Annotated in this window: 754 protein-coding genes, 13 tRNA genes, 2 pseudogenes and 1 riboswitch (1 of these 770 cut by a window edge); of the genes and pseudogenes, 359 read left to right on the top strand and 410 right to left on the bottom strand. The window is 66.1% G+C overall.

Annotated features, from left to right (window positions below):
• Nucleotides 1-87: 87 nt before the first annotated feature.
• Nucleotides 88-1,938 carry an ABC-F family ATP-binding cassette domain-containing protein gene (locus ACP156_RS08265; protein ID WP_425050795.1) on the bottom strand — a complete coding sequence of 617 codons (1,851 nt, stop codon included), beginning with the start codon at nucleotides 1,936-1,938 and terminating at the stop codon, nucleotides 88-90.
• Nucleotides 1,939-2,020: 82 nt separating this feature from the next.
• Here ACP156_RS08265 and ACP156_RS08260 point away from each other — a divergent pair, with 82 nt between their 5' ends.
• Both ACP156_RS08260 and ndk read left to right on the top strand, forming a co-directional pair.
• Nucleotides 2,021-2,434: a DUF6636 domain-containing protein gene (locus ACP156_RS08260; RefSeq protein WP_425050794.1), complete on the top strand. Its 414-nt coding sequence runs from the start codon at nucleotides 2,021-2,023 to the stop codon at nucleotides 2,432-2,434.
• Between the two features lie 160 nt (nucleotides 2,435-2,594).
• Entirely contained in the window at nucleotides 2,595-3,017 is a 423-nt protein-coding gene (gene ndk, locus ACP156_RS08255) for a nucleoside-diphosphate kinase (RefSeq protein ID WP_425050793.1), read from the top strand.
• A 331-nt stretch (nucleotides 3,018-3,348) separates the two neighbouring features.
• On the opposite strand, the gene ACP156_RS08250 is transcribed toward ndk, so the two are convergent.
• Genes ACP156_RS08250 through ACP156_RS08240 form a run of 3 tightly spaced genes read right to left on the bottom strand, consistent with a single transcriptional unit; the run spans nucleotide 3,349 to nucleotide 4,316 of the window.
• Complete coding sequence (locus ACP156_RS08250) at nucleotides 3,349-3,741, bottom strand: DUF4112 domain-containing protein (protein ID WP_425050792.1); 393 nt, start codon at nucleotides 3,739-3,741, stop codon at nucleotides 3,349-3,351.
• A 36-nt stretch (nucleotides 3,742-3,777) separates the two neighbouring features.
• A complete protein-coding gene (locus ACP156_RS08245; protein WP_425050791.1) occupies nucleotides 3,778-4,101 on the bottom strand; it encodes a TfoX/Sxy family protein in 324 nt (107 codons plus the stop codon).
• Nucleotides 4,102-4,157: 56 nt separating this feature from the next.
• On the bottom strand, nucleotides 4,158-4,316 hold the full coding sequence (locus tag ACP156_RS08240) for a hypothetical protein (protein ID WP_425050790.1): 159 nt from the start codon (nucleotides 4,314-4,316) through the stop codon (nucleotides 4,158-4,160).
• A 560-nt stretch (nucleotides 4,317-4,876) separates the two neighbouring features.
• On the opposite strand from ACP156_RS08240, the gene ACP156_RS08235 reads away from it, so the two are divergent.
• A complete protein-coding gene (locus ACP156_RS08235) occupies nucleotides 4,877-5,587 on the top strand; it encodes a type II CAAX prenyl endopeptidase Rce1 family protein (RefSeq protein ID WP_425050789.1) in 711 nt (236 codons plus the stop codon).
• A 127-nt stretch (nucleotides 5,588-5,714) separates the two neighbouring features.
• On the top strand, nucleotides 5,715-8,000 hold the full coding sequence (locus tag ACP156_RS08230; RefSeq protein WP_425050788.1) for an AfsR/SARP family transcriptional regulator: 2,286 nt from the start codon (nucleotides 5,715-5,717) through the stop codon (nucleotides 7,998-8,000).
• Here the strand turns inward: ACP156_RS08230 and ACP156_RS08225 are convergent.
• The 8 genes from ACP156_RS08225 to ACP156_RS08190 form a co-directional block, all read right to left on the bottom strand.
• Nucleotides 7,997-9,673 carry a cyclic peptide export ABC transporter gene (locus tag ACP156_RS08225; RefSeq protein WP_425050787.1) on the bottom strand — a complete coding sequence of 559 codons (1,677 nt, stop codon included), beginning with the start codon at nucleotides 9,671-9,673 and terminating at the stop codon, nucleotides 7,997-7,999. The genes ACP156_RS08230 and ACP156_RS08225 overlap by 4 nt on opposite strands.
• 109 nt (nucleotides 9,674-9,782) lie before the next feature.
• Nucleotides 9,783-12,380, bottom strand: a complete 2,598-nt coding sequence (locus tag ACP156_RS08220) for an AAA family ATPase (RefSeq protein ID WP_425050786.1) — start codon at nucleotides 12,378-12,380, stop codon at nucleotides 9,783-9,785.
• Nucleotides 12,377-13,489, bottom strand: a complete 1,113-nt coding sequence (locus ACP156_RS08215) for a metallophosphoesterase family protein (RefSeq protein WP_425050785.1) — start codon at nucleotides 13,487-13,489, stop codon at nucleotides 12,377-12,379. Before ACP156_RS08215 ends, ACP156_RS08220 begins: the two co-directional genes overlap by 4 nt.
• A gap of 77 nt (nucleotides 13,490-13,566) precedes the next feature.
• On the bottom strand, nucleotides 13,567-13,911 hold the full coding sequence (locus tag ACP156_RS08210; RefSeq protein ID WP_425050784.1) for a hypothetical protein: 345 nt from the start codon (nucleotides 13,909-13,911) through the stop codon (nucleotides 13,567-13,569).
• Between the two features lie 11 nt (nucleotides 13,912-13,922).
• On the bottom strand, nucleotides 13,923-14,759 hold the full coding sequence (locus tag ACP156_RS08205) for a CpsD/CapB family tyrosine-protein kinase (RefSeq protein ID WP_425050783.1): 837 nt from the start codon (nucleotides 14,757-14,759) through the stop codon (nucleotides 13,923-13,925).
• 57 nt (nucleotides 14,760-14,816) lie between these two features.
• On the bottom strand, nucleotides 14,817-15,650 hold the full coding sequence (locus ACP156_RS08200; RefSeq protein ID WP_425050782.1) for a sugar transferase: 834 nt from the start codon (nucleotides 15,648-15,650) through the stop codon (nucleotides 14,817-14,819).
• 420 nt (nucleotides 15,651-16,070) lie between these two features.
• Nucleotides 16,071-17,900 carry a peroxidase family protein gene (locus ACP156_RS08195; protein ID WP_425050781.1) on the bottom strand — a complete coding sequence of 610 codons (1,830 nt, stop codon included), beginning with the start codon at nucleotides 17,898-17,900 and terminating at the stop codon, nucleotides 16,071-16,073.
• 162 nt (nucleotides 17,901-18,062) lie between these two features.
• A complete protein-coding gene (locus ACP156_RS08190) occupies nucleotides 18,063-18,980 on the bottom strand; it encodes a LysR substrate-binding domain-containing protein (RefSeq protein WP_425050780.1) in 918 nt (305 codons plus the stop codon).
• 130 nt (nucleotides 18,981-19,110) lie between these two features.
• Here ACP156_RS08190 and ACP156_RS08185 point away from each other — a divergent pair, with 130 nt between their 5' ends.
• Nucleotides 19,111-20,604, top strand: coding sequence for an aldehyde dehydrogenase family protein (locus ACP156_RS08185; protein WP_425050779.1), 1,494 nt, complete (start codon nucleotides 19,111-19,113; stop codon nucleotides 20,602-20,604).
• Nucleotides 20,594-21,871, top strand: coding sequence for an NAD(P)/FAD-dependent oxidoreductase (locus ACP156_RS08180; RefSeq protein WP_425050778.1), 1,278 nt, complete (start codon nucleotides 20,594-20,596; stop codon nucleotides 21,869-21,871). The genes ACP156_RS08185 and ACP156_RS08180 overlap by 11 nt, the downstream gene beginning before the upstream one ends.
• Before the next feature lie 4 nt (nucleotides 21,872-21,875).
• Here the strand turns inward: ACP156_RS08180 and ACP156_RS08175 are convergent, their stop codons facing one another.
• The 4 genes from ACP156_RS08175 to ACP156_RS08160 form a co-directional block, all read right to left on the bottom strand.
• Nucleotides 21,876-22,835 carry a hypothetical protein gene (locus ACP156_RS08175; RefSeq protein ID WP_425050777.1) on the bottom strand — a complete coding sequence of 320 codons (960 nt, stop codon included), beginning with the start codon at nucleotides 22,833-22,835 and terminating at the stop codon, nucleotides 21,876-21,878.
• Between the two features lie 6 nt (nucleotides 22,836-22,841).
• A complete protein-coding gene (locus tag ACP156_RS08170) occupies nucleotides 22,842-23,375 on the bottom strand; it encodes a DUF2244 domain-containing protein (RefSeq protein ID WP_425050776.1) in 534 nt (177 codons plus the stop codon).
• Between the two features lie 59 nt (nucleotides 23,376-23,434).
• On the bottom strand, nucleotides 23,435-23,986 hold the full coding sequence (locus ACP156_RS08165; protein ID WP_425050775.1) for a hypothetical protein: 552 nt from the start codon (nucleotides 23,984-23,986) through the stop codon (nucleotides 23,435-23,437).
• 259 nt (nucleotides 23,987-24,245) lie between these two features.
• Nucleotides 24,246-25,919, bottom strand: coding sequence for a cytochrome c oxidase subunit I (locus ACP156_RS08160; RefSeq protein WP_425050774.1), 1,674 nt, complete (start codon nucleotides 25,917-25,919; stop codon nucleotides 24,246-24,248).
• Nucleotides 25,920-26,296: 377 nt separating this feature from the next.
• Here ACP156_RS08160 and ACP156_RS08155 point away from each other — a divergent pair, with 377 nt between their 5' ends.
• The gene (locus tag ACP156_RS08155) at nucleotides 26,297-26,863 is read left to right on the top strand and encodes a C-type lectin domain-containing protein (RefSeq protein ID WP_425050773.1); all 567 of its coding nucleotides are present in this window, start codon (nucleotides 26,297-26,299) and stop codon (nucleotides 26,861-26,863) included.
• 22 nt (nucleotides 26,864-26,885) lie between these two features.
• On the opposite strand, the gene ACP156_RS08150 is transcribed toward ACP156_RS08155, so the two are convergent.
• Complete coding sequence (locus ACP156_RS08150) at nucleotides 26,886-27,182, bottom strand: putative quinol monooxygenase (RefSeq protein WP_425050772.1); 297 nt, start codon at nucleotides 27,180-27,182, stop codon at nucleotides 26,886-26,888.
• A gap of 169 nt (nucleotides 27,183-27,351) precedes the next feature.
• On the opposite strand from ACP156_RS08150, the gene ACP156_RS08145 reads away from it, so the two are divergent.
• Nucleotides 27,352-28,155, top strand: coding sequence for a methyltransferase domain-containing protein (locus ACP156_RS08145; protein ID WP_425050771.1), 804 nt, complete (start codon nucleotides 27,352-27,354; stop codon nucleotides 28,153-28,155).
• A 314-nt stretch (nucleotides 28,156-28,469) separates the two neighbouring features.
• Here the strand turns inward: ACP156_RS08145 and lipB are convergent, their stop codons facing one another.
• Nucleotides 28,470-29,120, bottom strand: a complete 651-nt coding sequence (lipB, locus tag ACP156_RS08140) for a lipoyl(octanoyl) transferase LipB (protein WP_425050770.1) — start codon at nucleotides 29,118-29,120, stop codon at nucleotides 28,470-28,472.
• A gap of 136 nt (nucleotides 29,121-29,256) precedes the next feature.
• On the opposite strand from lipB, the gene ACP156_RS08135 reads away from it, so the two are divergent.
• From ACP156_RS08135 to ACP156_RS08125, 3 genes are all read left to right on the top strand, one after another.
• The gene (locus tag ACP156_RS08135) at nucleotides 29,257-30,561 is read left to right on the top strand and encodes a peptidoglycan-binding domain-containing protein (protein WP_425050769.1); all 1,305 of its coding nucleotides are present in this window, start codon (nucleotides 29,257-29,259) and stop codon (nucleotides 30,559-30,561) included.
• A 153-nt stretch (nucleotides 30,562-30,714) separates the two neighbouring features.
• Nucleotides 30,715-30,801 (top strand) — tRNA-Leu (locus tag ACP156_RS08130).
• 167 nt (nucleotides 30,802-30,968) lie between these two features.
• Nucleotides 30,969-31,760, top strand: coding sequence for an endonuclease/exonuclease/phosphatase family protein (locus ACP156_RS08125; RefSeq protein WP_425050834.1), 792 nt, complete (start codon nucleotides 30,969-30,971; stop codon nucleotides 31,758-31,760).
• A 13-nt stretch (nucleotides 31,761-31,773) separates the two neighbouring features.
• Here ACP156_RS08125 and ACP156_RS08120 read toward each other — a convergent pair whose 3' ends face one another.
• The 3 genes from ACP156_RS08120 to ACP156_RS08110 form a co-directional block, all read right to left on the bottom strand.
• Nucleotides 31,774-32,850, bottom strand: coding sequence for a 2Fe-2S iron-sulfur cluster-binding protein (locus ACP156_RS08120; RefSeq protein ID WP_425050768.1), 1,077 nt, complete (start codon nucleotides 32,848-32,850; stop codon nucleotides 31,774-31,776).
• A gap of 4 nt (nucleotides 32,851-32,854) precedes the next feature.
• A complete protein-coding gene (locus ACP156_RS08115; protein WP_425050767.1) occupies nucleotides 32,855-34,081 on the bottom strand; it encodes an aromatic ring-hydroxylating oxygenase subunit alpha in 1,227 nt (408 codons plus the stop codon).
• A gap of 234 nt (nucleotides 34,082-34,315) precedes the next feature.
• Entirely contained in the window at nucleotides 34,316-36,019 is a 1,704-nt protein-coding gene (locus tag ACP156_RS08110) for a GMC family oxidoreductase (protein ID WP_425050766.1), read from the bottom strand.
• A 193-nt stretch (nucleotides 36,020-36,212) separates the two neighbouring features.
• On the opposite strand from ACP156_RS08110, the gene ACP156_RS08105 reads away from it, so the two are divergent.
• Nucleotides 36,213-37,313, top strand: coding sequence for a mandelate racemase/muconate lactonizing enzyme family protein (locus tag ACP156_RS08105; RefSeq protein WP_425050765.1), 1,101 nt, complete (start codon nucleotides 36,213-36,215; stop codon nucleotides 37,311-37,313).
• Between the two features lie 15 nt (nucleotides 37,314-37,328).
• Here ACP156_RS08105 and grxB read toward each other — a convergent pair whose 3' ends face one another.
• Entirely contained in the window at nucleotides 37,329-37,967 is a 639-nt protein-coding gene (grxB, locus tag ACP156_RS08100) for a glutaredoxin 2 (RefSeq protein ID WP_425050764.1), read from the bottom strand.
• 345 nt (nucleotides 37,968-38,312) lie between these two features.
• Here grxB and ACP156_RS08095 point away from each other — a divergent pair, with 345 nt between their 5' ends.
• From ACP156_RS08095 to ACP156_RS08005, 19 genes are all read left to right on the top strand, one after another.
• Nucleotides 38,313-38,909 (top strand): HupE/UreJ family protein, encoded by a 597-nt coding sequence (locus tag ACP156_RS08095; protein WP_425050763.1) that lies wholly within the window; start codon nucleotides 38,313-38,315, stop codon nucleotides 38,907-38,909.
• On the top strand, nucleotides 38,906-39,517 hold the full coding sequence (locus ACP156_RS08090; RefSeq protein WP_425050762.1) for a HupE/UreJ family protein: 612 nt from the start codon (nucleotides 38,906-38,908) through the stop codon (nucleotides 39,515-39,517). Before ACP156_RS08095 ends, ACP156_RS08090 begins: the two co-directional genes overlap by 4 nt.
• A 216-nt stretch (nucleotides 39,518-39,733) precedes the next feature.
• Nucleotides 39,734-41,698 carry a DUF3604 domain-containing protein gene (locus ACP156_RS08085; protein WP_425050761.1) on the top strand — a complete coding sequence of 655 codons (1,965 nt, stop codon included), beginning with the start codon at nucleotides 39,734-39,736 and terminating at the stop codon, nucleotides 41,696-41,698.
• Nucleotides 41,699-41,902: 204 nt separating this feature from the next.
• Nucleotides 41,903-43,870: a DUF3604 domain-containing protein gene (locus ACP156_RS08080; RefSeq protein WP_425050760.1), complete on the top strand. Its 1,968-nt coding sequence runs from the start codon at nucleotides 41,903-41,905 to the stop codon at nucleotides 43,868-43,870.
• A gap of 104 nt (nucleotides 43,871-43,974) precedes the next feature.
• Nucleotides 43,975-45,027: a hypothetical protein gene (locus ACP156_RS08075; RefSeq protein ID WP_425050759.1), complete on the top strand. Its 1,053-nt coding sequence runs from the start codon at nucleotides 43,975-43,977 to the stop codon at nucleotides 45,025-45,027.
• 75 nt (nucleotides 45,028-45,102) lie between these two features.
• Nucleotides 45,103-45,939, top strand: coding sequence for a peptidyl-prolyl cis-trans isomerase (locus ACP156_RS08070; protein WP_425050758.1), 837 nt, complete (start codon nucleotides 45,103-45,105; stop codon nucleotides 45,937-45,939).
• Nucleotides 45,936-46,925, top strand: coding sequence for a HupE/UreJ family protein (locus ACP156_RS08065; protein ID WP_425050757.1), 990 nt, complete (start codon nucleotides 45,936-45,938; stop codon nucleotides 46,923-46,925). The genes ACP156_RS08070 and ACP156_RS08065 overlap by 4 nt, the downstream gene beginning before the upstream one ends.
• A 315-nt stretch (nucleotides 46,926-47,240) precedes the next feature.
• Complete coding sequence (locus ACP156_RS08060) at nucleotides 47,241-48,500, top strand: tyrosine-type recombinase/integrase (protein WP_425050756.1); 1,260 nt, start codon at nucleotides 47,241-47,243, stop codon at nucleotides 48,498-48,500.
• Nucleotides 48,493-48,837 carry a hypothetical protein gene (locus ACP156_RS08055; RefSeq protein WP_425050755.1) on the top strand — a complete coding sequence of 115 codons (345 nt, stop codon included), beginning with the start codon at nucleotides 48,493-48,495 and terminating at the stop codon, nucleotides 48,835-48,837. Before ACP156_RS08060 ends, ACP156_RS08055 begins: the two co-directional genes overlap by 8 nt.
• 80 nt (nucleotides 48,838-48,917) lie before the next feature.
• Entirely contained in the window at nucleotides 48,918-49,139 is a 222-nt protein-coding gene (locus ACP156_RS08050) for a helix-turn-helix transcriptional regulator (RefSeq protein ID WP_425050754.1), read from the top strand.
• Complete coding sequence (locus ACP156_RS08045; RefSeq protein ID WP_425050753.1) at nucleotides 49,136-49,846, top strand: bifunctional DNA primase/polymerase; 711 nt, start codon at nucleotides 49,136-49,138, stop codon at nucleotides 49,844-49,846. Before ACP156_RS08050 ends, ACP156_RS08045 begins: the two co-directional genes overlap by 4 nt.
• Nucleotides 49,833-51,314, top strand: a complete 1,482-nt coding sequence (locus tag ACP156_RS08040; RefSeq protein ID WP_425050752.1) for an AAA family ATPase — start codon at nucleotides 49,833-49,835, stop codon at nucleotides 51,312-51,314. The genes ACP156_RS08045 and ACP156_RS08040 overlap by 14 nt, the downstream gene beginning before the upstream one ends.
• 243 nt (nucleotides 51,315-51,557) lie before the next feature.
• Nucleotides 51,558-53,090, top strand: a complete 1,533-nt coding sequence (locus ACP156_RS08035) for a terminase large subunit domain-containing protein (protein WP_425050751.1) — start codon at nucleotides 51,558-51,560, stop codon at nucleotides 53,088-53,090.
• Nucleotides 53,081-53,404 carry an HNH endonuclease gene (locus ACP156_RS08030; protein WP_425050750.1) on the top strand — a complete coding sequence of 108 codons (324 nt, stop codon included), beginning with the start codon at nucleotides 53,081-53,083 and terminating at the stop codon, nucleotides 53,402-53,404. The genes ACP156_RS08035 and ACP156_RS08030 overlap by 10 nt, the downstream gene beginning before the upstream one ends.
• A 3-nt stretch (nucleotides 53,405-53,407) precedes the next feature.
• Nucleotides 53,408-54,670, top strand: coding sequence for a phage major capsid protein (locus ACP156_RS08025; RefSeq protein ID WP_425050749.1), 1,263 nt, complete (start codon nucleotides 53,408-53,410; stop codon nucleotides 54,668-54,670).
• Entirely contained in the window at nucleotides 54,670-55,218 is a 549-nt protein-coding gene (locus tag ACP156_RS08020; RefSeq protein ID WP_425050748.1) for an HK97 family phage prohead protease, read from the top strand. The genes ACP156_RS08025 and ACP156_RS08020 overlap by 1 nt, the downstream gene beginning before the upstream one ends.
• 1 nt (nucleotide 55,219) lies before the next feature.
• A complete protein-coding gene (locus tag ACP156_RS08015; protein WP_425050747.1) occupies nucleotides 55,220-55,756 on the top strand; it encodes a hypothetical protein in 537 nt (178 codons plus the stop codon).
• Nucleotides 55,757-55,758: 2 nt separating this feature from the next.
• Nucleotides 55,759-56,811 carry a phage portal protein gene (locus ACP156_RS08010; RefSeq protein WP_425050746.1) on the top strand — a complete coding sequence of 351 codons (1,053 nt, stop codon included), beginning with the start codon at nucleotides 55,759-55,761 and terminating at the stop codon, nucleotides 56,809-56,811.
• 96 nt (nucleotides 56,812-56,907) lie between these two features.
• Complete coding sequence (locus ACP156_RS08005) at nucleotides 56,908-57,927, top strand: hypothetical protein (RefSeq protein WP_425050745.1); 1,020 nt, start codon at nucleotides 56,908-56,910, stop codon at nucleotides 57,925-57,927.
• A gap of 110 nt (nucleotides 57,928-58,037) precedes the next feature.
• Here the strand turns inward: ACP156_RS08005 and ACP156_RS08000 are convergent.
• Nucleotides 58,038-58,112 (bottom strand) — tRNA-Asn (locus ACP156_RS08000).
• A 60-nt stretch (nucleotides 58,113-58,172) separates the two neighbouring features.
• A complete protein-coding gene (locus ACP156_RS07995; RefSeq protein ID WP_425050833.1) occupies nucleotides 58,173-59,081 on the bottom strand; it encodes an MBL fold metallo-hydrolase in 909 nt (302 codons plus the stop codon).
• 55 nt (nucleotides 59,082-59,136) lie between these two features.
• Here ACP156_RS07995 and ACP156_RS07990 point away from each other — a divergent pair, with 55 nt between their 5' ends.
• Nucleotides 59,137-60,462 (top strand): ATP-binding protein, encoded by a 1,326-nt coding sequence (locus tag ACP156_RS07990; protein WP_425050744.1) that lies wholly within the window; start codon nucleotides 59,137-59,139, stop codon nucleotides 60,460-60,462.
• On the opposite strand, the gene ACP156_RS07985 is transcribed toward ACP156_RS07990, so the two are convergent.
• The 5 genes from ACP156_RS07985 to ACP156_RS07965 form a co-directional block, all read right to left on the bottom strand.
• Nucleotides 60,459-61,310 carry an ATP-binding cassette domain-containing protein gene (locus ACP156_RS07985; RefSeq protein WP_425050743.1) on the bottom strand — a complete coding sequence of 284 codons (852 nt, stop codon included), beginning with the start codon at nucleotides 61,308-61,310 and terminating at the stop codon, nucleotides 60,459-60,461. The two genes, ACP156_RS07990 and ACP156_RS07985, sit on opposite strands and share 4 nt — an antisense overlap.
• The gene (locus ACP156_RS07980) at nucleotides 61,307-62,326 is read right to left on the bottom strand and encodes an ABC transporter ATP-binding protein (protein WP_425050741.1); all 1,020 of its coding nucleotides are present in this window, start codon (nucleotides 62,324-62,326) and stop codon (nucleotides 61,307-61,309) included. Before ACP156_RS07980 ends, ACP156_RS07985 begins: the two co-directional genes overlap by 4 nt.
• Complete coding sequence (locus ACP156_RS07975; protein WP_425050740.1) at nucleotides 62,323-63,516, bottom strand: ABC transporter permease; 1,194 nt, start codon at nucleotides 63,514-63,516, stop codon at nucleotides 62,323-62,325. Before ACP156_RS07975 ends, ACP156_RS07980 begins: the two co-directional genes overlap by 4 nt.
• Nucleotides 63,513-64,529, bottom strand: coding sequence for an ABC transporter permease (locus tag ACP156_RS07970; RefSeq protein ID WP_425050739.1), 1,017 nt, complete (start codon nucleotides 64,527-64,529; stop codon nucleotides 63,513-63,515). Before ACP156_RS07970 ends, ACP156_RS07975 begins: the two co-directional genes overlap by 4 nt.
• A 126-nt stretch (nucleotides 64,530-64,655) precedes the next feature.
• Nucleotides 64,656-66,695 (bottom strand): ABC transporter substrate-binding protein, encoded by a 2,040-nt coding sequence (locus ACP156_RS07965; protein WP_425050738.1) that lies wholly within the window; start codon nucleotides 66,693-66,695, stop codon nucleotides 64,656-64,658.
• A gap of 250 nt (nucleotides 66,696-66,945) precedes the next feature.
• Between ACP156_RS07965 and ACP156_RS07960 the strand changes: the two genes are divergently transcribed.
• The gene (locus ACP156_RS07960; RefSeq protein WP_425050737.1) at nucleotides 66,946-67,662 is read left to right on the top strand and encodes a YoaK family protein; all 717 of its coding nucleotides are present in this window, start codon (nucleotides 66,946-66,948) and stop codon (nucleotides 67,660-67,662) included.
• 91 nt (nucleotides 67,663-67,753) lie between these two features.
• Nucleotides 67,754-69,172 (top strand): TrkH family potassium uptake protein, encoded by a 1,419-nt coding sequence (locus tag ACP156_RS07955; RefSeq protein ID WP_425050736.1) that lies wholly within the window; start codon nucleotides 67,754-67,756, stop codon nucleotides 69,170-69,172.
• Between the two features lie 8 nt (nucleotides 69,173-69,180).
• Here ACP156_RS07955 and ACP156_RS07950 read toward each other — a convergent pair.
• From ACP156_RS07950 to guaA, 9 genes are all read right to left on the bottom strand, one after another.
• A tRNA-Ile gene (locus tag ACP156_RS07950) sits at nucleotides 69,181-69,257 on the bottom strand.
• 51 nt (nucleotides 69,258-69,308) lie between these two features.
• Nucleotides 69,309-70,229 (bottom strand): DMT family transporter, encoded by a 921-nt coding sequence (locus ACP156_RS07945; RefSeq protein ID WP_425050735.1) that lies wholly within the window; start codon nucleotides 70,227-70,229, stop codon nucleotides 69,309-69,311.
• Between the two features lie 66 nt (nucleotides 70,230-70,295).
• Nucleotides 70,296-70,646: a type II toxin-antitoxin system RelE/ParE family toxin gene (locus tag ACP156_RS07940; RefSeq protein WP_425050734.1), complete on the bottom strand. Its 351-nt coding sequence runs from the start codon at nucleotides 70,644-70,646 to the stop codon at nucleotides 70,296-70,298.
• On the bottom strand, nucleotides 70,636-70,893 hold the full coding sequence (locus tag ACP156_RS07935) for a type II toxin-antitoxin system ParD family antitoxin (RefSeq protein WP_425050733.1): 258 nt from the start codon (nucleotides 70,891-70,893) through the stop codon (nucleotides 70,636-70,638). Before ACP156_RS07935 ends, ACP156_RS07940 begins: the two co-directional genes overlap by 11 nt.
• Before the next feature lie 130 nt (nucleotides 70,894-71,023).
• A complete protein-coding gene (locus ACP156_RS07930; protein ID WP_425050731.1) occupies nucleotides 71,024-72,133 on the bottom strand; it encodes an OmpP1/FadL family transporter in 1,110 nt (369 codons plus the stop codon).
• A 140-nt stretch (nucleotides 72,134-72,273) separates the two neighbouring features.
• Nucleotides 72,274-73,206, bottom strand: a complete 933-nt coding sequence (locus ACP156_RS07925) for a DMT family transporter (RefSeq protein ID WP_425050730.1) — start codon at nucleotides 73,204-73,206, stop codon at nucleotides 72,274-72,276.
• Between the two features lie 66 nt (nucleotides 73,207-73,272).
• Complete coding sequence (locus ACP156_RS07920) at nucleotides 73,273-73,899, bottom strand: peptide-binding protein (protein WP_425050729.1); 627 nt, start codon at nucleotides 73,897-73,899, stop codon at nucleotides 73,273-73,275.
• A 66-nt stretch (nucleotides 73,900-73,965) separates the two neighbouring features.
• The gene (locus ACP156_RS07915; protein WP_425050728.1) at nucleotides 73,966-74,790 is read right to left on the bottom strand and encodes an FkbM family methyltransferase; all 825 of its coding nucleotides are present in this window, start codon (nucleotides 74,788-74,790) and stop codon (nucleotides 73,966-73,968) included.
• A gap of 10 nt (nucleotides 74,791-74,800) precedes the next feature.
• Nucleotides 74,801-76,363: a glutamine-hydrolyzing GMP synthase gene (guaA, locus tag ACP156_RS07910; RefSeq protein ID WP_425050727.1), complete on the bottom strand. Its 1,563-nt coding sequence runs from the start codon at nucleotides 76,361-76,363 to the stop codon at nucleotides 74,801-74,803.
• Between the two features lie 158 nt (nucleotides 76,364-76,521).
• On the opposite strand from guaA, the gene ACP156_RS07905 reads away from it, so the two are divergent.
• A complete protein-coding gene (locus tag ACP156_RS07905) occupies nucleotides 76,522-78,066 on the top strand; it encodes a trimethylamine methyltransferase family protein (protein ID WP_425050726.1) in 1,545 nt (514 codons plus the stop codon).
• Here the strand turns inward: ACP156_RS07905 and ACP156_RS07900 are convergent.
• Nucleotides 78,059-78,409 carry a DUF6477 family protein gene (locus ACP156_RS07900; RefSeq protein ID WP_425050725.1) on the bottom strand — a complete coding sequence of 117 codons (351 nt, stop codon included), beginning with the start codon at nucleotides 78,407-78,409 and terminating at the stop codon, nucleotides 78,059-78,061. The genes ACP156_RS07905 and ACP156_RS07900 overlap by 8 nt on opposite strands.
• Before the next feature lie 262 nt (nucleotides 78,410-78,671).
• On the opposite strand from ACP156_RS07900, the gene ACP156_RS07895 reads away from it, so the two are divergent.
• Nucleotides 78,672-79,808 carry a DUF6456 domain-containing protein gene (locus ACP156_RS07895; protein WP_425050724.1) on the top strand — a complete coding sequence of 379 codons (1,137 nt, stop codon included), beginning with the start codon at nucleotides 78,672-78,674 and terminating at the stop codon, nucleotides 79,806-79,808.
• Between the two features lie 87 nt (nucleotides 79,809-79,895).
• On the opposite strand, the gene ACP156_RS07890 is transcribed toward ACP156_RS07895, so the two are convergent.
• Complete coding sequence (locus ACP156_RS07890) at nucleotides 79,896-81,401, bottom strand: catalase (protein ID WP_425050723.1); 1,506 nt, start codon at nucleotides 81,399-81,401, stop codon at nucleotides 79,896-79,898.
• A 387-nt stretch (nucleotides 81,402-81,788) separates the two neighbouring features.
• The gene (locus ACP156_RS07885) at nucleotides 81,789-82,337 is read right to left on the bottom strand and encodes a peroxiredoxin (RefSeq protein WP_425050722.1); all 549 of its coding nucleotides are present in this window, start codon (nucleotides 82,335-82,337) and stop codon (nucleotides 81,789-81,791) included.
• Nucleotides 82,338-82,533: 196 nt separating this feature from the next.
• On the opposite strand from ACP156_RS07885, the gene lipA reads away from it, so the two are divergent.
• Nucleotides 82,534-83,487, top strand: coding sequence for a lipoyl synthase (gene lipA / locus ACP156_RS07880; RefSeq protein WP_425050721.1), 954 nt, complete (start codon nucleotides 82,534-82,536; stop codon nucleotides 83,485-83,487).
• 386 nt (nucleotides 83,488-83,873) lie between these two features.
• Here the strand turns inward: lipA and ACP156_RS07875 are convergent, their stop codons facing one another.
• Entirely contained in the window at nucleotides 83,874-84,752 is an 879-nt protein-coding gene (locus ACP156_RS07875) for a hypothetical protein (RefSeq protein WP_425050720.1), read from the bottom strand.
• A gap of 59 nt (nucleotides 84,753-84,811) precedes the next feature.
• Entirely contained in the window at nucleotides 84,812-85,777 is a 966-nt protein-coding gene (gene speB, locus ACP156_RS07870) for an agmatinase (protein ID WP_425050719.1), read from the bottom strand.
• An 84-nt stretch (nucleotides 85,778-85,861) separates the two neighbouring features.
• Between speB and ACP156_RS07865 the strand changes: the two genes are divergently transcribed.
• The 9 genes from ACP156_RS07865 (at nucleotide 85,862) to ACP156_RS07825 (ending at nucleotide 97,427) form a co-directional block, all read left to right on the top strand.
• Entirely contained in the window at nucleotides 85,862-86,857 is a 996-nt protein-coding gene (locus ACP156_RS07865; RefSeq protein ID WP_425050718.1) for a tellurium resistance protein, read from the top strand.
• An 80-nt stretch (nucleotides 86,858-86,937) separates the two neighbouring features.
• Complete coding sequence (gene guaB / locus ACP156_RS07860; RefSeq protein WP_425050717.1) at nucleotides 86,938-88,386, top strand: IMP dehydrogenase; 1,449 nt, start codon at nucleotides 86,938-86,940, stop codon at nucleotides 88,384-88,386.
• A 10-nt stretch (nucleotides 88,387-88,396) separates the two neighbouring features.
• Nucleotides 88,397-89,554: an RsmB/NOP family class I SAM-dependent RNA methyltransferase gene (locus ACP156_RS07855; RefSeq protein WP_425050716.1), complete on the top strand. Its 1,158-nt coding sequence runs from the start codon at nucleotides 88,397-88,399 to the stop codon at nucleotides 89,552-89,554.
• A 117-nt stretch (nucleotides 89,555-89,671) separates the two neighbouring features.
• A complete protein-coding gene (locus ACP156_RS07850) occupies nucleotides 89,672-91,915 on the top strand; it encodes an ATP-binding protein (protein WP_425050715.1) in 2,244 nt (747 codons plus the stop codon).
• A gap of 218 nt (nucleotides 91,916-92,133) precedes the next feature.
• Nucleotides 92,134-93,213 (top strand): recombinase RecA, encoded by a 1,080-nt coding sequence (gene recA / locus ACP156_RS07845; RefSeq protein WP_425050714.1) that lies wholly within the window; start codon nucleotides 92,134-92,136, stop codon nucleotides 93,211-93,213.
• A 112-nt stretch (nucleotides 93,214-93,325) separates the two neighbouring features.
• Nucleotides 93,326-93,550, top strand: a complete 225-nt coding sequence (locus tag ACP156_RS07840; protein WP_425050713.1) for a DUF1127 domain-containing protein — start codon at nucleotides 93,326-93,328, stop codon at nucleotides 93,548-93,550.
• Between the two features lie 123 nt (nucleotides 93,551-93,673).
• Nucleotides 93,674-96,346: an alanine--tRNA ligase gene (gene alaS, locus ACP156_RS07835; protein WP_425050712.1), complete on the top strand. Its 2,673-nt coding sequence runs from the start codon at nucleotides 93,674-93,676 to the stop codon at nucleotides 96,344-96,346.
• A gap of 3 nt (nucleotides 96,347-96,349) precedes the next feature.
• Nucleotides 96,350-96,634 carry a DUF1330 domain-containing protein gene (locus ACP156_RS07830; RefSeq protein WP_275631212.1) on the top strand — a complete coding sequence of 95 codons (285 nt, stop codon included), beginning with the start codon at nucleotides 96,350-96,352 and terminating at the stop codon, nucleotides 96,632-96,634.
• A gap of 508 nt (nucleotides 96,635-97,142) precedes the next feature.
• Nucleotides 97,143-97,427: a hypothetical protein gene (locus ACP156_RS07825; RefSeq protein WP_425050711.1), complete on the top strand. Its 285-nt coding sequence runs from the start codon at nucleotides 97,143-97,145 to the stop codon at nucleotides 97,425-97,427.
• Nucleotides 97,428-97,525: 98 nt separating this feature from the next.
• Here ACP156_RS07825 and ACP156_RS07820 read toward each other — a convergent pair whose 3' ends face one another.
• The 3 genes from ACP156_RS07820 to ACP156_RS07810 form a co-directional block, all read right to left on the bottom strand.
• A complete protein-coding gene (locus ACP156_RS07820; RefSeq protein ID WP_425050710.1) occupies nucleotides 97,526-98,209 on the bottom strand; it encodes a DUF6639 family protein in 684 nt (227 codons plus the stop codon).
• 51 nt (nucleotides 98,210-98,260) lie between these two features.
• On the bottom strand, nucleotides 98,261-100,075 hold the full coding sequence (gene typA / locus ACP156_RS07815) for a translational GTPase TypA (protein ID WP_425050709.1): 1,815 nt from the start codon (nucleotides 100,073-100,075) through the stop codon (nucleotides 98,261-98,263).
• 97 nt (nucleotides 100,076-100,172) lie between these two features.
• The gene (locus ACP156_RS07810; protein WP_425050832.1) at nucleotides 100,173-100,502 is read right to left on the bottom strand and encodes a DMT family transporter; all 330 of its coding nucleotides are present in this window, start codon (nucleotides 100,500-100,502) and stop codon (nucleotides 100,173-100,175) included.
• Nucleotides 100,503-100,615: 113 nt separating this feature from the next.
• Between ACP156_RS07810 and ACP156_RS07805 the strand changes: the two genes are divergently transcribed.
• The gene (locus ACP156_RS07805; protein WP_425050708.1) at nucleotides 100,616-101,632 is read left to right on the top strand and encodes an amidohydrolase family protein; all 1,017 of its coding nucleotides are present in this window, start codon (nucleotides 100,616-100,618) and stop codon (nucleotides 101,630-101,632) included.
• Here the strand turns inward: ACP156_RS07805 and ACP156_RS07800 are convergent.
• The 3 genes from ACP156_RS07800 to ACP156_RS07790 all read right to left on the bottom strand — a co-directional run bounded on the left by ACP156_RS07800 (nucleotide 101,617) and on the right by ACP156_RS07790 (nucleotide 104,683).
• Nucleotides 101,617-102,231: a YitT family protein gene (locus ACP156_RS07800; protein ID WP_425050707.1), complete on the bottom strand. Its 615-nt coding sequence runs from the start codon at nucleotides 102,229-102,231 to the stop codon at nucleotides 101,617-101,619. The two genes, ACP156_RS07805 and ACP156_RS07800, sit on opposite strands and share 16 nt — an antisense overlap.
• A 31-nt stretch (nucleotides 102,232-102,262) precedes the next feature.
• Nucleotides 102,263-103,387 carry a Hint domain-containing protein gene (locus ACP156_RS07795; protein ID WP_425050706.1) on the bottom strand — a complete coding sequence of 375 codons (1,125 nt, stop codon included), beginning with the start codon at nucleotides 103,385-103,387 and terminating at the stop codon, nucleotides 102,263-102,265.
• 81 nt (nucleotides 103,388-103,468) lie between these two features.
• Nucleotides 103,469-104,683 (bottom strand): NADP-dependent isocitrate dehydrogenase, encoded by a 1,215-nt coding sequence (locus ACP156_RS07790; RefSeq protein ID WP_425050705.1) that lies wholly within the window; start codon nucleotides 104,681-104,683, stop codon nucleotides 103,469-103,471.
• A 151-nt stretch (nucleotides 104,684-104,834) separates the two neighbouring features.
• Between ACP156_RS07790 and ACP156_RS07785 the strand changes: the two genes are divergently transcribed.
• Nucleotides 104,835-105,011: a YqaE/Pmp3 family membrane protein gene (locus ACP156_RS07785; RefSeq protein ID WP_425050704.1), complete on the top strand. Its 177-nt coding sequence runs from the start codon at nucleotides 104,835-104,837 to the stop codon at nucleotides 105,009-105,011.
• 100 nt (nucleotides 105,012-105,111) lie between these two features.
• Here the strand turns inward: ACP156_RS07785 and ACP156_RS07780 are convergent, their stop codons facing one another.
• From ACP156_RS07780 to ACP156_RS07765, 4 genes are all read right to left on the bottom strand, one after another.
• Nucleotides 105,112-105,786 carry a DUF1638 domain-containing protein gene (locus tag ACP156_RS07780; protein WP_425050703.1) on the bottom strand — a complete coding sequence of 225 codons (675 nt, stop codon included), beginning with the start codon at nucleotides 105,784-105,786 and terminating at the stop codon, nucleotides 105,112-105,114.
• On the bottom strand, nucleotides 105,783-106,100 hold the full coding sequence (locus tag ACP156_RS07775; protein ID WP_425050702.1) for a YbjQ family protein: 318 nt from the start codon (nucleotides 106,098-106,100) through the stop codon (nucleotides 105,783-105,785). The genes ACP156_RS07780 and ACP156_RS07775 overlap by 4 nt, the downstream gene beginning before the upstream one ends.
• A gap of 1 nt (nucleotide 106,101) precedes the next feature.
• Nucleotides 106,102-106,317, bottom strand: a complete 216-nt coding sequence (locus ACP156_RS07770) for a hypothetical protein (protein ID WP_425050701.1) — start codon at nucleotides 106,315-106,317, stop codon at nucleotides 106,102-106,104.
• A 75-nt stretch (nucleotides 106,318-106,392) separates the two neighbouring features.
• Entirely contained in the window at nucleotides 106,393-107,097 is a 705-nt protein-coding gene (locus ACP156_RS07765) for a corrinoid protein (RefSeq protein WP_425050700.1), read from the bottom strand.
• A 14-nt stretch (nucleotides 107,098-107,111) separates the two neighbouring features.
• Between ACP156_RS07765 and ACP156_RS07760 the strand changes: the two genes are divergently transcribed.
• Entirely contained in the window at nucleotides 107,112-107,273 is a 162-nt protein-coding gene (locus ACP156_RS07760) for a hypothetical protein (RefSeq protein ID WP_425050699.1), read from the top strand.
• Nucleotides 107,270-108,337, top strand: coding sequence for a PA0069 family radical SAM protein (locus ACP156_RS07755; protein WP_425050698.1), 1,068 nt, complete (start codon nucleotides 107,270-107,272; stop codon nucleotides 108,335-108,337). The genes ACP156_RS07760 and ACP156_RS07755 overlap by 4 nt, the downstream gene beginning before the upstream one ends.
• Nucleotides 108,338-108,371: 34 nt before the next feature.
• On the opposite strand, the gene bmt is transcribed toward ACP156_RS07755, so the two are convergent.
• The 3 genes from bmt to ACP156_RS07740 all read right to left on the bottom strand — a co-directional run bounded on the left by bmt (nucleotide 108,372) and on the right by ACP156_RS07740 (nucleotide 111,940).
• Nucleotides 108,372-109,388 (bottom strand): betaine--homocysteine S-methyltransferase, encoded by a 1,017-nt coding sequence (bmt, locus tag ACP156_RS07750; RefSeq protein WP_425050697.1) that lies wholly within the window; start codon nucleotides 109,386-109,388, stop codon nucleotides 108,372-108,374.
• A 133-nt stretch (nucleotides 109,389-109,521) separates the two neighbouring features.
• Nucleotides 109,522-111,420: a GNAT family N-acetyltransferase gene (locus ACP156_RS07745; RefSeq protein WP_425050696.1), complete on the bottom strand. Its 1,899-nt coding sequence runs from the start codon at nucleotides 111,418-111,420 to the stop codon at nucleotides 109,522-109,524.
• Between the two features lie 199 nt (nucleotides 111,421-111,619).
• Nucleotides 111,620-111,940, bottom strand: coding sequence for a DUF1476 domain-containing protein (locus tag ACP156_RS07740; protein ID WP_425050695.1), 321 nt, complete (start codon nucleotides 111,938-111,940; stop codon nucleotides 111,620-111,622).
• 150 nt (nucleotides 111,941-112,090) lie between these two features.
• Here ACP156_RS07740 and purC point away from each other — a divergent pair, with 150 nt between their 5' ends.
• The 11 genes from purC to ACP156_RS07685 all read left to right on the top strand — a co-directional run bounded on the left by purC (nucleotide 112,091) and on the right by ACP156_RS07685 (nucleotide 125,478).
• Nucleotides 112,091-112,852 carry a phosphoribosylaminoimidazolesuccinocarboxamide synthase gene (gene purC / locus ACP156_RS07735; protein WP_425050693.1) on the top strand — a complete coding sequence of 254 codons (762 nt, stop codon included), beginning with the start codon at nucleotides 112,091-112,093 and terminating at the stop codon, nucleotides 112,850-112,852.
• Nucleotides 112,853-112,919: 67 nt separating this feature from the next.
• The gene (purS, locus tag ACP156_RS07730) at nucleotides 112,920-113,159 is read left to right on the top strand and encodes a phosphoribosylformylglycinamidine synthase subunit PurS (protein ID WP_425050691.1); all 240 of its coding nucleotides are present in this window, start codon (nucleotides 112,920-112,922) and stop codon (nucleotides 113,157-113,159) included.
• A 1-nt stretch (nucleotide 113,160) separates the two neighbouring features.
• Nucleotides 113,161-113,670 (top strand): DUF3592 domain-containing protein, encoded by a 510-nt coding sequence (locus ACP156_RS07725; protein ID WP_425050690.1) that lies wholly within the window; start codon nucleotides 113,161-113,163, stop codon nucleotides 113,668-113,670.
• Nucleotides 113,667-114,710 (top strand): zinc-dependent alcohol dehydrogenase family protein, encoded by a 1,044-nt coding sequence (locus tag ACP156_RS07720; RefSeq protein WP_425050689.1) that lies wholly within the window; start codon nucleotides 113,667-113,669, stop codon nucleotides 114,708-114,710. Before ACP156_RS07725 ends, ACP156_RS07720 begins: the two co-directional genes overlap by 4 nt.
• 11 nt (nucleotides 114,711-114,721) lie before the next feature.
• Nucleotides 114,722-115,390, top strand: coding sequence for a phosphoribosylformylglycinamidine synthase subunit PurQ (gene purQ, locus ACP156_RS07715; protein WP_425050688.1), 669 nt, complete (start codon nucleotides 114,722-114,724; stop codon nucleotides 115,388-115,390).
• Between the two features lie 46 nt (nucleotides 115,391-115,436).
• Complete coding sequence (locus ACP156_RS07710) at nucleotides 115,437-117,197, top strand: sensor histidine kinase (protein ID WP_425050687.1); 1,761 nt, start codon at nucleotides 115,437-115,439, stop codon at nucleotides 117,195-117,197.
• 12 nt (nucleotides 117,198-117,209) lie between these two features.
• Complete coding sequence (locus ACP156_RS07705) at nucleotides 117,210-118,541, top strand: sigma-54-dependent transcriptional regulator (RefSeq protein ID WP_425050686.1); 1,332 nt, start codon at nucleotides 117,210-117,212, stop codon at nucleotides 118,539-118,541.
• A 577-nt stretch (nucleotides 118,542-119,118) separates the two neighbouring features.
• On the top strand, nucleotides 119,119-121,935 hold the full coding sequence (locus tag ACP156_RS07700) for an Rne/Rng family ribonuclease (protein WP_425050685.1): 2,817 nt from the start codon (nucleotides 119,119-119,121) through the stop codon (nucleotides 121,933-121,935).
• 220 nt (nucleotides 121,936-122,155) lie between these two features.
• A complete protein-coding gene (locus tag ACP156_RS07695) occupies nucleotides 122,156-122,803 on the top strand; it encodes a hypothetical protein (RefSeq protein WP_425050684.1) in 648 nt (215 codons plus the stop codon).
• 28 nt (nucleotides 122,804-122,831) lie between these two features.
• Complete coding sequence (locus ACP156_RS07690; protein ID WP_425050683.1) at nucleotides 122,832-124,895, top strand: glycosyltransferase family 2 protein; 2,064 nt, start codon at nucleotides 122,832-122,834, stop codon at nucleotides 124,893-124,895.
• The gene (locus tag ACP156_RS07685; RefSeq protein WP_425050682.1) at nucleotides 124,885-125,478 is read left to right on the top strand and encodes a hypothetical protein; all 594 of its coding nucleotides are present in this window, start codon (nucleotides 124,885-124,887) and stop codon (nucleotides 125,476-125,478) included. The genes ACP156_RS07690 and ACP156_RS07685 overlap by 11 nt, the downstream gene beginning before the upstream one ends.
• Nucleotides 125,479-125,496: 18 nt before the next feature.
• Here the strand turns inward: ACP156_RS07685 and ACP156_RS07680 are convergent, their stop codons facing one another.
• Nucleotides 125,497-127,182 (bottom strand): hypothetical protein, encoded by a 1,686-nt coding sequence (locus tag ACP156_RS07680; RefSeq protein WP_425050681.1) that lies wholly within the window; start codon nucleotides 127,180-127,182, stop codon nucleotides 125,497-125,499.
• A 625-nt stretch (nucleotides 127,183-127,807) separates the two neighbouring features.
• Entirely contained in the window at nucleotides 127,808-128,050 is a 243-nt protein-coding gene (locus ACP156_RS07675) for a sulfurtransferase TusA family protein (protein WP_425050680.1), read from the bottom strand.
• Between the two features lie 134 nt (nucleotides 128,051-128,184).
• On the opposite strand from ACP156_RS07675, the gene ACP156_RS07670 reads away from it, so the two are divergent.
• From ACP156_RS07670 to ACP156_RS07660, 3 genes are all read left to right on the top strand, one after another.
• Nucleotides 128,185-128,937, top strand: a complete 753-nt coding sequence (locus ACP156_RS07670; RefSeq protein ID WP_425050679.1) for a cytochrome c biogenesis CcdA family protein — start codon at nucleotides 128,185-128,187, stop codon at nucleotides 128,935-128,937.
• A gap of 133 nt (nucleotides 128,938-129,070) precedes the next feature.
• Nucleotides 129,071-130,366 (top strand): hypothetical protein, encoded by a 1,296-nt coding sequence (locus ACP156_RS07665; RefSeq protein WP_425050678.1) that lies wholly within the window; start codon nucleotides 129,071-129,073, stop codon nucleotides 130,364-130,366.
• The gene (locus tag ACP156_RS07660; protein ID WP_425050677.1) at nucleotides 130,363-131,718 is read left to right on the top strand and encodes a cytochrome P450; all 1,356 of its coding nucleotides are present in this window, start codon (nucleotides 130,363-130,365) and stop codon (nucleotides 131,716-131,718) included. The genes ACP156_RS07665 and ACP156_RS07660 overlap by 4 nt, the downstream gene beginning before the upstream one ends.
• Before the next feature lie 134 nt (nucleotides 131,719-131,852).
• Here the strand turns inward: ACP156_RS07660 and speE are convergent, their stop codons facing one another.
• Nucleotides 131,853-132,707, bottom strand: coding sequence for a polyamine aminopropyltransferase (speE, locus tag ACP156_RS07655; RefSeq protein ID WP_425050676.1), 855 nt, complete (start codon nucleotides 132,705-132,707; stop codon nucleotides 131,853-131,855).
• A 121-nt stretch (nucleotides 132,708-132,828) separates the two neighbouring features.
• On the opposite strand from speE, the gene ACP156_RS07650 reads away from it, so the two are divergent.
• Nucleotides 132,829-133,263 carry an NUDIX hydrolase gene (locus ACP156_RS07650; RefSeq protein ID WP_425050675.1) on the top strand — a complete coding sequence of 145 codons (435 nt, stop codon included), beginning with the start codon at nucleotides 132,829-132,831 and terminating at the stop codon, nucleotides 133,261-133,263.
• Nucleotides 133,264-133,610: 347 nt separating this feature from the next.
• Here ACP156_RS07650 and speD read toward each other — a convergent pair whose 3' ends face one another.
• Both speD and ACP156_RS07640 read right to left on the bottom strand, forming a co-directional pair.
• The gene (speD, locus tag ACP156_RS07645) at nucleotides 133,611-134,123 is read right to left on the bottom strand and encodes an adenosylmethionine decarboxylase (protein WP_425050674.1); all 513 of its coding nucleotides are present in this window, start codon (nucleotides 134,121-134,123) and stop codon (nucleotides 133,611-133,613) included.
• Between the two features lie 348 nt (nucleotides 134,124-134,471).
• The gene (locus ACP156_RS07640) at nucleotides 134,472-134,696 is read right to left on the bottom strand and encodes a DUF1127 domain-containing protein (RefSeq protein ID WP_425050673.1); all 225 of its coding nucleotides are present in this window, start codon (nucleotides 134,694-134,696) and stop codon (nucleotides 134,472-134,474) included.
• A 96-nt stretch (nucleotides 134,697-134,792) separates the two neighbouring features.
• Between ACP156_RS07640 and ACP156_RS07635 the strand changes: the two genes are divergently transcribed.
• The 3 genes from ACP156_RS07635 to rpsI all read left to right on the top strand — a co-directional run bounded on the left by ACP156_RS07635 (nucleotide 134,793) and on the right by rpsI (nucleotide 137,280).
• Nucleotides 134,793-136,163, top strand: coding sequence for a PLP-dependent aminotransferase family protein (locus ACP156_RS07635; protein WP_425050672.1), 1,371 nt, complete (start codon nucleotides 134,793-134,795; stop codon nucleotides 136,161-136,163).
• Between the two features lie 158 nt (nucleotides 136,164-136,321).
• Nucleotides 136,322-136,786, top strand: a complete 465-nt coding sequence (rplM, locus tag ACP156_RS07630; protein ID WP_425050671.1) for a 50S ribosomal protein L13 — start codon at nucleotides 136,322-136,324, stop codon at nucleotides 136,784-136,786.
• Nucleotides 136,786-137,280, top strand: coding sequence for a 30S ribosomal protein S9 (gene rpsI / locus ACP156_RS07625; protein WP_425050670.1), 495 nt, complete (start codon nucleotides 136,786-136,788; stop codon nucleotides 137,278-137,280). Before rplM ends, rpsI begins: the two co-directional genes overlap by 1 nt.
• Before the next feature lie 157 nt (nucleotides 137,281-137,437).
• Here rpsI and ACP156_RS07620 read toward each other — a convergent pair whose 3' ends face one another.
• Nucleotides 137,438-137,899, bottom strand: a complete 462-nt coding sequence (locus ACP156_RS07620) for a DUF3237 domain-containing protein (RefSeq protein ID WP_425050669.1) — start codon at nucleotides 137,897-137,899, stop codon at nucleotides 137,438-137,440.
• A gap of 169 nt (nucleotides 137,900-138,068) precedes the next feature.
• Between ACP156_RS07620 and ACP156_RS07615 the strand changes: the two genes are divergently transcribed.
• On the top strand, nucleotides 138,069-139,487 hold the full coding sequence (locus ACP156_RS07615) for a DUF2079 domain-containing protein (RefSeq protein WP_425050668.1): 1,419 nt from the start codon (nucleotides 138,069-138,071) through the stop codon (nucleotides 139,485-139,487).
• A 4-nt stretch (nucleotides 139,488-139,491) separates the two neighbouring features.
• Here ACP156_RS07615 and ACP156_RS07610 read toward each other — a convergent pair whose 3' ends face one another.
• The 5 genes from ACP156_RS07610 to ACP156_RS07590 are packed head-to-tail and all read right to left on the bottom strand — an operon-like array spanning nucleotide 139,492 to nucleotide 143,824.
• On the bottom strand, nucleotides 139,492-140,109 hold the full coding sequence (locus tag ACP156_RS07610; RefSeq protein WP_425050667.1) for a TetR/AcrR family transcriptional regulator: 618 nt from the start codon (nucleotides 140,107-140,109) through the stop codon (nucleotides 139,492-139,494).
• Nucleotides 140,102-140,971 carry a polyphosphate kinase 2 gene (gene ppk2, locus ACP156_RS07605; RefSeq protein ID WP_425050666.1) on the bottom strand — a complete coding sequence of 290 codons (870 nt, stop codon included), beginning with the start codon at nucleotides 140,969-140,971 and terminating at the stop codon, nucleotides 140,102-140,104. The genes ACP156_RS07610 and ppk2 overlap by 8 nt, the downstream gene beginning before the upstream one ends.
• A 46-nt stretch (nucleotides 140,972-141,017) precedes the next feature.
• Entirely contained in the window at nucleotides 141,018-142,007 is a 990-nt protein-coding gene (locus tag ACP156_RS07600; RefSeq protein ID WP_425050665.1) for an alpha/beta fold hydrolase, read from the bottom strand.
• Nucleotides 141,994-142,914, bottom strand: a complete 921-nt coding sequence (metA, locus tag ACP156_RS07595; protein ID WP_425050664.1) for a homoserine O-acetyltransferase MetA — start codon at nucleotides 142,912-142,914, stop codon at nucleotides 141,994-141,996. Before metA ends, ACP156_RS07600 begins: the two co-directional genes overlap by 14 nt.
• A gap of 49 nt (nucleotides 142,915-142,963) precedes the next feature.
• Nucleotides 142,964-143,824, bottom strand: a complete 861-nt coding sequence (locus tag ACP156_RS07590; protein ID WP_425050663.1) for an ATPase — start codon at nucleotides 143,822-143,824, stop codon at nucleotides 142,964-142,966.
• A 123-nt stretch (nucleotides 143,825-143,947) separates the two neighbouring features.
• Between ACP156_RS07590 and purM the strand changes: the two genes are divergently transcribed.
• The 3 genes from purM to rnd all read left to right on the top strand — a co-directional run bounded on the left by purM (nucleotide 143,948) and on the right by rnd (nucleotide 146,900).
• Nucleotides 143,948-144,988, top strand: coding sequence for a phosphoribosylformylglycinamidine cyclo-ligase (purM, locus tag ACP156_RS07585; protein ID WP_425050662.1), 1,041 nt, complete (start codon nucleotides 143,948-143,950; stop codon nucleotides 144,986-144,988).
• Nucleotides 144,985-145,572 carry a phosphoribosylglycinamide formyltransferase gene (purN, locus tag ACP156_RS07580; RefSeq protein ID WP_425050661.1) on the top strand — a complete coding sequence of 196 codons (588 nt, stop codon included), beginning with the start codon at nucleotides 144,985-144,987 and terminating at the stop codon, nucleotides 145,570-145,572. Before purM ends, purN begins: the two co-directional genes overlap by 4 nt.
• 170 nt (nucleotides 145,573-145,742) lie before the next feature.
• Nucleotides 145,743-146,900: a ribonuclease D gene (gene rnd, locus ACP156_RS07575; protein WP_425050660.1), complete on the top strand. Its 1,158-nt coding sequence runs from the start codon at nucleotides 145,743-145,745 to the stop codon at nucleotides 146,898-146,900.
• 58 nt (nucleotides 146,901-146,958) lie between these two features.
• Here rnd and ACP156_RS07570 read toward each other — a convergent pair whose 3' ends face one another.
• A complete protein-coding gene (locus tag ACP156_RS07570; protein ID WP_425050659.1) occupies nucleotides 146,959-147,420 on the bottom strand; it encodes a hypothetical protein in 462 nt (153 codons plus the stop codon).
• 124 nt (nucleotides 147,421-147,544) lie between these two features.
• On the opposite strand from ACP156_RS07570, the gene ACP156_RS07565 reads away from it, so the two are divergent.
• Nucleotides 147,545-147,970, top strand: a complete 426-nt coding sequence (locus ACP156_RS07565) for a SufE family protein (protein ID WP_425050658.1) — start codon at nucleotides 147,545-147,547, stop codon at nucleotides 147,968-147,970.
• Nucleotides 147,971-147,979: 9 nt separating this feature from the next.
• Here ACP156_RS07565 and mnmA read toward each other — a convergent pair whose 3' ends face one another.
• Nucleotides 147,980-149,119, bottom strand: a complete 1,140-nt coding sequence (mnmA, locus tag ACP156_RS07560; RefSeq protein ID WP_425050657.1) for a tRNA 2-thiouridine(34) synthase MnmA — start codon at nucleotides 149,117-149,119, stop codon at nucleotides 147,980-147,982.
• Between the two features lie 120 nt (nucleotides 149,120-149,239).
• Between mnmA and ACP156_RS07555 the strand changes: the two genes are divergently transcribed.
• The 5 genes from ACP156_RS07555 (at nucleotide 149,240) to ACP156_RS07535 (ending at nucleotide 155,142) form a co-directional block, all read left to right on the top strand.
• Nucleotides 149,240-149,512 (top strand): DUF1153 domain-containing protein, encoded by a 273-nt coding sequence (locus ACP156_RS07555; protein ID WP_425050656.1) that lies wholly within the window; start codon nucleotides 149,240-149,242, stop codon nucleotides 149,510-149,512.
• A 252-nt stretch (nucleotides 149,513-149,764) separates the two neighbouring features.
• Complete coding sequence (ctrA, locus tag ACP156_RS07550) at nucleotides 149,765-150,478, top strand: response regulator transcription factor CtrA (protein WP_425050655.1); 714 nt, start codon at nucleotides 149,765-149,767, stop codon at nucleotides 150,476-150,478.
• Between the two features lie 96 nt (nucleotides 150,479-150,574).
• The gene (gene ligA, locus ACP156_RS07545; RefSeq protein WP_425050654.1) at nucleotides 150,575-152,836 is read left to right on the top strand and encodes an NAD-dependent DNA ligase LigA; all 2,262 of its coding nucleotides are present in this window, start codon (nucleotides 150,575-150,577) and stop codon (nucleotides 152,834-152,836) included.
• The gene (gene recG, locus ACP156_RS07540; protein WP_425050653.1) at nucleotides 152,833-154,923 is read left to right on the top strand and encodes an ATP-dependent DNA helicase RecG; all 2,091 of its coding nucleotides are present in this window, start codon (nucleotides 152,833-152,835) and stop codon (nucleotides 154,921-154,923) included. The genes ligA and recG overlap by 4 nt, the downstream gene beginning before the upstream one ends.
• Before the next feature lie 96 nt (nucleotides 154,924-155,019).
• Complete coding sequence (locus ACP156_RS07535; RefSeq protein ID WP_425050652.1) at nucleotides 155,020-155,142, top strand: hypothetical protein; 123 nt, start codon at nucleotides 155,020-155,022, stop codon at nucleotides 155,140-155,142.
• A 310-nt stretch (nucleotides 155,143-155,452) separates the two neighbouring features.
• Here ACP156_RS07535 and ACP156_RS07530 read toward each other — a convergent pair whose 3' ends face one another.
• On the bottom strand, nucleotides 155,453-156,079 hold the full coding sequence (locus ACP156_RS07530) for a PAS domain-containing protein (RefSeq protein ID WP_425050651.1): 627 nt from the start codon (nucleotides 156,077-156,079) through the stop codon (nucleotides 155,453-155,455).
• A 200-nt stretch (nucleotides 156,080-156,279) separates the two neighbouring features.
• On the opposite strand from ACP156_RS07530, the gene ACP156_RS07525 reads away from it, so the two are divergent.
• The 12 genes from ACP156_RS07525 to ACP156_RS07470 all read left to right on the top strand — a co-directional run bounded on the left by ACP156_RS07525 (nucleotide 156,280) and on the right by ACP156_RS07470 (nucleotide 168,201).
• Nucleotides 156,280-157,170 (top strand): YicC/YloC family endoribonuclease, encoded by an 891-nt coding sequence (locus ACP156_RS07525; protein WP_425050650.1) that lies wholly within the window; start codon nucleotides 156,280-156,282, stop codon nucleotides 157,168-157,170.
• Between the two features lie 3 nt (nucleotides 157,171-157,173).
• Complete coding sequence (gene gmk / locus ACP156_RS07520) at nucleotides 157,174-157,818, top strand: guanylate kinase (protein WP_425050649.1); 645 nt, start codon at nucleotides 157,174-157,176, stop codon at nucleotides 157,816-157,818.
• On the top strand, nucleotides 157,815-158,342 hold the full coding sequence (locus ACP156_RS07515) for a gamma carbonic anhydrase family protein (protein WP_425050648.1): 528 nt from the start codon (nucleotides 157,815-157,817) through the stop codon (nucleotides 158,340-158,342). The genes gmk and ACP156_RS07515 overlap by 4 nt, the downstream gene beginning before the upstream one ends.
• A gap of 35 nt (nucleotides 158,343-158,377) precedes the next feature.
• Nucleotides 158,378-159,571, top strand: coding sequence for a trans-sulfuration enzyme family protein (locus ACP156_RS07510; protein WP_425050647.1), 1,194 nt, complete (start codon nucleotides 158,378-158,380; stop codon nucleotides 159,569-159,571).
• The gene (locus ACP156_RS07505) at nucleotides 159,568-160,587 is read left to right on the top strand and encodes a sensor histidine kinase (RefSeq protein WP_425050646.1); all 1,020 of its coding nucleotides are present in this window, start codon (nucleotides 159,568-159,570) and stop codon (nucleotides 160,585-160,587) included. The genes ACP156_RS07510 and ACP156_RS07505 overlap by 4 nt, the downstream gene beginning before the upstream one ends.
• Before the next feature lie 326 nt (nucleotides 160,588-160,913).
• Complete coding sequence (locus ACP156_RS07500) at nucleotides 160,914-161,954, top strand: substrate-binding domain-containing protein (RefSeq protein WP_425050645.1); 1,041 nt, start codon at nucleotides 160,914-160,916, stop codon at nucleotides 161,952-161,954.
• A 93-nt stretch (nucleotides 161,955-162,047) separates the two neighbouring features.
• Complete coding sequence (gene pstC / locus ACP156_RS07495) at nucleotides 162,048-163,511, top strand: phosphate ABC transporter permease subunit PstC (protein WP_425050644.1); 1,464 nt, start codon at nucleotides 162,048-162,050, stop codon at nucleotides 163,509-163,511.
• A complete protein-coding gene (gene pstA / locus ACP156_RS07490; RefSeq protein WP_425050643.1) occupies nucleotides 163,508-164,866 on the top strand; it encodes a phosphate ABC transporter permease PstA in 1,359 nt (452 codons plus the stop codon). The genes pstC and pstA overlap by 4 nt, the downstream gene beginning before the upstream one ends.
• Nucleotides 164,867-164,892: 26 nt before the next feature.
• On the top strand, nucleotides 164,893-165,687 hold the full coding sequence (gene pstB / locus ACP156_RS07485; RefSeq protein WP_425050831.1) for a phosphate ABC transporter ATP-binding protein PstB: 795 nt from the start codon (nucleotides 164,893-164,895) through the stop codon (nucleotides 165,685-165,687).
• 4 nt (nucleotides 165,688-165,691) lie between these two features.
• Nucleotides 165,692-166,408, top strand: a complete 717-nt coding sequence (gene phoU, locus ACP156_RS07480) for a phosphate signaling complex protein PhoU (protein ID WP_425050642.1) — start codon at nucleotides 165,692-165,694, stop codon at nucleotides 166,406-166,408.
• Nucleotides 166,408-167,097, top strand: coding sequence for a phosphate regulon transcriptional regulator PhoB (gene phoB, locus ACP156_RS07475; RefSeq protein WP_425050641.1), 690 nt, complete (start codon nucleotides 166,408-166,410; stop codon nucleotides 167,095-167,097). Before phoU ends, phoB begins: the two co-directional genes overlap by 1 nt.
• Before the next feature lie 330 nt (nucleotides 167,098-167,427).
• Nucleotides 167,428-168,201 (top strand): helix-turn-helix transcriptional regulator, encoded by a 774-nt coding sequence (locus ACP156_RS07470; protein ID WP_425050640.1) that lies wholly within the window; start codon nucleotides 167,428-167,430, stop codon nucleotides 168,199-168,201.
• Nucleotides 168,202-168,833: 632 nt separating this feature from the next.
• Here ACP156_RS07470 and tsf read toward each other — a convergent pair.
• Both tsf and rpsB read right to left on the bottom strand, forming a co-directional pair.
• A complete protein-coding gene (tsf, locus tag ACP156_RS07465; RefSeq protein ID WP_425050639.1) occupies nucleotides 168,834-169,709 on the bottom strand; it encodes a translation elongation factor Ts in 876 nt (291 codons plus the stop codon).
• 91 nt (nucleotides 169,710-169,800) lie between these two features.
• A complete protein-coding gene (gene rpsB / locus ACP156_RS07460) occupies nucleotides 169,801-170,598 on the bottom strand; it encodes a 30S ribosomal protein S2 (RefSeq protein WP_425050638.1) in 798 nt (265 codons plus the stop codon).
• 222 nt (nucleotides 170,599-170,820) lie between these two features.
• Here rpsB and ACP156_RS07455 point away from each other — a divergent pair, with 222 nt between their 5' ends.
• From ACP156_RS07455 to ACP156_RS07445, 3 genes are all read left to right on the top strand, one after another.
• Nucleotides 170,821-171,708 carry a PfkB family carbohydrate kinase gene (locus ACP156_RS07455; RefSeq protein WP_425050637.1) on the top strand — a complete coding sequence of 296 codons (888 nt, stop codon included), beginning with the start codon at nucleotides 170,821-170,823 and terminating at the stop codon, nucleotides 171,706-171,708.
• Complete coding sequence (locus tag ACP156_RS07450; protein WP_425050636.1) at nucleotides 171,705-172,619, top strand: pseudouridine-5'-phosphate glycosidase; 915 nt, start codon at nucleotides 171,705-171,707, stop codon at nucleotides 172,617-172,619. Before ACP156_RS07455 ends, ACP156_RS07450 begins: the two co-directional genes overlap by 4 nt.
• A 156-nt stretch (nucleotides 172,620-172,775) precedes the next feature.
• Nucleotides 172,776-173,471 carry a DUF502 domain-containing protein gene (locus tag ACP156_RS07445; RefSeq protein ID WP_425050635.1) on the top strand — a complete coding sequence of 232 codons (696 nt, stop codon included), beginning with the start codon at nucleotides 172,776-172,778 and terminating at the stop codon, nucleotides 173,469-173,471.
• Here ACP156_RS07445 and ACP156_RS07440 read toward each other — a convergent pair.
• Together ACP156_RS07440 and ACP156_RS07435 are read right to left on the bottom strand one after the other, a co-directional pair.
• Nucleotides 173,468-174,514 carry a patatin-like phospholipase family protein gene (locus tag ACP156_RS07440; RefSeq protein WP_425050634.1) on the bottom strand — a complete coding sequence of 349 codons (1,047 nt, stop codon included), beginning with the start codon at nucleotides 174,512-174,514 and terminating at the stop codon, nucleotides 173,468-173,470. The two genes, ACP156_RS07445 and ACP156_RS07440, sit on opposite strands and share 4 nt — an antisense overlap.
• Before the next feature lie 58 nt (nucleotides 174,515-174,572).
• Nucleotides 174,573-175,346: a 3-hydroxybutyrate dehydrogenase gene (locus tag ACP156_RS07435; RefSeq protein ID WP_425050633.1), complete on the bottom strand. Its 774-nt coding sequence runs from the start codon at nucleotides 175,344-175,346 to the stop codon at nucleotides 174,573-174,575.
• Nucleotides 175,347-175,822: 476 nt separating this feature from the next.
• Here ACP156_RS07435 and ACP156_RS07430 point away from each other — a divergent pair, with 476 nt between their 5' ends.
• From ACP156_RS07430 to ACP156_RS07405, 6 genes are all read left to right on the top strand, one after another.
• Entirely contained in the window at nucleotides 175,823-177,637 is a 1,815-nt protein-coding gene (locus tag ACP156_RS07430) for an extracellular solute-binding protein (RefSeq protein WP_425050632.1), read from the top strand.
• 216 nt (nucleotides 177,638-177,853) lie between these two features.
• Nucleotides 177,854-178,498, top strand: a complete 645-nt coding sequence (locus ACP156_RS07425) for a DsbA family oxidoreductase (protein WP_425050631.1) — start codon at nucleotides 177,854-177,856, stop codon at nucleotides 178,496-178,498.
• 105 nt (nucleotides 178,499-178,603) lie between these two features.
• Complete coding sequence (locus ACP156_RS07420; protein WP_425050630.1) at nucleotides 178,604-179,893, top strand: multidrug effflux MFS transporter; 1,290 nt, start codon at nucleotides 178,604-178,606, stop codon at nucleotides 179,891-179,893.
• 136 nt (nucleotides 179,894-180,029) lie between these two features.
• Nucleotides 180,030-180,362 carry a hypothetical protein gene (locus tag ACP156_RS07415; RefSeq protein WP_425050629.1) on the top strand — a complete coding sequence of 111 codons (333 nt, stop codon included), beginning with the start codon at nucleotides 180,030-180,032 and terminating at the stop codon, nucleotides 180,360-180,362.
• A gap of 89 nt (nucleotides 180,363-180,451) precedes the next feature.
• Nucleotides 180,452-180,697 carry a type II toxin-antitoxin system CcdA family antitoxin gene (locus ACP156_RS07410; RefSeq protein WP_425050628.1) on the top strand — a complete coding sequence of 82 codons (246 nt, stop codon included), beginning with the start codon at nucleotides 180,452-180,454 and terminating at the stop codon, nucleotides 180,695-180,697.
• The gene (locus ACP156_RS07405) at nucleotides 180,697-180,993 is read left to right on the top strand and encodes a CcdB family protein (RefSeq protein WP_425050627.1); all 297 of its coding nucleotides are present in this window, start codon (nucleotides 180,697-180,699) and stop codon (nucleotides 180,991-180,993) included. The genes ACP156_RS07410 and ACP156_RS07405 overlap by 1 nt, the downstream gene beginning before the upstream one ends.
• A 7-nt stretch (nucleotides 180,994-181,000) precedes the next feature.
• Here ACP156_RS07405 and mfd read toward each other — a convergent pair whose 3' ends face one another.
• A complete protein-coding gene (gene mfd, locus ACP156_RS07400) occupies nucleotides 181,001-184,456 on the bottom strand; it encodes a transcription-repair coupling factor (protein ID WP_425050626.1) in 3,456 nt (1,151 codons plus the stop codon).
• Between the two features lie 89 nt (nucleotides 184,457-184,545).
• Nucleotides 184,546-185,073, bottom strand: coding sequence for a component of SufBCD complex (locus ACP156_RS07395; protein WP_425050625.1), 528 nt, complete (start codon nucleotides 185,071-185,073; stop codon nucleotides 184,546-184,548).
• Nucleotides 185,074-185,196: 123 nt separating this feature from the next.
• Here ACP156_RS07395 and hemB point away from each other — a divergent pair, with 123 nt between their 5' ends.
• Entirely contained in the window at nucleotides 185,197-186,201 is a 1,005-nt protein-coding gene (gene hemB / locus ACP156_RS07390; protein WP_425050624.1) for a porphobilinogen synthase, read from the top strand.
• Between the two features lie 127 nt (nucleotides 186,202-186,328).
• Complete coding sequence (locus ACP156_RS07385) at nucleotides 186,329-186,886, top strand: YSC84-related protein (RefSeq protein ID WP_425050623.1); 558 nt, start codon at nucleotides 186,329-186,331, stop codon at nucleotides 186,884-186,886.
• A 42-nt stretch (nucleotides 186,887-186,928) separates the two neighbouring features.
• Here the strand turns inward: ACP156_RS07385 and ACP156_RS07380 are convergent, their stop codons facing one another.
• From ACP156_RS07380 to ACP156_RS07370, 3 genes are all read right to left on the bottom strand, one after another.
• Nucleotides 186,929-187,297, bottom strand: coding sequence for a hypothetical protein (locus ACP156_RS07380; RefSeq protein WP_425050622.1), 369 nt, complete (start codon nucleotides 187,295-187,297; stop codon nucleotides 186,929-186,931).
• Nucleotides 187,297-187,563: a hypothetical protein gene (locus ACP156_RS07375; protein ID WP_425050621.1), complete on the bottom strand. Its 267-nt coding sequence runs from the start codon at nucleotides 187,561-187,563 to the stop codon at nucleotides 187,297-187,299. The genes ACP156_RS07380 and ACP156_RS07375 overlap by 1 nt, the downstream gene beginning before the upstream one ends.
• Before the next feature lie 89 nt (nucleotides 187,564-187,652).
• Nucleotides 187,653-187,916 carry an usg protein gene (locus tag ACP156_RS07370; RefSeq protein WP_425050830.1) on the bottom strand — a complete coding sequence of 88 codons (264 nt, stop codon included), beginning with the start codon at nucleotides 187,914-187,916 and terminating at the stop codon, nucleotides 187,653-187,655.
• A gap of 196 nt (nucleotides 187,917-188,112) precedes the next feature.
• Between ACP156_RS07370 and gyrA the strand changes: the two genes are divergently transcribed.
• From gyrA to gluQRS, 6 genes are all read left to right on the top strand, one after another.
• Nucleotides 188,113-190,857, top strand: coding sequence for a DNA gyrase subunit A (gene gyrA / locus ACP156_RS07365; RefSeq protein WP_425050620.1), 2,745 nt, complete (start codon nucleotides 188,113-188,115; stop codon nucleotides 190,855-190,857).
• A 145-nt stretch (nucleotides 190,858-191,002) separates the two neighbouring features.
• The gene (locus ACP156_RS07360; protein WP_425050619.1) at nucleotides 191,003-191,899 is read left to right on the top strand and encodes a hypothetical protein; all 897 of its coding nucleotides are present in this window, start codon (nucleotides 191,003-191,005) and stop codon (nucleotides 191,897-191,899) included.
• A 160-nt stretch (nucleotides 191,900-192,059) separates the two neighbouring features.
• Complete coding sequence (locus ACP156_RS07355) at nucleotides 192,060-192,572, top strand: hypothetical protein (RefSeq protein ID WP_425050618.1); 513 nt, start codon at nucleotides 192,060-192,062, stop codon at nucleotides 192,570-192,572.
• Between the two features lie 69 nt (nucleotides 192,573-192,641).
• A complete protein-coding gene (gene trmFO / locus ACP156_RS07350) occupies nucleotides 192,642-193,991 on the top strand; it encodes a methylenetetrahydrofolate--tRNA-(uracil(54)-C(5))-methyltransferase (FADH(2)-oxidizing) TrmFO (protein WP_425050617.1) in 1,350 nt (449 codons plus the stop codon).
• A gap of 74 nt (nucleotides 193,992-194,065) precedes the next feature.
• Nucleotides 194,066-194,680: a class I SAM-dependent DNA methyltransferase gene (locus ACP156_RS07345; protein WP_425050616.1), complete on the top strand. Its 615-nt coding sequence runs from the start codon at nucleotides 194,066-194,068 to the stop codon at nucleotides 194,678-194,680.
• A complete protein-coding gene (gluQRS, locus tag ACP156_RS07340; RefSeq protein WP_425050615.1) occupies nucleotides 194,677-195,546 on the top strand; it encodes a tRNA glutamyl-Q(34) synthetase GluQRS in 870 nt (289 codons plus the stop codon). The genes ACP156_RS07345 and gluQRS overlap by 4 nt, the downstream gene beginning before the upstream one ends.
• Here gluQRS and hisI read toward each other — a convergent pair.
• Nucleotides 195,527-195,886, bottom strand: coding sequence for a phosphoribosyl-AMP cyclohydrolase (gene hisI / locus ACP156_RS07335; protein ID WP_425050614.1), 360 nt, complete (start codon nucleotides 195,884-195,886; stop codon nucleotides 195,527-195,529). The two genes, gluQRS and hisI, sit on opposite strands and share 20 nt — an antisense overlap.
• Before the next feature lie 66 nt (nucleotides 195,887-195,952).
• Between hisI and ACP156_RS07330 the strand changes: the two genes are divergently transcribed.
• Complete coding sequence (locus ACP156_RS07330; RefSeq protein WP_425050613.1) at nucleotides 195,953-196,402, top strand: iron-sulfur cluster assembly scaffold protein; 450 nt, start codon at nucleotides 195,953-195,955, stop codon at nucleotides 196,400-196,402.
• Nucleotides 196,403-196,481: 79 nt separating this feature from the next.
• Here ACP156_RS07330 and ACP156_RS07325 read toward each other — a convergent pair whose 3' ends face one another.
• Nucleotides 196,482-197,849 carry a class II 3-deoxy-7-phosphoheptulonate synthase gene (locus ACP156_RS07325; protein ID WP_425050612.1) on the bottom strand — a complete coding sequence of 456 codons (1,368 nt, stop codon included), beginning with the start codon at nucleotides 197,847-197,849 and terminating at the stop codon, nucleotides 196,482-196,484.
• A gap of 179 nt (nucleotides 197,850-198,028) precedes the next feature.
• On the opposite strand from ACP156_RS07325, the gene ACP156_RS07320 reads away from it, so the two are divergent.
• The 12 genes from ACP156_RS07320 to ACP156_RS07265 all read left to right on the top strand — a co-directional run bounded on the left by ACP156_RS07320 (nucleotide 198,029) and on the right by ACP156_RS07265 (nucleotide 207,908).
• A complete protein-coding gene (locus ACP156_RS07320) occupies nucleotides 198,029-199,033 on the top strand; it encodes a GlxA family transcriptional regulator (RefSeq protein WP_425050611.1) in 1,005 nt (334 codons plus the stop codon).
• Nucleotides 199,034-199,148: 115 nt separating this feature from the next.
• Entirely contained in the window at nucleotides 199,149-199,931 is a 783-nt protein-coding gene (locus tag ACP156_RS07315) for a class I SAM-dependent methyltransferase (protein WP_425050609.1), read from the top strand.
• A 108-nt stretch (nucleotides 199,932-200,039) separates the two neighbouring features.
• The gene (locus ACP156_RS07310) at nucleotides 200,040-201,239 is read left to right on the top strand and encodes an ABC transporter substrate-binding protein (protein WP_425050608.1); all 1,200 of its coding nucleotides are present in this window, start codon (nucleotides 200,040-200,042) and stop codon (nucleotides 201,237-201,239) included.
• A 55-nt stretch (nucleotides 201,240-201,294) separates the two neighbouring features.
• Nucleotides 201,295-202,083, top strand: a complete 789-nt coding sequence (locus ACP156_RS07305; RefSeq protein WP_425050607.1) for an ABC transporter ATP-binding protein — start codon at nucleotides 201,295-201,297, stop codon at nucleotides 202,081-202,083.
• Nucleotides 202,084-202,105: 22 nt separating this feature from the next.
• Nucleotides 202,106-202,645 (top strand): hypothetical protein, encoded by a 540-nt coding sequence (locus ACP156_RS07300; protein ID WP_425050606.1) that lies wholly within the window; start codon nucleotides 202,106-202,108, stop codon nucleotides 202,643-202,645.
• 76 nt (nucleotides 202,646-202,721) lie between these two features.
• Nucleotides 202,722-203,144, top strand: coding sequence for a hypothetical protein (locus tag ACP156_RS07295; RefSeq protein ID WP_425050605.1), 423 nt, complete (start codon nucleotides 202,722-202,724; stop codon nucleotides 203,142-203,144).
• Nucleotides 203,141-203,971, top strand: a complete 831-nt coding sequence (locus ACP156_RS07290) for an ABC transporter ATP-binding protein (protein ID WP_425050604.1) — start codon at nucleotides 203,141-203,143, stop codon at nucleotides 203,969-203,971. Before ACP156_RS07295 ends, ACP156_RS07290 begins: the two co-directional genes overlap by 4 nt.
• 22 nt (nucleotides 203,972-203,993) lie before the next feature.
• Nucleotides 203,994-204,383 (top strand): hypothetical protein, encoded by a 390-nt coding sequence (locus tag ACP156_RS07285; RefSeq protein ID WP_425050603.1) that lies wholly within the window; start codon nucleotides 203,994-203,996, stop codon nucleotides 204,381-204,383.
• Nucleotides 204,380-204,829: a hypothetical protein gene (locus tag ACP156_RS07280; RefSeq protein ID WP_425050602.1), complete on the top strand. Its 450-nt coding sequence runs from the start codon at nucleotides 204,380-204,382 to the stop codon at nucleotides 204,827-204,829. Before ACP156_RS07285 ends, ACP156_RS07280 begins: the two co-directional genes overlap by 4 nt.
• Before the next feature lie 177 nt (nucleotides 204,830-205,006).
• Nucleotides 205,007-206,017 (top strand): branched-chain amino acid ABC transporter permease, encoded by a 1,011-nt coding sequence (locus ACP156_RS07275; protein ID WP_425050601.1) that lies wholly within the window; start codon nucleotides 205,007-205,009, stop codon nucleotides 206,015-206,017.
• Nucleotides 206,014-207,318, top strand: coding sequence for a branched-chain amino acid ABC transporter permease (locus tag ACP156_RS07270; RefSeq protein WP_425050600.1), 1,305 nt, complete (start codon nucleotides 206,014-206,016; stop codon nucleotides 207,316-207,318). The genes ACP156_RS07275 and ACP156_RS07270 overlap by 4 nt, the downstream gene beginning before the upstream one ends.
• Nucleotides 207,315-207,908 (top strand): nucleotidyltransferase family protein, encoded by a 594-nt coding sequence (locus ACP156_RS07265; RefSeq protein ID WP_425050599.1) that lies wholly within the window; start codon nucleotides 207,315-207,317, stop codon nucleotides 207,906-207,908. The genes ACP156_RS07270 and ACP156_RS07265 overlap by 4 nt, the downstream gene beginning before the upstream one ends.
• 1 nt (nucleotide 207,909) lies before the next feature.
• Here the strand turns inward: ACP156_RS07265 and ACP156_RS07260 are convergent, their stop codons facing one another.
• The 11 genes from ACP156_RS07260 to ACP156_RS07210 all read right to left on the bottom strand — a co-directional run bounded on the left by ACP156_RS07260 (nucleotide 207,910) and on the right by ACP156_RS07210 (nucleotide 219,655).
• Nucleotides 207,910-208,329, bottom strand: coding sequence for a hypothetical protein (locus ACP156_RS07260; RefSeq protein ID WP_425050598.1), 420 nt, complete (start codon nucleotides 208,327-208,329; stop codon nucleotides 207,910-207,912).
• Between the two features lie 167 nt (nucleotides 208,330-208,496).
• Nucleotides 208,497-209,201 (bottom strand): Hint domain-containing protein, encoded by a 705-nt coding sequence (locus tag ACP156_RS07255; RefSeq protein ID WP_425050597.1) that lies wholly within the window; start codon nucleotides 209,199-209,201, stop codon nucleotides 208,497-208,499.
• 509 nt (nucleotides 209,202-209,710) lie between these two features.
• Nucleotides 209,711-210,982 (bottom strand): glycerate kinase type-2 family protein, encoded by a 1,272-nt coding sequence (locus ACP156_RS07250; protein ID WP_425050596.1) that lies wholly within the window; start codon nucleotides 210,980-210,982, stop codon nucleotides 209,711-209,713.
• Nucleotides 210,983-211,039: 57 nt separating this feature from the next.
• A complete protein-coding gene (locus ACP156_RS07245; protein ID WP_425050595.1) occupies nucleotides 211,040-212,335 on the bottom strand; it encodes a TRAP transporter large permease in 1,296 nt (431 codons plus the stop codon).
• A complete protein-coding gene (locus ACP156_RS07240) occupies nucleotides 212,332-212,823 on the bottom strand; it encodes a TRAP transporter small permease (RefSeq protein WP_425050594.1) in 492 nt (163 codons plus the stop codon). Before ACP156_RS07240 ends, ACP156_RS07245 begins: the two co-directional genes overlap by 4 nt.
• A gap of 68 nt (nucleotides 212,824-212,891) precedes the next feature.
• Complete coding sequence (locus ACP156_RS07235; RefSeq protein WP_425050593.1) at nucleotides 212,892-213,896, bottom strand: TRAP transporter substrate-binding protein; 1,005 nt, start codon at nucleotides 213,894-213,896, stop codon at nucleotides 212,892-212,894.
• 42 nt (nucleotides 213,897-213,938) lie between these two features.
• Nucleotides 213,939-215,123, bottom strand: a complete 1,185-nt coding sequence (locus ACP156_RS07230) for a CaiB/BaiF CoA transferase family protein (RefSeq protein WP_425050592.1) — start codon at nucleotides 215,121-215,123, stop codon at nucleotides 213,939-213,941.
• A complete protein-coding gene (locus ACP156_RS07225) occupies nucleotides 215,120-216,136 on the bottom strand; it encodes a CoA transferase (RefSeq protein ID WP_425050591.1) in 1,017 nt (338 codons plus the stop codon). The genes ACP156_RS07230 and ACP156_RS07225 overlap by 4 nt, the downstream gene beginning before the upstream one ends.
• A complete protein-coding gene (locus ACP156_RS07220; protein ID WP_425050590.1) occupies nucleotides 216,133-217,311 on the bottom strand; it encodes a CaiB/BaiF CoA transferase family protein in 1,179 nt (392 codons plus the stop codon). Before ACP156_RS07220 ends, ACP156_RS07225 begins: the two co-directional genes overlap by 4 nt.
• Nucleotides 217,311-218,564 (bottom strand): 2-hydroxyacyl-CoA dehydratase, encoded by a 1,254-nt coding sequence (locus ACP156_RS07215; protein ID WP_425050589.1) that lies wholly within the window; start codon nucleotides 218,562-218,564, stop codon nucleotides 217,311-217,313. The genes ACP156_RS07220 and ACP156_RS07215 overlap by 1 nt, the downstream gene beginning before the upstream one ends.
• Nucleotides 218,561-219,655 carry a hypothetical protein gene (locus ACP156_RS07210; protein ID WP_425050588.1) on the bottom strand — a complete coding sequence of 365 codons (1,095 nt, stop codon included), beginning with the start codon at nucleotides 219,653-219,655 and terminating at the stop codon, nucleotides 218,561-218,563. The genes ACP156_RS07215 and ACP156_RS07210 overlap by 4 nt, the downstream gene beginning before the upstream one ends.
• Before the next feature lie 101 nt (nucleotides 219,656-219,756).
• Here ACP156_RS07210 and ACP156_RS07205 point away from each other — a divergent pair, with 101 nt between their 5' ends.
• Nucleotides 219,757-220,239, top strand: a complete 483-nt coding sequence (locus tag ACP156_RS07205) for a MarR family winged helix-turn-helix transcriptional regulator (protein WP_425050587.1) — start codon at nucleotides 219,757-219,759, stop codon at nucleotides 220,237-220,239.
• A gap of 105 nt (nucleotides 220,240-220,344) precedes the next feature.
• Nucleotides 220,345-221,502 (top strand): CaiB/BaiF CoA transferase family protein, encoded by a 1,158-nt coding sequence (locus ACP156_RS07200; RefSeq protein ID WP_425050586.1) that lies wholly within the window; start codon nucleotides 220,345-220,347, stop codon nucleotides 221,500-221,502.
• 43 nt (nucleotides 221,503-221,545) lie between these two features.
• Here the strand turns inward: ACP156_RS07200 and ACP156_RS07195 are convergent.
• Nucleotides 221,546-221,622, bottom strand: a tRNA-Arg gene (locus ACP156_RS07195).
• Between the two features lie 116 nt (nucleotides 221,623-221,738).
• Between ACP156_RS07195 and ACP156_RS07190 the strand changes: the two genes are divergently transcribed.
• Complete coding sequence (locus ACP156_RS07190) at nucleotides 221,739-222,752, top strand: methyltransferase (protein WP_425050585.1); 1,014 nt, start codon at nucleotides 221,739-221,741, stop codon at nucleotides 222,750-222,752.
• Nucleotides 222,753-222,856: 104 nt separating this feature from the next.
• Here ACP156_RS07190 and ACP156_RS07185 read toward each other — a convergent pair whose 3' ends face one another.
• From ACP156_RS07185 to ACP156_RS07145, 9 genes are all read right to left on the bottom strand, one after another.
• Complete coding sequence (locus ACP156_RS07185; protein ID WP_425050584.1) at nucleotides 222,857-224,083, bottom strand: cysteine desulfurase; 1,227 nt, start codon at nucleotides 224,081-224,083, stop codon at nucleotides 222,857-222,859.
• A complete protein-coding gene (locus ACP156_RS07180) occupies nucleotides 224,076-224,675 on the bottom strand; it encodes a YIP1 family protein (protein WP_425050583.1) in 600 nt (199 codons plus the stop codon). The genes ACP156_RS07185 and ACP156_RS07180 overlap by 8 nt, the downstream gene beginning before the upstream one ends.
• Nucleotides 224,675-225,169, bottom strand: a complete 495-nt coding sequence (locus ACP156_RS07175) for a YIP1 family protein (RefSeq protein WP_425050582.1) — start codon at nucleotides 225,167-225,169, stop codon at nucleotides 224,675-224,677. Before ACP156_RS07175 ends, ACP156_RS07180 begins: the two co-directional genes overlap by 1 nt.
• Nucleotides 225,169-226,458 (bottom strand): Fe-S cluster assembly protein SufD, encoded by a 1,290-nt coding sequence (sufD, locus tag ACP156_RS07170; RefSeq protein WP_425050581.1) that lies wholly within the window; start codon nucleotides 226,456-226,458, stop codon nucleotides 225,169-225,171. Before sufD ends, ACP156_RS07175 begins: the two co-directional genes overlap by 1 nt.
• Entirely contained in the window at nucleotides 226,458-227,213 is a 756-nt protein-coding gene (sufC, locus tag ACP156_RS07165; RefSeq protein WP_425050580.1) for a Fe-S cluster assembly ATPase SufC, read from the bottom strand. Before sufC ends, sufD begins: the two co-directional genes overlap by 1 nt.
• An 88-nt stretch (nucleotides 227,214-227,301) precedes the next feature.
• A complete protein-coding gene (locus ACP156_RS07160; protein WP_425050579.1) occupies nucleotides 227,302-227,898 on the bottom strand; it encodes a hypothetical protein in 597 nt (198 codons plus the stop codon).
• Nucleotides 227,898-229,421, bottom strand: a complete 1,524-nt coding sequence (gene sufB, locus ACP156_RS07155) for a Fe-S cluster assembly protein SufB (RefSeq protein WP_425050578.1) — start codon at nucleotides 229,419-229,421, stop codon at nucleotides 227,898-227,900. The genes ACP156_RS07160 and sufB overlap by 1 nt, the downstream gene beginning before the upstream one ends.
• 19 nt (nucleotides 229,422-229,440) lie before the next feature.
• Nucleotides 229,441-230,487: a cysteine desulfurase family protein gene (locus ACP156_RS07150; RefSeq protein WP_425050577.1), complete on the bottom strand. Its 1,047-nt coding sequence runs from the start codon at nucleotides 230,485-230,487 to the stop codon at nucleotides 229,441-229,443.
• Between the two features lie 49 nt (nucleotides 230,488-230,536).
• A complete protein-coding gene (locus tag ACP156_RS07145; protein WP_425050576.1) occupies nucleotides 230,537-230,998 on the bottom strand; it encodes an Rrf2 family transcriptional regulator in 462 nt (153 codons plus the stop codon).
• Between the two features lie 166 nt (nucleotides 230,999-231,164).
• On the opposite strand from ACP156_RS07145, the gene ACP156_RS07140 reads away from it, so the two are divergent.
• The 5 genes from ACP156_RS07140 (at nucleotide 231,165) to phnX (ending at nucleotide 236,829) form a co-directional block, all read left to right on the top strand.
• Nucleotides 231,165-231,818 (top strand): alpha/beta hydrolase, encoded by a 654-nt coding sequence (locus ACP156_RS07140; RefSeq protein WP_425050575.1) that lies wholly within the window; start codon nucleotides 231,165-231,167, stop codon nucleotides 231,816-231,818.
• Nucleotides 231,819-231,902: 84 nt separating this feature from the next.
• Entirely contained in the window at nucleotides 231,903-232,502 is a 600-nt protein-coding gene (locus ACP156_RS07135) for an HD domain-containing protein (protein WP_425050574.1), read from the top strand.
• A gap of 259 nt (nucleotides 232,503-232,761) precedes the next feature.
• Entirely contained in the window at nucleotides 232,762-234,720 is a 1,959-nt protein-coding gene (locus ACP156_RS07130) for a TonB-dependent receptor domain-containing protein (protein WP_425050573.1), read from the top strand.
• A gap of 148 nt (nucleotides 234,721-234,868) precedes the next feature.
• On the top strand, nucleotides 234,869-236,050 hold the full coding sequence (locus ACP156_RS07125; protein ID WP_425050572.1) for a 2-aminoethylphosphonate--pyruvate transaminase: 1,182 nt from the start codon (nucleotides 234,869-234,871) through the stop codon (nucleotides 236,048-236,050).
• Nucleotides 236,047-236,829: a phosphonoacetaldehyde hydrolase gene (gene phnX / locus ACP156_RS07120; RefSeq protein WP_425050571.1), complete on the top strand. Its 783-nt coding sequence runs from the start codon at nucleotides 236,047-236,049 to the stop codon at nucleotides 236,827-236,829. Before ACP156_RS07125 ends, phnX begins: the two co-directional genes overlap by 4 nt.
• A gap of 79 nt (nucleotides 236,830-236,908) precedes the next feature.
• Here the strand turns inward: phnX and ACP156_RS07115 are convergent, their stop codons facing one another.
• From ACP156_RS07115 to pyrH, 15 genes are all read right to left on the bottom strand, one after another.
• Nucleotides 236,909-237,631, bottom strand: a complete 723-nt coding sequence (locus ACP156_RS07115) for a gamma-glutamyl-gamma-aminobutyrate hydrolase family protein (protein ID WP_425050570.1) — start codon at nucleotides 237,629-237,631, stop codon at nucleotides 236,909-236,911.
• Entirely contained in the window at nucleotides 237,628-238,662 is a 1,035-nt protein-coding gene (locus ACP156_RS07110) for an amidoligase family protein (RefSeq protein WP_425050569.1), read from the bottom strand. Before ACP156_RS07110 ends, ACP156_RS07115 begins: the two co-directional genes overlap by 4 nt.
• 54 nt (nucleotides 238,663-238,716) lie before the next feature.
• Complete coding sequence (gene lpxB / locus ACP156_RS07105) at nucleotides 238,717-239,880, bottom strand: lipid-A-disaccharide synthase (RefSeq protein WP_425050568.1); 1,164 nt, start codon at nucleotides 239,878-239,880, stop codon at nucleotides 238,717-238,719.
• A complete protein-coding gene (locus ACP156_RS07100) occupies nucleotides 239,880-240,686 on the bottom strand; it encodes an LpxI family protein (RefSeq protein WP_425050567.1) in 807 nt (268 codons plus the stop codon). The genes lpxB and ACP156_RS07100 overlap by 1 nt, the downstream gene beginning before the upstream one ends.
• Nucleotides 240,683-241,483 (bottom strand): acyl-ACP--UDP-N-acetylglucosamine O-acyltransferase, encoded by an 801-nt coding sequence (gene lpxA / locus ACP156_RS07095; protein ID WP_425050566.1) that lies wholly within the window; start codon nucleotides 241,481-241,483, stop codon nucleotides 240,683-240,685. Before lpxA ends, ACP156_RS07100 begins: the two co-directional genes overlap by 4 nt.
• Nucleotides 241,484-241,486: 3 nt before the next feature.
• Nucleotides 241,487-241,948: a 3-hydroxyacyl-ACP dehydratase FabZ gene (gene fabZ, locus ACP156_RS07090; protein WP_425050565.1), complete on the bottom strand. Its 462-nt coding sequence runs from the start codon at nucleotides 241,946-241,948 to the stop codon at nucleotides 241,487-241,489.
• A gap of 82 nt (nucleotides 241,949-242,030) precedes the next feature.
• On the bottom strand, nucleotides 242,031-242,702 hold the full coding sequence (locus ACP156_RS07085) for an OmpH family outer membrane protein (RefSeq protein WP_425050564.1): 672 nt from the start codon (nucleotides 242,700-242,702) through the stop codon (nucleotides 242,031-242,033).
• 58 nt (nucleotides 242,703-242,760) lie between these two features.
• Nucleotides 242,761-245,109 (bottom strand): outer membrane protein assembly factor BamA, encoded by a 2,349-nt coding sequence (bamA, locus tag ACP156_RS07080; protein ID WP_425050563.1) that lies wholly within the window; start codon nucleotides 245,107-245,109, stop codon nucleotides 242,761-242,763.
• A gap of 168 nt (nucleotides 245,110-245,277) precedes the next feature.
• The gene (locus ACP156_RS07075; RefSeq protein WP_425050562.1) at nucleotides 245,278-245,403 is read right to left on the bottom strand and encodes a hypothetical protein; all 126 of its coding nucleotides are present in this window, start codon (nucleotides 245,401-245,403) and stop codon (nucleotides 245,278-245,280) included.
• 155 nt (nucleotides 245,404-245,558) lie between these two features.
• Nucleotides 245,559-246,896 carry an RIP metalloprotease RseP gene (gene rseP, locus ACP156_RS07070; protein WP_425050561.1) on the bottom strand — a complete coding sequence of 446 codons (1,338 nt, stop codon included), beginning with the start codon at nucleotides 246,894-246,896 and terminating at the stop codon, nucleotides 245,559-245,561.
• 12 nt (nucleotides 246,897-246,908) lie between these two features.
• Complete coding sequence (gene dxr / locus ACP156_RS07065; RefSeq protein ID WP_425050560.1) at nucleotides 246,909-248,081, bottom strand: 1-deoxy-D-xylulose-5-phosphate reductoisomerase; 1,173 nt, start codon at nucleotides 248,079-248,081, stop codon at nucleotides 246,909-246,911.
• 1 nt (nucleotide 248,082) lies between these two features.
• Entirely contained in the window at nucleotides 248,083-248,847 is a 765-nt protein-coding gene (locus ACP156_RS07060; RefSeq protein ID WP_425050559.1) for a phosphatidate cytidylyltransferase, read from the bottom strand.
• Between the two features lie 26 nt (nucleotides 248,848-248,873).
• Entirely contained in the window at nucleotides 248,874-249,593 is a 720-nt protein-coding gene (uppS, locus tag ACP156_RS07055) for a polyprenyl diphosphate synthase (protein WP_425050558.1), read from the bottom strand.
• Between the two features lie 127 nt (nucleotides 249,594-249,720).
• Nucleotides 249,721-250,284: a ribosome recycling factor gene (gene frr, locus ACP156_RS07050; protein WP_425050557.1), complete on the bottom strand. Its 564-nt coding sequence runs from the start codon at nucleotides 250,282-250,284 to the stop codon at nucleotides 249,721-249,723.
• A gap of 204 nt (nucleotides 250,285-250,488) precedes the next feature.
• On the bottom strand, nucleotides 250,489-251,226 hold the full coding sequence (gene pyrH, locus ACP156_RS07045; RefSeq protein WP_425050556.1) for a UMP kinase: 738 nt from the start codon (nucleotides 251,224-251,226) through the stop codon (nucleotides 250,489-250,491).
• A gap of 79 nt (nucleotides 251,227-251,305) precedes the next feature.
• Between pyrH and miaA the strand changes: the two genes are divergently transcribed.
• The 8 genes from miaA (at nucleotide 251,306) to ACP156_RS07005 (ending at nucleotide 262,537) form a co-directional block, all read left to right on the top strand.
• Nucleotides 251,306-252,190 (top strand): tRNA (adenosine(37)-N6)-dimethylallyltransferase MiaA, encoded by an 885-nt coding sequence (gene miaA / locus ACP156_RS07040; RefSeq protein ID WP_425050555.1) that lies wholly within the window; start codon nucleotides 251,306-251,308, stop codon nucleotides 252,188-252,190.
• 130 nt (nucleotides 252,191-252,320) lie between these two features.
• Nucleotides 252,321-253,112: a helix-turn-helix domain-containing protein gene (locus ACP156_RS07035; protein ID WP_425050554.1), complete on the top strand. Its 792-nt coding sequence runs from the start codon at nucleotides 252,321-252,323 to the stop codon at nucleotides 253,110-253,112.
• A 334-nt stretch (nucleotides 253,113-253,446) separates the two neighbouring features.
• The gene (locus ACP156_RS07030) at nucleotides 253,447-255,105 is read left to right on the top strand and encodes an ABC transporter substrate-binding protein (RefSeq protein WP_425050553.1); all 1,659 of its coding nucleotides are present in this window, start codon (nucleotides 253,447-253,449) and stop codon (nucleotides 255,103-255,105) included.
• A gap of 128 nt (nucleotides 255,106-255,233) precedes the next feature.
• On the top strand, nucleotides 255,234-256,280 hold the full coding sequence (locus ACP156_RS07025; RefSeq protein ID WP_425050552.1) for an ABC transporter permease: 1,047 nt from the start codon (nucleotides 255,234-255,236) through the stop codon (nucleotides 256,278-256,280).
• 121 nt (nucleotides 256,281-256,401) lie between these two features.
• Nucleotides 256,402-257,820: an ABC transporter permease gene (locus ACP156_RS07020; protein WP_425050551.1), complete on the top strand. Its 1,419-nt coding sequence runs from the start codon at nucleotides 256,402-256,404 to the stop codon at nucleotides 257,818-257,820.
• A 151-nt stretch (nucleotides 257,821-257,971) separates the two neighbouring features.
• Nucleotides 257,972-260,056 carry a dipeptide ABC transporter ATP-binding protein gene (locus tag ACP156_RS07015; RefSeq protein WP_425050550.1) on the top strand — a complete coding sequence of 695 codons (2,085 nt, stop codon included), beginning with the start codon at nucleotides 257,972-257,974 and terminating at the stop codon, nucleotides 260,054-260,056.
• Nucleotides 260,053-260,832 (top strand): hypothetical protein, encoded by a 780-nt coding sequence (locus ACP156_RS07010; protein WP_425050549.1) that lies wholly within the window; start codon nucleotides 260,053-260,055, stop codon nucleotides 260,830-260,832. Before ACP156_RS07015 ends, ACP156_RS07010 begins: the two co-directional genes overlap by 4 nt.
• Nucleotides 260,833-260,905: 73 nt before the next feature.
• Nucleotides 260,906-262,537, top strand: coding sequence for a tetratricopeptide repeat protein (locus tag ACP156_RS07005; protein ID WP_425050548.1), 1,632 nt, complete (start codon nucleotides 260,906-260,908; stop codon nucleotides 262,535-262,537).
• A 10-nt stretch (nucleotides 262,538-262,547) separates the two neighbouring features.
• Here ACP156_RS07005 and ACP156_RS07000 read toward each other — a convergent pair whose 3' ends face one another.
• The 3 genes from ACP156_RS07000 to ACP156_RS06990 form a co-directional block, all read right to left on the bottom strand.
• A complete protein-coding gene (locus ACP156_RS07000; protein WP_425050547.1) occupies nucleotides 262,548-263,411 on the bottom strand; it encodes a DUF1206 domain-containing protein in 864 nt (287 codons plus the stop codon).
• A gap of 105 nt (nucleotides 263,412-263,516) precedes the next feature.
• On the bottom strand, nucleotides 263,517-264,545 hold the full coding sequence (locus ACP156_RS06995; protein WP_425050546.1) for a trans-3-hydroxy-L-proline dehydratase: 1,029 nt from the start codon (nucleotides 264,543-264,545) through the stop codon (nucleotides 263,517-263,519).
• A gap of 82 nt (nucleotides 264,546-264,627) precedes the next feature.
• Complete coding sequence (locus tag ACP156_RS06990; protein WP_425050545.1) at nucleotides 264,628-265,215, bottom strand: lytic transglycosylase domain-containing protein; 588 nt, start codon at nucleotides 265,213-265,215, stop codon at nucleotides 264,628-264,630.
• A gap of 201 nt (nucleotides 265,216-265,416) precedes the next feature.
• On the opposite strand from ACP156_RS06990, the gene ssb reads away from it, so the two are divergent.
• From ssb to ACP156_RS06975, 3 genes are all read left to right on the top strand, one after another.
• Complete coding sequence (ssb, locus tag ACP156_RS06985) at nucleotides 265,417-265,929, top strand: single-stranded DNA-binding protein (protein WP_425050544.1); 513 nt, start codon at nucleotides 265,417-265,419, stop codon at nucleotides 265,927-265,929.
• Nucleotides 265,930-266,189: 260 nt separating this feature from the next.
• Nucleotides 266,190-266,807 (top strand): hypothetical protein, encoded by a 618-nt coding sequence (locus tag ACP156_RS06980; protein WP_425050543.1) that lies wholly within the window; start codon nucleotides 266,190-266,192, stop codon nucleotides 266,805-266,807.
• A gap of 132 nt (nucleotides 266,808-266,939) precedes the next feature.
• Nucleotides 266,940-267,344 carry a DoxX family protein gene (locus ACP156_RS06975; protein ID WP_425050542.1) on the top strand — a complete coding sequence of 135 codons (405 nt, stop codon included), beginning with the start codon at nucleotides 266,940-266,942 and terminating at the stop codon, nucleotides 267,342-267,344.
• 19 nt (nucleotides 267,345-267,363) lie between these two features.
• Here ACP156_RS06975 and aroB read toward each other — a convergent pair whose 3' ends face one another.
• Together aroB and ACP156_RS06965 are read right to left on the bottom strand one after the other, a co-directional pair.
• A complete protein-coding gene (gene aroB, locus ACP156_RS06970; protein WP_425050541.1) occupies nucleotides 267,364-268,476 on the bottom strand; it encodes a 3-dehydroquinate synthase in 1,113 nt (370 codons plus the stop codon).
• On the bottom strand, nucleotides 268,473-269,021 hold the full coding sequence (locus ACP156_RS06965; protein WP_425050540.1) for a shikimate kinase: 549 nt from the start codon (nucleotides 269,019-269,021) through the stop codon (nucleotides 268,473-268,475). Before ACP156_RS06965 ends, aroB begins: the two co-directional genes overlap by 4 nt.
• A gap of 120 nt (nucleotides 269,022-269,141) precedes the next feature.
• Between ACP156_RS06965 and ACP156_RS06960 the strand changes: the two genes are divergently transcribed.
• The 3 genes from ACP156_RS06960 to ACP156_RS06950 all read left to right on the top strand — a co-directional run bounded on the left by ACP156_RS06960 (nucleotide 269,142) and on the right by ACP156_RS06950 (nucleotide 271,745).
• Entirely contained in the window at nucleotides 269,142-269,276 is a 135-nt protein-coding gene (locus ACP156_RS06960; RefSeq protein WP_425050539.1) for a hypothetical protein, read from the top strand.
• Nucleotides 269,277-269,364: 88 nt separating this feature from the next.
• Entirely contained in the window at nucleotides 269,365-270,822 is a 1,458-nt protein-coding gene (locus ACP156_RS06955; protein ID WP_425050538.1) for a hypothetical protein, read from the top strand.
• Nucleotides 270,819-271,745, top strand: a complete 927-nt coding sequence (locus ACP156_RS06950; protein WP_425050537.1) for a site-specific tyrosine recombinase XerD — start codon at nucleotides 270,819-270,821, stop codon at nucleotides 271,743-271,745. Before ACP156_RS06955 ends, ACP156_RS06950 begins: the two co-directional genes overlap by 4 nt.
• Nucleotides 271,746-271,751: 6 nt before the next feature.
• Here the strand turns inward: ACP156_RS06950 and ACP156_RS06945 are convergent, their stop codons facing one another.
• A complete protein-coding gene (locus ACP156_RS06945) occupies nucleotides 271,752-272,648 on the bottom strand; it encodes a hypothetical protein (protein WP_425050536.1) in 897 nt (298 codons plus the stop codon).
• Nucleotides 272,649-272,991: 343 nt separating this feature from the next.
• Here ACP156_RS06945 and ACP156_RS06940 point away from each other — a divergent pair, with 343 nt between their 5' ends.
• Nucleotides 272,992-273,807, top strand: coding sequence for a hypothetical protein (locus ACP156_RS06940; RefSeq protein ID WP_425050535.1), 816 nt, complete (start codon nucleotides 272,992-272,994; stop codon nucleotides 273,805-273,807).
• Here the strand turns inward: ACP156_RS06940 and ACP156_RS06935 are convergent.
• Both ACP156_RS06935 and ACP156_RS06930 read right to left on the bottom strand, forming a co-directional pair.
• The gene (locus tag ACP156_RS06935; protein WP_425050534.1) at nucleotides 273,804-274,613 is read right to left on the bottom strand and encodes a heme-dependent oxidative N-demethylase family protein; all 810 of its coding nucleotides are present in this window, start codon (nucleotides 274,611-274,613) and stop codon (nucleotides 273,804-273,806) included. The genes ACP156_RS06940 and ACP156_RS06935 overlap by 4 nt on opposite strands.
• A complete protein-coding gene (locus tag ACP156_RS06930) occupies nucleotides 274,610-275,830 on the bottom strand; it encodes a class I SAM-dependent methyltransferase (protein WP_425050533.1) in 1,221 nt (406 codons plus the stop codon). Before ACP156_RS06930 ends, ACP156_RS06935 begins: the two co-directional genes overlap by 4 nt.
• 212 nt (nucleotides 275,831-276,042) lie before the next feature.
• Here ACP156_RS06930 and ACP156_RS06925 point away from each other — a divergent pair, with 212 nt between their 5' ends.
• On the top strand, nucleotides 276,043-276,843 hold the full coding sequence (locus ACP156_RS06925; RefSeq protein ID WP_425050532.1) for a lytic murein transglycosylase: 801 nt from the start codon (nucleotides 276,043-276,045) through the stop codon (nucleotides 276,841-276,843).
• Here ACP156_RS06925 and ACP156_RS06920 read toward each other — a convergent pair.
• Nucleotides 276,840-277,733 (bottom strand): endonuclease/exonuclease/phosphatase family protein, encoded by an 894-nt coding sequence (locus tag ACP156_RS06920; RefSeq protein WP_425050531.1) that lies wholly within the window; start codon nucleotides 277,731-277,733, stop codon nucleotides 276,840-276,842. The genes ACP156_RS06925 and ACP156_RS06920 overlap by 4 nt on opposite strands.
• A 90-nt stretch (nucleotides 277,734-277,823) precedes the next feature.
• Nucleotides 277,824-278,243: a PaaI family thioesterase gene (locus ACP156_RS06915; protein ID WP_425050530.1), complete on the bottom strand. Its 420-nt coding sequence runs from the start codon at nucleotides 278,241-278,243 to the stop codon at nucleotides 277,824-277,826.
• Nucleotides 278,244-278,299: 56 nt separating this feature from the next.
• Between ACP156_RS06915 and ACP156_RS06910 the strand changes: the two genes are divergently transcribed.
• A complete protein-coding gene (locus ACP156_RS06910; RefSeq protein WP_425050529.1) occupies nucleotides 278,300-279,085 on the top strand; it encodes an enoyl-CoA hydratase in 786 nt (261 codons plus the stop codon).
• A gap of 139 nt (nucleotides 279,086-279,224) precedes the next feature.
• On the opposite strand, the gene ACP156_RS06905 is transcribed toward ACP156_RS06910, so the two are convergent.
• From ACP156_RS06905 to ACP156_RS06895, 3 genes are read right to left on the bottom strand one after another with little or no spacing between them, the layout of a single operon-like run.
• Nucleotides 279,225-280,703: a carboxypeptidase M32 gene (locus tag ACP156_RS06905; RefSeq protein WP_425050528.1), complete on the bottom strand. Its 1,479-nt coding sequence runs from the start codon at nucleotides 280,701-280,703 to the stop codon at nucleotides 279,225-279,227.
• Nucleotides 280,704-280,731: 28 nt separating this feature from the next.
• Nucleotides 280,732-281,874 (bottom strand): heme A synthase, encoded by a 1,143-nt coding sequence (gene ctaA, locus ACP156_RS06900; RefSeq protein ID WP_425050527.1) that lies wholly within the window; start codon nucleotides 281,872-281,874, stop codon nucleotides 280,732-280,734.
• A gap of 49 nt (nucleotides 281,875-281,923) precedes the next feature.
• Nucleotides 281,924-282,679, bottom strand: coding sequence for an RNA methyltransferase (locus tag ACP156_RS06895; protein ID WP_425050526.1), 756 nt, complete (start codon nucleotides 282,677-282,679; stop codon nucleotides 281,924-281,926).
• 153 nt (nucleotides 282,680-282,832) lie between these two features.
• On the opposite strand from ACP156_RS06895, the gene ACP156_RS06890 reads away from it, so the two are divergent.
• The gene (locus tag ACP156_RS06890; protein WP_425050525.1) at nucleotides 282,833-283,453 is read left to right on the top strand and encodes a thiamine phosphate synthase; all 621 of its coding nucleotides are present in this window, start codon (nucleotides 282,833-282,835) and stop codon (nucleotides 283,451-283,453) included.
• Nucleotides 283,454-283,456: 3 nt separating this feature from the next.
• Here ACP156_RS06890 and ACP156_RS06885 read toward each other — a convergent pair whose 3' ends face one another.
• The 3 genes from ACP156_RS06885 to ACP156_RS06875 form a co-directional block, all read right to left on the bottom strand.
• Nucleotides 283,457-284,299 (bottom strand): lysophospholipid acyltransferase family protein, encoded by an 843-nt coding sequence (locus ACP156_RS06885; protein ID WP_425050524.1) that lies wholly within the window; start codon nucleotides 284,297-284,299, stop codon nucleotides 283,457-283,459.
• Complete coding sequence (locus ACP156_RS06880; protein ID WP_425050523.1) at nucleotides 284,296-285,099, bottom strand: GNAT family N-acetyltransferase; 804 nt, start codon at nucleotides 285,097-285,099, stop codon at nucleotides 284,296-284,298. Before ACP156_RS06880 ends, ACP156_RS06885 begins: the two co-directional genes overlap by 4 nt.
• Nucleotides 285,100-285,204: 105 nt before the next feature.
• Nucleotides 285,205-285,387, bottom strand: a complete 183-nt coding sequence (locus ACP156_RS06875; protein ID WP_425050522.1) for a DUF3553 domain-containing protein — start codon at nucleotides 285,385-285,387, stop codon at nucleotides 285,205-285,207.
• Nucleotides 285,388-285,417: 30 nt separating this feature from the next.
• Between ACP156_RS06875 and ACP156_RS06870 the strand changes: the two genes are divergently transcribed.
• On the top strand, nucleotides 285,418-286,017 hold the full coding sequence (locus tag ACP156_RS06870) for a histidine phosphotransferase family protein (RefSeq protein ID WP_425050520.1): 600 nt from the start codon (nucleotides 285,418-285,420) through the stop codon (nucleotides 286,015-286,017).
• A 13-nt stretch (nucleotides 286,018-286,030) separates the two neighbouring features.
• On the opposite strand, the gene ACP156_RS06865 is transcribed toward ACP156_RS06870, so the two are convergent.
• The 8 genes from ACP156_RS06865 to ACP156_RS06830 all read right to left on the bottom strand — a co-directional run bounded on the left by ACP156_RS06865 (nucleotide 286,031) and on the right by ACP156_RS06830 (nucleotide 292,729).
• On the bottom strand, nucleotides 286,031-287,293 hold the full coding sequence (locus tag ACP156_RS06865) for a glutamate-5-semialdehyde dehydrogenase (protein WP_425050519.1): 1,263 nt from the start codon (nucleotides 287,291-287,293) through the stop codon (nucleotides 286,031-286,033).
• A 73-nt stretch (nucleotides 287,294-287,366) separates the two neighbouring features.
• Entirely contained in the window at nucleotides 287,367-288,470 is a 1,104-nt protein-coding gene (proB, locus tag ACP156_RS06860) for a glutamate 5-kinase (protein WP_425050518.1), read from the bottom strand.
• Entirely contained in the window at nucleotides 288,458-289,507 is a 1,050-nt protein-coding gene (gene obgE, locus ACP156_RS06855; RefSeq protein WP_425050517.1) for a GTPase ObgE, read from the bottom strand. The genes proB and obgE overlap by 13 nt, the downstream gene beginning before the upstream one ends.
• Nucleotides 289,508-289,556: 49 nt before the next feature.
• A complete protein-coding gene (locus tag ACP156_RS06850) occupies nucleotides 289,557-290,069 on the bottom strand; it encodes a GNAT family N-acetyltransferase (protein WP_425050516.1) in 513 nt (170 codons plus the stop codon).
• Nucleotides 290,066-290,608 (bottom strand): GNAT family N-acetyltransferase, encoded by a 543-nt coding sequence (locus ACP156_RS06845; RefSeq protein ID WP_425050515.1) that lies wholly within the window; start codon nucleotides 290,606-290,608, stop codon nucleotides 290,066-290,068. Before ACP156_RS06845 ends, ACP156_RS06850 begins: the two co-directional genes overlap by 4 nt.
• A gap of 129 nt (nucleotides 290,609-290,737) precedes the next feature.
• Nucleotides 290,738-291,007, bottom strand: coding sequence for a 50S ribosomal protein L27 (rpmA, locus tag ACP156_RS06840; protein WP_425050514.1), 270 nt, complete (start codon nucleotides 291,005-291,007; stop codon nucleotides 290,738-290,740).
• A gap of 13 nt (nucleotides 291,008-291,020) precedes the next feature.
• Nucleotides 291,021-291,674, bottom strand: coding sequence for a 50S ribosomal protein L21 (locus tag ACP156_RS06835; protein WP_425050513.1), 654 nt, complete (start codon nucleotides 291,672-291,674; stop codon nucleotides 291,021-291,023).
• 212 nt (nucleotides 291,675-291,886) lie between these two features.
• The gene (locus ACP156_RS06830; RefSeq protein WP_425050512.1) at nucleotides 291,887-292,729 is read right to left on the bottom strand and encodes a DUF2059 domain-containing protein; all 843 of its coding nucleotides are present in this window, start codon (nucleotides 292,727-292,729) and stop codon (nucleotides 291,887-291,889) included.
• 161 nt (nucleotides 292,730-292,890) lie between these two features.
• Between ACP156_RS06830 and ACP156_RS06825 the strand changes: the two genes are divergently transcribed.
• Together ACP156_RS06825 and ACP156_RS06820 are read left to right on the top strand one after the other, a co-directional pair.
• A tRNA-Ser gene (locus ACP156_RS06825) sits at nucleotides 292,891-292,980 on the top strand.
• Nucleotides 292,981-293,016: 36 nt separating this feature from the next.
• A complete protein-coding gene (locus ACP156_RS06820; RefSeq protein ID WP_034828152.1) occupies nucleotides 293,017-293,283 on the top strand; it encodes a hypothetical protein in 267 nt (88 codons plus the stop codon).
• A gap of 273 nt (nucleotides 293,284-293,556) precedes the next feature.
• Here the strand turns inward: ACP156_RS06820 and ACP156_RS06815 are convergent.
• The 4 genes and pseudogenes from ACP156_RS06815 to ACP156_RS06800 all read right to left on the bottom strand — a co-directional run.
• Nucleotides 293,557-294,600 (bottom strand): annotated as a pseudogene (locus tag ACP156_RS06815) (recombinase family protein); the annotation flags it as partial.
• The gene (locus ACP156_RS06810; protein WP_034828158.1) at nucleotides 294,597-294,983 is read right to left on the bottom strand and encodes a MarR family transcriptional regulator; all 387 of its coding nucleotides are present in this window, start codon (nucleotides 294,981-294,983) and stop codon (nucleotides 294,597-294,599) included. The gene ACP156_RS06810 and the pseudogene ACP156_RS06815, both read right to left, overlap by 4 nt.
• 19 nt (nucleotides 294,984-295,002) lie before the next feature.
• Nucleotides 295,003-295,317, bottom strand: a complete 315-nt coding sequence (locus ACP156_RS06805; RefSeq protein ID WP_034828160.1) for a hypothetical protein — start codon at nucleotides 295,315-295,317, stop codon at nucleotides 295,003-295,005.
• Between the two features lie 152 nt (nucleotides 295,318-295,469).
• Nucleotides 295,470-296,378 (bottom strand): LysR family transcriptional regulator, encoded by a 909-nt coding sequence (locus ACP156_RS06800; RefSeq protein WP_034828162.1) that lies wholly within the window; start codon nucleotides 296,376-296,378, stop codon nucleotides 295,470-295,472.
• 98 nt (nucleotides 296,379-296,476) lie between these two features.
• On the opposite strand from ACP156_RS06800, the pseudogene ACP156_RS06795 reads away from it, so the two are divergent.
• Nucleotides 296,477-297,298 (top strand): annotated as a pseudogene (locus ACP156_RS06795) (SDR family oxidoreductase).
• A gap of 27 nt (nucleotides 297,299-297,325) precedes the next feature.
• Here the strand turns inward: ACP156_RS06795 and ACP156_RS06790 are convergent.
• The 15 genes from ACP156_RS06790 to ACP156_RS06720 form a co-directional block, all read right to left on the bottom strand.
• Entirely contained in the window at nucleotides 297,326-297,571 is a 246-nt protein-coding gene (locus ACP156_RS06790) for a DUF2274 domain-containing protein (protein ID WP_036173413.1), read from the bottom strand.
• Between the two features lie 2 nt (nucleotides 297,572-297,573).
• Nucleotides 297,574-298,713: a TrbI/VirB10 family protein gene (locus tag ACP156_RS06785; protein ID WP_034828166.1), complete on the bottom strand. Its 1,140-nt coding sequence runs from the start codon at nucleotides 298,711-298,713 to the stop codon at nucleotides 297,574-297,576.
• A complete protein-coding gene (gene trbG, locus ACP156_RS06780; RefSeq protein WP_425050511.1) occupies nucleotides 298,710-299,732 on the bottom strand; it encodes a P-type conjugative transfer protein TrbG in 1,023 nt (340 codons plus the stop codon). The genes ACP156_RS06785 and trbG overlap by 4 nt, the downstream gene beginning before the upstream one ends.
• Nucleotides 299,729-300,418 carry a conjugal transfer protein TrbF gene (gene trbF / locus ACP156_RS06775; RefSeq protein ID WP_034828168.1) on the bottom strand — a complete coding sequence of 230 codons (690 nt, stop codon included), beginning with the start codon at nucleotides 300,416-300,418 and terminating at the stop codon, nucleotides 299,729-299,731. Before trbF ends, trbG begins: the two co-directional genes overlap by 4 nt.
• Nucleotides 300,415-301,791 (bottom strand): P-type conjugative transfer protein TrbL, encoded by a 1,377-nt coding sequence (trbL, locus tag ACP156_RS06770; RefSeq protein WP_085816616.1) that lies wholly within the window; start codon nucleotides 301,789-301,791, stop codon nucleotides 300,415-300,417. The genes trbF and trbL overlap by 4 nt, the downstream gene beginning before the upstream one ends.
• 3 nt (nucleotides 301,792-301,794) lie before the next feature.
• Nucleotides 301,795-302,082, bottom strand: coding sequence for a putative entry exclusion protein TrbK-alt (trbK-alt, locus tag ACP156_RS06765; RefSeq protein WP_034828601.1), 288 nt, complete (start codon nucleotides 302,080-302,082; stop codon nucleotides 301,795-301,797).
• An 18-nt stretch (nucleotides 302,083-302,100) separates the two neighbouring features.
• Nucleotides 302,101-302,862: a P-type conjugative transfer protein TrbJ gene (gene trbJ, locus ACP156_RS06760; RefSeq protein WP_034828600.1), complete on the bottom strand. Its 762-nt coding sequence runs from the start codon at nucleotides 302,860-302,862 to the stop codon at nucleotides 302,101-302,103.
• Nucleotides 302,859-305,345, bottom strand: a complete 2,487-nt coding sequence (gene trbE, locus ACP156_RS06755) for a conjugal transfer protein TrbE (protein WP_034828599.1) — start codon at nucleotides 305,343-305,345, stop codon at nucleotides 302,859-302,861. The genes trbJ and trbE overlap by 4 nt, the downstream gene beginning before the upstream one ends.
• Nucleotides 305,346-305,358: 13 nt before the next feature.
• On the bottom strand, nucleotides 305,359-305,640 hold the full coding sequence (locus tag ACP156_RS06750; protein WP_026782251.1) for a VirB3 family type IV secretion system protein: 282 nt from the start codon (nucleotides 305,638-305,640) through the stop codon (nucleotides 305,359-305,361).
• Nucleotides 305,640-305,972: a TrbC/VirB2 family protein gene (locus ACP156_RS06745; protein ID WP_034828598.1), complete on the bottom strand. Its 333-nt coding sequence runs from the start codon at nucleotides 305,970-305,972 to the stop codon at nucleotides 305,640-305,642. The genes ACP156_RS06750 and ACP156_RS06745 overlap by 1 nt, the downstream gene beginning before the upstream one ends.
• Nucleotides 305,969-306,964: a P-type conjugative transfer ATPase TrbB gene (gene trbB / locus ACP156_RS06740; RefSeq protein WP_034828597.1), complete on the bottom strand. Its 996-nt coding sequence runs from the start codon at nucleotides 306,962-306,964 to the stop codon at nucleotides 305,969-305,971. The genes ACP156_RS06745 and trbB overlap by 4 nt, the downstream gene beginning before the upstream one ends.
• 146 nt (nucleotides 306,965-307,110) lie before the next feature.
• Entirely contained in the window at nucleotides 307,111-307,572 is a 462-nt protein-coding gene (locus ACP156_RS06735; protein WP_034828596.1) for a CopG family transcriptional regulator, read from the bottom strand.
• 11 nt (nucleotides 307,573-307,583) lie between these two features.
• Complete coding sequence (locus ACP156_RS06730) at nucleotides 307,584-309,563, bottom strand: conjugal transfer protein TraG (RefSeq protein ID WP_036173421.1); 1,980 nt, start codon at nucleotides 309,561-309,563, stop codon at nucleotides 307,584-307,586.
• Between the two features lie 123 nt (nucleotides 309,564-309,686).
• A complete protein-coding gene (locus ACP156_RS06725) occupies nucleotides 309,687-310,676 on the bottom strand; it encodes a LysR family transcriptional regulator (RefSeq protein ID WP_233346795.1) in 990 nt (329 codons plus the stop codon).
• Nucleotides 310,677-310,807: 131 nt separating this feature from the next.
• Nucleotides 310,808-311,818, bottom strand: coding sequence for a permease (locus ACP156_RS06720; protein WP_424818578.1), 1,011 nt, complete (start codon nucleotides 311,816-311,818; stop codon nucleotides 310,808-310,810).
• A gap of 134 nt (nucleotides 311,819-311,952) precedes the next feature.
• Here ACP156_RS06720 and ACP156_RS06715 point away from each other — a divergent pair, with 134 nt between their 5' ends.
• Entirely contained in the window at nucleotides 311,953-312,261 is a 309-nt protein-coding gene (locus ACP156_RS06715) for an ArsR/SmtB family transcription factor (protein ID WP_297539479.1), read from the top strand.
• A gap of 256 nt (nucleotides 312,262-312,517) precedes the next feature.
• Nucleotides 312,518-313,627, top strand: a complete 1,110-nt coding sequence (locus ACP156_RS06710; protein WP_034827223.1) for an ArsO family NAD(P)H-dependent flavin-containing monooxygenase — start codon at nucleotides 312,518-312,520, stop codon at nucleotides 313,625-313,627.
• Between the two features lie 138 nt (nucleotides 313,628-313,765).
• On the opposite strand, the gene ACP156_RS06705 is transcribed toward ACP156_RS06710, so the two are convergent.
• The 10 genes from ACP156_RS06705 to ACP156_RS06660 form a co-directional block, all read right to left on the bottom strand.
• Nucleotides 313,766-314,215 carry a hypothetical protein gene (locus ACP156_RS06705; protein ID WP_146617194.1) on the bottom strand — a complete coding sequence of 150 codons (450 nt, stop codon included), beginning with the start codon at nucleotides 314,213-314,215 and terminating at the stop codon, nucleotides 313,766-313,768.
• A gap of 89 nt (nucleotides 314,216-314,304) precedes the next feature.
• Entirely contained in the window at nucleotides 314,305-315,537 is a 1,233-nt protein-coding gene (locus ACP156_RS06700) for a DUF3363 domain-containing protein (protein ID WP_081815013.1), read from the bottom strand.
• Between the two features lie 1,135 nt (nucleotides 315,538-316,672).
• Nucleotides 316,673-317,359 carry a lytic transglycosylase domain-containing protein gene (locus ACP156_RS06695; protein ID WP_200879666.1) on the bottom strand — a complete coding sequence of 229 codons (687 nt, stop codon included), beginning with the start codon at nucleotides 317,357-317,359 and terminating at the stop codon, nucleotides 316,673-316,675.
• A 229-nt stretch (nucleotides 317,360-317,588) separates the two neighbouring features.
• Nucleotides 317,589-317,936, bottom strand: a complete 348-nt coding sequence (locus tag ACP156_RS06690) for a DUF736 domain-containing protein (protein ID WP_036176833.1) — start codon at nucleotides 317,934-317,936, stop codon at nucleotides 317,589-317,591.
• Nucleotides 317,937-318,004: 68 nt separating this feature from the next.
• Nucleotides 318,005-318,550: a S26 family signal peptidase gene (locus ACP156_RS06685; RefSeq protein ID WP_036176830.1), complete on the bottom strand. Its 546-nt coding sequence runs from the start codon at nucleotides 318,548-318,550 to the stop codon at nucleotides 318,005-318,007.
• A complete protein-coding gene (locus ACP156_RS06680; protein WP_036176827.1) occupies nucleotides 318,547-319,065 on the bottom strand; it encodes a DUF2840 domain-containing protein in 519 nt (172 codons plus the stop codon). Before ACP156_RS06680 ends, ACP156_RS06685 begins: the two co-directional genes overlap by 4 nt.
• A complete protein-coding gene (locus tag ACP156_RS06675; protein ID WP_036176824.1) occupies nucleotides 319,062-319,316 on the bottom strand; it encodes a hypothetical protein in 255 nt (84 codons plus the stop codon). The genes ACP156_RS06680 and ACP156_RS06675 overlap by 4 nt, the downstream gene beginning before the upstream one ends.
• On the bottom strand, nucleotides 319,313-319,966 hold the full coding sequence (gene parA / locus ACP156_RS06670) for a ParA family partition ATPase (RefSeq protein WP_036176821.1): 654 nt from the start codon (nucleotides 319,964-319,966) through the stop codon (nucleotides 319,313-319,315). Before parA ends, ACP156_RS06675 begins: the two co-directional genes overlap by 4 nt.
• Nucleotides 319,963-320,991, bottom strand: coding sequence for a replication initiator protein A (locus ACP156_RS06665; RefSeq protein WP_036176818.1), 1,029 nt, complete (start codon nucleotides 320,989-320,991; stop codon nucleotides 319,963-319,965). The genes parA and ACP156_RS06665 overlap by 4 nt, the downstream gene beginning before the upstream one ends.
• On the bottom strand, nucleotides 320,992-321,264 hold the full coding sequence (locus ACP156_RS06660; RefSeq protein ID WP_036176815.1) for a helix-turn-helix transcriptional regulator: 273 nt from the start codon (nucleotides 321,262-321,264) through the stop codon (nucleotides 320,992-320,994).
• A 469-nt stretch (nucleotides 321,265-321,733) separates the two neighbouring features.
• On the opposite strand from ACP156_RS06660, the gene ACP156_RS06655 reads away from it, so the two are divergent.
• On the top strand, nucleotides 321,734-322,021 hold the full coding sequence (locus tag ACP156_RS06655; RefSeq protein ID WP_036176810.1) for a DNA -binding domain-containing protein: 288 nt from the start codon (nucleotides 321,734-321,736) through the stop codon (nucleotides 322,019-322,021).
• Nucleotides 322,022-322,176: 155 nt separating this feature from the next.
• Here ACP156_RS06655 and ACP156_RS06650 read toward each other — a convergent pair whose 3' ends face one another.
• The 5 genes from ACP156_RS06650 to ACP156_RS06630 form a co-directional block, all read right to left on the bottom strand.
• The gene (locus ACP156_RS06650) at nucleotides 322,177-324,183 is read right to left on the bottom strand and encodes an AAA family ATPase (RefSeq protein ID WP_036176798.1); all 2,007 of its coding nucleotides are present in this window, start codon (nucleotides 324,181-324,183) and stop codon (nucleotides 322,177-322,179) included.
• Nucleotides 324,184-324,345: 162 nt separating this feature from the next.
• The gene (locus ACP156_RS06645; protein WP_081904500.1) at nucleotides 324,346-324,987 is read right to left on the bottom strand and encodes a DUF2285 domain-containing protein; all 642 of its coding nucleotides are present in this window, start codon (nucleotides 324,985-324,987) and stop codon (nucleotides 324,346-324,348) included.
• The gene (locus tag ACP156_RS06640) at nucleotides 324,914-325,129 is read right to left on the bottom strand and encodes a transcriptional regulator domain-containing protein (protein ID WP_036176795.1); all 216 of its coding nucleotides are present in this window, start codon (nucleotides 325,127-325,129) and stop codon (nucleotides 324,914-324,916) included. The genes ACP156_RS06645 and ACP156_RS06640 overlap by 74 nt, the downstream gene beginning before the upstream one ends.
• 313 nt (nucleotides 325,130-325,442) lie before the next feature.
• The gene (locus ACP156_RS06635) at nucleotides 325,443-326,639 is read right to left on the bottom strand and encodes a hypothetical protein (RefSeq protein WP_036176793.1); all 1,197 of its coding nucleotides are present in this window, start codon (nucleotides 326,637-326,639) and stop codon (nucleotides 325,443-325,445) included.
• A 399-nt stretch (nucleotides 326,640-327,038) separates the two neighbouring features.
• Nucleotides 327,039-327,356: a DUF736 domain-containing protein gene (locus tag ACP156_RS06630; RefSeq protein ID WP_034827213.1), complete on the bottom strand. Its 318-nt coding sequence runs from the start codon at nucleotides 327,354-327,356 to the stop codon at nucleotides 327,039-327,041.
• Nucleotides 327,357-328,143: 787 nt separating this feature from the next.
• Between ACP156_RS06630 and ACP156_RS06625 the strand changes: the two genes are divergently transcribed.
• Genes ACP156_RS06625 through ACP156_RS06610 form a run of 4 tightly spaced genes read left to right on the top strand, consistent with a single transcriptional unit; the run spans nucleotide 328,144 to nucleotide 330,198 of the window.
• Nucleotides 328,144-328,485 (top strand): DUF1778 domain-containing protein, encoded by a 342-nt coding sequence (locus ACP156_RS06625; protein ID WP_036176790.1) that lies wholly within the window; start codon nucleotides 328,144-328,146, stop codon nucleotides 328,483-328,485.
• Nucleotides 328,473-329,003 carry a GNAT family N-acetyltransferase gene (locus ACP156_RS06620; RefSeq protein WP_036176787.1) on the top strand — a complete coding sequence of 177 codons (531 nt, stop codon included), beginning with the start codon at nucleotides 328,473-328,475 and terminating at the stop codon, nucleotides 329,001-329,003. The genes ACP156_RS06625 and ACP156_RS06620 overlap by 13 nt, the downstream gene beginning before the upstream one ends.
• 17 nt (nucleotides 329,004-329,020) lie before the next feature.
• On the top strand, nucleotides 329,021-329,977 hold the full coding sequence (locus tag ACP156_RS06615; RefSeq protein WP_085816617.1) for a hypothetical protein: 957 nt from the start codon (nucleotides 329,021-329,023) through the stop codon (nucleotides 329,975-329,977).
• Nucleotides 329,974-330,198: a hypothetical protein gene (locus ACP156_RS06610; protein WP_139837385.1), complete on the top strand. Its 225-nt coding sequence runs from the start codon at nucleotides 329,974-329,976 to the stop codon at nucleotides 330,196-330,198. Before ACP156_RS06615 ends, ACP156_RS06610 begins: the two co-directional genes overlap by 4 nt.
• A gap of 21 nt (nucleotides 330,199-330,219) precedes the next feature.
• Here the strand turns inward: ACP156_RS06610 and ACP156_RS06605 are convergent, their stop codons facing one another.
• From ACP156_RS06605 to ACP156_RS06595, 3 genes are all read right to left on the bottom strand, one after another.
• Nucleotides 330,220-330,636, bottom strand: a complete 417-nt coding sequence (locus ACP156_RS06605; RefSeq protein ID WP_036173047.1) for a hypothetical protein — start codon at nucleotides 330,634-330,636, stop codon at nucleotides 330,220-330,222.
• 183 nt (nucleotides 330,637-330,819) lie between these two features.
• Nucleotides 330,820-332,925, bottom strand: a complete 2,106-nt coding sequence (locus tag ACP156_RS06600; RefSeq protein WP_036173052.1) for a ParB/RepB/Spo0J family partition protein — start codon at nucleotides 332,923-332,925, stop codon at nucleotides 330,820-330,822.
• 460 nt (nucleotides 332,926-333,385) lie between these two features.
• Nucleotides 333,386-334,636, bottom strand: coding sequence for an IS110 family transposase (locus ACP156_RS06595; RefSeq protein WP_152512499.1), 1,251 nt, complete (start codon nucleotides 334,634-334,636; stop codon nucleotides 333,386-333,388).
• 598 nt (nucleotides 334,637-335,234) lie between these two features.
• Between ACP156_RS06595 and ACP156_RS06590 the strand changes: the two genes are divergently transcribed.
• Together ACP156_RS06590 and ACP156_RS06585 are read left to right on the top strand one after the other, a co-directional pair.
• Nucleotides 335,235-337,076, top strand: coding sequence for an ATP-dependent nuclease (locus tag ACP156_RS06590; RefSeq protein ID WP_425050510.1), 1,842 nt, complete (start codon nucleotides 335,235-335,237; stop codon nucleotides 337,074-337,076).
• Nucleotides 337,077-337,087: 11 nt separating this feature from the next.
• Nucleotides 337,088-338,911 (top strand): UvrD-helicase domain-containing protein, encoded by a 1,824-nt coding sequence (locus ACP156_RS06585; protein ID WP_425050509.1) that lies wholly within the window; start codon nucleotides 337,088-337,090, stop codon nucleotides 338,909-338,911.
• Between the two features lie 300 nt (nucleotides 338,912-339,211).
• Here ACP156_RS06585 and ACP156_RS06580 read toward each other — a convergent pair whose 3' ends face one another.
• From ACP156_RS06580 to ACP156_RS06570, 3 genes are all read right to left on the bottom strand, one after another.
• Nucleotides 339,212-340,294 carry a tyrosine-type recombinase/integrase gene (locus tag ACP156_RS06580; RefSeq protein ID WP_425050508.1) on the bottom strand — a complete coding sequence of 361 codons (1,083 nt, stop codon included), beginning with the start codon at nucleotides 340,292-340,294 and terminating at the stop codon, nucleotides 339,212-339,214.
• Nucleotides 340,295-340,742: 448 nt separating this feature from the next.
• Entirely contained in the window at nucleotides 340,743-341,105 is a 363-nt protein-coding gene (locus tag ACP156_RS06575) for a hypothetical protein (protein ID WP_425050507.1), read from the bottom strand.
• 269 nt (nucleotides 341,106-341,374) lie between these two features.
• Nucleotides 341,375-341,743, bottom strand: coding sequence for a hypothetical protein (locus tag ACP156_RS06570; RefSeq protein WP_425050506.1), 369 nt, complete (start codon nucleotides 341,741-341,743; stop codon nucleotides 341,375-341,377).
• Between the two features lie 381 nt (nucleotides 341,744-342,124).
• Here ACP156_RS06570 and ACP156_RS06565 point away from each other — a divergent pair, with 381 nt between their 5' ends.
• Together ACP156_RS06565 and ACP156_RS06560 are read left to right on the top strand one after the other, a co-directional pair.
• Complete coding sequence (locus tag ACP156_RS06565; RefSeq protein ID WP_425050505.1) at nucleotides 342,125-342,967, top strand: hypothetical protein; 843 nt, start codon at nucleotides 342,125-342,127, stop codon at nucleotides 342,965-342,967.
• 83 nt (nucleotides 342,968-343,050) lie between these two features.
• Complete coding sequence (locus ACP156_RS06560; RefSeq protein ID WP_425050504.1) at nucleotides 343,051-343,773, top strand: hypothetical protein; 723 nt, start codon at nucleotides 343,051-343,053, stop codon at nucleotides 343,771-343,773.
• A 36-nt stretch (nucleotides 343,774-343,809) separates the two neighbouring features.
• Here ACP156_RS06560 and ACP156_RS06555 read toward each other — a convergent pair whose 3' ends face one another.
• Nucleotides 343,810-345,006 (bottom strand): MobA/MobL family protein, encoded by a 1,197-nt coding sequence (locus ACP156_RS06555; protein WP_425050503.1) that lies wholly within the window; start codon nucleotides 345,004-345,006, stop codon nucleotides 343,810-343,812.
• Between ACP156_RS06555 and ACP156_RS06550 the strand changes: the two genes are divergently transcribed.
• From ACP156_RS06550 to ACP156_RS06535, 4 genes are all read left to right on the top strand, one after another.
• Entirely contained in the window at nucleotides 344,991-345,479 is a 489-nt protein-coding gene (locus tag ACP156_RS06550) for a hypothetical protein (protein ID WP_425050502.1), read from the top strand. The genes ACP156_RS06555 and ACP156_RS06550 overlap by 16 nt on opposite strands.
• A gap of 74 nt (nucleotides 345,480-345,553) precedes the next feature.
• Entirely contained in the window at nucleotides 345,554-346,501 is a 948-nt protein-coding gene (locus tag ACP156_RS06545; protein ID WP_425050501.1) for a toll/interleukin-1 receptor domain-containing protein, read from the top strand.
• 375 nt (nucleotides 346,502-346,876) lie between these two features.
• Complete coding sequence (locus ACP156_RS06540; RefSeq protein ID WP_425050500.1) at nucleotides 346,877-348,202, top strand: hypothetical protein; 1,326 nt, start codon at nucleotides 346,877-346,879, stop codon at nucleotides 348,200-348,202.
• A gap of 301 nt (nucleotides 348,203-348,503) precedes the next feature.
• Nucleotides 348,504-349,538 carry a hypothetical protein gene (locus tag ACP156_RS06535; RefSeq protein WP_425050499.1) on the top strand — a complete coding sequence of 345 codons (1,035 nt, stop codon included), beginning with the start codon at nucleotides 348,504-348,506 and terminating at the stop codon, nucleotides 349,536-349,538.
• Here the strand turns inward: ACP156_RS06535 and ACP156_RS06530 are convergent.
• Nucleotides 349,518-351,182 (bottom strand): Eco57I restriction-modification methylase domain-containing protein, encoded by a 1,665-nt coding sequence (locus ACP156_RS06530; RefSeq protein WP_425050498.1) that lies wholly within the window; start codon nucleotides 351,180-351,182, stop codon nucleotides 349,518-349,520. The two genes, ACP156_RS06535 and ACP156_RS06530, sit on opposite strands and share 21 nt — an antisense overlap.
• 688 nt (nucleotides 351,183-351,870) lie before the next feature.
• Here ACP156_RS06530 and ACP156_RS06525 point away from each other — a divergent pair.
• Together ACP156_RS06525 and ACP156_RS06520 are read left to right on the top strand one after the other, a co-directional pair.
• A complete protein-coding gene (locus ACP156_RS06525; protein ID WP_425050497.1) occupies nucleotides 351,871-352,194 on the top strand; it encodes a hypothetical protein in 324 nt (107 codons plus the stop codon).
• A gap of 60 nt (nucleotides 352,195-352,254) precedes the next feature.
• Entirely contained in the window at nucleotides 352,255-352,815 is a 561-nt protein-coding gene (locus tag ACP156_RS06520) for a hypothetical protein (RefSeq protein ID WP_425050496.1), read from the top strand.
• A 69-nt stretch (nucleotides 352,816-352,884) separates the two neighbouring features.
• On the opposite strand, the gene ACP156_RS06515 is transcribed toward ACP156_RS06520, so the two are convergent.
• The 5 genes from ACP156_RS06515 to ACP156_RS06495 all read right to left on the bottom strand — a co-directional run bounded on the left by ACP156_RS06515 (nucleotide 352,885) and on the right by ACP156_RS06495 (nucleotide 358,879).
• The gene (locus ACP156_RS06515) at nucleotides 352,885-354,165 is read right to left on the bottom strand and encodes a TRAP transporter large permease (RefSeq protein ID WP_425050495.1); all 1,281 of its coding nucleotides are present in this window, start codon (nucleotides 354,163-354,165) and stop codon (nucleotides 352,885-352,887) included.
• Between the two features lie 11 nt (nucleotides 354,166-354,176).
• Nucleotides 354,177-354,767 (bottom strand): TRAP transporter small permease, encoded by a 591-nt coding sequence (locus ACP156_RS06510; RefSeq protein ID WP_425050494.1) that lies wholly within the window; start codon nucleotides 354,765-354,767, stop codon nucleotides 354,177-354,179.
• Between the two features lie 72 nt (nucleotides 354,768-354,839).
• Nucleotides 354,840-355,835, bottom strand: coding sequence for a sialic acid TRAP transporter substrate-binding protein SiaP (locus ACP156_RS06505; RefSeq protein ID WP_425050493.1), 996 nt, complete (start codon nucleotides 355,833-355,835; stop codon nucleotides 354,840-354,842).
• Between the two features lie 30 nt (nucleotides 355,836-355,865).
• Nucleotides 355,866-357,629 (bottom strand): Ldh family oxidoreductase, encoded by a 1,764-nt coding sequence (locus ACP156_RS06500; protein ID WP_425050492.1) that lies wholly within the window; start codon nucleotides 357,627-357,629, stop codon nucleotides 355,866-355,868.
• A gap of 248 nt (nucleotides 357,630-357,877) precedes the next feature.
• Complete coding sequence (locus ACP156_RS06495; protein WP_425050491.1) at nucleotides 357,878-358,879, bottom strand: Fe(3+) ABC transporter substrate-binding protein; 1,002 nt, start codon at nucleotides 358,877-358,879, stop codon at nucleotides 357,878-357,880.
• Between the two features lie 236 nt (nucleotides 358,880-359,115).
• Between ACP156_RS06495 and ACP156_RS06490 the strand changes: the two genes are divergently transcribed.
• Entirely contained in the window at nucleotides 359,116-360,411 is a 1,296-nt protein-coding gene (locus ACP156_RS06490) for an HlyC/CorC family transporter (RefSeq protein ID WP_425050490.1), read from the top strand.
• 62 nt (nucleotides 360,412-360,473) lie between these two features.
• A complete protein-coding gene (locus tag ACP156_RS06485) occupies nucleotides 360,474-360,902 on the top strand; it encodes a hypothetical protein (protein WP_425050489.1) in 429 nt (142 codons plus the stop codon).
• Here ACP156_RS06485 and ACP156_RS06480 read toward each other — a convergent pair.
• Entirely contained in the window at nucleotides 360,899-362,458 is a 1,560-nt protein-coding gene (locus ACP156_RS06480) for a helicase HerA-like domain-containing protein (protein WP_425050488.1), read from the bottom strand. The two genes, ACP156_RS06485 and ACP156_RS06480, sit on opposite strands and share 4 nt — an antisense overlap.
• 443 nt (nucleotides 362,459-362,901) lie before the next feature.
• Here ACP156_RS06480 and ACP156_RS06475 point away from each other — a divergent pair, with 443 nt between their 5' ends.
• Nucleotides 362,902-363,519 carry an invasion associated locus B family protein gene (locus ACP156_RS06475; RefSeq protein ID WP_425050487.1) on the top strand — a complete coding sequence of 206 codons (618 nt, stop codon included), beginning with the start codon at nucleotides 362,902-362,904 and terminating at the stop codon, nucleotides 363,517-363,519.
• Between the two features lie 78 nt (nucleotides 363,520-363,597).
• Here ACP156_RS06475 and ACP156_RS06470 read toward each other — a convergent pair whose 3' ends face one another.
• The 4 genes from ACP156_RS06470 to ACP156_RS06455 all read right to left on the bottom strand — a co-directional run bounded on the left by ACP156_RS06470 (nucleotide 363,598) and on the right by ACP156_RS06455 (nucleotide 367,881).
• On the bottom strand, nucleotides 363,598-364,806 hold the full coding sequence (locus tag ACP156_RS06470) for a beta-ketoacyl-[acyl-carrier-protein] synthase family protein (RefSeq protein WP_425050486.1): 1,209 nt from the start codon (nucleotides 364,804-364,806) through the stop codon (nucleotides 363,598-363,600).
• A complete protein-coding gene (locus ACP156_RS06465; RefSeq protein ID WP_425050485.1) occupies nucleotides 364,803-365,069 on the bottom strand; it encodes an acyl carrier protein in 267 nt (88 codons plus the stop codon). The genes ACP156_RS06470 and ACP156_RS06465 overlap by 4 nt, the downstream gene beginning before the upstream one ends.
• Nucleotides 365,070-365,099: 30 nt before the next feature.
• The gene (locus ACP156_RS06460; protein WP_425050484.1) at nucleotides 365,100-366,194 is read right to left on the bottom strand and encodes a UDP-3-O-(3-hydroxymyristoyl)glucosamine N-acyltransferase; all 1,095 of its coding nucleotides are present in this window, start codon (nucleotides 366,192-366,194) and stop codon (nucleotides 365,100-365,102) included.
• Nucleotides 366,195-366,261: 67 nt separating this feature from the next.
• Entirely contained in the window at nucleotides 366,262-367,881 is a 1,620-nt protein-coding gene (locus ACP156_RS06455; protein ID WP_425050483.1) for a L,D-transpeptidase family protein, read from the bottom strand.
• 338 nt (nucleotides 367,882-368,219) lie between these two features.
• On the opposite strand from ACP156_RS06455, the gene ACP156_RS06450 reads away from it, so the two are divergent.
• Complete coding sequence (locus ACP156_RS06450) at nucleotides 368,220-368,786, top strand: YcbK family protein (RefSeq protein ID WP_425050482.1); 567 nt, start codon at nucleotides 368,220-368,222, stop codon at nucleotides 368,784-368,786.
• A gap of 94 nt (nucleotides 368,787-368,880) precedes the next feature.
• Here the strand turns inward: ACP156_RS06450 and glp are convergent, their stop codons facing one another.
• The 4 genes from glp to fdhD are packed head-to-tail and all read right to left on the bottom strand — an operon-like array spanning nucleotide 368,881 to nucleotide 372,137.
• Nucleotides 368,881-370,140, bottom strand: a complete 1,260-nt coding sequence (gene glp / locus ACP156_RS06445; protein ID WP_425050481.1) for a gephyrin-like molybdotransferase Glp — start codon at nucleotides 370,138-370,140, stop codon at nucleotides 368,881-368,883.
• Nucleotides 370,137-370,658, bottom strand: coding sequence for a molybdopterin-guanine dinucleotide biosynthesis protein B (gene mobB, locus ACP156_RS06440; protein ID WP_425050480.1), 522 nt, complete (start codon nucleotides 370,656-370,658; stop codon nucleotides 370,137-370,139). Before mobB ends, glp begins: the two co-directional genes overlap by 4 nt.
• Nucleotides 370,655-371,275, bottom strand: coding sequence for a molybdenum cofactor guanylyltransferase MobA (gene mobA / locus ACP156_RS06435; protein ID WP_425050479.1), 621 nt, complete (start codon nucleotides 371,273-371,275; stop codon nucleotides 370,655-370,657). The genes mobB and mobA overlap by 4 nt, the downstream gene beginning before the upstream one ends.
• Nucleotides 371,268-372,137, bottom strand: coding sequence for a formate dehydrogenase accessory sulfurtransferase FdhD (fdhD, locus tag ACP156_RS06430; RefSeq protein ID WP_425050478.1), 870 nt, complete (start codon nucleotides 372,135-372,137; stop codon nucleotides 371,268-371,270). Before fdhD ends, mobA begins: the two co-directional genes overlap by 8 nt.
• 142 nt (nucleotides 372,138-372,279) lie before the next feature.
• Between fdhD and ACP156_RS06425 the strand changes: the two genes are divergently transcribed.
• Both ACP156_RS06425 and ACP156_RS06420 read left to right on the top strand, forming a co-directional pair.
• On the top strand, nucleotides 372,280-373,254 hold the full coding sequence (locus ACP156_RS06425; protein WP_425050477.1) for a quinone oxidoreductase family protein: 975 nt from the start codon (nucleotides 372,280-372,282) through the stop codon (nucleotides 373,252-373,254).
• Between the two features lie 97 nt (nucleotides 373,255-373,351).
• Nucleotides 373,352-373,425, top strand: a tRNA-Cys gene (locus ACP156_RS06420).
• A 215-nt stretch (nucleotides 373,426-373,640) separates the two neighbouring features.
• Here the strand turns inward: ACP156_RS06420 and ACP156_RS06415 are convergent.
• Together ACP156_RS06415 and ACP156_RS06410 are read right to left on the bottom strand one after the other, a co-directional pair.
• The gene (locus ACP156_RS06415; protein WP_425050476.1) at nucleotides 373,641-374,648 is read right to left on the bottom strand and encodes a tyrosine-type recombinase/integrase; all 1,008 of its coding nucleotides are present in this window, start codon (nucleotides 374,646-374,648) and stop codon (nucleotides 373,641-373,643) included.
• Nucleotides 374,641-374,814, bottom strand: coding sequence for a hypothetical protein (locus tag ACP156_RS06410; protein WP_425050475.1), 174 nt, complete (start codon nucleotides 374,812-374,814; stop codon nucleotides 374,641-374,643). Before ACP156_RS06410 ends, ACP156_RS06415 begins: the two co-directional genes overlap by 8 nt.
• A gap of 809 nt (nucleotides 374,815-375,623) precedes the next feature.
• Here ACP156_RS06410 and ACP156_RS06405 point away from each other — a divergent pair.
• Entirely contained in the window at nucleotides 375,624-376,616 is a 993-nt protein-coding gene (locus ACP156_RS06405; protein WP_425050474.1) for a YaaC family protein, read from the top strand.
• A 197-nt stretch (nucleotides 376,617-376,813) separates the two neighbouring features.
• The gene (locus ACP156_RS06400; RefSeq protein ID WP_425050473.1) at nucleotides 376,814-378,079 is read left to right on the top strand and encodes a hypothetical protein; all 1,266 of its coding nucleotides are present in this window, start codon (nucleotides 376,814-376,816) and stop codon (nucleotides 378,077-378,079) included.
• Between the two features lie 333 nt (nucleotides 378,080-378,412).
• Here the strand turns inward: ACP156_RS06400 and ACP156_RS06395 are convergent, their stop codons facing one another.
• The 3 genes from ACP156_RS06395 to ypfJ all read right to left on the bottom strand — a co-directional run bounded on the left by ACP156_RS06395 (nucleotide 378,413) and on the right by ypfJ (nucleotide 380,658).
• Nucleotides 378,413-378,790 carry a hypothetical protein gene (locus ACP156_RS06395; protein WP_425050472.1) on the bottom strand — a complete coding sequence of 126 codons (378 nt, stop codon included), beginning with the start codon at nucleotides 378,788-378,790 and terminating at the stop codon, nucleotides 378,413-378,415.
• 866 nt (nucleotides 378,791-379,656) lie between these two features.
• Nucleotides 379,657-379,739, bottom strand: a tRNA-Leu gene (locus ACP156_RS06390).
• A gap of 64 nt (nucleotides 379,740-379,803) precedes the next feature.
• Nucleotides 379,804-380,658 (bottom strand): KPN_02809 family neutral zinc metallopeptidase, encoded by an 855-nt coding sequence (ypfJ, locus tag ACP156_RS06385; RefSeq protein WP_425050471.1) that lies wholly within the window; start codon nucleotides 380,656-380,658, stop codon nucleotides 379,804-379,806.
• A 113-nt stretch (nucleotides 380,659-380,771) separates the two neighbouring features.
• On the opposite strand from ypfJ, the gene ACP156_RS06380 reads away from it, so the two are divergent.
• Together ACP156_RS06380 and ACP156_RS06375 are read left to right on the top strand one after the other, a co-directional pair.
• On the top strand, nucleotides 380,772-381,350 hold the full coding sequence (locus ACP156_RS06380) for a YqaA family protein (RefSeq protein ID WP_425050470.1): 579 nt from the start codon (nucleotides 380,772-380,774) through the stop codon (nucleotides 381,348-381,350).
• Nucleotides 381,347-381,820, top strand: coding sequence for a disulfide bond formation protein B (locus ACP156_RS06375; RefSeq protein WP_425050469.1), 474 nt, complete (start codon nucleotides 381,347-381,349; stop codon nucleotides 381,818-381,820). The genes ACP156_RS06380 and ACP156_RS06375 overlap by 4 nt, the downstream gene beginning before the upstream one ends.
• 135 nt (nucleotides 381,821-381,955) lie before the next feature.
• On the opposite strand, the gene ACP156_RS06370 is transcribed toward ACP156_RS06375, so the two are convergent.
• Nucleotides 381,956-382,351: a RidA family protein gene (locus ACP156_RS06370; protein WP_425050468.1), complete on the bottom strand. Its 396-nt coding sequence runs from the start codon at nucleotides 382,349-382,351 to the stop codon at nucleotides 381,956-381,958.
• 87 nt (nucleotides 382,352-382,438) lie between these two features.
• On the opposite strand from ACP156_RS06370, the gene ACP156_RS06365 reads away from it, so the two are divergent.
• Nucleotides 382,439-383,158 (top strand): helix-turn-helix transcriptional regulator, encoded by a 720-nt coding sequence (locus ACP156_RS06365; RefSeq protein ID WP_425050467.1) that lies wholly within the window; start codon nucleotides 382,439-382,441, stop codon nucleotides 383,156-383,158.
• Between the two features lie 218 nt (nucleotides 383,159-383,376).
• On the opposite strand, the gene ACP156_RS06360 is transcribed toward ACP156_RS06365, so the two are convergent.
• On the bottom strand, nucleotides 383,377-384,252 hold the full coding sequence (locus ACP156_RS06360; protein ID WP_425050466.1) for an NAD(P)-dependent oxidoreductase: 876 nt from the start codon (nucleotides 384,250-384,252) through the stop codon (nucleotides 383,377-383,379).
• Between the two features lie 84 nt (nucleotides 384,253-384,336).
• Between ACP156_RS06360 and ACP156_RS06355 the strand changes: the two genes are divergently transcribed.
• Entirely contained in the window at nucleotides 384,337-386,796 is a 2,460-nt protein-coding gene (locus ACP156_RS06355) for a penicillin acylase family protein (RefSeq protein WP_425050465.1), read from the top strand.
• Between the two features lie 13 nt (nucleotides 386,797-386,809).
• Here ACP156_RS06355 and ACP156_RS06350 read toward each other — a convergent pair whose 3' ends face one another.
• From ACP156_RS06350 to dusB, 13 genes are all read right to left on the bottom strand, one after another.
• Entirely contained in the window at nucleotides 386,810-387,205 is a 396-nt protein-coding gene (locus ACP156_RS06350) for a DUF2177 family protein (RefSeq protein ID WP_425050464.1), read from the bottom strand.
• A gap of 64 nt (nucleotides 387,206-387,269) precedes the next feature.
• A complete protein-coding gene (locus tag ACP156_RS06345; RefSeq protein WP_425050463.1) occupies nucleotides 387,270-388,256 on the bottom strand; it encodes a magnesium transporter in 987 nt (328 codons plus the stop codon).
• Nucleotides 388,257-388,334: 78 nt separating this feature from the next.
• Nucleotides 388,335-389,603: a GTPase HflX gene (hflX, locus tag ACP156_RS06340; protein ID WP_425050462.1), complete on the bottom strand. Its 1,269-nt coding sequence runs from the start codon at nucleotides 389,601-389,603 to the stop codon at nucleotides 388,335-388,337.
• Nucleotides 389,604-389,606: 3 nt separating this feature from the next.
• Nucleotides 389,607-389,840 carry an RNA chaperone Hfq gene (hfq, locus tag ACP156_RS06335; protein ID WP_275568185.1) on the bottom strand — a complete coding sequence of 78 codons (234 nt, stop codon included), beginning with the start codon at nucleotides 389,838-389,840 and terminating at the stop codon, nucleotides 389,607-389,609.
• Between the two features lie 155 nt (nucleotides 389,841-389,995).
• Nucleotides 389,996-391,525: a TrkH family potassium uptake protein gene (locus tag ACP156_RS06330; RefSeq protein ID WP_425050461.1), complete on the bottom strand. Its 1,530-nt coding sequence runs from the start codon at nucleotides 391,523-391,525 to the stop codon at nucleotides 389,996-389,998.
• 12 nt (nucleotides 391,526-391,537) lie between these two features.
• Nucleotides 391,538-392,914 (bottom strand): Trk system potassium transporter TrkA, encoded by a 1,377-nt coding sequence (trkA, locus tag ACP156_RS06325; protein ID WP_425050460.1) that lies wholly within the window; start codon nucleotides 392,912-392,914, stop codon nucleotides 391,538-391,540.
• Between the two features lie 126 nt (nucleotides 392,915-393,040).
• Nucleotides 393,041-393,649 (bottom strand): hypothetical protein, encoded by a 609-nt coding sequence (locus ACP156_RS06320; RefSeq protein WP_425050459.1) that lies wholly within the window; start codon nucleotides 393,647-393,649, stop codon nucleotides 393,041-393,043.
• Between the two features lie 120 nt (nucleotides 393,650-393,769).
• Nucleotides 393,770-394,921 (bottom strand): Hint domain-containing protein, encoded by a 1,152-nt coding sequence (locus ACP156_RS06315; RefSeq protein WP_425050458.1) that lies wholly within the window; start codon nucleotides 394,919-394,921, stop codon nucleotides 393,770-393,772.
• A 208-nt stretch (nucleotides 394,922-395,129) separates the two neighbouring features.
• Nucleotides 395,130-396,542, bottom strand: coding sequence for a sigma-54-dependent transcriptional regulator (locus ACP156_RS06310; RefSeq protein WP_425050457.1), 1,413 nt, complete (start codon nucleotides 396,540-396,542; stop codon nucleotides 395,130-395,132).
• A gap of 10 nt (nucleotides 396,543-396,552) precedes the next feature.
• Nucleotides 396,553-398,808 (bottom strand): ATP-binding protein, encoded by a 2,256-nt coding sequence (locus tag ACP156_RS06305; RefSeq protein WP_425050456.1) that lies wholly within the window; start codon nucleotides 398,806-398,808, stop codon nucleotides 396,553-396,555.
• A 102-nt stretch (nucleotides 398,809-398,910) separates the two neighbouring features.
• Nucleotides 398,911-400,275: a response regulator gene (locus ACP156_RS06300; protein ID WP_425050455.1), complete on the bottom strand. Its 1,365-nt coding sequence runs from the start codon at nucleotides 400,273-400,275 to the stop codon at nucleotides 398,911-398,913.
• Nucleotides 400,276-400,300: 25 nt separating this feature from the next.
• Nucleotides 400,301-401,383: a two-component system sensor histidine kinase NtrB gene (locus ACP156_RS06295; RefSeq protein WP_425050454.1), complete on the bottom strand. Its 1,083-nt coding sequence runs from the start codon at nucleotides 401,381-401,383 to the stop codon at nucleotides 400,301-400,303.
• Nucleotides 401,380-402,372 carry a tRNA dihydrouridine synthase DusB gene (gene dusB / locus ACP156_RS06290; protein ID WP_425050829.1) on the bottom strand — a complete coding sequence of 331 codons (993 nt, stop codon included), beginning with the start codon at nucleotides 402,370-402,372 and terminating at the stop codon, nucleotides 401,380-401,382. Before dusB ends, ACP156_RS06295 begins: the two co-directional genes overlap by 4 nt.
• Nucleotides 402,373-402,565: 193 nt before the next feature.
• Here dusB and ACP156_RS06285 point away from each other — a divergent pair, with 193 nt between their 5' ends.
• Genes ACP156_RS06285 through ACP156_RS06275 form a run of 3 tightly spaced genes read left to right on the top strand, consistent with a single transcriptional unit; the run spans nucleotide 402,566 to nucleotide 404,680 of the window.
• The gene (locus ACP156_RS06285; RefSeq protein WP_425050453.1) at nucleotides 402,566-403,702 is read left to right on the top strand and encodes a bifunctional 2-C-methyl-D-erythritol 4-phosphate cytidylyltransferase/2-C-methyl-D-erythritol 2,4-cyclodiphosphate synthase; all 1,137 of its coding nucleotides are present in this window, start codon (nucleotides 402,566-402,568) and stop codon (nucleotides 403,700-403,702) included.
• Nucleotides 403,699-404,193 (top strand): phosphatidylglycerophosphatase A family protein, encoded by a 495-nt coding sequence (locus ACP156_RS06280; protein WP_425050452.1) that lies wholly within the window; start codon nucleotides 403,699-403,701, stop codon nucleotides 404,191-404,193. The genes ACP156_RS06285 and ACP156_RS06280 overlap by 4 nt, the downstream gene beginning before the upstream one ends.
• Before the next feature lies 1 nt (nucleotide 404,194).
• Nucleotides 404,195-404,680: a CinA family protein gene (locus tag ACP156_RS06275; protein ID WP_425050451.1), complete on the top strand. Its 486-nt coding sequence runs from the start codon at nucleotides 404,195-404,197 to the stop codon at nucleotides 404,678-404,680.
• A 193-nt stretch (nucleotides 404,681-404,873) separates the two neighbouring features.
• On the opposite strand, the gene ACP156_RS06270 is transcribed toward ACP156_RS06275, so the two are convergent.
• Entirely contained in the window at nucleotides 404,874-406,202 is a 1,329-nt protein-coding gene (locus ACP156_RS06270; RefSeq protein ID WP_425050450.1) for an MmgE/PrpD family protein, read from the bottom strand.
• A gap of 85 nt (nucleotides 406,203-406,287) precedes the next feature.
• A complete protein-coding gene (locus ACP156_RS06265) occupies nucleotides 406,288-406,734 on the bottom strand; it encodes a type II toxin-antitoxin system RatA family toxin (protein WP_425050449.1) in 447 nt (148 codons plus the stop codon).
• A 72-nt stretch (nucleotides 406,735-406,806) separates the two neighbouring features.
• Here ACP156_RS06265 and hpt point away from each other — a divergent pair, with 72 nt between their 5' ends.
• Nucleotides 406,807-407,358, top strand: coding sequence for a hypoxanthine phosphoribosyltransferase (gene hpt, locus ACP156_RS06260; RefSeq protein WP_425050448.1), 552 nt, complete (start codon nucleotides 406,807-406,809; stop codon nucleotides 407,356-407,358).
• On the opposite strand, the gene ACP156_RS06255 is transcribed toward hpt, so the two are convergent.
• Nucleotides 407,336-408,253: a tetratricopeptide repeat protein gene (locus ACP156_RS06255; RefSeq protein ID WP_425050447.1), complete on the bottom strand. Its 918-nt coding sequence runs from the start codon at nucleotides 408,251-408,253 to the stop codon at nucleotides 407,336-407,338. The genes hpt and ACP156_RS06255 overlap by 23 nt on opposite strands.
• Nucleotides 408,254-408,349: 96 nt before the next feature.
• On the opposite strand from ACP156_RS06255, the gene ACP156_RS06250 reads away from it, so the two are divergent.
• Nucleotides 408,350-408,526 (top strand): hypothetical protein, encoded by a 177-nt coding sequence (locus tag ACP156_RS06250; protein ID WP_425050446.1) that lies wholly within the window; start codon nucleotides 408,350-408,352, stop codon nucleotides 408,524-408,526.
• A 10-nt stretch (nucleotides 408,527-408,536) separates the two neighbouring features.
• Here ACP156_RS06250 and ACP156_RS06245 read toward each other — a convergent pair whose 3' ends face one another.
• Entirely contained in the window at nucleotides 408,537-409,379 is an 843-nt protein-coding gene (locus ACP156_RS06245; RefSeq protein ID WP_425050444.1) for a LysR family transcriptional regulator, read from the bottom strand.
• Between the two features lie 95 nt (nucleotides 409,380-409,474).
• Here ACP156_RS06245 and ACP156_RS06240 point away from each other — a divergent pair, with 95 nt between their 5' ends.
• The 5 genes from ACP156_RS06240 to ACP156_RS06220 all read left to right on the top strand — a co-directional run bounded on the left by ACP156_RS06240 (nucleotide 409,475) and on the right by ACP156_RS06220 (nucleotide 414,132).
• Nucleotides 409,475-409,942, top strand: coding sequence for a cytochrome c (locus tag ACP156_RS06240; RefSeq protein WP_425050443.1), 468 nt, complete (start codon nucleotides 409,475-409,477; stop codon nucleotides 409,940-409,942).
• Between the two features lie 22 nt (nucleotides 409,943-409,964).
• On the top strand, nucleotides 409,965-410,855 hold the full coding sequence (locus ACP156_RS06235) for a c-type cytochrome (protein WP_425050442.1): 891 nt from the start codon (nucleotides 409,965-409,967) through the stop codon (nucleotides 410,853-410,855).
• Nucleotides 410,856-411,007: 152 nt separating this feature from the next.
• Nucleotides 411,008-412,018: a C4-dicarboxylate TRAP transporter substrate-binding protein gene (locus ACP156_RS06230; RefSeq protein WP_425050441.1), complete on the top strand. Its 1,011-nt coding sequence runs from the start codon at nucleotides 411,008-411,010 to the stop codon at nucleotides 412,016-412,018.
• Between the two features lie 52 nt (nucleotides 412,019-412,070).
• Nucleotides 412,071-412,688, top strand: coding sequence for a TRAP transporter small permease subunit (locus ACP156_RS06225; RefSeq protein WP_425050440.1), 618 nt, complete (start codon nucleotides 412,071-412,073; stop codon nucleotides 412,686-412,688).
• A 67-nt stretch (nucleotides 412,689-412,755) separates the two neighbouring features.
• The gene (locus ACP156_RS06220) at nucleotides 412,756-414,132 is read left to right on the top strand and encodes a TRAP transporter large permease (RefSeq protein ID WP_425050828.1); all 1,377 of its coding nucleotides are present in this window, start codon (nucleotides 412,756-412,758) and stop codon (nucleotides 414,130-414,132) included.
• A 7-nt stretch (nucleotides 414,133-414,139) separates the two neighbouring features.
• Here the strand turns inward: ACP156_RS06220 and ACP156_RS06215 are convergent, their stop codons facing one another.
• A complete protein-coding gene (locus ACP156_RS06215) occupies nucleotides 414,140-414,634 on the bottom strand; it encodes a hypothetical protein (protein WP_425050439.1) in 495 nt (164 codons plus the stop codon).
• On the bottom strand, nucleotides 414,634-415,605 hold the full coding sequence (locus ACP156_RS06210; RefSeq protein WP_425050438.1) for a GNAT family N-acetyltransferase: 972 nt from the start codon (nucleotides 415,603-415,605) through the stop codon (nucleotides 414,634-414,636). Before ACP156_RS06210 ends, ACP156_RS06215 begins: the two co-directional genes overlap by 1 nt.
• 111 nt (nucleotides 415,606-415,716) lie before the next feature.
• Here ACP156_RS06210 and ACP156_RS06205 point away from each other — a divergent pair, with 111 nt between their 5' ends.
• A complete protein-coding gene (locus ACP156_RS06205) occupies nucleotides 415,717-415,842 on the top strand; it encodes a hypothetical protein (RefSeq protein WP_425050437.1) in 126 nt (41 codons plus the stop codon).
• On the opposite strand, the gene ACP156_RS06200 is transcribed toward ACP156_RS06205, so the two are convergent.
• From ACP156_RS06200 to ACP156_RS06180, 5 genes are all read right to left on the bottom strand, one after another.
• Nucleotides 415,839-416,930, bottom strand: a complete 1,092-nt coding sequence (locus ACP156_RS06200; protein ID WP_425050436.1) for an ABC transporter ATP-binding protein — start codon at nucleotides 416,928-416,930, stop codon at nucleotides 415,839-415,841. The genes ACP156_RS06205 and ACP156_RS06200 overlap by 4 nt on opposite strands.
• A gap of 14 nt (nucleotides 416,931-416,944) precedes the next feature.
• On the bottom strand, nucleotides 416,945-418,603 hold the full coding sequence (locus tag ACP156_RS06195) for an alpha-amylase family glycosyl hydrolase (RefSeq protein WP_425050435.1): 1,659 nt from the start codon (nucleotides 418,601-418,603) through the stop codon (nucleotides 416,945-416,947).
• 11 nt (nucleotides 418,604-418,614) lie between these two features.
• Nucleotides 418,615-419,946 carry a carbohydrate ABC transporter permease gene (locus tag ACP156_RS06190; protein ID WP_425050434.1) on the bottom strand — a complete coding sequence of 444 codons (1,332 nt, stop codon included), beginning with the start codon at nucleotides 419,944-419,946 and terminating at the stop codon, nucleotides 418,615-418,617.
• A gap of 18 nt (nucleotides 419,947-419,964) precedes the next feature.
• Nucleotides 419,965-420,966 (bottom strand): carbohydrate ABC transporter permease, encoded by a 1,002-nt coding sequence (locus tag ACP156_RS06185; protein ID WP_425050433.1) that lies wholly within the window; start codon nucleotides 420,964-420,966, stop codon nucleotides 419,965-419,967.
• An 82-nt stretch (nucleotides 420,967-421,048) separates the two neighbouring features.
• The gene (locus ACP156_RS06180; protein WP_425050432.1) at nucleotides 421,049-422,311 is read right to left on the bottom strand and encodes an ABC transporter substrate-binding protein; all 1,263 of its coding nucleotides are present in this window, start codon (nucleotides 422,309-422,311) and stop codon (nucleotides 421,049-421,051) included.
• 278 nt (nucleotides 422,312-422,589) lie between these two features.
• Between ACP156_RS06180 and ACP156_RS06175 the strand changes: the two genes are divergently transcribed.
• From ACP156_RS06175 to ACP156_RS06165, 3 genes are read left to right on the top strand one after another with little or no spacing between them, the layout of a single operon-like run.
• Complete coding sequence (locus ACP156_RS06175; protein WP_425050431.1) at nucleotides 422,590-423,633, top strand: LacI family DNA-binding transcriptional regulator; 1,044 nt, start codon at nucleotides 422,590-422,592, stop codon at nucleotides 423,631-423,633.
• A gap of 37 nt (nucleotides 423,634-423,670) precedes the next feature.
• Nucleotides 423,671-424,996 (top strand): GH1 family beta-glucosidase, encoded by a 1,326-nt coding sequence (locus ACP156_RS06170; protein ID WP_425050430.1) that lies wholly within the window; start codon nucleotides 423,671-423,673, stop codon nucleotides 424,994-424,996.
• 3 nt (nucleotides 424,997-424,999) lie between these two features.
• On the top strand, nucleotides 425,000-425,980 hold the full coding sequence (locus ACP156_RS06165; RefSeq protein WP_425050429.1) for a glucokinase: 981 nt from the start codon (nucleotides 425,000-425,002) through the stop codon (nucleotides 425,978-425,980).
• A 23-nt stretch (nucleotides 425,981-426,003) separates the two neighbouring features.
• Here ACP156_RS06165 and ACP156_RS06160 read toward each other — a convergent pair whose 3' ends face one another.
• Entirely contained in the window at nucleotides 426,004-426,753 is a 750-nt protein-coding gene (locus ACP156_RS06160) for a sulfite exporter TauE/SafE family protein (RefSeq protein WP_425050428.1), read from the bottom strand.
• A gap of 109 nt (nucleotides 426,754-426,862) precedes the next feature.
• On the opposite strand from ACP156_RS06160, the gene aepX reads away from it, so the two are divergent.
• The 10 genes from aepX (at nucleotide 426,863) to ACP156_RS06110 (ending at nucleotide 438,217) form a co-directional block, all read left to right on the top strand.
• Complete coding sequence (gene aepX, locus ACP156_RS06155) at nucleotides 426,863-428,473, top strand: phosphoenolpyruvate mutase (RefSeq protein WP_425050427.1); 1,611 nt, start codon at nucleotides 426,863-426,865, stop codon at nucleotides 428,471-428,473.
• 49 nt (nucleotides 428,474-428,522) lie between these two features.
• Entirely contained in the window at nucleotides 428,523-429,656 is a 1,134-nt protein-coding gene (gene aepY / locus ACP156_RS06150; RefSeq protein ID WP_425050426.1) for a phosphonopyruvate decarboxylase, read from the top strand.
• Nucleotides 429,653-430,756, top strand: a complete 1,104-nt coding sequence (locus ACP156_RS06145; RefSeq protein WP_425050425.1) for a 2-aminoethylphosphonate--pyruvate transaminase — start codon at nucleotides 429,653-429,655, stop codon at nucleotides 430,754-430,756. The genes aepY and ACP156_RS06145 overlap by 4 nt, the downstream gene beginning before the upstream one ends.
• A gap of 151 nt (nucleotides 430,757-430,907) precedes the next feature.
• Complete coding sequence (locus ACP156_RS06140; RefSeq protein ID WP_425050424.1) at nucleotides 430,908-432,140, top strand: aminotransferase class I/II-fold pyridoxal phosphate-dependent enzyme; 1,233 nt, start codon at nucleotides 430,908-430,910, stop codon at nucleotides 432,138-432,140.
• Between the two features lie 138 nt (nucleotides 432,141-432,278).
• The gene (locus tag ACP156_RS06135; RefSeq protein WP_425050423.1) at nucleotides 432,279-432,890 is read left to right on the top strand and encodes a DUF4833 domain-containing protein; all 612 of its coding nucleotides are present in this window, start codon (nucleotides 432,279-432,281) and stop codon (nucleotides 432,888-432,890) included.
• A 68-nt stretch (nucleotides 432,891-432,958) separates the two neighbouring features.
• Nucleotides 432,959-434,071: an inositol-3-phosphate synthase gene (locus ACP156_RS06130; protein WP_425050422.1), complete on the top strand. Its 1,113-nt coding sequence runs from the start codon at nucleotides 432,959-432,961 to the stop codon at nucleotides 434,069-434,071.
• Nucleotides 434,068-434,847: an SDR family oxidoreductase gene (locus ACP156_RS06125; RefSeq protein WP_425050421.1), complete on the top strand. Its 780-nt coding sequence runs from the start codon at nucleotides 434,068-434,070 to the stop codon at nucleotides 434,845-434,847. Before ACP156_RS06130 ends, ACP156_RS06125 begins: the two co-directional genes overlap by 4 nt.
• Nucleotides 434,775-435,764, top strand: a complete 990-nt coding sequence (locus ACP156_RS06120; RefSeq protein WP_425050420.1) for a phosphatidate cytidylyltransferase — start codon at nucleotides 434,775-434,777, stop codon at nucleotides 435,762-435,764. Before ACP156_RS06125 ends, ACP156_RS06120 begins: the two co-directional genes overlap by 73 nt.
• 87 nt (nucleotides 435,765-435,851) lie before the next feature.
• Nucleotides 435,852-437,051, top strand: coding sequence for an LptF/LptG family permease (locus ACP156_RS06115; RefSeq protein WP_425050419.1), 1,200 nt, complete (start codon nucleotides 435,852-435,854; stop codon nucleotides 437,049-437,051).
• Entirely contained in the window at nucleotides 437,048-438,217 is a 1,170-nt protein-coding gene (locus ACP156_RS06110) for an LptF/LptG family permease (protein WP_425050418.1), read from the top strand. Before ACP156_RS06115 ends, ACP156_RS06110 begins: the two co-directional genes overlap by 4 nt.
• Here the strand turns inward: ACP156_RS06110 and ACP156_RS06105 are convergent.
• Both ACP156_RS06105 and ACP156_RS06100 read right to left on the bottom strand, forming a co-directional pair.
• Nucleotides 438,214-439,269: a hypothetical protein gene (locus tag ACP156_RS06105; RefSeq protein WP_425050417.1), complete on the bottom strand. Its 1,056-nt coding sequence runs from the start codon at nucleotides 439,267-439,269 to the stop codon at nucleotides 438,214-438,216. The two genes, ACP156_RS06110 and ACP156_RS06105, sit on opposite strands and share 4 nt — an antisense overlap.
• On the bottom strand, nucleotides 439,266-440,024 hold the full coding sequence (locus tag ACP156_RS06100) for a phosphocholine cytidylyltransferase family protein (protein WP_425050416.1): 759 nt from the start codon (nucleotides 440,022-440,024) through the stop codon (nucleotides 439,266-439,268). The genes ACP156_RS06105 and ACP156_RS06100 overlap by 4 nt, the downstream gene beginning before the upstream one ends.
• Nucleotides 440,025-440,136: 112 nt before the next feature.
• Between ACP156_RS06100 and ACP156_RS06095 the strand changes: the two genes are divergently transcribed.
• Nucleotides 440,137-440,829, top strand: a complete 693-nt coding sequence (locus ACP156_RS06095) for a CDP-alcohol phosphatidyltransferase family protein (protein ID WP_425050415.1) — start codon at nucleotides 440,137-440,139, stop codon at nucleotides 440,827-440,829.
• Nucleotide 440,830: 1 nt separating this feature from the next.
• On the top strand, nucleotides 440,831-441,934 hold the full coding sequence (locus ACP156_RS06090) for a glycosyltransferase family 4 protein (RefSeq protein WP_425050414.1): 1,104 nt from the start codon (nucleotides 440,831-440,833) through the stop codon (nucleotides 441,932-441,934).
• Nucleotides 441,935-441,951: 17 nt separating this feature from the next.
• On the opposite strand, the gene ACP156_RS06085 is transcribed toward ACP156_RS06090, so the two are convergent.
• Nucleotides 441,952-443,055, bottom strand: coding sequence for a fatty acid desaturase (locus tag ACP156_RS06085; protein WP_425050412.1), 1,104 nt, complete (start codon nucleotides 443,053-443,055; stop codon nucleotides 441,952-441,954).
• 125 nt (nucleotides 443,056-443,180) lie between these two features.
• Nucleotides 443,181-444,119, bottom strand: a complete 939-nt coding sequence (locus tag ACP156_RS06080) for a hypothetical protein (RefSeq protein WP_425050411.1) — start codon at nucleotides 444,117-444,119, stop codon at nucleotides 443,181-443,183.
• A gap of 115 nt (nucleotides 444,120-444,234) precedes the next feature.
• On the opposite strand from ACP156_RS06080, the gene ACP156_RS06075 reads away from it, so the two are divergent.
• The 4 genes from ACP156_RS06075 to ACP156_RS06060 all read left to right on the top strand — a co-directional run bounded on the left by ACP156_RS06075 (nucleotide 444,235) and on the right by ACP156_RS06060 (nucleotide 450,567).
• Complete coding sequence (locus ACP156_RS06075; protein ID WP_425050410.1) at nucleotides 444,235-445,788, top strand: xylulokinase; 1,554 nt, start codon at nucleotides 444,235-444,237, stop codon at nucleotides 445,786-445,788.
• Entirely contained in the window at nucleotides 445,785-446,396 is a 612-nt protein-coding gene (locus ACP156_RS06070; protein WP_425050409.1) for a CDP-alcohol phosphatidyltransferase family protein, read from the top strand. Before ACP156_RS06075 ends, ACP156_RS06070 begins: the two co-directional genes overlap by 4 nt.
• Nucleotides 446,397-446,558: 162 nt before the next feature.
• Nucleotides 446,559-448,418 (top strand): extracellular solute-binding protein, encoded by a 1,860-nt coding sequence (locus tag ACP156_RS06065; protein ID WP_425050408.1) that lies wholly within the window; start codon nucleotides 446,559-446,561, stop codon nucleotides 448,416-448,418.
• A 106-nt stretch (nucleotides 448,419-448,524) separates the two neighbouring features.
• Nucleotides 448,525-450,567 (top strand): ASKHA domain-containing protein, encoded by a 2,043-nt coding sequence (locus ACP156_RS06060; RefSeq protein ID WP_425050407.1) that lies wholly within the window; start codon nucleotides 448,525-448,527, stop codon nucleotides 450,565-450,567.
• Here the strand turns inward: ACP156_RS06060 and ACP156_RS06055 are convergent.
• A complete protein-coding gene (locus ACP156_RS06055; protein WP_425050406.1) occupies nucleotides 450,564-451,562 on the bottom strand; it encodes a serine hydrolase domain-containing protein in 999 nt (332 codons plus the stop codon). The genes ACP156_RS06060 and ACP156_RS06055 overlap by 4 nt on opposite strands.
• A 152-nt stretch (nucleotides 451,563-451,714) precedes the next feature.
• Here ACP156_RS06055 and ACP156_RS06050 point away from each other — a divergent pair.
• A tRNA-Gly gene (locus ACP156_RS06050) sits at nucleotides 451,715-451,788 on the top strand.
• A 178-nt stretch (nucleotides 451,789-451,966) separates the two neighbouring features.
• On the opposite strand, the gene ACP156_RS06045 is transcribed toward ACP156_RS06050, so the two are convergent.
• The 4 genes from ACP156_RS06045 to zwf form a co-directional block, all read right to left on the bottom strand.
• Nucleotides 451,967-453,064 (bottom strand): histidine kinase dimerization/phosphoacceptor domain -containing protein, encoded by a 1,098-nt coding sequence (locus ACP156_RS06045; RefSeq protein WP_425050405.1) that lies wholly within the window; start codon nucleotides 453,062-453,064, stop codon nucleotides 451,967-451,969.
• A 315-nt stretch (nucleotides 453,065-453,379) separates the two neighbouring features.
• The gene (pgi, locus tag ACP156_RS06040; protein ID WP_425050404.1) at nucleotides 453,380-454,987 is read right to left on the bottom strand and encodes a glucose-6-phosphate isomerase; all 1,608 of its coding nucleotides are present in this window, start codon (nucleotides 454,985-454,987) and stop codon (nucleotides 453,380-453,382) included.
• 35 nt (nucleotides 454,988-455,022) lie between these two features.
• Nucleotides 455,023-455,697, bottom strand: coding sequence for a 6-phosphogluconolactonase (gene pgl / locus ACP156_RS06035; protein WP_425050403.1), 675 nt, complete (start codon nucleotides 455,695-455,697; stop codon nucleotides 455,023-455,025).
• Nucleotides 455,694-457,151 carry a glucose-6-phosphate dehydrogenase gene (gene zwf / locus ACP156_RS06030; protein ID WP_425050402.1) on the bottom strand — a complete coding sequence of 486 codons (1,458 nt, stop codon included), beginning with the start codon at nucleotides 457,149-457,151 and terminating at the stop codon, nucleotides 455,694-455,696. The genes pgl and zwf overlap by 4 nt, the downstream gene beginning before the upstream one ends.
• A gap of 173 nt (nucleotides 457,152-457,324) precedes the next feature.
• Here zwf and ACP156_RS06025 point away from each other — a divergent pair, with 173 nt between their 5' ends.
• Nucleotides 457,325-458,278: a radical SAM protein gene (locus ACP156_RS06025; protein ID WP_425050401.1), complete on the top strand. Its 954-nt coding sequence runs from the start codon at nucleotides 457,325-457,327 to the stop codon at nucleotides 458,276-458,278.
• Nucleotides 458,279-458,347: 69 nt separating this feature from the next.
• On the opposite strand, the gene ACP156_RS06020 is transcribed toward ACP156_RS06025, so the two are convergent.
• Nucleotides 458,348-459,199: an NAD(P)H-hydrate dehydratase gene (locus ACP156_RS06020; RefSeq protein ID WP_425050400.1), complete on the bottom strand. Its 852-nt coding sequence runs from the start codon at nucleotides 459,197-459,199 to the stop codon at nucleotides 458,348-458,350.
• Between the two features lie 46 nt (nucleotides 459,200-459,245).
• Nucleotides 459,246-459,932, bottom strand: a complete 687-nt coding sequence (locus ACP156_RS06015; RefSeq protein ID WP_425050399.1) for an NAD(P)H-hydrate epimerase — start codon at nucleotides 459,930-459,932, stop codon at nucleotides 459,246-459,248.
• Nucleotides 459,933-460,111: 179 nt separating this feature from the next.
• On the opposite strand from ACP156_RS06015, the gene ACP156_RS06010 reads away from it, so the two are divergent.
• The 3 genes from ACP156_RS06010 to eno all read left to right on the top strand — a co-directional run bounded on the left by ACP156_RS06010 (nucleotide 460,112) and on the right by eno (nucleotide 463,381).
• A complete protein-coding gene (locus ACP156_RS06010) occupies nucleotides 460,112-460,450 on the top strand; it encodes a P-II family nitrogen regulator (RefSeq protein ID WP_275630941.1) in 339 nt (112 codons plus the stop codon).
• A gap of 57 nt (nucleotides 460,451-460,507) precedes the next feature.
• A complete protein-coding gene (gene glnA / locus ACP156_RS06005; RefSeq protein ID WP_425050398.1) occupies nucleotides 460,508-461,914 on the top strand; it encodes a type I glutamate--ammonia ligase in 1,407 nt (468 codons plus the stop codon).
• A 189-nt stretch (nucleotides 461,915-462,103) separates the two neighbouring features.
• The gene (gene eno / locus ACP156_RS06000) at nucleotides 462,104-463,381 is read left to right on the top strand and encodes a phosphopyruvate hydratase (protein WP_425050397.1); all 1,278 of its coding nucleotides are present in this window, start codon (nucleotides 462,104-462,106) and stop codon (nucleotides 463,379-463,381) included.
• An 86-nt stretch (nucleotides 463,382-463,467) separates the two neighbouring features.
• On the opposite strand, the gene ACP156_RS05995 is transcribed toward eno, so the two are convergent.
• Entirely contained in the window at nucleotides 463,468-463,986 is a 519-nt protein-coding gene (locus ACP156_RS05995) for a PRC-barrel domain-containing protein (RefSeq protein ID WP_425050396.1), read from the bottom strand.
• Between the two features lie 124 nt (nucleotides 463,987-464,110).
• On the opposite strand from ACP156_RS05995, the gene ACP156_RS05990 reads away from it, so the two are divergent.
• Complete coding sequence (locus tag ACP156_RS05990; RefSeq protein WP_425050826.1) at nucleotides 464,111-464,542, top strand: cupin domain-containing protein; 432 nt, start codon at nucleotides 464,111-464,113, stop codon at nucleotides 464,540-464,542.
• Nucleotides 464,543-464,564: 22 nt separating this feature from the next.
• Here the strand turns inward: ACP156_RS05990 and ACP156_RS05985 are convergent, their stop codons facing one another.
• From ACP156_RS05985 to ACP156_RS05970, 4 genes are all read right to left on the bottom strand, one after another.
• The gene (locus tag ACP156_RS05985) at nucleotides 464,565-465,683 is read right to left on the bottom strand and encodes a cobalamin-independent methionine synthase II family protein (RefSeq protein ID WP_425050395.1); all 1,119 of its coding nucleotides are present in this window, start codon (nucleotides 465,681-465,683) and stop codon (nucleotides 464,565-464,567) included.
• Between the two features lie 145 nt (nucleotides 465,684-465,828).
• Nucleotides 465,829-466,758 carry a class I fructose-bisphosphate aldolase gene (locus tag ACP156_RS05980; RefSeq protein ID WP_425050394.1) on the bottom strand — a complete coding sequence of 310 codons (930 nt, stop codon included), beginning with the start codon at nucleotides 466,756-466,758 and terminating at the stop codon, nucleotides 465,829-465,831.
• A 166-nt stretch (nucleotides 466,759-466,924) separates the two neighbouring features.
• Nucleotides 466,925-468,499 (bottom strand): hypothetical protein, encoded by a 1,575-nt coding sequence (locus ACP156_RS05975; RefSeq protein WP_425050393.1) that lies wholly within the window; start codon nucleotides 468,497-468,499, stop codon nucleotides 466,925-466,927.
• A 59-nt stretch (nucleotides 468,500-468,558) separates the two neighbouring features.
• The gene (locus ACP156_RS05970; protein ID WP_425050391.1) at nucleotides 468,559-469,749 is read right to left on the bottom strand and encodes a phosphoglycerate kinase; all 1,191 of its coding nucleotides are present in this window, start codon (nucleotides 469,747-469,749) and stop codon (nucleotides 468,559-468,561) included.
• 129 nt (nucleotides 469,750-469,878) lie between these two features.
• Between ACP156_RS05970 and ACP156_RS05965 the strand changes: the two genes are divergently transcribed.
• From ACP156_RS05965 to ACP156_RS05955, 3 genes are all read left to right on the top strand, one after another.
• The gene (locus ACP156_RS05965; protein ID WP_425050390.1) at nucleotides 469,879-470,385 is read left to right on the top strand and encodes a peptidylprolyl isomerase; all 507 of its coding nucleotides are present in this window, start codon (nucleotides 469,879-469,881) and stop codon (nucleotides 470,383-470,385) included.
• Nucleotides 470,378-470,941, top strand: a complete 564-nt coding sequence (locus ACP156_RS05960) for a peptidylprolyl isomerase (RefSeq protein WP_425050389.1) — start codon at nucleotides 470,378-470,380, stop codon at nucleotides 470,939-470,941. The genes ACP156_RS05965 and ACP156_RS05960 overlap by 8 nt, the downstream gene beginning before the upstream one ends.
• 213 nt (nucleotides 470,942-471,154) lie before the next feature.
• On the top strand, nucleotides 471,155-472,042 hold the full coding sequence (locus ACP156_RS05955) for a Hint domain-containing protein (RefSeq protein WP_425050388.1): 888 nt from the start codon (nucleotides 471,155-471,157) through the stop codon (nucleotides 472,040-472,042).
• On the opposite strand, the gene ACP156_RS05950 is transcribed toward ACP156_RS05955, so the two are convergent.
• The gene (locus tag ACP156_RS05950; RefSeq protein ID WP_425050387.1) at nucleotides 472,039-472,737 is read right to left on the bottom strand and encodes a hypothetical protein; all 699 of its coding nucleotides are present in this window, start codon (nucleotides 472,735-472,737) and stop codon (nucleotides 472,039-472,041) included. The two genes, ACP156_RS05955 and ACP156_RS05950, sit on opposite strands and share 4 nt — an antisense overlap.
• A gap of 195 nt (nucleotides 472,738-472,932) precedes the next feature.
• Between ACP156_RS05950 and ACP156_RS05945 the strand changes: the two genes are divergently transcribed.
• The gene (locus ACP156_RS05945; protein ID WP_425050386.1) at nucleotides 472,933-473,913 is read left to right on the top strand and encodes a DUF3179 domain-containing protein; all 981 of its coding nucleotides are present in this window, start codon (nucleotides 472,933-472,935) and stop codon (nucleotides 473,911-473,913) included.
• 92 nt (nucleotides 473,914-474,005) lie between these two features.
• On the opposite strand, the gene ACP156_RS05940 is transcribed toward ACP156_RS05945, so the two are convergent.
• The gene (locus tag ACP156_RS05940) at nucleotides 474,006-475,613 is read right to left on the bottom strand and encodes an acyl-CoA dehydrogenase family protein (RefSeq protein ID WP_425050385.1); all 1,608 of its coding nucleotides are present in this window, start codon (nucleotides 475,611-475,613) and stop codon (nucleotides 474,006-474,008) included.
• Between the two features lie 122 nt (nucleotides 475,614-475,735).
• Here ACP156_RS05940 and ACP156_RS05935 point away from each other — a divergent pair, with 122 nt between their 5' ends.
• The 6 genes from ACP156_RS05935 to ACP156_RS05910 all read left to right on the top strand — a co-directional run bounded on the left by ACP156_RS05935 (nucleotide 475,736) and on the right by ACP156_RS05910 (nucleotide 480,751).
• The gene (locus tag ACP156_RS05935) at nucleotides 475,736-476,038 is read left to right on the top strand and encodes an FtsB family cell division protein (protein ID WP_425050384.1); all 303 of its coding nucleotides are present in this window, start codon (nucleotides 475,736-475,738) and stop codon (nucleotides 476,036-476,038) included.
• A 186-nt stretch (nucleotides 476,039-476,224) separates the two neighbouring features.
• A complete protein-coding gene (gene pdhA / locus ACP156_RS05930; protein ID WP_425050383.1) occupies nucleotides 476,225-477,241 on the top strand; it encodes a pyruvate dehydrogenase (acetyl-transferring) E1 component subunit alpha in 1,017 nt (338 codons plus the stop codon).
• A 33-nt stretch (nucleotides 477,242-477,274) separates the two neighbouring features.
• Nucleotides 477,275-478,645, top strand: a complete 1,371-nt coding sequence (locus ACP156_RS05925) for a pyruvate dehydrogenase complex E1 component subunit beta (protein ID WP_425050382.1) — start codon at nucleotides 477,275-477,277, stop codon at nucleotides 478,643-478,645.
• A 31-nt stretch (nucleotides 478,646-478,676) separates the two neighbouring features.
• The gene (locus tag ACP156_RS05920; protein ID WP_425050381.1) at nucleotides 478,677-478,919 is read left to right on the top strand and encodes a hypothetical protein; all 243 of its coding nucleotides are present in this window, start codon (nucleotides 478,677-478,679) and stop codon (nucleotides 478,917-478,919) included.
• Nucleotides 478,920-478,923: 4 nt separating this feature from the next.
• On the top strand, nucleotides 478,924-480,240 hold the full coding sequence (locus ACP156_RS05915) for a pyruvate dehydrogenase complex dihydrolipoamide acetyltransferase (protein ID WP_425050380.1): 1,317 nt from the start codon (nucleotides 478,924-478,926) through the stop codon (nucleotides 480,238-480,240).
• Between the two features lie 169 nt (nucleotides 480,241-480,409).
• Nucleotides 480,410-480,751 (top strand): carboxymuconolactone decarboxylase family protein, encoded by a 342-nt coding sequence (locus tag ACP156_RS05910; RefSeq protein WP_425050379.1) that lies wholly within the window; start codon nucleotides 480,410-480,412, stop codon nucleotides 480,749-480,751.
• Nucleotides 480,752-480,907: 156 nt separating this feature from the next.
• Here ACP156_RS05910 and cysE read toward each other — a convergent pair whose 3' ends face one another.
• The 5 genes from cysE to ACP156_RS05885 all read right to left on the bottom strand — a co-directional run bounded on the left by cysE (nucleotide 480,908) and on the right by ACP156_RS05885 (nucleotide 485,538).
• Nucleotides 480,908-481,729: a serine O-acetyltransferase gene (cysE, locus tag ACP156_RS05905; protein ID WP_425050378.1), complete on the bottom strand. Its 822-nt coding sequence runs from the start codon at nucleotides 481,727-481,729 to the stop codon at nucleotides 480,908-480,910.
• Nucleotides 481,730-481,818: 89 nt separating this feature from the next.
• Entirely contained in the window at nucleotides 481,819-482,118 is a 300-nt protein-coding gene (locus ACP156_RS05900) for a hypothetical protein (protein WP_425050377.1), read from the bottom strand.
• Between the two features lie 13 nt (nucleotides 482,119-482,131).
• A complete protein-coding gene (locus ACP156_RS05895; RefSeq protein WP_425050376.1) occupies nucleotides 482,132-482,842 on the bottom strand; it encodes a DUF2793 domain-containing protein in 711 nt (236 codons plus the stop codon).
• Nucleotides 482,835-485,180, bottom strand: a complete 2,346-nt coding sequence (locus tag ACP156_RS05890; RefSeq protein ID WP_425050375.1) for a phage tail protein — start codon at nucleotides 485,178-485,180, stop codon at nucleotides 482,835-482,837. Before ACP156_RS05890 ends, ACP156_RS05895 begins: the two co-directional genes overlap by 8 nt.
• A 34-nt stretch (nucleotides 485,181-485,214) precedes the next feature.
• Nucleotides 485,215-485,538, bottom strand: coding sequence for a hypothetical protein (locus ACP156_RS05885; RefSeq protein ID WP_425050374.1), 324 nt, complete (start codon nucleotides 485,536-485,538; stop codon nucleotides 485,215-485,217).
• Between the two features lie 274 nt (nucleotides 485,539-485,812).
• Between ACP156_RS05885 and ACP156_RS05880 the strand changes: the two genes are divergently transcribed.
• The gene (locus ACP156_RS05880; RefSeq protein ID WP_425050373.1) at nucleotides 485,813-486,004 is read left to right on the top strand and encodes a hypothetical protein; all 192 of its coding nucleotides are present in this window, start codon (nucleotides 485,813-485,815) and stop codon (nucleotides 486,002-486,004) included.
• Nucleotides 486,001-486,957: an NAD(P)-dependent alcohol dehydrogenase gene (locus tag ACP156_RS05875; RefSeq protein WP_425050372.1), complete on the top strand. Its 957-nt coding sequence runs from the start codon at nucleotides 486,001-486,003 to the stop codon at nucleotides 486,955-486,957. The genes ACP156_RS05880 and ACP156_RS05875 overlap by 4 nt, the downstream gene beginning before the upstream one ends.
• 77 nt (nucleotides 486,958-487,034) lie before the next feature.
• Here ACP156_RS05875 and mltG read toward each other — a convergent pair whose 3' ends face one another.
• From mltG to ACP156_RS05845, 6 genes are all read right to left on the bottom strand, one after another.
• Nucleotides 487,035-488,198 (bottom strand): endolytic transglycosylase MltG, encoded by a 1,164-nt coding sequence (gene mltG / locus ACP156_RS05870; RefSeq protein ID WP_425050371.1) that lies wholly within the window; start codon nucleotides 488,196-488,198, stop codon nucleotides 487,035-487,037.
• Nucleotides 488,198-489,457: a beta-ketoacyl-ACP synthase II gene (gene fabF, locus ACP156_RS05865; RefSeq protein ID WP_425050370.1), complete on the bottom strand. Its 1,260-nt coding sequence runs from the start codon at nucleotides 489,455-489,457 to the stop codon at nucleotides 488,198-488,200. Before fabF ends, mltG begins: the two co-directional genes overlap by 1 nt.
• Before the next feature lie 227 nt (nucleotides 489,458-489,684).
• A complete protein-coding gene (locus ACP156_RS05860) occupies nucleotides 489,685-489,921 on the bottom strand; it encodes an acyl carrier protein (RefSeq protein ID WP_425050369.1) in 237 nt (78 codons plus the stop codon).
• 186 nt (nucleotides 489,922-490,107) lie between these two features.
• Entirely contained in the window at nucleotides 490,108-490,845 is a 738-nt protein-coding gene (gene fabG / locus ACP156_RS05855; protein WP_425050368.1) for a 3-oxoacyl-[acyl-carrier-protein] reductase, read from the bottom strand.
• A gap of 176 nt (nucleotides 490,846-491,021) precedes the next feature.
• Complete coding sequence (gene fabD, locus ACP156_RS05850) at nucleotides 491,022-491,963, bottom strand: ACP S-malonyltransferase (protein ID WP_425050367.1); 942 nt, start codon at nucleotides 491,961-491,963, stop codon at nucleotides 491,022-491,024.
• 115 nt (nucleotides 491,964-492,078) lie between these two features.
• On the bottom strand, nucleotides 492,079-492,696 hold the full coding sequence (locus tag ACP156_RS05845; RefSeq protein ID WP_425050366.1) for a hypothetical protein: 618 nt from the start codon (nucleotides 492,694-492,696) through the stop codon (nucleotides 492,079-492,081).
• A gap of 238 nt (nucleotides 492,697-492,934) precedes the next feature.
• Here ACP156_RS05845 and rpsF point away from each other — a divergent pair, with 238 nt between their 5' ends.
• The 3 genes from rpsF to rplI are packed head-to-tail and all read left to right on the top strand — an operon-like array spanning nucleotide 492,935 to nucleotide 494,185.
• A complete protein-coding gene (gene rpsF / locus ACP156_RS05840; RefSeq protein WP_425050365.1) occupies nucleotides 492,935-493,288 on the top strand; it encodes a 30S ribosomal protein S6 in 354 nt (117 codons plus the stop codon).
• Between the two features lie 16 nt (nucleotides 493,289-493,304).
• Complete coding sequence (gene rpsR / locus ACP156_RS05835; protein ID WP_005608650.1) at nucleotides 493,305-493,532, top strand: 30S ribosomal protein S18; 228 nt, start codon at nucleotides 493,305-493,307, stop codon at nucleotides 493,530-493,532.
• An 11-nt stretch (nucleotides 493,533-493,543) separates the two neighbouring features.
• Entirely contained in the window at nucleotides 493,544-494,185 is a 642-nt protein-coding gene (gene rplI, locus ACP156_RS05830; RefSeq protein WP_425050363.1) for a 50S ribosomal protein L9, read from the top strand.
• Nucleotides 494,186-494,272: 87 nt separating this feature from the next.
• On the opposite strand, the gene ACP156_RS05825 is transcribed toward rplI, so the two are convergent.
• A complete protein-coding gene (locus ACP156_RS05825; protein ID WP_425050362.1) occupies nucleotides 494,273-494,695 on the bottom strand; it encodes a globin domain-containing protein in 423 nt (140 codons plus the stop codon).
• 141 nt (nucleotides 494,696-494,836) lie between these two features.
• Between ACP156_RS05825 and ACP156_RS05820 the strand changes: the two genes are divergently transcribed.
• On the top strand, nucleotides 494,837-495,832 hold the full coding sequence (locus ACP156_RS05820; RefSeq protein WP_425050361.1) for a Hint domain-containing protein: 996 nt from the start codon (nucleotides 494,837-494,839) through the stop codon (nucleotides 495,830-495,832).
• An 87-nt stretch (nucleotides 495,833-495,919) separates the two neighbouring features.
• Here ACP156_RS05820 and tig read toward each other — a convergent pair whose 3' ends face one another.
• The 3 genes from tig to ACP156_RS05805 form a co-directional block, all read right to left on the bottom strand.
• The gene (gene tig, locus ACP156_RS05815) at nucleotides 495,920-497,248 is read right to left on the bottom strand and encodes a trigger factor (protein ID WP_425050360.1); all 1,329 of its coding nucleotides are present in this window, start codon (nucleotides 497,246-497,248) and stop codon (nucleotides 495,920-495,922) included.
• 328 nt (nucleotides 497,249-497,576) lie between these two features.
• Nucleotides 497,577-498,431 carry a type IV pili methyl-accepting chemotaxis transducer N-terminal domain-containing protein gene (locus tag ACP156_RS05810; RefSeq protein WP_425050359.1) on the bottom strand — a complete coding sequence of 285 codons (855 nt, stop codon included), beginning with the start codon at nucleotides 498,429-498,431 and terminating at the stop codon, nucleotides 497,577-497,579.
• A gap of 58 nt (nucleotides 498,432-498,489) precedes the next feature.
• A complete protein-coding gene (locus ACP156_RS05805) occupies nucleotides 498,490-499,128 on the bottom strand; it encodes a PaaI family thioesterase (RefSeq protein ID WP_425050358.1) in 639 nt (212 codons plus the stop codon).
• Here ACP156_RS05805 and ACP156_RS05800 point away from each other — a divergent pair.
• Together ACP156_RS05800 and ACP156_RS05795 are read left to right on the top strand one after the other, a co-directional pair.
• Nucleotides 499,127-500,005 (top strand): diacylglycerol/lipid kinase family protein, encoded by an 879-nt coding sequence (locus tag ACP156_RS05800; protein WP_425050357.1) that lies wholly within the window; start codon nucleotides 499,127-499,129, stop codon nucleotides 500,003-500,005. The genes ACP156_RS05805 and ACP156_RS05800 overlap by 2 nt on opposite strands.
• 6 nt (nucleotides 500,006-500,011) lie before the next feature.
• Nucleotides 500,012-500,836: a metallophosphoesterase family protein gene (locus ACP156_RS05795; RefSeq protein WP_425050356.1), complete on the top strand. Its 825-nt coding sequence runs from the start codon at nucleotides 500,012-500,014 to the stop codon at nucleotides 500,834-500,836.
• Here the strand turns inward: ACP156_RS05795 and ACP156_RS05790 are convergent.
• The gene (locus ACP156_RS05790; RefSeq protein ID WP_425050355.1) at nucleotides 500,833-501,282 is read right to left on the bottom strand and encodes a GFA family protein; all 450 of its coding nucleotides are present in this window, start codon (nucleotides 501,280-501,282) and stop codon (nucleotides 500,833-500,835) included. The two genes, ACP156_RS05795 and ACP156_RS05790, sit on opposite strands and share 4 nt — an antisense overlap.
• Nucleotides 501,283-501,401: 119 nt before the next feature.
• On the opposite strand from ACP156_RS05790, the gene ACP156_RS05785 reads away from it, so the two are divergent.
• Both ACP156_RS05785 and ACP156_RS05780 read left to right on the top strand, forming a co-directional pair.
• The gene (locus tag ACP156_RS05785) at nucleotides 501,402-502,208 is read left to right on the top strand and encodes a helix-turn-helix domain-containing protein (protein WP_425050354.1); all 807 of its coding nucleotides are present in this window, start codon (nucleotides 501,402-501,404) and stop codon (nucleotides 502,206-502,208) included.
• A 60-nt stretch (nucleotides 502,209-502,268) separates the two neighbouring features.
• Nucleotides 502,269-503,183, top strand: coding sequence for a DMT family transporter (locus ACP156_RS05780; protein ID WP_425050353.1), 915 nt, complete (start codon nucleotides 502,269-502,271; stop codon nucleotides 503,181-503,183).
• On the opposite strand, the gene ACP156_RS05775 is transcribed toward ACP156_RS05780, so the two are convergent.
• Complete coding sequence (locus tag ACP156_RS05775) at nucleotides 503,149-503,820, bottom strand: thiamine diphosphokinase (RefSeq protein WP_425050352.1); 672 nt, start codon at nucleotides 503,818-503,820, stop codon at nucleotides 503,149-503,151. The genes ACP156_RS05780 and ACP156_RS05775 overlap by 35 nt on opposite strands.
• Nucleotides 503,821-503,959: 139 nt before the next feature.
• Between ACP156_RS05775 and ACP156_RS05770 the strand changes: the two genes are divergently transcribed.
• Nucleotides 503,960-506,716 carry a hypothetical protein gene (locus ACP156_RS05770; protein ID WP_425050351.1) on the top strand — a complete coding sequence of 919 codons (2,757 nt, stop codon included), beginning with the start codon at nucleotides 503,960-503,962 and terminating at the stop codon, nucleotides 506,714-506,716.
• Nucleotides 506,717-506,903: 187 nt separating this feature from the next.
• On the opposite strand, the gene ACP156_RS05765 is transcribed toward ACP156_RS05770, so the two are convergent.
• Complete coding sequence (locus ACP156_RS05765) at nucleotides 506,904-507,125, bottom strand: DUF2842 domain-containing protein (RefSeq protein WP_425050350.1); 222 nt, start codon at nucleotides 507,123-507,125, stop codon at nucleotides 506,904-506,906.
• Nucleotides 507,125-508,417 carry an adenylosuccinate synthase gene (locus ACP156_RS05760; RefSeq protein ID WP_425050349.1) on the bottom strand — a complete coding sequence of 431 codons (1,293 nt, stop codon included), beginning with the start codon at nucleotides 508,415-508,417 and terminating at the stop codon, nucleotides 507,125-507,127. The genes ACP156_RS05765 and ACP156_RS05760 overlap by 1 nt, the downstream gene beginning before the upstream one ends.
• Nucleotides 508,418-508,610: 193 nt before the next feature.
• Between ACP156_RS05760 and ACP156_RS05755 the strand changes: the two genes are divergently transcribed.
• The 3 genes from ACP156_RS05755 to ACP156_RS05745 all read left to right on the top strand — a co-directional run bounded on the left by ACP156_RS05755 (nucleotide 508,611) and on the right by ACP156_RS05745 (nucleotide 511,291).
• On the top strand, nucleotides 508,611-509,009 hold the full coding sequence (locus tag ACP156_RS05755) for a DUF6524 family protein (RefSeq protein ID WP_425050348.1): 399 nt from the start codon (nucleotides 508,611-508,613) through the stop codon (nucleotides 509,007-509,009).
• Nucleotides 509,010-509,111: 102 nt separating this feature from the next.
• A complete protein-coding gene (gene secG, locus ACP156_RS05750; RefSeq protein ID WP_425050347.1) occupies nucleotides 509,112-509,483 on the top strand; it encodes a preprotein translocase subunit SecG in 372 nt (123 codons plus the stop codon).
• A 164-nt stretch (nucleotides 509,484-509,647) separates the two neighbouring features.
• The gene (locus ACP156_RS05745; RefSeq protein ID WP_425050346.1) at nucleotides 509,648-511,291 is read left to right on the top strand and encodes a CTP synthase; all 1,644 of its coding nucleotides are present in this window, start codon (nucleotides 509,648-509,650) and stop codon (nucleotides 511,289-511,291) included.
• Between the two features lie 179 nt (nucleotides 511,292-511,470).
• Here the strand turns inward: ACP156_RS05745 and ACP156_RS05740 are convergent, their stop codons facing one another.
• Together ACP156_RS05740 and ACP156_RS05735 are read right to left on the bottom strand one after the other, a co-directional pair.
• Nucleotides 511,471-512,082: an acyl-homoserine-lactone synthase gene (locus ACP156_RS05740; protein WP_425050345.1), complete on the bottom strand. Its 612-nt coding sequence runs from the start codon at nucleotides 512,080-512,082 to the stop codon at nucleotides 511,471-511,473.
• 110 nt (nucleotides 512,083-512,192) lie between these two features.
• Entirely contained in the window at nucleotides 512,193-512,804 is a 612-nt protein-coding gene (locus tag ACP156_RS05735; protein ID WP_425050344.1) for a helix-turn-helix transcriptional regulator, read from the bottom strand.
• 134 nt (nucleotides 512,805-512,938) lie between these two features.
• Here ACP156_RS05735 and ACP156_RS05730 point away from each other — a divergent pair, with 134 nt between their 5' ends.
• The 9 genes from ACP156_RS05730 (at nucleotide 512,939) to ACP156_RS05690 (ending at nucleotide 519,601) form a co-directional block, all read left to right on the top strand.
• Nucleotides 512,939-513,424, top strand: a complete 486-nt coding sequence (locus ACP156_RS05730; protein WP_425050343.1) for an autoinducer binding domain-containing protein — start codon at nucleotides 512,939-512,941, stop codon at nucleotides 513,422-513,424.
• A gap of 135 nt (nucleotides 513,425-513,559) precedes the next feature.
• Nucleotides 513,560-514,003, top strand: a complete 444-nt coding sequence (locus tag ACP156_RS05725) for a TerB family tellurite resistance protein (RefSeq protein ID WP_425050342.1) — start codon at nucleotides 513,560-513,562, stop codon at nucleotides 514,001-514,003.
• On the top strand, nucleotides 514,000-514,794 hold the full coding sequence (locus ACP156_RS05720) for a phosphate/phosphite/phosphonate ABC transporter substrate-binding protein (protein ID WP_425050341.1): 795 nt from the start codon (nucleotides 514,000-514,002) through the stop codon (nucleotides 514,792-514,794). Before ACP156_RS05725 ends, ACP156_RS05720 begins: the two co-directional genes overlap by 4 nt.
• A gap of 109 nt (nucleotides 514,795-514,903) precedes the next feature.
• Nucleotides 514,904-515,680, top strand: coding sequence for an ABC transporter ATP-binding protein (locus tag ACP156_RS05715; RefSeq protein WP_425050340.1), 777 nt, complete (start codon nucleotides 514,904-514,906; stop codon nucleotides 515,678-515,680).
• 27 nt (nucleotides 515,681-515,707) lie between these two features.
• Nucleotides 515,708-516,424 (top strand): transporter substrate-binding domain-containing protein, encoded by a 717-nt coding sequence (locus tag ACP156_RS05710; protein ID WP_425050339.1) that lies wholly within the window; start codon nucleotides 515,708-515,710, stop codon nucleotides 516,422-516,424.
• Nucleotides 516,425-516,482: 58 nt separating this feature from the next.
• On the top strand, nucleotides 516,483-517,292 hold the full coding sequence (locus ACP156_RS05705; protein ID WP_425050338.1) for an alpha/beta fold hydrolase: 810 nt from the start codon (nucleotides 516,483-516,485) through the stop codon (nucleotides 517,290-517,292).
• Between the two features lie 9 nt (nucleotides 517,293-517,301).
• Nucleotides 517,302-518,183 (top strand): ABC transporter permease, encoded by an 882-nt coding sequence (locus tag ACP156_RS05700; protein WP_425050337.1) that lies wholly within the window; start codon nucleotides 517,302-517,304, stop codon nucleotides 518,181-518,183.
• Between the two features lie 85 nt (nucleotides 518,184-518,268).
• Nucleotides 518,269-519,075 carry an ABC transporter permease gene (locus ACP156_RS05695; RefSeq protein ID WP_425050336.1) on the top strand — a complete coding sequence of 269 codons (807 nt, stop codon included), beginning with the start codon at nucleotides 518,269-518,271 and terminating at the stop codon, nucleotides 519,073-519,075.
• A gap of 13 nt (nucleotides 519,076-519,088) precedes the next feature.
• On the top strand, nucleotides 519,089-519,601 hold the full coding sequence (locus ACP156_RS05690; protein WP_425050335.1) for an N-acetyltransferase family protein: 513 nt from the start codon (nucleotides 519,089-519,091) through the stop codon (nucleotides 519,599-519,601).
• 33 nt (nucleotides 519,602-519,634) lie between these two features.
• On the opposite strand, the gene metZ is transcribed toward ACP156_RS05690, so the two are convergent.
• The 3 genes from metZ to ACP156_RS05675 form a co-directional block, all read right to left on the bottom strand.
• Entirely contained in the window at nucleotides 519,635-520,816 is a 1,182-nt protein-coding gene (metZ, locus tag ACP156_RS05685) for an O-succinylhomoserine sulfhydrylase (RefSeq protein ID WP_425050334.1), read from the bottom strand.
• Between the two features lie 57 nt (nucleotides 520,817-520,873).
• Nucleotides 520,874-520,953, bottom strand: a riboswitch (SAM riboswitch).
• 105 nt (nucleotides 520,954-521,058) lie between these two features.
• The gene (locus tag ACP156_RS05680; protein WP_425050333.1) at nucleotides 521,059-521,667 is read right to left on the bottom strand and encodes an inner membrane-spanning protein YciB; all 609 of its coding nucleotides are present in this window, start codon (nucleotides 521,665-521,667) and stop codon (nucleotides 521,059-521,061) included.
• Nucleotides 521,668-521,693: 26 nt separating this feature from the next.
• Nucleotides 521,694-522,596: an EamA family transporter gene (locus tag ACP156_RS05675; protein ID WP_425050332.1), complete on the bottom strand. Its 903-nt coding sequence runs from the start codon at nucleotides 522,594-522,596 to the stop codon at nucleotides 521,694-521,696.
• 69 nt (nucleotides 522,597-522,665) lie between these two features.
• On the opposite strand from ACP156_RS05675, the gene ACP156_RS05670 reads away from it, so the two are divergent.
• On the top strand, nucleotides 522,666-523,160 hold the full coding sequence (locus tag ACP156_RS05670) for an MgtC/SapB family protein (RefSeq protein WP_425050331.1): 495 nt from the start codon (nucleotides 522,666-522,668) through the stop codon (nucleotides 523,158-523,160).
• A gap of 36 nt (nucleotides 523,161-523,196) precedes the next feature.
• Here ACP156_RS05670 and ftsY read toward each other — a convergent pair whose 3' ends face one another.
• Nucleotides 523,197-524,438: a signal recognition particle-docking protein FtsY gene (ftsY, locus tag ACP156_RS05665; RefSeq protein WP_425050330.1), complete on the bottom strand. Its 1,242-nt coding sequence runs from the start codon at nucleotides 524,436-524,438 to the stop codon at nucleotides 523,197-523,199.
• A gap of 162 nt (nucleotides 524,439-524,600) precedes the next feature.
• On the opposite strand from ftsY, the gene ACP156_RS05660 reads away from it, so the two are divergent.
• Together ACP156_RS05660 and ACP156_RS05655 are read left to right on the top strand one after the other, a co-directional pair.
• Nucleotides 524,601-525,761, top strand: coding sequence for an alkane 1-monooxygenase (locus ACP156_RS05660; RefSeq protein ID WP_425050329.1), 1,161 nt, complete (start codon nucleotides 524,601-524,603; stop codon nucleotides 525,759-525,761).
• Between the two features lie 27 nt (nucleotides 525,762-525,788).
• Nucleotides 525,789-526,199 carry a hypothetical protein gene (locus ACP156_RS05655; RefSeq protein WP_425050328.1) on the top strand — a complete coding sequence of 137 codons (411 nt, stop codon included), beginning with the start codon at nucleotides 525,789-525,791 and terminating at the stop codon, nucleotides 526,197-526,199.
• Nucleotides 526,200-526,205: 6 nt separating this feature from the next.
• Here ACP156_RS05655 and ACP156_RS05650 read toward each other — a convergent pair whose 3' ends face one another.
• The 3 genes from ACP156_RS05650 to ACP156_RS05640 all read right to left on the bottom strand — a co-directional run bounded on the left by ACP156_RS05650 (nucleotide 526,206) and on the right by ACP156_RS05640 (nucleotide 530,509).
• Entirely contained in the window at nucleotides 526,206-527,102 is an 897-nt protein-coding gene (locus tag ACP156_RS05650; protein WP_425050327.1) for a hypothetical protein, read from the bottom strand.
• Nucleotides 527,103-527,214: 112 nt separating this feature from the next.
• The gene (locus ACP156_RS05645) at nucleotides 527,215-529,488 is read right to left on the bottom strand and encodes a glycosyltransferase family 2 protein (protein WP_425050326.1); all 2,274 of its coding nucleotides are present in this window, start codon (nucleotides 529,486-529,488) and stop codon (nucleotides 527,215-527,217) included.
• Nucleotides 529,481-530,509 (bottom strand): glycosyltransferase family 2 protein, encoded by a 1,029-nt coding sequence (locus ACP156_RS05640; protein WP_425050325.1) that lies wholly within the window; start codon nucleotides 530,507-530,509, stop codon nucleotides 529,481-529,483. Before ACP156_RS05640 ends, ACP156_RS05645 begins: the two co-directional genes overlap by 8 nt.
• A 105-nt stretch (nucleotides 530,510-530,614) precedes the next feature.
• On the opposite strand from ACP156_RS05640, the gene ACP156_RS05635 reads away from it, so the two are divergent.
• Nucleotides 530,615-532,150: a hypothetical protein gene (locus ACP156_RS05635; protein WP_425050324.1), complete on the top strand. Its 1,536-nt coding sequence runs from the start codon at nucleotides 530,615-530,617 to the stop codon at nucleotides 532,148-532,150.
• A gap of 32 nt (nucleotides 532,151-532,182) precedes the next feature.
• Complete coding sequence (locus ACP156_RS05630) at nucleotides 532,183-533,121, top strand: phosphoadenosine phosphosulfate reductase (RefSeq protein WP_425050323.1); 939 nt, start codon at nucleotides 532,183-532,185, stop codon at nucleotides 533,119-533,121.
• 56 nt (nucleotides 533,122-533,177) lie between these two features.
• Here the strand turns inward: ACP156_RS05630 and ACP156_RS05625 are convergent, their stop codons facing one another.
• Together ACP156_RS05625 and ACP156_RS05620 are read right to left on the bottom strand one after the other, a co-directional pair.
• On the bottom strand, nucleotides 533,178-534,302 hold the full coding sequence (locus ACP156_RS05625) for a glycosyltransferase family 2 protein (RefSeq protein WP_425050322.1): 1,125 nt from the start codon (nucleotides 534,300-534,302) through the stop codon (nucleotides 533,178-533,180).
• Nucleotides 534,299-537,418, bottom strand: a complete 3,120-nt coding sequence (locus tag ACP156_RS05620; protein WP_425050321.1) for a glycosyltransferase family 2 protein — start codon at nucleotides 537,416-537,418, stop codon at nucleotides 534,299-534,301. The genes ACP156_RS05625 and ACP156_RS05620 overlap by 4 nt, the downstream gene beginning before the upstream one ends.
• A gap of 359 nt (nucleotides 537,419-537,777) precedes the next feature.
• Here ACP156_RS05620 and ACP156_RS05615 point away from each other — a divergent pair, with 359 nt between their 5' ends.
• The 4 genes from ACP156_RS05615 (at nucleotide 537,778) to ACP156_RS05600 (ending at nucleotide 540,350) form a co-directional block, all read left to right on the top strand.
• Nucleotides 537,778-537,900: a hypothetical protein gene (locus ACP156_RS05615; RefSeq protein WP_425050835.1), complete on the top strand. Its 123-nt coding sequence runs from the start codon at nucleotides 537,778-537,780 to the stop codon at nucleotides 537,898-537,900.
• Nucleotides 537,876-538,208, top strand: a complete 333-nt coding sequence (locus ACP156_RS05610; RefSeq protein WP_425050825.1) for a DoxX family protein — start codon at nucleotides 537,876-537,878, stop codon at nucleotides 538,206-538,208. The genes ACP156_RS05615 and ACP156_RS05610 overlap by 25 nt, the downstream gene beginning before the upstream one ends.
• Before the next feature lie 130 nt (nucleotides 538,209-538,338).
• A complete protein-coding gene (locus ACP156_RS05605) occupies nucleotides 538,339-539,703 on the top strand; it encodes a sensor histidine kinase (RefSeq protein WP_425050320.1) in 1,365 nt (454 codons plus the stop codon).
• Nucleotides 539,700-540,350, top strand: a complete 651-nt coding sequence (locus ACP156_RS05600; protein ID WP_425050319.1) for a response regulator — start codon at nucleotides 539,700-539,702, stop codon at nucleotides 540,348-540,350. The genes ACP156_RS05605 and ACP156_RS05600 overlap by 4 nt, the downstream gene beginning before the upstream one ends.
• 2 nt (nucleotides 540,351-540,352) lie before the next feature.
• On the opposite strand, the gene ACP156_RS05595 is transcribed toward ACP156_RS05600, so the two are convergent.
• Both ACP156_RS05595 and ACP156_RS05590 read right to left on the bottom strand, forming a co-directional pair.
• Nucleotides 540,353-540,934, bottom strand: coding sequence for a 2OG-Fe(II) oxygenase family protein (locus ACP156_RS05595; protein WP_425050318.1), 582 nt, complete (start codon nucleotides 540,932-540,934; stop codon nucleotides 540,353-540,355).
• A 118-nt stretch (nucleotides 540,935-541,052) separates the two neighbouring features.
• On the bottom strand, nucleotides 541,053-541,496 hold the full coding sequence (locus tag ACP156_RS05590) for a hypothetical protein (RefSeq protein ID WP_425050317.1): 444 nt from the start codon (nucleotides 541,494-541,496) through the stop codon (nucleotides 541,053-541,055).
• 276 nt (nucleotides 541,497-541,772) lie between these two features.
• On the opposite strand from ACP156_RS05590, the gene ACP156_RS05585 reads away from it, so the two are divergent.
• Entirely contained in the window at nucleotides 541,773-542,870 is a 1,098-nt protein-coding gene (locus ACP156_RS05585) for a tRNA-dihydrouridine synthase (protein ID WP_425050316.1), read from the top strand.
• Nucleotides 542,871-542,937: 67 nt separating this feature from the next.
• Here the strand turns inward: ACP156_RS05585 and ureG are convergent, their stop codons facing one another.
• From ureG to ureC, 7 genes are all read right to left on the bottom strand, one after another.
• Nucleotides 542,938-543,546: an urease accessory protein UreG gene (ureG, locus tag ACP156_RS05580; protein ID WP_425050315.1), complete on the bottom strand. Its 609-nt coding sequence runs from the start codon at nucleotides 543,544-543,546 to the stop codon at nucleotides 542,938-542,940.
• Nucleotides 543,543-544,139: an urease accessory protein UreF gene (locus tag ACP156_RS05575; protein WP_425050824.1), complete on the bottom strand. Its 597-nt coding sequence runs from the start codon at nucleotides 544,137-544,139 to the stop codon at nucleotides 543,543-543,545. Before ACP156_RS05575 ends, ureG begins: the two co-directional genes overlap by 4 nt.
• A gap of 26 nt (nucleotides 544,140-544,165) precedes the next feature.
• On the bottom strand, nucleotides 544,166-544,714 hold the full coding sequence (ureE, locus tag ACP156_RS05570; protein ID WP_425050314.1) for an urease accessory protein UreE: 549 nt from the start codon (nucleotides 544,712-544,714) through the stop codon (nucleotides 544,166-544,168).
• 64 nt (nucleotides 544,715-544,778) lie between these two features.
• Complete coding sequence (locus ACP156_RS05565; RefSeq protein ID WP_425050313.1) at nucleotides 544,779-544,961, bottom strand: hypothetical protein; 183 nt, start codon at nucleotides 544,959-544,961, stop codon at nucleotides 544,779-544,781.
• A gap of 120 nt (nucleotides 544,962-545,081) precedes the next feature.
• Nucleotides 545,082-545,759 carry a hypothetical protein gene (locus tag ACP156_RS05560; RefSeq protein ID WP_425050312.1) on the bottom strand — a complete coding sequence of 226 codons (678 nt, stop codon included), beginning with the start codon at nucleotides 545,757-545,759 and terminating at the stop codon, nucleotides 545,082-545,084.
• Between the two features lie 69 nt (nucleotides 545,760-545,828).
• Nucleotides 545,829-546,005 carry a hypothetical protein gene (locus ACP156_RS05555; RefSeq protein ID WP_425050311.1) on the bottom strand — a complete coding sequence of 59 codons (177 nt, stop codon included), beginning with the start codon at nucleotides 546,003-546,005 and terminating at the stop codon, nucleotides 545,829-545,831.
• Between the two features lie 863 nt (nucleotides 546,006-546,868).
• The gene (gene ureC, locus ACP156_RS05550) at nucleotides 546,869-548,578 is read right to left on the bottom strand and encodes an urease subunit alpha (RefSeq protein ID WP_425050310.1); all 1,710 of its coding nucleotides are present in this window, start codon (nucleotides 548,576-548,578) and stop codon (nucleotides 546,869-546,871) included.
• A gap of 613 nt (nucleotides 548,579-549,191) precedes the next feature.
• Between ureC and ACP156_RS05545 the strand changes: the two genes are divergently transcribed.
• From ACP156_RS05545 to ACP156_RS05520, 6 genes are all read left to right on the top strand, one after another.
• Nucleotides 549,192-550,034: a c-type cytochrome gene (locus ACP156_RS05545; protein WP_425050309.1), complete on the top strand. Its 843-nt coding sequence runs from the start codon at nucleotides 549,192-549,194 to the stop codon at nucleotides 550,032-550,034.
• A 150-nt stretch (nucleotides 550,035-550,184) separates the two neighbouring features.
• Nucleotides 550,185-551,003: a DUF1194 domain-containing protein gene (locus ACP156_RS05540; RefSeq protein ID WP_425050308.1), complete on the top strand. Its 819-nt coding sequence runs from the start codon at nucleotides 550,185-550,187 to the stop codon at nucleotides 551,001-551,003.
• A gap of 106 nt (nucleotides 551,004-551,109) precedes the next feature.
• Nucleotides 551,110-552,162, top strand: a complete 1,053-nt coding sequence (gene alr, locus ACP156_RS05535) for an alanine racemase (RefSeq protein ID WP_425050307.1) — start codon at nucleotides 551,110-551,112, stop codon at nucleotides 552,160-552,162.
• Nucleotides 552,159-552,941: an MlaE family ABC transporter permease gene (locus ACP156_RS05530; RefSeq protein ID WP_425050306.1), complete on the top strand. Its 783-nt coding sequence runs from the start codon at nucleotides 552,159-552,161 to the stop codon at nucleotides 552,939-552,941. The genes alr and ACP156_RS05530 overlap by 4 nt, the downstream gene beginning before the upstream one ends.
• On the top strand, nucleotides 552,938-553,696 hold the full coding sequence (locus ACP156_RS05525; protein WP_425050305.1) for an ABC transporter ATP-binding protein: 759 nt from the start codon (nucleotides 552,938-552,940) through the stop codon (nucleotides 553,694-553,696). The genes ACP156_RS05530 and ACP156_RS05525 overlap by 4 nt, the downstream gene beginning before the upstream one ends.
• Nucleotides 553,697-553,788: 92 nt before the next feature.
• Nucleotides 553,789-555,090 carry a homoserine dehydrogenase gene (locus ACP156_RS05520; RefSeq protein WP_425050304.1) on the top strand — a complete coding sequence of 434 codons (1,302 nt, stop codon included), beginning with the start codon at nucleotides 553,789-553,791 and terminating at the stop codon, nucleotides 555,088-555,090.
• Here the strand turns inward: ACP156_RS05520 and ACP156_RS05515 are convergent.
• Nucleotides 555,087-556,115: a hypothetical protein gene (locus tag ACP156_RS05515; protein WP_425050303.1), complete on the bottom strand. Its 1,029-nt coding sequence runs from the start codon at nucleotides 556,113-556,115 to the stop codon at nucleotides 555,087-555,089. The genes ACP156_RS05520 and ACP156_RS05515 overlap by 4 nt on opposite strands.
• Nucleotides 556,116-556,437: 322 nt before the next feature.
• On the opposite strand from ACP156_RS05515, the gene glpX reads away from it, so the two are divergent.
• Nucleotides 556,438-557,430 carry a class II fructose-bisphosphatase gene (gene glpX / locus ACP156_RS05510; protein ID WP_425050302.1) on the top strand — a complete coding sequence of 331 codons (993 nt, stop codon included), beginning with the start codon at nucleotides 556,438-556,440 and terminating at the stop codon, nucleotides 557,428-557,430.
• A gap of 150 nt (nucleotides 557,431-557,580) precedes the next feature.
• Here glpX and ACP156_RS05505 read toward each other — a convergent pair whose 3' ends face one another.
• The gene (locus tag ACP156_RS05505; protein ID WP_425050301.1) at nucleotides 557,581-558,474 is read right to left on the bottom strand and encodes a LysR family transcriptional regulator; all 894 of its coding nucleotides are present in this window, start codon (nucleotides 558,472-558,474) and stop codon (nucleotides 557,581-557,583) included.
• A 92-nt stretch (nucleotides 558,475-558,566) separates the two neighbouring features.
• On the opposite strand from ACP156_RS05505, the gene ACP156_RS05500 reads away from it, so the two are divergent.
• Nucleotides 558,567-559,562, top strand: a complete 996-nt coding sequence (locus ACP156_RS05500; RefSeq protein ID WP_425050300.1) for an NAD-dependent epimerase/dehydratase family protein — start codon at nucleotides 558,567-558,569, stop codon at nucleotides 559,560-559,562.
• Here ACP156_RS05500 and ACP156_RS05495 read toward each other — a convergent pair.
• A complete protein-coding gene (locus ACP156_RS05495; RefSeq protein ID WP_425050299.1) occupies nucleotides 559,537-560,670 on the bottom strand; it encodes a mandelate racemase/muconate lactonizing enzyme family protein in 1,134 nt (377 codons plus the stop codon). The two genes, ACP156_RS05500 and ACP156_RS05495, sit on opposite strands and share 26 nt — an antisense overlap.
• Before the next feature lie 95 nt (nucleotides 560,671-560,765).
• On the opposite strand from ACP156_RS05495, the gene recJ reads away from it, so the two are divergent.
• The 4 genes from recJ to ACP156_RS05475 all read left to right on the top strand — a co-directional run bounded on the left by recJ (nucleotide 560,766) and on the right by ACP156_RS05475 (nucleotide 565,754).
• A complete protein-coding gene (gene recJ / locus ACP156_RS05490) occupies nucleotides 560,766-562,511 on the top strand; it encodes a single-stranded-DNA-specific exonuclease RecJ (protein WP_425050298.1) in 1,746 nt (581 codons plus the stop codon).
• A gap of 77 nt (nucleotides 562,512-562,588) precedes the next feature.
• Nucleotides 562,589-562,663 (top strand) — tRNA-Glu (locus tag ACP156_RS05485).
• A gap of 347 nt (nucleotides 562,664-563,010) precedes the next feature.
• Nucleotides 563,011-564,522 carry a calcium-binding protein gene (locus ACP156_RS05480; protein WP_425050297.1) on the top strand — a complete coding sequence of 504 codons (1,512 nt, stop codon included), beginning with the start codon at nucleotides 563,011-563,013 and terminating at the stop codon, nucleotides 564,520-564,522.
• A 74-nt stretch (nucleotides 564,523-564,596) separates the two neighbouring features.
• A complete protein-coding gene (locus ACP156_RS05475; protein WP_425050296.1) occupies nucleotides 564,597-565,754 on the top strand; it encodes an acetyl-CoA C-acyltransferase in 1,158 nt (385 codons plus the stop codon).
• Between the two features lie 40 nt (nucleotides 565,755-565,794).
• On the opposite strand, the gene ACP156_RS05470 is transcribed toward ACP156_RS05475, so the two are convergent.
• The 5 genes from ACP156_RS05470 to ACP156_RS05450 form a co-directional block, all read right to left on the bottom strand.
• The gene (locus ACP156_RS05470; protein WP_425050295.1) at nucleotides 565,795-567,078 is read right to left on the bottom strand and encodes a TRAP transporter large permease; all 1,284 of its coding nucleotides are present in this window, start codon (nucleotides 567,076-567,078) and stop codon (nucleotides 565,795-565,797) included.
• A gap of 73 nt (nucleotides 567,079-567,151) precedes the next feature.
• Nucleotides 567,152-568,153 carry a TRAP transporter substrate-binding protein DctP gene (gene dctP / locus ACP156_RS05465; protein ID WP_425050294.1) on the bottom strand — a complete coding sequence of 334 codons (1,002 nt, stop codon included), beginning with the start codon at nucleotides 568,151-568,153 and terminating at the stop codon, nucleotides 567,152-567,154.
• A gap of 2 nt (nucleotides 568,154-568,155) precedes the next feature.
• The gene (locus tag ACP156_RS05460) at nucleotides 568,156-568,671 is read right to left on the bottom strand and encodes a TRAP transporter small permease (protein ID WP_425050293.1); all 516 of its coding nucleotides are present in this window, start codon (nucleotides 568,669-568,671) and stop codon (nucleotides 568,156-568,158) included.
• A gap of 26 nt (nucleotides 568,672-568,697) precedes the next feature.
• Entirely contained in the window at nucleotides 568,698-569,837 is a 1,140-nt protein-coding gene (locus ACP156_RS05455; protein ID WP_425050292.1) for an FAS1-like dehydratase domain-containing protein, read from the bottom strand.
• Nucleotides 569,838-569,869: 32 nt separating this feature from the next.
• Complete coding sequence (locus tag ACP156_RS05450; RefSeq protein ID WP_425050291.1) at nucleotides 569,870-571,480, bottom strand: acyl-CoA synthetase; 1,611 nt, start codon at nucleotides 571,478-571,480, stop codon at nucleotides 569,870-569,872.
• Nucleotides 571,481-571,554: 74 nt separating this feature from the next.
• Here ACP156_RS05450 and ACP156_RS05445 point away from each other — a divergent pair, with 74 nt between their 5' ends.
• The 9 genes from ACP156_RS05445 to ACP156_RS05405 are packed head-to-tail and all read left to right on the top strand — an operon-like array spanning nucleotide 571,555 to nucleotide 581,602.
• On the top strand, nucleotides 571,555-572,370 hold the full coding sequence (locus ACP156_RS05445; RefSeq protein ID WP_425050290.1) for an IclR family transcriptional regulator: 816 nt from the start codon (nucleotides 571,555-571,557) through the stop codon (nucleotides 572,368-572,370).
• Entirely contained in the window at nucleotides 572,367-572,777 is a 411-nt protein-coding gene (locus tag ACP156_RS05440) for a PaaI family thioesterase (RefSeq protein WP_425050289.1), read from the top strand. Before ACP156_RS05445 ends, ACP156_RS05440 begins: the two co-directional genes overlap by 4 nt.
• Nucleotides 572,774-574,024 (top strand): CaiB/BaiF CoA transferase family protein, encoded by a 1,251-nt coding sequence (locus ACP156_RS05435; protein WP_425050288.1) that lies wholly within the window; start codon nucleotides 572,774-572,776, stop codon nucleotides 574,022-574,024. Before ACP156_RS05440 ends, ACP156_RS05435 begins: the two co-directional genes overlap by 4 nt.
• An 8-nt stretch (nucleotides 574,025-574,032) precedes the next feature.
• Nucleotides 574,033-575,646: a carboxyl transferase domain-containing protein gene (locus ACP156_RS05430; RefSeq protein WP_425050287.1), complete on the top strand. Its 1,614-nt coding sequence runs from the start codon at nucleotides 574,033-574,035 to the stop codon at nucleotides 575,644-575,646.
• Nucleotides 575,647-575,653: 7 nt separating this feature from the next.
• Nucleotides 575,654-576,070: an ASCH domain-containing protein gene (locus tag ACP156_RS05425; protein ID WP_425050286.1), complete on the top strand. Its 417-nt coding sequence runs from the start codon at nucleotides 575,654-575,656 to the stop codon at nucleotides 576,068-576,070.
• A complete protein-coding gene (locus ACP156_RS05420) occupies nucleotides 576,063-578,000 on the top strand; it encodes an acetyl/propionyl/methylcrotonyl-CoA carboxylase subunit alpha (RefSeq protein WP_425050285.1) in 1,938 nt (645 codons plus the stop codon). The genes ACP156_RS05425 and ACP156_RS05420 overlap by 8 nt, the downstream gene beginning before the upstream one ends.
• Nucleotides 577,997-578,848, top strand: a complete 852-nt coding sequence (locus tag ACP156_RS05415) for a hydroxymethylglutaryl-CoA lyase (RefSeq protein ID WP_425050284.1) — start codon at nucleotides 577,997-577,999, stop codon at nucleotides 578,846-578,848. The genes ACP156_RS05420 and ACP156_RS05415 overlap by 4 nt, the downstream gene beginning before the upstream one ends.
• The gene (locus ACP156_RS05410) at nucleotides 578,845-579,630 is read left to right on the top strand and encodes a crotonase/enoyl-CoA hydratase family protein (protein WP_425050283.1); all 786 of its coding nucleotides are present in this window, start codon (nucleotides 578,845-578,847) and stop codon (nucleotides 579,628-579,630) included. The genes ACP156_RS05415 and ACP156_RS05410 overlap by 4 nt, the downstream gene beginning before the upstream one ends.
• Before the next feature lie 31 nt (nucleotides 579,631-579,661).
• Complete coding sequence (locus tag ACP156_RS05405; protein ID WP_425050282.1) at nucleotides 579,662-581,602, top strand: sensor histidine kinase; 1,941 nt, start codon at nucleotides 579,662-579,664, stop codon at nucleotides 581,600-581,602.
• 87 nt (nucleotides 581,603-581,689) lie between these two features.
• On the opposite strand, the gene ACP156_RS05400 is transcribed toward ACP156_RS05405, so the two are convergent.
• From ACP156_RS05400 to ACP156_RS05355, 10 genes are all read right to left on the bottom strand, one after another.
• Nucleotides 581,690-583,003, bottom strand: coding sequence for a sigma-54-dependent transcriptional regulator (locus ACP156_RS05400; RefSeq protein ID WP_425050823.1), 1,314 nt, complete (start codon nucleotides 583,001-583,003; stop codon nucleotides 581,690-581,692).
• A 37-nt stretch (nucleotides 583,004-583,040) separates the two neighbouring features.
• The gene (locus ACP156_RS05395; RefSeq protein WP_425050281.1) at nucleotides 583,041-583,166 is read right to left on the bottom strand and encodes a hypothetical protein; all 126 of its coding nucleotides are present in this window, start codon (nucleotides 583,164-583,166) and stop codon (nucleotides 583,041-583,043) included.
• Nucleotides 583,163-584,455 carry a c-type cytochrome gene (locus ACP156_RS05390; RefSeq protein WP_425050280.1) on the bottom strand — a complete coding sequence of 431 codons (1,293 nt, stop codon included), beginning with the start codon at nucleotides 584,453-584,455 and terminating at the stop codon, nucleotides 583,163-583,165. Before ACP156_RS05390 ends, ACP156_RS05395 begins: the two co-directional genes overlap by 4 nt.
• Nucleotides 584,455-585,690 (bottom strand): formate dehydrogenase subunit gamma, encoded by a 1,236-nt coding sequence (locus tag ACP156_RS05385; protein WP_425050279.1) that lies wholly within the window; start codon nucleotides 585,688-585,690, stop codon nucleotides 584,455-584,457. Before ACP156_RS05385 ends, ACP156_RS05390 begins: the two co-directional genes overlap by 1 nt.
• 89 nt (nucleotides 585,691-585,779) lie before the next feature.
• Entirely contained in the window at nucleotides 585,780-586,373 is a 594-nt protein-coding gene (fdh3B, locus tag ACP156_RS05380; RefSeq protein WP_425050278.1) for a formate dehydrogenase FDH3 subunit beta, read from the bottom strand.
• Nucleotides 586,374-586,385: 12 nt separating this feature from the next.
• Complete coding sequence (locus ACP156_RS05375; RefSeq protein ID WP_425050277.1) at nucleotides 586,386-589,358, bottom strand: formate dehydrogenase subunit alpha; 2,973 nt, start codon at nucleotides 589,356-589,358, stop codon at nucleotides 586,386-586,388.
• Between the two features lie 114 nt (nucleotides 589,359-589,472).
• Nucleotides 589,473-589,667, bottom strand: coding sequence for a twin-arginine translocation pathway signal protein (locus ACP156_RS05370; RefSeq protein ID WP_425050276.1), 195 nt, complete (start codon nucleotides 589,665-589,667; stop codon nucleotides 589,473-589,475).
• 61 nt (nucleotides 589,668-589,728) lie between these two features.
• Complete coding sequence (locus tag ACP156_RS05365) at nucleotides 589,729-590,337, bottom strand: TorD/DmsD family molecular chaperone (protein WP_425050275.1); 609 nt, start codon at nucleotides 590,335-590,337, stop codon at nucleotides 589,729-589,731.
• Nucleotides 590,334-590,951 (bottom strand): DUF3306 domain-containing protein, encoded by a 618-nt coding sequence (locus tag ACP156_RS05360; RefSeq protein ID WP_425050274.1) that lies wholly within the window; start codon nucleotides 590,949-590,951, stop codon nucleotides 590,334-590,336. The genes ACP156_RS05365 and ACP156_RS05360 overlap by 4 nt, the downstream gene beginning before the upstream one ends.
• A complete protein-coding gene (locus ACP156_RS05355) occupies nucleotides 590,948-591,514 on the bottom strand; it encodes a DUF3305 domain-containing protein (RefSeq protein WP_425050273.1) in 567 nt (188 codons plus the stop codon). Before ACP156_RS05355 ends, ACP156_RS05360 begins: the two co-directional genes overlap by 4 nt.
• 381 nt (nucleotides 591,515-591,895) lie before the next feature.
• On the opposite strand from ACP156_RS05355, the gene ACP156_RS05350 reads away from it, so the two are divergent.
• On the top strand, nucleotides 591,896-593,848 hold the full coding sequence (locus ACP156_RS05350; protein WP_425050272.1) for a 4Fe-4S binding protein: 1,953 nt from the start codon (nucleotides 591,896-591,898) through the stop codon (nucleotides 593,846-593,848).
• Here the strand turns inward: ACP156_RS05350 and ACP156_RS05345 are convergent.
• On the bottom strand, nucleotides 593,842-594,609 hold the full coding sequence (locus ACP156_RS05345) for a hypothetical protein (RefSeq protein WP_425050271.1): 768 nt from the start codon (nucleotides 594,607-594,609) through the stop codon (nucleotides 593,842-593,844). The two genes, ACP156_RS05350 and ACP156_RS05345, sit on opposite strands and share 7 nt — an antisense overlap.
• Before the next feature lie 65 nt (nucleotides 594,610-594,674).
• Between ACP156_RS05345 and ACP156_RS05340 the strand changes: the two genes are divergently transcribed.
• From ACP156_RS05340 to ACP156_RS05315, 6 genes are all read left to right on the top strand, one after another.
• A complete protein-coding gene (locus tag ACP156_RS05340; protein WP_425050270.1) occupies nucleotides 594,675-594,866 on the top strand; it encodes a DUF6494 family protein in 192 nt (63 codons plus the stop codon).
• Nucleotides 594,867-594,869: 3 nt separating this feature from the next.
• Nucleotides 594,870-595,940 carry a P-loop NTPase gene (locus ACP156_RS05335; protein ID WP_425050269.1) on the top strand — a complete coding sequence of 357 codons (1,071 nt, stop codon included), beginning with the start codon at nucleotides 594,870-594,872 and terminating at the stop codon, nucleotides 595,938-595,940.
• On the top strand, nucleotides 595,937-596,638 hold the full coding sequence (locus ACP156_RS05330) for a DUF4444 domain-containing protein (protein WP_425050268.1): 702 nt from the start codon (nucleotides 595,937-595,939) through the stop codon (nucleotides 596,636-596,638). Before ACP156_RS05335 ends, ACP156_RS05330 begins: the two co-directional genes overlap by 4 nt.
• Nucleotides 596,635-597,114, top strand: coding sequence for a DUF6505 family protein (locus ACP156_RS05325; RefSeq protein WP_425050267.1), 480 nt, complete (start codon nucleotides 596,635-596,637; stop codon nucleotides 597,112-597,114). The genes ACP156_RS05330 and ACP156_RS05325 overlap by 4 nt, the downstream gene beginning before the upstream one ends.
• A complete protein-coding gene (locus ACP156_RS05320) occupies nucleotides 597,111-598,481 on the top strand; it encodes a multicopper oxidase family protein (protein ID WP_425050266.1) in 1,371 nt (456 codons plus the stop codon). Before ACP156_RS05325 ends, ACP156_RS05320 begins: the two co-directional genes overlap by 4 nt.
• A gap of 121 nt (nucleotides 598,482-598,602) precedes the next feature.
• On the top strand, nucleotides 598,603-599,553 hold the full coding sequence (locus ACP156_RS05315) for a DUF4268 domain-containing protein (RefSeq protein ID WP_425050265.1): 951 nt from the start codon (nucleotides 598,603-598,605) through the stop codon (nucleotides 599,551-599,553).
• Nucleotides 599,554-599,598: 45 nt separating this feature from the next.
• Here the strand turns inward: ACP156_RS05315 and ACP156_RS05310 are convergent, their stop codons facing one another.
• The 11 genes from ACP156_RS05310 to ACP156_RS05260 form a co-directional block, all read right to left on the bottom strand.
• Nucleotides 599,599-600,351: an ABC transporter ATP-binding protein gene (locus ACP156_RS05310; protein WP_425050264.1), complete on the bottom strand. Its 753-nt coding sequence runs from the start codon at nucleotides 600,349-600,351 to the stop codon at nucleotides 599,599-599,601.
• The gene (locus ACP156_RS05305) at nucleotides 600,348-601,217 is read right to left on the bottom strand and encodes an ABC transporter ATP-binding protein (RefSeq protein ID WP_425050263.1); all 870 of its coding nucleotides are present in this window, start codon (nucleotides 601,215-601,217) and stop codon (nucleotides 600,348-600,350) included. Before ACP156_RS05305 ends, ACP156_RS05310 begins: the two co-directional genes overlap by 4 nt.
• Nucleotides 601,214-602,137 (bottom strand): nickel transporter permease, encoded by a 924-nt coding sequence (gene nikC / locus ACP156_RS05300; RefSeq protein WP_425050262.1) that lies wholly within the window; start codon nucleotides 602,135-602,137, stop codon nucleotides 601,214-601,216. Before nikC ends, ACP156_RS05305 begins: the two co-directional genes overlap by 4 nt.
• Nucleotides 602,134-603,174: an ABC transporter permease gene (locus tag ACP156_RS05295; protein WP_425050822.1), complete on the bottom strand. Its 1,041-nt coding sequence runs from the start codon at nucleotides 603,172-603,174 to the stop codon at nucleotides 602,134-602,136. Before ACP156_RS05295 ends, nikC begins: the two co-directional genes overlap by 4 nt.
• Nucleotides 603,175-603,202: 28 nt before the next feature.
• Complete coding sequence (locus tag ACP156_RS05290) at nucleotides 603,203-604,804, bottom strand: ABC transporter substrate-binding protein (RefSeq protein WP_425050261.1); 1,602 nt, start codon at nucleotides 604,802-604,804, stop codon at nucleotides 603,203-603,205.
• A gap of 63 nt (nucleotides 604,805-604,867) precedes the next feature.
• Nucleotides 604,868-605,929: a dipeptidase gene (locus ACP156_RS05285; protein WP_425050260.1), complete on the bottom strand. Its 1,062-nt coding sequence runs from the start codon at nucleotides 605,927-605,929 to the stop codon at nucleotides 604,868-604,870.
• Between the two features lie 118 nt (nucleotides 605,930-606,047).
• Nucleotides 606,048-606,185, bottom strand: a complete 138-nt coding sequence (gene cydX / locus ACP156_RS05280; RefSeq protein WP_425050258.1) for a cytochrome bd-I oxidase subunit CydX — start codon at nucleotides 606,183-606,185, stop codon at nucleotides 606,048-606,050.
• 13 nt (nucleotides 606,186-606,198) lie between these two features.
• The gene (gene cydB, locus ACP156_RS05275) at nucleotides 606,199-607,362 is read right to left on the bottom strand and encodes a cytochrome d ubiquinol oxidase subunit II (RefSeq protein WP_425050257.1); all 1,164 of its coding nucleotides are present in this window, start codon (nucleotides 607,360-607,362) and stop codon (nucleotides 606,199-606,201) included.
• A gap of 5 nt (nucleotides 607,363-607,367) precedes the next feature.
• Entirely contained in the window at nucleotides 607,368-608,963 is a 1,596-nt protein-coding gene (locus ACP156_RS05270; RefSeq protein ID WP_425050256.1) for a cytochrome ubiquinol oxidase subunit I, read from the bottom strand.
• A 90-nt stretch (nucleotides 608,964-609,053) separates the two neighbouring features.
• Entirely contained in the window at nucleotides 609,054-610,655 is a 1,602-nt protein-coding gene (locus tag ACP156_RS05265; protein WP_425050255.1) for an amino acid ABC transporter ATP-binding/permease protein, read from the bottom strand.
• Complete coding sequence (locus ACP156_RS05260) at nucleotides 610,652-612,304, bottom strand: ABC transporter ATP-binding protein/permease (RefSeq protein WP_425050254.1); 1,653 nt, start codon at nucleotides 612,302-612,304, stop codon at nucleotides 610,652-610,654. The genes ACP156_RS05265 and ACP156_RS05260 overlap by 4 nt, the downstream gene beginning before the upstream one ends.
• Before the next feature lie 159 nt (nucleotides 612,305-612,463).
• On the opposite strand from ACP156_RS05260, the gene ACP156_RS05255 reads away from it, so the two are divergent.
• The 4 genes from ACP156_RS05255 (at nucleotide 612,464) to ACP156_RS05240 (ending at nucleotide 622,999) form a co-directional block, all read left to right on the top strand.
• Entirely contained in the window at nucleotides 612,464-613,189 is a 726-nt protein-coding gene (locus tag ACP156_RS05255) for a VIT1/CCC1 transporter family protein (RefSeq protein ID WP_425050253.1), read from the top strand.
• Nucleotides 613,190-613,247: 58 nt separating this feature from the next.
• Complete coding sequence (locus ACP156_RS05250; RefSeq protein WP_425050252.1) at nucleotides 613,248-614,261, top strand: NAD-dependent epimerase/dehydratase family protein; 1,014 nt, start codon at nucleotides 613,248-613,250, stop codon at nucleotides 614,259-614,261.
• Nucleotides 614,262-614,405: 144 nt separating this feature from the next.
• Nucleotides 614,406-615,440 carry a Gfo/Idh/MocA family protein gene (locus tag ACP156_RS05245; RefSeq protein ID WP_425050251.1) on the top strand — a complete coding sequence of 345 codons (1,035 nt, stop codon included), beginning with the start codon at nucleotides 614,406-614,408 and terminating at the stop codon, nucleotides 615,438-615,440.
• Nucleotides 615,441-615,691: 251 nt separating this feature from the next.
• Entirely contained in the window at nucleotides 615,692-622,999 is a 7,308-nt protein-coding gene (locus tag ACP156_RS05240; protein WP_425050250.1) for a hypothetical protein, read from the top strand.
• Here the strand turns inward: ACP156_RS05240 and ACP156_RS05235 are convergent.
• The 3 genes from ACP156_RS05235 to ACP156_RS05225 all read right to left on the bottom strand — a co-directional run bounded on the left by ACP156_RS05235 (nucleotide 622,983) and on the right by ACP156_RS05225 (nucleotide 626,480).
• A complete protein-coding gene (locus ACP156_RS05235) occupies nucleotides 622,983-624,041 on the bottom strand; it encodes a diguanylate cyclase domain-containing protein (RefSeq protein ID WP_425050249.1) in 1,059 nt (352 codons plus the stop codon). The genes ACP156_RS05240 and ACP156_RS05235 overlap by 17 nt on opposite strands.
• Nucleotides 624,038-624,625: a heme NO-binding domain-containing protein gene (locus ACP156_RS05230; protein WP_425050248.1), complete on the bottom strand. Its 588-nt coding sequence runs from the start codon at nucleotides 624,623-624,625 to the stop codon at nucleotides 624,038-624,040. The genes ACP156_RS05235 and ACP156_RS05230 overlap by 4 nt, the downstream gene beginning before the upstream one ends.
• A gap of 82 nt (nucleotides 624,626-624,707) precedes the next feature.
• Nucleotides 624,708-626,480: a DUF4153 domain-containing protein gene (locus tag ACP156_RS05225; RefSeq protein WP_425050247.1), complete on the bottom strand. Its 1,773-nt coding sequence runs from the start codon at nucleotides 626,478-626,480 to the stop codon at nucleotides 624,708-624,710.
• Nucleotides 626,481-626,635: 155 nt separating this feature from the next.
• Here ACP156_RS05225 and ACP156_RS05220 point away from each other — a divergent pair, with 155 nt between their 5' ends.
• Nucleotides 626,636-629,782, top strand: coding sequence for a valine--tRNA ligase (locus ACP156_RS05220; protein ID WP_425050821.1), 3,147 nt, complete (start codon nucleotides 626,636-626,638; stop codon nucleotides 629,780-629,782).
• A gap of 115 nt (nucleotides 629,783-629,897) precedes the next feature.
• Complete coding sequence (locus tag ACP156_RS05215) at nucleotides 629,898-630,230, top strand: DUF1992 domain-containing protein (RefSeq protein WP_425050246.1); 333 nt, start codon at nucleotides 629,898-629,900, stop codon at nucleotides 630,228-630,230.
• A gap of 9 nt (nucleotides 630,231-630,239) precedes the next feature.
• Here the strand turns inward: ACP156_RS05215 and ispG are convergent, their stop codons facing one another.
• The 4 genes from ispG to ACP156_RS05195 form a co-directional block, all read right to left on the bottom strand.
• A complete protein-coding gene (ispG, locus tag ACP156_RS05210; protein ID WP_425050245.1) occupies nucleotides 630,240-631,373 on the bottom strand; it encodes a flavodoxin-dependent (E)-4-hydroxy-3-methylbut-2-enyl-diphosphate synthase in 1,134 nt (377 codons plus the stop codon).
• 118 nt (nucleotides 631,374-631,491) lie between these two features.
• Nucleotides 631,492-632,733, bottom strand: a complete 1,242-nt coding sequence (locus ACP156_RS05205; RefSeq protein WP_425050244.1) for a helix-turn-helix domain-containing protein — start codon at nucleotides 632,731-632,733, stop codon at nucleotides 631,492-631,494.
• A gap of 109 nt (nucleotides 632,734-632,842) precedes the next feature.
• Nucleotides 632,843-634,066 (bottom strand): 5-aminolevulinate synthase, encoded by a 1,224-nt coding sequence (gene hemA / locus ACP156_RS05200; RefSeq protein WP_425050242.1) that lies wholly within the window; start codon nucleotides 634,064-634,066, stop codon nucleotides 632,843-632,845.
• Nucleotides 634,067-634,171: 105 nt separating this feature from the next.
• Nucleotides 634,172-634,753 carry a 5-aminolevulic acid synthase gene (locus tag ACP156_RS05195; RefSeq protein WP_425050241.1) on the bottom strand — a complete coding sequence of 194 codons (582 nt, stop codon included), beginning with the start codon at nucleotides 634,751-634,753 and terminating at the stop codon, nucleotides 634,172-634,174.
• A 142-nt stretch (nucleotides 634,754-634,895) separates the two neighbouring features.
• Between ACP156_RS05195 and ACP156_RS05190 the strand changes: the two genes are divergently transcribed.
• Entirely contained in the window at nucleotides 634,896-636,269 is a 1,374-nt protein-coding gene (locus tag ACP156_RS05190; protein WP_425050240.1) for a M20/M25/M40 family metallo-hydrolase, read from the top strand.
• A 51-nt stretch (nucleotides 636,270-636,320) separates the two neighbouring features.
• Here the strand turns inward: ACP156_RS05190 and ACP156_RS05185 are convergent, their stop codons facing one another.
• The 3 genes from ACP156_RS05185 to ACP156_RS05175 form a co-directional block, all read right to left on the bottom strand.
• Nucleotides 636,321-636,854: a hypothetical protein gene (locus ACP156_RS05185; RefSeq protein WP_425050239.1), complete on the bottom strand. Its 534-nt coding sequence runs from the start codon at nucleotides 636,852-636,854 to the stop codon at nucleotides 636,321-636,323.
• Between the two features lie 115 nt (nucleotides 636,855-636,969).
• Nucleotides 636,970-637,046: transfer RNA gene (locus ACP156_RS05180), tRNA-Asp, on the bottom strand.
• Between the two features lie 73 nt (nucleotides 637,047-637,119).
• A complete protein-coding gene (locus tag ACP156_RS05175; protein ID WP_425050238.1) occupies nucleotides 637,120-637,683 on the bottom strand; it encodes an N-acetyltransferase family protein in 564 nt (187 codons plus the stop codon).
• Between the two features lie 237 nt (nucleotides 637,684-637,920).
• On the opposite strand from ACP156_RS05175, the gene ACP156_RS05170 reads away from it, so the two are divergent.
• The 9 genes from ACP156_RS05170 (at nucleotide 637,921) to ACP156_RS05130 (ending at nucleotide 644,188) form a co-directional block, all read left to right on the top strand.
• The gene (locus tag ACP156_RS05170) at nucleotides 637,921-638,469 is read left to right on the top strand and encodes a chemotaxis protein CheD (RefSeq protein WP_425050237.1); all 549 of its coding nucleotides are present in this window, start codon (nucleotides 637,921-637,923) and stop codon (nucleotides 638,467-638,469) included.
• Between the two features lie 139 nt (nucleotides 638,470-638,608).
• Nucleotides 638,609-638,905, top strand: coding sequence for an STAS domain-containing protein (locus ACP156_RS05165; RefSeq protein WP_425050236.1), 297 nt, complete (start codon nucleotides 638,609-638,611; stop codon nucleotides 638,903-638,905).
• Complete coding sequence (locus ACP156_RS05160) at nucleotides 638,902-639,270, top strand: response regulator (RefSeq protein ID WP_425050235.1); 369 nt, start codon at nucleotides 638,902-638,904, stop codon at nucleotides 639,268-639,270. Before ACP156_RS05165 ends, ACP156_RS05160 begins: the two co-directional genes overlap by 4 nt.
• 9 nt (nucleotides 639,271-639,279) lie before the next feature.
• Entirely contained in the window at nucleotides 639,280-641,442 is a 2,163-nt protein-coding gene (locus ACP156_RS05155; RefSeq protein WP_425050234.1) for a chemotaxis protein CheA, read from the top strand.
• Between the two features lie 4 nt (nucleotides 641,443-641,446).
• Nucleotides 641,447-641,911, top strand: coding sequence for a chemotaxis protein CheW (locus ACP156_RS05150; protein ID WP_425050233.1), 465 nt, complete (start codon nucleotides 641,447-641,449; stop codon nucleotides 641,909-641,911).
• Nucleotides 641,908-642,816: a CheR family methyltransferase gene (locus ACP156_RS05145; RefSeq protein WP_425050232.1), complete on the top strand. Its 909-nt coding sequence runs from the start codon at nucleotides 641,908-641,910 to the stop codon at nucleotides 642,814-642,816. The genes ACP156_RS05150 and ACP156_RS05145 overlap by 4 nt, the downstream gene beginning before the upstream one ends.
• Nucleotides 642,807-643,193 (top strand): response regulator, encoded by a 387-nt coding sequence (locus ACP156_RS05140; protein ID WP_275630757.1) that lies wholly within the window; start codon nucleotides 642,807-642,809, stop codon nucleotides 643,191-643,193. Before ACP156_RS05145 ends, ACP156_RS05140 begins: the two co-directional genes overlap by 10 nt.
• Nucleotides 643,193-643,564 carry a hypothetical protein gene (locus tag ACP156_RS05135; RefSeq protein WP_425050231.1) on the top strand — a complete coding sequence of 124 codons (372 nt, stop codon included), beginning with the start codon at nucleotides 643,193-643,195 and terminating at the stop codon, nucleotides 643,562-643,564. The genes ACP156_RS05140 and ACP156_RS05135 overlap by 1 nt, the downstream gene beginning before the upstream one ends.
• A gap of 54 nt (nucleotides 643,565-643,618) precedes the next feature.
• Nucleotides 643,619-644,188: a hypothetical protein gene (locus ACP156_RS05130; RefSeq protein WP_425050230.1), complete on the top strand. Its 570-nt coding sequence runs from the start codon at nucleotides 643,619-643,621 to the stop codon at nucleotides 644,186-644,188.
• A 512-nt stretch (nucleotides 644,189-644,700) separates the two neighbouring features.
• Here the strand turns inward: ACP156_RS05130 and ACP156_RS05125 are convergent.
• The 9 genes from ACP156_RS05125 to ACP156_RS05085 all read right to left on the bottom strand — a co-directional run bounded on the left by ACP156_RS05125 (nucleotide 644,701) and on the right by ACP156_RS05085 (nucleotide 653,102).
• Nucleotides 644,701-644,776 (bottom strand) — tRNA-Val (locus ACP156_RS05125).
• A gap of 399 nt (nucleotides 644,777-645,175) precedes the next feature.
• Nucleotides 645,176-645,637, bottom strand: coding sequence for a redox-sensitive transcriptional activator SoxR (gene soxR / locus ACP156_RS05120; RefSeq protein ID WP_425050229.1), 462 nt, complete (start codon nucleotides 645,635-645,637; stop codon nucleotides 645,176-645,178).
• 391 nt (nucleotides 645,638-646,028) lie between these two features.
• A tRNA-Val gene (locus tag ACP156_RS05115) sits at nucleotides 646,029-646,103 on the bottom strand.
• 20 nt (nucleotides 646,104-646,123) lie between these two features.
• Complete coding sequence (locus ACP156_RS05110) at nucleotides 646,124-646,501, bottom strand: HU family DNA-binding protein (protein ID WP_425050228.1); 378 nt, start codon at nucleotides 646,499-646,501, stop codon at nucleotides 646,124-646,126.
• Nucleotides 646,502-646,691: 190 nt separating this feature from the next.
• Nucleotides 646,692-649,103, bottom strand: coding sequence for an endopeptidase La (gene lon, locus ACP156_RS05105; protein ID WP_425050227.1), 2,412 nt, complete (start codon nucleotides 649,101-649,103; stop codon nucleotides 646,692-646,694).
• Nucleotides 649,104-649,314: 211 nt separating this feature from the next.
• Nucleotides 649,315-650,403, bottom strand: a complete 1,089-nt coding sequence (locus tag ACP156_RS05100) for an alkene reductase (RefSeq protein WP_425050226.1) — start codon at nucleotides 650,401-650,403, stop codon at nucleotides 649,315-649,317.
• 259 nt (nucleotides 650,404-650,662) lie between these two features.
• Entirely contained in the window at nucleotides 650,663-651,379 is a 717-nt protein-coding gene (locus tag ACP156_RS05095) for a VPLPA-CTERM sorting domain-containing protein (RefSeq protein ID WP_425050225.1), read from the bottom strand.
• A 154-nt stretch (nucleotides 651,380-651,533) separates the two neighbouring features.
• A complete protein-coding gene (tgt, locus tag ACP156_RS05090; RefSeq protein WP_425050224.1) occupies nucleotides 651,534-652,655 on the bottom strand; it encodes a tRNA guanosine(34) transglycosylase Tgt in 1,122 nt (373 codons plus the stop codon).
• Nucleotides 652,656-652,754: 99 nt separating this feature from the next.
• Entirely contained in the window at nucleotides 652,755-653,102 is a 348-nt protein-coding gene (locus tag ACP156_RS05085; RefSeq protein ID WP_425050223.1) for a DUF1428 domain-containing protein, read from the bottom strand.
• A 162-nt stretch (nucleotides 653,103-653,264) separates the two neighbouring features.
• On the opposite strand from ACP156_RS05085, the gene ACP156_RS05080 reads away from it, so the two are divergent.
• Nucleotides 653,265-653,624, top strand: coding sequence for an SUF system Fe-S cluster assembly protein (locus ACP156_RS05080; RefSeq protein ID WP_425050222.1), 360 nt, complete (start codon nucleotides 653,265-653,267; stop codon nucleotides 653,622-653,624).
• A 47-nt stretch (nucleotides 653,625-653,671) separates the two neighbouring features.
• Nucleotides 653,672-655,336, top strand: coding sequence for a mechanosensitive ion channel family protein (locus ACP156_RS05075; protein WP_425050221.1), 1,665 nt, complete (start codon nucleotides 653,672-653,674; stop codon nucleotides 655,334-655,336).
• A 13-nt stretch (nucleotides 655,337-655,349) separates the two neighbouring features.
• On the opposite strand, the gene ACP156_RS05070 is transcribed toward ACP156_RS05075, so the two are convergent.
• Both ACP156_RS05070 and ACP156_RS05065 read right to left on the bottom strand, forming a co-directional pair.
• Nucleotides 655,350-656,237, bottom strand: coding sequence for an alpha/beta fold hydrolase (locus ACP156_RS05070; protein WP_425050220.1), 888 nt, complete (start codon nucleotides 656,235-656,237; stop codon nucleotides 655,350-655,352).
• A 73-nt stretch (nucleotides 656,238-656,310) separates the two neighbouring features.
• Nucleotides 656,311-656,583 (bottom strand): hypothetical protein, encoded by a 273-nt coding sequence (locus ACP156_RS05065; RefSeq protein ID WP_425050219.1) that lies wholly within the window; start codon nucleotides 656,581-656,583, stop codon nucleotides 656,311-656,313.
• Between the two features lie 61 nt (nucleotides 656,584-656,644).
• Here ACP156_RS05065 and ACP156_RS05060 point away from each other — a divergent pair, with 61 nt between their 5' ends.
• The 6 genes from ACP156_RS05060 to tpiA all read left to right on the top strand — a co-directional run bounded on the left by ACP156_RS05060 (nucleotide 656,645) and on the right by tpiA (nucleotide 660,524).
• Nucleotides 656,645-657,481 (top strand): LysR family transcriptional regulator, encoded by an 837-nt coding sequence (locus ACP156_RS05060; protein ID WP_425050218.1) that lies wholly within the window; start codon nucleotides 656,645-656,647, stop codon nucleotides 657,479-657,481.
• Nucleotides 657,482-657,561: 80 nt separating this feature from the next.
• Entirely contained in the window at nucleotides 657,562-658,209 is a 648-nt protein-coding gene (locus ACP156_RS05055) for a hypothetical protein (protein ID WP_425050217.1), read from the top strand.
• The gene (locus ACP156_RS05050) at nucleotides 658,206-658,949 is read left to right on the top strand and encodes a DUF3307 domain-containing protein (RefSeq protein WP_425050216.1); all 744 of its coding nucleotides are present in this window, start codon (nucleotides 658,206-658,208) and stop codon (nucleotides 658,947-658,949) included. Before ACP156_RS05055 ends, ACP156_RS05050 begins: the two co-directional genes overlap by 4 nt.
• Before the next feature lie 34 nt (nucleotides 658,950-658,983).
• Nucleotides 658,984-659,364 (top strand): HesB/IscA family protein, encoded by a 381-nt coding sequence (locus ACP156_RS05045; protein WP_425050215.1) that lies wholly within the window; start codon nucleotides 658,984-658,986, stop codon nucleotides 659,362-659,364.
• A complete protein-coding gene (locus ACP156_RS05040) occupies nucleotides 659,361-659,684 on the top strand; it encodes a TfoX/Sxy family protein (RefSeq protein ID WP_425050214.1) in 324 nt (107 codons plus the stop codon). Before ACP156_RS05045 ends, ACP156_RS05040 begins: the two co-directional genes overlap by 4 nt.
• Nucleotides 659,685-659,771: 87 nt before the next feature.
• Nucleotides 659,772-660,524 (top strand): triose-phosphate isomerase, encoded by a 753-nt coding sequence (gene tpiA / locus ACP156_RS05035; RefSeq protein WP_425050213.1) that lies wholly within the window; start codon nucleotides 659,772-659,774, stop codon nucleotides 660,522-660,524.
• Nucleotides 660,525-660,774: 250 nt separating this feature from the next.
• Here the strand turns inward: tpiA and purF are convergent, their stop codons facing one another.
• Entirely contained in the window at nucleotides 660,775-662,226 is a 1,452-nt protein-coding gene (gene purF, locus ACP156_RS05030; protein WP_425050212.1) for an amidophosphoribosyltransferase, read from the bottom strand.
• 182 nt (nucleotides 662,227-662,408) lie between these two features.
• Nucleotides 662,409-662,627: a hypothetical protein gene (locus tag ACP156_RS05025; RefSeq protein ID WP_425050211.1), complete on the bottom strand. Its 219-nt coding sequence runs from the start codon at nucleotides 662,625-662,627 to the stop codon at nucleotides 662,409-662,411.
• A gap of 142 nt (nucleotides 662,628-662,769) precedes the next feature.
• Between ACP156_RS05025 and ACP156_RS05020 the strand changes: the two genes are divergently transcribed.
• The gene (locus ACP156_RS05020) at nucleotides 662,770-663,945 is read left to right on the top strand and encodes an alpha/beta fold hydrolase (RefSeq protein ID WP_425050210.1); all 1,176 of its coding nucleotides are present in this window, start codon (nucleotides 662,770-662,772) and stop codon (nucleotides 663,943-663,945) included.
• A gap of 206 nt (nucleotides 663,946-664,151) precedes the next feature.
• Here the strand turns inward: ACP156_RS05020 and ACP156_RS05015 are convergent, their stop codons facing one another.
• Nucleotides 664,152-664,706, bottom strand: a complete 555-nt coding sequence (locus tag ACP156_RS05015) for a CvpA family protein (RefSeq protein ID WP_425050208.1) — start codon at nucleotides 664,704-664,706, stop codon at nucleotides 664,152-664,154.
• Between the two features lie 29 nt (nucleotides 664,707-664,735).
• Nucleotides 664,736-666,097 (bottom strand): DNA repair protein RadA, encoded by a 1,362-nt coding sequence (radA, locus tag ACP156_RS05010; RefSeq protein ID WP_425050207.1) that lies wholly within the window; start codon nucleotides 666,095-666,097, stop codon nucleotides 664,736-664,738.
• Nucleotides 666,098-666,257: 160 nt separating this feature from the next.
• On the opposite strand from radA, the gene ACP156_RS05005 reads away from it, so the two are divergent.
• Nucleotides 666,258-666,551, top strand: a complete 294-nt coding sequence (locus ACP156_RS05005; RefSeq protein WP_425050206.1) for a hypothetical protein — start codon at nucleotides 666,258-666,260, stop codon at nucleotides 666,549-666,551.
• A gap of 88 nt (nucleotides 666,552-666,639) precedes the next feature.
• Here the strand turns inward: ACP156_RS05005 and ACP156_RS05000 are convergent, their stop codons facing one another.
• On the bottom strand, nucleotides 666,640-667,233 hold the full coding sequence (locus tag ACP156_RS05000; RefSeq protein WP_425050205.1) for a biotin transporter BioY: 594 nt from the start codon (nucleotides 667,231-667,233) through the stop codon (nucleotides 666,640-666,642).
• A 221-nt stretch (nucleotides 667,234-667,454) separates the two neighbouring features.
• Here ACP156_RS05000 and ACP156_RS04995 point away from each other — a divergent pair, with 221 nt between their 5' ends.
• The 3 genes from ACP156_RS04995 (at nucleotide 667,455) to ACP156_RS04985 (ending at nucleotide 671,534) form a co-directional block, all read left to right on the top strand.
• Nucleotides 667,455-668,108 carry an SDR family NAD(P)-dependent oxidoreductase gene (locus ACP156_RS04995; RefSeq protein WP_425050204.1) on the top strand — a complete coding sequence of 218 codons (654 nt, stop codon included), beginning with the start codon at nucleotides 667,455-667,457 and terminating at the stop codon, nucleotides 668,106-668,108.
• A 103-nt stretch (nucleotides 668,109-668,211) separates the two neighbouring features.
• A complete protein-coding gene (gene pepN, locus ACP156_RS04990; protein WP_425050203.1) occupies nucleotides 668,212-670,788 on the top strand; it encodes an aminopeptidase N in 2,577 nt (858 codons plus the stop codon).
• The gene (locus ACP156_RS04985) at nucleotides 670,785-671,534 is read left to right on the top strand and encodes an SDR family oxidoreductase (protein WP_425050202.1); all 750 of its coding nucleotides are present in this window, start codon (nucleotides 670,785-670,787) and stop codon (nucleotides 671,532-671,534) included. The genes pepN and ACP156_RS04985 overlap by 4 nt, the downstream gene beginning before the upstream one ends.
• A 107-nt stretch (nucleotides 671,535-671,641) precedes the next feature.
• Here the strand turns inward: ACP156_RS04985 and ACP156_RS04980 are convergent, their stop codons facing one another.
• The 3 genes from ACP156_RS04980 to ACP156_RS04970 all read right to left on the bottom strand — a co-directional run bounded on the left by ACP156_RS04980 (nucleotide 671,642) and on the right by ACP156_RS04970 (nucleotide 675,521).
• A complete protein-coding gene (locus ACP156_RS04980; protein ID WP_425050201.1) occupies nucleotides 671,642-672,430 on the bottom strand; it encodes an FAD binding domain-containing protein in 789 nt (262 codons plus the stop codon).
• A gap of 89 nt (nucleotides 672,431-672,519) precedes the next feature.
• On the bottom strand, nucleotides 672,520-674,883 hold the full coding sequence (locus ACP156_RS04975) for a xanthine dehydrogenase family protein molybdopterin-binding subunit (RefSeq protein ID WP_425050200.1): 2,364 nt from the start codon (nucleotides 674,881-674,883) through the stop codon (nucleotides 672,520-672,522).
• A gap of 152 nt (nucleotides 674,884-675,035) precedes the next feature.
• Nucleotides 675,036-675,521, bottom strand: coding sequence for a (2Fe-2S)-binding protein (locus ACP156_RS04970; RefSeq protein WP_425050199.1), 486 nt, complete (start codon nucleotides 675,519-675,521; stop codon nucleotides 675,036-675,038).
• Nucleotides 675,522-675,745: 224 nt separating this feature from the next.
• On the opposite strand from ACP156_RS04970, the gene ACP156_RS04965 reads away from it, so the two are divergent.
• The 3 genes from ACP156_RS04965 (at nucleotide 675,746) to ACP156_RS04955 (ending at nucleotide 683,824) form a co-directional block, all read left to right on the top strand.
• Complete coding sequence (locus ACP156_RS04965) at nucleotides 675,746-677,050, top strand: MFS transporter (RefSeq protein WP_425050198.1); 1,305 nt, start codon at nucleotides 675,746-675,748, stop codon at nucleotides 677,048-677,050.
• 127 nt (nucleotides 677,051-677,177) lie between these two features.
• The gene (locus tag ACP156_RS04960) at nucleotides 677,178-678,986 is read left to right on the top strand and encodes an autotransporter assembly complex protein TamA (protein ID WP_425050197.1); all 1,809 of its coding nucleotides are present in this window, start codon (nucleotides 677,178-677,180) and stop codon (nucleotides 678,984-678,986) included.
• Nucleotides 678,986-683,824, top strand: a complete 4,839-nt coding sequence (locus ACP156_RS04955; RefSeq protein WP_425050196.1) for a translocation/assembly module TamB domain-containing protein — start codon at nucleotides 678,986-678,988, stop codon at nucleotides 683,822-683,824. The genes ACP156_RS04960 and ACP156_RS04955 overlap by 1 nt, the downstream gene beginning before the upstream one ends.
• A 167-nt stretch (nucleotides 683,825-683,991) precedes the next feature.
• Here the strand turns inward: ACP156_RS04955 and urtE are convergent, their stop codons facing one another.
• The 5 genes from urtE to urtA all read right to left on the bottom strand — a co-directional run bounded on the left by urtE (nucleotide 683,992) and on the right by urtA (nucleotide 690,170).
• Entirely contained in the window at nucleotides 683,992-684,687 is a 696-nt protein-coding gene (urtE, locus tag ACP156_RS04950; protein ID WP_425050195.1) for an urea ABC transporter ATP-binding subunit UrtE, read from the bottom strand.
• Nucleotides 684,688-684,748: 61 nt separating this feature from the next.
• Complete coding sequence (gene urtD, locus ACP156_RS04945) at nucleotides 684,749-685,525, bottom strand: urea ABC transporter ATP-binding protein UrtD (protein ID WP_425050194.1); 777 nt, start codon at nucleotides 685,523-685,525, stop codon at nucleotides 684,749-684,751.
• Nucleotides 685,522-686,790, bottom strand: coding sequence for an urea ABC transporter permease subunit UrtC (urtC, locus tag ACP156_RS04940; RefSeq protein ID WP_425050193.1), 1,269 nt, complete (start codon nucleotides 686,788-686,790; stop codon nucleotides 685,522-685,524). The genes urtD and urtC overlap by 4 nt, the downstream gene beginning before the upstream one ends.
• 3 nt (nucleotides 686,791-686,793) lie before the next feature.
• Nucleotides 686,794-688,782 carry an urea ABC transporter permease subunit UrtB gene (gene urtB, locus ACP156_RS04935; protein WP_425050192.1) on the bottom strand — a complete coding sequence of 663 codons (1,989 nt, stop codon included), beginning with the start codon at nucleotides 688,780-688,782 and terminating at the stop codon, nucleotides 686,794-686,796.
• 98 nt (nucleotides 688,783-688,880) lie between these two features.
• Complete coding sequence (urtA, locus tag ACP156_RS04930; protein WP_425050191.1) at nucleotides 688,881-690,170, bottom strand: urea ABC transporter substrate-binding protein; 1,290 nt, start codon at nucleotides 690,168-690,170, stop codon at nucleotides 688,881-688,883.
• 453 nt (nucleotides 690,171-690,623) lie between these two features.
• Here urtA and ACP156_RS04925 point away from each other — a divergent pair, with 453 nt between their 5' ends.
• From ACP156_RS04925 to ACP156_RS04910, 4 genes are read left to right on the top strand one after another with little or no spacing between them, the layout of a single operon-like run.
• On the top strand, nucleotides 690,624-692,198 hold the full coding sequence (locus tag ACP156_RS04925) for a hypothetical protein (RefSeq protein ID WP_425050190.1): 1,575 nt from the start codon (nucleotides 690,624-690,626) through the stop codon (nucleotides 692,196-692,198).
• 2 nt (nucleotides 692,199-692,200) lie between these two features.
• On the top strand, nucleotides 692,201-692,932 hold the full coding sequence (locus ACP156_RS04920; protein WP_425050189.1) for an HAD family hydrolase: 732 nt from the start codon (nucleotides 692,201-692,203) through the stop codon (nucleotides 692,930-692,932).
• 20 nt (nucleotides 692,933-692,952) lie between these two features.
• Nucleotides 692,953-694,260, top strand: coding sequence for a glycosyltransferase (locus ACP156_RS04915; protein WP_425050188.1), 1,308 nt, complete (start codon nucleotides 692,953-692,955; stop codon nucleotides 694,258-694,260).
• Between the two features lie 50 nt (nucleotides 694,261-694,310).
• Complete coding sequence (locus ACP156_RS04910) at nucleotides 694,311-694,943, top strand: AAA family ATPase (RefSeq protein ID WP_425050187.1); 633 nt, start codon at nucleotides 694,311-694,313, stop codon at nucleotides 694,941-694,943.
• Here the strand turns inward: ACP156_RS04910 and ACP156_RS04905 are convergent.
• The 3 genes from ACP156_RS04905 to ACP156_RS04895 form a co-directional block, all read right to left on the bottom strand.
• Complete coding sequence (locus ACP156_RS04905; protein WP_425050186.1) at nucleotides 694,940-695,599, bottom strand: dienelactone hydrolase family protein; 660 nt, start codon at nucleotides 695,597-695,599, stop codon at nucleotides 694,940-694,942. The genes ACP156_RS04910 and ACP156_RS04905 overlap by 4 nt on opposite strands.
• A gap of 426 nt (nucleotides 695,600-696,025) precedes the next feature.
• A complete protein-coding gene (nhaC, locus tag ACP156_RS04900; RefSeq protein WP_425050185.1) occupies nucleotides 696,026-697,507 on the bottom strand; it encodes a Na+/H+ antiporter NhaC in 1,482 nt (493 codons plus the stop codon).
• A complete protein-coding gene (locus tag ACP156_RS04895; RefSeq protein WP_425050184.1) occupies nucleotides 697,504-697,869 on the bottom strand; it encodes a DUF1622 domain-containing protein in 366 nt (121 codons plus the stop codon). The genes nhaC and ACP156_RS04895 overlap by 4 nt, the downstream gene beginning before the upstream one ends.
• Nucleotides 697,870-698,107: 238 nt before the next feature.
• Between ACP156_RS04895 and ACP156_RS04890 the strand changes: the two genes are divergently transcribed.
• From ACP156_RS04890 to ACP156_RS04870, 5 genes are all read left to right on the top strand, one after another.
• Entirely contained in the window at nucleotides 698,108-699,550 is a 1,443-nt protein-coding gene (locus ACP156_RS04890; RefSeq protein ID WP_425050183.1) for a YfcC family protein, read from the top strand.
• A 92-nt stretch (nucleotides 699,551-699,642) separates the two neighbouring features.
• The gene (locus ACP156_RS04885; protein ID WP_425050182.1) at nucleotides 699,643-700,869 is read left to right on the top strand and encodes an arginine deiminase; all 1,227 of its coding nucleotides are present in this window, start codon (nucleotides 699,643-699,645) and stop codon (nucleotides 700,867-700,869) included.
• A 30-nt stretch (nucleotides 700,870-700,899) separates the two neighbouring features.
• Nucleotides 700,900-701,898: an ornithine carbamoyltransferase gene (locus tag ACP156_RS04880; protein WP_425050181.1), complete on the top strand. Its 999-nt coding sequence runs from the start codon at nucleotides 700,900-700,902 to the stop codon at nucleotides 701,896-701,898.
• Between the two features lie 3 nt (nucleotides 701,899-701,901).
• Nucleotides 701,902-702,837, top strand: coding sequence for a carbamate kinase (arcC, locus tag ACP156_RS04875; RefSeq protein ID WP_425050180.1), 936 nt, complete (start codon nucleotides 701,902-701,904; stop codon nucleotides 702,835-702,837).
• Nucleotides 702,838-702,895: 58 nt separating this feature from the next.
• Nucleotides 702,896-705,634, top strand: coding sequence for a cation-translocating P-type ATPase (locus ACP156_RS04870; RefSeq protein ID WP_425050179.1), 2,739 nt, complete (start codon nucleotides 702,896-702,898; stop codon nucleotides 705,632-705,634).
• Nucleotides 705,635-705,701: 67 nt separating this feature from the next.
• Here the strand turns inward: ACP156_RS04870 and ACP156_RS04865 are convergent.
• The 9 genes from ACP156_RS04865 to ACP156_RS04825 all read right to left on the bottom strand — a co-directional run bounded on the left by ACP156_RS04865 (nucleotide 705,702) and on the right by ACP156_RS04825 (nucleotide 712,643).
• Nucleotides 705,702-705,785, bottom strand: a tRNA-Leu gene (locus ACP156_RS04865).
• Between the two features lie 45 nt (nucleotides 705,786-705,830).
• Nucleotides 705,831-706,415, bottom strand: a complete 585-nt coding sequence (locus ACP156_RS04860; protein ID WP_425050178.1) for an HNH endonuclease — start codon at nucleotides 706,413-706,415, stop codon at nucleotides 705,831-705,833.
• 251 nt (nucleotides 706,416-706,666) lie between these two features.
• The gene (locus ACP156_RS04855; RefSeq protein ID WP_425050177.1) at nucleotides 706,667-707,353 is read right to left on the bottom strand and encodes a DUF2270 domain-containing protein; all 687 of its coding nucleotides are present in this window, start codon (nucleotides 707,351-707,353) and stop codon (nucleotides 706,667-706,669) included.
• A gap of 194 nt (nucleotides 707,354-707,547) precedes the next feature.
• Nucleotides 707,548-708,237, bottom strand: a complete 690-nt coding sequence (locus ACP156_RS04850; protein ID WP_425050176.1) for a DUF6639 family protein — start codon at nucleotides 708,235-708,237, stop codon at nucleotides 707,548-707,550.
• A gap of 38 nt (nucleotides 708,238-708,275) precedes the next feature.
• Nucleotides 708,276-708,545 (bottom strand): hypothetical protein, encoded by a 270-nt coding sequence (locus ACP156_RS04845; RefSeq protein WP_425050175.1) that lies wholly within the window; start codon nucleotides 708,543-708,545, stop codon nucleotides 708,276-708,278.
• Between the two features lie 322 nt (nucleotides 708,546-708,867).
• The gene (locus ACP156_RS04840; protein WP_425050174.1) at nucleotides 708,868-710,505 is read right to left on the bottom strand and encodes a hypothetical protein; all 1,638 of its coding nucleotides are present in this window, start codon (nucleotides 710,503-710,505) and stop codon (nucleotides 708,868-708,870) included.
• 118 nt (nucleotides 710,506-710,623) lie between these two features.
• Entirely contained in the window at nucleotides 710,624-711,283 is a 660-nt protein-coding gene (locus ACP156_RS04835) for an alpha/beta hydrolase (protein WP_425050173.1), read from the bottom strand.
• Nucleotides 711,283-711,912 (bottom strand): DNA-3-methyladenine glycosylase family protein, encoded by a 630-nt coding sequence (locus ACP156_RS04830; RefSeq protein WP_425050172.1) that lies wholly within the window; start codon nucleotides 711,910-711,912, stop codon nucleotides 711,283-711,285. Before ACP156_RS04830 ends, ACP156_RS04835 begins: the two co-directional genes overlap by 1 nt.
• Entirely contained in the window at nucleotides 711,909-712,643 is a 735-nt protein-coding gene (locus tag ACP156_RS04825; protein WP_425050171.1) for a cobalt-precorrin-6A reductase, read from the bottom strand. The genes ACP156_RS04830 and ACP156_RS04825 overlap by 4 nt, the downstream gene beginning before the upstream one ends.
• A 130-nt stretch (nucleotides 712,644-712,773) precedes the next feature.
• Here ACP156_RS04825 and cobA point away from each other — a divergent pair, with 130 nt between their 5' ends.
• From cobA to ACP156_RS04810, 3 genes are read left to right on the top strand one after another with little or no spacing between them, the layout of a single operon-like run.
• Complete coding sequence (cobA, locus tag ACP156_RS04820; RefSeq protein ID WP_425050170.1) at nucleotides 712,774-713,625, top strand: uroporphyrinogen-III C-methyltransferase; 852 nt, start codon at nucleotides 712,774-712,776, stop codon at nucleotides 713,623-713,625.
• Between the two features lie 38 nt (nucleotides 713,626-713,663).
• Nucleotides 713,664-714,926: a cobyrinate a,c-diamide synthase gene (locus ACP156_RS04815; protein WP_425050168.1), complete on the top strand. Its 1,263-nt coding sequence runs from the start codon at nucleotides 713,664-713,666 to the stop codon at nucleotides 714,924-714,926.
• 39 nt (nucleotides 714,927-714,965) lie between these two features.
• Entirely contained in the window at nucleotides 714,966-716,192 is a 1,227-nt protein-coding gene (locus tag ACP156_RS04810) for an MFS transporter (RefSeq protein ID WP_425050167.1), read from the top strand.
• A 3-nt stretch (nucleotides 716,193-716,195) separates the two neighbouring features.
• On the opposite strand, the gene ACP156_RS04805 is transcribed toward ACP156_RS04810, so the two are convergent.
• The 4 genes from ACP156_RS04805 to cysS form a co-directional block, all read right to left on the bottom strand.
• Nucleotides 716,196-716,942, bottom strand: coding sequence for a squalene/phytoene synthase family protein (locus ACP156_RS04805; RefSeq protein ID WP_425050165.1), 747 nt, complete (start codon nucleotides 716,940-716,942; stop codon nucleotides 716,196-716,198).
• Nucleotides 716,939-717,643, bottom strand: a complete 705-nt coding sequence (locus ACP156_RS04800; RefSeq protein ID WP_425050164.1) for a class I SAM-dependent methyltransferase — start codon at nucleotides 717,641-717,643, stop codon at nucleotides 716,939-716,941. Before ACP156_RS04800 ends, ACP156_RS04805 begins: the two co-directional genes overlap by 4 nt.
• Nucleotides 717,640-719,259, bottom strand: a complete 1,620-nt coding sequence (gene cimA / locus ACP156_RS04795) for a citramalate synthase (protein WP_425050163.1) — start codon at nucleotides 719,257-719,259, stop codon at nucleotides 717,640-717,642. Before cimA ends, ACP156_RS04800 begins: the two co-directional genes overlap by 4 nt.
• Before the next feature lie 214 nt (nucleotides 719,260-719,473).
• Nucleotides 719,474-720,946 (bottom strand): cysteine--tRNA ligase, encoded by a 1,473-nt coding sequence (gene cysS, locus ACP156_RS04790; RefSeq protein WP_425050162.1) that lies wholly within the window; start codon nucleotides 720,944-720,946, stop codon nucleotides 719,474-719,476.
• A gap of 325 nt (nucleotides 720,947-721,271) precedes the next feature.
• On the opposite strand from cysS, the gene ACP156_RS04785 reads away from it, so the two are divergent.
• The 4 genes from ACP156_RS04785 (at nucleotide 721,272) to ACP156_RS04770 (ending at nucleotide 725,231) form a co-directional block, all read left to right on the top strand.
• A complete protein-coding gene (locus tag ACP156_RS04785) occupies nucleotides 721,272-721,610 on the top strand; it encodes an MmcQ/YjbR family DNA-binding protein (protein WP_425050161.1) in 339 nt (112 codons plus the stop codon).
• A 145-nt stretch (nucleotides 721,611-721,755) separates the two neighbouring features.
• Nucleotides 721,756-722,937, top strand: a complete 1,182-nt coding sequence (locus ACP156_RS04780) for a pyridoxal phosphate-dependent aminotransferase (protein WP_425050160.1) — start codon at nucleotides 721,756-721,758, stop codon at nucleotides 722,935-722,937.
• Complete coding sequence (locus ACP156_RS04775; protein ID WP_425050159.1) at nucleotides 722,937-723,770, top strand: isocitrate lyase/PEP mutase family protein; 834 nt, start codon at nucleotides 722,937-722,939, stop codon at nucleotides 723,768-723,770. Before ACP156_RS04780 ends, ACP156_RS04775 begins: the two co-directional genes overlap by 1 nt.
• A 60-nt stretch (nucleotides 723,771-723,830) precedes the next feature.
• Nucleotides 723,831-725,231, top strand: a complete 1,401-nt coding sequence (locus tag ACP156_RS04770; protein WP_425050158.1) for a pyridoxal phosphate-dependent decarboxylase family protein — start codon at nucleotides 723,831-723,833, stop codon at nucleotides 725,229-725,231.
• A gap of 63 nt (nucleotides 725,232-725,294) precedes the next feature.
• Here the strand turns inward: ACP156_RS04770 and ACP156_RS04765 are convergent, their stop codons facing one another.
• The 5 genes from ACP156_RS04765 to ACP156_RS04745 form a co-directional block, all read right to left on the bottom strand.
• Nucleotides 725,295-725,903 carry an outer membrane protein gene (locus ACP156_RS04765; protein ID WP_425050157.1) on the bottom strand — a complete coding sequence of 203 codons (609 nt, stop codon included), beginning with the start codon at nucleotides 725,901-725,903 and terminating at the stop codon, nucleotides 725,295-725,297.
• A 243-nt stretch (nucleotides 725,904-726,146) separates the two neighbouring features.
• Nucleotides 726,147-726,863, bottom strand: coding sequence for a DNA helicase (locus ACP156_RS04760; RefSeq protein WP_425050156.1), 717 nt, complete (start codon nucleotides 726,861-726,863; stop codon nucleotides 726,147-726,149).
• 484 nt (nucleotides 726,864-727,347) lie between these two features.
• Nucleotides 727,348-729,702 (bottom strand): TRAP transporter large permease, encoded by a 2,355-nt coding sequence (locus ACP156_RS04755; RefSeq protein WP_425050155.1) that lies wholly within the window; start codon nucleotides 729,700-729,702, stop codon nucleotides 727,348-727,350.
• Nucleotides 729,703-729,714: 12 nt separating this feature from the next.
• Nucleotides 729,715-730,611, bottom strand: coding sequence for a TRAP transporter small permease subunit (locus tag ACP156_RS04750; RefSeq protein WP_425050154.1), 897 nt, complete (start codon nucleotides 730,609-730,611; stop codon nucleotides 729,715-729,717).
• A gap of 72 nt (nucleotides 730,612-730,683) precedes the next feature.
• Complete coding sequence (locus tag ACP156_RS04745; protein WP_425050153.1) at nucleotides 730,684-731,772, bottom strand: TRAP transporter substrate-binding protein; 1,089 nt, start codon at nucleotides 731,770-731,772, stop codon at nucleotides 730,684-730,686.
• 537 nt (nucleotides 731,773-732,309) lie between these two features.
• Between ACP156_RS04745 and ACP156_RS04740 the strand changes: the two genes are divergently transcribed.
• Nucleotides 732,310-734,070: an acetolactate synthase 3 large subunit gene (locus ACP156_RS04740; RefSeq protein WP_425050152.1), complete on the top strand. Its 1,761-nt coding sequence runs from the start codon at nucleotides 732,310-732,312 to the stop codon at nucleotides 734,068-734,070.
• Nucleotides 734,071-734,149: 79 nt separating this feature from the next.
• On the opposite strand, the gene ACP156_RS04735 is transcribed toward ACP156_RS04740, so the two are convergent.
• Entirely contained in the window at nucleotides 734,150-734,929 is a 780-nt protein-coding gene (locus ACP156_RS04735) for a transporter (protein WP_425050151.1), read from the bottom strand.
• A gap of 134 nt (nucleotides 734,930-735,063) precedes the next feature.
• Here ACP156_RS04735 and ilvN point away from each other — a divergent pair, with 134 nt between their 5' ends.
• The 9 genes from ilvN to ACP156_RS04690 all read left to right on the top strand — a co-directional run bounded on the left by ilvN (nucleotide 735,064) and on the right by ACP156_RS04690 (nucleotide 744,260).
• Nucleotides 735,064-735,627, top strand: coding sequence for an acetolactate synthase small subunit (ilvN, locus tag ACP156_RS04730; RefSeq protein WP_425050150.1), 564 nt, complete (start codon nucleotides 735,064-735,066; stop codon nucleotides 735,625-735,627).
• Nucleotides 735,624-736,748, top strand: a complete 1,125-nt coding sequence (locus ACP156_RS04725) for a THUMP domain-containing class I SAM-dependent RNA methyltransferase (protein ID WP_425050149.1) — start codon at nucleotides 735,624-735,626, stop codon at nucleotides 736,746-736,748. Before ilvN ends, ACP156_RS04725 begins: the two co-directional genes overlap by 4 nt.
• A gap of 31 nt (nucleotides 736,749-736,779) precedes the next feature.
• Nucleotides 736,780-737,148 carry a GFA family protein gene (locus tag ACP156_RS04720; RefSeq protein WP_425050148.1) on the top strand — a complete coding sequence of 123 codons (369 nt, stop codon included), beginning with the start codon at nucleotides 736,780-736,782 and terminating at the stop codon, nucleotides 737,146-737,148.
• A 111-nt stretch (nucleotides 737,149-737,259) separates the two neighbouring features.
• Nucleotides 737,260-737,733: an acetyl-CoA carboxylase biotin carboxyl carrier protein gene (gene accB / locus ACP156_RS04715; protein WP_425050147.1), complete on the top strand. Its 474-nt coding sequence runs from the start codon at nucleotides 737,260-737,262 to the stop codon at nucleotides 737,731-737,733.
• 1 nt (nucleotide 737,734) lies between these two features.
• Nucleotides 737,735-739,087, top strand: coding sequence for an acetyl-CoA carboxylase biotin carboxylase subunit (locus tag ACP156_RS04710; protein ID WP_425050146.1), 1,353 nt, complete (start codon nucleotides 737,735-737,737; stop codon nucleotides 739,085-739,087).
• Nucleotides 739,084-740,553, top strand: a complete 1,470-nt coding sequence (locus tag ACP156_RS04705) for a hypothetical protein (RefSeq protein WP_425050145.1) — start codon at nucleotides 739,084-739,086, stop codon at nucleotides 740,551-740,553. Before ACP156_RS04710 ends, ACP156_RS04705 begins: the two co-directional genes overlap by 4 nt.
• 91 nt (nucleotides 740,554-740,644) lie before the next feature.
• On the top strand, nucleotides 740,645-741,478 hold the full coding sequence (locus ACP156_RS04700) for an HAD-IIA family hydrolase (RefSeq protein WP_425050144.1): 834 nt from the start codon (nucleotides 740,645-740,647) through the stop codon (nucleotides 741,476-741,478).
• A complete protein-coding gene (locus ACP156_RS04695) occupies nucleotides 741,475-743,499 on the top strand; it encodes an acetoacetate--CoA ligase (RefSeq protein WP_425050143.1) in 2,025 nt (674 codons plus the stop codon). The genes ACP156_RS04700 and ACP156_RS04695 overlap by 4 nt, the downstream gene beginning before the upstream one ends.
• Nucleotides 743,496-744,260, top strand: a complete 765-nt coding sequence (locus ACP156_RS04690) for an SDR family NAD(P)-dependent oxidoreductase (RefSeq protein ID WP_425050142.1) — start codon at nucleotides 743,496-743,498, stop codon at nucleotides 744,258-744,260. The genes ACP156_RS04695 and ACP156_RS04690 overlap by 4 nt, the downstream gene beginning before the upstream one ends.
• 68 nt (nucleotides 744,261-744,328) lie before the next feature.
• On the opposite strand, the gene ACP156_RS04685 is transcribed toward ACP156_RS04690, so the two are convergent.
• From ACP156_RS04685 to ACP156_RS04645, 9 genes are all read right to left on the bottom strand, one after another.
• Nucleotides 744,329-744,649 carry a 2Fe-2S iron-sulfur cluster-binding protein gene (locus ACP156_RS04685; RefSeq protein ID WP_425050141.1) on the bottom strand — a complete coding sequence of 107 codons (321 nt, stop codon included), beginning with the start codon at nucleotides 744,647-744,649 and terminating at the stop codon, nucleotides 744,329-744,331.
• A 13-nt stretch (nucleotides 744,650-744,662) separates the two neighbouring features.
• On the bottom strand, nucleotides 744,663-745,394 hold the full coding sequence (locus ACP156_RS04680; protein WP_425050140.1) for an SDR family NAD(P)-dependent oxidoreductase: 732 nt from the start codon (nucleotides 745,392-745,394) through the stop codon (nucleotides 744,663-744,665).
• Complete coding sequence (locus tag ACP156_RS04675) at nucleotides 745,391-745,996, bottom strand: HD domain-containing protein (RefSeq protein ID WP_425050139.1); 606 nt, start codon at nucleotides 745,994-745,996, stop codon at nucleotides 745,391-745,393. The genes ACP156_RS04680 and ACP156_RS04675 overlap by 4 nt, the downstream gene beginning before the upstream one ends.
• Nucleotides 745,993-747,429 carry an aldehyde dehydrogenase family protein gene (locus ACP156_RS04670; RefSeq protein ID WP_425050138.1) on the bottom strand — a complete coding sequence of 479 codons (1,437 nt, stop codon included), beginning with the start codon at nucleotides 747,427-747,429 and terminating at the stop codon, nucleotides 745,993-745,995. The genes ACP156_RS04675 and ACP156_RS04670 overlap by 4 nt, the downstream gene beginning before the upstream one ends.
• A gap of 12 nt (nucleotides 747,430-747,441) precedes the next feature.
• Nucleotides 747,442-748,044 (bottom strand): HD domain-containing protein, encoded by a 603-nt coding sequence (locus ACP156_RS04665; protein WP_425050137.1) that lies wholly within the window; start codon nucleotides 748,042-748,044, stop codon nucleotides 747,442-747,444.
• Between the two features lie 112 nt (nucleotides 748,045-748,156).
• Nucleotides 748,157-749,968, bottom strand: a complete 1,812-nt coding sequence (locus ACP156_RS04660) for a PEP-utilizing enzyme (protein WP_425050136.1) — start codon at nucleotides 749,966-749,968, stop codon at nucleotides 748,157-748,159.
• A gap of 45 nt (nucleotides 749,969-750,013) precedes the next feature.
• Complete coding sequence (locus ACP156_RS04655) at nucleotides 750,014-751,081, bottom strand: PEP/pyruvate-binding domain-containing protein (RefSeq protein WP_425050135.1); 1,068 nt, start codon at nucleotides 751,079-751,081, stop codon at nucleotides 750,014-750,016.
• Nucleotides 751,078-752,328, bottom strand: a complete 1,251-nt coding sequence (locus ACP156_RS04650) for a cytochrome P450 (RefSeq protein WP_425050134.1) — start codon at nucleotides 752,326-752,328, stop codon at nucleotides 751,078-751,080. Before ACP156_RS04650 ends, ACP156_RS04655 begins: the two co-directional genes overlap by 4 nt.
• A gap of 42 nt (nucleotides 752,329-752,370) precedes the next feature.
• A complete protein-coding gene (locus tag ACP156_RS04645) occupies nucleotides 752,371-753,843 on the bottom strand; it encodes an AfsR/SARP family transcriptional regulator (RefSeq protein WP_425050133.1) in 1,473 nt (490 codons plus the stop codon).
• A gap of 231 nt (nucleotides 753,844-754,074) precedes the next feature.
• Here ACP156_RS04645 and ACP156_RS04640 point away from each other — a divergent pair, with 231 nt between their 5' ends.
• From ACP156_RS04640 to ACP156_RS04610, 7 genes are all read left to right on the top strand, one after another.
• Complete coding sequence (locus ACP156_RS04640; RefSeq protein ID WP_425050132.1) at nucleotides 754,075-755,700, top strand: GMC family oxidoreductase; 1,626 nt, start codon at nucleotides 754,075-754,077, stop codon at nucleotides 755,698-755,700.
• A 136-nt stretch (nucleotides 755,701-755,836) separates the two neighbouring features.
• The gene (locus ACP156_RS04635) at nucleotides 755,837-757,093 is read left to right on the top strand and encodes an ABC transporter substrate-binding protein (RefSeq protein WP_425050131.1); all 1,257 of its coding nucleotides are present in this window, start codon (nucleotides 755,837-755,839) and stop codon (nucleotides 757,091-757,093) included.
• A gap of 58 nt (nucleotides 757,094-757,151) precedes the next feature.
• On the top strand, nucleotides 757,152-758,108 hold the full coding sequence (locus ACP156_RS04630) for a branched-chain amino acid ABC transporter permease (protein ID WP_425050130.1): 957 nt from the start codon (nucleotides 757,152-757,154) through the stop codon (nucleotides 758,106-758,108).
• On the top strand, nucleotides 758,105-759,124 hold the full coding sequence (locus ACP156_RS04625; RefSeq protein WP_425050129.1) for a branched-chain amino acid ABC transporter permease: 1,020 nt from the start codon (nucleotides 758,105-758,107) through the stop codon (nucleotides 759,122-759,124). The genes ACP156_RS04630 and ACP156_RS04625 overlap by 4 nt, the downstream gene beginning before the upstream one ends.
• On the top strand, nucleotides 759,121-759,834 hold the full coding sequence (locus ACP156_RS04620) for an ABC transporter ATP-binding protein (RefSeq protein ID WP_425050128.1): 714 nt from the start codon (nucleotides 759,121-759,123) through the stop codon (nucleotides 759,832-759,834). The genes ACP156_RS04625 and ACP156_RS04620 overlap by 4 nt, the downstream gene beginning before the upstream one ends.
• A complete protein-coding gene (locus ACP156_RS04615) occupies nucleotides 759,831-760,568 on the top strand; it encodes an ABC transporter ATP-binding protein (protein WP_425050127.1) in 738 nt (245 codons plus the stop codon). Before ACP156_RS04620 ends, ACP156_RS04615 begins: the two co-directional genes overlap by 4 nt.
• Nucleotides 760,569-760,647: 79 nt before the next feature.
• A complete protein-coding gene (locus ACP156_RS04610) occupies nucleotides 760,648-761,529 on the top strand; it encodes a hypothetical protein (protein WP_425050126.1) in 882 nt (293 codons plus the stop codon).
• 12 nt (nucleotides 761,530-761,541) lie between these two features.
• Here ACP156_RS04610 and ACP156_RS04605 read toward each other — a convergent pair whose 3' ends face one another.
• The 7 genes from ACP156_RS04605 to ACP156_RS04575 all read right to left on the bottom strand — a co-directional run bounded on the left by ACP156_RS04605 (nucleotide 761,542) and on the right by ACP156_RS04575 (nucleotide 770,030).
• Nucleotides 761,542-762,291 (bottom strand): SDR family NAD(P)-dependent oxidoreductase, encoded by a 750-nt coding sequence (locus ACP156_RS04605; RefSeq protein WP_425050125.1) that lies wholly within the window; start codon nucleotides 762,289-762,291, stop codon nucleotides 761,542-761,544.
• Nucleotides 762,292-762,369: 78 nt separating this feature from the next.
• Nucleotides 762,370-764,106 carry a SulP family inorganic anion transporter gene (locus ACP156_RS04600; RefSeq protein ID WP_425050124.1) on the bottom strand — a complete coding sequence of 579 codons (1,737 nt, stop codon included), beginning with the start codon at nucleotides 764,104-764,106 and terminating at the stop codon, nucleotides 762,370-762,372.
• Between the two features lie 122 nt (nucleotides 764,107-764,228).
• Nucleotides 764,229-765,908: a TIGR01244 family sulfur transferase gene (locus tag ACP156_RS04595; protein WP_425050123.1), complete on the bottom strand. Its 1,680-nt coding sequence runs from the start codon at nucleotides 765,906-765,908 to the stop codon at nucleotides 764,229-764,231.
• A 27-nt stretch (nucleotides 765,909-765,935) separates the two neighbouring features.
• Nucleotides 765,936-766,820, bottom strand: coding sequence for an MBL fold metallo-hydrolase (locus tag ACP156_RS04590; RefSeq protein WP_425050122.1), 885 nt, complete (start codon nucleotides 766,818-766,820; stop codon nucleotides 765,936-765,938).
• 73 nt (nucleotides 766,821-766,893) lie between these two features.
• Entirely contained in the window at nucleotides 766,894-767,106 is a 213-nt protein-coding gene (locus ACP156_RS04585; RefSeq protein ID WP_425050121.1) for a YgaP family membrane protein, read from the bottom strand.
• 302 nt (nucleotides 767,107-767,408) lie between these two features.
• A complete protein-coding gene (adh, locus tag ACP156_RS04580; protein WP_425050120.1) occupies nucleotides 767,409-768,929 on the bottom strand; it encodes an aldehyde dehydrogenase in 1,521 nt (506 codons plus the stop codon).
• A gap of 135 nt (nucleotides 768,930-769,064) precedes the next feature.
• A complete protein-coding gene (locus tag ACP156_RS04575) occupies nucleotides 769,065-770,030 on the bottom strand; it encodes a helix-turn-helix domain-containing protein (protein ID WP_425050119.1) in 966 nt (321 codons plus the stop codon).
• 331 nt (nucleotides 770,031-770,361) lie between these two features.
• Here ACP156_RS04575 and ACP156_RS04570 point away from each other — a divergent pair, with 331 nt between their 5' ends.
• Both ACP156_RS04570 and ACP156_RS04565 read left to right on the top strand, forming a co-directional pair.
• Nucleotides 770,362-772,110, top strand: a complete 1,749-nt coding sequence (locus ACP156_RS04570; RefSeq protein WP_425050118.1) for an alpha-amylase family glycosyl hydrolase — start codon at nucleotides 770,362-770,364, stop codon at nucleotides 772,108-772,110.
• A 441-nt stretch (nucleotides 772,111-772,551) separates the two neighbouring features.
• Entirely contained in the window at nucleotides 772,552-773,229 is a 678-nt protein-coding gene (locus tag ACP156_RS04565) for a hypothetical protein (protein WP_425050117.1), read from the top strand.
• A gap of 94 nt (nucleotides 773,230-773,323) precedes the next feature.
• On the opposite strand, the gene ACP156_RS04560 is transcribed toward ACP156_RS04565, so the two are convergent.
• The 3 genes from ACP156_RS04560 to ACP156_RS04550 form a co-directional block, all read right to left on the bottom strand.
• Nucleotides 773,324-774,562 (bottom strand): glycosyl transferase, encoded by a 1,239-nt coding sequence (locus ACP156_RS04560; protein WP_425050116.1) that lies wholly within the window; start codon nucleotides 774,560-774,562, stop codon nucleotides 773,324-773,326.
• A gap of 18 nt (nucleotides 774,563-774,580) precedes the next feature.
• On the bottom strand, nucleotides 774,581-775,357 hold the full coding sequence (locus ACP156_RS04555; RefSeq protein WP_425050114.1) for an HAD-IIB family hydrolase: 777 nt from the start codon (nucleotides 775,355-775,357) through the stop codon (nucleotides 774,581-774,583).
• A 143-nt stretch (nucleotides 775,358-775,500) separates the two neighbouring features.
• On the bottom strand, nucleotides 775,501-777,579 hold the full coding sequence (locus tag ACP156_RS04550; RefSeq protein ID WP_425050113.1) for a S8 family serine peptidase: 2,079 nt from the start codon (nucleotides 777,577-777,579) through the stop codon (nucleotides 775,501-775,503).
• 226 nt (nucleotides 777,580-777,805) lie between these two features.
• On the opposite strand from ACP156_RS04550, the gene ACP156_RS04545 reads away from it, so the two are divergent.
• Nucleotides 777,806-778,024: a hypothetical protein gene (locus ACP156_RS04545; RefSeq protein ID WP_425050112.1), complete on the top strand. Its 219-nt coding sequence runs from the start codon at nucleotides 777,806-777,808 to the stop codon at nucleotides 778,022-778,024.
• Between the two features lie 28 nt (nucleotides 778,025-778,052).
• Here the strand turns inward: ACP156_RS04545 and ACP156_RS04540 are convergent, their stop codons facing one another.
• The 4 genes from ACP156_RS04540 to ACP156_RS04525 all read right to left on the bottom strand — a co-directional run bounded on the left by ACP156_RS04540 (nucleotide 778,053) and on the right by ACP156_RS04525 (nucleotide 781,241).
• Nucleotides 778,053-778,400 carry a hypothetical protein gene (locus ACP156_RS04540; RefSeq protein ID WP_425050111.1) on the bottom strand — a complete coding sequence of 116 codons (348 nt, stop codon included), beginning with the start codon at nucleotides 778,398-778,400 and terminating at the stop codon, nucleotides 778,053-778,055.
• 171 nt (nucleotides 778,401-778,571) lie between these two features.
• Nucleotides 778,572-780,155 (bottom strand): pyruvate kinase, encoded by a 1,584-nt coding sequence (locus ACP156_RS04535; RefSeq protein ID WP_425050110.1) that lies wholly within the window; start codon nucleotides 780,153-780,155, stop codon nucleotides 778,572-778,574.
• Between the two features lie 178 nt (nucleotides 780,156-780,333).
• Nucleotides 780,334-780,789: an Lrp/AsnC family transcriptional regulator gene (locus tag ACP156_RS04530; protein ID WP_425050109.1), complete on the bottom strand. Its 456-nt coding sequence runs from the start codon at nucleotides 780,787-780,789 to the stop codon at nucleotides 780,334-780,336.
• Nucleotides 780,786-781,241 carry an Lrp/AsnC family transcriptional regulator gene (locus tag ACP156_RS04525; RefSeq protein ID WP_425050108.1) on the bottom strand — a complete coding sequence of 152 codons (456 nt, stop codon included), beginning with the start codon at nucleotides 781,239-781,241 and terminating at the stop codon, nucleotides 780,786-780,788. The genes ACP156_RS04530 and ACP156_RS04525 overlap by 4 nt, the downstream gene beginning before the upstream one ends.
• A gap of 132 nt (nucleotides 781,242-781,373) precedes the next feature.
• Here ACP156_RS04525 and ilvC point away from each other — a divergent pair, with 132 nt between their 5' ends.
• Nucleotides 781,374-782,396, top strand: coding sequence for a ketol-acid reductoisomerase (gene ilvC, locus ACP156_RS04520; RefSeq protein ID WP_425050107.1), 1,023 nt, complete (start codon nucleotides 781,374-781,376; stop codon nucleotides 782,394-782,396).
• A 224-nt stretch (nucleotides 782,397-782,620) separates the two neighbouring features.
• Entirely contained in the window at nucleotides 782,621-783,916 is a 1,296-nt protein-coding gene (locus tag ACP156_RS04515; protein WP_425050106.1) for an MFS transporter, read from the top strand.
• A 54-nt stretch (nucleotides 783,917-783,970) separates the two neighbouring features.
• On the opposite strand, the gene ACP156_RS04510 is transcribed toward ACP156_RS04515, so the two are convergent.
• Nucleotides 783,971-784,165: a hypothetical protein gene (locus ACP156_RS04510; protein WP_425050105.1), complete on the bottom strand. Its 195-nt coding sequence runs from the start codon at nucleotides 784,163-784,165 to the stop codon at nucleotides 783,971-783,973.
• Between the two features lie 239 nt (nucleotides 784,166-784,404).
• On the opposite strand from ACP156_RS04510, the gene ACP156_RS04505 reads away from it, so the two are divergent.
• Complete coding sequence (locus ACP156_RS04505; RefSeq protein WP_425050104.1) at nucleotides 784,405-784,875, top strand: GyrI-like domain-containing protein; 471 nt, start codon at nucleotides 784,405-784,407, stop codon at nucleotides 784,873-784,875.
• Here the strand turns inward: ACP156_RS04505 and glmM are convergent.
• From glmM to ACP156_RS04470, 7 genes are all read right to left on the bottom strand, one after another.
• On the bottom strand, nucleotides 784,872-786,221 hold the full coding sequence (gene glmM / locus ACP156_RS04500; protein WP_425050103.1) for a phosphoglucosamine mutase: 1,350 nt from the start codon (nucleotides 786,219-786,221) through the stop codon (nucleotides 784,872-784,874). The genes ACP156_RS04505 and glmM overlap by 4 nt on opposite strands.
• A gap of 4 nt (nucleotides 786,222-786,225) precedes the next feature.
• Entirely contained in the window at nucleotides 786,226-787,233 is a 1,008-nt protein-coding gene (gene folP / locus ACP156_RS04495; RefSeq protein WP_425050102.1) for a dihydropteroate synthase, read from the bottom strand.
• A gap of 39 nt (nucleotides 787,234-787,272) precedes the next feature.
• A complete protein-coding gene (locus ACP156_RS04490) occupies nucleotides 787,273-788,181 on the bottom strand; it encodes a dihydroneopterin aldolase (protein ID WP_425050101.1) in 909 nt (302 codons plus the stop codon).
• A gap of 89 nt (nucleotides 788,182-788,270) precedes the next feature.
• Nucleotides 788,271-788,945: a cell wall hydrolase gene (locus ACP156_RS04485; protein ID WP_425050100.1), complete on the bottom strand. Its 675-nt coding sequence runs from the start codon at nucleotides 788,943-788,945 to the stop codon at nucleotides 788,271-788,273.
• Nucleotides 788,946-789,141: 196 nt separating this feature from the next.
• Entirely contained in the window at nucleotides 789,142-791,688 is a 2,547-nt protein-coding gene (locus ACP156_RS04480; RefSeq protein WP_425050099.1) for a putative PEP-binding protein, read from the bottom strand.
• Nucleotides 791,689-791,817: 129 nt separating this feature from the next.
• Nucleotides 791,818-793,878, bottom strand: coding sequence for a glycine--tRNA ligase subunit beta (gene glyS / locus ACP156_RS04475; protein WP_425050098.1), 2,061 nt, complete (start codon nucleotides 793,876-793,878; stop codon nucleotides 791,818-791,820).
• 1 nt (nucleotide 793,879) lies between these two features.
• A complete protein-coding gene (locus tag ACP156_RS04470; protein ID WP_425050097.1) occupies nucleotides 793,880-794,350 on the bottom strand; it encodes a DUF6446 family protein in 471 nt (156 codons plus the stop codon).
• Nucleotides 794,351-794,495: 145 nt separating this feature from the next.
• Between ACP156_RS04470 and ACP156_RS04465 the strand changes: the two genes are divergently transcribed.
• Nucleotides 794,496-795,329, top strand: coding sequence for a glycosyltransferase (locus ACP156_RS04465; protein ID WP_425050096.1), 834 nt, complete (start codon nucleotides 794,496-794,498; stop codon nucleotides 795,327-795,329).
• Nucleotides 795,330-795,333: 4 nt separating this feature from the next.
• On the opposite strand, the gene ACP156_RS04460 is transcribed toward ACP156_RS04465, so the two are convergent.
• Nucleotides 795,334-795,801 (bottom strand): hypothetical protein, encoded by a 468-nt coding sequence (locus ACP156_RS04460; RefSeq protein ID WP_425050095.1) that lies wholly within the window; start codon nucleotides 795,799-795,801, stop codon nucleotides 795,334-795,336.
• Nucleotides 795,791-796,723 carry a glycine--tRNA ligase subunit alpha gene (locus ACP156_RS04455; protein WP_425050094.1) on the bottom strand — a complete coding sequence of 311 codons (933 nt, stop codon included), beginning with the start codon at nucleotides 796,721-796,723 and terminating at the stop codon, nucleotides 795,791-795,793. The genes ACP156_RS04460 and ACP156_RS04455 overlap by 11 nt, the downstream gene beginning before the upstream one ends.
• A gap of 161 nt (nucleotides 796,724-796,884) precedes the next feature.
• Between ACP156_RS04455 and ACP156_RS04450 the strand changes: the two genes are divergently transcribed.
• Entirely contained in the window at nucleotides 796,885-798,744 is a 1,860-nt protein-coding gene (locus ACP156_RS04450) for a serine protease (protein WP_425050093.1), read from the top strand.
• Between the two features lie 63 nt (nucleotides 798,745-798,807).
• Here ACP156_RS04450 and ACP156_RS04445 read toward each other — a convergent pair whose 3' ends face one another.
• From ACP156_RS04445 to ACP156_RS04425, 5 genes are all read right to left on the bottom strand, one after another.
• Nucleotides 798,808-799,803 carry a molybdopterin-binding protein gene (locus ACP156_RS04445; protein WP_425050092.1) on the bottom strand — a complete coding sequence of 332 codons (996 nt, stop codon included), beginning with the start codon at nucleotides 799,801-799,803 and terminating at the stop codon, nucleotides 798,808-798,810.
• Nucleotides 799,800-800,780: an XdhC family protein gene (locus ACP156_RS04440; protein WP_425050091.1), complete on the bottom strand. Its 981-nt coding sequence runs from the start codon at nucleotides 800,778-800,780 to the stop codon at nucleotides 799,800-799,802. Before ACP156_RS04440 ends, ACP156_RS04445 begins: the two co-directional genes overlap by 4 nt.
• A gap of 167 nt (nucleotides 800,781-800,947) precedes the next feature.
• Nucleotides 800,948-802,855: an OmpA family protein gene (locus tag ACP156_RS04435; protein WP_425050090.1), complete on the bottom strand. Its 1,908-nt coding sequence runs from the start codon at nucleotides 802,853-802,855 to the stop codon at nucleotides 800,948-800,950.
• 114 nt (nucleotides 802,856-802,969) lie between these two features.
• Nucleotides 802,970-804,232: a vWA domain-containing protein gene (locus ACP156_RS04430; RefSeq protein ID WP_425050089.1), complete on the bottom strand. Its 1,263-nt coding sequence runs from the start codon at nucleotides 804,230-804,232 to the stop codon at nucleotides 802,970-802,972.
• A 35-nt stretch (nucleotides 804,233-804,267) separates the two neighbouring features.
• Nucleotides 804,268-804,401: the 3' portion of an AAA family ATPase gene (locus tag ACP156_RS04425; protein WP_425050088.1), read on the bottom strand. 778 nt of this gene lie beyond the right edge of the window; only the last 134 of its 912 coding nucleotides appear in the window; its start codon lies off the right edge, out of view; the stop codon is at nucleotides 804,268-804,270.

Here is an 804,401-nt window from a genome sequence, read left to right as displayed (position 1 = left end):
GGGGGGGGGGGGGGGGGGGGGGGCCCCCCCCCCCCCGCGCCTGCGACGCTCCCCCCGGGATATTTCCTGTCCGAAGAAGCGAAGGGGTCAGGCGCGGGTCTCGGCCGCCTCGAGACTTTCCTGCGCGGCGAGCCAGAGGCTTTCGGCGCGGTCGAGACCGTCCATCACCTCGGCGTATTTCTTCTGCCAGACCGCCATCTCGCCGACCTTCTCGGGCTCATACAGCCCCGGATCGGCCAGCTTGGTCGCCAGCTTGTCGCGCATCTCGTTCAGCTTCTCGAGCCGCGCTTCGCATTTGCGCACCTCGGACCGCAGTTCGAGGATCTTCTCGCGCGGCACCGCCTTGGGCTTGGCGGGCTTCGGCTTGTCCGAGGCGGGCTTGTCCGAGGACAGAAGCATCGCGCGGTAGGCTTCGAGGTCCTGCTCGAACGGCGCGACATGGCCGTCCTTCACCAGCCACAGCCGGTCGGCGACGAGGCTGAGAAGGTGCATGTCGTGGCTGACGAGGATCACCGCGCCGGTATAGGCGGTCAGCGCCTCGACCAGCGCCTCGCGGCTTTCGATGTCGAGGTGGTTGGTCGGTTCGTCGAGGATCAGCAGATGCGGCGCGTCAAGCGTCGCCAGCATCAGCGACAGCCGCGCCTTCTGGCCCCCCGACAGGCGGCCCACCTCGGTTTCGGCCTGCGGCGCGAGGCCGAAGCCGCCCAGACGGGCGCGGTGTTTCGTGGGCAACTCGTCCGGCAGCAGGCGGCGCAGATGTTCAAGCGGCGTTTCCTCGACGCGCAACTCGTCGACCTGATGCTGGGCGAAGAACCCGATGCGCAGCTTGCGCGCCTTGGTGATGCGGCCCGCCTGCGCCTCGAGCCGGTCGGACAGCAGCTTGGCCAGCGTCGACTTGCCCTGACCGTTGCGGCCCAGAAGCGCGATGCGGTCGTCCTGATCGATGCGCAGGGTCATGCGCGACAGCACGGTGCGCTCGCCATAGCCCACCGCGACGCCTTCGAGGTTGATGATCGGCGGCGACAGTTCCTCGGGCTCGGGGAAGGTGAACTTCTTGAGCGCCGCTTCCTGCGGGGTCGAGATCAGCTGGATCCGGTCGATCATCTTCAGACGGCTTTGCGCCTGCACCGCCTTCGACGCCTTGGCGCGGAACCGGTCCACGAAGCTTTGCAGATGCGCGATGCGGGCCTTGGCCTTGGCGTTCTCGGCCTCGGCCTGCGCGATCCTTGCGGCGCGCTGCTGGGCGAAGGCATCGTAGGGCACCGTGTAATAGGTAAGCTTCTTGTCCTCGAGGTGCAGGATGTTGTCGACCGCGCGGTTCAGCAGACCCCGGTCGTGGCTGATCACCAGCACCGTATGCGGATAGCGGGCCAGGTAGCTTTCCAGCCACAGCGCACCTTCGAGGTCGAGATAGTTGGTCGGTTCGTCCAGCAGCAGAAGGTCGGGGGCCGAGAACAGCACCGCCGCCAGCGCCACGCGCATCCGCCAGCCGCCCGAGAAGGCGGAGCACGGCATCTGCTGCTCGGCGTCGGTGAAGCCTAGGCCCTTCAGGATCGACGAGGCGCGTCCCTCGGCCGACCATGCGTCGATGTCCGCCAGCCGCGTCTGGATCTCGGCGATGCGGTGCGGATCGGTGGCGGTTTCTGCCTCGGCCATCAGCGCGGTGCGTTCCACGTCGGCTTCCAGCACCGTGTCGATCAGCGATACCTCCGAGCCCGGCACCTCTTGCGCGACGCCGCCGATGCGGGCGCGGGCGGGCAGCGAGATGTCGCCGCCTTCCAGCGCCAGTTCGCCGCGGATGATGCGGAACAGCGTGGTCTTGCCCGCGCCGTTGCGCCCCACAAGCCCGACCTTGTGGCCGGTGGGGATGGTGGCGGAGGCGCCCTCGAACAGCGGTTTACCTTCGATGGCGTAAGAGATGTCGTTGATCCTTAGCATGGGGCGGGGGATGCGGTGCGGCGCGGCGCTTGTCAATGGCGCGCGGGGGCCCTTAGGGTTCGGGCAAGTCCGGAGGTCCCCGATGCGCCTGTTTGCTGTTCTTCTACTCGCCGCCGCGACGCCTGCCACCGCGCAGGACGCCCCCTTGCCGGACCTGCCGTTCCAGTCGGGCGCGGGCGAGGTGTTCTGCGTCATCGTCACCGGCGAACGCAACCACGTGCGCTGCGATCTCTACGGCGGCGAACTGACTTTCGCCGACCCGCCACAGGATTGCGAGGCAGGCTGGGGCTATGCCTTCGAGGTGGGCATCACCGGCAGCGGGAAAGTGCTTTGCACCGACGATACGGTCATCGACGAGACGATCCAGGTGATGGAGCCCGGCTATAGCCATTCGCGCGGCGGGGTGGCCTGTTTCTCGGAAGATGGCGGCATGACCTGCCTGAATGCCGAGAACCTTGGGTTCACGCTGCGGCAGGACGAACAGGTGCTCTACTAGGGCCCGATGTCGTGAAATCGTCGCGTCGGGATGAAATGGACGCGGTGTGCGGAGACGGCGGCGGGGCTTTGCAAAGACGAATCTCCGTGCTAACCGGCCCGCAATGAAAGTTTCGGGGCCGGACAGCCGTTGTCCGGTCCTTGTAGCAAGGAGACACCAAATGGCCATCGAGCGCACGCTGTCGATCATCAAGCCCGACGCCACCAACCGCAACCTGACCGGCAAGATCAACGCCAAGTTCGAGGAAGCGGGTCTGCGTATCGTCGCGCAGAAGCGGATCCACCTCACGAAAGAGCAGGCCGGCAAGTTCTACGCCGTCCACGCCGAGCGTCCGTTCTACGACGAACTGTGCGAGTTCATGGCGTCCGCGCCGGTCGTCGCTCAGGTTCTGGAAGGCGAAGGCGCCATCGCGAAGAACCGCGAAGTCATGGGCGCGACCAACCCGGCCGACGCCGAAGCCGGCACCATCCGCGCCGAGTTCGCCGAGTCGGTCGGCGAGAACTCGGTCCACGGCTCGGACGCCCCCGAGACAGCGGCGGAAGAGATCAGCTTCTTCTTCGCCGGTGTCGAGATCGTCGGGTAAGAGATTTCCGCCATCGCGGAACAGGGGCCGTCCCGGTTGGGGCGGCCCTTTGCGTTTGCGGGGAGGTGGTGGGGGGCCGTTTGGCGGGGGCTTCTTGGCGGTCGGCTTGTTGGTGGGCGGTGATGGGGTGGAACCCCATCCTACATGGGGATCGTGGTCGGTTTGTGGGGGGTAATGATGGGGTGGAACCCCATCCTACATGGGGATCGCGGTCGGTTTGTGAGGTAACGATGGGGTGGAACCCCATCCTACCTGCAAGGCGGCGTAGGATGGGGTTTCACCCCATCTGCACCGGCCCCGCTTCATTATCCCGCAACCGACCCATCAACCGCTACGCCGCGAAATGCCGGCGCAGCATCGCGACGTTGCGGCGGTTCGCCTTGAACCCGATGTCGGCAAGGTCACCCACCAGCGGCACCAGACCGATCAGCCAGTCCAGACCGACGTTCACGCCCATTCGCGCCAGCATGTGCTTCGGCGCGCCCATCTCGTGCGCGCGGTAAAGGATGTAGGCCGCCGGGGCCAGCGCCGCCGTGTCGCCGATGCCGGGGATCAGGCCGAGGATCGAGTCCAGTCCGACCCGGACGCCCACCACGGGTACGCGGAACAGCGTGTCCATCCGGTGCGCGATGGCTTCCAGCCCATCGAGTTCGCGGGTCAGGTCGCGGGCCGGCATCGGGCCTGCGGCGGCGGCGGTGTGGATATTCGTGGTTTCTGTCGTCATGCCGTTTGAACGTCGCGGCAAGCGCAGAAGTTCCCGTCAGAGACGCACGCCCAGTTCGTCCAGCGCGGCGGCCAGCGCCGCGGACCCCTCGGCAGGGGTGCCGGCCTTCAGCGCGTCGAAACGGACGCGCAGCGCATCCTTCTCCGGTCCGGTGCAGTCGTTCCACGGGCGGCCCTGAAGCCCCATCACCAGCGCATAGTAGCCGATGAAATGCGGCTTGGAGCCGTTGGCCAGCAGGCGGCGATACGCCTCGTCGGCACCAAGGTCGCGGACCTCGTCGGCGCTCGACAGACCGGCGCGGGCAAAGGCGCGGTCCGACGCGGGGCCGAGGTTGCGGATGCTGGAAACGGGATCGGACATGCGGCCCAGTCTAGACCGCTGCCGCGACCCTGCCCAGCGGCAACGTCGGGATCAGCCTAGATGCTGGCCCAGTCGTTGTAGCGCACGGTCTCTTCCGCTTGATCGGCGGGGCGGAACACGCGCTTGTCCGGGTTCGGCTGTGCCTGGGTGTGGGTCGGCTGTTCGCTGCGGATGTCCGGGCCTTTGTCCGGCGCAGGGCTCTGCTTGGAAGTCATGGTTTCGCTCTCCTCACTTCGCGGTGGTGGATCCGACCGCGATGCTCCCTGCGGAAAAGCTTATGCCCACAGGGGGCTTTTCACCCAATCGAGCACCAGGATTGGGCGGGCCGGGGGCGGAAATGGGGCGAGAGTATGGCGATTGTGTCGAAGATCGTTCCAATAAGGCTTAAATCGATTGGAATAAGCCAGTGCGCGCGACGCAGGCACGATCTGACGCTGCGCCCTTGTAAATAACGCTTTCCGAGGTTTTCCGGCGGTCAGATCGACGGCGTTCGAAGGGCTGTAACGCCGGATTCGGGCGGTTGGGCCGGTATCGACTGTGGAAACGATTCGGTCAGATCCCGAAAACTTGCCCGCTCAGGTTGCATATTAACCCTTTCACGCAATCCTGTGGATAGGTTCGAATTTGTTTACCCGCCGTGATCAATTTTACCGGCCCTTGCCGCTGCGTTTCGGCGGACTACAACTGAAAATGGGTTGACCTTAAAACGATTTCAGTCTGGTATGGCAATTAAGACACTCCCGGGACGATCATGCCTCTAACGTTCGCTATATGCTTGTTTTTCGTCGCCGGGCTCGGCGAGCTGCTGCGGCGTGGCGACTTCGGCATGACCCCCCTCGCGTCGGTCTCGATCCTTGCGGTCGCCATGTGTCTCTTCGCCCTCGCCATCCTTCGCCGTGACGCGGCGCACTTGATTCGAGCGCCGGGACGCGCGCTGTACGGGGAAGAGAACCTTGGATGGTCATGGCAACGGACGCTCGCGCTTGCGTTGTTTGTGCCGTTTCTCTGGGGAATTTCAGCCGCTTGCGCGTCGATCTTCACATCCTATGTCGTCGTAATCCCCGCCATGCCCAAGCTGGCGGCGGCACTGGCGATCCAGGTCCTGATCTTCGCGCTGCCGCAGGATCTGTTCTTCCGCGAGGCGGTGCTGAAGGTGTTCCACCACAACCTGCCGCTGGCCTTCGCCGCTTCGGCCATCGCGGTGACTTTGTTCAATCTTCCTCATGGCATGCCGACCGCGGTCGTTGCCGCCGGGACTGCCACGGCCTTCATGGCGCTGCGCGTCGCGGGCATGAACATCTTCGTGGTTGCGCTTGCGCACGGAGCCACCAACGTCCTGTTCGGCCGGGTCCTGCTGGCCGAAATCAGCGCCGACGCGCTTTGGCTTTATGCAATTGTCTTCGCCGGGGCGCACCTGCTGTTCGCGGCGCTACTGATGGCGCTCAGACAACCTGTGCGGTCTCTCACCGCGCAGCGCGCGGGCTGACGCCCAACCGCAAAACCACCGCAAAAATTTTCTTTGAGCCCCGCGCCGCCGGGGCCATACTCGTCTGAGCCCCGGTCGCGCCGTCGACCGTGGCGCGACGCGCAGAATGGCGGAGGGCGGACAGGGCTTGCAGATCAGATTGTTGGGAGAGGTGCGGCTGACCGCGCCCGACGGATCCGAAGTGCGAATCCCGTCCCGCCGCAGCCAGGCGCTGCTGGCCTTCCTGGTGCTGTCCGGCGGCCGGTCGTTGCTACGGACCGCTGTGGCCGAGATCCTGTGGCCCGACAGCGCGGCGGAACAGGCGCGCGCCAGCCTGCGGCAGGAACTGGCCGTGCTGCGCAAGGCGTTGCGGCAGGCAGGGCTGGAACCGGTCGAGGCGGGCAAGGACCGCATCCGCTGGACCGGCGCCGCGCCGGTGGCCGACGTGACCGAACTGGAACGGCGCAGCGCGGCGGGCAGTCTGGGCGACCTTCGGCAAGCGGCGGCGATCTGCGGCGGGCTGTTCATGCAGGGCTTCTCGCTGCGATCCGAGGCATTCATGGACTGGCTCGAGGCAGAGCGGGCGCGTCTGAGGACCCTGTCGCTGACCGCGCTGGACGAACAGCTGCGCGCCAGCGAAGAGGCGGGCGACGCCGGGCGCATCGCGCTGGCCGCAGAACAGCTTCTGACCATCGACCCGATGCGCGAGGCCGCTCACCGCAGCCTGATCCGCGCCTATGCCGCCCTTGGCCGCCGCTCTGACGCGCTGCGCCAGTTCGAAACCTGCCGCGCCGTCCTCAGCCGCGAGACCGGCGCCGCGCCCTCTGCCGAGACCGAGGCGCTGGCGGCGCGCATCCGCGCTTCCGATCCGTTGCCAGAGCCGGTCCGAACGCCCTCGGCCCGCGACGGCGCGGCGGTTCTGGTGGTGCACCTTCCCGAGATCGCCGCGCTGCCGCCCGCGACCGACCCCGAGACGCTGGCGGGTGTTCAGGCGCAGTTCGCGGCGTTGGCGCAGCGCACGGTGACGGGGCTGGAGGGCCGGATGCTGCCGGGGGTGGGCGACCGGGTGGTGGCGCTGTTCACCGGCGGCCCAGAGGCCGAGATCCGCGCCGCGCTGGCGGGGCTTATGCTGACCGACGAGCCGCTGCCCATCGAGGGCGGGATGCTGCATCCGGCCGGCGGGCTGTCGTCAGGGCTGGTGGCGCTCGACGCCGCGTCGGGCCGGGTCGCGGGGCGGTCGCTGCAGGCGGCGGTGCAAGTGGCCCACCGCGCCGCGCCGGGCGAGTTGCGCGCCGATCTCGCCATGCGCGAGGTGCTGGCCGAGGATTACGCGCTGACCGAAGTGGCAGGGACGCTGCGCGTGGTGCCGCCCGATGTGCCGGTGACGATGCCCACGCCTACGCCGCCGGCCCCGCGCCGCGATGTCCCGCAAGGCCCGGCAGCCGAGGCCCAGTGGCAGGACTGGCGCGCGGCGATGCGGCGGGGAGACCTGCGCACGGCGGCCTCCATCGGGGACCGCACCGCCGCGCTTCCGGCAGAGGCCGGTGGCGTCGGGCAGGTCATGACCGGCATCACCCGGCTGTTCCGGGGCCGCGTTGGCGCGGCAGAGGCTGTGCTGACCCATGCCGAGGCGCTGTATACGCTGCCCGACCTGTTCGGCATCGACCCCGGCCTGTCGGGGCGCTGCCTGCATGCGTGGGTCCAGTGCCTGCGCGGCGCGCCGGGCCGGGCCGGAGAGGCGCTGCGCCGCGCGGTGTCCGAGGCGCAGGGCGCGGGCCATCCGGAAACGCTGATGGCGTGTCTCGTTGTCTCTGCGCTGATGCAGGACAGTCTTGGCGAAACCGTGGGGGCCGAGGCGGCGGCACGGGCCGCCCATGACGCGGCGGCCGATTGGCCGGACTGGCAGGCCTTCGCACTTGGTCTTCTTGGCCGCGCTCGCGACCGGCTGGGGGACGCCGCAGGCACGACGCAGATCGCCGAAGCGCTGTCGGCCTATCGCGCCAAGGGCGCGGCGCTGGCGGTGCCGTTCTTCCACGTCTGGCTGGCAGAGGCGCATCTGGAACTCGGCGACGCCGCCGAGGCGCTGGTGCAGGCGGACGAGGGCCTGTCGCATGGCGCGGCGACCGGCGTGCTGCTGGTCGAGCCGGATCTGCTGCGGCTTCAGGCTTTGGCGCTGGTCCGTCAGGGACGCGGCGGCGAGGGGCAGGCAGAGGCGGGTTTCATCGCGTCGATGGAATCCGCGCGCCGGGCGGGAAGCGGTCTGTACCGGCTGCGGGCGGCGGTCAGCTATGCGGGTCACCTGCGCCGCGAGGGGCGCGTACGCGATGCGATCCGGCGGTTGGAAGAAGGGCTGGCGGCGATAGAGCCGGGCGGCCCGCCGACAGCGGACCTGAAGGCGGCGCAGGCGCTGCGGCAACGGCTGGCGATGGACTAGGCCGTCGCGGCTGCGGGCTGGCGGTCGAGGACGATCTTGCCATCCTCCATCCGGATCAGCCGGTCGCATTTGTCGAAACAGTGCTCGTCATGGGTCACCGCGATCACGAGATGCCCGTTCTTCGCCAGACGCGGCACCAGCACATCGTAGAAGAACGCGCGGCGGACAGGGTCCTGATCGGCGGCGAACTCGTCCAGCACGATGATCGGCCGCTCTTCCGCCAGCGCGATGGACAACGCCAGCCTGCGCATCTGCCCGGTCGACAGCGACAGGGACGAAAACGCATCGCCCTCGATCGAGACGCCCTGAGACAGGCCCAATTCGTCGATGTGGTGCTGTAGCGAGGCGCGCTCCTCCTCGGTCAGGCCGTACAATTGACGGAACAGGTAGAACTCGGAAAACACGGCAGCGAACAGACCCCGGTAGTGCCCGACGCTGTCGCGTGTGACCGGTTCTCCGTCCAGCAGGATCTGGCCGCCGTCCGCGTGGCGCAGGCCCGTGAGGATCTGCATGAAGGTCGATTTTCCCATGCCGTTGCCGCCGGTGATGAACACCGACTGGCCGGGCTTCAGCACAAGGTCGATGGGGCCAAGCGTGAAACTGTCGTCCGCTTTGGTGCCATGCGCCTTCGACGGGCGGCGCAGGGTGGCGGTGATGCCCCGGAACTCCAGCGTGTCGAACTTCGGACGGCTGTCCTGCGCGGCGCGGACGGCTTCGGTCTCGGGGTTGGCGTCCAGCTCGGCCAGCACCTCGTTCATCTGCTCGAACGCGACCGAGGCGCGGGCAAAGCCGGGCAGGCCGGACACGACGGACTCGATGGGCCCGAAGGTGAACAGCACCACCGTCAGCACCTGCAGGATCACCACGCTGTCAGCGTCGGTCACCATCGGCAGCAGGGTCACGATGGACACCAGCAGGACAGCCAGCGAGGCCGAGGCCGCGATGCCCGAGTAGCTGAAGATCCGCTCGGCGGCGATGGTGCGGTCGCGCGTTTCGTCGACCACCCGGTCGACACGGTCCCACAGGTCGATCCGGCGGGCCTGCCGCAGCCGCAGTTCCTTGTAGCCGCGCAGCAGGTCGTTCATCGCGTCGTAGAACTCGGCCCGCGTGTCGTTGGCGCGTTTCAGCAGGGTGCGGGCCGGGCGCTCGGCCAGAAGGAACGCACCGACGCCCAGCGACAGCGAGACGATGCTGGCGACAACGGCGGGCCAGCTTTCCAGCGCCATGTAGCCAAAGCAGAAGATCAGCAGCAGCACCGCCTGCAGCATGTCGGCCAGCCGCGTCATGGTGTTCGACACCATCATCGTGTGGCCGGTCAGGGTCGAATAGACCTGACCCGGTTCACGCGACTGGAAAAAGCTGACATCGGCGTTCAGCACCGCATCGGCCACGCGGCGGCGCAACAGGTGGTTGATCGCCTCGACCAGCCGGATGCCGGTGACGCGGGCCCAGTGCGCGGTGATCAGCGAGGTCACGACCGCGAACAGCAAGAGCCCCAGCATCGGCAGGTCCGCCCCGCCGCGCGCCGCCGCCTGGTTCACCGCATAGATCATCAGCGTCCGGCTGCCCGAGGCAAGGAACGCGTACAGCACGATCGGGCTTTTCAGGAAACCGCCCTCGCGGACCAGAAATCCGATCAGGTCGTTGAGCTTGCCGAAGGCGGATTGGGACATCGGGGCTTTCGTCTGTGGCCGGGTCAGGGGACCGTGGGGTCAGGAACCATATCGGGCGGGTGGGGTCAACGTGGGGCGGCTTCGGCGGCGCGCAGGGGTCAGGCAGGGGTCATTCTGCGGGCGCCAGCGTCAGGGTGCGGCCGCCAAGGTCGCGGAAGGCGCGCTGACGGCAGGTGAGGACGATGATCTGCAAGTCGCCCGCCTGCCGGTGCAGCGCGTCGAACATCCGTTCGATCCGGTCGTCGTCGGTGAACACCAGCGCATCGTCAAGGATCACCGGCGCATGGCGTCCGCCCCGTGCCAGCATCCGGGCGAAGGCCAGCCGCACCAGTAGCGCGATCTGCTCCTGCGTTCCGCCGGACAGGATGTTCAGCTTCTCCTCCTGACCGTCGCGGGTCAAAGCCTCGGGCAGCAGGGTCTCGTCCGCCCATTGCAGTTCCGCCTCTGGCCACAGGATGTGAAGAAGCGGCTGCAACTCTTTGGCAATGGGCGCGAAATAGCGTTCCCGCGCCTCTGTCCGCGCGGTTTCCAGAACCTGTTTCAGCAGGGTCAGCACGGCCACTTCGCGCTCGATCCGGTCAAGCTGGGCGCGGGCGGCTTCGAGTTGCTCGGCAGTCTCGGCCAGACGTTCCTCGACCGCGTTGCCAGAGCCCGCGTTGATGCGTTCGTCGAAGGTGGCGATCTCGGGTTTCAGCCGGGCGATGTCGGCGCGGGCCTGCGCATCGACGGACTGCGCGCGGGCCAGCGTTGCGGCGGCGGCGTCAAGGTCCGGCGCCGCGCGCCGGCGCTCGTCCAGCGTGGCCTCGGCCTGTTCCAAATCGGTGGCAGCGGCGGCACGGGTGGCGGTCAGCGCCTCGTCGGTGGCGTCGCCGTGCTTCGCCAGGGCCTCCTTCGCACGGCGCAGCCGGTCGGCGGCGGCGGTGCGGGCGGTGTCGGTGCGGGTCGCCTCGGCGCGTGCGTCCGACAGCGCCTCGTTCGCCGCGTCACGGGCCGATTGCGCGGCGACGCGAGCCTCGGCGGCTTGCGCAAGCGCGGCATCGGCGGTGGCGGTGTCCGGCGTGTCGTCGTCCTCGGCGGCTTCGGGGATCGCGGCCAGCGCCGCCTGAAGCGCTTCAAGCCCGTCGGGAGCAAGCGAGGCGAAGACAGCCGCCGCCTCGCCATGGCGGCGGGTGGCCTCGGCGCGGGCTTCGGCGGCTTTGCGGGCCGCATCGAGGTCGGGCAGGGCGCGCGCATCAAGCGCCTGCTGCAGCGCGCGGCGAGCGGTCTCGACCGAGGCTTCGTCGCCCATCGCAGCACCCGGCTGAATATCGAGACTGCCAATGCCGTCGAGGGTCAGCGTGGTGGGCCCGACGATGGCAAGCGGGGTTGCGTTGTCCAGCGCGATGCCGTCGCGGCTGACGCGGCCTTCGGCACCGGGGTCATATGTCACTGTGACCTGCGGCGCCTGCGCGGCGCGCGCGGCTTCGGCCACCACGACGGCCTGCGCCTTCGCCTCGAGGTCGCGCAGCGCGGCGGCGTCCGGGCCGGTCTTCGCGGCGGCGCTTTCGGTTTCCATCTGGACCCGAAGGTCCTGCGCCTTGGCGATCCGCGAGGCCAGTTCCGTGCGCCGTGCCGCGCCGTCGCGGGCGGCCTGCTGCTGCCGCGCCTTGCGGGCGGTGGCGTCTGCCTGCGTTTCGGCGGCCTTCGCGGTTTCCAGCGCCGTCCCGGCCTCGACAGCGCGGGCGCGCGCCTTCTCGTAAGCGGCCTTTGCGGCAGTTGCGGCCTGATCCGCGGCGTCGAACTGGGTCTGCGCCTCGGCCCGGTCGGCAAGCGCCGCGCGGAAGCGGTCGAGCGTGTCCTGCGTGGCACTCAGCGTCAGCCGGGCGGCGTCGCGGGCGCGGGTCGCGTCGTCCACCTGCGCGCCATGCCGTTCAGCGGCGCGGTGGGCGGCGGTCGCGGCTTCCAGCCGGGCGGCGCGGGCGGCGACGGCCTCGGGGTCTTCCAGCTCGCGCAACGCGCGCTGTGCGCGGCGACGGCGGTCGAGCGCTTCGTGCAGCGCCTCGGCGGTGGCGGTCAGGTTGCGGTGGTCCTCCTGCAAACGCGCGACGTCGTCCTGTGCGTCCTTCCACGGGCCGTTCGCCTTGGGGCGCCCGGTGCTGGTGGCATAGACGTCCAGTTCGGCCTCGCAGCGCCGCAGCGCATTGTCCATCCGCTGCCCGCCGGTCATTGCCTCGACCTCGCCGGTGACCGAGGACAGCAGATCGCGCCGGGCTTCCAGCGCGCTTTCCTCTTCCTTCTTGCTGGCCAGGGTCAGCCCGGTCATGCCCTGCCGGACCCAGACCAGCCCAGAGGGATCGCCCGCGCCGCCACCCAGAAGGTCGGCAATCCACGCCTCTGCCTGATCGGCCTGCGCAACAAGGGTTCCGGTGCGCGTCACGGTTGCGGAAGGCTTCGACAGCCACTGCTTGCTGATTGCGAACACGCCGTCGCCGGTCTCGACCTCGACCGTCACGCAAGGCGCGCCGCCCGCGTGGGGGCGCAGGGCGGTGATGTCCCTGTCGCGCGAGCCGTGCGGTTTGAAGAACAGCGCCTGTATCGCGTCGAACAATGTGGATTTGCCGTGCTCGTTCGGCTCGGACAACACGTTCAGCCCGTCGCCGATGTCGGCGACGCGGACGGGCGTGGTGAAGCGGCGGACGTTCTCCAGCGTGATGGCGCGCAGTTTCATGCGGAGTCCTTCACGTAGGCGTAAAGGCGCGACAGCGCGGCGGCGGCGATGTCGCGGTCGTCCTGCGACAACGTCTCGGACTCGGCATCGGCGCGCAGGCGGTCGGCGGCAAGGCGCAGGGCGCCGCCGCGGTCGATCTCGTCAAGATCGGCGGTCTCGTAATGGGTGCCAAGCGCGGCCGTCACCAGCTCGAACACGGCGAAGTCGGGCGCTGCGTGCGCGGCGGCCGCGGTCAGCGCGGCTTGCTCGGGCAGTCCGGCCCAGCCGCTGGCCTTTACGCGGACCAGCGTGTCGCGGCGGCCGGAGGATGGCAGCAGCGCAGACAGCGCCGCCGCGGCGTCCTGACCGGCGTGAAGCGGCAGGTCGAGTTCGGTCCACAGGAAGTGCCCCGTTTCGACCTCTGTCACCTCAAGCGCGCCGCCGACCGTCACCGCAAGGCAAACGCCACGGCGGCCGTGCTTGAACCGGTCCTGCTCGGGCGTGCCGGGATAGTGGATGCGGTCGCCCACCGCCATCCGCCCGTGCCAGTCCCCCAGCGCAAGATAATCGAGCCGGGCAGAGCGGTCGCGGTCGGGCGGTATATGCGCGCCGCTTTCGGTGAAGTCGGTGACGCCGCCATGGGCAAGGCCGATGCGGCGCGCGCCCTCGGGCGAGGGCATCGCCACCAGCGCGGCGGAAAGATCGGTGCCGGGATTGCGGAACGTGACCGGCGCGGGCAACAGCGTCGCGTCATCGGCCAGCTGCACCGGCGCGGCCTCGGTCAGCGCGTGGACGTTGGCAGGGGCGTCGCGGACGATTTCCTGCCACAGCGGTTCGGCGTCGCGCAGGTTGTCGTGGTTGCCGGGCAGAAGCCACCACTGCACGGTCGGGTCGTCGCCCATCGCCGAAAGCGCCTGCCGGATCACCATCGAGGACGGAGTCGCGGTGTCGAACGTGTCGCCCGCCAACAGGACATGCTCCGCGCCATGGTCCCGCGCGGCGGCGGCAAGACGGCCAATGACGCCGTGCCGGGCTTCCATCAGGCGACCACGGGTGTTGGTGTCGGGCAGCTCGGGGATATTGGCGAAGCGCCGGCCGAGATGCAGGTCGGAGCTGTGGATGAAGCGCATGGGGCGGGTCGGTGGGTTGCGTCGCGGTGGCCGGCAGGGTCGCGGGAAAGCGGCGCGAAGTCAAACGCTTCCGCGCGTTACAGGAAGGGCAGCAGCCAGTCCGCGAAGAACACCAGCAGCGCGGTGATCGAGGCGACCCGCACGAAGCGGTGCAGCCGGTCGGTGCGCAGCTTCTCGGCGGGGCTCGCGAAATGCGGGATCGACACCACCGGGCGCAGGCCCAGTTCGCGGTCCATCTGTTCGGCCGTGTGGATCGTGGGCCGGTTCGGGTCGATCAGCAAAAGCGCGCAGGCGGCGAAGATCACCGCAAGCTTCGGGCCCTGCAGCACGAAAGCGGTCACGACTAGCGCAATCGCCACCAGCGCGAAGCGGCGGCGGCGAAGGGAGGTCAGAAGATGTCGGGCGGTGTGGAGGGCAGTCATGGTGGGTGAGGTCAGCCCGATGGTACATCTGCGGCGCGGTTGAGAACCACGCCCAGCAACGGGGCGCGGTCGCATAGCCTTCGTTCGCACTCGGCGATCTGTCGGCTGGTGGTGCGGGCGCCGTCCGCGACCAGCAGGACGCCATCCACCATCGGCAGAACTAGCCGGGTGGTGTCGTCGCGCAGTAGCGGCGGCAGGTCGATCAGGGTGATGTCGGGGGCCAGCGTGTTCTGGATGCCGTCCAGCACACCCCACATCTCGTCGCCCTGCATCAGGGCCGAGGCGTCCTTGACCGGTCGGTCGTTCAGGCCAAGCGCCAGCGTCTCGCCGATGCGGAACAGGTGACGCTCGGGCGCGCGCGCGCCGGTCAGCATCTCTTCCAGCGGGCCCGTGCCCTTGATGTCGAAGGCGCGGGCCAGCCCCGGATCGGGCAGGTTCAGGTCCAGCAGCAGGGTCCGGAACGCGCTGATCCGCGACAGGCTAAGCGCGAGGTTGGCGGCGGCGAAGGTGCTGCCGCAGTCCGGCGTCGGCGAGATCACCGCGATCCGCGCCATCCGGTTGCCGGGCAGCGACCGCAGCAGGTGGCCGCGCAGATGTTCGAAGGCCTTGGCGGCGGGGTCGGTCGGACGGCACGAGATCAGCCGCACCTTTGCCTTCGGGCCGTAGCTGGGGCTGCGGGCGACGCGGCGCAGACGCGCCCATGCGGGCGGCGGCGACGGGTCGGTCAGGGCGGGAAACGAGCCGGGCAGCGCCGTGTGTTCACGCGGCACGCCGCCGGGCGGACGGCTGCCGCCAGCCCCGGAGCGGTCGCCGCGAGGGTCGAGACGTGAAACGAGAGTCCGTATCATCCTGCCCTCAGGTCCCCGGCGTGGCCTGTCTGGCGAAAGCGTCTGCCGGGGCGGCGGTCAATAGCCGGTACCCTGAAGCACGACACCGACGGTGCGGAAAATCAGACGCAGGTCGGTGGCGGCCGAGCAGGTCATGTCGTATTCGCGGTCGGCCAGGGCGCGGCTGGTGAAGTCGCTTTCGTTGCGCTCCATTACCTGCCAGACGCCGGTCAGACCGGGGCGGTGGGCCATATAGGGGCCGGTATCGCCGTATTGCTCGACTTGATGCGGCATCATCGGGCGCGGGCCGACAATGCTCATGTCGCCGCGCAGGACGTTCAGCAGCTGCGGCAGCTCGTCCAGCGAAACGCGGCGCAGGAACTTGCCGTAGCGGGTGATGCGCGGGTCGTTCTTCAGTTTCTGGGTGCGGTCCCATTCGGCCCGCATCTCGGGGTCGGCTTCAAGGCAGGCTTCCAGCCGTTCGTCGGCATCGGCCACCATGGTGCGGAATTTCACCATGCGGAAAATCTTGCCGCCCTGACCGACGCGGTCCTGCACGTAGATGATACGGCCACCGCCGCGGGCGACCATCAGCGCGCCCATCATCAGCAGCGGTAGGGTGAAGGGCAGGGTCAGCAGCACGAAGGCGATGTCCAGCAGGCGCTTGCCGCGGGCACGGTAGAACGAGGTCGGACGAGAGGTCTTCGTCGGAGCGACCGGCGTGTTGGCAGACGCGCCGCGAGACGGCAGCGAAGTCGGAACGGAAGCGCCGGCGGCGCTGCCCTGCGAGCGGATGTAGCCGCCCGCCGTCGTGTCCGGACGCAGCCGCGGCTGGCCAAGACGGGGCTCTCCCATGCTCATGACAGCCGAATAGTCAGCCAGATCGGCTTCGACCCCGGTCAAATCCCTCATGTTAGTCCCCCAAGAACCCCGTAAACCCCATAGACCTGAAAGACACTCAATCCGGCGGCGCAATAACCCCCAGCAAGCAGCAGCACGCCGTGAAAATGCCTTGATGTTGCCAATATTAGGGCGAGACTTTGGCGGCGTTAATCGCCCAGTCGAGATTTGATCGCGTTTCATGACAACTTCCTGAAATATATACCTAATCATCTCGTACGACGGCAATGGCCTGTTGCAGCGTTTGAAACAGACTGCGCCGGTCATCCGGATTGATGCGGAAAGGGAACCTGCGGGGTGTTGCGGGCCATGATTCGTGGGGCCGAAATGGGCGTCACGATCCGGTGCGAAGCAGGGCACTCGAAGGAAGTACAAAAGGTGAGGGGCGCCGCAATGGGCGCCCCTCTTGCGCCTGTGCCGTGGAAGAGGACGCTACTCCAGCACCAGCGCGAATTTCATCCATTTCTCGATGCTGTCGATCTCAGAGCCGTCGGGCGCCTTGAGAGGGCTTTGCGACGGGCCGAACCCGATCGAAACGGCGCTTTCCGGATCATCCAGCAACGCACCAAGGAAGCAGCTTGCGGTGATCCAGCTTCCGACCTCGCCCAGATGGTTGCCGCCGGCGGCCTCGGCCTCGGCGAGGATGTAGAACCACAGCGGCGTCCGCTCGTGCAGCTTCGAGGCGCTGCCCTGAAGGAAGGCGGCGAGGTCGGGCTTGTTGTCCAACGCGGTGGTGATGTCGGCAATAGGGCCGCTAAGAACCGCGCCGATGTCCTGCAGGTGCTTGTGAAGCGCCTGTCCGGTCGGCAGCCGCAAGGCGAAGCCGCGCCGCAGGTTGCGCCGCGCCAGCTGCCGTTCCAGCGCCCGCATCGCGGCGTCGGTGGCCTTGTCGCCCTCGTTCACCAGATCGCCCAGCGGCGGCGCCAGAAGCGTGTCGATGCTGCGCGCGGTGCGGGCCGGGAAGCCGTCCGAGGTGTCGGGATCGGCGATGACATAGCGGGACCAGTCGACGATCATGTTCTGCGGCAGCCGCGCCTTGCCCTCGGCCTTGTCCTGGCTTGCGGTCTCGCGGAACCCGCCGCCGCCGGTGTTTAGGAAGATCCTCTCGAACTTGGCGTCGTGGGTGTGGGTGCCGGGCCGGCCGAAGTTCTTGTTCAGATCATAAGCGTTGCGCACCATGGTGTGCCCGAACCGATAGACCGCGGCCGAGAACTCCAGCGGGATCACGTCGCCCAGCGTGTCGGTGCCGTTGCGGGCGTTGTAGGCGTCGCGGAACTCGAAGAAGTGCTTCGCCTTGTCGTCCTTGATCCGCTGCACCACCGCCGGGTCGCAGACCGACATCAGGAACTGCTCGACCAGAAGCCACTGGTAATGCAGCGTCGTCAGCGCCTTGGCCGAGGAATAATCCGCCGGCCAGCCGGTGTCATGCGCGGCGAGGTAATCCACCGCGCGGTTGTGGAACCGCAGGAAGCTCAGGTGAAACTGCGCGATCAGCAGGTTCTCGTCGTTGCGCATGTCGCCGATGATGGCCCGCTTCGGCAGGCCTTCCTTGAAGTCCTCGAAATCGGCGGGCTCCATCTGGCTTTCCGCAAGCCGCAGGAACGCGTCGCGCACATGCGGTTCGACCTGCGAAAAGCGCGGAAGGTCGCGGTAGGGGTCAAGATTGTCGGGCAGGTGGCCGTGCGGCACAGTCGGACCCACGCGCATCTTGTTGCGGTAATGCGGGTGCCGCATCCCCGCGATGATCTTGGCGGTATCGCGCGCCTGGTCCGCGGTCATCGTGCTGCCCAGCGGCAGGCCGCCATAGACACTATCAAGGTCGAAGCGCGGCGAACGGGCGTTCTTCAATTGCTGCTCGATCTGTTCCGCCGTGTGGGTCGGCCCGGTGCCGTGCAGCTTCGAGAAGTCGGTGTCGCGGTCGGTGCGCGCGGTCAGTTCGTGATCGAGAAACTGACCCCAGTAGGTCATCACCGGCGGCAGCGTGCTGTCGGGCGTCGCCGTGATGTCGGCAGGGGCCGGGTCGTCCGGGTTCGGAGCCGCGGGCACCATGAGGTCGCCAAGTTCGTCGAGTTCTGCGAGGACGGTGTCGGGCAGGTAGTGATCGGGATTCCCGGATGGCGGGAAAAGATAGCCGAGATCGCCGCGCGCATCTGCCGCTACGTCACCCGCAGCTGGTATGGTCGCGTCAGAGGCAAGGACGCTGCGCTTCTCGGGCTGGTTCTGGCGACGGCCGCCGCCGTGTGACTGGAACTGTATCGACATCTGTCGATCCCCCATCATAAAATAAAGTCAAAGCCTTGCAGTCCCCGGCTAAAGTGCCGGGGTCAAAGGGCCGGTGAAATCAATGTGGGCAGACCTTCGCAGCGCCAGCACCGTTGACGCAAGGTTAAATCTAGGGGTGGTAATGTATTCCTGACCGGCCGGTCAATGACCTGTGAGCGGACGTAACGTTTCCGAAAGCTCGTCTTTGGGTTGTGTTTCAAGCCATTTAACAAGGGCTTGCAGGGCGGGGCGCGGCGTTCCCTGCGGCCACACGAGGTAATAGCGCCCCGCCGCCTCGGTTGCGCCATGGGCCGCGCGCATCAGGCGGGACCGGGTGATTTCCGCCTCGGCAAGGTAGTCCGGCAGCAGCGCCACGCCGAATCCCAGCGCCGCCGCTTCGGCCATCGTGGCGAACTGGTCGAACAGCATTCCCCGCAGCCCCTCGGCGCGGGTGTCGTGGGCGGCGAACCATTCCTCCCAGCCTGACGGGCGGCTTTCGAGGTGCAGAAGCGGCAGGTCCAGCAGCGCCTCGGGCGCGGCGGGGCCGGGCAGCAGCGAGGGGGCGCAGACCGGCACCACGCGTTCGCGCGAGAGTTCGAGGTACTGCACGCCCTGCCAGTCCTGCTGTCCGAAATGAATGGCGGCGTCGAACGGTTCGCGGTCGAACTCGAACGGGGCAAGCCGCGTCGACAGGTTCACCGTCACCTCGGGGTGGTCCTTTGCGAAGGCGTGCAGGCGCGGCGCCAGCCAATGCATTCCGAAGGCGGGCAGGATCGCAAGGTTCAGGCTGCCGCCGGAAGGGTTCGCGCGCAGCTTCAGCGAGGCACGGGACAGCCCGCGCAAACTGTCGCGCACCGCCTGAGCATAGTCGCGGCCTGCGGGCGTCACCGCCATCCCGTGCCGCTCGCGCCGGAACAGAGGCACGCCAAGCTGGCCTTCCAGCACCTTCAGCTGACGGCTCACGGCGGAATGGGTCAACGACAGTTCCTCGGCGGCGGCGGTGGCGCTGCCCAGCCGCTCGACGGCCTCGAAGGCCAGCAGGGAACTCATCGACGGCAGGAAACGGCGGGGCGCGATCATGTGAGTTTTTGTCCAGTCCGGTCGAGTTATTGTCGTTATGCACCCACCGCGCGTTTGGATAAAGATGGTTGGATGATGCATCCGCCCCACGCGCGCCGCGGACGTGGGGATAAGACTGGAGAGATACGACATGCACAGCCTCGATGACCTGAAAAAGGCCGGCCTGAGCGACGACGAGCTGAAAGGCGGCACCCTTACCGTGAAAAGCCCCATCGACGGGGCAGAGATCGCCAAGGTCCACCAGACGCCCGCCACCGTGATGCCCGCCGTCATCGCGCAGGCGCAAGAGGCGTTCTCCGCGTGGCGCAAGGTACCCGCGCCCGAACGGGGCGAACTGGTGCGGCTGTTCGGCGAAGAGTTGCGGAAGTCAAAGGACGAACTCGGCGCCATCGTGACGCTGGAGGCCGGCAAGATCGTGTCCGAGGGATTGGGCGAGGTGCAGGAGATGATCGACATCTGCGACTTCGCCGTGGGCCTGTCGCGGCAGTTGTACGGTCTGACCATCGCCTCCGAGCGTCCGGGGCACCGCATGGCCGAGACATGGCACCCGATGGGGCCGGTCGGCGTGATCACCGCGTTCAACTTCCCCGTCGCGCCATGGGCGTGGAACGCCGCACTGGCGCTGGTCTGTGGCGATCCGGTGATCTGGAAGCCGTCAGAAAAGACGCCGCTGACCGCTATGGCCTGCCTGAAGATCTTCGCCCGCGCCGCCGAACGCTTCGGCAAGGCGCCCGAGGGGCTGGTGCAGCTTGCCATCGGCGGCCCCGAGATCGGCGAGGCGCTGGTGAATGCGCGTGAAGTTCCGGTGATCTCGGCCACCGGCTCGACCCGGATGGGCGAGATCGTGGGCCCCAAGGTCGCCGCGCGGTTCGGGCGCTGTATCCTTGAGCTGGGCGGCAACAACGCGATGATCGTGGCGCCCACGGCGGACCTCGACATGGCGATCCGCGCCATCGTGTTTTCGGCTGTCGGCACCGCCGGCCAGCGCTGCACCTCGCTGCGCCGCCTGATCGTACACGAAAGCATCCGCGCCGAACTGGTCGAGAAGCTGGCGAAGGCCTATGCCTCGCTGCCGATCGGCGATCCCCGCGAAGCGTCGACGCTGGTCGGGCCGCTGATCGACAAGGGCGCGCAGGACGCGATGATGAAGGCGCTGGAGGCCGCAAAGGCCGAGGGCGGCACCGTTCGCGGCGGCGCGGTGGCCGAGGGTGTCGCCGGTGGCGCTTACGTGACACCGGCAATCGTCGAGATGCCCAAGCAGACCGACACCGTGCGCGCCGAGACCTTCGCGCCGATCCTTTACGTGCTGGGCTACAGTGACCTCGACGAGGCCATTGCGATTCAGAACGACGTGCCGCAGGGCCTGTCGTCGTGCATCTTCACCCTGAACGTTCGCGAGGCCGAGACCTTCGTTTCGGCGGTGGGATCCGACTGCGGCATCGCCAACGTGAACATCGGCCCGTCGGGCGCCGAGATCGGCGGGGCCTTCGGAGGAGAGAAAGCCACCGGCGGCGGGCGCGAAAGCGGCTCGGATGCGTGGAAGGGCTACATGCGGCGGCAGACCAGCACGGTGAACTACTCGGCGGAACTGCCGCTGGCACAGGGCGTCAAGTTTGACATCTGAGCCGGGCAACCTGTGGGAGGCGACCTGTGCCGAGACGGTACAGGCGCCGCCGCTGACAGGGGATGCGACGGTCGACCTTGCGGTGATCGGCGGCGGCTTCACTGGCTGTAGCGCGGCGTTGGAAGCGGCGCGCGCGGGTGCGTCGGTCTGCGTGCTGGAAGCCCGGCGGATCGGCTATGGCGGCTCGGGGCGCAACGTCGGGCTGGTTAACGCCGGGCTTTGGCTGCCGCCGGACGAAATCGTCGCGCTGATGGGCGAAGCGCCTTCCGCGCGCCTGATGGACGCGCTGGCGGCCGGACCGGCCACGGTGTTCGCCAAGGTCAAAGAGCACGGCATCGCCTGCGAGGCGGTGCAGGCCGGTACGCTGCATTGCGCGCATTCCGAAAAGGGGCTGGAGGATCTTCAGACCCGGTTTCGGCAAGGCAACCGCATCGGCGCGCCGGTGCGTCTGCTGGACGCCGCCGAGGCGCGGGCGCGGGTCGGGACCGAGGTGATCCATGGCGCGCTGCTGGACCCGCGCGCGGGCACGGTGCAGCCGCTGGGCTACTGCCGCGGACTGGCGCGGGCGGCGGTGGCTGCGGGCGCCAAGCTGCACGCGCAAAGCCCTGTGACGGCGCTGACCCGTGACGGCGAGACGTGGCGTCTGAGCGCAAACGGCCACACGGTCCGGGCGCGGAAGCTGCTGCTGGCGACCAACGCCTATCACCTTGGGATCGACGACCCGTTCCGACCGCAGGCCGCGATCGTCGGCTTCTCGCAATACGCCACCGCGCGGCTTGACGCGGACCTGCGGGACCAGATCCTGCCGGGGGGCGAGGGATGCTGGGACACCACGATGGTGATGAACTCGTTCCGGGTCGACGCCGCCGGGCGGCTGATCGTGGGGGCGATGGGCAACCGCCGTGCGCCGACTGGCCCGATCCACGATGCCTTTGCGAAGAAGCTGCTGGCGCGGCTGTTCCCGCAGGTGAAGGACCGCACGCTGACCTTCGAGCATGCGTGGCACGGGCGGATCGGCATGACCTCGGATCACATTCCCAAGGTGGTCGGGTTCGGGCCGGGGGCCTACGCGATATTCGGTTATTCGGGGCGCGGCATCGCTCCGGGCACGGTGTTCGGCACCGCCGCCGCGCAGGCGCTGTTGCGGGACGATCCCGACGCGCTGCCGCTGACCCCGGTCGACCGCTATGCCGAGCGGTTCACCCGCCTTCGGTCGGTCTATTACGAGACCGGAGCGGCGCTGGACCATGCGCGGCGTCTGGTCTGAGGCGTCAGCCCTTCGGTCCGCCCACCGTCCAACGGTCGGCGAAATGCTTCAGCGCGATGGTGTTGTTGCGGTTGTGACCTTCGCCCGGCACCCGGTTCACCAATCCCAGCCGCGTGCTTTGCAGCAGCTTGGCCTGCGCCTTCGGCACGAAACTCAGCGACGGCGCGGGCAGAACCCGGATCGGCACGTTGCACAGGGCCGAGGACCGCACGTCGTCGACATAGCGCGTCTCTGCCGGGTCTTGCGAGAAATCCGCCAGCCGCGCGGTGTCGAAGAACCGGGGACGGACGAGATAGCTCATCACGCCCTGAAAGATGTCGACCGGGCGTGGGCGGCGCAGGCGGCTGGCGCGGATCGGGGCCGGGGGCTGCATGAACAGGTTCGAGCGGATGGTGGTCATCCGGTCGGTGAGGTCAGCCGGGGCGATCCAGCCCGACATGGTATGGACGACCTCGGGGTCCTTTCTGACCGCGGTCTCGTACCGCGAGATCAGCCAGCGCGGGTAGATGCGATCATCGTCGACCACCAGCAACAGCGTCTCCGGTGGCTCGGCCAGCACCGAGGGGATCAGCTTGGTGCCGGGGCCAAGATCGGCGCAGCGGCGGATCTGAAGCGACTTCAGGCGCTCAAGCGCCTCGGGCACCACATAGGCCACCTGCTCGCGCGCGCTGAATTCGGGGACGTTCAGCACGATACGGGCGGGCGGGCGCGACTGGTCCAGCAGGCTTTTCAGCGTGGGTTCCAGCAGGCCGATGCGGCTGGGGGTGGTGGTCAGGGTCACCACGATGTCCGAGCGGTCCGCTTCGGCCCAGCGGTCGTCCAGCGCCGCAAGAGGGGTGCGCGACAGCTTCCACTCGCGCCACAGGTCGGCGGGCAGCCACTCGCCCTCGAACAGGTGATGCACCCAGATGCCGGCGGCGGCCATCAGGACAAGGACAAGGGGCAGGGCGATCCACAGGCTCATACGGCCCTATTGCGACGGCTGGCCCAGCCGTGCAAGCCGCTCGACCAATTCGTCGTGCAGCGTTGCCCGTTCCTCGGGGCTGAGGAAGGCGCCGAGTTCGACGGTTCGGCCCGCGCCGCTGAGTGTGACGTAGTTCTCGACCGGGCCGCCCTTCTTGTGGATCTCGACGCGGATCCAGTAGGGGTTCGCTTCCCACCGCCGCTCGGGCTTGCGGATGTCCTTGCGCACCAGCGTCATCCGGTCGGGCCAGATCAGCAGTTCCTCGGTCTTCTCGACCGCGTCGCGGGCGTTGTGGCGCATCATCTTCCATGTCAGCGCCAGCGCGCCCATCACGAAGGGCAACAGCCCCCACAGCACCGGCGAGCCGATGACCGAGAACAGCGGCACCAGCACCATCAGGAAGGTAATGCCGAAGAAGGCCACGAACCCCTCGGGCGACAGCGAGCGGTGCGGCCAAATGTCCAGCGTCCAGACCGGTGCAGGGTCCGGTGCCTGTTCCGCAAGGGGGGCCGAGTGTCCGTGTGTCCAGCGATAGGGCATGTGGCCGTGTCTAAGCCGTTAAGTTTCGTCCGACCAGTGGGCAGCGTGGCGCAGGTCGGTCAGGTGGGCGTGTCGGGCGGACCGTCCGGGCCGTCGCCGCGCAGCCGCACGATGATGCCCGCGAAGGCCAGGACGATAAAGGCCCCGGCGGCGATCAGCGCCAGCAGGATAGCGGACTCGGCCCACTCGTTCGCGCGGTCATAAGCGATGGTGTAATCCTCGTACCGGCGCGGCAGGGTCATCCCCGCCATCGTTGCGCTGATATAAAGAGGCACCAGCATCAGCCCGTGCGCCGCGTAAATAAGCAGCGCCGACAGGCCGGGACGGATCAGCGCGCCGAACCGCGACAGGGCAAGATAGATCGCCCCGGCTGCAAGGAACAGCAGCGCAAGGCTGATCACATAGTGGCCCTGGATCACGGCGTAATAGTTCATCGGCGCCATGCCGACCGCGCCGTGCTGCAGGCGCGGCAGCGCGATGAGCGTCGCCAGTGCGGTGCCAAGCCACAAAAGCGCTACGGCGAGCACCAGCCAGCCGGGCCAGCGCGCTCGGCCGGCCAGAAGCGCAGGCAGCGGCAGAAGTCCAAGAGCTATGGCGAGAGGGGCGCTCATTTTCAAATATGGGTCGTGTCTTCGCGCGCGGGTTCAATGCATCTGGACCGGCTTGCGATCCGTCGTTCGGCGCGAGGTAGCCCGGAACCCGCGCCGGTCCAGTCACGGTTTTGGGTGTCGCAACGCAAGTTGGGGCTTTCCCGTGCCGGTTGGCTGCCTTTGGCCGCAGCCGGCATGCGGGACCTCGGCCGCAAGCGTTGTCCCAAATGAAAAGGGCCCCGCTTTCGCGAGGCCCTTCCGGTTGGCCGATCTGGCCGGATCAGTGCGCGTGGCCCTTGTCCCATTCGGACTGCTTGGGCAGCGTTTCGAACGTGTGTTCCGGCGGCGGGCTGGGCAGGGTCCATTCCAGCGTATCCGCATGCTCGTTCCAGTAGTTCGCCTCGGAGACGCGCTTGCCGCGGTACAGGGTGTAGAACACGATTCCGATGAAGAACACGAACGAGGCGAAGGACAGGAAGGCGCCCAGCGACGAGATCTTGTTCCAGTAGGCAAACGCCTCCGGGTAGTCGATGTAACGGCGCGGCATGCCCTGACGGCCCAGGAAGTGCTGCGGGAAGAACGTCACGTTCGCGCCGATGAACATCAGCCAGAAGTGCAGCTTGCCCGCCCATTCCGGGTACTGACGGCCCGACATCTTGCCGATGTAGTAGTACACCCCGGCGAAGATCCCGAACACGGCGCCGATCGACATCACGTAGTGGAAGTGCGCAACCACGTAGTAGGTGTCGTGGTAGGCGCGGTCGACCGGGGCCTGCGACAGGACGATGCCGGTGACGCCACCCAGGGTGAACAGGAAGATGAAGCCGAAGGCGAAGAGCATCGGCGTCTTGAACTCGATCGAGCCGCCCCACATCGTCGCGATCCACGAGAAGATCTTGATGCCGGTGGGCACCGCGATGACCATCGTCGCCAGCATGAAGTAGGACTGCTGCGTCAGCGACATGCCCACCGTGTACATGTGGTGCGCCCAGACGACGAAGCCCAGCGCGCCGATCGCGATCATCGCCCAGACCATCGGCAGGTAGCCGAAGACGGGCTTGCGCGAGAAGGTGGCGACCACGTGGCTGATGATGCCGAAGGCGGGCACGATCACGATGTACACTTCCGGGTGGCCGAAGAACCACAGGATGTGCTGGTACAGAACCGGGTCACCGCCGCCCGCGGGCGAGAAGAAGGTGGTTCCGAAGTTCCGGTCGGTCAGCAGCATGGTGATGGCGCCGGCCAGAACCGGCAGGGCCAGCAGGATCAGCCACGCGGTGACGAAGATCGACCAGGCGAAAAGCGGCACCTTGAACAGGGTCATGCCGGGGGCGCGCATGTTCAGGAAGGTGGTGATCATGTTGATCGCGCCAAGGATCGACGAGGCGCCCGACAGGTGGACCGCGAAGATCGCGAGGTCGGTCGAATAGCCGCCTTCGGTGGTCGACAGCGGCGGATAGAGAACCCAGCCGATACCCGAACCCATCTGGTCGTTGCCGCCCGGCGACCACACCGACAGCACGGCCAGCGCCGCACCGGCGGTGAACAGCCAGTAGCTGAGGTTGTTCATCCGCGGGAACGCCATGTCCGGCGCGCCGATCTGCAGCGGCATGAAATAGTTGCCGAAACCGCCGAACAGGGCGGGAATGACCACGAAGAACATCATCAGGATGCCGTGGCCCGTGATCATCACGTTCCACAGGTGGCCGTTCGGCGTACAGGTCTCGGATGCGTTCGCGAAGATCCGCGCCCCTTCCATGCACATGTGCTGTACGCCCGGGTTCATCAGCTCGATACGCATGAACACGGTGAAGAGGACCGAGACGAAGCCGAGGGCCGCCGCGGTGAAGAGATAGAGGATGCCGATGTCCTTGTGGTTCGTCGACATGAACCAGCGGACGAAGAACGAGCGGTTGTCCTCGTGTCCGTGGCCTTGGATGGCGGCGTCGGCCATGCGTGCCTCCTGGGTTCCGATTGTTAGTTATTGCCAGCACGACCCGAGTCACCCCGGATCGCGTCGATTGAATGTGTTTCTAGTCGGCGGGCCCTCGCTCGGCAACGCCCGAAATTTGATCTGTGTCAATGTGACCGGGCCTGAATGTCGCACACTGGCGGCGAAGAGGCGCCGTTCTCACGATGCCGTTAGGGGAAGCGGGCCGGGCAAGGCCCGCGCAGTCCTGTTTTTCGGCGGCGAAGGGAATCACCGTGCGCCCGCTCCGGCGTCACGAAACGGGTCATCCCCCGCGCAGCGTCGGATATTTCACCTGAGGCACAGGGGTCTTCGCCGGGCGAGGGGGCGATCGGTGCGTTTTGATGAGGGGGGAATTCCTGATGAGACTGTTTACCAAACCGGCTGCAATCCTGGCGCTTGGTGCGGCGGCGCTGCTGGCCGGTCCGCGCGACGCAGAGGCGACCACGGTGACGTGGTCGGGCAACAAGCATCGCTACGATATCATCGAGGTGACGGGGATCACCTGGCACGACGCCTATCTCGCGGCCAGGGCCTTTTCGCCAAAATCGGCGCTTGCCAGCATCACCTCTGCCGCCGAGAACGCCTTTGTTCAGGGCCTGCTGCTGTCGACCGCGGCGGATGCGACATGGCTGGGCGGTATCCAGCACCCGCTTGCGCCCGCGCCGGACGCGGGCTGGAGTTGGGTCGACGGCGAAGCATGGGGCTACACGAACTGGGCGCTTGGCGAACCGAACGACATCGTTCCGGGTGGCGAGTTCTTCCTCGAAATGAACCGGGCGGGCAAATGGAACGACATTGGCCCGAGCTATGCCGAGAAACGCGCCTATGTCGTCGAGACGGTGCCGCTTCCCGCCGGAATGGGCCTGTTGCTGTCCGCGCTGGGTCTTTTCGGCCTTCTGCGCGGGGCCGGGACGCGGCGGGCCTGATCGAGGGTGGGCCTAAGGGCGGTCAGGCCTCGGCCAGTTCGTAGTGCCGGATCGTCCGTTTCTCGACCAGTTCGGCTTCTGCCGGGTCGATGTGCGGGCTGGCATAGTCCTCGCCCACGAAGGCCTTCAGCGCGTCGAGGTCGCGCCAGACCATAACGAAGCTGAACTCGCGCGGGGTTTCGGGTCGTGGCGCGCCGGGCAGAACCTCGACGATCCCGTCGGTGGCTTTCATCAGCGGGATGGCGGTGTCGTGGAAGAACGTGGCGAACTCTGCCTCTTTGCCGGGGCGGGTTCGGACCTGAAATTTGCGCATGATCATGGGACCGTCCTTTCGGATAAGCGGTCTCTGCCTGCGTCGCTGCCTTCGCACACTTAGGATAACACACCTTCACCCGGACAGGTGGTGTGGACGCCGGAATTTGTCACGGCGGGGGCTGCGATGATACCCAAGGGTCGATGCACCGAGTGCCCGAATGGAGCGTGCGAGAATGGCGGACCCTTTTCAGAACGTGGATGCCCACGGCAGCGACTTTGTCGAAACGGTCGTGTCGGTCCTCTACAACCGCGCCCACGAACCGGTCATGGCCGGAATCGTGGACGACTACCTTGCCGCGCTCGATTTCCCGGATGGCGGTGTGCATATCGAGATCGGGGCGGGGTCCGGTGACATCTCGCGCCAGATCGCGGCACGCGCGAAGGGAGGAGGGGTCATTGGCATCGATCCCTCCGAGGGGCTGATCGCCGCCGCGAAGAAGGGCGCCCCGGTCCCGGGCCTGTCGTTTGAAACAGGTGACGGCGCCGCGCTTCGGTTCGGCGACGGGTCCGTAGACAACGTGGTGATGCACACGGTCCTAAGCCACGTCCCCGATCCGGCGCGTCTGCTGTCCGAGGCGGCCCGCGTCCTGAAACCCGGCGGGCGTCTCGTTGTCTGCGACGCGGATTTCGAGAAGATGTCGCTGGGAAACGGATTTGCCGATCCGATGCAGGCTTGCGCCCAATACTTCGCCGAACACTTCGTGACCGACAAATATCTGACGGCGCGTCTCCGCCCGCTTGTGATGGCGGCTGGCTTGACGGTCGAGCGCTTCTCACTGACCAGCCGGACAATCACCTCGGGCACCGGAGCGCGGAATTGGGTCGCCATGGGCGGCCGCAAGATGGTCGAGACCGGACTGATCGGGCCCGGCCTGCTGGATGCGCTGCTGGCGGAGCACGACCGGCGCGCGGAAGAGGGCACCCTGTTCGGCCACCAGCCCTTCGTCACGCTGCATGCGATGAAACCGCGCGCCTGACAGCGCTTAGCAGCCCCCCCCAAAAAAAACGCCCGCGGCCAAAGGCCGGGGCGTCAGTCAAGGGACAGGGACAGGGGGCTAGGGCAGCCCCCGTTGGCATAAGTGGCGTTAGCCGGCCACCGCGGCGATCGGAACGATGAGAGCCATGCCAAGCCCGACCATCGTCAGAAAGAGCATTTGAGCGTTCATTGGAAATCTCTCCTGCTGTTCATCCTGACAACGTTATAAATCGCCTAAAGGTTTCATTAAAATTAACGGATTCCATACGGTCTGGAATTCCGGACCTGACGGGGGCTTCGGTGACGCTGGGGAAGTTACTCCCCAAACACCTCGTCGAACGTCATCTTCAGCGCGACGTCCAGGTCGTCCATCGTGACCGGCAGGCCGAGGTCGACGAGGCTGGTGACGCCGTGGCCGGTGATGCCGCAGGGGACGATGCCGTCGAAGTGGGACAGGTCCGGCTCGACGTTGATCGAGATGCCGTGGAAGCTGATCCATTTCCGCAGGCGGATGCCGATGGCGGCGATCTTGTCCTCGCGGGGGGCGCCGTCGGGCAGGGCGGGCTTTTCGGGCCGGGCGACCCAGACGCCGACGCGGCCCTCACGGATCTCGCCCTTCACGTTGAAGCGGTCGAGCGTGGCGATCACCCATTCCTCGAGTTGCTGCACGAAGCGGCGCACGTCGTGGCCGCGGCGGCCGACGTCGAGCATGACATACACGACCCGCTGTCCCGGCCCGTGATAGGTGTACTGGCCGCCACGGCGGGTGTCGTACACCGGAAACCGGTCGGGGTCGGTCAGGTCAGAGGGCTTGGCCGAGGTTCCGGCGGTGTAGAGCGGCGGATGTTCCACCAGCCAGATCAGCTCGTCCGCCTCGCCGGCGGCGATTGCGGCGGCACGTGTTTCCATAACGGAAACAGCGTCCTCGTACCCAATGGGACCGTCAGAGGTGATCCATTCTACCATGGCGCGCATTCACCTGAAAAAACGGACAAAGTCCAGAGGTCGGGTATTTCGGTATTGCACCGAAACGGCTGCTCCGGCGACAGTAATGTGGTACACGAGGGTATCCGAGTTGATTTAAGTCCCAGGAGGGGTCCGAATGTTGATAAGAAAACTGATTGCAGTGGCTGCCATTGCTGCAACGCTCGCCAGCCCGGCACAGCGTGCGGCAGCCGATGCCGGGGACGCGATCCTTGGCGCCATCGTGGGCGGTGTCATCACCGGCATCGCGGTGAACGAAGCCAACAAGAACAAACCGCCGAAGCGCACCACCGTGGTGGTTCGGCCCGACAGCCCGCAGCGCGCGGCGAATCGCGTCACCCAGAACGCGCTGAACTACTTCTCGTTCAACGCGGGTTACGCCGACGGCGTCTTCGGCGCCCGTACCGCGGCCGCCGTGCGCGCCTATCAGGCGTTCCTCAACTTCCCGCAGACCGGCAAGCTGACCGCGGTCGAGCATGACATCCTGATTTCGGCCTACAACCGTGGTCAGGCCGGCGGCTACGACGTCACCCAGCTGATCAGCACCGATCCGATGGGCAGCCGCGCCCTGCTGGTGTCGCAGCGCAACCTTGTGCTTGGCCCGCCTGCCGGGTCCGGGTCGACCTCCAGCACGCCCACGGTGGCGACGATGGACACCGACCTCGGGACCGTCACGGTGCCGGAAACCGCCACGCCGGAAGTGGCCAGCAACGACAAGCCGATGGGCCTGCCGCTGATCCCGGTGCCGACCGGCAAGGGCAACCTCGCCGACTTCTGCTCGGGCTCTGACGTCACCGGCCCGCGCATCACGCTGGCGGGGATGACCGATCCGGTTCCCGCGCTGAACCAGGCGTTCTGCGGCGCCCGCGCCGAAGCGATCGACGCCTCGGCCGCGCTGGCAAGCGGCGTCCAGGGTGTGACCATGGCCGACATCGAGGCACAGTGCGAGGCGCTGGGTCCGGTGGTGCAAAGCTATGTGTCGATGCTGCCCGGCAAGGACCGCGCCGACGTCGTCGCCGCGGTGGACCAGTTCATCACCGACAGCGGCACCGACCGCAGCCAGCTGGCCTCGACCGCGCAGATCTGCCTGGGCGTTGGCTATAAGAAGGATGACCTGACCGTCGCGCTCGGCTCGGCCCTGGTGCTGGTCGCGCTGGACGAGGCCGCCTATGGCGAGCTGATGGGTCACCACCTGTACCACGGCTTCGGCGTGTCCGAGAATCAGGACCGTGGCGTTGACTGGCTGGTCTGGACCACCGACGAGCTGGACGCGGGCGCGACCCCGGTGTTCGGCTCTGCCGACGGCGTGCGCGGCGCGCTGGTGAACGAGGCGGTCTATCGCCTGAACGGTGGCGCTCCGTCCTCGGCGGCGAAGAACACCTCGTCGAAAGGCAAACTGCCGGTGGTCAACACGGGCAACTGATCGTCTGATCGGTGACGGAATGGCCCGGACCGCCCCGCGCGGCCCGGGCTTTTTCATGCCTTTACGGCACGCGTCGCTTTTTGTCGTACGGGTGCAAAATCGCTCTTCACATCGCCCGAAGCCTCGGTTAAACCCCCGCCACCAATTCAGAGTGCGGTCGTGGCGGAATTGGTAGACGCGCAGCGTTGAGGTCGCTGTGGGGTAACTCCCGTGGAAGTTCGAGTCTTCTCGACCGCACCAAATTTTCCGGACAGGTGAATGGAATACCGCCCCTTCGGGGCCGGGGATCGGTGTTTGCCATGGGCTTGGCGCCGACACCGACCGGCGCGGCGGGGCGAGCTTGCCGTTCCGCTTGGAAGCTTCGATAGTCGGCCACGGGAAGGCGAGGGGGCATTGCCGTGAAGATCATGTGTCTGAACAGCTGGGGTGGAAAGCTGCACGAAGTGCTGTTGCCCTATCTTGCCGCGTCCGCCCCCGATGTTCTTTGCCTTCAGGAAGTCACGCACAGCCCCGCGTCGGACAAGGACTGGCTGACCTATCGCGACGGCGATCACGTCCTTCCGCAGCGGGCCAACCTGTTCCGCGATGTGTCGCGGGCGCTTCCCGATCACGTGGCGGTGTTCTGCCCGGCCGCGCAGGGCGAGTTGTGGGACGCGGACCGGTCGATCCCGTCGCAATGGGGACTGGCGACCTTCGTGCATCGCGCGCTGCCGGTGATCGGTCAGGCGCAGGGCTTCGTTCACAAGGATTACGCGCCCGATGGTTTCGGCGCGCACCCGCGTTCCCGCAGCGCACACGGGGTGAGGCTGTACGACCATGGCGCGGGCCGGACCGTCAGCGTGACGCATATGCACGGGCTGCGCGATCTGCGCGGCAAGATGGACACGCCGGAACGCGCGGTGCAGGCCCGCCGGCTGCTCGACCTGTCACGGCAGGTGTCCGGGCCCGAAGACACGGTTGTTGTCTGCGGCGACTTCAACGTCGAGCCGGGAAGCGAGACGCTGGCCATCCTTGCCGAAGCCGGTCTGTCCGAGCTGGTGACCGGGCGCGGCTTTGAGACGACCCGCACGTCGCACTACACGAAGCCGGGACGGTTCGCGGACTATATGCTTGTGAACCGCGAGCGGGACCTGCGCGGTTTCGACGTGATCCGCGACCCGGAGGTCTCGGATCACTGTCCGCTGGTGCTGGACCTGTAGGCCGGACGGCCCGTCAGATCTCCACCTCGACCTTCCCGATGGGATGCGAACAACAGGCGAGGATGTATCCCTCGGCGATGTCGTCCTCGGAGATGCCGCCGTTGTGGACCATGTGGACCTCGCCCGAGATCTTGCGGGTCTTGCAGGTGCCACAGATCCCGAAGGTGCAGCCCGACGGGATGTTGAGACCATTGGCGCGCGCGGCGCCCAGGATGGTCTCGGTCTCGGGGACCTGTGCGGTGACGCCGGACGCGGCGAAGACCACCTCGGCCATAGCGTCCTCTTCCGGCACGACGTCGTCGAAGGGCGCTTCCTGATCCGCTGTTTCGACCGGGGCCTGAAAGCTCTCTTGATGGTAGCGGTCCATGTCGAAGCCGAGGCCCGCCAGCGCGTCGCGGACGGCCTGCATGAATGGCTCGGGGCCGCAGCAGAACACCTCGCGATCCAGATAATCGGGGGCCATCAGGCCCAGCATCAGCTGGTTGAACATGCCCTGATAGCCGGTCCACGGACGATAGCGGTCGGGTTCCTCGATCACCCAGCGCAGGTCGATGCCGGGCAGACGGCTTGCCATGTGCTCCAGCCGCTCGCGGAAGATGATCTCGGACGGGCGCTTGGCGCAGTTGATGAACACGATGTCGGGCTCGGCGCCGGCGTCGTACAGGTAAGTCGTCATCGACATCAGCGGCGTGATGCCCGAACCGGCCGAGATGAACAGGTATTTCGGCGCCTCGTGGTTCATGTAGCTGAACAGGCCGGCCGGACCCATTGCCTTGATCCGCATGCCGGGTTCGAGGTGGTCGATCATCCAGCGAGCGCCGATGCTGCCGGGTTGCGCCTTCACCGTGACCGTCAGCGACATCGGCCGCGACGGCGAGGAGGAGATGGTGAATGTGCGCCAGACCGGGCCGCCCGGAACCGGCAGTTCCAGCGTCAGGAACTGGCCCGGCAGGAAGTCGAACAGCGCGCCCGAGGGCGACTGGAAGGTGAAGGTGCGGGTGTTGGGCACCTCGGGCAGGACCGAGGTGCATTCCAGCATCTCGCTGTCCTTCCAGATCGCGGCGGCGGAAACTCGGGCAAGCTGGTTCATCAGATCACTCCGCGGCCAGCGCGACGGGGTCAAGCCGCGCCGCCATGGTGGCGCAGTACCAGTCGACGAACTGGATCACGCCGGATTCCTGAATGGCAGAGTAGGGGCCGGGCTCGTAGGCGGGCGAATTGATGCCCTGCTGGTTGTCCTCGACCACCTGCCGGTCCTCGTCATTGGTGGCGACCCAGACCTCGGTCAGGCGCTTCAGGTCATAGTCACGGCCCTCGACCGCGTCCTTGTGGACCAGCCAAGTGGTGCGCACCTCGGTCTCGGTCGGCGACACCGGCGTCACGCGGAAGGTGATCGAGTGGTCGGGCAGGAAGTGGTTCCACGTCGTCGGATAGTGGAACTTCAGCAGGGTGCCCGCGTCGTCGAAGGGCACGCGGCCCAGCTTTTTCGCGACCGCCGTGCCGCCGTCCATGGTGTAGCTTTTCACGCCGGGCTTCAGGGGCATGCGGGCCACGCGGTACTGGCCGTCTTCGGCAAGGTGGAAGGACGCCGGGATGCCCGCGTCTTCCAGCTTCTTGAAGTGGGCGGCGATATGGGCGGGCGGCGGGCCGTCGCCGATGCCCGACACGTCCGGATCGTCCGGGTAGGTACGGCACAGGGCAGGGTGGTTGCCGCCGCAGTGATAGCACTCGCGGTTGTTCTCCCAGACCAGCTTCCAGTTGCCGTTCTCGATGATCGACGAGCTGTAGGCGACCTTCGCGTCCGTCAGGTCGTGCGGCGCAAGGTAGGGCTGCACCAGCGCGGCGAAGGCGTCGAAGTCGGGCGGGTTGTCGGACAGGCAGATGTAGACCAGCCCGGCCAGCACGCGGCAGGCGACCGGTTTCAGCCCATGGGCCGAGGCGTCGAACTCCGGTCCCATGTCACGCGCCCACAGCAGGCGGCCGTCAAGTTCATAGGTCCACTGGTGATAGGGGCAGACCAGCTTGGGCGAGTTGCCCTTCGCCGACTTGCACAGGACCGAGCCGCGGTGGCGGCAGGTGTTGTGGAACGCCCGGATCTCGCCATCCGCGCCACGCACGAGGATCACGCCGTAGGCGCCCACGCGGTGCGTGACATAGCTGCCGGACTTCTCCAGCTCGCAGGCCGGGATCGCGTACAGCCAGTCGCGGTAAAAGATCGTCTCCATGTCCGCCTGGAACAGGTTGGGGTCGGTGTAGAACGGCTGTTCCAGAGCGTGACCGGGCTTGCGCCGGGCCAGCAGGTCGCGAAGCGTGTCCTGCATTCTGCCAATCTCCGCGGCCGCGTGCCGTGCGGCCCTTGGTTCGGCGGGCGGGGGACGCGTGGTCGCACGCTCTGGCCAACGCCCGTGGTTGTGACTCCGGCAGGGCGGGCTGCGCCCTGACTCGGGTTCGTCCTAGCAGCGTCGTGTCGCGACATTTCGCTTGAAAACGACAGAACCGGATACGGAACGGACATGCGCCGGAAACGGCGCTACGGCAGGCGCTGAAAGCGCGGTTCAGGCGGTCTGGAACGGCGCGGAAACAGGCGTTTCGGGCACGGACTGACCGTCGGCGGAACGGGTCGGCCCTTTGTTCGACCCACCGGGGCGATGGTCGTCGAGAATCATTTGCGACGCCTTTTCGCCCACCATGATCGCGGGGGCGTTGGTGTTGCCCGAGGTGACTGTCGGGAAGATCGAGGCATCCGCCACGCGCAGCCCGTCGATCCCGTAGACCCTCAGCCGCGCATCGACCACGTCCCGCACCGGGTCCGGTCCCATCCGGCAGGTCGAGACCGGGTGAAACACGGTGCCGGCGCGGGCGCGGATGTCGGCGATCATCTCGTCGTCGCTTTGCACCTGCGGCCCGGGCAGCAGTTCCGCCTCGATCAGCCGCGACAGCGCGGGCGTTTCGGCAAGGCGGCGCATGATCTGCGAGGCCTCGAGCATCTCTTGCACGTCGAGATCGGTGCCAAGGTAGTTCGGATGGATCGCGGGGGGCGCCATCGGGTCGGGCGACCGGATCTCGAGATGTCCGCGGCTGGTGGGTCGGGTCGGCTGCGCGCCCATGAGAAAGCCGGGGAAGGGGTCCGGGCTCATCAGCGCCCGCTTGCCCGGCACCGCCTTGGTATAGCTGACCGGAGAGAAGAACAGTTGCATGTTGGGCTTCGACAGACCGGGCCGGCTGCGCACGAAGCCGCCCGCCTGATTGACACCCAGCGACAGGATTCCGCGCCGGGTCAGGACATAGTGCAGCCCGTGCCGCAGCTTGCCGTGCCACGGGCGAAGCTGCTGGTTCAGCGTCGGTACCTTCGAGCGGAACAGATAGTCGATCGCCAGATGGTCCTGAAGGTTCCGGCCTACACCCTCGGCGGCGTGGACCACCTCGATACCGTGCGACCGAAGCAATGCGCCCGGCCCGACACCGGACAGCTGCAACAACTGCGGCGAGTTGATTGCGCCCGCGGACAGGATCACCTCGCGCCGCGCGCGCACGTCGTGCTCTGCGCCCTTGCGGACATAGCGCACGCCGGTCGCGCGCGATCCGTCGAACAGGATCTTCGTGGTCATCGCGCGGGTGACGACCCTAAGGTTGGGACGCTTGCGGGCGGGCCGGACATAGGCGCGCGCCGCCGACATGCGCATGCCGTCCTTCGCGGTGTTCTGGTAGGTGCCGACGCCTTCCTGCGACGGACCGTTGAAATCCGGGTTGCGGGCAAACTGCAGTTCCTCGCCCGCGCGCAGAAAGTCCTCGCACATCGGGTGCAGATAGCGGTCCATCGTCGCCACGTGGACGGGCCCGTCGCCGCCCCGCACCTCGGTCGCGCCACGGTCGTTCGTCTCGGACTTGCGGAAGAACGGCAGCACGTCGTCCCAGCCCCAGCCGGGATTGCCCATCGCCTTCCAGTCCTCGAAATCCTCCTGCTGGCCACGAATGTAGACCATCGCGTTGATCGAGCTGGACCCGCCCATCACCTTGCCGCGCGGCCAATAGCTGATGCGGCCGTCAAGGTTCGGCTCGGGCTCGGTGTGGTACATCCAGTTGACCGACTTGCGGTAGAAGGTCTTGCCATAGCCGATGGGCATCCAGATCCAGAAATTCAGATCGCTTCCGCCCGCTTCCAGCAGAAGCACGGAATAGCGCCCGTCCTCTGATAGCCGGTTCGCCAGCACACACCCCGCCGAGCCGGCGCCCACGATGATGAAGTCGTACTCGGACATTGCCGCACCTGTCTGCCTGCGCGCCCGCCGAGGTGCGGGCTCTGACCGGCGACGCTAACCGGGGAATGGTCCGGTTGCGAGAGGCATTGTTGTGTCAGCGCTGAACAGGCCGGTCGGACGCCGGAAATGGATATACTCCCACGTCCAAGTTATCTACATCTTCGCGCAGACAGGAACGACGGGACGGGCGACGATGAAACTGACGCGGCTTGAGACTTTCACCAATGAATTCGTGTGCTTCGTCCGCGCCACCGCCGAGGACGGCGCGCAGGGCTGGGGGCAGGTCGCGCCGTATAACGCCGACATCACCGCGCAGGTGCTGCACCGTCAGGTCGCGCCCTTCGCGCTTGGGATGGACACGGGCGACATCGACGAGATGATGGACACCGTCCGCGACCGCGAGCACAAGTTCCCGGGCGCCTACCTGCGCCGAGCGATGGGCGGGGTGGACACCGCGCTTTGGGACATGCGCGGCAAGCGCGAGGGCAAGCCGGTCTGCGAACTGATCGGCGGTGCGCCGGGCCGGGTGCGGGCCTATGCCTCTTCGATGAAACGCGACATCACGCCCGCGGACGAGGCCGACCGCTTCGCCCGCCTGCGCGACGCCCATGGCTTCGACGCGTTCAAGTTCCGCGTCGGCATGGAGGTCGGACGCAACCGCGACGAGTGGCCGGGCCGCACCGAAGAGATCGTGCCGCTTGTCCGCAAGCGGCTGGGCGGTGACGTGGCGCTGCTGGTCGACGGCAACTCGTGCTACTCCCCCGACCGCGCCATCGAGGTGGGCAAGCTGCTGGCGGACAACGGCATTTCCCACTTTGAGGAACCGTGCCCTTATTGGGAGTTCGACCAGACCAAGCAGGTGACCGACGCGCTGGAAATCGACGTGGCGGGCGGCGAGCAGGACTGCATGATGGCGAACTGGCGACTGATGATCCGCGACCGGGTGGTCGACATCGTGCAGCCCGATATCTGCTATATCGGCGGCATTTCCCGCACGCTGCGGGTGACGCGGATGGCGGCCGAGGCGGGACTGCCGGTGACGCCCCACGCCGCGAACCTGTCGCTGGTGACGCTGTTCACCATGCACCTGCTGCGCGCGATCCCGAACGCGGGCAAGTACCTCGAATTCTCCATCGAGGGGCGCGACTACTATCCGTGGCAGGAGGGCCTGTTCACCACCGATCCCTACCGGATCGAAGACGGCTTCGCGACGGTCACCGACGCGCCCGGCTGGGGCGTCGAGGTCTCTCCGGACTGGCTGGCCCGCGCAAGCTATCAGGTCAGCGAGGTCTGACGCGGGCCCGCCGGGTCAGGCCGCCTTGCGCAGTTCCGCGACAAGCGGCAGGCCCGTCCGGTCCGCCATGCGGTGCGTGTAGGCCGCGACGGCGTCCGGCATGGTCAGACCGGGCACGATGGTCAGCCCGCGCAGGACCGGGAACAGAAGGATATCGTCGATCGACGCGCCTTCGGGGTCCGGCAGATGCGGCACAAGACGCTCCAGCGCGGCCTCGACCTCTGCGATGGTGGCCTCGGTCATTGCGCGCAGTTCATCGAAGTCGCCGAAGGTGGCTTCTTTCTTGGCGGTGAAATAGGCGACCGCCTCGGGGTCGCGGAACTCGGGGTAGACGGGGTCGGGCGTGCGCGGGATGACCAGCGTGTTGATCGCGCTGTTGGCCTGTCGCAGCCAGTCAGCGATGGCGGGGGTCGGGTCTTCGCCGAACAGGCGGGGGCCGGCCAGCCCATCGAGCTTGTGGACGATATCAAGGCTTTCGCCCATGTGGCCGTCGGCATCTTCGAGGATCGGCAACATCTTGGCCCCGATCATCGAGATCGGCGTTTCTTCGTCGTGGTTCGGCAGAAACACGGTTTCCGCGTCGATCCCCTTCAGGCCAAGCGGCATCCGGGCGCGGACGCAGAAGGGACAATGGTCGTAGACGTATAGCTTCATTGCGGTCTCCGGTGGGTTTGGCCCCACGGCTATCGCGGCGGCGTACGGGTTGGAACCCCGGCGGCGACTCGATTTGCCGGGACGGCGACCGATGCCGGGGGTAAGCTGATTTAGCGGGCATCGCGCTGTGTGGTCCGGCAATCCTTGGGCGGTTCGGGCGGAACCGGGCCATCCGACCGCTTCGCCGCACCTTCGCGCCTTTCGCTTGACCTCGGCCGGGTCGGACACGCAATACTCCGGCGAAGCACGTTCAGTTGCAGTGCCCGACCGGTTTGCCGGTCATGAAACAAATCATTGGCGGCGCGGGGTTTCTTCCGGCAGCAGTCGATACCGGAGGAGCCCCCGATGTATTCTCGCACCCTGATCGCCCTGTTCTCTGTGGCTGTGGTCCTGTCCTGCCTCGGCCTGCCTGCGCTGGCCCACACGGGCGAAGGCTATGGCGGCGGCTTCGTCAGCGGGTTCACGCACCCGATCCTTGGCTGGGACCACGTGGCCGCGATGGTGGCGGTCGGCCTGTGGGGCGCATTCCTCGGAGCGCCGGCGATCTGGTTGCTGCCGGTCGTCTTTCCCATCGTGATGGCCCTGGGTGCCGTGATGGGAATCCTTGGCATTCCGCTTCCGGCGATCGAGACCGGTATCGCGCTGTCGGCGGTCGTGCTGGGGCTGATGATCGTTCTTGCCGCGCGGCCGCCGCTTTGGGTCTCGGCCGTGCTGGTTGGCGCCTTCGCGATCTTCCACGGCTACGCACATGGCACAGAGCTTCCGGCCACGGCGAACGCCTTCGCCTTCGCGGTGGGCTTCGTGATCGCGACGGGCTTGCTGCACCTGATCGGGATCGCCTTCGGGTTGCTGGTGAAATGGCCCGCCGGGCGGGTCGCTGTGCGCGGCGCCGGAGCGCTGATCTCGCTGGCGGGCGTAGGTTTCCTGACCGGCGCCGTATGATCCTGTCCGCGCGGCGGGTCGGCGGGCTCGCGATTGCGATCCTGCCCGCGCCGGCCTGCGCGCATTCCCCCGTTCCGGGGATCGAGGGGTTCTACACCGGTCTGGTTCACCCCCTGTCCACCCCGGCGCAGGCGCTGGTGGTCATGGGGCTTGGTCTTCTGCTGGGCTGGCTGGACCCGAAACGCGCCCGCGTGGCTTTCGCCTTCTACGGAGCGGCGCTGATCGCCGGGCTGCTGTTCGGCGGCGGTCCGAAACCCTACGATCCGGTGCTGTTCGCCACAGCCTTCGCGGCGTGTGCGTTGGCGGCCCTGTTGCCGGGGCGGCTGTTGCCACTGATCTGCGTCGTCGCCGCGGCGGCAGGCTGGGGGCTGGGCGTGGTGTCGGTGCCCGATCCGGGCCCGACGCGGGACTGGATCATCACGCAGGCAGGTGCGTTTCTCGGGGCTGCACTGGGGCCGTTCTACCTGTTCGGGCTTAGCTTTTACCTGCGTCAGCGTTTCCCTGCCAAAGGGTTCGCCGTTGCGCTTCGTGTGGCCGCAGCGTGGCTTGCGGCAATCTCGCTGGTGATGTTTGCGCTGCTTGTTGCCGCCGCCCGTCTGCCGGCCTGACGGGCCGAAGCGAGGGCGATCCGCCGGGCTTTCTCCGCTTGGGCAAATGGTCGCACAACTTCAAAGGCGAACGCTGCGCCCCGACGCGACGCCTGCAATTCCTGCGTGTCTCGTGCTCGGAGCTCGCGAATGAGTCATTTCAAATGCATCTTTGGGGAGTAAGCTTAACGCGATACGTTTAAGCGAAATTCGACATTTCCAGCCAGGGGGATTGCCATGAAGAATTCAGGCTTTGCGTTAATCGGTCGGCGTCTGCTTGCCACCACGGCCACCGGACTTGTGCTGGGCATGGCCGTCGCCACCTCGGGTCAGGCCCAACTCAGACCCTCCGAAGAAGACGTGGCCGGCATCCAGAAAGACTATTCCCCCTATGCCGGGCGCAACACGCGAGGCGGCGGCTTTGCCGACAGCCTTCTGTGGGGCGATACGCATCTTCACACCACGTTCTCGATGGATGCCGGCATGTTCGGCACCGTGCTGGGACCGGAAGACGCCTATCGCTTCGCGCGCGGCGAACTGGTGACCAGCAACACCGGCCAGCGCGCGCAACTTGTCCGCCCGCTCGATTTCCTTGTGGTCGCCGACCATGCCGAGAACCTCGGGGTGCCGCTTCTGCTGGCCGAGGGCAATGCCGAGCTTCTGGAGAACGAGTACGGCCGCCGCTTCTACGACCTGATCCAGGAAGGCAACGGTTATGCCGCCTATGATCTGTGGGGCCGCGAGGGCATGACGCAGTTCATCGACGTGATCGATGACCCGCGCATCCAGCGCAACACGTGGGACCGCCAGATCGAGATCGCCGAGGAATACAACGAACCCGGCGTGTTTACCGCGATGCTGGGCTTCGAGTGGACGCTCAGCGGCACGCTCGTCGACCCCGGCAACCTGCACCGCGTCGTGATCTTCCGCGACGGCGCCGACCGCGTGTCGCAGGTGCTGCCGTTCTCGCTGTTCGACGGTCAGGACGTGGAACTGCTGTGGGACTACATGCAGAACTACGAGAACCTAACCGGCGGCGAGGTTCTGGCGATCCCGCACAATGGCAACGTGTCGAACGGCAAGATGTTCGCGCTGGAGCGGATGAACGGCGAACCGATCGACGCGGAGTATGCCGCGATGCGGATGCGGTGGGAGCCGCTGGTCGAGACCACCCAGATCAAGGGCGACAGCGAGGCGCACCCGTTCCTTTCGCCAAACGACGAATTCGCCGACTACGGCACGTGGGACAAGGCGGACATCGGCGGCATCATTCCGAAGACGCCCGAGATGCTGCCCTTCGAATACACCCGGACCGCGCTGCAAATCGGCCTTCAGCAGTTCATGAAGCTGGGGGTCAACCCGTTCAAGATGGGCATGATCGGATCGTCGGACAGCCACACCGCGCTGTCGACGACGCGGGACGAGAACTTCTTCGGCAAGATGGACACCGGCGAGCCCAGCCCGGACCGCTGGAAAAGCTACGTGATCCAGGCGTTCGGCGGGGACGAAGCCCTGTCGACGTTCGAATACGACGTGCTGGCCTCGGGCCTTGCCGGGGTATGGGCCACCGAGAACACGCGCGAGGCGATCTTCGACGCGATGAAGCGCAAAGAGGTCTATGCGACCACCGGCACCCGCATCGCGGTCCGGTTCTTCGGCGGCTGGGATTATGCCGAGGATGACGCCTATCGTCCCGACGTGATCGATATCGGCTATGCCAAGGGCGTGCCGATGGGCGGCGATCTCGAGCCCGCGCCCGAAGGTGCGACGGCGCCGGTCTTCATGGTCGGGGCGCTGAAGGACGCATGGTCCGGCAACCTCGACCGCATCCAGATCGTGAAGGGCTGGGTCGATGCGGAAGGCGAGCGCCACGAGCGGATCTTCGACGTCGCCGTGTCCGACGGCCGCGAGATCGGCGAGGACGGGCGTGCCACGACCGAAGTCGGCAACACGGTCGATGTTGAAAACGCGACATGGACGAACACCATCGGCGCGCCGGAACTGCGCACCGTCTGGACCGACCCGGACTTCGATCCGTCGGTGCCCGCCGTGTACTACGCCCGCGTGCTCGAAATCCCGACACCCACCTGGCAGGCTTATGACGAGGCGCGGCTGGGCGCGGACATGACCCCGGAAGGCATCCCGCGCTTCCATCAGGAACGCGCCTACACCTCGCCGATCTGGTACACGCCGCCAGAGTGACACAGGCCGGCTCGCCCGTCTGCGGGCGGTCGGTCAAAAGGTCGCAAGATCCGCCGGGCAGGCGTCGCCGTCTCACGGGACGCCTGTCTTGCTTGCCTCTGATGCCCGTCGGTATGCCAAATAGGCATCCAAGATGCATCTTTGGCGGGTAAGCTTAACGCGATACGCTTTACGGGCTCGACATTTCCAGACCGGAGGATTGCAATGAAACCTTCATCCATCGCTTTGCAACGCCGACATCTGCTTGCCACGACGACTCTTGGACTTGCCGCCGGCGCAATTCTCGCCACGGCGCTGCAGGCACAGGACGTCCCCGAGGGCGGCATGGTCGGCGAGATGTATCTCACCGAGGATGACTTCGACAGCAATCCCGCGCGCAACTATTCGCCCTATGCCGGTCTGTCCTATCCGATCCGGCCGCTTTGGGGCGACTCGCACATGCACACCGCGCTGTCCTATGATGCGCCGGCCTACAGTGCGACGCTCATGCCGCGCGACGCCTACCGGTTTGCCCGCGGCGAGGAAGTCATCGCGTCCCACGGCGTTCCGGCCAAGCTGTCGCGGCCGCTCGACTGGCTGGCGGTAACCGAGCATTCCGACGCGATGGGCAGCATGACCGAAATGCTTGCGGGCAATCCCGAGATGCTGGCCGACCCCCAGATCCTTGACTGGTACCACCGCGTGAAAGGCGGCGGGCCCGAGGCGGTCACGTCGGTGCTCGAAATCACCAACGCGATGTCGGACGGCACGATCCCGCCCGCCTTCGTCGACCCGAAGCTGGCCAAGTCGGTCTGGAACGAGGTCATCGAGATCGCCGAGGAATACAACGAACCCGGCGTGTTCACGGCGCTGATCGGGTATGAATGGACCTCGACCGAAGCCGGGAACAACCTGCACCGGAACGTCATCTTCCGCGACGACGGGACCTATGCGCGTCAGATGCTGCCGCTCGACACGCTGGGAAGCACCAATCCGGAAGACCTTTGGACGTGGATGGAAACCTACGAGGAAAAGACCGGCGGCGACGTTCTGGCGCTGGCGCATAACGGCAACCTGTCGAACGGCCTGATGTTCCCGGTCGAGACCAACCCCGCCACGGGCGAACCCTTGGGCGGCGACTATTTCGCACGGCGCTTCAAGTGGGAACCGCTGTACGAGGTCACCCAGATGAAGGGCGACGGCGAAACGCACCCCATGCTGTCGCCGGATGACGAATTCGCGGATTACGAGACATGGGATATCGGCAACATGGCCGGGATCCCGAAGCAGGAGTCGATGCTTCAGTACGAATACGCCCGCGAGGCGCTGAAGAACGGCCTTACGATCGCAGAAGAATTCGGCGTGAACCCCTACAAGTTCGGCATGGTGGGCTCGACGGACTCGCACACCGCCCTGTCGACGGGGGAAGAGGACAACTACTTCGGCAAGCACTCGGGTGTGGAGCCCGATGCCGAGCGCTGGAAACATGTCGTTGGCGCCATCGGTGAACTGGCCATCCTCGGCTGGGAAACCACCGCGTCGGGCTATGCCGCCGTTTGGGCGTCCGAGAACACGCGGGAAGCCATCTTCGATGCAATGGAGCGCAAGGAGGTCTACGGCACCACCGGGCCGCGGATCACGGTGCGCTTCTTCGGCGGCTGGGACTTCAACGAGGCGGACACCACGTCGCGTCAGCCGGCGGAAGCGGGCTATGCGCGCGGTGTGCCGATGGGGGGCGACCTGCGCCCCGCACCGGACGGCGCGACCGCTCCGACCTTCCTTGTCGGCGCGCTGAAGGACAGCATCGGCGCGAACCTCGACCGCATCCAGATCGTCAAAGGCTGGATGGACGACGCCGGTGAGACGCACGAAATGGTCTACGATGTCGTCTGGGCCGGAGATCGCGAGCCCGATGCCGACGGAAAGCTGCCGCCGATCGGGTCGACCGTCGATCTGGACGAAGCGACCTGGACCAACTCGATCGGGGCGGGCGAACTGATCACGGCCTGGACCGATCCCGACTTCGATCCGTCGCGGCCCGCGTTCTACTATGCCCGCGTGCTGGAAATCCCCACGCCGCGCTGGACGGCCTATGACGTGGTCCGGCTTGGCGCCCAGATGCCGGACGAGGTGCCGATGATCCATCAGGAACGCGCCTACACCTCGCCGATCTGGTACACGCCGGCCGAATGATCCCGTGTCATCCGGGCGGCGCGTCCGTCCGGATGAGACCGAAACCCGTAAGGACGATGATGTCGATCCCCGGCACAGCACTTGGTTCTCTGGCGCGACGGACATTGAGCACGGTCGCGGCTTGCGCGGTTCTGGCCGGGTCCGCGGGGGCCTGCGGGTTTCACATGTACGCGCCCGAGAAGACGGTGATCGACTGGCTGGTCGAGGGCGATCACGTGGTCGTCGCAAGAAACGCGCCCGGCAACCCCTTCGCCTATGTCCCGGTCGAGACGCTGGTCGACAACGGCGAACCGGTCTCCATCGGGGCTTTGGTCGACAGCGCCACGCGGCGCAGGCTGGCCCTGAACCCCGAAGACGGTGTCCTGTTCGTACAGGAGCCTTCGACCGGGCGGTGGGAACGGCTGGCCTACCTGACGCCAGACTACCGCGAACTGGTCGAGACGGTCCTGTCGCGAAGGGCAGGGTGGACCGGCGCCTATGACCCGGACCGCTTTGCGCTGTTCGAGGGGCTTCAGACCCATCCATCGCCCGCGATGCGCACGCTTGCCCTGCGCGAGATCGATCAGGCGCCCTACGAGATGCTGCGGGATATCGACCTGCGCATCCCGGTCGACGACCTGCTGGCCGGGGTGCGCGACCCGAACGGCTTCGCGCTGCGACCGATCCGGGTTCTGCTTCTGGGCCTGAGCGACGACCCAAGGGCCCGGTCGGCGCTGCGCGCTGCCATCGACAGCATGGGCCGTGTCGATACCGGCTCTTTCATTCTCGGCGCCTATGCGACCGCGCTGATCGAGATCGACGGCGCCGCCGGGATCGCGCGGCTGGAAGACGCGGTTCTGAACAACCCGCTTTTGGGCATCGACACGCTGGAACAGGTCGTCTCGGCTCTTGCCATTCACGGCGGGTCGGGATCGCCCGACCTGCAGGGCGAGATCCAGAAGACGCTGGTCCGCCTGATGGACGCGCGCCCGGTCGCTGCCGCGGCGATTGCGCGCCAGTATTTCACCCGCGAGGACTGGTCGCAGGCCGACATCCTCGAACCGGTCCTCAGATCGGGACGTCTTGCGGATGCCGCCGTGGTGATGCCGGTGGCGATGTATCTCGCGCAGGCGCGGGCCGTTGGCGGCTGGTCGCCGGACACGTCCTCGGACGGATAGCGCCTGCCCATGCAACCTCGACGCACCGCCCGTTTCGCGGCCCGCTTCCTTCAAAATCCCGCTAAGATGTAGCCTATGTCCCTTTCCACGATCCTCCGTTCGCCGCTGGTGCATTTCTTCGTTCTGGGCGGATGCATTTTCGCCCTGTTCGCCATGGTCGACGACACACCTCCGCCGCCGGAACCGGATGCGCTGACGCTGAGCGCGGACGAGGCGCGGCGGATCGCGCAGCGGTTCGAACAGACATGGAGCCGCCCGCCGACCGCCGACGAGTTGGACGCGCTGATGCAGTCCTGGGCGCTGGAAGAGGCCTTTGTGCGCGAAGCGACTGCGCTGGGTCTCGAGCGGGGCGACCCGGTGATCCGGCAGCGCCTGAACCTGAAGATGAAATTCCTCGCCGAGGGCGGGGCCGCCGCGCTGGACGCGGACGACGCGACGCTGCAGGCCTATCTGGACGCGCATCCCGACAAGTTCCGCCGCCCGGCGGAAGTGGCCTTCGACCAGCTTCAGCTGAGCGCGCAAGAGGCCTCTGACCCCGAAGCGATCCTTGCCGCGCTACGGGCCGGAACGGACCCGGCGACGCTCGCCGCGCCCAGTCTGCTGCCGATGCGCATCGGCATGATGGCCGCCCCGGTGATCGGCCGCAGCTTCGGTGCTGGCTTCGCCGCGTCGCTGTCCGAACTGCCTCAGGGCGAATGGGCGGGGCCGGTGCAAAGCGGCTATGGCATGCATCTGGTGCGGGTGACGGAACGGGTGCCGGGCGCCATGCCCGCGCTTGACGAGGTCCGCGCGCGGGTCGAAACCGCGTGGCGCGCCGAGAAGGCGAAAGAGGCCAGCGCGGCCTTCGGAGAGATGCTCTTGTCGCGCTACAATGTCTCGCTGCCGCCGGTGGACGAGGTACTGGCGGAATGAGACGGCTTGTCCTTGCCCTTATCGCGGTTGTCCTGCCCGCCATCGCCTCGGCCCACGCGCTGGATCCGGGCTATCTTGAACTGCGCGCGCTGGGGCAGGACAACTGGCGCGTGACATGGCGCGCGCCCGACATCGGCGGCAGGCCGATGCCGCTGAAAGTGCGGCTTCCCGAAAGCTGCGGTGACGCCTCGCCCACGGCGCCGGTCTTCGATGGCCGCGCGTGGGTTTCCGGTGGTATCGCCAACTGTCCCGGCGGTCTGGCGGGCGGCACCATCCACATCGAGGGGCTGGAGCGCAGCAGCACGGACACGCTGGTCCGCTACGAGCTGGAACCCGGCCGGGCGCAGGTCCACCGGCTGACCGCCACCGACCCGGCCTTTGTCGTCCCCGCCGAGGCGGGCGTCGCGGACGTGCTGCAAAGCTACGTTTCGCTTGGCTTCAGCCACATCCTCGGCGGGCTGGATCACCTGTTGTTCGTGCTCGCGTTGCTGATGCTGGTGTCGGACTACCGGCGGCTGTTCTGGGCGGTGACTGCCTTCACTCTGGCGCACAGCATCACGCTTGCAGCCGCGACGGCCGGCGTGCTGAACATACCCTCGCCGCCGGTCGAAGCCGTCATCGCGCTGTCCATCGTGTTCCTTGCCTATGAACTCACGCTGGCGCCGGATCGCCGCGACCCGCTGACAACCCGCGCGCCATGGCTGGTCTCCTTCGGCTTCGGGCTGATCCACGGGCTGGGCTTCGCCGGAGCGTTGACCGAGATCGGCCTTCCCGCCGGGGACATCCCGCTGGCCCTGTTCGCCTTCAACGTCGGGGTGGAACTTGGCCAACTGGCCTTCATCTTCGCGATCCTCGCCCTTGGCGCCATCGCCCGCCTGCTGCTGCCCGTCCTCGCCCGCCACGCCAACGGCCTGCGCCGCGGCGCCAGCTACGCCATCGGCAGCATCGCGGCCTTCTGGGTCATCGAACGGATATCGGGGTTCTAGGGAACGCGGGGCGCGCGAGGCCGAGTGCGCAAACGAGACGCTCCGCCACGCCTCTGGCCGGCCTGAGCCTTTTCAGTCTGATACGCGATCTTGGGAAGTGTTGGCTCCGGCGGTAGGGATCGAACCTACGACCAATTGATTAACAGTCAAAAAACGGGGCCAAACGGGGCATAACTTTGCAAAACTATCGACACTGAAAAATCGTATGCAGTACAGATAGTTGTGGCCTTGGTTCGGAGGTGTTAGTAACGGGGGGTAACGGCACAAATCACCCTGATCCGTTACCCCTGTGTTACCCCAGAGGACCATTTGACTATGCCACGAGCGCTGACCAGCAAGGCCGTCGAAGCCTTGAGACCGGACCCCGATCGGCGTCAGGAAATCCCCGATCCAGCCTTGGTTGGGCTGTATCTTGTGGTGCAGCCTAGCGGCGCGAAGTCGTGGGCGCTGCGGTATCGCTATGCGGGCAAGCCGAAGAAGCTGACGCTGGGTCGCTGGCCGCTCATGGGGCTAGCCGACGCGCGTGCTGCGGCAACCGACGCGATCGAAGCTGTTGAGCATGGCAATGATCCGAGCGCCGCGAAGAAGCGCACCAAGGCCGCAAGGCTGGAAGCTCAGCTATCGGAGCGCGACAAGATCAAGACCCTGATCGACCAATACGCCAAGCGGCATCTGGCCAGTCTGAAGAGCGGCGCGACCGTGAAGCGGGAGCTTGAGCGGCACGTTGTGAGTGAATGGGGCGAGCGGGACATTCACGACATTGCCAAGCGGGACGTGATCGACCTGCTGGACGGTATTGCCGACAGTGGGCGCGTCGTGACGGCCAACCGGGTCCGGGCCTACCTCAACAAGTTTCTGAACTGGTGCGTCGAACGCGACGTGATCGTGGCGTCGCCAGCGGTAGGCGTGAAGCCCGCGGCGAAGGAGACGAGCCGCGACCGCGTGTTGTCGGACGCGGAAGTCCGATGGTTCTGGCGGGCGTGCGAGGTCGAGGGTCAACCGTGGGGGACGCTGGGCAAGGTCTTGTTGCTAACAGGTCAGCGGCTGTCCGAGGTCGCTGGCATGAGCGACGCCGAGATTACCGGCGAGACGTGGCACCTTGCGGCGACGCGAACCAAGAATGGCCGCGCGCACGACGTGCCGTTGTCTGAAGCCGTCAGGGGCGTGCTGGCGGGCATGGAGCGGATGGACGGCACCGCGGGCCTCTATCACACTTCAACCGGCGCAACCCCCCTGAGCGGTTTTCACAAGGGCCGTGGACACCTTGCCGAACGCATGGTCGAGATTGCCCGGGAAGAGGTGGGCGAGCCAGTCGACATACCGCACTGGACCTTTCACGATCTGAGGCGGACGGCAGCGACCGGCATGGCGCGCTTGGGCATTCCCGTGCGCGTGACGGAAGCCGTGCTCAACCATATTAGCGGGACTGGCGGCGGGATCGTGGGCGTCTATCAGCGGCATGACTACGCGGACGAGAAGCGCAACGCGCTGGAAGCATGGGCGCGTTTCGCGGCTGAGACGATCGAGGGTCAGGAGAGCAACGTGGTGCGGATCGCGGAGGCCCAAATTGGTTGACCTGCGAGCATGGCAAATCCAGCGGCAAGACCCGGACGAGCCTTATCAGTCCGAACGGTATCGACGTGTTCAGTTGGCGGTCGAGGCTTTGCGATCGGATCGAGAGATCGACGCCGACACCCGAAACGCGATCGCCGATTTGCTTGAAGAGACGAAACCGAAGGGTCGCCCGGCCAAGCCGCCGATGAAATGGCATGATGTGGGAACTATTGCCGAAGAGGGTGGGAAGACAATTCAAGAAATCGCCGACGAACTTGGGGTCGAAAAAAGAACCGCCGAGCGCGGATTGCGCTATTTCCGCGAAGCTCGAAAGGCGCATCGGGAAGCCGACAAATAAAGCGTGTTTGTTGTCGTATTAAGGGGACGACCGCACCGACATGAATAGGGCCACCTAACGTTACCAAGCGAGGTGGCCCAATGAACCCCGAAGCGTCCCAAACAGCTTCGATCGACCCACATAGGCGGGTAAACGCCGCGCGCGTCTGCGAACTCTGCGGCGGCGTATCTGATATGTCTCTTTGGCGCTGGCTCAATGACCCGGCACTGAGTTTCCCCAAGCCGATCTACATCGCCCGGAGGCGCTATTGGCGCGAAGCTGAGGTGATCGCGTGGCTGGAAGCGCGCGAGGTGGCGGCATGACGCCCAGCGCGAAAAAAGAAAACGCCGCTGGGGAAGGCTCCCGCAGCGGCGTAGAGACATTCGAAAATGTCAGTCAACGTCAGTCGCAGAATAGCGCTAGTGAACCGCAATGTCATCCGAATAACGACGGTCATCGGAAATCCGACGGCTGGCCTTACATTGGCACCCCGGAAGAACGTGCGGCATTGTTCCGCAATGAGCTTCTGCGTGCGGCGCTGAATTACGCCGCAAAGGGCTATCCGATTTTCCCGGCCATGATGATCGACGGGCACAAAAAGCCCTTGGTCAAGTGGGGAAAGGGCAAAGACGGACACCCCGACCTGAGAATGCGGCGCGCTACAACCGATCCCGCCACGATCAAGGCATGGTGGGCGCGCTGGCCGCTCGCCATGATCGGAATGCCGACGGGCGAGCGCTCAGGCGTCGTGGTGCTGGACGTCGACCGAAAAGGTGGCGTCGACGGGCTCGCCAACCTCCGCGCAGCCGGGTTCGATCCCTACGCGCTCACGCCGATCATCGCCGCGACCCCGAGCGGCGGTCTGCACTTTTTCATGCGCTACAGCGGCCCGCTGAAGAACTCGGCGGGGCTTCTGGCGGCGGGCGTCGATATTCGGGGCGATGGCGGATACGTCGTCTTGCCTCCATCGCTGCCGTCGATCGAGCGCGATGAATACCAGTGGGAGCGGGGCAGCTATGGCTGTCTATGAATTCCCGACCTATCCCGAACGGCTCCGCGACTTGGAGGCAGAAAAGCGCGCGGAGAAGGATGCTTCGCGCAACGAACGGTGGGCGCGTGCCGCATTTGAAGACGAGGTGAAGAACGTCGCGAACGCGGAGAAAGGCACCCGCAACAACACGCTTAACACCGCCGCGCTCAAGCTCGGGCACAAGGTGGCCGCGGGATACCTTTACGAAGGTGACGTTCTGACAGCACTTTTCGGAGCGGCGATCGAATGCGGCTTGGCGCAAGAAGACAATGCCGAAGCCGTGTTCGCCACGATCCGCAGTGGGCTCAGCGCTGGGATGCGGGAACCGGAACACCCGCGCGATCGCACGGTGTTCCAGACCTCGCGTAAAGGCTCGACGATGGTTCAGCCGGACGCCACGCGCGATAGCCGGTTCTATTCCGCGGCGACGCTGAAAGGGAAATCTGTCCCGCCGCGGCAATGGCTTGTCGATGGACTGGTGCCAGACAAGACCGTCACGCTCTTCAGCGGCGACGGCGGCACGGGGAAGAGCTTGCTAGCACTGCAACTGGCCGTGGCAGTCGTCGCGGGCACCGGGTGGATCGGCAAGGCCGTTTCGAACGGCGGCGCGATCTTCCTCAGCGCGGAAGATGACGACGACGAACTGCACCGCCGCACAGACGATATTCTTCGCGCGGAGGGGCGGAGCTATGACGATCTGTCGGGTCTCACTCTTCGGTCGCTGGCGGGCGAGGACGCGTTGCTGGCGGTCGAGACCAAGATCGCTCTCACGAAGTCCGAATTGTTCGCCGAATTGGACGCTCGCGCGGCTGACGAAGCACCCGCGCTGATCGTAATCGACACGCTGGCGGACGTGTATCCCGCCAATGAAAACGACCGGGCCAAGGTCCGGCAGTTCGTGGGTATCCTACGTGGGCTGGCGATCAAGCGGCGCTGCGCGGTCGTGCTGCTGGGGCACCCATCGCTGACCGGCCTGAGCAGCGGCAGCGGGGCGTCTGGCAGCACGGCTTGGAACAACTCAGTTCGGTCGCGGCTCTATCTGTCGAGGATCGCGGATAGCGGCTTCGAGCCCGACCCGGATGCGCGCGTGCTGTCTACCAAGAAGGCGAACTACGGGCGCACGGGTGGCGAGATCAATCTCAAGTGGAAAGCGGGTGTCTTCGCCGCGGAGGCGCAGCCCGCCGGGCTTGATGCGCTGGCGGTAGGGGCTAAGAGCGAGCGCGTCTTCCTCAAGCTGCTGGACGCCTTCGAAGCGCAGGGACGCTACGTTTCCGCCAGCCCGGGGCCGACCTATGCGCCGACCCAATTCGCAAGCCATCCCGATGCTGAAGGCTGCACCAAGCGGGTGCTCAAGGGCGCGATGGACACGCTGTTCAATCGCGGGGTGATCTTCGTCGCCAGCCATGGCGCCGGCGCGAAGGCTCGATCGCATATCGCGAGAAAGGGGGCTGACGATGGTCAGGAATAAGGGTGCAACCCCCGGTGCAATACTCTGTGCAACCCCCGGTCCAACCCCCCGCCAACACCCCGCCAACGGGGGTGCGACACATACCCCCTATACCCCGGGCGTTGCACCCGCCCTGAGCGGCGGGGTGCACGCCGCTGAAGGGAGGCCGCATCTGGTCCCAATGACCGGCTCTTCGTTCGGGGGCGCTACCGTATGTCAGACTGTTCATTTCTCTCTCCCGAAAAAAATCCGGGGGGGCATCTGATGGCGCGCGCATCCAAAGAAGCGGCGGCGGCGTTGCGCTTCCTGCCAAAGCTCACGGTTCCCGAGGGCCGCACTGCTGGCAAGCGGCTGAAGCTCGCGAGCTACCAGAAGGACTTCGTGCGCGGCGCGTTCGCGAAGGGCGTCGCGGTCGGGCTGCTGTCGATCGGACGGGGCAACGCCAAGACGGCGCTGTCGGCTGGTATCGCGCTGGGGCATCTGATGGGCGAGATCGCCCCGCAGCCGAAGCGCGAAATCCTCTTCGCCGCCCGGAACCGCGACCAAGCGAAGATGGCGTTCGGCTTCCTTGTCGGTTTCATCGAAGGTCTGCCCCAAGAGGATCAGGCGCAGTTCACGATCCGGCGGGGCTCGAAGCTCGAAGTCGAGACCGCAGAGAACGGCGGCGGACTGGCGCGCGTCATTGCTGCGGATGGCAAGTCGATCCTTGGGGGTGCGCCGACACTCGCCATTCTCGATGAGCGGGCGGCATGGGAGCGCGAGAAAGGCGACAACCTTGAAAACGCGATCCTGTCCGGCCTTGGCAAGCGGGATGGCCGGGCGCTGATTATCAGCACGTCCGCACCGGACGACGCGAATACCTTCAGCCGGTGGCTCGATGAGCCTCCCCCCGGCACCTACGTGCAGGAGCATCGCCCCGAACCAAGCCTGCCGCCCGATGATCTGGCGAGCCTCTTGATCGCCAATCCCGGCGCGCGCGAGGGCATCGGCTCGACACCGGATTGGCTGCAGGCGCAAGCCCGGCGCGCGATCGCGCGCGGCGGTTCGGCGCTGTCGAGTTTCCGCAACCTGAACCGGAATGAGCGGGTCGCATCGGACGATCGGTCTGTTCTGGTCACGGTGGACGAATGGCTGGCGGCGGAAGTCGCCCCCGACGCTCTTCCCGACCGCGAAGGCCCCGTCGTGATGGGGGTCGACCTTGGCGGCTCCCGCAGCATGTCCGCAGCGGCGCTGTATTGGCCAGAGAGTGGCCGTCTCGAAACGCTAGGCGCGTTCCCCACGAAGCCCGGCCTGAGCGACCGTGGCGCGGCTGACGGCGTGTCCGGGCGGTATGTCGAGATGAGCGACCGCGGCGAGCTTGTTACGATGGGCGACACGACCGTGCCCGTCGATCGCTTCCTTGCTGACGTGGCGGCCCTTTTCGAAGGGCAAGCCCCGGCGGCGATCATCGGCGACCGCTTCCGTCATGCGGAGTTTGTCGAGGCGCTGCGCGGCGCCGGGCTTGAGCGCGTCCCGTGTGTCTGGCGCGGCATGGGGTGGCGGGACGGGTCCGAAGACGTCGAGCGGTTCCGGCGCGCGCTCTTCGAACAAAAGGTGCGAACCGCGCCGTCGCTGCTGCTGCGCTCCGCTTTCGCGGACGCGATCACGATCGTTGACCCGGCGGGTAATCACAAGCTGGCGAAGGGGCGCAGCACCGGGCGGATCGACGCCGCGGCGGCAACCGTCCTCGCGGTGGCACAAGGCGTGAGGATGACTGGCGCGCCCAAGAGCAAGGGCGGACGCATCGCATGGGGCTGAAGGATTACAAGCGGCACTCGCGGAATATCACCCGCGGCCCGCGCTGGAAGGCGCTTCGGATGCAGGCGCTTGAGCGCGACGGCTGGGCCTGTGTCAAATGCGGTGCCCGGCGGCGGCTCGAAATCGACCATATCGAACCCGTCCGCGATCGCCCGGACTTGGCTTGGTCGCTCGCCAATTTGCAGACGCTCTGCGCCGCGCATCACTCCGAAAAAACACGAATTGAGGTCGGCTTACCGCCGCTCAATCCCAAGCGTCAGGCTTGGGCTGAACTGGTCCGCCAGACGGGCCGCAACGTCGAGCAGAAAGGATAGATCATGCTCGCTTCCGTAACCATCGCCCGGCGGCAAAGCGAAATCCGCCAGACCCTTTCCGAGATCGTCGGAAAAGATCAGCCGACGGAGGACGAAACCCGCAAGATGGACGAACTCGATCGCGAGTATCGTTCGAACGAAACCCGGTATCGGGCGGCGCTGGTTGCCGAAGACGAGGAACGTCGGGACGCAGGGGCCGAACTGGAAGGCCGCTCCGCTCAGGAATGGGCTGAGGTCATGGCGGGCTTCGAAATGCGGCAGGTGGCGCTTGCCCTGGACGAAGGCCGCGCGCTCGATGGACGCACGGCGGAAATCGTCGCCGAACTTCGCAGCGCTGGGGGCTTCCGGGGTATTCCGGTGCCATGGGAAGCGCTTGAACTTCGTGCGGGCGAGACCGTCGCAAGCGGGACGCCCGACCCTATGCAGACCCGCCCGATCATCGACCGGCTGTTCCCGCAGTCCGTTGCGGCCCGCATGGGCGGCAGCATGATTAACGTCCCGCAGGGCGAGGTCGAATACCCCGTCGTGACAAGCGCGGTCACGGCATCGTGGCAGGCGTCCGAGACCGGCGCCGTCGCGAGCCCGTCGGCTTTCATCACGACCGACCGGCCCCTCGCGCCCGACCACACGCTCGGCATTCAGATGAAGCTGACGCGCAAGTCGCTGAAGCAATCGGGCCAAGCGCTGGAACAGGCGGTGCGGCGCGACATGAACGGTGCGATCGCGCAGGAGATGGACCGTGTTGCCTTCCTTGGCGCAGGCGCGTCTGGCGAGCCGGATGGCGTTATCGCTGACACGTCCGGCTATGGCATCACTGAAACGGTCATCGACGCGCCCGCAAGCTGGTCTGCGTTCCGTGCTGCCGTGACCCGTTTCATGCTCTCCAACGCGTCGGGTTCGCCGTCCGGTGTGCGGCTGCTGATCCGCCCCGAAGTCTGGGACGCGATGGACGATACCTACATCGACACTGGCACCGGCGTGACGGAATGGGACCGGCTGACCCGAAACATTCCGGCGGGCAACATCGCCATGAGCCCGAACGCGCTTGCGGCTCCGGCTGGCACGCCGCTTGCAACCAAGGCGCTTCTGACGACGAGTGCCCGCGGCGTATCGCCGTTCTTCCTCGCGACGTGGGGCGCGGTCGACCTGATCCGCGATCCCTACAGTGACGCCGCGTCGGGTGGCCTGCGGCTGACCGCGCTTGCAACGATGGACATAACTGTCGCGCGCCCGCAGCAACTCGAAGTCCTGACCGGGGTGCAGTGATGCTGTTTGGCGCTGAGCATGGCGCGCTGGAACTGCGGAGTGAGGGCGGGACAACTCGCCTTCACGCCCGGTTCCCCTATGGCGTGGAAACCGAGCTGGCCGAGGGGCGGGCGGAGGTTTTCGCACCCCGCGCCTTCGCGGATCGGATCGAGCGTGGCGAGGACGTGCACCTTCTTGCCGGGCACGACTACAATCGGCCTCTCGCGTCTCGGGCGGCGGGCACCCTGCAACTGCGGGACACCGATGCGGCGCTTGAGCTTGAAGCGACGATCGACGGCGGCACGACTTGGGCGCGCGACTTCCTCGCCGCTCATGCCGCCGGGCTGATCCGGGGCCTGTCGCCGGGCTTCCGGGCGGCGCGCAGTGGCGAGCGGATCGAGCGGCGCGGCAATGGACTTCTGCGGACGGTGACGAGTGCGGCTTTGTTCGAGGTCTCGGCGGTCACGCGGCCCGCCTACCACCAAGCGCAAATCGAGGCGCGGAATTGGCAGGCAGGGGGCAACGCTCCGCACGCCAACTTGTCCGCCCGGAAAAGATGGAGGGCCTGACATGGCAGTCACACTGAAGGAAACTGAAGCAACCCCTGCGGCATATCCAGCCGCGCCGGGCAATCTCTCCCCGGCGGCGGCGGCTTTGGACGCGGCACCGATCTGGCAACGGATCGAGGCATATTGCCGAATGCGCTGGACGCTTCGCGAAGTCGTCTGGACGGTCGAGGGGGGCGACGCATGGGAGCCCCCGCTATCGCCTGCCAACGTGACGGAGATCGAGGTCTGGGAAAACGGATCATGGGTCCGGTGCACGCCTGCGGCCTCGCCATGGGGCGACTATGAGCTTCCGGGCTTTGCCTACCGGGTGACTGCGGAAGTCGGGAGCGGTGACGTCCCTGCTGTAGTTTCCGAGGCATTTCGGCGCTTGGCTGAGTATCTGGCGGATGAGCCGGATCGCTCCGCCGCGTCAAGCTTTTCGCACGCGGTGCCGGGCGTCTTGGAAGAGACCTATGAGCGCAACCCGGCATGGATCGCCCGGGCAATGGAACTGAGCGGGGCGGCGGACCTTCTGCGCCCCTACAAGCGGAGGGCCTGAGCATGTGGCCATTCAAGAGAAAACCAGCCCAAGAGACGCGCGCCAGCGGCTCGGGCTTCACGGCGGAAATCATGTCAGCGCGCGAGAGCTATGTCGCAGGGCGACGCGGCATCGCCGAACTGACGTCGACCGCTCAGGGCGCTGTGACGCTCTGGGAAGGCGGGCTAGCGCTCGCTGACGTCGACGGCACGGACATGCTAGACCGGCGCTCACTAGCCCTTGCCGCGCGCTCTCTGGCGCTCAGGGGCGAGGCGCTTTTCCTGATCCGTAACCGGCTGGTGCCGGTGGCCGACTGGGACTTGCGTACCCGCGATGGCATTCCGACGGCATACCGGGTTTCCGTCTCCGAAGCCGGTGGCGGGCATTCATTTACGGTGCTTGCGGCTGAGGTTCTGCACTTCTGCATCGGGGTCGATCCCGTCGCGCCGTGGTGCGGCACCGCCCCGCTGCGCCGTGCGCAACTGACGGCAGGTCTGTTGCACGCTGTAGAAACAGCGCTCTCGGAAATCTTCGAGGATGCGCCGATCGGCACGTCGATCGTGCCGTTTCCTGAGACGCCGCAGACGGACCTTGAACAAATGGCGCGCGGCTTCCGGGGCAAGCGTGGGCGGATCATGCTGCGGGAAAGTGTGAACGTCGCGGCGGCTGGCGGACCCGGCCCCATGCAGGACTGGCGACCGCAGGACGTGAGCCCAGACCTGTCGAAGAGCATGACGCGGGAAACGCTGGCGGCGGCGCGAGACGGTATCAACATGGCGTTCGGCGTGTTGCCGGGCCTGACTGCGCCCGCCACGACTGGCCCTATGGTCCGCGAAGCGCAACGGCATCTCGCACAGTGGACGCTTCAACCGATCGCGGCTCAGATGGCTGATGAGGCGTCGAGCAAACTTGGGGCTCAGGTCCGGATCGACACGCTCCGCCCTCTGCAAGCATTCGATGCTGGCGGAAGGGCTAGGGCAATTACCGCGATCGTGGGGGCGTTGGCACAAGCAAAGGAAGCTGGCGTTGATCCAGCGAAAGCATTGGAACTTACTGGCTGGCAGGATCACCAATAGCACGTTCGGGCCAAAAGTTTGCTCAATGCTTGAAAATCGACCTAACGCTACATAACGTGGAGTAAGGCGAAGCGGACACAATATGAAGGGTTATCCATGGCGGCGTGGAAGAAGGGGTTTCGGAAGATACCCGCGAAAATACTGACCAAGCTGGAAGGGTTTGATGAACGAAACGTTCGTGTCATTGCTGGAAAGGTCATTAGCAGTGATGCCGTAGATGCTGGGGTGTATCAGCATCTCGGTCTTACACGGGACTCGCTGGAAGTCGGGAAGGTATGGACGATCATTCCCCCTGAGAGCAGTGGATCTACCTCGAAGAAGAACGCTGAGGGCTGGACCGTAGTTCGTAAAGACCTGCCAAAGTTCACGAAGTATTTCTATCAAGATGTGCCGATCTACGGGGATGCGGCTCGAAACGGTTGGACTACTGCCGCTATCCCCCGCGAAGTATACGTGAGGGATCAGATTCCGCCGTACCTTTTCGAGCTTTCAATCGAAGTGAAGGAAGAACAGCAGGATGGACGCTTCGGGATCGTATTCTCGATCACGGACGTCCTTGATAGGGAGACAACATCTTTCTCGGATGATTTGCTCTTTGCATTGAACTTGCTTCAAGAGTGCACCGGGGTAAGCGATGTTGCACCCGGAAGTAGCCAAAGCGTGGTGTTCACATCATCGCTGGACTGGGAACTCTTCCCGCCGGGCGATCTGGACGACTTGGTTGATCGCCTAACTAAAGGCAAGGACGGACGAGGTGGTGCTGCTCCAGATACGGTTCGCGAGAGACTTGAGCTGTTTGAGCAGTTCCAGCCCACGGAATATCTCAAGGGCATGGGCGGAAACGATCACTACATCGGCGCGAAGTTCGCCGATGATTTGGTGGCGTTTGAGAACCTGAAGTACGGCAATGCCCTCTATGTTCTCTACGGCGACTGGGAAGAGCTTTCGCAGCGTCCAAGAAGCGAGCTTCTTAAGCTGACGAACGCGCAGTTCGATAGGATCGTGCATCGCAAGGGCTGGGAGCTAGAGTTCGCAAAACTGATGCAAACCGAACTGCAGCAACGAGGCATCCGCATCCGGATTGGCCGCAACGTGCGCCGTAGGCAAGCACACTAGGTCGAAATCGCCGAACTCAGCGTGTTACCCCAGCCGTTACCCCAGTCGCTAACGGCGTTGCGCTGAAAAACAAAAAAGCCCTCTAAGTCTTTGACCTAGAGGGCTTTTTATGGCTCCGGCGGTAGGGATCGAACCTACGACCAATTGATTAACAGTCAACTGCTCTACCGCTGAGCTACGCCGGAACAACGCGGCTCCTATAACAAGGGGGATTCCGGGCGTCCAGAGGGATTTTCGTGGAATCGTCATTTACCTGCGGGCAGGGAAAAACGCGCATCGGTGGTAAGGGCGGGGTCGGCCTTTGTCTGCTTTCTCGTCGTCAGATCAATGAGATGGGCGAAGACGTTTCGCTGCGCCATCGGCAGCAGCGCCGGCGGGGTGTCGGTGTAGATCGCCCGGGTCAGCTCGGCGGGCGTCGCGGGGCCTTGGGAAAGGTGTTCGAGGATGGCCGCTTCGCGGGTGCGGCGGTGCTCGATCAGCCAGCGGCAGCGGGCGGCGGGGTCGGTGACGAGGGCGCCATGGGCGGGGTGGAACAGGCTGAAGGGCAGGGTGGCGAGACGTTCAGCGGTGGCCATGAAGGCGGTCAGGTCGCCGTCCGGGGGCGAGACCATGGTGCTGGCCCAGCCCATGACCACGTCGCCCGAGAACAGAATGTCGCCAAAGCCGAAGCTCAGGTGGTTGGCGGCATGGCCGGGGGTGTGGAACGCGGTCAGGGACCAGTCGCCGTCGGACACGGTGTCGCCATCCGCCAGTGTCGCATCGGGGCGGAAGGCAAGGTCCAGCCCTTCGCCGCCGCCGCCAAGCCCCTTTGCGGCCAGCGCCTGCATCACCGGGCTGCGCCCGGCCAGCGCGTCTCCGAACGCCAGCACGGGCGCGCCAGTAGCCTCGCGCATCGCGGGCACCAAGGCGGAATGGTCGCGGTGGGCATGGGTCAGAAAGATGTGTGTGATCCGTTCTCCGGGCGCCAGCGCGGCCAGCAGGGCGTCGCGGTGGGCGGGCAGGTCGGGGCCGGGGTCGATCAGCGCAACGCGGCCTTCGCCCACCAGAAAGCTGTTGGTCCCGCGAAAGGTCATCGGCGACGGGTTGGGGGCCAGCACGCGGCGCAGGCCGGGCGCCAGAACCTCGGACACGCCGGGGACGGGATCGAAATCCATCTCGGTCACGGAAAGTCGCTTTCTCCTGAGGGGCCTGCGGGGCTATTGCTAGCGCATGAGCTTGTTCCGGGGCAAATCCTACATGCCGCGCTCGTTGTACGGGCGGGCGGCGCTGATCCTGCTGGTGCCGATCATCACGCTGCAGCTGGTGGTGTCGGTCGTGTTCATCCAACGCCATTTCGAGGGCGTGACCGAGCAGATGACCCGCAACGTCGCGTTGGACCTGAGTTTCGTGCGCAGCGTGGTGGATGCGGCACCCGACCTTGCAGAGGCGCAGGCGCGGGCCAAGTCGCTTGGCGCGCCGCTGGCGCTGGAGTTTACGGTGCCCGCCACCGCGCCCGAGGGCGACGCGCGGCGGTTTTACGACTTCTCCGGTCTCGCGATGATCCGCACGCTCAGGTCCGAGATGGACGGCGTCGCGGCGGTGGACATGCAAAGCTCCAGCCGCCGGGCGGTGGCATGGCTGGACACTGTGCATGGCACGATGCGGGCCGAGTTCGACCGGCGGCGGGTGTCGGCCTCGAATCCGCACCAGTTGCTGGTGCTGATGCTGGTGACCGGCGCGCTGATGTCGGTCATCGCCTATGTCTTCCTGCGCAACCAGTTGCGCCCGATCGCGCGCCTTGCCGCCGCCGCTGCCGAGTTCGGGCGTGGACGGATGGTGCCCTATCGCCCCTCGGGCGCGAACGAGGTGCGCGCGGCGGGCAGCGCGTTCGTCGACATGCGGTCGCGGATCGAGCGCCAGATCGAGCAGCGGACGATGATGCTGTCGGGCGTCAGTCACGACATGCGCACCCCGCTGACCCGGCTGAAGCTGGGCCTGTCGATGCTGGAGGAAGAAGAAGAGGCCGAGGCGATGCTGCGCGATGTCGGCGACATGGAACGGCTGCTGGACGAGTTTCTTGCCTTCTCGCGCGAGGAATCGCTGGGCGAGCCGGTCGACAGCGACCCGGTGGCGCTGGTGCGCGAGGTGGCCGAGCGGGCGGGCGACAGCGTGACGCTGACCGAAGTGTCGGTAAGCGACGCGGTGGACGACCCCACGACCAAGCTGCGGCCCCACGCGATCACGCGGGCGCTGGAGAACCTCGTCGGCAACGCCCTGCGCTATGGCGAGACCTGCGAGATGCGGATCTCGGTCACCGAACGCGCGATCCGGATCTCGGTCGAGGATGACGGGCCGGGTATTCCCGAGGACCTGCGGGAAGAGGCGCTGAAGCCGTTCTCGCGGCTCGACAAGTCACGCAATCAGGACCGGGGGACCGGCGTGGGGCTAGGCCTTGCCATCGCGCAAGACATCGCGCGGCGCCACGGCGGCTCGTTGTTTCTTGGCGAAAGCGAGCGGCTGGGCGGGCTGAAGATCGACCTCGTGATGGCGCGCTAGGCGGTTTCTTCCGGGTTGTAGATCCGCGCCGGGCGGCGGTCGTCCGGGTCCAGCGACGGGATCGCGGACAGCAGACACTTGGTGTACTCGTGCTGCGGATCGGCGAAAAGCTGGCGGGTCGGGGCCTGTTCCATCATCTTGCCATGGTACATCACCGCGACGAAATCGCAGACATGGGCGACGACGCTCAGATCGTGGCTGATGAACAGGAACGTCAGATCAAGGTCGCGCTGCAACGATTTGAGAAGGTTCAGGATATCGGCCTGAATCGACACGTCCAGCGCCGCCACGGCCTCGTCCGCCACCACGAACTTCGGCCCCGTCACAAGCGCGCGGGCGATCGAGATACGCTGCCGCTGACCGCCCGAGAAGGCATGCGGATAGCGGCGCAGGTGTTCGAGGTTCAGGCGGCACTTGCCGGCGATCTCGCGGACGCGTTCATCGGTCTCGGCGCGGGACTTGGTCAGTCCCATCACCTCCAGCGGTTCGGCGATGATGTCGCGCACCGTCATCCGGGGCGACAGCGCGGCATATGGGTCCTGAAAGATCAGTTGCGCGCGGCGGCGGTACTCTTTCAGGTCGCGCGGCTTGATGTTGGCGACGTCGAAGGTGCGCTGGCCATCGTCATAGGTGATCGACCCGTGGGTGATCGGCGCGGCGCGCAGGATCGCGCGGCCCAGCGTGGTCTTGCCGGACCCGCTTTCGCCCACCAGCCCGACGAAGCTTCCCTTGGGGATATCGAGGTTGATGCCGTCGACTGCCTTCAGCACCGGAGGCTGGCCGATCAGGCGGCGGCCCAGCGGGAAGTGAATCGACAGGTCCTTGATGCGGATAAGGGGGCGGCTCATCGGACGGGCTCCTGAAGGGCGGGCACATCCTCGGGGAACAGCGCGGCGAAGTGACCGGGCGAGACCTCGGTCATCGGCGGCACCTCGCGTTCATAGCGCGACCCCGGCACGTGGTTCGGGTTGCGGGTGTGGAAGACACAGCCAGAGGGACGTTCCAGCGGGCTGGGAATGTCGCCCGGGATGGGTGTCAGCGGCGCGTCGAGATCGTCGAGTTTCGGCAGCGCGTTGATCAGGCCCTGCGTGTAGGGATGCGCCGGGCGGCGGATCACGTCGCGCACCGCGCCCGTCTCCATGATGCGGCCAAGGTACATCACCGCCACGCGGTCGGCGGTCTGGGCGATCACGCCAAGGTCGTGGGTGATGAACAGGATGCCCATGCCGAACTCGGACACGAGGTCTTTCATCAGGTCGATGATCTGCGCCTGAATGGTCACGTCCAGCGCCGTCGTGGGCTCGTCCGCGATCAGAAGCTTCGGCTTCGTGGACAGCGCCATCGCGATCATTGCCCGCTGCCGCATGCCGCCGGAGAACTCGAAGGCGTACTGGTCGAAGCGCTTGGCGGGTTCCTTGATCCCCACGCGGTCGAGCATCTCGATCGAGATCTCCTTCGCGCGCTTCTTGTTCATGTCGGTGTGCAGCAGAAGCTGTTCGACCATCTGGTCGCCGATGGTGATCGCGGGCGCGAAACTGGCCATCGGTTCCTGGAAGATCATCGAGATCGCGCCGCCGCGCACCGGCTTCATGTCGCGTTCGCGCTTGAGGCTGAGGATGTCCAGCGACGGCTCGCCGGGAACGTTCAGCGTGATGCGGCTGGCGTCGTCGTATTCGGCGTTGCCGCTGTTCAGGCGCATCAGCGACTTCGCGGTCACCGACTTGCCCGAGCCGCTTTCGCCGACCAGTCCCAGCACCTCGCCGGGGGCGATGTCGAAGGACACGTTCTCGACGGCGGTGATCAGGCCCTCGTCGGTGCGGAAGCGGATCGTCAGGTTGTCGACGTCGATCAGGGGCGCGCTCATTTCTTCTGCCCCGCGTACGGGTCCGCCGCGTCGCGCAGACCGTCTCCGACGAAGACGAAGGCCAGCACCAGCGCGATGAAGAAGAACACCGGAATGAAGTACCACTGATAGTTCAGCAGCACGTCCGCCGAGGTGGTGTTTTGCAGCATGACACCCAGCGAGTTGACGGGGTCCTTCAGGCCGAGGCCGATGAAGGACAGCGCGGTTTCGGAGAGCACGATGTAGGGAAAGGAAATCACGAGGTCGACGATGATGTAAGAGGTGAAGGACGGCAGCAGGTGCCGCCGGATGATGTGGCCCGCCGGTGCGCCGCACAGTTGCGAGGCCAGCACGTATTCCTGATTCCGCTCGACCAGCAGGTGCGTGCGGACGCGGCGGGCGAGGGTGGGCCAGTTGATGAACCCGATGATGATCGAGATGAAGAAGAACCGCATCTCTGATGACCATGTGTCGGGGATGAAGGCGGCGATGGCCATGAACAGCGGGATGATGGGAATGGTCCGGATCGCGTCGGTCACCATCTGGATGATACCGTCGGTCACCCCGCCGAAGTACCCCGCGACCCCGCCGATGATCAGTGCCAGCACGAACGAGATCAACACGCCCAGCGTGCCCACCGCCAGCGAGGTGTAGATCGCGTGCAGGGTTCGGCTGAAGATGTCCTTGCCGGTATCATCGGTGCCGAACAGGTGGATATAGCCCTCGTCGACGCCGAACAGATGCAGCGAGCCGGGGATGAAGCCGAACAGCTTGTAGTCATCGCCGGTCACGAAGAACTGCACATAGCGGCGGTCCTCGGTGTCGACCGTGGTGACAAGCCGCAGGTTCACCGGCGAGCGTTCCGTCTTGAAGCCATAGATGAAGGGCCGCGCCGAACATCCGTTGTGGTCGCAGAATTTCGGGATCTGCGGCGCGCCGTTCAGATAGTCCTTGTCGCGCCCCGCCACGGTCGGGTCGTAGGGCGACAGGAAGGGCGCGAACAGCCCCATGAGGATCAGCGCCACAAGGATCGTCGCGGCGACCATCGCGGTGCGGTTCTTCTTGAACCGCGCCCAGATCAGCTGGCGCTGGGTGGCGGTGAAATAGGCCTCTTTCGCGCGGCGCGCGACGGCGTCCTCGGTCTCGACGACGCTGACGGTGGGGCCCGTCGTTTCGGCGAGGTTCGGCTTGGTGGGGTCGATCTGGCTCATGCCGCGCCTCCCATCACCGATTTGCGGATGCGCGGGTCGATGAGCGCCAGCGCGATGTCGGTGATGAAGTTCACCGCGACGATGCTGGCGGTCAGCAGGAAGATGATCGCGCCGGCAAGCTGCTGGTCGTTCGACCGCGCCAGCGCCTCCAGCAGAAGCGCGCCCGCCTCGGTCAGCGTCAGGATCAGCGCGACGATGGGCAGTTCGTTGAAGATGCGGTTCAGGTCGAAGCCCAGCGAGTTGACGATCGGTCCCAGCGCGTGCCGGGCCGGATAGCGCCACAGCAGCCGCCGGCCGAAAAGGCCGCGCGCGCGCGCGGCGGTGACGTACAGCTTGGCCTGCTCGTCCAGCATAAGCGCCCGCACGGTCTGAAGCGCGAAGGCGGTGGCCGACCAGCCGAGGATGAACACCGGCAGCCACGCGCGGGACAGGAAGTCGCCGACACGGGCCCATGACCAGTCGGCATTGCGGTATTCGTTCGAGAACAGGCCGGTCATCGAGTCGCCGAAGACCACGGTCGAAACCAGCATGATGATCAGCGCCAGAAGGAAGTTCGGCATGGCGAGGCCGAGGTACGAGACAAAGCGCAGCGAGCCGTTCAGAAGCGCGCTGTTCGACGACGCCGATATGATGCCGACGGGTATCGCTATGAGATAGGCCAGGAACAGGGCGGTCAGACAGATGCCCAGCGATATCAGGAACTTGTCTCCGAGAAGGTCATTGATGTTCAGGCGCAGGATGCAGCTGTCGCCGAATTCGCCCTTGAGGAACACGTTGCCGACCCACGACCCCCAGCGCACGAGGAACGGGCGGTCGAGCCCAAGCCGGCGTTCCTCGGCCTCGATGTCGGCCACCGAGATGCCCGAGCCTTGGGTGTTCTTGAAGGCGAGATAGCGCTCGGCGCAGTTGCCTGGCACCAGTTCCATCAGCGTGAAGACGATCAGCGACACCATCAGCAGGGTGAAAAGCGCCATCGCCGCGCGCACTGTCGCGAATTGCAGGAATTGTAACATCCGTCCCCGTCGTGTTTTCCGACAATCCAACCCGGGAATCGTTCGGCCGGTCAAGAAGACGCCGGACAACTCTCGCTGCCCGGCGCCTTTTTTTCACTCAGGTGATGCGGATTGCATCACACCCGATCACTCGTCCAGCCACCACTGCGCGGGCAGGTACGGGAAGGTCCGGTAGTATTCGTAGGACTGGGTCTGGAACTCGGTGACGTTCTTCAGCGCGTTGCGGTGATAGATCACGTTCGGCGCCTGAACCGTGCCGATGAACAGCAGGTTCTTCGTCATCGTGTCCGCCATGCGCGCACCGATCTCGGCTTGCTCGTCCGTGCCCGGCTCGGCGCCCTGGAAGGCGGCGATGTCAGCCATCAGCGACTTCACGAACTCCGGCGGTTCCACGCCCGACGCGCCGTCGCTGTCGACCCACTCGGCCCACAGCATGCCGACGCGGTGCCCGAAGTAGTTCTCGAACGGCGGCACCCACAGTTCGTTGTTGCCCAGCACGATGGCGACCGGCTGGCCCTTTTCCCACATGCCGACATCCAGCGCGTTGGAGGACTGGGCCGAGCGGTACTCGTCCGGGGTGACTTCCTTCACGGTGGTCTGCACGCCCACGTCGGCCCAGTTCTGGGCGACCAGTTCGACGACTTCGCCGCCGATGCCCTGCGTGGCGAACTGCATGTTCAGCACGAAAGCGGACCCGTCGGGCAGTTCGCGGAAGCCGTCACCGTCGGTGTCGACCATGCCGATCTCGTCCAGCAGCGACTTGGCCATTTCGGGATCGTACTGCGCCATGTAAGAGGTCAGCTCCGGATCGACCCAGGCGGGGGTCGGCGAGAAGCCGATGTACTGCTTCGGCACACCCTGACCGAAGAAGGCGACCTCGTTCAGTTCGTCGCGGTTGATGGCGACGGACATCGCTTCGCGGAACTTGAGGTTGCCGAACAGCTCGCGCTTCGCCTCGTCGTCGCTGGTGACGTTGAACGAGAAGGCGGGCATCGCGATCGTCGGCTTCAGCTGGATCGTGTAGTCGCCCTTTTCGGCGCTATCCAGCAGCAGCGGGGCAGAGCCCAGCGTCAGCGACTGCGACTTGTAGTCCGCCTCGCCGTTGACCAGCTTCAGGATCCGAACCTCGTTGTCGTTGGCGTAAAGCTCGTCCTGACGCGAGATGTAGGGAAGCTGCTGGCCCGTGGTGTCGACCATGAAGAAGTACGGGTTCGCGACCAGCGTCCGGCCTTCGGTGGTGTCGCTGGTGTAGATATGGCTTTCCAGCGTCGGATAGGTCGCCTTGTCGAGGCAGGTCAGCTTGTCCGGGTTGTTCAGCATCGGGGTGGGCGTGTCCGTCCAGTCCGAGTTGCCGAAATACGCGGTGATGACTTCCAGCCCGGTCTCGAACCCGCATTCCTGCGCCAGCGCGTCTGCGTCGGCGTTGATGTCCGGGTGGTACTGGCCAAGGAAGTGCATCGGCAGGAAGCCCTGCGCGAAGCTGGTGGCGAAGTGCGCCAGAAGGCCGGGCTTCGGCGACGGCAGCTTGAAGACCACGGTCACGTCGTCCGGCGTCTCGACCGTCATCGGCTCGCCCGCGACGAGGACATAGTCCTTGGGCTGCTCGATGACTTTCGAGTCGAGCGAGATGTTGTCGTACCAGAACTTCACGTCCGCAGAGGTGAACGGCGCGCCGTCGGACCACTTGTGGCCCTCGCGCAGGGTGAAGGTCAGCTCGGTGAAGTCGTCGTTCCACGACCACGACTTCGCGACGTTCGGGACGATGGTGTTCAGGTCGTCGGAATAGCGCACGAGGTTGACGTGGCGCACGGACAGGAAGTCGGACGTGCCGGCCTCGGTCGCGTTCGACAGGGCGTGCAGCGTGCCGCCGTAGCTGCCGACGGTGTCGTAGGGCACGACGACCAGCGGATCGGCCGGCAGGCGCTCGGCCAGCGGCGGCAATTCGGGGTTGCCCTGGATCTCGCCGTTCAGCGCGTCGATCTCGGGGTTGGCGGACAATTCCATTTCGCAGCCGGCGGCCGCTTCGAATTCGGAAAGATCATATTGTTGCGGATAAGCGCCTGCGGCGACGCCCATCATGTCGCTCTGCGTCACGGCCGGGCAGGCGGCCCAGGCAGAGGTCGAGAGCAACAGCAAAGCTCCCGCGCTTAGCAGTCCCTGTTTCATAGTATTCCCCGTTGTTGGTTTTTTGGTATGCGGAGAAAGACTAGGCTTTGTTTCGCCCGTGTGACAACTGGCAACTTATCCACAGAGAATGCTGATAACGCTTGGAATTCCGAAACGTCCGGATGAATGCCGTTGGACGGCGCAGGGCTGCCCGAAAACTGGGCGGCATGCAGAAGCGGTATGACGGCCGAAGCGCCAGTTTCGCCGTGAACCCGGACACTTGGCGGGCGCGCAGAGGGGCGGGAACCGGATGCTGATCCATGTCGGAAAGAATCGCAGCGTCGCCATCGACCTGCGTCTGGCGGTCTGGCTGGCCCTTGTCGCGGGCGCGGTGAACGCGGCCGGGTTCCGCGCGCTCGGCTATTTTTCGGCCAACATGACCGGCAACGTATCGACTGCGTCGGACATGCTGGCGCTGGGTCGCTGGGGCTCGGCCCTGTGGTTCCTGTCACTTCTGGCCGCCTTCGTCGCGGGGGCGATGGTGTCTTCGATGCTGATCGACGCCGGGCGGGCGCGGCGGATCCACGGGGTCTATGCCTTCAGCATCGTGGCCGAAGCGGTCCTGCTGCTGATCCTCGCCGCGCTGGACCTAGCCTTTCCGGTCGCGGTCGGCGGACGGCTGATGATGGTCGGGCTGAGCTTTCTGATGGGACTGCAAAACGCGGCGACGACGCGGATCTCGGACGGCCGCGTCCGCACCAGTCACGTTTCGGGCATCGCGACCGACCTCGGGATCGAACTGGCCTCGGTGCTGCGCCGCAGCCGCTCGCCGGGCGCACGATCGGCCGCGATGCGGGCCCGCCTGACGCTGCATCTGGCCACGCTGGCCGCCTTCTTCGGAGGCGGCGTCGCCGGGGTGCTGGGCTACGAACGCATCGGTCCGTGGGTTTTCGTGCTGGTCGCCGGGGTGCTGCTGGCGCTGGCCGTGCCCGAATTGCGGCGCGCCTACGGGACCGAGACACGATGATCCCCCTTTCAACCGGCACCCGATTGCGGGATATCTCGCGGCCAAGGCGCCGAGTCGCGCCGCATCGGATGGGTCCAGGGCATTTGGCCGGATGGGTTTCGTTCTTTTCGTAAACGGGCTGGTGCTCGTCTTCTTCGCCTTCCTAATGCTGGTGGACGCGGTGCTGTTCGGGACCACGCGCGACGTGTTTCTCGAAGCCGCGACGCTGGCGGGCTTCGTGGGGGCCGGTCTGTGTCTGGCGAGCTGGAACCGGATCACCGGCCTGCGGCGGGTCCATGCCTTCATCATCACCTCAAGCGTCTGGATCATGGCCGCCGTCGCGGGCGCTTTGCCGCTGTATTTTTGGGACCTCACCGGTATCGACGCATTTTTCGAGTCGATGTCCGGGATCACCACCACCGGTTCGACCGTGATGTCCGGTCTCGACAGCACGCCGAGAGGGATCATCCTGTGGCGGGCCATGTTGCAGGCGGTGGGCGGCATCGGCTTCATCGTCACGGCGATCGCGATCCTGCCGATCCTGCGGGTCGGCGGAATGGAACTGTTTCGCACCGAAAGCTCGGAGAAGGGCGAGCGCGAGCTTCGGAACGCCACGCTGTTCGCAACCGCCACCCTGACCACGTACCTGGTGCTCATGGGCCTGTGCGCACTGGTCTACATCCTTGGTGGCATGGACCTTTTCGACGCCGTCACACATGCGATGACAACGCTGTCCACCGGCGGATACTCGGGCTACGACGCGTCCTTCGGACATTTCGACAGCGGGTTCCTGCAGTGGGCCGCGACGCTGTTCATGCTGCTCGGCGCCTTGCCCTTCGCGTGGTACATCCGCGTCGTCCACCGCGGCACCTTCCGCAGCGAGCAGGTGCAACTGATGATCGTCAGCCTTCTGCTGGTGATCCTGCCGCTGGCGCTGTGGGTCTCGACCGCCGACCACATCGCGCCGTGGGTTGCGCTGCGGCTGGTGGCGTTCAACGTCGTGTCGGTGGTGACGACGACGGGTTATGCGACCACGGACTATACGACGTGGGGGCCGGTCGCGGTTGCGGTGTTCTTCCTGCTGACGGCGGTCGGCGGCTGCACCGGCTCGACCGCGGGAGGCGCGAAGGCGATGCGCTGGATCCTTGTCGCGCGCTCGGTCCTTGTCCTGATCCGCCGCATCCATTTCCCGCATATCGTGGGTACCGTGCGCTACGAAGGCCGCCCGGTCGAGGACCGCGTCATCGGGTCCGTCGTGGCGTTCTTCATGTTCTTCGCGGTGACCTTCGGCGTTTTGTCCCTGGTCCTGGCCTACCTTGGTCTCGACCTCGCCACGGCCACCAGCGGCGCGCTCACGGCGCTTGCGAACGTCGGCCCCGGCGTCGGCCCGCTGATCGGCCCCGCCGGCAACTTCGCCAGCCTCAGCGACCCGGTGAAAGCGGTGCTGGCTGTGGGCATGTTCCTGGGCCGGCTGGAGATGATCACCGTCTTCGTCCTGCTGACGCCGCTGTTCTGGCGCGAGATGCTGTGACGGGTTTTTGGTAGGCCCGGAGGGACTTGAACCCCCAACCAAAGCGTTATGAGCGCTCTGCTCTAACCAATTGAGCTACAGGCCCGACCTGCATCGCTGATTAGCAGAGATCGGGCGGGGGTCAAGCTGGGCCGGGTCACGGGCGCGGGTGCTGCGGCCTTCGCGCCATGCGCAGGACGCGCCCGTCAAGGATCGCCAGCCCGGCGGCCAGCACGAGGAACCCGGCAAGCGCACGGCGCGGCAGGGTTTCGTCCAGCACCCACGCCCCCAGCAGGATGGCGACGGGCGGGATCAGCAGCGTCGTCAGCAGCAGGTTGCCGCTGCCCGCCATGGCGAGAACGCGGAAGTACAGAAGGTAGGCGAACGCGGTGCCGATCACCGCGGCATAGGCGAGCGCCGCGAAGGTTCTCGGGGCAAGGCTGGCCTGTGGCGCGCCGTCGAGCCAGAAGGCGGCGGGCACCGCGAACAGCGCGGCTCCGGTCAGCATCCCGGCCGCCGCGGTCAGGGGCGGAAGATGCGACAGGGTCTTGCGGCCCCAAGCGCCCGCCAGCGCGTAAGAGAACGCGCCGCCCAGCACCGCGATCTGGCCCAGCGAGCGCAGGTCGAACCGCAATAGCGCCTCGGGCCCGATCGCCAGCACAACGCCCGCGAAGCCGATGGCCACGCCTGCGACCCGGCGCGCGGTGAGCCGTTCATCGCGGAACACCGCCGCGGCGACCGCCACGCCGAACAGGGCGGTGGCGGCGTTCAGGATCGAGGTCAGTCCGCTTTCTATATGCAACTGCCCCCATGCCATCAGCGCATAGGGCAGGGCGTTGTTCAGGATGCCCATCATGAGGAACGCGCCCCACGTCCGCCAGCCTTTCGGGATCTCTAGTCCACGGACCAGAACGACGCCCCACAGGATCAAAGCCGCCCAGAACACGCGATGCGCCACGACGGTCGCGACCCCGATCTCGTCCAGCGCCACGCGCACCGACAGGAAAATGCCGCCCCAGATCAGGGCAAGAAGCGCCAGTTCGGCCCAGGCGCGCGGAGAGAGGGATTTCTGCGTCATACCCGCCACGTACCGCAGCGGGCAGGGGACGCGCGACCCGGATCGTGCGAATTGGGGATGGGGGCGTCAGAGGCGACCAAGCAGCCGCATCAGGATTCCCGCTTGATGGTCCTGACCTCCGAAGAAAACGGCCAGGATGCGTAGGACCTGTCGGGTGTCGTCGGTATCGAAGTAGAAGACGGCCCGGCCCTTGGTGACGTTGCGGATACCTGCTCCGAGATGCGGCAGCAAACTGCCTTGATGCGGCGCGTAGCCAAGCTCGCGCATTGCCTTCTGTATCTCGGTGATGCGGCGTACGGCGAGGTCGAATGCGTCCCCTTCGGACTCGCCGAAATCGCAAGCAGCCTCGAACAGGAAATCGAAGATCAGCTCGATATCTGCATCGACACCTTCGGCCAGAAGTACGTCATAGACCACGCTCGGCTCGTTTTCGGGCGATCATCTCCGCGGTGCGGGTTTCTGCTTCTGGTGCCGACGTGAACGCGCCCTGTCGCCGCTCGGCAAGAAGCTCGCGCAGCGCGTCCGTTGTCTGCGACTGGTCGCGCAGCAACTCGAGCCCCTGTTGAACGACGGCGCTCAGGCTTGAAAAACGGCCCTGCGCGACGAGTTCCCGCGCATAGGCGTCCTGTGCTTCAGTCAGAGATATCGATGCTTTGACGCTCATGGCGGGCCTCCGATGCTACTCAGTAGCATAATAAGCCGTGACACCCCCGGTCAACCGCCACAGCTTCCCGCTTGCAACGCAAAAGGGCCCCGCCAGCAGGCGGGGCCCCTTCCGCGATCCATCGGGTGGATCAGAAGCTGAAGCCGGCTTTCAGGCCGAAGGCGACGGCGGTGTTCTCGGTGAACTCGCCCGCGGGGGCGCCGCCCACCTGCGTGGTGCCGTCGCCGAACCAGACGTGCTGCAGACCGGCCTGAAGCTTGAAGTTGTCCTGGGTGTAGGTCACCGCCACGCCGACAGCGGTCCGGCCATCGGGCGGGAACAGGTTCGACTTGAAGCCGCCGGTGCCGGGCTCGTAGACACCGAAGCCGGACAGGGCCCAGTTCTCGGTCAGCTGACGTCCGACACCCAGCGTATAGGTGAAGGTATCGTCCTCGTAGGACACCAGCGACTGACCGCCGGTCAGGGTGCCGTAGTCGGCGGGCGAGATGTCGAACTCGGACCAGTCGACCCAGCGGACCTGGCCGAACACCAGCGTGCCGGGGGCGACACCGGTCTGGAAGTCGAGGTTGATCGCCTGCGGCGTGTTCACTTCCATGATTGACGTGTTGCCTGCGCCCAGCGGCGAGGTTTCGGTCGTCGGAAGATCGTGCGAGATGCTGGAGTGATAGGTCAGGGCCACACGCAGCGCGATCTCGGGCTTCTCGTAGGCGGCGCCGACAAGGTAGCCGAAGCTGTGATCGGTCTCGGTCGAGCCGGTCCAGCCTGCCACGAACGGGATGAATGCCTCGGCGTTCAGGCTTTGCTGGCGGATACCGGCGTAAGCGCTGATGTTGTCGGTGAACTTGTAGCGGCCGATGGCCGTCACCGCCGTCGAGCGCAGCGTCGCCATCGCACCGCCGGCGAAATAGCCGGTTCCGGTGGGATAGGCGATCTCGGCGCCATAGGGCCTGTCGAGGATAAGCGCGGTGTCGATCTTGTCGGTCAGCGCGAACTTCAGCGCGACGCCAACGTACTCCAACCCCTCGGCGAGATCGCCGGAAGAACTGCCCGTAAGTGCGGGCGGGATCGTCCCAACCTGCGTGCCGCTTACGCTGGGGTTAATCGAGCCAAAACTGAACTCGACATAGTTCCCCTGTTCAAACAGTGCGGCAATCGACTGGTTCGTCAGCTCGATGCCGCCCGCGTTCGCGACTGTACCGGCGGTCGCCAGAGTAATGGCGGTGCAGGTTAACTTGTTCATTTGATCCTCGTCCCTCGACCTTTTTCGGCTCGTCTAGTGAGTGAGGCTAGACGCGGCATTTTAGCGCGGTCAAATTGTGACGCCACGTCAGAGTGGTAACGCCCGTAAACTACTCGCCCAGCGTCACCGAAACGCCGCACTTAACGACGTTTGGCCGCCTCGCTGCGAATGTTCATCCAGTTCGCGGCAAGAATAAGGACGCCGCCGGCGATGACGCCCCAACTGAGGGGTTCGAGGTAAAAGATCATTCCCACCAGACCGATGATCGGCAGGCGGGCGAAGTCCATCGGCATCACGACCCCTGCCGGCGCGACCGACAGCGCCTTGGTAAGACAGAAATGCGCGGTCAGCCCGGCCATGCCCACCACCGCCAGCCACGGCAGCGATTGCGCCGTCGGCAGCGCCATCTCTCCGTCGATCCCGGCGCAGACAAGGCCGAAAACGCTTTGCATCACGGTCAGGTAGAACAGGATGCAGGTGATCGTTTCGGTCCGGGTCAGCAGGCGGGTGAACAGGGCCGAACCGGCAAAGCCGATGGCCGCCGCCGCCGCCATCGCCTGTCCGGCGCCAAGGGGCGGGCCCCCGAACGGCTGCGTGACGATCAGCACGCCTATGAACCCCAGCGCGGCGGCGATGACGCGAACGCGGGTCAGCATCTCGCCCAGCACCAGCGGCGCCAGCAGCGTGACCCAGAGCGGAGACGTGAATTCCAGCGCGATGACCTGAGCCAGCGGCGCCACGGTGATCGCGTAGAACCACAGGTTTTGCGCGGTGAAATGGCTGATGTTGCGAGCGAGGTGGACGTGCAGGCTGCGCCGGGTGACTTGCCGCAGGGTGCCGGCGATGCCGCCGACCGCAAGCACGATGAGCACGCCGAAGACCGACCGGTAGGCCATGATCTCGAACGTGTCGTGCTGTCCGGCGAGTTCGCGCCCGGCAATCGCCATAGACGTGAACGCGATGACCGCGCCGGTCATCCACGCCGCGGCGCGCAGCGGGTCGCTTTCGGGCACCGCGCGTACGGGCGCGACGGTGGCCGCCGCGGTTGCGGCGATGGTGGTGTTACGGGGCACGGACGTCCTCCCTCGCGCCGGGTGCCGGACAGGGGTAGGCCATCGCGCGGGGAAGGGAAAGGCCCGTCAGTTTGTTCCCGCATCAAGCGGAAGCCAGCAGCATCCCGACAGGAACCGCTGACCGCTTTCGGTCTGCAGCACCAGCGCGACGGTGTAGGGATAATCCCGGTCGCTCATCCCGTCGCTGCAGATTGCGGTCGACACGATGCTTAGCGTGCCAGAGCCCGCGCCCGCATGGCTGAGAGCAACCGGGAAGGTCGCGAACCCCTCGGCCACCGCCGCGCCGCCATATCCGAGGCTCAGCGCGGTGCCCATGACATCGGAATAGACCGCGCCGGTTTCGGCATAGCGGATCGACCAGAACGGCTCGGTCCCGCTGCATTGCAGGCCCGCGGGCAGGGCGGTGCCCGTCAGCGTAGGCAGGGCGGCTTCGGCAAGGAACCGGGTCGCGATCCAGCCGTTGCCCTCTTCCCAGACGATGCGGCCCCAATCGCCGCTGGCGTCGGTCGCGATCACCTCGATGCCCTTGGCGTCAAACGGCAGGTCGCCGATGTCGGCAGAGGCCGCGTCGGGCTCGGCGCGGACATTCAGCGTGTCATCCGAGGCGACGCCGGTGACGTCGTAGTAACCCGGATCGGCGAACGCGGCGGGGGCGAGGGCAAGCAGGGCGGCAATGGCGGCGACGGACTTCATGACGGGCTCCGTGGGGCTGGAAATATCGGTCCAGTCTAGCGGGCCGCAACCGTCCTGTCTTGGGGCTCAGCCGAAAACGCGGGTGTCGATGTAAAGGAAATCCGCCTTGCCGTCGGTGTGGATGCAGCGATAGCCGGCATCCGTAAGCCGCCCATGCGCCCGGTCGATCCGCGCGAAGGCGCGGCGGGTGGCGACGTTGAACTCGTCGTACTCGACGCACAGCTGGCGGGGCCGGATTCCATCGTACAGCATACGCTCGATCACCTCGACCTCGGCGCCCTCGATATCCAGCTTCAGCAGCGGCAAACCGTCTGCCGCGATGCCGTGGTCCGACAGGATGCGCGACAGCGGCACGGCGGGCACCTCGATATGGTCGGTGTCGTCGCGATAGGCATGCTGATAGTTCAGGATAGAGTGCGAGACGTTCGACGGATTGCGCGGACGGAAGAACCGCACGGTCGTCTCGTCATTCCACAGCGCGCGCTGGTCAAGTGTCAGCTGTTCGGCGGAAACCCCCGACAGATCGTAAGAGTCGACCGGCTGATCGCCGCCGCCGACATAGTCCGTGGTGCGGGGCTGGCCGATCCGACCCATGATCGCCCCGTGATGTGCGACCGCGCGCGGGGTCGGGTCGACGATGACCGAACGCGCGCCATAGCGGCGCACGAATTCCACGTCGAACGAGGCGTCCTCGCCCAGTCCGGCGCTGACGATGGTGGCGCCCTGAAGCGCCGGGTCGTTCACGAACGTCCAGCCGCCGTAGCCGGTGCCAAGGTGAACAAGGTCGTAGCCCTCGGCCGTCCCGATCTGTTGCAGCGGATGGGTCCGCTTGATCTGGGCGTCGAGCATGGTGGCCCATGCCCGCACTCGGTTCGCGATGCGCTGGATCATCGGCGGGACGTCATTCCCACTCGATGGTTCCCGGAGGTTTCGACGTGATGTCGTAGGTCACCCGGTTGATCCCGTTCACCTCGTTGATGATCCGGTTGGCGGTCTCGCCAAGGAACTCGTGGGTGAAGGGATAATAGTCGGCGGTCATCCCGTCGACCGAGGTGACGGCCCGCAGCGCGCAGGCATAGTCATAGGTGCGCCCGTCGCCCATCACGCCCACGGTCCGGACCGGCAGCAGCGCCACGAAGGCCTGCCAGATCTCGTCGTAAAGGCCGTGCTTGCGGATCTGGTCGATATAGACCGCGTCGGCCTTGCGCAGGATGTCCAGCTTGTCGCTGGTGATCTCGCCGGGGCAGCGGATTGCAAGGCCGGGGCCGGGGAAGGGATGTCGGCCGATGAACTTGTCGGGCAGGCCAAGCTCGCGGCCCAGCGCGCGGACCTCGTCCTTGAACAGGCCGCGCAGCGGTTCCACCAGCTTGAGGCCCATCTTTTCCGGCAATCCGCCGACGTTATGATGCGACTTGATGGTGACCGAGGGCCCGCCCGAGAAGGACACGCTTTCGATGACGTCCGGGTACAGCGTGCCCTGCGCCAGAAACTCGGCGCCGCCGATCTCGCTCGCGTGTTTCTGGAACACGTCGATGAACAGCCGGCCAATGGTTTTTCTTTTGACTTCCGGGTCGCTTACACCCTCAAGTTCACCCAGGAACAGGTCGGCCTCGTCGGCGTGGATCAGCGGGATGTTATAGTTGTCCCGGAACATACTGACGACTTCTTCGGCCTCGTCCTGGCGCATCAGGCCGTGGTCCACGAACACGCAGGTCAGCTGGTCGCCGATCGCCTCGTGGATCAGCACCGCCGCGACCGAGCTGTCGACGCCGCCGGACAGGCCGCAGATCACCTTGCCGTCGCCGACCTGGTGACGGATCTTGGCGATTGCTTCCGCCTTGTAGGCGCCCATCGTCCAGTCGCCCGAGAAGCCGGCGAGACGGGTGAAGTTCTGCAGGATCAGCCGCCCGTTCGGGGTGTGATGCACCTCGGGGTGGAACTGCACCGCGAAGAAGCGGCGCGCCTCGTCACAGACGATGGCATAGGGCGCGTTGGGCGAGGTGCCGATGACCTCGAAGCCCGGGGCCAGCGCCGTCACGCGGTCGCCGTGGCTCATCCAGACCTCTTCCTTGCCGTGGGTGAACAGCCCGCGGAAGATGCGATCAGAGGTGTGCGCGCCGGTCGGTCCGACATAGGCGCGGCCGAATTCGCGGTGGTGGCCCGATTCGACGCGGCCGCCCAGCTGCTGCATCATCGCCTGCTGGCCATAGCAGATCCCGAGCACGGGCACGCCCATCTCGTAGACCTTCATCGGCGGCAATGGCGCGTCCTCGTCCGTGACGCTGCACGGACCGCCGGACAGGATGATGGCGAGCGGGCTGAATTCCTCCAGAAAAGCCGCGTCGACGGTCTGGAAGGGGTGGATTTCGCAGTAGACATTCGCCTCGCGAAGGCGGCGCGCGATCAGCTGCGTCACCTGGCTGCCGAAGTCGATGATCAGAAGGCGTTCGTGGGAAGCTGTCATGGCATGCCAATAGGCATTGCCGGGAGCGGGCGCAAGAGTGTCCGACACGCCGTTTCGCGACCCCGTATGTCGCTTTCACGACTATTCCGACGCAAACCGCCATTGGCACCGCCGCAGGGGGCGGTATGACCGGACCAATTCGGTACAGGAGGACGACGATGTCAGAGGCAGGCACACGCCGCAGGGCGCGGGGAGGCGGCGGCGCCGCGCGGCGGGCAGAACGCACCAGCGTCCGCATCGAGGCCGCCCGCTTCATCGAGCGCAACATCCCCAACTTCGAGATCCTCAACGAAGAAGCGCTCCAGATCATCGAAACCAACGCCGAGACGGTGCTGGAAGAGATCGGTGTGAACTTCGTCGAGAACCCGGCCGCTCTGGACCTGTGGCGCGAGGCCGGGGCCGATGTTCAGGGCGAGCGGGTCCATATCCCGCGCGGGCTGGCGCGCCAGCTGTGCGCGACCGCGCCCGGCAGCTTCACCCAGCACGCGCGCAATCCCGACCGCAACGTCGAGATCGGCGGCAACAGCCTTGTGCTTGCGCCGGTCTACGGCCCGCCCTTCGTTCGCGACCTCGAAGGCAACCGCCGCTATGCCACGCTGTCGGATTTCCACGACCTCGTGAAACTGGGCTATATGTCGAAATGGCTGCACCACTCGGGCGGCACAGTGTGCGAGCCGACCGACGTCGCGGTGAACAAGCGCCACTTCGACATGCTGCTGGCGCACATGACGCTGTCGGACAAGCCCTTCATGGGGTCCGTCACCGAACCCAGCCGGGCGCAGGATTCGGTGGACATGTGCGAGATCCTGTTCGGCAAGGACTTCGTCCAGCAGAACACGGTGATGACCTCGCTGATCAACATCAACTCGCCGCTGACCTTCGACGCGACGATGATGGGTGCGCTGGAAGTCTATGCCGCCAACAACCAGGCCTGCATCGTCTCGCCCTTCATCGTGGGCGGCGCGATGGCGCCGGTCTCGGTCGCGGGCACGCTGACGCAGGTGCTGGCCGAGGGGCTGGCAGGCATCGCGTACTCGCAGCTGGTTCGCAAAGGCGCGCCGGTGATCATGGGCGCTTTCGTGACCTCGATCGACATGAACTCGGGCGCGCCGACCTTCGGCACCCCGGAAGCGTCGCAGATCACCTACGGCGTCGGTCAACTGGCGCGGCGCCTGGGGCTGCCGTATCGCTCGGCCGGGGGCTTTTGCGGCTCGAAACTGCCGGACGCGCAGGCGGCTTACGAATCCGCGAACTCGCTGAACGTGGGTCTGATGTCGGGCGTGAACTTCATGCTGCACGCCTGCGGCTGGCTGGAGGGCGGGCTGGTGTCCGACATCCGCAAGTTCGTGATGGATGCCGACCAGCTTGGCGTGCTGCACGGGCTGGCCAAGGGCGTGACGGTCGACGAGAACGCGCAGGCGATGGACGCGATCCGCGAAGTGGGGCCGGGCGGTCACTATCTTGGGTGCGCCCACACGCAGGCGAACTTCAAGACTGCCTTCTGGCGCAGCGAATTGCTGGACTACAAGCCGTTCGAGACCTGGGCCGAGGAAGGCGCGCGCGACACGCTGGCGCTGGCGACGGAACGGGCGCGGAAGCTGCTGAACGACTACCAGCAGCCGCAGATGGATCCCGCCGTGTCCGAGGCGCTGGCCGCCTATGTGGCCGAGCGCAAGGCGTCGATGCCCGACAGCTTTACCTGATCACGGCGGAACGGGGGATGTCCGGCACCGGACGCTCCCGTTCGTCGGCCGCGTCGCGCGCGGCCTCGGCGGTCAGCAGGCGCGTTTCGCCGATCAGCGCGGTCAGCGCCTCGATATGGCGGGGCGCGGAATAAGAGGCGTCGCCGGACCGCCGGGCGTCGTCCATCATCTCTTCCAGCGCCAACAGCGCGGGAACCGTCCGGCGGGGCAGCGGCGCGGCGATCGTTCCGATGACCCGGCGCAACACCCGCTCACGGTTGTATTCCCCCAGCGCGTACCGGACCGCCGAAAGCAGCAGCCGCGGTCGCCGCAGCCCGTTCACCACGTCCTGATAGCGTGTCATGGCCGTTCTCCACTGTTTCCATCGTGATGGCGGACAGCATGACCGACCCGCGTAAGGTGTTGCGTCTCTGGGTTTCGGTCCTCGGCGTTAGGTAAATGTTCACAAATTGGGGACAGTTTTTACGTCCTGTTGATAAAATTAACCAATTGGAAACTAATTCCACCACAAGTTGTTAGTGCTTTTGCGCTGGAGGGGTGCGCGGGGGACGCGCGGTTCTCTTTTGCAAGGCGTCAGGAAACCACCGTCAGGGGCATCGAACACGATGACCGGAAACAGAGGAACCGCATCCGGGAACCCGTTCCCGGACTGGCTGCCGATCCATGTGCGCCACTACCTCGTGCATACGGAATGCGGACAGTCGATCAGGGCGCTGGCGCGGCTTGCGGGCTGCCATGCGTCCACCGTGATGCGCCAGGTCAGGCGCAACGAAGGCCGACGCGACGACCCTGTGGTCGACAGGGCATTCACAAGGCTGGCGGCCGACGCCCGGTCGCAGCCCCACCTTTCATGCAAGGAAAGCCGGAAGATGAAGATGGACAGCCGCATCAGGAACGGGGCATGGCCCGACGAGGAGAAGGTCAACAGCGAAGCCCGGCGGATCCTGCGCCGCCTGTCGGAACCCGATGCGGTTCTGGCGCTGGCGCCGGGGATGGAGAAGGCGGTCGTGGTCCGCGAACTGTCGGACGGACGCAGCGTCCGGACCGCGGTGCTGGACACCGGCATCGCCGAGGCTTTCGTGCTGAAGGACTGGATCGAGGGCAAATCGAAGGGCCGCGTGTCCCGCTACCGGATCACGCCCGCGGGCCGCTCGGCGTTGAAGCGCCTGCTGGCGGAACACGAAGGCCAAGGCGGCTTTGCCGAGGCGCCCTCGGTCTTCGGAGAGCAACACCGGGACTATGCCGACGGAGCGAACGGGCAGGGAGAGCCCGAGGAGCAGGGCGCGCGCAAAAGCAGGCGCGTGCGGTACAACGCCAACGAAAGCCCGCTGGTGGCTCTGGCGCGGCGCCGGGACAAGGACGGCCAGCCGTTTTTGGAACCGGATCTGGTCACCGCCGGAGAACGGCTGCGCGAGGATTTCGAACTGGCGCAGCTTGGACCGCGTGTCGCGCAGAACTGGGAACGGTTCCTGACCGGCGCGGACCGGGGCGGCTTCGGGGCGGGTGGCTGCGGCAACGGTTCGGACCGCGCCCGAGACCGGGTGTCGGCGGCGCTGAAGGAACTTGGGCCGGGGCTGGGCGACGTGGCGCTGCGGTGCTGCTGTTTTCTCGAAGGGATGGAACAGGCCGAAAAGCGCATGGGCTGGTCGGCGCGGTCAGGGAAGATCGTCCTGAAGATCGCGCTGCAAAGGCTGAAGCGGCATTATGAAACGCTGGGCGCGGAGGCGCAGATGATCGGCTAGCCCGACCGTTTCGACGCTCGCAAAAAGGGCGCCCGTGGGGACGGGCGCCCTTTGCGTTTCACGAAGCCGCGCTGTGGCGGGCAGAGGTTACTCAGCCGCCTGCTGCGGCGTCTTCTCGGTCACCGGCACGGCGTTGGCGTCGTACTTGTCGGGGTCCGCCGCTTTCACCGCATCGCGCACGCCCCTGCCGTAGTCCGGGTGGACCTGATCGAACAGCTTGCATTGACGCTCGATGATCTCGGCCGGAACACCGCCCATGGCCGCGGCCACGTTCGAATAAAGACGCTGTTTCTCGCCATCGTCGAAGATGTTGAACAGCGCCGTCACCTGCGTGAAGTCGTCATGCCCGGTGCGGTGGTCGTAGCGGTCCGCGTCTCCCGAGATCTTCAGCGGCGGTTCCTTCGCCTCGGGAACCTCGACCGGCGCGCCGTCGACCGAGTTCGGCTCGTAATAGGCGTCGGGGGTGCCGGTCTGAAGACCTGCGTAGTTCATCGCACCATCCTTGTGATAGTGATGCGCCGGACAGCGCGGCTGGTTCACCGGCATCTGCTCGTAATGCGTCCCAAGGCGATAGCGGTGCGCGTCGGCGTAAGAGAAGATCCGCGCCTGCAGCATCTTGTCCGGCGACCACGAGATGCCGGGCACTACGTTCGACGGGCTGAAGGCGGCGTACTCGATTTCCTGGAAATAGTTCTCGGGGTTCCGGTTCAGCTCCAGCACACCGATGTCGATCGGCGGATAGTCCGCGTGCGGCCAGACCTTCGTCAGGTCGAACGGGTTGTAATCCGTCTTCTCGGCGTCGGTCTCGGGCATGATCTGGACCTGCACCTTCCAGCGCGGGAAATCGCCTTCGTCGATCGCGGTGTAAAGCCGCTCCTGATAGCCCTCGCGGGTCTTGCCCACGACCTTCTCGGCGTCCTCGTTGGTGTAGAAGTCGTGGCCCTGCTCGGTCTTAAAGTGGAACTTGACCCAGAAGCGTTCGCCTTCGGCGTTCCAGAACGAGAAAGTGTGCGAACCGTAGCCGTTCATGTGCATCGGCGACTGCGGCAGCCCGCGGTCCGACATCAGGATGGTGACCTGATGCAGCGATTCCGGCGATAGCGACCAGAAGTCCCACATCGCGGTGGGCGAGCGCAGGTTGGTCTTCGGGTGCCGCTTCTGCGTGTGGATGAAGTCGGGGAACTTGTAGGGATCGCGGACGAAGAACACGGGCGTGTTGTTGCCCACGAGGTCCCAGTTGCCGTCCTCGGTATAGAACTTCAGCGAGAAGCCCCGCACGTCGCGTTCATGGTCGGCGGCGCCGGCCTCGCCCGCAACCGTCGAGAAGCGGGCAAGCATCGGGGTCTCGGCGCCCGGCTGCAGCGCCTTGGCGATGGTGTATTTCGAGATGTCGCCGGTGATTTTCAGGACGCCGTGCGCGCCCCAGCCCTTGGCGTGGACGGTACGCTCGGGGATGCGCTCGCGGTTCTGGTGAGCGAGCTTTTCGATCAGTTGGTAGTCCTGCATCAGAACCGGGCCGCGCGGACCGGCGGTGATACTGTCCTGGTTGCTGGGAACCGGGGCGCCTGCGGTGGTGGTGAGTTTTCTGGACATGGGTGTCCTCCGAAGCTGGATAATGTCTGGCTTTCGGAGGAGGTAGCGCGGCGCATGGCGGCGTCGAGACAAAGTGCGATTTCAAAGGGTTATGAAAGGGATAGGGTGGGGTTATGGGTGGTTGATGGCAGAGCGCGATGTAGGCCCGTCCGGCGCGTTGGGGCGACTTTGTTGGGATGGGTTGGGATGGGGTAAAACCCCATCCTACAAGCTTGATCAGGGCTTGGCGTAGGATGGGGTTTCACCCCATCGACCCAAACCCGGCCCGGCATCACGTCGGACGGGGTTTCACCCCATCCGCCCAAAAACCCAACAAAAAACCCGGCAATCCCATCGGACTGCCGGGCCGGTATCTCATCTCTCGCGGGACGCGCGCCCCTCACCGGGTCACGCGGCCGCGGTGGCCTTCGCTTCTTCGAGGTATTTCATCACGGTCTCGGGGCTCGACTCGCCATACGGGTCTTCGCCGTGGTTGTCGCACAGGCCCGGCTCTTCGAACCACGCTTCGATCACGCCGTCATTCACGACGGCCGCGTAGCGCCACGAGCGCATGCCGAAGCCAAGGTTGTCCTTCGCGACCAGCATGCCCATGCGGCGGGTGAACTCGCCCGAGCCGTCCGGGATGACCTTCACGTTCTCGATGCCCTGGGCTTTGGCCCACTGGTTCATCACGAAGCTGTCGTTGACCGACATGCAGTAGATCTCGTCGATGCCGAGATCCTTGAAGGTGGCGAAGTTGTTCTCGAACCCCGGCAGCTGGTAGGTCGAGCAGGTCGGCGTGAAGGCACCCGGCAGCGAGAACAGCACGACGCGCTTGCCTTTGAAGTAGTCGTCGGTGGTCATGTCCTGCCAGCGGAACGGGTTCGGGCCGCCAACGGCCTCGTCGCGAACGCGGGTGCGGAAGGTGATCTTGGGAAGGGTCTGACCGGCTTTCATGCGCTGGGTCCTCGTCTGTCGTGATGCTGCATCTGCGAAATGTCTTATCGGTCGGGATTGTGCAGCTGCAACACGACCTTGGCGATTTGGCACGGTTCGATTTGCATAGCCGCCATGCGCCTGTCGGAAAGCGACGCATTGGCTGTTGGGATTTCCGTTGGAAATGCATTACATAGCTATCCAGCGAGGAGGTCCCATGCGTGATCTGAAGATTCCCGATCAGCGCCACCCGGAAAAGGCGCACCGCCCGGATAACGCCCAGCCGAAGAAACCCGACTGGATCCGCGTCAAGGCACCCGTCAGCGCGGGCTACAAGGAAACGCGCGACATCATGCGCGAGCACAAGCTGACGACCGTCTGCGAGGAAGCGGGCTGTCCGAACGTCGGCGAGTGCTGGAGCCAGGGCCACGCGACCATGATGATCATGGGCGAGGTCTGCACCCGCGCCTGTTCGTTCTGCAACATCGCCACGGGCAAACCGCCCGAGGCGCTGGACGTGTTCGAGCCGGGCCGCGTCGCCGACGCCGTGTCGAAGCTGGGGTTGAACCACGTCGTGATCACCTCGGTGGACCGCGACGACGTCGAGGACGGCGGGGCCGAGCATTTCGCGATGACCATCCGCGCCATCCGCAAGCGCGCGCCGGACACCACGATCGAGATCCTGACGCCGGACTTCCTGAAGTCGAAGCCGGGTTCGCTGGAAGTGGTGGTCGAGGCGCGGCCCGATGTGTTCAACCACAACCTCGAAACCGTGCCGGGCCTGTACCCCGAGGTGCGGCCGGGTGCGCGGTACTTCCACTCGCTGCGGCTGCTGCAGCGCGTGAAGGAACTCGACCCGTCGATGTTCACCAAGTCGGGTATCATGGTGGGTCTGGGCGAGGACCGTCAGGCGGTGCTTCAGGTCATGGACGACATGCGCGCCGCCGACATCGATTTCCTGACCATCGGCCAGTACCTGCAGCCGACGCCAAAGCACCACCGCGTCGACCGCTTCGTCACCCCCGAGGAATTCGCGGGCTACGAGAAGTCGGCCTATGGCAAGGGCTTCCTGATGGTTTCAGCCACGCCGCTGACCCGGTCGAGCTACCACGCCGGGGATGATTTCGCCCGCTTGCGCGATGCCCGGCAACGGAAGCTCGGGCTGGCGTGATGCGGGGCGGGGTGAGAACCCCGTCGTGCGGTCGGTTCGTGCGGTTAATTGCGGGTAAGGATGGGGTGAAACCCCATCGAACGGGCGGTTGGTGCGGTTAGTTGCGGGCAGATGGGGTGAAACCCCATCCTACGGTTCCGGCCCATCGATGCGATCGATCCAACGTAGGATGGGGTTCTACCCCATCACCCCAATCCATACCGACAAGCGTAGGATGGGGTTCTACCCCATCACCCCAATCCATACCGACAAGCGTGGGATGGGGTTCTACCCCATCAACCCAACCCATACCGACAAGCGTAGGATGGGGTTCCACCCCATCAAGCCAACCCATACCGACAAGCGTAGGATGGGGTTCCACCCCATCACACACCCCACACAACACCCTAAAACCGCCAATCGAGATACGCGCTGACCGCCGTGTCGTCGCCGTCCTCGAGCCCGGCGCCAAGGTTCACTCCGATGCCGTTCGCCAACTGGTACCGCCCCGAAACCGCCAGCGTCGACGCGGAGCCGTCCAGCGGCACCTGAACCACGCCGGACAGGCCGAAATCCGGCGTCACCGCGTAGCTTCCGGACACCTCGAACAGGTCGGGCAGGGTGGCCGAATCCGGGACGAAAACCGCAGCCCCCGCCGTCATCCGCGCGCCCGTCCACAACGCCGCCAGCTTGGCGTGGGTGCCGGTGTCGTGGTCCAGATCGCCATCGACCGCGCCCGAGAAGGTCCACGCGCCCTGCGACCAAGCTGCGCCGACCGCGACGATGGTGACCTTCCGGCTTTTCTCGCGATGGGCCGAGACCGCGAAATCGACCGGGCCAAGGCTCGCATCGAGCCGCGCGCCAAGCGGCAGGTAGCCGTCGAACATCGCGCCCCATGTCGCCTCGGACCGGGTCATGGTCGCACGCTCGGCGCCCAGCGTCGGCAGGATCTTGTCCAGCGCCGAGGGGGCGAAGCTGTCGTAGGCGGGCTTCACCACGCCAGCAGAGACTTTCGCGCCGGGGAAGGTCCACGCCAGCGCGCCGTAGGTCTCGTGCGGGGTGTCGGTCTTGTTGAGGTAACCGTAGGCGCCCAGTTCAAAGGACAGCGGCGTGCGCCCGACGCCCAGCGACAACAGCAGGTCGCCCGCCACGAACGGGGCCGAACCCGGTATCCGGTCGGTCGCGCCGAGCGCCACCCAGCCCTCTGCGCGGAACGGCCAAGCCCCGTCCGCCTGCGCCACGCCGCCCGTGGCCGCCAGAATGATTGCCAGACCCCAAGCCCGCATCGCCCACACCCTTTGTCAGACCGCCTAGGATAGACCTGCGGGCGGCAGAGGAAAGGGCATTAAACCGGCTGCGCCGGTTTCCGCGCGTGGAAGATGAAGCCGAGGAAGTTCAGAAGAACCTGCGCGGCAAGGATCGCGGTCGAGCCGGTGGGGTCGTAATCGGGCGCGACCTCGACTAGGTCGATGCCGATCACCTCGTTGCGCTGCGCCACGGCCTGCAAGAGTTCCAGCACCTCGTAATACAGAAAGCCGCCGTGGCTGGGCGTCCCGGTGCCCGGCGCGATCGACGGGCAGAAGGCGTCGATATCCAGCGTGACATAGACCTTCGCCCCCTTCGGAACGCTGTCGAGCGCCGCCAGCCCCGCCTTGCGCACCTGCCGCACCGACAGGATGGTCGAGCCCATCGCCCGCGCATCGGCATAGCCCTCTTTCGCGGTGGAAGAGACGTTGCGGATGCCAAGCTGGGTCAGGCCGGTGACATAGGGCTTCTCGGCGGCGCGGCGCATCGGGTTGCCGTGACCGTTGCGGACGCCATGCCGCTCGTCGACGAAATCCAGATGAGCGTCGATCTGCAACACGTGGAAATCGCCCGCGGTCTCGAAGGCCTCGATGCAGGGGATGTTGACCGAATGATCGCCGCCGATCACCACCGGCAGCGCGCCCGCCCGCAGGATCGCCGAGACGCCGTCGCGGATATTGGCATGGCTGCGCATGGTGTCGGTATGGACGATGTCGGCGTCTCCGATGTCGACGATCCGCACGTCCGCGCCCAGATAGGTCGCGTCGTCCTCGTGATCGTAGGCGCCGGCGTGGCCGAACGAGAACAGCGTCGACGCCTCGCGGACCGCGCGGGGACCGAACCGGGCGCCTGCGCGCCACTGGGTGCCCGCGTCAAAGGGCGCGCCGAGGATGGCGACATCCGCTTCGATGGCGTCCCAGTCCTCGACATAAGGCCGCTTGCCGAAGGTGGAGATGCCCACGAAGGGCAGGTTCAGGCGACCGCTGTCGTATCCATGTGTGCTCATGGCCCGAAGGCTCGCGCCAATCGCGGGTCCGTGCAAGAGGGTGCGACGGCTTGCGCCTTGGCAAGCGGCGCGCGGGGCGGTTAGGTGACCACATTCCGAAGCATGAATGCGACGCCGATGACCCCGTTCCAGAAAACTCCCGCATGGCGCAGCACTCCGCCCGCGCTGTTTCCGCCCGTGATGGGCCTGTTCGGGCTGGCGCTTGCATGGCGCAGGGCCTCGGCCTTCTCGGACGCGGCGGGGACGATCAGCGACCTTGTGTTCGGTGTCGTGACGATGCTGTTCCTGCTGTTGGCCGCAGCCTACGTGGCGAAGGTGATCAGCGCGCCGGAAGTGGTCGGGCGTGACCTGACGGTTCTGCCGGGGCGGCTGGGGCTGTCGGCGTTCTCGATGTCGGTGATGCTGCTGGGTGCGGGACTGGTGCCGTTCAGCACCGGGCTGGCCACGGTTCTGGTGTTCGGCGGGCTGGCCCTGCACGCGGCGCTGGCGGTGTGGATCGCGCGCCTGTTGTTGGCCGCTCCGCCCGAGGGACGCGCGGTGACGCCCGCGTGGCATCTGAGTTTCGTGGGCTTCATCGTGGCCCCGCTGGCCGCCGCGCCGTTGGGCTACGAGGGGCTGGCGCAACTGGTGCTTTACGCGACAGTCCCCGTCGCGGCTGTGATCTATGGCCTGAGCCTGCGCCAGTTCCTGACCCGCCGCGCGCCAGAGCCGCTGCGGCCTTTGCTTGCCATTCACCTTGCGCCGCTGGCGCTGTTCGGTACGGCGGCGGCGCTGACCGGGCAGGGCGCGCTGGCGCTTGGCTTCGCCACGGCGGCCTCGGGGCTGATCCTGCTTTTGCTGGCGTCGGCGCGCTGGCTGACGACGGTGGGTTTCTCGCCGCTCTGGGGCGCGTTCACCTTCCCGCTGGCCGCGTATGCCGGGCTTTGCCTGACGCTGGCGCCCGCGTACGAGGCCTTCCGCTGGCCCGGTTTCGCCGCGCTGATCGCCGCCTCGCTACTGATCCCGTGGATCGCGGCGAAGGTCGTTCGCATGTGGCTGCGCGGAAGCCTTGCGCCCAAGACAAACGCGGCAGTCGCCTGAGGTGCGGCTTTAGCCCTTTCCATTTTCCCGCTTGCGTGAAATAGCAAACTGCCAAAACGAAAACTCCAAAGGAGACCCTCATGGAGATTCGCGAGGCCCTTACTTTCGACGACGTTCTGCTGGTCCCTGCGGCCTCCAGCGTGCTGCCGTCCACGGCGGACACCCGGACGCATGTGACCCGGTCGATTGCCCTGAACATCCCGCTTCTGAGCTCTGCCATGGACACGGTGACCGAGTCCCGTATGGCGATCACGATGGCGCAGGCCGGCGGGATCGGGGTGATCCACAAGAACCTCGATGTCGAGACGCAGGCCCGTGAAGTCCGGCGGGTGAAACGCTTTGAAAGCGGTATCGTCTACAACCCGGTGACGCTGCGCGCGGATCAGACGCTGGCAGACGCCAAGGCCCTGATCGACCGCTACAATTTCACCGGCTTCCCGGTGGTGGACGAAAAGGGCCGGGTGGTCGGCATCGTCACCAACCGCGACATGCGCTTCGCCACCTCGGACGACACGCCGGTTCGGGTCATGATGACCTCGAAGGACCTTGCGATCCTGCAGGAACCTGCTGACCGGGACGAGGCGATCTCGCTGATGAAGGCGCGCCGGATCGAGAAGCTGCTGGTCACCGACGAGGCCGGCAAGCTGACCGGTCTGCTGACCCTGAAAGACACCGAGATGTCGGTGCTGAACCCCACCGCCTGCAAGGACCGGCTGGGCCGCCTGCGGGTCGCGGCGGCGACGTCGGTCGGCGACTCGGGGTTCGAACGGACCGAGGCCTTGGTGGACGCGGGCGTGGACATCGTGGTGGTCGACACGGCGCACGGCCATTCCAAGGGCGTGCTGGATGCGGTGACCCGCGCCAAGCTGCTGTCGAACGAGGTGCAGGTGATCGCGGGCAACGTCGCCACCGGCGACGCGGTACGGGCGCTGGTCGATGCCGGTGCGGACGCGGTGAAGGTCGGGATCGGGCCGGGCTCGATCTGCACCACGCGGATGGTCGCCGGTGTCGGCGTTCCGCAGCTGACCGCGATCATGGATTGCGCGGCGGCGGCGGGTGACGTTCCGGTCATCGCGGACGGCGGCATCAAGTTCTCGGGCGACTTCGCCAAGGCGATTGCGGCGGGCGCGTCCTGCGCCATGGTCGGCTCGATGATTGCGGGCACCGATGAAAGCCCGGGCGAGGTGATTTTGTATCAGGGCCGGTCGTTCAAGTCGTATCGCGGCATGGGCTCGCTGGGCGCGATGGCGCGCGGCTCGGCAGATCGGTATTTCCAGAAGGACGCGGCCAGCGACAAGCTGGTGCCGGAGGGGATCGAGGGGCAGGTGCCCTACAAGGGATCGGCCGGCGCGGTGATTCACCAACTGGTCGGCGGCCTTCGCGCCGCGATGGGCTATACCGGCTGCGCAACGGTCGAGGAAATGCGGAAGAACTGCCAGTTCGTGAAGATCACCGGTGCGGGGCTGAAGGAAAGCCACGTCCACGACGTGCAGATCACCCGCGAGTCGCCCAACTACCGCCTGATGTGACGACCCGGCGATGACTCCCGGAGCCCGCATCGCGGCGGCCATCGCCGTGCTGGACGACGTCCTGTCGGGCGAACCCGCCGAGAAGGTGCTGACCACATGGGCGCGCCGGAACCGCTATGCGGGCTCTGGCGACCGTGCGGCGATCCGCGACCACGTCTACGACGCGCTGCGCTGCCGCCGGTCCTTCGCCTGGATGGGCGGTGCCGAGACCGGTCGCGGCCTGATGCTGGGCGCGCTACGGGCCGAGGGGGTGGACCCCTCTGACCTTTTCAACGGCGAGGGCTATGCGCCCGCGCCGGTCGCGGCGGACGAAACCGGCAATGATCTGGCGGACGCGCCCAGGGCCGTGCGGCTGGATATGCCCGACTGGCTGATGGCGCCCCTGGCGGACAGCCTTGGCGATGGTCTGGAACCGGCACTTGCAACGCTTCGGACCCGCGCGCCGGTGTTCCTGCGGGTGAACCTGGCCCGCGGCGATCTGGCCGAGGCGCAGCGCGTGCTGGCCTCCGACGGCATCGAAACCCGCCCAAATCCGCTGGCCCAGACGGCGCTGGAAGTCACCGCCAACCCGCGCCGGGTGGCGCAGTCGCAGGCGTACCGGGACGGCCTGGTCGAGTTGCAGGACGCGTCCAGTCAGGCCGCCTGTGCGGCGGTCCCGGTGCAGCCCGGCGACCGGGTGCTGGACTACTGCGCCGGGGGCGGCGGCAAGGCGCTGGCGCTGGCCGCGCGGGGCGCGCGCGTTACCGCGCACGACACCGACCCCCGCCGGATGCGCGATATCCCCGTGCGGGCCGACCGAGCCGGCGTGGCCATCGTGACCGAGGCATCGGTGCCCGCGTCCGACCGGTTCGACCTTGTGCTGTGCGACGTGCCCTGTACCGGTTCCGGTACCTGGCGGCGGACGCCCGAGGCGAAATGGCTGCTGACGCCCGAACGGCTGGACGCGCTGTGCCAGATGCAGGCCGAGATCCTGACCACCGCATCGCGCCATGTGAAGCCGGGCGGGCATCTTGTCTACATGACCTGTTCGCTGCTGGACGCCGAGAATGCAGGGCAGATCGAAAAGTTCCTTGGCGATACCGAAGGTTGGACGCTGACCTTCTCGCAAAGGTTCAGCCCCGTCGACGGCGGGGACGGTTTCTTCGTCGCCGTGCTCTCGGCCTCCTGAGCCTTAGGCGCCACCGGATCTTAAGATTGCATTAACCATTTGCCGCCAAGCTTCCGCGCGTGAAGCGGGGGTAACTGAGTGTCCGATGTCGCAAGACCTCCCGGCGCGTTGACGCGCATGGCGCTGACGGTCGCGCCGCACTGGCGCCGCGTGCTGGCGCCGGCTGCGGGCTGTCTTGGGCTGGCGCTGTTGTTCTCTGGCGATTTCACCGGGCTGGCCTTTCTTGTGGTCGGAACGACGCTGGCCATGCTGGGCGGGCTGATCGGCGGTCTGGTGCTGCGGTATCGCGGGCGGCAGGCGCATGTGATGGCCGCGATCGCTACCCTTGTCGGTCGAGATGCGGTGCCGACCTTCCTGACCGACGAAGACGGCGGCATCGTCTATCGCAACACCGCCGCCGCGTCCCGCTATCAGGGCGGCGACGCCGAAACGCTGGCCGGCGCCATCGGCGATCACTTCGCCGCGCCGGCGCAGGTCATCTCGCGGCTTCGATCGCGCGCCGACGCGCAGGGCACTGCAGCCGAGGATGTGGCGACCGCCTATGGCGTCCTGCGCCTAAGCGTCACCAAGGCCGAGCCCGGCGGGCATATCTGGCGGCTCGACGAACACGCCAGCGCTTCGGCGGAAGATATCGAAATGCCGATGATGCGGCTGTCCCGCACCGACTCGATCGTCGCGATGAACCTTGCGATGGAGCGGTTGATCGGCGGGCGGCCCAAGACGCTGGACCGGCTGGTTACCGACCTGCCGCTGCGCAACGGGCAGATGCACACGCTGGACACCGCCAAGGGACAGGTCGCCGCGCATATCGTCACCATCGTCGAACCGGGCGGTTTGCGGCAGGCCTATGTCTGGCCCGGCGAATCCCCCGACACCGCGATGACCCATGCGGACGCGCTGCCGGTGCCGGTGATGAAACTGTCGGCGGAGGGACGCATCCTGATGGCGAACCGCCGGGCGCGGGCATTGCTGGCGCTGCCGGAGGAGGAAGAGATCGACTTCGCCGCCACGGTCGAAGGGCTGGGCCGCCCGGTCGAAGAGTGGCTGCGCGACGTGTCCGAGGGGCGCGGGGGAACGCAGGCCGAAGTGGTGCGCGCGACGCGGCCGGAAAAGGACGTGTACCTGCAGGTGGCGCTTGGCCGGATGGTCGATGGGGGCGCGGCGTCCTTGCTGGCGGTGCTGATCGACGCGACCGAGCTGAAGACGCTGGAGGCCCAGTTCGTCCAAAGCCAGAAAATGCAAGCGGTGGGCCAGCTTGCAGGCGGTGTTGCACATGACTTCAACAACCTCCTGACCGCGATTTCCGGCCATTGCGACCTGCTGTTGCTGCGCCATGAACCGGACGATCCGGAATACGGCGACCTCGTCCAGATCAACCAGAACGCCAACCGCGCGGCGGCGCTGGTGGGGCAGCTTCTGGCGTTCTCGCGCAAGCAGAACATGCAGCCGGAACTGCTGGACCTGCGCGATACGCTGGTCGACCTGACGCATCTGTTGAACCGTCTGGTGGGCGAGAAGATCAATCTCGACTGGACCCACGATCCCGACCTGCCGCAGATCCGGGCCGACAAGCGGCAGCTGGAACAGGTGCTGATGAACCTTGTCGTCAATGCGCGCGATGCCATGCAGGACGGCGGGCGCATCAAGATCGCCACCCGCGCCGTGCGCCTGTCAGAGCCCTTGGTGCGCGACAGGGCGAAAGTGCCGGCGGGCGACTACGTGGCCGTGACCGTGGAAGACGAAGGCACCGGCATCCCCGCAGACCGCATCGCCAAGATTTTCGAGCCGTTCTATTCCACCAAGCGCACGGGCGAGGGCACCGGGCTGGGCCTGTCGATGGCCTATGGCATCGTGAAACAGTCGGGCGGCTTCATCTTCGCGGACAGCGTCGTCGGGCAGGGCACGGTCTTCACGATGTATTTCCCCGCCCACCGTGGGGTCGGCCTGAAGGGAAGCGACCGCCGCGACCATCCCGCACGGCCCGCGACGCGACCAAATGGCGGCGTGGTGCTGCTGGTCGAGGACGAAGCCCCCGTCCGCGCCTTCGCCGGTCGTGCGTTGCGCCTGCGGGGGCACACCGTGCTGGAGGCCGAAAGCGCCGAGGACGCGCTGAAGACGCTGGAGGACGAAGACCTTGTCGTCGATGTGTTCGTGACCGACGTGATCATGCCCGGAATGGACGGCCCGACATGGGTTCAGCAGGCTCTGAAGGTCCGCCCGGATACCCGCGTCGTGTTCGTTTCGGGCTATGCCGAGGACAGCATCGCCCACAACCGGGCGAAGATTCCCAACTCTGTGTTCCTGCCAAAGCCGTTCTCGCTGGCGCAACTGACAGAGACGGTGCAGGAGCAGATCGGCTAGGCGCGTAAGATTGGTTAACGTTCTTCGTAACTTATAGCATTCCGCGCCACCCTCGGCATCCGTAAACCAATCGTTCACCAATCTGCGCGCATCATCGGTTCCACAAGATTTTGCTTGAAATGTGCTCTTTTTGTTCCCATACCATATCGGGAACAAGAGGCGAACATCGGCAGTCATTGCCGCAGGGCAGGCGCTGTGAAATAAGGGTGCGAACGACCATGGCTACGGCAGAACTTCTGAAGATGATGGACAAGAGCGACAGCGACAAGAAAAAGGCGCTCGACTCGGCGCTGGCACAGATCGAGCGGCAGTTCGGCAAGGGCTCGATCATGAAGCTCGGCGCGGACAACCCGCTGGGCGATATCGAAGCGACCTCGACCGGGTCGCTGGGTCTGGATATCGCGCTGGGGATCGGCGGCATCCCGAAAGGCCGGATCGTCGAGATCTACGGCCCGGAAAGCTCGGGCAAGACGACCCTGACCCTGCACTGCATCGCGGAAGAGCAGAAGAAGGGCGGCGTCTGTGCCTTCGTCGACGCCGAACACGCGCTTGACCCGCAATACGCCAAGAAGCTTGGCGTGAACCTTGACGAGCTGCTGATCTCGCAGCCCGACACCGGGGAACAGGCGCTGGAAATCACCGATACGCTGGTGCGTTCGGGCGCGGTGAACATGGTGGTGGTCGACTCGGTCGCCGCGCTGACGCCGAAGTCCGAGCTTGAAGGCGACATGGGCGACTCGTCCGTGGGTGTTCACGCCCGTCTGATGAGCCAGGCGATGCGCAAGCTCACCGGTTCGATCAGCCGCTCGAAATGCACCGTGATCTTCATCAACCAGATCCGCATGAAGATCGGCGTCATGTTCGGCTCGCCCGAAACCACGACCGGCGGCAACGCGCTAAAGTTCTACTCGTCGGTCCGTCTGGACATCCGCCGCATCGGCGCGATCAAGGACCGCGACGAGGTTGTGGGCAACCAGACCCGCGTGAAGATCGTCAAGAACAAGGTTGCGCCGCCGTTCAAGCAGGTCGAGTTCGACATCATGTACGGCGAGGGCATCTCGAAGACCGGCGAGCTTCTGGACCTTGGCGTCAAGGCAGGCGTGGTCGAGAAGTCGGGCGCGTGGTTCTCGTACGGGGACGAACGTATCGGTCAGGGCCGCGAGAACGCCAAGACCTTCCTGCGTGAAAACAAGGACATGGCCTTCGAGATCGAAGACAAGATCCGCGCGGCGCACGGTCTGGACTTCGACATGAGCGGCGGCGATCAGGAAGACGACGACGCGCTGATGGAAGACTGACGCGCACCGCATGGCGGAAATGTCGATGATGTATGGGGGCCGCGCTTGCGGCCCTCTGCTTTTGTATATACATACGATATCCCGAAGGAAGGCATTTTAAGAGGGATAGCACATGCAAGCACTTCTGGATTGGGCACGCGACGCAATTGAGAAACGCCGCGCCATCCGCGAACTTCAGGGGATGACCCGCGAGGGGCTTCAGGACCTCGGCATCGGCCGCGCGCAGATCCGCGATTGCGTTCACGGACGCGGTGCCTTCGCGCCGCGCCCGATGCGGCAGACGGCGGTCATCATCCCGTTTCCCGGCAACCACACGGCCCGCCGCCGCGCCGCCTGATCCGCCGCGCCGGTATCGCGCGCCCCCGGCGGGCGCCGCGAAGGGCAATGGCCGGTGGACAGTTTCCAGGTGCAAGGCTAAACGGAGCAGACCGTTTCCACTCACCCGGACCGTACGCACGACATGGCCAGCCTGAACGATATCCGATCGACTTTCCTCGACTATTTCCGCCGGCAGGGGCACGAGGTCGTTTCGTCCTCGCCGCTCGTTCCGCGCAACGACCCCACGCTGATGTTCGTGAACTCGGGCATGGTCCAGTTCAAGAACCTGTTCACCGGGGTCGAAAAGCGGGATTACGTGCGGGCGACCACGGCGCAGAAATGTGTGCGGGCAGGTGGCAAGCACAACGATCTGGACAACGTTGGTTACACCGCGCGGCACCATACGTTTTTCGAAATGCTGGGGAACTTCAGCTTCGGCGACTACTTCAAGACCGAGGCGATCCCCTTCGCGTGGGAACTGCTGACCAAGGACTTCGGCATCGACAAGTCGCGTCTGCTGACCACGGTCTATCACACCGACGACGAGGCTTTCGAGATCTGGAAGAAGGTCGGCGTGCCGGAAGACCGGATCATCCGCATCGCGACCTCCGACAACTTCTGGCAGATGGGCCCGACCGGCCCCTGCGGTCCCTGCACCGAGATCTTCTACGACCACGGCGACCACATCTGGGGCGGCCCTCCGGGTTCTGCCGATGAGGATGGCGACCGGTTCATCGAGATCTGGAACGTCGTGTTCATGCAGAACGAGCAGTTCGAGGACGGCTCGATGCGCGCGCTGGACATGCAGTCGATCGACACCGGCATGGGGCTGGAACGCATCGGCGCGCTGCTGCAGGGCAAGCACGACAACTACGACACCGACACCATGCGCGCGCTGATCGAGGCGTCTGCCCACGCATCCAGCACCGATCCGGACGGTGACGGCAACGTCCACCACCGGGTGATCGCGGACCACCTGCGTTCGACCTCGTTCCTGATCGCCGATGGCGTGATGCCGTCGAACGAGGGGCGCGGCTATGTCCTGCGCCGCATCATGCGCCGCGCCATGCGCCACGCGCACCTGCTGGGCACGCAGGATCCGGTGATGCACAAGCTGGTGCCGGCGCTGGTGCAGCAGATGGGGCAGGCCTATGGCGAACTTGGCCGCGCGCAGGCGCTGATCGAGGAAACGCTGCTGCTGGAAGAGACCCGGTTCAAGACCACGCTCGACCGTGGCCTGAAGCTGCTGGACGAGGAACTTGACCAGATCGCCGACGGCGCCGAGCTTCCGGGCGAGGCCGCGTTCCGCCTGTATGACACCTATGGCTTCCCGCTGGACCTGACGCAGGATGCCCTGCGGGAAAAGGGCCGCACCGTGGATGTCGCCGGCTTCGACGCCGCGATGGCCGAGCAGAAGGCCAAGGCCCGCGCCGCATGGTCCGGCTCTGGCGAGTCCAAGGACCTTGCGCTGTGGTATGAGCTGGCCGACGAAAAGGGCGGCACCGAGTTTCTGGGCTATGACACCGAGACCGCCGAGGGGCAGGTCACCGCGATCATCAATGATGGCAAGCTGACCGACAGCCTGCCCGAAGGGGAAAGCGGCTGGGTCGTGGTGAACCAGACGCCGTTTTACGGTGAATCCGGCGGGCAGGTCGGCGACACCGGCGTCATCCGCTCGTTGACCGACGGGTCCGTCGAGGCCGAGGTGACCGACACCCAACGCTTTGGCGGCGGACGGATTTTCGGCCATTTCGTCACCGCGAAGAAGGGCGCGCTGAAGACTGGCGAACCGGTGGCGCTGAAAGTCGACCATTCCCGCCGCGGCATGATCCGCGCCAACCACTCGGCCACGCACCTGCTGCACGAGTCCCTGCGCGAAGTGCTGGGCGATCACGTGGCCCAGCGTGGCTCGCTGAACGCGCCGGACCGTCTGCGGTTCGACTTCAGCCACTCCAAGGCGCTGTCTGCTGACGAGGTGGCGCAGGTCGAGCGCGACGTGAACGCCTATATCCGCCAGAATACGGCGGTCGAGACGCGCATCATGACCCCCGACGACGCCCGCGCCATCGGCGCGCAGGCGCTGTTCGGCGAGAAATACGGCGACGAAGTCCGCGTCGTGTCGATGGGCCGTGCGCCCACCGGCAAGGGGATGGACAAGGAAACCTACTCGATCGAACTGTGCGGCGGCACCCACGTCGCCCGCACCGGCGACATCGGGGCCTTCGTGCTGACCGCCGAGACCGCGTCGTCTTCGGGCGTGCGCCGGATTGAGGCGCTGACCGGGCAGGCGGCGATGGCCGAACTGCGCGGCCGCGACATGCGGCTGTCCGAGATCGAGGATCTGGTTAAGACCACCGGCGAGGATGCCGTGGCGCGCGTGAAGTCGCTTCTGGACGAGCGCAAGTCGCTGACCAACGAGCTGGCGCAGCTGCGCCGCGAGCTTGCGATGTCCGGCGGGGCCGGGCAGGGCGCGGGCCCCGAGGCGCAAGAGATCAATGGCCGCAAGTTCCTTGCGCAGGTGCTTCAGGGCGTCAGCGGCAAGGATCTTCCGGCGCTGATCGACGAGCATAAACAACGGCTTGGCTCTGGTGCGATCCTGCTGATCGCCGATGCCGGTGGCAAGGCTGCCGTGGCCGCGGGCGTGACCGAAGACCTGGTGTCCGACGTCAGCGCCGTGGATCTGGTCAAGGCCGCCGTGGCTGAACTGGGTGGCAAGGGCGGCGGTGGCCGTCCCGACATGGCACAGGGCGGCGGCAAGGATGTAACGAACGCGGACGCGGCCATCGCCGCCGCCGCAGAAGTCATGGGAGCTTGAGAGATGGGTGCACTTTGGATCGCGCATGTGACGGTCTCTGACGAAGAGGCCTATGGCAAGTACGCCGCCATCGCCACCGAGGCCATCGCGGCCCATGGCGGCGTATTCCTGGCCCGTGGCGGGCGCTATCACGTGCTGGAAGGCCGTGACCGCCCGCGCAACGTCGTGGCCCGCTTCCCAAGCCTCGAAGCGGCGGTGGAATGCTACAACTCGCCCCGCTACCAAGAGGCGCTGAGCTTCGCCAAAGGCGCAAGCGAACGCGACCTCGTGGTTGTCGAGGAAGTGTAGTCCCGGACCTTCAACCTCTGGCCGATTGACTTTTGCGATGGCTCGCGGCGCGAATCGTATTGCTGCCGCCAGCCCTCGGAAATCGCTGCGTTTTCGCTAAAATTGCTTGCCATGTGTCATGGACTGGTGCGGTTCCGGTGCAAATCACCGGGATTCCCTTTGGATTGATCTTTTTCGTCAACAGATTCGCAAGTTTTCCCCAGAACCGAAGCGCCTGATTTCCAATCAGTGATTCCAGTCATCCATAGGACAACTCGATTTTTGTTTGCATAAATCGAACAACATCAGGATGTTCCGGGCTTTGTTTCAAGCGCGGTGCCAATTGCAAAAAATGCCCCAACGGCACTTACTGGCGATGTGGTGCCATTTCGACACATAACAGCCCTAAAAGGTAGTATATGTACAATTTTCGCTTTCAATTGTCTTTGGCGCAACGGCTGCCCCTAGGTTAGCGAAAAACGAGCGTGGTAAATTTTCGTTACTTTTTTGGGTAATGGAGGTTTGCAAAATGAAATCGATCCTGACCGCCGCGGTTGCCGCTGTCGTCATCTCCTCGGGATCCGCGATGGCTTGGGAAGGCAAGACTGTCGGCTGCTTTGACAAGGTTTGGGTGCCCGCCACCTATTCCGTGCACAAAGAGCTGGTGAAGCCTGCCAAGGAGCAGTTCGAGCACAAGAATGGTCGCATCGAGCTGGTCCACTATGCGCCTGTCTATCGTGAGATCCGCACGCTTGCTTCGTCAGGCTACTGGGTGATGCGCGAAGTCAGCTGCGGCTGCCCGGTCTGCGACTGATCTGTCCGGTACGCTGGCGTCATCCCCGCCGGTAACCTTATTGAATTGATCCTAGAACAATGCGCGGGCCTTCGGGCCCGCGCATATTTCGTTCCGTCTCAGGGACGTTCGCTGTCCAGAAGGATGGCGCCCGACATGATCTGGCCGATATAGGCGCATCCGTCGGGCCGTTGCGTGAAATGCGCCCAAGCGGTCGCCGAGAAACGGTGCGGCGCCATGAACAGCATCATCAAGGTCAGATCGTCGCGGGACACGCGGCCCTCGATGCCGCCTCGTTCTTCGAAGGCGGCAATGGCGTCGGGCGTCAGGCTGCGGACCTGCATCGTATAGGCCACGTACTCGGCGGATACGATGCAGCTTTCCAGCGGGCAGGGGACCTGATCGTGCAGAGCGTGGGCAAGCTCGTGGACGATGACACTGTCATGAAAAGCCGCGTCATCCAGATCGCGCAGCGGACTGTCGGCAGAGCGGACGGCGGCGGTGTCGTCGAGCGACAGGATCTCGATCCGGTCTTCGCCACAGTGGTACATGCCCACACAGTCGCCCGGCAGGTCGTCTATCACTTCGATGGATAACGGGGCGGTCAGCGGAAGATTGCACGAGGCGAGTTCGGGCAAGGCGGCCCCGACGACATCGCAGACGTGCTGTTCCAACGCGGGCTCGCCCCCGGTAATGGACACGCGCCCGTCGGCGAAGCAATCAAGCGCAAGGGCGTCGCCGGATAGCGCGGCGAGCAGGCCCGGAAGGGCCGTCAGCGACCATATCGGACGATGGCTCGGCATGGGGCAAGGTTAGCAAACCCGCCCCATGCCGGGCAATTGTGTTTAGGATCGTTAAGCGCGGGCCTGGCGCTTGCGCTCGTGCGGGTCGAGATAGCGCTTGCGCAGACGGATCGCGTTCGGCGTCACCTCGACCAGTTCGTCGTCGTTGATATAGGCGATGGCCTCTTCCAGCGACAGCGTGACCGGCGTCGTCAGGCGCACCGCTTCGTCGGTGCCCGAGGCGCGGACGTTGGTCAGCTTCTTGCCCTTCAGCGGGTTCACTTCCAAGTCGTTCTCGCGCGAATGCTCGCCGATGATCATGCCGGTGTAGACCGGAGCCTGCGCGCCAAGGAACATCTTGCCGCGATCTTCCAGGTTCCACAGGGCATAGGCCACGGTTTCGCCGTTCTCCATCGAGATCAGCACGCCTGCGCGACGACCGGGGATGGTGCCCTTGTGGGGCGCCCAGCCGTGGAACACACGGTTCAGCACGCCGGTGCCGCGCGTGTCGGTCAGGAACTCGCCGTGATAGCCGATCAAGCCGCGCGAGGGCACATGGGCGATGATCCGGGTCTTGCCGGCGCCGGCGGGCCGCATTTCGACCAGATCGCCCTTGCGCGCGCCGGTCAGCTTTTCGATCACCGCACCCGAGTATTCGTCGTCGACGTCGATGGTGGCCTCTTCGATCGGCTCTTCAAGGCCGTTCTCGCCGTCACGCATGATCACCTGCGGGCGCGAGATCGACAGCTCGAACCCTTCGCGGCGCATGTTCTCGATCAGAACGCCCATCTGAAGTTCGCCACGGCCCGACACCTCGAAGGCGTCGCCGCCGGGGGTGTCCTTGATCTTGATCGCGACGTTGCCCTCGGCTTCCTTCAGCAGACGCTCGCGGATGACGCGCGACTGCACCTTCTTGCCGTCCCGGCCCGCCAGCGGCGAGTCGTTGATGCCGAAGGTCACGGTGATGGTCGGCGGGTCGATCGGCTGGGCGTCCAGCGGCTCGTCCACGGCCAGCGCACAGATCGTGTCGGCCACGGTCGCCTTGGTCATCCCGGCAAGGCTGACGATGTCGCCCGCCAGACCCTCTTCGATGTCGGCCTGCGCAAGGCCACGGAAGGCCTGCACGCGGGTGACGCGGAACTGTTCGATCTTCTGGCCGATGCGGGACAGAGCCTGCACCGTCTGGCCGACCTTGACGCGGCCGGTCTCGATCCGGCCGGTCAGCAGGCGGCCGACGAACGGGTCAGAGCCCAGCGTGGTGGCCAGCATGCGGAAGTCGTCGTCCTGATGCTTGACCTGCTTCGGCGCGGGCACGTGGTTGACGATCAGGTTGAACAGCGCCGACAGGTCCTTGCGCGGGCCATCCAGCTCTGCATCGGCCCAGCCATTGCGGCCCGAGGCGTACATATGCGGGAAGTCCAGCTGATCCTCGTTCGCGTCGAGGTTCGCGAACAGGTCGAAGCATTCGTCAAGCGCGCGGTCGGGCTCGGCGTCGGGCTTGTCGACCTTGTTCAGCACCACGATGGGACGCAGGCCAAGCGCCAGCGCCTTCGAGGTCACGAACTTGGTCTGCGGCATCGGGCCTTCGGCGGCGTCCACCAGCAGCACCACGCCGTCGACCATCGACAGGATCCGCTCGACCTCGCCGCCGAAATCGGCGTGGCCGGGGGTGTCCACGATGTTGATGCGGGTGTTCTTCCATTCCACCGAGGTCGGCTTGGCGAAGATGGTGATGCCGCGCTCGCGCTCGAGGTCGTTGGAATCCATCGCCCGTTCGGCGACCGCCTGGTTCTCGCGGAAGGCGCCGGATTGTTTCAGAAGTTCGTCGACAAGGGTGGTCTTGCCGTGGTCGACGTGAGCGATGATCGCGATGTTACGCAGGTCCATGGGTCGTGTCCGTAAGGGGAGTTGGCGCGCGGATACCGTGGGACGGGCGGAAAGGCCAGCCCTAGCGGCATGTTCTGGGCGCAAAGCCGTCGTAACGTCAGTGCGGTGCCGTTTTAGAGAACAGATGGATGACCAGAATGCCGGTCAGGATAAGCGCGATGCCAAGGATCGCGGGCAGGTCCAGCCGCTGGTTGAAGGCAAGAAAGCCGATCAGCGCGATAAACACGATCCCCAGCCCCGACCACAGAGCATAGGCCACGCCCACGGGCACCGTCTTCAGCACCATCGCCAGCAGGTAGAAGCTGACGCCATAGGCCACGAAGACCACCACCGTCGGGATCGGCCGGGTGAACTGCTGGCTGGCCTGCAGCGCGGTGGTCCCGATGGTCTCGCTGAGGATGGCGAGCACGAGGTAGACATAGGTCATCATGGGGAGGCTCCTTCCCCTGACCCCTAGCCCGGCGACGGGGGCGGGGGAAGCACGTTTCGCCAATGACGCGATGCGTGTAGGCTTGCCGCAGGGACAGGGAGGAGCTTCCCATGACAACGGCCAAGGACATGGGCGCGCTGCTGGCGCGGCTGGAAGGCGCGGGCGATCTGGTGATCGACGGCGACGTGCATATCACCGACCCCGACCGGCTGCCCGACTGGCAGCGGAAAAGGCGCGCGGCGAGCGACGACTATTACCATGGCCGCACGATCTCGGCCGAGGACGCGGTGGCCGAGATGGACGCGGCGGGGGTCGACATGGCGCTGGTCTGGCAGAACCCGGCGGCGACCGAATACGGCGATGACCCTGCGGCGAACTACCAGGCATTGCTGGCCGCCAATCGCTATATCGCCGACGCGGCGCAGCGGTTTCCCGGGCGCTTCATCCCGGCGGGATGGACCGACCCCAAGGCGCTGGGGCTGGAGGGTGCTCTGCGGCTGGTCGACCAGCTGACCGGCGAATTGGGCATGGCCATCGTCAAGATGAACCCGGCCCAGAACGCTTATCGCATGGCTTCAGAGCCGGTGATGACCACCGTCGCGCGGATCGTCGAGCGCGGGGCGGTGCCCGCGTTTCATTTTGGCGCGGACACACCCTATACCCCGGCCGAGGACCTGCGCGCGGTGGCCGGGGCTTTCCCGGACGTGCCGGTGATAGGGGTCCACATGGGCGGCGGCGGCGCTTCCTATCCGGACTCGGACGAGACCTACGCCAAGGCACGGGCCTACGGGCTGGAGGTGCCGAACATCTTTTACGTCCTGTCGGCCAAGCGCGACACGCATATCGAAAGCGACCTGATCGCCTATACCGCCGCTGGGCCCGAGGCGGCGGCCCGGATCGCCTGTGCGTCGGACGCGCCCTATGGCCGGATGACGTGGAACTTCGGCGGCTACCGCGCGATGTTCGGGGCCCTGGCCCAGGGGCAGGGCAACCCGGACCCGCGCCTGAAGCCGGGGATGTTCGGCGAAGAGGTGGTCGCGGGCTACATGGGCAACAACCTTGCGCGGCTGGCGGCAGCGGCGATCCGGCGCTGGCAGGAAGTCCACGCGGATCAGGTGGCGATGTAGCGGTCGCGGCGGTGGTTGAAGGCGATCGTCAGGTTCAGCACCACCGCGCCCAGCAGCGACCACAGGATCACCGTGGGCGGGAACAGGAGAAAGCCGATTGCGAAGATCACCGCATCGGCGATCAGCTGGACATAGCCCGCCTTGAAGCCGGTCGTGTCCTGCACCAGCAGCGCCACGACACCCAGCCCGCCCAGTGACCCGTTGTGCCGGAACATCGCCAGCAGGCCGATGCCGACGGTGGTGCCGAACACCACGGCGGCAACGCCCGGCGCCATATCTCCGACCGTCCAGCCCATCGGCAGGACCGAGGTGATGACCGACAGCAGGGTGACCGACAAAAGCGACTTGAAGGTGAACTCGGCCCCCAGCCGGCGATAGGCGAGCAGGTAGAAAGGCAGGTTCACGATGAAGAACACCACACCGAAGGACCAGCCCGACAGGTACGAGATGATCACCGCGATCCCGGCCGTTTGGCCGGTGATCAGGCCGGCGCTCGTCAGGATGTGAACGCCGATCCCGCACAGGAAGATACCGATACCAAGCCCCTGGACATCGTCCAGCGGCGTGTGTTCGACAGAGTTCGGCAGATCCTTTCGCATATGCGGCAATTAGGGCAGACAAGCTGACCCGTCAATGATCTTCGCGGCAGTCCGCCACCTGCCGCTGCTTCCGCGCCCAATCCGCAGCCTCGCGCCGCGACAAGGATGGGCAGGCGAGGTCGCCGTAGGTTTCCGGCGTCTGGCCATAGACCTGCAACGCCCGCCGAAGACCCGCGCGGGCCGAGGGCGACAGCGCGGCCAGCGCCATTGGGCCGGGGTACAGGCTTTCGGCGCGCATCCCGGCGCAGTCCAGGATTTCGTGCCGTGGCATCAGAATATGCACGTAGACCGTCGCGGCGCAGCCGTGGCGCACGCGAACCCCGCGCAGCGGCAGCAGACCGCAGGCGGGGGCGAAGGTCATCCCGCCCGCCGTGTCCGGCATCACCACGCGATGCTGTGGCGACAGGTCCACCGGCACCGACGGCGTGCCGGGGCCAAGGGCGCCGGGCTCGAACCGGATCGGCCTGCGCCCATCCTCGCGCCCGCGAAAGTCGGCGCGGCTGCGACCGGCCCACAGGATCGGCTGGGGCCCGTGGTCCAGCGTCGACACCCGGTCCCCGGTGCGCAGCTTTCCAGCCGGCACCGCGCCGAACGGTGTCGCGACGGGGCAGTCGACGGTGAAGCAGGCGACGTTGGCATACAGCTCGGAGCTCGAGGTGTTGTCGCTGCTGCCGGCGGGGTCGCCATCGCGCGACTCGACCGGGTGAAAGGTCGAACCCGGCGGGAAACTGGTCACCCATGACGGAACCGAGAACCCCACGTTCTCGCCGCCGATGCGGATGACCCAGACCTCGACCCCGGCGGCATCCACCAACGAGAATTCCGCCTGAACCACGTCGCCTGCGCTGTAGGTCTTGCCGTTCAGCACGACATCCTGGTTCAGGACCTGCGGCGCGCCGGTTTCCGTATAGCCGTCTTCGAAATACGGATCGTCATCGGTGATATGAAGCTGCGCCGGCGCCCCGCCCTGGTAGGTATAGGTATGTCCCGTCCACGTGGGCTGCTCCGGATCGTAATACTGCGCATTGGGGTGGTTGGCATCCATGTCGTACAGGATGTTGGACTGTGTCAGGTGCCCCGGCAGGTTGACCCGGTCCCATTCGTATATCGCGACAATCGGCATCGAGACCACGCAGCTTTTGCGTGGACACTGCACGAGTTCGGTTAAGGAACCGTAATTGTCCCCCGGACCTCGGTCGCGTCGCCCGCGCGGACAGCCGCGCGGGCAGGGCGTGGCCTATCCGACCAGCGCCTTGTTCAGGTTCTCGTCGATCTTCTCAAGGAAACCCATCGTCGTCAGCCAGCCCTGATCCGGGCCGACCAGCAGGGCGAGGTCCTTGGTCATGAACCCGTCCTCGACCGTCTGCACGACGACCTTCTCCAGCGTGGTGGCGAAGGACATCAGCGCGATGTTCTCGTCCAGCTTGGCGCGGTGCTTCAGACCGCCGGTCCACGCGTAGATCGACGCGATCGAGTTGGTCGAGGTCTGCTTGCCTTCCTGGTGCTGGCGATAGTGGCGGGTCACGGTGCCATGCGCCGCCTCGGCCTCGACGATCTTGCCGTCGGGCGTCATCAGCTGCGAGGTCATCAGGCCCAGCGAGCCATAGCCCTGCGCCACGGTGTCGGACTGCACGTCGCCATCGTAGTTCTTGCAGGCCCAGACATAGCCGCCCGACCATTTCAGCGAGGACGCCACCATGTCGTCGATCAGCCGGTGCTCGTACCACAGGCCCTTTTCCTTGAACTGGGCCTCGAACTCTTCCTCGAAGACCTGCTGGAACAGGTCCTTGAACCGGCCGTCATAGGCCTTGATGATCGTGTTCTTGGTCGACAGGTACACCGGCCAGCCAAGGTTCAGGCCGTAGTTGAACGAGGCGCGGGCGAAATCCATGATCGACTCGTCAAGGTTGTACATCGCCATCGTCACACCGGACGAGGGGGCGTCGTAGACCTCTTTCTCGATCACCGTGCCGTCCTCTCCCTCGAACTTGAGGGTGATCTTGCCCTTGCCGGGGAACCGGAAGTCGGTGGCCTTGTACTGGTCGCCAAACGCGTGGCGGCCAACGACGACGGGCTTGGTCCAGCCCGGCACAAGGCGCGGCACGTTGCGGCAGATGATCGGCTGACGGAACACCACGCCGCCAAGGATGTTGCGGATCGTCCCGTTGGGGCTGCGCCACATCTTCTTCAGGCCGAATTCCTCGACCCGGGCTTCGTCCGGGGTGATGGTGGCGCATTTCACGCCGACGCCGACCTCTTTGATCTTCTCGGCGGCGTCGATGGTGATCTGGTCGTCGGTCTCGTCGCGGACCTGAATCGACAGGTCGTAATACAGCAGGTCGATGTCCAGATAGGGCAGGATCAGCTTCTGCTTGATGAAGTCCCAGATGATGCGGGTCATCTCGTCGCCGTCGATGTCGACGACAGGGTTGTCCACCTTGATCTTGGTCATGGGGTCTCCGATGGCTGGAATCACGGGGCTATCGCGCTCTTAGCGGAAAAGGCATTGCGGGGGAAGATGGTATGCAATCGCATACCATTTCGGACGCGAGGGAACCAAATCGCAGGACGCCACGTTGAGGGGGCAACTAGGAGGCATGACAATGGACCTTATTCGTATCATCTGCGCAATCCTTCTGCCGCCCCTCGGCGTGTTCCTGCAGGTCGGGCTTGGCAAGCATTTCTGGCTGAACATCCTGCTGACGATCCTCGGCTACATCCCGGGCATTGTTCATGCGGTGTGGATCATCGCCCGCACGCCGGATCACCGGATGGCGTAAATTCTGCACGGGGCCTGCCAACCGGCCAGTCCTGGCAGACGGTGTAGACAAAAAGGCCCGCTCGGCACGACAGCCGGGCGGGCCTTTCCGTTTCACCCGTTCAGAGATTGCGGGTATCCGCCACGCTTTCACCTGCCCAGCCGGTCAGCGCCGTCGCCAGATCGCCGTAGCCGGTGAACCGACGTTCGTAGGCCAGCCCCATGCGGGCGGCGCAGTCACGCGCACGGGCGTCCAGCGCCGGGTCGTCCGTCTGCGCCTGATAGACCAGCTTTTCGTAATGACCGAAGTAGGTGGGCAGCAGCTCGGGATGGCGGTCAAGGCCAAGCGGCTTCCAAACGAAGGCGTCGAACTGGCGGACAAGGAAGTCGGTCAGGTAGAAGGCGGTGAATTCGTCCTCGGCCCGGGCAAGGAAGGTCTCATTGCCCTCGAAGAACGCATAGCAATGCGGACCCTCCAGCATCCCGACATCCAGTTCCGCGCATTTGCGGGCCAGCAAACCGCCGGTGCCGCAATCCGCATAGACCACGTGGATCGCATCATACCGGGGCCGGTGCTTCTTCACGGCGGCTTCCACCGCGTCGGGGATGCGGTCGGGGCGGTTGTGCAGGATCGCGGGCAGGCACATCAGGTCGAGATGGGTCCAGCCGTTCGCTTCGATCAGCGCGAGGATCTCGCGGGCCAAAGCGCCGCAGGCAATCAGCAGGGTGGTCGCGCCACCCCCGGCAGCCATGCCGGACGTCGTCAGCGTCGCGTCGTCCGGCGCTGGCGCGGTCATCGCTTCAAACGGACCGCCGTGCCATAGGCCAGCACCTCGGACGCGCCCTGCTGGATCATCGAGGTCTGAATACGCGCCGCGACCACGGCGTCGGCGCCAAGCTGGTGCGCCTCTTCGATCATCCGGTCGATCGCCTGTTCGCGCGAGCCCGCCAGAAGCGACGCGTATTCACGCACTTCCCCGCCCACGAGGTTGCGCAGGCCGGCAACGATGTCGGTGCCCAGATGCTTTGCCCGGACGGTCGAGCCGCGCACAAGGCCCAGAACCTCGGCGATCTCCTGTCCCGCCACCGTGTCGGTAGTCACGACCAGCATGTCACTTTTCGATATGGTCATAGTGGTCGTCCTCGGCGTTCCCGATCCGGTCGGCGATCACGCGCCAGACCACGTAACCCACCAGCGCGGCAGGGATGAAGGCAAGCCATGCACCCGGCACGGCGAAGGCCGTCAGCACAAGGCTGGCGACCCAGACAGTGATCCCCGCCGCAGCGACGACGATCACCAGTAGTAGAACGAATTTGTCCAGCGGCATCCCGTTACCTCCTGAGGGTAAATGTGGGGCCGGGGGCGAAAGGGCGCAAGCATTGCCTGCGCCCGGCTGTCATATTCAGCCCGCCGCCATCTGGTTGTGCTTGCGCGCCATCATCGCTTTCGCGGTCTCGACCGCCACGGCCGCGTCGCGGCAATAGGCGTCGGCGCCGATGGCCTTGCCGAACTCCTCGTTCAAAGGAGCGCCGCCCACCAGCACGATGTAATTGTCCCGCAGACCCTGTTCCACCAGCGCGTCGATCACGACCTTCATGTAGGGCATCGTGGTGGTCAGCAGGGCCGACATGCCAAGGATATCGGCGTCGAACTCGGCGCAGGCTTCGATGTAGCTTTCCACCGGGTTGTTGATGCCGATGTTCTTCACCTCGAACCCGGCGCCTTCCATCATCATCGTCACAAGGTTCTGGCCGATGTCGTGGATGTCGCCCTTGACGGTGCCGATCACCATTCGGCCGATGGTCGGCGCGCCGGTCTCGGCCAGCAGGGGCTTCAGGATCGCCATGCCGCCCTTCATCGCGTTGGCGGCCAGCAGCACCTCGGGGACGAACAGGATGCCATCGCGGAAGTCGACGCCAACGATGGTCATGCCGCCCACCAGCGCCTCGGTCAGGATCTTGTAGGGGGTCCACCCGCGTTCCAGCAGGATGTTCACGCCTTCTTCGATCTCTTCCTTGAGCCCGTCGTACAGGTCGTCGTGCATCTGCTGCACCAGTTCCTCGTCGTCGAGTTCGCTGAGGATGATGTCTTCTTCGTCGTCAGCCATGAACGCTCTCCGAAATGGCGCATCCGCGCCGGGGGTTTGATATTTTTTTGTGCGATTTCGCCGCGCTGCACTCGGCAGATTGCGACATCAAGGGTGCCGCGACCGACGCGGGCGTCAATCTGCACTGGCGGATGTTCTCTTTACGTTCTATTTTCGCGCCATGGACTCGCACATGATTTCCGCAGACCGGCGCAAAGGGCGCGCGGCGCTTGGCAACCCCGCCAACCGGTTCGACCGGCTGGCATCCGTGGCCGTCGACGACGGCTGGAACCGGGAGGAGGACCTGCCGCCGCTGCGCACCGAGGTCTCGGAAGAGCGGCCGCGCAAGGTCATCACGCGCAACACGTCGCCCGATATTTCCTTCGACCGGTCGATCAATCCCTACCGGGGCTGCGAGCATGGGTGCATTTACTGCTTCGCCCGCCCGACGCATGCCTATCTCGGGCTGTCGCCGGGTCTGGATTTCGAAACCCGGCTGATCGCCCGGCCCGACGCGCCAGAGGTGCTGGCGGCGGAACTGGCCGCGAAACGCTATCGCCCGCGCACCATCGCCATCGGCACCAACACCGACCCTTATCAGCCCATCGAGAAGGACTATGGGCTGATGCGCCGCATCCTCATGGTGCTGCGAGATTTCCGGCATCCGGTGGGGATTGTGACCAAGGGCACGCTGATCGAGCGGGACATAGACATCCTGTCCGAACTGGCGGCCGACAACCTTGTGCGGGTGGGAATCTCGGTCACCACGCTGGACCGCGACCTTGCCCGCCGGATGGAGCCGCGCGTGCCGTCGCCCGAACGTCGCCTGCGCGCGATCGAGAGGCTGGCGGCGGCGGGGGTGCAGGTGCGGGTCATGGCATCGCCGATGATCCCGGGGCTGACCGATCCCGAGCTTGAGAAGATCCTCGAAGCCGGGCGCGACGCCGGGGCGGTCGCCGCAAGCTGGATCATGCTGCGCCTGCCGCACGAGGTCAGCCCGATGTTTCGAGACTGGCTGGCCGAGACCTACCCGGACCGGCTGAACCGGGTGATGGACAAGGTGCGAGAGGCGCATGGCGGCAAGGACTATGACCCCGAGTGGGGCCGCAGGATGCGCGGGCAGGGCGGTTATGCCGAACTGATCGACCAGCGGTTCCGCCTTGCAGTCCGCCGTCTTGGACTGGCCACCGATCTGCCGCCGCTGGACACGACGCAGTTCCGCATCCCCCCGCGCAAGGGAGACCAGCTGGAGCTGTTCTGACCGCCTTTCAGTGTCCGGTCCGAGGCGCATCGTGTCACGCGCGGCGGCGGCGCCGGCGGCTGCGGTCCGGGGCAGGGGCGTCCGCCTCGGTCCCGTCACTGGCGGAGGAGAACCCGCCCAGCTTTGCCGCGATTTCCTCCAGCGAGGGGCGTTCGCCCTTCGGCGTCGTCTCCAGCGCCTCGCGCATCTTTTCCAGATGCTCGGGCATGGTGCCGCAGCAGCCGCCGATGATCGTGGCGCCCGAGTTGCGGGCCATGATCGCGTATTCCGCCATCAGGTCCGGGGTGCCGTCATAGTGGATGTGACCGTCGACGTATTTCGGGATACCGGCGTTGCCCTTGGCGACGATCGGGATGCTGCTGCCCTGGCTGGACAGACCCAGCACGGTGCGCAGCAGGTCCGACGCGCCCACGCCGCAGTTCGCGCCAAAGGCTTCGGGCACCTGCACCAGCTTCTCGGCCAGCGTCGCCCAGCCCTGCGAGGTCAGGCCCATCATGGTGCGGCCCGCGGTGTCAAAGCTCATCGTCGCGACGAAGGGCATGTCCGCCAGCTTCGCGGCCTCGGCGGCGGCTTTCATCTCTTCCGGGGCGCTGATCGTCTCGACCCACAGCACGTCGGCGCCGCCTTCCTTCAGACCCTCGGCCTGTTCGTGGAACATCTCGACCGCGATCTCGTGGGTCAGGCTGCCCATCGGCGCCATGATCTCTCCGGTCGGGCCCATCGAGCCCGCGACGATCACCGGGCGGCCCGCGGAATCGGCGATCTCGCGGCCCAGTTCAGCGGCAGCGCGCGAGAACTCGCGCACCCGGTCGGCGGCGTCGTGCAGTTTCAGCCGCGACGCATTCGAGCCGAACGAGTTGGTCAGGAACAAATCGCTGCCCGCGTCCACCGCGCCCTTGTACAGCGCGCGGATCTTGTCGGGCTCGTCGACGTTCCAGAACTCGGGCGCGTCGCCGGAAGACAGGCCCATGTTGAAGAGGTTGGTGCCGGTCGCACCGTCCGCGAGGATCCAGTCGCGGTCGGCAAGCATGCGGGACAGGGCGTCACTCATGGTACTGTTCCAATGCTGAAAGGGGCCGCGCAAAGCGCACGTCCCGATAGAGGCTGCTGATGCCACTCGTGGCTTCATGACGCAAATTGATAATCGTCATAATCCTGATGAGTTTGACCTCATGTTTATGGCATCAGCGTGGCGTCTTGGCCTCGCGCGGGCGGGTGATCCGGTCTGCCAGATCGACCGCCGCAAGCATCAGGTTCGCGGGCGTCGGGGCGGCGACATACAGCGTCTCCCACGAAGGGCCGAAGCTGGTCTTGAAGCGCCGCAGCCCGTCCGAGCCCGAGATGCTGCGGAACGTCTGCGCCAGCAGCCTGGGCAGCGGCCAGTCGCGCGGAACGGCGGCCAGCGACAGGCGGGTGCACCCCTCGGCCGCCGCCGCCTCGATCGCGCGGGTCACCAGAAGGTGCATGGTGCCCTGCGGCGCGTCGGCGCCATGCACGACAAGGTCCAGCGTTTGCTCGTCATGGCTTTCGTGGAAGGTCAGGAACGCCACCAGCCGGTCGCCGTCATAGGCGAGGTGACAGCGCTGCGCCGCCACGTAGAAGGCCGAGAACACGCCCATCGAGAAGCCCCGCGCCTTTGTCCGCGTCTCGGCCAGCGCCCGCATTTCCGCCAACGGCAGTGCCGCGCCCCAGTCCGACACCACTGTCAGCCCGGATTTCTCTGCCTTGCGGACCTGCCGACGCAATTGCCTGCGCGAGGATGTTTCAAGGTCGAACCGGCGCGGGTCCAGCCAGGCCTCGTGCGATACGGGCACCACCGACCATCCCAGCCGGCGCGCGGCGGCGGCGGTGCGCCCGCCGCATTTGTAGACGCAGGGCACCCGCAACCGATCCTCGGCCGCGCGGTCCAGCGCCTGCAGCGCAACGGCGGGGTCCTGTCCGGGCCGAAGCGGATCGGACAGCATGATCAGGCTTTGCCCGGTCAGCGCCACCATCGACAGGGGCAGGTGATGCGCGTTGCACAGCAGGTCGAACGCGCCCTGCCGGATCAGCCCCGCCTCGGCCCGGCGGGCGGTGTAGGCCAGCGCCTGCGCTTTGACCGGCGGCACATGGGCGGCGATCACCGGGTCCAGCCGGGGCCTGTCGATATCCTCGCGCCGCCGCAGCGCCGGGCCTGCCAGCAGGATCAGCAGCGAGACAGAGGCGGGCAGGGCGAAATACACCAGCCGGAACCCCATGATCGCGGCCAGCAACTCGGGCGCGGGCAGGTGGGGCAGGAAGGTCAGCGAGATATATTCGAACGGGCCGACGCCGCCGGGTGTGGTGCCGAACAGCCCGGCGAACAGCGCCAGCAGGAAAACGGCATAGAACAGGTCCGGCGCGGGCAGGGCGTCTTTCGGCAGCAAGGCGTACAGCGCCAGCGCGGCAAAGCCGGTGTCTGCGGCGGTGTAGATCATCAGCCGCACCTGCGCCCGGATGGGCGGCAGGGCCCGGCGCATGTGCAGCAGTTGCCTGGGCCGCCAAAGCGACATCGCGAACAGCGCCAGCGCCGCCAGCACCCCCGCCGCGGCAAGCGCGCGCCAGCCGCCGGGAAGGACCGGCGTCACCGTCAGCATCGCCGCGGCCAGCACCGCGAGGCACAGCATGAAGGCGACCGAGACGCCGACCGTCAGCCGCGTCGCCTGCCAGACCGTCATGTCCGGAAACATCCGCCACCGCGCCAGCGTGCCGGTCAGCAGGCCGAACCCCGTCAGTTGAGACGCGCCCACCGCGCCGATCCCGGCGATCTGGGCATAGCGTTCCGGCGCGCCGGTGGCGCCAAGCCGGTGCATGACCCATTCGAACCGCCCGAAGGCCCAGAAACTGCCGATGGTGGCAAGCACCGCCACCAGCCACTGTCCCGGACCGATGTCGCCCGCCGCCGCCAGCACCGACCGCAAATCCATCGCCGCCACCTGCCGTACCAGCACGTAGCCCACGACCACCAGCAGCCCCAGCGGCATAAGCTGCCGCGTCAGCAGCGCGCGCAGGCCATCCTCGTTCTCGGTATCGGTCGTCGTGTCCGCCGCCGCGCGGTGCGCCATCTAACCCTCCGGCCAGCCCCGCGAGTGCGATACGCCACAAGCCCTTCGCAAAGGCTTAAGACCCGTGAAAGACGGGCCGGGTGGTTAACAGGACGGTTTGGGGAAGGTGGTCCGGCGCGTTCCTTGACAGGGACGCAAGATCCGGAAGCGCGCCGCCGGTCGATGCCGCCGGCGCGTGTCGTTCATGGGGACGTCCGGATTATTCCGGCAGTTCCTGCATAAGCTGCGCCTTGGCGACGGTCATCAGCTCCGCCATCTTGCCGCGGATCGTGGCTTCGTCGGCCTTGCCTTGCAGATCGCCGGACACCTTGCGGTACACGTCCTCGTCACCGGCTTCCTCGAAATCGGCGCGGATCACTTCCTTGGCGTACTCGTCGGCTTCCGAGCCGGACTTGCCCAGCAGTTCGGCGGCCCAGAGGCCCAGAAGCTTGTTGCGCCGCGCCTCGGCCTTGAATTGCATCTCGGCATCGTGGGCGAACTTGTTCTCGAAGGCGTTCTCGCGATCGTCGAAGGTGGTCATCGGGTCCTCTCGGGCTCTCGTTCCGGTCGTTCCCCATATGCCCGCGGCACCCGCGTTAGGCAAGGCCCGGCTTGTCTTGCGATGTGCGGCCTTCTGGCCTATAGGGGCCGCTCAGGGAAGGGACACCTACCCCATCCGATCGGAGATTCCATGGCAAGGCGCAAGAAGCTTTACGAGGGCAAGGCGAAGATCCTGTACGAGGGCCCCGAGCCCGGCACGCTGGTGCAGTACTTCAAGGACGACGCCACCGCGTTCAACGCCGAGAAGAAAGACGTCATCGACGGCAAGGGGGTTCTGAACAACCGCCTGTCCGAATACTTCATGACGGGCCTCAACAACATCGGCGTGCCGACGCACTTCATCAAGCGCATCAACATGCGCGAGCAGCTGATCCGTCAGGTCGAGATCATTCCGCTTGAAGTGGTCGTCCGCAACGTAGCCGCCGGCTCGCTGTCGAAGCGGCTTGGCATCGCCGAAGGCACCGCGCTGCCGCGCCCGATCATCGAGTTCTATTACAAGGACGATGCGCTTGGGGACCCGCTGGTCACCGAAGAGCACATCATCGCCTTCGGCTGGGCCGCCCAGCAGGACCTTGACGACATGGTGGCGCTTGCGCTGCGCGTGAACGACTTCATGTCCGGCGTCATGCTGGCCGTCGGCATCCGTCTGGTGGATTTCAAGATCGAGATCGGCCGCGTCTGGGACAACGACTTCCAGCGCCTGATCGTCGCCGACGAAATCAGCCCGGATTCGTGCCGCCTGTGGGACATGGAGACCGGCCAGAAGCTGGACAAGGACGTGTTCCGCCGCGATCTGGGCAACCTCGCGGACGCCTACACCGAAGTCGCCCGGCGGCTTGGCGTGCTTCCGTCGAACGTCACCCACGCGACGAAGCCGCATCTGATCAATTGAAAGCGACACCGCTTGCATGCGGTTCGCTGACTGAAGAAAGACGGGCAGGGGCCCCGGGGGAATGCACATGAAGGCACGGGTTCAGGTGATGCTGAAGAACGGGGTCCTCGACCCGCAGGGCGAAGCGGTGCGGCACGCACTGGGCTCGCTCGGGTTCGACGGCGTCGAAGGCGTCCGGCAGGGCAAGCTGATCGAGCTGGACCTTGCCGAAACCGACGCCGAGACCGCCCGCGCGAATGTCACCGCCATGTGCGAGAAGCTGCTCGCGAACACGGTGATCGAAAGCTACGAGATCGAGATCGGCTGAGATGGTCGTCCCGACCTCCCGGACCTTCCTGTGGCGCACGACGCCGGATGGTCGCAGAGAGATCGGGTGGCGTCTGTGGGTGCTGGTCTGGGTCGCGCCGGTGCTGTTCATCCTTGCCGGCGTGATCCTGGTGGCTTGGGAAGGCTGGCGCCACATGACCTTCGTTCCGGCGGAGGGAGAGGTGGTGCGGGTCTACGAGTGGGAAGGCGACGGGATGTTCGGCAAGGGCTCGAAAACCTATGGCCCGGTGTTCCGCTATACCTGGACCGACGGCGCCGAGACCGAGGCGAGCACCGGCATGTCCTACACCGACGCCAGGTTTGCCGTGGGTGACCGCATGGAAATCCGCTATCACCCGAACCGCAAGACCGACGTCCTGCTGCCCGGGCTGGTGAATTTCGCCGCCGGGCTCATCGTCATGGCGATTGGCGCCGTGCTGTCGGTCGTCGCGCTGTTGGGCACCCTGCGCCTGCTGCGCTGGAAACGAGGCACGAAAGGTCAGACCGCATGAAAGCCGCCGTCCTTACAGAATATCGCAAAGCGCTGGACGTTCAGACGCTTGCCGACCCGGCCTGCCCGGAAGACGGCGTCGTTCTGGACGTGCTGGCCTGTGGCGTCTGCCGGTCCGACTGGCATGCGTGGACCGGCGCCGACCCCGACATCGTGCTGCCTCACGTGCCGGGTCACGAATACTGTGGCACCGTGGTCGAGACCGGCGCGCGCGTCACCCGCTGGAAACGCGGCGACCGCGTGATCGCGCCGTTCATCCTTGCCTGCGGCCAGTGTCCGGCCTGCCAGTCCGGCAACCAGACCACCTGTCCCACGCAGGTCGTCCCCGGCTTTACCGTGGCGGGTGCCTTTGCCGAGCGGATCGCGGTCGCCCATGCCGACGTGAACCTGACCCGGCTGCCCGACAGCATGGACCCGGCGCTTGCCGCGGCGCTTGGCTGCCGTGTGACGACCGCGTGGCACGCTCTGACCGGCCGCGCCGGGCTGCGGGCGGGCGAATGGCTTGCCGTCTGGGGCACCGGCGGTGTCGGGCTGTCCGCGATGCTGCTGGGCCGCGCCCTTGGCGCGCGGGTCGCGGTGGTGGACGTGGTGGGCGAAAAGCTGGACCACGCGCAGGACCTTGGCGCGGACGCCGCGATCGACGCCTCGAAGGGCGACCCGGTGGCGCACCTGCGCGAGATCACCGGCGGCGGCGCCCACGTCGCTGTCGAGGCGCTCGGCATCACCGAAACGACCCGCAATGCTTTGCTTTCGCTTCGCAAACTCGGCCGGATGGTGCAGGTGGGGATGCCCGCCGGAAGTCATGTCACGATGCCGTTGCCGATGGACGCCGTCTATTCCGGTCAGCTTGCGATCTATGGTACACGCGGCATGCCCGCCCACCGTTACCCAAGCCTTCTGTCGCTGATCGAAGGCGGGCAGGTGGACTTGACCCCGCTTATCGCCCGCCGCATCGGCCTGTCAGAGGCCAGCACCGAACTTGCCGCCTTCGACGCGCCCGCCCCGCCAGGCGTCGCCGTCATCACCGATTTCTCGTCCTGAGGAGACCGCACATGAAAGCCGCCGTCATCGTCTATCCCGGCTCCAACTGCGACCGCGACCTTGCGGTGGCCTTCGAGCGCGCTGGCGCCGAGGTCACGATGGTCTGGCACAAGGACACCACGCTTCCGGCCGGGCTGGACATCGTGGGCGTTCCCGGCGGCTTCTCGTACGGCGATTACCTGCGCTGCGGCGCCATCGCGGCCCAGTCGCCGATCACCCGCGCGCTGATCGATTTCGTCCATGCCGGCGGCCACGCCATCGGAATCTGCAACGGTTTTCAGGTGCTGACCGAGACCGGGCTGCTGCCGGGCGCGCTGATGCGGAACTCGGGGCTGAAGTTCATCTGCCGCAGCGTGGGCCTGCGTGTCGCCACCACCGACAGCGTGTTCACGCGCGAGTATTCGGACGGGCAGGTGATCCACCTGCCGGTGGCGCATCACGACGGCAACTATGTCTGCGATCCCGAGACGCTGAAGCAACTTCAGGGCGACGACCGCATCGCATTCACCTATGCCGACAACCCGAACGGCTCGGTTGCGGACATCGCGGGCGTGCTGTCCGAGAATCGCCGGGTGCTGGGCCTGATGCCGCACCCCGAGCGGGCTGTGGATGAAGCGCATGGTGGCACCGACGGAGCGGCGGTCTTCCGCGCAATCGCCGGTCTGGTGGAACCCGCCTGACCGCCCTGCGCTTGAGCGCGGTGCGCCGTGGCTCTAGATTGACGCAATGACCGAGACCAAAGACGTGCACAACGACCCCGTGCGCACCGCGCTGTCGTGGCGGGTGCGGGCGTTGCTTGTCGTCTTCATCGGCGCCGCCGTCGCCGTGGTCTGGTTCACCAACCAGTTCCTGACCGAACGCTACACCGTCTCGACCAAGAACCGCGCCGAGGTGCGGCAAACGCTGTACGCCGGCAACCTGCAAAGCGAACTGCAGCGGAACTCGATCGTGCCGCTGCTGCTGTCGCGCGACCCGGTGCTGATCGGCGCGCTGAACTCTGCCGACTTCAGTCAGACCTCGCTGCGCCTGATCTCGGTGAAGGACGAGATTGGCGCCGCCTCGATCATGATGCTCGACGCCAGCGGCCGGACCGTGGCCGCCACCGACCGCGGCCGGATCGGATCCGCGCATCGTCAGGCCCCCTATTTTATCGAGGCTTTGCGGTCGAACGAGACGGTCTTCAACGCGGTCCAGAATGACAGTGGCGCGATGCAGTTCTCGTATTCGCGCCGGATCGAGGCGGGCGGCGAACTGATCGGCGTGATCGTGGTCGAGGTCGATCTGCGCAAGTACGAGCAAAGCTGGTCGACGATTTCGGACGCCGTCATCGTGACCGACAGCGAGGGCACGATCATCCTGTCGACCGAACCGCGCTGGCGCGGACTGACCGAGGAAGAGGCGCTGAAGCTGCGCTCGGCCCCGTCGGCCATCGAACGCGCCATCCGCGCCACCGCCGACTGGGCCGCGCTTCCGACCGAGGCGTTCTATCGCGGCAGCGCCCTGATGCGGCTGGAAAATCGGATCCCGTTCCGTGGCTGGCGCATGATCACCTTCACCACCTACTCCAGCGTGCGCGAGCGGGTGAACGGGGTTCTGGCGCTGGAGATCATGTTCTTCGCCATCCTGCTGGCCGGGGCCTTCTACCTGTCCAGCCGCCGCGCGCTGGCCCGGTCGATCTTTTTCCAGAAGGAAACGGCGGAACTTCGCCAGCTGAACGAAGCGCTACAGCGGGAAATTGCCGAACGCGAGCGGGTCGAAAAGAACCTTGAAGTGGCCGAACAGACGCTTGCCCAAAGTTCTAAACTCGCGGCTCTTGGCGAGATGTCGGCAAGCGTCAGCCACGAGCTGAATCAGCCGCTTGCCGCGATGAAAACCTACCTTGCCGGGGCGAAGCTGCTGCTGCAACGCCGACGCCCCGAAGAGGCGCTGACCAGCTTCCAGCGTGTCGACGATCTGCTGGAACGGATGGGCGCGATCACCCGCCAGCTTAAAAGCTTCGCCCGAAAGGGCGGCACCGCGGTCGAGCCTTTGGACGCAAGAGCTTGTATTTCCTCGGCTTTGTCGATGATGGAGCCGCAGTTGAAGAACCGGAAGGTCCGCATCACCCGCTCGTTGCCGGACGAGCCCGTGATGATCCTCGCCGACCGGCTGCGTCTGGAACAGGTTCTGATCAACCTGATGCGCAACGCATTGGACGCAACGAAAGAGACGGAAGACCCGTCAATTGATATACTTCTGACCGTAGGCCAGATCGCGACCATCACCGTCCGCGACAACGGCCCCGGTATCGAGGATCTCGAGTCGCTGTTCGAGCCCTTCTACACGACGAAAGCCCCCGGCGACGGGGTCGGCCTTGGCCTTGCGATTTCGTCGGGCATCGTGAAGGACCTCGGCGGAAGACTATATGCAAGGAACGGACGGGTGGGCGGCGCCGTTTTCGAAGTGCGACTTCCGCTGATCGATGCGGACGTCAAGGCTGCCGAATGAGGTAAGAACTAAATGACACAGGCTATGAAGATCGCCATCATCGACGACGAACAGGATATGCGTCAGTCGATCAGTCAGTGGCTGGCTTTGTCCGGCTTCGACACCGAGACCTTCGCCAGCGCCGAGGACGCGCTGAAGAACCTCGGACCGGACTATCCCGGCGCGGTGGTGAGCGACATCAAGATGCCCGGCATGGACGGGATGCAGTTTCTCAAGAAGCTGATGAGCGTGGACAGCGCGCTTCCCGTCATCATGATCACCGGCCACGGTGACGTGCCGATGGCGGTCGAGGCCATGCGCGTCGGCGCGTTCGACTTCCTCGAGAAGCCGTTCAACCCCGACAAGATGACCGATCTGGCCAAGAAGGCCACCCAGCGCCGCCGCCTGATCCTCGACAGCCGCGCGCTGCGCAAGGAACTGTCGGACGGCTCGACGCTGATGAAGAAGCTGATCGGCGCGTCGCCGGTGATGGAGCGTCTGCGAGAGGACATCCTCGATCTGGGGCAGGCCGACGGTCACGTGCTGATCGACGGCGAGACCGGCACCGGCAAGACGCTGGTGGCGCACGCGCTGCATGCGGTGGGGGCGAAGGCGGGCAAGAAGTTCGTCCTGCTGTCCTGCGCCGCGCACGACAAGGACTCGCTGGCCGGCAAGCTGTTCGGCCCGGTCGAGGACGGCAGCGGCCTTCCGGCGCTGGAAGAGGCGCGGGGCGGGACGCTGGTTCTGGAAGACATCGAAGCGCTGCCGCAGGAGCTTCAGGCACGGCTGCTGTCGTGGATGAACGATCAGGGCACGCCGGCCGAAACCCGCATCGTCGCGATCTCGAACCTGCAAGAGCAGGGCAAAACCTGCGAGGACGTGCTGCGTCCCGACCTGTACTTCCGCCTTGCCGCGATGAAGATCACCCTGCCGCCGCTGCGCCAGCGCGGCGAAGACATCCTGATGCTGTTCACCCACTTCTCGGAACAGTTTGCCGACGAATACGGCTGCGACGCGCCGCAGGTGTCCGCTCAGGAGGCCGCGCAGCTTCTGCAAGCGCCGTGGCCGGGGAACATTCGCCAACTGATCAACGTGGCCGAGCGCGCGGTGCTGCAAAACCGTCGCGGCACCGGCACCATAGCCTCGTTGCTGATGGCCGAAAGCGACGAGCAACAGCCGGTGATGACCACCGAGGGCAAGCCGCTGAAGGAATATGTCGAGGCGTTCGAGCGGATGCTGATCGACAACACGATGCGGCGCCACAAGGGCTCGATCGTCGCGGTGATGGACGAATTGTGCCTGCCGCGCCGGACGCTGAACGAGAAGATGGCGAAGTACGGGCTACAGCGGTCCGACTATCTTTGACGAATTGAACTGGATCCGCGCGCCGGAATGGTGCGCGGGTCCGACAGGCTGACGGCGCAAAGCGCCGCGCCCATTCGGAACAAGTGTGTCGCGTAAGTCCACGCCGCACCAAGACGTGTCGGGCGACGCGATCTTCCGAACGGCATTCACCCGCAGCAAGTGTTTCCCGAACCATGCCGATCGGATCACATTCGTCATTGTAATGGCGATACATTCGCCCTTATGTTACATGTTAGAGCGATGCGAACGACAGTTTCGTGTTCGCCTACCGAATTGAATTTTCATGTTTTTCCAACCATCGGCCCCCCGCCGGGAAACTCATGAGATCAAAACCAGGCCCGCAGGGGCCGGGGAATCGCCCGCAAAGCCGACACCGGCCGGGCCTAGTTGGCGGCCAGCATAACGGTCGCCGGAGAAGAACCGCGATGAGGCGCGCAGGACGATACATGACAGGTGAGCTGGCCAACGGGCCGGTCATCGAGTCGCGTCGCGTGCCCGATTTCGCCCAGAAAACACCGATCCACAAACTGTCCGCGCCTCCGGGCGACGGGCCACGTGTGCGGTGCTCAAGGACTACATGGCAAAGAAGATGCTCATCGATGCCACCCACGCGGAAGAAACCCGCGTCGTGGTGGTCGACGGAAACAAGGTCGAGGAATTCGACTTTGAAACGGAGAACAAGCGCCAGCTAGCAGGCAATATCTACCTGGCCAAGGTCAGCAGGGTAGAACCCTCGCTGCAGGCGGCGTTCGTTGAATACGGCGGCAACCGGCACGGTTTCCTCGCGTTCTCCGAAATTCACCCCGATTACTACCAGATCCCCGTCGCCGACCGCGAAGCGCTGCTTGCGGAGGAACGCGCCTATGCGGCGCAGGAGGACGACGAAGAGGACGAGGCGCCCAAGAAGCGCCGGTCGCGCTCGCGCCGCAAGCCGAAGTCCGAAAAGGCCGAGGCCGTGAAGTCGGACGACGCCGTCGCCACCGGCGAGGTGTCGGAACCCCGCGACGTTTCCAGCGACGACATTCCCGGCATGGGCGTCGTCGATCTTGACGACGGCTCGGATGACGACGCCGAGACCGGCCCGGTCGACTTGGACGCCGAGGACACCGTCGCCGCCGAGGAGCCGACGGCCGAAGACGCGCCAGTCGCGGAAGCCGAAGAGGCCTCTGATGACGAGGACGACGGCGCCGATGATGACGGCGACGACGACGAGCAGAACGGCGACGACGATCAGCCCTATGCAGCGGTCGATCACGCGACCGAGCTCGATTCCGAAATCGAGTCCGTCGCCGAAGAAGACGTGGCCGAGGAAATTCGCCGCCCGCGCAAGCCGCGAGCCCGGAAGTATAAGATCCAGGAAGTCATCAAGGTCCGCCAGATCCTGCTGGTGCAGGTCGTCAAGGAAGAGCGCGGCAACAAGGGCGCCGCGCTGACCACCTACCTGTCGCTGGCTGGCCGCTATTGCGTCCTGATGCCGAACACCGCCCGTGGCGGCGGCATTTCTCGCAAGATCACCAACGCCGCCGACCGCAAGAAGCTGAAACAGATCGCCGCCGAGATCGACGTGCCGGACGGCGCGGGCCTGATCGTTCGGACCGCCGGTGCGAAACGCACCAAGTCCGAGATCAAGCGCGACTATGAATACCTTCAGCGCATGTGGGAACAGATCCGCGAGCTGACGCTGAAATCCATCGCGCCGGCCAAGATCTACGAGGAAGGCAACCTCATCAAGCGGTCGATCCGCGACCTGTATAACCGCGACATCGACGAAGTTCTCGTCGAGGGCGAGGGCGGCTACCGCGTGGCCAAGGACTTCATGAAAATGATCATGCCGTCCCACGCCAAGAACGTGAAGAACTACGCCGACCAGATGCCGCTGTTCGCGCGCTATCAGGTCGAGTCGTACCTGTCCTCGATGTTCAACCCGGTCGTGCAGCTGCGCTCTGGCGGCTACATCGTCATCGGCGTGACCGAGGCGCTGGTCGCCATTGACGTGAACTCGGGCCGCGCCACAAAGAAGGGCTCGATCGAGGAAACCGCGCTCGAGACCAACATGGAAGCGGCGGAAGAGATCGCGCGCCAGCTGCGCCTGCGTGACCTTGCCGGCCTGATCGTCATCGACTTCATCGACATGGAAGAGCGTAAGAACAACGCCTCGGTCGAAAAGCGGTTCAAGGACAAGCTCAAGACCGACCGCGCCCGCATTCAGGTGGGCCGCATCTCGGGCTTTGGCCTGCTGGAAATGTCGCGTCAGCGGCTCAGCCCTGGCATGCTTGAAGCGACGACGCAGCCTTGTCCGCACTGTCACGGCACCGGCCTGATCCGCTCGGACGACAACCTTGCGCTGTCGATACTGCGCCAGCTGGAAGAGGAAGGCACCCGCCGCAAGTCGCGCGAAGTGCTGCTGAAGGCGCCCATCGGGATCGTCAACTTCCTGATGAACCAGAAGCGGGAACACGTCGCCCAGATCGAGGCCCGCTATGGCATGTCGGTCCGGATCGAAGCCGACCCGCACCTGATCTCGCCTGACTTCAGCATCGAGAAGTTCAAGACCGCGACCCGCCCCGTGGCCGAAGCCGCCCCGGTGGTCTCGGGCACCGCCGCCCTTATGGCCGATATCGACGAGGCCGAGGAAGAGGACACCACCGAGGATCAGGCCGAAAGCCAGACCGAGGAGACCGGTGACGACAACGGCGACGACAAGCCGAAGAAGCGCCGTCGGCGTCGCCGCCGCCGTCGTGGCAGCGGCAATGGCGAGAACGGCGACTCCGGTGAGAACGGCAACGGTCAGGACTCGCAGGACAATGGCGACTCTGACGAGGCCGAGAAGCCTGCGAAGGAAGAGGCCGCCGGGGACGCCGAAGCCAAGCCCGAGGGCGAAGAGGCCGAAGCCGCCGAGGAGAAGCCCAAGAAGCGCCGCCGTTCGCGGTCCCGCTCGCGCAAATCTGCCGAGAAGACCGAGGAAACTGCCGAGGAAAACACCTCTGACGCCGACGCCCAGCCTGAAGCGGCAGAGGCGGTGGCCGAGGAAGCGCCCGCCGAGCCCGTGGCCGAGCCCGTGGTCGAGCCGGTGACCGAGGAAGCCGCCGAGGCGCCCGTGGAAGCCGAGCCCGTCGCGGAAGAGCCCGTGGCAGAGGACGTGGCGGAAGCCCCGGCCGAGCCCGAAGCGGTGACCGAAGAGCCGGTGTCGGAAGCCGAGCCGGAGCCGGTGGCGGAAGTGGCCCCGGAAGAAACTGTAGAAGAAACCGCTGAAGAGACCGACGAGGGCTCTGACGAAGGCGCCCCGGCTGTGGCCGAGGAAAAGACACCCGAGCCTGCAATGGCCGAAGACGCCGCCGATGCGGACGACTCGTCCAAGCCCAAGCGGCGCGGCTGGTGGTCGATGGGCCGCTGACGCCCGGATGACGGAACAACGAAGGGGCGGCCATCGGGCCGCCCTTTTTCTTTGTCCGGGGCGCACCCGTCCGTGCTTTTCGCCGCATGGTTGCCGCCGGAACCGCGCCGGTCGTCCCTGCAATGCGTTAACTTCGTTCAATACCTGCACGAAACGCGCGAGGCGGTTGATAATCGGATCAAAATCCCGCAATCATCGACGTAGGGTCAGGGGTGTTTGCATGTCCGATTTCAGGAAACTCAATACAACGCTTGCGTATGCGAGGCTGGGTCTCGTTTCGCTTACCGCCGCCATCGCGCCGATTACCGGCACCGCGCAGGAACTGTGCGGCGCGGATCTGTTCGAGGGCGAACCGGATGCCGACAGCCTGATGGCCAAGACGCTGGAATTCCTCGACCTGCTGGAAGCAAGCGGCGTCGTGGCCTTCACCGGGGTCGAGGGCAAACTGTCCGTCGCTTCGGCCCGGCAGGCGTTGCTGGACGGTGTGGCCAGCGCCACGCTTCTGACCTGCGTGGTCAATGCCGACTCGATCGAGTTCTCGGACGGGGCGGAGAACCTTGTGATCGCCTGCGGCGGTCTTGGAACGCCCACCATCGTCACCGCCCCGGCGCCCGCCGCCGATGACGTGGCCGAATTGGACCTTGGCACGCTGATCGAGGGCTCCGGCGATCAGGACGCCGGTGACCAGGAAGCAGCCGACGAAGCCGGTGACCAGACCGACGAGGTGGCCGAAGCCGGCGATGCAGAGGCCGAGGCCGAGGAAACGACCGAGGTGACCGCCGCCACCGAAGCCGGTCTGCCGACGGGACAATTGTTCTGTACCACCGAGATCGCGACCATCGAGCAGTACCTGAGTTCCGAGGCCTAGGCCCGAACCGACGTCCCGCGAGACGCCTATGATTTCAGCTTTCATTCCTTTTCGCGACTGGTCACTGGAACGGCTTCAGACCTGCATCGACTGCCTGAACGCGCTGCCCAGCATTACCGAGATCCTTCTTGTGGACTTCGGCTCTGCCGCGCCGCTTGGCCCGGTCGACGGCTGTCGCGTCGTGCGGGTGGAGGCAAGCCGCTGGTGCCTGTCGGAAGCCAACAACATCGGCATCGCCGAGGCCAGCAACGATGTCGTCCTGAAGATCGACGCGGACGTGCAGCTTTTGCTGCCGGACGAGACTTTGGCCGATCTTGCGGGCACAGTGGCCAGCGGCCGGACGGCATTCGTGAACCTGCAGGCGACCGATTTCCAGTACGAGGACGGCAAGCCCGCGCGGATGCGGCTGCGCCCAAGCTGGGGCGAGGGGTGCTGCAACCTGTTCAGCCGCGCGGCGCTGATCGAGATCGGTGGTTTCGATACCCGGTACTTCGACTACGGCGGCGAGGACAACGACCTGTGCCAGCGGTTGCGGCGCTATGGCCGCCGGGTGGATGTGTTCCGCTCGGACCGGGTGCTGCACGAACGGCATCCCTTTTCGGACGCGCGGGCACAGGGGCAGTTCACCGAAGAGCACAAGAAGACGCTGCTGGCGGATATGTCGATCTTCCGCCGCCAGCCGTTTCGCTATTCCGACTATCGAAACCCCGATGTCTTCGGCCCCGCGATCACCGTCGCCATCGCCACCATCGACCGCACCAACCGCAGCGATCACCTTGCCTATTGCCTGAACGGCCTTGCCGCGCAGACCGTGCAGGACTTCGAGGTGGTGATCTGCGAGAACGGCACGTCCCCCGAGGCGCGGCTTGACGAGGCCGGGCTGCGCGCGGCGTTTCCGATGCTGGATATCCGTCTGCTGTCGCTGGACGAGCCGTCGATCCCCACCGCGCGCAACCGGATCACTGATGCCGCGCGGGGCTTCTACATCGCGATCCACGACGACGACGATTTCTCGTTCCCGTCGCGGTTCGAGGATCAGCTGGACTGTCTTGCGACCAATGACGGCGCGCACGGATGTCATTCCAGCTGGATTGAGTTCGACGAGGGGACCGGCGGGTTGAAGTCCTTCGTCGGCCAGTCGCGCGACATCAACGATCTGCTGCGCAGGCGCGGCAAGGTGGCGCTGCATGGCACCGGCTTCTACCGCCGCGACGTGATGGAGCGGATGCGCTACGACGAAAGCCTCGTTCTCAGTTCCGACCACCACCTGCACACGCGGATGGCGCTGGCCGGGCTCAGCATCCCGCACACCCGCAAATTCCACGTCCTGCGACGGCTGCACGGCGCCAGCGTGTCCGCCACCGGCCCCGAGATACAGCGCGACGTGTCGGGGCGGACCAATGTGGCCTACAAATACTTCATGGGCGGGTCTTTCCTTGCGGCGGTGCGGGCGCGGAAGGAAAAGAAACTGTGGTCCGCCGGTTTCCCGACCATGCGCGAGATGCTGGCCTATCTTCCCGACGACTTCGGCGCGTTCCGCATCGACCTTGATGTCGAGGCGGCGTTGTCGCTGGGGCTGGACCCGGTCTTCGGCGCCCGTGGCGGCACGGCAGAGCAGGAAATCGGCGGCCTGGCCTTCATGCCCGCGTACCGGGGCTATGGCTATGACACGCGGCTTGTCCTGCGCTCGGTCCGGTCGATGACGGCGGGCGAGGCGATTGCCCGGCTGCCGGAATACCGCGACCTGCGCGGGGTGGATGTGGTCTCGGACGCAGAGCTCACCAGCCACCCGGCGCTGCGCGACCTTGACGCGCTGGTGGTAGAGCAGGGGCGGCGGCGGGTCATCTCGCGCCGCTACCCCGACATGCAGACCGCACTGGCGGCGCTGCCGCGCACGGTCCTCAGCTTCGGGCTGGGCCGGATCGACTTTTTCGCGGTCAACCACCCGGACGAGGGCGTTCACGTGCTGCTGGGCACCTACAAGACGGTCACCGATCTGGAACATGCGCTTAGCATGGCGAACGGCGGCACCACCGGGGATTTCATGCCGGTTTCGAACGGCGGCAAGCGGGGGAGCTTCAATGGAAATTAGCTTCCACTACGCGCGCGACCGTCAGTATTACGCGATACGCTTCGACGCGGGACCGTTTGAAACGGTGCCTTTCCTGCGCGAATTGCGCTTCTGGGGTGTCGACCGCTTTCCCTGTCCGCGCCTGAGTACCGTCGCCGCGCTGCTTGCGCTGCGCGATCACCCGATGGACTCGGCCACGCTGAGCAACGCGGAACTCAACGCCCCGGTCTGCGCCGCGATCTCTGAGCATTTCGGCATCGAGATCCACCCCTCGAAGTACAACACCGAACGGCGCGACCTTGCGGGCGGCGACCTGCTGATTGCGCCCTCCCGGTTCACCGCGCCGCGCGATCCGCGCACCTTCATCGACGGCGGCGAGGTGCTGACATGGATCAGCCTTGATGACATCGGCGGCCCGCTTGGCGGCCTTGTGCGCACCAACATCGACGCGTTCGACCTGGACACGATGACCAAGAACCTTGTCGTTGCGCTGTGCTGCGCGGGCAAGGAGGTGGGGCATATCGTGCTGGAGGGCGCGACACCCGAGCTTGGCCAACTGATGCACTGGATCGGTCTGGAACTGATCGACCCCGCAGACGTCTGACGCCGCGAGCCCTCCGGATCACTCGTCGCGCAGCTTGGACAGCAGGCTGTCGCGCAGCTTTTCCTCGACGGTTTCGGGAATGCCGGTCGACGCGCCGGTGCCACCCGCGCCACGGAACGGCGCATGTACCGCGTCCTCGTTCGCCAGGTAGATCTCCAGCACGCCGCCGTCGGGGTTGTAGCCCGAGCCGACGAAATCCCTCGGCGCCGCATGAAGCCCGTCCGCCAGCACGCCTGCGCCTTCCGCCGCCCACGTGTCGTAGAACCGCACCTGGTTCTCCGAGATCTGATAGTCGACACGGACGATCCGGCGGACCGGAAGCCCAAGCTGGGCAACGACCTGCCGGGTGGTATCGATCATGTCCTCGTCGACGCTTGGTTCGGCGAAGATCCAGACCATCAGGTCACCGCTGTTCGGGATGACGACGACCGGCTCGGGCGGGGTGGTGTCGGTCACGGGTGCGAGGCCGCTGGTCCCGGTGGCGCCCAGCAGGACAAGGGCGCTGCGGAACGGCGGATCGGCGGGGGCCGAGGCAAGCACGGGGGCAGGGCGCGCGCCCGGCGTTTCCAGCACCGGCGGCGTCGCCCATGCAAATACCTGCGCCGGCGGCGTCAGGCCGGCCAGGACCGGAAGCGCGCCGGTGTCGATGGCCGTCTCAAGGGTGTCAGGGCGGCCAAGGTCGCGCAGACGGTCCTCTGCGGCGCCGTCCGCCGTGAAGGGCCCGCGCTCGGCGCTCAGGGGCATCTCGCCCTCGGTTGGCCGTGGTGTGGGCAAAGTGGCCGAAGCCACCGCCTCGGGCCGCAGCGGCGCAGGGCCGACGACCGGGCGGGTGGGGCTCGCCGGAGCGACAAGATCGGTGGGGCGCGGCGGCGGCGGCGCATCCGCCGAGGCCGGAGCCGGGGGCGCGGGCGAAATGTCGGGGGAGGGCGATGCAGGCCCGGCGTCGAGTTCCGCCAAGGCGTCCGGGCTGTCCGTAACGGGTGTTTCCGCGATCGGAGCCTCGGCGACAGGCGCCTCCTCGGTCGCGCTTTCTTCTGCAAGCCCTTCGACAGTCGCCGTCTCGACCGGCGGCGCGTCGACCGGGGGAACGTCCGCTGCGGGATCCTCGGCTGGCGCGGCCTCCTCCGGTGGCGTGTCTGCGGTCACGCCGGTCGGCAGGCCGACGACCGGCTCTCCCGGAAGGTCTGGCTGCGCATCGGCGTCCGGGGCTTCTGACAGGGCCTCTGATAGGGCCGAAGTCGGCTGGATGTTGGTCAGCACGCTTTCCGCCGCCGCATCCGGTTCGCTTTCCGACGAAGGCGCGATCTCGGCAACGTCTTCGGTGACGGGCTCACCCGTTACGACGCTGTCGCTGACGGCGTCTTCGGCCACAACACCTGCACTTGCGACCTCGTCTGTCGCTACACCGTCGGGCACGACGTTCTCGGTGAAGATGCTGTCCGGTTCGGCGGTCTCGAGAACCTGGCCCTCGACCGCGGGCGGCGGGGTCTGGTCCATCGCGACAGGATCGCCCTGTGGGGCAGGCGACTTCAGCAGCATCGCCACGGCGCCAACGCCCAATCCGGCGAAGAACCCCAGACCCACGTTCACCATGCGCCGCCGGTTCGACCGTGGCGGTCTTTGCGGCGGATGTGCAGCGGGCGCGAGCTTCTGGATGCGCGTGTCGGCTTTCTTCCGGTCGAACGGCATCGCGGTGGAAGCCACCGCAGGCGCTGCGGTCGGCGGGACCGCAGGCGTCGGCGTCGGTGCGGACGGTGGGAACGATGGCGCTGCGGGCTTCGGTGCCGCAGCAGCAGCCCGCCTTCGGTCCAACAGCGGCTTGAGGGCCGACTCTCGCGCAGCCATCGCGCCGGGTTTCGCCGCCTGCGCCGCAGCGGGCTTGCCCGCGCCCTCGGGGCCCCGTTTGGAGGCCCGTTCGGAGGCAGGCTCGGACGGCCGTTCCGGCGGCCGCGTCGCGGCTGGATCGGCGGTGGTCCGGGCGGCCGGAGCCGTGGAAAATAGCGCTGTAGGAGAGTCCGGCGGCGCGTTTTCAGCCACAGGATCGGGCTTCAGTGACGGCCGTGGTTTGGGATTGTCCACAGGGGGTTTGACCGCGGACTCCCCGGCAGCCTTCGCCCGCAGCACTTCCTCGCGTTTGGCACGCGCTTTCTCAAGACGGGCCTCCCAGCTCATCTCGTTCAGTGCTTTCCGGTTTTCCGATGGAATCCCAGTCACTTATTGCGATCCCCCAAAAGATCGACATCGGCTATGACGCTGACCAAATCGCGTCGGCTTGGCCCATATAATGCCCTTGCAGCACCAGAGACGCAAATCGCCGGATCGGCGCTTTTCAGCCGGTTTTCCTAATGAAATAGACCTGTTCCACCCCGTCGACGGCGCTCTCCAGAAGCGTGTGTCCGGCCTCGGAACAAAAGTGCGGGATATCCACGACCGCGACCGGATCGTCGGCTATCACCCGCATCACCTGACCGGGCGTCAGCGCCTGAAGACGCTTGCGCAGTTTCAGGACGGGCAGGGGGCAGATCAGCCCGCGCGCGTCCAGTTCGGCGTCGAAAGAAATCTCGTTCTCCATAGCCCGCCTGATAGGGCCGTGCGGTCCGGCAGGCAACAGTCCACGGGGATGTGACTTTCGGAACAGGTGACGCCGGGCGGGACGCGGGCTATGCAGACGCGACACGCGGACACGCAGCAGCAACCGGGACGGCCATGTTCGGCATAGACATCTTCGACGCCAGCCTCATCCCCGCGATGATCGTCGCGCTATCGGCAGGCTTCATCTCGTTCCTGTCGCCCTGCGTCCTGCCGATCGTGCCGCCGTACCTCGCCTATATGGGCGGCATCAGCATGGGAGAGATGCAGGGCTCTATCGGCGACCGTCGCCGCGTCCTGCTGGCGGCGCTGTTCTTCGTGCTGGGGCTGTCGACGGTGTTCCTGTTTCTGGGGTTCACCGCCTCGGCCTTCGGAGCCTTCTTCCTGCAAAACCAGGAATGGTTCGTGGTCGGGGCCGGGATCGTGGTGATGGTCTTCGGCGCGCATTTCATCGGGGTCTACCGGATCGGCTTCATGGACCGCGAGTTGCGGGTAGAGGCCGGCGACAAGGGCGGCAGCGCTTTCGGGGCCTACGTGCTGGGCCTTGCCTTCGCCTTCGGCTGGACCCCCTGCATCGGCCCGCAACTGGGCGCGATCCTGTCACTGGCCGCCTCGGAAGCCAGCCTTGTGCGCGGCACGACGCTTCTGGGCGTCTACGCACTTGGGCTGGGCATCCCGTTCCTGCTGGTCGCGCTGTTCTTCCCGCGCCTTCAGGGCGTGATGAACTGGATGAAACGCCACATGGACCGGATCGAGAAGGTGATGGGGCTTTTGCTGTGGACCGTCGGCCTGATGATGCTGACCGGCCAGTTCACCGCCTTCTCGTTCTGGCTGCTCGAGAGGTTCCCGGCGCTCGCCACCATCGGTTGAAGCCCGGATCGGCGCCGCAACAATCCGGCGCATTTGCATCACTTTGTTGCTCGTTCATCGGGGGTAAACTTCCGGCGGCTTATGTTTCGCGGGCCTCTGCGCTAGGCTCGTCTGGAACCTGAAAGGCCGTTCCATGGCTCATGATCCGAGTGGCCCACAGCCTGCCTCCGTCAAATGCCGCCGGGTGTTCTACATCCCCGGCTACGACCCGATTCACCCCCGCCGCTACCGCGAACTGTACCGCACCGAATCCGCCGCCCAAGCCGGGATCAGCGGGTACGAGATCGGGATCAGCCCGCGCAGCGGCGAACGCTATGGCTGGGACGTTGCGGCGCGGATGGACGGCCACCCGGTGCAGGCGCAGGTCGAGGTGCTGGTCTGGTCCGACCTCGTGCGCGACTCGATGTCGAACGGGATCGGCGCGACCTACCTGCAACTGGCGCGAACCGCATGGACCTATATCGGCAGCGGCACGCTGCGGCGGCTGATGTGGATGCGGAAGGGCCCGGTGATCGCCGCGCTCTACCCGGTGGCGATGCTGCTGGGACAGGCGCTGCTGGCGTTCGTGATCGGCGCGCTGGCCGGAACCGTGGTGACCCGCGCGCTCGACTGGCTGGCCGGTCTGGCGCTTGGCCTGTTCGGGGCCACGGCGGGCGGCGCGGTCTGGTCGGTGGCCCTGTCGCTGATCTGGTGGGCCTGCCTGCTGGGCGCGGGCTATGCCGTTCTGCGGTGGTTCAAGGCGCGCGACGGCAAGCTGTTCGCCTATTACCTGATGCATGATTACGCCCATTCCTGCCAGCTGGACGGCGCCTATCCCGACGACCTCGAAGCCCGCCTTGCCGAATTCACGGACACCATCGCCCGCGCGCTGAACGACGACGTGGACGAGGTTCTGGTGGTCGGCCACAGCTCGGGCGCGCACCTTGGCGTGTCGATCCTCGCCGACCTGATCCGCCAGAACCGGGCGCCCGCCAACGGCCCCGCGCTGTCGTTCCTGTCACTGGGGCAGGTGGTGCCGATGGTGTCGTTCCTGCCGAAAGCCGACCGGCTGCGGGCGGACCTGCACTATCTCTGCCAGCGCGAGGAACTGACGTGGATCGACGTGACGGCGCCCGGCGACGGTTGCGCGTTCGCGCTGTGCGACCCGGTTGCCGTGTCCGGCGTCGCGCCGGAGCGCGGCAAACGCTGGCCGCTGGTCTTCTCGGCCGCCTTCACCCAGACCCTGTCCGAGGAGACGTGGAAAGCCCTGCGCTGGCGTTTCTTCCGGCTGCATTTCCAGTACCTCTGCGCCTTCGACCGTCCGCGCGACTATGACTACTTCCGCATCACCGCCGGGCCGATGACGCTGGGCGAACGCTATGCGGGCCGCGAGCCCTCGCGCTCGCGGATCGACGTGGCGGTCTCCGCGCACACCAGCATGGCCGCATGATCCCGCCGAAACCGCCGTCCCGGCCCGGGCGCGTGTCGCTCTGGCGCTACCTTCGTCTGTTCCGGCAGGACATCCTGTCGGCGCAGCCCGCGCGTCTGTACCGCGCGTGGATGGCCGAATTCCGCACGCCGTTCTTCCGGTCCTACCTTGTGAACCAGCCCGAACTGGTGCGCGAGGTGCTGAACGAACGGCCGATGGATTTCCCGAAATCGGACCGGGTGGGAGAGGGGCTGCGCCCGCTGCTGGGTCAGTCGGTGTTCCTGACCAACGGCGAAACATGGCTGCGCCAGCGCCGCATCATCGACCCCGCGTTCGAGGGCGGGCGCCTGCGCGATACTTTCCCCGCGATGCTGGACGCGGGGCGCGCGGCGGTGGCGCGGCTTGACGCGCGGGCGGGCGGCCCCGTCGAGATCGAGGAAGAGATGAGCCACGCCGCCGCCGACGTGATCTTCCGCACCCTGTTCTCGATCCCCATCGAACACGAACTGGCCTCGGAAGTGTTCCGCCGCTTCCGCGACTACCAGCGCACCCAGCCGATCCTGAACCTTGCGGCCTTCGTGCCGCTGCCGCGCAGGCTGCCGCGCTTTCACCGCCGCCGTACGGTGCGCGCCGCCGGCGCCATCCGTGCGCTGATCACGCGGCTGACGGACGACCGGATGTGCGAGATCAAGGGGGGAACGGCGCCCGACGATCTGGCAACCAAGATCATGACGACCGCCGACCCGCAGACCGGCGAACGCTTCTCCAGCGCCGAGATGGTCGATCAGGTCGCGATCTTCTTTCTCGCGGGCCACGAAACCAGCGCCTCGGCCCTTGGCTGGGCATTGTATCTTTTGGCGCTGCACCCCGAGGTGCAGGACCGCGTGGCGGCGGAACTGGCGGAACTGCCGCCCGCGCCCTCCTTCAGCGACATCGCCCAGCTTCGCCTGACCCGCGACGTGTTCCGCGAGGCGCTGCGCCTCTACCCGCCGGTGCCGATGATGGTGCGCGAAACCACGTGCCCCGAGCACTTCCGCGACCGGGACATCCCGCAAGGCTCGCAGATCGTCCTCAGCCCCTGGCACCTGCACCGGCACGAGCGCCTGTGGGACAACCCCGACGGCTTCGACCCCGACCGCTACGGCACCGAGAATGGCCGGCAATGCCTGCGCGATGCGTTCATCCCGTTCTCGTCGGGCAAACGGGTCTGTACCGGCGCCGGCTTCGCGATGGCCGAAGGACCGCTGCTGCTTGCGCTGCTGGTGAAAGCGTTCCGGTTCGAGCGGATCGAAGGCGACGATCCGATGCCGGTCGCGTTCCTGACGGTCCGGTCCAGACACGGAATCCGCCTGAACGTGTCGCGCCGCACCTAGGGGGCGCTGCCCCCGCCGCACCTGCGGTGCGACTCCCCCGAGGTATTTCGGAAGAGAAGAAGCAGCGCCGGCGTGCCTTCTTCTCTTTCAAAATACCTCGGGGAGCGCGAGGGGCTGGCCCCTCGCACCTTTGGTCAGGGCATCAGCCGCGCGATGTAGGGCGGCAGCGCGAAGGCGCCGCGGTGGACGTCGGGGGTGTAATAGTCGGTTTCGATCTCCGCGGCTTCGAAGCGTTCGCGCAGGGTATCGATGTCGGTGTGCCGCGCCTTGCCGTCGGTGCCCCAGCCAAAGGCCATCGGACCGCCGGCATAGGTGGGGACCGTCGCGGTGTAGCAGGTCCAGTCGCGGAACAGTTCCTTGAAGGCGCGCATCGTGTTGGTCAGTTCGCCGCCCTGCAGGAAGGGCACGCCGTTCTGGGTGACGAGGATTCCCTCGGGGCTCAGGGCGCGGTGGGCGTGGCCGTAGAAATGGTCGGTGAACAGCACTTCGCCCGGACCGACGGGATCGGTCGAGTCGATGATGATGACGTCGTAGCCGCCTTCCGTCTCGCGCATGAAGTCGGCGCCGTCGGTGATGACAAGCTCCAGCCGCGGGTCGTCGAACGCGCCGTCAGAGATGTTCGGCAGGTATTGCTTCGAGAACTCCACCACGCCCGCGTCGATCTCGACCATGGTCAGGTGTTGCACCGAATTGTGCTTCAGCACCGTCTTCGCCATGCCGCCATCGCCGCCGCCGATGATCAGGACCCGCCGGGCGTCGCCGTGGGCGAGGATCGGCACGTGGGACATCATCTCGTGGTAGATGAAATTGTCGCCCTCGGTGACCTGCACCACGCCGTCCAGCGTCAGGATGCGGCCGAAGGTCGGGTTCTCGAACACCCGCAGGCGCTGGTGGTCGGTTTCGTTGTCGTAAAGGACCTGCTCCTCGCGCAGGGCCTGGGCGTGGTCGGCGTGCAGACGCTCGACGCTCCATCCGGTCATGTCGGTCATAGGAACTCCCATGTGTTTTGCGGGTCTGTTGCGCCGGGCGGCGCGGAAGTCAACCGGCAAGGCCGGGTCGGGGGCGGAATCGGCGATTTCGCAGGGCGGCGCGGCGGGGTAAGCAGGGCGCATGGACAGACGACCGAAACTCGCCGCGCTCGCGGTCGTGCTGCGCGATGCAGAGGTGCTGCTGGTGCGCCGGCGCAATCCGCCGGATGCGGGGCTGTGGGGCTATCCCGGCGGTCACGTCGAGTGGGGCGAGACGGTGGCCGAGGCCGCGGTGCGCGAGTTGCACGAAGAGACCGGCGTTCGGGCTGAGGCCGTGGGCTGGCTGGACAACCTCGACACCATCGTGCGCGACGCGGACGGCGCGGTGCAGCACCATTACCTGCTGGTGGCGATCCTGTGCCAATGGCGCGGGGGAACGCCCGAGCCGCGCGACGACGTGTACGAGGCCGCATGGCAGCCCGTGGCCGAGGTGCTGGCAGGACGCCTCGAAGCGTCGGCGCGGGTGGACGATGTGCTGTCGCGCGCGCTGGCGTCCGTGGGTGGTAAAGAGGCCTGAAAAAGGAAAGGGCCGCCCGGCCACCCGGTCAGAACCGGTGGCCAGGCGACCCTGTGCCTGTCCCTTGCGCGGGTTTTCCCGTCTCTCAAGGTTGCGTCGGGCGCGTCATCCCCGCGCGCCCGTGTCGGCGCCTTGCTGGCGCTCTGTCCGTCGCCTTTCCGGCGCTCTGGTCGTTATGGCGCGATGGCAAGCAGCGCTCATCCCGCCCTTCGCGGCCCTCGGGCCGCGGCGGCCACGCGTCAAATCGCAACGCGTGGCCTGATCGGGGTAACCCCAGATACCCCGTGCTCCGTCCCGTGAGTGCGACAGGAGCGTCTCTGAATGGTCTTGCGTCGAAGCTTTGCGGCTCAGGCGGCGTCTTCGACCAGCCCGTCCCCGCGCAGCAGTTCCTTCACCCGGACGTCGGGCGTGTCGAACGCCTGTTTCAGCACGTCGACCGCCCGCCAGGGCTGGGCATCGCCGCACATGAACACATCGAACGCGCCATAGCCGATCTCCGGCCAGGTGTGGACCGAGATGTGGCTTTCGGCCAGCACCGCCACCCCACTCACGCCCTGCGGCGAGAACTTGTGAGTGTGGATGTGCAGCAGCGTCGCGCCGCATTCGTCCACGCAGTCGCGGAAGGCCTGCTGGATCCGGGCTTCGTCGTCCAGCCCGGTACCGTCGACCACCTCGATAATCAGGTGGGTCCCGGCGAACACCCGGCCATCACGGCGGATGAAGTGATCCTCGCGGTCTTCGTCGAAAACGTCGCGTTCAATGGTCGTTTCGGTTGCGCCCGCAATGCGGACACACGAATCTTCCTCGTGGGCGCCTGTCTCCAGACCGATCCCCAGTTGGAAGAGGTTGGCGCCGTCCATGGCACGTCCCCTTCTAGCCAGCAGATTGAATCCAGAGGTTCCTTAGCGCCCCCCCGTGGCAGCCTTCGCTGCCCGTAAGTTGGGATCGGTCCCTCGCTCGTGGCGGGCATCTAAGGGCATGCGTCGAGTCGATCAAGACATTTTTTGGGGTTTAATTTACGACGTCAGCGTGACGCTGCGTAACGAACGATAGCGCTAACCGAAAGCGCTTTGGAAATCGCTTTGCCCACCGGCTTCAGCAAGAAGCTCGGGCAACAAAAAAGGGGCGGGACGGGACCCGCCCCAAGTGGGGCCACCAGACAGGGGAGAGTAGAAAGCCGGCGGCCACCGTATCGTCGGCGCGGGCCGTCAGTCCTTCCAGAAGGGGCGCTCGGCCTCTGTCCGGGCCTCGCCACGGGTCACCCCGATATCATCCAGCAGATGCGGATCGAGTGTCCCGAGCGAGCGGCGGGTTCGGCGGCGCTCGTCCCATTTCACCAGCATCACCACGAAGCGCAGGGCCGCGGCCGAAAACGGCGGCAGGGGACGGCGGGAGAGATAGCCGAGGGCGTCGTTCGAGTGAGCTTGTGCCATGGGATGTCCTTTCGAATTGTATTGACACAATCGGGCGATGTTGCCACTGTGTATTGAGTACAATCGCGCGTGTACCAAGTCGAGGGAAAGATTGTAATGGATACAATTTGGCAGCCGAGCCTTGAGGGACGTGCCGGTCCGAAGTACGCGGCCGTCGCCGAGGCGATCCGTGACGGGGTGCACGCGGGCGCGCTGACGGCGGGGCAAAAGCTGCCTCCGGTCCGCGAATTGGCGTGGACGCTCGGGATCACGCCGGGGACCGTGGCGCGGGCCTATACCGAACTGACGGACGAGGGTCTTCTGCAGGCCGCCGTCGGACGCGGCACCTTCGTGGCAGAGCGCCGAAAGCCCGCGGCCGAGGCGATGCCCGACGGCCCGATGCGCCTGTACGGTCCCAGCCTGCCGGACGTGGGGCAGGTGGCCTTGATCCGCGAGTTGATGGTGAAGGTCGGACAAGAGGGCGGTGTGTCGGACATGCTGGACTATCCCAGCCGCGTCGCCACGCCGTTGCGGGATGCCGCGATCCGGTGGCTTGCTTCGGCCCATCTCGGCCCGCTGGACGCGCCGGACGTGGTGCCGGCGCATGGCGGCCAGCACGCGATCCTGCTGACGATGCAGGCGATCCTCAGCGGGCCCGAACCGGTGATCCTTGTGGAAGAGATGCTGTATCCCGGCTTCCGCCGGGCCGCCGACCTGCTGCGCGCGAAACCGGTCGCGGTGCCGATGGACGAGCACGGCATTATCCCGGGCGCGCTGGAGGAAGCGGTGCGCCGGCATGGGGCGCAACTGCTGTGCACCTCGCCCGAGGTCCACAACCCGACGACCCTGTGTACGCCGGAATGGCGGCGGCTGGAGATCGTCGATGTGGCCCGCCGCACCGGGCTGCAACTGGTCGAGGACGACTGCTATCGCCTTGGGACACCGGTCGGGCGACCGTATCGGGCGCTGCTGCCGGGGCAGGGGTGGTATGTCACCTCGCTGTCCAAACACCTGACGCCTGCGCTGCGGATCGGGTTCGCCGTCGCGCCTCCGGGCCGCGGGGCCGGGCTGCGCCGTGCGGCGGAACACGGGTTCTTCGGCATCTCGGCGCCGCTGGCGGATCTGACGGTGGAACTGCTGCATTCGCCAAAGCTGAACCGGCTGATCGACGAGGCGCGGCGGACCATGAACGACTATGTACGCGCCGCCGTCAACGTGCTGGGCGGTCACGACCTGACATGGCGCGAGGACGTGCCGTTCCTCTACCTCGGCCTGCCGTCCGGCTGGCGCGCGGGAGCGTTCTGCCAGAGAGCCGAAGCCGCGGGGGTGCAGGTGCGCGCCGCCGACGAGTTCGTCCTGCGCGACGGGCGGGCGCCCCATGCGGTGCGGATCTCGGTCAACGCCCGGCACGGGCTGGCGCGCTTCGAAGGCGCGATGCAGAAACTGCGCGAGCTTCTGGACAATCCGCCGGAGCAGATCAGCGTCTGATAGTGGGGTATAATAATACCATAATTGCAAGGCACTGTTTTACATAGGTTTTATCGGGCAAACTGCCGTTGACTGGGAAATCGGTGCGTGTATAACCGCGCAATCCGAATTCCGGGGCGGGCCATGGCCCGCTCCACATCCGTAACCGAGGTTCCGATATGAAGACCTATACCGCGACGCCTGCGGATATCGACAAGAAATGGATCCTGATCGACGCCGAGGGCGTGGTTCTGGGCCGTCTTGCTTCGATCGTGGCGATGCGCCTGCGCGGCAAGCACAAGGCGACCTTCACCCCGTCCATGGACATGGGCGACAACGTTATCATCATCAACGCCGACAAGGTGCAGATGACCGGGAAAAAACGCGCCGAGAAGACGTACTACCGTCACACCGGCCACCCCGGCGGCATCAAGTCCCGGACCGCTGAAGAGATCCTGGAAGGTGCGCACCCCGAGCGTGTCGTGACCGCCGCGATCAAGCGCATGCTGCCGGGCAACCGCCTGTCGCGCCAGCAGATGACCAACCTGCGTGTCTACGCCGGCGCCGAGCATCCGCACGAGGCTCAGAACCCCGAGGTTCTGGACGTCAAGTCGATGAACAAGAAGAACACGAGGACCGCGTAATGGCCGAGCAAGTCAACTCGCTGGAAGAGCTGGGCCAGGTTGCCGAAGGCACCGCGCCCGCCGTCGAGACCGAAGAGGTCATCAACCGCGACCCCGTCCGTGACGAACTGGGCCGCTCCTATGCCACCGGCAAGCGGAAGGACGCGGTTGCCCGTGTCTGGATCAAGCCGGGCTCCGGCAAGGTGACCGTCAACGGCAAAGAGATCAACGTCTACTTCGCGCGTCCGGTTCTTCAGATGATCCTGAAGCAGCCGTTCACCGTTGCGGGCGTCGACGGCCAGTTCGACGTGCAGGCGACCGTCAAGGGCGGTGGTCTTTCGGGTCAGGCCGGTGCGGTCAAGCACGGCATCTCGAAAGCGCTGCAGCTGTACGATCCGACGCTGCGCCCGGCGCTGAAAGCCGCGGGCTTCCTGACCCGCGACAGCCGCGTCGTCGAGCGGAAGAAATACGGCCGCGCGAAAGCCCGCCGCAGCTTCCAGTTCTCGAAGCGTTAAGCGTTTCACAGAATTTTCGCGAAGGGCCGTCCGGTTGGGCGGCCCTTTTGCTTTGGGGGCCTTTTGCTGTTGGGGTGCGGCAAGAGGGGGCTTTGCCCCCCGCGCCTGCGGCGCTCCCCCCAGGATATTTTGGACCGAAGACAATCAGGGCCCGCGCCTAGGCGACGGCGAAGAGATCCACCTGCACCGCGTCGGCCAGCCGCTTGCCGGTGCCCACGAACAGCGTGTTGTTGACCCAGGCGTGGCGCGGGTCGCCGGTTTCGAGCCGGGCGATGGTGCGCATGTAGTAATCCGCCGGATCGACCTCTTCGCCGCGGGCGAGTTTCGCGATCACGTCGGGGGGGCCGTGGCGGGTGCCGATATTGACGATCTCGATCAGCGCGCCGTCGTCGGTCTCGAACGCGTAGCGGGTGTCGAGATGCGCGGCGCCGTCGGCCTGTATCGTCTGCCAGTCGGCCCCGAGGTTCAGGATCCGGCCGTTCAGCTGCGGCCCGGTCACGGTGCCGCCGGTGATGGGAATGATGCGGCGCTGCCCGAAGCGCCCCGACCCCATTTCTCGGATCGGTGCGAGTTCGACCCTAAGCGTACAGGCGTACTCAAGCACTGGCGCTTCGGGCATGGCCTCCGTCCTCCTCCAACGGATCACACGACGTTGACGTGACCGTGAGGGAAGGTCAATGGCCGAAATGCATGACGGGTTTCCGCCGGGTTCGCCGCGGCTGGCGCGGGTCGCTGGACAGGCTCGGGCGGCGTTGCTATCGCGGAGGTTGACGGCGGCGAGGCTGTGCATGACGAAAGCGATTATCGGTGCCCTGCGGCGGCGTTGGCCGGAGCCCGGCAGCCTGCGGGAGCGGCGGCTGGCGCAGGGTCTGGCGGTGCTGCTGGTGCTGTTGTGCGTGAATGCCAAGGTGATCCAGTACTACACCTTCGATCTGGGCACTTACGACACCACGATCTACGCCAACCTCGTCTGGAACACGGTGTTCGGCGAGTTCTACCATTCCAGCGTGCTGAACCGGATGCACATGGGCGAGCATTTCTCGCCGGTCATGTTCCTGTTCGTGCCGCTGTACTGGATCCAGCCCACCGCGCTGTGGCTGGTGGCGGTGCAGGGGCTGGCGGTCGGGATCTACTACCTGCTTCTGATCCCGCTGGCGCGGCGCATCCTGTCGCCGGACCTTGCGGCGAACCGGGGCGTGCTGGCCTTCGTGATCCTGCTGGGGATCTTCAGCAAGCCGTTGAACAGCGCGCTGATGTTCGACTTTCACCCCTCGACCCTGACAGCGCCGTTGATCGTGCTGGCGCTGATCGCGCTGCATGACCGGCGCGACCTGACGTTCTGGGGCTGCTTCGCGGCGATTTGCCTGTGCAAGGAAAACGGTGCGCTGGCGGGGCTGTCGCTGGGGCTGTACGCGGGCTTCGTGCTGGGGCGCTGGCGGATGATGCTGCTGGTAGCGGGGGTGTCGGCGATTGCCGCCGCCGTGGTGTTCAAGGTGGTGATGCCGACGTTTCAGGACGAAAGCTGGGGCCATCTGGACCGGATCGGCCCGATGGACCTGCCGCTGAAGAAGCTTGAGTACCTTGGGCTGCTGCTGGTGGTGTCCGCCGGGCTGCCGCTGTTCGCGTGGCGCGCGCTGATCCCGGTGCTGCCGCTGATCGGACTGAACCTGTCGGTGAACTATTTCCGCCAGTTGAACATGGGGTACCACTATGACGACATGTCGGGCGTGTTCCTCATGGCGGCCGTGATCCACGGGCTGAACCGGGCGCTGCCGCTGGTGCGGTCGGAACTGCCAAGGGCGTGGCTTCCGGCGATGGCGATGACCGTCCTGATGCTGAACCTCGGGATGCTGAGCCACCGCTCGATCACCGGGATCATCATGGACTTCCCGAACCCGAAAGAGCTGGCGCTGTGGCACGAGTTGCAGCGCTATCGGCCCGACAGCAGGACCGGCATCCTTGCCTTCGACCCGATCACGCCATCGCTGATGAACCGGGCGCGGGTGCAGCGGCTGCCAAGCTACGTGGACGTCAACGACCTGCCGGACGAGGTCGCGCGGTTGCAGCCGGGCGATCTGGCGATGTCCTCGCAGATCTGGCAAAGCGACCGTCACGACCTGTTCGTGCGGCTGCTGGACGCGGACCCCCGGCTGAAGCGGGTGCGCGAGACGGACTTGCTGATCGTCTACGAGCGTCTGCCCGACTGACGCCCTAGCTGTCGGGCGGCACCAGACCGAGGCCGCGCAGGTAGATGCCGATGCCCGCTTCCAGCAGTTCCTCGGGCGGGAAGGGCGACCTTCGACCGGCGGCGCCCCGCGCGTATAGCTCGACGACCCCGTGGCTCATCGCCCAGATATGCGCCGAGAACATCGCCGCCGGCGGGCGGCGGTCGGGCGGGATATGTTCCGACAACACCGCCGCGGCGCGTTCCAGCACCGTATTGGCGCGGTTGGCGGCGTGGGCGAGTTCGGGGCTGCGGTTGATCGAGATGCCGCTTTCGAACATCGCGATGTAGTGGCCCGGGTATTTCTTCGCGAAGGCGAGATAGGCGCGGCCCGTCGCCTCGAACGAGGCCAGCGCCGAGGGCTGGCCGCTTTCGAACGCATAGTCCATCAGGTCCGAGAAGATCTCGAACCCCTGTAGCGCGGCCTCGGCGATCAGGTCCTCGCGGCCTTCGAAATGGCGGTAGACGGCGGCGGGGGTGACGCCCGCCTGCTTGGCGGCTTCGGACAGGGTGAACCCGCTTGGGCCTTTCTCCTCGATCAGCTTCAGCGCCGCATCCAGAAGGGCCCGGCGCAGGTCGCCGTGGTGATAGCCGCGTTTAGCCATTCCAGAGTTCGGGACCCCCGCAGATGGCCGGATCGGGGTCGCAGGCGACCTTTTCCTTCTTGCCCGCGTACATCGCCTTGGACAGCACCGCGCGGATCGCGGCGATGCGGGCGCGGCGCTTGTCGTCGGCGCGGATCACCGTCCACGGGCCCTGCACGGTATGGCTGCGCTTCAGCGTCTCGCCGATGGCGTCGGTATATTCGTCCCACTTCTTCAGACCCTCGACGTCGATGGTCGACAGCTTCCACTGTTTGAGCGGATCTTTCTCGCGGTCGAGGAACCGGCGCAGCTGTTCGGCGCGACCGACGTTCAGCCACAGCTTCACCAGTTGGATGCCTTCCTGCTGCAACATCGCCTCGAAAGCCGGAAGCTGCTGGAAAAAGCGTTCGCGTTCGGGGTCGGTGCAAAAGCCGAAGACCTTCTCGACCACGCCCCGGTTGTACCACGAGCGGTCGAACAGGACGATTTCGCCATCGGTGGGCAGCTGTTCGACGTAGCGCTGAAAGTACCACTGGCCGCGCTCGCGATCCGTGGGTTTCGGCAGCGCGACGACGCGGGCGACGCGGGGGTTCAGGTTCTCGCGGAAGCGCTTGATCGAGCCGCCCTTGCCGGCGGCGTCGCGCCCCTCGAACACGACGACGACACGCTTGCCGGTGGCTTTCACATCGGCCTGAAACTTGGCGAGTTCCAGTTGCAGCGCCTCGAGCGTGTCCTCGTATTCCTCGCGGTCCAACCGCTTGTCATACGGGTAGTCGTCGTCCAGCACCGTCTTTCCCTCGTGGGCGAGGATCTCGTCGCGGACGGCCTTGGGCGCCTCTTTCTCGAAGTAGCGGCTGATTGCGCCGTCGAAGGGAAGGGACATGTTCACCTCGTTCACATCTACACCCGCAGTATCGCGAATGCGGGCGTCAACGCAATCCGGCGCGCCGGGTCAGGCGGTCGAGGACGAAGATGACCTCGTCCTGCGCCACGTGATGCGGCATGTGGCCGACACCGGGCAGGCGCGTCAGAAGGGCGTCGGGAAGCTGTTCGACCAGCACCTCGGAATGGACGTCGATCGGGACGATGGTGTCGGCGGTGCCATGGATGATCTCGACCGGGATGTCGATGCCGCCATACCCTTCGGACATCACCTTAAGATGCGGCTTCAAGCTGTTGATCTGGCGCACATTGGCGCGCATCGTTTCGCGCCGCAAGGCCAGCCCGATGCCGATGTGCTCGGCATAGCCATCGGGGGCGGACTGGGGGGCGAAGATCGCCGACAGGGACAGCGCGGCGCGGTCGTTTGGCAAAAACGCGGCCAGCACCGGCGGGATCGAAGTGCCGCCGACCGAGGAGGCCACGATGGGGTATTGCGGCGCAAGCTGGCCCGGCCACGGCTCGGACGCGCCGGACACGATCACGAGACCAGAGACATTGTCGGGCCGCTCCAGCGCCCAGGCCAGCGCCACCGCGCCGCCATAGGACTGGCCCAGCACGATGGGCGTTTCGGCGCCCAGCGCCAAAGCGGCTGCCTGCAGCAGCCGGGCCTGTTCCGCCGGGCTTTCGGCGCGGGTGTTCGCGGCGCCGCCGAAGCTGTCCGATACGCGGTCGGTGTAGCCAAGGCCGGGGCGGTCGAAGACCAGCACGCGGTAGCGGTCTTTCACGGCATCGACGAAGCGGAAGGTGAAATCGCGCGCGTTGCCGCTGGCGCCGTGGATCAGCACGAGATCGGGGCCGGCGCCTTCCGGCAGGCCGTCGATCACAACGTGGACCTGCCGTCCGGCAACCTCGACGAACTGACCCTCGGGCGGATGGTTCGCTTCGGCCAGCACCTCCTTGCGGGCGGCGCGCCGGTCGATCCCGGCACAGGCCGCAAGGCCCAGCGCCGCGATCAGGGCAATGCTAGCGGCGGCCAATCTGCGCACTGTCGAACGGTGTGGTCTGGTAGATCTCGTTGATCCAGTTGCCGTACAGCAGGTGCGCGTGGCTGCGCCAGCGATTGGTCGGCTTCTGGCTTGGGTCGTCATCGGGGAAGTAGTTCAGGGGCAGGGTGATCTCGCCGCCCGCCGCGACATCCCGGTCGTACTCTTCCTTCAGCGTGCCACTGTCGTATTCGAGGTGGTTGAAGATATAGAGCCCGCGGTGCTTCTGATCCTGGATCAGGCAGGGCCCGGTCTGGTCGGACCCCAAGAGCGTCACCAGGTCGGGGTGTTCGTCGATCTCGTCCTGCCGGATCTCGGTCCAGCGGCTGACCGGCACCAGGAACGCGTCGGAAAAGCCGCGCAGATAGGGCGAGGCGGGCGTGATGTTGCGGTGCAGGAAGCAGCCGAACGCCTTGGCGTCCAGCATGTGTTTGCGCACCTTCCAGAAATGCCACAACAGCGCCATTCCGCCCCAGCAGACGCCGAAGGTGGAGTGTACGTTGGTCTGGGTCCAGTCCATCACCTCGACCAGTTCGTCCCAATAGGTGACGTCCTCGAAGGGCAGGTGCTCGATCGGCGCGCCGGTGATGATCAGGCCGTCGAACTTCTCGTCCTTCACCTCTTGGAAAGGGCGATAGAAGGTCTCCATGTGCTCGGCCGCGGTGTTCCGGGTCTGGTGCTCGGTCATGCGGATCAGTTGCAGGTCGATCTGCAACGGGGTCGAGCCGATCAGCCGCGAGAACTGGATCTCGGTCTGGATCTTCTTGGGCATCAGGTTCAGCAGCCCGATGCGCAGCGGGCGGATATCCTGCTTGGCGGCCGCGATATCGGACATGACCATGACGCCCTCACGGTTCAGAACCTCGAAGGCGGGCAGGTCTGACGGAAGGGTGATGGGCATTGCGGCTACCTGGATATGCGTATCAAAGGTGCGACAGATATAGGCGAATTCATCTGGTCTCAAGGGCGCGGGCAATCAGCGCGACAAAGCCGTCGGCATCGCGCACATTGGCCACGTCCTCGGCACTGACGGTCACGCCCCAGCCCTTCGCCATCGCCTCGTAGCGCGGCTGGCGGTGGGCCAGCGCACGGGCATAGGCCCAGCGCACGAAGGTGTCGGGATCGACCGCATCTTCCGCAAGGCCGGTCTCGCGGCCGTATTGCTCCCATGCGTCGTGCAGGAACTCGGGCTGGTAATACATCGGCTTCGGCGCGCGGTCGAAGCGGCGCACCAGTTCCTCGGTATGCGCCTCGGTGCCCTTGATCCAGACCATCAGCGTTTCCGACGCCAGCGTGTTCAGGATCTCGTCGTCAGGGTTCCACGGATCGACCACCTCGCAGATCGAGCCGCCGCTGTCGCAGACGAAATGCGGATAGCCGTAGATGTCGATGGACCGGTCGATGAAACGCGGCGTGTCCAGCAGAGCGCCGATCTCGGCCACGCGGTGCTGTTCCTGCCGCACCATGTATTCGTCGAAGGGCAGGCCGCCTTTCGCCGGATCGCCGGGCTTGCCGAGATAGGCGGACAGCGGCGCGAGGTTGTTGAAGGTGATGTTGGACCCGATGTAGATCGAGTCGGTCATCAGCAGGTCGCGCAGGAACGGCACCTGCATCGCATGGCGCTTGGCGTTGTCGGCGATGTGCTCGCCCATATAGCGGGTGCCGATGCGGTAATCGATCGAGTAGTGGAACCAGCTTCCGGCGTCGCGCAGAAGGTTGGACACGTGGGTCTTGCCAAGGCCCGACATCCCGAACAGCAGCACCCGCCGGTGGTCCGCCGCCTGCCAGTCCTGCGCGTTCTCGTAGATCATCGTCGCCCTTTCCGGTGCCTCAGCCCTCGGAATGCCGCGCGGAGGCGGCGAACGCAAGCACCGGGATGGACTTGCCCTTGCGGCTGGTCTATCGCGTGCGCCAACTAGCGACGGGGCCGAGACATGACCAAGAACGGGATCACCTACAGCCAGGCAGGCGTGGACATCGACGCGGGCAACGCTCTTGTCGATCGCATCAAACCGGCCGCGAAATCCACCGACCGCGCTGGCGTGATGGCGGGGCTGGGCGGCTTTGGCGGGCTGTTCGACCTGAAGGCGGCCGGGTACGACGATCCGGTGCTGGTGGCGGCCACCGACGGGGTGGGCACCAAGCTGCGGATCGCCATCGACACCGGCAATGTCGACACCATCGGCATCGACCTTGTCGCCATGTGCGTGAACGACCTTGTCTGCCAGGGCGCCGAGCCGCTGTTCTTCCTCGACTACTTCGCGACCGGCAAGCTGGACGTCGACAGCGCCGCGCGCATCGTCGAGGGCATCGCCGCGGGCTGCCGCGCCAGCGGCTGCGCGCTGATCGGCGGCGAGACCGCCGAAATGCCGGGCATGTACGCCAAGGACGATTTCGACCTTGCCGGTTTCTCGGTGGGCGCGATGGAGCGTGGCACCGAACTGCCCGCCGGTGTGGGCGAGGGCGACGTGCTGCTGGGCCTCGGCTCGGACGGGGTTCATTCCAACGGCTACTCGCTGGTGCGCAAGATCGTCGAACTGGCGGGTCTTGGCTGGGACGCCGCCTCGCCGTTCTCGGACGGCACACTTGGAGAGGCGCTGCTGGCGCCGACGCGCCTGTACGTGAAGCCCGCGCTCTCCGCGATCCGTGCGGGCGGCGTGCATGGCCTGGCGCACATCACAGGCGGCGGCCTGACCGAGAACCTGCCGCGCGTCCTGCCCGAGGGCATGGGCGCGACCATCGACCTGGCGTCGTGGCAGCTTCCCCCGGTGTTCCGCTGGCTGGCAGAGACGGGCGGCATGGAGCAGGCCGAACTGCTGAAGACCTTCAACGCCGGGATCGGCATGATCGTCGTCGTCGCCGCCGACCGGGCAGAGCCGCTGGCCGCACTGCTGGCCGAAGCGGGCGAGACCGTCAGTGTGCTGGGCTCGGTCGAGCCGGGCGAGGGGGTCCGCTACACCGGCGCGCTTCTGTGAAACGCGTCGCCATTCTTGTCTCGGGCGGCGGGTCCAACATGGTCCGCCTCGTCGAAAGCATGACAGGCGACCACCCGGCGCGCGCCGTGCTGGTGGGCTCGAATGACCCGCAGGCCGGCGGTCTCGTGAAGGCCGCCGAGATGGGGATCGAGACCTTTGCCGTCGATCACCGCCCGTTCAAGGGCGACCGCCCGGCTTTCGAGGCGGCCCTGCGCGAGAAGATCGACGCCGCCCAGCCCGACATCCTGTGCCTTGCGGGCTTCATGCGCATCCTCACCGCCGGGTTCATTCAGGCCTACGAGGGCCGGATGCTGAACATCCACCCGTCGCTGCTGCCCAAGTACAAGGGCCTGCACACCCACGCACGCGCGCTGGAGGCGGGCGATCAGTGGCACGGCTGCACGGTTCACGAGGTGACGGCGGAACTGGACGACGGTCCGATCCTTGGCCAGGCGCGGGTGCCGGTCGAACCGGGTGACACGCCGGAAACCCTGGCGGCGCGCGTCTTGACCATGGAACACCTGCTGTATCCGGCCGTTCTGCGCCGGTTCGCGGCGGGCGACCGAAGCCGTCTGGACCTCTGATCCGTTTCGCAACCGCCCCGTGATCGGGCGCGAAGCCCTTCGTTGTCGCGCGCCCTTGCGCGAAACGGTCCAAGTTTCCGCAAAGGCTTTTCATTGCCGCAAGACAGGCGTATCACGCGGGAGGTTGGGCGGAAAACATGGTAAAACACTAGGGAAAACAGCCTGCGAGCATGAAAACACTGACCACGACCGAGGCGCTTCAGGAATTCTGTGAACGCGCGGCGCGCGCGCCCTACGTGACGGTAGACACGGAATTTCTGCGCGAACGCACCTATTACTCGAAACTCTGCCTGGTCCAGCTGGCCATTCCCGGCGATGACGAAGACGACGCCGTTCTCGTCGATCCGCTGGTCGAGGGGCTCTCGCTGGCGCCGCTTTACGAACTGATGAAAGACGCGGGCGTCGTAAAGGTGTTCCACGCCGCGCGGCAGGATCTCGAGATATTCTACATCGACGGCGGGGTGATCCCCGAGCCGCTGTTCGACACGCAGGTCGCCGCGATGGTCTGCGGCTTCGGCGAACAGGTAGGCTACGAGACGCTGGTCCGCAAGATTGCCAAGCAGCCGCTGGACAAGACCTCGCGCTTTACCGACTGGTCGCGCCGTCCGCTGACCGACGCGCAGAAGAAATACGCGCTGGCCGACGTCACGCATCTGCGTCTGATTTACGAGTACCTGAACACCCAGCTGCAGAAGTCCGGCCGCAAGGCATGGGTCGAGGAAGAGCTTCAGGTGCTGACCGATCCCGCGACCTACGTGGTCCATCCCGAGGATGCGTGGAAACGGATCAAGACCCGCACCCAGTCCGGCAAGTTCCTTGCCGTGGTGCGCGAGCTGGCCCGGTTCCGCGAGGAATACGCCCAGTCCCGCAACATCCCGCGCAACCGCGTCTACAAGGACGATGCGCTGCTGGAACTGGCCTCGACCAAGCCGCAGTCGGCGCAGGATCTCAGCCGGTCACGGCTGCTGCTGCGCGAGGCGCGGAAGGGCGACATCGCCGACGGCATCCTTGCGGCGGTCAAAGCCGGCATGGAAGCTCCCCGCGACGATCATCCGGAACCCGACACCCGGCGCGACTCGCTTCAGGTGAACCCGGCGCTGGCGGACATGCTGCGCGTGCTGCTGAAGGCCAAGGCCGACGACGCCGGTGTGGCGCAGAAGCTGATCGCCACCGCCTCGGACCTCGACGCGCTGGCCGCCGGGCAGCGGGACGGGCTGTCGCTGAAGGGCTGGCGCCGCAAGGTGTTCGGCGAGGATGCGCTGCGCCTGTGCGACGGCAAGATCGGTCTTGCCGTGAAGGGCGAGAAGGTCGGCGTTATCGAACTGTAAAACCGGATCGCCGCCTGCGGATGCGGGCGGCGCCGGATGTCCGGCTCAGGTGCAAGTCCTAGCGGCGGCGCACGACCAGCGCGTTGGTGGCGCCGTTCACCTGAATGGTGCGGACCTGTGACAGGTCCTGATCCGACAGGAACTGCCCCACGATGATTTCGCGCGACCGCTCGGTCGAGACCCGCGTGGCGCTGACCGGCGGACTGACACGGAACTGGAACGCCAGCACCCCGTCGACCACGACGCCGCCGTTCCCCAGAACCAGTTCGCCGTCGTAATAGCCCTGCCGCGAGGCGATGCCCGTCGCCCGCACGATGGCGCCGCCGGGGATCTTCTCAAGCCGCAGCTCGGTGACCTCGTCGATCAGGGGGCGGGGGTCCCGATAGGGGTTGCTGGTGTCGGCTTCCACCGTTTCCGAGCCGCCGAACCAGTTCGCCGGGTTCAGCCGCGATTCAGACATCGAGCCGCATCCGGCAACCGAAAGTCCCAGAACCATGAAAATCACCAGTCTCGCCGGCATGTCGACCCCTGTATCTGCCCCATTCCCGGTTATCCCAATCAAGGCCCGTTGAAAAGCCTGCAGCACCTTTACCTTTGCACGATGGACCCTTACCTCGGCGCTAACGCTGGAAAGGACTTCACGCATGGCCACGCCGGAATTCGAGGACATCGCCGACACCTTCGACTTTCTCGACGACTGGGAAGACCGCTATCGCCACGTCATCGACATGGGCAAGGCGATGGACCCGCTGGAAGACGCCTTCCGCGTGCCCGCCACCAAGGTCGAGGGCTGCGCCAGCCAGGTTTGGATCGTGCCCGAGGTCGAGGGCGAGGGGCCGGACGCCGTGTTCCGCTTTCGCGGCGACAGCGACGCGATGATCGTGCGGGGGCTGATCGCGATCCTGAAGGCGCTTTATACCGGGCTGACGCTGCGCGAGGTGATGAAGGTCGACGCCGCCGCCGAACTGGGCCGGTTGGGGCTGAACGACCACCTGTCGGCGCAGCGCTCCAACGGCCTGCGGGCGATGATCGAGCGCATCCGCCTGATCGCGGCGCAGCAGGGCGCGTAAAAGCGGGGCCTAGTAGCCCCGCCAGATCCAGCCGCCGCCGAACACCCGGCTGCCCTCGTTCGCGTAGAAGACGCAGGCCTGTCCGGGAGACACGCCTTCCTCGGCCGCGACCAGTTCCACCTCGGCGGTGGTGTCCGACAGCGGGCGGATCACCGCCTCGCGCGGGGGGCGGGTGGAGCGAAGTTTCACCGACAGGCGCCATTCCGGACGGCTGGTGAAGGGTTCGTCACCCAGCCAGTTGATCTCGCGTACCGGGACGGTGCGGGTGGCAAGCATCTCTTTCGGACCGACGACGACGCGGTGAGCGTCGACATCGAGCTTTACCACGTACAGCGGTTCGTCCAGCCCGCCGATCCCCAGCCCCCGGCGCTGGCCGATGGTGTAGTGGATCACGCCCCGGTGCTCTCCCAGAACGCGGCCGTCGGCGTGGACGATCTCGCCCGGCTCGGCAGCACCCGGCCGCAGCTTCTCGATCACGCTGGCATAGTTGCCGTCGGGCACGAAGCAGATGTCCTGACTGTCGGGCTTGTCCGCCACCGCCAGCCCGTGCTTCGACGCAAGCGCCCGCGTTTCGGCCTTGGACACGAGGTGGCCCAGCGGGAAGCGCAGGAACGACAGCTGTTCCGGCGTGGTCGAGAACAGGAAATAGCTTTGATCCCGCGCCGGATCGGCGGCCATATGCAGTTCCGGCCCGTTGGCGCCCATCTTGCGCTGGATGTAATGGCCGGTCGCCATGCAGTCGGCGTCAAGATCCTTCGCCGTTTCCAGCAGGTCCTTGAACTTCACCCGCTCGTTGCAGCGGATGCAGGGGACCGGTGTGGCGCCCGCCAGATAGCTGTCGGCGAACTCGTCGATCACCGCGTCCTTGAAGATGTTCTCGTAGTCGAGGACGTAATGGGGAAACCCCATCTCTTCTGCCACGCGGCGGGCGTCGTGAATGTCGATACCCGCGCAGCACGCGCCCTTCTTCGCCAGCGCCGCGCCGTGGTCGTACAGCTGCAGCGTCACGCCAACCACGTCATAGCCTTCGCGCGCGAGTTCTGCGGCGACGACGGACGAATCCACGCCGCCCGACATCGCCACGACGACGCGGGTGTCTTCCGGTGCCTTCGCAAGGCCCAGCGAGTTCAGGTTGCCATCAAGTGCCATCGGGAATCCCTTTCGGTCCGCCGGAATATAGGAAAATGCGACTGACTAACAAGACCCGGCTTCACGCGGCATTAAGGCGGGTGGGTCAATCTCGGCATGTCAAATCTGAGGGGAACTGACATGTACCTGCGCAAAGTCGACGGTCCGCGTACCGTCACCTTGCCCGATGGCACCTCGATGAGCCGCGCCGACCTGCCGGACGCGAATACCCGGCGCTGGGTCGCAAGCCGCAAGGCCGCGGTGGTCAGGGGGGTGTCGTTCGGGCTGATCACGCGGGAAGAGGCGCTGAAGATGTACGGGCTCAGCGCGGACGAATTCGAATCCTGGGCCGCGATGGTGGACAAGCATGGCGAGGCCGCGCTGAAGGCGACCGCCTTGCAAAGATATCGCTGAACCGCGCGGCCGGAGAAAGAAAAATCACCCGGAAATACACGCCAAAGTGGAAAGGTGTTTCCAAGTTAGAGTTTAGGAACTTAATTGCTTAAGCGAATGAAGTTCAATTGCACCGCGTTAACCTCAAACCTTAAGAGAATTTGCGTAAATCATCCACCGAATGGCAATATTAAAGGACCAAAGTAACCTGTGGTTAACCTTTCCTGACCTATGACGGTTTCAGTGCAACTGGTTGAGAGTGGAGTGCCGAACATGCGTGTCCTTCTTGTGGAAGACGACCCAGCCACCTCGCGGAGCATCGAACTGATGTTGTCCCATGCCAACCTAAACGTCTACGCGACGGATCTGGGGGAGGAAGGGATCGATCTTGCGAAACTTTACGATTACGATCTCATACTTCTTGATTTGAACCTGCCAGACATGAACGGCCACGACGTGCTGCGGCAATTGCGGATCGCCCGCGTCGACACGCCGATCCTGATCCTTACCGGCGCGGACGACACCGAAAACAAGCTGAAGGGTTTCGGCTTTGGCGCCGACGACTACCTGACCAAACCCTTCCACCGGGAAGAACTCGTGGCGCGCATCCACGCGATCATCCGACGGTCCAAGGGGCATTCGCAGTCGGTGATCCGCACCGGTTCGATCGAGGTGAACCTTGACGCCAAGACGGTCGAGGTTGCGGGCAAGGCGGTCCACCTGACGGGCAAGGAATACCAGATGCTGGAACTGCTTTCGCTGCGCAAGGGCACCACGCTGACGAAAGAGATGTTCCTGAACCACCTTTACGGCGGCATGGATGAACCGGAACTGAAGATCATCGACGTGTTCATCTGCAAACTGCGCAAGAAGCTGTCGCAGGCCACCGGCGGCGACAACTTTATCGAGACGGTCTGGGGCCGGGGCTATGTATTGCGTGACCCGGAACCTGCGGAAATGAACGACCAGATCGCCATCGGCGCGTGACGCCGGGCGAGATCGGGCAGACGATCCAACTCACGGAATAGACTTCTCCCGGGTGCGCTCCTATCAAGTCGGAAAGCACTCGGGAGGGCCCTTAAGGTGGCGACTGAAAAAGCGGTAGCAGAGCTAAGCCAAACGGAAGCCGCAGAAGAGCTTGCTGTGCTGGCCGACAAGCTGGCGCGCGCCAACGCCGCCTACCATACCGAAGACGCGCCAGAGATATCGGACGCGGACTACGATTCGCTGAAACGGCGCAATGCCGCCATCGAAGAGCGGTTCCCCGACCTGAAACGCGCGGACAGCCCGACCGAACAGGTCGGCGCCCCGGTCAGCGAAAGCTTCGCCAAGGTCGAGCACTCGGTCCGGATGATGTCGCTGTCCAACGCCTTCGCGGACGAGGATGTGCGCGACTTCAACGACACCGTCCGCCGTTACCTTGGCTTGCGCGACAGCGACGGCGGGCTGGCCTATACCGCCGAGCCGAAGATCGACGGGCTTTCCCTGAGCATCCGCTACGAGAACGGCCGGATGGTCAGCGCCGCGACCCGGGGCGACGGCGCGGTGGGCGAGAACGTGACCGCGAACGCCAGGACCATCGGCGACATTCCCGAAACGCTGAAAGGCGCGCCCGAGGTGCTGGAGGTGCGCGGCGAGGTCTATATGAGCCACGCCGACTTCGAGGCGCTGAACGCCCGCCACGAGGAAACCGGCGGCAAGACCTTCGCCAACCCGCGCAACGCCGCCGCCGGCAGCCTGCGCCAGATCGACCCGAAGATCACCGCCGCGCGCCCGCTGAAATTCTTCGCCTACGCCTGGGGCGAACTGAGCGAACCGCTGGCGGACACCCAGATGGGCGCAATCGCACGCTTCGCGAAGCTTGGCTTCCAGACCAACCCGCTGACCCGCGTCTGTGACGGCATCGACGAAATGCTGGCCCATTACCGCGATATCGAAGAACAGCGTGCGACGCTGGGCTATGACATCGACGGCGTGGTCTACAAGGTCAACGATCTCGAGCTTCAGCGCCGCCTTGGCTTCCGCTCGACCACGCCCCGCTGGGCCATCGCACACAAGTTTCCCGCCGAGCTGGCGTGGACCCGGCTGGAGAAGATCGAAATCCAGGTGGGCCGCACCGGCGCGCTGTCGCCCGTTGCCCGCCTGACGCCCGTGACCGTGGGCGGCGTCGTGGTCTCGAACGCCACCCTTCACAACGAGGATTACATCGCCGGCCGCGACGCCAAGGGCGAACCGATCCGCGACGGCAAGGACATCCGCGAGGGCGACTGGGTCCAGGTCTATCGCGCGGGCGACGTCATACCCAAGGTGGCCGACGTCGATCTGTCGAAACGCCCCGACGACGCCGAGCCCTATGAATTCCCGCATGTCTGCCCGGAGTGCGGGTCGGAAGCGGTGCGCGAAGAGGGCGACGCGGTGCGCCGCTGCAGCGGCGGTCTGGTCTGTCCGGCGCAGGCGGTCGAGAAGCTGAAGCATTTCGTCAGCCGCGCCGCCTTCGACATCGACGGGTTGGGCGCGAAGCAGATCGAGATGTTCTATGCCGACGAGGGCCTGCCGATCCGCGAGCCCGCCGACATCTTCACGCTGGAACGGCGCGACACGAAGAACCTTGCCCGGCTGAAGAACCGCGACGGCTATGGCGAGACCAGCGCGAAGAAGCTGTTCAACGCGATTGACGAGAAACGGAAAATCCCGCTGAACCGGGTCATCTTCGCGCTTGGCATCCGCCACGTCGGCGAAGTCGCCGCCGCCGATCTTGCGCGCCACTACAACAGTTGGGACACCTTCACCAAGGCCATCGACGCCGCCGGTCCCGCCGCGCAGCGCCACCTGAAGGCCGAAGACGCGGTAACGCGCGAACGCCAGCACGCCGCGGATGAGGGGCGACGCGCCCAGATCAGCGCCACTCGTGAGAAGGTCTGGGCGGAAGATCCGGCGGTTCCGGCCGAAGCCAAGGCCGCGTGGGACGATCTTGTCGGCATCGACGGCATCGGCGCGACGGTGGCCGTGTCTCTGGTGACCACGTTCCACCAAGAGGCCGAGCGCGCCTCGATCGACCGGCTGGCGGCGGAACTGGATGTGCAGGACGTGGCGGCGCCTGCGACCTCGGACAGCCCGGTTGCGGGCAAGACGGTGGTGTTCACCGGCACGCTGGAGAAGATGACCCGCGCCGAGGCGAAAGCGCGGGCCGAGGCGCTTGGCGCCAAGGTCTCGGGCAGCGTCTCGGCCAAGACAGACCTGCTGGTGGCGGGGCCGGGCGCCGGGTCGAAGGCCACGAAAGCCGCCGATCTGGGGGTCGAGACCATCGACGAGGATGGCTGGCTGGCCCTGATCGGGGACGCATGAGCAGCCGGCCCGAACGCCTGTTTCCGCTGTTTGCGGACATCGAGACGCTGGAGGGCGTCGGGCCGAAGGTTGCGAAGGCGCTGGAGAAGATCGCCATCACCCGGCCGCGCGACGTGGTGTTCACGCTGCCCTATTCCGGCATCGACCGCCAGCGCCGCGCCACGGTGCAGGGTCTGGACCTGCCCGCCACCGTCACGGTCGAGGTCGAGGTGGGCCGTCACATGCCGGGCCGCACCCGCTCGGCCCCGACGCGGGTCGAGGTGACGGACGCGCAGACGACGTTCCAACTGGTGTTCTTCCACGCGCGCGGCGACTGGCTGATGAAACAGCTCCCGCCGGGCGAGCGGCGGCTGGTGTCCGGCAAGGTCGAGATGTTCGACGGAATGGCCCAGATGGTCCACCCCGACCACGTGCTGCCTCCCGACGAGGGCGAGGAGATCCCGCCGTTCGAGCCGGTCTATCCGCTGACTGCCGGCGTGACCCAGCGCACGATGATGAAGGCCGCGCAAAGCGCGCTGACGCGTGTGGCGGAACTGGACGAGTGGATCGACCCCGGTCTGCGCGCGCAAGAGGGCTGGCCCGCGTGGCACAAGGCCGTCGATACCGCGCATAATCCGCTGGGGCTTTCCGAGATTGCCGCGACTTCCCCGGCACGGCAGCGGCTGGCCTATGACGAGTTGCTGGCGCACCAGCTGACCCTCGCGCTTGCGCGGTCGGCGTTGAAGAAGGGCAAGGGCATCCCGACCGTGGGTGACGGCGCGCTGCGGCAGAAGGTGCTTGCGTCGCTGCCCTATGCGCCCACCGGCGCGCAGACCCGCGCGATTGCCGAGATCGCCGAGGACATGGGGCGGCCCCTGCGTATGAACAGGTTGCTGCAGGGCGACGTGGGCGCGGGCAAGACGCTGGTGGCGTTGCAGGCGCTGCTGGTCGCGGTCGAAGCGGGCGGGCAGGGCGTGATGATGGCTCCGACCGAGATCCTTGCGCGGCAGCATCTTGAGGGGCTGCAACCGCTGGCAGAGGCTGCGGGCGTGGTGCTGGAGATCCTGACCGGTCGCGACAAAGGGTCCGAGCGCAAGGCCAAGCTGGCGGCGCTGGAACGCGGCGACATCCAGATCCTCATCGGCACCCACGCCGTGTTCCAGCGTGATGTCGTGTTCCAGGACCTGCGGCTGGCCATCGTGGACGAACAGCACCGGTTCGGCGTGGCGCAGCGGATGGAACTGGGCGCCAAGGGCCGTGCGGTGGACGTTCTGGTGATGACCGCCACGCCGATCCCGCGCTCGCTCAGCCTTGCGCAATACGGCGACATGGATGTGTCGGTGCTGGACGAAAAGCCGCCGGGGCGGAAGCCGATCACAACGGTTCTGGTGTCGACCGGGCGGATGGATGAGGTCGTCGGACGCCTGCGTCACGCGATGGAAGAGGGGCGGCAGGCCTATTGGGTCTGCCCGCTGGTCGAGGAATCCGAAACCGTCGACATGACCGCCGCCGAGGACCGGTTCAAGGTTCTGCGCGCGGCGCTTGGCGAAGGGAACGTCGGACTTGTCCATGGCCAGATGCCGCCCCGCGACAAGGACGCCGCGATGGCGCGGTTCGTGGCGGGCGAGACCAAGGTGCTGGTCTCGACCACGGTGATCGAGGTGGGCGTGAACGTTCCCAACGCCTCGATCATGGTGATCGAGCGGGCCGAGAGCTTCGGACTGGCCCAGTTGCATCAGTTGCGCGGCCGGGTCGGACGGGGCGAGGCGGCGTCGACCTGCCTTCTGATGTACCAGCCGCCCCTGACCGAGACCGGGCGCAGGCGGCTGGAAACGCTGCGCGAGACCGAAGACGGCTTCCGCATCGCCGAGGAAGATCTGGCGATGCGCGGCGCGGGCGACCTGATCGGCACCGCGCAGTCCGGGCTGCCGAAATTCCGCATCGCCGATCTGGAACGCCAGTCGGCCTTGATGGCACTTGCGCAGTCGGATGCGCGCAAACTGCTGCATGACGATCCCACGCTGGAAACCTCGCGCGGGCAGGCGGCGCGTGTACTGCTTTGGCTGATGGAGCAGGAAAAAGCGATCCGTTTGATTTCAGTCGGTTAGCCCTTCGCTGCCAATTTGTTCGCGAATGTTCTCATAAAGTTCTTTACAAAAAGAACGTGGCATGAGAACAAAGGAGCAACAACAGGGAACATCGACATGATCAATGAAATGAAAAACGTAGTGACCCGTTCTTCTTCGACCCTTCTTCAGGATGCCGCCGGTGCTGCCGCTTTGGTCCTGATGCTGGTGGTCGGTCTCAATCTGCCCGGTATTCTTTAGGTTCTATTCACCAAGTTCTGCCTGCGTTCTGTCATCCTGCCGGTCCCCGCGCACTGTCCCAAACTCTCGCGCGTCGGCCAGTTCGCCTGATCCTGGCCTCAACGGGGTAAGCCTCACATCCCCCGCAACCGGCGCCCGATCGAACAGACGCTTTTTGCCGCCGCCTCCTTGTCCCGGGAGTGCGGCGGTTTTTTTGTGTGTGCGGGGCGTGCCCTTGATCCGCCGGTGTAAGAAAAGGCGCGGCACCCGGACCGGTACCGCGCCTTCCGTCGTTCGCGGGCCTGCCTTGCCGGCAGTTGCCGCGCCCGCCTCAATCTCTGTCGTCGTCGCTTTGCACCAGCCGCAGGTTCGGCCGCTGCGATCCGCCCCGGAAGGTCGCGCCGGGTTCGGAAAAGCCGGGTTGCACAGGCTGGGTCTCGCGCGCGTCTTCCGGTTCCGGCTGTGCCGTGGCCACGATCCGGCGCATCTGGACCTGATCGACCGAGAACCGGCGCGGCGCGCGCCCGATTTCACCGTGGCTTTCTAGGCAGGCAAGGATGCGCGGGGTGCCCCGGCCTTCGGTGTTGGTCAGCGGCGCAAGGAACAGGCGCGCGGGCAGGGCAGGGCGGCCGATGCCACGCTGGCCGGACAGCGAGATGTCGGCGACCTGCGGCGCGGTGACGACCGCCTCGACGGCCTTCTGGATACGCTCGCGTGCGTCGGGCAGGAAGAAAGCGGTCAGCGGCATGCCCCGGACCTCCATTCCCAGCAGGTCGCGCAGGTGCATCCCCGAAATCCGCACCCGCGCGATGCCGGGGGCCACGTGTTCCATCAGGAAGGCGTATTCCAGTGACGTGCCCAGCCCGCGCGGATCGACCTCGGCCCGGTCGGGCATGAGACGGCCCTGCCGCAGCCCTTCCCAATAGGCGTCGACCTGCGCGATGGCCGGATATTTCAACGGTACAGCCTTTCCGAACAGCGAAACGACATTCTCAAACCCCCGGTGCCGAAGCTCCATCACACTACCCCCAGGACCACGCGCGCATTGTCGCCCGCGACCCCTTTTGTTAACTGCTATTTCAGATTCCTTACTCTTTCCTTAATCTCTCACAAATTGCGGCGGAATGGAGGCAAGATCTTTCCAAATGGTTAATGGCCATGACTAAGTCGATGACCGGTTTCGCCGCAGCAAAGGGCGCGGGCGAAGGGTTTACCTGGACGTGGGACATGCGGTCCGTGAACGCGCGCGGCCTTGATGTGCGGATGCGGATGCCGGACTGGGTCGAGGGGCTGGAGCCTGCGGTGCGCGCGGCTGTCTCCGCCGTGGCGGCGCGGGGCAACATCACCGTGAACCTGAAGCTGTCGCGGGAAGAGGGCGCGTCGGACGAACGCATCGACCGCGCCACGCTGGACCGTGTTCTGGCACAGCTGGCCGAGGTCGGTTCCGCCGCAGCCGTTGCCGGGGTCCATCTGGGCAAGCCGACGACCGCCGAAGTGCTGGCCATGCGTGGGGTGCTGGTCAGCGAGGGGTCGGAAACCGAGATCGGAAAGCTCGCCAAGGCGATCACCGCCGACCTGCCGGACCTGACCAAGGCGTTCGACGAGATGCGGCAGACCGAAGGCGCGGCGCTGCAATCGGTGATCGAGGGGCAGCTTGATCTGATCGAGTCCCTGACCGTTGAAGCCGCGACGCTGGCCGAGGCCCGCAAGGAACAGATGGCCGAGAAGCTGCGCGAAAACCTCGCGCGGGTGATGGACAACACCGAGGGCGCGGACCCCGCGAGGGTGGCGCAGGAACTGGCGGTGATCGCGGTGAAGACCGACGTGACCGAAGAGATCGACCGCCTGACCGCCCACGTTGCCGCCGCCCGCGATCTGCTGGCCTCGGAGGGACCGGTGGGCCGCAAGCTCGACTTCCTCAGCCAGGAATTCAACCGCGAGGCCAACACCCTGTGTTCCAAGTCCCAGTCGACCGAGCTGACCCGCGTCGGCCTTGACCTCAAGGCCACCATCGATCAGATGCGCGAGCAGGTTCAGAACGTGGAGTAGGCCATGACCGCGCGGCGCGGGCTTCTCATCATCCTGTCCTCGCCCTCGGGCGCGGGCAAGTCGACCCTCGCCGGACGTTTGCGGGACTGGGATCCGACGATCCGTTTCTCCGTTTCGGCCACCACCCGCGCGCCGCGTCCCGGCGAGCAGGACGGGCGGGAATACCACTTCATCGACGAGACGCGCTTCAAGCGCATGGTGTCGGACGGCGACATGCTGGAACACGCGCATGTCTTCGGCAATTTCTACGGCTCGCCCAAGGGTCCGGTGGAAAAGGCGATCACCGAAGGCTGCGATGTGCTGTTCGACATCGACTGGCAGGGCGCGCAGCAGATCCGGAACTCGTCGTTGCAGGACAGCGTGTTGTCGATCTTCCTGCTGCCGCCGTCGATCAAGGAACTTCACCGCCGCCTGATCAGCCGCGCGCAGGATGACCCCGAGACGGTCGAGCGCCGGATGAAGCGCAGCTGGGACGAGATAAGCCACTGGGACAGCTACGATTATGTGCTGGTGAATGACGATCTCGACGCGACCGAGCGCCAGTTGCAGACCATCATCAACGCCGAGCGCATGCGCCGCCCGCGCCAGCCCGGGCTGACCGACGTGGTGCGCAGGCTGCAGATGGAATTCGAGGAGACCGCGTTGTGACGTTATACGCGTTGGGAGGGTTCGAGCCCGAGTTGCCCGAGGACGGCGATGTCTGGGTCGCGCCCGATGCGAACGTGATCGGCAAGGTCGTCCTGCGGTCCGGCGCGTCGGTCTGGTTCGGCTGTACCCTGCGCGGCGACAACGAGCCCATCGTGATCGGCGAGGGGTCGAACGTGCAGGAAAACACCGTGATGCACACCGACCCCGGCTGCCCGCTGACGGTCGGCGCCAACTGCACCATCGGCCACAAGGCGATGCTGCACGGCTGCACCATCGGCGACGGCACCCTGATCGGCATGGGCGCGACGGTTCTGAACCGCGCGGTGATCGGCGAGGGCTGCCTGATCGGCGCCGGGGCCCTGATCACCGAGGGCAAGGAGATCCCGCCGGGCTCGCTGGTGATGGGCGCGCCGGGCGAGGTCGTCCGCACGTTGGATGACGCCGCACGCGAGGGCCTGCTTGCATCCGCCGAGCGCTACCGCGACAACATGCGCAAGTTCAAAAGGGAACTTCGGGCTCTGTAACCGAAGTTTCGCAAACACCTGCCAGAAGCACTCCGATGACCGATACCCCCAAATCCATCGTGCGCCGCACCCCGTGGCCCGAAAGCTCCAGCCGCGCGGTGGTGACGCCGCTGCAACCCTCTGTGGTCTATGCCTCGCCCAGCCCGTCTGCGCTGGACGACCAGTACGAGGGGCGCGCCAAGGGCTTCACCTATGCGCGCGAAGGCCACCCCAACGCAGAGGTGCTGGCGCAGAAGATCGACAGCCTCGAAGCGGCAGAGGGCGGGCTGATCGTCGGGTCCGGCATGGCGGCGGTCACGGCGCTGTTCTACGGGCTGCTGAAACAGGGCGATCACGTGGTCGGCGGCAACCAGTTGTATGGCCGGTCGATGCGGATGATGCGCGAGGAACTGCCGCGCATGGGCATCACCAGCACGCTGGCCGACCCGACCGACGTGGCCGCGATCGAGGCGGCGCTGACGCCCGAGACCAAGCTGATCCTGCTAGAGGTCGTGTCCAACCCGACGCTGCGGGTGTCGGACGTGGACGGGATCGCGAAGCTGGCGAAGGATCGCGGTATCCTGCTGGCCATCGACAACACCTTCACCACGCCGCGCGGGCTGGTGGCCTATGACCACGGCGCCGACATCGTGATCCACTCGGTGACCAAGCTGCTGGCGGGCCATTCGGACGCCACGCTTGGCTATATCGCGGCCAAGGATCCGGTGCAGCGCAAGCGGATCTACGACACCGCCGTCACGCTGGGTCTGACGCCCAGCCCGTTCGACTGCTGGCTGGCCGAGCGGGGGCTTTACAGTTTCGAGCTGCGTTATGACCGGGCCGAGGCGAACGCGCGGGCGCTGGCCGACGCGCTGGCCGGGATGCCCGGTGTCAAGCGCGTGCTGTACCCGACGCGGCCCGACCATCCCGACCACAACCGCGCGGTTGCGCTGTTGGGCGAGCGGGGCGGCAACATGGTCAGCTTCGAGATCGCCGGCGACCGCGCCGCGACCGACGCGCTGGTGCAGGCCGCTCCGAACATCGCCTTCGCGCCGACGCTGGGCGACATCGGCACCACGCTCAGCCATCCGGCGAGTTCTTCGCACCGGGCGCTGACGGCCAAGGAGCGCGCGTCGCTTGGCATGTCCGAAGGCTTCTTCCGCGTGTCGGTTGGAGTCGAGGATGTCGGCATGCTGATCGCCGAGTTCCGCGCCGCCATCGAGGCCGCGATGGGCGCGTCTTCGGAATGATCGAACTGCCGGTCTCACCCATCCTCGCCGCAGTGCCGATGCCGCTTGTGCTGATCGGCCGGGACGAGCGGGTGATATCGGCCAACCCGTCCGCCGCGCAGCTTTTTGGCACCGCCGCCGAAGGCTGGCACTATATCACCATCCTGCGCCAGCCGGTGCTGCTGGATTGCGTCGAGGCCGCTCTGAAGACCGGCGAGCGGCGCGAGGCGCGGTATCTGACCCGCGACGGCGAACGGGACGTGACCTACAACGTCGTCGCCGCGCCCGCGGGGCAGGGGGTTCTGCTGTCGCTGGAGGATATCAGCCACGTCCAGGCGGCGGGCGAGATGCGGCGCGACTTCGTGGCCAACGTCAGCCACGAACTGCGCACGCCGCTGACCGCGCTGATCGGCTTTATCGAGACTTTGCAGGGCCCGGCGAAGAAGGACTTCGAGGCGCAGGCTCGGTTTCTGGGCATCATGGAACGCGAGGCCGGGCGGATGAGCCGTCTGATCGAGGACCTGCTGTCGCTGTCCCGAGTCGAAAGCCAGGAACGGGTGCGCCCGACGCAGAAGGTCGACGTGGCCAGCCTTGTGACCTCGGCGTCGATGACGCTTGGGCCGCAGGCGGCCGATGCGGACGTGACGCTGAAGGTCGTGGGCGCCGAGGAACCGGTGGAGGTTCTGGGCGACAGCGACCAGTTGCTTCAGGTTTTCACCAACCTGATGGAAAACGGGATCAAGTACGGCGACGGCCTCGTCACCGTCGAGATCGTGCCGCAGGAACGCGACCCGATGCTGCGCGGCCCGGCGGTTCGGATCGAGGTCAGCGACGACGGCGAGGGGATCGACGCCCTGCACATCCCGCGCCTGACAGAGCGGTTCTACCGCATCGACAGCCACCGCTCGCGCGAGATGGGGGGCACGGGTCTGGGCCTCGCCATCGTGAAGCACATCGTGAACCGCCACCGCGGCCGATTCCGAATCGAAAGCCAGAAAGGGCAGGGCAGCCGCTTTATCGTGGTGCTGCCCGCCTGAGAGGCCGAGAGACTCCCCCAACGCGCGACTCGTTCGGACGATTCTGTCGTAATCCGCCTTTCGCCCGGTGTCAGCCTTCCGGATTTCCGCCACGGAAGCCGGAAATCGGCAAAAAGCGCCCGATCGCCATGAAGTAAACAAAACAAGGGCTTGCGAACGCCATTCGGCCCGTGACGCGGCGTCCCGAGGGGCAGGGGCCTCGACTGTCATAAAACCGTTACGCAGGTGTCACAAAAGCTTCGGGCCGCGGTTGCTAGGGACCGCCGCACGAGGGGGGCAAAAGCCACCGAAGGGACCCCCCGGAAAAACTCAATCAGGAGCTTTAAATGTCCTTTGCGAAACTGACCGCCTCCACCCTGGCGATCGCTGCCGTTTCCGCCACCGCGGCTGCCGCGCGCGACAACGTTCAGGTTGCCGGCTCGTCGACCGTTCTGCCCTACGCCTCGATCGTTGCCGAAGCGTTCGGCGAGAACTTCGACTTCCCGACGCCGGTCGTGGAATCGGGCGGTTCGTCGGCCGGTCTGAAGCGCTTCTGCGAAGGCGTTGGTGAGAACACCATCGACATCGCGAACGCCTCGCGCGCCATCCGCGAAAAAGAAATCGAAGCTTGCGCCGCCAACGGCGTGACCGACATCATCGAAGTCCGCATCGGCTATGACGGCATCGTCTTCGCCAGCCAGATCAACGGCCCGGAATTCACCGCTTTCGAACCGGCTGACTGGTTCAACGCGCTGGCCGCCGAACTGCCCGTCGACGGCGAGATCGTCGCAAACCCGAACATGACCTGGGCCGACGCCAACGCCGACCTGCCGGCCGTTGAAATCGCCGCCTTCATCCCGGGCACCAAGCACGGCACCCGTGAAGTGTTCGAAGAGAAGGTCCTGCTGCAGGGCTGTGAAGACACCGGCGCCATGGAAGCCTTCATCGCTTCCGGCATGTCGGAAGACGACGCCGAAGGCGCCTGCATGGCGGTCCGCACCGACGGCAAGTCGGTCGACATCGACGGCGACTACACCGAGACCCTCGCTCGTATCGACACCAACCCGAACGGCCTTGGCGTCTTCGGCCTGGCGTTCTACGAGAACAACACCGACAAGCTCAAAGTCGCGACCATGTCCGGCGTCGAGCCGTCGACCGAGACCATCGCCTCGGGCGAGTACCCGGTTTCGCGTCCGCTGTTCTTCTACATCAAGAAGGCCCACATCGGCGTGATCCCCGGTCTGAAAGAGTACGCCGAGTTCTTCGTGTCCAACGACATCGCCGGTCCGTCGGGCCCGCTGGCCAACTACGGCCTCGTGTCGGACCCGGAACTGGCCGACACCCAGGCCACCGTGGCCGAAGAAAAGACCATGGGCGGCGCCATGTAATCAAGGCCTTGGCCTTGTCAGGAGGCGGCCCGCGTGGCCGCCTCTGCATTCTCTGCCTGAATTCAACGACGGAAAGCCTTGGGGGTTGCGTTAATGCCCGTCCTCTGGATCGTTCTGATCATCCTGGCCCTTGCTGTGGTCGGCTATATCATGGGCCGACAACGCGCACTGGCCAGCGCGGGCGGCGACAGCCGCAAGCTTCATTCCCTGCCAAGCTACTACGGGTCGAGCGTCGCCATCTTCACGGTGGTGTTTTCGCTTCTCGTGCTGGTCTGCTGGCTCATCATTCAGCCCATCGTCATCAACAACTCGGTCGCATCGACCATCCCCGACACCGCGATCCCGGAAGCCAGCTCGCTTGGGCTGGTGATGTCGGATGTGCGCCGGGTGGCCAACGGCCTTGACCTTGCCGTCGCCGGCGGAGCCATTCCGGCCAACGAGGTAAGCGAGATCAGCACCGAGGACACCGACCTGCGCGGCCTGCTCGCTTCGGTCGGCGTCGCACTTGGCTCGGATGTCAGCGAGCCGGTGCTGGACGCGGCCCAGGGCTACCGGAACCTAAGCAAGACCGGCAACATCCTGATGACGGTCGTCGTGCTTGCCATCGCGGTCGGCGGGTTTATCTTTGCCTTCCTGCGGTCGCACAAGGATTTCCGCGCCCGCAACGTCGTCGAGACCTCGATCCGCTACCTGCTGATCCTCGCGGCCTCTATCGCGATCCTGACGACGATCGGCATCGTGCTGTCGCTGATCTTCAACACGATCGACTTCTTCACCCTGTACCCGGCGTCGGACTTCTTCTTCGGCACCACGTGGTCGCCCAGCTTCGGCGGTGGCTCTCAGCTTGGGATCATCCCGCTGCTGTGGGGCACGATGTACATCTCGATCATCGCGCTGGCGGTGGCCGTGCCGATCGGTCTTTTCGCTGCCGTCTACCTGTCGGAATACGCGTCGCCGAAGATGCGGTCGTTCGCCAAGCCGCTGATCGAGGTGCTGGCCGGTATCCCGACCATCGTCTACGGTCTCTTCGCGCTTCTGACGGTCGGTCCGCTGCTGTTGCAGGTCTTCGGGCCGAACGGCACCGGATGGATGGGCGCGGCCTCGTCGGTGATGACCGCGGGGCTGGTGATGGGCATCATGCTGATCCCCTTCGTGTCCTCGCTGTCGGATGACATCATCAACGCGGTGCCGCAGGCGATGCGGGACGGGGCGCTTGGCCTTGGCGCGACCAAGTCCGAGACCGTCAAGCAGGTCGTGCTGCCCGCAGCGCTTCCGGGCATCGTGGGCGCCATCCTGCTGGCCGCATCGCGCGCCATCGGCGAGACGATGATCGTGGTGCTCGGGGCAGGGGCCGCCGCGCGGCTTTCGCTGAACCCTTTCGAGGCGATGACCACCGTCACCGCCAAGATCGTGTCGCAGCTGACCGGCGACGCCGACTTTTCGTCTCCCGAGGCGCTTGTCGCCTTCTCGCTGGGCATGACGCTGTTCGTCATCACCCTCGCCCTGAACGTTCTCGCCCTCTACATCGTGCGCAAATACCGGGAGCAGTACGAATGACCGACGCGACCTCGCAGAACTCCGTCGCCGGGAACGAGCGCCGCACCAGCTCTTTGTACACGCTGGACGCCCGCACCCGCCGCCGCAACGCCGCCGAGACCCGGTTCAAGATCTACGGCATGACCGCCGTCGGCATCGGGCTGGTGTTCCTTGTGATCCTGCTGGTGACCATCGTCCGCAACGGCATCCCGGCCTTCACGCAGACGTCTTTCGATATGCCCGTGGTCCTGGAGGCGGAAGCGCTGGACCCGAACGGCAACCGCGATCCCGCCGAGATTTCGAAAGTGTCGACCTTCGGGTACAACCCGCTGATCGAACAGGCGCTGGAGCGTCTGGTGGCCGAGCACGGGATCGAGACCGAGATGTCCGGCGCCGACCTGCGCAAGATGGTGTCCTCGGGCGCCGCCGCGCAGATCCGCAACACGGTGCTCGCCAACCCCGACCTGATTGGCGAGACAGTGACCTTCCGCGTGCTGGCATCCAGCCGGGTGGACGGCTACATGAAGGGTCGCGTCACCCGCGACGACCTTGCCCGCGACAAGAACCTTGACGCCGAGCACCTCAATATCGTCGACGTGCTGTCGGAAGAGGGCGGTCTGGAGCGTGCGTTCAACTGGGCCTTCATCACCGGCTCGGACGCCTCGGAAAGCCGCCCGGAACAGGCCGGTATCGGCGTTTCGATGCTGGGCTCGCTGTTCATGATGCTGGTGGTGCTTTTGCTGGCGCTGCCGATCGGTGTCGCCGCGTCGATCTATCTGGAAGAGTTCGCGCCCAAGAACCGCTGGACCGACCTGATCGAGGTGAACATCTCGAACCTGGCCGCCGTGCCGTCCATCGTGTTCGGTATCCTTGGCCTTGCCGTGTTCATCCAGCTAGTCGGCCTGCCGCAGTCGGCGCCGCTTGTCGGTGGCCTTGTGCTGACGCTGATGACCCTGCCGACCATCATCATCTCGACCCGCGCGTCGCTGAAGGCGGTGCCGCCGTCGATCCGCGATGCGGCGCTTGGGGTAGGGGCCTCGAAGACGCAGGCGGTGTTCCACCACGTGCTGCCGCTGGCGATGCCCGGCATCCTGACCGGCACCATCATCGGCCTTGCGCAGGCGCTTGGCGAGACCGCGCCGCTGCTGCTGATCGGCATGGTGGGCTTCATCGCCTCGAACTATCCCGATGGCATCACGGCGGGCTTCCTGTCGCCGAACTCGGCCATGCCGGCCCAGATCTACGAATGGGCCAAGCGGGCGGACCCGGCTTATTATGAACGTGCCTGGGGCGGCATCATCGTGCTGCTGCTCTTCCTCATGACGATGAACATCATCGCCATCCTTCTGCGCCGACGGTTCGAACGCCGCTGGTAAGGAGTATAAGAATGAACATGACCGAAATGCCGACGACGGCCCAGAACGTGAAGAACATGCCCCAGAACACCAAAATCTCCGCCCGCGACGTTCAGGTGTATTATGGCGAGAACCACGCCATCAAGGACGTGAACGTGGAAATCGAGGACCGCACCGTGACCGCCTTCATCGGTCCGTCGGGCTGCGGCAAGTCCACCTTCCTGCGTTGTCTGAACCGGATGAACGACACCATCGACGTCTGCCGGGTCGAGGGCACAATCGCGCTGGACGGAGAGGACATCTACGACAAGAAGGTCGACCCGGTGCAGCTTCGCGCCAAGGTGGGCATGGTGTTCCAGAAGCCGAACCCGTTCCCCAAGTCGATTTACGACAACATCGCCTACGGCCCCCGGATCCACGGTCTTGCCAAGAACAAGGCCGAACTGGATGAGATCGTCGAGAAATCCCTGCGCCGCGGCGCGATCTGGGACGAGGTGAAAGACCGCCTTCAGGCGCCGGGCACCGGCCTGTCGGGCGGCCAGCAGCAGCGTCTGTGCATCGCCCGCGCCGTCGCCACCGAGCCGGAAGTCCTGCTGATGGACGAACCCTGTTCGGCGCTGGACCCCATCGCGACCGATCAGGTCGAGGATCTCATCGACGAACTGCGCAACCAGTACTCGGTGGTCATCGTGACCCACTCGATGCAGCAGGCCGCGCGCGTCAGCCAGAAGACGGCGTTCTTCCACCTCGGCAACCTTGTCGAATACGGCGAGACCGACCAGATCTTCACCAACCCCAAGGACCCGCGGACCGAAAGCTATATCTCGGGACGGATTGGATAAGAGAATGCAGGACAAACACATCTCCACCGCCTTCGACCGCGATCTCGAAGGCCTTCAGGCGCTGATCATGAAGATGGGCGGTCTGGTCGAAGCCTCGATCCTCGAGGGTGTCCGGGCCTTCCTTGACCGTGATCAGGAACTGGCCGGCCAGATCCTTCAGAACGACAAGAAGATCGACGCGATCGAAGAGGAAGTGAACGAGGAATCGGCCCGCATCATCGCGATCCGGAACCCGATGGCGACCGACCTTCGCACGATCCTGTCGGTGATGAAGATCAGCGGCAACCTTGAACGGGTAGGGGACTACACCAAGAACCTCGCCAAGCGGACCACGGTTCTGGCCACCCTCGCCCCCGTCGACGAGGCCGTGCCGGCGATCCGCCGCATGGCGCGCGATGTGCAGGCCATGCTGAAGGACTCGCTGGACGCCTTTGCACAGCGCGACGCCGAACTGGCCCAGCAGGTCATCGAACGTGACGAGGAAGTCGACCAGCTGTACAACGCCGTGTTCCGCGAACTGCTGACGCATATGATGGAAGACCCGCGCAACATCACGGCCTGTATGCACCTGCATTTCATCGCCAAGAACATGGAGCGCATGGGCGATCATGTGACCGCGGTGGCTGAACAGGTCGTGTACCTTGTCACCGGCGAGATGCCGGAAGAGCGCCGCAACAAAAGCGACGAGACGCCCTTCATGTCCACGGACGGGGTCGTTTGATGGCCGCAGCGCAACCCAAGGTTCTTGTTGTCGAGGACGAGCCCTCGCAACGCGAGGTTCTGGCGTACAACCTTGAAGCGGAAGGTTTCGAGGTGGCGCGCGCCGGGACCGGCGACGACGCGCTTTTGCTGGTCGAGGAAGACATCCCGGACATCATCCTGCTGGACTGGATGCTTCCGGGCGTCTCGGGCATCGAGATCTGCCGCCGTCTGAAGACCCGGCCGCAGACGCGCACTGTGCCTGTCATCATGCTGTCCGCGCGGTCCGAGGAAGTCGACCGCGTGCGCGGGCTTGAGACCGGCGCCGACGATTACGTGGTCAAACCGTTCTCTGTGATCGAGCTGATGGCGCGCGTGCGGGCTCAGCTTCGCCGGACGCGTCCTGCGGCGGTGGGGCAGCAGCTTGAGTTCTCCGACATCCTGCTGGACGCCGAAACCCACAAGGTCTCGCGCGATGGCAAGGAGCTGAAGCTGGGGCCGACGGAATTCCGTCTGCTGACCACGTTCATGGAAAAGCCCGGCCGCGTCTGGAGCCGCGAGCAACTTCTGGACCGCGTGTGGGGCCGGGACATCTATGTCGACACGCGCACGGTCGATGTCCACATCGGACGGCTGCGCAAAGCGCTTGGCATCCATGGCGGGGAAGATCCGATCCGCACGGTGCGTGGCGCTGGTTACGCGCTAGGCTAAGTCCGATAATCGGTATTATGTAAATATCAGACATGCCGGGCCTATAAGGTCCGGCCGTCTTGTCCACACTGCAAGCGGTGGAAAAAATCCCTTACAGCGTTAGCATTTGCCGGACGGCGCGCATGTTCCCGCCTTTGCCGTTTTGCCGCATCAAATCCGCTTGATCACCTGATTACCTCCACGTAATTGAACGCGTGTACTACTTGCCGCCTGCGTCTGACACTCCGCCGCGGTGACGTCCACAGGGCGACCGGCGCCTCCTTGCGGGAAACCGGAACGTGCAGGAAAGCGGTTGACCGGATGGCAAAAGTCATAATGATACAGGGCCGGATGAGGACCCCGCTTAGAGTCGGGATGACGATGCTGGACTACGTCGAACGAGTAATCTCGTCCACGTCGATGGACGAGCTTTGGCAGATGCACTGTGACGCGATGGCCTCTTACGGCTTTACGCGTCTTATCTATGGGATGGCGTCCTCTCGGGTGCGCAGTTCTCTTGGTGCGCGCGACGATTTCCTGATCCTGACCAACATCGGCGCTGGCTATATGGACACCTTCATCAACGAAGGTCTGTACCAACACGCGCCAATGGTCCGCTGGGCCACCGAGAACAGCGGCGCGTGTTCCTGGGGTTGGATTGCCGAGCATGCCGAGGCGCTGACATCCAAGGAACAGGAAGTTGTCGCGTTCAATGTAAAACATGGTCTAACCGCCGGTTATTCCATCAGTTTTTCCGAAGTTGGCGCGCGCAATATCGCAGCTGTCGGGCTGATCCCGGCACCCGGCGTCGGACAGGACGAGACCGACGAGATCTGGGAACGGCACGGGCGCGAGCTGATCGCGATGAACAAGGTGCTGCACCTGAAGATCCTCAACCTGCCCTTCCCGCTTACCCGCAAGGCGCTGACCAAGCGCCAGCGCGAGGCGCTGGAATGGGTCGGCGAAGGCAAGACAACGCAGGATATCGGCGTGATCATGGGCCTGACGCCCGCGACGGTCGAAAAGCACCTGCGTCTGGCCCGCGAGGCGCTGGACGTCGAGACCACCGCGCAGGCGGTCGTCAAGGCGAGCATGCAGAACCAGATCTTCCGCATCGAGGCCTGACCGCTCACGCTTCGTGACGTGACGTTACGAAGCTGCGATTCACTATTTCCATTTCGAGAACCGGATAAACCTGAGGGTGTATGTCAGCTCGCTCGGGTCGTCCGGCACGTGCTGAAAACCATTGGAATCACTCGCAAAACAAGGGGTGCGCAAGGATGCTGCCGGAAAGGTAGGGAATCCCTTACTTTCATTAAGACACGCGAAAGGACAAATTACAGATGTTCCGTGAGTGGTGGCATTAGCCAAGGAACAGCTGGTGGGGAAAGCCTTGGGATTTCAAGGACTACCGATTGGCACCGGGAGACCGGAACGCCGGCCTGTCTGTGTATTTTCCACAGACAGGTTGGCACATTACATAAGGCGTCTTGTCCTCATCCCCATTTGTCTGGGCGCCTTCTGGAAAAAGACGATGCAGTCCACGCCCGGATTGCATCGTTTTTTCGTGTCTGGGCCGACGTCCTAAAGGCGCGTCGCCCGCGCGTCATGCAACGACACCTTCACGCTGGGTCCACAAGCGCGGGTCCGGCCACCCTGCCCCACGCGTACCTGTCCGCGGCTGCTTGGAACGTTGGGCAAAGAAAAACGCCCCCCGGATCTCTCCGGAGGGCGTTTCAATCGGTGTGTGACCGGGCTTAGCCCTGAGCGGCCTTGGCAACCTCGGCGGCGAAGTCTTCTTCGACCTTCTCGATGCCTTCGCCGACTTCCAGGCGGATAAAGCCGGTGATCTCGACGCCGGCTTCTTCAGCAGCCTTGGCGACGGTCAGGTCCGGGTTCACCACGAACTGCTGGCCCAGCAGGGTGATCTCGGCCAGGAACTTCTTCATCCGGCCTTCGATCATCTTTTCGATCACGGCTTCGGGCTTGCCCGATTCACGCGCGATATCCATCTGGACCTGCTTTTCCTTCTCGACCACGGACGGGTCGAGATCGGCTTCGGACAGCGAAGCCGGGTTCGCGGCGGCGATGTGCATCGCGACCTGCTTGCCGAAGGCTTCGTTCTCGCCCTTCAGAGCCACCAGAACGCCGATCTTGCCCATGTCGGTGCCGGCGGCGTTGTGGATGTAGGTCGCGATGGTGTCGCCGTGAACCTTCGCCATGCGGCGCAGGGTCATGTTCTCACCGATGGTGGCGATCTTGTCGGTCAGGGTGTCGGCAACGGACTTGCCGCCCAGATCGGCAGCGGCCAGCGCGTCAACGTCATCAACCGTCAGAGCGGCTTCGGCAATGCCTTTGACCATGGTCTGAAACTCGGCGTTCTTCGCAACGAAGTCGGTTTCCGAGTTCACTTCGACAGCCACACCGGTGCCACCCGACACGGCGACGGCCACAAGGCCCTCGGCGGCGGTACGGCCGGATTTCTTGGCGGCTTTCGCCAGACCCTTGGTGCGCAGCCAGTCGATCGCGGCTTCCATGTCGCCGTCGTTCTCGACCAGCGCCTTCTTGGCGTCCATCATGCCTGCGCCGGACAGTTCGCGCAGTTCTTTCACCTGTGCAGCGGTGATAGCCATATCGGCTCTCCTCAAATCGAACGGATCAAGTCCCGTGGGCGGCCATAGCCGCCCGCGGTGACGTTTCGGTGACGGTCCGGAGACCGGGAGATCAGGCTTCGGCCTGCTCTTCCGCGGCCGGAGCTTCCTCGGCGGTCTCTTCGTCGAGCATCTCTTCCGGCGACTCTTCCAGAGCGCCGACGTCAACACCGGCGGCGTCGAGCTGGGCCGACATGCCGTCCAGAGCCGCACGCGAAGCCAGGTCGCAGTACAGCGCGATGGCGCGGGCCGCGTCATCGTTGCCGGGGATGATATAGTCCACACCCTCGGGCGAGCAGTTGGTATCGACGACCGCAACGACCGGGATGCCAAGCTTCTTGGCTTCGGCGATGGCCAGGTCTTCCTTGTTCACGTCGATCACGAACAGCAGGTCCGGAACGCCGCCCATCTCGCGGATACCGCCCAGCGAGGCTTCCAGCTTTTCGCGGTCACGCTCGATGGTCAGACGCTCGCGCTTGGTCAGGCCTTCGGCGCCCTGCGCCATGCGCTCGTCGATGTCCTTCAGACGGGCGATCGACTGCGACACGGTTTTCCAGTTGGTGAGCGTGCCGCCCAGCCAGCGGTGGTTCATGTAGTACTGCGCGCAACGCTCGGCGGCTTCCGCGATCGGCTTCGCAGCCTGACGCTTGGTGCCGACGAACAGGATGCGGCCGCCCTTGGCGACGGTCTCGCGGATGACGTTCAGAGCAGCGTCCAGCATCGGGACGGTCTGCGTCAGGTCCATGATGTGGATACCGTTCCGCTCGCCATAGATGAACTCGCCCATGCGGGGGTTCCAGCGTTGGGTCTGGTGACCAAAGTGAACGCCAGCTTCCAGAAGCTGACGCAGGGAAAATTCAGGCAGCGCCATGTCCATTTCCTTTCCGGTTTGCGCCTCGGCGGGACTGTCTGAAGCAAATGCTCAACCGGCGGACCATGCGGGATTTCTCCCCGCAGGGCCCAAGCCCCGCCTGTGAAGTGGGCGTCCCTTAGGCGATCGCGGCAGGATGCGCAACCCCAAAGGCGCCAATGGGCCGTCAGGGGCGGGCGGAAGGGGCTTGCCCCCTGCCCCGCAGGTTGCCACAAGCGGCGCATGAGCGACACCATCCTTTGCATCGGCGCCGTCCTGTGGGACGTGATCGGCCGCAGCCCGCGGCACATGCAGCTTGGCAACGACGCGCCTGGCCGGATCACGCGCATTCCCGGCGGCGTGGCGATGAACATCGCGATGACCCTGCGCCGGTTCGGGCTTCAGGCCGAGCTGCTGACAGCCATCGGCCGCGACGCCGAGGGTGACGAGTTGATCGCAGCCTGCACCCGCATGGGGATGGGCACCGGCCACGTCTACCGCTCCGAGGACCTGCCGACCGACGTCTACATGGCGGTCGAGGGCGCGAATGGCCTGATCGCCGCAATCGCCGACGCGCATTCGCTGGAAGAGGCGGGCGAGAAGATCCTGCGCCCCCTGACCGACGGCACGCTTGGCAGCGCAGACGCGCCCTACCCCGGCCCGATCGCGCTGGACGGCAACCTGACCGAAGAACTGCTGGGCCAGATCGCGCAAAGCCCCGCCTTTGCCGCCGCCGACCTGCGCATCGCGCCCGCAAGCCCCGGCAAGGCCGAGCGCCTGCTGCCGCTTCTGCGCGCCCCCCGGGCGACGCTATACGTGAACCTGGAGGAAGCCGGCCTGATCTGCGCCGAGGCGTTCCCCGACAGCGCCACCGCCGCCCGCGCCATGCAGAAACGCGGCGCCGCCCGCGTGATGGTGACCGACGGCTTCCGCCCCGCCGCCGCCGCCGGACCCGATGGTCTGGTGACGGCCACGCCGCCCGAGGTGCTGGTGACGCGCGTCACCGGCGCGGGCGATACCTTCATGGCGGCCCATATCGCGGCAGAGCTGGACGGCGCCGACAGCGCCTCGGCCCTCGACCGCGCGCTGCAGGCCGCCGCTGCCCACGTTTCAGGAGGCGCCGCCGGATGACGGACCTGCACTATTCCCCCGAAGTCGCCGAGGCGAAAGCCGCCGGCAAACCCATCGTCGCGCTGGAAAGCACGATCATCACCCACGGGATGCCCTACCCCCAGAACGTCGAGACCGCGCGGCAGGTCGAGGATGACATCCGCGCCGAGGGTGCCGTGCCCGCCACCATCGCGGTGATCGAGGGGCGGCTGCACATCGGCCTGACCTCTGACCAACTGGATGCGCTGGCGCAGGCAACGGACGTGCTGAAGCTGTCGCGCGCCGATTTTGCGGTGGCACTGGCCACGGGCCGCACCGGCGCGACCACCGTGGCCGCCACGATGATCGCAGCGCATCTGGCGGGCATCCATGTCTTCGCGACGGGCGGCATCGGCGGCGTACACAAGGGCGCGGAACTGTCCTTCGACATCTCTGCCGACCTGCAGGAACTGGCGCTGACCCCGGTGACCGTGGTCGCCGCCGGCCCGAAGGCGATCCTCGACATTCCGAAGACGCTGGAAGTGCTTGAAACCAATGGCGTTCCAGTGATCGCCTATGGGCAGGACGAGATCCCGGCCTTCTGGTCGCGCAGCTCTGGCCTCAGCGCGCCCCTGCGGCTGGACAGCGCCGCCGAGATCGCCGCCGGGCAACTCGCCCGCACCGCGATGGGTCTCGCGGGTGGTCAGCTGATTGCCAATCCGATCCCCGCAGCCGACGAGATCCCCGCCGACGTCATGGCGAAGGCCATCGACCAGGCGAATGGCGAAGCCGAGGCGCAGGGTGTGAAGGGCAAGGCCGTCACGCCCTTCCTGCTGGACCGGATCTTCCACATCACCGAGGGCCGGTCGCTGGTCGCCAACATCGCGCTGGTGCGCAACAATGCGCGTCTGGCGGCGGCGATCGCCAAAGAAATCACCGCTCGCCAAGCCTGATCGCAAGATATTGTAGCAGCAGGGGCCCGAAGCCGTTGTTTGCGCCGGACAACGGACCTACATTCCGTCTGTAACACCGCTCTTGGCTGCGAGAGAATGACAAAAACGCCCCTCCCCCCGCCCGGGGAAACGCCGACCCAACGGCACAAGCGCACCATGCTTGGTGGGCTTCGGACTTCTTTCCTGACCGGCCTCGTCGTGATCGCCCCCATCGGGCTGACCCTGTGGCTGCTGTGGACCGTCATGGGCTGGGTCGACGGCTTCGTGCTGCCCTTCGTCCCGAACGCCTATCAGCCCGAGAACATCATCAAGACGATCTTCGGCGTCGATGTGACGGTCAACGTGCGCGGTCTGGGTGTGGTGGTGTTCTTTGTCTTCACCATCCTCGTCGGCTGGCTGGCCAAGGGGATCATCGGACGCTCGCTGATCAACTACGCCGAAAGCCTCGTTGACCGGATGCCGGTGGTAAGGTCGATCTACAACGGCCTGAAACAGATCGCGGAAACCGTGTTCAGCCAGGCCGAGACCTCGTTCGACACCGCATGTCTGGTGCAATACCCGCGCGAGGGGATCTGGGCCATCGCCTTCATCTCGACCACCGCCAAGGGCGAGGTGAAGCGGCGCATCCCGAACGAGGACGACCTGATGTCGGTGTTCCTGCCGACCACGCCGAACCCGACCTCGGGGTTCCTGCTGTTCGTCCCGCGCAGTCAGGTCATCGAACTGGATATGTCGGTCGAGGATGCGGCCAAGCTGGTGATCTCGGCGGGCCTTGTCTATCCGAACGGCAAGGTGCCCGAGATCGAACCGGCAGAGGTTCCGACCCGCGAGCGCGAGAAGATCTCGGCCTAGCCGAACATCGCCTGAATATCGACGCTCGCCTCGACCCCGATCTTGTCCCCGTGGGCCGAAAGAAAGCCGTCCGCCGCCCGTCGCCCCGCTTGTTTCAACTCCAGAAGCACCGAAGGCGCGGGCACGATCTTGGTCGCCTGCGACAGCTCGTTCATCGTCGCGTCGTCGGCGATCATGTGAACCCGGACAGCCTTCATCTTGCCCTCCGGCAGCCGCCCCTCGGCGATCAGTTCGCGCACGAAACTGATCGCCCGAAGTTCACGCAACAGCGAAGAATTGAAGCTTATCTCGTTGATGCGGTTCTGTATTTCCTGCGCGGTCACCGGGATCTCGTCGCGATACAGCGGGTTGATGTTCACGATCACCACGTCCGCCGGAAGGTCCGGTTCGTACATCGGGAACAGCGCCGGGTTGCCGGTATAGCCGCCGTCCCAATAGGCCTCGGTCCGGCCCGTCTCGGGGTCGTCGATCTCGACCGCCTTGAAGATGTTGGGCAGGCAGGCCGAGGCCAAAAGCGCGTCGCCTGTGATCTCCTGCCCCGAGAACACGCGGATCTTGCCGGTGCGGACATTGGTGGCGCAGACGAACAGCTTGGGCCCCGCGTCCGAACAGACCTCTTCAAACGCCAGATGCTCGACCACGCGCCGCAGCGGATTATCATAAAGCGGGCCATAGCTGTAGGGGCTGAACACCTTGCTGACGCTGTCGCGCCACGCGTACAGCGGGCTCATCTCGATCATCCGGGACACGGTGCCGGGCGCCGGGAAGAACACCCGCGCCCACTCCGGGAACTGGTCGCCGTCCAGCGCGCCCATCTGCTCCCAGAACCAGTCGAGCGTTTCGCGCGCCGCCGTGGCGCCGCCCCGCACCAGCCCCGATTTCAAAGCCGCGCCGTTCATCGCGCCCGCCGAGGTGCCGGAGATCGCGGCAATCTCAAGCTCCGGCTCTTCCAATAACCGGTCCAGCACGCCCCATGTGAACGCGCCATGCGCCCCACCGCCCTGAAGCGCGAGGTTGATCCGCTTTTTTGCCGGCTTTTTCATGCGCCTGCCTCCGGGGTTTCACCCGCCGCACGAAGGCGCGGCGGGGCCTTGGCCGGATCTATTGCGCGGTCCAGCCACCGTCTGCCGACAACGTCGTCGCGGTGATCTGCGCCGCCGCATCCGAACACAGGAATACCGCGAGCCCGCCCAGCTGGTCCACCGTCACGAACTCCTTCGACGGCTGTTTGGCAAGGATGACCTTCTCGATCGCCTCGTCCTCGGAGATGTCGTACTCCTTCGCCGTATCGGGGATCTGCGCCTCGACCAGTGGCGTCAGCACGTAGCCCGGGCAAATCGCGTTGACGGTGATCGGATCCTTCGCCGTTTCCAGCCCCGCCACCTTGGTCATGCCGACGACACCGTGCTTGGCGGCGACATAGGCCACCTTGTAGGGGCTCGCGCGCAGTCCATGAGCGGACGCGATGTTGATCACCCGGCCCCAGCCCGCCTTGCGCATCATCGGGATGGCGGCGGCGGTGGTGTGAAACACCGAACTCAGGTTGATCGCGATGATCGCGTCCCACTTCTCGGGCGGGAAATCCTCGATATTGGCGACGTGCTGGATGCCCGCGTTGTTCACGAGGATGTCGCAGGCGCCGGCCTTTTCGACCAGCGCGCGGCATTCGTCGCCCTTCGACATGTCGGCCTTGATATAGCGGGCGTTGACCCCGAATTCCTTGGCCACATCGGCGGCTAGCTGATGATCTTCATCACGGTCGGTAAAGGAGTTCAGAACAACGTCCGCCCCCGCCTGTGCCAGCGCCTTCGCGACCCCAAGACCGATCCCCGAGTTGGACCCCGTGACGACTGCCGTCTTGCCCTTGAGAGACATGCCTCTTCCTCCTGTGAAGTTTCTCGCACGGACCCTGCCATGCTGCATCTGCGAAGATAAGAGGCAATTGCGCGGACAGGTTCCGTGAAGACCCTTCACGAACCGCGGCGCTGACGCTGCGGCACTGGTCGACGGCCCGATCCGGACTGATAGCAGGTTCCGGCAAGCGTGCCGTCCGAAAGGGAAAATTGCGAATCGAACGCCCGATGGATTCGCGCCTGACGGGGACAGATTGCGCGGCCGGCACCGGGGCCTTGCGAATAAGGGGAAAAGCCGCACGGCGGCGAAAAAAAACGCCCGCACAAGGCGGGCGTTCAGTTATTGAGGCAGGTTTCATACAGGCAAGAAACCTATCGAGCAGTGCCCCCTTTATAGCCGCTTAATGTGCGTGGTCAAAGGTAAAAGTTTGAAATGACTCGGTTACGTCGGTAGATTTGCTCAAAAATTCCCGAGAGAGCAGAAGGAACACAGAGCACATGAACCGCCCCCGCCCCCTCAGCCGCGTTGCAGCATTCGCGACCGCGGTCCTCTGCCTCTCCGCCTCGCTGGCGGCGGCAGAGCCGAAGCATGGCATAGCTATGTATGGCGAGCCGGCCCTGCCACCGGATTTTGTGGCCTTCCCCTATGCCAATCCGGACGCGCCAACCGGCGGGCGGATCGTCACCGGCGAGGTCGGCAGCTTCGACAGCCTGAACCCGTACATCCGCAAGGGCTCGGTGCCGTGGCAGCTGCGGTTTCTGACAGCCGAAAGCCTGATGGCCCGGAACTGGGACGAACCCTTCTCGCTGTACGGCCTTCTGGCCGAATCGGTCGAAACCGACCCGGACCGCACATGGGTCGAATTCACCCTCCGCCCCGAGGCCGCGTTCTCTGACGGCAGCCCCGTCACGGTCGAGGATGTGATCTGGTCCTACGAGACCCTCGGCACCATCGGCCACCCCCGTTATCTTGGCGCGTGGGAGAAGATCGAGAGCATCGAGGCGGTGGGCGAGCGCACGGTGCGCCTGACCTTCAACACCGTCGACCGCGAGTTGCCCCTGATCATGGGCCTGCGCCCGATCCTCAAGAAGGCACAGTGGGACGACACCGATTTCACCAACTCGGGCCTGAACGACATTCCGATCCTCACCGGCCCCTACGTGATCGACCGGTTCGAGGCGGGCCGCTACGTCTCGCTCAAGCGCAACCCGGACTACTGGGGCAAGGACCTGCCGGTGACCGCGGGCCACGCCCGGCTCGACGAGATCCGAATGGAGTTCTACGCCGACGGCACCGCCCAGTTCGAAGCGTTCAAAGCGGGCGAGTTGAACTCGAACCGCGAGTTCAACGCGGCGAAATGGGACGAACAGTATAACTTCCCCGCCGTCCAGAACGGCGACGTGGTCAAATCGATCGTCCCGCATGGCCGTCCCTCGGGCATCACCGGCTTTGTGATGAACACCCGCAACCCCGAGTTCGGGGACTGGCGGGTACGTGACGCGCTGATCCACGCGTTCAACTTCGAGTTCATCAACCAGACGCAGACCGGCGGCGAAAACCCTCGGATCACGTCCTATTTCTCGAACTCGCTGCTGGCGATGGACCATGGCCCCGCCGAGGGTCTGGTGCGTGAACTGTTGGAACCCTACGCCGACGACCTGCTGCCGGGTACGCTGGAAGGCTACTCCCTGCCCGTCTCGGACGGTTCGGTCCGCAACCGCGCCAATATCTCGAAGGCGCTGGATCTGTTCCGCGAGGCGGGATGGACGGTGAAGGACGGCGTTCTGTCCGACGAGGCCGGCAATCCCTTCGAGTTCGAGATCCTGCTGGAGACCGGCGCCGCCGAGCCGCAAACCTTCATCGACATCTACGTCGAGTCCCTCAAGCGGATCGGCATCTTCCCGACGATCAACCCGGTCGACACCGCCCAGTACAACGAGCGCACGCAGGTCTATGACTTTGACATGACCTTCTACCGCGTGGCCCTGTCGCTGAGCCCCGGCAACGAGCAGTATTACTACTGGGGGCCCGAGGGGCTGACCGAGCCGGGCACGAAGAACTGGATGGGCATGGACAGCCCGCCGGCCGTCGCGATGATCGACACAATCCTGAATGCCCGGTCGAACGAGGAATTCGTCGCCGCGACCAAGGCGCTGGACCGCATCCTGACCGCCGGGCGCTACGTGATCCCGATCTACCAGTACAACACCAGCCGCCTTGCTCATGTGAAGGAACTGCACTTCCCCGAGCACATCCCGATCTACGGCGACTGGCTTGACTGGCAGCCGCTCGTCTGGTGGTGGGAGGAATGATCATGCGCATTACTCTCGCCCTGTTGGGCCTTCTGGCGCTGACCGCCTGCGGCGTACCTTTGGTGCCGCTGGTGTGATATCCGCCAGTTCCGCGCGCTGACAAAGGCTTGCGGACCGACATTGCACCCGCCCGGCGCTTCGCGTGCCGGGCGGGTTTGCGTCGGCCCCCTGCCTCCGCTACAACCTCCCCCCGACCCCCGCGACCGGAGGACCCTCATGGTCAAGCTCGACATCATCTCTGACCCGATCTGCCCGTGGTGCTATATCGGCAAGACGAACCTCGACCGCGCGCTCGAGAAGATCGGCGACCATCCGTTCGAGATCGAGTGGCATCCGTTCCAGCTGAACCCCGAGATGCCGGCGGGCGGCATGGACCGGACCGAGTACCTGGAGCACAAGTTCGGCGGACGTGACGGCGCGGTTAAGGCCTATGCTCCGGTGGTCGAGGCCGCCGAGAAGGCCGGGCTGAACATCGACTTCGCCGGGATCAAGCGGACCCCCAGCACGCTGGACGCGCACCGGCTGATCCACTGGGCCGGCTTGGAAGGTCGCCAGACGCCCATCGTCTCGGCCCTGTTCCGCGCGTATTTCAACGAGGGCCGCGACGTCGGCGATATCGACGTGCTGGCCGACATCGCCGACAGCAACGGGCTGGACGCTTCGATGATCCGGCAACTTTTGCAAGGCGACGCCGACCGCGACGAGATCCGGGGCCGCGACGCATGGGCGCGCGAACATGGCGTGACCGGTGTGCCGACCTTCGTGGTGGGCCAGCGTCACGCGGTTCCGGGCGCACAACCGCCCGAGCTGTGGGTGCAGGTGATCGAAGAGCTGATGGAACAGTCCGCCGCAAGCGACTGATTTCCTGCGGGCGCTGCGGAATGCCGATAAATATGCACAGAGCATTCATCTGCCCCGCACATGTTTTAGGCTTACAAAATCCGTAAAAGGTGCTAACTCGGCACCATGACCAGAAAAGCCCTGTCTCAGCCCGAGTTCGTCGCCCTGATGGCGATGATGATTGCATCGGTCGCCTTCGCGGTCGACTCGATGCTGCCGGCGCTGACCGAGATTTCCAACACGCTGACCCCGGACGACCCGAACAAGGCGCAGCTTATCATCACCAGTTTCGTGCTGGGCATGGGTATCGCGACGATGTTCACCGGCCCGCTCAGCGACCGGTTCGGGCGTAAGCCGATCATCATCGGGGGCTTCGCGCTGTATATCGTGGGCGCCCTGCTGTGCTATGTCGCCCCCACGCTGGAACTGCTGTTGGCCGCCCGTCTGGTGCAGGGCCTTGGTGCCGCCGGGCCGCGCGTCGCCGCGCTGGCGCTGGTCCGTGACGTCTATGAAGGCCGCCGCATGGCGCAGATCATGTCCTTCACCATGATGGTCTTCACGCTGGTCCCCGCCGTCGCCCCGCTGACCGGACAGTTCTTCATCGCCATCGCCGACTGGCGCGCGATCTTCCTTGGCTACGTCGGCTTCGCGGCCATCGTCGGCCTGTGGCTGATGACTCGTCAGCCCGAGACGCTGGCCCCCGAGAACCGCCGCCCCTTCAAGCCGTCGAGCCTTGCCTCGGGTGCGAAAGAGATCCTGTCGAACAAAACCGTCTCGCTGACCATCGCGTCGCAGGCTTTCGTCTTCGCGGCGATGTTCACCACGCTGTCGACCGCAGAGCCGGTGTTCAACCAGGTGTTCGACCGCGCGGACACGTTCCCCTACTGGTTCGGCGCCATCGCCCTGTTCTCGGCGGTGGGGAGTTTCCTGAACTCGCGCCTCGTCGTGCGCTTCGGGATGCGCCGCATCGCCCAGGTCGCGATGTCGGTTCAGATCGTGCTGTCCTCGGTGATGACCGTGCTCGTCTACACCGGCGCGCTGAGCGGCAACCTGTATTTCGCGGCCTTCCTGATCTGGTTGCAGTCGATCTTCCTGATGGCGGGCCTGTGCATCGGCAACCTGAACGCCATCGCGATGGAACCGCTGGGCCGTATGGCGGGCCTTGGGGCCTCGGTGATCGGCGCCATCGCCACTGTTGGCGCGGTGATCATCGCGGTGCCGATCGGCCTGAGTTTCGATGGCACGCCCCTTGCACTGACGCTGGGCGCGGCTATCTGTTACGTATTCGCGCTGTCCTTCCTGCTGCTTCAGATGAAGCTGGAAGGCCGCAGCGTGATCGCTTCTCCCGGCGCCGCCGCACATCCCTCGGCCCCTGCGCGTCCCGGCGCACGGTCCGCGGTCTCGCAGCGCAGCTGACCCCTATAACGCCCATCCGAACGTCCCGCCGCGCGGGGCGTTTCACCGACCGATTTCGAAAAATTCCTTTTCCCGAATCCGACATCGTCCCGGCGTCGCCCTTTATGCGCCGGGCAATCTCTACAGGAGTATCAACATGGCAGACGTACTGAAAAACATCGGGGGCGTTCCGGTCCTCGCCTGTGGCGAGACCGGCGTTCCCCTCGGCGGCGGCTCGGGCCTGCAGGTCGTGCTTGGTGAAGCCTCGACCCAGGGCGCCCGCGCCATCGCGGTTCCCGTGGCCCGGCTGAGCGCGGATTTCTTCGATCCGGCCACCGGCATCGCAGACACCGTGCAGCGCACGCTCGCCGCCCGCAAACTGCCGCTTGCCTTCCTTGGCGACCGGCCCGCAGGCGCGAACGACAACTACATGTTCTTCAAGGACATCGAGGCGCTGACCGCCCACGTACAGGCCGACAAGGCCGCGTAAGATCGAAGGGCCGGCCACATGGGCCGGCCCGTTTCATTGATATACACACGAACCGTGTGTACTCTGGTGTTGCCCTTGGGGATCACACCATGAACCGACAGAAATCCGGAAAACAGCGCACCAACATCTCTGTCGACGCCGAGACCCTTGACGCGGCGCGAGCGCTTGACCTGAACGTCTCGTCGATCAGCAACGCTGCGCTCGCGCAGGCCGTCCGCGAGGCGCGCGCCCGGAACTGGGCCGACGAGAATGCGGAGGCGTTGAAGGAACGGAAGGACTGGCTGACCGCCAACGGACTTCCCTTGGCAAGGCATCAGACCCTCAAGACCGAGTAATGGCGCAGTTCTGCGTCTACCGGCTGTCGGCAGGCCCCTTGGTTATGGACCTTCAGTCCGACTTGATCGAGACCGGCACGCGCGTGGTCGCCCCGCTGATCCCGCTTGCGGACGGTCCGCGCCCCTTCACCCGGCTGGAGCCCGTTTTCGACCTCTCCGGGCAACCACACGTCCTGCACACCGCAGAACTTGCCGCCGTGCCGCAGCACATGGTCCAAGGTCCGCCGCTTGCCGACATGACCGCGCGAGATTACGAGATCCGCGGCGCTCTGGACATGGTGTTCTCCGGGTTCTGAACACCTCTTACGCCTTCGTCTTCTCGACCTTCGCGTGCTTGGCCAGATCCTGCGCGATGTTGAACGCGCCCTGTATCCGGTCCTTGGTCTTGGTCCAGTCCCGCCGCACGACGATCTTGTTGTCCTTCACCTTGGCCTGATCCTTCTGGGCCTTGATGAAGTCCACAAGCCCCGCCGGGTTGGCGAACTTGTCCTGATGGAACTGGATCGTCGCGCCTTTCGGGCCGCCGTCCAGCTTGGCGATACCCGCGCGTTTGCACATGTCCTTGATGCGCACGATCAGCATCAGCATGTTCACCTCTTTCGGCAGCTTGCCGAAACGGTCGATCAATTCGGCGGCGAAGCCTTCCAGCTCGACCTTGGTGTGCAGCTCGGACAGGCGGCGGTAGAGCCCCAGACGCACGTCGAGATCGGGCACGTAATCCTCGGGGATCAACACCGGGACGCCAAGGTTGATCTGCGGCGCCCACTGGCCACTGCCGGTCTCGGTCAGCCCCTCCAACTCGCCCGCCTTGATCTTGGCGATCGCCTCTTCCAGCATCGATTGATAAAGTTCGTAGCCGACCTCGTTGATGTTGCCGGACTGCTCTTCGCCCAGAAGGTTCCCGGCGCCGCGAATGTCGAGATCCTGGCTGGCCAGCGTGAAGCCCGCACCCAGCGAGTCGAGCGAGCCCAGGACCCGAAGCCGCTTCTCGGCGGTCGGCGTCAGCGGGGTGCGCGGCTTGGTCGTCAGGTAGGCATAGGCGCGGGTCTTCGACCGGCCCACCCTGCCCCGGATCTGGTACAACTGCGCAAGACCGAACATATCGGCCCGGTGCACCACCATCGTGTTCGCGGTCGGGATATCCAGACCCGACTCCACGATCGTCGTCGCCAGCAGAACGTCGTACTTGCCGTCATAGAAGGCGTTCATCCGGTCATCCAGCTCGCCCGCCGCCATCTGGCCGTGGGCGGTGACATAACTCACCTCGGGCACCTGATCCTTCAGGAACGCTTCGACCTCGGGCAGATCGCTGATACGCGGCACCACGTAGAACGACTGCCCGCCGCGATAGTGTTCGCGCAGCAGCGCCTCGCGGATCGTCACCGCGTCGAACTCGGACACGTAGGTGCGGATCGCCAGACGGTCGACCGGCGGGGTGCCGATGATGGACAGGTCGCGCACGCCGGTCAGCGACAGTTGCAGCGTGCGGGGGATGGGCGTCGCGGTCAGGGTCAGCACATGGACGTCGGTGCGCAGTTCCTTCAGCCGCTCCTTGTGGCCGACACCGAAGTGCTGTTCCTCGTCGATCACCAGCAGGCCCAAGTCCTTGAACCGGATCCCCTTCGCCAGCAGCGCGTGGGTGCCGATGACGATGTCGCAGGTGCCCCGGCTGATCGCGTCGCGGGTGTCGGCGGCGTCCTTGGCGGTGACGAAGCGCGACAGTTGCCGCACCTCGACCGGGAAACCCCGGAAGCGTTCGGCGAAGCTTTTGTAGTGCTGCCGCGCCAGCAGCGTCGTCGGCGCGATCACCGCAACCTGCCGCCCGCTCATCGCGGCGACGAAGGCGGCCCGCATCGCCACCTCTGTCTTGCCAAAGCCGACGTCGCCACAGACCAGCCTGTCCATCGGAGTGCCGGATCCAAGGTCGCCCAGCACGTCGGCGATGGCGGACAGCTGATCGTCGGTTTCCTGATACGGGAAGCGGGCGCTGAAGGCGTCCCACATACCGCTGGGCGGTTCCATGATCGCGCCCTTGCGCAGATGGCGCTCGGCGGCCACGCGGATCAGCCGGTCGGCGATCTCGCGGATGCGCTCTTTCAGCCGCGCCTTCTTCGCCTGCCACGCGCCGCCGCCAAGCTTGTCGAGAAGTCCTTCCTCGTGGCCATAGCGCGACAGCAGTTCGATGTTCTCGACCGGCAGGAACAGCCGGTCGCCGCCCGCGTACTCCAGCCAGATGCATTCGTGCGGCGCGCCAAGGGCCGATACGACCTCCAGCCCCTTGTAGCGCCCGATGCCGTGGTCGACGTGAACCACCAGATCGCCGGGAGACAGCGATTGCGTCTCGGTCAGGAAGTTCTCGGCGCGGCGCTTTTTCTTGGGCTGCCGGATCAGGCGGTCGCCGAGGATGTCCTGCTCGGCGATAACCGTCATCGTGTCGGTGGTGAACCCGGTCTCCAGCGGCCAGACGGCCAGCGCCGGACCTTTCAGATCCACCAACTCGCCCGCGCGCGACACCCGTTCCACGCCGGTGATCTCGTGATCTTCAAGCAGGTGCCCCAACCGCTCGGCCGCGCCCTCGGAATAGGCGGCCAGCATCACCGGCCCCGCCTTCATCCGGGCGCGGACGTGATCGGCCACCGCGCCGAACAGGCTGACCGATTCCTGCTGCCGCTCGGGCGAGAAGTTGCGCCCGATCCGCCCGCCCGCATCGACCACGCCGGGTCCGCTGGCCTGCGGCAGCGGGCTGAATTGCAGCACCCGCCGCGCGCCCAAAGCCGCGTCCCACGCCGCCTCGTCAAGGTACAGAAGCCCCGGCGGGCACGGCTTGTAGACGGTGTCGATCCGGTTCTTCTGGGTCATCGCATGCTGGCGGGTCTCGTACTGATCGACGATCCCCTCCCACCGCGCGATCCGCGCCGGGGCGACCTGATCGTCAAGGCACAGGGACGCGCCGGGGAGATAGTCGAACAGCGTTTCCAGCTTCTCGTGGAAGAACGGCAGCCAGTGCTCGATCCCCTGATGCTTGCGCCCCGCGCTGACCGCCTCGTAAAGCGGGTCGTCGGTGCCTGCCGCGCCGAACTCGATGCGGTAGTTCTGGCGGAACCGGGTAATCGCGGCATCGTCAAGGATCACCTCGGACACCGGGGCCAGTTCCACCACGTCCAGCTTCTCGGTCGTGCGCTGGCTGACCGGATCGAAGCGGCGCGCGCCGTCCAGCACGTCGCCGAACAGATCCAGACGCACCGGCCCGGCCTCGCCCGGAGGATAGATGTCGATGATACCGCCGCGCACGGCATAGTCGCCAGGCTCCATCACGGTGGGCGCCTGCGTAAAGCCCATGCGGACAAGGAAATTCCTCAGGCCCGCCTCGTCGATCCGGTCGTCGACCCGCGCGGTGAACGACGCCTCGCGCAGCACCTCGCGGGCGGGGACGCGCTGGGTTGCGGCGTTCAGCGTCGTCAGCAGTACGAACTTCGCGGGCATGCCGCCCACCAGCCCCGCCAGCGCGGCCATCCGGGCAGCCGCAATGTCCGCATGCGGCGACACGCGGTCGTAGGGCAGACAATCCCAGCCCGGAAAGCTCAGCACCGGCATCTGCGGGTCGAAGAATTCCAGTGCGGCGCGCATCGCGGCCAGCCGCTTGTCGTCGCGCGCGACATGGATCACCGGGCCGCCGGAGCGCTCCAGTTCACGAAGGACGAGATGGGCGTCATACCCCTCGGGGGCGCCGCCAACGGTGATGAATTCGGTCGGGGACATGGCCTTGGTCAGGTAACGAGCCAGCGGTTCATGTCAACCGCCAAACAGGCAGGTTTGCGCCGGACGCAGGGCCGGCCCGCGCCGCACCGTCAGCCGCCCAGAACGCCCAGCGACATATTCTGCCACATGCCCCACATCGCGGTGACGAAAATGGACACAAGGCCGATGACCTGCGTGAACAGCCGCTGAAGCCGCAACCGCTTGCGCAGCGCCTCTCCGGTCAGTGCGCGCAGGGTGATGCTGCGGGCAGCGACCATCGACAGAACGCCCACGATGGCCAGCGGGAACAGGATCAGGAACACCGCCTGCGCGAACTCGATCCAATAGTAGAACCCGGTGACCGCCAGCCCCGACAGCAGCGCGCAGGACATCGCGATGATCCACATCCCCGACACCTCGCCGATATGCAGGATGCGGTTGCAGTTGATCCGCACGAGGTCTTCAAGGTCGATCTGCCGCTGCCCGCCATGGCGCGCGGCGCTGAGCACCAGATCATAGGGCACGCCAAGCACCCAGTGGCTGGCCGATGACCAGACCACGGCGAGTGCGATCCAATACCAGAGATTGGAAAACGACCGCATGTCTATCAGCTCGAAAACGGTGCTGTACCAGTCCACGTCGGGCCGTCCATTCTTGTCTTGCGCGGACCCTAGACCCGTCCTGCGGCAATTCCTAGACTTGAGGTGCCGCTAATTCCCTGCGAAGGCTCGATTTGTAATCGCAAGACGACAGGCTTCCCCATGGTCACCGCTCCCGCACCCTTCCCCGCCGCCCGTTTCCGCCGCATGCGCGCCAATGACTCGCGCCGCCGGCTGATGCGCGAGAACACCCTGACCGTCGACGATTTCATCTGGCCGGTGTTCATCCGCGACGGCGAGAACGACGAAACGCCCATCGCCTCGATGCCCGGCGTGTCACGCTTGACGGTGGACCGGGTGGTGCGCGCGGCAGAGGACGCGGCAAAGCTGGGCATCCCCGCGATCTGCCTGTTTCCCTACACCGCCGCCGAGGACCGGACCGAGGACTGCGCGATGGCGTGGAGCCCGGACAACCTGACCAACCGCGCGATCCGCGCGATCAAGGCCGAGGTCCCCGAAATCGCGGTGATGACCGACGTGGCGCTGGACCCCTACAACGCCAACGGCCACGACGGCTTTGTGGTGGATGGCGAGATCGTCAACGACGCCACGGTCGAAGCGCTTGTGAAGATGACGCTGGCGCAGGCCGAGGCCGGGGCCGACATCATCGGCCCGTCCGACATGATGGATGGCCGCATCGGCGCGATGCGGATGGCGCTGGAACAGGCCGGGTATCAGAACGTGACGATCCTGTCCTACGCGGCCAAATATGCTTCGGGCTTCTATGGCCCGTTCCGCGATGCGGTGGGCGCCTCGGCGGCGCTGAAGGGCGACAAGAAGACCTACCAGATGGACCCCGGCAATTCGGACGAGGCGCTGCGGCTGGTCGCCCGCGACCTGTCGGAAGGCGCCGACATGGTGATGGTGAAACCGGGAATGCCCTATCTCGACATCTGCCGCCGGGTGAAGTCCGAGCTTCAGGTGCCGACCTACGCCTATCAGGTGTCGGGCGAGTACGCGATGTTGAAGGGCGCGGCGCAGAACGGGTGGCTCGACGGGCCCAAGGTGATGCTGGAAAGCCTTTTGTGTTTCAAGCGCGCGGGTTGTGACGGCATCCTGACCTATTTCGCCCCCGAGGCCGCCCGCGCGCTGAAAGCGGGCGCCTGAGACACCGATTTGCCGCGTGGCACGGCATCTCGCGGGTGACAGGACGGAATCGTTGCGCTATTCTCACGGTCAAGCGCCGCATAACAACGGGCGCGACAGGCAGACCGGCAGTACAAGGGCAGCTATCATGACCATTCCATCCCGCCGCGGTTTCATCGCGGGTCTCGGCAGTGCAGGCCTTCTGGCCGCTTGCGGCAACGGCGTCGGCTCCAACGGGGGGCAGATGATCGACGCCCGCGTGGACCAGACGTTGAACTTCCTTTATTCCAACTACCCCCAAACCGTTGATCTTCGCGACAAGTCCGTCGGCATGCTGGTCATGCCGCTGGTGACGAAGGCCGGCTTCGGGCTGGGCGGTTCCTATGGCCGCGGCGCGCTGCGGGTGAACGGGGCCACCGTCGATTACTACTCGGCGGCCTCCGGCACCTTCGGGCTTCAGATCGGCGCGCAGCAGTACAGCCACGTGCTGTTCTTCATGACCACCGACGCGCTGGAGAACTTCCGCCGCTCGCCGGGCTGGTCCGCGGGCGCGGACGTGGAATACACGCTGAACCAGGAAGGCGAGAACCTCTCGGCCGACACCACCACGGCCTTGCTTCCGATCATCGCGGTGATCTTCGGTCAGGCCGGCCTGATCGCCGGTGCGACGCTGAAAGGTACCAAGTACACCCGCATCATTCCCTGATCCGGACATGACGGGCCGAGGCTGCCGGAAGCACCGGCGGCCTCAGTCCTTTTCCGGCTTGGGTTCGGGCGTTTCCTTGGGCTCTGGCGCGGGCGCACGCGCGGCCTGCATGCCTTGCAGGAACGCCGCCACCAATTCGGCCACCGGAAAGGCCGGCGGCGCGGGCGGCAGCGGGCGCGGACGCATCAGCAGGCCAACCGCCAGCACGACAAGCCCCAGCCCCATCAGCGCCCCGCCGGTGACCAGCGCCGCGAAGACCGCGCCATGCGCGTCGGCCAGCGCGATCCAAAGCGCCACCAGCAGGCACAACAGCCCCGCAACGATGAAGAAAACCGCGACCAGCGCGCTGATCAGCTGTGTCAGGCCCGAGCGGATCGCATGCTTGATGCGGTATTCCAAAGACGCGAACATCAGCGCCGCCGCAGCAGCCCGATAACGATCCCCATTCCCGTCGCCGCGGCGAGGGCGAGGAACGGCTTTTTCTGAACCGCCGAGCGCGTCATGTCCGAGCCTTCGTCGAAAGCACTGCGCGCGGCGCCCGCGAATTCGCGGCCACGGGCCTGCCCGAACCGACCGGCCTCGCGGGCAAAGCGCGACGCGGCCTCGCCCAGACGGCGCGCCTCGGCGCCAAGATCCTCGAAGGACGGATCCTTGCCGCCCTGCTTGTCATCCGACATCTGAAAACGTCCCCTGAAAATGCAAGTTGCCGCCAGCCTACTGGCAAATCGGGGAAATTCAATGACCGGGACCGGACGGTTAAGGGGCTTCAGTGATAGGTGAACTCGCCCACCACGTTGCGCCATTCGCCCGGCCGGATCATCTTGCGATGGGTGAACCGCACCGAATGCAGCGGCCCCTCGATGCTGTCCTGCCAGAACTCGATGAACTCGAACAGCTTCGGGTGGTCCGGGGCCAGGTCGTAATCCTGCCAGACGAACGTGTTCAGCACGTTCTTGAAGTCCGGCATCCGATAGAAAATCTCTGCCGTGGTCAGTCCGTATCCCTTCAGCATCAGTTCGGTTTCCGACATGCTCACTTGCGCCTCCATGTGACACCTGTATGAAAAGCATGCCGGAGATTCTTTAATAAGCAACAAAAACAGTGTGTTAGCACTCTGCTCCGGTGGCTGCTTGCTTAAATGAAAGTCAGTGTTGAACCCCATATCCTCGGCAGGGTATAGTGCGGGACAACAAGATATAGAGCCAAGGCGAAAGGTGCGTAGGCACGTGAGCGACACGCCAGAAACCCCTGAAAACGAAGACGGAATTCCCCCGGAACGGCCGGAACCCACAGGCCCGACGGTGACCATCGAGGCCGAGATGCGCAACGCGTATCTCGACTACGCGATGTCGGTAATTGTCAGTCGCGCGATCCCCGATCTGCGCGATGGCCTGAAACCTGTGCACCGCCGCATCCTGTTCGCGATGAACGAGGTCGGGAACACCTTCGACAAGCCCTACCGCAAATCGTCGCGCCCGGTGGCCGACACGATGGGTCAGTATCACCCGCACGGCGACGCCGCGATCTATGACGCGCTGGTGCGGATGACGCAGGACTTCTCGATGTCGCTGCCGCTGCTCGACGGTCAGGGCAACTTCGGCTCGATGGACGGCGACCCGCCCGCGGCCTTCCGGTACACCGAAGTCCGGATGGCGAAGGCGGCGAACTTCATCCTTGCCGATATCGACAAGGACACGGTCGATTTTCAGGACAACTACGACGGCAAGCAGACCGAACCGGTCGTGCTGCCTGCGCGGTTCCCGAACATGCTGGTCAACGGCGCCGGCGGCATCGCGGTCGGCATGGCCACGAACATCCCGCCCCACAACCTTGGCGAGGTGATCGACGCGACACAGGCGCTGATCGAGAACCCGGATCTCGATTCCATCCAGCTGATGGAATACGTGCCCGGCCCCGACTTCCCCACCGGCGGCGTGATGCTGGGCCGTGGCGGCGCGCGGAAGGCCTATACCGAAAGCCGCGGCTCGGTCGTGCTGCGCGCCAAGACCAAGGTCGAAGAGATCCGCAAGGACCGCTTCGCCATCATCGTCGAAGAGATCCCGTATCAGGTCAACAAGATGAAGATGGTCGAGCAGATCGCTGATCTTGCTCGGGACAAGAAGATCGACGGTATCGCCAACGTGCAGGACGAATCCGACCGCGTCGGCGTCCGCGTGGTGATCGAACTGAAGCGCGACGCGACGCCCGAAGTCGTGCTGAACCAGCTGTTCCGCTTCACCTCGCTGCAAACCTCGTTCGGCTGCAACATGCTGGCCCTGAACGGCGGACGGCCCGAACAGCTGACGCTGCGCGACTTCCTGACCCACTTCATCACGTTCCGCGAAGAAGTGGTCGCCCGGCGCACCGCCTACCTGCTGCGCAAGGCGCGCGAGCGCTCGCACATCCTGTGCGGTCTGGCCGTCGCGGTGTCGAACGTCGACGAGGTGGTCGCGACCATCCGCGCCTCTGCCGATGCGTCGGAAGCGCGCGAGAAGCTGATGACGCGCCGCTGGCCCGCCGGGGACATCGCCGAGTACATCCAGCTGATCGACGACCCCAGCCACAAGATGAACGAGGACGGCACCTACAACCTGTCGGAAACGCAGGCCCGCGCCATCCTCGATCTGCGACTTCAGCGCCTGACCCAGCTGGGCGTCAAGGAAATCACGGACGAACTGCAGGAACTGGCCGGCAAGATCCGCGATTACCTCGACATCCTGCGTTCGCGCGAGCGGATCATGCAGATCATCTCGGACGAACTGGCCGAGGTGAAAGAGCTGTTCGCGGTCCCGCGTCGCACCGAGATCGCCGACTGGTCCGGCGACATGATGGACGAGGACCTGATCGAGCGCGAGGACATGGTCGTGACCGTGACCCAGGGCGGCTATATCAAGCGCACCCCGCTGGTCGAGTTCCGCGAACAAAAGCGCGGCGGCAAGGGGCTGTCGGGTGGCGGGCTGAAGGAAGAGGACGTCGTGACGACCCTCTTCGTCGCCAACACCCACACGCAGTTGCTGTTCTTCACGACCGACGGCATGGCCTACAAGCTGAAGACGTGGCGCCTGCCCTCGGGCGGACGCACCGCGCGCGGAAAGGCCATCGTCAACATCCTGCCGATCCCGACCGGCGTTTCGATCGCGGCGATCATGCCGGTGGATCGCGACGAGAACGAATGGAACGACCTGCAAATCGTCTTCGCGACCAGCAAGGGATCGGTCCGGCGCAACCGGCTGTCCGATTTCACCAACGTGAAATCGAACGGCAAGATCGCGATGAAGTTCGAGGGCGAGGAAGAAGGCGTCCGGCTGATCAACGCCCGCATCTGCTCGGAAGACGACGACGTGATGCTGGTGACGAACTCGGGCCGCGCGATCCGCTTCCCGGTGCCAGAGGTCCGCGTGTTCAACTCGCGCGCCTCGACCGGTGTGCGCGGCGTCAAGCTGAACAACGGCGACGAGGTCGTTTCGATGTCGATCATCCGTCACTTCGACGCGGAATCGGATGAACGCGCGTCGTACCTCAAGATGCGCCGCGCGATGGCGGGTCTGGCGGATGATGCCGAGGCGTCCGAGGACGACGAGGGCAACGCCAACAGCCCGCTGCCGCCCGAGCGCTATGCAGAGATGTCGGCAGCCGAGAACCTGATCCTGACGATCACCGCCGGGGGTCTGGGCAAGCTGTCGTCCAGCCACGATTATCCGGTGCGCGGGCGTGGCGGTCTTGGCGTCACGGCGTGGGAAAAGCAGATGCGCGGCGGGGAAATCGTCGCAAGCTTCCCGGTCGAGATGGACGACCAGATCATGCTGGTCACCTCGACCGGCCAGTCGATCCGCTGCCCCGTCGACGGCATCAGCTTCCGCTCTCGCGCCGCAGGCGGCGTGAAGGTGTTCAACACCGCGCCGGGGGAAGAAGTCGTTTCGGTCGCGTGGATCGCGGAACAGTCCGAAGAGGACACCGAAGCCCCGGAATAAAGGGCCCAGAATAAGCGGACTGTCGCTTTTTCATCCACGACCGCGCCCCAACCAAGGGCGCGGCCATTTTTTTGTTCGGGTCCGATCTGTGTTGTGTTAACTTAACGCCATATTTTGACCCTCCCACCGTTTTGGGGACCACATCATGAAAGACGCACTTCTCTTGACTGCCAGCGCTCTGGCGCTGATCCCTGCTTCCGCCTCCGCCGTCGAATGGACCTACGCCAGTGCGGACCTGTCCTACCGCTCGCTGGAAGTGGATGGCGACACCAGCAGCCTGACGTCGCTGGGCGGCGAATTCGAAGCCCGCGAGGGCCGCTTCACCTTCGGCGGGTTCGTCGATGCGGTGTTGATCGACGACGGCTCTGACCTGTTCTACTACGGCGCGTCGATCGGCTATGACTTCACGCCCGCCTTCACCGCCTATTTCGATATCGAGGCCGTGTCGGTCACCGACGACCTGTTCGGCGACGACACCTTCGCCACCTACACGCTGGGCGGCGAGTACGAGACCGGGCCCTACACCTTCGGCGCCGCCGTCGGCTATGCGCCCGACTCGGAAGACGATGTCGCCTATGCCGTCTATGCCGGTTACGAGACCAGCCCGGACCTGTTGTTCTACGCCTCGATCGGCACCTACGTGGACGCCGAGGACGTGACCTATACGCTTGGCGTCGACTATGACGGCAGCACCTTCGACATCGACGGCGTGCTGTTCGCGGCGCCCGAGACCGACCTGACGCTGGTGGCCATGTCCGGCCAATACTATTTCAACGCCAGCGTTGACTTCCGCGTTGGCGGTCAGGTGGCTTACTTCGATATCGACGGCGACGACGTGGTGATCTACGGCGTGAGCGCGGGCGTCGAGGTCACGGACAACCTGTGGCTTGATGCGGGCGTGTCTTTCGGCGACAGCTCGACTATCGACGACACCGCCACGATCTACCGCATCGGGCTGGAATACGAGATCGGCAAGCGCGACAAGCTGAAGTCGCGTATCTCCGACGCGCAGCGCGCCGCGCTCATCGACTTCGGTTACTAAGCCTTTCCGGCCCTGCCCCAGCCAGAGGGGCGGGGCCGACCACGATTTTTCCACGACACGCCCCGGCCTTGCCGCAATCGCGCCCCCGCGCCGCCAAATCGCTGGTTAACGGTGCAGGGATCGGCGGATAGCTCCGCCCTTTGGGAACGGGAAAACGGTCATGCAGAACTCTACCCGCAACTTGCTTTCCGCCATCCTGGCCGGTGGCGCCACGCTGGTCCGCATTCTGATCGGCGCGTTCTTCCTTGCGACCGCCGCCGCGCTGCACATCACCGAAAGCGGCGCCGCGTTGCTGAACGGCGTCATCGCCGCGCCGCTGGCGATCACCCTGACCACCGTTTACCTTGCCGTCGGCGCCTTCGCCCTGCTGTTCCGCACCGCCGTCCGGCCCGCCGCCGTCCTGCTGGCGCTGTACGTCTTCGCGACCGGCGTGATCCGGCTCGCGCATTCCGGCGGCGACGTGATCCCCGTTCTCGCGCTCGACCTGACCCTGCTGGCCGCGCTGCTGGTCACCACGCTGGCCGAGCCGCGGCTGGTCAACGTGGTCGTCGCACCGCGCCGCGTGGCCACGCGCGACACTGCCGGGTCCGAACGGCCCGACCCCACCCGCCCGGCGGAAAACCCGCGCAGCATCTTCAACGGCGTCTGGGACAGCAAGAAGAACGCCGCCTGATCCCCTCCGCTTTCTGATTTCAGCGAATCCCGGTTTTCAAAGCCGGGATTGCGCCATATCTGGAAGCGCATGAGCGAGACACTCCACATCATCGGCGGCGGCATGGCAGGCTCGGAAGCCGCCTGGCAAGCCGCGAACGCCGGCGTCGACGTCGTCATCCACGAGATGCGGCCCAAGGTCGGCACCTTCGCGCACCACACCGGCAACCTTGCCGAGATGGTCTGTTCCAACTCTTTCCGGTCGGACGACGACGAACAGAACGCCGTGGGCCTTCTGCACTGGGAAATGCGCGCGGCGGACGGGCTGATCATGGCCACCGCCGACCGTCACGCCCTGCCCGCCGGCGGCGCGCTGGCCGTCGACCGCGAGCCCTTCGCCCAGTCCGTCACCGACACGCTGCGCGCCCATCCGCGCGTGACGGTCGAGGACGGCGAGATCACCGCCCTGCCCTCGGACGGCAAATGGATCATCGCGACCGGGCCGCTGACCTCGGGCAATCTGGCAGAATCGATCCGCGCCGAGACCGGCGCCGATGCGCTTGCCTTCTTCGACGCCATCGCCCCCATCGTCTATGCCGAGAGCATCGACATGGAGAAAGCGTGGTTCCAGTCCCGTTATGACAAGGGCGAGACCGAGGAAGAGCGCAAGGCCTACCTCAACTGCCCGATGGACAAGCCCACGTACGAGGCCTTCATCGACGCGCTGATCGAGGCTGACAAAACAGAGTTCCACGAAGGCGAGACCGCGAAATACTTCGACGGCTGCCTGCCGATCGAGGTGATGGCCGAGCGGGGCCGCGAGACGCTGCGCCACGGCCCGATGAAGCCCGTGGGCCTGACCAACCCGCACCAGCCGGACGTGAAGCCCTGGGCCATCGTGCAGCTGCGCCGCGACAACGCGCTGGGCACGCTGTTCAACATCGTGGGCTTCCAGACCAAGATGAAATACGGCGCGCAGGCCGACGTGTTCCGGATGATACCGGGGCTGGAGGATGCGAAGTTCGCCCGCCTTGGCGGTATTCACCGCAACACCTTCATCAACTCGCCGACGCTGCTGGACGACCAGATGCGCCTGCGCTCGCGGCCCAACATCCGCTTTGCCGGGCAGATCACCGGGGTCGAAGGCTATGTGGAATCCGCCGCGATGGGGCTGCTCGCAGGCCGCATGGCCGCCGCCGAGATCCTTGGCCGCCCGATCAAGGCCCCGCCGCCCGAGACCGCGATGGGCGCGCTGATCCATCACATCACCGGCGGCGCCGAGGCGAAGACCTTCCAGCCGATGAACGTGAATTTCGGGCTGTTCCCGCCGGTCGACCTGAAGGGCGGCCGCCGCAATCGCCCGGCGCGCTACAAGGCCTATACCGACCGAGCCAAGGCGCTGTGGACGGACTGGCTGGCCGCCGCGACCGAAGCGGCCTGACATCGGCGGACCCGGCGCCGGGTTTTCCGGCGCCGCCCTGTACCATTCGCCGCAAAACGCGCTAACTCGGGCGTATGAGCAAGACATACCTGGAAAAGGTCTATTCGGTGAAATCCACCGAGGAGGCGAAACAAATCTACGACGAATGGGCCGGCAGCTATGACAAAGAGCTGCTGGACCAAGGCTATGCCACCCCGATGCGGGTGGCGCGCGCGCTGGCCGCCCAGATTCAGAACATGGACAAGCCCGTTCTGGATTTCGGCTGCGGCACGGGATTGTCCGGCGCGGCGCTGATCCAGAACGGCTTTACCGTGATCGACGGCACCGACCTGTCGGCAGAGATGCTGGCGCAGGCCGCCGACAAGGGCGTGTACCGCGATCTGTGGCAGGCCCATCCCGGCGCCGAACTGCCCTTCGATTCTGGCAAGTACCACGCCATCACCGCCAGCGGCGTGATCGGCTCGGGCGCGGGTCCGGCCGAGCTGCTGGATATTCTGATGGAAGGTCTCTCGCCGCGCGGGTTGCTGGCCTTCAGCTTCAACGACCACACGCTGACCGATCCCGACTACATGGTGACCCTGCGCGACTGGACGACCAACGGCACGGCCAGCCTTCTGTTCGAGGAACACGGACCGCATATTCCCGGCATCGACCTTGGGTCGACGGTCTACGTGTTCGAGAAGGCGTGAGCTACGTCACCCGCTTCGCCCCGTCCCCGACAGGGCCGCTGCACATCGGTCACGCCTTCTCGGCCCTGACCGCCTATCGGTGCGCGCAGTCGCATGACGGGACCTTTCTGCTGCGGATCGAGGATATCGACCGCGCCCGGTCGCGGGACGAATACGAACAGCAGATCTACGACGACCTGCGCTGGCTTGGCCTCGACTGGCCTACGCCGGTGATGCGCCAGTCCGACCGGATGCCCGCCTATCGCGCGGCGCTGGACCGGCTGATCGAGATGGGCCTTTGCTACCCCTGCAACTGCTCGCGCGGCGACATCCGGGCGGCGTTGTCCGCCCCGCAGGAAGGCGCGCCCATCGAGGGGCCGGACGGCGTCATCTATCCGGGCACCTGCCGGGGCCGCCCGATGTCCGAGGCGGGACCGACCGACGCGATCCGGCTCGACATGACGCGGGCCACCGCCCACCTCGACGCCCTGCCCGCCTTCCGCGAGACCGGGCCGCTGTTCTCAGGCGTTCACCCGCTGGTGGCCAACGACATGATCGTGCAGATCGGCGACGTGATCCTTGCGCGGAAGGACATGGGCACCTCGTACCACCTGTCCGTGGTCGTCGATGACGCCGATCAGGGGATCACCGAGGTCGTGCGCGGCGCAGACCTGTTCGCCGCCACGTGGATTCACGTGCTGCTTCAGGCGCTGCTGGGGCTGCCGATCCTGCAATACCATCACCACGCCCTGATCCGGGACGACACCGGCAAGCGGCTGGCAAAGCGCGACGACGCCCGCGCCATCCGCGCCTACCGCGAGGACGGGCTGTCGCCGGACGATGTGCTGAAGATGATCGGCCTGACGGTCACACCATCGGCGACATGATCTCGGCTTCCTCGCCGTCGCGGATCGCGGTGTAGAAACAACTGCGCCGGTTCGTGTGGCAGGCCGGGCCCTCCTGCTCGACCAGCGCCAGCAGGCAATCGCGGTCGCAATCGACCCGCAGTTCCACCAGCTTCTGCACGTGGCCCGAGGTCTCGCCCTTGATCCAGTAACTCTGGCGAGAGCGGCTCCAATAGGTCACGCGCCCGGTCTCCAGCGTCTTCGCCACCGCGTCCGCGTTCATCCACGCGACCATCAGAACCTCGCCCGTGTCGTGCTGCTGGGCCACGACCGGGATCAGGCCCTTGTCGTCGAATTTCAACGTGGACGGATCGAACGCCATGACCGAACCCCTTTCCTCATGCATTGCGCCGCCCTATGTAGGGGGTTCAAGCCAGCAGGAAAAGCCATGAGCGACTCCGATCTCATCAAGCTGTATTCGGGCCAGATCCTTGAACTCGCAGCCGATATCCCGCACCTCGGGCGTCTCGACGCGCCGCAGGCGTCGGTCAAGAAGCGCTCTCCGCTGTGCGGATCGACGGTGACCGTCGACCTGACGACCGAGGATGGCCGGATCACCGACTATGCGCAGGACGTGAAAGCCTGTGCGCTGGGTCAGGCGGCGGCGTCGATCGTCGGGCGCAACATCATCGGCCGCACCCGCGCCGAGGTCGAGGTTGCCCGCAATCAGTTGAAGGCGATGCTGAAGTCCGAGGGCCCGGTGCCGGATGCGCCGTTCGACGGGCTCGAGGTGCTGTTGCCCGCTCGCGACTTCAAGAACCGGCACGCGTCGATCATGCTGACGCTTGATGCTGCGGCAGAGGCGTTCGCCGAGGCCGAGAAGGCCGCCTGCGCCTGACCCTTTTCCCCATTGGCCAACGAAAAAGGCGCGGCATCCGTCAGGACACCGCGCCTTTGTTCTTCCGAAGCCCGCGTGATTACTCGGCTGCAACCCGCTGCGGTTCGCGACGCTGGATGATTTCCTCGGCAACGAGGAAGGCCAGTTCCAGCGCCTGACTTGCGTTCAGGCGCGGGTCGCATGCGGTGTGGTAGCGGTCGGACAGGTTCTCATCCGACACGGCGGTCACGCCGCCGGTACACTCGGTCACGTCCTTGCCGGTCATCTCGAAGTGCACGCCGCCGGGGATCGTGCCCTCGGCGTTGTGGATGTCGAAGAATTCCTGCACTTCGCGCAGCACGCTGTCGAACGGACGGGTCTTGTAGCCCGAGGACGACTTGATCGTGTTGCCGTGCATCGGGTCGCAGGACCAGACGACATTCGCGCCCTCTTCCTGCACCGCTTTCACAAGGCGCGGCAGGTGGTCGCCGACCGAGCCGGCGCCGAAACGGGCGATCAGCGTCAGACGCCCGGCCTCGTTGTTCGGGTTCAGCTTGTCCATCAGCACCTTCAGGTCATCGACGGTGGTCGACGGGCCGCATTTCAGGCCGATGGGGTTCTGAACGCCACGGGCGAACTCGACATGCGCGCCGTCGGGCTGACGGGTGCGGTCGCCGATCCAGATCATGTGGCCCGAACCCGCGATCTGCGCGCCCGAGGTCGAATCCGTCCGGCACAGCGCTTCTTCGTACTCCAGAAGCAGCGCTTCGTGGCTAGTGTAGAAGTCGACGGTCGACATGTCCTTGTTGGTCGTGTCGTTGACACCGGCGGCCTTCATGAAGTCCAGCGCGTCCTGCAGACGGTTGGCGAGGTCACGATAGCGTTCCGCCTCGTCGCTTTCGGTGAAGCCCAGCGTCCACGCATGGACGCGGTGCACGTCGGCGAAACCACCGGTCGAGAAGGCGCGCAGCAGGTTCAGCGAGGCGGCGGCCTGCGTGTAGGCCTGCAGCATGCGGTTCGGATCGGGAATCCGCGCGTCCGGCGTGAAGTCGAACCCGTTGATGATGTCGCCGCGGTAGCTGGGCAGTTCGACGCCGCCGACGGTCTCGGTCGGGGCCGAGCGCGGTTTGGCGAACTGGCCGGCCATGCGGCCCACCTTCACCACCGGCACCTTGGCGCCGAAGGTCAGGATCATCGCCATCTGCAGAAGCACCTTGAAGGTGTCGCGGATGTTGTCGGCCGAGAACTCGTTAAAGCTTTCGGCGCAGTCCCCGCCCTGCAGGAGAAACGCCTCGCCGCGCGAGACCGCGGCAAGCTTCTCGCGCATACGACGGCATTCCCCGGCAAAGACGAGCGGCGGATACTTGGCCAGCTGCGCCTCAACGGCGTTCAGCGCGGCCTGATCCGTATACTCGGGCATCTGGACCCGAGGCTTGGCGCGCCATCCAGACTTGTCCCAATTGCTCATGTCTTCCTCCGAAGTGTGCCTAAAAAGGTGCCTCCGTATAAAGGCAGAAGGTTTACGTTGGAACCGGGAATGTGCGCCCATTTCCGACGCAGCGTGCCGTTTTTTGTGCATCGGCTCCCTTGCGCGGGTCCGGCAAAGCTGCTTCCGTCTCCCGATCCTAGCGCAAGGGTGCTGAAGACATGGAGCTGAGTCGCCACATTGTCGAGGTAGAGGACACCGGCAAGAAACCCAGCCGGTTCGTGTTCGTCCTGCTCGATAATTTCACCATGCTGTGTTTCTCGTGCGCGCTTGAATCGCTGCGCATCGCGAACCGCATGGCGGGCCGGACGCTGTACGAATGGACCCTCGTCGGCGAAGGTGGCGAGTTCGCCGCCTGCTCTGCCGGAACGCAGTTCAAGCTCGACAGCGATCTGGGCGAATTGCAGCGCGACGACACTATCCTTGTATGCGGCGGCATCGACGTGCAGGCGGCGTCCAGCCGGAAAGTGCTGAACTGGCTGCGGCGCGAGGCCCGGCGCGGCGCGACCGTGGGCGGGCTTTGCACCGCCGGTTACACGCTGGCCAAGGCCGGACTGCTCGACGGCAAGCGCGCCACGATCCATTGGGAAAACCAGGACAGCTTTGCCGAGGAGTTCGACGAGGTCGAACTGACCAAGTCCGTCTTTGTGATGGACGGCAACCGGTTCACGACGGCGGGCGGCACCTCGTCCATCGACCTGATGCTGAAAATCATCGCCCGCGATCACGGCGAGGAACTGGCGAACGCGGTCGCCGACCAGTTGATCTACACCACGATCCGCACGGATCAGGACACCCAGCGGCTTTCGGTCCCCACCCGTATCGGCGTGCGGCACCCGAAGCTGAGCCAGGTGATCCATATGATGGAACAGAACATCGAAGAGCCGATCAGCCCGGCGACGCTGGCCAAGGATGTCGGCATGTCGACCCGCCAGCTGGAACGGCTGTTCCGCCGCTACCTGAACCGCTCGCCCAAGCGCTATTACATGGAACTGCGGCTTCAGAAGGCCCGCAACCTGCTGATGCAGACCGACATGAGCGTCATCAACGTGGCGCTGGCCTGCGGCTTCGCGAGCCCCTCGCATTTCTCGAAATGCTACCGCGCGCATTACAGCACGACTCCCTACCGCGAACGCGGAAGCCAGGCCACACGCCTGTCGGTCTAGCCCCGATCGCCCCTAAACTGTCCCCGGATCGGCGCAAATCACCGTCTTTCCGCCCGATTCCGCTGCGACAACGGTGGAATTGAAGGACATTCCGATTTTCGGGGAGGGAAGGCCCATGACGCGTTTTGAACTTCTGTTGCGGCTTGCGGAAAACCAGTCGATCCGGTCGCTTGATCTGTCGATGTTCGACACGCGCGACATCGCGCAGGTCGCCTTGCACCGAACGGAGGTTCTGGGCGACGTCCCGGATTGGAAACGCGCCGTGCGCACATGGGTCCGGGGCGACGAGGCGCCGATGCTGGACATTGCAACGGCTTTTGGCCCCGCTCTGCTGCGCCGCGCCGCCGCCGCCGTCTTTCTGGAATACCGCGCCCTGCGCCCGCTGCTGAAGCAACTCTCACCCCGCACCATCGCGGATATCGGCTGTGGCTATGGCTTCTTCGGGCTGTTGGCGCAGGCCGACCTGGGCGCGTCGCTGACATTGATCGACACGGAACGGTCCGACGAACGGCGCATGCGCTTCAGCGAGACCGGCGCCGCCTGCGCCGACCTTGCGGTGGCGCGGCGTTTCCTGCTGGCGAACGGCTGCCCCGCCTCCCGACTGCGGACGCTGAACCCGCAAACAGCGGACATCACCGCGCTGCGGAACATCGACCTTGCGGTCAGCTTCCTTGCCTGCGGCTTCCTGTTCCCCATAGATGCCTATCGCGACTTCTTCGCCGCCTCGGTCCGGCCCGGCGGATCGGTTCTGCTCGACATCCGCTCGCGGCTTGTGACTTCCGTGGTCCGCCCCCTCGCCGGGCTTGGCGAGATGCAGCGCCTGTCCATGGCGGCGGATGGAAAAGCCATGCGGTTCCAGCTTGTTACGTCACCTTCCGCACTTTCCCAAGCGGCCTGAAACAGCGCGCGCCCGACGCAGCGCCACCCCTTAACTCCCGCCCTTTTCTTTTGCGCGGCGCCGTCCTACGCTGCCGCCCACAAGAGTTATACTCACAGGGAGAGTTCCATGAAAAAGCTGCTTATGGCTACGGCCGCAGTCGCTGCGATGACCGCCGGTGGCGCGCAGGCCGAAAGCCACGGGGGCGCCGTGAAAATCGGCATCATCCTCGGGTTCACCGGCCCGATTGAATCGCTGACCCCGCAGATGGCCGACAGCGCCGAACTGGCGCTGACCGAGATCAACGACGCCGGCGGCATCCTCGACGGCCTGATGCTGGAGCCGGTCCGCGCGGACTCGACCTGCATCGACAGCGCCGCCGCGACCGCCGCGGCCGAGCGTCTGGTGACCTCGGACGGCGTCGTCGCCATCATGGGCGCCGACTGCTCGGGCGTGACCGGTGCGGTTCTGGCCAACGTCGCGGTGCCGAACGGCATCCCGATGGTGTCGCCGTCGGCCACCTCGCCCGCCCTGTCCACCGCCGAGGACAACGACCTGTTCTTCCGCACCGCGCCGTCCGACGCGCGTCAGGGCGAAGTGCTGGCCGACATCCTCGAGTCCAAGGGCATCACCTCGGTCGCGGTGACCTACACCAACAACGACTACGGCAAGGGCCTGTCCGACAGCTTCATCGCCAACTTCGAAGCCAACGGCGGCACCGTAACCGCGAACGTCCCGCACGAAGACGGCAAGGCCGACTACTCGGCCGAAGTCGCGACGCTGGCCTCGGCTGGCGGCGACGTGTTGGTGGTGCTGGGCTACGCCGACCAAGGCGGCAAGGGCATCATCCAGTCGGCCGTCGACACCGGCGCGTTCGACACCTTCATGATGGGCGACGGCATGTATGCCGACGCGCTGCTCGCCGATCTGGGCGACATGATGGAAGGCTCGTTCGGCGCGGTGCCGTGGAGCCAGGGGGAAGGCGCTGACGCCTTCGCCGCGATCACCGAGGCCGCCGGCATCAACGGCGAAAGCTCGTTCACCCGCGAAAGCTATGACGCCGCCGCCCTGCTGGCGCTGGCGATGGCTGCCGGGGGCGAGGCCACCAGCGCCGCCGCCGCCGCCAACCTGCTGGACGTGGCGAACGCTCCGGGCGAGCCGATCCTGCCGGGTGAACTGGCCAAGGCGCTGGAGATCCTCGCCGAAGGTGGCGAGATCGACTATGTCGGCGCGACCAACGTCGAGCTGATCGGCCCGGGCGAGGCCGCAGGCACCTACCGCGAATACATGGTCGAAGGCAGCGCCTACTCGACCGTCGAATTCCGCTAAGACTGACAGCGCGGTCCGGCATGTTCCGGGCCGCGCACCAACCGGACGGACCCGCATGATCGTCGTCGAAGACCTGCACAAGCATTTCGGGGGCTTCCATGCCGTCGACGGAGCCTCGCTGGAGATCCGCGAGGGCTCGATCACCGGGCTCGTTGGACCCAACGGCGCCGGAAAGACAACCCTTTTCAACGTGATCGCTGGCGTTCTTGAACCCACGTCGGGCCGCGTCCTGATGGGGGGCGAGGATATCACCGGCCTGCCGCCGCACGAGCTGTTCGCCAAGGGCCTGCTGCGCACCTTCCAGATCGCGCACGAGTTCTCGTCGATGACGGTGCGCGAAAATCTTATGATGGTGCCCGCAAATCAGGCAGGCGAGACGCTTTGGAATGCATGGTTCCACCGTGGCACGGTGGCGCAGGAAGAGCGGGAATTGGCGAAGAAAGCCGACGAAGTTCTTGAATTTCTTACAATTGATCACCTTTCCGACGAGAAGGCAGGCAACCTGTCGGGTGGACAGAAAAAGTTGCTTGAGCTTGGCAGAACCATGATGGTGGACGCACGGATCGTGTTTCTCGACGAAGTCGGCGCCGGCGTGAACCGGACCCTTCTGAACACAATCGGTGACGCGATCCTGCGGCTCAACAAAGAGCGTGGCTACACGTTCTGCATGATCGAGCATGACATGGACTTCATCGGGAGGCTTTGCGACCCGGTGATCGTGATGGCCGAAGGCCGGGTGCTGGCCGAAGGCACGATCGACGAGATCAAGGCGAACGAGCAGGTGATCGAGGCGTACCTCGGCACCGGTCTCAAGAACAAGACGGCGGCCTCCGCGTCGCCGTAGCAGGCAACGAAGAGGGGCACGTATGACTTTCCGACTTATCCGCGCCGCGGCGCTTGGGCTTTTTGTATTCGCCGGGGCCGTTCAGGCTGGCGACGACGACTGCGCGCAGGTGCATTCCAAGCTGACCTTCTGCGGCGGCGAACAGGTCTGGTCACCGCTCGAAGCGGGCAAGGCCGAGGGCGTCGCGATGTTCCGCAACAGCGGCGAGAGCTTCGGCAAGGTCATCGTCGAGAAAGTGAACCCCGGACAGGTCTCGCGCGAGCAGATCGAGAACGCGATCCTGACCGACCTCGTGATCAAGCAGGGCGACGAGGACGGACGGTTCAAGGTCGACAGCCTTGAAGGCGGCGAGGTGGACGGCGAGATCGCCGGGAACCTGTCCTATTCCATCCCCGGACGGACGAAACCGCTCAACCTGCTGCATTCCTATCTCGTGCGCGGCGATTTGCTGATACAGTTCATCACGATCACCGGTAACAGCATCGAGGATGGAAATGCCCGCGACTTGCACAAGGACTTCCTCGGCGGCTTCCGCATCACGGCGGACGCGCCGCTTCTGTAATCTCGCCGCCGCCACGCTTCTGACCCTTGCCGCGGCGCCCGCCACCGCGGCGGAGTGCACCGACATCGCCGGCAGCGTGGCCTTCTGCCCGGACGGCACGCTGTGGGAAGGCCTGACCCCTGCCCGCCCCGACGGCCCCCGCACGCTGATCTGGGAGACCGACACGCTCGCCATGATCGTGGCCGAGGTGCCCACCGTCTTCGACACGGTCGAGGTGTCGCTGAGCGCGGGCGAACTGGCGGGCATGATCGACGACATGGCCCCGCCTCCCGAAGGATCCGAGGAACTGGGCCGCTTCGCACTGGCGGGCGACGACTTCCCCGCCTTCTCGCGCGCAACGCGGCAGGCCGAGGACGGGCTGGTCGAACTGGTCTCGCTGCATGCTCTTGGAACAACGATCGTTTCGGTTCGCACCGTCGCGCAGGCGGAGCGATTGACTCATGACCACGCCTTGCGGCACGAACAGGCGCTGAAGGCGATCGTGGAGACCGGATTGTGAACCAGAATTCCTGGCAGGAAGACCGAGGCAACCGGGACCGGTCCATCGCCAACCCGCAGCCCGAGGGCGAGATGCAGCCGGGCCATTACAGCGGCCACGCCAAACACGGCGCGACGGACGAGCCCTTCCTGATCGGCGACGCGATGACCGGCGGTTACGGCGGCGGGGCGAATATTCTGCACGACTGCACCATCGCCGTCGACAAAGGCCAGATCGCGGTGATCGTGGGCCCCAACGGCGCAGGCAAGTCGACCGCCATGAAGGCGGTGTTCGGCATGCTGGACCTGCGCGGCGGCGACGTGCGGCTGGACGGCGAAAGCATCGCGACGCTGACCCCGCAGGCGCGGGTCGCCAAGGGCATGGGTTTCGTGCCGCAGACCTCGAACGTGTTCACCTCGCTGACGGTGGAAGAGAACCTTGAGATGGGCGCGTTCCTGCGCCGCGACGATATCCGGGCCACGATGGAGCAGGTCTATGACCTGTTCCCGATCCTCAAGGACAAGCGCCGCCAGAACGCGGGCGAGTTGTCGGGCGGCCAGCGCCAGCAGGTCGCCGTCGGCCGCGCGCTGATGACCCAGCCCAAAGTGCTGATGCTGGACGAACCCACCGCCGGGGTGTCGCCCATCGTGATGGACGAACTGTTCGACCGCATCATCGAAGTGGCACGCACCGGGATCTCGATCCTGATGGTCGAGCAGAATGCCCGGCAGGCGCTGGAGATCGCCGACAAGGGCTATGTGCTGGTGCAGGGCGCAAACCGGTTCACCGACACGGGCGCAGCGCTGCTGGCAGACCCCGAAGTCCGGCGCAGCTTCCTTGGCGGGTAAGGCGTATTTCAGGAGAGCTTTCATGACCCCATCCGACCGCATCCCCCGCGGCGCCGCGCTGCTATGCGCCGCCACCTGCGCCCTGCACGGCTTGCCCGGTTTGGCGGTGGCCGAGGGCTCGGTCTACGAGGTGTCCTGCACCGCCGCGACCCTGTGCGACGCCGCCGGCGGCTGCTCGGGCGACGCATCGGCGCTGGAGTTCACCGTCGCGCCGCTGTCGCAGGACGGCGACCTGCGGACCTTCGAACTGGTGATGGACGGCAAAACCTACGAGGCGCAGCAGAACGGCGCGACCGGCCCGTTCGTCTGGGACAGCAAGGTGCTGGTCCCGATGGGCGGCGATGCCGCGCTGCTGATCCGGCAGGCGGGTGACGCCGAGGCGCTGTTCCTGACCTGCGAGGGCCTCGGATGAAGGCGCTGGGGGCCGCGCTGATCGCTGCAATCGCGGCGGTGGTCGTAACGGTCCTGCTGCTGCGCCCGGTCGGCGCGCCCGACGTGGCGCGGATCGAGTCGGTCTCCCGCTGCGAGTGGACGGAATACTGCCGCGCCGGGGACTGCACCGCGCAGCCCCTGCCCGCCTTCACCATCCTCCGCAACGGCGAGTTCGGACGGACCTACCTTGGCTTCGAGGGCGACCGTGGCATGCCGCAGGTCAGCGTGGTGCCCTCCGACGACGGCACCCGGCAGATGTCGCTGTCCGCCGGTCAGACCGCCGACGGCGTCGAGATCCTGCACGTCTGGACCCTGAAGCCCGACGGCGCGTTCGATTACCGCCGGACCGAGCAGCTGATCTCGAATCCGGCCATCGACACCGGCGCGGGCCAGTGTGGCGCGTTCGAGGACCGGGAGGCCGGATGACGGCGCGGGTTTCCATTTTTCTGGACGCCGAAGGCGCGGCATCCGAAACTGGCGGGAACACGGGTGCGGCGCGTCCGCAACAAAACGTGCAATTCGGGGCGCGGGAGGTGGCGGACACGCCGCGTTTCGGGCCTTGCAGGAAGACTGAGACAAGACTGGTGCGGAGAGCCCGCTGACATGGATCTGCTGAACGCGCTGGTGGCGCTGACCAACTTCGTGATCATCCCGGCGACGGCCTACGGCGCACAGCTTGCGCTGGGCGCGCTGGGGGTGACGCTGATCTACGGCATCCTGCGGTTCTCGAACTTCGCCCACGGCGACACCATGGCCTTCGGCGCGATGGTGACGATCCTCGCGACGTGGTGGCTTCAGGGCATGGGCGTCTCGCTTGGCCCGCTACCCACCGCGCTGCTGGCATTGCCCATCGGCATCGTCGTGACCGCGCTGCTGCTGCTGGGCACCGACCGGGTGATCTATTCTTTCTACCGCGAGCAGAAGGCGAAGCCCGTGGTCCTTGTGATCGTATCGATGGGCGTAATGTTCATGATGAACGGCCTTGTCCGCTTCATCATCGGCCCCGACGACCAGCGGTTCGACGACGGCGCGCGGTTCATCATCAACGCCCGCGATTTCCGCGAGATGACGGGGCTGGACGAGGGCCTTGTGTTCCGCACCAGCCAGGGCCTGACCATCGTCACGGCGGTGATCGTCTGCGCGCTGCTGTTCTGGTTCCTGAACCACACCCGCACCGGCAAGTCGATGCGCGCCTATTCCGACAACGAGGATCTCGCCCTGTTGTCGGGGATCAACCCCGAACGGGTGGTGGCGATCACGTGGATCATCGTGGCCGCGCTGGCGACGGTGGCGGGCGTGCTTTACGGCCTCGACAAGACGTTCAAGCCCTTCACCTATTTCCAGCTTTTGCTGCCGATCTTCGCCTCCGCCATCGTTGGCGGTCTCGGCTCGCCGCTTGGGGCCATCGTCGGCGGTTTCGTCATCGCCTTCTCGGAAGTCACCGTGACCTACGCGTGGAAGAAGGTGATCACCTATCTCTGGCCGGGAGACTGGGCGCCTGACGGGCTCGTGCAGCTTCTGTCCACTGACTACAAATTCGCGGTCAGCTTCGTGATCCTCGTGATCGTGCTGCTGTTCCGCCCGACCGGCATCTTCAAGGGGAAAGCGGTATGACCCCCAACATGCGCGCAATCCTTCTGTTCGCCCTCGTCTTCGGGCTGATCATCCTGTCGGGCTTCGAGCGCAGCTGGAACGTGGCGCTTGGCATCGTGAACATGGGCCTGATCAGCGCCATCATGGCGCTGGGCGTGAACATGCAGTGGGGCTATGCCGGCCTGTTCAACATCGGCGTCATGGGCTTCGTCGCGCTGGGCGGACTGGCGGCGGTGCTGGTGGGGATGCCCCCCGTCGCCGAGGCGTGGGCCGCAGGTGGTCTGGGCCTGCTGGCAGGTCTCGCGCTGGGCGCGGCGACCATCGCGGCGGCGATCATGACATGGAAGCGCATGGCCAAGGGCCGGGCCCGCGCCCTAGCCGTGGCCGCGATCCTCGTCGTCGGTTTCTTCGTCTTCCGCGCGGTATTCGACCCTGCCGTCGGCGCCGTCGAGGCCGTGAACCCCGCCGCCACCGGATACCTTGGCGGTCTGGGCCTGCCGATCCTCGTCGCATGGCCGGTGGGCGGCCTGCTTGCGGCGGGCGCGGCATGGGCCATCGGCAAGACCGCTCTTGGCCTGCGGTCCGATTATCTTGCCATCGCGACGCTGGGCATCGCCGAGATCATCATCGCCGTCCTGAAAAACGAGGACTGGCTGGGACGTGGCGTGAAGAACGTCATCGGCCTGCCGCGCCCCGTGCCCTACGAGGTCGATCTGCAGAACTCTGACGCCTTCGTCGCCCGGATGAGCGCATGGGGCATCGACCCGGTGGCCGCCTCGTCGATCACCGTGAAACTGGCCTACGCGGGCCTGTTCGTCGTGGTGCTCGCCATCCTGCTGTGGCTGTCGCAGAAGGCGCTGAACTCGCCGTGGGGCCGCATGATGCGCGCGATCCGCGACAACGAGGTCGCGGCCGAGGCGATGGGCAAGGACGTCACCCGCCGGCACCTGCAGATCTTCATCCTGGGTTCGGCGGTCTGCGGCATCGCGGGCGCGATGATGACGACGCTGGACGGCCAGCTGACCCCCGGCACCTACCAGCCGCTGCGGTTCACCTTCCTTGTCTGGGTGATGGTGATCGTCGGGGGCTCGGGCAACAACTTCGGCGCGGTGCTGGGCGGCTTCCTTGTCTGGTACCTGTGGGTCGAGGTCGAACCCCGTGGCCGCGAACTGATGGAGTTCGTCACCTCGGGCATGGCGGACGGCAGCTGGCTGAAAGCGCACCTGCTGGCCTCGGCAGCCCACATGCGGCTGTTCATCATGGGCCTGATCCTGGTGCTGGTCCTGCGGTTCAGCCCGCGCGGGTTGATCCCCGAAAGATGATCCCCCTCACCATCCTGCTCTTCGCGGCCGGGTCGTCGTCTCGGATGAAGGGACGCGACAAGCTGATGGAGCGGATCGGCGACGAGACGCTGCTGCAGCGCAGCGCGCGGCGGGCGGTGGCGACCGGCCTGCCAGTGATCGCCCTGCTCCCGCCCGAGCCGACACCGCGCGCGGCGGAACTGAATGGACTGGTCGAGACGCGGGTGACGGTGCCCGACGCGGGCGACGGCATGTCCCGGTCCATTGGCGCGGGGCTGGCGGCGCTGCCCGACACGGCGGCGGGCGCGATGATGGTGATGGCCGACATGCCGGACCTCGACACCGGTGACCTGCTGGTGCTGGCGGCACGGTTCGATGCGCTGGACGGCGACAGCGTGATCCGGGCCGCAGGGGCGGATGGCACCCCCGGCTCGCCGGCGGTGGTGCCACGCAGGCTGTTCGCGGCGCTGATGGCGCTTGACGGCGATACCGGAGGCCGTGACGTGCTGAAACGCGAGCGGCAGGAGATCGTGCCCCTGCCCGACCGCCACGCGCTGACCGATCTGGACACGCCCGAGGACTGGGCCGAGTGGCGCGCGCGAAACCGCTAGGTCAGTGGCGCAGGCGCGCGTGCATCCAGCGGGCGTAAAGGAAGAACAGGAAGGCCAGAACGATGGCCGCGCCGATCATCCACAGGCTGCGGTCGCCCATCACGTCCCACAGCGGCGGGTCGCGCAGCACCTGCAGCGCCACCAGAACCGCGCACCAGGCCAGAAACGACAGCGCGAAGAACGCCCCCGTCGCCATGCGCGACACCAGCAGGATCGACGCCAGAAGCCCGGTCGCCACGGCCAAGGCCCAGACGATCAGCACCCAGGACGGGGTCGCCGCGAACCACGCCGCCTGATCGGGCGTCAGCCACGACATATACAGCGGAGCCTTCAGTTGCAGCCCGAGGAAGTCGCCCAGCAACAGAAGGTTCCACAGAACCGCGATTGCCGAAACCGGAAGATGGTGCCACGCCCGTGCCATTGAAGCCCCTTGCCCTAACCACTCTGCGGGTGAATGTGGCGCGGTGACCCCCACCTGTCCAGTGCGGGCGCAAAAAGAGAGCCCCGCCGTGGCAGTCCACCGCAGCGGGGCTCGGGTCCGGTCGTCACGGTCTGGCGGAACACATGGGCGGCCGGATTAATTTCGCGTCACGAATGAAGCCGTCGGGCCTCGGTCGGGGTCAGCACGCGGCGCGCGGCCAGAAAGCCCGCCTGCCCGCTTGCGGCGCGAAGTTCGGGGAACAGCTGGAAGATCTCCTGCCGCTGCGCGGTGCCGATCCCCCGCAACGCGGTGTCGCCCGGCTGGAAGCTTTCCGACCACGCGCCATCGGACAGCACGACCTCGTGTCGGTCGAACATGAAATGGATGTAGGTGACCCGGTCCTGACGCGCCTGATGGACGCCCCGGTTGTTGATCAGGTGCTTCGCGGCGCACAGCACCTCGCGTTCCTCGAAATACAGCGCGGTCATCTCCGAGGCGACCAGAACGCGGTGGTTCGGGCTGAGGTACATATCGCGCGACGGCAGGTCGTTCCCCAGCGCGCCCTTGCGGATCAGCACCGGCTGAAGGTGCGGCTTGGCGGCCATGTCCTCGGGCCCCAGCGCGCGCGAGCCGATCCAGCGGATTTCCTGAAAGCCGTTGTCGCGCGTCATCACCCGGTCGCCGAGTTGCAGATCCTCGACCGCGACGGCGCCCCGTGTGGTTGCGATCATCGTGCCCGGCGTGAAGCACGGTGTTTCCGACATGCTGTCGTTTCCGGCGCGACGTGCCGGGTCGGCCGGCGCCCGAACGGCGCGGTCGGTGTCGCAATCATCGCAAGCCGCAAGCGGCATGTGAACGTCGTCGAACGTCATGAACGGATCCCTTTGCGCCTTATGTCCGGCAGCACCGGACGGCGCCCCTCTTCGAAGCAGCTAAGACCAAGCTAGCGGGCGGGAACGGTCTTACGGAAGGTGAATATGTCTGAAATGGGGCAAATTCCGGTCACCTTTGGGCGGGATTTTCCTTGGTTTTCAATGCGGGATTCATCCAATGGTTGCGCAATTGAGGCAGCAACCGATACGCGGAAAACCGTCCGTTCCGACCGAAAATGCGCTTTAACCAAGCGCAGGCCCCTGCAAGAACTGGAAAATCCACCTCGGCATCGGCAAACCGTGATTTTCGGCGCCCCGGACGCGGCGCGGGAACGGTTCGAGCTCGGGAGCCGGCGCCGTCGCCCGCCACGCCTTCGCCGCATTTGGCGGCGCCGGCAGCGCAATTGTTCGCAGGCCCGGCCTTATCCCGAATGCCGTTCGGGGATTGTGTCGACTTCAGTCGGCAAGGAATTGAAATACCGTCCGAATCAAAGCCCCGGAAGGGCCGGTCAGCGGATCAGGATCGCGCGGAAATCGTTGACGTTGGTGCCGGTCGGACCCGGCGCGAAGATATCGCCCGCCGCATCGAACGCGCCCCATGCATCGTGCGCGGCAAGCGCGTCGTCCGGTGCGATGCCCGCCGCCCGCATCCGCGCCGCGCTGCCACCGGTGGCGAAGGAGCCCGCGTTGTCTTCGGACCCGTCGATCCCGTCGGTGTCGGCGGCGAGCGCCGCCAGACCCTCCATCCCGTCGACCTCCAACAGCCACGACAGCAGGAACTCGGTATTCCGCCCGCCGCGTCCGCCCTTGGCGTTGCCCAGCGTGACGGTCGTCTCGCCGCCCGACAGCAGGACAACGGGCCGGGTAAAGGGCCGGTCACGCAGCAGAACCTCACGCGACAGGGCAGCGATCAGCTTGCCGACCTCGCGGGACTCGCCTTCGATGGCGTCCGACAGGATCGCGGCCTTCACCCCCTCGGCTTCCGCCACAGCCGCCGCCGCCTCCAGCGAGCGGGCGGCAGAGGCGATGACGTGGACCTCGTTGCGGGCAAAAACCGGATCGTCGGGCTTCGGGGCATCCTCGGCGGCGTCCTCGAGAAAGGCCGCGACCTTCGGCGGCAGGGTCATCCCGTAGGACTTCACCAGCCGCAACGCCGAGGCGCGGTCCTGTCCGCACGGCACCGTTGGCCCCGAGGCGACCTGCGCCGGGTCGTCGCCCGGCACGTCCGAGACGATCAGGCTGACCACCTTGGCCGGATGGGCCGCCGCCGCTAGACGTCCGCCCTTGATCCCGCTCACCTGCTTGCGGATCGCGTTCATCGCCGAAATCGGCGCGCCCGAGGCCAGCAACACCTGATTGAGCGCCGCCTCGTCTTCCAGCGTCAACGCGCCCGGCGGTGCAGGCAGCAGGGCCGAGCCGCCGCCGCAAACCAGCGCGACGACCAGATCGTCCTCGGTCAGCCCCTCGACCGCAGCCAGCAATGCACGCGCCGCCACTTGCCCGGCGGCGTCCGGCACGGGATGGGCGGCCTCAAGCACTTTCAGCGACTTGCACGGCGCGGCATAGCCGTAGCGCGTGACGATCACGCCCTCGACCGGGCCGTCCCACAGCTCTTCGAAGGCCGCCGCCATCTGCGCCGCGCCCTTGCCCGCGCCGATCACCACGGTGCGGCCCTTGGGCTTTGCGGGAAGCACGGCGGCCATAGCCTGTTTCGGGTCCGCCGCGGCAACGGCGGCGTCGAACATGCGGGTCAGAAGATCGCGGTCAGCATCGGAAATCATGCACCGAAATGAGCATGGTTCCGGCACGAGGTCACGCCGAAACTGGGGCTTTGGGGGTCACAGGCCGGGAAGCCACAACACCAGTGCCGGGAAAGCCAGCAACAGCACGACGTGGATCACGTCCGTCACCACGAAAGGCGCGGTGCCGCGGAAGATCTTCGACAAGGGAATATCCCTCGCCACGCCGGACAGCACGTAAACGTTCATTCCCACCGGCGGCGTGATCAGCGCGATCTCGGTCATCCGCACCACCAGCACGCCGAACAGCACCGCGTCATAGCCAAGCCCGGTCACCAGCGGGAAGAACAGCGGCACCGTCAGCGTCATCATCGCCGAGGCGTCAAGGATCATGCCAAGGAAGAAATACACCAGCAGGATCAGCACAAGGATCGCAAGCGGCGGCCAGTCCATCGAGGTGACCCAGCCCACGATGTTCAGCGGGATCGTCGTCACCGTGATGAAGGCGTTGAACACCAGAGCGCCAAGAAGGATGCCGAAGATCATGCCGGTGGTCTTCAGCGTCTCGTAGGCTGCCTTCCGCACCGCGCCGAAATCCAGCCGCCCCCGCACACCCGCGATCACCAGCGCGCCGAATGCCCCCATTGCGCCGGCCTCGGTCGGGGTGAAGAAGCCCCAGATGATGCCGCCCATCACGAAGCCGAACAGAAAGATCACGTCGCCGGTCTTGCGGAAGCCCCGCAGCCGCTCGGACCAGCCGAACCGCGGCCCGGCGGGACCGGCGGCGGGGTTCATCCGGCACTGGATGGCGATCGAGATCATGTAGAACACCGCCAGCAGCACGCCCGGAATGATCCCGGCCGCGAACATGTCGCCGATCGAGGTCTCGGTCAGGATGCCATAGATGATGAACATGCCGGAAGGCGGGATGAGACTGCCGATGGTGCCCCCCGCCGCGACGCTGCCCGAGGCAAGCGAGACCGAGTAGCCGTGCTTGCGCATCTCCGGCAGGGCGATAAGCCCCATCGTCGCCGTCGTCGCCAGCGACGAGGCGTTGACCGCCGAGAACCCGGCCGACGCCCCGACCGTCGCCATCGCCAGCCCGCCCTTGCGATGGCCAAGACAGCGGGCGGCGAAGTCATACAGGTCCTGCCCGATGCCCGAGGCGAACAGGATATGCGCCATGAACAGGAACAGCGGCACGGTTCCGATGGCGTAGTTGGTGGAAAGGTCGAACGCCACGACGCCCACCTTGATGAAGGCCGCGTGGAACGAGATCAGAAGCCCGAAGCCCAGGGCCCCGACCAGCCCCATGGCAAAGCCGATGGGCATTCCGAAGGCGAGCATCAAGAACAGCGCCCCGATGCCGACGAAACCGGCGGCGATAGGTGTCATTCGGTCACGTCCTTGCCGAGAAGGGATTGCACCGCGCGCAGCAGGATCACCGCGATCACCAGCACGATGCCGGCGAACATGATCCACCGGAACGGCGCGACGGGGATGTCGAGGATGGGCGAGGTCTCGCCCTGTGCGCTGCGGCGCAGGACTTCCTCGAGCGCAGCGTAGGCGACGATGCCCCAGAAGCCGAGGCTGAGCAGCAACACGATGCCATGCACGATCTGCGCCACGCGTTTCGGGAAGGTCTGGGTCAGCAACTCGACCCGCGTATGCGCCCCGGTCCACGCGGCATAGGCCAGCGCGCAGCAGACGGCGGGGATCAGCAGCAGTTCGGCCAGAACGTAGGTGCCCGGAAACGCGACCCGCACCGCGCGGAAGCCGACGGTCACCACCGTCAGCGCCATCAGCGCCACCAGCGACAGCACGCCGATGAACGCCGCCACGCGCACCAGCGCGCCCACTCCCCTGTCGATCCCGTTCAACACGCCCTGCCTCCGTTGCTTGTCGGTCCGGGGGCGGCGCCCGCCCCCGGTTCGGTCTCAGCCTGCGCGCGTCACTCGCCGTAGGCGGCGCGGATCTTCTCCAGCACCTCGGTGCCGGGCTTGCCCATGCCGTCGAGTTCGGCGGCCACCTCGGCGATCGCCGGGGCGAAGGCCTTGGCGTATTCGGCCACCACCGCCTCGTCGACCGGGTTGAACACGACGCCTTCTTCCTCTCCATAGGCGCGGCCGACCTCTTCGGCCTCCTGCGACAGTTCCAGCGTCCGCGCGCTTAGCCACGCGGTATTGTCGTCGAAGATCTTCTGGATGTCCTCTGGCAGTCCGTCCCACACCGCCTGATTGATGCCGCGCGACGGATAGGCGCCCCGGCTGTGCGGCAGTTCGGAGTAATAGCTGACCACCTCGGCGAAGCTCAGCGATTTCAGCGCCTCGTACGGAGCGATCACGCCATCCAGCACGCCCTTTTCAAGCGAGGGATAGGTCTCGGTCATCGGCATCGTCACGCCCTCGGCCCCGAAAGCGGCAAGCGGGCCAATGAAGTCCACCGCCGAACGGATACGCAGCCCCTTCAGATCGTCCAGCGTGTTGACCGGACCGCCGCGCAGCAACAGGTGCATCGGAGTCCCGACGTTGTAGCCGACCACGTGCACGCCCTCGAGTTCCTCGGAAAACACCGGGAATTCCTCGACAAGGTCCATATAGACGTCCAGCACCTTCTCGGGATCGGTGTAGCCGTAGAACATGCCCGGCACGAGGCGGTTCATGTCATAGCCCGAGCGCGCGTAAATAGGCGCGATATAGGCCGCGTCGGCGACGCCGGCGGCCAGTTCGTCGACCCCTTCGCGGCTGGTGATCAGCGCGCGGCCCCAGTAGGGCGTGATGTCGACGCGCCCGCCGGACTGTTCCTCGATCCGGGCGATCCATTCCGCGTCTGCGGCACCGTAGGGGTGCGTCTCGGTATAGGGCGAGGCGTAGGTCAGGTTGAATTCGGCCGCGAAAGCCGGAGCCGCGCCAAGGCACAGGGCCAGGACTGCGGATGTAAGCTTGAGGTTACCCATGTCGATCCTCCCTTAGGGTTCAAGCACCAATGGTTGCAGGCTTCACGCCCGCTCTTGTTGCGGCGTGGTCTCCTCCGGGGACAGCGCCGAAATCTCCTGTTCCGTCAGGCCGATGGCTTGCAGCACTTCGGCCGTATGCGTGCCGGGCATGACGGCGGCGGTCGCAGGCGCGGCCTCGCCCAGCCGGACCGGCGCGCCAAGCTGGCGCAGCGGCGGGCCGCCGGGGGCCTCGACCGTCACCACCATGCCACGTGCGTTCAGATGCGGGTCGTCCAGCGCCTCGGTCACCGAGTTGACCGGCGCGAACTGGGTGCCGGCCTGTCCCAGAACCGCCAGCCAGTAATCACGAGGCTTGGTGGCAAACACGGCCTGAAGCCCGTCGCGGATCTCGGCCCGGCGGGCGGGGTCCAGTTGCCACGGAATGAACTCGGGGTGTCCCATCGTCTTGCAGAACGTCGCCCAATAGCGCGGCTCCATGTCGGTGGTGCACAGCCACGCCCCGTCGGCGCATTCCCACAGGCCCAGATCCGCCCGCCGGGTGCCACGCGCGGGGGCGTCTTCGGGGTTCTCGAACCGCGCGATGATGTTGGACACCAGCGTCATCGCGCAGTCGGTCATCGACACGTCGACATGCCGCCCCTGCCCCGTGCGCTTCGCCTCGGTCAGCGCGGCAAGCGTCGCGAACGCCGCATGGCTGCCGGTGATGATGTCCGCCGAGGGCACGCCGGGCAGACCGGGTGCGTCCGGATCCTCGCCGGTGCGGCTGAGCACGCCGGACAGGGCCAGCGCCACCGGGTCATGGCCGGGCTTGTCGCGGTAGGGACCGGTCTGGCCGCACAGCGTCAGGCTGGTGAACACAAGCGCCGGGTTTTCCTTCCTAAGATCGTCGTAGCCCAGCCCCAGCGAGGCCAGAACGCCGGGGCGGTAATCCTCGACGACCACGTCCACCGTCGCGGCCAGCCTGCGCAGCGCGGATTGCGCCGCGGGGTCGCCAAGGTCCAGCTTCACCGACTTCTTGCCCCGCGCCAGCATATCCCGCGCGCGCTGGCGTTTGCGGCCCTCGTCGTCCAACCGGTCCCAGCCGAACACCTTCGCCTGCTTCGCCAGCTCACGCGGATGCTCGACGCGGATCACCTCGGCGCCCTGATCGGCCAAGAGCCACGTGCAATACGGCCCCGGCAGAAGCCGCGAGAAGTCCAGAACGCGGATACCGGCCAGAACGGTCATGACGCCACCGCGCCGGGCTGATGAACCGCGAACAGCGGCCCCGGCAAGCGGCGGCCCTCGGCGTCCTTGTGGAACATGCCGCGCGCCTGCATCTGCGGGCTGTCGGGCACCTCGGCCAGCTTGGTGATGGGCGACAGGCCCCAGCCGGCCTCTAGCGACATACGACCAAGGTCGGCGCGGGTGTGACGGGCGAAGAACGCGGCGATCAGGCCCTGCCAGCGTTCGATCACGTCCTGATCGGTGTCGGCCACAAGGATCGCGTCCCAGTCGACCTGCGCCAGTTCGCCCGCGCCGCCGTCGGCCTCCATCGCGCGGACCACGGCGCGCATCATGCCGGGATTGTCGATCATCGACCACGTCACGTGCCCGTCGGCGCAGGGCCAGACCTGCCGAACGCCAGACTTGCCGCGCACCAGCATGTTGCCACGGCGCGTACCGATGCGCCCGGTCCAGTCGTACATCACCGCCTCGCGGTAGTTCGCCAGCGCCGCCGATTGCAGCGCGGACAGCGTGATCCGCTGGCCCTTGCCGGTGGTCCGCCGCGCCCGAAGCCCCATCAGCGCCGCCGTCGCCGCCTGAATACCGGTCAGCGCGTAGGCCTGCTCGCCCGGCAGTCGCAAAGGCGGCTTGTGAGGTTCGCCCGTGACCGCCATCAGCCCCGAGGCCGCCATCAGCGTCAGATCGGTCACCGGACGCTGCGGCTGCCCTTCGGGCCAGCCGGTCACGACGACATGGATCAGCCGGTCATGCTGCGCAGCGAGAGCGTCTCGCTCGGGGTTCTCGGGCGCGCTGCGGCGGTCGTCGAGAAGAATGTCGGCCCAGCCCAGCAGCGTCGGAAGATCGTCGGTGCTTTCGCGCATCCCCTGATGCCACGCGGCGGCACGCCCACGCGTCATGTCGTCCGCCGAACGGAACAGCACCACATCCGCCCCGAGCCGCGCCAGAATCGAGCCGCCGAAATCCGCGAGTTTGTCGGCGATAACAACAACATTGTTGCCCTGAAGCATGGTCATGCCAGCACCTCTTCTTCCGCCAGACGGCGCACGTCGTCCTGACCTATGAGGCGCCCGAACACCGCATCGTTGTCGGCGCCCAGACACGGCGCGGGCCCGACGGCCCACGGGGTCAGCGACAGGTGATAGGGCGGCGCGGGCATCTTCGAGGGGCCAAGCACCGGGTGGTCGACGGTCACGAAATGCTGCGCAGCATTCAGCGCCGGATGCTGCGACAGCTCACGACCGTCCAGAACGCCGCCCGCAGCGACACCGGCAGCGACCAGCGCCGCCTCCAATTCCGTTTTATCCGCCACCTCAGTCACTTCCGAGATCGCCGCATCGATTGCTGCACCTTCGGCGCGGCGACCTTCAGCCGTTTCCCAGCCATGCTGCGGTGCAACATCCAGCACCGCGCACAACGCCTGCCACTGGCCGTCATCCTCGCAGGCGATGGCAATCCACTGATCGTCGCCCGCGCAGCGATAGACCCCATGCGGCGCCATCAGCGGATCGGAATTCGCGGGCTTCTTGGCGGGCGGGTCGGCGAAGAGGTCGGACGCGACATGCACCATCGCCTCGATCTGGCTGACATCAACGTGGCACCCCTGCCCCGTCCGGTCACGCTGTTCCAGCGCCGACAGGATCGCGACGGTCAGCATCATCGGCGCCACCACGTCGCCATAGGCATAGGGCGGCATGTGCGGGTCGCTTCCCGGCCAACCTGTCACGTCGGCGCTGCCCGAATAGGCCGCGGCCGAGTTGCCATAGCCCCGGAACCCGCCAAGCGGTCCGGTCTTTCCGGCGACCGACACGCTGGCAAGGATGATATCCGGCTTGATCGCCTGCAACTCGGGATAGCTCAGCCCGATCCGCTCCATGAAGCCCGGCCCGAAATTCTCGACCACCACGTCCGCCCATCCGACCAGCTTGCGCGCCACGTCGACGCCCCTCGGGTCGGACAGGTTGATGGTCACGCTTTGCTTCGAGGTGTTGGTCTGCGCGAAAAAGGCCGAGGCGTCGGGGTTGCGGCTTTCGCCCCTGGCGAAAGGCGGCGACTTGCGGCCAAGGTCCAGACGGCGGGCGGATTCGATCTTCACCACGGTCGCGCCATTGTCCGCCAGATCCTTGGTCGAACGCGGCCCCGCGCCCACCCAGCTGAAATCGGCGATCTTCAGACCGTCCAGCGCGCCCATCACGCGACCTCCCTTGCGTAGTCGTCCAGTTCCGCAGCCACCCGCGCGACCATCGCCTCGCGGTCCCATTGGCGCGGGTCGACCATATCGGACCACACCTCGATCACCCGGACGCCCGCCGCCTCCAGCGCACGTTTGGCGAACAGCGAGCCATAGCCCGAGAACCGGTCATGTTCGGGGATCAGCATCAGCGCCACGTCGATGCGGAATTTCCGAGCCTGCTCGACCATCCATGCGTTCACCCAAGGCGGTTGGTGCAGTTGTTCGTTCATCGAGCACACCCGCGCCGCAAGCGCCCGCAAAGGGTCGCCGTGATCGGTGCGGATATAGCCGTCAGCGGCGAACGGCAGGTACATCGACCATGCGAAGACCGCGCCGTGGCTGTCCTCGAACGCGCGGTAAAACGATGTATCGAACCACAGCCCCGCCCCGATCCACATCATCCGGATGCGCTCGTTCGGACACTCGGCATGCCCCTCTGCGACCCGCTCCGCCACCTCGTCACGGAACCGCGCCGCGTGGTCCAGCGCCCAGTCCGAGCCGCGGTGCCACTGGGGGATCATCACGTTCGGCATCTGCTCGGAGATGCGCATCGGCACCTTCGGCGCTTCGGCAATCAGCGTTGCGACCTCGTCGAAGATACGCTCTTGCGCATCGATCCGCGCCATGTAGCCGGCAAAGCCGTCTTCGTCGAAGCTGCCGCCCGTTCGGCTTTCGATCTCTGCGATCAGGTCGCGCATCTCGGCCACCAGCAGGTCCAGCCGGTCCGCGCCGTAGAACGCCTCCCACCCATCGCGGGCCTTCAGCCACCAGTCGGGATCCGGGTCCGGCACCGCGGGCGCCGACAGCAGATGCAGCGGCGCGCCGCTGAGTTCGGACCACAACTGGAATATCCGCCCATGCTCGTCCGAGCTTTGCCGCGCGCACAAAAGCGCCGGTGCAGGCAGTCCGCCCCACGGCTGGCGATCGGGGTCGCCTTCCAGCGCGGCCACCAGCGGCAGGCTGGAATAACGCGGCAAATGCGCGTGAAAGCCCATCTCTTCCATGCGGTCGAAATAGTAGGGCGCCTGCTGTTTGGCCGAGATCACCGCCGACCACCATTGGTTGGTGACCATCGGCATGTCCATGAAATGAAACAACTCGTGCGGCGTGTCGGCGTTCACGAAGGCAAAGGACGCACCGTCGAGGATCTGCTGGCGCAGCCCCTTCAGCCAGCCCTTCTGATAGTCGGTCGCCGCCGCTGCCGCCGTCATGCCAGCGCCTCCGCCAAGGTGGTCTCTGCCGCCGCGATCCAGTCCGCACCGGGGCGGAACGGGCGGAAGCCGAGGTTCACGAACACCCGCCCCGTCTTTGCCGCATGGGCGGCAAGCATCGGGATGTCCCAGCCGAAGCTGTCGTCGTTGCGGTCGACCGAGGCGACGATCACGTCGCAGCCCGCCACCGCCTCGCGCAGCGCCCGGCTGTAGCGGGCCGGAGGATTGGCGCGCACGTGCAGCGGATCGGCCGCGATGTCCGCCAGCAGCGCGGCGGCGTCCGGAGCGTCCTTGCCGGCGCGCTCCCATCCGTGGCCGTAGGGCTGAAGATCGGCGACGACATTGCCATGGCCGGCGCAGATCCGGTGCAACACCGGGATATCGCAGGCCGTCCCGACCAGCGCAATGTGCAGGGATGCGGGGGGCGCGGTCTCGGGAAGCTGGTTTAGCAGGTCCGCGTGTGCCTCTGGTGCCAGCCAGCGCCCGGCGTTGCGCCAGACAAAACCGTCGGGCCCCGCTGGCACCCGCGCCAACGCGGCTGCGCGCCGCGCTTCGGACGCCTGCGCGGCAGCGAAATCGCGGTCGGTCGATACAAGCGCATCCAGCACCGCATCCAGCCGCGCCAGTTCGGTCCGGTTGTACGCCGCCGCAGCGGCGCTGTCGGAATGCACCATGTTCCACAGGTGGAACCGTGGCCCCGTCGATTCGATCATCCCCAATCGCCGCATCTCTGTCGCGTATTGATAGGCCGCAAGCGCCGCCACGTCGCCGCGCGCGAAGACGACCAGCGAAAGCGCGTCGAACGCCCCCGCGGCAAGGCGATGCAGGAAACGCGCGGTGAAATCGTCAAGGAAGGGCTCGGCCACGCTGTCGACCGCCGTCACGCGCGGACCGTCCGTTGCGTCCGCCAGCGGCGGCGCCTTCACATCCACCACCATCGCCCCGGCCGAGCGGACCAGCGTCGCGGGCAGACCGGCGCCGAACAGCCCGACCACGGGCGCGCCGCCTGCCTCGAGTCCGTCCAGCCGCTCTGCGAAAGCGCGTTCCAGCTCTGTCACGGGGGTCACGGCGAGTCCTCCCAGCTCATCCATTGGTTCAATCTGGAAACTATTATCATCCCTGAGTCAACACCCTTTGTTTGACAGCCAGGGACCACCCCGCTACCGATCTGGAAAACGCGGGAAGGACCCAGATGACGGAAGCGGCCGCACCAGAGGCGCCAGAGGACGAGGTTTCTCTCGGCCATCTCGCGAAGGACATCTTCTTCGTCATGCGGGCGCTGCGCGCGCATCTGGCGCGGGAAAACGCCAGCCTGTTCGAACGGCACGACGTCGCCAGCGGCGAGATCGCCATCGTCAGCCTGATTGGCCTGAATCCCGGAATCAGCCAGAAACAACTGGCCGAAACCGTCGTGCTGAAGAAGTCCGCGCTGACCAAGGTGGTCAACCATCTGGAACAGACCGGCATCATCGAGCGCCGGAAGGAAGCGGACGACAAGCGGTTCAACGCCCTGCACCTGACCGAACGCGGCGAGGCTTTGCGTGCGGCGATGACCCCCGACATGCTGGCGCAGCAGGAACAGGTGCTTTCGGCCCTCAGCGCCGCCGAACGCGGCATGCTGTTCGAATTGCTGTGGCGTGTGATCGACGACAATCGGTCCGAAGCCCCCGGCTGACACGGCCCGAACAGCCCCGCCCCGCTGCGGCATGGGTTGACAAGCTCTCTCATTATGGTTTCCATTTGAAACTATAAGGCTCTCGAGCCGGAGGGAGGAGAAACCATGGCGCAACCGCTTGCCGGTGTCCGCATCGCGGATTTCAGCCACGTCATCGCCGGGCCGCTGGCCACGCAGTTCCTGCGGCTGCTGGGCGCCGAGGTGATCAAGGTCGAACCGGCGCAAGGTGACGCGATGCGGTTCTACACCCACACCCCGGGCCGCGCCGGAATGGCCGAACCCTTCGTGGGCGCGAACGCGGGCAAAAGGTCGGTGGTGCTGGACCTGAAAACCGCCGAGGGCCGCGCGCAGGCGCGCGCGCTGACCGGAACCTGCGATATCTTCGTCGAGAATTTCCGCCCCGGCGTCGCCGCACGGCTGGGCCTTGGCGCGGATGACCTGACCGCCGCATTCCCCTCGCTGATCTACTGCTCGGTCTCCGGCTTCGGTCAGACCGGACCGATGCGGGACTTCCCCGCCATCGACCAGGTGATCCAAAGCGTATCGGGCCTGATGAGCCTGTCGGGACACGAGGGCGACCCCGCCGAACGCATCGGCTTTCCCATCGTCGACACCTACAGCGCCCTGCTGACCGCCTTCGCGATCCTTGCCGCCTACACCCAGCGGCAGGCCGACCCCGAGCGGCGGGGACAGGTCATCGACGTGTCGATGCTGGATGCCACGCTGGTCATGATGAGCTCGGTCGTCGGGCCGCTGCTGATGTCGGGTCAGAAACCGGTCCGGGCGGGCAACCGGGGCTTTTCCGGCGCGCCCACCGCCGACACTTTCGCCACCGGCGACGGAGAGATCACCATCGGCGCAGTCCAGCAGGTGCAGGTCGAACGCCTGTTTCGCGCGATGGATCTTGCCGGTCTCATTGACGATCCCCGCTTTGCCGACCGCGACGCGCGGCTGGCCAATGACCCGGCGCTGCAAGAGATCCTGCGCGCCCGCTTTGCCGAGAAATCCGCCCTGGAGTGGGAAGAGATCCTGTCCGCCGCCGGTGTCCCCGCAGGCAAGGTCCGCGCGCTGGACGAGGCGCTGGCCTTCGACCAGATCCGCGACCGCGACCTGTTCCTTGACCTGCCCGGCGGCACGGACCGCGTGATGAACGCAGGCTTCCGCTTCGCCCATGACGGTCCCGGCCTGAACGCGCCGGCCCCGAAGCTGGGCGAACACACCGAGGACGTTCTTGCGGAGATCGCGCAAAAGCGCAGCGCCTGAGCCGATTGGCCCGAGGTCTGTCAGACTTCGACGGAATGGCAATTGGCGCACCCGATAGGATTCGAACCTATGGCCTCTGCCTTCGGAGGGCAGCGCTCTATCCAGCTGAGCTACGGGTGCCTTGGCTGCCCCTATATCGGGCAGTTGGAACCGGTGCAATGGGTATTGGCCCCCGAAACCTGTCATCTCGGGACCCGGGTTGTTAACGTCGCCACGTCACAACACAGGAGACAAGTATGACCTTGGCCACCGAAGCCCATGAAATCTCTGATATTGCTTTCGGATTCATGGGGTCGAAGGCGCTTTTCGCGGCGATCGAGTTCGGCTTTTTCGACCATCTCGCGGGCGGTCCGATGACCGCCGAGGAGCTGGGCGACAAATCCGGCATCCACCCTGAACGCACCCGCACCCTGCTGACCTCGCTTGCGGGGCTGGGCCTGGTCGGAGTGAAGGACGGCATCTACGAGAATTCCCCCGCCGCAGCCGCCTTTCTGGTCAAGGGCCAGAAGTACGATTTCAGCGATTACCTTGAACTGCAGGTCGGCAAGCAGATGTACGCGCTGATGGATCAGCTTGTGCCGGCCCTGAAGGATGAGCTGCCCGAGGGCGCGACGGGATCCTATGCCGAGTGGTTCTCGGACCCGGAAGAGGCGCGGGTCTATTCCGACAGCCAGCATGCGGGCTCGTTGGGTCCGGCGCGGGCGCTGACCAAGCGGCTGGACCTGTCCGGCGCGAAGCGGATGCTGGACGTGGGCGGCGGTACCGGCGCCTTCTCGATCACCTTCTGCAAGGCGTTCCCCGATCTGACCTCGACCATCGTGGACTTCCCGAACGTGGTCGCCGTGGGTCGCGAGAAACTGGCCGAGGCCGGGCTGACCGACCGGATCGACTATGTCGAGGCGGACGCCACCGGGTTCGACTGGCCGGGAGATCAGGACGTGGTGCTGATGTCTTACTTGCTGTCGGGCGTCCCGGCCGAGATGCACGCCCCGATGTTCGAGGCGGCGATGAAGGTCATGAAGCCCGGCGCGACGCTGCTGGTGCATGATTTCATCGTCGAGGCCGACCGCAGCGGACCGGCGCTGACCGCGCTCTGGCAGTTGCAGCATACGGCGTTCACGCCGCACGCGGCCTCGCTGGACGCGGGTAGCCTTGCGGCGGCGCTGGAACAGGCCGGGTTCGCGGATGTCTCGGTGGGCCCGATGATCCCCGAGATGACGATGCTGGCGACGGCGAAGAAACCCGCGTAAGCCTGACTGGAGTGGCAGAACTTTCTAGAAAGTTCTGCCTGTTCAATTTCTTCTAGAAGAAATTGCCGAACACGATCTTTCAGAAGATCGTGCTCTCCGCCGCCTCAGGCGAACAGCTCGTGGCACAGCTCCAGCGCGTCCACCAGCACGTCGATCTCGTCGGTGGTGTTGTACAGCCCCATCGAGGCGCGGCAGGTCGCGGTGACGCCAAGGTGATCCATCAGCGGACCGGCACAGTGATGCCCCGCGCGCACCGCGACGCCCTTCTTGTCGAGCACGGTCGAGATGTCATGCGCATGCGCTGCGCCTTCCAGCGTGAAGGAAAAGATCGCCGCCTTGTCCGCCGTCGTGCCCTGCAGGTTCAGCCAGTTCAGGCCGGCCAGCTTTTGCGCGGCGTAGTCGCGCAGGCTTGCCTCGTGGGCGGCGATGTTCTGCATGCCCAGCCCCATCATGTATTCCAGCGCAACGCCCAGACCGATCATCTGCACGATGCCCGGCGTCCCGGCCTCGAACTTCAGCGGCGGGTCGGCGTAAGTGATGACGTCCTTCGACACCTCGCGGATCATGTCGCCGCCGCCCATGAAGGGGCGCATCTCGGCCAGCCGCTCTTTCCTGACGTAGATCGCGCCGGACCCCGAGGGACCGTACAGCTTGTGGCCGGTGATCGCGTAGAAATCGCAGCCGATGTCCTGAACATCCACCGGCATGTGAACGGCGGCCTGGCTGCCGTCGACCAGCACCGGAACACCCTTGGCATGTGCCGCCTCGACGATGGCTTTCACGTCGACCACGGTGCCCAGCACGTTGGATACCTGCGTGATCGCGACCAGCTTCGTGTCGGGGCCAATGGCGTCGATCACCTTCTGCGGGTCCAGCGCGCCGGTGGCGTCGGTGTCCACCCATTTCAGCGTGGCGCCGTGACGCTCGCGCAGGAAATGCCAGGGCACGATGTTGGCGTGGTGCTCCATCACCGACAGCACGATCTCGCCGCCGCCCGCTTCCTTGATCTTCGGGCCCAGCCACGAATAGGCGATCATGTTGATCCCCTCGGTGGTGCCCGAGTTCATCACGATCTCGTCTTCCGAGGCCGCGTTCAGGAATTTCGCGATGGTGCCGCGCACCGCCTCGTATTTCTCGGTGGCGAGGTTCGACAGATAGTGCAGGCCACGGTGAACGTTGGCGTATTCCTGGCTGTAGGCCTGCGTGATCGCGTCGATCACGACCTGCGGCTTCTGCGCCGAAGCGCCGTTGTCGAGATACACCAGCGGCTTGCCGTTCACCTCGCGCGAGAGGATCGGAAAGTCGGCGCGGACAGTCTGGACATCATACATCGAAAGAGGCTCCGGGTACGGCGACCCCGAGCAGGGTCAGGATCAGGGACAGTGCGAAGATGATCGACAGAAGCGAGACGATGATCATCGCGAACACAAGGCCAAGCGAGCGGAAGCCATGCAGCTCGGCCACGAAATTGGACAGCAGCCAGAAGAACAGGACGAAGCCCGCGATTCCGATCAGCCCGGCGATGGGCGGCATCACGATCAGAAACAGCGTCTGAACGACCTGAAGGCACAGAAGGCAGAACTGCAGCCACGCGATCAGCAGGATCGCATCGGCCAGCGCGCCCTGCCCGCCCATCGCGCGACCAATCAGGTGAACGGCGAAGACGGCGGTCACAAGGACCGTCAGTTGCAGGACGCCGGTGGTCCACGGGTTCAGCACCAGCTCGCCCATCACGAAGGCGTCGGCCCGTGCGATATAGGCGATGCTGACATGCGCCGCGATGACGCTCAGCACCACGACCAGCAGCAACACTTCCCAGCGCAAGCGCACCGGCAGGTCGTAGGACATCACCCAGCGCGCCACGTCGCGCGGTTTCGCGATGCTGGACCACACGTTGCCCAGCAGGGTTTTCACGTCAGGCATCATGCGGCTTCGGCTGTCCGTTCCGTTTCCCAAAGGCTCACCCCCCAGAACAGCAGAAACACCGCAAGCGCAAGCCCGCCCGTCAGGCTGAGCGCCGGGCCGGGTCCGATGAAACCCGCGACCAGCCCGGTCAACAGCCACAGCGGCACCGCCGCCAGCAGCGACCAGAACAGCGCCAGCCGGGCCGAGTACCAAGACCCCTGCCCGCCCACGATCATCGCGATCAGATGGGTCAGCGCGGCGAGCGCGTAAAGCGCCAGCGGGGCAAGGAACATCCATGCCATCAGAGCACCGCCAAGCAGCGCCTGAAGCGGCACCTCGGGGTCAAGATAGGCTTCCCGCGACAGGCGCGGCCACTGCGACACGAAGATCAGCGCACAGGCGAGCATCAGGTAGAACAGCGCGCGGTCCTCGCGCTGCCCCGCCGCCAGATGGCGACGCACCACCGCCCGGGGGCGGCGGTACATCGCGACGATGTCGGTCGTCAGAGCCATCAGCCCTTGCGCCGCCGCTCCAGCCAGGCCGACAGGCGCACAAGCACGTCCTCGGCGATGGCCTTGTTGTCGATCTCTTCGATCGCCTCGGCGAGGAAGGCCAGCACCATCAGATCCTGCGCCTTCGGCTCGGGGATCCCGCGCGAGCGCAGGTAGAACAGCGCCGTCTCGTCGATGGCACCCGAGGTCGAGCCGTGCGAGCACTGCACGTCGTCGGCATAGATCTCGAGTTCCGGCTTGGCGTAGAAGTTGCTGTCGTCGTCCAGCAGCAGCGACTGGCTGATCTGGTAGCCGTCGGTCTTCTGGGCGTCGGGCTGTACCAGGATCTTGCCTTGGAACACGCCGGTCGCGCCGTTGCGCAGCACTTTCTTGAACACCTGCCGCGACTCGCAGTTCTGCGCGTCGTGGGTGATGAACACGGTGTCGTCGTGGTGGAAGTCACCGTCGCCAAGGCAGGCGCCCGCCACGTGGGCGATGGCGTCGTCGCCGGTCAGTTCGACGATGCACTCGTTCCGGGTCATGATCCCGTTCGAGGTCATGGTAAACGACTTGAACGTGCTTTCCGTCCCCAGGCGGGCGAAGATGTGGGTCACCGCCTGCCGTTCGTGGTCGCGGCCCTGCGCGCGCACGTGGTGGAACGCGGCGCCGTCGGCGACCTCGACTTCCATCACCTTGTTGAAGCGGGCTGCTGCGGGGCCGTTTTCCAGCACCGTCAGTTCCGCGCCGGGCTCGACCTTGATGCAATGGTGCAGGATCGCGTCCGAGGTTTCGCTTTGATGCAGGTAGACCAGCGACACGGGCAGCTTGGCCTTGCCGGTTGCGCGGATCATGACGCCATCGGTCGCGAAGGCGGTGTTCAGCGCGGCAAGCGGACGTTCGACCGGTTTCTGGCCACGGGCTTCCAGTACGCCATAGACGTCACGCGCCCAGTGAATGTCGGTCTGGGTCGCGTCGGCCAGACGGTCGATCTCGACCCCGGCCAGCGCCGGATCGTCGGACTGCGAGGGGTCGAACACGCCGTCGACGAACACCAGCCGCACCCGGTCGATCTCGCTGAACAGCGGCGTTTCGTCATTCGCGAAGATCGCCGCCGGTTTCGGCTCGACCGAGGTCAGCAGGTCCGGGCGGGTGAACTTCCAGTACTCGTCGCGACGGCCCGGAAGGCCCATGGCCTGCACCCGCGCCAGCGCATCCTCGCGCGCGGCGGTCGCCCAGCCCGAGCCTTCGGGCATCGTCAGCGCGGCCAGCCGCGCGTCGGTCGCGTCCTGTTTGACTTGCGGCAGAGCCATTACGCCACCTCGTTCAGGATGTCGGCATAGCCGTTTTCCTCGACCTCGAGGGCCAGTTCCTTGCCGCCGGTCTTGATGATCCGGCCATCGGCCATGATGTGCACCACGTCCGGAACGATGTGGTTCAGCAGACGCTGGTAGTGGGTGATGACAAGGAAAGAACGGCCCGCGTCGCGCAGCGCGTTCACGCCGTCCGACACCAGCTTCATCGCGTCGACGTCAAGGCCCGAGTCCGTTTCGTCCAGCACGCACATCTTCGGTTCCAGAACGGCCATCTGCAGGATCTCGTTGCGCTTTTTCTCGCCGCCCGAGAAGCCCATGTTCACGGGGCGCTTCAGCATGTCGCTGTCGATCTTCAGCGTCTTCGCCTTCTCGCGGATCATCTTGAGGAAGTCGGCGGCGCTCATTTCCTCTTCGCCGCGCGCCTTGCGCTGGGCGTTCAGGGCAGTGCGCAGGAAGGTCATGTTGCCGACGCCGGGGATCTCGACCGGGTACTGGAACGCAAGGAACAGGCCGGCGGCGGCGCGTTCCTCGGGCTCCATGTCCAGCAGTTCCTCGCCCAGAAGCGAAGCGCTGCCTTCTGTCACTTCATAGCCGTCACGGCCCGAAAGGACATAGGACAGGGTCGATTTGCCGGACCCGTTCGGGCCCATGATCGCATGAACCTCGCCCGCGCCGATCTTCAGATCGACGCCTTTCAGGATCTGCTTGTCCTCTTCTTCAAGTTTGACGTGCAGGTTTTTGATTTCCAGCATTTTTCTTCCTCGTATCGCGTGGGCCATCCGGCCCTGTTCCTGTGGGTGACGGCAGCGTTCCGCCTGTCACCCGGTTCCCTGAAGCCGCCTAAAGCGGCCTGTTGAATATCGTCAGCACCGCCGCCAGATCGCGCGGCGGTATGGTCCACGGTGCCGCCTCGAACACCGCCATCCGGCCGTGCATCGCGACGGGTCTGATCCAGCGTTCGACGGCGTGATAGCGGGCGCGTTCGGCATAGTCGTCGAACAGCACCGTCACCGCCTTCAGCGTCCGCATCATCACGGTCAGAAGGCAGGCCGCCCGAAAGCGGCCGTCGATCAGTACAAGGTCCGGCTGCCTGAAATCGTCACGATCCCAGACGCTTACCGGGTACTTGTGATAGCTGCGCCAGCCGCTTTCATCGACAGGCGTGCCCCACTTCCCGGTCTTCCCGACGTTGACGGGGTGTAGTCGCACATCGCCCTTCACCGGGTTGTCGGCGAACCAAGCCTCCATCGACGCGACCCAGTCGAGATCGCTTTCGACAGAGATCACCGTCTTTCCCAGCTCGCCCGCCAGAACCGTCGAGCCTCCACTGCCGTATTCGAGGATCATGCCCGCCGCGCGATAGTGATCGCGCAGGCAGGCAGCCTCGGCCTCGGGCAGCGTCAGCGTCGGACGCGCGCTGGCGGACGGCGCGCTCATCAGCCGACAGAGCCTTCCAGCGAGATCGCCACCAGCTGCTGCGCTTCCATCGCGAATTCCATCGGCAGCGCCTGAAGCACGTCCTTGCAGAACCCGTTGACGACCAGCGCCACGGCCTCTTCCTCGTCCATGCCGCGCTGGCGGCAATAGAACAGCTGGTCGTCGTCCACCTTGGACGTCGTCGCCTCGTGTTCCACCCGGCTCGAATTGTTGCGGACCTCGATATACGGCACCGTGTGGGCGCCGCATTCGCTGCCGATCAGAAGGCTGTCGCACTGGGTGTAGTTGCGCGCGTTCTTCGCCTTCGGGTGGACCGAGACCTGGCCGCGATAGGTGTTCTGCGCCTTGCCGGCGCTGATGCCCTTCGACACGATCCGCGACCGGGTGTCTTTCCCGAGGTGGATCATCTTGGTGCCGGTGTCGGCCTGCTGGTAGTTGTTGGTGATCGCGATCGAGTAGAACTCGCCCTGCGATTCATTGCCGCGCAGGATGCACGACGGGTACTTCCACGTGACGGCAGAGCCGGTTTCCACCTGCGTCCACATCACCTTGGCGCGGTCGCCACGGCAGTCCGCACGCTTGGTCACGAAATTGTAGATGCCGCCCTTGCCGTTCTCGTCGCCGGGGAACCAGTTCTGCACGGTGGAATACTTCACCTCGGCGTCTTCCTCGACGACGATCTCGACCACCGCCGCGTGAAGCTGCGTGGTGTCGCGCTGCGGCGCGGTGCAGCCTTCGAGGTAGGACACATAGCTGCCCTTGTCCGCGATGATCAGCGTGCGCTCGAACTGGCCGGTGTTCTCGGCGTTGATCCGGAAATAGGTCGACAGCTCCATCGGACAGCGGACGCCCGGCGGCACATAGACAAAGGACCCATCCGAGAAGACGGCGCTGTTGAGCGTGGCGAAGAAGTTGTCCGAGGCCGGAACCACCGAACCGAGGTATTTCTTCACCAGTTCCGGATGCTCGCGGATCGCTTCCGAGATCGAACAGAATATGACGCCAGCCTTCTTCAGTTCCGCCTGGAACGTGGTGCCGACCGAGACGCTGTCGAACACCGCGTCCACCGCGACCTTGCGGCCCTCGGCGGGCGCGTCCTCGGCGCCCTCGACACCGGCGAGGATCATCTGCTCCTTCAGCGGGATGCCGAGTTTCTCGTAGGTTTCCAGCAGCTTGGGGTCCACCTCGTCCAGCGACTTCGGCTTCTCCATCATGCTCTTGGGCTTGGCGTAGTAATACTGGTCCTGATAGTCGATGACCGGATAGTCGATCATCGCCCAGGTCGGTTCGGTCATCTCTTGCCAGCGGGCGAAGGCCTGAACGCGCCAGTCGGTCATCCACTCCGGTTCGCCGTTCTTGGCCGAGATCAGGCGCACGATGTCCTCGTTCAGCCCCTTGGGGGCATAGTCCATCTCGATCTCGGTTTCCCAGCCGTACTTGTACTTGCCGGCCATCGACCGGACGGCATCCACCGTCTCCTGGTCGACGCCTTCCTTGACCTGTGCTTCCATGCTCTCTGCCATGTCCTGGCCTTTCCTTCTGTCAGGCCGCGCGCTGCCGGAACTTCCGGTACTGCGCGGTCCAGGCGTCGATGAAACGCCCGATTTCCTCTTCGGTGGTGTCCGGCCCGAGCGAAACCCGGATCGCCGAGGACGCCACCTCGTCGTCGTATCCCATGGCCCGCAGCACCCGGCTGGCACGGACCTTGCCGCTGGAGCAGGCCGAGCCTGCCGAGATGGCAAATCCCGCAAGGTCCATCTGCATGACCTGCGTCTCGCCCTTCCAGCCCGGCACCGCGAAACACGCGGTATTCGGCAACCGGGATGAATCTTTTCCGGCTAAGATAACCTCTGGCGCGGCGGCCACAATGCCACTTTCTAGAATATTTCTAAATTTCTCGACCCGGTCCCATGCCCCAGCGTCAAGATCGCGCATCGCGGCCTCTGCGGCGGCGGCGAAACCGGCGATCCCGATGACGTTCTCGGTGCCCGAGCGGCGCCCCATCTCTTGCCCGCCGCCCTTGATCCGCGCGGCAAGGTCGGTGCCCCGCTTCAGGATCAGCGCGCCGATGCCCTTGGGGCCGCCCAGCTTGTGCGCCGAGGCCAGCGCCATCGTGCAGCCCATCCAGTTGAACGCGACCGGAAGCTTGCCCCAGGCCTGCGTCGCATCGCATACGGCAAGACCTTCGGGCAGCGTCTGAATAACGCCGGTCTCGGAATTCGCAAGCTGCAGCGTTGACGCAGCCGGGTCGGACACGGTCACCGCACCATCGGAGGCCACCGGCAGATCGGTCGTGACCCAGCTGGCCACGGCGTCATGCTCGACCTCGGCGCCATGCAGCCCGCGACCCTCCAGCGCCAGCGCCGCGCCCTCGGTCGAGCCGGAGGTGAACACGATATCGGCACCATCCGCCCCGAAGGCGGCCGCGATGCGGTTGCGCGCGTTCTCGATCAGCGCCTTCGCCTTGCGGCCCTCGGCATGGACGGAAGACGGATTGCCCGCGATCTCCATGGCGGCCACCATCGCCTCGCGCGCTTCCGGGCGCAGCGGGGTCGTGGCATTCCAATCGAGATAAGCGCGTGGCTTCACGGCGTTTTCCGTTTCCAGTTCAGTAAGTTGCAGCAGGCAGTCCGGCCCGTCAGTCCTCGTCCACGACGGCAAACAGGGTCGGGACAGCCGGACAGGGCGCCAGATCATTGGCGATCACGTCCGACAGGCGGGTCTGGTGCAGGAACACGTAGACATGCGCTGACAGCCCTTCCCACAGCCGGTTGGTCAGCGACTGCGCGCGGCTGCCCGACAGGCCGCCCGACGCGCCCGCGCCGGTGTGCATCGCGCTGACGGTCTCGTCCACGGCGCCCAGAACCTCGGACACGCGGATATCACTCGCGGGCTTTGCCAGACGATAGCCGCCGCCCGGGCCGCGCACCGACTCCACCAGCCCGGCGCGGCGCAGCTTGACGAAGAGTTGTTCCAGATAGGGCAGCGAGATGCTCTGGCGCTTCGACAATTCACCCAGCGAGGACAGCGATTCGGGAGGCTGCAGCGCAAGATCGGCAAGCGCGACCATGGCGTAACGACCCTTCGTAGACAGTTTCATGGCCTTCACAGCCCCCTTATTCCATTGACCTCACGCGACGCGATCATTAACTGCATTCTGACCCAAAGCGGCCTGCTGTCGCAACAGGTTTTAGAAGCGTTCTAAGATGCCCGACTAATTTCGTCAAGATTAGCCGCGGCATAATGCAAGGAGCAGAAGGAGGCAAATGCCCGAGGTTATCTTTCCCGGCCCGGAGGGCCGTCTTGAGGGGCGGTATCATCCCCAGAAGACCAAGGACTCTCCGATTGCCATCATCCTTCACCCGCACCCGCAATTCGGCGGGACGATGAACAACCGCGTCGTCTACAACCTGCACTACGCCTTTCACAACATGGGCTTCACCGTGCTGCGGTTCAATTTCCGCGGCGTCGGACGCAGCCAGGGCGAATACGATCAGGGCATCGGCGAACTGTCGGATGCCGCGTCGGCGCTCGATTACCTGCAGTCGATGAACCAGAATGCCAAGCATTGCTGGGTCGCCGGGTTCTCGTTCGGCGCGTGGATCGGCATGCAGCTTCTGATGCGGCGCCCCGAGATCACCGGCTTCATCTCGGTGTCTCCGCCCGCGAACATGTACGACTTCTCGTTCCTCGCCCCCTGCCCGTCCTCGGGCCTGATCATCAACGGCACCGCCGACCGCGTGGCGCCGCCGCGCGACACGCATGCGCTGGTCGACAAGCTGCACGAGCAGAAGGGCATCACGATCACCCACGAAGAAGTCGAAGGCGCTGGCCACTTCTTCGAGGATCCGCACATGGAGCAGATGATCGGCCACGTCGACAGCTACGTCCGCCGACGTCTGACCGAAAGCACACGCTAGGCGCATTCTGCGTTTCGCATGCAGAAAGGCCCGCCCTTCCCGGCGGGTCTTTTCTTTTGCGCCGCACCCCGCGTAGATGCCCGCATGACCGCCTCGGACACCTCCCCCCGCCTCGACGCGCAGGTCGCATTCCTCAAGGAAACCGACAAGCTCAAGTCCATCCTCCGCGCCACGCCGCTGATCGACGGCTCGCGCCGCGAGAATTCGGCAGAGCACTCGTGGCACGTGATGCTGTATGCGCTAGTGCTGGCCGATCAGGCCGGGCCCGAGGTGCGCATCGACCGCGTGATCCGGATGCTGCTGCTGCATGACATCGTCGAGATCGACGCGGGCGATCACCCGATCCACGGCAATGTCGACCACGCGGCGCAGGAGAAGGCCGAGAAAGCCGCCGCCGACCGCCTGTTCGGCCTGCTGCCCGACGACCAGCGCGACGACTTCCGCGCGCTCTGGGACGAGTTCGAAGCCGCCGAGACGCCGGACGCCGTCTTCGCCAAGGCCATCGACCGCTTCCAAAGCCCGGTGACCAACCTTGCGGGCAACGGCCTTGGCTGGCGCGGCTACGACGTGACGCTTGAGAAGCTCGACACCCGCATTGGCCGCCCCCTGTCGCGCGGCGCCCCCGGCCTGTGGGCGTGGCTAAGGCCGAAACTGGCGGCGTTTCTAGGGTCGAACCACGCGTAACGACCCTGCACGTTGTCGCGCGGAACACGTTCTTACGCTGCATTAATAACCCGCATTAAACCCCCGCCATATATCACAAATCGAAACCCACACCCGCGCGATTGTGACACCTTGGCAACAATGCTTTCGCAGCCACCGCGCGGTGCAATCTCCGCGTCTTCCCAATACCTGACAGGTTCACTAGGAAATCCACCAGCAGCCAGGCCAGCGTGCACAGACCGCCCCCAGCAAGAATACGGAAACTCCTGGGGGACAATCCATGACACGCTCCACGCTGGCGGGCCTTCTGGCCACGACCGCGCTTATCGCCGCTGGCACCGCCTCGGCGCAGAACTCCGAAGAAGACTACGCCTTCCTCGGCACCATCCGGATCGAGGCCGCCGACGCTCAGGCGAACCTCGGCAACGACGAGATCACCAGCGAAGAAATCGAGGGCCGCAACCCGGCGACGATCAAGGACGTGTTCGCGGGTGAATCCTCGGTCACCGTCAGCGGCGGCACCCCGATCGCGCAGAAGGTCTTCGTGAACGGCATCGAGGAAAGCCTTCTGTCGGTCACCATCGACGGCGCGCGTCAGAACAAGTCGGCCTTCCACCACACCGGCAACGTCCTGATCGACCCGTTCCTGCTGAAAGCCATCGAGGTCAGCAAGGGTCTCGCCCCCGCCGACGCCGGACCCGGCGCGCTGGCCGGCGCCATCGCCTATGAAACCGTGGACGCCCGCGACCTGCTGGAAGCCGGCGACACCTTCGGCGGCCTGTTCAAGGTCGGCGCCTACGACAACGGCCCCGGCTACCGCGCCAGCCTCGCGCTGTTCGGCCAGCTGGGCGGGTTCGAGTACCTGCTGAGCGCCACGCGTCAGGACGGCGACTCGTACGAAGACGGCGACGGCACCGTGATCGGCGGCACCGAGGCGGACTTCGACGACTACATGCTGAAACTGGCCTACACCACCGACAGCGGCCATCGCTTCGAGTTCTCGGCCTCCGACACCAAGGACAGCGGCGAACGCATGGCGCAGCCCGGTCCCGGCGGGATCTACTTCCTGCGCCCCGACTTCGCACTGGTGCCGGGCCGTGAGAACGTACTGGTCGACGGTCTGTCCGAGCGCCGCTCGTACATCCTGACCTACACCAACGAAGCGCCCACCGGCTGGTTCGCCCCGACGGTCCAGCTGACCTACAACGAGCAGGAAGTCGACGTCAGCGGCGTATACGGCATCAACACCAGCTTCTCGGGCACCTTCGAGAACGAGTTCACCATCGCGAACGGCACCGTCACCGCCGGTCTCGACTTTTACCACGACACCGCCGAGGGCGAGGGTCGCGGGCCGGGGCCGTTCGGCAGCTCGGGCAAGGAAAAGGTGACCAACGTCGGTGTTTTCGCGCAGGCCCGGCAGGATCTGAACGAGATCTTCTCGGTCAGCTACGGCGCCCGCTATGACTGGAACACCTTCACCGGCGCAGATGGCAGCGAATTCGAAGACGGCGATTTCAGCCTGAACGCCGCGGTCGACGTCATCCTGAGCGACCGCCTGACGCTGAACGCCGGTTGGGCCACCAGCTTCGGCGGCTACGAACTGGGCGAGGCCGCGCTGATCAACTTCGGCACCGACTGGGACTACACCGGCCTGAAGCCCTCGCGCGCGACAGCGGCCCGTGTCGGCCTGCGCTATGCCAGCGGTCCGTGGACCTGGAGCGCGGCGCTGTTCCAGACCGATATTGAGGATATCGCCGCCGTCCTGCCCACCGCGGGCGCGCGCGGCCAGACCTCGGACATGACCTCGCAGGGCTACGAAGCGGCGCTCCGCTATGGCTGGGACAGCGGCTTTGCGTCGATCAACTACACCTTCGCCGACGTCGAACTAGACGAGGAAACCATCGGCTCGACCGCGTACTACATTGGCCGTCCGATCGGGCATCTCTTCGCGCTGGAAGCCGGCTGGGCCATCAACGACCAGTGGGGCATCGGCGGGTCCGCCGAGATCGCGCTGGACAACGATGACGCGGCCATCCCGCTGCCCGGCTACGAGGTGCTGAACCTTTACGCGACCTACACGCCGCCGCAGATCGAGAACCTCGAGATCCGCTTCGACGTGCGCAACGTGTTCAACGAAACCTATTCGGCTCGTAGCTCGGACGGCATCGACGTCACCACCGTGACGCCGCTGACCGAACCCGGCCGCACCTTCGGTCTGACCGCGACGGTCAAGTTCTGACACCCGCCTGACGGTGGTTTGCAACAGCGCCCGGGCCCCTGCGGCCCGGGCGTTTCGCGTTGGGGCCAAGCGTCCGTTCACATGCTCTCGACACGCAGTCTTGTCTAGTTGTATAGATACGGCGACTCCGAAGACGCCGAGACCAGACATGCCCACATTCGAGCCCCCCCGCCTTGGAGAGCCCTACCTTCTCACCCCCGGGCCGCTGACGACCTCTTACGAGGTGAAGCAGGCGATGCTGCGCGACTGGGGCAGCTGGGACGGCGATTTCCGCGCCATGACGGCGGAACTGCGGGCGCGGCTGGTGGCGATGCTGGGCGACGGTTCGGACGCCTTCACCTGCGTGCCGATGCAGGGCTCTGGCTCGTTTTCGGTCGAGGCGATGCTGGGCACGCTGGTGCCGAAGGACGGCAAGGCGCTGGTGCTTGCCAACGGCGCCTACGGCCAGCGCGCGGCGGAAAGCCTGCGTTACGCGGGCCACGCGGTCGAGGTTCTGGACAAGGGCGATTACCTGCCGCCCCGCGGATCCGAGATCGCGGCGATCCTCGCCGCCGATCCCGCCATCACCCATGTCGTCGCGATCCACTGTGAAACCTCGTCGGGCATCCTGAACCCGATCCCCGAAATCGCGCAGGCGGTCGAAGCGGCGGGCCGCGACTTGCTGATCGACTCGATGTCCGCCTTCGGCGCCATCGCCCTGCCACCGACCGAGATCCGGTACCAGGCGCTTGTGTCCTCGGCCAACAAGTGCATCGAGGGCGTGCCGGGCTTCGGCTTCGTGCTGGTCCGCACCGAGGCGCTGGAGGCCGCGAAGGGCAACGCCCACTCGCTTGCGCTGGATCTCTACGCGCAATGGGCAACGATGGAGAAGACCGGCCAGTGGCGCTATACCCCGCCCACACACGCCGTCGCCGCCTTTCTCGAGGCGCTGCGCATCCACGAGGCCGAGGGCGGCGTCGCGGCGCGTGGCGCGCGCTACACGGCCAACCGCGATACGCTGGTCAAGGGCATGCGCGGGCTGGGCTTCGAGACGCTTCTGGAAGACCGCTGGCTGTCGCCGATCATCACCACCTTCTTCTGCCCCGCCGACCCGGCCTTTTCGTTCCAGCCGTTCTACGACGGCATGAAGGCGCGTGGCTTCATCATCTACCCCGGCAAGCTGACGCTGGTGGACGGCTTCCGCCTTGGCCACATCGGCCGGATGGACGCGGCCGTGATGGACAAGGTGGTGCAGGCGGTGGCGGAGACGCTGGCAGAAATGGGCGTCATCGACGCCGCGCCGCCCCCGGCGGCACTGGAAGAACGCAACAAACAGGCAGAGGCGGCATGAGCAAGTTCAAGGCAGCGGTGTTCGACTGGGCGGGCACGATGGTCGATTTCGGCTCGTTCGCACCGATGGGCGTTTTCGTAAAGGCGTTCGAGCAGTTCGGCATCCCGGTCACCATCGATCAGGCGCGCGGGCCCATGGGCTCGGCCAAGTGGGACCACATCCGCGCGATGATGGACATGCCCGAGATCGCCGCCGCATGGGAGGCCAAGTACGGCGCAGCACCGACCGACGCCGACGTCGACCGCGTCTACAAGGTCTTCGTGCCGATGAACGAGGAGGTCGCCGCCGACTATGCCGACCTCGTCCCCGGCGCGCTGGAAACCGTGGCCTACCTGCGCGGGCGCGGCATGAAGATCGGCTCGACCACCGGCTACACCCGCTCGATCATGGAGCGCGTCCTGCCCGTCGCCGCGGCGCAGGGCTACAGCCCCGACAACCTCGTCTGCTCGGACGATCTGTCCGAAGGCCGTCCCGGACCGCTGGGCATGTACAAGTGCTTCGTCGATCTCGGCGTCTACCCGGCCGACGCGGTGATCAAGGTCGACGACACCGCCCCCGGCATCGCCGAGGGCCGCGCGGCGGGCTGCGTCACCGTGGGTCTCGCCCTGTCCGGCAACTTCGTGGGCAAGACGCCCGAGGAACTGGCCGAGTGCTCCGAGGCGGAACTGAACACCTTCCGCGAAGGCGCGGCGCGCGTCCTGCGCGAGGCGGGCGCCGATTACATGATCGACACCGTCGCAGACCTTCCCGCGCTCATCGAGCGGCTGGAACGCGGCTGACCGCTTCTTTGGTCCACAAATATCCCCGCCGGAGGCCACGGCCCAAAGGGCCGTCCCTGCCACAACCCCAAACGGCCGTTCACCCCGTGACGGGCATCCCCCGGTCCACCGCCGCGAACTGGTCCCGCGTCTCGCGGTAAGCCCCGGCCGCGTGGACCAGCGCCCGGAAGATCGCCCGCTGGCGCTTGCGGTAGAACAGGTGCTCGGGGTGCCACTGGACGCCAAGCGCGAAGGGATCGCGCACCCGCTCGATCGCCTGGATCATCCCACCCTCGTCCCGCGCCGCGACTTCCAGCCCCCGGCCCAACCGCGCCACGGACTGCGAGTGCAGCGCGTTCACCTTCATCTCGCTCTTGCCCGCGATGCCTTCCAGCCGCGTGCCCTCGACCACCTGCACCCGCCGGCGCGGCAGGATCGTCTTATAGCGCCGCGAGTTCTCATAGACCGAGAACGCGTCCTGATGCAGATCGCCGCCAAGCGCGACGTTCAGCATCTGGCTGCCCCGGCAGATCCCAAGCACGGGGATGTTCTGTTCGAAGGCGGCGCAGCACAGCGCGCGTTCCAGCGTGTCGCGTGCGGGGTCCAGCCGGGCCGAGGCCATCAACTGCCCGCCATAGACATCCGGCGAGATGTCGTCGCCGCCGCCGATCACGATGCCATGCACTGCGTCCAGATCGGGCGCCCGGTTCACGCCCCAGCGCACCGCGCGCCCGCCCGCAAGGTGGATGTTCAGCGCCACCAGCGGGAAGATCCGCCAGCCCGACCGCTGCGAGGTGGTGACGCCGATGATCGGGCGGCTCATGCGTCGCCCCCCTCGGTCAGCCCCGCCTCGATCAGCCCCGCCTCGATCAGTCCGGCCTCGCGCAGCCGCTCGTCGACGGCCGACGCCCATCCGCCGCGCACGCGGTTCCGCAGCCAGCCCCGCCCGCGCCAATCCTCGCGCAGCGCGTCCAGAAGGCCGGGCATCCGCGCCACCTGTTCGACCAGCTGCCAGCGGTTCCACTCATAGGCCACGGCCCAATCGGGATCGCCCAGCCGGCAGTCCGGCAGGCGGTAGTGATAGGTCGGGCGCGCCGACACGCTGGAATCCTCGCCGTGCCGCGCCACGAAACGAGGCTCGTCCAGCCAGCGGATCGCCGGATAAAGGTCCAGCCCGTGGTTCCGGCTGTGTACGTGGTCAAGGTAGATCTCCATGAACCCGGAAAGCCCCGGCAGGTCGCCCGGCTCGGCCAGCGCGTCCAGCAATGACGGGCGGTAGCGGTCGGTGAAGGGCAGCAGGCGGCGGCTGATGTCGACCGGGTCGGTCTGGCGGAACCATTCCTCGAGAAACGCGAAGGCGGTGCCGGTCGCGGGCATGTCGGCACCGCTCTTGTCGGCCAGTTCCGGGTTCAGGTGCAGCCCGAAGCCCAGAAGCACCCCGCCCCGCGTGCCGATCGCGCCTTCCGCCTTCAGCGCATGCATCAGCGCGTCCAGCCGCCCAAGCTTGTCCTGTGCCAGCGGCGCGGTCACAAGTTCGACCGGGATGACCGCCCGCCCGGCATCCAGCCCTGCGCGGGCCCACTGGCCCTTGAATTTCTTGCGCAGCGCGGTGTCGAGGTAGATCTCCAGATCGCCCAGTTCGGACTCCTTGACCACGAAGGACTGCGGCGCCGGTTCCTCCAGCGTGCCGCCCAGTTCCTTCTGCGCCAGTTCCGCCGCCGCGCGTTCGGTCAGGCCGCCGAACTCGATCTCGATCCCGGCCTTTCGCGCGCTGCCGTCGCTGCCGTCCCATCCCGGCAGCGGGTTGAAACGATCACGGGCGAAGCGGGGTCTGTCGAGTGCGTCGGTGGTCATGGGGCAACAGATATGCCGCCCTGCCCGCCCGACAAGCGCAGCAAGCGCGGCGGATCAGCCCAGCCCGTCCAGCACCGCCCGCGCGGCGCGCAGGCCCGGAGGCTCGGCGCCGCGCCCGAGGGCGTCCATCGTCGCAGCCATCGCGCCGTGCTGCTCTGCCAGCGCCTCGGGCGACGACAGCAGGTGGTTCAGCGCGTCGGCAATCGGTTGCGGCCGGCAGTTGGGCCCCATGTATTCCGGAACCGCCTTGGTTCCGGCGACAAGGTTCACCAGCGTGTAGGTGTCGAGCTTCACCATCAGGCTGGCGATCTGCCACGTCAGCCAGTTCATGTCATAGGCCACGACCATCGGCGTGTCCGCTGCGGCAAGTTCCAGCGACACGGTGCCCGAGGCCGCCAGCGCAAGGTCGGCGGCGCGGAAGGCGGCGCGTTTGCGGGCCGTGGCGACATCACCGCGCATGCCGCGCGGGTCCAGCACGACCGGCGCACCGGGCCACGTCTTGACCATCTCCAGCACGTCGCTGGCCACGTGATCCGCAGCGGGCACGACCACGCGCAGGTCGGGGTGCTGCGTCATCACCGGGCGCAGCGCCTCGCCGAACACCGGCGCCAGACGCCCGACCTCGCCCTTGCGAGAGCCGGGCAGTACCAGCAGCGTGCGCGCGTCGCCCAGCCCCGCCTCGGCGCGGAAGGCGGCAACCTCGGCGTCGGTGGGCACCGTCTCGGCGGCGACGGGATGCCCCACGAAATCGCAGCGCAGCCCGACCTCTTCGAAATACGGCGGCTCGAACGGAAGCAGCGCAAGCAACTGGTCGAGATAGCGCGCCATCTTCGCCGCCCGCCCCGCGCGCCACGCCCAGACCGTCGGCGCGACGTAGTGAACACAGCGGATATCGCTTCGCTCTTTCACCTGCGACGCGACGCGCAGCGAGAAATCCGGTGCGTCGATGGTCAGCAGAACATCCGGCTTCGTTTCGATCACCCAGTCGACCGTCTGGTTCAGGCGGCGCTTGAGGTGGCGGTACTTCGGCAGCACCTCGGCGATGCCCATCACCGACAATTCGTCCATCGGAAAGCGCGAGGTCAGCCCCTCGGCGATCATGTTCGGGCCGCCGATGCCGTCGAACGCGACCCCCGGCACAAGCTGTTTCAGCCCCTGCATCAGCGCCCCGCCAAGGCGGTCGCCCGAGGGCTCGCCGGCAAGGACGAACACGCGCATCAGAACGCTCTCGACAGCAGGAACATGCCGCGCGCCGCGCAGGCTTCGGTCACGGTGGCGCGGTCCAGCAGCAACACGGTCCCCGCCGCGATGACGATGCCCGACAGTCCGGCGGCGGCGGCGGCCTCGATCGTGGCGGGGCCGACCGCCGGCATATCGACCCGCAGATCCTGACCGGGCTTCGGTGCCTTCACCAGCACCCCGCCGCCCCGACGCAGCTTGGCGGGGGTGCGGGCGACGAAATCGAGCATCGCGTCGGTCCCCTGCACCGTCTCGATCCCCAGACACAGCCCGCCATCCACCACAACGCCCTGCCCCACGTCCTCGGGGCCAAGCGCGGTCAGGATGCCCACCGCGCGGTCGATGTCCGCAAGGTCCTTGGCCGAGGGCTTCTTGCCCGCCAGCCGTCCTTCGGGGGTGGTCAGGTCGGGCAAAAGCTCGTAGGCGCCGCGCACCGCGAAACCGGCCTCTTCGAACACCGCAACGACGGTGCGCAGGATCTGGTCGTCGCCGCCCTGCATCGCCTTCAGAAAGCGCGGCGCCAGCATCATGGTCTTGGTGTCGAACCGCGCCGGGTTCAGCACCGGCCGCGCCACACCACCCGCCATCACCACGTCGGTCACATTGGCGGCGCGCAGCTTGCGAAACAGGTCGCCGAACTTCTCATAGGTGGCGTCCGCCGCCTCGACACCATCGGGCGGCGTCACCCCGGCGCCGTTGATGGCGACGAACAGCGCCTCGGGGTGGGCAGCCGCGATCTTGAGGGGCAGCGATCCGCCGCCCGCAATGATCGCCAGACGGCTCATTTCTTCGGGGTCAGGAAGTGACGGTCGCTGTCGGTGAGGATAAACTCGGCGACCTCGCGCACATAGGCGCTTTCGGTCTCTTCCATCAGACGGGCGGCGCGCTCGTGGAAGCTGCCTTCGCCCTCGCCCAGATCCTTGTAGGCCGCCCGCAGCGCCGAGATTTCGGCCCGGTCAATGCCCTTGCGGCGAAGTCCGACAAGGTTCAGTCCGCGAAGCTCGCCCGCCTCGGCGTCGACCATGCCGTAGGGGATCACGTCCTTGGCGACCTTGGTCACGCCGCCGATGATCGCGCCCTTGCCGATGCGCACCCACTGGTGCACGCCCGAGATGCCGCCGATGATCACGTCGTCGCCGATGGTGGCGTGGCCGGCGATGCCGGACTGGTTCACCACGATCACACGGCTGCCGATCCGCACGTCATGGGCGACGTGAACGCCCGCCATGAACAGGCAGTCGTCGCCGATGCTGGTCAGCCCGCCGCCGTGGGCGGTGCCGGGGTTCATCGTCACGTGCTCGCGGATCGTATTCCGCGCGCCGATCACAAGCCGGGTATCCTCGCCCGCGAACTTCAGGTCCTGCGGGATGTCGCCGATCGAGCAGAACGGAAAGACCTCGGTCTTTTCGCCGATCTCGGTGTCGCCGGTGATGACGTTGTGGCTTTTGACCCGCACGCCGGCGTGCAGCTTCACCTTCGGCCCGATCACCGAAAAGGCGCCGACCTCGACCTCCGGCCCGATCACGGCGCCGTCTTCGATGATGGCGCTGGGATGGATCCGCGCGGTGGCGTCGATGCTCATGGCTCAGGCTCCGGGCGTCAGGTCGACCATCGCGGCGAACTCGGCCTCGGCGGCCTTCTGGCCGTCCACCTCGGCAACGCCGAGGAACTTGAGAACCTTGCCGCCGGTGCGCAGGCCGGTGATGTGCAGCTTAAGCTGATCGCCCGGCACCACCTTGCGGCGGAACTTGGCCTTGTCGACGCTCATCAGGTAGATCAGCAGGTTCGTATCGGTGATGTCGTTCGCGACACCGATCATGATGCCTGCGGTCTGGGCCATCGCTTCGATGATCGTCACGCCGGGCATGATCGGCGTTCCGGGGAAGTGACCCTGAAAATGCGGCTCGTTGAAGGTGACGTTCTTGATGCCGGTGGCCGAGTTGGTGCCGTCGATATCCACCACCCGGTCAACGAGCAGGAACGGATAGCGGTGCGGCAGGATCCGCTGGATCATGTCCGTGTCGGCAGTCTTAAGGGCATCGGTCATGGACGCCGTCCTTCTACAGTTCTAAAGGCCCGCGTCCTCTATCAAGCAACCCGGGGTTAAACAAGATTTGCCGCGCAAAGCCTCAGTTGCCGTCCGCCGGGGTTTCGTCCTCGGGCGCAGCGGGGGCGTCCGGCGAAACGGTTTCGGGCTCGTCTTCTGGCTCGGTTTCTGGCTGGGGCGGGTTCAGCAGATCCGCCGGGCGCTCGACCGGAGACGCCGGAAGCGGCTCGGTCAGGTTGCCGTCCGCGTCCAGCAACACCGCGTCGATCCGGGCGATGGCGGCCTCGGTTATGTCGACGGTCTCGGCTGACAGCAGCACCGTGCGGCGGTCGAGGATCATCAGCGCGCCGCGTTCGCGCGCCACCTCGGCAAGGATGGGGGTGATCCGCCGCAGGAACAACTGGCGTTCTTCGTCCCGCATCGTCTGCAGGTCGCGTTCCTTGCCGTCCTGCTCGGCTCGGATGCGCTGAACCTTCTCGTCGAACGCGTCGGCGAGGCGGCGGAATTCCTCGGGCGCCAGTGTCTCTCGCTTCTCGGTCAGGTCCAGTTCCTCGGCGGTCAGCTCCGCTTCGATCGTGCGGTTCTCGGACGCCAGTTCCGACGCGCGCTGCTCGATCTCGTCGATAATGCGCGCGGCGGCCTCGGACTCGGCGTAAAGCCGTTCCTGGTCAAGGGTGAGGATGGGGAAGCCGACAAAGGGCGGCTGGCCGTCCTGCGCCGCCGCCGGAACACCGGCGGCGGCGAGGAATGTCATCAGAAGACCCGCAAGCAGGCCGTTCCGGCGCCTTGCGCGATGCAACCGCGCCATGGCGTCAGAACCGGGTCGAGATCGTCAGTTCGAACTCGCGCTCGCGGTCGTAGTCTTCTTTCTTGATCGCTTTCGAGTAGTTAAACCGCAGCGGACCAAGCGGCGTGTCCCAGAACAGCGAGATACCGGCGACAGAGCGGATGTTGAAGCTGTCATCGACAAGCCCCGTTCCGTTCACGTCATCCAGACCCCAGACCGAGCCTACGTCGACAAACACACCGCCGTGGATGCCGTATTCTTCCGGCAGGCCCAGCGGGAATTCCGCCTCGAACTTGGCGACCGCGAAGTAGTTGCCTCCAAGCGCGTCCTCGTTCACCGCCGCGTTGTCGCGCGGGCCAAGGCCGTAGTACTCGAAGCCACGGATCTTGCCGTTCAAGGTGAAGCGGTCGACGATCCGGCTGTCCGAGCTGTTGTTGAGCGAGTTCAGCGCGCCGCCCTCGAAGATCGCCCGCAGAGTCACTTCGTCGTTCAGCACCTTGGTCTCGGCCACCGCCAGCATCTCGGACTTCACATAGGACACGTCCCCGGCCACGCCGGCGAAATCCTGGCTCCAGCGCAGGACCAGACCGGAGTCCGGGTCGAGGCCGGTGCGCAGCGTCCGGAAGGTCAGGTCATAGCCCAGACCCAGCGTCCACTCGCCGCCCCGCGTCGCTTCGCGCTGCAGGATCTCGGACGAGTCGGTCGGCACGCTGTACAGGTCGGTGAAGCGCCCGAACGTGTTGACCCCCATCCGCGTGAACTCGTTCAGCGGGAAATCGAAGCCGGTGGTGATGTTCCCCACGGTCGTCGAATAGGTGGTGTCGTTCGCCGAGTCCGCCGTCGAATAGCTGACCGAGAAGAAGTAGGCCACGTTGCGGCCCAGGAACGCCGGTTCGCGGAAGTTGAACCCGTAGGTCCCGGTTCCGGCCCCCGCAGCGATGTCGAACCCAAGGGTCTGCCCACGGCCAAGGAAGTTGCGTTCCGAGAAGTTGAAGGTCAGGCCGAAGCCGGTCGACGACGAATAGGTCGCGCCAAAGCCCAGCGAGCCGGTCGGCTGTTCCTCGACATCGACGTCGACGATCACCTGATCCGGGCTGGACCCGGCGCGCGGCGTGACGTTGGCCGACGAGAAGAACCCAAGCGCCTCGATACGCGACGCCGCCTCGCGGATTTCACGCGGGTTGAACGGGTCGCCTTCGACGGCGGTGAACTGGCGCCGGATCACACGGTCAAGCGTCGTCGCGTTGCCCTCGATATCAATGCGTTCCACGAAGATACGCGGGCCACGGACCAGCGCGAACTCGATGTTCAGCAACAGGTTGCGGTCGTCCCGCGTGACGCGCGGGTCAACGCGGATGAAGTCGAGATCCTGCTGCACCGCAAGCCGTTCCAGACGCGCGATGGTCGTGTCGATGTCCACCGGGCTGTAGGTCTGGCCGGGCCGAAGCTTGATCGCCGCCTGATAGGCCGCGACGTCGATCTCGGGCAGATCGGACGAGGCCGAGATATTCCCGTAAGAGAACTTCTGCCCCTCCTGCACCGTAAAGGTGACGAAGAAGGCATTGCGTTCGCGGGAAAATTCCGACGCGACGGACAGGATCTGAAAGTCGACATACCCGCGCGAGCGGTAGAAGTCGGTCAGCACCTGACGGTCGAACTGGATGCGGTCGCCGATGAAGGTGTCGCGCTGAACCAGCGTACGGAACAGGCCCGCCTGCTTGGAATCCAGCACCCGGCGCAGACGACGGTCCGAGAAGTCGCGGTTGCCGACGAAGCTGATGCGCTCCACCTCGATCACGCGGCCCTCGTTGACCTCGAACACCAGATCGACGCGGTTGTTGGACCGCTTGATGATCACCGGGGTCACGGTCGCGGCCAGACGGCCCGCCTCTTCGTAGGCATCGACGATGGTCTGCGCATCGGCTTCGGCCACGTTGGGCGAATAGACCCGCCGAGGCTGCGACCGGATCAGCGGCAGCAGGATCTCGTCCTTCAGACGCTGGTTCCCCTCGATGCTGATCCGGTTGATCGACGGATACTCCTGCACCGAAATCAGAAGGGTTCCGCCGCGTGGCTCGATCGCCACCGATTCAAAAAGCCCCGAGCCCAGAATATTCTGGTACGCCGTATTCAACTGACCCGCGCTGACAGCGTCGCCCGGGTTGATTCCCGCGTAGGACAGGATCGTTCCAGTCTCGATACGCGTATTGCCTTCAACGTCGATCCGGCCAAAGCGGTAGGTCTGGGCCGAAGCCTCGTCCACCGAAACGGCAAAAATCACAGTAAAAGCGAGAAGAATGGCAGCAAATGCTCGGAGGATACCGCCTTGGGCGATCTGGCCGTTGCGCCGCGTGGCGAGGTGTGCCCGCTTCATCAGTCCCTATCCCACCGAATTAGTTGTTTTCAGTGTGCTATCGCGAAAGAGAGGCCGAGTCAAAAACGTAAAAGCACCCACCGATGCTTATCGATGGGTGCGCAAACTACCAGATATTGTGGATAAAATAGCGTTCGGGCCGTGCCCTTGTGCGCTATTCCCCCATGATCACAGCGAGATGATGAAGGCTGCCGCGTACAGCGCGCCGGCGGCGCCGCCAGCGAAAAGGATCCGATCCCAGTTCAGGTTGGCCAACAGCGTGAGACCACGGTAGCCGGACTGAAGGGTTTGCATGTCTGCCTCCGAGATAGCGTTTTGCTTTCAGGGATGTAACTAGGGAGCGTTTAGGGCGGAAATGCGGCACCGAGGGGCCGCTTTCACGACGTCTGCCAGAGGGTTCGGGGGGCCGCGAATCGGCCCCCTCCCCGCATGGCTTTAGGCGGCCCCGATCAGGGGCAGAACAGGTCGTTCGACAGGGCGAACACCATCAGCGTCAGCAAAAGCGCCAGACCGATCGTCATCAGGATGCGCAATGCGCGGTCGCTGGGCGGCTTTCCGGTCAGCGCTTCGTAGGCGTGGAACACCAGATGCCCGCCGTCCAGCACCGGGATCGGGAACAGGTTCAGAAGTCCGACGGCGGTCGACAGAACCGCGATGAACCAGATGAAGCTTTCCAGCCCCTGACTTGCCGCCGCGCCGCTGGTCTGGGCGATGCCGATCGGCCCGCGCAGGTTGCACGAGGAAATCGCACCCTTCGCCATGTGCCACAGGCCCGACAGCGAGGACCGCACGATAAAGATCGTCTGGTTCACGCCATACTGCGCCGCATCGACGAGACCGGGCGTTTCGGTCATCGGTTCGAACACCAGCCCGCCGGTGATGCCGATCAGCCAGCGCGTCTCGAACCCGCCGTCTTCCAGCGGCAGGTCCATGCGGCGCGGGGTCAGGCCCACATCGAAGGTCTCGCCGTCGCGCCAGACGGTGAAAGTCATTTCAGAGCCGTCGGACTCGCCCACCGCCACGCGCAGTTCTTCGAAGCTGACGATCGGCTGGCCGTCGATGGCGGTGATCACGTCGCCGCTTTCCAGCCCCGCCTCCATCGCCGCCGAGCCGGCGGTCAGACCGGAGACAAGCGCCGGGTACGGATAGGGCCCGGTCGTTTCCACCTCGGCCCCGTCGCGGCGCAGGCTGTAGGCAAGCGTCTCTGTTACCGGCAGCGTCTCGATGAAATCGCGGAACTCGGCGACTTCGGGCGTTTCCTGACCCTCGATCGCAAGGATCTCGTCGCCCGGCTGAAGGTGATCCTCAAGCCCCGGAACCTCGCGGATCTGGCCCACGGTCAGCGGGTCGCTGGCGACGCCGGTGAACAGGATCACGCCCGCGAAGACGATGATCGACAGGATGAAATTGAACACCGGACCGGCGGCGACCGTGAACATCCGCGCCCAAAGCGGCGCGCCGTGCATGGTGTGCCGCTTCTCGGCATCGCTCAGCGTGTCCATCACGTCGCTGGCCTTGTCGCTGGCCGCGCCGGCATCGCCAAGAAACTTGACGTAGCCGCCGAACGGAAGCGCCGCGACCTGCCATTGGGTGCCGTACTTGTCGGTGCGCTTGAACAGGACCGGGCCGAAACCCAGCGAGAACACCTCTGCCTTGATGCCGCACCAGCGGCCCACGATGTAGTGGCCGTATTCATGAACCGCGACGATCACCGACAGCGCGATGACGAAAGCGCCAACCGTGTAAAGCGTGTTACCGAAGGTCGGGATGAGATCCGTCAGTTCCAATACTGCTGCCTCTTATATGTTTTCTTGGATCGCCTCGGCGGCTCGAACCCGGGCCAGATGATCCATTTGCCGGACGTTATCAAGGTCGATTTGGGCCGAACTAAGGCCCGGATCGGATGACAATCGTGTCAAAACTGTATCGACTATCTCCGACATGGCAGTAAATCGAATTCGTTTTTCGATAAAGGCATCGAGTGCTTTTTCTTTCGCCGCGTTGAACGCAGCCCCCGCCAGACCGCCGGTTTCCATCACCTCGCGGGCCAGCCGCAGCGCGGGCCAGCGCGTCTCGCAGGGTGCGCGGAAGGTGAGCTTTGCGATGCTGGCAAGGTCCAGCCGTTCCACCGGCACGTCGCCCCGCTGCGGCCAGTGCAGCGCGTAGCCGATGGCATGGCGCATGTCGGGCGGCCCGAGATGCGCCATCAGCGCGCCGTCGCGGAAGCCCACAAGCGCGTGGATCAGGCTTTCGGGATGGACCACGACCTCGATCTGTGCGGGCTGGACGTCGAAGAATTCCTTGGTCTCGATCAGCTCCAGCGCCTTGTTGAACATGGTGGCGCTGTCGATGGTGATCCGCTGGCCCATGTCCCAGTTGGGATGGGTCGCGGCCTGCTCGGGCGTGGCATCCGACAGCCGCTCCAGCGGCCAATCGCGGAACGCGCCGCCCGAGGCGGTGATCACGATGCGCTCGACATCCTCGATGCCCTCGCCCACCAGCGCCTGAAACACGCCAGAGTGTTCGCTGTCGACCGGAAGGATGGTCGCGCCATGCTCTGCCGCCGTCCGCATCAAAAGCGGCCCTGCGGTCACAAGGCTTTCCTTGTTGGCCAGCGCCAGCGTCGTGCCGTGCTTCAGCGCGGTCAGGCCGGGCAAAAGCCCCGCCGCCCCGACGATGGCCGACATGATCCAGTCCGCGGGCCGCTCGGCGGCCTCGATCAAGGCGCCCTCGCCCGCCGCCACCTCGACCCCCGAGCCGGCCAGCGCATCGCGCAGTTCCGGCAACCGCTCCTCGTGCGCGGTCACGGCCACCTGCGCCTTCAGCCGCCGCGCATCGGCGGCCAGTTGGGCGATGTTGCCGCCACCGGTCAGGGCCACGACCTCGAACCCGTCGGGGTCGCGGTCGATCAGGTCTATGGTGTTCTGTCCGATGGACCCAGTGGCCCCGAAGATCGTTACGCGGCGGGTCATGTCACAGGATAAGGTCGGGAACGTCCACGAATTGCGCCACAAGCAGCATGAACAGTGCGCCGCCCATGAGGCCGTCGAAGCGGTCGAACAGGCCGCCGTGGCCCGGCAGCAGGGTCGAGCTGTCTTTCACGTCCATCTTCCGCTTCACCGCGCTTTCCGCGATGTCGCCAAGCTGCGACGCGAAACTGAGAAGGACCGAAATCCAGATCAGGTCCCGCCCGGCATCGGTGATCTGTAGAAACACAAGCGCCACCAGCGCCGCCGCGGCCCAGCCGCACAGAACGCCGGACCACGTCTTTTTGGGGCTGACCGCGGGCCAGAACTTTGGCCCGCCCAGCGAGCGGCCCCCGAAATAGCCCGCGACATCGGTCGCGACGACGGTGAAGATCAGCCACAGCAGCCAGACCAGCCCGTGCGTGTCGCGGGCCCAGACCATGCCATGCCCGAAGACGAGGATCGCGAAACCGAAGCCAAGGAAGATCGCCACGTGCTTTTTCAGAAGCCCCGCCCCGACCAGTGCGGGCGCGGCAAGCAGCGGGATGGTGAAGATCGGCGGCAGGAAACGGGCGATCAGCAGCGCGGCAGCGCCCAAAAGCGCCACTTGCAGCGCTTCGGACCCTTTCGAGGGCGCCAGCATCAGCGCCAGTTCCCACAGCATCACCGCGACAGCCACCGCAGCCGCGATGGCGAACAGCGTGCCACCCGCGTAGACGACCGTGACCCCGACAAGCGTCAGCACCCCACTGGTGATGACCCTCGGGCGCAAGTCCTCCCAACTGCGCCCATGCCATTTCATGTCAGAACGGCACCGAACCGGCGCTCGCGGCCTGCAAAGTTGCGAACGATTCCGCCGAAGATGTCGGGGGTGAAGTCCGGCCACAGCGTGTCGATGAATTCATACTCGGCATAGGCCGACTGCCACAGCAGGAAGTTCGAGATCCGGGCCTCGCCGCTGGTGCGGATAACCAGATCCGGGTCCGGAAGAACGCATGTATCCAGATACTTGGGCAGCGTTTCCTCATCCACCTTGGTCGGGTCGAGACGGCCATCGGCCACGTCCTGCGCCAGCCGCTTGGTGGCACGGGCCACCTCGTCGCGGCCGCCGTAGTTCAGCGCGATGGTCAGGTGGACCTTGTCGTTCCTCGAGGTCAGCAGTTCCAGCTCGTCCATCAGCTTCTGCAGCTTGCGGTCCAGCCGCAGGCGGTCACCGATAAAGCGGACGCGGACGCCCTCGGCCAGCAGGTCACGCGCCTCGCGCTGGATGTAGCGGCGGAACAGGCTCATCAGGCCGGTGACCTCGGACTGGGTGCGTTTCCAGTTCTCGGTCGAAAAAGCGAAGATGGTCAGGTACTTGACGCCGATGTCGGGACAGGCGCGCACGATCTCCTTGACGCGCTTCGCACCTGCATGGTGGCCATACAGCCGGGGCTTGCCACGGGCCTGCGCCCAGCGGCCGTTGCCGTCCATGATGATCGCGACATGTTCGGCGCCCGTCCTGCGTGCTTCCGCCATCTGCTTCGCTCCTAGCCTCGTTGGTCTATGTCGTTGGGGTCAAAAGTCTTGTACCGAACGACCTTAACCGGCCGCCTCGGGCGCGGGCCACCGAAAACAGGCCCGTCCCGGTGTCAGGGTGACGGTGTCACACCTGCATGATTTCTTCCTGCTTGGTCTCAAGAGCGGTGTCCACGGCCTTGATGTGCTTGTCCGTGAGTTCCTGAATCTCGTCATGCCAGAGCTTCTGCTCGTCCTCGGACATTCCTTCGTTCTTGCCCTTCTTAAGCTGTTCCATCCCGTCGCGGCGCACGTTGCGGATCGCCACGCGGGCGTTCTCGGCATACTGGCCGGCGACCTTGGTCAGCTCGCGGCGGCGTTCTTCGTTCAACTCGGGGATCGGCAGCATGATGATCGTGCCGTTCATCTGGGGGTTGATCCCCAGCCCGCTCTCACGGATCGCCTTTTCAACTTTGTTAACAAGCGACTTGTCCCAGACGTTGATCGTCACCATCCGCGGCTCGGGAACGTTGACGGTCCCCACCTGGTTGATCGGGGTCTGCGAGCCGTAGGCGTCCACCGTGATCGGTTCGACCATCGAGGCCGAGGCGCGCCCGGTCCGGAGCGAGGCGAATTCCTGCCGCAGCGAGGTCATGGCGCCGTCCATGCGGCGGTTCAGGTCGTCGATGTCGATCGTGAAGTCTTCGGACATGCTGCGAGTTCCGTTAAAGTCTGCCGTCGTTTTGCCGGGTCATATGCCATAGAGCCCCGGATGTATAGCTTTCATGCCAGTCATTTGCGCCACACCGCGCCTTGGGACGCGGCATGGAATTGTTTCCCATCCGGCGACAATCCGTCCGCGCTGGCCCCGGTGTTAACCCTGCCCCGCATGGCGGATCCGCCGACGGACACAGGCCTAGCCGTGCACCGTGGTATAGGTGCCCTGCCCCGCAAGGATGCCGCGGAAGCCGCCCGGCTCGTCCAGCGAGAACACGATGATCGGCAACGAGTTGTCGCGGGCCAGCGCAATGGCCGAGGCATCCATCACGCCAAGGTGCTTTTGCAGGACCTCGTCGTAGGTCACCTTTTCATAGCGCTTGGCGTCCGGGTTCTTCTTCGGGTCGCTGTCGTACACGCCGTCGACCTTGGTGCCTTTGAAGATCGCCTCGCAGGCCATCTCGTTGGCGCGCAGGGTCGCGGCGGTGTCGGTGGTGAAATACGGGTTACCGGTGCCGGCGGCGAAGATGCAGACCCGCTTCTTCTCGAGGTGCCGCACCGCGCGGCGCCGGATGTAGGGTTCGGCGACCTCGTCCATCCGGATCGCGCTGATCACCCGTGTGAAGACGCCGTGCCCTTCCAGCGCGGACTGCATCGCCAGCGCGTTCATCACGGTGGCCAGCATCCCCATGTAGTCGGCGGTGGTGCGCTCCATCCCCTGCGCCGAGCCCGCAAGGCCCCGGAAGATGTTGCCGCCGCCGATCACCATGCAGATCTCGACGCCAAGATCGTGGACCGATTTCACTTCCTTCGCGATGCGTTCGACCGTCGGCGGGTGCAGGCCATAGCCCTGGTCGCCCATCAGCGCCTCACCCGAAATCTTCAACAAAACACGATTGTACTTGGTGGCCGGCGTCATCGCTGCGGCTTCGGTCATGGCATCGCCCCTGGTCGCCCCTTAACTCCGCCGGCAAAATGTCGGAAAAGGCCCCCATGTTCAATCCGGAACCGACCCCATGCGCGACGGCTGGCTGAAGTCGCTCGACGCCGAGCGCCCCGTGCTGATCGCGGGCCCCACGGCCAGCGGCAAATCCGCACTGGCGCTGGAGGTGGTCAGCCGCCAGGGCGGCGTGGTGGTGAACGCCGATGCGTTACAGGTGTTCGAGAACTGGCGCATCCTGACCGCGCGGCCCGGACGCGACGAGGAATCGGTAGCGCCGCACCTGCTGTACGGCCACATCGCGGGCGACGCAGAATATTCGGTCGGACACTGGCTGCGCGAACTGCAAGCGATCCTTCAAGGTGAGGCGCGGCCGGTTATCGTGGGCGGGACGGGTCTGTATTTCACCGCGCTCACCTCGGGCCTCGCCCTTATCCCTCCGACCCCGCCAGACATCCGCGCCCGCGCCACTGCGATCGTGCAGCAGGACGGAGCAAAGGCGCTGCTGGCCGATCTCGATGCCGCGTCGGCCCAGCGGATCGACACCCGCAACCCGATGCGGGTCCAGCGCGCCTGGGAGGTGTTGCAGACGACCGGCCGGGGCATCGCGGCTTGGCACGACGACACCCCGCCGCCGCTGTTACCCATCGAAAAGGCGCAACCCGTGCTTCTGGACGCCGACCGCGACTGGCTGGGCGACCGGATCGACCGGCGGTTCGACGCGATGATGGCGGATGGCGCGCTGGACGAGGCGCAAAGGAACCTCGACTCGGGGTTCGATTCGTCCTGGCCCTCCGCGAAAGCCATCGGCGCACCGGAATTAATCGGTTATCTGAAAGGCGACCGGTGCCTGAAAGCCGCAGTTGCCGACGGAAAAATCGCAACAAGACAATTCGCCAAGAGACAACGGACATGGTTTCGGTCCAAGATGACTCAATGGACGACAGTCGTGCTGCCCTGACTGCCATTTCATCGGATCGATTCTGCCGTCGTTCCGGGCATTCTCGTGGGACAGTGCACTGTGACACCTGGGACAGTGACGATTATCGAATTCCATGAGGATTTTCAGCGAGACCCGACCCGATATTAACATGGCGCACAAGACGCGCCGGTTCCGTATCGAGAATCTGCCGCGCGTGACGCCCGAAACGCGCTGGCGTACCGAAGCCATGCGCTCTTACGCGCAGCCGCTTCTTCTGTGGTTCACCCGCGGACAGGGACGGATCACCGTCGCCGGCGTCACGCACGGCTTCGGCCCGCACCACGCGGTTTTCCTGCCTGCGAACACGATGCACGGCTACGAGATGACCGGACAGGTGTTCGGCACCGCCGTCTATCTGCCGCCGGACCGCAGCCTGAACCTGCCCGAGGAACCGCTGCACCTGCGTTTCCGCGACGTGCAGCAGCAGGCCGAACTCTCGAACATGATCGAGAACATCCAGAACGAGCTGAAGTCGGACCGCCCCGGCAAGGACCGTGCGATGCTGGCCCATGCCGGCCTGCTGTCGGTCTGGCTGGACCGCGAGGTCGACGGCGGTGACCGACAGGATCTGCATCCCGACGCCGCCCGCCGCCTTGCCGCCGCCTACTCGGCGATGGTCGAGCGCGATTTCAAGCACGGCCAGACGATCAACTACTTCGCCGCGCAGCTTGGCGTCACGCCGACGCACCTGACGCGCTGCTGCAAGATCGCCTGTGGCCGATCGGCCTCGGCCCTGCTGGCCGACCGCATTCACTTCGAGGCGCGCCGCCTGCTGACCGAGACGCGGCGCCCGGTGAAGGAAATCGCGGACGAACTGGGCTTCAACTCGGCGGCCTATTTCACCCGCGCGTTCCAGAAACAGACGGGTGTGACGCCGACCACGTTCCGCAAGCTCGGCTGACGCCGGGACGCGGACCGCCGCTGCGACAAACAAAAAGGACCGCCCGCGCCGCCGCCGGGCGGTCCTTTGCTTTGGACCCCGGCGCGAAAGCACACCCACAAGTCATTGTAATTTGGCTTGCAATGTCGGCACGTGTCGCTTTTCTTGTAGGCTGATGTCGCTTTTGGACCTTTTCACGCCGGAAGCGAACGTTGACGCGTTACGGAAAACCGTGCGCAATGATGCGATCAAGGAGGCAGCCGCTGGAACAACCGCGCGCGACCCGAACGACGCCTGCGGTGGACCGGACCGGCCGTCTTCCCAACGAAGACATGAGTCTCACAGGGAGAGAACGATGACGCTGCACAGCGACAAGGGGCGAATTCACCCCGCTGCCCGTATGTACGCGGACGAATACCGCGCCGGCCTGATGGACCGGCGCGAATTCCTGACACGCGCCACCTCGATGGGCGTGGGCGCCGCCGCGGCCTACGGGCTGATCGGCGCAGCGCAGCCCGCGCATGCGCAGGGCGACATGCCGATGGGCGGCACCATGCGCGTGCAGATGTCGGTGCGCGAACTGAAGGACACCCGCACGTGGGACTGGTCCGAGATCGCGAACCAGTGCCGCGGCACGCTGGAATACCTCGTCGAGTACAACAACGACGGCACGTTCCGCGGCATGCTGCTGGAAGGCTGGGAAATCAACGATGACGCCACCGAATACACGCTGATGGTCCGCCCGGGCGTCACGTGGAACAACGGCGACCCGTTCACCGCCGAGGATGTGGCCCGCAACATCACCCGCTGGTGCGAGAAGGACGTCGAGGCGAACTCGATGGCCGGCCGCATGGCGGCGCTGATCGACCCCGACACGGGCGTCGCCATCGAGGGCGCGATCGAGGTGGTCGACGACATGACCGTGGCGTTGCACCTGCCGGCTTCGGACATCTCGCTGATTGCGAACTTTACCGACTATCCTGCTGCAATCGTTCATGAATCCTTCGATCCCAACGACGTGATGAACGCGGTGGGCACCGGTCCTTATCTGATCACCGAACTCGAAGTCGGCGTGAAATGCGTTCTGACCAAGAACGAGGATCACGCGTGGTGGGGCACCGAGGTCTACGGCGGCCCGTATCTCGACAGCATCGAGTACATCGACTATGGCACCGACCCCGCCGCTTGGCTGGCGGCCATCGAGTCCGAAGAGGTCGATTTCCTCCATGAATCCGTGGGCGAGTTCATCGACGTGATGGACGGGCTTGGTCTTGTGAAGACCGAGGTGGTCACGATGGCGACCCTGGTGATCCGGCCGAACCAGCTGGCAGAGGTCGACGGTAAGATGCCCTATGCCGACGCCCGCGTCCGCAAGGCCATCGCGATGGCGGTCGACAACAACGTGCTGCTGGAACTGGGCTACGGCAACCGGGGCGAGGTCGCCCAGAACCACCACGCCGGTCCGAAGCACCCGGAATACGCCGACATCGGCGATCCGGCCTACGACCCGGAGGGCGCGATGGCGCTGCTGGAAGAGGCCGGCATGGCCGATTTCGAGCACGAGATCATCTCGATCGACGACGACTGGCGCCGCAACACCACCGACGCCGTCGCGGCCCAGCTGCGCGACGCCGGTTTCAACGTGAAACGCACCATCCTGCCCGGCTCGACCTTCTGGAACGACTGGACCAAGTACCCGTTCTCGTCGACCAACTGGAACCACCGACCGCTTGCGGTGCAGATCTGGGCCCTGGCCTATCGTTCGGGAGAGGCGTGGAACGAGTTCGGCTGGTCGAACGAAGAGTTCGACGGCCTGCTGGCGGATGCGCTGTCGGTGGCCGACGCCGGGAAGCGCGCCGAAGTCGCGGCCAAGTGCGAGGAACTGATCCAGTCCGAGGGCGTGACGATCCAGCCCTACTGGCGCTCGCTTTACCGCCATGCGGTCGAGGGTGTGATGGGGGCCGAACAGCACATCACCTTCGAACACCACCACTACAAATGGGCCAAGGCGTAAGCCTTCGCTGACAGACAGGCCGCGCCCGGCGACCGGGCGCGGCCGACCCAGCCAACGGATCGCGGCGGGCCCCCGCCCGCACCAGACGCCGCAAAGGCGCGTGCCGGTCCAGCCAGACAGGGGACGCCATGGCGTTATTCATCCTCCGCCGGGTCGGGATCATGATCCTGACGGCGATCTGCCTGACCTTCATCGTCTTCTTCCTGACGAACCTGTATCCGAACCTCGAAAAGCTCGCGAAGACCGAGGGCAACCAGCGCATGAGCGACGAACAGGTCGAACTGTGGCTGGCCAACCGCGGCTATGACCGCAACCTGTTCGTGAAATACGGCGAATGGCTGGGCGTGGTGCCCGGCTATGTCATCGAGGACGCCGACGGCACCGTGCGCGGACGCTGCTTCGGGACGGGCGAGGAGCCGGCCGGCGCACGCAGGTTCTGCGGCGTGCTGCAGGGCGACTGGGGCCAGTCCACCCGCTTCGGCGAGCCGGTGCAGGATATCGTGTTCAAGCGGCTGGGCCTGACCGGCTGGCTGATGCTGGCGGTGATGTGCGTCATGGTCCCCGGCGCGCTGATCATCGGCGTGCTGGCGGGGATGCGCGAGGGCTCGAAGCTGGACCGCTCGCTGTCGACGGTGTCGATCCTGACCACCGCGACGCCGGAATATGTCTCGGGGGTGATCTTCATCGCGGTCTTCGCCTCGTCGGCGGTCGGGCTGAAATGGTTCAAGGGCACCGCGACCAGCGCGATGGACGACATCACCTTCGCCAATTTCACCCTGCCGGTGCTGACCATCGCACTGTACGGCATGGGCTATATCGCCCGGATGACCCGCGCCTCGATGGCCGAGGTGATGACCGCCCAGTACATCCGCACCGCGCGGCTGAAGGGCGTATCGTTCCGCGCCATCGTGCTGAAACACGCCCTGCGCAACGCGCTGATCGCGCCGTTCACGGTGATCATGCTGCAGTTCCCGTGGCTGCTGAACGGCGTGGTGATCGTGGAGACGCTGTTCAACTACAAAGGCTTCGGCTGGACGCTGGTGGAAGCCGCCGGCAACAACGACATCGAGTTACTGCTGGGGGTCTCGGTGGTGTCGGTCTTCGTCGTGCTGATCACGCAGCTGATCTCGGACGTGGGCTATGTCTTCCTCAATCCACGGATCAGGGTGACGTGATGCGACAGGTGCGAACATCGGGCGTGGCGCCGGTCGCCGGAGGCCGAGGGGGCTCTGCCCCCGCCCTTCGGGCCCCCCGGGATATTTTCGGACCAAAGAAGCCGTCGGACGGGAGGTGCCCATGGAACCGTTGAGCTGGACCGGGGCGATGGGCCCGGTGCTGAACCCGCTGTTGCTGGCGGCGGTGGCGGTGTTCGTCGTGTCGCTGGCGGTGCAGGTGGTGCTGTCGCTGGTGACCACCCGCCCGGTACCGGACGGGCCGACGCTTTCCGCGCCGCGCGGCCTGTCGGACTATGCCGGGCTGGGCGTGACGGCGGGGTTCGGGCTGGCGGTGCTGGTCTGCCTTGCCTACCTGGTCGGCGGTCTGGTGATCCCGGGCTACAAGGCGAAGGGCATCCTTGGCTGCCTGTCGCAGCGCTTGTGGCCGGTGTGGCTGTCGCTTGTCGTGGTTTTCGTGCTGTCCTTCGGCTTCAAGCGGCGGCTGGGCCTGTACGGCAAGCTGTTCGACTCGACCATCGGGATGCTGGGCTTCGCGCTGGTGATGTTCTGGGTCTTCGCCGGGATCTATGGCGCGATGGACCTGATCCTGACACACGATCCGCTGAGCCAGGTGTCGGGGATGAAGAACAAGGTTCCGGGCACACCCCTGTCGGGGGCCGAGGACGGCGATTATCCCTATTACCTGCTGGGCGGGGACAACCTGGCCCGCGACGTGTTCAGCCGGATGATCGCGGGCGCGTGGGAGGTGATCAAGATCGCCCCCTTCGCCACGTTGTTCGCCTTCATGGTCGGCATCACGCTGGGGCTGCCCGCCGCCTATTACGGCGGCAAGCTGGACACCGTGCTGAGCTTCGCGGCGAACCTGATCCTCGCCTTCCCGGTGATCTTGCTGTTCTACCTGCTGGTGACACCCGAGATCGTGGCGACGGGCATTCCCGTCTACATGGCGGCGGTGCTGTTCGTCTTCCCGATCCTGTTCTTCGTGGTGCTGTTCAACTCGCGCTTCCACACCCAGCCGCAAAAGCGCGCGCTGTATATCGGCATCACGCTGGTGCTGGGGCTGTGGCTGTATCTCGGGATCGCGTGGAACGCCGACCCGCTGGGGATCATCTCGTTCCCGCCGAACCTGCTGGTGGTGTTCGTGTCGGTGGTGTTCGTGAACTCGCCGACCGTGTTCCGCATCGTTCGGGGGCTGGCGCTGGACATCAAGACCCGCGACTACGTCGCCGCCGCCCAGACCCGGGGCGAGGGTCCGTGGTACATCATGCTGTGGGAGATCCTGCCCAACGCGCGCGGCCCGCTGATCGTCGATTTCTGCCTGCGCATCGGCTACACGACCATCCTGTTGGGAACGCTGGGCTTCTTCGGGCTGGGCCTGTCGCCCGAGAGCCCGGACTGGGGGTCCACGATCAACGAGGGGCGCAAGTTGCTGTCGATCTACCTGCACCCGGCGATCACGCCCGCGCTGGCGTTGCTGTCGCTTGTGCTGGGGCTGAACCTGCTGGCCGACGGCCTGCGCGAAGAGAGCTTGCGGGATTGATGGGCGTGGGGCGTGGTGTTGGCGAACGCGGTGCGCACAGAGCGCACACCCTACGCTCCGTTATGGACCCGGGCGCGCACCCCCAAACCGCCACCCTTGCGTCCGCCCCGCGCGCACCTTCGACACCCCACCCGAAACGGGAAGGAACACGATGACGGATCCTGAGAACGCCGGCCCGATCCTAGAGATCGACAACCTGTCGATCAGCTTCTTCACCCGACTGCGCGAGATCCCGGCGGTGATGGATTTCTCCTGCTCCGTCCGACCGGGCGAGGCGATGGGGCTGGTGGGCGAAAGCGGCTGCGGCAAGTCCACCGTGGCGCTGGGCGTCATGCAGGACCTTGGCGTCAACGGGCGCATCGTCGGCGGGTCGATCCGGTTCAAAGGGCAGGACCTCGGCACGATGACCGATGCGGAACTGCGCAGGATCCGGGGCCGCGAGATCGCGATGATCTACCAGGAACCGATGGCCAGCCTGAACCCCGCGATGCGGATCGGCAAGCAGCTGATGGAAGTGCCGATGATCCATGAGGGGCTGTCCGAGAAGGACGCCCGCGCCCGCGCGATGGAGGTGGTGACCGACGTCAAGCTGCCCGACCCCGAGCGCATCCTGCGGTCCTTCCCGCACCAGCTGTCCGGCGGCCAGCAACAGCGCATCGTGATCGCGATGGCGCTGATGTCGAAGCCGTCGCTGCTGATCCTTGACGAGCCGACCACAGCGCTGGACGTGACGGTCGAGGCGGCGGTGGTGGAACTGGTGAAGGACCTTGGCAAGAAATACGGCACCTCGATGCTGTTCATCAGCCACAACCTTGGCCTTGTGCTGGAGACCTGCGACCGGATCTGCGTGATGTATTCCGGCGAGGCGGTGGAGACCGGCTCGATCACCGACGTGTTCGACAAGATGCGCCATCCCTATACGCAGGCGCTGTTCCGCTCGATCCCGCTGCCCGGCGCCGACAAGACCACCCGACCGCTGCGGGCGATCCCCGGCAACTTCCCCCTGCCCCACGAACGCCCGCCGGGCTGCAACTTCGGGCCGCGCTGCGACTACTTCGCAGAGGGCGTCTGCGACGCGGGCGACATCGCGATGCGGCAGGTGCCGGGCGACGACCGCCACGCCTCGCGCTGCTGCCGGATCGACGAGATCGACTGGCATGCCCCGGTCGAGGCCAGCACGGCGCAGGAAAAGACCGCGCCGGGCGATGTCGTCCTGAAGATGGACAACCTCAAGAAATACTACGAGGTCGCGGCCAACGCTCTGTTCGGCGGCGGGCACCGCAAGGTGGTGAAGGCCAACGAGTCGATCAGCTTCGAGGCCCGCGAGTCCGAAACCATGGCCATCGTCGGCGAATCCGGCTGCGGCAAGTCCACCTTCGCCAAGGTGCTGATGGGGCTGGAGACGGCGACGGACGGCAAGGTGCTGATCGACAACAAGGAAATTCAGGACACCGCGATCGAGGCGCGCGACACCCGCACGGTCTCGGATGTCCAGATGGTGTTCCAGAACCCGTTCGACACGCTGAACCCTTCGATGACCGTGGGCCGCCAGATCATGCGCGCGCTGGAAGTCTTCCGGATTGGCGCGAACGAGGCGGAGCGGCGGCAACGGATGCTTGAGCTTCTGGACCTCGTGAAGCTGCCGCGCGAGTTCGCTGACCGGATGCCACGCCAGTTGTCGGGTGGACAGAAACAGCGCGTGGGCATCGCGCGCGCTTTCGCGGGCGGCGCCCGGATCGTGGTGGCGGACGAGCCGGTGTCGGCGCTGGACGTCAGCGTGCAGGCCGCCGTGACCGATCTGCTGATGGAGATCCAGCGCACCGAGAAGACGACGCTGCTGTTCATCAGCCACGACCTGTCCATCGTCCGCTACCTCAGCGACCGGATCGTGGTCATGTACCTTGGCCACATCGTCGAAACGGGCACCACCGAACAGGTCTTCGCCCCGCCGTATCACCCCTATACCGAGGCGCTGCTGTCCGCCGTGCCCATCGCCGACACGAAGGTCGAGAAAAAGCACATCGTGCTGGAGGGCGAGATCCCGTCCGCGATGAACCCGCCGCCCGGCTGCCCGTTCCAGACCCGCTGCCGGTGGAAGGACAAGGTCGCGGGCAACAAGTGCGAAACCGAATTGCCGCCCTACCGCGAGCTTGACAGCGGGCACCGGGTTCTGTGCTGGCTGTCGGATGAAGAGCTTGCCGGAATGGAGCCCGTCATCACCATGGCCGCCGAATGAGACCCTTTTGCCTGCTGGCCCTCTGCGCCGCCAGTCCCGCCGCCGGTCCTGCCGTTGCGCAACAGCAGTTCGACATGGCCGGAACGTGGGAGATCGTGGCCGAGGCAGAAGGCGACGCCTTCAGCCACTGCGCCGCGCGGCGGGACGTGGACGGAACCGAGGTCCGGATGATCCTGCTGGATGACGCCTGGATCTTCGCGGCCTCCGTTCCCGGCACACCGGGGGCCGAGGTGACGCTGGACATCGACGAGGCGCTTTATCCGGTAGAGGCCGAGGTCACCGCCGACGGCACCCGGCTTGGCCTGACCACCGACGGGATGGAGGCCGTGCGCAACGGCACCCTTGCAACGCTGACGGTGGGTGACAGCGTGGCCGAGATCGCTTTGAACGGCACCGCCGCCGCTGCGCTGCGGGTTGAGGACTGCACCTACCGCGAGGGGCAGCCCCCCGAACCGGTCGACCTGCACACCCCTGCCCCCATGGCCGAGGCCGCGCCCGGGCCGGGCTGCCCCGCAGGTCGCGACGTCGCCTCGGCAGGCGATGGCGGCGAGACCGAGCTTGCCGTGACCTACGACGGGCCCGAAGCGCCGTTGCAGTTGTACTGGGTCGATCCCTACGGTCGCCTGCTGCCGATGCCGGCGGTGCTGGAGCCCGAGGCGCAGGTGAAGGTCCCGGCTTACGAGGGACAGAGCTTTCTCGTGAAAACCACGACCGACGGCGCGTGTCTGGGCGAAACGCTGAAGGCCGGTGCGCAGGCGGCCTATGTCATACGCTAACAGCTTGCGCCGGGACCGGGGTTCGCGGCACGATTAACCTTATGGCAATCGGCGGCCGATGCAGGGGGACAGCATGGATTATCCGTTCGATCTTGGGACCTATTCCCGGCCAGTGACCGACAACAGCGACGCCCAACGATGGTTCGACCGGGGGCTGGTCTGGCTGTTCGGCTACAACCACGAAGAAGCGATCACCTGTTTCGAGCATGCCATAGCCGCCGATCCCGGCTGCGGGTTGGCGCACTGGGGCATCGCCTATGCCATCGGCCCCAACTACAACAAGCCGTGGGAGGTCTTCTCCGAGGAAGAGAAGGGCCCCGCCCTCGCCCGCGCCCACGCCGCCCTTGCCTCGGCGCTGGCGCTGGACCTGCCGCAGGCCGAGCGCGCGCTTGTCGAGGCGCTGGCCGACCGCTATCCGCAAGACCCCGGCATCGAGGATTACCAGCCCTTCAACGATGGCTTCGCTGCTTCCATGCGACCGGTCTACACCGCGCATCCGGACGATTTGGACATCGCCTTCGTCTTCGCCGAGGCGCTGATGAACCGGACGCCGTGGCAACTGTGGGAGCTGAAGACCGGCGCGCCCGCCGAACAGGCCTCGACCGGCGAGGCGAAGGCGGTGCTGGAACGTGCGTTTCAAAGCCCCGAGGCATGGGATCACCCCGGCCTTCTGCACATGTACATTCACCTGATGGAGATGTCGCCGACCCCGGAACTCGCGCTGCCGCATGGCGACCGGCTGACGGGTCTGGTGCCGGATGCAGGTCACCTTGTCCACATGGCGACGCATATCGACGTGCTGTGCGGCGACTTTCAGAACGTGGTGGCCCGGAACTACGCCGCTTCGCTGGTGGACCAAAAGTACGTGGATCACGCGGGCAGCGCGAACTTCTACGCGCTCTACCGCATCCATAACCTGCATTTCGAACTCTACGGCGCGATGTTCCTTGCCCAGCCGACCCGCGCACTCGACGCCGCCCGCCGCCTGCGGGCCGAAGTGCCCGACGAGGTGGTGCGCGTCTACCCCGAACTGTTCGAGACCTTCGTCGCCTCGCGGCCCCACGTGCTGATCCGGTTCGGCATGTGGGCGGACATCCTTGAAGAGGAAATCCCCACAGACACAAAGCTTTACGCCGTGACGCAGGCGCTGGTGCTGTACGCACGCGCGGTGGCGCTGGCGAACCTCGGGCGGCATGACGAGGCGCTGGCGGAGGGGCGGAAATTCGACGCGGCGCTGGCGGCGATCCCCGAGGAACGGCTGCTGTTCCAGAACACCGCCCGCGACGTGCTGGGCGTGGCGCAGGCGATGATGAAGGGCGAGATCGACTTCAAGGCCGGGCGCACCGCCGAAGGGCTGGAGCATCTGCGCGAGGCGGTCCGCCGCGATGACGGGCTGATGTACGAAGAACCCTGGGCCTGGCCGCAGCCCTCGCGTCACGCGCTGGGCGCGCTGTTGCTGGAGGCCGGCGAGTGGGAGGAAGCCGAGGCCGTCTATCGCGCCGATCTGGGGCTGGACCCGACCCTGCCCCGGCCATTGCAGAACCCGCAGAACGTCTGGGCGCTTCACGGCCTGCATGAATGCCTGCAACGTCGGGGCGAGACGGTAGAGATCCTGCACATCCGGCAGGCGCTGAACCGGGCGCAGGCGCGGGCCGAGATCCCGATCCGCGCCTCGTGTTACTGCCGCAGCAAGCGGGCCGCCTGAGCGCGCCGGCTCAGGCGGTGACGCGGCGCTGGCCCTCGTCCTTGAGGGATTTCAGCTTGGCTCCAAGCGTCTCGATCCCGTCATCCGCGACGCGCGGGATGATGCGGTAACCGGCGTTGACGAAGCAGAACAGTGCGAAGCCCAGCAACCCGACGCAGACGGCGGCCACGATGATCTGGCCATAGACCTGCGCGCCAAGGAACTCGAACACCTGATCCATGCCGCCCGCCTGCTCGGGATCGCCGAACAGCGCGGCGCGGGTGAAGAACAGGCCGATCAGGCCAACGATCACGCCCTGTGCGATCAGTCCCGCTTTCAGTGCCCAGTTCATGTGAAGCGTCACGCTGTTGCCGCGCAGATGCTCGCGGTACTTCTCGGCAAACCCCTTGTAGGCATAGAAAATCCCGGCCGCTATGGTGATTAGCCCGATGGCCCCCACAAGGTAGCGGCCGTAGGGCATCGCCAGCGCCTGCCCGGTGTAAAAGGCGATCTTCGATCCGCCGCCCTCGCCGCCCGAGCCGAAGATCAACGACACGGCAGCGACGCCAAGCGCGCCGTGGATCAGGCCGGTAACAATCATCCCGGTCCGCGCGATGAAGCCCTTGCCGCCCGAGCCGTAGGCCTCGAGATCCCACCACGCATCGACAAGCCGCCACAGCAGGTACGCGAACAGCCCCAGCGCGATCAGCACCAGAACCACGGTGCCCGCGCCGCTGTCGTCAAGCTCGGCAAGGGACTCGCCAGTCCCCTGCGCCTCGCCACCATGAAAGATCGTCCAGAGCGAGACGCCCGCGACCGCAAGATAGGTCAGCCCCCGCCCGATGTACCCGGCGCGCATGACCGGGACGGACCACGAAAGATCGGAATTTGCCACGGAATGTCTCCCTTCCCATGGGGAACCCTTCGGGTGCGGGTTTGTTCCGTAGCGATGCGAGAACGGCGCGCGGACATGCCGGACAGACGTTGGGTGCAGGCGCCTTCAGCGCGCGCCCCAGGTGTCGGACAGCCGGTAGCCTTCGGGCCAGGGGTCGGACGGGTCGAGCATGTGCTGATGGATGCCGGTGATCCAGCCGCGTCCGGAAATCTCGGGAACGATCGCGGGCCGTCCTTCGACCGTGGTGTCTTCCAGAATGGTCCCGGTAAAAGTCGACCCGATCACCGACCGGGCGGTCAGGCGGTCGCCGACGCCCATCACGCCCCGGGCGCGCAGCAGCGCCATGCGGGCGGACAGCGCGGTTCCGGTCGGTGACCGGTCCACCTTGCCCGGCTGGATGGCGACGGCGGCCCCGGTTTCCAGACCGTCCGCGCCCTCGACCAGCGGGCCGGCGAACAGACAGAACGAGATGTGCCGCCAGTCCGGGTTCTCGGGATGGTCGAACCCGATCTGCGCATTCGCCGCGTTGGTGATCCTGACCCCCAGCGTCGCGATGTCATGCGCCTCGGCCTCGGTCAGCGAGAACCCCATCCTGGCGGCGTCCACGACGACGAAGCTGTCTCCGCCATAAGCGGTGTCCACGCTCAGGGTCCCGATCCCCTCGACCTCCAGGCTCCGGTCCAGTTCCGCCGCGAAGGACGGGACGTTCCGGACATGAATGCGCTGGGCCTTGCCATCGCGGCAATCCGCCCGCACCCGGACAAGGCCGCCCGGGGCTTCCAGAACCATGTGGGTCACGGGCTCTTCCATCGGGACCAGCCCGCCATCCAGCAGCACCGTGGCCACGCAGATCGAGTTCGAGCCGGACATCGGCGGCGTATCTTCCGGTTCCATGATGATCCACGCGGCCTGCGCCTCGGGGTGCTTTGGCGGCACCAGCAGGTTCACGTGCCGGAAAACGCCGCCGCGCGGTTCATTCAGCATGAAATTGCGAAGGGTTCCGTCGCGGGCGATCCACCGGCTTTGCTCCCAGACGGTGTCGCCCGGCGGCGGCAGCACGCCACCGACGATGACGTCGCCCACCTCGCCTTCGGCATGGGCAGAGATGACATGAATGGTTTTCGTCGAGCGCAAGAGCGGGCTCCGATGGGGTCCGGCCCCTGCCCGGCCGCCAAGACGGCGGTTTCCGGGTCAGGCGCAGCCGACCGCGCGCGGCCTAGTGGCCCCAGATGACCTTTACGTAGTTCGTCGTCTCGGCATAGGGCGGCACGCCGTCGTATTTCTCGACCGCCTCCGGACCGGCGTTATAGGCCGCAAGCGCAAGGCGCCACGACCCGAAGCGGTCGTACTGCATCTTGAGATAGCGCGCGCCACCGTCGAGGTTCTGCACCGGGTCGGTGTGATCCACGCCCAGCGTCCGCGCCGTGGCGGGCATCAGCTGTGCAAGACCGTAAGCGCCCTTGTGTGACTCGATCGACGGGTTCCAGCCCGATTCCTGCTGCACGAGCCGCAGGAACAGGTCTTCGGGCACGCCGTGCTTGCGGGCGGCAGCGCGCGCCATGTCGAGGTAAGGACCCGAGTACTTGCCGGTGAAGGCCGGAGCGCTCGACGTGTCTTCCTCGAAGGTCTTCGGCTGGAACCGGACCGAGTTCTTGTACTGCGTCGCCGCACGGTTATCGAGAACGCTGGTCTGCGAGCTGAACAGCCCCAAACGGTTCTTCGACGAGAAATTCAGGCCCTCGGCCGATGCAGCCCCTGCGCCGAACATGGCGGCGGCGCAGATGCTCCCCCAGAAAATTCGCATCTGACTGTCCCTTTAAATTCTGCCGCACAGTTTAGCGAATTCCCGCCGATCCGCCAGCCCCGCCAGCGTCCGCCCCCTTCCGGCGCGCAAGAGCCCGCCGACCCCTTGCGTCCCCGGGCCCGGATTAACAATTTGTTCACACTGGACGGGTGGTCTAACAAGGCTTCCGACGACATCGGATTCGACGAAAGGACGCTGTGCATGGCCGGTTCCGTGAACAAGGTAATCCTGATTGGCAACTTGGGGCGCGATCCCGAGGTCCGGAATTTCCAGAACGGCGGCAAGGTCTGCAACCTGCGCATCGCCACCTCGGAAACCTGGAAAGACCGCAACACCGGCGAACGCCGCGAACGGACCGAGTGGCACTCGGTCGCGATCTTCCAGGAAGGGCTGGTGCGGATCGCCGAGCAGTACCTGCGCAAGGGCTCGAAGGTTTATATCGAGGGCAAGCTTCAGACCCGGAAGTGGCAGGACCAGTCCGGTCAGGACCGCTATTCGACCGAGGTCGTGCTTCAGGGTTATGACGGTGTGCTGACCATGCTTGACGGTCGCGGCGAAGGCGGCGGTGGCGGCGGCGGTTACGACGACCGCGGCGGCTATGGCGGCGGCTCGTCCGGTGGCGGCTATGGCGGCGGCAGCCAGGGCGGCGGCGGTGGCGGCGGCTATGGCGGCCCGACCCCGGCGGGCGACATCGACGACGAGATCCCGTTCTAAGACACGCCCACCGCGCGGAAGCGCATCGGGCACCGCCCGCAAAACGATACGTTGAATGGCCAGATCGCAGTTCGCGCTCTGGCCATTTTCTTTGCGCAAGCGCGCAAATTTAGGACCCATCATGTAGGGGCATTCGATTTCCCTTTTGATAGGAGATTCAATGTGATGCACATCTATTATCATATTGATAACATTGAACTTGGGTCTTTTCTTGCCGCGTAGTGATGCTAGTGTACAAGTCGCGCCACGGAGACCCCCAAATGCCATTGAACGACCCCCTCGACGAATCCGAGGCAAACAGTGTTCGGTTCGGCTGGATAGCGCCGGCCTTGGCGGGCTGCCTGACGCTCGGCGCGGGTCTGATCTATGCATTCGGGTGGCTGGGTGACATTTGGCAGCTTGTACGTCCGACCCGCGAGGCCGCGTCGCTGGTTCCACTGACGGCATTCTCGTTTGTGATGCTGGGACTTGCGCTGATGATCCATCGCGCGGGAGGCCAGCGGGACCAAGTCGTTTCCAATGCGCTTGCGCTGACGACACTGGCCTTGGCCGTCGCGAACTATGCCGCGATCCTGTGGGGGCATGCGGACGGGCTGAGTTTTCTGATCCCTTCCGAAAGCCGCGTTGGCGACAGGATGTCGCCAGTCACCTCTTTCGGCATGATCCTCGCCGCGCTTGCGGTTCTGGCCGTGGTGCAGCGCCGCAGCCTGTTGTCACTGTCACTTGCCGTGTTCGGCATCTCTGCCGGGATTTGCCTGATCGTGCTGACCACGCCCGACATGACCGGCAATCCGCTGATCTCGGCGATGGCTGGGCTGTCGCTTTACACCGAGATCGGCTTCGTCCTGCTGTTCACCGCCATCGCGCTGGACAGTTGACCGCGCGACCGGGGTTCTGATCGCCTGCGCACGGCGACTGCGCGGTCACGTGCGTATTTCCACGAAACGAACTGCACTAGGTTTGCCGCAGGCCGCGCGATGCGGCACCGAGCAACGTGAAGAGACGACATCATGAACATCCTGAACGCACAGGCGCCCCGCGTCCTGTCCATCTTCCGCATCATCACCGGCCTGCTGTTCCTCCAGCACGGCACCCAGAAAATCCTTGGTTTCCCCGCCAGCGAAATGGGCCAGCCGCCGCTTGCCAGCCTGATGGGCGTCGGCGGCCTTCTCGAACTTGTCGGCGGGATCCTGATCATCCTCGGCCTGTTCACCCGGCCGGTGGCCTTCATCCTGTCGGGCATGATGGCCTATGCCTACTGGGGCTTTCACGCGCCCGCCGGCTTCATGCCGATCCTGAACGGCGGCGAACTGGCGATCATGTACTGCTTCGCGTTCCTGTACTTCGTCTTTGCGGGCGCCGGCGCATGGAGCCTCGACGCCTCGATGAAGTCGCGCAGCGCGGTTACCGCCTGATCCGACCGGCTGGTCGCCCTCAGCGGGCGGCCAGCGCCTCGGCCAGCACGCCTTTGACAAGGTCGCGGTCGACGTCCGAGGTCACGAAGGCCTCTCCGATGCCGCGCGCAAGGATGAAGCGCAGGCGGCCGTCGACCACCTTCTTGTCCTGCCCCATCAGGTCCAGAAGCCCGTCGGCATCCGGCAGATCGCCGGGAATGTCGGCTAGATCCACCTTCATGCCCATGTCCCGCAGATGCGCCCGCACCCGGCTGGGCGTCTCCTGCGAGCATAGCCCCATGCGGGCCGAGGTCTCGAAGGCCAGCGCGCATCCGATCGCGACGCCCTCACCGTGCAACAACCGGTCGGAATAGCCCGTCGCGGACTCCAGCGCATGACAGAACGTGTGGCCGAGGTTCAAAAGCGCCCGGTCGCCCTGTTCGGTCTCGTCGCGCGCGACGATCTCGGCCTTCATCTCGACCGAGCGCCGCACCGCCTTCGTCCGCAGCGCCACGTCTCCGGCGGCCAGCGCCGGGCCGTTGGATTCCAGCCAGTCGAAGAACGCGGCGTCCCCAAGCATCCCGTACTTCACCACCTCGCCGTAGCCCGCAAGGAAGTCGCGCGGCGTCAGCGTGCCCAGCACCCCGATGTCGGCCAGCACCAGCGCGGGCTGGTGGAAGGCGCCGATCAGGTTCTTGCCCTGCGGCGCGTTAATCCCGGTCTTTCCGCCAACCGAGCTGTCGACCTGCGCCAGAAGCGACGTCGGGATCTGCACAAAGCGCACGCCCCGCCGCAGCACCGCCGCCGCGAAGCCCGCAAGGTCGCCGATCACGCCGCCCCCAAGGGCGACCACGATGTCGCGGCGTTCGACCTTCTGCTCCAGCAGCCACTCGACGGTGCGGGTGAACTGCGGCCAGCCCTTCGTCGCCTCGCCCGCCGGAAGCTCCAGCGCCACGCTGTCGATGCCGCCGGCCTTCAACGCCTCTTGCAACGGCCCAAGGTGCAGACGCGCCACCGTTTCATCCGTCACGATGGCGACGCGGGGCCGCGCAAGCAGCGGCGCGATCTCGGCCGCCGCGCCGGCAATCAGCCCCTCGCCAATCCGCACGTCATAAGAGCGGTCGCCCAGTTCCACCCGAACCGTCTCGGTCATTCCTTCACCTCCAGCACGTCCGGGCGCGAGGCCAGCACCTCGGCCACCTTCTGCGCCATTTCCTCGATCGCGTAATCCGCCCGTGCGTCGGCCACGAGGTCGGCCTTCGAGTAATAGGGCTGCCGACGCTCGCACAGGTCGGCCAGCGTCCGGTAGGGATCGGCGGTACGCAGCAAGGGCCGCGTGTTCTTGTGGCGCACCCGGTTCCACAAAAGGTCGAGGTCCGCGCGCAGCCAGACCGCCACGCCACGGGCCGAGATCATTTCGCGATTGTCGCCGGACAGATACGCCCCGCCGCCGGTCGACAGGATCGCCGGGCCGCCTTCCAGTAGGCGCGAGATGACCTGACTTTCCTTCTGCCGGAAGAACGGCTCGCCGTAGCGTTCGAAGATTTCGGGAATCGTAAGGTTCGCGGCGACGGTGATCTCGTTGTCGGAATCAAGAAACGGCACCCCCAGAAGGCGCGCCAGCGCCTGTCCAACAGCGGTTTTCCCCGATCCCATCATCCCCACCAGCACGACGGTCTTCTTCAGCCGATACTTCAAAACGGCACACACCTGCCCAAATCACGTTTCGCAGGACTGAATGGCGTGTCATGCCGGGAAATGCCATATATAAATCCGGCGCGGCCGCGACCGAGAACGGCGAAACAAGGCAGAGACCCCATGAAGACACTGTTCAAACTCATCCTGATCCTCGTGGTGCTGGGTGCGATCGGACTGGCGGGGTATGCCTATCTCGGCGACATGAGCCCGACGCAGGAGGACATAAGTCAGCCGGTGATTCTGGATGGGGCATAGCACTTCGACCGCAACGGCCCTCGGGCTGGTGCTGATGTTGGCCGCCGGAAGCCCGGCCACGGCCCAGACCGCGCCCGGAGGCGGGCCGATGTCTGCGATCGACTGGCTGTCCGACAGCCTTGACGATTCGTCCCGTCTGGATCTGCCGCCCGAACCGTCGACCACCGACAACGCTGGGGTCGAGGCGATCTCGGTCACGCCGCTGGGCGCGGTGAAAACCGATGCCGTCGGGCTGTTGCCGGTTTCCGTCACCGGCCTGCCGCGCGATTTGTGGGGCAACAGCGCCTCTGCCGACCTCGCCGCCGGGTTCAAGGCATTGCAGGGCGGCCAGTTGCCCGCGCTTCAGGAACTGCTGTTGCGGCTGCTGCTGGCGGAACTCGACCCGCCCGCCGACAGCGATCCGTCCAACGCGCTGTTCCTTGCCCGCGTCGACACGCTGATCTCGATCGGTGCGGTGGAACAGGCGCTGGCGCTTCTGGAACGCGCCGGTCCGACCGACCCCGAGACGTTTTCCCGCTATTTCGACGCCAGTCTGCTGATCGGTACCGAGGACGCGGCCTGTCAGTTGATGGCCAATGCACCCGACCTGTCGCCCTCGCTGGCGGCGTCGGTGTTCTGCCTGGCCCGCAACGGCGACTGGCAGGCGGCCGCGGTGACGCTGGCGACCGGGCGCGCGCTGGGGGAACTGACGGGGGCCGAGGACGCGATCCTCGCCCGCTACCTTGACCCCGAGACCTTCGCCGACGCCCCAGAGCTTGCGCCGCCTGCCCGTCCGACCCCGCTGGTCTACCGCCTGTACGAAGCGGTGGGCGAGCCGATCCCGACCAATATCCTGCCCCTGCCCTTCGCCCGCGCCGACCTGCAACTGGCCAGCGGCTGGAAATCGCAGCTTGAGGCCGCCGAGCGCCTTGCCCGCTCGGGTGCCATCGACGTGAACCACCTGCTTGGCCTTTATACCGAGCGCAAGCCCGCCGCCTCGGGCGGTGTCTGGGACCGCGTGGCCGCCGTGCAGAAGCTGGACGCCGCATTGGACAGCGAAACCGGCGAGGGCGTAGCCGAGGCGCTGGTCGCGATGTGGACCACGCTGGAGGACGCCGCGCTGCGTCCGGTCTTCGCCCGGATCTACGCCGACGCGCTGGCGGAGCACGAGCTTGAAGGTCAGGCCGGCCATATCGCCTTCGAGATGGGGCTTCTGTCCGATGGCTACGAGGCGGTCGCGCAGGCCCGGCAGACGCAGGACCCGCGCGAGCAGTTCCTGAAGGCCGTCGCGCGCGGAGACCTGTCGGTGGTCGCGCCGCCCGACGCCACCGCCGCGGCCATCGCCGATGGCTTCCGCGCGACGCAGCCGCCCGAACGGCTGGTGCCGCTGGTGCAGCGCGGCAATCTTGGCGAGGCGATCCTGCGCGCGATCCGCATGGCCGCCGACGGCGCCGCCGGCGATCTCGAGAAGCTGTCTGAAGCCATCGCCCTGTTCCGCGCCGTGGGGCTGGAGGACACCGCCCGCCGCTTTGCGTTGCAGACGATGATCCTTGTCGAGGAAGCATGACGCGGTACTGGGTCCAGACCTTTCTCGAGGCGCAGGCCGCTGAACTGGATGCGGCCACCAACACCCAGCTGGCCTATGCCCGCGACCTGAAGGACTTCGGCGGCTGGCTTGAGACGCGCCAGTTGGAATATTCCACCGCCTCCCGCGCCGATATCGAGGATTACCTCGTGTTCTGCGACGCGCAGGGTCTGGCGCGATCGACCCGCGCCCGGCGGCTGTCGGCGATCCGCCAGTTGTACCGCTTCGCCTTCGAGGAAGGCTGGCGCACCGAGAACCCGGCGATCCAGATCAAGGGTCCGGGCCGCGACGCGAAGCTGCCCAAGACGCTGTCGGTGCCCGAGATCGACGCGCTGCTTGGCGCGGCGCAGGAACACGGACGGTCGAAATCCGACCGTCTGCGCAACACCTGCCTGCTGGAACTGCTCTACGCGACCGGGATGCGGGTGTCGGAACTGGTCACCCTGCCCGTCTCGGCGGCGCGCGGCGATCCGCGCATGCTGCTGGTGAAGGGCAAGGGCGGCAAAGAACGCATGGTGCCGCTGTCGCCGCCCGCCCGCGACGCGCTGCGGGCATGGCTGGGCCAGCGCGACGAACAGGAGGAAGAGGCACGCCTGAAGGGCGGCTCGGCCTCGGGGTTCCTGTTCCCGTCGCGCGGCAAGTCCGGCCACCTGACGCGGCACAGATTCTACATGCTGATCAAGGAACTGGCCGTTGCGGGCGGCGTGTCGCCCGACAAGGTCACGCCCCACACGCTGCGCCACGCCTTCGCGACGCATCTGCTGGCGAACGGGGCCGATCTGGTGTCGATCCAGACGCTTCTGGGCCACGCAGACGTGTCCACGACCGAGATTTACACGCACGTGCTGGACGAACGGCTGAAAGAGCTGGTGCTGGACCATCACCCGCTGGCGCGGGACGGCTGACCGGGCTTAGAAGAACCCGGTGAAGGTCGCCAGCGTCTGCGAGACCTGCGCTGTTTCCAGCGCCGATCCCAGTCCCGTCGCCGCCATCGCGTAGGCTGTCATCCGCACGCTGCCGCCCGACAAGGCGTTGTAGGACAACGCTGCCGCGCCCAGGGGCAGCGCGAACAGACCGATCGTCAGGCTCATCACGTACAGCGCGGACCGCCCGGCGGGCGTGTCGCACAGGTGATGGCGTCCCGGCGCCGGATCGTCATCGAGGAAGGCGCGCAGGGCGGCGCCGATGATCTCTTCCTCTTCCTCGTTCTCCTCGTCCTCGTGACGCAGCCAGGCCGACGCCTGGGCCGAGAGTTCCGGATCGTGCAGGAAGATTTCCTTGCGCCACTGGCGTTCGCTGTCACCGCCGAGATTGAACTGCGGCACGCGGTCGCCGATGTCGTTCAGCCAGCCCACCGCCTCTTCGCCGGTCATCAGCCGGTCAAGACCCGGACACAGGACAAGGTCCGCCGGGGCGAGCGACAGGATGTAGTCCACGATTTCCCAAGTCAGGCGCATCTTCAGCCCGGCCGCCGCGGGCTCGCGGCCCTTCCGGTCGACGATCACCACGCTGAGAATGCTTTCATGCGTCGCCAGACGCCGCAGCACCTCGCGCCGCTTGGCCTCGTCCTCGGGCGGGCGGGTCACGCCACGGAACCGGTTAAGCGCGAAGGGGCGTGGCGAGAATGAGATGTAGGCGCGCAGATCGGGCGCGGTCATGACAAGCTGGCTGTCCTCGACCTCGGCCATTTCCTCGACAGTGATTCCCAAGCGACGCTCGAGCGCGGCGAGCGCAACATGATCGACACGGGCAAGGACATTTTCCTTTCCCTTGTACATGATGCGGGCTTCTGTGTGCGTCTTTCTCATTTTGCTCTCAGTCCCCCCAAATCGGGTCCGTTGTTCACTGATACTCAACAAGTGTGGAATTAATGGGGCGAAGAACGTGGCTTTGTTTTGCGATCAAAGGTTAACGTGCTCAGAGAATCCGTTTCGGGACTGCCAAATACTGCTTTATCCCGTTCGTTTCGGCTTGGAGCGTCCGATGGACCGACTCGGGGCCTGTCTTCCGCATACCGAACGAAATCAGTGACCTGAAGGGTTTTTTCAACCCCCGATTGCGCGGAATTTCACGCTGCAACCAATCTGCTGCCGCAATCTGGGCACATTTCCCAACCTATACTTTTGGATAGGACGTCAAAGGAAACTCACCATGGACGCGAAACCTGTCACATTCGAATCCAGCCTGCTGTTCGGGGCCCCCGTCACCAATGACGCGACCCGGCTTGTCGAGGACCTGACGACAATCTTCGAAGCGCATGACCTGCCTTCGAAACGGATCGACACGCGCGACCCCTCCTATCTTCTGTTTGACTGCGGCGAAATTCAGGTTCTGCTGGCCGCCTGCGACCGCCCGCTGGAAGTTTCGCACTTCCTCGACGCGGCGCGCCCGCCGGCGGCGATGCTGCAGGAAACCCAGATCCTCGCCCGCCTCACCTCGCACACCCACTCGATCACCGTGCTGGTGGCAGAGCGTCCCGGACAGGACCTGCCGCAATGCGACGCCCGTGACGAGACCAAGGAAGCGCTGTGCTGGCAGGTCACCGAGTACCTGAACGAGGCCGAGGATGCCGCGCTGGTCTTCTGGTGCGAGGACGACACCCTTTACGCAGGCGAGGAATTCAAGCGGGCCGGCCTGTTCGGCGTCGCGCAGCTTCCCACCCTGGACGATGGCATCGACGCGATCCGCGCCGCCGAGCAGCGCGTGGACGAGAAGCACGGCATCGAAGCCCGCGCGATGACCTATATCCAGACCCAGATCGTGCAGGGCGCACACCGCACCTCTGAACGGGTGTCCGTGCTGGACCGCATGAGCGCCGAGATCGAGCGCATCGCGCCCCCGGCCCTCGCCGCGATCGAAATGGCAAAACGCAACGGGCAGAACATGATGCGCGGCGCGACGATGGCGTGCTCGACCGCGGCTGCGGGCATCTGCACGATGCCCCTTATTCTTCAGGCGATCACTTAGGACGCTTGCCGGGCCGCCAGATGGCGGTCCATATCGGCCCGTTCCGACGGGTCGAGCTCATCCGGGCGCACCATTGTGGTGTGGATGGCGAAAACGACGGCGCCCGAAACGGGGATGCGGCGAAGCGTCTGACGCTCCAGCCGGACAAAACGGGCGCCGTCGCCCTTTCGTTGGAAGCCGGACGGTTTCCGCCCTGACTGGAACAGCTCGAAATTGGTATCCGGCAGACAGTTGGAGCGCACCAAAGGCGCCTCGACCCGCAAGCCGTCGAACAGCCGCTGCACCCGGCGCGCGACCGTCTCGTCATAGGGTTCGATCCGTTGGTGAATCAGCACCATCGGCTGCCCCAGCTTCTCATGCAGGCTCCAGTGCGCCGGAAAACACAGCGCGGCGGCGGTCAGCACATGCTCGTCACCCTGTTTTTGCAGGATACAGAGGTCCGACTGCACCATTCGCGCCACCGCGTGCATCGGCTGGTCGTAGTCGATCTCGACCAACACCCCGTCGGGCCGTGTCACCGTATCCCTGCCCACGACATAGCCGGGCCGGTCGCGCAGCCAGCCAACCACCTCGTCCAGCAATTCGCCCGCCGCGTCTTCGGCTTCCGGCAGCATCGCGACCACATCCTGCGGACACTCCCGCAGCAACCGGTCGCGCAGCGCCATTTGCGGCGCCAGGGCCTCGTCCGCCCAAAGCCACAGCTCGGGCGGGCAGCGGTCGGTGCCGGGAAGCCGATGCCCCTGCGGGCTAAGCCACGGCGCATAGGACAGGCGGGACTGAAGGATCGGCTCGGGCTGGTAGGTCATGCACGGGGTCCGGACAGAAGTGTGGAATAGTGAAGCTGGCCGAAGCCGCTAAGCGCTTTCTCGACCGGGCCCCACAGCCCGGCAAAGCGGATCGGGTCAAGGCGGCAGCCTTGGGCAATGACGGACAGGGGACGGCGGCCATCGACGGCGGCGATCAGCGGCGCGGCCTGCCGGTTGATGCGCAACGCGTGCTTCTCGCCCCCCGCCGTGACCCGCAACTGCCCGTCCTGCGCCACGGCCCTTGCGATGCGCCGGGGATCGGCACCCCGGATATGCGGCACGGCAAAGGCCTTGCCCATCGGCGGCGCGACCCGCGCGCCCTGTTTCACGGCATAGACGACGTGGGTCTTGAACGTGCCGCGCAGGTCTTCGGCGATCTGCATCCGCTCGACCTCGGTCAGACCCTCGGGCAGCGTCTGGTCCTTCGGCAGCAGCCGCGCGGGATCATAAAGCGCGGGCTCGGGCACCCCGGCCAGGTCCAGCCGCGCGCGCTCAAGCGCGGCGGCGAAGTCGCTGATCGTGTAAGGCCGGTCCGTGCTGTGCAGCAGCAGGTCGTAAAACCCCGCATCGCTTTGTTCGTGGTCGACAAGATGCGGGTTGCGGCGGAACGGGTGGCCCTCGGGCAGCCGGGTGAACAGATCTTTCGCCATCGCCAGTTTTTGCTTTGGTGGCAGACCCTTGTACAGCGTATTGAATGCGGATTGCAGCGGATAGACCCCCGACCGCCCCAATGGCGCATAGACCATCAGCCCCATGCCGCCACCATCGGCCAGCGCCGCCGACAAAGCCGCGAAGCCTTCGTCCGGTTCCGGCAGATGATGCAGCACCCCGCAACTGTCGATATAGTCGAACCGGCCGAGGTCCGGCGCGTCCAACAGCGAGCCGGTCACGAACCGGATGCCCGTCAGCCCGCGCGCCTGCGCCCGCGCCTCGGCGATCTTCCGCGCCGCCGCGCTCAGGTCGACATAGGTGATCTCATAGGGCCGCCCGGCAGAGGTCAGAAGCTGCGCCAGCTGGATCAGCCCATCGCCGGTGCCGCCCCCCGCGACCAGTGCCTTCAGCGGTTTCGACCAGTCCCGCGCGCCGCCCCACAGCCAATGGTCCATCTCCTGCGGCCACGAGGGCGAGCCGGTAATCAGCCGCGACGCCTCGTCCGCCGGATCGCGGTCGGGATAGGGATAGACCTCGTACTGGGTTTTCACGTCGTCGCTGGGCACGCGGATCTCCGGCATCGGTTCCACAGCGGGTTAGCATTCCTGCCCGAAGGCTGAAACCCACCAGCCCGATGTTCCCGGCCAGGGCGCGCGCCCGGTCCGCCCCGACGCGATCACGAACTCGCAAGAACCCGCCTGAACCCGTTGACAGGGCTACCGAAAGCCATTCACCGCCGCTAGTGTCCCGGCAACGCCATTTCGAACCGGAGGCCCCCATGCGCCGTCTCGCCGCCCTTTTCCTTTGCGCCCTTCCCCTCGCCGCGCCCGCCGCCGCCCAATCCGTCGGCTGCGGCAATACCGCCGCGGGCTTCGACCAGTGGAAAGGCCAGTTCGCCCGCGTCGCGCAGCAGAACGGCGTCGGTCAGGCCGGCATCAACGCGCTGATGGGGGCCAGCTACAACACCGGCACCATCGCCGCCGACCGCAACCAGAAGAGCTTTACCTACACGCTCGAGAAATTCATGGAGATCCGCGGCGCCAGCGTCATCGTCCAGCGAGGCCGGTCGCTGAAGGCCCAGAACCCGCAGTTCTACGCCAGCCTCGAACGGATCTACGGCATCCCCGCCGGTGTCCTGATCGCGATTCACGGGATGGAGACCGCCTTCGGCAGCTTCATGGGCGACACCAACCTTGTCTCGGCCACCGCGACGCTGGCCTACGACTGCCGCCGCCCCGCCTTCTTCACCCCGCACCTGATCGCGGCGCTGAAGCTGGTGGATCAGGGCTCGATCACGACGGCCACCGTCGGCGCCAAGCACGGCGAGTTGGGCCACACCCAGTTCCTGCCCGGCAATGCGCTGAACTACGGGCGCGACGGCAACGGCGACGGGCGCGTGGATCTCTACAACCTGTCCGACGCGATGGCCTCGACCGCATGGTACCTGCGCCAGAAAGGCTGGCAGCCCGGCGGCGGCTATCAGGAGGGTCAGGTCAACTTCCCGGTCCTGAACGAATGGAACGCGGCGACGGTCTACCAGCGCGCCATCGCGATCATGGCGGCCCAGATCGACGGCTAAAGCGCGATCCGCGCCACCAGCCCAAGGTGATCCGACCCAAGGCGCGGCCGTGTCTCGGTCGTGCCGCTCCGGCCCGCGGGCGCAAGCACATGGTCGATGGGCAGCGGCACCAGCGGCTCGAACTCGCGATAGGTCGACCGCGCCGGCCCGATCCGCGCCGTGCCGGTGGCCTCGGCGATGCGCGCGACCGAGGTGCTCCATGGAACGCTGTTGAAGTCGCCACCGATGACCACCGGCCCGTCAAGCCCCTGAAGGATCGGCAACAGCCCCTCCATCTGTTCGGACTGGCTGTAGGGGAACGGCCAGTGCAGGTGCAGCGACACCACCCACAGCGGCCCCTGCGGCGCCTCGACCTGCATGCCGGTGACACCGCGCGCCTCGTCGCAGAAGCCGCTGCCGGGGACCTTCGCCCACCGCGAGGCAACCGCGACGCCGCCGATCCGGTCGAAATCGCAGACCTGCTGCGACGGCAGATCCGCGGCCAGCAGGTTCAGCACCGCGACGTTGCCGTCGGTCAGTTCCTGCACGGTCAGCACATCGGGCGACACGCTGCGGATGTCGGCGGCCAGCTTGGTCATGTCGCGCCGCACCCACAGCAGGTTCTTCTGGTAATGCACCAGCGTCGCGGCGGGCACCGCCTCGGCCGGGCGCACCCACATCCACGCGGTCGGCAGCACGGCGAACGCGCCGACGAAGGCCAGCGCCACCGCCGCGCGGCGGCCCATCGCGGCCCAAAGCGAGGCAAACACCACCACCCCGGCGGCAAAATGCAGACGAAAGACCGCCAGCGAGTCGCCCAAGGGGTGCAGCGCCCCCGCGAAGCTTCCGGCCAACAGCAGGGCGCAGACCACGGCCAATGCGCCAAGAAGGATGCGGGAACGTCGTTTCAACAGGATCTCCGGAACGCCTATGTCGTTCCATTACGCCATGCTGCGCTGCCGCGATAGCCACGCGCCGGGCAAAGATCCGTGATCGAGGCCTTACCGCTTCGGTGGGATCGAATAGGTCAGGCTGGCCCGCGCCACAGGAGACGGATCGCCTGCCGAGTGGATCAACACATCGCCCACCGCCAGCACCCGCCCCAGTTTCAGAAGCCGCGCCTCGGCCACAAGGTCCGTCGCCGCCGCGGGCTTGCGCATGAAATCGATCGAACAGTTGGTGGTCACCGCCAGCGCCTCGGGCCCGATCTCGGCCAGCAGCCCAAGGTAGATCGCCACGTCCGCCAGCGCAAAGATCGACGGGCCCGACACGGTGCCGCCGGGGCGCAGGTGCCGCTCTTCGATGTTCATCCGCACCCGGATGCGCAGGTCGCCCACCTCCTCGACGGTGAAATCCCCGCTGACCTGCGGAAACGCCTCCGCCATGAAGGCGTGCAACGCCTCGATCGTCATCTTCGTCATGCTTCCCCCTCGCGTCCTTCCGGCCTAGGGTCGGGGGAAACAGGGCGGAGGACAAGATGGCTTTGCTGGAACGCGAGGACCGTGGCGCCGTTGCGCGACTGGTGCTGAACTCACCGAAGAACCTGAACGCGCTCAGCGACGCGATGCTGGCCGAACTGAAGGCGGGCTTCGCGGCGCTGGCCAGCGATCGCACGATCCGCGTCGTCGTGCTGGCCGCCGAAGGCCGCGCCTTCTGCGCCGGCCACGACCTGAAGGAAATGACCGCCGCCCGCGCGGCCCCCGACGGCGGCGCCGCGGCCTTCGCCGATCTCTTCACCCGCTGCGCCGAGGTGATGCAGGCGATCCCCGCCCTGCCCCAGCCGGTAATCGCCGAGGTCCATGGCCTCGCCACCGCGGCCGGGTGCCAGCTGGTCGCGTCCTGCGACATGGCGGTGGCCGCCGAGGACGCCCGGTTCGGGGTCAACGGCGTGAACATCGGCCTGTTCTGCTCGACCCCGATGGTCGCGCTCAGCCGCAACGTGCCCCGCAAACAGGCCTTCGAGATGCTGGTGACCGGGGATTTCCTTGCAGCCGACCGCGCCCGCGACCTTGGCCTTGTGAACCGCGTGGTCCCGCCCGACAGGCTGGAAGCCGAGACGATGGCGCTTGCCGAACAGGTCGCCACGAAACTCGGCAGCGCCGTCCGGATCGGCAAGCGCGCCTTCTACGAACAGATCGAAATGCCCCTTGCCGCCGCATACGCCCACACCGGCGCGGTGATGGTCGAGAACATGCTGAACCGCGACACCGAGGAAGGCATCAGCGCCTTCATCGAAAAACGCCACCCCGACTGGGCCCAGTAACCCCGGCCCGCTTCTTCTCTTTCCAAATACCTCGGGGGAGGCGCACCTCTGGTGCGACGGGGGCAGAGCCCCCTTTTCGCACCTTTACCCGGCGCACCTCTGGTGCGACGGGGGCAGAGCCCCCACCACACCCAAAGCCTCAGATCCCGTAGATCCCCCGGAACTTCGCCTCGAGATATTCCAGCAGCGGCTCTTCCGACGGCTCGAATCCGCAAGCGTGGGCGATGGTGTCGCGCGGCTCGCGCAGGCCGCCGAAGCGTTGCAGGTTCTCCCGCAGCCAGCCGGTCGCCGCAGCGGTGTCGCCCTTGGCCAGCTGTGCGTCGAGATCCGGCAGCGCCGTCTGCATCGCTTTCAGCAGGCAGCCCGCATAGACGTTGCCCAGCGTGTAGGTCGGGAAATAGCCGAACAGCCCTACCGACCAGTGCACGTCCTGCAGGCAACCGTTGCTGGGCTTGTCCACGACGACGCCGAAGTCCTTCTCGAACCGCGCGTTCCACGCGTCCGGCAGGTCCGCGACCTCCAGATCGCCCGAGATCATCGCGCGTTCCAGATCGAACCGCATCAGGATGTGCAGGTTGTAGTGCACCTCGTCCGCCTCGGTCCGGATATAGCCCGGCGCGACGCGGTTGACGGTGCCGTAGAACGCATCCGCGCCCCCGATCCCCAGATCGCCGTACAGCGCCGTCATCCGTTCGTAGAGATACCCCGTGAACGCGCGCGAGCGGCCAAGCTGGTTCTCGAAGATCCGGCTTTGGCTTTCATGGACGCCCAGCGACACGCCCTGCCCCAGCGGCGTCAGCGCGAAATCGGGGTCGATCCCCTGTTCATAGCAGGCGTGGCCGGTCTCGTGGATCGTCGAGTAGACGCAGTTGAACGGGTCGGTCAGCGCGGTACGGGTGGTGATCCGCACGTCGGCGCCGTTGCCGGAACAGAACGGATGCACCGCCTTGTCGATCCGCCCGCGCGAGAAATCATAGCCGAAGGCCTGCGCCATCTCGCGCGCCAGCTGAAGCTGGGCGGCTTCCTCGAAGGTGCCTTCGATCTGCGCGGGCTGATGCTCTGCGCCCAGCACCGCTTCGCGCAACGCGACAAGCCGGGGGCGCAGCGACGAGAACAGCGTCTCGAGCCCCGCGCCGGTCGCACCGGGCTCGTAATCGTCCAGCATCGCGTCGTACAGGTCGCCGTTCCCGGCCAGCGCCGAGGCTTCCTCGCGCTTCAGGCCGACGACGCGTTCCAGCACCGGGGCGAAGGCCGCGAAATCCTCGGCGGCGCGGGCCTCGGCCCACTTGCCTTGCGAGACAGAGGTGACGCGCGCCAGTTCGGCGGCCAGCTTCGCCGGCACCTTGCTGTTGCGCTCGAAGTCGCGGCGGATGTGGCGCAGCTTGGCTTTCGCCACCTCGTCCAGCCCGCCCGCGTCGATCGCGTCCAGCCAGTCGCCCACGCGCGGGTCGGTGCGGCGCGCGTGCAGCACGCCTTCGATCGCGGCCATCTCCTCGCCCCGCTGCTCAGCGGCGCCGCGCGGCATCATCGTTTCCTGGTCCCAGCCCAGCCGGCCGGAGATGCCCGCCAGCGCCTCGGTGTCGCGCTGGTGGGCCATGAGGTCGTCGAATGCGGTCATGCTTGAAAGCGTCCTTGGTCTGGAGGGATCAGCCGCGCACGGATTGCGCGGAGGGATACAGGGTCTGGAACCGGGCGCGCAGGATCAGCACCCAGACGATCACCGCGCCCAGTTGGTGGATCAGCGCGATGTACAGCGGTGACGAGTGCATCACGGTCACGATGCCGATCACCGCCTGCCCGAACACGCCGACCGCGACCCAGTCGAAGGCGCGGCGGGTGGCCTGAAGCGCCGAGCGGCGGGAAATGAACCACGTCACCAGCGCCAGCACGAACAGTCCGTAGGCCACCAGCCGGTGGAAGAACTGCACCGTGCCGTCATTCTCGAACAGGTTGCGCCACGCGGGCGTGATGTCCCACATGCCCGGCGGCGTGAAGGCGCCCGCCATCAGCGGCCAGTCGGTATAGTTGCGGCCCGCGTCGATGCCCGCGACCAGCGCGCCCAGCAGGATCTGCAGGAAGGCCACGGCGATCAGCGCGACCGCCCAGCCCTGCATCAGCTGCTCGCGGCCCCGGCGGGCCTGCATCAGCTCGCGCTCGGGCCGTTTCAGGCGCATCCGGAACCACGCGATCAGGCCAAGGATCAGGAATGCCAGCCCAAGGTGCGTCGCCAGCCGGTAGCTCGCCACCGCCAGCATCGTGCCTTCAAGCCCCGAGGCCACCATCCACCAGCCGATCGCGCCCTGAAGCCCGCCCAGCAGGCCAAGGCCCAGCAGGCGCGGCGTCCATCCCGCCGGGATGCGGCGCAGGGCGAGGAAGCCGAAGAAGCCCACCGCCCAGACAAGGCCCACGAAGCGGCCAAGCTGACGATGCCCCCATTCCCACCAGTAGATCGCCTTGAACTCGGACAGGGTCATGCCCTTGTTCAGCAACTCGTACTGCGGGATCTGGCGGTATTTCTCGAACTCCGACTCCCAGTCGGCGGCGTTCATCGGCGGCAGCGCCCCCGATACGGGGTTCCATTCGGTGATCGACAGCCCGCTGTCGGTCAGCCGGGTCAGCCCGCCCACCGCGATCATCGCAAAGACCAGCACGAACAGGATCGCCAGCCAAACGCGGATCGCCCCGCGCGAGTCGCGGCGGCCTGCGTCGATCACGCCGGTTGTCCGGGTGGCCGGGGCCTCGGACTTCTCGGCACCCACGTCTTCGAAGATTGACCGTTTCTGGCTCATGACACCTCTGCCGTACTGGAAACCCGCCCCGTGCCGGGGCGCGGGCAGACTATTGCTGCCCCTCGTCACGTTCAAGCGCGTCGCGCCGCCGCAGGATCTGGCGCAGGACGCCATGCAGAAGCTGCACGTCGGCGCGGGTCAGGTCCAGCCGCCCCCACATGTTGCGCAGCGTGCGCTTCATCCCGGCGGCCTTGGTCTCGGGGAAGAAGAAGCCGACCTCGTCAAGCCGCTCTTCGTAATGGTCGCCCAGCTTCTGCACCTCGATGGCGGTGGCCGCCTCGGTGCCCGCGAATTCCATCCGCGCGGGCTCTGCCTCGACGGCGTGGCGGCGCCACTCGTAGGCGGTCAGCAGCACGCATTGGCCAAGGTTCAGCGAGGCGAACTCGGGGTTCACCGGGACCGAGACGATGGTGTTCGCCAGCGCGATGTCGTCGTTTTCAAGCCCCGCGCGTTCCGGGCCGAACAGCACCGCGACCTTTTCCCCGTTGGCGATCCGGCCCTTCGCCTCGGCCATCGCGGCCTCTGGCGTCAGGATGCGCTTGGTCAGATCGCGCGAGCGGGCGGTGGTGGCATAGACATGGGTGCAGTCGGCGACGGCCTCGGCGGTGGTCGGATGCATCACCGCGTTGTCCAGCACCCGGCCCGCCGCGCCGCTGGCCATCGCCACCGCGCGCTGGTTCGGCCAGCCGTCGCGCGGGTCGACAAGGCGCATGGTCGACAGGCCGAAGTTCAGCATCGCGCGGGCGGCGGCGCCGATGTTTTCGCCCATCTGGGGGCGGACGAGGACGAAGACGGGTTCTTGCACGGGACCTGCGAGCTTTGCGGAAAAGTCGCGGCGGTGATAGGCCCTGAAGGCCAGGAGAGCAAGGCGCGGCCGGTCCGCGCCGCATCAAGCCCCCTTGGCCAATCCCCGCGCGACAGGCTATAGCGGCGCGGACGAATACGGGAGCCTTCCTTCATGGCCGAGACCGAGCAGCCGCAGATCTACCTCATCACGCCGGGCGACGTGGAATTGTCGACCTTTCCCGGTCTCTTGGCGGGCGTCCTTGACGCCGTGCCCGTGGCCTGTCTGCGACTGGCGCTGACCTCGAACGACGAGGACCGGCTGCTGCGTGCGGGCGACGCCCTGCGCGAGGTGGCCCATGCCCGCGATGTGCCGATCGTGATCGACCGCCACTGGCAACTGGCCGAGCGGCTGGGCCTCGACGGGGTGCACCTGCTGGACGGCGCCCGCCAGATCCGCGCCGCGCGCAAGGTGCTGGGCGAGGACGCCATCGTCGGCGCCTTCTGCGGCACGTCGCGCCATGACGGCATGTCGGCGGGCGAGGCCGGGGCGGATTACGTGGGCTTCGGCCCCTGCGCGCCCACCGCGCTTGGCGACGGCAGCTTTGCCGAGCCCGAGCTGTTCGGCTGGTGGTCCGAGATGATCGAGGTGCCGGTGGTGGCCGAAGGTGGCCTGACCCCGGAACTGGTCACCGCTTTGGCGCCGCTCACCGACTTTTTCGGCATGGGCCCCGAGATCTGGGACGCCGAGGACCCGACCGCCGCACTGAAGGCGCTGGCGGCGGCGATCCTCTAGCCGCTATTTCGCGGGCAGTAGCGCAAGGCCGCGGCGCACGCGCCGCTCGCATTCCCGCGCCATAAGCTTGCGGTCCGGGTAGTCCCCCAGCGCCAGCGGCGCATGGTAGATCACAGTCGCCGCTCCGCCGCGTGCCGACGCCAGCAGCTTCAGCATGTGCGGGCCGAACTCCATATCGCCCCACCAGCCGTAATAGCGCGGATCCTCGCCACGCGGGGGTTCGTAGACCACGGTCACCGGCTGCACCGCCGCGTCGGATGGCAGACCGGACGTGAAGAACGCCGCAAAGAGCGTTGATTTAAAAGGAAGAACACGCTTTCCATCCGTCGAGGTGCCTTCCGGGAAGAACACCAGTTGACCGCCGCGCAGCAACTGGCGTTCAAGGATGTCGCGCTGCCGTCCCGCGTCGCGCGCGTTGCGGTCGATGAAGATCGTCCCCGTCGCGCGGGCGAGAAAGCCGATGCCGGGCCAGTTCGCGACCTCGGACTTCGACACGAAAGTCACCCGCGCCGGGGCGTTCAGCACGAAGATGTCCAGCCACGAGGCGTGGTTCGCCACCATGCCGCCCTGTCCCCGCATCGGCTGCCCCTGCACCCGCAGCCGGATGCCCAGCACCACCAGCGCCCCGCGCGAGACGGTTTGCACCACGTAGGGCGACCAGACCCGCGCGCCGCCGCGCAGGATCCACTCGGCCAGCCGCAACAGGCCCAGCACCACCAGCCCCGCAGCCAGCATGACGACCAGAACCGCGACCCGCGCGCCGACCCGCAGCCAGCCCGAGCGAGAGATCGGCGGCGTTTCCGGTTCGTCCTCTGACCGCCACGTGACGGTGACCGCCGGTCTCACCGGTCCCGCCCGCCCGTGTAGATCGCCCGGCGGGTGTCGTTCATCCGCGCGGTGTCCATGATCAGCAGGACGTCGGTGGTGTTGAAGTCATGGTCGATCCACGCGCCCTCGCCCACCATGCCACCCAGCCGCAGGTAGGCCTTGATCAGCGCCGGAACCGATTTCATCGCCGCAACGCGGTCGATCGCGTCCTCGGCCATCAGGTTCATCGACTGGAAATGTTCGGGCCGCGCACGGGCGCGCAGCTCGGGCGGCGCAAGGTGGCGGTGATGCAGCAGCGACAGCGCGGGCGCAAGCTGGCCCACGTCGGTGCCGTGGAACGAGGCGGTGCCGAACATCAGCTCGACCCGGTGCGCCTGGACGTACTCTGCCAGCCCGTTCCACATCTCGTACATGGCCGAGCCGCCGCGATACTCGGAATGCAGGCAGGACCGGCCCAGTTCCAGCAGACGCCTGCCGGACCGTTGCAGGACCGAGATGTCGTATTCGGTCTCGGAATAGAACCGCCCGATCCGCTCTGCCTGATCGTCGCGCAACAGGCGATACACCCCCACCACCGGAGACCCGGCGCGGGCGTGATCGAACAGCAGGAGGTGGTCGAAATGCGGGTCGAACTCGTCGCGCTCCAGCCGCGCCTCGTGGTCGACCATCGGGCCGCTGCCGCCCAGTTCCTCGACAAAGACGCTGTAGCGCAACGCCTGCGCGGCGCGCAGTTCGTCAGCGCCGCGCGCCAGCCGGACCTCGAAGGTCGGCGCGGTCGTCGGCCTTTGCCCGGCGCGGAAGGTCGTGTTCGCTGTCATCGGCGGGCTTTTACAGCCCGACCGCCGCAAAGCGCAAGATTTTGCCGTTCCGCGGGCAGCATTAGCGTTCCGTTAACCTTTTTGAGCCATAGCGGGCCCAATGGATCATTCATCGAAGACGGGCATCAGCTCTATCTGGCGCCCGTCTATCACGACCTTGCCCTGGTGCTGGAAATTGACAGTGATACGGCCACCGATATTGGACTGGACCTGTCCCAGTCCCCAATCCGGCTGCCCGGGATGGCGGACAAGCATTCCGGGTTCCAGCAGGCTGTTGATGTCGCTCATCGGGTCCTTTCCGGCCTGTGGGGCCATGACATGAGCCGCGCGGTCGCCGATGTCACCGCGCTGCTTGGGTCGCGGATCTGCCACGACCTGATCTCGCCCCTTGGCGCGATCTCCAACGGGGTCGAGCTTCTGGCGATGTCGGGGGCCGGGTCAATGCCCGAAATCGACCTGATCGCCCAAAGCGTCGAACATGCCAACGCACGCATCGGTTTTTTCCGCGTCGCGTTTGGCGCGGCCACCCCGGACCAGACCCTTGGCGCGTCCGAGGTGCAGCACATCCTGCGCGAACTGACCCGTGGCGGACGGATGCAGGTGGACTGGACCCCCACCGAAGACGCCCCGCGGGCCGAAGTGAAGCTTGCCTTCCTCGCCCTCAACTGCCTTGAAAGCGCGATGCCGCGCGGCGGCTCGGTCAGCGTTTCGCGGGACGCGGCGCGATGGCGGCTGACCGCCACCGCCGACCGGATGCGGATCGAACCCAACCTGTGGGAAGCCCTGTCGCGCCCCGCCGCCAGCCATGGGGCGACGGCGGCAGAGGTGCAGTTCTTGCTGGCCCCGCTCGTCGCGGCAGACCTTGGCCGCACCCTGACCGCCGAACTTAGCGAGACGGGCGCGACCGTCCGGTTCTAGCGGCGCGTCCCGGTCAGGCGCGGGTCGTGCCGTCGCCGGTGACAAGGTACTTGAACGAGGTCAACTGCGCCGCGCCCACCGGCCCGCGCGCATGCATCTTGCCGGTGGCGATGCCGATCTCGGCCCCCATCCCGAACTCGCCGCCATCGGCGAACTGGGTCGAGGCGTTGCGCATCAGGATCGCGGAATCGAGCTGTTGGAAGAACCGCGCAGCCGCGTCGTCATCCTCGGTCAGGATCGCGTCGGTGTGGCTGGAGCCAAAGCGCCGGATGTGATCCATCGCGGCGTCGATGTCGTCCACCACCTTCGCGGCGATGTCCATGTCCAGATACTCGCGGCCCCAGTCCTCGTCGGTGGCGGGCACGGTGCCCTCGACCGCCAGTTCCGGCGCCGCGTGGACCCGCACGCCGGCCTCGACCAGCATCCGCACCAGATCCGCGCCCAGCGTGTCGGCCACGTCGCGGTGGATCAGCAGGCACTCGGCCGCGCCGCAAATCCCCGTGCGCCGGGTCTTGGCGTTCAGCACCACATCCATCGCCTTGGCCGGGTCTGCGGCCTTGTCGACGTAGATGTGCACGATCCCTTCAAGATGTGCGAAGACCGGCACCCGCGCCTCGCGCTGGACCAGGCCCACCAGCCCCTTGCCGCCGCGCGGCACGATGACGTCGATGTAGTCGGTCATCGTCAGCATCTCAGAGACGGCGGCGCGGTCGCGCGTCGGCACCCGCTGGATCGCGTCCTCGGGCAGACCGGCGGCCTTCAACCCCTCGACCAGACAGGCATGGATCGCGCCCGACGAGTGGAAGCTTTCCGACCCGCCACGCAGGATCACCGCGTTGCCCGCCTTCAGGCACAGCGCGCCCGCATCGGCGGTCACGTTGGGGCGGCTTTCGTAGATCACGCCGATCACCCCAAGCGGCGTGCGGACACGCTGGATATGCAGGCCCGTGGGACGGTCCCACTCGGCCAGCACCTCGCCCACGGGATCGTCCTGCCCCGCCACCGCGCGCAGGCCGTCGACGATGCCCTGAATGCGTCCCTCGTCCAGCATCAGCCGGTCGAGCATCGCCTTCGTCAGGCCCTTGTCGGAGCCGAAGGCCATGTCCTTGGCGTTCGCCTCGATGATCTCGGCGCGGCGCGCCCAGACGGCATCGGCGGCGGCATTCAGCGCGGCGGTCTTGGTCTCGGCTGGGGCGAAGGCAAGCTCGGCAGCAGCGGCCCGGGCGCGCTGGCCCAGATCGGTCATCACCTGATGGATATCGTCGAGATCCTTCATCTTCGCCTCCGTTTGCTCACATGATCTTCTGGAAGATCATGACCTTCTGAATTCCCTAGAAAATTCCGCCATCTCAAGTGGCCATGTCGTCCCGGTGCACCAGCGCCGCGCGGCCCGGATAGCCCAGCACGCCCTCGATGTCACCAGATTGCCGCCCCGCGATCAGCGCCGCCTCTTCCGAGGTATAGCGCGTCAGACCGCGCGCCAGCGCGCCCTCGGGCCCGGCGATTTCCACCGCCTCGCCCCGTCCGAACTCGCCATCCACCGCGACGACCCCCGCCGGCAACAGCGACTTGCCGCGCGTCAGCGCCCGCGCCGCGCCCGCGTCCACGACGATGCGCCCGCGCGGTTTCATCGCCGCGATCCACCGCTTGCGGGCGGCCTGAGGGTCGCCTTCGGCAAGGAACCACGTGGCGGGCGCGCCGTTTTCCAGCGCCTGCAACGGCCGTACGGCAGAGCCCTCGGTGATCGCCATCGCGCAGCCAGCGTGGGTCGCGGTGCGCGCGGCCATGACCTTGGTTTTCATCCCGCCCTTGGACAGGCCCGAGCCAGCGTCGCCGGCCATCGCCTCGATCTCGGGGGTGATGTGTTCGATCACGTCGAACCGGGTGGCGTCCGGGTCCAGCTTGGGGTTTCCGGAATAGAAGCCATCCACATCGGACAGCAGCACCAGCACATCCGCGCCCACCGTGACCGCAATCTGCGCGGCAAGGCGGTCGTTGTCGCCATAGCGGATCTCGTCGGTGGCCACCGTGTCATTCTCGTTCACGATCGGCACCACGCCCAGCTTCACCAGCTGCGACAGGGTCGCGCGCGAGTTCAGGTAGCGGCGGCGGTCGGCGGTGTCTTCCAGCGTCAGAAGAACCTGCGCGGTGGTCAGGCCATGCGGCTGAAGCACTTCCTCGTAAGCGCGCGCCAGCCGGATCTGACCCACGGCGGCGGCGGCCTGCGACTGTTCCAGCGGCAGCGTGCCGGTCCCCAGCGACAGAACCGAACGGCCAAGCGCGATCGAGCCGGACGACACAAGGATCACGTCCGCGCCGCGCGCCTTCAGCATCGCGACATCCGCCGCAAGTCCTTCCAGCCAGTCGTGTTTCAGGGCACCGGTCGCGGAATCGACCAGCAGGGCCGACCCGATCTTGACGACGACGCGCGAGGCGCCGGTCAGGGTTGCCACGACCCGTCCTCCTCGTCGTCGGCTTCCTCGGCCTTCTTGTAGCGCAGGCGGTTCTCGTCGATCTGCGACTTCAGGGCGCGCAGCACCTCGGTCAGGCCCTCGCCGCTGACGCCGGACATCATCATGACCGGGCCGCCGACGGCCTCTTCCAGAGACTCGCGCTGCATCTGGCGCAGTTCATCGTCCAGCGAGTCGATCTTGTTCAACACGGTGATGCGCGGCTTGTCGGTCAGACCTTCGCCATAGGCTTCGATCTCGCCGATGATGGTCTCGTAATCCTCGGCCACCTCGTCGGCGGTGCCATCGACCAGGTGCAGCAGGACCGCGCAGCGCTCGATATGGCCAAGGAACAGGTCGCCGATGCCGCGGCCCTCGTGTGCGCCTTCGATCAGGCCCGGGATGTCGGCCACCACGAATTCCGCGTTGTCGACGCCCACGACCCCAAGGTTCGGATGCAGCGTGGTGAAGGGGTAATCCGCGATCTTCGGGCGCGCGTTCGAGGTCGCCGCAAGGAAGGTCGATTTGCCCGCATTGGGCAGGCCCAGCAGGCCCACGTCGGCAATCAGCTTCAGCCGCAGCCACAGCGTCCGCTCGACCCCCGGCTGACCGGGGTTGGCGTGGCGCGGGGCGCGGTTGGTCGACGAGGTGAAATGCAGGTTGCCGAAGCCGCCGTTGCCGCCCTTGGCAAGGCGGAACCGCTGGCCGACTTCGGTCAGGTCGGCGATGACCGTCTCTTCGTCCTCGTCTAGAATCTCGGTCCCCACGGGCACGCGCAGCACGATGTCGTCGCCGTCCTTGCCGGTGCGCTGCTTGCCCATGCCGCCCTGGCCGTTCTTGGCGAAGAAGTGCTGCTGGTAACGGAAGTCGATCAGGGTGTTCAGCCCGTCGACCGCCTCGGCCCAGACGTCGCCGCCCCGGCCGCCGTCACCGCCGTCGGGGCCGCCGTACTCGATGAACTTCTCGCGGCGGAACGAAATCGCGCCGTTCCCGCCCGCGCCGGAGCGGATATAGACCTTGGCTAGATCGAGAAACTTCATCGGTAGTAAGCGCCTTTCCCGCGCTGTGCGTCAGAGCCTTGCGGATACGTCAATCCGCAGCGCGCCTCAAGCGCTGCCAGCGGTCAGCCGTCAGCTTCATGCGTTGTATGTTTACGGTTCCAAGCGCCAGCGACTGCTTCGTCTCGGTGTGGGTGTCGGTGAAGCCCAGCTTCGTGAGGATCGCGCGCGAGCGAGCGTTGTCCGGGTGATGACCGGAAACCAGCACGTCGGCGCCCGCCTCGAAATGCGCGTCGGTCGCGGCGGCGGCAGCCTCGGACATGATGCCCCGGCCCTGCGCGTCGGTGCGCAGCCAGTAGCCCAGCTCGTCCGCGGTCGAGACGACGCCAAGCACGCGGCCGTTCTCGGTCACGGCGTAATGCGCCTTGTCCTCGGCGATCACCATGTCGACGAACTGCTCCGCGTCCTTGAGGGTATAGGGCCACGGCACGCGGGTCAGCCATTTGACGATGGCATACTCCGCGATGCCCTCGGCCAGCGCCGGGGCATCCGCCGGACGAAGCCGGCGCAGCAGCAGCCGGTCCGTCCGTATTTCAGGGATCATCGGTCCAGCTTCCGCAGGTATGTCCAGGTTGGCACGTTGGCGTTGCGCGCGACCGAGAACGCCTCGGCGTCGCCGATGTACTCGAACCCGGCGTGGGTCAGCACCTTGGCCGAGGCCGGGTTGTCCTGGAACATCGCGGCGAACATCGTGCGGTTGGCCTGCGGGTTCGCGGCCACCAGCGCTTCGACCGCCTCGGTCGCGACGCCGGTGTTCCAGAAGGCGGGCGCCACCCAGAAGCCGATTTCCGACTGATCGCGGTCCATCCGCTTGAGGCTAATAAGCCCCAGCAGTTCCGACAGGCCGGACGCGGTGCCGTCCATCGCCCAGACATCGGCGGGCCGGTCGTCGGCGAGGTTGCGCGCGACGAAGGCTTCCGACGTGCCGGGCGGCAGCGGGTGCGGAATGGAGGTGGTGTTGCGGGCGACACGCTGGTCGCCGGCGTACAGGTTCAGCAGGCCCACATCGGACCGCCGCAGCGGTCTCAGCAGGAACCGTTCCGCCTCGACGACGGGCTGATCAATCACTTTCTCTAACTTCATCTGCTCCTCCCCGGGATGCAGTGATGAAAACCGGCTTCTCTCGGCCCCTCCCCCTTGGGTCCTTGAAACGCCGCGGGGGACCGGCTTGTCGCCGATCCCCCTTAAGATTTTGTAAACCTGGGTGTCGGCTTATTCTGCGGCCTTGGCTTCCGGGAGCACCGAAATAAAGGTGCGGCCCTTGAGGCCCTTGTGGAAGGTCACCTTGCCTTCGGCGGTCGCAAAGATGGTGTGGTCGCGGCCGATGCCGACGCCCTCACCCGGCCACCACTTGGTGCCGCGCTGACGCACGATGATGTTGCCCGGAATGGCCGCCTGGCCACCGAACAGTTTCACGCCGAGGCGACGACCCGCAGAGTCGCGGCCGTTACGAGAGCTACCGCCTGCTTTTTTGTGTGCCATTGGTCAGTTCTCCTTACTTCGCGGCCAGTTCTTTGGCCTGTTCAACCCAGCCTTCACGCTCGATCCGGCCTTTGAACGACAGTTTTTCGTCGAACTCGGCAACATCGGCTTCGGTCCAGGCGGCGATCTGCGCGAACGAGGTCACACCCGCTTCGAGCAGCTTCTTCTCAAGCGCCGGGCCCACGCCCGACAGTTTCTTCAGGTCGTCAGCGCCCTCGGCCTTGGGGGCGGCTTCGGCCTTCTTGGCGGGCTTCGCAGCCTTCGCCGGCTTCTCGGCTTTCGGAGCCGGTGCGGCGGCGGCGACAGCGGCACCCGACACGGAGCCGGCGCCGATGGCAGCCTTGATGCCCGACTTGTCGGCGCCCGATTCGAGGATCTCGGTCACGCGCAGCAGGGTAAGCTGCTGGCGGTGGCCCTTGGTCCGCTTCGAGCTGTGCTTCCGGCGACGGCGCACGTAGTGGATGACTTTCTCACCCTTGATTTGTTCGATCACCTCGGCCTGGACGCCAGCGCCTTCCACGAAGGGAACGCCGATCTTGTCGCCGACCATGAGGATATCGTTGAATTGAACGGTTTCACCGGCAGTGGCGGCCAGTTTCTCGACCCGCAGGACATCGCCCGAGGTCACCTTGTACTGCTTGCCACCGGTCTTAAGGACCGCAAACATCGTCGTCTTCCTCTTCTAACCGCGTCCTGGGGCCCCCCGTGCGGGGCGTTCCGGGCCACTTGGGCCGCCATCGAACTGCGCGCCTTGTTGGCGAAATTGCATATTGGCTCGCGAAGCAGGCTCCGCAAGAGCCGCGCTTATGCGCAACAAAGCCCTTCGCGTCAAGACCTATCCGGGGTTGCGCGGCGGCGCGGCGGCCGCGCTGCGGCGGCTTACAGCTCTTCCCCAGCCATGTGCCCCGCCGCGGCCCGGCCAAGCGCAAGGCTCACGCTGACGAACATATCGTCGAAGGCGGTGAACAGCGCCTGGTTCAGAACCGCGCCCGGCTCGGTTTCCGAGAAGTCGATATAGGCCTGAAGGTCCGCATCGCTCAGCGGACGGTAGGCAAGCGCGAGGTAGGCGTAGACCCAATCGACCGTATCGTCGCGGATCGCGTCTTCCTGGCTCCAGACATCGGACAACATCTGGTCCTCGGTGAACTCGTCCTCGAAGGCGCCGCCGTCGGCAAGGCCGGTATAGAAGGCGAAGTTGGCGTTCATCGCGCCGACCACGTTGTTCTCGATCAGGTCGTTGATCTCGGTGAAGGTCTCAAGCAGGTCCAGCCGGGGGTCCTGCTTCTCGATCATTTCCAGCACCAGATCGCGGCTGGCGTCCTCGACGTCTTCCTCCAGCATGGCGCGGCGCGCGCTGACTTCCAGCCCGATGATCCGCTGGCCAAGGTCCGACTCGAAGAACGCCAGCATCGCGTCGGTATCGCTGCCCGCCAGTTCCTCGGCCAGCGTGGCGCGCACCGAAGCCTCCAGCCGGGGGATGCTGTAGATGTCGCCCACCGTCGCGGCCCAGCTTTTCGGCGTGTTGCCCGGTCCGGCGCCGCCGAACAGGTCGGCGGCAAGCTCGCCGCCGTAGGCGATACCTTCCTCGCGCATGATCTCAAGCACCTCGGGGATGCCCATCGCCTCCATCAGCGGATCGAGATCGTCGTCGTCCGCCGTCTGCCCGGATACGGACAGGGGCATCAGGGCGACGGTGGCGGAAACGAGGGCGGCGCGCAGCATGGGAGCGGTCCTTTCAAGGCTGACTTGGCGCGGACCCTACCCCTGCTCCGGAGACGTTGAAAGGACCTTACCAAGCGGCAGTCGCGGAGATGTCATCTTTCGGCGAAAATCGGGTTGCGCGCACTTCGGCCTTGTCCTATGTGCACCGCCAGACCCTTCGCGGAGAGGTGCCGGAGTGGTCGAACGGGGCGGTCTCGAAAACCGTTGACCCTGCAAGGGGTCCCAGGGTTCGAATCCCTGTCTCTCCGCCACTTCAGTCCGCCTCTGGGCACGCCAATCGCCGCCGATTGCCGCACCTGGCCGCCCGCAAGCGTCCTCAGCAGTTCCGTTTTCGATCCCATGATGCGGATTGCGTCGTCGGCGACCTCGACACGCTGCGCCAGGGCGCGCAGGTGATCCCGCCGATAGCCGCCCTCACGGTCCCGGATACGGTCGCGAGCGATCTGCGAGAATTGCCGGATCATCGCCGGGCTGACGGCGCTGTGACCGGGGCTGTCGAGCAGCGTCTGAGCGCGGTCGGCGTCCGCCCGCGCCTGATCGCGGATGACCTTTAGGCCGGCGATGCGTTCGGTCAGCGCCGGGTCGTCCAGATCGGCAACCCCGGCCTCGATGGCGTCATAGAGACGCTTGAGGCGTAGTTCCGATTCGGAAGCCCGGCGCTGCAATTCGGCGATGTGCTGGCGGCGGCGCTCGGCCTGATCTTCTCGGCGACCGAGGACGCTGCCAAGCAGCTTCTCCAGCCGGTCGGGATCAAGCAGGCGTTCCTCGATATGACCGGCAACCATGGTGTCGAGCTTGTCCATGGGGATCGCGCGCCCCTTGCAGCCGGTTTCGCCCTGCCGTGCCCGGATCGAGCAGGCATAGTAGCGATAGCGGCCGCTCTTGCCGGTGCGGATGGTCATCGCGCCCCCGCAATTGCCGCAATAGCAGATGCCGGTCAGAAGCGTGGGACCGATCACGACGCGCGCGGGCAGTTCGGTCTTGGGGTTGCGGGCCTGCAAGAGCTTCTGCACCGCCTCGAAGGTCTCGCGGTCGATGATCGGCGGTACCGGCACGATGACGATTTCATCGGCTTCCTTGTCCGCCTTGTTCTTCCGGTTCTTGCCCCATTGATGCTCGCCCATATAGGTGCGCCGGGTCAGGATGCGGTGAACCTGGCCGACGCCCCAACGGCCGCCGTCACGGGTGAAGATGCCTTTGCCGTTCAGATGCTTGACGATGGCCTTAACGCCCATCTGACCGGAATCGCCATCACCTTCCAGCGCCAGGCGATAGATCAGGCGGATCGTGTCGGCGTGCAGCGGGTCGACTTCCAGCTTCTTCTTGACCTTCGCGCCGCGCTGCTCGGCTGCGACGACGCGATAGCCGACCGGGGGCAGCGAGCCGTTCCAGAAGCCTTGCCGGGCGTTTTCCTTTAAGGCGCGCAGGACATGCTTGGCGTTCTCCTTGGACTGGTATTCGTCGAACAGCGCCATGATCTGCCGCATCATGACGTGCATGGGGTCGTCGCCCATCTCCTGCGTGATGGAGACGAGGCGAATACCATTCTTCGCCAGCTTCCTGACATAGAACTCAAGCTCGAAATGATCGCGGAAGAAGCGCGAGAAACTGTGAACCACGACAATATCGAAGGGCGCGGGCTTCGACGTTCCCGCCTCAATCATTCGTTGGAACTCGGGGCGGCGGTCGTTGGTGGCCGACGCGCCGGCCTCCACGAAGGTTTCGACAAGCTGATAGCCCCTCGCTTCGCACCATGCTTCGCCCTGCCTGCGCTGGTCGGGGATCGACACGTCATGTTCGGCCTGCCGGCTGGTGGAGACGCGCAGGTAGAGGGCAGCCCGCAGGGCGACATTGGGATTGTGGACGTTCATTTGCGGGTTCCTTTCCTGCGAGGCTCGACCAGAGGCAAGACCAGTTCCACACGGTCATGAACGAGCTTCGGGACCAGTCTCAGACCCCGGCCTTTTTCCATGCGCACAAGCCCGTATCCGACCATGGCCTTGAGGGTTCTGGACAGGTTGGACTTGGCGCGGCCGGTCATCTGCGCCAGCTCTTCCAACGAGGCTGGCTGCTGTTCGTAGATGATGCGCAGCATCTCGCAATTGCTCGCTGACATGAATTTGGCGAAGGATGTCGTGGAGATGAACCAGACCGTCGGCTCGCCGGGCTTCGGTTTTTCCTCGCCACGCGCGATCCGAAGGGTGCGGGCCTTCATTTCCTCGGGATCGGCGATCCCGACTTTCAATGTGGACATGGCAAGACTCGATTATCGTTCAGGGTTTTTCATTATCATAATACGATAACGATTTCAAGTCATCGGGCAGATCGACCGAGCCGAACAACTCGTCGAACACATCGGCGAACCAGCGCTCGAACACCTGAATCTCGGCCTCGGTGATCGGCACGTCCTCGGGCCAGTCGTCGATGACCGGCAGCCGCTCGACATCGAAGAGATGGAGCGGGCGTCCACGCGGCGGACTGACGCGCGGCGTCGGGTCGTCGTCGTAGTCGTAGAGATCGTCGGGGAGCGTTTTGGGGACCGGCTGCCGTGGGCGGCCCCTGCTGCCGTGGCGGTGTTTCGTGGACATGGAATCCTCCGTGGTTCGCGGGATTTTCCGGGGGCTGGAAGCCCGGAATAGGCGAAGCATGGAGGGGGATCGGCGGCCTGTAGCGTGCCGCATTTGCGTCGATGCGTTGACGGCACCCCTGTTACTAGTGTCGGCGCAGAGCCCGTTGCGCCTTACTTGCTGGTTGTCGCGCTGGTCTCCGCCCGCAAACTCTCCAGGAAGAGAGTGAAAGCACGGGTCGGATGGCGCCGGCTCGAATAGAAGGCGTGATAGCCCGGAAACGGCGGACACCAATCGGCAAGGACCTCGACGAGCAGCCCGTCGTTCAGAAAGGGCGCGGCGAGATCTTCGAGCATGTAGGCCAGACCCATCCCCGCGCTGGCAGCCCCTACGAGTGCGTCGCCGTCATTGACGATCAGGGACGGCGACACTTTTACCGTCTCCGCATGTCCGTCTTTCTCAAACGACCACGGCGACAGGGTGCCACCCGCGTTTCTGAAACCGATGCAGCGGTGGGCCGACACGTCACGCGGCGTGTGCGGAGGATCGCAGCTGTCGAGATACCGGGGCGCCCCCACAACGACAGCGCGCAAGTGGGGCCCAACGGGCACGGCGACCATGTCCATTTCCAAGTCTTCGCGCAGCCGTATCCCGACATCGAACCGCTCGGCAACGATGTCGACATGCCGGTTCTCCACGCTCAGCTCGCCGTCGATCTCGGGATGGGCAGCGATCAGTCGCGAGAAGGCCGGCCAGACGAGCGTATCGGCGGCATGTTTGCCGCAGGTCACCCGCAGACGTCCGCCCGGTTCCTCACGCAACTGTTCCAGATCGTCGATTTCCGCATCAATCTCCGCGATGACCGGCGCGAGTGTGGCCAGAAGCCGCTCGCCCGCCGCGGTGGGGGCAATGCTGCGTGTCGAGCGTGACAGCAACCTGATCCCCAGATCGGCCTCAAGGCGCTTTACGGTCTGGCTGACGGCGGACTGGGTCACGCCGAGGCTGCGTGCCGCCGCGGTGAAGCTGCGCTCTTCGGCAACGCGATTGAAGATGACGAGGTCCGAGAACTTACGCGGGTCCATTCAGTAGCTATACTACTTGGTCCGACAAATTTCGAGGTACTAATCTCCCACTGCATAGATGCGCTAATATCGCGTCGGCACGACAAGAGGAGCTGACAATGACAGAAAAGGTATGGTTCATCACCGGCGCTGGCAGGGGACTTGGGCATCTGCTCTCTCGCGATGCGCTGCGCGCTGGCGACAAGGTCGTGGCAACCAGCCGAAGCGTCGACGGGCTTGCAGAAAGCCTCTCCGCTCCGGACGACAGCCTGCTCGTGTTACCGCTCGATGTGACCGATGCCCGGGCGGCTTCGGCAGCACATGACGCAGCCATGGAGGTGTTTGGCCGGATCGACATCCTGGTCAACAACGCCGGCCGCGCCCAGCTTGGATGATGGTTCGAGACGATCCCGGAGGAGGACGTGCGCCGGCAGTTCGAGATCAACCTCTTCGGGGCGATGAACGTGGCGCGCGCGGTGCTGCCGACGATGCGCCGTCAGCGCTCGGGCCTCGTGGTCACGATCTCCTCGGTGAACGGCTTGGTCTCGAACCCCGGTGGATCGGTCTACTCGGCGTCCAAGTTCGCGCTCGAAGGCTGGATGGAGGGCCTCGCCGAAGAAATCGCGCCGCTTGGCGTCCGATCACTCATCGTGGAGCCGGGGATGATGCGCACAAACTTCCTTGATCCGTCCACTGCACGGCAGGGGGATATGGACATTGCCGACTATGCCGAGGCGGTGGCCGGTTTCCGAACCTTCATCGCAGAAGCGAACGGCGCGCAGCAGAACGATCCGGCGGCGCTTTCCGCCCTGATCGTCTCTGAAGCGTCCTCTCCCGACCCAGCGCGACGGCTCCTGTTCGGCGCCGATGCGCACGAATGGGCCAGCGCCAAGTGCCGGCAACTCACAGCCGAGATCGACGCTTCGAGCGCCCGTGCCTGAGTGCGGGCAATGTCGGCTTCGTGCCGCTCAGTTGCCATTTATCCCACTGGACCACTTCCCCCCCCGCCGCGCCTTTGCGAAGCCGCGGTCCGTGGCGATGAACCGCTCCAGCATGGGCACGATCAGCCTGACGGGATCGGCAACGGCTTGCCCCGTCTCGCGCCCCAGCACCTCGGCATAGGCGACCAGATCGCGGTGGAGCGGCGCGGGCAGCTCCAGGGTCACCTTTACGGGCTTGTCGTCGGGCAGCGGGCCGAGTTTCAGCTTGGTCATGGTCAACCTCCTGCCGGCTCGAATATCAAATCGCGGGTGACGATTATCCTGACCGGGAAGCCGGGCCGGATGGTCAGCGTGGGCGCGACCTGCAACTGGCGCTGGACGATCTGCTGGCCTGCCTGATTGACGGTATCTTGCGCCCCGTCGCGGATGGCGCGGATCAGCCGGTCCTCGTCGCTGGTCGCGAGCTCCGTGCCGACTGCGAGCAGCGTGGATAGTCCTGCGGCCTTCATCAGATCCCACCAATGATAATCGACGCCATCCTCAAGGCCGGCATAGCCCGATGCGTCCGCGCCCGGCAGGCGCTCAAGGACGATGGAGCGGCCGCCCGGCAGGATCAGGCGATTCCACACCAAGAGCACCCTGCGCTGGCCGAAGGTCACGCCGTCATCATATTGGCCGATGATGCGGGTGCCCTGCGGAATCAGGAGCAGCGAGCCGGTCGGGCTGTCATAGACGTTCTCCGTCACCTGCGCTGTGATCTGGCCCGGAAGGTCGGAACGGATGCCGGTGATGAGCGCGGCCGGGATCACGGCCCCGGCCTGCAGGATATAGGGCGAGGCCGGCGGCGTGACGCGATCCGGCGCGACGGTCTGGCGGTCCACCGGGCCGCCCAGGAAGGCGGCATGGCGGTTCTGACCGGCCGCTCCCTCCGGTTGCCCGCCGAGACCGGCCAGGCCGGGCATGGCCGTCCCGGCTGGTGTTCCTGTGCGCGGTCCGGTCTGGAAGAACACGCTGCTCAGGCGCGCGGCTTCTTCCTCGGCGCGGCGGCGTTCTTCCTCGGGATCGACCGCGGGCGCTGTGATCGCAGGCGTTGCGACCGGCTGGCCCCGCCTCTCGGCGTCGAGGATCGGACGGCCAAGGTCGCCGGGCAGCGCGGGGCCGAGGACCGGGCCGGTGTAGTCGGAGGGCAAGCCCGTGAGTCCGTCCGCCGTGGGCCGGTTTTCTGTCGAATAGAGTTCTTCGCCGCCCGGTCCGGCCTCGCGGGTCTGGAGCGCGTAGATCAGCGCGCCGCCGATGCCGAGAAGCGCGACCGCGCCAATGCCTGCCAGCATCTTGCGGGACAGGCGGGTGACGCGCGGCGGTTCTGCGCGCAGCCGCATGGGCGCTGTGGTGTCGGTGATCGGGTTGTCTGTCATGACGGCGAGTCTCCGGTGGCTGCGGGCTGAGCGGCGGCCTGTCGTTGCTCGATACGGACGATCCTGACGACCTGCTGGCGGTTGCCGCTGCCAAGGCGCAGTTCGGCCGCGCCAAACAGACGGTCCACGATCAGGACGTTCCGGTAGATGCGGGAATTGACGATCTGCGGCTCGCCGTCCGACCCGAGCACGAAGATCGGCGGCATTTCGCCCTGCACGATCCCGCGCGGGAAGACGACATAGACGCGCCGGCCATCGTCGAAGACGGAAACCGGCCGCCATGGCGGGCTGTCGCCCTGCACCTGCAATCCATAGCGATAGTTCCGCGCCGCCTCGGCAGGGATGACCGGCGCGGACGGGACGGCCCGGCGCTGGCCTGCCGGCGGCGCGGGATAGGCCCAGGCGACGGCGGGCATGTAGAGCGCTTCCCGCGCGCGCAGCTCCATCATGTAGGTTCGCCGGTCGGTGGTCACGACAAGGTTGGTCGAGATGTCGTCGCGGGTCGGTTTCACGAGGATATGGACGCGCCGGTTGGCGCCGCTGCCGCTCTCGGTATCGCCGATGATCCAGCGGGCGGTGTCGCCGGCCGCAATCGGTCCTGCGCCGGTCAGGTTTTCACCCGGCTCCAGCGCGATATTGGTGATTTGACCGGGGGCGGCATAGACCTGATAGAGCGCGCCTTCCGACCACGGGTATATCTGGATGGCGTTGTAGTAGCCTTCGCGGCGCGGCTCGACGCGGGCGGCGGCGTTGGCGTTCTCGACGCGGCCGGTCGGTGTGCCCGCCCTCTCGCCGCCGCGCGCGACGGTCCAGGCGGGCGGAACATGCAGCGGCCGGGGCGTGTCCTCTGCCGAAGCGGCAGGCGGCGTCGGCAGCGGCGGCACGGCGTCGTCATAGGAGAATTGCGGCGTCCGGTTGGTGGCGCAGCCGGCCAGCGCGGTCGCGGAAAGCAGCAACGCCGCCAGTGCGGGTTTGCGGAAAACCGGAAAGCCGGCTTTGCAGAAAGACGTGCGGGTCATTGGCTCATCTCCCGCGACCATGAAATCGCATTGACATAGATGCCGAGCGGATTGGCGCGCAGCCTCTCGGCGGTGCGCGGCGGCTGGATCACGATGGTCAGGATCGCGGTCCATCGCTCGGTGCCGGAAAGCTGGCCGTTTTCGTAGTGGCGCTCGGTCCAGGCGACCCGGAACGATCCGGGCGATGCCCGGATGACGCTGGACACATCGACGGCGATCTGTTGGCGGCCGACACGGGTGAACGGATCGTTGGCGCGGGCATAGTCGTTCAGAGCCGCAGCGCCCCGGTCGGTGGTGAACTCGTAGGCGCGAAGCCAGTTCTGGCGGACGATGATCGCATCGGCCGGGATCGCGCGGACCTGCTCGATGAAGCGGCCGAGATGGAAAGCGATCTGCGGATCGGTCGGGCGATAGTCGGCGTTCGCCGGTGCGACGGTCTGGGCTTCGCCGAGCGCATCGACCTGCACCACCCAGGGCACCACGGTCCCGCGCGCCGACTGCCACACCAGCGCCGAGGCGAAGCCCGCCGACAGGATCAGGGAACCGAACGCCATGTAGCGCCAGTTTCGCGCCTGCACGCGGGCCGAGCCGATGCGCTCATCCCAGACCTGCGCGGCCTTCTGATACGGGGTCTCGGGTTCCGGCGTCTTGCCGTAATGGGCTGCGGGTCGTTTGAAGATGCTCATGAGCAGTCACTTTCGGAAAGGTTGACGGAAGAACCGGGGCCATGGCTGTCGCCGGAGCGGACGGCGTGTGCGGCCATGGTCGTGCCGTGGTTCATGGCCTGCGAGCGGCGCATCCGCTGCGCCCAGGCAGGCGGTGCGCCTGTGGCCGAGGCGGACGCGGCCGGGGCGGATGCTTCCGCCGCGCCTCCGGCCGTGCCCATGGTGGACGCGCCGCCACTCGCACCGAAGCCAGCCTTCGCGCCTTCGGAGAAACTGGACTTGACGCTTTCGGACGCGCGGGAGGCAGCGCGTTTCAAGGGTGAGACGGCTGCCGATCCTGCCGCGCGAGCGACGCCGCCAAGGCCAGACGCGACACCGGCCGCGCCGGACTGGCCGAGCGAGCCGAGGCTGTAGGCTGCGGAAGCGGCTCCTGCGGCCGTCGCGCCGCCGCGAACGGCCGCGGCCCCGCCGGACAAAGCGGCAGCGCCGCCTTTTGCGCCGAGCATCGCCGCGCCACCCGCCGCCGCACCGCCCGCCAGCACCATGCCGCCGGCGGCGAGGCCGGTGCCCACGGCCGCGCCCGCGCCGAGCTGGGGGCCGCCCGAGACAAGGCCGGTGGCGATGCCGGGTCCGAAGATGCCGAGGCCGAGCAGCGACAGGGCCGCGAGCACAATCGCCATGGCATCGTCGATCGTGGGGGTGACGCCGCCGAAGCCGGCGGTGAACTGCGAAAACAAGGTTGAGCCGATGCCGATGATGACGGCCAACACCAGAACCTTGATGCCGGAAGAGATTACGTTGCCAAGCACACGCTCGGCCATGAAGGCGGTCTTGCCGAACAGGCCAAAGGGGATCAGCACGAAGCCGGCCAGCGTGGTCAGCTTGAACTCGATCAGCGTGACGAAGAGCTGCACGGCGAGGATGAAGAAGGCGAGGATCACCAGCGCCCAGGCGAACAGCAGGCAGGCGATCTGGATGAAGTTCTCGAAAAACGACCAGTAGCCCATCAGGTCGGAAATGGAATCGAGCAATGGTCGGCCGGCATCGAGGCCGGTCTGTGCCACCCGGCCTGGCCGCATGAGGTCGGCAGCGGAAAAGCCCGTGCCCGACGCCATGAGACCGAGACCGGCGAATGAGTCGAAGACGATGCGGGCGAGGTTGTTCCAGTTGCCGATGACGTAGGCGAAGACACCGACGAACAGGGTCTTCTTGACCAGCCTTGCGATAATGTCGTCATCCGCGCCCCAGGCCCAGAAGAGCGCCGCCAGCGTCACGTCGATGACGATCAGGGTGGTGGCGATAAACGCCACTTCCCCACCGAGCAGGCCGAAGCCGGAATCTATGTAGCTGGTGAAGACCCCAAGAAACGAGTCGATGACGCCGGTTCCGCCCATGGATCACTGTTCCTCGTTCTGTCGCGGAGCGGTCTGGGCGGGCGTCCGGCCAAGAAAGCGGTCGCGGCTCTCGGCCCATGCGGAAAGGCAGACCGGATCGCTCGTCGCCGCTTCCCCAAGCTGCTGGCACCGGCGAAGCGTCGCGCGGAGCGGATCGGCCGGCGGTTGCAGCGCCGGTGCGGTGCTGGCCGGCGCGGGATCGTCCTTGCGGGTCATCTCGATCACCGTGGCCGCGATGGCCATGGCGACGAATACGACGGCCCCGAGCCGGGCCAGCATCTTGCCGTCCATGGGCGGCCCCTCCCGTGGTCAGTTGTTGCCGTTGAACATCTGCGCGTTGCCCGGCTGGTAGCCGCTGCCGGGGGTCAGGAAGCGCTCGCGCTGGACACGGCCCTGTTCGGCGGCCGTCGCACGCTCGGCCTCGATCAGCGCTTCCGACCGGCCGTTGGCGGCGAGCATGGCGATCAGGTCGGAAAGCTGCTGCGACTGGAGGGCGAGGATCTGATTGCCGGCCTGCGTGGCCTGCAATGCGCCGGTCGCACCCTGGCTCCGGCCGACGAGCGCGGCCATCTCGGCGCGGTTGCTGTCGATATTGCCGACGACACCGGCTTGCACCTTCATGGCGTCCTGCAAGCCGCCGACCGTGTTTTGCCAACGGTCGCGCGCATCGGCGACAAGCTGGGCGTCGGTCGCCGACAGCGACACATTGCCGTATTGGCTCTGGAACGCCTGGTCGATGTTCTGCACGTCGAACGCGATGTTCTGCGCGTCGCTGAGAAGCTGCTGCGTGCGGCTGACGTTCTGTTGAATCTGCTGGAGCGAGGAATATGGCAAGCTCGCCAGATTGCGGGCCTGATTGATGAGCATCTGGGCCTCGTTCTGGAGCGAGGTGATCTGGTTGTTAATCTGCTCCAGCGTGCGCGCGGCCGTGAGCACGTTCTGCGCGTAGTTGGTCGGATCATAGACGATCCATTGCGCATGGGCCGGGCTTGCCAGCATGGGCGAAAGCGCGACCGGAATGGCGAGCGCCAGCGCAAGGGCCGAGGCCCCGACAAACTTGGAATAGGTCATGGAAGAATCTCCTGTGGGGTATCGAGTCGGGCCGGCGCGGCGGATTCCGGCCGGTCGGCAAGATTGGTGAGGTTGGGGATCAGCTCGACCGCCCACTCGACGCCGCGCTCGCGCAGCCATGCGGCGAGGAAACCATCGCGGCCGTGCTCCGCAACGATCTGCGCAATGAGGGTCTGGTCGGATTTGGCGGATGCGGCGCAGAGGGCGAGGCCGACTTCGGACAGGCCCAGCTCGAACAGGCGGTTGCCCCTGCGGCTTTGGCAGTAATAATCCCGCTTGGGCGTGGCCCTTGCGAGGATTTCGATCTGCCTGTCATTGAGGCCGAAGCGGCGATAGATGGCCGCGATCTGCGGCTCGATGGCGCGCTCGTTCGGCAGCAGGAGCCGCGTCGGGCAGCTCTCGATGATAGCGGGCGCGATGTTGCTGCCGTCGATGTCGGACAGGCTTTGCGTGGCGAAGATGACGCTGGCGTTCTTCTTGCGCAGCGTCTTCAGCCATTCGCGGAGCTGGCCGGCGAATCCCTCGTCGTCGAGCGCAAGCCAGCCTTCATCGATGATGAGCAGCGTGGGGCGGCCGTCGAGCCGGTCGCCGATGCGATGGAACAGGTAGGACAGAACGGCCGGGGCCGCGCCGGTGCCGACCAGCCCTTCGATCTCGAACGCCTGCACGTCCGCCGATCCCAAATGCTCTGTCTCGGCGTCGAGCAACCGGCCATAGGCACCGCCGACGCAGAACGGCCGGAGCGCCTGTTTCAGATCGTTGGATTGCAACAGCACCGCAAGGCCGGTGATCGTGCGTTCTTCGACCGGCGCGGAGGCGAGCGAAGTCAGCGCCGTCCAAAGATACTCTTTGACCTCGGGCGTGATGGCGATGCCTTCGCGCATGAGGATGGTGGCAATCCAGTCCGCCGCCCATGCGCGTTCATAGGTGTCGTGGATGCGGGCCAGCGGCTGGAGCGAGACGGACGCCTCGGCCCCTTCTGTCAGCCCGCCGCCAAGGTCATGCCAGTCGCCGCCCATGGCGAGCGACGCGGCGCGGATGCTGCCGCCGAAGTCGAAGGCGAAGACTTGGCTGGCCTCGTAGCGGCGGAACTGGAGCGCCATGAGGGCGAGCAGCACGCTCTTGCCCGCGCCCGTGGGGCCGACGACAAGGGTGTGCCCTACGTCGCCGACATGCAAAGACAACCGGAACGGGGTTGAGCCTTCGGTCTTTCCAAAGAGCAAAGGGGGCGCACCGAAATGCTCGTCCCGTTCCGGCCCCGCCCACACCGCCGAAAGCGGGATCATGTGGGCGAGATTCAAAGTGCTGATGGGCGATTGCCTGACATTCGCGTAGGCGTGTCCGGGCAGGCTGCCGAGCCATGCGTCAACCGCGTTGACGCTCTCGGGCATGGCGGTGAAGTCGCGGCCCTGAACGATCTTCTCGACCAGGCGCAGCTTCTCGTCGGCAAGGCGCGGGTCGGCATCCCATACGGTGACGGTCGCTGTGACGTAGGCCATGCCCGCCACGTCCGCCCCAAGCTCCTGCAACGCCATGTCGGCGTCGAGCGCCTTGTTCGCGGCGTCAGTGTCCACAAGGGCGGACGCCTCGTTGGTCATCACCTCTTTCAGAATCGCGGCGACGCTCTTGCGCTTGGCGAACCATTGGCGGCGGATGCGGGTCAGGAGCTTTGTGGCGTCCACTTTGTCCAGCAGGATCGCGCGCGTGCTCCACCTGTAGGGGAACGGCAGCCGGTTCATCTCGTCGAGCAGGCCAGGCGTCGTCGCGGTCGGGAAACCTACGATGGTCAGGACGCGCAGATGCGCGTCGCCAAGGCGCGGCTCCAGCCCGCCCGTCAAGGGCTGATCGGCCAGCAGCGCGTCGAGGTGCATGGGCACCTCGGGCACGCGCACACGGTGGCGATTGGTCGATATGGTCGAATGGAGGTAGGTCAGCGTCTCCCCGTCATCGAGCCAGCGGCACTCCGGCATGAATCCGTCGAGCAGCGCCAGCACGCGATCGGTGCGATCGATGAAGGCGCGCAGGACCTCCCACGGGTTCACGCCGGATTGCTCGCGACCCTCGTAGAGCCAGCTTTCCGCGCGGGCGGCTTCCTCGGCCGGGGGCAGCCAGAGGAAGGTCAGGAAATAGCCGGACACGAAATGCGTGCCGGCTTCTTCGAAACCCGCTTTGCGCTCTGCATCGACCAGCGCCGAGGCGGCGTCGGGAAAGGCGCTGTCGGGATAGGTCGCGGCCTCGCTGCGCTGCGCCTCAACGAAGATGCTCCAGCCGGAGCCGAGACGGCGCACGGCGTTGTTGATGCGACCGGCGACGGCGACTAGCTCGGCGGCGACGGCGGAATCCAGATCGGGACCGCGAAACTTCGCGGTGCGCTGGAACGATCCGTCTTTGTTGAGCACGACACCCTGACCGACCAGCGCCGCCCAGGGCAGATAGTCGGCGAGGCGCGCGGCGGTGCGGCGGTATTCGGCAAGGTTCATCATGGATGGGCTCCCCTCAGACCGCCAGAAAAGCCGGGATGCGCAGATGCCGCCGCCCGACTTCGACGAATTGGGGATCGCGCTTCGCCGCCCATACCGCCGCGAAATGCCCGATGGCCCATATGGCGATGCCGACCAGCCAGAGGCGCAGGCCGAGACCCACGGCCCCGGCAAGCGTCCCGTTCATGATGGCGATGCTTCTCGGAGCGCCGCCGAGCAGGATATGCTCGGTCAACGCCCGGTGGACCGGGATCGAGAATCCCGGCACCGCGTCCAGTTGTTCGAGACCGCCCGCCATCAGACGAGCGCCCCGCCGCCGAACGAGAAGAACGACAGGAAGAAGCTCGATGCGGCGAACGCGATGGACAGGCCGAACACGATCTGGATCAGGCGACGGAAACCGCCGCTGGTGTCGCCGAAGGCCAGCGTCAGGCCGGTCACGATGATGATGATGACGGCGATGATCTTGGCGACCGGCCCCTCGATGGATTCGAGGATGGATTGGAGCGGCGCTTCCCACGGCATCGACGATCCCGAGGCATGGGCGGCCGGAGCCATGAAGAGGCCGACATAGGTGAAGGTCGCGGCCGTGGCGACGTGGCGGCGGATGCGCATGGTATGACGGATCATTCGGGGTCTCCAGTTCTGGTGGGGGTTGCCAAGGGGCTGAGATGCGTGATGCGGTAGTCGCCGTCCGGCCCCAGCCCTTCGACGCGGGCGAGTTCGGCCAGCCGGCGCGCGGAACCGCGCCCGGAAAGGACGGCAACAAGGTCAATGGTTTCCGCGATCAGGGCGCGCGGGACGGTGACGACAGCCTCTTGAATGAGCTGTTCAAGCCGGCGCAGCGCGCCAATGCCGGTGCCTGCGTGGATGGTGCCAATCCCGCCCGGGTGGCCCGTGCCCCATGCTTTGAGCAGATCGAGGGCTTCCGATCCGCGCACCTCGCCGATGGGGATGCGGTCGGGGCGCAGGCGCAGCGAGGAACGGACCAGATCGGAAAGCGTCGCCACGCCGTCTTTCGTCCGCATAGCGACAAGGTTGGGCGCGGCGCATTGCAGCTCGCGAGTGTCCTCGATGATGACGACACGATCCGCGCCCTTGGCGACTTCGGCCAGAAGCGCGTTGGTCAGTGTGGTCTTGCCGGTGCTGGTGCCGCCCGCCACGAGGATGTTGGCGCGGGATGCGACGGCCGCGCGTAGCGTTTCCGCCTGATCGGCGGACATGATGCCGGCGGACACATAGTCGTCGAGCGTGAACACCGCGACGGCGGGCTTGCGGATGGCGAAGGCCGGCGAGGAAACCACCGGGGGAAGCAAGCCTTCAAAGCGTTCGCCGCTCTCGGGAAGCTCGGCCGAAACGCGGGGACTGCGGGCATGAACCTCGACGCCGACATGGTGTGCGACCAGGCGCACGATGCGCTCGCCATCGGCCGGCGGCATCGTTTCGCCCGTATCCGCCAATCCTTCGGACAGCCGGTCGATCCAGATGCGGCCATCCGGGTTCAGCATGACCTCGACCACGGCCGGGTCTTCCAGAAACCGGGCAATGGCCGGGCCGAGCGCCGTGCGCAGCATCCGCGCGCCGCGCTGGATCGCCTCCGGTCTGTGATGTGTGGCAGTCATGTCGGCCCCGCTTTCGACGGGGCGCACGACAGTCGGTCCCCGCATCGGGGTCGATTAAAAGAACCTGATTTTTGGCCGACTCAACAACTATTTACGCGCGTGCGGCCACCGGCGGTGATCGGCGGCAAATAGGACGGTTTGAAAATTCAGGGTCGGTCGCTATCGGGGTCGGACGGCCGCTGCGCGGGACTGTCCCCAAGCGAATCGACATCGCGCGACAGCTCCTTGAGGAACCTGTCTCCGGTGGCGAGGCGCTTGCCGAGGGTCTGAATGAAGCCCTCGAACCGTTCCACGCCTTTCGCGCGGGCGGACGATTGCCCGGTGTCGGAGATCGGCGGCGTGATCGTCAACCAGAACTGGACGAACAGCGAAAGCGTCTCGCCGAGCACGGCGAGATCTTCGTCGAGCCCGTCCATCTGTCGGCCGAGCCTGTCCAGGCGGCGCGTCATGGCCGCCTCCAGCCGATCCGCTGCGTCGCCGGACAGGAAGGAAGCGACGGACGCCTCCACGATGGCGGATTTGGAGACATTGCGGCGCAGCGCCAGCATCTCGACCTGTTGCAGCAATTCGGGATCGAAATAGACGTTCATGCGGGTTCGTGTGGCCATGGGAGGGTTCCTCAAAGCTCGATCCCGTCATCGGGGTTCATCGACGCCTGCCGGGCGACCGCGCGCATGCGCTGACGCAGGGCGCGGGCTTTGGCCGCGTCCAGGTCCGGTTCGTCGTCAAGGATGTCGAACTCCCGCGCCGGAGACGGCGGCGGAACGATTTCCTCATGCTCGGGCAATTCCGGTTCACGGCGGATGCCGGCATTGGCCGGATCGCCTTCCGTTCCGCTAGCCATGGACTGGGCATCGCCCTTCTGCGCGACCAACCGGCTCGACCAATCATCGGATGACGGGTTCGTGGCGGGACCGGCCGCCGGATCGGGTGGGGTCAGGAGGCGTTCAGTGAACCGCGAATCCTCGAAGTAGCGCGCCTTGGTGGCGCGGATCGGCGGCGTGCCCGCGACCATGACGATTTCATCGGTGGGCGGAAGCTGCATGATCTCGCCCGGCGTCATCAATGGCCGAGCCGTCTCCTGCCGGGACACCATGAGATGCCCGAGCCAGGGCGCGAGGCGATGGCCGGCATAGTTGGTGGAATCGCGCAACTCGGTCGCGGTGCCGAGAGCGTCGCTCACCCGCTTGGCCGTCCGTTCGTCATTGGTGGCGAAGCTGACGCGGACATGGCAGTTGTCGAGGATCGAATTGTTCTGGCCGTAGGCGCGCTCGATCTGGTTGAGGCTCTGCGCGATCAGGAAGGATTTGAGGCCGTAGCCGGCCATGAACGCCAGGGCGCTCTCAAAGAAGTCGAGCCGGCCGAGCGCCGGAAACTCGTCCAGCATCAACAGCAGGCGGTGGCGCTTGCCGGAGGTGTTCAAGTCCTCGGTCAGCCGGCGGCCGATCTGGTTGAGGATCAGGCGGATGAGCGGTTTGGTGCGGTTGATGTCGGATGGCGGCACAACGAGGTAGAGGCTGACCGGCTCCTTGCTTTCGACCAGATCGGCAATGCGCCAGTCGCAGCGCGCCGTCACACGCGCCACCACGGGATCGCGGTAGAGGCCGAGAAACGACATGGCGGTGGAGAGCACGCCCGACCGTTCGTTCTCGGATTTGTTCAACAGCTCCCGCGCCGACGATGCGATGACGGGATGAACGCCGCTCGGCCCAAGATGCGGCGTGTCCATCATCGCGCGCAAGGTCGCCTCGACCGGGCGGCGCGGATCGGACAGGAAGCTGGCGACGCCCGCCAACGTCTTGTCCTTCTCGGCATAGAGAACATGCAGGATCGCGCCGACAAGCAGGGAATGGGAGGTCTTTTCCCAATGGTTTCTTTTGTCGAGGCTGCCTTCGGGATCGACCAGAATATCCGCGATATTCTGCACGTCCCTGACTTCCCACTCGCCCTGTCGCACCTCCAGCAACGGATTGTAGGCCGACGACTTCGCGTTGGTCGGATCGAACAGCAGGACGCGGCCGTGCTTTGCGCGAAAGCCGGCTGTCAGCGTCCAGTTCTCCCCCTTTATGTCGTGGACGATGCAGCTTCCCGGCCAGGTCAGGAGCGTGGGCACCACGAGGCCGACGCCCTTGCCGCTGCGCGTCGGGGCGAAGCAAAGGACATGCTCGGGACCGTCGTGGCGCAGATAGTCGCGTTCGTAGCGGCCGAGCAGGACGCCATCGGGGCCGAGCAATCCGGCCGCGCGGATTTCCTTGTCCTCCGCCCATCGCGCTGATCCGTAGGTGGCGACGTTCTTCGCCTCCCGCGCGCGGATGATCGACATAAAGATGGCGGCGGCGATGGCAATGAAGCCGCCGGACGCGGCGATGATCGCACCTTCGACGAAGATCGCGGGCGCATAGGCGTCGAAGGAAAACCACCACCAGAAGAAGGCTGGCGGGTAATAGACCGGCAGACCCGCCAGCTCGAACCACGGTGCTCCAAGCTGCGGCTGGAAGCCGAGGCGAAAGGCGACCCATTGCGTCGCCGCCCAGGTCATCACCAGAACGATGGTGAAGACGATAGCAATCTGACCCCAAAGGATTCGGCCTCCGCGCATACGGGCTCCAGTCGGACAAAGAGACGGAGCCGATCAGAGAATAGGCAAATCCACTACAGGCAACAGGAAAACGGATACGGGAGGGCTGCCGGATACTATCGGCGGCAAATAGGACGGGTCACGTCATTGCGGGCGCTCGCGCGGCTCATTCTGGATGCCACCCGGAGCCGAATCGCAGATGCGTCCCAGCTTGCCCGCGAGGACCAGCATGTTGCGGATGGCCGGGCTTTGGTTGAACGGCGACCAGATGGCCGAGAACGAAACCGGCTCCGGCTCGTCGGCGAACGGCAGGAAGACGAGGCCGGTCGTCGGCAGCAACGCGGTGGCGGCCCCGACGATGGTGATGCCGAAACCCTGCTCGACCATGGACAGCAGCGTGCCGCGCCCCACACCGAAGCGCTGAATCGAGGGCGGCGGCAAGCGCCCGGCGAGGCGCAGGATGATATGGTCGTGGACCTGCGGGCCGGTGCTGTCATAGCGCACGAGAAAGGTCTCTCCCGCCAGATCAGGCCATGTGACGGTCGACTGCCCAGCGAGCGGATGCCGTTCCGGCAGCACCGCCACCAGCGGCTCGGTCCAAATGCGCCGGGAATGGAAATCGGGCAACTCGGCCGGGCCGGCGACGAACGCCAGGTCCAGAAGGTCGGAGCGAAGCTGGATCACCGCATCGCGGGCCGTGCTTTCGGTGATCTCGACTGCGATGCCCGGATGGGTCTCCCGATATTGTGCGATGAGTTCCGCGAGGAAGCTGCGCGGGATAAGGGCGTGGATGCCGAGACGCAGGCGACCGCACTCGCCCGAGGCGGCCAAGCCGGCGGTCTTCACCGCATGGTCGAGTTGATCGACGCCCGCTGATACTTGCTCGATAAAGCGATGACCTGCATCGGTTAGCCGGACGCCGCGTGCGTGACGCTCGAACAGAAGGATGCCTAGGTCTTCCTCTAAGGTTTTCACACGGGTGCTGACAGTCGAAACGCTGACACCCAGCGCGTTAGCAGCGTGACGGAAGTTCAGATATTCGGCAACGGCGAGTGTGTGGATGAGCGACACAAGGGGAATGCGTGATCCCAGCCGGGAAGGCATACCCGATCGACTATCTAAAGTCAGCGTCAAACGCCGTCTCCGTCGCATCGCTAACTGCCCCCTGTCATCCGGCGGCAGTCTTGGCCTTGGCCGGGAGAGAAAAGGCCAAGACTGCGAAAGGTATCCAAGTGGTTTGAGGACTTAATCATCTCTGATCTAAGTCAGAAAAACAGGTAGGTCGCGTAGCCTGCGATCATCGCCATGGCGAAGATGACCCCGACGAATGCCACGAGAAGCTTCATCGTGAAGAGGGAGCGCAGCAGGATGAGTTCGGTCAAACTGGCCCCGGCGCTTCCGATGATCAGTGCAAGGACGGTCCCTGCGCCCACTCCTTTCGCCATAAGAGCCCCGGCGAGCGGTATGACCGCCTCTGCGCGGATATACAGCGGCACGCCAATGACGGCGGCAACAGGAATAGCGAACGGATTGTCCGGACCGGCATACTGCTCAAGCAGAGCGGTCGGCATGAATCCGTAGATCAAGCTGCCGAGCGCAATGCCGACGAGCAGATAGGGTAACACGTCGACGAAGTCGATCCATGCATCCCGCCACACACCGCTGTATTTTCCCGTCTCCTTCGTTCGGACGGAAGACTGGCTGTCACAGCAGCTGCCGGACGCAGGAGTGATCTTGATTGCGGTGTCGCCGCAGGCGCTTTCCGACCGAGAGCCGCAGCTATCGGTTTTCGGACTTCCGCAATCCGGTACGGCCGGTGCAGCACCACACTGGCTTTGCGACGAGCCACATCCGCCGGTCTCTTTCGTTGCTGTGCGACGGATATACCGCTCGAAACCGAACGCATGCATCAGCCATCCGGCACCCAGCGATACTGCAAGGGCGGCAATCACGTAGGTGGATGTGAGAGTCAGTCCGAACGTGGCCGCCAGCAAAACGACAACAACCGGGTTCAGGAGCGGGGAGGAGAAGAGAAACACCATCATCGGACCGAACCCGGCGCGCGCTCGGATCAAACCCTTCAGCATCGGAATGGTCGAACAACTGCAGAAGGGCGTGATTGCCCCAAGACCTGCGGCGAGGAGATAGCCGCGAGTACCGGTGGAGCTGAGCAACGCTTCCACTTTGGCCGGGGGAATATGACGCTGGAGAACGCCAACCAGTGCACTGATCCCGATGAACAGAACCGAGAGTTCGACAGCGAGAAAGACGAACATGCCGAGGGTGTCTTGCAGTTGGGGTGACATTATGAAACCATCCTTCTAGATATGTCGAAATTTCCACTGATCTAGTTGCTTATCGCGCTCGGGTCAACCATATTTCTAGAGGTCTCGAATTAATGGAGGACGGTATGGATCACGAACAAGCCGCAGACAGCCTGACCGAGCTCGGCAACACGCATCGATTGGCGGTCTTCCGCTTCCTGGTGAGGGCTGGGCATGAGGGCGCATCGGTCGGGGAAATCCAGAAAGAACTCGGCATCCCGGCGTCTACCCTGTCACATCATCTCGCACGAATGACGAAGGTGCGACTCATCCGGCAGGAAAAACACAGCCGAACGACCATCTGCATTCCCGAGTTCCAGAACCTCGAACGGCTGATCGACTTCCTTACGGAAGAGTGTTGCGCCGGTGATGCGGAGGGGAAAGATGCCGCGTGATCGATTTTCGCAGATGCATGAAGGACAGGCAAAAATCGGAAACCGACCCGGAAAGACGGTGCTTGGCTCGAAACTGACGACGTATGCCAGGGCTGCCGCCCGGAGCATGGTTCCAATCTCTCCCGACACCGACGTTTCCGTCTGATTTGAGCTGAAACCTCCGATCGCCAACCGGGCCTTTTCTGTTGCCGTGAGTCGGCGACGGGGAAAGCGCCGGTCTGCAATCGCCTGTCAATCCATGAGTGGGGCCGAACACATGAACGATACAAACGAATTGGTGGTTGACGTCGTTGTCATTGGCGGCGGTCAGGCTGGCCTGTCCGCCAGCTACTATCTTCGCAAAAGCGATCTCGATTTTGTTATTCTCGATGCGCAGCGTAATCCCGGTGGCGCCTGGCAGCGAGGCTGGAATTCGTTGCGGCTTTTCTCTCCCGCTGAGTACAGTTCTCTGCCGGGACGGCAAATGCCACCTTCGAAAGGTGATGGGTTTCCAACACGCATCGAAGTGCTCAACTATCTGGAAGATTACGAAAACCGCTATCGACTGCCGATCGAAAGACCGGTTCGCGTGCAAAATATCGAGAAACAGCCCAACGCGCTGCGCGTTCAAACCGACAACGGTACGTGGCTCGCAAAGGCGGTGATCAGCGCGACCGGCACGTGGAGTAAGCCGTACATTCCGCACTATGACGGGGCTGAAACCTTCCGTGGGCAACAGCTGCATTCTGCCGAATACGTTTCGCCAGAAGGACTGACGGGCAAAAGTATCCTGATCATCGGCGGTGGAAACTCCGGTGCCCAGATCTACGCGGAACTTTCGAGGGTTGCCGGTACGATCTGGGCGACGCTCCACCCCCCGAAATTCCTGCCAGACGATGTGGACGGACGGGTTTTGTTCGACCGGGCTTCCGCGCGTTACGGTGAAGGGAGCCCTCAGGGCGGTGCTCCTCTATCCGATCTGGGAGATATCGTAATGGTCCCTTCGGTGCTCGAAGCCAGGGATCGCGGCATCCTTCGGAGCGTGCGCCCTCCTGTCCGCTTTACGGAAGACCGCGTTGTCTGGGAGGACGGAACAACGACCGCCGTCGACGCGGTTATCTGGTGCACGGGCTTTCATCCCGCTCTGGATCATCTCGATGGCCTGGGCATCAAGCAAACCGATGGCAAGATCGCGGTGACTGGAACGCGTTCGATCGATGAACCGCGTCTCTGGCTTCTGGGTTATGGAGACTGGACCGGATTTGCCTCGGCAACTCTTGTCGGTTCGGCACGCACCGCTCGAGATACTGTTCGTGAGATAGAGCGATGCGTTGAGAGCAACGAAACTGCCCACAAATCTGTAACTGGACAGCCAGACCACATATGAAAAGTGGATCAAATCGATGACAGAAAGAGCGAACTGAAACGGATTGAGAGAATTACTGTGCCTCCATTCTTCGGATCGGGCGCCCTTCAGAACCACAGGAAGCTTCATTTCGAGCTGGATAGTGGATTGGCTCGACGCTCATTCCGGAACGCGGACATAGCCCGTCGGACGATCGTGCCGCTCTTTGCTGCGCCAGTGTCGCCATGATGATGTCGAGCCATCCCGTTCCGGTGCCGAAAAAGCCGAACCCGGCCGCCATACAGCGAGATTGGCAATCACATCGTTGCCCGAGCAGATCCAGACAGAGCGCATGTTCGCATTTTCCTTCCCGTTAGGCGTAGAGGAGAGCAAGGCAAGCGGCATTGCAGCGAAGGCGATAAGGCCAACAACGCCCATGGTGCCCCACCCTGGAACAGTTCCGTTGAGAGCATCCCAGGTGACGCTTCCTGGTCCATCATCGTGAATCTCGACGGTATCGAAGCGACCATAGTCGCGGGGCAGGCGCCGCTTCGCCGGACCATCTCTCCGCTGTTGCCCTGGCTGCCGATAAGTCGTTGAACTTCGGATTGCCGTGAGCGCTCCGGTCAAAACAATTTTCCTCGCATCGAACAAAGGAGCGCTGTGTTATTCCCGAACCGCCACTACGTGTGCGACGTTCTCGTTGGAGTTTGATCCCGTCACAATCCGAGACCCCTCTGTCGCCCCAATTGCCACGACACCGATCCGCCCTGCACGACGCCCATAACTTCGCGACCGAGCTGGCGGTCGATGACCGGCCGCCAAGGGACAAGCGTGAACTCGTGCGCCTTCTCGACGATGGCGAACTTGCCGCTGGATAGCTGCACGGTTCCGGTGAATTTGCCGCTGACGTTCTCGCCGTCCGTGGTGGCGCGGAACGGCAGCGCCTTTCTTTCAGCCATCTCCACGCCGACGCGGGAAACCTCCCGCTCGCGCAGAATGGCGAGAAGGTTGCGCCGATAGAGCACGCGGCCGTCGCGTGCGCGGGTAGCATCGCCCTGTTCGACATGATGCTCGCGGCGGCGGTCGATGGCCTCGCGCACCTGCTGGCCGAAACCGGTCGGTGCAAGATCGGCCGTCTCGCCATGGATCAGTCGCCGGTCCAGCCAGGACGCGCCGTCCGATCCGATCTGCCTGTCCAGATTCACGGGAGAAAGGACGCGAACGCTGGCCTGTCTGTCGCGACCGGCGTCATAGGCGGCGGCGCGGTTCTCGAAGTCGGGGGGGATGCGCCATTGGTCAGCGTCGATCCGCTCGACGATCCGGGTGCGGCGTAGCGCCTCAAGTCGGCGCACATGGGCATCGACATAGCCTTCATAGTCTCCGCCCGGAACATGTCCCTCGAACTTCGCCTGCTCCAAATGACGGCTCGGGCGATAGATGCCGCCCTCGGCGATTGTCGCAATGGTGCGGTCGGACGGCCGGGCCGTCGCCTCGGTGCGACCGATCTCGATGACGCTGCCGATCCGGGCATCCTCCAACTGCATGGGGTCGATGTTGGCGATGTGGTGCATCCGTCCGTCGATCCCGTCCACGACGACGGTGAGATTGTCGCCCAGCTCGTTGGCGAGATATTTGTCGAGGACGCGGCCGGTGACGGGTGCAGCGGGTGCGCCCTCATGGATGCGGAAGGTCATGGGATCGCGCTCAAGCCCATCGGCGGCGAGCGATCTTTGCATGGTGCGGATGATGTCCCCGCGTTCGCCCAACTCGCGCAGGGTCGATTCAAGCCGCTCGTTCAATTCCCAGACGCCGGGCGCGTGTTCGGTGGCGAGGCCCATCCGCCCCAGCTTGGACAGCCGGCGCAGGCGAAGCGTGTGCTCGAACTGCCGCTTTGGCTCCCCCGGTTCGTGGCGCAGGTCGAGGAACCGTCGGTCGGCTTCCTCGACCATGGCCCTGTCGATGCGGGTAAAACGATCCTGGTCGATCTCGGCGGTGAGCTTGCGGGTCTGCTCGATCTCCCGAACGGGACCGAGTTCCAGCGTCGCCAACTCGCTGGCCCGTTCGCGGACACCATGAACGATGTAGTCGCCGTTGATGACCAGATCCTGCCCCAGATCGTCCTTGCCCCGGACGATGACATGCACATGGGGATGGCCGGTGTTGTAGTGATTGATCGCCACCCAATCGAGCTGGGTGCCGAGGTCGGCTTCCATCCGGCCCATGAGGTCGCGGGTATAGGCCGTAAGGTCCGACAGCTCCGCGCCGTCCTCGGGCGAGACGATGAACCGGAACTGGTGGCGGTCATCCTGGCCGCGTTCCAGGAAGGCGTCGCCATCCGCGCGGTCCTCGGTGCGCGAATAAAGCTGGCCGCGCTCGCCGTCGCGCGAGGTGCCGTCGCGCTGGATATAGCGCAGATGGGAGTGCGCCTTCCGGCCCTTTCCAGGGTGAAGGATGTAGCGCTGCTGAACCATGACGCGACGCGCGCCCGGCTGCCGATGATGCCAGCCGCCGCCGAGATTGCGGGTGCGGACGAAGACCGCGCCGCGCCCGCGCTTCACGCCCTTGCCGCTCGACAGGACCGTATGCGAACCGGCCGGGGTTGCGGATGTGAACGCCGCCGTTCCGAAACCGCCTCGGGGCGAGGTGCGGCGCTGCTGCCGGGCGATCTTCTTCGCCTGCGTGAGGAAGCTCTTGGTCTTGCCCGCGCGTGGGGTGTCCGAGCGGATGCGGCCGGGCCTTGGCCGGAAGCGGTTTTCGTCATCGGCGCTCATGGATGCGCCTCCGGCCGAAATCGCGGAAAATCGGGCAATCGGCGGCCATGGTGCCGAACAAAAGCCTGCAAGGCCAGGGCGTTGCACGGAATCGCGGCACTCCGCCGCTCAAGATCATGGTGCCGGAAACGGCGGCCTAACCAGTGTGCAGACAACAACAATTTCGGAAACCGGCCCGACATGGTGCCGGTTCCTTCAATCTTGCCCTCCCTTCTTATCGCCCTTTCCGTCCTTCCCACCGGGATTCCAGCCAGGCGCAAACCTGCCTGACTGGACACCGGAACGGGTCGCGCCGTGCGCCGGATCGCCGTCCTCATGGCGTTCCCTCGTCGTCGGCGCGGGCCACGAAAATGCTGCCGGTTTCCGGCTCCGCATCGGCAGGATCGCGCACCGGAATGGTTGCGCGGCCGTCGCCGGATTGCGCCCCGGATGGCGGCGCGGCGGCAGTCCGCGCGTCGGCCGGGCGCGTGACGAAGAGCGGGGCTTCGCGCCAGTCGGGCGGTGGCGGCGCTGCATCGGGAGAAGCCTCGCCGCCGAGGATCGGCGCGAGCGCGGCGACATAGGCGCGGGTCTCCGGTGGCAATGCGCGGCCGGTCGCAAGGTATTCGTCGTAGCGACCGGGACCGGCATTGTAGGCTGCCAGCATCGCCGCGACATTGCCGTAGCGGTCGAACATCTCGCGCAGATAGGCCGTGCCTGCGAGGATGTTATCGCGCGGGTCGTAGGGATCGCGGCCGAGCCGATGACGGATGCGCAGGCCCGCCCAGGTGTCGGGCATGACCTGCATCAACCCCATCGCGCCGGCCGATGACACCGCGCGCACGTCGCCCGCGCTTTCGGCGCGCAGCACGGCGACAATCCAGTGCTCGGGGATGCCGAAGCGCCGCGCCGCTTCGGCAATGTGGGCGGCGTTGGGATCGACGGCGGCGGGCCGGACCATCGGCGTCGATTGCGCAACGGCCATTGCCGATCCCGCGCCGAGTGACAGCATGGCGGTCATTATCAGAACGGCATAGCGCCATACAGCCCTGTCTCCGCTTTGAGCCCAGCCTGCCGGCGTGCTCGCTGCGGTCAAGGGCAAGGCGCAAGCGCCGGCCGATGGCCGCCCCTGACCTGCGCTGCGCGCGCCGGCCGTCTTGCGCCCGAGCGGGACGACGGGATGAGACGGCCTTTCCGCGAACAACGGGATGAGGGTCTTGAGTGCGGGAATGACGCGGGTTTGCATGGCCTTAGTCCCGCTCGTCGCGCGGTTTCGGGCGGCTCCAGTGCAGCGACCACGACGCGCCCGCGTCGTCGTCGCGGAACAGGTTGGCGCGGATCGGATGCGGGAACGTGGGATCGTCCAGCAGCACGGAAAGATATTCGCCGGCCTTCTCGCCGGTGCGTTTCCAGGCCGCGCCGATCTCCGGGCCGGTTTCGTTGCTCATGCCGTCGAACAGGTGAACGCGATAATCCGGTGCGTTCTCCGCGTCGGACGACTCAGCCGCGACGATGATGATGTCCTGATGCAGCAAGAGCGTCCCGAAGTGTCCGATGAAGCCGGCCTCGTCGCGCGCAAATTCACCAATCTGGGGCATGACAGTCTCCTTGGCGGTGAGGTTGGGAAAACCATCGGCGGGCACCGCTCCCGCCGATGGGGAAGCGGTCATTGGGTCGGCGCGCGCCATTCGTAGCGGCCGTCGCCTTCCTCATCGGTCCAGAGCGGGACCGCTCGGCCGATGACAGAACTTGCTGGGATGGGTCCGAAATAGCGGCCGTCCAGGCTGTCGCGGACCTCCCAATTCATGAGGAAGATTTCGCTGGAGGCGATGACGCGGCAGCCCTGCCAGACGGGTAGATCGCGGCCGATCCGGTCGCGGTCGAGCGCTTCGCCCATCTCGATCCCGTCCACCGTGATCGCGGATCGCAAACGGCAGACCCGCTGTCCCGGCAGTCCGAGGACGCGCTTCAGGAGCGGCACGCCGCGCCCGACATAGCCGCGTTCGACCATGAATCGCTCCAGCGGTTCGGGCGGCATGACGGCTACCAGCTCCGGCACGTCGAGCGCGTCGGCCGGCCTGACCGTGTAGAAGCCGATGGGCGCGCTGGCGGTCGCGTTCCAGATCAGTTTCGCAGGCCAATCGGCGACGCTGGCGGCTGCGATGCCCGTGACGGCCAACGCCGTTACCGTGAGGATACGGCGGCGCGTCATGGGTCGATCCTCTGGCGACCGAGCCAGGCGGCGTGTCGCTCCGGCGTATAGGCGTGCGGCTCCAGACCGGCAGTCAGACGATTGTGGACGTGCCGCCAGTGCTCCGGGGATATGTCGGCAGGATCGAGGCCGAGCGCTTCCACGGCGTCGATGGCCTGCAATGCGCGCTGCACCTTCGCCCAGCTATCGAGACGCAACAGGATGTCGCCGCCGGGACGGACGAAGGGCAGCGTCTGGAACGGCTCGCCGCGGCCGATGGCACGCAGGATGTCGATGCGGGAAACGATCGTGCCATGTGCGCCGGACGCCCATCGCACGAAGGCGAAGATGCTGCCGGGCGCGAAGCCGACGATGCTGCGGCGGCGGTCGAGTATCTGTTCGTAGCTCTTGCGGCCGAAGCGTATCCAGTGCTCGATCTTGCGTTTCTGGAAGGTCAGTTCGACCAAGGTGGTGAAAGGCGCGGGTTCGTCCGGCAGCGGACGGCCGTGCAAGCGGTGCGCCGCATTGCCGGTCATGGTTGATCTCCCTCGGAGGATGGAAATTCGCGCGCCAGCAGGTCGCGCAGCATGTCGGTGACGGTGATCCCACGCCGGAAGGCTGCGACCTTGATGCGGCCGCGCAGCTCGGGCGTGATGTCGATGGTCAGGCGGGCGGTGAACGCTTCGCCGGCGGCTTTGCCGTTCGGTGGCGTTTCGCCCGCCCTGATCCAGCTTTCGGGATTGCCCGGCCGGGATGCGAAACCGGGCTTGCGGATGCGCCCGGTCATGGCAAGGTTCTCCCGATGGGCAGCCGATCTATCTCGACGGCCAGCGCCGCGATCTCGCGGGCGGCGGGGCTGTCGACGTCGATCTCGGATGCAAGCCGGCCGGACTGCGCGGCGTCAGCAAAGACCACGCGCTGGCCGATGGTGGCGGTGAGCAAGGGCGGATCGTGATCGGCCAGCGTCTCGGCCGTCTCGCGGGCGATGATCGTGCGCGCGCCGCAACGGTTGAGGACGAAACGGGCGGCTAGTTCGGGCCGGTAGATGCGGGCTTCATTCAGAAGCGTCAGCATCTCGGCCGACGCCCAGCCATCAAAGGGGGATGGCTGCACCGGGATCAGCACGAGGTCGGCGGCGAGCAGCGCGGAGCGCATGAGGCCGGCGACACGCGGCGGCCCGTCGATGACGATCATGTCGGCGTCGCGGGCCAGCTCCGGGGCTTCCCGGTGCAGCGTGTCACGGGCCAGGCCGATGGTGCTAAACGACCTCGGCAGCCCCTCATGGCTGCGCCGCTCAGACCAGTCGAGCGCGGAGCCTTGCGGGTCGGCGTCGATCAGGATGACGCGCCGTCCTTCAGCCGCCCAGGCCCCGGCGAGATGCAGCGCCAGCGTGGTCTTGCCGACGCCGCCCTTCTGATTGAGGAACGCCACGATCATGGCGCACCGCGCCGCGCGGCACCGGCACCATGGGTCGCGTGCGCGCGCGTCAAAGAAGAAGAGTTAGTTTTATTGTTAGATTCTTCTATAGAGTACGGCGTGCGATTTGCGCCTAATGTCCCGATAGTCCGTGCGCCTAATGTCCCGATGGGATTCACATGGTTTCCCACAGGCACTGTGGATAGATTTTCGGGGACAAAGCGCAGCAGTTCACGCCCGTCTTCCCACTCGATCTGGAGGCTGTAACCGGGCAGCGACTGACGAACTGCGAGGCGGCGCAGGTCGAGCGCGAAATCGGACTGCCGCGCCGAACTGCCGGATTTCTGGTGAAGGTGGGCGATCTCGAAAGCCCAGCCCTCGGGCTGGCGCCCTGCGTGTTTGCGGGCGACGCGATAGAGCCAGCGCTCGATGCCGCCGGTCAGCCGGAAATAGGCCGGGTCGATGGTCAGCACCAGCGAACGGTCGATGACGCTGTTGTAGAACCATTCGGGCAGGACGAACTCCATGCCCTCGACGCGGCCGGCGCGCGTCGTCATTTCCTCCCACTCGTTGATCCATGAGAATTGCCGTCGCCGCCAATGCTTCCCGTTACGGATCGTCGTCGCGATGACGGTCGATTGCAGGCGGGCGAGCGCGGCCTTGAGCAACAGGTAATCCCGGTTGCCGGTGGCCCGCCCCACGGCGCGCAGGAGCTGGTAGGGCATGAAACGAAAGAAGCGCGACGTGGTGAAACCGTCATTCTCGGCCGCGACGATCTGGCTTGCGGCCCAGATCAGCACATCGGCATCCCAGATTGTCGCCATGCCGTGCTCGGGCATGGCGAACACCTGCACCTCGACATCGGCGGTTTGATAGAGGATCGGTTTTGTGCGGGGCCGCTTCGCCAGCGAGAAGAACGGCCGTTCCATCAGGTCGCGCTGGTCGCGCGGCGCGGCGTCGCCGGTCGCGACCACAAAGGGGTCGAGGCGGCTGCGCTCGCTGGTGTCGGTCGGCTGCGCGGGGCTGTCATCGTCGTCGCGCAACATTCAGCACTCGTCCCGCTCTTCGGGGGTGAGCGGGCGCGCGGCGAAGACGGTGCCGGCACTTGTGTCGCTGGTGGATTTGCGCGTGCCGATGGCGCTCCAAGCTTCCAGATCGCGCAGGGTATAGAGGACACGGCCGCCGATCTTTCGATAGAGCGGGCCGGTTCCGTAGGTGCGGTGCTTTTCAAGGGTGCGGATCGAAATGCCGAGGAAGCGTGCGGCTTCCTGTGTGCGCAGAAGGCGCGGCGGCAGGTCCGCATTGCGGCGGTTCGCCATGGATGACCTCCGGTTCGTCAGTGGATGGCGCTGCCGATGACGGCGGCGCGCTATGGCGAACCATGGCGAGGGACCGGCGGCCTGTAGCGTGCCGCATTTGCGCACGCGCGCTGGCGGCACCCCCCTCCGGGGCGGGATCAGACTGAAAAGATGGAGAGATTCAGCGTGTCAGTGGGGCGCGCGCCAATTCGCCGAAGACAATCCCGTGCGGGTCGGGTAAGACTGAACGCGGAGCAGACGCGCTGCTTTGGGGCTTAGTAACCCCTGACTAGCGGTAGGTGCCGACCGTGACGGCACCACCATCCTCGAACCTTATGGTCGGGGAGCCTATGGCGTATGTCCAGGGCTGCCCGCCTAAAGGTCATAGGGCCGTCTAGTCACGGTTACTAACTCCCCGATCACCAGGTCAGAGGGGCCAATTGCGGGGGCGCACCGCAAACCACGGCTCCCGGGTAGAAGGGGAACGACGATGCGAACGCCCGTCGAACTCGATCCCGATGTGGACGATGAAGCGCCAACGGGAAACGACATCACGCCTTATGACGAAGCGCATTTCGTGACCTATCTGCGGCTGCTCGACGCGAAGGCGGAAGGCGCGGACTGGAAGGAAGTGGCGCAAATCGTGCTGCACCGCGATCCGGTCGGCGACGAGTTCAGGACACGCCGATGCTGGCAAAGCCATCTCGAACGCGCGCAATGGCTTTCGCGTGAGGGTTACAAGCGGATACTGGAACAGGCTGCTGCCAATAAGACGTGAAAAGGCGAATTCTGACCACTATGTAGGCTAGAATTGCCCAACATGGCTGCTACAGTGGCGGCGTTGCGATTGGTCGGGCGGCTACGGACGTTCGCTGCGGCCTGTACGAACGTCTGCGTGCACCACTAGGCCAGCAAGAGCGGCAGTCGCGCGTGCTACTTCAGCGCAGAGTTCGCCTTTGCAAATAGCTTTTCCCAAGCTGATCGCTCTTCTGCCAGCAAGTCATTTAGGCTGTGGTTCCGGCACCACCGCACAAATGCTTTGGCAAGCTGATATTTGGACAGCTTCTCTGACTTGAGGATCGAGGCCATCGAGCGTGATGTTTGGCCCGTCACCGCCGGCAACTCATGACCGAGTTCATCCTTTGCAACGGAGGCCAAGGTGGTTCGGAGCAAATCCTCGATCTCCGGATTGGTCACTGTTCCATCCAGCACATCGGCCGTGCGTAAGATACCCTTATGCCCGACACTATGAATAAGCGTTTCTTGTTGGGCGGCGGAATCTCCTGCGCTGTCAGAATCTAGAAGTGCGGCCACCCTCAAATTGTGTGCATGGAGGATCGTCGCGAAATAAACGACCTTTCCCGCCGTTCCGGCCGGAATCACGGCTATGTTTTTCCGAAGACCGTCCTGGCCCGCCTCCTCGAATAGTTCCGAGACGGCACCGACATACCAAAAATCGGTCAACCCTTCGACGATGAAGTTGCGCTGCTGGGAGAAGAGACTTTGCGCAAGGTCGTAGCCGAGAGCTTCCTGTAGGGGCAGCAGGGCTGCGGGATCGTTCGATGTGACGCTGGTGTGGACTTTCGTCCCGACCTCCCGATCCGTCATTTCCACCACACGCACGCGATCGAGTTCGTCGGGTCCGACGAGAAACGGCGAATGCGTTGTGTAGAGCGTCTGGTTGCCCTCCGCGAGGCGAGAAAGGGTATCACGGAAGTCACGCTGTTTAAGTCCATGAAGGTGCAAGCCGGGCTCATCCAGTAGCAGGACGGCGTTCTCGTGCTTATCCTCAGCCTCGGCAAAGAAGACCACAAAGAACGAGACCAGCCACTGAAAGCCCTCTGACCGCTGATCGAGTTCAACTTCAACGCCCAGGTCGTCCACCACAACCACTTTGAGGTACTGGCCGTCCGAAGTGATGCGGAGGGTGTCGGCCTCGCCTCGATCGACTTTCGGCTTCCATGCCGAACGGATCTCTTTCGTTAGCCGGATGCTAGCCGCGTTGAGTTGATATTGCCGCGCGTCGAGTTCGTCCCGGATCGTATCGAGCTGTGCATTCTGCTGTCCATGCGCATCGACGCCGGACTTGCCCATCGCGGACAGCTTAGCTGCGTCGAGACCAAGCAACTTTAAAAGGCAAACATTCCCGTAGTCGTATTGATCGTCATCGAATGCCTGGCTTGCGATCCGCTGCGCGAGATGTCCGAGGTGGATGAGTGGGCGGACACGGAAGTAATTGCTGAACAACACGAAAACCGGAAGTCGCTTACGCAGGGTGGCGACAGCGGCGTCCCGGTCGATGGAGATAGACACGCGCTCCCGTATCTTTGCTAACCGGGTATTCTCGCGCTCGTCATCTTCATTCACAACGGCGAGCATGTCGCTGAGCCACTTCGACATAGTCTGCGCCTTGTCTCCCGTAACAACGGTATGCTTCTGCCAGCCCTCCGTGATCTGGGATAGCGACACACTTGGTTTTGGCTCTTCATCACCGGCTTGAGCGTCGAGGTGGCGTACGAGACGGACGAGATCGGCTTCCAAATCACCGTAGGATGGCCTGTCGGGCGCGCCCTCCAATTGGTTTGTAAACGTATCATCAAGGTAGCGAGTGAACCGATAAGTAATTTCGCTCGACTGAAGCGACGCTGGCAACTCAGCCACGTCGTCCTCATCAAGTGCGAACCAACCCGTCGCGACAGGAACATTCGTCGGCTTCACTTTACCTGTCGTGATGTCGTTGAGCAGCGCGCGCGGGTAATCACGAAGCTGATCGAATGGCTTCACCTCGTCGGGCCGAGATATCTGTTGTAGCGCCTGAAGAACGGCGGACTTACCGGCCTCGTTCGGCCCGACGAGAATCGTCTTGCCGTCCTCTACGTCGAATTCACCGGTATCCCGAACACTACGGTAGTTTTGAACGCGCGCTTTAACTAACTTCACTTTATTACCCCCCTGCCATTAGCACCCATCCGAGCCTATCACCGAACGAACGCGCTTCAATGTTTATACTCGCGAAGTACGCGATGCTTCATCCGCAGCACATCGCGCAAAGGTCGACAATTGATACGGCTACCGTCGAGACCACGCCGATAGCAAGATACCTTACCTTGGTTGAATCCTGATCGGATAGTGTAGCAGCAGACGATAGCCGCCGCGCATCATCCTGATGCCGTGGGCAACGAGGCGACGCGCCTTGTTCTTGCTCGGATCGCTCTCGAAGTCCTCCTTAGCGCCCCGAAAGCCAAGCAGGACTTCGGCAATGGTGCGATAGCTCTCGCCGCGCAGCCGGGCGTCGAGGGCGCGCAGGGACAGGATATGCCATTGCCGGAGCTGGGCGGGCATGTTGCGGAAGTCGGGGCCAGGCGTTCGGCCCTTGAGGGATCGCCAGAAGCGCCGCGCCGCATGGGCGCGAAGCTCCATGAAGTCGTCCAGAGGCAGTTCGACGGCGTAGAACGCCGCCGCATCCGGCACGGATTGGGACAGCCAGAATTGGTGCTCGACGCCATCCGCCTGCCAGATGCCGTGCCAGCCATCGGCGGCGCGGCGCAGGTCGAGGCCGTCGAGATGGGCGAGAACGACGGTCGGCTGGCTGGCCGTCTCATCCGGTTCGGCCGGCACCAGTTTGACGGCTTGCGGCTGAAACCGGGGCGACCAGAACAGCGGGTCGCGGTCAGGCGCGGCGTCGGGATCGTGCGGGAAATCGCAAGCCCCAGCGTCGGGCGAAGGCTTCCAGCTCGGTCGCATCCGGGCGCTTCGCGCGGACGAGAAGCCGGAAGTCCTCTCGGTAATCGTCGTTGCGACGCAGATACTCCCAGGCGAATCCGGCGGCGGGAATCTTGCGCGTGTGCCTGTAGGCCGCCGGCGCCCGCCAATTGATCTTCAGCATGGCGCACCCTCCCTTTACTCACGGGTGCTTGGGGAGACACCCGGACCAAGGAGTTTCGGGCACGACCTATGCGGGAGATAGTCTGTATGATCTGAAACGTTGTTCGTATATCCAGAACACTTATAGTTATTTTATTCTTAACAGTGTTTGCGTGATTTTGCGAGCCGGGCGCAGCCCGGCGAGCGCGGCCATGTGATCGGGCATGGCCGCAACGCCGATCCGCGTCGCCGGATCGGCGGAAAATTTTGGAACCCTGAAAGCCTGAAAAGCAGAAAGCCGCGCAACCGGGTTTCCGGCTGCGCGGCTCTGCTGATTAGGCGGCCTTCTCCAGCAAGGTCTTAGCCTTCGCCTCCAGTTCAAGGCGACTGTCCTGATGGACCTTGCTGCGGGCATGGGCCGTCATGCCCTGCACGAAATCGAAGATGCTCTCGGGCGGGCGGCCTTCCTCCTGCAACACGGTCTCGATGATCTTGCCGGTCTCGGCCTTGCTGAACCCGCGCTTGCGCAGGAAGCTCTCGCGGTCCTCATCGGTACGGGCGACGATCCGCTCGCGCGCCGCCCTGATCCCGGCCACGAATGGCGCGGGCGAGGAATTGGCGAAGCTGGTCAAAGCCGGAGCCGCTTCATGGGCGAAACGCTGCGCGGCAAACTTGCTGTGCCGGATGCTGATTTCCTCGAACCCTTCCACGCCCCAAAGGTTGCGGTTCATGCAAACCGCCCGGAGATAGAAAGAGGCGATGCCGAGGGTCTTCGATCCGACTTCGCTGTTCCAGCAATAAAATCCCCGGAAATAAAGATCGGGGTCGCCGTTCGGCAGGCGTCCGGCTTCGATGGGGTGCGTATCGTCCACCAGAAACAGGAACACGTCACGGTCGCTGGCATAAAGCGTGGTCGTGTCCTTGGTCACGTCCACGAACGGATTGTGCGTCATGGTCGCCCAATCCAGAACGCCCGGCACCTTCCACATGGTATCGCCGACGCCATCGCCCGCGATCTTCATGACGGCGGCGACAAGTTCATGGTCCCAGATGCGCCCGTAGTCCGGGCCGGTCACGGCGCGAAGCTCAACGCGCCCATCCTCGGTTTCCAGTGTCTTCACCAATTCGCCGCGATGACTGACAAGGCCATGTTGCAGATTGATGCCCGCCAGCGGTGCGGGAAGATCACGCAGGTAGCGGGCCGGTGCGCCGACAAGGCTGCAAAGCTGGCCGAAACTCCAATGCGTCGGGGCGACGGGCTGCTCCTGTCCGGGCACGATCAGCGAAAGCCACTCGGCATCGTCGCGGCTGGCTTCCACACGCACGGTGCGACTCTCCACGGTGCGGGCCTTGGCGCGATCCGCGCGGGACTTCACGGCTTCATAAAGCTCGGTCAGCGACAGATAGCGTTCGTCATCCGGGCGCGAGAACCATTCCGACGAAACGCGGCCGATATTTTCGCCGCGCGAAATGTCCACGCGGAAGCCCTTGGAAACGGGCTGCTGGTGATGGTTCAGGGTCATGGTGTTCATGGTCTTTCCTTTCATGGGCTTGGGTTGGAGCGCAGCGCTGCGCTCCAACCCTGCCCGTCGGCGAGACCGGGGGGTGCAAGGTGCAAGGGCGGCCGGGCGGTGGGGCATCACCCGGCCTGCACAAGCGGATCGACGTGATGACGAAAATGCGCAGCATGTATCCGCGCGGAAGGCTGGGGATACCGCCCGGCCGCCCTTGTGCCGCGCCAGGGGGCAGCGCCCCCAAGCAACCGGCCCGGCCAAAGCGAAGCGGCGGACTGGGGATAAGATTTGATCGGGATACGCAAAGCCTGAAAACCGGAAAGCCGTGTGTCCCGATCTCCTTATTCCTTGAGAGGCGGCGGCCATGAGCAAAAAGAAGCCCCGCTCGGATGAGCGGGGCGATCTCGGGTTTCGGCCTCAGTCGCCGTTGCGGCGGGACCAGATGAGATTGTGGGATTTTCCGTCCTCGGCTTCGACCAGGCTGGCGTAGATCGGTGCCGGGAAGCTCGGATCATCCAGCTTGACGGAGAGGTATTCGCGCTGTGTCTCGCGGGCGATCTTCTTCCAGGCCGCACCGAACTCGGTGGCTCCGGCGAAGATGCGGAAGTCGGGGCCGCGCTCGCTGTCGCTCTCGGTGGCGGTGAACTTGGCCTTGACGTTGAGCGTCAGGGTCTTGACCGCGCCGGTGAAGCCCGCGCCGTTCTCGTTCTGGGTGAAGGTGCCGATGGTTGCCATTGTCGTATTCCTTTTCCTGTCGGGCCGCACCATTGCGACCTCGATGGCGGTCGTGAGACCGGGGACGATCAGCCCCGCACCCCTTGGGGCTGGAACATCGTGGAAGGCGATCGGCGACGGCTTTTTTGTTTCGCGCTGCAAAGCCGAAGGCGGCGGAAAAAAGCTGGCGGCGGACGTTGTGGGAAGACGAGCGAGGCGAAGCCGGTCTTCGGTCAGACCTTGCCAGATCGAGGACGCGAATGGAGCGCTCATAACAGGAAATCGCGTGGAATAGGGCAATGGCGGCCGTCCTGTGCCTCGCCGGAATCGGGGACTCTACGCGGGTTTGTTGGCTGCGGTTTTCCCTGATCCGACCGGCAAGGCCAATTCGCGCTGTCGCCAGCGTGGGCCTGCGGGTGTGGTTTCGTCTGACCTTCGCCGATGCTGCCGTGTCCGGTTTGGCCGGAAGATCGCTTGCGGGGCGTTGCGCCATGCTCGGCCAAGCGGATGATTTGGCCTTTCCCGGTGCTGATCCGCCTGCCAATTGAAGTGAATGGAAAACCCAATCTCATGGGCCTGCCGCGGCGACCGGGATCGAGGCCCCGGAATTGCTCCCGTCTATCCGCGTGTAGCCTACCGCGAAATGGACGCCGCCGCCCCCTTGCGTTAGGGATTGAAGCCGAATGGCGGAAACGCGCCATGGGCGTGGTTCCGGCGCAGCCGAAAGCCCGGCCCGCAGGGCAACGCCCGAGTCTTCCCTTCCTCCCGTCGTATTGACATTGTGGATACGCGCACTCATATTGCGATCATGACCAAAGCTCGTATCGTCCCTTCGGAATCTGCCCGTTCTGCGACCACCGCGGTTGCAGGTCGTGCCTCTACGGCTGACACCAAGGGCAGCATCAATCTGCGGATCGAGACCGGCACGCGCCAGCTCATCGACGATGCGGCGGCTGTGCTCGGCAAGACACGCACCGAGTTCATGGTGGAAAGCGCCCGGCGGCAAGCGGTCGACGTGCTGCTCGACCAGCGCCTGTTCACGCTCGACCCCGAGCGCTACGACGCCTTCATGCAGGCGCTCGACAATCCGCCCGCGCCGGGGCCGAAGCTCAAGGCCCTGCTGCGCCGGACCCCGGCATGGCAGAAATAGACGACACGCCCGACCATCCCGAATTGCCACTGTCTGCTCCAGTTCCTCTGACGGCAGAGCATGACCTTTCGGCATTCGACTGCGGTGAGCCCGCGTTGAACGACTGGTTGCGCCATCGCGCCTTGAAGAACGAAAGCCGGTTTTCGCGCACCTATGTCGTGTGCGTGGGCAATCAGGTCGTCGGTTACTTTTGCATTTCGGCCGGGTCAGTCGAGCGCGGTGCGGCTCCCGGAAAGGTGCGGCGCAACGCGCCCGACCAGATTCCGGTCTCGGTCGTCGGCCGGCTGGCCGTTGACCTCGACCACGCCGGAAAGGGTCTCGGCGCGGACCTTTTGGCGGACGCGCTGCGCCGGATTGCGCTGGCTTCGCAAAGCATTGGTATCGGGGCCGTGATGGTCCAGGCGAAGGATGAAGCGGCCAAACACTTCTATCTGCGCTGTGCCGAGTTCGTCGAATACCCCGAAGACAGCCGGACGCTGTTCCTGCCTATCGAAACCGTGGTCGCGGCGTTTAGCTAGAGTTTGGGAGAAATACGATGGGTGAAGCCAAGCGAAAGAGGCAAGAACGGGCTTGGCTGGATTCTGATCGCTACAACGGCACGATAGATCTTCACGTTTTGCCCCCGGCGGCGGAGATTGACGGAGCACGCATTCGCGAACTGACAGGTGACGATACAATACCGGACACGACGCAGGTCATCTTGCGCGCGTTCAGAGCAGTCGTTGGTGAGCGGACCTTCCATGTCGGATTCTGCCTCGGTGACGGCGAATCCTTCAGCGCTGTTGGTATCGCCGTCATAGAAAGACTGTCGATGGAAGCGCCGGGAGCCGCGCTTCACATTGTGCCTATCGTTCACGACGACATCGCATGGGACATCGTGATGCGGCATCTGCGCAGCTTCACGGGGCAGGTATTGTTGTTCGCATTCCCGAATTCAGATGTTTACGATGCGGGCACCGCTGAAGTTTCGTACTCGAAACATATCCGTCAGTTCGATCCAAGCGGCGCCTTGCTTGGCCGATTGACCGAAGCGCAGCGGCGCAAGATACGCGAACAAAAAGCTTCGATGCTCAATCGACCGCCGCCGCCCAGATTCTATCCAGCATCCGGTGTCACGCAGGAAGACTCGCCATGGATATTCCGGGTTGGAACTCCTGCCGGAAAAGTCATCAGAACCGCCGTTTGGGATGGCCGTCGTAACTATGCGCATGAACTCCCTGAAGACATCGTGCGATGGGTAGGCGGCGACAGGATCGCCATCGTGCAGGTGGACAGTCCTGTTGGGGTCAATCGGCGGTCTTCACTCGACTTGACGCACAAGCTCGCCAAAGATTTCGATGGCGTCATTCACTGGGCGCGGGATACGGACACGTTTCAGTCGATTCTCAAGTCGTTTATCCGCCTCGATCTGGACTCGGTGAGTCCACCGGAGCTTTCTGCCGGTTGGGAGCCTGAAATCGTGATCTTCGCGGCGAACGGGGACCACGCGTGAAAAAAGCTGAATGCGAACAGGCTGTCCGGCATTTGTGCCATCAATGGCGGAAAGAATCTGGCTTTTCGTCCACTCCGGCAGACCAGTTGAGCTTCGGCAGCTTCCTGTCATGGGTCCAGCAGAATTATTCATCTTACCTTGATTTCCGCACCACCACCTCCGTCTCTTATGACGTGGAGATGTGGTTTGACGATGAATTCAAACAGAACTGGCGAAGGTAGGATCAGCATCGCGCGACACGGCTAACCCGAGAGCTGGCCGACGCCCGTCGCCAGGCGCATCCATGCCGCGATGCCGACGCATCCGCCGCCGACGATGCAGAAGATTTGCCGCCAGATTTCGGACGGCACGGCTTCCTTGGTGATGCCATGGACCAATGCATAACCGGCCACGGCGGCGGGCGCGGCGAAGACAAGCGCCACGATCAGGCGGATGATAGGTGTGCGGATCGTCTCGAACAGCACGGCCAGGATGCCGAAGGCGACGCCTGCGGAGAACAGCCCGACCAGCCCCGCGCCGATCAGGCCGGAGCCGGTCTGGTAGGCGAACTGCGCGGCGGCCAGCCCGACGAAGAAGGGTAGCGCGTAAATGGCGAGCGTGTAGGCGAGAAGGCAGAGAAGCGCGACCAGCGCAACGCTCATGAACATGACGGCGACCATGATTTTGTTCCTTTGACTTTGCAGCACCGCCTTTCGCGCAGTCGTCAACACCGTCGCTGCGCATCTTTATGGTGCCGTTATCGTTCCAAACTGTCGAGGTCATCCGGCCGCGCGGGGAAGCCGCGCGGCCGCGATTTTTGGGGGCGGAAGACCGGGACCGCTTGCGCGACCCCGGCCCACCTTTCATTCCGCCGCGACGGGGAAAGCCTCGTCCTCCGTGGCCTCGGCGCTCTCGGCGTCCGGCATGTCCTCGGCCAAGGCGGAAGCCTTCGGCTGCTCGTCGGCCAGCCATGCGGGCCGTTCAGTGCGCAGCACGGGCGGCAGCCAGCCGGTTCCGGCCAGAAGCCGCTCGGCGGCTTCCGCCATTTCCGGCTTCTTCCTGTCCGCTATCCGCTCCGCCGCCTCGTCGCCAAGGGCATCGCGCACGGCGGCGAGGATTTGCGCCTTGGTGACACGCCCGAGATAGGCCCGAACCGTGGGCGTCCAGTGCGCCGTCATGTCGAGCGCCACCGCCGTCGCCAGCCTGTCGGCGGTGGCGAGCGCATGGCGCTTGTGGGTTTCCCACGGCTGCTTGACGGCATTGACGGTCAGCGAAGCGCAATGCGCGAACAGGGCCATGACGCTGGCATGATCCAGTCCGGCGATGAAGCCCCAAAGGTCCGCCACGTCGCGCGGCATGTCTGCCGCCCATCCGGCATGGCGATCCTCCAATGCCTTCGCCGCCGCCGTGTCCTCGATCCCGTCCGCGTGGCTGGCGAGGTAGCTGCTCGTCGGGCGGATTTCGAGGCAATGGGCATCCCCGCCACCGCGATAGAAGGTCTGCGCGGCAAGCGCATGGGTGACGGCGATTAGCGCCATGTCCGGCTGCTCGCCAAGGGCGAGACGCAGGGCAAGGGTGCAATGCGCAGTCAGGTCGCGGATGAGCGAGTCCGACAGCGGCTTGCCGTCTTCCTCCGCATCCTCGTCCTCGGGCTCGAGCGCGGAAACATGGTTCCCGTCCTCGTCATGCTCGCCATCGTCCATGACTTCGCCATGGGCGTTGACGCGCACCCCGTCGATGACGGTGCTGCCGTCCTCCGCGTCGGGTTCCTCCGGTTCCGGGGCTTCGTCCTCGGGGCGGATGAACCCGCGCTCGATCCGGGCTTCTCCGTCATGGTTCAGAACCACGAACACGCCAGCGCGCGCGATCTCGTCGGCCTCATAGGCATGACGCTTGCCGTCGATCCGCTCGATTTCGGCTTCAAGCTCCGCGAAGCGCTGATCCACTTCCGGCGGCAGGTCCACGTCCGCGTCCTCCCATTCCGCCGACAGGCGTTCAAGTTCCTCCTGCGCGGCGTCGTAGGCGGCTTTGTCTTCTTCCGAAAGCTCCACCGGCTGCGGATAGGTGCGGCGCAGTCCATGGGCGTGGGGCCAGTCGATATGGGGCGAAACCCATTTCCATCCCTCGGCTTCCTGAACCTGCGCCGCGATGCCTTCCAGCTTGTCGAGGGCCAGTCGGTCGAGCAACGCGGCATCCTCGTAGAAGCCGCCGCGATCCTCGGTGAACAGGTCGCGGATGATGGTGCCGCCCGCCTCCGAATAGGCTTCCGCGCCGACAAGGATCGCGCGCCGGTCGGTTGCCGCCACGTTGCTGGCGGTCAGGTCGCGGCGAATGATCCACGGCTCGCGGTTGTAGGACAGGTTTTCGTAAACCTGTTCCTGCCGGGCATGGTCCTCGGTAATGGCGAAGGCCATCAACTGATCCAAGGTCAGATCGCCGTCACGATAGACCTGCATCAGCTTGGGGCTGATCGCGCCAAGGCGAAGCCGCTGTTTCACCACATGCGCGGTGAAGCCGAAGCGGGCCGCGATTTCCTCCGCGCCCCATCCGCGCGTTTCCGCAAGCTCGCGGAAGCGCTCGAACTGGTCGGCGGGGTGGAGGTCTTCGCGGGTCACGTTCTCGTCAAGGCTGATCTCGGCGGGATCGTTCGCCGTGTCGATGACGCAGCGGACGGGCTCGGTCCGCTTGATCTCCTTGCGCTTGGCGCGCAGCAACTGCGCCAGCCTGCGGCCTTCGCCGACACTCACCAGATAGCAGCCGGTCGGCTCGCCCTCCGCATCAGTTTCCGGCTCCACCACCAGATTTTGCAGGATGCCCTTGGCGGCGATGCTCGCCGCCTTCGCCTCGATGGACGCCTCGCTGTGCGGGGTCTTCCGGGCGTTCTGCGGGTGCTTCTTGAGCTTGTTGAGCGGGATGAAGACCGTTTCGCCATGTTCGGGAACGGTCGGGGTCTGTGTCTTCGTCGTCATGGTCTTTCCTTTCATGGGCTCGGGTTGGAGCGCAGCGCTGCGCTGCAACCCTGCCCGTCGGCGAGACCGGGGGGTGCAAGGTGCAAGGGCGGACGGGCGGAGGGGACTCCCCACCTATTTCAAGTGCTAATTTCACTTGTTTCGATCCTTGATTTCCCGGCTTCTCCCGCTGCCTTTCTGCGAGGGTTCGCAGCGCTGCGCTGCAACCCTTGCCTCGCGGCGAGCAGCGGGTGTGCAAGCGGAGAGGTCCTTCGCGGGGACCCTGCTGCACGAAGCGTGGAACGCGCGTAGGAAGCTGGGCGGAAGGCACCTTGAAGCGCGCCGAGGGCGGAGCCCTAAGCGTTTTCGAAGGAAGATGTGGAGCGTGCTTTGCACGCGATTCCATTGTTGGCGGCGCGTTGCGCCGCATCGCCGGCCGGGCTCTTCGCTATTTGGGGCTTCGCGCTCGTCCGGCAATCACCTATGCAGCCAGGACCTGTGGCTTTCTATCCTTGTCGAACAGCTCTCCGCTTTCCAGCATGGCGCAGGCGACGCCTATCAGACGACTACCGACCGAACGTAGAGCGCGAGCATGAGAATGCCCTCGTTTGCGCATGTCACTGTACCGGTTCCGGGAATGGAAATCGTGCAGCACAGCTATTCGTGCCCAATGGAATACAGCCGTTCGAAGCCTATGCGGGCAGGACTGGCGCATCGCGACAATATATTGTTTCCCGCTACGCCGGGTCACCGGCGCTACACCCGACAGGGCTCGAAGAACGTTGGCATCCCGTCGGCGAACAGCTTCAGGCGCTTCTGAAAGCAATGCCGCCAGGACGATTGGCCCGATGCCAGGCAGAGATCTCAATATCTCCGGATCACAACGCGTATCCGGGTCTGTTGGCTCGGTCGAGGGTAACTCGGCAACCGCGGCACACAGACGTTCAAGGTGCTTCATGCCGATCTTCATTTGCTGCATTACCAGCCGAAGACGGGCAAGGATGACTTCGCAATGGGCGACGCAGGCCTCCGTAACCCCAGGTGCGACGGAGATTGGTGTCGAACGAAGGTGAGCAAGCAGGGTATCCGCCGTCCATTTTCTGACCCGGCACCTTTTTAACAGTCGTGCGATCGTGGCCTGCCGAACGTTCCGCGCTTTCGCTGGCGTCGGCACAAGTTCCCACAAGTCCAAGACCCAACCTCGCGCCCAATCTTCCGACAACTCAATTACTTGCGGGTAGTAGCGCCAGAGTTGATGACGAAACCGGTTGGCCAGCCGGTTCCGCTCAGCCGAAAGATCCTCAACCATCCGAGACCATTCCCGAAGTTCAATGACCGTTGGATGAACAGGCCTCAGGAAGCGGTAAAACCGCGCGTCAGTTCGCAAAGAGTCAGCCAAAACGTAGGCATCCAAACGATCATCCTTGGCTCCTGCCACGGTGAAGCGGTCACGGAGCCGGTCGAGCTGTTTCGGATTGATGGCATGCACCAGGAAGCCAGCGTCCATAAGATGTTCAACGACCGGCCCATGGGGCACTTCTATACCGACGGCGACATTCTCCGGTTCCTGACCTGTGACCGATCTTATCCAGGAGGCAAGTTCCGCAAGCCCGTCACCACCGTGCGAGAATGCACGATGACCTAACTTCTCCCCGTCTACATCGAGGGCATAGGCATAGTGGGTCGCCGAAGCCCAATCCACGCCCACATACGCTGCAATCGTATTTTCCATGAATTCTCCTTCGTAGCTCGAACGGGCGGCCGCGAACCTCGCCGGACCTGTTCTGGCGCTCGAAGGCGCAACTCCCCACGGGGCGTCGATCGCGGCCAATCCAACGGGGCACTTGTCCCCTCTAGGCGCTCGCGGCGCAGTATCACCAGGTTACTCCCGAAGGACTGGCCCGCAGGTCGATCTATACCACCCCGCGAGGAGCGTTTTGATTGGAACAGGGATCACCCGGCCTGCACAAGCGGATCGAAGTCGTGACGAAGGTGCGATGCTGGCATCCGCGCGGAAGGTCGGGGATACCGCCCGGCCGCCCTTGTGCCGCGCCAGGGGGCAGCGCCCCCAAGCAACCGGCCCGGCCAGAGCAAAGCGGCGGCCGGGTGTATGAACAGGATCAGGATGTGGGAAACCGGAAAGCCGAAGGCCCTGACACACTGATCGCCGCATAATGCCGGGCGAGGTCTTCACGTGACCATGCGGAAGTGCCTCGTCCGCGCAGCAAGTCCGCTTCGCCTTGCAACTGAGATTTAGGCTCAGTCCTTTCTAAGCACCGTGAAATCGAATATCGAAATGATACGGCGGGTCGTGGGCAAACAAGGAAGAAATGCCTGAGTGGGGCGAGCGACTTTGCCATGTTTGGGGGCGAGCAATGAAAATCTACTCTGTGGCCATCGAGAACTTTCGTGGCATCCGCACGGCTACAATCGTGTTGCCCGATCATGCGGTGCTCATCGGTGACAACAATACGGGAAAGTCGTCGGTGATCGAGGCCATCGACCTAGTTCTGGGACCGGATCGCCTCAACCGTCGTCCACCCGTGGATGAGCATGATTTCTGGCAGGGTCGTTATGTCGCCGCCGTGCCGGAGGGCGAGAACGCCGTCGAGGGCGATGCTCCCAAGATCAGGATTAACGTCACTATCGTTCATCTCTCCATCGAACAGCAGGCGCGGTTCGGCGGACATATCGAGTGGCTGAACGTCGAGACCGGCGATCTTTATGCAGAGGCTAACCCAGCAGGTGTCGATGCCGCCGCAATCGTGGCAGCGTTGCGTGTAACATTCATTGGCGAATACAACTTCGATGAGGATGATTTCGACGGCAACACCTACTACACGCGCAGTCTCACGGAGGACGATCCCCCAGCGACCTTCTCAAAGAAGGACAAGCAGCATTGCGGGTTCCTCTATCTGCGCTCGCTCAGGACCGGATCACGCGCTCTCAGCCTCGAACATGGCAGCCTGCTCGACATTATCCTGCGCCTAAAGGAAATCCGGCCGCAGATGTGGGAAGCAACCATCGCGACGCTCGCGGGCTTTGACGTGGCGAGTGACCCGGAGCTGGGGATTTCCGGCGTCTTGGAAAGTATCAACACGTCTTTGAAAAAATATGTCCCGCAAGAATGGGGAGCGAAGCCGCACCTCAAAGTATCCAGCCTCACCCGTGAGCATCTGCGCAAGGTCGTGACCGCGTTCATAGCCACGGGCAACGGCGACCATGCGGCACCGTTCTACCGACAGGGCACGGGCACCATCAACATGCTGGTGCTGGCGATGCTTTCGCAAATTGCCGAGGACAAGCAGAACGTGATCTTCGCTATGGAGGAGGTCGAGACCGCGATCCCGCCCTATGCGCAGAAGCGCATCGTGCATGAGCTACGCAAGCTCTCCGCGCAGTCGATCATCACCTCCCACTCTCCCTATGTGCTGGAGGAGTTCGGGCTGGAGCAAACCGTAATTTTGGCGCGTTCCGACGGCGGCGACCTCAGCCAAGCGAAGATCGCGCTGCCTGACAGCGTGAAACACAAGCGCTATCGCCAGGAGTTCCGCACACGTTTCTGCGAAGGGCTGCTCGCCCGGCGGGTGCTGATCGCAGAGGGGGCGACCGAGGCGACCGCCTTTCCGGCAGCGGCGCGCCGGCTAGCGGAGTTGAACCCGGCAATCTATTCATCTCTGGAAGCGTTGGGGCTGTGCATCATCGACGCCGGTAGCGAAAGCCAGATTGCCGATCTGGCATTGCTTTACCGACGTCTTGGTAAGCGGACCTTCGCGGTTTGCGATAAGCAGACCGATGCCGCCAAAGGAGCTATCGAGGCGCAAGTTGAGCATCTTTTCATGCACGAGGAAAAGGGTATCGAGGATCTGGTGCTGAACAACACAACGGCGGCCGCGCTTGGGCGGTTCGCAGAGATGCTAGATTGGCCGCCGCATCTACTCGCGCAATATCCTGACCCCAAAGCTCAAGCTGTCGCCGCTCTTAAGGCATATTTTGGCTGGTCCAAGGGAAATTGGGGAATTGCGGAGTTTCTCGCCCAATGCACGGAGGCGGAGATTCCGCAATGGATACGCGATGCCTGCATCGAACTGCGCAAGCGATGCGATCCTCCGCCGGCGCCGCCGGCGGCGGGCGCTAATGGTGGCGACCTGTTCGCTGACATTTTTGGCTAGAGTGCTCTGCTATGGTCGAGTTGACGAAGGCCCAACAGGATGTGCTTGCCACGGACGGCTATCAACTCGTCACCGGCGGCCCCGGATCGGGCAAGACCACGGTTTCTATCCTCAAGGCAGCGAAAATCGCGCGTGAGGCATTGCGACCGGAGCAACGTATCCTTTTTCTCAGCTTCGCCCGTGCAACCGTATCCCGCGTCCTGGAGGCCATGGATGAGGAAAGCCGGATTTCACGAGACGAAAAGCGACGTATTGAGGTGGACACCTACCATGCGTTCTTCTGGCGCATCCTCAAGACGCACGGCTATCTCGTAGGCTTTCCGCGCCGGCTGGCGATCCTGACACCACCTAACGAGGCCATCGCCCTATCGGCGGTGCGGAGTGGCTACAAGGCCAACTCCAAGCTCAGTGACGCGGAGAAGGCCGAAAAGAAAGCGCGCGAAGAGGCTGAACGGAACCGTCTGGCGAAGGAGGAAGGCCGGGTCTGTTTCGATCTTTTCGCCGACCGGGTTGCGACGTTGCTGCATGGTTCGGCGAAGGTTCGGACACTGATCTCAACCATGTATCCATTTATCATCCTCGATGAGTTTCAGGACACTAGCGCGGATCAATGGCGCGTAGTCCAGGCGCTTGGCGCGAACAGCACACTAATCGCACTGGCTGATCCCGAGCAGCGGATATTCGACTTCATCGGTGCTGACCCCGAACGCTTGGATCATTTTCGCGCCGCGTTTCACCCCTCAGAACATGACCTAGCCGGAGACAACCACCGCAGCAAAGGCACCGAAATCGCCCTGTTCGGTAACGATGTCCTGAGCGGGAAATTCCGGCAAAGCGACTACAGTGGCATCGCTTTTCAGGGGTTTAAATCGAACCAGAACCAAGCCTTTGCTAGCTTGGTTGGTCATGTGCTCCAAGCACGCAAGCGTCTGATAGACAGCGGCAAACCTAATTGGTCGCTCGCGATCCTTGTGCCTACGAAGAAGATGACCCGGTTGGTGTCGGATGTGTTGCGCGAGCCCTTTGGGCAGGTGCCAGCAATCGGACATACGGCGGCCGTTGATATGGATGGGCCGATTCTCGCGGCGGAGATCGTAGCCTTCCTGCTTCAACAGGGGCGTCATGCCGGCCATTTCGACGAATTCTTGGACCTGCTCTGTAGTTACTACCATGGCCGGGGTGGCGCAGCGCCGACAGCGGGCGATCTGACGGAAGCGGCGCGTCTCAATGCAGCGCTCGGGAAATGGAATCAGTGCTTGGCAGTGGGGAAGGCACCTCCCAAAAACTCCGTGCTGAACGCGACTGCCGCGGTTTATGCGACCGCCCTAGATGTTGGCCTGACCGGCGATCCTGACCGCGATTGGGCTGCGATCCGCGCGGCGTTGGAGGCCGGCGGTTGTGCGAGATTGCGGGCGATAGCTGGAGACGTTCGCAACGTCCGCCTGCTCGAGCGCGGCACCCAGCTTCGGCAGGGCTTAACTCAAGATTGGCGAGATACCGGCGGCTATCTCAATGCTCTTGCCATCACGCGGCAATCCTTTGTGCAGGAGCATTTTGCCACGGCGCACAAGCCGGAAACCGGCGTGGTGGTGATGAATATGCACAAGGCCAAGGGGAAGCAATTCGATGAGGTCATCATCTTCGAGGGATGGCCAAGGCGTGCAAAAGGCAAGGTCGTGGCCAACTTCGACCGGATCGTGCGTGAGAATATTGCTGCCGGGCCGATGATGCAGGCTCGACAGAATTTCCGCGTCAGCGTTACACGCGCAAAGCTACGCACCACAATCCTCACGCCGGAGGATGATCCTTGTGTGTTGCTCACGGCATCTGGATAGGTCGCCGGGCTATTTTAGAGGGTCATGGAGGGCTATAGAGTAAACGTAGTTCTCATCGCTATCCCGCGTGCCCCGCCACTTTGGCCTTATTTTACTGGCTTCTGGTCTCACCCGCTCTCGCGGGTCCTTGAGCCGTGAAGCGCCAGAGGCGGCATAGTATGACGACTTTTCGCCGCGCCGGTTGCACCGACTATGCCGAGATGCCGCCGTCGGTGCCAAGCGAATTTCCCGGAAGATGTCCTGAAACGACGAAGCCCCGCCGTTTCGGGCGGGGCTGCTGCGGGCAGATGCCATGTTGGTTCAGAGACCGGCATTACCATCCGCGTTAGCGATCTCCTGCTGCTCCTGCGATAGGTAGCGGAAGTAATAGCGCTCGGTCGTGTTCACCGATCCGTGGCCGATGTAGCGCTGGACGCGATAGACCGACCACCCTTCCCTCAGCCGTTCGATCGCGAACTTGTGGCGGATGTCATGGAGCCGGGCCCCGAAACCCGTCTCCTGGGCATAGTCCCAGAAGAGGTTCGCTGGGCCGCGGTAGTAGCCCTCCTCGGTCTTGTTCCAGAACACAAAGGGAGAGCGGTTGGAGCGAGGAATCTTCACCAGGATGTCGATCGCCTGCTGGCGAAGCGTGATCGTCCGAACCTTGCGCCCCTTAGTGTGCCGCAAGGTCATCGTGACATGGCCTTCGACCGGTCGATCCATGCCCTGCACATCCGACCATTTGATCAGCGATATCTCAGTGACCCGCCCTCCGGTCGCGTCGAGAAAGGACGGAAAGAAGCTGAGCGTGCCTGGTGCGCGGCGACCCAGTTCGAGGATTGCCTCGTCGCTGGGCAGAACGATGTCCGGAAGGCTCTCCTTCATGCCCTGCTTCTCGAATTGCAGAACCGGGTTCATCTCGATCCAACCCTTGTTCTTGATATGGCGCATCAGATGGTTGAATGCCGTGAGGTCGCGATTGATCGTCGCGATCGAAACCCCCTCATCCTTGCGCATGGCAACGAATTCGGACACCGATTTAAGACCGACTTCCCAGGCCCCGGCGGCCTCGATATCCTCGCCCCGCTCCTCAAAGATGTCCGCGAGGGTCACACCGATCTGGCGCAGACTGGTCTGGTAGCGGGCGCGGGTGGTGTCCGACCAACCATGGTCGTCGTCTTCGTGATCGAGGCTGTCGTAGAAGCTCGTGAAGCCCGCGTGGAAGAGCCAGTCGGTTTCCCCACGCTCAGCCTTCCCCGTTAGCTCCTCGATCCTTTTGCGCGCTTTCTTTTCCGCGACCCGTTTAGAACTTGTCCGAAGCGACTCTCGGTATTCTTTCCCGTCGATGGAGACGCGGAGGTAGTAATTCTTGCTGTTTTTGGGCTTGTAGACGTTGCTTGCCATTCGTTCCCCTCGGTGAGCCAGACGGACAAAAGATCCTGATCGAAGGTCCAGACGCCGCCGTGTTTCGCGGCGCCCGGTATCTTTTTTTTCGATGCGAGATCGGTGATGTGGCGACGCTTCAGACCCGAGAGCCGCGCAACGGTCGAGACCCTGATCCTTGGCTGGATCGCGCCAAGTGTTGGGATTGGGTTCTCGAAAGCGCGGGGCGGTTCATGGGACATGTTGCGACCATCTTCTTCCCGGCGAAGAACGGAGCGTTCCGGCCGGTGGTTACTTCGATTGCTTGCCCGTGAGGGCATGCAAGAAGAATGGGATCGACTGTTTTGGCGGAGTCGTGGGAACCCGCAGATTTCTTCGAAATCCCCACGACAACCGCTATTACCCGATTGATTTCATGCGATATTTTTTTCACCTTCAGCCTCAGATATTCCCTTCCAGGAGTGGACGCTCAGCAGCGCCGCGCTGCCTTACCGAGATCATGCAGCCGAGCGGCATACCACCGGATCCCGGCGTCGACTTGGAGCCGCTGGCCGGCATCTACCGGAAGGGGGTGGCACTCCTCGCCAAGCAGCGAGAGCAGTGTGTCGACGGCTTCGTCGAGCGCCATCGCGAGTTCGGGAGCCGTTTCGGAGGGTGCGAAGCACTTCTCGATCGCGCCGCGAAAGGCCGGACCGTGCATCCCCGGGAAACGCCTCAGAAGGTCGTCGAGCCCACTGCCGTGTCGGAGAAGGAAATCCTGCGTCAGCCGGGTCGCGGTGCCCTGCGGAACGCCGGTGCCGCGATTCATCGTGATGGTCTGAAGTTTACCCATAGGGTCCTCCTTTGCCGGGGACCGGCGGCACCATGCCGCCGCGGAAAATCACCGGCCGTCGTGTCAAGAACCGCCGCGCAGGAGGACGCGGCGGCATGGATGTGTGACGGTAGGAAACCATCGCGCATCCGTTTCGACATGTTCGGGTGTTCCGGCCCTGTGTTGACATGTCGAATTCAGAGTTTTCTGTGTCTTGGCAGCTTTGCGCTGCTCTCGGGAACGACCTCATCAGAAAGGTCGCTCACGAGAGCAGCGCATGTTCAGGCCAGTTATCCGAGCCCAGCTGAGCCGCGGCACTGAAATTCGCGGATCGCCGCAAGCTTTGAATGAGAGGTAAGCGGGGCTTCGAAAACGATCGTGCCAGGCGAGGACCGCGACCATCCCCGCAGCGATGTTCCATACCCCAGGATTTCCAGAGCTGACGTGGCCGTTTGGAGGATGGGGCCCTCGTCGAATTCGACCTCTCGCTCGGCAAGACGGGGTTCGAGCACCACCGCTTGACCATCGACCAGGAAAGCCACCGCAACCAGAGTATATGCGGGCGCGCCGCGATGGATGAACCGGCTCCAAGCCGCAGTCCGCCCGAGATCGTCGGCAATCCGCGGCTTTTGCAAGATCAGCTTCGGTTCGTAATCCATCTATCGTGCTCCGGTATCGACGTCTCTCACATAGAGGGGACGTCGATACCGGAGCACGATAATTTGCCCTAAGGCAGACAACCCTATGAACATCCATCGCGAGTTGTGGGTATAGTAGAATTCCCCTGACAAAAAATTCCACCATGCCAGTGGCTTAGATGCACCCTAAAGCGGCAGGAACGGGTTTCTTTACGTCGCGATCATCCTCTCGACGTCAATCGTTCAGTGCTTCGGGTGCCGTCGTTCGGGTTCATCCGCCAGATGTCCGGGGCGACACCCACGGCGATGCGGGGCGATCCGTCATCTGGACGGGGCGACCTGCGTTTTGCGCGGGGTGCCTCGGGGACCAATTGCATCGGGCAACCTCACAACGGAGCCCCCATGCCGATCCCTATCAACGATAAATACGTCGTCCCCGAACACGTCGTGAATTTCCTGTGCGACGGAGAACGAAGCTTTCTCGCGCTACGGTTGGTCCACGGCCTGCTCAACGCCCTGGACACCGCCGTCAAAGGCAACATGAGCCTTGTGCCTTCTCTTTTCTCGAAAGAGCACAGCATTCGAACAAGCACACTGGCCGCCGCAGTTGGTCCGGAGAAGGCCAAAGACAACCGATGGATGCACTTAGCATGTGCAGAACTTGCCGCCCAAAACATCCTATCGAAGCCGAGGATCGAAAGGCGCGTCTTCCTTTTCAGCCTGGGCGCGAAGTTCTCGGAGGCTTTCTCCAATAAAACGCGCGCGTTCGCGGTCATGAACACCGAGCAAGTCCGGCAGTGCCGGACAATTCATGACCTCATGTTCCTCTCCCTCGCATGTCTCCACGGGGGGAAGGACCGCCCACGGTTCTTGCTTCCTCGAATTCCTGTTCGCCTCGAGCCGAAGGCGCCTTCACTCCCACTTCTACCGCAGAAGCCTCTCGAGCAGGACCCGTGGCGGTCGCCATGGTGCCAGTCAAGCCGGTCTTGGGTGAACGCTGCGATTAGGACGAGCGAGATCCTCGACCACGCTTATCTCCTCGCCCCGCGTCAGGACATGGTCGATGACTACGTCTCCGAGGTGGCGGTCAAGATCCAGACCACGAAGACGAAGTGGGAGCGCGGCACGCTCTACAAATTTCCACCAGGAACCCGGAGCGTTATCCAAATCCCCATGGGCGGTAATAAGACGACGCTGAACGCTGACGCCCTTCGGCACAAATGGCATCAGACAATCATTCAGTAGGCGCAGAAATCGACGCCGGCGCATTTCCGTGCGCCGGCGATCGACTCCAAATCCTTCCCAGACACCAACATCTGGAGAAGAAAATGATCGCCCCCGCACCTCACGTCCCCGGCAATCTCAAGCAGAAGCTGACTGCCGCTGTCCGTCCATGTCAACGCGAATACGACGCGATGTCGTTAGCCGAGGCACGTCGGCTTCTTGCACGTCACGACTTCAAGTTACCGGTGCTGTGTTCTCTCGTGTTCCATGGCAACGGCAACCTGAAACAGGTCAACATACGCGAAAACCTGAAACGCCAGGCGCCTTCCGCGAGGCAGTTTGCAGGCTCCGTGGGGATCTTCACCTCGCCCGAACAGGGCGAAAGGGATCTTCGATCCGAGTGCTTGCGGTGGATCGCCGAGAACGCTGCCAAGACGTTCCTTGCAGAGGGACGGCATCGAGTATTCCGCATGTCCGACGCGGACATCGAGGCATGTCTGCGAAGGACATCGGAGTATCCATCTTACCGCGCCGTGGATTTCCGCGACGTATCGCTTCTTGCAATCCGTCGGATCCTCGAGAAGGAGCGCGATCTCCGGCGTGGTGAGAGTGCCCATGAGCAACTCGCCCGTTGCGCCAAGGGACCCAATCCCGAAGGCTTTCTGAAGGATCTTGAGACGGAACGGACGGATGCTCTTGCTTGGCGCGATGAGCAGATCGCCAAGGGATACACTCCGCTTTGCTCATTCGAATATGAGTCTTGGCCGGAGGAGCAGAGAATGGTCCTCGCCTACCGAGAGCGTTCGTATCGGACTCTGTTTTCATGACGATCCTATCGACGAAGTCCAGGCGAGGGCCGATCTTCAGCGAGATCTTGTGCGCTGCCTGACCGGAGCGCGCCTCTTGACCTTGATGGCTTTCTGGAAAGGTGTGGTCGACCCTTCATACTGATAGGTCTCGGGGTCAATTTCGAGATCCTCACCAGGCAGCATCTCCATGGTCATGCCGCGCTGCGCCATGGCGATGATCTCCTCGTATCCACCCCTTGGGGATGTGAAATGGACCGCTTCCTGGGCGGCCTCCTGTGCCTCCCGCTCCGTCTTCGCCTCGGCGATCCTACGCTTCTCCGCCGCAGCCTCAGCCTTGCGCGCGGCCTCCCGCTGGGCAGCGATCCGTTCGGAGGCCTCGAGCCGCGCTCGCTCCCGTTCAAGAGCGCGGCGCTGCTCCCAGGTCATCCAGCGGTCAGCGTTATGCTGCTGGACCTCAATCCGGGCCTTCACCCGCCTTGGATAGAAAGGCGCAGCGCCGTTGCTGGCCACAGGCCCGACATGAGGCTGCGCAATCAAGCCTTCCGGCGCATCGCCTGCGGCTGCCATTTTTTGATTGGATCGAAGGTCGACCCGCGCATCCGAACCTGCACGTTGCAGCGCAGCATTCGTCCGAACCTCCCACTCGCCCCGCATGTCCCGAAACTCGGAAGAACGCCCAGGTCCGCGGTCAAGGCTGTGGATCTTCTCCCCGAAGCATCCGGTGTCCCGATCCTTCTCTCGGACGGACTTGAGGATGTGCGCGTGGAAGTTGAGGTTGGTTCGTTCAGGGTCTGCGAGGATTTTGAGGTATTCCTCCTGATCGATAGTCCCGGCCCTATACCGGCGCTCTATGTCCCGGCCGTCCGCCGTGTCGTGAAAGCGCGGTGCATGGATCGCCCATTGCACAGCCAGCCCGTAACGGTCCTTGAGGTTGCAGCAGAACCCGTGAACCAATCGGCGCATCTCGTCCAGCGGCAGCTCGGCCGGGATCGACACCTTGATCTCTCGCGCCACGCGCGCGTTGCTACGTGTCTCGGCGCGCTCAGATTCATTCCAGAGTCGCTCGATTCCGGTCACCCAATTCACGGTCCCTTCCACCAGAAGCCCACCGCGGCGGCTGTAAGAGAAGGTCTGGCCGGTCCGCTCATCGTGCAGGCGGCAGCGCCCGATGTAGGCGGCACGGGCAACGGCCCCTGCGGTCTTGCCGCGGGTCAACGCGGTGATGGAAAAATGACATGCAGCGTGTCTCATGCAACGGGAGATCAGGCCCCGGCGGGGATCTCGCTACGAAAAAAAGCCCGCTGCAGGCGCGCGGCAAACGAAGTTTGCGTAATTGCGCCTTCCGAGCCTTCAGCTCGTCAGGTTGGGAAACCAACGCAAACTGTCCTCGTCGCGAAAAACGTGGAGCGAAGCGCCCGACTGGGCACGATGTCCCTTTCGAGATCCAGGATGAAAGGAATAATCGGATGTCGAGAAACCAGAAAAAGATCGAGACGCTGACCCGCGAGATCGAACAGAAGAAAGCGCTGCTGTCTGACCTCTCGCAGAAGGCGAAGGAAGAGACTCGCCGCGCCGAAACACGCAAGAAGATCATCTATGGGGGCGCGTTCCTGGCATTTCTCGAGACTGTCCCTGCGGATAAAGCTCAGCAGATTAAGGACAGGATCAATGCCTTGATCACGAACAAGAAGGACCGAGAGTTCCTTTCACTACCGGACATGTAAGTTCGAACACGGGCGCCGTTGACGGCTGCCATGGCGAACCGTAGACTTGGAACAAATAACGAACAGGCGCCGTCATGAAAATCTTCGTTTCCTACTCCCACCGCGACGAGGGCACGCTGGAAAGGCTGAAGGCCCACCTTTCTCCCCTCCGACGCGATGGCCGTATCGAAACCTGGTATGACCGCGAGATTCGTGCCGGCGGCGAGATCGACGGAGAGATTTCGGCCGAGCTGGAAGCCTGCGATATCATCTTCCTGCTCATCAGCCCCGATTTCCTGAACTCCGACTACTGCATGGACACGGAGATGACCCGAGCCATGGGGCGCCACGAGGAAGGGTCTGCGCGGGTCATCCCGATCATCGTGGAAGACTGCTACTGGAAGTCGAGCCCGTTCAAGAAGCTCAAGGCGCTGCCGAAGGACGGGAAACCGATCAGCAACTGGACCAATGAGAACACCGCCTTCCTGAACATCGTCGAGGAAGTTGCCCGCGTCCTCGATGACATGGATCGGGCACCTGTTTCGGCGCAGCCGGAACCGGGCGGCGCAACCCGCCCGGAGGCGCAACCACGGAAGTATCGGGTCCAGCGGCACTTCGATGACATCGACAGGAGTGACTTTCGAGACCAGGCATTCGATGAGATCCGGAGTTATTTCCAGGAGGCGGCGGTCGAGCTGGACGCCCTTGAGGAGCTCCGCGGTCGGTTTACGGCGAGGTCCGACAAGAAATTCTCATGTACGGTGGTGAATCGCAGCCGGATGCAGGGCGGGACCGCGCACATCACTGTCCGTTGCTCAACGGGCGGCCATGGGTTCGGGGACATCTCATATGTCTTCGCGGAAGACTCTGCGGACAACACATCCAATGGGGGCTTCAACGTCGAGAATGACGAATACGAGATGTTTCTGACGGCCACCATGAACTTCATACGGGGCAACCAGGAAGATCGAATGACGCCGCACCAGGCGGCAGAGAGCCTCTGGACCGAATTCCTCGAGCAAGCGGGGGTGAGCCTTGCCTGAGACGATCCCATTCCGATGCAAAAACTGCGGTCATCGTTTTACGGCCGAGGCATTGACCGAAAACGAGAAGCGCGATGCCCGCGAGGAGCGCCGGCCCACGTCCAGCATCCATTGCCCGAAATGCAACCGGACAGATATTCGCCGCGGCTGGGAATGACCGCCACCTGATCGCTTTCCCCTGGAACCCTCATCCCCTATCCTGTCGGCCACAAGCCGGGCCGCGAAGATCCGGTGGCAAGAACGAGGGTCGGGCATGCCGCTTCTGCACTGGTTGACGAGGGATGAGGATCTGCCGGCGGCGGATAAAGTCTTCGGATCGTTGCCACACCAGCGCTACAGGCGTGAAGTGATCCGTCCTTGGAAGGAAACCATGCTATGAGCCAAGAGACATTTCGCGTTCGCCGCCTTGACGACGCTGCTTTATATTCTCTCTTTCATGATGCCGAGCAGGCCGCGCTCACAGCGTCAGAAGGTTCCGGGGTCGAGCTGGATTTGACGTTTGCCGGATTCTCCGTTCTGGGGCGATTAGATTTCAGCGAAAACGCCCCGGAGCCGGGCAATTACAATATTAAACGCGCCAACTTGAACTTGAGGGTCCGTATCAAAGACGGGCGCAACGAACAGCAGAGCAGTGTTTCTGTCACCGTCGATCGAGGCAGTGAAACCGAGCTTGATACGCTCTCCATCAATGCCAGCGGAAATAATCAGTCTCCCTGGCAGTCAGATCCCGGACGCGCCTCGATCGCTGCTGCGTTCAATGTCTTGAGCCAGGTCATCAAGCCGAATGACGCCGATCCGGGGACCGCGATCGGGCAATTGACTAATTTTGCAGACAATATTGACAGGTCTTTCCGCGGATTTACAAAAGGTGTTGAGGAGACACTGCAGAAACTTGCTGACCAGCGCACAGAGGAACAAGAGCGCCTCGCCGCGGATCGCGAGCGCATGCGGGCGGAATTATCTCAAGAACGAGATGCCATGCTCTCACAAGCGCGCGCGGAGATCGAAGAGGCTCGTCGCACACTCAAGGAAAGAGAAGATAGCCTTCAGGAGCGTGAGGCCGATCTTCTGATCAAGAGCCACAAGGATGCCCGTCGGCAACTCTTCGATCAACTTCAGGAAGACCTACAGGAAAGCGTGCGCATTCCTTCCCATGGAGCATCGGTCACTTGGTCGAGGTGGTTGATCTTCCTGGGATTGACCGGCGGCGGCATCGCAGCGACCTTGATGGCCCTTAACGCAACACCTTCCGATGCTCTTGTAGCGACCGTCGCAGGTCCAATTGACCTCTGGCCAATCTATCTAAAACAAACCATCTGGGGAATTGCCGCTCTCGGTGCATTCGCCGGTGGCATCCAATGGCTTCGTCACTTCTACACTCGCGATCTTCGCGTGGCCGAAGACTACGAACGATTCCGGCATGACATGGCCCGCGCATCTTGGGTGATCGAGGCAGCGCTTGAAATGCAGAAGGAGCACGAAATCGATGTTCCAGAGCGCTGGCTGACAAACGTAACCGAGGGCCTCTTTCAGAAAACCAGCGCGAGCTCAGCCGTGGACGACGGACAACAGGCACTTGCGGCACTACTGGCATTCTCCAGTTCTGTTAAAGCCGGTCCGAATGGTCTTGAGGTCGATCTCGGCAAAAGAGGTACACGCAAGATTGCGAGTGCGGCCTCCAACTCCGAGGAGACGTCCTAAAATCTGGGACTGCCACCAATCGAGAGTTCTGGCTGAATAGACAGTTTCTTCTGCGTCCAGGAGGCGACGAGCAGGTCAGAGCGAAGGCGCCAAACGGGTTGTCGCGTTGATAGATGAGACATTGGATGCACTCGAGGCGCTATTTAAGCGCATCAATGGGGGGCTGACCTGTTCGAGAGCAGACGGTGACATTCAATCGGTTGCGTCGACTCCGCTAACGCGTCGATCAACCACGAAAATCTGGCACCTTGACCGCCGCGCTGCTATTCATGCCAAAAAGCAGGGAACGCGGGGCAAAACAATGGCCAGGGATTTCACTCAGGCAATCGCTGCAAGTGGGCTCACGATCTACGACCCAATTGAAGTTGGCGACCTTGACCTGTGGGTTCCCACGCCCGAGCTTGAATCCCTGCTTGATGAGCGGCTGCGCGGCATCAGCCTTGCGGGGCTCGCGCTTCGGACGAGGTCAAAGGTGGTCAAGGAGCACGTCTGCCGCGCACTGGGCTATCCCGTGCCCCCGAGCTTCAAGAAGACACAGCCGCGCTTTGTGGGCCAGATGTTCGACACCTACGCCCAGAAGGCGAATAACCTCCAAGTCTGGAATGAGGAGCTGTCCCCGTCGCGCCGCTATGTAATCCTCCGCGTTGACGAGGCGGACCAGATTGCGCGCGTGAAGGTCGTCAACGGCGAAGAACTGGCGCAGCTCGACACAACCGGGACGCTGACGCAGAAGTATCAGGCGCGGCTTGTCCCCGGGAATGCATCGCACGAGCTGATTGCGGCGGAGGACACCGACACGCTCCTGCCGCACGTCCGCGCGGGGGCCAACCTCGCGGACAACGTCAGCCCCGTGGACCACCCTGCGCACGGCCTGATGCTGCCCATTGCCGAGGTGTTTGAGCGGCTGAGCGGCGCAGTGGGCCGTTCCTTCCCCGACGCAGGCTGGGATCAGGAGCGGAACCGTGGCGCGGCGCTTCACCGTATCGTCTGCGAGCTGCTGGGCTATGCCGACTACCGCGATGATGGGCGCTTCCCGGACGTGCGGAACCAGCTTCTTGAGGTCAAGCTACAGACCTCACCAACCATCGACCTCGGGCTGGTGCGCCCTGCCAGCGAGGAGCCTCTGGACGTCCCGCAGATCGTCGGAACGCAAGTCCGCCACTGCGATGTTCGGTATGCCCTCTTCTATGCCGAGACGGATGGGGCAGAGGTGACGCTGACCCACTTCTACCTGACAACGGGCGAGAGCTTCTTCACCCGCTTCCCGCAGTTTCAGGGCAAGGTCCTGAACAAGAAGTTGCAGATACCCCTGCCGTCAGACTTCTTCGACAGGTAGCCCAAACGCAGCCCAGACCATCTCGTCAACGCGGCGCTCTGCCTCGGGCTGCGGGCCTCCATCAAGTGCGGCATACAGGTCCCGACAGGCCGCGACGATCTGTTGCGCTACGCTGCTCTCCGGGTCCGGGAGTGGGAACTGCTCGACATACTGGGTGATGAAGCGCCTCCGCCCCGCGTAGAGCTTGTTGTTGAAACGGCGGTCGTAAAAGCGCTCGATGAACGTGGAGTTGGCAACGCCCAAGGCGAGCCACAACAGGGCTTTGTTGCCTGTCAGCCAGTAACAATCCCCGTTCACCACCGTCCCCTCAAGGTCCATCCAGAAGGTCGGTTGCTCAGATATGTCCCGGAACACGAGCTTGGGGGCGGGCCAGTCTGCCGGATTCTGCGGCACCCAAATCTCATACCATTGCCGCCCGGCCTCAATCACGTAGCTCCGGCCCTCAAGGGCCGCGCGGTGCTCTTCAAGGTAGGCGCGGCTGGCCGGGAACTGCTCTAAGTCAACGGCCTGCTTCTTGCCGTCGATCGTGTGATGGGGATACAGGACTTGTCTGTTGTGCGGTTCGGGACGGAAGCGCCGGGCAGTGTGGTGCGTGGTCAGAGGGCGGAGCAGCTCAAGCTCGCGGTCCCACTTCTTGGGCAGGAACACCTTGTCCGCGCACGTCTTGATGCCGACCCGGATCTTGCCGATGTCACGGAATGTACCCCAGGTATTTGCCTCAACCGTCGCAAGCCAGCTTTCAACCCCCTCGGAGGCCAGACGCCAGACGCCCGCCGGATCGCCGCCATTGTCGAGCGTCCCATGCTGCACGAGGAACGCCCGCCCATCGGGAAGCTCGGTAACTCCCTCGTGCCCAAGGGCCGTAAGCGGGTCGGCGGCCTTGTGCGTCGGTTCCGCTTTGGACTGATAGATCGACGCGAATGAGGTCGTGGTTTGCGTAGCCGCCTTGCCACAGGCAATGATGACTGCGGGCAGGACTGCCGCGTCAAACAACTTGGTGTCGCCCAAATCATAGACCTCACATAGCTGGAGACCATCCACCAATCCGGCCCGTGCCGACGCGCCGCCCTTGGTCGTCATGAAGCGGTTGGACACGATGAAGCCCGCCGCTCCGTCCGGCGCGAGGACTGTTGCCATGCCGAGGAGGAACGCGTGATAGAGGTCAACGCGCCCCGTCAGTCCGAACTGCTGGGCCAGCTGCCGGGCACGGTCTGCACCCATGATCTGCGTCCGAACATAAGGCGGGTTGGCGATTATCAGGTCGTAGGGCTCTGCCGCGCCGAACAGGCCCCCGGCGTAGTCATCAAGCACATGATCGAGGAAGCTGCCAAGGCGAAGGTTCAAGACAGCGCCCGGATGGGCAGCCGCAAGGCGCTGCCTCGCCTCGGCCAGAGCTTCGGGGTCCGTCTCATAGCCGTAGACCTCAACGGGGACTTCAAGCTGCGACAGGAGGGCAAGGAGCAACTCACCATGCCCAACGGCAGGATCAAGGACCCGGGCGGGACGACCAGACGGAAGGTTTGCGGCGGCAACGATACGGCCAGCGACGAAATCGGCAAGCGCCTGCGGCGTGTATGTCACCCCTTCAGCCTTCGTTTCGGCAACATCGCCATACCGTTTCGTGAATCTTACCGCCTCTGTCATCCGCTCGCCTCAGTTCTGTTGTTGTTGGCAATCATTTTATCTTCGCTGTTGATGCGCGTCCATTCAGATACTCGAAAACGGCCATCCGCTGGCGGACTCTGATTGCGCCCTCCCTCTACGCCGACCTGCTCCAGTCCAACCAGATCTCGGTAGCTTGGCCAAAGGCTCGCGCCGCAACTATGCCGTCGGACTATGACGTCCTGCTCCGCGCTACTACCCAGATCCGCTCATTTCGCTGGCGCAAAGCCCAAAGAAATAGGGCCCTTTGTTTGCGTTACTTGCCCGAAAAACGGTCTCGAAAACCGTTGACCCTTCACGGGGTCCCAGGGTTCGAATCCCTGTCTCTCCGCCACTTATCCCACAAGTTGGCAACTGCCGGACCGGGTGCGGCGACCCCTTCACGGGGCGCGGCCCGGCGGCGGTCGGCGGTCGCGTCCGGACCCGTTCCGGATGCGCGAAAAGCTGGATGTTCAATGAATAATTCGTTACATTAAAGCGAATGGACCCCGGCAGATTGGACTGCCGAGGTCAAAACTGCTGAAATGAAAGCTGGCTCACCACTCACGGAATGTCGCCTTCGATAAGGTTACTACGCCGTGTCATTAATGCCAAGAGATTATCACAATGATAAATTGTTTTCCGGCCCTTCTTTCGCGACTCGGCCACGTGGGCCAAGCTGATGCGTAGAATGGATAAACTGAACTCGATCTTCGAATTGCGCGAGATGCTTCTGCAGCTCGAAACGGACATGGGGCTTTCCACCCTCAGCCGGATCGAAAGAGACGTTCTGCTGGCCGCCCACAGCCTCAGCCCCGCCCCGGGCCATGTCGTGAGTTCAACGGAACTGCGCGATCACCAACTGGTCCAGCCGGTGCCGCAGGCCACGTTCTACCGCGCGGTGCGGACGCTCTTGGGGCTTGGCCTGCTGGAGCGGGCCGCCGACACCCGCGCGCGCGCCTACGTGGTGCGCAGCGACCGCGTCGGACCCGCCTCACCCAAGGCGCGTGCCTGACCGCCCCGACATGCCCATTGCCCAGTTTGCCTGTCTGAACGCATGGCGGCGTATTGCGCCATGATCGCCCGTTCCTTCCTTGTCGTGATCCTGGCCTATCTGCTGGCGCACGGGGTAACCGCCTGGCTGGTGACGCCGGTGCAGGCGGCCTACATGCCCGAGATAACGGTCTACGCCAGCCTCGTTTACCTGCCGCACGGCGTGCGGGTGCTGGCGGCTTGGCTGCTGGGCTGGATCGCCATTGTGCCACTGGCCATCGGCGCCTTCCTGTCCGAGTTTCTGTTCACGTCGCACGACCTTGCGCATGTCACCGACCCGGTGCTGCTGGTGTCCATCGCGGTCGGCGCGGTTTCGGCCCCGCTGGCCTTCGGCGTGATGCGTCTGGCGCGACCGGACAAACGGCCCGACGGACGCCCGAACGTCCATTGGACGTGGCTGCTTTTGGCGGGGGCGATTGCGTCCGTGCTGAACTCGGTCGGGCAGTCGATGGTGTTCTCGGGCAGCCTGCTGCCGGGATTGCCGCTGTCGGTCACCGTCGTCTACGGGGTCGGAGACCTGATCGGCCTGATCGTCACCACCCTGGCGCTGATGCTTCTGTTCCGCGCGATGCGCGAACGCTAAGACGCAGGGCGGCGGGCAAGACCCGCGACCCGAAGCGGGCGCCCTGCCCGTCCGGATCGCGGCGTTTCGTCAGCGGTAGATCAGCGTCGGCAGCCACAGCGTGATGGCCGGGACGTAGGTGATCAGCAGCAGGACCAGGACCAGCGGCACGAGGAACGGCGCGGTGCCGACCACGGCGCGCTCGAACGGGATCTTGGCGATCCGCGACAGCACGTACAGCACCATCCCTACCGGCGGGGTCAGAAGGCCCAGCATCAGGTTCAGCACCATGATGACACCGAAGTGAACCGGGTCCACGCCGATCGCCACCGCCACCGGCAGCAACACCGGTACCATGATGGTGATCGCGGCCACCGTTTCCATGAAGCAGCCGACAACCAGCAGGATCAGGTTGATCAGCAACAGGATCACCCATGGCCGGTCCGATGCGGTCAGCAGCAGCGCCGCCACCGTCTCGGGCACCCGGTTCGAGGTCAGGATCCACGCGAAGATCGCCGCCGCGCCCACCACCAGCAGGACGACGGCGGTCGTCTCGATGGTGTCGAAGCTGACCCGCAGGAACCGCTTCCAGTTCAGTGTCCGGTACACGATCAGGCCAAGGAACATCGCCCAGGCGCAGGCGGCCACCGCCGCCTCGGTCGGAGTGAACGCGCCGGTCAGGATGCCGCCCACGATGATCACCGGGGTCAGCAGCGACAGGAACGCACGGCGGAAGGTCGAGAACAGCAGCGAGAACACGAAGGCCTGATCGCGCGGATAGCCGCGACGGCGCGCCATGATCGCCACCATCACCATCAGCGACACCGCCATCACGAGGCCGGGGATGAACCCTGCCGCGAAAAGCTGCCCGATCGAGGCCGAGGCGACCACGCCGTAAATCACCATCGGCAGCGACGGCGGGATGATCGGCCCGATGGTCGACGACGCGGCGGTGATGCCCACCGCGAACTCGGGATCGTACTTGGCGTCGCGCATCGCCTTGATCTCGATGGCGCCAAGCCCGCCCGCGTCGGCCACGGCAGCGCCGGACATGCCCGCGAAGATGACGCTGGCGCCGACGTTCACATGGCCCAGACCGCCGCGCATCCAGCCGACCATCGACAGGGCGAAATTGAAGATCCGCTCGGTGATCCCGGCGGTGTTCATCAGGTTGCCGGCAAGGATGAAGAACGGGACGGCCAGCAGCGGAAAGCTGTCGACCCCGTTGATCATCCGGTGCGCCACGACCATCGGCGGCACCGAGCCGCTGACCAGCACGTACAGCGCCGACGAGCCTGCCAGCGCGATGGCCACCGGGACGCCGAAAATGAGAAGCCCGAACAGGGCGATGAAGAGAAGGGCGATTTCCAACTGAGGAACTCCTAGTCCATACGGGGCACGCCCTCGGCGTGAAGGTGGGGGTCGATGAGTTTGGAGGAACCGGTGCGCAGATGGCGGACCGCGTTGATCAGCGCATACAGCGTCATCACCGCGAAACAGACGGCGACGAACCAGTAGACATAGGACTTGGGCACGTCGATCGAGACCATCATCTGCCGGGTCCGCCCGGCCAGTTGCACGGTCAGCCACGTCAGAAGCCCGAAGAAGCCCACCGTGATCAGGTCGATGATCGCCTGCGCGACGATCCGGCCGGTGCGGGGGATCCAGCGGTACAGGAACTCGACCGCGATGTGGGACTGCTTGCGCACCGCCATGATCGCGCCGGTGAAGGTGACGCCGATCAGCAGAAAGCGCGCGATCTCTTCGGTCCAGCCCAGCGAGTCGTTCAGGACGTAGCGGGTGAAGAACTGAAGAAACACGACGAAGGCGAGCACCCAGAAGATCACGAAGACAAGGCTATCGTCCCAGCGCAGGTCGGACAGGTCGATCTCTTGTTCTTCGAAGTGGATCTCGGGCGGCTCGGCGGGATCGGCGCCCGGGTCGGCCATAGGGTCGGTCTTGTGGTCGGTCATGGAGAGTCCCGGTCTGAAGGGCGCAGGATGCGACCGGCGGACGCGTCTGCGCCCGCCGGTCCCGTCATTCGCTTACTGGCCGATGGCCTGCAGCTTGTCGTAGGTCTCCTGATCCCAGGTCGCCATGTCGCCGTTGTGCATGGCCTTCACCGCCTCGATGAACGGACCGCGGTCCACCTCGTTGACGGTGACGCCCTCGTCACGGAACCACTGGGCCAGTTCGGCCTCGGAGCTGCGGATCGCGTCGGTGGCGCAGACGGCGGTGTCCTGAAGCACGCCGGTCAGCGCCTCCTGGTCGGCGGCGTCCATGCTGTCCCAGGTCGGGCCGCCGACGATGGTCAGCAGCGCGTCGGTGATGTGGCCGGTCAGGTTGATGTTCGACTGCACCTCGTAGAACTTCTTGGCCTGGATCGTCGGCAACGGGTTCTCCTGCGCGTCAACCGTGCCCTGCTGCAGCGCAAGATACACTTCGGCGAAGGCGATGGGCGTCGGGTTGCCGCCGGTGGCCTCGGGGAACATCATGTACAGCGGCGCGTTCGGAACGCGGATCTTCAGGCCTTCCATATCGGCGGGCGAGGTGATCGGCTTGTTCGAGGTCACGTGACGGTTGCCGTAGTAGGTCATCGCCACGATGTGGTTGCCGGTCGCGTCGGTGTAGCCCTGCGACAGTTCACCGAACAGGTCGGACTTGGTGAAGGCCTCCCAGTGATCGTAGTCGCGGAACATGTACGGCGCGCCGCCGATGGCGATCGGGCCATAGGCGCGACCCGCGAACAGTTGGCCGGTGTAGATGATGTCGACGGTGCCAAGGCCAAGGCCCTCGTTGATGTCGACTTCCTTGCCCAGCGACGAGGCCGGGAAGACCTCGATGCCATAGCGGTTCTCGGTCGCTTCCATAAGCGCCGCGTTCGCGTCGACGGCGCAGGTGTGGTAGGGCTCGCTGGTCTCGTAGACGTGGGCGAACTTCAGGACGCGGTCGGCCTCCTGCGCCGTGGCCGGAACCACGGACATCACGGCAATCGCACCTGCGGCCGCCAGAATCGTCGTTTGTTTCAATCTATTCGTCATCGGATTTTCCTCCCTTTCCGACAGTTGGTTTCACTCCTCCGCGGACACTCTCCCCGGCGGAGCCACACCGAAGGCCCGGGCGAATGTCCCGAGGCTGTCCAGTGTCGTCTCGTCAATCTTCAGTCCGATCCTCCGGCGCTGTTCCGCCTCGCGCCACTCGCGGTCGCCCGGCGCCATCACCGAGGCGTCCGCCGCGGCGGACGAGCGGCGGATCGCGCCGAGATAGCGGGTAATCGTGGCGCGGAACGCAGGCGCGCCGCCGAAGGCGTCCGGGTCCAGCGCCATCACGAATGCCCCCAGCTTGCGCGGCGTCGTCATGTCGTCCGACATCATCGGCGCAAGCTCGGCGCTCAGCGGAGCGTCCGCGAAGGCGGTCGACAGGACCTCGGCCAACCCGGCCAGCCCCGCGCCCTTGTAGCCGAACAGCGACCCGCCCAGCGGCGCCAGCATCTCGACGACATGGGGATCGGTCACGTTCACCCCCTCACCATCGGACGCAACGCTGGCGGGCAGAGGCACGCCAAGGCTGCGGCTTAGAAGCACGCGGTTGTAGGGGATCGCGCTGGTCGCCATGTCCAGCAGCCACGGCGGGCCGTCCTCGGCCGGCGCGGCGGCGGCGATGGGGTTGGTGCCATGAAACCGCGCGGCGCCGCCGTGCAAGCGCACGAAAGCGTCCGAGTTGCAGAAGGCAAGGCCCATCATCCCCTGCCCCGCGATCTCGACCGCATAGGCGCCGGCAGCCCCGAAATGCGACGAGTTGCGGATCGCGACCGCGCCGATACCGTGCTGGCGCGCGCGCTCGACCGCGATGCGCACCGCTTCGTAGCTGGCAAGCGCGCCATGGGCGTCGTCGGCGTCCAACACGCAGGCGCCGCCAGTGCCGCCCGCGATCCGGGGCGCCGGTGTCTTGTTGATGCGACCGCCCTGAAAGCCCTTCAGGTAATGCGGCAACAGCCGGAACCCGTGGGTGTCCACCCCCAGAAGCGAGGCATGCATCAGCGCCTTGGTCACCGCCTCGGTGGTCGCCGCGTCCGCCCCGACCGCCGTCAAAGCGTCGCGCGAGAACCGCGCCATCTCGTCGGCGTCGATGCGGGCCGTCTTCTCGGTCGCCCCGCCCGGAGACGCCGGTTCGGCAATGCGGGACAGGTAGTTGGTCGTGGTGTCCGCGATGTGCCGCTTCATCACCTGCAGCGCCACGTCATAGCGCCCGTCGATCACCGCGTCGCGCATCTGGCGGTGTTCTTGCAGCGACCGCGTGTTCAGTTCGGGGTCTTGCGACAGCCGGTTGCGCAGCGCCTGCACACGGAACGACAGTTGCCGAAAGTTCGCCTCGACATAGCTGTTGCCGCAGTGCTCGAAGATCGCCCGGTGAAAATCGTAATCCAGCAGCTTGTAGGCGTCGGTGTCGTTGGCGCCTAGCGCCTTCTCCATCCGGGCAACGATTGTGCGCAGGCTGTCCGCCAGCCCGGCGGGGTCGCGCTCGCAGGCCAGCCGCAGCGCCTCGCTTTCAAGGATCTGGCGCAGTTCGCCCAGTTCCGCGATCTCGGACGCTCCCATCGTGAACACGCGCGTCGTGCGGTTCGGGGACAGGTCGATCAGACCTTCGCGTTCCAGCTGGATCAGCGCCTCGCGGATCGGACTCTTGCTGACGCCGAGCAGCCGGACGAGTTCGGCCTCGGGCAGCTTGCGGCCCATCGGAAACTGCCCCGAGATGATCCGGTCTCGGATCGCCTCGCGGGCGCGTTCCGACAGACTCTGCCGCTCGAGCGGCTTGTGAGTGACCGTCGATTCCACGCTGAAAATCTCCTCCCGAGGCGGATAGTATATGATATGCCAAACGGTGCAAGGGGCGGTTTCAGGGGATCTGAGCCCGCGCGGATTTCGGCCTCATCACATTGACGGAACGGGATTATCTTGAGGCGGTCCGCTGTTTCGGATCGCATGGCTTTCGCACGTCTTACGCGACCGGGGCGCTCTGGAATGGAAAAGGCCCGCCCCCACAGGGGGACGGGCCTGAACCGGGTTCGGCGCGGGCCGAAGCCTTAGCCGTCGAAGTTCACTTCTTCCATGATCCGCAGCGCGGCCGGGCGGTGATCGGCGATCTCGGTCAGGTCCATCACGTCCGGCGTGAAGGTGCCCCAGCTTGCCACGAGATCGGACACCTTGGCGCTGTCCAGCACCGGGTATTCGTTGTTCACCTCGGAATAGATCGCCTGCGCGTGGTCAGAGGCGAGATATTCCATCAGCTGTATCGCCTCGTCCTTGTTCGGCGCCGCCTTGGTCAGCGCGATGCCCGAGATGTTCAGGTGGGTGCCGCCATCCTCGAACTCGGGGAACACGATGCGGACCGAGTTGGCCCATTCCTGCTGTTCCTCGTCCGCCAGCATCTGCCCCATGTAATAGGTGTTGCCGAGGCTGATGTCGCATTCGCCCGCCCAGATCGCGCGAACCTGCGCGCGGTCGTTGCCCTGCGGCTTGCGCGCGAGGTTGTCGCGGACACCGGCGGCCCATTCCTTCGCGGCGTCCTCGCCGTGGTGCGCGATCACCGCCGACAGCAGCGCGAGGTTATAATTGTGGGTGCCCGAGCGGGTGCAGATGCGGCCTTCCCACTTGTCCGAGGCGAGATCTTCGTAAGTGGTCACCTCGCCATCGGCGACCCGGTCCTTCGAGGCATAGACGATGCGCGCGCGTGCGGTCAGCGCGAACCAGCGATCCTCGGTATCGCGCAGCGTCGAGGGGATGTTGGCCTTCAGGATCTCGCTGTCGACCGGTTGGATCACGTCGGCATCGACGATCTGCTTCAGGTTCGCGATGTCCACCGTCATCACAAGGTCGGCGGGAGAGCGGTCGCCTTCGGCCTTCAGGCGTTCCACGATGCCTTCGTTGATAAAGGCGAGGTTCACGGCGATGCCGGTTTCCTCGGTGAAAGCCTCCATCACGGGTTCGATCAACTCAGGCTGGCGGGTCGTGTAGATGTTGACGTCCGCAATGGCGGGGGCGGCAACGGCGATGGCCGTGGCGGCCAGAAAACAGGTGCGAAGCATGATGGTCTCTCCTCCTTGCTGCGCGACGTGTAAATCCGACTAAATGACTCGGGTCAATCCTCATCGCGACCACGGCGCCGCGTTCACGAAAACGTCAGAACGCCGCTGCCTGCCCCCGCCGTGGCAAGCGCCTGCGGGACGGCGCACACGGTCCACGGGCAACCCACGCCTCTGCACTTGCCACGCCCCCTGCCCGCACCCATAACAACCTGACACATCAACGAAGACACGGGACCATGACCCTCGACGCCGCCTTTTGGGGCACCTCTGCCGCCATCCTCGCCCTGCTTATCCTTTCGGCCTTCTTCTCGGGCAGCGAGACCGCGCTGACCGCGGCCTCGCGGGGCAAGCTGAACTCGCAGGCCGACAAGGGCTCGAAGGCCGCGCGCACCGCGCTGACCATCACCGAAGACAGCGAACGGCTGATCGGGTCGGTCCTGCTGGGCAACAACCTCGTCAACATCCTTGCCACCTCGCTGGCGACTGCGCTGTTCACCCGTCTGCTGGGGGAAAGCGGCGTGGCCATCGCGACGCTGGTGATGACGCTTCTGGTTCTGATCTTCGCCGAGGTGCTGCCCAAGACCTATGCCATCACCAACGCCGAGCGCGCCGCCGCCTTCGTGGCCCCGGCGATCCGCGTCGTGATCCTTGTGCTGAACCCGATCGTCAGCGCCGTCCGCGCGCTGGTCCGCGCCATTCTGCGGGTGTTCGGGGTCCGCGCCGATCCCGAGGGGCAGATCCTTGCCGTGCGCGAAGAGATCGTCGGCGCCATCACTCTTGGCCACACCGAGGGCGCGGTGGAAAAGGAAGACCGCGACCGGCTGCTGGGCGCGCTGGACCTTGCCGACCGCACCGTCGAAGAGATCATGCTGCACCGTTCTGGCATCGAGATGCTGAACGCCGACGCCCCGCCGCAAGAAGTGGTCGAACAGTGCCTGAACTCGGCCCACACCCGCCTGCCCGTCTATCGCGACGAGCCCGAAAACATCGTGGGCGTGGTCCACGCCAAGGACCTGCTGCGCGCGATCTATGCCCGCGCCACCCAGCCGCAAGGCAACGGCCACCCGCTGGAGAACTTCAACGTCATGGACGTGGCGATGAAGCCCTACTTCGTGCCCGAGACCACCACGCTGGACGACCAGATGCGCCAGTTCCTTGCCCAGCACACCCATTTCGCGCTGGTGGTGGACGAATACGGCTCGCTTGAAGGGCTGATCACGCTGGAGGACATCCTTGAAGAGATCGTGGGCGAGATCACCGACGAGTTCGACATGGACGAGGATTCGCCGCTGCGGCCCACCGACGAGGGCGACTATCTGATCGACGGGTCGATGACGATCCGCGACCTGAACCGCGCCGCCGACTGGTCGCTGCCGGACGAGGAAGCGAACACCATCGCGGGTCTGGTGATCCACGAGGCGCAGATGATCCCGAACCAGGGCCAGGTGTTCAACTTCCACGGCTTCCGTTTCGAAGTGCTAGAGCGCAAGGACAACCGGATCACCCGGCTGAAGATCCGCCCGCTGCTGTAGTCCGGGATTGACGCAAGCCGCCGCGGGGTCAGTTTGACGGGCAGGTCATACGGAGACCGCCCATGCGCCTTGCCGTCATTCTTGCCCTGCTTGCCGCCGCGCCCGCCACGGCGAACCCGCTGAGCGACCTGATCGTCGGCTCCAATCCGTGCCGCAACCTGTCTCCGATCGACCGGACGGACACCGCGCGGCTGTCGCGCGCGACCATCGACCTTGACGGGGACCGCGTGATGATTGCCGGAACCGGGCACCTGCGGTGCCGCACCTCTCCCGGCACGTGGATCGGGCTGGACGCCGCCGCCCGCATCACGCTGGCGGCAGAGGTCGATCTTGTCACCTGCGACGTACAAGGGCTGACAGTGGAGCTTGACGATTTCGGCGGCGCAGCCGCGCCGGTGCTGCGGCTGGCCGAAGCCGCGCTGGAGGACGCGCTGCGCGACGATGCGCAGCGCGAACTGGTACGTCTGTGCCAGGATCTTGTCGAGGACTAGCGCGCCTTGAACAGCCCGCCGAGGATGCCGCGCACGATGCGGCGGCCGGTGGTGCCGCGCAGCTCTTTCTTCAGCGCCTCCGAGATCGCACCGCCAAAGCTGTCGTCCTTCTCGATCCGTCTGCCCCGCGACTTCCCGGACGGCTCGTACCGGCGCGACGAGGCGCCGCCGCCGTAGCGCCGGGCGTGGTCGAACTCGCGCTCTGCCTCTGCCTCGGCCTCGGGCTCCGCTGCGGCCTCTGCCTCCTTCGCGGCGTCGGCGGCGCGTTTGGTCAGCTTCTCGTAGGCGCTGTCACGGTCGACTGCCGTATCGTACTTGCCCGCGAAGGGCGACGCGGCGATGGCCGCCGCGCGCTGGTCCTCGGTGATGGCGCCCAGTTGCGACGAGGGCGGCCGGATCAGGGTGCGTTCGACAATGCCGGGCGCGCCCTTGTCCTCGAGCATCGATGTCACCGCCTCGCCGGTGCCTACGTCGCGGATCGCCTCGGCGGTGTCGAAGCGCGGATTGGAACGGTAGGTCTCGGCGGCGCGCTTAAGCGCCTTCTGGTCCCGCGCGGTGAACGACCGCAGCGCGTGCTGGATGCGGTTGCCAAGCTGGCCCAGCACGTCCTCGGGCACATCGTCGGGGTTCTGGGTACAGAAATACACGCCGACGCCTTTCGACCGGATCAGCCGCGCCACCGTTTCCACCTTGTCGATCAGTGCCTTCGGGGCGTCGTCGAACAGCAGGTGCGCCTCGTCGAAGAAAAAGACCAGCTTCGGCTTGTCGGGGTCGCCCACCTCGGGCAGTTCCTCGAAAAGTTCGGACAGCAGCCACAGAAGGAAGGTGGCGTAAAGCTTGGGCGACGACATCAGCTGATCCGCCGCCAGAACCGAGATGCGCCCGCGCCCGTCCGGGTCGACCTGCATCAGGTCCGCAAGGTCCAACGCCGGCTCGCCGAAGATCCCGGCGCCGCCCTGGTTTTCCAGCACCAGAAGCTGCCGCTGGATCGCGCCGATGGACGCCGCCGAGATATGGCCATAGCGCAGCGACAGGTCGGGCGCGTTCTCGCCAACCCAGACGAGCAGCGCGCGAAGATCCTTCAGGTCCAGAAGCGGCAGGCCCTCTTCGTCGGACAGGCGGAAGGCGATGTTCAGAACGCCCTCCTGCGCTTCGGACAGGTCCAGCATCCGCGCCAGCAACAGCGGCCCCATCTCGGCGACGGTGGTGCGCACCGGGTGGCCCTTGCGGCCGAACAGGTCCCAGAAGGTGACCGGGAAGGCCTCGTAGGCGAAATCGTCGAAACCGATGGTGCCCGCGCGCTTCATGAACGGTTCGTGCAGCTTGCCCTCGGCGGATCCCGCCACCGCAAGCCCGGCAAGGTCGCTTTTCACGTCGGACAGGAAGACCGGGACGCCCGCTTTCGAAAAGCCTTCGGCAAGGATCTGCACCGTCACGGTCTTGCCGGTGCCGGTCGCTCCGGCGATCAGACCGTGCCGGTTGGCGTAGTCCAGTCGAAGCCCCTGCTTTACGCCGTAGTCGGCGCCGCCGCCGCCCAGAAACACCTTACCGTCCAATGTTTACCCTCCGACCCGAACTGCGTCCCACCCGAAAATACAATGTTAAGAAATGAGTGCCATAGTTAAGGTGTCCGGTCCCCAGTGGAACGGACAGACTTCCTCCCTGTCAGACTGGCCGCGCCCTTGGGCGCGGCCTTTTTTGCAGGCCGCAACTGCGGCATCTCCCGTGCAGACGCAGCATCCGAGGATTGTGAGGTTTTTGCCATTGACCGTTGCGCACAAAGCGCTTAGCGTCCGAACCACTAAACACGTCGGCCAGTCCGGCAGGGAGAGAAAAGTTGTGGAAAAAGGGCCGGTTACGGCCCTTTTTTCATGTGATGCACACGCAAACCGGTGGGATTTCGCGTGTCGCGTGGCGGTCTCGAAAACGGGGACTGACACTCTTTTCGCCCCGTGCTACACCCGCGCCGACAAATTCACACGAGAGCGATGGATACCCAATGAAGCATCCGATTCGAGCCCTCCCGCTCGCCCTGATCGTGGCCGCCGGCCCGGTGTTCGCGCAGGACACGACCGAAGAGACCCCGGTTCCCGACCCCATGGAATTGAACATGGGCGTCGACGCCGCGAACGAAGACGGTCCCGGCTCGGTCTACACCCATTCCGAACACGGCGACTGGCAGGTCCGCTGCATCCGCACCGAGGCCGGCAACGATCCGTGCCAGCTGTACCAGCTTCTTGAAGACGGGAACGGCAACCCGGTGTCCGAGATCAACGTCTTCCCGATCACCGACGACGCCGTCGAGGCCGCCGCGGGCGCCACCGTGGTTACCCCGCTTGAAACGCTGCTGACGGCGCAACTGTCGTTCCAGATCGACAGCGCCCAGCCCAAGCAATATCCGTTCGCCTGGTGCTCGCAGATCGGCTGCTTCGCCCGTCTCGGGTTTTCGGACGCGGACGTCGAGGGCCTGAAGGCCGGCAACGAGGCGAAGATCATGATCCGCCCGGTCGCCGCGCCGGACCAGATGGTGACCCTGCCCGTTTCGCTGACCGGCTTCACCGCCGCCTTCGACGAAACCGCCGAGATGAACGCTGCGGCGGCGACCGCCACCGAGTAAGCGGACGCATCACAGAAACGAAAAGGCGCCACGGAGCAATCCGCGGCGCCTTTTTCGTGGCGGTATCGCTGTGCGGACCTAGACCCTGCGCAGCGCCAGCACCGCGTTCAGCCCGCCGAAGGCGAAGGCGTTGGACAGGACCGCGTCGACCTGCGCCTCGCGCGCCTCGTTCGGAACCACGTCCAGCGCGCATTCCTGATCCGGTTCCTCATAGCCGATGGTCGGCGCGATGATCCCGTCGCGGACAGCCATGATGCAGGCCAGAAGCTCGACCGCGCCGGTGCCGCCGATCAGGTGGCCGTGCATCGACTTGGTGGACGAGATCATCACGCTGTCGGCCTTCGGACCCAGCGCATCGGCCACCGCCGCGCATTCGGTCTTGTCGTTCGCCGCCGTCCCGGTGCCGTGCGCGTTGATGTAACCGATTTCGTCGCGGTTCATCTTCGCGTCGGCCATCGCGCCGGTGATCGCCCGCGCCGCGCCCTGCTTCGAGGGCATCACGATGTCGCTGGCGTCCGAGGTCATCGCGAAGCCGCTGACTTCGGCAAGGATCTCAGCGCCGCGTTTCTTCGCGTGCTCGTATTCCTCGAACACGAAGATCCCCGCGCCCTCGCCCTGCACCATGCCCGACCGGTTGGCCGAGAACGGGCGGCAGGCATCCTTGGACATCACGCGCAGGCCTTCCCACGCCTTGACGCCACCAAAGCACAGCATCGCCTCGGCGCCGCCGGTGACCATCGCGTCGGCCATGCCGGACCGGATCATGTTGAACGCCTGACCCATCGCGTGGTTCGACGAGGCGCAGGCGGTCGCCACCGTGAAGGACGGACCCTTGAGGTTGTACTCCATCGACACGTGGCTGGTCGCGGCGTTGTTCATCAGCTTCGGCACGATGAAGGGGTGAACCCGGTTCTTCCCTTCTTCGTAGACCGCACGATAGTTGTCGTCCTGCGTTTGCAGCCCGCCGCCCGAAGTGCCCAGCACCACGCCCGACCGCGCCGCCAGATCGCCGATGAACTCGAGCCCCGACTGGCTGATCGCCTGCCGGGCGGCCAAAAGCGCGAACTGGGTGAAGCGGTCGTAAAGCGCGATTTGCTGACGGTTGAAATGCGCGTGCTCGTCGTAGCCCTTGATCTGGCCGCCGATACGGACGGACAGGCGTTCCACGTCACGGATATCCAGTTCGGAAATACCGCAGCGCCCCTCGCGCATCGCCTCAAGGGTCTCGGCCACGTTCTGCCCCAGCGCGTTGATGGTTCCCGCGCCGGTTATGACGACCCGTCTCATCCGTGCTGGTCTTTCACCAGACCTTCCACGGCCGCGATGATCGCGCTGACCGACGAGATGTCGAACTCGCTTTTCTCGGGCTCGTTGGCGTTGAACGGCACCTGAATGTCGAATTCTTCCTCGATGGCGAAGATCGACTCCACAAGCCCAAGGCTGTCGATGCCAAGATCCTCGAGCGTCTGCTCGCCCTTGACGTCCTCGACGTCCAGAACCGCCTGCTCGGCGATGATCTTTCTGACACGATCCCTGATTGTATCGGCCATGCGCGTCCTCTCACCCGGTTGGGCGCTGATCTAATCGCTCGCGTCCGGTTTTGAAACCGAATTCTTCAGCGCGGCGACCTCTGTTGCAAGGCGCGGAAGCCGGCGCAGCGCCTTGTACATCTCGACATGGGTGTCCATTTTCACCGCCGGATAGCCCATGACCACGCGGCCCTCGGGGACGTTGGACAGGATATTGGTGCCACCGCCCGCGACCACGCCGTTGCCCACGAAGATGTTGTCCACCACGCCAACCTTGCCACCGAAAATGACGTTGTCGCCGATGGTCACGGACCCGGCGATGCCGACCTGAGCCGCGAACAGACAATCGCGCCCGACGGTGCAGTTGTGGGCGATATGCACCTGGTTGTCGATCTTGGTGCCGCTGCCAATGGTGGTGGGCCGGATCGTGCCCGCGTCGATGCAGGCGTTCGCGCCCACCTCGATGTCGTCGCCCAGAACCACCGCGCCAAGGCTGTGGATGCGGATCCACGCCTGCGCGGCGGCGTCGTTCTCGCCGGCCATCGTCTCGCGCGCGGCTTCGGCGCGGGATTTCTCGGGGGTGACATAGCTGAAGCCGTCGGCGCCGACGACCGCGCCGGGCTGCGCGATGAACCGGTCGCCGATCCGCACCCGCGCGCCGATCCGGGCGCCGGCATGCAGCAGCGCGTCTTCGCCGATGATGGTGTCGGCCCCGACCGAGGCATGGCTGTCGATCCGCGCCCGCGCGCCGATCTTCGCGCCGCGTCCGATGACCACGAAAGGCCCGATGGCGGCGCCCTCGCCGACCGACGCGCCCTCGCCCACGATGGCGGTGGGGTGGATGCCCTCGGACAGGTCGGGCCCCGGATCCAGCATCCGCGTCAGACCCGACAGCGCCATCCGCGCCCGGCCGACGGTGATCGCCGCGTCCAGACCCCGAGCCTGCCAATCGGCGCCGGGCCACAGCAGCGCCGCGCGCGCCTGTCCGGCGGCCAGCCCGTCCGCGTATTTCGGGTCCATCGCCAGCGCCAGATCGTGCGGGCCCGCCGATTGCGGCTCGGCCGCTCCGGATACGGTCAGGTCCGTGGCCCCGTGGGCCTCGGCCCCGAGGGCGGCTGCGATCTCGGCGATGGTGTGGGCGGGCATGGATACCTCCGGCGCGCATGAAAACGGCGCGGGCCAGCGACCCGCGCCGTCCGTGATCCCTGAGGGTTTAGCTGCGCACGTCGTTCAGCGCCACCCCGGCACGCATCAGCGCGTTGAAGATCTTGGCGTCACGTCCGTACACATCGTGACGGAAGTTCAGCCGTCCCTTCGGCGAGGTGAAGGCCGTGCGGTACACAAGGTGGACCGGGATCGGCTGCTCCAGATCGACACGGGTGTTCTGACCGCTGTTCAGGATGCCCTGGAAGAAGTTCACCGGATCGTCGGTCTGGCGTTCCAGCAGGTGATAGGCAAAGTCGAACGGATCGGCCAGACGGATGCAGCCGTGGCTGAAGTCACGCCGGTCGCGGGCAAACAGCGACTTGGACGGCGTGTCGTGCAGGTAGATGTTGTAGCGGTTCGGGAACATGAACTTCACCAGCCCCAGCGCGTTGCCGCGCCCCGGCGCCTGCCGCAGGCTGAAGGGGAAGCTGCCCGGGCTGTAGGACGCCCAGTCGATCGCACCGCGCGAAATGACCTGACCGCCGCCGGCGACCACCTGCAGATGCCCCGCGGCAGCGCCGCCCGAGGCGATCATCGCCGGAAGGTATTCGCCCGTCGCGATCGAGCGCGGCACGTTCCAGTACGGGTTGATCTCCATGTATTCCATCACGTCCGAGAACTCGGGGCTGCGACGGCTGGGATCGTTGGCGCCGATCACCGAACGGGTGCTGAAGGTCACTTCGCCGTGGTCGACGACCGAGGCGGTGAAGTCGACGAGATTCACCCAGACGTGGCGCTCGCCGCGCGGGATGTTCATCCAGCGCTCGCGTTCCAGCGCCACAAGGATCGACGGCAGCCGGTCCTCGATCTGGACGTTGATCTCGGACATCGTGGTCGCGCCCGCGACGCCGTCCTGGTTCAGGCCCATGTCGTGCTGGAACAGCTGCACCGCTTCCTGAAGCGCCGCATCATAGACCATCGAGGCCGAGCGCTGCATGTAGCCCATGGCGATCATGCGGTTGCGCAGCTGCACCACAGCGTCGCCGCTGTCGCCCGGCTTCAGCGAGCCGGCGTTGACGCGCGGGCCCCAGCCGCCCTTCAGTAGCTGCTCCTGCATCTTCAGGCGCGCTTTCATCAGGCGGGTGTATTCCGGGAACTGCGGCGGCAGCGAACGCAGGAACGCCACCGGATTGCCGTCGACCATGCCCTTCAGCAACTCGGCGCCGTCGCGGCGCGGAAGTTCGCGCACGATGGTCTCGTCGATGGCCTTCGGTTCAAGGATGCCCGAGGACACGTCGTGCGCGTACTTCAGGAAGGTGCGGCTGAGCAGAACCTCGACGCGGCCCAGATCGCGCTGGGTCGAGATGTTCCGCATCGCGGCTTCAAGCTGCGGGATATTGTAGCTGTCGACCGGCAGCGCGTGGTCGCCCGCCTTCTGCAGCGCCATCAGCAGCGCGGTGCGGCGTGCCTCGCTTTCGGCGTCCTGCCCGACCCAGACGGGTTCATACCCGTTGCCCCGGTAGAAAGCCGCCAGTTCCTTGTCGAGCGCCGCGCTTTCGGCCACCGCCGACATGAAGGGCGTGATCTGACCCTGTGCCTGTGCGGGAGCCGACGAGAGGCTTGCAGCGGTTGCGAGCAGCACGGCGATTGCCGTGCGGCCAAGGGTCTTCCGGAACTGGGGCAGCATTCTTCGTCCTTTCGCCAATACGCGAGTCGCAGAGGTATCTATCTCACCAAGCTAACTTGTGGCGAAGAGAAGGAAATGATCACGTTTTGGTCAGGCTATATGACTGGTGCAATCACGCAACGGTCCAATCCTAATCCGCCAACTATCCGCGTTAGCGGGATTTTAACCTCGATTGCGCAGAATTCCGCCGATTCCGTGTATGTGACGGAACCACAGGCCAGCTGCATGTTGGAAAAGGTTCAGACCTGTGCCAAAACTGCAATGCGCCTGGGGATGAGGCAGCAATCACAGCCGCGGTAACAGCGGCGACAACGGCAAGCGACGGGACGCTTTATACCATGACGACGAGCTCGAAGGGCCTTTCGAGGCGTGCTCTGCTTGGCGCATTCGCGGCCACCACGGTCACCGCGGCGCCTACCTTCTCGAACGCAGCTGGGTTTCTTCGCGGAGCGGGCGACATTCGCCGCATCCGCATGTACTCCGGCCGCACCGGCGAGATGGTCGACAGCATCTACTGGATCGAAGGCCAGTACATCAACGAGGTGATGAAAGAGATCACCTATTTCATGCGCGACTGGCGCAGCGACGAACAGCACATGATCGACATGCGCACGATCGACATCATGTCGGCCTCGCACAATCTCATGGATGTTTCGGAACCCTACACCCTGTTCTCGGGCTACCGCTCGCCGGCGACCAACGCGATGCTTCGCGCCCGGTCCTCGGGTGTCGCGAAAAACTCGCTGCACATGCAGGGCCAGGCCGCAGACCTGCACCTCGACAGCCGCAGCGTCGACCAGATGGCCCGCGCAGCCGAAGCCTGCCGCGCCGGTGGCGTTGGCCGCTACACGGGTTCGAAGTTCGTGCACATGGATTGCGGCGTGGTGCGTAGCTGGGGCCGCTGAGCCCCCGTTTCACACAACAGACGGATCGGATGACGGGTCGCCTTTGGGCGGCCTTTTTTTAACGCGCGAAGGGATGGCCGGGGTCCGCGCGAAGTCAGGAAGACCCAAACGACGCGAAGGGAATATAGCGCACCGGATCGCCCGGCCCGATGTCTGCCGCGCCATCGGGCAGTTCCACCAGCCCGTCGGCCCACGCCAGCCCCGAAATCCGGCCCGACCCTTCCGAGCCGAACACTTCCGCCGCACCGGTATTGTCCAATCGGGCGCGCAGATACTCGCGCCGGCCCGGCTTTTTCTTCTTCGAGAAGGCCGCGGGCACCGTCAGCGCCACAGGCGTGCGCCAGCCGCCCCCCGCCAGCAGCCGAAGCGCCGGACCGCCGAAGACCAGCGTGCAGACGAAGGCCGCCACCGGGTTGCCCGGCAGACCTAAGACCGGCACGCCCTTCCACAGACCCAGCGCCAGCGGACGACCCGGCTTGATCGCAATGCGCCACAATTCCATCGTTCCGGTCTCGGACAACAGCCCGGACACGTGATCCTCGTCCCCCGCCGACGCCCCGCCCGAGGTCAGGATAACGTCAACTTCGCCGGCCCCGTCGTTCAGCCGCTCGGCCAGCGCGGCCCGGTCGTCGGACACGTGGCCCAGATCCACCGCGCGGCAGCCCCAGCTTGCCAGCAAGGACAACAGCATGGGGCGGTTCGCGTCCCAGATCTGGTGCGGCAGCGCGTCGTCACCCACCGCGCGGATCTCGTCACCGGTCGACAGCACACCGACGCGCAGCGGGGCGCGAACGGGCACGGAATGCACCCCGGTCGCCGCGAGGATGGCGATCTCGGCAGGCCGCAACCGCGCGCCCTGCCCCAGCACCACGTCACCCGCCGCCACATCCTCGCCCGCCTTGCGGGTGTTCGCGCGCGGCTTCACCGGCCCGCGAAACGCGATCCGGCCATCCTCGACCGTGACATCCTCTTGCAGAACCACCGTGTCCACGCCCTCGGGCAGCACCGCACCGGTCAGGATGCGCACCGCATGCCCTTCTGGCACCGCACCGGGCAAGGGCTCGCCCGCCGCCGAGCGTCCGGCGACCAGCGGCATGATCTGCACGCCCTCGCCCACCGACGCCGCCGCGAAGCCGTACCCGTCGACCGCCGAGTTCGGTGTCGGCGGGTTCGACCGCTGCGCAACGACATCCTCTGCCAGGTACCGTCCAGCGGCGTTCGCCAGCGGCACCGTCTCGACTGCGGTCACCGCATGCAGGCGGTCCCGCAACCGGGCAAGCGCATCGTCCACCGGCGTCCATGCGACGCCCGGCGGCAGCGCGAAACAGTCGTCTTTCAGTGGCGGCGGCTTCACGAGCCTGTCTCAAGCAGCCCGGTCAGCCCGGTCTGTTCCAGAACGAAATCGGCGATGGCGCGGGTGTCGTTCAGGTCGAACACCGGCCGGTCCATGCCCGGATGCGCGACGTTGCTGGCGATGGCCTTCACCGTCGGATCGCCCTCGGCGATCAGCGGCTGGCCGGTTTCGACCCGATGCGCCTCGACCTTCGGGTGGCTGTCGCGCTTGTAGCCCTCGATCAGAACCAGATCGACCGGCCCAAGATGGCGCAACATCTCTTCCAGCGGCGGCTCCGCCTCGGCCCGCAGTTCGTGCATCAGGGCCCAGCGACGCCCCGACACCAACAGCACCTCCTGCGCACCGGCCTGCCGATGGCGATGGCTGTCCTTGCCGGGCTGGTCCACGTCGAACGTGTGATGCGCATGCTTGACGGTCGAAACCCTCAGCCCGCGCCCGGTGATCTCGGTCACCAGCCGCTCCATCAGACCGGTCTTGCCGGAATTCTTCCAGCCGACGACGCCGAATACCGCGCTCATGCCTCCTCCCGCAGGATCGTTTCCGCCTCGACCATATCCTCGGCCGTATTGATGTTGAAGAACGGGTCGATCCGGCCCGGTTGAAACAGGGCCGAGGCCGCGCCATGGGTGTCGGTCCACGCCACGATCTTGCGCACCCCGTCCTCCAGCGCCGCGCGCAACTCGCCCCGAAGCGAGACCGGCCACAGCCCGAACGTCGGATGCCGCCAGACCTTGCCCCGGTCCCCCAGCGTCGCCGCCAGAGCGATCGGTTTCGCCTCGCGCTGCGCGGCGTCCGACAGCTTGCGCACCAGATCGACCGGGAAGAACGGCGTGTCCGCCGCCACCGTCACGATCTGCGATGCCCCCTGCGCCTGCGCCCAGTCGAGCCCCGCCAGCACGCCCGCCAGCGGCCCCGGATGATCCGGCAGCGTGTCGGGCAGCACCGGCAGCCCGAAGGCCTCGAACCGCTTGGGATCGCCGTTGGCGTTCAGCAGCATCGGCCCCACCTGCGGCCGCAGGCGTTCGATCACGTGGGTCAGCACCGACCGTCCGTTCAGCGGCAACAGGGTCTTGTCCCCGCCCCCCATCCGCCGCGACAGGCCACCGGCCAGGATCACTCCGGGAATGTCAGCCATGTGCGCTTTTCCTGCGATGTTTCTTGTCTTCCTCGACAACCAAGTCCGGGTCCGCGTCCCACTCCAGCCGCTCGGCCCCCGACAGGCAGACGAACCGCCGCCCGCGCATCCGCCCGATCAGCGTCAGCCCCACCTGCCGCGCGATCTCGACGCCCCACGCGGTGAAGCCCGACCGCGACGCCAGTACCGGAATGCCCATCTGCGCGGTCTTGATCACCATCTCCGAGGTCAGCCGCCCGGTTGTGTACAGGATCTTGTCCCCCGCCTCGGCGCCTTCGCGGAACATCCAGCCCGCGACCTTGTCGACCGCGTTGTGGCGGCCCACGTCCTCCATGTAGACCAGCGGCCGGTCCTGCTGGCACAGCACCGTGCCGTGGATCGCACCGGCCTCGAGATAGAGGCTGGGCGCGGTGTTGATCTCGTGCGCCAGCGCATACAGCCACGAGGTCCGCACGGGCGTCGCGGGCAGCCGCACGCCGTCGAGCCCCTCCATCATGTCGCCGAAAACGGTGCCCACCGCACAGCCAGAGGTGCGCGTCTTCTTCTTCAGCTTGTCCTCGTAATCCGTTTCGCGCGCGGTGCGGACCACGACAACGTCAAGTTCTTCGTCGAACTCGACGGCCGTCACATCATCATCTTGCCGCAACATCCCCTGGTTCAACAGAAATCCCAGCGCGAGGTACTCGGGGTAATCCCCGATCGTCATCGCGGTGACGATTTCCTGCCGGTTCAGGTAGATCGTCAGGGGCCGCTCCATCACCACGTTCAGCGTGGTGGCTTTGCCCTCGTGATCCACCCCCTCGACCGCCCGCGTCAGGCGCGGATCGGTCGGGTTCGGCGCAATGCTGAAACGCGCGGTCATGCGGTGTCGTCCTCCGGTGGCCCGTCGATTCCCGGGCCGGTTCACGCAAACCTAGTGCAGTTGCCGGGGCATGGCCACGGGGCCCTCTTGCCGACCCGCCGCGCCCCGCCTACCGTGCGCCGACCAGCGAAGGAGGATGACGATGGTACGTGCGATGGCGATCGAGGAAATTGGCGGTCCGGAAAAGATCAAGCTGATCGACGTTCCCGTCGGCGACCCCGGCCCCGGCGAGATCCGCATCCGTCACGAGGCCATCGGCCTGAACTATATCGACACCTACTTCCGCACCGGCCTATACAAGTCCGAGATGCCGCTGGTCCTTGGCATGGAAGCCGCCGGCGTGGTCGAGGCCGTGGGCGACGGCGTCGCCCACCTGAAGCCCGGCGACCGCGCGGCCTACGCCGCCCAGCCCCCCGGCGCCTATGCCGAGGCGCGCGTGATGCCCGCCGCCCAGGTGTGCCCGATGCCCGACGGCGTGTCCTTCGAGCAGGCCGCCGCCCTGATGCTGCAGGGCATGACGGTCGAATACCTGTTCCACCGCGTCGTTCCCATCGCCAAGGGCGACCGCGTGCTGTTTCACGCCGCGGCGGGCGGCGTCGGCCAAATCGCCTGCGCCTGGGCGAAGTCGGAAGGAATCGAGCTGATCGGCACCGCCAGCACAGACGAGAAATGCGCCATCGCCGCCAGGGCCGGCGCCGCGCACACGATCAACTATTCCACCGAGGATTTCGTCGCCCGCGTGCAGGAGATCACCGGCGGTGAAGGCGTCGGCGTGGTGATGGACGGCGTCGGAAAGGACACGTTCGACCGCTCGCTCGACTGCCTGCGGCCCGTCGGCATGATGATCTCGTTCGGCAATGCCTCGGGACCGGTGCCGCCTGTGAACCTGCTGGACCTCGCCTCGCGCGGGTCTCTGCAACTGACCCGCACCACGCTGTTCACCTTCCTCGCCGACCACGACCGCTGTCAGGCGATGGCAAAGCACCTGTTCGACAAGCTGCTGGCAGGCGAGATCGAGGCCACCATCGGCCAGCGCTACCCGCTGGAAGACGCCGCCGAAGCCCACCGCGCGCTGGAAGCCCGCGAAACCGTCGGCTCGACGGTGTTCACCCTCTAGGCCCAGCCGCGCACCCAACGCCACCACAAGAACCACGCGCAACCGAAACTATCGGCTTGACCTTCACAGCCGGAGAACCTAATCGGAACTCCACTCTGGCGAGTTGGCGGAGTGGTGACGCAGCGGATTGCAAATCCGTGTACACCGGTTCGATTCCGGTACTCGCCTCCATTACCTTTCAATGACTTAGACGAAACGCGACTACAACCGCGCAGCGCGTCTAAACATTTGTCTAAACATTCTGTTTTTGTTCCGTTCGCATTTGCAGGCGCAAAGCGACAAAACCGACGCCAGGTCAAGCCAGCGTGGATCTCGGTTCACTTAAGAGTTTTGATGGTGCGGCAGCAGCGCCGAGCGTGTTGCCTAAGCCGGGCCGCGTTGCCGCTTTAGGTGCGCTTCCTGTCGGTCCGCATGCTCTGCGCCTGTACGGCCCTGAGACGCTGGCGCACCTTCTTGGTGTAGTGCTGAACCATTGCCGGACTTTGCCCAGTCACGGAGGCGATCAGATCGTCACCACAGCCCGCCTCAAGCAGCTCACAAGCCGCATTGTAGCGCCAGCTGTGAATATCGTAGTCCAAGGCCCCAATGCGCTCCCTGACCTTCCTGACCGCCGCCGAGGCACCTCGATAGGACCAGGAGTTAACGCCCTGCTCGTTCGTCAGTATAAACACAGAGTGGCGGCTGGCCGCGTCCAGTGCGGTTTGTAGCTCGGGCAGGATGGGCACCCACAGCTCTTTCGACGTCTTGCTCTGGCGCACCCAGACAGCGCCGTCCTCAATGTTCGACCAGCGCATGTTGAGCACGTCACCGATCCGCTGCCCGGTGCCGACGCACAGCTCCATCACGAGACGCTCACGGGTGCCCAGACCACAGGTGTCGCGATAGGCGTCCAGCAACTCTTGGGGCCAAGGGTCACGCTCTTTCTTCTCGGTTTTAAGCTCTGAGACGCCGCGCACGGGGTTGGAGTCTCGCCAGCCCAAATCCACGCAGTGCTCCATTAGGATGCGCAGCACCCGCAGAGAGTAGTTCGCGAAGTACGCCTTTTCGGCGTTGGCATCACGCAAGCGGATGACATCCTTGCGCTGCATCTTGGCAGGGTTCGCCTCTCCCATAATCTCGCGGAAGAAGTCCAGGTGCTTGTCGTAGTCCAGCCCGGTCCGAGGCTTCAGGTTCCGGTATCGGGGTGACTTCCGGTAGTCGTCGATCAATGCGCCGAAATTGCGTGCCACAACCCGACGAGGGCCGTCCTTCTGCGAGAGAATGCCAGCATACTCCCTCCAGAATTCCGGCGTTCCAAACTCGCTTTGGAATTTCTGCGAAGGCCAACCACGCCGCTGAAAGTAGATACCGTTCCGCTGGCGGTAGACATGCTTGGGGAGTTCGCGCTTAGCCATGACGCATGTCTATCCGTTCGAACTCGTCAGCCTCTGCGGCGCCCCGCTGCTCCAACACCAGTTCAATTTTCCTACCATCAACCAGAACGCGGCTCACAGACTTCCCCGCCCGCTCAAAAGCATTCAGCAAGCCTAATGCTTTTTGTTCAATTCCCGTCACCGCCATCTCAGAACCCGCCGAACCTGAATCGTTTTCCCAGCAGTTTGCGCACCATGAAAGTGAATGACCCTCCGGCCCATGCAAACGTCTCACATGGAACAATAGCTTCTTGGCGGAGTCTGCGACAAGAATGCGGTGACAGTTAAGGATGCCTCGCTAATTTGGTGTCACTAAACGCATAGATAGATTTCGCAGCTTTCCCGTCACACAGCGCGAAAAATACCGACATCCCATCGGAATAATATGGGCATTCCTGCAATCAAGAAAATCAGCTCAGCATCTAAAATAGTGACACCGTTTGCCCCACGCCCCTCTCGCCACCTCACGGGCAAACGGTGTCACTAAACGCATATGTGTAACAAGAGTAGTGCAGGCATGTGGCCCGCCGCCTGCCCCCTCCGATAAATGGAATCTCCGGGGGCATGCGGCTCCTCTGGTGCAGGCGCACTTCGTGGAGGCGTCCGTGGGGCGGGAAGTTCGCTATGACGCGAATGCCATGTGAACTTGGCAAGGCGAAATTATGTGGCTACCCCTAGGGCTGAGGTCAGCCCAAACCGGTCACTCAGCACCAGCGAGTATACCGCGGTGCGGCAAGGAGATTGAAGACATCGCCGCATTGTCCCCTGCCGAAGTAGAGTTATTAAGAAAGCACCAAAAAAAGGGTCTCCAGCATGCCACCCCTTCCACGAGCCAGAGAAGGTGAGAGACTACAGACGAAGGGGAGGCCCACTGAGTTTTCGTTTTGGCCGACCAAAAGGCTGAGAGCGCACGCAAAGATTCAGCCCAAGCTGTTTGCGCTCGAGCCGTGGGGGATCTTGCACAATATCGTTGCCAAGCAATGCCCCCCAAACAAAAGAGAAGAAGCATCTGCCTGCCTGAGGCAGGCCCACGATTTCTATCTTGTAGGCACCGAAAAGGGAGTAGAAGCCGCTAGGCCGCTCGCTCTGTACTACTGTTATATGAATCTACTCAAGGTATATTGCCTAACGTGGGGAGCAAACGCATCATTTAATAATGCGCAGCATGGAATAACCGAGATATTCAATGCAAACTATGAAGACATTATATTACGAGGCTTTCCATCTCCAAATGGGCAAGGGAAATTACAGAATTTTTCGGAGTTGCTCTTGGTGCTACAGGGCGCCGGTTTGCCGCACAACACAGATCTGCGACTCGGAGATGTCTTTCCCCAGATCTTGCCCGGACACCGCCTTTGGTGTGATGCCGCAAATCGAACAGAAAGATTCGTTGCACTCGAAGACATCCAGTTTTGGAGAAACCGGGACACACGAGAAGTCTGGCTTCGACTGTATCTGTTCTCTGATGATCTTTCTCGATTGGGCGTTACCCACACTGAATTTCTCAATGAATCGGGATTCCATGCCGACTTTCATGAAGTCGCATGTGATCGCGAACAAACTGAACGCAAGGTTATTTGCTTTGAGCAAGTTGCCACGGTGACGTATCCTGACCGGCATCCCGCAGACCTACTAGAAACCTTGGTTTCTGGAGTTCGGCATCACTTATGGGCTACTGTGACTTCTATACCCCCATATAGGAGATACTATGCGTACTTGTGTCCGGCAGGTGAGCTTGCATCCCGGTTGCCGCAACTTCTTTCCATCTATGCAATAACGTACCACCTTGGTTCGGTGACGCGATATCGCCCACAGGACTACGACAACATGTTGGTCGGAAAGTTCGGATCGCGGATTCAAGATTTTGTCACGGGCCAGCCAGCCCAATTTCTTTATCTACTTTCTTCCGAGATTGCGCGCCAAGAAATCACTCAGCCCAGTATCATTTAGGTACGTCTCGGAAACCTCCGACCCAATGCGGTCATTTGCACTAGGTGCAGCGGATGGCCGGAGTCAGCCCTGACTGACGGTCCAAACGCTGCACGCGCCGGGGACCAGCGTGAGCTGAATGGAAGCACCCGACATAGCATGCACCTATCTCAGCGCTTCAATTCAACCGTTGTGTCGCAGATTGTTTTGAGCATCTAGTGCTTTCATCCGAGATCAAAGAGCTTTCGAAAATGATTCCTCCGACACCTGACTACGGAAACATCGACTTCAACATAAAAGCCGATCGAAAAGACCTCTTTCGAGACTTCAAACCACTTATGGGGTTGTCGAATGAGATAGAGAATATTTTGGATCCCTATAAGGCAGCTAACGAAGCCGCCAGGCTTGCAAAAAAATATAAGATTGGAAAGCACCTGGTTGAACTGGAGGCCGATGTTCAAGATCGCACTCTTAAAGATAAGCGTTTTCTTGGTCTTGAGCAAAAAATCGCAATTTCTGTCGAAAAGCCTGCCCCTGTCGACTTATCTTGCTGCACACCTGACTGCGGTAGGGCGGCGGTAAAGAACTCACATGCTCTTCAGAAGAACGGAATTTTAGCGACTCTCGCAGATGAGAACGGAAGAATCCTTCAAACTAAGATCACACCGTTTTCCAGTTTTGGAGGCATGAAAGAGCTGGGTGCTAGATATGCTTCTGTGTTCCCTGGCTACTGCAGGGACTGTGAGCAGTCCGTTTTCCGAAGGGCTGAAATTCAGAATGCAGAGATAGACATAGAAAATGCAACGGTACTTCTCTGGAGGGCACTCTGCTTTATTCGATATCGCAGGGCTCAAGAAGTCAAGGCCCGAGCAATGTTAATCTCCAAGCCAGAAATGTACAGTATCTCCAAGGAAAATGAAGATCCATTCACAGCCTTTTCCTCAGCCTTTAATCTAAAAAGCTCGATATATTCATACAAGATGTCTGATCGGTGGGTGAATTCTCTTGGCGATCATGTGTGGGGCTCCAAGAGCGAATTGACAATTGCCTCCATCGAACTCAAAGAGTTGCCTTTCGCTGGATGCGGCGTAATTCCCATCCCAATCGGCTTTGACAGAAATACTCACCCAAACGTTGGGAACTTTCACGCAATCCTTCCTAGCTTGATATTTACAACAATGCTTCGAGAAAGGCGCCCTCATATCATCTTCGCCTGCAAGCGCGCAGATCACTGGTCTCACGGATTCTTGAAAAAATTGTCGAGAATGGACCGCCATCTGTTGGCGGCCTACATCCCGCAAATCGTCTTAGGTGGATCCGATACTATCTATCTTTCGAAGCGCTATTGGGTTCGTGAATCGACGGAACGTGACCGTTGTATACTCATGCACTCACAGGCTATGAAATTTCCGCAGATGGTCTTCCCATTCTGGGGTGCCCCTGATGGAGTTGCTGTTCTGAGAACTTTTAGGGTAACAGAGTGAAGCGCCACTGACGTCTGACGTCGAGCGCGACGTTACTGTCTTGTGAAGATCTTCGACGCTTTGACTAGAGACGAATATGCTCTCCGCTGGGTCAAACGGGCTGCTCAAGCTACGTGCGCTGGCGGCGGCACTCAGCGGGGACCTGCCTTATTTGGACAACGCATCGACCGACCATTTCTTGCGCATCACGGCCGTTTGTCCACTCCGCAGCGAATGACGGCTCTCAGCCATTCATGTGATCTTTGGTGATCTGGCCGCGTCAAGCATTTGAAGGGTACGCCGTGAGCTGCCAGCAGACATCCACCATAAGTGGCTGCCTCCCTACGCCCCACCTCAGCCCAGCCGATGCCAAGCCTCCCTAAAATGCGGCTGGTCGTACGCCTTCGGTTGAAGCCAATAAGATTGCGCGCCAGTTTTGCTTTTTGAGGGGTCACTTTGGAAGCAAAGCTGCTTCACTTCATCAAGCGACAGAATGAAGCAAACTGGGGTGTCTCCCTTTGCACCAACCGTGACGATCCACCAATCAGATCGAAGGTTAGCCAAATCTCCGCCGAGGCCTACTGGTGCGCGCTTCGATAGCCCTTTGCTTTGCACGCCGAAGATAATCGACTCGTCGTCGTTTGCGCAGAACAGGTCGCTTCCCTTCGCGTTCCGGGATGTAGGCATCACATTCCAGCCTTTCCGCGAGAGTTGCCAGGCTGCATAGTGCATGGCTGCGTTTCCGGTAACTTGCGAAGATCGCACGTCCATTATCTAAACTCCACGCGTAAAGTTCTGTTGGGAGGCGAGCTCTCCTACCAATCGACGGACTCCGAGAAGTCGAAGTACACTGAACCGATCCTCTTGCCAGATCCATCGCTCACGTCGTGGTGGCCGTCTCCATACGATCCCCGCTCCAATTGATCTGCGATCGTTCTGAGCGCGTTTGCCGTCCACGTAACCGTGACTCTTTCTGTTGGTCCAGAGACGTTTAGCTCGACATCACATTGCACGTAGATTGTCGGAGTAGTCATGCGCCAAGCCTCCTAAGATGAGATAGTGGAGGCACGGTAACAGGCAGTGTGTGGCGGCAACAAGAAGCGGTGGCGAGCGTCTAAACATTCCCGGTCTGTTCCGCAAAGTTCTGAGCCACATCTAAGCAAAAAAATATTTATTTACAAACACATACCAACTCTTGCAAATCCGTGTACACCGGTTCGATTCCGGTACTCGCCTCCATTACCTTTCAATGACTTACTAGTCCGTTGTTATGCCCTTAAATGGGCATCTCGGTTTGCCAAACGTCTGGCAAACCAGCCAATCTGCAAAGAATTGGAAGTCTGGCACAGGGTATGGGAGCACGCATGTACTTTTCATGTCCGACCAGATTGCACTACGCGCGCCGTCATCTCGCACGCGCGTGGAGCGGGCAATGCATGCCGTTCCAAGCAGCCTACCTCTGGACGGCCTCCCCGCGACCCACGACGGCCAGCCACGCAAGCGCGCCTATCAATTGCGGCAAAGACGCCAACAGCGAAACGGCAGAGAAGCCGATGGTTTCGCCTGCCTTATACGACAGCTGTTTGCATTGATCCCGGTGCCCGAGGGGGGACTCGAACCCCCACGGTATTGCTACCGGCGGATTTTGAATCCGCTGCGTCTACCATTCCGCCACTCGGGCCACCGACGTTCCGATTACAGCCCGGCGTGCGGGGCGTAAACAGGTTTCTGGCGGCGGGACGGGATTACAGCGTGTCTGCCGCGAAGGTGTCGCACGATCCGATCTGGCCGGAGTCGAAGCCGGTCTGGAACCAGCGGCGCCGCTGTTCCGAGGTGCCGTGGGTGAAGGTGTGCGGCTGAGGCACACGGCCGGCGTTGCGCTGGAGCGTGTCGTCGCCGATCTGGCGCGCGGCGTTCAGCGCCTCGTCGAGGTCACCGTTCTGCATGATGTCGAACCGGCTGTCGGCATGCATCGCCCAGACCCCGGCAAGGCAGTCGGCCATCAACTCGATACGCACCGAGATCGCGTTGGACTCGGCCTCGCTGACCTGCGCCCGCAGCGCGTTGGCCTGCGACAGAACGCCGAGTTCGTCCTGCACGTGATGCGCGATCTCGTGCGCCACGACATAGGCCGCGGCAAAGTCGCCGCCGGCGCCAAGGCGCTGTTCCATCGTCGCGAAGAACGTGGTGTCGAGATAGGCCTTCTCGTCCGCCGGACAGTAGAACGGCCCCGTCGCGCCCGAGGCGCCACCGCACGGCGACTGGGTCACGGCGCTGAACAGCACCAGCGTCGCGGGATCGTACTCGGCGTTCAACTGGGTGCGGAACAGGTCGGCCCAGACTTCTTCGGTGTCGGCCAGCACGACCGAGACGAACTGCCCGGCCTCTTGCTCGGCGGCGCTGAGTTCGCGGGTTTCGCCGGTGGGCGCGGTCGAGACCGTTTCGTCCAGCAGCGGCGTGAGGTCGACGCCCAGGAAATAGCCGATCGCCACGATGGCCAGCACGCCCAGCCCCCCGGCTCCGCCGATCCGCACCCCCGAACCGCCGCGCCCGCGCCGGTCCTCGATATTGACGCTTCCGCGCCGCCCCTTCCACCGCATGGCCGTCTCCCTGACGTTACGCCCCTTAAGGATATGCCGCCGCGTCGCTCCGGCAAGGTTGACGTGTCCCACGGACCGTGGATTAAGGGCCCGGAACGGGAACAGGGTTGGACATGCTCAGACGGCTTTACGACTGGACGGTATCGCTGGCGTCCTCGAAATACGCGCTTTGGGCGCTTGCCTTCGTGGCTTTCATCGAAAGCTCGGTCTTTCCGATCCCGCCCGATCTGCTGATGATCCCGATGATCATCGCCACGCCGCGCCGCGCGTTCCTGATCGCCGGGGTCTGCACCGTGTCCTCGGTGCTGGGCGGCATGCTGGGCTATTACATCGGCTACGGTCTGTTCGAGACGGTGGGCCGCCCGGTGCTGGAGTTCTACGGCAAGGACGCCTATTTCGACGAGTTCCGCACCCGCTATAACGAATGGGGCGCGTGGGCGGTGCTGATCGCGGGCGTCACGCCCTTCCCCTACAAGGTGATCACCATCCTGTCGGGCACCACGGGCCTGAACCTTGCGGTGTTCACCGTGGCGTCGATCATCGCGCGCGGTCTGCGGTTCTTCGTGGTCGCGGCGCTTCTGTGGAAATTCGGCGCACCCATTCGTGACTTCATCGAGCGTCGTCTGGGCTTGATGTTCACGCTGTTCGTCGTGATCCTGCTTGGCGGATTCCTGGCGGTGAAATACCTATGACACAAAGCAAAACCCTTATCCTGCTGGCATCCGCGGGCTCTGTCGCGCTGCTGGGCGGCGCGCTGATCTCGCAGTATGTCTTCGGCCTCGCGCCGTGCGAGATGTGCATCTGGCAGCGCTGGCCGCACGCCATCGCCATCGCGATCGGAGTTCTGGCCCTGGCGGTGAAAGCGCGGGTCCTGGCGCTTTTGGGCGCGCTGGCCGCCTTCGCGACCGGCGCCATCGGCGTCTTTCACACCGGGGTCGAGCGCGACTGGTGGGAAGGGATCACCGAGTGCTCCGGCACCGACGGCATCACCAACACCTCGATCAACGACCTGCTGAACCCGGCCATCGACGCCGGCCCGCCGCTGGTGCGCTGCGACCAGGTGGCGTTCGAGTTCCTGTCGCTGTCGATGGCAAGCTGGAACGCGGTCCTCAGCTTCGCGCTGGTGCTGGTCTGGCTGGCGGCGTGGCGCGCGGCGAAGTGACGCCACGCCCGTGAAAGCGGGGGATTGGCGTTGGGGGCGATACTGAGGAGCCAGGGTGTTGGCTTTGGTGTTGGTCGGCTTTGCGGACTGAACGGCCATTTGGTTTTTTCAACCAAATGGCCGCTCTGATTGGCTTTACGCCATTGCCGTCGCTTCAATCTCGAACAGCAGACCGGGGATCGCGAGACGTGCAACACCCAGCAAGGTCATGGGCGGGGCCACTTGATGCGGACCAAAGCGCATTCCCATCAAGTCGAAGTTTTTCAAGGCCTCATCCACATCGGTGACATAGACGCCGAGCCTAACCACATTGCTCAGATTCATGCCCGCTCCTTCGAGGACAGCTTCGAGATTGTCTAAGGCCAGACTCATCTGCGCGCGCATGTCGCCGGGATGCTGAGGAGCGCCGTTCTCGTCCACGGCGGTTTGGCCTGCACAAATGACCTGACGCGTCGCGCCGCCAATCACTTCTGCCTGATTGTAACCCAGTTTGATTGACCAGTCCCACGGGTTCACAGCTGTCCGTTCCATTTCGCATTCTCCTTGTTTTGCGTTTCTGGAATCGGTGTAGATCTAAACAGTGCCAAAATTTGACACCTTTTATGATAGGGTGTCGACATGAACATTCGACTCAGACACGACGCCATCGTGCGCAGCCTTCGTCGCAACGGGACATCTACCATCGATGCCCTTGCCGATGAGGTCGGCGCATCCCGTAGGACCGTGCTGCGCGACATCAGTGCACTCCGGGATGAAGGCTATGTGATCCATTCCGATGTTGGTCGTGGAGGGGGGGTGCAACTTGACCCTCAATCGATGCAGGCGACGGCCAAACTGTCGGTACCAGAGGTTTTCGCGCTGCTCATCAGTGTTGCGGCCATGCGCGCTGCGGGGCACCTGCCATTCTCGGAATTGGCTGATGCAGGGCTCGCCAAGATCGAAAAAGCCCTGCCCAGAGAGAAGGTGCGCGATCTGCGCGCTTTCCTCGACTGCCTTCATATCGGCCAACTGTCGCCGCTGCAGGATCTGTCTGACATCGGCAGAATGGATCCCGAGCTCTTGCCCGCATTCGAAGCGGCATTTCTTGGGCGGCACCACATTCGATTTGGATATCGCGACGCTCAGGGGCGCAACACCACGCGCGAAGTCGAACCGCAAGCGATGCTGATCCTCCCGCCACTATGGTATCTCGTTGGATGGGACCCGATGCGCGGCGATTTCCGGCACTTCCGTATGGATAGGATCAGTAGCCCGGAAACCGTTCCTGACAGCAGCTTTCGGCGCAGACATGTGCCGTTTGAAGACGACGTTTGCCCATACAGCGAATTACAAATGTGACCGGTGAAGCGCCCATTCGATCACGGCGCAGCATTATTCAAAGTGGCCTCAGAGCCGACCTTCGCCGCGATTTGCCCAAATGGTCCTTCCTATCGGACATGATTGACCAAGACAGCTTCACGACACCCCAAAACAAAAGGCGACGCTCCTACCCAAGCGTCGCCTTCCGTTTCTCAACGAAACAATGACCGATCCAAACCGATCACTGTTTCCCAACCTCAACCATCCAACTTCCGCAGGCGCGAGATCAGGGACGAGGTGTCGCGCCGGCCGCCGCCCATGTTCTGGACGTCCTTGTAGAACTGGTCCACCAGCGCCGTGACCGGCAGCGAGGCGCCGGTTTCCTCGGCGGTGGCAAGGCAGATCGCAAGGTCCTTGCGCATCCAGTCCACCGCGAAGCCAAAGTCGAACTTGTCGTCCAGCATCGTCTCGTAGCGGTTCACCATCTGCCACGACCCGGCCGCGCCGCCGCCGATCACCTCGACCACGTCGCGCCCGTCCAGGCCCGCCTTCTGGGCAAAGTGCAGCCCCTCGGCCAGACCCTGCACCAAGCCCGCGATACAGATCTGGTTGACGGACTTGCACAGCTGGCCCGCGCCGCTGTCGCCCAGCCGCTTGCACAGCTTGGCATAGCTGTCCATCACCGGCTCGGCGCGGCCATAGGCCTCTTCGGTGCCGCCGCACATGATCACCAGCTGGCCGTTTTCGGCCCCGGCCTGCCCGCCCGACACCGGCGCATCGACGAAGGCGATGCCCGAAGCCTTGGCGACCTCGGCCAGTTCCCGCGTCACCGCCGCCGACACCGTGGTGTGGTCGACGAAGATCGTGCCCTCGGCCATCCCGGCGAAGGCGCCGTCGTCTCCGGTGCAGACGGCCCGCAGGTCGTCGTCGTTGCCGACGCAGGACATGACGAACTCTGCACCCTCGGCGGCCTCCTTCGGCGTCTTCGCGGCAGAGCCGCCATGCTCTTTCACCCAGGCCTCGGCCTTGGCGAAGGTGCGGTTATAGACGGTCACCTCGTGGCCCTTCGCGGCAAGATGCCCGGCCATCGGGTAGCCCATGACGCCCAGTCCCAGAAATGTCACCTTGGCCATGTCGCGCTTCTCCCCATTGTCATGTTATCCGGGTCCGACTAACTAACGGCCCCACCCCCGCGGTCAACCGAGGATTCCCTTCCCATGGCGACAGCCTTCCGATGGCTTCTGAGGCTATTCACCGTTGTCGCGGGCCTCGCCATCGCCGCGATGCTGCTTGCCTACTACATGGCGTCGCGGTCGCTGCCCGATTACGACGCCACGGTCGAAGTCGACGGCCTGACCGCCGCGGTCGAAATCGTGCGCGATCACGCCGATGTGCCGCATATTTTCGGGGCCAATGACGCCGATGTCTATTTCGGCCTCGGCTATGCCCATGCGCAGGACCGGCTTTGGCAGATGATGATGCTGCGCCGCACCGCGCAGGGCCGTTTGTCCGAGATTTTCGGCCGCCGGACCTTCCGCTTTGACGAGCTGATGCGGCGGCTGGACATCTACAACCTCGCCGTCCGGTCGGTCGAGGTGCAGGACGATGCCACGATGGAGGCGTTGCGCGCCTATTCCGCCGGGGTCAACGCAAGGCTGACCGAGGTGAACGAAAGCGCGCTGGGGCGCGGCGCGCCCGAGTTCTTCCTGTTCTCGCCCGAGATCGCGCCATGGGCGCCCGCCGACAGCATCGCGCTGGTCAAGCTGATGGGCCTGCGCCTGTCGTCCCACATCGCCGAAGAGGTCCTGCGCGCCCGGACCTCGCTTCTGCTGCCCGAGGACCGCCTGCGCGACATCCTTCCCGACAGCCCCGGTGCCGGCATCGCCGCGCTGCCGGAGTACGCAAGCCTCTTCCCCGGCGTCGAGACATTCGCGGACGTTGCCCCCGAAACCGACCCGCTGGCACCCTACCCCCCGCGCGGTCTGGCGGGCGCCTCGAACGCATGGGCCACCGCCCCCAGCCGCGCGGCCTCGGGCGGCACGCTTCTGGCGAATGATCCGCACCTTGGGTTCTCGGCGCCGTCGACGTGGTACCTCGCCCGGATGGAGTTCGGCGCGGGCGGCGTGATCGGAGGGTCCATCCCGGGCATTCCGGCGCTGATGGTGGGCCGGTCGCAACATTTCGGCTGGGGCATCACCTCGTCCTATCTCGACGATCAGGACCTGTACGTCGAAGAACTGAACCCCGACAATCCCAACGAGGTGCGCACCCCAGAGGGGTTTGCGCCGATGGAAACCCGAAACACGATCATCCGCGTGAAGGACGAGGCGCCGGTCACCATCAGCCTGCAATGGACCGACAACGGCCCGGTCATTCCCGGCCATCACTATGGCCTAGCCGCGATCACGCCCCCCGGCCACGTGATGTCGCTGGCATGGACCGCGCTGTCACCCGAGGACACGTCGATGACCGCCGCGATCCGGCTGATGCAGGCGCGCTCGGTCGAGGAAGGGCTGGAGGCCGGCGCCCTGTACATGGCGCCCAGCCAGAACCTTACACTGGCGGATGGCGACAGCATCGCGATGAAGACCGTGGGGGTAATGCCCCGCCGCGACGCCAACCACCAGACCTTCGGCCGCATCCCCTCGCCCGGCTGGGTGCCCGAGAACCGCTGGCAGGGCTGGATGAACTACGCCGCCAACCCCGAATTCATCGACCCGGCGGGCGGCATCCTTGGCAACACCAACAACAAGACGGTGAACCGTCCGTTCCCGAACCACGTCTCGTACCACTGGGGCGACACCCAGCGCATCCAGCGCTGGCGGCGGCTGATGCAGGCGCGCGAGGTCCACACCCGCGAAAGCTTCATCGAGGCGCAGCTTGATACCGTGTCCTACTCTGCCCGCTCGCTGCTGCCGCTGGTCGCCGCCGATCTGTGGTACTCGGACGAGGCGGCCCCCGCCGGCACGCCCGAACGCCGCCGTCAGGAGGCGCTGGAGCTTCTGGCGAACTGGAACGGCGAGATGAACGAGCACATGCCCGAGCCGCTGATCTACGCCGCGTGGATGCGCGCGCTGCAGGACCGGCTGATCCGCGACGAGATCGGCTCGCTCGCGCGGGAATACACCCATGTCGACCCGGTGTTCATCGAGCGCGTGTTCCGCGATGTGAACGGCGCGGGCGTGTGGTGCAACGTGATCCAGTCCACCTCGACCGAGACCTGCACCGAGATCGCCCGCCGCGCGCTGGACGATGCGCTGGTCTGGATCGCCGAGTCCTACGGCGGTTCGCTGGAATCGCTTCGCTGGGGCGACGCGCACGAGGCGACGCATGATCATACGGTGCTGGGCGATGTACCGCTGTTGTCGTGGATCGTGAACATCCGCCAGTCCACCTCGGGCGGGGACCAGACACTGATGCGCGGATTGACCTCGGGCACCGGGACGAACCCGTTCGAGAATGTCCACGGCGCGGGCTATCGCGGGGTCTACGACTTCGCCGACCCGGACAGTTCGGTCTTCATCATCGCCACCGGGCAGTCGGGCCACCCGCTTAGCCGCCACTACGACGATCTGGGCGAGTTGTGGCGGCGTGGCGAATACATCCCGATGTCGCTTGACCCCGAACTGGCCCGCGCGGCAGCGGTGGGCATAACCACCCTTCTGCCGCGCAACTAACCGAGAACCGGCGCTAGGCGAAGGCGCGGGTGACCGTGACCCCGCCGACCGCCGCGACCGTCGTCAGCAGCGTGCCCCAGGTCAGGTCTATCGCCACCATCGACCAATGCCACGGCTTCAGCGTCGCGAGGTTGGTGAACTCGTAGGTGCCGTAAGCCACCGCGCCGAACAGCGCCGCGTTCAGGACAAGCCGCGACAGCGGCACGTCGCCGGTCATCGCGGGCCATGTGACCAGCCAGACCAGCACGGCCACGTAGAACAGGTAAAAGATCGCGGCGGGCGCCAGCCGGAAGGCCAGCAGGTCACCCACGTGGCGCTCGAAAGCGGGGCGGATCATCAGCGTGAGCCCGACCGCGTCGAGAGCAAGGAAGATCACGCAGGTCGTCACGTAGAGAATGAGCAGGGTCATGGCGGGTCTGTCTTTGTTCTGTGTCATACCCGATACGCCCCCTGCCCCTGATCGGATCAGTCTTTCACATCACGAAAACCGAAACCGACAGGAAATAAATCGCGAGGCTCGCGGCGTCCTGAATGATGGTGCAGACCGGCCCCGATCCCAGCGCCGGGTCCGCGCCCAGCCGGTCGAAGGTCCACGGAAGCGCGAAACCCACCACCGCCGACACCGCACCGCCCCCAAGGATCGCCAGCCCCACGGCCAGCGACAGAAGCGCGTCGCCGAACACCAGTTGCACGCCCCCGGCAGCCAGCACTCCCAGCGACACGCCGATCCCAAGGCCGATGATCATCTCGTCCCGCAGCAGCTTGCCGATGGCGATTTTCTCTTCGGCCAAGGCGCGGACCGAGACCGAAACCGCCTGCGACCCGATGGCCCCCGCGATGTAGACCAGCGCAGGCACGAAGAACGCCACCGCGACATTCGCCGCCAGCGCCTCTTCAAAACCGACCATCACCATGGTCACCAGCGACGATGCCAGCAGCCCGAACACCAGCCACGGCAACCGCCGTCTCAGCCGGTCCAACAGCGGCGCGTGCAGCGAGGCGGCGGGGCCATCCTCGTGCGGGCTGATGCCTGCGCCGTGCTGAAGGTCCTCGAAATGCTCTTCGCGCAGGATGCGGAACAGTTCGCCCGGCGGCACCGCGCCCACGAAACGGCCCGCGTCGTCGACCACCGGGACCGAGATCATGTCGAGCCGCATCGCCAGTGCCGCGATGTCTTCCTGATCGGCCTCGGGCGTCACCGCCTCGGGCGCGGGCGCCATGATGTCGGCCAGCGTGCCGTCATGCCCCGCGATGATGTCGTTGATCCGGACATAGCCAAGCAGACGGTCGTCGGTGTCGGTGACGAACACCGTGGCCGCCGATTTGAACCGCTGGCCGCGGAGTCGCTCGAACAGCTCGGACACCGGCGTGTCCGGGCCAGCCGTCGGCACGCTGGTCTCCATGTGCGCGCCGGCTTCGTCATGTTCTGGCGGGTCGATGGTTTCGGGCAAGTCTCGCATCGGGCGCGCCTTTCCGGACCGTTCGGATCGGACCCGAGGCTAGACCAGCCCGCCCGGACTGTCCCGTGACAATTCCGCCTAGAGCTCGCGGAACCGTTTTTCCTGCCGGGCGGTCCAGCGGACCTTGAGGTCGAAGCCGTCGTCGGTCTGGCGCTCGTCTTCGATCACGCCTTCCTCGTGCAGCCATGCCCGGCGGCGTCCGTCCGAGAAGTCGAGATGCAACTCGCGCTCGGTCTTTTCTTCTTCCAAGGCCTCGGACACCGACTCGAACAGCCGCCGCAGTCCCGAGCCTGTCCAAGCCGACACCGGGAACACGTGGTCGTTGCGTTCGGCCAGCGCCAGCAGCGCCTCGCGCCGTTCGCCGGTCACAAGGTCCATCTTGTTCCAGACCTCGATCATCGGGGTCTCTTCCCCGACGCCCAGTTCCTGCAGGATCGCCTCGACGTCTTCGGCCTGCTCGTCGGTCTGCGCGTGGCTGATGTCGCGGACATGCAGGATCAGGTCCGCTTCCAGCACCTCTTCCAGCGTGGCGCGGAAGGCGGCGACCAGTTGCGTCGGCAGGTCGCTGATGAAACCCACCGTGTCCGATAGGATCACCTCGCGGCCCGAGGGCAGCGTCACGCCGCGCATCGTCGGGTCCAGCGTCGCGAACAGCATGTCTTTCGCCATCACGTCGGCGCCGGTCATGCGGTTGAAAAGCGTCGACTTTCCGGCGTTGGTGTAGCCCACCAAAGCCACCACCGGGAACGGCACCTTGCGGCGCGCGGCGCGGTGCAATTCGCGGGTCTTCACGACCTTTTCAAGCTGGCGGCGCAGGCGCACAAGCTGTTCGTCGATCGCGCGGCGGTCCGCCTCGATCTGGGTTTCGCCGGGACCGCCGACAAAGCCAAGCCCGCCGCGCTGGCGTTCAAGGTGGGTCCAAGCGCGCACCAGACGCGTCCGCTGATAGGACAGCGCCGCCATCTCGACCTGAAGCACACCCTCGCGGGTGCGCGCCCGGTCGCTGAAAATCTCAAGGATCAGGCCGGTCCGGTCGAGTATCTTGACCTTCCATTCCTTCTCGAGATTGCGCTGCTGCACCGGGCTGACGGGACCGTCGATCAGCACGAGGTCGATCTCGGCCTCTTCCAGCCGCTTGCCCAGTTCCTCGACCTTGCCGGATCCGAACAGCATCCCCGGATGCGCCTTCGGCAGGCGCACGACTTCAGAGCCGATCACCTTCAGATCGGGCAAGGCCGCGGCCAGGGCCACAGCCTCTTTCAGCGCGGGCTGAGCCTCGCGCGCGTCTCTGTCGGAGGTGATGTCCGGGTGCAGGACCCAGGCATACGTCAGATGCGGATCGCCCAAGCTTTAGTCGTCGCCATCATACAGGTTGATCGGCTGGCTCGGCATGATCGTCGAGATCGCGTGCTTGTACACCAATTGCGACTGTCCGTCGCGGCGGAGGAGCACGCAAAAATTGTCGAACCAGGTGATAACACCCTGAAGCTTCACGCCATTGATAAGAAAAATTGTCACCGAGACTTTCGTCTTCCGGACATGATTCAGAAATGCGTCCTGCAAATTCTGCTTGTCGGCAGCCATTGGTTTTTTACCCTTTTTCGTTCTGCCGCGGACTGTCCCGCTTATTGTCAGTGGTTTCGAGTATGTACGGGAACATAACGGGATTCCAGCCCAAAAAATCGCTCTCTACCGATTGAAAACGGGGCGTTTTGCCCAATGTTGGGCAGTCCGTCGCGTCAATTGCGCCAGAACTCGGGGTTGAGCAGCGCGATGATCACCAGCGTCTCCAGCCGGCCCAGCACCATGGACGCGGTCAGGATCCATTTGGCGGCGTCGCTCAGGGTGGCATAGCTGATCGGCACGGACTCGGCGATGCCTGCAAGCGGGCCGGTGTTCGACAGCGCGGCGATGGTCAGCACGGTGGTCTGGTCGAAATTCAGGCCCGTCAGCGACAGCGCCAGCATCACCACCGCGATGGACATCGCGAACAGCATGAAGAAGATCCACGCCACATAGGCGCCCCGCGTCCGCAGATGCCGCGCGAAGACACCCGAACCGCCCACCGAGCTGGGATGCACCAGCCGCTCCAGTTCGCGGATGCCGTGCTTGTACAGGGCGTAGACCCGCAACAGCTTCACCCCGCCCGCCGTCGTCGCCACGCCGCCGCCGATCAGCGCCAGCCCCATCAGCACCAGCCCCGGCGTCTCCAGCCCCGACCAGGCCTGCGCGGTATCCCAGTGCGTGCTTTCAAAGCCGGTGGTGGTCAGGAACGACAGCACCGTGAACACGCCACCCCACAGCGCCGCGAAGCCCTGCACGGCAAGGTTTTCCATGTCGCCGACGTTCTCGATCTCGATCGCGCCCCACCAGTGGCGCAGGAACAGGAACAGCGGCACCAGCAGAACCAGCCCCGCCGCCATCCGCAGTTCCGGATCGCGCCGCATCCGTTTGCGGCGGCGCACGTTGCCCTCGCGTTCGAAGGTACGGCGCGACAGGGCGAAGCCGAGGAAGAGGAAAATCATCAACTCGCCCACAAACCCCGATTGCGCACCGGTGGTGCCCCCGACCGGAGAAATACCGCTTGTGGCCAGCGTCGACATCGCGTGGCAGATCGCCACCAGCGGAACGTCACCCGCCACCAACAGTAGCACGAACAGCACCAGCGTCAGGATGAAATAGATCGGGAACAGCATGTAGGCATAGCGCCGAAGCCGCATCTGCGGGTCCGCGACGCGCTGGATCTGCGTCAGACCCGCGTCCGCCGCCTCGCCCCGGTCGCCCAGCACCTCGAAGCCGCCAAGGCTGAGCGGCGCCATGATCGCGATGGCCGTCACCCAGACAAGGAACCCGCCCATCCACCCCACCAGCGCGCGCCACAGGTGCACCGCCCCCGACAGCCGTCCCGGCTCTGGATAGACCGAGGCGCCGGTGGTCGTCAGCGAGGACACCATCTCGAAGTAGGCGTTGAAATACCGGGTGTCGCCCACCGCTTCGTACAGCGGCACCGCCAGCATCGCGGGCAGCACGGCGTAGGCCGCAAGCAGCGCCAGAAGATGACTGCGCGCCTGCCGCCGCACGGCGTAGTTCGAGACCGCGATGGCGATCATCGCCGACAGCGCGATAAAGATGATGCCCGAGAACAGGAAGGCCCGCGCGCTGTCCCAGTCCCGCACCGCGCCGGCATAGACGGCGGGCAGGAACATCGCCACGGCCCCGATCATCATCAGCAGGACGATCAGGGGAAGTCCGAGGATACGGCTAGGCATCGCCCCGGCGCCTCAGAAAAAGTCGATCGAGACCTGCAGCAGCCGCTCGACCTCCGGAACGTCCGCCGACAGCGAGAAGATGGCGATCACGTCGCCCTCGTCGATCCGCATGTTGCCTGCCGGACGGAACATCTCGCCGCCCTTCATCACCCCGCCGACCAGCACGCCTTCGGGAAAGTCGATGTCGCGCAGCAGTTGCCCCGCGATGGGCGAGGTCGACAGCACCTGCGCCTCGATCACCTCGGCCTCGGCGTCGCCGATGGAATAGACCTCGCGCACGCGCCCATGCCGGATGTGGCGCAGGATCGAGCTGACGGTGGTGGTGCGCGGGTTGATGATGGCGTCGATGTCCAGCGGGATCATCAGCGACGACAGCGACTGGTCGTTGATCAGGCAGATCGACAGCTTCGCCCCTGCGGCCTTGGCGCGCACGCAGGCAAGGATGTTGGTCTTGTCGTCGTCGGTCACCGCAAGAATGGCGTCGGCCTTGGCGACGTTCGCCTCTTCCAGCAGTTCCATGTTCAGGCCGTCGCCATGCAGAACGATGGTCCGTTCCAGCGCATCGGCGGCGCGTTCGGCGACGGGGCGGCTTTTCTCGATGACCTTCATCCGCACCCGGTCGGTCTGGCCTTCCAGCGCCTTGGCCACCGCAAGGCCCACGTTGCCGCCGCCCACGATGACGGCACGCTGGGTCTTCACGACTTCCTTGCCGAAGATTTCGAGCGCCCGGTCGGCGTCTTCGCGGTGGGCGAAAACGTAAATCTCGTCGTCGACGAACAGCTGGTCGTTCGGTTCCGGCGCGAACAGCCGGCCCGAGCGGCGCACGCCGACCACGATGGCCCGCAGGGTCGAAAACAGGTCCGACAGCTGCTTCAGCGGCGTGTTCACCACCGGGCAGTCCTCGTCCAGCACGATGCCCATCAGCTGCGCCTTGCCGCCAAGGAAGCTTTCGGTGTCGAAAGCGGCGGGGTGCTTCAGCCTCCGCAGGGCGGCGTCGGCCACCTCGCGCTCGGGGCTGATCACCACGTCGATCGGCATGTGCTCGCGCCGGTACAGGTCGCTGTAGATCGCGTTAAGATAAGACTGGCTGCGCAGGCGGGCGATTTTCTTCGGCACGCTGAACACCGAGTGCGCCACCTGACAGGTGACCATGTTCACCTCGTCCGAGTGGGTCGCGGCGATCACCATGTCGGCGTCGCGCGCGCCGGCGGCGTCCAGAATGTCCGGATACGAGGCAAAGCCCGCAATCCCCTGCACGTCCAGCGTATCGGTGGCGCGGCGCACGAGATCGGGGTTGTTGTCGACGACGGTGACGTCGTTGCGTTCGCCCGACAGGTGACGGGCGATCTGCCAGCCGACCTGACCCGCACCGCAGATGATGACTTTCATGCGCCTGTCGCCTTGCTTGCCGTCAAACTCATCCCAGTCGCCAACCGATGGCACGGGGCGCGGGCGGGGTCAATGCGCCCGCAGAAACGGTCGATTGCGTTAACCGTGCCATCGCAGGCCCGGACCTCAGCGCGGTTTGCTGGCGGCCCATTCCCGTTTCATCCGGAACACTTCCGACCGTTCGATCCACGTATAGTGATCATCCTGCAGCACGCGGGCCCAATACAGCACGCCCTGCCCCTCGCGCCACGGGTCCAGAACGATGCCCTGGTCCCACGCCGCACCCTTGGCGCTGACGATGACCGTGGAATGCTCGATCCGGATGTTGTCGGCGTTGGCGATGGCGCGGTGGAAGTCGACGGTCTGGAAGCCTTCCTGCCGCAGCCGCGCTTCAAGATCGTCGGCCCAGTCCTTGCACAGGCCACGGGGCTTGATGCCCATGTTGACCTTCACATTGTGGACCAGCGGCGGGTCGACCGCGCCATAGCGCGGCGCAAGCGTGAACAGCGGATACTCGACCGCGATCTTCGCGATCCGCGCGGCCTCTTCGGGGTCGATGGCGGGCGACAGGCCGATGATGCCCTGCGTCAGCGCCGAGATCTTGGTCAGTTCGGGCACCCCGCTGGTGCCGACGATCTCGCGCTGGCCGGCCGAGGTGACCTCGGCCACCGGCGGCGTCGAACCGCAGCCCGCGGCGGCCAGAAGTGTCAGCAAAAGTGCTGCTTTGCGGATCATGTTCACGTCCCTCGACCTCAACCCGATGCCTTGGGGTGCTACCCCGTTCGCCGGTCACTGTCGAGAGCCGCACAGCCGCCGGGCCGTCGAAGGACCGCCCGGCGTTGCAGCCGCGCCGCGTCAGCCCGAGGCCCGGTCCGTCCGCGCGCCGTTCTCGTCCAGCCGCTCTTTCAGCGCGACCGGCAACAGCCGTGCCGACGCGATGCGCGGCAGGTTCATCTCGGGGATCAGCAGTTCGGCCCCGTACATCGCCAAATAGTCGGCGTGGTTGTCGTAAAGGGCCCTGCCCGTCACGTCGGCGAAGCTTTCCGCCGGTACGCCCTCGGCCATAAGCACCTCGTGCGTGGCGGTTTCGATGTGCCAGTAGGTGATCCGCGCGGGCAGCGTCTTGTGCGGGGCAAAGGCGATCTCGGCGCCGTTGACCAGCGCGCCAGCGTTGACCAGCAGATCGTCAAGCACGATGCCGTGATCGGCGGTCACCACAAGGTCGCGCTTCGGCAAGTCGATGCCCAGCGACCCGGCGCGCAGGCGCACCGGTTCCAGCCGGGCGGCAAGCCGGCCCCGCAGACGGACCTCCTGCCGGAAGACGAAGCGCACCGGCACCGCGCGGCCGTCCGACGTCAGCACCATGTCGCCGGGGCCCAGATCCTCGACCGGGCGCTCGCCCTCGGGCGTGGCGATCAGCGTGCCGGTCAGGAAACAGTTCGCAGCGCCCGGCGTGATCGCCTGATCGGCCCATGTGTCGTCGCCATCCTCGACCCGGCTGGTCGAATTGCCCGGGGTGTCGTCCTCGCCCTGCTCGGTCGGACCGACCTGCGAAGCGGAGGGATGCGACACCAGCAGCGCGTTGACCGCAGCGGTCACGTCGGCGCCGTCCGCGTTGGAGCCCTGAAAGACGACATATTCGTCATCCGTCGCGTTGTAGAGGATCACGACGTCGCCATCCGAAAGCGTCAGTTCGCCATCCGAATACTGCGAATCTGCGCCGTTGACGCCCTGGATCGGGTTGGCGTTATCGACACCGTCGACCAGTACGAAATACTCGCCCGCCCCGATCGTCGTACCCGGATCGATCGTGGCCTTGAGGACATTGTCCTCCCAGACCTGCCAGCCGGAAATATCCACCGGCGACCCGCTGGTGTTGTAAAGCTCGATGAACTCGTCCTGCGCGTCGACGCTGCCGTCGCCGTTCAGGTCCTGTCCGGCCCCGAAGGGAATTCCGCCGATTTCGTTGATTACGACGCCATCAAGCGTTGCCGTGGTCTGTACCATGACCAGTGCCTCCGTCTCTCTCACCCGTCCGCCCGGTTCTCCGCAGCGGCTCCCTCAGCCCTTCCGTCCCGACGCCCAAACCGGCGGGACGGCCCCAGACGGCGCCGGGATCACCGGCGCGCGGGCATAGGTTAGAGACAGCGAAAGCGGCGCTTTGATGGCGCCGCTTCCAAACTTGTCTGGCAATTGAGTGACTTCGACAGGCGTATCAGCCGGTGCGCAGCGCCTCTTCCTCGACGGTCGCGATCCGGCTGCCCGCCTTGTTCGTGGTCACCACGCCCAGCGACTTCAGCTTGCGGTGCAGCGCCGAGCGCTCCATGCCGACGAAGCTGGCGGTGCGGCTGATGTTGCCGCCGAAACGGTTGATCTGGGTCAGCAGGTATTCCCGCTCGAACAGTTCGCGCGCCTCGCGCAGCGGCAGCGTGGCCAGCGAGCCCGACAGCACGACCTTGCCATCGTCCTGCCCCTGAGGCTCGGACTGCGGCAGTTCGGCGGCCGAGATCGGACCGCTGCCGTCGCCAAGGATCAGCACCCGTTCGATCACGTTCTTAAGCTGGCGCACGTTGCCCGGCCAGACCATCGTCTGAAGCAGCGCGACAGCTTCCTCGGACAGCTCGCGCTGCGGCAAGCCCTGGGTCTTATTGAAGCCGTCGATGAAATAGTCGGCCAGCGTCGGGATATCCTCGCGCCGGTCTTCCAGCGACGGCACGATGATCGGCACCACGTTCAGGCGATGGTACAGTTCCTGACGGAACCGGCCCGCGTCGATCTCGGTCTGAAGGTCGCGGTTGGTGGACGAGATCACCCGCAGGTCGACACGCACCTTGTCGGTGCCGCCGACACGCTGGAACGACTGCTCGACCAACACGCGTAGGATCTTCGACTGGGTGCCCGACGGCATGTCCGCGACCTCGTCGAAATACAGCACGCCGCCATGCGCCTGCTCCAGCAGGCCCGGCTCGACACCCCGGTCGGCGCCTTCGCGACCGAACAGGACCTCTTCCATCCGCTCGGGTTCGATCGAGGCGCAGTTGACGGTGATGAACGGCGCCTGCGCCCGGTTCGAGTTGGCGTGGATATAGCGCGCGGCCACTTCCTTGCCCGCACCCGCCGGACCGGTCAGCATCACGCGGCCGTTCGACTTGGTCACCTTGTCGAGGTTGTTCTTCAGCGTCTTGAAGGCCGAGCTGTTGCCGATCATCTCGGTCGGCCCTTCGTCGCGGCGCTTGAGCTCGCTGTTCTCGCGGCGCAGGCGCGACGTCTCCATCGCGCGGCCGATCACCACCATCAACTGGTCGATGTTGAACGGCTTCTCGATGAAGTCATAAGCGCCCTGCTTGATGGCGGCGACGGCGATCTCGATGTTGCCGTGACCGGAAATGATCACGATCGGGATGCCGGGGTTGTCGCGTTTCACCGTCTTCAGGATGTCGATCCCGTCCATCCGGCTGTCCTTCAGCCAGATATCGAGGATCATCAGCGCCGGCGGATCCGTGTTGATCGCCGCCATGCAATCGTCCGAGTTCGCGGCCAGCCGCGTGGCATAGCCTTCGTCCTCCAGAATATCGGAGATCAGTTCGCGAATATCGCGCTCGTCGTCGACTATAAGAATATCGCTCATAACTGCTTCCTCATACGGCAAGTTCGGTTTTTTGTGGGGCCACTTCCTGCGGCACAAGCGGCAGGCGTATTTCTGCCCGGGCGCCGTGGCGGGCGCCCGGGGTAAAGGGTTCCGCATCGACCAGAGCCAGCGTGCCGCCGTGCTCTTCGATGATCTTTTTCACGATGGACAGGCCAAGGCCGGTCCCTTTCTCGCGGGTGGTCACGTAGGGTTCGAACAGACGTGACCGGTCGGGCGGCAGGCCGATGCCGTTGTCGTCAATGGTGATCACAGCCCCATTGCGGCCCAGTTTCATCGCGACGCGCACCTCGCCGGCATAGTCGGCGTCGCCGGAACTTTCGCGATAGCTTTCAATCGCTTCGCCAGCATTCTTGATCAAGTTCGTTAGCGCCTGACTGATCATCGTGGCGTCGATATCGCTCATGACGGCGTCGGACGGCACGTCGGCGGTCACCGTCACGCCTTCCTGCTGCGCATCCTCCTGCAGCAGCACGGCGTCCCGCACCAGCCGGGCAAGGTCTTCCACCTTCCGCTCGGGTTCCGGCATGCGGGCGAATTTCGAGAACTCGTCGACGATGCGCCGAAGGTCGTTGGTCTGGCGGATGATGACCTCTGTCATCTGCTCCAGCCGGTCAGAGTCGCCGACCTCGCGCCCGAACTTGCGCTGGATGCGCTCGGCGGACAGCTGGATCGGGGTCAGCGGGTTCTTGATCTCGTGCGCGATGCGCCGCGCTACGTCGCCCCACGCCGCCATCCGCTGCGCGCTGACCAGATCGGTCACGTCGTCGAAGGCGATCACGTAGCCCTCCAGCGAGCCGTCGTCGTAAGTCCGTACCGCCATCCGGACCAGCAGGTTCTCCAGCTTGCCGCTCCGCATCATCTTGATCTCTTCCTGCACCGTCTCGCCCACGGCGGCGCGCAGGCGGCGGAACAGCGGCGTGAACTCGGGCACAAGGTCCGACAGGCTGCCGGAATGCAGGTCGGGGTCCAGCCCCAGAAGACGCGCGGCAGAGCGGTTGATGAACGTCACCTCGCCCTGCTCGTCCAGCCCCATGACGCCCGCCGTCACCGAACTCAGCACAGAGTCGAACAGACGCCGGCGCCGTTCGATCTGGGCGTTGTTTTCCAGCATGGTGTCGCGCTGCGCCTTCAGCTGCCGGGTCATCTGGTTGAAGATGCGGCCCAGCATGGCGATCTCGTCGTCGCCCTTCTCTTCGCGGATCTGCACGTCCATGTCGCCCGCGCCCACCCGCTGCGCCGCGCCGGTCAGTCGGCCCACGGGGCGCGACAGACGCTCGGCGAACCACAGGCCCAGCCAGATCGCGGCCAGAACGAGGATGACCGCAAAGCCAAGGTAGACCAGCCCGAACTCGAAGACGATCTTGCCCCGGTCGCTTTCAAGCTGGTTGTAAAGGTTCACCGTCTCGCGCGTGTCGTCCAGCAGGCGCAGGATCTCGCCGTCGACGTTGCGCGACACGTACAGGAACCGGTCGACGTATTCGTCCAGCGCCACGATGGCCCGGAACTCGTTGACGTCCCAGTCCTCGATAATGACCGTCTCGCCGGCCCGCGCCCGTTCCAGCAGGTCGGCGCCCGGTTCTTCGAAATCGAACAGATAGCTGCGCTCGCCCCGCGCCCGGATCTCTCCGCCGCCATTGATGATGAACGCCTCGCGCAGTCCGCGCTGGATCTGCGTCTGGCCCTGCGTGAGGATCTGCCGCAACTGCCCGTCCGATACGAACACGACCGTCCGCCGCGCCGCGTTCAGGTACTCGGCCAGCGCTTCGGCGTCCTGCGTCAGGTCCTGCCGGTGCTCTTCCTCGTAGGCCTGCGCCGCGCTCAGCGACGAGCCCAGCACGGTGCGCACCCGGTCCGAGAACCAGCCTTCGAGGCCGAAATTCACCGTGATCACCGCGAACACGGCCACCAGCACCGCCGGGGCCAGCGCCACGATCGCGAACACGCCCGTCAGCCGCAGGTGCAGCCGCGACCCCGCCGAGCGCGCCCGTCGCGCCGCGATCATCGCCGCCACGCGCTGAAGCACCAGCGCGGCGATCACCATCGCATAGACGAGGTCCGCAAGAAGGACGATCCGCAGGCCCAGCGACCCGTTGCCCTGGCCCAGAGGACCAAGAACAAGGAAGGTGGCCGCCGCCAGCACGGGCCCAAGGATCACCAGCCCGATCGTGGCGGCGTTCTGAACCCTGCGTTGTCGACGGAGCCTGCTCAGACGCTCCCAATTGAGACGTCGTACGGCTGTGCGCACGAGACTCACCTCACTATCCAGCCGCCCGAAAGCGGCGCTACCGCAACATTGAGTGGTCTTTGATACCGCCTGCGGCGGCAATGCCACTCTTATGTTGCGGTTTTACATCAACTTGCGGCGCCTTGTCACCTGAATATCGAGGTCCGTTATCTTTTTACGAAGCGTGTTCCGGTTGATGCCCAGCAGATCGGCACATTTGGCCTGGTTTCCGCCGGTCGCGTCGAGTGCGATTTCTATAAGCGGGAGTTCCACTTCGCGGAGGATCCTCGCGTAAAGTCCCGGCGGCGGCAGGACCCCGCCGTGCAGGTCGAAATACCGCCGAAGATGCTTGGCCACGCTGGACGAAAGCTTGTCGCCGTCGCTGCCGCCCTGCAGCGGCTCCATCGCGGGCTGGTTGCCAAGCACCTGTTCGGTCTCGGCGCGGGTGATCTCTTCCTCGGCCGAGGTGACCAGCAGGCGGCGGATTGTGTTCTCAAGCTGGCGCACGTTGCCGGGCCAGGAATAGGCGCGGATCAGGTCCAGCGCCTGCTCGGTGAACCGCCGGGCCGGCAGGCCGTCGCGTTCGGACCGGGCAAGGAAATGCTCGGCCAGAAGCGGGATGTCGTCCACCCGTTCGCGCAGGGACGGCACGTTCAGGGTGACGCCGGACAGGCGATAGAACAGGTCCTGCCGGAAGGCGCCGGATTCCATCTTGTTGCCCAGATCCGCCTGGCTGGTCGCCATGACGCGAGGCGCGTTGTCGGTGAAGCTGTCCAGCATCCGCACGATCCGCGCCTGCGCGTCGTCGTCCAGATCGCCCACCTCGTCGAACAGGATCGACCCGTTCTTGGCGCGGCTGATCAGCGTCGCGGGCCCGTCCATCGTTGCAAGATCCGACGCGCTGGCCACCACGAAGGGCAGCGTGCGGCGGTCAGAGAAGTCATGAATAGCGCGTGCGATCAAGGACTTGCCCGTGCCACTTTCACCGGTGATCAACACCGCGAGTTCGGTGTTCATCACCCGCGCGACAAGGCGGTACAGCGCCTGCATCGCGGGCGTGCGGCCCACCAGCGGCAGGTCGTCCTTGGTCTGTTCCTCGTTCGCGCGCTTCGGAGTCGCCCGGCGCTTGACCTCAAGCGCGCGGGCGGCGCGCTTCATCAGGTCCGGCAGGTCGAAGGGCTTGGGCAGGTAATCGTAGGCGTCCTTCTCGGCCGCCTGGATCGCCGTCATGATCGTGTTCTGCGCCGAGATCACGATGACCGGAAGGCCGGGCCGTTCCTCGGCAATCTTCGGCAGGGCCTCCAGCCCGTTGCCATCGGGCATGACCACGTCCGAAATGACGAGATCGCCCTTCCCTTCCTCGACCCAGCGCATCAGCGTCACCATCGAGGACGTGGCGTGAACCTTGCACCCGGCTCGGGTCAGGGCCTGCGTCAGCACCGTGCGGATCGTGCGGTCGTCGTCCGCGACCAGGACTGTACCGTCCATTAGTTGGCCTCCTTGCCAGTGATGGTCATTCGTCCCGCACCTCCTTGGGTGCGATCGGAAGTGAGATGCGGAACACGGTGCGTCCGGGCACCGAGTCCACCGAGATCCAGCCGTCGTGGTCGGATATGATCTTGCTTACCAGTGCCAGCCCAAGCCCGGTGCCGTTCTCGCGGCCGGACACGAAGGGCTCGAATATGTCGGCCTGCATATCCTCGGGGATTCCGGGGCCGTCGTCGATGATCTCGATCTGAAGCGGCAAGGCGCCGCCGGCTCCGTCCCGCCGGCGCAGCCGAAGCGACAGGTCATAGAAGGTGTGCAGCCGGATGGTGCCGCCCTGCTTGCCCGACGCCTCGCTGGCGTTCTTCAGCAGGTTCAGGAACACCTGAAGCATCTGGTCCGAGTCGACATAGGTCGGCGGCAGCGAGGGGTCGAAATCCTCGACGATCTTCATATGCGCGGCATAGCCGACCATCGCCGACTTGCGCGCCCGGTCCAGAAGATCGTGGATATTGACCACGCGGCGCGCGGGCGGGCGCAGGTTGCCGAACTGTTCGACCTGATCCAGCAACGCCACGATGCGGCGGCTTTCGGCGACGATCAGATCGGTCAGCTCAAGGTCGCCGTTCGACAGGTTCATCGACAAAAGCTGCGCCGCGCCGGTGATCCCGGCCAGAGGGTTCTTGATCTCGTGCGCCAGCATCTCGGCCATGCCGATGGCGGACTTGGCCGCCGAGGTCACGGAATACGCGCGGCCCAGCCGGTCGGCGATCTGGCGCGGCTCCATCACCACCAGCACATGCCCCGGCATCCCGATCAGCGGCGCGATCTGGATGTTGCACTGCACCGGCGCGGCATTGCCGCCGGACACATCGACCTTGTTGATGAACAGCGGCGACAGATCGGTGCGCACCCGCCCGAAGGCTTCTTCCAGCGGCGCGTCGATCGCCAGCTTGTCGAACACGGGCGACCCCAGCAGCGACCGCTGCGAGGTGTTCAGGAACTGCTCGGCGGGAGCGTTGACCTCGGAGATGCGGTCTTCGGGGTCGACCACGAAAGACGGAACGGGCAGCGAGGCCCAGATCGTGTCTCCAAGCGTGCGGACGGTCATGCTGCGGCGGCCTCCTCGCAGGCATCGAAAGCCATGGGCAGAAGCCGGCGCACCTGCGCCGCGTCGCTGGCGGTCAGCACCTCGCGGCGCAGCCCGGCGGGGGTACGTGCGGTGTCCATGTACCAGCCAAGGTGCTTGCGCACGACTTTCTGCCCCAGCGCCACGCCGTAGAACGACAGCGACGCCTCGAAATGTTCAGCCACGAGCTCGGCCAGCGCGGCCCCCTCGGGCACGTCCGGACGCGGGCCGCCGAACACGGCGGCGGCGACCTCTGCCAGAACCCACGGACGGCCCTGCGCGCCCCGGCCGATCATCACCCCGGCAGCGCCCGACAGCGACAGCGCACGGCGCGCATCGTCAGAGCCAAGAATATCCCCGTTGGCGATCACCGGGACCGAAACGGCATCGGCCACGCCCCGGATCGCAGCCCAGTCGGCAGAGCCCTTGTAGAACTGGCAGCGCGTGCGGCCGTGGATCGTGATCATCTGCACGCCCGCGGCTTCGGCGCGACGGGCCAGCTCGGCGGCATTTCGCATGTCGTCGTCCCAGCCCAGCCGCGTCTTCAGCGTCACCGGCACGTCGACCGCGTCCACCACCGCCTCGATCAGGGTCAGCGCGTGGTCGAGATCCTTCATCAGGGCCGAGCCGGACGCCCCTGCCCCCGAAGCGCTGGTCACCTTCTTGGCGGGGCAGCCCATGTTGATGTCGATGATGCGCGCGCCGTTGGCTTCGACCATGCGCGCGGCTTCGGCCATCCAGTGCGCCTCGCGCCCTGCAAGCTGCACCGCGGTGGCCTGCTCGCCGAGCCCAAGCTCTGCCTTCTCGCGCACGCCGGACTTCGCCTGCACCATCTCTTGGCTGGCGACCATCTCGGACACCACCAGCCCCGCACCGAATCCGGCCACGATCCGCCGGAACGGCAGATCGGTGATACCGGCCATCGGAGCCAGCAGGACCGGAGGGTCTATGGGCACTGTCGCCAATCGAATGGTCAATTGCCTATTCCTTGTGCGGTTGGTTTGGTAGCTATTCTGCAAGCGCTTCGATTACAATTCCTACGCGCGCATTGCTGCATTCAATTCACTATATGATTATTTTTTAATCACATCGGCCTGCAAAATGTCCTCCATTGTCACCCCGGCAGACTGGCAATAGACAGTTCGGGGCCGCATCGAGGAGCGCATGACAGTCACAGCCGCCATCATCGTCGCCGCCGGACGGGGCACCCGCGCCGGAGGGGACATTGCAAAGCAATGGCAATCACTTGCCGGGCGACGTGTCATCGACTGGACGCTCGACGCCTTCCGCGCCGCAGCGGGTGTTGACCGTGTCGTGCTGGTGCTGCACCCGCAGGAAATGCACCGCGCGCCCGAGTTCCCCGACGTTACCTCGGTCGCGGGCGGCGAGTCGCGCAGCGACTCGGTTCGCGCGGGGCTTCAGGCACTGTCGGACGCCGATTGCGCCACTGTGCTGATTCACGATGCCGCCCGCCCGCTGGTCAGCCAGCGCATCATCTCGGACGTGCTGACCGCCCTGAAGGACGCCCAAGGCGCCGCCCCAGCGCTTGAAGTCAGCGACGCGCTGTGGCGCGGGGCCGAGGGCGTGGTCACCGGCCTGCAGGACCGCAGCGGACTTTACCGCGCGCAGACGCCGCAGGGGTTTGCCTTTGACGCGATCCTCGCCGCGCATACCTCGTTCGGCGGGACCGCCGCCGATGACGTCGAGGTGGCCCGCGCCGCCGGGATCGAAGTCGTCATGGTCCCCGGCGAGGAACGAAACCTGAAATTGACCCGCGCGACGGATTTCCAGCGCGCGGAAGCCTTTCTTGGAGCAAACATGGACATCAGGGTCGGCAACGGGTTCGACGTTCACCGGTTCGGCAACGGCGACCGCGTGATCCTGTGCGGGATCGAGGTCCCGCATACCCACGAACTGAAGGGGCATTCCGACGCCGATGTCGGCATGCACGCGATCACGGACGCGATCTATGGCGCACTTGCGATGGGCGACATCGGCCAGCATTTCCCGCCCAGCGACAACCAGTGGAAAGGCGCCGACAGCGCCATTTTCCTGCGCCACGCGGGCGAACTGGCGACGGCGCATGGCTATGCGATCTCGAACATCGACCTGACGCTGATCTGCGAGCGCCCGAAGATCGGACCGCATGCCGCCGCGATGGCGCGCAAGATCGCCTCGATCCTCGGGATCGAGCCGGGGCGCGTGTCGATCAAGGCGACCACCAGCGAGCGGCTGGGCTTCACGGGCCGCGAGGAAGGCATCGCCGCCATGGCGACCACGTTGCTGACAGGTGGCGCATGAGCCGGGCGATCGCGACATTCTTCGGCGTTGGCCTTCTGCCGTGGGCGCCGGGCACGTGGGGCTCGGCGGCGGCGATCCCGGTGGCGTGGGTGCTGCACGGGCTGGGCGGCTTTCCCCTGTTCGCGGCCGCGACGGTGCTGGTCTTCGCGGTCGGCTGGTGGGCCACCGCCGAGGCGACGCGCGGCAGCGACGACCACGATCCCTCCGAGATCGTCATCGACGAGGTGGCGGGGATCTGGCTGGCGCTGTGGCCGCTGTCGGCCGGGCTGTGGCATGCGGACGTCGGCGCGTGGGTGTTCCCGTGGCCGGGCTGGGTCGGCGCTTTCATCATGTTCCGCCTGTTCGACATCTGGAAACCCGGCCCGGTGGGCTGGGCCGACCGGCGCGGCGACGCGCTGGGGGTGATGCTGGACGATGTCATCGCGGGCGTGTTCGCGGCGATCTGCGTCGCGGCCGCGGCGGGCATCTCGCACGGACTGCTGGGGATGTAGCATGGGCAGCCGCGCCGAAACCCTTCTTACCATGGCGCGCGAGGCGGGGGCGATCATCGCCACCGCCGAAAGCTGCACCGGCGGTCTGATCGCCGGCGCGATCACCGACATCGCCGGATCGTCCGACGTGTTCGACCGGGGCTATGTCACCTATTCCAATGCCGCCAAGCGCGGGATGCTGGGCGTGCAACAGGAAACCCTGACCGCCCACGGCGCGGTCAGCGAGGCGGTCGCCCGCGAGATGGCGCATGGCGCGCTTTGGCGGTCCGAGGCGACGCTGGCCGTTTCGGTCACCGGCATCGCCGGGCCCGGCGGGTCCGAGCACAAGCCAGAGGGGCGCGTCTGCTTCGGCCTCGCCCAGACCGGGCTGGCGGTTCAGACCCAGACAGTCGAGTTCGGAGCACTGGGCCGGTCGGCGGTGCGCGCGGCCAGCGTGGACTTCGCGCTGGACCTGATGATCGCGGCCCTGCGGGCCTCGGCGCGGTAGGAAGGCTTTGACGGAGGCACAGTCAACGTCAGCGCAGGGCTGGATAGGCTCCGGTCCGCTGCCCCGGCACGAACCGCGCCCAGCCGCGAACCGCGCCCCGCCCTGTCCCGGCACGCACCGCGCCAATCGCCACAACCAGCGGACAGCCGCGCCATGGGCAGCCACCGGATAGCGCCAGCCCCGGCCTGCGCCGCTACATCGGGGTCGCGGCGGGAGTCGGGAAGCGGCCGACCATGCAGCGGCAGAAGGCGCGCATCTCGGGGGCCTGACTGGTGGTGATCGCGGTCCAGAACGGTTGCAGGATCGCGTCGCCCAGCAGCGCCCGCGCCTTGCCACGCAGCTTGGTGGCGCGGTCCTGCATCGGGATCGCCTGATCCAGATCGCTGACCGCCTGTATCGTCCGCCCGCCCGACAGGCTGACGCTGATCTGCGCCGACGGCATCGCGATGGAGTCGTCGGGGCGGATCGTCACCAGCTTGCGCAGCTCTGCCACCGTCGCCGATGCGGAGGCCGCATCCGAAAAACTGTCCAGCTCGCGCGTGTCGACCCCGTCCAGCACCATCGCCGCGATATGCGGCAGGCTGTATTTGGCCTGAAGCCCGTCCTGCGGCGCGGCCAGCGCGTCGCGCAGTACCCAGCGGGGGTTCAGCGCGACTTCCACCGCCTCGATCGTTTCGCCAGCCAGCCGTGGGCCAAGGGTTTCCAGCGCTTCGATCATCGCCTGAGCGCCGTGGGCGCAGGCGTGGAACCGGTGCGACACGCCGTCGAAGAACCATTCCGTCCCAAAGCCCTTCCACGCCCCCTGGTCGTTGTCGCCGCCTAGCGTCGCGCAGAAGTCGCCGTCGCCCACCAGTGCGCTGGGCGCCGCGCTCATCCCCAGCCCGGCCAGCGTCGCGCATTCGACGCCCGCCGCAGCCGCCGCGCCAACCTGCATCGCCTTGGCCATCGTGCCGCTTTGGCAGCCCAGCCCGGCCGCGCGGCTGGCGGCAAGGTTCAGGGCCTGTCGGTATTTCTCGTCATCGAGGTTCATGATCCGCGCCGCCGCCGCCGCGCCGCCGATGCCGCCGGTGATCGCGGTCAGGTCGAAACCGGCCTCTGTCGGGCCGCGTCCCAGCCAGACGCCCAGCCGCACCGCCAGTTCGGTGCCCAGCAGGCAGGCGTCCAGAAAGGTGGCCCCGTCCGCGCCGCTGCGTTCCGACACAGCCAGCGCCGCCGGGATCACCGCGGCCGAGGGGTGCCCCTGATAGGCATAGTGCGCGTCGTCCAGTTCCAGCGCATGCGCCGCCGTGCCGTTGTAGAAGGCCGCCGACCGCGCCGGCAGCTGCCGCGAGCTGCCGAACAGGCTGGCCTGTGGCGCGCCGCCATCCGCCGCGACCATGTTGCCGACCAGTTGCGACACCATCGCCTCGCGCCCCGCGAACCCGCAGATCGCCCAGTCGAACAACGAAAGGCGCATCATCGCGCGGTCCCCGTCCAGCGGTTGCGCGTTTCTGACGAACTCCACCAGGTCGTCGGTATGCATCGGCAATCTCCTCGGCGCGTCGGTCGGGGAAGCTATTGCCGCAATTCGTAAAGATAGGGTTCCCGCCGCCGGGAAATCCGCGGCCTCAGCCGTAAAGCGCGCGCGCGCGGGTCTCGAAGGCGGCGACGATACGGGCCATCGCCTCGTTGAAGACCAGCCCGATGGCTTTCTGCAGGACGAAGTTCTTGAATTCGAAATCCACGAAGAACGACACTTCGCAGCCACCGTCTTCAAGGTCCCGAAAGCTCCAGGTCGATTTCAGATATTTGAAAGGCCCGTCAATGTATTCCGTGACGATCTTAAGGTCATTCTCGTGCAGTTCCACCCGGCTGCCGAACCGCTCGCGGAACACCTTGAACGAGATCACCAGATCCGCCTCCATCAGCTTGCCGTACTCGGCGGGCACCACCTTGCGCACCCGCGCGGCGGCGCACCAAGGCAGGAATTCGGGATATTTCTCTACATCCGCCACAAGGTCGTACATCTGGCGGGCGTCATAGGGCAGCGTGCGGGTATCGGAATGCGTGGTCATGTGGCCGTGTGTCTGCTTTCAGGTGTCAGGGTCTTGTCGTATGGTCGCGGCCGGGGAAATCAAGGGGGTTCCATGTCTCAGCCCGACTACGTGGTCGATACGATGATCTCGGCCAAGGCCATCGCCGCGCGCATCGAGACGCTCGCCCGCGAGATCCAGGAGCGGTTCAAGGACACGGAGAAGCTCGTGGTTGTGGGGCTGCTGCGCGGGTCGTTCGTGTTCATCGCCGACCTCGTGCGCGAGATCGACCTGCCGGTCGAAGTCGATTTCCTCGAAGCCTCGTCCTATGGCGACTCGATGGAATCCAGCCGCGAGGTGCGCATCCTGAAAGACCTGCGCGGCGAGATCGCGGGCCGCGACGTGCTTGTGGTCGAGGACATCGTGGACACCGGGTTTACCCTGTCGCACGTGTTGAAGCTGCTGCAAAGCCGCGAGCCGAAACGGCTTGAAACCATTGCCCTTCTCGACAAGCCCTCGCGTCGCGAGGTGGACATCAAGGCAAGTTGGACCGGCTTCGAGATCCCCGACGAGTTCGTCGTCGGCTACGGTATCGACTATGGCCAGCGCAACCGGAATCTGCCCTTCATCGGCAAGGTGCGGTTTACCGGAGAAGACCCGGCTTGATCTCTTCCGCCGCGGCCATCGCCGCCTCGTCTACGAAATCCGCCAGATACGCGCAATCGGCCTCGTAGCCCGCAAGATCGTCGGGTTCGGCCTGCTCGATCCCGATCTGGCACCACGCCCAGCCCTCGGCGGGGTTGGTCCAGCCAAAGTCCCATTCGATCAGCCAGTAGGCCAGATTGATCGCGGCCTGCGAATGTCCCTGCTCGGCCGCCATGCGGTAGAGCGCAATGGCCGCCATCGGGTCGTAGGTCACGCCGTAGCCGTTCGCGTACATGGCGCCAAGATTCGACAGCCCGCGCACGCTGCCCGCCTCGGCGGCGGAATAGAACAGGTCAAGCGCATAGGGATAGTCCTGCCCCAGCCCATCCTCGATCACGTAGAGCCGGCCGAGGTTGTTCATGGCAAGCGCGTTTCCAAGGTCGACCGCCTGTTCGTAAAGCTCCGCCGCACGCTCCAGATCCGGGCCCTCTCCAAGCTGGCCCTTCTCGTACAGCCGACCAAGGTTCACCATCGAATGATCATAGCCAAGGGCAACGGCGCGTTCATAGTAGGCCGCCGACTTGACCGGGTCTGACGACGCATAGTGCTGGCCGAGGTTGTGCAGCGCGCGCTCGAAATCCTGCGCTGCCGATTTCTCCCACCATTCCAAAGCCTTTTCGGTGTCCTGCGCCAATCCGTTGCCCTTGTCATAGGCATCGGCCACAATGTTCTGAGCGTTGGCGTCGCCCGCCTCGGCGGCGGGCATCAGGACCTCGAGCGCGGCGGGGTAATCGCCGTCGATATAGGTCAGCCGCGCGGCGGCGATCTCGTCCTCGGTGGGCTGGGCATGGGCCGCGAGACCGGCAAGGCAGATGGCGGCGCAGACGGCGGCGGGCAGGAAAACGGTACGAAGCATGATGAATGGCTCTGACAATGGATCGAATGAACTCGGTGGCAGCTTAGTGAACCGCGTTAAGGCGTCAATCCGCCTCGGGCCGGGACTGTAGCGCCGATGTGGTTTCTTCGCGCAAAACGATGGGCGCAGAACCCGCCCTCGTGGGGGCGGGTCAAGCTGGTCGCGGCGATCATCGTGATCTGCCTGTTGCTTTATGCATACGAGCGTGTCTTCGGCTGGCCCGACTGGCTGACGCTGGAGCGGGCGCGCGCACCCAACCGCGTGGTGCGTTAGAGCACAGCCATCAAAGACCAGCCGCCGCCAGCGCCTCGACCAGCCGGTCCCGCACCACGGCGATGCGGGGACTGGCGGTCAGGTCTGCGTGGGTCGCGACCCACAGGGGCACCGACATCTCGGGCATCACACCGTCCAGCCGTTCGAGCCGGGGATCGTCACGGCCCAGTACGTCCGGCAAGACCGTGCGCCCCATGCCCGTGGCGGCCATCTCGCGCAGCGTGACGAAACTGTCCGCCGTGCCCGCGATCATGCTTGCGGGCACATGCTCGGCCACCCATTCCGCCGGGGCAGAGCGGGCCAGCACACGGGCGGGCGCGACCCAGCGGTCGCCTCCTCCGGGCGCGGCGTATATCCCGAACGACAAATCACCCGCGCGGACGCCCGCAAGATCCTCGGGCAGGTTCAGCGCGGGCCGCACCGCGATGTCGGATTGCATGCGGCCAAGGTCGAGATGCGCGTTCGAGCATTGCAGTTCCAGCCGCAGCCCCACCGCCTGCGCAGAGATATCCGCCAGAACACGCGGCAGCAGCGTATTGCACAGCGTATCCGTCGAGGTGATCCGCACCACGCCGGACAGCGGCGCCTGCGCCCCCTCGATCAGCCGGTCGACAGCCAGCACCGCCGCCTCGACATCGCGCGCCGCCTCGATCAGCCGCATGCGCTCGGGCGGCACGGCATAGCCCCGCACGGTCCGCTCGAAGATTTCACCGCCATGCCGGCCCTCGAAGGCCGCGATCCGGCGCAGCACGGTGGCGTGGTTCACGCCCAGCACCCGCGCCGCCGCCGCGACAGAGCCGTTCTCGGCCACTGCCAGCACGAAGCGCAGGTCATCCCAGTTTGCCCTCTGCATTTCCTCACATTGACGCCGCGAAAACAGCGACTGTCATTTCATTTTTTCACAGGTACCCTTTCCTACAGCAAAACCTTTTTACGGGAGAGCCAGAAATGACATTCACGCGAGCCACCTTGCTGGGCGGGATTGCAGCAACACTCGCCGCGACCGCTGTTTTCGCGGCCAGCCACGCCAACGTCGAAGGCGCGATCAAGGCGCGGCAGTCCCACATGCAGCTTTACGCCTTCAACCTCGGCATCCTCGGGAACATGGCCAAGGGCGAGGTGGCGTTCGACGCCGACGCCGCGCAGGCCGCTGCGGACAACCTTGCCGCGCTGGCCGCGATCAGTCAGGCCGCCTATTGGCCGGAAGGTTCCGACGCGGACTCGGTCGAGGGCACCAAAGCTCTGCCCGCGATCTGGGAAAGCGGATCGGACATCGGCGCCAAGGTCGCCGCGATGACCGAGGCCGCCGACGCGATGGCCGCCGCCGCGGGCTCGCTTGAAGGCGTGCAGGGCGCGATGGGCGCGCTCGGAGGTGCTTGCGGCGGATGCCATCAGACCTATCGTCAGACCAACTGAGGTTTGAACACAGGGGCACCTTATGGGCCGCATATCTTCCATCCTGGCCGTCCTGATCGTCATCGGGGCGGCCGTCTTCTGGTACGTCACACGGCCCGTCATGGCGGACGCCGAGGTTCTGGCCGGGATCGAACCCGATCTCGACCGTGGCGAATGGGTATTCTACGCGGGCGGCTGCGCCTCGTGCCATGCTCCCGAAGAAGCATCGGGCGAGGACAAGCTTGTCCTGTCGGGCGGGCGTCCGCTGGAAAGCGATTTCGGTACGTTCTACGCGCCCAATATCTCGCCCGACCCCGAACAGGGCATCGGCGACTGGTCCGCGCTGGACCTCTACAACGCGATGCACAACGGCGTTTCGCCGGAAGGCAGCCATTACTACCCGGCCTTCCCCTACACCGCCTATGTCCACGCGACGCCCGAAGACATCGTCTCGTTGCATGCCTTCCTGCAAACGCTTCCGGCCAGCGGCACGCCAAGCCAGCCGCACGAAGTAGGCTTTCCGTTCAACATCCGCCGCGCGCTGGGCGGGTGGAAGTTCCTGTTCCAGAACGACGACTATGTCGTGACCGCCGGACTGGACGAGACGACCACTCAAGGCCGCTATATCGCCGAGGCCTTGGGACACTGCGCCGAGTGCCACACCTCGCGCAACATACTGGGCGGACTGAACAAATCCGAGTGGCTGGGCGGCGCGCCAAACCCCAGCGGCCGCGGCACCATCCCGAACATCACCCCCGGCGCGCTCGACTGGTCCGAGGCGGATCTGGTGGAGTACTTCACCTCGGGCTTCACCCCGATGTTCGACAGCGCCGGCGGCCACATGGCCGACGTGGTCAGCAATCTGTCCCAGCTTCCGGAAGAGGACCGCGCCGCGCTTGCGGCTTATCTGAAAGCCGTTCCGCCCATCGAATAGGCAGACACGCCCTGCCCCGGATCACGCAGGCTTCAAACCCGCGTGATCCGGCCATGGCGCAGTCAGGCAATTTTGGCTTGGAGAACCGCGCTTTCCCGGACTAGGCTGCCGGTCATGACGGGCGAATGCCCGCGCGAAACAGGGAGGAAACCATGACCCATCTGATGGGCAGGGTCGCGCTTGCGGCCCTTGCAACTGCATTCGCTGGCGAAGCGCTCGCCGTGGAATGGAATGTCTCGGTCTGGGGCCAGCGCCGCGCCTTTACGGAACACATCGAAAAGATCGCCGAACTCGTAGAGGAGAAGTCCGGCGGTGATTTCACGATGAACGTGTCCTATGGCGGCCTGTCGAAGAACACCGAGAACCTCGACGGCATCTCGATCGGCGCCTTCGAGATGGCGCAGTTCTGCGCCGGCTATCACCGCGACAAGAACCGCGCGATCACCGTGCTGGAACTGCCCTTCATGGGCGTGTCCAACCTCGAGGAAGAGGTCGCGGTGTCGAACGCGGTCTATGCTCACCCTGCGGTGCAGGACGAGATGGCGCAATGGAACGCGAAGCTTCTGATGACCTCGCCCATGCCGCAGTACAACATCGTCGGCACCGGCGATCCGCGCACCACGCTGGCCGATTTCGACGGCATGCGCGTTCGCGCCACCGGCGGCATCGGGGACGCGTTCAAGTCCGTGGGCGCCGTGCCCACCTCGATGACCGCGTCCGAGACCTACAACGCGATGGAATCCGGCGTCGTCGACACGGTCTCCTTCGCCCAGCACGCGCACCTGTCGTTCCGCACCATCGACATCGCCGACTGGTGGACCGAGAACCTGAACCCCGGAACGGTGAACTGCCCCGTCGTGGTGAACATCGACGCCTACAACGACCTGTCGGACGAGAACCGCGCGATCCTTGACGAGTCGGTCGACGAGGCGATCGCCTATTACCTCGACAACTACGGCGAGTTGCTGAACCGCTGGGAAGAGGTTCTGGCCGAGAAGGGAGTCGAGAAGGTGCAGATCTCGGAGGAGGTTCTGGCCGAGTTCCGTGACACCGCCGGCAAGCCGATCCACGACGCATGGATCGAAGAGATGAGCGCGCAGGGTCTGCCGGCGCAGGAACTCTACGACCTCGTTCTGGAAACGCTCGAGAAAGAGCGGATGTAACCCGATCCCGCCCCGGGCCGGTCCCGGGGCGGATTTGCAAGACCGTAAGCGCATGTCCTCATCTTCCGTCCTAACCGACGACACGGCCCTGTCGCGCGCCGACCGCGCGTGGTTGCGGCTGGAGGCCACGATGAACCTGATCGGGGGCATCGTGATCTTCATGCTCGTCCTTCTGGCCGTGTGGAACGTGCTGGGCCGCAAGTTCCTTGGGATGCCGGTGCCGGGCTACGTCGACTGGACACAGCAATTCATGGCCTGTTTCGCCTTCCTCGGCCTTGCCTACTGCCAGCGCGAGGGCGGCCACATCCGCATGGACATCGTCGTCAGCCGCCTGCACGGCCGCAGCCTGTGGTTCGCAGAGCTCTTGTCGGTGATCTTCATGCTGCTGCTGACCACCGCGCTGATCTATGGCACGTGGTTCCACTTCCAGCGCTCGTTCGACTGGTCCGCTCCGATGTGGTCGCGCGACAGCTCGATCGACATCGCCTTGCCGCTGTGGCCCGCGAAGCTGCTGGTGCCGGTGGCGCTGGCTGTGCTGTGGGTCCGGCTGGCGCTTCAGATCTGGGGCTTTGGCCGCGCGCTGGTGCGCAACGACCCTGCACCGGTGGCGGTGCCGCTGATCGAGGATCCGGCCACGCAAGCCGCACATGAAGCGGAGACCGTGGAATGACCACCCCCGCCAGACCGACGAGGCCCGCGTGGACGCATTGATAGACATGAAGGCGCTGCTGGCGGACATGGACGTGTTCCGCATGTCCCTGTGGCTGACCGGTGCGCTTGTGGTGCTGGTGATGATCGGCGTGCGGGTGGCCTTCGCAACCGCGTTCATCGGGTTTCTGGGCCTGTGCCTGTTCTTCATGTCGAAGCAGGGGTTCGACAAGGGTCTGATCACCGCGATGAAGCTGGCGGGCCAGATCCCGCATTCCAAGTCCACGACCTATTCGCTGTCGCTGATCCCGACCTTCATCCTGATCGGCTATCTGGCCTATTACGCCGGTCTGACCCGCTATCTGTTCGAAGCGGCGCGGCGCTGGGTCGGCTGGCTGCCCGGCGGGCTGGGCGTGGCCACCGTGTTCGCCACCGCGGGCTTCGCGGCGGTCAGCGGCGCATCGGTCGCGACCTCTGCGGTCTTCGCCCGCATCGCGATCCCCGAGATGCTGAAGATCGGCTACGACAAGCGCTTTGCGGCGGGTGTGGTGGCGGCGGGCGGCACGCTGGCGTCGCTGATCCCGCCGTCCGCGATCCTCGTGATCTACGCCATCATCGTCGAGCAGTCGGTCGGCAAGCTGCTGCTGGCGGGCTTCCTGCCCGGCGCGGTCTCGGCGCTGATCTATGCCGCGCTGATCATCGGGCTGGCGCGGATGCGGCCTTCGCTCGGACCGCCGGTCGGCGGCTTCACGTGGCGCGAACGGCTTGCGTCGCTGCCCGGCACCACGCCGATTCTGCTGGTGATCGCGATCATCGTCTACTCCATCTACTTCGGCTGGGCCACGCCGACCGAGGCAGGCGCCTTGGGGGCCTTCGTGGTGCTGGTGATGGCGCTGTGGCAGGGCATGCGCTGGGGCCAGTTGCGGGGCGCGCTGATGGAAGCCGCGAAGCTGACCGTGATGATCTTCACGATGATCTGGGGTGTGCTGATCTACGTCCGCTTTCTTGGCTTCGCCAAACTGCCCGAGGCCTTCGCGGACTGGATCGGTTCGCTGGACCAGCCGGCCTATCTGACGCTGCTGATGATCCTGCTGGCCTATGTCGTGCTAGGCATGTTCATGGACGCCATCGGCATGCTGATCCTGACTTTGCCGGTGACCTTCCCGGCGGTTCTGGCGCTGAACGGCGCGGTCGGCGGCGAACCCGGCGCGCTGGGCATGACGTCCGAGGAATGCGGCATCTGGTTCGGCATCATCGTGGTGAAGATGGCCGAGCTTTGCCTGATCACACCACCAATCGGCCTGAACTGTTTCGTGGTGGCGGGCGTGGCGCAGGACAACAAGCTGCCGATCTCGGTGCAGGACGTGTTCCGGGGCGCCTCGCCCTTCTTCATCGCGGACGTGGTGACGGTGGCGGTGCTGATCGCCTTCCCCGGCATCGTGCTGTGGCTGCCGAACCTACTGTGACCCGGTCCTAGCCGCCGGTGCAGGGCGTCAGGTCCAGCCGGATCACCGCCTTCTGGTTCCAGTCCGTTTCAAGCCCCGAGACGTTCACCCACAGCACGCCATCCTCGACCCGCAGGCGCTTGCCGCTGATCGGCAGCGTCGTCGCTTCGGGGTCGAGGCGCGCGCCGGTCAGCACCGGGCAGCCGTCGCCGAAGTCGATGACGTAGCCGTTGAAGCGGGCCTTGTAGAACTCTTGCGGGCCGGTCTGCGAGAAGTCGAGCGTCACCGAGTCCGCATCCGCGTCGACCATCAGCGGGATCAGGTCGAAACCCGCCTTGCGGCCCAGCGTCTCGACGTCCAGTTCGACGCGCGGCCCCACGGGCGCGGTCAGGACCGTCGTCTCGAACATCGGCTGATCCGGGTCGTCCCACGTTTCGATGTGAAAGCTAAGGGTCCGGCCATCCAAGCCATCGGCCAGCACCGAAGCCGGCAGAAACGCCAGCAACACCAGAAACATGCGCATCAACTGTCGTCCGTAATCGAATAGGGTTCGGCAAGCATTGCGGCGGTTTGGGCAGCCTTGCAAGAGGTTTCGCGCCGCCATGGCGGAACCAGCGCCGTCGGGCCGAGCCAGCGCGCCGTTGCTCCCGTTCCCAGCTTGAACCGCGCCAGCCCCGGCGCGTTCACCGTGTCGAGCGGACCAAGGTCCAGCCGCGCCCGCCCGTGCCGCGCGAAATGGCGCATCGCCTGCCACAGCAAAAGGTGGTGCGCCGAGACCGCCCTGCCCTCCGGCCCGTTCCAGCCAATGTGGTAGGTCGCGCCGGGGGCATGGTCGAGGAACAGCATCGCCGCGACCGTGTCGCCCTTCAGGCGGGCGGTAAACAGGCGCGGCGGCGGCCCCTTGCAGGCGGTCCATGCCGCAAGAAAGGCGGGAGGCAAGCCACGATAGCCGCGCGTCTTCGCCTGCGCCCGGTCGAGGGAAAGAAGCCAGTCGAGATCGGCGGCAGAAGGTGCGGTCACGGACACCTTGAGGCCCGCAGCTTCCGCTTTGACAAGCCGGTTGCGCCATTTCTGATGCAGGCGGCAGCGCATGATCGCGGGCTCGGGGGCCAGCGGAACCTCGGCCATGCAAACGGGCGTGACCAACGGCACCGTGCCCGGCACCCGGCCTTCCGCCACGCAAAGCAGCAATCGAGGACCGCCGCCGGGCAGCGCGCGGCGCAGGGCATGCAGCGCGGCGCAGGTGTCGCCCTGCGCCACATGCCAGACCGGCCCGCGCGACAGCCAGCCCAGCCGCAGCGGCCCGACACGGCGCACAACGACCTGCGCCAGTCCCAGAAAGCAGCCGCCGTGCCAAAGCTCTGCCCGACGCACGGTGCCGCCCATCGCCTGCACCGCCGCGCCGTACCGCCAGCTTTGCTGCAGCGCACCGGCGTTGGGTGACAGCGCAGCGGTCCACGCGCGTTCGGTCAGGCTGTCCCAGCGTATCTCCACCCGCTCAGGATGCGGGCCGAAGGTCTAACGGGCCGTTAACGGGGACGCTTAACCGGGTCGCAACGATTTCAGGGCAAGCTGGCGGATATGAAACGGAAACCGCACACCGTCATGGGCCGGTACATCCCGCCACCGCGTCCGACCGTCTGGACGGGCCTGCTGGTCGCGACCGCCGGGTCGGCGGTGTTCCTTGTCGGCCTGTCGCTGTTCAACCTGCTGTTCCGGGGCGCGCCCTAGCGGTACAGCAGCGACTTACCGTCCATGAAGACATGCACCTTCGACGGGTCCGCCGTCAGCCGCAGGTTCTGGCCGCGCTGGTCGGCGTGGATGCCGGGCAGCTTCGCGACCAGCGGGTCCTGACCGCGCTCGGACACGAAATACAGCAGCGTCACCTCGCCAAGCGCCTCGACGATATCCACCTGCCCGTCGACCGCGTACTGGTCGCCGGTGGCGATCGTCAGGTCCTCGGGGCGAATGCCCACGTTGACGGTCTTGCCCATGTCGGCCTCGGTCGTGGGGACGTGCGACACAGCCGTCCCCTCGCCATCAAGATCGACGGTGGTCTGCGGACCGGTGCCGACGATCTTCCCCGGCAGCAGGTTCATCGAGGGCGAGCCGATGAACTGCGCCACGAATTCGTTCTCGGGCTTCTCGTACAGCTCAAGCGGGGTGCCGACCTGGCTGATGCCCTTGTCGGCCAGCACCACGATCCGCGTCGCCAGCGTCATCGCCTCGACCTGATCGTGGGTGACGTAGATCATCGTGGACTCGGGCATCGACTCTTTCAGCTGCGCGATCTCGATCCGGGTCGCCACCCGCAGCGCGGCGTCGAGGTTGGAAAGCGGTTCGTCGAACAGATAGACCTTCGGGTCGCGCACGATGGCCCGGCCGATGGCGACCCGCTGCCGCTGACCGCCGGACAGCGCCTTGGGCAGGCGGTCGAGGTACGGCTCCAGCTGCAGGATCTTCGCCGCGCGCGTCACGGCGGCGTCGATCTCTTCCTTCGTCTTCTTCGCGATCTTCAGCGAGAAGCTCATGTTGTCCCGCACCGTCATGTGCGGGTACAGCGCGTAAGACTGGAACACCATGGCGATCCCGCGCTGGGCGGGCGGGACGTCATTCACCAGAATATCGTCGATCTCCAGTGTGCCCGCGCTGATCTTCTCCAGCCCCGCGATCATCCGCAGAAGCGTGGACTTGCCGCAGCCCGAGGGGCCGACGAACACGATCAGTTCGCCGGTTTCGATCTCGAGATTGATGCCCTTCAAAACCTCGACGGAACCGCCATAGGTCTTGCCGACATCCTTCAGCTTGAGGTCCGCCATGGTTCTTCTTCCTCCTAGCCGTTCTTGACGCCGAAGTAGGCCGCATGCGGGGCCAGCGTCACGGTCTTACCTTGTTCCGTGGTATCGTAGGGCGCATCCGCCGCGCGGGTCCAGTCGCCGTCCGGCAGATCGACCGTCGCTTCGGCGCCCGCGAAGTTGAACGCGCACACCAGCGTCTCGCCGTCATGGCTGCGCGACATGACCAGCGTTTCGGGCGTCGCCGAATGGACCGTCAAAGTGCCCTTCGCAAAGGCCGGGTGCTGCGCGCGGAACGCGATCATCGCGCGGTAGAACGCCAGCGTCGAGCCAGCGTCGTCGTCCTGCACCGACACGGCGCGGTTGACGTGTTCCATCGCCACCGGCAGCCACGGCTTGGCTTCCGAGAAGCCGCCGTTGTGGTTGTCGCGGCTCCAGACCATCGGCGTCCGGCAGCCGTCGCGGCCCTTGAACTTGGGCCAGAAGCGGATGCCATAGGGGTCTTGCAGATCCTCGAAGGCAACATAGGCCTCTGTCAGGCCCAATTCCTCGCCCTGATACAGGCAGACCGAGCCGCGCAGGGTCAGCAGCAGCGACGCCGCGAGACGCAGCCCCGCCTCGTCCATGTGCCAGCGCGACGGGTGCCGCACAACGTCGTGGTTCGAGAAGGCCCAGCAAGCCCAGCCGTCGCCGATGCCTTCCTCGTAATCGTTCAGCACCTGCGCCACGTGGTCGCCCGACAGCGGCTGGTTGGCGAGGAAGTCGAACCCGTAGGTCATGTGGACCTTGTCGCCGTCCGAGGTATAGGCCGCCTGAATCTCCATTCCGCGCTGCGCTTCGCCCACCTCGCCCACGGCGGTCGAGCCGGGGTACGCGTCCAGCACGGCGCGGAAGCGTTTCAGGAACTCGAGGTTCTCGGGCTGGTTCTTGGAATACAGGTGGTTTTGCCAGTTGTACGGGTTCACCGCCGGCGCGGTCTTGTCGTTCCGCTCGGACGGGTCCAGCGCCGGGTTGTCGCGCAACTCTTTGTCGTGGAAGTAGAAGTTGATCGTGTCCAGACGGAAACCATCGACGCCGCGTTCCAGCCAGAAGCGGGTGATATCCAGCAACTCGTCCTGCACATCCGGGTTGTGCAGGTTCAGGTCGGGCTGCGAGGTCAGGAAGTTGTGCAGGTAGTACTGCATCCGCTCGCCGTCCCATTCCCACGCCGAGCCGCCGAAGATCGACAGCCAGTTGTTGGGCGGCGATCCGTCCGGCTTGGCGTCGGCCCAGACGTACCAGTCCGACCGCGCGTTGTCCGCCGAGGCGCGGCTTTCCTTGAACCACGGATGGTCCTCGGACGAGTGCGAGATCACGAGGTCGATCAGCACCTTCAGCCCCAGCTCGTGCGCCCGCTCGATCAGCGCGTCGAAGTCGCCCAGCGTGCCGAACATCGGGTCGACGTCGCGGTAGTCCGAGACGTCATAGCCGAAGTCCAGCATCGGCGACTTCATGAAGGGCGAGATCCAGATCGCATCCACGCCCAGCGACGCGATGTGCGGCAGACGGTGGATGATCCCGGCAAGATCGCCGACGCCGTCGCCGTTCGAGTCCTGATAGCTGCGCGGATAGATCTGGTAGATCACCGCGCCGCGCCACCAGTCGGGGTCCGAGGCGGAGTTGTCGGGTTGCGGGATTTGGGGGTCGAGGAGGTTCACGATTTACTGCCTTACTTGACGGATCCGGCCAACAGGCCGCGGACCAGGTATTTCTGCATGAAGAAGAACACGACCAGCGGCACCGCGATCGACACGAACGCCGCCGAGGCGAGGATTTCCCAGTTGCCGCCCCGCGTCCCCAGAAGCTCGACGATCTGGTTGGTCATCACGGTCGTCTCGCCGGTGGCGTCGATCAGGAAGACCTTGGCGACCAGCAGGTCATTCCACGTCCACAGGAACTGGAAGATCGCGAAACTGGCCAGCGCCGGGAACGACAGCGGCAGGATGATGCGGGTGAAGATCTGGAAATCGGTGGCGCCGTCGACCTTGGCGTTTTCGATGATGTCGCGCGGCAGGCCGACCATGTAGTTGCGCAGCAGGTAGACCGCCAATGGCAGGCCGAAGCCCGTGTGCGCCAGCCAGACGCCCAGATAGCCCTTGCCGATGCCGATGTTCAGGTGAAGCTTAAGCAGCGGGATCAGCGCCAGCTGCAGCGGCACGACCAGCAGCGCCACGATATAGGCGATCAGCAGCGCGCGGCCGGGAAAGTCCATCCACGCCAGCGCATAGGCCGCGAAGGCCGCGATCACGATGGGAATGACCGTCGCCGGGATCGTCACCGTCAGCGTCGACATGAAGGCGCGGCTCATGTTGTCGGTGGTCTGCGCCCCCGCCGCCCGCCCCGAGGACAGGCCGAACAGCGCGATCAGCGCCGCGAACAGAAGGATGCCGCCGATATAGGGCAGCCACGGCCCGATGCCGCGTTCGGTATCGCGGAAGATGTACCACAGCACACCGCCGAAGATCAGCGACGCGATGGCGTAGATCACGATGTTCTGCGCCACGTCCTTGCCCAGCACCGTGTCGTAGTTCGACATGGTGAACTCGGGCGGCACCGTTGAAACCACGAAGATCCGCTGGCCGCGCCCCGAAGGTTCCTCGGCGCTTTCAAGGCGATAGCTGCCGTCATCCTGAACGGTGATGGTGCCGCCGCCGCGCAACTCGGCGGTCTCGCCCGCCTCGTAGGCGCTGAAATCGCGGGCCGAGGTGCCCCATGCCGACACCGTCAGCGCGCCACGGTCCGCCTGTTCGAACAGGTTGCCCTCGATCACGTAAAGGTCGCCCTCGCGCACCGCGCTGTCGGCGTCCCCGGTCCGCAGGGTCAAGTTCTGCTCTTGCGGGAAGACGGCCTTCCACCAGCCCGACGCGGCGATCTGGTCGGCGGTGCGGAAGGACGAGATGAACAGGCCCACGGTGGGCAGCATCCAGAGAAACACCAGCGCGGCGACCGAGATGTGGACCGCCCATGTCAGGCTGGATTTGGAACCGGCGATATTGTCCATTGCGTGTTCCCCCTGCCCTCAGCGCATTTCTTTGCGCGCGTTGCGCACGTTCCAGATCAGGATCGGCGTCACCAGCACCATGATGAACATGGCCGCCGCCGAGCCGACGCCCCAGTCAAGGGTGCGGAACAGCTTGTCGTACATGTAGTTCGCCAGAACCTGCGTCTGCCATTGCCCGTTGGTCATGGCGAAGACGATGTCGAAGACCTTCAGCACGACCAGCGTGATCGTCGTCCAGACCACCACGATGGTTCCCATGATCTGCGGCACCTTGATCTTGAAGAAGATCTGGAACGGGTTCGCGCCGTCGATGATCGCGGCCTCGATGGTCTCTTCCGGGATGCCGCGCAGCGCCGCCGACAGGATCACCATGGCAAAGCCGGTCTGGATCCAGATCAGCACGATCATCAGGAAGAAGTTGTTCCAGAAGGGAATGGTCAGCCACTGCTGCGGCTCTGCCCCGCCGAGACCAAGGTAGATGGCGTTCAGGATACCGATCTGTTCCTGCCCAAGCGGCTTGGCGTCGTAGACGAATTTCCAGATCACCGAGGCGCCGACGAAGCTGATCGCCATCGGCATGAACACCAGCGACTTGGCGATGCTGCCCCACTTGATCCGGTCGGTCAGTTGCGCGGCCAGCAGGCCGAAGGCGGTGGACAGGCCGGGGACGACCAGAAGCCACAGGAAGTTGTTGCGCACCGCCTCCCAGAACTTCGTCTCACCGAACATTTTCTGATGGTTTTCAAGCCCCACGAACGCGCCGCCTTGCGACCGGCTGGTCAGCGACAGGCGCAGCGTCTCGAACACCGGGTAGGTCAGGTACAGCGTCAGGGCGAACATCGCGGGAAACAGGAACAGCCACGGGCGCACCATGTTCGCGCGGTTGATATTGCGGCCGATATTGGCGCCGCGGGCCGGGAAGATCACCTTGTCGAGGATCAGGTTCGAGAAATAGAAATACCCGATACACCCTCCCACGCCGACGACGATTGTGACGAGCGCCTGCAACGCTGGGCTCATGGCGTGTCCTCCCCGATGGTCCGTTCCGGATCGTCCGGGCCATCAGCGGCCCGGACGGTTGTCTTGCAGCGGTGCGATCCGCTTACTTCAGCGCGTCCCAGCTGTTCTGGATCTCGGTCGCGACCGCTTCGGCGTCCTTGCCGCCCGCGTAGTCGACCATGCCGGTCCAGAAGCTGCCGGCGCCCACGCCGCCCGGCATCAGGTCCGATGCGTCGAAGCGGAAGGTGGTGGCCGAAAGCAGGATCTCGTTCATCTGGCGCTGGCTGTCGCTGGCGAAGGCGTCGAGGTTCACGCCGGTGTGCGGCGTCAGGAAGCCCGACAGGCCCATCCAAATCTCGTGCGCCTCGGGCGTTTGCAGGAACGCGATCAGCTCATGCGCCGCCTCGTTCTCGTTGGTGATCGCCCAAAGCGTACCGGCGCCCAGCACCGGGGTGCCAAGGTCCTTCTCGGCGTAGGCCGGGAAGTAGAAGAAGTCGGCGTCGACGCCCACTTCGGTGCCTTCCGGGAAGAACGCCGGGATGAACGAGGCCTGACGGTGCATCATGCACTGTGCGGGCACGTCGAACAGGCCCTTGGGCGAGTCACGGAAGTCGGTCGACGCCACCGCGCCACGGCCGCCGGACACCTTGTCGTCCTCGATGAAGGACCCGAATTCCTCGATCGCGGCGACGATGCGTTCGTCGTTGAACGGGATCTCGTTGCTGACCCAGCCGTCATAGACCTCGGGCGGCTGCGTGCGCAGGACAAGATCCTCGACCCAGTCGGTCGCCGGCCAGCCGGTCGCGCCGCCAGAGCCCAGACCGACGCACCACGGCGTTTCGCCGTCGGCAATCATCTGCTCTTCAAGCGCCTTCAGGTCTTCCATCGTCTCGGGGATCTCGTAGCCGAAGTCCTCGAAGTTCTCGGGCACGTACCAGACCAGCGATTTCACATCGACCTTGTAGAAGAAGCCATACAGCGCCGGGCCGTCGGGGCCTTCATAGGTGCCGAGATCGACCCACGACTGACCGGCGGCGTAGTTCTCGCCGACCCAGCTTGCCACGTCCTCACCCAACGGCGTCAGGAACCCGCGCGACGCCATGTCGGCGGCCAGACCGGGCTGCGGGAAGATCGCGATATTCGGGGCCGAGCCGGCCTCGGCGTCGACGACGATCTGCTGTTCGAAACTGTCCGAACCGACGTAGCGGACATCGTGGCCCGACTGTTCGGCGAAGGCGCCAAGCACCTGTTCGACCATCTCCTGGTCCGGGCCAAGCCACGGGCCGAAAACCGTCAGCTGCTCGGCGTTGGCCATGCCGGCCGTCAGCGCGACAGCTGCGGCGCCTGAATAAAGTACGTGTTTCATAGGGTATCCCTCCCGGTTCGGCGCTGTGCGCCTTTCCACTGAACGAAGCGCCGGATCTCACCAAAGCGCTTTGGGCGATGAAAGGCTCTTTGATTGGTAATTAACTGTCAACCGGGATTCGTCAAACGGGCAAAATGTAACAGTTATTTCTGCACCTGCATTGACGCACCGCAGAATGCTTAGTCTTTGACCTTCTGTCCGGCGGGCTCTAGGGTCAAAGATACGCTCAAAGCGCTTTGGCGTCGTCCGCGGCGCCCCGCTCGAATGATCTGCTGCCCATGAACCTCAAGCAACTCTCTGAAACCCTTGGACTTTCCCAGACAACCGTCAGCCGCGCGCTGAACGGCTATCCCGAGGTTGCAGAGGCCACCCGCCGCAAAGTGCTGGAAGCTGCGCAAGCGCATAATTACCGCCCGAACGCGCGCGCGAAAAGCCTGGCGACCGGCCGGTCCATGGCGATCGGCCACGTGATTCCAGTCTCCGCCAAGCACGAGATGGTAAACCCGATCTTCGCCGACTTCGTGGCGGGCGCAGGCGAAGCCTATCTGCAGCATGGCTTCGACATGGTGCTGTCGCTGGTGCCCGACGACGGCGAGGAAGCCGCCTATCGCGAGCTTGCCGCGAAACGGTCCGTGGACGGCATCATCGTACACGGCCCCCGCACCGACGACGAGCGCATCGCCATGCTGCGCGACATCGGCCTGCCCTTCGTGGTCCACGGCCGCATGTCCCGCCATGCGGACGATTACGACTGGGTCGACGTCAACAACCTGCGCGCTTTCTACCGCGCGACCGAGTTCCTGCTGGACCTCGGCCACCGCCGCATCGCGCTGATCAACGGGCTGGTGTCGATGGATTTCGCCGCCCGCCGCCTTGACGGCTTCACGCAGGCGTTGGCCACGCGCGGCATCGCCCCCGACCCGGACCTGATCCGTTCCGACGAGATGACCGAGGCTTACGGCTATCGCTCTGCCGGAGAGATGCTGGACCTTGCCGACCCGCCGACCGCCTTCCTGTGCTCGTCGATCATCGCCGCACTCGGGGTGCGCCGCGCGATCGAGGCGCGCGGGCTGGCGATGGCGCGTGACGTGTCGATCATCACCCACGACGACGACCTCAGCTATCTGTCGAACCGCGGCGAGGTGCCGATCTTCACGGCAACCCGCTCATCCGTGCGCGACGCGGGGCGGCTTTGTGCCGAGCGCGTCATCTCGTTGGTACAGAACCCTGTTCAGCCTGCGCAGCAGGTCCTACTTGAAGCCGACCTGACCGTGGGCCAGTCCACCGGACCGGCCCCGGCCCGCACCGCCCGAGACACCTGACCGACCTCCCGGTCCGGACCCGAACCACGAGGACTACATGAGACATACCCGCGCCGACTTCCCGAAGGATTTCATCTTCGGGGCCGCAACCTCTTCCTACCAGATCGAGGGCCACGGACAGGGCGGCGCAGGCCGCACCCAGTGGGACGACTTCGCCGCAACCCCCGGCAACGTGGTGCGCGCAGAGAACGGGGCACGCGCCTGCGACCACTACAACCGGTTCGAGGAAGACCTTGATCTGGCTGCGGGAATGGGCCTTGACGCCTACCGCTTCTCGACCTCGTGGGCGCGCGTTCTGCCCGAGGGCACCGGCACGCCCAACCCCGAGGGACTGGATTTCTACGACCGCCTTGTTGACGCGATGCTGGCCCGTGGGCTGAAGCCGTTTCCGACGCTGTATCACTGGGAACTGCCCTCGCCGCTGGTCGACAAGGGCGGCTGGCGCAACCGCGACATTGCCGAATGGTTCGGCGAGTTCACCGAGGTCATCATGGGCCGCATCGGCGACCGCGTCCACGCCGCCGCGCCGATCAACGAGCCGTGGTGCGTGGCGTGGCTGAGCCACTTCATGGGCGCGCATGCGCCCGGCGTTCGCGATATCCGCGCCGCGGCCCGCGCGATGCACCACGTCCTGCTGGGCCACGGCCGCGCGATCGAGGTGATGCGCGGTCTGGGCATGAAGAACCTCGGCGCGGTGACGAACCACGAATACGTTCTGCCCGCCGACGAATCCGACGAGGCCGCCGCCGCCGCGCGCATGTACGACGGCATCTACAACCGGTGGTTCCTAAGTGGCATCTACTCGGGTACCTACCCGCCCGACGTGCTGGACATGCTGGAAGCGCACATGCCGAAGGGTTGGGAGGATGACATGAAGTCCATCTCGCAACCCGTTGATTGGGCTGGCATCAACTACTACACCCGCAAGCTTGTCTCGCCCGGAGACACCGGCCTTCCCGGCGACCTGCACGAAGGTGTCGGCGACCTGCCGCAGACCACGATGGGTTGGGAGATCTATCCCGAGGGCCTTTACGGCATGCTGACCCGCGTCGGTCAGGCCTATGCCCGCAACATTCCGATCTACGTGACCGAGAACGGCATGTCGGCATCGGACGTGATCCAGAACGGCGAGGTCCACGACCAGCACCGGATCGACTATCTCAACATCCACATGGACGCGGTGCAGAAGGCGATCTCGGAAGGGATCGACGTGCGCGGCTATTTCATCTGGTCGCTGCTGGACAACTACGAATGGGCGCTTGGCTATGAAAAGCGGTTCGGCCTGATCCACGTGGACTTCGACACGCTGGAACGGACGCCGAAACAGTCCTATCACGCGCTGAAGACCGCGCTGAAGAGGTAGCCCATGGCCCGCACTCCCGACCGCTACTCGCTTGTCGCCGACATCGGCGGCACCAACACACGGGTGGCCCTTGCCGAACGCCTGCGCGTCGTACCGGAAACGGTGCGCCGCTACCGCAACGCGGATTATCCCGGGCTCGACTCGGTCCTGCGCGAATTCCTCGAAGCCGAGGGCGGCGTGGACTGCTCGGGCGCCTGTGTGGCGGTCGCGGGGCCGGTGCGGGACGGCGTAGGGCAGTTGACGAACCTCGACTGGCGGATCGACGCGGCCAGCGTGGCGAAATCCGCGCAGGCCGAGACGGTCTCGATCCTGAACGACCTGCAGGCGCAGGGCTTCGCGCTGGAACATCTTGCGCCCGACAGCCTGCGCCCGATCATCCCGATGCCCGACGCCGCGCCCGATGCCACCCGTCTGGTCGTCGGTGCGGGCACCGGCTTCAACTCGGCCACCGCCTATCACACCCGCCGCGGCCGCATCGTTCCGCCCGCCGAGGCAGGCCACGCCAACATGCCGATCCGCAACGAGGCCGACCTCCGGCTGGCGAAGTTCGTCGAAACCGCGCACGGCTTTCCGGGCATCGAGGATGTTCTGGCCGGACGCGGGCTGGAACGGATCTATGCATGGGTCGGGCACGAGGCCGGCGACCTGCGCGAGAAGCGCGCCGCCGACATCATGGCGGGCCTCGCCGATGGCAGCGATCCGAGGGCCGAGGAAACGGCGAAGGTCTACGTTCGACTGTTCGGCTCGGTCATCGGCAACCTCGCGCTGAACGTGCTGCCCTTCGGTGGCATCTACCTGATCGGCGGCGTCGCCACCGCCTTCGCCCCCTATCTCGAACGGTTCGGCTTTACCGAGGCGTTCCGCGACAAGGGCCGCTTTGCCGGCTTCATGGGCAACTTCGGCGTCTCGGTGGTCGAGGACGACTATGCCGCGCTGACCGGCTGTGCGAGCCACCTGGAAGAGGTGATGTCGCACGACACCTGAGGCGGTAAACCCCGGAAGGCGCCCTACCCGAGCGCCTTCCAGATCATCCGCACCGCGATCAGCGCCAGCAGGGCAAGGATGATCCGGTCGAACAGCTTCGCGGGCACGAAGCGCGCGATGTAGTTGCCCACCGGCATGAAGGCCAGAAGCGGCACGATGGCGGCGACGCCGTAGGCCACCAGTTGCCAGTCCATCAGCCCATAGGCCCAAAGCACCGGGATCTGCACCACCGACATCAGCGCGAAAAAGACCGAGATCGTGGCAAGGAAGGCCAGCCGGTCCAGCCGCATCGCGTTCAGGAAGCTGATCGAGACCGGCGCCGAGATGCCCGTGGCCCCTTGCAGGTTGCCCGCCACGAAGCCCGCGGGCCAGACGACCCGCAGTGCAGCCGGATAGCTTAGCCCCCAGTCGGGCCGCGCCAGCCGGAACGCGATGTAGAACAGCACGGTCACCGCCACCGCCAGCAGCAGCAGGTTCGACGGCACCAGTGCGAGGATCACGCTGCCGGTGCCCGCGCCGATCGCGCCGGACAAGGCAAGGCCCAATGTGAACGGACGCGGCAGCCTTGATTTCCGATACTGCCAGCCCTGCCACAGGTTGCTGAAAAGGTTGGGAATCACCATCACGGCGACCGCCAGCTTCACGTCGAAGAACAGCGCCAGAACCGGCACCGCCACCACCGGCGCCCCTGCCCCGACCGCGCCTTTCAGCAGCCCGCCAAGCGCCAGAGCCACGAAGATAAGCGCGAACTCGCCCACCAACTCGGCGCTCATGCGCAGGGCCTGTTAGCGTCGGTCATGTCGGGGGGTCCTCCCATTTACTTCGCGGCCCCGATGGGTCAGACCAAGGGGAGTTGTCCGCCTCCGTAAAGGTCCCCGCATCGTGCTGCAACGCCATGATCGTTCCAAGTTCACCCAGCTTCGCGAACTTCTTCAGTCGAAGGACCTGTCCTTCCTGATGGAGGCGCATTCCGGCCTGTCGGCCAAGATCGTCGAAGAGGCCGGCTTCGGCGGCGTCTGGGCCTCGGGCCTGTCGATCTCGGCCACGCTGGGGGTGCGCGACAACAACGAACTTTCGTGGACGCAGGTGCTGGACGTGCTGGAATACATGTCCGACGCGACCACTGTGCCGATCCTCGTGGACGGCGACACCGGCTATGGCAACTTCAACAACTTCCGCCGCCTGGTGAAGAAGCTGTGCCAGCGTGGCATCGCGGGCGTCTGCATCGAGGACAAGATCTTCCCAAAGACGAACAGCTTCCTCAGCGAGGGCGACGACCTTGCCGACATCGAAGAGTTCTGCGGCAAGATCAAAGCGGGCAAGGACACGCAGGAACACCCGGATTTCTCGGTCGTGGCCCGGATCGAGGCGCTGATCGCGGGTCAGGGCATGGACGAGGCGCTGAAGCGCGCCGACGCCTATGCCGACGCGGGCGCCGACGCTCTGGTGATCCATTCGCGCAAGCGCGACGCCGACGAGATCCTTGAATTCAACCGGCTGTGGGACCATTCGCGCTGCCCGGTGATCGTCATCCCGACCAAGTATTACCGCACGCCCACCGACCAGTTCCGCGACGCGGGCGTGTCGACGGTGATCTGGGCCAACCACAACCTGCGCGCCGCGATCCAGTCGATGCGCGAGGTCAGCCGCAAGATCTTCGAACAGCAGACGCTGCTGGAAATCGAAAGCGAGGTCGCGCCCCTCGAGGACGTCTTCGCGCTGGCCAATGCCAGCGAGCTGGAAGAGGCCGAGAAGGTCTATCTTGCCGCGCAGCCCGAACGGTCCGCCGTGATCCTCGCCGCCACGCGCGGCAGCGACCTTGGCGCGCTGACCGAGGACCGGCCCAAATGCATGGTCAACGTGCGCGGCCAGTCCATCCTTGCCCGCCAGTTGGATGCCTTCCGGCGCGAGCACGTGAAGAACGTCACCGTGGTCGCCGGCTACTGCCACGACGCGGTCGAGGGCGAGAACATCTCGAAGGCGCTGAACCCGGACTACGCCACCACCGGCGAGGCGGCCTCGCTCGCCTGCGCCCGCGATGCCCTGACCGGGGCCGCGATCGTGGGCTACGGCGATATCGTGTTCCAGCCGTTCTTCGTCAGCCTCTTGGGCGACCGGACCGAGGATTTCGTGGTTCTGGTCGATCCCAACCTGACCGGCACCGACAAGGACCGCGACCTGGTGGCCTGCTCCGCGCCCTACGAGGGCGGGTTCGCGACCGGTGCCGCGCCGAAAGTCCGCCAAATCGGCGAGGTGGACGCAGCGGACGGCCAGTGGGTCGGCCTGCTGGGCATGTCGGCGGACGGCACCGCCAAGCTGCGCGCGGAACTCGACCGGATGGAGGCCGAAGGCGTGCTGGCGCAGGCCGACATGGCCGCCGTGCTGACCCGCCTGATGGCGCGCGGCGAAACGGTGCGGGCGATTTACGTGTCCGGCAACTGGGCCAACGTCAACGACCTTGCCGACCTCTCCGAAGCCCGGAACACGATGTGATGACCGCCTTGCAGGCCCCCGGAATGTCCGAGAAAATTCGGCTTTCCCGATGATCGACGCTCCTGACTTCATCGCCGCCGCCGCCGAGCGCGGCATCTCGTTCTGGACGGGTGTTCCCTGTTCCTTCCTGACCCCGCTGATGAACGCGGTGATCTCCAGCTCCGACGCCGCCTATGTCGGCGCGGCCAGCGAGGGCGAGGCCGTGGCCATCGCCGCCGGCGCATGGCTCGCCGGGCGCGAGACGGCCGTGATGTGCCAGAACTCGGGACTTGGGAATACGGTCAACCCGCTGACCTCGCTGAACTTTCCGTTCCGCATCCCGACGCTGGTGTTGACCACGTGGCGCGGTCAGCCCGGCATTGGCGACGAGCCGCAGCACGAACTGATGGGCCAGATCACGCAAGGGCTTTTGGATCTGGTGCAGGTGCCCAACGCGCCCTTCCCGGCCAGCGCCGCCGCCATCGGCCCCGCTTTGGACACCGCGATGGCGCGGATGGCGGAAACGTCGCTGCCCTTCGGTTTCGTGCTGCCAAAGGGCGGCGTGGCCAAGTCGCCGCTGGACGAAACGCCGGTCGCCGCGCGCCCCGCCTGCACGCCCGAAGGCGCCTTCACCGCCGCCGAACCGCCGCGCCGGGTCGAGGTGCTGGACCTTATCCGTGCCTCGGTGCCCGATGACACGGGGCTGATCGCCACCACCGGCTATTGCGGGCGCGAATTGTATGCGCTCGATGACGCGCCCGCGCATCTTTACACCGTCGGGTCCATGGGCGGCGCAAGCGCCATCGGCCTTGGCGCGGCGCTGAACACGGACCGCGAGATCGTCGTGCTGGACGGCGACGGCGCGGCGCTGATGAAGCTGGGCAACCTTGCCACCATCGGGGCCGAGCAACCGGCGAACCTGACTCACGTTATCCTCGACAACGGCATCCACGAAAGCACCGGCGGCCAGCGCACCGTGTCGCCCGGCGTCGACTTCGCCACCGTCGCCAGCGCCTGCGGCTATGCCTTCGCGGGCCGCGCCGACACGCTTGAGGATTCTGGCACGCTGCTGCGCGCCGCTCTTGCAACCCCCGGCCCGCGCCTTCTGCATCTGAAGGTCTCGCCCAGCCGGATCGAGAACCTGCCCCGGCCCAAGGTGACGCCGGAAACCGTCGCCCGCCGCTTCCGCGAGTATCTTGCATGACCGACACGCCGCTTTTGCTGACCCCCGGCCCGCTGACCACCACCGAAAGCGTGAAACGCGCGATGCTGCGCGACTGGGGGTCCCGCGACCCGGAGTTCGAGGCGCTGACCGCCGGGGTGCGACAGGGTCTGCTGCGGATCGCAAACGCCGGCGACGACTATACCGCCGTCCCCTTGCAGGGCTCGGGCACCTTCGCGGTCGAGGCGATGATCGCCTCGCTGGTCGCGCCCGACGATGGCATCCTCGTGGTGTCGAACGGCGCCTACGGCAAGCGGATCGCCGAGATCTGCGCCCGCATGGGCCTGCGCCACAGCGTGCTGGACCTGCCCGACCGCGCGCCGGTGCCCGCCGCCGCCGTGGCCGAGGCGCTGGCCAGCGGCGGGCCGTTCCGTTTCGCCGCCGTCGTGCATTGCGAGACGACTTCGGGCGTGCTGAACCCGATCGCCGAGATTTCGGAGATCTGCCGCGCGGCGGGAACCGAAGTGCTGGTCGACGCGATGTCGTCCTTCGGCGCGCTGCCCTGCGACGCGGGCGCGCTGAGATTCGCGGCACTGGCCGCATCGTCCAACAAATGCCTTCAGGGCGTCCCCGGCGCGGGCTTCGTCATCGTCCGCAAACCGCTGTTGTCGCGCGACGATCACAACTCGCCGTCGCTTGTGCTGGATCTTGCGGCCCAGGATCGGCAGTTTTCCGCTGACGGTCAGTGGCGCTTCACACCGCCGACACATGTCATCGCGGCGCTGGCGCAGGCGTTGGACGAGTTGCAGGCGGAAGGCGGGCCCGAAGCGCGCCGCGCGCGCTATGCCGAAAATTGTACGCTGTTAATCAAGGGGATGGCGGATCTGGGCTTTCGCCCGGTGCTGGAGCCCGCGACGCAGGCTCCGATCATAGTTTCCTTTGGGGAACCCGAGGATGCGTGGTTCGATTTCCAACAGTTCTATGACAGGCTGAAGGACGAAGGCTTCGCGATTTACGCGGGAAAGATGCGAGACCACGCAACCTTTCGCGTCGGAGTAATCGGCGACGTCTCTCCCGCAGACATCACGGCCTTCCTTGGCGCAGCGGCACGCGTGACGGCGGCGATGCAGGCGCGTCACTAAGTGTTTCAGGGCGTTACAACCCGGCAAGGCGCGGGGATTTTTGCCGGTGCCATCCGGCAGGGCTATTGTTAGTGCTGCTAAATCCGGTAGGTTGGCGCAAACAGGCAGACGCACGGGCAGTCCGGGCAGGGCGCTGTCCAAGGAGGTTTTGATGGTTTCAGACGGCAAGCCGGAGCGCCCGAGCTTTTCTGCAGTGGCAGAGCGACGGTTTCGGCTCGCAGGGAAGTCCATCATCGAAAAGGGTCACCCCTATTTCGTGCCCGTGGACCGGCTTGAGCAGATGTATTCCTCGAAGCCCGAGGGCTACGTCAGCCTCGCGCATTACGATTATCTCGGCCTTGCGCGTCATCCGGAGGTCATCGCGGCCTCGACCCAGGCGATGCAGGATTACGGCGCGGGCGCCGGAGCGTCGCGCCTTGTCGGCGGTGAACGCACCGCGCACCGGGCGCTGGAACGCAACCTTGCCGAGTTCCTCGGCGTCGGCGACGTGCTGTCGCTGATCTCGGGCTACCTAACCAACCTGTCGCTGATCAATCACCTGCTGGGGCCGCGCGATCTTGTGCTGATCGACAGCCTTGCGCACAACTCCATCGTGGTGGGCGCCAAGTCCGGCCGGTTCGAGTGCCGCACCTTCGAACACAACAACTTCGACGACCTCGAAGCGCAGCTTAAGGCGGCGCGCGGCGAATACCGGCACGTGCTGGTGGTGGTCGAAGGGCTGTATTCGATGGATGGTGACATTCCCGACCTGCCCCGGCTGGTCGAGATGAAGAACCGCCACGATGCATGGCTGCTGGTGGACGAGGCGCATTCCTACGGCGTCCTTGGCCGGAACGGCAAAGGCATCTGCGAGCATTTCGGCATCGACCCGTCCGAGGTCGAACTGTCGGTGGGCACGCTGTCGAAAAGCTTCGTCTCGTCGGGCGGCTTCATCTGCGCCAATGCCGAAGTGATCGCGTGGCTGCGGTTCACCCTGCCCGGTTTCGTCTATTCCGTGGGCTTGTCGCCTGCGACCACCGCCTCGGCCAACGCGGCGGTGAACATCCTTCGGCGCGAGCCCGAGCGGGTGGAACGGCTGAAACAGAAGTCCCGCCTGTTCCGCGACACCGCGCGCGCGGCGGGGCTGGAGCCCGGCAACGCCATCGGCGAGGCCGTGGTGCCGCTGCATTTCGAGACGCCCGAGCAGACGATGATGATCAGTCAGGTTCTGATCGAGCACGGCATCTACGCGCCGCCCATCGTTCAGGTCGGCGTGCCGAAGGACCAGCCGCGCATCCGCTTCTTCTTCTCCGCCGCCCACCGCGACGAGGATATCCTGCGCGCGGTCGATGTGACCGCCGCCGCGGTTCATGGCGACTTGCCGGTCAAGATCGCAAGTTCCTGAACGTTTTCCGTGTCATGGGCGGTATGCCCCCGCCGGAAGCCGGCGACGTATGACGCCACAGGCAGAAGCCCGCCTATAAGCGCTGGCCGGAACACGCGATCCTCTCGCCTGCCCCCGTGCCCGCGCTATAGTTGAACCATGGACCGGCGTCATTTCATCGGCACCACGGGTGCGGCCCTCGCGGCGGCCTCCCTTCCCGGGGCGGCCTCGGCGGCGCGGTTGCAGACGATCCGCGTCGACCGCCAGCCGCGCCTGCCGCTGGTTCAGCCGGACTGGCCCGTGCCGGAAGACCCCAACCAGATGTTCTTTCTGCAGCGGTCGACCAACGAGAACACCATCGTATTCGCCGCTCGCTATGACGCTGCCGGCACCCTGACCTATCCCGATGCCGTTAGCATCTACTGGCGCCGCTACGCCGACGACGGCGAACGAAAGCCGCTGAAACCCATCGAGCGCCTGTTGGCCTTCGGCGTGAACATCAGCCGCCGCGCCACGGCCGGGCAGTTCAACGTGGCGTTGAAGCCGCTGCCGCAACTGTCGATGGTGCTGCTTCAGACCGGCCCGTTCAAGGCGCAGGTGCTGGGCCGGATCGGCGGCGAGACGGCGCGGGTCGTCTATGCCTATGCCGAGGTCGACGAAAGCGGGCTGTTGCCGCGCGTGACGCAACTGTCGGTCCACGGGCTGCTTCCGGCAGGAGCCGGTGCGATTTCCGAGTATTACGCGGTCTCGGGTGGCGAACTTCAGCAATAATCCACTGGCGCCCGCCCCGTCACCGTGCCAAAACCCCCGCCTAGAATAACGAGAATTTCGAGGGATACATGAGCACCTCCCAGCGCGGCAGTATCCGCACGGCGATTGCCGGTGTCGGCAATTGCGCCTCTTCGCTCGTCCAGGCCGTTTCCTATTGCCGCGTCAAAGGCGCGGATGCCGTCGGCGTCTCCTTTCCCGAGCTTGGCGGTTACCGCCCCGAGGATATCGAGATCGTCGCGGGCTTCGACGTGGACCGCCGCAAGGTGAACCGCCCCATCGGCGAGGCCGTGCTGGCCGACCCGAACTGTACCGAGATCTTCTGGGACAAGCTTGACGATCAGCCGGCCCGCGTCCATCGCGGCCCCGACCTTGACGGCGTGTCGGCCTTCATGCGCAACCAGCCGCCCGAGCTGAGCTTTGTGCCCTCGGACGAGCCGCCGCTGTCGAAGGATCAGATCGTCGACGCGCTGAAGGACGCGAAGGCCGAGGTTCTGGTGATCTTCCTGCCCGTCGGCAGCACGCAGGCGGTCGAGTTCTACGCCCAGTGCGCGCTGGAAGCCGGCTGCGCGGTGGTGAACGGCATCCCGGTGTTTCTGGCCTCGAACCCCACCTGGGCGAAGAAATTCGAAAGCGCCGGCCTGCCGATCCTCGGCGACGACTTCAAGGCGCAGTTCGGTGCGACCATCGTGCACCGCACGCTGGCGCATCTGGCCGACATGCGCGGCGTGAAGATCGACCGCACCTACCAGTTGAACGTCGGCGGCAACACCGACTTCATGAACATGATGGACATGGACCGGCTGGCGCTGAAGCGCGAGTCCAAGACCGAGGCCGTGCAGGCCGCGATGGACGCCCGGCTGGCCGATGGCAACATCCGCATCGGCCCATCGGACTATGTCCCGTGGCTGCATGACCGCAAGGTCGCTTACGTCCGGATCGAAGGGCAGCTGCTGGGCGGCGCCAAGACCTCGATGGAGGTCCGTCTGGAAGTCGAAGACAGCCCGAACGCCGCCGCGATGGCGATCACCGCCGTCCGCTGCGCCCGCATCGCGCTGGAACGCGGGCTGAAGGGTGCGGTGCCCGAGGCAAGCGCCTTCCTGTTCAAGCACCCGCCCGAGCAGGTCGACGATCCCGAGGCGCACGACATGCTGCTGGCTTTCGCAGGGGACGCCGGCCAGTGACGGGCACGGCCACCCGGCCGGCCTTCATCACCGGGGGCAGCAGCGGGATCGGCCTTGCGCTTGCCCGCCAGCTGTCCGCGCGCGGTCACCCCGTGGCCTTGTTCGCCCGCAATGCCGACCGGCTGACGGACGCGGTGGCGTCCATGCCGAACGCCCGCGCCTATCCCTGCGACGTCGCCGACCGCGCTGCTTGCGAGGCCGCCGTGGCGCAGGCCATCGCCGACTTCGGCGCGCCGGGCTGGGCCATCGCAAACGCGGGCATCGCCGAACCCGGCGAGTTCATGTCGCAGGACATCGCCGCCCACGAAGCGCAGATGCAGACGAACTACATGGGCGCGCTGTACTTCGCCAAGGCCTGTGCCGATGCGATGGGCGACGGGCGGCTGGTCTTCGTGTCGTCCGGCGCGGCGTTCTTCGGGATCTACGGATACTCTGCCTATGCGCCGTCGAAATTCGCCCTGCGCGGGCTGGCAGAGGTGCTGCGGGTCGAACTCGCGCCCCGGATCAGCGTGACGCTGGCCTACCCGCCCGACACCGACACGCCGCAACTGGCCGCCGAGGCCCGCACCAAGCCCGCGGTCACCAAGGCGATCACCGCAGGCGGCGGGCTCTGGACGCCCGAGAACGTCGCCGCCGCGATCCTGAAGCGCGCCGACAAGGGCCGGTTCACCGTCGCGCCGGGCGCGCAGATGACCGCGCTGTTGTGGCTGCACTCGCTGGCCGCACCCGCGCTGCGCGCGTGGCAGTCGGGCATCGTGCGGAAGCACCGCCGCTGATGGTCGGCGTGGCCTACGCTGGGGCGCTGCCCACGATGCTGGCGCTTTTGTGCCTTGCGCTTCTGGGCGTGGGCTATGCCGTCGTGCTGGGCCTGATGGCCGTGCCCGCGACCCGGTCCACCGCGCGCGACGTGTTCCCGGTGCTGCTGACCGAAACGCTGATCGTGGGCGTCGTGGCGGGCGCGTTCCTGCTGGGCACCTACGCCATCGTCGCGCTGTTTTCGCTGCTCGCCCTGCGCTGCGGCTACGAGGCCGCCCGCGTCACCCTGCCCCGTGCGGGCATCCACGGCGCGTTGCCCGCGATGATCGTCGGCGCGGCGTTACTGGTTCTGGGGCTTCTGGCGTCGCGCGTCCACCCCGTCCCGCTGGCGCTTGGGGCCGTCCTGCTGATGGGTCTTCTGCTGGCGGTCCGGCTGATGTTGCGGACAGATGGCAAGGCCCGGGCCTTCGCCGACCTTGCCCTGTTCCCCGGCGTACCGCTGATCGTCTTCACCGGCGCGGCGCTGCAAGGCGGGGCCGCGACCATGCTGGTGGCCTTCCTGCTGGTCGAGACCTTCGACAGCTACGCCTTGCTCGGAGGCAAATTGTTCGGAAAGCGCAAGGCCTTCCCCGTTCTCAGCCCCAAGAAAACGGTCGAGGGACTGGTGTCGGGCGCGGTGATGCTGATGCTGACCGTGGGCCTTCTGGGGCCGCTTCTGGGCGGCTTCCCCGTGCTCGGCTCGATGCTTGTCGCACTGGCCTCGGGGGCGCTGACGGTGGCCGGGGACCTTGCCGCGTCTCGCCTGAAACGGGTGGCCGGGGTAAAGGACTATCCGGCGGTTCTGCCGCATCAGGGCGGGCTTCTGGACATCACCGATGCATGGATCGCGACCGGCGCCGGGCTGGTCACGCTGATGTCACTCGGTAACCTCTTTTGATGACAAGAGATGTTTGATCCGTCTCATTTATCTGCGCATCATCGGTAGGGAACTCCAGGCCAAGGGCCAAACGCGACCGATATGGCGATGATCCAGCGACTCCACAGCCCGATGACGCGGCTTCTGCGGCAGCGCGCGCTGCGCACGATCGTCGCGTTGCTGGTGCTGATCGAGTCGATCTTTATCGCGGACATCTTCACCTCGACCCTGCAGCAGGTGCTGCGCGAGGGCGGCAGCGCGCTTGACCTGCTGAAGATCCTGCTGCTGAAATCGCCCGAGATCGTGGATTTCGCCCTGCCGCTGGTGCTGTTTCTCGGGATCTACCTTGCCGTCACCCGCGCCCGCAACGCGAACGAACTGGTGATCTGCGCCGCCGCGTCCGAGCCTTGGACCCGGATCCCAAGGCTGGCGATGTACCTTGGCGGCGCGGGCTTCGCGCTGTCCTTCCTGTTCTCCGGCCTGGTCACGCCGCTGTCGAACTACGTGCAGCGGCTGGCGCTGTACGAGTTGCGGTCGCGCACGCTGATCGCCGAACTCTCCGACCCCGCCGAGGTCCGGCGTGTGCGCGAGATCAGCGGCCGCACCTTTATCGCCACCCCCACCGACGACCCAGACGCGCAGCACGGCGGTCTGTTCGTCTACAGGCCCGGTCCCGGCGGCTCGTGGAACGTGGCGCAGGCGACCGACTGGGACGTGGTGGGCCCGGACGAGAACCGCAACTACGTGGTCCGCCTGCAAGAGTTCCGCGAGTTCCGCGGCCGCAACGGCGAAGCCCCCACCGAGGCGCCGACCGCCGGGGTGGCGGGGCTGGACTTCGCGCGGATCACCGTGCGCACGATGGAGCTGGCCTTCTCGACCGACGAGGTGCTGGAGAAGGCGGATGAAAGCCCCCGCGTGACCGAGCGCTACCTGTTCGAGAACGACGGCCCGCTTTGGGGCGAGCCGATCACCCGCGACGACGGACGCCGCCTGACCCGCCCGACCCGCCAGTTCGGCGAGATGCTGGCCCGCGCGATCCTGTGCCCCGTGGCGGCGGCGGTCGCGGTGGCGGCGGCCGCCTTCTCGGGCACACGGCGCGGGCGATGGCTGGCGCTGCCGGGCGGCCTGCTATTGGTGCTGGCGGGCGACGTGGCCAGCCGGGCGATCCTCGGCGACGCCGTGGTGCTGGGCTACATCCGGTTCTGGCCCGCCGCGCTGGCGATCGTCGCGATGGGACTGGCTCCGGCGCTGGGATATGTCTGGCTGCGGGCGGAACGGATCGTGATGCCCGCAGGCGGGCGCGCATGATGATGATGGGCGCGGGCAGGACGACCGCCCCGGACTACGGGGCCCGCGGCGAGGTGCTGGAACGGCTGCGAACCGCGTTCCTTGGCATCGCCACCCGCCGGGCGCTGATCGAGTACCTGCTGGCGGTGCTGGCGGTTCTGTTCATCCTGACCATGGTCGCCTACACCATCGACCTTGCGCGGATCTTCCCGTCGATCCGCTGGCAGGCCACCTACCAAGAGACCACCCTGCCCTCGGTCCTGCTGCCCTATCTCTGGCAGCGCGGGATCGACATCGTCACCCGCATGCTGCCCGTGGCGGTGTTCTTCGGCCCGTTCCTTGCCGAGATCTCACGCCGGATGCGGCTTGAAAGCGTGATCCTCGCCACGGCGGGCGCCGGGCCGGGGCACCGGCTGGCGGCGCTGTTGTGGCTGGCGCTGATCCTTGGCGGCCTGCTTACCGGGCTCGAGGCGCGGTGGCGGCCCGAGGCGATACAGGCGCAGGTGAAGACCGGGCTGGGCGACTATGGCGAGCGCTACCGCGACCGCTGGCTGGACGGGCGCTGGATCGTCAGCGGCGACATCGCGATGCGCGCCGACATGAAGCGCGGCACTGAACCCGAGATGCGCAATCTTCTGGTGTTTAGCGGCATCGGCGCGACGGAACTGACCTCGGTCCTTGGCGCGGAACGCGCGGTGCCGACGGACACGCCCGATGTCTGGCGGCTGGAAGGCGTCAGCGAATGGACCCCCGCCACCGGCGCCGACCTGCTGACCGCGCGCAGTGCCGAGACGGAACTGCTGCTGACCACCGCGCAGCTCGCGCATTTCGGCATCGCGCCCTACATCCTGTCCACCGCCGAGCTGCGCGAACTGGCGCGCGCGCCCACCGCGACCCACTATCTGCCCGGCATCCGCACCGCGCTCTGGCAGCGGCGGTTGGCGGTGTTCCTGCCCGGCGCGGTGGCTTTCCTTGCCGTGGCCTTCGCGGCGCTTGGCTTCGATGGCCGTCGCATGCTGTATCCGCGCCTGATCGCGCTTGCCGCCGGGGGCTATATCCTGACGGTGTCGATCAAGGTGTTCTGGGCGCTTGGCCAGCAGGGCACCGTCGCGCCCTCGACCGCCGTGATCACCGCCATCGCGGTGCCGCTTTCCCTTGGCGCGGTCGCCTACGTCCGCCAGCTTTAGCCGCGGTAGGCCAACAACTCGGTCATCACGCCGCCCCACAGGCTTCGCCGCGGCACCAGCCCCAAAAGGTGTTCCACCGTGGGCCGCACGTCGAACAGCGACCGGTGCCGGGTTCCCGCCGCACGCCCCTGCGCCGCGATCCCGTGCCCCACGGCCAGCAGCCAGCCCTCGCGCGAGGCGGGGATGGTAAAGCCGTGGCCCGTCCACTCTGCCCCGTCGCCGCGACCATGGTCCGTCGTGACCACCAGCACCGGCTTCAGCCCGCGCGCCCGCATCGCCTGCATCTCGGACCACAGCGCCCTGAGATAGCCGTCATAGCGCGCCAGCACGCCAAGATAGGCCGGATACACGCCCGAGTGTCCCACCCCGTCGCTTTCATCAAGCGCGATGTACAGAAAGCTCGGCGGGTCCAGCCGCAGCCGGGACAGCGCCGCGCGGAAGATCATCGCGTCGGCGTTGCCCTCGACATCCGCCGCCGCACCGTGGCGCCGCAGATAGGCGAAGGCCTGATCCCGGCCACAGACCGATATGTTCGCCAGCCGCTCGGCCGGCAGCCCGAAGCACAGCCGGGTCCACGTGGCGAAAACCGCCACCGACCCCGGCGCAAGATCAACAAGCCGGGACAGAAGCCCCTCGCCGCGCGGCTCGCGGCACTCGTTGGTGAGACAGGTCGTCATCCGACCGGTGAACATCGCATGATAGCTCGGCATACTGGTGGCGAAGGGCGTTCCGGTTCCGAACCGCCCATCGCCTGCGATGAAGCCGCCCAACGGCGCAAGCGAACGGGTCAGGAAGGGCATCACCGGCTCATCGGCGCGGTCGGGCGCAAGCGAGGGATCGGCGCCGTGCAGCAGTTCCCGCGGCCGCACGCCGTCCAGCGTGACCAGGATCAGCGTCGTCGCCGGATCGTCGCGCGGCAGGCTGCGCTTTTCAACGCCACCGATCGCCGTGACAAGCGCCCAGCCCAGCAGGACCGGGGCCAGCGCCAGCGCAACGAACAGGGTCAGGGTCCCGTGCAGGCGGCGCGTCGCTGCCTGCACGGCCCGGATCACGAGGTCCGCGCCCCGGCCATCCGCGCCTCGCGCGCGGCGGCGACCCTTGGGTAGACCTCCTGCTCGGCGTGGGCGAGCATCGTCTCGTCATCGACCTCGGCCCACGGCAGATCGTCGATCCGGACACAGGGCACCGGAACCTTGCGGCCAAGCGCCACCAGCCCGGCCTCGTAATGCTCGGCGGGGGTCTCGGTCAGCACCTCTTCGGCCACGACGCGCATCAGCGCGACGCTCGCCGCATCCAGCGCGGTGATTCCGACCAGTTCGCCGAAATGCGGCTCGGGCCGCGCGGCTGCGTCCTTCGAGATCTCGATCAGCGCGCCCTCTGCATCGGTCCAGACATAGACCTCGTCCCCCGCGCCTGTAGGCCCCGAGGTCACCAGCAGGTTGCCGCCCGTCAGCGCCGCCTCCAGCCCCTCGGGAGCATAGATCAGGTCCGACTCGAGAATGACCACCGGCCCTTCGATCCCGTCCAGCGCGGTGGCCAGCGTGCGCAGGCTGCCGGTGGTGGAATACAGCGGATTGTGGATCAGCTCGACACCCGGCGCGCCGCCGAACGCCTCTTCGTATTGTTCGTTCAGGTGGCCGGTCACGATCCGCACACGCCCGATCCCGGCGGCGCGCAGCGTATCCAGCGACTGCGCCACCATCGGGCGTCCGCCGACCTTGATCAGCCCCTTCGGCATCAGCTTGCCGCGCGGCCCCATGCGCACACCCAGCCCCGCCGCGACGATGATCGCCGTTAAGTCCTTCATTCTTTCCCCGATCTGCGGCAGAAACCGCGCATGGTCCCGGACGCGGTCCGGACCGCGCAAGTTGCGCGGACGATAAGTGAGGGGCCGGGAAGCATCAAGGCGGGGCACGACCGTGACAGCACAGGAAAAGCCATCCTTCGGACAGGTTGCGGCGGACCTCCGCGCACCGTGGTTCCGGGAAGAGTTGCGAACGGCGTGGTCGATCGCCCTGCTCTATCGCCTGCCCTCGCTGCCCTTCGTGTGGGTGTTCGCCCGCCTCGGCTGGTCACCCGTCGCGGTGTCCTTCCTTGCGCTGGCGACGGCGCTGGCGATGCCGCTTCTGGCGTGGGGCCTGCCGCTGGCCGATGCGCCGTGGGCCGTCGCACTGGCGGGCGCGCTGTTTCAGGTGCTCGACTGCGCCGACGGAACGCTGGCGCGGGTGACGGGGCGGACGTCGAAGGTCGGCGGCGACCTGGACTTTCTTGTCGACATGACCCAGTGGGGCCTGCTGTACCTTGCCATCGGGCTTCTTGCCGACCGGGTGCTGGGCGGGGACGGCTGGGCCACGCTGGCCGCGATGGCGGGCTGGGCGCGGCTGTTGGCGCGGGTGATCCGCGACCGGTTGCAAGGGCCCGAGGACGGCGTGCCCGAGCCTTTGACGCCCGCCGACTGGCTGCCCGCCTTCATCGCGGGGATCTCGGGACTGATCCCGTTCCTCGCCTTCTCGGGCGACTACCTTGGCTGGGCGGTCTGGGCGCTGATGGTCTACAGCCTGCTGGACGTGGCCGAGGGGCTTATGCCGCTGGCCCGCGACCTGCGGAAATGAAATGAGGATCGTCCAGCTTTGCCCCTACGACATGCGCCGCCCCGGCGGCGTGCAGCGCCACGTGCGCGACCTGTCGCGGTGGCTGACGGCGCAGGGCCACGAGACCCGCATCCTGTGCCCGCCGCCGCCCGGTGCGGCGCCCGGCACCGACCAAGGGATCACCACGCTGGGCCACAGCCGCCTGATCGGCGCCCACGGAACCGAGTTCGAGCTGTCCTTCGCCGGGCCACGCGCTCTTGCCGCCGCCGTGAAGGACCTGCGCGCATGGGGGGCCGAGGTCGTCCACATGCACACGCCGTGGACGCCGTTCCTGACCAGCCAGCTGTGGTCGCGCCTGCGTCTGCCGACTCTGGCGACGGTCCACGCCACCCTGCCCGCGCCGAACGCCAAGGGCAAGACCGACCGCTTCATCCGCTCGGCCGCGACCCGCATCCTGCCGGGCTGCGAGGCCATCGTCGTGCCCTCGCCGGCGCCGCTGGACATGCTGGCCCGGGTGCTGCCCGACCTTCACCCGCAGATCCTGCCGCCCGCCATCGACCTGTCCGACTGGACCGCCGCTGCGCGGCCCCGCGATCCCGGCAGGCTGGACCTTGCGTTTCTCGGTCGGCTCGAACCGCGCAAGGGTCTCGACATCGCGCTTGCCGCGTGGCCCCGCATCAGTCGGGCGCTGCCCCACGCGACCCTCACCATCGCGGGCGACGGACCCTTGCGCGCGAAGGCGCAGGCGGCGCAATCGGACCGGGTCACGGTGATCGGCCGCCCGGAGGACGACGCGGCCCGCGCGCTTCTCGGGCGGTCCCACATGCTGCTCGCGCCCGCGCCCTATGGTGAAAGTTTCGGACTGATCCTGCTGGAAGCGATGGCCGCCGGATGCCTGCCCGTGGCCGCCGCGAACGCAGGTTACGCCTCGGTCCTGACCGGCCCGGGCGCGGAGCTGCTGGTGCCGCCGAACGACCCGGCCGCGCTGGCCGACAAGGTGATCGCGCTGGCAAAGGCGCCGGACACGCTGAAAGGCTGGGCCACCGCCGAGGCCGCCCGCTTCGACGTCACGCAGGTCGGCCCGGATTACCTCAAAGTCTATCGCAGCCTCGCACCGCAAGCCTAAGCGCCGTCAGGGAAAACCTATTCCGCGGGCTCTACCCGCCCGGCGCAGCGGGCGGTGTTGTCCACATCATGCAACGGCGTCCGCCGGCTGGCGGTGAAGTCGCCGCGCACGTGGTCCAGCCAATAGCCGAAATAGGTCTTGTCCGCCGTCTCGGTGAACACCTCGGGCGCCTGCCGCTTCAGCTCCGGCAACCGCGACCACGCGACATTCGGGAAAGTGTGGTGCTCGTTGTGATAGCCCGTGTTGAACAGCAGCCAGTTGATCGGGCCGTACCGCGAACGGGTCGGCGCGGTCTCGTCGGTGCCCTCGTGCTCGCTAAGCGACTGGCCGAGGTTCCAGATCCCGAACTTGCCCAGAAACAGCGACAGCGCCCACAGGTGATACAACAGGGCCCATGGCCCGAACACCGCCAGCAGCGTCAGGTTCGACGCCAGCGATACGCCGATGAACAGCCGCTTCTGCCAAAGGGGCGCGCTGGTCGCCTCGACATGCCGTTCCGGGTCCTTCTGCGGCCGCCCGGTGATCCATGCGTTCAGGCGCGGGAAGATCTCGTCGCCGATGATCGGCCCCAGCGGCAGCAGGTGGATCACAAGCGTCAGGCCGGTCAGCAGGTGTTGCAGGCGCGGATTCTCCGAGCGCAGCATCATCCGGCTTTGGAAGGCGCAGATGTCCTCGTGCTCGTAGTCGCGTTCGTAATCGCCGATATAGGGGTGGTGGCTGGTGATGTGTTCGTGCTGGTAAATCAACTGCTTGCCATAGCTCGACAGGATCCACTCCAGCCCCATGTCGAAGCCCAGCTTCGCCCGGTCGCCCCGGAAGATCAGCTTGTGCGCAGTCTCGTGCACCAGCCCGCCAGCGGAATGGATCAACAACTGCCCCGGAATGAAGGCGGCAAGGAAGATCACCCACAGCGCGGCGTCCGACACCGCCCACGCGAGACCCCAGTGCAACGCCAGCAGCACCGGCAGCGCCAGCACGGTCCACGGCTGCGCGCCCGAAACATGCGCCAGATCGGGATGCGCGGCGATGGCGGCCTTGCGCATCTCGTTGTGGCGCCGCGCCTGCGGCGAGATCCCGGCCTTGCGGCCGCCTTTCGGCACCTGAGACGGCGATTGATCCATGACGGACGCTCCCGGCTGGAGGTCACAGGATTCCTTGGAAAATCCTGATCTTCACGATCTTCCAGAAGATCGTGCTTCTTGGATTTTTCTAGAAAAAACCGCCTCCGGACGCAATGGCCCGAAGGCTACGCATCGCGCTCCCACGGCGCGGGTTCCGGGAACCAGCGCTCCAGCTGCGCCCGTACCATTGCCACGACACGCGGGTTCGGCCGGTCGCCGAAGCTGTCGTTCAGCGTGATCGACAAGGGCTTCCGCGCGTTGATCCGCTTCAACTGCCACCACGTCCAAGGCGCGAAATTCTCAATCGAGACATAGCCTTGCAGATCGTTGCTTAGGCTCCAACCCGCCTCTGCGAAGGCGCCGGTCTCGATCCCGTAGTGCTGGTTCAGCACCTCGGGCGGCACGTTGTCGCCGCCCCGGAACCGCGATGCACGCGTCGTCGCGATCTCGTCCGCGAAGTCGGCGCACATTGCGCGACTGTTCGCCACGTCCATCACCTGTGGCCCGTGGATCATGTGCCGCCGCGCCTCGGCGCCCCCGAACCGCGCCGCCAGCGCCCGGTCGGCGGTGGCCAGAGCAAGGTTCCACGGGCTGGCCTTCGCCGGGTCGAGATCCCGCTTGATGCGCAGCTGCTGCAGATGCGCCTGCGGGCGGCCGTCTTCGGCGAACAGCGCATCCACCATGCCCGGCGCCATCGCCAGCATGTCGTCCTCCATGTAGACGAATTGATCCGTCACATCTGGAAGAAGGTGCAAATGACTGACAATGCAGAAGGAATTGTAGGTCGGAAGGATCTCGGGCTGCATCAGCTGATCGTGGTGGACGACCCGGATCATCGGATGCGCGCTGTCCAGCCAAGCCGGAACCTGCGGGCGGCAGGTGACGAAATGGATCCGCCGCACCCAGGGACAGTTCCGCGCCACCGACCGCATCGAGAAGCGCACGACCTCCAGATTGTCGCGGGTGCGGTTGGGGTTCAGGTCGCGCGGATCGTCCGCGTAGCGGTTCAGCTCTTCCAGGTATCCCGGAAAGCTGTCGTCGACCCAGGTGTAGACTATGTCCATCGGCTTCATGTCTTTCCTTTCGGCAAGCCGGGCGGCGATTGCAAGCCCGGGTGTTGCCAAACGCGCGACTGCGTGGCACCCCAATCCGGCAAGCCCCAGCAGGACGACCACCCGCGTGACCGACCCCGACCTGATCCTCGCCGCCGATTTCGGCACTTCGGGCGTCAAGATCGGGGCCGTCGGGCCGGATCTGAAGGTGCTGGCCTCGGTGACCGAGCGCTATCCGCTGCACCTTCCCGCGCAAAGCCGGGCCGAGCAGATGCCCGAGGACTGGTGGTCGGCGCTGGCCCGCGGCATCGCGCGGCTGGGGGCCGAAATTCCCGACCTGCCCGCCCGCACCGGCGCCGTGGTCTTTGCCGCGCAGATGTGCGGGCTGGTCTGCGCCGATGAGGCCGGGCACCCGCTGCGCCCGGCGATGGTCTGGCTCGACAAGCGCTCTGCCGCGCTGATCCGGGGCAAGACGGGCGGGTTTCCGAAGGTCGCGGGCTATGGCGCGCGATTCCTCGCCCGCTCGATCCGTCTTGCGAACGGCGCGCCGTCGCACAACGGCATGGATCCGCCCGGCAAGATGCTGTGGATCGCCGCCAACGAGCCCGAGGTCTATGCCCGCACCGCGCATCTGCTGGACGTGAAGGACTGGCTGATCCTGCGCGCCACCGGCGCGGTCACGACCACCGCCGACAGCGCCAACCTGACGTGGCTGATGGACACCCGGCGCGGGCGCGAGGGCTGGTCGCCCGATCTTGCCGCGCATTACGGCATCCCGCTGGACCGCCTGCCCCGCATCGTCGACGGAGCGGCGGTGGTCGAGGGGCTGACCGCGCAGGCGGCGGGGCAGCTTGGCCTGCGTCCCGGCACCCCGGTGCTGGGCGGCGGCGGCGACGTCAGCGTGACCGCCATCGGCTCGGGCGCGGTGGCGGACGGAGCGCTGCACCTGTGCGTCTCGACCTCGTCGTGGGTGTCGGGCTTCTTCGACCGCCGCGTGCTGAACGCCTTCGCCGCCTACGCCACGATCACCTCGTCGATCGACCACCGCCCCCTGCTGATCGCCACGCAAGAGGTCGCGGGGTCCGCGATGGCGTGGCTGGCCCGCACCTTCGGCCAGTCCGACGACGACGCGGCGCTCGCCGCCTTCTACCGCGAGATCGGCGCGCCGGCGCCGGACGACCCGTACTTCCTGCCGTGGCTGGCCGGCGAGCGGGTGCCGGTGGACGAGGAACGCCTGCGCGGCGCCTTCCACGGGCTGAACCTGCGCCACGGCCCGCCCGAGATGAAACGCGCGGTGACCGAGGGCGTGGCGCTGAACACCCGCTGGGTCTACGACCTTGTGAAGAAGGAACGCGGCGCGCGCACCGACGGCCCGCTGCCGCTGGTGGGCGGCGCGGTGGCGAACCCGCATTTGGTCCGCGCGCTGGCCGCGGCGCTGGACCGCCCCGTGCAGGTGCGCGACACCGCCTATGCCGGGATGCGCGGCGCGGCGGCGATGGCGGCGCCCGCGATGGGCTGGTCGGCCTCGGTCTGGGACGCCGCCGCCACGCTGGCCGACAGCGACGCCCCGGTGATCGAGCCAGACCCGCAGCAGCGCGACCTGATGGCGCGCCGCTATGACGATCTGAAACACATCCGCAAGGCGCTGGTGAAACTCTACAAACGACAGGGCGCGGCATGATCGACGGGCTGATGAAGGACGTGATCGACCCGATGTGGGAGGCGCTGGCCCGCCCCCTTGCCCGCGCCGGGTTCACCCCGAACCAGGTGACGGGCGCGGGCCTTGTGCTGCTCGTCGCGGTCTCGGCGGCCTATCTCTGGCACCAGTCGCACTGGATCTACGCGCTGACGCTGGCCTGCACCTTCGTGTTCGACGCGCTGGACGGCGCGGTGGCGCGGCAGACGGGGCTGTCCAGCAAGCTGGGCGGCTATTTCGACGCGATGGTCGACCGCTATCAGGAACTTGTCGTGGCCCTCGCCATCGGCTGGGTCACCGGCTACTGGGCGCTGGTGCTGCTGGGCTTTTCGGGCGCGATGATCACCAGCTACGCCAAGGCCCGCACCGCCATCGAGACGCCGGTGTCCAACACCGCGTGGCCCGACGCGTTCGAGCGGCTGGAGCGGATCATCTACACCTGCGTCCTGCTGCTGCTGGCGGGCCTGCTGCCGTGGGACTGGGTGCTGCCGTGGGGTCTTGGGCTTTATGCCGCGCTGTGTCACCTGACCGCCCTGCAACGCGCCCGCCGCGCCGCCGCGATCCTGCGCGAGATCGACCGCGCCGGGAACTGATCCGGCTTCTTTGGTCCGGAAATATCCCGGGGGAATCGCCGAAGGCGATGGGGGCAGAGCCCCCGCCCGGCGGCACCTCCGGCAAACGTGACACCGCACCCCGCTTCCACGCCGGACGAAACCCGGTACAGTGTCTTGAAACCGCAGACACCAGGGAGCCCCATGACCATATCGCGCCCGGCGTTTCTCGCCGCCCTCGCCCCCGCACTCGTTCTGGCCCTGCCGCTTTCGGTACAGGCGCAGGACACCATCGTCTCGCATGGCCTGTCGCCGTTCGGAGACCTGAAATACCCGGCGGATTTCCCTTATTTCGATTACGTGAATCCCGACGCGCCGCAGGGCGGCACGATGACATTCCGGGGCACGCTGGCGTCGAACACGTTCGACAGCCTCAACATGTTCATCCTGAAGGGCGAACCGGCGCAGGGGCTGGAGCGGCTGCACGACAGCCTGATGGTGCAGTCATGGGACGAGCCCGCGTCGTTCTACGCGCTGGTGGCCGAAAGCGTCGAGTATCCGGAAGACCGAAGCTGGGCCACCTTCACCATGCGCCCCGAAGCGCGGTTTTCCGACGGCGAGCCGATCGAGGCGTCGGACGTCGTCTTCTCGCTCGAGATGTTCAAGACACAGGCCGAACCCTATTACCGCATCCTGTTCGAGGACATCGAAAGCGCCGAGGCGCTGGACCCCCACACGGTGAAATTCACCTTCGCCGAAGGCGCGGCCACCCGCGACCTGCCGGCGCTGGCCGCCGAGTTGCCGATCCTCGCCGAACATTACTACGCCGACGTTCCGTTCGACGAATCCACGCTCGACGCCCCCGTGACCTCGGGCCGGTTCCGGGTCGAACGGGTCAGCCCCGGGCGCACGATCACCTATTGCAAGGACCCCGACTACTGGGGCGCGGACCTGCCGGTGACCATCGGCAAGGACAATTTCGACTGCTACACCTACGAGTACTTCGCGGACCGCACCGCCCAGTTCGAGGCGTTCAAGGCGGGCGAGTACCTGCTGCAAGAGGAGTTCACCTCGGCGATCTGGGCCACCTCCTATGATTTCCCGGCGATCGACAACGGCTGGGTGAAGATGGAGACGATCCCCGACGGCCGCTCGTCCGGGGCGCAAGGGTTCTACATGAACCTGCGCCGCGAGAAGTTTCAGGACGCCCGCGTCCGTGAAGCCATCGGCATGATGTTCAACTTCGAATGGACCAACAAGACGCTGTTCTACGGGCTTTACAACCGCTCTGACAGCTTCTGGGAAAACTCGGACCTGCAGGCCGAAGGTCTGCCCGAAGGCGACGAACTGGCCGTCCTGGAAGAGTTCCGCGACCAGCTGCCCGAGACGATCTTCACCGAGCCCGCCGTGACGCCCGCGGTCTTTTCGGGCGAGGGCAAGCTGGACCGCAGCGCGATCCGCGCCGCCTCGGCCCTGCTGGACGAGGCCGGATGGACCGTCGGCCCCGATGGCATCCGCGTGAACGAGGCCGGAGAGCGGCTGCAGGTCGAGTTCATCTCGGACAGCGCCTCGCTTGAGCGGATCATCCTGCCGTTCATCGAGAACATGAAACGTGTGGGGATCGACGCGATCTATGCCCGCGTCGACCCGGCGCAAGAGGTCGAGCGGCAGCAGAACTTCGATTTCGACATCATGATGGCCCGCGTCGTGCTGCCGCTGCGCCCCTCGATCGAACTGCGCACCCTGTTCGGCTCGCGCGGGGCGGAACAGCCCGGCACGCTGAACCTTGCCGGCGTGTCAGATCCGGTGGTCGACGCGCTGATCGAGCAGATCATCGCCGCTGAGGACCTGCCGTCGATGACGGCGCGGGTGAAGGCGCTGGACCGGGTTCTGCGGGCCAAGCACATCTGGGTGCCGAACTGGTACAAGGGCACGCACTGGATGGCCTACTGGGACGTATTCGGCATGCCGGACGAGAAGCCGGAATACGACCGGGGCGTCAACTACTGGTGGTGGGATCAGGACAAGTACGAGGCGCTCAAGGCCGCGGGCGCCCTGCGGTAGCCACCCCGTTGCAAGGTCGGGCGGGCAATTATTCCCGCCCGCCTCATCTTTCCCTCGCGCGCCAAGCCGCTATGCTCCGCCGGACGCAGCAACCGTCCGAGGCGCCATGGACCCGCTTGTCATCTTCACCCCCTCCGGCAAACGCGGACGCTTTCCCGTTGGCACCCCTGTCCTGACCGCGGCGCGGCAGCTTGGCGTCGACCTCGACTCGGTCTGCGGCGGGCGCGGTATCTGCTCGAAATGTCAGGTGAACCCGTCTTACGGCGAGTTCTCGAAACACGGCGTCACCGTGAAGTCCGACGCGTTGTCCGGGTGGAACGCGGTCGAAGAGCGGTACGACCGGGTGCGCGGGCTGAAAGAGGGCCGCCGGCTGGGCTGTCAGGCGCAGATCCAGTCCGACGTGGTGATCGACGTCCCTCCAGAAAGCCAGGTCCACAAGCAGGTCGTCCGCAAGGCCGCCGCGGTGCGCGACATCACCATGGACCCGGCGACGCGGCTGTATCTTGTCGAGGTGCAGGAACCCGACATGCACGAGCCCTCGGGCGATCTCGAACGGCTGAAGCGGGCGCTGGCGGACCAGTGGCAGATCGGAACCGAGGGGCTGAGCGTGCCCCTGCCTGTCCTGTCGAAGCTTCAGCCCGCGTTGCGCAAGGGGAACTGGCAGGTCACCGTCGCGCTGCACAAGGGCCATGCCGACGCGGGCGAGCGTATCCTCGACATCTGGCCGGGCTATTGGGAGGGGCGGCTGTACGGGCTGGCCATCGACCTTGGCTCGACCACCATCGCGGCGCATCTGTGCGACCTGCGCAACGGCGAGGTCGTGGCCAGCGCCGGGGTGATGAACCCGCAGATCCGCTTCGGCGAGGACCTGATGAGCCGCGTGTCCTATGCGATGATGAACGAAGGCGGCGCGGTCGAGATGACGAAAGCCGTGCGCGACGCGATCAACCGCCTGACGATCGAGATCGCTGCCGAGGGCGGCATCGCGGCGGCGCAGATCATGGAAACCGTCTTTGTCTGCAACCCGGTGATGCACCACCTTCTGGTGGGGCTCGACCCGGTAGAGCTGGGACAGGCGCCCTTCGCGCTGGCGACCTCGGACTCGCTGTCGCTCGACGCGGCAGAGCTGGACCTGACCGAGATGAACCCCTCGGCCCGCGTCTACATCCTGCCCTGCATCGCGGGCCACGTGGGCGCCGATGCCGCCGCCGTGGCGCTGGCCGAAGAGCCCTGGAAATCGGAAGACCTCGTGCTGATCGTCGATGTCGGCACCAATGCCGAGATCCAGCTGGGCGACAAGCGCCGGGTGCTGGCCTGTTCCTCGCCCACCGGCCCCGCCTTCGAGGGCGCGCAGATCAGTTCCGGCCAGCGCGCCGCGCCGGGCGCCATCGAGCGGGTCGAGATCGACCCCGTCACCAAGGAACCGCGCTTCCGCATCATCGGCTGCGATCTGTGGTCGGATGACGCCGGATTTGCCGCCCAGGCGGCGGCCAGCGGCGTGACCGGCATCTGCGGATCCGGCATCATCGAGGCCGTGGCCGAGATGCGCATGGCGGGCGTTCTGGACGCGCGCGGGCTGATCGGCTCGGCCGCGCAGACCGGCACCGACCGCTGCATCGCCGAGGGACGGACGCACGCCTATGTCATCCACGACGGACGCGCCGAGGGCGGCCCGCTGATCACCGTCACACAGGGGGACATCCGGGCGATCCAGCTGGCGAAATCGGCGCTTTATGCGGGCGCGCGCCTGCTGATGGACGAGTTGCAGACCGAAACCGTGGACCGCGTCGTGCTGGCGGGCGCATTCGGCGCGCATATCTCGCCCAAGCACGCGATGGTGCTGGGGATGATCCCCGACTGCGCCCTGGACCGCGTGACCTCGGCCGGCAACGCCGCCGGGACCGGGGCGCGGATCGCGCTGTGCAATCTCGGGGCGCGGGCCGAGATCGAGAAACGCGTGCACCAGATCCACAAGGTCGAGACCGCCATCGAGCCGCGCTTTCAGGAACATTTCGTCGCCGCCAACGCGATCCCGCACGCCACGGCGCCATTCCCGCACCTGAAAGAGGTGGCCACCCTGCCCGACGTCAGCTTCAACGTCGGCGGCGGCGGCGAGGATGGCGGGCGCAGGCGCAGACGGCGCGGCTAGACTTCCGAGGCGATGGCCTCGACCAACCGCCTGAGGTCGCCGAAATACCCCGCCGAGCGTGCCGGCTGCGACGGATCCGACGTGATCGCGATGACCAGCCGCCGCGACGGGATCACCGCCAGCATCTGCCCGCCGTAGCCGCGCGCATAGGCGGCCTGTGCGTTGTCCATCCGGGTCAGGAACCAGCCATAACCGTATTGGTCGCCCGAGAACGGCGACCGGGTGCGCGGCTCCCAGCTTGTTTGAAGCCACGCGGCGGGCACGATGCGGTCGCCCTGCCACATGCCGTCATCCACCACCATCTGTCCGATCCGCGCCAGCCCGCGCGGGCTGAGCGCCATGTCATTGCCGCCAAGGTAGCGGCCCTGCGGGTCCTGCACCCACGGCGCAAAGTCGACGCCCATCGGCGCGCCCAGCCAATCGCGCGTCAGCGACAGCAGGCTTTGCCCGGTCACCTGCGACAGCACCGCGCCCAGCACGTGCCAGCCGCCGGTGGAATAGATGAATCGTCCGCCGGGCGTGCTGACCAGATCCTGCCCCAACGCGTCCTCGACCCAGTCGCCGCTGGCCACCCACGCCCCGTAGTTGCCGCCCGACACGCTTTCCAGCCCGGTCCGCATCGTCAGCAGGTGGTCGATGGTCAGCGCGTCCCGCGCGTCCCCGGTCTCGGGCCGTCCCAGAAGCGGCAGCACCCGCGCATCCGTGCCCTCGATCAGCCCACGGTCGATGGCGATGCCGGTCAGCAGGGCCACCAGCGACTTCGACACCGATTTGACGTTGGCGATCCCGTCCGGCCCTCGGCCGCCGAAGGTCTCTGTGTAGATCTCCTCGTCGTCGCGGCGCACGATCACCGTGTGAAGCCGGTCCGCATAGTCGGTCACCGTGGCCCGGTAGCTTTGCGCACGGGCCAGCGACGGGGCGGCGATCGCGGCGGTGGAGGCGGCCAGAAAAAGACGCCGGTTCAGGGTGATACGGGGGGATCGGGCAATGCTCATGACGGGCATATTCGGGCGCCGCGGCGGAATGGCAATGCACCGGCGATCACGGTGCCGTGCACCCGGTCCGGACGGCGCCCCGCACCCGGTATTGCGGCGTCCGCGAGCCCATTGACTGGCAAAGCGGCAGGGGCTATCTCCCGTTCACCCGGGCGGGTGTAGCTCAATGGTAGAGCAGGAGCTTCCCAAGCTTAAGACGAGGGTTCGATTCCCTTCACCCGCTCCAGGATTTCTCGATGTGTGAGGTTTGGCGCGCGGGTTTCGGCCGGTGCGCGGTTTGTGGTGTGCGTTTTGTACGGTGCGCACAAGTGCGCACCCTACGGTCCGTCGCGTAGGGTGCGCATTCATGCGCACCAACCACCCCCGATCCGCATCACAATGTACGGTGCGCATTCATGCGCACCCTACCCGGGCTCTTTCGGGGTGAACTCGAGCGTGATGCGAAGACCGGGGTCAAGGCGCGTCACGTCCAGCATGCCGTCAAGCTCGAGGCTGATCACCTCGCCCAGCATCGTGCCCAGACCGTCGCGCGTCGTCGCGGCCTCGTCCGGCAGACCGATGCCATCGTCCTCGCAGGAGAACCGGATCCGGCCGTCGGCAAGCTGTTCGGCCGTATAGCGGACGTGCCCCACCCGCTCGCCCGGAAACGCATGTTTGAACGCGTTGGCGGCGGTCTCGTTGAACAGAACCCCCACCATCGCCGCGTCGGCCGAGGCGATCTGAACCGCCGGCGCGGTGCCGCTGACCGTGATCCCATCCGGCGCGATCTCGGTCAGGTGGCGGGCGAGGTTCTCAAGATAGGCGTCCAGCGCGACGGTGTGGTCGGTGCCGGTGCGGTACAGCTGTTCGTGGACGACCGCGACCGAGCCGATCCGGCGGCCGACCCGTTCCAGCGCCTGCTTGGCGTCGTCGCTCTTGGACCGGCGCGCCTCGAACCGGGCGACAGCCGCCAGCGATTGCAGCGAGTTCTTCACCCGGTGGTCGATCTCGCGGCGCAGCGTGTCGGCGGTGCGCAGCGACAGGCGCAGGTCCAGTTGCGCCATCACCTGCTTCGCCATCACCCGCAACGTCTCGCGCTGCACTTCGGTCAGCCTGCGCGGCGTGTAGTCCAGCACGCATAGCGAGCCAAGCGGCAGCCCGTCCGGCGTGATCAGCGGCGCGCCCGCGTAAAAGCGGAACGCGCGGTCGCCCATGCACAGCGGGTTGTCGGCGCTGCGGGGATCGGTCTGCGTGTCCTCGATTTCCAGGATACCGTCGCCGAGGATCGCATGCGAACAGATCGACTGTTCCACAGGCGTTTCGGACGCGTCCAGCCCCAGCCGCGCCTTGAACCACTGGCGGTGTTCCTCGACCAGCGAGACCAGCGCGATCGGCACCTCGCAGATACGCGCAACAAGCCCGACGACCTCTTCGAATGCCTCTTCGGGGGGCGTATCCAGGATGTCGTAGCTGGCAAGCGCAGCCAGCCGCGCGCCCTGCCTCGGATGTAGTTCGGCCTTCACTCTCAAGCGTCCCCCTGTTCGCGAGCGGACTGGATCATTCATAAATTTCAATGAGTTTGCAAGACACATTCGCGTCGTTCGGCACAGCATCGCCGGTAAGGTTAACGGCCATCGGGGACTGCGTGAGTTATCAGCGACTTGTCGCCGACCCCCGCCGCAAAACATGCGACCAGGATGAAACTTTACCGTAAGTCACTTCGTGTCTGGGCATAAGGCGCGGAGCCGGAACCCTTGTTTAGGTCCCGCCGCGTTCCGCGTCCCTCTTGATTGCGGAGCGACCGTGCTCCCGATCGGGAGGGGGCGGTTCGACCCGGTTCAGTTGGCGTAACGGTGTATGTAATTCACGAGTTGCCGGGTCGAGCCATCCTTCCCGTCCGCGCTTTCCTTGCCCTCCACGATGGGCCCCAGCGCGGTGGCCAGTTCCTTGCCAAGCTCGACGCCCCACTGGTCGAACGAGTTGATGCCAAGGATCACCCCCTCGACGAAAACGCGGTGCTCGTACAGCGCGATGATCTGGCCCAGCATGCGCGGGGTCAGCAGCGGGTAGACCAGCGTCGTGGACGGGCGGTTGCCCTCGAACACGCGGTGCCGCGCCTGACGCTCCAACTCGGCGCCCTCGAACGTGCCCGCGACCTTCCCGGTGGCTTCCTCCAGCGACCGGCCGCGCATCAGCGCCTCGGACTGGGCAAGACAGTTGGCCATCAGCAACTGGTGCTGGTGGACGAGCTTCGGCTCGTGGCCCTTGGCCGCTACCATGAACTCGCAAGGAATGACCCGCGTGCCCTGATGGATCAGCTGGTAGAACGCGTGCTGGCCGTTGGTGCCCGGCTCGCCCCAGACCACGGGGCCCGAGTTGTAGTCCAGCCGCGCGCCGTCCATCGAGACGGATTTGCCGTTCGATTCCATCTCCAGCTGTTGCAGGTAGGCGGGCAGTCGCGACAGCCGCTGGTCATAGGGCAGCACGGCGCGGGTCGCATGGCCGCAGACCTGATTGTGCCAGATGCCGACAAGCGCCAGCATCAGCGGGATGTTGTCCGCGCCCTCGGCGTCCCGGAAATGCGCGTCCATCGCGGCGCCGCCGGCAAGGAACTCGCGAAAGTCCTCGGGCCCCACCGCGACCATCAGTGACAGGCCGATCGGCCCCCACATGGAATAGCGCCCGCCGACCCAGTCCTCGAAGCCGAACACGCGGCTTTCGTCGATGCCGAAGTCGGCGGTCTTTTCCAGGTTCGACGACAGCGCCGCGAAATGGCCGCCTGCCGCGTCCTCGCCCACCGCCGCCGCGATCCAGTCGCGGGCGGTCCGGGCGTTGGTCATCGTCTCGATGGTGGTGAAGGTCTTCGACGCCACGATCACCAGGGTCGTCTCGGGATCGAGCCCGGCGGTCACGTCGTGGATATGCGCGCCGTCGACATTCGACACGAAATGACAGCGCGGGCCGTCCGCATAGGGCGCCAGCGCCAGCACCGCCATCGCGGGCCCAAGGTCGGACCCGCCGATGCCGATGTTCACCACGTCGGTGAACCGCTTGCCGGCGGGCGTTGTGAACGCGCCGCCGCGCAGATCGGCGGCGAAGCGTTCCATCCGCCCAAGCGTCTCGCGCACGCCGGGCATTACGTCGGCGCCGTCGACCGTCACCGAGCCTTCGGGATTGCGCAGCGCGGTGTGCAGAACCGCTCGCCCCTCGGTCTCGTTGATCTTCTCGCCGGTGAACATCGCCTCGCGCCGTTCGGCCACGCCGCGCGCCTCGGCCAGCGCCAGTAGCATGTCGCGGGCGTGCAGGTCGATGTTGGTCTTGGAATAGTCGAACAGCATGCCAAGCGCGGCGGTCGAGAAGGTTTTGGCCCGGTCTGCATCGTCGAACAGGGACAGGATCCGGCGCTCTTTCACAGTGGCGAGGTGGGACTTCAGGTCTTCGAACATCGGTTGTACTCCGCCCGTTTTTGCTCTGCCCGGCTTTACTCGGCCCAGTGGACCGTTGCTTCGGGAAGGATGGAAATCACCGGCGCGGCCATCGGGTCGCGCTCTTTCCGGGCGCGTTCCAGCGCCTCGCGCTTCTTGGCGCCGGTGATGACGATATGGGTCGACATCGCGTCCTTCAGGACGCGGGCCGACAGGGTGACGCGGGCCTCGGGCTGGTCCGGCGTGCGGACCGACAGCAGGACCGGCGCGTCCGGAGCCAGCGCTTCGGCCAGCCCGTCGCCATGCGGAAACAGCGACGCGGTGTGCATGTCGTCGCCCATGCCCAGCAGCAGCACGGTGATCGGCAACGCCGCCTCGACCCTCTCGCGCAGCGCTTCCAGCTTGTCCTCGGGCTCGGGCGCGTCGACATAAAGCGGGATATAGCTGGCGGACGAGGCGCGGCTGACCAGCAGGCGCTCGCGGATCAGCTTGGTGTTCGAACGGTCGCTGTCGCCCGGCACCCAGCGTTCATCCGTCAGCATGACCTTCACCCGGCCCCAGTCCAGCCGCGCGGCGCAGAGGTCGTCGAACACCGGCCCCGGCGTGGTGCCGCCGGGCACGGCAAGCGTCGCCGTGTCGTCGTGCATCAGATGACTGTTGAGTTCGCCCGCCAGCTTGTTGGCAAGGTCCATCATCATCATCTCGCGGTCGGCGTATTCGACGAAGTTCATGCCTTCACGTCGCGCCAGCGGCGTCCCTCGCGGTACAGCAGCATCAGCGATTCCTCCGGCCCCGTGGTGCCGGGGGCATAGGGTTTCGGACGCTCGCCCGACTCTTCCCACGTGCCGATGATCGGATCGGCCCAGGCCCAGGCGGCCTCGACCTCGTCGCCGCGCATGAACAGGGTCTGGTTGCCCCGGATTACGTCCATGATCAGCCGTTCATAGGCGTCGGCCACGTCACCCGCGTCCGGCCCCAGCGCCTCGGCGAAGGACATATCCAGCGGCACCTCGATCAGGCGCATGCCGCCCGGCCCCGGCTCTTTGATGGTGACGCGCAGGTTCATGCCCTCGTTCGGCTGGAGCCGGATCACCAGCACGTTGCCACGCCGGTCGTTCGACTTCTCGCCGAAGATCGAGTGCGGCGGGTGCTTGAACACCACCGCGATCTCGGAGGCGCGCGCCTTCATGCGCTTGCCGGTGCGCACGTAGATCGGCGTGCCCTTCCAGCGCCAGTTCGAGATGTGCAGCTTCATCGCGATGAAGCTTTCGGTGATCGAGCCGTTGTCCTCGACATCGTCGAAATAGCTCGCGACCTTGTCGTCGCCCTCGTACTGACCCCGCACGATGTCCTCGGGCTGAACCGGGTCGAGCGCGCGGATCACCTTCAGCTTCTCGTCGCGCACCGCGTCGGGCTCGAAATGGTGCGGCGGCTCCATCGCGATCAGGCACAGAAGCTGCATCAGGTGGTTCTGCACCATGTCCCGCATCGCGCCGGACTTGTCGTAATAGCTGCCGCGCCCGCCGACGCCCACCGTCTCGGCCACGGTGATCTGGATGTGATCGACGTACAGCGCGTTCCACAGCGGCTCGAACAGGACGTTGCCGAAGCGGACCGCCATCAGGTTCTGCACCGTCTCTTTCCCGAGATAGTGGTCGATGCGGTAGATCTGCTCTTCCGCGAAATACTTGCGCAGCGTCGCGTTCAGCGCCTTGGCGGACTTCAGGTCGTGGCCGAAGGGCTTTTCGACCACGATGCGGGTCTCCTTGCCGGCCATCTTGTACTTGTGCAGCCGCTCGGCCAGATCGCCGAACAGGCTGGGACCGACCGAGAAATAGAACGCATGGACCACGTCCTCGCGCACCTTCTTCGCCAGTTCCGTCCAGCCCTTGTCGCCGGTGGCGTCCACCGCGACGAAGCTGATGATTTCAAGGAATGCGTCAATCTTGTCGGTGTCGTCCTTGCCTTCAAGCGCGAATTCCTGAATCGCGGCGCGGACTTCCTCGCGATAGTCCTTGTCGGACATGTCGTGGCGGGAGCAGCCGACGATGCGGGCGTCCTCGGGCATCTGGCCGGCCCAGAACCGGCGGTAGAGGCCCGGCAGGATCTTGCGGCGGGCCAGATCGCCGGTGCCGCCGAAGATGACCAGATCGAAGGGATCCACAGGGATGACGCGGGAGACCATGAGCGACCTTTCCGGGATGTGGTTAGCGCTAACGGGGCTGGATTTATCACAACTTCCCGCCAAGTCTAGCGCGAGGATGCGGCATCACAACCGCGACATGCGCCATTTGTGCGGGTTTTCGTCGGAATGTCCGGGGACTAGGCTGCCATGAAACGCAAACCGGCGGAGACGGAATGAAAGATCAGGCGCTCGAAAACGCGGAACATGCTAAGTTCTCGGACCCCTTCGTGACCGCGAAGGGAGAAACGCGCGCCTCTGTGCCGCTGTCCGATCCGCAGACGCTGTGGTTCAACACCGGGACGCTGTGCAACATCGAGTGCGTGAACTGCTATATCGAAAGCTCGCCCGAGAACGACCGGCTTGTCTATCTGACCGCCGACGAGGTGTCCGATTACCTCGACCAGCTTGAGGCCCGGAACTGGGACGTGCGCGAAATCGGCTTTACCGGCGGCGAACCCTTCATGAACCCCGAGATGGTCGAGATGGCCCGCCGGTCGCTGGTGCGCGGCTACGAGGTGCTGATCCTCACCAACGCGATGCGGCCGATGATGCGGCCCCGCGTGCGCGAAGGGCTGGCGACGCTGGTGGCAGAGTACGGCGACCGCCTGACGCTGCGGATCTCGGTCGATCACTGGTCGGCGGAGAAGCACGACGAGGAACGCGGCGCCGGCAGCTTCGCGAAGACGGTCGAGGGGATGGAATGGCTGCGCGACACCGGTGCGCGGATGACGGTGGCCGGGCGCACCCTGTGGCACGAGGACAAAGCAGAGGCGCGCGCGGGCTATGCCGGGTTCTACGCCCGCCATGGCTTTGCCATCGACGCCGCCGACCCGGGCCAGACGGTTCTGTTTCCCGAAATGGACGAGCGCGTCGAGGTGCCCGAGATCACCACCGCCTGCTGGGGCATTCTGAACAAGGCGCCCGAACAGGTGATGTGCGCGTCCAGCCGGATGGTGGTCAAGCGCAAGGGCGCCGCCCGCCCTGCCGTGGTGGCCTGCACCCTTCTGCCCTATGACCCGCAGTTCGAGTTGGGCGAGACGCTGGCCGACGCCGAAGGCGCGGTGCAGTTGAACCACCCGCATTGCGCCAAGTTCTGCGTGCTGGGCGGGGCGAGTTGCTCTGCCTGAACCGGCGGGCGGACGACAGGTTTCCGAGCCTCCGACCGAGTTGCTTCCGGGCGGAACAAGCCTGACCCGTTACAGACCGAGCGTGCGGAAGACCTGTGGCAGCATGTCGGGCAGGTCCTCGGCGATCAGGCCGGGGCCGAAGGCACGGGCGCATTCGACATGCAGCCACGCGCCGGTCTCGGCGGCCTGAAGCGGATCGAAGCCCCGCGCCAGCAGCCCCGAGACGAAGCCCGCCAGCACGTCCCCTGCCCCAGCGGTCGCCAGCCACGGCGCGGCGCGCGGGCCTTCGGCGCGGTGGATGGCGGTGGTGCCGTCGGCGCTGGCGATGGCGGTCACCGCGCCCTTCAACAACACGGTGCAGCCCGCCTGTGCCGCGGCGGCGCGGGTGGCGTCGATGCGGTCGGGCACATTCTCGGCGATGGCGGAAAACAGCCGTCCGAACTCGCCCGCGTGGGGCGTCAGGACGCAGCCCTCGTGCAGCATGTCCGCCAGCACCGGGTCGCGGGACAGAAGCGTCAGCGCGTCCGCGTCCAGCAAGGTCGCCCGTCCGGCGGCCAGCACGGCGGCGACAAGCGCGGCGTGGTCGTCGGTCAGGCCCAGCCCCGGCCCGATGCAAACCGCGTTCAGCCGCTCATCCTCCAGCAACCCGGTCAGCGCGGCGGCGTCGGCCACGCGGCGCAGCATGATCGCGTCGAGCCGGGCGGCGTTCTCCTGCTGCGCGGCGGGCGGCACGCCCAGCGTCACCAGACCGGCCCCGATCCGCAGCGCGCCCCGCGCCGCCATCCGGGCGGCACCGCCCCGGCCCGGCCCGCCGCTCAGGACGAGCACATGGCCGTGGCCGTACTTGTGGTTGTCAGAGCGCTTGGCCAGCCGCTCCCACATTTCGGGCGTGGCGCCGATTTCGGGGACTGTGTCGGTCATTCTGCCTCCGGCGGCGAGAGTTTCGGTCAGAAGAAGCGGCGGCGGGTCACAGACCGATGTCCTTGACCACCAGTTCGCCGCAGACCGCCGGCCCCTCGCCGGTCAGGTGTCCGGTCTTGGGGGCGTGGAAGGTCACCGTCAGATCGGCTGCGGCGGCAATGCCGGGATGCGGCGGCGGACCGCACAGCAGCGCGCCGGTTTCGGCGTCGAGCCCGGTGGGGATGTCGATGGCGACCACGTTCCAGTTCGCCGCGAAGGTATTCTCGACCAGCCCGCAGACGCCGGTAAAAAGGTCGAAGTCGATCGGGCGCGAGAGGCCGATGCCGAACAGCGCGTCGACGAAGACCGCACCGGGGGCGTAGACGCCAAGGAACGGTTCATAAGAGGTCGCGGGCGGGAAGCTTTCGACCGTTCCGATGGCGCACCAGCGCTCGTAATTCGTGCGGGCGTCGGGCGGCAGTTTCGCAGGGTCGCCGTAAAGTCCGACGACCACGGTCCAGCCCTTTTCGTGCAGCAGGCGCGCGACGACGAACCCGTCACCGCCGTTGTTGCCGGGCCCGCACAGCACCACTGCCCGACGCGGCGCGTCCACGTCCGTTGGCCATTTCGCAAGGATCGCTTCCACCACGCTGGCGCCGGCGCGCTCCATCAACTCAAGCCCGGTCGTCAACCCCGAGGAGATCGCCTTTGCCTCGACTTCGCGCATTTCTGCGGGCGTAATCGCTATTGTCATTCGGATTCACTTCCCCCTCATTCCTATATTGACGCATCAACGATCAAACCGCATAAAATTTAATCACCACCCCGGATTTCCCTACGTGCTACGCTGGGCTGTCACCCTCGCGAATTGTGGGGGTCCAATAGAAATGATCTTGAACCACAGACCGCAGGGTATCTAGGGAGTCGCACCACATGAAGAAGATCGAGGCGATCATCAAGCCATTCAAGCTTGATGAGGTAAAGGAGGCCCTGCAGGAAATCGGAGTGCAAGGTCTTTCCGTGATCGAGGTCAAAGGGTTCGGTCGCCAGAAAGGGCACACCGAGCTTTACCGTGGTGCGGAATATGTCGTCGACTTTCTGCCGAAGGTGAAAATCGAGGTCGTTCTGGCCTCTGATCAGGTCGACGCCGCGATCGAGGCGATCATCGGCGCCGCCAAGACCGACAAGATCGGCGACGGCAAGATTTTCGTCTCTTCGATCGAACAGGCGATCCGGATCCGGACCGGCGAATCCGGGGAAGACGCGCTTTAAGACGCGTTCCGAAATATCTCAGACAACCGAATACCGTTCCACGACAAGGGAAAAACAATGAGCAACGCTGACGTTATCAAGACGATCAAGGATGAAGAGGTCGAATACGTCGACATCCGCTTCACCGATCCGCGCGGCAAGCTGCAACACGTGACCGTCATGTCCGACCAGGTCGACGAGGACTTCCTGGAAGAAGGCTTCATGTTCGACGGTTCGTCCATCGCCGGCTGGAAGTCGATCGACCAGTCCGACATGAAACTGATGCCCGACGCAGCGTCGACCTACATGGACCCCTTCTTCGCCGAGAAGACCATGGCGATCCACTGTACCGTCGTGGAACCGGACACCATGGAAGCCTACGACCGCGACCCGCGCGGCACCGCCGAGAAGGCAGAGGCCTACCTGAAGTCCTCGGGCATCGGCGACGCGGCCTACATGGGCCCGGAAGCTGAATTCTTCCTGTTCGACAACGTCAAATACTCTGTGGCGATGAACAAGGTGTCCTACGAAGTCGACGCGCTCGACGCCGCTTGGAACACCGACACCGACTACGAGATGGGCAACATGGGCCACCGTCCCGGCGTCAAGGGCGGCTACTTCCCGGTTCCGCCGATCGACGACGCGCAGGACATCCGCGGCGAGATGCTGTCGACCATGAAGCGCATGGGCATGAAGGTCGACAAGCACCACCACGAGGTGGCTTCGTGCCAGCACGAGCTTGGCCTGATCTTCGGCACCGTCACCCACCAGGCCGACGAGCTGCAGAAGTACAAGTACGTCATCCACCAGGTCGCCGCCGCCTACGGCAAGTCGGCCACCTTCATGCCGAAGCCGATCGCAGGCGACAACGGCACGGGCATGCACGTGAACATGTCGGTCTGGAAAGACGGCAAGCCGCTGTTCGCCGGTGACAAGTACGCCGACCTCAGCGACGAGGCCCTGTGGTACATCGGCGGCATCCTGAAGCACGCCAAGGCCCTGAACGCCTTCACCAACCCGTCGACCAACTCCTACAAGCGCCTGATCCCGGGCTTCGAAGCCCCCGTTCTGCGCGCCTACTCGGCCCGCAACCGTTCGGGCTGCGTCCGGATCCCGTGGGCGGAATCGCCGAAGGCCAAGCGCGTGGAAGCCCGCTTCCCCGACCCGTCGTCGAACCCCTACCTGTGCTTCTCGGCCCTGCTGATGGCTGGCCTCGACGGCATCAAGAACAAGATCGATCCCGGCGCGGCGATGGACAAAGACCTGTACGACCTGCCGCCGGAAGAGCTGGCCGGTATCCCGACCGTCTGCGCCTCGCTTCGCGAAGCCATGGACGAGCTGGAGAAGGACTGCGACTTCCTGCTGGCCGGTGACGTGTTCACCAAAGGCCAGATCGAGGGCTACATGGACCTCAAGTGGGAAGAGATCTACGCCTTCGAACACACGCCGCACCCGGTCGAGTTCAAGATGTACTACTCCTGCTGATCCGGCAGGGTACCGACATTCGAAAGGGGCGCCCGTCGGGCGCCCCTTTTTCGTGCCGACCCGCGACGTTCCGCCCGCCTTTGCGCCCGCCTTCGGGGATGTGTGGCCGCCGCAACGGAAACCACCGTTACCCCCCGCGTCCCGGTTTGCTATAGCTCAACCGACTCAATTCACGTGCCGGAGAGCTTCATGAGCACCATCATCGACATCCACGCCCGCGAGATCCTCGACAGCCGGGGCAACCCCACCGTCGAGGTCGACGTGATCCTCGAAGACGGCACCATGGGCCGCGCCGCCGTTCCCTCGGGCGCCTCGACCGGCGCACACGAGGCCGTGGAACGCCGCGACGGGGACAAGTCCCGCTACATGGGCAAGGGCGTGCTGGAGGCCGTGGCCTCGGTCAACGGCGAGATCGCCGAAAACCTCGTGGGCTTCGACGCCACCGAGCAGGAAGCCATCGACGCCGCGATGATCGAACTGGACGGCACTTCGAACAAGGGCCGTCTTGGCGCCAACGCCATCCTCGGCGTGTCGCTGGCCACCGCGAAAGCCGCCGCCGATTTCTGCGCCCAGCCGCTGTTCCGCTACGTGGGCGGCACCTCGGCCCGCGTGCTGCCGGTGCCGATGATGAACATCATCAACGGCGGCGAACACGCCGACAACCCGATCGACATCCAGGAATTCATGATCATGCCGGTGTCGGCCACCGACATCCGCGAAGCGGTGCGCATGGGGTCGGAAGTGTTCCACACGCTGAAAAAGGAACTTTCGGCCGCCGGCATGTCCACCGGCCTTGGTGACGAAGGCGGCTTCGCCCCGGAACTGAAAGGCACCCGCGACGCGCTCGACTTCATCCTGAAGTCCATCGAAAAAGCCGGCTACAAGCCGGGCGAGGATATCTACCTCGCGCTCGACGCCGCCTCGACCGAATATTACGAGAACGGCAAGTACAACATGAAGGGCGAAGGCAAGGTGCTGTCGTCCGACGAGAACGTCGCCTACCTGCAGGGTCTGGTGAACGACTACCCGATCATCTCGATCGAGGACGGCATGGCCGAGGATGACTGGGACGGCTGGAAGGCCCTGACCGACGCCATCGGCAACAAGGTGCAACTGGTGGGCGACGACCTGTTCGTGACCAACCCCGACCGCCTGTCCGACGGCATCAAGCGCGGCTGCGCCAACTCGATGCTGGTGAAGGTGAACCAGATCGGTTCGCTGTCCGAGACGCTGAAGGCCGTCGATATGGCCCACCGCGCACGCTATACCAACGTGATGTCGCACCGCTCTGGCGAGACCGAGGACGCGACGATCGCAGACCTCGCCGTCGCCACCAACTGCGGTCAGATCAAGACCGGCTCGCTGGCACGGTCGGACCGGCTGGCGAAGTACAACCAGCTGATCCGGATCGAGGAAATGCTGGGCGAAACCGCGATCTACGCTGGAACGTCGATCCTGAAACAGTAAATCGGACCGCCTGCGGCGATCCGATCCGGACGGGGGGACGCTGTCCCCCCGCACCCCCCTGGGATATTTTCAGACCAAAGAAGAGGTCAGTCTTCGCCCAGAAGCGTGTCGATCTCTTCCGCGTCCTCGATCTGTTCGCGGCTCATGCGGGTGACGATGTAGAAACCGCCGTCCTCGGGCGTCTGCACCAGGCGCAGATCGTCGGTCGGAAGAAGCACGGTGGTCTGACCGATGCCGAGGAAGCCGCCCACGTCGACCGTCACGCCGACCACCATGGCCGAGCTGTCCAGCACCACGTCCTCGACGTCGCCGATCTCGTTCCAGCCGGTCGTTATCGGGCCAAACGGCTCGCCGCTGTCCCAGATCGCCTGATCGTAGGTCTCGCCCAGCGAGTAGATCGCGGCGTCGTCCAGCGCGCCGGCCGCGATGAGCGGCGCGTTGTGCATCATGCCCGCCGGTTCTTCCGCGGGCGCGGTGTCAGAGGCCATGTCGCCGTCGCTGCTGTCCTCGATCACCGGCGGCGGCGTCTCGGTAGCGGTGTCGTCCTGCGCCATCAGCGGCTGGGCGGCCAGACAGGCCATGGCGATAAGGGTCGTGCGATACATGGTATCCTCGCGAAAATGTCAGTTAGCGGTGAAACGCCCGTGAGCCGTCAGAGGTTCCCCGGCTTGTGGCGATTGCCCTGCCCCGCTACCCCTTGAGGACAGGCAGCGGAGGCGCGCAATGGCCATGACGGCGGACGAGATCATCGAGAACCTGCGGCTGGAGCCGCACCCCGAGGGCGGCTGGTTCCGCCAGACGTGGATCGCACAGGCCGAGGGCGATGCACGGCCCGCCGGAACCTGCATTCATTTCCTGCTGAAACAGGGCGAACGCAGCCACTGGCACCGCGTGGACGCCACCGAGATCTGGCACTTCTACGCCGGAACGCCCCTGACCCTGCGCCTTGCCGCGACCGACGCGGGCCCCGCCGTCGCGCATCGCCTCGGCCCCGACCTTGCCGCCGGAGAGCAACCGCAGGTGATCGTCCCCAAACATCACTGGCAGGCCGCCCATGCCCCCGACGGCTGGGCGCTGGTGGGCTGCACCGTGTCGCCCGCCTTCCGGTTCGAGGGGTTCGAACTGGCCGCGCCGGGCTTCGACATTCCCGACGCGGGCTAGGAAGGCCGGCGGCCCCGCCGGCTCAGGCCGCCAGATCGGCGCCCGCACGCAGGTTGCGCAGCTTTTTCCACGTCACCTCGGGGTCGATCTTGCCATAGCCCGCGAAGGTGCCGAAGCCGCAGTCGGTGCTGGCGACCACCCGGTCCGCGCCGACGATGTCGATGAACCGGCCAAGCCGCTGTGCGATCAGTTGCGGGTGCTCGACATAGTTCGAGCAGGTGTCGATCACGCCCGGCGCAAGGATCTTGTCGTCCGGGATCTCGGCGTCGCGCCAGACGGTCCACTCGTGTTCGTGGCAGGGGTTCGCGCTTTCGAACAGGATGGTGCTGGGCCGCGCCGAGAGCACCACGTCGATCACCTTCTCAAGCGGGATATCGTGGTCGTGCGGACCCTCGTAGTTGCCCCAGCACAGGTGCATCCGCATCCGGTCGGCGGGCAGTCCTTCGGTCGCGGCGTTCAGCGCCTCGACGTTCATCGCGGCGACCTTCACGAACTCGTCCTGCGACATATCCTGATAGCCGGTGTGCGCCGACATGGCGAGGTCGGGGCAGTCGAACTGGATGTCGAAGCCCGCGTCGAGGATCGCTTCGTACTCGGGCCGCATCGCGTCGACCAGCGCCGACAGATAGCTTTCGTGGTCCGGGTAATAGCGGTTCACCTGAAACGCGGTGATCAGCCCCGGCGAGGCCGCGTTCATGAAAGCCTTGGTGCCCTTGCCCTCGGCTTCGAGCGCGGCCTTGAAGCGGCGGATGTCGTCCAGCGCGGGTTGCAGGTCGACCAGCTTCACCGCGTCGATACACGAGGCGCGGGTGAACTCCTGGCTGCCCATGATGGCGCTGAGTTTCTTCGCCAGCCCCGGATGCGCGGCAAGGTCCTTGGCGGGCTTCCGGTCGATGTGGCCGCCGAACCCGCTGAGGCGTTCCTGCATGTAGGTGGAATAGCCGACCTTCCCAAGCTCGCCGTCCGACACGATCGAGACACCGGCGGCGATCTGGTTCTTCACCGCCTCGTTGATCGCGGCCTGCACGGCGGCCTCGAACTCGGCCTTGTCGTAGGGCTCGCCCTTGTCCTTCGCGAGCAGCAGCGCCGACAGGGCGTCTCCGCGCGGAAGGCTTCCGACATGGGTAGTCTCGATGGTCATGGTCTCTTCCCGTTTGGCGTCCAGTTTGGCTTGCGCGCACCAGACCACCGCGGGCCGGGAAAGACAACCGGCGCGGCGGATGGCCCAGAACGCGAACGGGGCCCCGAAGGGCCCCGCAGCGTGTCCTTACGGATCAGGAGAAGGCTCAGGCCTTGCCCTTGTAGATGTCGACCAGCTTGCCCAGCATTTCCAGCGCGTCCTCGCGCGACCGCTGGAAGCTGTTGCGGCCGATGATCGAGCCGTTGCCGCCACCGTCGCGGATCGCGCGGGCGTCGTCATAAACCGCGTCGGCCCCTTTCGAGGCGCCGCCCGAGAACACGATGATCCGGCGGCCGTCGAAGGACGAGCGCACGCATTCCTTCACGCGGGCGGCCTGCGTCGAGATATCGATGCCGGCGGCCTCGAAGGACTTCTTCGCCTCGGGCTGCATGATGTGGTCGGTCGAGAGCTTGATCTTGATGATGTGCGCCCCCAGCAGCGCCGCCATGTGGGCGGCGTAGGCGCCGACGTCGATCGCGGTCTCGCCTTCCTTGGTGATGCCTTCACCGCGCGGGTAGGACCAGATCACGGTGGCGACGCCCTTGGCGGCGGCCTCTTTCCGCATCTCGACGATCTCTTCGAACATATCAAGCGCCATGTCCGAACCCGGGTAGATGGTAAAGCCGATGGCGGCGCAGCCAAGACGCAGCGCGTCGTCGACCGAGGCGGTCACGGCCTGGTTCTTGCCCGAGGTGCCGGACATCAGCGAGTTCGCCGAGTTCACCTTGAGGATCGTCGGGATCTGGCCCGCGAAGGTGTCGGCGCCCGCTTCAAGCGGCCCAAGCGGCGCGGCGTAGGCCGACAGGCCCGCGTCGATGGCCAGCTTGTAATGATAGTGCGGGTCGTACCCTTCCGGGTTCGGGGCGAAGCTGCGGGCGGGTCCGTGCTCGAACCCCTGGTCCACGGGCAGGATGATCATCTTGCCGGTGCCGGCGAGCTTGCCGTTCATCAGCATCTGGCACAGCTTGCCTTTGACGCCGGGGTTCTCGCCCTCGTAGTTCGCAAGGATCTTCTTGACGGTTCCGGTGGCCTTCATCGCGGGGCTCCTCTTCTGTCTCGGTCCAGCACCCGTCTACGGGAAGTGCGGGACAGGGGGAATTGCTGGTATCGCTAACGTCCCGCATGCGCGGGATTTTTCTGAAAATCGCCCCCGGCGCGGAGGTCTGATCCCGCGCCGGACGCCTGATTGTCGCGAAACCCGCCTATTCTGCGAAGCGCGCGGGCAGGTCCTGTTCGACCCAGACTTCCATCGCGAGATCGGAATAGCGCGCCTCGGTCCCGGACCACGCCGCGGCGGCGGCGTCACCGCCAAGGCGGACCAGTTCGTCGATCTCGGTCAGCATGTCGGCGGCTTCGGGATCGCCTGCCGCAGAGGCCAGCATCGCGTACATCGCCGCGATCCCGTAGGACCGCGCCGCGCCACGGCCCGACAGGCGCATGGCGGCCTGCTCGCGGATCGCGCCAAGCGATTGCAGCGCGTCGGACGGCAGGCTGTCGGCGCCCGAGACGCTATCCTGCAGCGACAGGACCGTCGCGAAGTCCAGCGTGTTCTCCAGCTTGTCGAGCAGCGCGGTCGCCCCCGCCTCGCCGCCTGCCCCGGCCTTCAGCGCCCATTCATAGGCGGCGTCCGGGTCACGCGCTTCCAGCGCCTTTGCCAGCAGCAGCGCGATGCCTGCGTCGCCCGCCTCGGCCAGCGGCTCCAGCAGCGCGACGCCCGCGCTGACGTTGCGCGGCGCACCGAGGCCGGTCAGCAGCGCCTCGCCCACGGTGGCCTTGTCCGCGTCCGAAAGATCCGCCGCCGCGTCGCCGGTCGCCTGACCCAGCAGCGCAACCGGCACCGCCGCCGACACCCGCGCGGGCGCCAGAGCCAGCTTCGGCTCGAACAGGACGAAGATTTCGTCGGGATCGTCGTCGATCGCCTCGAAGTCGATATAGACGTCGCCCTCGAACCCGGTCTCAAGCACCAGCCGTTCCGGGTTGGCGACGAATTGCGGCCAGACCTGTTCAAGACTGTCGAGGAACGCGTTCATCGCGGGCGACGGCGCTTCGGGCGCGCCGCCCGTCATGCCGCTGACGACCATCTCGCGCATCGCCGGGCCAGAGTTCTCTCCGGTCAGCGGCGGCGGCAGGATGCCGGACAGCGCGTCCCACAGGCCCTTGTTCTCGACCGAGAGGGTCGCGGTGTCGAGGAACCAGACCGGGTCCGGCTCTTCCATGTCGTCGCGCCCATCGAACCAGAAATACGAGAAGTCGGCACTGAGATCGAAGGTCGCCACGCCGTCCACGTCGGCGAAGACCCGCACCAAGGCGTCCGAGGACGGCATGCCATAGTCCATATCGATGGTCATGCGCGGGATGGTCAGGGTGTCGAGCCCCGCCATCTCGAAGCCCATGTGGGTTTCCGAGGGGAAACAGGCCTGCGTCGCCGTCAGCCCGGAGATCCGCGCCTTGCCGTTGAACCGGTCGGTGATGTCGATCGGCGTGCCGACGAAGGTCAGCGCGCCGATGTTGATCTCGCACTCGCCGTATTCGTCCCAGTCAAGGAACGGCCACGCGGTGATGTCGGTCATGGTGACCCGGCTGCGCCGCAGATCGACGGCCAGATCGCCGTATTGCAGGTCCATCTGCGTGCGCAGCATCTGGATGCCACTGTGCAGGAAAGACTGGGCGATCCGGTCGAGGGACAGAACGTCCCACAGCGTGACCTTGTCCTGTGCTTGGGAAGCCGCTGGAATAAGGGCGGAAACTGCCGCGGTTGCGGCAAGCAGACGACGCATCTCAAATCCTCTCGTCAAAAGTCTGTCGAGGCGGATCAGACATAAGCTGCGCCGGGAAATCAACCCTCGAGGGCGGCAACTCCGGGCAAAGTCTTGCCCTCCATCCATTCCAGAAACGCTCCGCCCGCGGTGGAGACATAGGTGAAGGAATCGCCCGCCCCCGCATGGTTCAGCGCCGCGACCGTGTCACCGCCGCCCGCGACCGAGACAAGCTCGCCCGCCTGCGTCAGCTCGGCGGCCTTCTTGGCCGCCGCGACCGTCGCGGCGTCGAACGGCGCGATCTCGAACGCACCCAGCGGGCCGTTCCAGATCAGCGTTTTCGACTGCGCGAAGATTTCGCCGATCTCGACCACCGTCGCGGGGCCTGCGTCCAGGATCATCGCGTCGGACGGACAGGCGTCGGCGGGCACGGTCTCGTTCTCGGCGCCGGCCTTGAACTCGCGCGCCACGACCACGTCCGAGGGCAGCAGGATGGTGCAGCCGGTGCTGTTCGCCTTTTCGACGATCTCGCGCGCGGTGTCGGCCATCTCGTGCTCGGCCAGCGACTTGCCCACGTCGATGCCCTGCGCCGCGAGGAAGGTGTTGGCCATGCCGCCGCCGATCACCAGCGTGTCCACCTTCTCGATCAGGTTCGACAGAAGTTCCAGCTTGGTCGAAACCTTGGCGCCGCCCACAACCGCCACGACCGGGCGCTGCGGATTGCCAAGCGCCGTTTCCAGCGCCTCAAGCTCGGCCTGCATCAGTCGGCCCGCGCAGGACGGCAGCAGCCGGGCGATGCCCTCGGTCGAGGCATGCGCGCGGTGCGCGGCGGAAAACGCGTCGTTGCAGTAGACCTCGCCAAGCGCCGCCAGCGCGGCGGCGAACATATCGTCGTTGCCTTCCTCGCCTTCGTGGAAACGGGTGTTTTCCAGCAGGACCACCTGCCCCGGCTCCATCTTCGAGACCGCGATCTTGGCCGGACCGCCGATGCAGTTCTCGGCGAAAGTCACCGGAACACCCAGCGCGGCCTCCAGCGCGGGCACCACCTGTTGCAACGACATCTCGGGCACTTCCTTGCCCTTGGGGCGTCCGAAGTGAGCCATCAGGACCGGCTTGCCGCCCTTTTCGAGGATGTCCTTCACGGTGGGAACGATGCGGTCGATCCGCGTCGTGTCGGTCACTTTCCCGTTTTCCATCGGCACGTTTATGTCGACCCGGGTCAGCACGACCTTTCCGTCAAGGTCCATGTCGTCAAGGGTTTTCCAGCTCATGCCGCTCTCCTTCGGTCGATCCGCTTGCCGATGTAGTGCGCCGCGGTGCGGCGGAAAACAAGACCATTCCCGCTTTTCCTCGGCCCCCGTTGCGCCTAGTTTGCGCGCGAATTGTGAAAGAGGACCGACATGGCCGAAATCAAGGACCCCGAGAACACCATCATCATGACGCTGAAAGGCGGCGACGTGGTGATCGAGCTTCTGACCGACATCGCGCCCGAGCATTGCAAGCGCATGAAGGAACTCGCCCGCGAAGGCGCCTATGACAACGTTGTGTTCCACCGCGTCATCGACGGCTTCATGGCCCAGACCGGCGACGTCGCCAACGGCAACACCGACAAGGACTTCGACCTGCGCCGCGCCGGCACCGGCGGCTCGGACAAGCCGAACCTGCCCGCCGAATTCTCCGGCATCCCGCATGACCGCGGCACGCTGGGCGCCGCCCGGTCGCAGAACCCGAACTCGGCGAACTCGCAGTTCTTCATCAACTTCTCCGACAACCACTTCCTGAACCGCCAGTACACGGTCTATGGCCGCGTGATCTCGGGGATGGAGCATGTCGACGCGATTACCCGGGGCGAGCCCCCCGCGAGCCCCGACAAGATGCTGTCGGTCAAGGTGGCGGCCGATGCGTAAGCTGTTCCTGGCGACCTGCCTGCTGGCCGCCCCGGCCTTCGCGCTGCCCGCCGCCGCCACCGGCCTGCGGATCACCGTCGAGGGCGAGGCCAACGGCGTCATCGAGATCGACCTGCTGGAAGACGTCGCGCCCGAGCACGTGGCGCAGATCACCGCGCTGGCCGAGGAAGGCTTCTACGATGGCGTGGTGTTCCACCGCGTCATCGAAGGCTTCATGGCCCAGACCGGCGACGGCGAGTTCGGCAAGTTCGAGGGCGGCGACATGCGTCGCGCGGGCACCGGCGGCTCGGACCGCCCCGACCTGCCCGCCGAGTTCTCGGACGAGCCCTTCGAGCGCGGCGTCGTGGGCATGGCCCGCACCGCCGACCCGAACTCGGCCAACTCGCAGTTCTTCATCATGTTCGCCCCGGCTCCGCACCTGAACGGGCAGTACACCGTTGTGGGCCGCGTGACCGAAGGGCTTGACGTGCTGGACGCGATCAAGCGCGGCGAGGGCCCGAACGGCGCCGTCATCGGCCAGCCCGACATGATGGCCGACGTCGAAGTGATCGACTGACCTTTGCCCGTCCGCCCTGTCGATGGATGGGGCGGACGGCAGCCTGCAAGCGTTCCCAGATACTTACTGTAGGAAACTTGTAACACCCGCCGGCCGATGGCAGAGCCGGTGGGACAGATACCCGTTTAACTTGTAAAATACGTAACGGACACCCGGACGGTCATGCCCGGCGTGGCGTCCGGCTTCTCGATTTTGCACAGGCAGACAGGTCCGATGGCTGATTACGTCCTTCCCGCAGGCACCCCGATCACTGTGTACGAGGCCGGCGAGTTCCTTCTGCACGCCGACCTTTCCGAACTTTGGCTGTCGGACTACGACGACGGCAGCGCGTACTTCAATACGTCGGAAGTGCTGTTTTCACGGCTCGACGACATAGACTACGCCAATTTCCAGTATCTCGGAACGACCAGCTACGGCGGCAGGATCTATCCGGTGGTCGAAGAAATCTCGGGCGACATGCTTGTTCTGGGCGTTCACCTGCCCGAGACGACCTATCCTGACTACGCGTCGCTGAACCTCGATACCGCGGCGTTCCTCGTCTGCTTCGCCGAAGGCACCGGCATCGCCACGCCCGACGGCGAGCGCGCGGTCGAGGCGCTGAAGATCGGCGATCTGGTCACCACGGCGGACGGCCGCGCGGTCCCGGTCCGCTGGGTCGGGCGGCAGACGATGCACAAGCTGTTCGCGGGCGAGCGCATGGCGCCGGTCCGCATCCGGGCCGGGGCGCTTGGCGGCGGCCTGCCGCATCGCGATCTGGTGCTGACGCCCGAACATGCGCTGATCCTCGACGGGCTGGCGGTCACGGCGGGCGCGCTGGTGAACGGAACGACGATCACCTTCGATCCGCTGGACGCCCTGCCCGACAGCGTGACCTACTACCATATCGAGACAAAGGCCCACGACGCGATCCTTGCCAACGGCGCGGCGGCAGAGACCTTCGTGGACGCCGTCACCCGCCGCCGGTTCGACAACCACGCCGAGTACTTGGCGCTGTACGGCAAGGACCGGACGATTGCCGAGATGCCGCTGCCGCGCGTGGCCTCGGCCCGGCTGGTGCCGACCGCCCTAAGGGCGCGGCTGGGGATCCAGGACGCGGCCTAGCCGCCGCGCAGCCGGGTCCAGAGCGGCGACAGCACATCCGGCACGGGCATGCCCCGCGCCCATGCGACCGCGATGGCGAGACCCAGCAGGATCAGCCCCGCGACCCCCACCACCCGCCATTTCCAGACCGCAAGCGCGGTGGCCGCGATGCCGATGGCGAAGGCCTGCCAGTCCGCCGACCCCGGAATGCGCCCAAGGGCAAGGTCCGTGACAAGCACGAAGACCGCCCCGCCGACCACCAGCTTTGCGGCGGCGCGCCAGACCAGGCCCGCCAGCACACCCGCCACGCCCGCGACCGCGTAGGGGATCCAGCCCTCTGCCTCGGGGTCGTCGTTCGCCGACAGCGCGAGCCACACCAGCGCCGCCACGGCCAGCGCGACGACGAAACTGGCCAGCGTCCAGCCCGGCTGGGCGCGAAGGGGCGGTTCCGGTTCAGGCAGATCGCCCGTGCGGCGCAGCGGCGGCGGCTCGCGCCGGGCATGGGGGTCGCGCCCGCTGCCGCCGCAATAGGCGCAAGGGCCGCGCAGCGGTCCCGTCACGACACCCGCGCCATCGCAGGCCCCGCACGACAGCCCGCCCCGCTCGCCGGTGCCCGCGCAATCGCGGCAGGCCACGCGGTCGCCATCGGCGGTGCCGCTGCCGAAGCAAAAGGGGCAGTCGGTGTCGCCCGCTCGCCTGTCGTCCTGCCTGGCCATCGCGTCCGGCCAATCCCTCTGTACCCCGCCCGCCCGCCGATAAACCGCCGTCGCCCTCGCGGGGTCAAGCCCGCAGCCTGTATCCAGCAGCAGACATGCCGCCGCGCGATGGCGCAGAATTGCGTGGACCTGACCGTGCCCCTGCGTCACCCTGACCCAAGATGCCCCAGAAGACAGCTTCGGACGGAGCCCGCCATGCCTCGACCCTTCCTGCCAGTCGCGCTGGCCGCCCTTCAATCGGCGCTGCTCGCCGCTCCCGCCCCGGCAGAGCCGCCGTTCTGGCGATCCGAGTGGCCGAACACGGATTTCGCCACCACCACCGTCGACAGCTGGACCGAGATCCTGTCCGGCGGACCGCCCCGCGACGGCATCCCCGCGCTGGACGGGCCGGTCTTCGTGCCTGCCGCCGACGGGCCGCCGCTGGGCGACCGCGAGCCGGTGATCGTGCTGGACCTGCCGGGCGTGCCCGCCCGCGCCTACCCGATCCGCTATCTGACGTGGCATGAGATCGTGAACGACACGGTGGCCGATGTGCCCGTGGCGGTGACCTTCTGCCCGCTGTGCAACTCGGCCCTCGTGTTCCACCGGCGCGTCGACGGCCGCGACCTGAGCTTCGGGGTGACCGGCAAGCTGCGGAACTCGGACATGGTGATGTACGACCGCGAGACCGAAAGCTGGTGGCAGCAGGCGCTGGGAGAGGCGATCGTGGGCGAGCTGACCGGCGCCCGCCTGACGCAGCTGCCGTCGTGGATGGAAGGCTGGGCCCAGTTCCGCGCGGCACATCCCGACGGCATGGTGATGGCCGAACCAGACTGGGACCGCCGCTATGGCACCAACCCCTATGCGGGTTACGACAGCCTGGCGAAACCCTTCCTTTACAACGGAGAAATGCCGCCCCACGGCATCCCGCCCCTCGCCCGCGTGGTGCGGGTGGGCGACCGGGCGTGGCCGCTGCCCCGGCTGGCTGAGGCGGGCGAAATCTCTGAGGCGGGCGTGACGATCAGCTGGACCGCCGGACAGGCCTCGGCGCTGGACAACGGCGAGATCGCGAAGGGGCGCGAGGTGGGCAGCATCCGGGTCCGCGACGCCTCGGGCGCGGACGTGCCGCACGATCTGATGTTCGCCTTCGCCTTCCACGCCTTCTATCCCGAGGGCGAATGGATGGTGGCCGAGTAAGGACGGGTAAGGACGGGTAAGGACATGGGGGCTCTGCCCCCGCCGCTGCGCGGCTCCCCCGAGGTACTTGGCAAGAGAAGAAGCCCCGCGGCCTAGTCCGGCAGGATGCGGGCGAGGATCGGGGTGGCGTCGGTTTCCCGGACCGCGCCGGCGATAAGGCCACGGCTGTCGGCAAGACGGGCGGCGATGTAGGGGCCCGCGACCTCTGGCGCGGTGGCGGTCAGCGTGGCGGCGGTCAGAAGCGTGGCGGCGCGTTCGGCGAAAAAGCGCGCCTCGGCCTCGGGCGGCAGGCCGGGCCACGTGGCGCGGAAATCGCGAAGCGCGGCGTCATAGCGGGTGTCTGCGCCCCTTGCGGCGTCGAGCGCGTCGGTCAGCGCCCCTGCCGCTTCCGGATCGCGGGCCAGCGTGCGCAGGATGTCGAGGCAGATGACATTCCCCGAGCCTTCCCAGATCGAGTTCAGCGGCGCCTCGCGGTACAGCAGCGGCAACGGCGTGTCCTCGACATAGCCCACGCCGCCCAGCGTCTCCATCGCCTCGTAGATCATCCCCGGCGCGCGCTTGTTGCCAAGGAACTTGGCCAGCGCCACCGCGATGCGGGCAAAGCCGTCGCCGCCCGTGTCGAACGCCTGCGCCACCCGCAACCCCAGCGCCAGCGTGCCCTCGACATCAAGCGCGAGATCGGCCAGCACCGCCCGCATCAGGGGCTGGTCGATCAGCTTCTTCTGGAACACGGTGCGGTGCCGGCACCAATGCGCCGCCTCGGCCAGCGCCGCGCGCATCAGGCCCGCCGGCGCCATCGCGGTGTCGAGCCGCGTGTGATGCACCATGCGGATGATCCTGCGCACGCCCTGCCCCTCGTCGCCGATCATGTAGGCCAGCGCGCCGTGATACTCGATCTCGGACGACGCGTTGGCGCGGTTGCCGAGCTTGTCCTTCAACCGCTGTATCTGGACCCGGTTGCGCTCGCCCTCCAGCCAGCGCGGAACGAGGAAGCAGGACAATCCGCCCTCGGTCTGCGCCAGCGTCAGAAAGCCGTCGGACATCGGCGCCGAGCAGAACCACTTGTGCCCCGTCAGCCGCCATGCGTCGCCGTCCGGCGTGGCGCGGGTGGTGTTGGCGCGCACGTCGGACCCGCCCTGCTTCTCGGTCATCGCCATGCCCATCGTCGCGGCGCGTTTCCCGGCCACCGGGGCAACCGACGGGTCATAGGCGCGTGCTGTCAGCTTCGGCAGCCACGCATCGGCCAGCGGCGAGCCCGCCAGCGCCGGGACGGCGGCATAGGTCATCGTCAGCGGGCAGCAGGTGCCCGGCTCGACCTGGCTTTGCAGGTAGACCATAGCGGCATGCGTCACGTGGCCGCCCGGGCGCGGCTCCCACGCGACGGCGCTGTACCCGGCCTTTGCTCCGACGGTCATCAGCTGGTGATAGGCGGGGTGGAACGCGACCTCGTCCAGCCGCCGCCCGCCCCGGTCGAACAGGCGCAGCTCGGGCGGATGGCGGTTCGCTTCGCGCCCTGCCTCGATCATCGCGGGGTCCGACAGGACGCCCGCGAAGTCCTTCAGCGTATCCGCCTGCCCGCCTGCCGCCGCCACCGCCTGCCGCAGCGGCAGGTCGTCCTCCCACAGCGCGGGAACGCGCGCCGGCGGCTGGTTCTCGACCACGTGGGTGGCCAGTTCGGACCTCGGGGCTGAACGGGACATGCGGCATCCTCCTCACGCACGCGATCACAAAGCAGCTTGCCCGTCATTATAGGGATTCACAAAGGCTTATCGGTATGCGATTGTCATCACCAACGTCCGAAAGAGACGATACGAGGCAGTTAATGGGCAGACCCCGCAAGGCACCGGCATTCGGCGTGATCGCGTTCTTCGCGGTCGTCTTCACGCTGGGCAGCTACTTCACCTTCGCCAGCGTGCAGGGCGACTATGGCCTGTTCCGCCGCATCCAGATCGAGGCGGAAGCCAATCTGCTGCAAAAAGAGGTCGACGCGCTGGAGATCGAAGTTGCCGAACTGCGCAACAAGACCCGCCGCCTGTCCGACGAGTACCTTGACCTCGACCTGCTGGACGAGCGCGCGCGCGAGGTTCTGGGCCTTGTGCGCAACGACGAAGTCATCGTCCACTGACCCCCGCGCCGCAGGGCGCATCCCGATATTTTCGTTGAAATCCTCAGTCTGCGGTGCAGTTATGCCTGTTGCGCATAGCAGCCCGGCAGGCCGTCACGGAAATTTACGGTCGCAATGCCGGCGGCTCTGCGTTATGGGATTGTTTAACGCTAAACTATTGCCGCGAGAGAGGGAGGAGACGCCGACATGGCCACCCGCAGTCGTGCGAAGAAGAACAGCGCCTCGATGGAAGAGCTGTTGAACTACTACCGGGAAATGCTTCAGATCCGACGCTTCGAAGAGAAAGCGGGCCAGTTGTATGGCATGGGTCTGATCGGCGGTTTCTGCCACCTCTACATCGGACAGGAAGCCGTGGTCGTGGGCCTCGAGGCCACGTCCAAGGAAGGCGACCAGCGCATCACCACCTACCGCGACCACGGCCACATGCTGGCCTGCGGCATGGACCCCAAGGGCGTGATGGCCGAGCTCACGGGCCGCGAAGGCGGGTACTCGAAGGGCAAGGGCGGCTCGATGCACATGTTCTCGAAAGAGAAGGAATTCTACGGCGGCCACGGCATCGTGGGCGCCAACGTGCCGCTGGGCGCGGGCCTTGCCTTCGCCAACAAGTACAACGGCAACGACAACGTCTGCTACACCTACTTCGGGGACGGCGCCGCCAACCAGGGCCAGGTCTACGAGGCCTTCAACATGGCCGCGCTGTGGAAGCTTCCGGTGATCTTCGTCATCGAGAACAACCAGTACGCCATGGGCACGTCGCAGAAACGGTCGACCTCGACCCCCGCGATCTACACCCGCGGCGAGGCGTTCGGCATTCCCGGCGAGGAAGTCGACGGCATGGACGTCCTTGCGGTCAAGGCCGCTGGCGAGAAGGCGGTGGCGCACTGCCGCAAGGGGGACGGCCCCTACATCCTCGAGGTGAAGACCTACCGTTACCGCGGCCACTCGATGTCGGACCCGGCCAAGTACCGGACCCGCGAGGAAGTGCAGAAAATGCGCGAGGAACGCGACCCCATCGAGGCGGTGCGCAAGCTGATCCTCGACGGCAACTATGCAAGCGAGGACGATCTCAAGGCGATCGACAAGGAGATCAAAGAGATCATCAACGACTCTGCCGACTTCGCGAAGGAAAGCCCGGAACCGGCGCTCGAAGAGCTGTGGACGGATGTCTACGCCGAAGAACTGCCGCAGGACGACGCGGCCTGAGGCCGGCGCGCAAGGACTTTAGGGAGGCCACGAATGGCAACTGAAATTCTCATGCCGGCGCTCAGCCCCACGATGGAAGAGGGCACGCTGGCGAAATGGATGGTCAAGGAAGGCGACACCGTGTCGTCCGGCGACATCCTTGCCGAGATCGAGACCGACAAGGCGACGATGGAATTCGAAGCCGTCGATGAGGGTGTGATCGGCAAGATCCTGATCGCCGAGGGCACCGAGGGCGTGAAGGTCAACACCCTCATCGCCATCATCGGCGAAGAGGGCGAGGACATGAGCGCGGCGGAAATGTCGGCTCCGGCAGAAAGCTCTTCCGAAAGCGAAGAGACGGCCGACGCCCCTGCCCCCGCACAGGCGAAATCGCCGGTGCAGGTGAAGGTTCCCGAGGAAAAGGACATCCCCGCCGGGACCGAGATGAAGTCGACCACGGTCCGCGAAGCCCTGCGCGACGCGATGGCCGAGGAAATGCGCCGCGACGACAGCGTTTTCGTCATGGGCGAGGAAGTCGCCGAGTACCAGGGCGCCTACAAGGTGACGCAAGGCCTGCTGGACGAGTTCTCGGACCGCCGCGTGATCGACACGCCGATCACCGAGCATGGCTTCGCCGGTCTTGGCGTCGGCGCGGCCTTTGCCGGCCTGCGCCCCATCGTCGAGTTCATGACCTTCAACTTCGCGATGCAGGCGATCGACCAGATCATCAACTCGGCGGCCAAGACGCTGTACATGTCCGGCGGCCAGATGGGCTGTCCGATCGTGTTCCGCGGCCCGAACGGCGCCGCCGCCCGCGTGGCCGCCCAGCACAGCCAGGACTACGCCGCGTGGTACGCGCACATCCCCGGCATGAAGGTGGTGCAGCCCTACTCTGCCGCCGACGCCAAGGGCTTGCTGAAATCCGCGATCCGCGATCCGAACCCGGTCGTGTTCCTCGAGAACGAGATCCTCTACGGCCGCTCTTTCGACGTTCCGGCGCTGGACGATTACACCGTCCCGCTTGGCAAGGCGAAGATCTGGCGCGAGGGCGATGACGTGACCATCGTGTCCTTCGGCATCGGCATGACCTACGCGCTGGAAGCGGCGGACGAGCTGGCGAAGGAAGGCATCTCGGCCGAGGTGATCGACCTGCGCACGATCCGTCCGATGGACACCGAGACGGTGGTGAAGTCGATCATGAAGACCAACCGCTGCGTCACGGTCGAGGAAGGCTTCCCGGTCTGTTCGATCGGCAACTACCTGTCGGCGACGATCATGCAGGAAGCGTTCGACTACCTCGACGCCCCGGTGATCAACTGCACCGGCAAGGACGTTCCGATGCCCTACGCCGCGAACCTCGAAAAGCTCGCCCTGACCTCCACCAAGGAAGTCATGGACGCGGTCAAGGCGGTCACCTACCGCTGAGGATGACGCAGTGGAGGTCCACGGCATAGACATGGAACAGGGCGCCTACCGCATCAGCTTCCAGGACGGAGACCGCACCATCCGCGGTCTCGTCCCCGAAACGTTGGTGACGGACTGGCTTCTGAAATCCGCAGGGCCCCGGCCCGAGCATCAGGATGTCTATACGTGGATCGCGCTGCACCGCACCAAGATCGAGAAAGCCCTGACCAAAATGTCCCGTGGCGACACGCGGATCCGCGCGCCGTTCGACCGGCTGTCGCTCGTGGAGGAGTAAAGAGATGCCGACTGAAATTCTGATGCCCGCCCTGTCTCCGACGATGGAGGAAGGCACGCTGGCGAAATGGCTGGTCAAGGAAGGCGACACCGTTTCGTCGGGCGACCTGCTGGCCGAGATCGAGACCGACAAGGCGACGATGGAATTCGAGGCCGTCGACGAAGGCGTCGTCGGCAAGATCCTGATCGACGAGGGCACCGAGGGCGTGAAGGTGAACACACCGATCGCCGTGCTGCTGGGCGAAGGCGAAAGCGCCGACGACATCGGCAAGGCCTCTGTCGCACCCGCCGCCGCTGCACCGGAAAGCGCCGAGGCCGCTCCGGCGCCCAAGGAAGCACATGCCGCCCCCGAGAAAGGCAGCGCCGCCCCCGCCGCGCCCGAAGCCTCTGACGGCAGCCGCATCTTCGCCTCGCCGCTGGCGCGCCGGATCGCCAAGGACAAGGGCATCGACCTGACCCAGCTCAAGGGCTCCGGCCCCAAGGGCCGCATCGTGAAGGCCGACGTCGAGAACGCCCAGCCCACCGCGCAGAAGGCCACCGACAAACCCGCCGCATCGGCTCCGGCCGCCGCCGCTGCCGCCGCGCCTGCAGGCCCCGGCTACGAGCAGGTGGTGAAGATGTACGAGGGGCGCGACTTCGAAGAGGTCAAGCTCGACGGCATGCGCAAGACGGTCGCCAGCCGCCTCACCGAGGCCAAGCAGACGATCCCGCACTTCTACCTGCGCCGCGACATCCAACTGGACGACCTGCTGAAGTTCCGCTCGACGCTGAACAAGCAACTGGAAGCCAAGGGCGTGAAGCTGTCGGTCAACGACTTCATCATCAAGGCCTGCGCCAACGCGCTTCAGGAAATCCCGGCGGCCAACGCCGTCTGGGCCGGCGACCGGGTCATCAAGCTGACGCCCTCGGACGTGGCCGTAGCCGTGGCCATCGACGGCGGCCTGTTCACGCCGGTCATCAAGGACGCGCACCAGAAGACCCTGTCGGCCCTGTCCGCCGAGATGAAGGATCTCGCCGGCCGCGCCCGCGACCGCAAGCTGGCGCCGCATGAATATGTGGGCGGCTCCTTCGCGATCTCGAACCTCGGCATGTACGGCATCGACAACTTCGACGCCGTCATCAACCCGCCCCACGGCGCGATCCTCGCGGTCGGCGCGGGCGTGAAGAAGCCGGTGGTGAAGGACGATGGCGAGCTTGGCGTGGCGACGGTGATGTCGGTGACGCTCTCGGTCGACCACCGGGTCATCGACGGCGCGCTTGGCGCCGAACTGCTGACCGCGATCAAGAACAACCTCGAAAACCCGGTGGCGATGCTGGCCTAAACCGCCAATCGCTCTGATCGAAAAGTACGGCCTGCCATCCGGCGGGCCGTTTCTTTTTGGAATGCACCAACGCCATCCCCACCCATCCGAAAAGCTTGATCCACCTCAAGGCACCTCCACGAGACCGGCGCTAGACCCGTCACATCCCATTCAACGCATGGAATGTCTCATGGACTGGAAACACCACCTCGACGAAACGAGCGCCAACCTCGCCGACTACCGTAAGACCCACGAAGCCGCCGGACGCGGGTTCACCGCGATGCACCGTGGCGCGATGGGCGAAGGAAGCCTGACCCTGCGCGAGAAGGAACTCATCGCGCTCGCCATCGGCATTGCACAGCGCTGCGTCGACTGCATCGGCTTCCACGTTCAGGCCGCCGCAAAGGCAGGTGCAACGCGGGACGACGTTGCCGACGTGATCGGCGTTGCTACCCTGATGGGCGGCGGCCCGGCTTACATGTACGGCGTGAAAGCGCTGGAAGCCTACGACCAGCTTATCGGCGAGCCATAGCCCGAGACGGATAAAACCTCACTCCCCGGCCCCAAGCGTAGGATGGGGTTCCACCCCATCCCCATCGAACCCAAAAACCGTAGGATGGGGTTCCACCCCATCCCCACCTGGCCCGATAAACGTAGGATGGGGTTCCACCCCATCCCCGCCGAACCCTCACATCCCAAGCAACTGATTGCCGCTCAACAGGTGATCCATCGACACCGACGGCTGATCGCATCCGGCATCGCCGACGATCTTCGCCGGAACCCCGGCCACGGTCTTTTTCGGCGGAACGTCCTGCAACACCACGGAACCGGCCGCGACCTTGCTGCACCGGCCCACGGTGATGTTGCCCAGAACCTTCGCGCCCGCCCCGATCAGCACGCCGTTCTCGATGGTCGGATGGCGCTGCTGTTCTTCCTTGCCGGTGCCGCCCAGCGTCACCGAGTGCAGCATCGACACGTTGTCGCCCACCGTCGCGGTCTCGCCGATGACGATGGAATGCGCGTGGTCGATCATGATGCCCTTGCCGACCGTCGCGGCGGGATGGATGTCAACGCCAAAGACCTCGCTCACCCGCATCTGGATGAAATAGGCCATGTCATAGCGGCCTTCCTGCCAAAGCCAGTGCGCGACGCGATAGGACTGCACCGCCTGAAAGCCCTTGAAGTACAAAAGCGCCTGCATGAACCGGTGGCACGCCGGGTCACGCTCGAACACGGCAACCAGATCGGCCCGCGCGGCGACGCCCAGCGACGGGTCGGACGCATGCGCCTCGTCCGCGATCTCGCGCAGGATCTGCTCTGACATCTCACCCGACGCCAGCTTCAGCGACACGCGGTAAGCCAGCGCCCGCTCCAGCGAGGCGTGATGCAGGATCGACGAATGCACGAGCCCGCCCAGAAGCGGTTCATCCACCACGGCCTGCTCTGCCTCGGCCCGGATACGGGTCCAGACCGGGTCGAGTTCGGCGACTGCCTTGCGGGTTTCGGCCATGGGATATCCTTCCGTCTCGTGCCGGTGTTCTACACTAGATAGGGAGCCGGAACCAAACGCAAACCCGTGATGCTGTCAATTCCAACTTCTTATGTCGGAACCACCTTCAAGCCGGCGTCCTCCCGCCGCTCGGCCAGCCTGACCAGAACCTGCGCCAGACAGCGGCAGTAGTCGGGGTCGCCCAGCCCCGGCTCCGGCCCCGGATCGCGCGCCAGCGCCGCCGCCATCAGCGTGCCGTCTCCCCAGCACGGATGCTGCCGCCCGTGCCTTTGCCGATAGGCGGCCGCCCATGTCGCAGAGCGGATCAGCCGTTCCAGCACCTCTTCCCGTGCGCCCTCGGGAACCCCGCGCAACACCCGGGCCGCCGCCGTCACGTCTGCGTGCAGCATCGGCAGCACCGGCCTAGACCTCCGGCGGCGAGGCGGTGAAGTAATGCACCGCCACCCGCAACGCGCCGCCCGAGAAATCGCCCCCGTTCGCGGTCAGCTCCAACGGCGTTGCGGCATAATAGGTCACCGGCTGCCCGGTGATGCCCGACACCCACGACCCCTGCGCCAGCCCCAGCCCGCTGCCATAACGGTTGGAGGCCCCCGACACGCCGAAGTCCCAGTTGCTCAGCGTTCCGGTGAACGCGGTCTTTACCCGTGCCGTCACCGCGAAGACCATCGCGTATTGCGGGATCACCCCGGCGGTCACGGAACTTGCTCCCGCCGCCAGCACATGATCGAACTCCAGAACGTTCAGCGCCGACACCGCCCGGTTGGCCGAGGCCGCGACACCGCCGTTGACCCAGCCCGCCCCGTCGTGCAGCACCGCCGCATGGCGGTCCACCGCCCAACCCCGCCATCCGGTCTGGGGCTGCACGTACACCCAGCCCCCATTCGACCAGATCGCGATCTCGCCCGCGTGGCCGTCCCACGCGTTGACCGCCCCCAAAGGCACGCCCCAGCTTTCTCCATCCTCGCCCGAAACAGGCGGCACGGAGGTGTCCACCGACTGCAACGTCAGATGTGTCAGCCCGTCCAATCGCACCAGCGCCTCGTTCACCGTGACATGCTTCTGCGCCTGCGCGGGCTGCAGAAGCGGCAAGGCAAGCTGCAAGGTCTCATCCATCGATCACGATCCTCCTGAAGGGCCCCGGCCCGAATTGCGCAGACACCTGCGCCACCTCGATCTCGTAACTTCCGGCAACACCGTCCCCGGCCCGCGCGGCGGCGCTGTAGGTCCATGACGGCGCGACGGTCGAAACCTCCCGCAGGATGCCGCCGCCCTGCCGCACGCGTACGGCGTAAGCCTCGCTCTCTTCCGCCAGCGGCACCTCGGCCGATTGCCAGCTGTCTCCGTCGATCCGCGTGCGCCGCACCCATGTCAGCACGTCGTCGCCACCGGAGCGCACCCACCGCAAATGCACCGGCGCATAGGGCCGTAACCCGATCCCGTCGAACGCCTCGACCAGATGCACGAAAGACGGGTCGTCATACCCCCGCTGCGCGGGCCCGATGCGATAGTGGCGCGCCAGACCCCGGTTCGACAACGCGAGGTCGATCTGCCGGGGCGTCCCGTCAAGCAGCACGAAACTGCTTCCCGCCGGCCAGACCTCCGGCACGATCCCGTCCGTCCCCGCCTGCCCGCGCAGCCGCAACCCGATCTCCCATGTCCGCGTGTCCACCAGCGTCGCATCGGCGAACTGGAACACCTCCCAGTTGCCCGACGATCCATCCCCGATCGCCGCCGCGTTCGCGCCGTTCAGCATCTCGGTCACACTGGCCGAGGACAACGCCCCCTTCACCAGCCGCACCCGCAGTTTCGCCCCGCGGTTCAGCATCCCTGGCGCCGCCGCGGCCAAGGCGGTCTGCGTCTCGCCGATCACCGAAGCCGAGGCAAGCGAAAGGTTCAGCCCATAGCCCTCGTCCGACGCCGAGTCATACACCGCCACCGTCCCCGGCCACGGACGCGCCGTCGCCGCCACGTGGGGCGCATGAGGCACCTCGTCCCCCCGCAACAGCGGCAGGTCCAGAAACAGCGGATAGACCGGCACCGGCGCCGCGAATGGCCGGGGCCGCGCCACCTCTTCGACCGCATCGGACGGAGCGTACAACTCCGGTTCCACCCGAACGGCTTCAAGGATCTGGTACTCGGCCATCTCCACCCGGTCGACGCGATAGCCCGCGCCCGACGGCAGCCGCACCACGTCACCCGCGCCCACCGCCAGCCGCGACGGCGGCAACGAGAACTTCGCGGTGTCCCGCGCCACCCGCGCCTCGGCCAGCCACCGCTCTGCGATCCCCCGCGCCTCTGTCGCGGTCAGCACCAGCGGCAATTCCGATCCGGCCACGCCCTGCGTCGCCTCGTCCGGGAACACGGCCTCTGCCGCCCGCGTCTCGTAATCCGCGTTGCTCTCGACATAGCTCAACCGCAACCGCCCGGCTGTTTCGGCGCCCGGCGCGCGCAACATAACGATGTCCGCTTCGGCTTCCGGCGACACCGCCAGCCCGTCCGCCGCAACCTCGGCAGAGACCACACCGTCGCGGCTGCGGAACGCCAACACACCCTGCCGCTCCACCGCGTCGAACCCGTAGGCCAGCATCAGCGTCTGCAACTCCGCCCGCCCGGTGTCGGCGCTCGTCGCCATGTAGCCGCGCAGCAGCCCCCACAGCCCCGACACGTCGTATTCCGCAACACCGGCCCGTCCGCAGACCTCGGCCACCACGCCCGCCAACGACCGCGAGCCGCCGCGTCCGTTCATCCAGTGCCCGCGCCCATAGTTGTCGCCGTCGCTCCACACCTCTGTCAGGCCGGGAAAATGCGGATAGGGCCGCGCGTCCCACGCCCAGACATGCGCCCGCGCCATATCCACCATCGGGCCGTCATAGAGACTGGAATCGGGGTTGTTCGCGCTTGAAGCGTAAAATGAAGTAACCGCCCGAAGATATTGCATTTGCAGGAAATCATCCCGCCTTCCGGTCGAGAAATACGGCAGCTGGCTTTCCGAAGATTTCGGGTCCAGGAACTTGTTTGGCTGGTTCGTTCCCTTGTCGATCGCGGCGCAGCCGTACTCGTCGACCCAGGCGGCGTCGAACTGCGGTCCCCGCAGCCCCTCGGGTTCGTGCGCCGAGAACACCTGCGCCACCGCGCCGTTCGGCCAGACCAGCCGCCGCCGCGTCGCCTGCCACTCGGGGCGGCGGTCGGGCGGCGAGCAGGCAAGGATGCCGCTGTCGCCGAACACCATCACCTCGCGAACCTGGTCGATGGTCTCGCCCACCAACGCCACGCGCGCCGACCGGCCCGCGTCCAGCGGCAAGGCGCCCTCGACCTCCGAGCGGACCCACTCCGCCCCGGCCCGCGTCTTGCCCGCGCCGCGCCCGCCCATGATCACCCATGTCCGCCAGTCCCCTTCGGGCGGCAACTGATGCGGCAGCGCCCAGAACTCGAACAGGTAGGGCAGCGCCAACAGCGCACCCTCGCTCAGGTCCGACAGAAAGGCTTCAGCCGTCTCCGGCGGCTCGGAGACGAGCCAGGCGGCGCCCGATCTCGTCCCGTGCGGCATCGAAGTCGATCGCATAGTCGTGGACGACCCCGACGGTTCGTTTCTGCTGCTCGTAAACACGGTTCTTCTCCGTCAACAACTGCCGCGCCGCCGCCGAGGCGTTGGCCGCGACCTTCGGCATGTCCGGCAGCGAGTCCAACTCCTGCCGGCGTATCTTCTCCGTGACCTCCGCCACCGCGCGGAGCGCCTCCATCAGTTGCCGTTCGGCCAGATCGACGCATTCGTCGGCCCGCCCGCCGTCCGTCACCTTGATCAATGTCATGAGTTGCCCGCCCCCTCCGAGGCTCGCCCCGTCCGAGGCTCGCAGTCGGACATGAAAAAGCGGCCCCCGGGATCACCCCGTGGCCGCTTGCCCATCTCTTCCAGCTTGCCCGTTACCTACCCGACGACCGCCCGCAGGTCAAGAAGTTTATCGTTTTCAATTGGTTACAGGACCGCGCGCTAACCCTCCCTTAACCATCGCGCCCCCAGTTGACCTGCGTCATGGACCCGGCCCATCGTCGGCATAGCCTCGGTCCGGGGAAAGGAGGCACACCATGTCACTGAAACACAAGCGCAAGGAACTGACCGGGCTGGTCGGCGCCATCGGCGTCGTCGTCGCCCTCGCGGGCTTCGTCGGAGGTTACATGACCCCCGCCGCCACCATCGTATGGACCTTCGGCGTCTGGGTCGTCGGCACGATGCTGGTTCGCGTCTTCACCGATCCACCGGACGGCCCGCACGGATGAGAGCCTGCGTCCAGCACGGCTATGGCGGTCCCGAACGGCTTGAACTGACCGACCTGCCCCAGCCCAACCCGGCAAAGGGCGAGATGCGCCTCCGCGTCCTCGCCTGCGGGGTCAACCTGTCCGACTGGGAATACCTCACCGGCGCGCCGTTCTACGCCCGCCTCGTCGGCGGTCTCATGAAACCGAAACGACCGGTCCTCGGCTCCGACACGGTCGGCATCGTCGAAAAGCTCGGCCCCGGCGTCACCGGCTTCGCGCCCGGAGACCGGGTCATGGGAGATACCGTCATGACCCGTGGCGGCTTCGCCGAATATGCCTGCGTCCCAGCCGCCGCGATGACCCACGTGCCCGACGCCCTTTCCGACGACATCGCCGCCTGCCTTCCGCAACCCGGCGGCATCGCCATTGCGGGAACAGAGAACGTCGCGGCAGGCCAAAGGCTCCTGATCAACGGCGCCGGCGGCGGCTCCGGCCCGCTGGCCCTGCAACTGGCGAAGGCTGCCGGTGCCCATGTGACGGCGGTCGACAACGCCGGCAAACTCGACTGGCTGCGCAGCCTCGGCGCAGACGCGGTGATCGACTACCGCCAGCAGGACTTCACCGCGACCGGCGCGCGCTGGGACCGCATCCTCGACATGGTCGCCACCCGTGGCCCGCGCCGCATCGCCCGCGCCCTGTCCCCCGGCGGCATCTACCGCGCCGTAGGCGGCGACGTCCGCGTCCTGCTTGCCCTCCTCGCCGGAGGTCTGGCCACCCGCACGCAGGGCAAATCCATCGGCATGCTGCTGGTCCCCTCCGGCCGCGACCTCACCCGCCGCGCCGCCACCCTCGCACTCGAAGGCAAGCTGACGCCCCGCATCGAAGCCGTGCTGCCGCTGGACGCGGTGCCCGAAGCGCTCGCCCGCACCGGACGCGGCGAGGTTCGGGGCAAGATCGTCATCCACCCGACCTGACGGCAAGCGGCCCCCGAAGAACAAAAAACGCTGAAGACCAAAGGCCCCCGGCGCTCTTCGTTCCATTTGCGACCGGCTCAGTTCCCCGAGCGTTCCGCCTCGATCTCGCGCCACTTGGCGACGTTCTCGTTATGCTCCGCCAGCGTTTCGGCAAAGGCGTGCCCGCCCGTCCCGTCCGCCACGAAGAACACGTAGGGCGTCTCTTCCGGGTTCATCGCCGCCTCAAGGCTCGCGATGCCGGGGTTGGCGATCGGAGTCGGCGGCAGCCCGTCGATCACATAGGTGTTGTACGGCGTCTCGGCCCGCAGCTCGCTCTGGCGGATGCCGCGGCCCAGAACGCCCTGCCCGTTGGTGATCCCGTAGATCACCGTCGGGTCCGTCTGCAACCGCATCCCCTGCTCCAGCCGGTTCACGAAGACCGAGGCGACCTGCCCCCGCTCTTCCGGAACCCCGGTCTCTTTCTCGACGATAGAAGCAAGGATCACGGCCTCTTCCTTCGTCTCGAACGGCAGGTCTTCCGCCCGGTTCTGCCACGCGGCGTCGATCCGCTCTTCCTGCCGCGACCGCATCAGCTCCAGCAAGGTGCTCCGGTCGTCGCCGGTCGCAACCTCATAGCTGTCGGGCGCCAGATAGCCTTCCGGCGGGATCTCGTCGACCGCACCGGTCATCACGTCCACCTCGCGCAGACCGGACACGATCTGCCAGCTGGTAACGCCCTCGGCCACCACGACGCGGAACCGGGTGCCGGTCTGGTCGCGATACTGCTCGTACAGCTCGACCTCGGACCCGGTCTCGACCTCGGTGGGATCGAAATTCACCAGTTCCACGAAGCGGTTGGTCGCCGGGTCCAACTCGCGCACCTGGATCGTCTCGTGGTTCACACCGATCCGGTACACCACCTCGGTGCCGCAGGTATTGCGACCGCTGGCGGTGACCGTTTCGACGATCTCATCCATCGAGGCGCCGACCGGGATCAGGAAGTTCCCGGCCTTCAGGTCACCCGACTTGTCGCTGTAATCCGCCCCGATCCGGAAGATCCGGGCATTCGTCACCGCGCCCTGCCCCGCCAGATCCTCCGCGACCGACGTCATCGTCGCGCCGCTTTCCACCTGCAGGCAGATCGGCTCTGACAGCGGCCCTTCGGCAAGGTACTGCGACCGGCCCCAGCCGATCACCCCCGCCGCCGCGACGCACAGCACGATCAGCAGCGTCAGACCGTTGGAAGCGACCGATTTCCACATCAGGTCGGCGCCCCCAGAACCAGCGAGGCGTTGGTGCCGCCAAAGCCGAACGAGTTCGACAGCGCCACCTTCACCTCACGCGCCCGCTTGGCGTTCGGCGCAAGGTCCAGCTTCGACTCGACCGCCGGGTTGTCGAGGTTGATCGTCGGCGGCGCCACCTGGTCGCGGATCGCGAGGATCGAGAAGATCGCCTCGATCGCCCCCGCCGCACCCAGCAGGTGCCCGGTGGCCGACTTGGTCGACGACATGGTCGCCGCGGACGCCTTGTCGCCCAGCAGGCGCTCGACAGCCGCCAGTTCGATCGTGTCCGCCATCGTCGACGTGCCGTGCGCGTTGATGTAATCGACGGCCTCGGGCGCAAGACCCGCCCGCTTCAGCGCCGCCTGCATCGCCCGGAACCCGCCGTCGCCATCCTCGGACGGCGCCGTGATGTGATAGGCGTCGCCGGTCAGGCCATAGCCCAGCACCTCGGCATAGATCTTCGCACCGCGCTTCACCGCGTGCTCGTATTCCTCCAGCACCACAACGCCCGCGCCCTCGCCCATGACAAAGCCGTCACGGTCGGCGTCATAGGGCCGGCTCGCCTTCTCGGGGGTCTCGGCATATTTCGTGGACAGCGCCTTGCAGGCGTTGAACCCGGCGATCCCGATCTCGCAGATCGACGATTCCGCGCCGCCCGCGACCATCACGTCCGCATCGCCCCACTGGATCAGCCGCGCCGCGTCGCCGATGGCGTGCGCCCCGGTCGAACAGGCGGTGACGACCGCGTGGTTCGGACCCTTGAAGCCATAGCGGATGCCGACCTGCCCCGAGACAAGGTTGATCAGCGCGCCGGGAATGAAGAACGGCGACACGCGGCGCGGCCCCTTCTCCATCAGCAGTTTGGTGGTGGCCTCGATCGACTGCAGGCCGCCGATGCCAGAGCCGATCATGACACCGGTCCGCAGGCGGTCTTCCTCGTCCTCGGGCGTCCAGCCCGCGTCCGCAACCGCCTGATCGGCCGCCGCCATGCCGAACAGGATGAAGTCGTCCACCTTGCGGCGTTCCTTCGGCTCCATCCAGTCATCGGCATTGAACGTGCCCTCGGTGCCGTCACCAAGCGGCACTTCGCACGCATAAGTGGTGGCCACCCGGCTCGCATCGAACTTCGTGATAGCGCCGCCGCCGGACTTGCCGTCCAGGATCCGCGCCCAGGTTTCCTCCACACCGCAGGCCAGCGGAGATACCATCCCCAGCCCGGTCACGACCACTCGCCGCATTGCTCTACCTCATGTCGTTCCGCCGCCACCTGATACACAACGGCACCTTGCGTGGGCAAGGCCCAGCGTGCCTGTATCCTGCGCGGATCGCCGCCCGCCGGTCACGGGGCCCGCCGACATCCGGCAGGGCTCCGGCCGCGGTGCCATCACGGGCGGCCAATGCGAAAAAGGCGCCCGGCCGGGGGCGCCTTATACGTTTCGCTCGTCCGTCGGTTGCGGACGGGACCTCAGTCCGTGTTCTGCGAGATGAACGAGACCGCGTCGCCGAAGGTCTGGATCGTCTCGGCGGCGTCGTCCGGGATCTCGATGCCGAACTCTTCTTCGAAGGCCATCACCAGTTCCACGGTGTCCAGGGAGTCAGCGCCCAGGTCGTCGATGAAGGAAGCGGATTCGACCACCTTCTCTTCTTCCACGCCGAGGTGTTCCACCACGATTTTCCGTACGCGCTTTTCGACGTCGCTCATCTTATTTCCTCGTTTCCTACCCGGGTTCCACACCCGCTTATTATGTGCTGCCCCATCGGGCCCTCACCATTGCCTGCCGCCAAGCAACAGTTGCCGGTTTTCCAAGGGATACCAGCCAAATTGTGCGCCGCCTATAGCATATCGCCGCACAGAGGCAACCGGTTTCTCCCTTGCCGTACCGGCCGTTCAGAACATGGCCATGCCGCCGTTGACGTGCAAGGTCGCACCGGTGACATAGCCGGCCTCGGGGCTGGCGAGATACAGCACGGCGGCGGCGATCTCTTCGGGTTCCCCCATCCGGCCCGCCGGCACCTGCCCGAGGATTGCCGACTTCTGGTCGTCGGTCAACTTGTCGGTCATCGCGGTGGTGATGAAGCCCGGCGCGACCACGTTCGCGGTCACGCCCCGGCTCGCCACCTCGTAGGCCAGCGACTTGGTCATGCCCACCAGACCCGCCTTGGCGGCGGCATAGTTGCCCTGACCCGGGTTGCCGGCCGCGCCCACGACCGACCCGATCGAGATGATCCGGCCCCAGCGCGCCTTCATCATGCCGCGCAGGCAGGCCTTGGTCAGCCGCATCGAGCTGGTCAGGTTGACCTCCAGCACGCTGTCCCATTCCTCGTCCGACATCCGCATGAACAGGTTGTCGCGGGTGATCCCGGCGTTGTTGACAAGAATGTCCACCGCCCCCATCGCCTCGGCCGCCTGCTTCGGCAGCGCCGCAACGGCGTCGCGATCGCTCAGGTTGCACGGCAACACGAAGGCGCGCTCGCCCAGTTCGGCGGCCAGCGCCTCCAGCGGCTCGGTCCGGGTGCCCGACAGGCCCACGGTCACGCCCGCGCCGTGCAGCGCCTTGGCGATGCCGCCGCCGATCCCCCCCGAAGCGCCGGTGATCAGCGCCGATTTCCCTGTCAGGTCGAACATGAGGTCCCTCCGGTCTCGTAAGTTGCGCCCCGGTTAGCAGCGCCCGATGCGTTTTGCCAGTGCATAGGACGCCCCGCGCCGCACAGGCCGGGACCGTCCCCTGGTTCTTCTCTTTCCAAATACCTCGGGGGAGTCGCGAAGCGACGGGGGCAGAGCCCCCCAGCCGGCGCCGCGTCCTACCCCTTCAGGGCAGCCGCTGCGGCCTGAACCTCTTCCGGCGTGCCCACGGTGTTCGTCGCGACCGACCGCTCGATCCGCCGCACCATGCCGGTCAGCGCCTTGCCCGCGCCGATCTCCCACGTCTCGGTGACGCCCTGCCCGACCATCCACGCCACCGACTCGCGCCAGCGGACCGACCCGGTCACCTGCTCCACCAGCAATTGCCGGATCACTTCCGGCTCGCTGACCGCCTCGGCGCGGACGTTGGCGACGACCGGCACCTTCGGCGTCGCGATCTCCACCTGTGCCAGCGCATCGGCCATCACCGCCGCCGCCGGCGCCATCAGCGCACAGTGGAACGGGGCGCTCACCGGCAGCATCACCGCCCGCTTGGCGCCCGCCTCCTTGGCAAGCTCCACCGCACGCTCGACCGCCGCCTTGGCGCCCGAAACGACCACCTGCCCGGGATCGTTGTCATTCGCCGCCGCGCAGACCTCCCCCTGCGCCGCCGCCTCGGCCACTTCGGCGGCCTTCGCGAAATCCAGCCCCAGCAGCGCCGCCATCGCGCCCTCGCCCACCGGCACCGCCTCCTGCATCGCCGTGCCGCGCGTGCGCAGCAGCCGCGCCGTGTCCGCGATCGAGATCGCGCCCGCCGCCGCAAGCGCCGAGTATTCGCCCAGCGAATGCCCCGCCACGAAATCCGCCGCATCGACCGTCACGCCCTCGGCCTTCAGCGCCGCCATCGCAGCCAGCGAGGTCGCCATCAGCGCGGGCTGGGCGTTCTTCGTCAGCGTGAGTGTCTCGATATCGCCGTCCCAGATCAGCGCGCTCAGGCTTTCGCCAAGCGCCGCGTCCACCTCGTCGAACACCGCCTTCGCGGCCGGATAGGCCTCGGCCAGCGCCTGCCCCATGCCGATTGCCTGGGCTCCCTGTCCCGGAAAGATGAATGCGCGCGCCATGCCGCCCCCCTCGTCTGGTTGTGCTGAATGTCTGACTGCGCGCGCCAATACAGCGCCACGACGCGCCATGCAATCTCGGCGGTCATCCGCGGGTCCGCGATGCCTCGGGCTTGGGTCAGGTCATTTCCTGCGGCGCCAGCGGCGGGAACACGCTGCGCGCCCGTGCGCCGTTGCCCTGCACCGGGACGATTTCGCGCCGCACCACCGGCAGCACGTCCCGCATCAGGCGGTCGCTTACGCCGATCAGCGCCTCGCGCCCCGCCACCGCCACGGCGACCGTTTCGCCCGACCGCAGCTTCAGCCACAGACCCGGCATGTCGCCCTCACGCCGGATCGCGCTGCCGCCCACCTCGTCGAACCGCAGGTCGTCGATAATCCACGCACCGCCGCCGCCGTCATGGAAGCCGAACCGCAACTCGCGCCGGCGAAGGTCCACCTGAACCTCGTAGGCGCGGCGCACCCTGACCCATCGCAGCCCCAGCCGCAGCGCGCCCATCACCAGCAGGCACAGCACCGCCTTCAGCGCCAGCCCGCCCGGCAACAGCAAGGCGATCGCCGCGCACAGCGCCACCGCTCCGGCGCGTATCCCCGACACCGCCCGTTCCGGCAGCGCCCCGGTGGGGTGCGACGAGCGGATGATGTAGCCCCAGCCCGTATCCGATACGGTCAGCGGCGGTCGGCGAAGCGCGTCTGGCGTCAGGCTGGACGGAAGCTTTATGGAGAAGTCGGGCAAGCGAGGTACTCGTGTCAGTCGTCTTGAGTGGCCTCGACAGCGCTAAGACCCGATTGGGGCGGCATTTCGACCGGTCCGGGGGTTTTCCGGGAAGGCTTGCATCGCGCCCCCCGCGCTGTATAAGGCGGCTTCCCTTCGCGAACGTCACGTTAATCGGCGCAGACTCTCGTGGACCGGCCAGCGAAGGGACAATCCGGCCGGACCTATGAAATGCGCCCGCGACAGAAATGGAGTGAACATGCCGCTTTACGAGCATGTATTCATTGCGCGTCAGGACCTGTCCAACGCGCAAGCCGAAGGTCTCATGGACCACTTCGAATCGGTACTCACCGACAACGACGGCAAGGTCGTCGACAAAGAGTACTGGGGCGTGAAGACCATGGCCTACAAGATCAACAAGAACCGCAAGGGCCACTACGCCTTCCTGCGCACCGACGCCCCGGCGCCGGCCGTTCAGGAGATGGAGCGCCTGATGCGCCTGCATGACGACGTGATGCGCGTCATGACCATCAAGGTCGACGCCCACGAAGAGGGCCCGTCGGTTCAGATGCAGAAGCGTGACGACCGCGAAGGTCGCCGTGAACGCCGCTAAGAGAGGAGCTTAACCCATGGCCGCGAAACCGTTTTTCCGCCGTCGCAAGGTGTGCCCCTTCTCCGGCGAGAACGCACCCAAGATCGACTACAAGGACACCCGTCTGCTGCAGCGCTACATCTCCGAGCGTGGCAAGATCGTGCCCTCCCGCATCACCGCCGTCTCGGCGAAGAAGCAGCGTGAACTGGCCCGTGCCATCAAGCGCGCCCGCTTCCTCGCCCTGCTGCCCTACGCCGTGAAGTAAGGAGCAAGACAATGGATGTCATTCTTCTCGAACGCGTGGCGAAGCTCGGCCAGATGGGCGACGTCGTCAGCGTGAAAGAGGGCTATGCCCGCAACTTCCTGCTGCCGCAGAAGAAGGCCCTGCGTGCCTCGAAAGAGAACATCGCCGCCTTCGAAGGCCAGAAAGCCCAGCTGGAAGCCCAGAACCTCGAAACCAAGAAAGAGGCCGAGGATCTGGCCGCGCGTCTCGACGGCCAGAAGTTCGTCGTGATTCGCTCCGCCTCCGATGCCGGCTCGCTGTACGGTTCGGTCACCCCGCGTGACGTCGAGGCAGTGGCCGCCGACGCAGGCCTGTCGATCAGCCGCAAGCAGGTCGTCATCGGTCACCCGATCAAGGAACTGGGTCTGCGCGACGTCACCGTCGTTCTGCACCCCGAGGTCGAAGCCACGATCACCCTGAACATCGCGCGTTCCACCGAGGAAGCCGAGCTTCAGGAATCGGGCAAGTCGATTCAGGAGCTGGCCGCCGAAGAGGAAGCCGCTGCCGAGTTCGAGATTTCGGAACTGTTCGAAGACATTGGCGCCGCCACGTCGGACGACGACGACCTGACCGTCTCGACCCCGGAAAGCGACTCGACCGGCGACGACCAGCCGGATCTCGACGAAGACAAGTAATCTTCTCTAGATCAAGACATTACGGGCCGCGCCTTATCCAAGGCGCGGCCCGTTTTCTTTGGCTGACCCGATCGTCGACAGCCGCCTCTAGTCCGGAATGTCGCCCGCTTTCACCATCGCGTCCTTAAGATCGGCATAGGCCGCGCGCCAGGCGGTCTCGACGTCCGCGCCAAGGTCCTCGCCCATGACGCTGCGCAGCGTCTCGATCAGGGCCTCTTCCATCGGCCCGAACATCTCGGCGGTCACCCCCATCCGACGGTGGTGCTGGCCAAGTTCCTCGATGCGCCCGGCCACCGCCTGCGGCACCTCGATCCCGTCCAGAACCGTCTCCATCGTCGTCATGAACTTCATCCCCTGACCGGCGATGTCGTCTTCGCGGAACATCGCGCGCAGGTCGGGCCTGAGCGCGAACAGTCTTTCGTAGAACTCGGTCGAGGCCGGCTGCAGCTTCGGTCGCATCTTGTCGAAGCTCCACCGGATCAGCGCAATCTGCTCGTGGCTCACAGGCATGGCATCCCCCATCTGTCGGCGTCGTCCCCAGCCTAGGATCACACCCCGCCCGCTTCCTTGATCCACCTCAAGAAGCGGCCATCCGCATTCATCGGGCGTTAAGCACAAATCGGCGACTGTGCGTGGGAAAGGAGCCCCGCGATGTCCCGCACCGTCTATGCGCTCGATACCGAATTCGCCGTGGCGTCGGGCGGCAACGTGAACGACGGCACCGGCACCAGTTCGTTCGACGCCCCGCCCGGCGCGACGCATGGGCTGGCCATCGACCTGCCGGACCGGAACCGGCTGGGCTTCGGCGCCGGCGACCGCGTGCGGCTGACGCTGGGCGACGTGCCCTTCCCCGACGCGACGGTGATCCGTGCCGACCGGCTGTCGGGCGGCGCGCCCGCGCTGGTGTTCGAAGCCATCGACCCGCAGGGCGATCCGGCGCAGGTGGTCTGGACGCCGGGGTTCGACCTTGCCGGCTGGTACGCGGCCAAGGCGGACGACGGCCCCGCGCCAGTGTTCCGCTCGCGCGACGCCGGGGCTCCGCGACCCGTCTGCTTTGCCCGCGGCACCCGTGTGGAAACGACCCGTGGGCCGATCCCCGTCCAGTACCTGCGCCCCGGCGACCGCCTTCTGACCGTGGACAACGGCCCCCAGAAGTTGCTGTGGTGCGGTTATCGCAGACAGGTCGGGCTTGGGGTCTCTGCCCCGGTCGTGTTGGAGCACGGCGCGCTTGGCAATGTCGCGCGGCTGGTGCTGTCGCAGGACCACCGCGTGATGCTGCGGCATCCGCTGGCGGAATTGGGCTTCGACAGCCCCGAGGTTCTGGTGCCCGCCGGGGCGCTGGTCAACGGCCGCAGCATCCACATCGCGGCGATGCGGCACGTGATCTATCACCATCTGCTGCTGGACCGGCACGAGGTGCTGCTGGCGCAGGGGGCAGAGGCCGAGAGCCTGCACCTTGGCGACGACACTCCGGCGGTGCTGGCCCGTACCTACCGCGCCCTGCCGGACAGCCTGCTTCCCAAGGGCGCGGCCACGGCCTTCGCGCGCCCGACATTGACCTTTGCCGAGGCGCGCGGCCTCGCGGTCGAAATCGGCATCGCCGCCGGTCCGGTCCCGCAGCCGCCGCGCCTGCTGATTGCCGCGTGATCCGGCGACCGTGCCGAAACGCCAACCGCCAAGCAAAAGGGCCGCCCAATCGGACGGCCCCTTGCGATCAATGTGCCCTAAGGCAGATCAGTCGTCGCTTTCCAGCGACTCGACCGCCTTCTGCAGGTCTTCCTTGCTGACCGGCTTTTCCGAGACTTCGGCCAGTTCGAATACGTAGTCGACGACCTTGTCTTCGAAGATCGGCGCCTGGATCTGCTGGCGCATCTGCGGGTTCTGCTGCACGAACTCGAAGAACTGGCGTTCCTGGCCCGGGTACTGGCGCGCCTGCTGCATGACCGCCTGGGTCATCTCGGCGTCGGTCACCTGGATCTCGGCTTTCTGGCCCAGTTCGGCAAGCAGCAGACCAAGGCGCACGCGGCGCTCGGCCAGCGTGTTGTGCTCGTCGGTCGGCTCGATCTCGCCATGGTCGTGGCCGTGATCTTCCGGGTGATCCTCGTGGTACAGCTGGTGGGCGATCTGCTTCGCCTCGGTTTCGACCAGCGTCGGCGGCAGGTCGAACTTCACCATCTCGTCCAGCGCATCCAGAAGCTGGCGCTTCATCACCGCGCGGGCGGCCTGGCCGTATTCGGCTTCCAGACGCTCGCGGATCTGGCCCTTCAGCGCGTCGAGGTCTTCGGCGCCGTATTTCTTCGCCAGCTCGTCATCGACGGTGGCGGCGACCGGGGCCTTCACTTCCTTGACGGTGCAGGCAAAGACGGCGTCCTTGCCGGCAAGGTGTTCCGCGCCGTATTCCTCGGGGAACTTCACCTCGACGTTCTTCTCGTCGCCGGCCTTCAGACCGACAAGCTGCTCTTCGAAGCCCGGGATGAAGCTGTTCGAGCCCAGAACCAGCGGATAATCCTCGGCGGCGCCGCCTTCGAATTCCTCGCCGTCGACCGAGCCTTTGAAGTCGATGACGACCTGGTCACCGTCTTCCGAAGCGCCGTCCTTGGCTTCGAAGTTCTGCGCGCTGGCGGCCAGCGATTGCAGAGCTTCCTCGACAGCCTCGTCCTCGGCGGCGACGGTCATCTTTTCCAGCTTGATCGACTTGGCGTCGACCTCGGGGATCTGGGGCAGCGCTTCGTAGGTCATCTCGACCTCGACGTCGTCGCCTTCTTTCCAGTCCTCGTTGGTCATCTTGACCTGCGGCTGCAGCGCGGGGCGGTCGCCCGAGTCCTCGAAATGCTTGGACATCGCGCCGTCGATGGCTTCCTGCATCGCTTCGCCCATGACCTGCTGGCCGAACTGCTTCTTCAGCAGCGCCATCGGCACCTTGCCCTTGCGGAAGCCCTTCATCTGGACCTCGGGCTGCGCCTCGGTGAGCTTCGCGTTGACTTTCTCGTCCAGCTCGGCGGCGGTCAGCGTGATCGAGTAGCCGCGCTTCAGACCTTCGTTCAGGGTCTCGGTGACCTGCATATCGTCCTCATTCTCCCGTGGGGCCGCCGGAAAAGGGGTCGCGGCCCGCGCAAAATCAGACGCCCTAATAGGCCCCGCGCGGTAGCTTCGCAAGTCGAAATGGCCCGTTCCCGGTCCGGTGCGCGACCGCCGATTTCAGGCCCGGGCCGCGCCGCCGCCGGCCGCGCCGATGTCGCGCGATCCGGCCAATGGCGCCCTGCCCGCACGGGCCCGCCGCATTCCGCGACCGGCGCGGTCCTCGGGCCGCGTGCCACCATCGCCGCCAACCCGCGCCGGGACGCCTTGCAACCGCCTATGGGGTAACGGTTTCCGGCACCCGCTGGCGTGCCTACAGCGCCTCGTACATGCCGACCGCCACGTTGGCCTCTTTCAGGACGGTGTCGAGGTTCGCCGAAAGCGCGCCCAGTTCCTCGGCCGACAGCGGCGTTCCGTTCGCGGCCTTGGTCAGGATCTCGCGCATCGGGACCCAAAGCCCTGCCACCTTTTCAAGCTGTGCCTTCAGCTCTGGCGTCGGCGCCGGATCGAGGCCAAGCGCGCCGTTGCCGTCGATCAGCCCGACCTGCGAGTCGTCGAACAGGGCAATCGTCGCTTTCAGCGAGGCCGCGTTCAGCGGCGCGTCATAGCCCGCCGACATAAGACATGCCTCTGCCAGCGCGCGCTGGGTCAGCATGCGCTGCCGCCCCGACACGTTCAGCGCACGCGCAAGGAAAGGATCGACCGAGGTATCCGCGTTCATGGTTTCCAGCGCCACGACCACCTTGTGCGTCGCCAGCAGCATCGGCAGCGCCTTTTCCGACACCTGCCCCAGCGTGGCGGGCGTTTCCAGCGTCACCTCCATCGCGGACAGGTAGTCCTTCCAAAGCGTGTCCGCCCCGGCAAGCGCGATCAGAACCGAAGTGTCCCCCTCTGCCGCGATACCAAGGTCGGCATCGCCAAGGCGCAGCCCCGCCAGCGCGGTTCCAAAGCGGTCGGCGGCGGCGCGGGCGAGGTCGGCGTTCTTTTCCACCTCGATCCCCTGCGCGGCCAGACAGACCTTGCCCGCGATGCGCTGCGACAGCATCCGCTGTGCGCCTGCGATGTTGATCTTGCGCTTGGCGTCCACCGAGTCGCCGATGGCAAGCGCGGGCTGTCCAAGGCCGGCAAGGCCAAGGATCACGGTCAGGGTCGTCAGGATACGGGGCATGGGACCTCCTAGGGCGCGGAACACGTCCCCCGATTAGCCCCGAAGGTTTAACCCCCCGTTACCCCGCGCCGCCCTTCCGGTACCGGAACACGCCCGTCGCGGTCGCCAGTAGCGCGCCGGTGTCGTCATGTACGGTGGCCTCGGCGAAGAACGAAGACCGCCCGCCGCCCGTGCGCCGCCCTTCGGCGATCAGCGTCCGCCCGGTCGCGGGGGCCAGAAAATTCACCGTCATCGACAGGGTCATCACCAGCTGCCGCCGGTCCGGGTCGCCGGTGTAGCTGCCGGAAAAGCCCATCGCGGTATCCATCAGGACGCCGTGCAGCCCGCCATGCACGATGCCATAGCGGTTCATGTGCTGGTCGCCCAGATCCAGTTCGACCCGCGCATAGCCCTCGGCCCAGCCGACCAGCCGATACCCCACGAGGTCGCGAAACCCGTGCGTTGCTTCGATCAGCGCCGGGTCCACCCCCGGCAGCCCGTCCTCGGCCATGCGCATTCCCTTCGTCAGCACTCCCGCGATTGTGTCCCCGGTCGTGACGTCATGTGCAACCCCGCGGGAACATCTCGCCGCGCCGCCGCGTTCCAGAACCGGAAACAGACCGCCATGGAAAGGCACCGCCTTGGAACTCCCCCGCAGCGAGACCTTCGCCCCCGGCGACATCGCACCCGCCTCGCGCGGGAAGGTCGTCGCGATCATGAACCCGAAATCCGGCCGCGATGACGAAGATCAGGTCAGCGCGGCGCTGAAAGCCTATCTCGACAGTCTTCCCGACGGAGAGCTGCGCCTTGTGGGCAGCCGCTCGATTCAGCAGATGGCGCAGGACGCGGTCGACGAAAACGCGGCCACGGTGATCGCCGTGGGCGGCGACGGCACGATCTCGGCGGTGGCAGAGACGCTGGCGGGCACCGACACCACGATGGGCGTGATCCCGGCGGGCACCTTCAACTATTTCGCGCGCGGCCTCGGCATCCCCGAGGATCTGGACGGCGCGATCGACGTCCTGCGCACCGGCACCCCGCAACCCGCCGCCTTCGGCCGGATCAACGGGCGGCTGTTCCTGAACAACTGCTCGATCGGCATCTATTCGATGATCCGCCGCCAGCGGGAAGAAATCTACCGCCGCTTCGGCCGCAGCCGCGCCGCCGCCTACTGGTCGGTGATCACCGCGATGTTGCGCCTGTACCGCCGGATGCGCCTGACCGTCACCGTCGACGGTGTCCGCCACGAGCTGAAAAGCGCGCTCGTTTTCGTGGCCAACAGCGACTACCAGATCGAGGAGTTCGGGCTGGAAGGTTCGGACGCGGTGAAGAACGGTCGCCTCGCCGTCTACGTCTCGCGCGACCGGGGCCGCTGGCACATGATCAAGCAGGCGGTCCGGCTGGTCGTCACCGGCATGCGCAAGGGCCGCGACTTCGAGCTGTTCACCGGCAGCGACATCACCATCGAAACCGACAAGCCCTTCCGGCACGTCGTCCGCGACGGCGAGATCGCCCGGATGAAGGCGCCGTTCACGATTACCCGCAACGACACGGCGTTGCAGGTCATAGCCCCGGCGCGGAACCGTCCTACATAATACCCCATGACGCGACTGATTCACCTGTCCGACCTGCACTTTGGCCGCGCCCGGCCAGAGCTTCTGGCGCCCCTGCTGCAGGCCGTCACCGCCGCGAACCCCGACCTTGTCATCGTCTCGGGCGACCTGACCCAGCGCGCCCGCTCTGCCGAGTTTCGCGAGGCCCGCGCGTTCCTCGACCGGATTCCCGCGCCTTGGCTGGCAGTGCCCGGCAACCACGACGTGCCGCTTTATAACCTTGGCGAGCGGGTGCTGCGGCCCTACCGCAAGTACACCCGCTGGATCAGCCCGGTCCTCGCGCCCGCCTTCGTGAACGAGAAGGTCGCGGTCGTCGGCTGCAACACCGTCGACCCCCACCGCCACCAGCGCGGGCGGATCCGCAGCCGCGATCTGGACCGCCTGTGCCGGATCTTCGACGAGGGCCCGCGCAACCGGCTGAACATCTTGTTCGCCCACCACCCGTTCGAGCAGGAAGACGATGTCGACAAATCCCTGATGAAACACGCGGCCAGCGGGCTGCGGCGGCTGACGGCGTGCAACACGCATGTCGTGCTCTCCGGCCACCTGCACCGCTGGCGCGCCGGGCCGTTCCTGACCGGCACCCGGTCCGAGGGGCCGGTGCAGGTCCATTCCGGCACCAGCCTGTCGTCCCGCCTGCGCGGCGAGGTGAACGACTTCGCCCGGCTCGACGTCACCGCCGACACGCTGGACGTCACGCGGATGGTGGTTCAGGACGCGACGCTGGCCTTCGCCGAGGCCGACCGGATCAGTTTCCGCCGGGGCGCGTCCGGCCTGTCGCCGCTGACCGAGCCAAAGCCGGAATACGCCTAGGGCGTCTCGGCGGCGCAGGGCGCATAGCTGGACGATGTCTCGCTGCTGTCGGGCAGACCCAGCACCGCGAACGGCGCGCGCGAGCGGGTGAAGACCTCGCGCCCCACGTCATACCAGAAGCTTGGCGGATCGAAGGTGCCGCCCGCCACGCCCGTTCGCCCCGGGAACAGCTCCAGCACCCACATCAGCGTGGTGCCGCACTCTGGGCAGAACTGTGTGGCGAAAGACCGCCCCGATTCCGACTGGAAATGATAGCCGCGCGGGACGCCTTGAAGGATCTCGATCCGGTCGCTGTCGAAATAGACCGACACCCCGAAGGCCGAGCCGGTCCTGAGCTGGCAGTCGCGGCAGTGGCACACCGCCGTCTTGGCGGGCATCCCCGTCGTGCGATAGCGGATCGCGCCGCAGTGGCAGCCGCCCTCGTGCGTTTCCGCATCACCGTCCATTCGCGCCTCCCTTGCCCACGCTCCAGACAACCGCACCGGCGACCGCAGGACAACCCGCGCCGCTTTCCCGTTGCACAGGGTGCAACGCCCGGCCCATGCTTTGCCGCAAGGAGGACCCGATGAAGGAACCGCAGGTCAAGTCCATCGCCGCGCTCGCCCGCGGGCTCGAGGTGCTGCAACTGCTGCAAAGCTCGGGCGCGCTGACCCTGCACGACCTGCACCGGCTGTCGGGCATCCCCAAGGCCTCGCTTCTGCGCATCCTGAAGACGCTGAAGGAAAAGGGCATGATCTGGCAGCGCATGGTCGACGCGGCCTATGTGCCATCCTACTCGCTGTCGGAACTCGCCAGCCGCATGGACCGCGAGCACGAGCTGATGGAAGTCGCCTCGCCGATCCTCGAGGCCCTGTCGGACGAGGTCAAATGGCCCTCGGTCCTAGCCGTGCCGCGCCTGTCCTACATGGAGGTCATCGAGACGAACGCCCGCCGCGCCTATTTCGGGGACATCCCCCTTGGCCCGGCGGGGTTTCAGGTCAACATGCTGCGCTCGGCCTCGGGGCGGGCCTATATCGCCTTTTGCGAGGACGCAGTGCGCGAGGCGATCCTTGAACGCCTGCGCCGCTCGGAACGGCCCGGTGACCGGCTGGCGCGCAGCCCGGACTACGTGGCCCGCGTCCTGTCCGAAACCCGCGCGCAGGGCTACGGCATGCGCGACCCCGACTTCGGCGGCAATTTCGACGAGGGCCGCGCCAAGGTCGACGACGCGCGGGATTCGCTGGGCGTTCCGATCCGGCTGGGTAACCACGTGCCGGGCGCGATCAACATCACCTGGTCCCGCCGCGTGTTCCGGCGCGAGGCCGCGGCCGAGATCTTCGCCGCCCCCGCGATCCGCGCCGCCGAGGACATCGCCCGCCGCCTGTCGGACTGACCGCGCGCCCGGACCCAAGCGCCCTTCCCTTCCCCGCAGCAGCCGCCTAAGCCTGCCCCCATGAACCCCGACCGCCCCCTTCTTGGCATCCTCCTGATGCTGGCCTTCTGCCTGCTCGCGCCGCTTGGTGACGCGTTGGCCAAGCTGCTGGGCAGCGTGGTGCCCCTGCTGCAGATCCTTGTCGCCCGCTTCGCGATGCAAGCGCTGATCCTCTATCCGCTGGCGCGCCGCAACGGATCGCCCTTCGCCCTGCCCGCCCGTGTGCTGTGGCTGACCGCCCTGCGCACCGTGCTGCACGTGGCCGGAATCGCGGCGGTGGTGATCGCGCTGCGGTACCTGCCGCTGGCCGACGCCATCGCCATCGCCTTCGTGATGCCGTTCCTGATGTTGCTGCTGGGCTGGCTGGTGCTGGGCGAACAGGTGGGCCCCCGCCGCCTAGCCGCCTGCGCGGTGGGGTTCGCGGGCACGATGATGGTGGTGCAGCCCAGCTTTGCCGAGGTCGGCGCCCCGGCCCTGTGGCCGCTGGCGGTGGCGGTGATCTTCGCGTTGTTCATGCTGGTGACCCGCACCATCGCCAAGGCCGCCGACCCGGTGGCGCTGCAGGCCGTCAGCGGCGTCATGGCCTGCGTCGTGCTGTTCCCGGTAATCGTCGCCGCCGATGCGATGGGATCGCAGGGAGTGGCCCCCGCCGACCTCACGTGGAACCAGATGTGGCTGCTGGCGGCGATGGGCGTTGTCGGCACCGTGGCGCACCTTGTCATGACGTGGTCGCTCCGCTTCGCCCCCACATCGACCCTCGCGCCGATGCAGTATCTCGAAATCCCCTTCGCCACCCTGATCGGCTGGATCGTGTTCCGCGACCTGCCGGACGGGCTGGCCGCTGCCGGCATCCTCGTGACCATCGCGGCGGGGCTTTACGTGATCTACCGCGAACACCGGGTCAGCCGCCCGAAAGTGTCCGGACCACCTGTGTAAGCGCCGCGCGCGGCAGGATCATCAGCATGCCCGGCCCGTCCAGGTCCAGCTCGACCGGACCGCCCGCGACCTCGTTCGATGTGCCGGACCGTCCGGCGGGCGCGAACCCGATCCCGTCGATCGGCCAGCGCAGGCCACGGCTGCGCCCCGTCACCGGCGCCATCGGAAACAGCGACACCCGGCTGCCTTCGGGCAGGTCCAGCCGCAGCGCGGGCGGCGCGTGGAATGCGACGTCGTGGGTGCCCAGCACCACCGCCGCGCCCGCGCCCGCGCGACGCCGCGCCAGCACGTTGTAGACCGCCAGTTCGTGATCCAGCCGCGCGCCGGTGAAGCCCACCGCGATCACCAGCGGCGCGGAAATGTTGGCAAGGCACTTGTCGAAGTCGGTGCTGTCCTGCTCGGCGATTTCCAGAACCGTCGCGGGATCAAGCTGCGCGCGCAGGCCGGGACCAAGCGAGTCCATGTCGCCAATCACCGCCCGGGGCGTATGCCCGCCCTCCATCGCGCGCGCCGCGCCGCCATCGGCCGCGACAAGGAACGGCGCAAGCGCAAGCGATTCCTGCAACCGGTCGCTTTCCAGCGGGGCGCCCCCCACCAAAGTTACCGGCACCTGTGATTGGACAAACGGATTTTTCATGCGATTGTTAATGGGATATTTGGGGTTAGGCCACAATCTGACCCAGAAAAAATACCGCAATAACCTCTGTTCTGTTCCGAATTCGGAACCACCGCATGGTAAATATGTTCGTGTTGAACGGGGAGAAAGCGATACTCTTATGGTTAACGCCAGCAAAATCCTGACGGTATCCTACGGGACCTTTTCCTGCACGCTCGAGGGCTTTGACGAGCCGTTCTCGACGATGAAATCCATCGCGGAATATTTCCGCGACCTGGCCGCGGACGACCGCTATTTCGGTGCCGAACCGCCGACGCCGGACGCCGAGATGCTGCACCGCATCGCCGAGCGTGAGATCCAGCGCCGGGTCGAGGCGCGGGTAGAAAAGAACGGCATCCTGCTGCGCCCGGCGGACGACGCCGATACCGATGTCCCCCAGCAATCGCAGGACGTTGCCGAAGCCGCGCCCGCTGCCACCCCCGCCCCCGCCGCGATGGGCGCCGCCCCGATGGTCGCCGCGACCGTGGCCGCCTCTGTCGCCGCCCGCGCTGACGCTGCCCCCGAAGCGCCGGCCGCGACCGCCGCGCCGGCTGCCGCACCCGAAGCGCCCGAGACACCTGCCGAACCCGTCGACCCGCACGCCGAAACGGTGGCCGAGAAACTGCGCCGCATCCGCGCCGCCGTGGCCCGCGCCCAGACCGAGCCGCAGCTTGCCTCCTCCTTCGCCGAGGACGAGCGCCCGGAACTGTCGAACGCTCCGGTCGAAGACATCCTGACCGCACCCGCCGAGGAAGAGACTGACGAGGAAGAAACCGCCGTCGCCGACGAATCGGCCGCCGATGACGAGGGCATGCTCGATGCCGTCGCCGCCGCGGAACTGGGCGTTGTCCCCGCCGATGTGACCGCGGACGAGGCGGACGAAGAAGACCTCGTGTCCGAAGCCGCCGAGGACGATACCGCCGCTGAAGAAACCGCCGATGACGTCGCCGGGGATCTCGACGACGAGCCGGCGATGGAAGACCTCGCCGCCATGGGTTTCGAGGCCGAAGCCGCCGTGCCCGCCGAACTGGCCGAAACGCCCGAGTATCAGCCGGACCTCAACGCGGACGACGAAGACGAGGCCGTCGCCGTCTCTGACGCGTGGACCGAGGCCGAAGACCCCGCCACCGAAGATGCGCTGGCCGCCTTCGGCATGCCCGACGACGAACTGACCGAGGACGAGGCGGAAGACATTCCCGCCGCGACCGACATGCCTGACATCTCGGAAGCCTTCGCCGTCGAGGCGGACGAAGACGAGACCGCCGAGGACGAAGCCGAAGAAATCGCGTTGGAACTGCCGGAAACCGCTGGCATCGAACTCCCCGAGGCCGTGGCCGAGGCCGAAGAAGAGACCGCCGAAGATGAAGCCTCGTTCGAGGATGAAGGTTTCGACGTCGAGACGCTGGACCTTGGCGCGACCGAAGACGAAGGCGAGGAAGAGACTGCCGAAGCCGCGTCCGAAGTGGCCGAGGCCTACGAGGAAGACGAAGACCTCGCCGACATCGAACTCGACCTGAACGAAATCCTCGGCGCCGCGCCCGAAGCGGAAGCGATCGAGGATGAGGATGAGGACGAGGTCGAAGAGACCGCCGAAGCCGACGACCGTCTGCCGCCGCTGTCGCTGACCCCGGCAGAGCGCATCGACGAGGAAGACGCCGCCGAGGACGAAGATGAAGCCGAGGCGCCCCGCGTCCGCGTCCTGAAAATGTCGCGCGAGGAATTCGACGCCCAGTATGTCGAGGAAGACGCCGAGGTTCAGGACCTGACCTCGCTGGACGACGACGAAGCCGCGCCGCTGAGCGACCGCGACGAAATCCGCGCCGCCCTTGGCGACACCGGCCTGTCCGAGGACGACGAAGCCGACCTGATCGACGAACTGATGCGCGCCGGGCAGGACGACGAGGCGACCGACGAAGACGGTGCAAGCCACCGCGACGCCGTGGCCGCCGACCTTGCCGCCGCCGCCGCCGAGGTGCAGCGCCACGCGGACGACGAAGGCACCGACACCGAGACCCCGCACGAGGCCGAAACCGGCGACGTGCCCGTCGACCGCCTGCTGGCGCAGGCCGACAGCGAACTGCGCAACAACGACAGCAAGCGCCGCCGCTCGGCCATCGCCCACCTGAAGGCCGCCGTGGCCGCGGTGCGCGCCGATGGCGGACGCGCCGCCAACAAGCGCGAGCGCGAAGCCGAACGCGCGATGAACCAGTACCGCGACGACCTTGCCAGCGCCGTTCGCGCCCCGGCCGGTCCCGCGCTGACCGACGAGACCGCACAGGACGAGACCCCGCGCCTGGAAGAGACCGAGATCGAAGACCGCCAGCCCGAGCCGATGGCCGAAGCGCTCAAGCCCGAGCCTGCCGCCGACCGCCCCTCTGGGCTGCGCCGTCCGACGGTCAGCACGTCCGACGACGCCCCGCGCCGCAAGCGCCCGATGGCGCCGCTGATGCTGGTGTCGGAACAGCGCATCGACCGCTCTGAAGCTGCCGACGCCGAACAGGCCGCGCGCCCGGTGCGCCCGCGCCGTGTCCGCGCCGAAGACGTGGACGCGACCGAGGCTGCCGGTCAGGGCGACGTATCGGAAGACGGCTTCAAGGCCTTCGTCGACCGGACCGCGCCGGACGGGCTGCAGGAACTGCTTGAAGCCTCGGCGGCCTATGCCGGCGCGGTGCAGGGCGAAAGCTCGAACTCGCGCCCGCAGATCATGAGCCGTGTCGCCCGCCTTCTGCCGGACGGCGCCTTCAGCCGCGAAGACGGTCTGCGCGCCTTCGGCGTGCTGCTGCGCGAAGGCCGCATCCTGCGGGTCGAGCGTGGCCGCTTCACGGTCGCGCCGAACAGCCGCTTCAATGACGCTCAGCGGCGGTCCGCCGCCGGCTGATCCAACCTATTTCAAGGTGTTCGTGTGCTTGTGTTATCACAAGCCAACTGGGCGGAGTGTGCGAACACTCCGCCTTTTTTCTTGCCCGCAGATCGCCCGCAAGGGTCGCAGGAAAGCTCGGCAAGCCACAGAAATTTCTAGAAATTTCTGCGCCACACGATCTTCTGGAAGATCGTGTGAGCCGGCATCAGTCTTCGGCGTCGGGATCAGCCTTGCCCACACCCTTGAAGATCGGCCGCGCAAGAAAGGCCCAGATCACGCCAAGCCCGACGTAGATCGCCAGTTCCAGCAGGAATGGCGGCCGGTCGAACAGGCCGACAAGCGTGACCGCCAGCACGATGTAGACCGGCAGTCCCACCAGCAGCCACAAAAGCGACAGCCGCCGCCGGGCCTTGTAGCTCAGCGCCATCAGTCGGCGAACGGGTCGGTGACAAGGATGGTGTCCTCGCGCTCGGGCGAGGTCGACAGCAGCGCAACCGGGCACTGGATCAGTTCCTCGATCCGGCGCACGTATTTCACCGCCTCGCCCGGCAGATCGGCCCACGACCGCGCCCCGGCCGTCGACTCGGACCAGCCCGGCATCGTCTCGTAGACCGGGGTGCAGCGTGCCTGCGCCTCGGCGGCGGTCGGCAGATAGTCCAACGTTTCGCCGTCCAGTTCGTAGCCGGTGCAGATCTTCAGTTCCTCGAACCCGTCCAGCACGTCCAGCTTGGTCAGAGAGATCCCGCTGACGCCCGAGGTGGCGCAGGTCTGGCGCACCAGAACCGCGTCGAACCAGCCGCAGCGGCGCTTGCGTCCCGTCACGGTGCCGAATTCGCGGCCCCGCTCGCCAAGGCGCTGGCCGTCGGCGTCGTCCAACTCGGTCGGGAACGGGCCCTCACCGACGCGGGTGGTGTAGGCTTTCACGATACCCAGCACGAAATCGATGGCGGTCGGGCCAAGGCCGACGCCGGTGGCGGCCTGCCCGGCAATCACGTTCGACGAGGTCACGAACGGATAGGTGCCAAAGTCGATGTCCAGCAGCGCGCCCTGCGCGCCTTCGAACAGGATGCGCTTGCCGGCCTTGCGCTGCTCGTTCAGCACCTTCCAGACCGGGGCGGCGTATTCGAGGATCTTGGGCGCGATCGCCCGCAGGTCGGCCAGCAGGCGCGCACGGTCAACCGGCTCCAGCCCCAGCCCGCGCCGCAGCGCGTCGTGGTGCACCAGCGCACGGTCGACGCGCTTTTCCAGCGTCTCGTCGTCGGCAAGGTCGGCGACGCGGACGGACCGGCGGCCCACCTTGTCCTCGTAGGCCGGACCGATGCCGCGCCCGGTGGTGCCGATCTTGGCGACCGAGTTCTGCGCCTCGCGCGCGCGGTCCAGTTCACCGTGGATCGGCAGGATCAGCGGCGTGTTCTCGGCGATCATCAGCGTCTCGGGGGTGATGTCGACGCCCTGCCCGCGGATCGAGTCGATCTCGTTGATCAGGTGCCACGGGTCCAGCACGACGCCGTTGCCGATCACCGACAGCTTGCCGCCGCGCACCACGCCCGAGGGCAGCGCGTTCAGCTTGTAGACCTCGCCGTCGATCACCAGCGTATGGCCGGCGTTGTGCCCGCCCTGAAAGCGGCAGATCACGTCTGCCCGCTCGGACAGCCAGTCGACGATCTTGCCCTTACCCTCGTCGCCCCACTGGGCGCCCACGACGACGACGTTGGCCATAGCCATTCCCCTCGATATCAGAAACCGGAGTCAGAAACCGGACCCCCTATAGCGCCCGCCGCGCGGGACCGAAACCGATAATTGGGCCGCCTGCCCGCAAGCGCGCAGTTGACGCTGGACACCCGCGCCGCAAATCGGACAATCACAGCCTGAACCCGCCCCCACACATGGATGCGAAAGGAAATTCCGACCGATGCCCCTGCTGATCCGCTGGATATTCGCCTTCGTGCTGGTGATCGCGACCTACAACCCGACGCCGTGGAACTATACCAGTTGGGCGCTGGAGACCTACGAAGAGCGGCTGTCCATCGTCGTGCTTCTGGGTCTGGTGCTTCTGGTGGGCTACATCATCTTCCTGCGCGCGACGCTTCGGTCCATCGGCGTGTTCGGCGCGCTGCTGATCCTTGCGCTGCTGGGCGCCATCGTCTGGGTGCTGATCGACATGGGCTGGCTGTCGGTCGAGGATCCCGACGCGATGGTCTGGCTGGGAATCATCGCCGTCTCGGCGGTGATGGGAATCGGCCTCAGCTGGTCGATCATCCGCCGCCGCCTGTCGGGACAGCTGGACGTGGACGACGTCGAAGACAGCTGACGCGGCCGCAGCGATCATCACAGGTGGTTTTATCGGTTGCAGTATGGCGCCGGGCGCAATAGATACCCCCCGTTGCAAAGCCCAAAGGCCCGAGACCGACACATGGAAAACGTCATCCTCGTCATCCACCTGATCCTTGCCCTGTGCCTGATCGGCGTGGTGCTGCTTCAGCGGTCCGAGGGCGGTGGCCTTGGCATGGGCGGCGGCGGCGGTGGCGGCGTGATGTCCGCCCGCGGCGCGGCGACGGCGCTTGGCAAGCTGACGTGGGGCTTTGCGATCGCGTTCATCGCGACCTCGATCGCCCTGACCGTGATCGGCGCAAGCAACTCGAACGACACCTCGATCATCGACCGCATCGGCGGCGGCGCCAGCGCGCCGGTTGACGAGAACAGCGGCCCTGCGCTGCCCCCGGCTAGCGATCTGCTGCCGCCGACGGATGGCGACGCCCCGCTGACCCCGCCGCGCGCCGACTGACAATATCCACAACTGATTGAGGGGGAAAATTCCCCCTCTACACCATGTAGCGGTTTGCTTGCGCAACCTGCGGGAATCGGTTATACCTTAAGTCCCGTGGGTAAGCGTTTTTCAACGGCGTTCCGCCTGCATGATTCACGAGCTTTCACGGGAGTTTCCATCATATGGCGCGCTTTGTGTTCATCACCGGTGGCGTGGTTTCGTCTCTTGGCAAGGGGCTGACCTCGGCCGCGCTTGGCGCGCTGCTGCAGGCCCGAGGTTTCACCGTACGGCTGCGCAAGCTGGACCCCTACCTGAACGTCGACCCCGGCACGATGAGCCCGTTCGAGCATGGCGAGGTCTTCGTGACCGACGACGGCGCCGAGACGGACCTTGATCTTGGGCACTATGAACGTTTCACGGGCGTCGCGGCGCGGGCGACCGACTCTGTCTCGTCGGGCCGGATCTATTCCAACGTGCTGGAGAAAGAGCGCCGCGGCGACTACCTTGGCAAGACGATCCAGGTCATTCCGCACGTCACCAACGAGATCAAGGACTGGATCTCGATCGGCGAGGACGAAGTCGACTTCATGCTGTGCGAGATCGGCGGCACGGTCGGCGACATCGAGGGCCTGCCCTTCTTCGAGGCGATCCGCCAGTTCAGCCAAGAACGTCCGCGCGGCGACTGCATCCTGATGCACCTAACGCTGCTGCCCTTCCTTGCCGCCTCGGGAGAGCTGAAGACGAAGCCGACGCAGCACTCGGTAAAGGAACTGCGGTCCATCGGCCTGCAGCCCGACATCCTTGTGTGCCGCTCCGAACACGAGATTCCCGAGAAGGAACGCGGCAAGATCGCCCTGTTCTGCAACGTGCGCCCCGACAGCGTGATCCCGGCCTACGATCTCAAGTCGATCTACGAGGCGCCGATGGCCTATCACAAGGTCGGTCTGGATCAGGCGGTGCTGGATGCGTTCAACATCTCGCCCGCACCGAAGCCCAACCTCGACCGCTGGATCGACGTAGAAGACCGCCTGCACCACGCAGAGGGCGAGGTGCGCGTGGCCATCGTCGGCAAGTACACGCAGCTGGAAGACGCCTACAAGTCCATCGCAGAGGCGCTGACGCACGGCGGCATGGCAAACCGGGTGAAGGTAAAGTCCGAATGGATCGATGCCGAGATCTTTGAGCGCGAAGACCCCGCGCCCTATCTCGAAGGCTTCCACGCGATCCTTGTTCCCGGCGGCTTCGGCGAGCGCGGGACGGAAGGCAAGATCCGCGCCGCCCAGTTCGCGCGCGAGCACAAAGTACCGTATCTCGGGATTTGCCTTGGCATGCAGATGGCCGTGATCGAGGCGGCCCGGAACGTGGGCGGCCTGAAGGACGCCGGTTCCGAGGAATTCGACCACGAGGCGGGCGCAAAGCGCTTTACCCCCGTCGTCTATCACCTGAAGGAATGGGTGCAGGGCAACCAGACCGTCAGCCGCAAGGTCGGCGACGACAAGGGCGGCACCATGCGGCTGGGCGCCTATGACGCCACGCTGGCCGAAGGCAGCCGGGTCGCCGAGATCTACGGCAACCTCGCCATCGACGAGCGTCACCGCCACCGCTACGAGGTGGACATCAAGTACCGCAAGAACCTCGAAGAGCAGGGCATGTGCTTCTCCGGCATGTCGCCGGACGGACGCCTGCCCGAAATCGTCGAGTGGAAGGACCACCCGTGGTTCATCGGCGTGCAGTTCCACCCCGAGCTGAAGTCCAAACCGTTCTCGCCGCACCCGCTGTTCGCGGACTTCGTGCGCGCGGCAAAGGATATGTCCCGCCTCGTCTGAGGCGGTTGCGACCGGGCGCGGCCCCTTGGGGTCGCGTCATTCGTGCTGCTGGTCATAAGTCATGGAACGTGCCGGCGCGCAGGTCTGAGGGGACCATGCGAAGGAGGACCTGCGCGCCGGGCAGCGCTTCCGTGAGTGTTAACCGTGAGTGTACTCGTACCTGTCTGTCGTTCTGGCGTTCACTCGGCGGCAAGCAGCCGCTGGTTCTGAAGATGCACCGGCATGCGCATGACGGTGTAGTTCCGGCGGTCTGCCGCATCGTGATAGGGCGTGCCCATGCGTTCCAGCGGGAAACCCAGCTGGCGCAGGACGCGGATCAGCGCCACCGCCGAGATGCCCATGTATTCGGACACGTTCTGCGCCTCGGCGATGTCGTACAGGCCCTGCCCGACGGACTGCAGGCAGCGCGCACGATCTTCGGCGCGGCGCAGATCCGGCGAGATCACCAGACGCGTCATCTCCCACACGAGGGGCGAGATGATGTCGGACGGCATCGCGTCATGCGGAATGCTGTCGAGAACACCCTCGCGCGCGTCTTTCAGCATGTAGCTGTGTTTCCCCCAACGGGCGGTGGTCGGCATCACGCGGGTGCCGCCGATGACCTCTCCGTCGTGGATGCAAAGCGAGTACCAGGCGGTCGGATTGTCGTACTGGTCCATCTCGAACTTGTCGTTGTGCGGGATGTCCCAGTTCAGGATATCGACGAAAAATCGTTTTCGTAAACCGAGGTAGTCGAAGAATGCCGAACCATGCTCGTGCATGGTCGACAAGTCGAACGTGATATGGCGCATTGGTCACTCTCCTTCTTGGAGAGTGATTTAACCCGTTCTGTGAACGGTTGTTAATGACTAATCAACAGTGCGTCATGAACGATCGCTCACGCGCGAAGCGCGCAACGATCCTAGATAAGCCCATAAGTTGTGGCCATGGTGGCCGCATGGGTACTAGTTTTAGCGTTAAGCTTGGATTTCGCGTTCTTCAGACGCTGCTTCACAGCCCCCTCGCTGACGCCAAGTAAATCTGCAATCTCTTTCATCAAAAGGCCATTTTTGACCATTCCGAGGGCTTCGAGCTCCGCTTTCGTCAGGTTCGTGGGCGGCAGAAGCGAATCATGCAGCGTCTTCAGGTTGTGCGTCAGGGCCTCGATTTCGGGGTCCGTGAACTCGCGATCAGAGCGCGCGAACGAACCGAAACTACGCTGACCCTGCGGGCCGGTGTCGCGGCAGCAGACCGCCACGCCGAAGGACAGACCGAAATTCGCGGCCTCATCCATGACGCCGCGCGGATCCGGAAGCGCAATCTCGCTCCAGCGGGTCGCGTCAGTGTCGGCAGCGTACAGCCAGTTCATCACCGGGTCGGACAGCACGTACCCCATCGCGGAGTAGCGCTGCACCCACTCGGCGGGCAGCACGTTCTGTTCGAACATTGGGAATGCGAAACCGATCCGCAGCGCCAGGAAATGTCCTGACGGCGACAGATCGTTGAAGACGTCGGTCTCGACGTCAAAGCTCATGTTCATCCCCATAAGACCCGCTCTCTTATTAAATGATTGCGATTTTGTGTTAACAGACGGTAGGAATCGTCTTGCAGGACCATACGCCGATCCCGCGCAGACACGCAACTTTATAGAGAGTTCCCGGTAGAAACGTGGACAAAAGAGCGAACATCGCCGGCCTGTTGTCTGAACTGGACGAATTGTGCCCCCTGGGGTTCGCGATCGCCCTGCACATTAAGTACAACGCGCCCACCTTCCTGTTCCAGACCTTCCCCGAGAAGTGGACGGACGCCTATGCCAGAAATGGCTTTGTTATCAAGGATCCGGCGGTTCATTGGGCTTTCGAGAATACCGGTTTCGTACGCTGGCGCGACCTGCGCCACGTGGACAAAAGCGGCGTCATGGAACAGTCACGTGACTACGGGCTGAACTACGGTTTCACTGCTTCCATCCACAACGACCACAGCCGGACGCTGGGTGGCTTCGCCCGCGCCGACCGTGATTATCTGGATGTCGAGATCGACGAAATTTGCGATAAACTTCAACAGCTTGATGTCGTCACGGCCGGCATCCAGGTGCTGTCGAAAACGGATACGGACGCTTTGCAGAGCATGTCCATCCGGATGACCCATCGCTAGTTAACGACCCTAACAACAATTCCCCGGATTGTTCGCTTTTAGGGCGAGTTGCGAAACGAATCCCCGACTCAAAGCGCTTTTCACGACCCGGTGTAGGCACTTTCCCGCCGGTGACTCGCGGTCTATATCGGGTGAATGTTCGCAGATCTTCTTCGCCGGCTGACAGAGCCGATGCCCCAGACCCTTCCCGATCCCGACGCGCGACTGGCCCTTGCCGCGCTGCTTGTCAGGGTTGCCCGGTCGGACGGGGAATATGCCTCTGACGAGGCCAGCCTGATCGACCGCCTGCTGGCCGAGCGCTATGGGCTGTCGCCGTTCGAGGCCCCGAAGCTTCGCGCCGATGCCGAGGCGCTGGAGGCCGAAGCGCCCGACACAGTCCGCTTCACCCGCGCGATCAAGGATGCCGTCGCGTACGAAGACCGTGCCGCGGTCATCGAAGCGCTTTGGGCGGTGGTGCTTGCCGACGGGGTTCGGGACGAGGAAGAGACCTCGCTTCTGCGTCTTGTGGCGAACCTTCTGGGCGTCAACGACCGCGACAGCGCCCTTGCCCGCCAGCGCGTCGAAGCCCGCAACGCATGACCGCAGCCCTGCCGATGTACGACCGCCCCGAAACCGAGGCGGCCAACCAGAAGTTGTGGTGTGTGATTCGTGCAAATTTGTCCGAAATGTGGCGTGACGCCGGGGAACGCGGTTGGTCGCTGCCCGACCGGCTGACGCAACCTGAGGATCTTTGGTCACACTGGATGGACCCCGGTCTGACCCTGTCGCAAACCTGCGGCCTGCCCTTTCGCGATCGCCTGAAAGATGTCGTGACCCTTGTCGGCACCGCGGACTACGGCCTTCCCGATTGTCCACCCGGCCACTACAACAGCGTTTTTGTGATCCGCGCCGACGACGGCCGCGACCGGCCCGCGGACTGGGCTGGCATGACGCTGGCCTGCAACAGCCGCAACTCGCAGTCCGGCTGGGCCGCGCCCGCCAACCACCTTGCCGCCGAGGGGCTGGGCTTCGACGACATCGTGCTGACCGGCGCGCACCGTGCCTCGGCCAACGCGGTCGCGCGGGGCGAGGCCGACGTGGCCGGCATCGACGCGCAGACGTGGCGGATGATCTGCCGCTGGGACCCGGAGGTCGCCGCGGCCCTGCGCGAGGTCGGACGCACCGCGCCGACGCCGGGCCTGCCCTTCATCACCGCCGGAACACATCCGGCGGGCGATCTGCGGCTGGCCTTGGCCGATGCGATCCGCTCTCTGTCCGACGAAGACCGCGCCGTGCTGGACATGCAGGATTTCGTGGTTCTGGACGCGGACCGCTATTACGCGGTGCCGACACCGCCCTTTCCGAAGGCATCCGCCCGGAAAATCGACTGACCGCAGGCAATCCCCCGGCGTGAGCGTGCCTTTGCGCGTTGCATTTGCTCAAGAATTGCGCCCTAATTCTCTATCAGACGACAGGGAACACCCGAAACAAGGGCAAGGCGTGACGGAACAACCGCCGGTTATAGAAATCCGCGATCTTCACAAGAGCTATGGTCAGCTCGAGGTTCTAAAGGGTGTCAGCATGTCGGCGCCGCGCGGACATGTCATCTCGCTGATCGGCTCGTCCGGGTCGGGCAAATCCACCCTGCTCAGGTGCTGCAACCTGCTGGAAGACAGTCAGGCGGGCGAGATCCTGTTCGAAGGCGAACCGATCCACTGGAAGGGCGCGGGGCCGACCCGCCGCCCCGGCGACCGCAATCAGGTGCTGCGCATCCGCACGAACCTGTCGATGGTGTTCCAGCAGTTCAATCTCTGGTCCCACATGACGATCCTGCAGAACGTCATGGAGGCGCCGGTGACGGTGCTGGGCCGCGACAAAACCGAGACCGAGGCGAAGGCACGGGAATATCTTGCCAAGGTCGGCATCGGCGACAAGTGCGACGTCTGGCCGGCGCAGCTTTCGGGCGGCCAGCAACAGCGTGCCGCCATCGCGCGGGCGCTGTGCATGGAGCCGCGCGCGCTGCTGTTCGACGAACCGACCAGCGCGCTGGACCCCGAACTGGAACAGGAAGTCGTCAAGGTCATCAAGGCGCTGGCCGAGGAAGGCCGCACGATGCTTCTGGTGACCCACGACATGCGGCTCGCGCATGATGTAAGCGATCACGTCCTGTTCCTGCATCAGGGCCGCATCGAGGAAGAAGGCCCGCCCGACGCGGTCTTCGGCAATCCGCAGACCGCGCGTCTGCAACAGTTTCTGTCGGCCACACGGGCCGCCTGAAAACCAAGCTTCAACTGGGAGAAAGCAATGAAAAAGCTGCTGATCACCGCCGCCGCACTGGCCGTCACGGCCGGCTCGGCCATGGCGCAGGACGTGGTGCGCATGGGCACCGAGGGCGCCTACCCTCCGTGGAACTTCATCAACGACGCCGGCGAAGTCGACGGCTTCGAGCGTGAACTGGGCGACGAGTTGTGCGCCCGCGCCGAGCTGACCTGCGAGTGGGTGACGAACGACTGGGATTCGATCATCCCGAACCTCGTGTCGGGCAACTACGACACCATCATCGCCGGCATGTCGATCACCGACGAGCGTGACGAAGTCATTGACTTCACGCAGGAATACACGCCGCCCGATCCGTCGGCCTACCTCGCCCTGTCGGAAGACGTGGACGTGGAAGGCGGTGTCGTCGCAGCCCAGACCAACACCATCCAGGCGGCCTTCGTGGCCGAGCAGGGCTGGACGCTGGTCGAGTTCCCGACGCCCGAGGAAACCATCGCCGCCGTCCGCAACGGCGAAGCCGACGCGGTGCTGGCGGACAAGTCCTACCTCGCCGCCGCGGCTGGCGAGAATGACGACCTGTTCCTGCTGGAGCGCGAGGAAATGATCGGCGGCGGCGTCGGCATGGGCCTGCGCGAAAGCGACACCGAACTGCGCGAGAAGTTCGACGCGGCGATCCAGTCCATGAAGGACGACGGAACGCTGAACGAACTGATCACCAAGTGGGAAGTCGCCTCGACCTTCTGAGGCACTTTGCCGGGGGCGGGCCCTGCGCCTGCCCCCGCTTCAACCGACGGGCCCGCCGATGTGGACGCTTGACCGGACATACGACACCTCTGCCGGGCAGGTCCGGGCCGGTGCCGCGGGCGATGGCCCGCCGCTGGTGCTTGCGCATGGCTGGCCGTGGTCGTCCTATGCGTGGCACCGCGTGATCCCGGCGCTCGCCGACCGTTTCCGCGTCCATTGGTACGACATGCCGGGCTTCGGCCGGTCGCAGATGGACGGCCCCCGCCCCGCGTCGCTGGACGTGCAGGGCGAGATCTTCGCCGAGATGCTGGATCAGCTTGGCCTCGACGCACCCCGCGTGGTCGCGCATGACTTCGGCGGCGCGGTGACGCTGCGCGCGCACCTGCTGCATGACCGCGACTTCGACCGGCTGGTGCTGATGAACGTCGTCGCGATGCGCCCGTGGGGGTCAGAGTTCTTCGCCCATGTCGGCCGTCACATCGACGCCTTCACCGGCCTGCCGCCGCATATTCATGCCGCGGTGGTCGATGCCTATGTCCGCAGCGCGCTGGCCGGCCCGCTGCCCGAAGACGACATCACAGCGCTGAAGGCGCCCTGGCTTGACGACACCGGGCAGCGCGCCTTTTACGCCCAGTTCGCGATGGCCGACGAAACCTATACCGCCGAGGTCGAGCCGATGTTCGGCACCCTCCGCTGTCCCGCCGCCGTTCTGTGGGGCGCGGAAGACCCGTGGATTCCGCTGGCCCGCGGCAAGGCGCTGGCCGACCTTGTCGGCGTGCCGCTGCAACCGCTAGCCGGGCTGGGCCACCTGCCCCAGCTCGAGGCGCCGGACCGCGTCGCCGCTCACCTGATTTCCGAACTCACATAGGCCGCGCCGATGTTTGGCTTTTGCGAAGACCCCTCGACGCTTTCAAACCTGCCCTGGATGGCCTGCTACCTGACGACGGGAAAGCAGTTCCTGTTCTACGGTTCGTTCCTGACGGTTCTGGCGCTGATCTTCATCACCGCCCCCGTGGCGCTGATCTTCGGCTTCGGCGGCGCGATGGCCGCGCGCTCGCCGATCCTGCCGCTGCGCTGGTTCGGCAAGATCTACGTGGCGATGGTTCGCGGCGTGCCCGACATCGTCTATTTCATGTTCTTCGTCATCGCGCTGGATCAGGGGCTGGAATGGATCCGCCACCAGATCAAGTGCCCCGACTGGGACGCGCCGATCCGGCAGGGCAACGACTTCATCGTCTGCGCCCAGGCGAAGCTGCCGCTGTCCACCTCGCCGCAAGTCTGGCACGAGGTCTACAACTTCTCGCTGGCGGTGTTCACCTTCGGCATCGTGTTCGGAGCCTTCGCGGCCAACGTCCTTTACGGCGCGATGCGGGCCGTGCCGCGCGCGCAGATGGAAACCGCCGAAGCCTACGGCATGACGCCGCGCCAGTCCTTCTGGCGCATCCTCGTGCCGCAGATGTGGATGTACGCCCTGCCCGGCCTGTCGAACCTGTGGATGATCCTGATCAAGGCCACGCCGCTGCTGTTCCTGCTGGGGGTCGAGGACATCGTCTATTGGGCGCGCGAGCTTGGCGGCTCGGCCAACCCGCGCTTCACCGCCTACCCGCACCCCGACTGGCGGCTGTGGTACTTCATCGGGCTTTTGGTGTTCTACCTCGCCTTCACGCGGGTGTCAGAGATCGTTCTGGCCCGGATCACCCGGCGGCTAAGCCACGGTCAGGGGACGCTGGGCGGTGTCCGTCAGGGGAAGGCAGCATGAGGCGGCGCGTCACGCGACAGGATCTTCTCGAAGATCCTGATTTCCAGATTTTTCTAGAAAAATCTGTATCTTCGGAGGCGTTCTTATGAGCTGCTGGGAAACCTTCCAGGCCTATGGCCTGCGCAGCATCGGCTATGGCGAGCGCCTTCTGCCAAGGACCGATTTCACCCTGTGCGAGCAGTTCACCCTGATCGGTTCGGGCCTGATCTGGAACATCTACTACGGCGTCCTCGCCCTGACGATCGGCTTCTTCCTCGCCATCGCGCTGGCCGTGGCGAAGGCGTCGGACAACCTTTGGGTCCGCAAGCCGGCCGAGTGGTTCATCTTCGTGTTCCGCGGCTCGCCGCTGTTCATCCAGTTCTTCCTCGCCTACTTCCTGTTCCTGTCGCTGAAGCAGTGGAACAGCATCTTCGACCCGTTCACCAGCGCGGCGCTGGGGGCTTTGATCGTACTGTTCCTGAACACCGCCGCCTATTCCGGCGAGATCTTCTATGGTGCGTTCCGGTCGGTGCCGCGCGGCGATGTCGAAGCGGCGGACGCTTACGGCATGTCGGGCTGGACCAAGTTCCGGCGGGTGATCTACCCGACCATGCTGCGCCTCGGGTGGCCCGCCTATACGAACGAGGCGATCTTCCTGTTTCACGCGACGACGCTGGTGTTCTTCTCTGGCTTCCCGGCGTGGCAGCAGAAGGGCGACGCGCTGTATTACGCCAACTACTTCGCGGACAAGACCTTCAACCCGTTCATCCCCTACCCGATCGTGGCCTTCTACTTCGTGCTGCTGACGCTGGCGGTCATCTTCGTGTTCGGACGCATCAACGTCCGCCTGAACCGCCACCTTCCGCACGAGCGGCGCCAGCGCATGCGGGTCCGGCCGCAGCTGATCCGGTAACAGCGAGCCCGCCATGAAGTTCCGCCCAGCGTCGCGCGCCGACGCTTCAAGCCTTGCCGCCATCTCGATCGAAGTCTGGATCGGCACCTATATCCGCAACGGCGTGAACGGCTTCTTCGCCGACTTCGCGCTGTCCGAATTCACCGCCGACCGGTTCGAGACGCTGCTGAGCGATCCGCGCGAAAGCGTCATCGTGTCCGAGAACCGCGATGGCATAGACGGCTTCGTCCGCGTCACGCAGGACCGCCCCGCGCCCGAGGGCGTAGCCTCGGACACCGAGATCCGGACGCTTTACGTTCAGCCCCGCCATCACGGGCGCGGACTGGGCAAGGCGCTGCTTGCGCAAGGACTGGGCGTCGCGCAGGCGCGCGGAGCGGGTTCGGTCTGGCTGCAAACGTTGTGGGACAATACGCCCGCCCTCGGCTTTTACCGCGCGCAGGGCTTCGACATCGTCGGGCGCACGCATTTCGGGATCGGCGACGAGGCCTATCCGAACGAGATCCTGCTGCGCCGCCTCGACGGCTGAACCGCGCCCCGTGGGGCGCGGCCCGGTTGCGGCTCAGGCCAGTTCCAGCGCCGTGGTCAGATCGTTCAGCAGGTCGCCCGCGTCTTCCAGCCCCACCGACAGGCGGATCAGGCCATCGGTGATCCCCAGCGCCGCGCGCTGCTCTTCGCTCAGGCGCTGGTGCGTGGTCGTGGCCGGGTGGGTCGCGATGCTTTTCGAGTCGCCGAGGTTGTTCGAGATCGTCCAGATCTCCAACGCGTTCAGCATCCGGAAAGCCGCGTCCTTGCCGCCCTTCACATCCAGCGCAAGCATGGTGCCGCCCGCTTCCATCTGCGACGCGGCCAGCGCGTTCTGCGGGTGCGACGGCAGGCTGGGGTGGATGACGCGGGCAAGCTTCTCGTGCCCTTCCAGCGCCTCGGCCAGCTTCAGCGAAGCCTCTGCCGCGGCGCGCACGCGCAGGTCCAGCGTGTCCATGCCCTTCAGCATCACCCACGCATTGAACGGCGACAGCGCGCCGCCGGTGTGCTTCAGGTACGGTTCGACCTTCTTGCGGATCAGTTCCTTCGAGCCCAGCACCACGCCGCCAAGGCAGCGGCCCTGCCCGTCGATGTGCTTGGTGGTCGAGTAAACCACAAGGTCGACGCCCTGCTCGACCGCGCGGCTGAAGATCGGCGTGGCGAAAACGTTGTCGGCCACCACCAGCGCGCCCTTGGCATGCGCCAGTTCGGCCACTCCGGCGATGTCGATGATCTCGAGCGTCGGGTTCGACATCGTCTCGAAGAACACCGCCTTGGTGTCGTCGCGGATCGCCGCCTTCCATGCCGCGAGGTCGGTGCCGTCGACAAAGGTCACCTCGACGCCGTAGCGGGTGAGGATCTCTTCAAGGATATAGAGGCACGAGCCAAACAGCGCGCGCGAGGATACGACGTGATCGCCCGCCTTCAGAAGCGAGGTCAGCGCGGCGTTCACCGCCGCCATGCCCGAGGCGGTGGCAAAGGCGTCTTCCGCCCCTTCCAGCGCGGCGATGCGTTCCTCGAACATGCGGACCGTCGGGTTGCCGTAGCGGGCGTAGATGAACTCGTCGTCACCGATCTCGATGAACCGCGCCTCGGCCTGCTCGGCGGTGTCATAGACGAAGCCCTGCGTCAGGAAGATCGCCTCGCTCACTTCGCCGTACTGGCTGCGGCGGATGCCTTCGTGGACCAGTTTCGTCCGCGTGTTCCAGTTCTTGCTCATGCCCTTGCGCCTCCTAATCGCGCACAGAAAAACCCCCACCGCAATCAGCGCCGGGGGTTCATACCGTCCGACACCTCTTTAGCGGAATTTTTTAACGTGGCCCGCAATCCGGTGTACAAATCGCCACGGCTCTTGGCTTAGACCCACAGGTCCTGCGCGTCAATCCCGTCGCGCGGATACTGTGGGGACTTCGCGGCCGCATCACCCGGCGGTCATCGGCGGTCCGGGACGGATCCGGACAGCTATTCGCCGGCTTCGTTCTTCTCGATCCCGTAGGTCTGGAACAGCTTGCCCTGCAACATGAAGAAGGCGAACAGACCGATGGTCAGGCCGAAGGTCTTGAAGTTCACCCAGGCGTCGGTGGACATGGTGCGCCAGACCACCTCGTTCAGAACGGCGAGCAGGACGAAGAACGCGGTGACGCGCTTGGTCAGGATCATCCAGCCCTCGGGCTCCATCGGAAGCATCTCGCCCATCACCGACTGCATGTAGCTTTGGCCGCGCATCAGGCCGAAGCCCAGCACCAGCGCGAACAGCGCGTAGATGATGGTGGGTTTCATCTTGAAGAAGCGTTCGTCGTTCAGCCAAACGGTCATGCCGCCGAACACCACGACCAGGACCAGCGTCACGATCTGCATCTTCGACAGCGTCCCGGTCAGCCGCCACAGAAGCAGCGTGCTGAGCGCCAGCAGCGGGATGAACGCGGCGGTCACGACGATGAAGCCGGAATATTCCGCGCCGCCGATCATGAAGGTCCGGTCGCGCAACAGCAGGTAGCCCACGAAGAACGCAAGGATCGGCCCCATGTCCAGCGCCAGCTTCAGCCCCTGCGAGATGTTCTTTTCCGCCATTCCGGTCCCTTTCCGTCGACGTGGCCCTAGCCACCCATCTCCACTATCACAGCCCCGGCGGCGATCAATGCCATCAGCATCAGACGTCGCGGCCCGACCTTTTCCTTCAGCACCAGCCACCCGATCAGCGCCGCGAAGACGGTCGAGGTCTCGCGCAGCACCGCCGCCTCGCCGACCTTGTCCAGCCGGGTGGCCAGCATGACCGAGCCGAAGCTGAAGAAGCCGACCAGACCGCCGGTGATGCCCCGAACGGCCAGCGGGCCGAAGGCGGGCTTTTCGGACATAGTCCTCAGCCGCAGCACCGCAACCACCGGCATGAACAGACCGTCGATGAAGAAGAACCATGCCAGGAACGTGAACGGATCCGCCGTCGCGCGGATGCCATAGGCGTCGTAGGTCGTGTACAGCGCCACGGTCGAGCCGGTCAGCACCGCCAGCGTCAGCGCCGCGGGCAGCGTCTCGCGCGCGGTGACGAGGGTGCGAAGGTTGTAGACAGCAAGGCCGAAGATCCCGGACAGCAGCACGCCGACCCCAAGCCACTGCACCGGCGTGAAAACCTCGCCGAACAGCAGGTAGGCTCCGATCACGGCGAAGAACGGCGCGGTGCCCCGGACCACAGGGTAGACCACGGTGTAAGCGCCCTTGGTGTAGGCGAAGGCCTGCGCCAGCTTGTAGACCACGTGGATCACGAAGGCCCCGCCAAGGATCGGCCACATATGCGGCTCTGGCCATGGCACCACGAACAGCGCGAAGGGCGCGGCCATCAGGCCATAGCTCGCGTCGATCGCCCCGCGCGAGATCCACGGATCGTGCCGCCCCTTCTGCAATGCCCCGAACACCGCGTGCAGCAGGGCCGCGAACAACGCGAGACACAGCGCCAGCGTGTGCCCCGCCTCGGTCCCTTCCAGCGATTGCAGCCACGCACTCATGCGGCGCTTCGTCCGCCTGAATACCCGCGCGCCGTGGTATCGTAGTCACGGCAACAGGAGCGCAGGGCGATGTGGGACGAGCTGCAACGCGAGTTTTCCGGCAATTTCGACGCGGTGCCATGGGGCATCACGACGATCCGGCTGATCGGTGCGCTGGTCCTTGGCGGCCTGATCGGGCTGGAGCGCGAGTGGCACAGCAAGCCTGCCGGGCTGCGGACGCATATCCTGATCTCGCTGGCGGCGGCCTTGTTCATCCTTGTCAGCCAGCAGATCGCCGCCCTGCCCTTCGGTCCACCGGACAGCGGCAACGACGCGCTGCGGGTCGACCCCCTGCGGCTGGTGCAGGCGGTGACGGCGGGCGTCGCCTTTCTTGCCGCCGGCGTGATGTTCACGGCGGGCGGCAAGGTCCACCACGTGACCACCGGCGCGTCGATGTGGCTGTGCGGCGCCATCGGGCTGGCCTGTGGCGCCGGGCAGATCCCGCTTGCGGCGCTGGCGACGGCGATCACGCTGGCCGTGCTGCTGTTGCTGCGGCTGGTCGAAAGGCTGATCGGGACGCGGTAGCGCCTCATGGCAAGGCCCGCTGCGCGCCCCGGGACATCAGCCGCGCACGTCCAGCCCCGTCAGCGCCGCCGCGAATTCCTCGGGGTCGAAGGGGGCAAGGTCGTCGATCTGCTCGCCAACGCCGATGGCGTGGATCGGCAGGCCGAACTTGTCGGCCAGCGCCACCAGCACGCCGCCCTTGGCGGTGCCGTCCAGCTTGGTCATCACAAGCCCCGAGACATCGGCCATCTTCTGGAACGTCTCGACCTGGCTCAGCGCGTTCTGCCCGGTGGTCGCGTCCAGCACCAGAAGCGTATTGTGCGGCGCGTCTGGATCCTTCTTGCGGATGACGCGGACGATCTTGGACAGCTCTTCCATAAGGTCGGCGCGGTTTTGCAGGCGGCCCGCGGTGTCGATCATCAGCAGATCGGCGCCCTCGGCCTCGGCCCGGGTCATCGCGTCGAAGGCAAGGCTGGCCGGATCGGTGCCCTGCGGCGCGGTCATCACCGGCACTCCGGCGCGCTCGCCCCAGACCTGCAATTGCTCGACCGCCGCTGCACGGAACGTGTCGCCCGCCGCGATCACCACCGACTTTCCGGCGGCGCGGAACTGGCTGGCGAGCTTGCCGATGGTCGTGGTCTTGCCAGAGCCGTTGACGCCGACCACCAGCACCACCTGCGGCTTCTTGGCGTACAGCGGCATCGGCTTGGCGACCGGCTCCATGATCCGCGTCACTTCAGAGGCCAGCAGCGCCTTGATCTCGTCCACCGACAGCTTCCGGCCAAAGCGTCCCTCGGCCATGTTGGCGGTCACGCGCAGCGCGGTGTCCACGCCCATGTCGGCGGTGATCAAGAGTTCTTCGAGGCTTTCCAGCATGTCGTCGTCCAGCACCCGGCGGACCACGGTCTTTTCCGGCGCGCGCCCCATCAGGCGGCCGAACAGGCCCTGCCGCGCGGGTTCAGGCGCGGCCTCGGGCGCGCTTTCGGCGGCGCGTTCGACTTCCAGCGGTTTTGGCGTGACGGCGGGCGGCTCGGGGGAAGGCTGCGGCCGGGGGTCCGGCGCAGGCGCAGGCGCGGCCTGCGGTTCGGGCCGCGGGGCCGGTTCGGGCGCGGGTGCAGGCTCCGGTGCGGGTGCGAGTGTGGGTGCGGGCTCCGGCTGCGGCGCAGGCTCTGGCGTCACGTCCGGCGCGGTGGTGACGACCTCTTCTTCGCCGCCATCCTCGACAATCGCATCGAGCCCCTGCTCGATCTTCGAGGACGACCCGGTCAGCCGCTGCTTCAACTTCTTGAAAAAGGACATGTGCCGCCTTTCCTGATACGATGTTTCAGGTAATCGGTTCCGCCGGGGTTTGGAAGCCCCGCGACGCCTTAACCACTTGTTCCGGGCCGCCGCGCCTGCCATTCGAAGCCTGTCTGCCGCCTTGCGCTGCGTAACCCTTATCCACGCCATCTTGTTGCCCCAATGACCAGAAATACGGACGACAGCCCCGGATTGTCGCGCGAGGGTAAACCCGCGCGCCCGGGTCCGGACACAGCCGGGTTCGTCTTTGCCTGGACGAGCCTGACCCCCGTCTTCCTGCTCGCGGCGGGGGCTGTGTTCGGTGATCGCTGGGGCGGCGCGTGGATCTGGGCCGCGCTGCTGTACATGGCCTGCCTCACCTACCTGCTGGACGAACTGATCGCCGCCGCGGCCCCCGCCGAGGGGGTCGAGTTTCCCGCCCATGACAAGCTGTCCGTCGTGCTGGCCGTGGGCCATTTCGTCGTGCTGTTCCTGACTGTCCGCACGCTGGCCGGTGACGCGACAGGACCGGCGCAAAAGGTGGCGCTGTTCCTCGCGGCGGGAATGTTCATGGGGCAGGTGTCGAATTCCAACGCTCACGAACTGATCCACCGGGGCGGGCGCGGCCTGCGGCGGCTGGGGACGTGGGTGTATATCTCGCTGCTGTTCGGCCACCACGCCTCGGCGCATCCGCTGGTCCATCACATCCATGTCGCCACCGACCGCGACCCGAACTCGGCGCGGCTGGGCGAAAGCTATTACCGGTTCCTGCCAAGGGCGTGGGTCGGATCGTTCCGCGCCGGGATGAAGGCCGAGACGGCGCGGCTGTCCCGCTCGCGCCAGAAGAAGATCCATCCTTATACGGTCTACATCGGCGGCGGGGTGGCGATGCTGGCCCTGTCCGGGCTGATCGCGGGGCCTTGGGGCGTGGTGATGCACCTTTGGCTTGCGGGCTACGCCCAGTCGCAGCTTCTGCTGTCGGACTACGTTCAACACTACGGACTTCGCCGCCGCCTGCGCGAGGATGGCCGCCCCGAACCGGTGGGGCCGCGCCATAGCTGGAACGCGCCGCACTGGATGACCGGCCACATGATGCTGCACGCGCCGCGCCACTCGGACCACCACGCGCACCCGTCGCGGCCCTATCCGGAACTGGAACTGGATGCGCCGGATGTCGCGCCGATGCTGCCGCGCAGCCTGCCCGCGATGGCGACGCTGGCGCTGTTCCCGACCCTGTGGCGCCGGGTGATGGACCGCCGCGCCCGCCGCTGGCAACCGAGCGATCCGGAACCGGGTCACGATCCGCGGAGCGCCGCCGCAGGCGAACCCGAGGCTCTGGCCTGACCCCGGACAATCTGCCATTCTGCCGCCATGACACATCGCCCGATCCGAACCTTGACGCTTTGCCTGCTTCTCGCCTCCGCCCTTCCGGCCGCGGCGGCGGACAGCATGTCCGCGGACGAGTTCGAGGCCTATGTCGAGGGGCGCACCCTGACCTACCACGACGGCGGCGTAGCCTATGGGATCGAGCAGTACCTGCCCGGCCGCAAGGTCCGCTGGGCCTATATCGGCGACGAGTGCTGGGACGGCTACTGGTACGAAGAGAACGCCAACATCTGCTTCGTCTACGAAGGCAGCCCGGAACCCAAGTGCTGGAAGTTCAGCGACGACGGCGGCAAGCTGTCGGCGATCTTCATGGGCGACGAAAACGGTCGCGAGTTGTACGAGGTCCGCAACAGCCCCGAGCCGCTGACCTGCATGGGTCCCGACGTCGGCGTCTGACCCGCCCTAGGGCGAGATGAAGGTCACGCCCGCCATCCGCTCGATCTGATAGACGTCGTCCTCGTAGATCGAGGTCACTTCCTCCACCAGTTCCGGCGTCCAGCCCGGCAGGTCGATCTCTTCTTCCATCGCGTCGTCCAGCGCGAACTTGTCGAGGAAGGCGGCGATCACCCGGCGGCGCTGGATCTCGTTCGCGGGCGGATGGGTGGCGATATAGCTTTCCATCTTCTCGAACCCGTCCTCGCGCATGATCGCCTTCAGCACGTCGTTGTCGCCCTTGAACGGCACGGTCAGGTCGGTGTCGGTGATCTCGCGCAGAAGCTCTGGCCAGATCATCGGCGTGTCCTCGTTGCACCAGACGGTGATCGGGCAGTCGGGGTTGTATTCCTGTATCTTCTCGATCACCGCCGTCCAGCGCATCTCGCGCGGGTCGGTCTTGCGCACGAAGCCTTCGTAGCCCGGCATGTTCTTCAGCTTCAGCGCGTCCGGCAGATAGGTCGCCGGGTTGCGGATCGCGATGAAGAATTCGCACGGGTTCTCGGGGAATAGGTACCGCAGCCACATCGACCGGAACCCGGCCTTGGAATACAGCTGGTTCTTCTCGAACACGCCCTGTGGCAGCGACAGATAGTCCTGATCGCTGAAGATCGCGCGCTCGACCGGGTAGTCTTCCAGCAGCAACTGGTACAACTCGCGCTGGCGGGCGTCGGGCATCGGGTCGCCGCGGAACTCGTGCATGTGCTCGCGGACCGTCTTGCGATACCGCCGGGGGCGCGGAACGATGATGTTGCGCTTTTGAAGGTCCACCCCGTCCTGCAGCAACGAGCGCACAAGCATATCGTCATCGGTGCAGTGAACACCGAGGTGATAGACGAACGTTATGGCCGGGCTGCCGAACTTCATGGCGCCCCTCCTTTGGTGAAACACGATCCGCTGCAATATTCAGGAAATACCCGTCGCGCGGGCGGGACGCAACATGGGGAACTTGCGGGCTTTTTTTCAACCGGAGGCATGATCAGTCCACCGCCCGTCCGGATGGCGGATCGCAGTTGAAGAAGAAGTCGGGCGGCGTGTCGGGACCCAGCACGCTGTCTGGAATCACAGAGGGGCCGTTCAGGAAGACGTTCATGCCGAAGTGACGGTGCATCCGGGACAGAAGTTTCATGCGCCGCGACGTCAGGCTGTCGAACAGCGCGGCGTAATCGGGGTCGGCCTTCAGGTCGGCGATCACCGCGCGGTGGCGGGCGACCGAGACGGAATGCGCGGCGGCGATCTCGGGGTCCGCCATCAGCGCCGCCAGTTCCGCATCCAGCGCGGCGTCGCGCCGGCGGATGGATCGGTCTTCCTCGGCGTTGTTGTTCATCCGGAACCAGTAGCCTTCGCGCTGGTCGTGCTCGACATGGTTCACCCGTCCGCGCCGGCGTTTCACCAGATAGCTTTCCGCCGAGCGCACCGCGTAGTGGTTCAGCGTCACGAGGTCGTAGCCATAGCTTTCGCCGGTGCTGCGCCAGCCGGTGCGCAACACGCTTTCCGGCATCGGTTGACCCGAGCCGTTGACCCACCGCACCTGCCCGGCGCGTTCGGGGTTCAGCTTCTTCGGGCGATGCACCGCCAGCCTGCCGAACAGATTCTGGTTCCGGTACAAGGTCTTGAATGCCCACGCCTGATGCGGGCGGCGGATCAGATGCGGCGCGCACCGGTGAAACTGGCGGGTGACTGGCACGTCCTCGAACGCGTCGATGTCGGCATTGCCGAACAGCCGCCACGTCAGCGAGATCGCGTTGGCGCCGCCGATCGCGGCGTAAAGATCGGGCAACCGCCCCTCGCCCACGTGGATGTTGACGAACTCGTCCACGTCCATCGGCAGGATCCATCCCGCCTGCTGCACCACCGACTCGTCCGACGCGGCCCGCAGCGCCGCCTTCTGCGGCTTGTCGCCGGTCTCGCGGAACGGGTTCTGCCGGTGCTGCACCATCCCGCGCGCCTGCAACAGGTCCAGCAGCTTGTCGGTGCCGTCGTCGCAGTCGTTGGTATAGATCAGGAAATCGTCCACCCCGATCATCCGGTGCCAAGCGAGCCATTCCAGCAGAAACGGCCCCTCGTTTTTCATGCAGGTCACGACCACCGTGCGCTCGGACGGCGCGGGAGGCAGCGGTGTCGCCGCCTTGGCCGGTGTGCTGCGCTGGGGCGGCAGGACCGGGTCGGCCCCGAACTGCCCGGCCGCGCGGCGGATCAGGGCGGGGTCGCCCACCAGCCGGTCCTTCACGATCAGGTCCTGCACCGCGTTGTCGGGGAACAGCACGTTCTGGCAGCGATCGAAGCGGCGGATGTCCTCGGCGTCGGCCCGCATCCCGACGATGCCGCCGGGGTGCCACATCGCGTCGGCCCCGGTGCGGCGCGGATCGGCCGCCCAGCGGTTGCCCGCCCCCTCTGGCGGCTGCGCGCGACAGATGTGGTCGCCGAACGCGGGCCGCAGGCTTTTGCGCACCCGCCACGGAAAGATCTGCTCGCCCCGGATCGCGACCAGCCCGGTGTCCGAGCCGCGCGCGGCTTCGAACACCGTGTCGCCTTCGGGCGCGGGCGGCAGCAGGTCGGGCGGGTTCAGGGTCACGACGCCCCGCGCGTCCGCCAGAAACCGCCACTTCAGCGCGTCGAACACCAAGGGCTGCCCCAGCGGCGCGCGCCACGGGTCCGGCGCGGGCGCGCCGTCCCACCGGCGCGGCGCGGACAACGGGTCGCCCAGCCCCGGCGCGTCGGCCATGCCCATGGGGTCATCCGAGGTCACGACGATCACCCGAGCCAGCCCGGTCACATCGTCCAGCAACTGCGCCAGCTTTGCCGCGAAGGCGTCTCGGTCGTCGCCCGGCGGAGTGCGGTCGAGGATCAAGGCGGCCTGCGCCCCCTGCGTGGCGACGTGATAGCGCAACCAGTCCGCGACCACCTCGGCAGCTTCGTGATGGCGCTGCGCCAGAAGCACGTTCAGCCCTGCGAAAAGGTCGGTCTCTGGCGCGGCAGGCGTGAGTTCACCCGTCACATCGCCAAGGCGCACCCGCAGCGGGCCGTCGCCCACCGTCGTCTCGGCGGTCGCGATCACATGGCCGCCCGCCGTGGTCGCGGTGCGCACCCGCAGGTCGCCCGCGTCGCGCGTCAGCCCCGGCTGCACGCCACGCGCGAACCACAGCCGCACCGCGCTGCCAAAGACCGACGGCCAGCGCAGCGCCTCAAGCAACGGCGCCTGTCCCAGCCGTCCGCCCGTCAGGCTGCGGGTCAGCACCACCGGCTCAGCCATTCAACGCCTGAAACCGGGCGACAAGGTCGCGGATGTCGTCGTCCGGCAGGGGCGCGCTGTCGGCGGCCAGAAGCAGGCGGCCGTACAGCTTCAGCTCCGCCTCGTCCCGCATCATCTCTTCAAACCGCGCGTGGTGCCACGCCAGCGCATCCGCATGCAGCCGCGCCATACCGGGCAGGCTCATCACCTCGTCCAGCGCCGCACGAACGGCGGGCGCGTGGCGCGAGATCGAGACGTCCTCGACCGTGTTGAAGTTGCGTTCGACCCAGTACATCAGGTCGATGGCCTTGCGCTTGCGGTTCGGCAAGCCGCGCAGGCGCTTCAGCATGAAACCCTCGGCCGACCGCAGCGAGTAGTGATTCAGTTGCACAAGCGCCGACCCCTCGGGCAGCCCGAACAGCGTGATCCGCTGGTCGTTCTGGGCGAACCAGTCCGGCAGCGCCCGCCCCGATCCATCGACCCAGCGCGCCGCCTGCCCCTTCTTGTTGCGCGGGCGGTGGACGCCGGGGCGCGCGAAAGGACCGTCGCGGCGGAACAGCGTCTTGAACTGCCGCCCGCCCACCGGATAGGCGCAGCCCGGCGGGGCGGCGCGGGTGAAGGTTTCCGTTGTCGGCGCCTCGGTCAGTCGCCGCTGCCCGTTGCTGCCGAAGATGCGCCACGGCAGCACCACCGCCTCGGCCCCGCCGACCGCGGCCACGAGATCGGGCACGGTCTCGAGCGGCGCACGCAGGTTCACGAACTCGTCGCTGTCGATCCCGAGAATCCAGTCCGCCTGTTTGCGCAGGGGATGCGCCCAGGCTTCTTTCAGCGCGTTCCACTGCACCGATTTCCCGGCGGGCGGGTGGTTGGGCAGATGGGTCACGCCAAGGGGCGCCATCGCATCCAGCATCGCATCGGTGCCGTCGCCGCAGGCGTTCGAGAAGATCAGGAAATCCGTCACCCCCAGCGCGCGGTGATGCGCCACCCATTCGGGCAGATGCGGCCCCTCGTCGCGGACCGCCGAGACCAGAAGAACCCTCACCCGCTTGTCCCCGAAATGATTGCCTTTTCCCTGCGCATTTGCGATCCATCTGCCCGTTGTCGGCCTTATCGCATACCCGCCGATGAATGATAAGGAGGCAGGCCAGTGACCCGCGAATACCAGATCGGCGCATTGTGGATCGGCGGGGCGCTCAGCTTCATGGAGCAGCTTTGCCTGAAGTCGTTCCTCGACGCGGGCCAGCACGTGAAGCTGTTCACCTACGGCACGGTCGAGAACATCCCCGAGGGGGTCGAGGTCGCCGACGCGAACGCCGTCCCGCCGATGGACACCGCCATCCGCCACACCCGCACCGGCAGCCCCGCGCCGCAGGCGGACCGGTTCCGCTATCACATGCTGGCGCAGCACGACGACATCATCTGGGCCGACACCGACGCCTACTGCGTGCGCCCCTTCACCACCGACAGCGGCCATTTCCATGGCTGGGAATCCGAACAGCACGTCAACAACGGCGTGCTGGGCCTGCCGCAAGACAGCGAGACGCTGCGGCAGCTGGTCGAGTTCACCTCGGACGAATACGCGATCCCGCCGTGGCTGCCCGCCGACGAGCGGCGCAAGCTGCAAGAGGCAAAGGACGCCGGCAGCCCCGTCGGCGTGGGCGATCAGCAATGGGGCGCGTGGGGGCCGCGCGCGCTGACGTGGTTCCTGCAGCAAACCGGAGAGATCCGGTTCTCGCTGCCCCGCGCCGCGCTGTATCCGATCAGTTTCCGCGAGCGGCGGATCATGCTGCGCCCGGACAACGAGGCGGACCGGTTCATCACCCCGCAGACCCTGTCGATCCATTTCTACGGCCGCCGCATCCGCAAGCGGTTGCAGGAATCCGAGGGCGGAACGCCGGACCCGGCCTCGCTGATCGGGCGGCTGCTGGTGAAGCACGGGATCGACCCGGCGGACGCCCCCCTGCCCGCCCTTGCCCCCGAGCCCGAACCGCTGGAGCCGGAAGACCGCCATGGGCGCGGCGTGGTGAACCTGACCGATCTCGCCGATGCCGCGGGCTCGGACCGGGGCAGCCGCAAGCACCGCTATACCGAGCTGTACCAGATGCTGTTCCACCCCCTGCGCGAGCGGCCCATGACCGTCGCCCTTCTGGGGCTGGACGGCGGGCTGGGCGTGCAGGACCCCGACGCCGCCCCCGCGGTGGCGGAGGCCACGCTGCGGATGTGGCTGCAGTATTTCCCCAAGGCGCATCTGGCCGCCTTCGACATGGGCGAAGACGCGCCCTTCTCGGACCCGCGCGTCACCTATACCGCGACCGATTTCGAGGATGCGGGCGCCTTGGCGAAGCCCTTGAAACAGGCCCCGGACCTGATCATCGACGACGCCACACACGCCAGCCGCCACCAGCAAAACGCCTTCGCCGTGCTGTTTCCCCGGCTTGCGCCGGGCGGGCTATACGTCATCGAGGATCTGCGCTTTCAGCCCACGCCGTTGGAAGGTCAAGGTTCGGTCAAAACTGCGGCCCTTTTTCAAGGTTATCAGGAAACCGGGGTATTCGATCACCCGGATGCCGCCACCCGTGATGCGCTGAACGCGCTGCGGGCCGATATTTCCGGGTGCTTCCTGTTCCCCGCCCATTATATAAAGGGCCGGCGGGACCAACTGCTGGTGGTTCACAAGCGGTAGGCAGCTACAGGAAAAGAATGGCAGACGCCTCTATGATCGACCCCCCGGTTACCAGCGCCGACGAGATGCTGGACGGTCTCAAGCAAGAGATCGGCTCGGAAGGGTTTCAGTACCTACTCGACCGCGATCACTCGGTCACCTACCTGCCGCGCGGCGCCAAGCTTCTTGTCAGCTTCGAACGCGTCGAGGATACGCTCGACCTCAGCGACACCGGGATGCCGCTGGCGCTGGACTTCGCCGAGGACAAGAACTGGTCCGTCCTGCATTTCGCCGGCAATGACGACACGTGGTTCCGCAGCCAGGCGCTGTACGACTTCCTCGACGAGATGGTCGACGACGCCTTTTTCGAGGATTTCGACCGCGTCACCTTCTTCGGTCTCGGCATGGGCGCCTACGCGGCCGCCGCTTTCTCGGTAGTGGCGCCCGGCGCCACCGTGGTCGCCATCGCGCCGCAGGCCACACTGGACCACGAGCGCGCCGAGTGGGACACCCGGTTTCCCGCGTCGCGCCTGCTCGAGTTCCGCGACCGCTATGGCTATGCCCCGGACATGGTCGAGGGCGCGGGTCAGGCCTTTGTGCTGTACGACCCGATCGAGATGCTGGATTCCGTCCACGCCAGCCTGTTCCGTGGCGACAACGTCGTGCGGCTGAAGTGCCGCCACCTGAAAGACGGCATCGCGCAGGCGCTTCTGGACATGGACATGCTGCACAAGGTGGTCGAGGACGCTGCAGAAGGCCGCCTGACCGAGCCGGGCTTCTATGCCCTGCTGCGCCGCCGCCGCGACCATCCGCGTTACCTGCGCAACCTGCTGTTCTACATGGACGATATGCACCGCCCGTACCTGACGGCGCTGTATTGCGCGCATGTGCTGGAACGGATGAACGCCCCGGCCTTCCGCCGCCGCCTGAACGCGGCAAAGACCTCGCTTGCCGCCGAAGGCCGCCTGCCGCTGTGGCTTGACGACGAATGAGGCCGGGGACCGGAACTTTCTAGAAAATTCAATCTTCTAGAAAATTTTGCGCGGCCTCACTCCGCCAGCAGTTCGGGCACCCGTTCGATCCGCTCGAACACCTCTGGCGCGATGGCGTCGGGGCCGGTGTTGAACTGGTCGCGGGTCAGAAGGTTCAGGTGCCGTGAGATCAGCTTCATCCGGTCCGAGGTGATCTCGGCATGAAACGCCGCCATATCCTCGCGCGCCTTCAGGTCGCGGATCTTGCCGCGGTGCGCCTTCACCGCCTCGGCATGCCGCGTCTTCACGCCACGCAGCGCCAGCAGCCGGTCCAGTTCGGCCTTCGCGCGCGGTAGGTGGCGGCGGATCGAGGTATCGCGTTCCATGTTGAAATTCATGCGCAGCCAATAGGCCAGCCCCTGATCGCGGTCGACGTGGTTCACCCGTCCCCGGTCGCGCTTGACCAGAAAGCTGTCGGCCGAGCGCACCGCGTAGTGGTTCAGCGTCACCAGCCCGTAGCCATAGGAATGCGTACCAAAGCGCCAGCCATCCTCGCGGAACTTGCGCAGCACCGGCCGCCCCGAGCCGTCCACCCAGTTGGTGTGCTTCGTCGCACCCGCGCCGGGGTCGATCGGACGATGCACGCCCAGCCGCTTGTAGCGCCCGCAGGGCCACTTGCCGCCTGTCGTGCGCACCAGCGTCTTCACCGCCCATGCCTGAACCGGGCTGGGGCAGAACGCGGGCGCACAGCGGTCGAACTGGTCTGTCACCCATGCGTCGCGATAGCCGTCCACGTCGGAATTGCCGAACAGCCGCCACTGCATCGAGATGTTGTCGACATCCTCGCCCGCCGCCTGCCACAGCGCGTCCAGCGTGCCATCGCCCGCGTGGATGTTCACGTATTCGTCCACGTCCGAGACCATGACCCATTCCGCCCGCGCCACCTGCTCGGTGTCGTTGGCATAGAACAGCGCGCCCTTCTGCGGGTTCATGCCGCCTTCGATCCGCTGGTACGGGTTGTCCATCGTCGACAGGATGCCATGGCCCTGCAGGGTCTCCAGCATCTCGACGGTGCCGTCGTCGCAGTCGTTGGTGAACACAAGGAAATCGTCGAAGCCGATGGACCGGTGATAGGCGATCCATTCAAGGATGAACGGCCCCTCGTTCTTCATGCAGGTGACGATCAGGCGCGAGCCGCTCATTCCGCCGCCTCCGTCGCCTTGGCGTCAAGCTCTGCGCGCAACCGTTCGAGCGTCGCCGCGATGTTCTTCGCGTTGCGCTTTTTCAGAGTGTATTCGCAGATCCGGATCGCGGACTTCAGCTTGCCCCGCGCCTCGGCGTGCATCAGCAGGTCGTGCTGATAGCGCGGCAGGTCGTTGCGGGCGCGGAAGGCCGTGTAGAACAGCTTTGGCGTCAGCGTGCCCTCGGCGGCGGCGAACAACAGCGGCTTCAGGATCCCCATCATCACGAAGGCATTGGGCAACTGGTGGCCCATGAAGGGCGTGTGCAGCCATGTGACGTTGTCGCCCGTGATGCGCGAGACCTGATCGTAATCCGGTTTGAAGTAGGGATCGGCGATGATCGTCACCTGCCCCGCCGTGCCGGCCGCCCCCGCCGCGTCGGCAAAGCGTCCGTCCCAGTCCAGCCGCGCGGTCCAGCCCCAACGGTCGTCATCGGGCAGGATGCGGCGGTCCAACGTCGATTGCGGCGCGATGGCCAGCACGTTGGCGCCGGGCGCGCATTGGCTGTAGACCAGCGCGCCGAAGCCGCCCATCGAGGCGCCGTAGAACAGCACGTCGTCGAACTGCCCGAAGAACCCCTGATCGCGCAGCGTCTCGAATGCGTCGTGGACAAAGTCGTTGCGGAACCAGTTCCGTTTGGCTCCCATCACGCCCAGCACCGACGCCCCCATCTCGCCGGTCATCAGCTTGAAGCCCCATGGCCAGCGCTGACCCTCTTCCTGCACGTTCGAGATGTTGTCGAAGCTGACGATCAGCCGCTTCGAGCCCGGTGTGAACATCAGGGCGTTCTCGCCGCCTTCCCACAGGAAGCCGCCCTTCGCGGCGGCATGGGCGCGGGCCTCGTCGAAGCGGTCGTGCAACGGCGTCTTCGCCGCGCTTCCGGGCGGCTTCGGCAGGGTCAGGCCCGCAAGGGGCTTCGCCTTGGGCGTGGGTTTCGCAGGCTTCCGGGACTTGGGCGCCGTTTCCTCGGGGTCGGACAGCGCATCGGCCAGATCCTCGGTGCTTTTGTCGATGAACAGCGCGTCAGGGCGGCTGTCGTCCAGCAGGTCGTCATACAGTGCCCTGTAATCCTGCAGCCCCTTCAGATGCGCGATCCGCGCGCGGTGCCAGTCCACCGCCTCGGAATGCAAGGCGGCCAGCGCCGTATCGGCCATGAAGCCATCGAGGATCGGCCGCATCAGCGCATGCCGCGCCACGATCCGGTCGTCCGTCTCGGTCGCATAGTTGCGCCGGGCCCAGTACTCGATCCCCTGATCGTGCTCGGTGTGATTGATCCGACCCCGCTCGCGCTTCACAAGAAAGCTGTCGGCCGAGCGCAGGATGTAGTGGTTCAGCGTCGCCAGCCGGTAGCCCAGCGACCGCTTGGTCGAACGCCAGCCGTTGTTCGTCAGCAGTTGGTCCGGCATCGCCCGGCCCGACCCGTTGACCCAGCGCACCCGGTCCACGTCATCCTCGTCGATGCCCAACGGGCGGTGGACGCCGATGCGGGTGTAGGGCGAGGACTTGTGGAACATCGACTTGAAGCCCCAGCCAAGGCGCGGCTTGGGGATGAATTCCGGCGCGCAGGCGGTGAACTGTTCCGTGACCGGGCGGTCCTGGTACTCCGCGATCCCCTTGTTGCCGAAGAACTTCCACGTGAACGAGATCACGTTCGGATCGTTCGTCGCGCGGAACAGGTCGGCGAAGGTGCCGTCGCCGACGTGGATGTTGACGAACTCGTCCACGTCGATGGTCAGCACCCAGTCGGCGGCCTTGTAGCAGTCTTGCTTCACCGCGTCCTTAAGCGCCTCGTGCTGCGGCTTCTTGCCCGACGCCGGATCCCACGGGTTGATCGCGCGGGTGACGTGGCCAAGCTCTTGCAGACGGTCGAGGATGGCGTTCGTGTTGTCGGTGCAGTCGTTCGTGTAGACAAGGAAATGCGTGGCCCCGATGCCAAGGTGATAGGCGATCCATTCAAGGATGAACGGCGCCTCGTTCTTCATCGAGGTGACGATCAGGATGTTGTCGTTCTTCTGAGCCGTCTTAGGAGGCGACAGCCAGCCGGTGATCGTGCCGGTGCGGCTTTCAAGCTCGTCGGTGCGGCGCTGGTACTCGGGCGTCTGGCGGTTTTCCATCACCGGCAGGTCCGCCAGCGCGGCGGGCGGCGTGACGGTGACATGCGCGGTCTGCGACACCAGATCGGCCTTCGCGGCCGGCTGCGACTCTGGCAGCGCCGGGGCGGTGGCGGCCTGCTCGGCCACCACATGCGCGGGCGGCTCGTCGGGGATCGGGAAGGCACGCGGGTCGATGCCGTGACGGCTGAGCGCGCGGCCCACGAAACTGTCGGGATCGGGCACACCGTTTTCATGGGTCACGATCCGGCGGCGCAGGCGGCGGTTCCACAGGTGGACGCCATAGCATCCGTCGGTCAGCTGGTCGTCGATCACGCTGCCCGGAACCAGCAGGTCGCGGCGGTCCTTGAACGAGATCGGATAGAAGGCCATCTGCGGCAAGACGTGTTCCATCTCACCGGTTTCGTTGAGGAAATAGGTCACCGCAGCCGGCCCCCACACGCCCCACTCCATCTCGGAGACATGCACGGGGCGGCCATCCTTCGCCGCCTTCTCCATCCGGGCGCGTTCCTCGTCCGGCGCCCATGGCGGGATCGGGTACTCGGTCGCGCATAGCTCGTTCAGCTTCTTCAGCGTCTTAGAAAAGCGCGGCAGCCCCAGCACGGCGTTGCACACCAGCTTGTCCGGTTTCTCCCAGCCGAAGACCCACTGATCCTCGAAATCCCAAGGCCGCATGCACAGCACGTCAGCGTCGATCCAGATCACGTTCTGCAACTCGATCATCCGGTAGCGGAATGCGTCCGCGTGTACCGCAGGAGAGCCGGACTTGGCGTGCCGGATATAATTCTCATTGGGGAAGATGAGGTTCGCGTCCAGCACCTCGACCCCTTCGGGCACGCCGCCAACCTCGCCATAGGTGTACAGGACCGTCCGGTGCCCGTGATCGACGAAACTTTTCAGACAGACCTGTTCCAGAAAGCTGAGACGGCCGCCGATCCAGAGGGAGGCGACGATGGGAAGCGACATGCAACTACTCTTCATTTCTGCGTCGGGCCTGCGATGGCCGCTCTGCCGGCGGCGTTGGCGGGATCATTGCCGGAAGGTGGTTAAAAAACAAGGGTCGGACGGGGAAACGGGCGCCGGGGATGGCGTCGGAGACACGGGTCCGCGCCGCATCGGCTTCGGGCGCCTGCGGACACCCTCGGCAGACATCCGCGATAGAGAGCTTGCGTCAGACCACCGGAGCAGGGCTGCGCCCACGTCCGCGCATTTGAGAATAATTCAGAGAAATTCATTCTCTACAATCTCCATTTCATACGCAATTAGACAGCCGTACATCCGCCCTCAGAAACGTCGCACAGAGCGGCAAACACGAGGACAAGACAATGGTCGACCTTTCTTCCAACATCCTGGGCGTCTTCGGCGCCGGTTCCATAACTGCCATCGCGCTGGCCACCCTGCTGCTGCGGGCGGTGCTGGGGGCCTGTTCCTGGCCCGCGCCTACCTGAAAAGCTTCGTATTCACGCCCAAGGGCGCAGTCGGCTACTTTGCCTCGCTGGGCGTGCCGGGCTGGTTCGCCCATCTGACCATCGCAGCCGAAACGCTTGGCGGCATCGCCTTGATCCTCGGTTTCCAGACCAGCCTTGTGGCCATCCTGCTGATCCCAACGCTGCTGGGCGCCTCGATCCTTGCCCACGGCAAGAACGGCTTCTGGTTCACCAATGAGAACGGCGGCTGGGAATATCCAGCCTTCTGGACCATCACGCCGGTCGAGCAGGCCCTGCTTGGCGGTGGCGCTCTGGCCCTGACGGCCTGACCCTCTGCCCCTTGCGCCGCGTGACCAGCGCGACGCCGACACGGCCCTGGGGGATTGGCAGAGCTTCGCCGCTCAAGCATCGGACCAAGGTCGATTGCCCCACATCGGCAAGTGGCGGATATTTCCAGTCATGTCGCTTGCCCTGAACAAGGCTTTTGCCAAGGCTTCCCTCTCGTTTCGCTTTCTGAAGTCAGGCAGCGTCATCCTCGTGCTCGCGGCGATCTCTCTTGCGGTGTGGGTGGGCCGCAAGATCGAGGCCGGGGTCGTGCAGAACTACGGGACCGCTGCAGCGCTGTATTTTGAAAGCCTCGTTCCTCAGATCCCGTTCCTGCAGACCCCCTTCGACACGCTGTCACCGGACGCCAAGGACGAGCTGACCCGGATCTTCGTCGACGGTATCCTTCGGGAGAGGATCGTGACTTACAAGGTCTGGTCTCGCGACGGGACCATCCTTGCCTCGTTCGACCGGACGCTGGAGGACCAGACGTTCCCGGTCTCCGACGCTCTGACGCGCGCATGGGACGGCGAGGTGACGGCAGATTACGAGTTCGTGGAGCTTTACGCTGAAACAGATGGCGCCAGTATCGAACTGCCCCTGCTCGGCGTCTACGTGCCCATCCGCAACCTCGACACCGGCGAGGTCACGTCGGTTTTCGAAATCTACCAGCGGGCGGAAGAGCTGATCGAAGACATCGCTAGGGCCCGTCGTCAGACTTGGCTGGTGGTATTCGCCGTTTTCCTTGCAAGCGGCGGGTTGCTGTTCGGCATCGTCCACGCGGGAAGCCGGCTGATCGAGACGCAGCAACTGCGGCTTCGGCGGCAGCTTCGCGAGAACACGGAACTGAAAGACCGCGTTATCGAAGCCGCCCGCCGCTCGACCGCGCAGACCGACCGGGTTATGCAGCGCATCGGGATGGACCTGCATGACGGCGTCGCACAGCACCTGTCGCTGATCGCCCTGCGTCTCGAAGGGGCCGGGCTGGCCGAGTCCGAGGATGCGGAGATCGTGCGGACCGCGGTCGTGAACGCCATGTCGGAACTCAGGGCGATCTCGCGCGGGCTGGCGCTGCCGGACATCGACAACCTGACCCCATCGGATATCGTCACGCGGGCGATCGAGGATCACACCAAGGCGTTCGGGTCCAAGGTGACCTTCAGCACAGGCGACGATCCGTCCTATGCCGTCGGTCTGCCGACCAAGTCCGCCCTGTACCGCGTGACGCAGGAATTGCTGGCAAACTCGTACAAACACGCCCGGGCCGACACCGTGGACGTGACCCTGCGCCAGACTCCGGACGCCCTGATACTTGCCGTGTCGGACGACGGGGTCGGATTCGACGCCGGCACCAATACACTTCGGCCCGACGGCGGACAGGGACTGACCGGGATCACGGACAGGCTGGTCTCGCTTGGCGGCGCCCTCGACATACGGTCGGCGCCCGGCGAGGGCACCACCATGTCCGTCACACTCCCCCATGAAGGAGCAACGCTGTGACCATCACGATCCTCGTGGCCGACGACCATCCGATCTTTCGCGACGGGCTTGTGCGAAGCCTTGAAGAGGATGACAGGTTCTCGGTCGTCGGCGTCGCCTCGTCCGCGGCCGAGGCCATCGGGCTGGCGGCGACCCACAGGCCGGACGTGGCATTGCTGGACCTGTCCATGCCCGGAGGCGGACTGACCGCCATCGCGCAGATCGCGTCGGAAAAGACGGCGGCGCATGTGGCGATGCTGACGGTGTCGGAAGACGGCAAGGACGTGTCGGACGCCCTGCGCCTTGGCGCGAAGGCCTACATCCTGAAAGGCGTCTCGGCCCGCGAGCTGCGGGACATCCTGCTGAAAGTCGTTCGCGGAGAAACCCATGTCTCTCCAGGACTGGCCGCGAAGCTTCTGGCGTTCATGACGGGCGGCAAGACCGACGCGGACCGATCACCGCTGGAAGACCTTACGAAGCGGGAAGAAGACATTATGAAGCTCGTCGCGACGGGTCAGAGCAACAAGGAAGTCGCCGAGGCGCTGGGGCTGAAGGAAAAGACGGTGAAGCACTACATGACCGCCATTCTGGAAAAACTGCACGCCCGCAACCGGGTTGAAGCCGCTATTATGGCGCAGAAGGCGTTCGCGGATCGCACGGACGGCTGAGGTCAGCGCGCGTTGTCCGGTTCCGAGAACGTCGCATTGAACGCGATGCTGATCCGCTCGGCGTCCGTGGCGTTCGGATGGACCCAGTGCACGAGGTACGACGGGAACAGGATCATCTCGCCCGCGCGCGGCCGAACGCTTTTCTTCGGCCGAAACGCCGACGCGTCGAGAATACGCCAGTGCGCGAGGTCACAGCGGGGATCCAGGAACTCGATCCGGCCAGAGTCAGCGTCCTCTGCCTCGGGCTGCGAGACATAGTAGACCCCGGACCAATGCGCGCCGGGATGTGTGTGCGGGGCGTTATAGGCGCCGGCGCTGTTGATGTTCATCCAGCCGAACAGTTTCAGTTGAAGGCGATCCAGATCGGCTTTGCCGATGGCAGCGGTCGCCTGCTTCACGGCCTCTTCGGCAAGGACCGACAGCAACACGAAGCACGGGGCCTTCTCAGTGAAAAGGTTGCCCTTGGAATGCCAGCCGCCCCTGTTCGACTTCGCAGAGCCATCGCACCGCTGTCGCAACGCCCTGCCGTCTGCGATCAAGGCGTCGTTGATCGCTTCGTGGCCGTGGACCTCGAAGGAAAACATGGGAGTCGAGAACCGTCTTTCGAAGGACGTTCGTTCGATCTGCATGAGCGATCCTTTCACGATGCGGCGTGCCCGCGCACTCGGCGCGCGGACACGCGGTCGTCAGAAGCGGAGCGGACTAGTCGTCGTCGCCCTCGTCGTCGTCCCCGTCATCGTCGTCGTCATCGTCGCTGCTGTCGTCGTCCTCGTGATCATCGTCGCCCGACCGATCGTCGTTCCGGTCATCGTTCGACTCGTCATCGTTGCGATCATCACCTTCGTCGTCGGAACTGTCGTCGTCGTTGTTCCGGTCGTAGCGGTCGTCATCGGACTCGTCGTCGTTCGAGTCGTCATCATGCGACATTTGGATTTCGGACGCCGAGACGAAACCGTTCCGGTCACGGTCACTTCGTCTCAGTATATTTCCCGCGCCCTGTCGGCCGAAGGCGGCCTCGAGTTCCGCGCGCGATAGCTGTCCGTCGCCGTTTGCATCGACAGAGCTGAACGTGCGGGATTGGGCCATGGCCGGCACCGCGGCAACGGCACACAGCGAGGTTGTAAGAAGCAGGTGGCTGAGTTTCATCGCATTTCTCCTGGGCTGGTATGCCCGATACTGGAGCATCCCCGCGACGGCGGGCACCTGCGGACGTCTGAGCATCTTTCAGACCAAGGTCGGGAAACCCCAAGCCGCTCGGACCCGGAGCGCGGGTGCATGCCGGATCGAGCAACTGCCCATGTTTCGATCAACATGCGCCTGCACTCAGCCCGTTTCGGGGTCGCGATCGGGGATCGTCGCGAAAATTATTGACTTCTTGGTCAAAAATTACGGTGCTGACCAAGAACCACCCGAGGATGTGCCATGTCGTATGATCTTACCACACAGTTCACCGGCCTTAAGTTCGTGAACCCGTTCGTTCTGGCCTCGGCCCCGCCGACGGAAAGCAAACGCAAGATTCTCAAGGCGTTCGAGGCCGGCTGGGGCGGTGTCGTCACCAAGACGATCGGCCTGCACCCGGTCGAGAACGTCGCCGGGCCGAAGACGATCTTCCAGCGCGCCAGCGAAGAGAAGCCCTATGTCTCGCGCAACAAGCGCGCCGACACCGTGTCGCATTCGTCTTGGAACTGGGAACTGATCTCGGACCAGCCGCTGGAACAGTGGCTTCCGGATCTGGAAGAAATCAAGACCACCTACCCCGACCGGATGGTCATCGGCTCGATCATGGCGGGCGCGGGCAACGAGGAAGAACTGGAGAACTGGCGCAAGCTTGCGCGGGCCGTCGTAAATGCCGGGTGCGACGCGCTGGAACTGAACATGTCCTGCCCCCACATGGATCGCAAGGACATGGGCGCCCATATCGCCAATGACGAGGACATCATCCGCTCGATCCTCGGTGCCGTGACCGGCGCAGTGGACGTTCCCGTCTGGGTCAAGCTGACGCCCGCGACCTCGACGCTCGTCGATGCGGCAGGCGCGGCCTATGACGCGGGCGCGTCCTGCATCTCGCTGTGCAACACCTTCCCCTCGCTGCCGCTGATGGACCCCGAGACCTTCAAGTTCGAGGTCGAGGTGGACGGGCTGGTGACGTCCGGCGGCCTTGGCGGGCTGGCGATCCTGCATCAGGCGCTTCAGCGCGTGTCCGACATCTCGCGCGCCTACCCGGACAAGGCGATTTCCGGCATCGGCGGCATCAAGGGCTTCCGCGAGGCGTTCAACTTCATCGCGCACGGCGCGGGCAACCTGCAGATCTGCACCGCCGCGATGGAGGAAAAGGGCAGCGGCGGCATCGGCGTCAATCTCATCAAGGACCTGACGACCGATCTTGGCGACTACCTTGAGCGCAAGGGCTATTCGTCCATCGAAGAGTTCCGGGGCATCGCGCGCGAGCGGATCGTGGAACATTCGCAGGTCCGCCGCAAAAGCGACGCCTACAACGGCGGTTACGCGAAATCGGCCTGAGCTTGCCGGACCAAGAAACCGGCAGCGGGAGCGTTGCTTCCGCTGCCGACAGCGCCGGACGGAGCCGCTAAAGCCCGCCCTCTTCCTTCAGGAAGGCCACGACCTCGGCGATGCCCTTGCCGGACTTCACCCCGGCCATCACGAAGGGCCGCGTTCCCCGCGCCACCCGCGCGTCGGCCTCGAGCTGGTCAAGGTCCACGCCCACATAGGGCGCCAGATCCGTCTTGTTGACGATCAGCAGGTCCGAGCGCGTCAGCCCCGGCCCCTTCTTCCGCGGAATGTCCTGCCCCGCCGCCGTGTCGATCACGTAAAGCGTCAGGTCCGCCAGTTCCGGCGAGAAGGTGGCGGCAAGGTTGTCGCCGCCGGACTCGATGAAGATCACGTCGAGATCGTCGAAACTGGCCCGCAACTCGGCCACGGCGGCAAGGTTGATCGAGGCATCCTCGCGGATCGCGGTATGGGGGCAGCCGCCGGTTTCCACGCCACGGATGCGTTCCAGCGGCAGCGCCTGCGCGCGCATCAGGTACTCGGCGTCCTCGCTGGTATAGATGTCGTTGGTGATGACGGCGACGGAATAGTCTTCCGACATCGCCCGGCACAGTTGCTCGGTCAGCGTCGTCTTGCCCGCGCCCACCGGGCCGCCGATGCCCACGCGCAGGGGTCCGTTTCCGCTCATGTCCTGAAGATCCTTACGTCCATCGTCTCGTGCCGCATGGCTGCCAGATCGCCGCGCGGGACGAAAGAGGCGATGTCGTCCGCGCCCTGCCCCGCAGCTTCGGACGCCACGGTCTCGATCATCGCGTGAAGCCCCGACAGCACACGCTGCCCCTCGGCCTGTCCCAACGGCACGAAGCGGACCGCCGCGCTGACGAGGTTCGAGGCGAAGGCGTGCAGGTAGACGCCGATCACCTGTTCCGCAGGCAGGCCCAGCCCGCGCGCGGCGACGCCTACGGCGACGGGGAACGGCAAGGGATCGACCGGCGTGCCGGTGGCGGTGGCGGCTTCGGCGAAGGCGCGGCCCTGCGCGATGGTTTCGTCCCAGCGCTCGCGGGACGCGGCCAGTGCGCGGGCGGTGGCGGCAAGGCTGGCGGCGTCCTCTGCGCGCAAGGCGCAGGCCAGCAGGATCGCGTCGGCCCGGCCCGCGCCAAGGGTCAGCACGTCGCCCAGCCATGCGGCCAGGGCGTCCGAGGTGGTCACCTCACCGGCAGCGACAGCCTGTTCCAGACCGTGCGAGTAGGCGAAGCTGCCCACCGGAAACGCGGGCGACATCCACTGGACCAGCGTAAGAAGGCCGCTCACTCCTCCTCCCCGGCGTCGTCATCCTCGTCGTGGGTATGTGTCCCGTGGTGGTGGACATGCGAATGCGCGTGACCGTGATCATGCGAATGGCCGTGGTCGTGGCCCATCGTCCGCCCGTGGCCATATGCGCCGCCTTCGGGGGTGAAGGGCTCGTCGACCTCGGCGACCAGTGCGCCCAGCCCGACGAGCATCCCCGCCAGCACGTGATCGCGCTGGATCAGCAGGCGGTCCGCCTCGATCTGGCAGGGCGTGTGGCGGTTGCCGATGTGCCAGGCCAGACGCGGCAGGTGGTCGCCGGTGACCGACAGAAGACCCTCGGCGGCGGCCTCGACCGCGATCAGGCGGCCGTCTTCCAGCACGAAAGCGTCGCCATGGCCAAGGCTCACGGCTTCAGACAGGTCGGCGAGGAAGGAAAACCCGCCCGCAGTGGTGAGACGCTTGCGGCGCAGAAGGCGCGCATCATAGGTCATCACCACGCGGTCGAACGGTTCAGCCTGAAGCGGCCCACGCTGGATGTCCAGCGCCTTTGGAAGGACATCGCTCATCGCGCACCTCCCGTCGTCCGGATCGAACCCCGGACATCGCTCCGCGCCCGCAGGCGCGACGCGATCAGTTCCAGGCGCGTCCGGTCATGGACAGCTTGGCAAGGCCCTCGCGAGTGTAGCCGCGAACAGCGAGCTGCTCGTCGGACAGCGAAAACAGGTCCTCGTAGCCGGTCGAACCGAAGCGGCGGAGGAAGTTGGTGAGGCCCAGCCGCAGCGCGGTGAAGGGCAGCATGTAGGTGGTGTTCATCTTGGCGCTCCTGCGCAATACGTAAGCAGTTTGAAAACTGCCCGCTATTTGCACAGTGCGCGACGACTTGGCTAGGTGCGCGCGCGGATACCCGCCTTGCCAGGCTTGCATGGCTCGTAGTCATTCCACCGCCTCGATCTTGATATGATTGGTGAAAAGGTCCGGCTCCACCCCGACCGAGCCGCTTTCGGCAAGGTAAGAGACGCCAAATTCCGTCAGGTAATAGTAAACGTCCTGAAACGGCTCCTGGCTGCCGGTGTAGACGGCGGTGACGGGGATATAGTCGTAGGAACACGCGCCATAGCTGATCCGGCCCGGTTCGCCGAAGCGGTAGGACTGGCTTTCCGCCACGTCGGCAAAGTCGCTGCCGCCGAGTCTCACGTCGACATCCCAGCCCTCGCCCGGCACCGGGTCCGGCATTTCGGCGTCGGAGACCGGGAAATTGACGATCAGGCTGGGCCAGAACGAGACCTGCCCGTCGTCGAGGAACCACGATCTGGTCAGGTACAGGCCGTGCGCCAGTCGCATCACCACGCCACTGCCCTCGGTATCCTCGAACCGGACGACGAAGCTGCCATCATCGTCGAGGCGGATCGTCTCGACCTCGCCCACGTCCGAGGTCAGCCGAATCCCCTTTTCGAGATCGGCCGCGGTCGGGCAGTCCGGCGCATTGGCGGGTGATGTCTCTGGTCCGGTCGAGGAACTCGGGCCGGATCGGCGCACGCCCTGCGCGGTGGCAGGCTCTGCGGCAAGGGCTAGGGCTGCGGTGAGAAAGGCCGCGGCCAGGTCGTATCGCATGTTTTCGCTCCCGTCAGACGGGGCGAGTGTCCGCGCATCCGGGCGCGGACACAAGAGGCCGAAACGGCCTTACATGTAGAAGATGTCGCGGTAGACGTGGCGCGGAATATCCTCGCGCTTCAGGCCCATCGCGGACAGTTCCCTGTCGCTTTTCGCATTCAGCTTCTGGATCTCGCCCATGCGCGAGCGAGAGGCCAGGTAGGCGTTGAAGCCTTGTCCGAGGCTGGCGAAGAAATTGTCCATCATTGCACGTGCGCTCCGTTCTTCCGGTGTTTCACGGGGTATGCCCGTCAGCCTGTAGATGTCTGCCATGGGAAACCTCGCTGGGTGACAGTCTGGTTTCCTCCCTTGATCAAACAAATAGCCTCGCTGCGCCGCAGCGACAAATGCTGCCTCTGCGAAGCCGGTATTCGCGAGAGACATGGCAGATTTACTGACCTTTTACGTTTTTGTGCGTGGGAGTGGGCGCGGTGGAACGGCATCGCGTCGTGGGGGTGTGGGTGGGATGGGGTGGAACCCCATCCTACGGTTGTTGGTGAGGTGGGTTGGGTCGGTTTCGCAAGATGGGGTGGAACCCCATCCTACGCTTGTTGGCGGGGCGGGTTATAGTCGGTATCGCACGATGGGGTGAAACCCCATCCTACGCATGTTGGCGGGGCGGGTTTTGATCGGTTTCGCAAGAAGGGGTGAAACCCCTTCCTACGCTTGTTGGTTAGGTGGGTCTGGAACGGTGCCGAACGATCGGGGGTCTTACCCCATCATGCCAGCGCCATACCGTAGGATGGGGTTTCACCCCATCAAGCGCATCACAGTGACCCACGTAGGATGGGGTTCCACCCCATCACGCCACCGCAATCGCCAGACACCCACGTAGGATGGGGTTCCACCCCATCACGCCACCACAACCGCCAGACGCCCACGCAGGATGGGCTTCCACCCCATCACGCCACCACAACCGCCAGACGCCCACGTAGGATGGGGTTCCACCCCATCACGCCCCCACAACCGCCAGGCGCACACGCAGGATGGGCTTTCCCCCCATCACGCCACCACAACCGCCAGACGCCCACGAAGGATGGGATTCCACCCCATCCCCCCACGCCCCCGGATCAAAACATGAAATACCGCTGCGCCATCGGAAGCTCTTTCGCCGGCTCGCAGGTCAGAAGCTCGCCGTCGGCGCGGACCTCGTAGGTCTCGGGGTTCACCTCCATCGACGGCGTCGCGGCGTTCATCACCATGTCCGACTTGCCGATCTTGCGGGTGTTCTCCACCGCGACCAGTTCCTTCGCGATGCCAAGCTGGCCGCCCAGCCCGTTCGCCACGGCCGCCTGACTGGCGAAGATCACCGCCGAGTTCTCGACCGAGCGACCGAAGGCGCCCCACATGGGCCGCGAGTAGACCGGCTGCGGCGTCGGGATCGAGGCGTTCGGATCGCCCATCTGCGCCATCGCGATGGTGCCGCCCAGCAAGACCATCTCGGGCTTCACACCGAAGAAGGCGGGCGACCACAGCACGAGGTCGGCGCGCTTGCCCGGCTCGATCGAGCCGATCTGGGTCGAGATGCCGTGCGCGATGGCCGGATTGATCGTGTACTTGGCGATGTAGCGCTTGACCCGCACGTTGTCGTTCGCGCCGGTCTCGTCGGCCAGACGGCCGCGCTGTTTCTTCATCTTGTCGGCGGTCTGCCACGTCCGGATGATCACCTCGCCGACCCGGCCCATCGCCTGACTGTCCGACGCGATGATCGAGAACGCGCCCATGTCGTGCAGGATGTCCTCGGCGGCGATGGTCTCGCGGCGGATGCGGCTTTCGGCGAAGGCCACGTCCTCGGGGATCGCCTTGTCCAGGTGGTGGCACACCATCAGCATGTCGAGGTGTTCTTCCAGCGTGTTCTGCGTGAAGGGCCGCGTCGGGTTGGTCGAGGACGGCAGGACGTTCTGCTGTTCCACCACCTTGATGATGTCGGGCGCGTGCCCGCCCCCCGCGCCCTCGGTGTGGAAGGCGTGGATGGTGCGGCCCTTCATGGCGGCGACGGTGTTCTCGACGAAGCCGCTTTCGTTCAGCGTGTCGGTGTGGATCATCACCTGCACGTCCATGTCGTCCGCCACCGACAGGCAGCAGTCGATGGCGCCGGGGGTGGTGCCCCAGTCCTCGTGCAGCTTCAGCGCGCAGGCGCCGGCCTCGACCATCTCGACCAGCGCGCCGGGCTGGCTGGCGTTGCCCTTGCCCGCGAAGGCAAGGTTCATCGGGAAGGCGTCGGCGGATTGCATCATCCGGGCAAGGTGCCACGGGCCGGGGGTGCAGGTGGTGGCCAGCGTGCCGTGCGCGGGGCCGGTGCCGCCGCCCAGCATCGTGGTCAGGCCCGAGTGCAGCGCGTCGTCGATCTGCTGCGGGCAGATGTAGTGGATGTGGCTGTCGAAACCGCCGGCGGTCAGGATGCGCCCCTCGCCCGCGATGGCCTCGGTGCCGGGACCGACGATGATATCGACGCCGGACTGGGTGTCGGGGTTGCCCGCCTTGCCGATTGCCGTGATGCGGCCGTCCTTCAGGCCGACGTCGGCCTTGTAGATCCCGGTGTGGTCGACGATCAGCGCGTTGGTGATCACCGTGTCCACCGCCCCGCCCGCGCGGGTGACCTGCGACTGCCCCATGCCGTCGCGGATCACCTTGCCGCCGCCGAATTTCACCTCTTCGCCGTAGGTGGTCAGGTCCTTCTCGACCTCGATGATCAGGTCCGTGTCGGCCAGGCGCACCCGGTCTCCGGTGGTGGGGCCGTACATGTCGGCATAGGCGGCGCGGGAAATACGGGCGGGCATGGTCTCTCCTCGTAGCAGGCGGCATCGGGAAGCCACCGGCGACCAGCCGGCGTCAGGATGCTGCCGGTCAGCTTGCCGATCCGGCGCGCCAAGGCAAGACGGGGCCACGGTTTTTCCGCCGCAACACCCCACGCCAAGCGGATTTTCCCGGTCCGGCGCGCGATTTCTCGGCGTTTGGCGGACGCGGCGAAATTTTTGGCCGGTAAGAAAAAGTCCGGCGCCCCGCCATGTGCCATCTACACGGTGTCGATGCGAAGGACCCAATACCCAACCCATTCTTCGCATCGGCCGGCAAGGCGGCAGAGCGGCCGTTTTTGGACAATGGTCGCGCGGACCAACCGGATACCGGGGTGCGCGCGAAGAAAAGGAAGGGACGGATCCGTCCGGTTCTTCGACGGTTGCCTGCCGTCCTTGCCGATTGTCTTCCGGGGGCCACCACTCACAACAACTCCCCGGGGCCGCCCCTCGCGTCGACGGACGCGAGGGGCACTTTGAACCACATTGACGTAAGGTAATATTTCGCGTTATCCTCCTGCCATAAACAACTGTAAATTATAAGAATAATACCGCAGGTCCGGGCATTCCGGGCCTGCGGGTTTGGGAGGAGTCTGACATGCACAGCCGGATCCTGGCTGCGGTCTGCCTTGCGGCGACCGCCGGGACAGCCAATGCCGAACCAAGCGTCGAACGGGGCGAATACCTCGTGCGCGGCCCGATGGGCTGCGGCAACTGCCACACGCCGATGGGGCCGGAAGGCTTCATCGCCGACATGGAGCTTGCCGGGCGCCTTGTGGAACAGAACGAGATGTTCACCGCCATCGCCCCCAACATCACCCCCGCCGGAGCCGTGCAGGACTGGTCCGACGCCGAACTCGCCCGCGCCATCCGCGAGGGGATACGCCCCGACGGATCGGTGATCGGTCCGCCGATGCCGTTTGCCTTCTACAAGGGGATCGGCGACGACGACCTGATGTCGGTGGTGATGTTCCTGCGCACCCTGCCCGGTGTCGAGAACGACGCGGGAAAGTCCGCCTACAACATCCCCCTCGCCCCGGCCTATGGGCCGCCGGTCGAAAGCGTGACGCCGCCCGAGGCCGCCGTCACGGCGGAATACGGCGCCTATGTCGCGGGGCCGATGGCGCATTGCATGGAATGCCACACGCCTATGGGGCCGCAGGGTCCGATGATCGACACCGATCTCGGGCGCGGCGGGTTCGAGTTTCACGGGCCGTGGGGCACCTCGGTCGCGTCGAACCTGACGCCGCATGAAGACGGGATTGCCGGCTATTCGGACGATGAGCTGAAGGCGATGATCACCGAAGGCGTTCGCCCGGACGGCAGCGCGATGCGTCCGCCGATGCCCTACGGCCATTTCGCCATGATGACGGACACCGACCTTGACGCGGTGGTGGTCTATCTGCGGCAGCTGCGCCCGCTGTCCGACACCGTGGAGTGATCCCGCGCCCGGCAAGCGGCGTTTGTCCGCCTGCCCGATCCGCCGCAGTCTGCCTGCGAAACAGGCGGGCTGCCGCTGCGGCAGCCTGTCCGGCCCGGCTCCGGCGTTTGTGATTGGACAGGTTGCAGCGCGGCTTTGCAGGATCATCCTATGCGATACCTCCTGTGCCTCCTCGCCCTGCTCGCCGCGCCCGTCGCGCCCCCCGCGCAGGCGCAGGACTGGACGGACGGCAAGACCGAGGTCGATCTCGAACTGATCCTGATGGTCGATGTCAGCCGCTCGATGTCGCCGCGCGAGCTGGAGATCCAGCGGCGCGGCTATGCCGAGGCGCTGAACTCGGACGAGGTGTTCGAGGCGATGCAGTCCGGCCTGTTGCAGCGGGTGGCGCTGGCTTACGTGGAATGGGCCGGCTGGGGCGCGCACAGGATCATCGTCGACTGGCGCCTGCTGGAAACCCGCGAGGATCTGACGGCGTTCTCCGAAACCCTCACCTCGTCCTTCAATCCCTCGCTGCGGCGCACCTCGATCTCGGGCGCGCTTCTTCATGCTCGCGACAGTCTGGACGACAACAATTTCATGGGATTACGACAGGTTATTGATGTATCGGGTGATGGACCGAACAATCAAGGCTGGGAGGTCCTGCGCGCCCGCGACGAGGTGCTGATGCAGGGCATCATCATCAACGGCCTGCCGCTGATGACGCGCGAAGGCATGGGCGCGAACTGGAACATCGACAACCTCGACGCCTATTACCGCGACTGCGTGATCGGCGGGCCCGGTTCCTTCGTCATCCCGGTCTGGGACTGGGACGATTTCGCCGACGCAGTGCGCCGCAAGCTGGTGCTGGAAATGGTCTCGGCGCCGCCGCCGGCCGCGGCACCGAGGCTTGAAAAGGCGGTCGAGGACGGCACCGACTGCCTTATCGGCGAGAAGATGTGGCAGGAACGGAACGGCGCCTGGATGCCCTGATTTCCGGCACACCCCCGGCACGATCCCGGCACGATCCCGCGATCACCCGACGCCGCCGCACAACCGGCCCTTGCGCAGGCGCGCGCGCCTCGGCAAAAGGCGGGGCATGAGCACCGGACGCCTGACCATCGACCTGAACGCCATCACCGAGAACTGGCGCGCGCTGGACGCGCTCAGCCCCTCGACGGTGGAAACCGCAGCCACAGTGAAGGCCGATGCCTACGGGCTGGGCGTGGCCCCCGTCGCGCGGGCGCTGGCCTCTGCCGGGGCGCGCACCTTCTTCGTCGCCGTCGCCGAGGAAGGCGCGGCGGTGCGCGAGGCGCTGGGCCCCGCGGCGCGGATCTTCGTCTACGGCGGCCACATGGCGGGCGACACCGACATCATCGCCGACCTCGGGCTGGTGCCGATGCTGAACTCGATCGAGCAGATGACGCGCCATTTCGAGGCGCTGCCGGGCGCGCCCTTCGGCGTCCAGCTGGACAGCGGCATGAACCGGCTGGGCATGGAGCCCGCCGAATGGGCGGCGGTGCGCGACATCACGATGCGTCAGGGCCCGCAGCTGGTCATGAGCCACCTTGCCTGCGCCGACGAGCCGGACCACGAGATGAACCGCGTCCAGCTTGAGAATTTCCACGAGATGACCCGCGGCCTTGGCGTGCCCCGGTCGATCTCGGCCACCGGCGGCACGCTTCTGGGTAGCGACTACCATTTCGACATGGTGCGGCCCGGCATCGGCCTTTACGGCGGCATGCCGTTCGAGCACGCCGCCACGGTCGTCCGCCTGTCGCTGCCGGTGATCCAGGTGCGCGAGGTCGAGGCGGGCGAGCCGGTGGGCTATGGCAACAGCTGGATCGCGGAACGGCCCAGCCGCATCGCCACCGTCTCGGCGGGCTATGCCGACGGCATTCACCGGGCGCTCAGCGGCAAGGGCGTCGCGATGTATCACGGCGCCGCCCCCTGCCCGGTCGTGGGCCGCGTGTCGATGGACCTGATCACCGTGGACGTGACCGACCTTGACGGCGACCCGCAGGCGCTGGACCTGCTCAGCACCATGCAGCGGATCGACGACATCGCCGACGCCGCCGGAACCATCGGCTATGAGATCCTGACCGCGCTCGGCCCGCGTTACGTCCGCCGCTATACCAGCGTGACCGCGTGAGCGTCCTGTCGCCCGTCGCGGCCGTCGGCCGGTCCACGCTGGCGCTTGTCGCCGCGCTGGGACGGCTGGCGATCTTCGTGGGCAACACGCTGTCGCACCTCGTCCGCCCGCCGTTCTACTGGCGCGAATTCCTGTCGCAGCTGATGTTCATCGGCTATTTCAGCCTGCCCGTCGTCGGCCTGACCACCCTGTTCACCGGGGGCGCGCTGGCGCTGCAGATCTACGCCGGCGGCGCGCGTTTCAACGCCGAGGCCGTGGTGCCGCAGATCGTGGCGCTTGGCATGGTGCGGGAACTCGGCCCGGTGCTGGGCGGCCTGATGGTCGCGGGCCGCGTCTCGGCCGCCATCGCCGCCGAGATCGGCACGATGAAAGTGACCGAGCAGATCGACGCTTTGGTCACCCTGTCGACCAACCCGATGAAATACCTCACCGTTCCGCGCGTGCTGGCCGCGACCATCGCGCTGCCGTTCCTTGCCGCCGTGGGCAACACCATCGGCATCATGGGCGGCTACCTCGTCGCGGTGACGCGGCTGGATTTCAACGGCGCCACCTACGTGCAGACCACGGTGAACTTCCTGCAGGCCGATGACGTGATCTCGGGCCTCGTGAAGGCCGCCGTGTTCGGCTTCATCGTCGCCACCATGGGCTGCTATCACGGCATGCGGTCGGGCCGAGGCGCGCAGGGCGTCGGCCGCGCCACCACCGACGCCGTCGTGTCCGCCTCGGTGCTGATCCTCGCCTCCAACTTCCTGCTGACAGGGCTGTTCTTCACCGAATGATCGAGCTTCGCGACGTCCACAAGGCCTTCGGGCCAAAGCAGGTCCTTCGGGGGGTCAACCTTACGATCGACCGGGGCGAGTCGATGGTGATCATCGGCGGCTCGGGCACCGGCAAGTCGGTGGCGCTGAAGTGCATCCTCGGTCTGGTCACCCCGGACAGCGGCCAGATCCTGCTGGACGGCGAGGATGTCACCAAGGCCCGCTCCAGCCGCGAGCGCGACGCCTTTCTCGCCCGCTTCGGCATGCTGTTCCAGGGCGGCGCGCTGTTCGATTCCATGACCGTGTGGGAAAACGTCGCCTTCCGCCTGATGCGCGGCTCGCTGAAACGCCCCAAGGACGAGGCGCGCGAGATCGCCATCGAGAAACTGCGCCGCGTCGGCCTGACCCCGGACGTGGCCGACCAGTTCCCGGCGGAACTCTCGGGCGGCATGCAGAAACGCGTGGGCCTTGCCCGCGCCATCGCCGCCGAACCCGAGATCATCTTCTTCGACGAGCCGACCACCGGGCTCGACCCGATCATGTCCGGCGTCATCAACGAGCTGATCCGCGAGATCGTGGTCGAGATGGGCGCGACGGCGATGACCATCACCCACGACATGACCAGCGTCCGCGCCATCGCCGACAAGGTCGCGATGCTGCACGGCGGCACGATCCACTGGACCGGCCCGGTCTCTGGAATGGACAGCGCCGACGACCCGTACCTGCGGCAGTTCATCACCGGCTCGGCCGAGGGACCGATCGAGTCCGTACGGTAACGCTCGCCGCGCCGCGGCGTCCCGTTGCACCCTATCCGCAATAAGGCTATCGGTGCCGTCTAACTGCACAACGGACACGGGAGACCGGCACCATGACCACCTCGCACGGCACAGGCCCCCTTCGCCTCGGCATCGCGGGACTCGGCACCGTCGGCGCCGGCGTCATCAAGATCATCCAGCGCCGCGCGGCGCTGCTGACCGCCCGCACCGGCCGCGAGATCGAGGTCGTCGCCGTTTCTGCCCGCAACCGCGACAAGGACCGCGGCGTCCGGCTGAAGGACTACGCGTGGGAAGACGATCCCGTCGCGCTGGCCCGCCGCGACGACATCGACCTGTTTGTCGAACTGATGGGCGGCTCGGACGGCCCGGCCAAGGTCGCGACCGAGACCGCCATCGCCACCGGCAAGGACGTGGTCACCGCCAACAAGGCGATGCTGGCCCTGCACGGTCAGGCGCTGGCCACCGCCGCCGAGGACGCGGGCGTCGCCCTGCGGTTCGAGGCCGCCGTCGCGGGCGGCATCCCGGTGGTCAAGGCGCTGACCGAAGGGCTTGCCGGCAACGAGGTGCAGCGCGTCATGGGCGTGATGAACGGCACATGCAACTACATCCTGACGCGGATGGAAAGCGCGGGCCTGCCCTATGACGAGGTGTTCGAGGAAGCCAACGCGCTTGGCTATCTCGAGGCAGATCCGACGCTGGACGTGGGCGGCATCGACGCCGGGCACAAGCTGTCGCTGCTGTCCTCCATCGCCTTCGGCACACAGGTCGATTTCGCGGCGGTCGAGTTGGAAGGCATCCAGCGGATCGAGTTCGCCGACATCGAACAGGCGCGCGACATGGGCTATCGCATCAAGCTTCTGGGCGTCACCCAGATGACCGGCCGCGGTCTGGAACAGCGCATGTCGCCCTGCCTCGTCCCCGCCGACAGCCCGCTGGGGCAACTGGAAGGCGGCACCAACATGGTGGTGCTGGAAGGCGACGCGGTGGGTCAGATCGTGATGCGCGGCGCCGGGGCGGGCGAAGGCCCGACCGCCAGCGCGGTGCTGTCCGACATTCTAGACATCGCGCGCGGCATCCGGGTCTCGACCTTCGGTCAGCCCGCCAGTTCGCTGGTCAAGCCGGTGCCCGCAAAGGCGGCGGCCCCTGCGGCCTTCTACCTGCGCATGCAGTTGCAGGACAAACCCGGCGCGCTGGCCCGCGTCGCGGCGGTGCTGGGCGAGGCCGGCGTCTCGATCAACCGGATGCGTCAGTACAGCCACGCCGAAGGCACCGCGCCGGTGCTGTTCGTCACCCACAAATGCCCCCGTGCGGCCCTGGATGCGGCGCTTGCGGGCATGGGCAAGACCGGCGTGGTCGAAGGCGAACCGATCGCGATCCGTATCGAAGAGGTCTAGAACCACCACGGAAACGGCGCGCCGGTCCCGATGGGGCCGGCGGGCACGCACAGAAGCAACGCGGCCGTCGCACCGCGTTCGGGCAAGTCCCGCCCCAGCGCCAGCCGCTGGAAGCCAAGGTTGACCAGCAGCCCCGCGAAGGCCAGCGCAACCCAGCGGCTTACATCCCAGCCCACCACGTTCAGCGCCAGCGGACACAGCGCCGCCAGCGCCAGCAGGTCAAGCCGCCGCCCCCGGTAGAAGACCGCCAGCACCGCGCCAAGCGCCGCCCAGTACAGCGCCAGCACCCCGTACTGCCACGCCGCCAGCCCAAGGTTCGGGTCCAGCAACCCCCTGCCCCACACGTGGCCAGCGATCCCCGCCGCCATGTGCTCTGCCGCCTCCGAGTTCCCGAACAGCGCCACCGCCCCTGCCGCGAGACCCGACAGAACCAAGGGCGGAACCAGCCGCCCCCGCTGCCCCAGCGCCCAGCCGCCCGCCAACACCAGCGGCACCCCGAAAACGGCAAACCCCTCGTGCAGCAGGATCGCGAAGGCGCAAACCGCGCCTGAAACCCATGCGCGCCCCCGCGCGACGGCCCACAGCGCCAACGCCAGCAACAGGTAGAGGAACGGATCGAAGCGCCCCGCCTCCATGCCGAACTGCACCGCCCCGAGGGGGCCGACCGCGAAGGCGCAGCGCAGCCGGTTCGCCAGCCCCCCCGGCGTCCCGCAATGCGGCAGGGCCCGGTCCAGCAGCAACACCAGCGCGACCAAGGCCGCCGCCGCCAGCAGGACCATCACCGCCACCAGCCCGGCAACCGGCAAAGCCCCGACAAGCGGGCGCAGCAGCGTCCCCACCACCGCCCGTTTGGCGAAGCCGTGGTCGATGTAGTTCACCGCGTAGTGGGTCAGGTAGAACGCGCGCCACGTGTCCGGCGCGCCGTCGCGCAGCATCGCGACCACACGCTCGCCCGCGCCCGCCGCGAACATTGCGCAGGAGACCGCCACAAGGTGACGCGACACGAAATCGACCGCTCGCTGCATCCGGGACGCCCTCCGCTTCGCCAGCGACAATAGCCCGCGCGCCACACCGGTCCAGCACTGGTCAAGCACCGGTCCAGCATCGGTCCGGCATCCGGGGCCGCTGCTTCTTCTCTTCGCAAATACCTCGGGGGAGCCGCGCAAAGCGCGGCGGGGGCAGAGCCCCGCCCGGCACCGCCGCCGGGCGTGCCCCTGCGGCATCTTGCACGGTCCAAACAGGGATTGTTGCCAATGTTAGCGACGAAACTGGCGCCCCTGCGCCTTGTCCTGTCATGCATTGCTGCTACGAATGCATCTGAACAAGTTGAAATAACGCAGGTTTCCCATGCCCAACAAGAACAACGACATCGTCTTCCACGACCGCATGCTTTCGCTGGGCCTCGCCCGCGTGTCCGAGGCCGCCGCCATGGCCTCGGCCAAGCTGATCGGCCGCGGTGACGAGAAGGCCGCCGACCAGGCGGCGGTGAACGCGATGCGCGATCAGCTGAACCTGCTGGATATCAAGGGCGTCGTGGTGATCGGCGAAGGCGAACGCGACGAGGCGCCGATGCTCTACATCGGCGAGGAAGTCGGTTCCGGCAACGGGCCCGAGGTGGACATCGCGCTGGACCCGCTGGAAGGCACCACGCTGACCGCCAAGGACATGCCCAACGCGCTGACCGTGATCGCCATGGCCCCGCGCGGCACCCTGCTGCACGCGCCTGACGTGTACATGGAGAAACTGGCGGTCGGACCCGGCTATCCGGAAGACGTCGTCAGCCTGGAGATGTCGCCCGCCGAACGCGTGAAGGCGCTGGCCAAGGCGCGCGGCTGCGACCAGTCGGACATCACCGTCTGTGTGCTGGAACGCCCGCGCCACGAGGACATGATCTCGGAACTGCGGTCCACCGGCGCCGCGATCCGGCTGATCACCGACGGCGACGTGGCCGGCGTGATCCACTGTGCCGAGGCGCATATCACCGGGATCGACATGTACATGGGCTCGGGCGGCGCGCCCGAGGGCGTGCTGGCGGCCTCGGCGCTGAAATGCATGGGCGGCCAGATGTGGGGCCAGCTGCTGTTCCGCAATGACGACGAGAAGGGCCGCGCCGCGAAGGCCGGGATCGAGGATCTGGACCGGATCTACACCCGCGACGACATGGTCACGCAGGACGTCATCTTCGCCGCCACCGGCGTCACCGACGGCTCGATCCTGCAGGGGCTGAAGCGCGAGCCGGACTTCCTTGAAGCCGAAACGCTGCTGATGCGGTCGAAGACAGGCTCGGTGCGCCGCATGCGCTACCGCAACCCGGTCTCGCGTCCCGCGACGGGGCGCTGAGGGGGGCTCTGCCCCCGGCCCAGAGGGGCGCATTGTAGGGATAAGGGGACTCTGCCGTCGCCCCAAAGGGGCGCATTTAAGGGATAAGGGGGCTCCGCCCCCCGCCCCTTCGGGCCTCCCCCGGGATATTTGAGGACCAAAGAAGCGCGGTCAGGCGATCCGGCAGTAGGCGGCCATTTCCCGGCACAGATGATCGAAGGTGACGCGCATCCGCGCGTCGCCGCGCAGGTCCTCGTGCATCGTGACCCAGGTTTCCAACGGGATCGCCACCCGGTCGGCGAACAGGCGGGTCAGCCGCGGCGCGCGGGCGGCAAGGCCCACCTGGCAGATGCCGATGCCCAGCCCCTGCCTGATCGCCTCGATATGGGCGATCTGGTTGTCGAGCCGGTAGGCAAAGCTGGCGCGGTCGAGCGGGAAGCCGGTGACGTCGAGGCCCCTCAGCGCGGAAAGATCCCGGTCGACGCCGATCAGGTCGTGCCCGGCAAGGTCGTCCGGCAGGTCCGGCGTGCCGTGCCGCGCGAGGTAGTCGGGATGCGCGAAGGCGCCCAGCATGACTTCGCCCACCCGTTTCGCCACCAGCGCCGACTGTTCGGGACGCATCATGCGGATCGCGATATCGGCCTCGCGCCGCAAAAGGTCGCTTGCCTCGTTCGACAGGGCCAGTTCAAAACTCAGGCCGGGCTGCACCGCCCGCAGGTCGCGCAGCATCCCCGGCAGCACCAGCGCCCCCACCACGTCGCTGGCAGCGATCCGCACCGTGCCGGTCAGCGTCGCGGCATCGCCGTCCACCGCCCGTGACGCCGCAGCAGCCGCCGCCGCCATCGTCTTTGCATGCGGCACCAGCCGCTGCGCCGGATCGGTAGGGTCCAGCCCCTGCGGCGAGCGGGTGAACAGACGCGCGCCAAGCGCCGCCTCCAGCTGTTCCACGTGCCGCGCCAGCGTCGGCTGGGTCAGCCCCAGCGCGCGCGCCGCACCGGAAAGGCTGCCGTGTTCGACCACGGCGAGAAACGAGCGGTAGTGATCCCATGCGGGTGTCTGGTTCATAAATTTCCGTATAGCAGAGCCACGGATTATCGCAATTTTCTTGAGGTCTACCAGGCCGCATCCTCGCTCGCATCAACCTGATGGAGGCGATGATGGAAACGACGACGAAAACAGCCCTGATCCTTGGCGCGACCGGCGGCGTGGGGTTCGAGACGGCGCGGGCGCTGGCGGCGCGGGGCTACAGGATCCGCGCGATGCACCGCGATCCGGAGCGGGTGAAGGCGCTGCTGCCCGGCGCGGACTGGGTCCGGGGCGACGCGATGCTGCGCGCCGATGTGATGGCGGCGGCCACCGGCTGCGACGTGATCTTTCACGGGGTGAACCCGCCCGGTTACAAGAACTGGGCCGAGCGGGTGCTGCCGATGGCCGAGAGCTCGATTGCCGCCGCGAAAGAGAACGGCGCGCGGCTGGTGCTGCCGGGGACGGTCTACAACTACGGGCCGGACGCCTTCCCGCTGCTGCGCGAGGACGACAGGCAGGACCCGGTCACGAAGAAGGGCCGCATCCGCGTGGCGCTGGAAGCGCGGCTGGAACGCGCCGCATGGGCCGAGGGTGTGCCGGTCCTGATCCTGCGCGGCGGTGACTTTTTCGGCCCGCATCTGGCGCAGAATTCGTGGTTTTCCAACGCGTTGGTGAAGCCCGGCAAACCGGTGCGCTCGGTGCTCTATCCCGGGGCGCGGGATGTGGGCCACGCCTGGGCCTACCTGCCGGATTTCGCCGAGACCGTCGCGCGGCTGCTGGAGCGTCCGGACCTGCCCCGCTTTACCCGGTTCCATTTCGGCGGCCACTGGTTCGAGCGCGGCGTCGAGATCGCAGAGCGGTTGCGCGTTGTGGCAGGCGCGCCGAACGCGCCGATCCGGGGGATGCCGTGGGCGCTGCTGCCGCTGCTGGCACCGGTCTCGACCACGTTCCGCGAGTTGCGCGAGATGCGCTATCTCTGGCAGGTGCCGGTGCGGCTGGACAACAGCGCGCTGGTCGCCTTTGTCGGGGAAGAGCCGCACACCGGTATCGACACCGCCCTGCGCCGCGCGCTGGCAGGGCTGGGCTGCCTGCCCGCGGAGGTCACTTCCGGCTTCGCTGTGGCGTGAACAGCGGCGGTCCCAGCGGCACCTCGTGCGGGTTACCGTCAAGACGGAACCGCAACCCGTGCCCCGCGCCCTCGGGCGGCAGGGCGCGGCCTTTCTCGACATGCAGCGGCGGGTTGGCGATGCCCAGTTCCGCCAGCCCCGCGCCCAGCACGTTTTCCAGCACCAGCGCGTTCGGCACCGCTGGCAACAGGTGCACCGCCCATTCCGCCATGTAATGCGGCGCGACCGGGCGGCCCGCCGCCTCTGCCATGCTTGCCACCGCGCGCCACGGGGTGATGCCGCCGATCCGGGCGATGTCGGCCTGCACGATGTCGACCGCGCCCGCCTCGAGATAGCGGGCGACCTCTTCGGGCGTGTAAAGCGATTCTCCCACCGCCACCGGGATGCCGCAGCGCTTGCGAAGGGCGGCGTGGCCCGCAATGTCCTCGGCGGGCAGCGGTTCTTCCAGCCATTCCAGCCCGAAGCGGTCGAACGCCTTCGCCCGGCGCACCGCTTCTTCAAGGTCGAACCCCATGTTTGCGTCGATGGACAGGCGGTCGTCCGGCCCGATCGCCTCGCGCGCGGCGGTCAGGCGGGCAAGGTCGTCCGCGATGTCCGGCAGCCCGACCTTGATCTTGAACCAGCGGTAGCCCTGCTCGCGCAATTGCGTCAGCCGCTCTGCCAAAGAGTCGGGCGGCGACAGGTCGATCAGCGAGGCATAGGCGCGGATGCCCGGCGTCCCGGCCCCTGCCAGCCGCCACAGCGGCAGCCCCTCGGCCTGCGCCCGCAACTCCCAAAGCGCGGTGTCCATCGCCGCCAGCGCCAGCGTCGTCGTCGCGCCAAAGCCGGTGCGGTAAAGATGCCCGCGCATCGCCGCCCACAGCGCCTGCGCATCGCCGCCGTCGCGCCCCACCAGATGCGGCAGGCAATCGTCGCGCAGCATCGCCGCCGCCGCCGAGCCGCCGACCCCGGCGGTATAGGACAGCCCGGTCGCCTCGTGCGCGTCGGTCCGCAGGGTCACGGTGATCAGCTCGACATGGGTGACCACGTGGGTCGCATCTTCCAGCGCCGTGGCAGGCGGCACGCGGAACAGGCGCACCCGCGCCTCGCGGATCGTCATCTCTGACATGGCAACGTCCTCCCCCCTTCGCATGGTGCGCCGGAACGGGGCGTCGGGGAAGCCCCCGGCTTGCCAATCGGCGCGCGGCTTGCGACATCCCTGTCATGGGTGATTTTCTGAACGTATCCGCATCGCTGACCGGCCGCCGCTGGGTCGGCCTGTCGGTCGAGGCCGAACGGCTGGCCGAAGCGATGGCGCAGGGCTCGCGACTGCCGCTGCCGGTCTGCCGCACGCTGGCGCGGCTGGGCGTCCCGGCAGAGGAAGCGGCGGGCTACCTTGCGCCCGCGTTGCGCGACCTGCTGCCCGATCCGCTGAAGCTGAAAGACATGGACAAGGCCGCCGCGCGCTTCCTTGCCGCGGTGAAACGCCGCGAGCGGATCGCGGTCTTCGCCGACTACGACGTGGACGGCGGCACCTCGGCGGCGCTGCTGGTGACATGGCTGCGCGAGATGGGGCTGGCCGCGACGCTGTATATCCCCGACCGCATCGACGAGGGCTACGGCCCCAACGTCCCCGCGATGGAGGCGCTGGCCCGCGATCACGACCTGATCGTCTGCGTCGACTGCGGCACCCTCAGCCACGAGCCCATCGCGGCGGCGACGGGTGCGGACGTCGTGGTTCTGGACCACCACCTTGGCGCGGAAACGCTGCCGCCCGCGCTGGCGGTGGTGAACCCGAACCGGCAGGACGAAGACGGCGAGTTCGGCCACCTCTGCGCCGCCGCCGTCGTCTTCCTGATGCTGGTCGAGGCGAACCGCCTGCTGCGCGCCGAAAGCGTGAAGGGGCCGGACCTGATGAGCTTTCTCGACCTCGTGGCGCTGGCCACCGTGGCCGACGTGGCGCCGCTGATCGGGGTCAACCGGGCGTTGGTGCGGCAGGGGCTGAAGGTGATGGCCCGGCGCGCGCGGCCGGGGCTGGTGGCGCTTGGCGACGTGGCGCGGATGGACACCGCGCCGACGCCCTACCACCTTGGTTTCCTGCTGGGGCCACGGGTGAACGCGGGCGGCCGGATCGGCGCGGCCGACCTTGGCGCGCGGCTTCTGTCCACCGCCGACCCGCACGAGGCGCAGGCGCTGGCCGAGCGGCTGGACCAGCTGAATACCGAACGGCGCGAGATCGAGAACCGCGTCCGCGACGCGGCGCTGGAACAGGCGGCCGAGCGCGGGCTGGACGGGCCGCTGGTCTGGGCCGCCGGCGAAGGCTGGCACCCCGGCGTGGTGGGGATCGTCGCCTCGCGCCTGAAAGAGGCCACCAACCGCCCCGCCATCGTGATCGGCACCGAGGGCGGCATCGGCAAGGGCTCGGGGCGTTCGGTCTCGGGCATCGACCTTGGCGCGTCGATCCACCGTCTGGCCGCCGAGGGGCTGCTGGAAAAGGGCGGCGGGCACAAGATGGCGGCGGGCCTGACCGTCGCCGAGCCGAAGATCGAGGCGGCGATGGAGCGGCTGGGCGAAATGCTGGCGAAACAGGGCGCCGCCGACATCGGTCCGCGCGACCTGAATGTCGACGGCATCCTGATGCCCGGCGCGGCGACCATCGACCTGATCGAGCAGCTAGAGGCCGCGGGCCCCTTCGGAGCCGGCGCCCCTGCCCCGCGTTTCGCCTTCCCGGACGTCGCCATCGGCTTTCGCAAGCGCGTCGGAGAATCGCACCTGAAGCTCAGCTTCAACGACGGGATGGGCGCGAAGATCGACTCGATCTGTTTCGGCGCGTTCGACGGCCCGCTGGGCCCCGCGCTCGAGGACCACGGCGGCGCCCGCTTCCACCTTGCGGGACGTCTGGAGGTCAATCATTGGCAAGGAAGACAGACGGTTCAGCTGCGTCTGGAGGATGCCGCAAGGGCAGAATGAAAAAGGTGCCGAAAGGCGAAAAAATCCTCTTGCGGCGACTGCGGACCTCAACTAGATAGCTCCCCACGCCACGGCATGGCCCGTTCGTCTATCGGTTAGGACGCCAGGTTTTCAACCTGGAAAGAGGGGTTCGATTCCCCTACGGGCTGCCACTTTTCCAGCCAACATGCTCTGATCACGCGGCTTTTCGCCGCTGACTTCCGTCGTTTGGGATGGGCTGATCGCGGTGTGGCTGCAGGCTGTTCTGCGTCGGTTTTCGCTGCATCACCTGCCGCGCCAGGCCCGGGCGCCGTGGGTGTTGCTGCGCGCGGCGGGCGGTGCTGGGGTCTGTGCTGCGGGCGGATCGGTGGATGGGCGATGCTGCACTTGCAACATCTTTGGCTTGCATAAATCCGCCTATAATCGCGCTAAAGTAATAAAACCCTTCTAAAGATGTTAAACTCTCGCTCGGGCCCGCCATTTTCCGGCGCAAATGCCCGCATTCTTTGGAGAAATTGATATGACTCGAATCATAACGGTAGACAGCAGCGTGGCTGTGGATCTGTTGGACGCTGAACGGCTTTACGTCTCGTCCGACGCGGAACTGGTTGTCGAATCCGGAACGGCGGTCTTTGCGACCGACCCGGTCGCGAACGGGCACGAAGTCGGCGTCGACGGCAGCATCGTCGCCTTGAACAGCAACGCGATCCAACTGTTCGACGATGCCCTGGGCGATGGAAGCAACCGTCTCGACATCGGGTCGAACGGCGTAGTGCGGTCTTTGAATATCACCGGCAACTCTGCGATCTGGATGCAGGGATCGGGGAACGTGCTTCAGAACGCCGGTGACGTCTCTGGCAACTGGGGCGCGTACCTTCAAGATTATAATAGCGGGATCGTCGAAAACCACGGCAAGATGCTGGGCTTCTACGAAGCGGGCATCTACTTCACCAGTTCCGTGAATGCCAGCGTGACCAATACGGGCCTCGTGTCCGGCATCGCGGGCGTCGAATTCAGTGTGTCGTCCGGTTCGGTCCACAACAGCGGCGAGATCCGCAGCACAAGGGCGACCGACGCGGCGATCAAGGCCAACAACTCCAACGGCGTCGTCGACATCGTGAATACGGGGCTGATCGCGGGTGTCGGTCTGGCCGTCGCACTGGACGAGTTCGACGACACGCTGATCAACGCGGGCACGATCGTCGGCGATGTCGAGCTTGGCGACGGCGCCGACGTGTACGACGGGCGCGGCGGCAGCGTCGTCGGGCAGGTCTTTGGCGGCGGCGGCGCCGATCTTTACTATGTCGACGACAGCAGCGCCGAGATCGTCGAGGCCCCGGGCGGCGGGGTCGACGAGATTCGCGCCGAGACGGACTTTACCCTTGGCGGCTTCATCGAGAACCTGCGCCTGCTGGGCAGCGGTGACTTCGCGGGCACCGGCAACAGCTCGCAGAACGGGGTCTATGGCAACTCCGGCGACAACATGCTGTTCGGCGACGGCTCGCGCGATACGATGGAAGGCGGCGCCGGGTCGGACACCATGGACGGCGGTCGCGGCAACGACCTGATCTATGGCCAGACTGGCGATGACGAGATGGCGGGCCGCGCCGGTGCCGACATCATGGAGGGTGGCGAAGGCGACGATCTGCTGTTCGGCGGCATCGGCAACGACACGATGGACGGCGGCGACGGCAACGACACCCTGAAGGGCGGGCTTGGCATCGACGAGATGACCGGCGGCAGCGGGCAGGACGATTTCGTCTTCTGCCGCGTGTCGGACAGCGCGTCCGGGGCCGAGGACACCATCCTCGACTTCACCGTGGGCGAGGATGTGCTGGATTTCACCGGTCTCATCGCGGGCACGCTGTCGGTCAGTATCCTTGGCGGTTATTCCGGCGGTCCGGGGCTGCGCACCACGCAGGGCGGCGGCAACACCACCGTCTGGGTCGATGCCGACGGTGACGGCAGCACCGACATGCGCATCCTGCTTGCGGGCACGACCGGGGTTACGGAAAGCGATTTCCTCGTCTGACCCGCGCCTTCCGCGCCGAAACCCTTTGCCTGTCCCGTCCGGGGCAGGCAGTCTCGGCGCAAAGGGAGGACACTATGACAACCGAGATCGTCATTGCCGGGGCCGCGCGCACGCCGATGGGCGCGTTTCAGGGCGCCTTGTCGAAACAGACCGCGACCGCGCTTGGCTCGGCCGCCATCCGGGCGGCACTGGACCGCGCCGGGGCAGCAGCCGAGGACGTGGACGAGGCGCTGATGGGCTGCGTTTTGCCTGCCGGGCTGGGACAGGCCCCCGCGCGGCAGGCGGCGCTTGGCGCCGGGCTGCCCGAGGCGGTGCCCTGCACCACCGTGAACAAGGTCTGCGGTTCGGGGATGAAGACGGTGATGCTGGGGCATGACGCGATCCTGACCGGCAGCGCGGGCATCGTCGTCGCGGGCGGCATGGAGAGCATGTCGAACGCCCCCTACCTGCTGGAGAAGGCGCGCGGCGGCTACCGGATGGGGCACGGCCGCGTGGCCGATCACATGTTCCTCGACGGGCTGGAAGATGCCTATGACAAGGGCCGCTCGATGGGCACCTTCGCCGAGGACTGCGCCGAGCACTACCAGTTCACCCGCGAGGCGCAGGACGGCTACACGCTGGAGTCCCTCGACCGCGCCAAGGCGGCGATTGCGGGTGGCGGCTTTGCGTCCGAGATCGTGGTGCTGGGCGACGTCTCGGACGACGAACAGCCCGGCCGCGCCCGGCCCGAGAAGATCCCGCAGCTGAAACCCGCCTTCCGCGAGGGCGGCACGGTCACGGCGGCGACCTCGTCCTCGATCTCGGACGGCGCGGCGGCGCTGGTGCTGGCGCGGCGCGACATCGCCGAGGCGAAGGGCATGGCGCCGATGGCCCGCATCCTTGGCCACGCCAGCCACGCGCAGGCGCCGGGCTGGTTCACCACCGCGCCGGTTCATGCGATCCGAAAGCTGCAGGACCGGCTGGGGTGGACGTCGAAGGACGTGGACCTTTACGAGATCAACGAGGCCTTCGCGGTTGTCGCCATGGCGGCGATGCGCGAGTTGGACATTCCGCGCGACCGGCTGAACGTGAACGGCGGCGCCTGTGCGCTGGGGCATCCCATCGGCTGCTCGGGCGCGCGCATCCTCGTGACGCTGGTGCATGCGCTTCAGGCGCAGGGGCTGAAGCGCGGGATCGCGTCGCTGTGCATCGGCGGCGGCGAGGCGACGGCGGTTGCGGTGGAGATGGTCTAAGGCGCGCGGGGCGGGACTTCGGTCAGGGGGTCCGCCCCCGCTACATCAGCGAGGGCAGCCAAAGCGACAGGTCCGGCAGCAGGATCAGGACCACCAGCACGAACAGTTCCATCGCGATGAACGGCAAGAGCCCCGAGAAGATCGTCTTCAGCGGCACCTTGGTCTGTGACGCGGCGACATAGGCGTTCAGCCCCAAAGGTGGCGTCAGCAGCCCGATTTCGACCGACTTGGTCACGATGATGCCGAACCACACCGGGTCATAGCCCAGCTCCATCGCCGCCGGGAAAGCCAGCGGCATCGCCAGCGACAGGATCGCAAGCTGGTCCATGAACATGCCCATCACCAGAAGCGTCAGCACGATCATCGCAAGGATCGCGGCCCGGGGCAGTTCCGAGTTCGCGACCATCTCCAGCAGCGAATGGGTCACACGGGTGAAGGCGAGGTAGTTCGAGAAGATCGCCGAGCAGGCCACGATGGTCACGATCATCGCCGTCGCTGTGATCGCCCGGCCGACCGAACCGCCAAAGCTGGCCACCCGCAACGTCCGTTGTGCAAGGCACACGACGATCGCGCCGAACACGCCAAGCGCGGCGGCCTCTGACGGAGACGCGATGCCGCCGTAGATCGCTCCGATGACCGCGACGATCAGCAGGATCATCGGCAGCACGTGGCGGCTGGCGCGCATCGCGTGGCCCAGACGGAACGGATCGCCCTGCGGCGCATAGTCGGTGCGGTGGGCGATGATCTTCACCACCGTCGCCAGCCCCAGCGCGGTCAGGATCCCGGGAATGACCCCCGCGATGAACAGCTTGCCGATCGAGGTCTCGGTCAGCACACCATAGACCACCAGCACGATGGACGGCGGCACGACCACCGCCAGCGTGCCGCCGACCGAGACCACCGCCGCCGACAGCCGGTCGTCATAGCCGTGGCGGCGCATCTCGGGGAAGGCCGAGGACGACATCGCCGCCGTCGAGGCGGTGGAACTGCCGACCAGTGCCGCCAGAAGAACCGAGGCGCCGATGGTCGCCATCGCCAGCCCGCCCTTCAGGTGGCCGATCCACGCCTGACACGCGACGATGGCGCGGCGCGTCACGTCGCCCGCGGTCAGGATCTCTGCCATCAGGATGAACAGCGGGATCGCGACGAGGACGAAGGACGAGGTGTTGTCGTAGAAGGCCCGCTCCAGCACGCCCAGCGCGGGCCTTGGCCCAAGCTGCACGGCCAGCCCTACGGTGCCCGCGATCCCCATCGCGAAAGCGATGGGCGTGCGCAGGACCATGAGGACCGCAAGGATCAAGAGGACGACGGCGAAGGAAGTCATGAGGTATGCCCGCTGAAACCTGCGGCGCGGGACTGCCCCGCGCCGCCTTGTTCGTGGCCGGTTGGGATCCGGCTTAGTTCATTTCCATCGACTTGAAGCCGTCGAGCACGGCCTTCGCCGCGTCCGAGCCGCCGCCGATCCGCTCCAGCCAGTCGGCGCTGACCTCTTCCAGCGCCGCGTTGACCTCGGCCAGTTCCTCGTCGCTCAGCGCATAGGTGTCGACGCCCGCGGCCTTCCACTCGTCGACAAGCGCGCCGATCGAGTCGTCCTGCGCCTTGGCGACGTTCATCGCAGCTTCCTTGCCGGCCTCGATCATCGCGGCCTGCACGTCCTCGGACAGCCCGTCCCAGACGTCCTGCCCCACGACCACGACGAAGCTGTAGCCGCCGAACGAGCCGTTGGTGGAAATGTGGCTGACCACCTCGTTCAGCTTGTAGGCCGGCACCGACGCCAGCGGGAACAGGATGCCGTCCAGACGTCCCCGTTCCACGGCGGTGTAGATCTCGGGCCCCGGCAGAGAGATGCCCACCGCCCCCAGCGAGCGCGCGGTCAGCGCCTGCGTCGAGCCGCTGGTGCGCAGGTCCATGCCAGCCCAGTCGGCGGGCCCGCCGAGACGTTCCTTGGCCAGCACCTGATAGGGCGGCAGCGTGAAGGCGAAGATCGGCACCACGCCCTCGGCGGTGAACTCGTCGCGCAGCGGGCCTTCCTCGAACATCGCCTGCAGCGTCTCGGTGCCGTCGACGGCAGAGCCGTACAGCCCCGGCAGACCGATGACCGAGTTCATCGGCATCAGTTCGGAATGATAGCTTGGGCCGATCAGCGCGGCGTCGAGAATGCCGTTGCGGACCGCGTCCAGAAGCGCGTTGGCCTTGGCCGCCTGCTCTGCCGGGAAATGCTCAAAAGTGACAGCGCCGTCAGTAAGTTCCTCGACTTTCTTCATCCACCACGTCGTGCCCTCGACCGACACGATATGCGTGGTCGACTGCCAGTCGCCGATGCTGAGGGTTTCGGCCGGCGCGGTCCCCGCGAGGCCGACGAGCGCCGCCGAGGCGAGCGCGAATGCCTTCATGTTCATTGTCATTCTCCTCCCATTGCCTGTGCTTCGATATCCGGCGTCTCCTCCGGCCGGATCACGTCGATGAGCAGCCGCAGGACAAGCACGCCGCAGCCAAGCGGGATGGCCGCATAGGCCCATCCCAGGGGCCAGTCGACCGCCCCCCATTCCACGTCCCCGCGCTGGAATGCGCGTAGGGCGAACTCTCCGGATTTCCACGTGACGGCGGCGAAGAATGTCGCCGACAGCAACAGGATCGCCCGTTCGACCAGCGGACCCGCCGCGCCCAGCGCCTCGCGCGGGAGAAACTCCAGCGCAAGGTGCCCGCCCTTGCGGTACACCCGCGCCAAGGGCAGCACCGCAAGCGCGGGCATCAGGTAGATTTCGGTCAGCTCGAACTGGATCTCGACCGGGTTCGAGAACAGAAGCCGCATGAAGATGTCGGCGTTGATGAACGCCGCCACCGCCACCAGCGCGAGGCACCCTGCCCAGTGCAGGATGTCCTCGACCGTCTCCAGTACCTTCTCGAATGCGTTCACCCCGTCCTCCCCCGGTTTGTCCGCGATTACTTCTTCGGAAGCTCCACGATGGCAGAGCCGATGGCCGACAACTCCTCGTCCTGCTGCACCGCCTGCTGGCGGATCTCGACGAGGTACTTGCCGTCCTCTTCGTATTTCCGCACCACCTGCCCGTTGATCAGGACGATGTCCCCCTCGGGGTTGTGGCGGCGCACCTGGCACTTGGCCTGCCGCAGGAAGCCGTCGTCGCCCATCCAGTTGGTCAGCTGATGCGTGAGCCACGAACAGCGTTCCGGGCCGTAGTCGTAGGCACCGGGCGCGCCGACCTCCAGCGCGAAGTCCTCTTCCCAGTGAACCCGCTCGGGGCAGTCCGGGATGCCGAAGCGGTTCTTGATGCCCGCGCCGGGATGTTTCTGCTGAAGCTGCCACGCCAGCTTGTTGGCGCGGATATAAAGCCCGCCCCAGCCCTGCGCGTAGGCGATGAAGCCGGTGACGGTCATCGGGCCTTTCACCATGGTCGGCAGGTCCTCGCCCTCGGTCACGTCGTCCCAGTAACGGGTCTTGGCGCCGCGGATTTCTTCCTGCTCGTAGTACTTGGTGTAGCTGTCCAGTTCTTCCTGCGTGTAGACGCGCGGCTCGCGGCTTTTCACGTCGGTGTACTTGGTGCCCTTCTCGCTGGCGTGGTTGCGCTCGGTGCGGAAACACCAGCTGTCCGCCTCGGCCAGCATGTCGCCGGTGGCCGCATCGTAGAAGTCCACGTGATAGATCTGCTGGACCGCGCGGCCCGCGAAACGGGTGTCATGCTCGATCAGGTCTTTCAGATGCGCCTCGGTCCGGATCTCGGTGTTGCGCGGGATCGGCTTGTGCCACGTCCAGTCCGCCCCCGACCACATGGCGTGGACGCCGGACAGCCCGCCCACGTAGCCCGAGATGATCCGGCTGGTCGCGAACAGGAACGACGGCAGCGCGATCACGTCGCCGTACTTGGTGCCCCTGGCATACTCGGGGTCGCACCACAGTGGGTTGTCGTCGCCGATGCCGTGGGCGTAGTGGCGGATGTTGTCGCGCGTCGCCTCATAGCACCACGGCTCGACCGTCTTTTCGATCTTCACGCCGATGCGCTGGCGCAGGTCATCAAGCCCCTCCGGCGTGATGCGCGGGAACTCGCGGTGCGTGGTCTGGTTCATCTTGTCTCCTCCGTCGTGTCGCTGCCGGCCTCTCAGGCCGTGCTTTCTGTCTGTTTCGCCTGCGCGTCGCGCAGGGCCTTCCGGTTCACCTTGCCCGCAGGCGTCTTCGGCAGGTCGTCGACGAAGGCGATCTGCCGGGGGTATTCGTGCCGTGCGAGGTTCTGGCGCACTGTTTCCTGGATCTCTTCGGCAAGGCCCTCGGTCTCGTCGCCCTTCAGGACGATGTACGCCTTGACCACCTGCCCCCGGACCGGGTCCGGCGCGCCGATGGCGGCGGCTTCGGCCACCGCGGGATGTTTCAGGATCGCGTCCTCGACCTCGACCGCGCCGATGGTCCAGCCTGCCGAGATGATCACGTCGTCGGCCCGGCCGCCGTGGTAGAAATAGCCGTCCTCGTCGGTCTTCCCGAGATCCTTGGTCGGGAACCACTCGCCCCGTCGCCGCACCATCAACTCGCCGATCTGGCCGGGCGCGCAGACGTTCCCCTCGGGGTCCTGCACCTGCACCTCGACACCGGGCACCGCCTTGCCAAGCGAGCCCTCGCGGACCTCGAAATCCGTGGCGCCGGGATAATTGGCGAGGATCACGCCGATCTCGGTAGTGCCGTACATCGAACAGACCGGCGTGCCGAACAGGCGCTCGACATAGACGCCGGTCTCGCTGTCGATGGGCTCGCCGGTGAACGAGAGCTTGCGGATGGAATAGGTGAAATCCTCGGCCGCGCCCGAGTTGCGCATCATCCGGTAATGCGTGGCGGCGGCAGAGAGGTTGGTGATCTCGAAGTCCTGCAACGCCTTCAGAAGCCGCACCGGATCGAACTTGCCCGAGAAGGTCCCGGTCGAGACGCCCAGCGCCAGCGGCGCCAGCGTGCCGTGCCACAGGCCGTGGCCCCAGGCCGGGGAGGACGGACAGAAGAACCGGTCTCCGGGGCGCACGCCTGTGGCGTAAAGCGCCGCGACCATCAGCGTGACGATCGAGCGGTGCGTATGTTCGACGGCGGCGGGCAGCGCACGGGTGGTGCCCGAGGTGTATTGCAGCACGGCAAGGTCGTCGCCCACCGTATCCACCTTGAAGGTTTCGGGATGGCCCGAGAGCGTCGCAAGGAAGGCGTCATCGGCCACGATAACCTCTGCCCCGCCGGCGGCGCGGGCATCGGCCTCTTTCTCGGCGTTGGTGAAGACGATCTTCGGGCCGCAGTCCTGCACCCGCAGGCGGATGCCGTCCGGGCCGAACAGGGTGAACATCGGCACCGCCACCGCGCCCGCCTTCATCGCGCCGAACATGGCGACGTAGAACGGCAGCGACGGCTCGAGCATCACCGCGATCCGGTCGCCGGGGACAACGCCCCTGCCCTTCAGGTCATGGGCGAATTGCGAGGACAGGCGGGACAGTTCGGCGAAGGTCACGATCTCGTCGCGCCCGTCGGCATGGGCCACCCGCACCGCCACGTTGCCGCCGTTCACGTGCCGGTCGACGCATTCGTGGGCGATGTTCAACCGCTCGCGGGTTCCGTCGAACAGGTCCCACAGCGCGGCGTTCGAATACTGCGCAGTGGCATCCGCATAGGACGTGTAATCCGTGAGCTTCGGCATCGCGGGGGTGTCTCCTCCAGTCTCCTCCAGCACCGGGATGGCTTTCGTCATCCGGCGCATTGACAAGGCTGCGGCGACTCGCCTTTATTGTCAATACGCCTATTTCATTGTATATAGACAACAAAATGGAACAGGCGACGGGAGGAGACACACCGATGGAAGAGGCTCAGGACGGCCCGAAGAAACGCTCTGTCCCCGCGGTCACGCGGGCGGTCGCGATCCTTCGTGCGTTGGGAAAATCGGACGAGCCGATGGGCGTGCAGGCATTGGCGCGCGAGCTGGATCTGGTGCCGTCCACGGTGCTGCACATCCTGCGCGTCCTGACCGACGAGGGGCTGGTCGCGTTCGATTCGCGGACCAAGCGCTATTCCGTCGACGTGGGCATTCTCGCCCTCGCCCGCAGCGCCATTCAGAAGAACGCCTTCGTTGCGGTGATCCAGCCCCGGCTGGATGCGCTGGCGACCGAGTTCGGCGTGACGACCATCGCCACCCAGTTCACCGACCCGACGCATATGGTGGTGGTCGCCCTCAGCCAGGTGCAGTTGCCGTTCCGCCTTCAGGTCGATCTTGGCAGCCGCTTTCCCGCGATGATCTCGGGCACCGGGCGCTGCTTCGCCGCCTTCAACCCGATGGACCCGGCCGAGTTGCGCGCGCGCTTCGACCGGCTGGTGTGGGACCATGCGCCCGACTACGACCGCTGGCAGTCCGAAGCGGCCGAGACCCGCGCGCGCGGCTACGCGGTGGACCGGGGCGACTATATCTCGGGCGTGACCGTGACCGCCGTGCCGTTCTTCGACGGTGCGGGGCGGATGGTGCATTCCATGGTCGCCATCGGCATCACCGAGCGGGTGGACGCCATCGGCCCCGACCGGCTGGCCACCGCGATGATGAAGGTCCGCGACGAGGCGGCTGGCATGCTGCTTCCCGGAGGCGGCGCATGATCCCCGATGGATGGAAGCCGATGAAGATCGGCGGGCTGTGGGACACCATCGGCCCCCTGCTGTCCCGGAAGGACGGCGACGGATGGCGCTATGGCCTGAAAACGGATGACCGCCACGCCAACGTACTGGGCCTGATCCACGGCGGAACCGTCACGTCGCTGGCCGATCACGCAATGACGCTGGTTGCATACGCGGCCTGCGAGCGTCAGCCTGCGGTGACGGTACAGATGGAGACGCGATTCCTTGGAAGCGCGCGGCCGGGCGCGTTGCTGGAGGCGGTCGCCACCCTGCGCGAACTGACGCGAAGCCTTGTGTTCCTCGACTGCCGGATCGAGGTGGAGGGCCGCACGGTCGCGGCGGGATCGGCGGTGATGAAGCGGTGGACGCCGCAAGGGAGGGAAGAATGACCGCATGGGGAGCCACGGATCGCGGCGGACCGCTGGCGGGCGTGAAGGTGCTGGATTTCTCGCGCATCCTGTCGGGGCCCTACGCCACGCTGACGCTGGCTGACATGGGCGCCGATGTGGTGAAGGTCGAACCGCTGGGCAAGGGCGACGAGACGCGGGGCTTTCCGCCGTTCAAGGGGCCGCTCAGCCACTATTTCATCGCCCTGAACCGCGGCAAGAAAAGCATCGCGCTGGATCTGAAGGACCCGCGCGGCGTGGCGGTGGCGAAGGCGCTGGCGGCACAGGCCGACATCCTGATCGAGAACTTCCGCCCCGGCGTGATGGAACGGCTGGGGCTGGGCTATGACGTGCTGTCGCAAGCCAACCCCGGCCTGATCTACTGCGGCATATCGGGCTTCGGCGCGGAAAGCCCGCTGACCGACAAGCCCGCCTTCGACATCGTGGCGCAGGCCCTGTCCGGCGCAATGAGCCTGAACCGCGCCCCCGGCCAGCCGCCCAACAAACTGGGCCTACCGCTGGGCGACATGGCGGGCAGCATCTTCGCGGTGTTCGGCGTGCTGGCGGCGTTGCACCAGCGCGGCGAGACCGGCAAGGGCCAGAAGGTCGACGTGGCGATGCTGGATTCGCTGATGGCGATGCTGGGCTACCTTGCGCAGATCTACTTCGTCTCCGGCAAGAAGCCCGAGCCGGTGGGAACCAAGCATCCCAGCATCGTGCCCTACGGCGCCTTCCCCACCTCGGACGGCCACGTCATCGTCGCCTGCCTGACCGAGACGTTCTGGAAAAGCTTCGCCCGCTGTCTCGGCTTGCCTGAACTGGCCGAAGACCCGCGCTTTGCCCGCTATGACGAACGTTTGGCGAACCGCGACGCGCTGGAGACGATCATCGACGCGCGGATGCGGCAGGAGACGACCGCCTACTGGCTGGAACGGCTTGACGCGCATGACGTGCCGAACGCCCCGATCCTTGACGTGGACGAGGCGCTGGAACAGCCGCACGTCGCGGCGCGCGGGCTGGTGCAGACCGTAACGCACCCCGAGGCGGGCGAAATGCGCGTGGTGCGCGGCCCGCTTCGGTTCGACGGCAAGGCCCCGGCGGTGGGCAGAGCCCCGCCTTTGCTGGGCGAGGATACGCTCGAAGTGCTGGGCGAGATACTTGGAATGGACCCCGCGGCCTGCGCAGAACTGGTCGCAGGCGGGGTGGCGTCGGTGCCCTTGCGGGATACCGTCGCGGCAGAGGAAGGCTGAGGAACGGCATGCGGATCAGATCGGCATTCATCCCCGCGTCGGAAGAGGCGCGGGCAAACCGGGCGGCGCATCTGGGCGCGCTGGACACCGTGGCCGAAGCGGCGGCGATGGCCGCGGCGGGCGGCGGCGACAAGGCGCGCGAGCGGCACCTGTCGCGGGGCAAGATGCTGCCGCGCGAGCGGGTGGCGAACCTGCTGGACGCGGGCTCTCCGTTCCTCGAGATCGGCGCCACCGCGGCGCATGGCATGTACGACGGCGCGGCCCCGGCGGCGGGCGTCATCGCGGGCGTCGGCCGGGTTCAGGGTCGCGACGTGATGGTGGTCTGCAACGACGCCACCGTGAAGGGCGGCACCTACTACCCCCTGTCGGTGAAGAAGCACCTGCGCGCGCAGGAGATCGCCGAGGAATGCCGCCTGCCCTGCGTCTACCTTGTGGACTCGGGCGGCGCGAACCTTCCCAATCAGGACGAGGTCTTCCCCGATCGCGACCACTTCGGCCGCATCTTCTACAACCAGGCGCGTATGAGCGCGGCGGGCATCCCGCAGGTCGCGGTCGTGATGGGCTCGTGCACCGCCGGGGGCGCCTATGTGCCCGCGATGTCGGACGTCACGATCATCGTGAAGGATCAGGGCACCATCTTCCTTGCCGGGCCGCCGCTGGTGAAGGCCGCCACAGGCGAGGTCGTCAGCGCCGAGGACCTTGGCGGCGGCGACGTCCACACCCGGCTGTCGGGGGTCGCGGACTACCTTGCAGAAGACGACGCACATGCGCTGGCCTTGGCGCGGCGCGCGGTGGGGTCGCTGGGGCTGGATCGGTTTGATGGGGTGAACCCCATCCTACGACAGTCGCCGGAAGATCCGTATTACGACCCGGACGAGATCCTCGACGTGGTGCCGGCATCGCTGTCGACGCCCTATGACATCCGCGAGGTGATCGCCCGCGTCGTGGACGGCTCGCGCTTCGACGAGTTCAAGGCGCGGTTCGGCGAGACGCTGGTGACGGGCTTCGCCCATGTCGATGGCTGGCCGGTGGGAATCGTCGCCAACAACGGCGTGCTGTTTTCCGAAAGCGCCGCCAAGGGCGCGCATTTCGTCGAACTGTGCAGCCAGCGCCGTATCCCGTTGGTGTTCCTGCAGAACATCACCGGCTTCATGGTCGGACGAAAATACGAAAGCGAGGGCATCGCGCGGCACGGCGCCAAGATGGTGACGGCGGTGGCGACGACCTCGGTGCCGAAGATCACCATGCTGGTCGGCGGCTCGTTCGGCGCGGGGAACTACGGCATGGCGGGCCGCGCCTATCAGCCGCGTTTCCTGTGGACATGGCCCAACAGCCGGATCTCGGTGATGGGCGGCCCGCAGGCGGCGGGCGTGCTGGCCACCGTGAAGCGCGACGCGATCGAGCGGCAGGGCGGCACGTGGTCCGCCGAGGAAGAGGCCGAGTTCAAGCGCCCGACGCTGGAGATGTTCGAGAGGCAGTCGCACCCGCTGTATGCCTCGGCCCGGCTGTGGGACGACGGGATCGTCGACCCAAGGAAATCGCGGCAGGTTCTGTCGCTGTCGCTGCAGGCGGCGCTGAACGCGCCGGTGGAGGAAACGCGCTTTGGCGTGTTCAGGATGTGAGGATGCCATGACCCTTGAAGAAGCGATGCGCAAATATCCCGACGCCGTGACCTTCCGCTTCGGCGACGGTCCCGAGATGTGCGCCGAGTTGCTGGCGCTGGTGCGCAGCGGCGCGAAAACCGCGACCTGCGGCGCGCTGCGCGACTTCGGCGAAGGCGGCGAGCCCAAGCCCGTGGTCGGCCGCCGCGACATCTCGCTGAACTGGGACGGGACTCCTGCGGTGGTGATCGAGACTCTGTCGGTGACCGAAAAGCGGTTTTGCGACATGGACGAGGAATTCGCGCTGGCCGAGGGTGAGAACGAGACGTTCGACGGCTGGTGGCAGGACCACCGCGCCTATTTCGAACGGCACGGCGGCTGGGACCCGGAGATGATGCTGATCTGCGAACGGTTCCGAATGGTCGAGGATCTGGCGGATGTTTGACAGGATCCTGATCGCGAACCGGGGCGAGATCGCCTGCCGGGTGATCGAGACGGCGAAGGCGATGGGCGTGTCCACGGTGGCGGTCTATTCCGACGCCGACCGGGCGGCCCGCCACGTGGCGATGGCGGATCTTGCGGTCCACATCGGCGGCGCGGCACCCGCCGACAGCTATCTGCAGGGCGACCGCGTGATCGCCGCCGCGCTGGAGACCGGCGCGCAGGCGATCCATCCGGGCTATGGCTTCCTGTCCGAGAACCCGGCCTTCGTCGAAGCGGTGGAAGCCGCCGGGCTGGTTTTCATCGGCCCCTCGGCCAAGGCGATCCGCGCCATGGGTCTGAAGGACGCGGCCAAGGCGCTGATGCATGATGCGGGCGTTCCGGTGGTGCCGGGCTACCACGGAGAAAATCAGGACCCCGAGCACCTGTCGGGCGCGGCGGACACCGTGGGCTATCCGGTGCTGATCAAGGCCGTCGCGGGCGGCGGCGGCAAGGGGATGCGCCGGGTGGACGCGCCCTCGGACTTTGCCGACCAGCTGGCCGCCGCGCAGCGCGAGGCGCAGTCCGCCTTCGGCAACCCCGCCGTGCTGATCGAGAAATTCGTGGAACAGCCGCGCCATATCGAGGTTCAGGTCTTCGGAGACGGCACCGACGCGATCCACCTTTACGAACGCGATTGCTCGCTTCAGCGCCGCCACCAGAAGGTCATCGAAGAAGCCCCCGCCCCCGGCATGACTCCCGAGATGCGCGCCGCCATGGGCGAGGCCGCCGTGCGCGCCGCCAAAGCCATAGGCTACGCCGGCGCGGGCACGGTCGAGTTCATCGTGGACGGCGCCCACGGCCTGCGCCCCGACGGCTTCTGGTTCATGGAGATGAACACCCGCCTTCAGGTCGAACACCCGGTGACCGAAGCGGTCACGGGCCTGGACCTAGTCGAGTGGCAGTTGCGCGTCGCCTCGGGCGAGCCGCTGCCGATGCGGCAGGACGACGTGCCTTTGACGGGCCATGCCTTCGAAGCACGGCTTTACGCCGAGGACGTGCCCGCAGGCTTTCTGCCCGCCACCGGCACCCTGTCGCACCTGTCCTTCCCCGCCACCGCCCGGATCGACAGCGGCGTCCGCGCGGGCGACACCATCAGCCCATTCTACGACCCGATGATCGCCAAGGTGATCACCCACGGCGCGACCCGCGCCATCGCGCTGAAGAAACTCGCGGCCGCGCTGGAGGCGACCGAGGTCGTGGGCTGCGTCACCAACCTGTCCTTCCTCGGCGCGCTGGCGCGGCACAAGGGGTTCGGGCGCGGCGAGGTGGACACCGGGCTGATTGCCCGTGACCTCGATGCGCTGACCGAGGTGACCGCCCCCTCGCCCGCCCGTCTTGCGCAGGCCGCGCTCGCCGCGACCGGGACCGAGGCCGAGGCCGACGCGCTGACCGGCTTCACCCTCTGGGGGCCGCTGTGGCGCACCGTGACACTGGACCACAACGGCACGGAGATCGCCGCGCGCATCGCCCGCACCGGGCCGGACAGCGCGCAGGTCGAGATCGCCGACACCACGATAGCCGCCCGCGACATGGCGGGCTGGACCTTCGACGGAGCACCGGCGGCGGCCTGTCACGTGGGCGGCGGCACCGTCACCCTGTTCGGCCCCGAGGGCTTCACCGCCCGCATCCTCGACCCGCTCGACCGGGCGGCGGCGGACGCGGCCAGTTCCGACATCATCGAGGCGCCGATGCCCGGTATGCTGGCGCAGATGCTCGTCTCGGCGGGCGACAGCGTCACGGCGGGCCAGAAGCTTGCCGTACTGGAAGCGATGAAGATGGAACACGCCCTGACCGCTCCGCGCGACGCGGTGGTGGCCGAGGTGCTGGTGCCCGAAGGCACCCAGATCGAAGCCCACGCGCCCCTGATCCGGTTTCAGGAGGAAGACGCGTGACCGACCGCGCCGAGATTTTCGAGGTCGGCCCCCGCGACGGACTGCAAAACGAGAAGGCCGAGATTTCCACCGCCGCCAAGATCGCCTTCGTCGACCTGCTGTCCCGCACCGGCTTCCGCCGGATCGAGGTCGGATCCTTCGTGAACCCGAAACGCGTGCCGCAAATGGCCGACAGCGGTGCGGTCTTTCAGGGCATCATCCGTGCGCCCGGCGTGTCCTATGCCGCGCTGGTACCCAACATGCGCGGACTGCAAGCCGCCGCAGACGCGGGCGTCGACGAGATCGCCATCTTCGCCGCCGCCTCGGAAGGGTTCAGCAAGGCCAATATCGGCGCCACCATCGACGAAAGCCTCGCCCGCTATGCCGAGGTCGCGGCGGCAGCCACGGTGCCGGTGCGCGGCTATATCTCCTGCGTCGCGGTCTGCCCCTACGACGGCGACACCCCGCCCGACGCGGTGGGCCGCGTCGCCGCCGCGCTGGACGCGATGGGCTGCTATGAAATCAGCCTTGGCGAGACGCTGGGACGCGGCACGCCCGCCCAGACCGGCGCCATGCTGGATGCCGTGCTGGCCCGGGTGCCGGCCACGAAGCTTGCGGGTCATTTCCACGACACCGGCGGCATGGCGCTGGCGAATATCGAAACCGCCGTGGACAAGGGCCTGCGCGTGTTCGACGCTGCGGCGGGCGGGCTTGGCGGCTGCCCCTTCGCGCCCGGCGCGGCGGGCAACGTGGCCACCGGGCTGGTGCGGCAGCGGCTGGAGGCGATGGGGTTCGACACCGGACTGGACGCCGCCCTTCTGGACGAGGCAGAAGCGATGGCGCGGCAAATGCGAAAGGGCAGCTCATGATGGAAACGATCCGGGTCGACATCGAAGGACGCGGCATCGCCACGCTGACGCTGGCGCGCGAGGCCAAGCACAACGCGATGTCGGGCAAGATGATCGCCGAACTGACCGAGGCCGCCGGGGTGCTGGGTGCCGATCCGGGCGTCCGCGCGGTGATCCTCGCCGCCGACGGGCCCACCTTCTGCGCTGGCGGCGATCTTGGCTGGATGCGCGATCAGGTCGACGCCGACCGCGCCACCCGGATGGCCGAGGCGAAGAAGCTTGCCGTGATGCTGCGTGCGCTGGACCGGATGCCGAAGCCGCTGATCGCGCGGGTGCAGGGCAACGCCTTTGGCGGCGGTGTCGGACTGATCTCGGTCTGCGACCTTGCGCTTGGCACGCCCGACATCGTGATGGGGCTCACCGAAACGCGCCTTGGCCTGATCCCCGCCACCATCGGCCCCTATGTCGCCGCCCGCGTCGGTCCGGGCCGCACCCGCTCGGTCTTCCTGTCGGGCCGCCGCTTCGACGCCGAGACGGCGCAGGGCCTTGGCCTGCTGACGCGCGTGGTGCCCGAATTCGCTCTGGACGCGATGGTGCTGGAAGAGGCCGAGGCGTTCCTGTCCTGCGCCCCCGGCGCGGTGGGCGCGGCGAAACGGCTGCTTGCGGGCTTCGCGGACCCGATCGACGACGCGGTGCTGGACCGCACCGTCGCCGCGCTGGCCGACCAGTGGGAAATGCCCGAGGCGATGCAAGGCATCGCCGCCTTCTTCGACCGCCGCCCCGCGCCCTGGGTCGAAGGGTGACACCGCCCGCCCGCACGGGGTAGCAAGGGCCATGGCCCGCCTCGATCTCAGCCGCTTCCGCTCGGTCCGCCTGCGCCTGCTGACGCTGGCGCTGGCGCCCTTGGTGGTGCTGATGCCGCTTCTGCTGATGCTGGGCTTCGCGCGCTGGACCGCGGACTACGACCGGGTGCTGATCGCCAACGTGGAAAGCGACCTGAAGATCGCGGAACAATACCTGTCCACGCTGGTCGAGCGCACCGGCACCGACGTGCGCAGCCTCTCGCGCTCCACCGAATTCCGCACCGCGCTGGCGATGGGCGGCGACATGCTGGCCCCGTTGCTGGCGGCGCAGATGCAGACGCTGCGGCTGGATTTCCTGTACTATCTGCCCGGCAACGCCGTCTCGGACTGGCCGGTGATCGACGCCGCGCTGGACGGTCGGGTCGCCACGCGGATCGACCTCTTCGGCCCGGACGACCTGTCGGCCATCGACCCGGCCCTTGCCGACCGCGCAAGGATCGAGCTGATCCCGACCGAGGCCGCCGTGCCCACCGATCGCACCGAGGAAGACCGTGGCATGGTGGTCCACACCGCAAGCCCCGTGCGCGGCGGCGGCGCGCTGGTGGGCGGCATCCTGCTGAACCGCAACCTGCAATTCATCGACACCATCAACGAACTGGTGTTCCTCAACGCCATCACCGGCGGCGACCGTCAGGGCACCGCAACGCTGTTTCTCGACGACGTCCGCGTCTCGACCAACGTGCGCCTGTTCGAGGACGTCCGCGCCCTTGGCACCCGCGTGTCGGCGGCGGTGCGCGGCGCGGTGCTGGACGAGGGCCGCACGTGGCTGGACCGCGCCTTCGTGGTGAACGACTGGTACATCTCGGGCTACGTGCCGATCCTCGACAGCTTCGACCGCCGCGTCGGGATGCTGTACGTGGGCTTCCTCGAAGCGCCCTTCAACGTCGCCAAACGCGCCGCCTACCTGTGGATGCTCGCCGCCTTCGCCTTTGTTCTGGCGGTCTCGATCCCATTGTTCCTGTGGCTGGCCAAGGGCATCTTCTCGCCGCTGGAACGCATGGCGCAAACGATCCGCCGGGTCGAGGACGGCGACCTGTCGGCGCGCAACGGCCCGATGCGCGCGCGTGACGAGATCGGGCGCGTGGCGGGTCACCTCGACGACCTGCTGGACCAGGTGCAAGAGCGCGACGCGGAACTGAATCGCCGCGTGGAACAACGCACCGCCGAGCTTCACGCCGCCAACGCCAAGCTGGAAGAAACCTACCGCCAGCTTGTGATGTCCGAGAAACTCGCCTCGATCGGCGAGATTACGGCGGGCGTCGCGCACGAGATCAACAACCCCGTCGCGGTGATCCAGGGCAATGTCGACGTCATGCGCGAGACGCTGGGCGACGCGGCGAAGCCGGTCGAGACAGAACTCGCGCTGATCGACCGGCAGGTGATGCGGATCGGCGCCATCGTCGGCAAGCTTTTGCAATTCGCCCGCCCCGGCGACTATGCGGGTTATGACAACGCGGTGGACCCCGGCCCGCTGGTCGCCGATTGCCTGACGCTGGTCGAGCATGTCTTCGCGAAGAAGGACATCACCGTGATCACCCGCTTCGACCCCTGCCCGGACGTGCAGATCGAACCCGGAGAATTGCAGCAGGTTGTCATCAACCTCGTGGTCAACGCGGTGCAGGCGATGGGCGACCGGGGCTGGCTGACGCTGGAACTCGGCCCCGAAACCCGCGACGGCACGGACGGCGTGCGCCTCGCGGTCGAGGACACCGGCCCCGGCATCCCGCCCGACCGACTGCCCTCGGTGTTCGACCCGTTCTTCACCACCAAGCACGGCGAGGGCACCGGGCTCGGCCTGTCGATCAGCCAAAGCCTCGTACAGCGAACCGGCGGCATCATCACCGCCGAGAACCACGCCGAGGGCGCGCGCTTCACCGTCTGGCTGCCGGCCGCGCCCGCATCCGAAGGATGAAAAGCCCGCCCTTCTTCTCTTCCGAAATACCTCGGGGGAGCCGCGCAGCGGCGGGGGCAGAGCCACCTCTTTCCTGCGATGCAGCGCCTAGTCCACCGCCCAGGCGGCCAGCTTGCGGTCGATGGTCTTGCGCGACACTCCCAGCCGCCGCGCGGTCTCGGCGCGGTTGCCGCCGCAGCGGTCGAGCATGTGCAGGATGTGGCGCTGCACCACGAGATCGAGGTCCTCGACCGCCTTCGCGCCGGTGATCTCGCCGGCGCCGCGGAATTCTTCCGGGAACTGGCCAAGGATCACCGAGCGTTCCACGAGGTTGCGCAGCTCGCGCACGTTGCCGGGCCAGTCGTAAAGCCGCAGCTTCAGCAGCGTCTCGTCATCCAGCGCCAGTTCGGGTTTTCCCATCGACTGGGCGAAGGTCATCATGAACAGCGTCGCCAGTTCCACGATGTCCTCGGCCCGGTCGCGCAGCGACGGCATCCGGATGCCCACCACGTTGATCCGGTGATAGAGGTCGGCGCGGAACTTGCCCTCGGCCACCAGCCGGTCGAGGTCGTCGTTGGTGGCGAACAGGAACCGCAGGTCCAGCGGCAGTTCGCGCTCGGCGCCCACGGGACGGACGCGGTGATCTTCCAGCACCCGCAGCAGCGCGACCTGCAGCGGCTCGGGCATCTGCGCCACCTCGTCGAAGAACAGCGTGCCGCCGTCGGCGTGGCGCAGCAGCCCGTCGCGCGGGCGGCCATCGGCGCCGATCGCACCGAACAGTTCCTCGGCGATGCGGTCGGGCGGGATCGAGGCGCAGTTCACCGCGACGAAGGGCCGTTCGCCCCGGTCCGACATCTGGTGCAACGTGCGCGCGGCCAGTTCCTTGCCGGTGCCGCTTTCGCCGGTGAACAGCACCGGGGTCGGCAACGCCGACAGCTTGCCCAGCATCCCGCGCACCTCTTCCAGCGCGGGCGAGGTGCCTACCAGCTTGCCGCGCACATGCGCGCCCTCGGCCAGCAGTTCGTGGCGCAGTAGATAGTTCTCGCGGCGCAGGTTCTTGCGGTCCAGCACCCGCGCCACCGCCGTCAGGATCTGGTTCGACCGGAACGGCTTCAGCACGAAGTCCGACACCCCGGCGCGCATCGCCTCGATCACCGTTTCAAGATCGGCATAGGCGGTGATCATGATCGCGTCGGCATAGAACCCCACGCGCCGCTGCTCCGCGATCCACGTCAGCCCGGATTTCCGGGGCATCACGTTGTCGAGGATCACGAGGTCGAAGTGACGCCGGTCCATCAGTTCCTCGGCCTGCGCGGCAGAGCCCGCCTGCTCGACATGCTTGCAGCGCGGCTGAAGGATCTTGGTCAGGAAGTTGCGCATGCCGATTTCGTCGTCGATCACGAGGATCGACGCATCGGCCATTTCGCTGCCGTAGGTGATCGGCTCTGCCGTCACGCCCCTAGTCCAGCCGCACGTTTGAGCTGCTGTTGCGGTCCTGCGAAGAGAACCCCGCGTTCTCCAATGCGAAATGCGCGCCGACCGCGATCACCGCGATGGCCACGAAACCGGTGAACATTGCCTTCATTCGTCTTCCTCCTTTGCGGTCGCCTGCCGGAGGAACGCGACAAGGTCCTCCCGGTCGGTGGCGCCCGCGATCACCTGCATGGGCATCTTCGAGCCCGGTATGTAGTGGTCCGGACCGATCTCGAACAGATCGTCGATGGTGTCTTCGGTCCAGATGATATCCGATCCGTCAAGCCTCGGCGAATAGGGATAGCCTTCGACCGTGCCGGCGCGCCGGCCGAACACGCCGTAAAGCGTCGGCCCCGCCTTGCGCGACGGCCCCGGTTCCAGCGCGTGACAGATCGAGCACTTGCGCATGAACTGGCGCTCGCCGTTGGGCATGGTCTCGGCGTCGCGCAGAAAGCTGCGGTCCTGACCCATCGCGGGCTCGAACGTGTCCAGCGCCGCGACCGGCCAGGCATAGGCCACGTCGTCCAGCCCGCCCGCGTAGAGCGTCTGACCGTCGGGAGAGAACGCCAGCGCCCAGACCGGCCCCTGCCGGGTGGCGCGGAAGTCGCGGGCGATGGTCCATTCGGCGGTGTTCACCACCATGATATAGCCCTGCCCGTCTCCAACCGCGAGCTGCGCGGTCGCGGCGTCCCACGCCATCGACAGGATCGGGCGGCGGTCGAGCGTGAAATCGGCGATCTGCGCCCCCGTCGCCGCGTCCAGCACCCGGGTGCCGCCATCCACCGCGCCATAGGCCAGCCAGCCGTCGCCCACCACGATCTCGTTCACGCCGAACCCGTGCTCGACCAGCGTGGTCGGGGTGTCGTCGGTGGCAAGGTCGTAGGCCAGCAGCGCGCCGTCCATCGTGCCCGCGAACAGCGTGCCGCCGTCGGTCGAGAAGGCCACCGTGTTCACTCCGCTGCGCGGGTCGGCCAGCGTCCGCGCCGTGCCACCGGCCAGCGGGTGCAGCAGGATCGAGCCGTCCCAGCTGCCGCTGGCGACGGTCGAGCCGTCGGGCGAGACCGCAAGCGTCGTGACCTTTCCCCGATGCTCGCCCAGCGTCGCGCCCGCGCCGTCCTGCCACAGCCGCACGGTGAAATCGTCGCTGCCGGTCACGATCCGCGCCTCGTCGACGAAGGCGATGGCGGTCACCGCCGCCGCGTGCCCTTCCAGCCACGCCGGCGCGCGGTCGGTCCAGCGCGCGGCGGAGTTGTCGAAACTGGCGGTCGCGACGGTGCCCTCGCCCGAGACGGCGATGCCCATGACCGGGCCGCCATGTCCCTTCAGCGTGGTGAAGTCCTGCGCCGCCGCCTGCCCCGCCATCGCGGCGGTCAGGGCGGCAGCGGCCAGAAGCCTGCGCATCACTCGGCCGGCGTGGTCGCGCCCGGCGCGGTCGATGCGGCCTCGCGCTCTTTCACGTTCTCAAGCCAGATCGAGTGGTGCTGGTGCGCCCATTCCTCGTCCACCTCGCCCGAGCCCATGGCATCGAAGGCGCCTTCCATACCGATGGTGCCGATGTAGATGTGGGCAAGGATGATCGCCATCATCACGAAGGCCACGATGGCGTGCCAAAGCTGCGCGAACTGCATCTCTTCCTGCGGCGCCAGCGCGGTCGGCAGCGGGCCATAGCCCACCCACTGAGGCAGACCGGTGTCGTTCAGGATGGCGAAGGTCTTGGCGAACAGCGGCAGCTCGAACGGGAACAGCAGCGACAGGCCCGAGACCGAGACCGAGACGCCCAGCACGATCACCGACCAGAAGATGATCTTCTGGCCGAAGTTGAACTTCTTCGCGGGCGGGTGGTTCTTGCCGATGATGCCGCCCGCCTGCTTGATCCAGACAAGGTCAGTCTTGTTCGGGATGTTGTGGGCGACCCACATCACGAAGACCACGACCAGCGAGACCATGAAGGCCCACGAGACGTTGTTGTGGATCAGCTTCGAGATATGCAGCAGCCACGCGTTCGCCTCCAGCCCGAGGTAGGGTGCGATGGCGACCCGGCCGAACAGGGTCAGCAGGCCGGTCAGGCCCAGCAGGATGAACGAACCCGCCAGCGTCCAGTGCGCCATGCGCTCGACGAACTGGAACCGGGTGACGGTCCGGCCGGTCTTGCCGCCGTCGATGCGGATGCGGCCGCGGATCAGGAAAAACAGCGCCAGCAGACCGATCGTGCCGATCAGAAGCCACGCCCCATAGGCGCGCAGCGGCCCCTGCCGGAAGTTGTACCAGGCCATGCCGCCATCCTGCACCAGCGTCTTGGCCACGTCGCCACCAGCCGAGACGGACATGTTCGGCTCTTCGTTGAACCGGATCGAGCGCCACAGGTCGGGATCGGACGCGCCGCCCAGGGTGCCAAGCTGCTCGGCAATGCCCGCCGCGCTGTCCGGGTCGCCGATATTGGCGCGCCGCGCGCTGTCGTCGACCTTTTCGCCGCGCTGCCGGGCGAGGATGTCCTCAAGCGTCGGGGCGCCGCCGGTCGGGCTGCCCTCGGGCGCCGGTTGTTCGACCTCCTGCGCCGCCAGCGGCAGCGCGAAAGGAAGCATGGTGACAGAGACGACGATTGCCACCATCAGACGGGCAAGGATCGTGCGGATCATCGGATTTCCCCTTCGCGCCAGGGAGTTACTTGTACGTCGCGCGGCCCCGTGACGGGGGCCGCGCGCTTTGGTTCGAACCGGGAAAGGCGTCAGCCGCCCTTCTGGTCGTAGGCCGTGCCCCAGCCCCACGCGCCCGAGCCGAAGCCACGGGCCACCACGCGCTCGCGGTAGATCGCCGACACCACGTCGCCGTCACCGGCCAGCAGCGCCTTGGTCGAGCACATCTCGGCGCAGATCGGCAGTTTGCCTTCCGCGATCCGGTTGCGGCCGTACTTCTGGAACTCGACGGTGGAGTTGTTCTCTTCCGGGCCACCGGCGCAGAAGGTGCACTTGTCCATCTTGCCGCGCGACCCGAAGTTGCCGGCCTGCGGGTACTGCGGCGCGCCGAAGGGGCACGCGTAGAAGCAGTAGCCGCAGCCGATGCACAGGTCCTTGGAGTGCAGCACCACACCGTCATCGGTCTGGTAGAAGCAGTCCACCGGGCAGACGGCCATGCAGGGCGCGTCCGAGCAGTGCATGCAGGCGACCGAGATCGAGCGTTCGCCCGGCTGGCCGTCCTGAATGGTCACCACCCTGCGGCGGTTGATGCCCCACGGCACCTCGTGCTCGTTCTTGCACGCGGTCACGCAGGCGTTGCACTCGATGCAGCGTTCGGCATCGCAGAGGAATTTAGCTCGTGCCATGTCGTTCTCTCCTTACGCCGGCATGATCTTGCAGAGGGTGGCCTTGGTCTCCTGCATCTGGGTGACCGAGTCATAGCCGTAGGTCTGCGCGGTGTTGGTGCTTTCGCCCAGGACATAGGGGTCGGCCCCGTCGGGGTATTTCGACCTCAGGTCCTCGCCCTGGTAGTAGCCGCCGAAGTGGAAGGGCATGAACGCCACGCCCGCGTCGACGCGGGGTGTGACCATGGCCATCACCTTGACCTTGCCGCCTTCCGGACCTTCCACCCAGACCTGCGCCCCGTCACGCACACCAAGGTCGTTGGCGTCGCGCGGGTTGATCTCGATGAACATGTCCTGCTGCAGTTCGGCCAGCCAGGGGTTCGACCGGGTTTCGTCCCCGCCGCCCTCGTACTCGACCAGACGGCCAGAGGTGAGGATGATCGGGAATTCTTCCGAGAAGTCGTTCTCCTGGATCGACGCGTACATGGTCGGCACCCGCCAGAACTTCTTGTCCTGATACGTCGGGTAGTCGGCCACGAGATCGCGGCGGTTGGAGTACAGCGGCTCGCGGTGCAGCGGCACCGGATCCGGGAAGGTCCAGACCACCGCGCGCGCCTTGGCGTTGCCGTAGGGGGCGCAGCCATGGGCGATCGCGACACGCTGGATGCCGCCCGAAAGGTCGGTCTTCCAGTTCACGCCGCCGACCTGCTCGGCATAGTCCGAAGGACGTTCGCCGGTCTGCGAGGTCTCGCCGACTTCCTCGGTGCCGTCGCCGGCCTCCTCGGGAGCCTGATAGCCCGCAACCCGCTCGATCGCCGCCCGTTCCTCGTCGGTCAGGTCGCCGTCCCAGCCAAGGTCGATCAGCATCTGCATGGTGAATTCCGGGTACCCGTCCGGGATCTCGGAGCCCACCGGCGCAACGCCGTCGGCCAGAAGGTTGTCGCCGTCGCGTTCCACGCCGAAACGGGCGCGGAAGCCCATGCCGCCCTCTGCCACCGGCAGCGAGACGTCATAGAGGTTGGCGGACCCCGGGTGGTTCATCTCGGGCGTGCCCCAGCAGGGCCACGGCATGCCGTAGAAGTCACCGTCGGCCGGCCCACCCAGCGCCCGCAGCGTGGTGCGGTCGAAGGTGTGCTGGTTTTCCATGTGCATCTTCAGGCGCTCCGGCGACTGGCCGGTATAGCCGACGGTCCACATGCCGCGGTTGAACTCGCGGGTCAGATCCTCGACCAGCGGCTCTTCGCCGTTCACCTCGATGTTCCGGAAGATCCGGTCTGCGAAGCCGAACTTGGTGGCGAACTTGTGCATGATGACGTGGTCGGGAAGCGACTCGAACAGCGGCTCGACCACCTTCTCGCGCCACTGAAGCGAGCGGTTCGACGCGGTCACGGACCCGTAGGTCTCGAACTGGGTCGCCGCCGGCAGCAGGTACACGCCGTCGGTGCGGTCCGACAGGATCGCCGAGACGGTCGGGTACGGATCGACCACGACCATCATGTCGAGCTTTTCCATCGCCGTTTTCATCTCGGGCATCCGGGTCTGCGAGTTGGGCGCGTGGCCCCACAGAACCATGACCCGGGTGTTGTCGGGCTGGTCGATGTTCTCGGCGTCTTCCAGAACCCCGTCGATCCAGCGCGACACCGGGATGCCGTTCAGGTTCATGATCGCCGTGTCGTCGAAGGTCGCATCCGAGAACCGCGCCTTCAGCCAGTCGAGATCCTCGTCCCAGACGCGGGCCCAGTGCGCCCATGCGCCGGCGCTGAGGCCGTAGTAGCCCGGCAGCGTATCGGCGAGAACGCCAAGGTCGGTCGCGCCCTGCACGTTGTCGTGGCCGCGGAAGATGTTGGTGCCGCCGCCGGCGGTGCCCATGTTCCCCAGCGCAAGCTGAAGCACGCAGTAAGCGCGGGTGTTGTTGTTGCCGTTGGTGTGCTGGGTGCCGCCCATACACCAGATCACGGTGCCGGGACGGTTGTCGGCCAGCGTGCGGGCAACACGCTGAAGCTGCGAGCCGGGCGTGCCGGTGACGCGCTCGACTTCCTCGGGCGTCCACTTGGCGACTTCCTCACGGATCTGGTCCATGCCCCAGACACGGGTGCGGATGAACTCCTTGTCCTCCCACCCGTTCTCGAAGATGTGCCACAGGATGCCCCAGACCAGCGCCACGTCCGAGCCCGGACGGAACCGCACGTATTCGTCCGCATGCGCGGCGGTGCGGGTAAAGCGCGGGTCGCAGACGATCAGCGGCGCGTTGTTCTGCTCTTTCGCACGCAGGACGTGCTGCAGCGAGACCGGGTGCGCCTCGGCGGGGTTGCCGCCGATGATGAAGATGGCCTTCGAGTTGTGGATGTCATTGTACGAGTTCGTCATGGCGCCGTAGCCCCAGGTGTTCGCAACGCCCGCCACGGTGGTGGAGTGGCAGATGCGGGCCTGGTGGTCGACGTTGTTGGTGCCCCAGTAGGCGGCGAACTTGCGGAACAGGTAGGCCTGTTCGTTCGAATGCTTCGCCGAGCCCAGCCAATAAACGCTGTCGGGGCCGCTTTCCTCGCGGACCTCCAGCATCTTGTCACCGATCTCGTTGATCGCCTCGTCCCAGCTGATGCGGGTCCATTCGCCGCCGACCAGCTTCATCGGGTACTTCAGGCGGCGCTCGCCGTGGGCGTGCTCGCGGACCGAGGCGCCCTTGGCACAGTGGGCGCCAAGGTTGAACGGGCTGTCCCAGCCGGGCTCTTGCCCGATCCAGACGCCGTTGCGGACCTCTGCCATCACGGTACAGCCGACCGAGCAATGGGTGCAGACGGATTTCTTGATGTCGACGGCTTCGTTCGTGGCCTGGGCCTGCGCCTGGGTCACCGTGCCGCCGGTCGCGCCGATCGCGGCGAGACCGCCGATGGCAAGGCCGGATCCGCGCAGGAACGCGCGGCGGTCGACCGAGGTGTTGGCAACCTCGGATAGCATGCTGGTCCTTTGCGGACGCCGTGCCACCCCGTTGGTCTTTTTCCTCAGCATTCTTCTTCTCCCTTGGCTTGCGGCCCGCTTCTGGATGCCGCGCGCTTGGTACGCTGTTGACCGGCCCTGTCGTTCCCAGTCGTTTCCCCGGGGCCGGCGGTCACCTCGTCCGGTTTAGAACCGGGCGCTTTCGTAATACGCGCGGGTGTGCGCGGTATCCTGCATGCGGTCCGACGACAGGTCGGGCTCTGCCGGGCCGGCCTCGGCGGTGGTGCCGGTCGCCACAGCGACAGCCGCCGCCGGGGCGGTGGTGCCCGCGAGCTTCAGGAAGTCGCGCCTGCTCTTTTTGGGTTCGTCTTGTTTCTTCATGTCGTTCCCTCCTCTTGGCTTTCTGTCTGGCTGGCGGGGGTGCGGCCGTTGCGGGCCGCGGTCATGTCATGCGGAAGGCTTCCGCCTCGATCTCCATGAAGGCGCGGCCCACCTGGGCCACGGCAGCGTAGAACACCGAGTTCTTCGCGCCTTCGAGATCCTTGTAAAAGTGTCCCGCCCACGGGCGGATGTGCTTGTTGTAGAACGTCTTTTGCTGTTCCAGCGTCGCCGGAACGCCGAAGCGGCCCACGATCATCGCGCCCATCATCTCCATCAGCGAGGCGATGTTGTCCTCGGGCTCGAACACGTTGGGCGCACGGCTCAGGCCGCGAGCCTGCATGTCCTCGCGCAGCACGGCGAGCGGTTTCTCGTTCAGGAAGCCGGTCAGGTAATAGCTGGCGTAGGGCAGCAACTCGCCCCGGCCCAGGCCGATGAACAGCTTGTTGAATTCGGACTGCACCGCGGCGGGGCGGCTTTTCGAGGCGATGGCGGCCAGCGCCGCGATCCCCTGCCCCAGCGGAGTGTCGTCGCCGGTCAGCCCGGCGGTCTGGTCAAGCAGGATCTGGTCCGGCGGGCCGGCCAGCAGCACGCCAAGGAAGTTGTAGAGATCCGCGCGCAGGCGGTCTTCCTCTGCGATCGCCGGGCTCTGTGGCTGGGCGGTGGCGGTCATGCTGTCTGTTGCTCCCCATGTGTCGCCGTCTCGTCGAAGGCAAAGCGCATCCGGCGCGGGCGCAGCGATACCGCCTCGGGCTCGGGTGCGGCTGCCTCCTGCGGCTGTACCTGCTGTTGTTCGGTCCGTTCGGGCTGTGCCGCCTCGGGCGTCAGGGCGGCGACCTCCTCGGTCTCGTCCTCTGCCGCTGCGGCGACCGGCTCGGGGGTGTCGGTTCCCAGCGCCTCGCGCGCCAGTTTCTCGACATGGGCCGTCAGCCCCTTGCCGACCTGATACGCGGTCTTCACCCCCGGCGCGTCGGTGGCGGCGTTGGTGAAATCGCCATCATAGTCGTTCAGCCCGTCGACACAGGCCAGCACCGGATTGGTCCGCCACATCTTGCGCAGCGCAAGGCGGCGCAGGCGGGCGGGAACCTCGCGGGCCATGAAGGCGCGGAAGTCGTCGCCCGCGTTCATCGTCGAGGGGTCGGGCAGCCCGAACTGCGCCAGCAACTCGGCATCGGTCTTGTCGGCGTCGGCCACTTCCTGCGCCGCGACCTCGCGCGCTTCGGCGGCAAGGCGGTCGGCCTTTTCCTCGGCGGCGACGGCGGCGCGGCGGTTGGCCCAGAAGCTCAATTCAGCCTCCCCTGCCGCGCCGAGCGCGGCGACCGGTAGACATCGGTGGTCTGCACGATGCGCGCGTCGCCCACCCCGTCCTCGACAAGGTCGATCCGCTTGCGGTCGCGGCGGCGTTTCTTGAATTCGTGCTCGACGTGGTGCGCGTCGCAGAACGCCTCGACCCATGCGGCGAAGCCGTCGGGCATCGGCACCTTCTCGACGATTTCCTCGCCGCTGTCGGCGTAGTCCTGCGCCTCGTAGGGGGACGCGGTGACCGAAACCAGCGACAGGGGGCAATCGCCCGTGCCTTCGCGGCGCATGATCACGTAAAGGCTGGAGGGCGTGTCGTTCAGCGCGACCATATACGCCTCGGTGTCGGTCGCGTGCAGATGCACCGTGCCGGTGAAAGCATGGTAGTCGGTGACGTCGCCTTCGCTGCGCAGCATCCGCCAGTCCGCGGGCCCGGCGCCGGGCAGCACGTCGACAGCCTTCCACGACCATTTCGCCCAACGGGTGACCCCCGGGGCGCGGCGCAACACGACTCCGACTGGCAGGCTCTGGCTCCGCCCAGATGATTTCATGGTCTGGCTGTCCTCCACTGTGCTCGGATTCTAAGCGCATTGCGAACCGGGAAGGGAAGCGAATTCAATCGGTCCGGTGTCAAAAGACCGTATGACTGGACAGTTTGGGCAGGTTTGCGGCTGCCGGAACGGGCGAGTGGACGTTTTGTCCATCACGAGTTTTTTAGTCGGAATTCGGCGGTCGTGAATCACCCTTGAAGGCGCCGGAGGGTTCGTGGTCACAAGCGCCTGATCGCCCCCTTGCGCCCCCACGAAACCCGCTTTACGCCAGCCGAAAATCCTGCCTAGGCTTGTCGGACGCCGCGCGGAAACGGGTTCGGACCCCGCTTAAATCGGTCCGGAAACAGCCGCGGAAAAGGCAGGGGGAGCCTGAGGAAAGCGATGTCCAAGTGTTTGATAACGTGTGATTGTGGCGGCTCGCAGGCCATCGACGCCGACGGGCTGGAACAGACCACCGGCCTGGGCGTTAAACGCCCCTGCACCGCGCTGTGTACCCGCGAGATCGAGACCGCCGCGAAGGCCATGACCGAGGGTGACGCGATCATCTGCTGCGGTCAGGAGACGCGCGTCTTTACCGAACTGGCAGAGGAACTCGGGCTGGACGAACCGGCCTTCCTCGACCTGCGTGACCGGGCCGGATGGTCCGACGATCCCGCCCCGAAGCTACCCAAAATGTCCGCCCTCGTGGCCGAGGCCACCCTGCCCGCCCCCGCGGCAAAGTCGGTGGACGTGATTTCAGAAGGTCTGTGCCTGATCCTCGGCCCCGCCGAAACCGCGCTGGCCGCCGCCGAGCAGCTGAAGGACCACCTTGGCGTGACCGTGCTGCTGGCCGACCCGCAGGACGTGCCCGACAGTCGCGACTATGACGCGGTGACCGGAATGCTGCGCAGCGCGACCGGGGCGCTGGGGGGCTTCCGCGTGACCTTCGACGGGCTGCGGCAGGTCGAACCCGCCGGGCGCGGGCCGCTGACGCTGACGCCGCCGCGTGACGGCGCGCAGTCGGACTGCGACATGATCCTCGACCTGCGCGGCCCCGCGCATCCGCCGCTGTTCCCCGCGCACGAAAAGCGCGAGGGCTACCTGCGCGCCGACCCCGGCAGCCCGGCCGCCGTCGCCGCCGCGGTGATGGCCGCGTCGCATCTTGTCGGCACCTTCGAGAAGCCGCTTTACGTCCGGACCGAGCCGCTGCTGTGCGCCCATTCCCGCGCCGGTCAGACCGGCTGTACCCGTTGCCTGGACCTGTGCCCCACCGGCGCCATCAGCCCCGAGGGCGAGTACGTGTCGGTCGATCCGATGGTCTGCGCCGGTTGCGGCGCGTGTTCGGCGGCCTGCCCCTCGGGCGCGATCAGCTACGACGCTCCGCCGGTCGACCTGACGATGCGCCGGGTGCAGACGCTGGCGAAGGCCTATCTGGACGCCGGCGGCAACGCACCGCGCCTGCTGGTCACCGGCGCACACGGGGCCGAGATGGTGCGCCTTGCCGCGCGCCACGGACGCGGCCTGCCCGCCGACGTGATCCCGATGGAGGTCGACGCGGTGAACAGCTTCGGCCATGCCGAGATGCTGGCCGCTTTGGCCGCAGGCTTCGCCAATGTCACCGTGATGCCCACGCCCGGCACCGACCGCGACGCGCTGGCCGCGCAGGTCGCGCTGGTGACGGCGATCGTGGACGGCGCGGTTTCCGTCCTCGACACCCCCGACCCCGACGCGATGACCGAGGCGCTGTACGGCGCAGAGCCCCCGGCGCCGCGCGCCAACCCGGTGCGCCCGCTGGGTAGCCGCCGCCAGATCGCCCGTTCCACCGCCAAGGCCCTGCGCCCCGAGGCAGAGATGCTGGCCCTGCCCGAAGGCGCGCCCTACGGCGCCGTGCTGGTCGACACCGACGCCTGCACCCTGTGCCTGTCCTGCGTCTCTCTCTGCCCCTCGGGCGCACTGGGCGACAACCCGGACCTGCCGCAGCTTCGCTTCCAGGAAGACGCCTGCCTGCAATGCGGCCTGTGCGTCAACATCTGCCCCGAGACCGCGATCACGCTGGAGCCTCGCCTGAACCTGACGCCGCAGGCGCTGGAACAGGTGGTGCTGCACGAGGAAGAGCCTTTCCCCTGCATCGAATGCGGCACGCTGTTCGGGGTGAAATCCACCATCGAGCGGATCACGGCCAAGCTGGAAGGACATTCCATGTACAAGAACCCGCAGGCGATCCGCATGATCCAGATGTGCGACGACTGCCGGGTGAATGCCCAGTACCACGCCGACAATTCGCCCCTGCGCGGCCCCGACCGGCCCCGCGTGCGCACCACCGACGACTACCTGTCGAAGCGCCGGGATCACTGATGCTGAAGCGGCGCCCCCAGATCGGCGGGCTCCAGCCCGGCGACATAGGCCACGATGGCCTCAAGCTCGTCGAGCGTCATCTCGACCGGCACGATGGGCGACGGGCGGCTGACCGGGAATGGCTCGGTCACCTCTTCGACCTGCGTGAAGGCGGGGTGCGGGTTCAGGACGTAGAATACCTCGAACCGGTACTGCCAGTCCTCGAAGGCGCGCAGCAGGAAGAAGGACGGCGTGCTGTCGATCGAGGTCATCCGGGTCTCTTCCGAGATGACGTGGCAGCGCCCGCAATGTTCCTCGGACGCCGCCAGCCCAAGACGGGCAAGTTCGGTATCGACGGTGATCTCTTCCGGCGCGGCCTCGACCACTTCGGGCGGCCCGAAGGCGGCCGCGCCGTCGGGCGCGTAGCCGGTGATCGTGGCCAGCCCCACGTCCGAGGCAAGCCAGTCCGCCAGCCGGTCCGCACCCGCGTGGTCGGCGTCCAGCACCTCGACGCGCCAGACCTGCGCCGGTCCGGTGAACACCGCGCGCCCGGTATCGCCAAGCGCCAGCTCGGCCGGCTCTCCCGGCGCGACGATCTGAACTTTCACCTGCGTTTTCAAAGAGAAGCGCGGCAAGGCATATTGCAGCAGCCCACTGTCCACCAAGGCCGCCGGCGCGGACAGACGGACCGTCCGGTCCTGTGCCAAAGCCGGTGCGGTGGCCTGTGCCTGGGCGACGATCACAACGATCGCCGCCACCAGTATCTGCCGGATGCCGCGCATGGACCGATCCTAGAAAGCGCGGTGCCGAACCGTCAAGAAGTCATGAACCAAGGGAAGGACAGACCATGAGCGACGACTTCAACATGTCGATGCGCAAGTTCCTGAAGCAGGTGGGCGTCACCTCGCAGCAGGCCATCGAGGAAGCGATGCGCGACGCCTCCACGGCGGGCAAGGACTATACCGCGAAGGCGGTCATCTCGATCCCGGAACTGGGGCTCGAACACGAGGTGACCGGCACCATCAAGGGGCAGGACTGAGACTTGGCACTTGATCGAGACACCGTCCTTGGCCTGCTGAAACAGATCGACGACCCGGTTTCCGGCAGCGACATCGTCGCCGCCGGGGTGATGCGGGCGCTGAACGTCGGCGATGCCGGCGACGTGCGCTTCGTGCTGGAGATCGATCCGAAGCGGGCCAAGGATTACGAGGCGGTGCAGGCCGCCGCCGAGACGGCCCTGAAACAGGCGGGAGCGGCCAAGGTTTCCATCGTGATGACCGGCCCCACCGCGACGCCCGAGGCGCCGCCGGACCTGAAGCCGCGCCGCGCCGCCGAGCCGCAAGGCCCGCAGAAAATCCCCGGCGTCGACCGCATCCTTGCCATCGCGTCCGGCAAGGGCGGCGTCGGCAAATCGACCGTGTCCGCGAACCTGGCCTGCGCGCTGGCGCAACAGGGCCGCCGCGTCGGATTGCTGGACGCCGACGTCTATGGCCCCTCGCAGCCCCGGATGCTTGGCGTCTCGGGACGGCCCGCCTCGCCCGACGGCAAGACCATCCTGCCGCTGCGCAACCATGGCGTCACGCTGATGTCCATCGGCCTGCTGACGAACGAAGGTCAGGCGGTGGTCTGGCGCGGCCCGATGCTGATGGGCGCGCTGCAACAGATGATGACGCAGGTGCAGTGGGGCGCGCTGGACGTGCTGATCGTCGACCTGCCCCCCGGCACCGGCGACGTGCAGATGACGCTGGCGCAGAAGGCGCATGTGGACGGCGCGGTGATCGTGTCGACGCCGCAGGACGTGGCGCTGCTGGACGCCCGCAAGGGGATCGACATGTTCACGCAACTGAAGGTGCCGATCGTCGGAATGGTCGAGAACATGTCGACCCACATCTGTTCCAACTGCGGCCACGAGGAACACGTCTTCGGCCACGGCGGCGTCGCGGCGGAAGCCGAGAAACTGGGCGTGCCGCTGCTGGCCGAGGTGCCGCTGCACCTCGACATCCGGCTGGCGTCCGACGGCGGCGCACCCATCGTGGTGTCGCAGCCCGACAGCGCACAGGCGAAGGCGTTCCAGGACATCGCGTCGAAACTGGTGGCCGAGGGCGTCGCGTGAGCGATTTGTCCTTCCCGCCGCTGTTCACGGGCGAGGCGGTGACGGGCGACCCCTTCACCGCCGCCCGCGCCCGTGCGGCAGAAGGATGCGACGCCGGGCTGATCACCTACCGCCCCGCCCCCGACCGGTTGGAGGCGGCCATCGTCTTCGCCCCCGAGGTGCCGCTGGCCGACGCGGTGCTGGCCCTGCCGGTCTGCGGCATCGGGTTCCAGAACGCGCTTGGCGCGCTGGCGCCGCCTTCGGTCGGGGTCTACCTCGACTGGGACGGCGGTATCCGCGTCAACGGCGGGCTGTGCGGGCGGTTGCGGATGGCGGCGGAAACGGCAGACCCCGACACGGTGCCCGGCTGGCTGGTGATCGGGCTGGACCTGACCGTGCTGGACGCCACCGAGGACCCGGGCGAAACGCCCGACACCACGGCGCTGTACAACGAAGGGTGCGGCGACATCGAACTGCCGCAACTGCTGGAAGCCTGGGCCCGGCACACGCTGGTCTGGCTGGGCCGGTGGGAGGACGAGGGCGCAGGCCCGGTTCACCGCGAATGGACCGGCATCGCCCACGGCATCGAGGAACAGGTGACGCAGGACGGCGTCACCGGTACATTCACCGGCGTGGACGAACGGCTGGGAATGCTGCTGAAGACCGGCGGCACGACCCGGCTGATCCCGCTGACCGAGCTTCTGGAGGACCCCGCATGAAACTGGCCCGCGCCATCCATTTCGACGAAAGCGACAGCCGGGTGTTCCATTCCCCGGCCCGGACCGGCGAGTGGTGCATTTCGGGCGGGTTCGAGTTCTCGAACTGGACCGAGGCCGACCTGACCGGCAAGGCCCGGCAGGCCTTCGCGAACGGCTGGATGGGGCTGGAGACCTTCGGCCGCGTCACTTTCGTTGCCGTCACCACTCTGGAACCCGCCGAGCACGAGGCGCTGGCCCGGGGGCTCGCGCGCCACTTCGTCACCTACTACGGCGCGCCCACGGAAGAAGCCGCCCTGCCCGTCGCCCGCGAGGAACTGGCGCAGATGATCGACCTGTGCGAGGACCACGCGCCCAACACCGTCCTGACCGTCGCCCGCGAACTGACCGAGGCCGGCGTACGCGAGGCTTACCGCGTGATCGAGGCGCAGGAGGCCGGGCTGGACCAGTTCGCCATCCACGGAAGCCTCGACGAATGAGACTGACCCGCCGCACCTTCCTTGGCTCTGCCGCCGCCACGCTGGCGCTGCCGCGCGTGGGACATGCGGCGGTCGAGGAATTGCGGCCCGCCCCGGTCAACCTTCAGATCCTGCCGCCCGACTATCCCACCACCGATGTCTGGGGCTATGGCGGCATGCCCGGTCCCGAGATCCGGCTGCCGCAGGGCGCGCGGCTGGACCGGCGGCTGGTCAACGGGCTGGCGCAGCCGACCACGATCCACTGGCACGGTCTGCGGCTGCCCAATGCGATGGACGGCGTGGCGGGCGTCACGCAGGACAGCGTCGCGCCGGGCGGGTCGTTCGACTATGGCTTCGACCTGAAGGACGCGGGCACCTACTGGTACCACCCGCACGACCGCAGCTACGAACAGGTCGGCCGCGGACTGGCCGGCGCGCTGATCGTGACCGAGGCCGACGCCCCCGAGGTCGACCGGGACGAAGCGCTGGTGCTGCAAGACTGGCGGATGCAGCCCACCGGCGAGATGGTCGAGGATTTCGGCGCCCTGCACGACATGGCCCACGCGGGCCGGATCGGAAATTACGTCACCGCCAACGGCCAATCCTATATCGAGCGGGACCTGCCGCTTCACGCCCGTCTGCGCCTGCGGCTGATCAACGCCGCCTCCGCGCGCATCATGCAGATCGTCCACAGCGGGTTCGCCGGCTGGACCGTGGCCGAGGACGGCCATCCGCTTGAAGCCCCCGTGGCCTTGCCGGATGTGCTGGTGCTTGGCCCCGGCCAGCGGATCGACCTGATCGTCGACGTGGCCGCAACGGGCGACGCCACCGCCTATCTTGGCCTGATCGAGGGCGACAGCGCGGCGGTGCTGTACGAGGTGACGCCAACCGCGGCCGAACGCGATGCAGCCCTTGCCGCGCCGGCCCCGCTGCCGCCCAACCCGCTGCCGCCGCTGGGCGACCTCGCCGCCGCCCGCGCCGCCGACGTGCGGATCGAAGGCGGCGCGATGGGCGGCATGACCGCCGCCCGCGCCGATGGCGTCGAGAGGCCGATGCAAGACCTGGTCGAGATGGGCCTTGTCTGGGCGCTGAACGGCGCCGCCGGGATGCCCGCCGCGCCAATCGCGACCGTGTCCCCGGGCGAGACGCTGCGGATGCCGCTGATCAACGACACCGCGTGGCCGCACGTGATGCACCTGCACGGCCACCCGTTCCGTGTGATCGACGGTGACCGCCCCGCCGGGCCGTGGCGGGACTCGGTCCTCGTGATGCCCGACACCCGCACCGAAATCGCCTTCCGCGCCGAAGAGCCGGGCGACTGGCTGTTTCACTGTCACATGCTTGAGCACTCGGCCAGCGGCATGATGCACTGGGTGAAGGTCGGTTAAAAAGTTCATGTAAATCAAATAATTATGCAGTATCTTGGTGCTGAATCAGCATTAACGTGCCTGCTGCGAACGAACTTGAAATAGCATCTGCCGGAAGAAAATTTTGACTATTGGACGTCTAGTGAAACAGGACATACGGCTGGTCTGGCCGTATGAGCCTTCTGACTTTACCCCTTGGCTATCTCAGCCCGAGAACTTGGAACTACTGGCGGACACCTTGGGGCTCGGTCAACTCCACAAGGTGGACACCGAAGTGCCCGTCGGCTCGTTCCGCGCGGATATCATCTGCGTGGATAGCATGGACAACACGGTCCTGATCGAGAACCAGTACGGCGCAAGTGATCACAAGCATCTGGGCCAAACCCTTACCTACTTGGCGGGTAAGGGAGCCAAGTGCATCATCTGGATTGCAGAACGCATCAAGGAAGAACATCGCGCCGTCATCGACTGGCTGAATGAGGCAACGAGTTTGGAGTATGCCTTCTTTGGTGTGGAAATTGAGGTCTGGAGGATTGGTGACAGTCTACCTGCACCGAAGTTTGAAATCGTTTCGCAGCCAAACACTTGGGAGCGTCAGCAGAAGCAGACCGCGAGGCAGCCCGAAGAAGAGGATTCGCACCGCCGAATAGAATACTGGGCGTCATTTCTCCGACAGTTACCGGCGATAGAAGGACTGACTCAGCCACCGAAAGCGCCCAACCACGGATGGGTAAAACTGCCTTTCGCATCGGGCCTGAAGATACCAAGCAGCGGTGGTGTTTACGCCTACCGATTGGTCGCTGAGAACAGGCTGGGGGTCTATTTGTCGATAGGCCGACATGACCCCGACGTTTTCTCGGATTGGCTGAAGAGTATCGAAGCAAAAAGTTATCCATCGCTGCAGGCGGGCAAGTGGTCGCGCGCAACGAATGGTATCTACGGATGCTATCAGACCACCGATGGCGACCCATTGGACGACGGCGATTGGGAGCGTCAACATCAATGGATGATTGGTCAGTGTCAGAGCTTCGCTCGCGATTGGCGCCACGGACTGCGAGACGACGCACTTAGGCTCTGGCCAGAGGAAGTCTAAGTACTAAGGCCGATCGTCAGGACTTGGACAAGAAAGATCGGGCCGCTACCGCACCGCCCCGATCGAGCTTTCCAGCAGGTGCTTGGTGTAGGGGTGCTCTGCCTGAAGCGCGCGCATCTTCTCGACGCCCAGCACTTCCACCACCTCGCCGGTCTGCATCACCGCGATCTCGCCGCACAGGTGCCCGACGACGCCAAGGTCGTGGGAAACCATGATGTAGGTCAGCCCGTGCTCGGCCCGCAGGTCGGCCAGCAGGTTGAGGATCTCGGCCTGCACGCTGACGTCCAGCGCCGAGGTCGGCTCGTCCAGCAGCAGAACGCGCGGTTCGGGCGCAAGGGCGCGGGCGATGGCGACGCGCTGACGCTGGCCGCCCGACAGCTGGTGCGGATAGCGGAAGCGGAAGCCCGGCCCCAGCCCCACGTCGCGCAGCAGCTTGTCGATGCGCGAGTCGATGTCCCTGAACCCGTGCAGCCCCAACACCTCGGACAGCACCCGGTCGACCGTCTGGCGCGGGTGGAGCGAGGCATAGGGGTCCTGAAACACCATCTGCACCGTCTTGTAGAACTTGGGTGTCCGGGTCAGGCCCAAAGGCTCTCCCATCACCCGCATTTCGCCGCTCCACGTCGGCACCAGACCGGCGATGGCGCGCAGCACCGTCGACTTGCCAGAGCCGCTTTCGCCCACAAGGCCGAAGCTCGCGCCCTCGGCCACGTCGAAACTGACGTGTTTCACGGCGTCGGTGCGCGCGGCGCCGTCGCCGAACCAGACGTTCAGGTCCTTGATCTCTAGCGCGTTCACAGCAGGGCACTCACGGATGGGGCCTCGCGCCAGGCGGGATCGCGTTGCAGCACCTCCAGCCGGTCGCGGGGGTGTTCGAGATCGGGGACCGAATTCAGCAGCCCCCGCGTGTAGGGATGGGTCGCCTCGTGCAGCTTGCCCGCCTCGCAGACTTCGACGATGCGGCCGGCGTACATGATCACGATGCGGTCGCAGAACTTCGACACAAGGTTCAGGTCGTGGCTGATGAAGATCAGCCCCATGCCCCGTTCCCGCACCAGTTCGTCCATGATCTCAAGCACCTGCAACTGGACGCTGACGTCCAGCGCCGAGGTCGGCTCGTCCGCGATCAGGATCTCGGGGCCCGGGATCAGCATCATCGCGATCATGATCCGCTGCCCCATGCCGCCGGAAACCTCGTGCGGATACAGGTCGAAGACCCGTTCCGGTTCGCGGATCGCCACGCGGTCCAGCATCGCGAGGCCGCGCTTCCGGGCCTCGGCCTTCGACACCTTCTCGTGCGTGCGCAGCGCCTCGGTGATCTGCTGGCCCACGGTCATCACCGGGTTCAGCGAGAACTTCGGGTCCTGCATGATCATCGACGCCTTGTGCCCGCGCAGCTTGCGCATGCGGGTCTCCGGCACGTTGAGGATATCCTCGCCGTCCATCTCCATCCGGTCGGCGGTGATGAAGCCGGGCTTGCGGATCAGGCGCAGGATGGCGCGGCCGGTCATCGACTTGCCAGAACCGGATTCGCCCACGATCCCAAGCCGTTCGCGGCCAAGGCTGAAGCTTATCCCGCGCACCGCGTCGAAGATCCCGTTGCGGGTCGGGAAGCGCACCCAGAGGTTCTCGATGTCGAGAAGGTTGGTCGACGCGTCGGTCACTGGCCGCCCTCCTTCGGATCGAGGACGTCGCGCAGGCCATCGCCCAGCAGGTTGAATGCCAGCGAGATGGCGAAGATCGCGAGACCGGGGATGGTCGCCACCCACCAGTAGTCGAGGATGTACTTGCGCCCTTCCGAGATCATCGCGCCCCATTCCGGCGAGGGCGGCTGTGCGCCGAGGCCAAGGAAGCCAAGGCCAGCCGCGGTCAGGATGATCCCCGCCATGTCCAGCGTGACCCGGATCACCAGCGACGAGATGCACAGCGGCCAGATGTGGCGCGTGATGATCCGCGCGGTGCCCGCCCCCTGCAGCTTGATCGCGTGGATGTAGTCCGAGTTTCGGATGGTCAGCGTTTCGGCCCGCGCGATACGCGCATAGGGCGGCCACGCCGTCAGCGAGATCGCCAGTACCGCGTTCTCGATCCCCGCCCCCAGCGCCGCCACGAAGGCCAGCGCAAGGATCAGGCGCGGGAAGGCAAGGAAGATGTCGGTGAAGCGCATCAGCAGCACGTCCACCCAGCCGCCCATGTAGCCCGAGATCGTCCCGATCACGAGACCCAGAAGCGGCGCCACCATGGCGACGAGAAGCACGATGTAGATCGAGATCCGGGCGCCGTAGAGCAGCCGCGAGTAGATATCGCGGCCAAGGCTGTCGGTGCCGAAGAAATGCCCCTCCCACCCCGGCGGCTTCAGGCGCGCGGCCAGATCCTGCGCGAAGGGATCGTTCGTCGCCAGCAGCGGCGCGAAGATGGCGCACAGGATGAGGAACACAAGGATGATCAGTCCGACCATCGCCAGCGTGTTCGAACGGAACGACAGCCAGCCCTGATACCAGGCCGCGGCGCGGGCCTGCCGGCGCGAGGTGGGTTCCTCGGCCAGCAGCCATTCGCGCATGCTTTGTTTGTCTGCGGTTGCGGTCATTTCGACCTCGGATCGAAGAAGCGGTACAGAAGGTCGGAGAAGATGTTCAGGCACACGAAGATGGTCCCGATCACGATGGTTCCGCCCAGAACCGAGTTCATATCATTGGCCAGCAGCGAGGTCGTGATGTACTGGCCGATGCCGGGCCATGCGAAGATGATCTCGGTCAGCACCGAGCCCTCCAGCAGGTTGGCGTAGGCCAGCGCGATCACGGTGATCAGCTGGATGCGGATGTTGCGGAAGGCGTGCTTCCAGATGACCGTCGATTCCGACAGCCCCTTCACCCGCGCGGTGGTGACGTATTCCGAGTTCAGCTGTTCCAGCATGAACGAGCGGGTCATCCGGCTGATGTAGGCCAGCGAGTAATACCCCAGCAGCGAGGCCGGCAGGATGATGTGGCTGAACGCGTCCTTGAACACGGCCCATTCGCCGCGCAGCAGGCTGTCGACCAGCAACATGCCGGTGATCGGCTCGACGATCCCCTGATAGAAGATCCCGACCCTCCCCGGTCCGGCCACCCATGCGAGGATGCCGTAGAACAGCAGCAGCCCCACGAGGCCCAGCCAGAAGATCGGCATGGAGTACCCGATCAGGCCGACGAAACGGCTGACCTGGTCGATCCACGAGCCGCGCCGGACCGCGGCCACGACCCCCAGCGGCACGCCAAGGAACACGCCGATCAGCGTGCCCAGCGTCGCCAGTTCCAGCGTGGCCGGGAACACGCGCTTGATGTCGTCGGCCACCTGCTGCCCGGTGCGGATCGAGGTGCCGAAATCTCCTTGCAGCACGTTTCCAACGTAGATCCCGAACTGCACGATCAGGGGCCTGTCCAGCCCAAGCTCGCGGAAGGTCTCGTCATACTGCGCCTGCGTCGCCCGCTCGCCGATGACGGCGAGAACCGGGTCGATCGGCATTACCCGGCCGATCATGAATGTCACGAATAGGAGCCCAAGAAGCGTCGCCGCCACCGTCGCGAGCGTCGCGCCCGTCTTCTTTGCCCAAGGCGGAACGGGCGGCTTTCGCCGCCCGCCCGGAATGTTGACCTGTTCTACCACTGTGCGGCGCTTACTTCGTGATGACCCAGTAGGACACCGCCGTGGTCGCACCACCGGCCACGAAGTTCTCGACGCTGGCGCCCATGGCGTTCTGTTCGATCTGCTGGAACATCACGCCGAACGGCGAGATCTGCTGATGCTCTTCCTGCAGCGCCATGTACATCTCGGCACGGGCGTCGGTATCGTTCTCGACCACCGCGGCAAGGGTTTCCTCGCTCATTTCCGGGATGCCCCAGGCGTTCCGCCAGGCCAGAAGACCGGTCGCGCCCGCCTCGTCCGAGTTGTCGGGGTTGTAGGCGAAGGTGCCGGCGTTGGTGTTGGGGTCGGGATAGTCCGGGCCCCACGCGCCGAGGTAGATGTCGTGCTCGCGGGCACGATAGCGGTCCAGCGTCTGGGCGCCGGTGCCGACGATCAGTTCGATGTCACAGCCAAGCTGGCCCCAGGTGTTCTGCAGCGACTGGCCGATGTCCATCCGCTCCTGCGCATCGCGGACCGAGATCTTGATCGGGCCGCAATCCGGATAGCCGGATTCGGCCAGCGCGGCCTTGGCGGCGTCCATGTCGTAGGTGAACGGCTTGGTTTCCAGCGCGCCGAGGAAGGTCAGCGGCAGGAAGGCCTGGTGCACGGTGTACTGCCCCTTGAGGAACGAGTTCGCCATGCCTTCGTAGTCGACCGCGTATTTCAGCGCTTCCAGCACCTTCGGGTCGGCCAGCATCTCGACCTTCTGGTTGGCCGAGAAGTACATCAGGCGGCCGCGCAGTTCGTCGATGACCTTCACGCCGTCCACGCCTTCGAGACCAGCAATGTCCTCGGGCGACAGGTTGCGGGCGACGTCGATGTCACCACGCTCCAGAAGCAGGCGCTGGGTGGCCGATTCCTGGATGTGCTGAACGATCACCCGCTCCATCGCCGGCGCGTCGCCGCCGTAGTTCGGGTTCAGGTCCATCAGAACCGATTCGTTCGGCTTCCACTCGACGACCTTGTAGGGGCCGGACCCGGCGGTGTTGGTGCGCAGCCAGGCGTTGCCCATGTCACCGTCGACCTCGTTGGCCATCACGGTTTCCATGTCCACGATGCCGCCGATGGTGGCGGTCAGGCAGTTCAGCACGAAGGACAGCGCGTACTGCTGGTCCAGCGTGATCACCAGCGTCTTGTCGTCGGTGGCGACGATGGTTTCCTCGACGTTTTCGGGGGTGAAGCCGAACTGCGTCAGGATGAACGACGGCGTCTTGTTCAGCAGCACCGCGCGGCGCAGCGAGAACTCGGCGTCCTTGGCGGTCACCGGGTTGCCGGACGAGAACACGTGGCCCTCGGCCATCGTAAAGGTGATGGTCTTGCCGTCTTCCGAGATTTCCCAGCTTTCGGCCAGTTGCGGGCCAAAGCCGGCATCAAGGTCGAGCGGGTCGAAGTTGACCAGTTTCTCGTACACGTTGCGCGACACGTCGGCGCCCGCGAATTCAAAGCTTTCGGCCGGGTCGAAGGTCTTGATGTCGTCGATCCGGTTGGCAATCACCAGCATGTTCGGCGGCGTCTCGGCCATCACCGGGGTCAGCGAGGTCCCCAGCATCAGCGCGGTCAGGGCCGCAACCTTGAACGTCTTGAATTGTTTCACTTTTCTTACTCCCAGTTGGTTTTTCGATCTTCCCGGCCACACGTTGGCGACCGGGCGTCCGGTTTACTGTCCCCACGTCTTGCGCAGCACGCGCAACCAATTTCCGTGAGTCAGTTTCTTCATCAGTGCGTCGTCTACCCCATGCTCCTGCATCGCCGTCCGCAAATTGGGCAGACCTGCACAATCTTTGATCCCCTTCGGGACCAGCGCCCCATCGAAGTCCGAGCCCATACCGACCCGATCCTCGCCCAGGAATTTGATCAGATGGTCAAGGTGACGCATCATGACGTCAAGCCCGAAATCGTCATCCATCTTGCCATCGGGTCGCAGGAAGGCCGATGCGAAGTTGATTCCGACCATCCCGTCGCTGTCTGCGATCATCGAAAGCTGGCGGTCGGTGAGGTTGCGCGCATGCGGGCAGACAGCCCACGCATTCGAATGGGTGGCGACCAGCGGAGCGTCGGAAATCGCCGCCACATCATCGACCCCTGCCCCGTTCAAGTGACTGAGATCGATCATGATTTTCAGCGCATTGCATTCCTTGACCAGCGCCTTGCCGACATCGGTCAGCCCGCCGCCGATGTCCGGGTCGGACGGATAGCGGAACGGCACGCCCTCGGCGAAGATCGTCGGGCGCGACCAGACCGGGCCCAGCGACCGCAGGCCGCGGTCGTGAAATTCGTGCAGTTCCTTCAGGTCGGGCCCGATCGCCTCGGCGCCCTCGATATGCATGACGGCGGCCATGCGGTCGCCGCGGGCCAGCACCTCTTCGATCTCGGCGGCGGTGCGGCAGATGGTCAACGCGCCCGCATCCTCCAGCGCCTCGATCACCCCGAACCCGTCCAGCGTGGTGGTCAGCGCCTCGCCATGATCCAGCATCGGCGGCAGCGGCAGGTCGTACTGCGGCTTCTGCATCTCTTCGTAGCGGATCGACTTCTCGGACGGGCTGGGCACGAAGATCGCGAAGAACCCGCCGCCAAAGCCGCCCTCTTGCGCGCGCGGCAGGTCGATGTGCCCGTCGTCGAGGCCCTTGACCACGCCTTCGGGCGTGACCGCGCCGCGCAGCAGGCGCAGGACAAGGTCGTTGTGACCGTCGAAAATGGGGGGCGTGTTGGGCGCTGTCATGGGAAGTCCTCGGTGGCTGATGCCAAAGGGCTAGACCCATTCAGACCAAATGACCATTCCCCCGGACATTGCGCTGCCGCAACGTCCGGGAAATGTCGGTGCTGTTATGGACCTGCGCCTAGTCGCGCAGGCTGGGGTCGTCCTCGTTGCCGCGCGCGACCAGCTTGCGGTCGCTTTGCAGCTCCAGCCACATCGCGTTCATCACCGCGAAGACGGCGGCAAGCGGCAGGCCGAGGATCCATGCGAAATACCACATCGTCAGGTCTCCTTCAGTACAGGGTTTCGGAATTGCCGGCCACGTCGTCCTCGGTCACCTTGCCCCACAGGACGCGGTAGACCCATGCCGTGTAGGCGAGGATCAGCGGCAGGAAGATCACCGTCGCCACCAGCATCACGAACAGTGTCTGGTGCGAGGACGACGAGTCCCACACCGTCAGCGAGCTGTCGGGCGACAGCGACGACGGCAGGATGAACGGGAACATCGTCAGGCCGACGGAAGAGATCGCGCCGAAGATGCCCAGCTTGGACCACAGCAGCGCCGAGACCTCGCCGCCCGAGCGGATCGCCCGCACCGCCATCGCCATGCCGAGAAATCCCAGCACCGGGGCGATGGCGATCCACGGACGGTCGGCATAGGCCGCCATCCACGACACGCCGCGCGTTACCTCGGTGTACAGCGGGTTCGACGGGCCGTCCGGCGCCGCCTCGGTCACCAGCGCGTAGCCGTCGATGCCGAAGGCCAGCCACAGCCCGGCGACCGCGTACAGCACGATCGTCGCGACCCCGGTGATCCCGCCGATGTTCTGCGCGCGGGTCTGCACGAAGCCCTCGGTCTTGATCGACAGCCACGCCGCCCCGTGGGTCAGCAGCATCGACAGCGACACCAGCCCACACAGCAGCGCGAAGGGGTTCAGAAGGCCGAACAACTTGCCGAAGGCCGAGCCGGGGTACAGCGGGTACAGGTCCGGGGTCAGCTCGAACGGCACGCCCTGCAACACGTTGCCCACCGCCACGCCGAACACCAGCGCCGGAACCGCGCCGCCGACGAACAGCGCCCAGTCCCAGCCCGACCGCCACGCGGCGCTGTCACGCTTCGAGCGGTACTTGAACCCCACCGGCCGCAGGATCAGCGCGGCGAGGATCAGGAACATCGCCAGGTAGAAACCCGAGAAGCTGACGGCGTACAGTGGCGGCCAGGCGGCGAAGATCGCCCCGCCGCCAAGGATGAACCACACCTGGTTGCCTTCCCACACGGGGCCCACGGTGTTGATCACCACCCGCCGCTCGGTATCGGTCTGTCCGACGAAAGGCAGCAGCGCACCCACGCCCATGTCGAAGCCGTCGGTCAGCGCGAAGCCGATCAGCAGCACGCCCAGCAGCAGCCACCACACGACCCTCAGAAAGTCGTAGCTGAACAGTTCGTAAAGGATCATGGCGCTTACTCCGCGGGGGTGCCGACAGGGCCGCGCAGGCGGTTTTCATGCCGCGCGGTCCATTGGTCGGTCACGTCGACGTCCTGATACGGGCCCTTGCGGATGTATTTCAGCATCAGGCCCATCTCGACGATGAAGAGGATGGTGTAGAAGGTGATGAAACCGGCCAGCGTCAGCAGCAGGTCGGTGACCGACAGGTTGCTGGCCGACAAGGCGGTCGGCAGCACCCCGTCCACCGTCCACGGCTGGCGGCCGAACTCGGCCACGATCCACCCCATCTCGGCCGCGATCCACGGCGCCGGGATGATCCAGACCGCCGCGCGCAGCGCCCAGCGGGGATAGGTCTGTCCCTTGAAGGACGAGCGGTAGAAGAAATAGGCCATCACCGCGATGAACGAGAAGCCCAGCACGACCATGATCCGGAACGCCCAGAACAGCGGCCAGACGGTCGGCACGGTGTCCCACGAGGTCGTTTCGATCAGTGCGTCATCCGCATCGCGCGGGTCGTCGACATAGCGCTTCAGCAGCATGGCATAGCCAAGATCGTCGGAATGCTCTTCGAACGTGGCGCGCACGTCCGGCGGGGTCGCGTCCCGCTCTGCCCGGATCGTCATCAGCGCGTCATAGGCGATGATGCCCGACCGGATGCGGTCCTCGGCCTCGGCCACCAGATCGGCGATGCCGGGGATCTCGGTGGTCAGGGACCGGGTGCCGATCAGGCCCATGACCCACGGGATCTCGATGGCGTAATGCGTCTCGCGCGCTTCCTGATCGGGGAAGCCGACCAGCGTGAAGGCGGCGGGGGCCTCGTGGGTTTCCCACATCGCCTCGATCGCGGCGAGCTTCATTTTCTGGTTGTGCGAGGTCTCGTAGCCGGACTCGTCGCCCAGCACCACGACCGACAGCGCCGAGGCCAGACCGAAGGACGCGGCGACCGTGATCGACCGCTTCGCCAGCTCGATATGCCGGCCCTTCAGCAGGTACCACGCCGACACGCCCAGCACGAAGACCGAAGCCGTGACGTAGCCTGCCGAAACGGTGTGTACGAATTTCGACTGAGCCACCTCGTTGAACATGACCTCGAAAAACGAAGTCATCTCCATCCGCATGGTGTCGGGGTTGAACTCGGCGCCGACCGGGTTCTGCATCCAGCCGTTCGCGATCAGGATCCACAGGGCCGAGAAGTTCGACCCGATGGCGACCAGCCACGCCACGACGCAGTGCGCCGTCTTCGACAGCTTGTCCCAGCCGAAGAAGAACAGGCCGACGAAGGTGGCCTCGAGGAAGAAGGCCATCAGCCCCTCGATCGCCAGCGGCGCGCCGAACACGTCGCCCACGTAATGCGAGTAATACGACCAGTTCATGCCGAACTGGAATTCCATGGTGATCCCGGTGGCGACACCGAGCACGAAGTTGATTCCGAACAACGTGCCCCAGAACTTGGTCATCTGCCGCCAGATCGGACGGTCGGTCATGACATAGACCGTCTCCATGATCGCGACGAGAATCGACAGGCCAAGCGTCAGGGGAACGAAGAGGAAGTGGTACATCGCGGTCAGGGCGAATTGCAGCCGTGACAGCTCTACGACGTCGAGTTCCATACCCAATTTCTCCCAAGCACGCACCGCGGGACATAGCGCCGCGATGCCGGATGGCTAACACATATCAGAGATGCGTGTTTACGTGCCCCGTCACAAAACGACGCGCTTGCACTCAGCGAATACCCGGTGACCGGCGTTGCGGTGGAGTGTCGCAAGGATCGCCGTATCGGGCAGCGCCGCGCGCAGGCCGTCCAGCACGCGGGCGGCGGTGGCGTCGTCCAGCCCCTCGGTCGGCTCGTCCAGCAGCAGCAGGCGCGGCCGCCGGAGGATCGCGCGGGCAAGGGTCAATCGGCGCGCCTGCCCGCCGGACAGACCGGCGCCGCCCTCGCCCAGCAGGGTGTCCAGCCCGTCGCGTCCCCGCAGCGCCGGTGCCAGATCGACCGCGTCGAGCGCCTGCCACAACGCGTCGTCCGTGGTGCCCGGCGGCGCGGCGAGGGTCAGGTTGTCGCGGATCGTGCCGCCGATCAGAACGCTGCGCTGGGGCACCAGAGTCAGCGTGTCGCGCAAGGCGGCCTCGGGCCAGTCGGCGGGCGCGGTTCCGGCAATGGCGATCCGGGCGCCGCCCGCGGGCCAGAGCCCGGCGATCTTCAGCAGAAGCGTCGTCTTGCCCGCGCCGCTGGGGCCGGTCAGGGCCACGCCGTCGCCGGGCTCCACCCGGACGGACAGCGCGCCGTCATCCACCACCAGCAGTGGCCCATCGGACGCGGGCGCGGCACCGCCGCCGGTCTCGGGCGCGGTGATATCCACCCGCCGCGCGGCGGCGACCATGCGGCCAAGCTCGCCCACGCCACGTCGCAGCGGCGGCAGCGCCTCGGCCAGCGCCAGCGCGACGAAGAACCCGATCGCGGCGGGGGCCGGTGACCCGCCCAGCGACACCAGCCAGCCGCCCGCCAGCAACGCCAGCGTCGCCGCCACGGAAGACAGCGCCGCCAGCGCCACCCCGGCGCGGCGGTCCAACCGGTCCAGTTCGCGCGCCGCCGCCCGTGCGTCGGCGTCATGCCCAGCCAAGGCCGCCTCGCGCCCGAGCAGCCCGCCCGACAGCACCAGCGCCGCCCGGTCGCGCATTGCGTCGATCAGCCCGGTCCGCAGCGCCTGCGCCTGCCGCTCGCCCGTTTCAGAGGGCGCCATCGCCCGGCGGCCCAACCACCACAACGCCAGCGCCGCCCCCGGCAGATAGCCCGCCGCGACCGCCACCGCGACCGGCAGGCCCGACAGCCACGCCAGCATCGCGAAGGCCACGGCGTGCGTGACCAGCGCCGCCAGCGCGGGCAGGAACAACCGCAGCACCAGCCCGTCCAGCGCATCCACATCCGCCACGATCCGGGTCAGCGCGGCCTCGCCCCGCAGCCGCATCAGCGGTCTTGCGCCCTGCCCCGCCTGCCGCCGCAGCAGGTCCACCCGCAGCACCGCAAGCGCCCGAAGCGTCGCGTCATGGGTCAGCAGCCGCTCGCCATAGCGCGCCGCGGTCCGTCCCAGCGCCAGCAGCCGGACGCCTGCCGAGGGGCGGAACACGTCGAAGGCGATGCCGATGCCCGCAAGCCCCGCCACGCCGGTCGCGGTGATGAACCAGCCCGACAGGCCCAGCAGCGCCGCGCCCATGATCAGCACCAGCACCGCCAGCAGCGCGCCCCGCGCCATCGCGCCCGGAGACGCGGTCAGCAGACGGCGGAGGATGTTCAGAAGCGGCCTCACAGCGCCACCTCGCGATCCATCGCCGCCGCCATCGCCGGGTCGTGGGTGGCGACCAGAAGCGTGCGGCCCTCGTCCTTCAGGCGCACCAGAGCCGCGATCACCAGCGCCGCCGTCTCGGGGTCGAGGTCTGCTGTCGGTTCGTCGGCAAGGATCAGGTCGCCTCCCGTCGCAACCGCGCGGGCCAGCATCAGCCGCCGCGCCTCGCCCCCCGAGACGCCGCCGCCGCTTTCGCCAAGCCGGGTGTTCAGCCCCTCGGGCAGCCGTTCGACGATGTGGCGCGCCTGTGCGAGGTCCAGCGCGGGCCACGGATCAGCGCCGGTTCCGCGCGGGTCGAGGAATTCGGCCAGCGTCACGTCCGGGAAATGCGGCACCTGCGGCAGCCACGCAAGCCGCGCCCGCCACGCGTCGGCTGTCCCGGCGTCCAGCGCCTGACCGCAGACGGTGACGCGGCCGCCGGCCATCGGGACCAGCCCTGCGACGGCGGCCAGCGTCGTGGTCTTGCCGACGCCCGAAGAGCCGGTCAGCGCTACCGCCTCGCCGCCGGCGACATCCAGCGACGGCAGCGGAACCGCCCGCCCCGGCAGCGCCGCCGCGCCCTCGACCGCCAGCGTCAGCGGCCCGGCCAGCGGTTCGGCGGCCGCGCCGCTGCCGATCAGCGCGATCCGGTCCGCCGCGTCCAGCGCGTCAAGTTCGGCCACCACCGACAACCCCGCCGCCCGGTCGTGCCAGGCTGCCGCAAGGTCCCGTAAAGGCTGGAAGAACTCGGGCGCGATCAGCAGAAGGAACAGCCCCTGCGCCAACGTCATCTGCCCGCCCCAGGTGCCAAAGCCGATCTCTCCCAACAGCGAGAAGCCCACGAACACCGCCACCATCGCGACGCCCAGCGCGGCGAAGAGCTCCAGCACGGTGGACGACAGGAAAGCGATGCGCAGGACGGCCATGGTGCGCTCACGCAGGGCCTCGGCCCGGTCGCGGAAATCCTCTGCCGCGCGGTCGGCGGCGCCCAGCAGGCGCAGGTCCAGCAAGGCCGAAAGCCGGTCCATCAGCATGCCGTTCATGCTGCCGATCTCGTCCATCTGGCGGCGCGAGGCCTGTTCTGCCGCCATGCCGACCAGCGCCATGAACAAGGGGATCAGCGGCCCGGCGACCAGCAGCACCAGCCCCACCGCCCAGCTTTGCGAGAAGGCCAGCGCAAGTAGCACCAAAGGCAGCACGCGGGTCCGCGTCATGGCGACGTGATAGCGGGTGATCCACGGCTGCAGCATCGGCAGTTTCTGCACCACCAGCGCGGCGACAGCGGCGGAACTGTCGGGCCCCGGCGCGCGGATCTCGCGGCCCAGCAGCGCGGCGCGCTCGCGGGCAATGGTGCGGTCGGCGGCATCGAACAGCAGCGCGCCCGCGCGGGCGTCCAGCGCCGCGCGGACCAGCCCCGCCAGCAGGAACCCCGCCGCGCCCAGCGCGGTCCGCGTCAGGGCGGTCTCGCCCGCCGCCCAGCCGGCGATCACCCACGCGATGCAGGCCGCCTGCACCGGCCACAGCAGCCCGGCCACGACCGCCAGCGCGCCCGCCCGTCCAAGGCTGCGCTTGACCGGCGCGATGATCCGCGCCGTGGCCCGCGCCTGCGGGCTTTTGCTGGAAGTGTCCGTCATCCGGTGCCGTCCTGTTCGCGCCCGCGACCCTGCACCTTGCGGCCAGCGGCTCCAAGCGCAATCCGCCTGCCTGCGACGCCGGCGCGCAGGTCATCGGGCCTTCCCCTCGCGCCCGCTTTGCGGCAGCCTCGCCTCGCCAGCCACCGAGAAGGAGCCAGCATGTCCGATAGCACGACACCCGCGACCCGGCGGCTCGGGCGGGTGCAGCACCTGCTCAAGCAGATCGTCTACGGCGGCAACGACGGGATCGTGACGACCTTCGCGATCGTCGCGGGCTATGCGGGCGCCGCGGCAGAGGGGCCCGAGAAGATCGGCGCGCTGGCGGTGCTGGTGTTCGGGTTGGCGAACCTCGTGGCCGACGGCGTGTCGATGGGGATGGGCGAGTTCCTGTCCACCCGGTCGCAGCGTGACCTGTACCGCAGCCGCCGCGCGGCGGGGCTGTCGCGGTTCCGCGCCGATCCCGACGCCGGGCGCGACGAGATCGCCGGTTTGCTCGCCGCGCGCGGCCTGCCGTCCGAGGACGCCGCCGCCGCCGCGCGGCATCTGTCGCGCAGCCCGGAACTGATCGAGGACATCCGCCTGTCCTACGGCGAAGGCATCGCCGACATGCGGCTTGCCCGCCCGGTGTACGAGGGGCTGACGACCTTCGCCGCCTTCCTCGTGTTCGGCATCGTGCCGCTTCTGCCCTACCTCATGCTCGAGGACGACCATGACCGCGCCCTGATCTTGTCGGTGGTCGCCACCTTCGGCGCGCTGCTTGGCCTTGGCCTCGTCCGCTGGCGCACCACGGGCGTCGGCGCGCTGGTCGCGGTGGTCGAAACCGTGGGCGTCGGAGCGCTGTGCGCGGCGGTGGCCTTTGGCGTCGGCGCGCTAGTCGGCGGGTAGGCATCGGCGGCGGATCACGCTAACTGTCGCGAAACGCCCCAGTCAGGAGCCCTGCCCCGTGCCTCGCGTCCTTATCACCGGAACCGCCGGTTTCATCGGCTTCCACCTTGCGCAGCTTCTGCTGAAGGACGGCTTCCGCGTGCATGGCTACGACGGCATGACGGATTACTACGACGTCGCCCTCAAGCGCCGCCGCCACGCGATCCTGCTGCAGAACGAGGGATTCTCCGCCACCGAGGGCATGCTGGAAGACGAGACGCTGCTGTGGCAGGTCGCGCGCGACTTCGCGCCCGACGTGATCGTCCACCTCGCCGGGCAGGCCGGTGTGCGCTATTCGCTGGAAGCCCCCCGCGCCTATCTGGACGCCAACGTGATCGGCACCTTCAATGTGATGGAGGCCGCGCGCGAGTTGAAGGTCGACCATCTGCTGATGGCCTCAACCTCGTCCGTCTACGGCGCGAACGAGGATATGCCCTATGCCGAGACCGACAAGGCCGACACCCAGCTGACGATCTATGCGGCGACCAAGAAAGCCAACGAGTCGATGTCGCACGCCTATGCGCATCTGCACGGCATACCGACGACGATGTTCCGCTTTTTCACCGTCTACGGGCCTTGGGGCCGGCCCGACATGGCGCTGTTCAAGTTCGTCGACGCGATCCTGAACGACCGGCCCATCGACATCTACAACCACGGCGAGATGTACCGCGACTTCACCTATGTCGAAGACCTCGTGCGCGGCATCCGCCTGCTGATCGACACGCCGCCCGAACGGCCCGCCGACGCGTCCGAGGTCGAGGACGGCGACAGCCTGTCCCCCGTCGCGCCGTGGCGGGTGGTGAACATCGGCAATTCGGACAAGGTGCGGCTTCTGGACTTCGTCGACGCCATCGAAGCGGAACTGGGCGTCCCGGCCCGGCGCAACATGATGGAAATGCAGCCCGGCGACGTGCCCGCCACTTGGGCCGACGCGACGCTGTTGCAGCGGCTGACGGGGTATCGCCCGCAAACGGATGTGCGCGAGGGGATCGCGGCCTTCGTCGCGTGGTATCGCGACTATTACGGGCGCTGAGGCGCGGATATTCGGCTGCTGGGGGGCTTTGCCCCCCGGCCCTGCGGGCCTCCCCCCAGGATATTTTCGGACCAAAGAAGACTGGGCGCTTTCAAATCCGGAAACGCGCCGCTAGCGTCCGCCCGTCTGAAGGGAGGAGCGGACATGGCTGACTTGCGCGTTGCCGTCATCGGCGCGGGGATCATCGGGGGCACCCACATCGCGACGCTGGGGCGAAGCCGGGGCATGGCGCTGTGCTGCGTCGTCGACCCGACCGAGGCCGGCGCGGCCCATGCCGCCGAGCGCGGCGTGCCGCACCACGCCGATGTCGAGGCGATGCTTGCAGCGGGTGGCGCCGACGCCGCCGTGGTCGCCACGCCGAACCACACCCATGTTCCGATCGCCACGGTGCTGCTGAAGGCGGGCATTCCGGTGTTGCTGGAGAAGCCCGTCGCGAACACGGTGGCCGAGGGCGAGGCGCTGCGCGCGGTGGCAGAGCAGACCGGCGTGCCGCTGCTGGTGGGCCATCACCGGCGCCACAACCCGATGGTGAAAGCCGCCCGCGCCGCGATCTCGGAGGGCCGGTTCGGCACGCTGGTGACCGCGAACGTGCAGGCGGTGATGGCGAAACCGCAGGCGTATTTCGACGTGAAATGGCGCACCCAGCCCGGCGCGGGCGGGGTGATGGCGATCAACCTGATCCACGAGATCGACCTGCTGCGTCACCTGTTCGGCGAGGTGTCGCGGGTGCAGGGCACGATCTCCAGCGCCGCGCGCGGGCTGGAGGTGGAAGACAGCGCCGCCGCGATCCTCGAGTTCGCCGATGGCGGCATCGCCAGCGTGGTGACCACCGACGCCGGCTGCGGGCCGTGGACCTATGACCTTGGCTCGGGCGAAAGCCCACGGCTGCCGGTGCATGACATCTACGCCCACAGCTATGCCGGGACGAAGGCGGGCATGTCGCTGCCGGACGCCGCGTTCTGGACCCACCCCGGAGCGCCGGACTGGTTCCAGAAAATGGAGCGCGGGCGGCTCGACTTCGCGCCGTCGGACCCGTTCGTGGGCCAGATGGAGCATTTCGGCGCGCTGGCGCGGGGCGAGGCCGAGCCGCTGGTGAGCTGTGCCGATGGTATCGCAAACATGGCGGTGATCGAGGCGATCCGCAGCTCGGCCGAAACCGGGCGCCCGGTCTCCCTTTGACCCGGCGCCGGCGGGCCCGTCCGGGTGTCGCATTTTTGCATGCGCCCTTTGAAAACGGCCCCGCGACAGGGCGTTAACCGTTCCGGAATCGGCAGTGGCGGGGCAAGTTCCGGTTGTCTGGGGAGACATGCGGATAGGGTAGAGATTGAACCCTGTTAAGGTGGCGGCCTGATCCGGGCCATGCCACCCGTGCGTCGCGCACCCGATCCGCGCCCTCCCCTTGCGCCGTTGATGATTTGCCGGGGACCCCGATGCGCATCTGTGTACTCGCGAAATGCCTTTCCGCCCTCGTGCTGTGCCTTGCCGCCGCCGTTTCGGCGCAGACGGCCGCGGCGCAGCCGACGCTGGCGACGGAATTCTCGCCGGACGAGATCGGCGCCGGGGGCACCTCGACCCTGACCTACACGATCACCAACGGCTCGGGCAGCCCGGTCACCGATCTTGCGTTCACCAACACCTTCCCGGCGGCGATCACCATCCAGACCCCGGCAAGCGCCGCGACAACCTGTACCGGCGGGACCCTGACCGCGCCTGCGGGTGGCGGCACCGTGACCTTATCGGACGGGACGGTTGCGGGCGGCGGGAGTTGCACCGTGACGGTACAGGTGACCGCCACCACCATCGGCGACCACACCAACCCCTCTGTCACGCTCAGCAGTTCGGCAGGCAGTTCGGCGAGCCTTGCGCATGACCTGACCGTCAGCGCCTCGGCGCCGGGATTCACCAAGACGCTGTCGCCCGCCTCAGTCGGGCTGAGCGACACCAGCACGGTGACCTACACCTTCGACAACACCGCAAGCGCCACCGCCGTCACCTATCTGTCATTTTCCGAGACGTTGCCCGCGGGGCTTGTGATCGAGTCGCCTGCGAACGTCACGAACACCTGCGGCGGTTTCAGCTCCACCATTTCGGCGCCTGCGGGCGGCGACACCTTCAGCGCGGCTGTGCAGGGTCTGAACACGCCCGCCTATTACGTGGTGCCGGCCGGCGCCAGCTGTACCGTCAGCTTCGACATCAAGACCTCGGCCTCCGGCACCTATGACCTGACCTCGTCCAGCCTGACCTACGGCATCAGCGGCAGCGGGTCGCAGATGCAGGCCGGGGCCTCGACCGCGGCGCTGACGGTGACGACGCCGCCCGCCGGTGTCGTGGGCCTGATCAAGGACTTCACCTCGAACACCGTCGCGCCGGGCGGCACGGTGGAGCTTGCGTTCACCCTGACCAACCCCAGCAGCAGCAGCGACGCCACCGGCGTCACCTTCACCGACGATCTCGACGCGATGCTGTCGGGCGCGGTGGTGACGGGGGCGCTGCCGAGCAATCCCTGCGGCGTAGGATCGGCGCTGAGCGGCAGTTCGCTGCTGACCCTGACCGGCGGCACCATTGGCGCGCGGGATGCGTGCTCTTTCACGGTGACGGTGCAGGTGCCGGGCGGCGCGGCGGCGGGCGACTATGTCAACACCACCAGCACCGTCAGCGCCACGATCGACGGCGCGGCGACCTCGGGCCCGGCGGACAGCGACACGCTGACCGTGCTCAGCGGCCAGCCCGGGACGCTGGCGAAGGCGTTCTCGCCCGACACGCTGGCGGCCGGCGACACCGGTCAGCTTGTCTATACCCTTGCCAACCCGAACGGGTCGCTGGCGCTGGGCGACCTCGCCTTTTCGGACAACGTCAATGACTTCGGGGCCAACGTGACGGTCACCGGGATCGCCACGACCTGCGGCGGCTCGGCCGCGCTGACCTCGGCGACCGAGTTCCAGCTGGTCTCGGGCGCACTGGCGGCCAGTGCCACCTGTACGGTGACGCTGGATTTCAGCCTTTCGGCCTCGACCCCGAACGGAACCTATGGCGGGACGAGTTCGGCGCTTACCGGCACCTTTCCCGACACCTCGAGCTTCGCCGGCAACGCCGCCTCGGGCACCGTGCTGGTCGGTCCGGGCGGCGATCTTGCCGGACTGACGCTGACCAAGACCTTCAACGCCGTTTCCGCTGGCGAGGGCACCACCGTCGCGATGAGCCTTGTGCTGAACAACAGCTCCGAGACGGTGTCGGCGACGCAGCTTTCCTTCACCGACGACCTCGATGCCTTCTACAGCGGCACGACGCTGGGATCGGTGCTGACCAACACCTGCGGCGGCTCGGTCGGCGGCAGTTCGACGCTTAGCTACACCGGCGGCACCGTCGCCCCCGATTCCACCTGCGAAATAGAGGTCGAGCTGTCGCTGGGCACCTCTGGCACCGGAAGTTTCCTAAACACGACCAGCAACCTGACCGCCGCTGCCGACAGTGGCGCGGCCTCGGAACTGACGGGCACCACCGCGTCCGACAGCCTGACGATCACCACCTACTCGGCGCTGGACCTGACCAAGGAGTTCATCGACGATCCGGCGGTTCCGGGCGGAACCGTCACGCTGCGGTTCTCGCTGACCAACCCGAACAGCGATGCAGGCGCCGCAGCCAGCAGCATCGTGTTCTCTGACAACCTGTCGAACACCATGAGCGGGCTTGCCGCAACCGGGCTTCCGGCCAGCGTCTGCGGCGGCACCGTGTCGGGCACCACCTCGCTTCTGTTCAGCGGCGGATCGCTGGCGCCGGGCGCAAGCTGCAGCTTCGACGTGACCCTTTCGGTGCCCGGGGGCGCGACGTCCGGAACCTATGGCAACACCACCAGCGGCATCGCGGCCACCATCGACGGCGCGGCCTATACCGGCGCGGCGGCTTCGGATCAGCTGGTGGTCGAGGCGGACCCGCTGTCGATCCTGTCCGACTTCACCGACAGCCCCGTCGTGGCGGGCGACACGGCCACGCTGGTCTACAGCTTCGAGAACACCAGCAGCGCGCAGGGCATCACCGGAGCCGCCTTCACCGACGCGATTTCGACGGCGATCCCCGGCGCCAGCTTCTCGGTCGCCGGCAACTCCTGCGGCGGCACGGTCAGCGGCAGCGGCACGGCAAGCTTCTCGGGCATCGACCTTGCGGCTTCGGCGACTTGTACGGTTACGCTGGAGGTCACGGTTCCCGGCGGCACCGCAACGGGCGATTACAGCACGACCCCCGCCACCGCGAGCTACGACTTCGGCGGCGCCTCGCTGACCGCGACGCCCGGCGGCGCCACGCTGACGGTGACCGACTTCGTCGCGCCGACCTTCACCAAGGCGTTCTCGGTCGAGGCCGAGGCCGCCGGGGCAGCCGTCGACGTGACCTTCTCGATCACCAACAACGACGCCAGTCCCCTGTCCGGGCTGGCATTCAGCGACGATCTGTCGGCCTTCCTGTCGGGCACCGTCGCGACCTCGCTGCCGTCGACGCCCTGCGGCGCGGGGTCCGCCATCTCGGGTACGTCGCTGCTGACCCTGACCGGCGGCACACTGGCGGCGTCGGGCACGTGTTCCTTCACGGTTTCGCTGCTGCTGCCCGCCGGTGCCACGCCCGGGAGTTACGGCAACACCACCAGCGACCTTACCAGCAACGGCCTGACCATCGCGTCGGGCGCGTCCGACAGCCTTGAAATCCTGCCGCCGCCTTCCTTCGCCAAGGCCTTCGCACTGGCGACCGTTGATCTGGGCGAGACGACGACGATGACGCTGACCATCGACAACGCGGCATCGGGCTATGCTGCGACCGCGCTGGACGTCACCGACAACCTGCCCGCCGGCATGGTCGTCGCCACCCCGCCCAACGCCTCGACCACCTGCACCGGCGGCACGCTGACGGCGGTGGCGGGGGCCGGAACCCTGTCGTACTCCGGCGGCACGGTGGCCGGCGCGGCGGCCTGCACCGTCTCGGTCGACGTCACCGGCACGACGGCGGGCGCCCTGACGAACACCACAGGCGATCTGACGTCGAGCCTTGGCAACTCTGGCGCGGCCAGCGCGACGCTGACGGTCAACGCCGCCATCGCCCCGACGCTGACCAAGGCTTTCGCGGTCTCGGGCGCGGATGAGGGCGAGACGGTGAACATGACCCTGACCGTCGCCAACCCCAACGCCTTTGTCGCGGTGGGCAGCATCAGCCTGACCGACACCTTCCCCGCCGGGCTGGAAGCTGCTGGAGCACCCTCGGGCGACGCTTTCTGCGTCGGCGGCAGCTTTGCGGGCGGCGACGGCGACCTTGCGATCTCGTGGACCGGCGGCAGCATCGATGCGGGCGAGACCTGCACCGTGACCGTCGCGGTCCGTGTCACCGGCACCGCGGACGTGACCAATACGGCAGAGCTTACTTCTGACGCCAACGCCACCCCGGTCGACGCCAGCGACACGCTGCTGGTCAATGCGGGCGCGCTGCCGACGCTGGCCAAAAGCTTCTCGGAAACCGGCGTCACGCAGGGCGAGGCCCTGACCATGACGGTCGAGATCGGCAACCCCAACGCCTTCGTCGACATCGCCGACCTCGACATGACGGACGCCTTCCCGGCCGGGCTGGAAATCTCGACCGACGCGGTCGGGGACGCCACCTGTTCGACCGGCGCGCTGACCGGCGCGGCGGGCGATACCGCGCTGTCGTGGACCGGCGGCGTGCTGGCGGCGGGCGAGACCTGCACCATCACCGTGGGCGTCACCGTCACCGGCGACAGCAGCCTGAGCAACACCGCCGAACTGGTGTCCGAGCGCAACGCGACCGCGATCCCCGCCACCGCCGCGCTGGCGGTGTCTCCGGCGGGCGCGCCGCTGCTGACCAAAAGCTTCTCGCAGGGCACCGCCACGCAGGGCGAGACGCTGACGATGACGCTGGCGGTCGAGAACGCGAACGACTTCGCCACTGTCACCGACATCGACCTGACCGACGCCTTCCCCGCCGGGCTGGAGATCGCCACCGCCGCCTCGGGCGACGCGACCTGCGCCAGCGGCACTCTGGCGGGTGATGCGGGCGACACCCAGCTTGACTGGACCGACGGCGTTCTTGCGCCGGGCGAGACCTGCACCATCACCGCCGACGTCACCGTCACCGGCGGCAGCGACCTTACGAACACGGCCGAGATGACGTCCAGCGCGAACGCCGCCCCGGTCAGCGCGAACGCCAGCCTCACCGTGACCGGCGGCAGCGGCCCGGACCTGACCAAGGCGTTCTCCGAAACCACCGCCGAGGTCGGGCAGGAAGTCACGATGACCCTGACCCTGTCGAACCCGAACAATTTCCTCGACCTGACCGGCATCGACCTGACCGACACTTTCCCCGCCGGGCTTGAGATCACCACCGGTGCTGCGGGCGACGCGGGCTGCACCGGCGGCACGCTGACCGGCGTGGCGGGCGGCACCTCGGTCGACTGGAGCGGCGGCAGCATCGGCATCGGCGAGACCTGCACCATCACCGCGGGCGTCACCGGCACCGCCACCGGGTCGGTCACCAACTCTGCCGAAGTCACGTCGATCTACAACGCCGCCGCCACGCAGGCGCTGGCGACGATCACCTTCGTCGACAAGCTGCCGCCCGAGCTGACCAAGACCTTCTCGGCCTCGGCTGCGGTTCAGGGCGAGACGCTGACGCTGACCCTTGCGGTCACCAACCCGAACAGCTTCTCGGAACTGGACGGCGTGGCGCTGTCCGACACCTTCCCGGCGGGCCTTGTGCTGGCCACCGACGCCACGGCGGACGCGGGCTGTACCGGCGGCACGTTGACCGGCGCCGCGGGCGAAACCGCGATCGGCTGGACCGGCGGCACGCTGGCCACCGGCGCGACCTGTACCGTGACCGCCGAGGTGACGGTGACGGGCACCACCGACCTGACCAACACCGCCTCTGTCACCACGACCACCTTCCCGACGGCGTTGGACGCCAGCGCCGCGCTGACCGTCACCGCCGCCCCGCCGCCGGGCTTCGCGATGGCCTTCTCGCCCGCGATCATTCCGCAGGGCAGCACCACCCGCGTGACCTTCACGCTGGACAACAGCGGCGCGCTGATCGACGCCGACACCGCCGCCTTCGCCGCCACCTTCGACAGCGCGCTGGTGCTGGCCGCCGATCCGGCCGTCTCGAACAGCTGCACCGGCGGCACCGTGACCGCTGCGGCGGGCACAAGCAGCCTGTCGCTGTCCGGCGCCACGATCCCGGCGGGCGACAGCTGTGAGATCGGCGTCACCGTCACGGGCACCACGGTCGGCACCTTCGCCGAAACCGCCGGGCCGCTGACCACGTCGCTGGGCGCCAGCGGCAGCGCGAGCGCAACGCTCGAGGTCGAGGCCGTCACCGGCGGCACCGTGACCTTCATCCAGCGCGCCGACCCGGACGGAACCTTCAGCTTTACCTCGGCCGAGGCGCTGCTGAACTTCTCGATCGTCACCAGCGGCGGCAATGGCAGCTATGGCCCCGTTACCCTTGCGCCCGGCAGCTACACCGTTGTGCAATCGCGGCCCGCGGGCTTCGGCAACTCGGCCATCTCCTGCTCTGACGCCGACAGCTCCGCCACCGCGCAAAGCGGCGAGATCGTGCTGGACGTCGCGGCCGGAGAGGCGATCACCTGCACCCTCACCTCGGTCCAGACCGACACCAAGACCGTCGAGACCATCAACCGGTTCCTGTTCCGCCGCGCCGACCTGCTGCTGGCCTCTGAACCGGACATGGCCCGCCGCATCGACCGGCTGACCCGCGGCTTCGGCAACGCCAGCGCGCTGCGCTTCGCGACGGGCGACGTGATGTCCTTCTCGCCCTTCAACTTCGACCCGATGTCGCTGCGGTCGGACACCATCAACGTCTCGGGCAGCCTGCTGACGATGCGGCAGGCGGGAGCGAGCCTGAAACTGGCCCACGGCGCGACCAGCGACACCGCCTTTGTGTCGAACTACCGCTGGGACGCGTGGTTCGAGGCGCAGTTCAAGAAATTCGACGACAGCGAGGGCGAGGGCCGCTTTGGAGTCGTCTACTTCGGCGCCGACTATCTGGTGACCGACAGCGTGCTGGTCGGCCTGATGACCAGCATCGACATGATCACCGAGGAATCGCCCGCGAACGACACCACCGTCTCGGGCGGCGGCTGGATGATGGGCCCCTACATGACCGCGCGGCTGGCGCCGAACCTGTATTTCGACGCGCGCGTCGCGGCGGGGACGTCGACCAACAAGATCAGCCCGTTCAACACCTACACCGACAGCTTCCGCACGTCGCGCTGGATGGCGCAGATGAGCCTGACCGGCGACTACCGCAAAGGGCCGTGGACGATCCGCCCGAACGCCTCGCTGTCCTATTTCCAGGAGACACAGGACGGCTATGTCGACGGGCTGGGCGTGACGATCCCCAGCCAGACCATCGCGCTGGGTCAGGCGCGGTTCGGGCCGACCATCGCGGGCAACTTCGTCACCGACGGCGGCCTGTCCTATCGCCCCTATTTCACGCTTGAAGCGATCTACAACATGGGCACGACGATGGGTGTCACGCTGGCCGACGACTCGCCCAACTCGGACGGCTGGCGCGGACGGTTCCAGACCGGCGTCAGCTTCGCGATGCCCGAGGGCGCGTCGCTGTCGCTGGGCGCAAGCTATGACGGCCTGTTCCGCGACGACTATGAAACGCTGGGCTTCAGCTTCAAATTCGAGATCCCGCTGGCGATCACGAAGGCGGAGTGATCCGGGCGGGTGGTTCGCCTGCTTCCGGCCTGTGCGTCGCGTCTTCACCGGCGAAGCCATAGCGTGCCCTGCCCGCCCGTTTCGACCGGTACAGCGCCGCGTCGGCGTCTTGCAGCATCCGGTCGGGATCGGGGCGCGGATAGTCCTGACTGAGCGCGATGCCGATGCTTCCCGAAATCTCGCACCGGGCGCCGTCATATTCCACCGGCTCGGACAGCCGCCGCAGCAGGCGCGAGGCGATGCGGGCCAGCCGGCGGCGTTCGGTCAGGCGGTAGAAGATCAGCACGAACTCGTCCCCGCCCACACGCGCCACGGTGTCCGCCTCGCGCGTTTCCTCGCGCAGGATCGCGGCGACCTGTTGCAGCACATGGTCGCCCGCGGCGTGGCCGCGCGTGTCGTTCACCGCCTTGAACCGGTCGAGGTCGAGATGCATCAGCGCGAACGCCTCGCGCGAGGCGGCATAGCGCTGCAACGCCATGTCCAGCGCGCGCCGGTTCCGCAGCCCGGTCAGCGTGTCGCTGTGCGCCTGTTCCACCGCCGCGCTTTTCGCCCCGTCCAGCCGAAGCGTCAGGCGGCGCAGATCGGCCTGCACGGCGGCGTTCGCCTCGACCAGATACAGCATTTCCACCGTCAGGTCGGTGGGCGCGAAGTCGGCGCCGGTCAGATCGTAGGCCGCCAAAGCCTCGACCGCGCCGATGCCGAAGGACAGGTTGATCAGCATGCCGCCGTCGGGCAGCGCCTGACCGTGCCCCTTGAACGCGGTGCGCGGCTGGTCGCGGAAGGCCATCACCAGCGGCGCGCCACAGGCCGCGCGCAGGTCGGCGAAAGACCCGACGCCGCGCGGGCGGCGCGGTTCGAACACCTCAAGCAGGCGGCGCCCTGCCAGCGGCGCGTCGGGCCTTAACTTGGCCAGCGTCGGCCCAGCGTGGCGGATGTGGCCCGAAGCGGCGACGGTCAGCGACATCGGCATGAACAGGTCGACCGCGTCGGCGTCCAGCACCACGGCCCCGTCCGGTGCAGGACCCTGGACCGAGGGGATCATCCCGCCTTCAGCCTTAGATCGAACCGCCGCCCCGCGCTGAACGCGGGCTCTGCCAGCCGGATGCTTACGATCTCGCAGGCGGCGGCGCGTCCCTTGTGTTCCAGCAAGACCAGCGCGCCGTAATCGTCGGCCATCGCCCGCAGCATACCCACCATCACATGCCCGAACCCGGGCACATAGTGGGTGACCGTCAGCGTATAGTCGCCGCTGTCATGTTCGCGCAGGTCCAGCACCGGCAGTTCAAGGTCGGGCACGGCCAGCCGCGCGCGTTCGGGCAATTCCTCAAGCGAGTACAGGAAGTCGTGGAAGTCCGGGCCGCAGAACCGCAACAGCCTGCGGACCACCTGCATCGCCGGGTGCGCGACAAGGTAGGTTCCCAGATCCTCCAGCAACGTCTCGCGCGGCTTGCCAAGATGCTGGCTGGCAGCGCTCAGCACCTCTGGCGTGCGGGTCTCGCGGTTGGGCATCATCGCCTCGAACCCCTCGGGGTCGAGCCCCGCGGCCTTCGCCACATCCTCCCACACCGGGCGGCCATAGGTGTCTTCGAGAAAACACTGGATCGACCGGATGATCATCCCGTGCATCGCCACGCCTCGCATCGTCTGTCGCGGCAAGGCTAGTCGACAGGATTTAACAAACCTTCAATCCGGTCCCGCCCCGGCCCGATCACGGCAGGATCAGCACCTCGGCCCCGCCCAGATCGAGCGACCGCAACGCCGGTTCGCCCACGGTCACCGAGCCATCCAGCACCCGGTCCAGCGTGGCGGGCGCAAGGTCGACCGGCGCGCCCCGCAGGAAGCGCAGCGCCTGAAACCCCTCGGCGTTCAGCGCGGTCAGGCTGATGTTGCCCGCCGCGTTCATCGTGAACAGGATCGCCTCGTCGCCCGGCACCTCCGGCAGCAGGTCCGCGAACAGCACCACGCAGCCCGGATTGCCGCCCGGCGTTCGGCGTCCGCAGGCCGATAGCCACGTCGACAACTGCGGCATCGCCGCGCCCGCCAGAAGCGCCGGGTCCAGCCGCCGCCCCTCTGGCGCCACGGCCACGGCCGAGACGATCTCTACGATCCGCGCATTGGTCGCATCGGTCGCGGTGGTCTCGCGGTCGGCCGCGTCGAAGTCCCAGCGGTACGACGCCGTTTCTAGCCGCGCCAGCCGCGCGTCCAGCACGTCAGCGTCGTCACCCGCCGCCGCCCGCAGCCGGTCCAGCGCCGCCTCGCCCGCCAGCCCCAGTTCGCGTCCGATGAACCACAGGTCCAGCGCCTCTGCCCCGACCTTGCCCGAGGCATAGCGCGCCACCTGATTGCGGGCCGACAGCGACTCGGCGTTCAGCACCGGGGTCAGCCACAGCGCCGCCAGCCCGATCACCGCCAGCGCCATCGCGATGTTGGCGCGGCGGATACGCTCCATCCAGTCCCGGCGAAGGATCACGGCGGCGGTGTACAGCACGCCATAGCCCATCCCCACGGCCCCGGCGCAGGCCGCCGCGATGCGGTCCGGGCTCCAGCCATAATCCGACACCCGCAGCCACACCGCATACAGCGCCAGCCCCGACAGCAGCGGGATCGCCACCGCCAGCGCCTGCGACGACAGGCGCAACAGGCCCGCGTCCGCCGCCTCGGCATCCTCGCGGTCGATGACGGCCGTGATCAGCGTCGCGATCCCCACCGCCATCGCCAGCAGCACCGCCGCCGCCGACAGCCCGCCGAACAGGTCCGACAGCCCCCGAAGCGGCAACGCGCCAAGAAACACCACCGTCACCACCAGAACCACCGGCACCAGCAGCCGCAGCAGCCGCAGGATCAGGAAGGGCGAGATATAGTCCGACAGCTCCGCCACCACCGCCAGCGCCAGTCCCAGCGCCGCACCGGTCAGGACCGGGGGCATGAAGTCGATGTCCAGAATGTCCTCGATGATCTCCAGCCCGACCAGCCCCAGCAGCGCGTCCGACAGGAACAGCACCGCCCAGAAGGCGCCGGTGAAGATCCACGCCGCCGCATAGCGCACCGCGATGTCCCACGACTGCCGGAACAGCGCGGGATAGCTGCGCCATCGCTCTCCGGGGCGGAACCCCACGATCAGGAACGGCAGCGTCAGGAACACGATCAGACCGAAGGCCACCAGCGGATGCCCAGGTTCGAGGAAATCGTCGATCTCGGCGTGACGCAGGCTGGCCCATGTCAGCAGCCCCGCCGCCGGCACCGAGACCAGCGCCGCCACCGCCACCGCCGCCCGCAGCGCCAGCGCGCCCGAGGCCGCCAGCAGCGCGAAGAAGAACGCCCCGAACCCCGCCGTCAGGAAAAGCACCAGCCGGTCGCTGTCCACGAGGTCGGGAAGCTCGTCCACAAGGAACCATCCCGCCATCCCCGCCAGCGCGCCGACGCCCGTCATAAGCGCCCGCCGCCCCACGATCCCGCCCGCCGGATCCGCCGCCATCGTCATCTTGCGTACCCTTTCTGTGGCCCGCACCGTCCTGCCAGACAGCCTAGACCACCCGGATGGCGCATGTAAGGCGCGCCACAGCGCCGCGTTCCCCTTCCCCTTGGCCCGCACCCGCGCTAAGTGATGGCCGATTTTCGGAAAGCGGGATGCCCACGATGCCCATGGAAAAGACCTTCGACGCCAACGACGCGGAACCCCGGATCTACGCCGCTTGGGAACAGACCGGCGCTTTCGCCGCCGGCGCCAACGCGTCGCGGCCCGAGACCTTCTCCATCGTGATCCCGCCGCCGAACGTGACCGGCGCCCTGCACATGGGCCACGCCTTCAACAACACGCTTCAGGACATCCTGATCCGCTGGCACCGGATGCGCGGCTTCGACACGCTGTGGCAGCCCGGCACCGACCACGCGGGCATCGCCACCCAGATGGTGACCGAACGCGAAATGGCGCTGAGCCAGGAACCCACCCGGCAGGAGATGGGCCGCGAGAAGTTCCTTGAACGGGTCTGGCAGCAGAAGGTGAAATCGCGCGGCACCATCATCGGCCAGTTGAAGCGGCTGGGCGCGTCCTGCGACTGGGACCGCGAGGCCTTCACCATGGGCGGCGCGCCGGGCGATCCCGAGCCGACCGAGCAGAACTTCCACGACGCCGTGATCAAGGTCTTCGTCGACATGTACGACAAGGGCCTGATCTATCGCGGCAAGCGGCTGGTGAACTGGGATCCGCATTTCGAGACCGCGATCTCGGACCTCGAGGTCGAAAGCACCGAAACCAACGGTCATATGTGGCACTTCAAGTACCCGCTGGCCGGTGGCGAGACCTACGAGTACGTCGAGAAGGACGAGGACGGAAACGTCACCCTGCGCGAGACGCGGGACTATATCTCGATCGCCACGACGCGCCCGGAAACGATGCTGGGCGATGGCGCTGTCGCGGTTCATCCATCGGATGAACGTTACGCCTCAATCGTCGGGAAACTCTGTGAAATCCCGGTTGGCCCGAAGGAACATCGCCGCCTGATTCCGATCATCACCGACGAGTACCCGGACCCGACGTTCGGCTCGGGCGCGGTTAAGATCACCGGCGCGCACGACTTCAACGACTATGGCGTCGCACAGCGCGGCAACATCCCGATGTACCGCCTGATGGACACCAAGGGCCACATGCGCAACGACGGCGACGACTATGCCGCCTGCGCGACCCGTGCGCAGGAGATCGCGAACGGCGCGGCCTTCACCGGCGCCGAGGTCGATACGCTGAACCTTGTCCCCGACGACCTGCGCGGTCTCGACCGGTTCGAGGCACGGAAGGCGGTGGTCGAACAGATCACCTCGGAAGGACTTGCGGTGATGACCGTCGCCAGCGACCCGAGGCTGGGCAAGCCTGCGGTGAAGCCGGATGACGAAGGCGCGAACGAGGCTGTCCCGCTGGTCGAGGCGAAGCTGATCATGCAGCCCTTCGGCGACCGCTCCAAGGTCGTCATCGAGCCGATGCTGACCGACCAGTGGTTCGTCGACGCCGAGAAGATCGTCGGCCCGGCCATCGACGCGGTGCGCACCGGCGAGGTCGAGATCCTGCCGGAACAGGACAAGAAGGTCTATTTCAACTGGCTTGAGAACATCGAACCGTGGTGCATCTCGCGCCAGCTGTGGTGGGGCCACCAGATCCCGGTCTGGTACGGGCTGGACCTGTCCGGCGAGGGCTTCCGCGACGACGAAAGCGACGGCGCGCTGGACGAGGTCGAGATCGGCCGCCTGCTGATCGAGCAGGCCCTGCTGCGCGGTGACGAACGTCACCACTGCGGCCCGGACTTCGCCCACGTCCAGGGTCAGTTCAACGATGTGCTGGCCACCCTGCCCACGCCGCTGAACCACGCCATCGTGGTCGAGGTCGAGGACCGCGCCTCGGCGCGTCAGCTGCTGGCCGAAAGCCTTGCGGAATACAACGTCACGCAGGATCCGACCAAGCTGGTCTATCCGATCTGGCGCGACCCGGACGTGCTGGACACGTGGTTCTCGTCCGGGCTTTGGCCGATCGGCACGCTGGGCTGGCCGGAACCCACGGACGAGTTGAAGAAATACTTCCCCACCTCGGTTCTCGTCACCGGCTTCGACATCATCTTCTTCTGGGTCGCCCGGATGATGATGATGCAATACGCCGTGGTCGGGCAGAAACCCTTCGACACCGTCTATGTCCATGCGCTTGTTCGCGACGAGAAGGGCAAGAAGATGTCCAAGTCGCTGGGCAACGTGCTGGACCCGCTGGAACTGATCGACGAGTACGGCGCCGACGCGGTGCGGTTCACGCTGACCTCGATGGCGGCGATGGGGCGCGACCTGAAGCTGTCGACCTCTCGCATCGCGGGCTACCGGAACTTCACCACGAAGATCTGGAACGCGGTCCGGTTTGCCGAGATGAACGGCGTGTACGAGAACTATGTCCCGCTGGCCGCCGCCCCCACGGCGACAGCCACCGCGAACCGCTGGATCATCGGCGAGACCGCCCGTATCCGCGAGACCGTCGACGCCGCGCTGGATGCGTTCCGCTTCAACGACGCCGCAAACGCGCTGTATGCCTTCACATGGGGCAAGGTCTGCGACTGGTATGTCGAGTTTGCCAAGCCGCTTCTGGACAGCCCGGACGCCGCTGTCGTGGCCGAAACCCGCGCGACGATGGGCTGGGTGCTGGACCAGTGCCTGATCCTGCTGCATCCGATCATGCCCTTCATCACCGAGGAACTGTGGCAGTCGACCGTCAAGCGCGACGGAATGCTCGTCCACGCCGATTGGCCGGCCTACAGCACCGCCGAGCTTCTGGACCCGGCAGCGGATACCGAGATGAACTGGGCGATCTCGCTGATCGAAGCGGTCCGGTCCGCGCGCGCGCAGATGCACGTCCCGGCCGGTCTGCAGGTGCCGATCCTGCAGGTTCAACTGGACGACGCGGGCCGCGCCGCGTGGACCAACAACGAGGCGCTAATCACCAAGCTCGCGCGCATCGACTCGCTGACCGAGGTGGCCGAGATGCCCAAGGGCGCGATCACCATCGCGGTCGAGGGCGGCCTGTTCGGGCTGCCGCTGGCCGACATCATCGACGTGGGCGAGGAAAAGGCGCGGCTGGAAAAGACGCTGGGCAAGCTGGAAAAGGAAATCCGCGGGCTGGCCGGGCGGCTGTCGAACCCCAAGTTCGCCGAAAGCGCGCCGGAAGAGGTGGTCGAGGAAACCCGGGACAACCTTGCCGCCCGCGAGGACGAGGCCGCCAAGCTGCGCGAGGCGCTGTCGCGGCTGGCCGAGGTCGCCTGATCCACACGGACCGGACGCCGCCATGCGTGGCGTCCGGGTCCGCCTTGCAGGGCGCGTCCTTGCAATCGCCCCTTGGCGCGGTCATCTTCCCTATGACCGCAAGGGGGACCATCCCATGCCGAGAAACTGGGCCGATCTGGCCGAGCAACGTATCCGCAAGGCAGAGGCCGAGGGCCAGTTGAAGGGTCTCTCCGGCGAGGGGAAGCCGCTTCCCGACCGTCCCGGCGACGCCTTTATCGACCCCGGCGACGCGGTGGGACACCGCATCATGGCCGAGGCCGGTGCGCTTCCCGAGGAACTGAAACTGAAGCGGTTGGTCGACGCCGCGCGCGAAGAGCTGGCGGCGATCACCGATCCGGACCAGCGCAAGACGGCGATGGCGAAGCTGGCCGAATTGCAGATGAAACATTCCATCGCGCAGGAAGCGCGGCGGAAGTTCCTTCGCTAGCCGCGCACCCTACTCTGCCGCCTGTTCCGCTGCCGCCGCCTCGGCCTCGATCTGGGCGGCCTTCTTCTCGACCTCTTCGACGATGTGATCGACCATCTGGTCGTTCGACATCTTGTGGCTTTGCTTGCCGGCAAGATAGACCATGCCGCTGCCCGCACCGCCGCCGGTAAACCCGACGTCGGTCATCAGCGCCTCGCCCGGGCCGTTCACCACGCAGCCGATGATCGACAGGCTCATCGGCGTCTTGATGTGTTCCAGCCGCTTTTCCAGCACCTCGACCGTCTTGATCACGTCGAAGCCCTGCCGCGCGCAGGACGGGCACGAGATGATGTTCACGCCGCGATGGCGCAGGCCCAGCGACTTCAGGATCTCGTAGCCGACCTTCACCTCTTCCACCGGGTCGGCCGACAGCGAGACGCGCAGCGTGTCGCCGATGCCCATCCACAGCAGGTTGCCCAGACCGATGGCCGACTTGATCGTGCCGGACATCAGGCCGCCCGCCTCGGTGATGCCAAGGTGGATCGGCGCGTCCGTCGCCTCTGCCAGCGACTGATAGGCGGCAGCGGCAAGGAACACGTCCGACGCCTTCACCGAGATCTTGAACTCGTGGAAATCGTTGTCCTCAAGGATCTTGATGTGATCCATGCCCGACTCCAGCATCGCGTCGGGGCACGGCTCGCCGTATTTCTCCAGCAGGTGCCGTTCCAGCGACCCGGCGTTCACGCCGATGCGGATCGAACAGCCGTGGTCCTTGGCGGCGCGGATCACCTCTTTCACCCGCTTCTCGTCCCCGATGTTGCCGGGGTTGATCCGCAGGCAGGCGGCGCCGGCCTCGGCGGCCTCGATCGCGCGCTTGTAGTGGAAATGGATGTCCGCGACGATCGGCACCGGGCTTTCCTTCACCACCTCGCGCAGCGCGGCCGTCGCCGCCTCGTCGGGGGTAGAGACGCGCACGATGTCGGCGCCCGCCTCGGCGCAGGCCAGCACCTGCGCGACGGTCGCCTTCACATCGGAACTGTCGGTGTTCGTCATCGTCTGGACCGAGATCGGCGCGTCGCCCCCGACGGGGACTGTGCCGACCATGATCTGACGGGATTTCCGGCGATAGATGTTCCGCCAGGGGCGGACGGGGTTCAGCGACATGGGAAAGGGTCCTCTGGTCCCGGGAATTCACGCCTGAGTTAGGACGGATGCGCCTGTGACGCAATGGACAATGGCGTGAATGCGACGGCGGGCGACCGCGGGGCCGCCCCTTGGTCCGTCAGTCGGCGGCGACCACCGGTTCAAGGCTGGCCACGATGCGGGCAAGCTCGCTGTTCCGGGTCAGGTCGGCCACGGCATAGGTCGCCGTCAGATCGCCGGCCCCCAGCGCGATGCCCTTCACAACGCCACCGCCCGGCCCGGCCGGTCCGTAGGTCTGGCCCGCCACCACGAAATAGACAGAGCCAGCGTTGCCAGCGCGCAGCGTCGGCGCCTCTTCGGTCTGCGGCAGAACGTACTGTTCGCCCGCGTCGAGGATCTTCTCGAACAGGACGGTGCCATCTGCGCCGCGCACCCGCACCCACGACGGGGTGACGGCGAACATCACCACGGCGGGCGCCACGTCTTCGACCACCTTGACGCCAGAGGCATCGGCCACGGTCACCGGCTCGGCAGAGGTCGGCACCGGGTTCTTCACCTCGGCCACGACCGGCGCGCTGGGTTCGGCGGGCTTCTCGGACACGAGGCCCGCGTAGTTGCCGGTGTTGCGCGGATCGAGCGTCGCGATCGGCCCGTCCCGTGCGGTCAGCACCGGCACTTCCAGCGCCTGCGGACGGTAAAGACGGTCCAGCGCGTCGGCGGGCGGAGGTTCCAGCCCGGCGGTTTCGGTTTCCGGCAGCGACATCGTGGGCGCCAGCGGGTCCACGTCGGCCACGACGCCGGGCGTCTGGTCGACGGGCGTCAGCTGCACCTTCTGCATCTGCTGCAGCACCGACCAGCCGCCATAGCCAAGCCCGGCCACCAGCAGCGCCAGCACCGTCAGCGACCCAAGCGCGCCCGGCTCGACGCGCGACAGGATGCCCTCGGCATGCGGCGTGAACGGTGTGTTGGGGTTCTTGAACGGATCGGCGGATACGGTGCCGCGCACCGCGCCTTCGGGTTTGCGGGCCTTCGGAGCGCTCGCCTTAGGGGAGAGTCCGTGGGTAACCTCGAAATGCCCTTCCTCGCAGAAGCGGGCATAGCACCACTCCGGGTCAAGCTGGAGGTACCGCGCGTAGGACCGCACGTAGCCAGCCACGAACCCCGGCGTCTCGAACGCCGACGGATCGGCGTTTTCGATGGCCGCGATGTAGCTTGCCTTGATCTTGAGTTCCCGCTGGACGTCGAGAAGCGATTTGCCGAGCGTTGCCCGCTCGCCTCTCATCACGTCGCCCAGGCGAACCTCGAAGTCGTCAAACCCGCGTGGGCCGTTTAGCGCTTCGTTGGATTCACCCGGTGGTGGAGCTGTCCGCCGCCCGATCATGCCCCGTTATAGTCCTTTTGACGTTTCCCGGACCACCCTGATTCGCCCCAGTAGTCCCGCCTTGGTTACACGCTAACACATCCTCGCGAGCAATGCACAATTAGAACATTCAGGCGGACAGCTCGGCACGATTCAGCGCACAGTGGGACCAGAGGGCGTCCAGCCCCCTGACAAGGCGGTCCATCTCGTCGGGACCGTGGACCGGCGACGGGGTGAACCGAAGCCGTTCCGTGCCGCGCGGCACGGTGGGGAAGTTGATCGGCTGGACGTAGATGCCGTGGTCTTCCAGCAGCATGTCCGAGATCATCTTGGTGTGGACCGGGTTGCCCACGATGACCGGCACGATGTGGCTGCCGTGATCGATGAACGGAAGCCCCAGCGCGCGCAGGCGGGTCTTGAGGATCTTCGCCTGTGTCTGGTGCTTGTCGCGCAGCGCCTGATCGGTCTTCAGGTGACGGACCGACGCGGCCGCCCCGGCTGCAACCGCCGGTGGAATGGACGTCGTGAAGATGAAGCCCGGCGCATAAGACCTGATGGCGTCGCACATTTTCTCGCTGGCCGCGATATAGCCGCCGTGCACCCCATAGGCTTTGCCCAGCGTGCCGTTGATGATGTCCAGCCGATGCATCAGGCCGTCACGTTCGGCGACGCCGCCACCGCGCGGGCCGTACATGCCCACCGCGTGCACCTCGTCGAGGTAGGTCAGCGCGTTGAACTCGTCAGCAAGGTCGCAGATCGCCTCGATCGGGCCAAAGTCGCCGTCCATCGAATACACCGACTCGAAGGCGATCAGCTTCGGCGCCTCGGGGTCGTCGGCTTCCAGCTTGGCGCGCAGATCGGCAAGGTCGTTGTGCTTGAAGACACGCTTCGCCCCGCCGTTGCGGCGGATGCCCTCGATCATCGAGGCGTGGTTCAGCTCGTCCGAATAGGTGATCAGGCCCGGGAACAATTTGGGCAGAGTGCTCAGCGTTGCATCGTTCGCGATATAGGCAGAGGTGAACAGCAGCGCGGCTTCCTTGCCGTGCAGGTCCGCAAGCTCGGCCTCGAGTCGTTTGTGGTAGACCGTCGTGCCCGAAATGTTGCGCGTGCCGCCCGACCCGGCGCCGGTGGCGTCGATGGCTTCGTGCATCGCCTGAAGCACGACAGGGTGCTGGCCCATGCCAAGATAGTCGTTGCCGCACCACACGGTGACCGGTTGCTCGGATCCGTCCGGCTTCGTCCATGTGGCGTGCGGGAAGTTCCCCCGCTTGCGTTCGATGTCGATGAAGGTCCGGTACCGTCCTTCATCGTGAAGCCGCTGCAGCGCTGCGTCGATGTGGGCCGAGTAGTCCAACGTGATTCCCCTCGGGTCTTCTTGGTTTTGTTCTAATTAAAGGCTCGCGGCCCATAATCCAACAAAAGGTCTAGCGGGTGATACCATTTGCCACCCTGATCTGGATCAATCCGAAACGACCACGGCGCAATCGTCGGCGCCGACCGTGTCCTGACAGGCAGAAAGCGCTTTCAGATCAGCAGCTTGACCCGTTCCAACGCCGAAGGCGCCGGTGGTTGCCGAGATCGCGAAAGCGGTTTCTTCCCCTGCGGCCCGCATCTTGGCGAAGGCGCGCGTCGCGTCCTGCGACAGCTGGAAAGCGCGCGGCGCATACCCTGACGGGAACAGTTGCAGGGCCAGGATGCAGGCCCCGGCGTCGGGGCTGCGCATCGCCTCGCAGGCCAAAAGAGCGGTGCGGCTGGCGGTTTCGACGTCGTGGTAATTGAACGCGCCCTGCAGCGATTCCGACATGATCCCGTCGCCGGGCGCAAAGGCGATGGCGCCGTAGTAGGTGAAACCGTTGCTTTCCACCAGCAGGCGCAGCGTCTGGTCTTCTTCCGGCGACAGCCCTGCCCGCGGGTTGATCGCCACCCGCGCCGCGTCCGCGCTGAACAGCATCTCTTCGGCGGCATCGCCACCGATGGGCTGCGCCGCGGCGGCCGCCGGAAGGGCTGCGGCGGCAAGAATGGCTAGGGCGGTTGATCGCATGGTGCGCTCCGTCGGTCTTGGCTGTCTCTGTCGCCGGGCAACCTAGCGCGCCCAGAGGGTTTTAGCCACCCGCCCCGCTCTGGACAGCGGTCACGAGGCTGCTAGCCTCCGGCGCCGAAAGACCACCCAAAGGAGCCCTCCCATGAGTCTCGACGCCGTCCTTTCCCGCATCGACGCGGACCTGCCCGCGGCGCTGGACCGCCTGAAGGCGCTGATGCGCATTCCCTCGATCTCGACCGACCCGGCGTACAAGGCGGAATGCGCCCGCGCCGCGAACTGGCTGGTCGAGGATCTGGAATCGCTTGGCGTCAAGGCCGAGACCCGCCAGACCCCCGGCCACCCGATGGTCGTGGGCCACATCGATGGCGACGGCCCGCACCTGATGTTCTACGGCCATTATGATGTGCAGCCTGTCGATCCGCTGGAGTTGTGGAACCGCGATCCCTTCGATCCCGAGGTCGAGGATACCCCCGCCGGCAAGGTGATCCGCGGCCGCGGCGCGAACGACGACAAGGGCCAGTTGATGACCTTCCTCGAGGCATGCCGCGCGTGGAAAGAGGTGCATGGCGCCCTGCCCTGCAAGATGACCTTCTTCCTCGAGGGCGAAGAGGAATCCGGCTCGCCCTCGCTGGTGCCCTTCCTCGAAGAGAACCTTGCCGAGTTCTCGGCCCCCGACCTTGCGCTGATCTGCGACACCGGTCTGTTCGACAACGACACCCCCGCCATCACCACCATGCTGCGCGGTATGGTGAAAGAGGAACTGACCGTCACCGGCCCCGACAAGGACCTGCATTCGGGCATGTACGGCGGTATCGCGGCAAACCCGATCCACGTGCTGTCCAAGGCGCTGGCGGCGCTGCACGACGATAAGGGCCGCGTGACGATTCCCGGGTTTTACGACGCCGTCCCGGAACTTAGCGACGAACTGCGCGCCCAATGGGACGGGCTGGGCTTTGACGAGGCCGCCTTCCTTGGCGGCGTCGGTCTGTCGGTGCCCGCCGGAGAACAGGGCCGCACCGGGCTCGAGATGATCTGGTCCCGTCCAACCTGCGAGGTGAACGGCATCTGGGGCGGCTACACCGGCGCCGGGTTCAAAACCGTGCTGCCGTCCGAGGCCAGCGCCAAGGTCAGCTTCCGTCTTGTCGGCCAGCAGGATCCGAAGGCGATCAGCGATGCCTTCCGCGCCTTCATCCGGTCGCAACTGCCCGCCGACTGCTCGGTCGAGTTCTCCATCACCAACGGCGCCCCGGCCAGCGTGATGTCCACCGACGACCCGGCGTTCGAGAAGGCGCGTCTGGCGCTGTCCGAAGAATGGCCGAACCCGGCGGCCTTTATCGGCTGCGGCGGCTCGATCCCGATCGCGGGGTATTTCAAGACGATCCTCGGCGTCGATTCGATGCTGATCGGCTTCGGCCGCGACGACGACCAGATCCACAGCCCGAACGAGAAATACGCGCTCGAGAGCTTCCACAAGGGCATTCGCAGCTGGGCCCGCGTGCTTGACGCGCTGGCGTGACGCCTGCGTCGTTCAGGCGGGCCGTTCCACCCGGCCTGCTTTGAGCGCCGCTCACCCCCTGCCGCCGGTGACCCGCATCTCGTAGCGGGCGCCGCTCACCTCTCCGCCCTGCGTCTGCTTCTGCTGGCGCAGGGCCTCGAAAATCGCCCGCTCGCTGAGCCACGGGCGCAGCGCCTCGAGATCCAGCGCCTCGCGCTCGAACCCGGTCACCACGCATTCCGCATCCAGCGTCTGCTGCGCGCCGGTCCGGGCCGTTCCCTTGTCGACATGCCCCGCAGTAGCGATCCGCCATGTCTCGATAATCCGTTGAAGAAGCGCGCTTTCCGCTGCCTCCAGCGTCATGCGCACAGCCTCCAGCCGCGGGCCGCCGCCGCCGTCTGCCGCGGCGTCGGTCGCGTCGCCCAGCAGCGCGCGCACCTCCTCCAGCGCGGCGCGCATTCCGGCCCGCCGCCCGGTTCGCATCTGCGCCCTGACGCCCGCTACGACCTGCTGCGTCCGGCGCATCAGGCGGCCGACCCGGTCGCCCTGCGGCTGGTCCTGCATCTGCATCGTTGCAAAGAATTCGTTGCGCGCCTGTTTCACCATTCTAGCGACCTTCTCGGGATGACTGCTCTGCCCGAAGAAAAGCCGATCTGGGTTAAGGAAGCGCGAACGAAAAAAGCGACCCGAAGGTCGCTTTTTCGATCCACTCTGGGGTGGATGGCGCGGTTGACGGGGCTCGAACCCGCGACCCCCGGCGTGACAGGCCGGTACTCTAACCAACTGAGCTACAACCGCGTGCCGACGGGGGATAAGCGAGTCACATGGGAGCGTCAAGCGGAATTGCGGCGAAGTTTGCCGGATTTTTTGCCTACCCCGACGTCGCCCGCGCCGTCTGCCCCGGCGTCGCCGTTTCGCCCGGCCCGCCAAGCGTGGCCAAAGCCTTAAGATCATTCCATTCCACCGGAATCGCCGTGACCGGCTGGCCGTACAACAGCTCGTCGAACGGCTGCAGTTCCTGCCCGCCCATCCGGCGGTAAAAGCCGCGCGCGGGCGTGTTCTCGTCGATCACCGTCAGCCACAGGCGGCTCACGCCATCCAAAGCCAGCGCCCGCGCCGCGTTCGCCATCAGCCGCCGCCCGACGCCTGCGCCTTTCGCCCGCGCCGCCACATGCAGGTTGTCGACATAGGCCCCCGGCCCTTTTTCGCGATCGACAGAGATGAAGCCCGCCAGCCGGTCGCCGTCCCATGCCGTGTCGACGATCCAGCTGTCGCCCGGCAGCACGGCCCACCGGCCCGACAGGACCTCGACGACCTCGTCCTGCAGGAAGCTGTCCGGCAGCATGCCGCGATAGGCGCCGCGCCAGCTGTCCACCTGAAGGTCTCGGATCGCGCCAAGATCGGCCTGCGTCGCAGGTCTGATGTGAATGTCCATGCCGGTTCCTCCTGTCCCTGATCTTCGTTTCTGGGGCGGTTTCGCCCGCGATGCCAGCCGAAATCCGGAAGGACGGGCGGCGTTAAGGGCTGCTTCACCCGGGCGTGCCAGTTTCACTTCGAACGCAGCGCGATTCGACATCGCAGGCCCCGGAACGGAGAAGACAGTGCATCGCACCCGCTACAGGATCATGAACGGGCCCGCGCTGCCTGCCGCAATCGTCGGGGGGGCACCGGAATGAGCGCGCCGAAGGTCATCCCGGTCCTGCAGGGCGAACTGTCGGTGTCGGACGACCCGAATGTCGTGCTCAGCTGCATCCTCGGCTCGTGTATCGCGACCTGTCTTTATGATCCCAAGGCCCGTGTCGGCGGCATGAACCACATCCTGTTGCCGGGCCGGAAGGGCGAAGCCGTCGCGCATAACAAGTTCGGCGTCTTCGCGATGGAAGCCTTGATTAACGAGCTGATGCACAAGGGTGCGCGGAAGTCGAACCTGATCGCCAAGATCTTCGGCGGCGCCAGCACCTTCGAGAACGGACTTGCCATCGGGCAGTCGAACGCCGCCTTTGTCCGCGATTTCCTCGACACCGAAGCGATCCCGATCGCCGCCGAAAGCGTTGGCGGCAAACAGGCTCGCCGGGTGCGGTTCTTCCCGACCACCGGCAACGCCAAGCAAATGCTCACGGCAGAGGCCGTTCCAGTCGACGCGCCGCGCCCGCCAAAGCCGGTGCCTGGCCGCAGACCCGCGGTTCCGCCGGGCGGTTCCGGCGAAGTCGAGCTGTTCTGAAGGAAATATCAACCATCCGCCCGCAGAAGAGAAAGACGAAGACGATGCGACCCACGCCACGGATACCCGGCGATTCGGCCCTGCCCCGCCCCGTCGGCGCGCGCGGCCGCAATGCCGGAACAGAAAGGGAAAGCCACTGATGGCCGGAACAGAAGAACTGACGGTGCTGAAGGTGCCCGCAAAGCTGAAGGGCGCAGAGGCTGAAGGCCTGAAGGCGATGCTCGCCGAACGGCGCGGCCGCCCCGTCGCACTGGACTTCGGCCAGGTTACGCAGGTGGGCGCCCAGTGCCTGCAGGTGCTGCTGGCGGCGAACAAGGTGTGGCAGGCGGAAGGCACCGCATTCGAGATCAAGAACATGTCCGCCGAGGTTCGGGACGGGCTGCTGCTGTGCGGGCTGCCGCCGTCGCAGCTTGGCGCAAAGGAGGCACAGGAATGACACTCAAGGTGCTGGCAATCGACGATTCCCGAACGATGCGCGACCTGCTTCAGGTCTCGCTGACCGAGTCCGGCTTCGACATCACCCTCGCCGAAGACGGGATCGACGGGCTCGACAAGCTGGAAGCGGCGCAGCCGGACGTGGTGATCACCGACATCAACATGCCGCGGCTCGACGGGTTCGGCGTGATCGAGGCGGTGCGCGCCAAGGCGGACTACCGGGCAACCCCGATCCTGGTGCTGACCACCGAAAGTTCGCCCGCGATGAAGGCCCGGGCCCGCGACGCGGGCGCCACGGGCTGGATCGTGAAACCCTTCGACGACGTCGCGCTGGCCTCGGCCATCCGCCGTGTCAGTGCGGTCTGAGGTGCGCAGATGAGCAAGACAGACGAACTGCGCGCCACGTTCTTTCAGGAATCCGAGGATCTGCTGGAACAGCTGACCGACGGGCTTGACGAGATGTCCGGCGGTGAGGCGGACAGCGAAACCGTAAACTCGGTGTTCCGCGCGGTCCATTCCATCAAGGGCGGCGCCGGCGCCTTCGCGCTGGATGCGGTGGTCCGCTTCGCGCACCGGTTCGAGAACGTGCTCGACGCCCTGCGCAGCGGCGAACTCGCGGTCAATGGCCAGGTGCTGGACGTGCTGATGCGCAGCTCCGACCACCTGACCGTGCTGCTCGAACAGGCCCGCGACGGGGTCCCCGACGACGGCGATCCGGCGGGCGAACCGCTTCTGGCCGAACTGATGGCCCTGACCGGCGCAGAGGCCGACGAGGGCCCCTCCGAAGCAGAGGTGAACTTTCAGCCGATGACGCTGGACCTCGGCGACTTCGGCGCTTCCGCCCCGGCGGAGATGCAGTTCCGGGTCGACTTCCAACCGCAGGACGATCTGTTCAAAAGCGGCAACGAGCCGGTGTTCCTGCTGCGCGAGCTTTGCGCATTGGGTGAAGCGCAAGTCGATTGCGACACCTCTGCCCTGCCCGAATTCGACGCGCTCGACACCGAGGCGAGCTACCTTTCTTGGAAGGTGGAGCTGCGGACCGAAGCCTCGGAAACCGCGGTGCGGGAGGTTTTCGAGTTCGTCGATGGTCTTTGCGTTCTCGGGATCGAAGAGGTCGGTGGCGACAGCGCCGGCGGCGGACTTCCGGACCTGCCGGACCTGCCCTCCGCGGACACGCCGCCTTCGTCGGACCCCGCGGCGGCCGATGACGCGGCCACGAAGGCTGCCGCCCCTGCCCCCGTCCCTGGGCCGGCCGCCTCCTTCGCCGCTACTCCGGCCGGACCACCGCAAAAGGTCGAACCGCCCGCCAAATCGCAACCGCCGCAGCCGGTCGCCTCGACGATCCGCGTCGACCTGCACCGCATCGACCGGATGATCAACCTGGTCGGTGAACTGGTCATCAACCAGGCCATGCTGACCCAGGCCGTCAAACGCGATGGCATCGCCCAAGGCAGCGATATCGACGTCGGCCTGGAGGAACTGCGCACCCTGACACGTCAGATCCAGGACAGCGTCATGGCGATCCGCGCACAGCCGGTGAAAGCCCTGTTCCAGCGCATGTCGCGCATCGCGCGCGAAGCTGGCGCAGATACCGGCAAGACGCTGCGCATGGTGACCGAAGGCGCCGCGACCGAGATCGACAAGACGGTGATCGAGAAACTCGCCGATCCCTTGACCCATATGATCCGAAACGCCGTGGATCATGGGCTTGAGAATGCCGAGGACAGGCTCGCCTCCGGCAAGTCCGCCGAGGGCACGATCCGCCTGTCAGCCGCACACCTGTCCGGCCGGGTTGTGATCGAGATCACCGACGACGGTGCTGGCATCAACCGCGACCGGGTCCGCAGCATCGCAGAGAAAAAGGGCCTGATCCCGCCCGACGCGCAGCTGACGGCGAACGATATCGACAACCTGATCTTCCAGCCGGGATTCTCCACCGCCAGCCAGCTGACCGCCCTTTCGGGCCGCGGCGTCGGCATGGACGTGGTCAAAAGGTCCATCCAGTCGCTTGGCGGCCGGGTCTCGATCGCCTCGGAGCCCGGCAAGGGCAGCACCTTCTCGATCGTCCTGCCCCTGACGCTCGCGGTGCTCGACGGCATGGTGATCGAGGTTGGCGGCCAGACGGTCGTTGTTCCGATCTCAGCAATCATCGAGACGATGCGCGTCCCGACCGAACAGGTGTTCCAGCTCGGCACGCAGAACGCGGTCGTCCGGATCCGCGGCAGTTATGTGCCCATCGTCGACGTGGGCGCCGTCATGGGCTACCGGCCCGCGGTCGATCCGACCGGCGACCACGTGATCCTGCTGGTCGAAACCGCCGACGGCGTCCGCGCCGCCCTGCTGATCGACGTGATCCACGACCAACGGCAGGTCGTGATCAAGGGGCTCGAGGACAACTATGACCAGGTTCCCGGCGTGGCCGCCGCGACCATCCTTGGCGACGGCCGTATCGCACTGATCCTCGATCCCTCGGCCATCGTCGGCCACAACGGCGCCGGTGGCGCCGCCGTTCTTACGACCCCCCTTGCTGCGGAGTGACCCCATGACCGACCAAACCGAAAACGACGCCGAAGACGTCAACGAACTCATCGCCTTCCGCATCGCCGAACAGGATTTCTGCTTTAACATCATGTCCGTGCGCGAGATCCGTGGCTGGACTCCCGCAACGGTCATCCCGCACGCCCCAAGCTACGTGCGCGGCGTCATCAACCTGCGCGGCGCCGTGGTGCCGATCGTCGACCTCGCCGCGCGGCTCGGGCTGGAGGTCCCGGAACCCACCGCGCGCAACGTGATCATCATCACCCAGGTTGACGGCCCGATCGTCGGTCTTCTGGTGGATGCGGTCTCGGACATCCTGTCCGTGTCCGAGAAAGAAGTGCAGGCGACCCCGGACGTCGCCTCGAACGGCAGCGAGTTCCTGTCCGGCATCATCACACGGGAAGACCGCATGATCCGCCTTTTGAACCTCGGCGCCATCGTGCCCGAAAAGGCAGGCGTCGCTGCATGACGGCCACGTCTGTCTCCGGGCACGTCGCGCAGGGGCGAAGCGCGGCGCGCGAACTCTCGGTCGGAGAGTTCCAGCGCATCGCCGCCTTGCTGCTTCGCGAAGCCGGCATCGAGCTCACGGAAGGCAAGCTGCCGCTTGTCCACTCCAGGCTCAGCGGCCGTTTGCGCAGTCTGCGCATGAAGAGCTACGGAGAGTACTGCGACTATATCGAAAGCGATGGCGGCAAGCCCGAACGGTTGGAAATGCTGTCCGTCCTCACGACGAATGTCACTCGTTTCTTTCGCGAGCCCCATCACTTTGAGTTCCTGCGCAAGACGAGGATCCCAGAACTGCTCGACATTCTGAAACGCGGCGCCCCCGTTCGGATCTGGTCCGCGGGCTGCGCGTCCGGGGAAGAACCCTATTCGCTGGCCCTGACCTTTCTGCAAGAGATTCCGGACATTGCACGGTACGATTTCCGCATTCTTGCCAGTGACATAGATCCCACGATCCTGCGGGCGGCGGCGGCTGGCCTTTACCCCGAACGGTCCTTGTCGCAGGTCCCCGAAGAACAGCGCCGCGCCTATTTCACCCGCGCGGACACCGATGCCGACCTTTGGTCGGTTGGCCCGCAGATGCGGGAACTGATCGCATTCCGAAGGCTCAACCTGATCGGCCCCTGGCCCTTCACCCGTCCGTTCGACGTGATCATGTGCCGCAACGTGGTGATCTACTTCGGCGCGGAAACCAAGGCCGAAATCTGGGCCCGTTTCGTAGACCAGCTCAAGCCGGATGGCTGGCTGATCACCGGCCATTCGGAACGCCTGACCGACGATGCGGCAAACCGGACCGAACTCATTCACACGACGACCTATCGCCGGCGAACCGCCAGCGCAAAGCCGAAGGAAGACACCACATGTCATTGAGGGAAAAACTGAAGATCCTCGTGGTCGACGACATGGCCGTCAGCCGGGGCCTGCTGACCCAGGCGCTCGATCAGCTCGGCATCCGAAATTACGACTATGTCAGTAACGGTCAGGAAGCGATGCAGTATCTTGGCCGCACGCCTGTCCATCTGGTGATATCGGATTACAACATGCCGGAGATGGATGGTCTGGGCCTGCTGCGTGCGATCCGGTCGACCGCCGCTACAGCGAAAACGGGTTTCATCATGGTCACGGGCTCCGAGGACGCAACCGTGATCCAGCAAGGCGCGCAGCTGGGGATGAACAACTTTCTGAAGAAGCCATTCACCGCTGCCAACCTGCGAGAATGCATCGAAAAAGTGTTTGGGCGGCTCTGATGACAGCACCCCCGACCGCGCCCCCCGTCATGGTCCCGCAGACGATATTTCTGACGCGATTGGCCGAGGAACTGTCTGCGCTGGGGACGCTGTCCTCTGGTCTGCAGGAGGCGATCCACAACCTGCCGCTGGAACACAGCAGCGCCGAGACCCGGCGGGTTCTGCAGTCCGCGGATATGCTGACACAAAGCCTCGTCTGCCTGGGCGCCGCGTTGGATGGGCTGTCGGAACTGCCGATCGCCCACCGCGAATACGATCTGAATGTCGTGTTGAGGAACGTGTTTCTGGAAGACCTTCGGTCGCGCCTGACGCACGGGCGCGATTCCGAGAATGACCCATCGACACATGCCGGAGAAGTGGAGATCTTTTGAATGCGACACCCTTTTGGAACTATGCATGAGGCTAGAGTTCGGCGAGTGAATGCAATGCTGGCAGGCTTTCTCGCCGTGATGCTGTCAGCGACGGCGTCCGAAACCAAGGCCGACGAATTCCAGATGGCCATGCAGTTGTTCCTGGAAAGCGATCTGAGACCATGGATCGACGACCCGGTCCTGATCGACGCGATCCGCGCGCAAAACACCCGCTCCGCGGAATTGACACCGTCGGATATCGACGCGCTGGATGCAGACTGGCGCGCGGCGGTGGACGCGGGTGGCTCCGACCTGATCGACGGTGTTCTGAACGGAGCGCCGGCGGATTTCCTGCGCGCGCAGGTCGAGGCTTCAGGCGGCGCGATCTCTGAGGCCTTCGTCATGGACAACCGTGGCTTGAACGTGGCCGCAAGTGCCGCGACTTCCGACTATTGGCAGGGCGACGAGGACAAGTTCCAGATGACGTTCGACATCGGCCCGGACGCCGTACACATCAGCGACATCGAGTTCGACGCATCAAGCGAGACCTACCAAGGCCAGATCTCGATCACCATCGTCGACCCGGACACCGGTGCGCCGATCGGAGCAATCACGATCGGCGTCGACGCGCAGCACCTGCTGTAGTCATGTCCCCATGAGCCTGCGCTGCGGGCGGTTGTCCGCAGCAAACTAGGTGGGTGAGGTGGCTGGCTGGAAGCACGACGGCGCTGGTCGTGAAGCCCGAGATGCAAGGCAGCGGGGTTACCCTGACGAAGACATCAAAAGACCAATCGACCGAGGAAACAGCAATGTCGCGTGTATCATTCGAGATGGCGCAGCCAGATAGATGCCACGGTACCCCCATTGCCGCCGGGGCGTCATGTAGCAGGAGAAAGAAGAGGCTTTCATGGGAAAGGTTGCCCGCCATTGAAGGAACCCGGCCGGTTACCGGTGCTCGGACCTCGCGGCCGGCGGGCTGAACGAATGCAAGATCACTGCATCTCAGCCGACTTAGGGCCAATGTCAGCCGGCACTGACGGAATCTCAACCATCGTCCCGTGCTCGATATGGACCACCCGGCTTCGTTGAGCCGCGTACCGCTTTGCAAAGCTGTGGATGCCAAACGCCAAGTGGCTGATTATGTTGATAGGTCAGGATGGTGGGTGATGAGAGACTCGAACTCCCGACATCTTCGGTGTAAACGAAGCGCTCTACCAACTGAGCTAATCACCCGCCGTCGCAGGGCTGATAGCGAAGGCACTCGCGCCGCGCAAGTCCCCAGCGCGTGCTGGCGACCAGCAAGCCTAGAGGTGGGCCACATCTTCATCGCGGAACGCGCAGGATCGTTCAGTTCTCTGGCGAGTGCGTTCGGCAGCCCCAAGCTATCGGAAACGCGCAGCGGGCAGCGGGCAGCGGGCAGCGGGCAGCGGGCAGCGGGCAGCGGGCAGCGGGCAGCGGGCAGCGGGCAGCGGGCAGCGGGCAGCGGGCAGCGACAGGATCCGGCCGGGACCACATTTCGGCAAGTCCGGGCCGCGTCCTTCCTCGAACAAAAGCCCCGAAGCGCATCGCCGCCTCGGACCATTCACCCGCGGACTGCCGGACCGCCATCACCGAAAGCCCCCGACAGTCCTTTCAATCCAACGTCGAGCGCTCTTCGCCCTCGCCGACCCAGCGGCGGGCGCCGGCGCCGTTGCGACCCAGACGGTCGCCGGCGTTGTACAGTGGGCAACTGTCCAGTGACAGGCAGCCGCAGCCGATGCAGAACCCCATCTGGTCGCGCATGCGAGTCAGCAGGGCGATGCGCTCGTCCAGCGCCTCTCGCCATGGCGCCGCGGCCTCGGCCCATTGCCGCGCCGAGATCGCGCGGTTGCGGGGAATGCGGTCGAGGACCTCGCGCACTTCGGCCAATGGGATGCCGACGGACTGGGCCACGCGGACGATGGCAACGCGGCGCAACTCGCGTCGGTCATAGCGCCGATGGTTGGCCGGGGTGCGCCAGCTTTGGATCAGCCCCTCGGCCTCGTAATAGTGGACCGTCGAGACCGGGATGCCGGCGCGTGACGCGAATTCTCCGACGCTCAGATCGCTTGCCATGGCTGTCCCGCGTGTCTTGACCTCAAGTGCACTTCAGGACGTATTTCACACGTCATCCACGCCGAATCAAGGATGACACCGATGACCTTCCAGACCCGAACCCGCACGCCGTTGGCCGTCCTGATTGCCTGGCTAAACAGGCAGGTCCCGACGGCCCGCCGCCGGCCCACCGATCCACCGCGGGTTATCGCCGCGGCCAACCTGTCCTGCCACATCCGCCGCGACATCGGGTTGGACTGCCCGCCCGTCCGTCGCAGGTCACATTGGCCGTGACCTGACGCGCAACATCCAGATCGCGGGCTGACATATTGAGATCAAACGATAATAAGGAAGGCGCCGGACCCATCGGGCGGCGCCTTGCGTCAACTTTCGCCCGTCAGGCGGAAGGGAATGGTGGGTGATGAGGGATTTGAACCCCCGACATCTTCGATGTGAACGAAGCGCTCTACCACTGAGCTAATCACCCGCCGGAGCCGCCGTATAACCCTACTCCGCAGCCTCTGCAAGAGGGTCTTTGGGGCCGCTTTCGGCCGCCCGGATCGCCACTTTCGACCGGCGCAGGCGCAGTTCGACCACCTCGGCGTTTTCAAGATCCTTGACGGATTTCACGATGCCTTTGCCGAAGGGCTGAAGGTTCACCGTGTCGCCGCGGGCGAAGGCGTCGCCAAGCTCTTTCAGCATCGCCTCGACCACCGGTTTCGCGGCGCGCTTTTTGATGCCAGAGGCAAGCACAACCCGCTCCAGCAGTTCGCGTTTGCCCAAGACCTTGACCGGGCCGGTGTCGTCACCGGTGCCGGCGTCGGCCGGTGCATTGTCGGTGACAGAGGATTTCGTGGTTTTGCGCGTCGTGGTCCCTGCGGCCATGTCCCCGTGCTTCGCTCCCTGAATTCGACCTGAGCCGACGGTACACGAGGCCCCCGGGGGTTTCCACATTTCGATATGCGAAAACCGCCCAAATATGGCGCAGGCCGTCGCCCCCTCGTGCGGCAGCGCTGAAATGAAAAAAGGGCGCTTCGAAAAGCGCCCTTCCCTCGTTTCTCAAGCGGCTTGCAGCCTAGTGCGCGATCGCGCCGGATGCACCGGCCGCCGGGTTCATCGCCGCACGCGCGGCGGCGGCTTCTTCCTCGGCTTCCTCGTCCCATTCAATCGGCTCGGGCTTGCGCACCAGCGCGTGCTCCAGAACCTGCTGAACGGTCTCGACCGGAACGATGGTCAGGCCTTCCTTCACGTTGTCCGGAATCTCGGCCAGGTCCTTCTCGTTCTCCTTGGGGATCAGCACCTTGGTGATGCCGCCCCGCAGAGCCGCCAGAAGCTTCTCTTTCAGGCCGCCAATCGGCAGGACGTGGCCGCGCAGCGTGACCTCGCCGGTCATGGCGATGTCCTTGCGGACCGGGATCTGCGTCAGCACCGACACGATGGATGTCACCATCGCGATACCGGCCGAGGGGCCATCCTTGGGCGTCGCGCCTTCCGGCACGTGCACGTGAATGTCCATCCGGTCGAAGCGCGGCGGCTTCACCCCGATCGAGGGCGCGATGGCGCGAACGTAGGACGAAGCCGCGTCGATCGACTCTTTCATCACGTCGCCCAGCTTGCCGGTGGTCTTCATCCGGCCCTTGCCCGGCAGGCGCAGCGCCTCGATCGACAGCAGATCACCGCCCACCGACGTCCACGCCAGCCCCGTGACGACGCCAATCTGATCTTCCTGCTCGGCCAGACCATAGCGGAATTTCTTCACGCCAAGGAAATCGCCAAGGTTGTCCGAGGTCACCTTGACGGTCTCGACCTCTTTCTTGATCAGCTTGGTCACCGCCTTGCGGCAGATCTTGGCAAGTTCGCGTTCCAGGTTCCGCACGCCCGCCTCGCGGGTGTAATAGCGGATGATGTCCTGAATGCCCTCGTCGGCCATCTCGAACTCGGACTTGCGCAGACCGTGGTTCTTGATCTGCTTCGGCAGCAGGTGCTGCTTGGCGATCTCGGTCTTCTCGTCCTCGGTGTAGCCGGCCAGCGGGATGATCTCCATCCGGTCAAGCAGCGGTCCGGGCATGTTGTAGCTGTTCGACGTGGTCAGGAACATCACGTTCGACAGGTCGTATTCCACTTCAAGATAGTGGTCGACGAAGGTCGAGTTCTGTTCCGGATCAAGCACTTCCAGCATGGCAGAGGCCGGGTCGCCACGGAAGTCCTGCCCCATCTTGTCGATCTCGTCGAGCAGGATGAGCGGGTTCGTGGTCTTGGCCTTCTTCAGCGCCTGGATAATCTTCCCCGGCATCGAGCCGATGTAGGTCCGGCGGTGGCCGCGGATCTCGGATTCATCGCGCACGCCGCCCAGCGAGATGCGGATGAACTCGCGTCCGGTGGCCTTCGCGACCGAACGGCCAAGCGAGGTCTTACCCACGCCCGGAGGGCCGACAAGGCACATGATCGGGCCCTTCAGCTTCTTCGAGCGTTGCTGCACGGCAAGGTACTCGACGATGCGTTCCTTGACCTTCTCAAGACCGTAATGGTCGTTGTCGAGGATCTCTTCGGCGCGGCCGAGGTCCTTCTTCACGCGGGATTTCGTGCCCCACGGGATCGACAGCATCCAGTCCAGATAATTGCGGACAACCGTGGCTTCCGCCGACATCGGAGACATCGACCGCAGCTTCTTCAACTCGGCCTCGGCCTTCTCCTTGGCTTCCTTGGAGAACTTGGTGGCCGCGATCTTCTCTTCGAGTTCGGCGATCTCGTTCGCGCCGTCCTCGCCGTCGCCCAGCTCCTTCTGAATGGCCTTCATCTGCTCATTCAGATAGTACTCGCGCTGAGTGCGCTCCATCTGGGATTTGACGCGGGTCTTGATCTTCTTCTCGACCTGCAGGACCGACATCTCGCCCTGCATCAGGCCATAGATCTTCTCCAGCCGCTCGGCGACCGACAGCGTTTCCAGAAGCTCCTGCTTCTGGGCCACTTCCACGCCAAGGTGACCGGCCACCAGGTCGGCCAGCTTTTGCGGCTCGCGGGTTTCGGCCACGGCGCCAAGCGCTTCCTCGGGGATGTTCTTCTTGACCTTCGCGTAGCGTTCGAAGTCCTCTGCGACGGACTTGACCAGCGCCGCGACCGTGGCCGCGTCGCCGTCAACCTCGTCCAGAGGCTCGGCATGGGCCTCGAAGAAGCTTTCGTTTTCGACGTAGTCGCGGATCTTCACGCGGCTGCGGCCCTCGACCAGAACCTTCACGGTCCCGTCAGGTAGTTTCAGCAGTTGCAGCACATTCGCCAGCACGCCAACCTCGAAGATACCTTCGGGGGTCGGATCGTCGACCGAGGGATCGATCTGGCTGGACAGAAGGATCTGCTTGTCGTCCTGCATCACCTCTTCCAGCGCGCGCACCGATTTCTCGCGCCCGACGAAGAGCGGGACGATCATGTGGGGGAACACCACGATGTCGCGCAGCGGAAGGACTGGATAGGACGGAAATTGTTCAGACATGCTCTTTCCTTGCTCTGGCAAGATGGCGCTGGCCCCGATTCTCGGCAGCGCTCGGCCATCTCCGGTCTTGGCCTCTGGATTTGGGGGTTCTGCCCCTCTTGTTCAACCACACCGGCACTTGCGTTGAGGCACTGTGCCTGTCCCCGCCCGGTTCGGCAAGGGCGGTATTATACGCGGCGCAACGCACGGGACGCTGCGCCGCCTTTTTTTGCTAGGCCGCGTCCAGCGTGGGATAGTCGGTGAAACCTTTGGCACCACCGCCGTAAAAGGTGTCACGATCGCCCTCGTTCAGGGCCGCGCCGGTTTCCAATCGCTTCACAAGATCGGGATTGGAAATGAACGGGCGACCGAAGGCCACCAGATCCGCCGCGCCGCTGTCCACGGTCTCCATCGCAAGGTCGCGGTCATAGCCGTTGTTGGCCATGTAGGCGCCATCGAACAGTTGCCGCAGCTTGGCGACGCTTTCGCCCTCGGCAAGTTCGCGGCTGCCGCCCGTGGCGCCCTCGACCATGTGCAGATAGGCGAGGTTGAAGCGGTTCAACTTGGGGATGACATACCCGAAGGTTTCCATCGGATTGGCGTCGTCGATGCCGTTCGCCGGGCTGAAGGGCGACAAGCGCAGGCCCGTCTTGCCGCCGCCGATCGCGTGGCTGACAGCCTCGACCACGTCCAGAAGCAGGCGGGCGCGGTTCTCGACCGCACCGCCGAACGCATCGTCACGCTTGTTCGAGCCGGTCTTCAGGAACTGGTCCAGCAGATAGCCGTTGGCGCCATGGATCTCGACCCCGTCGAACCCGGCCTTCATCGCCAGATGCGCGGCGTGACGATAGTCGTCGATCAGGCGCGGCAGCTCCTCAAGCGCCAGTGCGCGCGGTTCGGAAGTGTCCTCGAACCCATTGGCGGTAAACGTCTTTACGTCAGCGGCGATCGCCGATGGCGCGACCGGCTTCTGACCGTTGGGTTGCAGCGAGGTGTGGCTGATCCGGCCAACGTGCCAAAGCTGAACGACGATCTTGCCGCCTTCGGCATGCACCGCGTCCGTCACCTTCTTCCAGGCTTCGGCCTGCGCCTCGGTGTGGATGCCGGGGGTGCTGATATAGCCCTTGCCCTCGGGGCTGATCTGCGTCGCCTCGGTGATGATCAGGCCGGCGCCGGCGCGCTGGCGGTAGTACTCGACATGCAGGTCGTTGACTTCGCCGGTGTCGTTGTCGGCCCGGTTGCGGGTCAGCGGCGCCATCACGATGCGATTGCTCAGATGCAAGTCGCCCGCATCGAAGGGCGAGAAAAGCGGATGGGACATAAGGTGTCTCCTGGGATTGCGTTTGCCCGTCCGAGCTATGGCACCGGCGGCCCGGTGCAACCCCAACCGCGCCATTCCCCGCCGCAAGGCACCTGTGCATTCCTGCAAAACCGCTGATAACGCTAACCTTTGCGGCGCCCGCCCCGCGCGTGACGCATGGCGGGCAATCGCCGGATGCAGCACCGCCCACCAGGGCCCCGAAACGCGAAAGGCCCGCACGGGATGTGCGGGCCTTCCGTTACTGTCTTGCCGTGGCGCGTCAGGCGGCCTTGCGGCGGCGGCGCAGGGCGGCGAAGCCCAGAAGGCCCGCGGCCAGCAGCGGCGCAGAGGCCGGAAGCGGCACCGCGGCGACTTCAGCCGCTTTGGCGATTTCCGACACTTTCAGGCCAGCGACCATGAACTTGTCCGTTTTGCCGCCGAAGTACGGCAGGCGGAACTTGTCAGCGCCGAAGCTGATCGAGGTGCCGGTCAGGCCGGTCAGCGAGTACGACTTACCCGGACCGATCAGCTGTTCCATCGCAACGTTCTTCCCGTCGATGAACAGGTCGAAGTCGCTTCCCTTGCCGGCCCGCCTGCCGAAGGTCGTGAAGAACACCTCGTCGAACGCGACCTCTTGGTCGAAGGTCAGGGTGATCAGCTCACCGAACGAGAACGGCATCCCGTTGACAGCCGCGCCGCCACGAAGGCCGTAGCCCACGCCAAGGCCGCCCTTGGTCTCGGTCACTTTCTTGAAGCAGCCCGACGTGCTGGCGCAGTCGGACGTCAGAATCTTGTCCACCGCGCCCAGGGACGTGTAGACCCCGGCGGTCGCCGTGACGGTCAGCCCGTCGACGGACATGGTGTAATCGCCATTCCAGGCGTTGACCCCATTGCCACCCACATAGGGGTTGCGGAAGTCGAAAACGGTCGTAGCCGATGCCGCACCTGCCAAAAGACAGAAGCCGGCGGCGATCAGACCCTTCTTAAAGATACCCAATATAGAGCCCCCTTTAGCCCTGCTCGTGTTAATTATGCTTGGTATCTACCACACTTAGATTCGGCGCGGAATAGGGACCGTGCTGCACGCGCAAAATACGCGCCATGGTTGAACAGTGAACAATGCCAGCGGGCTGGAGTCAGCTTTGCATGTTCTACAGCAACTCTATGTCGCCCTGCGCGCGGTCGGCGTGGAATTTCTCCTCCCAATCCGCGAATCTTCCCTCGGAAATCGCGGCCCGCATGCCCCCCATGATCTCTTGGAAGTAGTGCAGATTGTGCCAGGTCAGCAGCATCGAACTGATGATCTCCTGCGACCGGAACACATGGTGCAGATACGCGCGGGAGTAGTTGCTGCAGGCGGGACAGGTGCAGTGTTCGTCCAGCGGTCGCGGGTCATCCTGATGGCGGGCATTCTTGATGTTCACGACGCCCCGCCGGGTAAAGGCCTGCCCCGTCCGCCCCGACCGTGAGGGCAGCACGCAGTCCATCATGTCGACCCCGCGCTTCACCGCCCCCACGATGTCGTCGGGCTTGCCGACGCCCATCAGGTAGCGCGGCTTGTCGACAGGCAGCATGGCCGGCGCATAGTCGAGAACGCCGAACATCGCCTCCTGCCCCTCGCCCACAGCCAGCCCGCCGATGGCGTAGCCGTCAAAGCCGATGCGGGTCAGCGCCTCGGCGCTTTCCGCGCGCAGCTCTTCCGTAACGCCGCCCTGCTGGATGCCGAACAACGCGTGGCCGGGACGATCGCCGAAAGCCTCGCGCGACCGCTCGGCCCAGCGCATCGACAGCCGCATCGACTCTGCCACCCGCGCTTCGTCCGCAGGCAATGCGGGACACTCGTCGAAACACATCACGATGTCCGAGCCCAGCAGCTTCTGGATCTCCATCGACCGCTCTGGCGTCAGTTCGTGCTTCGAGCCGTCGATATGGCTGCGGAAGGTTACGCCCTTCTCTGTCAGCTTGCGCAATTCGGCGAGGCTCATCACCTGAAACCCGCCCGAGTCCGTCAGGATCGGCCGGTCCCAGTTCATGAAGCGATGCAGTCCGCCCAGCCTGTCGATCCGCTCGGCCCCGGGCCGCAGCATCAGGTGATACGTGTTGCCCAGCAGGATGTCGGCGCCCGTCGCACGAACGCTTTCCGGCATCATCGCCTTCACGGTGGCGGCGGTGCCCACGGGCATGAATGCGGGCGTGCGGATATCGCCGCGCGGGGTGCGGATGACGCCGGTGCGCGCGGCGCCGTCGGTGGCTTGCAGGTCGAACGAAAACATGCGCCGGGACTTATCCCGGCGCATGGCGCTTGCCTAGTGGGTTCTGTCGGCCAACCGCGCCGTCAGGACCCCTGCGAAGGCGGCAGGTTCCACGCCCCCTTACGAGCGGAAGATTTCTTCGAACCCGCCCCACATCATCCGCATCCCGTCGAACGGCATCGTCATGTTCGCCATCTCGGGGTCCGTCATCATCTTCTCCCAGGCGGCGTCATAGGTCGCCTTGTCCGGCCAGACGATCCACGAGAACACGACGGCCTCGCCCTCTTCCAGCTTCACCGCCATTGGGAAAGACGTCACCTTGCCGTCCGGAACGTCGACGGCCCAGTTCTCTTGCATGGACAGCGCGCCATAGCGCTTGAACATGTCCCATCCGGCTGCGGCCATCTTGCGGTACTCCTCCTTGTTTGCCTCTGGCACGGCCAACAGGAACCCTTGAACGTAACTCATTGCCTTCTCCCGAATGACTCAATCCATGCGCGCAGGCTGACACGCATTAATGTTGGTATCAACTCTTTTGACCGGACATTCCGCGGCGAGCAGTTCGCCGCCGGGGTTTACGCCTTCGGGGGGAAACCTTATATCTTCGGTCGGAATAGCCAGGGAAAGACCATGCCCGATACCGCGCCGATGGAGGGGCAGCCCCTCATCCAGCCGTCAAGCACCGATCACGAGCTTTACGACAGCGTCGTTGACGCCTGCCGCACGGTGTATGACCCGGAAATCCCGGTGAACATCTACGACCTCGGTCTGGTCTACACGATCGAGATCTCGGACGAGAACGACGTGAAGGTCATCATGACCCTCACCGCCCCCGGCTGCCCCGTCGCGGGCGAAATGCCGGGATGGATCGCCGACGCGGTCGGCCCGCTGCCCGGTGTCAAAAGCATCGACGTCGAGATCACCTGGGATCCGCCGTGGGGCATGGACATGATGTCCGACGAGGCCCGGCTGGAACTCGGGTTTATGTAGAAACAGACTGTCGCGGAACCATTTCCGCACTGCGGCGTTCGGCCTGCATGGTTCCGAGCGCCTTTGCCCGTCTGATCGCCGCTGTCCTGCTGGCGCTTTTCGCCTGTTCGCCCCTCGCGGCGCAGGAGCAGCAACCTGACAACGTCTTCCCCCTGGATGTCCTGAACGAGGGCCTACCCAAACCCGAGGGCCGCATCGACCGTTCGACCCCGCGCGGCACGCTCGAGTCCCTGCTGGAGGCGGCGGAAGACGAACGCTGGGTCGACGCCGCGCACCTGCTAAACCTCAACGGCGTCGCCGAGGACGAACAGGCCAACTACGGCGCCGAGCTTGCCCGGATGCTCGAGGCGGTGATCGACCGCAAGGCCGTCATCAACTGGAACGACCTGATCGACCGGCCCGACGCGTTGGACGCCAACGAAAGCAGCAACAGCGCGACCGCCGGAATGACGCGCCGGTCCATCCTTCTGTGGACCCTGCCGCTGGACAGCCGCCCCGCCGCCCTGCGGCTTGAACGCGTGCAGGTCGGAGACGAGGATCCGGTGTGGATCTTCCCGCCTCAGACGGTGCAGAACATCGGCGCGCTCTACGCGATCTATGGCCCCTCGCCGCTGGAAGAGACCTTCCCCGACTTCATGAAGCAGAAGATCGCGTTCGGTCTGATGCTATGGGAACTGATCGGCCTGCCACTTCTGCTGGCGCTGTCGGCGGTCGTGGGGCTGATGGTCCGCTACGCGCTCGACTTCGCGTCGCGACGCGCGAAGACCAAGACGATGACCGATGTGCTGCGGGCGATCCGCGGCCCCGCGATCTTCGGAACGGTCGTCACGCTGATGGCCTTCGCCACGACGCGACTGTTCGTTTTCTCGGGCCGGATCGATACGGTTCTGACGCCGATCATCACGCTGGGCATCGCGGCCAGCATCCTGTGGCTGGTGGTCAACGCCATCGACGCGGTGCTGGACCGGTTGGTGATCTCGGCCTCCGACACCCTGTCCCACCGCCAGCAACAGGAACAGCGCGCGCTGGCCACCAAGGTCGCCGCCGGTCGCCGCGCGCTGATCGTGGTGTTCGTCGCCACCGCCTTCGGCATCGCGCTCAGTTCGACGACGATTTACCAGAACCTCGGCCTGTCGCTGATCGGCACCGCCGGCGCCCTGACGCTGGTGTTCGGCTTCGCCGCCCGCCGGGTGCTGGGCAACATCATGGCGTCGTTACAGATCGCGATGAACCAGTCCGCCCGCATCGGCGATCGCATCGTCTACAAAGACCACCTCTGCCACGTCGAGCGGATCAACTTCACCTACGTCCAACTGCGCGACTGGGACGGCACCCGGCTAGTCGTGCCCGTCGAACAGTTCGTGTCCGAACCGTTCGAGAACTGGACGATGCAAGAGCCCGAGATGCTGCGGGTGATCAAGCTGAAGCTCGCCCATGGCGCCGATGTCGACCGTCTTCGGGCCGAGTTCGACAGGGTGGTGGCCGATCTCGACCCCGACGAACTGGGCAACCTCGACGAGGTATCCGTGCGCGTCGCCGAGCAGGACGTGTTCGGCAAGGAAGTCTGGTTCTGCCTGCCCTGCGCCGACCCCAACACCTCGTGGGACATGGCCTGTCTCGCGCGCGAGAAGATCCTTGCCGCCGCGGCAGAGATCGAGAACGCGGACGAAAGCCGCATGTTCCCCGAGGCGAACCCCGCCGAGGCCGCCTGACCCCGGCGGCGCGTCACGCCGTGCGGCGCGCGACACCCTGGATGGCGTCGATGATCCGCGCGTGGAAGGGCTGCGGAATGTCGTGCCCCATCCCCTCGACCAGCAGCAACTCGGCCCCAGGGATCGACGCCGCCGTGTCCGCGCCGCACTCTGGCGGGATCAGCGGGTCGTCGGCTCCGTGGATCACCAGCACCGGCAGGGTAAGCGTCGCCAGCTTCGCCCGGCGGTCTCCGGCGGTCGCCATCGCGGCAAGCTGACGCCCGAACCCCGCCGGATCATGCGCGCGCCGCGCCTCTTCCAGCGCCAAAGCCTTCTGCGCCACCGCGTCGAACTCCGCCCCGCCGCCCGCAATCCGCCGCGCGAACGCGAGGCTGGCGGTGGCAAAACCCTCTGGGTCCGCCGCCGGGTCCGGCTTGGGCCGCTGCATCAGCGCCATCACGTCCGGCGCGGCCTGCGGCATCGCCGGGTTGCCGGTGCCCGACATCACCGACGTCAGCGACAGCACCCGGTCCGGAAATTCCGTTGCCATGCACTGGGCGATCATCCCGCCCATCGAACGTCCAACCACATGCGCCCGCTCGACCCCCAGCGCGTCCAGCAGACCCACCGCATCCGTCGCCATGTCCAGCAAGGAATAGGGCACCGCTGGCCGCTCACCCGCCATCAGCGCGGCCGCCAAGGTGCCGAAATCCGGCGCGGGCTCGTGGCTCAGGTGCGTGGACAGCCCCGCGTCGCGGTTGTCGAACCGGATCACGCAGTAGCCCCGCGCCGCCAAAGCGCCGCAGAACGCGTCGTCCCAGCGGATCATCTGGGTTCCGAGCCCCGAGATCAACAAGATCGCCTCGCCTTCCCCGAACGTCTCGTAGGCCAGTTCCAAACCGATCGTCTTCGCCAGCATCATGCGCGCCATCCTTCACGTCTGCACGGCGCATTTATACCCGGGTTTAATTCACGTCAATAAAACCCGGGTAAAATTATCGAGCCACACGCGCTCCCGCGAAGGCCGGGACAGCACGCCCTGCCCCGCAACGCGCCGCCAGCTTCCGACGACCGAACAGCGCCGCGCGCAACCGCAACGCCTTCCGCCGCCGGTTCCATTTCCGATGGCTGGCGACCCGCCCCGCGATGATGCGGCGTTCGGGTCGCTCCGTGGCTGCCGTCTGGTTCAGCGCCATCCGGCTGATAAGAATGTACTGGTCAGCATCAAGCATGATATCCTCCATCGTTTCATTTTCGGAATTCACCATGGACTCTATGCCTGCCATGCTGCTCCTATAAGCTACGACCGCCGCAACCATCATTTCATAAATGCAACGAAGCCTTGACGACCTCGCCCTGTTCCTCGCCATCGCCGATGCCGGCGGGCTGGCCGGTGCCGCGCGCGCCACGGGGCAAAGCGCCGCCACCCTCAGCCGCCGGATGACCGCGCTGGAACGCGACCTGAACCGCCGCCTGTTCGAGCGTGGCGCGCGGGGCTACACCCTTACCGCCGCCGGGCGCGAGCTGCTGGCCGAGGCGGAACCGCTGCGCGACGTCGCCCAGCGGCTGACCCGCTGGGCCAGTGCCGACCCGACGCCGCGTGTGCGGATCACGACCGGCCACTGGACCTCGCGCTTTCTCGCCCGCCACATCCGCCGCGTCTGGTCGCCGGGGGACGCGTGGGTGCCCGAATTCCTGGCCTCGAACGCCAATGTCGACCTCGCCCGGCGCGAGGCGGATATCGGGGTCCGGAACCGCAGGCCGGAACAGAACTGGCTCGCCGCCCGTGTCACCCTGCCCGTCCATTACGCCGTCTACGGCGTCGATCCGCAGGTGCAGGAGTTCCTCGCCCTGCCCGACGGCTATCCGACGACGCCCTCGGACCGCTGGGTGCGCCGACACCACGGCGACGAGATCGTGACCGGCGCCTCGGACACGCGTCTGATGCTGGACCTCGCGTTGTCTGGCATGGGGCGCATCGTCATGCCGACCTTTGCCGGCGACGCGGTCGAGGGGCTTGCGCGCCTGTCGCCGCCGATTGCCGAGATCGCCCACGATGAATGGTTGGTCATGCATCAGGACGCGCGCCACGATCCGCCCGTCCGCGCCGCCATCGACGCGCTGTTCACCCTGCTGAGCGATCCGGCGCTGCGACCCGCGCCTTAATGCAAGCCCTGACGGTTGCTTTTCAGTATAGCAAGTCAAATAACTTGCTTTTTCGATAGCAAGCTTTATAACTTGCTTTCATGGCAGCCACGCCCCTCTCCGCCGTCCTGACGGGCGACCTCGTCGCCTCGCGCAAGGCCAGCCGCGCGCAGGCGGAACGAGCCATGGCGGCGCTGTCAGAGGCGGCTCGCGATTTTGGGACGTCACGCAAGATGGACCTGCGCTTCACCCGGTTCCGGGGCGACGGCTGGCAGGTCTACCTTTCAGACCCGACCTACGCGCTGGACGCGGCGCTTTACCTGATCACCCGCCTGCGCGGCGAGGCGACCGAGGTCGAGACGCGCCTATCGGCCGGGATCGGCCCTGTCGTGACGACGGGAACCAACGACCTGTCCGACGCGGACGGAGACGCCTTCTACATCTCGGGCGATCACCTCGAGATCATCGGCAAGCGGCAGCGCATGGTGGTGGCAGGCAAAGGCATCGGCCCCTTCCAAGCCGCTGTCTTTGAACTGGTGGACCATATTTCCGCCGGCTGGTCCCCGGCGCAGGCGGAGGCTGTCGCCATGGCGATGACAGAGCGCTATGCAACACAGGACGACATCGCCGAAGTGCTGGGCATCACCCGGCAAGCGGTGCAGTCCCGCCTTGCCGCCGCAGGCTATGCCTTTTTGCACGACGCGCTACACGCTTTCAGAACCTACGATTTTGGGGAAGCCGCATCATGATCGAGACCTTCGCCGCCCTGTTCGCGGCCCATGTCGCGGCGGATTTCCTGTTGCAGACCGGGTGGATGGCGGAAAACAAGCGCCAGCCCCTGCCGCTTTTGTCCCACGCCGCCGTGGTGCTGGCCACCGCCGCCATCGCAACCGGCCAACCGGCGCACCCCGCGCTTCTGGCGCTGGTGGTCCTGCACGCGCTGATCGACATCGCGAAGGCGTGGATCCCCGCCGCGCGCGGCGCGCTGGGCTTCCTGCTGGACCAGACCGCGCATCTTGCGACCCTTGCGGGCATCGCCGTCTGGGCGCCGGACCTGTGGGACACCGGCCTGTGGTCCGCCGCGCCGCCCATCGCGCTGCATATCGCGACCCTTGTGGCGGCACTGGTGCTTGTCACACAAGGTGGCCGGTATTTCGTCGCGACGCTGATGCAGGACATCGAGATCCCGTTGCCCACGGAAGACGCGACCGACGCAAAGGGCCTGCCCGGTGGCGGTCTGGTGATCGGCCTGCTGGAACGGGCGATGATCTTCATCCTGCTCGCCGCCGGCCAGCCCGCCGCCATCGGCTTTCTGATCGCCGCCAAGTCGGTGCTGCGCTTCGGCACCGTGCAGGAAAACCGCGCCGCCAGCGAATACGTGATCATCGGCACGCTGGCGTCGTTCGGCTGGGCCATCGCGGTCACCCTTCTGTGCGAAAGCCTTCGCGCATACCTGCCCCCGCTTGAGATCGCGGCCCCGAAGCCCTAGGTTCAGGGGCAGAATAGGAAAGGACAGGCGCGACATGTTCGGCATTCCCGGCAAACAGGCTGTCAGCATCACTCCGAAGGCGGCGGCACAGATCTCCAAGCTGATGGCGAAGGACGGCTCCAAGGGGCTGCGGATCGGCATCAAGAAGGGCGGCTGCGCGGGCATGGAATACACCATGGAATACGTCGCCGACGTCGACCCCAACGACGAGGTCGTGGAACAGGACGGCGCCGTGGTGATGATCGCACCGATGGCCCAGATGTTCCTGTTCGGGACCGAGATCGATTACGAGGTCTCGCTGCTGGAGGCGGGCTTCAAGTTCCGCAACCCGAACGTGGCCGACGCCTGCGGCTGCGGCGAGTCGATCAAATTCAAGGACGTCGACGAACTGGCGGCCGAGCGCGCCGCCGAATGAGCCTGTCGGACGAAGAGGTCGCCTTCGCACGCGAACTCTTCTCCGGTCTGGGCGACGTCACCACCCGCCGCATGTTCGGCGGCATGGGGATCTACCACGAAGGCACGATCTTCGCGCTGATGCGCAGCGACGGCGTTCTGCTGCTGAAGGGCGCGAACGGCTTCGGCGAGGTGCTGGAGGCCGAGGGCTGCGAGCGCTGGACCCACACCCGCAAGGACGGCACCGCCACCGCGATGCCCTACTGGACCCTGCCCGACGCCGCGCTGGACGACCCCGAGATCGCCTGCGACTGGGCGCGGCGGTCGCTCGCCCATCTCTGACACACCGCGCTCTGCGGCACCTTTCCCCCTTCCGACCCGACCGTTAACCGGCTACCCAAGACGCGAGCATTTGCAGGGAGCCATCACATGACCGCACGGAAACTCGCCGCCGGAAACTGGAAGATGAACGGCCTCGCCGCCGACCTCGCCGAGGTCGAGGCCCTGGCCAAGGCCCACCCCTCGCCCGCTGTCGACGTGCTGATCTGCCCGCCCGCGACGCTGATCGCGCCGATGTGCACCCGCATCGCCGGATCCGCCATTGCGGTCGGCGGGCAGGACTGTCACGCCGTCGAGAAAGGCGCGCACACCGGCGACATCTCGGCGCAGATGCTGGCGGACGCGGGCGCGACGAACGTCATCCTTGGCCATTCGGAACGCCGGACCGATCACTACGAGACCGACGCCAGCGTCCGCCTGAAGACGCAGGCCGCGTGGTCGGCGGACCTCGTCGCCATCGTCTGCATCGGCGAGACGCTGGGCGAGCGCGAGGATGGCGAAACGCTGGACATCGTCGGCGGCCAGCTTGCGGGCTCGCTTCCCGACGGCTGCACCGCCGCGAACACCGTGGTCGCCTATGAACCCGTCTGGGCCATCGGCACCGGCAAGGTTCCGACACTCGACCAGATCGCCGAGGTTCACGACTTCCTGCGGGCGCGACTGGAAGAGCGTTTCGGCGCCGAGGGTGCTGGCATTCCGCTTCTGTACGGCGGCTCGGTGAAGCCCTCGAACGCGGACGAGATCTTCGGCGTGTCGAACGTCGACGGCGCGCTGGTGGGCGGCGCCTCGCTGAAGGCGGCGGATTTCGGCGGGATCATCGAGGCGCTGGAACGGGCGGAGTAGTCTGCGAAGCCGCGCAGCGTCGGGCCGCGGTTCGGCGATCTGACCCGGAGATATGGCACTTTATGGTCGCCAAGACCCTCTGACCATTCAGTATCGCGATGCACTCGGCCAAATCGCCGGGCCGGGGGGCGGCCCGACGATGCGCGGCGGCCCTGCGGGCCGCTGTCTCGCGCCGAAGCAAACACACAGCCAAACAAAAAGCGCGCCACGGCGGAACCGGGCGCGCCCTGATCTTTGAAGCTGAAGCCGCCTACTCTGCCGCTTTCAGCTCGAACCCCCGCTCGATCATGTCCGCAGGCTCGACCGGGTACTCCCCCGAGAAACAGGCGTCGCAGAACTGCGGCGAGGCCGGGTCGCGGCCCTTCACCTCGCCCGCGGCGCGGTACAGGCCGTCCAGCGAGATGAACCGCAGCGAATCCACACCAAGGTGGTCGCGCATCTCGTCCTCGCTCATGGTGGCGGCCAGCAGCTTGGACCGTTCGGGCGTGTCCACGCCGTAGAAGCAGGGCCACGCGGTCGGCGGCGAGGCGATACGGAAGTGGACCTCCTTCGCGCCTGCGTCGAGGATCATCTGCTTGATCTTCAGCGACGTGGTCCCGCGCACCACCGAGTCGTCGACCAGGATCACCCGCTTTCCCTCGATCAGGGCGCGGTTGACGTTCAGCTTCAGCCGCACGCCCATGTTTCGGATCTGCTCGGTCGGCTCGATGAAGGTCCGGCCCATGTACTGGTTGCGGATGATCCCCATGCCGTAGGGAATGCCGCTTTCGAAAGAATAGCCGATGGCCGCGGGCGTGCCGCTGTCGGGCACCGGGCAGACCAGATCCGCCTCGACCGGTGCTTCCTTGGCCAGTTCGATGCCGATCTGGCGGCGCGTCTCATAGACGGAACGGCCGCCCAGGATCGAATCCGGGCGGCTGAAGTAGACCTGCTCGAAAATGCAGAAGCGCGACTTCTTGCGCTCGAACGGATGGAAGCTTTCCACGCCCTTCGACGTGATGACCACCATCTCGCCCGGCTCGATCTCGCGGATGAACTCGGCGCCTATGATGTCCAGCGCGCAGGTCTCGGACGACAGCGCATAACCGTCGCCGACCTTGCCCAGAACCAGCGGCCGCACGCCCAGCGGGTCGCGCACGCCCATCAGCTTGGTGCGGGTCATCGCGACGACCGAGAACGCCCCCTCGACCCGTCGCAGCGCATCCTTCATCCGCTCGGGGATGGTGCGTTGCAGAGACCGGGCCATCAGGTGAATGATGCACTCGCTGTCCGACGAAGACTGGAAGATCGAGCCACGCTCGATCAGTTCGCGCCGCAGCGCGTCCGCGTTGGTGATGTTGCCGTTATGGGCAATCGCCACGCCACCGACCGAGAACTCGCCGAAGAACGGCTGCACGTCGCGGATCTGCGTGGCGCCCTTCGACCCGCTGGTCGAGTAGCGCACATGCCCGATCGACAGCGCGCCCGGCAGCGTCTCCATCAGCGACGCCTTGGTGAAATTGTCGCGGACATAACCGAACCGGCGGGCGGAATTGAATCCGCTGTCGGGATGGTAACTGACGATGCCCCCGGCTTCCTGACCCCGGTGCTGCAACGCGTGCAGGCCAAGGGCAACGAAGTTGGCGGCGTCGGCCACGCCGATCACGCCGAACACGCCGCATTCTTCATGCAGTTTGTCGTCGTCGAAGGGGTGGCGAGGCATCCTGTCGTCAAGAGACAGGGGGCGGGAGGTCTCACGCATCTCAGCGGGGCTCCGAATCCGGTGGCAGCGGTTGCCCCTCACATAGAGGCTCAGGACGAGCCTGTCACGGTGCGATCACCGAATTGCGACAGTTCTACGACAATCGTGGCCCCCGCGGCCTACTGCCGAAACCGCCGCGCGCGTCAGGCGCGGCCGCCGAAGACGGGCAGCAGAACCAGCAGCGCGGCCAACAGCGCAAACGGCCCGCGGCCCTTGTGGGCAAGGCCGGACGCGGCCCCGGCGGCGGCCCCCGAGGCAGCCCCGGTGGCGGCGCGGCTGCGGGCGATGCGGCCCTGCTGCATGTGGTAGGCGGTGTCGATGGACCCGTCGGGGCGGCGGCGAATTTTGATCTGGTCGGTCATCGCAAATCTCCTTTGCTCTGGGAACAACCCTGCGCCTTTCCCGCCCCGCGCGCTTGAAGACGGTCTTGGGATTCCCTTTAGATGTCTGAAGAAGCACCCGGAAAGGCTTGAGACCCCCGCCCGCCCCACGCATTCTGCCCCCATGCGTATGAGTTTCGCCGACTGCGAGCTGGACCTCGCCCAACACAGCCTGCTGCGCGGCGGGGCGCCGGTGCATGTCGAGCCGCAGGTCTTCGATCTGATCGCCTGCCTTGTCGCCGCGCGCGGCGCGCTGGTGACCTATGACGACCTGATCGCGCAGGTCTGGCAGGGCCGCATCGTGTCCGACGCCACCATGGCCGCCCGGATCAGCGCGGCGCGGGCGGCGGTGGGCGACGACGGGCGGCGGCAGGCGGTGATCCGCACCCTGCCCCGCCGTGGCGTGCAACTGGCGGTGCCGGTGGCGGGCGGCGATTCGCCGAAGGGCGCGACCGCGCGGCGGCAGTCGATCCGCTACACCACCTCGCGCGACGGCACCGCAATCGCATGGTCCGAAACCGGCGAGGGCCCGCCCCTGCTGCGCGGCGGCCATTGGCTGAGCCACCTCGAATACGACTGGGACAGCCCGGTCTGGCAGCCGGTGCTGGACGACCTGTCGCGCGGCCGGCGGCTGATCCGCTACGACCCGCGCGGGACCGGCCTGTCCGACCGCGTTCTGAACGATGCGGATGTCGAGAAACTGGCCGACGATCTGGAAGCGGTGGCCGACGCCGCCGGGCTGGACCGCTTCCCGCTGTACGCCATCTCGCAGAGCGTGCCGGTGGCCATCGCCTTCGCCGCCCGCAGGCCCGAACGCGTCAGCCGCATGGTGCTGGTCAACGGGCTGGTGCAGGGCAGCACCGCCGCCGGCGACAAGGCCCGGACCGACACCATCGTCGGCATGATCCGCAGCGGCTGGGCGGTGCCCGGCTCGGCCTTCATGAAGGCGGTCGCCACGGTGTTCATGCCCCGTGCCACCCCCGAGGAACTGGCGAGTTTCGAGGAAATGCAGGGCCTGTCCGCCAGCGCCGACATCGCCGCGGACATCCGCACCGTCATCGCAGAGATCGACGTGCGGGACAGGCTGGAAAAGGTCACCTGTCCGGTGCTGGTCATGCATTCGTCGGGCGACTCGGTGCAGGATCCGGAACAGTCCAAACTGCTGGCGCGGCGGCTACCGGATGCCGAATACCAGCTGCTCGACTCGCCCAATCACGTGCTGGTGCCCAGCGACCCGATGTGGGCGCGCTGCGCCAAGGAAGTGGACCGCTTCCTTGCCGCGGAGACCGTCGCCGGCTGAGTGGGCGGTCTTGCTGGTCTAGCCAATTTGGAGCTGTGATGGGGGGCTCTGCCCCCCGTCGCACCGCAGGTGCGCCTAGTCAACGGCGATGGGGGCTCTGCCCCCGTCGCACCGCAGGTGCGCCAAGAAGACAGCGATGGGGGCTCCGCCCCCGTCGCGTTCCGCGACTCCCCCGAGGTATTTTGGAAGAGAAGAAGCCCCGGGGTTTATTCGGTGCAGTTCGAGACCAGCGTCTCGTAGCGCGACACGATCCAGCCCGGAGCGTCGTCGGGGATCTGGTTGTCGATGTCGCCGCGAACCCGCTCGAAGATTTTCGCGGTGCGGCTGTTGTCGACCATCGCGATTTCCTCGCTGACGACGACGCGGTCGTAGACCACCAGCGCCACAGCGACCAGAAGAAGGCCGCGCAGCACGCCGAAGAAGAAACCGAGCCCGCGATCGAGCCCCCCCAGCGCCGAGCGCTGGACGACGCTGGCGAACAGCGGCGTGAACAGCGATACCAGCACCAGCGCGATGGCGAAGACCGCCGCGAAGGCCGCGATGATCGACAGCTCGCAGCTGTCGCGCAGGTAGTCGCCCACGTAGGGGATTTCCTTGACCAGCGGTTCCGCCTTGGCGGCGAAGAGGAAGGCCAGCACGGCGGCGATGATCCAGCCGATGATCGCCATGGCCTCGCGCACGAAGCCCCGCGAATAGGCCAGAATGGCCGAAATGATGATCACAGCCGCGACGACGCCGTCGACAATAGTGAAGCCGTCCATGCCTTCTCCTGCCCGTCTTTCCTGGGGCGTCAGCCCGCTCCGAAAATCTCGCCCACAACCTGGGCAAGGTCGGCCATCGGCCGCAATTGCATACCCGTACCGCCGGCCTTGCTGCTTTTGGGCACGATGGCGGTGCTGAAACCAAGTTTCGCCGCTTCTTTCAACCTGTTTTCCGCCTGACTGACCGGACGCAGGGCTCCGGATAGGCTGATTTCGCCGAAAACGACACAATCTGCGGGCAAAGCCGCGTCTTCCCGCGCAGAAAGCAACGCTGCGGCAACCGCCAGATCGGCGGCCGGTTCGCCGATCTTCATGCCGCCCGCGACGTTCAGATAGACGTCGAGACCCGCGAAGGGAATGCCGCAGCGCGCCTCGAGCACGGCAAGGATCATCGCCAGCCGCCCGCCGTCCCAGCCCACGACCGAACGGCGCGGCTGGCTGTGGGGCGTCGGCGCGACCAGCGCCTGCAATTCGGTCAGCACCGGGCGCGTCCCCTCGATCCCGGCGAAAACGGCAGAGCCCGGCGCGGGCTCGCCGCGTTCGGACAGGAACAGCGCCGAGGGGTTCGGGACCTCTTGCAGCCCGCCGCCGGTCATCTCGAACACGCCGATCTCGTCGGCGGGGCCGAAGCGGTTCTTCACCGCGCGCAGAATGCGGAACTGGTGGCCGCGCTCGCCCTCGAAGTACAGCACCGTGTCGACCATATGCTCGACCACGCGGGGGCCGGCGATCTGGCCTTCCTTGGTGACGTGGCCCACAAGGATGACGGCGGTGTTCCGGCGCTTGGCGAACTGGGTCAGCTCGTGCGCGGCGGCGCGCACCTGCGTCACCGAGCCCGGCGCGCTGTCGACGTTGTCGGCCCACATCGTCTGGATCGAGTCGATGATCGCCAGCTGCGGCTTTTCGGTTTCCAGCGTGGTCAGGATATCGCGCAGGTTCGTCTCGGCCCCCAGCCGCACCGGCGCTTCGGCCAGCCCCAGCCGTTGCGCGCGCATCCGCACCTGCGCCGAAGCTTCCTCGCCCGAGATATACAGACACTTCAGCCCCCGCCGTGCGAAGGCCGCGGTGGCCTGCAGCAGCAGCGTCGACTTGCCGATGCCCGGATCGCCCCCCACAAGGATCGCCGACGCGGGCACCAGTCCGCCGCCCAGCACGCGGTCGAGTTCCTCGATGCCGCTGGTGGCGCGCGGTGGCGGCGCTTCTTCGGTGGCAAGGTCGGTCAGCACGACCGAGGCCCCGCGCGAGGCGCCCAGCGACTTGCCCGAGGGCCCCGCCGACAGCGGCGCCTCTTCCTGGATCGTGTTCCATTCGCCGCACGCTTCGCAGCGGCCGGACCACTTGGTGTAGGACGCGCCGCAGTTGGCGCAAACGAAGGCGGGAGACTTGGCCATGGCCGCTTTCTGCCCGCCCCGCGCGGCGGCTGCAAGCGCCCCGGCGCGGCGGGTTTCCGCCGGACGCGCTTTACACCCGCGCGGCGCGGGTCTAGGTGGCGCGGCTTCCCGGCGCATTTCGGCCGGGCACCACCAATCACGGAACGTACAGGACAGACTCATGACGACGCCGAAACTGGCGCGGGACGCCGGGTATCCGCAGTCCAAAGTCACCTCGCCCGCAGGGGCCACCGCCACCCGAAGCGACGTGTTGCAGGGCAAGGGCCCGTTCCTGCTGGGTATCGCCGGCAAGACGACCGACCCGCGGGCGATCCTTCTGATGAAGACCGGCGAGGTGATCCGGGCGGGCCGCGGCGACCGCACGCCCAGCGGAACGGTGCTGGCCATCGGCGCGGATCAGGTGCAGCTGAAGACGAGCTTCGGGCACGTTCTGGCGCTGACGCTGGCAGAGTAGACAGGCCAGGGCGGCGCCGGGTCGCCCGCCTGAAACGCAAAAGGCCCGCCGGAACCGACGGGCCTTTCACCGAATTTCTGACGTTGGATCAGGCCTTGCGCGACTTCAGCGCGGCCCATGCGCCCGAGACGACCATCGCGGCGATGGCGGCCTTGATCGCATCGCCCAGCAGGAACGGGCTGACCCAGCCGGCCCAGATCTTGGCGGCCGAGGTGCCGACCCAGGCGGCGTCCACACCGAAGACCGAGGCGACGCCCATCGGCCAGGCCACGCCCGGCAGGTACATCGCGGCGCCGGCGACCAGCGCCACGGCGAAGGTCGACAGGAAGCCCTTGGTCCAGCCACGGTCGGCGGCGAAGCCCGCGATCCACGCGGTCAGCACGAAGCCCAGCAGGAAGCCGCAGGTCGGGCCGAAGAAGTAGGCGGCGCCCGCGCCACCGTTCGAGAACACCGGAAGACCGGCAAGACCCTCGGCGAGGTAGGCCACCAGCGTCGCGGCGCCAAGACGCGCGCCGAAGGTCAGGCCGACCATCAGGATGGCCAGCGACTGCAGGGTGATCGGCACCGGCCACATCGGCACGGCGATCTGCGCGGCGATACCGATGAACGCCGACCCGCCCACGATCAGGGCGATGTTCTTCAGAAGGGTCCGTTCACCCAGCGCGGCTTGGGTAAGGGTCATGGGGCACTCCTCGTTGCAAGTGTCTCTTGGTTAAAGGACGTTCTGCGGCGCGGCGCGAGGCAAGTCAAGCACGGCGCGGGTTTCCTGCCTGCCATGATCCGTCCCGATGCGCCCCTTGTCGAGGCCCGCCGCCCCCGCGTTCCACCCCGTGAAACGGCGCCGACGTCGCGGGGCCGCGTTCCTCTCTTGACCTTTCCCCCGCCCCGCGACACACCACGCGCGTGACTGACAAAGCCGAAAAAATCGCGCTCGTAACGGGCGCCTCCCGCGGGCTGGGCGCTGCCTTGGCCGAAGCCCTTGCGGCCACCCATCACGTGATCGCCGTGGCGCGCACGACGGGCGCGCTGGAGGAACTTGACGACCGCATTCAGGCCGCCGGGCATCAGGCCACGCTTGCGCCGATGGATGTGACCGTGCCCGACGCCATGGCGCACCTGTGCCGCTCGGTCTACGACCGCTGGGGCGGCATCGACCTGTGGGCGCATACCGCGGTCCACGCGCCGCCGCTGTCCCCCGCCGATCATGTCGACGGCAAGGACTTCACCAAGACGATGACGGTCAACGTCACCGCCACTTCGGTGCTGATCCCATACGTCTCGCCCCTGCTGAACCGTCCCGGCGCGCAGGCGTTGTTCTTTGCCGACGACCACGCGGGCGAGAAGTTCTTCGGCGCTTATGCCGCGTCCAAGCAGGCGCAGATCGCGCTGGCCCGGGCGTGGCAGGCCGAGACCGAGGCGATGGACCTGACCGTCCGCATCCTTCAGCCGCAGCCGATGCCCACCGCCGTCCGCGCCCGGTTCTTCCCCGGCGAGGACCGCAGCGCGCTGGCCGATCCGCGCGACGAGGCGAAGCGGTTGCTCGACGGGTTGGTCTGAGACCGCCACCTTCCCGCGACGCCACCCGCCTACGGCCATTGAAGCCTGCCGGTCCGCCGACTACCTTGCCCCGAAACCGGAACGGATGAAGGCAGGATACGGCATGAAGGACGCAAGCCCGCAGGCGGTCTATCTCTCGGATTACACACCGCCCGCCTATCTGGTGGACAAGGTCTCGCTGGTGTTCCGGCTGGACCCGGCGGCCACCCGCGTTCTGTCGCGGATCGAGTTCCGCCCGAACCCCGACGCCGCCTCTGGCCAGCCGCTGAAACTTGACGGCGAGAAGCTGAAGCTGATCGGCGCGGCGGTTGCGGGCGAAGCGCTGCAGGACGGCGAGCATTCCCTGACCGATACCGCCCTGACGATTCCGGCCAGCCGTCTGCCCGACGGCCCGTTCGTGTTCGAGGCCGAGGTCGAGATCGACCCCTCCGCCAACACCGCGCTGGAGGGCCTGTATATGTCGAACGGCATGTATTGCACCCAGTGCGAGGCCGAGGGCTTCCGCCGGATCACCTATTACCCCGACCGCCCCGACGTGATGGCGCCGTTCCATGTGCGGATCGAGTCGGACATGCCGGTGCTGCTGTCGAACGGCAACCCCGGCGACAGCGGCGACGGCTTTGCCGAGTGGACCGATCCGTGGCCCAAGCCCGCCTACCTGTTCGCGCTGGTCGCGGGCGATCTGGTGGCCGCGAAGGACAGCTTCACCACCCGTTCCGGCACGCCGGTCGAACTGGGCATCTGGGTGCGGCCCGGCGACGAGGGCAAGTGCGACTATGCGCTGGACGCCCTGAAACGGTCGATGAAGTGGGACGAGGATGTCTATGGCCGCGAGTATGACCTCGACGTGTTCAACATCGTGGCGGTCGACGACTTCAACATGGGCGCGATGGAGAACAAGGGGCTGAACATCTTCAACTCCAAATACGTCCTCGCCAGCCCCGCCACGGCGACCGATACCGATTACGAGAACATCGAGGGCATCATCGCCCACGAGTATTTCCACAACTGGACCGGCAACCGCATCACCTGCCGCGACTGGTTCCAACTGTGCTTGAAGGAAGGTCTGACGGTCTTCCGCGACCAGCAGTTCTCGGGCGACATGCGGTCGAAGCCAGTCAAGCGCATTCAGGACGTGCTTCAGCTTCGCGCCCGCCAGTTCCGCGAGGACAACGGCCCGCTGGCGCACCCTGTGCGTCCCTCGTCCTATATCGAGATCAACAACTTCTACACCGCCACCGTCTACGAAAAGGGCGCCGAGGTGATCGGCATGCTCAAGCGGCTGGTGGGCGATGACGGCTATGCCAAGGCGCTGGACCTGTATTTCGACCGCCACGATGGCGACGCCGCCACGATCGAGGATTGGCTGGCGGTGTTTCAGGATGCCACGGGCCGCGACCTGTCGCAGTTCGGACGCTGGTACACGCAGGCAGGCACTCCGCGCGTGTCGGTGACGGACGACTTCAAGGACGGCACCTATACCCTTCACCTGAAACAGGAAACACCCGCCACTCCCGGCCAGCCGGCGAAGCAGCCACAGGTGATCCCGGTGGCGGTGGGGCTTCTGAACCCCAACGGTGACGAGGTGCAGCCGACCACCGTGCTGGAACTGACCGAAGCCGAGCAAAGCTTCGCCTTCGACGGCCTCTCTGCCAAGCCGGTGCCGTCGATCCTGCGCGGCTTCTCGGCCCCGGTGATCCTTGACCGCAAGACCACGACCGAGGAACGCGCCTTCCTGCTGGCCCACGACACCGACCCGTTCAACAAGTGGGAAGCGGGCCGCGCGCTGGCCAAGGACGTGCTGGCCCGCATGGTGACCGAGCGCGCCGCGCCCGGACCCGCCTACCTCAACGCGCTGGAACGCGTGGCACGCGACGACACGCTCGACCCGGCGTTCCGCGCGCTTGCCCTGCGGCTGCCGTCCGAGGACGACATGGCGCAGACGCTGTTCGACGCGGGCGTGACGCCGGACCCGCTGGCGATCCACGATGCCCGCGAGAAGCTGATGCTGGCGCTGGCCGAGCATCTGTCCGCGTCGCTCCCCCGCCTGTACGAGGCGATGAACATCCCCGGCCCCTACTCGCCCGACAGCAAGGCCGCCGGGTGCCGCGCGCTGCGCCAGACCGCGCTGGCGATGCTGGCCCGGCTCGACGACGGCAAGACGGCGGCGAAGCAGTTCCGCGACGCCGACAACATGACCGAGCAACTGGGCGCGCTGGGTGTGCTGCTGAGCGTCGGCCACGGGCAGGAAGAACTGGGCACCTTCTACCGCCAGTGGCAGTCCGACCGGCTGGTGATCGACAAGTGGTTCGCACTGCAAAGCTCTACCGCCGCCCCCCGCAAGGCGGCGGACACCACGCTGGCGCTGACCCGGCATCCCGATTTCGACTGGAAGAACCCCAACCGCTTCCGCTCGGTCATCGGCGGGCTTGCGATGAACGCCGCCGGGTTCCACGATCCGTCGGGAGCAAGCTATGAACTGGTGGCCGACTGGCTGATCCGGCTTGATCCGATGAACCCGCAGACGACCGCAAGGATGAGCACCGTGTTCGAAACCTGGAGACGCTACGACGCCGACCGGCAGGCGCTGATCCGCGGCGCGCTGGAACGGATCGCAGCCACCCCCGGCCTGAGCCGCGACACGACCGAGATGGTCGGCCGCATCCTGGGGTCGGCATGACCCGGCCCGCGGTTCTGATCACCGGCGCAAGCTCGGGCATCGGTGCGGCGACGGCGCGGCTGTGCGCCGAGGCGGGCTGGGACGTGGGCATCGGTTTCCGCAGCGAGCGCGCCGGGGCCGAGACGACGGCAGAGGCTGTCGAGACCGCCGGGGGCCGCGCCGTTCTGTTGCAGGGCGACGTCGCGGACCCAGCCGGCATCGAGGCGGTCTATGCCGGGTTCGACGCCGCTTTCCCGGTGATGAGCGGTCTGGTCAACAACGCGGGCATCGTGGATGTCAGCGCGCGGCTGGACGAGATGTCGCCCGAGCGCATCGCGCGCATGATGGCGGTCAACGTCACCGGCGCGATGCTGGTGGCGCAGGGCGCGGTGAAACGCATGTCCACCCGCCACGGCGGCACGGGCGGCGCGATCGTCAACATCTCTTCGGTGGCCGCCAAGATCGGGTCGCCCGGTCTGTTCGTGGACTACGCCGCCTCGAAGGGCGCCATCGACACCTTCACCCGCGGCCTTGCGCTGGAAGTCGCCGGAGAGGGCATCCGCGTGAACGGCGTGCGCCCCGGCATGATCTACACGCCGATCCACGCCAAGGGCGGCTATGCCGACCGGCCCAAGGAACTGGCCCACACGATCCCGATGCAGCGGATCGGCGAGCCGGAAGAGATCGGCGAGGCGGTGCTGTGGCTGCTGTCGGACAAGGCCAGCTATGCGACCGGCACCACCTTCGACGTCAGCGGTGGGCGGTAGCCGCCGCGCGGGGTCGCCGCGCTTCGGCGATGCGCGGCCTACATGAGACACAAAACGGCCCGCCGGCTTTTGCTGACGGGCCATTTTCATTCATCTGAAGGCAGGGCTTACCCGGCGGCGGTGACGGCCCGCTTGGTCATCACCTTCACCAGATGCGCGCGGTAGGCCGGGGTGCCGTGGATGTCGCCGATCATGCCATCGGCATCGACCGACAGCCCGTCAACCGCGCCCGCCGAGAAGTTCGACGACAGCGCCTCTTCCGCCTCGGTCCAGCGGAACACGCCCTCTTCCGACGCGCCGGTGATCGCCACCCGCACCCCGTCCGAGGTCTTCGCCACGAAGGCCGCCGTCAGCGGGAACCGCGACGCGGGCTGCGCGAACTTGGCATAGGCCGCCTTCTCGGGGATGTTGAACTTGACCGCCGTGATCAGTTCGCCCTCTTCCAGCGCCGTGGTGAACATGCCCTGAAAGAAGTCGTCCGCCGCGATCTCGCGCGTGTTGGTCACCACCACGCCGCCCGAGCCAAGCAGGCCAGCCGGATAGCACGCCGCCGGGTCGTTGTTGGCCAGGCTGCCGCCCACCGTGCCACGGTTGCGCACCGCCGGGTCGCCGATGCCGCCAGCCAAAGCCGCCAGCGCCGGATAGCTCGACGCAGCCTCGGCGGCCACGGTGCCATGGGTGGTCGCACCTCCAACGGTCAGAACGCCGCCCGAAGCGCTGACGCCCTTCATCGACGCGATACCCGAGGTCGACACCAGCGTGCCCGGCATCGCCAGACGCTGCTTCATCGTCGGGATCAGGGTCTGGCCGCCGCCAAGGGGCTGCGCCTCGTCGCCGGACAGCGCCGCGACCGCTTCTTCGACCGTCGTTGGTTTCACCAGTTCGAAGTCGTACATCTCATTTCTCCTTGCGAAGACCCGCTGGTCTTCATCTTGGTCCAATTTCGCGCAACCGGCGGCGGCCACGTGGGACACCGCCGGAGGGGTCAGCCGTTCATCGCCGCCCAGACCCGAGCCGGCGACAGCGGCATGTCGATATGCTTCACATCCTTACCGTTTCTCTGAAGCGCGTCCACCACCGCATTGACCAGCGCAGGCGGAGACCCGATCGCCCCGGCCTCGCCGCAGCCCTTCACCCCAAGCGGGTTGTGGGTGCAGGGCGTCTGGCACGAATGATCGACCGAGAAATTCGGCAGGTCGGCCGCGCGCGGCATGGCGTAGTCCATGAAGGACGCGGACACCAACTGGCCGTTCTCGTCGTAGACGCAATTCTCCAGCAGCGCCTGCCCGATGCCCTGCGCAAGACCGCCGTGAACCTGACCTTCGACGATCATCGGGTTGACCACGTTGCCGAAATCGTCGGCAGCGGTGAAGCGCTCGACCGTCACCTTCCCGGTGTCCGGATCGACTTCGACCTCGCAGATGTAGGCGCCCGCCGGATAGGTGAAGTTGGCCGGGTCGTAGAACGCGGTTTCCTCCAGCCCCGGCTCGATCTCGTCCAGCGGATAGTTGTGCGGCACATAGGCGGCAAGGCAGACGTCGCCCCACGCCACCGACTTGTCGGTGCCCGCGACCGAGAACGCGCCGTCCTTCAGTTCGACGTCATCCGCCGAGGCTTCCATCAGGTGCGCCGCGATCTTCTTCGCCTTGGCGATGATCTTCTCGGTCGCCCGCACCATCGCGGACCCGCCCACCGCCAGCGAGCGCGAGCCGTAGGTGCCCATGCCCATCGGCGTGTTGGCGGTGTCGCCATGCACGATCTCGACCTGGCTTTCATCGATACCGATCATCTCGGCGATCACCTGCGGGAAGGCGGTCTCGTGCCCCTGCCCGTGGCTGTGGCTGCCGGTCATCACGACCAGACCGCCGGTGGCGTTGACCCGGACAGTGGCGGATTCGTACAGACCCGCCCGCGCGCCCAGCTGCCCCACCAAGGCCGACGGAGCGATGCCGCAGGCCTCGATATAGCAGTTCATGCCCAGCCCGCGCCACTTGCCGTTCTTCGCGCTCTCGGCGGCCCGTGCGTCGAAGCCCGACACGTCGGCCAGCTCCAAAGCCTTGTCCAGCGTCGCGTTGTAGTCGCCGGTGTCGTATTCCACCGCGACCGGCGTGGCATAGGGAAACTCGGTGACGAAGTTCTTCCGGCGCAGTTCGACCGGGTCGATCCCCATCTCGCGCGCCGCCTTGTCGATCACCCGCTCCAGCTGGAACGTCGCCTCGGGACGGCCCGCGCCGCGATAGGCGTCGACCGGCACCGTGTTGGTGAACACCGCTTTCACGTTCACGTAGATCAGCGGCGTCTTGTAGTTCCCCGCCATCAGCGTGCCATGCAGCCACGTCGGGACGCTGGTCGAGAAGGTCGACAGATACGCGCCCATGTTGGCGTGGGTGTCGGTGCGCAGCGCCAAGAAGTTGCCCTGCTCGTCCATCGCCAGTTCGATCTTGGTGACGTGGTCGCGGCCATGGGCGTCGGTCATGAAGGCCTCGGACCGGCTCGACGTCCATTTCACCGGGCGTTTCAACTGCTTGGCGGCGAAAGTGCAGAAGGCTTCCTCGGCATAGTGGAAGATCTTCGAGCCAAAGCCGCCGCCCACATCCGGCGCGACGACGCGCAGCTTGTGCTCGGGGATGCCCAGCACGAAGGCGCCCATCAGCAGGCGGATCACATGCGGGTTCTGGCTGGTGGTGTACAGCGTCGACTCGTCGCTGTGAGACGCATAGTCCCCTACCGCCACGCGCGGCTCCATCGGGTTCGCGACAAGGCGCTGGTTCACCAGTTCCAGCGTGGTGACGTGATGCGCGCCCTTGATCGCCTGATCCACCGCCTCGCGGTTTTCCTCGACGAAGCCCCAGTCGTAACACAGGTTCGAGGTCAGGTCGTCATGCACCTTGGGCGCGCCGTCGGCCAAAGCCGCCTTCATGTCGATGACGGCGGGCAACTCCTCGATATCGACCTCGATCAGTTCGGCCGCGTCCCGCGCCTGCGCATAGCTTTCGGCCACCACGGCGGCGATGGCGTCGCCCACGTGGCGCACCTTGCCCTGCGCCAGCACCGGGTGCGCCGGCTCTTGCATCGGGTTGCCGTGCCGGTCGGTCACCTGCCAGCCGCAGGGCAGTCCGCCGATGCCTTCGAAGTCCTTGCCGGTGAACACCCGCAGGACGCCCGGCGCCGCCTCGGCGGCCGAGGTGTCGACCTTCGTCAGCTTGCCATGCGCCACGTCCGAGCGCAGGAAGTGAACGTAGGCCTGTCCGTTGATGTTGATGTCGTCAGTGTAACGTCCCTTCCCGGTCAGGAACCGGACGTCCTCGCGCCGCTTGTTGGCGGCACCAATGCCATGATCCTTCGGCATCTTGATCTCCTCCCTGGGGTGCAAAGCGTCCGCAGACGCGCCGCGTTATGTGCCTTGGGTATGCTGCGGGCCCCGCCTCCTCTGCGTGGCCCCCGCGACGCCCGGCGGGCGGCGCGGAAGAGTGCGTGACAGCACCGTGTCGCGGTCGCCGCCTATTCGGCGGCGATGGCCGTCACGTCCTGCCCCGAGGCCGCCATGATCGCCTTGACGATGTTGTGGTAGCCCGTGCAGCGGCAGATGTTGCCCTCGAGATAGTCGCGGATCTCGGTCTCGGTCGGCTTGGGGTTTTCCTTCAGCAGCGCGGCGGCGGACATCACCATGCCGGGCGTGCAGAACCCGCACTGAAGCCCGTGATGATCCTGGAACGCCTGCTGGATCACACCCAGCGAGCCATCGGCATTCGCCATGCCTTCGATGGTCTGGACATCGGCGCCCTCGGCCTCGGCCGCGAACATGGTGCAGGCCTTCACGGCCTCGCCGTTGACGTGCACGACGCAGGCGCCGCACTGGGACGTATCGCAACCGACATGCGTTCCTGTCAGGCCCAGAGGCCCGCGCAGAAATTCGACGAGAAGCGTCCGGCCCTCGGCCTCGGCTGTCGTGGGCTTGCCGTTCACCGTCATGGAAACTGTCGGCATCTGGGTTCCTCCCTGGTAGCTTTCGACTGGCTTTTGCGGGCAGCTAACCATGGGATTTCGCTTTTGGAAACCGGGTATCTGCGGCAGGCCGCAAATTTCCGCGCGCGCCCAATGTCAGGGCAGACGACCGCCGCCGCCGATGGTAAGCGAGGGCAAGTCGACCGTGAAATGCCGGGACCGAGCCCCTATGCTGGGGCCCGCGTCCAGATACCGCCGGAGCCCCGATGCGCCAGTTCCTACCGATCTCCGCCCTTCTTCTGGGGTCCGCCTTCCTGCTGTTCGCCGGCGGGGTCAACGGGCTGATCCTGCCCGTGCGCGGCACGGCGGAAGGGTTCTCGAGCTTCTCGCTGGGTCTGCTCGGCACCGGCTGGGCGATCGGCTATGTCTCGGGCTGCCTTGCGACGCCGGGGCTGGTGTCCCGGGTGGGTCACATCCGGTCCTTCGGCGTGATGGCGGCGCTGGCGGCGATCTCGATTCTCGCCTCGCTGCTAATGCTGTCGCCCTGGGCCTGGGTGCCGCTTCGCGCGATCTCGGGCTTCTGCTTCGCGGGCGCCGCGATGATCGTGGAAAGCTGGCTGAGCGAGCGCGCCGCCCCCTCCGAGCGCGGCCGGGTGTTCGGCATCTACACGATGGTCAACCTGTTCTCGTCCACCGCCGGCCAGATGGTGCTGACGCTGGGCGACACGCGGGGGTTCTTCTTCTTCGTACTGGGCGCGATTTTCTACTGCATGGCGCTGGTGCCCACCGCGATCTCGTCCAGCGCCTCGCCCAAGCCGCTGGTCAACGTGAAGATCGACCTGCGCGGGCTGTGGCGCAATTCACCGGTGGCGCTGTTCGGCGTGTTCCTCGTCGGCATCTCCAACAGCGCCTTCGGCACGCTTAGCGCAGTCTATGCCGAGCGCGTGGGGCTGGGCCTGACCTCCATCGCCTTGTTCGCCTCGCTTCCCGTTCTCGCGGGCGCGGTTGCGCAGGTGCCGGTGGGCTACCTGTCGGACCGCACCGACCGGCGCTGGGTGCTGGTCGGGCTGGCGGTCGCCGCGGCGGGGACCGAGCTGGCCTTCATCCTGCTTCAGCCCGACAACCAGGCGATCAACCTCGCCCTGTCGGCGGCCTTCGGCGCGGCGATCTTCTCGATGTATCCGGTGATCCTTGCCCATGCGAACGACCACGCCGCAGAGGGCACCGCGATCCAGGTTTCGGGCGGTCTTCTGATGGTGTTCGGATTCGGGGGAATCGCCGGCCCGCTGGTTGCCGGCGTGGGAATGTCACAGATCGGACCTTCGGGATTGTTCGCCACTTCAATCGCGTCGCATATCGTCCTGATCCTGTTCGCAGTCTACCGGATTCGCACCCGCTCTGCCGTGCCGACCGAGGCGAAGCAGTCCTTCTCGGCGACGCCTATGGCGAAGAATGCAACCCCCGAGACGGCGGTGCTTGCCGCAAGCGACGCCGAAATTCGCGAAGAATTGAATGCCACTCCGGAACCCCCTGCGGACACTCAGGAAAACCTGCCCGAAAATCACGCGTGACTTCGGCCATACGCCGCCTATCTAGTCCGAAAAGCCGCCCCGCAGGCTATTTGTGGTAGATGACCGCTGGAATGGCGGATAGCCTCGGGGCACTCCGGATTTTGCGGAGATGTAAGGGGGCAGTAGCGTGACAACCGACGTCGTCGGGTATTTCGGAAAGCTTGCGGCGGCGACGCTGGCCGGGCTCTTCCTGACAACCAGTGCACAAGCCTTGGATCGCATCCGGATCCACGTGGAAGGCAACGACAAAGACCTTCAGGACGCGATCGTAAGCGCGTCCCTGGTGGTCGCCGCGAAGACCGAGGGACGGACCGAGGCCGACAACGTGTTCGCTTCGGCGCTGTCCGACTATGCCCGCCTTCTCGATGTACTGTACGCCGAAGGGTATTACGGCGGCGTCATCAACATTTACGTGGACGGGCGCGAGGCTGCGTCGACCCCCCTGCTGCGGGCGCCCGACCGGATCAACGAGGTCGCGATCAACGTGCGTCCGGGGCGGCCCTTCCGCTTTGGCGACGCCCGGATCGGCCCGCTTGCCCCCGGCACCGAGATCCCCGACGAATTCGCCCCCGGCGAGCCCGCGAAGGCCCCGGTGGTGCGCAGCGCCGTCGACGCCGCCTCGGACGGCTGGCGCGATGCGAGCTATGCCAAGGTCGAGGTCGCGGGCGAACGTGTCGTCGCGGATCACGACAACGCCACGCTGGACAGCGTCATCGCGCTGAACCCCGGCCCGCCGGTCAAGTTCGGGCGGCTGGTGATCCAAAGCGAAAGCCGCGTCCGGGCCGAGGCGATCCGCCGGATCGCCGGGCTGGATCGCGGCGATCCCTTTTCGCCCGAGGAGGCCAAGCGCGTCGCCGACCGCCTGCGCCGCGCCGGTGCGTGGAAGGCCGTGTCGCTTGAAGAGGCCGAGACGCTCAGCGCGGACGGCGAGATGGACATGCTGCTGACGCTGGACGACGCCAAGCGGCGGCGGATCGGCGTGGGCGCTGAGGTGTCCTCGCTCGACGGTGGCAAGGTCACGGCCTTCTGGCTGCACCGCAACATCTTCGGCGGCGCCGAGCGCCTGCGCTTTGACGCCGAGGTGGCGAACATCGGCAGCGGCACCAGCGGCACCGACTACACCCTTGGCGGCCGCCTGACCGTGCCCGCGCCCATCGGCCCCGAAACCACCGCCTTCACCTATGGCACGCTGGAACTGCTGGACGAGGCGGATTACGAATCCGATCAGGTCGAGATCGGCTTCGGCATCACCCGCCGCGTCGGCGGCAATTTCCAGCTCGACGCCTCTATCGCCTACTTCTACTCCGAGACGAAAGACGCGCTGGGAGAACGGAAATTCTCGCTTCTGAAGCTGCCCATCAGCGCCACCTACGACCGCCGCGACAATGCGCTGGATCCGCGGCAGGGCTTCTTCATCAACCTCGACATCACCCCCTTCGCCGGTCTGAACGACACCGAGAGCGGCGTGCGCACCTATGGCGACGCGCGCGGCTATTACGGTTTTGGCGATGAGAAACGCGTGGTGCTTGCGGGGCGGCTGCAATTCGGCTCCATCGCCGGGTCCAGCATCACCGGCACGCACCCCGACATGCTGTTCTACTCGGGCGGTTCGGGCACCGTGCGCGGCCATCCCTACCAGTCGCTGAACGTCGACATCGGCGGCGGCGACACGCTGGGCGGCCGCAGCTTCCTTGGCCTCTCGGCCGAGTTGCGGACCCATGTCACCGACACCATCGGCCTCGTCGCTTTCGCCGACGCCGGTTACATCGGCGCCGAGGAATTCTACGACGGCAGCGGCGAGTGGCATTCCGGCGCGGGGCTCGGTCTGCGCTACATGACGGGCATCGGGCCGATCCGGCTTGACGTGGCCTATCCCACCAGCGGCGACACCGGCGACGGTGTCCAGATCTACATCGGTATCGGGCAGGCATTCTAATGCGCCACATCCTGTTGATTCTCATGCTGGCCCTGCCGGGTCAGCTTCTTGCACAGGCCGGCCCGGACAGCGTCCCGGACGCTCCCGCCGAGGAAGAGGAACGCGACCGCGGCATCCTTCAGGCCTTCATCGAAGACAATCTGTCCGGCGCGGGCCGCGAAGTCCGGATCGAGGGCTTCCGGGGCGCGCTGTCGTCCAACGCGACGCTGGAAAGCCTGACCATCGCCGACGCGGACGGCGTCTGGCTGCGGCTGGAAGGCGCGGTGCTGAACTGGAACCGCGCCGCCATCCTGCGCGGCCGGGTCAACATCAACGAGCTTTCCGCCGAACGGCTGGTCATCGAACGGGTGCCCGACAGCGGCACCTCCGACGATCTTCCCTCGCCCGAGGCCACGCCTTTCGCCCTGCCGGAACTGCCCGTCTCCATCGACATCGCCACCCTTGCGATCGAGCGCGCCGAACTGGGCGCACCGCTTCTGGGCGAAGACGTCGCGATCACGCTGGACGGCAGCGCCAGCCTTGCCGGTGGCGAAGGCACGACCGACCTGCAGATCACCCGTCTCGACGGCCCCGAAGGGGACATCTCGATTGCCGGGTCCTACTCCAACGCGACCGGCGCGCTGAACCTCGACCTGTCGTTCCGCGAAGGTCCCGGCGGCATCGCGGCCAGCCTGATCGGCCTGCCGGGCGAACCCTCGGTCGACCTCACCGTGCAGGGCGACGGCTCGGCCGACGACTTCAACGCCGACATCCTGCTGCTGACCGACGGCGAGGAACGCCTGAGCGGCACCGCGACCCTTGGCGCGTTCGGCGCGGAGGACGGCGAAGGCGCCACCGACCGCCGCTTTGGCCTTGACCTTTCGGGCGATCTCGCGCCGCTGTTCCTGCCGGATTATCAGGACTTTCTCGGCAACAGCGTGGCCCTGACCGTCAACGGCACCCTGCTGGGCGAAGGCGGTCTCGACCTTGAACAACTGGACGTCGAAACGCAGTCGCTCGTGCTGAACGGCGCGGTGCAACTGGACAGCGACAGCTGGCCCGTCCGGATCGACATCACCGGCGCGATCACCCCGCCCGAGGGCGACGAGGTGCTGCTGCCCCTGACCGGCCCCGAGACATGGGTGCGCGACGTCGAACTCGCCATCGACTTCGACAGCACCGATGGCGACACGTGGACCGCCTCGCTGACCGCCGACGGCTTCCGCCGCGACGGGATCGAGATCGGCCGCGCCGCGCTGACCGGACAGGGCGGCATCGTCCGCGGTGAAGGCAACGCCATCGGCGAGGTAACCGGCCAGATGGCTTTGGACGTCGACGCCATCGCCCTGCCCGACCCCGCGTTGCAGGAAGCGGTCGGCGAGACCGTGACCGGCGCGCTTGGGTTCGACTTCGTCGAGGGTCAGACCCTGCGCTTCACCGGGCTGGACCTGACCGCGGGCGACACCGTGCTTAGCGGCGACGCCACGCTCGATCTGCCCGAAGAAGGGCTGGGGCTGGAAATCCTCGGCCGCGTCGGCCTGCGCGCCGGAGACCTGTCGCGCTTTGCCGCGCTGGCGGGGATCGACCTCAGCGGCTCGGCAGACCTGTCCGTCAGCGGCGAAATCGAGCCGCTCAGCGGCAGCTTCGACCTGACGCTGGGCGGCAGCACCGGCGATCTGGCCATCGGCAACGCCTTGGTCGACCCGCTGATCGGCGGCGACGGACAGTTGCAGGGCCAGATCACCCGCGACCAGGACGGCACCCGCCTGACCGACTTCGGCATCACCACGCCCGAGACCGAACTGACCGCCACCGCCGACCTCGCCACCGGCGACAGCCAGGCGCAGTTCGCCCTGAACCTGCGCGAAGCGGGCATCGTCGCCGAAGGGCTGGACGGCCCCGTCTCGCTGACCGGCACCGCGGTGCAGGTGGGCGAGGACTGGACGCTGACCACCAACCTCGAAGCGCCCGGCGGCGTGCGCGCCGACATCGACGCCAACATCTCGCTTCCCGACGGCGAACCCGGCCCGGTCAACGGCATCGCCGACATCGCCATCGCCGACCTGTCCGCCTATGCCGAGATCGCGGGCGCCGACCTGAACGGCGCCGCCAACGTCACGCTGGCGGGCCGCGGCGACCTTTCGGACATGAGCTTCGAGGCCAGCGTCAACGGCACCGCTTCGGACATCCGCATCGGCAGCGACGTGGCGGACACGCTGATGGCCGGCACCAGCACGCTGGCCATCGACCTGACCCGCGACGCCGACGGCACGATCAGCTTCCGCGACACCAGTTTCGAAAACGATCAGGTGACCGCCGACCTCGACGGCACCATCGACGGCCAGACCGGCGCCATCGATTTCGACGCGCGGCTGGTCGACGTGGCCCTGATCCTCGACAACCTGAGCGGCCCGGCGACGCTGGATGGCACCCTGACCCGCGACGGACAGGACTTCCGGCTCGACGGCGGCTTCTCGGCCCCCGGCGACACCGGCGGCGACATCACCGCCGAGGTCACGCTGGGCGACGACGGCCCCGGCCCGTTCCGCGCCAGCGGCGATGCCGAGATCGGCAGCCTCGCCCCCTTCGCCAGCCTCGCCAACATGGACCTGTCCGGCGGCCTGTCGCTGCGCTTCGGCGCCGAGGGCGATCTGTCGGACATGAGCCTTTCCGCGACGCTGAACGCGGAAGGCGACAACCTCGCCACCGGCATCACCGCCGTCGACCCGCTGATCGGCGGCGCAAGCGAGCTGGATGTGGCGGTGAACCGCGACGCGGCGGGCGTCCTGACCTTCGACCGCGCCCGGTTCGAAAGCGATCAGCTGATGGCCATGGTCGAGGGCTCGGTCGCCCCCACCACCGCCGACGTCCGGTTCGACGTGCAACTGGCCAGCGCCGGCGCAGTGGCGCAGGGCCTGACCGGCGCCATCGGGCTCAGCGGCCAACTGACCCGCGACGGCGACGACGTGAACCTTGACGCCGACCTGACCGGTCCCGGCGAGACCGAGGGCGACATCCTCGCGGCGCTGACGCTGGTCGACGGCCAGCCCGGACCGTTCAGCGCCGACGTGAACGCCGACATCGCCTCGCTCGCGCCCTTCGGCGCCATCGCCAACCTCAACCTCGGCGGCGCGCTGACGCTGGACGCCAGCGCCGACGGCGACCTGACAGACCTGACCTTCGATGCGGACGTCTCCGCCACCGGCACCGGCCTGCGCTCGGGCATCTCGGCGGCGGATCCGCTGCTGGCCGGCACCAGCCTGCTGAACCTCGCGGTCGCCCGCGATGCCGAGGGCGTGCTGACCATCGAACGCGCCACCTTCGAGAACCCGCAGCTAAGCGCCGAGGTCTCGGGAGAGGGCAGCCCCGACGGCGGTTCGGGTCGCTACGACCTGCGGCTTGCCAATGTCGGCCTGCTGGCGCCCGGCATCAACGGCCCCGCCACCGCGACCGGCACCCTGTCCTCGTCGGGCAACGGCTGGCAGATCGACACGTCGCTGACCGGTCCGGGCGGCATGTCCGCCACCACCGCGGGCAGCTTCGCGCAGGACTTCTCGACCGCGAACCTGTCGATCAACGGCAACGCGCCCCTGGAACTCGCCAACGGCTTCATCGCGCCCCGGCTGGTCGACGGCCTGGCCCGGTTCAACCTGAACCTGAACGGCCCGCTGGCTCTGAACTCGCTGTCGGGCACCGTCAGCGCCAACGGAGCGGGCGTCACCCTGCCCTCGCTGCGCATCCGCCTCACACCGCTGAACGTGACCGCACAGCTTGGCGGCGGCAGCGTCAACGTCACCGCCGACACCGGCGTGTCGAACGGCGGGCGGATCACCGCATCGGGACCGATCAGCCTGAGCGCCCCCTTCAACGCCAATCTCGCGATCTCGCTGCAACGCGTCGTGGTGGCAGAACCGGGCTTCTATGAAACGACCGTCTCGGGCAACGTCGGCATCGACGGCGGCCTGACCGGCGGCGCGAACATCTCGGGCGACATGACGCTGGACGCGGTCGAGGTGCGCATCCCGAACACCGGCGGACTGTCCTCGGGCAGCCTGCCCAGCCTCGTCCACATCAACGAGCCCGCCGACGTGCGCCGCACCCGCGACCGCGCCGGCCTGCTGCGCGACATGGGTGACAGCAGCGGCGGCGGCGCGTCCGGCCCCGGCTATGGGCTGAACATCGTGATCCGCGCGCCGCAGCAGATCTTCATCCGCGGCCGCGGCCTCGACGCCGAGATGGGCGGCCAGCTGAGACTGGGCGGCACCACCAACAGCATCTTCACCGAAGGGTCGTTCGAGCTGATCCGCGGCCGGCTCGACATCCTTGGCGAACGGCTCAGCCTGACCGAAGGCAGCCTGCAATTGCAGGGCAACTTCGACCCCTACGTCCGGCTCGTCGCGGCGACCACCTCGGGCGATATCACCGTTCAGATCGTGATCGAGGGCTTCGCCTCGAACCCCGACCTCGTGGTCACCTCGCAACCCGAACTCCCCGAGGAAGAGGTGCTCGCACGCCTTCTGTTCGAGCGCGGGATCGAGGAAATCTCGGCGCTGCAGGCGGTCCAGCTTGCGCTCGCGGTCCGCACGCTGGCGGGCGGCGGTGGCGAGGGCATCGTCGGACGCCTGCGCACCAACGTGGGTCTCGACGACCTCGACGTCACCACCGGCGCCGACGGCACCGCCGAAGTCACGGCGGGCAAATACCTGAGCGACCGCCTTTATTCCGACGTGACGGTGGATTCCTCCGGCGAGACCGAGGTGGAACTGAACCTGCAGATCACCCCCTCGGTCACCGCCCGCGGCCGCGTGACCTCGGACGGCGACACCGGGATCGGCATCTACTTCGAGCGGGATTACTAGGGGCCACCCGGGCAAGGGGGCTTTGGCCCCCGGCCCTGCGGGCCTCCCCCCAGGATATTTCCGGACCAAAGAAGCCAGGGTCGCGCGCCCTGGCTTCTTCTCTTTCCAAATACCTCGGGGGAGCCGCCGTCAGGCGGCGGGGGCAGCGCCCCCTTTGCGCCGTCCGTTCAGACCGAGACGGCGGCGAGCAGCTTGTCGCGTTCCAGCTCGGACTTCGCGCCCGACATGGTGACCGAGCCGCGCTCGAGCACGTAGAACGTATCGGCAAGGTCGTAGGCGAAGGCGAAATACTGTTCGACAAGGATGATCGCCATGTCGCCCCGGTCGCGCAGGTATTCGATCACCCGGCCGATCTGCTGGATGATGTTGGGCTGGATGCCCTCGGTCGGCTCGTCCAGGAGCAGGACCTTGGGCTTGGTGATCATCGCGCGGGCGATGGCAAGCTGCTGCTGCTGGCCGCCCGACAGGTCGCCGCCACGGCGGTTCATGAATTCCTTCAGGATCGGGAACAACTCGAAGATCTCGTCGGGGATATGGTGCTCGGACTTGGGCAGGCAGGCGTAAGCCGTCTCCATGTTCTCGCGCACCGTCATCAGCGGGAAGATGTCGCGCCCCTGCGGCACGTAGCCGATGCCCTTCTGCGCCAGCATATGCGCCGGGATGCGGCCGATGTCCTCGCCATCCAGCGTATAGCTGCCGGCGGTGCGTTGGTGGGTGCCCGACAGCGCCTTCAGAAGCGAGGTCTTGCCGACCCCGTTCGTTCCCATCACGCAAGTCACCTTGCCCGCCTGCGCCGACAGGTCGATGCCGTACAGGATCTGGCTGCCGCCGTAGTGAAGCGTGAGATCGCGGGTGTCTAGCATGTCGGGGTCTCTCTGTTTCCGCGCGGCGGGGGCGGCAAGGTCAGGGGGCCGGTCATCCGTGTCACCGCCCCAGATACACTTCGATGACCTGCTCGTTCTTCGTTACGTGGTCCAGCGAGCCTTCGGCCAGCACCGAGCCTTCGTGCAGAACGGTCACCTTGCAGTCCAGCCGCCGCACGAATTCCATGTCGTGCTCGACCACCACCACGGCGCGGGTCTTCGCCGCTTCCTTCAGGATGTCGGTCGTGTGCTCGCGCTCGGCCGGGGTCATGCCTGCGGCGGGTTCGTCGACCAGCAGAAGCTGGGGCTCCTGCGCCAGCAGCATGCCGATCTCCAGCCATTGCTTCTGGCCGTGCGACAGCTCGCCCGACTTGCGGGCAAGCTGGGTTTCCAGCCCGATCTCTTCGGCCAGCGCCACCACCCGCGCCCGGTCCTCGTCGGACGGCTTGTAGAACAGCACCGTCCACGCGCTGCGCCCGTTGCGCAGGGCCATCAGCAGGTTGTCGAACACCGACTGGTCCTCGAACACCGTAGGCCGCTGGAATTTGCGCCCGACCCCGGCCTGCGCGATCTTGGCTTCGTTCATCCGCAGCAGCGAGACGCTGCGGTCGCCCCAGATGACCTTGCCCTCGTCCGGGCGGGTCTTGCCGGTGACGATATCCATGAAGGTGGTCTTGCCCGCCCCGTTCGGTCCGATGACCGCGCGCAGCTCGGCCTTGCCGATCGAGAAGGACAGGTTGTTGATCGCCTTGAACCCGTCGAACGAGACCGACACGCCGGAGACTTCCAGCAGACGGTCGTTGCGCGGGGCGGCGGCGGTGGCGGCGGCAGCGTTCATTCTTCGGCCTCCTTCTCACGCAGGGCGCCCTGATCGGGGCCAAGGTCGGCGCCGTGGCGGTCGGGCGAGCGGCGGTCGGTGATCAGGTCGAACAGCCCGCCGATGCCTTTCGGGAAGAACAGCGTGACCAGCACGAAGGTCAGGCCCAGCAGGATCAGCCACCAGTCGACCCAGTTGATCGTGTAGAAGCCGAGGTTGATCGAGGGCGCCTGCCCGCCGGTGAAATAGGTCGACACCAGCGACACGAAGGCCGCGCCGATCACCGCGCCGTACAGCCGTCCACGACCGCCGATCGCCACCCAGACCGCAAGGTAGATCGACGCGATGGGCGCGATCTCGGCCGGGTTGATGATGCCCGCCTGCGGGTAGTACAGCGCCCCGGCGATGCCCGCGATCACGGCGGTGAAGGTGAAGACGAACAGCTTGTAGCCCTCGACCGAATAGCCGAGGAACCGCACCCGCGCCTCGTCGTCCCGGATGCCGCGGATCACCGAGCCGAACTTGCCCGACACCACCCATGCGCACAGCAGGTAGCCCGCGCCAAGCGCGAAGGCCGAGGCCCACAGGAACCACATCGACACGATGTCCTGACTGGCGGTGACACCGGGCAGGTTCTGCAGCCCCGAGAGGCCGTTGTTGCCGCGCAGGCCGCTGTCGTTCTGGAACAGGTACAGCGACAGCGCCAGCGTCATCGCCTGCGTCAGGATCGACAGGTACACGCCCGTCACCCGGCTGCGGAAGGCGAGCCAGCCGAACACCAGCGCCAGAAGCCCCGGCACCAGCACCACCGCCAGCAACTGCAGCGGCAGCGAGTGGGCAAAGGCCCAGATCGGCGGAAACTCGGACGCCCCAACCACGCCGAAAATCTGCGTGGCGATGCCGCTGGAGATTTCTTCGGGCGTCGGCGGCAGGGCGGCGTTGGACATCGATTCCGCCACGATCAGCCGGGTGCGCTCGTACATCAGCCACATGCCGATGGCATAGCCGCCAAGACCGAAGAAGGCGAAATGGCCCAGCGACAGGATGCCGGTATAGCCCCAGACCACGTCCATCGCGACGGCGATCAGGCACAGGCACAGCGTCTTGCCCAGCGTCTTGATGAACGAGGTCGAGATCACGCCGATGCCGAAGCCCTCGGACAGGATCGTGACGCCCACGGTGAAGATCGCAAGGCAGGCGAGGAACACCAGCACCGACGGGTTGCGCATCACGAAGGGCTTGCGGCGGCCCGAGCCGAAGGCGGGGTTTGTTGTCGTGGCGGTCATCGGTCAGGCCTCCGCCGCGCGGCCCTTGAGGGCGATAAGCCCCCGTGGCCGGAACTGGATGAAGATGATGATGAAGATGATCATGTAGGTCTGCGCCGCCAGCGTGTTGGACGGGTTGAACCACTCGATGAACTTCTGAAGGAAGCCGATCAGCGTCGCACCCAGCAGCGTGCCCCAGATGTTGCCGACGCCGCCGACGACGACCGTCATGAACGACTGCACGATATAGCCCTGCCCCAGCTCGGACGTGACCTGCGCATACAGCCCGATGGCCACCCCCGCGATCCCGGCGATGCCAGAGCCAAGCCCGAAGGTCAGCATGTTGATCTTGTCGGGATTGATCCCCATCGACGCCGCCATCCGCGGGTTCTGGGTCACCGCGCGGACTTCCAGCCCGACGCGGGTCCTGTTCATGATGAACAGGAAGACGCCAAGGAAGATCAGCGCCAGCACGAAGATCGCGACCCGGATATAGCTGATCGAGACCACGTCGTTGAACACCAGCGCGCCGCCCAGCCAGTCGGGCGAGGTCAGCGGACGCGCCTGCGTGCCGAAGATGTTCTTGGCCAGCTGCTGCAGCGCGATCGAGATGCCGAACGTCGCCAGCAGGGTTTCCAGCGGGCGGTGATACAGCCAGCGGATCACCAGCCGCTCCATCGCCACGCCCGCGGCGAAGGTCACCACGAAGGCCAGCGGGATCGCGACGGCGATGGACGCGGTGTAGTTCGGGATGATCTGCTGCACCACGTAGCCGGTGTAGGCGCCCATCATGATGAACTCGCCATGCGCCATGTTGATCACCCGCATCACGCCGAAGGTGATCGCAAGGCCGATGGCCGCAAGGAAATAGATCGAGGCCAGCGACAGCGCGTCCAGCGTCAGGTCAAGGAACTGGTTCACCGCGACCTTGGTATCGATCGACCGAAGCGCGCCCAGCGCGGCGGCCACGACCTCGGGCGAGGTGGCGGTGTAGACCTCGTAAAAGGCGTAGCCGTCGATGATCTCGTCGATTTCATCCTCGGTCGCGGCGGCCTCGACCGCGCCCTGCCGGACCAGTTCCGCATAGGCCAGGTCGCGGGCGTCGTCGGTGTTCAGGTCGGCGACCTGAATGCCCGCCACCTGCCCGTCGATGATGTTCGCCACCAGGGCCGCCTTCTGGTCGTCACCGCTGATCAGCGGTGGGGCCAGTTCCTCGCGGACCAGCAGGGTATAGGCGTCGGCCTTGCTCAGCGCCTCCGAGCCGGGGCGCAGCACGCGGGCGACGTCTTCGCCTTCGGGCGCCTCGCCCTCGGCAACGCGCAGTTCGGTCTGCACCAGCGGATTGAGCGTCGCGCGAAGGTCGACGCCAAGATCGCCCGAGAAGCTTTCGATGGCCTCGATCCGCTCGGCATCGTCCTCGCCGAACCGGATGGTCAGCAGCCGCTCCAGCCGCGCCATGCGGGCGGCGATGGCGGGGTTCGTTTCCTCGGCGATGACCGAGCGCAGCGTGGCAAGGTGCGAGTCCTGAGCGTCGCGCTCGATGGCGGTCAGGGCGCGGTTGCGCACCCGGTCGTTGGGGTCGGTCAGCTGGAAGCGCACAAGCGCCGCGCCCATCATGGCGCGGATGCCGCTGTTGGGCTTCAGCTGGTCCATGTCGTCTTCAAGGACGGTGCCCACCTCTTCCCCGGTCGCGATGTCGAACAGGGTCAGCAGGTCCTCGCCGTTCGCGTCCTCGCCGGCTTCCTCGGTGAAGAAGAACAGCCCGTCATCGGTGCGCTGCCACATCTCGCGGGCCTGCCAGCGTTCCAGCACATCCTGCGCGGCAGGCAGGCCGCTGGCGGCGATGGCATCGATGGCCGGGCCGATGGTGCGGCGCGAGCTTTTCTCGATGATTTCGCGATGTTCCTGAAGGAGGGCCTGTATCTCGCTGAGGTCGTCGGTGTCCTGCGCCATCGCGGCGGCGGGAAGCAGGGCGAACAGACAAGCGGCAAGAAGTCGAAGGAGACGGGTCATGCGCGGTCCCGGACATTGTGCAGCATCGCGATGCCGCGGACTTCTGGATATGCAGGCGGGGAACCGGAACCGGCCCCCCGCCCGATGGTCAGGTCAGATCAGTAGTTGGATTCGATCTGCACGCAGGTCTCGGTCTCGGTGTTGTACATGCCGCACTCGAGATCCTTCCAGTCCGACACGAGGACGGCGGATTCCGGCAGGAAGTCGGTCCATGCGTCGCCCGGAACCGGATCGGTTTCCGAGATGATGTCGAACTGGCCGTCGGCCAGGATCTCGCCGATCAGGACCGGCTTGGACAGGTGGTGGTTCACGCCCATCACGGCGGTGCCGCCGGTCAGGTTCGGGAACTCCTGGCCCCACATGTTTTCGCGCACGGCGTCGACCTCGGTGGTGCCGGCGGCTTCGACCGCGTTCACCCACATGTTGAAGCCGATGTAGTGGGCTTCCATCGGGTCGTTGGTCACGCGGCTGTCATCGCCGATGAACTCGTGCCACGCGGCGATGAACTCTTCGTTCGCGTCGGTGTCGGCGGACATGAAGTAGTTCCACGCAGCCAGGTGGCCGACGAGGTTCGAGGTGTCGAGACCCGACAGTTCCTCTTCACCCACCGAGAAGGCCACAACGGGGATGTCGGCGGCGTCGATGCCGGCAGCCGCGAGTTCCTTGTAGAAGCCGACGTTGGCGTCGCCGTTGATGGTCGAGATCACGCCGACCTGGCTGCCGTCAGCGGCCAGTTCCTTGACGTCGGCGACGATGGTCGCCCAGTCCGAGTGGCCGAAGGGGGTGTAGTTGACGAAGATGTCTTCGGCGGCGATGCCCTTGTCCTGCAGGTAGGACTCGAGAATGTTGTTCGTGGTGCGCGGGTAGACATAGTCGGTGCCCAGCAGCGCGAATTTCTCGACGCCCAGTTCTTCCAGGAAGTAGTCAACCGCCGGGATCGCCTGCTGGTTGGGAGCAGCGCCGGTGTAGAACACGTTCTTGGACGACTCTTCACCTTCGTACTGCACCGGGTAGAACAGCAGGCCGTTCAGCTCTTCGATCACCGGCAGAACCGACTTCCGCGACACCGAGGTCCAGTTGCCGAACATCACGTCGACTTCGTGGACGGTCAGCAGTTCGCGCGCTTTTTCAGCGAACAGCGGCCAGTCCGAGGCCGGGTCGACGACGACGGCTTCCAGTTCGCAGCCCAGCACGCCACCCTTGGCGTTCTGCTGCTCGACCAGCATCAGCATGGTGTCTTTCAGCGTGGTCTCGGAGATCGCCATCGTACCCGACAGCGAGTGCAGCACGCCGACCTTGATCGGGCAGGCCACGTCCTGGGCGGACGCGTGGCTGGCGAAAGCGGCAGCGGCGGTCGCGCCGAGCAGAGCCTTGGTGAATTTAGACATTAATCCATCCCTTCGGAATTTGGCGTGAAGATCGATGCTGGCAGACCGGAGCGGAACCTCTCCCGTAACGCTGTGTGCTGCCGGCTGTCCCCCCGCCTATCTTGTTGCACCCGTGCCGGGCATCGCGGACAGCCATGAACGCGGCGCCGGCACTTTCGAGAGGTCCGAATGGATTCGGAACTCCCGAGCGAGTTGATACGGTGAGGGTGCAGCGCGACGCAGCGTCTCGGGTTGAAATGGGGTCAAACCGGCCCACGCAGCCGCCCCGTATGCCCATAATTTGAGCGAGAAGCATCGCCCTGTTTATCTTGCAGGCAGTTCGTTATGCGCACATCGCATGCCGCGTCCCGATCCGCGCCGACCGACCGCCCGCATGCGCGCGGCCCGGTGCGTGATCTTCCTTAACGGCAGTCGGGATTTGCAACGAGGCCGTCCGCACTACATGCTTCGCTCATGTACGCTTCTCACGGTTTCCTGCGCTCCGACATCGGGGACGTCGATGTCGTCTATCATGACGGCGAATATCACCTGTTCCACCTCGTCCTGCCGAACCACGATTTCATCGCCCATGCGGTCAGCCGCGACGGGATGACGTGGCGCCGGGTCCAGAACGCGCTGTTCGTTGACGATCCCGGCGCGTGGGACGACGACATGCTATGGACGATGCATGTCTCGGCGGACCCGGACGTGCCGGGCCGCTGGCGCATGTTCTACACCGGCCTCAGCCGCCACGAATACGGCCGGGTGCAGCGCGTCGGGCTGGCGGTGTCGGACGATCTTTACACGTGGACCCGGTCCGAGGACCCCGCCTACCCGCTCGAAGTCTCGGGCCAGTGGTACGAATGCAGCTCGGACGAGGGCCGCAACTGGGTCTCGTTCCGCGATCCGTTCTTCTACCACGACCCCGACACCGGCGACCGCCTGCTGCTGGCGGCGGCGCGGGTGAACGAGGGCCCGGTGATCCGGCGCGGCTGCGTCAGCGTCACCCGCGAGACCGCCGCCGACCAGTGGCAGTTCGAGCCGCCGCTGTACCGCCCCGGCCTGTACGACGATGTCGAGGTGCCGAACCTGTTCAAGCTGGACGACAAGGTCTACCTGATCGGGTCGATCCGCGAGGACGTGAAGATCCATTACTGGTACGCCGACGACATCGGCGGGCCGTTCATGAACTTCGCCGACAACGTGCTGCTGCCCAAGGGCAACTACGCCGCGCGGGTCTGCAAGGCAGGCGACCGATACCTGCTGTTCAACTTCTTCCAGCGCAAGGAAGTCATCTATGGCCGCGAGGTGATCGCCCGGATGCTGCCGCCGCCGAAGGAACTGATCACCGACCGGCGCGGACGGCTGATGCTGAAATCCTTCTCGGGCTTCGACGCGCTGGCGGGCCGCGCGGTGCAGGTCACCCGCAGCACCGAGATGACCCAGCTTTACGGCAACCCCAATGCCACTCTGACCTGCGGCGAGGACGCGGTCACCATGTCCTGCCCCTCGGGCTTCGAGGCGTTCCTGCTGCCCGGTCAGCACGAGGACTTCCGCCTGCGCGCCCGGATCTCGTTGGACGGGCAAGGCAAATGCGGGCTTGTGCTGCGGGTCAACGAGGACGGCGACGGCTATTACCTCGCGCTCGACCTGTGGAAGGGCTACGCCCAGCTGCGCCGCTGGGGCGCCAACCCCCGGCCCGAGTTCGAACACGCCTTCCGGTACGAGACGCTTCAGGCCGGCAACTTCGTCCCGCTGTTCCAAGCCACCGATATAGACGTCGAGGTCGTCACGCACGGCTCTTACATCGAGTTCTCGCTGAACGGTCAGGTGACGCTGTGCGTGGTCGATGACGGCTATTGCGACGGACACGTGGGCTTTTACGCAGAAAGCGCAACGGTCCGGGCCGAGGACATTTTCATCGAGAAGCTCGACCGCCGTCTGGCCGAGGAAGAGCCGGTCTATACCGCCACGCGCCACAACCCTCCGGACCCGCAGTTCCACCTCGTCGACGTGCAACCGCAACTGGAGCCTCCATCGGACACGTGACCATGACCCCTGCCCGCCCCTGGCTTCTGGTCAGCGACATCGACGACACACTGACCGGCGACCCCGCCGCGATGGAGGCGCTTGGCAAGGCGATGGCGGCGGACCGCGACCGGCTGTGGTTCGCGGTGAATTCCAGCCGCCCGGCCGGAAGCGTGGCCGAAACGCTGGCCACGGTCTTTCCGCCTGCGCTGCAACCCGATGGCGTGATCACCGCGCTGGGGACCGAGATCGCATGGCAGGGCGCGCCGCTCGAGGGCTGGGAGCAGCGGTTCCACGGCTGGCCGCACGACAGGATTTTCGCGACGTTGGAACGTCTGGGCCACCGGCCCCACGCCGAGGTCTACCAGACCCCGCGCAAGGTCAGCTTCGCCGTCCCGCCCGACGCGCAGGGCGCCGCGCGGGATGCGCTGGCGGACTACGATTGCACCGTCATCGCCTCTGGCAGCGACGATTTCGACGTCATCCCCACCGCCGGCGGCAAGGACAAGGCCGCCCTTTTTCTCACGCGTTATCTTGGGCTTGACCCGGATGACCTGATTGTGGCCGGCGACAGCGGGAACGATCTGGCGATGTTCCGGGTTAGCCATATGGGGATCGCCGTGCGCAACGCGCGTTCCGAATTGCTGGACGCGCTTGTTCCCGGAACCTTTCACCACGCCCAAGCCCCCCACGCGGGCGGTGTGCTGGAAGGGCTTCGCCATTACGGCGCGCTTCCCGGCAAGACAGCGGACTGATGGACAGACAAGGAAAACAGATGCCACGCGACACCGTCGACTCGATGGGCTCTTTGATGATGATCTCCCTGCACGGCTACGTCGCCGGCTCGCCGGAACTCGGCAAGCCCGACACCGGCGGTCAGGTCGTCTTCGTCATGGAGCTTGCGAAACGCTTTGCCCGGCTGGGCTACAAGGTCGACGTGGTCACCCGCCAGTTCGAGGACCAGCCCCCCGAGGATCGCATCAACGACAACCTCCGCGTCTGGCGCATTCCTTTCGGCGGCCGTGACTTCATCCGCAAGGAGGACATGCACGACTGGTACGGCGACTTCGTGTCGAACCTGCTGGCCGCGATCCGCGCGCAGGATCTGCGCTACGACGTGGTGAATTCTCACTATTGGGACGCGGGCGTCTCTGGTCAGAAGATCGCCGAGGAATTGCAGATCCCCCACGTCCACACGCCCCACAGCCTTGGCTGGTGGAAGCAGAAGGACATGAAATCGCTGGGCAAGGACGACGGCGAAGGTAACTACCGCTTCAAAGAGCGCATCCAGAAAGAGTTCGTCCTCTACCGCGCCTGCGACCACGTTATCGCCACGACAGAGCAGCAGGCGCAACTGATCGAGGATCACTACGACCTGCCCGCCGAGCACATCACGATGATCCCGCCCGGCATCGACGAACAGCGCTTCACCGCCGTGACGCCCGACCAGTTGGCCGAACTGCGCCAGCGGCTTGGGATGTCGTCGGACGACGTCTATGTCGTGGGCCGCGCCGCCACCAACAAGGGGTATGACCTGATCCTGAAGGCGATGCCCTACCTCGCCGAGTTGCAGCCCAACGCGCGGCTGGTTCTGGCGGCCGGGGCGAATTCGGACAAGGACAAGGAACTGCTGGCCTCGTGGCAGAAGCTGGCGGGCGAGCTTGAGATCGGCGAAAGGATCGACTGGCGCGGGTATGTCGAGGATGACGACCTTGCCGACTATTACCGCGCGCCGGGCGTCTTCGCCCTGCCCTCGCGCTATGAACCCTTCGGGATGACGGCGGTCGAGGCTATGGCCTGCGGCACGCCCACGGTGCTGACCACGCGCGGCGGCCTGTTCGAGCAGGTGACCTTCGGCGAGCATGCGCTGGTCGCCGACCCCACCCGCCCGGTCGAATTCGCCGCGATGGTGAACATGCCGATGCAGCACGACTGGTTGCGCCACAAGCTGAACGTGGAAGGCGCGCGGTTCGCCCGCCGCACCTTTGGCTGGACCGGCATCGCGCGGCGGACGGTGGCCCTGTTCGAGCAGTACCGCGGAAAGTACCTGACGCCCGGCACCATGGCCGACGCCGACGCCTGACCGGTTTTCGGGCGATTGCCGCAACGGCCTCGCCCGGCTAGAACGCGCGGATGGACAGCAAGATCATCGACATCCAGGACCTGCCCGACGTGGTGCGGTCGAAAGGCGCGAATGGCCGCACGATCACCGCCATCGCCGGCCCGCCCGGCGCGGGCAAATCGACCGTGTCGGACCGCCTTGCCGAGCTTCTGAACGAGGCCGAGCCGGACAGCGCCGCCGTCTTCCCGATGGACGGCTTCCATTACGACGACATGATCCTGAACGCGCGCGGCTGGCGGCCCCGCAAGGGTGCGCCCCACACCTTCGACGTGCGCGGCTTCGGTCACATGCTGGACCGCCTGCGCGCCAACGACGAGCCCGAGGTCGCGGTGCCGGTCTTCGACCGCGCCATCGAGACTTCGCGCAACGCCGCCCGGATCATCCCGCAGTCGGTGCGGCACATCGTGGTTGAAGGCAACTACCTGCTGTTGCAGGACGATCCGTGGAACACGCTGGCCGACCGGTTCGACACGACGGTATTTCTGGATGTCCCCTACGACACCCTGAAGGCGCGGTTGGCCCAGCGCTGGAAGGCGCTGGCGCCCGACGATTTCGAGGTGAAGATGGAAGGCAACGACCTGCCGAACGTCCGCCTTGTACAGACGCATAGCGTGCCGGCGGATTACCGGATCGTAAACGCCTAGCCGGTGACCCGCGCAAGGAACGCGGCGCTGCGCTCGTGCGCGACGGCGGTCGCCTCGGGGTCGTGGACCTGCGGACGCTCGTCATTGGCGAAAGCATGGCCCGCCGCATAGACGAACATCTCCATCTCCGGCCACTCCGCCTGCGCCGCTTCAAGGATCTCGGGCGGGGTGTGGTCGTCGGTGTCGCCGAAGTGCCCCTGCACCGGCGCCTTGACCGGCGCGCCGAAATACTTGTGCAGCCGCGTGCCGTAGAAGACCACCGCGCCCGCGACGTCCAGTTCCTGCGCCGCGCGCACGGCCAGACCGCCGCCCCAGCAAAAGCCCATGACGCCGACCTTCAGCCCCTGCCCCGACAGCTCCGAGACCGCGGCGTCGATGTCCAGCATCGCCTTGTCCGGATCCGCGCCCTGCATCAGTTCTCGGGCGGTGGCGATGTCCGAAAAATCGACCACGGCGCCGGGGCGTTGCCTGTCGAACAGCGCCGGGATCGCGACCTCGTAGCTTTGCGCCGCGTAGTGCCGGGCGACGCCCTTCAGCTGTTCGGTGACGCCGAAGATCTCCTGAAGGATCACAAGCCCGCCGCGCGGGGTTCCATTTGCCGACTGAAACCAGCAATCGAGCGTATGGCCATCGCTCGCTGTAATCGTCCTCATCATCGCACCCGTCTCCTCACCTTCAGGCGTAAACAGCTTGATGCCTGTATTACACAACGCACGCAATGCAGATCAGTTCATCACAGCTCCGATAAGGGCAAGTAATGCCATGACAAGGATCAATGCGACCACTGCATCGTTCGCGCCCGATACGATACCGTCGATCCAACTGCGCCGGCGTGCTCCACAATGCGGACAAGTTCTTGCCCGGTGCGTGCACTTGTGCTCGCATTCCCGACAGGCTCCGTTCATCGCACGCTCCAGCTTTTGACCAACCTTTGACCAAGAGTACCCGAACATTGCGGAGACACTTGGCTTGGGCGGCGACAATTTGGCGATCCTCCCCTTCCGGCCAAGGCCGGAATGAGGCAGCGCCCCGGAATTACCTAATTCCGTTCGGTTCGCAGGGCGCCGGCACCCCGCCGAAACTCAGGGCTCGGGCGTCGCGGCAGGCCGGGCCGGCGGAGCGTCCTTGGCCGAGATCATCCGCCAGCCCATGAACCCGAACAGCACCGTGATCAGCGGGTTCGCGAGGTTGAAGAACGCGAACGGCAGGTAGTCGAAGGTCGCCACCCCAAGCGTCACCGCCATGTAGGCGCCGCAGCTGTTCCACGGGATCAGCGCGCTGGTCACGGTCGAGGAATCCCCCACCGCCCGCGACAGCACCACCGGCGCCAGCCCCATCCGCCGGAACGCGGACTGGAACAGCTTCCCGGGCAGGACGATGGCGATGTACTGGTCCGAGGCAAGGATGTTCGTCCCCAGCCCCGCCACCACCAGCGACAGGATCAGCCGTCCCGTGGTGCGCGCGGCCTGCAGGATCGGCGTCAGCAGCCGGTCCAGCACCCCGATCCGGTCCACCACCCCGCCAAAGGCCAGCGCGGTCAGGATCAGCCAGATCGTCACCAGCATGCTTTCCATTCCGCCACGGCTGAGCAACTGGTCCAGCGACGCGTCGCCGCTGTCCGAGACATAGCCGTTCGCCATCGCCGTCCACACGCCCTTGATCAGCGCCAGCACGTCCGGCAGGTCCGGGGCCTCTGCCGCCTCGATCACGATGGCCGGGTTCAGGATGACCGCCATCAGTCCCCCCGCCACCGCGCCGGTAAAGATCGTCAGGAACGGAGGCACCCGCAAAACCGCAAGCACCAGCACAAGGATCAGCGGCAGGAAGGCCGGCAGCCCGACGTTGAACCGCTCTGCCAGCCCGTCGGTCAGCCCCGAGGCGTCGAACTCGCCGGGCGAGCCCAGCACCCAGAACAGCACAAGGCTGATCAGCAGCGCCGGGACCGAGGTCCACAGCGTCTCGACGATGTGGCTGTACAGGTCCGACCCCGCCGCCGCCGTGGCAAGGTTAGTGGCGTCCGACAGGGGTGACGACTTGTCGCCGAAATACGCGCCCGAGATCACCGCGCCCGCGGTAATCGCCGGGTTCAGCCCCATCTCGATCGAGACGCCCATCAGACCGATGCCGATGGTGCCCGCCACCGTCCACGAACTGCCGATGCACAGCGCCACGACGGCGCAGATCAGCACCACGGTGAAATAGAAGTAATCCGGCGACAGGATTTGCAGGCCCCAGTAGACCATCGCCACCAGCGTGCCGCTCATCGCCCATGTGCCGATCAGCGCCCCGACCGCCAGCAGGATGAACAACGCCGGCAAGCCCGTGCCGACGCTTTCCAGCGCCGCGTCGCGCATCGCCTCCATCGGCTGGTGGAACCGCAGCCCGACCAGCACCGCAACCACCGTCGCCAACAACAGCGCGATCTGGTTCGCGCCGCCCGCCGCCTCGTCCCCGTACAGGCCATAGGCACCGGCCAGCAGCACCACCAGCACGACGATCGGCAGCAGGGCCCAGGCGACCGTGGGCTTTTGCGGGGCGGGCGACGTCTTGTCGGTTTTGGTCACGAGAACTTCCCCTCTGCGGCGGCCCCCTCGGTCAGGGCCTCTGTCTTGTCGATGCGCGCGATCTCGAGATCGAGCATGTAGGACATCACGGACCTGATCAGCACGATCAGCCCGAGGATGCCGATTTCCGTGAAGCTGCGGTGAACGATTGAATGCAGGATATCCGACACGATCAGCACCTCCAGCCCCGCAAGCATCCAGCGGCCCAGCGTCAGCCGGAAGCGGATCAGCACCGGCCCCGACAGCCGCTCGAACGGACGCCCGGATGCGGCGACATAGGTCCGCCACCCCATGACGCTTGCGATCACCAGCCCGGCCAGAAGGACCGCGACCGCCACGGCGTCGATGATGGAGGCGAGCACACTGATCACGTTCAACCCTCTGATTGCAAACACGTTACACACCGAACCGCGCAGATTCAGTCAAGTACAACCCTGCCACGCCCAAGGTCGAACCAAACTGCTTTAGATTGTCGCATTCTCGAATCATGATTAATCTATTAAAATTATTACGAGCGCACGGGATTATTGTTATGAAACCCAGCGTAGTGAGTGCCCCGCAAAAGATGCGTCTCAGATGTATATTTGATGGGGGACAGATATGTCGAAATTTCGATTTCCGACGGCCTTTACCATTCTATTCGCACTGATCGCCGTCGTCGCAATACTGACGTGGATCATTCCGGCCGGCGAATACCAACGCGAGATGAACGAGGCGCTTGGCTCTGCCGCGCCGGTTCCGGGTACCTACGAACTGGTCGAACCCAATCCGCAGGGCATCGTCGACGTCATTCTCGCCCCGATCGCAGGCATGTATGACCCCAGCCTTCTTGGCTCGGCCTCAAGCGCGGCGATCGACGTCGCGATCTTCGTGCTCGTGATCGGCGGCTTCCTGATGGTGGTGACACACACCGGCGCCATCGACGCGGGCATCGGCGCGTTGCTGAACCGGTTGCAGGGCCGCGAGATCCTGATGATCCCGATCCTGATGATCGCCTTCGCTTTTGGCGGCACCAGCTATGGCATGGCGGAAGAGACGCTGGCCTTCTACGCGCTGATCATCCCGGTGTTCATACGCGCGGGCTATGACTCGCTGACCGGCGTCGCGGTGATCATGCTGGGCGCGGGCATCGGCACCCTCGGGTCCACCTTCAACGCCTTCGCCACCGTTGTCGCTTCGCAAGGGGCGGGTATTCCGTTTACGCAAGGCATCGTCCTGCGCTTCGTGATCCTTGCCACGGGACTGGCGCTTGGGATCTTCTACGTCATGCGCTACGCCAAGCGCGTCAAAGCCGAGCCGTCGCGGTCTATCGTGGCCGACATGGCCGAGGAAAACCGCAATTATTTCCTGAAATCCGGCGAAGGAGAGGGCGAGGTCCTGCCTGCCCTGACCGGCGTCCGGTCGCTGATCCTAGTACTGTTCGGCCTGACCTTCGCGGTGATGATCTTCGGCGTCGTGGCGCTGGACTGGTGGATGGGCGAGATGTCCGGCCTGTTCCTCGCGATGGCAATCGTCGTCTACGTGGTTGCAAAGTTCGATGCCGATACCAAGATGGATGAGAAGACATTCGTCGACACTTTCGTCGATGGCGCGCGGGACCTTCTGGGGGTCGCGCTGATCATCGGGGTGGCGCGCGGCGTGGTCGTAATCATGGATGCGGGCCGGATTACCGACACCATCCTGTTCTCTGCCGAAGGCTTCGTGTCGGGACTCAGCGAGTTCCTGTTTATCAACGCGATGTTCTTCATCCAGATTCTGATGTCGTTCCTGGTGCCCTCGTCTTCGGGGCTGGCGACGCTGTCGATGCCGATCATGGCGCCGATGGCCGATTTCGCCGGCGTCGGTCGTGATCTCGTGGTGACGGCCTACCAGTCCGCGAACGGCCTCGTGAACCTGTTCAACCCCACCTTCGCGGTGGTGATGGGCGGGCTGGCCATCGGACGGGTGTCCTATGACCGCTGGCTGCGGTTCGTGCTGCCGCTCGTGATCGGGCTGGCCGTGCTCATCATGATCCTTCTCAGCGTCGGCGCGCTGCTGACCTGAGCCCCACACCTTCGCAGGGCCGGCGCAGGCCCGGCCCGGCATTAGCGCCGGGCCCGCGCGCAGCCCCGTTTCTTAAGACAGGACCCAGTACAATGAAATTTGGTGTTTATTCCGAGGTTGGAAAACTCAACAAGGTCATGGTGTCGCGCCCGTCGCTGGCGCATGAACGCCTGACCCCGCGCAATTGCGAAGAGCTGCTGTTCGACGATGTCTTGTGGGTCGAGCAAGCCCGCAAGGACCACGCCTATTTCGTCCACGAGATGCAAACCCGCGGTGTCGAGGTGTTCGACATCCAGGACCTGCTGGCCGAAGCCTTTGAAAAGACCGACGATGCGCGGCCCTTCCTGCTGGACCGGCTGATCACTCCGAACCTCTGCGGCCCCGGCCTTGCCCGCGACATGCGGCCCTGGCTGGACGAGATGGCCCCGAAGGATCTTGCGTGGCAACTGATGGGCGGCATCATCGTCGATGACCTGCCCGAGAAAGGCATGCGCGAGACCGCGGCGACCGTGATGGGTCACACCGACTTCATCATCCCCGCCGTGCCCAACGCCCAGTTCCAGCGCGACCCGTCCTGCTGGATCTTCGGCGGCGTCACCGTGAACCCGATGTTCTGGCCCGCCCGCCAGCCCGAGACGATGTTCCAGCGCACGATCTACAAGTTCCACCCGATGTTCCGCGACGCGGATTTCCAGATCTGGTGGGGCGACAGCGACGAGAACTTCCAGCATTCCTCGATGGAAGGCGGCGACGTCATGCCCGTGGGCAATGGCACCGTCATGATCGGCATGGGCGAACGCACCACGCGGCAGGCCGTCACGCAGGTTGCGCAGGCGCTGTTCGACAAGGGCGGCGCGGAACGCGTCGTCGCCTGCGTCATGCCCAAGTCGCGCGCCGCGATGCACCTCGACACGGTCTTCTCGTGCCTCGAGGTCGACAAGGTCACCGCCTATCTCGAAGTCGCCGAACAGGTGCGCTGCTTCTCGGCCCGTCCGGGCGATGGCGGCAAGCTTTCGATCACGCCCGACAAGGGGTCTCTGTTCGACACCTACAAAGAGGTCATGGGCATCTCGTCGCTCGACGTGATCTCGACCGGGGGCAACGAATTCCAGGCCGAACGCGAACAATGGGACGACGGCAACAACGTGGTCGCCCTGTCTCCGGGGGTCGTTGTCGGCTACTCGCGCAACACCTTCACCAACAAGAAACTTCGCGACGCCGGTATCGACGTCGTCGAAATCAACGGCCAGGAACTCGGCCGCGGCAGAGGTGGCGGTCACTGCATGACCTGCCCCCTGTCCCGCGATCCCGCTTTCTGACCCAACCCCTTATTTACGGGAGTAATTACCATGGCTTTCAATCTCCGGGGTCGTAGCTACCTCAAGATTTCCGACTTCACCCAGCGTGAGATGCTTTACCTTCTGGACCTCGCCCGCGACCTGAAGCGCGCGAAATACTCGCGGTCCGAACAGAAGGCACTGGACGGCAAGAACATCTGCCTGATCTTCGAAAAGACCTCGACCCGCACCCGCTGCGCCTTCGAGGTGGCGGCCCACGATCAGGGCGCGCACATCACCTATCTCGATCCGTCGGGCAGCCAGATCGGCCACAAGGAGTCGATGAAGGACACCGCCCGCGTTCTGGGCCGCATGTTCGACGCCATCGAATTCCGTGGCGCCGGTCAGGACATGGTGCAGGAACTGTCCGACTTCGCGGGCGTACCGGTCTACAACGGGCTGACCGATGACTGGCACCCGACGCAGATGCTGGCCGACATGCTGACCATGGTCGAGAATGCCGACAAGCCGCGCAGCCAGATTTCCTATGCCTTCCTCGGCGACGCCCGTAACAACATGGGCAACTCGCTGCTGATGCTGGGCGCCATCATGGGCATGGACGTGCGGATGATCGCGCCGAAAGCGAACCAGAACCACGACGACGTCATCGAAATGGCCAAGGCCCGCGCCGCCGAGACTGGCGCCCGGATCACCATCACCGACGACATCAACGCGGTTGAGGGCGTGGACTTCGTGCACACCGACGTCTGGGTCTCGATGGGCGAGGCGAAAGAGGTCTGGGCCGAACGCATCAAGCTGCTGACGCCCTATCAGGTGAACATGGACCTGATGAAGAAGACCGGCAATCCGAACGCCAAGTTCATGCACTGCCTGCCCGCTTTCCACAACACCGACACCAAGGTCGGCGCGGACATCGCCGAGAAGTTCGGCATCACCGAGATGGAAGTGACCGAAGAGGTCTTCGAAAGCCCGATGAACATCGCGTTCGAACAGGCCGAGAACCGGATGCACACCATCAAGGCGATCCTCGTCGCGACGCTGGGGGCCTGACCCATGCGCGTCGTTGTGGCCCTTGGCGGCAACGCGCTCCTTCGCCGTGGGCAGGCGCTCACGGCGGAGAACCAGCGCGAGAATGTCCGCACCGCGGCCGAGGCGCTTGCGCCTCTCGCTGCGGACAATGAACTGGTCGTGACCCACGGGAACGGCCCGCAGGTCGGCCTTCTTGCCTTGCAGGAGGCCGCCTATACCGAAGTCGACGAATACCCGCTGGATGTGCTGGTGGGCGAGACCATGGGCATGATCGGCTACATGATCGAGCAGGAGATGGGCAACCTTCTGCCCTTCGAGAAACCGCTCGCGACGGTGCTGACCATGGTCGAGGTCGACCCCGACGACCCGGCCTTTCAGGACCCGACCAAGTTCATCGGTCCGGTCTATTCCGAGGCCGAGGCGAAGGCCAACGCCGCCGAGAAAGGCTGGTCGATCAAGCCCGATGGCGACAAGTGGCGGCGCGTGGTCCCCTCGCCCCAGCCCAAGCGCATCTTCGAGGTGCGCCCGATCCGCTGGATGCTGGACAACGGCGCGGTGGTGATCGCCGCCGGCGGCGGCGGCATCCCGACGATGTACGACAAGGACGGCAAACTGACCGGCGTGGAATGCGTCATCGACAAGGATTTCTGCTCGTCGCTGCTGGCGACCGAGATCGAGGCCGACGTCTTCGTCGTGGCCACCGATGCCGAGGCGGTGTTCCTGGACTGGGGCACGCCGCAGCAGACCGCGATCCGGCGCGCGACGCCGGACATGATGGACGATTTCGACTTCCCAGCGGGCTCGATGGGTCCCAAGGTAAAGGCAGCTCAGGACTTCGCCCGCGCCAGCGGCAAGCCCGCGGTGATCTGCGCCCTGAAGGACGTGTCCGCCGCCCTGCGCGGCGAGACGGGCACCACGGTCGATCCGGCGGCCACGGAACTGGTCAAGGTTCCCGGCTGACGACCGGTCCGGCCCCGCATCAAGGGGCCGGTCCGCGCAAGAATGGAAGGATAAGACGATGAACCAGCAGGCGCCCGTGCTTGCGGCGAAGGACCGCGCCCCCGACACCCCCTGGACAGCCGAAACGCAAGCTGTGGCCGCGGCCCTGCAAAGCGACCTTTCGTCGGGCCTCAGCGCGCAGGCGGCGCAGACGCGGCTGGCCGAAGTCGGCCCGAACCGGCTGGCCGAGGGCAAGTCCACGCCCGCGATCGTCCTGTTCCTGATGCAGTTCAAGAACCCGCTGCTGATCATTCTGATGATCGGCGCGGGCATCTCGGCCTACACCGGCCACATGGTCGACGCGATCGCCATCGCGGTCATCGTTCTGCTGAACGCCGTCATCAGCTTCTACCAGGAATACAGCGCCGCCCGTTCGCTGGCCGCGCTCAAGGAAATGGCCGCGCCGCAAGCCTTCGTGAAACGCGACGGCACGTGGTCCGAAATCCCCGCCTCGGATATCGTTCCGGGCGACATCCTGCGCTTCAAGGCCGGGGACATCCTTGCCGCCGATGTCCGCTTTCCCGAAGCCGCGCGCCTTGCGGTCGACGAGGCCGCGCTGACCGGCGAATCCGAGCCTGTCGACAAGCACACCCTCGCCATCGACGATCCGGACCTGACCCTCGCCGACCGGCTGAACATGGGCTTCATGTCCACCAAGGTGACCAACGGCACCGCCGAAGGCATCGTGACCTCCACCGGCATGGCGACCGAGGTCGGCCACATCGCGCATATGATGGCCACCACCGAGGAACCGAAGACGCCGCTTCAGGAACGCATCGAGAAGCTGTCCAAGATCCTGATCGCCGCCGCGCTCTTCGTGGTCGCCGTGGTGATCGGCATCGGCATCTTTCACGGCATGGACCCGACCGAGATGCTGAACACCGCGATCTCGCTGTCCGTCGCGGCGATCCCCGAGGGTCTGCCGACCATCGTGACCATCGTGCTGACGCTCGGCTCGCAGCGGATGGCCGCGAACAACGCGCTCGCACGCAAGCTGTCGGCGGTCGAGACGCTGGGCACCACCTCGGTCATCTGCTCGGACAAGACCGGCACGCTGACCCAGAACCAGATGCAGGTGATGCGCTGCTGGGCCGGCGGCAAGACGTGGACCGTTTCGGGCGAAGGCTTCGACCCGCATGGAGAATTCCTTGACGCCGATGGCAACGCCGCCGTCATGGCAGAGGAAGAAGACCTGCTGCACATGCTCGAGGTGTCGGTCTACTGCAACGACGCGGTCCTGACCGAGGTCGACGGCCGCCCCGCGGTGCAGGGCAACCCGACCGAGGGCGCGCTGGTCGTCGCCGGCGCCAAGGTGGGCGTCAGCCGTCAGGGCCTGAAGGACCAGAACGTCGAGACGCTGCAGGCCTTCCCCTTCGATTCCACCCGCAAGATGATGAGCGTCCACGTGCGGATGCCCGATGGCGTGAAGCTTCTGGCCGCCAAGGGCGCGCCCGACGTCATCATGCGCCGCGCCAAGGAGATCTACATCGACGGCGAGGCCCGCCCGCTGGACGACGCGATGCGCGCAAGGGTCAACGCGGTGATCGAGGACTTCGGCAGCCGCGCCCTGCGCACCCTCGCCGTCGCCTTCCGCCGCGCCGAGGACGGCACCTTCGACCCCGAGAACCCGGAGCAGGACATCTGCCTGCTGGGCATCCACGGCATCATGGACCCGCCCCGCCCCGAGGTCGCCGCCGCCGTGGCCGACGCCACCGCCGCCGGCATCCGCACGGTGATGATCACCGGCGACCACGCGGTCACCGCGCAGGCCATCGCCGAAAGCATCGGCATCAAGACCACGGACGAACAGACCGTCCACACCGGGACCGAGATCGACCGGATGACCGACGCCGAACTGAAGGCCATCGCGCCGCATGCCGCGGTCTTTGCCCGCGTCACGCCAGAGCACAAGCTACGCATCGTGAACGCGATCCAGGCCAACGGCGACGTCGCCTCGATGACCGGCGACGGGGTGAACGACGCCCCTGCCCTGCGCACCGCCGACATCGGCGTGGCGATGGGCATCACCGGCACGTCCGTCGCCAAGGACAGCGCCGCGCTGGTGCTGCTGGACGACAACTTCACCACCATCGTCAGGGCCGTCCGCGAGGGCCGCCGGATCTACGACAACCTGCTGAAATTCATCCGGCAGGCGCTGACCGCGAACGTGGCCGAGGTCTCGACCATCCTGTTCGCCTTCATCCTCATGGGCTCTGACCCGCTGGTGCCGCTGGCGCCGCTGATGATCCTGTGGGTCAACCTCGTCTCGGACGGGATCCCGGCGCTGGCGCTTGGCTTCGAGGAGGCGGAAGAGAACGTGATGAACCGCCCGCCCCGTGGCCGCAACGAGGACCTGTTCTCGGGCGGCATGAAGGAACGCATCCTTATCCGCGGCCTCGCGGTGGGCGGGGTCAGCTTCTATGCCTTCTACTGGGCGCTGGGGCGCGACCTTGGCCTGCCTGTCGCGCAGACGATGGCCTTCGTGACGCTGATGTTCGCCCAGATGTGGCACATCTTCGACGCCCGGACGACGACGACGCTGTTCCGCAAATCGCCGCTCGGCAATCCAAAGCTGCTGATGGCGGTGGGTCTTGCGATCGCCCTGTCGGCGCTCGCGGTCTATTCGCCGGCGGGCCACTTCGTTCTGGGCACCGAAAGCCTGTCCGGCCGCATCCTGCTGGGCTGCCTGTTCCTCGCCGCCCTGCCGACCTTCGTGCTGTCGGGACTGAAGGAAATCTTCGGCTTCAAGTTCCTTTGAAGAAACCACAAGGCCGCGGCGGACACGTCGCGGCCTGTTGGGCAGAGAACCGGTGATCGAAGAGAAGTGGTGCGGGTGAAGGGACTCGAACCCCCACGCCAAAGGCGCCAGAACCTAAATCTGGTGCGTCTACCAGTTCCGCCACACCCGCACGGGCGCGCTTCTAGCAAAGCCGGACGGACAAGGTAAGAGGGAATCAGGCCTCCAGTTCGGCGTCCCAGTACAGGAAGTCGATCCAGGTGTCGTGCAGGTGGTTGGGCGGGAACCGCCGGCCCATGTTCCGCAGCTCTTCGGCCCCCGGCTGGCGCGGTGTTTTGCGCAGGCTCATGCCAAGCTGGCGCAGGCTTTTCGAGCCCTTCTTGAGGTTGCAGGGCGAGCAGGCCGCGACCACGTTCTCCCAGCTTGTCACGCCGCCGCGTGCGCGCGGCACCACGTGATCGAAGGTCAGATCGCCCTTCGCGCCGCAGTACTGGCAGCTGAATTCGTCCCTCAAGAAAAGATTAAAGCGCGTGAAGGCCACGCGCTTTTGAGGTTTTACGTAATCTTTCAGCACAACGACCGACGGTATTCGGATCTCGGTCGAGGGGCTGCGGACCACCTGGTCGTACTCGGCGACGATGTCGACCCGGTCGAGGAAGGCCGCCTTCACCGCCTCCTGCCACGGCCACAGCGAGAGGGGGTAGTAGGAAAGCGGACGGTAGTCCGCGTTCAGCACCAACGCGGGATGATGCCTGAGGGAGTTCGGCTCCCTTACGAAACTCGTCCTGAAATCCGCCGTCATTCTGCGACTCCGTCTCCGCCCGGTCTGCCCATTTTTCGTGGCACCAGAGCGGGGAAAACCGCCCCAGCTACACGTTGACTATATATGGCGTTACCGACCTGGCAAGTCCCGCTAGATGCAGTACCGCTGCGGACTGGTTAAATCGGCAAAACGACAGGCATATGACATTTCGAACCTTCGTGCCGCCTAAGAAGCGGGCAGCTTCGGAACGGTTCGAATCGCCGGAAAAAGGAAGCCCCGCAGCGGCGCTTTCAGCCCATGCTGCTGCCCCGCCCGCCGCCCCTGCTAAGGGCGCGTTTACGGTCGTACAGAAGGCTCCACACCGCGACGGCGGTGCTGAGGCCGACATAGACCAGCCCCAGCCCGATCATCATCTCGCCGGGGATCGGTCCCACCACCGCCCGCTCGACGATCTGGCCCACGGACTGCGCGGGCGTCGGGTGGACCACCAGCTTGCCCGCATAGGCCAGCCCCTGAATCAGCAGCAGCCACAGGTAGGAACTGCGCACCCGCCGCCCGACCGCCACCATCAGCCCGATGTGATACTTCGGACGCCAGTAGTCCTGCGCCAACGTCTTCTGCCAGTCTTCTTCCAGATGCAGATCGCCGTCGTTCAGCATCGGCGCGTAGAAATGCGTCTCCATCCAGCGGCACCGGGCGCGCCAGACGTTGAAGAACCGGTAACGGCGGGCTTCGAGGAACAGGAAGAACAGCAGCAGCACGCCGACAAGGACCAGCGGTAGCGCCGAGGCGTTTGGCGACGCGAAGGTAAGCGACAGGGCGATGCCCAGAGTGACGACCGCCCAGTTCGTCGTCGTGTCCAGCCGCGTGCGCCAGAGCGTCGAGCGGTAGACCTCTGCACGATAAAGATGTGCAATCGCCCCGATCTCGGCTGCGTCCAGACCTTCGCGCTTGTTCACCTCGTTCGCCGTGCCCACCTCTCGCCCCTCCCGAGCCTTCCAAGGATGCCACACCGCAGGGCGCCCGGTCAAAAGGAACGGTGTTCAGGGCGGGCGCGCGTGACCGATGCTGCGATGCCATCAAGGCCCGCCACTTCGCCCGGGGCATGTGCCGACCAGCTTGCGCGGCGGCAGGCGGCGCCCGGCGCGTCGCGAGGTTCCAACGCATCCGCCTATTCTTCGACCCGAAACGATGCAGAGCCATCAAGGATGCCCGCAATCGTCTCGCAGCCGTGATTTTCGAAATACAGATAAGCCGCAGCGGCGAACCGGCGCGGGGCGATCCCGTAAATGAAGATGTTGATCTCTCCGGCAGTGATCGGCGGCTCTAGGTCGACGGCATCCAGAAGCACATAGCGGTCGGCGGGCGCCAGCGCCTTCAGCTCCAGGGCGTTGGCGATATACTCGTGGTCGACGGGCGCGATCCTTCGATCCCCCGACATCTGGCTGACAAACGCGTGGGCCATCTCGTGCGTGAGCAGCGAGCGAAAGACCACGTCGTCCGGCAACGCGGCATAGGCATCCTCTGGTTCAAGGTACTTACGCAGCAGGGTCCGCCCGATGATCTGGATACGGTCCCGTTCGCAATCAAAAGCCGCAAGGCATTGGCCGATATTGTGAATGGGGCTGTCGACGACCTCGATCGTGATCGGTGCGGTCTGGGCAAGGCCGCATGTTTCAAGCGCCCTGCGGGCATCCGCAGCCGCCGCGCAGACCACGTCTTGCTCGGACACATCCGCTGCGTCGACCCGGAAGCCCGGATCGTCGCAAAGCACCGGATCGGCCGCGCCGGATACCGCGGCCGATCCAATGGCGATGGCGAACGTCACCGCTGCAAGCCAGCGCTGCTGCGTCTCACACATCGTTGCCTTCTTCCAAAGGAGCGGTCGAACGGCCGTGCCTATTGCTGGATCGAACGCAGGTAATAGGCGAGCGACAGTATGCGCCCCATCGCCACCATGTCCGCCGTCTCGCCACGCTGGCTCATCGCCGAGGTCTGAAAGCGCTCGCCCCAGATCGGCATCGTGCTGCCATGCGCCCTTGCGCCACCGGTTCCATCAATGGTGGTCAGGACGGCCTCGAAGGGGAAGACGCCGTCATTCGCCTGCGACAGTTCCAACAGGTTCGGGGTGGATACGTTCAAAAGGCCGGCAATGGGTCCGTCACCCATCGCGCTTTCTCCGTGACACCCGGCACAGGCGACGAGGTACTCTTGTTTACCAAGCTCCACTTCGCGGTCTTGCGCCATGACGGGCAACGGAGCGAGCAAGGCACAAAGGCCCGCCGTGCAGATCAACAGTCTGTTCATCACCAATCCCTCCTCCCAGGATTACGTAAGGGAAGCTTGGGCTGGAAGACGGCATCGGTCGTTGAGATAGATCAAAAACGGGCAGACCGCCGGTCCGCGCACGCGACCGGCGAAACAGAGATTGCCGCACGGGAAAGGCGTCGACGCCAAGCGCAATCAGCGCCCGGCCCCGGCCCTCAGGCGATCAGAACAGCCGTTCCCAGAACCGCCCCACGTCCAGCGCGACGTTCATGCCGACGGAATAGCGGATCTCGTCCTGCGCAATCATCGTGCCGACACCGTAGTTGCCGATGGTGTTGGTCGCCTGCGCCTCGAAGCTGACGGGCGTGTCCGGCAGGTGATAGCGCGCGCCCAGCGACCACGTCGCCGCGTCTCCGCCGGTCATCGGCGTCACCTCGGCGATCACCTCCAGCCCGCGCCACAGCTCGTAGTTGGCGCCAAGGCCAAGACCCATCAGCCGCTCGTCGCTGTAGCCCGCCGCCTTCGGTTCGGCGGTCAAAGCCAGGCCGTTGGCGAACTTGTAGGACATCGGAAGGCTTGCGTAGAACACGCCGAACCGGCTTTTGAACTCGCGCCCCGCCTGCACGTTCGCGGACAAGGAGAACGGGCTGCCGTTGTTCTGATCCATGAACCGCAGCTTGCCGACCGCCATGTAGCGCTCCTCGCGATCGCGACCGACGGTGCGGTCCGGCCCGCGGCTGCCGTCGTCCGACAGGCGCTCGACGTAATAGCCGATCTCCATGTCGTAGGTCGGCGCGAACACGCCGCCGAAGCTGGCGTTGTCGTCGGTGCCATAGCTGCCGGTGAACAGGAACATGCCCGGGTCCAGCGTATCCGCCGAGGCCAGCGTCAGCCCCCGGAACTGCAAATGCCGCTCGCGGTCGGTCAGCGGCCGGACGCCCCGATAGTTCGCCCGGTAGTTCGGCGCGTGGCCGGGGGTATAGTTCATCTGGAAGCCCAGCACCGGCTCTTCGCCATCCGGGATGAAGGCTTGTATCTCGGTCAGCGGCGTGGTCCCGAAGCCGTTGGTCAGGTAGACGTCCAGCGCCACCTGCGGCGACACGAGATAGCGCCCGCCCACCGTCCAAACCGGCACGTTCTTGACCGAGCCGTCGGTCATCACCGTGTTGCCGTTGTCGCCGAACGGGACGTTCACGTTGCCGTAGAACGCCAGCCGCCGCGACGCCTGAAAGGTCGCGCCCGCGCCGACGCTGGGCACGACGCCGTAAAAGTCCTTGCCCTTCAACTGGTCCGGGAAAACGCTGACGCCGGGCGAGACGTGGAAGGTCAGGCGCGGCGACATCTCGTAGCTGACGGGAACGTAGAACGACGCGGCCCACTGGTCGTGGCCGTCGGTGTTGGTGTCGTAGTAATCCGACGAGAAGTAGAAATACCCCCCCGCCGCCCGCGCCGAGACGGTGAAGCCGTTTACCTCGGCGATCTTGTACTTGCCGTGGAAGCTGACCGCCTGAAACGCCAGCTTGCCGTCGATACCGCCGATGATCGCCGGGTCCGAATGGCGGGTGTATTCGACACCGAACTGCAACCGGTCGGTCAGCGCGACATCCGCGCCGTAGAAATACAGCTGCTTGCCGGTGCCGCCGGCGTTGCCCCGGTCGGCGAACAGCTGGCCGATGTGCCCGTGCCACGTGCCCTTGGGCATGGTGGCCGCCACGGCGATGCCGGGCATGTCGAAGATGCCGGTCTCAAGCGGGGCGAATTCGGGCTCGAAAGGCTGCGCCTGCGCTATGCCTGTCAGGCCGGTGGACAGCGCCAGAAGGGCGGCGCCGCGGCGAAGGACGCTGGAAAGGGTTCGACGCATGACTGCTCCACACGCGAGTATTGTTTTGCGCGCAGTATGCCGTAGCGGCGGCACCGGACAAAGTCCGGTTCTTCAAAGCGAAATTCGTCGTGCGGATATTGTCACAGGCCCGCCGGACCTATCCCGGCAGCCGCTCGCGCATGAAGGCCAGCGCCACCGACAGCCCGTCAGGCGCGATCCCGTGGCCGGTGCCTTCCATCACATGAGCGTAGACCTCGAAGCCCGCGGCCTGCAGGGCGTTGCCCGCCTCGGGCAACGACTGCGGCGGCACCACCTCGTCCTGATCGCCGTGGATCAGCAGGATCGGCATCTTCGACTTCACCTCGGCCTCAAGCGTCTCGGGGTGCAAAAGCCGCCCCGAGAAGCCCACGACCCCGGCAATCGCCTCGTCGCGGCGCGGCGCCACGTGCAGGCTCATCATCGTGCCTTGCGAGAAGCCCAGCAGCAGAAGCTGCGCGGGCGTGATGCCTTCTTCCTCGATCACCCGGTCGAGAAAGCCGTTCAGATCCTCGACCGACTGCGCCATCGACGCGGCGGCCGCCGCCTCGGACGAGCCGTCCAGCCATGGGATCGGGAACCACTGGAAACCGAACGGGTTGTTGACGCACTTCTCGGGCGCGTTCGGCGCGACGAAGACGGTATCCGGCATGTGCGGCGCCAGCGGATCGGCCAACCCCAGCAGGTCGTTGCCGTCGGCGCCGTAGCCATGCAGGAACACGACCACCGATTTCGTCTGCCCCGAGGCCGCCGCGCGGCGTCCGCTTTCCAGTTCGCGCATTACCGGATCCCTTCCCTGTCCTTGGCCACATGGTAGTAGGCCCACAGCAGCCGCGCCGCAACCGCACGCCACGGCGCCCACGGCTCTGCCATGACGCGAAGCTGTTTCTCGGTCGGACGTGCCTCTGTTTCGAACAGCATGCGCGCGGATTCCTGCAACGCCAGATCGGCGGGCGCGAAGACATCGGCCCGCCCCAGCGAGAACATCGCGTAGATCTCGGCGGTCCAGCGCCCGATGCCGGGCACCTCGACCAGCGTCGCGACGACATCCTCGTCCGGCACCCCGCGAAGGTCGCCGAAGTTGATCCGCGCCTCGGCCAGCGCGCGGGCATAGCGGATCTTCTGCCGCGACAGCCCGCAGGCGCGCAGGTCGTCGTCGGTGGCCCACAGGATCTTGCGCGGGCCGGTCAGCTTTGCCGCCTTCAGCCGGGTCCAGATCGCATTCGCCGCCGCCACGCTGACCTGCTGGCTGACGATGGCCGCCAGCAACGGCTCGAACCCGTCCTTCTTGCGGCGCAGCGGCAGCGGCCCGGTCTGCTGCAAAGCCCGTGCGAACCGGGGCTCGATCCGGGCAAGGTACTCTGCCCCCTCCGCCACGCAATCCGGCGTCTCGATGATCCGACCGATCATGACAGCCCCCTGATCCAGTCCAGCGCCTCTGCCTCGGTCTCGAAGCGGATGGCGTCGGGTTGCGCGGGCCGGTTGATCAGCGCCACCGGCAGCCCCATCACGCGCGCCGCGTCCAGCTTCGACCGGCTTGCGTCGCCGCCCGAGTTCTTCACCACCAGCCAGTCAACGCCCAACTCGGCGAACAGCGCCTTCTCCTCTGCCACGCTGAACGGCGGCCTGCCTTGCAGGAACCGCCCGCCGGGAAACGGAAACGGCGCGCCCGGCGTCTCGATCCGGCGGCAGATCACCTCGCGCCCCTGAAGGTTGGCGAAGCGGTCAAGCTCCTTGGTCCCGGTGCCCAGGAACACCGTGGCCCCCTCGGGCACCAGCCCGGCCACCTCTTCCTCGCGGTCGACGAAGGTCCAGCGGTCCCCCGGCCCCGGCTCCCAGCCCGGCCGCAACACCTGCGCATAGGGCAGCCCCATCTCGGCGCAGACCCCGGCGGTGCGGCGGGTCATGTCGATGGCAAAGGGATGCGTCGCGTCCAGCACCGCGCCGATGCCTTCCCCCGTCAGGTAGTCGACGAAACGCTCCCGCCCGCCGAACCCGCCCGACCGCACCGGCACCGGCATCCGCGCGGGCACACGGGTGCCGCCGGCAAGCGAGGCGACGGCCTCGACCCCCGCGATCCCCGGCAACGCCTCGGCGATGCGCCGCGCCTCGCCCGTTCCGGCCAGCAGCAACAGTTTCATTCCGCCAGATCCATCTTTCCGTTTGCTCCTCCGCGCGCCCGTCGCGCGCGCCGCCGGGACTATAGGCCCGCCCCGCCGCGCCGCCAATCCACGCTTTCCCGGACCGCGCACGCGAGGCATAACGAGGGTCATGACCGATTCACCCGCCCTTCCCGCCCACGACTGGCCCGAGCTCAAGCCCGGATGGGTGTGGCTGTGCGGCGCGGGTCCGGGCGATCCGGGGCTGGTCACGCTGCATACGCTGAACGCGCTGAAGCAGGCCGATGTCATCGTCTACGATGCACTGGTCGAGACCGGCATCCTGAGCTGGGCCCCGCAGGCCGAACACGTCTACGCCGGCAAGCGCGGCGGAAAACCCTCGGCGAAACAACGCGATATCTCGCTGCATCTCGTCGAACTCGCGCGTGCGGGCAAGCGGGTGCTGCGGCTGAAGGGCGGCGACCCGTTCGTGTTCGGGCGCGGCGGCGAAGAGGCGCAGACGCTGATCCAGCACGGCGTGCCGGTGCGGATCATCCCCGGCATCAGCGCCGGGATCGGCGGGCTGGCTTATGCCGGCATCCCCGTCACCCACCGCGACGTGAACCAGTCGGTCACCTTCGTCACCGGCCACGACCAGTCGGGAGAGACGCCCAGCAGCCTTGACTGGCAGGCGATCTCGAAAGGCTCGCAGGTGCTGGTGATCTATATGGGCATGAAGCACATCGCCCGCATCACCGGCGCTTTGCTGGACGCGGGCCGCCCGGCGTCCGAGCCCTGCGCCGTCGTCACCTCGGCCACCACCGCCGCGCAAACCGTTCTGGAATCCACGCTGGGCACCATGGAAGCCGACATCGCCGCCTCCGGCATGGAGCCGCCCGCGATCATCTGCGTCGGCCGCTCCGTGCTGATGCGGCAGGTGCTGGACTGGCAGGCGCTGGAAGCGGGCGAGACGCCGCGCAACCTTGATCCGCTGGGTCGTGGCAAGCCCGCCGAATCCGCCTGAGCTTCGATGCACAGCGCATTGCTTCCGAAAGACAATCCGTGCCCGGCCTGATCCTGTCCGCGCCTGCGTCTGGCAGCGGCAAGACCACCCTGACGCTGGGCCTTCTGCGCGCGCTCAGCCGCCGCGGAACCCCGGTGCGCGGCGCCAAGTCCGGACCCGATTACATCGACCCCGCCTTCCACGAAGCCGCCTGCGGCACGCCGTCGATGACGCTGGACGCATGGGCGATGGCCCCGGACCGGGTGCGCGCGCTGGCGCAGGGCGACGGGCTGCTGATCGTCGAGGGCGCGATGGGCCTGTTCGACGGCGCACCGCCCGAGGGCAAGGGCGCGACCGCCGACCTCGCCCGGATGCTGGGCCTTCCGGTGGTGCTGGTGATCGACGCGGGCCGCATGTCGCATTCCGTGGGCCCGCTTGCGGCTGGCTTCGCCCATGCCGACCCGAAGGTGCGCGTGGCGGGCGTCATCCTGAACCGCGTCGGCAGCCCGCGCCACCTGTCGATGTTGGCGCACGGGCTTGAAAAGGCGGGCATTCCCCTGCTGGGCGCACTGATGCGCGACGCCGAACTCGCGCTGCCCGAACGCCACCTCGGTCTGGTGCAGGCCCGCGAACACCCCGCGCTGGACGCCTTCCTCGACCACGCCGCCGACGCGGTGGCAAAGGGCATCGACCTCGACCGCCTGACCGCGCTGGCCCGGCCTCTGCCCAACGAGCCGGTCCCGGCCCGCACGCAAGCGCCCCGCCGCATCGCCATCGCGCGGGATCAGGCGTTCTCGTTCCTCTACCCGCATCTTTTGCGGGGCTGGACTGCCGCCGGCGCCGAGCTTGCCTTCTTCTCACCCCTCGCGGACGAGCCCGTCCCACCCGCCGACCGCGTCTATCTTCCCGGCGGCTACCCCGAGCTTCACGCAGACCGCATCGCCAACGCCTCGAATTTTCTGAAAAGCCTGAAGTATGCCGCGCAGCATACTGACATATATGGAGAATGCGGCGGCTACATGGTCATGGGCGACCACCTGACCGACGCCACCGGAACCACGCACCGGATGGCCGGGCTGCTGCGGCTTCACACCAGCTTCGCCCAGCGCAAACGCCACCTCGGCTACCGCCAGCTGACCGCCCGCACCGGCCCGTTCAAGGGCGCGCACCGGGGGCACGAGTTTCACTATGCCACCACCGTCTCGGCGGAGGGCACCCCACTGTTCGACGCATGGGACGCCGAGGGCAACGCGCTGCCCCCGATGGGCCTGATCGAGGGCCGCGCCTGCGGCTCCTTCGCGCACCTGATCGACGCAGCCTAGCCCTTCCCATTCCCAGACGCGGGGTCTACTGGATTGGACATGACCGATCTCGCCCAATCCCCCGACAGTCCTCAGGACCGCCGCGCCAAGCGCAACGTCGTGATCCTTGTCGCGGCCCAAGCCGTCCTTGGCTCGCAGATGCCGATGATCTTCGTGCTAGGCGGGCTGGCGGGGCAATCACTGGCGTCGAACCCCTGCTTCGCAACGCTGCCGATCTCGCTAATCGTGCTGTTCTCGATGCTGTCGGCCACGCCTATGTCGGCGGTCATGCAGCGCTTCGGCCGCCGCGCCGGGTTCTGGCTGGGCACCACCTGCGGCGCCATCGGCGGCGGCATCGGCGCGCTGGGGCTGCTGAACCAGAACTTCACGCTGTTCCTCGTGGGCTCCGCCTTTACCGGCGTCTACATGTCGGCGCAGGGCTTCTACCGCTTCGCCGCCACCGACACCGCGTCCGATGCGTTCCGGCCCAAGGCGATCTCTTTCGTGATGGCGGGCGGCCTGCTTAGCGCCGTGATCGGTCCGCAGATCGTCAAGGCGACCAGCACCGCGCTGGTGGTGCCGTTCCTCGGCACCTACCTGGCCGTCATCGCGGTGAACGTGATCGGCTCGGTCCTGTTCCTGTTCCTCGACATCCCGCGCCCGCCCGCGCCCGCCGCCGACGCCCCGAAGGGCCGCACCCGGTGGGAACTGCTGACGACACCGCGCATCGCCGTGGCGATCATCTGCGCGATGGTGTCCTACGCGCTGATGAACCTTGTGATGACCTCGACCCCGCTGGCCGTGGTCGGCTGCGGCTTCGAGCAGAACGACGCCGCCGACGTCGTCACCGGTCACGTGCTGGCGATGTTCGCGCCCAGCTTCTTCACCGGCCACCTGATCGCCCGCTTCGGGGTCGAGAAGATCGTCGCCGCCGGGCTTCTGATCCTCGCCGCCGCCGGGGGCGTGGGTCTGGCCGGGGTCGACCTCGGCAACTTCTTCGTTGCGCTGGTGCTGCTGGGCATCGGCTGGAACTTCGGCTTCATCGGCGCGACCACCATGCTGGCCGGCGCCCATACCGCCGAGGAGCGCGGCCGGGTGCAGGGCATGAACGACATGATCGTGTTCGGCTGCGTCACCGTCGCGTCGCTGGCCTCTGGCGGGCTGATGAACTGCTCGGGCGGCACGCCGCAGGACGGCTGGACGGCGGTGAACCTTGCCATGGCGCCGTTCCTGGTGCTCGCGGGCGGTGCACTGATCTGGCTGGCAATGCGCCCGAAAGACGCCTGAGCCTCAGCCGGTAAACGTCGCCCGCAACAGGGAAAACCGCCGCCGGAACTCTGACTCGCGCAGCGCGCCCGCGGCCACCCGGCCCGGGTCCGCCGCCGCCCGCTTCAGCACCCCCCGCGCCCGCCACGCGGCCAGCACCGCCGGTCGCGCCCCGCGCGATACCGGCCCCGCGCCAAGCCGCCGCAAGCCGTCCTCCGCCCAGTCCCGCACCGCGTCCGCCCGCCCGTCCGGCAACGGCATCCGGCCCCGCGCCTCCAGCTCCGGCACCGCCAGAAACCAGTTCGCCAGCCCGGCGGCCCAGCCGCGCCCGCGCACCGCCGCCTCGTCCGCGGACGGGTCAAGCGCCCGCGCCGCCACCCAGAACAGGTTGCCCGAGGTCGCGCCGATATGCCGGTCGAAGGCCTCGGCATCCTCGAAAGGCTCGGAATAGATGTCCCACCGCCGCGCCTCGATCAGCGCGTCCAGCAGGTCGCACGCCGCGCCGTCCAGCACCGGCGCCAGCGCATCCACCACCTCGTGCCGCCGCACCGGCCCGCCCGCGCGGATCTCGCCCAGCACGTCGCGCCACCATTGCAGCCGCATCTCGGCGATCATCGGCTCGGCCGTGACCCACGGCGCACGCGACACCTCGACGTTGAAGGCATAAAGCGGAAACAGCACCTCGCGCGCCGCCACCGGCGCGGCCATCGCGGCAAGAAAGCGGTCGGGGTCGCTTTGCCGCACGAGATCGGCGCAGGCCTGAAGGCTCATGCGGGGCGGACCACGCTCAGCAGATAGCCCGTCTCGCCGCGCACCGTCTCCCACGCAGCGATCTCTGTCGCCGCCTCGTCCAGCACCAGCGCCAGCGCCGGATCGGCATTGCGCCGCAGCGCCTCGACCCGCTCGGCCAGCGGGCCGTAATAGGATTGCCACGCCGCGTCCGACACACGCCGGGTAGCTAGTACCTCGTAATCCGCCGCGCCGACCTGCTTCGCGATGCCCGCCGCATCCGTCAGCGGCGTGTAGCCGCCCCAGAACGCCACGGCGGCCTCGGACGGCGTGTCGGTGAACAGGCACGGCTCCGAGAACGCCACCGCGCCTCCCTTCGCCAGCACCGGCCGCCACGCCCGCAGCACCTTCGTGACGCCGTGGAAATAGACCGCCCCCGCCGACCAGATGAAATCGTAGGGCCCCTTCAGCTTCACCATGTCGCCGGCATAGGCGCGGACGGTGGTGCCATAGCGCGCCAGAACCTCGTCGATGAACAGCTTCGCCTCGTCCACCGCCGTCACATGCCCGACCGGCGCCACCGCCATCAAGGCCGGGATGTCCGCGCCGGTGCCGCAGCCCGCATCGCAGATCCGCGCGTCCGGAGGCACGTCGGCCACGTGCGCGGCCCAGGCGACGTCTTCCGGCGCCCCCGGTCCCAATCGCTCCAGCCCCTGATACAACGTCAGGATCGGGTCGCTCATGCAGCTCCGCCTTGGATCAGCTTCCAGTTGATCGCATCCAACAGCGCCTCGAAACTCGCGTCAACGATGTTGGCGGAAACACCCACTGTCGACCAGTCGCGGCCGGCGTCGTCCTGGAAGTCGATGATGACCCGCGTGACGGCCTCGGTGCCGCCGTTTGTGATCCGCACCTGGAAGTCGGTCAGGCGCATGTCAGCGACCCCGTCCTGGTAGGGCCCGAGGTCCGACTTCAGCGCCTGCCACAGCGCGTTGACCGGACCGTCGTCCATCATGTCGCTGGCGTGGTCGTTCTTGTAATAGCTGGTACGCGGCCCCTCGCGGGTCGAGATCGTCACCACGGCCTCGGACTCCACCACGATCTGACCCTTGGCGTTGCGCCGCCGTTCCGAGATCACCCGGTACCGCTCGACGTCGAACAGCTTCGGCTTCAGCCCCAGTTCCTTACGCGCCAGCAACTCGAAGCTCGCCTGCGCGCTGTCATAGGAGTAGCCCTCGCCTTCCTTGCGCTTCACCTCGTCGAGGATCGCCGCCAGCGCCGGGTCGCCCTTCTCCACCTCCAGCCCCATGTCCGACAGCCGCGCGCGCAGGTTCGACTGGCCCGCCTGGTTTGACATCGGCACGATGCGCGCGTTGCCCACCGCCGCGGGGTCGATATGTTCATAGGTCGTCGGATCCTTCAGGATCGCGCTGGCATGCAGCCCGGCCTTGTGCGCGAACGCGCTGGCGCCCACGTAGGGTGCGCTCCGCAGCGGCACCCGGTTCAGGATGTCGTCCAGCGCCCGCGACGCACGGGTCAGCCCCGGCAGCTTCGCGCCGCTCACCCCGGTCTCGTAGAGGCTGGCGTAAGGCTCCTTCAGCAACAGCGTCGGGATCAGCGTCACAAGGTTCGCATTGCCGCAGCGCTCGCCCAGCCCGTTCAGCGTGCCCTGGATCTGCCGCGCGCCCGCGTCGACGGCGGCCAGCGTGTTGGCCACCGCGTTGCCGGTGTCGTCATGGGTGTGGATGCCGACGTGATCGCCGGGAATGCCGCTTGCGATCACCTCGCCCACGATCTTCGCCACCTCGCCCGGCAGCGTGCCGCCGTTGGTGTCGCACAGCACGATCCAGCGCGCCCCGGCGTCATAAGCCGCCTTCAGGCAGTCCAGCGCATAGGGCGCGTTCGCCTTGTACCCGTCGAAGAAATGCTCGGCATCGAACAGCGCCTCGCGCCCCAGCTTCACCAGATGCGCGACCGAGGCGCGGATGTTCTCGACGTTTTCCTCCAGCGTGATGCCCAGCGCGGTGGTGACGTGGAAATCATGCGTTTTGCCGACAAGACACACCGCCGGCGTCTCGGCGTTGATCACGCCCGCCAGCACCTCGTCGTTCTCGGCAGACCGCCCGGCCCGCTTGGTCATCCCGAACGCGGTGAAGGTCGCCCGCGTCTTCGGCCGCTCGGCGAAGAAGCTGCTGTCGGTCGGGTTCGCCCCCGGCCAGCCGCCCTCGATATAGTCGATACCCAGATCGTCCAGCGTCCGCGCAATCGCCACCTTGTCGGGAAACGAGAACTGCACCCCGTGCGTCTGCTGCCCGTCGCGCAGGGTGGTGTCGAACAGGTAGAGCCGCTCTTTCGTCATGCCCCGGCTCCTTCTTTGGTCTGCAAATATCCTCGGGGGGGCTTGCCGCAGGCAAGCGGGGGGCAGACAGCCCCCCTCCCGCTATCGAAACGCCCAGCACCCAAGGCGGTACTCCCGCCCGGCACCGCCGGGCAGCGCCCGACCCGCCCCCCAGGGCGGGCGCTTCTGCGCCCACCCACGGGCCGGGCGCCGCCCTTGGTCTCAAACACAACGGTCATTTCAGCGCCTCCAGCTTGGCGGCGTCGAAATCGGGCGTCGGCACAAGTTCGATGCTGTCTTTACTCATCCGGACCTCAAGTCCCGCATCGACGAAAGCAGTCTTGAGCCGATCGACCTCTGAGAAGTCTTTCGTTTCCTTCGCCTCAATCCGGGCATGTGCAAGCAACAGCGAAAAGTGCTCCAGATCGGGCGTACTGCGCCGCTGCTTCGCCGCACGCGCCATCTGAATCACATCGAAACCAAGTAGGTCAGCGGAGGCGACGAATACCTTCCTTTTCGTGAACTGCTCGTTACGGGAAAGCTGCAGGAACTCACTGCCATTGTCTATGAACCGCGCCAGCGCACGCAATTTCGTCAGCGCCAGCGACGTGTTCAGGTCGTCCGCAATCGCTGCAACGATTTCGCCGTCCACGAGCTTTCGATCAACCCCGGCATCCAAAACTTCCGGATCAACCGAAATGATATTCGCCCACAGCTCAAGTTCCCGCTGCGCCTCGCCCCGCTTCTTCTCGGTCCAGTCCATCGGCCGCCGATAATGCGTCCCCAGAAACACGAAGCGGATCACCTCGCCCGGCACGCCCTGTTCCAGCAGGTCATGTACGGTGAAGAAGTTGCCGAGCGATTTCGACATCTTCTTCCCCTCGACCTGCAGCATCTCGTTGTGCAGCCAGAACCGCGCGAAGCCGCCCTGCGGATGGGCGCAGCAGCTTTGGGCGATCTCGTTCTCGTGGTGCGGGAACATCAGGTCGTTGCCGCCGCCGTGGATGTCAAAGCTGTCGCCCAGCAATTCGTAGGACATGGCCGAGCACTCGATGTGCCAGCCCGGACGCCCCCGCCCCCAAGGGCTGTCCCATCCCGGAAGGTCGTCCGAAGACGGCTTCCACAGGACAAAGTCCATCGGGTCCTCCTTGTAGGGCGCGACCTCGACCCGAGCGCCCGCGATCATGTCGTCGACCGACCGCCCCGACAGCCCGCCGTACGCCTTGTAGGACCGCACCCGGAACAACACGTGCCCCTCGGCGGCATAGGCGTGGCCCCCGGCGATCAGCCCCTCGATCATCGCGATCATCTGCGCGATGTAGCCGGTCGCGCGCGGCATGTCGGTGGGCTCCAGCGCGCCCAGCGCGGCCATGTCCGACAGATACCAGCCGATCGTCTCTTCGGTGCGCTCGTGGATCAGGTCTTCCAGCGAGCCCTCGGCCCCCGCCTCCTTCCGCGCCAGCGCGGTGGCGTTGATCTTGTCGTCCACGTCGGTGAAGTTCCGCACATAGCGCACGTGGTCCGCGCCGTAGACATGACGCAGCAGGCGGTAGAGCACGTCGAACACCACCACGGGCCGCGCGTTGCCAAGATGCGCCCGGTCATAGACGGTCGGCCCGCAGACATACATCCGCACATTGTCGGGGGTCAGGGGCTCGAAAAGCTCCTTCTTCCGTGTCCGGGTGTTGTGGAGCCAGATCTCGGTCATGTCGTTTCCTTCGCGCACACGCACTCAGCCGCGGCGGGCTTAGGCGATTTCGAGGATGAGAGGAAACGAAAAGACCGGCCCGCGTGACGATGTCAGCGGATAATGCAGCAGTTGATGATGCATACGGTCTTGGTCATGGCCCCGTGTCTAGCCGGACGCGGCGTGGTTGCCAAGATGTTTTGGATCGGTGGGGCCTGAGATGGGGTAAAACCCCATCCTACCGGCCCCGTAGGATGGGGTTCCACCCCATCCCACCACCCCATCACCATCCCATCCCGCCAACTCCGCCCACGACACCCGCACCGCCGCGTGCTACCCTCCCGCCATGACCCGCGACGACATGAACGCCATATGCGCCGCCCTGCCCGGCGCCGAGGTCTCCGACCCTTGGGGCGGCGGCCACGAGGCATGGAAGGTGGGCGGCAAGATGTTCGCCTGCATCGGCTCCGTCACGCCGGGGATGGCGGTCAAGACCGACAGCGTCGAGACCGCCGAGATGCTGATCCACACCGGCATCGGCCAGAAAGCCGCGTATTTCCACCGCTCGTGGATCCTGCTGCCGTGGGAGACCGCCCCGGACGAGGCGCGGCACCGGATCGAGACCTCTTACCGCCTGATCCGCGACAAGCTTCCCAAAAAGGTGCAGGCGACGCTGGGCGGTTAACGTCTCGGGCTTAAGCCCAAACGGGGCCGGCAAAAAATTGGGCACCGCGAACATTATCGGCATCGCCTCATGTCAAGATGAAGTTTCCCTAAAATTTGAGGCCCCTCAGGTTGACAACAACGGCCCCGACGCCGTCGCTAGGGGCATGCGACTTTCAAAACGGATCACGAACCTCACCGCCGGGGGCAGCGACGGGTGGGACGTCTTCAGACGTGCACGCGCCATGGAAGACGCCGGCAAACCGGTCATCAACCTGACCCTTGGCGACCATGACATCCCGACCGACCCCGACATCCTCGACGCGATGCACGAGGCGGCGCTGGACGGCAATACCGGCTATCCGCTGGTCCCCGGCGCCGACGAGCTGCGCGACGCCATCGCGGAACGCGTGACCGAGCGCACCGGCGTTCCCACCACCCGCGCCAACGTGGTGGTGATGCCCGGCGGCCAGGGCGCGCTGTTCGCCGCCCATGCCGCCACCTGCGACCACGGCGACACCGCGCTGTTCGTGGAACCCTACTATGCCACTTACCCCGGCTCGGTGCGCGGCATCGGCGCGATCCCCAAGACCGTCCCCGCCCGGCCCGAGTTCGATTTCCAGCCGCAGCCGCAGGACATCCGGGACGCGGTCGACCTGCGCACCCGCTCGCTGCTGATCAACACGCCGCACAATCCCACCGGCGTCGTCTACAGCCGCGAGACGCTGGAAGGCATCGCCGAGGTGATGAAGGAACGGAACCTGTGGCTGATCTCGGACGAGGTCTACGACACGCAGGTCTGGGAGGGCGAGCACCTCAGCCCCCGCGCCCTGCCCGGCATGGCCGAGCGGACGCTGGTGATCGGCTCGCTGTCGAAAAGCCACGCGATGACCGGCAGCCGCGTCGGCTGGATCGTCGGCCCCGAGGACGCCATCGAGCACCTGATCAACCTGTCGACCCACACCACCTATGGCCTGCCCGCCTATATCCAGGACGCCGCGATCTACGCGCTGGAGGAAGGCGGCGAGATCGAAGAGGACATCTCCGAGCGCTTCCGCCAGCGGCGCGAGACCGCGCTCGCGATCCTCGAGCGGTCCGACAATTTCGTCACCGTCCCCAGCCAGGGCGCGATGTACCTGATGCTGGACATCCGCAAGACCGGCCTGACGGGAGAGGCCTTCGCGAACGCTTTGCTGGACACCGAACTTGTCGGGGTTATGCCGGGCGAAAGCTTCGGCGCCTCCGCCGCCGGGCACATCCGCATCGCGCTGACCGTCGACGAAGAACAACTGACCGAAGCGCTGAACCGCCTCGTGCGCTTCGCCGAAGCCGAGGCGCGCGCCGCCTGATGGGCGCGCGGTCTGATCCAGGCGCGGCCTTCCGCGCGCTGCACCGGCCGGCCGATCCATTCATCCTTGGCAACGCATGGGACGCCGGCAGCGCCCGTATGCTGGCCGCCCTCGGCGCGCCCGCCATCGCCACATCCTCGGCGGCCCACGCCTTCACGCTGGGCCGCCCCGACGGCGGCACGGTCACGCGGGACGAGGCCCTTGCCCATGCGCAGGACCTCGTGGCAGCCGTGCCCGTTCCGGTCTCGGGCGATTTCGAGAACGGCTATGGCGACGACCCCGACACATGCGCCGAAACCGTCCGGATGGCGGCCGAGGCCGGGCTGGCGGGAATCTCGATCGAGGACACCGCCTTCGCCACCGGCTCGCACTACGACCGCGCGCTGGCGACCGAGCGCAACCGAGCCGCGTCCGCCGCCGCCCGCGCCCTGCCGCGCGACTTCGTCCTCGTCGCCCGCGCCGACGGGGTAATGACCGGCACCTATGACATGCCAGAGGCGCTGGCCCGCGTCCGCGCCTTCGACGCGGCGGGGGCCGACTGCCTGTATGTCCCCCTCCCGCCCGACATGGCCGCGCTGGCTGAGGTGGTGAAGGCCACGGCAAAGCCGGTCAACGCCCTTGCCTCGGGCCGGTTCGCGCAAATCAGCCGCGCCGAGTACGCCGCGGCTGGGATCGCCCGCATCTCGCTGGGCTCGGCGCTGGCCCGCGTCACCCACGCCGCGATCCGAGACGCGGCGCAGGCGATGTTCGGGAACGGCGATTTCGGCAACCTCACGCAAGTGATGCCCGGCGCCGAGGTGGACGCGCTGCTGGCGCGGTTCGATAACGACTGAAGCCCCCCTGCGACGTCCTCCCGCTTGCCAAACGCCAAGCCGCGTGGACAACTGCGCGCCATGAATCACGACGAGCTGAAAATCTGGTCAAAACGCGCGGCCGACTGGACGCACGAGTACCATGCCACCTTGCGCGACCGACCGGTCCGCGCCCAGACGAAACCCGGCGAGACCGCCGCCAAGCTGCCCGCCGCGCCGCCCGAGGCGGCCGAGCCGATGGAAGAGATCTTCGCCGATTTCGAGCGCATCGTGCCCGACGCGATGACCCACTGGCAGCACCCCCGGTTCTTCGCCTACTTCCCGGCCAACGCCTCGCCCGCGTCGATGCTGGCCGAGCAGCTGGCCAATTCCATCGCCTCCAACTGCATGATCTGGCAGGCGTCTCCGGCCGCCACCGAGATCGAGCAGGTCACAACCGACTGGCTGCGGCAGGCGCTGGGTCTGCCCGACAGCTTCATAGGCACCATCCACGACAGCGCCACCGTGGCCACGCTGTCCGCCGTGATCACCATGCGCGACCGCGCCTCGGACTGGCGCAGCGTCGACGAGGGGCTGACCGGCCAGCGGCTGCGGATCTATGCCTCGGCCCAGACCCACAGCTCGGTCGACAAGGCGGTGCGGCTGGCGGGGATCGGCCAGCGCAACCTCGTGAAGATCGGCACCGATGCCGAGTACCGCATGGACCCCGACAAGCTGGACGCCGCGATCCGCGACGACATCTTCAACGACCGCACCCCGGCGGGCGTGGTGCTGTGTACCGGCGGCACCTCGATCGGCGCCTTCGACCCGATCGCGGAGTGCATCGAGGTCGCCCGCAATCACCGCCTGTACACCCATGTCGACGCCGCATGGGCCGGGTCCGCGATGATCTGCCCCGAGTTTCGTACACTGTGGCAGGGGGTCGAGGGCGCTGACAGCATCGTCTTCAACCCGCACAAGTGGCTGGGCGCGCAGTTCGACTGCTCGGTCCAGTTCCTTGCCGACCCCGCGCCGCAGATCCGCTCGCTGGGACTGCGGCCGGACTACCTGCAAACCATCGGCGAAGAGGAAATCGTCAACTTCAATGAATGGACGGTGCCGCTGGGCCGCCGTTTCCGCGCGCTGAAGCTGTGGTTCGTCCTGCGCGCCTACGGGCTGGAGAACCTGCGCAGCCGCATCCGCAATCACGTGGCCTGGATCGAGGAACTGGCCGAGGCGTTCCGCGCCACGCCGGGGTTCGAGATCACCACCGAGCCGCGCCTTGCGCTGTTCTCGTTCCGCTACACGCCCGGCGGCGGCGACGCCGACGCCGCGACCGAGCGGTTGCTGGATAAGGTCAACTCGGATGGCCGGATCTACCTGACCCAGACCCGCCACGAGGGACAGTTCGTCATCCGCGTCACCGCCGGCAGCTTCGACTGCACCCGCGACGACGTGATGGCGGTGCATCAGGTGGTCACGGAACTGGCCGCGACCCTCTGACCCACGAAAAAAGGCCGGAGCGGTTGCCCGCCCCGGCCCAATACGGATCTGTCTGGGGAAAGATCAGAACCGGTAGGTCACGCGACCCTGCAGCGTGGTGGCGCTTGCGTCCACGCCGGTGTCGTCGAAGTCGTCGAAGCCGTGGTACAGGGCTTCACCGGCGACCGAGACGTTCTCGTTCACGCGGTATTCAACACCACCACCGGCGAACCAGCCCATGTCGCTGTAGTCGGTGCCGCTGATCGACGCGTCGGCATGCGCCGCGCCGCCAACACCGTAGATCAGCCAGCTGCCGGCGTCGTAACCGGCACGCAGACGTGCGCGGGCGACCGAGTCGATGCTGCCCAGGTTGTTGTCGAACTGGATATCGGCGGCGTCATAGTCGAGGCCGACGCCCAACACGTAGTTGCCGAGGTCCCAGTCGTAACCGGCGTGGATACCGCCAAGGATACCGTCGCCGTCTTCTTCGGTGGTACCGTCATCCGCGGTCGCCATGCCCCAGCCGAACTGGGCACCGCCGTAGAAGCCGGTCCAGTCGTAGGATGCCACCGGCATCGGCGCGGGCGCCGGTGCGGGCACCACGGGATCCGGCGCGACGGGGGTCAGGCTGCCGGCGAATACGGGCGCGGCGAGCGTTGCCGCGGCGGCCGATGCGATCAGAAGGGTTTTCATTGTTCACTACTCCAAGCTCGTTCCAAGTCGCCGCGGGTTGACCCCGCAGCTGCCTGTTCGACGGAAATGGCATAACCAGTGGAAGTTTCCAGTGGGCGCGCGAAGCACGGCCATTGCCCGCCGATGACGTGGAAGTAAAACAGGCTGAAAAGCGCTTGGTTCCATCACGATCCGATCAAACGCCCGTGACCTCGCGTGAACCCGCCGACGGAACCCGCGCGGGCGGCCGTAGACCGCCACCCGTTACGCCGCCCGGTCCATCCGAACCCTGCCGCCATGCAGGAAGAAGAACCGGTCGAACACGGACAGGTCCAACGGGTTCGGAAGCCGGATGTCCGAAACATCGGGCATCGGCCTGTCGGACAGGTCGAACGACCGGTGGATCTGCGAGATCACCACGCAGATCGCGCCGGTTTCGTCCGCAAAGTCCCGCAGCACCGCCATCTGCGTCTGCAGGTCGGGGTTCGTGCGCTTCTGGTCCAGCAATTGAAGGTAGTCCACGACGACAAGCGCGGGCTGCTCGTTGGCCCGCAGACGGCGGACGATATGGTCCGCCGACACATCGTCGGACGTGTCGATCACCAGCGCATCCCCGGCGGACGCCACATCCGGCCCGATGGAGCGCAGGCGGTCGGCGACGTCACGCGCGTGATAATCCAGCGTGAAGAAAAACCCCCGGCGGCCAAGCTGCGACGCCCTCAGGGCCAGTTCCAGCCCGAGAAGCGTTTTGCCCTGTCCGGGCCGCGCGCCGATCAGGCACAACTCGCCGGGCCGAAGCCGCGCCAGCACCGCGCCGCCCGGTTGCTCCTGCGTCGATGTCGACGCCGAAAGGTGGCTCCAGCTTCGATAGCCTTCCGCGACGGCGACGCGGTCCAATGCCTGATGCAGGGCAAGGTCGCTGTCCCGCGCCATGACCTTCGCCTTGCGCTTCAGCACGTGAATGGGAGCGGATAACTGCATGTGTCTTCCTCCTCTTCCAAGCCGTGTTCGCAATCCCTCCTTATGCGCTGGCTCGAACGAGACAGGGTCAGACGATGTCGCTCCGCATGTCAGATGCTTCCCGGATGGAGGGTGGAGGCCCGAGCAAGGCCTTCGCCCAGTCTGCGCCAGCCGGTCCCGGCGCTCAACCGGAAAAAGGGCGCCATGCGGCTGCCTCCGCTCGCCAAGTTGACCTCGGCCCCGCCGCGTAGGACTGTCAGCGCCGCACCCTGCCAAAGCGCGTCATCGAAAAGGCGTGCGGACCGCTTGTGCGCCGCTTCAATGCCGACATCGCATTGGGAGGGCACGAGAAGCTGGCATTCCCGATCAATGGGAAACCCCGCCACCAGCCACCGATCACACACATTCACAAACGCTTGAGTAAGCAGCCGTACCCCCGCGCCGCCACAAACGAAAAAGCCGGAAGGTTCCCCTTCCGGCTTCTCTCGTTTCGTTGTCGTCGTCCCTAGTTCGGGATCAGGTCCGGCACGATGGTCACCACGCCCGGGAACAGCCACAACAGCGCCAGCCCCACGACCTGGATCACCACGAAGGGCGCCACGCCGCGATAGATGTGGCCCGTCGTCACCGTGGGCGGAGCCACGCCGCGCAGGTAGAACAGCGCAAAGCCGAAGGGCGGCGTCAGGAACGACGTCTGCAGGTTCACCGCGATCATGATCGTCACCCATTTCGGATCCATCGTGCCGCCGTAGATGACCGGCCCGACGATCGGGATGACGATGTAGATGATCTCGAGGAAGTCCAGCACGAAGCCCAGGATGAAGAGCACCAGCATCACGATCAGGAAGACCGTGAACTCGTTGTCATAGCTCTTCAGGAAGTCCTGGATGTAATGCTCGCCGCCAAAGGAGATCACCACGAGGTTCAGCAGCTGCGAGCCGATGAGGATGGTGAACACCATCGACGTGACCTTCGCCGTCTCGCGCACGATCGGGCCCAGCACCCCGCCCCGCAGCAGCACCCAGCAGCCGAACAGCAGGCCGAAGACCGCGAACATATAGGCCGCGTATGCTGTCAGGTAGGCGACGTAATCCTCGAAGGTGTCCGCCTGCGCGATCCGCAGGTCAAAGTTCATCCCCAGCAGGATCATCACCACGATGGCCAGCGTCGCCAGGATGATGATGCGGCCCGACCGCTCTTCGTCCTTCAGCCGGCGGTAGGCGGCCAGCATGATGGCCCCTGCCGCACCCAGCGCCGCGGCCGGCGTCGGGTTGGTGATGCCGCCAAGGATCGACCCCAGCACCGCCACGATCAGCACCAGCGGCGGGAACACCACCCGCAGCAGGTCGTTCTGCGCCAATCGCTGGAACGCGAAAAAGCAGGCGTAGACGATCAGCGCGAACGGGATGGCAAGGATCACCACCGTCGTCCCCGGCGAGGTCGCCGGCGTGATCAGCAGGATGTCGGCAAGGACGCCCAGCACGACGCCCACGGCCCCCACCAGCAGCGGCTTCGGATCGCCCAGCGGCGACACACCCCGCGCGGTGGTGAGGATCAGCGCGCCCATCAGCATCAGGATCGCGACCCCGGTGCCCACCGGCGCGGCGTTGCGCACGCGCTCGGCCAGCGCGGCCGCGGCTTCTTCCTCGGTCGGCTCGACGGCCTCTTCCTCGGCCGGGGTGTCCTGCCCGCCGGACGCGCGGTACTCGACCGCCGCGTCCCAGGCCGCCTGGCCGTGCAGCGCGATCATCGCCTCCTGGCACTCGGGGCTGACGCTTGTGCGCAGCACCGACACCCGGTCAGCCGAAGCATGCGGGCCGTAGCGGACGTCCTGGCTGCCCACCAGACCGATCTGCGCCGCAAGGATGACGCCCCCGATCAGCAGGATCGGCGCCCCCACGAACCAGCCCATCGCGTCGCGGCGGGTGATCGGCTCGCCATTGGCAGAGCCCAGCTCCACCGGCGGCGCCTTGGACGGGTTCAGGATCGCGTAGCCCAGCGCATAAAGGCCGTACAGCATCGCCAGCATGATCCCCGGCAGCATCGCCGACTGGAACAGCGTGCCGACCGAAACCACGGCGGGTTTGCCAAGGTAGGTCAGCGCGTCGGTACAGCCAACGGCCTGCGCGCGGGCCTCCTGCGCGGTGGCGTAAAGGTCGCCCGCCAGCGTGCCCAGAAGCACGATGACGATGGACGGCGGGATGATCTGCCCCAGCGTCCCCGAGGCTGCGATCACCCCCGTCGCCAGTTCCGGCGAGTAGTTGTTGCGCAGCATCGTGGGCAGCGACAGCAGGCCCATGGTGACGACGGTGGCGCCGACGATGCCGGTCGAGGCGGCAAGGAACGCGCCCACCACGACCACCGACACGGCAAGGCCGCCCGGCATCGGACCGAAGACGCGCGCCATGGTGGTCAGCAGGTCCTCGGCGATTTTCGAGCGTTCCAGCGTGATGCCCATCATCACGAACATCAGCACCGCCAGCAGCGTCTCGATGGACTGGCCGGCCAGCACGCGTTCGTTGATGCGGTTCACGATGAAGCTGACGTTGCGGTCCATCGCCACTTCCCAGCCCTGCGGGAAGACGGGTTCCGCCAGTCGTGGCAGTTCAGGGTATCTGAACACCGAGATGTTGGACGGGTTCACCCCCGTCCCCACCAGGTCCCTGTAGGCCTGGCTTCCGGTGTCGATCGCCTGGTGGATCAGCAGCCCCGCGCTGTCGAGCGAGGCGATGATCCCGAACGAGATGATGCCGGCGCCGCCGATGGCGAAGGCCACCGGGAAGCCCGACAGGATTCCTCCGAACAGGCAGAGGAAGACGATGATCAGGCCGATCTCGATGCCGTCGAGTCCGAAAAGCATGTCCCTGCCCCCTTAGAATTCGGCGTGGTCGTAGGCTTCTTCACCAGCCTCGAGCACGTCCTTGTCGTGGTATTTGCCTTCGCTCTCCGGCCCTTCGACGAATTCGAGGTACGAGCGGTAGAAGAAGGCGATGGCCTGCAGGAACACCAGCCCGGCGAAGCACAGGAGCAGGATCTTGAACAGGAAGTAGGCGTTGAAGCCGTTGGGCGAGAAGCCGATGGTCTCGACGTTCCAGCGCAGCGCGCGGCTTTTGGTCAGCAGCCGGTCCAGCGTGTCCGAGGCCGAGGGCTTCGGCACCACGAGGTGCCGCCACAGGAAGTACCAGCCGTACATCCAAGTCAGCACCGCGACCGGCATCATGAAGAACAGCGACCCCAGCATGTCCACCACCTTCTTGGTGCGGTACTTCGCGGTCGCATAGAACAGGTCCACCCGGACGTGGCCGCCCTGAATGAAGGTGTAAGAGACGCACAGCGCCACCACGAGGGCGTTGTAAAGCTTCAGTTCCTCGCTGAACCAGCCGACCGACTGGGTGAAGCCCACCCCGAACGGCGCGATGGTCAGGTTGCCCATCCGGAAGATGGATTGCAGGAACACGACGATCACCTGCTGCAGCACCATCAGCAGACCGGCCCAGGCAAAGAACCGCCCCACCGTGTTGCCGATGCCCTCCAGCACCCTGACCGCGCCCCACAGGATCTCGCGTTTCCAGATGCCGACAGCCGTCAGGATCAGGAACAATACGAAGACCACGAAGAACAACTGAACCGAGCCGCCGTAGTAGATGAAGCGCATCAGCGCTTCCTTGTCGGCCCAATTGAGCCACAGCCCGGGATGAGTAATGGCATAGAAAAGGTTGTAGACCCCCATGCCGATGTTCGTGAAGAACCAGATCAGTGCGTCGCCCATGCGCCCTGCCCTCAAATCGAGATGGCCGCGCGCGGGGAAACGCGCACGGCCGTTGCGTGGAAGAGTGGTGGCTTACATCGACGCCAGAACGCGGTTGCGCTGCTGCGCGTAGGCGCTGTCCGACACCGAGAGCCAGCCCGAGGTCGACTTCATCGACGCCTGAGCCGAGTCGTGGATCTTCTTGAAGATGTCGTCGCTGGTGTACTGGTTCAGCACTTCCATCGACGCATTGCCGAAAGCGTCCCAGATGTCGTCCGCGAAGGTCTGAACCTGGGTGCCGCCCGAGGTCAGACGCTCCAGCGCCGGGCCGTTGTTCGCGATGAACTGGGCATAGTTGGCCTGGTGCGCATCGGCAGCGGCCAGCTCGACCGTCTTCTGCTGCGCCGGGGTCAGGCTTTCGAACACTTCGAGGTTCATCGCGACCGACAGCGCCGCGCCGGGCTCGTGGAAACCGGCCGGGTAGTAGTAGTCGCAGACTTCCTGCAGGCCCAGCTTTTCGTCCGACCACGGGCCGATCCACTCGGTCGCGTCAAGCGCGCCGGTCGACAGGGCCTGGTAGATCTCGCCACCCGGCACGTTCTGCACCGAGGCGCCCAGCTTCGACAGCGCTTCGCCGCCAAGGCCCGGCATACGGAACTTGAGGCCGTTGAAGTCCTCGGCCGAGTTCACCGGGTTGCGGAACCAGCCGCCGCCCTGCGCGCCGGTCTGACCGGCGATGAACGAACGGATGCCGAAGATCTCGCCAAGCTCGTGGTGCAGCGCCATGCCGTCCTGGCCGTAGTACCAGGTCATCAGCTCGGGAACCGTCATGCCGAACGGAACCGCGGTGAAGTAGGCGAAGGCGGGGTGCTGACCGACGAAGTAGTAGTCGGCGCCGTGGTACATGTCGGCCTGACCGGCGGTCACGGCGTCGAACACCTCGAACGCGCCCACCAGTTCACCGGCCGCCTTGGCGTCGACGGTGATCTGGCCGTCGGTCGCGGCAGTGATGTTGTTGGCCACGCGCTCCACCGAATCCCACACGCCGGCAAGGCCGCGGGGCCAGGTCGTGACCATGGTCAGGGTCCGTTTGCCCTGCGCATAGGCCGGAGCCGCCAGCGCGGTGCCGGCCGCTGCCGCGCCACCAAGCGCGGAGTTTTTCAGAAACGAACGACGATCCATTAGGTTTTCTCCTCCCGAGTTTTTTAGTCGGCAACCGGGCTCCCCGCCCGGCAGCTGATAGAGTGGGCGCACACTAGCCATATGGTGAACTCGAATAAAGCCTTACTTTTAGGAGTTTGGCCGCAAATGCAGAGAAGTTACGCACGGACATACACGCTCCGGTCGGCTCGGACCGTTCCAGACCATTCGCAACTTTATTAGTTTAATTAACCAATCAACGAAATAAGCGTGCTCCCGGCATGTATCGCGGGAGATTCGCTCCGTTGAAATAATCTTTCGCGACAAGGGGTCCTCTCGAAACTTTATCCAAAAAATGCGGTTTCGACGGTTGACGCCCGCCACCCCCCTCAATAATGTCCGCCCACGCACGTGAAGGAGCCGGTCAATGGACCTCATTCTTGTACTCGTAAGAGAAAGGCGCATGGGCCGGTAACCGCCGGTAACCCTATCAGGACCCCATGCGCCCCCGACCGAAAGCCGGGGGCTTTTTCATGTCCGAAACCAAGCAGCGATGACGTCAGCCAAGGAACAGTATCGATGACACGTCAGATGAGCGGAGCGAAAATGGTGGTTCAGGCCCTGAAGGATCAGGGTGTGGACACGGTATTCGGCTATCCTGGCGGCGCCGTCCTACCGATTTATGACGAAATCTTTCTGCAGAACGACATCCGTCACTATCTGGTCCGCCACGAACAGGGCGCGGTGCACGCGGCCGAGGGCTATGCGCGCTCGACCGGCAAGCCCGGCGTCGTTCTGGTCACCTCGGGCCCCGGCGCGACCAACGCGGTCACCGGCCTGACGGACGCGCTGCTGGACTCGATCCCGCTGGTCGTCCTGACCGGGCAGGTCCCGACCTTCATGATCGGCACCGACGGCTTCCAGGAAGCCGACACCGTCGGCATCACCCGCCCCTGCACCAAGCACAACTGGCTGGTGAAGGACACCGACAAGCTGTCGGGCACCATCCACGAGGCGTTCCACGTCGCCACCAGCGGCCGTCCCGGCCCGGTGCTGATCGACATCCCGAAGGACGTCCAGTTCGCCAACGGCACCTATACGGAACCGAAGAAGGCGCGCACCTCGCACTATCGCCCCAAGACCAAAGGCGACCCGGACGCGGTCGAGGCGCTGGTCGAACTGATCGAGCAGTCCGAACGCCCGGTGTTCTACACCGGCGGCGGCGTCATCAACTCGGGCCCGAATGCCAGCAAGGTGCTGCGTGAACTGGTCGACACCACCGGCTTCCCGATCACCTCGACCCTGATGGGTCTGGGCGCCTACCCGGCGTCGGGCAAGAACTGGCTGGGGATGCTGGGCATGCACGGCCTGTACGAGGCCAACCTCGCGATGCACGGCTGCGACCTGATGATCAACGTCGGCGCCCGGTTCGACGACCGGATCACCGGTCGCGTTCAGGACTTCAGCCCGAAATCGCAGAAGGTCCACATCGACATCGACCCCTCGTCGATCAACAAGGTCATCCACGTCGACCTGCCGATCATCGGCGATGTCGGCTCGGTGCTGGAAGACGCGCTGGCGCTGTGGAAATCGCGCGGCTCCAAGACCCGCGCCGACGCGGTGCAGCGCTGGTGGCACAAGATCAACGAGTGGAAGAAGATCGACTGCCTCGCCTTCACCAACAGCGAAAAGACCATCAAGCCGCAGCACGCGCTGAAGCGGCTGGAGGAACTGACCAAGGACCACCCGCAGCGGTTCATCACCACCGAGGTCGGCCAGCACCAGATGTGGGCCGCCCAGTACCTTGGCTTTGACGAGCCGAACCGGTGGATGACCTCTGGCGGCCTCGGCACGATGGGCTATGGCTTCCCCGCCTCGATCGGCGTGCAGGTCGCGCACCCCGACGCGCTGGTGATCAACGTCGCCGGCGAAGCCTCGTGGCTGATGAACATGCAAGAGATGGGCACCGCGGTTCAGTACCGCCTGCCGGTCAAGCAGTTCATCCTGAACAACGAACGTCTGGGCATGGTCCGCCAGTGGCAGGAACTGCTGCACGGCGAACGCTATTCGCACTCGTGGTCGGAAAGCCTGCCCGATTTCGTGAAACTGGCCGAGGCGTTCGGCGCCAAGGGCATCATGATCTCGGACCCGGCCGATCTGGACGATGCGATCATGGAGATGATCAACCACGACGGCCCGGTGATCTTCGACTGCCTCGTCGAGAAGCACGAGAACTGCTTCCCGATGATCCCCTCGGGCAAGCCGCACAACGAGATGCTGCTGGGCGAGAACGCGCAGACGCAGGGCGCCATCGAAGCCGGCGGCGCGGTGCTGGTCTGATCGGACGTTCCGGGCGGGTCCTCCCCGCCCGGACTCCCGTCATGCACCATGCGTGGATGCGAAAGGGTGTCGCGTGCGACTACTTCGGAAACACCAGGCTCAGGCCCAACCGGAACGACAGCCCCTCGGGGCCGCTGTCGGGCGCCTCGGCGTAATAGACCAGTCCGCCGGACAGGTTCATCGCCTGCCCGTTGACGGACAGGACCTTGGACACGGTGGCCGAGATCGGCACCGTCCACACGTCGTTCACCCAGTCATAGGTGGTTTCCGAGTTCATGCCGACGGACAGGCCGTTGCCCAGCCCATAGGTCACGAACGGCTGCATCAGCGTCTGGCTGATGTCCGCCGGACCGTCGACGTCCCACAGGTGAACCGCAAGGCCGCCGACCGTCCAGTTGCCCGACTGGGTCAGCACCGCGCCGGTCAGACCGGCGGCGAACGTGTCGGCGGTAAAGCCATCCGCCCCGGTGGGAAGCAGGAACGCCGGGCCTACGCCCCAGATCAGGCTGCCCGAGTCGGTGGGCGAGAAATAGAACGTCTGCGAGATGTCGCCGATACCGCTGTCGGTATTGCCCGGAAGGTCGTTCTTGTTGATCGGCATGATCGTGCGCGAGATCAGGTTCCAACCGTTGCCAAGATCGATGGGAATGACCGGCTGCACGTTCAGCGTGAACCGGTTGCCATCGTCGTTCACGCCGATGTTGCGGGTGTAGTTCAACTGGAACGGCACGCTGATGATATCGGCGATTGGGTTGGCCAGCTTCTTGGCAAGCTCGTCGGCGCTTTGCGCCGTGGCGGTTCCGGCAAGACTCGCGGAAATCAGGACGGCTGCGCTGCAACTGGCGATGGCGTGTTTCATGGTGCCCCCAACATACTGAAATCATGCGCAAATCGGCTGGCAGCCCGGCGCACGTCAAATTTAAGATGATTGAACTGTACTGACCGCGCGCAAGGCCGCGCAAGGTTAAATACTGTCGCAGGAAGGAAGACCAAATGTCGGCACTGAAACTCAAGAAGGGCCTGTCGAAACACTCGGCCTACGACCTCAAGGACCCCCACGCGCAGGCCGAGGAGCGTCACACGCTATCCGTGCTCGTCGACAACGAAGCGGGCGTCCTTGCCCGCGTCATCGGCCTGTTCTCGGGCCGGGGCTACAACATCGAAAGCCTGACCGTGGCCGAGACCGATCACGAAGGCCACCTGAGCCGCATCACCATCGTCACCACCGGCACCCCCGAGGTCATCGAACAGATCAAGGCGCAGCTGGGCCGCATCGTGCCGGTTCACGAGGTCCACGACCTGACGGTCGAGGGCATGGCGGTGGAACGCGAACTGGCGCTGTTCAAGGTCGCGGGCACCGGCAACAACAGGATCGAGGCGCTGCGTCTGGCCGAGATCTTCCGCGCCAACGTGGTCGACTCGACGCTGGAAAGCTTCGTGTTCGAGATCACCGGCACGCCGCAGAAAGTTGACGCGTTCGCCGACCTGATGCGCCCGCTAGGCCTGAACGAGATGGCCCGCACCGGCGTCGCCGCCCTGTCGCGCGGCGCAGAGTGACCGGCACCCCGCTTGGCATCTTCCTTGCCTGCGCGCCGGGGCTGGAGCCGGTGCTGGCCGACGAGGCCCGCGCCGCAGGCTTCGCCGCGCCCCGCGCGGTGCCGGGCGGCGTCGAGACGCAGGGCGGCTGGCCCGAGGTCTGGCGCGCCAACCTGACCCTGCGCTGCGCCGCACGCGTGCTGGTCCGCGTCGGCGAATTCCGCGCCTTCCACCTTGCCCAGTTGGACAAGCGCGCCCGCAAGTTCCCGTGGGCCGACGTCCTGCGCGCGGACGTGCCGGTGCGGGTCGAGACCGCGACCAGCCGCAAGAACAAGATCTACCACGCCGGCGCCGCCACCCAGCGGATCGAGACCGCCATCGCCGAGACGCTGGGCGCTCCGGTGGTGCAGGACGCCGCCGAGGCCGCCGTCTCGGTCAAGGTGCGGATCGAGGACAACCTCGTCACCGTCTCGCTGGACACCTCCGGCGATCCGCTGCACCGGCGCGGCCACAAGGAGGCGGTGAACAAGGCCCCGATGCGCGAGAACCTCGCCGCCGCCTTCCTGCGCCAATGCGGTTATGACGGGCGCGAACCGGTGGTGGACCCGATGTGCGGTTCCGGCACCTTCGTGATCGAGGCCGCCGAGATCGCCGCCGGGCTGATGCCGGGCCGCACCCGCCGCTTCGCCTTCGAGGATCTCGCCAGCTTCGACCCCGCCGCGTGGGCGCGGATGAAGGCGGGCCAGCCCCACGCCGCCCCCGCGCCCGTGTTCTACGGTTCCGACCGCGATCAGGGCGCGATCCGCATGAGCGAGGCGAACGCCGCCCGCGCCGGCGTCGACGCCTTCACTTCCTTCGCCTGCCACCCGGTCAGCGACCTGACCCCGCCCGAAGGCCCGCCGGGGCTGGTCATCGTGAACCCGCCCTACGGCGCGCGGATCGGCAACAAGGGCATGCTGCACGGGCTCTACGGCGCGCTCGGCAAGGTGCTGACCGAACGTTTCTCGGGCTGGCGCGTGGGCCTTGTCACCAGCGAGGCGGGGCTTGCCAAGGCCACCGCCCTGCCCTTCGAGCGCCCCGGCGCGCCGGTTCCGCTGGGCGGCATCAAGGTCACGCTGTGGCGAACGGGGATTCTGCCCTAGGGTTCCCCCGAAAGCTTCGGGAGAACACGCGATGGAACGACACAGCGGCGGCTGCCTGTGCGGCGACGTGCGGATCGAGGCCACGGGCAAACCCGACCGGGTCGCCGTGTGCCACTGTCTTGATTGCCGCAAACACCACGGCGCGGTGTTCTACGCGGCGGCGATCTTTAGCCCCGAAAACGTGACGGTGACCGGCGAAACCCGATCCTACAAGGGCCGCCACTTCTGCCCCCGCTGCGGCTCGTCCGTCTATGCCGAAAGCGATGGCGACTTCGAACTGCACCTCGGCGCCCTCGACGCGCCCGGCGTCTTCACGCCCGACTACGAGCTATGGACGATCCGGCGCGAGCCTTGGCTGCCCCCCTTCCCGGTCGACGCCCGCCACCCTCGCGACGCGTGACCGCTTCGGGGCGCCGTTTCACCCGGTGAAATACCAAGCGGCCACGAATTGAGCCGCCGCCCTCCGCCCGCCTACGGTCGCCCCGACACGGACACCCACCGGGAGGAGACCATGACCGGGCTGACCCGTTCAGACATCGACGACATCCTGCGGATGATCGACGGTTCCGACTTCGACGAGCTGCGGCTGGAAATGGGCGACCTCAAGCTCGAACTCCGCCGCCGTGGCGCACCCGCACCCGCGCCTACCGCTTCGACCACCGCGCCAGAGCCGCCCGCGACCCCGGCGACCCCCTCCGTTCCGGAACCGGCTGCCGTCACCGCGCCGGTCGTGGCCTCCGGCGGCGGCTCCGAGGTACCCGCGCCGCTGCTGGGCACCTTCTACCGCGCCGCCAAACCCGGCGCCGATCCGTTCGTGCAGGTGGGCGATACGGTCACGGAGGACAGCGTGATCGGCATCATCGAGGTGATGAAGCTGATGAACTCGGTCACCGCCGGACTGGCCGGCACCGTGACCGAAATCCTCGCCGAGAACGGCCAGCTGGTCGAACACGGGCAGGCGCTGATCCGGATCGAGCCGTCCTGACATGGCCCCGATCCGCCGCATCTTCATCGCCAACCGGGGCGAGATCGCCGTGCGCATCATCCGCACCGCCCGCGCGCTCGGGATCGAGACCGTGCTGGGCGTCTCGGAAGCCGACCGCGACAGCCTTGGTGCGCAACTCGCCACACGTGCCGTCTGCCTTGGCCCCGCGCCCTCTGCGCAAAGCTATCTGAAGGTCGGCACGGTGATCGAGGCCGCGCTTGGCACCGGCTGCGACGCGATCCACCCCGGATACGGTTTCCTTAGCGAGAACAAGGCGCTGGCCGAAGCCTGCGCCACCAACAACCTGACCTTCATCGGCCCCAGCCCCGCCAACCTCGAAGCCGTGGGCGACAAGCTGACCGCCCGCACCCACGCCGGAAACGCCGGCGTCCCGCTGGTGCCGGGCGGCGAGGCCGAGACCGCCGAGGATGCCGCGAAGCTGGCGGACGAGGTGGGCTTTCCCATGCTCATCAAGGCCGTCGCGGGCGGCGGCGGCAAGGGCATGAAACGCGTCGACCGCGCCGAGGACCTCGCCGCCCAGCTCGACCTCGCCACCTCCGAGGCGGCGGCGGCGTTCGGCGACGGCCGCGTCTATCTCGAACGCTACGTGACCGTCGGCCGTCACGTCGAGGTCCAGATCATCTCGGACGGCGAGACGGTGATCCACGCAGGCGAGCGCGACTGCTCGGTCCAGCGCCGCTATCAGAAGGTGGTCGAAGAGGCCCCGGCCCCCCACCTGACCCCGAAACTGCGGCAGGGCCTGCTGGACGCCGCGGTGAAGTTTGCGCGTCACATCGGGTATCGTTCTCTTGGAACGGTCGAATTCCTTGTCGACGTAGAGCGGGAAGAGTTCTACTTTCTAGAGATGAACGCCCGCATCCAGGTGGAACACCCGGTGACGGAGGCGATCACCGGTCTCGATCTGATCGCGTTGCAGATCTCCATCGCCGAGGGCGCTCCCCTCCCGCTCACGCAGGAGGACATCAGCCTCGGCGGCCATGCCATCGAATGCCGCCTGAATGCCGAAGACCCCGCCCGGGATTTCATGCCGAGCCCCGGACGGGTCGCGCAGGCCTGGTTTCCCTCCCTGCCCGGCCTGCGCGTTGACACCCACATGACACCGGGTGCGATGATCCCGCCTTTCTATGACTCGATGGTCGCCAAGCTGATCACCCACGGCGAGACCCGCGCCGAGGCGATCGAGCGGATGCAGGCGGCGCTGAAGGTCTGCGCGCTGGACGGCATCGCCACCAACGCCCCCCTGCACGCCGCCATCCTGTCCGACGACGCGTTCCGGCAGGGCGGCGTGGACACCAACTATCTGCCCGGCCTGCTGGCGAGGATCTCCGAATGACCGACGTCACCCTGATCGACACCACCCTGCGCGACGGCAACCAGTCCAACTGGGGCGCCACCGGGCTGGACACCGGGATGATGCTGCAAATCGCCCCGGTGATGGAGCGGATCGGCTTCGAATCCATCGACTTCACCACCTCGACCCACATGGCCGTGGCCGTCCGCTTCAAGAAGGAAGACCCGTGGGAGCGCTTGCGCCTGATGCGCGAGGCGACGCCGGACACGCCCCTGTCCTTCCTCACCACCGGCATGCGCTTCATCTCGTGGGAAGCGGCGTCCGAGGAACTGATGGAATTCGCCTTTCGCCTTGTCGTGAACAACGGCATCCGCCGCTTCGCGGTGATGGACCCGATGAACAACGTCCCGGCGATGCTGAACATGGCCGACCTCACCCGCAGGGCCGGCGGCGAACAGATCGTCGCGGCGCTGACCTTCACCCTGTCGCCACTGCATGACGACGCCCATTTCGCACAAGCCGCGGGCAAGCTCGCGGCCTCGGGCAAGTTCGACAAGATCTACGTCAAGGACCCCGGCGGCCTGATCACCCCCGAACGCACCCGCACCCTGATGCCCGCGCTGAAGGCGGTGATGGGAACCGTGCCGTTGGAATTCCACTCGCACTGCACCATCGGCCTTGCGCCGTTCTCCTATCTCGAGGCAGCCGAGACCGGTGTCGACTGCCTGCACACCTGCGCGGCGGGCGCAGCCGACGGGATGGCGCAGCCCTCGATGTCGCAGACCATCGCCAACCTGCGCGACATGGGCCACACGGTCGACGTCAACGACGAGGCCGTGGCCCTGTTCGACACCTACATGACGGCGCTGACCGCCTCCGAGGGCCTGCCCCCCGGCCACCCCGGCCAGTACGACCGTGCCTTCTTCCGCCACCAGTTGCCCGGCGGCGTCATGGGCACGATGAAGCGCCAGTTGGCCGAGACCGGGCGCGCTCATCTGCTGCCGCAGGTGCTGACGGAAATCGAACGCGTCCGCGCCGAACTCGGCTATCCGATCATGGTCACGCCATTCTCGCAGATCGTCAGCACGCAGGCGATGCTGAACGTCACCGGCAAGGAACGGTACGAGACGGTCCCCGACGAGGTCACCCGCTATGTCCTTGGCCGCTTCGGCAAGCCCGCGATGCCGATGGACCGCGAGATCGAGGCCCGCATCCGCGACAGCAAACGCGCCCGCGCGCTGGAGGACGAGGCGCAGATGGCCTCGCTGGACGAGCTTCGCGCGAAGATCGGCAAGGGCTGTTCCGACGAGGAGTTCCTGCTGCGCGCCACCATGCCAGAGGATCAGGTCGACGCGATGGTCGCCGCCGGTCCCGCCCGGCGCGGCTACGACCCCAAGTCAAAGCCGGTGATGGATCTGCTGCGGGAACTGACCGCGCGCAAGGGGCTGGGCTCTGTGAAGATCGACAAGCCCGGGTTCAAGCTGGAACTGAACGGGCGCGGCAGATGACCCGACGCCGACACGCCCCGGACTTGACCCTTGGCCCCGCCGCCGCCAGACCCGATACCAGACAGCCGACACGCCTGACGGAGACCGCCCCATGACCCCCAACATCCGCGCCGCGGTGTTCGACATCGACGGCACCCTCGCCCTGATGAACAAAGAGGCGGGCACCTTCACCGCCCTGCCCGGTGCAATCGACGCGCTGGCCGCCTGCCGCGCAGCAGGCGTCAAGGTGGTCGCCTATACCAACGGCACCTTCTTCCCGCCCGCGCACTACTATCCGCTGCTGGCCGACGCCGGGATCGTGATCGACGAAGGCCACATCCTTACCCCCGCCGCCGTCGCCGCGCAGGCGCTGGCGCGGATGGGCTATACCCGCATCATGGTGATGGGCGGCGACGGCACCCGCGTCCCGGTTCAGGACGCCGGGATACAGGTGGTCGACCCCACCCCCGACGCAGGCCCGGTCGACGCCGTGCTGCTGGGCTACACCCGCGACTTCGGCGCCACCGAGCTAGAGTCGGTGGTGCAAGCCGTCTGGGACGGCGCGACACCCTTCGCGGGCTCTGTCGCGCCCTATTTCGCCTCGTCCAAGGGCCGGATGCTGGGCATCTCCGGCGCCATCGCCGCCGCGCTGGAAAACGCCACCGACACCAAGGTCACCGTCTTCGGCAAGCCCGAGACCGCGGGGCTGGAGATCGTCACTGCGCTGACCGGCGCGCAGCCGTCCGAAATGGCGGTGATCGGCGACGACCCCAAGCTGGAAATCCGCATGGGCCGAAAGGCCGGCGCCTTCTGTGTCGGCGTCACCACCGGCATCGCGGACACGGCGAAGTTCATGGGCTTCCCCGAGGAAGAACGCGCCCACGTGGTGCTGGACGACCTGACCGGCTTCGCTGCCCAGCCGTGGTTCCCGAAGGTGCCCGCATGACCGATACCGAGACCAGTACCGCAACCGATACCGCCCCGGTCGCAGAGGGCGACATCCTCTGGCAGGCGGGCCCCGAGCGCCTGTCACAGTCGAACATCACCGGCTACATGGACTGGCTCGCCGAACGGAACCGCAGGTTCGATGGCTATTGGGATCTGTGGCAGTGGTCGGTGGACGATCCGGCGGCGTTCTGGAAATCCATCTGGGACCATTTCGAGATCCTCCACGACGGCGAGATCGACGCGGTGATGACCGCCGACCCGATGCCGCGCACCCGCTGGTTCACCGGCACCCGCTTGAACTATGCCGAGCACGTGCTGCGCCATGAGACCACCGGCGACCCCGACCGCCCGATGCTGCACCACTCCAGCGAGATCCGCCCGCAGGCGGCGATCAGCTGGGCCGAGGTCGGCGCATCCGTCCGCAAGCTGGCGACCGCGATGCGCGAGATGGGCATCGGCCCCGGCGACCGCGTGGTAGCCTACATGCCGAACATCCCCGAGGCGGTGATCGCGATGCTCGCCACCACCGCCATCGGCGCCACGTGGTCGTCGGCCGCGCCCGAGTTCGGCGCGCAGACGGTGATCGACCGGTTCAGCCAGATCGAACCGAAGCTGGTCTTCACCGTCGACGGCTACCGCTATGGCGGCAAGGACTATGACCGCTCTGCCGACCTGACCCGCATCCTCGACGCGCTGCCCACTGTCGAGCGCGTGGTGTCGCTTGGATATCTTAACGCCCCGTTGACTTGTTTCGCGCGCGAAACAATTACTTGGGAGACGATCCTAAACCGCCCCGAGGTCCCGCGCGAGGGGTTCGTCTATGAACGCGTGCGCTCGGATCACCCGCTGTGGGTGCTGTTCTCGTCGGGCACCACCGGCCTGCCGAAACCCATCGTGCAGGGCCACCACGGCATCGTTCTGGAACACTACAAATCCGCCGCCTTCCATTTCGAGATCGCCGAGGGCGGCGCGTTGTTCTTCTACTCCACGACCGGCTGGATGGTCTGGAACACGCTGATGTGGGGCCCGCTGATGAACGCCCGCGCGGTGCTGTATGACGGGCACCCGGCCTATCCGGATGCGAAACTTCTGTGGCGCATCGCGGCAGAGACGAACGCCTCGGTGATGGGGGTCAGCCCCACCTACATCCAGATGGTACGCCAGCAGGGCATCGTGCCGGGCCGCGACTTTGTTCTCTCGGCGCTGCAATCGGTGATGCTGGTCGGCTCCCCTTCGACCCCCGAAACCTTCGCCTGGGCCTACGAGGCAATCGGCACGGACATCTGGGCCAGTTCGCAATCCGGCGGCACCGAATTCTGTTCCGGCATCCTTGCGGGCTCTCCCCTGCTTCCGACCCGCGCGGGCGAAATTCAGGCGCCCGGCCTTGGCACCGCCGCCCGCGCCTATTCCGAAGACGGCCAGCCCGTGATCGACGAGGTGGGCGAGTTGGTGATCGAGACGCCCATGCCCTCGATGCCGCTGTTCTTCTGGGGCGACGACGATTTCGCGCGCTACACCGACAGCTACTTCGACACCTACCCCGGCCTCTGGCGCCACGGCGACCGGGTGAAATTCAACGCCCACGGCGGCGCCTTCGTCCTCGGCCGGTCCGACGCCACGCTAAACCGCTTCGGCGTCCGCATCGGGTCTGCCGAGATCTATCGCACGATGGAAACCTTCCCAGAGATCGCCGACAGCCTGATCGTCTGCATCGAGGAGCCCGACGGCGGCTATTACATGCCGCTGTTCGTCCAGATGGCCGAGGGTCATAGCCTCACCGACGACCTGAAAAAGGACATCGCCCGCCGCCTCAGGTCCGAACGCAGCCCCCGCCACGTCCCCGACGAAGTGGTCGAGGCCCCCGAGATCCCGGCGACGCTGACCGGCAAGAAGATGGAAGTCCCGGTGCGCAAGCTGCTGCTGGGCGACCCGCCCGACAAGGTGGCCAGCCGCGACGCCACCAAGAACCCCGGCGCGCTTGACTGGTTCGCCGCCTTCGCGGCGGCCCGCCGGGGATGAGCCTGACGGCGCTTTTCGGCGTCGAGGGCCGGGTGGCCTTCGTCACCGGCGCGGCGCAGGGGCTGGGCCGCGCGATGGTCACGGCGCTGGTCCAGAACGGCGCGCGGGTCGGATGTTTCGACGCGGACGCCAAGGCGCTGACCGCCACGGTGGACGCGCTTGGCCCCGAGGCGCTGGCGCTGACCGGAGACGTCACCGATGAAGCCGCCGTCACCGACGCGGTCGACCGCACGGTCAAGGCGTTCGGTCCGCTCGACATCGCCGTCTGCAACGCGGGCATCTCGGACCCGGACCGCACGCTGGCGCACAGGACCGGCACCGAGGGCTGGCAGCGCACGCTGGACGTCAACCTGACCGGCACCTTCCACACCTGCCGCGCGGCGCTTGGTCAGATGCTGCCCCGCGGGCGTGGCAAGATCGTCACCGTCGCGTCGATGTGGGGCCTGTCCGCACCTGCCGGACTGCAACCGCGCCCCGCCTATGCGGCGTCGAAGGGCGCGGTGGTGAACCTGACGCGGGAACTGGCGGTGGAATACGCCCCCCATGGCATTCAGGTAAACGCGCTTTGCCCCGGCTTTTTCCGGACCGAGACGCGCCCCTCGACCAACGCGCAGGCGGACTCTTTCCGCCGCTACACCCCGATGGGACGCATCGCGGAAGCCGACGAGATCGCGGGGTCGCTGATCTACTTGTGCTCTGCCGCGTCGGACTTTGTCACCGGCACCACGCTGGTGGTCGATGGCGGCGTCCTCGCACGGTAGCAACCCACAGAATTTCTAAGAAATTCCTACCGCAACGATCTTCCGGAAGATCGTCCCCCTGAACACGCCTAGCGCCCGGTCGCGACCTGCAGCACCAGCCCCTCCATCGCAGCGGTCGCCTTGATCTGGCAGGGCAGCCGCGAGTTGTCCTGCGGCTCGTGCGCCATGAACTCGATGGTGTCCGCTTCCTGCGGCTCGGGCGGCGGCAGCACGCCGCCGGGCGCGTCGACCACGTAACAGTGGCATGTCGCGCACATGGCCGAGCCACCGCATTCCGCGATGATCCCCTCGACGCCCGCGCCGCGTGCGGCGTACATCAGCGGTTCGCCCTCGACCGCGTCGACCTCGCGGCGGGTGCCGTCCTGCTCGATGAAGACCACCTGTACCATTGCCTGTCTCTCCTCAGATGAACTGCTTGCCGCCGTCGACGACCATCGTCTGTCCGGTCATGAACCCCGCCAGCGGCGACGCGAGATACAGCGCCGCGCCGGTGATGTCCTCGACCTCGGCATTGCGTTTCAGCGCGGCGCGGTCGGCGCCGTAGCCCTTGGCGTCGGCCATGTGGCCATAGCTCGCCTCGGTCAGGGTGAAGCCGGGCGCAAGCACGTTCACCCGCACCCCGTCGCCGCCCATCTCCTTGGCCATCACCCGGCTCATCGCGATCACCGCACCCTTCGAGGCGACGTAGTGCATCCATTGCGGCGAGCCCGAGAACACCGTCGCCGAGGCCACGTTGACCACCGCCCCGGACGAGGCCCGCAAGGCATCAGAGAAGGCGCGGGTCATCTGCCAGACGCCCTTGACGTTGACCGCCATGACCTTGTCCCACAGCCCCTCGTCCAGATCCTCGAAGGGCCCGCGCGGCAGACCGGCATACAGCGCCGCGTTGTTCACCAACACGTCCACCGCGCCCGCCACCCTGGCCAGCGCGCGGCAGCTTTCGGTGTCCGTCACGTCCACCTTCGCAGCCGTGCCGCCCGCCATGCGCGCGGTTTCCGCGGCCCCTGCCTCGTCGATGTCGGCGGCCAGCACCGTGGCGCCCGCCCCGGCGAAGGCCAGCGCGAAGGCGCGGCCCAATCCGCCCGCGGCCCCGGTCACGACGACGCGTTTTCCGGCAAGTCCAAGATCCGTCACAAGTATCTCCCGATCTGCAGTTCCGCCCTTGCCGCCGCCGTGATCCCCTCGGCCAGCGCCCGTCCCTGCGGGGTCAGCATGTTGGGGTTCGAGCGGGTTTCGAGCATGTCGAAGAATTCCGGCAGCGACCAACCGTACCAGGCCGAGATCGTGCGCACCCCGTGCAGGGTCGCGCGCCAGCCCTTGTCGGCGTCCTTCATCACCGCGTCGTTGATCGAGCGCGCGTGCCTGGTGGTGTCGTGACCGTCGATGATCGCCAGCACCGCCTCGATATCGACACCCTCGGGCCGGTGCCGCCGCAGGATCTCGCGCGCGATCTGCACGCCGTGGATCTCGTGCTCGCGGACGAGGTGTTCAAAGCCCGGTTTCTTGTCGATGGCGTCCAGCAGATGCGCCGGGTCGATCTTTTTCCAGCCGACGTCGTGCAGCACCACGGCAGGCAAGACCACAGCCGGATCGGCCTCGGGGATCTGGTCCAGCAGCGCCTTTGCCAGCCCGTAGGCGACGATGGTGTGTTCGTCGTTGTTGCGCACGTCCAGATAGGGTTTCGCATCCTGCCACAGCGGCAGGTCGCGGGGCAGAAAGACGGCATCGTCGCTCATGTCGGCACCTCGTAGCTCAGATACATCGTCTTGTATTCGAGGTATCTCTCGACTCCGTAACGCCCCTTCTCGCGACCCAGGCCGCTTTGCTTCATGCCGCCGAACGGCACGTGGTGGGACGAGCGTTGAATGTCGTTGAGCCAGACCGACCCGGCCTCCATCCGCTCGCACAGCGTCAGCCCCAGCGCGAGGTCGCGGGCAAAGACGAAACCCGCAAGCCCGTAGCGGCTGGCGTTGGCGTGGCGCAGCGCCTCGAAAGGACCGTCGACCGGGCAGACTCCGATGACCGGGCCGAAGGTTTCTTCGGTGAGGATCAGCATGTCGTGGGTGGCGTCGGCGATCAGGGTCGGCGGGAAGTAGAAGCCGCCGTCGAAGCCGTCGCCGGTCACCCGTGCGCCGCCGGTCAGGATGCGCGCGCCCTTCGCGCGGGCGTCGTCGGACTGAAGCACCGAGTTGGCGAAGATCTTCTCGTTCACCATCGGGCCCAGATCGCCCTCGCCGCCGGCGGGCGCCATGGTCAGCGCCCGTGCCTTTTCCCGCATCAGGTCAAGAAGCGGTTTATAGACCGCGCGGTCGGCATAGACCCTGTTCACCCGATAGCAGAACTGCCCCGAGTTCGCGAAGCCGTGCCGCACGATGGCGCTGGCCGCCGTTTCGAGATCGGCGTCGGCACAGACGATGGCGGCGCTTTGACCGCCTAGTTCCAGCGTCACCCGCTTCAGCGTTCCCATCGCGGCGGCGGCGATGGCCTTGCCCGCCGCAGTGCCGCCGGTGAAGGCGACCTTGCGGGGCACCGGATGTTCGACCAGCGCCGCCCCGATGCCGCGCCCGGTGCCGGTGACCACGTTGAAGCAGCCCGCCGGAAGCCCTGCCGCATGGAACAATTCGGCCAGTTTCAGCGTCGACAGGGGCGTGTCCTCGGCGGGTTTGGCGACCACCGTGCAGCCCGCCACCAGCGCCGCGCCGAGTTTGAACATCAACAGCGTGACGGGATAATTGAACGGGGTGATCGCCACCACCACGCCCACCGGGTCGCGGGTGACCACCGTCTTTTCGCCCGCGCCGGACCCAAGCGCCATCGTCGCCTGAAGGCGCAGTCCTTCCTCGGCATAGATGTCCAGAAGGTCCGCCGAGCGCGCGATCTCTCCGGTGCAGGCGGCAAGCGGCCGCCCGAGCTCGCGGTGGAGCAGCGCGCCGACCTCGGCCGCCGCGTCGCGCATCGCCGTCGCGCAGGCCTTCACGACCCGGACGCGTTCGGCCATCGGCACCTGCCGCCAGTCCTCGAAGGCCGCCGCCGCCGACAGCACCGCCGCGTCGGCCTCTGCCGCGCCGCCCTCGGGCACCGTGTCGACCTCGGCACCGCTGCGGGGGTCGGTCACCGGCATCCGTGCGCCCGAGCCGCTGACCCATTTCCCGCCGACGAACATCTCCATCCCGACCGCTCCTCAGATCACGTGCAGCATCAGGCGGTCGCGGGTGACCGCGAGTTCCGCCTCGGCCATCGCGCGGCCGGCTTCCGTTTCAAACCGCGCCAGCTCGCCCTCGATCTGGTCGGCATAGGCCGATGGCGTGATGCCGAACCAGTCGACCGCCACCGCGATGCCCGCCACCTCGTAGCGCCACAGCTTGTCGGCATCCCGCACGATGCGGTCGTTCAGGTGATGCGGCTCGGGCCGGGTGTCGTGGCCGTCGATGATCTCGCAGACCGCGCCGATCACGTTGTCGCCATAGCCGCAGTCGGCCAGAACCTCGCGGGCCAGCCGCACGCCCTCGGCCTCGTGGCGATAGCGGACGTCCGAGGTCAGGAAGTTCTCGGACCGGAAGCCCTGCGCGACGATCTCGTCCATGTCGATGGCAAACCAGCCGATGTCGTGCAGCAGGATCGCCAGCAGGCAGATTTCGGCGTCGGCCTCGGGGTGCTTTGCCAGCAGGCGGCGGCACCAGTGGAACGACAGCGGGATGTGGACGTCGTTCTTGCGCGCCCGCATGTAGGGCTCTGCCCGCCGCCACACCGGATCAAGCCGCACGTCTTCCGCCAGCACCTGCATCGCGCGCCGTTCCCCGCTTCTTCTGACCGATAATATCCCCGCCGGAGGCACACGCCTTGCGACCGTCCCGGCGGGAGGCGACGCCGGGGGACCACGCCCCCCGGCGGTTGGATCAGTCGATGACCTCGACCGTGCCCTTGTTGCCGTCGACCCGCAGCCGCATCCCGGTCTTGATCCGGGACGAGGCGTTGCCGGTCCCCGTGACCGCAGGCAGGCCGTATTCGCGGCAGACGATGGCCGCGTGGCTCATCATGCCGCCGATGTCGGTGACCGCCGCGCTGATCTTGCCGAACACCGGGGCCCAGCTGGGCGCGGTGACGGGGGTGACGAGGATGTCGCCCTTTTCCAGCTCGGTCAGCTGGTCGGGGCTGCGCAGCACCCGCGCCACGCCTTCGACCACGCCGGGCGCGGCGGCCATGCCGCTGAGACCCGCGCCGTCTTCCTTGGCGCCCACCCATTTCTGGATCGACTCGCTGGTGATGCCGAACAGCATGATCGTGAACGGCTCGGTGATCACCTCGGGCGGGTTGTTCAGCGCCGGAAGCGGCGGTTCCGACGCCAGCGCGCCCATGATCTCCTTGCGGCGGTCGACCTCGTCCGACAGATAGCTGGGCCCCTGCCATTCGGCGCCGGTGCCCCAGCCCGAGCAGTAGTCCCACAGGATGTCGCGCACCTCGTTGCGGTGGAAGTAGAACATGTCGTCGGCGTTCTCGAAGAACCCGTTGCGGACGAACAGCGCGGCCAGTTCGCGCATCTTCCGCCAGAACACGCCCAGCGACCAATGCTCGATGTAGAAGTTGTGGTCTTCCACATAGGGGAACACGGTGCGGGACAGGCCAAGCTTCTGGTCGAAGACCTCCTGCGCCTCGAGGTCCATCATGTCGCGGTATTCGGACGTGATGCGGTCACGCTCGGTCAGCAGCTTCTCGGTCGGGCGCTCGATTGTCTCGCCGGCCTCGACGCGCTCGATGTAGTCGCGCAGGTAGCCAAGCGGGATGTCGAGATGCTCGTTCCAGTACTTGTCGGCGGAATAAAAACCGTTGCCCGAGGTGAAGTTGAACCACGGATCCTGCGCGGTCTCCCACGCGGCGATCCACTCGGCGCCCTTCGGCAGCGCTTTCACGGCGGCCAGCGCCTCGTCGACGGTGCCGGATTTCAGCGCGTCGGCGACACCCAGTTCGACGGCCAGCCGCGACAGCTTTTTAAGCTCGTCGTCGGGGCGGAACAGTTCGCTGTCGACGCCCTGCACCATCTTGGCGATGGCCTGATCTGGGATCGAGGGGATCTGTTCCTTCATGAACCCGAAGAAGTCGAGATACGCTGCGTATCCGAGGTTCAGGAACTCGAAGTGATACTGCCAGATGCGATAGCAAAGCATGATCGCATCGTCATAGGCCTTCATCAGGTCGGTGGTGTTGTCGAGCCCCTTGCCGCCGGTCACCCACTCCAGCGGGACCACGTCGGGCAGGTCGTCGAAGCTGAGCTTTTCAAGCTCGGCCACCGCGCCCTGAACCTTGGTCTTCCAGTTCGCCAACAGGCTGTCCCAGTTCTGGTAGTAATGCCCCGCCCGTTCGAGGAACTGCGGAATCCGCGCCTCGATCTGGCTGGGCTCCACCGCGATGGGAGCGAAATAGACATAGCCGTTCAGGATGCGGTAATCGATCCCGTTCGCGGGCGGCACCAGCAGGTGACGGGTGTTGTACTGGCCAAGGCACTTGGTGGCGAAGTCGACCATGATCAGATCGAAGGGCCGGAACGGCGTCGGCCAATGCTGGCTGTTGCAGAACCAGAACTTGCCGTCCTCGGCCTGCCGCCGCTTGGGATTGAACTGCACGTAATAGGGGTAGATGCTTTTCCAGTCCTCGGCGCCCTTCGGGGGCTGCACGTCGAAGGCGCTTGGGAAAAGCGGCGTGGTGGCGTCCATTAGTCTGTCTTCCTCCCTTAAGTTGCTGTGGCGCGGGTCCCCTCCTCAGGACCGCGTGCCCAGCGGATTGTTCAGCGTGTTGACGATGCCCATCATGCCAAGCCCGTAGCTTGACTTGGGCTTCTCGGCCTTCTTCTGCGACCAGATGGTTTCGGGCCGCGATTGCAGGGCCAGAAGGTTCTCGCCGTCCGGCAGGTCGGCGTCGATCGCCCACTCCACGTCCTGCGGGCACTTGTTCTGCTTTTCCAGACGCTTGGCGAGCCTTGCGACGGCCAGCACCTCGGCGTCGGTCAGGCAGGACGTGTTCCGGCGTTCGTCGGTGATCTCGCGTTCGACCGCCTCTCCGGCCTCGGCGTCGCCCACCAGTTCGACGTGCTTGTCCGAGATCTTGCGGTCGAGCACTTCCTCGAGGATCTTCTCGACCACGAAATTGTCCGGCGTCACGACGCCCGACACGACCATCTCGCCCAGCCCCCAGCTTGCGTCGATGACGATCCGGGTGCGGTCGCCGTTGCAGGGGTCGAGCGTCATCGCCACCCCGGCGGCGCGGGCATTGACCATCTTCTGCACGCCGACACTCATCAGCACGTCTTCGTGCGGGATCTCGTTCTTGGTCCGGTAGGCCACCGCCCGCGTCGTATAAAGCGACGCCCAGCAGTCGCGCACCCGGTACACGACCGAGTCCGCGCCCCGGACCCACAGGTAGGTGTCCTGTTGGCCCGCGAAGCTGGCGTCGGGCAGGTCCTCGGCGGTGGCGGACGAGCGCACGGCGACCGGCATGTCGTCACCCATCTCGGCATAGGCGGCGCGGATCGCGGTCTCTACGTCCTCGGGCAGCTTGTGCGAGCGGATGCGGATGCGGATCGCCTGCGCCGCGCGGTCGACCGCGTCGATGTCGTCGGGGTCGACGCCTTCGAGGTGACGCTTGATCTCGGCGCGCAGGCCGTGGTGATCCAGCATCGCGGCATAGGCGTCGGTGGTCACCGCGAAGCCCGGAGGCACCGCGACACCGGCCTGCGTCATCTCTCCGAGCGAGGCGCACTTGCCGCCGACGCGGGGCAGATCGCCGGCGCCGACCTTATTGAATTCAACGGTGTACAGGTCTTCGCTCATGCACCCCCCTCCAGTTTCACCATCACGCTTGTCGGCACCCGGAAGGTGATGTTGCGGTGATAGTCCGGCTTGAACCCATCGGCGAGCGTCAGGTCCGGGAACCGTTCGGACAGCTGCCGCAGCAGCGCCTGGCCTTCCATTTTCGCCAACTGGAACCCAAGGCAGTAGTGAATGCCGTAGCCAAAGCTCAGGTGGCTGCGGGCGTTCTTGCGCGAGATGTCCAGCTTTTCGCCTTCGGGAAACTGCGCGTCGTCGCGGTTGGCCGCGCCGGTCAGCATCAGGATCTCGGCCCCCGCGGGCAGGTCCACGCCGCCGACGGTCGCCGCGGTGCGGGCCTTGCGGCGCCAGCCAACGACCGACGGGGTAAAGCGCAGCATCTCTTCCACCGCGTTGGGGATCTTTGACGGGTCCGCTTTGATCTCTTCCCAAGCGTCGCGGTTGTTCATCATCGCGAGGACGTAGTTGCCCATGAAGGTCGAGGTCGTCTCGTGCCCCGCGAACAGCGTGGAATAAAGTACGCCCGCGATTTCCTCGTCGGTGATCTCGGCGCCTTCGGATTGCAGGCGCAGCAGGTCCGAGGGGAAATCGTCGCCGGGATTTTCCCGCCGCATATCAAGAAGTTCGTGGATGTACTTCCAGTAGGCCACCATGTCGTGCGCGACCGGGATCATTTCCTCGTCGGTGAGGTCGGACCACGTCATCTTGCCCCGGCTGGCGCCGTATTGCTTGATCTTCGGCACGTCCTCTTCCGGGATGCCCATCAGCGTGAACAACACGTGGGCGGGCACCGGATAGGCGACGATTTCCCAGAAATCGACCGGTTCGCCGGACTTGCCGGCCTCGGCCAGCATGTCGAGGTGGCGGGCGACGATCTCTTCGATCTGCGGCGCGATGGACTTGAAGCGGCGGGGGCCGAAGCAGCCCTGCGCGACCGAGCGGATGCGGGTGTGATCGGGCGGCACGCGGGCGGTCAGGCCGGAATAGGCGGTGAAGCCGCCGTCTTTCAGGATCTGGCGGCCTTCTTCGCACATCGGGCGCATCGGCTTCTGGGCATTCTCGGACGAGAACGTCTTCCAGTCGTCGAAGATCGCCTTGATGTCATCATAGCGCGAAACGACCCAGTAGCCGCTGGGCTCGTGGTAGAAGACCGGCGCGTCTTCGCGGAATTCCTTCCACTGGGCATGGGGTGTGTTCAGGTCAAACGGGTCGTAGCCATCCGCCACGCGGATGTCGTCCTGCACGTTCATAAGATGTCCTCCCTTGGGGCATTCTCAGCCTCGCGACTCACGTTATATCCCTGCCTTTGGTTTTTCTTTGGTGGCTTTTTCCTTTTCTTCCCCGCCGCTTGCGGAAGACCGGCCCAGCAGATCGCGGTAAACCGCCTCGACCCCATCGCCCTCGTCCGAGGCGCCCATCGCGTCCAGCGCGGCGCGGTACTGGCGGTATTGGCGCGCCATCGCGTCGGCGCGGCCCTGTGCGTGGAACACACGCAGCACCTCGGCATTGGCGACCTCGCTGACCGGGTCCAGCGCCAGCGCCTTCTGGGCATGTTCCAGCGCGGCGCGGTTGCGGCCCTGCTTGCGCAGCAGCACCGAGGCGTCGCGCTGGACCTTCAGCGCCATCTCGCGCAGCCAGACCCGCTTGGGCAGGCACCAGTCCTCGTGTTCGGGGTCGACGATGTCCTGCGGCAGGTCCTCGAACAGGTCGCCGCCATACAGGCGCTCGGCGGCGGCGAGGATCTTCAGCGCGCCCGCCTCGTCGCCATGGCTTTGCAAGGTCACCGCGCGGCGGCAAAGCTGTTCGAAGCTGGAGATGTCGATCCAACTGCCGGCGGGGGCGTTCAGGCGATAGTACTCGCCCGCGCGCAGCACGGCGGTCTTTGCGCCCAGCGTCTTGCGCAGCATCGCGACCACGTAGTGCAGGCGGGACCGCTTGGTGTCCTCGGACGCCTCACCGGGCCAGAGCAGTTCGCAGATGCGGTCCGCATGTGCGCCACGCTCGCCGCTTTGCAGAAGATAGGCGAACAGCGCCTTGGTCTTGCGGGGGCTGCCGCCGGGCTGTTTCCAGTCCACCCGTCGATAGCCGTCGGTGTAAACCCGCAGCGGGCCAAGGCAGAGAATGTGCCAGCGGCTGCGGGCGTAGCCTGCGGGCTGCACGTGGCGCTGCCCGTCCAGCCAGTCGGGCACCGCCCCGCGCGCGGCGACGCGGTTGAAGCCCTGCTCGGCCTCGACGGCATAGTCCGGCACCGCGCGGCCCAGCAGGAAACCAAGCTGTTCCTCCAGCGTGCCGCTGTCCTGCATCCGGGCGGGCAGCCAGAACGGGTTCGGATGCAGCCCCGACGGCGCCGCGAACTGCGCGTGCGCCCGGACGGCGGCCTGAAGCTGGTCCTCGATCAGCATGCTGCGGTCATACAGCGAGACGATGCGCCCGCCCTCGGCGGCAAGGCGTTCCGACAGCGCGCCCCACGCATCGAAGGCTCCGGCGCCCATCGCGGGGTCCAGCGCCCAGCCCATGTCCAAAACCAACGCGCGCCCGGCGCGCAGATGCGGGCGCAGCGCCTCGGCGACCCGGTCGGTGTCGGTGGGGGCGGTGTCGAGACATGCCTGCGCGAAGCCGATCCGCTCGAACCCCGCCAGCAGGCCGGGGTCGTCGGTCACCAGCAGGGCACCGTCGAAGGCGGCCAGCGCGGCAGAGACGAAAGCCTCTTGCCCGAGGTCGCAGAAAAGTGCCGCGTTCACGCCGTCATGACGTCGCTCGTTCATGGTGCGCTCCCCTTCGGGCCCTCCTCGCCCGCTCCTCTGGAAGCATTCTAGACCGGTCTGCGGCTGCAATGGAAATCCCGAGTGATTTCACTGGGTGAAATTAAGCGAGATCACTTCACGAAACCCCTTTTCGCAAAGGCCTTAAGCTTTCTAGCATCGCATCCATGGGAGGAGGATGCCGGCGCCGGAGGGGGCCGAGCTTCCACACACAGGATCGGGATGGGCGGACGGATGCAGGACAGCAGCCAGTTCGACTACGTCATCGTCGGCGCGGGATCGGCGGGTGCGACCTTGGCCAATCGGCTAAGCGCGGACCCGTCCGTCACCGTGTGCCTGCTGGAAGCGGGCCCGCCGGACCTGTCGCCGCTGATCCGCACGCCGCTGGGGCTGATCCGGCTGTCGAAGGACCGGCGGCACAACTGGCTGTTCGCCTCGACCCCGCAGGCCGCGCTGGACGGGCGGCGCGTGTCGGTGCCGCGCGGGCGGGTGCTGGGCGGGTCTTCGGCGATCAACGGGATGATCTATATCCGGGGGCACCGGGCCGACTACGACGGCTGGGCAAAGCTTGGGTGCACCGGCTGGGACTACGAGTCCGTCCTGCCCTATTTCCGGCGGTCCGAGGCGAACGACGACCCGGCGCTGGACGACAGGTTTCATGGCCGCGACGGGCCGCTGTCGGTGACGCGGCTGCGCGATCCCAGCCGGCTGGACCACGATTTCACCGCCGCCGCAGCAGGGCTTCAACTGCGGCGGTGCGACGACTTCAACGCGCCTGAGCCAGAGGGCGTCGGCATCTATCAGGTTACGCAGAAGGACGGCGAGCGGCATTCGACGGCAGCCGCCTTTCTGGAACCGGTGCGGGCGCGCAAGAACCTGCGCGTGGTGACCGGCGCCGAGGTGCTGCGGGTGCGGATGGACGGCGCGCGCGCGGTTGGGGTCGAGTTGCGCGGAGCGGGCTTCGGTAAGGATGGCGCGCCGGACAGCATCACCGCGCGCGGCGAGGTGATCCTGTGCGCGGGCGCCATCGGGTCTCCGGACCTGCTGCTGCGATCCGGGATCGGTGCGGCCAGCGATATCAGGACCTTCGGCGGCGAGGTTCACACCGATCTACCCGGCGTCGGGCGCAATCTGCAGGACCACGTGGATGTCATGGTGATCTGCAAAAGCCGCTCTGCCGCGCCCTACGGCATCTCGGTGCGGGCGTTGCCACGGCTGGCGGGCGAGGCCCTGAACTGGGCGTTCCGGCACCGGGGGATGTTCGCCTCGAACATGGTCGAGGCCGGGGGCTTCGTGCGCACCAGCCCGTCCGAGACGCGGCCCGACGTGCAGTTCCACCTGATCCCGGGCCGCAAAAGCCACCGGGGGCGGATGGTGGAATGGGGGCATGGGGTGTCGCTGCACACCTGCGTTCTGCGCCCCGAAAGCCGGGGCAGCGTGACACGTGTCGCGCCGGACGGCCCGCCGGAGATCGACCTTGGCCTGCTGGCCGACGACCGCGACACCGAACGCTTGCTGAAAGGCGTGCGGCTGGCCCGGCAGATCCTGAAACAAGACCCGCTGGCGCGACACGGGCTGACCGAGATCGTGCCGGGCGACACGGCCACCAGCGACGACGACCTGCGGGCCCATATCCGAGCACAGGCGCGCACCGTCTATCATCCTGTCGGCACCTGCGCGATGGGCACCGGCCGCGACGCGGTGACCGACCCGCGCCTCAAGGTTCGGGGCACCGAAAACCTGCGCGTGGTCGACGCCTCGATCATGCCGCTGATCGTGTCGGGCAACACCAACGCCCCCGCGATCATGATCGCCGAGAAGGCCGCCGACATGATCGCCGAAGACCGGAGGCGCGCATGAAGCAAAGACCTTCGCCGCCAAGCATCGCTGTCAGAGAACAGTTGACAGACCCGCCTCGTTGGCTGTCCGCTTGTGCCACGGACACGCGCCAGCGGAACGCAAGCCAAAAGAAGACGTGTCCAAAGGGAGGAAAGACATGAAACTGAAAACAGCGCTTAGCGCTGCCATTACGCTTGCCGGCGTCACTGCCGGCGGTCAGGCGCTTGCCGCCGATCCGATGTGCGGCGCGAATACCGGAGAGGCCGCCTCGGGCGATCCGATCCTTGTCGGCGGCATCCACGGCAACGCCGCGCCGGGAGATTTCTCGGCCGCGACCGACGCCGCGAAAGCCTATTTCGACTGCGTGAACGCGAATGGCGGCATCAACGGCCGGCCCATCGAGTACATCATCGAGAACGACCAGTGGAATCCCGAGCTTGCCGCGCAGGCCGCCGCGAAGCTGGTGAACGACACCGACACCGTAGCGCTTGTCGCCAACGGGTCGTTCATCGAGATGGCGGTGAACGCGGGCACCTATGCCGAGGCGGACATCATGGTGATGGCCTCGGCCTGCGCGATCTCGGAATGCTTCGAAAGCTCGAACATCGTCTCGACCAACCAGGGACCGTTGCCGTCCAACCTTGGCGCGGTGATGTACGCCCGCGAGGAACTGGGCGCGGAGAACATCGCCTGCATCGGCCTGAACATCCCCAACAACGGGATCTGGTCCTGCGAGGCGGCGATCAACTACATGGAAGAGAACGGCGGCACCGGCTCGATGGCGCTGATCAACCCCGGCGCGCCGGACGTGAACTCGGCGCTGCTGGAAGCGGTCAGCTCGGGCGCGGACACCATCCTGATCAACCAGCCCGCCGGTCTGGCGCTGGCGATCCTGAAGGCCGCCGAAGAGCAGGACCTGCGCGACGCGTTCAACTGGATCGCACCGACGCCGCTGTATGACCTGTCGATCCCGGATCAGGTCGGCGAGTACTGGCACGGCCATGTCTACGTGAACGCCGAACTGGCGCCGTTCCAGGTGAACGGACCGGACGCGCAGAACTGGATCGCGGTGATGGACGCCTACGCCCGCCCCGAGGACCCGCGCGACACCTTCGCGCAGGCGGGGTACCTGTCGGCGAAGTTCTTCACCGAGATGATGCTGGAGATGGACCCGGCCGACGTCGACGACCGCGCCAAGGTCGCCGACGCAATCCGCGCCATCAAGGGCAAGACCAGCGACCTGATGTGCGGCCCCTACTACGTGGGTGACGCCGATTTCCACATGCCCAACCACGCGGGTTACATGGTGAAGATCATCGAGGGCGGCTACGAAATCGTGCGCGACTGCTACGAGTACGACAGCAGCTACTTCGATCCGCACCTGAAGCTTGAAGCCGAGATGGGCCTTCAGTGACGCAGCTTTCGGGGCGCCGCCGTCCGCGCGCGGCGCCCCGATCCCCGGGCAGGTCGAGATGACAAGAACGCAACTTTGGAACTGGGCGCTGTACATCGCCCTCATGGCGCTGATCCTCGGCTGGCTGGGCTGGGGCAAACCGTTCAAGATACAGGGCCTTTTTCTGGCGTCGGGGCTGGCCGTCGGCTCGCTTTACGCGCTGGGAGGCATCGGCATGGTGGTGCTGTTCCGCGCCTCGGGCGTGCTGAACTTCTCGTCCGGCGCGGCGGGAGCGGCGGGCGCGATGACCGCGTGGCAGCTTGCCGAGTGGGGCGTTTGGCCGCCTGCGACGTGGCTGGCCTGCATCCTTGTGGCGCTGGCGATCACGCTGGCCTACGGCCGCTTCCTTGCCCCGCGCCTTGCGTGGCGCGAGCCGGTGGTAAAGGCGGTGGCGACGCTGGGCTTCGCGCTGATCATCCTTGGCCTTGTAAGCTTTCTTTGGATCGACGACCCCCGGTCGATCACCCTGCCCACCGACAAGATGGGCATCAAGTTCCTCGGGCTGCGGATCACCGTCACCCGTCTGATCGTCTTCTTCGCCTCGATCGGCATCGTCATCGGCATCTGGGCCTTCCTCGCCAAAACCGCGATCGGGCTTCAGATGCGCTCGCTTGCCAATGACCGGGACCTGTCGGCGCTGCTGGGCATCCCGATCCTGAAGGTCGAGACGATCGCCTGGGGCATCTCGGGCGTCCTGGCCGGGTTCACCGGGCTGATGTTCGCGGACCTGATCCGGCTGGAGCCGACGGTGATCACCTTCATGGTCATCCCCTCGATCGCCGCCGCGATCTGCGGGCGGCTGGACAATCTGGCGCTGGTGCTGATCGGTGGGCTGTCGATGGGGGTGATCGAGAACATGCTGACCCTGTCGAACGCACTGAAGGGCGCACGGCCCATCGCGCCCTTCGTGATCGCCGCCGTGGTGCTGCTGTATTCGCAGCGGGGCACACGGCTGACCTTCGGAGGCCGCGAATGACCCGGCTGTTGCGCGTAACGCCTTCGGGCGCGGCGGGGCTGGCCTTCGCCGCTTTCGCCTTCCTTGCGATCCCGCTCTTGGCGGGCAAGCTGTGGCTGTCGGTCTTCACCTCGACCGCCTGTTTCGCGATGGCCTGTTCCGGCGTAGCCTTCATGTACGCCCGCCTTGGCATGGTGTCTCTGACGCAGGTCGGGCTGATGGGTGTCGGCGGCTGGGTGATGCTGCGGCTGAACCACGCCTATGCCCTGCCCTTCGAGATCAACCTGATCGTCGCCGGGCTGGTGACGATGGTGTTCGGCTGGCTGCTGGCCCTGCCGGCGCTGCGGCTGCGGGGGCTGTACCTTGCGCTGGTCACGCTGATGGCGGCGGGCGGGCTGGAGATCATCTTCGCCACTTTCCAGTTCCCCAACGGGGGGGAGGGGTTCTGGGGGGTCAAGACCGGCTCGGCGGGCGCGTTCCGCCGCCCTGCCCTTGCCCAGTCGGCCGAGGCGTATTTCCGCTATACCGTCGCACTGGTCACCGCCGGGTTCCTGCTGATCGAGTTCCATCGGCGCCTGAAGCCGGGCCGCGCCTGGGCGCTGATCCGGCGGTCCGAGGCGGCAGCGATGTCGGCGGGGGTCAACGTGACGCTGTACAAGACATGGGCCTTCGGGATCGCCGGGCTGCTGGCGGGTGTCTCGGGGGCGATGCTGGCGGGCTCGCTGGGGCTGCTGGACGACGCCACGTTCCGCGCGTCCGAGTCGATCATGCTGTTCGCGCTCGCCGTGGTGGGCGGCGCGCGCTATTGGCTGGGGGTGGTGATCGCGGCGACGCTGTACCGCATCCTGCCCGCGCTGCTGAACAACTGGGGCGTCGATGCCGACCTGTCCTTCGTCATCTTCGGCGCAGGGCTGCTGCATGCGGTGATCACCGCGCCGGACGGGATCGCCGGGCAGTTGGGCGACCTGCTGCGCCGGGTGATCCGCCGCCCATCGAAAGACACTCCCGAAGACCGGCCCAAGGACGCGCCCGCATGACCGAGATCGCCAATGTCACCGTCCGCTTCGGCGGGGTCGTCGCGCTGAACGACGTGTCGGCCAGCTTCACGCAGCCCGTCTCGGGCATCATCGGGCCGAACGGCGCGGGCAAGACCACCCTGATGAACGTGCTGTCGGGCTTTGTCCGCGTCGCTTCTGGCAGCGTCTCGCAGGACGGCACCGACCTTCTGCGCCTTGCTCCGCACCGCCGCGCGCGGTGGGGCCTGCGCCGGTCGTTCCAGCGCGAGGAGATCGCGGGCGACCTGACGGTGTTCGACAACGTGCTGGTGCAGGCCGACAACGCGCCCGGCGGCGACCGGGCGGCGGAGGTGTCCGAGATGCTGGCCCATGTCGGGCTGGCGGACCGCGCCGACAAGATGGGCCGCGACCTGAACAGCTTCGAGCGGCGGCTGACCGATATCGCCAAATGCATGGTCGGCACACCGCGCCTGATCATGTTCGACGAGCCCGGCGGCGGGCTGTCGGTGGACGAGACCAAGCAGCTTGGCGCGCTGATCCTGTCGATCCGGGACAAGACCGGGGCGCAGGTTCTGGTGATCGACCATGACGTCGAACTGATCCGCGCGATCTGCTCCGAGACGCTGGTGCTGGATTTCGGCCGCCGCATCGCCTTTGGGCCGACGGCGGATGTGCTGGCCGATCCGAAGGTGAAGGCCGCGTATCTGGGAACCGAGGAGGTGACGCCATGACGCTGGCGGTCGAGGGTCTGTCGGTCGGCGTCGCGGGGCGCACCGTCGTGTCGGGGATCGACCTGAAGATCCACCCGGGCGAGGTGACCTGCGTGCTGGGCGCGAATGGCGCGGGCAAGTCGGAACTGGTTCTGGCGCTGGCCGGGATGCTGCCGGTCTCTGCCGGGACGGTGACGGTCAACGGCGCCGACATCACCGGCAAGGGGCCGGACGTGATCCGCCGCGCCGGGGTTGCCGCGGTGCCCGAGGGGCATCGGGTGCTGACCAAGCTGACCGTCGACGACAACCTGCGCGCGGCGGGCACCCTGCTGCGCTCGGGGCTGCCCGAGACGCTGGCCGACACCTACGCGCTGTTCCCCGAGCTTGCCGAGCGGAAGGGCCAGTTGGCGGGCACCATGTCGGGCGGGCAGCAGCAGATGCTGGCGCTGGGGCACGCGATGATGAGCCGCCCCCGCTATCTGCTGATCGACGAGATGTCGCTGGGGCTGGCGCCGCTGGTGGTCAAGCGCCTGATGGGCTTCGTCGAGGGGCTGAAGGCGCGCGGCGTGGGCGTGCTGCTGATCGAGCAGTTCACCGACATGGCGCTGGCGGTGTCCGAACACGCGCTGGTTCTGCGCGGCGGGATCATGCGGCACTCTGGCCGCGCGTCTGGACTGGCGCAGAACCCGGACCTGCTGGACCGCGCTTACTTCGGGCTGGATGCGGCGGGCGAAGGGGCGCACGTCGGGGTTTAGGCCCTTTCAATTCTGGCCCTTTCAACTCTGGCTCGTCCGCCCTAGCCTGCCGCCATTGGCTTTGGCAATTGGAGGGCGCATGCGCCGTTTGTTGGTTTTGATGTTCGCCGCGGCGATGCCGCTGGCCGTTGCCGCGCAGGATAGCGCCTCGCCCAAGGGCCCCGCCGCGGGTGCCACGCCTTCGGAAGCACCGGCCCCGCTGCCGCTGATCGTGCCCAAGCCGGTCGAGACGCACGTGGTCTCGTACAGCCTTGCGGGCGAAATGTACGACCAGCAGATCCACGCCACGGTGGACGGGCGCAACTATGTCGCCTTTGTCCCCGACATGGGTCTGTCGACCATCGCGTTTCAGGCCGATCTGGATGGCGACGGCTATGACGAGCTGGTGCATGGCTGGATCGGCGGCGGCAATTGCTGCCCGACCACGTTCTCGGTGCTCAGCTATCGCGGCAACGGGATCTTCTCGAACGTGACGCACGCCGATTTCTGGAGCTGGGGCACGCCCGAGTTGATCGAAACCGGCGCAGAGCCGCGTCTGCGGGTCGAAAGCATCGTCAGCGGCGCCGGTCACACCTCGGACGAGGTGACGCTGTCGGTCTTCGCCTACCGCGACGGCGCGCTGCACCTTGTGGAACAGGCTGTCAGCGACGCGCATCTTCCGGCGCTGGTCGAACTGAAGGCCGGGGACTTCGACCGCACCGGCACGCCGAAATCCGAGCGGCTGGAGATGTCCTTCGACATGAACGCCGACGGCCGCGCCGACGTGTTCTCGTGCGGCTGGTGGGAGCGCTGGGGCGCGCTGAGTTGCGATATCCGGATGGGCGGCGGCGGCGTGATCGAGATCCATACCGGCTGCGAACGGATCGGCGTTCTGGACAGCCGGACCGGCGGCATGAACGACCTTGTCTGCGGGCGCGACGGGGTGCTTACCTTCAACGGCACGGCTTATGCCAGCTTCTAGGCCGGCGCGGGCCTAGACGCTCATCCCGCCATCCACGGGCAGCACGATCCCGGTGGTGAAGGCGCTGAGGTCCGAGGCGAGGTAAAGCACCGAGCGGGCGATCTCTTCCGGCGAGGCATGGCGGCCCATCGGGATGATCTCGTCGAAGAAGGCGGTGGCGTCGCGCCCGATGATCGTGCCCAGATCGTCCTCGACCTTCTGCTGGAAGCCGTTGGACACCGGGCCGGGGTTGATCGTGTTCACCCGGATGCCGCGCGGAGCAAGCTCTTTCGCCAGCACCCGCATCAGCCCCGTCAGCGCGTGTTTCGCGGTGATGTAGCCGTAGACGCCCGGATCGCCGCGCAGGCCCGCGACGGACGAGGTGATCACGATGCTGCCGCCGCGCGTCATGTGCGGGACGGCGTGTTTCGCCAGCAGGAAGGCGCCGCGGACGTGGGTGGCAAGGACGCTGTCGAACACGTCGGTCGGGTAGTCCTCGATCGGGGCGACGGTGCCGAAGTTGCCGGCGTTGGAGAACAGCACGTCCAGCGCGCCGAAGCGGTCGACCGCGCGGTCGATGCAGGCGGCGACCTGCGCCTCGTCCGAGACGTCGGCGGTCAGGGTCAGCACCGGGGCGTCGAGGCGGATCGCCTCCAGCGCCTCGGGGTCGCGGTCGACCAGCACCAGATTTGCGCCCGCCTCGGCCATCGCCCGCGCGGTGGCCAGCCCGATGCTGCCCGCCCCGCCCGTGATCAGGCAGGTCTTCCCCTCAAGTCCGAACATCCGTTCCTCCCCCGTCCGTTCGGCCAAGAGTGCCCGGTGTCGGGGCCGGAGGCAAAGGGCAATCGGGACCGGGCGCGCCTATTCCGCCGCCCGCGCCGCCTGATCGCGGGCCAGCGCGCGCCACGCGTCGTACTGGGCAAGATAGACTTGCCCGTTCATCTCTTGGGTGAAGTGGGTGCCCTTCAGCTTGTCCATCACCGGGCCCTTCACCTCGGACAGGTGGAAGCCGATGCCAAGGTCGGTCAGCCGGTGGTTCAGCGCCTCCAGGCTTTCCAGCGCGGAATAGTCGATGTCGTTCATCGCCGAGCACATCAGGACCACGTTGCGCACCTCGCGGTCGCGCGCGATGCGGTCGGACACGAGGTCTTCGAGGAAGCGGGCGTTGACGAAATACAGGCTTTCGTCGGGGCGCAGCGTCAGCAGAGTCGGGTCGGTCTCGACCGCGTGGCGGTTCACGTTCCGGAAGTGCTGGGTGCCCGGCACCAGCCCGACCTCGGCCACGTGGGGCTGCGAGGTCTTGTAGAGATGCAGGACGATGGACAGGATCACGCCCGAGGCGACGCCGATCTCGACCCCCAGCACCAGCGTCAGGACGATGGTGGCCGCGACGGCGGCGAAGTCGGACCGCGAATAGCGCCACGTTTTCTTGAGGATCGACAGGTCGACAAGGCTGAGCACCGCGACGACGATGGTCGCCGCCAGCGTGGCTTTCGGCAGGAAGTAGACCAGCGGCGTCAGCGCAACGGCGGCGATGGCAAGGCCCACGGCGGTGAAGGCACCGGCGGCCGGGGTTTCCGCGCCCGCGTCGAAGTTCACGACCGAGCGGGCGAAGCCGCCGGTGACGGGATAGCCGCCGGTGAAGGCCGCGCCGATGTTGGCCGCGCCAAGGCCGATCAGTTCCTGGTTCGGGTCGATGCGCTGGCGCTTTTTCGCGGCCAGCGTCTGCGCGACCGAGACGGATTCCACGAAGCCGATGATCGAGATCAGGACGGCGGGCACCGCAAGCTGGCGGATCAGGTCAAGGCCGAGGCCCGGCATGGTAAAGGGCGGCAGGCTTTGCGGCACCGACCCGACGATAGACACGCCCCGCGCGTCCAGCGAGAAGCCCCACGCCAGCAAAGTGGTGACGACCACGGCGGCCACCGGCCCGGCCTTGGTCACGACATCGGCCATGCGCGGGCCGAGACCCATCCTGCGCAGCAGCGGCTTCAACCCCTTGCGGACCCAGAACAGGAAGCCGGTCGCCGCGACGCCGATGATCAGGGTGATGACGTTCAGGTCTCCGATATGCTCGCCCAGCGAGATCAGCGTCTCGACCAGCGTGTGACCGCCCGCCTCGATCCCGAAGATGTGCTTCAACTGGCTGGCCGCGATCAGCAGGCCCGATGCCGTGATAAAGCCCGCGATCACCGGGTGGCTGAGGAAGTTGGCGAGGAAGCCCAGACGAAACAGGCCCAGCACCAAGAGGAACACGCCCGACAGCAGCGCCAGCGTCAGCGCGGCGATGGCGTAGCCCGCGGTGCCCGCGTCCGCCACCTGCCCCACGGCGCTGGCCGTCAGCAGCGACACGACCGCGACCGGACCAACGGCCAGCGCGCGGCTGGTGCCGAACACCGAGTACAGCATGATCGGCACGATCGACGCGTAGATACCGGCCTCGGGCGGCAGCCCCGCCAGCAGCGCGTAGGCCAGCGACTGCGGGATCAGCATGATCGTCACGATCACCGCCGCGATGAGGTCGTTCGACAGCGCGTTGCGGTCGTAACGTGCGCCCCAGTCGAGGATGGGGAGGTACTGGCGAAGCGTCTTGATCATCTTCCGATCCTAAGTCTCGGGCCGGGGTTCCGTGGTGCGGAACATGGCCCGTGTGAAAGACCTGCGCGCCGGGGTGCCGGCGCGCAGGGTCGTCATTCAGTCGCGGCGGTGGCCCGCCGCCCTCATTCGGCGGCGACCTTCAGCGGTTCAGGCTGCGCCATCCATTCCTTCCCGCGCAGCATCGCCTTCCAGTAGATCGGCGGCAGCAGGCGTTCCTTCAGGATCCAAGCCGTGCGGGTCGGCTTGGTGCCGTCCACAAGGAACTTGGGGAAGCTGGGCAGCAGCGTGCCGCCATAGCCGAATTCCGCCAGCACGATCTTGCCGCGCTCGACCGTCAGCGGGCACGAGCCGTAACCGTCGTACTGCGCCACCGCCGAACGGCCGTCGATGTCGGCGGCGATGTTCTCGGCCACCACGGGAGCCTGCTTGCGCGCCGCCGCCGCCGTCTTGGCGTTGGGGGCGTTCATCACGTCGCCGAGGCTCCAGATGTTGTCGAACGACTTGTGCCGCAGGGTGGACTGGTCGACATCGACCCAGCCCGCCGCGTCGGCCAGCGGCGACACGCGGATGAAGTCGGGCGCGGTCTGCGGCGGGCAGACGTGCATCATGTCGAAGTCCATCTCGACCGTGGTGGGGTCGGTGTCGGGCTTCTTGACCTCGAACACCGCCTTCTTCGCGGGGCCGTCCACGCTGATCAGGTTGTGGAAGAAGTTCAGCGACGCGCCGTATTTCTCGACGTATTTCTCAAGCGCGGGCACGTAATCCTTCACGCCGAACAGCACGCCGCCCGCGTTGTTAAACTGGATGTCGATGTTCTTCAGCACGCCCGAGCGGAACCAGTGATCGCCCGAAAGGTACATCGCCTTCTGCGGCGCGCCGGCGCATTTGATCGGCATCGGCGGCTGGGTGAAGATGGCGCGGCCGCTCTTGAGGCCCTGCACAAGCTTCCACGTGTAAGGCGCTAGATCGTAACGGTAATTCGACGTCACGCCATTGCGGCCCAGCGTCTCTTCCAGCCCCTCGACGCGAGCCCAGTCCAGCTTGAGCCCCGGCGTCACGACAAGGCGGTCGTATTTCACCACGCGGCAGCCGTCGAGGATGACGGCGTTGTTCTCGGGCTCGAAGGCGGCGACGGCGGCCTTGATCCAGTGGACGCCGCGCGGGATCAGGCTGCCCATCGTCTTGGCGGTGTCTTCCGGCTGGAAGATGCCGCCGCCGACCATGGTCCAGCCCGGCTGGTAATAGTGGATGTCGGCGGGGTCGATCAGCGCCACCTGAAGGTCGGGCTTGCGCGCCCGAAGGCTGGCCGCGACCGAGATGCCGCCGGCGCCAGCGCCCACGATCACCACGTCGAACTTCGCGTCGCCGGTGTCGGTCGGGGTCTTGCCGCCGTTGGCGATGCGCCGGGCCACGCCGTTCAGGTCATAGCCCGCAGCCTTGGCGGCCCCAAGGATCTGTGGCATCGGAACCTGTCCCGCCTCGCCCAGCGCCCAGAGGGTCGACGAGCGCATGCCGGACCGGCAGTAGGCGAAGACCGGGCCCGGCAGTTCGCGCATCGCCTCGGCGAAGGCGGCAGCATCGGCGTCGGTCACCTTGCCGGAGGTGACCGGCAAATAGCGGAAGGACAGCCCCGCCGCGGTGGCGGCGCGTTCGATCTCTTCGTGGGTCGGCTGGTCTGCACCCTCGCCGTCGGGGCGGTTGCAGATCACCGAGCGAAAGCCCGCGGCGGCCAGGCTGGCCAGATCGTCCTCCGCGATCTGGCCCGACACCGCAAGCTCTTCAGATAGGCGCTTGATTTGCATATATCTCCTCCTCCGGCAGCGACGGGCTTACAGCCCGTTCACCGGAACCTTCAGCATCGGGTTGCCATCCTTGTCGGTCGGCACCTCGCCCGCGCGCATGTTCACCTGTAGCGAGGGGATGATCAGCTTGGGCATGTCCAGCTGGGCATCGCGCTCGGTACGGAACTTGATGAACTCTTCGCGGGTCTTGCCCTGGCCGACGTGGATGTTGTTCGACTTTTCCTCGCCGACCGTGGTCTCCCACTGGATCTCGCGACCGCCGGGGGCGTAGTCGTGGCACATGAACAGCCGCATGTCGTCGGGCAGCGCCAGCACCTTCTGGATCGAGTCGTACAGCGTACCCGCGTCACCGCCGGGGAAGTCGGCACGGGCCGAACCGCCGTCGGGCATGAACAGGGTGTCGCCCACGAACGCGGCATCGCCGATGACATGCACCATGCAGGCGGGCGTGTGGCCCGGCGTGTACATGGCGAAGGCCTTCATGTTGCCGATGGTGTAGGTGTCGCCATCCTCGAACAGCTTGTCGAACTGGCTGCCGTCGCGCTGGAACTCGGTCCCTTCGTTGAAGATCTTGCCGAAGGTGTCCTGCACCACGAGGATTTTCGAGCCGACGCCGATCTTGCCGCCCAGCTTTTCCTGGATGTAGGGCGCGGCCGACAGGTGGTCGGCGTGGACGTGGGTCTCGATGATCCACTCCAGCTTGCAGCCCTTTTCCTTGATGCGGGCGATCAGCGCGTCGGCGTGGTCATAGGTGATGCGGCCGGCGGCATAGTCGATGTCCATCACGCTGTCGACGATCGCGCAGGCGTCCGAGCTCGGGTCGCTGACGATATAGCTGATGGTATTGGTGGCCTCGTCGAAGAAGGCTTCGACATCGGGTTTGACGGTCATGTCGACAGGATAGTCGGTCATTCTCGGATCCTCCTGGATGCGGGGCTTTCCGGCGTTTTTTTGGGCCGGAAGCGTTAAGGTCTGGATTACGGCGTCAGGTCCGGCAGGTGCGGATGCCGAAAATCGAGTAGATCGGGCAGACGCGGAAGGCCGCCACGACCAGCATGACGACGCCGACAACTGCGGCAAGCCATTTCAGCGCACCCGCCTCCATCGCGGGAAACCCGCTGAAGAATGCCAGCCAGAGAAGCACCACGCCAAGCACGGCGCGGACGACACGGTCGAGCGTTCCGACATTCACTTGCATCTTCCATCTCCATCATGCGGGCGGACCGTTCCGCCAGTCACATTCACATAGTGGAATGTTAATGAGATTTCCAGAGGCAGGTTTTCGGAAGATCGCGGCATGCTGCCGCATACCGTTGGCGGCTGGAACGGCACGGTGTGCGCGCCGGGGTATGTGTCCGGTTGCGCCGGGCCACTGTGTCACGCCGGGGCGCGACCGCGCCACCAAAAATGGCCCCCGCCGGATGCGGGGGCCATTGGAGGGAGCGCGCGGGCTTGAGGGGGAGGAAGACGGGCCCGCGCGCCCGTGCCGGTTTCTTCCGATCAGAAGAAGCCGAGCTTGTTCGGGTTGTAGCTGACCAGCATGTTCTTGGTCTGCTGGTAGTGGTCGAGCATCATCTTGTGGTTCTCGCGCCCGATGCCGGACTGCTTGTAGCCCCCGAAGGCCGCATGCGCCGGGTAGGCGTGGTAGTTGTTGACCCACACCCGGCCCGCTTCGATCGAGCGTCCGAAGCGGTAGGCGCGGGTCCCGTCGCGGGTCCACACGCCGGCGCCAAGCCCGTACATCGTGTCGTTGGCGATCGCGAGCGCCTCGGCCTCGTCCTTGAAGGTGGTGACAGAGACGACCGGGCCGAAGATCTCTTCCTGGAAGACGCGCATCTTGTTGTGGCCCTTCAGGATCGTCGGCTGGATGTAATAACCGTTTGACAGATCGCCGTTGAACCGCGCGGCGTCGCCGCCCACGAGGACCTCGGCCCCCTCTTCCACGCCGATGGTCAGGTAGGACATGATCTTGTCCTGCTGCTCGGCAGACGCCTGGGCGCCGACCATCGTCGCGGGATCGCGCGGGTCGCCCTGCTTGATGGCCTTCACGCGTTCGATGCAGCGGGCGATGAACTCTTCGTAGATGTCTTCCTGGATCAGCGCGCGCGACGGGCAGGTGCAGACCTCGCCCTGGTTGAAGGCGAACAGCACGAAGCCCTCGACCGCCTTGTCGAGAAAGGCGTCATCCTCGGCCATCACGTCCGAGAAGAAGATGTTCGGGCTTTTGCCGCCCAGTTCCAGCGTGACCGGGATCAGGTTCTTCGTCGCGGCCTTCATGATGATGCGACCGGTTTCGGTCGAGCCGGTGAAGGCGATCTTGGCGATGCGGTTCGATTCTGCCAGCGGGCCGCCGACCTCGGCGCCGAAGCCGTTGACGATGTTCAGCACGCCGTCGGGCAGCAGGTCGGCGATCACCTCGACCAGCACCATGATCGCGGCGGGGGTCTGTTCGGCGGGCTTGAGCACGATGCAGTTGCCGGCGGCCAGCGCGGGCGCAAGTTTCCACGCCGCCATCAGAACCGAGAAGTTCCAAGGGATGATCTGGCCCACGACGCCCAGCGGCTCGTGGAAGTGATAGGCCACGGTGTCGTGGTCGATCTCGGACATCGAGCCTTCCTGACCGCGCAGCACGCCCGCGAAGTAGCGGAAGTGATCGACCGACAGCGGGATGTCGGCGGCGGTGGTCTCGCGGATCGGCTTGCCGTTGTCCCAGGTCTCGGCGGTCGCGATCAGGTCGAGGTTCTCTTCGATCCGGTCGGCGATCTTCAAGAGCACGTTCGAGCGTTCGGCAGCCGAGGTCTTGCCCCAGACGTCCTTGGCGGCATGGGCGGCGTCCAGCGCCAGTTCCACGTCCTCGGCGGTCGAGCGGGCGACTTCACAGACCTTCGCGCCGGTGATCGGCGTGATGTTGTCGAAGTACTGGCCCTTGGCGGGCGCGACGAACTTGCCGCCGATGAAATTGTCGTAGCGGGCCTTGAAGGGCGACGCGTAGGTCTGCTGGACCTGGGTCATCTCGTTCATGGATGTCTCCTCCTGTGCGCCCGCTCCTCTGCAGGCGATGGAAGGAGATTGCGCAATCGCGGCGCGCAGGTCAGCCGGGGGAGAACGGCGGGCGCGGCGCACCTGTCTCAGGACTGAGACAGTCGGGGCCGGGTTTCAGCCGATCCCGAGCCGCTTCATGCGGCGGTACAGGGTGGCGCGGCCGACGCCGAGGGCGCGGGCGGCCTCGGACACGTTGCCGCCGGCGCGGGCCAGCGCCCGGTTCACCGCGGCGCGCTCGGCGCGTTCGAAGCCCGTTGCCTCGTCCTCGCGGCCCAGCAGGTCCGAGGCGGGGCGCGGCGCCAGCGGCCCGTGCGCTTCCAGCTCGAAACAGCGCCGGGCCTCGCGGGTGGCGCCGACGATGATGTCGTCGCTGTCGACCGCCAGCAGCACAGCGCCGCCGGTGTCGTCGCTGTCGGCCACAACGATGCGGGCGGCGGGGAAACTGGCGCGGAAGGTGTCGGTCTCGATCTGGCGGGCGGTCTGGGCGACCATCGCCTCGATCAGCCGGTTGAACGCCTCGGTCTGGTCGGCGCGGGCGGAACTGACGTCGAGCGCCGCCACGACCTTGCCGTCGGGCCCGTAAATCGGCGCGTCCATGCAGCTCATGCCGATGTTGCGCGCCATGTAGTGTTCGTCGCGGTGGATGGTCAGCTGGCGCACCTCGGCAAGGCAGGTGCCGATGCCGTTGGTGCCCTCGGCCGCCTCGCTCCAGTCGGCGCCCTGCATCAGGCCCCACGACCGGAACACGGCGGCGTCGGCGTCGCTGCAGCGCTGGTCGAGCACCACGCCGCCCGCGTCGGTCAGCAGCACGCCGCAGCCGGAATGGCCGATCAGGCCGAACAGCTGGTCAAGCTTGGGGGCGGCGATCTGGAGGAACCGCTCCATCGCCTCGCGCCGCAGCCGCAGGCCGCTTTCGTCGACCACGCCGGGGTCGTCGCGGCGCGCGGGGTCCAGCCCGTGCTTGGCGAAGGAGCGCTGCCACGACGCCGCCAGCCGCGAGCGCGCGGCGGCCCGGCCGGACCCGACCGACTGCAACACGCGGTCGATATGCTGGCTTTGGCCCCTGTTCTGGCCGGTCATGGGAACCTCCCCTTCTCCTCCGGTAATATTATTGCCTTCAGATAGGCGCGGACGCAACGGGTGCAATGCGGTGGGCGAGAGGTCGCCGGTGGCGGGCATCGGGGGCTCTGCCCCCGCCGCTGCGCGGCTCCCCCGAGGTATTTGGAAAGAGAAGAAGAAGGCCAGGGGCATCCGTGTTTTTGCGGATGGTGCCTTTTTCAGCGAATGCCGGGCAATTGACGCGGTTCCGGACGGACAACCTTGTTTTTTCCCCGGCAAGCGGCCTAAACCGGTAAAAATGCCCGCAAATCAGCCTGCTGACTTTCAAACAAGCCGGAGTCCGACCGGACAGATGTCGAAAACCGCCACATCGCTGCGTTCCCGCACTGCCGCCATCCTCGACCGCATTTACCCCGAGCAGGACACCCATGCCCTTGCCGGCAAGGTGATCGAGGCGTTCTGGCCGCCCGAGGCGACGCCTGCGCGGAAGCTGCCGCGGAAGGCGGGGAACTCGCTTTGGTCGCAGCGGGACGCGGTGATGATCACCTATGGCGACTCGATCATCGACGGGGTCCACAAGCCGCTCGACCTGCTGCTGGACTTCATGCTGAACCACCTGCAGGGCGCGGTGAACGGGGTGCATATCCTGCCGTTCTTCCCCTTCACCTCGGACGATGGCTTTGCGGTGACGGATTATCGCAAGGTGAACCCGGCGTTGGGCGAGTGGCAGGACATCAACCGGATCAGCCGGCACTTCCATTTGATGTCGGACCTCGTGTGCAACCACGTCTCGTCGCAGGGGACATGGTTCAACGCCTACCGGCAGGGGCAGGAGCCGTTCGACAAGTTCTTCTTCGAAGCCGATCCCGCCGACGACCTGTCGGACGTGGTGCGCCCGCGCACCACGCCGCTGTTGCAGGAGGTCGAGACGGCGATGGGCATCCGCCACGTGTGGTGTACCTTCAGCCACGACCAGATCGACCTGAACTTCGCCAACCCCGAGGTGCTGCTGGAAATCCTGCGGATCATCCGGCTGCATGTGGACATGGGCGTGCGGATCATCCGGCTGGATGCGGTGGCGTTTGTCTGGAAAGAGGTCGGCACAAAGTGCATCCACCTGCCCCAGACCCACGCGATCATCCAGCTGATGCGGCTTCTGGCGGATTATGCGTCCGAGCCGGTAATCCTGCTGACCGAGACCAACGTGCCCAAGGCCGAGAACCTGTCGTATTTCGGCAAGCGGAACGAGGCGCATTCGATCTACAACTTCCCGCTGCCGCCGCTGATCCTGTATTCGCTGCTGTCGGGCACCGCGAAGTACCTGGCCGCCTGGGCGCGCGCGATGCCGCCGGCGCCTTTGGGCTGCGCCTACCTGAACTTCTCGGCCTCGCACGACGGCGTCGGCATGCGGCCCGCCGAAGGTCTGCTGCCCGACGCGGAAATCGCCCGGATGATCCAGACGGTGCAATCCTCGGGCGGGCTGGTGTCGATGCGGGCGCTGCCCGATGGCGGCCAGTCGGTCTATGAACTGAACACGTCCTATTTCTCGGCGATGACCCGGACCTTCGAGGGCGAGGACGAGTACAAGATCGCCCGTTTCGTCTGTTCGCAGACCATCGTGATGTCGATGGAAGGCGTGCCCGCGTTCTACATCCACTCGCTGCTGGCGACGCCGAACGACCTTGAGGGCGTCGAGCGGCGCAGCATGAACCGGGCGATCAACCGGCACCGCTGGGATTACCCGACGCTGCGGGCGCGGATGGCCGACCCCGGGTCCGAGCAGGCGCGCATCCTGCCCGCTCTGGCCGAGCGCTTGCGCCTGCGGGCGCGCCAGCCCGCATTCCACCCGAACGCGACGCAGTTCACCCTGCCCCTCGACGCGCGCATCTTCGGCGTCTGGCGGCAGGCGCTGGACCGCACCCAGTCGATTTTCGCGCTGCACAACGTGTCGGCGGACACGGTCGAGATCCCGTCCTCGTCGCTGAACCTGATCGCCGACGAGGCCTGGGTCGATCTGCTGTCGGGGGAACGGGTGGAGCCGGAGACGGACACGATCACCCTTGCGCCCTACCAGTGCCGCTGGATCACCAACGCGTACTAGCCGGGTAGTTTCGGCCGCCCGAGCGGGGAAGACCGATTCCCGGGCCGCAGAGGCGGTATGACAATCTTTGTGAGTCGCAGGCACCGTCGCGGTGCGGGAAACAAGCCCGAAAATCGCGCATCACTCCACCTTAGAGAGAGTGGACCGAAACCTCGCCTGTTTGCCACCAGAGCCACGACACGCTCAACCGCATCCAATGCCCTGTTTTTGCCGCAATCTTCGGGGGATCGCGACGTAGCCCGGCAAGGGTGGCGACGCGCCATTTCCACCATAACGTGTGTTTCTTTGTGAAATAACGGCTTTTCATCTTCTCCGGCCCGACGCGCCAAATTCCAATTCAGGCGAAAATGCGTCGATTCATTGACCGAGTTCCGGCCCGGGTCTAACTCCAAGGACAACGAGTTACGATTTTTTCAATGGAGTTACGTTCCGATGCGAGTCATGAGCAAAACCTTGCTTGCCGCGGCGGTCGTGATTGCCGGATCCCTGCCGGCAGCGGCCACTACACTATTCTCGAACCCCTTCACCGGGGCGAAGGGCGGAAGCTGCGCGTTCGAGTGCCGCGACGCAATCGGCGCGGAGAACTTCAGCCTGACCGACAGTTCGCTGATCGAGTCGCTGTCCTTCGACGCCTACCTCAAGAATTCGGCCAACCCGTCCGGCATGACGGTCAGCTGGTCGCTGATGTCGGCTGACGGATCGAAGCCGGGCACCGTTCTGGCGTCGGGCACCTCTGCCCCTACCTACGCCAAACATGGCGAGGTGAAGAACAACTTCACCCACGTCACCTTCACGCTGGACATCATCGACACCCTGCTGGGCGCGGGCGACTACTGGCTGACGCTGGCGGTCGACACTCCGATGGCGCAACACGCCGTGTACTGGGCGCGCACCACCTCGGGCGACCTGATGAGCAGCCTGTCGAAAGACGGCGGCGATAGCTGGAAAGACCGTTATGCCCGCTCGTGGGGCGGGTTCGTGTTCTCGGTTGACGGCCAGTCGGGCGTCGAGCCCGCAGCCGCCGCCGCGGTGCCGCTGCCGGCCGCTCTGCCGATGCTGGGCCTGGGCGTGGGTGTCCTTGCCGCTGCCGGCGCGCGCCGCCGTCGCCGCAAAAGCTGAGCACGTCCCCCGCACGCGGGGCCCTGTCTGAAACAAGGAACGCGCCGCCTGTCCGGGCGGCGCGTTTCGTTTTGCCGGGTGTCGGTCGCGCGTCCTAGCCCTGGAACGGGATCGGCGCGAATTCCTCTTCGTCCGCCGCCGCCGCCGCCTTCATCTCGGCGATCAGGCCCGGATCGGCGGCATGCACACGGCTCCAGTTCGGGATGAACGGGGTCTCGTGCGGGTTTTCGAGGAAGATCTGCCCGGCGCGCATGATGTTCTCGGCGAACAGTTCGATCGTGCGCTCTTCCTTGTGGCGGTCGATGGTCAGGCCGTTCATCCGGGCATCGTTTGCATAGACCTCGACAAGGTCCAGCGCGCGGCGGAAATAGGTAGCCTTGAGCGTGCGGAAGATGTTCGGAGTGAACACCGTGCCCTCGGCGGCAAGCTTGCGGAACACCGCCTTGCAGATGTCGGTGGACATGCGGTTCAGGCCGCCTGCCGCGTCTTCTTCCGACACGTCCTGATGCTTGTGGTCGTAGGCGTCCGAGATTTCGACCTGGCAGACCGCGTTGCGGCCAAGGTTGCGCCACGCCTCGGACAGCACGCCGATCTCCAGCCCCCAGTCGGACGGGATGCGCAGGTCGGGCAGCATGGTGGTGCGCAGCGCGAATTCACCCGACAGCGGGTAGCGGAAGGCGCGCAGGTAATCGATGTAGTCGTTGTCGCCGATCACCTTCTTCAGCGCGATCAGCAGGGGCGAGACCAGCAGGCGGGAAACGCGGCCGTTCAGCTTGCCCTGCCCGATGCGGGGATAGAAGCCCTTGGACAGCTGGTAGCTGAAGTTCGGGTTCGCCACCGGGTAGACCAGACGCGCCAGCATCTCGGCCTCGTAGGTGACGATGTCGCAATCGTGGATCGCCATCACCGCGCTGTCAGCGCAGGCGATGAGATAGCCGATGCAGGACCAGACGTTCTTGCCCTTGCCCGGCTCTTGCGGCGCAAGCCCGAGATCGTCCAGCTTCGCGCCCAGCGCCTTCATCCGGGGGCTGTCGTTCCAGATCACCACGTGGTTCTGCGGCAGACGCGAGAAGTAGTCGCGGGCCATGCGGTACTGCTGCTCGTCGGCGCGGTCGAGGCCGATGATGATGCGGTGCAGGTAGCGGACCTTGGACAGCTCGTCGATGATGCCCGACAGCGCGGGCGCTTCGAGCTCGGAATACAGCGACGGCAGGATCAAAGAGATCTTGCGGGTCTGCGCGAAGGTCTCGAGTTCGTAGACCAGTTCCTCTACCGGACGTGTCCGGAGATTGTGGAATTGCGCGATGTTACCGTTCTGGTGAAAGTCAGCCATGTCCCAAAAGCCTTCCCGTCATCCTGTCGTTGCCCCGAGGTCTTGAAGTAGCGCCAGAACCGCCGCGTTCCAACCCGAGGGGCCGGTTTCGGCGGTGCGGCGGATGCGGTCGTTTTCCTCGCCCGCGAGCCGTGGCAGCGGCGTGCCATGGTCGTTGCGGACGATGACGCCGTGGGTCGCCTGTTCAAGCATTTCCACGTCGTTCGGCGCGTCGCCAAGGGCGATGGTGGTGTCGGCGCCAAGCCGGTCCGCCACCTCGCGCATCGCGTCGGCCTTGGTGCGGCCCAGCGACAGGGTCAGAAATCGGCCGCCGTGGCGTGCCGAGACCCCCTGCCCGTCCAGCGCGTCGAGGAAGCGGGCCAGCGCCGCGTCGTCGCCCGACCACACCCCCGGCTCGGAATGGCAGCGTTGCCGCGCCAGCGCCGCGCCCTCGGGCGGCAGGCCGGTGACGTCGGACACCTCGGCGTCGGTCATGTCGCCGAAGCCCCGGTAGTGCGCGCGCAGATCGGGCGGCACCGAGTCCAGCGCCGCGCGGATCTTGCGGTAGGCCGCATCGCCCGCGCCGTCTGCCCCCGGCTCTAGCACGCCCGCGCCGTTCTCGACGATCATCGGCGCATCGCCTAATCCCAGTTCGGCATGCAGCGGCGCCATCTCGGCCCCGGTCTTGGAACTGGCCAGCACCAGGGGCACGCCCGCCGCCTTCAGCGCCGCCAGCGCCTGTGCCGCGGGCGCGTGGGAATAGGTGTCATGATCCAGCAGCGTGCCGTCCAGATCGGTGAAGATGACCAGTCGCATCCGGTGTCCTTAACGGAGTTCGGCAACGGTCAGGTGACGGCGATGCGTCGGCCAGCCCGCGCCGGGCTTGCCGCCAGCATCGGGGAAAGCCGTGGGATTGGAAAGACATGCGGCGCGGATTTCTGCACCGCAGCGCCGAAGGGTCACACCGACTCGAGCGCCCGAAGCACGTCAACCAGCCCCGCCCCCTGATAGGCGCGCTCGCGGCCGAGATCGGTGGCCGAGCGGCAAAGGATGTCCTTGATCCGTTGCGGATGGCCGATGAACTCGGGGTGCCGCGCCATGATCATCGCCGCCGCGCCGCTGACGTGAGGCGCGGCCATGCTGGTGCCGGTGTCGACCTGAAGCGCCTGCCCCGGCGCGGGGGCGGTGATTTTCTCGCCCGGCGCCACGAGGTCGGGCTTCGCCCGCCCGTCCGCCGTGGGCCCCCGGCTGGAGAAATAGCTGACCCCATAGGTATGCGGCCGCTCGCGGTGGGTCGAGCCGACGGTGATCACCTTGTCGGCGTTGCCCGGATCCATGATCGAGCTGACCGCGTAGGCATCCACAAGCATCCCGCTGGCGCGCAGCGTGTTGAACCCGGTGTTGCCCGCCGCCGCGACAACCACCACGCCGCTGTCGACCAGTCGGTTCGCCTCGCGGCACACCGGCGTCTGGCCGCACCCGAAACTGCGCACCTGATGCCGGATCTGCAGGCTGAGGTTCGCACCATGTACGATCAGCCGGTCGCGGGTGCGGTTCAGCCACGCCACGAACTGCAGCGCCGCCATCACCAGAAACTCGTCCGACCGCCCCCTTTCGTCCGTGACGCGCAGATCGAAAAGCCGCATCTCGGGGCACATTCCCGACAGCGCGGCGGGCGGCCCGGCGCCATCGGGCAGCACGCCCGCCCCCAGATGCCCGGCAAGGATGCCCGCGACATGGGTGCCGTGGCCGTTGCCGGGCGGCACGTAGAACTCGGACGCCTGCGGCACCCGCAGCAGCGGCTCCAGCAGCGGCCAGTCCAGCGTCTCGCCCTGCTTGATCCGGCTCCGGATGCCGGTGTAATACCGGCGCGCCCGCTTCAGCCCCTCGGGCGAGCCGATCAGCGCCTGCAGCGCGCCGCAACTGGCCGGAGGCGCTGTCCCGTCGCCTTCGTCCCCCATGCCGAAGGCCACCGACAGCACGGCGTCGGGCAGGTCTGCGGGGCCATCGTCCTTCCCGGCCTCCAGCAGGTCGCGGGCAAGGATCATCTGCGACGGCGGCAGCAGCCGCTCCCAATCCTCGGTCAACAGCGCCAGCAGGCGGTTGAAGTCGTAGGTTGCCACCACGCGGCTGGCCTCTGGCCCCGCGCCGTCTCCGTTTGCGAAGGCCATGTGGCGGGCGTCGATGCCGCTGTCGATCACCGCCCATGTGACGCCCCGCGTCGAGACGCGGAACACGTTCTCGGCGGCGTCGATCTTCACCGTCCGGCGCGAGCCCGCCACCGCCATGTCGGTCGGGCGGCTCAGGTCGATGGACCAGACCGGCGCGCCCACCGCCGGGCCGCTGTTCTGCTGAAGCGTCTCAAGCCGGTCAAGCGCGGGGGTGTAGGTGTCGACCAGCGTGGCGAGGAAAGCGGTGACGGTCAGGTGAACCGCATCCGCCTGCGCCGGAGTCTGCGGCGGGCTGAGCGACGAGACCTGCAACAGCGCCTCGCACAGTTCCGCCACGACGGACCAGCGCCGGTCCTCGCGGCCATCGTGCAGCGCGTCCGCCTGCCGGATCACCACCCACGCCACAAGAAATCGCCACAGCGTCTTCATCGGAGACGCCGCCACGATCCCGCACAGCGCGCGATAACTTGGCGCCGTGGCCGCCCGTTCCACCGCAATGCGCCAGTCCCGCACCCCCTCTGGCGGCAGCGCACGGAACCAGTAGGTCGCGGGCAGCACCTTGCGGATCATGTCGTCCATGTTGGCGCGGACCAGCACGATCTCTCCGATGCCCAAAAGGCGCGGGCCGTCGCCGAAACCGGCCCTCAGCTTTCGCAAGGCATCCGCCGCCCGCATCCTGTTGTTCAGCTCGATCAGAAGGTTGCGCGGCGCGGCCGGGTCCTCGGCAAACATGCGCCAGACGGTCATCCGGATCGGCGTGTCGCTGAACAGTTCCTCGCTTTCCGTGGCGCCGAAGGTGATGAGAACATCCTCCAGCAACCGCAGGGCGCGCTCTTTAAGCGCGGCCGGGCTCCGGTCCTCGACCATGGTGCGTCATCCAAACAGACAATCGAAATATGCCCACAGCCTGCCACGATTTCGCTCAACTGTCGATTGTTTTGCGCGGTATTGAACAGCTTCAGAGGGACCAAAGTGGCGTCCGAGGCGCGATCACCCGCTTTTGCGGCGTGCCGCCAGAGCCGCCGCTTGCAATCCTCCTGCGCACCTGAGACGCTGTCTTACGCCACTCACCGAAGGCCAAGGGAGGCCCCCGATGAATACGCTCACACTCAAGCGCCGGCTTCAGTTAGTCTGCGCGCTGTTCCTGCATATTCCGCTTGTCGCCATCGTGGCTTACGCCATCTCTGCCGGGTTCTCGCAGCACCTTGCGATCCTCGGGGTGGCGCTGGTCTCGACGCTGGCCGCGACGATACTGGCGGTGCCCTATATCGGCCGCGCCATGGACGGCGCGCTTCCGACCCCGGCGGAGTGATCCTTAGCGGATCCAATCGGGTCCGCGGTCAGAAGAACAGGTAGAAGATCCAGCCCAGCAAAGCGGCCTTCGCCACGACGACCGCGACCACAAGGCCGCGGTTCTCCGGCGCGAACAGCGCATCCCAGAAGCCGGGCCGCGGCATCACCGCCTCTCCCCACAGCGAGGTTTCGATCGCACGCTGCACCCGCGCCGGTGGCCGCACCTCCGGCGCTTCGTCCTCGTCGCACAGGGTGACCAGCCTCTCGTTCCAGAACATCATCGCCATGCGCAGGTCCGGGTCGCTTTCGACCAGTCTCAGCGCACGGGTCCGCTCTTCGCCTTCCAGAAGGCCAAGCGCGAGTTCACCTGCGAGTGCTGTCTTCTCGTCTTCCAAGACGCTGGCCGCCTCCTGCGGATCTTATGCCGGCTGACACGAAGGCCAGAGTGCCGGAAACGACACCCCGGTTCAACTTTTCCGGCCCTGATGCAGGTAGCTACGCAAGGACACGCGGAAAAGTTTCAAACGCGCATCAATTTTCTGTCAGCCTTCCACGGCGCGCGGCGGCTACAGCCCTTCCGGCCCCTTCCACGCCCGCAGAGGCGCCAGCCGGGGAGACTTCTTCGACTGGTGCCGGTCCATCCGCCGCAGCACCCTGTCCAGAAAGGCCACCGCTTCGGCGGCGAAGGGGCCCTTGTTCAGCATCACCGCCTCGGCGCGCTGGCCCATCGCGGCGTCGGTGGTTTCGGCCCGGCTGGCGAAGCCCTCCTTGGCCAGCCCTTCCAACACCTGCGTGGCCCAGATCACCGGCACCTCGGCGGCCTCGCACAGCCACAGGATCTCTTCCTGGATCTCGCTCATCCGTTCCAGCCCGATCTCGACGGCAAGGTCGCCCCGGGCGATCATCACCGCCACCGGGCCGGACCCGCCCGCCTGAACGATCAGGCGCGGCAGGTTGCGCACGGCAAGGTCGGTCTCGATCTTCAGCACCAGCGCGGGCATCGGCGCGCCGTCCGGAAGACGGTCTGCGATGGCGGCCTGCAGGCCCCGCACGTCACGGGCGGTCTGAACGAAGGAATAGCCGATCATGTCCGCGTGCCCGACGACGAAGTCCAGCGCCGCCCGGTCGGCCTTGGTCAGCGCCGGGATGTCGACTTCGACACCGGGCAGGTTCACACCCTTCTCGGGCGCCAGCCGCTTGCCCTTCAGCGGGGCGTGCAGCACCTCCAGTTCGGCGCGGCGGCCCTCGACCCGCTCGACCCGCGCGCCGATCCTGCCGTCGTCGAACCAGACCATCGCGCCGGGCTTCAGCCGGTCCAGCAGTTCCGGGTGGCTCAGCGTCGCGGCGAACACGGGCTCGGACGGCGCCAGCGCCTCGGTCAGCACCATCCGGTCGCCGCGCATCAACCGCCCGCCCCGGACCGAGGGCGCGATACCGTCGCGCCGCATCGCTTTCAGGGTCTTCTTCTTCTCACGGCCAAGGATCTCCGGCGGCACCGACAGCGCACGGGTCCGCACCTTCGGCCCCGCCAGATCCATCAGCACCGGCACCCGCCGCCCCGCCTCGGCCTCCGCCGCCTTCGCATGGGCGATCATCGCGGCCCAGGCCTCGGGTCCGTCATGGGCGCAGTTGATCCGCACCGCCGCGCCGCCCGCCCGCACCAGCCCGGCCACCAGTCCCGGATCGGTCGCCGCCTCGGAGGGCAGCGTCACAAGGATGCGCGTGGTGTTCTCGGGCGTGCCGACCCCAAGGATCGCGTCGCGCCGCCTGTCGATCAACGCCCGCGCCCGGCGGCGTCCAAGACACACGCCCCCCGCGACCGCCCCCTCGCCCGCCAGCGCCGCCAGCGCCGCGATCACCGCGTCGACCGAGGCCATCACGTTGCTTTCCGACCGGCCCAGCGACGACAGCCCGAGCGCGTTCAGCGCCTCCTGTTCCAGCGTCAGGTCGCGCGCGCGCAGGGCAAGATAGCTCGCAAGGTTCCCGGCGCTGTCGCGGAACCCGTCCCCGGCCAGCGCCGGCGCCCAGCTGTCCAATGTCGCCGCCGCCTCGGCCTGCGTTTCGGCCCGCAGCGCCCTGAGCCGCACCAGCAACGCCGCCGCAAGGTCGCGCGCCGGCGCGCCTTCCGCCATCAATTCGCGAATATCCACCGCAGGTCTCCCGCGCCCATCCGCCCCGAACGCTAGAAAGCGCCCGTGACGGCTTTACGACAACGCGGCACGGGACCGCAGCCCGCCTGCTTCTTCTCTTTCCAACTACCTCGGGGGAGTCGCGCGCAGCGGGACGGGGGCAGAGCCCCCTTCCTCGACCACCCGGCCCCGCGACGCCTCACAGGGGCCCTGACAGCCGCTCCTCGCTCAGCATCACGTTCGCCTCGACCGAGCCCACCCCCGGCAGCGCCATGATGCGCCGCCGCAGAACGCGCTCGAAGTCGGCGAGGTCGCGCGCCACCACGCGCAGGCGATAGTCGTACAGGCCCAGCACGTGCTCGACCCGCTGCACCTCGGGGATCGCGCCGAGGATGCGCTCGAAGTCGTCCAGCGACACCCGGCCCTTGGTGGCCAGCTTCACGCCCAGGAAAACCGTCACCCCGAAACCCAGCTTCTCGGCGTCCAGATCCAGCCGCCGCCCCCGGATCGCGCCGGACTGGTACAGGCGTTGCACCCGCCGCCATGCCGCGGGCTGGCTAAGCCCCACCATCCGGCCAAGCTGCCCCGCCGAACGGGTCGCGTCCTCGGACAGCAACAGCAGCAGGCGGCGGTCGATGTCGTCCAGTTCGATCATACGGGGATCCAGTCCTCGGCCTTCACGGTGGCGACATGCACCAGCGCCTCGATGTCGGCGATATGCGGCAGGGTCAGGATGTGGTCGCGGTAGATCCGCTGATAGTCCTTCATATCCCGCGCGATCACGTACAGCCGCACGTCGACCTTGCCCAGGAAGGTCTGGATCTCGATCACCTCGGGCACCTTGCGGGCGGCGGCGAGCAATTCGTCGAAGGCGTTCTGCTGGGTCTTGTCCAGCGTCACCCGCAGCGAGACCTCGACCGTCCAGCCCATCGCGCGCCAGTCGATCACCGCGCGGGTGCCCCGGATCACGCCGGTATCTTTCAGCTTGTCGAGCCGCCGCTGGGTCTGCGCCACGGACAGTCCGGCGTGTTCGGCAAGGTCGCCCACGCCCCGCGCCGGATCGTCCTGCAACAGGCGCAGCAATCGCCGGTCCGTGTCATCAAGCATGATTTTCTCGCAATATTATCAATTGGCGAATGATTATCACGAAAACAGATCACATTCCATGCCCGACAAGTCTCGCGCCTTTTTTCGCGGCAGTTTAGGAACGGTGTCGAACTCAAACCGGAGGACCCGATCATGCGCGTCTATTACGACCGTGACTGCGACATCAACCTGATCAAGGACAAGAAGGTGGCGATCCTGGGCTATGGCTCTCAGGGCCACGCCCACGCGCTGAACCTGCGCGACTCGGGCGCCAAGAACCTTGTCGTCGCCCTGCGCGAAGGCTCTGCCTCGGCCAAGAAGGCCGAAGCCGAGGGCCTTCAGGTGATGGGCATCGCCGAGGCCGCCGCCTGGTGTGACCTGATCATGTTCACCATGCCCGACGAACTTCAGGCCGAGACCTACAAGAAATACGTCCACGACAACCTGAAGGAAGGCTCTGCCATCGCCTTCGCCCACGGCCTGAACGTGCACTTCGGCCTGATCGAGCCGAAGCCCGGCGTCGACGTCATCATGATGGCGCCGAAGGGCCCGGGCCACACGGTTCGCGGCGAATACACCAAGGGCGGCGGCGTGCCCTGCCTGGTTGCGGTCGACAACGACGCGTCGGGCAAGGCGCTGGAAATCGGCCTGTCCTATTGCTCCGCCATCGGCGGCGGCCGCTCGGGCATCATCGAGACCAACTTCCGCGAGGAATGCGAAACCGACCTGTTCGGCGAGCAGGCCGTTCTGTGCGGCGGCCTCGTCGAGCTGATCCGCATGGGCTTCGAGACCCTCGTGGAAGCCGGCTATGCCCCCGAGATGGCCTATTTCGAGTGTCTGCACGAAGTGAAGCTGATCGTGGACCTGATCTACGAAGGCGGCATCGCGAACATGAACTACTCGATCTCGAACACCGCCGAGTACGGCGAGTACGTGTCCGGCCCCCGCATCCTGCCCTACGACGAGACGAAGGCGCGGATGAAGGCGGTCCTGACCGACATCCAGACCGGCAAGTTCGTGCGTGACTTCATGCAGGAAAACACCGTCGGCCAGCCGTTCTTCAAGGCGACCCGCCGCATCCACGACGAGCACCAGATCGAGGAAACCGGCGAGAAGCTGCGCGGCATGATGCCGTGGATCTCGGCCGGCAAGATGGTCGACAAAGAAAAGAACTGATCCCGCGACACATATCGCGAGAGCTACAGGATCGCCGGCCCCCAGGGGCCGGCGATTTTCGTTCCGGGGGCAAGCCATGCGTCCGGGACAACCCCGCCAACCGGGACCGGAGCGGACCTTTCCATTCCGCCCCACCCGGCGTAGCGCCGGACCCTTGTAACGAAAATTCCCGAACGCCCTGAAATTCGAACGAAACTTCCCCGGATCCCATCATGTCCGATACAATGACTACGGCCGACATGGCCGCCACGCCCCAAACGCCCGCTAAGCCCGTCAACGCGCCGCACAAGGTGCTGCTGGCAAGCCTGATCGGCACGACCATCGAATTCTTCGACTTCTACATCTACGCCACCGCCGCCGTGCTTGTGTTCCCGGCGCTGTTCTTTCCGGGCTCTGACCCGATGACCGCCCTGCTGGCGTCCTTCGCGACCTTCTCGATCGCCTTCTTCGCCCGTCCCTTCGGCGCCGTGGTCTTCGGCCACTTCGGCGACCGGATCGGACGCAAGGCGACGCTGGTCGCGGCCCTTCTGACCATGGGCGTGTCGACCGTCATCATCGGCCTGCTGCCCACCTATGCCCAGATCGGCGTGGCCGCTCCCGCCCTGCTGGCGCTGTGCCGCTTCGGTCAGGGTTTCGGCCTTGGCGGCGAGTGGGGTGGCGCGGTGCTGCTGGCCACAGAGAACGCGCCTCCGGGCAAGCGGTCGTGGTACGGCATGTTCCCGCAACTGGGCGCGCCGGTGGGCCTGTTCCTGTCGTCGGGCTTCTTCTGGATCCTGCTGCACTTCATCAGCGAAGAGGCCCTGCTGACTTGGGGCTGGCGCCTGCCGTTCCTGTCGTCGATCCTGCTGATCGGCCTTGGCCTGTGGGTGCGCCTGTCGATCAGCGAGACGCCCGAGTTCTCGAAGGCCGTCGAAAAGGACGAGCGCGCCGCCGTGCCGGTGGCCGAGGTCTTCCGGGGCCACAAGCGCAGCCTGTTCCTTGGCACCTTCGTGGCGCTGGTGACCTTCGTGCTGTTCTACGTCTGCTCGGCGTGGCTGCTGTCGTACAACGTGAAGGTCATCCAGATCGCGTTCCTCGACGCGCTGCTGATCCAGATCTACGGCTCGGTCATCTTCGCCGCCGCCATCGTGCTGGCGGGAAAGGTCGCGGACCGGACCGGGCGCTATGCCTTCCTGCTCGTCGTCACCGCGCTGATCGCGCTGTTTTCGTTCCTGCTGGCCCCGCTGCTGGGCGGCGGGATCGCAGGGATCTACGGCTTCGTGACGCTGGGGATGTTCCTGATGGGCCTGACCTATGGGGTCATCGGGGCCGCGCTGGCGGCGCCGTTCCCGACGCATGTGCGCTACACCGGGTCGTCGCTGACCTTCAACTTCGCGGGTATCTTCGGCGCGTCGCTGGCGCCCTACGCGGCGACTTACCTGCAGTCGACCTACGGCCTTGCCTATGTCGGCTACTACATGCTGGCCGCCGCTGCGGTCACCATGGCCTGCGTGCTGGCGATGGGCCGCGACAAGGTCTGATCACGTCTTGGCGGCGCCCCGGGGCCACGCCCGGCCCCGGGGCGCCTGCGCGGATCAGGCGTCGCTGCCCTGCCTGAGCCGGAATGCCGCGTCGATCTTCGGCGCCTGGGTGCACCATTCATCGCCCTTCACCTGCCAGACGGCATCGCGAACCTCGGCGCGGACGACGATCCGCTCGTCCGAGATGTCGACGATCTCCTGCGGCAGCAGGCTGAGGAACAGCATGAGGGCTTCGGTGGTGAGACACATGGGAAAGATCCTTTCTGCCCGGTCTTGTCCTCCCACTCTGGTAAGCTGTGCCGCACGGGCATGATTGGCCAGCTTGGACCGGTTCAAAATGCTGCGACGCAGCGAAAACTTCACGCCAGTGGGTTTTGGCGCCGTGCACACGGGCGGGTTGCCCAAAATAGTAGCACGGATTGCCTAACTTTTCCTGTTCAAGCGCTCGTGAGGCCCTATCGTCAGCCGGGCATCACAGGAGGACGGCCATGGAATTCGAACGCGTCATGCTGCCGGAGCAGCCTTATCTCTTTGTCGAGAGAGAGTGCGAGATGTCCGAGATCGGGCAGACCATGGGCTCTGCCTTTGCCGAGTTGTTCGACTTTCTGGCGCGTCACGGCATCCAGCCGCAAAGCGCCCCGATCGCGGTCTATCCGCAGATGCCGTCCGGATCGAGCGTCCGCTTCCACTGCGGCGCCTTCGTCAATCCCGGCGATCTGGGCAAGGCGGACCGGCTTGTCTACGGCGCCACGCTGCCCGACGGACCGGCGATGAAGACGGTGCATGTCGGCCCCTACGCGAACCTGAACCAGACCCATCAGGCGATGTGGGACCGCATCACCGAAGAGGACCTCGACGGCGCCATGCCGATCTGGGAGGTCTATGTGGACGATCCGCAGAAGACCCCGGAAGCCGAAATGCGCACCGAGGTCTACCGCGCCCTGAGCCTGTCCCGTTAAGAGACGCCGGCGGCCTCGACCTCGGCCACGATCCCGTCGACCACCTGGGTCAGCAGGGTCTCGTCCTCGCATTCCGCCATGACGCGGATCAGCGGTTCGGTGCCAGACTTGCGGATCAGCAGGCGGCCGCTGCCGTTCAGGCGCGCCTCGGCGTCACCGATGGCGTTCTTCACGTTGGCCAGCGCCAGCGGTTCGGTGCCGGCGGCATAGCGGACGTTCTTCAGAAGTTGCGGCACCCGCGCGAAGCTGACCGACAGGTCCGACGCACGGCGGTCGCCCTCGACCATGGCCGACAGGAACTGAAGCCCCGCGATCAGGCCGTCGCCGGTGGTCGCGTAATCGGTCATCACGATGTGGCCCGACTGTTCGCCGCCAAGGTTCCAGCCGCCAGCGCGCATCCGCTCTACAACATAGCGGTCGCCGACCGGCGTGCGTTCCAGCGTGATGCCCTGCCCGCCCAGATAGCGTTCCAGCCCCAGGTTCGACATCACCGTGGCGACCAGCGTGTTGCCCTTCAGGCGCTGCGCCTCGGCCCAGCGAGAGGCGAACAGCGCCATGATCTGATCGCCGTCGGCGACCTCGCCGTTCTCGTCAAGGATCATCACCCGGTCCGCGTCGCCGTCCAGGCAGATGCCCACGTCGGCCCCGGTCTCGCGGATGGTGCGCGCGGCGAGGGCCGTGTCGGTCGAGCCGCAGCCCGCGTTGATGTTGGTGCCGTTGGGCGAGGTGCCGATCGAGATGACCTCGGCCCCCAGTTCCCACAGCACTTCGGGCGCGGCGCGGTAGGCGGCGCCGTTGGCGCAGTCCACCACCACCTTCAGCCCGTTCAGGCGGCGGCCCGTCGGGAAGGTCGTCTTGGCGAATTCCATATAGCCACGCCGCCCGTCGTCGATCCGCCGGGCGCGGCCGATGTTCTCGGGGCGGGCATAGTCGATCTCGCCTTCCAGCAGCGCCTCGATCTCGGCCTCGGCCTCGTCCGACAGCTTGTAGCCATCGGGGCCGAACAGCTTGATGCCGTTGTCCTGATGCGGGTTGTGGCTGGCCGAGATCATGATGCCCACGTCGGCGCGCATCGAATGGGTCAGGAACCCCACCGCCGGGGTCGGGACCGGCCCCAGCAGCAGCACGTTCATCCCGGTCGACGTCAGCCCGGCCGTCAACGCGTTCTCGATCATGTAGCCGGACAGCCGGGTGTCCTTACCGATCACCACGCGGTGACCGTTGGTGCCGTCCTTGCGGAAATAGCGACCGGCCGCCGCGCCAAGGCGCAGGGCAAGGTCCGCCGTCATCGGGTAGCTGTTCGCGCGACCGCGAACACCGTCGGTGCCGAATATCTTACGTGTCATGCTCTTACCTCATTCCGTGAACGGCCGAGTGCAGGCTAAGCGCCTGTCTTGTGGCCAGCATATCATGGACCCTCAGGATCTGCACACCCTGCGCGACGCCCGCCATCGCCACCGCGACCGAGCCGGGCGCGCGGTCTTTCGCCTCGGGTGCGTTTCCGATGGTGCCGATGAACCGTTTCCGCGACACGCCCAGCAGCAGAACGCATCCCAGCGCGTGAAACAGCGACAGGTGGCGCAGCAGCGTCAGGTTATGCTCCTGCGTCTTGCCGAAGCCGATGCCGGGGTCGAGGATCACCCGGTCGCGCCGGATGCCCGCCGCCTCTGCCGCCGCGAGACGCGCCTCGAGGTGGTCGTAGACGTCCAGCAGCACATCGTCATAGCGCGGGTCCTGCTGCATCGTCTCGGGGCTTCCCTGCGCGTGCATCAGGCAGATCGGCGCCCCCGTGGCGGCGGCAAGGTCCGCCATCGCCGGATCGTAGGTCATCGCCGACACGTCGTTGAGGATGTCCGCACCGGCCTGCAATGCCGCCTGCCCCACGTCCGCCTTGCGGGTGTCGATCGAGACCGGCACGCCCGCGCGGCCCGCCAATGCCTCGATCACCGGGACGGTGCGCGCGATCTCTTCCGGCGGCGGGACGGTGGCGGAACCGGGGCGCGTGGACTCGCCGCCGATGTCCAGCAGGTCGGCGCCCTCGTCCACCATCGCAAGCGCATGCGCGACCGCGGCGTCCGGGTCGTGGAAATCGCCGCCGTCCGAGAAACTGTCGGGCGAGGTGTTCACGATGCCCATCAGGCGCGGCGCGTCCCACGTCAGGCCAGCTAGCGGCGCACGGGGCGCGGTCAGGCGGCCAAGCACATCCAACGGGATTTCAGAGGCCGGGATCAGCGTGCGGTTCCCGCCGCGCTCGATCCGTTCGGCGCGGTCGAACCAGCACCAGCCGCCGGCCAGCGTCAGCGCGTCCGAGGGGCGCGCGGGGTCGGTCATTGCGATGGGGCGGTAGCAGGTGGTCATGGCAGCGGTGTCTCCGTTTCCATGGCGGGTGCGCAAGGCTCAGCGCGACAGCGCCAGCCGGTGCGCGGGCGGTTCGGCAGAAAGCGGCGCATCGGTTCCCACCGTCACCAGCGCACGGGCGCCGACGAGGCGGGCGAACCACAGGGCAAGCGCCACGCCGTCTTGCGGCTCGGCGGCGGGGCTTTCGACGGCGTCCAGCACGATCTTCGACGGCGCCCAGACGCAGACCTGCCCGTGCCGCATGGCCCAGTCGAGCTCGGTCCGGGTCGCGACGACAACGCAGCGGCGGTCGCGCCCGGCAAGAACCCACGCGTTCTGCTCGATGGCCAGAAGGTCGATCCGGCGCTGCGCCAGCGCCGCACCGGTCACAGGCGCGGCCGCGTCGGGAAGGCCGACGCAGAATATCACCGGGGTCTCGGGAAATTCCTGAATGATCGCAGAGACATCTGCCGAGGCCACGGCGTCGTTCGACAGGTAGATCACCACCGGATGCGGCACATCCTCTAACCCGCCCCCTGTTCCCGCGCCGTCGCGGCGGGTGCGCACGATCTCGACGCCCAGCGCGCCGGGGCCACGGTCCAGCTTCTCGATCCGCACGAAGACGCGCCGCGCCTGCGGTTCCCACAGGATGCGGCCCGCGATATTCTCGGCCAGCGTTTCCAGCAGGTCCAGCCGCTCGGCCGCCAGTTCGGCGGCGATGGCCTCGGTCACCTTGTCGTAGGACAGGATGCGGTCCACGTCGTCCTCGACCGGTGCGTCGTGTGGCGTGAGTTCGACGACAATGTTGAAACACAGGCGCTGGGTCCGGCCCCGTTCCTGCTGGAACGCGCCGATCTCGGCCTCGACCACGTGGTCGCGAAGCGAGATTCGGTCGGGCATCGCGGCATCCGCCGTCGCGACCGAGCGGGCCTCGGGATGCGCAAAAGCCTGTTGGATCTCGGTGGTCATGCAGCCTCCGCCTGATGAGGGCGCCTGACTACAGCCCGCCGCACGGGGATGCGAGGGGAAAAACCGGTCCCGGCAGGGACCGGGCCGTGCTACGGCATGTTGTAGAAGTGGTGGACGCCGATGGTCGCGGTGCGCGGGAAGCGGCTGGCCCAGTAGGGATCGACGGCGACGGTGTGATAGTGCGTCGCGCCGCGTGTCAGCATCCGGTCCACGCCGCCCAGCATCAGCGCGGCGATCTTGCCGGCGCGTTCGAACGACAGGGGTTCGTTCACCGTCTCGGGCGCGCCGTCGCAGGTATAGGTGAACTGGCACTGGAAGCGGCGCCCGGTGCCCTGCTTGATGACGCCGCAGACGCTGTCGGGAAACTCGGCCCGGTCGACGCGGTTCAGGATCACCTCGGCCACCGCGAACTGGCCGCGCACGCTTTCGCCACGGGCCTCGAAATACAGCGCCTCGGTCAGGCAGCGCCACGCGTTGCCGCCCTCGGGCTTGGGCAGGGAATCGAGGAAGGCGGTCGAGAACTCGATACCGTTGGGGGCGTCGCGGCCGTCTTCGCGCGGCGGCAGGTTCGCCAGCCGTTCGAGCCGGACAGCGCCGATCCGGCCCAACGCCGTCTTTTCGCGGGACAGAAGATCGGTCAGCCGGCTGTTCAGAACGACCCCGGGGTCGTTCGACTCGCTCAGCACTTCGTCGGCGATTGCCGCGCCGGATGTCGAGATGGCAGCAAGCAAAAATGCCGCCCGAACCAGACGCCAGATACCCATAAGACTTTTCCCCAGCTGTACCCGTAACGGGCACAATCCAACCTGAGCCGAGGGATAGTCTAAAAAACAATGGTGAGTCGAGTCTTGCCGACGCGGCTGATTGACCTACCACGCCAAAAGCAAGCGCAAAGATTTCACGTTATTGTTTTTTGCGAACCGTGCGGGTTATTGAATTTCAGTAGGTTAGCGGAATCCGCTAGGCCTTGGGGTGCAGCAGCGCCAGATGCGCCGCTGCCAGCCTTACGACAGGCACACGGAACGGCGAACAGGACACATAATCGAATCCCACGTCCCGGCAGAACGCGATTGATTCGGCGTTGCCCGCGTGTTCGCCGCAGATCGACAGCACGATATTCGGGTCCGTCGCGCGGGCCCTCTGGGCCCCGAGTTGCAAGAGTTCACCTACCCCGTCGGTGTCGAGCATGTGGAACGGATCCTCGCGGAACACGCCCTGATTGACATAGTCCGACATGAACCGCCCCGCGTCGTCGCGCGACAGGCCGTAGGTCATCTGCGTAAGGTCGTTGGTGCCGAAGGACATGAACGCCGCGTGCTGGGCGATCTCGTCGGCGCGCAGGCAGGCGCGCGGCGTCTCGCCCATCACGCCAAGGCGATAGTCGAACCCCTTGCCCTGCTCGTTCCGGACGGCGGCGGCGACGGCATCGATGCGGGTCTTGACCAGCTCGACCTCGCGGTTCGCGGACACCAGCGGGATCATGATCTCGGGCACGATCGGGTCGCCGTTGCGGCTGGCCTCGATGGTGGCCTCGAAAATGGCGCGGGCCTGCATCTCGTAGATCTCGGGCATCGCGATGCCCAGCCGCACGCCACGCATCCCCAGCATCGGGTTGAACTCTGTCAGTTGCTCCACCCGCCGGGTGATCTCGGCAATCGGAAGGTCCAGCGACTCTGCCAGCCCCCGCATCGAGCTGCGGTCGGTGGGCAGGAATTCGTGCAGCGGCGGGTCGAACAGGCGGATGCAGACCGGCAGGCCGTGCATGATTTCGAACAGTTCGACGAAGTCGGCGCGCTGCATCGGCAAAAGCTGCACCAGCGCCGCCTCGCGGTCCTTGGCGGACTTGGCGAAGATCATCTCGCGCATCACCGTCAGGCGGTCCTGCTCGAAGAACATGTGCTCGGTCCGGCACAGGCCGATCCCCTGCGCCGCGAAACTGCGGGCCAGCCGCGCGTCGGACGGCGTGTCGGCGTTGGCGCGGATGCCGATGTCGCGCACCTCGTCGGCCCAGCTAAGCAACGAACGGAAGCTGTCGTCCAACGCCGGCTCCAGCATCGGCACGGCGCCGGCCAGCACTTCGCCCGTGCCGCCGTCGATGGTGATCTCATCCCCTTCCGAGAACACCTTGCCCTCGGCGTTGGTCAGCGTCTTCGAGCGGTGGCTGATCGTCACCGAGGACGCGCCCACCACGCAGGGCAGACCCAGACCGCGGGCGATCACCGCGGCGTGGCTGGTCATGCCGCCGCGCTCTGTCAGGATGCCGTGGGCGGCGTGCATGCCGCGGATGTCCTCGGGCGCGGTCTCGCGCCGGACAAGGATGCAGGGCTCGTCCCGCGCCGCCGAGGCCTGCGCGGCGCTGGAGCTGAACACGATCTTGCCGCGCGCCGCGCCGGGGCTGGCCCCGATGCCACGGGCGGCCAGCACGCGCTTGGCGGTGGGGTCGATCTGCGGGTGCAGCACTTCGGTCAGCGCGCGGGGCGCGATCCGCAGCAGCGCATCGGACTGCGGGATGATGCCGTCATCGGCCAGCGCCACCGCGATCCGCACGGCGGCGCGACTGGACCGCTGAACGCGCAGGGCGTCGAGGATACGCAGCTTGCCGTCCTCGATGGTGAATTCCAGCTGCATCTCTTCGCGCAGCTTCTCGCGGCACAGCGCGCCATAGGTGCAAAGATCCTGAAACACCTCGGGCGCGATCTCTTCCAGCGAGGGGCCGCGGTCGTCACGGGTAAGATAGACCTGCCCCTTGCCGGGCTTCAGCGCGTCGCGGCTTTGGCTTTGACAGCGATAGCGGCCGGTGATCTGCGGCTCGCCGGTGGCGGGGTCGACGAACTGGATCACCCCTGCCCCGGACTCGCCTGGCCCGACGCCCAGCGCCATGCGCTGCACCACAAGCCCCAGCCCCGCGTCGGCGGGCGCGCCCTTGGCCTGACGCAACAGCCGCGCCGTGGTGCCGCCCCATGCCCGCGCCATCGAGCGCAGCACCTCGCCCAGTTGCGTCGCCGGGTCCTGCGGGAAGGGATCGTCGGTCTCGTCCTGATAGTTGTCGAGCGCGCGTTCCAGCGCCTTGCGGTTCACCTTCTCGGGCGGCTCGAACATATCCGGGTCCAACCGCGCGACGTGGACCGAGTAGGCTTGCACGAAGCGCAGGTACAGCGCCGTCGCCGCCGGTTCGCCCAGCGCCTCGGACAGTATCGCGTGGCGGTCCCAGTTCATGCCGATGTTCAGGATCGCGCCGGGGCCGCCCCAGTCGGGATCCTCGCTGGAGGGCCGCACGGACAACAGCGGGTCGGGGCCGAACTCGGACAGGATCGAGGTCATCGAGGGCAGATGCCCAGTGGCGATGCGCGTCACCGTCTCGAAGCTAAGCGCGACCGTCGTCGGAACCGGAAGGTTCAGACGGATCAGGCGTTGCAGGCATTTCGCCCGGCCACCGTGGGTGTGCACGCTGATCGGCGCGGTCGCGGTGATGTGGACGAAAGGCTTGAGGGTGACGATCTTCTGCACTGCGGTATCTCCGCTAGGTCGCGGCATGATAGCGTCCGCGCCCTTTCGAGCAACATTAAAGCATATAATCGCGGCGGACGCGTGGCATGTCGCCACCCCGGCCTTGGCGGGCCGGGGAAGACGTTCGTGTCAGCCGTCCAGCCGGGTCAGGTCCGCGACGCCAAGACAGGTCTGGCGGATGCGGCTGAGCAGGTTCAGGCGGTTGCGGCGCACGACCTCGTTGTCGGTGTTGACCTGCACCGCCTCGAAGAAAGCGTCGATCGGCGCGCGCAGCTGGGCCATCGCGGCCATCGCGGTCTCGAAATCCTCGGCCTGCATCGCGGGCTTGATCCGCGTGTCGGCATCGTCCAGCGCCGCGAACAAAGCCTTCTCGGCCGGGTCGTCGGCGAATTTCACGTCCGCGCCGAAGCTGTACTCGACCCCGTCCTTTTCCTCGGCCTGCGTGAGGATGTTGTTGGCCCGCTTGAAGCCCGCGACAAGGTTCGCCCCGTCGTCGGTCTTCAGGAACCCCGCCAGCGCGGTGGCGCGGTTGACCAGCAGCGCGAGGTCGTCGTTGCCGTCCATCGACAGGCAGGCGTCGATGACGTCGTGTGGGATACCCTCGTCACGCAGGTAAACCTTCAGGCGGTCGTGGAAGAAGGACAGGAGGTCGCCCGCATCCGCACCCGGATAGCCCTTGGCGAACACCTCGGTCAGGTTCAGGCGCAACTGGTTCGTCAACACCAGCCGGATCACGCCCAGCGCGGCGCGGCGGAGGGCGTAGGGGTCCTTCGACCCGGTGGGCTTTTCGTCGATCGCCCAGAAGCCGGTCAGCGTGTCGATCTTGTCGGCCAGCGCCACGGCGATGGACACTGGGCCCGTGGGCACCTCGTCCGAGGGGCCGAGCGGCTTGTAGTGCATCTCGCACGCCTCGGCGACGGGTTCGGGCAGCCCCGCGTGGGCGGCATAGTAGCGCCCCATGATGCCCTGAAGCTCGGGGAACTCGTAGACCATCTCGGACACGAGGTCGGCCTTGCAGATGCGCGCGGCCTCGTCCGCGAGGTCCGGCGAGGCGCCGACCATCGGCGCGATCTCGGACGCGAGCGCCGCGACGCGGGCCACCTTGTCGCCCACGGTGCCCAGCTTGGCGTGGAAGGTGACCGAAGACAGCCCCTCGGCCAGCCCGGTCATGCCCTGGCGTTCGACCGTGCGCAGGTCGTTTTCCCAGAAGAACTTGGCGTCCGACAGGCGGGCGGCCAGAACCTTCTGGTTGCCCGCAAGGATCGTCGCGCCCTCGTCGGCGGTCTCGATATTGGCCACGGTGACGAATTTCTCGATCCGGCCCGTCTTGGGATTGCGGACCGAGAAGAATTTCTGGTGCTCTTTCATCGAGGTTTGCAGAACCTCGGGCGGCAGGCCAAGGAAGGCCTCGCCGATGTCGCCCATCAGCACGACCGGCCATTCGACCAGCCCCGCGACCTCGGCCAGCAGGCCCTTGTCCTCGACGACTTCCAGCCCCAGCGCGAAGGCCGCGTTGTGGGCGTCGGTCCAGATGTGGTCGGCGCGCTCCTCGGCACGCAGGATCACCTTGGCGCGCTTTAGCTTTACCTCGTAATCCTCGAAAGAAGTTACGGAAAAGCGTTCCGGCCCCATGAATCGGTGACCGGCGGTGGTGTCGCCCGCCTTGATGCCGTCGACCTCCATCGGCACCACGCTTGCGCCGGACTCGTCGGTCATCAGGCACAGGATCGAATGCAGCGGACGTACCCAGCGCAGGCTGCCCGCGCCCCAGCGCATCGACTTGGGCCACGGGAAGTTGCGGATCGCGTTTTCCAGCACCTCGGCCACGATCTCGGCCGCGGGACGGCCGGGGCGTTCGATCACGGCGAAATAGACCTGCCCCTTTTTGTCGTCGCGCGCCTCAAGCTGGTCCTTGGTCAGCCCGGTCGAGCGCAGGAAGCCTTCCAGCGCCTTCTCGGGCGCGTCGGTGCGCGGGCCCTTGCGTTCCTCGCGCGTGGTGGGGCTTTCGGCCAGCAGACCCTCGAGCGTCAGCACCAGCCGACGCGGGGTCGAGAACGCGCCCGCATGGGCATAGGTCAGACCGGCCTCGACCAGCCCGTCGGTGACGAGGCGCTTGAGATCGTCCGCCGCGCGGGTCTGCATGCGGGCGGGGATTTCCTCCGAGAAGAGCTCTATCAGAAGGTCGGGCATGTCAGTCCTGGTATGTCTCGTTCAGCTGGTGCCAGGCGAAGGCGCGCCCGTCATCGAAGACGGCGACCACGCGGTCAACCCCGTCGTGTATGTTCTTCTCGCCCAGAAAGGCGATGGCGTCCCCGGCAATCAGCGCCTCGCCCACCTCGGCCGCGTCGAAGCAGTCGAACCAATCGGGCGCGTTCAGCGGGTCGGCGGCGTCGTAGACCACGAACTGTTCGGTCAACCCGGCGATCGAGCGCCCGGTCTCGAAACAGGCGCGGAACCGGATCGGAGAGCTGTCGCTGTCGATCGCCTGCAGCGCGTCGGTCAGGATCGGTTGCGGTTCCTGGCTGACGATGCCGGTCAGGCGGATGTCGACCGCTGCCGGGTCAAGCTGCACGTAAAAGGCATAGACCTGCAGGTAATAGATCGAGATGCCGGTGATGAGAGCCGCCAGCACGATCACGCCTCCTACCAGTTTTCCGTTCATGAATAGGCCTCCGGACGGGGTTGTCGGGTAGAACGAAAGGCCGTGGGGTGCAAGGGACTTCGGCAACAAACGCGGGCGTCCTGCCGGTTCCCGGCCCCTTCCATTCCCGATTGTCGCCCGCCCGCAAACGTGCCATTTCCCGCCCATGCGGACCGAGATCATCATCTCTACCTACAACGCGCCAAGGTTTCTGCACCTGACGCTGACGGGCATCTTCGGGCAGGATGTGCGGCCCGACAGCATCGCCATCGCGGACGACGGGTCCGGCCCCGAGACGGCGCAGGTGATCGAGGCGTTCCGCACGGCGCATCCCGAGCTTCCGGTGCGCCACGTCTGGCACGCGGACGACGGGTTCCGGAAGAACGTGATCCTGAACCGCGCGACCGAAAGTTCGGACGCCGATCACCTGATCTACACCGATGGCGACTGCCTGCTGGCCCCGGGCTTCGTGGCGCGGCACCGCGACCGCGTGCGGCCCGACCGGTTCTGCGGCGGCAGCCTGATCCGGCTGACCGACGCGGCGACGAAAGAGGTGACCGAGGGCGACGTGGCCACCGGCCGGGTGTTCCGGCAGGACTGGCTAAAGGCGCGCGGCACCTTTGACCGCACGACCACGTGGCTGAAAACAATGCCGTTTCCCCTGCCCGTTCAGTCGGCGCTGGACGCTGTGTATCCGATCCGGATCACGTGGATGGGCTCGAACGCCTCGGCCTTCCGCAGCGCGATCCTGTCGGTGAACGGCTTCGACGAGACGATGGCCTATGGCGGCGGCGACAAGGAATTCGGCATCCGCCTGTCGAACAGCGGCGTGAAAGGACGCCGGCTGCGGTTCACCGCGCCCGCCGTGCATCTGGATCACCCGCGCGGCTATCGCGACGCCGAGGCGATCCGGCGGCAGCGCGAGATGATCGGCAACGCCCGCAGCAGCGGCAAGACGTGGACCGAGCACGGCATTTTCCCCGGCCCGAAACCCGCCTGAGCGGTCAGCTTTCGCGCGGCGTGTCCACCGCCACGACGTAGCGCAGCGCCTCGGCGAACTGAAAGCGGTCGCCCTGCTCGTCGGTCTGCGCCGGTCCGCCGAACGCCTTCCAGCCCTTGTCGAACACAAGCTGGATCTTCAGCGCGTGGCCCATCACCCGGTCGATGAACCCGCCCGAAACCGGCAGGAACAGCACCACCCATTCGGCGCGGTCTTCTTCGAGGTAAAGCTTGGCGAAAGGCCCAAGCCCCGCGTGCCGGCCGGGCAGCGTCGAACGGTCGAACAGAACGACATGGGTCGTCAGCCCCGACAGCCTGTCGTCGCCCCCGGCGAAGAACCCCTCGGACACGCCGGTGCAGCGGGCGGCGAAGATCGCCGTGTCGGTGCCTTGCAGGTTCGGCTGGCCGGGAAACCCGACGCCGTATTGCGGCGCCGAGCGGGTCAGGTACTCGATACTGTCCTCACGCAGCATCGTCGGCCACGTATCCGCCGGCGGTCGTCTGCACGAAGGCGTCGGCGCATTGCTTGGCCAGCGCGCGCACGCGGCCGATGTAGGCCTGCCGCTCGGTGACCGAGATCACGCCACGCGCGTCCAGCAGGTTGAACAGGTGCGAGGCCTTGATGCAGAAGTCATAGGCCGGGTGCACCATGATGATGCGCTTGCCGGTCTTCGGGTCCTCGGCGGGCTCGTTCAGGATGCGGGCGCATTCGGCCTCGGCCTCTTCGAACTGTTTCAGCAGGATGTCGGTGTTCGCCGCGTCGAAGTTGAAGCGCGAATACTCTTCCTCGGTCTGCTTGAACACGTCGCCGTAGGTCAGCGCGATGGGCGTCTGCGGGTCGTTGAACGGCATTTCCATCACGTGATCGATGCCAAGAACGTACATCGCCAGACGCTCCAGCCCATAGGTCAGTTCGCCCGAAACGGGGTGGCAGTCGTGGCCCCCGACCTGCTGGAAATAGGTGAACTGCGACACTTCCATGCCGTCGCACCAGACTTCCCAGCCAAGCCCCCACGCACCCAGCGTCGGGCTTTCCCAGTCGTCCTCGACGAAGCGGATGTCGTGCAGCGCCATGTCGATGCCGATCGCTTCCAGCGAGCCGAGATACAGCGCCTGCAGATCGGGCGGCGACGGTTTGATGATCACCTGATACTGGTAGTAGTGCTGCAGCCGGTTCGGGTTCTCGCCATAGCGCCCGTCGGTCGGACGGCGCGAGGGCTGGACATAGGCCGCCGCCCACGGACGGGTGCCGAGGCTGCGCAGCGTGGTGGCCGGGTGGAAGGTGCCCGCGCCCACTTCCATGTCGTAGGGCTGCAGCACGGCGCAGCCGGCCTTGGCCCAGTAGCTCTGGAGCCGCAGGATGATCTCCTGGAAACTCTTCGGCGCGTCGCCCATCGGTCCGTCCTGACATGTTCGTGAAAAATCGCGTTCTCAATAGGCAACAGCATGGACAGGGTCAATCAACCTTCGCTACCGCGATATTGACCTTCGTACAGTTCACGCTTTGAAAGGGTGCGATCAACGTGCCGTGCCAGAAACCCAAGGAAATCGTACCGATGCCAAAGGCCTTTTCCGCGCTTTATTCACTAGTTTTCATTCTTTGGGCCGGACTTGCTTCCGCTCAGGGGACCTTTATCCAGCTCGAGGCACGGCCCGATCTGAACTCGGCCACGCAGGCCGCACGCACCTATGCGGCGAACCTGACCGAGGTGAACGGCTTCCGCATGGCAAGCGGCTGGTACGGCATCGCGCTTGGACCCTACACCGCCGAACAGGCGATTCAGGCGCTGGCGCAGCTGCGCGCGCAGGGCGCCATTCCGCCCGACAGCTTCCTGACGCAGGCCGATGCCTACACGCAGCAGTTCTACCCCGTCGGCGCCAACGCGCTGGCGCCGGTCGAGGACGCTGACGACGCCACCCAGACGCAGGCGCAGGGCCAGACGCAGGCGGATGACACCCCGCCCGCGACCGCGACCGAGCCCGAACTTGTGGCCGAACCGGAACCCGAGCCCGAACCGGAAATCGTTGCGGCCCCCGAGCCCGAGCCCGCGCCGGAACCGGCGCCGGAGCCCGAAGAGGTCGTCGACACCGAGACCCAGCAGGAAGCCTATCGCAACGAGGCCGCGCTGAGCGTCGACGAGAAGATGGAACTGCAGCGCGCGCTTCAGTGGTACGGATTCTACGCTGGCGCAATCGACGCCGCCTTCGGCCCCGGCACCCGCCGCTCGATGGCTGCGTGGCAAGAGTCCGAGGGCCTGACCCCGACCGGCGTGCTGACCACCATGCAGCGCGAGGAACTCGTGGGCAGCTACCAGTCGATCCTGTCGTCGCTGGGCCTTGGCCTGCGCATGGACGAGACTGCCGGCATCGAGATGACCATGCCGCTGGCGATGGTGCGGTTCGACCGCTACGAGCCGCCCTTCGCGCATTACGACTCGATCAACGACAGCGGCGTCCGCATCCTGCTGATCAGCCAGACCGGCACCGAATCCACGCTGCTGGGCCTGTATGACATCATGCAGACGCTAGAGATCGTCCCCGTCGAGGGCGAGCGCAACCGCACCGCCAACAGCTTCACGCTGACGGGCGAGAACAACCGCATCAAGTCCTACACCTACGCGGTGCTGACCGGCGGCACGGTGAAAGGCTTCACCCTGATCTGGCCCGCGGGCGAAGACCGCCGCTTTGACGTGGCGCTGCGCGCGATGCGCGACAGCTTCCGCTCGGTGCCGGGCGCGGTGCTGCCCGACGCCATCGGCGACGCCGCGCTGGAACAGTCGGTCGACCTGATCTCGGGCCTGAAGATCCGCCGCCCCACCAGCTCGCGGTCGGGCTTCTACGTCGACCGCAACGGCATGGTGCTGACCACCACCGAGGCGGTGGCGGGCTGCGGCCGGATCACGCTGGACGAGGTCTATACCGCCGACGTGGTGGCCGAGGATGCCGGACTGGGCATCGCGCTGCTGAAACCCGCGGACCGGCTGGCGCCGCAGGACTTCGCCAAGTTCCAGTCCTCGCCGGTCCGGCTTCAGTCCGAGATCGCTGTCTCGGGCTACAGCTACGAAGGCCTGCTGAGCGCGCCGACCCTGACCTATGGCACCTTCGCCGATGCGCAGGGGCTGAACGGCGAGCCCGACCGCAACCGCCTTTCGCTGGACGCAAGCGCCGGTGACGCGGGCGGTCCGGTGCTGGACAACACCGGCTCGGTCGTGGGGATGCTGCTGCCCGCGTCGAACCCGGAAGGCAAACGCCTGCCCGAGGATGTGACCTTCACCGCCGCAGGCACCACGCTGGCAGAGTTCCTGTCGAACAACGGCGTGTCGCCCGCGGCCTCGACGGACGGCGTCCCGCTGTCGGGCGAAGACCTTGCGGCCTACGCGGCCAAGGTCACCGTGCTGGTCAGCTGCTGGCCGTAAGCCGGACTGCAGGTTCAGTCATGCAAACAGCGCGGCCCCCTCGAAAGCGGGGGCCGTTGCATTTCAGCCCGGCTTGCGTTCGCGCGGATGCGGACGTGCCGGGCTTTCCTTCAGCAGACCGCCCACGCCCATCGCTGCGATGTCGCCGTCGCTGACCTCTAGCCCGCAGGCCACCCGTTCCAGCACCCAGTCGGCCCCGTTCAGCGCCGGAGACCGGGCGCAGCCCGGCAGGCCGATCACGGGTCGACCGCCCTGCGCGCCGAGGAACAGCAGGTTGCCGGGATCGACCGGCATTCCGAAGCGCGTGACCTCTCCTCCCGCCGCGCGCACCGCTTCGGGGGCGACATCATGCGGGTCCGAAGTGGCCGAGGCCGTAAGGATCATCACCAGATCGCCCTCTGCCGCCGCCACCGCATCGGCCAGAGGCGCGGTGCGGTGCGGCACGGTGCGGGTCGCGATCAGGTCCATGCCCAGCGCCTCGAGCCGGGCGCGCATGGCGTCCTCGCCCTTGCCGGCCCCTGCCCCGATGTCGGTCTGGATCAGCGTCGCGGTCTTCAGCGTCACTGGTCGCAGGCGCATCGCATTGCGGATCGCCTCTTCCGCCGCAGCGACCGAGGTCTCGGCCACGCCGTAGGCGATGATCTTCACCGTCGCCACCATTGTGCGGTCGCCGCAACGGGCGAAGGGCGGCAGTGTCGCCACGGTGATCAGCGGGTCGACGCGGTTTGCGGCCTCCAGACGGGCGACATCCAGCTCCAGCACACCGGGCACGGTGGCATACAGGTTCACCCGCCCGGTGCTGGCCTTCGTCATCCGCAGGTGGACCGCCTTCGGGTCCGGCACCATGGCGTCGGCGATCCGTTGCGCCGCCGGATCCTCGGCCAGATCCCCGGCATCGAGCCGCGCGACAATGACCTCGGTCAGCCCGGCTTCGCGCATCGCGCCGATGTCGGCGTCTTCCAGCACCCGGCCCTTGCGCAGCTTGCGCTTGCCCAGCTGCAACGAGTGCGCCAGCACCGCGCCGCCCGCGTCATCAAGGCTGACGGGTCCGAACCTCATGCGCCCTTCCGCAGCACCTGCGTGATCTGGGCCATCACGGAAATCGCGATCTCGGCGGGCGACATCGCCCCGATATCCAGACCCACCGGCGCGTGGATTTTCCCGATCTCGTCGGCGGTGAAGCCCGCTTCTTCCAGCCGCGCCACGCGCTTGGCGTGGGTCCGCTTCGAGCCGAGGCTGCCGAGGTAGAACACATCCGACTTCAGCGCGGCGATGATGGCCGGGTCGTCGATTTTCGGATCATGCGTCAGCGTCACCACCGCCGTCCGCGCGTCAAGGCCATAGGCGGCCAGCGCTTCGTCGGGCCAGTCGTGGCTGATGGTCTCCTCGGGGAAGCGGCTTTCCGAGGCGAAGGCCTCGCGCGGGTCGACGAGAAACGGGTCGTATCCGGCCAGCCGCGCCATCTGAAGCAGCGGCTGCGAGATGTGCACCGCACCCACCACGGCCATCCGCAGCGGCGGATTGTGGATCGCGACGAAGGTGGCGCCGTCTTCCTCGAACCCCGAGCGGTCCATGCGGAAGCGGTCGGGGAACTCGGACGGCGTCGCGGTGCGGCGCGACCAGTCCGCGGTATCGACCACATGCGCGATTGGCTTGCGCTTGGCGCGGGCGGCGACGAGATCGGCCAGCACGTCCTCGGGCAGGCCCTTGTCCGACCCCACCGGCTGCACCATCACACGGATCTGCCCGCCGCAGGCAAGGCCCACGGCGAAGGCTTCGTCGTCGCTGACGCCGAATTCGAGGATCTTCGAGGCGCCGCTGTCCAGCGCATCGAACGCCTCGGCCACCACCGCGCCCTCGACGCAGCCGCCCGAGACCGAGCCCATCAACTCGCCCTCGCCCGACACGGCCAGCAACGCGCCCACCGGACGCGGAGCCGAACCCCAGGTCTGCACGACGGTCGCAATCACCGCACCCTTGCCGGCGAGGTGCCAGTCCAGCGCGATCTCGGGGATATCGTCGAAACCCTTTTGCATGGGACCACCTCCTGTCGGGGGCAATATGGGGCCGGCGGCGGGGCTTCGCCATAGGAAAACCGGTGCGCCTGCGCAGAGTGGCCGGTGCGGCCCGGCAACGACAAAGGGCGCGCCCCGCGAAGGGCGCGCCCATGATCTTCTAAGTATGCCTCAGCCGGTCAGGCCGATCAGCGCACCGCGGCAGCCTGCAGCAGCGGCGTGATCCGGCGGACCGCAGCGCGGCGGTTGGCGCGTTCCGCGTCGCCGGTCGGGACCAGCAGGAACTCTTCGCCATAGCCCTGAACCACCATGTTTTCCGGCGGCACGTCGAAATATTCCGACAGGGCGAGCGCCACGCTTTCCGCGCGACGGTCGGACAGCGCGAGGTTCATCGCGTCATTGCCGACCGCGTCGGTGTGGCCTTCGATCAGGAACAGCTCGTCCGGGTTCTCAGAGATGAACTCGGCCATCGCCTTGCCCAGCTCGTAAAGGCTTTCCGCCTCTTCCGGACGGATCGCCGCCGAGCCGCTTTCGAAGTTGATGGCGTCGACGTTGATCTCGGGCATCAGCTCGCGCACCTGCTCGATGTTACGCACCTGACCCAGCGTGAAGGTCCGGTCCAGATCGGCCCGGCGTTCCGCTTCCAAAGCGGCCCGCAGCGCGGCGTCGTTGTCGACCGAGACTTCCTGCCGCGGCGCGGGCTGCGGAAGGTCGCTCAGGCGCACCGGCTGGCTTTCGACCGTGTCATCGAACAGGATCACCTCGCGGCCATCCGGCAGCAGGCGCGTCCGGCGCAGCACGGTACCATCGGCGGCCGACACCGTTACCACCTGCACGCCATTCTGACGCGTGACCGTGGTGCGGGTCGAGCCGTCGCGGAAGGTCTCGGTGCGAACGTCGGCACCGGGGCGGCGCAACAGTTCGTCATCGTCCTTCAGAACGTAATAGCTGCCGTCCTGCCGCTGCACGACCACGCGGTCGCCGGTGTTTTCGACAACTTCGTCGTTCTGGCCGATCAGCTGGTCGAGCACCACGAGGCCGGCAGCGCCCAGCGCGAACTTCTCGAAGTTCGACAGACCGCCACGGTCGTCGTCATCGTCGTTCGACGCGGCAGGCGCCGCTTCGGGGGCCTCGGCAAAGTCCTCGTCGCTGGACCGCGCGTCTTCCTCGGTCACCGTGGTTTCGGTGGTCTCGACGGCTTCCGAGTCCTCCTCCGACGCAGCGGCGGCAGCCGCCGGGCGACCGTTGTTGCCATCGGCGATGACATCTTCCGCGGCTTGGTCGGCGTCGGCGGGCGTCTCTTCGGCGACCTCTTCCTCGGCGGCTTCCGGTTCCGCCGGCGCTTCGGTCACCTCGGCCTCGGCCTCGGCCTCAGCTTCGACCTCGGCGTCGCCACCAAGGTCCTCGGCCAGCGTCTCCGGCGTCACTTCCTCGGGCGTTTCCGCAACCTCTGCCTCGGGGGCTTCGGGGGCAGCTTCCGGTGCCGGGGTCTCTTCCTCGGCAACTTCTTCCTGCGCGGCCTCGGGTTCGGCGGGCACTTCGGTCACTTCCGCTTCCGCTTCCGCTTCGGCTTCGACCTCGGCGTCACCGCCAAGATCCTCTGCCAGCGACTCCGGCGTCACCTCTTCAGGCGCCGCTTCCGTCTCGGGCGTTTCCGCCACTTCCGGCTCGGCAGGCTGCTCTGCCGGGGCTTCCTCGACGACCTCTTCCGCAGGTTCCTCGGTCGGCGCAGGTTGTTCTTCGGCGGCGGCCGCGTTCTCGTCGACCGGCTCTTCCGGCGCGGCCTCGGCCTGTTCGGGTGCCTCCGCGGCGGCGTCCGCTTCGCCAGCGGCCTCTGCGGCGGCGTCCGAGTTGCCCTCGGTCACGCGCAGCTTGCCGTTCGCGCGCAGGCAGACCTGCCCGTTCGCCACAAGCTCGGGCACGTCGCCAATAGAGACATTGCCGCCCAGCAGATCGGGCGTGACTTCGGACAGGGCAATGCCCGCGCCGTCGCCTTTACAGGCGGGGATCGTTTGCGCTGCGGCCAGTTGCGGGCCTGCAGCAAAAAGGGTGATCAGCGCCGTGGAAGCGCCGAGTTTCTTAAGTGGATGCGTCATCTTTTGCCTTTCTCCGTTTGAGACGGGGACGGCGCATTGCGGGGTCCTGTTAAGGTACTCCGCCCCGTTGGCGCCCCAACGCGGCGCTGATCGGAACGGTTCCAAACACAGCGCTCACCCTGCGGAGAGCAGCGAAATGGCGCGTGTTTTCTCTCCGGCATCGCGGGAATCCGCCAATGCCGTGGCAAGTCCCTGCAAAGATGCAATATTGTGTCCAGCCCGGAAACTATCCACATGGGGCAGCATCGCCCGTATCCCCTGAGCACGGGGCGCGAAGCCCTCCCAGCGCAGCAAGGGGTTCAGCCAGATGACGCGGCGGGCGGACAAATGCAGCCGCTCCATCTCGCGCGAAAGGCGGTCCGGGTCGCCGCGTTCCAGCCCGTCGGTGATGACCAGCACCACCGCACCCTGCCCCAGCACACGGCGGCCCCAGTCGCGGTTGAAGTCGTGCAGGCAGTCGCCGATCCGCGTGCCCCCTTCCCAGTCCTGTGCCTCGGCCCCGGCGGCGGCGAGCGCGGCGTCGACGTCTCGGGTGGCAAGGTGGCGGGTGATGTTCGTCAGGCGCGTGCCGAAGGTGAAGGCGTGAACCCTGGCCCAGCCCGCGCCCTTGTGGTTCGACACCGCGTGCAGAAAGTGCAGCGCGGCGCGGGAATATTGCGACATCGACCCGGAGATGTCGCAAAGCACGACAAGGTTCGGCCAGCGCAGGCGACGGTTTTTCCGTGCAAAGTCATGCACCTCTCCGCCGTTCTTCAAAGCCGCGCGCATCGTTGCGCGCCAGTCGGCGCGGGTGCCGCGCGGATCGGCCACGGTGCGGCGCGACCGGATCGGGTTCACCGGCAGCGTCATCCGCGCCAGCATCCGCTTCGCCTCGGCCATCTCGGCGGTGGTCATCTGCTCGAAATCCAGCGTCCGCAGCCGTTCCTCGCCAGAGGCCGTCTGCGAAGCGTCGATCCGGATCTCGTCGTCGCCGCCCTCGCCCTCGGGCTGGTCCGGCAGATCGCGGTCGACCCCGTCCAGCAGCGCCTCTGCCGCGCGGCGTTCGGCGGCCTTGGCGCCCCGGTCTTCCTGCACCCCGCGGATTGCCGGAAGCATCATCGCCATCATGTGTTCCATGTAGCGGGGATCGCGCCAGTACAGCCGGAACACCTGCGCGAAAACCGCCCGATGCTCGGGGCGCGACACGAAACAGGCGTGCAGCGTCCAGAAGAAATCGGCGCGCTCGGTGAACCCCGCGGCCTCGACCGCGCGGATCGCGTCCAGCGTCCGTCCAGGCCCCACCGGCAGCCCCGCCTTGCGCAGCGCGCGGGCGAACCAGACGATGTTGTGCGTCAGCTTGCCGTCTTCGGGGATATCGAGAGGGATCTGTTCCGCCATTCAGCCCCCCTGACCGGATCGGACCAGACAGGTCATCAGGCCGGCGCCAGCCCCGCGCGCACCTCGTCCAGCAGCCGCTTCGCCTCGCCGCCCTGAATGCGCTGGATGTCGTCCTGATACTTCAGGATCGCGCCGATGGTATCCGCGATCACCTCGGGCGACAGCGCGA

Source organism: Psychromarinibacter sp. S121, assembly GCF_049801035.1.
GTDB lineage: Bacteria > Pseudomonadota > Alphaproteobacteria > Rhodobacterales > Rhodobacteraceae > Psychromarinibacter.
This window is presented reverse-complemented; position numbering and strand designations above follow the sequence as displayed.

Coding starts and splice junctions, on each gene's coding strand:
- ACP156_RS05205 (WP_425050244.1), bottom strand. CDS start 632,733: ATGATCGGGCGGCGGACAGCTCCACCACCGGGTGAATCCAACGAAGCG.
- trbE (WP_034828599.1), bottom strand. CDS start 305,345: ATGATGAACCTTGCCGAATACCGCCGCACCGCCGCGCGCCTCGCCGAC.
- ispG (WP_425050245.1), bottom strand. CDS start 631,373: ATGTCGCTGAACCCCGTCCGCCCCTGGCGGAACATCTATCGCCGGAAA.
- ACP156_RS05405 (WP_425050282.1), top strand. CDS start 579,662: ATGGCCCGCCTCGATCTCAGCCGCTTCCGCTCGGTCCGCCTGCGCCTG.
- speD (WP_425050674.1), bottom strand. CDS start 134,123: ATGGACGGCGCCAACCTCTTCCAACTGGGGATCGGTCTGGAGACAGGC.
- glmM (WP_425050103.1), bottom strand. CDS start 786,221: ATGACACGTAAGATATTCGGCACCGACGGTGTTCGCGGTCGCGCGAAC.
- ACP156_RS06025 (WP_425050401.1), top strand. CDS start 457,325: ATGAAAGATCAGGCGCTCGAAAACGCGGAACATGCTAAGTTCTCGGAC.
- ACP156_RS07245 (WP_425050595.1), bottom strand. CDS start 212,335: ATGACACCTATCGCCGCCGGTTTCGTCGGCATCGGGGCGCTGTTCTTG.
- ACP156_RS07980 (WP_425050741.1), bottom strand. CDS start 62,326: ATGAGCGCGCCCCTGATCGACGTCGACAACCTGACGATCCGCTTCCGC.
- speB (WP_425050719.1), bottom strand. CDS start 85,777: ATGAGCACACATGGATACGACAGCGGTCGCCTGAACCTGCCCTTCGTG.
- ACP156_RS07220 (WP_425050590.1), bottom strand. CDS start 217,311: ATGGGCGCGCTGGACGGTCTGAAGATCGCCGATTTCAGCTGGGTGGGC.
- ACP156_RS06590 (WP_425050510.1), top strand. CDS start 335,235: ATGCCTGAGTGGGGCGAGCGACTTTGCCATGTTTGGGGGCGAGCAATG.
- ACP156_RS06395 (WP_425050472.1), bottom strand. CDS start 378,790: ATGCACTATGCAGCCTGGCAACTCTCGCGGAAAGGCTGGAATGTGATG.
- ACP156_RS05885 (WP_425050374.1), bottom strand. CDS start 485,538: ATGACATTGATCAAGGTGACGGACGGCGGGCGGGCCGACGAATGCGTC.
- ACP156_RS08245 (WP_425050791.1), bottom strand. CDS start 4,101: ATGTCCGATCCCGTTTCCAGCATCCGCAACCTCGGCCCCGCGTCGGAC.
- cysE (WP_425050378.1), bottom strand. CDS start 481,729: ATGGCCGAAACCCGCAAGGCAGTCGCCGAACTCGACCCGGTCTGGACC.
- ACP156_RS04615 (WP_425050127.1), top strand. CDS start 759,831: ATGACGCTGGCGGTCGAGGGTCTGTCGGTCGGCGTCGCGGGGCGCACC.
- purF (WP_425050212.1), bottom strand. CDS start 662,226: ATGCCTCGCCACCCCTTCGACGACGACAAACTGCATGAAGAATGCGGC.
- ACP156_RS07805 (WP_425050708.1), top strand. CDS start 100,616: ATGACAACGGCCAAGGACATGGGCGCGCTGCTGGCGCGGCTGGAAGGC.
- ACP156_RS04435 (WP_425050090.1), bottom strand. CDS start 802,855: ATGACGCATCCACTTAAGAAACTCGGCGCTTCCACGGCGCTGATCACC.
- ACP156_RS06570 (WP_425050506.1), bottom strand. CDS start 341,743: ATGGATTACGAACCGAAGCTGATCTTGCAAAAGCCGCGGATTGCCGAC.
- ACP156_RS05150 (WP_425050233.1), top strand. CDS start 641,447: ATGACCGACCAAACCGAAAACGACGCCGAAGACGTCAACGAACTCATC.
- ACP156_RS07375 (WP_425050621.1), bottom strand. CDS start 187,563: ATGTCGGATGACAAGCAGGGCGGCAAGGATCCGTCCTTCGAGGATCTT.
- ACP156_RS04530 (WP_425050109.1), bottom strand. CDS start 780,789: ATGATCGAACTGGACGACATCGACCGCCGCCTGCTGCTGTTGCTGTCC.
- ACP156_RS06640 (WP_036176795.1), bottom strand. CDS start 325,129: ATGCTGAAGATCAATTGGCGGGCGCCGGCGGCCTACAGGCACACGCGC.
- ACP156_RS07785 (WP_425050704.1), top strand. CDS start 104,835: ATGGACCTTATTCGTATCATCTGCGCAATCCTTCTGCCGCCCCTCGGC.
- ACP156_RS06565 (WP_425050505.1), top strand. CDS start 342,125: ATGCCGATCCCTATCAACGATAAATACGTCGTCCCCGAACACGTCGTG.
- rplI (WP_425050363.1), top strand. CDS start 493,544: ATGGATGTCATTCTTCTCGAACGCGTGGCGAAGCTCGGCCAGATGGGC.
- fabD (WP_425050367.1), bottom strand. CDS start 491,963: ATGGCGCGCGCATTCATCTTTCCGGGACAGGGAGCCCAGGCAATCGGC.
- ACP156_RS04775 (WP_425050159.1), top strand. CDS start 722,937: ATGGGCGCGCGGTCTGATCCAGGCGCGGCCTTCCGCGCGCTGCACCGG.
- ACP156_RS05770 (WP_425050351.1), top strand. CDS start 503,960: ATGGTTAACGCCAGCAAAATCCTGACGGTATCCTACGGGACCTTTTCC.
- ACP156_RS06710 (WP_034827223.1), top strand. CDS start 312,518: ATGAACGATACAAACGAATTGGTGGTTGACGTCGTTGTCATTGGCGGC.
- dxr (WP_425050560.1), bottom strand. CDS start 248,081: ATGACCCGCCGCGTAACGATCTTCGGGGCCACTGGGTCCATCGGACAG.
- ACP156_RS06135 (WP_425050423.1), top strand. CDS start 432,279: ATGGACCGGCGTCATTTCATCGGCACCACGGGTGCGGCCCTCGCGGCG.
- glyS (WP_425050098.1), bottom strand. CDS start 793,878: ATGCCCGACCTTCTGATAGAGCTCTTCTCGGAGGAAATCCCCGCCCGC.
- phoB (WP_425050641.1), top strand. CDS start 166,408: ATGGCCGCAGCGCAACCCAAGGTTCTTGTTGTCGAGGACGAGCCCTCG.
- ACP156_RS07790 (WP_425050705.1), bottom strand. CDS start 104,683: ATGACCAAGATCAAGGTGGACAACCCTGTCGTCGACATCGACGGCGAC.
- ACP156_RS07945 (WP_425050735.1), bottom strand. CDS start 70,229: ATGACGCAGAAATCCCTCTCTCCGCGCGCCTGGGCCGAACTGGCGCTT.
- ACP156_RS06205 (WP_425050437.1), top strand. CDS start 415,717: ATGGGCCGGTACATCCCGCCACCGCGTCCGACCGTCTGGACGGGCCTG.
- ACP156_RS07325 (WP_425050612.1), bottom strand. CDS start 197,849: ATGAGCAATTGGGACAAGTCTGGATGGCGCGCCAAGCCTCGGGTCCAG.
- ACP156_RS07470 (WP_425050640.1), top strand. CDS start 167,428: ATGAGGACCCCGCTTAGAGTCGGGATGACGATGCTGGACTACGTCGAA.
- ACP156_RS07230 (WP_425050592.1), bottom strand. CDS start 215,123: ATGACCGTTCTGGCCGGTATCCGCGTTCTGGACTTCTCGCGGCTTCTG.
- ACP156_RS04860 (WP_425050178.1), bottom strand. CDS start 706,415: ATGACGGCGGATTTCAGGACGAGTTTCGTAAGGGAGCCGAACTCCCTC.
- ACP156_RS05385 (WP_425050279.1), bottom strand. CDS start 585,690: ATGATCCGCACGATCCTTGCCCGTCTGATGGTGGCAATCGTCGTCTCT.
- ACP156_RS07745 (WP_425050696.1), bottom strand. CDS start 111,420: ATGGCGCACCGCGCGGCGGCGGACACGACGACCGATACCGAGAACGAG.
- ACP156_RS06950 (WP_425050537.1), top strand. CDS start 270,819: ATGACGCGGTACTGGGTCCAGACCTTTCTCGAGGCGCAGGCCGCTGAA.
- ACP156_RS07890 (WP_425050723.1), bottom strand. CDS start 81,401: ATGTCCAGAAAACTCACCACCACCGCAGGCGCCCCGGTTCCCAGCAAC.
- ACP156_RS07825 (WP_425050711.1), top strand. CDS start 97,143: ATGAAATCGATCCTGACCGCCGCGGTTGCCGCTGTCGTCATCTCCTCG.
- ACP156_RS07675 (WP_425050680.1), bottom strand. CDS start 128,050: ATGGAGAACGAGATTTCTTTCGACGCCGAACTGGACGCGCGCGGGCTG.
- ACP156_RS07930 (WP_425050731.1), bottom strand. CDS start 72,133: ATGAACAAGTTAACCTGCACCGCCATTACTCTGGCGACCGCCGGTACA.
- ACP156_RS07110 (WP_425050569.1), bottom strand. CDS start 238,662: ATGACCACCGACGCACTCGACAGACCCCGCTTCGCCCGTGATCGTTTC.
- ACP156_RS04525 (WP_425050108.1), bottom strand. CDS start 781,241: ATGCTTGATGACACGGACCGGCGATTGCTGCGCCTGTTGCAGGACGAT.
- alr (WP_425050307.1), top strand. CDS start 551,110: ATGAGCACCGGACGCCTGACCATCGACCTGAACGCCATCACCGAGAAC.
- ACP156_RS07380 (WP_425050622.1), bottom strand. CDS start 187,297: ATGTTCGCGTCTTTGGAATACCGCATCAAGCATGCGATCCGCTCGGGC.
- ACP156_RS04785 (WP_425050161.1), top strand. CDS start 721,272: ATGACCCGCGACGACATGAACGCCATATGCGCCGCCCTGCCCGGCGCC.
- ACP156_RS04835 (WP_425050173.1), bottom strand. CDS start 711,283: ATGCGCGAACTGGAAAGCGGACGCCGCGCGGCGGCCTCGGGGCAGACG.
- ACP156_RS07610 (WP_425050667.1), bottom strand. CDS start 140,109: ATGGCTAAACGCGGCTATCACCACGGCGACCTGCGCCGGGCCCTTCTG.
- ACP156_RS04915 (WP_425050188.1), top strand. CDS start 692,953: ATGCCACGCGACACCGTCGACTCGATGGGCTCTTTGATGATGATCTCC.
- ACP156_RS07535 (WP_425050652.1), top strand. CDS start 155,020: ATGATCAATGAAATGAAAAACGTAGTGACCCGTTCTTCTTCGACCCTT.
- arcC (WP_425050180.1), top strand. CDS start 701,902: ATGCGCGTCGTTGTGGCCCTTGGCGGCAACGCGCTCCTTCGCCGTGGG.
- ureG (WP_425050315.1), bottom strand. CDS start 543,546: ATGAGCGGAAACGGACCCCTGCGCGTGGGCATCGGCGGCCCGGTGGGC.
- ACP156_RS05925 (WP_425050382.1), top strand. CDS start 477,275: ATGGCAACTGAAATTCTCATGCCGGCGCTCAGCCCCACGATGGAAGAG.
- trkA (WP_425050460.1), bottom strand. CDS start 392,914: ATGAAAGTCATCATCTGCGGTGCGGGTCAGGTCGGCTGGCAGATCGCC.
- ACP156_RS04555 (WP_425050114.1), bottom strand. CDS start 775,357: ATGCGACTGGTCATCTTCACCGATCTGGACGGCACGCTGCTGGATCAT.
- ACP156_RS04885 (WP_425050182.1), top strand. CDS start 699,643: ATGAAATTTGGTGTTTATTCCGAGGTTGGAAAACTCAACAAGGTCATG.
- ACP156_RS04585 (WP_425050121.1), bottom strand. CDS start 767,106: ATGCAAGTGAATGTCGGAACGCTCGACCGTGTCGTCCGCGCCGTGCTT.
- ACP156_RS06010 (WP_275630941.1), top strand. CDS start 460,112: ATGAAGAAGATCGAGGCGATCATCAAGCCATTCAAGCTTGATGAGGTA.
- ACP156_RS06730 (WP_036173421.1), bottom strand. CDS start 309,563: ATGCGCGGAGGCCGAATCCTTTGGGGTCAGATTGCTATCGTCTTCACC.
- ACP156_RS04455 (WP_425050094.1), bottom strand. CDS start 796,723: ATGGGCGACGCGCCGAAGAGTTTCCAGGAGATCATCCTGCGGCTCCAG.
- ACP156_RS04870 (WP_425050179.1), top strand. CDS start 702,896: ATGAACCAGCAGGCGCCCGTGCTTGCGGCGAAGGACCGCGCCCCCGAC.
- ACP156_RS06905 (WP_425050528.1), bottom strand. CDS start 280,703: ATGACCGCATTCGACGACCTCATGGCCCACCAGCGCGACACCGAGGCG.
- ACP156_RS05895 (WP_425050376.1), bottom strand. CDS start 482,842: ATGGATGAGACCTTGCAGCTTGCCTTGCCGCTTCTGCAGCCCGCGCAG.
- ACP156_RS07840 (WP_425050713.1), top strand. CDS start 93,326: ATGCAAGCACTTCTGGATTGGGCACGCGACGCAATTGAGAAACGCCGC.
- ACP156_RS07695 (WP_425050684.1), top strand. CDS start 122,156: ATGTCCGATTTCAGGAAACTCAATACAACGCTTGCGTATGCGAGGCTG.
- ACP156_RS06810 (WP_034828158.1), bottom strand. CDS start 294,983: ATGTCCACATTGAAAGTCGGGATCGCCGATCCCGAGGAAATGAAGGCC.
- ACP156_RS06270 (WP_425050450.1), bottom strand. CDS start 406,202: ATGCATACCGACGACCTGGTGGAGTTCGTCAGAAACGCGCAACCGCTG.
- ACP156_RS05790 (WP_425050355.1), bottom strand. CDS start 501,282: ATGGACGGTGATGCGGAAACGCACGAGGGCGGCTGCCACTGCGGCGCG.
- ACP156_RS06355 (WP_425050465.1), top strand. CDS start 384,337: ATGGCGACAGCCTTCCGATGGCTTCTGAGGCTATTCACCGTTGTCGCG.
- ACP156_RS06360 (WP_425050466.1), bottom strand. CDS start 384,252: ATGGCCAAGGTGACATTTCTGGGACTGGGCGTCATGGGCTACCCGATG.
- ACP156_RS06265 (WP_425050449.1), bottom strand. CDS start 406,734: ATGACCACGCATTCCGATACCCGCACGCTGCCCTATGACGCCCGCCAG.
- ACP156_RS05355 (WP_425050273.1), bottom strand. CDS start 591,514: ATGAAATCATCTGGGCGGAGCCAGAGCCTGCCAGTCGGAGTCGTGTTG.
- ACP156_RS04710 (WP_425050146.1), top strand. CDS start 737,735: ATGGCCCCGATCCGCCGCATCTTCATCGCCAACCGGGGCGAGATCGCC.
- ACP156_RS06140 (WP_425050424.1), top strand. CDS start 430,908: ATGGTTTCAGACGGCAAGCCGGAGCGCCCGAGCTTTTCTGCAGTGGCA.
- ACP156_RS05775 (WP_425050352.1), bottom strand. CDS start 503,820: ATGAAAAATCCGTTTGTCCAATCACAGGTGCCGGTAACTTTGGTGGGG.
- ACP156_RS07975 (WP_425050740.1), bottom strand. CDS start 63,516: ATGAGCCAGATCGACCCCACCAAGCCGAACCTCGCCGAAACGACGGGC.
- ACP156_RS06090 (WP_425050414.1), top strand. CDS start 440,831: ATGAGGATCGTCCAGCTTTGCCCCTACGACATGCGCCGCCCCGGCGGC.
- ACP156_RS04735 (WP_425050151.1), bottom strand. CDS start 734,929: ATGAAACACGCCATCGCCAGTTGCAGCGCAGCCGTCCTGATTTCCGCG.
- ACP156_RS05590 (WP_425050317.1), bottom strand. CDS start 541,496: ATGAAACTCAGCCACCTGCTTCTTACAACCTCGCTGTGTGCCGTTGCC.
- ACP156_RS06630 (WP_034827213.1), bottom strand. CDS start 327,356: ATGGCAACCATCGGCACCTTCACCCAGAACGAGAACGGCGCGGGCTTC.
- ACP156_RS08215 (WP_425050785.1), bottom strand. CDS start 13,489: ATGCGCTTCATCCACAGCTCCGACCTGCATCTCGGCCGGCGCTTCGCC.
- adh (WP_425050120.1), bottom strand. CDS start 768,929: ATGAACGAGATGACCCAGGTCCAGCAGACCTACGCGTCGCCCTTCAAG.
- ACP156_RS07850 (WP_425050715.1), top strand. CDS start 89,672: ATGGCGCTGACGGTCGCGCCGCACTGGCGCCGCGTGCTGGCGCCGGCT.
- ACP156_RS05540 (WP_425050308.1), top strand. CDS start 550,185: ATGCGATACCTCCTGTGCCTCCTCGCCCTGCTCGCCGCGCCCGTCGCG.
- ACP156_RS04765 (WP_425050157.1), bottom strand. CDS start 725,903: ATGAAAACCCTTCTGATCGCATCGGCCGCCGCGGCAACGCTCGCCGCG.
- ACP156_RS04800 (WP_425050164.1), bottom strand. CDS start 717,643: ATGAGCGACCCGATCCTGACGTTGTATCAGGGGCTGGAGCGATTGGGA.
- ACP156_RS07405 (WP_425050627.1), top strand. CDS start 180,697: ATGGCGCAGTTCTGCGTCTACCGGCTGTCGGCAGGCCCCTTGGTTATG.
- ACP156_RS04445 (WP_425050092.1), bottom strand. CDS start 799,803: ATGAGGTTCGGACCCGTCAGCCTTGATGACGCGGGCGGCGCGGTGCTG.
- ACP156_RS07310 (WP_425050608.1), top strand. CDS start 200,040: ATGAAAAAGCTGCTTATGGCTACGGCCGCAGTCGCTGCGATGACCGCC.
- ACP156_RS07955 (WP_425050736.1), top strand. CDS start 67,754: ATGGGTTTCGTTCTTTTCGTAAACGGGCTGGTGCTCGTCTTCTTCGCC.
- ACP156_RS08035 (WP_425050751.1), top strand. CDS start 51,558: ATGGCGCGCGCATCCAAAGAAGCGGCGGCGGCGTTGCGCTTCCTGCCA.
- ACP156_RS07235 (WP_425050593.1), bottom strand. CDS start 213,896: ATGGGTAACCTCAAGCTTACATCCGCAGTCCTGGCCCTGTGCCTTGGC.
- ACP156_RS06615 (WP_085816617.1), top strand. CDS start 329,021: ATGGGTGAAGCCAAGCGAAAGAGGCAAGAACGGGCTTGGCTGGATTCT.
- mltG (WP_425050371.1), bottom strand. CDS start 488,198: ATGTGGAAATCGGTCGCTTCCAACGGTCTGACGCTGCTGATCGTGCTG.
- ACP156_RS05005 (WP_425050206.1), top strand. CDS start 666,258: ATGACGACGCCGAAACTGGCGCGGGACGCCGGGTATCCGCAGTCCAAA.
- ACP156_RS05455 (WP_425050292.1), bottom strand. CDS start 569,837: ATGAACCAGACCACGCACCGCGAGTTCCCGCGCATCACGCCGGAGGGG.
- ACP156_RS06525 (WP_425050497.1), top strand. CDS start 351,871: ATGGATAAACTGAACTCGATCTTCGAATTGCGCGAGATGCTTCTGCAG.
- ndk (WP_425050793.1), top strand. CDS start 2,595: ATGGCCATCGAGCGCACGCTGTCGATCATCAAGCCCGACGCCACCAAC.
- ACP156_RS07250 (WP_425050596.1), bottom strand. CDS start 210,982: ATGATTTCCGATGCTGACCGCGATCTTCTGACCCGCATGTTCGACGCC.
- ACP156_RS05735 (WP_425050344.1), bottom strand. CDS start 512,804: ATGAGCTTTGACGTCGAGACCGACGTCTTCAACGATCTGTCGCCGTCA.
- ACP156_RS05480 (WP_425050297.1), top strand. CDS start 563,011: ATGACTCGAATCATAACGGTAGACAGCAGCGTGGCTGTGGATCTGTTG.
- rpsB (WP_425050638.1), bottom strand. CDS start 170,598: ATGGCGCTGCCTGAATTTTCCCTGCGTCAGCTTCTGGAAGCTGGCGTT.
- ACP156_RS06275 (WP_425050451.1), top strand. CDS start 404,195: ATGGGCAGCCGCGCCGAAACCCTTCTTACCATGGCGCGCGAGGCGGGG.
- ACP156_RS07435 (WP_425050633.1), bottom strand. CDS start 175,346: ATGTCTCTCAAGGGCAAGACGGCAGTCGTCACGGGGTCCAACTCGGGG.
- ACP156_RS07935 (WP_425050733.1), bottom strand. CDS start 70,893: ATGAGCGTCAAAGCATCGATATCTCTGACTGAAGCACAGGACGCCTAT.
- ACP156_RS04465 (WP_425050096.1), top strand. CDS start 794,496: ATGCGGACCGAGATCATCATCTCTACCTACAACGCGCCAAGGTTTCTG.
- purQ (WP_425050688.1), top strand. CDS start 114,722: ATGAAAGCCGCCGTCATCGTCTATCCCGGCTCCAACTGCGACCGCGAC.
- ACP156_RS07130 (WP_425050573.1), top strand. CDS start 232,762: ATGACACGCTCCACGCTGGCGGGCCTTCTGGCCACGACCGCGCTTATC.
- recJ (WP_425050298.1), top strand. CDS start 560,766: ATGGGTGATTTTCTGAACGTATCCGCATCGCTGACCGGCCGCCGCTGG.
- sufB (WP_425050578.1), bottom strand. CDS start 229,421: ATGGCAGAGAGCATGGAAGCACAGGTCAAGGAAGGCGTCGACCAGGAG.
- ACP156_RS07160 (WP_425050579.1), bottom strand. CDS start 227,898: ATGAGCGCGCCGTCCGCCAGCGCGCGTCCGACGCTGACGCTGCCCGAG.
- ACP156_RS07800 (WP_425050707.1), bottom strand. CDS start 102,231: ATGCGAAAGGATCTGCCGAACTCTGTCGAACACACGCCGCTGGACGAT.
- ACP156_RS07415 (WP_425050629.1), top strand. CDS start 180,030: ATGGCAGACGTACTGAAAAACATCGGGGGCGTTCCGGTCCTCGCCTGT.
- ACP156_RS06990 (WP_425050545.1), bottom strand. CDS start 265,215: ATGCGAATTTTCTGGGGGAGCATCTGCGCCGCCGCCATGTTCGGCGCA.
- eno (WP_425050397.1), top strand. CDS start 462,104: ATGAGCACCATCATCGACATCCACGCCCGCGAGATCCTCGACAGCCGG.
- ACP156_RS04575 (WP_425050119.1), bottom strand. CDS start 770,030: ATGACCGGCCAGAACAGGGGCCAAAGCCAGCATATCGACCGCGTGTTG.
- ACP156_RS05515 (WP_425050303.1), bottom strand. CDS start 556,115: ATGCAGCGAGCGGTCGATTTCGTGTCGCGTCACCTTGTGGCGGTCTCC.
- ACP156_RS08010 (WP_425050746.1), top strand. CDS start 55,759: ATGTGGCCATTCAAGAGAAAACCAGCCCAAGAGACGCGCGCCAGCGGC.
- ACP156_RS05215 (WP_425050246.1), top strand. CDS start 629,898: ATGCCGAGAAACTGGGCCGATCTGGCCGAGCAACGTATCCGCAAGGCA.
- ACP156_RS05060 (WP_425050218.1), top strand. CDS start 656,645: ATGCAACGAAGCCTTGACGACCTCGCCCTGTTCCTCGCCATCGCCGAT.
- ACP156_RS06315 (WP_425050458.1), bottom strand. CDS start 394,921: ATGGTACAGACCACGGCAACGCTTGATGGCGTCGTAATCAACGAAATC.
- ACP156_RS05500 (WP_425050300.1), top strand. CDS start 558,567: ATGGAAACGACGACGAAAACAGCCCTGATCCTTGGCGCGACCGGCGGC.
- trbB (WP_034828597.1), bottom strand. CDS start 306,964: ATGACTGCCACACATCACAGACCGGAGGCGATCCAGCGCGGCGCGCGG.
- aepY (WP_425050426.1), top strand. CDS start 428,523: ATGATCGACGCTCCTGACTTCATCGCCGCCGCCGCCGAGCGCGGCATC.
- rpsI (WP_425050670.1), top strand. CDS start 136,786: ATGGCCGAGCAAGTCAACTCGCTGGAAGAGCTGGGCCAGGTTGCCGAA.
- ACP156_RS04625 (WP_425050129.1), top strand. CDS start 758,105: ATGACCCGGCTGTTGCGCGTAACGCCTTCGGGCGCGGCGGGGCTGGCC.
- ACP156_RS06130 (WP_425050422.1), top strand. CDS start 432,959: ATGAGCACCTCCCAGCGCGGCAGTATCCGCACGGCGATTGCCGGTGTC.
- ACP156_RS05185 (WP_425050239.1), bottom strand. CDS start 636,854: ATGGTGAAACAGGCGCGCAACGAATTCTTTGCAACGATGCAGATGCAG.
- alaS (WP_425050712.1), top strand. CDS start 93,674: ATGGCCAGCCTGAACGATATCCGATCGACTTTCCTCGACTATTTCCGC.
- ACP156_RS07225 (WP_425050591.1), bottom strand. CDS start 216,136: ATGACCATGCTTCAGGGCAACAATGTTGTTGTTATCGCCGACAAACTC.
- ureC (WP_425050310.1), bottom strand. CDS start 548,578: ATGCCCGCCCGTATTTCCCGCGCCGCCTATGCCGACATGTACGGCCCC.
- ACP156_RS07115 (WP_425050570.1), bottom strand. CDS start 237,631: ATGAGCCGCCCGATCATCGGCGTCACCACCTCGCAGCGGTCGGGCTGG.
- ACP156_RS07635 (WP_425050672.1), top strand. CDS start 134,793: ATGGATACAATTTGGCAGCCGAGCCTTGAGGGACGTGCCGGTCCGAAG.
- ACP156_RS06245 (WP_425050444.1), bottom strand. CDS start 409,379: ATGCAGAGGGCAAACTGGGATGACCTGCGCTTCGTGCTGGCAGTGGCC.
- ACP156_RS08125 (WP_425050834.1), top strand. CDS start 30,969: ATGTGTCTGAACAGCTGGGGTGGAAAGCTGCACGAAGTGCTGTTGCCC.
- gmk (WP_425050649.1), top strand. CDS start 157,174: ATGACCGCGCGGCGCGGGCTTCTCATCATCCTGTCCTCGCCCTCGGGC.
- ACP156_RS06250 (WP_425050446.1), top strand. CDS start 408,350: ATGTGGTTTCTTCGCGCAAAACGATGGGCGCAGAACCCGCCCTCGTGG.
- ACP156_RS06545 (WP_425050501.1), top strand. CDS start 345,554: ATGAAAATCTTCGTTTCCTACTCCCACCGCGACGAGGGCACGCTGGAA.
- ACP156_RS08135 (WP_425050769.1), top strand. CDS start 29,257: ATGTTGATAAGAAAACTGATTGCAGTGGCTGCCATTGCTGCAACGCTC.
- ACP156_RS06170 (WP_425050430.1), top strand. CDS start 423,671: ATGAGACATACCCGCGCCGACTTCCCGAAGGATTTCATCTTCGGGGCC.
- trbF (WP_034828168.1), bottom strand. CDS start 300,418: ATGAGCATCTTCAAACGACCCGCAGCCCATTACGGCAAGACGCCGGAA.
- ACP156_RS05390 (WP_425050280.1), bottom strand. CDS start 584,455: ATGCGCAGGCTTCTGGCCGCTGCCGCCCTGACCGCCGCGATGGCGGGG.
- ACP156_RS05645 (WP_425050326.1), bottom strand. CDS start 529,488: ATGGCTGAGCCGGTGGTGCTGACCCGCAGCCTGACGGGCGGACGGCTG.
- cimA (WP_425050163.1), bottom strand. CDS start 719,259: ATGACGAAAGAGCGGCTCTACCTGTTCGACACCACCCTGCGCGACGGG.
- ACP156_RS06180 (WP_425050432.1), bottom strand. CDS start 422,311: ATGAAACACGTACTTTATTCAGGCGCCGCAGCTGTCGCGCTGACGGCC.
- ACP156_RS07190 (WP_425050585.1), top strand. CDS start 221,739: ATGACCTTGGCCACCGAAGCCCATGAAATCTCTGATATTGCTTTCGGA.
- urtA (WP_425050191.1), bottom strand. CDS start 690,170: ATGTCTAAATTCACCAAGGCTCTGCTCGGCGCGACCGCCGCTGCCGCT.
- ACP156_RS05080 (WP_425050222.1), top strand. CDS start 653,265: ATGCCCGATACCGCGCCGATGGAGGGGCAGCCCCTCATCCAGCCGTCA.
- ACP156_RS07525 (WP_425050650.1), top strand. CDS start 156,280: ATGACTAAGTCGATGACCGGTTTCGCCGCAGCAAAGGGCGCGGGCGAA.
- ACP156_RS05670 (WP_425050331.1), top strand. CDS start 522,666: ATGTGGGACGAGCTGCAACGCGAGTTTTCCGGCAATTTCGACGCGGTG.
- ACP156_RS06280 (WP_425050452.1), top strand. CDS start 403,699: ATGAGCCGGGCGATCGCGACATTCTTCGGCGTTGGCCTTCTGCCGTGG.
- sufC (WP_425050580.1), bottom strand. CDS start 227,213: ATGCTGGAAATCAAAAACCTGCACGTCAAACTTGAAGAAGAGGACAAG.
- ACP156_RS04840 (WP_425050174.1), bottom strand. CDS start 710,505: ATGCGTCGAACCCTTTCCAGCGTCCTTCGCCGCGGCGCCGCCCTTCTG.
- pdhA (WP_425050383.1), top strand. CDS start 476,225: ATGGCCACCCGCAGTCGTGCGAAGAAGAACAGCGCCTCGATGGAAGAG.
- ACP156_RS06555 (WP_425050503.1), bottom strand. CDS start 345,006: ATGAGACACGCTGCATGTCATTTTTCCATCACCGCGTTGACCCGCGGC.
- ACP156_RS08145 (WP_425050771.1), top strand. CDS start 27,352: ATGGCGGACCCTTTTCAGAACGTGGATGCCCACGGCAGCGACTTTGTC.
- ACP156_RS07700 (WP_425050685.1), top strand. CDS start 119,119: ATGGCAAAGAAGATGCTCATCGATGCCACCCACGCGGAAGAAACCCGC.
- ACP156_RS08160 (WP_425050774.1), bottom strand. CDS start 25,919: ATGGCCGACGCCGCCATCCAAGGCCACGGACACGAGGACAACCGCTCG.
- ACP156_RS04755 (WP_425050155.1), bottom strand. CDS start 729,702: ATGCTTTTCGGACTCGACGGCATCGAGATCGGCCTGATCATCGTCTTC.
- ACP156_RS04905 (WP_425050186.1), bottom strand. CDS start 695,599: ATGATGAGGACGATTACAGCGAGCGATGGCCATACGCTCGATTGCTGG.
- ACP156_RS07770 (WP_425050701.1), bottom strand. CDS start 106,317: ATGCCGCTGGACAAATTCGTTCTACTACTGGTGATCGTCGTCGCTGCG.
- ACP156_RS05585 (WP_425050316.1), top strand. CDS start 541,773: ATGTCGTATGATCTTACCACACAGTTCACCGGCCTTAAGTTCGTGAAC.
- ACP156_RS08060 (WP_425050756.1), top strand. CDS start 47,241: ATGCCACGAGCGCTGACCAGCAAGGCCGTCGAAGCCTTGAGACCGGAC.
- ACP156_RS06365 (WP_425050467.1), top strand. CDS start 382,439: ATGAACATTCGACTCAGACACGACGCCATCGTGCGCAGCCTTCGTCGC.
- ACP156_RS07505 (WP_425050646.1), top strand. CDS start 159,568: ATGATCGAACTGCCGGTCTCACCCATCCTCGCCGCAGTGCCGATGCCG.
- ACP156_RS06575 (WP_425050507.1), bottom strand. CDS start 341,105: ATGGGTAAACTTCAGACCATCACGATGAATCGCGGCACCGGCGTTCCG.
- ACP156_RS06605 (WP_036173047.1), bottom strand. CDS start 330,636: ATGGTCGCCGTCATGTTCATGAGCGTTGCGCTGGTCGCGCTTCTCTGC.
- ACP156_RS08040 (WP_425050752.1), top strand. CDS start 49,833: ATGGCTGTCTATGAATTCCCGACCTATCCCGAACGGCTCCGCGACTTG.
- ACP156_RS06645 (WP_081904500.1), bottom strand. CDS start 324,987: ATGCGACCGAGCTGGAAGCCTTCGCCCGACGCTGGGGCTTGCGATTTC.
- frr (WP_425050557.1), bottom strand. CDS start 250,284: ATGTCCGAAGACTTCACGATCGACATCGACGACCTGAACCGCCGCATG.
- ACP156_RS05235 (WP_425050249.1), bottom strand. CDS start 624,041: ATGATCCCCTCGGTCCAGGGTCCTGCACCGGACGGGGCCGTGGTGCTG.
- ACP156_RS05825 (WP_425050362.1), bottom strand. CDS start 494,695: ATGCCTGTGAGCCACGAGCAGATTGCGCTGATCCGGTGGAGCTTCGAC.
- ACP156_RS04655 (WP_425050135.1), bottom strand. CDS start 751,081: ATGAGCGAAGACCTGTACACCGTTGAATTCAATAAGGTCGGCGCCGGC.
- ACP156_RS07265 (WP_425050599.1), top strand. CDS start 207,315: ATGATCCCCCTCACCATCCTGCTCTTCGCGGCCGGGTCGTCGTCTCGG.
- ACP156_RS05345 (WP_425050271.1), bottom strand. CDS start 594,609: ATGCGCGGCATCCGGCAGATACTGGTGGCGGCGATCGTTGTGATCGTC.
- tgt (WP_425050224.1), bottom strand. CDS start 652,655: ATGTTTTCGTTCGACCTGCAAGCCACCGACGGCGCCGCGCGCACCGGC.
- ACP156_RS05425 (WP_425050286.1), top strand. CDS start 575,654: ATGACCCTTGAAGAAGCGATGCGCAAATATCCCGACGCCGTGACCTTC.
- ACP156_RS08095 (WP_425050763.1), top strand. CDS start 38,313: ATGTATTCTCGCACCCTGATCGCCCTGTTCTCTGTGGCTGTGGTCCTG.
- ACP156_RS07960 (WP_425050737.1), top strand. CDS start 66,946: ATGCTGATCCATGTCGGAAAGAATCGCAGCGTCGCCATCGACCTGCGT.
- ACP156_RS06980 (WP_425050543.1), top strand. CDS start 266,190: ATGCCATTGAACGACCCCCTCGACGAATCCGAGGCAAACAGTGTTCGG.
- ACP156_RS06660 (WP_036176815.1), bottom strand. CDS start 321,264: ATGGCGAACCGCCGCAATGCGGACCTGCCGCCGCGCCTTCTGCGCACA.
- ACP156_RS07255 (WP_425050597.1), bottom strand. CDS start 209,201: ATGACGTTCGACGACGTTCACATGCCGCTTGCGGCTTGCGATGATTGC.
- ACP156_RS06455 (WP_425050483.1), bottom strand. CDS start 367,881: ATGCTGCCCCAGTTCCGGAAGACCCTTGGCCGCACGGCAATCGCCGTG.
- ACP156_RS04850 (WP_425050176.1), bottom strand. CDS start 708,237: ATGTGTGAGACGCAGCAGCGCTGGCTTGCAGCGGTGACGTTCGCCATC.
- ACP156_RS05720 (WP_425050341.1), top strand. CDS start 514,000: ATGACCGCAGCCCTGCCGATGTACGACCGCCCCGAAACCGAGGCGGCC.
- ACP156_RS05660 (WP_425050329.1), top strand. CDS start 524,601: ATGACCAGAAATACGGACGACAGCCCCGGATTGTCGCGCGAGGGTAAA.
- ACP156_RS08240 (WP_425050790.1), bottom strand. CDS start 4,316: ATGACTTCCAAGCAGAGCCCTGCGCCGGACAAAGGCCCGGACATCCGC.
- ACP156_RS07410 (WP_425050628.1), top strand. CDS start 180,452: ATGAACCGACAGAAATCCGGAAAACAGCGCACCAACATCTCTGTCGAC.
- ACP156_RS07970 (WP_425050739.1), bottom strand. CDS start 64,529: ATGTTACAATTCCTGCAATTCGCGACAGTGCGCGCGGCGATGGCGCTT.
- ACP156_RS06215 (WP_425050439.1), bottom strand. CDS start 414,634: ATGCGCATGTTTCTGGTGTTGCTGGCGTTTCTGCCGGCTTCGGTGCTG.
- ACP156_RS04920 (WP_425050189.1), top strand. CDS start 692,201: ATGACCCCTGCCCGCCCCTGGCTTCTGGTCAGCGACATCGACGACACA.
- urtE (WP_425050195.1), bottom strand. CDS start 684,687: ATGCTAGACACCCGCGATCTCACGCTTCACTACGGCGGCAGCCAGATC.
- ACP156_RS06665 (WP_036176818.1), bottom strand. CDS start 320,991: ATGTTGCGCGACGACGATGACAGCCCCGCGCAGCCGACCGACACCAGC.
- ACP156_RS05410 (WP_425050283.1), top strand. CDS start 578,845: ATGATGGAAACGATCCGGGTCGACATCGAAGGACGCGGCATCGCCACG.
- ACP156_RS07920 (WP_425050729.1), bottom strand. CDS start 73,899: ATGAAGTCCGTCGCCGCCATTGCCGCCCTGCTTGCCCTCGCCCCCGCC.
- ACP156_RS05545 (WP_425050309.1), top strand. CDS start 549,192: ATGCACAGCCGGATCCTGGCTGCGGTCTGCCTTGCGGCGACCGCCGGG.
- ppk2 (WP_425050666.1), bottom strand. CDS start 140,971: ATGTCCCTTCCCTTCGACGGCGCAATCAGCCGCTACTTCGAGAAAGAG.
- ACP156_RS05145 (WP_425050232.1), top strand. CDS start 641,908: ATGACGGCCACGTCTGTCTCCGGGCACGTCGCGCAGGGGCGAAGCGCG.
- ACP156_RS06715 (WP_297539479.1), top strand. CDS start 311,953: ATGGATCACGAACAAGCCGCAGACAGCCTGACCGAGCTCGGCAACACG.
- ACP156_RS05025 (WP_425050211.1), bottom strand. CDS start 662,627: ATGACCGACCAGATCAAAATTCGCCGCCGCCCCGACGGGTCCATCGAC.
- ACP156_RS04650 (WP_425050134.1), bottom strand. CDS start 752,328: ATGAACGTGCAGGACGACATCCGCGTGGCGGATGGCTACGACCCGTTT.
- ACP156_RS06110 (WP_425050418.1), top strand. CDS start 437,048: ATGATGATGATGGGCGCGGGCAGGACGACCGCCCCGGACTACGGGGCC.
- ctaA (WP_425050527.1), bottom strand. CDS start 281,874: ATGAGCCAGAAACGGTCAATCTTCGAAGACGTGGGTGCCGAGAAGTCC.
- ACP156_RS06295 (WP_425050454.1), bottom strand. CDS start 401,383: ATGACCGTCCGCACGCTTGGAGACACGATCTGGGCCTCGCTGCCCGTT.
- nikC (WP_425050262.1), bottom strand. CDS start 602,137: ATGACCGCAACCGCAGACAAACAAAGCATGCGCGAATGGCTGCTGGCC.
- ACP156_RS04485 (WP_425050100.1), bottom strand. CDS start 788,945: ATGGGTATCTGGCGTCTGGTTCGGGCGGCATTTTTGCTTGCTGCCATC.
- ACP156_RS07260 (WP_425050598.1), bottom strand. CDS start 208,329: ATGGCACGGGCGTGGCACCATCTTCCGGTTTCGGCAATCGCGGTTCTG.
- ACP156_RS05065 (WP_425050219.1), bottom strand. CDS start 656,583: ATGGTGAATTCCGAAAATGAAACGATGGAGGATATCATGCTTGATGCT.
- ACP156_RS06685 (WP_036176830.1), bottom strand. CDS start 318,550: ATGACGCGCCGCCGTATCCTCACGGTAACGGCGTTGGCCGTCACGGGC.
- ACP156_RS08205 (WP_425050783.1), bottom strand. CDS start 14,759: ATGATACGGACTCTCGTTTCACGTCTCGACCCTCGCGGCGACCGCTCC.
- ACP156_RS05625 (WP_425050322.1), bottom strand. CDS start 534,302: ATGAGCGGCTCGCGCCTGATCGTCACCTGCATGAAGAACGAGGGGCCG.
- ACP156_RS07185 (WP_425050584.1), bottom strand. CDS start 224,083: ATGTATGATGTCCAGACTGTCCGCGCCGACTTTCCGATCCTCTCGCGC.
- ACP156_RS04700 (WP_425050144.1), top strand. CDS start 740,645: ATGACCCCCAACATCCGCGCCGCGGTGTTCGACATCGACGGCACCCTC.
- ACP156_RS07030 (WP_425050553.1), top strand. CDS start 253,447: ATGACGCTGCACAGCGACAAGGGGCGAATTCACCCCGCTGCCCGTATG.
- ACP156_RS04595 (WP_425050123.1), bottom strand. CDS start 765,908: ATGCAAATCAAGCGCCTATCTGAAGAGCTTGCGGTGTCGGGCCAGATC.
- lpxB (WP_425050568.1), bottom strand. CDS start 239,880: ATGCGCGTGTTCGTCCTTGCCGGCGAGCCCTCGGGCGACCGCCTTGGC.
- ACP156_RS05995 (WP_425050396.1), bottom strand. CDS start 463,986: ATGTATCGCACGACCCTTATCGCCATGGCCTGTCTGGCCGCCCAGCCG.
- ftsY (WP_425050330.1), bottom strand. CDS start 524,438: ATGTCCTTTTTCAAGAAGTTGAAGCAGCGGCTGACCGGGTCGTCCTCG.
- ACP156_RS04705 (WP_425050145.1), top strand. CDS start 739,084: ATGACCGACGTCACCCTGATCGACACCACCCTGCGCGACGGCAACCAG.
- ACP156_RS07360 (WP_425050619.1), top strand. CDS start 191,003: ATGAAAGACGCACTTCTCTTGACTGCCAGCGCTCTGGCGCTGATCCCT.
- ACP156_RS06845 (WP_425050515.1), bottom strand. CDS start 290,608: ATGAAGTTAGAGAAAGTGATTGATCAGCCCGTCGTCGAGGCGGAACGG.
- urtC (WP_425050193.1), bottom strand. CDS start 686,790: ATGACCGCCACGACAACAAACCCCGCCTTCGGCTCGGGCCGCCGCAAG.
- ACP156_RS06655 (WP_036176810.1), top strand. CDS start 321,734: ATGCGAACGCCCGTCGAACTCGATCCCGATGTGGACGATGAAGCGCCA.
- ACP156_RS05225 (WP_425050247.1), bottom strand. CDS start 626,480: ATGACGATGGCGGCGGATCCGGCGGGCGGGATCGTGGGGCGGCGGGCG.
- ACP156_RS04505 (WP_425050104.1), top strand. CDS start 784,405: ATGGAATTCGAACGCGTCATGCTGCCGGAGCAGCCTTATCTCTTTGTC.
- ACP156_RS08265 (WP_425050795.1), bottom strand. CDS start 1,938: ATGCTAAGGATCAACGACATCTCTTACGCCATCGAAGGTAAACCGCTG.
- ACP156_RS05805 (WP_425050358.1), bottom strand. CDS start 499,128: ATGATCGCGACGACCTTCCCGCGCGAGGCGGGTGCGATGTCGCCGGGG.
- ACP156_RS06925 (WP_425050532.1), top strand. CDS start 276,043: ATGCGCCGTCTCGCCGCCCTTTTCCTTTGCGCCCTTCCCCTCGCCGCG.
- ACP156_RS05255 (WP_425050253.1), top strand. CDS start 612,464: ATGTCCGATAGCACGACACCCGCGACCCGGCGGCTCGGGCGGGTGCAG.
- ACP156_RS04600 (WP_425050124.1), bottom strand. CDS start 764,106: ATGATCAAGACGCTTCGCCAGTACCTCCCCATCCTCGACTGGGGCGCA.
- ACP156_RS06505 (WP_425050493.1), bottom strand. CDS start 355,835: ATGACGAATAGATTGAAACAAACGACGATTCTGGCGGCCGCAGGTGCG.
- ACP156_RS04605 (WP_425050125.1), bottom strand. CDS start 762,291: ATGTTCGGACTTGAGGGGAAGACCTGCCTGATCACGGGCGGGGCGGGC.
- ACP156_RS05020 (WP_425050210.1), top strand. CDS start 662,770: ATGCGTATGAGTTTCGCCGACTGCGAGCTGGACCTCGCCCAACACAGC.
- ACP156_RS08165 (WP_425050775.1), bottom strand. CDS start 23,986: ATGAGCGCCCCTCTCGCCATAGCTCTTGGACTTCTGCCGCTGCCTGCG.
- ACP156_RS05575 (WP_425050824.1), bottom strand. CDS start 544,139: ATGTCGCCCGCGTTTCCGGTGGGCAGCTTCGCCTACTCGCACGGTCTG.
- ACP156_RS07285 (WP_425050603.1), top strand. CDS start 203,994: ATGACCCCATCCGACCGCATCCCCCGCGGCGCCGCGCTGCTATGCGCC.
- ACP156_RS05445 (WP_425050290.1), top strand. CDS start 571,555: ATGGAACAGGCGACGGGAGGAGACACACCGATGGAAGAGGCTCAGGAC.
- ACP156_RS05680 (WP_425050333.1), bottom strand. CDS start 521,667: ATGGCGGAAAAGAACATCTCGCAGGGGCTGAAGCTGGCGCTGGACATG.
- ACP156_RS05630 (WP_425050323.1), top strand. CDS start 532,183: ATGATCGACCCCCCGGTTACCAGCGCCGACGAGATGCTGGACGGTCTC.
- ACP156_RS07885 (WP_425050722.1), bottom strand. CDS start 82,337: ATGAAAGCCGGTCAGACCCTTCCCAAGATCACCTTCCGCACCCGCGTT.
- ACP156_RS05785 (WP_425050354.1), top strand. CDS start 501,402: ATGAAGGAACCGCAGGTCAAGTCCATCGCCGCGCTCGCCCGCGGGCTC.
- ACP156_RS05560 (WP_425050312.1), bottom strand. CDS start 545,759: ATGCGATACGACCTGGCCGCGGCCTTTCTCACCGCAGCCCTAGCCCTT.
- fabZ (WP_425050565.1), bottom strand. CDS start 241,948: ATGACCGATGCCCTTAAGACTGCCGACACGGACATGATCCAGCGGATC.
- ACP156_RS04450 (WP_425050093.1), top strand. CDS start 796,885: ATGCCAAAGGCCTTTTCCGCGCTTTATTCACTAGTTTTCATTCTTTGG.
- ACP156_RS07720 (WP_425050689.1), top strand. CDS start 113,667: ATGAAAGCCGCCGTCCTTACAGAATATCGCAAAGCGCTGGACGTTCAG.
- ACP156_RS04745 (WP_425050153.1), bottom strand. CDS start 731,772: ATGGATCGTCGTTCGTTTCTGAAAAACTCCGCGCTTGGTGGCGCGGCA.
- cysS (WP_425050162.1), bottom strand. CDS start 720,946: ATGACCGAGATCTGGCTCCACAACACCCGGACACGGAAGAAGGAGCTT.
- ACP156_RS05950 (WP_425050387.1), bottom strand. CDS start 472,737: ATGGCCAGGCAGGACGACAGGCGAGCGGGCGACACCGACTGCCCCTTT.
- ACP156_RS05140 (WP_275630757.1), top strand. CDS start 642,807: ATGTCATTGAGGGAAAAACTGAAGATCCTCGTGGTCGACGACATGGCC.
- ACP156_RS04560 (WP_425050116.1), bottom strand. CDS start 774,562: ATGGCTGACTTTCACCAGAACGGTAACATCGCGCAATTCCACAATCTC.
- ACP156_RS07280 (WP_425050602.1), top strand. CDS start 204,380: ATGAAGGCGCTGGGGGCCGCGCTGATCGCTGCAATCGCGGCGGTGGTC.
- ACP156_RS05375 (WP_425050277.1), bottom strand. CDS start 589,358: ATGCTGAGGAAAAAGACCAACGGGGTGGCACGGCGTCCGCAAAGGACC.
- ACP156_RS06585 (WP_425050509.1), top strand. CDS start 337,088: ATGGTCGAGTTGACGAAGGCCCAACAGGATGTGCTTGCCACGGACGGC.
- ACP156_RS07760 (WP_425050699.1), top strand. CDS start 107,112: ATGGCGCATCCGCGCCGGGGGTTTGATATTTTTTTGTGCGATTTCGCC.
- ACP156_RS05135 (WP_425050231.1), top strand. CDS start 643,193: ATGACAGCACCCCCGACCGCGCCCCCCGTCATGGTCCCGCAGACGATA.
- ACP156_RS07995 (WP_425050833.1), bottom strand. CDS start 59,081: ATGGATTTCGATCCCGTCCCCGGCGTGTCCGAGGTTCTGGCGCCCGGC.
- ACP156_RS07135 (WP_425050574.1), top strand. CDS start 231,903: ATGACCGCCTCGGACACCTCCCCCCGCCTCGACGCGCAGGTCGCATTC.
- glnA (WP_425050398.1), top strand. CDS start 460,508: ATGAGCAACGCTGACGTTATCAAGACGATCAAGGATGAAGAGGTCGAA.
- ACP156_RS07620 (WP_425050669.1), bottom strand. CDS start 137,899: ATGCCCGAAGCGCCAGTGCTTGAGTACGCCTGTACGCTTAGGGTCGAA.
- urtB (WP_425050192.1), bottom strand. CDS start 688,782: ATGACCCGTCTCCTTCGACTTCTTGCCGCTTGTCTGTTCGCCCTGCTT.
- typA (WP_425050709.1), bottom strand. CDS start 100,075: ATGGACCTGCGTAACATCGCGATCATCGCTCACGTCGACCACGGCAAG.
- ACP156_RS06080 (WP_425050411.1), bottom strand. CDS start 444,119: ATGGACATAGTCTACACCTGGGTCGACGACAGCTTTCCGGGATACCTG.
- ACP156_RS05940 (WP_425050385.1), bottom strand. CDS start 475,613: ATGTCCCGTTCAGCCCCGAGGTCCGAACTGGCCACCCACGTGGTCGAG.
- ACP156_RS07445 (WP_425050635.1), top strand. CDS start 172,776: ATGCTTGGTGGGCTTCGGACTTCTTTCCTGACCGGCCTCGTCGTGATC.
- ACP156_RS07740 (WP_425050695.1), bottom strand. CDS start 111,940: ATGACCACCTTCGACGATCGCGAGAACGCCTTCGAGAACAAGTTCGCC.
- ACP156_RS07205 (WP_425050587.1), top strand. CDS start 219,757: ATGACGGAAGCGGCCGCACCAGAGGCGCCAGAGGACGAGGTTTCTCTC.
- ACP156_RS07180 (WP_425050583.1), bottom strand. CDS start 224,675: ATGCCTGACGTGAAAACCCTGCTGGGCAACGTGTGGTCCAGCATCGCG.
- ACP156_RS07665 (WP_425050678.1), top strand. CDS start 129,071: ATGGCTCATGATCCGAGTGGCCCACAGCCTGCCTCCGTCAAATGCCGC.
- ACP156_RS07455 (WP_425050637.1), top strand. CDS start 170,821: ATGAGCGACACCATCCTTTGCATCGGCGCCGTCCTGTGGGACGTGATC.
- ACP156_RS05430 (WP_425050287.1), top strand. CDS start 574,033: ATGCGGATCAGATCGGCATTCATCCCCGCGTCGGAAGAGGCGCGGGCA.
- trbG (WP_425050511.1), bottom strand. CDS start 299,732: ATGACCCGCACGTCTTTCTGCAAAGCCGGCTTTCCGGTTTTCCGCAAA.
- ACP156_RS04985 (WP_425050202.1), top strand. CDS start 670,785: ATGACCCGGCCCGCGGTTCTGATCACCGGCGCAAGCTCGGGCATCGGT.
- ACP156_RS07875 (WP_425050720.1), bottom strand. CDS start 84,752: ATGCGGGCTTGGGGTCTGGCAATCATTCTGGCGGCCACGGGCGGCGTG.
- ACP156_RS04470 (WP_425050097.1), bottom strand. CDS start 794,350: ATGAACGGAAAACTGGTAGGAGGCGTGATCGTGCTGGCGGCTCTCATC.
- ACP156_RS06350 (WP_425050464.1), bottom strand. CDS start 387,205: ATGACCCTGCTCATTCTCTACGTGACGACCTGCGTGATCTTCCTTGCT.
- dctP (WP_425050294.1), bottom strand. CDS start 568,153: ATGAACATGAAGGCATTCGCGCTCGCCTCGGCGGCGCTCGTCGGCCTC.
- ACP156_RS07275 (WP_425050601.1), top strand. CDS start 205,007: ATGGATCTGCTGAACGCGCTGGTGGCGCTGACCAACTTCGTGATCATC.
- pstA (WP_425050643.1), top strand. CDS start 163,508: ATGACCGACGCGACCTCGCAGAACTCCGTCGCCGGGAACGAGCGCCGC.
- ACP156_RS06145 (WP_425050425.1), top strand. CDS start 429,653: ATGACCGACACGCCGCTTTTGCTGACCCCCGGCCCGCTGACCACCACC.
- ACP156_RS07085 (WP_425050564.1), bottom strand. CDS start 242,702: ATGACATTCCTCGCCGCCGCCGGTGTTCCGGCGGCGGCGCAGGACGGC.
- ACP156_RS05220 (WP_425050821.1), top strand. CDS start 626,636: ATGCCCATGGAAAAGACCTTCGACGCCAACGACGCGGAACCCCGGATC.
- ACP156_RS07725 (WP_425050690.1), top strand. CDS start 113,161: ATGGTCGTCCCGACCTCCCGGACCTTCCTGTGGCGCACGACGCCGGAT.
- ctrA (WP_425050655.1), top strand. CDS start 149,765: ATGCGTGTCCTTCTTGTGGAAGACGACCCAGCCACCTCGCGGAGCATC.
- ACP156_RS05045 (WP_425050215.1), top strand. CDS start 658,984: ATGTTCGGCATTCCCGGCAAACAGGCTGTCAGCATCACTCCGAAGGCG.
- rplM (WP_425050671.1), top strand. CDS start 136,322: ATGAAGACCTATACCGCGACGCCTGCGGATATCGACAAGAAATGGATC.
- ACP156_RS07125 (WP_425050572.1), top strand. CDS start 234,869: ATGCCCACATTCGAGCCCCCCCGCCTTGGAGAGCCCTACCTTCTCACC.
- ACP156_RS07565 (WP_425050658.1), top strand. CDS start 147,545: ATGGCCACGCCGGAATTCGAGGACATCGCCGACACCTTCGACTTTCTC.
- ACP156_RS05085 (WP_425050223.1), bottom strand. CDS start 653,102: ATGAGTTACGTTCAAGGGTTCCTGTTGGCCGTGCCAGAGGCAAACAAG.
- ACP156_RS04670 (WP_425050138.1), bottom strand. CDS start 747,429: ATGGAGATGTTCGTCGGCGGGAAATGGGTCAGCGGCTCGGGCGCACGG.
- fabG (WP_425050368.1), bottom strand. CDS start 490,845: ATGTTCGACCTGACAGGGAAATCGGCGCTGATCACCGGCGCTTCGGGG.
- ACP156_RS07685 (WP_425050682.1), top strand. CDS start 124,885: ATGGAAATTAGCTTCCACTACGCGCGCGACCGTCAGTATTACGCGATA.
- ACP156_RS07315 (WP_425050609.1), top strand. CDS start 199,149: ATGACGCGTTTTGAACTTCTGTTGCGGCTTGCGGAAAACCAGTCGATC.
- ACP156_RS07425 (WP_425050631.1), top strand. CDS start 177,854: ATGGTCAAGCTCGACATCATCTCTGACCCGATCTGCCCGTGGTGCTAT.
- ACP156_RS05565 (WP_425050313.1), bottom strand. CDS start 544,961: ATGAACACCACCTACATGCTGCCCTTCACCGCGCTGCGGCTGGGCCTC.
- ACP156_RS05595 (WP_425050318.1), bottom strand. CDS start 540,934: ATGTTTTCCTTCGAGGTCCACGGCCACGAAGCGATCAACGACGCCTTG.
- ACP156_RS05795 (WP_425050356.1), top strand. CDS start 500,012: ATGACGCGACTGATTCACCTGTCCGACCTGCACTTTGGCCGCGCCCGG.
- ACP156_RS06015 (WP_425050399.1), bottom strand. CDS start 459,932: ATGACAATAGCGATTACGCCCGCAGAAATGCGCGAAGTCGAGGCAAAG.
- ACP156_RS06100 (WP_425050416.1), bottom strand. CDS start 440,024: ATGAAGGACTTAACGGCGATCATCGTCGCGGCGGGGCTGGGTGTGCGC.
- ACP156_RS04980 (WP_425050201.1), bottom strand. CDS start 672,430: ATGTACGACTTCGAACTGGTGAAACCAACGACGGTCGAAGAAGCGGTC.
- ACP156_RS05755 (WP_425050348.1), top strand. CDS start 508,611: ATGCCCCTGCTGATCCGCTGGATATTCGCCTTCGTGCTGGTGATCGCG.
- mnmA (WP_425050657.1), bottom strand. CDS start 149,119: ATGGCACTTGATGGCAACCTGAACTCGCTGGGCCTTGCGAAGGCACCG.
- ACP156_RS07010 (WP_425050549.1), top strand. CDS start 260,053: ATGAGACCCTTTTGCCTGCTGGCCCTCTGCGCCGCCAGTCCCGCCGCC.
- urtD (WP_425050194.1), bottom strand. CDS start 685,525: ATGAACGCTGCCGCCGCCACCGCCGCCGCCCCGCGCAACGACCGTCTG.
- ACP156_RS07015 (WP_425050550.1), top strand. CDS start 257,972: ATGACGGATCCTGAGAACGCCGGCCCGATCCTAGAGATCGACAACCTG.
- pyrH (WP_425050556.1), bottom strand. CDS start 251,226: ATGACCGAAGCCGCAGCGATGACGCCGGCCACCAAGTACAATCGTGTT.
- ACP156_RS04685 (WP_425050141.1), bottom strand. CDS start 744,649: ATGGTACAGGTGGTCTTCATCGAGCAGGACGGCACCCGCCGCGAGGTC.
- ACP156_RS05195 (WP_425050241.1), bottom strand. CDS start 634,753: ATGCGATCAACCGCCCTAGCCATTCTTGCCGCCGCAGCCCTTCCGGCG.
- ACP156_RS08150 (WP_425050772.1), bottom strand. CDS start 27,182: ATGATCATGCGCAAATTTCAGGTCCGAACCCGCCCCGGCAAAGAGGCA.
- ACP156_RS07145 (WP_425050576.1), bottom strand. CDS start 230,998: ATGAAACTGTCTACGAAGGGTCGTTACGCCATGGTCGCGCTTGCCGAT.
- ACP156_RS07440 (WP_425050634.1), bottom strand. CDS start 174,514: ATGAAAAAGCCGGCAAAAAAGCGGATCAACCTCGCGCTTCAGGGCGGT.
- folP (WP_425050102.1), bottom strand. CDS start 787,233: ATGACCACCTGCTACCGCCCCATCGCAATGACCGACCCCGCGCGCCCC.
- ACP156_RS05745 (WP_425050346.1), top strand. CDS start 509,648: ATGGCGCGCTTTGTGTTCATCACCGGTGGCGTGGTTTCGTCTCTTGGC.
- ACP156_RS04665 (WP_425050137.1), bottom strand. CDS start 748,044: ATGCAGGTGCTGGCGGAAGACGTGCGGCTTGATCCGGTGTGGCGGCGG.
- ACP156_RS05245 (WP_425050251.1), top strand. CDS start 614,406: ATGGCTGACTTGCGCGTTGCCGTCATCGGCGCGGGGATCATCGGGGGC.
- grxB (WP_425050764.1), bottom strand. CDS start 37,967: ATGAAGCTATACGTCTACGACCATTGTCCCTTCTGCGTCCGCGCCCGG.
- ACP156_RS05260 (WP_425050254.1), bottom strand. CDS start 612,304: ATGACGGACACTTCCAGCAAAAGCCCGCAGGCGCGGGCCACGGCGCGG.
- ilvN (WP_425050150.1), top strand. CDS start 735,064: ATGTCGGCACTGAAACTCAAGAAGGGCCTGTCGAAACACTCGGCCTAC.
- ACP156_RS05710 (WP_425050339.1), top strand. CDS start 515,708: ATGAAAAAGCTGCTGATCACCGCCGCCGCACTGGCCGTCACGGCCGGC.
- cydB (WP_425050257.1), bottom strand. CDS start 607,362: ATGATCCTTTACGAACTGTTCAGCTACGACTTTCTGAGGGTCGTGTGG.
- ACP156_RS06320 (WP_425050459.1), bottom strand. CDS start 393,649: ATGATCCGCAAAGCAGCACTTTTGCTGACACTTCTGGCCGCCGCGGGC.
- ACP156_RS05675 (WP_425050332.1), bottom strand. CDS start 522,596: ATGAGTGCGTGGCTGCAATCGCTGGAAGGGACCGAGGCGGGGCACACG.
- speE (WP_425050676.1), bottom strand. CDS start 132,707: ATGACCGACATGACCGGATGGAGCGTCGAGCGTCTGCACGCCGACCAC.
- ACP156_RS05985 (WP_425050395.1), bottom strand. CDS start 465,683: ATGACCATCGAGACTACCCATGTCGGAAGCCTTCCGCGCGGAGACGCC.
- ACP156_RS07270 (WP_425050600.1), top strand. CDS start 206,014: ATGACCCCCAACATGCGCGCAATCCTTCTGTTCGCCCTCGTCTTCGGG.
- ACP156_RS06510 (WP_425050494.1), bottom strand. CDS start 354,767: ATGACCGACCACAAGACCGACCCTATGGCCGACCCGGGCGCCGATCCC.
- ACP156_RS06785 (WP_034828166.1), bottom strand. CDS start 298,713: ATGACAGACAACCCGATCACCGACACCACAGCGCCCATGCGGCTGCGC.
- mobB (WP_425050480.1), bottom strand. CDS start 370,658: ATGAGCGCGGTATTCGGCGTCGTCGGCTGGAAGAATTCCGGCAAGACC.
- ACP156_RS05820 (WP_425050361.1), top strand. CDS start 494,837: ATGTCCCGCACCGTCTATGCGCTCGATACCGAATTCGCCGTGGCGTCG.
- ACP156_RS06415 (WP_425050476.1), bottom strand. CDS start 374,648: ATGGCTAAGCGCGAACTCCCCAAGCATGTCTACCGCCAGCGGAACGGT.
- ACP156_RS06835 (WP_425050513.1), bottom strand. CDS start 291,674: ATGTTTGCGGTCCTTAAGACCGGTGGCAAGCAGTACAAGGTGACCTCG.
- radA (WP_425050207.1), bottom strand. CDS start 666,097: ATGGCCAAGTCTCCCGCCTTCGTTTGCGCCAACTGCGGCGCGTCCTAC.
- ACP156_RS06055 (WP_425050406.1), bottom strand. CDS start 451,562: ATGAGCATTGCCCGATCCCCCCGTATCACCCTGAACCGGCGTCTTTTT.
- ACP156_RS08030 (WP_425050750.1), top strand. CDS start 53,081: ATGGGGCTGAAGGATTACAAGCGGCACTCGCGGAATATCACCCGCGGC.
- trbJ (WP_034828600.1), bottom strand. CDS start 302,862: ATGACCTATTCCAAGTTTGTCGGGGCCTCGGCCCTTGCGCTGGCGCTC.
- ACP156_RS06535 (WP_425050499.1), top strand. CDS start 348,504: ATGGCCAGGGATTTCACTCAGGCAATCGCTGCAAGTGGGCTCACGATC.
- cydX (WP_425050258.1), bottom strand. CDS start 606,185: ATGTGGTATTTCGCATGGATCCTCGGCCTGCCGCTTGCCGCCGTCTTC.
- ACP156_RS06625 (WP_036176790.1), top strand. CDS start 328,144: ATGACCAAAGCTCGTATCGTCCCTTCGGAATCTGCCCGTTCTGCGACC.
- purS (WP_425050691.1), top strand. CDS start 112,920: ATGAAGGCACGGGTTCAGGTGATGCTGAAGAACGGGGTCCTCGACCCG.
- ACP156_RS04965 (WP_425050198.1), top strand. CDS start 675,746: ATGCGCCAGTTCCTACCGATCTCCGCCCTTCTTCTGGGGTCCGCCTTC.
- ACP156_RS08260 (WP_425050794.1), top strand. CDS start 2,021: ATGCGCCTGTTTGCTGTTCTTCTACTCGCCGCCGCGACGCCTGCCACC.
- ACP156_RS08015 (WP_425050747.1), top strand. CDS start 55,220: ATGGCAGTCACACTGAAGGAAACTGAAGCAACCCCTGCGGCATATCCA.
- ACP156_RS04690 (WP_425050142.1), top strand. CDS start 743,496: ATGAGCCTGACGGCGCTTTTCGGCGTCGAGGGCCGGGTGGCCTTCGTC.
- lipA (WP_425050721.1), top strand. CDS start 82,534: ATGCGTGATCTGAAGATTCCCGATCAGCGCCACCCGGAAAAGGCGCAC.
- ACP156_RS06700 (WP_081815013.1), bottom strand. CDS start 315,537: ATGGTCGAGGAAGCCGACCGACGGTTCCTCGACCTGCGCCACGAACCG.
- ACP156_RS05110 (WP_425050228.1), bottom strand. CDS start 646,501: ATGGCCGCAGGGACCACGACGCGCAAAACCACGAAATCCTCTGTCACC.
- ACP156_RS08080 (WP_425050760.1), top strand. CDS start 41,903: ATGAAACCTTCATCCATCGCTTTGCAACGCCGACATCTGCTTGCCACG.
- ilvC (WP_425050107.1), top strand. CDS start 781,374: ATGCGCGTCTATTACGACCGTGACTGCGACATCAACCTGATCAAGGAC.
- ACP156_RS06530 (WP_425050498.1), bottom strand. CDS start 351,182: ATGACAGAGGCGGTAAGATTCACGAAACGGTATGGCGATGTTGCCGAA.
- ACP156_RS06800 (WP_034828162.1), bottom strand. CDS start 296,378: ATGGACCCGCGTAAGTTCTCGGACCTCGTCATCTTCAATCGCGTTGCC.
- rpsR (WP_005608650.1), top strand. CDS start 493,305: ATGGCCGCGAAACCGTTTTTCCGCCGTCGCAAGGTGTGCCCCTTCTCC.
- ACP156_RS08050 (WP_425050754.1), top strand. CDS start 48,918: ATGAACCCCGAAGCGTCCCAAACAGCTTCGATCGACCCACATAGGCGG.
- ACP156_RS05705 (WP_425050338.1), top strand. CDS start 516,483: ATGTGGACGCTTGACCGGACATACGACACCTCTGCCGGGCAGGTCCGG.
- ACP156_RS05495 (WP_425050299.1), bottom strand. CDS start 560,670: ATGTCAGAGATGACGATCCGCGAGGCGCGGGTGCGCCTGTTCCGCGTG.
- ACP156_RS06200 (WP_425050436.1), bottom strand. CDS start 416,930: ATGGCGGACCTCAAGCTGAAGGATGTCGGCAAGACCTATGGCGGTTCC.
- ACP156_RS06720 (WP_424818578.1), bottom strand. CDS start 311,818: ATGTTCGTCTTTCTCGCTGTCGAACTCTCGGTTCTGTTCATCGGGATC.
- ACP156_RS07200 (WP_425050586.1), top strand. CDS start 220,345: ATGGCGCAACCGCTTGCCGGTGTCCGCATCGCGGATTTCAGCCACGTC.
- ACP156_RS05900 (WP_425050377.1), bottom strand. CDS start 482,118: ATGCTGCACGCAGACGTGACGGCGGCGGCCCGGGTGTTGCGCGGGGTT.
- ACP156_RS04510 (WP_425050105.1), bottom strand. CDS start 784,165: ATGTGTCTCACCACCGAAGCCCTCATGCTGTTCCTCAGCCTGCTGCCG.
- ACP156_RS04970 (WP_425050199.1), bottom strand. CDS start 675,521: ATGCCGACAGTTTCCATGACGGTGAACGGCAAGCCCACGACAGCCGAG.
- hfq (WP_275568185.1), bottom strand. CDS start 389,840: ATGGCTGCCGACAAGCAGAATTTGCAGGACGCATTTCTGAATCATGTC.
- ACP156_RS07355 (WP_425050618.1), top strand. CDS start 192,060: ATGCAGAACTCTACCCGCAACTTGCTTTCCGCCATCCTGGCCGGTGGC.
- ACP156_RS04910 (WP_425050187.1), top strand. CDS start 694,311: ATGGACAGCAAGATCATCGACATCCAGGACCTGCCCGACGTGGTGCGG.
- ACP156_RS04490 (WP_425050101.1), bottom strand. CDS start 788,181: ATGACCACCGAGATCCAACAGGCTTTTGCGCATCCCGAGGCCCGCTCG.
- ACP156_RS07830 (WP_275631212.1), top strand. CDS start 96,350: ATGGGTGCACTTTGGATCGCGCATGTGACGGTCTCTGACGAAGAGGCC.
- ACP156_RS05695 (WP_425050336.1), top strand. CDS start 518,269: ATGAGCTGCTGGGAAACCTTCCAGGCCTATGGCCTGCGCAGCATCGGC.
- ACP156_RS05230 (WP_425050248.1), bottom strand. CDS start 624,625: ATGCACGGGATGATCATCCGGTCGATCCAGTGTTTTCTCGAAGACACC.
- guaB (WP_425050717.1), top strand. CDS start 86,938: ATGGAGATTCGCGAGGCCCTTACTTTCGACGACGTTCTGCTGGTCCCT.
- ACP156_RS07690 (WP_425050683.1), top strand. CDS start 122,832: ATGATTTCAGCTTTCATTCCTTTTCGCGACTGGTCACTGGAACGGCTT.
- ACP156_RS08175 (WP_425050777.1), bottom strand. CDS start 22,835: ATGAGCCTGTGGATCGCCCTGCCCCTTGTCCTTGTCCTGATGGCCGCC.
- ureE (WP_425050314.1), bottom strand. CDS start 544,714: ATGAGCGATGTCCTTCCAAAGGCGCTGGACATCCAGCGTGGGCCGCTT.
- ACP156_RS06185 (WP_425050433.1), bottom strand. CDS start 420,966: ATGAGCCCAGCGTTGCAGGCGCTCGTCACAATCGTCGTCGGCGTGGGA.
- rnd (WP_425050660.1), top strand. CDS start 145,743: ATGAAAACACTGACCACGACCGAGGCGCTTCAGGAATTCTGTGAACGC.
- fabF (WP_425050370.1), bottom strand. CDS start 489,457: ATGCGGCGAGTGGTCGTGACCGGGCTGGGGATGGTATCTCCGCTGGCC.
- ACP156_RS06380 (WP_425050470.1), top strand. CDS start 380,772: ATGCTCAGACGGCTTTACGACTGGACGGTATCGCTGGCGTCCTCGAAA.
- ACP156_RS05350 (WP_425050272.1), top strand. CDS start 591,896: ATGTCCAAGTGTTTGATAACGTGTGATTGTGGCGGCTCGCAGGCCATC.
- ACP156_RS07905 (WP_425050726.1), top strand. CDS start 76,522: ATGTCAGAGGCAGGCACACGCCGCAGGGCGCGGGGAGGCGGCGGCGCC.
- ACP156_RS04460 (WP_425050095.1), bottom strand. CDS start 795,801: ATGCTGCGTGAGGACAGTATCGAGTACCTGACCCGCTCGGCGCCGCAA.
- ACP156_RS07855 (WP_425050716.1), top strand. CDS start 88,397: ATGACTCCCGGAGCCCGCATCGCGGCGGCCATCGCCGTGCTGGACGAC.
- ACP156_RS07140 (WP_425050575.1), top strand. CDS start 231,165: ATGCCCGAGGTTATCTTTCCCGGCCCGGAGGGCCGTCTTGAGGGGCGG.
- ACP156_RS06695 (WP_200879666.1), bottom strand. CDS start 317,359: ATGACCGCCATGCTGTCACTCGGCGCGGGATCGGCAATGGCCGTTGCG.
- accB (WP_425050147.1), top strand. CDS start 737,260: ATGACCGGGCTGACCCGTTCAGACATCGACGACATCCTGCGGATGATC.
- ACP156_RS05725 (WP_425050342.1), top strand. CDS start 513,560: ATGTTCGCAGATCTTCTTCGCCGGCTGACAGAGCCGATGCCCCAGACC.
- tig (WP_425050360.1), bottom strand. CDS start 497,248: ATGCAGGTCACCGAGACCCTGAACGAAGGTCTGAAGCGCGGCTACTCG.
- ACP156_RS05525 (WP_425050305.1), top strand. CDS start 552,938: ATGATCGAGCTTCGCGACGTCCACAAGGCCTTCGGGCCAAAGCAGGTC.
- ACP156_RS06225 (WP_425050440.1), top strand. CDS start 412,071: ATGTCCTCATCTTCCGTCCTAACCGACGACACGGCCCTGTCGCGCGCC.
- ACP156_RS07755 (WP_425050698.1), top strand. CDS start 107,270: ATGATTTCCGCAGACCGGCGCAAAGGGCGCGCGGCGCTTGGCAACCCC.
- ACP156_RS07555 (WP_425050656.1), top strand. CDS start 149,240: ATGTACCTGCGCAAAGTCGACGGTCCGCGTACCGTCACCTTGCCCGAT.
- ACP156_RS07705 (WP_425050686.1), top strand. CDS start 117,210: ATGACACAGGCTATGAAGATCGCCATCATCGACGACGAACAGGATATG.
- tpiA (WP_425050213.1), top strand. CDS start 659,772: ATGACCGCACGGAAACTCGCCGCCGGAAACTGGAAGATGAACGGCCTC.
- ACP156_RS05040 (WP_425050214.1), top strand. CDS start 659,361: ATGAGCCTGTCGGACGAAGAGGTCGCCTTCGCACGCGAACTCTTCTCC.
- ACP156_RS04590 (WP_425050122.1), bottom strand. CDS start 766,820: ATGACCGACTATCCTGTCGACATGACCGTCAAACCCGATGTCGAAGCC.
- ACP156_RS08065 (WP_425050757.1), top strand. CDS start 45,936: ATGAGACGGCTTGTCCTTGCCCTTATCGCGGTTGTCCTGCCCGCCATC.
- ACP156_RS07710 (WP_425050687.1), top strand. CDS start 115,437: ATGACCGAGACCAAAGACGTGCACAACGACCCCGTGCGCACCGCGCTG.
- pepN (WP_425050203.1), top strand. CDS start 668,212: ATGAAGGACGCAAGCCCGCAGGCGGTCTATCTCTCGGATTACACACCG.
- uppS (WP_425050558.1), bottom strand. CDS start 249,593: ATGGCGGAAGCACGCAGGACGGGCGCCGAACATGTCGCGATCATCATG.
- guaA (WP_425050727.1), bottom strand. CDS start 76,363: ATGACAGCTTCCCACGAACGCCTTCTGATCATCGACTTCGGCAGCCAG.
- pgi (WP_425050404.1), bottom strand. CDS start 454,987: ATGTTCGAAGACCTGAAGTCCCACCTCGCCACTGTGAAAGAGCGCCGG.
- ACP156_RS06830 (WP_425050512.1), bottom strand. CDS start 292,729: ATGCTGCGCGCCGCCCTCGTTTCCGCCACCGTCGCCCTGATGCCCCTG.
- ACP156_RS08005 (WP_425050745.1), top strand. CDS start 56,908: ATGGCGGCGTGGAAGAAGGGGTTTCGGAAGATACCCGCGAAAATACTG.
- ACP156_RS06595 (WP_152512499.1), bottom strand. CDS start 334,636: ATGGAAAATACGATTGCAGCGTATGTGGGCGTGGATTGGGCTTCGGCG.
- ACP156_RS04660 (WP_425050136.1), bottom strand. CDS start 749,968: ATGGACGCCACCACGCCGCTTTTCCCAAGCGCCTTCGACGTGCAGCCC.
- ACP156_RS04880 (WP_425050181.1), top strand. CDS start 700,900: ATGGCTTTCAATCTCCGGGGTCGTAGCTACCTCAAGATTTCCGACTTC.
- ACP156_RS08105 (WP_425050765.1), top strand. CDS start 36,213: ATGAAACTGACGCGGCTTGAGACTTTCACCAATGAATTCGTGTGCTTC.
- ACP156_RS05320 (WP_425050266.1), top strand. CDS start 597,111: ATGAGACTGACCCGCCGCACCTTCCTTGGCTCTGCCGCCGCCACGCTG.
- ACP156_RS08185 (WP_425050779.1), top strand. CDS start 19,111: ATGCACAGCCTCGATGACCTGAAAAAGGCCGGCCTGAGCGACGACGAG.
- ACP156_RS08200 (WP_425050782.1), bottom strand. CDS start 15,650: ATGAGGGATTTGACCGGGGTCGAAGCCGATCTGGCTGACTATTCGGCT.
- ACP156_RS08020 (WP_425050748.1), top strand. CDS start 54,670: ATGCTGTTTGGCGCTGAGCATGGCGCGCTGGAACTGCGGAGTGAGGGC.
- ACP156_RS07590 (WP_425050663.1), bottom strand. CDS start 143,824: ATGATCTACGAGAACGCGCAGGACTGGCAGGCGGCGGACCACCGGCGG.
- pstC (WP_425050644.1), top strand. CDS start 162,048: ATGCCCGTCCTCTGGATCGTTCTGATCATCCTGGCCCTTGCTGTGGTC.
- ACP156_RS05000 (WP_425050205.1), bottom strand. CDS start 667,233: ATGACCCTTACCCAAGCCGCGCTGGGTGAACGGACCCTTCTGAAGAAC.
- ACP156_RS06540 (WP_425050500.1), top strand. CDS start 346,877: ATGAGCCAAGAGACATTTCGCGTTCGCCGCCTTGACGACGCTGCTTTA.
- ACP156_RS05050 (WP_425050216.1), top strand. CDS start 658,206: ATGATCGAGACCTTCGCCGCCCTGTTCGCGGCCCATGTCGCGGCGGAT.
- bamA (WP_425050563.1), bottom strand. CDS start 245,109: ATGAAGCGGGCACACCTCGCCACGCGGCGCAACGGCCAGATCGCCCAA.
- ACP156_RS06220 (WP_425050828.1), top strand. CDS start 412,756: ATGGACGTGTTCCGCATGTCCCTGTGGCTGACCGGTGCGCTTGTGGTG.
- ACP156_RS04675 (WP_425050139.1), bottom strand. CDS start 745,996: ATGAGCGACGATGCCGTCTTTCTGCCCCGCGACCTGCCGCTGTGGCAG.
- ACP156_RS06890 (WP_425050525.1), top strand. CDS start 282,833: ATGGCCGAGACCGAGCAGCCGCAGATCTACCTCATCACGCCGGGCGAC.
- rpsF (WP_425050365.1), top strand. CDS start 492,935: ATGCCGCTTTACGAGCATGTATTCATTGCGCGTCAGGACCTGTCCAAC.
- ACP156_RS08120 (WP_425050768.1), bottom strand. CDS start 32,850: ATGAACCAGCTTGCCCGAGTTTCCGCCGCCGCGATCTGGAAGGACAGC.
- ACP156_RS08220 (WP_425050786.1), bottom strand. CDS start 12,380: ATGAAACTGCGCGCCATCACGCTGGAGAACGTCCGCCGCTTCACCACG.
- ACP156_RS05240 (WP_425050250.1), top strand. CDS start 615,692: ATGCGCATCTGTGTACTCGCGAAATGCCTTTCCGCCCTCGTGCTGTGC.
- ACP156_RS04825 (WP_425050171.1), bottom strand. CDS start 712,643: ATGAAACTGTTGCTGCTGGCCGGAACGGGCGAGGCGCGGCGCATCGCC.
- lpxA (WP_425050566.1), bottom strand. CDS start 241,483: ATGAGCATCGACGCCACCGCGCGGATCCATCCCAGCGCCATCATCGAA.
- ACP156_RS05915 (WP_425050380.1), top strand. CDS start 478,924: ATGCCGACTGAAATTCTGATGCCCGCCCTGTCTCCGACGATGGAGGAA.
- ACP156_RS07385 (WP_425050623.1), top strand. CDS start 186,329: ATGACCATTCCATCCCGCCGCGGTTTCATCGCGGGTCTCGGCAGTGCA.
- ACP156_RS06940 (WP_425050535.1), top strand. CDS start 272,992: ATGGACGCGAAACCTGTCACATTCGAATCCAGCCTGCTGTTCGGGGCC.
- ACP156_RS05325 (WP_425050267.1), top strand. CDS start 596,635: ATGAAACTGGCCCGCGCCATCCATTTCGACGAAAGCGACAGCCGGGTG.
- ACP156_RS05170 (WP_425050237.1), top strand. CDS start 637,921: ATGAGCGCGCCGAAGGTCATCCCGGTCCTGCAGGGCGAACTGTCGGTG.
- ACP156_RS04810 (WP_425050167.1), top strand. CDS start 714,966: ATGACCGATCTCGCCCAATCCCCCGACAGTCCTCAGGACCGCCGCGCC.
- ACP156_RS07005 (WP_425050548.1), top strand. CDS start 260,906: ATGGATTATCCGTTCGATCTTGGGACCTATTCCCGGCCAGTGACCGAC.
- ACP156_RS06935 (WP_425050534.1), bottom strand. CDS start 274,613: ATGACCTACCAGCCCGAGCCGATCCTTCAGTCCCGCCTGTCCTATGCG.
- ACP156_RS05520 (WP_425050304.1), top strand. CDS start 553,789: ATGACCACCTCGCACGGCACAGGCCCCCTTCGCCTCGGCATCGCGGGA.
- lipB (WP_425050770.1), bottom strand. CDS start 29,120: ATGGTAGAATGGATCACCTCTGACGGTCCCATTGGGTACGAGGACGCT.
- ACP156_RS07650 (WP_425050675.1), top strand. CDS start 132,829: ATGGACAGACGACCGAAACTCGCCGCGCTCGCGGTCGTGCTGCGCGAT.
- ACP156_RS06175 (WP_425050431.1), top strand. CDS start 422,590: ATGAACCTCAAGCAACTCTCTGAAACCCTTGGACTTTCCCAGACAACC.
- ACP156_RS06300 (WP_425050455.1), bottom strand. CDS start 400,275: ATGGACGGTACAGTCCTGGTCGCGGACGACGACCGCACGATCCGCACG.
- ACP156_RS07430 (WP_425050632.1), top strand. CDS start 175,823: ATGAACCGCCCCCGCCCCCTCAGCCGCGTTGCAGCATTCGCGACCGCG.
- ACP156_RS04630 (WP_425050130.1), top strand. CDS start 757,152: ATGACAAGAACGCAACTTTGGAACTGGGCGCTGTACATCGCCCTCATG.
- ACP156_RS06875 (WP_425050522.1), bottom strand. CDS start 285,387: ATGAGCGACATCAACAGCCTGCTGGAACCCGGAATGCTTGTCCGCCAT.
- ACP156_RS04805 (WP_425050165.1), bottom strand. CDS start 716,942: ATGAGCCTTCAGGCCTGCGCCGATCTCGTGCGGCAAAGCGACCCCGAC.
- ACP156_RS07570 (WP_425050659.1), bottom strand. CDS start 147,420: ATGCCGGCGAGACTGGTGATTTTCATGGTTCTGGGACTTTCGGTTGCC.
- ACP156_RS06560 (WP_425050504.1), top strand. CDS start 343,051: ATGATCGCCCCCGCACCTCACGTCCCCGGCAATCTCAAGCAGAAGCTG.
- ACP156_RS06460 (WP_425050484.1), bottom strand. CDS start 366,194: ATGCCCGCCCACACCATCGCCGAGATCGCAGCCGCCCTCGGGGCCGAG.
- ACP156_RS05980 (WP_425050394.1), bottom strand. CDS start 466,758: ATGAAGGCCACCGGAACCGTCAAGAAGATCCTTGCGAACTACGAGGGC.
- ACP156_RS05935 (WP_425050384.1), top strand. CDS start 475,736: ATGGGCAGACCCCGCAAGGCACCGGCATTCGGCGTGATCGCGTTCTTC.
- trbK-alt (WP_034828601.1), bottom strand. CDS start 302,082: ATGGACGGCAAGATGCTGGCCCGGCTCGGGGCCGTCGTATTCGTCGCC.
- ACP156_RS07075 (WP_425050562.1), bottom strand. CDS start 245,403: ATGCAAACCCTTCAGTCCGGCTACCGTGGTCTCACGCTGTTGGCCAAC.
- ACP156_RS05700 (WP_425050337.1), top strand. CDS start 517,302: ATGTTTGGCTTTTGCGAAGACCCCTCGACGCTTTCAAACCTGCCCTGG.
- ACP156_RS06160 (WP_425050428.1), bottom strand. CDS start 426,753: ATGAGCGCCGAGTTGGTGGGCGAGTTCGCGCTTATCTTCGTGGCTCTG.
- ACP156_RS05160 (WP_425050235.1), top strand. CDS start 638,902: ATGACACTCAAGGTGCTGGCAATCGACGATTCCCGAACGATGCGCGAC.
- ACP156_RS06675 (WP_036176824.1), bottom strand. CDS start 319,316: ATGACCGGGCGCATCCGCAAGCCCGGTTTCGCATCCCGGCCGGGCAAT.
- ACP156_RS04975 (WP_425050200.1), bottom strand. CDS start 674,883: ATGCCGAAGGATCATGGCATTGGTGCCGCCAACAAGCGGCGCGAGGAC.
- ACP156_RS04830 (WP_425050172.1), bottom strand. CDS start 711,912: ATGATCGGTCGGATCATCGAGACGCCGGATTGCGTGGCGGAGGGGGCA.
- ACP156_RS04515 (WP_425050106.1), top strand. CDS start 782,621: ATGACTACGGCCGACATGGCCGCCACGCCCCAAACGCCCGCTAAGCCC.
- ACP156_RS04925 (WP_425050190.1), top strand. CDS start 690,624: ATGTACGCTTCTCACGGTTTCCTGCGCTCCGACATCGGGGACGTCGAT.
- ACP156_RS05765 (WP_425050350.1), bottom strand. CDS start 507,125: ATGGCGCTGAGCTACAAGGCCCGGCGGCGGCTGTCGCTTTTGTGGCTG.
- ACP156_RS06425 (WP_425050477.1), top strand. CDS start 372,280: ATGGTACGTGCGATGGCGATCGAGGAAATTGGCGGTCCGGAAAAGATC.
- soxR (WP_425050229.1), bottom strand. CDS start 645,637: ATGGCAAGCGATCTGAGCGTCGGAGAATTCGCGTCACGCGCCGGCATC.
- ACP156_RS04570 (WP_425050118.1), top strand. CDS start 770,362: ATGTCGAAAACCGCCACATCGCTGCGTTCCCGCACTGCCGCCATCCTC.
- ACP156_RS06550 (WP_425050502.1), top strand. CDS start 344,991: ATGCAGCGTGTCTCATGCAACGGGAGATCAGGCCCCGGCGGGGATCTC.
- ACP156_RS05555 (WP_425050311.1), bottom strand. CDS start 546,005: ATGATGGACAATTTCTTCGCCAGCCTCGGACAAGGCTTCAACGCCTAC.
- ACP156_RS04635 (WP_425050131.1), top strand. CDS start 755,837: ATGAAACTGAAAACAGCGCTTAGCGCTGCCATTACGCTTGCCGGCGTC.
- phoU (WP_425050642.1), top strand. CDS start 165,692: ATGCAGGACAAACACATCTCCACCGCCTTCGACCGCGATCTCGAAGGC.
- ACP156_RS07510 (WP_425050647.1), top strand. CDS start 158,378: ATGACCGATACCCCCAAATCCATCGTGCGCCGCACCCCGTGGCCCGAA.
- ACP156_RS05955 (WP_425050388.1), top strand. CDS start 471,155: ATGGCTGATTACGTCCTTCCCGCAGGCACCCCGATCACTGTGTACGAG.
- ACP156_RS05605 (WP_425050320.1), top strand. CDS start 538,339: ATGTCGCTTGCCCTGAACAAGGCTTTTGCCAAGGCTTCCCTCTCGTTT.
- ACP156_RS04780 (WP_425050160.1), top strand. CDS start 721,756: ATGCGACTTTCAAAACGGATCACGAACCTCACCGCCGGGGGCAGCGAC.
- ACP156_RS05435 (WP_425050288.1), top strand. CDS start 572,774: ATGACCGCATGGGGAGCCACGGATCGCGGCGGACCGCTGGCGGGCGTG.
- ACP156_RS06870 (WP_425050520.1), top strand. CDS start 285,418: ATGAGCCGCGCGGTCGCCGATGTCACCGCGCTGCTTGGGTCGCGGATC.
- ACP156_RS04645 (WP_425050133.1), bottom strand. CDS start 753,843: ATGAACGAGCGACGTCATGACGGCGTGAACGCGGCACTTTTCTGCGAC.
- glpX (WP_425050302.1), top strand. CDS start 556,438: ATGCCCAACAAGAACAACGACATCGTCTTCCACGACCGCATGCTTTCG.
- ACP156_RS06805 (WP_034828160.1), bottom strand. CDS start 295,317: ATGTCCACGAAACACCGCCACGGCAGCAGGGGCCGCCCACGGCAGCCG.
- ACP156_RS05875 (WP_425050372.1), top strand. CDS start 486,001: ATGAGAGCCTGCGTCCAGCACGGCTATGGCGGTCCCGAACGGCTTGAA.
- purM (WP_425050662.1), top strand. CDS start 143,948: ATGACCAAGAACGGGATCACCTACAGCCAGGCAGGCGTGGACATCGAC.
- ACP156_RS05365 (WP_425050275.1), bottom strand. CDS start 590,337: ATGACCGCCACCGCCCAGCCACAGAGCCCGGCGATCGCAGAGGAAGAC.
- ACP156_RS06465 (WP_425050485.1), bottom strand. CDS start 365,069: ATGGCCGATACAATCAGGGATCGTGTCAGAAAGATCATCGCCGAGCAG.
- ACP156_RS06915 (WP_425050530.1), bottom strand. CDS start 278,243: ATGACGAAGATGACGATCGAGGCGTTGCACGCCTTCATGGCGGAGGCG.
- ACP156_RS06485 (WP_425050489.1), top strand. CDS start 360,474: ATGCGCCTTGCCGTCATTCTTGCCCTGCTTGCCGCCGCGCCCGCCACG.
- ACP156_RS06850 (WP_425050516.1), bottom strand. CDS start 290,069: ATGATCCCTGAAATACGGACGGACCGGCTGCTGCTGCGCCGGCTTCGT.
- ACP156_RS04760 (WP_425050156.1), bottom strand. CDS start 726,863: ATGCAGTTATCCGCTCCCATTCACGTGCTGAAGCGCAAGGCGAAGGTC.
- ACP156_RS08225 (WP_425050787.1), bottom strand. CDS start 9,673: ATGTCCCAATCCGCCTTCGGCAAGCTCAACGACCTGATCGGATTTCTG.
- ACP156_RS06345 (WP_425050463.1), bottom strand. CDS start 388,256: ATGCGAGACTTGCCCGAAACCATCGACCCGCCAGAACATGACGAAGCC.
- tsf (WP_425050639.1), bottom strand. CDS start 169,709: ATGGCTATCACCGCTGCACAGGTGAAAGAACTGCGCGAACTGTCCGGC.
- ACP156_RS08085 (WP_425050761.1), top strand. CDS start 39,734: ATGAAGAATTCAGGCTTTGCGTTAATCGGTCGGCGTCTGCTTGCCACC.
- fdh3B (WP_425050278.1), bottom strand. CDS start 586,373: ATGGCACGAGCTAAATTCCTCTGCGATGCCGAACGCTGCATCGAGTGC.
- ACP156_RS05285 (WP_425050260.1), bottom strand. CDS start 605,929: ATGACAGCGCCCAACACGCCCCCCATTTTCGACGGTCACAACGACCTT.
- ACP156_RS06070 (WP_425050409.1), top strand. CDS start 445,785: ATGATCGACGGGCTGATGAAGGACGTGATCGACCCGATGTGGGAGGCG.
- ACP156_RS06975 (WP_425050542.1), top strand. CDS start 266,940: ATGAACATCCTGAACGCACAGGCGCCCCGCGTCCTGTCCATCTTCCGC.
- phnX (WP_425050571.1), top strand. CDS start 236,047: ATGAGCAAGTTCAAGGCAGCGGTGTTCGACTGGGCGGGCACGATGGTC.
- ACP156_RS07025 (WP_425050552.1), top strand. CDS start 255,234: ATGGCGTTATTCATCCTCCGCCGGGTCGGGATCATGATCCTGACGGCG.
- ACP156_RS06580 (WP_425050508.1), bottom strand. CDS start 340,294: ATGGCAAGCAACGTCTACAAGCCCAAAAACAGCAAGAATTACTACCTC.
- ACP156_RS07810 (WP_425050832.1), bottom strand. CDS start 100,502: ATGACCTATGTCTACCTCGTGCTCGCCATCCTCAGCGAGACCATCGGG.
- ACP156_RS07035 (WP_425050554.1), top strand. CDS start 252,321: ATGGCGCACAAGACGCGCCGGTTCCGTATCGAGAATCTGCCGCGCGTG.
- ACP156_RS06190 (WP_425050434.1), bottom strand. CDS start 419,946: ATGGACAATATCGCCGGTTCCAAATCCAGCCTGACATGGGCGGTCCAC.
- ACP156_RS06495 (WP_425050491.1), bottom strand. CDS start 358,879: ATGCTTCGCACCTGTTTTCTGGCCGCCACGGCCATCGCCGTTGCCGCC.
- hemB (WP_425050624.1), top strand. CDS start 185,197: ATGGTCACCGCTCCCGCACCCTTCCCCGCCGCCCGTTTCCGCCGCATG.
- ACP156_RS06520 (WP_425050496.1), top strand. CDS start 352,255: ATGATCGCCCGTTCCTTCCTTGTCGTGATCCTGGCCTATCTGCTGGCG.
- ACP156_RS04610 (WP_425050126.1), top strand. CDS start 760,648: ATGCGCCGTTTGTTGGTTTTGATGTTCGCCGCGGCGATGCCGCTGGCC.
- ACP156_RS08025 (WP_425050749.1), top strand. CDS start 53,408: ATGCTCGCTTCCGTAACCATCGCCCGGCGGCAAAGCGAAATCCGCCAG.
- ACP156_RS08155 (WP_425050773.1), top strand. CDS start 26,297: ATGAGACTGTTTACCAAACCGGCTGCAATCCTGGCGCTTGGTGCGGCG.
- metA (WP_425050664.1), bottom strand. CDS start 142,914: ATGCCCATCACCCTTCCGTCAGACCTGCCCGCCTTCGAGGTTCTGAAC.
- ACP156_RS07895 (WP_425050724.1), top strand. CDS start 78,672: ATGACCGGAAACAGAGGAACCGCATCCGGGAACCCGTTCCCGGACTGG.
- ACP156_RS06750 (WP_026782251.1), bottom strand. CDS start 305,640: ATGGCGGGCGGTCTCGAACAACTGGACGCGGTGCCGGGATTCTCGATC.
- ACP156_RS05155 (WP_425050234.1), top strand. CDS start 639,280: ATGAGCAAGACAGACGAACTGCGCGCCACGTTCTTTCAGGAATCCGAG.
- ACP156_RS08190 (WP_425050780.1), bottom strand. CDS start 18,980: ATGATCGCGCCCCGCCGTTTCCTGCCGTCGATGAGTTCCCTGCTGGCC.
- ACP156_RS06330 (WP_425050461.1), bottom strand. CDS start 391,525: ATGCCTAGCCGTATCCTCGGACTTCCCCTGATCGTCCTGCTGATGATG.
- fdhD (WP_425050478.1), bottom strand. CDS start 372,137: ATGACCGCGCGTTTCAGCATTGCGCCGAACCCGACCGATCCGCGCCTG.
- cobA (WP_425050170.1), top strand. CDS start 712,774: ATGACCGATTCACCCGCCCTTCCCGCCCACGACTGGCCCGAGCTCAAG.
- ACP156_RS07420 (WP_425050630.1), top strand. CDS start 178,604: ATGACCAGAAAAGCCCTGTCTCAGCCCGAGTTCGTCGCCCTGATGGCG.
- secG (WP_425050347.1), top strand. CDS start 509,112: ATGGAAAACGTCATCCTCGTCATCCACCTGATCCTTGCCCTGTGCCTG.
- ACP156_RS08115 (WP_425050767.1), bottom strand. CDS start 34,081: ATGCAGGACACGCTTCGCGACCTGCTGGCCCGGCGCAAGCCCGGTCAC.
- ACP156_RS05130 (WP_425050230.1), top strand. CDS start 643,619: ATGCTGGCAGGCTTTCTCGCCGTGATGCTGTCAGCGACGGCGTCCGAA.
- ACP156_RS04545 (WP_425050112.1), top strand. CDS start 777,806: ATGAATACGCTCACACTCAAGCGCCGGCTTCAGTTAGTCTGCGCGCTG.
- ACP156_RS04430 (WP_425050089.1), bottom strand. CDS start 804,232: ATGGCGGAACAGATCCCTCTCGATATCCCCGAAGACGGCAAGCTGACG.
- parA (WP_036176821.1), bottom strand. CDS start 319,966: ATGATCGTGGCGTTCCTCAATCAGAAGGGCGGCGTCGGCAAGACCACG.
- ACP156_RS04565 (WP_425050117.1), top strand. CDS start 772,552: ATGAGCAAAACCTTGCTTGCCGCGGCGGTCGTGATTGCCGGATCCCTG.
- ACP156_RS05450 (WP_425050291.1), bottom strand. CDS start 571,480: ATGACGAAAGCCATCCCGGTGCTGGAGGAGACTGGAGGAGACACCCCC.
- ACP156_RS06680 (WP_036176827.1), bottom strand. CDS start 319,065: ATGACCGGCAATGCGGCGCACCGCTTGCACGGCCGTCCGCTGCCGGAC.
- ACP156_RS05650 (WP_425050327.1), bottom strand. CDS start 527,102: ATGAAGTTCGGCAGCCCGGCCATAACGTTCGTCTATCACCTCGGTGTT.
- ACP156_RS05070 (WP_425050220.1), bottom strand. CDS start 656,237: ATGATGCTGGCGAAGACGATCGGTTTGGAACTGGCCTACGAGACGTTC.
- ACP156_RS05370 (WP_425050276.1), bottom strand. CDS start 589,667: ATGAAGAAACAAGACGAACCCAAAAAGAGCAGGCGCGACTTCCTGAAG.
- ACP156_RS05920 (WP_425050381.1), top strand. CDS start 478,677: ATGGAACAGGGCGCCTACCGCATCAGCTTCCAGGACGGAGACCGCACC.
- ACP156_RS07500 (WP_425050645.1), top strand. CDS start 160,914: ATGTCCTTTGCGAAACTGACCGCCTCCACCCTGGCGATCGCTGCCGTT.
- ACP156_RS07100 (WP_425050567.1), bottom strand. CDS start 240,686: ATGAGCCGTCTGGCGATCATTGCGGGCGGCGGATCGCTGCCCCTCAAG.
- ACP156_RS06060 (WP_425050407.1), top strand. CDS start 448,525: ATGGACCCGCTTGTCATCTTCACCCCCTCCGGCAAACGCGGACGCTTT.
- ypfJ (WP_425050471.1), bottom strand. CDS start 380,658: ATGCGGTGGAAGGGGCGGCGCGGAAGCGTCAATATCGAGGACCGGCGC.
- mobA (WP_425050479.1), bottom strand. CDS start 371,275: ATGGCTGACATTCCCGGAGTGATCCTGGCCGGTGGCCTGTCGCGGCGG.
- ACP156_RS05470 (WP_425050295.1), bottom strand. CDS start 567,078: ATGACTTCCTTCGCCGTCGTCCTCTTGATCCTTGCGGTCCTCATGGTC.
- ACP156_RS05960 (WP_425050389.1), top strand. CDS start 470,378: ATGCGTAAGCTGTTCCTGGCGACCTGCCTGCTGGCCGCCCCGGCCTTC.
- ACP156_RS07985 (WP_425050743.1), bottom strand. CDS start 61,310: ATGAGCCGCCCCCTTATCCGCATCAAGGACCTGTCGATTCACTTCCCG.
- ACP156_RS08045 (WP_425050753.1), top strand. CDS start 49,136: ATGACGCCCAGCGCGAAAAAAGAAAACGCCGCTGGGGAAGGCTCCCGC.
- ACP156_RS05810 (WP_425050359.1), bottom strand. CDS start 498,431: ATGCCCCGTATCCTGACGACCCTGACCGTGATCCTTGGCCTTGCCGGC.
- ACP156_RS07615 (WP_425050668.1), top strand. CDS start 138,069: ATGACGAAAGCGATTATCGGTGCCCTGCGGCGGCGTTGGCCGGAGCCC.
- zwf (WP_425050402.1), bottom strand. CDS start 457,151: ATGGTCTCCCGCGTCATCCCTGTGGATCCCTTCGATCTGGTCATCTTC.
- ACP156_RS06470 (WP_425050486.1), bottom strand. CDS start 364,806: ATGAGACGGGTCGTCATAACCGGCGCGGGAACCATCAACGCGCTGGGG.
- ACP156_RS07780 (WP_425050703.1), bottom strand. CDS start 105,786: ATGACCGCGCCAGCGCCGGACGACGCGACGCTGACGACGTCCGGCATG.
- ACP156_RS04695 (WP_425050143.1), top strand. CDS start 741,475: ATGACCGATACCGAGACCAGTACCGCAACCGATACCGCCCCGGTCGCA.
- ACP156_RS06735 (WP_034828596.1), bottom strand. CDS start 307,572: ATGGCCACACGAACCCGCATGAACGTCTATTTCGATCCCGAATTGCTG.
- ACP156_RS04640 (WP_425050132.1), top strand. CDS start 754,075: ATGCAGGACAGCAGCCAGTTCGACTACGTCATCGTCGGCGCGGGATCG.
- ACP156_RS06255 (WP_425050447.1), bottom strand. CDS start 408,253: ATGCTTCGTACCGTTTTCCTGCCCGCCGCCGTCTGCGCCGCCATCTGC.
- ACP156_RS04890 (WP_425050183.1), top strand. CDS start 698,108: ATGTCGAAATTTCGATTTCCGACGGCCTTTACCATTCTATTCGCACTG.
- ACP156_RS05975 (WP_425050393.1), bottom strand. CDS start 468,499: ATGCGTCGTCTGCTTGCCGCAACCGCGGCAGTTTCCGCCCTTATTCCA.
- ACP156_RS06600 (WP_036173052.1), bottom strand. CDS start 332,925: ATGACGACGAAGACACAGACCCCGACCGTTCCCGAACATGGCGAAACG.
- ACP156_RS04770 (WP_425050158.1), top strand. CDS start 723,831: ATGAATCACGACGAGCTGAAAATCTGGTCAAAACGCGCGGCCGACTGG.
- obgE (WP_425050517.1), bottom strand. CDS start 289,507: ATGAAGTTTCTCGATCTAGCCAAGGTCTATATCCGCTCCGGCGCGGGC.
- ACP156_RS07965 (WP_425050738.1), bottom strand. CDS start 66,695: ATGAAACAGGGACTGCTAAGCGCGGGAGCTTTGCTGTTGCTCTCGACC.
- ACP156_RS07215 (WP_425050589.1), bottom strand. CDS start 218,564: ATGACGGCGGCAGCGGCGGCGACCGACTATCAGAAGGGCTGGCTGAAG.
- ACP156_RS07915 (WP_425050728.1), bottom strand. CDS start 74,790: ATGATCCAGCGCATCGCGAACCGAGTGCGGGCATGGGCCACCATGCTC.
- ACP156_RS06020 (WP_425050400.1), bottom strand. CDS start 459,199: ATGACCGACACAGTCCCCGAAATCGGCGCCACGCCCGAAATGTGGGAG.
- ssb (WP_425050544.1), top strand. CDS start 265,417: ATGGCCGGTTCCGTGAACAAGGTAATCCTGATTGGCAACTTGGGGCGC.
- ACP156_RS05505 (WP_425050301.1), bottom strand. CDS start 558,474: ATGAACCAGACACCCGCATGGGATCACTACCGCTCGTTTCTCGCCGTG.
- ACP156_RS06375 (WP_425050469.1), top strand. CDS start 381,347: ATGACACAAAGCAAAACCCTTATCCTGCTGGCATCCGCGGGCTCTGTC.
- ACP156_RS07210 (WP_425050588.1), bottom strand. CDS start 219,655: ATGGATGAGCTGGGAGGACTCGCCGTGACCCCCGTGACAGAGCTGGAA.
- ACP156_RS06690 (WP_036176833.1), bottom strand. CDS start 317,936: ATGCCCCAGATTGGTGAATTTGCGCGCGACGAGGCCGGCTTCATCGGA.
- ACP156_RS08210 (WP_425050784.1), bottom strand. CDS start 13,911: ATGACTGCCCTCCACACCGCCCGACATCTTCTGACCTCCCTTCGCCGC.
- ACP156_RS05655 (WP_425050328.1), top strand. CDS start 525,789: ATGACACATCGCCCGATCCGAACCTTGACGCTTTGCCTGCTTCTCGCC.
- miaA (WP_425050555.1), top strand. CDS start 251,306: ATGCGCGACGGCTGGCTGAAGTCGCTCGACGCCGAGCGCCCCGTGCTG.
- ACP156_RS08110 (WP_425050766.1), bottom strand. CDS start 36,019: ATGTCCGAGTACGACTTCATCATCGTGGGCGCCGGCTCGGCGGGGTGT.
- ACP156_RS06620 (WP_036176787.1), top strand. CDS start 328,473: ATGGCAGAAATAGACGACACGCCCGACCATCCCGAATTGCCACTGTCT.
- ACP156_RS06635 (WP_036176793.1), bottom strand. CDS start 326,639: ATGAACACCATGACCCTGAACCATCACCAGCAGCCCGTTTCCAAGGGC.
- ACP156_RS04620 (WP_425050128.1), top strand. CDS start 759,121: ATGACCGAGATCGCCAATGTCACCGTCCGCTTCGGCGGGGTCGTCGCG.
- ACP156_RS04720 (WP_425050148.1), top strand. CDS start 736,780: ATGGAACGACACAGCGGCGGCTGCCTGTGCGGCGACGTGCGGATCGAG.
- bmt (WP_425050697.1), bottom strand. CDS start 109,388: ATGAGTGACGCCCTGTCCCGCATGCTTGCCGACCGCGACTGGATCCTC.
- ACP156_RS06230 (WP_425050441.1), top strand. CDS start 411,008: ATGACCCATCTGATGGGCAGGGTCGCGCTTGCGGCCCTTGCAACTGCA.
- ACP156_RS05270 (WP_425050256.1), bottom strand. CDS start 608,963: ATGGAACTCGACGTCGTAGAGCTGTCACGGCTGCAATTCGCCCTGACC.
- ACP156_RS05190 (WP_425050240.1), top strand. CDS start 634,896: ATGAGTCTCGACGCCGTCCTTTCCCGCATCGACGCGGACCTGCCCGCG.
- ACP156_RS06085 (WP_425050412.1), bottom strand. CDS start 443,055: ATGGATCAATCGCCGTCTCAGGTGCCGAAAGGCGGCCGCAAGGCCGGG.
- ACP156_RS06865 (WP_425050519.1), bottom strand. CDS start 287,293: ATGAAGGATCTCGACGATATCCATCAGGTGATGACCGATCTGGGCCAG.
- ACP156_RS07345 (WP_425050616.1), top strand. CDS start 194,066: ATGAGCAAGACATACCTGGAAAAGGTCTATTCGGTGAAATCCACCGAG.
- ACP156_RS07775 (WP_425050702.1), bottom strand. CDS start 106,100: ATGCTGGTCGTGACTACCGACACGGTGGCGGGACAGGAGATCGCCGAG.
- ACP156_RS04845 (WP_425050175.1), bottom strand. CDS start 708,545: ATGGGTGACGGACCCATTGCCGGCCTTTTGAACGTATCCACCCCGAAC.
- ACP156_RS06410 (WP_425050475.1), bottom strand. CDS start 374,814: ATGGCGGTGACGGGAATTGAACAAAAAGCATTAGGCTTGCTGAATGCT.
- ACP156_RS05395 (WP_425050281.1), bottom strand. CDS start 583,166: ATGAAGGCAATGTTCACCGGTTTCGTGGCCATCGCGGTGATCGCGGTC.
- ACP156_RS07820 (WP_425050710.1), bottom strand. CDS start 98,209: ATGCCGAGCCATCGTCCGATATGGTCGCTGACGGCCCTTCCGGGCCTG.
- ACP156_RS06945 (WP_425050536.1), bottom strand. CDS start 272,648: ATGAGAAAGACGCACACAGAAGCCCGCATCATGTACAAGGGAAAGGAA.
- ACP156_RS05965 (WP_425050390.1), top strand. CDS start 469,879: ATGGCCGAAATCAAGGACCCCGAGAACACCATCATCATGACGCTGAAA.
- ACP156_RS04740 (WP_425050152.1), top strand. CDS start 732,310: ATGACACGTCAGATGAGCGGAGCGAAAATGGTGGTTCAGGCCCTGAAG.
- ACP156_RS07660 (WP_425050677.1), top strand. CDS start 130,363: ATGATCCCGCCGAAACCGCCGTCCCGGCCCGGGCGCGTGTCGCTCTGG.
- metZ (WP_425050334.1), bottom strand. CDS start 520,816: ATGAGCAAGAACTGGAACACGCGGACGAAACTGGTCCACGAAGGCATC.
- ACP156_RS06910 (WP_425050529.1), top strand. CDS start 278,300: ATGGCTTTGCTGGAACGCGAGGACCGTGGCGCCGTTGCGCGACTGGTG.
- ACP156_RS05440 (WP_425050289.1), top strand. CDS start 572,367: ATGATCCCCGATGGATGGAAGCCGATGAAGATCGGCGGGCTGTGGGAC.
- ACP156_RS06745 (WP_034828598.1), bottom strand. CDS start 305,972: ATGATCCGTCATACCATGCGCATCCGCCGCCACGTCGCCACGGCCGCG.
- ACP156_RS05340 (WP_425050270.1), top strand. CDS start 594,675: ATGAGCGACGACTTCAACATGTCGATGCGCAAGTTCCTGAAGCAGGTG.
- ACP156_RS07020 (WP_425050551.1), top strand. CDS start 256,402: ATGGAACCGTTGAGCTGGACCGGGGCGATGGGCCCGGTGCTGAACCCG.
- ACP156_RS05990 (WP_425050826.1), top strand. CDS start 464,111: ATGACGGCGGACGAGATCATCGAGAACCTGCGGCTGGAGCCGCACCCC.
- ACP156_RS05945 (WP_425050386.1), top strand. CDS start 472,933: ATGCCTCGACCCTTCCTGCCAGTCGCGCTGGCCGCCCTTCAATCGGCG.
- ACP156_RS06240 (WP_425050443.1), top strand. CDS start 409,475: ATGACATTCACGCGAGCCACCTTGCTGGGCGGGATTGCAGCAACACTC.
- ACP156_RS06880 (WP_425050523.1), bottom strand. CDS start 285,099: ATGACAGCGAACACGACCTTCCGCGCCGGGCAAAGGCCGACGACCGCG.
- trbL (WP_085816616.1), bottom strand. CDS start 301,791: ATGGGCGGAACCGGCGTCATCGACTCGTTTCTTGGGGTCTTCACCAGC.
- ACP156_RS07990 (WP_425050744.1), top strand. CDS start 59,137: ATGAGCTTGTTCCGGGGCAAATCCTACATGCCGCGCTCGTTGTACGGG.
- ACP156_RS07640 (WP_425050673.1), bottom strand. CDS start 134,696: ATGGCACAAGCTCACTCGAACGACGCCCTCGGCTATCTCTCCCGCCGT.
- ACP156_RS05860 (WP_425050369.1), bottom strand. CDS start 489,921: ATGAGCGACGTCGAAAAGCGCGTACGGAAAATCGTGGTGGAACACCTC.
- recA (WP_425050714.1), top strand. CDS start 92,134: ATGGCTACGGCAGAACTTCTGAAGATGATGGACAAGAGCGACAGCGAC.
- ACP156_RS06370 (WP_425050468.1), bottom strand. CDS start 382,351: ATGGAACGGACAGCTGTGAACCCGTGGGACTGGTCAATCAAACTGGGT.
- purC (WP_425050693.1), top strand. CDS start 112,091: ATGGCAAGGCGCAAGAAGCTTTACGAGGGCAAGGCGAAGATCCTGTAC.
- ACP156_RS07900 (WP_425050725.1), bottom strand. CDS start 78,409: ATGACACGCTATCAGGACGTGGTGAACGGGCTGCGGCGACCGCGGCTG.
- hpt (WP_425050448.1), top strand. CDS start 406,807: ATGTCTCAGCCCGACTACGTGGTCGATACGATGATCTCGGCCAAGGCC.
- recG (WP_425050653.1), top strand. CDS start 152,833: ATGAGCAGCCGGCCCGAACGCCTGTTTCCGCTGTTTGCGGACATCGAG.
- ACP156_RS06955 (WP_425050538.1), top strand. CDS start 269,365: ATGTCTGCGATCGACTGGCTGTCCGACAGCCTTGACGATTCGTCCCGT.
- ACP156_RS04550 (WP_425050113.1), bottom strand. CDS start 777,579: ATGGTCGAGGACCGGAGCCCGGCCGCGCTTAAAGAGCGCGCCCTGCGG.
- ACP156_RS04750 (WP_425050154.1), bottom strand. CDS start 730,611: ATGGGCGACGCACTGATCTGGTTCTTCACGAACATCGGCATGGGGGTC.
- ACP156_RS05620 (WP_425050321.1), bottom strand. CDS start 537,418: ATGTCGCTTCCCATCGTCGCCTCCCTCTGGATCGGCGGCCGTCTCAGC.
- ACP156_RS06115 (WP_425050419.1), top strand. CDS start 435,852: ATGATCCAGCGACTCCACAGCCCGATGACGCGGCTTCTGCGGCAGCGC.
- ACP156_RS05015 (WP_425050208.1), bottom strand. CDS start 664,706: ATGGACGGCTTCACTATTGTCGACGGCGTCGTCGCGGCTGTGATCATC.
- ACP156_RS05970 (WP_425050391.1), bottom strand. CDS start 469,749: ATGAGCTGGAAAACCCTTGACGACATGGACCTTGACGGAAAGGTCGTG.
- ACP156_RS05165 (WP_425050236.1), top strand. CDS start 638,609: ATGGCCGGAACAGAAGAACTGACGGTGCTGAAGGTGCCCGCAAAGCTG.
- ACP156_RS06475 (WP_425050487.1), top strand. CDS start 362,902: ATGAAGCATCCGATTCGAGCCCTCCCGCTCGCCCTGATCGTGGCCGCC.
- ACP156_RS05420 (WP_425050285.1), top strand. CDS start 576,063: ATGTTTGACAGGATCCTGATCGCGAACCGGGGCGAGATCGCCTGCCGG.
- ACP156_RS06960 (WP_425050539.1), top strand. CDS start 269,142: ATGAAGACACTGTTCAAACTCATCCTGATCCTCGTGGTGCTGGGTGCG.
- ACP156_RS07450 (WP_425050636.1), top strand. CDS start 171,705: ATGACGGACCTGCACTATTCCCCCGAAGTCGCCGAGGCGAAAGCCGCC.
- aroB (WP_425050541.1), bottom strand. CDS start 268,476: ATGACCGAGACGGTTCGGGTGGAACTGGGCGACCGCTCTTATGACGTG.
- lon (WP_425050227.1), bottom strand. CDS start 649,103: ATGTCTGAACAATTTCCGTCCTATCCAGTCCTTCCGCTGCGCGACATC.
- ACP156_RS07320 (WP_425050611.1), top strand. CDS start 198,029: ATGGAGCTGAGTCGCCACATTGTCGAGGTAGAGGACACCGGCAAGAAA.
- ACP156_RS05880 (WP_425050373.1), top strand. CDS start 485,813: ATGTCACTGAAACACAAGCGCAAGGAACTGACCGGGCTGGTCGGCGCC.
- ACP156_RS05910 (WP_425050379.1), top strand. CDS start 480,410: ATGGACTGGAAACACCACCTCGACGAAACGAGCGCCAACCTCGCCGAC.
- ACP156_RS05100 (WP_425050226.1), bottom strand. CDS start 650,403: ATGTCCCATCCGCTTTTCTCGCCCTTCGATGCGGGCGACTTGCATCTG.
- ACP156_RS05615 (WP_425050835.1), top strand. CDS start 537,778: ATGGTCGACCTTTCTTCCAACATCCTGGGCGTCTTCGGCGCCGGTTCC.
- ACP156_RS05475 (WP_425050296.1), top strand. CDS start 564,597: ATGACAACCGAGATCGTCATTGCCGGGGCCGCGCGCACGCCGATGGGC.
- rpmA (WP_425050514.1), bottom strand. CDS start 291,007: ATGGCACACAAAAAAGCAGGCGGTAGCTCTCGTAACGGCCGCGACTCT.
- ACP156_RS08170 (WP_425050776.1), bottom strand. CDS start 23,375: ATGCCCTATCGCTGGACACACGGACACTCGGCCCCCCTTGCGGAACAG.
- ACP156_RS07765 (WP_425050700.1), bottom strand. CDS start 107,097: ATGGCTGACGACGAAGAAGACATCATCCTCAGCGAACTCGACGACGAG.
- ACP156_RS07175 (WP_425050582.1), bottom strand. CDS start 225,169: ATGGCTCTGACGACCGACATCGTCGCGATGTACCGCCGCCCCCGGGCG.
- ACP156_RS08250 (WP_425050792.1), bottom strand. CDS start 3,741: ATGACGACAGAAACCACGAATATCCACACCGCCGCCGCCGCAGGCCCG.
- ACP156_RS05760 (WP_425050349.1), bottom strand. CDS start 508,417: ATGGCCAACGTCGTCGTCGTGGGCGCCCAGTGGGGCGACGAGGGTAAG.
- pgl (WP_425050403.1), bottom strand. CDS start 455,697: ATGAACTTCGTCGAATACGCCGACCGCGAGATGATGATGATGGACCTT.
- ACP156_RS07300 (WP_425050606.1), top strand. CDS start 202,106: ATGACTTTCCGACTTATCCGCGCCGCGGCGCTTGGGCTTTTTGTATTC.
- ACP156_RS06790 (WP_036173413.1), bottom strand. CDS start 297,571: ATGACCAAGCTGAAACTCGGCCCGCTGCCCGACGACAAGCCCGTAAAG.
- pstB (WP_425050831.1), top strand. CDS start 164,893: ATGCCGACGACGGCCCAGAACGTGAAGAACATGCCCCAGAACACCAAA.
- ACP156_RS05690 (WP_425050335.1), top strand. CDS start 519,089: ATGAAGTTCCGCCCAGCGTCGCGCGCCGACGCTTCAAGCCTTGCCGCC.
- ACP156_RS08090 (WP_425050762.1), top strand. CDS start 38,906: ATGATCCTGTCCGCGCGGCGGGTCGGCGGGCTCGCGATTGCGATCCTG.
- trmFO (WP_425050617.1), top strand. CDS start 192,642: ATGAGCGAGACACTCCACATCATCGGCGGCGGCATGGCAGGCTCGGAA.
- ACP156_RS04955 (WP_425050196.1), top strand. CDS start 678,986: ATGCGCCACATCCTGTTGATTCTCATGCTGGCCCTGCCGGGTCAGCTT.
- ACP156_RS07370 (WP_425050830.1), bottom strand. CDS start 187,916: ATGTCGGAAACCGAACTGATGCTGAAGGGATACGGACTGACCACGGCA.
- ACP156_RS06165 (WP_425050429.1), top strand. CDS start 425,000: ATGGCCCGCACTCCCGACCGCTACTCGCTTGTCGCCGACATCGGCGGC.
- ACP156_RS05075 (WP_425050221.1), top strand. CDS start 653,672: ATGGTTCCGAGCGCCTTTGCCCGTCTGATCGCCGCTGTCCTGCTGGCG.
- ACP156_RS04440 (WP_425050091.1), bottom strand. CDS start 800,780: ATGCAAAAGGGTTTCGACGATATCCCCGAGATCGCGCTGGACTGGCAC.
- ACP156_RS08070 (WP_425050758.1), top strand. CDS start 45,103: ATGTCCCTTTCCACGATCCTCCGTTCGCCGCTGGTGCATTTCTTCGTT.
- hisI (WP_425050614.1), bottom strand. CDS start 195,886: ATGGCGTTCGATCCGTCCACGTTGAAATTCGACGACAAGGGCCTGATC.
- ACP156_RS05400 (WP_425050823.1), bottom strand. CDS start 583,003: ATGGCCGATGCGTCGATCCTCGTGATCGACGACGAAATCGGCATGCGC.
- ACP156_RS06285 (WP_425050453.1), top strand. CDS start 402,566: ATGACAGTCACAGCCGCCATCATCGTCGCCGCCGGACGGGGCACCCGC.
- ACP156_RS06235 (WP_425050442.1), top strand. CDS start 409,965: ATGGGCCGCATATCTTCCATCCTGGCCGTCCTGATCGTCATCGGGGCG.
- ACP156_RS06065 (WP_425050408.1), top strand. CDS start 446,559: ATGACCATATCGCGCCCGGCGTTTCTCGCCGCCCTCGCCCCCGCACTC.
- sufD (WP_425050581.1), bottom strand. CDS start 226,458: ATGGCTCTGCCGCAAGTCAAACAGGACGCGACCGACGCGCGGCTGGCC.
- ACP156_RS06490 (WP_425050490.1), top strand. CDS start 359,116: ATGACCCTCGACGCCGCCTTTTGGGGCACCTCTGCCGCCATCCTCGCC.
- ACP156_RS05175 (WP_425050238.1), bottom strand. CDS start 637,683: ATGGACATTCACATCAGACCTGCGACGCAGGCCGATCTTGGCGCGATC.
- ACP156_RS08195 (WP_425050781.1), bottom strand. CDS start 17,900: ATGTCGATACAGTTCCAGTCACACGGCGGCGGCCGTCGCCAGAACCAG.
- ACP156_RS05740 (WP_425050345.1), bottom strand. CDS start 512,082: ATGCGCCATATCACGTTCGACTTGTCGACCATGCACGAGCATGGTTCG.
- ACP156_RS07330 (WP_425050613.1), top strand. CDS start 195,953: ATGAGCGACTCCGATCTCATCAAGCTGTATTCGGGCCAGATCCTTGAA.
- ACP156_RS05780 (WP_425050353.1), top strand. CDS start 502,269: ATGAACCCCGACCGCCCCCTTCTTGGCATCCTCCTGATGCTGGCCTTC.
- ACP156_RS05055 (WP_425050217.1), top strand. CDS start 657,562: ATGGCAGCCACGCCCCTCTCCGCCGTCCTGACGGGCGACCTCGTCGCC.
- ACP156_RS05800 (WP_425050357.1), top strand. CDS start 499,127: ATGAACCCGAAATCCGGCCGCGATGACGAAGATCAGGTCAGCGCGGCG.
- ACP156_RS07305 (WP_425050607.1), top strand. CDS start 201,295: ATGATCGTCGTCGAAGACCTGCACAAGCATTTCGGGGGCTTCCATGCC.
- ACP156_RS06450 (WP_425050482.1), top strand. CDS start 368,220: ATGACGACGAGCTCGAAGGGCCTTTCGAGGCGTGCTCTGCTTGGCGCA.
- ACP156_RS07670 (WP_425050679.1), top strand. CDS start 128,185: ATGTTCGGCATAGACATCTTCGACGCCAGCCTCATCCCCGCGATGATC.
- mfd (WP_425050626.1), bottom strand. CDS start 184,456: ATGTCCCCGACCGAATTCATCACCGTTGGCGGCGCCCCCGAGGGGTAT.
- ACP156_RS06310 (WP_425050457.1), bottom strand. CDS start 396,542: ATGAGCGATATTCTTATAGTCGACGACGAGCGCGATATTCGCGAACTG.